Origin of the sequence: Burkholderia sp. LAS2, assembly GCF_018417615.1 — a bacterium.
Lineage (GTDB): Bacteria > Pseudomonadota > Gammaproteobacteria > Burkholderiales > Burkholderiaceae > Burkholderia > Burkholderia sola.
On record NZ_CP071052.1, the window covers coordinates 1,254,284 to 2,162,305 of the forward strand.

A 908,022-nucleotide genomic window follows, 5' to 3' on the forward strand; every position below is an offset into this window, starting at 1 on the left:
TGATCGGTTCGGTGCTCGACAGCGCGATGCGCGCGTTCTGGCCGTCCGAATCCGAAATCTGCAACTGGTAGCGGTTGCCGGTCTTGATCACGTACGACAGGCGCGTGGCGAACACGCCGCGCACGCCGAGCAGCTTCTGGTAGATGTAGTCGGCGATCTTGTGGCCGGCCGTGCGCAGCGTGGTGTCGGTGGCCGTCAGCGACAGGCCGCCGAGGCTTTGCTGCTTCACGGTGTCGTACAGGATGAAGTTGACCTTGTACTGGCCGTTCGCGTCGCGGTTCACGCTGCCGGCGACGAACGCATTCGCGCCCTTGGCCTTCCATGCGCCGAGATCGACCGATGCGGTCTCGGGCACGGGCGTGCTGCCGGCGTCGATGTTGGTGAATTTGCCGCTGCGGGCGAGGTCGGCGCGCACGATCGACGTGACCTGCTGCGGCAGGTTCGCCTCGTTCGTGAAATTCGCGGTGGCAATGGGGAACTGGGTCGACCCGACGCCGGTGATCAGCACGTTGACCTGGGCGTTAGCGGCGCTGCCCGCCGTGATCAGACACGAGGCCACGAGTGCCCTGAAACCTAGCTTTGTCATCAAACTCATGCTTCTTGCTTCCCGTATGGCTTGGATCGCTGCGCAACCGCAGAGACAGTAAAAATACCCGATTCGTTCCCGTCCGACAGCGACGCCCGGAGTGTAAGCGCATTTCGTTTCACTCCGCTGCCTTGAAGGTAATCGTAATGTCGGACGGGGTCCGACCGTTAGAATCGGGCGGCAACGGGACCGATGCGTGGATCGCATTGACCACGGCTTGATCCCACCCCGAATTCCCGCTCGAGCGGGAGACCGATGCGCTCAATACGTCACCGGACGGCGTGCACCGAATCTTGACGACGGTGGTCAGGCCTGCCCGTTCGCCGCCCCAAACGATGTTCGGCTTGACGCGGCGGCGCACCTTGTCGGCATAGCCGGGCGTCGCGGCATTGCCGCCGGAGCCCGTGCCGGTGCCGCTTTTCGCGAGGCCGTCGCCACCGCCTTCGCCGGCGCCCGACAGCCCCTGCATCTGCGCGAGGCGCGCGCTGCGCTCGCGGTCCAGCTTCGCGTTCGCCGCCGCATTGGCCTTCGCGCGCGCCGCGGCTTCGGCCTTCGCCTTGGCCTGGGCTTCCGCCTTGGCCTTCGCGGCTGCGTCGGCTTTCGCCTTCGCCGCCTGCTGCGCTTCGAGCTGCGCCTGCTTTTGCTGCTGGAGTTTCTGCTGTTCGAGCTTCTGCTGCTCGGCGAGCTGCTGTTGCTTGAGCTTGTCGGCCTGCTTCTGTTTGTCGCGTTCCGCGGCTTTCTGGGCGGCGAGCGCGGCGGCCTGTTGCGCGGCGAGCTGCGCGCGCCGGGCTTCCTCTTCCTGCTGGGCCTTCAGTTGCTGCGCGCGGCGCTGCTGCTCGAGCTGCGCCGCGCGCGCGGCCGCTTCCTGCTGACGCTTCTTCTGCTGCAGCGCGATGTCGGCCTGCTCGTCGCGCACCGGCGGAGGGGGCGGAGCGACCTTCGCGGGCGGCGTGGGCGTGACGACGGGCCGCGGCGCGGGGACGTCGGGCACTTCGGTCCACAGCTCGGCCTCGGCGCCGGCCGGCGTACTGTTCTGCCACTGCACGCCGTGATAGAGGAACAGCGCGAGCAGCACGTGCATCAGCGCGGCGAGCGCGAACGCGCGCCACGTCCCGCGCTCCCGGGGAGGCTGGAGCGGGTAGGCGGACCTGCGCGTGGATTGCTGCCGGTTCATTGCGATTTGACGAGGAGGCCGACGCGCTTGACGCCGCGCGCCTTCAGATCGGACATCACGGTCATGACGGCATCGTACTGCACGGTCTTGTCGGCTGCGATCACGACCGGCTGGTCAGGGTGATCGGCCTGCCGGGCCGTGATGAAGCTGTCGAGCTCGGCCTTCGTCATCGTGTCTTCCTGGGTCGCGCCCGAGTCGCCCTTGTACTTGACGCTCATCGTGCGGTCGGCCTTGATGTTGACGACGACGGGCGGCGTCTGCTCCTGCGGCGCGGCATTGCCGACGGTCGGCAGGTTGATGATCGACGGCGCGACGAGCGGTGCGGTGACCATGAAGATCACGAGCAGCACCAGCATCACGTCGATGTACGGCACGACGTTGATGTCGGCCATCGCGCGGCGCGAGCGGCCGCCGCGCATGCTGGATCGAATGGGACTTCCTGCCATGGCGCGCTCCTTACTGGGCCTGACGCTGCAGGATGTTCGAGAACTCTTCGATGAAGGTCTCGAAGCGGATCGCGAGGCGGTCGATGTCGTGCGCGTAGCGGTTGTACGCGACCACCGCCGGAATCGCGGCGAACAGGCCGATCGCGGTGGCGACGAGCGCCTCGGCGATGCCCGGCGCGACATTCGCGAGCGTGGCCTGCTGCACGTTCGCGAGGCCGCGGAACGAATTCATGATCCCCCAGACCGTGCCGAACAGACCGATGTACGGGCTGACCGAGCCGACCGACGCGAGGAACGCGAGATTGGCTTCGAGCACGTCCATTTCACGCTGGAACGACGCGCGCATCGCGCGGCGCGCACCGTCGAGCACGAGGCCCGGATCGCTGAGGCGCTTTTCCTTCGCCTTCAGGAATTCGCGCATCCCGGATTCGAAGATCCGCTCGAGCGCACCGATCGTGTGGCGGTTGTTGGCCGCGCTTTGATACAGCGCCTGCAGGTCGCCGCCCGACCAGAAATCCTTCTCGAAGCGTTCGGTCTGCGCGCGCGCGCGGCGGATCGCGAACCACTTGCGGAAGATGAAGGTCCACGACATCAGCGACAGCAGCAGCAGCAGCCCCATCACGGCCTGGGCCAGCACGCTCGCGTTGAGGACGAGGGAAATGATCGACAGGTCTTGAACAGTATTCATAGAGGTTTGAGTAACGTCCCTTCGGGAGTGCCCGGCAAGGGCGTCCGGTGTGCGTGCGGCGCGGCGCGCCGGCGAGGCCTGACGCCGAACCTTGCTTAGTATCGAATCAGAACGGCAAGTTCATAGGCTGTGTCTAAACGGCGCTCATGCGAGCTTCGTTGACAAACCAGTCTGCCCCGCGTCGATGACGGGCCCGCGTTGCAGCGCGTCGAGCACGGCCGGCGGGATGGCCGCGGGCCGGATGCCGTGACGGTCGACGCAGCCGAGGCGGATCTGCCCGGCCACGAGCAGCGTGTCGCCGCACCAGGCTTCCTGCGTGAATTCCACCGATGCGCGACCGATGCGTCCGGGGCGGCTCGTGATCGTCAGCGTGTCGTCGAGTCGCGCCGGCGCGCGGTAGTCGAGCGACGTGCTGCGCACGATGAAGATCGCATCGGTCTCGTCGGAGAGCCGACGCTGGTCGACGCCGCATGCGCGAAGCCACTCGGTGCGGGCGCGCTCGAAGAACTTCAGGTAGTTGGCATAGAAGACGATGCCGCCTGCATCGGTATCCTCGTAGTACACGCGCACCGGCCAGGTAAAGCCGGACGGCGCTTCCGGGGAGCGGGTAGGCTGAGTCATGGCGCGCATTCTACCGGAAGGCAAAGATGGGATTCGTAACCGATTCGTAACGGAATGTAGTGCGTCGCGGCACACCGCGGGCCGGCCGGAGCCGGGCCCGCGGCTGCGGGCGACGTGTCAGCCGCGATGGACCGTGAGGCCGGCCGGGGCTTGCGCGACCGGCATCATCTCGATCGTATTGATGTTGACGTGCGCGGGGCGCGTGGCGATCCAGTAGATCGTGTCGGCGATGTCTTCGGCCGTGAGCGGCTGGACGTTCTGATAGACGTTCGCCGCTTTTGCATCGTCGCCGCGGAAGCGGACGTTCGAGAATTCCGTGCCGCCGCACAGCCCCGGCTCGATGTCGGTTACGCGCAACGGCGTGCCGATCAGGTCGGTGCGCAGGTTCAGGCTGAATTGTCTGACGAAAGCCTTGGTCGCGCCGTATACATTCCCGCCCGGATACGGATAGGTGCCGGCCACCGAGCCCAGATTGAAGATATGGCCGCGACCGCGCGCGATCATGCCGGGCAGCAACGCGTGCGTGACGGTCACGAGGCCCGAGCAGTTCGTGTCGATCATGGTCTGCCACTCGTCGAGGCTCGCCTTCTGGGCCGGCTCGACGCCGAGCGCGAGGCCGGCGTTGTTGACGAGCACGTCGAGCGCGGCGAATTCGGCGGGGAGGGCGGCCGGCACGGCTTCGACGGCCGCGCGGTCGCGCACGTCGAGCTCGAACGGCAGCAGCGCGTCGCCGAGTTCGGCCGCGAGCGCGTCGAGACGATCCTTGCGGCGTGCGGTGGCGACGACGCGATGGCCGCCCTTGACGAAGGCGCGGGAGATGGCGGCGCCGAAGCCGGCGGACGCCCCTGTGACGAACACGATCATTGCTGCTCCTGGTCGGTAACGGAATAGCGGGTGGAATCCCGCAAGCCTACTGAGAATGCCGCACCGCGGCAAGACGGCGAAGCGTTCCGGCACGGGCGCGTAGAGTCCGGCCCTCATTGTTTGGAGGCCACTGCCGTGCGGTTGCCTATTCATGACGCATCCAATACACTAATGCGCTCATCACCCCTGCGTGACTGGCGATAGAACCCTTCGGGTTCAAGGTGGAGCATCCCACCGTGAAGCGCGGGGCGCCGTTTTTGCCGTTCGCCTGGGCAGCCGTTGTGCGCCGTCGCGTGCATCGCCGGTGGCTGTCCTGCCTCGCGTCATACGGATTCTTCCGCCACGTCGAGCTGGTCTCGCCAGCAGCGCACCGTACTCGGCCGCTCCGGTCAACCTGTACACACTTAACGGAAACCGTATGTTTGACAGAGCCCAAAGCACCATTGCGAACGTCGATCCCGAAATCTTTGCGGCGATCGAGCAGGAAAACCGCCGCCAGGAAGATCACATCGAACTGATCGCGTCGGAAAACTACACGAGCCCGGCCGTGATGGCCGCACAAGGCTCGCAGCTCACGAACAAGTACGCGGAAGGGTATCCGGGCAAGCGCTACTACGGCGGCTGCGAGTACGTCGACGTGGTCGAGCAGCTGGCGATCGACCGTGTGAAGCAACTGTTCGGCGCGGAAGCCGCGAACGTGCAGCCGAACTCGGGTTCGCAGGCGAACCAGGGCGTGTTCTTCGCGATGCTCAAGCCGGGCGACACGATCATGGGCATGAGCCTCGCGCATGGCGGCCACCTGACGCACGGCTCGCCGGTGAACATGTCGGGCAAGTGGTTCAACGTGGTGAGCTACGGCCTGAACGAAAACGAAGACATCGACTACGAAGCGGCCGAGCAACTCGCGCAGGAACACAAGCCGAAGCTGATCGTCGCGGGTGCGTCGGCGTTTGCGCTGAAGATCGACTTCGAGCGTCTGGCGAAGATCGCGAAGTCGGTGGGCGCGTACCTGATGGTCGACATGGCACACTACGCCGGTCTGATCGCGGCGGGCGTGTATCCGAACCCGGTGCCGCACGCGGATTTCGTGACGACGACGACGCACAAGAGCCTGCGCGGCCCGCGCGGCGGCGTGATCCTGATGAAGGCCGAGTACGAGAAGCCGATCAACTCGGCGATCTTCCCGGGGATCCAGGGCGGCCCGCTGATGCACGTGATCGCGGCGAAGGCGGTGGCGTTCAAGGAAGCGCTGTCGCCCGAGTTCAAGGAATATCAGCAGAAGGTCGTCGAGAATGCACGCGTGCTGGCCGAAACGCTGGTCAAGCGCGGGCTGCGGATCGTGTCGGGCCGCACGGAAAGCCACGTGATGCTGGTCGACCTGCGCGCGAAGCACATCACGGGCAAGGCAGCGGAAGCGGCGCTCGGCGCGGCGCACATCACGGTGAACAAGAACGCGATCCCGAACGACCCGGAAAAGCCGTTCGTGACGAGCGGCGTGCGCCTGGGTTCGCCGGCGATGACGACGCGCGGTTTCGGGCCGACGGAAGCCGAGCAGGTGGGTAACCTGATCGCCGACGTGCTCGAGAATCCGGAAGACGCAGCGACGATCGAACGCGTGCGCGCGCAGGTCGCCGAGCTGACCAAGCGTTTCCCGGTCTATCGCTGATCGCCGATGCGCTGCCCGTTCTGCCGGCATGACGACACGCAGGTCGTGGACTCGCGCGTGTCCGAAGATGGCGCCGCGATTCGGCGGCGCCGGCGCTGCTCGGCTTGCGACAAGCGTTTCACGACGTACGAGCGGGTCGAGTTGTCCCTGCCGTTCGTCGTGAAGAAGGACGGCAGCCGCACGGAATTCGACCGTCGCAAGATCGTCGCCAGCATGCAACTCGCGCTGCGCAAGCGACCGGTTGCCGCCGACGCGATCGACGCGGCGGTCGCCCGCATCGAGTATCAACTGCTCGCGACTGGCGAGCGCGAAGTGCGTAGCGAGAAGCTGGGCGAACTCGTGATGAACGAGTTGCGCGGCCTCGATACGATCGCCTATGTGCGCTTCGCATCGGTGTATCGCCAGTTCGAGGACGTTTCCGAATTTGCCGACGTGATCGAAGAGTTCCGTCGCGCCTCTCCCGCCAAGACCCCACGTAAGCGCTGACGCGCTGCGTTCGTTCATCGTCTGCTCCATTGGTTCGATTTGCGCCGATTGTGTCGGTTGCGATCGCATGTCGCCAGTCGGCCGTTCGGCCAATGGCGCACATCCGCACGCGCCGCTACAGTCGTCGCATCACCGTGGCGGAGGACGATTGCGATGGAACCGGGCGCTCAACCCTTTAAGAATGTGGTGCAACGGTCGGGCGGATTCACGCTCGTCGAGCTGATGGTCGCCATGTCGCTGGCAGCGGGGCTCGCGCTCTATGCGGTGCCCACGTTCGACCAGTGGCGCATGCGCGAACGCGTGGATGCCCGTTCGCGCGCGCTGCTCGGTGCGCTGTCGTTTGCGCGTGCCGAGGCAACGCGTCTCGGCGCGCGCGTCACGCTGTGCCGCGCCGGGCGCAACGGCGCCTGTCTGCGTGCCGGTGAGCAATGCGATCCGGCCGAATGGTCGTGCGACTGGATCGTCAGCGGGCAAGTCGACGGGCAGTCGCGTGTGCTGCGACGCTACCCGCGCGATGCCGAAGTGGCCGTCGCGGGCGCCGCGCATGAGCTCGCATTTGCGCCGCCGGTCGGTCAGTCGATCGGCGGCATCCGGCGTTTCGAGGTGCGTCCACGGCGCAGCGTGTCCGGCGCCGACGACGCGCGCGCGTCGCGTTGCGTGCGGATTGCGGCAGGCGGTCGCGCGCGGCTGGTCGCCGGCCGCTGCGACGCGGCGTGATCGCGATGCGCAATGCCATGCGAGGGACGTCGTTGATCGAGGCGACGCTGGCCATCGCGCTGCTCGCCACCGTGATGCTCGCAGTGGCCGGCAGCCAGCTCGCGATGGCGCGTGCGCAGCGCGCGACGATCTGGCGCGAACGCGCGCTGTGGCTGGCCGATGCGCGTATCGAGCGTCTGCATGCTCCCGCGGCGGCCGGCGACGGTCTCGCGGCGCTCGCGGCCGCCTCGTTGCCGGGCGGTGCGATGATGCTCGACGGCGGGCCGGGCGGTGTGCGCTACGCGATTGTCCGCTGGCTGGGCGGCGATGGACGCGCGTCGGCGCGCTGCGATGGCGCGGGAATGTCGACGCGGCCGCCGTCGTGTGTCCGCATTCCATTTCGCGAGCGGGCGGGCGATGAACGCTGATCGCCGTACGCGTGGCCATACGCTGCTCGAAGTGCTGATCGCGATGACCGTCGGGCTCCTCGTGCTCGCGGCGGCCGGTGCGCTGTACCACGCGCAGCGCATTGCGCAGCGGCGCGCGGAAGACGGGTTCAGGATGCGCGACGCGGCAGCGACCGCGCTGATGCTGATCGGTCAGCAGATCCAGATGGCAGGATTCCTGCCGCTCGATGCACAAGCGCCATCGTCGTTGCCGCCGGTGTTCGGGTGTTCGGCGGCGCGCGTGCGGGGTAGCGGCGCACAGGTGCGCTGCGAGCCCGTGCGCCTGTCGTCGGACGCGTTGCTGGTCCGGTATGTCGGCGATGCGGTATCGACGTGGACGACGGTGAACGACCAGACGTCGGATTGCCTCGGGCAGGGTGTCGGCGAGCCGGGCGAAGCTGCGCCGGTGGAGAATCGCTTCGATGCGCATGTCAGCCCGTCGACGGGCGAGCCCGAACTGTATTGCGAAGGAAGCGGCCGTCCGGGCACGCCGCAGCCTGTCGCGGCGGGAATCGATCAGTTGCGCCTGCGCTATTTGCGTCGCGGCGCCACGCAGTTCGTCGACGCCGATGCGATGCGTGCGGACGACTGGCGCGAGGTCGTGGCCGTGCATGTCTGCGTGCGGGCGCGCGGCGAGCCGATGCGCGAACCGACGCCGCATATCGACTGCGACGGCCGCGCCGCCGTTGCATCGGACGGCCGCGCACGTTTGACGGTCGATCGCATCGTCGCGTTGCGGAACGTCGCGCTCGCACCCGACGCTGCGTTACATGATGCAACCCGAGCAAGCGAGGTGGCGCGATGAGCGGCGCAGCACAGTGCGTGCGGGACGACATCTCGCGATGCATCGAGAGAGGCCACGCGCCCGAGCGCACCGTCGCGAGCGGAGGCGACCCGCAGCAGGCCGCATGCGTCGGCGTTCAGGCGATGACCCCGCGCGAGCCCCATATGCGTTTCCGGCCCGCTCGCCGCGCGTGGCGTCGCGATGCAGGCCTTGCATTGCCCGCGGTGATCGCGGTCGGCGCAGCAGTCGCGGCACTGACCGGCACATGGTTCGACGCCGCATTGACGGAGTCGCGCCGCACCCGTGCGTTGTCGGATCGGCTGATCGCATTCCACGCGGCCGATGCCGCGCTGGCCGCGTGCACCGCGCGATTGTTGCGCAGCTCGGCACCGTACGTGAACGAAAGCGACTCGCATGCGGAGCCCGACGCCTGGCGGCGCATGCCGCCGCTGGCGGCTGCCGAAGCGTTCGCGCCTTTCGCCGAATGGCCGATGGCCGCGCAACCGCCGCGATGCCTGATCGAGGCGTGGCGGCGTCCGTCAGCGCAGGCCGGCGACCGCGCTTACCTTGTCACCGCGCGTGGCGTCGGCGCGCACGCGTCGAGCGCCGTGTGGCTGCAACACCAGGTCGCGATACGCGACGGCCACGTCGTCGTGCTGCGCTGGCGTCGTGTCGCGGCGGTGCTTCGATGAACGGCCGCCTGCCGCTGTGCCGAGCGGCCGGCTTCACGCTGATCGAGCTGATGATCGTGCTCGCGATCGTCGCGGTGCTGGCCGGGTGGGGTATCCCGTCGTATCGCGAGCATGTCGTGCGGGTTCACCGCGCGACGGCGGTGTCCGCGCTGTACCGTGCGGCCCAATATCTTGAAACGCTGGACGGCGCGCCGCCCGCGGCGTTGCCGGACGCGCTCGCGCAGGCGCCGCCGGACGGGCATGCCGTGTATCGATTGACGCTCGGGCGGCCGGATGGCGACGACTCGCCGGTGAGCTACGAACTGGCGGCGACGCCGCTCGACACCGGGCCGATGCGCGACGATGCATGCGGCACGTTCACGCTGCGCTCGGACGGGACGAAAGGCAATGCAGGAAGCGAAGGTGTCGACGAACCGGGCGCTGTCTGCTGGGGCCTGCGCTGAGTTCGCCAGGAGGGTGCGCAGCGGCGCATGGCCGCGCGCGGGATGCCGACGGTCAGTCGTCGCGTGGGTCGAGCCCGCGCTCGTCGCGGGACTGCTTCCAGATCCGGTAGACCTCCCATGCGGCGAAGCCGAGCGTGCCCCACTTCAACGCGGGGCCCGTGCTCGCGCGCAGCAGCGAGCGAACGGGTTTCGCCAGCACGAGCGATGCGAGCGAACTCAGCATCGGATACTGGTTGACGAGCTGGCCTAGGCTTGCGTTCAGGTTCTTGGCCGACTGGCCGAACCTGCTGGTCGACAACCCGGGGATGAACACCTTGAGCCAGCTGAAGCGCGTGACGGCGTGGCGCATTTCGGCGGCGGCCTCCGCAAATTCGAGCCGCTCGACTTCGGATCGCAGGATCAGCAATTCCTTGCGGAGCGCGCGGTGCTGCGACGCGCTCCAGTTCGATCGCGACGAATGGGAGCGGGAGGGATTGCCCGTGATGTTCTGGCTCATGGCGCGTCGGCGAAGTAGGTGGAAGGGACGAGCGCGAGGGCGCTCACGGCTTGCCGCGGAACAGGTCGCGGTCTTTCTCGAGCTCGGCGAGCGTCGCCTCGAATACGGTCGGCGCGTCGCGCAGGCCCGAGCGCGCCTTCAGCGCGCATGCGATGCCGCCAATGGCATACAGCGCGGTGATCGCGGCGAGCGCCTGCCAGCGGTAGGTATCCCAGAACGCGATCGCGATCAACACGGTCAGGCTGATGAGCGCCATCGTCGCGAGCATCATCGCGGCGAGGCCGAGGAACAGCACGCCCATCAGGCGCTCCTTCTCCTCGGCAAGCTCGATGCCCACCAGTTCGAGGCGCGTCTGCAGAAGGCCGATCGCGGAGCCGACGAGGCGGCGCAGCGGTCCTTGACCGGACGGCTGCGAGGAGGTGTCTGTCGTCATGGATGAGAGGCTTGCGCGTGCACTAAGCAGCTAGGACCAAGCCGGCCGGCGCAGGCCGGCTGGCTTCGACGCCCGCGGGCCGCGCGCCGCGGCCCGCGGGACGAAACGGCGCAGAGCGCGTTACTTGCGGTTGATCAGCAAGCCGATCAGCACGCCGACGCCGGCGGCCACGCCGATCGACGTCCACGGATGCTCGTGCACGTAGTCGTCGGTCGCGCGCGCGGCCTTCTTGCCTTTCTCGACCACCACGACCTGGACGTCGGCAGCCTTTTCCTTGGCCTGCTTCAGGCGAGACATGGCCTTCTCGCGCAGCTCGGCCGCACGGTCGCCCGTGCTGCTCGCTGCTTGCTTGAGCAGGTCTTCGGCGTCCGAGAGAACGGTTTTGATATCCGACATCAGTTTCTCCTTGTTGATTTCCGACATTGCAACTCCCTTCGTGCTGTCATGCTGCAGGTTCACATCGTAGCGAAACCCCTGCCTGCTGGCGAGCCGGGAAGACACACGGCGGCCGCGCAAGACTGCATGGTAAACGACTTGTAATCATGAACAGAGCGTCAAAGGATTGAAAAGTTTCCCTTGCCGCCCACCGTCCTGCCACGACGCCGGGTAAAAATGACAAAAAAGTATGAATATCAAACGGAATATTCGTTCGCACGACCCATGGCTTCCCGTAAGCTGATGGACTGCCCCGCGCTGTCCGGCGCGCGGTTTCAACCAGCATCGTTCGAGGAGGGAACATCATGAGTCTGCGTCTTGGTGACATCGCACCGGATTTCGAGCAGGAATCGAGCCTGGGCACCATCAAGTTTCACGAGTGGCTCGGCAACAGCTGGGGCGTGCTGTTCTCCCATCCGGCCGACTACACGCCGGTGTGCACGACCGAACTCGGGCTGACCTCGAAGCTGAAGGGCGAATTCGAGAAACGCAACGTGAAGGTGATCGCGCTGTCGGTCGACGGCGTCGAATCGCACAAGGGCTGGATCAACGACATCAACGAAACGCAGTCGACGGTCGTGGGCTTCCCGATCATCGCCGACGCGGACCGCAAGGTGTCGCAGCTGTACGACATGATTCACCCGAACGCGAACGAAACGCTGACGGTGCGTTCGCTGTTCGTGATCGACCCGAACAAGAAGGTGCGGCTCACGATCACCTATCCGGCCAGCACGGGGCGCAACTTCGACGAAGTGCTGCGCGTGATCGATTCGCTGCAACTGACCGACAATTACAAGGTCGCGACGCCCGGCAACTGGAAGGATGGCGATGACGTCGTGATCGTGCCGTCGCTGCAGGATCCTGAAGAGCTGAAGAAACGCTTCCCGAAGGGCTTCAACGCGGTGCGTCCGTATCTGCGCCTGACGCCGCAGCCGAACAAGTAAGCATCGGCGGCCCGGAGCCGCGGCTCCGATGACATAAGGCCCGCCCGGCAGCGATGCCGGGCGGGCCTTTTACCTGGCGGCGCGTGCGCGGCATCGCCGCCGTCCGCGTGATGGCCGGATCGTCAGAAGAATGCCTGGATGCCCGTCTGCGCGCGGCCGAGGATCAGCGCGTGGATATCGTGCGTGCCTTCGTACGTGTTGACCACTTCGAGGTTCACGAGATGGCGGGCGACGCCGAATTCGTCGGAGATGCCGTTGCCGCCGAGCATGTCGCGCGCGAGCCGCGCGATGTCGAGCGCCTTGCCGCATGAATTGCGCTTCATGATCGACGTGATCTCGACGGCCGCCGTGCCTTCGTCCTTCATCCGGCCGAGGCGCAGCACGCCTTGCAGGCCGAGCGTGATTTCGGTCTGCATGTCGGCGAGCTTCTTCTGGATCAACTGGTTCGCGGCGAGCGGCCGGCCGAACTGCTGGCGGTCGAGCACGTACTGGCGCGCGGTGTGCCAGCAGGACTCGGCCGCGCCGAGCGCACCCCATGCGATCCCGTAGCGCGCCGAGTTCAGGCAGGTGAACGGGCCGCGCAGGCCGCTCACGTTCGGCATCAGGTTCTCTTCGGGCACGAACACCTCGTCGAGGACGATCTCGCCGGTGATCGACGCGCGCAGCCCGACCTTGCCGTGGATCGCCGGCGCCGACAGGCCCTTCCAGCCCTTCTCCAGGATGAAGCCGCGGATCGCGTCCTTGCCGTTCTCTTCCAGCTTCGCCCACACGACGAACACGTCGGCGATCGGCGAGTTGGTGATCCACATCTTCGCGCCGGACAGCGAGTAGCCGCCCGGCACCTTCTTCGCGCGCGTGACCATGCTGCCCGGATCGGAGCCATGGTTCGGCTCGGTCAGGCCGAAGCAGCCGATCCATTCGCCGGTCGCGAGCTTCGGCAGGTATTTCTGCTTCTGCGCGTCGGAGCCGAATTCGAAGATCGGCACCATCACGAGCGACGACTGTACCGACATCATCGACCGGTAGCCCGAATCGACGCGCTCGACTTCGCGCGCGATCAGCCCGTAGCTCACGTAGTTGAGGCCGGGGCCGCCGTATTCCTCGGGAATCGTCGGGCCGAGCAGGCCGACCTCGCCCATTTCGCGAAAGATGGCCGCGTCGGTGCGTTCGTGGCGGAACGCTTCGGTGACGCGCGGCGCGAGCTTGTCCTGTGCGTACGCTTGCGCGGCATCGCGGACCATCCGCTCTTCTTCGGTCAGTTGCTGGTCGAGCAGCAGCGGATCGTCCCAATGAAAAGTTGCAGCACTCATCGTCTCATCTCCTGTCGGCCCGAGTTAGCGCTTCAGCGCTTACTCGGGCCCCATGCTTTGCGGTCGGCCCGAGTTGGCGCTTCGGCGCTTGCTCCGGGCTGATACCTGAAGTTCGCTTGACTTGCGTTCCGCTATGCGGAACAATGTTTTGCAAATCGACCTCAGTGTAGCACCGGATGACACTTTCAACCATCGACGACACCCCCATCGACGAGCGCAAGTTCGTCGTCGCGCTCGCGCGCGGGCTCGACCTGCTGCGCGCCTTCCGGCCCGGCGAGACGATGCTGGGCAACCGCGATTTCGCGGAACGCACGGGCCTGCCGAAGGCGACGGTGAACCGGCTCGCCTATACGCTGACCGTGCTCGGCTATCTGCGCTACGACGAGACGCTCGGAAAGTATGCGCTGGACGCCGGCGTGTTGTCGCTCGGCTACGCGCTGCTGTCGGGCTCGGGGACGATCGATCTCGCGCGGCCGCACATGCAGGCGCTCGCGCGCGAAATCGGCGCGGCCGTGTCGCTCGGCTGCCGCGACGGGCTCGACATGATCTATCTGGAGACGATCCGCAGCGAGACCGCGCTGACGCTCGGGCTCGCGCCCGGCTCGCGGCTGTCGATGCTGACGAGCTCGATGGGGCGCGCATACCTGGCCGTGCAGCCGGAGGACGTGCGCCGCGCGCTCTATGCCGAACTGCATCGCGCGGCCGGCGGCGCGGCCGACGCCGATGCACTCGTCGTGGCCGCGCAGCACGCGGTGGCCGAGTTCTCCGAAGGCGGATGCTGCTATTCGTTCCGCGCGTGGCATACGGACGTGAACGCGGCGGCCGTCCCATTTCGCGAGCCGCGCGAGGGGCGCTGGCTGATCCTGAGCTGCAGCGGCCCCGCATCGTCGATGGACGAGGACGTGTTTCGCATGCAGGTCGGGCCGCGACTGAAGGCGCTCGCGCAGCGGCTCGGGCAGACGGTCTGAGCAACCATCGCGCGGGTGTTGCCGTCGCGCGCCAACCGGTTTGTTCGCGGCGAGTGCGGGGAGCGGACGCGTTGCCGTCGCGTATTGCGTGACGGGCGAACCGCGCTCATCATCGTTCGCCTGCTTCCCGACGACGAGGCCTGCCATGGCGCACCCCGAACCGATGGAAGGCGGATGCGCGTGCGGCGCGATCCGCTACCGTATCGCCGACGTTCCGACCGATGCCGGCTTTTGCCACTGCCGGCTCTGCCAGCGCACGACCGGCGCGGCGGTCGTCGCATCGGCATCGGTGCCGATCGACGCATTCGAATACCTGCAGGGCGAACCGGCCGTCTACGCGTCGAGCGCATGGGGCGAGCGGCGCTTCTGCGGCCGTTGCGGCGCGCAGCTCGAATACCGGCGCGCCGACGCGCCGCGGACGGTCGAGATCAATTACGCGACGCTCGACGAGCCGTCGCGGCTGCGTCCGGCGTGGCACGTCTGGTACGGCGACCGTTTCCCGGGCATCGGGATCGACGACGATCTACCGAAGTACGACGACGGTGGTAGAGAATAGGCCGCACATCGGTGTCGAGCGCGCGCACAAGCGCCTTCGACCTTTCTGCGTGAACGAACGAACAAGGAACTGGCCGCCGCGCCACGTTACGTGCTGAAACCCGGTTCCCTGAGCAACACGACACCGGAGTCCGCCATCCGGCGTGCCGCTCCCGGGCGCCTTCCCCGCCGATCCCTCAGACCGTCACGACCTTCGCGAACACCGGCCCCTGCATGAACCGCACGTCGTGCTGGCGCAGCAGCTCGCACTGCGTCTCGTCGATGACGCCGTCGAAGATCAGCGGAATCCGCACGCGCTGCGCATAGGCGACGAGCGCCTTGACCATCCCGTCGCGCAATGCGATTCCCGCATCCATCTTGATGTAGTCGGGGCGCGCCATATCCGATTCGACCGCGAGGATGCGGCCGGGGTCGGGCAGCTTGTCCGCGACCTTGAAACCGTGATGCTGGTAGCTGCGCGTCAGGTAGCCGAGGAACGTCTTGTGGGCGACCGCGACCGCCGGCAGCTCGATCACGATCCGCTCGGTCGGCAGCCCGAAGCGCTGCAGCACCGACGAGAAATGCTTGCCGTGGTCGTACTTCACGCTCTTGAGCAGCCGCTCGTGCACGCGCAGGAACAGCAGCCCGTGGCGCTGCGCGCCGAAGAAATTGATCGCGTGCAGCGCGCGCGACAGGCGGTCGATCGCGACCAGCGTCTGGTCGTCGACGGCCGCGTCGACCGGATCGTGCTGCGCGCCGGTGACGAGCGTGACGGCCTGAAAGCCGAGCTCGTCGCCGTAGCGCTCGATCGCGTCGGCGAACGACGTCGATTGCGGCGAGCCGGGCATCGTCACGTCGTAGATCGGCTCGTACGCGCTGGCGAGCGTGCGCTCGGGCAGGTTCGCGCACGCGGTCCCGCCTTCTGCAAGCGCGAGGTGCTCCCGCAGATACGGCAGTTGCCCGGCACGGGTGACCAGCTCGGGGATGGTAGGCGGAATCATCGGCGTGAAAAGGAAAAATGGCGGCCGAAAGGGCCGCCTCGTTGACTTGATATTAGCAGTGCGCGCCGCGCTCGGCTTGCCGTTTCACTCATATGGTTATCCCGTTCCCGAGCGCGCGATCAGGGTTTACGTTGATTTCACTATTCGTAATTGGTTTTACTATTCGTAAATCCAGGATTTGTCGCCGATCAAGAAACGCGGCAGGCAGGCGCCGAGAAACGGCGCCGTTCAAGAATCAACAGGAGCAAGGAGCGAGACGTGGCGGTTGACAGGACAGGCGGGCGCACGCGCCGGCGGCAGACGGACGGGACGACGGGCGCGGCGGTGCGCGCACGGCGCGGTTGACGCGCGGATGGCGACCATGAGCATCGATTACCAGACGCTGAAATTCGAGTACCGCGCCCGCGTGCACGACGCGGCCGTCCACCCGGTGATCGTCGTCGGCGCGGGCCCGGTGGGCCTCGCGGCCGCGATCGATCTCGCTCAGCACGGCGTGCCGGTCGTGCTGCTCGACGACGACGACACGCTGTCGACCGGCTCGCGCGCGATCTGCTTCGCGAAGCGCACGCTCGAGATCTTCGACCGGCTCGGCTGCGGCGAGCGCTTCGTCGACAAGGGCGTGAGCTGGCACGTCGGCAAGGTGTTCCTGCAGGACGAGCAGCTTTACGCGTTCGACCTGCTGCCCGAGGAAGGGCATGCGCGCCCGGCGTTCATCAACCTGCAGCAGTACTACGTCGAAGGCTATCTGGCCGATCGCGCGTTCGAACTGCCGAACATCGACATCCGCTGGAAGCACAAGGTGACGGGCGTCGACCAGTCGGCCGAACACGCGGTGCTGACGATCGAGACGCCGGACGGCGTCGCGACGCTGCGCGCGCAGTACGTGATCGCGGCCGACGGCTCGCGCAGCCCGATGCGCACGATGATGGGCCTGGAAAGCCGCGGCCGCACGTTCAAGGACCGCTTCCTGATCGCCGACGTGAAGATGAAGGCGGAGTTTCCGACCGAGCGATGGTTCTGGTTCGATCCGCCGTTTCACCGCAACCAGTCGGTGCTGCTGCATCGCCAGCCGGACAACGTGTGGCGCATCGACTTCCAGCTCGGCTGGGATGCCGATCCGGTCGCCGAGAAGCAGCCGGAGCGCGTGATTCCGCGCGTGCGGGCGCTGCTCGGGCCGGATGTCGAGTTCGAGCTCGAGTGGGTGAGCGTCTACACGTTCCGCTGCCAGCGGATGGACACGTTCCGCCACGGCCGCGTGCTGTTCGCGGGCGATTCCGCGCACGGCGTGTCGCCGTTCGGCGCGCGCGGCGCGAACAGCGGCGTGCAGGATGCGGACAACCTCGCGTGGAAGCTGAAGCTGGTGCTCGACGGCCGTGCACACGATCGCCTGCTCGACACCTATGCAAGCGAGCGCGAGTTCGCGGCCGACGAGAACATCCGCAACTCGACGCGCTCGACCGACTTCATCACGCCGAAGAGCACGGTGTCGCGCGTGTTCCGCGATGCGACGCTGAAGCTTGCGCGCGACTGCGAGTTCGCGCGCAAGCTGGTGAACAGCGGGCGCCTGTCGGTGCCGGCCGTGCTGGCCGATTCGCCGCTCAACACGCCGGACCGCAACGGCGACACGTTTGCAGGCGCGATGCGGCCGGGCGCGGCGGCGGCCGATGCGCCGGTGCGCGTGCAGGGTGCGCCGGGCTGGCTGCTGCAGCATCTGTGCGGTGGCTTTACCGGCGTGCTGTTCGGCTTGCCGGGCGACGCGGCCGCGCTCGCGCAGGCCGTCGACGGCCTCGCGCTGCCGGTGCGGCCGGTCCTCGTCGTGCCGGCCGGGCACGCGCAGCCGGTGGCCGGCATCGACGTCGTGGAGGACGTCGACGGCCTCGCCGCGCGGCGCTACGACGCGCAGCCCGGCACGTTCTACCTGCTGCGTCCCGACCAGCACGTGTGCGCACGCACGCGCACGCTCGACCGTCAGGCGATCGCCGACGCACTGGCGCGCGCGACCTGCGCATGCTGAATACGATAAAGACACCGGAGACACCGTCATGCCCCCACTCGACACCCGCCCGCGCCTGGCCGACCCCGACGCGTTCTACGAAGCGCTGATCGACATGCATCGCGACCTGTCGGATGCCGACAGCCAGCTCGTCAACGCGAAGCTGATCCTGCTGCTCGCGAACCAGGTCGGCGACGCCGACGTGCTGCGCGAAGCGATGGCGCTCGCGCGCCAGGGCGTGACGCCGCCCGTGCATCCGGCCGCCGAGGTCGAGCAATGAGCGCGGCGGCCGATACGCGCGTGCTCGAAGTCGAGCGCGTGATCGACGAGACCCATCGCCCGGGCTTTCACGCGATGCTGCTCGCGCTGTGCGGGCTGTGCCTCGTGATCGACGGTTTCGATGCGCAGGCGATGGGCTACGTCGCGCCGAGCGTGATCGCCGAATGGGGCGTGCCGAAGCAGGCGCTCGGCCCCGTGTTCAGCGCGAGCCTGTTCGGGATGCTGCTCGGCGCGCTCGGGCTGTCGGTGCTGGCCGACCGGATCGGGCGGCGCCCGGTGCTGATCGGCTCGACGCTGTTCTTCGCGGTGACGATGCTCGCGACGCCGTTCGCGAGCTCGATCCCCGTGCTGATGGCGCTGCGCTTCGTCACGGGCCTCGGCCTCGGCTGCATCATGCCGAACGCGATGGCGCTGGTCGGCGAGTTCAGCCCCGCCACGCATCGCGTGAAGCGGATGATGATCGTGTCGTGCGGCTTCACGCTCGGCGCGGCGATCGGCGGCTTCATCAGCGCGGCGCTGATTCCGGCGCTCGGCTGGCGTTCGGTGTTTTTCGTCGGCGGCGCGGTGCCGCTCGTGCTGACGATCGCGATGGTCGCGCGGCTGCCCGAATCGCTGCAGTTCCTGGTGCTGAAAGGGCGCGTCGCGCAGGCGCGCGACTGGCTCGCACGGTTCGCGCCGCAAGCCGGCATCGATGCGAATACGCGGCTCGTCGTGCGTGAACGTGCAGCGAGCGGTGCGCCGGTGGCCGAGCTGTTCCGCCATGGCCGCCTGCCGGTCACGCTGCTGCTGTGGTCGATCAGCTTCATGAACCTGATCGACCTGTACTTCCTGTCGAACTGGCTGCCGACCGTGATGCGCGAAGCCGGCTATTCGCCGGGCACGGCGGTGATCGTCGGCACGGTGCTGCAGACGGGCGGCGTGATCGGCACGCTGTCGCTCGGCTGGTTCATCGAACGTTACGGCTTCGTGCGCGTGCTGTTCGCCTGCTTCGCGTGCGCGGCCGTGTCGGTGGGACTGATCGGCTCGGTCGCGCATGCGTTGCCGTGGCTGCTGGTGGTCGTGTTCGCGGGCGGCTTCTGCGTGGTCGGCGGACAGCCGGCCGTGAACGCGCTCGCGGGCCAGTATTACCCGACGTCGCTGCGCTCGACGGGCATCGGCTGGAGCCTCGGCATCGGCCGGATCGGCTCGGTGCTCGGGCCGCTCGTCGGCGGACAACTGATTGCGCTCAACTGGTCCAACGGCGCGCTGTTCCACGCGGCCGCGGTGCCGGTGCTGTGCTCGGCGCTGTTCGTGCTGGGCCTGGCCGGTGTGACGCGGCGCAACGGCGCGCTGGCGCCGAACGCCGCGATGAATTGATGGAGAAAGGAAAACGATGACGCTTGACCTGTCGAAACCGGCGACCGCCGGCTACCTGAGCGGTTTCGCGAACGAATTCGCGACCGAGGCGCTGCCCGGCGCGCTGCCGCACGGCCGCAACTCGCCGCAGCGCGCGCCGTACGGGCTGTACGCGGAGCAACTGTCGGGCACCGCGTTCACCGCGCCGCGCGGCCACAACCGCCGTTCGTGGCTGTACCGGGTCCGTCCGGCCGCCGTGCACCGACCGTTCGAGCCGTACGCGGGCACGCAGCGGCTCGTGTCGGAATTCGGCGATTCGACCGACGTGCCGCCGACGCCGCCAAACCAGCTGCGCTGGGATCCGCTGCCGATGCCGGTCGAGCCGACCGATTTCGTCGATGGCCTCGTGACGATGGCCGGCAACGGGTCGGCCGCGGCGATGAACGGCTGCGCGATCCACCTGTATGCGGCCAACCGGTCGATGCAGGACCGCTTCTTCTACAGCGCGGACGGCGAGCTGCTGATCGTGCCGCAGCAGGGGCGGCTCTTCATCGCGACCGAGTTCGGCCGGCTCGACGTCGAGCCGTTCGAGATCGCGGTGATTCCGCGCGGCGTGCGTTTTGCCGTCGCGCTGCCGGATGGCGACGCGCGCGGCTACATCTGCGAAAACTTCGGCGCGCTGCTGCGCCTCCCGGATCTCGGCCCGATCGGCTCGAACGGGCTCGCGAACCCGCGCGACTTCCTGACGCCGCAGGCCGCGTACGAGGATCGCGAAGGCGCGTTCGAGTTGATCGCGAAGCTGAACGGCCGGTTGTGGCGCGCGGACATCGGCCATTCGCCGCTCGACGTCGTCGCGTGGCACGGCAACTACGCGCCGTATAAATACGACCTGCGCCTGTTCAACACGATCGGCTCGATCAGCTTCGACCATCCCGATCCGTCGATCTTCCTCGTGCTGCAGTCACAGAGCGACACGCCGGGCGTCGACACGATCGATTTCGTGATCTTCCCGCCGCGCTGGCTCGCGGCCGAGGATACGTTCCGCCCGCCCTGGTTCCACCGCAACGTCGCGAGCGAGTTCATGGGGCTCGTGCACGGCGCGTACGACGCGAAGGCCGAGGGCTTCGTGCCGGGCGGCGCGAGCCTGCACAACTGCATGTCGGGCCACGGGCCCGATGCGGACACGTTCGAGAAGGCGTCGGCGAGCGACACGACGAAGCCGCACAAGGTCGACGCGACGATGGCGTTCATGTTCGAAACCCGCACGCTGATCCGGCCGACGCGCTACGCGCTCGACACCGCGCAGCTGCAGGCCGACTACTTCGAATGCTGGCAAGGCATCAAGAAACACTTCAATCCGGAGCAAAAGTGAGCGATACCCAAGACTGGCGCGCGACGCTCGACCCGGCTCGCAAGAGCTGGATCGATACCGCGAACGATCCCGCCTGCGATTTCCCGATCCAGAACCTGCCGTTCGGGATCTTCAGCGATGCGAAGCAGGGCGCGCGCCGTGCGGGCGTCGCGCTCGGCGACCAGATCGTCGATCTCGCGGCGCTCGCGCGTGCGGGCCTCGTGACGCTGCCGGCCGGCGCCGATGTATTTGCCGCGCCGACGCTCAACGCGTTCATCGCGCTCGGCCGCGACGCGTGGCGCAGCGTGCGCGTGCAGCTGTCGGCGCTGTTCTCGCGCGACAACGCGACGCTGCGTGACGATGCGGCGCTGCGCGCGCAGGTGCTCGTCGCGCAGCGCGACGCGGCGCTGCATCTGCCGGTCGACATCCCCGGCTACACCGATTTCTATTCGTCGAAGGAGCATGCGACCAACGTCGGCTCGATGTTCCGCGATCCGAAGAACGCGCTGCTGCCGAACTGGTCGGAGATGCCGATCGGCTACAACGGCCGCGCGTCGTCGGTGGTCGTGAGCGGCACGCCGGTGCGGCGCCCGAACGGGCAACTGAAGCTGCCCGACCAGGAGCGTCCGGTGTTCGGCGCGTGCCGCAAGCTCGACATCGAACTGGAAACGGGCTTCATCGTCGGCAAGAACAACGCGCTCGGCGAGCCGATCGCGTGCGAGGACGCGGAAGCGCATATCTTCGGGATGGTGCTGCTGAACGACTGGAGCGCGCGCGACATTCAGCAGTGGGAATACGTGCCGCTCGGCCCGTTCAACTCGAAGGGGTTCGCGACGACGATCTCGCCGTGGATCGTCACGCTCGACGCGCTCGAACCGTTCCGCGTCGCGCAGCCGGAGCAGTCGCCGCAGCCGCTCGCGTATTTGCGGCATGCGGGCAAGCATGCGTTCGATATCGCGCTGGAAGTGACGCTGCGGGCGGAGGGCGCGGCCGACGCGACGTCGATCTGCCGCACGAACTTCAGGCACATGTACTGGACGATGGCGCAGCAGCTTGCGCATCACACGGTCGCCGGCTGCAACACGCGCGTGGGTGACCTGATGGGTTCGGGCACGATCAGCGGGCCGACCAAGGATTCGTTCGGCAGCCTGCTCGAACTGACGTGGAACGGCAAGGAGCCGGTCGCGCTGAACGGCGGCGGCAGCCGCACGTTCATCGAGGACGGCGATGAGCTTACGCTCGCCGGCTGGTGCCAGGGCGACGGCTATCGCGTCGGCTTCGGCGCGTGTGTAGGCAGGATTTTGCCGGCGCGCGGCGCGTGACGGATCGCAGCGCCGGACGTTACGTGTAGGCTACGCGTCGTCCGGAAGGACAGGGCGGCCCGCGTTGCGCGGGCCGTTTTTCGTTGACCGCGGGACGGGCACGAGCGGGCCGAGGCGTATCGGTGCATGGTGCTGCGCGCCAACGCCAACGCCAATTTGCATCAGACCGCGCGCTGCACCGCTGCGCGTCCCTCCCACAACGCGGCCGCAACGAACGCGGCCACGCACGCGACCAGCACGCCGACCAGCGCGTTGCTGCCCAGTTGCTCCATCAACGCGCCGGCCACCAGCGGGCCGCCGAAGCTCGCGGCGCTCCACGACGCCGACACGAGCGAGCTCGCGGTGACGAGCGCCGCCCCGCGGAAACGCTCGCCGCACGCGACGAGCGACAGCGTGTAGATGCTGCCGGCCGCCGCGCCGAGCACGAACAGCAGCGGCCAGCACAGCCACGGATTCGCGATCACGAACGGCAGTAGCGGCAGGCCGGCCAGCACGATCCAGCCCGCGCCGAGGTGCACGCGTTCGCGGCCGAGCTTGTCCGCGAGCCAGCCAATCGGGAACTGCATCGCGGTATCGCCGAACAGCATGATCGACGCGAGCAGCACGGCGGTCGCGCTCGCGACGCCGTGATCCATCGCATAGAGCGGCAGCAGCGACAGCGCGAGCGTGTCGAACAGCGCGAAGAAGCCGGTGCCGATGATCAGCGCGGGCATGCGCGGCAGCACGTCGAGCCAGCGGCCGTGCGCTTCGTGATGCGCGTCGTCGCCGGCGAGCGGCGCACGGCGGATCGTCGCGAGCGTCGGCAGCGCAAGCAGGAACAGCGCGCCGCACAGCGCGAAGCGGAGGCTCGTCGCGCCGGCGATCTGGCTGACGAGCACGGGGCCGGCCATCTGGAACAGCGTGAAATTGGTCGCGTAGATCGCGACCACGCGGCCGCGCGTCGAATCCTCGGCGAGCTGGTTGACCCACGCTTCGCCGATCGTGAACAGCAGCATCAGCGCGGCGCCGCACAGCACGCGCAGCACGCCCCACAGGATCAGGTTCGACGTGAACTGCATCAGCGCGGTGGCGGCCGCGAGCAGCACGACCGACACGACGATCGCGCGGCGCGCACCGATGTGCCGCGCGAGCGCGGTGACGAACGGGACGACCGCGAGGCCGCCGAGGGCCTGCGCGGCGGTCAGCATGCCGACGACGTGGGTGCCGTGCCCGGCTTCGGTCAGTGCAAGTGCGGTGAGCGGCAGTGTGGCGCCGGTGCCGAGGCCGACGACCGCGACGCTCAGGATCAGCGCGAGGAAATCGCGATTGAGAATGGCTTTCATCGGCCGCGATGCTACACCGCGACCGGTGAAAGGTCCATGAAGGCCGTCAGGTTCGGATGGCGTTGTGTCCGCAACGATCTCAGCAGGGTTGCGTCACACGTATTCGGTCGGCACGACCACCGGCCGGCGTTCGAGCGACGCCGACCACAGCGTGAGCGCGAGCGCCGCGACGGCCATCGCGACGCCGACCCACGGCAGGCTCACGAGCGACACGCCGGAGCCGATCGCCATCCCGCCGAGCCATGCGCCGGTCGCGTTGCCGAGGTTGAACGCGCCCTGGTTCAGCGTCGACGCGAGGTTCGGCGCGTCGCTCGCGCGATCGACGATCATGATCTGCAGCGGCGGCACGATCGCGAACGCGAGGATGCCCCACACGAAAACCGTCGCGAGCGCGGCGAACGGCAGATGCATCGTGCCGGCGAACAGCGCGAGGACGATGCCGATCAGCGCGAGCGTCGCGATCAGCGACGGCATCCGGCGCCAGTCGGCGAGCTTGCCGCCGAGCGTGCCGCCGACCGTCAGGCCGAGTCCGAACAGCAGCAGCACGTAGGTGACCTGATGCGGCGAGAAGCCGGTCACGTCCTCGAGGATCGGCGCGATGTACGTGAACACGCTGAACAGGCTCGCGGACGCGAGCACGCTGATGCCGAGCACCATCAGCACCTGCGGGTGCTTCAGCACGCTGAATTCGCGCGTGATGCTGGTGTCGGGCATCGCGAGGTTTTTCGGCAGGCACACCGCGAGCACGGCGGCCGCGGCGATGCCGATGCCGGTGACGGCCCAGAACGTCGCGCGCCAGCCGAACGCCTGGCCGAGCGCGGTGCCGAGCGGCACGCCGAGCACGTTCGCGAGCGTGAGGCCGGTGAACATCAGCGCGATCGCCTGCGCGCGGCGGTTCGGCGCGACGAGGTTGCTCGCGACCACCGAACCGATGCCGAAGAACGCCCCGTGGCAAAACGCGGTGACGACGCGCGCGGCCATCAGCACCGCGTAGCCGGGCGCGATCGCGCAGAACAGGTTGCCGGCGATGAACAGTCCGATCAGCCCCATCAGCGCACGCTTGCGCGGCATCTTCGCGGTGACGATCGCGAGGATCGGCGCGCCGATCGTCACGCCGAGCGCGTAGCCCGACACGAGCATCCCGGCGGCCGGGATCGACACGCCGAGGTCGCGCGCGACATTGGGCAGCAGCCCCATGATCACGAATTCGGTGGTACCGATTCCAAATGCGGCGACGGCAAGGGCGAAAAGAGGCAGGGGCATCGCGGTAGGCTCGGGAAAGGATGCCGCTCGAGCCGGGCGCGGGATGCGCGGGACGGGCGGTCGATGAGGCGAGAGTCAGCCGCGATTCTACTTCAGTGAAAACCCTGATGCTTGGGGCCAAAATGGGTGTTGCCGGCGTGCGACGGGGCGGCGCGCAGGGTGCTCACAGTGTGGGATCGACGGCGATTCAGCAGCGAGGCGACGGCTGCGGCCGAATGTGGATCAGGCGATGCGTTCGGGCGACCCGTCGGCCATCGCATCCGATGGTTTTTTCTTTTCAGTCTCGACTGGCGCCGCCGCCGATCCGGCCCCGTCGATCGCCGCCGGCTCGTCCCAGCCGTTCTCGAACAGGCATGCTTCGATCGGCATCCGCGCGGCCCAGCGTTCTTCTTCGAGCATCGGCTTCGCGTAGAACGCGTCGACGTGCCCGACGCAGAGCACGGCGATCGGCTTCGCGCCGTCGGGCATCCGCAGCAGCGTGCGCAGCGCATCGACGTCGAACAACGACACCCAGCCCATCCCGAGCCCTTCGGCGCGCGCCGCGAGCCACATGTTCTGGATCGCGCACGCGGCGGAGGCCAGATCCATCTCCGGCAGCGTGCGGCGGCCGAACACGTGGCGTTCGCGGCCGTCGGCGAGCGCGACGACCAGCAACTCGCCGCATTCGCGCACACCTTCGACCTTCAGCCGCATGAATTCGTCCTGGCGCTCGCCGAGTGCGTCGGCGGTCGCGCGGCGCTCGGCGTCGACCAGCGCATGAATGGCGGTGCGCAAGGCGGGATCGGTGATGCGGATGAAGCGCCACGGCTGCATGAAGCCCACGCTCGGCGCGTGGTGCGCCGCACGCAGCAGCCGCGCGAGTACGGCCGGATCGACGGGCGCCGGCGTGAAGTGACGCATGTCGCGCCGTTCGAAGATGGCGCGGTAGACAGCGGCGAGGTCGGAGTCGTCGAAACGCATGAGCGGACAAGGCAGGGAAGGACGTCGGCGCAACGATAGCAGACCGCGCGCTCGAAACGTTACTTCAACCGAAACAATGCGCTGAATTGTTGACGAAGGTGAGTGCGCTTCGCGGCGCGAGGCGTAAGCAAACGATTGCGAATGCGCCGCAAGCCCTCAAATGGGCGGTTTTTCAGCGATTTGCAATTACGACGTTCTGCGGCGTCCGCGCATGCCACGCCTCGATGTTCAGCAGCGTCGTGTGCGCGATCTCGGCCAGCGCCTCGCGCGTGAAGAACGCCTGGTGCGACGTGACGATCACGTTCGGGAACGTCAGCAGGCGCGCGAGCACGTCGTCCTGCAGCGGCAGGTCCGAGTGATCCTCGAAGAACAGCCCGCTTTCCTCCTCGTACACGTCCAGCCCGAGATGGCCGAGCTGGCCGCTCTTGAGCGCGTCGATCAGCGCCTGCGCATCGACGAGGCCGCCGCGCCCCGTGTTGATCAGCATCGCGCCGTGCTTCATCCGCGCGAGCGTGCGTTCGTTGATCAGGTGGTGCGTCGACGGCAGCAGCGGGCAATGCAGGCTGACGATGTCGGCGTGATGCAGCAGCTCGTCGAGTTCGACGTAGCGCGCGCCGAACGCGATCAGCTCGTCGTCGTACGGCGGCACCGAGTGCGCGAGCACGTGCATCCCGAAGCCCATCATGATCTTCGCGAACACGCTGCCGATGATGCCGGTGCCGATCACGCCGACGGTCTTGCCGTGGAGGTCGAAGCCGAGCAGGCCGTTCAGCGAGAAATCGCCTTCGCGCGTGCGCGCGACCGCGCGCGGCAGGCGGCGGTTGAGCGCGAGGATCAGCGCGACCGCGTGCTCGGCCACCGCGTGCGGCGAATACGCGGGCACGCGCACGACCGTGATGCCGAGCCGTTCGGCGGCGGCGAGGTCGACGTGGTTGAAGCCCGCCGAGCGCAGCGCGATCAGCCGCGTGCCGCCGTCGGCGAGCCGTTCGAGCACGGCCGCGTCGACGGTGTCGTTGACGAACGGGCAGACGACGTCATAGCCGTGCGCGAGGATCGCCGTTTCCGCGTCGAGGTGCGACGGCTGGAAGTGCAGCCGATAGCCGAACTGCCGGTTGGCGGCGGTGAACGAATCGTCGTCGTACTGCCGGCTGCTGAACAGGATCACGCGCACGCTGCACCTCCGATGGCTGACGCGCGCAGTTTACTGCAGGCCCGTGACGATGTCGGAGCGTTCGGGGCCGCGCACCGGCCGCAGGAAGTCGTAGTCCGTCTGCCCGCGGGCGGCCGGCGCGCCGAAGTGCTCGAGCGCGTGCTCGACGAAGCTGCGCGTCCGGGCCGGCACGTACTGGCGGTTCGGATAGACGAGCGACAACTGCGCGTCGGGATCGTCGATCCGGTAGCCGGCCATCAGCCGCACGAGCGTGCCGTGGTTGAGCGCGTCGGCCACGCACGGCTCGGGCAGCACCGCGATGCCGGCGCCGGCCACGGCCGCCGCCTGCACGAGCGCGAGCTGATTGACCGTGCAGGCCGGGCGCACCGTGACCGTATGGGCGACGCCGTCGTGACCGACGAGTTGCCACGTCGGCGCGTGCTGGTGCGCCGCGAGCGTGACCCAGTCGTGGCCCGGCAGGTCGTCGGGCACGCGCGGCTCGCCGCGGCGGTCGAGATACGCGGGCGCCGCGCACGCGACGAACGGGTTCGGCGCGAGCGCATGGCCGATCAGCGACGGGTTGCCGTCGAGCCGGGTGCCCGTGACGATGCCGACGTCGTAGCCCGAATCGAGCACGTCGAGCGGCCCTTCGGCGACGGTCAGCTGCACGCGCAGCTCCGGGTAGCGGTGCCGGAAGCTGCTGACGAGCGGCGTCAGCGCGAGCGGCGACAGCAGCCCCGACGCGACGACGCGCAGCGTGCCGGCCGGTTCGCGCACGGCATGCGCGACGGACGATTCGAGGTGGTCGAATTCCTCGAGCAACGCACGGCAACCGTCGAGGTAGCGCACGCCGGCCTCGGTAAGCGACAGGTTGCGCGTGGTGCGATGGATCAGCCGTGTGTTCAGGTGGCCCTCGAGCATCGCGATCGAACGCGTGACGAGCGCATTGGACACGCCGAGATGGTGCGCCGCGCGCCGGAAGCTTTGCTGCTCGGCGACGCAGACGAATACACGCATGGTCTGAATCTGGTTCATGGCTTGCGTATTTCTGGCCCGGTTGATTGATTTTGGTTGTGATTTATCGCCGCGCAACGTCGAAAGCGCATCGCGCGGCCCCAGCTCTCCCTCGTCTCGAAAATAGAATTTTCGATTCCGCAGATGATTGTTCAATAAAGAACAGATATCCGTCAACCTGAGAAAACGGGCGGCTTGCGTAAAATCGAAATCGCGAGTACCCGTTTAACGCTGCAATGCAGCAAGCGCGGGGCGGCAAAACCGGCATGGTATTGGAGTATGCGCGGTTTCTTGAAAAATATCTTTTTTAATCAGTATGTTGGGAGAAATTTTGGCAGCCCGTGGCGCAGCGCTTTCGGCGTCGTTCCCCAATACATGCTGCAATAGTGGATGTTTTTTCCACGTTCGGATTTTGTGTATCGCATTCGTTCCGCGATTTGTATCAGGTGGTCGGTAAATTTCGTTCCATCCGCGAATGAGGCTGAACTGCCGTTTTCGACGAATCATCTCGATATTGGCGGAGAAAATCGTGCGTTCGGAACCCCGAGTGGAACCGTTTCGCGGCCGGCAGGCAATCCCTTTTCAATCCGGCCAGCCATCGCGGGCGCGGTGTGCGGCCGGCTGGCCCGGTCCGGCGACCGGGCCACCGTCGCGCTGTCCGGACGTGCGCGCCTCTTGCGCGAGGCGGCGGAACACGGAATGATCGATGAGTTGGCCGCGCCGTGCTACGGGCGTCCGGGCACTTCCTTTCCTCATCCTTTTCCAGCCATGTCCATCGATTATTCGCCGATTCCCTGTCCCGTCGTCGTGCCGCTCGACGCGATCCTGCCCGAAGAACCGCTGCTGATGATGGGAGCCGGCCCGGTGCCGATCCCGGCCGCGGTGGCCAAGGCGAACACGATCGTGATCAACCACCTCGGCGCGACGATGGCGAAGATCATCGAGCAGGTGAAGGAGATGGCGCGCTACGTGTTCCAGACCCGCACGAAGTGGGTGCTCGGCGTCGCGGGCCCGGGCTCGGCCGCGATGGAAATGGCGATCTCGAACCTCGCCTGGCGCGGCACGCGCGTGCTGTCGATCCGCAACGGCTTCTTCAGCGCGCGGATGGCCGAGATGGCCACGCGCGTCGGCGCCGACGTCGCGACGCTCGAAGTGGCCGACCGCGCGGTCGCGAGCCTCGACGAGATCGCCGACGCGATCGCCCGCGAGCAGCCCGAAATCGTCACGATCGTGCAGGGCGAGACGTCGAACACCGTCTGGAACCGCGACCTGCGCGACATCGCCGCGCTCGCGAAGGCGGCCGGCGCGCTGGTGGTCGTCGACGCGGTGTGCACGCTGTCGACGATGCCGCTCGAGATGGATGCGTGGGGCATCGACGCGGTGATCACCGGCGGCCAGAAGGGGCTGTCGTCGATCCCCGGCGTGTCGCTGATCGCGTTCTCCGATGCCGCGTGGGACCGCATGAAGCATCGCCCCGAGCCGAACGCGCACTGGTGCCTCGACATGGCGCTCGCGGAGAACTTCTGGCACAACGCCGGCTATCACTACACGGCGCCCGTGTCGGGCGTGCTCGCGCTGCACGAGGCGCTGCGGCTCGTCTGCGCGGAGACGCTCGAAAGCCGCTTCGCGCGCCACCTGCGCTGCTCGCTGGCGCTGCAGGCGGGCGTCGAATCGATGGGGCTCAAGCTCTATGCGCCGAAGGACTGCCGGCTCAATTCGGTGGTCGGGATCGAGACGCCCGAGGGGCTCACGCCCGGGATGGTCTGCGGCCATATCTCGAAGCAGTACCAGGTCGAGATCTCCGGCTCGTTCGGCTTGCCGATCGTGCGGATCGGGCAGATGGGCGAGCAGTGCCGCGAACACAACCTGTTCCGCACGCTGCATGCGTTCGGCCGCACGATGGTCGACCTGAAGGTGCCGGTCGACCTGCCGGCCGGCGTCGCGGCGCTCGAACAGGAACTGTCGCGGCGCGGCGCGTAAGCGGGAGCAGCGAGGAAACGAGGAAGCGGGCCGCGCTCAGCGGCCCTGCATCGCGCGCCGGTACGTATTCGGCGTCGTGCCGTGCGCGTCGCGAAAGCGATGGCTGAAGTGGCCGGCGTTCGCGTAGCCGCAGTCGGCCGCGATCTGCGCGAGCGGCAGCGCCGTCGTGCGCAGCAGCTCGCGGGCGCGGGCAAGCCGTTGCTCGGCCACCCATGCGTGCGGCGCGCGGCCGAACGACAGCCGGAACATCCGCGAGAAATGGTATTCGGACAGCGCGGCAACCTCGGCGAGTTCGCCGAGCGTCAGCGGCTGCGTGAGATACGTGTCGATGTAGTCGCGCACGCGGCGGCGCACGGCCGGCGCGAGCCCGCCGCGGAACGACGTGTCGGTGCGCGTCGTGCTCTGCCCGCGCAGCAGCAGGCTCAGCACGTCGTGCGCGGTCTCGTTCACGCGCAGCCGGTCGTCCGCATCGTCCCAGCCGTCGAGCGCGAGCGAGCGCAGCAGCGCCGCGACGCGCGCATCCTCGAAATAGGTGCGATCGGCGAGCTTCAGCTCGCGCGGTTCGCGATCGAGCTCGCGGATCGCGCGCTGCGTGAAGTGCTCGGGCAGGAAATACAGGTGGATGAAATGCATTTCGCCGCGCACCCACCAGCGCGATTCGTGGTCACCCGGCAACGCGCACAGCAGGCTCGGCGCGCCGTAGCGCGGCACGCGCTGGCGCTCGGTCCGGTAGCCGCCGTCGAGGTAGCACGACAGCGTGTGGTGGCCGGGCTGCTCGTAGACCGTCTCGCTTTCGTCGGTGATCCGCGTCCATTCGGCGATCGCGAGGTGGTCGCCGAGCCACGCGAAGCGCTCGAGCGTCGCGTTCGCGTCGGCGAGCGTGCGGCACACCGACTGCAGGCCGAACGGCAGATCGCCGCCAGCCAGGGCGGTGGTGCGGTCGACGGGCGGGGCGCAGAGGGAGAGACTCATGATGGGCCGAGTATAAGCGGGCGCGCGGCGCCGCGTGCGGCGTCCCGAAAAAGACCGCAATTCCGGACAATCGGCGCGCGCGGGGCGACGGCATAGTCGGGATCCCGATTCACCCGATTGTCCGGAACGCCGCCATGAACCTGTCGCTTTATTTCGTCACCGTGCTGATCTGGGGCACCACCTGGATCGCGATCAAGTGGCAGCTCGGCTCGGTGCCGCCGCCCGTGTCGATCGCGTGGCGCTTCTGGCTCGCGGCCGCCGTGCTGTTCGCGCTGCTGCGCGTGATGCGCCGCCCGGTGCGCCCCCCGCGCGAAGCGTGGCGCTTTCTCGTCGCGCAGGGCTTCGCGCTGTTCTGCCTGAATTTCCTGTGTTTCTACTATGCGGAGCAGGTCGTGCCGAGCGGGCTCGTCGCGGTGATCTTCTCGACCGCGCCGCTGCTGAACTCGATCAACGGCCGGCTGTTCATGGGCCGCCCGCTGCGGCCGTCGGCGATCGCGGGCGCGCTGCTCGGCCTGACCGGCATCGCGTGCCTGTTCTGGCAGCAGATGGCCGGCCATCTCGACGACCACGCGACGTGGACGGGGCTCGCGATCGCGTTCGCCGGCACGATGTGCTTCTCGGCGGGCAACCTGCTGTCGAGCCGGATGCAGTCGATGGGGCTGCACCCGCTCGCGACCAACGGCTGGGCGATGCTGATCGGCGCGGCGATCCTGACCGTCGGCGCCGCGGTGGCCGGGATGCCGTTCACGCTCGACACGAGCCCGCGCTATCTCGGCGCGCTCGCGTACCTCGCGGTGCCGGGCTCGGTGATCGGTTTCACCGCGTACCTGACGCTCGTCGGCCGGATCGGGCCGGAGCGCGCCGCGTACTGCACGGTGCTGTTCCCGATCGTCGCGCTGGCCGTGTCGACGGTGTTCGAGGGCTACCGGTGGTCGCCCCTCGCGGTGATCGGGCTGCTGCTCGTGGTGGCCGGCAATCTCGTCGCGTTCGACCTCACGCGGCGGTTGTTTCTGCGGACGGCGTGACGGCGTTCGCGGCTGCGCGAACCCGCGATCGAGGAAACCGGCGAACGGTTGATTTGGTTGACACGGTTGACTTGGTTTCGATTCAAGGCTACGCTCGATCATTCCGGTAGTGACGGGAGGTGATGATGATTGCGCGGGCTCATACGCTGGAAGGAACGGCCGTCGTTCTTGATGTCGAGACGGAGGAAGCGCTGCGCAGCGCCGTCGGCGCGGCGACCATGCTCGGCCCCGATCGCGCGCGGGCGCTGCTCAGCCTGTCCGACGAGCAATTGGGGCACCTGTTCAAGGTCGGCATCGCGCAGGTCATCGATCTGGCCGGCACGATCACGTTCGGCATCGCCGCTGCGGCGACGCGCGACAGGCCGGCCCGCGGGAAGAAGCGGGCGGCGGCAGTCGCCGCCGCCGATCCGGAGCGGCAGGTGCAGGCCGAACGGCGCATGCTGGTCGCCGACGGCAAGCTGCTGCCCGCCGCGCAGACATGGGCCGGCCTCGGCATGACGCGGCAGGCGCTCAGCAAGGCCGTGGCGTCCGGCCGGATCTTCACGGTCGATGTCGGCGCCGCACAGTACTACCCGGCCTTCTACCTGGCGGGAGATATCGATCGGAAGACGTTGGGCCGGGTGACCCAATGTCTGGGCGGTTTGCCGGGATGGAGCAAATGGCAGTTCTTCACGACGCCGAAGGCATCGCTGGGCAACGTCACGCCGCTCGTCGCGCTGTCGCGCGGGAAGGTGGGTGAAGTCGAGCGCGCCGCCACGGCGTTCGCCGAGCGCTAGGCGGCCCGTTTGCTGACGGCGCCAGGAGCACATTTCGCGAGCGCGACACTGGTGACTCGCGAAGTTGCGCCGACGGCGCTGCTGCGCATCTCGCGATTCGCGACGGGCGAGCCGTACTTCGGCAAGTCGGGCGGCAACCGCTTCGACGATCCACGCAAGCGACGGCGGTACGGCACCAGCTATTTCGGCTTCGATCTGCATTGCGCATTCGCCGAGACGGTGCTGCACGACGAAGTCGCCGATCTGGCGCTGGGCGGTTTCCCGCTCGTGACGACCGAACTCGATCGCTACGTCCTTTCGTTTGGCGGCGCGCCGCTGACCGTCGCCGTCCTGCACGGCTTGCCACTGAAGAATCTCGGGGGTGACGGCGCGTTGTCGACCATCGCACCGTACGACGTTCCGCAACAGTGGTCGCTTGCCGTCCACCGGCATCCCCGTCGCGTCGACGGGTTTTTATACATGTCGCGCCATCTCAACACGTCGGAAGCGCTCGTGCTGTTCGATCGTGCCGAACCGAAGCTCTCGCTCGGGCGCGCCGTTCCGTTCAGGCGTCACGCCGACGCGGCCCGCGTATTGCGGGACTTCAACGTGCTGCTGCGTTGACGCGCGTGGCGTGTGCGGCAACGCGCGTCACGCCGCTTACGCCGCCGCGCCGCTCCCCGCCACGCGCGCCTGCCGCTGGTACAGCACCATCGACAGCGCGACGCCCGCGGCCGCGGCCACCGCCGCGAACAGGAACACCTGCGGATAGCCGAACGCACCGGCCACATAGCCGGCGAGCGGGCCGGTGATGCCGAGCGACAGGTCGAGGAACACCGAATACGCGGACAGCGCCGCGCCGCGGCTCGCGGGCGGCACCAGCGCGACGGCCTCGACGCCGAGCGCCGGGAAGATCAGCGCGAAGCCGAAGCCCGTCAGCGCGGCGCCGACGAGCGCGACGTGCGGCACCGGCGCGAGCCACAGCAGCAAAAGGCCCGCGGATTCGAACGCGAACGACACGATCGCGACGCGGAAGCCGCCGTAGGTCTTGATCGTGTTCGCGAACAGCAGGCGCGCGCCGATGAACAGCGTGCCGAACACGGTCAGCGACAGCGCGGCGTTCGGCCAGTGGCGCGCCGCGTAGTACAGCGTGACGAACGTCGCGATCGAGCCGAAGCCGGCCGAACCGAGCGCGAGGCCGAGGCCGTGCGGCAGCACGCGCGTGAACACGCTCGCATACGACATCCGTTCGCCGTGCACGAGCGGCACCGGCGCGATCGGGCGAGCGAGGGTGAAGCCGAGCGCGGCCAGCGCGATCACGATCACGCCGATCAGTGCCGGATTCAGCGTATGCGCGATCGCGACGCCGACCGGCGCGCCGAGCGCGAGCGCGCCGTAGGTCGCGATGCCGTTCCACGAGATCACCTTCGCGTTGTGCGCGACGCCGACCCGGCCGATGCCCCACAGGATCGCGCCGGTGCCGCACAGGCTTTCGCCGACGCCGAGCACGAGCCGGCTCGCGACCAGCAGCACGAGGCTCGCGACCGGCCAGTGCGCGAGCAGCAGCGCGACCAGCAGCAGCACGCCCGACACGCCGCAGCCGACCAGCCCGCGCAGCACCGTCTGCTTCGGCCCGAGCGTATCGGCGAGGCGCCCGGCGAGCGGCCGCGACGCGAGCGTCGCGAAATACTGGACGCTGATCGCCCCGCCCGCGACGATCGCGGAAAAGCCGAGGTCGTCGTGGACGAAGCCCGGCAGCACCGCGAGCGGCAGGCCGATGGTCAGGTAGCAGATGAACGTGAAGCAGACGACGGACACGATTTGCAGCGTGACCGCAAACCCGCTGCGCGGCGGTGTGGCGGAATCGGATGACATGGGGTCGGAACGAATGGCGGAGCCAACGGAAAACGGCGGAAAAGGGAATCGGGATTTTCCCATGGAACCGGTTTTCACGCAGGTACCGCTTAGTTAACTGCGCCCCGTTCGTAGAGAGGACCGCCGGTCACGGGGGCAGGGATGGACGGAGCGCCCCGTCCGGCAAGGGCGTCAGCCGGCCGGGCGCGCATATCGCGGCAGTTATATGAGCCGCATGCGTGATGGGCTATGGGTTGCGGAATTTGACGGTGATAGCGTGCAAACTGTCGGAAAAACGTCGGTCGAGCGCTCCGCGCAGGCCGCCTTGCCCCCCATTTGAAGAAACACCGAGACATGAGTGAGCCGATCCGCTTCTACCATCGTCACGCGATCCGCGAAGTCAGCGGCGCGGACGTGACCCGCACCGTGCTGCAATACCTGCGCGAGGACGCGCATTGCACCGGCACCAAGGAAGGCTGCGCGGAAGGCGACTGCGGCGCGTGCACGGTCGTCGTCGGCGAGCTGACCGACGCCGGCGCGGTCGAGTTCAAGGCCGTCAACGCATGCATCCAGTTCCTGCCGACGCTCGACGGCAAGGCGCTGCTCACGGTCGAGGACCTGCGCCGGCCGGACGGTTCGCTGCACCCGGTGCAGCAGGCGATGGTCGATTGCCACGGGTCGCAGTGCGGCTTCTGCACGCCCGGCTTCGTGATGTCGATGTGGGCGCTGTACGAGAAGCACGGCCACGAAGGCTGCGGCAGCGCGTGCGCGAAGGCGAAGGACGTGCCGACGCGCACCGAGATCGCCGATGCGCTGACGGGCAACCTGTGCCGCTGTACCGGCTATCGCCCGATCGTCGATGCGGCGGTGCGGATGTTCGATGCGAGCGGCGAAGGCGCGACCGGCGAAGCCGCGCCGCAGCCGGCCGCGCCGGTCGACACGGCCGCGCTCGCCCGCACGCTCGCATCGCTCAAGCGCGACGACACGTTCGACTACGCGACGGTCAACGGCGCGCGCTTCGCGGCGCCGCGCACGCTCGACGCGCTGGCCGCGCTGAAGGCCGAGCGTCCCGACGCGCGCATTCTCGCGGGCAGCACCGACATCGGCCTGTGGGTCACCAAGCAGATGCGCCGCCTCGACGACCTGATCTACGTCGGCCAGATCGCCGAACTGCAGCAGGTCGTGCACGGCGACGACTGGATCGGGATCGGCGCGGGCGTGACGGTCGAAAAGGCCTATGCGGCGCTCGCCGGAACCTATCCGGAACTGACCGAGATGTGGAAGCGCTTCGCGTCGCTGCCGATCCGCAACGCGGGCACGCTCGGCGGCAACGTCGCGAACGGCTCGCCGATCGGCGATTCGATGCCGGGCCTGATCGCGCTCGGCGCACGCGTCGTGCTGCGCGGCGGCGACACGGTGCGCGAGCTGCCGCTCGAGGCGCTGTACACCGGTTATCAACAAAAGGACCTGGCGCCGCACGAATTCGTCGTCGGCGTGAAGGTGCCGACCCGCACCGGCGCCCGTGCAAAGCTGCAGTTCCGCACGTACAAGCTGTCGAAGCGGTTCGATTCGGACATCTCGGCCGTGTGCGCGGCGTTCGCGTTCATCGCGGACGGCGACAGGATCCGCGAGCCGCGCATCGCGTTCGGCGGGATGGCCGCGACGCCGAAGCGCGCGGCCCATACGGAAGCCGTGCTCGACGGCGCGCAGTGGCACGAAGCCACCGCGCAGGCCGCGATGCAGGCGCTCGAGCGCGACTACCAGCCGCTGTCCGACATGCGCGCAACCAGCACGTATCGCCTCGATACCGCGAAGAACCTGATGTTCCGATTCTGGCTGGAGACGCGCCCGCACGACCCGCTGCCGCCGCAGGCGCTGAACGTGCGCGAAGTGGCCGCCGAAGCAGGCGCTGAAGTTGCCGACGACGCGGCACGCGTCTGACGACGGAGAACACCGAACATGAACCAGCAAGCAGAACCGTTCCTGAGCACCCTCGACCCGCAGGCCGACGCCGCGCAGGTGCACGTGTCGCGCGCGCACGAATCCGCCCACCTGCACGTGAGCGGCCGCGCGACCTATACCGACGACATCCCGCTCGTCGCCGGCACGCTGCACGCGGCGCTCGGGTTGTCCGCGAAGCCGCACGCGAAGATCGTGTCGATGAACTTCGACGCGGTGCGCGCGACGCCGGGCGTGGTCGCCGTGTTCACGGCCGACGACATCCCGGGCGTCAACGATTGCGGCCCGATCATCCACGACGATCCGGTGCTCGCGAACGGCATCGTGCAGTTCGTCGGCCAGCCGATGTTCATCGTCGTCGCGACGTCGCATGAAACCGCGCGGCTCGCCGCGCGGCGCGCGCAGGTCGACTACGAGGAACTGCCCGCGATCCTGACCGCGCAGGAAGCGCGCAAGGCCGAAACCTACGTGATCCCGCCGCTGAAGCTCGCGCGCGGCGACGCGGCCGCGCGGCTCGCCGCCGCGCCGCACCGCGAGTCGGGCGAGATGCTGCTTGGCGGCCAGGAGCAGTTCTACCTGGAAGGGCAGATCGCGTACGCGGTGCCGAAGGACGACGACGGGATGCACGTGTACTGCTCGACGCAGCACCCGAGCGAGATGCAGCACCTGGTCGCGCACGTGCTCGGCGTCGCGTCGCACAACGTGCTGGTCGAATGTCGCCGGATGGGCGGCGGCTTCGGCGGCAAGGAGTCGCAGTCAGGCCTGTTCGCGTGCTGCGCGGCGCTCGCCGCATGGAAGCTGCTGTGCCCGGTGAAGCTGCGTCCGGACCGCGACGACGACATGATGATCACCGGCAAGCGGCACGACTTCCATTACCGCTTCGACGTCGGCTACGACGACGACGGTCGCATCGACGGCGTCGCGCTCGACATGACGTCGCGCTGCGGCTTCTCGGCCGACCTGTCGGGCCCGGTGATGACGCGCGCGGTGTGCCACTTCGACAACGCGTACTGGCTCGGCGACGTCGACATCGCCGGCTACTGCGGCAAGACCAACACGCAGTCGAACACCGCGTTCCGCGGCTTCGGCGGCCCGCAGGGCGCGTTCGCGATCGAAACCATCCTCGACGACATCGCGCGTTCGCTTGGCCGCGATCCGCTCGACGTCCGCTACGCGAACCTGTACGGCAAGACCGAACGGAACGTGACGCCGTACGGGCAGACCGTCGAGGACAACGTGCTGCACGAATTGCTCGGCGAACTCGAGACGACGAGCGACTATCGCGCGCGGCGCGCGGGCGTGCGCGCCTTCAACGCCCGCAACACGGTGCTGAAGAAAGGCATCGCGCTCACGCCGGTGAAATTCGGCATCGCGTTCAACGTCACGCACTTCAACCAGGCCGGCGCGCTCGTGCACATCTACACCGACGGCTCGGTGCTCGTGAACCACGGCGGCACGGAGATGGGGCAGGGGCTCAACACGAAGGTCGCGCAGGTCGTCGCGCACGAACTCGGCATCCGCTTCGGCCGGATCCGCGTGACCGCGACCGACACGAGCAAGGTCGCGAACACGTCCGCGACCGCCGCGTCGACGGGCTCCGACCTGAACGGCAAGGCCGCGCAGGACGCGGCGCGCCAGTTGCGCGAGCGGCTCGCGGCGTTCGCGGCGAAGCAGTTCGGCGACGGCAACGTCGAGGCGGCCGACGTGAAGTTCGGCAACGACGTCGTGTGGGTCGGCGGCCATGGCGTGCCGTTCGGCGAGGTGGTCGCGAAGGCGTATCTCGCGCGCGTGCAGCTGTGGTCCGACGGGTTTTATGCGACGCCGAAGCTGCACTGGGATCAATCGAAGCTGCAGGGCCGGCCGTTCTACTACTACTCGTACGGCGCGGCCGTGTCGGAAGTCGTGGTCGACACGCTGACGGGCGAGATGCGCACGCTGCGCGTCGATGCGCTGCACGACGTCGGCGCGTCGCTGAACCCGGCGCTCGACATCGGCCAGGTCGAAGGCGCGTTCATCCAGGGGATGGGCTGGTTGACGACCGAGGAGCTGTGGTGGAACGCGGGCGGCAAGCTGATGACGCATGCGCCGTCCACGTACAAGATCCCGACGGTGAACGACACGCCGCCCGAGTTCAACGTGCGGCTGTTCCAGAACCGCAACGTCGAGGACAGCATCCACCGCTCGAAGGCCGTCGGCGAGCCGCCGCTGCTGCTGCCGTTCTCGGTGTTCTTCGCGGTGCGCGATGCGGTGGCCGCGGTCGGCGACTACCAGGTGAATCCGCCGCTCGACGCGCCGGCCACGGGCGAGTCGATCCTGCGCGCGATCGGCGCGGTGCGTGCGGCGAGCGCGAGCCGGGCAGGTTGAGATGAAACGCTCTTTGCGCTTGCTTCGTTCGTTGCTCGCTCACGGCGGCACGACCCGACGGAGGCCGGCATGAACGGCCCCGCTCGTTCGCCGCGTGCCGCGTCGCAGGCGTCCGCCGCCGGATGCGACGGCGCGTGCGGCAGCGCGTCGTCGCAACGACAGCCGTTCGCGCCCGGCTCCGGCCAGCGCAACCGCGTGACCGCAGCACCGCCGCCGATGCACATCGTGCTGTTCGGCGCGGGGCACGTCGGCCACGCGCTCGTCACGCTGCTCGGCGCGCTGCCGTGCGTCGTGCAGTGGGTCGACACGCGCGACGAGCTGTTCCCGGACGAATGTCCGCCGAACGTGCAGCCGGAGCCGACCGACACGCCGGAGGCCGTCGTCGACGCGGCGCCGCCCGGCGCGTACTTCCTCGTGATGACGCACAACCACGCGCTCGACTTCGCGCTCGCCGCGCAGATCATGCGGCGGCGCGACTACGCGTACTTCGGAATGATCGGCTCGCGCACCAAGCGCGTGAAGTTCGAGCGCCGGCTCGCCGCGCGCGGCGTCGATCCGGCGCGGCTCGTCGAGATGGTGTGCCCGATCGGCGTCGCGGGCATCGTCGACAAGGCACCGGGCGCGATCGCGGTGGCCGTCTGCGCGGAGCTGCTGCAGGCCCGCTCGGGCATGCCGGTGGCCAATGCGAAGGCGGCCGCGGCCGGGCGCGCATGCGACGACCTGTCCTGCGCGCGCTAAAACGCGCGGTAAAACGGTCATGCCGCGCGGCTGGCGCACGACCGCGCGTTTTTGCCTACACTGCACGACAACGCGCGGCAGCGGGCCGCGCTTCACGTCACCGTGCACGCCCCATGTCCGATCACTCCGTCTATCTCGACGCGCTCGATGCGAGCCTCGTCGCCATCGAGCGCTGGCTGTCCGGCGTCGATACCGCGCCGGCGGCGCTCGATGCGCTGCTCGCCGCGTTTTCCGTCGACTTCACGATGATCCTGACCGACGGCCGCGTGGTCGACCATGACGGCATGCGCGCGCTGTTCGCGAAGCTGGCCGGCGCGAAGCCGGGGCTGCACATCGCGCTGTCGGAGATCCGCGTGCTCGCGGCCGATGCAGCGCATGCGGTGGTCACCTATCTCGAAACGCAGCATGCGGCAGCGGGCGAACTGCCGGCGCGCCGCGCGACCGCCGTGTTCGCGCGCGACGCGGCGGGCGTCGTGCGCTGGACTCATCTGCAGGAAACCTTCTGCACGGCCTGAGCGGCCGCGCTGCCTGACCACTCCGCGCCGCGCTTTGGCCGCGCGTCAGCGCTTGCGCGTGCGGGCGACCGTCAGTTCGTCGGACACGCTCTGCATCAGCGCGCACAGCCACGCGATGTCGGTCGGCCGGTCGGGTTGCGGGTGCGTGAGCAGGTAGCTCTTGATGCGCGGGAACGGCACGGGCGGCGTGACGACGACGAGCGGCAGCAGTTGCGCATAGTGCGTCGCGAAGCGGCGCGTCGTCGTGAAGATCAGGTCCGACTGCAGCAGCACCTGCGGCACGATCCCGAAATACGGCAGCGTCGTCACGATGCGCCGCGTGAGGCGTGCGCGCGCGAGGCCGATCTCGATCGCGTTGCGCTTGTCGCCGGTGTACGGCGTCGGCGCGACGTGCGCGGCCGACGCATACGCGTCGCGCGTGAGCGGTTCGCGGGCGAGCGGATGCGCGTCGCGCATCAGGCACACGATCGTGTCGGAGAACAGGTCCTGGCGCGCGAACTGCGGGTCGGGCTTCGGCCAGTTGCCGATCACGAGATCGAGCGCACCCGATTGGAGCGCGCCCGCGTGGTCGAGCGCGGGATTCAGCGAATCGATTTCCAGATGCGCATGCGGCGCCGCGTCGCGAAAGCGCTCGATCAGCGTCGGCATGAAGAAATCGTTCAGGTAGTCGGGTGCGGCGACGCGGAATGTGCGCCGCGCGGACGACGGATCGAAGTCGCCGTGCGGCGTCGCGATGAAGTCGACCTCGCGCAGCGCGCGCGACGCGGCTTCGAGCAGCGACGCGCCGTATTCGGTCGGCACCATGCCGGATTTGCCGCGCACGAGGATCGGGTCGTTCAGCGTCTCGCGCAGCTTGCGCAGCGCGGTGCTGATCGCGGGCTGGGTCTGGTTCAGCCGCAGCGCGGCCTGCGTGACGCTGCGCTCGAGCAACAGCGTGCGCAATACGCGCACGAGCCAGATGTCGAGCGAGGCGGTACGGTCGTCGTCGTCCATTGGTGGGGGGTGATTCGGGGGACGCGTAACCTTACCGCAGCCGCGCGTTGCCGTGCGTGATACCGGCCATCACGCACCCCATCACGCGCGGCCCTTCGGCAGCGTGCTGATCCGCTTGACCTCGCGCGATTCGAGCCAGTTCGGCGTGCGCGCGCAGTACAGCACCATCGGCAGCGCGTCCTCGCCCCAGAACAGTTGCTTGTTCATCCAGAAGGTGGGCACGCCGAACACGCCGAGCGCGATCGCATCGGCCGTGTTGCGGGCCAGCTGCGCGGCGGTTTCCTCGAATTCGATCAGCTCGTCGCCGTGGCTCACGCCGACGCGTTCGCACAGCGCCGCGAAGCCGTCCGGCGTCGATGGATCGTTGCCTTCTCGCCAGACGAAGCGGAACATTTCCAGCACCGTCACGATATCGGCGCGCAGCGCGATCGCGAGGCGCAGCACCTTGTCGGAATCGAATGGATGCGCGGGCGGCATCTTGAAGCGGATGCCGAGCTGTTCCGCGCGAAACAGCGCGTGACGGTACGTGAACACGCGCTTGGCCGGCACGTCGGCGCTCGGGCGCTGGCCCCAGTGGCGCTGCAGGTCGGGCAGCGATACGGCGACGGGGTTGAACGGCACGTCCGGCCATTTGTCGTGCTGCTCGAGCAGCAGATACGAGAACGGCGACACGAAGTCGAAGAACCAGGCGGGTTGGGCGGTATCGAGGCCGGTTGTCATGTCGTTCTCCAGAAGGGGGGGCGTGCGGCGCCTGGCGGCGGCCTCCATGTTACGCGGCAGCGCGCGCATGCAGCAATGATCGCGGATCGTTCGCTCACGCGGAACCGGGAGTCGCCCGGGGGCCATCGCCGGCCGGCGGCGGGCCGGTTTCCGCGCGCGCCGGCGAATTGCCGGCGCCGGGCGGGCCCGCCGGCGCATCCTGGTCGTGCGCGGTGAGCCGTTCGCGCACGAAGCCGATGTGCTCGCGCAGCACGTAGAACTGCCCGGCGTACGCGAGCGGCATCTTCATCCGGTTCACGGCTTCCTCGATGTCGTCGAGCTCGTCGAGCAACTGCACGCGCTCCTCGGCCGTATGTTCGCCGAGCGCGCGGCGCTCGAGCGCGATCAGCGCGCCGTACCAGCGGTAGATGCGCGAGCGCACGCGCCAGCCGTACAGCGACGGCACGAGCCGCAGCCCGGGGATCAGCACGACGATCAGCGGCACGACCACGACCAGCAGCCGGTCGACGAGGCTCGCGACCCAGAACGGCAGCCGCCGGTACAGGAAGCTCTTGCCCGACTTGTAGTAGCGGGCGGCGTCGTCGGACAGCGGAAAGCCGCGCGTGACGGACGACGGGAATTCGCCCGCGTGCTGCAGGATCGTCGCGTGGCCGTGCACTTCGCGCGCGGCCTCGATCAGCAGGTCGGACAGCGCCGGGTGCAGCGAGTCGCGCGCGACGAGTTCGATCGTCGGCGCGACCGTGTGGATGTCGGCCGGCGGCAGGTTGCGGCCGAGATCGTAGACGCCCATCGGCAGCGTGATTGCGGTCAGATACGGAAAGCGCCGCGCGTACGCCTCGGCCTGCGTGAACGAATATACGTGCACGCCGGGCGCGCGGAACAGCTTTGCCATCACCGGGATCTGCGTCGAGTCGCCGGACAGGAACGCGGCGTCGATCTTGCCGTCGAGCAGCGCGGTCGCGGCGTCCTCGCCGGCGGTCGGCAGCAACTCGGTCGGGCCGCCCGGCACGATGCCGTTCATCTTCAGCAGCGCGAGGCTCAGTTCGCGCGCGCCGCTGCCTTCGGCGCCGAGCGCGAGCCGCTTGCCCTTGAAATCGGACAGGCGCGCGACGACCGGGCCGCGGTACATGATCGCGAGCGGCACGTAGCCGATGCTGCCGAGCGACACCAGATGCTCGTCGCGCTCCTTCGGGCCGATGCCGCTCTGCACGAAGCCGACGTCGACCGGCGCGTTCGGGTTCGACAGCCGCGCGAGGTTCTGCGCGGAACCTTCGGACGATTGAACGTCGAGCGTGACGCCGTTTTTCGCGAGGATCGTCTTGTATTTCTGCGCGGCGTTCCAGTACGTGCTGCCGGGCGGCCCGGCCGAGATCACGAGCGTGGACGGCGGCGCCGGCTGGATCAGCTTGACCGCGAGCCAGACGGCCGCGCCGGCGAGCAGCACGGTCGGGCCGATCGACAGCGCGAGGTCGCGCCACGACACGGCGACGAAGCGGGCGAGGATGCGGCGCGGCGGGCGGGGACGGGCAGGCTTCATGGGATTGGCGGATGACGCTGGCGTGACGCATCGGTGACGGTCGTCGCGGGACGATGCGGATTCTCGCGGCGATGGTACCCGGTTTCCCTGCGCCTGCGCGAGTCGGGGCGGTATTGCACCGCGGCGCCGCGACGGCGGCGGGCATCCCGGCGTCAAAAGCTTTGCGCTTCGGCGGGCGCTGGATTACATTGTGCGACGCAGCCGCGCCCGATTCGCGCGCGACCCGGCACGTCATGAGGCCGGGCGCGTCCGGCCGGCGGCTGCCCGGCCCGACCGGCCCGCTTTTGCGTGCGCCGGCCGCCGGCCCGTGACGCCTCTCTCGTATCGCCGTGGAAAACACCGGCTGTCCCGCCCGTTCGCGCGCGGGCCGGCTGTTTTTGGGGGTATCCGGCCGTACTGTGCACGGCCGTTCCGGAGTGATAAGGAGATAGCATGAAGTCGATCGTGTTGAGAGCGTTGGGCGTCGCCGCCGTGGCGGCCTGTCTGTCGGGCAGCGTATATGCGCAGTCGAGCGACGCAGCGGCAACGGAAGCGCCGGCGGCCGCGACGAGCGCGCCGAAAGCCGCCGCGAAAACCGCGAAGAAGGCGAACCGCAAGCTCGGCTATGCGGTGCGCAAGGCCATTACGAAGGCAGGCGGCATCGACGTGGCGAACCTCGTCGTGCGCTCGAAGGGCGGCGCGATCACGCTGGAGGGCACGGTGCCCGACCAGGCTCAGATCGACAAGGCGGAAGAGGCGGCGAAGGGCGTGAGCGGTGTGACGTCGGTCACGAACAAGCTGACGGTTCAGCAGCAGTAACGCCGGGCGGCGGCGCGCGAGCGCCGCGCGCGCCCGTTTCAGGCGGGCCCCGGCATGCCGGGGCCCGTTTGCGCTTCAGGGGGCCGACAGCCGCGCGCGGCGCGGCGACGGACCGAGAACGATATCGAGGGGCGGCGATGACGAAGTTCGGGTGGGGCAAGCGGGTGGTGTGGGGGGCGGCGCTGGCCGCAGTCGCGATGCTCGGCGCCTGCAACGGCGACGAGTCGGCCGAGCGCAACCGGTTGCCCGGCTTCGTGTCCGGCAGCGTGCGCACGACGGCCTACGACGGCGCGAGCGACGACCTGCTGACGGCCGGCCTCGGCAAGACGGGCCTCGCGGCGGCGACCGCGCCGGGCTTCGCGAACCCGTCGCGGCCGACGAGCGCCGAATTGCGCCGCCTCGCGATCTGGTCGAACTACCGCGCGCTCGTCGACATGAGCGCGAACGGCGGCTACGGCCGCTTCTGGGGGCCGAACGTCGACCTCGACGGCAACGACACGCTCGGTGAAGGCAAGATCCCCGGCACCGAATATCTCGCGTATGCCGACGACGGCAGCGGCGCCAAGAACGTGACGCTGCTCGTTCAGGTGCCTGCCAGCTTCAATCCCGCGCAGCCCTGCATCGTCACCGCGACGTCGTCCGGCTCGCGCGGCGTGTACGGCGCGATTTCCGCGGCCGGCGAATGGGCGCTCAAGCGCGGCTGCGCGGTCGCCTACAACGACAAGGGCGGCGGCAACGGCGCGCACGAACTCGGTTCCGACGCCGTCACGCTGATCGACGGCACGCTCGCCGACGCGGTGCTGGCCGGCACCGCGAGCCTGTTCACCGCGAACGTGACGAGCGGCGATCTCGCCGCGTTCAACGGCCGCTTCCCGAACCGCTATGCGTTCAAGCACGCGCATTCGCAACAGAATCCGGAACAGGACTGGGGGCGCGTGACGCTGCAGGCGGTCGAATTCGCATACTGGGCGCTCAACGAGCAGTTCGGCCCGCTGATCGACGGCACGCATCACGCCGTGCGCTATCGCGCGGGCGACATCACGACGATCGCCGCGTCGGTCAGCAACGGCGGCGGCGCGTCGCTCGCGGCGGCCGAGCAGGACAGCCGCGGCTGGATTACCGCGGTCGTGGTCGGCGAGCCGCAAATCAACGTGCGGATGGCGCCGAATGCGGTCGTCCGGACGGGCGGCCAGCCGGCGCCGTCGTTCGGCCGGCCGCTGGCCGATTACGCGACGCTCGCGAACCTGCTGGAACCGTGCGCGGCCGCGTCGGCGTCGCTCGCCGGCGCGCCGTACCTGAGCGCGCTGCCGTCCGCGACCACGCAGTCGATCCGCACGCAGCGCTGCGCAACGCTCGCCGCGGCCGGGCTGGTGGCGGGCGCCGACACGCAGAGCCAGGCGGCCGACGCGCTCGCGCAGCTCCATGCGGCCGGCTATCTGGCCGATTCCGACCTGTTGCAGGCGGCGATGTGGGATTCGCAGGCGATTCCCGCGATCGCGGTCACCTATGCGAACGCGTACACGCGCTCGCGCGTCACCGACAACCTGTGCAACTTCAGCTTCGCGACGACGAACGCGGCGACGGGCGCGGTCGCGGCGCCCGCCGCGTCGCCGATGCCGGCCGTGTTCGGCATCGGCAACGGCGTGCCGCCGACGGCCGGCATCAATCTCGTGTTCAACAACGGCGCGGGCGCCGACCACCGGCTCGCGACGCCCGATGCGAGCTTCGCGGGCGCGCTGTGCCTGCGCCAGCTGTGGACGAACGGGATGCTCGGGATGCCCGCGAACGTCGACGCGGTGCGCGTGAACGCGAACCTGCACGGCAAGCCGGCGATCATCGTGCAAGGCCGCAGCGACGCGCTCGTGCCCGTGAACCACGCGTCGCGCGCGTACGTCGCGCAGAACGGCATCAGCGAAGCCGGGCGCAGCCAGTTGGCGTTCTACGAAGTGACGAACGGCCAGCACTTCGACGCGTTCCTGTCGGTGCCGGGCTTCGACACGCGCTTCGTGCCGGTTCACTACTACAACGTGCAGGCGCTGAACCTGATGTGGAAGCGTCTGAAGAGCGGCGCGGCGCTGCCGCCGTCGCAGGTGATCCGCACGGTGCCGCGCGGCGGCACGCCGGGCGCCGCGCCCGCGCTGACGAGCGCGAACCTGCCGCCGATCTCGGCCGCGCCGGGCGCGAACGCGATTTCCGTCGGCGTCGGTACGATCGACGTGCCGCTCTGACGGCGCCCGTCACGCGCCTCCAGCAAGCCGGACAGCCGTCCGGCTTTTTTTATGGGCGTTTCTGGAATCGGTCCCGGACTGCCTTTTATCCGAATGGCGAGCGCTGTAACAAATTCTTACTTTACGGCGATAAATCCGGAACCTATTATGCGCCGGTATTTTCACTTAATTTAATAAATCAGATTACGAAAATATTTCTTTCCATTTAATTAATCGATCCTTTCGATTTTATTCAATCGGCTCGAGTCGCGATTGGTCGCGGTTTCGCGATTAATCGGTATCTCGCCGATGGGGATCGTTTGTCTGGTCGAAGTGAAGACGCTTTGCTGAGCGGGCTTTGCGAGGCGTCATTTTGTCCGTCGCTTTCGTTGTGCGTGCGAATCCGCGGAATGAATCCGTATTGCGGTGAATCATCGAATTATCGTTGCCAATGGAGTTTATGCCATTGTGCGGTTGCAAAAAACAGGTGGGGTAAATCGTGCCGATCGGTATTCGCCGATCCGGTAAAAAACTCGGAGTGCGTCGCATAACGAATGCATTCCCGGTGCGGAGCGCCGGCGCAAATGATCCCTTGCGACCGGCGGTATTTATCGTTCTGTTCGAGAGGCAATAATGACGACACGCAAGTCCTTGAAAGACGGTTTCGCGCTATTCGGAACGACCTTGAGCGTACCGCTCGCCGCCGCGGCGGCCGCGGCGCTGCTCGTCACGGGGTGCGGCGGCGACGATGGGCCGAGCCCGGCTGCGTCGGCCGCCACCGCGGCCGCGACGTCCAGCGGCGGCACGTCGGCCACCACCGACGCAACGGCCGCCACCGCGGCCGACCAGCCGTACGTCGACACCGACGTGTACGGCACCGGGCCGAACGATGCGGTCACGGATTCGACGGAAGGCGCGGCGGTCGTGCACCGCCAGGTCGCGATCGGCGGCAAGACGATCCAGTACACGGCCACCACCGGTCACCTGACGACGATCGATCCGGTCACGTCGGCGCCGAACGCGAAGATGTTCTACGTCGCGTACACGCAGGACAATCCCGACCCGTCGAAGCCGCGCCCGGTCACGTTCTTCTACAACGGCGGCCCGGGCTCGTCGTCGGTCTACCTGCTGCTCGGCTCGTACGGGCCGAAGCGCCTGCAGTCGTCGTTCCCGAACTTCACGCCGCCCGCGCCGTACAAGCTGCTCGACAATCCGGACAGCCTGCTCGACCGCACCGACCTCGTGTTCATCAACCCGGTCGGCACCGGCTACTCGACGGCGATCGCGCCGGCGAAGAACAAGGACTTCTGGGGCACCGACCAGGATGCGCGCTCGATCGACCGCTTCATCCAGCGCTACCTGACCAAGTACTCGCGCTGGAATTCGCCGAAGTTCCTGTACGGCGAGTCGTACGGCACCGCGCGCAGCGCGGTCGTGTCGTGGGTGCTGCACGAGGACGGCATCGATCTGAACGGGATCACGCTGCAGTCGTCGATCCTCGACTATGCGAACGCGCTGTCCGCGCCGGGCACGTTCCCGACGCTCGCGGCCGATGCGTTCTACTGGAAGAAGACGACGCTCAACCCGACGCCGACCGATCTCGACGCGTACATGGTGCAGGCCCGCCACTACGCGGACAACACGCTCGCGCCGCTTGCGCAGAAGCCGAATCCGCAGGACGGCGGCTTCGTGAACGTGCGGCTGAACCTGAAGCTGCAGACCGCTCAGCAGATGGGCGCGTACATCGGCACGGACCCGACGTCGCTGATCCAGACCTTCGGCAACCCGGCCGCGCTCGGCAACGTGCCGTCGTCGGACGACAACCCGCCGTACACGTTCTTCCTGACGCTCGTGCCGGGCACGCAGATCGGCCAGTACGACGGTCGCGCGAACTTCACGGGCAAGGGCATCGCGCCGTACATCCTGCCGAACTCGGGCAGCAACGATCCGTCGATCACGAACGTCGGCGGCGCGTACACGGTGCTGTGGAACAGCTACATCAACACCGATCTCAAGTACACGTCGACGTCGTCGTTCGTGGACCTGAACGACCAGGTCTTCAACAACTGGGACTTCAGCCACACGGACCCGACCGGCGCGAACAAGGGTGGCGGCAACACGCTGTACACGGCCGGCGACCTGGCGTCGACGATGAGCGTGAACCCGGACCTGAAGGTGCTGTCGGCGAACGGCTATTTCGACGCCGTCACGCCGTTCCACCAGACGGAGCTGACGCTCGCGCAGATGCCGCTCGATCCGACGCTCAAGGCGCAGAACCTGACGATCAAGAACTACCCGTCGGGCCACATGATCTATCTGAACGACGCGTCGCGGACCGCGCTGAAGGGTGATCTCGCCAACTTCTACGACGGCATCCTCGCGAACCGTACTGCGCTGCAACGCGTGCTGAAGCTGCAGGCGCGCACGCAGCAGATGAAGCAGCAGAAACTGCAGCAGCAGGGGCAGTAAGTGTTGCGGGCGGCGGGCGCCGCCCGCCGCGGCGGAAAAGTGCACGCGCGCGTGCGTCCCGATGTGGCGGGTCGTGTACGTTGATGGTGTGGCTGTCGTTCCACAAGATGCCCCCGAGAGTCGTGGACTCCGGGGGCATCTTTTTGTGTCGGAGGGGGTATCGCCCCGGAAGTCGAAGGTGATGGCTTCCTTAATCCTCAAAACAGGGATGAAAAGCCCTCTATTGAGGATCGGCATGCGCCGACGGTGGCGTCTGTCACCAGACGCGAGGCCCGCTTACGCCAGCACGAGCCGCACGCCCACCGCCACCAGGGTCGACGCGAGCAGGTTGCGCAGCAGCCGCTCGGGCGCGCGCGCCGACAGCAGGCTGCCGATCACGATGCCGGGCAGCGAACCGAGCAGCAGCGACAGCAGCATCGACCAGTCGACGGAGCCGAGCAGCCAGTGGCCCATGCCCGCGACCAGCGTGAGCGGCACCGCATGCGCGATGTCGGAACCGACGATGCGGGTCGTCGCCAGCAGCGGATACAGCAGCAGGAGCACGGTCACGCCGATCGCGCCGGCGCCGACCGACGTCATCGACACGAGCACGCCCAGCACGGCGCCCGTCAGCACGGTCGACCACAGCGTGCGCGCGGGGCTCGGCGCGAGCGGGTTGCGCGCGGCGAATGCCGTGAGCTGCGGGCGGAAGATCAGCGCGAGCGACGTGAGCAGCAGCGCGACCCCGAGCACGAGCTGGATCATCCGCGCGGTACCCGGCGTGTTCATCCCGTGCGTGTGCAGCCACCACAGCGTGAGCGCCGCGGCCGGTACGCTGCCCACCGCGAGCCGGCCCGTGATGCGCCAGTCGACCGAGCCCTTCAGGCCGTGGACGAGCGTGCCGGTGGCCTTGGTCGCGGCCGCGTACAGCAGGTCCGTGCCCACGGCCGTCGCCGGGTGGACGCCGAACAGCAGCACGAGGATCGGCGTCATCAACGAACCGCCGCCGACGCCCGTCAGGCCGACGAGAATGCCGACGAACAGGCCGGACAGCGAGTACAGCAGATCGATATGGGGAAGCGACATCGGAGGCAGGCGGTTAGGTGGCGTTCGGCGGCGGCGCGCGGCCGCGGCGCTGCGCGCGCGTCAAAGTCCGCCATTGTCGCAAAAGTGGCGCGTCAATGTACGACTGCGTTAAAAATCGGCCGGGAAGGTCTGCACCGCAGGCGGCCGGCGGGACGTAAAACGGGCGTTTGAATGGGGCGCGACCGACGATGACGACCGGTCTGAAAGCGATGACGAACCGGGGCCGGCGCCGTGTATCCGGGCGCGCATAAAAAGGGCGCGACAGTGCGCGCCCCGACTCGATGCCGGTTCCGGGCCGCCCATCGACGGTCAGTGCATCGCGGGCCCGGCACCTTCGACCGCGCGTGGCGGCCGGATGCGCAGCGCGAAACCGGTCAGCGCGGCCACGGCCGCAAACGCCGCGCCGAACGCGAAGGCCGCGTGGTAGCCGCCGTTCAGTGCGTCGAGCGGCGCCGCTTGCGCTGCCGCGAGCGCATCGGTGCGTGCGCCGGCGAGACTCGCGAGGACCGCGAGCCCGAGCGCGCCGCCCATCATGAACGCGGTGTTGACGATCCCCGACGCGAGCCCGGAATCGGCCGGATCGACGTCGTTCATCGCGGCGAGCAGCACCGGATTGAACGCGACGCCTGCACCAATGCCCAGCAGCGTCATGCCGGGCAGCACATGCCACACGAAACCGCCGTCGACCGGCGCGCGCGAGAACAGCGCAAGGCCGCACGCCGCGATCAGCAGGCCGGCGGCGATCGGGCCGCGGATCCCGAAGCGCATCACGATCCGCGCCGACAGCCCGAGCGAGAACGCCGCCATGATCAGGTTCGCCGGCAGGAACGCGAGGCCGACCTGCAGCGGCCCGTAGCCGAGCACGCGCTGCATGTACAGCGCGGACAGGAAGAACCACGCGAACATCGCGGCCGCCCACAGCACGGCGATCGCGTTTGCGAGCGCGACGTTGCGCGCGGCGAACAGCGTAAGCGGCATCAGCGGGTGCGCGGCGCGCGACTCGATCGCGATGAACAGCGCGAGCAGCACGACGGCCGCGCCGATCAACGCGACGGTCTGCGTCGACAGCCAGCCGGCCTCGTTGCCGCCGACGATTCCGTAGACGGCCAGCATCAGCGATGCCGTCACCGTGATCGCGCCCGCCACGTCGAGCCGCGCGGTGCCGGCCGCCGTACGCGTGCGCGGCAGCAGCGCGGCGCACATCGCGTAGACCGCGACGCCGATCGGCAGGTTGACGAGGAAGATCCAGTGCCACGACAGCGAGCTCGTCAGCAGCCCGCCGAGCAGCACGCCGATGCTGCCGCCGCCCGCGCACACGAAGCCGTAGACGCCCATCGCGCGAGCGCGTTCGCCGGGCTCGGTGAACAGGTTCATGATCAGCGACAGCGAGACGGCCGACACGACCGCGCCGCCGAGCCCCTGCACCGCGCGCGCGGCGATCAGCATCGCCTGCGATTGCGCGAGCCCGCAGGCGAGCGACGCGAGCGTGAACACGACGAGGCCCGCGAGAAACATGCGCCGCTGGCCGTACAGGTCGCCGAGCCGGCCGCCGAGCAGCAGGCAGCCGCCGAATGTCAGGAGGTAGGCATTGACGACCCACACGAGGGCCGTTTCGGTGAAGTGGAGATCGGTGCTGATCGACGGCAGCGCAACGTTCACGATCGTGCTGTCGAGCACGATCATCAGCACGCCGAGGCAGAGCACGATCAGCGCGTACCAGCGCTTCTCGCCGTGAATCCCGTGGGTCATGGGCTCGCAGCCTTCTATTCGTTATATGGAAGGATGCATTGTAGATGCCACCGGCGCGGGTTTCCTGTCGGTTTGTGGCAGGAGCGTCGCGTAGCGGCGGGTGTGGCCCGGCGCGCGTGAAGCGGGATGTTGCGTTACGCGCGCGCCGGCAGTTCGCAGCCGTCCGGGCCGCAGGCGGCCGCGTCGTCGCCGTCGAGTTCGACGACGCCGTCGCGCCACGCGTGGTCGAGCGCTTGCGCGAACGCGTCGGCCGGCTGCGCGCCCGATACGGCGTAGCGGCCGCCGAACACGAACAGCGGCACGCCGCGCCCGCCGATCTGCGCGGCGCGCGCGATGTCGGCCTCGACTTCGTCGCGGTACGCGTCGCTGTGCAGCACCGCTTCGACGGCCGAGCGCTCGAGCCCGGCTTCGACCGCGAATTCGGTCAGCGCGGCATGATCGAACAGCGAGCCGTGCTCGCAGAAATACGCGCGATACAGGCGCTCGGTCAGCGCATGCGCGCGGCCCGACGCGTGCGCGAGCTTCACGAGCCGGTGGCCGTCGAGCGTGTCGCCGACGAGCGTGCCGGGCAGGTCGTAGCGCAGCCCGACGCTCGCGGCCGCCTCGGTTACCTGGCGCAGCATCTGGTCGACCTGTGCGGGCGCCATCCGGTATTTGCCTGCGAGCATCGCCTCGACCGGCTCGACGGGGTGGCCCGGCATCAGCCGGTACGCGCGCAGCGCGACGTCGACGCGGTCGGCGTGCGCGAACGCGGCCAGCGCCTCGTCGAAACGGCGCTTGCCGATCCAGCACCATGGGCAGATCAGGTCGGACCAGATTTCGACGGTCAGGGTCGGGCGGGCGGTCGGGGCGGGAGCGGTCGTCATGGCGGTTGGAGCGGTCAAAAATGTAACTGTGACTATATCACTTTATGCTCCCGGGCTCCGTGGTCCGTAGGCCCGTGCGGCATGCAGCCGCGCCCGCGTATCGCGAAGCTTCGACGCGGAAACGGTCGTCCGATGCCGATGGCCGGGTCCGATCGTCATTGCGGCCGCCGCTGCGCGCTCAGGCGTCGCCCGTTTCCTTCAGATGCTTCAGATGCTTGTAGACCGTCGCGCGCCCCATCCCGAGCACGTTCGCGACGTAGTTCGCCGCGCTCTTGCCGCGAAACGCGCCTTCCGCGTACAGCGCCTCGACGAGTTCGCGCCGGTGCTCGCGCGTGAGCCCGTTCAGCCCGACCTGCCGCTCGCGCAGCCAGCCGTGCAGGAACGTATTGATGCGCTCCTGCCAGTCGTCGCGGAACAGCTCGTCGGGCTGCGCGACGACGCCCGCGCCCTTGATGAACAGGTCGAGCGTCGCGCGCACCTCGTCGAACACCGCGATGTTGAAGTTGATGCACATCATCCCGGCCGGGCGGCCTTCGTCGTCGAACAGCACGTTGCTCACGCAGCGCATCCGCCGGCCGTCCCAGTTCAGCTTCTCGTACGGGCCGATCACGCGCTCGCGCGCCGAATGATCGATTTCCTCGAGCGCGGAATCGTCGCCGACCTCGCGCTTCGACAGGTTGTTCGCCAGATACAGCACCGTCTGGTCGTGCAGGTCGTGGATCACGACTTCCGCGTACGGGAAGAACAGCGCGGCGATACCGTCGGCGATCGGCGCATAGCGGGTGAGCAGCAGGTCTTTGACGGGAGATTTCTTCTTGCGCATCGGTATCGCGATCTCGGGTGGGCGGGAGCCGGGCAGCGTGTCGGGCCGGCGGGCCGGCGCACCGTCGGCCGGCATGCCCGTGCGCCCGCGCGCGGCCGCCGCGGCGGTTGCGCCATTGTATCGGCCCCGCGCGCGCGGGGCGCTCATCCGCGCGTCAGATGCGTGTACAGCGCGTGCGCGATCGCGATGTCCTCGAGCCCGAGGCCGATCGAGCGGAAGAATGCGTGACGCGTGCGCGACGGCGCCGCGCAGGTGCCGGCGACGAGCGCGGGCAGGTCGCCGGCGATCCGGCCGGCATCCCAGCCGTGCTCGGCCGCCGCGATCTGCATCTCGCCGGCGCTCGCGGGCGTCGTGTGCCGGTAGTCGCAGTAGACGTCCATGTCCGGCAGCCACGCGGGCGGGATTTCGTGTGCGCGCGCGACGTTCGTGCTGATCGACGTGACGAGCGCGGCGCGCGTGAGCATCCCGTCGCCGAGCACGGGCGTGCCCGACGACGTGCACAGCATCACCACGTCCGCGTCGCGTACGCACGCCTCGACGCTTGCCGCCGCGCGTGCGCGCGGGTCGAGCGCGGCGAGGCTCGCCTGCAGTGCCGTATCGCCGGCCAGCGCGGGCGAGTACACGCGGATCGTGTCCCAGTCGCGCAGCGCCGCCGTGTGCCGCAGGTGCGCGAGGCCGACCGCGCCCGCGCCGACGATCGCCAGATGACGCGCGTTGCGCGGCGCGAGGCAGTCGACCGCGAGCGCCGTCGTGCCGGCCGTGCGTTCGACGGTCAGCAGCCCGGCGTCGCACCACATCAGCGGCTGGCCGGTTTGCATCGACATCAATGCGGTCCATGCGGTGACGATGGGTTTGCCGTCTGTCACGACATACGGCGACAGCTTCGCGCCGAATACCTGCTGGTCGGCGAGCGCGCCGAGATACGTGATGAAGTCGCCGGCCTGGTCGGGAAACGGCGTGAGCGTCTGCGGCGGCTGCACCGCGCGCGCCGCGGCGAGCGACGCGAACATGCGGCGCAGCGTGCCGAGCACGTCGAGCGACGGCAGCGCCGCGCGCACCGCGGCTTCGTCGACGGTCAGCGGCAGGCTGGGGCGGGGTTGCGTCATCGGGACATCTCCGGTGCGGGCTGGACAGAAAGTCTCGAAAGACGGTGTCCGGCGGGGTTCGTTGTGGACTAAAAGTCTAATATAGACAAACGAAATCGGGATAATTTTTCTTTTCGAGACGTCGTGGCGGTGCTGGGATCATGAAAAATTCCACAGAATCAACGATGTTTTGGCTCGGGCGACGAAATTTCGGCGTCGAGCAACACGACGATCTCCTCGTATCCCCTATAGTCTATAGTAGACTTTGAGTCTATATTTCGCATGCAGAGCCCGACACGTCGCCATGCGGCGGCCGCCTGCGCCGAATCCCGACCCGGCGTCCGACCGAGGGCGTCGTGCGACCGATCTTCATCGCCTCACTCCAGAACAGAAGGACCGTCATGAACTGGAAACTTTCCCTCTGCGCCGCTGCGGCGCTCGCGTGCGCGGCCGTCACGGCCCATGCGGAACAGACCACGTTGCGCTTCGGGATCGAAGCCGCCTATCCGCCGTTCGAGAGCAAGACGCCGGCCGGTCAGCTGCAGGGTTTCGACGTCGACGTCGGCAATGCGGTATGCGCGAAGCTGAACATGAAGTGCGTGTGGGTCGAGAACGCGTTCGACGGGCTGATCCCGGCGCTGCAGGCGCGCAAGTTCGACGCGATCAACTCGGCGATGAACATCACCGCGAAGCGCAAGCAAAGCATCGACTTCACGCCGGCGATCTACGTGGTGCCGATCGTGATGGTCGCGAAGCACGGCTCGCCGCTGAAGCCCGACGTCGCGAGCCTGCGCGGCAAGCACGTCGGCGTGCTGCAGGGCTCGTCGCAGGAGGATTTCCTGAAGGCGCACTGGGCCAATGCGGGCGTGGACGTCGTGTCGTACCCGGATCAGGACCAGATCTACGCCGATCTCGTCGCGGGGCGTCTCGACGCGGCCGTGCAGGAAGCGCAGACCGCGCAGGACGGCTTCCTCGACAAGCCGGCCGGCCGCGACTACCGGATCGTCGGCGAGCCGCTGAAGGATCCGGCGACGCTCGGCGAAGGCACCGGCTTCGGGATGCGCAAGAACGACAAGGCGCTGCAGGCGAAGATCGTCGGTGCGCTCGATGCGCTGAAGAAGGACGGCACGCTGAGCGCGCTGTCGCAGAAATACTTCAAGCGCGACATCATCGCGAAGTAAGCGCCGCCGCGTGCCGCCCGCCGGGCCGGCGCACGGCGCATCCCATCTCGACGTAGTGCGGGGGACCATGGATTTCGACGTCATCGTTCTGGGGGCCGGCATCGTCGGCGTGTCGTCGGCGCTGCATCTGCAGGATCGCGGGCTGCGCGTCGCGCTCGTCGACCGGCGCGCGCCCGGCGAGGAAACCAGCCACGGCAATGCGGGGCTGATCGAGCGCTCGTCGGTCGTGCCGTATGCGTTTCCGCGCCGGCTCGGCACGCTGCTGCGCTACGCGCGCAACCGTTCGGTCGATCTCTATTGGGATTACCGCGCGCTACCTGCGTATGCGGGCTGGCTCGCGCGCTTCTGGCGCGAATCGTCGCCGCAGCGGCTCGCGGCCGCCGCGCGCGACCTGCTGCCGCTCGTCGCGGCGAGCGTCGTCGAGCACGATGCGCTGCTCGCACGCACCGACGCGCAGCCGCTCGTGCACGACGGCGGATGGATCGAGGCGTTCCGTTCACCGGGGCTGTTCGACGCGGAAGCGCGCGCGCAGCAGCAGGTCGCCGCCGCGCACGGGTTGCGGATGACCGTGCTCGACGCGCATGCGCTGCGCGCGCGCGAGCCCGGTATCGGCGACGCCTTCTGCGGCGCCTTCCACTGGCAGGATCCGAAGACCGTGTCGAGCCCGGGCGGGCTGACCAAGGCCTATGCGCGGCTGTTCGAGCGCGACGGCGGCACGTTCGTGCACGGCGACGCGACGACGCTCGTGCAGGTCGATGACGGCTGGCAGGTCCGATCCGAACACGGGCCGATCTCGGCGCGCTCGGCCGTGGTCGCGCTCGGGCCGTGGTCCGATCAGGTGTTCGCGCCGCTCGGCTACCGGATTCCGCTGCGCGCGAAGCGCGGCTATCACATGCATTACCGGCCGACGCGCACGCCGCTGAACGTGCCCGTGTGCGATACCGAGGCCGGTTTCGTCGTCGCGCCGATGGAGGGCGGCCGCCTGCGGCTGACGACGGGCGTCGAGATCGCGCCGCGTGGTGCGCCGCCGACCGGCGTGCAACTCGCGCGCGCCGAACCGCTGGCGCGCGACGCGTTCGGCATCGGCGAGCGGCTCGATCCGGAACCGTGGCTCGGGATGCGGCCGTGCACGCCCGACATGCGTCCGGTGATCGGGCCCGCGCCGCGCCATCGCCATTTGTGGTTCGCGTTCGGCCACTGCCATCACGGGCTCACGCTTGGGCCCGCGACCGGCCGCCTGCTCGCCGAAATGATGACGGGCGCGCCGACCTATATCGATCCGCATCCGTATCGGCCCGCACGCTTCAGTTGAACCGGCCGCGCGCAGTTGCGGCGTCGGTCGCCGGCACGCGCCGATGGCAATGCGCGTATTTCACGGTTTTTCGTTCTGCTGCCCGGGTGGTCGAAATCCGCGCCGTCGAAAATGATCTGCCAATCGACAAGAAGGACATTCAGGCTTCCCGCGTGCTTTCGTCGCATGAATGATCGCCACCACTCGTCGCGCCGCCGCATGGAATAACCGGCCGCCGCCGTCCGTTTACATACCGAGTTCCGGCACAGCCGGCCGGCGGGATAATGATCGCGACGCAGCCGATCGTCCCGTTCGGCGGCACCGTGTCGCGACACGACGCCAAGGAGAACGGGAATGAAACGGATGCTCTTCGCTGCCGCGCTGACGGTGGCGATCGTGCGGCCGGCGGCCGCGGAACCGCCCCAGGTCGGCGACGGGAAACTGGTCGACGAAGCGCACATGACGCTGTACGTGTTCGATCGCGATGCGCCGGGCAAGAGCATGTGCGACGGCACATGCGCAGCGAACTGGCCACCCGCGCTCGCCGACGCGTACGACAGGGCGTCGGGTGCGCTGAGCCTCGTCGCCCGCGACGACGGCAAAAAGCAATGGGCATACCGCGGCCGCCCGCTGTATCGCTGGAAGATGGACCGCAAGGCCGGCGACGCGAGCGGCGATGGAATCGGCGGCATGTGGCACGTCGCGCGGCCGTGACCGTGACCGTGACCGTGACCGTGACCGTGACCGTGACCGCGCGGCGACGCGCGAGGCGCCCCGATGAGCTATGAATCGGACCTGCTGGTATGGCTTCCGCATCTCACGCGCTATGCGCGTGCGCTGACGGGCGAGCGCGCATGGGCCGACGATCTCGTGCAGGACACGCTCGAGCGTGCGCTGAACCGGCCGCCGCGCGACGGCGGCAACCTGCGCGCATGGTTACTGACGCTGCTGCGGCACCGCTTCATCGACCAGTTGCGCGCGCGGCACGAGATCGCGGTCGACGACGCGACGGCGCCGTGGCAGACGATGGCCGCGCCGGCCGGCGAGGTCGGCGGGCTGGAGTTGCGCGACGTGCAGCGTGCGCTGTACCGGCTGCCGGTCGAACAGCGCGAGGTGCTGCTGCTGGTCGCGCTGGAGGAGTTGAGCTATCGCGATGCCGCGCAGGTGCTCGGCGTGCCGGTGGGCACGGTGATGTCGCGGCTCGCGCGGGCGCGCGCGCACATGCGCGCGTTGCTGTCGGACGCGCCGTCGACGCACGGCACGGCCACGTTACGGGTGATCGGGAAGCCATGATGGACGATCCGCGCAAGCCTTCGAACGAGCAGGGAGACGATGCGTCGGCGCAACTGCTGTCCGCGCTGCTGGACGGCGAACTGTCCGGGCACGAGCGGCGCGAGGTGCTCGCGCGCCTGCAGGCCGATCCGCAGGAAGCCGAACGATTCGCGCATTACCGCGCGCAGCGCGATGCGCTGAAGGCGCTGTTCCCGTTGCCGGGCGCGGCGCCCGCGTTGTTCGTGCAGCGCCGCGCGCCGCGCTGGCGCGCGGTCGCGCATGCGTTCGCGGGGCTGGCGGCCGGGCTGCTGATCGGTGTCGCGCTGCATGCGGGCTGGGCGGCATTCGGCCGCGAACCGGCGTTCGCCGCGCGCGCCGATGTCGCCTACGCGGTGTACGCGGCCGACCGCGAGCATCCGGTGGAAGTCGGCGCGAACGATCCCGAGCGTCTCGCCGCGTGGTTGTCGGCGCGCGTCGGCCGGCCGGTGCGCGCGCCGTCGCTCGACGAATACGGTTACGCGCTGCTGGGCGGCCGGTTGCTGCCCGGCGACGCGGGGCCGGCCGCGCAGCTCATGTACCAGCGCGCAGACGGTGCGCGCGTGACGCTGTACATGACCGCATACGATGCGCGGCGTCTCGCGCCGCACGCGCTGTCGGCGAACGGCCGCTACACGTATTTCTGGTCGGATCGCGGCATGGGTTATGCGCTGTCCGGCCGTGGCGACGAACGGCGTCTGCGCGAGCTCGCGATCGACGCATGCGGTGCGCTGGGCGGGCCGACCGACGCGTGGAAGGGCTGACGCGCGGCGCCCGCAGGGAGCAGGCGATGAAGATGGCGACGATGAAGGGGCTCGTACTGGCGGTGTTCGCCGCGGGCACGGTGCTTGCGCACGCGGATGCCGACACGCCCCTGCGCGTGCCGATCGACGCGGACGGCGTGCAGCGCGTGACGATCGTCGGCGGCAGCTATTTCTTCCGGCCGAATCACGTGATCGTCCGTGCGCACGCGCCGGTCGAACTGACCGTGTCGGCCGAGCCCGGCGTGGTGCCGCACAGCTTCGAGATCGACGCGCCGCAGGCCGGCATCGCGGTACGCACCGAGCTCGGCACGACGCCGAAGACGTTTCGTTTCACGCCGGTGCAGCCGGGGCGATTCGCCTACTATTGCACGCACCGGCTGCTGTTTTTCAGCAGCCATCGCGAGCGCGGGATGGAAGGCGTGCTCGAAGTCGAGGCGGCGCCGTGATCGCCGCGTTGCTGGCCGCGAGCCTGATAGGAGCGAGCATGACAGCCGATCCCGTGACCGTCGCGCAGGCGCATTTCGACCACGTCCGCTCGTACCGCGCGACGATCCGCTCGTCGGCGCGCGACGGCGAGCGCACCGAAATCCGCTACGCGTACCTGAAACCGGGCTTCGTCCGGATGGATTTCGTGTCGCCGCATCGCGGCGCGGTGCTCGCGTACGATCCCGGCGACGGCAAGGTCAGGCTGCGCCCGTTCGGCACGCATGCGCCGCCCGCGCTGACGCTGTCGCCGTCCAATCCGCTCGTGCGCGACCGCACCGGCCACCGGGTCGACCGCTCGGACGTCGGCGAACTGCTGCGCAACGTACATGCGCTGCAGCAGGGCGGTGCGACGGTGACCGAAGGCAAGGAGGCCGTCGGCGGCCGGACCGCGCAGCGCGTGCTGGTCACGGGCGCACCCGCGCACGCGATCGACGGCGTGCATCGCTACCGGTTGTGGCTCGACGCCGCGGACGGTTTTCCGCTGAAGGTCGTCAGCTATGCGGGCGACGACGACGTGCCGCTCGAAACCGTGACGCTCGACGACGTGGAGATCGACGTCGCGTTTCCCGAGCGTTTCTTCGCGCCCTGACGGCGCGCCGATCTGCGTTCCTGAACGCGCATGCCGGAGGCTGCATGGCGGAGTACCGGTTTTCGACGACCTGGCGGGTGGATGCGCCGCTCGCGGCGGTCTGGGACGCGATCTACCAGGTCGATCGCTGGCCCGACTGGTGGAAGGGCGCCGTGCGCACCGTCGAGCTCGAGCCTGGCGACGCGCGCGGCGTCGGCGCGTTGCACCGGTATACGTGGAAGGGAGCGCTGCCGTACCGGCTGACCTTCGACATGCGCGTGCGGCGCGTCGAGCGGCCGCATGCGCTCGAAGGCCATGCGAGCGGTGCGATCGAGGGCGACGGCTGCTGGTCGTTCGCCGCCGACGGCGCGCGCACCGTCGTGCGCTACGACTGGCACATCCGCACGCGCGGCTGGATGAACTGGCTGGAGCCGCTCGCGCGGCCGCTGTTCCGGTGGAACCACGACGTCGTGATGCGCGAAGGCGCGAAGGGGCTCGCGCGGCGGCTGGGCGCGACCGTCGAGACGGACGGCCGGACCTTCCGGCCGTTGTCCGGCGCGGACTGCGCCGACGCGTGAAATCGGCCCGGCGACGCCGGCGAGCGAGCACGGCGCGGCAGACGAAATCGGCGTCGCGCGGTTTTTTCGATGCGATGTCACCGGTCCCGGGAACTCCGGGCTTACCCGGTGTCCAAACGGGGCTGGATGGGATCAGCGGGCCGCATGGGCCCGCCTGTCGGGTCGGTTGCATTCGATATGGCATTGTTTTAAAAGGGGTTTTTGTTGTTTTCGTGGGTTTTTCCCGCCGCGTCGCCGCCCCGAAAATTCCTCCGGTTTCCCTTCTTGAATTTGTCAAAACCCGTCCATATAATTAGCACTCGCTGCACGAGAGTGCTAACAATTCTCTGCCGGGCGCCACGCCGGGCAGTTTCCCTAAGCGTTCTTCAATCTCAGTCAAGAGAGGAGTGAATATGAACCTTCGTCCTTTGCACGATCGCGTGATCGTCAAGCGCCTGGATCAGGAAACCAAGACCGCCTCGGGCATCGTGATCCCCGACGCCGCTGCTGAAAAGCCGGATCAGGGCGAAGTCCTGGCCATCGGCCCGGGCAAGCGCGACGACAAGGGCGCCCCGATCGCGCTCGACGTGAAGGTCGGCGATCGTGTCCTGTTCGGCAAGTACGCAGGTCAGACCGTGAAGGTCGACGGCCAGGAACTGCTGGTCATGCGCGAAGAAGACATCATGGCCGTGGTCAACGCCAAGTAAGCGTCCTCCGACGGTACATATTCCCAAGAATTCAAGGAGTTAGAAGATGGCAGCTAAAGACGTCGTATTCGGCGATTCCGCCCGTTCGAAGATGGTCGAAGGCGTGAACATTCTCGCCAACGCAGTCAAGGTCACGCTGGGTCCGAAGGGCCGCAACGTCGTGCTCGAGCGCAGCTTCGGCGGCCCGACGGTCACCAAGGACGGTGTGTCGGTCGCGAAGGAAATCGAGCTGAAGGACAAGCTCCAGAACATGGGCGCGCAAATGGTCAAGGAAGTCGCTTCCAAGACCAGCGACAACGCAGGCGACGGCACGACGACGGCAACCGTCCTCGCGCAATCGATCGTTCGCGAAGGCATGAAGTACGTCGCATCGGGCATGAACCCGATGGACCTGAAGCGCGGCATCGACAAGGCAGTCGCAGCGGCTGTCGAAGAGCTGAAGAAGATCAGCAAGCCGTGCACGACCAACAAGGAAATCGCACAGGTCGGCTCGATCTCGGCGAACAGCGACTCGTCGATCGGCGATCGCATCGCTGAAGCGATGGACAAGGTCGGCAAGGAAGGCGTGATCACCGTCGAAGACGGCAAGTCGCTGGCCGACGAGCTCGACGTCGTCGAAGGCATGCAATTCGACCGCGGCTACCTGTCGCCGTACTTCATCAACAACCCGGACAAGCAAGTCGCCGTCCTCGACAACCCGTTCGTGCTGCTGCACGACAAGAAGGTGTCGAACATCCGTGATCTGCTGCCGGTGCTCGAGCAAGTCGCGAAGGCTGGCCGTCCGCTGCTGATCATCGCTGAAGACGTCGAAGGCGAGGCACTGGCCACGCTGGTCGTCAACAACATCCGCGGCATCCTGAAGACCGTTGCGGTCAAGGCGCCGGGCTTCGGCGATCGTCGCAAGGCAATGCTGGAAGACATCGCGATCCTGACCGGCGGTCAAGTCGTCGCGGAAGAAACCGGCCTGACGCTCGAGAAGGCAACGCTGGCAGAACTGGGCCAGGCGAAGCGCATCGAAGTGGGCAAGGAAAACACGACGATCATCGACGGCGCAGGCGAAGCCGTGAACATCGAAGCACGCGTGAAGCAAGTGCGCGCGCAAATCGAAGAAGCGACGTCGGACTACGACCGTGAAAAGCTGCAAGAGCGCGTGGCCAAGCTGGCAGGCGGCGTTGCAGTGATCAAGGTCGGTGCTGCGACCGAAGTCGAAATGAAGGAAAAGAAGGCACGTGTCGAAGACGCACTGCACGCGACGCGCGCAGCTGTGGAAGAAGGCATCGTTGCAGGTGGCGGCGTTGCGCTGATCCGCGCACGCACCGCGATCGCAGGCCTGACCGGCGCGAACGCCGACCAGAACGCCGGCATCAAGATCGTGCTGCGCGCAATGGAAGAGCCGCTGCGCCAGATCGTCACGAACGGCGGCGAAGAAGCCAGCGTCGTCGTGGCGGCGGTTGCTGCAGGCAAGGGCAACTACGGCTACAACGCAGCAACGGGCGAGTACGTCGACATGGTTGAAGCCGGCGTCGTCGACCCGACCAAGGTCACGCGCACCGCACTGCAGAACGCAGCTTCGGTTGCAGGCCTGCTGCTGACGACGGACGCAGCTGTCGCAGAACTGCCGAAGGAAGATGCACCGATGCCGGGCGGCATGCCGGGCGGCATGGGCGGCATGGGCATGGACATGTAATCGACTTCGGTCGACGGTGTCCGGAGCGCGCAGCGATGCGCGTTCCAGCCAAAAGAAAAGACCCGCAGCGATGCGGGTCTTTTTTTATATGTGCGCGTCGGCGCGATTGGAATCAGAAGCCCGGCAGATAGCACGAAGCGTCGTCGTCTTCATCGTGAAGGCCGTAGCTGCATGCGAACGGGTCGTGCCAGCCGTTATGGCGACCGTTGTAGAGATAGACCGTGTTGCCGTTCGATGCCCATGTCAGTGACGCGGTGCCGCTGGAGTAAACACGCCACCTTCCCGAACTGCCGTCCGGGAACGATACGGTGCCGCTCGAATGGCAGGGCGAGTAGTAATCGTGTGCCACGAACCTGCCGTCAATCGGCGCTGCTCTGGAAAAGAAGCGCTTCAGCTGGTCGACGGTCGGTGTGAAGTTTCTGCATGCATCCCTTGTAAGCGGATCGTCCGGGGTCGAAGTCTGGCCGGAGTGCTCGACCGTCACGGCCTTCACCCCTCTGGCCTGACAGACGGTGATCGGGACGCACAACGCAACCGCGGCGACACATCTGGCTAGAACCATCATGTCATTCCCACCGTGCAGTGCTTGCTTCGGTGGCGTTCTTGCGTCCGACTTCCGGGTGCCGATACACCTCTCGCATCTCGACGTTCAGCGTTTCAGACAATTCGCGAACCAGCCATTTGAGCGATGCATTCTGTTCGGTTGTGACGCTTTCATAGATTGGTTCCGCGGTTTTCTCGTCGGGGTAGTACATGCCGACAAGTTCGATTCCTATTGCGTCCGAGTTGGACGGGTAGCGGTCCGGAAATGCCTTCCGGGATTCATGGCGATGGAATGCCGTTGGACCGGCTTGGTACGCGCGCCGTGCCGCTCGGAGGTCTGCGGTCGAGCAGTTTAGTGTGGTGATACAACGTGACTGCAATTTACCGATGTGATTGGTCATCCTGTGCAGGGAGGCGGTCTGATAGATCGTGCCATCTTTGTCGATCAGGAAATGGGCGCCGTTCGGGACGTGCGCGGTATTGCTATAGCTATTGAATGTACTGGAGACGGTGGCGCCCCCGGTTTGATGGACGACGATTCCGTTCACGTGCTCCATCGGCCCTCGTTCGATGGACGAGTATATTTTGACGATCACGCGTTCCGCGTCGACGTGGCCCTGCTTTGAAATGGAAAGCACGACTCCTCCAATTCTCAAGTCGCTTTGCCGGTTTTGACGTCGTATCCTGCCGCGACCGTTCCGCCGCTCCCGCCTTGCGCGTTCTGAACGACATACTCCTGTCGGATATGGGCGAATGAGAGTTGGACTTCCTCCCGGGGCCGCGCCATGTTGAAATTGGCGACTGAATTGATCCGTGTGATGACGACATCATCCAGCGTGATCTTCAGGTACTCGAGTGGCATGCAGCCGGCCTTGCGCGCGACAAGAACGGCGTTCTCGATATGATTCCCTTTTAGGCAATGCAGCATGAGGATCGGTGATGCGCGATCGACATAATGCTCGATGGTCAGATCGTTGGCCGTGCATTTGGCTTCAATGCTGCCGGCCCCTGAGCGTGTGGACGATGGCTGATCGGCGGACCAGTCCCACGCCAATACCTCGATCTCGTCAGGATGCGACGCATCTCGAGATTCGCCTTTGATGCCGGCCAGTTTCAGGAAAATGTCTTGCGCCATCGCATGCTCCTTTGTATCGGTCACATTGAGTGAAATGGACCGTAGCATTGAGCTTGGTGGTCAATCTATTGGACCGGTTCGATTTTCGGCGCAATTGGACGTTGAAAAGTACGACGCCAATTTATCGTTGGTCGAAAGTCGCCAGAGTAGGACGGGCGCGAACGCGGAATCGGCCGCGATGATTGAGCGGCTGCGATTGCGCGGGCCGACGCGCTGGTCGGGAAAACGAAGATTCGGAGGGTGTCGCGCCGAGCCGGCAGCCGATGGCGATGGTTTTGCATGCATCGGCGTCGATTTGCCGATGCGGGAGGTGTGCTGCCGAGACGACGAGAAGGGCGGCCGGCGTTTGATTGCGTGAACCCCGCCGCCCCGGCGACTCAATGCCGATGCGACGTCCTCGGCACCAGGTCGGCCTTGACGGCCGGCGGCGTGTCCGACTCGTCGTTGCTGCGCGCCCAGAAGAACCGGTCGGGCAGGTATGCGCCCATGCCGGGCCGGAACGCGTCGCGCACGGCCTGGTACAGGTATTCCTGCGCTTCGCGCACGGCTTCCGGCGGCTCCTGGCCGTTCGCGAGCAGCGCCGCGATGGCCGCGCCGAGCGTATCGGTGATGCCCATCAGCCGGTGCGGCGAGCGATCCCACATGTCTTCGCGAAGCTGGCCTTCCTCGCCGTACAGCGTATTGACGAGCCGGTGCGAGCCCGTTTCCGACGACAGGATGTATTCGCAGCCCTGCGACAGCAGGTGCGACACGGCCGCGTCGAGATTCGGCGCCTCGGCATCGCCGTCCGGCTGCGCGAGCGCGATCAGTGTCGCGTGATCGGCCACCAATAACGTGGTTTGCGGCGCCAGCAGGTCGGCGATCGACTCGCGCAGGTCGTCCGCGGCGAGCACGTGTTCGTCGTCGAGCGTGAAGTCCGGCGCGAGCACGAGCGGCACGCCGTCGTAGTCGGCGACGACTTCGGCGATCGCGCTGACGACTTCCGCGCGCGTCGCCGCGCCGATCTTGAATGCGGCAACCGGCATGTCTTCGAGCAGCATGCGCGCCTGCGCGGCGACGACGTCGGGGTCGAGGCCGGTCACTTCATCGCAGGCGGCCGAGTCGCGCACGGTATAGCCGGTCAGGACGGACACGCCGTGACAGCCCATGCTCGCCAGGGTCATCAGATCGGCTTGGAGGCCGGAGCCGCCGGTGGGATCGGACAGGCCGAAGGTGAGGACGATCGGAGGGGCGTTGCTGGACATGTAAAAATGGGGCAAGAGAAAAACGGACAAGCGACGGAGATGCGGACGGCGAGGCGAATGGGCTTGTTTGGCCCTGTGTTGCCCGGCAGGCCGCACTTTTCAACCATTATGCGGTGGAATCCGGCCGGTACGACGGATTTTTTAGCGCAGCGCAACGTAGTTGCCGTCCTCCAGCGCGATTGCTAGGCAGTCCGGCCCCGACACGGTACCATCATGGCTCCCGAATTTACCGACTTTTCCCCGACGCGGCTTAAGATGGAATACAAGAGCTGGATGTGCCTGATTTGTGGCTGGATTTACGACGAAGAAGCCGGGCTGCCGGAAGAGGGCATTGCCCCGGGCACGCGCTGGGAAGACGTCCCGATCAACTGGACGTGTCCCGAATGCGGTGCCCGCAAGGAAGACTTCGAGATGGTCCAGATCTGATCGGACCGCTGGCCCACGGACACCCCGCTCAGGCCTCGCACCGGCCCGGCGCTTGCGCGCCGCGGTTCGCGCGAGCGACTTGACGATGACAGGCGCGCGTGTCCATGACGTCCGATCCGGCGAACGTTCCCCACCCTGACGCATTGCCCAACCCGCGCGGCGGGGCCGTACGCGCGGCCGACGCGTGGCTGGCGGCGGCCGCCGACGCATTCGAGCGGCGCGACGCCGCCGCGGCGCCGCTGGCGGCGGCCGCGGCCGTGCTCGCGGAAGCCGGCTGGCTGCCGGCCGCGCGTTTTGCCGGGCAACTGTCGGCCGCCGTGCCGCTCGTCGCCACCGAGCCGACTTCGGCCGGCTGGCGCGCGGCGCTGCACGATTTTCGTGCGGCCGTCGGGCGCCACAACCTGCGCGAGCTCGCGTGCTCGCCGGTTCTCTTCGAGCATTTCCGTGCGTTACGTGCGCAAAGCGCCGCCGACCTGCGCGCGAACACGCCGCTCGATGCGCTCGCGCTGGTCGGCCGGGCGGTGCCGCCTGCCACGCTGCGTGCGCTACCCGACGCCTTCGCGCCCCGGATTCGCGCCCGCTACGAGCAGGCGCTGCTCGACGTGCTGCGTGCCGAGCACGGCGTGCCGGGCGCGGCGCTCGACGAAGTCGACGCGATGCTGGCCGCGCTCACCGACGACGGGCCGTACGATTTCTGGCGGCTCGCGGCCGCGTGCGTGCGCACGCTGCGCGCAAGCGGCGCACCCGAGCTGAAGCGCTTTCTCGCGCGGATCAACCTGCTGCTCGGCGAACACGCGCAGGGCCGGCGCAGCGCGCCGCCCGAGCTGGTGCGCGAGACGGTGGCGCTGCTGTGGCGCGATTTCGCGCTGTTCGGCGCCGCCGCCGAGGACGTCGCGCTCGTCGACGTGCTGCACGACTACGGATTGACGGTCGACTGGCACGTCGCCGGCACGCCCGCCTCCGAAGCGTTGTGGGAGGCCGATGCCGCGCGGGCCGAGCACGATGCGGTCGCCGCCGCGCCCACCCGCGCGCTCGGCGTCGTGACCGTCAACGCGCATGCCTATGAGGATTTCCTGCAGACCGCCGATGCGTCGATGGCCGACCTGGCGGCCAACCCGGCCACCGCCGACGCCGGCGCCGCATGGCACGCGTCCGCCGCCGCCTACCGGGTCGGCACGGCCGCGTGCGCGCTCGGGCTCGGCCACGCGGCGCTGCTGGCCGACACGCTGGGCCTCGCGTGGCGCCGTGCAGCCCACGGCGTGCCGCTCGCCGACGGCGGCCTCGATGCGCACCGCCACGCGTCCGACATGCTGCGTGCGGCGCTCCTGAAGATCGCGGCCGGCGTCGCGCCGCCGGATCTCACGGCGGCGTCCGAAGCGCTCGGCACGGCCCTCGGCCGGACCTGACGAACAAGGGGGCGAACACGCGACGGCGGCCCTTGTCGCACGGGCCTGCAACACGCTGCCGACAGCGCCCGCGCGCGTGTTAGAGTGCCGTGTGATCCGCGTGCGCCGTTGCCAGCGCGGCGCGGCGTTGCTTGTTGATCGCGGCCCGGTCAGGTCGCGGCGTCTTTGCTAAAATTCAAACCATGTCAAAGCCTTCCGATCGCATCAATCTCACCAACCAGTTCCTGATCGCCATGCCGAACATGGCCGATCCGACGTTCTCGGGAACGGTGATCTATCTTTGCGATCACAGCGAGCGCGGTGCGCTCGGCCTCGTCATCAATCGTCCTACCGACATCGACCTCGAATCGCTGTTCAACCGCATCGACCTGAAGCTCGACATCGAGCCGCTGCTGCACATTCCCGTGTACTTCGGCGGCCCCGTCCAGACCGAGCGCGGCTTCGTGCTGCACGAGCCGGTCGAGGGCGCGAGCTACAACTCGTCGATGTCCGTCGACGGCGGGCTCGAGATGACGACGTCGAAGGACGTGCTCGAGGCGGTCGCGACGGGCACCGGCCCGAAACGCTTCCTGCTGACGCTCGGCCATGCAGGCTGGGGCGCCGGCCAGCTCGAGGAAGAAATTTCCCGCAACGGCTGGCTGACGGTCGCCGCCGATCCGCGCATCGTGTTCGACACGCCGGCCGAAGAGCGCTTCGAAGCCGCGCTCGGCCTGCTCGGCGTCAGCTCGTCGATGCTGTCCGGCGAAGCAGGGCACGCATGAGTGGCGCGAGCGCGCGCGATGCGACGCTCCTGGCGTTCGACTACGGCGAGAAACGGATCGGCGTCGCGATCGGCAACGCGCTGACGCGCTCGGCCCGTGCGCTCGTCGTGATCCAGAACCTGAACCGCGAACACCGCTTCAAGGCGGTCGGCGACTTGCTGGCCGAATGGCGGCCGGACGCGCTCGTCGTGGGGCTGCCGATGCATCCGGACGGCACGCCGCACGACATGACGCAGCAGGCGAAGCGTTTCGGCAACCAGCTGAACGGCCGCTTCGGGCTGCCCGTCACGTGGGTCGACGAGCGCTATTCGTCGGTCGAGGCCGAGGCCGGGCTGCGCGAGCGCAACGTGCGCGGCCGCGCCCGCACCGACATGCTCGATGCCGAAGCCGCGCGCGTCATCCTTCAACAGTATCTCGATCAATTGTCCGACCATGAGCACCATTGACGCCGAGGCGCTTTACCGCGTCCTGCTCGACCAGATCCGCGCAGCCTACGGCACGGCGTTCGCCGAACCGGGCGGCCCGCGGCTCGCCGGCATTTACAGCGGCGGCGCGTGGCTCGCCGAGCGCCTCGCGCGCGATCTCGGCGCTCAGGCGTTCGGCGTCGTCAACGTCGCGCTGCACCGCGACGACTACGCGAAGAAGGGGCTGCACAGCCAGGCCAGCCCGACGTCGCTGCCGTTCGAGATCGACGGCGCGCGCATCGTGCTCGTCGACGACGTGCTGTACACCGGGCGCACCGTGCGCGCGGCGCTCAACGAGTTGTTCGACTACGGCCGTCCGGCCGCGGTCGAGCTCGCGGTGCTCGCCGATCGCGGCGGCCGCGAGCTGCCGGTCGCCGCACGCTTCGCGGGCGGCACGCTCGACGTGCCGGCCGACGCGACGCTCGTGCTCGCGCGCGACGATGCGGGCTTCACGCTGCGCGTCGAATCGCACGGCGCCTGAACGACACGCGAACCGTATCCCGGGCCGCCGGTTTGCACCGCGGCCCGTTTGCATAGTTGGAATCACGCACACCATGACCACCGACACCACTGGCCGCACCGGCAATCCCGCGGCGGCCGCGAGCCCCGACCGGTTCCGCTACGGTTTCCTGAAGGGCAACCCGCAGCTCACGAAAAACGGCGAGCTGAAGCACCTGCTGTCGATCGAGGGCCTGCCGCGCTCGATCGTCAATCACATCCTCGATACGGCCGAGCAGTTCGTCAGCGTGACGGACCGTGAAGTGAAGAAGGTGCCGCTGCTGCGCGGCAAGTCCGTGTTCAACCTGTTCTTCGAGAATTCGACGCGCACGCGCACGACCTTCGAGATCGCCGCGACGCGCCTGTCGGCCGACGTGCTGAACCTGAACATCAATGCGTCGTCGACGAGCAAGGGCGAATCGCTGCTCGACACGATCAACAACCTGTCGGCGATGCATGCCGACCTGTTCGTCGTGCGTCACGCATCGAGCGGCGCGCCGTACCTGATCGCCGAGCACTGTGCGCCGCACGTGCACGTGATCAACGCCGGCGACGGCCGCCATGCGCATCCGACGCAGGGCCTGCTCGACATGTACACGATCCGTCACTACAAGCGCGACTTCACGAAGCTGCGCGTGGCGATCGTCGGCGACATCCTGCATTCGCGCGTCGCGCGCTCCGACATCCACGCGCTCACCACGCTTGGCGTGCCGGAAGTGCGCGCGATCGGCCCGCGTACGCTGCTGCCGGGCGGCCTCGAACAGATGGGCGTGAAGGTGTTCCACAACCTCGACGAGGGGCTGAAGGGCGTCGACGTGATCATCATGCTGCGCCTGCAGAACGAACGAATGAGCGGCGCGCTGCTGCCGTCCGCGCAGGAGTACTTCAAGACGTGGGGCCTGACGCCCGAGCGCCTCGCGCTCGCCGCGCCCGACGCGATCGTGATGCACCCGGGCCCGATGAACCGGGGCGTCGAGATCGATTCGCAGGTCGCAGACGGCCCGCAGTCGGTGATCCTCAACCAGGTCACGTTCGGCATCGCCGTGCGGATGGCGGTGATGGGCATCGTCGCCGGCAACAGCGACTGAGCCCGCTTTCGCGCGTCCTCATTCAGGCATTCAACGCAATCAACGTATTCACAGACAGCGCATGAAGATTCATATCCAAGGCGGCACGCTGATCGACCCGGTCGCCGGCACCGAACGGCAGGCCGACGTATTCGTCGCGGACGGCAAGATCGCCGCGCTGGGCAGCGCGCCGGCCGGTTTCAACGCGGACAAGACGATCGACGCATCGGGCCTGATCGTCGCGCCCGGCCTCGTCGACCTGTGCGCGCGGCTGCGCGAGCCCGGCTACGAGCACAAGGCGACGCTCGCGTCCGAGATGGCCGCGGCCGTCGCGGGCGGCGTCACGACCCTCGTGTGCCCGCCGGACACCGATCCCGTGCTCGACGAGCCGGGCCTCGTCGAGATGCTCAAGTTCCGCGCGCGCAACCTGCACCAGGCGAACGTGCATCCGCTCGGCGCGCTGACGGTCGGCCTCAAGGGTGAAGTGATCACCGAGATGGTCGCGCTGACCGAATCCGGCTGCGTCGGCTTCACGCATGCGAACGTGCCGGTGCGCGACACGCAGGTGCTGCTGCGCGCGCTGCAGTACGCAAGCACTTACGGCTACACGACGTGGCTGCGTCCGCTCGACGCGTTCATCGGCCGCGGCGGCGTGGCCGCGAGCGGCGCGCTCGCGTCGCGGCTCGGGCTGTCCGGCGTGCCGATCGCGGCCGAGACGATCGCGCTGCACACGATTTTCGAACTGATGCGCGTGACGGGCGCGCGCGTGCACCTCGCGCGGCTGTCGTCGGCGGCAGGGCTTGCGCTCGTGCGTGAAGCGAAGGCCGAGGGGCTGCCCGTGACCTGCGACGTCGGCGTGAACCACGTCCACCTGATCGACGTCGACATCGGCTACTTCGATTCGCAGTTCCGGCTCGATCCGCCGCTGCGCAGCGAGCGCGACCGCGAAGCGATCCGCGTGGCGCTTGCCGACGGCACGATCGACGCGATCTGCTCCGATCACACGCCGGTCGACGACGACGAGAAGCTGCTGCCGTTCGGCGAAGCGACGCCGGGCGCGACGGGGCTCGAGCTGCTGCTGTCGCTGACGCTGAAGTGGGCGGACGAGACGCGCACGCCGCTCGCGCAGGCGCTGCGCCGCATCACGTCCGCGCCGGCCGACGTGCTGCAACTGCCGGCGGGGCGCCTCGCCGAAGGCGGTGCGGCCGACCTGTGTGTGTTCGATCCGCGCGCGCACTGGCGCGTCGAGCCGCGTGCGCTGAAGAGCCAGGGCCACAACTCGCCGTTCCTCGGCTACGAACTGCCGGCCACGGTGCGCACGACGCTCGTGGCCGGGCAGGTCGCGTTCGAGCGCCACTGAACCACGCCGGATCCTCGCCATGACCGCTCTTCGCAAGCTGCGTCTCGTCTTTCATCTGCTGCGCGGCATGGCGATCGTCGCGCTGCGTTTTTCGCACGTCACGCCCGCGCGCCGCGCGGAGCTGATACGCCGCTGGTCGGTCAAGATGCTGCGCATCTGCGGGATGCGCCTCGTCGTCCACAACGACGGCGCGCGGCTCGACGCGAGCGCGCTCGTCGTGGGCAATCACGTGTCGTGGCTCGACATCTATGCGGTCAACGCGTGGCGGCCGACGCCGTTCGTGTCGAAGGCGGAGGTGCGGCAGTGGCCGGTCGTCGGCTGGCTCGCCGAGAAGCTCGACACCGTATTCCTGCAGCGCGAGAAGCGCACCGAGGCGATGCGGATCATGCACGAGATGGCCGAGCGCCTGCGCACCGGCGGTGTGATGTGCGTGTTTCCGGAAGGGACGACGTCCGACGGCCAGGATCTGCTGCCATTTCATGCGAACCTGTTCCAGGCCGCGGTATCGGCCGGCTGCGCGGTGCAGCCGATCTGCCTGATGTACGAGGACGCGCACGGGCGGCAGTCGGTCGCGCCGGCCTATACGGGCGAGTTGTCGCTCGGCAAGTCGCTCGACATGGTGCTACGCGGCGGGCCGCTCGTCGCGCATCTGTACGTGTGCGAGCCGATCGCGCCGGGCGGCGACCGGCGGGCGACGTCCGCGGCGGCGCGCGACGCGATCGCCGCCGCGCTGGCGACGCTGCAGGAGAAGGTCGGCAAGCCGACGGCCGAGTCGCTCGCCGAGCTGCAGAAGCATGCGTATCCGGCGACTGAACTCGGCGCAGACGCGGCGGGCGATGCTGCAGCCGACGCACCCGTGCCGGGGCGCGAGGGCTGATGCACCGGCGGGCGCGTGAATCAGCCTGCCGTCACTCGCCGCCCGGCGAGCGGCACGCTTCGCACTGCACCTGCGTGACCGTGCGCTGTGCCGGATCGGCCGTCAGCCGTACGGCCGACAACTGGTTTCCCCATACGCATCCCGAATCGAGCGCGACGACGTTGTCGCGCAGCATCAGGCCGAGCGCGGCCCAGTGTCCGAACACGACCGTCACGTCCGCGGTGCGGCGCCCCGGCACGTCGAACCACGGCAGGTAGCCGGGCGGCGCACTGTCGGGGCCGCCGTTCGCCTTGAACTCCATCGCGCCGTCGGGCGTGCAGAAGCGCAGGCGCGTGAACGCGTTGAACGCGACACGCATCCGGTCACGTTTTTTCAGGTTCGGGTTCCATTGATTGGGTTCGTTGCCGTACAGGCCTTGCAGCGTGTCGCGCCAGTCGGGGGCGCGGAGTGCGCGCTGGAGTTCGTCCGCGAGTTCGAGCGCGAGCGTGGCGTCCCATTGCGGTAGCACGCCGGCGTGGACGAGCAGCTTTTCGTCTTCGACATGCACGAACGGGCGGTGGCGGACCCAGTCGAGCAGGGCTTCGGCGTCGGGGGCGTCGAGGATCTCGCCGATCGTGTCGCCGGGGCGTTCGGTGCGCAGGCCAGCGGAAACCGCGAGCAGGTGGAGGTCGTGATTGCCGAGCACGACGGTCGCGCGCGGGCCGAGATCGACGACCGCGCGCAGCGCGGCGAGGGAGCCCGGGCCGCGGTTGACGACGTCGCCGGCGATCCAGAGGGGCGTGTCGGCGGGGGGGGAGAGCTGGTCGAGCAGCGACTGGAAAGCGGAATGACAGCCTTGGATGTCGCCGATGGCGAGGGGGGGATGGGGCATGGGTTCGTGGGTGTTCGGGAGTCGAGCATACGGTAGCAAAAGTTCGTTCCCGGAGGCTACGCGAAAATTTTCATCCGACACTAATAAATTCACCATGCCCGCGCTTTGGCCACCAAGCACGGGTCGGCGTCGCTGTTTCAAGTTGTTAGCAACGTGGCTTTTGCATCCGGCGGCTTCATATAATTTGCCGTTCCCGCGCGAAAATTACCATCAGATGACTCTGGCGGGCATGGCGACCGGGTAAAATGCCGGGCCTGAGGCGGCTCGGATGGTTGTTCCCCCTTGCGATCTGCCGCATGGCAACGTTCGCGGCGTGCTTGTCTTGTACTGCAGGGACGCCAAATGATCCGGATTCGTGGTCATGCCTGCCCCATTTGTAGTGGGCCAGGCATCGACTCGATAACGTGCCAGGGCGCGCTGACATAGTCGACAATTCTGTCTGACGCCCCTATTCCTTCATTTTTGAAAGCTTGCATGCTGACCCTTTCACTTGCGGACCTAAAGAAAAGCATCACGGCGTGGCGGTTGTGGACCTTGCTCGGCTGGCTCGAAATTCGGCAACGCTATGCGCGTTCGCGCCTGGGGCCGTTCTGGCTCACAATCAGTATGGGTGTGATGATTTCGTCGTTAGGTGTCGTTTACGGCACGTTGTTCGGCCAGAAAATCAACGAATACCTGCCGTTTCTTGCTGCCAGCATCGTGCTGTGGGGTTTATTCTCGACGACGATCGTGGAAGGCAGCGTCGCGTACATCAACAGCGCGCCCTATATCCGGCAAATGGCCACGCCGAAACTGATCTATATCCTGCAGGTCGTGTGGCGAAACTTGATCGTCCTTACCCACAACTTCGTGATCGTCATCGCGCTGCTGGCGATCTACGGCGTGAAAAGTTGGGAGACGTTGCCAGTATTCATTCCGGCGCTGCTGGTGTATGTGCTGAACGCCACATGGATCGCGATGGTGGTGGGCCTGCTGTCGGCGCGCTTTCGCGATCTGCCGCAGATCGTGAGCGCATTGCTTCAGGTCGCGTTCTACGTGACGCCGATCATTTTCCGCCCCGATGCGCTTAATCGCTTCTCTTTCATTGTCCAGTGGAATCCGCTTGCGTATCTGATCGACCTCGTGCGTGGCCCGCTTATCGGACAGATGCCCAGTGAATTGACCTGGGCGATCACGGTCGGAATGGCAGCGATTGGATGGCCTGTCGCCCTGTTGATGACCGGACGTTATCTGAAGCGTATTCCGTACTGGGTCTGAGAGAAACGATATGGCGTTTATCGAATTACAGAGCGTAACGCTCGATTTGCCGATCTTCGACGTGCAAGGGCGTTCGCTCAAGAAGCAGGTGCTCAACATGGGGCGCCGCAACAGGATCGCCGAGGGCAACGACGGTGTGATCGTCGTGCGCGCGCTGGACGAAGTGAGTTTCCGTTTCGAGCGTGGCGACCGCGTTGGGCTGATCGGACACAACGGGGCAGGGAAATCGACATTGCTTCGTGCGATGGCGGGCATCTATCCGCCATCGTCTGGCCAGTTGTTGCGTGAAGGAAGCGTGGTGCCGCTCCTCGATATCGGCCTCGGCATGGACGAGAACTCGACCGGCATGCAGAACATTCGGCTCAGAGGGCTGTTGCTCGGCATGTCAGATGCGGAGATTCGGGAGAAGCAGCGCGAAATCGCTGAGTTCTGCGAACTCGGTGATTATCTGGACCTGCCGATTCGTACGTATTCCAGCGGGATGAAGGTGCGGCTCGCGTTTGCAGTGTCCACTGCAGTCGATGCCGAAATCCTGTTGCTCGACGAAGTGATGGGCGTCGGTGATGCGTCGTTCATGCACAAGGCGGAAGCGCGATTGGCCGATCTTCATAGCCGGGCCGAAATCGTCGTGCTGGCGATGCACTCGAACTCCGAAATCCGCAAAGTATGCAACAAGGTGCTTTGGATGGAGCGTGGTCGTGTACGCGCTTTCGGGCCGACGGAAGAAGTCGTGTCGGAGTATGAGGCGACGACAGGCTGAACGCGTCGACCGGCTAGGGGGCTGCATGATTTCGTGCAGGATTTGCAGCACGGCGAAAAGATGTCCGGTGACGAGCCGGCTCTGTGCCGAGTCGATCGGCTGCCTGCGTCTTATCATGTAAGGTTGACCATGCTGTCCGGCGTCTGCGCTTGGAGCAGCGAATTGCCCGATATCTGAGCGATTCACTTCCGGGGTACGCACAAGATCATAGGTTTCGACGGCGCGCCGCCTGCGCAAACCACCCGCGCGGCGGTTCCGGAGCCGTCGCCGACGCGTGATATGCCGAGGGCGACGACGTATTCGTTGCGCGCGCAGCGTGTTTTCAGCGCGTGATCATTGATGGAGTGCGGTGCCAGGTTACCTCGTTCAGCTTTTTCTGCCTCATTTCCCTGCGTTGCTGATAACGACGTCTGCGTCACAGGGCAACCTGATGTCGGCGGCGCACGGCTCGCGTTTCCCGGACAGTTGTCGATCCTGCCGAGAGCATGCGACCGATACGTGCGCAGCCGAATCGCAGAGTGGTGCCGCCATAGTTCGCCCGACGGCATGCGTGGGCCGATTAATGCGGTGCTGTTCATCCATTCGACGTACGTCCTCCGCAATTGTGGCTAAAGCCGCACGTTTGCATCATCTACTCCGACGAAGACCGGATCGACGCGTTTGGTGTTCGTAACGACTGGTATTTCGAATGTGCTTGGGACTCGCATCTCTTCTATTCGGAAAGCATATTTTGCCGTTCGGGCGCGCTTCACAAGAGGCTCGTGGAGAGGGGGCGGATTCCATGTCGGCTTCAAACTCGGCAGGATTGGTGCATTGAGTTGTGATTCATCGAGCAGTTCGGCGCCGCCGGCATCCGTCAATATTCCCCGGCGTACTGTATTGGCGACGCGTGCCGGTCGCGAGTGTTTCGCTAGCCGATGCGAGGCCAGGCGTCAAGGAGGGCGGCGCGTGTTAAGCCGCATTTCGTATGGCGTGGCATCTGGGCGCCGTCGAATAGACGGGGTGAAACTGCCGTGTCCGCTAGCCGAAGCAGCCAGCCCGTGCCACCTCTCATGAGTCAGACCATCCTGACGCGGTTTGCGGCCGACCGGTGCTGGCATCGACAGCGTTGTAGCGAGGACGCATTTCCCCGGCCATGAAATCGTTACCGTCGGTAACGAAGCGGACGATTCGGTCAAGATTGCGCATGTCAAATCGCTCGTGAGCCAGACTCGGATCCGTGTGCCTCGCGACGAGCGACCGTTCAATTGTTCAGCACTGACAATGTGACCGTCGATGGCGGCCGACCTGGGATCCCGCTGCCGCCGCGTTATGGGTACTCCGACTGTATCGCCGCGAATGGGTGCTTTGGAGGGGCGTAACCGCGGTCTTTCGGCAGATCCGGAAAGCGACTGATGAGGGATGTGTGCGGGTTCGGCGATCTGAATCCGACAGCCGCTTTCAACGACATTGAATTGTGCCTTTTCGTGCGCGACAGAGGCTGTTGAAACTTATGGGCGTAATTTATGGAGCTTTATCATTACGCGTCCACGGCAGGCTCGCGAGGACAACCGGGACAAGGCGCGCGCGGCATACCCGAAATTGTCTACATGTACAAGTGCTGAGTCATGCTCGTGGCCGGCGATCCACTCCCGCAGCTTACCTCCGTCTTTGGAGCGTGACGACCTCGTCCTCTTGGTCCAGTCGCCGCGCGCGAGCAGTTGCGTTGAGGACCCCGCGGCCCATCACACTTGCCGTCGCCTCCTTCGTAGGTTCAGGGTAGCAGGTAGGGTAGTGTCTGTATAATTGTTGCGGATTGTGACGTTTGCGACACCGTGTGCTCTTCCAATGTTGAACTCGATTGCGGTCGCGAAGCGTTTGACAGGAAAGCAACTGGTAAAAATTTGGAGAGTTTAGGAATGGCGGAATCTGAAGAGCGGGTCTTGATCACGGGCGCCGGTGGAGTGATCGGTCACGCATTAAAGCAGGAATTGGCGGATTCGGGGTACTCGAACGTCGTCGCAATCACGAGCAGCGACGTTGATCTTAGAGATCAAAACGCGACTGAAGCAATGTTCAATGAATTGCGCCCGACTATAGTTTTCCATATGGCGGCTCGGGTGTACGGCATCATGGGGAATATGTCCAATCGAGGTATCGCGTATCTGGACAACGTTCGGATCAACACCAACGTAGTCGAGGCTGCGCGTCAGACAGGCTGTAAGAAGTTTGTCGCCATGGGCTCGACAGCCATTTACTCTGATCAAGTGCGTCTCCCGATGTCGGAGGAAGAAATCTGGGTTGGGGCGCCGCATCATTCCGAGGCTCCGTACGCACACAGCAAGCGCGGTATGCTTGCGCAACTGGAGGCCTACAAAGATCAATACGGAATGGACTACGCATTTTGCGTATCCACCAATCTCTTTGGTCCGCATGACAAATTCGACGAGAAATTCGGGCATGTCATTCCATCTCTTGTGTCGAAGTTCTATCGTGCGTCTGTTCTAGGGCAGCCCATTTCCGTCTGGGGGTCCGGGAAGGCGGAACGGGACTTTCTCTTCAGTGGCGACGCCGCATACGCGCTTCGCCTTATCGCCGAAAAACACACCGGCGCAATCAATTTGGCGACCGGTCAATCGTATACGATTCGGCATACGGTCGACACGCTTTGCCAGATTTCCGGCTTCAGCGGCAACGTGGAATGGGATGCGACAAAGCCAGATGGCCAAAAGCTGCGAGCATACGATATCTCGCGTCTGACGGCGTTGGGATTCAAGCCACGATTCTCGTTCGACGAAGCGTTGGCGATTACTTACGACTGGTACTGCAAGAACGTTGAGTCAGCCAGAAAGTAATTGGATGGTATTGCCCCTGGTGTGTTTGCGCGTAAAGAGGCGGCACACCATCTCTCTAACGTGTGGTCATTCGAGTTGTTTGATCGATGAAATTTGTATCGTACGCGCAGAACTATGAAGATGTGATGCTCCGGCGCGCGCTCGCTAAAGTCGATCGCGGATTCTACATAGATGTCGGCGCTGCCGAACCGTATGCAGATTCGGTAACGGCAGCATTCTACGAACGTGGCTGGCGTGGCATCAACATCGAGCCAATGCCGGGGCCGTTCGAGAGGCTGGCTCGGGCGCGACCTCAAGACGTCAATCTACAAGTCGCCGTGGAGAACAGGCAGACGGTCGCCCGGTATTTCGCAGTGGATGGCGGTAACGGGATTTCGACGGGTATTCCAAAACTCGCGGAAGAGTATAGGGACGCGAACTGGGACATCAGCCAGGTAACAGTGGCGGTCACGACATTGCGCGATATATGCGAGACATATGTCGGCGAGAAGCCAGTCCATTTTCTCAAAATCGATGTGGAGGGTAACGAAAGAGAGGTGCTGGCGAGTGCCGATTTCAATACCTTTCGTCCCTGGATCATCCTGGTCGAGGCTACGGAGCCGAATTCCCAAATTCCGTCCCATGAAGGTTGGGAAGTTCTTTTGCTGGAAGCGAAATATCATTTCGTTTATTTCGATGGCCTGAATCGCTTCTATGTGTCAGCGGAAAAAATGGACGAATTGAAGCACGCCTTTATGGTTCCGCCAAACTGGTTTGACGGATTTGTTCGGGCATCGGAGTCCGACATGATTCGGCGTGCGACGGATTTGGAGCGGCAACTCGCTGAATTGCAGCGGCAGTTGCAGCAGGCTCATGAGGGATGGCTTTTGGAAAAGGGCGCACGAGAAGAGTTAGAGGTACGGTTGAAGGGCGCATATCACAACATGACTAATCAGGCGCACGGCGAGCAGGCGTCGCAAGTTATTTTGGAAGACGCAAGCCAAGATTGCGTCATGAAGAATCCCGAGATCTCGCACGACGGGATCGATCAACTCAAGGTGCGGCTTGCGGCAAGCGAGGGAGATCTTGAGAACCATCGGATCCAATTGGCCGAGTTGCGCGTCCGATTGACCGAAAATGAAAAGTCCGGACAAGCGCTCAGCGCCGAGCGCGACGCCGCCTACCAGGAACTATTCGAATCATCCAGACATGCTGCGTGGCTGAGCCAGGAAAGAGTGCGCTTGCAGGAAAGGGTCGACGAGTCAGCCAGACATGTTGCGTGGGTGAACCAGGAAAGCGGACGCTTGCAGGGGAAGGTCGACGAGTTTGAGCACATGGTCGGTACGCTCCGCTTGCAAGAGGAGCGCGTGTCGGCCGCACTGCACGCGGTGCTTCAGAGTACATCGTGGAAATTGACCGGTCCGCTGCGATGTATAAAGCGCATGATGCAACGCCGATCCTAGTATTAATGGAGCAAATTTTGGTATCGAATTCGATTTGCATCATTGGTCGCTGTACTTTCGGCACTGGAATTGGCGCTGTGACTTATGCGGCGTGTGAGATGTTGAGCCGATTTTATGATGTTTCCATTTTTCCGACCGAGCCGCATTTCCGTGCAGAGCGCGAAATCGTACTGCCGAATGGGACGGTGATTCCTGTTTGCGCCGATCTTTCGCAGGCGAAGGTTGTCTTCTATGCGGACGTGCTATGGAACGGTGCATATGATTTGAATTACACCCTGGTTCCGCCGGGTGCATTGCGATTTGCTCATATCGCCTACGACTCCGATGAACTACCGTCTCAATGGGTCAAAGTGCTTAACGAGCACTTCGATTTTGCGCTCTTCATGAGCCATCACTTGGAGGGTGTGGCTCGGAGATCGGGCGTCGAGATAGGGGTGGGTACACTGCCGCTCGCCTTGGACATTGAAGGGCTGTTGAGTCGCCCTTATCGAGCATCGTCGAATGGCAAGATCAAATTCTGTTCGATTGCCGCATTTCACGCGCGTAAAGGTGTCGAGGGTCTTGTTGAGGGGTTCATTCGTGCTTTCGGTGATCGACAGGACGTGGAGCTCACGATACATTCGAATCTAGCTATCGGCTCAAGCTTTGAGCGCGTCAAGAATCTGGTCGACTCTAGAAAAGCCACGAATATTGTCATCAGTTGTGCTCCCCTGACTGATCAAGAGAAAAATGCACTGATCGAGGGTTGTGATGTCTTCGTGAATTGCTCTCGCGGTGAAGGATATTCCATTGGGCCGCGAGAAGCTCTGGCATTGGGGAAAGTACTCGCAATAACGGCCGTCGGGGGACATAACGATCTAGTTTCGACGCCTGGCGTCTTTGCTATACCGGCTACTATTGCGATGCCGGCGCGTTATCCGGAAATCGACAACCTTGTCGTCGGTCGGCAATTTGCCGCGGACATCGACGATATCAGCGCGGCGCTCACAGGCGCTTTTGAATACGTTTCGTCTGGCATAAGCGCGACGACGGTACGCGCGCGACGCCAACTCGCTGCCGAGTTCAGTTTTACCAATCTGGAGCTGAATTACGGTGAGTTGATCGATACCAAGCTTCGGTCATTTCGGCCCCGGCAATGCGGTTCACGCTTCGCCCGATTGCCGGCCGAATTGCCAGCGACCGTGGAGCGCCTTCTGGGGCATCGTTCTGCATCACTTCCTGGTGTTGATCGTACCGTTGTGCAGTCTCATGACGGCGGCTTCTTCTCGGTCTTCAATGCATTCATGAGCCATTTGGTGTGGGACCAGCGTGACAAGCGGTGTCATATGGTCTTGCCGGACTGGAACGTGGATCGCATGATCAAGCGCTTGGGTACGGCTCAATTCATGAGCTTTTGCTATGGGCGCCCGAGCGAGGGAAATGTGTGGTCCAAGCTGTTCGAGCCGCTCTACGGCCTCAGCGACGCAGATATGGACGACGAGAGCTTTTTGTACACCAAGGGGCGTCCGCCTGTTGCGGTGTTCAATCACGAACGTGAGCCGCAACTTACCTATGTCCATGCGTATAAATTGTATAAGAGCGGCCAATTTTCTCGTATTCGCTCACAATACAACAAGGCGTTCAAGGATCATGTGCATTTGCGCGCTCCATACCAGCGTGAATTGGACGAATTCCGGGCGAACTTTGCCGGGAAATTTATGATCGCGGCGCACGTCAAGCATCCGAGTCACGTGATCGAGCAGCCGGGCGGAAAAATTGCACACATTCAATCATATATAGATGGGATCAGGCGCCAGATCGATGCTCGCGGATTCGAAGAGGATTCTGCAGACTGGGCGGTATTCCTCGCGACGGATCAGGATCGAGTAATTAATGTCTTCAAGAGAGAATTTGGCGACAAGGTTTTTTGCTATGAGGATGTCCGTCGAACGACCGAGGCTGAAGACGCACGCTACGACCAGTTGGGGGCAGAGGAGCGTCGCGCAGAAGGCTTTCAGGTACAGCACTTGGTCGCTGCAAATCCTGATAACTGGAACATCAGGATGGCTTGGGAGGTCATTCGCGACGCGATGACCATGGCACATTGCAATGTGCTTCTCCACATTGTGAGCAACGTTTCGACAGCAGTGTCGTACATGAATCCGGACATTGAACTCGTTTTTTGTTCCGCTGAAGAGGCAGAGGCCGCACGTCACTGAATGCCTGCTTCACGTTTTGAGCCGCAAGGCCTACGGGGCGTGAAGCGCGCTGGGGCTGACGGAAAACCGTAAGATGTGTCGCCGGTCGGTCGAATCGGTACGGCCTATCGGCGGATTGTCGGATGCTGTCAGGCGTGTGATTCCAGCACGGGCCAGCGATACAAGCGTTGGGATCGGCGCGACGCAATTTTCGGGGCTAGAGCCATGACTTCCGCTGTCATTGCTCCGCCGTGCGGCAGAATGGGTGAGGAAGGGACATCGCCGATTGAGGCGGCTGCGTGAGACCTTTCGTTATCTGGAATGTATATGCGAGTTACAGGAGATAGTTTGTCCACCAACGCTCAGGATTGCCCATCTAGCGAAATTTTGCGTATCGCGGTGGTGAGTTCCCCGCGGAGCGGTAATTCATGGATCAGATCAACGCTCGCAGGCGCACTGTCCATGCAGGAGATCGCAGTTCACAATTATCTCGATGCTCCGGCTGTTTTACCGCCGAGGTGCTTCCTTCAGATCCATTGGTATCGCGAGCCGAACTTTCAAGCTTGGCTTCGCGCGAATCAATTTCGGATATTGACGGTAGCAAGACATCCACTCGACGTTCTTGTATCGGCGCTGCACTACATTCGATACGAACCGGGAACGAGCCGATGGCTTGAGGGGAATGTGAAATTGCCTGCGGAGCTGGCGAGCGCCAGCCCGTCCTCGGCCGAGTTTCTCGAGTACGCTCTCAGCATGGGTGCCGAAGATCTGCTTTCGATCACCTATCAATGGTGGAACGATCCCGATGTGCTTCGTCTTCGATACGAAGATGCCGTTGCGAACCCTGAAGTGGTGCTTGGCAATCAGATCGCTGCATTAGGGGGTAGTGCACAGGACGTCGTTCCCTGGCTGGCGCACCTCAGTCTCGAGAAGATGCGTGCGACGCCGAACCGGCACGGATGGCAGGGAAGCCCAGGGCTCTGGCGACGTTTGATTGTCCCGCAAGATGCCATTCGTATCTACCGAAGGCATCGAAGAGTTTTCGATACCTTGGGCTACGCGATTCGGCCATACTTTCTGACGCGTGCATCGGCCTATCGAAACTGGATGGAGCGACTTTAGCAGGTGACACTTGCCGGACAGTCGTGTTCCATAACGAGAGTGCGATGAGCGCTTGATTGTGATGGTTGCCCTGTTGGATCTGGTGGGCGTGGTCAGCCCGCGAGGCGCCGTCTCGCAATGCCGAGAAGGCGGCTGGGGCGAGGTGCGCTTGAGCACCTTGTTTCCGCGCTCGGAGGATGCTCGCCGCGGCTCGACGGGCCTAAGTGTCGGGCAACGGGGAGCACGGGTCGGCTTAGGTCGATGGGCGGCTGAAGACTTTGTGGGCAACCGAGGTCAGGAGCGTGGCAGCGGTCCTGACGCCGTCCCCCCGCATACTGATCAGGGCCGGCCAAAGACAGTGAGCAAGCAACAGACGTTCGACAGCGACCTGGGCCCATTTCCTACTCACAGCGGCGAGTGCCGCGGCCCATAGTGGGGCGCGACAATGATAGGGGGAGTGCGGGCCGGACACGATCGCGGCTTGTTCGCTCCGTGCCGGAATGCTCTGAGTCGCCAGATTTTCCTGCATCGCAGTTCATTCCGAGTGAGTGGGTAAGAGACACGTTGGTGGCTTGGTAGAACAGACAACGCTCCATCGTGCGCGATCTTGGCGTCGCTTCAGCCGATCGATTTTTTACGATCGTTGTATCAATTTGTTGCAGGCATGAATTTTGCTTGATGCAATTTCCTATCATTGCATTTTCTCGCAAAAATTAGCACTTCGTGACATTGACGCTCATGGTGACCGGTTAAAATCCGGGCCTGACGAGGCTCGGGCGTTGCCACCCGTGATATGTCATGCGACGAGCGCCCCGACCGGGCGTGCCGCACATTTCTAGAGGGAGTCCCATGATTCTGGTGACGGGCGGTGCGGGTTTTATCGGTGCCAACTTCGTTCTCGACTGGCTACACCACCACGACGAACCCGTGCTCAATGTCGACAAGCTGACCTATGCGGGCAATCTGCGCACGCTGCAGTCGCTGATTGATGATCCGAAGCACGTATTTGCGCGTGTCGATATTTGCGATCGCGCCGCGCTCGACGCACTGTTTGCCGAACACAAGCCGCGTGCGGTCGTGCACTTCGCCGCCGAAAGCCACGTTGACCGTTCGATCCATGGCCCCGCCGATTTCGTGCAGACCAATGTCGTCGGCACGTTTACGCTGCTTGACGCGGCGCGCGCGCACTGGAGCGGGCTGCGTGATGTCGACAAGGCCGAATTCCGCTTCCTGCATGTGTCGACCGACGAGGTATTCGGCTCGCTGTCCGCGACCGATCCGCAATTCTCCGAAGCGACACCATATGCGCCGAACAGCCCGTACTCGGCGACAAAGGCCGGCTCCGATCACCTGGTGCGTGCCTATCACCATACGTACGGCCTCCCGACGCTGACGACGAACTGCTCGAACAACTATGGCCCCTATCAGTTCCCCGAGAAGCTGATTCCGCTGATGATTGCGAACGCGCTTGCGGGCAAGCCGCTGCCGATCTACGGCGACGGCCAGAACGTGCGCGACTGGCTGTATGTCGGCGATCATTGCAGTGCCATCCGCGAGATACTTGCGCGCGGCGTCCCGGGCGAGACGTATAACATCGGCGGCTGGAACGAGAAGAAGAATCTCGACGTCGTGCATACGCTGTGCGACCTGCTCGACAGCGCGCGTCCGAAGGGGGCAGGCTCCTATCGTGACCAGATCACCTACGTGACGGATCGTCCGGGCCACGATCGCCGCTATGCGATCGACGCGCACAAGCTCGAACGCGAACTGGGGTGGAAGCCGGTGGAGACGTTCGAGACGGGGCTGGCGAAGACGGTACGCTGGTATCTCGACAATCAGGCTTGGGTTGACGATGTCGTATCGGGCGAATATCGCAAGTGGGTCGAGACGAATTACGCGCAACGCACTTGAGGGCATGGCCGATGGCACGTAAAGGCATCATTCTCGCAGGCGGTTCCGGCACGCGACTGTATCCGATCACGCATGTCGTATCGAAGCAGCTCCTGCCGGTCTACGACAAACCGATGATCTACTATCCGCTGTCCACGCTGATGGTGGCAGGGATCCGCGACGTACTCATCATTTCGACACCGCAGGATACGCCGCGCTTCGAGGCGATGCTCGGCGATGGCAGTCAGTGGGGGATGAATATCCGCTACGCGGTACAGCCGTCACCGGACGGGCTCGCGCAGGCGTTCATCATCGGCAGGGAGTTCATCGGCAACGATCCGTCCGCGCTGATTCTCGGTGACAACATCTTCTACGGGCACGATCTGGCGAAAAAACTGGAGCATGCGGACGCGAAGGAATCGGGCGCGACCGTGTTCGCATATCACGTTCAGGATCCCGAGCGTTATGGCGTCGTGGAATTCGACAAGCAGTTCCACGCGCTGTCGATCGAGGAAAAGCCGGCCAAGCCGCGCTCCAATTATGCGGTGACGGGCCTGTACTTCTACGACAATCAGGTGTGCGACATCGCCGCCGATATCAAGCCGTCCGCGCGTGGCGAACTCGAGATCACCGACGTGAATTCGCGCTATCTCGCCGACGGCAGGCTCGACGTCGAGATCATGGGGCGCGGCTATGCATGGCTCGATACCGGCACGCACGATTCGTTGATCGATGCGGCTACGTTCATTGCGACGTTGCAGAAGCGCCAGGGGCTCGTTGTCGCCTGTCCCGAGGAGATCGCCTATCGCAGGCAGTGGATCGACGCGGATCAGTTGCGCAAGCTTGCCGTCCCGCTCGCGAAGAACGGCTACGGGCGCTATCTCGAACACGTTCTTTTGGATCAGGTCGCATGGCAATTCAAGTAACGGCAACGGCGCTGCCGGAAGTCAAGATCATCGAGCCGAAGGTGTTCGGCGATGCGCGTGGCCATTTCTATGAAAGCTTCAACGCGCGCGACTTCGCGGAACACGTGGCGGCGGGCGTCGAATTCCTTCAGGACAATCATTCACGCTCGACGAAAGGGGTGCTGCGCGGCCTGCACTACCAGATCCGGCACGCGCAGGGAAAGCTTGTGCGCGTCGTGGAAGGCGAGGTATTCGACGTCGCGGTCGACATCCGCAAGCACTCGCCGAATTTCGGCAAGTGGGTCGGCGTCGTGCTGTCGGCCGAGAACCATCGGCAGGTATGGATTCCTCCGGGCTTCGCGCACGGTTTCGTCGTGCGCTCCGACGCTGCGCAGTTCCTGTACAAGACGACCGATTACTGGTATCCCGAGCACGAGCGCTGCATCGTATGGAACGATCCGGAGATCGGGATCGAATGGCCAATCGATGTGGAACCATTGCTGGCGCCCAAGGATGCCGCGGGGGCGCGACTCAGCGAAGCCGAGGTCTACGTTTGAGGCGGGATATGACGCAGCCGACGATTCTCGTGACCGGGGTAAACGGCCAGGTCGGTTTCGAATTGTTGCGATCGCTCCAGGGGCTCGGCCGAGTGGTGCCGTGTGACCGGTCGACGCTCGATCTTACGGATCTTGATCGTGTGCGCGCTTTCGTCAGGGAGCTGAAGCCGACGCTGATCGTGAATCCAGCCGCTTATACGGCGGTGGACAAGGCGGAGACCGAAATCGAGCTCGCGCGACGGCTGAATGTCGACGTGCCGCGCGTCTTTGCCGAGGAGGCGGCGCGTAGCGGCGGCGCGCTGCTTCACTACTCGACCGATTACGTGTTCGACGGTGCGAAAGCCGGCGCGTATGTGGAAACCGACGCGACGAATCCCCTGAATGCATACGGAGCGACGAAGCTCGAGGGTGAACGCGCGATCGCGGCGACCGGATGTGCGCATTTGATCTTGCGAACGAGCTGGGTGTATGGCCGGCGCGGCAGCAACTTCCTGCTCACGATGCTGAGGTTGGGTGCCGAGCGCGCCGAGTTGCGGGTCGTTGCGGATCAGGTCGGCGCGCCGACCTGGGCCAGGACGATCGCCACCGCGACGTCGCACATCGTCGCCCAGGGCGCGGCATCGGTTGACGCCGACTGGTGGGCGCGCCGCTCCGGTATCTACCATTTCACGTCTGCCGGTGCGACCTCCTGGTGCGGCTTTGCCGAAGCGATATTCGCCATCGCGATGGCTTCGCGCGCGCCGAGGGTCGTGCCGATTTCCTCGGATGACTATCCGACGGCCGCAAGGCGGCCGGCCAACTCGCGAATGGCGCAGGGGAAGCTGACGGCCGCATTCGGCTTGCAGATGCCGGATTGGCGCGATGCGTTGCAGCTGTGCTTGAGCGAGTGACGCGTCACGACGCCGCGCGCGCCGAGGTCGACGTGTTGCGGGCGCTGGGGAATGCCCCGGCCTTCCCCGGCGGTTGTCCCGGGCGCCCCGGCCGTTTCCGGGTAAGGTGGTTCGCCGGCTATAATTCCTGTTTCGGCGCGGTCTGATGCGACCGGCCGACACCGATGCCGGCGGTGTATTGATGCACATGGCGAAGGCTCGACCTTGCCAACGGATACTAAATTTCTGGAGTGAATGCGATGTTAATCCCCGTCATCCTGTCCGGTGGTGCTGGCACCCGACTGTGGCCAGTTTCCCGCGAAGGGCATCCCAAACCGTTCATGAAGCTTGCGGATGGTGAGAGCTTGCTCGTGAAAACCTACCGCCGGGCGGCAGCGGCGAGCGGCAATGATGGGGAATCCGAGCGCGGAGAACTGTTGACGGTCACGAACCGCGACTACTACTTCATGAGCAAGGACGAGTTTGGCTATGCCGCGCTCGGCAATCAGCAGTCCGGTGTATTCATGCTCGAGCCGACCGGTCGCAACACTGCGCCCGCCGTGGCGATGGCGGCGCATCACGTGGCGGACAAGTACGGGCGCGACGCGCTGATGTTGGTGCTCGCAGCCGATCATCTGGTGCAGGATCAGCAGGGTTTCTCGGCTGCGGTCGCGAGCGCGATCGAACTCGCGAAGCAGGACAAACTGGTCACGTTCGGCATCGTGCCGACGGGGCCAGACACGGGCTTTGGCTACATCGAGGCGGGGGATCGGGTCGGCGACGGCCGCGTGGCGCTGCGCTTCGTGGAGAAACCCGACGCGGTGAAGGCTGCCGAATATGTCGCAGCCGGCAACTACCTGTGGAACTCGGGCATGTTCTGTTTCAAGGCCGGTGTGATTCTCGACGAGATGGCGCGCCACGCCCCGGACGTTGCGACGGCCGCCGATGAGTGTTGGGCGTCGCTGCAGGCGGACAAGGGGTCGGCGCAGATGCTCGAGATTCCCGCCGAGTCGTTCCAGAAGATGCCCGACATCTCGATCGATTATGCGGTGATGGAGCGTTCGTCGAAGGTTGTAGTCGTCCCGTCCAGTTTCGGCTGGAGCGATATCGGCTCGTGGGGCGCGGTGCGCGACCTGACCGTGCCGGACCAGGACAGCAACCGGGCCGTCGGCGAGGCGATCTTCGTCGATAGCCGGAACACCTATGTGCAGAGCCAGGATCGTGTCGTCGCGGCGGTTGGCGTCGCCGACCTGATGATCATCGATACGCCGGATGCTCTGCTGGTCGCGAACCCCGATCGCGCGCAGGACGTGAAGCAGGTGGTAGCACGCCTGAAGAAGCAGAATCACGATGCATACAAACTGCATCGCACGGTGAGTCGCCCGTGGGGCACGTACACGGTGCTGGAGGAAGGCCCGCGCTTCAAGATCAAGCGCATCGAAGTCAAGCCGGGTGCGAGCCTCAGCTTGCAGATGCATCATCATCGCAGCGAGCACTGGATCGTCGTGTGCGGGATGGCCAAGGTCGTCAATGGCGATCGGGAAATTTTCGTTCGGACCAACGAATCCACCTACATTCCCGCCGGTCACAAGCACCGCCTCGAGAATCCCGGTGTGCTGGACCTCGTGATGATCGAAGTGCAGAGCGGCGAATATCTCGGCGAAGACGACATCGTTCGCTTCGAAGACGTATACGGCCGGGCTTGATGCCCCGGAAATGACGCCAGTCCTTCGGATCTAGCGGGGCTCATGGCGTGAAGCGCCAACTGGGAATTCCATTCCAGGTTCGGAATTCCGGTTTGGCGCGGCTGTGCCGTTCTTGACCAGCGATGGCCTGCTCGCGGCGCAGGCGTGCCGCGGGTCTGATGTCGACATATCGCCTTTGATGCGGGCAAGTTGCCGTGGAGCACATGCGTGAAAGCGCTGGGCTGCGCCCGGAACGCGTTCACCCGTGACGTCAACCTGATCCAGGAGCCGCGCTTCTCGCGGTGCTACTTGCCGGTGGTGGATAATTTCGTCGATGTGGCCTGGCTGCTGGACGATGGTGAGGAGTTTGTCGTAGTGGATAGCTTTTATCGCGCGTTTGAAGATCAGCATCGAGGCCCAAGGGAACTGATCAAGAGTCGGCTGGCGAAATACCGGCCGTTTATTGCGCCCCTTGCGAGGCTCTATCCGGGCGGGAAAGCGTTCGATCTGGGTTGCGGTCGCGGTGAATGGCTGGAGTTGATGGGGGAGTCGGGGTTCGCCGCGATCGGCGTGGACCTCGATGGCGATATGCTGGAAGCATGTCGGGAGCGCGGTCAGTCGGTATTTCAGGGCGATGCCATCGAGTATCTCGCTGCGCTCGACGCCAATAGTCACGCGCTCGTTTCGGCGTTTCACGTTGTCGAGCATGTGTCGTTCGAGCAAGTTCGACGAATCGTCAGCGAAGCGTTGCGCGTACTGAAGCCGGGCGGTCTGTTGATTCTCGAGACGCCGAACCCGGAAAATATCGTCGTCGCGGGCTGCAATTTCTATCTGGATCCGACTCACGTTCGACCGATTCCTTCTGAACTCCTGAGCTTCGTGGGCGAGCATGCCGGATTTGCCAGAGTCAAGCGAATTCGACTGCAGGAGTCCGCTGCGTTGCTGGAAGAGGGTGCGCGAGCCCATCTCATGGATGTGCTCGGCGGTGTAAGTCCGGATTACGCCATTGTTGCCCAAAAATCCTGCGGCGAAGCCGACGCGGCACTTTTCGACGAAGCGTTCGATGCCGATTACGGGCTGTCGCTGGCCGAGCTTGCTGCGCGTTTCGAGGCAGCGGCCGCCGGGGCGCATGAGCATGCCGCTGAACAGATTCAGCAGACCCGGGGCGAAATCGGGCGCTTTCATCAACAGGCCCAGAGCGAAATTGGCCGCCTTCATCGCGAACTGGGCTTGACTCGCGAAGAAGTGGACGGCACCCGCCGTGAGCTGATGCGGGTCCTCGATGAACTCGCGCAGATTCGCAGCGACCTGGGGTGTGTCCGGGGCGACCTGGAGCAAACGACCGGGGAACTCAGGCGGGCCCAGGACAACGCGCAGCACGCCGTCGAGCGATTGCAGGCGGTTTATGGCAGCACGTCCTGGCGTGCTACTGCGCCCATGCGAAGCGCCGTCACGCTCGCTCGTGGAGCGAAAGCGACGTGCAAATCCGGCATGAGGCGTGTGCTGTTCCGAAGCGTCGCGTACGTCAATCGCAACCCTCGTCTGCGACGATTGGCGGTGCGAGCGCTGGGCGTGATGCCGGGTGTGAAGCAGAGGCTCGTTCGGATCATCGTGGGCGCGCCTGCGCAGTCGATGCAGAGAAAGCCGATCGATGATGACGGTTTGACACCCCGCGCGCGCGAAGCGTACATGGCACTCAAGTCAGCGTTCGCGCCGGACCATGGGGATACTGAATAATGCGTATCGTTGTAGACATGCAAGGGGCGCAGAGCCTCAATTCGCGCAACCGCGGCGTGGGCCGCTACACCGAGTCCATCGTCAAGGCGATGATCCGGAATCGCGGCGACCACGAAATCGTACTGGCGCTGAATGGCGCGTTCGACGAGTCTGCAAGGGTCCTGCGCCAGCAGTTCGAGGCATTGCTCCCGGCTGGGAACATTCACGTCTGGTATGCAGCGGCGCCCGTCGCGCATGCGGATAAAGCCAATGGCTGGCGCCGCCACGCGAGCGAATTGACCTATGAAGCCTTTCTGACGAGCCTGAAGCCGGACTTCATTTATATCGCCAGCTACTTCGAAGGCTTCGGCGATGATTCGGTCACCAGCATTCACGCGCTTCAGACGAACGTGCCGGTCGCGGTCACGCTGTACGACCTGATTCCATACATCTATACCAAGCCTTATCTTGAGAATCCTCTTTTCAAGGATTGGTACCTCGAGAAAATCGAACATCTTCGACGCGCAGATCTGTGGTTGGCCATTTCCGAATCGTCTCGCTCGGAAGGGATCGAATATCTCGATCTCTCGCCCGAGTGGTCGGTCAACATGTCCGCCGATGTCGACGCATGGTTCCGTCCCGAGCAGATTGCCGCCGAGCGCGAAGCTGCGCTGCGAAGCAAATACGGGCTGACGAAACCGTTCGTGCTCTATACGGGCGGGATCGATCACCGCAAGAACGTCGAAGGCATGATCCGCGCGTTCGCATTGCTGCCGTCCGAGTTGAGGAAGTCGCACCAGTTGGCGATCGTTTGTTCGATTCAACCGGCTAGCCGTGATGCATTGACGCGCCTGGCCCGGCAAGTCGGCCTGGACGCGGCTGATGTCGTATGCACGGGCTTTGTGCCCGACGAGGATTTGCTGTCGCTCTACAATCTGTGTCGCTTGTTCGTCTTTCCTTCGTGGCATGAAGGTTTCGGTTTGCCGGTGCTGGAGGCGATGCGTTGCGGCGCGCCCGTCATCGGCGCGAATACGTCGAGCGTTCCCGAGGTGATTGGCTGGGAGGAAGCGCTGTTCGATCCCAAATCCGACGACGCGATTGCGCAGCACATGCAGCGTGGCCTGACGGACGAGGGTTATCGTCAGGCACTGATCGAACACGGGACGCGTCAGGCGGGCAAGTTCTCGTGGGACCGCAGCGGGCGGTGCGCGCTCGATGCAATCGAGCGGCGGCGTCGGGCTTGGCTCGCCGAAACGCGCGAGCCGGAAGTCCAGTCGAAACGGCCCAAACTGGCCTACGTGTCGCCGATGCCGCCGGCCCGCACCGGGATCGCCGACTACAGCGCCGAATTGCTGCCGGAACTGGCGCGCTTTTACGATATCGACGTCATCGTCGATGCGCAGGCAGCGCGGGAAATGCGGCTCGACCAGTTCGCGCCCGTCTCGGTCAAAACGCCGGCGTGGCTGCGCAAGCATGCGGCTTCGTACGATCGGGTGCTCTATCATTTCGGCAACTCGTCATTCCACGAGTACATGTTTTCGCTGCTGGAAGCCGTACCGGGAGTCGTTGTTCTGCACGATTTCTTTCTGTCGGGCGTGCTTGCGCACATGGCCATTCACGGGAACCGCTCCGACGCTTGGTCCAAGGCACTGTATGACGCGCACGGGTACGTCGGCCTGCGGGCACGACATCTGAGCGCGGATATTGCGAACGCGGTCTGGGAGTATCCGTGCAGCCTGGGCGTGGTCCAGAAGAGCCTCGGCGTGATCGTCCATTCTCCCAATTCACTGCGGCTGGCTCGTCATTGGTATGGCGGGGACGTAGCTGATTGGACCGTCATTCCTCACATGCGCGATGCGAGTACCGCGTCGGGCGGCGGGGACGCGCGCGACGCGCTGGGGATCGGCAAGGACGACTTCGTGGTGTGCGCGTTCGGCGGCCTCGGGCCGTCCAAGTTGAATCACCGGCTGCTTCATGCGTGGGGCCAGTCAGCCCTCGCGCGCGATCGGGCTTGTCATCTGATATTCGTCGGGGAAAATCAGCCGACCGAGTATGGCGAGAAACTCGCGCGCACCATTCGGCAAATGGGCGGTCGGGTCCGCATCACGGGTTGGGCCGATGCGCAGATGTTCCGCCGGTATCTGGCGGCAGTCGATGTCGGCGTCCAGTTGCGTACGCTGTCTCGCGGCGAGACGTCCGGGACGGTGCTGGACTGCATGAATTACGGCAAGGCGACGATCGTCAATGCCAACGGAAGCATGGCAGACCTGGATCGCGAGGCGGTATGGATGTTGCCGGACGAGTTTTCCGACGAGCAACTGGTCGAGGCGCTGGAAACGCTGCGCTCGGATCCGGCACGCCGGCAACGGATGGGCGCGCGCGCGCGGGACATCATCGTCACTGCCCATGCGCCCGACGTCTGTGCGCAACAGTATCGCGATGCTATCGAGCGGTTCTATCTCCAGGCGAATGCGAATCCCGTCGTATTGTCTCGCGCCATCGCGCTTCGCGCCGGCCAGGCCAGCGACGACCAGTTGCGCACCTGGGCGCTGAGCGCGGCGAGGAGCTTTGTTCCGCGCAACAACAAGCGGCAATTGTTGGTCGACATCTCCGAACTCGTGCAGGTGGATGCCAGAAGCGGGATCCAGCGCGTCGTGCGCAATCTGCTGAAGGAATGGCTGGATTCTCCTCCTGACGGCTTTCGAGTCGAGCCGGTTTATGCCACGACGACGGACTCCTATCGGTATGCACGTCACTTCACCGCGCGGCTGATGGGCTTCGAGGACGGCTGGCTGCAGGACGAGCCGATCGACTATGCGGCAGGAGACGTATTCGTCGGCCTGGATCTGCAACCGCGGGTCGTGCCAGCGCAGCGGGCGTTTTATCAAACCATGCGACTACAGGGTGTGCAGGTCAAGTTTGTCATCTACGATCTGCTTTGCGTGCTGCTCCCGCAGTATTTCGTTCCTGGCGCGGCCGACGGGTTTACGGGGTGGCTCGATGTCGTGGCGGAGAATGACGGCGCGCTGTGCATTTCGCAGGCCGTGGCGGCGGATTTGTCGTCATGGCTGGCAACGCACGCGCCGGATCGCGCACGCGCGTTCGAGATCGACTGGTTCCATCTCGGAGCGGATATCGAAAATTTCGCGACGTCTTCGGAAATCCCGCGAGACGGAAGCAAGGTGCTTCAACACCTGCGTGATGCCCCGACGTTCCTGATGGTGGGGACGCTGGAACCCCGCAAGGGGCATGCTCAGGTACTGGATGCGTTCGAGCAGCTGTGGCGCGACAATCGGAATGTCAATCTGGTCGTCGTGGGGCGACAGGGCTGGATGGTGGAGGAACTGGTCGCCCGCCTGCGGGCACACACGGAGCAGGGGCGCCACCTGTTCTGGCTGGAAAATGCCTCGGACGTCTATTTGGAGAAAATCTATGGGGCGAGCTCGTGTCTGGTTGCGGCGTCCTATGGTGAAGGCTTTGGTTTGCCGCTGATCGAAGCCGCGCAACATGGATTGGCGATCATCGCGCGGGATCTGCCGGTGTTTCGCGAAGTGGCTGGCGAGCATGCATTCTATTTTTCCGCGCAAGACGGGCGCGAACTGGCGACCGAGATCGACGCATGGCTGGAGCTCCGGGCCCGGCAGCAGGAGCCTTCGTCTCGCGGTATGCCGTTCCTGACCTGGGCGCAGAGTGCTCGCCAATTGGCAAAAATTCTCATGCGCGATGAAGCGTATTCTTAAAGTAGGGTCATTATGTCCAAGAAAATTTCCATCATCACCGGCATCACGGGACAAGACGGTGCTTATCTGGCCGAGTTGCTGCTCGACAAGGGCTACACGGTCTACGGCACCTACCGCCGCACCAGCTCGGTGAACTTCTGGCGCATCGAGGAGCTCGGCATTGCCAAGCATCCGAACCTGCATCTGGTCGAATACGACCTGACCGATCTGTCGGCGAGCATTCGTCTGCTTCAGACGACCGGGGCAACGGAGGTGTACAACCTCGCCGCGCAGAGCTTCGTCGGCGTGTCCTTCGACCAGCCGGTCACCACTGCCGAGATCACCGGCATCGGCCCGCTGAACCTGCTCGAGGCGATCCGCATCGTCAATCCGAAGATCCGCTTCTACCAAGCGAGCACGTCCGAGATGTTCGGCAAGGTGCAGGCGATCCCGCAGATCGAATCGACGCCGTTCTATCCGCGCAGCCCGTATGGCGTGGCGAAGCTGTATGCGCACTGGATTACGGTCAACTATCGCGAGAGCTACGACATCTTCGGCTGCAGCGGGATCCTGTTCAATCACGAGTCGCCGCTGCGCGGCCGCGAATTCGTCACGCGCAAGATCACCGACTCCGTCGCGAAGATCAAGCTCGGCCAGCTCGACGTGCTCGAACTGGGCAACATGGATGCAAAGCGCGACTGGGGCTTTGCGAAGGAGTACGTCGAGGGTATGTGGCGCATGCTGCAGGCCGACGAGCCGGATACGTACGTGCTGGCCACGAACCGGACCGAGACCGTGCGTGATTTCGTGAGCATGGCGTTCAAGGCGGCCGGCATCGACCTCGAGTTCAAGGGCAGCGACGAGCAGGAAATCGCCGTCGATGTCGCCACCGGCAAGACGCTGGTTCGCGTGAATCCGAAGTTCCATCGGCCGGCCGAAGTCGATCTGCTGATCGGCAATCCGGAGAAGGCCAAGCAGAAGCTCGGCTGGACACCGGAGACGACGCTGGAGCAGCTGTGCGCGATGATGGTTGAAGCGGATTTGCGCCGAAATGAACGCGGCTTCTCGTTCTGATACCCCGCGCGCCCTGGTGACGGGGCTCGGCGGCTTTACCGGCGACTATCTCGCGAAGTCGTTGCAGGCGGCCGGCTATCGCGTATTCGGCACGACGCACGGCGCCGAGGCGACCGGCGCCGGCATGTACCGGGTCGATCTGTGCGACCGGGCGGCGCTGGCAAAGGTCGTCGCGGACGTGCAGCCGGACGTGGTCGCGCATCTCGCCGCGGTCTCGTTCGTCGCGCACGGTGATGCGGACGCGATCTATCGCACCAATGTGGTCGGTTCGCGGAACCTGCTGGAAGCGCTCGCGAATCTGGCGAACCGTCCGCGGGCGATTCTGCTGGCGAGCAGCGCCAATATCTATGGCAATGCGGCGGTCGAGATCATTGACGAATCGGTCGAGCCGAATCCCGCGAACGATTACGCGGTTAGCAAACTGGCGATGGAGTACTTGGCGCGCCTGTGGCGAGACAAACTGCCGATCGTCGTTGCGCGTCCGTTCAACTACACGGGTGTCGGGCAGTCGCCGCAGTTTCTGCTGCCGAAGATAGTCGGCCATTTCCAGCGCGGCGAGCGTGTGATCGAGCTCGGCAATATCGATGTCGAGCGAGATTTTTCCGACGTGAGGCGCGTGGTGGACGCCTATCGGCGCCTTCTGGAACAGGCACCGGCTGGTGGCGTGTTCAACGTTTGTTCGGGCCGCGCGGTGTCGCTGAAGGCGGTGATCGCGATGATGGAGCAGATCGCCGGCTATACGATCGACGTGCAGGTCAATCCCGCGTTCGTACGTGCGAACGAGGTGCGCCGATTGCAGGGCAATGGTGCGCGATTGCAGGCCGCTATCGGGCCGCTCGACGACATTCCGCTGGAGAGTACGTTGCGCTGGATGTTCGAAGCGGGGCGTGGGTGAGAGTCGGTTTCGGTATGGTCGCGTCGGTTTCGCGTGGTGCGTACGCCGTCTCGGCGGGTTCGCGTCGGCAGTTTGCCGAACGTGCGGGGTGCGACGAGGTATCGGCGTCGTTCTGCCGGATCGTACGATTCTCCGCGTTCAGTGGCCGCGTTCGCGCCGCTTATGAGTCGGCTCGGATGAGGAGCAGCACGTGAAGTTGGGGGTGGATATCACCTGGATGGTGGGCAATTACCGCGGCATGGGGCGATTCGCCCGACAACTGGTGGAACCGGTCAGCTCGTCGGTGCTGGGTCTGGCCCCGAGTGGCGTGAGTGCCGAGGAATGGCCGTTTGTCAGTGACGGACATGGTTTCTTCCCGTGGTGGGAACAGGTCGAGTTGCCGCGCTTGTGCCGCGAGCAAAAGCTCGACTATCTGCTATGCCCGTATAACACGGGGCCGCTGCGGTCCACCGGCAACACGCGGGTGATCGCGGTTGTCCATGACCTGATCTACATGAAGCCGTGGCATGTGCTGCCGCCGGCGCGATCGCTGTATCAGACTGTTGGGCGAGTCTACCGTCGCCAAGTGGTGCCGCGGCTCGTCCGCCGGGCCGACGCCGTGCTCACCATCTCAAGCTTCACGCAGCGAGAGTTGATGGAGCGGTTCGGGTTGCGCGAGGCGGACGTTCCTGTCATTCCGTGCACGATTTCGGACGACTGGTTCGCGCCGCCGGTCAGTCGGTCTGCCCGCCAACCGTATCTGTTCACGGTGGCGGGGGAAGTGCCCAGCAAGAACGTTGACCGTTTGCTGCAGGCTTTCGCGATGGCGAGGCCCGCGCTGGGCGATGATGCACGGCTCAGGATCGCGGGAATCAAATCCGACCATCACGCGCACTTTCTCGGGCGAGCGAATGCGCTCGGGCTGGAGGGCTTCGTCGAACTGCTGGGCTACGTGTCGCGAGAGGATCTGCGGCAACAGTATCGCCACGCCCGCGCATTCATCTTTGCGTCGTTGTTCGAAGGGTTCGGGATTCCATTGCTGGAAGCGATGGCGTCCGGTACGCCCGTCGCATGCAGCAACACGACGTCGATGCCCGAGATCGTCGGCGAGTGCGGCCTGCAGTTCGATCCTTATTCGGTCGAGGAGATGGCCGAGCAGATCCGCAACATATGGAGCGACAGCACGCGATTCGACGTAGCGGTCGGTGCCGGCATGGACCGCGCGCGCACGTTTTCGGCGTCTGCCGTTCGTCCATCGATTCAGGATTTCTGGGCCCGCCTGTCATGAGCCAGAACAAGAAGAAACTGCTGGTTCTGACGCCGCGGTTTCCGTACCCGGTGATCGGCGGCGACAAGCTGCGGATCTACCATCTTTGTCGCGTGCTGTCCCGCCATTACTCGCTGACGCTGCTGAGCATGTGCGAGACCGAGGAAGAAATGCGCGCCGTGTTGCCGGACGACGGCGTGTTCGACCATGTCGAGCGGGTTTTCCTGTCGCGTCGTCGGTCGTACGTCAATACGCTGCTCGCGTTGCCGACGCGCACGCCGTTGCAGGTCGCGTACTACCGGAGCCGCGCGTTTGCGGCGGCGGTGGCGAGATTGCTGTCGTCGCACGATGGCGTATTCGTGCATCTCGTGCGTTGTGCTGAATATGTACGCAAGTCGGACAAGCCGCGCATCCTCGAGATGACCGACGCGATCTCGCTCAACTACAGTCGCGTGAAGCAGTTGAAGAACGTACGAGGGCTGAAGTCGCGCGTGTTCGGTATCGAGGCAAAGCGCCTGCTCGACTACGAGCGCACGATCGTCGACGACTTCGATCTTTCGGTGCTGGTGTCCAGAACCGATCGCGACTACCTGTTTCCCGGCGCGTCGGGCAAGAACGTGATGGTGTGCTCGAACGGCGTCGACCTGTCGGGCCTGCCGTACACGCCGCGCAGCATGGCGAGCCGGATCATGATTTTCATCGGCGACATGCGCACGGTCCAGAACCAGGATATGTGCCACTTTTTCGCCGAGGCCGTGTTGCCGTTGCTGCGCAAGCGTGCCGACTATCGTTTCCGGATCGTGGGGTCGATCGTTCCTGCACTCGCCGAACGTTTTCGTGCATACGACGGCGTCGAAGTGACCGGCCGGGTCGAGTCGGTTGCGCAAGCTGCTTTCGATGGCGCAATCGGCGTATGTCCGATGCGCATCGGCGCGGGCGTGCAGAACAAGATTCTCGAATACATGGCGCTCGGGCTACCCGTCGTTACCACGTCGCTGGGCCATGAGGGCTTGGGCGCGGAAGGGGGGCGGGAACTGTTGATCGCCGATACGCCGGAGGAATTCGTCGAGTGCATCGAACAGCTCGTTGCCGACGAGGCCGCATCGGCAGAGATGGCGGCGCGAGCGCGAACCTTCGTAGAACGTGAGCATGGGTGGGAGCGAATGATCGCGCCGCTCGTCGAAAAGGTGGATGCGTTGCTGGCCTGATCGCTGTCGTGCCGGATTGTCGCGGCCCAGACGCGCCCGGCTCGCTTGCAAGCAGCAGTTCGACTGTCGTCGGCCCGGCCATTCGCGGTGTCCGGCTTGGAGGCCGCGAGCCGGCACGGTTACAATTTGGCACGCCCGATGGACCCCGATGCCGGCCGTGGCCGTCTTCTTTCACGATGTCGTGGCCGGGGAGGGCGATCGCGGTCACATAAGCGATGCAGCATTTATGGTCGAATCAGAGGCCGCGCATCGATTCGTATCGGCCCAGCCACGGCCGGCTCCACGGTGGTGCGAATCGATGACGGCGCCCACGATCGATATTCTTCTCGTTTTCGAGAGTCCAGCCGTGTATTTCTTTGGTCCCCTTCCCATATGCGTGCGCCCACTGGGCACAGGCAGCCCCGCGTGCCATGCAGTCCGGCGCGCCGTCATGCGCGTGCCTGCCGCTCCGATTTCGCGTGTGGTCATCGGCAATGGCATCGCACGGTTATGTAACGATGTCCGTCGGCTGAATCGGAGGCGACCATGACGCATCTCGTCGTTACCGGCGCGAACGGCTTCGTCGGCCGCGCGGTTTGTCGTCGCGCGTTGGCCGCGGGGCACGCCGTCACCGCACTGGTGCGGCGGCCGGGCGGATGCGTCGACGGCGTACGAGAATGGGTGCATGGCGGTGCCGACTTCGATGGCCTCGACGAAGCGTGGCCGGCCGACCTCTGCGCCGATTGCGTGATCCACCTGGCCGCACGCGTGCACGTCATGCGCGATGAGTCGCCCGATCCCGACGCCGCATTCGATGCGACCAACGTTGCGGGCACGCTGCGTCTTGCCGAAGCCGCGCGCAAGCATGGCGTGCGTCGGATCTTGTACGCGAGCAGCATCAAGGCGGTGGGCGAAAGCGACGGCGGCGCGCCGTTGTCCGAAAGCATGCATCCCGACCCACAGGACGCATACGGCCGCTCGAAACTGCGTGCGGAGCAGCAACTCGTGCAGTTCGGTGCATCGGCCGGGCTCGATGTCGTCGTCGTGCGACCGCCGCTCGTCTACGGCCCGTCCGTCCGTGCCAATTTTCTGCGAATGATGGACGCGGTGGCGCGCGGGATTCCGCTGCCGCTCGGTTCTGTCTCCGCGCGCCGCAGTATCGTCTACGTGGACAATCTCGCCGATGCGATGCTGCAATGCGCGACGGACCCGCGCGCGGCCGGCGAATGCTTCCACGTCGCCGACGACGACGCACCGTCGGTCACCGGCCTGTTGCGCTTGGTCGGTGAGGCGCTCGGCAAGCCGGCGCGCCTGATTGCGATTCCCCCCGCCGTGCTGCGCGCGCTCGGTACGCTGACCGGCCGCCGCGCGGCGATCAACCGCCTGACCGGCAGCCTCCAACTGGATACGGGCCGGATTACGCGCGTCCTCGGCTGGCATCCACCTTATACGACAAGACAGGGCCTCGAAGCGACCGCCGCATGGTATCGTTCGCGCGATACACAACAATAGCTGACATGCATTTCCCGATATCCACGTGGCCCGAAGCGGCCGCGGTGGCGCTGGCTGCTGCCATCGCGTCGACGGCCATCCTGCGCATGCTGCTCGCGACCGGCCTTGCGTGGCGCCTTGCCACCGATATTCCGAACGACCGTTCGCTCCACACGCTGCCGACGCCGCGCGTCGGCGGGTGGGGCATCGTACCGGTCTGCGTCGTCGCGCTGCTCGTGCTGGCGCCCCACTTGTGGCTGATCGCCATCGCCGCCGCCGGGCTTGCCGCGATGTCCCAGATCGACGACCGGCGCGGGCTGCCTGCGCGTGTGCGATTCTCGGCACACCTCGCGGCGGTCGTCGCTCTGATCGTCGTGTTTCCGGCCGACGCACCGTGGTGGCTGCTGGTCGGCATCGGCTTCGTGATGGTCTGGCTGACGAACCTGTACAACTTCATGGACGGCGCCGACGGCCTCGCGGGCGGCATGGCGCTGTTCGGCTTCGGCGCGTACGCGGTCGCGGCGCTGACCGCCCCGACACCGTCGCCGGATCTGGCTGTGGCCGGCTCGGCCGTCGCCGGCGCCGCACTCGGCTTCCTGCTGCTGAATTTCCATCCGGCTCGGCTGTTTCTCGGCGATGCCGGTTCGATTCCGGTCGGATTCCTAGCCGGCGCCCTCGGCTACTGGGGCTGGCGCGGCGGTGTGTGGCCGATCTGGTTTCCAGCCCTAGTGTTCGCGCCCTTTATTGCTGACGCATCTGTAACACTTCTGAGACGTCTGTTACGCGGCGAAAAGTTCTGGCAAGCGCACCGGGAGCACTATTATCAAAGGATGGTCCGATCGGGCGTAGGTCACGGTCGGACCGCTCTTTATTGGTACCTCATCATGCTCGCAGGCATAATCGTCGCCGTGTGGGCAAAGGGCCGCCCGGAATGGCAGCAATGGCTGTCGTTCTTCGCGTGGTACGCCGTTCTGGCATGTCTCGGATTGGTGATCGACGTGCGCTGGCGCCGGTTTCAGTCCGCCGCCGAAAATAACTCTTGAGGTTTCCTGCCGATGTTGCGATCCAAAGCATCATGGCTTTCGCTGAGCGCTTTCCTGTTTGACCTGACGGCGGTCACCGCCGCGTGGTTGTTCGCCTATCTCGTCCGATTCAACGGCAGCGTTCCGTCCGATTTCATGGGCGGCGCGCTGATGGCGCTCGTCTGGGTGTTGCCGGTCTACGCGCTGATGTTCCTCGTGTTTGGGCTGTACCGCGGGCTGTGGGTGTTTGCGAGCCTTCCCGATCTGATGCGGATCTCAAAGGCAGTCATCGGCGGCGGCGTGATCGTGATGATCGGCGCCGTGATGTTCCAGCCGCAGCCGATCATTCCACGTTCGGTGCTGCTCGTGTCACCGCTGATGCTGTTCCTTGTAATGGGCGGTGCCCGGGCGCTGTACCGCGCGACGAAGGAGTACTACCTGTACGGCGGGCTCGTCGGCAAGGGCAAGCCGGTGTTGGTGCTTGGCGCCGGCACGGCCGGCGCGAGCCTTGCGCGCGAGTTGTCGCGTTCCGGCGAATGGCGTCTGGTCGGCTTGCTCGACGACGACGTCACGAAGCAGGGCCGCGAAATCTACGGCTACAAGGTACTCGGCTCGTTCAACGACCTGAAGCACTGGACCGACGCGCTGAAGGTTGAATACGCGATCATCGCGATTCCGTCGGCGTCGGTCGAGACACAGCGTCGCGTCGCGACGCTGTGTGTGCGGGCGGGTGTCAAGGCGATGGTGCTGCCGTCGCTGACCGCGCTGATGCCGGGGCAGGGCTTCCTGTCGCAGGTACGGAACATCGATCTCGAGGATCTGCTCGGCCGCGACGCGGTGACGATCGACACACCACACGTCGAGGCGCTGCTGCGCGGCCGCGTCGTGATGGTGACGGGCGCGGGCGGCTCGATCGGCTCCGAACTGTGCCGGCAGATCCTGCGCTTCGCGCCGGCGCAGCTCGTCGCGTTCGACCTGTCCGAATACGCGATGTATCGGCTGACCGAGGAACTGCGCGAGCGCTTCCCCGATCTGCCCGTCCTGCCGATCATCGGCGATGCGAAGGACTCGCTGCTGCTCGACCAGGTGATGTCGCGTCACGCACCGCACATCGTGTTCCACGCGGCTGCGTACAAGCACGTGCCGTTGATGGAAGAGCACAACGCGTGGCAGGCGCTGCGCAACAACGTGCTCGGCACCTATCGCGTGGCCCGCGCGGCGATTCGCCACGACGTGCGTCACTTCGTGCTGATCTCGACCGACAAGGCGGTCAATCCGACCAATGTGATGGGCGCGAGCAAGCGCCTCGCCGAGATGGCGTGCCAGGCGTTGCAGCAGACGAGCGACGGCACACAGTTCGAGACGGTGCGCTTCGGCAATGTGCTCGGCAGTGCCGGCAGCGTGATTCCGAAGTTCCAGCAGCAGATCGCGAAGGGCGGGCCAGTGACGGTCACGCATCCCGAGATCACGCGCTTTTTCATGACGATTCCGGAAGCGTCGCAACTCGTGCTGCAGGCGTCGAGCATGGGGCGCGGCGGAGAGATCTTCATCCTCGACATGGGCGAGCCGGTCAAGATCGTCGATCTCGCGCGTGACCTGATTCGTCTGTACGGTTTGTCTGAAGGGCAGATCCGGATCGAATTCACGGGGCTGCGGCCTGGCGAGAAGCTCTACGAGGAATTGCTCGCGGACGATGAGACGACCACACGCACGCCGCATCCGAAGCTGCGAATCGCGCGTGCGCGGGAAGTGCCGGACCATCTGCTTGATGAGCTATTGCCTTGGCTGATGCAGCACCGCGTGCTCAGCGACGACGAAGTGCGGCGCGATCTGCGGCGCTGGGTACCGGAATATCAGACGACGGCGACTCCGGTGCTTCAGAGCGTGCCGAGACGGGCGATTGCCAGCGAGTGATCGCGCCGTAATAGATCGCGAAATAACAGGCGATCGCGGAATCGATGCCGTTCAGTAGCCAACTGAACGGCATTTTTATTGGTAGGTTCGCCGCAAGCACAGCCGGATTGGCGCGGGACGCGTTGCGGAGGTGATGCTTGCGGTCGTGCAACATCCGAGGCTCGTGCGACGTCTATTGGGGCGTGACCGCAGAGGCAAATTGTGCTGTCCGAACTTCGGGTTCGATACATCGGAGTATTTGACTACCCACCGATTCCTTCCTATGTTTTCCTCAAGGTAGCCGTGCGATTGCCGTAAAGAAAAAAGGCGAGAAGCCAAATACGAGGCTCTACGGTCCATACCAATTCGATGAAAACGGAACAACTTGTCAGGGGAATAGGCGCGGCACTCTTGGTGCTTGCGCTCGCAGGCTGCGGCGGCGACGACGCGGGTCCGACTGCGATTGCCGCGCAGGCGGGCAAACTGTCGGCGCTGCGGGCCACCGGTAACGCGGTTAGCGCCGCGCCTATGAGTGCGACGGCGCCCGTCCATGTTGCGCTGGTGCTCAAGCTCAATGACGAAGCCGGGCTGAACCGCTTCGTGCAGCAAGCGCGGACACCCGGCAGCGCCAACTTCGGGGCCGTGCTGACTTCTGCCCAGATTGCTGCGCGGTACGCACCCACCACGACCCAGGTTGCCACCGTGAAGGCCTACTTGGCAAGTAAAGGCTTCACGAACATCAGCGTCGCCGGCAACAACATGATCGTCGAAGCCGATGCCCCGGCCGGCGTGATATCGGGTGTGTTCCAGACGACGCTCGTACCGGTCACGATGGCGGACGGCACCAGCACGCATATCAACACCGCCCCGGAGACGGTGCCCGATGCGATCGGCGGTGTCGTTCAAGGAGTTCTCGGGCTCGATACCGCGACTCGCCTGCGCCCGAATTTCGTACGCGCGTCCAATGCCGCCGCTGCGCCAACGGCGAACGCATCGCCGACGACTTCCGCCGTCACGGTGGGCCACAATCCGACGGATTTTCCCCGCATCTATTCCGTCGGCAGCGCCCCGACGGCGGCGAACATCACAGTCGCCATCATTGCCGAAGGAGACGTGACGCAGTCCGTCATCGACCTGGCGACGTTCGAAAGCAATAACCATCTGCCCGCCGTACCCGTTTCCGTGATTCATGCCGGACTGTCGAGCGGGGACACGAGCGCAACCATGGAATGGTCGCTCGATAGCCAGACCATCGTCGGGATGTCAGGCGGCCTCAAGCAACTCAATTTCTACGTTGCGCGGTCGTTTGCGTGGAGCGATATGGCGCTTGCAATCAATCGCGCCGTGACCGACAACACCGCCCGGGTCATCAACATGTCGATCGGCGGTTGCGAGAACTGGGCGCCGACGGCGGTCATCGACACGCTGTTCCAGCTCGCCGTCGCGCAGGGGCAGACTTTTTCGGTCAGTTCCGGCGATTCAGGAAGCGTGGCGTACGGCTGCTCTGGCACATCGGTGCAATACCCCGCGACGTCACCGTACGTGGTGGCCGTCGGCGGCACGACGCTCTATACGAACGGGAACGGCAGCTACGCAGGCGAGACGGCCTGGGATTCCAGTGGGGGCGGCATCAGTGGCATCGAGCCGATCCCGTCGTGGCAGTCGAATGTTCCGGCGCTCAAGGGCCGCGCTTTTCGGGGTATGCCGGACATTGCATTCGACGCCGATCCGAACAGCGGCGAAGCAGTCGTCGTGGGCGGACAACTCGTGACCATGGGTGGGACGAGCCTGTCCGCGCCGCTGTTTGCTGCGACCTGGGCCCGCATGCTGTCCGGATCCTGCGCGACGAATCTCGGTTTTGCGGCGCCCACGCTGTACAGCGTCCAGGCCACGACGCCATCAATCCTTCGCGATATCACCTTCGGGTCGAACGGCGCATATAGTGCAGGCTCGGGATGGGATTTCGTGACCGGCTGGGGCACGCCGAACGTCAGCGCGATGTATTCCGCGATATGTGGTTCGACGGCGGCGATTTACGGCGGTGTGATCAACCAAGGTACGACGCTCAGGCCGGGGCAAATCCTGTATTCGGCTTCCCGAAGCCATCAGTTGGCGATGCAGAATGACGGCAACCTCGTGCTTTACAACACCGCCAATGGTGCTGCGGTGTGGAATTCAGGCACTTACGGAAATGCCGGAGCGTATGCCGTCTTCCAGGACGATGGCAACTTCGTGGTGTACGGCGCGAGCGGCAACGCGCTGTGGAACTCGACGACCAGCAGCACGTCCTACAGCCAGTTTCTCGTCGTGCAGGACGACGGCAACCTGGTGATATACCGATCGTTTGTTCCGGTGTTCGACACATCGACCGCTTCCAGCGTATACGCGAACTCCACGACCGGCCCGGCGGTCTGGAAGGGTGGCGTTACCCTCGGCAGTGGCCAGAGTTTTACTTCAGGCAATGGCGTGAACGTGCTGGTCATGCAGGGAGACGGAAATCTCGTGCTGCTTCGCCAAGGCGTTGTGCAATGGAATTCGGGTACTTATAGTCATCCGGGCGCATTCGCGGCGATGCAAACGGATGGCAATCTGGTCGTCTACAGTTCGACGGGGGTCCCGCTCTGGTATTCCGGCACGAGCGGCAATTCAGGCGCGGCGACTTATGTTCAGGACGACGGTAACGTCGTGATCTATGTGCCATTGCCGCGCTGGAGCACGAACACAGCAGGCGCCTAGCCGTTTCACTCGTCGCTTCGCGGCCGAATATCCGTACGGCCCCCGCCACCGGCGGCGGGCCGTGCGAGCCGGGCAACAGGCTGGCCGCCGCCCCTCAATGCCCCCGCTTCTCCTTCCTCACCACCATCCACCGCGGCGCCCTGAACCTGACGATACTGAGATAAAGCCAAACATAAGTCAGCGCAAACACCACAACAAACACGAACAGATGCACGGTATGCCGCCAGAACAACGTCGCCGGAATCACCGCGACGAGGCACAGCAACCACAGATAAGGTGATGTGAGCGAATTCCGCCGCGTCAGATCATGCGCGTGCTTCGTCCCCACGGCCCACCGCATCAGCCGCTTGTACACGAGCATATGCAGATGCACGCCGTCCGGAATCCCCGGCGACATCCCGCGGATGAACTTCTTCCGGTAGATCGAGAAGCAGGTCTCGAAGATCGGATACATGAACAGCAGCACCGGATACCAAGCGGACACCTCGCGGTTGCGCATCACCAGCATGATCGCGAGCTCGGCAAGCATGAACCCGATGAAATACGCGCCGCCGTCGCCGAGAAAGATCAGCCCCGCCGGGAAATTCCACAGGAAGAAGCCGAGCACCGCGCCCATCATGATGATCGACGCCGACATCACGACCGGGTCGTTCACATGGAACGCGACATACGCGAGCGACGCGAACATCATGAAGCTGACCATCGACGCGAGCCCGTTGAACCCGTCGATGATGTTGATCGCGTTCGCGAGCGCCGCGACCGCGAGCACGGTGATGAACGCCGAGATGGCCACGTAGCCGAGCAGGAAATCGAGCGGCGGCACGCTGATGCGCTTGACCGCGATGCCCAGCAGCCAGAACGCCAGCGCGGCCGCGCCCATCGTGCAGAGCAGCCGTGCGCGCGGCGACACGCGCTTGGTCAGGTCTTCGACGAGGCCTGACAGGAACGCCGGCATCCCGCAGGCGACGATCCCGAGAATGCTGCCGGCGATCGTCGGATAGCGCCGCGACACGAGCAGCGCGGCCACGACGACCCCGGCGAGGATCCCGATGCCCCCGACGCGCGGCACGGGCCGCACGTGGAATTTCTGCACGCCGGCCAGGTCGCTGTCGATCGAGAATTTCTCGTGAAGGTGCGCGTAGCGCACGATGAACAGCGTGACGAGCAAGGAAACGATGAAGCCGGACGCGAAGCTGAGCATGGGATCGCTCGAAAAATGGACAGCGGATTATACAAAACCGCGTGGGTTCCCCTCCTGCCATCGCCAGTGGTCGGCACACATTTCCTCGATGCCGAGCGTCGCACGCCAGCCGATGATGTCGGCAGCGGCCTGCGGGTTCGCATAGCACTCGGCGATGTCGCCCGGGCGGCGCGCGACGAGTTCGTACGGCACCGGGCGGCCCGACGCCTTCTCGAACGCGCGCACCACTTCCAGCACGCTGTAGCCTTGCCCGGTGCCGAGGTTCACGACGAAGCTCGCGTCGCGCTTGGCCAGTGCGTCGAGCGCGGCGATGTGCCCCTTCGCGAGATCGACGACGTGGATGTAGTCGCGCACGCCGGTGCCGTCCGGCGTCGGGTAATCCGAACCGAATACACGGAGCTTGTCCAGCTTGCCGACCGCGACCTGCGCGACGTACGGCATCAGGTTGTTCGGGATGCCGGCCGGATCCTCGCCGATCAGCCCGCTCGCGTGCGCGCCGACCGGGTTGAAGTAGCGCAGCGTCGCGATCCGCCACGACGGGTCCGAGACTTCGAGATCGCGCAGGATCTGCTCGGCGATCAGCTTCGACTGGCCGTACGGGTTCGTCGCGGACAGCGGGAACGATTCGTCGATCGGCGAGCGCTCGGGCACGCCGTACACGGTCGCGGACGAGCTGAACACGAACTGCCTGACGTTGCGCTCGCGCATGACCTTGAGCACGGCGAGCAGGCCGCCGATGTTGTTCTGGTAGTACTCGAGCGGCTTCGCGACCGATTCGCCGACGGCCTTGAGCGCCGCGAAGTGAATCGTGCCGGTGATCGGGTGCGCGTCGAATACCTTCGCGAGCGCGGCTTCGTCGCACACGTCGACCTGGTGGAACGCGGGCGTCTTGCCCGTGATCCGCTCGATGCGGCGCACGGATTCGGCCTTGCTGTTCACGAGGTTGTCGACGATCACGACGTCGTAGCCGTTGTCGAGCAGCTCGACGGCCGTGTGCGAGCCGATATAGCCCGCGCCGCCGGTAACGAGGATGGTGCCTTTAGCGGTCATGCTGATGCGCTCCTTCAGAGTGTGAATCCCGTCAACGAATGGATGGTCTCCCGGTAGCGTTCGACGACCTGCTGTTCGTCGAATTCCGCCGCGACCTTGTGCCGGCCGCTTGCGCCCATCGCCGCCCGGCCTTGCGGCCCGAGCGCGATCATGCGATTCATTTGCTCCGCGAGGCTCGCGCTGTCCCGCACGCGACACAGGAAGCCCGTTTCGCCGTCGGCGACGACGTCGCGGCAGCCCGGCACGTCGGTCGCGACGATCGGGCGGCCCATCGCCGATGCTTCCATCAACGTGCGCGGCACGCCCTCTCGGTACGACGGCAGCACGACGCAATCGGCCGCCGCGATGTGCGGGCGCACGTCGTGCGCTTCGCCGAGATACTCGACGATGCCTTCGCCGACCCACGCGTCGACGTCCGCGCGACCGATCGCGCTCGGATTGTCGACGCCGAGCGGCCCGAGCAGCTGGAAGCGCGCGTTCGGAAAGCGCTCGCGCACGAGACGCGCGGCCTCGACGTATTCGCGTACGCCCTTGTCCCACAGCAGCCGGCCGATCAGGATGAAGACGGGCGCGTCGCCGCCCGGCAGCGGCACGGGCGAGAACTGTTCGAGATCGACGCCTTCGCCGTGCAGCAGCCGCGCGCGCTCGGGATGCGCGAGCAAGCGCTCGTCGGTGAAGGTCGCGAGATCGTCGCGATTGAGGAACCACACCTCGCGCGGGAAGCGGAACGCGAACCGGTACAGGCGCTTCGCGACGCTCGCCGCGCGGCTCTTCTGGATGAACACGTAGCCGAGGCCCGTCGTCACCGCGATCGACGGCACGCGCGCGAGCCACGCGGCCACCGAGCCGTAGATGTTCGGCTTGATCGTGTAGTGGAACACGAGATCGGGCCGCAGCGCGCGGTAGTGGCGCGCGAGCGCGGCGAGCGTGCCGAGATCCTCGCGCGGGCTCGTGCCTTTCGACGCGACGGCAAGCGCGACGTAACGGCAGCCCATCTGCTCGAGCAGCGGCACCGTGCGGTCGTGCGGCGCGATCACGACGACCTCGGCGCCGCGCGCGACGAGCGCACGGATCAGCCCGTGGCGATACGTATGGATCGCCCAGGCCGTGTTGCAGACGAGCGCGATGCGCAGCGGGGACGTGGTGGACATGAAAAAAAGAAAAAATAAAGCGTCGTAATTGCCGGACGGGCCGGATGCGCGTCAGGCGGACGGCCGCGCGGCGAACAGCGTCTGCTTGATGCGCTGCAGCGTACGGTACGGCGTCACGAAATGCAGCAGGTTCTTGGCGAGGCCGGCCCAGTCGTACGGGTTCAGCACGTTGAAGTGGCGCAGCAGCAGCGTGAGCGTCGACACCAGCTGGCGCCGGCGTTTGGTCGCACTGATCCCGCCCTCGTTAAGCTCGTAATACAGGCCGAGTTCCGGCAGGTTCGCGCAATCGTAGCGTTGCATTAACCGTAAAAAAAGATCGAGATCCTCGGCCGCGCGGTACTTCGCCCGATAGTTGCCCACTTCGCGCACGGCGTCGATGCGCAACATGACCGACGGATGCACGAGCGGCGAGCGCAGGAAGCGCGTGCGGCGCAACGTGCGCGGGTCGGCGGGCGGCGTCAGCATGAAGCGCGGCTCGCCGGCGCGCGACACGACCTGCGTCCACATGCCGACGCAGGCCACGCGCGGGTGGGCGTCGAGATACGCGCGTTCTTTCGCCAGGCGCTGCGGCGTGGCGAGATCGCCCGCATCGATGCGGGCCGCATAGCGGAAGCCGCGCGCGGCGAGCGCGTCGATGCCGGCCGCCAGCGCGCGTTCGATGCCGCCGTTGCGCGGCATGCGCAGCACGTCGATCGACAGGCCTGGCAGGTCGGGCGCGACGATCGGCGGCGTGCTGCCGTCGTCGACGATCAGCACGTGCACGGGTGCGTCCTCGCGAAACGACGCGAGGGTCCGGGCGACGTCGTCGTGCCCGTTGTAGGCCGGCATCAGCACGGCCACGTCGTCGAGCGGGGGCGGGCAATCAGGGGACGTCATGTTCGCAGCTTGAAACGGATGTAATAAAAGTTGACGGCAGCAGCAGCCAGGTAGCCGGCCGCCAGCCCGACGAGCGCGCCGTACAGGCCGAGCCGCGGGATCGCGAACAGGTTGACGAGCACGGCGATCGCCAGCGCGAGCAGCCATTTCGACAGCAACACGAATTTTGCTTGATATTTGAGAACGATAAGATTGCCTATCGCCTCGATGCCGGCCGGCACGGACAGCCAGACGGCCCAGCGGAAGATGTCGACCGACGCCTCGTAGCCGCGGCCGAACACCTTGCCGACGATCAGCGGGGCGGCCGCGTCGAGCACGAGCGCGCCGGCCGTCATCAGGCCGGCCGTCATCGCGATCAGCCGGACGATGTTGCGGCGCAGCCGCGCGACGTCCTGCACGCGGTACACGAACGCGGGCGCGATGGTCTGCGCGAGCATCAGCGCGAGCGTGATCCAGTTCTCGTTGAGCTGCTGCGCGGCCGAATAGCGGCCGAGATCGGCGAACGACACGTGGCGCTCGAGCATCAGGCGGTCGAGTTTCAGGAACAGGTACATGCAGATGAGGCCGAGCCAGAACACGGTGCCGGCCGTTGCAAAGTGCCGGAACAGCGATGTGTCGAACCTCCAGCCGAGCGCGCCGCCGTTACGATGGCGGTAGTACAGCAGCAGCGCGAGGCCGATCGCGGCGGCTTCCAGCGCCCACAGCCACGCGAAGCGGGCGGGGCCGGCGGCCGCGCGCACCAGCAGCCAGACGAGCAGCGCCTTCGCGAGCGCGGTGACCATGCTGGCGACGAGCTGCGGCTTGCTGTAGGTCATGCTCTGCAGCCACGCGTTGATCACGCCGACGAACGGCTCGCGAAACACCATCGTGACCGCGAGGCCCGCGAGCATCGCGCCGACCAGCGGGTCGAAGGCGCCCGCGGCGATCGCGATCCAGGTCGCGGCGAGCGCGGCGACCGACACGGCGATGCGCAGCACGAACGCGCTGCCGAGCACCGCGCCGAGCTGGGCAGGCGGGCGCTGGACGATGGTCGGGACGAGGATTTCCGCGCCGCACACCCAGGTGAGCGGCGCCAGTACCAGGAGAAGCGTATTCGCGTACTGCCATTTGCCGAACACATCTGGCCCGAAATAACGGGCCAGCAGGCCGCTGATCGCGATCGCGACGCCGATCTGCGTGAGCCGTTCGAGGCCCAGCCAGACGAGGTTCGCGACGGCTTTCGCGACGTCCGGGTTGCCGAAGCGCTTCAGCATGCGCGGCAGCGACGGCGCGCGCGGGGGGCGGCCGAAAGCGGCGGGTGGGCGGCGGCGGGACGGCTAGGCATTAAAATAGGCGGTATGCGCGTCATCAAAACCCGCGATTATAAGTGGGATCGCGACCGCTCCAGCCGTTCCGTTCCTTGTTTTGCGGGGCCGCCTGTATCATGCGCGGCACCGGCGAGAGGCGGCCAGCCAAGCCAGACAATTTTCCATGCACGCAACTGAGAGAGAAGAGAATCGATGATCTCCCAATCCATCTTCAAGGCATATGACATCCGTGGCGTGGTCGGCAAGACACTCGACGTCGACACGGCGCGCGGGATCGGCCGCGCATTCGGCAGCGAAGTGCGTGCGCAGGGCGGCGATGCGGTCGTCGTCGCGCGCGACGGCCGCCTGTCCGGGCCGGAACTCGTCGGCGCGCTGGCCGACGGCCTGCGGGCGGCCGGTGTCGACGTCGTCGACGTCGGCATGGTGCCGACGCCGGTCGGCTATTTCGCGGCGAACGTGCCGCTCGCGCTGAAGGGCGGCGAGCGCCGCGTCGATTCGTGCATCGTCGTCACGGGCAGCCACAACCCGCCCGACTACAACGGCTTCAAGATGGTGCTGCGCGGCGCCGCGATCTACGGCGAGCAGATCCAGGCGCTGTATCGCCGCATCGTCGACGAGCGCTTCGAGACGGGCAGCGGCACCTATGAGGAAATCGACGTCGCCGATCAATACATCGCGCGCATCGTCGGCGACGTGAAGCTCGCGCGGCCGCTGAAGCTCGTGGTCGACGCCGGCAACGGCGTCGCCGGCCCGCTCGCGACGCGCCTGTTCAAGGCGCTCGGCTGCGAGCTCGTCGAGCGCTTCACCGACATCGACGGCACGTTCCCGAACCACCACCCCGATCCCGCCCACCCGGAAAACCTGCAGGACGTGATCCAGGCGCTGAAGGACACCGATGCGGAGCTCGGCTTCGCGTTCGACGGCGACGGCGACCGCCTGGGCGTCGTCACGAAGGACGGCCAGATCATCTACCCGGACCGCCAGCTGATGCTGTTCGCGGAAGAAGTGCTGTCGCGCAACCCGGGCGCCCAGATCATCTACGACGTGAAGTGCACGCGCCACCTCGCGCAGTGGGTGAAGTCGAAGGGCGGCGAGCCGCTGATGTGGAAGACGGGGCACTCGCTCGTGAAGGCGAAGCTGCGCGAGACGGGTGCGCCGCTCGCCGGCGAAATGAGCGGCCACGTGTTCTTCAAGGATCGCTGGTACGGCTTCGACGACGGCCTGTACACCGGCGCGCGCCTGCTCGAGATTCTCGCGAAGACGGCCGATCCGAGCGCGCTGCTCAACAGCCTGCCGGACGCGATGAGCACGCCCGAACTGCAACTCTGGCTCGACGAAGGCGAGAATTTCCGCCTGATCGATCAGTTGCAGAAAGAGGCGAAGTTCGACGGCGCCGACGAAGTCGTGACGATCGACGGCCTGCGCGTCGAGTACCCGGACGGCTTCGGCCTCGCGCGTTCGTCGAACACGACGCCGGTCGTCGTGATGCGCTTCGAAGCCGAGACGCAGGAAGGGCTCAAGCGTATCCAGGACGACTTCCGCCGCGTGCTGACGGCCGCGAAGCCGGACGTGAAGCTGCCGTTCTGAGCGCCGGCGGCTAGCGGGCCGCCCGTACGACGGCCCGTTCAGCGGCCGTGCTGGTCCCGAAAAGCGGCGCGCGCCCCAGGCGCGCGGCCGCTTTTTGTCTGTCCGGCCCTTCGGCCGGGATAAAATCCCCCCTTTATGTCTGTCGCCGGCTGTCAGCCGGCGTTTTTTCAGCGTGCAAAAGATCCTGATCGTGCGCGTGTCGTCGCTGGGCGACGTCGTGCACAACATGCCGGTGATCGCCGATATCCGGCGCCGCCACCCCGATGCGCAGATCGACTGGCTCGTCGAGGAAAGCTTCGTCGACCTCGTGCGGCTCGTCGACGGCGTGCGCAACGTGCTGCCGTTCTCGCTGCGCCGCTGGCGCAAGAAGCCGTTCTCGGGCGCGACGTGGCGCGAGATCCGCGCGTTTCGCCGGCGCCTCGCCGCCGAGCAGTACGACCTCGTGATCGACTGCCAGGGCCTCATCAAGACGGCGTGGGTCGCGAGCTGGGCGCGCGGCCCGCTCGTCGGGCTCGGCAACCGGACCGACGGCGCCGGCTACGAATGGCCGGTGCGCTTCTTCTACCGCAAGCGCGTGCCGATCGCGCCGCGCACGCACGTGGTCGAGCGCTCGCGTCAGCTCGTCGCGGCCGCGCTGGACGACCCGGCGCCGACCCCGGCCGATCCGGTCGAGTTCGGCCTCGACACGCGGGCGGCGGCGCTCGCGGTGGCCGCGCTCGGCCTGAACCTGCCGGTGCCGTACGTCGTGTTCGTCCACGCGACGTCGCGCGCCGACAAGCAGTGGCCGGACGCCGCATGGATCGAGCTCGGCCAGGCGCTCGTGCGGCGCGGCGCGTCGCTCGTGCTGCCGTGGGGCAACGACGCGGAACGCGCGACCAGCGAGCGGCTCGCGAAGGAATTCGGCGCGGCGGCGATCGTGCCGCCGAAGCTGTCGCTGCCGGCCGTGGTCGGGCTGATCGACGGCGCGGCCGCGACGGTCGGGGTTGATACAGGTCTGGTTCACATCGCGGCCGCGCTGAAGCGTCCGACGGTCGAACTGTACAATTTCGCGACGGCCTGGCGGACCGGCGGCTACTGGTCGCCGAACGTCGTCAATCTCGGCACGGCGGGGCAGCCCCCGTCGATCGCGCAGGTGAAGTCGACGCTCGCGGGCTTCGGTCTCCTGTAACGCTGTCCACACGCGAACCGATCATGAGCGAATCCCAGATCATCGAAGTCCCGTCCGCCGACTGGAGCGGACACAACCTGTCGGCGCCGCGCGAGCAGTTGCTCGCCGCGGTCGAGGAAGGCAAGGTGCTGTATTTCCCGCACCTGCGCTTCGCGATCGAAGGCGGCGAGGAAGCGCTGCTCGATCCGGCGCTCGCCGATCCGAAACGCAAGAACATCAGCCTCGCGCCGAACGGCGGCGCGCTCGCCGGCGTGCTCGGCGACAGCGTCACGCAGTCGGCCGTGCGCGCGCTCGTCGCGCGCTTCCAGCAGCAGGCCGGCACGCTCGTCGACGGCCTCTTTCCCGAATATCGCGGCAAGCTGCGCGTCGCGCCGACGAGCCTGCGGCTGATGCAGGTCGAGACGCGCCAGACGTCGTGGCGCAAGGACGACAGCCGCCTGCACGTCGACGCATTCCCGTCGCGGCCGAACTACGGCGAGCGGATCCTGCGCGTGTTCACGAACGTGAACCCGGCCGGCGCGCCGCGCGTGTGGCGCGTCGGCGAGCCGTTCGAGGACGTCGCGAAGCGCTTCCTGCCGAAGATTCGGCCGCAGTTCCCGGGCTCGGCGTGGTTGCTGAACCTGCTGCACGTGACGAAGTCGCCGCGCAGCGCATACGACCATCTGATGCTGAACCTGCACGACGGGATGAAGGCCGACCTCGATTACCAGAAGACGTGTCCACAGCAAACGATGCCGTTTCCGCCGGGCAGCGTGTGGATATGTTTCTCCGATCAGACTTCGCACGCTGTGATGTCCGGCCAGTTCATGCTCGAGCAGACCTTCTTCCTGCCGGTCGATGCGATGGTGCGCCGCGCGTGCGCGCCGCTCGGCATTCTCGAACGCCTGACGGGCAGGGCGCTGGTTTGAGCGTGCACCTGCTTCGACGTCACTCGAGGGCGGCCGCATGCTGAGGGCGATCTATCGCGCGCTGTGGTGGCTCGTCGCGCCGGCCGCCGTGATCCGGCTCTATGTGCGTTCGCGCAAGGAGCGCGGCTATCGCGAGCATATCGGCGAGCGCTTCGGCCACGTCGCGGGCCGTTCGCCGGACGATCGCGCGCCGCTGATCTGGGTGCATGCGGTGTCGGTCGGCGAGACGCGCGCCGCGCAGCCGCTGATCGATGCGCTGATGCACGCGCGCCCCGATGCGCGCATCCTGCTCACGCACATGACGCCGAGCGGCCGGGCGACGGGCGAACAGATCTTCGGCGATCGCGTGCTGCGCTGCTACCTGCCGTACGACATGCCGGGCGCGGTGCGGCGCTTCCTGCGCGCATGGCGGCCGACGCTCGGCCTCGTGATGGAAACCGAGGTGTGGCCGACGCTGATCGACGAGTGCCGCCGCGCGGACGTGCCGCTCGTGCTGACCAATGCGCGGATGTCCGCGCGTTCGTTCCGGCGCGCGGCGAAGTTCGGCATGGCGACGCGCGACGTGTTCGGCGGCTTCTCGCGCGTGCTCGCGCAGAGCCCGGCCGATGCGGAGCGGCTGACGTCGCTCGGCGCCCGCAACGTGACCGTGCTCGGCAACCTGAAATTCGACATGACGACGCCGCCGGAACTCGCGGCGCGCGGCCATGCATGGCGCGACGCGATCGGCGCGCGGCCGGTGTGGGTCGCCGCCAGCACGCGCGAGAATGAAGAAGCGCTGGTGCTGCAGGCGTTCGCGGAAATGCGCACGCCCGGCGCGTTGCTGGTGCTCGTGCCGCGTCATCCGCAGCGTTTCGCCGAAGTCGAGGCGCTCGTCGCGCGCAGCGGGCTCAAGTGCGTGCGGCGCTCCGTCTGGGCGGCCGATGCGGCCGCGCTCGCGGCCGGCCGGCCGGCCGCCGAACCGTTGGCCGGCGACGTGACGGTGCTGCTCGGCGATTCGATGGGCGAGCTCGGCGCGTACTACGCGGCGGCCGACATCGCGTTCATCGGCGGCAGCCTGTTGCCGCTCGGCGGGCAGAACCTGATCGAGGCGTGCGCGGTCGGCGTGCCGGTGCTGATCGGGCCGCACGTGTTCAACTTCACGCAGGCGACCGCGGATGCGGTCGCGGCCGGTGCGGCGATGCAGGTCGCGGATCCGCTCGATCTCGCGCACGTGCTCGACGCGCTGTTCGCCGACAAGGCGCGGCGCATCGCGATGGGCGCGGCCGGCGCGGCGTTCGCGTCGCGTCACCGTGGCGCGACCGCGCGCACGGTCGACGTGCTCGCCGCGTTGCTGCCGGCCGGCGAAGCCGGTGCGCGTGCGCTGCCGGGTGGGCAGGACGCCTCTTCCGAAGACGAATAGACGAAGGGCGGCGCGATGCCGCCCGCACGCATGGCGGCGACGTGAGCCGCCGCCATGCCGCTCACACCGTCAGCAAACCCTTCTTCTCGATGAACGCGATCACGTCCGCGACGCCGTCGAGCGCCTTCAGGTTCGTCATCACGTAAGGCCGTTCGCCGCGCATCTTCTTCGTGTCGGACGCCATCACGTCGAGATTCGCGCCGACCAGCGGCGCGAGGTCGGTCTTGTTGATCACGAGCAGGTCGGACTTCGTGATGCCGGGGCCGCCCTTGCGCGGAATCTTCTCGCCGCCGGCCACGTCGATCACGTAGATCGTCAGGTCCGACAGCTCGGGGCTGAAGGTCGCCGCGAGATTGTCGCCGCCGGACTCGATGAACACGATGTCGGCATCTGGGAAGCGCGACAGCATCCGGTCGACGGCTTCGAGGTTGATCGACGCATCCTCGCGGATCGCCGTGTGCGGGCAGCCGCCCGTCTCGACGCCCATGATGCGTTCCTCGGGCAGCGCGCCCGCGACCGTCAGCAGCCGCTGGTCTTCCTTCGTATAGATGTCGTTCGTGATCGCGACGAGGTCGTACTTGTCGCGCATCGCCTTGCACAGCATTTCGAGCAGCGTGGTCTTGCCGGAGCCGACGGGGCCGCCGATGCCGACGCGCAGCGGCGGCAGTTTCTTCGTGCGGCGGGCGGAGGAGGGAGCAGGTGCGTTCATGGTCGGGCGAAGAGGTTCAGGAGCGGAACAACCGCGAATACTGGGTTTCGTGCCGCGCGGACAGGATGCCGAGCTGCGGCGCGAACGTGTTGACGGCGTCGGGCGGCGTCGCGAGCGCGCGGCGCACGGCGGCGTCGATCGCGCCGCGCAGCGCGACGATGATGCGTTGTCCGGCGAGCTGCCCGAGCGGCACGGCTTTCAGCGCGGCGGACGTCTGGTTCTCGACCCAGCCGAATGCATACGCGGCGAGCGTCGCGTCGGCGCTCGCGTCGTGTGCGGCGGCCGCGTACGCGAACGCGGTCGGCAGCGCGATCGGCGACAGCGACGCGAGCGTCGCGCGGCGTGCGGCGTCGCCCCATTCGAGCGACGCGCACAGTTGCGCGAGCGACCAGCCCGTCTGTTCGGTTTCGCGGCGCAGTTCGGCCGATTCGCGGCTCGCGACGAACCACGCGTTGTCGGCGGCGAGCGCGTGCGTGTCGTGCGCCTGCCAGCGGGCGAGCTGGTGCGCGAGGAACGGCAATTCGCCGTGCGCGAGCACGTCGGTCAGGCCGCTCGCGATCCAGTCGCGCGCGGAATCGGCGTCGCGGATCAGGTTCGCGTCGAGCGCGGCTTCAAGGCCCTGCGAATAGCTGTACGCGCCGATCGGTAGTGCGGGCGACGCGAGGTGCAGCAGCGCGACGAGTTCAGTGGTGGTCATGACCGTGGTGGCCGTGCGTGCAGCCGGGACCATGCTGATGGCCGTGATCGTGATCGTGGTCGTGATCGTGATCGTGATCGTGATCGTGCGAATGCGAATGTCCATGGTGTTCGCCGAACACCTGCTGCGCCAGCGCATAGTCCTCGGCGAACGTCGCGTCGTGCCCGTGCTTGTGGCCGCCGCCGTACGCGCCGGCTTCCGGCTGGAACGGCGCGCGCGCCTCTTCGACCTGCGTGCCGAGTCGGCGCAGCATGTCCGCGAGCACCGGATCGGCTTCGAGCTTCAGGTAGCCGTCGCCGATCTCGACCGGCGTATGGCGGTTGCCGAGATGGTAGGCGGCGCGCATCAGCGTGAGCGGATCGGCGGCGCGCACGAGCAGCACCGTTTCGGATGCCGCGGCGATACGCACGAGCGCGCCGTCGTCGGCGACGAGCACGTCGCCGTCGCGCAGCACGGTGCCGCGCGGCAGCAGGACCGCGACGTCCTCGCCGGTGTCGAGCGTCGCCGCGAGGCGGCTCTTGCAGCGGGCGTCATAGGCGAGCGTGAGCGTCGGCGCGCGCGCGACGAGCGACGCGGCGAGTTTCACGTTCGGGGCAATGCGTTTGTCGAGGGTGCGCATGACACTGAGGATTCCGGATCAGAACAGGAAATAGCGCTGCGCCATCGGCAGCACCGTTGCCGGTTCGCAGGTGAGCAACTGGCCGTCGGCGATCACGTCGTAGGTTTCCGGGTCGACGCTGATCGACGGACGCCATGCGTTGTGGATCATGTCGGCCTTCGTCACGTTGCGGCAGTTGCGCACCGGCACGATCCGCTTCGCGAGGCCGTAGCGCTCCGCGATGCCCGCATCGGCCGCCATCTGCGACACGAAGGTCAGCGACGTGCGCGCGAGCGCGCCGCCGCGCGTCGCGAACATCTCGCGGTAGTGGACCGGCTGCGGCGTCGGGATCGACGCGTTCGGGTCGCCCATCTGCGCGAGCGCGATCATCCCGCCCTTCAGGATCATCGACGGCTTGATCCCGAAGAACGCGGGCTCCCACAGCACGAGGTCGGCCCACTTGCCGGGCTCGATCGAGCCGACTTCATGCGCGATGCCGTGCGTGAGCGCCGGGTTGATCGTGTACTTCGCGACGTAGCGTTTCGCGCGGAAGTTGTCGTTGCGCGCGCCGTCCTCCGGCAGTGCGCCGCGCTGCACCTTCATCTTGTGCGCGGTCTGCCACGTGCGGATGATCACTTCGCCGACGCGGCCCATCGCCTGCGAATCGGACGACAGCATCGACAGCGCGCCGAGATCGTGCAGGATGTCCTCGGCCGCGATCGTCTCGCGGCGAATGCGCGATTCGGCGAACGCGAGATCCTCGGCGATCGACGGATCGAGGTGATGGCACACCATCAGCATGTCGAGATGCTCGTCGAGCGTGTTGATCGTGTACGGGCGCGTCGGATTGGTCGACGACGGCAGCACGTTCATCTCGCCGCACACCTTCAGGATGTCGGGCGCATGGCCGCCGCCCGCGCCTTCGGTGTGGTACGTGTGGATCGTACGGCCCTTGAACGCGGCGACCGTCGATTCGACGAAGCCGGCCTCGTTCAGCGTGTCGGTGTGGATCGCGACCTGCGTGTCGGTGTCGTCGGCCACCGACAGGCAGTTGTCGATCGCGGCGGGCGTCGTGCCCCAGTCCTCGTGCAGCTTCAGGCCGATCGCGCCGGCCGCGATCTGCTCGACGAGCGGCTGCGGCAGGCTCGCATTGCCCTTGCCGAGGAAGCCGAGGTTGATCGGCCAGCCGTCGGCCGCCTGCAGCATCCGCTCCATGTGCCACGGGCCCGGCGTGCAGGTCGTCGCGTTGGTGCCGGTGGCTGGCCCCGTGCCGCCGCCGAGCATCGTCGTGACACCCGAGGCCAGCGCCTCGTCGATCTGCTGCGGGCTGATGAAGTGGATGTGCGTGTCGATGCCGCCCGCCGTCACGATCAGCCCTTCGCCGGCGATCACTTCGGTCGCGGCGCCGATCGCGATCGTCACGCCCGGCTGGATGTCGGGGTTGCCGGCCTTGCCGATCGCGGCGATGCGGCCGTGCTTGATCGCGATGTCGGCCTTCACGATGCCCCAGTGATCGAGGATCACCGCGTTCGTGATGACGGTATCGGGCACGTCGGCGGCCACGCGCTGCGACTGGCCCATCCCGTCGCGGATCACTTTCCCGCCGCCGAATTTCACTTCCTCGCCGTACGTGGTGAAGTCGCGTTCGATCTCGATCAGCAGTTCGGTATCCGCGAGCCGCACGCGGTCGCCCGTCGTCGGCCCGAACATTTCCGCGTACGCGCGGCGGCTCAAGCGTAGTGTCATGTTGCTGTTCCTGAAGAGCGGGGCGGCTTACAGCGGCCCCATCACCTTGCCCTGAAAACCGTAGACGGCGCGATCGCCCGCGAGTGCGACCAGCTCGACGGTGCGCGTCTGGCCCGGCTCGAAGCGCACGGCGGTGCCGGCCGCAATGTTCAGGCGAAAGCCGCGCGCGGCCACGCGATCGAACGACAGCGCGTCGTTGACTTCGAAGAAGTGGTAGTGCGAGCCGACCTGCACCGGGCGATCGCCGGTGTTCGCGACGACGAGCGACAGCGTCGCGCGGCCCGCGTTCAATTCGTGTTCGCCGTCGTCGGTGAGGATTTCGCCGGGGATCATGCGGGGCCTCACGGAATCGGGTGGTGGACGGTCACGAGCTTCGTGCCGTCGGGGAAGGTCGCTTCGACCTGGATGTCGGGAATCATTTCCGGCACGCCGTCCATCACGTCGTCGCGCGTGAGCAGCGTCGTGCCGTAATGCATTACCTCGGCCACGGTCTTGCCGTCGCGCGCGGCTTCCATCAGCGCCGCGGTGATGAAGGCCACCGCCTCCGGATAGTTGAGCTTCAGGCCGCGCGCGCGGCGGCGTTCGGCAAGCAACGCCGCCGTGAAGATCAGCAGCTTGTCCTTTTCGCGGGGAGTCAGTTTCATGAAGGCAGGCGTTCAGGAAAACGTAATTTTTATCGGTGCGCACGCAACCGGGCAGGAGGCGGATCATCGTAGCACCGCGCTGTTTGGCGTGCGTCGTGTATCGCTTATGTAAGCAGCAAGGGCCGTGCCATGTGCATCCGGCGTGCTGTCGTGCGCATTCATGGTGCGCGATGCATGTACAGGGTGCGCGGTGTGGGGTGGCGTTGCGCCGAAACGGTGCGTGGCGCGACCGCGCTCAGGTTTGCCAGAGGCGCAGCGGCCGTGCGTCGACGCCGTGCACGATCGGCCGCAGGTGCAGCCAGCAGTCGGTGAAGTGGCGTTGCAGCGCTTCCATCGACGTCGACAGCGCGCGGACCAGCACGACGCCGGGTGTCACGCAGGTCGCGCCCGCGCGCAGCGTCGCATCGAACGGCATCCGCGCGGCGAGCGATTCGGCGAGCGCGGCGTCGCACGCGGCGCCGGCGGCCCACAGCGTGCCGTATGCGGGAAAGCCGGCAAGACCCTGCAGCGCGCCGCGCAGCGGGTCGTGCGCATCGAGCAGCGCGCGCTCGGTCCACAGCGGCCGGCCGTCGGCATCGACGAGTGCCGAACCCGACGCGATGCGGCCCGCCGACCACGTTTCGCCGGCCGCCTGCCGGCCCAGCTGCGTCGCGTCCCAGCCGATTGCGCTCGCGCCTGCGCCGAGCGTCACCGTGAAGTCGAGTGCGGCGTGCGCCGCGTCGAAGAACAGGTTGTTCTGCGGCAGCCAGTCGAGTTTCGCGTGCGCGCCGACCGCGATGCCGATGCGCTGCGTCGCGTCGAGCCCGTTCGACTTGTACCACTTGGTCGCGCCGGGCGTCGTGAGCACCGCATGCGTGCCGTCGCCGAGCGCGATGTCGATGTCGAGCCGGTCGCCGCCCGCGACGCCGCCCGGTGGGTGCACGATCACCGCGTGGCAGACCGCGTCGCCTTCCGGGTACAGCGGCCGCTGCACGCGCAACGGGCCGTCGTGCAGCCGGTGCGCGAGCGTCGTGCGCGCACCGTGCCGCTCGAAGCCGAGTTCGAGGCGGCCGCACCACGACTTGGCGACGGCGGGGCGGGACAGCGTGGCGTGCGAATCGGGGGCGGACATCGGCGGCGAACGGGAAACGAGGAAGCGGGTGCGAAGAACGTGGATGCTACCGGAACAATAATGCAGATGCCGCGTTCGCAGGAAGTGCCGCGTGCGGGCGTCCCGCGAGTCGGCCGTACGTGTTCCCCGCCGTGCCTACCGCCGTGCCTACCGTCACACCGCGATCAACTCGCGCACGCCGTTCGTCTCCATGTCCCGCGCGTCACCCCCCGCGATGACCTCCCCGCGACTCATCACCCAATATCGATCCGCGATCGATCGCGCGAAATCGTAATACTGTTCGACCAGCAGCACGGTCATCTTCGATTCGTCGACGAGCTGGCGCAGCGTGCGCCCGATGTCCTGGATGATCGACGGCTGGATGCCTTCGGTCGGCTCGTCGAGGATCAGCAGCTGCGGCTCGCTCATCAGCGCGCGGCCGATCGCGAGCTGTTGCTGCTGACCGCCCGACAGGTCGCCGCCGCGCCGCGCACGCATGTCCTTCAGCACCGGGAACAGGTCGTAGATGCGATCGGGCACTTTCGACGGCGCCTTGCGGCTCGCCGCACCCACGAGCAGGTTCTCCTCGACGGTGAGCCGCGGAAAGATGTCGCGGCCCTGCGGCACGTACGCGAGCCCGGCCGCGACGCGCGCATACGGCGGCAGTGCGCCGAGCGCGGTGCCGCGCCACGACACGCTGCCGCTTTTCGCGGCGACGACCCCCATCAGGCAGCGCAGCAGCGTGCTCTTGCCGACGCCGTTGCGGCCGAGCAGCACGGTGAGCTTGCCGTCGTCGGCCGCGAGGTTCACGTTGCGCAGGATATGGCTGCCGCCGTAGTACTGGTTCAGCGCTTCGATTTTCAGCATCGCATCATCGTCCGAGGTAAGACTCGATCACCGCGTCGTCGCGCTTGACCTGGTCGAGCGTGCCGTGCGCGAGCACCGCGCCTTCGGCCATCACCGTCACGCGCCCCGTGTCGCCCGCGAGCGCCGCGACGAACTCCATGTCGTGCTCGACGACCATCATCGAGCAGGTACCGCGCAGCGTGTTCAGCAGCTCGGCGAGTTCCATCGTCTCGTGGTCGGTCATCCCGGCCGCCGGCTCGTCGAGCAGCAGCAGCGCGGGACGCTGCATCAGCAGCATGCCGATTTCGAGCCGCTGCTTCTGCCCGTGCGACAGCTCGCCGGCCGCGCGATACGCTTGGCTTTCGAGGCCGATCAGCGCGAGCGTCTCCTCGATCTTCGCCTGCGCGGTACGGTCGAGCCGCGCGCGCAGCGACGCGAGCCAGCCCTTGTCGGTCTGCATCGCGAGTTCGAGGTTTTCCCACACCGGATGCTGTTCGAACACGGTCGGCTTCTGGAACTTGCGGCCGATGCCCGCCCGCGCGATCTCGGGTTCGTTCATCCGCGCGAGATCGATCGTCTGGCCGAGAAACACCTTGCCCGCATCGGGCCGCGTCTTGCCGGTGATGACGTCCATCATCGTCGTCTTGCCCGCGCCGTTCGGGCCGATCACGCAGCGCAGCTCGCCCACGTCGATCGCGAGCGACAATTTCTTCAGCGCGCGAAAGCCGTCGAAGCTTACTTCGATATCCTCGAGATAGAGGATCGTGCCGTGCGACGTGTCGATGCCGGCCGGCACGACGCGCCCCATCGACGCGCTGCCGCTGACGGCGAGCAGCTCGTCCTCGGGCGGCGGCGTGAACTGATAGAGAGCCGTTCCGTTCATGCGCGTTTCCCCTTCGCGAGCACGGTTTCGACGAGGCCCATGATCCCGCGCGGCAGCAAGAGCGGCACGAGCACGAAGATCAGGCCGAGGAAGAACAGCCAGTATTCGGCGAAGTACGCGGTGAAGAAACTTTTCGCGCCGTTCACCGCGAACGCGCCGACGATCGGCCCGATCAGCGTGCCGCGCCCGCCCACCGCGACCCAGATCGCCATCTCGATCGAGTTGCCGGGCGACATCTCGCCGGGATTGATGATGCCGACCTGCGGCACGTACAGCGCGCCGGCGATGCCGCACAGCACGGCCGACACGGTCCACACGAACAGCTTGTACGCGAGCGGGCTGTAGCCGAGGAACATCAGCCGCGTCTCGCCGTCGCGCACCGCGGTCACCACGCGTCCGAGCTTGCTCGTGACGATCGCGCGCGCGGCGACGAACGCGAGCACGAGCGTCGCGAAGGTCAGCAGCAACAGCACCGTGCGCGTGCCCGGCGACGTGATCGAGAAGCCGGCGATGCGCTTGAAATCGGTGAAGCCGTTGTTGCCGCCGAAGCCCGTCTCGTTGCGATAGAACAGCAGCATCGCGGCGAACGTCATGGCCTGCGTGATGATCGACAGGTACACGCCCTTCACGCGCGAGCGGAACGTGAAGAAGCCGAATACCCACGCGAGCACGGCCGGCACGAGCACGACGAGCGCGAGCGCCCACGCGAGATGCTGCGTGCCGCTCCAGTACCACGGCAACTGGTGCCAGTCGAGGAACACCATGAAGTCGGGCAGGTCGCTGCCGTACTTGCCTTCGCGGCCGATCTCGCGCATCAGGTACATGCCGATCGCATAGCCGCCGAGCGCGAAGAACAAGCCGTGGCCCAGGCTCAGGATCCCGCAGTAGCCCCACACGAGATCGAGCGCGAGCGCGGCGATCGCGTAGCACATCAGCTTGCCGGCGAGCGTCATCGTGTACGCGGACAGATGGAACGCGCTGGCTTCCGGCGCGACGAGCGCGGCGAGCGGCACGCCGACGCCGATCGCCACGCATAGCGCGACGAGCGCGAGCCACGCGCGACGCGAGAGCAGCGCGGGGCGGGGCGGCAGGCCGAGCGCGAAGCCGTCCGCCGCGCGCGCGCCGGCAGCGGGCTTCGACGTGTCGGCGACCGGGTTCGACATCGAATCGGTGTATGAAGTCACGTCAAGCCTCCGCGCTGCGGCCCTTCGGCGCGAACATGCCCTGCGGGCGTTTCTGGATGAACAGCACGATCATCACGAGCACCGCGATCTTCGCGAGCACGGCGCCCCAGAACGGTTCGATCGCCTTGCTCGCGAGGCCAAGCCCGAAACCGCCGAGCACGGTGCCGGCGATCTGCCCGACGCCGCCGAGCACGACGGCCATGAACGAATCGATGATGTAGTTCTGGCCGAGATCGGGGCCCACGTTGCCGATCTGCGACAGCGCGCAGCCGCCGAGGCCCGCGATGCCCGCGCCGAATGCGAACGCATATGCGTCGACGCGGGCGGTCTTCACGCCGACGCACGCGGCCATCCGGCGGTTCTGCGTGACCGCGCGCACGAACAGGCCGAGCCGCGTCTTCGTCAGCACGGCCCACGCGACGAACACCACCGCGAGCGCGAACGCGAGGATCGCGAGCCGGTTGTACGGCAGGATCAGGTTCTGCATCACCGTCACGCCGCCGCTCATCCACGACGGGTTCACGACCTGCACGTTCTGCGCGCCGAACAGCATGCGGGTGGCCTGGATCAGGATCAGGCTCACGCCGAAGGTCGCGAGCAGCGTTTCGAGCGGGCGACCGTACAGGTGCCGCAGCACGAGCCGCTCGAGCACGATGCCGACGAGCGCGGCCACCGCGAACGACACCGGCACGGCGACGAGCGGATACCAGTCGAATGCGCCGGGCGCGTAGCGCTGGATCAGCGTCTGCACGACATAGGTTGCGTACGCACCGATCATCAGGAATTCGCCGTGCGCCATGTTGATCACGCCGATCAGCCCGTACGTGATCGCGAGGCCGAGCGCGGCGAGCAGCAGCACGCTGCCGAGCGACAGGCCGGCGAACACCGTGCCGACGATCTCGCCGCGGCGCTGCAGCGCGTGCAACGTATCGAGCCCTTGTTGCGCGGCGTCGCGCACGCGCGCGTCGGGTTCGGCGAAGCTGCCGTCGGCGTTCTTCGCGACGAGCGGGCGCAGTTGTTCGATCATGTCGAGATCGCTGCGCGCGGCCACCACCTGCGCGGCTTCGAGGCGTTTCGCCGGATCGGCATCGTGCAGCGCGGCGATCGCCCACAGTGCATCGAGACGGCGCTTCAACGCCGGATCGGTTTCCTTTGCGCGCGCGCGATCGATCATCGGCTTGAGCGCCGGGTCGGGCGACTTCAGCAGCGCGTCGATCGCGTCGCGGCGCGTGGCCACGTCGGGCGACGCGAGCGCGAGGCCCGACAGCGCGCCGGCGATCTTCGTGCGCAGCAGGTTGTTCAGCATCACCGGCTGCGCATCGCCGGCCGGCGTCGCGGCCTGCGTGAGCGCGTCGTATGCGGTGTCGCCGGACTGGATCAGCAGGTGGCCGTCGCCGGTCGCGAGCGCATCGCCGCTCGACAGCGCGTTGAGCACCGCAACGGCGCGCGGATCGGTGTCGGCGGCGAGCCGTTCGATCGCGGCCGTCTTCGCGTCGAAGTCGTCGCCGGCGAGCGCGGCGGTGTCGGCCGCCGTCAGCGCGAACGCGGCGTGCGGCAGCAGGCCCGCGAGGGCGGCGCATGCCGCGATCGCGCGGGCGGCTCGGCGAAAGCGTGTAGGCATCGGGAAATCCTGTCGGGCGTGGGGGAGCGGAGCGGTGCGACGCTGCGTCGGCGCGGGCGATTCGTCACGGCAAGCGCGGCCGGCGCATCGGCAGCGGGCGGGCAAGCGTGCGGCACGTCGCACACGAAGCGCGACGCGCCGCACGGCATCACGCCAGCGCCGCGCGCTGCCGGCGCAGGAACGCCGGGATCGAGCTGACGACGTCCGGCTTGCCCTGGTTGCCCGCGATGAACGGGCTCCACGGCTGCGCGCGCACGGCCGTCTTCGTTTTCCACACGACGTTGAACTGTCCGTCGCCGCGGATCTCGCCGATCATCACCGGCTTGTGCAGGTGATGGTTGCCGTCCATCGCGAGCGTGAAGCCCGACGGCGCGGCCACCGTCTGGCCGATCATCGCGACGCGCACCTTGTCGACGTCGGTGCTCTTCGCCTTCTCGACGGCCTGCTTCCACATGTGGATGCCGACGTAGGTCGCTTCCATCGGATCGTTGGTCACGCGCTTCGCGCCGCCCGGCAGGTTGTTCGCCTTCACCCATGCGGCGAACTGGTCCTTGAACTTCGTGTTGGTCGGGTTCTTCACCGACATGAAATAGTTCCACGCGGCGAGGTGGCCGACGAGCGGCTTCGTATCGATCCCGCGCAGCTCTTCCTCGCCGACCGAGAACGCGACGACCGGCACGTCGGTCGCCTTGATGCCCTGGTTGCCGAGTTCCTTGTAGAACGGCACGTTGGAATCGCCGTTGATCGTCGAGATCACGGTCGTCTTGCCGCCCTGCGCGAAGGTCTTGATGTTCGCGACGATGGTCTGGTAATCGCTGTGGCCGAACGGCGTGTAGACCTCCTGAATGTCGGCGTCCTTCACGCCCTTCGATTTCAGGAACGCGCGCAGGATCTTGTTGGTCGTGCGCGGATACACGTAGTCGGTGCCGAGCAGGAAGAAGCGCTTCGCGCCGCCGCCTTCCGCACCCATCAGGTACTCGACGGCCGGAATCGCCTGCTGGTTCGGCGCGGCGCCCGTGTAGAACACGTTGCGCGACATTTCCTCGCCTTCATACTGCACCGGGTAGTAGAGCAGCCCGTTCAGCTCCTCGAACACCGGCAGCACGGACTTGCGCGACACCGACGTCCAGCAGCCGAACACGCAGGCGACCTTGTCCTGCGTGAGCAGCTGGCGCGCCTTCTCGGCGAACAGCGGCCAGTTCGACGCCGGGTCGACCACCACCGGTTCGAGCTTGCGACCCATCACGCCGCCGCTCTTGTTGATGTCGGCGATCGTCATCAGCGCGGTGTCCTTCAGCGACGTCTCCGAGATCGCCATCGTGCCCGACAGCGAATGCAGGATGCCGACCTTGATCGGGCCGGTGCCCGCATCGGCCGCGTGCGCGAACGGGCTCTTGCCCGCCAGCGCGAGCGCGCCGGCCATGGAACCGAACTTCAACAGACTGCGACGTTTCATCGGGATCCCCTTGTCGTGTTGGATGCGCGTGCGCCGTGGCGGCGCCGGCCATCGTGTAACGCAAGGCATGTGCCAGTCGCGCGGATGCACGCCCGGCGTGCCTGCGCGGGGCACGGGCGGGCACCAGCGGGCATCGGCGCGGTGCGGATGACGCGCCGTGCAGCATGCGCGGTCCGTTGCGGTGCAGACGCACGGGCACAAATGGTGCACGACGGTGCGGCGGCGTCGAAACGCAGGGAAACCGGGGGAGGAAAAGAGAAACGGGCGCGCAGTGCGCGCCCGTTCGGCGGATCGGTGCGGCCGGCGGCGGGGTGCCGGGCGGCGCGGCGGCGCATGATGCGCCGCGGGAAGGATCGATCAGTAGCGCGGCACGGACGGATCGACGTCGCGCGACCACGCGTCGATCCCGCCTTGCAGGTTGTACAGCTTCGTGAAGCCGCGCGATTCGAGGAACATCGCGACCTGCGCGCTGCGCATCCCGTGATGGCACACGCAGACGATTTCCGCTTCGTCGTCGAGCTCTTCGCTGCGCGCGGGAATCTGCTGCATCGGAATCGCCACGCTGCCGGCGATCTGCGCGGTCGCGATTTCCCACGGCTCGCGCACGTCGAGCACGACCGGCGCGGGGCGCGCCGTGTCGCCGAGCCATTCCGCGAGCATCGCGGGCGTCAGGATCTGCATGGAGGCTCCGCCGCTCAGAACTTGAAGCGCGACGGCTCGATCGCGTTGACGAGGTGGTCGATGTACGTTTCGAACACGTCGGCGACGCGGTACTGCTTGTCGTCGATGCGCGTGATGATCTGCGCCTTCATCACCGGACGGCCGCCGACGAACGCCGCCAGGCGGCCGCCGACCTTCAGCTGTTCGAGCATGTCCTGCGGCACGACCGGCAGGCCGCCCGCGACGCAGATCACGTCGTACGGCGCCTTGGCCGCCCAGCCGCGCGAGCCGTCGCCGAGCACGACTTCGGCGTTGGTCACGCCGTCGTTGCGCAGGTTGTCTTCCGCGAACTTCGCGATCGCCGGATCGATCTCGACGGCCGTCACGTGCTGCGCGCGATGCGCGAACAGCGCGGCCAGGTAGCCCGAGCCCGCGCCGATCACGAGCACGTTCTCGTGCTTCTTGACCGCCAGCTCCTGCAGCACGCGCGCTTCGACGCGCGGGAACAGCATCTTGCTCGCGCCGCCCGGCAGCGGCAGTTCGAGATCGGCGAACGCGAGATCGCGGTATTGGGCCGGCACGTAGTTTTCACGCTTGACGATCGACAGCAGGCCCAGGACATCCAGATCCAGCACGTCCCACGGACGGATCTGCTGTTCGATCATGTTGAAACGCGCGTTTTCGATATTCATGGTGTGGTCACGCAGCCAGGTCGGCCATCAGCGGGGATAGAGAAACTTCGTGATTGTACCAAACGGCACGGCCGCGAAGCCTTCAGGCGGCCTGCAACAGACCTTTACCCTTTGCTCTTCTTGATCTGCGCCTCGAACGCGAGGTCGAGCTTGCTCGCCTTGCGCGGTTTTTTGGGGCCAAATTCGTCGACGAACTTGACGAATTCGTCGAGCGGCAGCGGCTCGCAGCGCTTCTCGGCAGTGCCGCCCGAGCGGTCGACGAGATAGAACAGACCGCCCGCCATCGCGACGGCCGCGAATTGCGGGTTGCCGGAGCGGGTCTTCAGGCGTTCGACCGCGTGGGTCGCTTTGGTGGTGCGCATCTTGGGGGCTGGCGAAGCGGATGTAAGCCTCACACTGTATCAAACCGGTCGCCCGCGTGCGGCCGGCGCCCGCGTGAACCGCCCTAAACCGTGCGCGAGTAGCGCTGCCGCGACGTCTGGCCGAGGTACGCGTCGAACGCCATCGCGATGTTGCGCACGACCATCCGGCCGGCCGGACGGATCGTCAACCGGTCGTGCGCGATCGTCAGCAGCCCGTCGCGCTCGAACGGGCGCAGCGCGTCGAGCTCGCGCGCGAAATGATCGGCGAAGCGGATGCCGTGCGCGGCCTCGACGTGCGAGAACGGCAGTTCGAGGTTGCACATCAGTTGCGTGATCACGTCGCGGCGCAGCCGGTCGTCCGGCGTGAGGCGGACGCCGCGCGCGATCGGCAGCCGGCCCGCGTCGAGTGCGGCGCCGTACGCGGGCAGGTCCTTCGCGTTCTGCGCGTAGACGTCGCCGACCTTGCCGATCGACGACACGCCGAAGCCGATCAGGTCGGTATCCGCGCGCGTGCTGTAGCCCTGGAAATTGCGCTGCAGCGTGCCGTTGCGCTGCGCGCGCACGAGTTCGTCGGACGGCCGCGCGAAGTGGTCCATCCCGATGTACACGTAGCCGGCCGACGTCAGCATGTCGATCGCGAGGCCGAGCAGCGCGATGCGCGCTTCCGGCGGCGGCAGCGTCGCATCGTCGATCTGCCGCTGCATCTTGAACAGGTGCGGCATGTGCGCGTAACCGAACACCGACAGGCGATCGGGCGCGAGCTCGATGATCGTCTCCAGTGTGCGTGCGAACACGGCGACCGTCTGGTGCGGCAGCCCGTAGATCAGGTCGACGCTCACCGAATGGAAGCCTGTCGCGCGTGCGGCGGCGAGCAGGTCGGCCGTCATCGCGCGCGGCTGGATGCGGTTGATCGCCTGCTGCACGACCGGGTCGAAATCCTGCACGCCGAGGCTCAGCCGATTGAAGCCGATCGTGCGCAGATGGACGAGCGTCGCCGGCGTGACCGTGCGCGGATCGATCTCGATCGAGAACTCGGCGTCGGCGTCCGGCGCGAGCGCGAAATGCTCGCGCGTGGCCGCCATCAGCTCGGCCGTTTCGTCGTCGGACAGGAAGGTCGGCGTGCCGCCGCCCCAGTGCAGTTGCGTGACGGGGCGCGACGGATCGAACAGCGCGGCCTGCAGCGCCATTTCGCGCTTGAGCTGGTCGAGATACGGGCGCGCACGGCGGCGGTTGTTGGTCGCGATCTTGTTGCAGCCGCAGTAGAAGCACGCGGTGTTGCAGAACGGGATGTGGAAGTACAGCGACAGGTCGCTCGACGAGGCGCCGGGGTCGCCGGCCGCGCGGACGTAGTCGGCCGGATCGAAATCCTCGCGGAACTGCAGCGCGGTCGGGTACGACGTATAGCGCGGCCCGTTCACGCCGTATTTCGTGAGCAAATCGGGACGGAACACCGGGTCGGCAGATCCAGAACGCATGGCGGTCTCGCGCTTTTTTAGATGGTTTCGAGTATAGGAACACGCGGTCGGGCTGCATTGTGTAATAACGTCGCAGCCGGCGATGGCACAATGCGGGGTGGGGCTGCCGGACGCCGCGTCCGGTTGCCGCATCGTTTTCGGTTGTTCGTTGTTCGTTATTCGTCGAGAGAGCCGAGTGTCCGTCGAAATGCCTGTCCGCGCGGCGCCCGCCGACGTCCCGCCGCCGCATGCGTGCCGCGAGGGCTGCGGCGCGTGCTGCATCGCGCCGTCGATTTCCAGCCCGATTCCGGGCATGCCCGACGGCAAGCCGGCGGGCGTGCGCTGCGTGCAGCTCGGCGACGACCTGCGCTGCATGATCTTCGGCCGGCCCGAGCGCCCCGCGTGCTGTGCCGGGCTGCAGCCGTCCGCCGACATGTGCGGCGCGTCGCGCGACGACGCGCTCGCGTGGCTCACGCGCCTCGAGGCCGCGACGCGGCCGGCGCATCCAGGAGAGAAATCAGCATGACCGTCCCTCGCGCGCCTGGCCGGCGCCGTTTTCTCGCTGCCGCCATTGGCGCCGTCGGCGTGTGCGTATCGCTTGCCGCGTGCGCGTCGACGTTCCCGTTCATCCCCGATCACTACACGTTCTCGCGCGGCGACGTGCAGAAGGCCGTCGCGCGGAAGTTTCCTTACCAGAAGACGGTCGCCCAGGTCGTCGACGTGTCGCTCGCGAATCCGGCCGTCAACCTGCTGCCGGACCAGAACCGCGTCGCCGTGCAGCTCGACGCGAACTTCGTGAGCCCGTTCCTGCGCGGGCCCGTCAGCGGCAAGTTCACCGTGTCGGGCCAGCTCGCGTACGACGCGCCGAGCCGCTCGGTCGTGCTGAAGGCGCCGGCCGTCGACAGCCTCGCGCTCGACGGCGACGCGCAGATGTACGCGCAGCAGGTGGGCGCGGCCGCCGGCCTGCTCGCGACGCAGCTGCTGACCAACTATCCGATCTACACGTTCAAGCCGGAACAACTGCAATTTGCCGGAGTGAACTACGAACCCGGTACAATTACGATCCTTACAAACGGCATACGCGTGGCGATCGTCGAAAAGTGACGACGGAGCGCGCACGGCCGGGTGGGCCGCGCGCGCAAGAGTGGCCTTTTCTTTCGACCATTTCGGAGTTGGGCCACGGATGGACTGGATCCTGATCTGCAAGGCATTGATCCTCGGCGTCGTCGAGGGGCTGACGGAATTCCTGCCGGTGTCGAGCACCGGTCACCTGATCGTCGCGGGCAGCTTCCTGAATTTCAACGATTCGCACGCGAAGACGTTCGACGTCGTGATCCAGTTCGGCGCGATCCTCGCGGTCTGCTGGGAATACCGGCAGCGGATCGTGTCCGTCGTGTCCGGGCTGCCGAGCCGGCCCGATGCGCAGCGCTTCACGCTGAACGTCGTGATCGCGACGATTCCCGCGATCGCGCTCGGCCTCCTGTTCGAGAAGAAGATCAAGGCCGTGCTGTTCTCGCCGGTGCCCGTCGCGTTCGCGCTCGTCGTGGGCGGCGCGATCATCCTGTGGGCCGAGGCGCGGCAGCGCGAACGCGGCGAGCCGCCGCGCGTGATGTCGGTCGACGCGCTGACGCCGCTCGACGCGCTCAAGGTCGGACTCGCGCAGTGCTTCGCGCTGGTGCCCGGCATGTCGCGCTCGGGCTCGACGATCATCGGCGGGATGCTGTTCGGTCTCGACCGACGCGTGGCCACCGAATTCTCGTTCTTCCTCGCGATTCCGATCATCTTCGGCGCGACGCTCTACGAAACCGTGAAGGACTGGCAGGCGTTTACCGTCGATTCGCTCGGCCTGTTCGCGCTCGGGCTCGTGTCGGCGTTCGTCAGCGCGTTCGTGTGCGTGCGCTGGCTGTTGCGCTACGTCGCGACGCACGATTTCACGGTGTTCGCGTGGTACCGGATCGCGTTCGGACTGTTCGTGTTGCTGGTGGGTTACAGCGGCTGGCTGAACTGGGCGTGAGGCTGGCGAGCGGTCGATGCGCCGCTCGATGAAAAAATCCCGACCGGCGCGAGACGCCGGTCGGGATTTTTTATGCTGCGCAGGGTGGGACGCTCAGCTTGCGCGCTTGCGGAACACCAGGTCCCACACGCCGTGGCCGAGCCGCAGCCCGCGCCGTTCGAACTTCGTCACCGGGCGGTAGTCGGGGCGCGGCGCGTAATCGGCGGCCGTGTTTTCGAGCGTCGGTTCCGCGCCGAGCACTTCCAGCATCTGCTCCGCGTAGTTCTGCCAGTCGGTCGCGCAGTGAATGTACGCACCGGGCTTCAGGCGCGACGCGAGATGCGCGACGAGCGGCGGCTGGATCAGCCGGCGCTTGTGGTGACGCGCCTTGTGCCACGGATCGGGAAAGAAGATGTGGACGCCGTCGAGGCTTTCCGGCGCGATCATGTGCTCGAGCACCTCGACCGCGTCGTGCTGGATGATGCGGATGTTCGATAGATCCTGCTCGCCGATCAGCTTCAGCAGCGCGCCGACGCCCGGCTCGTGCACCTCGACGCCGAGGAAGTCATCGCCCGGGCGGTGCGCGGCGATTTCCGCGGTCGACGCGCCCATCCCGAAACCGATCTCGAGGATGCGCGGTGCACTGCGGCCGAAGATCGCGTTCCAGTCGGGCAGTTCCGGCGCATACGGGACGACGAAGCGCGGGCCGAATTCGTCGAGCGCGCGGCGCTGGCCGGTCGACACGCGGCCGGCGCGCGTCACGAAGCTGCGGATGCGGCGGCGGTGCAGCGGGTTGACTTCGTCGGCGCCTTCCGTGGCTTCGCCGGCTTGGTCGGCTTCGTCGGGAATGGCGTCGTCGTGCGGCGGAAGGCCGGCTTCGTTCGGATCGTCGTGCATCATCGGTACAGAGAAAGGCTCGGTTCGGGCGAGGGCCCGTTGCGCAGCAATGCTGCCGGGCGATTCGGCGCATGGTACAAAAAAGCCGCCTTCGACGAGGCGGCTCATGCGCAGGCTGTCGTGCAGCCGGAAAGTGGAGCGGGCGATGGGAATCGAACCCACGTCATCAGCTTGGGAAGCTGAGGTAATGGCCATTATACGACGCCCGCAGAACGCACGATTGTACAGGGTTTGGCGTGAGGATGGCAAGCGAGGCGTCTTGCCGGCAGCGACTGGCATGGCCACTTGATGGAGTGGTGGCGTCGCTGGCAGCGGTAAGTGCTTCGACTCCCGAAAATTCGCTTTCGCTCGACTCTCGATGTCCGTTACCCGGCTACGACGAGGAGATATCTCCGCCGGAATTCGCGAATGTGGGAACGAATAACGGCGGGCGAGAGCGGACTACCGGATTTAAGGAAACTGCTCTAACAGCTTCGCTTTCAACGCAACGAGAAACTGAGTGCCCTTTGCTGTCTGATCGTTCGCACCCAATTGCCGGTAAATTGACTCTACAATCAAGATGCTGTCGTTCATGATCGCGTCCGTAATGGATTCGGACTTGATAGCTGCCAATTGCTCTGAGCTGGGGGTCGCGACTCCAGCCAGAGCCGCAGAGGCGTGCATCGCCACGTAAAACAACAGATTGTTACGGTCTTTGGGGGCAAGATCTTCGCGCCCCCGAAGGCTCGCCTGTGCGGTTTTCACAATGGTTGCGGCAATCAGATAGATCTGTATTGGTAGCTTTGGGCTGAAAATGCGGTTGTAGTCCTCGTCCTTCTTGATAAGTGATGATGGGCGAGCGCGAGCATCGTCGGGACGTTGAAGAACGATGGACATCATGGCTTGCGCCATGAGGGCAATGCCTATGATTTTGTCAATAGGTCTGCCCAACTGTTTTTGCGAATTTTTTCGGCGATCGTAGTAAATCGCAAACGGAACCAAAAATTCTTGGATATCCCGGTGGATTTTTTCCGTGGCGCGCAAAGACGCGGCGGGAATTGACGTTTGGCTATTCGTTGCCTTGATGATTCGGTCGCGGCTAGCGGGCTCATTCGCTACGATTACTCGCACCATGACACATCTCTCATCGGCATCTGTGTTTGCGCCGTGGAAATAGTTGAAAATTTCTGTCGATGTTTGCTGCCCATTGACGATCTGCGGATCTTCAACCGTCAAAATCTTGCCGCCTTGTACAGCCCGGCTCGCGACCACTGTGACGCCGTTGTTTAACCACCAGAAGTCTTCCGGTCCGCCAGCGAGCAGCGTTTGTTGCATATCCTCATTCACTTGGTTGCTGCCTTGATAGTCCCGAACGTTTGCTTCGAAGAGATTCTTTCTAAGTTGGCCGTTGTCTGCGCGAATGAAGTTTATGAAATCTTTCAGACGAACAAGTGCTATATATCCGTCACGACCTGTCAGGCTTTCAAGAAATTTCAACTCAAAAGAACTTGAAGGTTGTCGACGAGCTAGCCCCAATAAATCACTTGCGCCATAAAAAGAAAATTCATACTTGGCATGAGGAAATAAACCAAGCACGACTTGCCTGAGATCGTCCGTCTTGCGATGAACGTTCGGATGAACACCATTGCTTTCGCCGCGGCTAACATAAAAGTACATGAATCGCAAGGTTGGAAATCGGCCGGCAATCGCGGTGTAGAGCCTCCGAAAATTACCCACCCCTTCCAATACGCCCTCATTGTACACCGACGTGTAATCAGACAATGGATTTGCCAGTGCAAACAAATGCCCGGTTACAGCGATCAGCTTGTTGATGGTGGCCTCATCGAAGCCATTGCTCGTCTTGCTCTGGATGATGACGACATCGATGACGACACTTTTCTTAAAGGTCGTGTGATCAAAGTCTTCTTGAACTAATTCACCATTTGCAAAAGTGTAGATCGCGTCGATCCCGCCGTCGTGACCTCCACCTGTTAAGCCATATTCGACTTCATCGTCCGACAAGTCATAGTCTTTCAGGACCTGCTCTGCCACATATTGTTCAAAAAAATCCGACTTGGTAGCGGTTGGTGCTCGCGATACCCGTTGTTCTTCCAGAATTTGGTCCAACAGGACTTGATCATTGTTTGCCATGTGGCGTGAGCCTCGTTTCTCTAGTTTCTTGTGCTATATCGTCACGATACGAAATTCGCGCACCGTTTTCCGTCAAGCTATGCAATTCTACTTCGGGATGGCGTGGTGTACAGCGCGCAGCCAACCAGCATGTATTTCCCAAAGACGATGGGGCACGATCGTATGGACCGATGCAGTCTTGCCGGCTAGAGCAGATGTCAGGGGATGGTTGCAGCATGGACGACACCAAATACCAAAAACGATTACCCGTTGCTGACCATCGGTCAAGTTCGCGCGTTGATTGCTGACTGCACTCAAACGGGATTCAGGCTGGGATGCCCGCGCAACTTAGCGATCTCCGCGTGGTACCTGAACGATAGGCGGGTGAACAGGTCAGGATCGGCGTGTTCAATAAAAGCTAGGTGTCCTCGCAGTTTTTCGTTCTCTGCAGGCTTCAACCGTCCGGTCGAGAATAGCTTCAGTAGCATCCGAATGTGGTCCCTGTAGTTCGCGTGGATGCCTACGTCCCCGTCATTATTCACGCGCAATCCGGTGATGAGGGTTGTTCCTCCCTTACGGCTCATGAATCGAGTCTTCTCATCGTTGATGGATAGCTTAGGGCTCGGCATTGACGCCAGCAAGCTCCGCATTTCCGATAAAAATTCGTTGCACGCGCCTTTCTTGTCCGTAGAGAACACGAAGTCGTCAGCGTACCGTGTGAGGACCCCTCGACCAAAGCGCACGGAGTCGCGCGATACTGCTGCCACCAGAGCTGTATCCAACTCGAGCATGACGATGTTTGCAATTCTCGGCGACGTCATGTAGCCGACTGGTAGCCTGTCGGCGCGATCGAAGCACGCGTTACGCACCACTGCCTCGAAATCTCCGCCAGATGCCCATTCGGGAAGCAATTCGCGTGACCTTGACAGTGCGAGCAACAGATCGCGAGAGCGAATCGATGGGAAAAAATTCGACAAATCGATTCGAACGGAATAAAGAGATTTGCTGTGGGCTCGCGCGTTCTTGACGATCGAGGTTCCGGGTTCAAACGCGGTAGCAATGGAGCTTACCGGTGCGTTAGATAGAACACGAGAATCAAGCCAACTCAATACAAGCTTAAGTTCGGAAGCGGGCTGAATCATTACTCGTTCGCCGCCAGAGCGTTTTGGGACTTTGATTCTTCTGAATCGAACGTAAGCAAGTCGCAAAGCGCTTTCAAGCAGCGATTGCGGGACCGACAACTCGTTCGCCATGCGTTCCACGATGTTCATCGGCAAATCGCTTTGGGTTTGTTTGGAGGTGGTATCGTCGAAACGTTGCCATCAGCGTGTTTGTATCTGCTGCGTATTGCAGGAATGGCGTAGTTGTCGTTGCTTGGAATACCCATTCGGTGCCGATCTGATTGCTAACAATAAGCCTCGCTTCGCGAAGAATGCCAAGCAGACTTTTCGCCATGTCGAAGCTTTTCTTCCCGAACGTAGTGATGAGGACGTCAATGAGCTCGGCGTGGGTGACAGGACCCACGAACAAAACCAGGTCATGGATGAAATAGAGGCTCAGTTTGCTAGCAGACAGGTCCGCGATGTCCGAGCTTGTGGGCTTTCCGACTGAAACCGGCCTGGCGTCAACCGCTGCTTTGAGCTCGCTAAAGATCGCGCCGATCCCATCGGTTTTCGATAGGCCGTCCGCACCCATCGGATACCAAAGGATCGGCGATTTGCATTCCGTTGCTGCTGCAAGAGGGCCAGTGTCTATGAATGAGCCGTTTCCGCGGAACTGCGAGTCGTTAACTATGATTAATTTTTCTCTCAGCGTTTGGTGGGCAAACGCGCCTAGCTCGCAGAAGGCGCTGGGACTTTCCAGAACGATGAGGATTCGATCTGCGATTGCCGAGATTTCGTGCTCAAGGTCCAACGCGTTCTTACCGTGGCCCACCTTGGCCAACTCATTAAACACGCCCTCGGCGTAGATCACCCGGTAATCAGACGAAATGCTTTCGACGAAGCGTTTAATTGCTTGTCGCCTCGGGGAGGGTACCCCAGGACTGCGGTTCGCTCCGCAGAGAAACAAAAGGCGGTTCGCCCGTGACAGAGATGGATGGCGAACGCCCAACCGTGCGGCGAACTTTGCCAACTGCTTGCTGATCGCACTGTTCTTATGTTTCAAGTCGCGCACGAGCATGCCTACTAGAGCGTCGATGGGAGCCGTTTTGGCCCGCCGTCGACTGACGGCGGGACGGAACGGCTCCCATCGCCAGAGAGGTAAAAAAGCTAGGCGGATTGCAACCCGCAACCCGGTTCAATACATCCGAACAAATGCTAGGCAGGGAAATTATTGCCGAACCACTTTGCGTATGCAAGCAATAAATGCTTCTCCTTGTCGCGCTAACGATGCGCGGACGAGAGCTGGCTATATCGTCAACTTCTTGAGATTGGTGCTCGTGTGAAAACTGGCATCGCGACGAACGTCGCGTCAACAGTAGTTCTTCGTGGAGTTTGGAGAAAACCTAACGTGAGAACGCGTGAATAGCGGTCTTGATTAACGCGCTCGGGCTTGGAAAGCCGAGGTAACAGTCATCATACGGCGCCCGCAGAGTGCGAAGTTCTACACGGTTTGGCGGCGATGTAGCCAGCGTGGCGTTCGGCAAAGGGCTTCGCGTTCTCCGATGGTGTCCCATTTCGATGCACTGGCTACGCGAGCCGGTCGACCGTAACGTGAGGCGCCATGTGGCGCCACGGCCTGACGAAACGCACTGGCGGCACGCTTGCCCGCCGGCCAATGTCGAAAATCGACGAGTCCATGTCGGAAGCGTACAAGCCCGGGTAACGCTTTCGAACTAACGTGACAGGCTTCTCATACGATCGTCAGTCTGGAGCCGACATGTCCGATTTCATCACCGTTCTGCGCAAAACCTGCCCGACGCCTGTTCTCGATGCGACCAAGTGGAAGCGCATCGGCGGCGATCCGCACACCGTGAACCTCAACGCGTACGTCTCGAAGGACGGCAGCAAGATCATGGGCACCTGGATCTGCACGCCCGGCAAGTTCGAGGTGAACTACGAAAAATGGGAGTACTGCCACTTCCTCGACGGCTACTGCATCATCACGCCGGAAGGCGAGGAGCCGGTGCATCTGAAAGCCGGCGACGTGTTCGTGATCGAACCCGGCATGAAAGGGACGTGGGAAGTGGTGGAGACTGTGCGCAAGTACTTCGTCTTCGCCTGAGCGGGCGGTCGATTCTATCCAACCCCTGCATACCGTCATCGCCCCACGTCTTCGCGGTTCACGAAGCCGGGAGGGGCGAGCGAGGATTCCGGTTCAATAAAAGTCGTCCCGGGTTCGGAAACAGCGCGCTGAGGGCAGCCACAGGCTTGGCGCGCTTCGTTATCCAGCCGCAATCCATGACGAATTGAACGCACGGTTGTCCGGCGACGACACGATGACGCTCGCCACCGGTCCTGCACACCGTCACGCAAACCCCTAAGATGCAGCGATCCGCCCACCGCTTCCGCTGCCGCGCATGAACCTTCCGCCTGCGCCGGACGCCCCTCCGGAGCCCCGACCATGCGCATCACCGCGATCCACGAACGCGCGATTCCCGTATCCCGCTATGCCGATCCGGCGATTCCGTCCGGCGGCCTGACGACGAGCGTCGTCGCGGTCGTGACCGACGTCGTGCGCGACGGCCGCCCGGTGACGGGCTACGGCTACGCGTCGATCGGCCGCTTCGCGCAGGGCGGCCTGATCCGCGAACGGTTCGCGCCGCGCCTGCTGGCTGCCGCCGACTCACTCGCCGACGAAGCCGGCACGAACCTCGACCCGTTCCCCGCATGGCGCGCGATGATGGCCGGCGAGAAGCCGGGCGGGCACGGCGAACGCTGCGTCGCGGTCGGCACGCTGGACATGGCGATCTGGGACGCCGCCGCGAAGATCGCAGACCTGCCGCTGCACCGCTTTCTCGCCGACCGCCTCGGACGCACGGCGCCGCCGCGCGTGCGCGTGTACGCAGGCGGCGGCTACCGCTATCCGCATGACGATCTCACGCGCCTGTCGGACGAGATGCGCCGGATCGTCGATCTCGGCTACACGCACGCGAAGATCAAGATCGGCGGCGCGGATTTCGAGCAGGACCGGCGCCGCATCGACGCCGCGGCCGCACAGCTCGCCAGCCCTTCGCATCTCGCAGTCGACGCGATGAACACGTACGACGCGACGACGGCCTACGAGGCGGCGAACATGCTTGCGCCGTTCGATCTCTGGTGGTTCGAGGACATCTGCGATCCGCTCGACCTGCCGCTCCAGGCAGACGTCGCCACGCGATACGCATCGCCGATCGCGGCAGGCGAAGCGCTGTTCTCGCTCGCGGAAGCGAAGCTGCTCGACCGTTACGGCGGCCTGCGTGCCGACCGCGACGTGCTGGTGTTCGATCCCGTGCACAGCTACGGGCTGTCGGGCTATCTGCAGATCGTCGATCACTTCGTGTCGCGCGGCTGGCGGCGCGACGCGTTCTGGCCGCACGCCGGTCATCTGTTCTCGCTGCACGTCGTCGCGGCGCTCGGGCTCGGCGGGGCGGAAGTCAGCCCGTTCGCATTCCATCCGTTCAGCGGACTGGCCGATGGCGAAAACGTTGACGCGGGACACGCACGCGTACCGCAGGCGCCGGGCATCGGATTCGAGCTGCATGCCCACGCGCACGACGCGTTCCGCGCGATATCGGAATCGGTGCCGGTGTTTCGCGGCGTCTAGGCGCTCAGGTAGCGACGCGAAGGCGGTGGCGCCGTGCTACGTCCCCCCGAGCGCACGCAAGCCGACGAGCAGCAGCGCGCCGATCGCGATCAGCAGTAGCGCATGAACGCGCGTGTAGATCACGCACAGTGTCGACGCCACCGCGATCGCGCGGGCGGCCCAGCCGCCGTCGAGCGCCTGCACCAGCACCCACACCGATGCGAGGATCATGCCGGCCGCGACCGGGCGCAGGCCGGCTTCGAGCGCGATCTGCCAGCGCGCGCCCCGGTGCCGTCGCCACAGGTGCGCGACGCCGTAGATCAGGAACGCGGTCGGGCCGAACAGCGCGAGCGTCGCGATCACCGCGCCCCAGAAACCGGCCACCTGCCAGCCGATCAGCGTCGCCAGCAGCGAGCCGGGGCCAGGCGCCATCCGTGCGATCGCGAAGTCGTTCACGAATTGTGTTGCGCTCATCCAGTGATGCACGTCGACGACCTGCCGCTGGATATCCGCGATGACCGCCTGCCCGCCGCCGATCGTCGCAATCGACAGCGGCGCGAACACGCCGAACAGTGCTGCGTAACGTGCGGACGCATTCATCGCGCGTCGCTCCCGACCGGCGCGGCGGCCGCACGACGGTATTCGAGCGCGACGCTCAGCGTGCCGCCGATCAGCACGGTCCACACGAGCGGCCAGTGCAGCACCGCAACCGACACGAAGGTGAGCGTCATGACCGCGAACGGCAGCACGCGGCGCGGCAGCCGGCGCACCGCGGTAATCGCCATCGAGATCGACAGCCCGATCGCCGCGGCCGCCGCACCGGCGAGCGCGACGTGCGTGAGCGGAAAGCGCGCGAGCGTCGAGAACGCGACGCCGAACAGCACGATCAGCACGGCCGGCGGCGCGATGATGCCGATGAAGCCGGCCACCGCGCCGCGCCATCCGGCGAGCCGGTAGCCGATCCAGATCGCGAGGTTCTTCACGTTGACGCCCGGTAACGCCTGCGACAGCGCGAGACCGTTGAGGAACGCCTCTTCGTCGAGCCAGCGTCGCTCGTGGACGAAATCGCGCATCATCCGCCCGCTGAGCCCGCCGCCGAAGCTAGTCAGGCCGATCTGCGCGAACGCGATGAACAGCGCGAGGATGCCCGGCGGCGGTGCGTCGCCGGCGGGCGGTGCCGAGGGCGTCGTGGAGGAGGGCGAGGGCATCGGGCGGTTGGCACGTGGCGATCGGGCGATCGCCCATGTTAGCAAGCGGCGCCTGTCAGCACGCTGACATCGACTCGGGTGCCTGCGCGACGACACTTCGCAACCGAGCCGGCAAGCGCGAATACCAACGCCCCGCGCGCTACGCGCGCACCACCGTCACACCCGCGGCCTCGATCGGCTTCGTCAGCGCGGCGTCGGTTTCCTTTTCGACGACGACCGTCTGCGCCAGCGTGATGTCGCCGATCACGAACTGCGATGCCGCGCGCAATTTCGACTGCGACGCGAGCACGACCGTCTCGGCCGCGCGTTCGGCCAGCGCGCGCTTGATCGCCGCTTCCTCGAAATCGCCGGTGCTCAGGCCGGCGACCGGATGCACGCCCGTGACGCCCATGAAATACAGATCCGCATGAATGCGCGCGATGCCTTCCATCGCCGCCGCACCGACCGCGACGATCGAATGCTTGTAGAGCCGCCCGCCGATCAGGATCACGTCGATCGACGGATGCGCGGCGAGCGCCACCGCGACGCTCGGGCTGTGCGTGACGATCGTCGCGCGCAGGTCGGCCGGCAACTGGCTGACGAGCAGCGCCGAGGTCGTGCCGCCATCGACGATCGCCACCTGCCCGGGCGCGATCATCTGCGCGGCCCGCCGTGCGATGCGCCGCTTCTCCGTGGTTTCGAGCGTCTCGCGCTGCGCGAACGGCGCGACGGCCGGCGACGCCGGCAGCGCGCCGCCATGCACGCGCTGCAACAGCCCCTCGGCCGCGAGTTCCCGCAGGTCGCGGCGCACCGTGTCTTCGGACACGCCGAATTGCACGCTCAGCTCGGCGGCCAGCACCTGGCCGTCGCGCGCGAGCGCGTCGAGGATCGCCTTCTTGCGTTGCGTCGTCAGCATCGTGTTTGCACGAAAATTCTTGAAATTGCACGAATATGCACGTTACCATGGGCGCCGTCCTTTGTCGAACCGGAGGCTGCAATGGCTGCAACGCGGGAGCGGGTGCGCATCGTCGATACGACGGTGCTGTCCGACGACTGGTATGTGCTGCGCAAGGTGACGTTCGATTTCCTGCGCCGCGACGGCACGTGGCAGCGCCTGAGCCGCGAGACCTACGACCGCGGCAACGGCGCGACGATCCTGCTGCGTCATGCCGAAACGGGCGACGTGCTGCTGACGCGCCAGTTCCGGATGCCGGCGTTCGTGAGCGGACACGACGGCATGCTGCTCGAAGCGGCCGCCGGCCTGCTCGACGACGAAACGCCCGAGGCGCGCATCCGCGCAGAGGCCGAGGAGGAGACCGGCTATCGCGTGCGCGGCGTGCGCAAGGTGTTCGAGGCGTTCATGAGCCCGGGTTCCGTGACGGAGAAGCTGCATTTCTTCGTCGGCGAATACGATGCGTCGCTGCGCACCGGCGCGGGCGGCGGCGTCGCGGAAGAGGGCGAGGATCTGGAGGTCGTCGAGATGCCGCTGCGGGCGGCGCTGGACGCGGTCGAGCGCGGCGAGATCGTCGACGCGAAGACGATCATGCTGCTGCAGTACGTCGCGCTGCGGGAAACCGCCGGCGCACGCGCCGCATGACGCCGCGGCTCGTGCTGATCGCCGGCCCGTATCGCAGCGGCACGGACGGCGACCCCGCGCGCATCGCCGCGAACCTGCACCGGCTGGAAGCGGCGGCGCTCGCCGTGTATCGCCGCGGGCACGTGCCGATGATCGGCGAATGGGTGTCGTTGCCGCTCGCGGCCGCGGCCGGGTCGACGCAACTGGGCGGCGCGATCGGCGAAACGTTCCTGTATCCGGCCGCGCACCGGCTGCTGCGACGCTGCGATGCGGTACTGCGCATCGATGGTGCGTCGCGCGGGGCGGATGCGGACGTCGCGCTCGCGCGGCAACTCGGCAAGCCGGTCTATTTCGCGGTCGACGAGATCCCGGTTGCACACGACGAATCGGCTCACTGAGCAAGCATGGGCGCCGCGTCGCGGTATCGCCGGTGCGGCGCTTGCGGACGGCGGGCCATTGCATTGCCGGTCGCCGCACGTGCGCCGCGCTACACAGTTGCGTCGCCGATGCGGCGCGACGCCCGAACCGGCGTATGATCGCCACGCCACTCGCGCAACGTTCGACGCCACCGCTTTCCCATCATGCCGCTTTCCGGTCCCGCAGATCTCGCCGACTCCGCCGCCGCGCCGCTTCCTGCCGAGCTCGTCGCGTCCGCCGTCGCCGCACTCGCGCGTGCCGATGCATTGCTCGTCACGGCCGGCGCGGGCATCGGCGTCGATTCCGGACTGCCCGATTTTCGCGGCACGGACGGTTTCTGGCGCGCGTATCCGGCGCTGCGCCACGAGCGTTTCGAATTCCACGAGATCGCGTCGCCGCACGCGTTTCGTGCGCGTGCGGCGCTCGCGTGGGGCTTCTACGGGCACCGTCTCGCGCTCTACCGCGCGACGGCGCCGCATGCGGGCTTCGCGATCCTGCGCCGCTGGATCGACGCGATGCCGAACGGCGGCTTCGTGCTGACGAGCAACGTCGACGGCCAGTTCCAGAAGGCCGGCTTCGATCCGGCGCGCATCGTCGAGATCCACGGTTCGATTCATGCGATGCAGTGCCTGCGCCCGTGCACGGACGCCACGTGGGACGCGGCGCCGTTCGTGCCGGAGGTCGACGAAGCGGCGTGCCGCCTCGTGGGCGACATGCCGCGCTGCCCGCACTGCGGCGGTCTCGCGCGGCCCAACATCCTGATGTTCGGCGACACCGGCTGGCTCGGTGCGCGCTACGACGCGCAGGAACGCGTGCTCGAAGAGTGGATTGCGCAGGCCGGGCGCGTCGCCGTGGTGGAGATCGGCGCGGGCACCGCGATTCCGACCGTGCGCTTGCTGAGCGAACGGCTCGGCGCCGACGTGATTCGCATCAATGCGCGCGACGCGCATGCGCGCCGGGCGGACGTGATCGGGCTGAAGGGCGGTGCGCTGGCGACGCTGAACGCGCTCGACCGCGCGTGGCGCGGCGGCTGAACCGCGCGCCACGAGGCGACCGACCGGGGCCGCGCGATTACGGCCGCGCGACGAGCGCCTGCACGAGCGCCGGCGCGATCGGCGAACCGAGGCCCGTCACGTAGTCGTAGCCGCCCGCCGCGTTGCAGACGCTGCCGCAATTGCCGTTGGATCCGGTCGTCACGTCGTGGAAGTCGCTGCCGTACGCGGTTTTGCCGACCGCATAGAGCGTGTCGTAGGCGCCGCTCAACGATGCCTTGCCGGCCGCCGTGCGCAGCGAATTCGCGATCGCGACGAGCGCCGCCCATTGCGGCGCGCCCGCGCTCGTGCCGCCGACCTGGAACCAGCCGGCCTGCCCCTGATAGGTGACCGAGTCGTACACCGCGAAACCGCTGGACGGATTCGCGTCGTAACTGACATCCGGCACGCCGCGCTTGCCGGCCACCGGAATCGGCCACGCGGTCTGGCCGGCCGGCTCGGCCTCGACGCTGCTCACACCGCCGCCGCTGCCGCTCCACGCCGTCTCGCCGATGTAATTGCCGGCCGTATCGGACGACAGCGTCGTGCCGCCGACGGACACCACGTAAGGCGACGCGGCCGGGTATTCGGTGCCGGTGCCGCTGTCGCCGGACGACGCGACGAACGTCACGCCCGGTACGTTGAAGTGGCTGTCGAAGCCGGTCTCGCTGCTGAATTCGTTGCCGCCGAAACTCATCGACACGACCGACGCGCCGCGCTTGACCGCGACGTCGACCGCGGCCATCAGGTCGCTGAAGCTGGCCGATGCCGCCTCGACGAGCACGATCTTCGCCTTCGGCGCGATCGCATGCACCCATTCGACGTCGAGCGAGATCTCGAGCGACCAGCCTGCATTGGGCTTGGGCCGCGCACCGTGGGCATACACCTTGGTGAAACAGCCGTTCGACGACGTGCAGGCCGGCAGCGAGAACGCAGTGCTGAACACGCCGAGATCGGCTTCGATCTTCGGGTCGTCGTACGCGTCGACGATCGCGACGACCATCCCGTCGCCCTGGTTCGCGATCGCGTCGAACCCGTAGGCATGCCGCGCGAGCGCCGGCGTGAGGCCGGCGATCGTGGCGGTGCTTGCGCGTGGCTTCGTGTGGAACGGCGGGCGCGCGAATCCTTTCGGTGCGCGGTTGCCTTCGACGTAGGACGGCGGCCCGTTGCCGTCGGCGAGCGCGACGCCCGACGCGAGCAGCGACGCGCACAGCGCCGGGATCAACATGGATGACAGGCGGATATTGTTCATTTTTCGAGTCTCCATGTCGATGGAGTAGGGTGGCGAAACAATTCTACGAAATCGACGACGATAACGACATCGAATATCGACTGGATACGGGAATGTCTGATAAGGGAAAGTACGTGGAACCTCGATGGGACAAGCGTTGTGCAGGGTTAACCTGTGCGCACGATCGAACTGCTTTATCGGTTTTTAAACAGCTGATAAATAATCGGCAAATTAAAAATCGGTTTGTAATGTCGGATGTAATTGTCCGGTAAATATCCACGACGGCGCGCGCAGGGAAATCGTGAAACGCGTCATGCGAACGCGACACGCTCCGCCGTCTGCCTGCACGGCCCGTCGGCATTGCCGGCGCGGCGCGATTCCGCATACAGTTCAGCGTAGCCGCGTGCGCCGCGTGGCGTCGTCCGTGAGAGGTGCCCTTGTTCTATTCGATCGTCGCGATCTTCGTCGGCGCCGGCCTCGGCGCGTTGCTGCGCTGGTTCCTGAGTCTCGCGCTCAACGCGGTCTTTCCCGCGGTGCCGCTCGGCACGCTCGTGTCGAACCTGCTCGGCGGCTACGTGATCGGCATGGCCGCCGTCGTATTCACCGTTCGCGTCGGGTTGCCGCCCGAATGGCGGCTATTCGTGATCACGGGCTTTCTCGGCGGCCTCACGACGTTCTCGACCTATTCGGTCGAAGTGATGACGCACGCGCTCGACGGCGAATTCGGATGGGCGTTGGCGGTGGCTGTCCTACACTTGACTGGATCGTTCGCGCTGACGGCGCTCGGCATGTGGACCGCGCGCGCGTGGCTCGCGGCGGCCTGAGCGGGCCGCCATCGGAGGGAGCGATGGACAGGGTCTTTTTGCGCTTCTACGTGCACGAGCAGCACCGGCTGCACTGGAAGCCGCTGTGGGAATGGCTGCTGGAAGAGGCGAACCGGATGGGCGTCGCGGGCGGTTCCGCGTTTCGCGCGATGGCCGGTTTCGGCCAGCATCGCGTGCTGCACGAGGATCGCTTCTTCGAACTGCAGGGTTCGCTCGCGATCGAGGTCGAATTCGTCGTCACCGAGGACGAAGCGCAGCGGCTGCTCGAGCGGCTGTCGCACGAGAAAGTGCGCGTGTGCTACGCGATGATGCCCGCGCAGTTCGGCGTGATCGACACGCTCGGCGCACCGCCGGCGCAGGGGCCGGCAGCGTAGGTGTCGCGCCGGATCAGATGCCGAACATCGTCAGCGACACGGCGGCGCGCGTGACGATCATCAGCAGCACCTGCACGATCACGAACAGCAGGATCGGCGACAGGTCGATGCCGCCGAGGTTCGGAATCACGCGGCGCAGCGGGTTCAGGAACGGCGCGGTGAGCTGGTAGAGGATCGGCATTGCCGGCGAGCGCGGGTTGAGCCACGACAGCAGCGCCATCAGGATCGTCATCCAGATCACGAGGTTGAGCGCCCACTTCACGACGGTGAGCAGCGCGACCACGACGAGCGTCGCGATCACGGCGGCCGGATCGAAGCCGGCCATCACGACCATCAGCACGACATAGACGAGCGCGGTGAGCAGTGCGGCGACGACGCTGGCCCAGTCGATGCCGCGTACGCCCGCGATCACGCGGCGCAGCGGCAGCACGAGCCAGTTGGTCGCCTGCAGCACGGCTTGCGTGACGGGGTTGTACGGCGGCACGCGGACGGCCTGCATCCAGACGCGCAGAATCAGCGCGGCGCCGAATAGCGTGAAGACGGTATTGAGCAGAAAACGGGCGATCTCGCCGAACATCGTTGGCATCCTTTTTATACAGTCAGTAGCGTGCGGCCGCCAACGCCGGTTGGCGGCGCATCGGCCGACACCTTATCACGCCTCGTCGCGCGACGGGGAGGGGGGCGCGGCGGGGTGGGCGGCCATCCGCGCCAGCGAGGTTTCGACGGCTTCGGCCAGCGCCGGCAGCGACGCCGGGGGCGTCGCACGCTTCGCCGCGAGCGCGACCGCGCGGCGCGTCAGCAGCGCATACAGCGCCGCGTGATCGCCGCCGCGCGCTTCGAGCAGCGCGAGCTGACGCTCGACGATGGCCGTGTCGCCGCGCGATACCGGCCCGGCCAGCGCATTCGCGAGCCCCTTGTCGCGTGCGGTCTCGATCGTGCCGGCGAGCATCGGCAACAGCGCGCGCAGCGCGGCGTCCTCGTCGAAACCGAGGCCGCGCCACAGCTCGACCGCTTCCGACAGCCCACACAGCGCGAAGCTCGCCGCGTAGTGGGCGGCCGCGTGATACAGCATCCGGCCGCCGGCCGGAATCGACAGCGGATGACAGCCGAGTGCGGCGGCAAGTCGCAGCAGCGTCGCGTGCAGCGCACCGTCCGCTTCGATCGTGACCGAGCAGCCGTCGATGCGTGCGAGGTCGGCGTCGGTGCCGCCGAACAGATAGAGCGGATGGAAGCCGCCGGTGGCCGCGCCTTGCTGCTTCGCCGGATCGAGCAGCGCGACCGGCGATGCGCCGCTGCAATGGACGACCGCCTGGCCGGCCGCGCGCGATGCGTCGAAGCGCAGCGCCGCGGCGCTCGACGCGAGATGATCGTCGGGCGTGGTCAGGAAGATCAGCTCGGCGGCGTCGACCACCTGCTGCGGGTTATCGACCGCGCGGCAACCGGCGATGCGCGCGGCGAGGCCGGCGGCCGACGCGGGCGTGCGGCTCGCGATCGCGACGACGGGGAAGCCGGCCTGCGCGAAACGCTGCGCGACACACCGCGCGAGGCGGCCGGCGCCGATGAAGCCGAGGCGGGGTGTGTCGGGAAGCGGCATGGCGGCGGATGTCAGCAAAAACGAAGCAACCGCCAGTATCGCAGGAATGACGGCCATTTCGCGGAAGGCCGGCTGCGGGGCTGCCGCGTGTATGAATTACCGGTAGGCAGTGAGGCCGATGCGCGGCCGGCGTCCGCCACCGCGGCGAATCAGGGGCGCGGAATCCGACCCCTAAACACCGCGCCGCTGCATTCGGCCTGGAATGTCGGCATGTTGTCTCGAATTTGTAATCGTTCATTACGTACGCGTGCCCGCTGCGCCCGCCGGATCCGGTAAGACTGACCGGTCGGCGTGCCGCGACCCGATCCCTCGGACGGAATCGCGCGACCGGCAAGGAACGCGGCCCATGTCGGGCGCCGCGCCGGACGGCCGCTGCGGCCGCGTGCAATTGCAATTTGCAACAAATGGACGATACGCGCGGGGCGGGTTTTCGCTACATTGCTTCCATGCGACGTGCATGCCCGCCGTTGCCGACAGGAGCGCCTAAAATACCGCTCCAGCAGGAGAATCGAAGTGAAAAAGCTCATTCCGTTCATCGCCGCCGCCGCGCTGGGCCTGGGTGCCGCGAGCGCCGCGCAGGCTCACGTGTCGATCGGGGTCGGCATCGGCATCCCGGTCGCACCCGCTTACCCCGTCTACGCACCGCCGCCGCCCGTGTACTACGCGCCGCCGCCTCCGCCCGTGTACTACGCGCCGGCGCCGGCCTACTACGCGCCGCCGCCCGCGGTGGTCGTCGGCGGCTACGGTGGTGGCTACTACGGTCGCCCGTACTGGCGCCATGGTTACGGCGGCTGGGGCCATCATGGCTACTGGCGTCGCTGATTCGTCCCGCGCGGCCTGACCGCGCGCGGCAAAACGGCGCAACGTCCCGCGAGGGGCGCTGCGCCGTTTTTCATTGGGGCTCACATGTGGCGCGGTGGCCGGCGCGGCAGCGCGACCGCGATTACGCCGCGTGTACGATCAGGTCGCGGTAGCCGCCGACGATCACGCTGTACGAGAAGTACGCGAACAGCAGCGCCGATGCGACGTGGCACGCACGCATCAGCCCGGCGCCCGCGCGCTTGCGGCCCTGGCTCGCGAGCGTGCACATGAACAGCGTCCACGCGAGGCCGCCGAGGAAAAAGCCCGACAGGAACACCGACGCGGTGGCCGGCGTGGTCGCACCGGCTTTCGCGATCAGCGCGCCGCCGACCGCCGCGAACCACAGGATCGCGCTGGGCGACGACATCGCGAGCAGCATCCCGCGCAGAAAGCTGCGTCGTGCGCTCGCTCGCGGCGGAGGTGCATCGTCCGCGTCGTCGTCGGCCGACTTCGCGGGCGTCAACGCTTCGCGCGCCATCTTCCACGTGAGGAACAGCAGCACCGCGCCGCCGCCGATCCACACGATCCAGCGCACCGGTTCGAACTGCAGCAGCACGGCCATCCCCGCGAGCGCGAGCGCCGCGTAGACGAGATCGCCGACGCACGACCCGACGCCGAGCCAGAAGCCCGGCCGGAAGCCGTGCGACAGCGTGAGCGACAGCATCGCGACGTTCACGAGGCCGATGTCGAGACACAACGACAGCGACAGAAAGAATCCGTCGGACAGCATGGAGGCGGGCGGAAAGCTCATCTTCTGGGTGCGTGCGGCAAGTGCGATGCGCGGGCCGGCGTGCGCCGGCCGCGTGGCGTCAGAGGCCGATCTCCTGCCATAGCCGGTCGACGCGCGCCTTCACGGCCGCGTCCATCTCGATCGGGCGACCCCATTCGCGGCTCGTTTCGCCCGGCCACTTGTTGGTCGCGTCGAGCCCCATCTTCGAGCCGAGTCCGGCCACCGGCGATGCGAAGTCGAGATAGTCGATCGGCGTGCTGTCGACCATCACCGTGTCGCGCACGGGGTCGACGCGCGTCGTGATCGCCCAGATCACTTCTTTCCAGTCGCGGATGTTCACGTCCTCGTCGACGACCACGATGAACTTCGTATACATGAACTGCCGCAGGAAGCTCCACACGCCGAACATCACGCGCTTCGCATGGCCCGCGTAGCTCTTCTTCATCTGGACGATGGCCATCCGGTAGCTGCAGCCTTCGGGCGGCAGGTAGAAGTCGGTGATTTCCGTGAACTGCTTCTGCAGCAGCGGCACGAACACCTCGTTCAGCGCGACGCCGAGCACCGCGGGCTCGTCGGGCGGCTTGCCCGTGTAGGTCGAATGGTAGATCGCGTCGCGGCGCATCGTGATGCGCTCGACGGTGAACACCGGAAACCACTCCTGCTCGTTGTAATAGCCGGTATGGTCGCCGTACGGCCCTTCGAGCGCGTGCTCGTATGCGGCCGCCGCATGGCCGGCCGGGCGCGGCGGCGCGCCGGCCGGAGCGGGGCCGGGTGCGCCTTCCTGCGGATGAATGAAGCCTTCGAGCACGATCTCCGCGCGCGCGGGCACCTGCAGCGTGTCGACACCGGGCGTCAGGCACTTCGCGAGCTCCGTGCGGCTGCCGCGCAGCAGGCCGGCGAACTGATATTCGGACAGCGAATCGGGCACCGGCGTCACCGCGCCGAGCGTCGTGGCCGGATCGGCGCCGAGTACGACCGCGACCGGATATGGCTTGCCCGGGTTCTGCAGCGCGAATTCGCGGAAGTCGAGCGCGCCGCCGCGATGCGCGAGCCAGCGCATGATCAGCTTGTTGCGGCCGATCAACTGCTGACGGTAGATGCCGAGGTTCTGGCGGGACTTGTTCGGCCCGCGCGTGACCGTCAGGCCCCACGTGACGAGCGGCCCCGCATCGCCGGGCCAGCAGGTCTGGATCGGCAGCTTGTTCAGATCGACGTCGGCGCCTTCCCAGACGATCTCCTGGCACGGCGGCGACGACACCGACTTCGGCGCCATGTCCCACACCGCCTTCGCGAGCGACAGCAGCTTGCCGGCGTCCTTCAGGCTCTTCGGCGGATCGGGTTCCTTCAGCGCGGACAGCAGGCGCCCGAGGTCGCGCAGCGAGCCGAGCGCGGCATCGTCGCCCGCATCGACGCCCATCCCGAGCGCGACGCGGCGCGGCGTGCCGAACAGGTTGCCGAGCACCGGGAACGCATGGCCGGGCGGCGCGTTGAACAGCAGCGCGGGTCCGCCGGCGCGCAGCACGCGGTCGCACAGCTCGGTCATTTCGAGCACGGGCGACACGGGCTGCGTGACGCGCCGCAGCTCGCCGAGCGCCTCGAGGCGCTGAATGAAATCGCGTAAGTCTTTGTATTTCATGAAGAAGGTCCGAGCCACCCGCAGGGACGGGCAGCGATGGGCGGGGCAGCGGCTGGCTACGACCCCGAATCGACCGACGATTTTACCCCGGGCAGCCGCGCGACCGCCCCGGCGAAGAAAAAGTCGACCGCGCGCAAACCCCCTACGGCACGGGGATTGCGTTCTGAAGAGGGGTTTTAAATTACTTTTTGTTATAGATTTGAGTTTTTATAGTGTTGACGATCTATAAAACCCTGCTAGAATCCGCTCACATTGGCTGCAGGGTAAAAGGCTTCGAGCCGCCAATCACCGATCTTTGACGCAGCGCGTCACCGTCCGCCGAATCCTGCACGGCGTCTTCGACGGCTTATGTCGTAGTCCCAGCCAGCGCCACCAGACGCTGGTTTTTTGCGTGGGTGCCACCGCGTATGCCCGCCTCGCCCAGTGTGCGAAGGCGCCGGCCTTCTTACACCGTGGCCTCGAACGGTACTTATACCGTTTCCCCGATGCTTGCGCGTCCCAACCAAGGCGTGCGGCGTCGTGATTCCGCGGCGCGTTTTCTGTCTCGCCATCGAGCTGAGCGAGCCGCACGAGTCATGTTCATGGGAGATGATCTGAATGAACGCTTGGTTATCGTGGCGTCCCACTGAGCAGCATGCGCAAATCGTGCGCAACTTGCTGCGTCGCGGGACGCGTGTCAGTCACCATCTATTCAGCGTTGTCGGCTGTTTCGCTGTCGCGGTTGCGCTTGCACTGTGGCTGCTGCCAACCGTCCGCGGCACGCTCGCCGCGAAGCTGATGCCGGTCGTGTCCGCGGCCGTGCAGGCCGGTCCGGCCCGTCTGCTGTCCGGCCATCCGCTGCCGAACTTCGCGCCCGCTGGCGCGCAGCCGCAGCAGGAAGACACGCCCGAAGCGGATGCGCTTGCGGTCGGCCTCGATGTCGCGCCGGAAACCGCCGCTCAGGGCGCTCAAGGCGCCCAGGGCGATGCGTCCGACCCGGCCCGCAACGGCCCGTCGCCGGTCGCACTGGCCAAGCTGATTCCGATTCAGCGCGTGGCGGCCGATGCCCGCGACGATCGCGCGCTCGCGTCGAACCGCGAACAGGCGCTCGTCGCGACCTATCTGTCGCGCCGTTACCGCGTCGCGCAGGAGCCGCTCGGCCAGCTCGTCAAGGCCGCGTTCCAGACCGGTCGCGACGTCGGCCTCGATCCGCTGCTGCTGCTGTCCGTGATGGCGATCGAATCGGGTTTCAACCCGTACGCCGAGAGCGGCGTCGGCGCGAAGGGGCTGATGCAGGTGATGTCGAAGGTTCACTCCGACAAGTTCGAGTATTTCGGCGGCACCGACACCGCGCTGCAACCGCTCGCGAACCTGCAGGTCGGCGCCCTGGTGCTGAAGGACTGCATCGCCCGCGGCGGCTCGCTCGCGAGCGGCCTGCGCCTGTACAACGGCTCGACGAACCCCGACGACAACGGCTACGGCTCGAAGGTGATGGCCGAACGCGGCCGCCTGCGCGACGTCGCGCGTGGCCGCAGCGTGCCGATCAACGCGCCGCAGGCGCCCGCGCAACCCGCGAAGCCGATCGTCACCGCAGCCGTGACGGCCGCGGCAGGCGGCGCGAAGCGCGTGCATGCGACGCTCGACGGCACGACGTCGGTCAAGGCGGCGCCGAAGGAAGCGGCGTCGCAGGACGATGCGAGCGTCGATACCGCGAAGCAGTCGCACGGCGATCGTTCGGAGCTCGGCGCGTAACGCGTCACGCGCTCCGTGCGGCTCCGGCCGGCAGGACATGAAAAAGGCACCCGATTCGGGTGCCTTTTTCTATTGGGCGGTGCCTGAAGCGGCCGGTGCGCCTGCCGTGGCGTCAGATCAGTGCTGGCCGAACAGCGTCGCGAGCCGGTCGACGGCCTCTTCGAGCCGCGAGTAGGCGGTCGCATAGGACAGGCGGATATAGTCGCGCGGCGCATGGACACCGAAGTCCATGCCCGGCACCAGCACCACGCCCGCGTCGTGCAGCATCGCCTGCGTGAGCGCGGCGCTGTCGCCGGCCGCCGGGTGGGCGACGCCGCCGCAATGCGCATACACGTAGAACGCACCGTCCGGCATCACCGGCACCGTGAAGCCGAGCCGCTCGAGCGCCGGTGCGATGAAATCGCGGCGGCGCTTGAATTCGTGCCGGCGTGTTTCGTAGATGTCGAGCGTCGCGGGTTCGAAACAAGCAAGTGCCGCATGTTGCGCGAGCGCGGACGGGCAGATGAACAGGTTCTGCGACAGCTTCTCGAACGTGCCGACGAGCGCGGGCGGTACGACGAGCCAGCCGAGCCGCCAGCCCGTCATGCTGAAATATTTCGAGAAGCTGTTCACGGTGATCACGTCGTCGCCGAACGACAGCGCCGACACGGGCGCGGCATCGTAGCTGAGCCCCTGGTAGATCTCGTCGACGATCGTGAAGCCGCCACGCGCGCGCACCGCTTCGACAATCCGCTTCAGTTCGTCCGGTTCGAGCGACGTGCCGGTCGGGTTCGACGGCGACGCGAGCAGCACGCCGCGCGTGCGGTCGTTCCAGTGCGTGCGGACGTCGTTTTCGGTGAGCTGGAAGCGCGCGTCCGGGCCGCTCGGCACGAGCACCGGGCGACCTTCGGCCGCCGCGACGAAGTGCCGGTTGCACGGGTACGACGGGTCGGGCATCAGCACTTCGTCGTCGCGGCCGACCAGCGCGAGGCACGCGAGCAGCAGCGCGGCCGATGCGCCGGCCGTGACGACGATCCGCTCGGGGGCGATCGCGAGGCCGTACGCGCGCGCGTAGTGCGCGGCGATCGCCTCGCGCAGCGGCGCGATGCCGAGCGCGCTCGTGTACTGCGTAACGCCACGGCGCAGCGCGGCCGCGGCGGCCTCGACGACGGGCTCCGGCGCGGTGAAATCCGGCTCGCCGATGCCCATGTGGATAACATCGCGCCCCAAGGACTCGAGCCGCTGTGCCTCCTTCATCAGTTCCATCACGTAGAAGGGCTGGATCGCGTCGACGCGTGCGGCGAGCGTGACGAGCGAATCGGCGGTGGTATTCATCGGCGGGCAGGGCGGAGGGGAAAAGAATGAAAAACGGGCGCTTGCGCGCCCGTGGACAAGCAAACGGTATCAGCCGTTGCGACGCGCCTGCGTTTCGGCGGGGCGCAGCTTCGCGGCCAGCTTGTCGAGCACGCCGTTCACGTACTTGTAGCCGTCGGAGCCGCCGAACGTCTTCGCGAGTTCGACGGCTTCGTTGATGATCACGCGGTACGGCGTTTCGACATGGTGCGTGAGTTCGAACGTCGCGATCAGCAGCACCGCGCGTTCGACCGGCGACAGCTGATCGATCGGACGGTCCAGCGACGGCGTCAGCGCTTCGACGAGCGTCGCATGCTCGCGGATCACGCCGTGCAGGATCGCTTCGAGCAGTTCCTTGTCAGCCTTGTCGTAACCGAGCGCGCCGCGCAGTTGCGCGTCGATCTCGCCGGAGGGCGCGTTCGACAGCAGCCACTGATACAGGCCCTGCGTCGCCAGCTCGCGCGATTGTCGGCGGGCGCTCTTCTTCATGCGCGCTCCTCTTCGTCGTCTTCGTCTTCTTCTTCGTCCTCGTCGTCGCCGAGCTGGTCGAGCGCCATCGTCAGGTTCGCCATCTCGACGGCGACGCGCGCGGCGTCACGACCCTTTTCGGTCATGCGCGCGACGGCCTGCTCGTCGTTTTCGGTCGTCAGGACCGCGTTCGCGATCGGCAGGTTGAAGTCGAGGCCGATGCGGGTGATGCCCGCGCCGCTCTCGTTCGACACGAGTTCGAAATGGTAGGTCTCGCCGCGGATCACCGCGCCGAGCGCGATCAGTGCGTCGAACTGGCCGCTTTCGGCGAGCTTCTGCAGCGCGAGCGGGATTTCCAGCGCGCCGGGCACCGACACGAGCAGCACGTCTTCACCGGTGACGCCGAGGCGTTCCAGTTCCTCGACGCACGCGTCGGCGAGGCCGTTGCACACGGGTTCGTTGAAGCGCGATTGCACGATGCCGATACGCAGGCCGTCGCCTTCGAGATTCGGTTGGTATTGTCCGATTTCCATGATCTGGTCCGTGGTGTGGATGAACGGTTATAGGGCGAAAGCGCCGTGGCGGGTTACGCGTGGGACGCCGGGCAGGACGTGGCTTCGCCGCCGGGCATCGGAATGAAGCCCGTGACTTCGAGGCCGTAGCCGGACATGCTGCCCAGCTTGCGCGGATTCGACAGCACCTGCATCTTGCCGACGCCGACATCGCGCAGAATCTGCGCGCCGATGCCGAACGTCTTGAAATCGACCGGCCGGCGCTTGAGCGCAGCGGCCTTTTCTTCCTCGTCGAACGCCTTGAAGACGTCGATCAGGTGTTCCTTCGTATCGCCGCAGTTGAGCAGCACGATCACGCCGAGGTCGCGTGCCGCGATCTCGCGCATCGCCGCGTCGAGCGTCCACGAGTGGGTCGACACGCCCGTCTCGAGCAGGTCGAGCACCGACAGCGGCTCGTGCACGCGCGCCGGCGTATCGACGTCGGGCGACGGCGTGCCGCGCACCAGCGCGATGTGCGGCGAGCCGCTCGGCTGGTCGCGGTACAGCACCGCGCGGAACGTGCCGTGCGCGGTCTGCATCGTGCGCTCGGCGATCCGCTCGATGATCGATTCGGTGCGGCTGCGATACTGGATCAGATCGGCGATCGTGCCGATCTTCAGGTCGTGTTCCTTCGCGAACTCGAGCAGGTCCGGCAGGCGCGCCATCGTGCCGTCGTCCTTGATGACCTCGCAGATGACCGCGGCCGGCGTCAGCCCGGCGAGCGCGGTGAAGTCGCAGCCGGCCTCGGTATGGCCGGCGCGCACGAGCACGCCGCCCGGCTGCGCCATGATCGGGAACACGTGGCCCGGCTGCACGATGTGTTCGGGGCGCACGTCGTGCGCGACCGCCGTGGCGATCGTGTGCGCACGGTCGGCGGCCGAGATGCCGGTCGTCACGCCTTCGGCCGCTTCGATGCTGACCGTGAACGCGGTGCCGTACTGCGTGCCGTTGCGATAGGTCATCAGCGGCAGGTGAAGCTGCTTGCAGCGTTCCTGCGTCAACGTCAGACAAATCAGGCCGCGGCCGTACTTGGCCATGAAGTTGATCGCTTCCGGCGTGACGAATTCGGCGGCGATCACGAGGTCGCCCTCGTTTTCGCGGTCTTCTTCGTCGACCAGGATCACCATCCGGCCGGCTTTCAGCTCGGCGATGATGTCGAGCGTGGAGGCGAGCGTCATAAGGGGGCGAGAAAGAGGAAAGTGCGTATTTTACGCCAGCCGGACGGCGTTTCGGCTGGCGCGGGCCGCGCGGGGCCGGCGAGCACTCCGGAAAGCGCCGCGGACGGCCTGCGCGCGGGTGCGGACGGTTGCGGGCCGGGCATGGCCCGGCCGCACGTCACGCGTGCTCGTTGCGCCCGCCGAGGTAGTCGAGCTTGCCGAGTTCGACGCCGCTGTGGCGCAGGATGTCGTACGCGGTCGTCACGTGGAAGAAGAAATTGGGCAGCACGAAGTTCAGCAAATACGACTGGCCGGTGAACTCGATCGGGCCGACGCGCATCTTCAGCACGATCTGGCGCGCCTCGCTGCCGTCGATCTGCGCGGCGTCGAAGCTCTTCAGGTAGTCGATCGTCTTCTGGATGCGCGCATGCAGTTCGTCGAAGGTCTGCTCGACATCCGGGTAGCTCGGGATCTCGGCGCCGGCGAGCCGCGCGGCGCAGCCCTTGGCCGTGTCGGTCGCGATGTAGACCTGGCGGACGAGCGGGAGCATGTCCGGGTAGAGGCGTGCGCCGATGAATACCGATGGATCGATCTGCTTTTCGGCCGCATGGGCCTGCGCCTTGCCGAGGATGTGCTGCAGGTTGATGAGGCCGCGGATCAGGACGGGCAGCGAAGCCTGGTACATCGAGATGGACATGGGGACGACTCCAATGGGAAGAGTGGCGGCCGCGACGCGGCGCGTCGTACGTGGCGGCATGGAAACCGCTGTCGACGCATCTTAGCGCGGCGGCATGACCCGTGCGCGTCGTTGGCTGTTCGGCCAGGTGTCGGCCGGCCGGACGGGCATCGAGCGAACGCGATCACGATGCTGTCGCTTCGGACCGCCGACGGGGTGGCCCGGCACGAAGCAGGGCGGGAGCAACGCTCGGCGGAGCGACGGGGCTGCGGCGACGCCTAGGCAACGAGGCCGAACCGTCAGCCGTCATTTCATATATGGGACGGCGTTGCCCGATCAGTCCTGATGCACGCCCTGCGACGCCGACAGCATCCGCTCCACATACCGCGCGATCATGTCGACTTCAAGATTGACCTTGTCGCCAACCTTCACGTGACGCAGCGTCGTGACCTCGACCGTATGCGGAATGAGATTGATCGAGAATTCGCACCCGTCCGCGCGGTCGTCGACCGTATTGACGGTCAGGCTCACGCCGTTCATCGTGATCGAGCCCTTGTACGCGAGATAGCGGCCGAGTTCGCGTGGCGCGACGATCCGCAGTTCATGCGACTCGCCGACCGGCGCGAAGCGCGTGACGGTACCGAGGCCGTCCACATGGCCCGACACGATATGCCCGCCGAGGCGATCGTGCGCGCGCAGCGCCTTCTCGAGGTTCACTTCGCCGGGCTGCGCGAGGCCGACCGTCCGGTTCAGGCTTTCGCGCGACACGTCGACGTCGAAGGTGGCGTCGGTCTTTTCGATCACCGTCATGCACGCGCCCTGGATCGCGATGCTGTCGCCGAGCGCGACATCGGCCAGGTCGAGCCCGCCGGCCTGCACGGTCAGGCGCACGCCGGCATCGGCCGACGTGCCGAGCGGGGCGATCGTTTCGATGCGGCCGACGGCCGCGACAATTCCGGTAAACATCGTGACGATTCCGTTCAGTGAGAGGCGTCGGGCGGCGCGAAGCGCGCGAGGATCCGCAGGTCGTCGCCGACCCGCTCGAATCCGTGGAACGACAGCCGCGTACGCGCGTCGAGGTTCGCCGGCGCGGCGAGGTCGAACATGCCGGCCGCATCGGCGCCCAGCAGGCTCGGCGCGAGGTAGACGAGCAATTCGTCGACGCACTGCTCGCGCAGCAGCGAGCCGTTCAGCTTGTGGCCGGCCTCGACGTGCAGCTCGTTGACGCCGCGCGCGCCAAGCGCCGCCAGCATCGCGGGCAGGTCGACCTTGCCTTGCGCATTCGCGATCGGCACGATTTCCGCACCACGCGCCTTCAGCACGTTCGCGCGCACCTCGCCGGCGGCGTCGAGCCGGCCGCAGAAGATCAGCAGCGGCGCGCCTTCGAGCAGCCGCGCGTCGAGCGGCAGGTCGAGGCGGCTGTCCACCAGGATGCGCTGTGGCTGGCGCGGCGTGTCGATGCCGCGCACGGTCAGCAGTGGGTTGTCTTCACGCACGGTGCCGATGCCGGTGAGGATCGCGCAGGCGCGCGCCCGCCATGCATGCCCGTCGAGGCGCGCGGCCTCGCCGGTGATCCACTGGCTTTCGCCGGACGGCAGCGCGGTGCGGCCGTCGAGCGACGCGGCGGTCTTCATCCGCACCCACGGGCGGCCGCGTGTCATCCGCGACACGAAGCCGATGTTCAGTTCGCCGGCTTCGTGCGCGAGCAGCCCGCAGCGCACGTCGATGCCCGCGTCGCGCAGCATGCCGAGGCCGCGCCCCGACACCTGCGGGTTCGGGTCTTCCATCGCGGCGACGACCTTCGCGACACGCGCTTCAATCAGCGCGTTCGCGCACGGCGGCGTGCGGCCAAAGTGGCTGCACGGCTCGAGCGTCACGTAGACGGTCGAACCGGCGACGTCGTAGCCGCGTGCGCGTGCATCTTTCAGCGCCTGCACTTCCGCGTGATCCTGGCCGGCCGGCTGCGTGAAGCCTTCGCCGATCACGTCGCCGTCCTTGACGATCACGCAGCCCACGCGCGGATTCGGCGCGGTCGTGTACATGCCGCGCGCCGCGAGCGCGAGCGCGCGCTGCATGTGGGCGAAATCGGTATCCGAGAACATGCGCGCGGCCCCGGGTCAGGCAGCGAGTGCCGCGAACGCGCGGCGTGCGGCCGCGAGCGTCGCGTCGATCACCGCGTCGTCGTGCGTGCTCGACACGAAGCCGGCTTCGTACGCGGACGGCGCGAAGTACACGCCCTCGTCGAGCATCAGGTGGAAGAAGCGGTTGAAGCGCTCGGTGTCGCTCTTCGTGACTTCCGCGAAGCTGGTCGGCACGCGCTCGGCGAAGTACAGGCCGAACATCGCGCCGATCGAGTCGGCCGCGAACGGCACGCCGGCCGCGCGCGCTTCGGCCGCGAGGCCGTCGGCGAGCCGCTTCGTCTGCGCGGTGAGCGCGTCGTAGAAGCCGGGCGCCTGGATCAGTTGCAGCGTCTTCAGGCCCGCGGCGACCGCGATCGGGTTGCCCGACAGCGTGCCGGCCTGGTAGACGCCGCCGAGCGGCGCGAGGTGGGCCATGATGTCGCGGCGGCCGCCGAACGCGGCAGCCGGCATCCCGCCGCCGATCACCTTGCCGAGGCAGGTGAGGTCGGCCGCGATGCCGTAGTGCGCCTGCGCGCCGCCGAGCGCGACGCGGAACCCGCACATCACCTCGTCGAAGATCAGCACGGCGCCGTGCTTCGTGCACAGCGCGCGCAGCGTGTTCAGGAATTCGGGCGTGCCGCGTACGAGGTTCATGTTGCCGGCGACCGGCTCGACGATCACCGCGGCGATTTCGTCGCCGAACGCGCCGAACGCTTCTTCCAGCGCGGCGACGTTGTTGTATTCGAGGACGGTCGTGTGTTTCGCGATGTCGGCGGGCACGCCGGCCGACGTCGGGTTGCCGAACGTCAGCAGGCCCGAGCCGGCCTTGACCAGCAGGCTGTCCGCGTGGCCGTGGTAGCAGCCCTCGAACTTGACGATGCGGCTGCGGCCCGTGAAGCCGCGCGCGAGACGCAGCGCGCTCATCGTGGCCTCGGTGCCGCTCGACACCATCCGCACCTGCTCGATCGACGGCACGAGCTTGCAGATTTCCTCGGCGATCTCGATCTCGGCTTCGGTCGGCGCGCCGAACGAGAAGCCATCGGCGAGCACGTTTTGCACGGCCGACAGCACTTCGGGATGGACGTGGCCGACGATCATCGGGCCCCACGAGCCGATGTAGTCGATGTACTGCTTGCCGTCGGCATCCCAGAAATACGGGCCTTGCGCGCGCGCGACGAAACGCGGCGTGCCGCCGACCGAACGGAACGCGCGCACCGGCGAGTTGACGCCGCCGGGAATGGTCTTCTGGGCGCGTTCGAAGAGGATCTGATTGTTGGACATGAGCGAAACCTGCGAGAGAAGGGCGCGGGGGCCAGTGCACGGGCCGCGGCGCCTGGGCGGAACGATCGTCTGATTGTACCGGAGACACGCGCGGCAGGCCCGCCGGGCGGTCTGCGGCCTTTCGGCGCGCGAAAGGGACGCCTAAGCGGGAAGGCGGCCCCGATTCGAGCCGGTTTCCGCCTATCGCGGCGGCTTGCGCTTGCCGGTCAGTTCGGCCCAGCGCTTTTCGAGCGGACCTTCGACCATCGGCTTGATCGACGTGCCGGAACTCTGCGCGTCCCACGTCTGTACCGAGTACGGATGCACGCGCAGCGCGTCACGCGGAATCACGACGTCCTGATGCGCGTCGACGAGCCAGTCGTACACGAAGTCGATGCACAGCCGGTAGCCGCGCTTGGTCGACGGATCGGGCACCTCGTACGGCGCGCGCGTCACGTAGCCGGAGCCGAACACACCTTTCGGTTCCTTCGCGACGCGGTGCAGGAACACGCGGTCGCCCGGCAGGATGCCGCGCGCGAAGCCGCAGCCCCACACGTCATGCACGGCCTCGCCGGCCTTCACGCGCGCGGCGACGTCGGGCAGCTCGGGCCATGGCCATTTCTTGGGGCTCCAGATCAGCAGGAAAGCGGTCATCGGTTCGGTCGTATGTCGAATGGGTCAGACAAGAGAGGCAAGCAGCAAGCTTAATCGAATCCACCCGCGTGCTCGTTCGGCGCACGACGAGCGTGGGTGTATCGCCGCCCGCCGCCGCACGTGGCGCGAGGCAGGCAAAAAAGTTGCGCGTACAATCATGGGCCTGAACGCGCCGCTTGCGGCGCGGCCTCCCGTCTTCACCGCCACGCGCGCCCCGATGCGCGCGGGCTCCCATTCCGGATACCCATGTCTCACGTCGTCCGGCGCCGGCCCGATGCCCGGCTGATCCTGTTGCTCGGCGCGCTCGCGGCCTGCGGGCCGATCGCCACCGACATGTACCTGCCGAGCCTGCCGTCGATCGCTGCGGGCTTCTCCGTGAGCCCCGGCGCCGCGCAGCGCACGCTGACGAGCTTCATGGCCGGCTTCTCGATCGGCATGCTGCTGTACGGCCCGCTGTCCGACACGTGGGGCCGCCGCCCCGTGCTGCTCGGCGGGATCGCGCTGTTCACGCTCGCGAGCATCGGCTGCTTCGTGTCGGGCTCGATCGACATGCTGATCGTCGTGCGTTTCCTGCAGGCGCTCGGCGCCGGCGCCGCGTCGGTGCTCGCACGGGCGATCGCGCGCGACGCGCACGAGCCGAGCGACGCGGCGAAGGTGCTGTCGATGGTCGCGATCGTCACCGCGGTCGGGCCGCTGCTCGCGCCGCTGATCGGCGGCCAGATCCTGCGTTTCTCCGGCTGGCGCGGCGTGTTCGTCGTGCTGGCCGTGTTCGGCGCGCTATGCGCGACGACGGCGTACTTGCGCGTGCCTGAAACCTGGCCGAAGGAGCGGCGCAAGAGCGCGGCCGTGCTCGCGTCGTTCGCGTCGTACGGGCGCATCCTGTCCGACCCCGTCGCATGGGGGCACATGCTGTGCGGCGGGATGGCGTTCGCGTCGATGTTCTCGTACATCACCGCGACGCCGTTCGTGTACATCGAGTATTTCCACGTGTCGCCGCAGCACTACGGGCTGCTGTTCGGGCTGAACGTCGTCGGGATCATGATCGGCAACTTCGCGAACACGCGGCTCGTCGGCCGCATCGGCTCGCTGCGCATCATCTCGGCCGCATCGCTCGTGAGCTGCATCGCGTCGCTCGCGGTCGCGTTCGTCGCGCTGACGGGGTTGGGCGGGCTGTGGTCGATCGTCGTGTGCCTGTTCTTCGTCGTCGGCGTGGTCGGGATTTTGTCCGCGAACTGCACGACCGACCTGATGCACCGCTATCCGCACAACGCGGGCGCGTCGGCGGCGGTGTTCGGCGCGATGCAGCTCGCGCTCGGTGCGCTGGCGAGCGTCGCGATCGGCGCACTCGCGGACGGCACGCCGTTCGCGATGGGCGTGACGATCGGCGTCACCGGCGTGCTGTGCTTCGTCGGGCGCTATCTGGTGCTGCGCTGGCATGGACGGCCGGTGAAAGCGGGCGCTTGAGCCACGTGACGGGACAGGCGGGCGAGGGAACCGTGGAGCGTGAACGAGCCTGGGCTGCGATTTGCTTCTGATCACCTCGCGGGCACCCCGTCGCGTCGAACAGCAATTTCGCGGTGTCCGGATGCGCGTGTCGTCAATGCGGCCCATGCATTTGTCTTTTCAAGCCCGCGTCACCTGGAACGGTCAGACGAACGATTGTCGAGTTCGTAGCTGCGCTTTGGGTTGATCACGAACCGCTTGGCTTGGGCGTCGAGTTCCCTGCTGTGGTACAGATCCAGGCATTTCAAAAAATCGAATTTCACGCCTTTGATTTCGGATTCGACGATCGGATTGCGATAGTCGCGTGCAAGAAAACGATTGACCAGCGATTTGCCCGTGTCGGGGTTCCGTTCCAGATCGAAGTCGGTCCAATCCATTAGTGCACTGGCGCTGCTTCCCGCGTCCATCGCAGCGGACGGTTCATTCCGATAAGCGGTCGCGACGCATTCGGCGAGCACCATGTCCTTGTAGTTCTGCGCGTAGGTTCGGGCGCCGGCTTGTGGCGACGACGACGTATCCGTGGCGTGGCTGGGTTGTGCCGCGAACATCAGGGCCCAGAACATCACACACCGGAGCAGTGGATTTTGTCTGATGGCAGACTCCAGAGGTATGCACAGATCCAACACATCGCCTAAAAGATGAACCGGTCTATGTGGCTAGGAGCAATCAGCGCGGTAGGCTTTCCAAGCGCTGATTGCTCCACTCTCCATCCAAAATAGCCTGATAGAGCATGCCTAGAGTCAGTGGTACTTTGTCATATTTTTCTCGGCGTTTTCTGGAGAAAGCCATCCGCGCCACTTCAATCAAGCTAAAGCCCTCTCCTGAGAAGTAGCGATTGAACTCAAAATCTCCAACTTGCACTGGAAATTTATCGAAGAAGCGCTCCATAAACTCGACCGCATCGTCGCCAGTGATATCCAAATCACCCTCGACGGCATGATCTTTTGTGAGAATTTTTTTGGGGCTGACACCGGCCTCCTTTCTCACGAAATCCTCAAACTCGTCCCATGTAAACTGGCTCATCAGAACACCTTGTCCTCAGGCTTAACAAGCGCGTTATAGCGCGACACGGAACGAATGCTGATCATCGTGACATCCTTGGCAGCAATGACCCACCCAACGACAGGAACTGCGCGCCCAACGAAAACCCCAATGTTTCTTACCAGAATGAACTTCAAGCGCTTGACGCTGGCATTGGTCAATGTTGGGAGGATTTTCTTCTTCAAATCGTAGTCCAGATACTTGCGACTCAATATCGACGCAACAGAATTCCCCGGCGTGGTACCAAAGGGCTTTGCTCGTGTTGGCATCCAATTTTGACCGGCCACAATGGCAACCACTGCTGCTACATCGTCAACACCAAGTTCCTTGCATGTCTCATCGATAAAGATAAGGAAAAACAGTTCCATTGGCGTGAGATCTCGATGTGTACCAACGGCATAGGTATTGTTCATTATAGTATTCCTCTCTCAGGCTATCGACGAGGCTGAAACCTCGAAGAGAACGATCCCGTGCCTATTGCCCAGGGTGCTGCCTCCCAGCGAAGGCGGGAATTTGATCACTTCTGCTTTGTCACATCGCTGGATATTGGTGGCCACGTTGCCACCAATCGTCAAGGCAACTTTCTCCGCGGAATTTATCGGCGCGTAAATGCGCATTGCATGCTGCCCATGCGGCTGAAAAACGTGGTCTAGGCATATCCCTCTCCGCAAACTGGATGAACGTGATGCTGTCGAAGCCAATCGGGGTTCTGTGAGAAACGTGTCATTTCTCGCGTCGGACCGGGATGGCTGCATCACGCGGAGTGAAGGAAGTTACCGAGCCTGGGCAACTCCTGACAATTGGACTTGTTCGAAAATAGGAGCGTGTACGAACGTATGACGTCACGCGCAGCCATAGGTAGAAGGCATCGTCGATACCTGCCGAGCCGCTGTTGTTCGCGCCGATGCCGATCATGCAAAAACACCCCGAACGCCGGCTTGAATCCAGCGTTCGGGGTGTCGTGGATCGACGGCGTTTCGTCGAAGCGTCAGTCCCGCGCGACGTCCTTCGCCGCCGGCGATGCGCCGTGGCTCAACCAGTCGAGCACGTCGGCCGTTTCGTCGTCGCTCGCTCGCGCCCGCGCCTGCGCGACGGCCTCCGGCAACTCACCGTTGGTCGACGCGCGACGAATCGCAACGCCGACCGCGAGGATGTCGATCATCAGCAGATGCAGGACCCGCGAGATCATCGACAGCTGCGACTCGCGCATCTCGATGTGGTCGGTCTCGAGCGCGACGGTCGCGCGCTTCGCGAGCGGCGTGTTGCTCGACGTGATCGCGATCACCTTCGCGCCGGCCTGCATCGCGACGTCGAGCACGCGCAGCAGTTCGGGCGCGCGCCCCGACTTCGACACCGCGACGATCACGTCGCCCTTGCCGAGCAGCGCGGCCGACGCGGCCTGCATGTACAGGTCGCCGTACGCGATCGTCGGGATCCCGAAGCGGAAGAACTTGTAGTGCGCGTCCTGCGCGACGATGTTCGAGTTGCCGAGCCCGTAGAACTCGATGCGGCGCGCGCCGTTCAGGATCTCGATCGCGTTCTCGACGTGCTCGAAATTCAGGTGCTCGCGCAGTTGCAGGATCGCGGACACCGTGTTGTCGAGCACCTTCGCGCCGAAGTCGGTGGCCGTATCGCCGAGATGCACCTGGCTGTGGCTCATCGGAATCGTGCCGGTGAGACCGGTCGCGAGCTTCAGCTTGAAATCCGACAGCCCCTGGCAGCCGAGCGAGCGGCAGAAGCGGATCACGGTCGGCTGGCTCACGTCGGCCTTGCGCGCGATGTCGACGATCGGATCGTTGATGATCGAGCGCGGATGGTTCAGCGCGAGATCGGCGACGCGGCGCTCGGCCGGCGTCAGCGCGTCGCGCATCTGGCGGATCCGCTCGAACACGGCCGACGACGCACCGCCCGAACGGTTCGACAACTGTTCCGCGAGGATCGCCGATACGCCGAGGAACGCCGGGTATTCGGCGGTGATCAGGTAGGTCGGGATGTTCTCGAGGTAGTGCGTGAAGCGGCCCTTCGCCTCGAAGCGCGCGCGGAACGACGAGCGCGTGAACAGCTCGCCCAGCTTCAGTGCGACGCCGCCGCCGATGTACACGCCGCCGAGCGCGCCGAGCGTCAGCGCGACGCTGCCCGCGAACGCGCCGAGAATCCCGCAGAAGCATTCGACCGTCTCGAGCGCGAGTGAGTCGCCCGCATGTGCGCGCTCGACGATCTCGACCGTGTCGACGGATGCGGCCACCCGCTTCTTGTCGCGCGCGGCGAGCGCACGATAGATGATCTCCATGCCGGGGCCCGCGCACACGCGCTCGAACGACACGTGCGGAAACTTCTTGCGCGCGTATTGCAGCACGAGATCCTCGCGCTCGTCCTGCGGCGCGAACGAGGCGTGACCGCCTTCGCTGCCGAGCGCGATCCAGCGGTCGTCGGCCGGAATCAGGCCCGACACGCCGAGCCCGGTACCGGGCCCGAGCAGCCCGATCACGCTGTTCTGGCGGCGCGCGCCGCCGCCGACCTGCACGCGCTGCGCATCGGTCAGGCCCGGCAGCGCCATCGCGAGCGCGGTGAAGTCGTTGACGACGAGCAGCGTGTCGAAGCCGAGCGCGCGGCGCGTCGCCTCGATCGAGAAGCTCCAGTCGTGATTGGTCATCGTGACCTGGTCGCCGTCGACCGGGTTCGCGATCGCGATCGCCGCGTGGTTCACGCGGCTGATCTTCACGTCCTTCAGATACTTGCGGATCGCGTCGGTGATCGTCGGATAGTCGGCGCCGGGATAGACGCGAATCTGCGTGATCTCGCCCGGGCCGGTTTCCAGCGCGAAGCGCGCGTTGGTGCCGCCGACGTCCGCGAGCAGGCGCGGGCCGTCGGCATGCTGACCCGCGACGACCGCCTTACTTTGCGCACCAGTAGACATCGAGCTGGGTCCCCTTGTCGTTGGCCAGTTGGGAAATCGCGTTCTTCTGCAGCGACGCGGCCGCGGCGTCGAGCACGTCGCGTTTGCGCTCGCCCGCGATCAGCAGGAACAGCCGGTCGACGCGCTTCAGCGCATCGAGCGAATAGCTCACGCGCGCATGGGGCGCGGCGCCCGGATGCACGGCGACGAACCGCTCGGGCGTCGTGATCGCGTGGTCCCATTCGGGCGCGTCGGCGAAGATCGACGCGGTGTGGCCGTCCTCGCCCATGCCGAGCACGGCGACGGTCGGCACGCGGTAGTCGGCGTTCGCGTTGAGCGCGGCGACGTGCGCATCGAGCGTGGTGCGCGTGTCGACGAGCGGCAGGAAGCGGGCAGGGGCCGCCGCGTGTTGCAGCAGCGTGTCGCGCACGAGTTGCGCGTTGCTGGCCGCGTCGTCGTCCGGCACCCAGCGGTCGTCGACCAGCGTGACGTCGACGCTGGCCCAGTCGAGCGTCGCGTGCGACAGCGTATGCAGGAACGGGCGCGGGCTGGTGCCGCCGGACACCGCGAGCGTCGGGCGCGCGGGGCGGGCGAGCGCCGCGCGCAGCGCTTCGCCGACGGCGCGCGCGAGCGCTTCGCTTTGCGCTTCCTGGGTGTCGAAAGCGTGGATCTCGATCACATCTCCTCCGGACTGCTTTGTCTGTTCAAATCGTACGAATCGTGATGCACGTTGCCGCGTACGGTGGCGTACGCCGCAACGGTTTGGTTCAGTTTTCTTCTTCGAGCCAGCAGGTGTCGTGCTGCGCGAGCATCGCGCTCGACGCGGCCGGCCCCCACGTGCCCGCCGCATACGGCTTCGGCGGCTTCAGCGTGCGCGTCCATTCGTTCAGGATCGGCTCGACCCACTGCCATGCGGCTTCCTGTTCGTCGCGACGCACGAACAGCGCGAGCCGGCCGTTGATCACGTCGAGCAGCAGGCGCTGGTACGCCTCCATCTGCCCTTCCTTGAAGAACTGGTCGAACGCGAGGTCGAGGTGCACGCTCGCGAGGTTCATCCCTTCGCCCGGCTGCTTCGCGAGGCAGTACAGGCGGATCGTCTCGTTCGGCTGCAGCCGGATCACGAGACGATTCGAACCGGGGCGCAGCGCGGTCGGCCCCAGCGCCGAATGCGGTACCGGGCGGAAGTTGACGACGATCTCCGCGACGCGGTCGGCCAGACGCTTGCCGGTGCGCAGGAAGAACGGCACGCCGGCCCAGCGCCAGTTCTCGATCTCGACCTTCAGCGCGACGAAGGTTTCGGTCTGGCTGTCGGGCTTCACGCCCGGCTCGGTCGCATAGGCCGGCACCTGCGCGCCCTTGATCACGCCCGCATGATACTGGCCGCGCACGGCAACCTTGCCGATGTCGCGCGGGTCGACCGGCTTCAGCGCGCGCAGCACGCGCAGCTTTTCGTCGCGCACCGAGTCGGAATCCATCGAGTGCGGCGGCTCCATCGCGACGATCGACAGCAGCTGCAGCAGGTGGTTCTGCACCATGTCGCGCAGCGCGCCCGTATTGTCGTAGAAATCGCCACGCGCCTCGACGCCGAGCTCTTCCGCGATCGTGATCTGGATGCTCTCGACCCATTCGCGGCGCCACAGCGGCTCGAACAGCGCATTGCCGAAGCGCAGCGCGAGCAGGTTCTGTACCGGCTCCTTGCCGAGGTAGTGGTCGATCCGGTAGATCTGGCCTTCCGCGAAGATCTCGCCGACCGCGTCGTTGATCGCGTTCGACGATTTCAGGTCGTAGCCGAGCGGCTTCTCGAGCACGATGCGCGCGCCTTCGTTCAGGCCGACCGCCGCGAGCGCCTTGCAGATCGGCACGAACAGCGACGGGCCCGTCGCGAGATAGAACACGCGGATGCCGGGCAGCGAGGCGACCGCGTCGCGCAGCACGACGTAGTCCTCCGCGCGGCCGAGATCGAGGTTCACGTACTCGATGCGGTCGAGAAACGACTGCCATGCCGCGTCGTCGAATGCTTTGCCGGCCGCTTTCGCCGCATGCGGCTTCACGTGCGTGTCGACCCATTCGAGATAGGCCGCCCGATCCGATTCGTGTCGCGCCACGGCGACGATCCGGCCGCCCGTCGCCAGCATGTTCGCGCGATGCGCTTCGAACAGCGCGGGCAGGATCTTGCGCATCGACAAATCGCCGGTGCCGCCGAAAAGTACGAAGGTAAAGCTGGAATCGGTATGCATGTGTCTCCGCCGTGTTGGGGGTGCCCGGAAGCGATCCGTAGTGCGATAAAAATATTTTTGACACTGAATTGTAGTTTAACTACAATCCGCCGCAAGGGGTAGCACCTGGGTGAAGAAAAAAAGAAGTGCGGTCGATGAACTGCGCGAGCTTCGCCTTCGGGAGCGCCTTGTGCCGAATGTTATCGGACATTGGCGGCGCGCACCGTTGGCGTGCCGTCGGCCCCGGGCTCGCGTCGCATCATCGCGGCGGGCCAGAAACACAAAGAGGAGACACGCCGTTGAATCTCGATTCACGCTTTCTGTAAGAGCCCGGCCGGTCATCGGCCCCGTACGCTGCATGCGTCCCGCGGCTCGATTTCCCCGTCGTTATCAAGAAGCCGGTTCCCGGTCAGGGAACCTCACGAGTTGATTCAGTCTGGAGGAGATAAGTAATGAAAGTTCGCTCGATCATGGGCGCGCTCTGCGCCGCAGGCCTGATGGCTGGCGCCGTGGCGGCGCAGGCAGCCGAGAACGTAACCGTGCTGCACTGGTGGACCTCGGGCGGCGAGTCGAAGGCCGTCGGCGTGCTGAAGGACGACCTGCAGAAGCAGGGCTACGTGTGGAAGGACTTCGCGGTCGCGGGCGGCGCCGGCGCCGCGGCGATGACCGCGCTGAAGACCAAGGTGATCAGCGGCGATTCTCCGTCGGCCGCGCAGATCAAGGGCCCGCTGATCCAGGACTGGGCCGACCAGGGCGTGCTCGTCAACATCGATTCGGCCGCCGGCGACTGGAAACAGAACCTGCCGCCGGAAATCGACAAGATCATCAAGTACAAGGGCCATACCGTCGCCGCGCCGTTCTCGGTGCACCGCGTCAACTGGCTGTACATCAACAAGGCCGCGCTCGACAAGGTCGGCGCGAAGGTGCCGACCACCTGGCCTGAATTCTTCGCGGTGGCCGACAAGCTGAAGGCCGCAGGCATCCAGCCGGTCGCGATGGGCGGCCAGCCGTGGCAGGACCTGACGCTGTGGGAAGACGTCGTGCTGTCGCAGGGCCCGGCGTTCTACAAGAAGGCGCTGGTCGACCTCGACCAGGCGACGCTGACGTCGCCGCAGATGCTGTCGGTGTTCGACACGGTGCGCAAGATCCAGGGCTACTTCGACAACGGCCGTAACGGCCGCGACTGGAACCTGGCGACCGCGATGGTCATCAACGGCAAGGCCGGCATGCAGTTCATGGGCGACTGGGCGAAGGGCGAGTTCGAGAACGCCGGCAAGAAGGCGGGCAAGGACTACGTCTGCGCGCCGGTGCCGGGCACCGCGAATTCGTACACGTTCAACGTCGACTCGTTCGTGTTCTTCCAGCAGAAGGGCGAGAAGAACGCGACGCCGGGCCAGCTCGCGCTCGCGAAGACGATCATGACGCCGGACTTCCAGGAGCAGTTCAGCCTGCTGAAGGGCTCGGTGCCCGTGCGTCTCGGCGTGAAGATGGACAAGTTCGACGATTGCGCGAAGAAGTCGTACGCCGACGAGCAGACCGCGATCAAGTCGGGCGGCTTCGTGCCGTCGCTCGCGCACGGCATGGCGCAAAGCGACGCGACCGCCGGCGCGATCACGGACGTCGTGACGAAGTTCATGAACTCGCAGCAGGATTCGAAGAGCGCGGTCGCCGCGCTCGCGAAGGCCGCGAAGGTCAAGTAACGCGCGCCAGGCGCCCGGCCGGACACGCTTCATCGGCCGGGCGTTTTTGCATGTGCAGCAAACGGGCTCGCCCGCGGGCCCGTGCCGTACCCGGCGCCGGCCCGGCCTGCGTCGCCCTCGTTCCAGGAGTCGAATCAAGTGGCTGCCCCTCTTAGCGGAAACGGATCCGGCGCTGCCGCCGCACGGCGTACGTCGCCGATGTCGGCCTTCGCCGATCGCTGGATCCCGAAGCTCGTGCTCGCGCCGAGCGTCGCGATCGCCGTGGTGTTCATCTACGGCTTCATCCTGATTACCGGCTATCTGTCGCTGACCCGCTCGCGGCTGTTGCCCAACTACGAATTCGACGGCTTCGGCCGTTACACGGATCTGTTCCAGAACGACGTGTGGTGGACCTCCGCCGCGAACCTCGGCTGGTTCGGGATCCCGTTCATCGCGATCTGCGTCGGGCTCGGCCTGTTCCTCGCGATCCTGCTCGACCAGCGGATCCGCAACGAAGGCGCGCTGCGCGCGATCTTCCTGTACCCGATGGCGCTGTCGTTCATCGTGACCGGCACCGCATGGCAGTGGATCCTGAACCCGGGCCTCGGCCTCGAGAAGGTGATGCACGACTGGGGCTGGACCAGCTTCTCGTTCGGCTGGCTCGACGATCCGGACAAGGCGATCTTCTGCGTGGTGTTCGCGGCCGTGTGGCAGTCGACCGGCTTCGTGATGGCGCTGTTCCTCGCGGGGCTGCGCGGCGTCGACGGCGAGATCTTCAAGGCCGCGCAGGTCGACGGCGCGACGCTGCCGACCATCTACCGCAAGATCGTGATCCCGAGCATGCGCCCGGTGTTCTTCTCGGTGCTGCTGATCCTCTGCCACATCACGATCAAGACCTTCGACCTCGTCGTCGCGCTGACGGCGGGCGGCCCGGGCACGTCGTCGTCGCTGCCGGCCATGTTCATGTACACGTTTTCGTTCAACCGCGGCCAGCTCGGGCTCGGCGCGGCGTCCTCGGTGATGATGCTCGCGACCGTCGTCGCGGTGCTGGTGCCGCTGATGTATATGGAATCGAGGAGCACCCGCAATGCAGCCTAAGATGACGATCAGCCGGGCAGTGATCTATGCGGCACTGATCCTGTTCGCGCTGTATTTCCTGTTCCCGATCTACGTGATGCTGTCGACGTCGTTCAAGGATCTCGACCAGTTGCGCACCGGCAACCTGCTGACGCCGCCCACCACGTGGACCGTCGACCCGTGGGTGAAGGCATGGAGCGGCGCCTGTACCGGCGTGCGCTGCGACGGCATGAAGCCGTTCTTCCTGAACTCGCTGCAGATGGTGATTCCGGCCGTGCTGATCTCTTCGCTGATCGGCGCGTTCAACGGCTACGTGCTCACGCACTGGCGCTTTCGCGGCGCCGACGCGCTGTTCACGATGATGCTGGTCGGCTGCTTCATCCCGTTCCAGGTGATCCTGCTGCCGATGGCGCGCCTGCAGGGGATGCTCGGCCTCGCCAACACGATTCCGGGCCTCGTGTTCGTGCACGTCGTGTACGGGATCGCGTTCACGACGATGTTCTTCCGCAACTTCTACGTGAGCGTGCCGGCCGAACTCGTGAAGGCTGCCCGCATCGACGGCGCCGGCTTCTTCACGATCTTCACGAAGATCCTGCTGCCGGTGTCGCTGCCGATCTTCATGGTGTGCCTGATCTGGCAATTCACGCAGATCTGGAACGACTTCCTGTTCGGGATCGTGTTCTCCGGCGTCGATTCGATGCCGATCACGGTCGCGCTGAACAACCTCGTCAACACGTCGACGGGCGTGAAGGAATACAACGTCGACATGGCCGGCGCGATCATCGCCGCGCTGCCGACGCTGCTCGTCTATATCGTCGCCGGCCGCTACTTCGTGCGCGGGCTGACGGCGGGCGCGGTGAAGGGGTAGGCGCGGCGTTATCCGATACGACGAACCGGCCGCGCACCACGCGCGGCGCATCGAAACGAACCCGACGCGGCGCCCGAGTGCGCCGCGCGAGACGAGACAGAGGATTCACAGCATGGCAAGCCTTTCCATCCGTGACGTGTACAAGACCTACCCGAACGGGGTGCCGGTCCTGAAGGGTGTCGACATCGAGATCGAGGACGGACAGTTCCTGATCCTGGTCGGCGGCTCGGGCTGCGGGAAATCGACGCTGCTCAACATGATCGCCGGGCTCGAGACCGTCACGAGCGGCGAGATCTGCATCGACGGCAAGGTCGTCAACGACCTGTCGCCGAAGGATCGCGACATCGCGATGGTGTTCCAGTCGTACGCGCTGTATCCGTCGATGACGGTGCGCGAGAACATCTCGTTCGGCCTGAACATCCGCAAGGTGCCGAAGAACGAGCAGCAGCAGATCGTCGACCGCGTGTCGGCGATGCTGCAGATCCAGCATCTGCTCGACCGCAAGCCGGGCCAACTGTCGGGCGGCCAGCGCCAGCGCGTCGCGATGGGCCGCGCGCTCGCGCGCGATCCGTCGCTGTTCCTGTTCGACGAACCGCTGTCGAACCTCGACGCGAAGCTGCGCATCGAGATGCGCGCGGAAATCAAGCTGCTGCACCAGCGTCTCGGCACGACGATCGTCTACGTGACGCACGACCAGATCGAGGCGATGACGCTCGGCGACCGGATCGCGGTGATGAAGGACGGCGTGGTCCAGCAGTTCGGTGCGCCGCAGGAGATCTACGATTCGCCGTCGAACCTGTTCGTTGCGGGGTTCATCGGCGCGCCGCCGATGAACTTCATCAACGGCAAGCTGGTCGAGCAGGGCAGCGGGATCGCGCTCGAAATCGACACGGGCCTCGCGCGCAGCGCGCTGATCCTGCCGTTCGACGCGGCGAAACTGAAGTCGCACGTCGGCCGCGAGGTGATCCTCGGCCTGCGTCCGGAGCGCATCACCGACGCGCGCAACGCACATCACGGCGAGACGTCGAAGCTGCAGCCGATCGACGTGCGCGTCGACGTGACGGAGCCGACCGGCCCGGACACGCACGTGTTCGCGCAGGTGAACGGCAAGCGGATCGTGAGCCGCGTGCATCCGGCCGCGAACCCGCAGCCGGGGCAGACGCAGTCGCTGCTGTTCGACGTGTCGAAGGCCGTGCTGTTCGATCCGGCGTCGGAAGAGCGGATCGCGTGACGCGACGCTTGCGCTGAACGAAAGACAAAGGGGCCGTTTCGATGAACGGCCCCTTTTTCGTTTCCGCGATGCGGACGATTCGTCCGCGGATGCGTCGGTCAGGTCAATGCGGCAACCGCACGTCGAACTTGAACGTCGCGAGCCGTGCGACGAGGATGAAGCCGGTCGCGAGCAGCACGCTGTACACCGAGTCGAACTGCAGCCACACGAGCAGCAGGTAGAACCAGCAGCCGACGAACGCGCAGGTCGCGTACGGCCGCGAATCGCGCAGGATCAGCGGGATGTCGTTGCACAGCACGTCGCGGACGATCCCGCCGACCACGCCGGTGATCACGCCCATCATCACCGCGATGAAGCGCGGCATCTCGGCGTCGAGCGCGATCGACGTGCCCGAGATGCTGAAGATGCCGAGCCCGATCGCGTCGGCGATCAGCAGCAGCCGTTCGGCCGACAGCCGCGACAGCATGCGCAGCACGAACGGCGCGAACAGCGCGAGCACGAAGATCGCGATCACATAGTCGTCGTGCACGACCCAGTAGAACGGCCGGCGCTCGAGCAGGATGTCGCGCAGCGTGCCGCCGCCGAAGGCGGTCGCGAGCGCGACGACGAACGTGCCGACCGAGTCGAGGCGGTTCTTGCGCGCCTCGATGAACCCCGAAATCGCGAAAGCCAGCGTAGCGATCGCCTCCAGTATCGCGATCGCGAGCGTCAGCCTAGGATGCGGCACGCGGCCCCCGGTCGGCCGGCGCCGCGTGCGGCTGCAGCAGCACCAGCACCGCGCCCGCGCCGCCGTCGTGGCCGCGCGCCTCGCAGAATGCGATCACTTCTTCCTTCTGCACGAGCCACGCGCGCACCTTGCCCTTCAGCACCGGTTCCTTGCCGATCGAGCCGAGCCCCTTGCCGTGGATCACGCGCAGGCAGCGCAGCCCTTTCTTGCCGGCTTCGCGGATGAATTCGGCGAGCGCATCGCGCGCTTCGTCGCGCCGCATCCCGTGCAGATCGATCTGCGCCTGCACGATCCATGCGCCGCTTCTCAGCTTGCGCACGACGTCGCGGCTGATGCCGGGGCGGTGGTAATACAGCGAGTCGTCGCTGTCGAGCAGCGTCTCGGGATCGAATTCGTCGGACAGCGTCGCATTCAGCACGGCTTCCTCGTCGCGCTGCGTCTGTTTCGGCACCGGGTCGGGCGGCATGCGGCCCGACGACGCGCGCGGCGGCGCGTTCAGCGGCCGGATCGTGCCGATTTCGTTGCGGAACAGGTTCGCGTCGGCTTCCGCCTTGCGCTCGGCCTGCACGGTTTCGATGCGCGCGCGCTCGCGCCGATCGGCTTCGCCTTGCAGCGACTTGCGCAATGCGCCGAGGCCCGCGAGGCCCTGGCCGCGCAACGCGGCCGCATCGGGCGCGGGCGGCGGCGCGGCGGGCGCCGCGGGGACGGGGCGGGCAGCGATCTTCCGCTTCGCGGGATCGCTCGGATGGGGCTGGTTCTTCGCCATGATTCGGTAACGGAGCAGGCGCGTTCGGGCGCGCGGGCAGAAAAAAGCCGCTGCGCGGCGGCAGCGGCTTTCCGGTAGAGCCCGCTTCGCGGCAGCGGACGCCATTGTAGCGCCCGCCGCGGCAAGGCTCCCCGCTTACTTCTTGTCGTGCAGGCTTTCGAGGTAGCGCTGCGCGTCGAGCGCGGCCATGCAGCCCGTGCCCGCACTGGTGATCGCCTGGCGGTACACGTTGTCCTGCACGTCGCCCGCGGCGAACACGCCCGGCACGCTCGTCGACGTCGCGTTGCCTTGCAGGCCGCTCTTCGTCAGGATGTAGCCGTCCTTCATCTCCAGCTGGCCCTGGAACAGGTCGGTGTTCGGCTTGTGGCCGATCGCGACGAACACGCCCTGCACGTGCAGGTCTTCCGTCGCGCCGGTCTTCACGTTCTTGATACGCAGGCCCGTGACGCCCGATTCCTCGCCCGTCACTTCGTCGAGCACGTGATCCCACTTGATGTCGACGACGCCTTCCTTTTGCTTCTCCAGCAGGCGGTCGATCAGGATCGGCTCCGCGCGGAACTTGTCGCGGCGGTGGATCACCGTGACCTTCTTCGCGATGCCGGTCAGGTAGAGCGCTTCCTCGACGGCCGTGTTGCCGCCGCCGATCACCGCGACTTCCTGGTTGCGATAGAAGAAGCCGTCGCAGGTCGCGCAGGCCGACACGCCCTTGCCCATGAACGCTTCCTCGGAGGCCAGGCCGAGATACTGCGCGGACGCGCCGGTCGCGATGATCAGCGAATCGCACGTGTATTCGCCCGAGTCGCCGATCAGCCGGATCGGCTTTTCGTGCAGCTTCGCGGTGTGGATGTGGTCGAAGACGATTTCGGTGTTGAAGCGCTCCGCGTGCTCCTGGAAGCGCGCCATCAGTTCCGGGCCTTGCACGCCCTTCGCGTCCGCCGGCCAGTTTTCGACATCGGTCGTGGTCATCAGCTGGCCGCCCTGTGCGATGCCGGTGATCAGCACCGGGGACAGGTTGGCGCGTGCCGCGTAGACGGCAGCCGTGTAGCCGGCGGGGCCGGAACCGAGAATCAGGACTTTGGCGTGTTTGGGCGTGGACATGTGCGAATCCGTAAAAGGCGGCTGCGGCGGGCGGGATAAGGCTCGCCGGACGGTCCGGGTTGACCGGGATGCCGTCATAGATGGGTATCAGACGCGCATTATAAAGGCCCCGTTGCTGCGCTGCCGAACGAGAGTTTCAATCGTGGCGATAGCGTTTCGCGGCGTGCCGTCCGTACCGGGGCAACGGGCCGGGCGGCAGCCTGCCATGCGGCGGCGCGTTGTCGCAAGGGCGGGCATCCGGCCCGGTGGAGGCCGGCCGCGCCGGTTCGGCATGCCGTCCCCGTTATGTAACCGTCATTTACACTTGGCGGCCCAGTGCAGCGTTTACAATAAGCGCGATCGAACGACAGGCGGGCGCACGGCCCGTCCTCTTTATACGGATTCATGGCAAAAGCTCCTTATTCCGCCCAGGCACAGGCGTTGCCGCACCGGATGTCGAAGCTCCTCACGGAGATCCGCTGGATTCTCCAGGTCGCGCTCTGCGCCTTTCTGGTGATGGCCCTGCTGAGCTACAGCCGGCGCGATCCGAGCTGGACGCACGCCGCCCAGGTCGATCACATCTCGAACTGGGCCGGCCGCGTCGGCGCATGGACGGCCGACATCATCCTGCTGCTGTTCGGCCTGTCGGCCTACTGGCTGATCGTGCCGCTCGGGCGGCGCATCGCCGTCAACTACCGCCGCATCACGCGCCACGACGCGATTCCCGACGAACCGGAGCGGCCGATCGGCTGGCTCACCGAGATCTTCGCGTTCGTGCTGGTCGTGCTCGCGTGCGACGGCATCGAGGCGCTGCGCATGTGGTCGCTGAAGGTGCAGTTGCCGCGCGCGCCGGGCGGCGTCGTCGGCGAGGCCGTCGCGGGCGCGATGTCGCATGCGTTCGGCTTCACGGGCGGCACGCTGCTGCTGCTGATCGCGCTCGCGATCGGCCTGTCGCTGTATTTCCGCTTCTCGTGGCTGTCGGTCGCCGAGCGCGTCGGCGGCGCGATCCTGTCCGCCGTCAACGTCGCGAAGCTGCGCCGCGAGGCCGAGCGCGACCGCAAGCTCGGCGAGGCCGCCGCGGTACGCCGCGAAGGCAAGGTCGAGGAAGAGCGCGTGCGTATCGAGGATCACGAGCCGGTGACGATCGTGCCGCCGGTCGTCACGCCGGCGAAGTCCGAGCGCGTCGAGCGCGAGCGCCAGGTGCCGCTCTTTACCGACCTGCCGGGCGATTCGACGCTGCCGCCGGTGTCGCTGCTCGACCCGGCGCCGAAGACGCAGGAAGCGATTTCCGCCGATACGCTCGAATTCACGTCGCGCCTGATCGAGAAGAAGCTCAAGGACTTCGGCGTCGAGGCGAGCGTCGTCGCCGCGTATCCGGGCCCGGTCGTCACGCGCTACGAGATCGAGCCGGCCACCGGCGTGAAGGGCAGCCAGATCGTCAACCTCGCGAAGGATCTCGCGCGTTCGCTGTCGCTCGTGTCGATCCGCGTGGTCGAGACGATTCCCGGCAAGAACTACATGGCGCTCGAGCTGCCGAACCAGCGCCGGCAGACGGTGCACCTGTCCGAGATCATCGGCTCCGAGGTGTATGCGGCCGCGTCGTCGGCGCTGACGCTGAGCCTCGGCAAGGACATCGGCGGCAAGCCGGTGTGCGCGGATCTCGCGAAGATGCCGCACCTGCTGGTGGCCGGTACGACCGGTTCGGGCAAGTCGGTCGGGATCAACGCGATGATCCTGTCGCTGCTGTACAAGGCCACCGCCGACCAGGTGCGCCTGATCCTGATCGATCCGAAGATGCTCGAAATGAGCGTCTACGAAGGCATTCCGCACCTGCTGTGCCCGGTCGTCACCGACATGCGCCAGGCCGGCCATGCGCTGAACTGGACGGTCGCGGAGATGGAGCGCCGCTACAAGCTGATGAGCAAGCTCGGCGTGCGCAACCTCGCCGGCTACAACAACAAGATCGACGAGGCGGCGAAGCGCGAGGAGAAGATCCCGAACCCGTTCAGCCTGACGCCGGAAGATCCCGAGCCGCTCGGCCGCCTGCCGAACATCGTCGTCGTGATCGACGAGCTGGCCGACCTGATGATGGTCGTCGGCAAGAAGGTCGAGGAACTGATCGCGCGGATCGCGCAGAAGGCGCGGGCGGCCGGCATCCACCTGATCCTCGCGACGCAGCGGCCGTCCGTCGACGTGATCACCGGCCTGATCAAGGCGAACGTGCCGACGCGGATCGCGTTCCAGGTCTCGTCGAAGATCGACTCGCGCACGATTCTCGACCAGATGGGCGCCGAATCGCTGCTCGGGATGGGCGACATGCTGTACCTGCCGCCCGGCTCGGGGCTGCCCGTGCGCGTGCACGGCGCGTTCGTTGCCGACGACGAAGTGCACCGCGTCGTCGAGAAGCTCAAGGAGCAGGGCGAGCCGAACTACGTCGAGGGTCTGCTCGAAGGCGGCACCGCCGACGGCGACGAGGGCTCGGCCGGCGCGGGAACCGGCGAAGGCGGCGGCGAGTCTGATCCGCTGTACGACCAGGCGGTCGAGATCGTCATCAAGAACCGCCGCGCGTCGATCTCGCTCGTGCAGCGCCATCTGCGAATCGGCTACAACCGCGCGGCGCGGCTGCTCGAGCAGATGGAGCAGTCGGGGCTCGTGTCGGCGATGTCGTCGAGCGGCAACCGCGAAATTCTTGTGCCGGCGCGCGACGCGGAATGAGTCCGCGGCGCCCGCAGCGCCGGCCACCCACGGAGAAAACCGCAATATGCAGCAACATTCGTTCGCAATGTCCCTTCGTTCGACGCGGCGCTGGCTCGGCGCGGCGCTCGCCGGCGCATCGCTGATGCTCGCGGCGACGCACGCGTTCGCGGGTGGCACCGAGCAACTGAAGGCCTTCGTGTCCCAGGTGCGTTCGGCGAAGGGCGATTTCACGCAGCAGATCGTCAAGGCGCCGGCCAAGGGCGCGAGCGCCGTGCAGGCCGCACCGAAGCCCACCGACAATTCGAGCGGCACGTTCGTGTTCGCGCGGCCGGGCAAGTTCATCTGGACGTACCAGAAGCCGTACCAGCAGGTGCTGCAAGCCGACGGCGACAAGCTCTACGTGTACGACCGCGACCTGAACCAGGTTACCGAGCGCAAGCTGAACGGCGCGCTGGGCGCGAGCCCCGCGGCGATCCTGTTCGGCAGCAACGATCTCGACAAGAACTACACGCTGCGCGATGCCGGCGAGAAGGGCGGCATCGAATGGCTCGAGATGCTGCCGAAGGCGCAGGACACGCAGTTCCAGCGGATCGGCATCGGTTTCCGCAACGGCACGCTTGCTGCGATGGAGCTGCACGACGTGTTCGGCAACGTGACGCTGCTGACCTTCACGAACATCCAGACGAACCCGTCGCTGAAGGGCGATACGTTCAAGTTCGTCGTGCCGAAGGGCGCGGACGTGATCAACGGCTGACCTTCGCTGCGCCGTTTTCCCGACACGGGCCTGCCGGCGACGGCAGGCCCGTGTTGTTTGGGGACGCGTGTAACGGACGCGTGTAACGGACGCGTGTAACGGACGCGTGTAACGGACGCGGGTACCAGGCCCGGCGGCGCGCTCGCGCGGCTGTCATAATGTCAGGTCCGGCGGCCGGTTCGGCCGCGACCGTTTGATGTGGAGCGAGGGTTCATGTCCGACCTGTTTCAAGTCGAGCCGCGCCGCCCGCTCGCCGAGGCGCTGAGGCCGAAGACGCTCGCCGAGGTGATCGGCCAGACGCATTTGCTGGGCGAAGGCAAGCCGCTGCGGCTCGCGTTCGAATCGGGCAAGCCGCATTCGATGATCCTGTGGGGGCCGCCCGGCGTTGGCAAGACGACGCTCGCGCGGCTCACCGCGCTCGCGTTCGACTGCGAGTTCATCGCGCTGTCCGCCGTGCTCGGCGGCGTGAAGGACATCCGCGAGTCGATGGAGCAGGCGAAGGACACGCTGAACCGTACCGGCCGCCACACGATCCTGTTCGTCGACGAGATCCACCGTTTCAACAAGGGGCAGCAGGATGCGCTGCTGCCGTTCGTCGAATCGGGCCTCGTGACCTTCATCGGCGCGACGACCGAAAACCCGAGTTTCGAGGTCAATTCGGCATTGCTGTCGCGGGCGCAGGTGTACGTGCTGAAGTCGCTGAACGATGACGAGATGCGCCAGTTGCTGAAGCGTGCGCAGGAAATCGCGCTCGACGGCCTCGCGTTCGACGACAAGGCGATCGATACGCTGGTCGGCTACGCGGACGGCGACGCGCGCCGCTTCCTGAACCTGCTCGAACAGGCGCAGACGGCGGCGACGTCGGCCGGGGTCGCGACGATCGATGCCGATTTCGTCAGCAACGCGATGACGCTGAACGCGCGGCGCTTCGACAAGGGCGGCGACAATTTCTACGACCAGATTTCGGCGCTGCACAAGTCGGTGCGCGGGTCGAGCCCGGACGGCGCGCTGTACTGGTTCTGCCGGATGATCGACGGCGGCGCGGATCCGAAGTATCTCGCGCGGCGCATCGTGCGGATGGCGTGGGAAGACATCGGCCTGGCCGACCCGCGCGCGTTGCAGGTGGCGAACGACGCGGCCGAAACCTACGAGCGGCTCGGCTCGCCGGAAGGCGAACTCGCGCTCGGGCAGGCGGTGATCTATCTCGCGTGCGCGGCGAAGAGCAACGCCGGCTACAACGCGTTCAACCAGGCGATGGCGTTCGTGAAGCAGGACAAGTCGCGCGAGGTGCCCGTGCACCTGCGCAACGCGCCGACCAGGCTGATGAAGGAGCTCGGCTACGGCCACGCTTATCGTTACGCGCACGACGAGCCGAACGCGTACGCGGCCGGCGAGACGTACCTGCCGGACGGGATGCGCGAGCCGCGCTGGTATCAGCCGGTGCCGCGCGGGCTCGAGTCGAAGATCGCCGAGAAGCTCGCCTGGCTGCGCGAGCTCGATCGCGAGGCCGGCAAGAAGGATTGACGGCGCCGCGCGCGCCGGTTCGATCCGCGCCGCCGCGCAGGCGTCAGCGCTTGCGGGCCGGCTGCTGTTTCTTCCAGTATTCGAACGGCTCTTCGTGGCATTCGATGTCGAGTTCGGCGACCCGCGCATGCAGGCGTTCCTGCGCGTCGGCGATCGCGAGGTTGTAGATCGCCGGCGCGACTTCCTGAATGAAGAAATGCAGCAGCGCGCCGGCCTGGATGTTGCCGATCGGCTCGTCCATGTTTTCTGTGAAATAACGTTGCAGCGACGCGATCGCGCGGTCGCGGACATCCTTGTCGAGTTCGATGGTCATCGGATTCCTTGGGAGCTGTGACGCGGAGCCGGCGCTCCGCCCGATTCGGTTGCCGCCGGCCGGCGCGGGCGTGGTGCGATCCGTCATGGCCACGCGCGCGGCAATTCGCCGGCCGCCGAGGCGGCGGGCCGCGAATGCGATACTGCCATGGCTGCCCATTTGCGGCATTGTCCGTCCGGCCGACGCCGTGGCGGCCGCGCGGTGCGTTAGAATTCCCGTCTTACACAACGATTTTCCAAGTCCTCCCATGCTCGACATCCAGTTGCTGCGCAAAGACCTCGACGGCGTCGCCAAGCGCCTCGCCGATCGCGGCTACACCCTCGACGTCGCCGCGTTCTCCGCACTCGAAGCGGAACGCCGCGCGATCCAGACCCACACCGAAGAGCTCCAGGCGCGCCGCAACAGCCTGTCGAAGCAGATCGGCGCGATGAAGGGCAAGGGCGAGGACACGTCGGCCGTGATGGCCGAGGTCAGCGGGATCGGCGACGACATGAAGGCGTCGGAAGCCAAGCTCGGCGAGATTCAGGCGCGCTTGTCCGACCTGATGCTGGGCATGCCGAACGTCGCGCACGACAGCGTGCCGGTCGGCAAGGACGAAGCCGACAACGTCGAGGCGCGCCGCTGGGGCACGCCGCGGCAGTTCGATTTCGCGGTGAAGGATCACGTCGACGTCGGCACCCCGCTCGGCCTCGATTTCGAGACGGGCGCGAAGCTCGCCGGGGCGCGCTTCACGATGCTGCGCGGCCCGATCGCGCGCCTGCACCGCGCGCTCGCGCAGTTCATGATCGACACGCACACGCAGCAGCACGGCTATACCGAAACGTATACGCCGTACATCGTGAACCCGGAGATTCTGTACGGCACGGGCCAGTTGCCGAAATTCGCGGACGACATGTTCCGCGTCGAGAAGGGCGGTGCGGAAAACACGGTCACGCAATACCTGATCTCCACGTCCGAGATTTCGCTGACGAACACCGTGCGCGAGTCGATCGTCGACGCGTCGGCGCTGCCGATCAAGCTCACCGCGCATTCGCCGTGCTTCCGCTCGGAAGCCGGTTCGTACGGCCGCGACACGCGCGGGATGATCCGTCAGCACCAGTTCGACAAGGTCGAGATGGTGCAGGTCGTCGCGCCGGAAACGTCGTACGCGGCGCTCGACGAGATGGTCGGCCACGCGGAAGCAATCCTGCAGAAGCTCGGCCTGCCGTACCGCGTGATCACGCTGTGCACGGGCGACATGGGCTTCTCGGCCGCGAAGACGTTCGATCTCGAGGTATGGCTGCCCGCACAGAACACCTATCGCGAGATCTCGAGCTGCTCGAACACAGAGGCGTTCCAGGCGCGCCGGATGCAGGCGCGGTTCCGCAACGCGCAGGGCAAGCCGGAGCTCGTGCATACGCTGAACGGTTCGGGCCTGGCGGTCGGCCGCACGCTCGTCGCGGTGCTGGAGAACTACCAGAACGCGGACGGCTCGGTCACGGTGCCGGAAGTGCTGCGTCCGTACATGGGCGGCATGGAGCGGATCGACGCGCCGGTGCAGGCGTCGTAACGCCGGTCTTTCGTGCCCTCGCAAAAAATTTGCAGAAAGGGCTTGTCAGCCGCGAATCGATCGTCTTATAATCTTTTTCTCGCGGAAACGACCAGCCGCGAAATGCAGTAAGGAAGGAGAGGTGGCAGAGTGGTCGAATGTACCTGACTCGAAATCAGGCGTACGGTTTCCCCGTACCGTGGGTTCGAATCCCACCCTCTCCGCCAAAATACGAAGCCCCTTGATCCGAAAGGATCAAGGGGTTTTTCGTTTTGGGTCGTCGGTGCAGTGCGTCGATTGCGGATGCGGTGACGCCAGGCGGCTACGGGCGCATCGCGTCGTGCCGCCTCTTCAATGCGGGCTCGCTGCATGACGAATACGGCCGCCCCGTGCCGCACTGACTGTCGGAAGTCCTGAAGGTTGTGCATGGCCGATTGCCGTCGTCACCGGGCCATGTTCGCGTTGCCGGAAATCGGGTGACGGCGTCGCTGCCGCACCGTGCGCATGCCAAACCGGATGCCGGCGCGCCGACCGTCTCAAGCAGCGCTCGCCGGCTTCTACACAGTGCTGCCGACCCATCAGCCCGCCGCCGGATACTGCGCCAGCACCCTGTCGCGGATCGCCGGCTTGATATTCGATTGCGCCATGTCGCCGCGATAGTGCGCGACGACCCGCGGGTTCATCACGCGATACCAGAGCGGCGGCACGTACGCGAACAGGATCATCGTCGCGTAGCCGGCCGGCAATTGCGGCGCATCGTCGAAGTGGCGCAGCGCCTGGTACGAGCGCGTCGGATTCGCGTGATGGTCGGCGTGCCGCTGCAACTGGTACAGGAACAGATTCGTGACGACGTGATTGCTGTTCCACGAATGCTGCGGCGTGCAGCGTTCGTAGCGCCCGTTCGGCAGCTTGCGTCGGCCGAGCCCGTAGTGCTCGACGTAGTTCACCACTTCGAGCAGCGACGCGCCGTAGACGGCCTGGATCACGAGGAACGGGATCACGACCTTGCCGGCCATCGCGATCGCGATGCCCCACACGACGGCGGTCATCGCCCACGCATGCAGTACTTCGTTGCGCCAGGTCCACGGCGAATGCCCGAGCCGTTCGAGGCGAGCCTGTTCGAGCCGCCACGCCGAGCGGATGCTGCCGGTCACCGTACGCGGCAGGAACGCCCAGAACGACTCGCCGTAGCGCGCGCTCGCCGGATCCTCGGCCGTCGCGACGCGCACATGATGGCCGCGATTGTGCTCGACGTAGAAGTGGCCGTACGCGACCGGCGCGAGCGTGATCTTCGCGAGCCAGCGTTCGAAGCGGTCGGTCTTGTGCCCGAGCTCGTGCGCGGTGTTGATCGAGATGCCCGTTGCGGCGCCGAGCGACAGCGCGAAGCCGACGTAGTCGTACCACGCGAGCGCGTGCGTGCCGACGATCCACACGCACATGAAGAACGCGACGTATTCGACGAACGTCGCGAGATAGACGATGTATCGGTAATAGCGCTCGCGTTCGAGGTGCGGCACGACCGCTTCGGGCGGATTGTCGCGATCGTCGCCGATCAGCGTGTCGAGGATCGGGATCACGCCGAACGCGAACAGCGGGCCGAACCACCAGAACACGTGAAGGCCCGTCGCCAGCGCGAGCTGCGCGGCGAGGATCGGCAGCGTGATCGTCAGCGCGCCGAGCAGCCACAGGTAACGCTTGCCATCCGACCAGCCCGAGGCCGATCCGTCGGTCATTGCCATTGTCTCCCTCCAGTCGGCCGGCCCGCAGGCGACCGCATGCAAGATCGTTCGAATCCTCGTGGTCCGCGACGCGCGCGGCAGCGCCGGATCGTTGCCCGGTTCTGCCTGTTATACGACTGGTGCGCGCACTTGCCAAACCCCCGCGCTAGGCGTGGCGCTCCAAACGACGAGGTGCGCGGGCCGGAGGGCGGGAGGGGCCGCTACGCGCCGATTGAAACGTGCCGACGACGGCGCATCGATCCGCGCGGCGGCGCCTTCGTCAGACGATTGGCTCGGCGTGCGGCGCGCACAGGCCGGTGTGACGGGGCTGCAACGAATGTTGCGTCGCAATAACGAGGCCGCCGAAGCAGGGGCGCCGCGCGCTTTTCTTTGGCTTATATTACGTAGCATTACGACCACGGCGACACGTTCCAACGCAGTGCCAAACCGGTCGGCCGCGCATCGCAAGGAGAACGACACAAAGCGCCGGATCACGCGATCGCGCCCACCGTCCCGTCGTCGCGCGCGTCGATGCCCCGATGCTGCACCTGCACACTGGGCGCCGCGAGTCGTCGCTGATGACATCTGCCGCCTTTCGATCCGCGCTGCCATTTGAAAATTACGATTTGACTCATGCCCCGCTTTCGGTTGAAGCTACTAGCTTGCTGTCCGAAGGGGGCTGTGCCTGCATGAGTTCGACCTTGACCGTTCGTCGTATCGCTGCCGATCAGGGCGGCGTGTATCGCGAACTCCGCGCCGCATCGCTGCGTGAGCCCTATGCGCCCGGCGAAGCGCCGGAGGCCGAATTGCTGACCGTCGAAACGGACGCGGCGTCGGCGATCGCCGCGCAGCGCGCCGTGTCCGACGAGTCGACGACTTTCCTGCTGTACACCGAAGGCCACCCGGCGGGCATGATCGGCGCGTATTTCGACAACACGCCCGATCGGCGCGCGTTCGTCAGCGAACTGTGGGTCGCGCATGCGGTGCGTCATCTGCGCGGCGGCGTGCTGCTGCTGGAGACGGCCACCGCATGGCTCGCCGAGCGCGGCGCCACCGACGTCTACGCGTGGATCGCCGATGCGAACCGCAACGCGATCCGCTTCTACGAGCGTGCCGGTTTCGGCAACACCGGTGAACATGCGCCGATCGCGCGGATGCCCGGCGCGATGAAATCGCTGTTCGTGTCGCAGGTGAAGCACTGACCCGACCTCGAAATAGCCCGCCGCGCGGCGCGACGAAAGCCCGATCGCCCGCTGGCCTGCCCGCCTGCCGATTGCGCGTCCGCCCGGGCCGCCGCAATCCCGAGTCCCAAAAATAATGGCCGCTCGCGTGGACGCCTGTAAAATACGCAAAAAATTTTTGCAGAGTGTCCATGTCGCTTAAAAAATCGCCATTCTTCGAGCTGCGCAGCGGATCGGTCGATACGTTGCTGTTCACCGTGAAGACGACCGATCTCGACGCGTTGCGTACCGAACTGGTCAAGCGCTTCGAAGCGACTCCCGAGTTTTTCGCCGACGATGTCGTCGCGATCGACGTCCGCCGCCTGGCTGACGGCGAGCGCGTCGCGCTCGCGGACATCCGCCAGATGCTGAACGACGTGCGGATGCGTCCGGTGGGCGTCGTCGCACTGGCAACGCAGGGCTGGGCGGGGGAAGCCGGCCTGCCGTTGCTGGAGGCGCGCGATCGCCGCGCGCCGGCCGCGAAACCGGCCGACGAAGCGGAACCGGCGGCCGTGCCAGCCGTCGAGCCCGCCGCCGCTGCGGCAGCCGCAGCGGCGCCCGAACAGCCGTCGGAACCCGCGCCGACACTCGTGCAGGCCGGCGGCCAGACGCTGGTGATCGACCGGCCGTTGCGTTCGGGGCAGCAGATTTACGCGAAAGGAGACCTCGTGGTGCTCGCGCCGGTCAGTCACGGCGCGGAAATCATCGCGGAAGGCAATATCCACATCTACGCGCCGTTGCGCGGCCGCGCGCTCGCGGGCGTGCACGGCAATCACGACGCGCGCATTTTCTGCACGTGTCTCGAACCGGAACTGATTTCGATCGCGGGTATCTATCGAACGACCGAGAACCCGCTGCCCGCCGACGTACTGGGCAAATCGGTACAGATCCGGCTCGAAGAGGAAAAACTGATGATCGAACCGCTGCGCCTGACGTGATTCACGCGGTGCGCTCCGGATCGATCGGCTCTCATTGACGAACACAGGGTATTGGGTAAATGGCAAAAATCATCGTGGTGACCTCGGGCAAGGGCGGCGTGGGCAAGACGACGACGAGCGCGAGCTTCGCGTCGGGTCTCGCGCTGCGCGGCCACAAGACGGCCGTGATCGACTTCGACGTCGGCCTGCGCAACCTCGATCTCATCATGGGCTGCGAGCGTCGCGTCGTATATGACCTCGTGAACGTGATCCAGGGCGAAGCGAACCTGAACCAGGCGCTGATCAAGGACAAGAAGTGCGAGAACCTGTTCATCCTGCCGGCGTCGCAGACGCGCGACAAGGATGCGCTGACGCGCGACGGCGTCGAGAAGGTGCTGAACGACCTCGTCGCGATGGACTTCGAATACATCGTCTGCGATTCGCCGGCCGGTATCGAGGCCGGTGCGCTGCACGCGATGTACTTCGCGGATGAAGCGCTGATCGTCACGAACCCGGAAGTGTCGTCGGTGCGCGACTCGGACCGCATTCTCGGCATCCTGTCGTCGAAGACGAAGCGCGCGACCGAAGGCAAGGAGCCGATCAAGGAACACCTGCTGATCACGCGTTACAGCCCGAAGCGCGTGAGCGAAGGCGAGATGCTGTCGCTCGAGGACATCAGCGAGATCCTGCGCATCAAGCTGATCGGCGTGGTGCCCGAATCGGAAGCCGTGCTGCATGCGTCGAACCAGGGTCTGCCGGCCGTGCATATCGACGGCACCGACGTCGCGGAAGCGTACAAGGACGTCGTCGCCCGCTTTCTCGGCGAGGACAAGCCGCTGCGCTTCACCGATTACCAGAAGCCGGGCCTGCTGCAGCGCCTCTTCGGCAGCAAGTAACGGAGGCCGCCCATGTCCATCCTTTCGTTTCTCCTCGGCGAGAAGAAGAAGTCCGCATCGGTCGCGAAGGAGCGCCTGCAGCTCATCATCGCGCACGAGCGGGTCGGCGGCCGGCCGCCGGCCGATTACCTGCCGGCGCTGCAGAAAGAGCTCGTCGCGGTCATCTCGAAGTACGTCCATATTTCGGACGATGACATCCGCGTGAGCCTCGAGCGCCAGGACGACCTCGAAGTCCTCGAAGTGAAGATCGAGATCCCGCAAGCCTAACGCTCAGCGTGTGTCCTTCCGCACGGCGGCGCCCGCCGCCGTGCGCGTCTTACGCCCTGTTGCACTTTCGGGCACGCCGTAACACGACGCCTGTCGGCCGTCATCGCCCCTCCCGCATTGAACGAATACGCTCACGTGTGTTGTTCAACCAGGAGGTTGTGATGGCTGTCTCTACCGTTTCACGTCGTATCGTTTCGCTCGCGCTGTTCGCCGCGGGCCTGTCAGCCGTCGTCGCACCGTTCGCCGTGCACGCGGACGAGATTCTCGTCGGCACGCCCGTGATCGCGCCGCAGGGGCGCATGGTCATCGCGGAGCCGGTCGCCGTGCGCACTGAGGAAATCGTCGTCGTCGCGCCGAATGCGCCGCCGCCCGTGCGCTACGAGGTCGTACCGGCCACGCGCGTCGGCTACGTGTGGGACCGCGGGCACTGGCACTGGGACCATGGCCGCTACGTGTGGATCGGCGGCCACTGGGAGGCCGAGCGCGTCGGCATGCAGTGGGTGCCCGGGCATTGGGACCAGCGCGGTCCGAACTGGTTCTGGACGCGCGGCCACTGGGCTTGAGGCAGGCGCGATGAAAAGAACCGCAATCGCCATCGCGCTCGTCGCGATCACGCTGGCCGGGTGCATCGTCGTGCCGGCGCGGCCGGTCTACTACCGGCCGGCGCCCGTCGTGATCTACTGAGCGTCGCGCGGGCCGTGCTGTTGCGTCGGGCCGTTTGCATCGGTTGCAGCCGGCCCGGCATCGTGGGGCGCCGCCGTGTCCGCGGCGCTGTCGCCCGGCGCCGCAGCGGCCGGCTCGTCGCCGTCTTCGTCGCGCAGCGTGTCGAGCGGATCGGCGGGGGCCGCGGTTGCATCCCGCGGTTCGGTCACGTCGGTCATGTTGCCTGCCGCGGCCGCAGTGGTTGCCGCGGCCGGCGCGGCGGCCGCGACGGGCGGCGCGAGATAGCGCTGCGCGAGCGTTTCGTACAGCGGCGGCGCAAAAAAGCGCGATACCCGGCTCGATACCAGTGCAGTCGCCATCAGCGAAATCACGAGCGCATGACCGTTGATCATTTCCATCACGATCACGAACGACGTGATCGGCGACTGCGTGACGGCGGCCAGATAGCCGACCATTGCGAGCGCGATCAGCATCGGCAGGCTCATGTTGCTGAACACGGCATGCAGCACGTTGCCGAAGCCGGCGCCGATCGACAGCGACGGCGCGAAGATCCCGCCCGGGATGCCCGGCAGGTACGACGCGACCATCGACACCATCTTCAGGAGCGGATAGAACACCGACAGCTGCTGACTGCCATCGAGCAGGCCGCGCGCCTCCGCATAGCCGCTGCCGAACGTCGTGCCGCCGGACACGAGCCCGACAACGGCGATCGTGAAGCCGCACAGCGCGGCGAACGCGACCGGCCGCTCGCGATACAGGCCCAGCAGTCGCGCGGGCAGCCAGCGCCCCGTGTTCAGCAGCAACCAGCAGAACAGGCCGCCCGCGATGCCCGTCACGATCGCGGTGACCAGCACCGCGACCGCCAGCAGCTTCGGGAAATGGAGCCCGGCGTTGATCGTGCCGAAATACGTGTAGTTGCCGTTCAGTCCGAGCGCGACGACGCCGGCGAGGATGATCGCGGTAATCAGTACGCCGCTGGCGCGCGCGGAGAAGCTGCGGGTCAGTTCCTCGATCGCGAACACGATGCCCGCGAGCGGCGTATTGAATGCGGCCGACAGCCCGGCCGCCGCGCCGGCCAGCACGAGCTGGCGTTCGATCTGCGCGTTCGAGCGCGGGTAGAAGCGCCGCAGGTTGAACATCAGCGCCGCACCGACTTGCACGGTCGGCCCTTCGCGGCCGATCGTGAAGCCGCCGAGGATGCCGAGGAACGAGATCAGCACCTTGCCGAACAGGATGCGCAGCGTCAGCAGCCGGGCGCCGAATGCGCTCGGGCGCGCATGCAGCGTCGCGATCACCTGCGGGATGCCGCTGCCCTCGGCGCCGCGGAAAAAGCGGCGCGTGATCCATGCCGACAACGCGGCGATCGCCGGCGTCAGCAGCAGCGGCAGCCAGACGGCGTGATCGCGCATCGCGCGGAAAGTCTCGTAGCCCCAGTCGATCAATCGGGCATACAGGACGGCCGCGAGGCCGACGACGATCGCGCCGAGCCAGAAAACACCATACTGGCGCCAGATTCGCAGCGAGCGGCGGGTAAGGGCGGGAAACAGCGCGGGAAGGGCGGGGCGCGGCATGGGCTCGGCCGGAGGGCAAAGAGAGGATTATAAAAAGGAACCGATGCCAGCGGGGCCGACGACGCGCCGCGCAGGACGACAAAAATTCACAAAGGAGATGCAATTTGTTGCAAATGTAATGTTCGCGTAATGTCTGGACATAGCAACCGTCGTTAGCATGCCAAGATGGCCAGTCGAGAATTCCCGCAAATCGTGAAACGAATCCTTATCGTGAAAGTGACGTCGCTCGGCGACGTCGTCCAGACGCTGCCTGTCGTCGCCGACCTGCATCGCGCGTTCCCCGGCGTGACGGTCGACTGGGCCGTCGACGAATCGTGCGCGGAGGTCGTACGCTGGCATCCGGGCGTGAGCGCCGTTCTGTGCGCGCCGCTGCGCCGCTTCAAAAAAATGCGCAACGCAGGCGACCTGAAGGCGATCTCGGCATCGATCGGCGCGCTGCGTGCGCACCGCTACGACGCGATCGTCGATCTGCACGGCGTGTACAAGAGCGCGATCATTTCGTCGCTGGCGCGTGGCGCGCGTCGCTTCGGCTACCAGACGCAGGATCTCGGCGAAACGGGCGCGCGCTTCGCGTATTCGCACCGTTTCGGTCCGCGGCCGGACTGCGACGCATGGCACGGGATGCGGGTGAGTGCCGGCGAAGCGCTGGGCTACGTGCCGGAAGGGCCTGCCACGCACGGCATCGTCGCGCCGCAGGATGCGAGCCTGCCCGCCGCCGTGACCGACGGCGGGCCGTTCATGCTGCTGTTCCATGCGACGTCCAATCCCGACAAGAAGTGGCCGCCCGGACACTGGGCCGCCCTTGCGACGCAGATGATGGCGCGCGGCGTGCGCGTGCTGGTGCCGTGGGGATCGGCGGCCGAGCACGACGATGCACGGGATATCGCCGCGCGGGCGCCGGGCGCGATCGTGTTACCGGCGATGACGGTGCGTGAGCTCGGCGCGGCGCTGGGTCGGGCCGCGCTCGTGGTGGGCGTCGATACCGGGTTCGTGCACATGGCGCACGCACTGCAGCGGCCCACCGTGATGATTTTCGTCGCGACGTCGCGCCACCATTGCGGGATCGGCGGCGTGCCGAATGCGCTGTCGATCGGCGAGCCGGGCGCGATGCCGACCGTCGACGAGGCGCTGGAGGCGATCGATACGGTCTGCCCCGCCTACGGCACGGTGCGCGCGCGGCTGTCCGCCTGACGCGGCGCGGCGGCCGCGGTCAGGCGAGCAGCGCTTCGACCGTGACGACGGCGGCGATGGCCGCCAGATTCGCCAGCAGCGCCTCGAACACGAGGCCGCGCCAGGTTTTCGGCCGAAACCGCAGCGCGAGCAGCAGCGCGCCACCGAGCGCGAGCGCAAGGATCAGCACGAGATCGGCATTGGCAAGGCGGATATTCATGGCGGCGGCTCCTGTCGGGGCGGGATCTCCGGGCGCGCAACGACGCGCCCAGGATCGAGTATAGGCAGCGCCCGCCGTCGTACAACCCGGGTCGCCCCGAAGGCTCAGACGAGCGACGCGTCGCGCGTCTCGCGCATCAGCAGCACGCCGATCAGGCTGATCGCCGCCGCCACCGACACATAGCCGCCGACCCACGACAGCCCGCCGCGCGCAACCAGCAGTTGCGCGATATACGGCGCGATCGACGCGCCGAGGATTCCGCCGAGGTTGTACGCGACGCCCGCGCCCGTGTAGCGGACGTTGGTCGGGAACAATTCGGGCAGCAGCGCGCCCATCGGTGCGAACGTCACGCCCATCAGGAACAGCTCGATCGTCAGGAACAGCGCGACGAGCGGCATCGAGCCGCTGCCGAGCAGCGGTTCCATCGCGAACCCCGACAGCAGCGCGGCGATCGCGCCGACGACCAGCACCGGCTTGCGGCCGAAGCGGTCCGACGCCCATGCGGACAGCGGCGTCGCGACGCCCATGAAGACCACCGCGAAACACAGCAGGCCGAGGAAGCTCTGGCGCGGAATATGCAGCGCCGACACGCCGTACGACAGCGAGAACACCGTCGAGATGTAGAACAGCGTGTAGCAGACGACCATCGCGAGCGCGCCGAGCAGCGTCGGCCGCCAGTGCTGCGTGACGAGCGTCGCGACCGGTACGCGCACGCGCTCGTTGCGGTCGAGCGCTGCCTGGAACGCGGGCGTTTCGGTGATCTTGAGCCGCACGTACAGGCCGAGCGCGACGAGCACCGCGCTGACGAGGAACGGGATGCGCCAGCCCCAGCTGCGGAACTGCGCGTCGGACAGCGACAGCGCGAGCGCGAAGAACAGCCCGTTCGACATCAGGAAGCCGACCGACGGCCCCAGTTGCGGGAACATCCCGAACCAGCCGCGCTTGCCTTGCGGCGCGTGCTCGGTCGCGAGCAGCGCAGCGCCGCCCCATTCGCCGCCGAGGCCGATTCCCTGGCCAAAGCGCAGCACGCACAGCAGCACCGGCGCGAGCGCGCCGATCGCGTCGTAGCCGGGCACGAAGCCGATCGCGGTAGTGGACACGCCCATCACGAGCAGCGATGCGACGAGCGTCGACTTGCGGCCGATGCGGTCGCCGAAGTGCCCGAACAGGAACGAGCCGATCGGACGCGCGATGAACGCGATCCCGAACGTGACGAACGCGGACAGCGCTTGCGCCGTCGCGGAGCCGTGCGGGAAGAATACGGGGCCGATGACGAGCGCGGCGGCCGTCGCGTACACGTAGAAATCGTAGAACTCGATCGCGGTGCCGATGAAGCTCGCGAACACGATGCGCCGGTGGCTGACGGCGCCGGCCGAACCGGTTGCGTGTGCAACGGTTGCGGGGGATGCGGACATGGATGTCTCCGTTTTGTCGTTGGGGCAGCCGGCTCGGCGTGCGCTGGGGCAGGCGACTGCCTGCCGGGCGCAGCCGGGCAAATGATTGATGCGGATGACGCGGTGGCGGCGTGGACGCGCGCCGTGGCGCGGACGTCACCCGCCGGTCGACGATGGAGACGGATACGTCGCCGCCGCCCGGTGCCGGCGTGGTCGGCTCGCTTGCCGGGTGGGGCGCGCGAACGCGCGCGCGGCGTGATGGCCGCGCGAGTGCGGAAAATTATAGCCAGCGCTGCCGCCCCCCGGCAATCGGGCCGCGGCGGCGCGTCAGTCGATCGATTGCGCCTGCGCGGACGCGGTGCTTTGCAGCTGGAAGTGGCCGTCGTCGTTGAAGAGCCAGCCTTCCATCAGTTCGAGCCGACCGTTGCCGTCGAGCAGCCGCGACGGCGGCGCCGGCAGCGGCGCCGAGCGGCGCAGCGACGCGAGCGCGAGCGCTTCCGCCTCGCTGTCGCCGTTGCTGCGATAGACGGATGCGTTGATCACGCGGCCGTTGCCATCGACGGTGAAGGCCACGACGACGAGCGAACGCAGCATGGCCTGCGGTGTGCCGTGCAGCATGCCGGACGGATTGCGTTCGGCGACGCGGTGCGCGACCTCGACGCGATACTGGTCGAGATTGCCGCTGCGTATGACCGACGGAATCGTCACGACCGAGCGTAACGACGAAGGCGGCGTGATCGTGCACGCGGCGAGCAGGGCGACGACGGCCAGCGCGGCAACACGCAGCCGGGCGACGCACGGACGGGGAAGGGGGCGCATGACGTGATGGCCGGGAGGGACGATAAAAAAATGATAGGCGTACCGACGCGAGGCGATATGGGGGGAAACGCATAGCGCGCGGGACCGGTCGTTGCGCTCGCAGATGATGCCGGCCGGACGCCGCGTCGAGCCACGCGCGTCGTGCACCGCGATGTGACGCGACATGTGGCGGCGTCCGCAGCGGACGCGTGCTGGAAGGTTGAAAGCCGCGGCACGCTGCAATCGTCCGGCCGCGCGGCGCGGTCAGCCGATGCGGCCACCTCGGCAGCCTTCCGGGGAATCGTCGGCGATGCGTTCCGGCCGCGTCAGAAGCCGTGCGTCACGAGCGACAGGACCGACAGGTCGGGGTGCGTGCCGTCGATGATGCTCTTGCCGATGTGCACGGCTTCGTGGGTCGCCTCGTCGACGCTCGCGAAGCTTTCTTCGCCATCCGCGTGGAACGGCACCGCGTGGCCGGGCAGCGCGGGATTCACGCCCGGATGGCACACGTAGCCGGTGTAGGTATAGCGCGTGTCGCTGCCGGGCGTCGCGGCCGGCACGACATGGATCTCGAAGCCTTCGTAATCGACGTGGTCCGTCGCGGTCGACAGGTCGGTCATGGCGATCTCCGTGTGCCGCGCGCAGGGGTGGCGCGTGCGGCATCGAATACATCGAATACGCGGCGGCGTTCGTGTCGCCGTGTTGAACGAATTCTAGGCGATGACGGGGCGGGCCGGGAGGCGTCAGGCGGTGTGCGGCGGCAGGCGTCCGGGACGCTCGCACCCTGTCGCTTCGACGCGTCGACGATCCGGCGCCGATTCCATCAGCGGGCGACGGAAACGGGGATCATCGTATTTTTCGCATCATTGCTTGCAGCGCGCGTCCTTGCGCTGCACGACGACGATCACCGGATACTTCTGGCCATGATCGAGTTCCACACGCGCGACGACGGTCAGCGTCGCCGGGTCGGAATCGTCGTACACGCTGACCTGTTCGTTGCGCAGGTAGGTCACGCCGGTGCAGTTCGACGTGCGTCCGTCGTCGCCCACCTTGCACTGAAGCTCGTTGTCCTTCAGGTAGTTGTATGGCGACGGGCTCGCGAGATACTCGCTCAGGCCGCGCGGCGAACCGCCGACGCCGGTCACGTACGCGATCGCGCACGACGCCGGTGCGTCGCTGCCGGAGGCGGTGTCGGCCGCCGCATGCGCGCTGACGGCGGCCAGCACGGCGACGAGCGACGAGACGAGGAAGGGCTTCATGACGTGGATTTCCCGTTTCGCGAATCGGAGCGCGGGATTGTAACGGCATCCGGCGCGATGCGTCGGAACGTGCGGGGCGCACGCGTGCGGACAAACAAAAACCCCGTCATTCTGCGAATGGACGGGGTTCGGCGAACTTCCTGGCGGAAGCGGTGAGATTCGAACTCACGGACAGTTTCCCGTCGCTGGTTTTCAAGACCAGTGCCTTAAACCGCTCGGCCACGCTTCCACACGAGGCGGCATTGTAACCGAAATGCCGCCGCGTTCATCCGTTCAGTCGTCGCGCAGGAACAATTCCTGCAGGTCGTTGAGAAAACGCTGGCCGAGCGGCGTCGGCGCGATTTGCGTGAAATCGCGCGTGATCAGCCCACGCCGTTCCGCTTCCTTCAACGCCGGCTCGATCGTGCTCATCGGCAGGCCCGTCCGTTCGACGAAGCTGTGCACGGGAAAGCCCTCGACGAGCCGCAGCGTATTCAGCATGAATTCGAACGGCAGGTCGCGCGCGCCGACTTCACGCTCTTCCTGCACGGCCGTGCCGGCCTTCGCCTGTTCGATGAAGGTTGCCGGATGCTTGTAGCGCGCTTGCCGCAGGACCCGGTTCGGGAACGACAGCTTCGTGTGCGCGCCCGCGCCGATCCCGAGATAGTCGCCGAAGCGCCAGTAGTTCAGGTTGTGCTTGCACTGATGATTCGGCTTCGCGTACGCGGATACTTCGTAGCGCCCGTAGCCGGCGTCGGCCGTGCGCGCGTGGATCCATTCCTGCATGTCGGCCGACGCGTCGTCGTCGGGGACGACCGGCGGAAACTTCGCGAACAGCGTATTCGGCTCGAGCGTCAGGTGATACAGCGACAGGTGCGGCGGCGCGAACGACAGCGCGGTCTCGATGTCGGTGCGGCATTCGTCGAGCGTCTGGTTCGGCAGCGCGAACATCAGGTCGAGGTTGAAGTTGTCGAAGTTCTTCGCGGCGATCTCGACGGCCGCGCGGGCCTGCGCGGTGTCGTGAATCCGGCCGAGCGCCTTCAGGTGCGCTTCGTTGAAGCTCTGGATGCCGACCGACAGGCGGTTCACGCCGCTTGCGCGGAACTGCGCGAACTTCGCGGCTTCGAAGGTCCCCGGGTTCGCCTCGAGCGTGATCTCGGCATCGGCGTCGAGCGGCAGCAGCGCGCGCACGTCGGACAGCATCCGGTCGAGGCCGGCCGCCGACAGCAGGCTCGGCGTGCCGCCGCCGATGAACACGGTATGCACCTGCCGACCCCACACGAGCGGCAGCGCCTGCTCGAGGTCGGCGCGCAACGCGTCGAGATAGTCGGCTTCCGGAAACCGTTCGCCTTTCCATTCATGCGAGTTGAAATCGCAGTACGGGCACTTGCGCACGCACCACGGGAAATGCACGTACAGCGCGAGCGGCGGCAGCGACGTGAGGCGCACCTGGCCGGGCGACGTGAAGGTCGCGACGACGCGCGCACCGGTGTCCGAAGCCTGGCTCATGCTTCCTCCGCGAGCCGCGCGAGCAACGCCTTCAGCGCCAGCGCGCGATGGCTGTGCGTGTTCTTCACTGCAGGCTCGAGTTCGGCGGCCGTCGCGCCGAGCGACGGCAGGTAGAAATACGGGTCGTAGCCGAATCCGTGTTCGCCGCGCGGCGTATCGACGATCTCGCCGGCCCAGCGCCCTTCGGCGAATAGCGGTTCCGGATCGTCCGCATGGCGAACGAGCGCGAGCACGCAGCAGTAGTACGCACGCCGGTCGGCGACGCCGCGCAACTGCTCGACGAGATACCCGTTGTTCGCCGCGTCGCCCTTGTCGCGGCCCGCGCGCTGCGCATAGCGCGCCGAATAGACGCCCGGCGCGCCGCGCAACACGCGCACGCACAGGCCGGAATCGTCGGCGATCGCCGGCAGTCCGGTGAGCCGCGACGCATGGCGCGCCTTGGTCAGCGCGTTCTCGATGAACGTACCGAACGGCTCTTCCGCCTCCGGCACCGCGAGGTCGCCCTGCGGGACGATCTCGATGCCGACCGTCGAGAACAGCGCGGTGAATTCGCGCAGCTTGCCCGCGTTGTTCGACGCGAGAACGATGCGCGACAGCGGCGCGACGGTGCGGTCGTCAGGCATGGCTCGCACCCAGGACCTCTTTCTGCAACCGCACGAGCTCGGCGATCCCGCCCTGCGCGAGGTCGAGCAGCGCGTTCATCTCGGCGCGCGAGAACGGCACGCCTTCGGCCGTGCCCTGGACTTCGACGAAGCCGCCCGCGCCGGTCATCACGACGTTCATGTCGGTGTCGCAGCGCGAATCTTCCGCGTAGTCGAGGTCGAGCACGGGGGCGCCTTCGTACACGCCGACCGAGATCGCGGCGACGTGGTCGGTGATCGGCGAGCGCGTGAGCTTGCCGGCCGCGATCAGCTTCGACACGGCGTCGTGCGCGGCGACGAACGCGCCGGTGATGCTGGCCGTGCGCGTGCCGCCGTCGGCCTGGATCACGTCGCAGTCGATGTGGATCGTGCGCGGGCCGAGCGCCTCGAGATCGAACACCGCGCGCAGCGCGCGGCCGATCAGGCGCTGAATTTCCTGCGTGCGGCCCGTCTGCTTGCCGCGCGCCGCTTCACGGTCGCTGCGCGTGTGGGTCGCGCGCGGCAGCATCCCGTATTCGGCGGTCAGCCAGCCTTGCCCGCGCTCGCGCAGGAACTCGGGCACGCGCTCGGCGACGCTGGCGGTGCACAGCACCTTGGTGTCGCCGAATTCGACCAGCACGGAGCCTTCGGCGTGTTTCGTGTAGTGGCGCGTGAGGGCGACCTTGCGCAGTTCGTCGGCGCGGCGGCCGCTCGGGCGGGAAACGGAAGACGTCATGGGGAAATCGCGGAAGGAGAGGAAACCCCGATTTTAGCGCCGAACGGCGGGCGTCCCCGGCGGGGTGGTCCGCAAAAATGGGATAATGCGCGCTTCCCGCCCCGCGCTTTCCGATGCGCCGGGCGCCTCGATGTATTCCCGCCCGCGAGGGCACCAGACGGCGAGACGAACCATGATCTACAGCATGACGGGCTACGCGAGCGCGACGCGCGAACTCACGACGGCCGCCGGCAACGGCGGCACCAGCGTGTCGGTCGAACTGCGCACCGTGAACTCGCGCTTCCTCGATCTCAATTTCCGGATGCCGGACGACGTGCGCGCGTGCGAACCCGCGCTGCGCGAAATGCTGATGAACAAACTGTCGCGCGGCAAGGTCGACGTGCGCATCAACCTGCAGCGCGGCGAGCAAAGCATCGGCGCGGGCGCGCTGAACCAGTCGGCGCTCGGCCAGCTTGCCGATCTCGAACGCGCGGTGCTCGATTCGTTCCCGGGCGTCGGCCGTCTGCGCGCGGGTGAAATCCTGCGCTGGCCCGGCGTGCTCGCCGAGGCCGGCGTGTCGGCCGACGCGATCCGCGACGCCGTGCTCGCCTGCGGCAAGGAAGCGATCGGCGAGCTCGTCGTCGTGCGTTCGCGCGAAGGCGCGCAACTGGCGACGATGCTGCTGTCGAACGTCACCGAGATGGAGGCGATCGTCGCGCGCATCACGCCGCTCGTACCGGAGCTGATCGCGAAGCACCAGCAGAAGATCGTCGAGCGGCTGCAGGAAGCGCTCGGCCTCGCGGCGCCCGAAGGCGGCTCGACGGTCGTCACGCGCGAGGAAGCCGCGGAGCGCATCCGTCAGGAAGTGACGATGTACGGGATCCGGATCGACATCGCGGAAGAACTGTCGCGGCTCACCGCGCACCTGAACGAAACGCGTCACGTGATCGAGAAGGGCGGCCGCGTCGGCAAGCGTCTCGATTTCATGATGCAGGAACTGAATCGCGAAGCGAACACGCTCGGCTCGAAGGCGGCGGCGAAGGAATTGGCCGACGCGTCGATGGCGCTGAAGCTGCTGATCGAGCAGATGCGCGAGCAAGTGCAAAACCTGGAGTAAAGAGATGAAACGACCCCCACGCTCACTACGTTCGCTTGGGGGGGCGCAGCCCCCCCATCCTTCGAAAGCCGATTCATGCGGATGTGGCCAGGCCCGGCGGAGGCTGTCATGACCGAATCCACCCGCGACGGCCACGCGTCGCATTCGCTGCACGGCGGCGTCTATCCCGGTAACCTGTTCATGGTCGTCGCGCCGTCGGGCGCCGGCAAGTCGACGCTCGTGAATGCGCTGCTGTCGAAGGACAGCGACATCTGCCTGTCGATCTCGTACACGACGCGCAAGCCGCGCCCGGGCGAGCAGGACGGCCAGCACTACCACTTCACGACCGTCGACGATTTCCGCGCGCGTCACGCGGCGCACGAATTTCTCGAGAGCGCGGAAGTGCACGGCAACTACTACGGCACGTCGCGCGTCTGGATCGAAGAGCAGATGAAGAACGGCCACGACGTGCTGCTCGAAATCGACTGGCAGGGTGCGTTGCAGGTGAAGAAGCAGTTCCGCAACGCGGTCGGCATCTTCATCCTGCCGCCGTCGCTCGACGCGCTCGAGGAACGCCTGAAGAAGCGCGGCCAGGACGAGCCGAACGTGATCACGCGACGCCTGCTGGCCGCCGGCAGCGAGATCGCGCACGCGTCGGAAGCGGAATACGTGGTGATCAACGAGAATTTCGAACGCGCGCTCGCGGAACTCGAATGCATCGTCGCGGCGACGCGCCTGCGTTTTGCTTCGCAGTACGCGCGACACGCGGAGCTGTTCATCGAGCTCGGCATCCATCTGCCCCACGCGGAATGACGCGGGGCACGAGGGACATAAGGTAGAATAAGGACTATATTCAGAAGGAATTACCAACATGGCTCGCATTACCGTCGAAGACTGCCTGAAGCAAATCCCGAATCGCTTCGAACTGGCGCTCGCCGCCACCTATCGCGCGCGGCAGCTCGCGCAAGGCCATACGCCGAAGATCGAAAGCCGCGACAAGCCGACCGTCGTCGCGCTGCGCGAAATCGCCGCCGGCCAGGTCGGCGTCGAGATGCTGAAGAAGGTGCCGGTGTAACGCGCATCCGGCCCGTTCCAGCCATGTAGTCCACGCGCGCAACGACTCGACCTGGAGGCGAATATGAGCACCACCCCATCGTCCGCCTCCGCGGATTCGACCACCGAAGCCACGGCCCAGTCGCCTGCGCGCCAGTACATCGACGCGGTCCTCGAACAGTCCTTCCGGCATCTGTTCGGGCCGACCGCCACGCCGGAGCAACCGCGCAAGCACGGCGTCGTTTCGATCGCGAAACTGACGGCCGCGCTTGCCGAGTATCTCGCTCCGGACGAAATCAAAGAGGTCAAGGCGGCGTTCCACTTCAGCGACGAAGCCCACCTCGGTCAATATCGCCAGAGCGGCGAACCCTACATCACCCATCCCGTCGCCGTCGCGGAAATCTGCGCCGGCTGGAAGCTCGACGCACAGGCCGTGATGGCAGCGTTGCTGCACGACGTGATGGAAGACCAGGGCGTGACCAAGAACGAGCTGGCCGAGCGGTTCGGCCCGAAGGTCGCCGAACTGGTCGACGGCCTGTCGAAGCTCGACAAGATGGAATTCCGCAGCCGCGAGGAAGCGCAGGCGGAAAACTTCCGCAAGATGCTGCTCGCGATGGCGCGCGACGTGCGCGTGATTCTCGTCAAGCTCGCCGACCGCCTGCACAACATGCGCACGCTCGGCGCGGTGCCGATGGAAAAGCGCCGCCGCGTCGCGCGCGAAACGCTCGACATCTACGCGCCGATCGCGCACCGGCTCGGGTTGAACAACACGTATCGCGAGCTGCAGGACATGAGCTTCGCGAACTTCAACCCGCATCGCTACGCGACGCTCGAGAAGGCCGTGAAGGCCGCGCGCGGCAACCGCCGCGAAGTGATCAGCAAGATCCTCGAGGCCGCGCAGCGCGCGATGGCCGACGCGAAGATCGACGCCGAGATCACCGGCCGCGAGAAGACCATCTACAGCGTCTACCGCAAGATGCGCGACAAGCAACTGTCGTTCTCGCAGGTGCTCGACGTGTACGGCTTTCGGGTCGTCGTCGACAGCCCGCTCGACTGCTACACGTGCATCGGCGCGCTGCATGCGCTGTACAAGCCCGTACCCGGCAAGTTCAAGGATTACATCGCGATCCCGAAGATCAACGGCTATCAGTCGCTGCACACGACGCTCGTCGGCCCGTTCGGCGCGCCGATCGAGTTCCAGGTACGCACGCGCAAGATGCACGAGATCGCCGAGGCAGGGGTCGCCGCGCACTGGCTGTACAAGAACGGCAGCGCCGATCTCAGCGACGTGCAGAAGCGCGCGCACCAGTGGCTGAAGTCGCTGCTCGACATCCAGAGCGAAGCGGGCGATTCGAGCGAATTCCTCGAGCACGTGAAAATCGACCTGTTCCCGGATGCGGTCTACGTGTTCACGCCGAAGTCGAAGATCATGGCGCTGCCGCGCGGCGCGACGGCGCTCGATTTCGCGTATTCGATCCACAGTGATCTCGGCAACCAGTGCGTGGCCGTGAAGATCAACAACGAGCTGCTGCCGCTGCGCACCGAGCTGAAAAGCGGCGACATCGTCGAGGTGATCACCGCGCCGTATTCGAAACCGAACCCCGCGTGGCTCGGCTTCGTGCGTACCGGCAAGGCGCGCTCGGCGATCCGCCACTACCTGAAGACGATGCGCCTGAACGAATCCGTGCAACTGGGCGAGCGGCTCGTCGACCAGAGCCTGAAGGGCTACGGTCTCGCGCTGGCCGACGTCGAGCCGGAGGTGTGGGAGAAGCTCGTGCAGTGGACGGGCAACAAGAGTCGTCAGGAAATTTTCGCGGATATCGGCCTCGGTCGTCGCGTCGCCGCGGTGATGGCCAAGCGCATCGAAGTGTTGATGAGCGGCCGCGACGCGGACGACGATCTGCCGAAGTCCGAGCGGCATCCCGCGCATCATGCGCCGCCGGTCGTGATTACCGGCACCGAAGGGATGTCCGTGCAGTTGTCAGCATGCTGCCGCCCGATCCCGGGCGATGCGATCATGGGTTACATCGGCATCGGTCTGGGCATGGCGATTCATACGACGGATTGCCGTGTCGCGCAGCGCATCCATCGCCGCGATCCGGGCCGCTGGATCGACGTCGAATGGGCGCCGCAGCCGGGCCGCCTGTTCGATGTCGCGGTGAAGGCGCTCGTGAAGAACACGAAGGGCATCTTCGCGCGCGTCGCGGCGGACATCACGTCGGCCGACGCGAACATCGTTCATATCGCGATGGACGAGGATCTGACGCACGAGTCGACGGTGCTGCGCTTCGTGATCCAGGTCAGCGACCGCGTGCATCTCGCGAACGTGATGCGGCGCGTGAGAACCAATCCGGACGTGATGCGGATCATGCGCGAGCGTTCGACCGACGACGGCGCGCATGCACGCCATGACGGCGGCATGCGTATCGAGCGCGAGCGGCAGGATTACTGACGTTGACGCGCGCGGCGGTGGGCGCGGGCGGATTCGATGATCGACGGACGGCGGCTTATGGCCGCCGTTTTCATTGGGGCTGTCGAAAGCGCGTGCGATGATGCCGGCGCTTTGCCGAGCGTGTGCGGGGTGAGGGTGCGAACGAGGGAGGCGGGCGCAAAAAGAAAAAGGGCTTTCCCGGAGGAAAGCCCTTTTAAGGTGGCGCGGCTGGCAGGATTCGAACCCACGACCCCTTGGTTCGTAGCCAAGTACTCTATCCAACTGAGCTACAGCCGCACGCAAAACGGTACTGCTTCAACTGTCGGAACCTTCTGCGATGGGAAGGCCCCCAAAAAAGTGGCGCGGCTGGCAGGATTCGAACCCACGACCCCTTGGTTCGTAGCCAAGTACTCTATCCAACTGAGCTACAGCCGCACGCAACAACAAACTTCTACTGCTTCGAACTGAAAGGGCCTTCGGTTCGGAAGGCCCTCGAAAAAGTGGCGCGGCTGGCAGGATTCGAACCCACGACCCCTTGGTTCGTAGCCAAGTACTCTATCCAACTGAGCTACAGCCGCACGCAGAAGCGGAAGTATAGCAGAGTCGTATAAAAAGGGAAGCCTTATTCGCGAATTTGGTGCCATGGCCGTGGCCGGCCGCCCATCGTGTACCCTTGAGGGATCAGTCATCCACGTTGAATCTGCATCATGAACAAGGCGTTTGTCAAAGAGTCGGACGGTGACGACGACGATCTCGACCAGGCTCAACCCGCGATTCCGGCGGGCGCGAAGAACTACATCACGCCGGCCGGCCACAAGCGACTGAGGGACGAGTTGCTGAACCTGATCGACGTCGAACGTCCCGAGGTCGTGCGGCTCGTGTCGTGGGCGGCTTCGAACGGCGACCGGTCGGAAAACGGCGACTATATCTACGGCAAGCGGCGGCTTCGCGAGATCGATCGCCGCATCCGCTTCCTGACGAAGCGGCTCGACCTTGCGGAAGTCGTCGACGCGAGCCGGCAGGAGAACGTCGACCAGGTGTTCTTCGGCGCGACGGTCGATTACGAGACGCCGGACGGCGAGGATCACACGGTGACGATCGTCGGGATCGACGAGGTCGATCTGGACCGCGGCTGCGTCAGCTGGATCTCGCCGGTTGCGCGTGCGCTGATCAAGGCGAAGATCGGCGACACCGTCACGCTGATGACGCCGGCCGGCCCGCAGCCGATCGACATACTCGACGTCCGGTATCCGGCGCGGGGCGACGCCTGACTGGCGGCCCGCGCGCCGCGACCAGGAAAAAGCGCCCCGATGGGGCGCTTCGTCTTTCGGCGTATGGCGAACGGGCCGGTCGCTCAGAAGCGGTGACGCAGGCCGGCCGTGACCGCGATCTGCTTGTTGGTCGACGACGCGGCGCCCAAGCCGTTGATGTTGGCGCCGAGGTCCAGTCCGTCGGTGTTGACCTTCTGGAACTCGCCCTGCAGGTACACGTCGGTGCGCTTCGACAGTGCGTAGTCGGCTTGCAGGTTGAACTGGTGCCAGGTTGGCTTGTCGCCGGACAGGCGGCCCTGGGTGTACGTGTAGGAGCCGGCGAACGACAGGGCCGGCGTCAGCGCGTAGCGGCCGTTGACCTCATAGTTGCTGAAGCGCCCGGTATCGCCGAGGCCCGTGATGCCGCCCGCCACGCCCGATTGGCCGGCGCTGATCGCGCGAAGGCCGGTCAGGCGCGTCTGGGTGAACACGAAGCCGACCGTGGCGGGGCCGAACCCGTAATTGAGGCCGGCGCCCCAGGTGCGCTGCACGCGCGACGCGAAGGTCCAGTCGCCGGTGACCGCGCCCGGATCGGACGCGGCCTGCGCGAGCGCGTTCACGTCGCTGTTCAACTGCAAGTAGGCCGCGGCAAGGTTGAAGCCGAGGTAGCTGTACGACACGCCGCCGCTGTACGCGCGGTTGTTCGCGAACGCCGACGAGTTGGAGAACCCGTACAACGCACCGAACTTGAGGCCGCCGTAGTTCGCGCTCTGATACTTGACCGAGTTGTTGATCCGGAACGAGTTGTTGAGGTTGTCGTTGTCGAACGGGTGGGCAAACTGGGTGCCGCCATACTGGGTACCGGTCAGCGACAGCGGCCCGAGATAGTCGACGACGCTGTCGTACTGCCGGCCCAGCGTCAGCGAACCGTAGGTGTTGTGCGCAAGCCCGACGAACGCTTGCCGGCCGAATTCGCGACCGTTCTGCTTCAGCGCGCCGTTGTTGATGCCGAAACCGTTTTCCAGCGTGAAGATGGCTTTCAGGCCGTCGCCGAGATCTTCGGTGCCGCGCAAGCCCCAGCGGCTGCCGTTGATCGAACCGCTCGTTTCCTGCCAGGCGCTGTGGCCGCCCTGATTGTTCGTGTAAGTGATGCCTGCGTCGATCAGGCCGTACAGCGTCACGCTGCTTTGTGCATGGGCGGCGGTAACGAATACACCCGACAACGCGGCGACGATCAGGGTCTTGTTCATGGATCTGTCTCCAAACACGATGATGTCGATCGAACCTGGGGCGGACGGCCGCGCTTTGTTTGATGCTGTCGCCGGCGCCGCAGAACGGCGGTGCGCGTATCAGAAATCCATTTGCAGTGTACGAAGTGTGCGGAGCGAGGGTGGTTCACGCTTTAAGAAACAGTGTGTTTTGAAATCCGCAAAAATCGGGAAAGTCGCGCAACCGATTGCCACGCAAGGGTTCGCTGCGGCGCAGCAAATGGAAATAACGATCAGGACTGCGTAGAGGGCGTTGCGCGTTTGCGACGGACGGTTAGCGGCCGGCGGGAGCGGCTATAGCCCGATTATTGACACATCGGCAATAGAGGTTTGTGTGGAGCATGGATAATGAAAGGTGGTTCTCTCGCTATACTGCGATCTCTGCTTTCCGAAGCAGACTTTTTCGTTGACGGAAAAGATCTCCAAACCTTTGTCGGCGCGACTTCCCAGTCGCGCTTTTTTTTGCCCGGCCGCTCAGCGCGCTACGACGTGTACGAGCGGCGCTTGCGTTGGCGCTTGCCCGCAGGCGCGGCATCCTCTGCTTCGATCGGCGGCGGCGTGTTGGTCCAGTCTTCCATCACGTAGTGACGGGCATCCAGAGGCGATGCGAGCAGGTTCTGCCAGTGATCGCCGTGCCACGTCATATCGAACTCGGTATCGCACGGCGCTTCGCGCGCGGACTCGGCCAGGGCGCGGGACTTGCGACGTACGCGTCCGAGCCGGCTCGCGAAGCGCTTGATTCCGTCCAGCCACATGACCCTCTCCTTCCTTTCAGCGTTGATTCAGGATCGCAACGTCGCCCGATTTCCGCAACCCGAAAAAACCCGAGGATTTTACCGGGTCGATTTGTCCCCGGTAGAAATTTCGCTTCCGGCGATTATTAGCGATCCGATCCCGGTAATGTTGACAGGTTTTTGATGCGAATCAATTAATCATCGGTGACGGTGTACCGATTCCAGTGGTATTAGCGCTTTTCAAGAAAGCAGTGGCTAAAAATTTTCTTGACGCACCCGGATTGTCCAATTTATAAAGTGAGCACTCCGTCCTCGGGCGGCGTGCTGGTGCGGGTGCTGGCGCAATGTTTCGGGATTTCGGGAAACGGCTATAAAAATAGCTTTTTTGATCTTATCGAGTGGGGAAAGAAGACATGGATACCGGTATCGTGAAATGGTTTAACGATGCTAAAGGTTTTGGCTTTATTACGTCGGACAATGGCGGTGAAGATTTGTTTGCGCACTTTTCCGAAATCCGGATGGACGGCTTCAAGACGTTGAAAGAAAACCAGCGTGTTTCGTTCGAGGTCAAAGTCGGACCGAAAGGCAAGCAGGCAGCGAATATCCAGGCGGTCTGACGCGCCACGCATTGCCGATCACGTCCGGCCCCCGCATCGCGGGGGCTTTTTGTTTTCGGGGGGACGGAGCGAGCCGGTCCGGGCTGGCCCGAGTACGCATGCCGGTGCATACTCACGGAAGCATCGTTTCCCTGTCTTTTCATGTCCGATTCCGTTCCGTCCGATCCCGCCAGCGAGCAGCCGCTCGTCTTCGTCGACCTTGAAACCACCGGCGGCTCGTCCGCCGACCACCGCATTACCGAAATCGGCGTGGTCGAAATCGGACCGCTCGGCGTGTCGACGTGGACGAGCCTCGTCAATCCGGGGCAGGCGATTCCGCCGTTCATCCAGCAACTGACGGGCATCTCGGACGCGATGGTGCGCGATGCGCCGACGTTCGCATCGCTCGCGCCGACGCTGTTCGAGCGGCTCGACGGGAAGCTGTTCGTCGCGCACAACGCGAGCTTCGACCGCGGCTTCCTGCGCGCCGAATTCGAGCGCGCCGGCCTGGCGTTCAATCCCGACGTGCTCTGTACGGTGCGGCTGTCGCGCGCGTTGTTTCCGCGCGAATCGCGGCACGGGCTCGATGCGTTGATCGAACGGCATGGGCTCGTTCCGGCCGCGCGTCACCGGGCGCTGGCCGATGCCGACCTGATCTGGCAGTTCTGGCGCCAGTTGCACGACATCGTGCCGCTCGAGCGGCTGCGCGACCAGATCGCGCGCACGACGCGCCACTTCCGTCTGGGCGGCGATCTGACCGAGGCCTGGCTGGATACCGCGCCGGCAGGGTGCGGCGCGTATGCGCTGTTCGGGGAGCGTGACGAAGCGCTGTATGTGGGTCGTAGCGTGCGCGTGCGGCAGCGGCTGCGCGCGCTGCTGACCGGCGAGCGCCGCTCGTCGAAGGAAATGCGGCTCGCGCAGCAGGTGCGGCGCGTCGAATGGCGCGAGACCGGCAACGAGCTGGGGGCGATGTTGGCCGAAGCGCAATGGATCGCCCGGTTGCGCCCGTCGTACAACCGGCGCCCCACGGCCGACGCCGTCCGCGCGGGCAGTGCGCCCTGGCCGTTCGAAGGCGCGGTCGCGTTCGAGGCGGACGGCGAGCGCCGCCTGTTTCATGTGATCGATGGCTGGTGCTATCTCGGTTCGGCGGACTCGCTCGATGCGGCTGCGCGGCTCGTGGCCGACGCGGCGGGCGGCGTGTTCGAACCCTTCACCCATCGCCTGCTGCAGACGCATCTCGCGCGCGGCCTGCAGGTGCTTCCGCTCGCGGCGCTGACCGCCGCGGACTGAGCGGCCGGGCGATCCGTTCCCGCCGCGTCAGCCGATCGCGCTGGCCCCGCCGGCGGAGCAGACATGCGACAGCGCGGTATCGAGTGCCCGCGTCTGCGTGGAATCGTAGCGCGTGAGCGTCTTCCAGTTCGCGATGCTGCGCGCGAGCCGCGCCTGGCAATCGGGCGCGTCGCGCAGCGGGGCGACCTGCGCGAGACCGGCGAGCATTTTCTGCGTCAGCCGATCGAGTGCCGGCCGCGTGCTGGTCGCGAGATCGGGCGGCGTGCCTTCCGGCGGCCGCGTCGCGCGCCAGGTCGCGAACAGTGTGTTCTGCACGTCCTTGCTTGCGGTGATCTGATCCTCGAAGAATGTGCGGGCGAAGGCGGGATCGACGCCGGCCTCGGCCGCGCGCTTTTCGACGGCAGTGAGCAGGGCCGCTTCGCGCGGCTGGTCTTCGATGGCCTTGTGATTCGCCCATTTCCATCGCGCGACCGGTTCGGCGAGCGCGAGGCGCTGCGACGCGAGCGCAACGACGTTGGTGAGGGCGGTGTCGTCGCCGTCTGCGCGGACGGCAGGCGACGCAAGGAGGGCGACGCCGAGCGCGGCGACAGCGACGCTGGCACGAATGGCTTGCTTCATCGGAACGATCGGGAGAGCCGGGCGGGCCGGACGTGGAAAACCAGAAGGATAGACGAAGACAGTCGCGCGGCGTAGCGTCGCGACAGGAGAATCAGCAGGCGAGCTGACCCGGCACCGTCAGGCTGTTGCGGCCCGGGTGCGAAGCGAATTGCGCGCGAAGCGCTAGGATGAACCGCACGATAGCGAGGGTCGACACGTGGCGGTTACAGAACCGAACCGGCGTTCACTTCGGCGAGTACAGCTTGTGCTGCTCGTCGAAGAATGCCCGAACGTGCTCGGGCAATTCGGCGAGGAATTCCACGCCGACGGGTTCCGGATCCGGGCTCATCACTTGCTCGGGCGGTGGCATGCGAGTGGGTCTTTCGTCCATGATCGTTTCTCCAGCAGGTTCAATGATTATCAACCTCGCGCTCGGATTTGTGCCAGCGGCGAATCGTTAGATTTTGTCTCTGTTGTATTAACGGCACATGCGCTCCGGCGCGAAGTGTGATGCCCGCTATCGCGCGCCGCGCGACGGCGACAATCGGGCCGCTTGCTATACTTGCGCGCACTTTTTCCTGGACCGCGATGAGACGAACGACGCGATGGATCGGCCTCGTATGGCTGGCGCTGGTACTGAACGTACTGTCGCCCGTCGTCGGCTACGCGCGTCTTGCGTCGACCGGTTCCGGCGCGCTCACGCTCGAGTTGTGCAGTGCAGCGGGCGCGCGTCGGGTCGTGCTCGCGCAAGCGGGCGACGACCGCGACAGGGCGTCGTTCGACCACGCCGGCGTCCCGCATTGCGTGTACTGTCCCGGCTTCGCCGCGAACGTCGCGCTGGGCACGAGCCTGCCTGCGATGCCGGGCTTCGTGCGCACGTTCGCGTATCGGATGGTCGCCCCGATCGTTCCCGATGTGCCCCGCAAGGGCATCCGTCTTGCGCAGCCGCGCGCCCCGCCTGAAAACGTTCCGGTCTGATTGATGTCCTTCGCGCGCCCCGATGGCGCGTGAGCCGCCTGCGGCCTCGGCCCGCGCGTCGCGCCGTGCGTGCGTGCGCGGCTCGCGCCCCGTACCCGGCGGCGTCCGATCACGTTTTCAGGAAACCACTCATGTCGTCTACCCTTGCCGCGCGGTCGTCGCGCGGCCGGCTCGCGCTCGCCTGCGCGGCCGCTTTCGCATGGCCGGCCGCCCACGCGGCTTCGACCGACGATGCCCGCGCCGACGCGGCCCATGGCGGTGGCATCGATCGTCCCGCCGCCGCCGCCGCGGCGCCGGCGGCCGTCGGTGTCGCTGCAGCGGCCGTGGCGGTCGGCGATACGTTGACCGCCGTCAGCGTGACTGCGCAGCGGCAACCGGTCGACCCGGATACGCCGGCCGTCGTCGCGTCGATCACGCGCGAGCAGATCGATGCGCACACCAACGTCACCACGGAGGACGCGCTGAAGTACGCGCCGAACCTGATGGTCCGCAAGCGCTACATCGGCGACCGCAACAGCGTATTCGCGGGCCGCGACTTCAACGAACTACAGAGCGCGCGCGGGCTCGTCTATGCCGACGGCGTGCTGCTGTCGAACCTGCTCGGGTCGAGTTATGCGTACCCGCCGCGCTGGTCGCTGATTCCGCCCGACGACATCGCGCGCGTCGACGTGCTCTATGGCCCCTTTTCCGCACTGTATCCGGGCAATTCGATCGGCTCGACCGTGCTGCTCACCACGCGGCGCCCCGAACAGCTCGAGGCGTCGCTGTCGACGCAGTTCTTCACGCAGCGCTACCGCGACGGCTACGGGTTCGCGGACAGCTTCGGCGGCAATCACCAGACCGCGCGGATCGCGAACCGCGTCGGCCGGTTCTGGCTCGCGCTGTCGCTCGACCGGCTGGAGAACGACGGCCAGCCGATGCAGTACGCGAGCCCCAATTCGGCCTACAACCCGAAACTGGGCGCCGCCGTTCCCGTGACGGGCGCAGCGACCGACATCGGACCCAACGGCAAGCCGCGGACGATCGTCGGCGCACAGACGATCGAGCGGACCGAGCAGCTCAACGAGACGGTCCGGATCGGCTATGCGTTCACGGATCGTGTCGATGCGACGCTGACGCTCGGGCATTGGGAGAACCATTACCGGCAGCACGGCGAGACCTTCCTGCGCGATGCGACGGGCAATCCGGCGGCCGGCGCTCCGGTCTACGGCGGCAACGTGTCGATCGGCGGCCAGAACATGACGGTCGCGCCGAGCGCATTCGCGCCGCAGCGCGGCGACCAGGAGAACTGGCTGTATGCGCTCGGACTGAACGGCCGGCTCGAATCCGGCTGGCGGCTGTCGGGCGTGGTGTCCGCGTACGACGTGTCGCGCGACGTGCTGCGCGCGGCCTCGACCGTGCAGGGCGGGGCGGGCACGCTGTTCCAGGGCGACGGCACCGGCTGGCGCACGCTCGACCTGAAGGCCGAGGCGCCGGCAGTGAAGGGCCATACGTTCACGTTCGGCTATCACTACGACAACTACTTCCTGCGCAACGTCACGTACAACACGGCCGACTGGCTGGCCGGGCCGACCACTTCGCTCGCGAGCGTCTATCGCGGCGACACGCGCACGCAGGCGCTGTTCGGGCAGGATGCGTGGCGCTTCGCGCCGGGCTGGCTTGCGACGCTCGGGCTGCGCTACGAGCGCTGGGACGCGTACGGCGGCGCGCTCGGCAATGCGAACGGCACGCTCGGCTACGCGGACCGCGGCGCGAATGCGCTGTCGCCGAAAGTCGCGCTGCAGTGGGATGCGACGCAGGTCTGGCGCTTCCGGCTGTCGTTCGCGACCGGCACGCGGTTCCCGACGGTCGGCGAACTGTTCCAGGGCACGATCTCGAACAACGCGATCGTCAACAACAACGCGAACCTGCGCCCGGAAAAGGCGATCGACTGGGACTTCACGGCCGAACGCGACGTGGGCGTCGGTGTCATGCGCGCGAGCGTGTTCCAGAGCGACCTGCGCGATTCGATCTACAGCCAGACGACGGTGTCGGGCGCGACCACCGTCACCAACATCTCGAACGTCGATCGCGTGCGGGTGCGCGGCGTCGAACTGGCGTTCAGCGGCGAAAACGTCGGGCTGCGCGGGCTCAACGTCGACGCGAACGTATCGGCGAGCAACGCGCAGATCCTCGCCGATGCCGCGAATCCGGCCTATGTCGGTTCGCGTTTCCCGCGCATTGCGCGCATGCGCGCGAACCTGCTCGCGTCATATCGCTTCGACGAGCACTGGCTCGCGAGCGTCGGCGTGCGCTACTCGGGCCGCCAGTTCAACACGCTCGACAACAGCGACGTGAATCCGGACGTCTACGGCGGCACGAGTTCGTTCACGGTCGTCGATCTGAAGGCGCGCTACCGCTTCGATCGTCACTGGACCGCGTCGGCCGGCATCGACAACCTGACGGACCGCCGCTATTACGTGTTCCACCCGTATCCGGGGCGTACTTTCTATGGAGAACTGAAATGGTCGCTGTGAAATCGCACGCGGCAGGCTACGCGCGGTGGCTTGCGGCGCCGTCGGCGGCCGGCGGGCACGAGGCGTCCGGCGTGCCGAACGGCACGGGCCGTGCGGATCGGGCGAGATGGAGTGCGTGAAGCGCGCAGTGGATTGCTGACGGCCGACGTGCTCGACGGCGGGTTGCGGCACGCGAAGGGTTGACGGGATCGGCCGCGCGCGGCGAACGAGCCGCGCGCCGGCCCGATGCTAAAACGCGCCCGAAGGCGCGTGGAGAGAAACGTCAGGCCGCGCGTCTGAACAGCCGGATCACGAACAACAGGATCACCGCGCCGATGACCGCGACGATCACCGAGCCGATGAAGCCGCTGCCGATGCTGATGCCGAGCAGCCCGGCAAGCCAGCCGCCGATCACCGCGCCGACGATCCCGACGATGATGTCGACGATCAGCCCGAAGCCGCCGCCCTTCACGAGCAAGCCGGCGAGCCAGCCGGCGATCGCGCCGATGATGAGCCACATAATCAAGCCATGAGTCATGGTGGTCCTCTCCTTGGGTTGAGTCGAAATGACCGGGCACCGGCCGTTGCACGCCGCAAGCTGGTGGGTAGCGACATGCGGCCGTCGCGCCGCCCACGCAATGTAACGCGATAGACGGGTCAGGATCGTTAAGTAATGTTATGCACCCTTAAGCAGATTTTCCAGGGGATTCGTCTGCTCAGCGCATGTTCCGTGCGCGCTGGACGCATGGCGAAATGAGTCTGTAAGGATTGGCTATCGCTGAAGTCGTCCGCCGGGCACGTCATCGCTCAAGCGTTGTCGCTGGCAACGTGGCCTCGGGGCAGGCCGTCTACTGCATCGGCGATCAGGCGTTCAGATGGTCACGGCATCGCGAATCGCGTCGATCGACAGCCGTACGAACCGGCGGGAAGCGCGGCGCATCGCGTCGCTGATGCGGGGCATCGTATGGCACCGATTGGGGTAGCGCGTGACGTATCCGACGTCCACCCTCATTCGGTATCCTGATGGATTGGCTTCGGACGATGCGTGTGGATGGAGCGGGAGATCGAGCGTGGCATCCATGTCGTCGGCGCGCGCGTCGTGCCGGCGGCTGGGCACGTGCCGGTCGGGACGCACGACAAAGGCGGTGCCGTTGCGTGGGCTGTCGAGGTCGGGCAAGTCGGTCGTCGTCGTCATGGCCGCCGCAGGCCGTGCGGCTACGCACGGCAAGGGATGGTCGATACGATCGGCCGGCGGCCGTTGAGTGCGTGGAAATGTCGAGCGGATGTTGCGCAGATAACCGCCGCCGCGATGATTGGCGCCGGACAGCTTGCGCGGGCGATTGCCGAATCCGTACGCGAAGATCGTACACGGCGTGATCGGTCGTGCGCGCCGGCGAACGACTTCAGGATTTCGACGCCGGAAAAGAGAAAAGGTCTGACAAGCGATGCTTGTCAGACCTTTATGTCTTGGTGCCGGAGATAGGAGTCGAACCTACGACCTTCGCATTACGAATGCGCTGCTCTACCAACTGAGCTACACCGGCAGCAGAGAAATGAAATTATATGGTGAAATCCGCGATCTTGGCAATAGGTTTTGCGAAATTTTTTCAGCTTGCTGCGGCTGCTTCGCGAAACCCTCGATCCGGCGGACTTTCCGCTTTCACTTCACCGCGACGCGACCCGTCGGGGCCACATCGCGAAGGCGCGATTGTACTGAGGTCTCGCACCTCCGTCCAGTGCTGCAGTGCAATTATTTTGCTTCGTCGTGATAGCCGGTCACGCGCTCGACTTCGTTCTTCGAACCGAGGAACACGGGCACGCGCTGGTGCAGGCCGGTCGGCTGCACTTCCATGATCCGCTGCGTGCCGGTCGTCGCGGCGCCGCCTGCCTGTTCGACGATGAACGACATCGGGTTCGCTTCGTACATCAGGCGCAGCTTGCCCGGACGATCGGGCGCGCGCTTGTCGGCCGGGTACATGAAGATGCCGCCGCGGTTCAGGATCCGGTGCACGTCGGCGACCATCGACGCGATCCAGCGCATGTTGAAGTTGTCGCCGCGCGGGCCGTCCTTGCCGGCGTTCAGCTCATCGACGTAGCGCTTGACCGGGTCGTACCAGTGGCGTGCGTTCGATGCGTTGATCGCGTATTCGCGCGTGTCGGCCGGGATCTGCATGTTGCTCTGCGTGAGCACCCACGAGCCGACTTCGCGGTCGAGCGTGAAGCAGTTCACGCCGTTGCCGGTCGTCAGCACGAACACCGTCTGCGGGCCGTACACCGCATAGCCGGCCGCGACCTGCTCGGTGCCGGGCTGCAGGAACGATTCCTCGGTCGCCTGCTTGCCGTCCGGGCAGCGCAGCACCGAGAAGATCGTGCCGATCGACACGTTCACGTCGATGTTCGACGAGCCGTCGAGCGGATCGAATACGAGCAGGTATTCGCCGCGCGGGTAGTTCGCCGGGATCGGGAAGAACGTCTCCATTTCTTCCGACGCCATCGCGGCGAGGTTGCCGCCCCATTCGTTCGCGTCGAGCAGGATTTCGTTCGACAGGATGTCGAGCTTCTTCTGCACTTCGCCCTGGACGTTCTCGCTGCCGGCGGTGCCGAGCGCTTCGCCGAGCGCGCCCTTCGACACGTTGTAGCTGATCGCCTTGCACGCGCGAGCGACGACTTCGATCAACAGGCGCAGGTCGGCGGGGAGGTTGTTGGTCTCACGTTGCTGTTCGATCAGGAACTTCGACAGCGTGGTGCGGCGGGCAATGGACATGACAGACTCCGAAAGGCCAAAGAATCCTTGAATGGCCGCAATTTTACCCGTCGCGCCTCCGCTGCCGCCGGCTTTTTTCGTCCGGTTACATGGGCGGGGCGCCGAATCGGCCCGGTATCGGGCGGCGATGACGGGGCGGGGCATGCATCACCGCGGAGACAGGCCGAGCGGTCCGACCCCGTGCGCGCGGTTTCGGCCGCGCGCGTGCAATAAAAAAGCCGGCGCCGCGTGAGGCGGCGCCGGCTCGATCGCGCGGACGCGACGGGACAATCGCGCGACTTACGCGAGCGCCTTCTCGACGATCTCGCGCACGTCGCGCGATTTCGCGCCGGCGGCGACCTGTTCGAGCGCTTCGCGCATCCGGTCGCGCAGCGCCGGCGTGAAGCGGCGCCACAGTTCGAGTGAGCGCGCGAGGCGCGCCGCGACCTGCGGGTTGATCGTGTCGAGCGCGAGCACCTGTTCGGCCCAGAACGCGTAGCCCGAACCGTCTGCCGCGTGGAATTGCGCGGGGTTCGCCGCGCAGAAGCTGAAGATCAGCGAGCGCGCGCGGTTCGGGTTCTTCAGGTTGAACGCGGGGTGCGCGAGCAGCTTGCGCACCTTCGCGAGCGTCGGCTGCGCGGGCGTACCGCGTTGCGCAGCCTGCATCGCGAACCACTTGTCGATCACGAGCGCTTCCTTCTCGAAGCGACGGTAGAAGTCGTCGAGCGCATGCTCGGCCGGCCCGTTCGCGCCTGCGGCGGCCGCGGACAGCAGCGCGCCGAGCGCCGCCGCGCGATCGGTCATGTTGTTCGCCGCGTCGTACTGGGCCGTGGCGATGCGTACGGCATCGGCCGGATCGTCGAGTTCGGCGAGATACGCGAGCGCGAGGTTCTTCAGCGCGCGGCGGCCCGACGCTTCCGGCGTCGGCTCGTAGGCGCCGGGCGTCTGGTGCTGCTCGTACGCGGCGAGCCACTCGGCGCGCAGCGCGGTCGCGAGCTGGCGGCGCACGAACTGGCGCGCGCGATGCACGGCGGCCGGGTCGGCCTCGGCCATCTGATCGGCGAGGTAGGTTTCCGACGGCAGCGTCAGCGCGAGTTCGCGGAACGCCGGCGACAGGCTTTCGTCGGTCAGCACGCGGCGGAACGCGGCGACGAAGTTCTCGCCGAGCGCGAGCGGCGCGTCGGCGGCGGCACGGGCGGCGAGCGTCAGCAGCGCGCGCGTCGCGAGGCGCTGGCCGGCTTCCCAGCGGTTGAACGGATCGCTGTCGTGGGCGAGCAGGAACGCGAGATCGTCGTCGCTGTAGTCGTACTCGACGATCACCGGCGACGAGAAGTTGCGCAGCAGCGACGGCAGCGGCGCTTCCGGCACGTCGACGAACGTGAAGGTCTGCTCGGTGTCGGTGAACTCGAGCACGCGCGTCGTGCCCGATGCGGCGGCTTCGCCGTCCAGACGCAGCGGCAGGTCGCGGCCGTCGCGGCCGATCAGGCCGATCGCGAATGGGATCAGCAGCGGCCCTTGCTGCGTTTCGCGCGCGGCCGGCGACGCGTCGCCGTAGCCTTGCGCGAGGGTGACCGTATAGCGGCGCGCGGCTGCGTCGTACGCGGTGCGCACCGACACGTGCGGCGTACCGGCCTGGCTGTACCAGCGCTCGAACTGCGCGAGGTCGCGCCCGTTAGCGTCGGCCATCGCGTGACGGAAGTCGTCGCAGGTCACCGCGTGGCCGTCGTGGCGCTTGAAGTAGAGATCCATCCCCTTGCGGAAGCCGTCGCGGCCGAACAGCGTCTGGTACATCCGCACGACTTCCGAGCCTTTCTCGTAGACGGTCATCGTGTAGAAGTTGTTGATCTCGACGTAGCTTTCCGGGCGTACCGGGTGCGCCATCGGGCCGGCGTCCTCGGCGAACTGCAACTGGCGCAGCACGCGCACGTCCTCGATGCGCTTGACCGCGCGGGCCGCCGATTCGACGTCGTCGCCTGCGGCCATGTCGGCCGAGAATTCCTGGTCGCGGAATACCGTCAGCCCTTCCTTCAGGCTCAGCTGGAACCAGTCGCGGCAGGTCACGCGGTTGCCGGTCCAGTTGTGGAAGTACTCGTGGCCGACCACCGACTCGATGTTCGCGAAATCGGTGTCGGTCGCGGTCTCGGGGTTCGCCAGCACGTACTTCGTGTTGAAGATGTTGAGTCCCTTGTTCTCCATCGCGCCCATATTGAAGTCGCCGACCGCGACGATCATGAAGCGGTCGAGATCGAGCTCGAGGCCGAAGCGTTTTTCGTCCCAGCGGATCGAATGGATCAGCGAATCCATCGCGTGACGCGTCTTGTCGAGATCGGCCGGTTCGACCCATACCTGCAGCAGCTTTTCCTTGCCGGAGCCGGTCGTGATCGTTTCCTCGATCGCGACGAGCTTGCCCGCGACCAGCGCGAACAGGTAGCTCGGCTTGCGGAACGGGTCTTCCCACTTCGCGAAGTGGCGGCCGTCGGGCAGGTCGCCCGAATCGACGAGGTTGCCGTTCGACAGCAGCACCGGGTACGCGGCCTTGTCGGCGCGCAGCGTGACCGTGTACGACGCCATTACGTCGGGGCGGTCGAGGAAGTAGGTGATGCGGCGAAAGCCCTCGGCCTCGCACTGCGTGAAGAAGTTGCCGCTCGACACGTAGAGGCCCGACAGCGTCGTATTCTGGTCGGGCGCGCACGCGCTTTCGAGCGTCAGCTCGAACGCGTCGGGCACGTTCTCGACCGTCAGGCCGTGTTCGTGCGCGCGCACCGCGCCGTGCGGCGCGCCATCCAGCCGCGCGCCGAGGAAGTCGAGCGCCTCGCCCATCAGCTCCAGGTGCGGGGTGGGCGCGGCATCCGGATTGCGGCGCACGCGCATCGTGTTCCTGACGATCGTGCGGGCCGGCGCGAGATCGAATTCGAGTGCGACGGAGTCGATGAGGAAGGCCGGCGGCGTGTAGTCGGCGCGGCGGATCACGGTGGAGGAGGCGTTGTCGGACATGGTCGTCGAGATCGGGTGGAGTGGGGGACGGGCCCGTCGCGCGGGCCAGGCGAACCGGGCCATTGTACAAAGGCTTGCGGCGGTGTGCCGGGCGAACTTTTTACCGCTTCCGGGAGTCCGCGTATTATCGGCATCCCGTTGTGCTTCGCGCGGTGCGACGAACGGGTGACGGATCGACGAGGATCAACATGAAACGCGAATGGATTTTTCGCGGTGCGGGCTGGGCGGCGGCGCTGTGCGTCGCGCTGCTGACGGGCTGCACCAGCTACGTGACCACCCGGGTCACGGCCTTCTCCGACTGGAGCGGCAGCGACGCGACCCGCACCTATGCGTTCACGCGCACGGACGCGCAGAAGAACAGCATCGAGCAGTCGACCTACGAGCCGATCGTCGCGAACGAGCTGTCCGCGTATGCGTTCCGGCAGGTGCCGCAGTCGCAGGCCCGCTATCTGGTCGGGCTGACCTATTCGGTCGGCAGCGATCTCGTGACGGTGCCACAACCGGTCTACTATGATCCGTGGTTCATGGGGCCGGGGCCGTACTGGCGAGGCGGGCCGTGGAGTCCCTGGGGCCCGTGGGGTCCCTGGGGGCCGATGCCGGCCGGCTATGTCGCGCAGACGTACCAGATGTTCGACTACATGCTCGGCATCCGCATCACCGAGCGCGCGACGGGCAAGGAGGTCTACAACGTGTCCGCGCGCACGACCGGCGACAACGGTACGCTGCTGTACGCGATGCCGTTCCTCGCGCGCAGCGCGCTCGCCGATTTCCCGTTGTCGAACGGGGCGGTCCGCACGGTCCGGCTGCCGGTCGACAAGCGCGGCGGGCCGGCGGCGCCGGCCGCCAACGAGCGCGCGGTGCCGGCGGCGCCCGCGTCGGGCGCTGCCGTCGCGAAGTAACGCGGCATTCCACCCTGGCGCGGCCGCCCGGCCGCGCCGTCAGTTTCCTTTCCGTCAGACTCCGACACCCAGCAGCGCCAGCGCGCCGAGCACGACGAACAGCACGGCCGCGATCCCGTGCACGAGCTTCGTCGGCAGACGGTGTGCGAAGCGGTCGCCGAGCAAGATCGCCGGCACGTTCGCGAGCATCATCCCGAACGTCGTGCCGGCCACGACGCCGATGTAATCCTGGAAGCGGGCGGCCAGCGCGACGGTCGCGATTTGCGTCTTGTCGCCCATCTCCGCGAGGAAGAACGCGACGAGCGTCGTGCCGAACACGCCGAGCCGCGAGCGCGTCGTATTGGCTTCGTTCTCGTCGAGCTTGTCCGGCACGAGAATCCACAGCCCCATCGCGATGAACGAGAACGCGAGCGCCCAGCGCATGATCGACGGCGTGACGAGCACGCCCAGCCATTCGCCGAGCGCGCCGGCAAAACCGTGGTTGACGAGCGTCGCGACGAGCACGCCGAGAATGATCGGCACCGGCTTGCGATAGCGCGCGGCCAGAACGAGGGAAAGCAGTTGGGTCTTGTCGCCGATTTCAGCGAGGGCGACGGCGCCGGTGGAGATCAGGAAGGCTTGAGACACGAATGGGGTTCCACGGGCCGTTGTTGTGCGTGCGAGCGACGATCCACCGCGCGCCGGGCCCTGATGCGGCGCGCAATGAACCATCGGTCTCGCCAGGCCAACGTGGCTGCGTCCGCCATGGCCGAACGGCCAAGTCTGTTGACGGACGCCTCCGTCACGATGCGCGCCGGGAGCGCGGGACATCGAGCGGAGCGGCTACTCCCCAATGAGCGGCGAATTCTAGCACGGTGCATCGCGCGCGGGAAAGCGGCCGGGGCCGCCGTGCGGCGCGCTGGAGCGGCTTCGATGTCCGGCGCATGCGCGACGGCGAAGCTGCCGCGCATGCCGGAACGGGGCCTCGCGGCGCGTTACGCGGCGGCCGGGGGGCGCGCGGCGCCGCGTTGGTGCACGAGTGCGCCGGCCGCATAGGTACGGTACACCGCGCGGTCGTCGCCGAGCAGCGCGAACGCGAACAGCAGTTCCTCGAGCGAATCCGCGCGCTGCGTGCGGCGCGCGAGCAGCGGCGTCGCCCGCGGATCGAGCACGACGAAGTCGGCCTCGGTGCGCGGCTTGAGCGTGCCGACCGTGTCGGCGAGGTCGAGCGCCTGCGCGGCGCCGGCCGTCGCGAGCCAGAACATCCGCGTGGCGGTCAGGTGATGGCCCGACAGCCGCGCGACCTTGTGCGCCTCATTCATCGTCTGCAGCATCGAGAACGACGTGCCGCCGCCGACGTCGGTCGCGAGCGTGACCGGCACGTCGTATTCGCCGGCCTTGTCGAAATCGAACAGCCCGCTGCCGAGGAAGAAGTTCGACGTCGGGCAGTGCGCGACGACGGTGCGCGTCTCGGCCATCCGGCGGCGATCCTCGTCGTCGAGATGAATGCAGTGGCCGTACACCGCGCGCGGCCGCAGCAGCCCGTAGCGGTCGTAGATGTCGAGATAGCTGCGGTGGCCCGGGAACAGCTCCGCCACCCATTTCACCTCGTCGACGTTTTCCGCGACGTGGCTTTGCACGAACACGTCCGGATGGCGGCGCGCGAGTTCGCCGCATGCCTCGAGCTGCGCCTCGGTCGACGTCGGCGCGAAGCGCGGCGTGAGCGCGTACATCTGGCGGCCGTTGCCGTGCCAGCGGCCGATCAGCTCGGCGCTGTCGTCATAGCCCGACTGCGCGGTGTCGCGCAGGAATTCGGGGCAGTTGCGGTCCATCAGCACCTTGCCCGCGATCATCCGCAGGTCGCGCGCGTCGCTCGCCGCGAACAGCGCATCGGCCGATTGCTTGTGCACCGTGCAGTAGACGAGCGCGCTCGTCGTGCCGCACGCGAGCAGTTCGTCGACGAAGAAGTCGGCGACTTCGCGCGCATGCTCGGGGTCGCCGAACTGGCGCTCGGTCGGGAACGTGTACTTGTCCAGCCACGGCAGCAGGCCGGGCGCCGGCGACGCGATCATGTCCGTCTGCGGATAGTGGATGTGCGTGTCGATGAAGCCGGGCACGATCAGCTTGTCGCGCAGATCGTGGACCACTGCATCGCGCGCGAGCGTCGCGGCGAGCGACGCATACGGGCCGGCCGTGACGACCTTGCCGTCGTCGACGATCAGGAGTCCGTCGGTCTCGTAGTTCGCGGCCTGGCTCGATTGCGCGGGGTCGCCGTTGAAGGTCAGCAGTTGGGAACGGAAAGCGGTTTGCGTCATGACGAAGGGTCCTGCATCAAGGTAAGGCGAACAGAAGAAAACGATCGGCGCCGCACGGGGCGGCACGGTGCTTCGCGAGCGGCGGCCGCCCGTGATGTGCGGCACGGCCGCACGCGATGGCGCGGGCGAACGTGGCGGCCGAAGCCGCCCGCGAGTGGTTGCGGGCGCACCTCGCGGCCGTTGCGCGCACATCCGTTACGCCCGCATCCGGTACGACGGCGACCGGCACGGCAAGCCGCGACGGCCGGTGCGGCCGGGCGGCGATGCACCGCGCCGTCGCCCGGCTTGCACGCACGCCACCAGCCCGGCGCAAGGCCGAACAGGGAATCGCGAAGCGGATGCCGTTGCCGTGTTTCATCTGTCTAGCGTGCCTCGATGCGGGCCGTCACGCGGCCTGCCAGTACGCGTCGAGGCGCGCGTACAGTGCGTCGCGCTGCGCCGGTTCGATGAACGACGCCTCGAAGCCGTTGCGGATCACCGCATGGACTTCGGCATCCGTGAGTTGCAGCCCTTCGGCCGTCGCGAAGTAGTTTTCGTTGACGTAGCCGCCGAAATAGGCCGGATCGTCGGAGTTGATCGTCACCGCCACGCCGCGGTCGAGCAGCGCCTTCAGCGTGTGCTTCGCCATGTCGTCGAACACGCACAGCTTCAGGTTCGACAGCGGGCACACGGTGAGCGCCGTGCGCGTTTTCGCGAGCCGCTCGACGAGCGCCGCATCCTCGATGCTGCGCACGCCGTGGTCGATCCGGTCGACCTTCAACACGTCGAGCGCTTCGTAGATGTAGGCGGGCGGGCCTTCCTCGCCCGCGTGCGCGACGAGCTTCAGCCCGAGCGCGCGTGCCTTCTCGAACACCCGGGCGAACTTCGTCGGCGGATGGCCGAGCTCGGACGAATCGAGGCCCACGCCGATCAGCCGATGGCGATAGCGCTCGAACAGCGGCAACGCGGATTCGAACGTCGCGAGCGCGTCCTCTTCGGACAGATGGCGCAGGAAGCACAGGATCAATTTGCTCGACAGCCCGCGGGGCTCGGCATCGGCGAGCGCGCGCTCGATGCCCGCGACGACCGTCTCGATCGGCACGCCGCGCTCGGTGTGCGTCTGCGGGTCGAAGAACAGTTCGGTGTGGACGACGTTGTCGGCGAGCGCGCGCTCGCAGTACGCGGCCGTCATGTCGTAGAAATCCTGCTCGGTGAGCAGCACGCTCGCGCCGGCGTAGTAGATGTCGAGGAACGACTGCAGGTCGGTGAACGCGTACGCGGCGCGCAGCGCGTCGATCGAGTCGTACGCGAGCTTCACGCCGTTGCGCTGCGCGAGCGCGAAAATCAGTTCGGGCTCGAGCGAGCCTTCGATATGAATGTGCAGCTCCGCTTTCGGCGCGCGGGCGATCTTGTTCTTGAATGTCGGGGTCATGGCGTCGTTTTTGGTCGGTCAGTAGGTAGGGGAAGCCTGTGCGGACGCATTCGCCTCGACGGCCTGCAGCAACTGCGCGGCCACCGAGATCGCGATCACTTCGGGCGCCTTGTCGATGATGCCTTCGACGCCGATCGGGCAGCGCATCCGCGCGACCTGGGCCGGGTCGATGCCGATCGCGGCGAGGCGATGATCGAACTGCGTGCGTTTCGTATGCGAGCCGGTCATCCCGAAGTACGCATAGTCGCCGCGTCGCAGGATGCGCTCGGCCAGCACGAAATCGAGTGCGTGGTCATGCGTCATCACGACGAAGTAGGACTGCGGCGGCGCCGCGTCGACCGCGTCCGCCGGGGAAGCGGCCGCGTCGATCGCGAGATTGCCGATGCCGGCGAGCGCGTCGGCCGGCGGGAACGCCGCGTCGGGCCGGTCGATCCAGCGCACGTGGCACGGCAGCGTCGCCAGCACCTTCACGAGCGCGGTGCCGATGTGCCCCGCGCCGAACAGCATGACGGGGAACGCATACGGCGCGATCGTTTCGGTCATCAGCGATACGCCGCCGGTTTCCCACAGCAGGCAGTCGGCGCGCGCGGCTTCCGATTCGGGCTCGCTCAACAGCGGCGCGCCCGGCGAGGGGCCGAATGATACGCTACGCACGGTCGCGGCGCCGGCCGCGACGCGCTTCGCGAGCGACATGATCCAGCCGAGGTCGCCGACGTCGAGCCGCTCGAACGCGAGCACCACGGCGCCGCCGCAGCACTGGCCGAGGCTCGGGCCGAGCGCGAGCCGCTCGAGCCGGCGCGCGTGCGGCACGTGCGCGCCGTCCTTCAGCAGGTGCCGCGCGATCTCGATCGCCTTCCATTCCAGATGACCGCCGCCGATCGTATGGCGGGCCGTGTCGCGCGTGACGAGCATCTTGGTGCCGGCCTCGCGCGGCGCGGAGCCGTCGGTATGCGCGACCGTCACGAGCACGGCCGCTTCGCCGTGCGCGAGCAGTTGCTGCAGATCGCCGAGCCAGGCTTCCATCAGCACGCTCCGTTCGGGACGACGCCGCACGACGCGCGGCGCGCTCTGGCGGGCGCGGCGGCAACGAGGGCGGACAGGAGCGGGGCTGGCCGGCTGCACGGCCGATGCCGTGCGGCGGCCGCGGACCGACGGCGTGCGCGACCGGCGCCGCCGGACGCGCGGACGCCATGAGGGTGACGGATGCGGATGGTTTGCGTTGTCATGATGAATCCAGTCGACATTGCGGATCGGGCGCGCGTTACGCAGGCAGCGGTGAGACCGCCTGGCCTCGCGCACGTAGATCGCCATCCAGCCCCGAAGATAGCACCGCCACGCGGCGGGAACATGGCCGGGCGGTGATCCGGGCTATCAGGCGGCGATCATGTCGATCATAGGCCCGCCGCGCGGAATCGGGGGACCGATGCATGTACATCGGGCCGAAACGCATGTGGGGCGGGGCGGGGGCGCGGCGATCGCGCGACGCGCGCCAGCCCGGAACGCCGGGCGGCGGCGGGATAGGTGTTTATACGCGGCGACCGGGCAAGGCCGGCGCAGGTCGCAGCCGGGTGACGACTCGCCGGCGGCGCGCGGCCCATTCGGTCGGGCCGCGCATGCGATGGGCCGGCACCGCGGCCGGTGGGTCAACCCGCGAGCTTGCGGCGATGGCGCCAGAGGCTCGCGACGACCGCAATCAGGATCGCGGCGAAGCCGATCAGCGCCCAGCCGGGCAGCAGGATGCCCAGGATCGGCGGGTAGACGGTCTCGCACAGCCCGGCGACCTTGAACATGCCAGGGAACCACTGCGCGGGCGGCAGGCTGTCGACGATCGGCTGCAGCGTGTCGAAGCCGCAGCTGAAGCCCGGATTCATCTGGATCGACAGGTGCCGCGCGGCCGTGCCGACACCGCCGGCCGCGGCGATCGCGATCAGCAGTTCGAGCACCCAGACGCCGCGCCAGTTGCGGATCCCGGCAGCCAGGAACGCGAAGATCCCGATCGCGCAGAAGAAGTAGCGCTGGATGATGCACAGCGGGCACGGGTCTTCGTTCTTCACGTACTGCAGGTACAGCGCGCCGGCCAGCAGGGCGATGCACACCCATCCGAGCAGCATCAGCAGGCGGCGTTCGCGGCGGAGGGCAAGCGTGTAGTCGTTCATGTCGGCGGGATTCCTCGTCGGTCGGTCCGGAAAACAATCGCGCGATTTTAGCGCGAATGATCTGGCACGAAACTGACAGCGCGCGTGCGGCAACCTGCCGCACCGCGCGCGGGCCGCCGGCGATCGGCTCGCCATCGGCTTGCGATCGGCCGGCGCGGTCAGCGGATCGTGTTCAGTACGGCCTCGACCGATTGACCGATCGCAAGCAGCGCGTCGTCGCGATGCGGCGCCGCCGCGAGCATCAGGCCGACCGGCGCCGCGTCGCGCGGATGGCACGGCAGCGACAGCCCGCACGCGTCGAGGAAGTTGAACGCGCTCGGGTTGCGCAGGATCAGCGCGTTGGTGCGCGTGAACGCGTCGTCGTCGGTTTCGAGTTCGGCGATGCGCGGCGGCACGACCGGCACCGTCGGCGCGACGAGCGCATCGAAGCGCGACCAGACCGTGTGCGCGGCTTCGTCGAGCATCGCGGCGCGCGCGGCCAGCAGGTCGAGATAGTCGGCCGCGCTCGCGGGTTCGCCCTTCAGGATCCGCGTCAGCACGCGCGGGTCGTACTGGTCGCGATGCTTCGCGAGCAGCGGACGGTGCCACGCGTACGCCTCGATCGGCGAGAAGCCGAAGCGGTTGATCTCCGGCAGCCGGTCGAGCGCGGGGAAGCGCACGTCGGTGACGATCGCTCCGGCCGCTTCGAGATGCTTGAGCGCGGTGTCGAGCGCGGCCGCGACGTCGGCATCGACGCCGTCCGTCACGTAGTTCGTCAGCACGCCGAGCCGCACGCCTTCGAGCGGCCGCGCGGCCGGTACGTGCGGCTCGAGCCCCGCGAGCATCCGGTCGACCAGCGCGCAGCACGCGACCGTCAGGCCGATCGGGCCGAACGAGTCGAGCGTCGTCGACAGCGGCACGCCGCCTTGCGTCGGGATCCGGCTCGCGGTCGGCTTGAAGCCCGTCAGCCCGCATAGTGCGGCCGGAATGCGGATCGAGCCGCCGGTGTCGGTGCCGAGCGCGACGGCGGCCATCCCGTCGGCGACCGACGCGGCCGCCCCCGACGACGAGCCGCCCGAAATCCGCGCATCGCCCGGCACGTCGCGGTGATACGGCGAGCGCGGGTGGCCGAAGTGCGGATTCAGCCCGAGCCCGGAAAACGCGAACTCGCTCATGTTGGTGCGACCGACCAGCACCGCGCCCGCGCGCTTGAGCCGCGCGACGGCGACCGCATCGGTGTGCGCGGCCGGCGCGCCGTCGAGCACCCGCGAACCCGCGCGCGTGACCTGGCCCGCGACGTCGAACAGGTCCTTGACCGACACCGGAATGCCCGCGAGCGGCGACAGCACCGTGCCCGCGGCGCGCAGCCGGTCGTGCGCGTCGGCGGCCGCGCGGGCGTTGTCGGCATCGACTTCGGTGAAGACGACGGCGCCCTGGCCCGACGGTTCGGCGATCCGGTCGAGTGCGGTGTCGACGAGCACGCGGCTCGTGGTCCGGCCGGCGGCGAGGTCGGCGGCGAGCTGGGCGAGCGGGGGGAAGGGCGTGAAAGTGGTCATGGCGGCTCAGGGGCGAAGATGTTGAAGAAGCGTGGAGCGGAACGAATCGATATGGCTTTCGACGGCCGCGCGCGCACCGGCGGCGTCGCGCGCGGACAGCCGGTCGAACAGCGCGCGGTGCTCGTGCTGGACGTCGGCGAGATGGTGCGGTTCGGACAGCGTGACGAACCAGAAGCGCAGCGAGCGCTCGTGCAGCGCGCGCAGGATGTCGGCGAGGACCGCATTGCGCGCGGCTGCGGCGATCGTCTGATGAAACGCGCGGTCGAGCTCCATCATGCCCTCGACGTCGTGCATGTCGACGCAGGCCTGCCCGTCGTCGAGCAGCGTGGCCAGGCGCGCGAGATCGTCGGGGGTCGCATGGCGCGCGGCGAGTTCGGCGCAGTGCGCTTCGTTGACGCGCCGCACGTCGATCACCGCGACGATGTCGTCGAGCGACAGCGGCTGCACCATCAGGCCCTTGCGCGGCATCACGGACAGCAGCCCTTCGAGCACGAGCCGATGCACGGCCTGATGCACCGGCGTGCGGCCGATGCCCGTGCGTGCGACGAGGTCGGCTTCGTTCAGCGCGGCGCCCGGCTTCAGGCGCATCGTGATGATGTCGCGCTGGATCAGCGCGTACGCGCGGTCGGCGAGGCTGGCTGGCGACGCGGCGGCCCGGTCGCGGGTGAGGTCGGTCACGGTACTCATGCCGGTGGCGGCGCGGCGGCCGGGAGGGGCGCGATCATGGCGCGGAGGCTCGGAAAGCGTGGACGATCGCTGGATATTATTGTGATATATCAGTAGTGTCCAGCGCCAGCGAGGCCGGGCAATCGGTGCCGACGCGCGAGCGGCGTCGTTCTGCGGCGTGCGTGGCCGCCGACTTGCAACAATATCGACAGGATGTTGCAGGTTTGCCGCGCGATCGTGCACTGAAGCATAATGAATCCTCGTCTATCCCTACGCGCGAGCGACGCATCAGACTATCGTCATGAGCGAAAACACGCCTTCCCCGGCCGGTCTGCCCGGCACCTCTTCCGCTTCTTCCGATTCCCCCCGTCCCGATCCGGCGAAAACGCCCGATGCGCCGGCCACGCAGGCCGCCGCGGAGCATGTCGCCGATGACGGCGCGTCGCCCGTCACGGCTGCATCCGAACCCGGTGCGCCCGGTGCGGCAGGCGCCGTCGGCGATGGCGCGGCCGCGCCCGCGCCGCTGAAGCCAGGCGCACCGCCGCCCGGATTCGGCGCGCCGCCCGATTTCGACACGCCGCGGCCGCCGCCCGCGAGCGCGCAGAATGCGCCGCCCGCCTATCTGAAGCAGAGCGACACGCCGTGGTCGGTGTTCGGCCGGATCGTCGCGGCGCGTGCGCGGCGGCTGTTCGACCGCGCCGGCCAGCGCATCACGCAGCGCACGCTGCGCATCGGCGTGTCGGCGCGGATCTTCCATCCGGAGCCGGGCGCGAAGGGGCTGCGCGGCAAGACGCTGCAGTATCTCGAGGAATCGATCGCCCACTGGGTGATGTCGCGCGACGTGCTCGTGTTCATGATTCCGACCGTCGGCCATCAAGGCATGATCCATCCGAGCAACATCCGCCTGCGCGATTACGCGAAGCATCTCGACGGCCTGCTGCTGCAAGGCGGCGCCGACGTGTCGCCGCAAACCTATGCGGCGTCGGATGCGCGTCCCGAATGGCCGGGCGATCGCGTGCGCGACATGTACGAGCTCGAACTGCTGCACGAATTCGTCGAGTCCGGCAAACCCGTGCTCGGCGTATGTCGCGGCTGCCAGCTGATCAACGTCGCGTTCGGCGGCTCGCTGTACCAGGACATCGCGACCGACGTGCCGACCGCGCACGCGCACGTGAGCGAGCATTACGACCAGCATCGTCACGCGATCCGCTTTCCCGATTCGTCGACGCTCGCGAGCATGTTCCCGGGGCGCAGCGAAGCGATCGTCAACTCGATTCACCACCAGGCGATCCGCGATCTCGGCCGCGATCTGAACATCGAGGCCGTGTCGGCCGGCGACGGGATCATCGAAGGCATTCGCCATCGCCGTTCGCCGTTCGTCGTCGGCGTGCAGTGGCATCCGGAGTTCCATCGCGCGGGCGGTTCCGAACTGCTCGACTGCACGCCGCTGCTCGACGCGTTTCTGCGCGCGGCGCGCGAAACGCGTCTGTAGCACGCCGTATTTTCCGTGCTGAACGAAGGCCGGCCGCATCCCGATTAATTCGAGATGCGGCCGTTTCGTTTTGCACGATAATCGCGAGTCCCGATTCGTTCGCCGGAGTCTGACGTTGGCTTTCCGAAATTTCTCCCCTGCACGATGCGCAACGTGGATCGTTGCGCTGGCTGCCTGCGCGCAAGCGGGCACGGCCTGGTCTACCGACGCGACCGCACCCGTCGCCGGTACGCGTCCGGCGGTCACGAGCCTGAGCGGCAGCGCGGCGCCGGCGCCGGCGCCGGCGGCGTCGGCCGCGACGGACGCCGCCGTGCAAGGCAACGTCGCCGAGCTGACGCAGATGCTGCACGACGGCCGGATCGTCGAGATGCGCACGACGTACAACGGCAGCTACGGTGCGAGCCTGATGTTCGATCCGCGCGAGATGACGTATTACGTCGCGCTGTTCCAGGACAAGAACCTGTGGCGCGTGATTCGTTCGCAGGAAAAGACGCGCGCGGAGATGGTGTACGCGAATTTCGTCCAGCAGACGGCGCAGCTCGCCGAGATCGAGATCCGCCGGACCGAGCTGCAGGCGCAGAAGGCATTTCTCGAACGCGTGATCGCGCTGCAGGCGAATCGTGCGCAGCAGTTGCAGGCCGATCTGAGCGTCGCGCGCAGCCAGCAGGCCGAAGTCGCGCAGCGGCAGAAATCGGCGCAGGAGCAGGCGCAGGCGCTGCAGGTCGAGAAGCGGGCGGCGCAGTTGCAGTTGCGCGATCTGCAGGAGCAGGTGCGGCAACTCGAGAAGCAGACCGAGACGGGGCTGCCCGTGCACAAGTAACGTGTCGTCGAGCGGACGAAACGAGACGAGCGAAAACCCGGCGAAGCGATCTTCGCCGGGTTTTTTATTGCGCGGGCGTCAATGCGCGAACGCGTCCGGCACGTCGGTCACGCGGCGGTGCGACAGGTGCGACGTCCAGTCGACGCCGGCCGGCGGGTGCGCCGGCCGGGCCGGCTGCGCGGCGCGCAGCGTGTTCGCCATTGCGATCAACGTGGCCGGATCGTCGAACGAGTCGCGTGTATCGCGCGTATCTGCCGTGCGCAGCGGCCGAGCGAGTCGATCGCGTGTGCCGGTGTTGGCCGCGTCGCGCTGGAACGGCGCACGCTGGAGCGGCTGATGTGCGGCGAGCCGCGGCACGACCGGCGTACGGGTCGGGGCGTTTGCCGTGCGCTGGCCGGTTGCCCGACGTGGCGAAGCAGGGGCGGCATGCCGCACGTCGGCCGTCGCTTGCGGGTGAAGCGTTGCGGGTCGAAGCGCGACGCGATGCTTGGCTGGCGGCGATTCGACCGTGTTCGCGACAGGCGTCGCCACCTTGTGCTGCGGCATCGCATGCGTCGACGTATCCGGTTGCGCCGCCGCGATACGTATCGTACCGGTCGATGTCGCGGCGTGATCGGGCGTACTGCCGGCCGCCTGGATCGCGTACGCGGGACCGGAACCCGCGGGCCGGTCGTACGTGCCGATCAGCCAGCCGATGATGCCGAGCGCGCCGATGCTCCAGCAGACGACGTACATCGCGCGCCGGTCGCGAGCGTGGCGCGCGGAATGGCGCAAGCGCCGGCCCGGGACAACTGTCGACGGGACAGGCAGCCCGGCCGAAGCCGGCAGCGACGCCGCCACGGATAGCGGCTGCCATCGGCACTCGCGGTGCGGTCGGTCGACATCGATGCAGGACGTCGTCAGCGTCGCGAGGCAGTTCCTGCCAGGCCCTGCGCCGGGTGCGCCGCGAAATCGCCATTCGCGGCCGAACGGCGGGACGTGGTCGAGCGGGGTGGCGCGAGGGCGGGCGAGCGCGCCTTCGACCGGGACGAGGGGCGATGGGATCATGGCAGGGGCGTCGTGCGACACGGGCATCCGTGCCGGCGCGGCGTGAAAATGTCGTCGCAAATCGTGACATTGTGGTCAGCCGGCGAAGGTCGGTCGATCAGATCGATCTGATTCTTGTGTCCGCTTCGGGGCGACTTGTACGAGGCGGACATCGCGACGTCGGTGACAGGGGCGCTACAAGGCAAATGTCGGGTTGCCGTGGCATGATTCGCGGATCATGCCGGCGGCGCGCCGTTACGCGCCGTGCCGCCGGCGGGCAGCGATGCCCGTGCGCGTCGGCCCGACCCGGCGCGGCGCGCGTCGCCGGATCCATGCGGCGCGGTATTCGCGCCATCCGAGCTGAGCGAGAAACCATGTCCACAGCGTCGCCTGCCATCGCGCAGGAATCGAAAGTCCGCACCGTCTTCCGGGTCGTCAGCGGCAACTTCCTGGAAATGTACGACTTCATGGTCTACGGGTATTACGCGTCGGCCATCGCGAAAACGTACTTTCCGAGCGGCAACGCGTTCGCGTCGCTGATGCTGTCGCTGTCGGTATTCGGCGCGGGCTTCCTGATGCGACCGGTCGGCGCGATCGTGCTCGGCGCGTATATCGACCATCACGGCCGCCGCAAGGGGCTGATCCTGACGCTCGGGCTGATGGCGATCGGCACGCTCGCGGTGGCCGCGATACCGGGCTATGCGACGATCGGCGTGCTCGCGCCGGTGCTCGTGCTGCTCGGCCGGTTGTTGCAGGGCTTCTCGGCGGGCGTCGAACTCGGCGGCGTGTCGGTCTACCTGTCGGAGATCGCGACGAAGGGCCACAAGGGGTTCTATACGTCGTGGCAGTCGGGCAGCCAGCAGGTGGCCGTCGTGTTCGCCGCGTTCGTCGGCGTCGTGCTGAACCGCGCGCTGCCGGTCGAGGAAATGACCGCGTGGGGCTGGCGCATTCCGTTCCTGATCGGCTGCCTGATCGTGCCGTTCCTGTTCCTGATCCGCCGTTCGCTGAAGGAGACCGACGAATTCCTCGCGAAGCGCCACCGCCCGACGATGGGCGAGATCATGCGCTCGATGCTCGACAACTGGGGCGTCGTGGTGGCCGGCATGGGGATGGTGATCATGACGACGGTGTCGTTCTACATGATTACCGCGTACACGCCGACGTTCGGCAAGGAAGTGCTGCATCTGTCGTCGCTCGATGCACTCGTCGTGACCGTCTGCGTCGGGATCTCGAATCTCGTGTGGCTGCCGCTGTCCGGTGCGCTGTCCGACCGTATCGGCCGCCGCCCGGTGCTGATCGCGTTCACCGTGCTGACGCTGCTGTCGGCTTACCCGGCCGTGCGCTGGCTCGTCGGCGATCCGTCGTTCCTGCGGCTGCTCGCGGTCGAGCTGTGGCTGTCGTTCCTGTACGCGTCGTACAACGGGGCGATGGTCGTCGCGCTCACCGAAGTGATGCCGGCCGACGTGCGGACGGCCGGTTTCTCGCTCGCGTACAGCCTGGCCACGACGATCGGCGGCTTCACGCCGGCGATCTCGACGCTGCTGATCCACCAGACCGGCAACAAGGCGGCGCCGGGGCTGTGGCTGAGTGTGGCCGCGATCTGCGGCTTGATCGCGACGCTCGTGCTGTACCGCACGTCCGACGCGCGCAACCAGTACAAGTCGGCCTGACGGCGGCCGGCATAGTGCGCGACGTCGGCCGCGGATCACCTTGAACAAGGGAGCGCAATGCGCTCCCTTGTTCGTTTGCGGTCATGCTTCGCGCAGCATGTCGGCCACCGTGGCCGCCACGTCGGGCCACGCGCCCGGCGCAGGCTGGCGCGCGATGCTGGCGCGCGCATACCACGGGCAGTCGTCGCCGGTGAACCAGCGCCAGTCGGGAGCGAACGGCAGCATGACCCACAGCGGCTTGCCGAGCGCGCCCGCGAGGTGCGCGACCGCCGTGTCGATCGTGACGACGCCGTCGAGGCGCTCGACCAGCGCGGCCGTATCGGCAAAGTCGTTCAGCCGGCCGTCGAGACGATGCACGCGCGGATGCGCATCGACGCGCGCGCGTTCGTCGTCGTCGAGCGCGGGCTGCAGCACGATCCAGTCGATGTCCGGCAGCGCGAGCAGCGGCGCGAGCGCATCGAACGGCATCGAGCGGTTTTCCTGCGCCTGTCGGCGCCCCGACCACGCGAGGCCGAACTTGCGCTTCGACTGCCCGCCGAGCGAGCCGCGAAAGCGCCGCCGGGCGCCGTCGGGTGCATCGAGGTAGCGCGAGCCGACGATGTCTTCCGGCTGAAGCCCGAGCAGGAACGGCAGGCTCATCAGCGTGCAGGCGACGTCCGCGGCCGGCGGCTTCGCGGCGCCTTGCGGGACGAGCGTCACGCGCCAGCGCGCGGCGGCCGGCGTCAGCAGCGCGACGAGTTCCGGCTGGACTTCGAGCACGACGCGCGCGCAGCGTGCGCGCACCTGCGGCACGAAGCGGACGAACTGCAGCGTGTCGCCGAACCCCTGTTCCGCGCGGATCAGCAGCGTGCGCGACGTAATCGGCTCGCCTTGCCAGCGCGGCAGCGCGCCGAGCGGCGTCGCGCCGGGCGTCTCGTGACGCGCTTCGTACGCGGGCAGGCCGCGCGTGAAGTCGCGCAGCGTCAGCAGCGTGACCGCGCGATGCAGCCGCGCGAGCGTGAGATCGGGCGCGACGCGCAGCGCCTGGTCGAATGCGCGCAGCGCCATCTCGTGCGCGCCGAGCGCGTGATGTGCGTTGCCGAGATTCAGCCACGCGAGCCCGAACGACGGATCGAGCCCGACGGCGCGCTCGTAGTAGGGCAGCGCGTCGCGGTGGCGCGCCTGCGCGCAGAGTGCGTTCGCGAGCCCGAACAGCGCGAGCGGAAACGGCGGGTGCAGTGCGAGCGCGGCTTCGAACGCCGCGGCCGCCTCGGCATGCCGGCCGACCGCATCGAACGTGTTGCCGAGATTGAAATGCGCGGCGACGAACCGCGGCTGCGCGGCGATCGCAGCCTGGAAGTGCGCGATCGCATCGTCGGCGCGACCCATCGCGCTCAGCGCCATCGCGAGGTTGTTGTGCGCGCCCGCATGGCCGGGCCGTAGCTCGAGCGCGCGACCGAACGCGGCGAGCGCGTCGTCGTGGCGGCCGAGCGCGTTCAGCGCGTTGCCGAGATTGTTGTGGATCGATGCGTCGTCGGGCGTGAGCCGCAGCGCACGGCCGAACGCGTCGATCGCATCGTCGTGACGCTGCAGCGCCGCATACGCGTTGCCGAGGTTGTAGTGCGCGAGCGGGAATTCGGGCGCGAGCGTCAGCGCGTTGCGGAAGCGGTCGATCGCTTCGTCGAGCCGGCCCAGCGCTTTCAGCGCGTTGCCGAGATTGAGCTGCAGCGCGGCATCGTCCGGACGCAGCGCGACGGCGCGGCCGACGAGGTCGGCTGCCTCGGCATGCTGGCCCTGCTGGTGCCGCAGCACGCCGAACAGGTGCAGCGCGTCGGCGTTGGCAGGGTTGGAGGCGAGTGCGTGGCGATAGCCGTGCTCGGCCTCGGCGAGGCGGCCCGCGCGATGTGCGGCGTACGCCCGGTCGAATGCGGAATCCATGACGCGAAAAGGGGCGGAAAGCGCGTATTTTCCCACACCGCGCGGCGAGGCCGCGCATCGGCCGGTCGGCATATGGCCCCGTCACGCGGAGCGGCGTAGACTGGCAGGGTCGCGTGTCATCGAGGTCTCCATGGCTGACACACTATCCGATATCCCGCCCGTGCTGATCGTCGGCGCGGGGCCGACCGGCCTTGCCGCGGCGATGAGCCTCGCGCGGACTCGCGTGCCGGTGCGCATCATCGATCGTCTCGCCGCACCGGCGCCGTTTTCGCGTGCGATCGGCATCCAGGCGCGCACGCTCGAACTGCTGGAGCAGCATCGCGCGGTCGAACCGTTTCTCGCGCTCGGCCATCGCGCGCATGCGGCCGAGCTGCATGCCGACGGCCGCGTGATCGCGCGACTCGATTTCGATCCGCTGCAAACGCGCTATCCGTATCTGATGTTTCTCGACCAGAGCGTCACCGAGCGGCTGCTCGCCGAGCACCTGGCCGGAATGGGGGTGACCGTCGAACGCGGTACGGCGCTGACCGCGTGCGACACGGGCGCTACGTCGCTCGACGTGACGCTGCGCCGCGCCGACGGCCGCGACGAGTCGTTCGCGCCGTCGTACCTGATCGCCGCCGACGGCGCGCACAGCACGGTCAGGCACCTGCTCGGCCTGGGCTTTACCGGACATGCGTTCGAACAGACTTTCCTGCTGGCCGATTTCGCGGCGATACCCGACTGGTCCGACGAGGAGATCCACCTGTTCACGACGCCCGCGGGCATCGCGGGCCTGTTTCCGATGGGCGGCGGCCGTTACCGGCTCGTCGCGGACCGGCCGCCCGGCAGCGGCGCGTCGCCCGACTCGACGCCGTCGCTCGACGAATGCGACACGATCATCCGCGCGCGCGTCGGCGCATCGATCTCGCCAAGCGATCTCGCGTGGTCGTCGTATTTCCATCTCCACAGCCGGATGGTCGACCGGCTGCGTCACGGCCGCGTGTTTTTCGCGGGCGACGCCGCGCACGTTCACAGCCCGGCCGGCGCGCAGGGCATGAACACCGGCATCCAGGAGGCGTTCAACCTCGGCTGGAAGCTCGCGCGCGTGCTGCGCGCCGGTGCGCCCGAGCGGTTGCTCGACACGTATCACGCGGAGCGCCATCCGATCGAGCGCGACGTGTTGCGGCAGACCGGTTTCGTCACGCAGGTGGTCGAAGCCGAGCGCGGCGCGATGAAGCTGCTGCGCGATCACGTCGTGCCGCTGCTGGCATCGTTCGGGCCGATGCGCGACGCGCTCAGGCGCACGGTCAGCGAGCTCGGCGTGCAGTACCGGAAGAGTCCGCTCACGCTCGAGCGCGTGCTCGACGGCGGTCCGCGCGCGGGCGAGCGCGCACCCGACGCGCTCGTGCACGTGCTCGACGGGCCGCTCGGTCGCGCGCCCGGCACGGCGCGGCTATACGATCTTCACGATCCGGCGAGTTTCACGCTGTTGCTGCTGGAAGAGCCGGCGAATACCGACGCCGGCGAGGTGCCGCCGATCCCGGCCGATGCGCAGGCGCTCGTGCAGGGGCTCGAACGGATCATGCCGGAAGCGGTGCGCGTGTGGCGCGTCGCCGATGCCGAAGGCGACGGCGCCGCGGGGCTCGCGCAGGAATACGGCCGCTCGCGGCCGTCGTTCTATCTGCTGCGGCCGGACGGCTATGTCGCCGCGCGCGGGCGCACGGCGACCGACGCGAACGCGCTGCTGCGCCACTGCGAAAGCTGGTTCGCGGGCATGTCGGTATCCGCGTAGCCGCGCGCTCAGGCGGGCGCCGCGGCAGGGACGAGCGACGCGCGATGCGCGGCGATCGCATCGCGCACGATCGGCGCCGCGCGCTGTCCGGCTTCACTCGACGGATCGTCGAGCGCGGCGAGCAACGCGCGACGCATCCGCGGCTCCCAGAAGCGCCGGATATGCTCGGCGATGCCGGCCAGCGCTTCGTCGCGATCGGGCATCGATTCGAAGAACGCGCCGATCTGGTTGGCCATGTCGATCAGGTGGTCGTGGTCCATGGTTGCCTCACTTGCCCGTCGTCGCGGCGGCCGGCTCGGCGGCGCGGCGCTCGAGCAAATCGAGCTGCTCCGAGTTGAAGCGCGCATACGCTTGTTGCCAGTCGGACGGTTGCGCCACCGGCAGCACCTGCACGGCCGTCACCTTGTATTCCGGGCAGTTCGTCGCCCAGTCGGAGCTGTCCGTCGTGATCACGTTCGCCCCCGATTCGGGGAAGTGGAACGTCGTGTACACGACGCCCGGCTGCATGCGCTCGGACACCAGCGCGCGCAGCACCGTCTGCCCCGCGCGCGATTCGATGCCGACCCAGTCGCCGGTGCGGATCCCGCGGTCCTCCGCGTCGTGCGGATGGATCTCGAGGCGATCCTCTTCGTGCCACCGGACGTTTTCGGTCCGGCGCGTCTGCGCGCCGACGTTGTATTGCGACAGGATGCGGCCCGTCGTCAGGATCAGCGGATAGCGCTGTGTGACCTTCTCCGGCGTCGGAATGAACTTGGTGATCACGAACCGCCCCTTGCCGCGCACGAACGTGTCGATGTGCATGGTCGGCGTGCCTTCCGGCGCGTGTTCGTTGCACGGCCACTGGATGCTGCCGAGCGCGTCGAGCTTCTCGTACGACACGCCCGAGAAGGTCGGCGTGAGCCGCGCGATCTCGTCCATGATTTCCGACGGATGCGTGTAGTGCATGTCGTAGCCGAGCGCCTGCGACAGCAGCAGCGTGACTTCCCAGTCCGCGTAGCCCGCGAGCGGCGGCATCACCTTGCGCACGCGCGAGATCCGGCGCTCCGCGTTCGTGAACGTGCCGTCCTTTTCGAGGAACGTCGAGCCCGGCAGCAGCACGTGCGCGTATTTCGCGGTTTCGTTCAGGAAGATGTCCTGCACGACGATGCATTCCATCGCCGACAGCGCGGCCGCGACGTGCTGCGTGTTCGGGTCCGACTGGACGATGTCCTCGCCCTGGCAGTAAAGCCCCTTGAAGCTGCCGTCGAGTGCCGCGTCGAACATGTTCGGGATGCGCAGCCCCGGCTCCGGCTGCAGCGTGGCCGACCACGCCTGTTCGAACTGCGTGCGCACGACCTCGTCGCTGATGTGCCGGTAGCCGGGCAGTTCGTGCGGGAACGAGCCCATGTCGCACGAACCCTGCACGTTGTTCTGGCCGCGCAGCGGATTGACGCCGACGCCTTCGCGGCCGACGTTGCCGGTCGCCATCGCGAGGTTCGCGATGCCCATCACCGTCGTCGATCCCTGCGCGTGTTCGGTCACGCCCAGGCCGTAATAGATCGCGGCGTTGCCGCCCGTCGCGTACAGGCGTGCGGCCTCGCGCACCAGCTCGGCCGGCACGCCCGTCACGTCCGCGGTCGCCTCGGGCGAATTGTCCGCCTGCGCGACGAAGTCGCGCCATTGCTCGAACGCGCGCGTGTCGCAGCGCTCGGCGACGAAGGCGTCGGCCACCAGCCCTTCGGTGACGATCACGTGCGCCAGTGCGTTGACGATCGCGACGTTGGTGCCGGGGCGCAGCTGCAGATGATGCGTGGCCTTCACGTGCGGGCCGTCGACGACGTCGATGCGGCGCGGGTCGATCACGATCAGCTTCGCGCCTTCGCGCACGCGCCGCTTCAGCCGCGAGCCGAACACCGGATGGCCGTCGGTCGGGTTCGCGCCCATCACGACGATCACGTCGGCCTGGCCGACCGATGCGAACGTCTGCGTGCCGGCCGATTCTCCGAGCGTCGTCTTGAGGCCATAGCCGGTCGGCGAGTGGCACACGCGGGCGCAGGTATCGACGTTGTTGTTGCCGAACGCCGCACGCACGAGCTTCTGCACGAGATAGGTTTCCTCGTTCGTGCAGCGCGACGACGTGATCCCGCCGATCGAATCGCGGCCGTACTTCTGCTGCAGCTTGCGGAATTGCGTCGCCGCGTAGGTGAGGGCTTCGTCCCAGCTCACTTCGCGCCACGGGTCGGTGATCTTCTCGCGGATCATCGGCTTCGTGATGCGGTCCTTGTGCGTCGCATAGCCCCACGCGAAGCGTCCCTTCACGCACGCGTGGCCTTCGTTCGCGAGACCGTTCTTGTGCGGCGTCATGCGCACGACCTGCGTGCCCTTCATCTCGGCCTTGAACGAGCAGCCGACGCCGCAATACGCGCAGGTCGTGACGACCGAGTGCTCGGCCTGCCCGAGCTGCACGACGGATTTTTCCTGCAGCGTGGCCGTCGGGCAGGCGGCGACGCACGCGCCGCACGACACGCATTCCGACGCCATGAACGATTCGCTTTCGCCGGCGGCGACGCGCGATTCGAAGCCGCGCGCGGCGATCGTCAGCGCGAACGTGCCCTGCGTTTCCTCGCACGCGCGTACGCAGCGGTTGCAGACGATGCACTTCGACGGATCGTACGTGAAGTACGGATTCGATTCGTCCTTCGTGTCCTTCAGGTGATTGGCGCCATCGAAGCCGTAGCGCACTTCGCGCAGCCCGACCACGCCGGCCATGTCCTGCAGCTCGCAGTCGCCGTTGGCCGGGCAGGTGAGGCAGTCGAGCGGGTGATCGGAGATGTACAGCTCCATCACGTTGCGGCGCAGGGACTGCAGCCGGTCCGACTGCGTGCGCACCTTCATGCCGGCTTCGGCCGGCGTCGTGCACGACGCCGGATAGCCGCGCCGGCCTTCGATCTCGACGAGGCACAGCCGGCACGAGCCGAACGGCTCGAGCGAATCGGTCGCGCACAGCTTCGGGACGTTGACGCCGGCTTCGATCGCCGCGCGCATCACCGATGTGCCGGCCGGCACCGTGACCGGCTGGCCGTCGATTTCGAGCGTGACGTCGGTATCGGCGTACCGTTGCGGCGTGCCGTAGTCGGTCTCGTCGTGCGGATCGCGTGCGTGCGCCTGGGCGGCGCTCTTGCACGCGCATTGGCCCGAGCCGCAGCCGCCTTGGCGGACGTTGTTCGTGTCGAGGGACATGCAGGGCTCCTTCTGGGTCAGGCCGCAGCCTTGACCGGGCCCGACGCGGCATCCTTGCCGGCAGCGAGCCCGAAATCTTCGGGGAAATGGTCGAGCGCGGACAGCACCGGGTACGGCGTCATGCCGCCCATCGCGCACAGCGAACCGGCGAGCATCGTGTCGCACAGGTCGCGCAACAGCGTGATTTGCCGCTCCGACGTGTCGCCGTCGCGGATCCGCGCGATCGTCTCGACGCCGCGCGTCGAACCGATCCGGCACGGCGTGCACTTGCCGCACGATTCGATCGCGCAGAACTTCATCGCGTATTCGGCCAGCTCGGCGAGATTCGACGTGTCGTCGTGCAGCACGATGCCGCCGTGGCCGACCACCGCGCCGATCGCCGTGTACGCCTCGTAGTCGAGCGGCACGTCCCACTGGTGATCGGGCAGGTAGGTGCCGAGCGGGCCGCCGACCTGCGCGGCGCGGGCCGGCCGGCCGCTGGCCGTGCCGCCGCCGAAGTCGAACAGCAGCTCGCGCAGCGTGACGCCGAACGCGAGCTCGACGAGGCCGCCGTGACGGATGTTGCCCGCCAGCTGGAACGGCAGCGTGCCGCGCGAGCGGCCCATCCCGTAGTCGCGATAGAACGCGGCGCCGCGCGCGAAGATCACGGGCGCCGTCGCGAGCGTGATCACGTTGTTGATCACGGTCGGCTGGCCGAACAGGCCCGCGAGCGCGGGCAGCGGCGGCTTCGCGCGCACGACGCCGCGCTTGCCCTCGAGCGATTCGAGCAGCGCCGTTTCCTCGCCGCACACGTACGAGCCCGCGCCTTTCGCGACGTGCAGCTCGAACGCATGCGCGGAGCCGAGCACATGCTCGCCGAGCCAGCCGGCTTCACGCGCGCGAACGATCGCGGCTTCGAGCGTGGCGATCGCGTGCGGGTATTCGCTGCGCACGTAGATGTAGCCGACCGTCGCGCCGGTGGCGACGCCCGCGATGATCATCCCTTCGATCAGGCAGTACGGATCGCATTCCATCAGCAGGCGGTCGGAGAACGTGCCCGAGTCGCCTTCGTCCGCGTTGCAGACGATGTATTTCTGCGCGGCGCGGGCTTGCCGCACGGTACGCCACTTGATGCCGGCCGGGAACGCCGCGCCGCCGCGGCCGCGCAGCCCCGACTCGATCAGCGTTTCGCATGCGGCGTCGCCGTCGAGCGCCAGTGCGTTCTTCAGGCCGGCGAGGCCTTCGTGTTTCAGGTAGTCGTCGATCGACAGCGGATCGGTCAGGCCGATCCGCGCAAACGTGAGTCGTTGCTGGCGGGCGAGATACGGCAGCGCGTCGACGAGGCCGACACCGCTCGGATGCGCGCCGCCATCGAGCCAGTCGGCGTCGAACAGGGCCGGCACGTCGGCGGCCGACAGGTTCGCATAGCCGACGCGGCCCGCGGCCGTCCCGACCTCGACGAGCGGCTCGAGCCACAGCAGCCCGCGCGAGCCGTTGCGGACCAGTTCGATCGCGACGCCGCGCCGTTCGGCTTCGGCCGCGATCGCGGCGGCGAGCGCGTCGGCGCCGAGCGCCAGCGCGGACGAATCGCGCGGAACATAGATGCGGGTCGTCATGCGGCCTCCGGCGTGTGGGCGACCGCGTCGGCCAGCAGCGCGTCGAACTTCTCCGGCGTGACCTTGGCGTGGAGCACGCCATTGACCGTCATCGACGGCGATTGCGCGCACAGTCCGAGGCAGTAGACCGATTCGAGCGCGACGTCGTCCGGCGTGTGGCCCGCGGCCCCGTCGCCGTGCGCGGCGTCGAACCGGCAGCCCGTGCGGGCTTCCGCGTGGGCGGCGAGCGTTTCGCAGCCCATGCTGCGGCACGCTTCGGCGCGGCACATCTGGATCGTCACGCGCGCGGGCGGCGCGGTGCGGAAATGGTGGTAGTAGGTCAGGACGCCGTGCACTTCCGCGCGCGACAGGTTCAGCGCTTTGGCGAGCGGTGCGACGCAGCCCGAAGGCACGTAGCCCGCGTCGTCCTGGATCGCGTGCAGGATCGCGACGAGCGACCGGCCGGCGCGCGCATGGCGCTCGACGAGCGCGTCGGGCGCAGGGGAATTCGGGGACATCGGTTATGCTCCTCCAAAGTCTCATATGCGCTCGGAATTCATATAGTGCGCAGCGTGACTTCGTTCTGATTGATTTTCACCAACGATAAGCGGAAGATTTCGCGGTCGCAATAGGAAATCGGAGTACATAATTGATTCGGATCGAATGCGACGCGTATCTGACCGTGCGCGACACCGAAGGCCGGTCGGCCAGCCTGTCCGACGTCGCGCCGCTGCTGGAACTCGTGGCCGAGACGGGCAGCATCGCTCAGGCTGCGCAAGCCAAGGGGCTGTCGTACCGGCACGCGTGGGGCATGCTGCGCGCGCTGGAGTTGTGCGTCGGCGGCGCGCTGATCGAGACCGCGCGCGGCAAGGGGTCGACGCTGTCGGCGCTCGGGCAGGCGGTCGTCGATGCGCAGCGCCTCGCGCGCAGCCGCCTCGACGGGAACCTGCGCACGCTGGCGGCCGAGGTGGCCAGCGAACTGAACCGCCGGCTCGCGCAGCGCGACGGGGCCGTGCGCATTCATGCGTCGCACGGGTACGCGGTGGCGACGCTCGTCTCCGCGCTCGTCGATGCGCAGGCGGCCGTCGACATCAAATACCGCGAGAGCGTCGAGGCCGTGCAGGCGCTCGCGCGCGGCGAATGCGACCTCGCCGGCTTCCATTTGCCGCGCGGCGCGTTTCGCGCGCAGTGCGCGCAAATCTACCGGCCGTGGCTCGACGACACGCGCCACGTGCTGATTCACCTGACGCGCCGCCAGCAGGGATTGTTCGTTCCCCGCGGCAACCCGAAGCAGGTCCGTGGGCTCGCGGATCTGGCACGCAACGACATCCGCTTCGTCAATCGGCAGCCGGGATCTGGCACGCGCATGCTGCTCGATCTCGCGTTGCGCGCGATCGGCATCGATCCGGAGCGCATCGACGGCTATGCGTCGGCCGAACTCACGCATTCGGCGATCGCGGCGTTCGTCGCGAGCGGCATGGCCGATCTCGGTTTCGGCGTCGAGCCGGCCGCCCGTCATTTCGGGCTCGACTTCATCCCGGTCGTCGACGAGGACTATTACTTCGCCTGCGAACGCGCGCGGCTCGATGTGCGGCCGCTGGCCGATGTGCTGGCGCTGCTGCGCGACGCACGCTTCGTCGAGCGCGTCGCGCATCTCGACGGCTACGATCCGGCCGCGTGCGGCGCGCTGGAGCACATCGCGACCGGGCTGGCCGGCGGCGACGGCGCGCGCGCGCCGGACGGCAATTCCCGGTAACGCGGCGGCGATCGAATCGCGCTGCAGCAGCGGGGGATTTGCGCTACGCTTGCCGCTCGATCAACGTTCCAACAAGCACGCCGTTCAGGCGTCATCCCGACATGAAATTTTCCGTTCCCCTTGCCGCGGCAGCGTTGACCGCGGGGCTGCTGGTCGTCGCTTCGCCGTTTGCGTTCGCGCAGAATTCCCCGGGTGTGCCCGGCGGCATCCTGAGCGAACAGTTCCGCCTGAACGAACACCCGCAGATGCCGTTCGCGGCGTCGGCGCCGTCGGAGAAATATCAGAGCGGCAAGAAGTCGGCATTGCGCCGCAAGGGTGACCTGGGCGACCCGAACGGCTGCAACCTGAAGTGCCCGATGGATACCCGGTAACGGGCAGGCAGCGTGTCGGCGCCCGAGCGGGGCGCCTCTTCTGCGCCGCAGCGTGATCCACTGACGGACGCTGCGTACGTTCCACCCCGATCTCGCTTGATTCGAGCCCCGCGAAGCCCGTCGCTTCGCGGGGCTCACGCTTTCTGGCGAGCGTTCATGTAATGCGGGATGGACGAAGCGGCCGTTCGCCCGCATGGGCCGCGCCGACAGTGATTAAGGGTTAACCCGTAAATCAGGAAGGATGTCTTCCTCAAACCTGCCTTATTCTTAAGCATCCACCTACATAAACTTCGGTTTGTCGGCGCTGATCAAGGTGTTCACCGCCGAATCAGACAAATCTGGAGGTAGGTCATCATGAAGTCGCTCGTTCAAGCCGTTGTCGTTGCCGCTGCTCTCGTTGCTCCGGTCGTGTCGTTCGCCCAGTCGGGTTCGACGATCACCCGTGCGCAGGTCCGTGCCGAACTGGTTCAACTCCAGCAGGCCGGTTACAACACCGCCCGCGGCGAGGACCCGCATTATCCGGAAGCGATCCAGGCCGCAACGGCGCGTGTCGCGGAGCAGCAGCGCAGTGCGCTCGCACAGGCTCGAGGCGCCGACGCCGGCGGCTACGGTGCGCAGGCGCAGGGCGCATCGGCGTCGGGTTCGCGCGCAATGGGTGTGCGCCCGGCCAGCGCGGAGGAAATGAAGTCGCTGTATCGCGGCAGCTAAGCGGCACCTCGCCCGGTATGGGCGGCGCGGGCCCCGGCGCGGCGATGCGTCGCGCGCTGCCCGAAGCCTGACCACCGGGCCGGCCGCCACCCGGCGCAATCGACGATGGCGCGGGCGCGGGAGAAACATCCGTCACCTCCGGCCGCCGAACACCGGCGGCATTCCGCCCGGCCCGTCCGTGGCTGGGCGCTTTTTCGGAAGGGAAGGGAAGGCGTGGGGCGTGCGCGTTACGCCGGCAACAAAAAACCCCGCAGACTGGCGTCATGCGGGGTTCGTGCGACGAGCGCGGAATTTGGTGGAGGCGGCGGGAATCGAACCCGCGTCCAGAAGCGCTCCACGACTAGTTCTACATGTTTAGTCCAGTCTTTTGATTTAACCGCAGCGACGCGGACGAACACGCTGCACTACGGCGATTCGCTAGATTTTCGACCCTGGCGTCGCGACGCCGACAGGGCTTAACTGACGTAAATGACCTCTGGCGGTATTGCTACCGGTCTTGCGACACTAGCCCGTCAGTGAACTAGGCAGAGGACGGCGGCCCTTAGGCTGCCAGTGCGAACGTATCGTCGTTTGCAGTTACGATTTTCCCATTGATTAACGAGGTGACGGGTCCTCGACATGCCCTAGCCGCTTCACAACCCCTGTCGAAACCAGGTCGCCCCCGCGGATAAGATCGATCATTATAGCCCAACATCGCGCAGCAGGTCCCGCAGTTCCTGCGTCGTATCGACGAGGTGCTGGGCCTGCCAGTCGGCCGGCGCGACGCCGTCGCCGCAATAGCCGTATGCGGCTGCGACGGTGGCCATGCCGGCGGCGCTGCCGGCCTGAATGTCGCGCAGGTCGTCGCCGACGTAGACGATACGCTCGGGCGCGAGCGTCAACTGGTCGGCCGCATGCAGCAGCGGGGCCGGATGCGGTTTCGGATGCGGCGTAGTGTCGCCCCCGACGATGCAGGCGGCGCGCGGCGCGAGGCCGAGCAGCTCGACGAGCGGCGCGGTGAGCCGCATCGCCTTGTTCGTGACGATGCCCCAGCGTACGCCGCGCGCATCGAGTTCGTCGAGCACGTCGCCGATGCCGGGGAACAGCGTCGTATGCACGCAGAGGTCGGCTGCGTAGTTGGCCAGGAACTCGTCGCGCATCGCTTCGTAGCCGGCCGTGTGCGGATCGATGCCGAACGCGCCGCCGAGCAGGCCGCGTGCGCCGGCCGAGGCCAGCGGCCGCAGCACGTCGAGCGACGTTTCGGGCAGGCTGCGCGCGCGCTGCATCTTGTTGACGGCTGCCGCGAGATCGGGCGCCGTGTCGGCGAGCGTGCCGTCCAGATCGAACAGGACCGCATCGCAGTGCAGCAGGCGCGGTTCGTCTGCGATCCGCGCGGTCGAAAGGGGAGTCGTCATGCCGGTCAAAAGGTCATGCGCCGCGTCGGCATGCGACGAGGTAGTTGATGTCGGTGTCGTTCGACAGCGCGAAGCGCTTGCCGATCGGGTGATACGTGATGCCCTTGATCTCGGCGATGTGCAGATCCGTCGCGCGCACGAAGCCGGCCAGTTCCGACGGGCGGATGAAGCGCGCGTAATCGTGCGTGCCCTTCGGCAGCATTTGTGCGATGTATTCCGCGCCGATCACCGCGAACAGGTAGGACTTCAGGTTGCGGTTCAGCGTCGAGAAGAATACCCAGCCGCCCGGCTTCACGAGCGTCGCGCACGCGGCCACGATATCGGCGGGCGACGGCACGTGCTCGAGCATCTCCATGCACGTGACGACGTCGTAGCTGCTCGGTTCGCGCGCGGCGATCGCTTCGGCGGCGATCGCCTCGTAATCGACCGAAATGCCGCTTTCGAGACTGTGCAGATCGGCCACGCCAAGCGCTTCGGTCGACAGGTCGATGCCTTTCACCTGTGCGCCGAGTCCGGCCATCGATTCGGACAGGATGCCGCCGCCGCAGCCGATGTCGAGCACGCGCTTGCCGGCCAGGTGCGCATGCGCGTCGATCCAGCCGAGCCGTACCGGGTTCAGGTCGTGCAGCGGTTTGAATTCGGCATTCGGGTCCCACCACCGATGGGCGAGGTCGCTGAATTTCTGGAGTTCGTGCGGATCGGCGTTGGTCATGTCGGCAAACGGGCTACGAGAGGAGGGCGGTGCGTCGGTGCGTCAGCCCCGAGTATATAAGCGGGCGGACGGCGAGGCCAGCGAGCGCCTGGACGGGCGTCAATGAAAAAGCCCCGCCGGAGCGGGGCTTTGAAGCAGTCGAAAACCGCGGCTTAGTTTGCCGGAACGGTCGTCTTCTGGACTTCTTGCGTACCGACCACTTCGACTTCCACGCGGCGGTCCGGTGCGAGGCAGGCGATGAGTTGCTTGCGGTTCTTCTGGTTGCAGCCGGTCGTAACCGGGTTGCGCTTGCCCTTGCCTTCCGTGTAGATCTTGTTGGCCGGCACACCCTTGCTGACCAGGTACGACTTCACGGCTTGCGCGCGGCGCAGCGACAGACGGTCGTTGTACTTGTCCGAACCGATGCGGTCCGTGTAGCCCGTTGCGACGACCACTTCCGTGTTCATGCCCTGGATCTTCGACGACAGTTCGTCCAGCTTTTGCTTGCCCAGCGGCTTGAGCGTTGCCTTGTCGAAGTCGAACAGTGCGTCAGCTTGATACGTGATCTTCTGGCTCGTGATGGCCGGAGCGACCGGAGCGACCGGCGGCTGCGGTGCCTGGGCGACCAGTGCGCCATCGCACTTCGCGTTGGCGGTGGCCGGCGTCCAGAACGCATCGCGCCAGCAGAGCTCGTTCGTGCCGTTCATCCACACCCATTCGCCCGTGCCGTTTACCCAGTTGTCATTGACGGCTTGACGCGACGCCGGCACCGACTGTGCCGAAGCGGATGCAGCCATAACTGCGGTAGCTGCAATGAACGCGAGCTTTGAAAGTTTATTCATATTTCTCCTCTCGAAATTGAGATTACCGCAGGTTTACTGCGAGCCTGTTGACGGTGACAAGTCATACATTGCTCGAAGTATAACATTGGTGCGGCACAAAAAACGCGGCACCGCTCTGTGTAGACTTCGAGCAGCGTCTAACTTTCAGTGCGTTGGCATTTTGCCATATCGTTCCCTTCCTACGAAAAAAAATCCTCCCCACCCCAAGATCGCTTCAACTTTGTGGTGCATGCGCAACACCCGCCTGCCGTAACTTTTAGAGATTGTCAAGAGCGGGGCGGCGAAATTGCGCGATTGCATGCGGTTGTTTACTCGCGCGCAGGAAACGCGGCGGATGCGATCGCCTGCGACGTCGCGTCGCGTCGCGTACCCGCGTACCCTTTCGTCGGCCCGATTTCGACCGAGGATTTCGGCCGATTCGCCGCGGCCGCGATTTTTGCTGTTTACATATAGTGGGGGAGGCGGATTGGCGGCCGATGGGCGCATGTTAGAATCTCGCGTTGCGTTGCGCATGCAGCGCCCACGCGAAAGGCGTTCGCCGTCTTCGCTCCGAAACGATACGGATACATGGATCAATTCGCCAAAGAGACCCTGCCCACCTCCCTAGAGGAGGAAATGCGCCGTTCGTATCTCGATTACGCGATGAGCGTGATCGTCGGACGTGCCCTCCCGGATGTCCGCGATGGCCTCAAGCCCGTGCACCGGCGCGTGTTGTTCGCGATGCACGAACTGAACAACGACTGGAACCGCGCGTACAAGAAGTCGGCGCGTATCGTCGGTGACGTGATCGGTAAATACCACCCTCACGGCGATACCGCGGTCTACGACACGATCGTGCGGATGGCGCAGGATTTCTCGCTGCGCTACATGCTGATCGACGGGCAGGGCAACTTCGGCTCGATCGACGGCGACAATGCCGCGGCGATGCGTTACACCGAAATTCGCATGGCGAAGATCGGCCACGAGCTGCTCGCCGACATCGACAAGGAAACCGTCGATTTCGAGCCGAACTACGACGGCAACGAAATGCAGCCGTCGGTCCTGCCGTCGCGCATTCCGAACCTGCTGATCAACGGCTCGTCGGGCATCGCGGTCGGCATGGCGACCAACATCCCGCCGCACAACCTGAACGAAGTCGTCGACGCGTGCCAGCACCTGCTCGGCAACCCGGAAGCGACGATCGACGAGCTGATCGAGATCATCCCGGCGCCGGACTTCCCGACGGCCGGCATCATCTACGGCGTCGCCGGCGTGCGCGACGGCTACCGCACCGGGCGCGGGCGCGTCGTGATGCGTGCGGCCACGCACTTCGAGGAGATCGACCGCGGCCAGCGGATGGCGATCATCGTCGACGAGCTGCCGTATCAGGTGAACAAGCGCTCGCTGCTCGAGCGGATCGCCGAGCTCGTCAACGAGAAGAAGCTCGAAGGCATTTCCGACATCCGCGACGAGTCCGACAAGAGCGGCATGCGCGTCGTGATCGAGCTCAAGCGCGGCGAAGTGCCGGAAGTGGTGCTGAACAACCTGTACAAGGCGACGCAGCTGCAGGACACGTTCGGCATGAACATGGTCGCGCTCGTCGATGGCCAGCCGAAGCTGCTGAACCTGAAGGAAATCCTGCAGTGCTTCCTGTCGCACCGACGCGAAGTGCTGACGCGCCGCACGATCTACGAACTGCGCAAGGCTCGCGAACGCGGCCACGTGCTCGAAGGTCTCGCGGTCGCGCTCGCGAACATCGACGAGTTCATCGCGATCATCAAGGCCGCGCCGACGCCGCCGATCGCGAAGCAGGAACTGATGGCGAAGCCGTGGGATTCGTCGCTCGTGCGCGAGATGCTGACGCGCGCCGAGAGCGAGAACGCGGCGGCCGGCGGCCGTTCCGCGTACCGTCCGGAAGGCCTGAACCCGGCGTTCGGGATGCAGACCGACGGGCTGTACCGCCTGTCCGACACGCAGGCGCAGGAAATCCTGCAGATGCGTCTGCAGCGCCTGACCGGCCTCGAGCAGGACAAGATCATCGGCGAGTACCGCGACGTGATGGCGCAGATCGCAGACCTGCTGGACATCCTCGCGCGCCCCGAGCGGATCACGACGATGATCGGCGAGGAACTGACCTCGGTGAAGGCCGAATTCGGCGACGCGCGCCGCTCGAAGATCGAGCTGAACGCGACCGAGCTGAACACCGAGGATCTGATCACGCCGCAGGACATGGTCGTCACGATGTCGCACGCGGGCTACGTGAAGTCGCAGCCGTTGTCCGAGTACCGCGCGCAGAAGCGCGGCGGTCGCGGCAAGCAGGCGACGCAGATGAAGGAAGACGACTGGATCGAGACGCTTTTCATCGCGAACACGCACGACTACATCCTGTGCTTCTCGAACCGCGGCCGCGTGTACTGGGTCAAGGTCTATGAAGTGCCGCAGGGCTCGCGCAATTCGCGCGGCCGTCCGATCGTCAACATGTTCCCGCTGCAGGAAGGCGAGAAGATCAACGTCGTGCTGCCGGTCAAGGAATTCTCGGCCGACAAGTTCATCTTCATGGCGACGTCGCTCGGCACCGTGAAGAAGACGCCGCTCGAAGCGTTCAGCCGCCCGATGAAGAAGGGCATCATCGCAGTCGGCCTCGACGACGGCGACTACCTGATCGGTGCGTCGATCACCGACGGCGCGCACGACGTGATGCTGTTCTCGGACTCCGGCAAGGCCGTGCGTTTCGACGAGAACGACGTGCGTCCAATGGGGCGCGAGGCGCGCGGCGTGCGCGGCATGCAGCTCGAGGACGGGCAGCAGGTCATCGCGATGCTCGTCGCGGGCAGCGAGGAGCAGACCGTGCTCACCGCGACCGAAAACGGCTACGGCAAGCGCACGCCGATCACCGAGTACACGCGCCATGGCCGCGGCACGAAGGGTATGATCGCGATCCAGACGTCCGAGCGCAACGGCAAGGTCGTGGCTGCCACGCTCGTCGACGCCGAGGATCAGATCATGCTGATCACGACGGCCGGCGTGTTGATTCGCACCCGCGTGTCCGAGATTCGCGAGATGGGGCGCGCCACGCAAGGTGTTACACTCATCAGTCTCGATGAGGGTACGAAGCTCTCTGGCCTCCAGCAGATCGCCGAGGCCGAAGAGGGAGAGGGCGAAGCCGACGAGGCGTCGGACGGCGAAGCCTGAAGAACGGATGAGACTCTGGCCGCCGCGGGCGAAAAGCGCCGCGGCCGGCGAGCAACCATTCATATTTCCAAAAGGGAGTGATGATGCAAAAGCAATTCAAGCAACTGGTTCTGCTGGCTGCACTGGTGCCGACTTTCGCGATGGCGCAGGCGCTGTCGAATTCCGCACCGGCTGCTCCGGCGGCAGCTGCGCCGATCGACGCCGACAAGAAGGCAGCGATCAAGGATCTGCTCGACGCGATCGACGCGCCGAAGCTCGTGTCGGCAATCGGCAACAGCGCCGAAATGCAGGCCAAGCAGCTCGTGCCGGCCATCCTGTCGGACGCGCTGTCGGAAAACAAGACGCTGAACGACAAGCAGAAGCAGGCTGCCGTTCCGACGCTGCAGAAGAACGCGGTGCCGAAGCTGGTCGACGGCGCGGGCAAGGTGTTCGGCACGCAACAGTTCCAGAGCGACGCGATGTCGGCTCAGTACGACGCGTACGCGAAGTACTACAGCACGTCGGAGATCAAGGATCTGACGACGTTCTACAAGAGCCCGACGGGCCGCAAGTTCATCCAGGTTCAGGATCAGGTCGGTCGCGACGTGGTCAACGGCCTGATGCAGAAGTACATGCCGCAAGCGATCCAGGCAACGCGTACGCAGGCTGACAAGGAAGTCGCAGCAGTCAAGCCGGGCAAGTAAGCTGTCCGGGCGCGCGCCCCCGGCCGTTCGGCCGGGTTTGGCGGGAGCCTGACGACAGTGCGATAATGGCCGTTTGCGCGCGAGCGCAAGCGGCCATTTCTTTTCTGGCGCGTTTTGCCGGCGACAAGCCGGTCGCGTCCCTCCCGAGGTTTTCACGATGCGCGTCTTTAATTTCTCCGCCGGCCCTGCGGCGATGCCCGAGGAAGTGCTGCGGCAGGCCGCCGACGAAATGCTCGACTGGCACGGCAGCGGCATGAGCGTGATGGAGATGAGCCATCGCGGCAAGGAATTCATGTCGATCCACGAGGCCGCGCTGACCGACCTGCGCGACCTGCTAGGCGTGCCGGCGAGCCACCGGATCCTGTTTCTGCAGGGCGGCGGCATCGCGGAAAACGCGATCGTGCCGATGAACCTGCTGGGCGCGCGCAAGACGGCCGACTTCGTCGTGACGGGTTCGTGGTCGCAGAAATCGTTCGGCGAGGCGAACAAGTTCTGCACGCCGCATCTGGCCGCGAGCGGCAAGACGGAAGACGGCTTCACGCGTGCGCCCGTGCGCGCGGAATGGCAGTTGTCGGACGATCCCGCCTACGTGCATCTGTGCACCAACGAGACGATCGACGGCGTCGAGACGTTCGAGATCCCCGATCTCGGCGACGTGCCGCTGGTCGCGGATGTCTCGTCGCACATCCTGTCGCGTCCGATGGACGTCGCGAAGTACGGCGTGCTGTTTGGCGGCGCGCAGAAGAACATCGGGATGGCCGGCGTGACGGTCGTGATCGTGCGCGAGGATCTGCTCGATCGCGCGCTGTCGATCTGCCCGTCCGCGTTCGAATGGAAGACCATCGCCGCGAACAACTCGCTGTACAACACGCCGCCCACCTACGCGATCTACATCGCGGGCCTCGTGTTCCAGTGGCTGAAGCGGCAGGGCGGCCTCGAAGCGATCGAGGCCCGCAATATCGAAAAATCGAAGCTGCTCTACGACACGATCGACGCGAGCAGCTTCTATCTGAACAAGGTCGAGCCGGCAGCACGTTCGCGGATGAACGTGCCGTTTTTCCTGGCCGACGAAACGCGCAACGAAGACTTCCTTGCCGGCGCAAAGGCGCGCGGGCTGCTGCAGCTGAAGGGCCACAAGTCCGTCGGCGGCATGCGGGCGTCGATCTACAACGCGGTGCCGCTCGAGGGCGTGAAGGCGCTCGTCGAGTACATGAAGGACTTCGAGCAGCGCGGCGCCTGACGGCGGCGCTGCTCAAACAGCACGGCAAAACGCATGGACGACGAACTGAATTCCCGCCTGAAACCGCTGCGCGACCGCATCGACGCGATCGACGCGCAGCTGATCGCGCTCCTGAACCAGCGCGCCGCGGTGGCGCTCGAGGTGGGCGAGGTCAAGAAGCATTTCAACGCGCCGGTGTTCCGGCCCGAGCGCGAGCTGCAGGTGATCGCGCGGCTGCAGGACATGAGCGCCGGGCCGCTCGCGAGCGAGCACATCAGCGCGATCTGGCGCGAGATCATGGCGGCGAGTCGTGCGCTCGAGCAGACGATCCACGTCGCGTTCCTCGGGCCGGTCGGCACGTATAGCGAGCAGGCGATGCTCGAGTATTTCGGCCAGTCGATCGAAGGGCTGCCGTGCCCGTCGATCGACGAGGTGTTCCGCTCGGTCGAGGCCGGTGCGTCCGCGTTCGGCATCGCGCCGGTCGAGAATTCGACCGAAGGCGCGGTATCGCGCACGCTCGACCTGCTGCTGCAGACCCAGCTCGTGATCAGCGGCGAACTCGCGCTGCCGATCCATCACAACCTGCTCACGCAGAGCGGCACGCTCGACGGCGTGACGCGCGTCTGCGCGCATGCGCAGGCGCTCGCGCAATGCCAGCAGTGGCTCGCGGCGAATGCGCCGCAGCTCGAGCGGCAGGCCGTGGCGAGCAACGCGGAGGCCGCGCGCCTCGCGGCGGCCGATCCGACCGTCGCGGCGATTGCCGGCGACCGCGCGGCCGCACACTATGGATTGCAGATCGCGTTCTCGCTGATCCAGGACGATCCGCACAACCGCACGCGCTTCGTGATCGTCGGCAAGCAGCCGGCCGGGCAGAGCGGTCACGACCAGACGTCGCTGATCGTGTCCGTGAAGAACGAGCCGGGCGCCGTGTTCAAGTTGCTCGAGCCGCTCGCACGGCACGGCGTGTCGATGACGCGCTTCGAGTCGCGTCCGGCGCGCGTCGGCACGTGGGAGTACTACTTCTATATCGACATCGAAGGGCACCGTGACGATGCGGCGGTGGCGGCCGCGCTCGCGGAACTCGGCCAGAAGGCCGCGTTCCTGAAGATACTCGGTTCGTATCCGCGCGCACGCTGACGCGCGGCGGCCGTCGCGTGCTTGGCGCAGGCGGGGCGGGCAGGGCAGGCCGGTCCGCTGCCGAAGGCGGGTTCGGGCGGTATCCGGCGCAGGTGGCGCCGGGTGCGGGCCCGTTGCCCGGAATCTGGAATTCCGCGTGCGGGGCGTCGTTTCGCGCGCGTAACTTGGCTCTTGTCGTGTCAGGCTTTGCATTCAACAAACTGGTCATCTTCGGCGTCGGCCTGATCGGCGGATCGCTGGCCCGCGCGCTGCGCGAGCGCGCGCCGGGCGGCGCGGGCGAGATCGTCGGCGTCGGCCGTTCGCGCGCGTCGGTCGAACGTGCGTGCTCGCTCGGCGTGATCGACCGCGCGGCGGCGCTCGACGACGACGCGCAATTGCGCGACGCGCTTGCCGGCGCCGATCTCGTCCTGCTGGCCGCGCCCGTCGCGCAGACGGGCCCGTTGCTCGCGCGCATCGCGCCGTGGCTCGACGGCGCGACGATCGTCACCGATGCCGGCAGCACCAAGTCCGACGTCGTCGCGGCTGCGCGCGACGTACTCGGCGCGCGGATCGCGCAGTTCGTGCCCGGTCATCCGATCGCGGGGCGCGAATCGAGCGGCGTCGAGGCGGCGTTGCCGGACCTCTACGTCGGCCGCAACGTCGTGCTGTGCCCGCTGCCGGAGAACGCGCCCGACGTGGTGGCCCGGATCGACGCGATGTGGCGGGCGACCGGCGCCGACGTGCGCATGATGAGCACCGAGCAGCACGATCGCGTATTCGCGTCGATCAGCCATCTGCCGCACGTGCTGTCGTTCGCGCTCGTCGAGCAGATTCTCGGCGAGGCCGACGCGGAACTGAAATTCTCGTACGCGGCCGGTGGTTTCCGCGATTTCACGCGTATCGCGGCGTCGAACCCGGAAATGTGGCGCGACGTGTGCGTCGCGAACCGCGCGGCGCTGCTCGACGAACTCGACGGCTACACGCGCGTGCTCACGCGGTTGCGTGCGGCGATCGACGCCGGCGACGGCGCGGCGCTCGAAGCCGTATTCACGCGCTCGCGCGCCGCACGCAAGGCATGGCAGGAGCGCGGCGGCGCGCCCGCTGCCGAACCGGTCAAGAAATAACAGGACGATTCCCATGGACTACCTCGATCTCGGCCCGTACTCCAGCGCTTCGGGTACCGTGCGCCTGCCCGGCTCGAAGAGCATTTCGAACCGCGTGCTGCTGCTCGCGGCGCTCGCCGAAGGCGAAACGACGATCACCAACCTGCTCGACTCCGACGACACGCGCGTGATGCTCGACGCACTCGGCAAGCTCGGCGTGAAGCTCGCGCGCGACGGCGACACCTGCGTGGTCACCGGCACGCGCGGCGCGTTCACCGCGAAGACGGCCGACCTGTTCCTCGGCAACGCGGGCACGGCCGTCCGGCCGCTGACCGCCGCGCTCGCGGTAAACGGCGGCGACTATCGCGTGCACGGCGTGCCGCGCATGCACGAACGGCCGATCGGCGATCTCGTCGACGGCTTGCGCCAGATCGGCGCGCAGATCGACTACGAGCTGAACGAAGGCTACCCGCCGCTGCGGATCAAGCCCGCGACGATTGCGGTCGATGCGCCGATTCGCGTGCGCGGCGACGTGTCGAGCCAGTTCCTCACCGCGCTGCTGATGACGCTGCCGCTCGTGAAGACGAAGGACGGCACGACCGTCGTCGAAGTCGACGGCGAACTGATCTCGAAGCCGTACATCGACATCACGATCCGGCTGATGGCGCGCTTCGGCGTGACCGTCGAGCGCGACGGCTGGCAGCGCTTCGTCGTGCCGGCCGGCGTTCGCTACAAGTCGCCGGGACGGATCATGGTCGAGGGCGATGCGTCGTCCGCGTCGTACTTCCTCGCGGCCGGTGCACTGGGCGGCGGCCCGCTGCGGGTCGAGGGCGTGGGGCGCGCGAGCATCCAGGGCGACGTCGGTTTCGCGAACGCGCTGATGCAGATGGGCGCGAACGTGACGATGGGCGACGACTGGATCGACGTGCGCGGCATCGGCCACGATCACGGCAAGCTCGAGCCGATCGACATGGACTTCAACCTGATTCCCGACGCGGCGATGACCATCGCGGTTGCGGCGTTGTTCGCGAGCGGCGCGAGCACGCTGCGCAACATCGCGAGCTGGCGCGTGAAGGAGACGGACCGCATCGCCGCGATGGCGACCGAGCTGCGCAAGGTCGGCGCGATCGTCGAGGAAGGCCCCGACTATCTCGTCGTCACGCCGCCGGAAAAGCTCACGCCGAACGCGGCGATCGATACGTACGACGATCACCGGATGGCGATGTGCTTCTCGCTCGTCAGCCTGGGCGGCGTGCCCGTGCGGATCAACGATCCGAAGTGCGTCGGCAAGACGTTCCCCGACTATTTCGACCGCTTCGCCGCGCTCGCCAAGGCCTGACCCACTGTTCCGATGAAATCGACCCGACCCTTTCACCCGACTCCCGTCATCACGATCGACGGCCCGACCGCTTCCGGCAAGGGCACCGTCGCGGCGCTCGTCGCCGCGCACCTCGGCTTCCACCTGCTCGACAGCGGCGCGCTGTACCGGCTCGCCGCGCTCGCGAGCGTGCGCTACGGGATCGCCGCGGAGGACATCGACGCGCTGGTGAAGCTGATCGACGATCTGCACATCACGTTCCGTGAAGGGTGCGCGCAGCTCGACGGCGTCGACGTGTCGAACGACATTCGTGCCGAAGCGGTCGGCAACCGCGCGTCGGCCATTGCCGTGCACGGCCCCGTGCGCACCGCGCTCGTCGCGCGCCAGCGCGCATTCCGCAAGACACCCGGCCTCGTCGCGGACGGGCGCGACATGGGCACGGTGATCTTCCCGGACGCCGTGCTGAAGGTGTTCCTGACGGCCAGCGCCGAGGCGCGCGCGACCAGACGGCATAAGCAATTGATGCAAAAAGGTTTTTCTGCTAATATAGATGACTTGCTCCGGGATCTTCGTGAACGTGACGCGCGCGACAGCAATCGCGCAGCCGCGCCGCTGAAGCCTGCGGCAGATGCCAAGCTGCTCGATACGTCGGCGCTTTCGGTCGATGAAGCGGTCGATCAGGTGCTGCAGTGGTACCGGGCGCTCGGCCAGCCCGCCTGAGAAGGCGGGCAGCGGTAGGTGCTTCGCGTCGCAAGCGCGGAGCGTGTTTCGAACCCTTAACCCCGTGTGGTCCTCGATCTGGCCCTTTCAGCCTGCCATTCCGGCCGGCGTGGCACAGCGAGCCATGCACAATCAGATTTTTATGTCCGACCTGCAAACCTCCACCCCGAATACCGAATCCTTTGCGGCTCTGTTCGAAGAGTCGCTGACCCGCCAAGACATGCGCGCCGGCGAAGTGATTTCCGCCGAAGTCGTGCGCGTCGACCACAACTTCGTGGTCGTCAATGCAGGCCTGAAGTCCGAGGCTTACATTCCGATCGAGGAATTCCTGAACGATCAGGGCGAGGTTGAGGTGCAGTCGGGCGATTTCGTGTCCGTCGCGATCGACGCACTCGAAAACGGCTACGGCGACACGATCCTGTCGCGCGACAAGGCGAAGCGCCTTGCATCGTGGCTGTCGCTGGAAAAGGCCCTCGACAACAACGAACTCGTCACCGGCACGATCACCGGCAAGGTGAAGGGCGGCATGACCGTGATGGTCAACGGCATCCGCGCGTTCCTGCCGGGTTCGCTGGTCGACACGCGTCCGGTCAAGGACACGACCCCGTACGAAGGCAAGACGCTCGAGTTCCGCGTGATCAAGCTCGATCGCAAGCGTAACAACGTCGTGCTGTCGCGTCGTGCAGTGATCGAAGCAACCCAAGGCGAAGAGCGCGCGAAGCTGCTCGAGACGCTGAAGGAAGGCGCGATCGTCAACGGCGTGGTCAAGAACATCACCGACTACGGCGCATTCGTCGACCTCGGCGGCATCGACGGCCTGCTGCACATCACCGACATCGCATGGCGTCGCGTGCGTCACCCGAGCGAAGTCCTGTCGGTTGGCCAGGAAGTCACCGCGAAGATCCTCAAGTTCGACCAAGAGAAGAACCGCGTCTCGCTGGGCATCAAGCAACTGGGCGACGATCCGTGGGAAGGCATCTCGCGCCGTTACCCGTCGGGCACGCGCCTGTTCGGCAAGGTCACGAACATCACCGACTACGGCGCATTCGTCGAAGTGGAATCGGGCATCGAAGGCCTCGTCCACGTGTCGGAAATGGACTGGACCAACAAGAACGTCGCGCCGTCGAAGGTTGTCCAGCTGGGCGACGAAGTCGAAGTCATGGTCCTCGAGATCGACGAAGACCGTCGTCGTATCAGCCTCGGCATGAAGCAGTGCAAGCCGAATCCGTGGGATGACTTCAGCCGCAACTTCAAGAAGGGCGACAAGATCACGGGCGCAATCAAGTCGATCACCGACTTCGGCGTGTTCATCGGTCTGCCGGGCGGCATCGACGGCCTGGTCCACCTGTCGGACCTGTCGTGGAGCGAAGCCGGCGAAGAAGCCGTTCGCAAGTACAAGAAGGGCGACGAAGTCGAAGCAATCGTGCTCGGTATCGACGTCGAGAAGGAGCGCATTTCGCTCGGCATCAAGCAGCTCGAAGGCGACCCGTTCAGCAACTACGTTGCAATGAACGACAAGGGCTCGATCGTCGACGGCGTCGTGAAGACGGTCGATGCGAAGGGTGCGGTCGTCACGCTGACGGGCGACATCGAAGGCTACCTGCGTGCGTCGGAAATCTCGCAGGATCGCGTCGAAGATGCACGCAACGTGCTGAAGGAAGGCGACAAGGTCAACGCGATGGTGATCAACATCGATCGCAAGTCGCGCGGCATCAACCTGTCGATCAAGGCGAAGGATTCGGCTGAACAACAGGAAGCGATCCGCGGCCTGCAGTCGGACTCCAGCGCTGCTGCGACCGGTACGACCAACCTCGGCGCGCTGCTGAAGGCGAAGCTCGACGGCCAGAACCAGTAAGCCTTACGAGGTCTGCTGAAGTATGACCAAATCCGAGTTGGTCGCGCAGCTGGCATCGCGATTTCCGCAACTTGTCCTCAAGGATGCGGATTTCGCGGTGAAAACGATGCTCGATGCGATGTCCGACGCCCTGGCGAAAGGGCATCGCATTGAAATTCGGGGTTTCGGCAGCTTCGGCCTCAATCGTCGCCCGGCGCGCGTCGGACGCAACCCGAAGTCGGGGGAGAAAGTGCAGGTGCCCGAGAAGTTCGTGCCGCACTTCAAACCTGGCAAGGAATTGCGTGAACGCGTCGACGGCCGCGCCGGTGAACCGCTGAAGGCTGACGATCCGGACGACGAGCGTTGAGCGTCGTTCGGTGAGCCCGGAACCTGTCCGGCGAAGGCTGAAAAGAAAAGCGCCCCTTGTGGGCGCTTTTTTCATTTCCGGCGGCATGTCCGGTAACCGACCCGCAACGCCGCGCACAGGATCTGCGCAGCCGCGGAAACGCTTCCTTTACAATACGGGTCGATTCGGTGCGACGAAGGGGAGTCGCGCGCCGCGGCAAACCTCAACAAAGAGAGGGCTTCATGAAGTTTATCGTCTGGCTGATCCGGGTATTGGTGTTCGTCCTGCTGCTGGTGCTTGCGCTGGCCAATACACAAACCGCGACGCTGAATTTCGTTGCCGGCTATGCATGGCAAGCGCCGCTGATCCTGATCGGCCTGGCATTCTTCGCCGTGGGGCTGCTGGCCGGCCTGCTGTCCGCGCTGCCTTCGATCTTTCGTTTGCGTCTCGAGAACGGGCGTTTGAAGCGCGATCTGCGTGCGGCGCGCGAAACGCCTGCCGTCATCGACCAGCCGCCGATGCCGCCCGTCATTTAACCCCGGACGCCGCGCGATTCCTCGCGCGGTTTTCGTCTCTGCTTCGATATTTCGCATGGATCTGGATTTCTGGTGGTTGCTCGCGATTCCGGTCGCGTTCGCGCTCGGTTGGGCGGCGTCACGCTATGACCTGAAGAATCTCCTGTCGGAGAGCGCCAACCTGCCGCGCTCGTATTTTCGCGGCCTGAATTTTCTGTTGAACGAACAACCCGACAAGGCGATCGATGCGTTCATCGAGGTGGCCAAGCTCGACCCCGAAACGGTCGAGCTGCACTTCGCGCTCGGCAACCTGTTTCGCCGTCGCGGCGAGACCGACCGCGCGATCCGCGTGCACCAGAACCTGCTGAGCCGCACCGACCTGCCGGTCAACGAGCGCGACCACGCGCTGTACGAACTGGGTCAGGATTTTCTGAAGGCCGGCCTGCTGGATCGCGCCGAAGAGGCGTTCCACAAGCTCGCGGACGGCGACTACGCGCTCGGCGCACAGCGGGCGCTGCTGACGATCTACGAGATCGAGAAGGACTGGAACAAGTCGATCGATACGGCGAAACGTATCGAATCGATGAGCGACAAGCCGCTCGGCATCGAAATTGCGCAGTTTCACTGCGAACTCGCGCAGGACGCGCTGCAGCGCAAGCAGGCCGACGTGGCGGCCGAACAGTTGCGCCGTGCGCTGACCGTGAATCCGCAGAACGTCCGTGCGACGATCCTGTCCGGCGACGCGGCGCAAGCGGCGGGCGACCACGCGGCCGCGATCGAGCACTGGAAGCGCGTCGAAGCGCAGAACCCGGCGTATCTGCCGCTCGTCGCCGACAAGCTGATGAAGGCGTACGTCGCGCTCGGCAAGAACGTCGAAGGCGCCGAGCTGCTGATGGGGTACGTCGATCGCTATCCGTCGAACGACCTGCTCGACATCGCCTATCAGCATATCGCCGGGTTGCGCGGCCAGGATGAGGCGCACACGCTCGCGCGCACGCAGATGGAAAAGTCGCCGAACCTGTCGGGGATGCTGCACCTGCTCGATGCGCAGATCGCGGCGGCCGACGAACCGCGTCGTAAGGAACTTGAAATGATGCGTGCGCTGATCAAGCAGCGTACGAAAAATCTGCCGCGGTATACGTGCCAGAATTGCGGTTTCCGGGCACGGCTCTTCTACTGGCAGTGCCCCGGATGCAGCGGCTGGGAAACCTATGCGCCGCGCCGCGTCGAACCCGCGATGCCGGGCTGATCCCGGCACGCGGAGCCAACGCGCTGCGGCCAAGTTAGTCTATTACCGGGAAGTACCGGAACATCTATGAAAATCACCATCATCGGCACCGGCTATGTCGGCCTCGTCACGGGCGCGTGCCTCGCGGAGATCGGTCACGACGTCTTCTGTCTCGACGTCGATCCGCGCAAGATCGACATCCTGAACAACGGCGGGATGCCGATTCACGAACCGGGGCTGCTGGACATCATCGCGCGCAACCGCACGGCGGGGCGCCTGCGCTTCTCGACCGACATCGAGGCGAGCGTCGCGCACGGCGAGATCCAGTTCATCGCGGTCGGCACGCCGCCCGACGAGGACGGCTCGGCCGACCTGCAATACGTGCTCGAGGCCGCGCGCAACATCGGCCGCCACATGACGGGCTTCAAGGTGATCGTCGACAAGTCGACGGTGCCGGTCGGCACCGCGCGGCGCGTGCACGGCGTGGTCGACGAGGCGCTGGCCGCACGCGGGCTCGCGGGCAGCGTCGCGCATCGCTTCTCGGTCGTGTCGAACCCGGAATTCCTGAAGGAAGGCGCCGCGGTCGAGGACTTCATGCGCCCGGACCGGATCATCATCGGCGTCGACGACGACGAAACCGGCACGATCGCACGCGAGAAGATGAAGAAGCTCTACGCGCCGTTCAACCGCAATCACGAGCGCACGATCTACATGGACGTGCGTTCGGCCGAATTCGCGAAGTACGCGGCGAACGCGATGCTCGCGACGCGCATCTCGTTCATGAACGAGATGTCGAATCTCGCCGACAAGGTCGGCGCCGACATCGAGGCCGTGCGCCGCGGGATCGGCTCCGATCCGCGCATCGGCTATCACTTCCTGTACGCCGGCGTCGGCTACGGCGGCTCGTGCTTCCCGAAGGACGTGCAGGCGCTGATCCGCACCGCGGGTGAGAACGGCCAGCCGCTGCGTATCCTGGAGGCCGTCGAGGCCGCCAACCATGCGCAGAAGGACGTGCTGATCGGCAAGATCGAGCAGCGTTTCGGCGCCGACCTGACGGGCCGCGAGTTCGCAGTCTGGGGCCTGGCGTTCAAGCCGAACACCGACGACATGCGTGAGGCGCCAAGCCGCCGCCTGATCGCCGCGCTGCTCGAGCGCGGCGCGACCGTGCGCGCCTACGATCCGGTTGCCGTCGACGAAGCGCGGCGCGTGTTCGCGCTGGATTTCGGCGACGATGCCGACGTGCTGGCGCGATTGCACCTCGTCGACACGCAGGACGCCGCGGTCACGGGCGCGGACGCACTCGTGATCGTGACCGAGTGGAAGGAATTCCGCAGCCCCGATTTCACGCGCCTGAAGGCCGAGCTGAAAGCGCCGGTGATCTTCGATGGGCGCAACCTGTACGAGCCGGATGCGATGGCCGAACTCGGCATCGACTACTACGCGATCGGTCGGCCGTACGTCGATCCCCAGTCGTTTTCCCGTGGCTGAACGTACGATGAATACTCTTCGTGAAGTCGTTCCGGTGCCGCGCGAGCAACTCGCGCGTTCGCGTGTGCTCGTCGTCGGCGACGTGATGCTCGACCGCTACTGGTTCGGCAACGTCGATCGCATTTCGCCTGAAGCGCCGGTGCCGGTCGTGCACGTGCAGCGTCAGGAAGAGCGGCTCGGCGGCGCGGCCAACGTGGCGCGCAATGCGGTGACGCTCGGCGGCCAGGCCGGGCTGCTGTGCGTCGTCGGTTGCGACGAACCCGGCGAGCGGATCGTCGAGCTGCTCGGCAGCAGCGGCGTGACGCCGCATCTCGAGCGCGATCCGGCGTTGCCGACCACGATCAAGCTGCGCGTGCTCGCGCGCCAGCAGCAACTGCTGCGCGTCGACTTCGAGGCGATGCCGACGCACGAGGTGCTGCTCGCGGGGCTCGCGCGCTTCGATGCGCTGCTGCCGCAGCACGACGTCGTGCTGATGTCGGATTACGCGAAAGGCGGCCTCACGCACGTCACGACGATGATCGAGAAGGCGCGTGCGGCCGGCAAGGCGGTGCTGGTCGACCCGAAGGGCGACGACTGGGCACGCTATCGCGGCGCATCGCTGATCACGCCGAATCGCGCGGAACTGCGCGAGGTGGTCGGGCAGTGGAAATCGGAAGACGACCTGCGCGCGCGCGTCGCGACCCTGCGTGCGGAGCTCGGCATCGACGCGCTGCTGCTCACGCGTTCGGAAGAGGGCATGACGCTCTTTTCCGCGGGCGGCGAACTGCATGCGCCGGCGCTCGCACGCGAAGTGTTCGACGTGTCGGGCGCGGGCGACACCGTGATCGCGACGGTCGCGACGATGCTCGGCGCCGGTGTGCCGCTCGTCGATGCTGTGGTGCTCGCGAATCGCGCGGCAGGCATCGTGGTCGGCAAGCTCGGCACGGCCACCGTGGACTACAACGAACTGTTTCACTGAGCGCATTCGGCGGCGCGACGAGCGCGCCGCACGAGTGGCTCGCACTTTTCAGGCAGGACGATCATGACCCTCATCGTCACCGGCGCAGCCGGTTTTATCGGCGCGAACATCGTCAACGCGCTCAACGCGCGCGGCGAGACGCGCATCATCGCGGTCGACAACCTGACGCGCGCGGACAAGTTCCGCAATCTCGTCGACTGCGAGATCGACGACTATCTCGACAAGACCGAATTCGTCGAACGCTTCGCGCGTGGCGATTTCGGCAAGGTACGCGCGGTATTTCATGAAGGCGCCTGTTCGGACACGATGGAAACCGACGGCCGCTACATGATGGACAACAATTTCCGCTACAGCCGCGCGGTGCTCGATACCTGCCTCGCGCAGGGCACGCAGTTCCTGTATGCATCGTCGGCCGCGATCTACGGCGGCTCGACGCGCTTCGTCGAGGCGCGCGACGTCGAGGCGCCGCTGAACGTGTACGGCTATTCGAAGTTCCTGTTCGACCAGGTGATCCGTCGCGTGCTGCCGAGCGCGAAGAGCCAGATCGCGGGCTTCCGCTATTTCAACGTGTACGGCCCGCGCGAGACGCACAAGGGCCGCATGGCGTCGGTCGCGTTCCACAACTTCAACCAGTTCCGCGCGGAAGGCAAGGTGAAGCTGTTCGGCGAGTACAACGGTTATGCGCCGGGCGAGCAGACGCGCGATTTCGTGTCGGTCGAGGACGTGACCAAGGTGAACCTGTTCTTCTTCGATCATCCGGAGAAGTCGGGCATCTTCAACCTCGGCACGGGCCGCGCGCAGCCGTTCAACGATATCGCGTCGACGGTCGTCAATACGCTGCGCGCGCTCGACAACCAGCCGCCGCTGACGCTCGCGCAGCAGGTCGAGCAGGGATTGATCGAATACGTGCCGTTCCCCGATGCGCTGCGCGGCAAGTACCAGTGCTTCACGCAGGCCGACCAGACGAAACTGCGCGCGGCCGGCTACGACGCACCGTTCCTGACCGTGCAGGAAGGCGTCGACCGCTACGTGCGTTGGCTATCCGGCCAGGTTTAAACCGGCGCGTTGCATCGATAGACTGGGTCTCACGGTCGGCAGCCGCCGGCCGTTTTTCTTCGGAGATCCAGCACATGATCAGGAAATGGTTTGCCGCAGCGGTCATGCTCGGCGCAGTGGCGTCGGCGTGGGCGGCCGTCGACGTCAACACCGCGAACGAGGATGCGCTCGTCGGCATCAAGGGCATCGGCCCGGCGCGGGCGAAGGCGATTCTCGACGAGCGCGGTGCACGCGGTCCGTTCAGGAATGCGGACGATCTCGCCGCACGCGTGAAGGGCATGGGCGGGCATACCGTCGAGCGGCTTCAGCAGGAAGGGTTGACGGTCGGTACGGCGGCGGGCGCGGGCACGACGCCGGCGGCCGCGGGCAAGCCGGCGGCAGCGAAGCCCGCCGCCGTGCCGGCCCGCACCGCGCAGAAATAACGGGTCGCGCGTACCCGACACAGGGCTCCTTCAGTCGCCGTCGTTGCGACGGCTTCCCGCGGCATGCCGCGGGTTTTTTGCGTGGGGCCGCGCGCGCGGCGAAACGCGAACCGCGCGGTACGCGTATTCCATCGTCGCAAAGGGGTTGCCGGCGCGCGTGCCGGTGCTGGTTTACAATCGATCGATTGATCGGCCTCGCACTCACGGTATATCCATGGCTTACAAAACTATCGAAGACACGATCGGCAATACGCCGCTCGTGCAACTGGTCCGCCTGCCGGACGACGAGATTCGCGCGCGCAACAACGTGCTGCTCGCGAAGCTCGAGGGCAACAATCCGGCCGGTTCCGTGAAGGATCGCCCGGCGCTGTCGATGATCAGCAAGGCCGAGGCGCGCGGTCGCATCAAGCCGGGCGATACGCTGATCGAGGCGACGAGCGGCAACACGGGCATCGCGCTCGCGATGGCCGCGGCGATCCGCGGCTACAAGATGGTGCTGATCATGCCGGAGGATCTGTCGGTCGAGCGCCGCCAGAGCATGGCGGCCTACGGCGCCGAAATCATCCTGACGCCGGTGAAGGGCGGGATGGAGCTGGCGCGCGACCTCGCGGAGCAGATGCAGCGCGAGGGCAAGGGCGTGATCCTCGACCAGTTCGGCAACCCCGACAATCCCGTCGCGCACTACGAAGGCACGGGGCCGGAGATCTGGCGCGATACCGAAGGGCGCATCACGCACTTCGTGTCCGCGATGGGCACGACGGGCACGATCATGGGCACGTCGCGCTATCTGAAGGAACAGAATCCGGCGATCGAGATCGTCGGTGCGCAGCCGGAAGACGGCTCGCGTATCCCGGGCATCCGCAAGTGGCCGGAAGCGTACATGCCGACCATCTTCGATCGCAGCCGCGTCGATCGCGTCGAGAGCGTGAGTCAGGCTGCGTCGGAAACGATGACGCGCCGGCTGGCGGCGGTCGAGGGCATCTTCGCGGGCATTTCGTCGGGCGGCGCATGCGAAGTCGCGATGCGCATCGCGCGTCAGGTCGAGAACGCGACGATCGTGTTCATCATCTGCGATCGTGGCGACCGCTACCTGTCCACGGGCGTGTTTCCAGCGTGAGCCCGGGCGGCACGCACTGCCGCCACACGCGAAAAAAAACGCCGCATATGCGGCGTTTTTGTTTTGTGCGGGCGTGCTTATTGTGCAGGTGCTTCCGTGTCCGCCGCAGGCAACGGGAGCGCGCCGCTCGCTTGCATCTGCGCTTTCACGGCTTCGCCGAGCTGGTACACGGTGAGTGCGTAGAAGAAACTGCGGTTGTAGCGCGTCAGCACGTAGAAGTTCTTCAGGCCGAGCATGTATTCGGTCGCGCGCCCCGGCGTCGGCAGGTCGACCACGGTCACCGGCGTGCCGGCTTCGGTCGTGATGTTGACCGTCGGCTCGTTCAGCGTCATGCCTGCGCGCAGCAGTTGCGACAGCGCCCAGTGCGGTTCGGGCTGGCCGTCGGCGGCGGCCTGTGCGATGCCCAGGCTGCCCGTATCGGGCGTGATTTGCCAGACCACCGGGCGGTCGGTTTCCCAGCCGTGCTGTTTCAGGTAGTTCGCGACGCTGCCGATCGCATCGACAGGACTGCTGCGCAGATCGACGTGGCCCGTGCCGTCGAAGTCGACTGCATATTCGCGGATGCTGCTCGGCAGGAACTGCGGAATCCCGATCGCGCCGGTGTACGAGCCGAGCACGGTGGTGGGGTCGAGCTGGTTGTCGCGGGTCCAGACCAGGAAGTCTTCGAGGTTCTTGCGGAACGTGGCCTGGCGGCTGTCGCGATTCGGCGTGTCCGGGTAGTCGAACGTCAGTGTGGTCAGCGCGTCGAGCACGCGGAAATTGCCCATGTAGCGGCCATAGATCGTCTCGACGCCGATGATGCCGACGATCACCTCGGGCGGCACGCCGAACTGCTCGGACGCGCGCTGCAGCGTCGCCTGGTTCGCCTTCCAGAACTTCACGCCCGCATTGATGCGGATCGGCTCGATGAAGCGCGAACGATAGACGCGCCAGTTCTTCACCGAAGGCGTCGGTGCGGGCCTCACGAGCTTGACGGCCGTGGCCGAGTAGCTGACGCGCGAGAACAGCGCATGCAGGCTCGCCGAATCGAAGCCGTTGCGGCTCACCATCTCGTCGATGAACGCGTCGACCTTCGCGTTGCTCGCGTAACGCTGCGGAACGATTTCCTCTTCGAACGTCTGGCCTTGCGGCGTCGGCTGCTGTGGCTGGGCCTGGGCGACGAGCGTGCCGGCGGGCTTCGCCGGCTGCGTCTGCGCGACGGCGGGCGCGGTGCCGAGGGCCGCCGCGACGGCAGCGACGACGAGCGGAGCGCGAACACGGAACAGCGCGGAGAGAAGGGCGGCGGGCTTGCTGGAATTCATGTCGAAGCGGGCGGACAGGGCGATTGTGTTCGGCGCAGTATACCCGACGCATCCGGCGCGCCGGGCCGAAGCCGGCCGCCGTTGTGGTAAGTTAGCGGCGAATTCGCGGCAGACGATGGACATCATTGACGGAGACCTGCGACGCACCGCGCGCCGCGGACGACAGCTTATGGCAACCGCTTTCTATACGCACCCCGACTGCATGCTGCACGAGATGGGGGAATGGCATCCGGAATGTCCGGCCCGCCTGTCGGCGATCCAGGATCAACTGATCGCGAGCCGCATCGACGACCTGATCGTGCACGAAACCGCGCCGTTCGCGAGCGAGGTCGCGCTCGGCCGCGTGCATACGCAGGCGCACATCGACTACATCCGCAGCATGACGCCGGTCGACGGTTACGTCGAGATCGATCCCGATACGCTGATGAATCGCGACACGTGGCGCGCGGCACTGCGCGCGGCCGGCGCCGCGGTCGCGGCGACCGATGCGGTGATCGAAGGCCGCTACGCGAATGCGTTCTGCGGCGTCCGGCCGCCCGGTCATCATGCGGAGCCGGCGCGCGCGATGGGCTTCTGCTTCTTCAACAACGTCGCGATCGCCGCGCGGCACGCGCTCGACGTACACGGCATCGAGCGTGTCGCCATCATCGATTTCGACGTGCACCACGGCAACGGCACCGAGGCGGCGTTCGCGAACGACGAGCGCGTGCTGATGTGCAGTTTCTTCCAGCATCCGCTGTATCCGTTCTCGGGCGTCGATCACCAGGCGCCGAACATGGTCAACCTGCCGATGCCCGCACGCAGCAACGGGATGGCGATCCGCGAAGCCGTCGACATGCTGTGGCTGCCGCGCCTCGACGCATTCAAGCCGCAGATGCTGTTCGTGTCGGCCGGGTTCGATGCGCATCGCGAGGACGACATCGGCAATCTCGGTCTCGTCGAGGCCGACTTCGAATGGCTGACCGCGCGGATCGTCGACGTCGCGCGCCGGCATGCGCAGGGCCGTATCGTCAGCTGCCTCGAGGGCGGTTACAACCTGTCCGCGCTCGGCCGCAGCGTCGTCGCGCACCTGCGCGTGCTCGCCGGGATCTGATTCCCGCTCGACCGGCCGGTCAGGGCGCGCTCAGCGCGCCGGCACGCGCGCGTGAATCCACGCGATCAGCGCGTCGATCACGCGGTCGCGTTCGAGATCGTTCATCGTTTCGTGGAAGCCGCCCTCGTACAGCGTCAGCGTACGATCGGGCGAGCCGACGCGTGCGCCGAACGAACGGCTGCCGTCGGGTTCGGTCAGCTTGTCCTCGGTGCCGTGATAGACGAGCACCGGGACGCGCAGCGCGCCGCGGCCGGCTTCGATGCGCGCCATCGCGTCGAGAATCTCCGCGCCGGTGCGGGCGGGCACTGCGCCGTGATGCACGAGCGGATCGGCGCGATTGGCCGCGACGATGGCCGGATCGCGCGACAGCAGGGCCGCGTCGATCCTGATCGCGGGGAAGGTGGGCCACACACGGCTGATGACGCGGCTGACCGCGAGCATCCAGCGCGGCACGTCGCGCCCTGGCGCAAGCGCCGGGCTCGACAGCACGAGGCCCGCCAGCGCGTGGCCGCGGGCGGGTGCGCGTTCGATCGCGTAGAGCGCCGCGACCGCGCCGCCCATGCTGTGCCCCATCAGGAACAGCGGCGCATCGCCGCGCGCGGCTTCGGCGACCAGCGCATCCGCGTCGTTCAGGTAGCCGTCGAAACGGTCGACCCACACGCGCGTGCCGGGCGACTGGCCATGCCCGCGCAGATCGATCGCCAGCACGTCGATGCCCGCTGCGTTCAGCCGGCCGGCGAGCGCGGCATAGCGGCCCGCGTGTTCGGCGAGGCCGTGCACCAGCGCGATCGTCGCGTGCGGCGGCGCGGCGCCGTCGCCGGCCGGCCAGCGGTACGACGCCAGTTCGAGCCCGTCCGCGGTACGCAGGCGGCCCATGCGCGGCGCGGGCGCCGAAGGTACCGACCCGGCGGTGGCGGGCGCGGCGGCCCGCGGGGTGGTGGTGCTCATCGGGCGTGTCTCCTGGTCGTTGGCATGTGCGTTTCGCGATCATAGTCGCGGCCCTCCGGCGCGGGCCCAGCAGCGCCCCTCTAATTTCGTCTGGTTATGAAAAGATCGAAATCGATTATTAAGTGGAATGAGGGGTTTGCGGTAAAATCGCCGGCTATTCCAGATGCATCGGCGGCCGACTGGCGGGCCAACTCGCCGGCCGGCCGCCATTTTGTTTACATGATCGAATTACGCAATCTTTCGCAGCGTTTCCCCGGCCCGGGCGGCTGGGTCGAAGCGTTGCACAACGTCAACCTGACGATCCCGCAAGGCGAGGTGTTCGGCATCATCGGCCGAAGCGGCGCCGGCAAGAGCACGCTCGTGCGCACCATCAACCTGCTGACGCGGCCGACCGAAGGCAATGTCGTCGTCGGCGGGCGCGATCTCACGCTGCTGTCGGCCGGCGCGCTGCGCGAAGCGCGCCGCGAGATCGGCATGATCTTCCAGCACTTCAACCTGCTGTCGTCGCGCACGGTGTTCGACAACGTCGCGCTGCCGCTCGAACTGGCCGGCGCGAGCCGTGCCGACATCGAGGCCGCCGTGCTGCCGCTGCTCGATCTGGTTGGGCTGTCCGCGCAGAAGGATCGCTATCCGGCGCAGATCAGCGGCGGGCAGAAGCAGCGCGTCGGCATCGCCCGCGCGCTGGCGAGCCAGCCGAAGGTGCTGCTGTCGGACGAAGCGACGTCCGCGCTCGACCCCGAAACCACGCGCTCGATCCTCGATCTGCTGAAGCGCATCAACCGCGAGCTCGGCCTGACCATCGTGCTGATCACGCACCAGATGGAAGTGATCAAGCAGGTCTGCGATCGCGTCGCGGTGCTCGATGCGGGTCGCGTGGTCGAGGAAGGCCGCGTGATCGACGTGTTTCTGCAGCCGCACCACGAAGTGACGCGCGCGCTGATCGGCGACGTGATCGCGCAGGAACTGCCGCCCGCGCTGAAGGCGCGCGTGGCCGAGCGGCTGAAGACGGGCCGCGGGCATCTGCTGCGGCTCGCGTTCACGGGCTCGGGGGTCGACCAGCCGATCCTGTCGGAGACGATCCGCCGGTACGAACTCGATTTCAACATCCTGCACGGCCAGATCGACGAGATCCAGGGGCAGGCATTCGGTTCGCTCGCGGTGCTCGCGGGCGGCGAGCCGGGCAAGGTCGGGCAGGCGCTCGCGTTCCTGCGCGAGCAAGGTGTGGTGGTAGAGGAGCTTTCGTATGTTGAGTGAGATGTTCGATATGTTCGTGCAGTCGTTCTGGGAGACGCTGATCATGGTCGGCATCTCCGGGGCGGTCGGCGCGCTCGTCGGCCTGCCGCTCGGCGTGCTGCTCTACCTGACCGACCGCCAGGGCGTGCTGCAGAACCTCGCGGTGAATCGCGTGCTCGGCGGCATCGTGAATGCCGTCCGCTCGACGCCGTTCATCATCCTGCTGGTCGCGGTGATTCCGTTCACGCGGCTCGTCACGGGTTCGTCGATCGGCACGGCCGCGGCGGTCGTGCCGCTGACGCTCGCGTCCGCGCCGTTCATCGCGCGTCTCGTCGAAACGGCGCTGCGCGAAGTCGACCGCGGGCTGATCGAGGCCGCGCAATCGATGGGCGCGACCACGTCGCAGATCGTCTTCAAGGTGCTGCTGCCCGAATCGCTGCCGGGCATCGTCGCGGGCCTGACGATCACGTTCGTGTCGCTGGTCGGCTATTCGGCGATGGCGGGCGCGATCGGCGGCGGCGGGCTCGGCGATCTCGGAATCCGCTACGGTTACCAGCGCTATCTGCCCGAAGTGATGTGGACGGTCGTCGCAATCCTGATCGTGTTCGTGCAGATCGTGCAATCGTTCGGCGACTGGCTGGTGCGCCGGCTCAGCCACAAATAAAACCAAACCGATCCGATAGGGGAGAAACGATGCAACGACGCTTCATGCTCAAGTTCGCGGCGGCGCTGGGCGCGGCCGCACTGTTCGCGGGCGCGCATGCGCAGGCCGAAACCATCAAGGTCGGCGTGACGGGCGGCCCGCACGCGCAGATCATGGAAGTGGTGAAGAAGGTCGCGGCGAAGGACGGCCTGGAGATCCGCATCGTCGAATTCTCCGATTACGTGCAGCCGAACGCCGCGCTCGCGTCGGGCGACCTCGACGCGAACAGCTACCAGCACGATCCGTATCTGCAGGCGCAGGTGAAGGATCGCGGCTACAAGCTGCTCAAGGTCGCGGACACCGTCACGTTCCCGATGGGCATCTATTCGAAGCGCGTGAAGTCGCTGGCCGAACTGAAGCCGGGCGCGCGCGTCGCGGTGCCGAACGATCCGACCAACGGCGGCCGCGCGCTGCTGTTGCTGCAGAAGCAGGGGCTGCTGAAGCTGCGCGCGGATGCGGGGCTGAAGGCGACGCCGCTCGATATCGTCGACAATCCGCGCAAGCTGAAGATCGTCGAACTCGATGCCGCGCAGATTCCGCGTTCGCTCGGCGACGTCGACGTGGCCGCGATCAACACCAACTACGCGATGGAAGCGGGGTTGAAACCGAAACAGGACGCGATCGCGATCGAGGGCCCGAACGGCCCGTACGCGAACATCCTCGCGATCCGCGAGGCGGACCGGAACAAGCCGTGGGTCGCGAAGCTGATCGCCGCGTATCACTCGGCCGACGTGAAGCAGTTCATCGAAGGCAAGTTCGGCGGCGCGGTCATTGCCGCCTGGTAACCGGCAGCGCACGGACGCCCGGCGGGATTAGAGTCGATGATCGAAAACCCGGGCTTTGCGTCCGGGTTTTTTCTCTTTTAAAATAGAACGACCGTTCGCTATCATTGGCGCGTCGCCAAGAAGCGGTATCCTCGACAACCATCATGGTTGGGTCCGCCTGGCCGCGCAGTCATGAGGCCGCGCTATAAAATGGCCTCTGGTCGTATTCGTAACTTTGGAGCGTGTGCATGAAAATCCTGGTGCCAGTGAAAAGAGTGGTCGATTACAACGTGAAGGTCCGCGTGAAGTCGGACAACACGGGAGTCGACATCGCGAACGTGAAGATGTCGATGAACCCGTTCGACGAAATCGCGGTGGAAGAAGCGGTGCGCCTCAAGGAAGCGGGCGTCGCGACCGAAGTGATCGCGGTGTCGGTGGGTGTCACGCAAGCGCAGGAAACGCTGCGCACGGCGCTGGCGATCGGCGCGGATCGCGCGATCCTCGTCGAATCGAACGACAGCGTCGAGCCGCTGGCCGTCGCGAAGATCCTGAAGGCGCTGGTCGACAAGGAGCATCCGCAGCTGGTGATCCTCGGCAAGCAGGCGATCGACGACGATTCGAACCAGACGGGGCAGATGCTGGCCGCGCTGGCAGGTCTGCCGCAAGCGACGTTCGCGTCGAAGGTGACGATCGCCGACGGCAAGGCAACCGTTGCACGTGAAGTCGACGGCGGCGCGGAAACGCTGTCGCTGACGCTGCCGGCGGTGGTCACGACCGACCTGCGCCTGAACGAGCCGCGCTACGTGACGCTGCCGAACATCATGAAGGCGAAGAAGAAGCCGCTGGAAACCGTGAAGCCGGAAGACCTCGGTGTGGACGTCGCGCCGCGTCTGAAGACGCTGAAGGTGGTCGAGCCGCCGAAGCGCGCGGCCGGCGTGAAGGTGCCGGACGTGAAGACGCTGGTCGAGAAGCTGAAGACCGAAGCCAAGGTGCTGTAAGAGGGAGCGCAAAGAAATGACGATTCTGGTGATTGCAGAACACGACAACGCGTCGATCAAGGCCGCGACGCTGAACACGGTGGCGGCGGCGGCCGAAGTTGGCAAATTCGTCGGCGGCGACATCCACGTGCTGGTCGCGGGCCACAACGCGCAAGCGGCGGCCGATGCGGCAGCGAAAATCGCGGGCGTTTCGAAGGTGCTGCTGGCCGACGCGCCGCAACTGGCCGAAGGCCTGGCGGAAAACGTTGAAGCGACCGCGCTGAACATCGCGAAGGACTACTCGCACATCCTCGCGCCGGCGACGGCCTACGGCAAGAACATCGCGCCGCGCATCGCCGCGAAGCTGGACGTCGCACAGATCTCGGACATCACGGCGGTCGATTCGGCCGATACGTTCGAGCGTCCGATCTACGCGGGCAACGCGATCGCGACGGTGCAGTCGAGCGATCCGATCAAGGTGATCACGGTGCGTGCGACGGGTTTCGATCCGGTGGCGGCGGAAGGCGGCAGCGCATCGGTCGACAAGATCGAAGCGGCAGCCGACGCCGGCAAGTCGCAGTTCGTGAGCCGTGAAGTGACGAAGCTGGACCGTCCGGAACTGACGTCGGCGAGCATCATCGTGTCGGGCGGCCGCGGTCTGGGCAGCGGCGAGAACTACACGAAGGTGCTGGAGCCGCTGGCCGACAAGCTGTCCGCAGCGCTCGGCGCATCGCGCGCGGCAGTCGACGCCGGCTACGTGCCGAACGACTACCAGGTCGGCCAGACCGGCAAGATCGTCGCGCCGCAGTTGTACATCGCGGTCGGCATCTCGGGTGCGATCCAGCACCTGGCCGGCATGAAGGATTCGAAGGTGATCGTCGCGATCAACAAGGATCCCGAAGCACCGATCTTCAGCGTGGCCGACTACGGCCTTGTCGGCGATCTGTTCTCGCTCGTGCCGGAGCTCGTGAGCGAGCTCGGCTGACGCGGCGTGACGCTTCAGCGGTAAGCACACAAGAAGAGGGGCGCGACGAGCGCCCCTTTTTTCGTTGTGTGGTCGTTGAATGAGGAGCGGATATCGCTCGTCCGGACGATTCGCGCTCGTACCGTGCCGCGCCGAACATATCGTCGCGCAGGCACGGCGGGTAACGTCGATTCGTTCAACGGACGACGCGTGCATGCGCGCGTCGACTGAAGCGTCGTGCCGAGTGGCCACTCGCAGTCGAGTCGCAGTCGCCAAAACGAGAAAAGCGCCCTCGGGCGCCTTTCTCGTTGATGCAATCGGCCCGCATCGCAGCGGGCCGTTCCGGTTTACGCGTAGGCCGGGCGCGTCTGGCCGGGCACGTCCTTCAGGTAACGATGCACCGACAGGTCGTCGGCCTGGATCGCGGGCATCTTGCCCGAGATCAGGTCCGCGAGCAGTTGGCCCGAGCCGCACGACATCGTCCAGCCGAGCGTGCCGTGGCCGGTGTTCAGGAACAGGTTCGACACCGGCGTGCGGCCGACGATCGGCGTGCCGTCCGGCGTCATCGGGCGCAGGCCCGTCCAGAACGTCGCTTTCGACGTGTCGCCGCCGCCCGGGAACAGGTCGTTCACGCACATCTCCAGCGTTTCGCGGCGCGCCGCGCGCAGCGTCTTGTCGAAGCCGACGATTTCCGCCATGCCGCCGACGCGGATGCGCTGGTCGAAGCGCGTGATCGCGATCTTGTAGGTCTCGTCGAGCACGGTCGACACCGGCGCGGCGGCTTCGTTGACGATCGGCGCGGTGATCGAATAGCCCTTGAGCGGATAGACGGGAATCTTCATCAGGTGGGAGATGAAGCGGGTCGAGTACGAGCCGAGCGCGACGACGTACGCGTCGGCACGCACCGTCTCGCTGCCGCACTGCACGCCGGCGATCTTGCCGCCCGCGATCGCGAGCGCATCGATCGGCGTGTTGTAGCGGAACTTGACGCCGAGCGATTCGGCGAGCGCGGCGAGGCGCGTCGTGAACAGCTGGCAATCGCCGGTTTCGTCGCCCGGCAGGCGCAGGCCGCCCGTCAGCTTGTGCGAGACGGCGGCGAGCGCCGGTTCGGCATGCTTCAGTTCGGCCGGCGACAGCAGTTCGAACGGCACGTTCGCTTCCTGCAGCACGGCGATGTCCTTCGCCGCGCCGTCGAGTTGCTGCTGCGTGCGGAACAGTTGCAGCGTGCCACCCGTGCGGCCTTCGTATTCGATGCCGGTATCGGCGCGCAGCGCCTGCAGGCAGTCGCGGCTGTATTCGGCGAGACGGACCATGCGGCCCTTGTTGACTGCATAGCGCTCGGCCGTGCAGTTGCGCAGCATCTGAACCATCCACTGGAGCTGGAAGCGCGTGCCGTCGAGACGGATCGCGAGCGGCGCATGCTTTTCGAACATCCACTTGACGGCCTTCAGCGGCACGCCGGGCGCGGCCCACGGTGCCGCATAGCCGGGAGAGATCTGGCCTGCGTTCGCGAAGCTCGTCTCCAGCGCCGGGCCGGCTTCCCGGTCGATCACCGTGACTTCATGACCGGCGCGCGCAAGGTAATACGCGCTTGCCACGCCCACTACACCGCTGCCCAGAATGACGACTCGCATAGCTGCTCCAGATGGAAGGAACCAGGTCGAGGCCGGGCGCACCTGCGGCTCCGTGTAACCTCTAGCTGATCTAGTTTTTTGCGCTATGGTATTGTCGAATGTGCAGTTTTTGTTATTGTATTTTTCTGGTTTTCAGCATAAACAAATGAGAACGCAACGTCAGCCCGTACGTACGCTCGACAAGCTCGACCGGCGCATCCTGAAACTGCTCCAGGACGACGGCCGGATGGCGATGAAGGACCTCGCGGAACAGGTCGGACTGACCGTCACGCCGTGCATCGAGCGCGTGCGGCGCATGGAGCGCGACGGCGTGATCACCGGCTATCACGCGCGGGTCGACCCGCATCAGCTGGATGCCGCGCTGCTGGTGTTCGTCGAGATCACGCTCGGCCACAAGGGCGGCAACATGTTCGAGCAGTTCCGCCGGGAAGTGATGAAGATCGACGAGGTGCTCGAATGCCATCTCGTCTCCGGCGATTTCGACTACCTGATCAAGGCGCGGATCGGCGAGATGGCCGACTACCGGAAACTGCTCGGCGACATCCTGCTGCAGTTGCCCGGCGCCGTGCAGTCGAAGAGCTATGTCGTGATGGAGGAAATCAAGGAAACGCTGACGATTGCGGTCGGCGAGTGATGGGCGGCCCGTCGTCGGGCCCTTTATCCCACCCTTGGCATGCTGCGCCCAATACTGTATAAATGTACAGTATTGGGCGCAGGCGAATGGGTGGGCACATGGACGATCTGTCCGACAACGAATTTCCGGTAGCGCCGCCCGTGCCCCGCAAGGGGCGCGGCGCGGTCGACAACCTGCAGGGGCGGTATGAAATCGCGCAGCGCGAAGCGGTGGACGACGGCTGGACGCACGCGTCCGACGATGCCGATTTCCCCGCGCCGCTGCGCACGCAGGTCTTCGAGGAGCGGGCGAAGAGCATCCTGACGCGCAACCAGTCGCCCGATATTCCGTTCAGCGTGTCGCTCAATCCGTATCGCGGCTGCGAGCACGGCTGTATCTATTGCTTCGCGCGGCCGACGCACAGCTACCTCGGGCTGTCGCCGGGGCTCGATTTCGAAAGCCGCATCTACGCGAAGGTCAATGCAGCCGAACTGCTCGAGCGCGAGATTTCGCGCAAGCGCTACGTGCCGGAGCCGATCGCGCTCGGCGTCAACACCGACGCGTACCAGCCGGTCGAGCGCGACCTGCGCATCACGCGCAGCGTGATCCAGGTGATGCACGACCGCGGGCTGCCGTTCGCGGCGATCACGAAGTCGTCGCTGATCGAGCGCGATCTCGACCTGCTCGCGCCGATGGCCGAACGCGGGCAGGTGATGGCGGCGGTCACGATCACGACGCTCGATGCCGAACTGGCGCGCACGCTCGAGCCGCGCGCGGCCACGCCGGCGCGGCGGTTGCGCACGATCCGTGCGCTGCGCGATGCGGGCGTACCGGTCGGCGTGAGCATTGCACCGGTGATTCCGTTCGTGACCGAGCCCGACATGGAGCACGTGCTGGAGGCCTGCGCGGAAGCCGGTGCGACGCATGCGAGCTACATCGTCCTGAGGTTGCCGTGGGAGGTCGCGCCGCTGTTCAAGCAGTGGCTTGCCGCGCATTTTCCCGATCGCGCGGAGCGCGTGATGAATCGCGTGCGCGACATGCGCGGCGGCAAGGATTACGACTCGGATTTCTCGAAACGGATGAAGGGCGAGGGGATCTGGGCCGACCTGCTGCGGCAGCGCTTCCGTCAGGCCGTCAAGCGGCTCGGGTTGAACGAACGCACGAACGGCATCCTCGATCTGTCGCGGTTCCGCGGTGCGCCTGCCGCCGGGGCGCCGGCGCCGCGCGTCGCGGTTCGTGCAGCTGGCGCGAAATCGCGCGACGACATGCAGTTGAACCTGTTCTGACCGGCGAGCAACGCAGTCGCCGGTGGGCCGTATCGACTGTATTGGTCGTGCTTACTGCGAAATCTGCTTGGCCGCTTCAACCTGCGATTCGAAGTACGTCTGGAACGACAGCGCGAGTGCGGTCATCAACAGGAACGCACCGATCAGCAGCGAGAAGATCACGACGAAGATCACGGTCCAGCCCGACTGGCTCTGCTTGCCGGTGTCGGCGTTGAATTGCGCATCCCATTTTTCATCGGGGCGCAGCCCGTAGACGAGTGCGGCGAGGAACGCCGCCAGCAGCGAGATTGCACCGGGCACCGCGAGCCACCAGCCGAGGCCGGCGCTGCGCTGGGTTGCGGCAAGCAGCAGGAAGCCCGGGATGCCGACGATCGTCGCGAGCAGGTGGGCCCAGCCGTATACGTCGCGAAAGCCGTACAGATAGAAGCGATGCGCGCCGATCGACCCGAGCAGGAACGCGAGGGCGGCGGTGAGCGTCTTGGAGCGGAAGCGGCGGGGCGATGCGGTGCTGCTGGACATGGATGGCGGCGTAGTGTCGTTGGCATGGGCGGGGCCGGCAGGCCGGCGCGGGCGCGCGGCCCGGCACGCATTCTACGATGCCCGGTCGGGGCCGGTCACCCCTCGCGTGCGTCAGGGTGCCGCATACGTCACGCGGTAGATCGCGCCCGCGTAATCGTCGCTGACGAGCAGCGAACCGTCCGGCAGCGGCAATACATCGGCCGGGCGTCCCCATGCCGTGCCGTCGGGCCGCAGCCAGCCCGTGACGAACGGCGTTTGACGAGCATGGCTGCCGTCCGCCGAGACGACCACGCGCATCACGCGGTAGCCGACCTTCGTGCGGCGGTTCCACGAGCCGTGTTCGGCAATGAAGACGTTATTGCGATAAGACGCCGGAAACATCGGCCCGGTGTAGAAGCGCATCCCGAGCGCCGCGACGTGCGCACCGAGTTTCAGGACCGGCGGCACATAACGTCGGCACGCGTCGGCGCTGCCGAATTCGGGGTCGGGCGTATCGCCGCCGTGGCAGTATGGAAAACCGAAGTCGAGGCCGGCGCGCGGCGCGCGGTTCAGCTTGTCGTCCGGTACGTCGTCGCCCATCAGGTCGCGCCCGTTGTCGGTGAACCAGAGCTCGCCCGAATCCGGGTGCCATGCAAAGCCGACCGTGTTGCGTATGCCGCGCGCGACCACTTCACGCCCGCTGCCGTCGGCGTTCATCCGCGCGATGATCGCGTAGCGGCTGCGATCGGCGAGGCAGACGTTGCACGGTGCGCCGATCGGCACGTACAGCTTGCCGTCGGGGCCGAACGCGATGAATTTCCAGCCGTGATGGTGATCGGTCGGCAGTGCGTCGGTCACGACGACGGGCGCGGGCGGTTTCGCGAGCCGGTCGTCGATATGATCGACGCGCAGGATGCGCGACACGGCGGATATATAAAGGGCGCCGTCGAGGTAGGCCACCCCGACGGGCATGTCGAGCACGGACGCGATCACGTAGCGTGCGCTGATCCGGCCCTCGTGCATCACCAGTGCGTGGACGCGGCCGTCCCGCGTGCCGACATACAGGATGCCGCGCGGCGACCACGCCATTTCCCGTGCGGCCGGGACGGCGTCGGTCAGCACGTCCACATGGAAGCCGGGCGGCACGACGAGTTCGTTCACAGGCAGCGGCGCGGCAAACGCCGGGGCCGACGCGAGGCAGGCGAGGCCGGCAAGCAGCGCCGCGAACAGGTGCTGCACGCGGCGCATCGGGGCGGCGCGAAGAGGCGGCATGACGGTCGGTAGCATCCTGGACACGACGATTGTATGCCCGGCGGACGGGCCGTCCGCGGATTTTTACGCGTAAGTGTTTGTTGTACCTCTGGTTTCCGGCTATAATCGCGTGTTTCAGTAGTTTCGAACCCGGTTTTCCCGAAGGACATCATATGGTTATCATCCGTCTGGCTCGTGGCGGCTCGAAGAAGCGCCCGTTCTACAACATCGTTGCTACCGATTCGCGCAACCGTCGTGACGGCCGCTTCATCGAACGCGTCGGCTTCTACAACCCGGTCGCCACGAAGGGCGAATCGCTGCGTATCGCTCAGGATCGCCTGACGTACTGGCAAGGCGTTGGCGCGCAACTGTCGCCGACCGTCCAGCGTCTGGTGAAGGAAGCGCAAAAGGCGCAACCGGCTGCCTAATGGCACGGTGTGCCGGTCGTGCCGGCTGTGAGGTGCATTGATGGCGGGTCACGATTCCGGTAATGCAAGGCGCGGGCGTGCGTCATTCGGCGCATTCGTCCGCAAGCCGGTCGAGCGCGACGCGGTCGCGAACGCCGGTCAGGCTGCCGAACCAGGCAGTCCCGACGCGACGCAAGCCTGGCCCGACGATGCCGTCGAGGTCGGGGCGGTGGTCGACGCCTACGGCCTGAAGGGCTGGGTCAAGGTGGCGACGCATGCCGATGCCGGTCGCGGCGGCGACGCGCTGCTCAACGCGCGTCGCTGGTGGCTGGAACGCGGTGCGGAGCGGCTTTCCGTCCGCATCATGCAGTCGAAGACGCACAGCGATACTGTCGTTGCGCAACCCGCGGGCGTCAGCGACCGCGATGCCGCGCTGTTCATGCGCGGCTTTCGCGTGTTCGTGCGCCGGGAAGATTTCCCGGCACTGGCCGCGGACGAATTCTATTGGGTCGACCTGATCGGTCTCGAGGTCGTCAACGAGCAATCGGTGGCGCTCGGGAAGGTGAGCGGGATGATCGACAACGGCGTGCATTCGATCATGCGTGTCGAGTATCCGGCAACCGGTAAAGACGGTCAGCCGACCACCGACGAGCGATTGATTCCGTTCGTCGGCGTCTACGTCAAAACGGTGGATCAGGCGGCGCGTCGCATCGTCGTCGACTGGGAAGCCGATTACTGAAATGAACCAGGTTACCGAGAGCGCGGTGCAGTTCGACGTCGTCACGCTCTTTCCCGAGATGTTCCGTGCACTGACCGACTGGGGAATCACCAGCCGGGCCGTGAAGCAGGGGCGCTTCGGGCTGCGCACCTGGAATCCGCGTGATTTCACGACGGACAACTACCGCACGGTCGACGATCGTCCGTACGGCGGCGGTCCGGGCATGGTGATGCTGGCCAGGCCGCTCGAAGCCGCGATCGACGCCGCGAAAGCGGCGCAGGCGGAGCAGGGCATCGCGAGCACGCGCGTCGTGATGATGTCGCCGCAAGGCGCGCCGCTCACGCACGATCGGGCGGTGCGGATGGCGCAGGAACCCGGCGTCGTCGTGCTGTGCGGTCGCTATGAGGCGATCGACCAGCGCCTGCTCGACCGTTGCGTCGACGAGGAAATCAGCCTCGGCGATTTCGTGCTGTCGGGCGGCGAATTGCCGGCGATGGCGATGATGGATGCGGTCGTGCGGTTGCTGCCCGGCGTGCTGAACGATTCGCTGTCGGCCGTGCAGGACAGCTTCGCGGACGGCCTGCTCGATTGTCCGCACTACACGCGCCCCGAGGAATACGACGGCGTGCGCGTGCCGGACGTGCTGCTCGGCGGACATCATGCCGAGATCGAGAAGTGGCGGCGCCAGGAAGCATTGAGGAATACGTTGCGGAAGCGGCCGGACCTGATCGTCCGGGCGCGCCGCGAGAAGTTGCTGAGCCGGGCCGACGAGGCGTGGCTCGCGAACCTCGCACGCGAAGCGAAGGACGCCTCCTGAGGCGGCTGCGCGAGCGGGAATTGGCGGTGCCGTACATGCGTGTGCGGCGCCTGATGTGAATCCATCCTCTATCGGGGCCAGGCCTGGAAGCAGGCGGGTGTGAACGCCGACACGATGGCATAAGGAGTCAGTAATGAATCTGATCGCAAAACTTGAGCAGGAAGAGATCGAGCGCGCGCTCGCCGGCAAGACCATCCCCGATTTCGCCCCGGGCGACACGGTGATCGTGAACGTGAACGTGGTTGAAGGTAACCGCAAGCGCGTTCAGGCTTACGAAGGCGTCGTGATCGCGATTCGCAATCGTGGTCTGAACTCGAACTTCATCGTCCGCAAGATCTCGTCGGGCGAAGGCGTCGAGCGTACGTTCCAGACGTACTCGCCGCTGCTGGCAAGCATCGTCGTGAAGCGTCGCGGTGATGTGCGTCGTGCGAAGCTGTACTACCTGCGCGAGCGTTCGGGCAAGTCGGCTCGTATCAAGGAAAAGCTGGTGTCGAAGGATCGCGCCGCAGCAGCTTCCCAAGAGTAAGAGCTGTAAGGAAAAAGCACCCAACCGGGTGCTTTTTTCATTCTGGCGCGACAATATGCTCGATACGACACGAACCCGAGAGCCCCATTGAATCGCCGCCCCATCATCGATCCCGAAGTATTGCCGGTCGAAGGCACCGGCGCCGGCCTGCCTGTCATCGATTCCAGGCTAATGACGCCGTCCGGCCTGCGAGAACGCTTCGCGCGCACGCTCGAGTGGAGCGTCGAACCCGGCGAAGCGAGGCTGCAGGAAGGCGTCGATCCGCGTAGCGCGGCCGTCCTCGTGCCGCTCATCGTCCGCGAGTCGGGCCTCACCGTGCTGCTGACGCAACGCGCCGATCACCTGAACGACCACGCCGGACAGATCAGCTTTCCCGGCGGCCGTCGCGAGCCGTTCGACCACGACGCGACCGCCACCGCGTTGCGCGAGGCGAAAGAAGAGATCGGGCTGGCCGCCGAACGCGTCGAGATTCTCGGCGCGCTGCCCGACTACCTGACCGGCACGGGTTTCTGCGTGACGCCGGTCGTCGGCCTCGTGCATCCGCCGTTCACCGTGCAGGCCGACACGTTCGAAGTCGCCGAGATTTTTGAAGTGCCGCTCGCGTTCGTGATGAATCCCGCGAACCATCAGATCCGCGTGTTCCGGTGGGAAGGCGGCGAGCGTCGTTTTTTTGCCATGCCTTACCCGAACGACGAACCGGACGGGCATTACTTCATCTGGGGCGCAACTGCCGCCATGTTTCGCAATCTGTATCGCTTCTTGGCGGCCGGTTAGGCGGGCGCGCCGGCCGGCGCGCGCGAGCGGCTGCCCGGCGACCGCGCCGGCAGCCATGCGCGGCTGACGCTGTGCTATCGTTATGCAAAAAATGACATAACTCCGAAGACGGCGCCACGCATGACTTTCTTTTCGGTTCTCCTCGCTCTCATCATCGAACAGGTCCGCGCGTTGTCGCCGAGCAATCCGGTGTTCGCACTGTTCCAGTTTCATGCGGAAACCGTCGCGCATGGCCTCGACGCCGGCAAGCAGAAGCATGGGCTCCTCGCCTGGCTCGCGGTCGTGCTGCCGTGGGTGCTGATCGTCGCGCTGATCTATTTCCTGCTGTACAAGGTGAGCTTCGTGCTCGCGTTCCTGTGGAACGTCGCCGTCGTGTATTTCACGCTCGGCTTCCGCCAGTTCAGCCACTACTTCACCGATATCCATCTCGCGCTCAACAACGACGACGTGCCGCGTGCGCGCGAAATCCTGCACGAGTGGACGGGCATCGACACGGTCGACATGCCGGTCGGCGAAATCGTCCGCCATACGCTGATCCACGCGGTCGTCGCGTCGCATCGGCACGTGTTCGGCGTGTTCTTCTGGTACGTGCTGCCGATCGGCCCGGCCGGCGCCGTGCTGTACCGGATTTCCGAATACCTCGCGCGCAGCTGGTCGACGCCGGGCGACGACCGCACGGCCGCGTTCTCGACGTTCGCGCAGCGCGCATTCTTCGTGATCGACTGGATTCCGTCGCGCCTGACGGCGCTCGGCTTCGCGATCGTCGGTAACTTCGAGGATGCGATCTATGCGTGGCGCAACCATACGCGCCAGTGGCCCGACCCGAACGACGGCGTATTGCTGGCCGCGGGCAGCGGCGCGCTCGGCGCGCGTCTCGCGGGGCCGCTCGCGGAGCCGTCGAGCCTCGATGCGCTGGCGGTCGGCGACAGCGGTCCGTTGACGGTCGGTGACGATTGCACGCCGCGCACGCTGCAGTCGGCGGTTGGCCTCGTGTGGCGCGCGGTGATCCTGTGGATGATCCTGCTGTTGATGCTGACGCTGGCCGTGTGGGTATCGTGAGTGATGCGCTAGCCCAGCGCTCGCCAAAATGAGAAGGCCGGCTCGATGCCGGCCTTTTCGCTGTGCGTCGGCGCAGTGCGTTCAGTCGTCGAGCGGGTTGCGCACGGCGCCGCATTGCCAGCACGCGGTGAATTGCGCTTCCAGCGCTTCGCCGCACTGCCGGCAGCGCCAGGGTGCCGCGCCGGCCGACGGGCCGTGCGACGCGGCATCGAGGAGCCGACGGGCGAGCGCGTCGTCGCGTTCGTCGTCGAGCCACAGTTCGGGCGTGCACGCATCGGCGGGCAGGCCGCCGAGCGCGCCGGTCGCATAGCAGTTGTGCAGCTCGCAACCGATGCCGGCCACCTGGAGCACGTTGGCCCAATGCTGTGCGGTCGCGAGGTCGGGTGCCTTGAAACGCATCGCGGCTCCTGTCGATGAAGGCCGGCCCGGCTGGCGCCGGCCGGCCGTCGCACACGTCGAGCGGTCAGCGGACGATCTGGCTCGCCTCATGCACGAGCTGCGCGTACAGCGCGTGCCGGGACGGCGCGATGCGGCCGTCGGCGACGGCTTCGAGGATCGCGCAGCCGGGCTCGTGCAGATGATGACAATTATAGAAACGGCAGTCCGCGAGCAGCGGACGGAATTCCGGAAACGCGCGCTCGAGGCGGCCTTCGGTCAGGTGGTAGAGGCCGAATTCCTGGAATCCCGGCGAATCGATCAGCGCACCGCCGCCTTCCAGCGGGTACAGGCGTGTGAACGTGGTCGTGTGACGGCCGCTGTTGAGCGCGGCCGAAATCTCGCGGGTCGCGGCTTCGGCATCGGGCACGAGCAGGTTCACGAGCGTCGACTTGCCCATCCCGGACTGGCCGAGCAGGATCGTCGAATGCCCGGCGAGATGCGGCATCAACTGCGCGCGCGCGTCGTCCGGCGCGCCTTTCACCGACAGCTCGAGCACGTCGTAGCCGAGCGCGCGGTACGGCGCGAGACGCTCGCGCGCCACCGGCAGCGCGGCTTGGACGTCGATCTTGTTCAGCACGACGAGCGGCTTCAGCTCGTTCGCCTCGGCCGCGATCAGCGCGCGGCCGAGCAGATCCTCGCTGAAATAGGGCTCGGTCGCGAGCACGATCAGCAACTGGTCGAGGTTCGCCGCGAACAGCTTCGACTTGAACTGGTCGGAGCGGTACAGCAGGTTGCGCCGTTCGCCGATCTCCACGATCACGCCCTGGTCGGCCGATGCGAGCTCGTACGCGACGCGGTCGCCGACCGCGATGTCGCTCTTCTTGCCGCGTGGGAAGCATTGCAGCATCGGGCCGCCGTCATCGGGCGCGACGATGTAGTGGCGGCCGTGCGCCGCGATCACGCGGCCTTCGGCCCGCTGCGCGCCGGATGCGCGCGGGGCCGGCTGGCGGGAGGTCGGCCGGCTCATGCGTGCTGCAGCAGGCGGTCGATCCGCTGCGACGCGGGCGGATGCGAGTAGTAGAAGGCCGTGTAGACGGGGTCGGGCGTCAGCGTCGACGCGTTGTCCTCATAGAGCTTCACGAGCGCGCTGACGAGATCCTGCGCGTCGGTCTGGCTGGCCGCGAACGCGTCGGCCTCGAATTCGTGCTTGCGCGACGTGAGGCTGCTGAACGGCGTCGCGAAGAACAGGAACACCGGAATCGCGAGGAAGAACAGGATGAGCGCGGCGCCCGCGTTGCTGGTGTCGAGCGACGGCGTGACGCCGAGCCCCGTGTAGAACCACGTGCGTTGCGCGAGCCAGCCGAGCAGCGCGAGCAGCACGAGGCTCAGCACGAACGACACGAGCATCCGCTTCATCACGTGGCGGCGCTTGAAGTGGCCGAGCTCGTGCGCGAGCACGGCTTCGATCTCCTGGCCGGACAGGCGCGCGAGCAGCGTGTCGAAGAACACGATCCGCTTCGATGCGCCGAAGCCCGTGAAGTACGCGTTGCCGTGCGCGGAGCGGCGGCTGCCGTCCATCACGAACAGCCCCTTGGCCGCGAAGCCGCAGCGCTTCATCAGCGACTCGATGCGCGCGCGCAGCGCGTCGTCCTTCAGCGGCTCGAACTTGTTGAACAGCGGCGCGATGAAGGTCGGGTAGATCAGCAGCACGAGCATCTGGAACGCGACCCAGACGACCCAGGTCCACAGCCACCACAGGTTGCCGGCCTGGTTCATCAGCCACAGCACGACGAACAGCAGCGGCAGGCCGAGCACGGCGCCGAGCAACGTGTTTTTCAGCATGTCGGTGAAGAACAGCCGCTTCGTCATCCGGTTGAAGCCGAAGCGCTGCTCGATCCCGAACTGGCGGTAATACTCGAACGGCACGTCGATCACGCCCGTGATCGCGAGCACCGCGGCGACCAGCGCGACCTGTTGCCCGTAGCCGCGGCCGAGCCAGCCGGTCAGCAGCGTGTCGAGCGCGCCGACGCCGCCGAGCAGCGTGAGGCCGACCAGCACGGCCGCGCTGACGACGATCTCGAGCATCGTCAGCCGGGTGCGCTCGACGGTGTAATCGGCCGCGCGCTGGTGGGCGGTCAGCGGGATGGTGGCGCTGAACTGCGCGGGCACGCCGTTGCGGTGCGCGGCGACGAAGCGGATCTGCCGCGACGCGAGCCACAGCTTGGTGACGACCATCGCGAGTACGGCGGTCGCGAACAGCAGGGTGAACGAAAAGGGTGACATCGAAGGCGCCAAAGGGTTCTATGCGAGAATTATATGTTCTTGCGGACCGGCCCCGCTGATGCGATGCCGACCGCCCGGGCGGCGCCGCGTCGGCGCGCCCGGTTCGCTATTTTCCAGGATGAATCATGACCGATACCGCCGCTTCCGCCAGCCAGCCCGCGCTCGTGCGCAACGAGTTGAACCTCGTCTGGCTCGACATGGAGATGACGGGCCTCGACCCGGATAACGACCGCATCATCGAGATCGCGGTCGTCGTGACCAATTCCACGCTCGACGTCGCCGTCGAGGGCCCGGTGTTCGCGATTCACCAGAGCGACGAGACGCTCGCGAAGATGGACGACTGGAACAAGTCGACGCACGGCCGCTCGGGGCTGATCGACCGCGTGCGCGCGTCGACCGTGACCGAGGCGGAAGCCGCCGCGCAACTGCAGGCGTTCCTCGCGCAGTACGTGTCCCCGGGCAAGTCGCCGATGTGCGGCAACTCGATTTGCCAGGACCGCCGCTTCATGGCGCGCTGGATGCCGGAATTCGAGCGGTTCTTCCACTACCGCAACCTCGACGTCAGCACGCTCAAGGAGCTGTGCCGCCGCTGGCAGCCGGCCATCTACAAAGGTTTCCAGAAGCGGGCGATGCACACCGCGCTCGCCGACATCCACGAGTCGATCGACGAGCTGAAGTACTACCGCGAGCATTTCCTGATTCCGGCCGCATCGGCGCCGGCAGGCGATTCCGTGCCGGCCGCCTGAGCGGGCCGGCACACGTGCGGCGCGCGGCAAACGCTCAGCGCCGCGCGCTTTTCGGGCGGAACGCCGCGACCACCGCGGCGTCGGTCTCGATATACGGGCCGCCGATCAGGTCGATGCAGTAGGGCACCGCGGCGAAGATGCCGGGCACGGTCGACTTGCCGTCGGCGTCGCGCAGCCCTTCCAGCGTTTCGCGGATCGACTTCGGCTGGCCGGGCAGGTTGATGATCAGCGCCGCATGGTCGGCCGTTTCGCGGATCACCGCGACCTGCCGCGACAGGATCGCGGTCGGCACGAAATTCAGGCTGATCTGCCGCATCTGTTCGCCGAATCCCGGCATTTCCTTCGTCGCCACGGCCAGCGTGGCTTCCGGCGTCACGTCGCGACGCGCGGGGCCCGTGCCGCCCGTCGTCAGCACGAGGTCGCAGCCGGCGACGTCGACGAGTTCGGTCAGCGTGGCCGAGATCGTCGGCGCGTCGTCCTGGATCAGGCGCGTTTCGGCGCGCCACGGCGAAACCAGCGTGCCGGCGAGCCATTCCTGCAGCGCCGGAATACCCTTGTCTTCGTAGACCCCCGTACTCGCGCGGTCGCTGATCGACACGAGGCCGACCACGAGCTCGTCCGGGTGGTTAGGCTTCGTCGTCATGGTCGTCTCCGGCGTCGTCGGCCGCGTCGTCGTCGCTGTCGGACGCGCCGCCGGCCGCCTTGATCCACTGGAACAGCTCGCGGAAATAGCGCGGCGGCTTGCCTTGCTGCGCTTCCTTGCGTGCGTTGCGGATCAGCGTGCGGCCTTCCTGGATGTCGGCGTCGGGGTGCTGGCGCAGGAATTCGGTCAGCGCGTCGTCGCTCGCGAGCAGCTGCTCGCGCGTGCGCTCGATCCAGTGCAGGCGGGCCGTCGCGGCCTTGTTCACGCCGCGTTGCGCGTCGAGTGCGGTGCGCAGCGCGGCCGTTTCGTCGTCGGTCAGCGAGCGCATCACGCGGCCGACGTACTGGAGCTGGCGGCGCTTGCCTTCGTGATCGGTGATCCGGCGCGCCTCGCGCACGGCGTCCGCGAGACTTTCGGGCATCGGCATGCGCTTCAGTGCGTCTTTCGGCAGGTCGACGAGCGCCTGGCCGAGCACCTGCAACTCGTGCATTTCGCGCTTCAACTGGGATTTGCTGGGGCGATCGTAGCCGTTGTCGTCTTCTTCGGCGACAGGCTCGATCGGCTGGATTCGGGTTTTGCGTGTCATGGGCCGCATTGTATCGCGGTGCGGACACCCCAAGCTTGTCTGTGCGCGGCCCCGGACCTTGCTATGATCGCGGGATACGCAACATTTTGACCATGCGGGCGCCCGCCCGCCACCGGATACCAAGACGATGGCAGCCAATCTCGACGTACAAGCGCGCTATTTCCCGCACACGCAGGACCAGCTCAAGGAAATCGCATCGGACATCCTTCGCCATGCGAAGGCGCTCGGCGCGACCGACGCCGCGACCGAAATCTCCGAGGGCGACGGCCTGTCGGTGTCGGTGCGCCGCGGCGAAGTCGAAACGATCGAGCACAACCGCGACAAGATGGTCGGCGTCACCGTGTTCATCGGCAAGAAGCGCGGCAACGCGAGCACGTCGGACTTCTCGCCGGCCGCGATCAAGGATACCGTCGCCGCAGCCTACAACATCGCGCGCTTTACGGCAGAGGACGAAGCGGCCGGCCTCGCCGAAGCCGAGCTGCTCGAAACCGATCCGCGCGACCTCGATCTGTACCACCCGTGGGCGCTGAGCGCCGACGAGGCCGTCGAGCTCGCCCGCCGCGCGGAAGACGCCGCGTTCGCGGTCAGCCCGCAGATCCGCAATTCGGAAGGGGCGAGCGTGTCGGCGCAGCACTCGCAGTTCGTGCTCGCGACGTCGCGCGGCTTCCTCGCCGGCTATCCATACTCGCGCCACTACATCGCATGCGCGCCGATCGCGGGCAGCGGCCGCCACATGCAGCGCGACGACTGGTATTCGTCGAAGCGCAGCGCGATCGATCTCGCCGCGCCCGAAGCGGTGGGCCGTTACGCGGCCGAACGCGCGCTCGCGCGGATGGGCGCGCGCCGTCTCGACACGCGCAAGGTGCCCGTGCTGTTCGAGGCGCCGCTCGCGGCCGGCCTGCTCGGCGCGTTCGTGCAGGCGGTGAGCGGCGGCGCGCTGTATCGCAAGACGTCGTTCCTCGTCGACAGCCTCGGCAAGCCGGTGTTCGCGCCGCACGTCCAGGTCGTCGAGGATCCGCACGTGCCGCGCGCGATGGGCAGCGCGCCGTTCGACGAGGAAGGCGTGCGCACGCGTGCGCGCAGCGTCGTGAAGGACGGCGTCGTCGAAGGCTATTTCCTGTCGACCTATTCGGCACGCAAGCTCGGCACGCAAACCACCGGCAACGCGGGCGGCTCGCACAACCTCGCGCTGCGCAGCTCGAACACGCAGGCGGGCGACGACTTCGACGCGATGCTGAAGAAGCTCGGCACGGGCCTGCTGCTGACCGAGCTGATGGGGCAGGGCGTGAACTACGTGACGGGCGACTATTCGCGCGGCGCGGCGGGTTTCTGGGTGGAGAACGGCGTGATCCAGTATCCGGTCGAGGAAATCACCGTCGCCAGCACGCTGCAGGAGATGTTCCGCCATATCGTCGCGATCGGGGCGGACTCGATCGTGCGCGGGACGAAGGAAACCGGCTCGGTGCTGATCGAGCAGATGACGATCGCGGGGCAGTAAGCCGCGCGTGGCGCAGGCCGCCAGGAAACGAAAAAGCCCGACCGGCGTATGTGAGCCGGTCGGGCTTTTTTCATCGTGCGGAAGAAGACGTCAGCCGCGCTTGCGCGTGTAGACGACGAACGCATAGCCGAACGTGTTCGGCGCGGCGGCCCGATGCGCGTCGCGCGAGACTTCCTGCCAGTGCGCGGCGTCGGGCGCCGGGAACGACGCGTCGCCGTCGAAATCGGCATCGATCTCGGTGACGATCAGCTTGTCGGCGAGCGTGAGACCTTCCGCGTAGAGTTGCGCGCCGCCGATCAGGAACGCCTCGGGCACGCCGTCGTGCGCGGCGAGCGCCAGTGCATCGGCGAGCGACGTGACCGTGTCGCAGCCTTCGAAACGGCGCGCGGCGTCGCGCGTGACGACGATGTTGCGGCGGCCGGGCAGCGGCCGGCCGATCGATTCGTGGGTCTTGCGGCCCATCACGATCGGCGCGCCCATCGTCGTGCGCTTGAAGAACGCGAGATCCTCGGGAAGTTTCCAGGGCAACTGGTTGTCGCGGCCGATGATGCCGTTGCGGGCGCGCGCGACGATCAGGGTCAACGTCGTCATGAAGGTCGGGGAAGAGGGAAGACGGAATGGGGCCGATTTTACCGGAACGGCGGCGCGTGCCGGATTCCGCCTGCCGGCGCGGGTATCCGCGTTTCTTGCATCGTGCGCCGCGACGCGTGATGCCCCGCGCCGCGGCGGCCGTCCGAATAAAAAGAGTGCCCGCCGGGGGACGGAGCACAAAAACTTTTTGTGCCGCGAGATCGGCGATACCGGCTCTACCCGATGGCATTCCTTCCGACCGGATCGTCGATTCAATACGCAATCCTGATCGATTCGACGCGTCGAATGATCAGGGATGCGTATTGGCTCGCGCGTTGCCTTCCATCGCATGCCGGATATCGCCCGGTTGCGGCGCCGGCAGCGGCAGCGGCAAATGGGGCGGCGGTGGAATCTCGTCCCACAGCGTCACGGAGGCCTGGCGTGCCGGCAGCGGTTGCGGCGCCGACACGGTCACGATGCCGAACGCGTTGTCGTGTTGCCTGCCCGGCGTGTTGTCGGCAAGCAGGATCGCGCGCTGCGGCTGCATGCCTTCGTCCGCGCAGGCCGGTGCAGGCGGGCCGGCGGCCGACAGCACGAGCGTCATCGGCACGAAGGAAAGTAAAAAAAGTTTTCGCATGGCGACTGTCTCCGGTCGTTTCCGTATTCAGCGAAATACATGCCACCGTACCGGGACCGTTGCCGCCATTGCGATTCGTGCCCGAGCATTGCGAATGACGGCCGAAAACGCCTGAAAATGTTTCAGGCCTGAAACGAGGGGGCTCGGGAATATTGCTGATTCAACCGATACGCTCGAAGGATGAAAATCGGCGCGTGTGTTGGTGACGAAGCCCTTTCTGCGCATCCACTATGTGCAGAGGATTGATCTGCATCGACCTCCTGAGCGATTTGGCCGCATCGCCATCGGCGCTGAAACGGGTTTGTCGTATTCAGCGCCTATAACCAAGCTGTCTTGTCAAAAATTATTGGACGCGAGATAAGCGCCATCATGCGAGGCTTTGTCGTTGCCGCGCATCGGCATGGCGAATCGAGCCACCTCTGGCTGACCCGATTCGATCCTTTTGCACACGATCTGACGTGTGCGGCAATCGTTAGACGGTTGATGAACGGGGTGAGGATATGGGAGCCGATCAGCGGCACGTGATCTACTATTCGCGCGAACCGAACGACGCATTGCGCGGCCATTTCGACGAACGCGGCTGGCGCGTCGATCTCGCCGAGACCGTGCGCGACGTACGGCGCGTCGTGCAGCACGGCGTGGCAACCGCCGGCCTGCTCGATTTCTCGCCGGGCTTCAAGCCGTCGGACCTGCGCGAACTCGAAGCCTGCCTGAGCATCCAGCACATCGGCTGGATCGCGGCGACGCGACGCGGCCAGTTGCAGGACGCGACACTGCGGCATCTCATCCGCGACTATTGCTTCGACTACGTGACGATGCCGTACGAAACCGGGCGGATCGTCGAGACCGTCGGCCATGCGCACGGCATGGTCGCATTGACCGATCCCGTTGCGCCGCCCGTCGGCGCCGGGCGCAGCGAAGGCGAGATGGTCGGCACCTGCGATGCGATGCTCGGGCTCTTCAGGACGATTCGCCGGGTCGCGGCGACCGACGCCCCGGTGTTCATCTCCGGCGAATCGGGCACGGGCAAGGAACTGACGGCGGTCGCGATTCACGAGCGTTCGTCGCGCGCGCAGGCGCCGTTCATCGCGATCAATTGCGGCGCGATCCCGTCGACGCTGCTGCAGGCGGAACTGTTCGGCTATGAACGCGGCGCGTTCACCGGCGCGAACCAGCGCAAGATCGGCCGCGTCGAGGCCGCCAACGGCGGCACGCTGTTTCTCGACGAGATCGGCGACCTGCCGCTCGAAAGCCAGGCGAGCCTGCTGCGCTTCCTGCAGGAAGGCAAGATCGAGCGGCTCGGCGCGCACGTGTCGATGCCGGTCGATGTCCGCGTGATCTGCGCGACGCACGTGGACATGGAAACGGCGCTGCGCGAAGGGCGCTTTCGCGAGGACCTGTTTCACCGGCTGTGCGTGCTGAAGATCGAGGAGCCGCCGCTGCGCGCGCGCGGCAAGGACATCGAGGTGCTCGCGCGCCACATGCTCGAGCGCTTCAAGGGCGACGCGCATCGCCGCCTGCGCGGCTTTTCCCCGGACGCGGTCGCGTCGCTGTACGGCTATTCGTGGCCGGGCAACGTGCGCGAGCTGATCAACCGCGTGCGGCGCGCGATCGTGATGTCCGAAGGCCGGATGATCACCGCGGCCGATCTCGAGCTGAACGACTATGCGACGCTCGCGCCGGTGTCGCTGCTGGAGGCGCGCGAGGCGGCCGAACGGCAGGCGATCGAGCAGGCGCTGCTGCGCCATCGCGGCCGTTTTGCCGATGCCGCGCGTGAGCTCGGCGTGTCGCGCGTCACGCTCTACCGGCTGATGTGCGCGCACGGCATGCGCGATCGCGGCGACACGCTGGCAGGGTTTTCGGCGTCGTTGCCGGAGCTTCCGCGCCACGCTTGCTAAAATTGGCGGGTACGGCCGCCCCTCGCGGCCGAAGGAACCCGCATGAAACAGTATCTCGATCTCGTTCGTACCATTCTCGATACCGGCGCCTGGCAGGAGAACCGCACGGGCATCCGCACCATCAGCATGCCGGGCGCGATGCTGCGCTTCGACCTGCAGCAAGGCTTCCCGGCCGTGACGACCAAGAAGCTCGCGTTCAAGTCCGCGATCGGTGAACTGGTCGGGTTCCTGCGCGCGTCGCGCAGCGCGGCCGATTTTCGCGCGCTCGGCTGCAAGGTGTGGGATGCGAACGCGAACGAGAACGCGCAGTGGCTCGCGAACCCGTATCGCCGGGGCGTGGACGATCTCGGCGACGTATACGGCGTGCAATGGCGTGAGTGGCCGGGTTACAAGGTGCTCGACGCGAACGCTGACGCGCAGATCGCCGACGCGACGCGCCGCGGCTTCCGGATCGTCACGCGTTTCGACGAAGACGGCGCGCCGAAGGTGCTGCTGTACAAGGCGATCGACCAGCTGCGCCAGTGCCTGGACACGATCATGGAGAACCCGTCCGATCGTCGCATCCTGTTTCACGCGTGGAATCCGGCCGTGCTCGACCAGATCGCGTTGCCCGCGTGCCATCTGCTGTACCAGTTCCTGCCGAACGCGACGAAGCGCGAGATCTCGCTGTGCCTGTACATCCGCAGCAACGACGTCGGCCTCGGCACGCCGTTCAACCTGACGGAGGGGGCCGCGCTGCTGTCGCTCGTCGGCCGGCTGACGGGCTATACGCCGCGCTGGTTCACGTATTTCATCGGCGACGCGCACATCTACGAGAACCAGCTCGACATGCTGCAGCAGCAGCTCACGCGCGAGCCGTACGAAAGCCCGCGGCTCGAGATTGCCGAGCGCGTGCCCGAGTACGCGAAGACGGGCGTCTATGCGCCCGAATGGCTGGAGCAGGTCGAGCCGTCCGATTTCTCGCTCGTCGGCTACCGGCATCATGAGCCGCTGACCGCGCCGATGGCGGTCTGATCGCGCGGCCGGGGCCGCGCGGCTTCATCGATTCGCACCTGCAAAAAGGCTCGACCGGCTGATACCGGTCGAGCCTTTTTGTTTCATGTTTGCTGCACCTACTGACGATGCCGCTCCTCGTGGCCGCCCTGCGGCGGCGGATTGCCCGGACGCGGCGCCTCGACGTGCGGCGCCGGCTGTGGCCGTGGCTCCATCCGGGGCGCGGGCATCGACGGGCGCGGTTCCATCCGGGGCGCCGGCTGGGGTTGAGGTCGCGGCTCCATGCGCGGCGCCTGCGGCTGCGGGCGCGGCATGTCATGCACGGCGGGCGCCGGCGGGCGGTACTCGTTCACGCGCGGCGGCGCGACTTCGCGATGGGGCGCCGGTTGCGCGAAGTCCTGGCGCGGTTGCGGCGCGGGGGCGGCCCGTTCGGGCTGCGGCTGCGCTTGGCGGGCCGGCGTCGGGAGATCGGGGCGCGGACGCGGTTGCGGAATCTGCGCGACATGGTCCGACTGCGGTTGCGGTTGCGGTTGCTGCTGCGCGCGCGGCGTTTCGTTCCGGCCGCCGGGTTGCACACCCTGCGGTGTCGGCACGCCGTCCGGATGCGGTACCGCCGCGCTGCGCACGGGCGGCAGCGCATTCTGTCCTGCCGCGTGCAGCGCAGTAGGCGGCGCGGCGCGCTGACGCTCCATCGGCGTGTACGGCTGCATCCACGCGGGCGACGACGGTGCGCCGGCTGCACGTGCATTGCCGATGCCCGACGGAGCGTTGTTCGCGCCCGGCGGATGCGGAACGCCGTTGCCGGGCGCGAACGCCTGATGCGGGATCGGGTTGCCGGGCGCCTGCGGCGGGCCGCCATTGGTGAAACGCGGTGCGTTGGGGTTTTCGCCGTTCGGCCGGGCGCCGTTCGGCATGCCCGGCGTCGGTACGCCCGGCCGGCCCGCCTGCTCGGCGGCCGGCTGGCCTTCACGCGGCGCGCGGCCCGGCTGCACGACGGGGCCGTGCGGGTTCACGAGCTGCACGTTGTGCATCGCCCAGGCGCCGCCGCCCGGCTTGCCCGGAACGCGGACCGGACGCGCCGCGTAGTCGGCCGGCACATTCGTCTTCACGACCGGCGCGCCGGCGCCCGGTACGCGCCCGCCTTGCTGCGCGAGGTGGGCGGCGGCCTGGTCGCGATACGCGGGCGGCACGGCAGGATTGCGCGTCGCGACGTACGGGTGTTGCGCGATCGCCGCCGGCGGACGGTAGCTGGCAGTGCGCAGCCCGCCGGTGAAGCTCTGGCGGACCGGCGCGATGCCGGGCGTGCCCGGCGTGACGTGCGCGTTGCGCCATTGCTGCGGATCGACGTGTTGCGAGAAGTGCGCGACCGGCTGGCCGTGCACGAACGCGGCGGCCGGCACGGCCGTGATCGCATGCGGCGCGCGGAAGTTCACGTACGTCTTGTTGATGTTGGTGATATTGGTGATGTTCGTCACGTTCACGGTCTTGTTCACGTTGACGTTGTTCACCACGATGTTGCGGTTGACGCGGTCGTAGTAGTGCGGGCTCCAGCCGCCCCAGCCCGGATGCCACGGTTCGCCCGGACCGAGCGCGAACCACGCGCAGCCGGCCGCGGCAACGCCGCCGACCGTGAGCGCGACGCTCCAGTCGGAACCGCCGCCGCCCCCGCCGCCGACGAACGCGACGAGCGCCGGCGCATAGACGGGCGGCTGGCTGACGACCATTGGCCCCGGCACCCAGGCCCAGCTGTCGTCCAGGTACGCCCAGCGGCCGTAGTGATAGGGCGCGAAGCCCCACGGCGCGTCGTCGACCCAGGTCCAGCCCCACGGCGCCTGCCAGATCCAGTGGCCGTCGTGATACGGCGCCCAGTCGGCCGGCGTGTCGTTCGGCACCCATACCGCGCCGTAATTCGGGGTTTCGCGCCACGTGCCGTTCGCGTCGAGATCCTGGTAGCCGGGCATGTCGCGGGACACGTAGCGGGCCGACACCGAGCGCGCTTCGGCCGCGTCGCGGCTGGCGGCCCACTGGTCGAGCGCGTCGGGGCCCGGTGCGGCCGATTGCTGCGCGACCTGCAGGTCGGTGCCGGTGAATACGACCTGCTGCCCGGGCGACAGCGGATACTGCCCGTTGCTGCCGTAGACGGTCGCGCTGCCGCTGCGCACCGTCACCGTCGTGCTCGCGCCGTTCGGCGCGACATCGACGCGATAGTCGCCGGGGCCCGTGATGCCGAGCGCGAGGTTCGGCGTGTCGATTTCGTACGATCCGCCGGCCGGCAGACCGCGCACGTGCGTCGAGACGGTGCCGAGGCCCACTTTCAACTGCGTCGTCGTGTCGTCGAGGTTCAGCACCGACAGGCTCGTCGATTCGCCGAGCCGCACCGCGGTCGAGCCGATGTGCAGTTCCGAGCGCGCGCCGGCATCGTTCCACAGCTGGTCGCCGGTCGTCAGCGGCCGGTTCACCGCCGCATACGACCAGGTATCGGTGCCGGCCGGTTCGGTCGTCACGGCGCCCGACAGGTAATTGAGCCGCGCGACGCGGCCGGGCGGATCGCCGCCGGGTTGCCGTGCCGCGGCTGCAGCCGGCGGCGCATCGGCAGATTGCGCGAAGGCGGGCGGCAGCGCCGCCAGTGCGGCGAATGCGAGCAGCGTGTAGCGGGCGGTGCGCTTGAGCGCGAACAGGGAGGCCATGGTGAGCGTCATCGTTGTGATCGCGGCGCGTCGATTCGTGCCGTCCCGTTCACGATATCCGCTTGGCCTGTTTCAAGGCACGGTGTTTTGTAAGTCGAATGGCACGCGGTGTAACAAAACCTGTCCATCGCGCGCCGTTGTCGTGCAGCTGCAATGCCGGCGTCAAGCAGACGTAAGCCACGCGTCGAAAACCTGCTGCCCGGGCACCGTGACGCGCAGCACGCGCGGTCGAGCCGCGCGCTCGATCCAGCCGTGTGCGCAGAAGCTGTCGAGCAGCGCCGCGCCGAGCGCGCCGCCGAGATGCGAACGCCGCTCGCTCCAGTCGAGACAGCCGCACGCGAAGCGGCGCCGGCGCGCGCGCTGCTGCGCGACGTCGATGCCCCATTGCGAGAGCGCCTGCGTGCCGCGCTCGGTGGTGTCGATCGCGTCGCCGTTGGCGAATAGCCAGCCGCGCGCGGTGAGGCCGTCGAAGATGCGCACCGCGAGCTCGCCGGCCATGTGGTCGTAGCAGGTGCGTGCATAGCGCAGTTCGGCCGGGACCGTGCGCGACGGCGGCGGAACCGGGCGATGCGGCGCGGCCGCGCGGGCGACGTTCGCCAGCGCTTCGAGCGACGCCGCGATGTCGGCCGACGCAATGCGGTAGTAGCGATGCCGGCCGCGCACGTCGAGGGCCAGCAGCCCGCCCTCGGTCAGGCGCGCGAGGTGCGCGCTGGCCGCGGACGGCGACAGCCCCGCGATCATCGTCAGTTCGCCGGCCGGTCGCGCGCTGCCGTCCATCAGCACCCACAGCATCGCGGCGCGGCCGGGATCGGCGATCAGTGCGCCGATGCGGCTCAGGCCCGGAAAATGGTGGTCGTCTTGATCGGTCATCGTCGTGTCTCGTCGAGCGGGTTGGAGGGCAGTGTAGTCCGCGCGCGCATTCGATGTTTCGTTTCCGGATGAAATGTCGGATACGGCGGTGGCGCGCTGGCGGGGACCGGACCGCGGCCCGTTGCAGGGCACGCGTAGAATGGCCGGACGCGGCGGCAGCGGGCCGCCGCATGTGACGCGATGCAACGATGAAGACGATTTTCTGTGTGTTGGCGGCCGCGCTCGTGTGCGCGGCCTGTGCGTCCGGCGGTGCGGGCGCGACCGGCGAGCGCAGCGGCAGTATCGAGATGTACGGGACGATCGACCAGGGCATCACGGTGCGCCGCTGACCGACGCCGGTCGGCGCGCGAGCCGGCATGGCCGCCGCAGCCCCGCTAGGCGGGGCTTGCCGCGACGCATTGCCGCAGTGCAACGTATAATGGCCCGATTACAGCGCCCCTGCCGCCTGGAGCCACAACAATGCCCCAACCGTCCCCCGTGCCGGCCGCTCTCGACCGCACCGAAACCGTATTCCGCTTCCTTGCCGAGCCTTCGTCCGTGAACTTCGGCGGCAAGGTGCATGGCGGCGCGCTGATGAAATGGATCGACGAGGTCGCGTATGCGTGCGCGGCCGTCTGGTCGAGCCGCTATTGCGTGACGGTCAGCGTCGGCAACATCCGTTTCCAGCGTCCGATCCTGGTCGGCAATCTGGTCGAGCTGAAGGCGCGCGTCGTCGCGACGGGCCGTACCAGCATGCACATTCACGTGTCGGTGCACGCCGGCGATCCGAAGGGCGGCGTGCTGCGCCAGACGACCGATTGCCTCGTCGTGTTCGTCGCGGTCGACGAGAACGGCAACCCGGTGCCGGTGCCGCCGTTCGTGCCCGAAACCGACGAGCAGAAGGTGCTCGCCAAATATGCGGCCGACGTGCGGGCCGCGCTCGACAAGATCGTCGAGATGAAGCCGGAAGAGGTCGCGAAGGGCACCGTCTGAGTGCCGCGGGCGCCGCGCTCGACGCGCCGCGCCCGTCGTCCTGCCGTTACCGCGTCCCGATCATCTGCTCGGGGCGTACCCATGCATCGAATTCCGCCTCGGTCAGGTAGCCGAGCGCGAGCGCGGCCGCCTTCAGCGTCGTGCCTTCCTTGTGCGCCTTCTTCGCGATCTGCGCGGACTTGTCGTAGCCGATGTGCGGATTGAGCGCCGTCACGAGCATCAGCGATTCGTTCAACAACAGGTCGATGCGCGAGCGGTTCGGCTCGATGCCCACCGCGCAGTGATCGTTGAAGCTCTGCGCGCCGTCGGCGAGCAGCCGCACCGACTGCAGCACGTTGTGCGCGATCATCGGCCGAAACACGTTCAGCTCGAAATTGCCGCTCGCGCCGCCGACGTTGACCGCGACGTCGTTGCCGAACACCTGGCAGCACAGCATCGTCACGGCTTCCGACTGCGTCGGGTTCACCTTGCCCGGCATGATCGAGCTGCCCGGCTCGTTTTCCGGGATCGACAGCTCACCGAGCCCGCAGCGCGGCCCGCTCGCGAGCCAGCGCACGTCGTTCGCGATCTTCATCAGGCTCGCCGCGACCGTCTTCAGCGCGCCGTGCGCGAAGACCAGCGCGTCGGCGGCCGCCATCACCTCGAACTTGCTCGGCGCCGTCACGAACGGCAGCTTCGCGAGCCGGCCGATCTCGTCGGCCACGCGCACCGCGAATTCCGGATGCGCATTCAGCCCGGTGCCGACCGCGGTGCCGCCGAGCGCGAGTTCGTACAGGTGCGGCAGTGCCGATTCGACGTGACGGATGCCCTGGTCGAGCTGCGCGACATAGCCGGAGAACTCCTGGCCGAGCGTGAGTGGCGTCGCGTCCTGCAGGTGCGTGCGGCCGATCTTCACGATGTCGGCGAACGCCTTCGACTTCGCGTCGAGCGTCGCGCGCAGCGTGCGCAGCGCCGGCAGCAGGTGGTTGACGATCGCATACGCGGCCGCGATGTGCATCGCGGTCGGGAACACGTCGTTCGACGACTGGCCGCGATTCACGTCGTCGTTCGGATGAACCTTGCGCGCTTCGCCGCGCTCGCCGCCCAGCAGCTCGCTCGCGCGGTTCGCGATCACCTCGTTGAGGTTCATGTTGGTCTGCGTGCCGGAGCCCGTCTGCCACACCGCGAGCGGGAATTCGCGCGGATGCTTGCCGGCGATGATCTCGTCGGCGGCTTCGATGATCGCGTGCGCCTTGTCGTCGGCGAGCACGCCGAGCGACTGGTTGACGGCCGCCGCGGCCCGCTTGACGATCGCGAGCGCGTGGATCAGCTCGGGCGACTGCTTCTCCGTCGAGATCCGGAAATTCTGCAGCGAGCGCTCGGTCTGCGCGCCCCAGAGCCGGTCGGCCGGCACGGCGATCTCGCCGAACGTGTCGCGTTCCATCCGAACTGCTTCATTCATGATGCACTCCTCCTGGAAAGGGGAAAGGCCGCGCGTCGTCGCGCGGCGTCAGGCGTAATCAGACGTATCGTGAGGCAGTCGCGCCGCTGGCGCGGCGTCTCGAGCGGTTCAGCCGACAAGCATAGCGCCGGCCGCGATTTCGCGTCGTGTCGTGCCCACGGCGCGTGACGCGCGCAAACCGGCGCTAGCGCGCCGCCGCGATCAGCGACGCGGTCTTGCGGTGGAAGCGCCATGCCATCAGCACGGCGACGCTCGCGAGGCCCGCCGCGAGCCCCCACCACAGGCCGCGCGCGCCCAGGCCCGCGTGGAAGGCGAACCAGTAGCCGGTCGGGAAGCCGATGCCCCAGTAGCCGAGGGTCGCGGCGAGCATCGGGATGCGCGTGTCCTTCAGGCCGCGCAGCGCACCGGACCCGACGGTCTGCATCCCGTCGACGATCTGGAACACCGCGGCGATGCCGAGCAGCGACGCGGCGAGCGACACCGTGGCCGCGTTGGCCGGGTCGTCGAGGTGCAGGTACAGGCCGACGATCGTATGCGGCGCGACGATCATCACGAGGCCGGACAGCGACATGAAGCCGACGCCGAGCGCGAGCGCGACGAAGCCCGCGTGCCGCGCGGCGACGGGCGAACCCGCGCCGATCCAGTAACCGACGCGCACGTTGGCCGCCTGGCCGATCGCGAGCGGCACCATGAACGACACCGACGCGACGTTCAGCGCGATCTGGTGCGCGGCGAGCGACGTCGCGCCCAGCACGCCGACGGTGAGGCCGGTGGCGAGGAACAGCGTCGATTCGACGCCGTACGTGATCGCGACCGGCCAGCCGATGCCGATCAGTTCGCCCATCACGGGCAGCTTCGGGCGCGCGGCGGTCACGAAATGGCGAAAGCGCTGCCGGCCGTGCAGCAGCCAGATCAGCGCGAGCGCGGTGAGCCAGATCGTGATCGTCGTCGCGACGGCCGAGCCGAGAAAGCCGAGGCGCGGCAGTCCGAATGCGCCGTGGATCAGCCCGTAGTTCAGCACGCCGTTGACGCCGACGCCGCCGATCGATACCCACAACAGCCGCCGCGCGGCACCGATCGCTGGCAGGAACGCGCGCATCAGCCCGACGCCGATCAGGCTGCCGAGCGCCGCGAAGCGCAGGATGCCCGTGTATTCGCCGACGTGATGCGCGAGCAGCGGCGGCTCGTGGAACATCAGCAGGATCGGTTCGGCCAGCGACAGCGCGACGATCGCCGGAATCGCGAGCAGCACGGACAGCGCGAAGCCCGTCCAGTAGATGTGCGGCACGCGATCCTCGGCCTGCGCGCCGCGCGCGTGCGCGACGCTCACGCTGACCGACGACAGCACGCCTTGCAGGATCGTCACGATCACGAAGAAGAAGTTCGCGCCGAGCCCGCCCGCCGCGAGCGAATCGGGGCCGAGCGAGCCGAGCAGCACCGTGTCGGTGACGCTCATCGCCATCTGGGACAGTTGCGCGATCGCGAGCGGTGCGGCGAGGCGCGCGGTATCGGCGGCATGACTGGACAGGGACGGCGGCGCGGCGGCCGTCCGCGTGAGACCGGAATGCGACATGGAATGGGCGCTCGCGCGGATGCGGGCCCGCGCTGTATGTCGTTATTTTGAGAGACGGCTAGCTTACGGCTTTATTCGTACCGTGTCGAACGCGTGCGCCGATGGCCATGTCGCGGGCAGGGGAACGGCCAGGGCCTGCGCAAGCCCGTTATCAGCGTGAACGGGTGCTATGCCTCGCGTACCGCGATGCGCGTGTCGCCGAGCAGTACGACCTGGCCCGCGCGGATTTTGCAGGTCTTGCGCAGCTCGACCGCGCCGTCGACTTTCACCGCGCCGGACGCGACGATCAGCTTCGCGGTGCCGCCGCTGTCCGCGAGGCCGGTGATCTTGAGAAGGTTGTGCAGCTCGACGTATTCGCCGGTCAGCGTGAAATCCAGATTGGGCATGACGAGGAAGGTGCGCGGTGCGCGGGAGGAAACGCTCCGCATCATACGGCACCGCGGGCCGGCACGCGAGCGCGGGCCGCCGCCGCACGTTGTAAAGGACTGTGAGCGATTCGTCAGCAAATGAAACGGTGGGTAACAGTCTGAGAGATTCGCGAACCGGCCGCGTGGGCCGCGGGTCTTCTGTCGTACCTGCTGCGTGTTGCGGCGGGAACGCGACGGTCCGCATCGCTGCGGACCGGGCGCACAACTTCTTGAGGAGAATTGCCATGTCCAAGATTCGTACGATGCTGATCGGTGCCGCGCTGACGGCGTTCGCCACTTCGGCCGCATTCGCCCAGACGGGCACGACGGCGCAAGGCGCGGCGGGTGCCGGCGTACAGACGCAGGCTCCGGCGGCAGGTGTCGGCGCAGGCGTGCAGGGTGGTGCCGGCGCGAACGCGTCGGGCAATGCGACGGGCGGCGCGACCGATGCGGTCGGCGCGGCAGCCGATGGCGCGAAGGATACGACGTCGTCGGCCGTCCATTCGACCAAGAAGCACACGAAGCATGCGGCGAAGTCGGCCAAGAGCCATGCGGGCTCGGCCAAGAAGAAGGCCGACGACGCGACCGAAGGCGGCGCCTCGGTCGGCGCGCAGGGCGGCGCATCGGCCCAGGGCGCCACGCAGTAAGCAGTGTCCGGCGCCGTCGCGACGCGTGTTTTCGGACGGCGCGTCGCGACGGGCGATCGTCCGGCGGCCCGGTTCGCTTTGCGCGAATCGGGCCGTTTTCGTGGGGTAATAAGCGGGACGCGTACTTACGGCCGGCGCTGGCCTTGCCCCTGGCCCTGGGCCGGCCGCACCGCAGCCGGCGTGAATACGCTGCGCAGCCACGCGGCGAGGCGCGCGAAGACGTCGTACGGTTCCTCGACGAAGATCTCCGGCTTCAGCAGCCGCAGGTATTCCATGATCTGCTGCGCTTCCTGCTTCTGGAACGAGCCGTGCGCGAGCCCGAGCCGCAGCAGCCCGCGCAGTTCGCCGAGCTTGTCGCGCGCGGTGCTGCCGACGCTCATCTCGCATGCGAGCTTGGCCTCGTAGATCCGCTGCCGCAGCGATTCCGCGAGCCGCCACGCGGGCGTCTGCATCAGTTCCTCGAGCGTCTGGATGTCCTGCGCCGCCGCCTTGATCTGCGACGCGAGCGGGTCGATCAGCGACGCGTCGCCCTGTGCTTCGGCGACGATCGCCTTCGCCCAGTCGCGGCATGCCTTCGCGAGCTCGTCGGGCGTCCATTCGGAGCGCGACGCGAAGCCGAAGCCGAATTCGCCGGCCTGCCGCATCAGGATCGCGACGACGTCCGGAAATTCCTTGTCGAGCGTGCGCTTGGCCCATGCGTACTGGCCGCCCTGCAGCATCCGCTGCACGGCGTGCTCGGTCAGCGGCACCATGTTGTCGAGCAGCTTGGCGCGCAGGAAATCCTCGAACGACGGCGTCGCGAATTGCGGGTCGAGTTTCAGCGATACGCGCACGAACGCGTCGTAGTCCTTGCGCAGGGACTCGAGCGTGTCGTCCTTGAGGGAAAGGGTGATCTGGCCCATGAATCATCTCGATGACGGCCCGTGCAAGCCGGCGCCGGCGCGGCGCACCGGAGCGGGCGCCGCGTCGACTGACCGATGCGCGCCGGGGCCGGTGGCGGGTCTTCCTCTCCTATATCGGCGGGCCGCGCGGAAACTTGAGCGCGCGCGATGGAGCGTGCGCTCAGGCAGGCGGCCAGTGCGGGATGACGACCCCTTGCCACAGGAAGAACACCGCGAGCCCGGCCGCGATGGTGACGAGCGGCCGGCGGGTCGCGGCCGACACGAGCACGGCCGCGAGCGCGCCGACGAGCTGCGGATTGCGCCACGTCAGCTCGGCCGTGCCGCCGTGCGGCGAGACGGTCATCGGCACGATGATCGCGGTCAGCACGGTGACCGGCACGAAGCCGAGCGCGGTCCGCACGAGCGGCGGGAACGTCAGCCGCTCGCCGAACAGGAACAGCGTCGAGCGGATCGCATACGTGATGACGGCCATCCCGAGGATCAACAGCGCGTAGTTCACGATGCGGCCTCCGGGCGAGAGCGGGCCCGCGTGCGGTCGTGCCGCAGCGTGAGCACGACGCCGATCGCGACGCCGGCGGCGACCGCGCCGAGCAGCCCGAGCTTGTACGGCCAGCCCTGCCAGAAGTACGCGAGCGTGCCGGCCGTCGCGGCCGCCGCGAAGTAGCGCAGCGTGCCGAGCTGCGGGACGACGATCGCGATGAAGGTCGCCGCCATCGCGAAGTCGAGGCCGAGCGACTGCAGGCCCGGGAACGCCGTGCCGAAGCCGATGCCCGCGAGCGTCCAGACCTGCCAGTTCAGGTACATCGCGAGCCCGGAGCCGAAAAAGTAGTGGGGGCCGATCGTGCCGGGCGGGTAGTGCCGGTAGTGCCCGTAGGCGACCGCGAACACTTCGTCGGTCATCAACGCGCCGAGCGTCGCGCGCCAGCGCAGCGGCAGGTGTGCGACATAGGGCGCGAGCGTCGCGCTGTACAGCAGGTGGCGCAGGTTCACGATCAGCGTCGTGGCGAGCACGACGGCGAAGCTCGCGCTGCCGGCGATCAGGCCGAGCGCGATGAACTGCGCGGACCCCGCGAACACGGCGAGCGACATCAGCGCGCCATGCCAGGCGGCAAGCGGGCCGCTGCCGACGAGCGTGCCGAAAATCACGCCGAACGGCGCGGCGCCGATCATCATCGGAATCGTGTCGCGCGCGCCATCGAGCCATTCGTTGAGCGGGCGGCGCGGGGGTGAGGCGGGTGTCTCGTTCAAGTAGCGCTCCTCCATGAGCTGGAGGATAGCGGGCCGGTGGCGGGCCGGCTTGTATGTTCTTGCGCTCGCGGGAGCGGGGTCGGTGCCCGAGTGTCGGCCGGCGCGGCGGGTCGCTGCGCGGTGCGGTCCGACCGACGACGGCGGGAAGCCGTGCGTCAGCTTGCCTGCCAGCGCCCGGGCGGCACGCCGAACATCCGTTTGAAATGCCGCGTGAAGTGGCTCTGGTCGACGAAGCCGCTGGCCGCGGCGACATCGGCGACCGGCACGCCCGCGCGTAACGGTGCCAGCGCGCGCTGCAGCCGCAGCTGGTTGCGCCACGCATGCGGCGGCATGCCGGTCGTACGCGTGAACAGACGCGCGGCGTGGAACGGCGACAGGCCGACCGCCTGCGCGACGTCGTCGAGCGTCACCGCGGACGTCAGATCGGCGGCGAGCCGCTCGCGCATCGCGTCGACGCGCGGTTCGTCGGCCGCGAGCGGCGCCGGTTGCGGCCGCACGTCGGCATGGCGCACGATCAGCGTCGACAGCCCGTCGAGCATCGCGGTTTCGGCGGCGAGCGGATCGTAGACGCGCGGCGCGTCGGTAGCCGGACCGTCGGCCGCATGCGACGACAGCGCGCGCTCGCTGCCGGCTTCCAGCATCCGATGCGCGAGCGTGAGCCGGGCCGCCAGATCGGCGTCGCGGATCACGCCGGGGGCGAACCATGGCGGATCCTGCGGGCGGCCCGCGACTGCACTCGCGAGTTCGCGGATGAATTCCACCGGCATGTAACTGACGCGATAGCACCAGCCCTCGTCGGCGGCACGCGACCCCGTATGCACTTCGCCGGGATTGATCACGGGCACGGTGCCCGTTTCGGCGACATAGCCGTTGCCGCGATAGGTGAAGCGTTCCGCGCCTTCGAGAATCACGGGGATCGTGTACGCATCGTGCCAGTGGGGCGCGAACGCGTGATCGCGATAGGTGGCCGTGAGCAGGTCCGCGTCCGGCACGAGCGGCGTGCGCCAGTAGCGTGCGGAATCGGGAAGGCGGGTGGCGGACATGATCGGGCGCGGGAGCGGTCGAACCGACAGTGTATCGCTCGCGCCCCCGGCGGGTGCGGGCTTACTTGACCGGAATCGTCGTGCCGGCCGGCATCGGCACCGCGGTGACGGCGTTCTTCGGGCTGCCGCTGACGATGCGGTCGCTGTAGGTCAGATAGACGATCGTGTTGCGTTTCTTGTCGACCACGCGCACGACGTGCAGCGTCTTGAAGATGAACGACATGCGTTCGCTGAATACGTCGGCCTGCTGCTTGAGCGGTTCCTTGAAGCTGATCGGGCCGACCTGCCGGCACGCGATCGACGCTTCGCTCGGATCCTCGGCGACGCCGAGCGTGCCCTTGATCCCGCCGGTGCGCGCGCGCGACACGTAGCAGGTCACGCCGTTCACGACCGGATCGTCATAGGCCTCGACGACCACGCGATCGGAACCCGTGACGCGGAAATGGGTGTTGACGCTGCCGACTTCCTCCGCGTGCGCGAGCGGTGCGGCGGCGACGGCGGAGAGCAGGAGGGCGGCGGGGGCGAAACGGAGGAGGCGATGCTTCATCGACGGAACCGGATGCGGATGCGGGACAGAGACTCTAGCATGCGCATGACCGGGTCACGCAACGCAGGAAGGCGGACAAGGGGGCCGGAAAAACAAAAGGCCCGTCGAATGACGGGCCTTTCGCTATTTGGCTCCCCGACCTGGGCTCGAACCAGGGACCTACGGATTAACAGTCCGGCGCTCTACCGACTGAGCTATCGGGGAATAAATCGGTACATCTGCGTGCTATGTTTTCCAACAAAAAACCCGTCCACTTTCAACGGGCTTTTGCGTTTTTGGCTCCCCGACCTGGGCTCGAACCAGGGACCTACGGATTAACAGTCCGGCGCTCTACCGACTGAGCTATCGGGGAACAAACAAGCAACAGCAGAGAAACGAGATTGTATGGAGTGTTCGCTAACCTGTCAACACTTCGAAGCCGCGACGCATGAAATTTTTTGCGGTCGCCGCCGTGCGATCAGCGCTCGAGCAGGTGCAGCTTGTCCTGCACGTCCTTCCATTCGTCCGCGTCGGCCGGCGCCGGCTTGGTCTTCGTGATCGACGGCCAGTTCTTCGCCAGCTCGGCGTTCAGCTCGGTGAACTGCTGCTGGTCGCCCGGAACGTCTTCTTCGGCATAGATCGCATTGGTCGGGCATTCGGCGACGCACACGGCGCAGTCGATGCACTCGTCCGGATCGATGGCGAGAAAGTTGGGACCTTCACGGAAGCAATCCACCGGGCACACATCCACGCAATCCGTGTATTTGCACTTGATGCAGCCTTCGGTCACAACGTGAGTCATTAAAACGCTCCTGCTTGGCGGTATATGGGGTGGCGTTTGCGCCAAAAGCGGCATTGTAACTGAAGCGCCAAACCCGCATGACGAGGTCGGCTATCCGGCTTATATCGTTTCGTGATTAGTTTATGGGGCGCGCGACACGGATACCCGTACGCCAGGCACCGGCACGATACGGCAAGGCGGCGGCCGGTTTCACGATGGTCGGGCCCGCATTCGGGTAACATGGCCGACAGACCGGGCGGCGCGCGGTGCGCCGGTGCCCTGTCACGATATTGGCGCTGCCGTCATCATGATCATCACTTCGCTGCTGGACACGGATCTCTACAAGTTCACGATGATGCAGGTCGTCCTGCATCACTTTCCCGCTGCAAACGTCGAATACCGGTTCCGCTGCCGCACGCCCGGCGTCGATCTCGTGCCGTACATCGACGAGATTCGCGACGAGGTGCGCGGCCTGTGCTCGCTGCGCTTTTCCGACGTCGAACTCGACTACCTGCGGCGGATGCGCTTCATCAAGAGCGACTTCGTCGACTTCCTCGCGTTGTTCCACCTGAACGAGAAGTACATCTCGATCACGCCGTCGCCGAAGGGCAACGGCGAGATCGACGTCGTGATCGAGGGGCCGTGGCTGCACACGATCCTGTTCGAGATCCCGGTGCTCGCGATCGTCAACGAAGTCTATTTCCGCAACACGCAGCGCGAGCCCGACTATCGCGAAGGGCGCGAGCGGCTGCGCGAGAAGATCAAGCTGCTCGGCGCGAAGCCCGAATTCGCCGACTGCAAGATCGCCGACTACGGCACGCGCCGGCGCTTCTCGAAGGTCTGGCACGAGGAAGTCGCGCTCACGCTGCGCGACGGGCTCGGCCCGCAGTTCGCGGGCACGAGCAACGTGCTGTACGCGATGAAGCACGACATCACGCCGCTCGGCACGATGGCGCACGAATACCTGCAGGCGTGCCAGGCGCTCGGCCCGCGACTGCGCGATTCGCAGATCTACGGCTTCGAGATGTGGGCGAAGGAATATCGCGGCGACCTCGGGATCGCGCTGTCGGACGTCTACGGGATGGACGCGTTCCTGAACGACTTCGACATGTATTTCTGCAAGCTGTTCGACGGTGCGCGCCACGATTCGGGCGATCCGTTCGACTGGGGCGAGCGGATGCTGCGCCACTACGAGGCGAACCGCTGCGACCCGCGCACCAAGGTGCTCGTGTTCTCGGACGCGCTCGACATCCCGAAGGTCATGCAGCTGTACGAACGGTTCCGCGGCCGCTGCAAGCTCGCGTTCGGCGTCGGCACCAACCTCACCAACGATCTCGGCTACGTGCCGCTGCAGATCGTGATCAAGATGGTTCGCTGCAACGGCCAGCCGGTCGCGAAGCTGTCGGATTCGCCGGGCAAGAGCATGTGCGACGACAAGGCCTATCTCGCGTACCTGCGCCAGGTGTTCGGCATCGCGCAGCCGGTCGAGGAAGACGCGTCGAAGTAGGCGTTGGCCGTTCGGCCGAAGGTGTGTCGCGGCAGGGGTGGCCGGTATAATCCGACGTATTGCACGCCAACGTCACGAGGACCGTTCATGGACACTTCCGCCGCCCGTCGCCAGATCCTCGCGCGCATTCGCGCGGCGCAGGGGCGCGCGGCCGAACCCGATGCAGCGGAGCGCGACGGCGTCGCCGACTATCTCGCGCGGCATCCGCAGGGCCCGCGCCCGCCGGCGCCGGCCGACCTCGTCGCTGCTTTCGTCGACGAAGCGGGGCGCCTGTCGACCACGGTCGACGAAGTCGCGACGCTGGCCGACGTGCCTGCTGCTGCCGCCCGCTATCTTGCCGCTCAGGGTCTGCCGACGCAGGCCGTCGCATGGCGCACGCTGGCCGATTTCGACTGGGCCGGCGCCGGCCTGTCGGTCGAGTGCCGCAAGCCGCGCGACGGCGATCTCGTCGGCCTGACCGGCTGCTTCTGCGCGACCGCCGAAACGGGGTCGCTGGTGCTGCTGTCCGGTCCCGACACTTACGCATCGGCCGGTCTTTTGCCGGAAACCCACATCGCGATCGTGCCGGCGTCGCGCATCGTCGCCGGTCATGAAGACGCGTTCGCGCTGATTCGCGCGGAGCGCGGCGAGCTGCCGCGCGCGGTCAATTTCGTGTCGGGCCCGTCGCGCACGGGCGACATCGAGCAAACGATCATTCTGGGCGCACACGGCCCGTACCGCGTGCACGCGATCGTCGTACGGGGCGCATGACGCGTCCGCCGCATTCACAGTTACTCGAACAAGGAAGTTCCGCATGAAACGACATGCCGCCTGGGCGGGCATGGCGTCGGGAATCGCGCTTGGCGCCGCTCCCGCGCTCGCATCGGCCGCCACGCTCGACGGTGCCACGCTGTCCGCGCTCTGGGGCATCCCGTTCGCCGGGATCCTGCTGTCCATCGCGCTGTTCCCGCTCGTCGCCCCGGTGTTCTGGCATCACCACTTCGGCAAGATCGCGGCCGGCTGGGCGATCGTGTTTCTCGCGCCGTTCGCGGTCGCGTTCGGCGCGGGCACCGCGTTCGGCACGCTCGTGCATGCGCTGCTCGAGGAATACATTCCGTTCATCGTGCTGCTCACCGCGCTCTATACGGTCGCGGGCGGCATCTGCGTGAACGGCAACCTGCACGGTTCGCCGAAGCTGAATACCGCGATCCTCGCGCTCGGCACGCTGCTCGCGAGCGTGATGGGCACGACGGGCGCCGCGATGCTGCTGATCCGGCCGCTGCTGCGCGCCAACGACAACCGCAAGCATGTCGTGCACGTCGTGATCTTCTTCATCTTCCTCGTCGCGAACGCGGGTGGCTCGCTGTCGCCGCTCGGCGATCCGCCGCTGTTCCTCGGCTTCCTGAACGGCGTGAGCTTCTTCTGGACGACCACCCATCTCGCGCTGCCGATGCTGTTCATCTGCGCGGTGCTGCTCGCGCTGTTCTTCGCGCTCGATACGTACTTCTACCGGAAGGGCGGCGAGGAGCGGCCGGCCGCGCTCGATCCGACGCCCGACGGCGCGGCGCTGTCGATCGACGGCAAGATCAACTTCGTGCTGCTGGCGGCCGTGATCGCGCTCGTGCTGATGAGCGGCGTGTGGAAGCCGGGCATCTCGTTCGACGTTTGGGGCACGCACGTCGCGCTGCAGAATCTCGTGCGCGACGTCGCGCTCGTGGTCGTGACGCTCGCGTCGCTCGCGCTGACGCCGCGTTCCGCGCGCGACGGCAACGCGTTCAACTGGGCGCCGATCGAGGAAGTCGCGAAGCTGTTCGCGGGCATCTTCGTGACGATCGCGCCGGTGATCGTGATCCTGCGCGCGGGTGCGGACGGCGCGTTCGCGCAGATCGTCCATCTCGTCACGGGCCCCGACGGCAAGCCGGTCGACGCAATGTACTTCTGGGCGACCGGCATCCTGTCGTCGTTCCTCGACAACGCGCCGACCTATCTCGTGTTCTTCAACCTCGCGGGCGGCGACGCGCAGACACTGATGACGACCGGCGCGTCGACGCTCGCCGCGATTTCCGCCGGCGCGGTGTTCATGGGCGCAAACAGCTATATCGGCAACGCGCCGAACTTCATGGTGAAGGCGATCGCCGAATCGCGCGGCGTGAAGATGCCGAGCTTCTTCGCGTACCTCGGCTGGGCGCTCGTCGTGCTGATACCGGTATTCCTGCTGACGTCGTGGCTTTTCTTCACGGCGTAAGCTGACGTTTTTCAACCCCGAGCGGGCGGCTCCGGCGGCGCATCGCGCGCCGCGATCCGTCCGCGGTATGCGGAGATGGCGATGCAGAAGATCCTGGTCGCGCGTCCGATCTTTCCGGACGTGATCGAACGGCTCAAGCAGTATTTCGACGTCGACTGGAACGACGGCGATGCGCTCGCGCCCGACGCGCTTGCCGCGCGTCTGGCCGACAAGGACGGCGCGCTGACGGCCGGCGACCCGGTCGGCGCGGCCACGCTCGCGGCGGCGCCGCGCCTGCGGGTGGTGGCGAACATGGCGGTCGGCTACAACAACTTCGACATGGCCGCGTTCAACGCGGCGAACGTGCTCGGCACCAACACGCCCGACGTGCTGAACGAGTCGACCGCCGATTTCGGCTGGGCGCTGATGATGGCCGCCGCACGCCGGATCGCCGAATCCGAACACTGGCTGCGCGCCGGTCACTGGCGGAAGTGGGCGTACGACGGCTTCCTCGGCACCGACATCTACGGTTCGACGCTCGGCGTGATCGGGATGGGCCGTATCGGCCAGGCGCTTGCGCGCCGCGCGCGCGGTTTCGGGATGCAGGTGATCTATCACAACCGGTCGCGCGTCGCGCCCGAGATCGAGGCCGAGCTGGATGCCGAATACGTGTCGAAGGATGCGCTGCTTGCGCGCGCCGATCATGTCGTGCTCGTGCTGCCGTACACGAAGGAGAACCATCACACGATCGGCGCGGCCGAGCTCGCGAAGATGAAACCCACCGCGACGCTGACCAACATCGCGCGCGGCGGGATCGTCGACGACGCGGCGCTGGCCGCCGCGCTGCGCGACGGGACGATCGCCGCGGCCGGCCTCGACGTGTACGAGGGCGAGCCGAGCGTGCATCCGGCGCTGCTCGAGGTGCCGAACGTCGTGCTGACGCCGCATATCGCGAGCGCGACCGAAAAGACTCGCCGCGCGATGGCCAATCTCGCCGCCGACAACCTGATCGCCGCACTGGGCGAAGGGCCGCGTGCGGGGCAGCCGCCGAATCCGATCAACCCTGACGTGATCGGGAAGCCGCGCGCATGACGACGACGTTGTTGCTTGCGGCGGTCGTCGTGCTGGCCGTCGCGCTCGCGGTGGCGATCGTCGCGCTCGTGCGCGGCGGCGGCCGCCACGACGACGCGGCCGTGCTCGGCGACCAGATCGAGGACGCCGCGCATGCGCAGGCGCGCGCGGTCGAGCGGCTCGAACGCGAATTGCGCGGCGAGATCGTCGAGACCGCACGCGGCTCGCGTACCGAGCTGGCCGGCAGCTTCGCCCAGTTGCAGCAGACACTCGCCGCGCAACTGACGAGCGTCGCGACCGTGCAGAACAACCAGATCGAGGGGTTCGCGCAGCAGCTCGGCAAGCTCGTCGCCGGCAACGCGCAGCAGTTCGACGCGATGCGCGAGAGCGTGCAGCGCCAGGCCCAGCAGGCACGCGAGGAGCAAACGGGCGCGCTGCGGCTGTTCGGCGACACGCTGAACCGGCAGCTCACGCAACTGACCGAGGCGAACGACCGCCGGATCGGCGAGGTGCGTGCGACGCTCGAACAGCGGCTGAAGGAAATCGAGACGAACAACGCGGCGAAGCTCGAGGAGATGCGCCGCACCGTCGACGAGAAGCTGCACGCGACGCTCGAGCAGCGGCTCGGCGAATCGTTCAAGCTCGTGTCGGACCGGCTCGAACAAGTGCATCGCGGGCTCGGCGAGATGCAGACGCTCGCGGCCGGCGTCGGCGATCTGAAGAAGGTGCTGACCAACGTGAAGACGCGCGGCACCTGGGGCGAAGTGCAGCTCGAGGCGCTGCTCGAACAGATGCTTACGCCCGACCAGTACGCGAAGAACGTCGTGACGGTGCCGAAGCGTACCGAGCGCGTCGAATTCGCGATCCGGCTGCCGGGGCGGGACGCCGGCACGCGCGACGCGTCGCCGGTGTGGCTGCCAATCGACGCGAAATTCCCGCGCGAAGACTACGAGCGGCTGATCGACGCGCAAGAGCGTGCCGACGCGGTGGCCGTCGAGGAGGCGGCGCGTGCGCTCGAGGCGCGGGTGCGGATGGAAGCGCGCACGATCGCCGAGAAGTACGTCGCGCCGCCGTACACGACCGATTTCGCGCTGCTGTTCCTGCCGACCGAGGGGCTCTATGCGGAGATCCTGCGCCGCCCGGGGCTGACCGACCTGCTGCAGCGCGACTATCGCGTGACGGTCGCGGGGCCGACCACGCTCACCGCGCTGCTCAACAGCCTGCAGATGGGGTTCCGCACGCTCGCGATCGAGCAGCGTTCGAGCGAGGTGTGGCAGGTGCTCGGCGCGGTCAAGACGGAGTTCGGCAAGTTCGGCGACGTGCTCGCGCGCACGAAGGCGCAGCTCGAAACGGTCACGCGCTCGATCGAGTCCGCCGAGCAGCGCACACGTGTGATGAACCGCAAGCTGAAGCAGGTCGAGGCGTTGCCGGGCGATACGGCGGCCGGGTTGCTCGGCGCGGAAGAGGCCGAAGGCGCCGACGCGGACGACGCGTGACGCGCGTTGCTGGCAACTGTCGGACAGAAGAAACGGGCGCCCGTTTCCTTCGCAGCGGTCACCGGCGCAGCCGGCTCGCGTTCAATGCGCGGCGAGCGTGTCCAGCGCGTCGCCCGTCACGCGCACGATGCGCCACTCCGGCAGCACGGTCGCGCCCATCTTCTCGTAGAAGTCGATCGCCGGCTGATTCCAGTCGAGCACCGACCATTCGAAGCGCGCGCAACGGCGCTCGACGGCGAGCGCCGCGAGATGGCGCAGCATCGCGGTGCCCAGGCCCGTGCCGCGCTGCGACGGCTGCACGTACAGATCCTCGAGATAGAGCCCGCGGCGGCCGAGGAACGTCGAATAGTTGTGGAAGAACAGCGCGTACGCGACGATCGTGCCGTCTTGTTCGGCTACGCGTGCCTCGGCGGCAGGATGCTCGCCGAACAGCGCGTCGGCGAGATCGGCTTCGGTCGCGACGAACAGCTCGGTGAGCTTTTCGAACTCGGCCAGCTCGCGCATCAGCGCGAGGATCGCGCCGACGTCGCGCGTGTCGGCCGCGCGGATCAGCGGCGTGCCGCTCACGCTTCTTCCGGCGGATCGGACAGCACGATCTCGATGCCGCCGAAGCGCGATGCGACCCAGTTGTACGCATGGCACGCGATCCACAGCAGCACGAAACCGAGGATCGCGTTCAGCAGCAGTGCGCTCAGGATCGTGCTCAACTCGACCATCCCGTAACGGATATACGCAACGAGAATGCCGAGCAGCACGATCGGCACGCTGAACGTCAGGTAGACGAGGATCAGCGCCTTGGCGGTCTGCCCCGCGGCGATCGACGAGATTTGTTTCTTCATGTGCGGATTGCCCCCGTAGAAATATACCGATTGGAATTCAGATCAGGCCGTCGAGCGGCAGGATGTCGACCGGGGCGCCCGCGTCGACTGCCGCGGAATCGTGGCCCAGGACGATGAAACAGTTGGCGGCCGCGAGACCGCTCAGCGACGCCGAGCTTTGCGATCCGACCGGTACGACGTGCCATTGACCGTCGGCGGCGCGCGTCGCGATGCCGCGCAGGTAGTCGGTGCGGCCGGGGCGTTTCTTCAACGGTTGCGTGCTGAGCGCCGTGTACATGGCCGGCGGCGGCGTGCGCGCGCCGGCCAGCGTCAGCAGCGCGGGGCGCACGATCGCATGGAACGTCACGGCAGACGCGACCGGATTGCCGGGCAAGCCGAAGAACAGCGCGTGACCGGCGTCGTCGGCCGCGCGGGCGAGCGTACCGCACGCGAGCGGGCGGCCCGGTCGCAGCGCGAGGCTCGCGAACGTCACGTCGCCGAGCCGGGCCATCACGTCGCGCGTGAAATCGGCTTCGCCGACCGACACGCCGCCGGACGTGATCACCGCATCGGCCTGCGCGGCGATGGCGTCGCGCAATGCGGCTTCGAGCGCGGCCGGGTCGTCGCGGACGATCCCGAGATCGATCGCGTCCACGTGCAGCCGTTCGAGCATTGCGATCAGCATCCCGCGATTGCTGTCGTACAGCGCGCCGCGGCCGAGTGGTTCGCCGGGCTCGCGCAACTCGTCGCCGGTCGAGAACACGGCGACGCGCACGCGCCGGCGCACCGTGACGTCGACGATGCCGAACGACGCGAGCAGGCCGAGATCGGACGGCCGCAAAATGCGGCCCGCGGCGAGCGCACTGGTGCCGCGCGCGAGATCCTCGCCGGCCTTGCGGCAGTTCGCGCCGCGCGCGACGTCGTGCGCGGCGAAGCGAATCGCGTCGCCGTCGACGCGAACGCGTTCCTGCGGAATCACCGTGTCGCATCCGGCCGGCATCGGCGCGCCCGTCATGATGCGCACGCATGCACCGGCCGCCACGGCGCCGTCGAACGGATGGCCGGCGAACGCGGTGCCGACAACCGTCATCGCGACCTCGCCCTGCGCCGACGCGAGTGCCGCGGCTCCGCCGTCGAACGCATAGCCGTCCATCGCCGAGTTGTCGTACGCGGGAATGTCGAATGGCGCGCTCACGTCGGCCGCGAGCACGCGATCGAGCGCCTCGCGCAGCGCCACCGTATCGCACGCGTCGACGGGCACCGCGAAGCGGCACGCGAGTGCCTGCGCGTCGGCGAGCGACAGCGGGGCATCGGGGTCGGGTGCGGTTCGGGAGGCGGGCGAGGATTGCGTGATCATCAGTCGGACTGCGCCGCAAGGCGTATCGGGTTCGTGGCCGGTGGCGCGAGGAGGGTGCCGGGGCGCGGGTTTCGCGTGCGGCAGACGCCGGGCGGGAACGGCGCGGGGCCGTCAACGGCGGGCCAGCGCGGCCAGTTCCTGCCAGGAATTGGCATTGTAAAACGCACGCTCGTCGCGAAACTCGACTTCGACCGTCGTGTGGCGTGCGTACCACGCACGCATCTTGCGGTCGCCGGCCGCGAGTCGGGCGGCGAGGTCGTCCGCCAGCGACGTGCGCAGCAGCGCGAACGTCGGCTGCGGCGAGCGCATCTGCTGCGCGTCGACGGTGACCGCCATCGCGATATCGGCCTGTTGCGCGTCGAGCGCCGCATGCAGCCGCGCGACGAGGTCGGCGGGCAGATAGGGCGTATCGCACGGCGAGCACGCGACCAGCGGTGCGCGCGCCGCGCGCATGCCGGCAAGCAGGCCCGCGAGCGGCCCGGGGAAGTCGGGTGTTTCGTCGGCGACGATGCGCGCGTCGAACGGCGCACCGAGTTCGGCATAGCGATCGGCATGGCGATTCGCGCTGATCACCGTCTCGTCGACCTGCGGCGACAGCCGGCGCAGTACGTGCAGCGCGAGCGGCGTACCGTCGAGCAGTTGCAGGCCCTTGTCGACGCCGTCCATGCGCGTGGCGCGCCCGCCCGCGAGCAGCAGGCCGGCGATCGACGGGGAGGCGGGAGCGGGCATCGTGCGCGGATGGACAGAGCGGCGTGCGTCAGCCGCCGATATACGACATTTCGACGCGCTTGCCGGCGCCGTCGGGCGCGCCGTCGGCCAATGCGCTGCCGCGCAGTTGCGAATAGCGGTCGGTGCGCGCGTGCCAGATGCGGGCGATCGCGGTCGCGATCTCGGCATCGGTCGCGCCGCCGCGCACGAGCGCACGCAGATCGTGCCCCGTCGACGCGAACAGGCACAGGTACAGCTTGCCTTCGGTCGACAGCCGCGCGCGCGTGCAGTCGCCGCAGAAGGCCTGCGTGACGCTCGAGATCACGCCGATCTCGCCGCTGCCGTCCGCATAGCCCCAGCGCTGCGCGGTCTCGGCCGCCGTGTGCGGCTCGAGCGGCACGAGCGGGAAATGTTCGGCGATGCGCGCGACGACGTCCGCCGACGGCAGCACCTCGGTCATGTTCCAGCCGTTCGACGTGCCGACGTCCATGTATTCGATGAAGCGCAGGATCACGCCGGTGCCGCGAAAACGCTCGGCCATCGGCAGGATCTCGCTGTCGTTGGTGCCGCGCTTCACGACCATGTTGACCTTGACCGGCGCGAGGCCCGCGGCCTGTGCGGCGAAGATGCCGTCGAGCACGTCGGCGCTCGCGAACTCCGCATCGTTCATGCGCTTGAACAGCGTATCGTCGAGCGCATCGAGGCTGACCGTGACGCGCGTGAGCCCGGCGTCCTTCAGCGCGCGCGCCTTGCGCGCGAGCAGCGAGCCGTTGGTCGTCAGCGTCAGGTCGAGCGGGCGGCCTGCGTGCGTCGTCAGGCGCGCGAGCCGCTCGATCAGGAATTCGAGGTTCTTGCGAAGCAGCGGCTCGCCGCCCGTGATGCGGATCTTCTCGACGCCGTGTGCGACGAAGAGCCGCGCGACGCGCTCGATTTCCTCGTGCGTAAGCAGCGCGCTGTGCGGCAGGAACGGATAGTCCTTGTCGAAGACCGCGCGCGGCATGCAGTACACGCAACGGAAGTTGCAGCGATCCGTCACCGAAATGCGCAGGTCGCGCAGCGGCCGGGCGAACGTGTCGGCCAGCGTGCCGTCGGGGGCATGCGCGACGCCGGAGACGTCCGGCATCCCGCTGACGTCGGCGAGGGGAATGATGCGTCGGGACATGTTGGAAGAAGTGCGAACCAGACTGCTATTTTAGCCGCAACCGGCCGGCGGGGCCGGTGGGCGGAAACCCGCAGCGCGGACGTGAAAAAGCCCGCCGGAGGCGGGCTTTTCCTAGGTCGTGCGATGCGCCGTTCAGTGGTGCGTCGTTTCGACCTGCTGCATCGGGGCCGTATCGGCCGGCGGCAGCACCTTGCGTTCGCGCGGCACGCGGGCCGGGCGCGGGAGTCGCGATGCGGCTTCCTGCGCGGCCGCGAACTTGTCGGCGTCCGTGTTCACCCAGACGAGACCGGCCTGCTCCAGCACGACATCCAGGCTCGCCGAAGCGGGCGCGGCTGCCGGTTGTGCGGGAGCCGGCGTCGGTGCCGGTGCGGCGACGGCCTCGACCGGTGCTGCGTCGACAGGCGCTGCTTCGACCGGTGCTGCTTCGACCGGTGCCGGTTCGACTGCCACCGGAGCGGCTTCGATCGCGACGGCCGGTGCGGCTGGCTCGACCGGTGCGGCTTGCGGCGCCTCGACAGCGACCGGCGCGGCTTGCGGCGCCTCGACAGCGACCGGAGCGGCCGCCGGCACTTCGAACGCATCGGTCGGCGATACCGCGACCGGCGCCGGGCCCGCTTCCGCGACCGCCGGTGCGACCGGTGCCGGTTCTGCTGCCTGGACGGCGACGACGGGCTCGACCGGGGCGGCCGGAGCCGCTTCGGCGTGTGCCGGCGCCGGCTGCGCTTCGACAGCGGCTGGTGCGGCATGCTGCTCGGCGACGGCTTCCACGGCGACCGCGCTGGCCGCGGCCGCGACGACTACCGGTGCGGCAGTGTGGGCCGGTTCGGCCGCGACCGGCGTCACGGCTTGCGCCGCGACTTCGCCTTCGGCGCCTTGCTCGGCCTGGTCGACCGAGCCGTCTTCCTCGCGCTCGCGACGACCGCCGCGGCGGCCGCGACGGCGACGGCGGCGTTCTTCGCCGTCACGTGCGCCGGCTTCCGCATCGGCTGCCAGTTCCGCGCCGGGCAGGGCTTCTGCAACAGCCTTGTCGGTTTCCGGTTCCGGATGGTTTTCGCCGCGGGTGACGGTTTCGAGCGTGGCCGCATGCTGGGTCGGCTTGCGGCGTTCGCCGCGCTCGCGACGCTCGCCGCGTTCCTGGCGCTCGCCACGGCCGGCTGCTTCGACGCCTTCCGGCTGTTCGACGCGCTCGCGCGGTTCGCGGTTTTCCCGCGGTTCGCGCGGCTCACGGGCTTCACGCGGCTCGCGACCTTCGCGCGGGCCACGGCCCTCGCGGCCTTCGCGACCCTCACGGTTTTCACGACCTTCGCGGTTTTCGCGACCCTCGCGGCCCTCACGCAGCTCACGACCCTCGCGCGGCTCACGGCCTTCACGCGGTTCGCGCACTTCCTTGCCTTCGCGCTCCTGGCGTTGCGGCTGGCCACGGCCGGCGGCTGCCTGGTCACGGCCGCCTTGCGCCTGCTGGGCGCCGCCGCGACGGTTGCGGTTGCGATCGCCGCCGCGCTGCTCGGTCTTTTCGGTGCGCTCGCGAGCCGGGCGGGCTGCCTGCTCCTTCGCCGGGGCTGGCGCGACCGGTGCGGGCGCCGGTGCCGGCGACACGCCGAACAGGCCCTTCAGCCAGCCGATGAAGCCGCCGCTTGCCGCGGCGCCGGGCGCCGGGGCGGGGGCCGCAACGGGTTCGACCGGACGCTGCGGCGCCGGGCTCGGTGCCGGACGCTCGGGCGTGATGCCCTTGACCGCGGCTTCCTGCTTCGGCTTCACTTCGGCCGCACGCTTGCTGTAGCCGGTTTCCGACTCGAGCTCGCGGGCCGCTTCCTCGGCCATCTTCCAGGATGCGCGCGGATCGTCGAGGCGCGCGTCGTCGTGACGCAGGCGCTCGAGCTTGTAGTGCGGCGTATCGAGGTGCTTGTTCGGGATCAGCACGATGCCGACCTTGAAGCGCGACTCGATCTTGTTGATTTCCTGACGCTTTTCGTTCAGCAGGAAGGCGGTCACCTCGACCGGCACCTGGCAGTGGATCGCCGCGGTGTTTTCCTTCATCGCTTCTTCCTGAATGATCCGCAGGACCTGCAGCGCGGACGATTCGGTATCGCGGATGTGGCCGGTGCCGTTGCAGCGCGGGCACGTCACGTGGCTGCCTTCCGACAGCGCCGGGCGCAGGCGCTGGCGCGACAGCTCCATCAGGCCGAAGCGGGAGATCTTGCCCATCTGCACGCGCGCACGGTCGTGCTTGAGCGCGTCCTTCAGGCGCTGCTCGACTTCACGCTGGCTCTTCGCCGATTCCATGTCGATGAAATCGATCACGATCAGGCCGCCGAGGTCGCGCAGGCGCAGCTGGCGGGCGACTTCGTCGGCCGCTTCGAGGTTCGTGCGGGTGGCCGTTTCCTCGATGTCCGCGCCCTTGGTCGCGCGGGCCGAGTTCACGTCGATCGCGACGAGCGCTTCGGTGTGGTCGATCACGATCGCGCCACCGGACGGCAGCGGCACCGTGCGCGAGTACGCGGTTTCGATCTGGTGCTCGATCTGGAAACGCGAGAACAGCGGCACGTCGTCGTGGTAGCGCTTCACCTTCGCGACGTTGTCCGGCATCACGATGTCCATGAACGCACGGGCCTGATCGTGGATTTCGTTCGTGTCGATCAGGATTTCGCCGATATCGGGCTGGAAATAGTCCCGGATCGCGCGGATCACGAGGCTCGATTCCAGATAGATCAGCATCGGCTGGCCGGCGTTGCCGCTTTGCGACGCCGCTTCGATCGCGCGCCACAGTTGCAGCAGGTAATTCAGGTCCCATTGCAGTTCCTCGGCGCTGCGGCCGATGCCCGCGGTACGGGCGATCATGCTCATGCCGTCCGGAATCTGCAGTTGCGCCATCGTTTCGCGCAGTTCCTGGCGCTCGTCGCCTTCGATCCGGCGCGACACGCCGCCGCCGCGCGGATTGTTCGGCATCAGCACGAGGTAGCGGCCGGCGAGCGAGATGAAGGTGGTGAGGGCGGCGCCCTTGTTGCCACGCTCTTCCTTCTCGACCTGGACGATCAGCTCCTGGCCTTCGCGCAGCGCATCCTGAATGCGCGCGGAGCGCATGTCGATGCCGTCCTTGAAGTACTGGCGGGCGACTTCCTTGAACGGCAGGAAGCCGTGGCGGTCTTCGCCGTAGTTGACGAAGCACGCTTCGAGCGACGGCTCGATACGGGTGATGACACCTTTGTAGATATTGCCTTTGCGCTGTTCGCGCCCGGCGGTTTCGATGTCGATGTCGATGAGCTTTTGCCCATCGACGATGGCGACGCGCAGCTCCTCCTGCTGCGTCGCATTGAACAGCATGCGTTTCATGAACGACTCCAGGCGGCTCCGCTGCCGGCGCCTCGCGGTTGTCAGTGGCGAGGGCGGGAACGACGGCAGGCCGCACCTTGTTGTGTTGTCACGAGCACGCTGGAGCGGGAACGCTGGCGGGGAGAATTGCCTGAAGAGGCGCTTGGGCCCGAAAGACGGGGCCGGCGGCCATAGGGCACCTGCGAATACGGCTTCAAAGCACGGCGTTCACACACCGCACGCTGCAAAAGCGCGCTAAGCCTGTCCGGGCATTGCCACGGGCGCGCGCAATGCGTCGCGCGCGCCGACGGGCGGCAGATGCTGCGGCTTGGGCCGCAGCGGGGAGTATCGAATCCAGCCCGACTTTCCCGCTTGGGGTGTACTTCCCTGGTTTGACGTCGCCAAGCCCCGCACGCTTCGCGGGGCCAAATCGGGCGCAACGCCGTAATTTTCGCAACCGGCAGCCTGCGGACGCACTGCGCGCCGTCGGGCTGCCGATCAAATTCTTTTCAACCAACTTTCCGTTACCGCGGCGCCTTGCCGACCGAATCCGCCTGTGGGCGCGATCCTTGCCGACGGGCGGCGCCGTGCGTGCAACTTGCTGCATCTCTTTGATTAGGGGCGAGCAGCGGACCCCCGGCGCAAGTAAAATAGCGGTTTGCGCTTGCGCCTTGCCCAATTCAGCCGGGGCCGGCCGATCAGGCCACCCACAACGTCAGGCTGGGCAAAATTATATTCAGTATGAATGAGTTAGGCAAAATATCCCAGAATTCGGTCGCAAGCGGCCAGGTATCGATGATCGAGATCGACGAAAACTCGGCCGGTCAGCGTATCGACAATTTCCTGTTGCGCGTCTGTAAAGGCGTGCCGAAAAGCCATATTTACCGGATCCTGCGCAGCGGCGAAGTGCGCGTGAACAAGGGCCGGATCGACGCGCAGTACCGCCTGGAACTGGGCGACCTCGTCCGCGTGCCGCCGGTGCGCGTGGCCGCGGCCGACCTCGCACGCGCCGACACGCCGGTCGTGCCGCCCGCGAATTTCGACGTGCTGTACGAGGACGACGCGATGCTCGTGATCGACAAGCCGGCCGGGGTCGCGGTCCACGGCGGCAGCGGCGTCGCGTTCGGCGTGATCGAGCAGATGCGGCAGGCGCGCCCGCGCGCGAAATTCCTCGAACTGGTGCATCGGCTCGACCGCGAGACGTCCGGCATCCTGATGCTCGCGAAGAAGCGCACGGCGCTCGTCGCCCTGCACGAGCAGATCCGCGAGAACCGGATGGACAAGCGCTACTTCGCGTGCGCGCATGGCGAATGGCAATCCGACTGGGGCCGGCGCCGCGCGGTGAAGGCGCCGCTGTTCAAGTATTCGACCCCGGAAGGGGAGCGCCGCGTGCGCGTGCAGGACGATGGGCTGGCCTCGCATACGGTGTTCAACCTCGTCGACCGCTGGTCCGACTATGTGCTCGTCGAAGCGGAACTCAAAACGGGTCGGACCCATCAGATACGGGTGCACCTCGCGCATCTCGGCTTGCCGATCGCCGGCGACGCGAAGTATGGCGATTTCGCACTGAACAAGGCGCTGGCGCGCGCGAACGCGCAGCCGTCGCTGAAGCGGATGTTCCTGCATGCGCACCGCCTCAAGCTCGCGCATCCGCTGACCGGCGAGGCGCTGCAGTTCGATGCGCCGTTGCCGGCCGAATGCCGGCGCTTCCTCGATCAACTCAGCGCATTGCGCGATACCGCCTGAACCGCATGGCTCGACAGCAATTTGACCTGATCGTCTTCGACTGGGACGGCACGCTGATGGATTCGACTGCGCACATCGCGCACAGCATCCAGGCCGCATGCCGCGATCTCGGTCTGCCCACGCCGTCCGACGAGGCCTCCCGCTACGTGATCGGCCTCGGGCTGCGCGACGCGCTGCAGATCACGGCTCCGACCCTCGATCCGTCCGACTATGCGCGGCTGGCCGAACGCTACCGCTATCACTATCTGCTCGACGACCAGCGCATCCAACTGTTCGCCGGCGTGCGCGAGCTGCTCGCCGAACTGCGCGACACGGGCTACCTGCTCGCCGTCGCAACCGGCAAAGGGCGGGTCGGGCTGAACCGCGTGCTCGACCAGTCGAAACTGACGAGCTGGTTCGATGCGACGCGCTGCGCGGATGAGACGTTCTCGAAACCGCATCCGGCGATGCTGCACGAGTTGTCACGGGAATTGGGGCAGGACCTGTCGCGCACCGTGATGATCGGCGACACCACGCACGACCTGCAGATGGCCGCCAGCGCCGGCGCGGCCGGCGTCGGCGTCGCGTACGGCGCGCACCCGGCCGATGCGCTGGCGGCGCTCACGCCGCGCTTCGTCGCGCCGGACGTCGGCGCGCTGGCCGCCTGGCTGCGGGAGCACGCATGAGCGCGGCGCCGGACGCCGTGCGCGTATGCGCGTCCGACGCGCTGACCGACGGCGGCGTCGGCGTGCGCGTCGACGCGACGCTGCGCGGCGAGCAGGCCGTCGTGTTCTTCGTGCGTTACGACGGCCGCGCGTACGGCTACCTGAACCGCTGCGCGCACGTGCCGATGGAGCTTGACTGGGCCGAAGGGCAGTTCTTCGAGTCGTCGGGCCTCTATCTGATGTGCGCGACGCACGGCGCGATCTACGCGCCGGATACCGGCAAGTGCGTCGGCGGCCCGTGCCGCGGCGGCCGCCTGCGACCGGTCGAGGTCGACGAGCGCGACACGCCCGACGGCCGTGCGGTATTCTGGGTGCCCGATGCGGACCTGCATCCTGCCACTTCCGCCACGACCGATTGACGACACTACTGCATGGCCGACCAACCGAATTCCCCGGATTCCTCCTCCCGTCCCGACAGCCGTGAACCGAGCTGGGAGCGCGCGGCGCTCGAGCGGATCGCGCTCGCGGCCGTCAAGGAGCAGCGCGCGGCACGGCGCTGGAAGATCTTCTTCCGCTTCGCGTTTCTCGGCGTGTTCGTGCTGTTCGCGTTTGCGCTGATCGATTTCTCGAGCGATTCGAAGTTTTCGGCGAGCGGGCGGCATACGGCGCTCGTGACGATCGACGGCGAGATCGCGGCCGGCGTCAACGCGAACGCCGACGACATCAACACGGCGCTCGACGCCGCCTTCGACGACGACGGCACGGTCGGCGTCGTGCTGCGGATCAACAGCCCGGGCGGCAGCCCGGTGCAGGCCGGGATGGTCTACGACGAGATCCGGCGGTTGCGCGGCAAGTATCCGGACAAGCCGCTGTACGTCGTCGTGACCGACATGTGCGCGTCGGGCGGCTATTACATCGCGTCCGCCGCCGACAAGATCTTCGTCGACAAGGCGAGCATCGTCGGGTCGATCGGCGTGCTGATGGACGGGTTCGGCTTCACCGGGCTGATGGGCAAGCTCGGCGTCGAGCGGCGCCTGCACACGTCGGGCGAAAACAAGGGCTTCTACGATCCGTTCTCGCCGGAAACGCCGAAGATGGACGCGCACGCGCAGGCACTGCTCGACCAGGTGCATGCGCAGTTCATCAAGGCGGTGAAGGATGGCCGCGGCAAGCGGCTGCACGAGACGCCCGACATGTTCTCGGGCCTGTTCTGGACCGGCGAAAAGAGCGTCGAACTGGGCCTCGCCGACGGCTACGGCACGACCGACACGGTCGCACGCGACGTGCTGAAGGCGCCGGATCTGGTCGACTACACGGTGAAGGAAAGCCTGACGAATCGCGTCGCGCGCAAGTTCGGCGCGGCCGTCGGCGGCGCCGCGATGAAGGCGCTGACGGCCGGCGGCGCGTCGGTCAGCCTGCGCTGACGGCTGGCGGCAATCGGCGGGCCGCGACGGCCCGCCTTTCATCTGGCTGGCGGATCGCCGTTCGCGGCATCAATTCGCGAGCAGCAGGAAGATCGCGGGGCGCTTGTGCAGATTCGGCGCAGGCGCTTTTTTCCAGTCGGCCACCGTGCGGCTCGCGATCGTTTCGGTCGCGAGGGTCAGGTCGGCCGCGACGCAGATCTGCGTCGACGGCGCGCAGGTCGCGACCAGCGTGTCGAGCATCGCGTGATTCCGGTACGGCGTTTCGATGAAGATCTGCGTCTGGCGCGCCTTGCGCGACAGTTGCTCGAGTTCGCGCAGCCGTTTCGCGCGCGCGGTCGCATCGACCGGCAGATAGCCGTTGAATGCGAAGCTCTGGCCGTTCAGGCCCGACGCCATCAGCGCGAGCAGGATCGAACTCGGCCCGACGAGCGGCACGACCTTCACGCCGCGCTCGTGCGCGCGGCGCACCAGCAGCGCGCCGGGGTCGGCGACGGCCGGGCAGCCGGCTTCCGACACGAGGCCCGCGTCCGCGCCGGCCAGCACGGGCGCGAGCAGCCGGTCGATGGCGCCGGCCGGCGTATTGACGTTCAGCTCGCTGATCTCGATTTCCTGGATCGGCCGCGTCGTGCCGATCTTCTTCAGAAACGCGCGCGTCGTTTTCGCGTTCTCGCCGATGTAATAGCCGAGCGTGCCGGCGCGCGCCTGCACGGCGGCGGGCAGCACGGCGGCGAGCATCGATTCGTCGCCTTCGCCGAGCGTGTTCGGGACCAGATAAAGCGTGCCGGCGGTCATGCGCGGTCTCCTCGGGTGGTGGCAAACAGCGGATAGTCGGCGGCGCGCAGCATCCGCGTGAGGGCGATCAGCGGCAGGCCGACGAGCGCGGTCGGGTCGTCCGAGTCGATCGCGTCGAGCAGCGCGATGCCGAGCCCTTCGGACTTCGCGCTGCCGGCCACGTCGTACGGCGTTTCCGCGCGCAGGTAGGCGTCGAGTTCGGCTTCGGGCAGCGAACGGAAGCGCACGTGCGTGACGATGTCCTCGACCTGCGCGTCGTCGGTGCGGCTGTCGTACAGGCAGAGCGCACTGTGGAATTCGACTTCGCGGCCCTGCATCGACATGAGCTGCGCGAGCGCGCGCTCGTGCGTGCCGGGCTTGCCGATCTGGTGCCCGTCGAAGGTCGCGACCTGGTCCGACCCGATCACGAGCACGCCGTCCGGCGCATCGATCGTCGCGGCCACGGCCCGCGCCTTCGCGCCGGCGAGGCGCAGCGCGGTCGCGGCCGGCGTTTCGCCGGCGAGCGGGGTTTCGTCGAGGTCGGGCGACACGACGTCGAAGGGCACGCCGAGGCGCTCGAGGAGCGCGCGGCGGTAGCGGGAACTGGAGGCAAGAATCAGCCGCGGCGGGCGGCAAACGGTATCCGGCATGGTCGGTTGGATCGGTGAGTCGTCAGGTGTGGCGCGGCGTTGCGCGGACGCAAGCTTAAGTGATTGACCGCAAAAGGTAAAACAGGTATGCTTTCCCGCTTTTCGTCGGCAGGCTTTCGTTGTGGTGGCGCCTGCCGGGTCTTCGGAAGTAAAGTACGTCATCCTTCGATGAGCCGTACGCGAGCGGTGCCAAGCCGGATCCGCAAGTCAGCCTGTAGGCAGGAGCGCACATGAACACTTCTTCTGGCAAACCTGCGGCGGCGCTCGATCCGCACGCGGTCGACCTGTTCGAGTTCGCCCGCAGCGGGCGGCAGGCAGCCGGGGCGGTGCGCCTCTCGCAACTGCCGCGCATGTTAAACGAAGTGCCGACGGACGCGCCAGATCGCGACACGGTCTTCACGTGGCAGGCGGAAGGGTTCACGCAGAAGGAGTTGCAGGACGACGGCGCCGACGGGCAGCAGCCGTATCTGCGCCTCGCGGTGCACGGCCATGCGTGGCTCACGTGCCAGCGCTGCGTGACGCCGTACGATCAGACGTTCGACGTCGACATGACGTACCGGGTCGTCGCGACCGAAGAAGAAGCTGAGGAATTTCCGCTCGACGACGATGAAGCCGATGTGATCGTGGGCTCACGCCAGTTCGATCTCGTCGACTTGATCGAAGAGGAATTGCTGCTTTCGTTGCCGCTCGTGCCCAAGCACGAGGTTTGCCCGGCAGTTCACGAAAGCCTCGTGTCGGGCGCGAGCGGTCCCGCGGAAGCGGCGGACGAGGAGTCCGACGAAGCCGGGGACGAAGGCAAACGGCCGAATCCGTTCGCAGCGCTGCAAGCGTTGAAGAAGGACGGTGACGGCACCAAGAAACACTAAGCAGTTGTGGCGCGGGAAGGCGTAGGGCTTTGGGCCAGGGTAGTTAAGCGCCGGATCGGGCTGTGTTAGAATCCGGAAAATTATTTAGGAGTTAGTCATGGCAGTCCAGCAAAACAAGAAGTCGCCGTCGAAGCGCGGCATGCATCGTTCGCACGATTTCCTGACGGCAGCGCCGCTGGCAGTCGAGCCGAGCACGGGTGAAGTGCATCTGCGTCACCACGTCAGCCCGAACGGCTACTATCGCGGCAAGAAAGTCGTCAAGACGAAGAACGACTAAGCGTCAAGTCACGCGTTGCGCGCTACGCTCGCCGTTCGCGTGACAACTGGTTCGCTTGACACTTTCCTGGCTCAACAAAAAGGCGGCATTCAACTGCCGCTTTTTTGTGCCTGAAATTCGTCGCATTCCATGACCGTAAAGCTCACAATCGATTGCATGGGAGGCGACCACGGCCCGTCCGTGACCGTTCCCGCGGCAGTCAAGTTCGTCCGCGCGCATCCCGATGCGCACCTGATGCTCGTCGGCATCGAAAGCGCGATTCGCGCTCAGCTGAAGAAGCTGAAAGCCCTCGACGATCCCGCATTGACCATCGTGCCCGCCACCGAAGTCGTGGCGATGGACGATCCTGTCGAAGTGGCGCTGCGCAAGAAGAAGGATTCTTCGATGCGCGTCGCGCTCAACCACGTCAAGGAAGGCGCGGCGCAGGCCTGCATCTCGGCCGGCAATACCGGCGCGCTGATGGCCGTTTCCCGTTACGTGCTCAAGACGCTGCCCGGCATCGAGCGGCCCGCGATCGCGTCCGCGCTGCCGAACCCGACCGGCTACACGATGATGCTGGACCTCGGCGCGAACGTCGACTGCGAGCCGCAGCACCTGCTGCAGTTCGCGGAGATGGGGCACGCGCTCGTGGCCGCGCTCGAAGGCAAGGAGCGCCCGACGATCGGCCTGCTGAACATCGGCGAAGAGGTCATCAAGGGCAACGAGACGATCAAGCGCGCAGGCGAGCTGCTGCGCGCCAGCACGCTCAATTTCCGCGGCAACGTGGAAGGCAACGACATCTACAAGGGCACCGTCGACGTGATCGTGTGCGACGGCTTTGTCGGCAACGTCGCGCTGAAGACGTCCGAAGGGCTCGCGCAGATGCTGTCGAACATCATCCGCGAGGAGTTCGGCCGTTCGCTGATGTCGAGGCTGATGGCGTTGCTCGCGCTGCCGGTGCTGATGCGTTTCAAGAAGCGCGTCGACCACCGCCAGTACAACGGCGCGGCGCTGCTGGGGCTGAAGAGCCTCGTGATCAAGAGCCACGGTTCGGCCGACGCGTACGCGTTTGAGTGGGCGATCAAACGCGGGTATGATGCCGTCAAAAACGGGGTGCTGGAGCGCCTCGCGCGCGCGATGGCGGATAATTCAGTGTCGCTCGGCGATGGCGGACACAACGCGGGCGGCGCGGGCCAGGCAAGCCCGGCCGCAGGCCATCACGCCGAACCTTCCGCTGCGCAATCCTCTAAAGCATAAATGGCCCAATCGACTCTCTATTCCCGCGTGCTCGGCACGGGCAGCTACCTGCCGCCCGACCGCGTCACGAACCAGCAGTTGACCGATCGTCTTGCGAAGGAAGGCATCGAGACCAGCGACGAATGGATCGTCGCGCGCACGGGCATCCACGCGCGCCATTTCGCCGCACCCGACGTCACGACGAGCGATCTCGCGCTCGAGGCGTCGCGTCGTGCGATCGAAGCGGCCGGTATCGATCCGCAGTCGATCGACCTGATCATCGTCGCGACTTCGACCCCCGATTTCGTGTTCCCGAGCACCGCGTGCCTGCTGCAGAACAAGCTCGGCATCAAGAACGGCGGTGCGGCATTCGACGTGCAGGCCGTATGCTCGGGTTTCGCGTATGCGATGGCCACGGCCGACAGCTTCATCCGCAGCGGCCAGCACCGCACCGCGCTGATCGTCGGCGCGGAGACGTTCTCGCGCATTCTCGACTTCAAGGACCGCACGACCTGCGTGCTGTTCGGCGACGGCGCGGGCGCGGTGATCCTGTCCGCGTCGGAAGAACCGGGCGTGCTCGGCAGCGCGCTGCACGCGGACGGCAGCTACTCGAACATCCTGTGCACGCCGGGCAACGTCAATCGCGGCGTGATCGACGGCAGCGCATTCCTGCACATGGACGGGCAGGCCGTATTCAAGCTCGCGGTCAACGTGCTCGAAAAGGTCGCGATCGAAGCGCTCGCGAAGGCGAATCTCGCGCCCGAGCAAATCGACTGGCTGATTCCGCACCAGGCCAACATCCGCATCATGACCAGCACCTGCCGCAAGCTCGGCCTGCCGCAGGAGCGCATGGTCGTGACGGTCGACCAGCACGGCAACACGTCGGCGGCGTCGATCCCGCTGGCGCTCGACGCCGCGGTGCGTGACGGCCGCATCCAGCGTGGCCAACACGTGCTGATCGAAGGCGTCGGCGGCGGCTTCACCTGGGGCGCGTCGGTCTTTCGCTTCTGATCCGCGGCGCGCGACAAGCCGCGCGCGGATCCCGTCGGCGCGCCGTTCGTGCGCGCCGTCCGAATCGATTCAATTGGGGACGATATGAAATTTGCATTCGTTTTTCCGGGGCAGGGCTCGCAAGCGATCGGCATGCTCAACGCATTCGCCGATCTGGCCGTCGTGCGCGAGACGCTCCAGGAAGCGTCCGATGCGCTCAATCAGGATCTCGGCAAGCTGATCGCCGAAGGTCCGGCCGAAGAGCTGAACCTGACCACCAACACGCAGCCCGTGATGCTGACCGCCGCATACGCGTGCTACCGCGCGTGGCAGCAGGCAGGCGGCCCGGCGCCGTCGATCGTCGCCGGCCACAGCCTCGGCGAGTACACGGCGCTCGTCGCGGCCGGCGCGCTTGCGTTCAAGGACGCGGTGCCGCTCGTGCGCTTCCGTGCGCAGGCGATGCAGACGGCCGTGCCGGTCGGCCAGGGCGGCATGGCCGCGATCTTGGGCCTCGACGACGACACGGTGCGCGCGGTGTGCGCCGAAGCCGCGGAAGCGGGCGTCGTCGAAGCGGTGAACTTCAATGCGCCCGCGCAGGTCGTGATCGCCGGCAGCAAGGCCGCGGTCGAAAAGGCATGCGAGATCGCGAAGGCGAAGGGCGCGAAGCGCGCGCTGCCGCTGCCGGTGTCGGCGCCGTTCCATTCGTCGCTGCTCAAGCCGGCGTCGGACCAGCTGCGCGACTATCTCGCGAACGTCGACGTGAAGGCGCCGCAGATTCCGGTCGTCAACAACATCGACGTCGCCGTGGTCAGCGATCCGGCCGCGATCAAGGATGCGCTGGTGCGCCAGGCCGCAGGCCCGGTGCGCTGGGTCGAGTGCGTGCGGCACATCGCCGGCACGGGCGTCACGCACGTGATCGAATGCGGTCCGGGCAAGGTGCTGGCCGGCCTGACGAAGCGCATCGACGGCAACCTGACGGGTGCGTCGGTGTTCGATCCGGCTTCGCTCGACGAAGCGCTCAAGCTCGCGACTGCCTGACGCGGCGCCTTTTCCCAAGCAACGGATATTCGATTCATGGACAAGACTCTCGATAAACAGGTTGCGATCGTGACCGGCGCGTCGCGCGGCATCGGCCGTTCGATCGCGCTCGAACTCGCGCGCCTGGGCGCGACGGTGATCGGCACGGCGACGAGCGAATCGGGCGCCGCCGCGATCACCGCGGCGTTCGCGGAAGCGGGCGTCACGGGCCGCGGCGCGGTGCTGAACGTCAACGACGCAGCCGCGGCCGAGGCACTGATCGATGCGACCGTGAAGGAATTCGGCGCGCTGAACGTGCTCGTCAACAACGCGGGCATCACGCAGGACCAGCTCGCGATGCGGATGAAGGACGAGGACTGGGACGCGGTGATCGACACCAACCTGAAGTCGGTGTTCCGCCTGTCGCGTGCGGTGCTGCGCCCGATGATGAAGGCGCGCGGCGGCCGTATCATCAACATCACGTCGGTGGTCGGCTCGGCCGGCAATCCGGGTCAGGTCAACTACGCGGCCGCGAAGGCCGGCGTCGCGGGCATGACGCGGGCGCTCGCGCGCGAGATCGGCAGCCGCGGCATCACCGTGAACTGCGTGGCGCCGGGCTTCATCGACACCGACATGACGAAGACGCTGCCGGAAGAACAGCAGGCCGCGCTCAAGACCCAGATTCCGCTCGGCCGCCTCGGCAGCCCGGAGGACATCGCCCATGCCGTCGCGTTCCTCGCATCGCCGCAGGCCGGTTACATCACCGGTACGACGCTGCACGTGAACGGCGGCATGTACATGTCGTAACGGTTTTCGTTTACCATCGGCGCCGTATCCCGTTTTTCAGGCGGACCGGCGCTTGATCGACCATCAAGCCAACGCGCGTTTTGCCGTCAGCAAACCTGATAAAATGCGCGCACTTGTAAATCTGAACTTTCCCTCGGAGGGGTAATGGACAACATCGAACAACGTGTCAAGAAGATCGTCGCTGAGCAACTGGGCGTCGCGGAAGCCGAGATCAAGAACGAAGCTTCGTTCGTGAACGACCTGGGCGCCGATTCGCTCGACACGGTCGAACTGGTGATGGCTCTGGAAGACGAGTTCGGCATGGAAATCCCGGACGAAGAAGCAGAGAAGATCACGACCGTTCAGCAAGCGATCGACTACGCTCGCGCAAACGTCAAGGCGTAAGCGCCTTTCGCGCTTGTCCGCCACGTCGCCGCGATCATCGCGATTGACGCGCCATCCTGCCGGCTCCGCGCCGGACGGACTAACAGCCACAGGGCTCGCAGGGCTGGTTCCTGTGGCCACTGTGGCTTTTGTTTTTGTCATCCAATAATGGAAAAGAGGTTACCGTGAGCCGCCGTCGTGTTGTCGTTACAGGCCTGGGGCTGATTTCGCCTGTTGGCAATAATGTTGCCGACGGCTGGGCCAATCTCGTCGCCGGCAAGTCCGGTATCGCCACCGTCACGAAGTTCGATGCGTCGAACCTCGCCTGCCATTTCGCGGGCGAAGTGAAGGGTTTCAGCGCCGAGGAGTACATCCCGGCGAAGGAAGCCCGGAACATGGATACGTTCATCCATTACGGCATCGCCGCCGGCGTCCAGGCCATCCGGGACAGCGGGCTGGAAGTGACCGAAGCCAACGCGGAACGCATCGGCGTGCTGGTCGGTTCCGGCATCGGCGGCCTGCCGATGATCGAGGATACGCACCAGACCTACGTCGATCGCGGCGCGCGCCGGATTTCGCCGTTCTTCGTGCCGGGTTCGATCATCAACATGATCTCGGGTCACCTGAGCATCATGTTCGGCCTGAAGGGCCCGAACCTCGCGGCCGTCACGGCCTGCACGACCGGCCTGCACTCCATCGGCCTCGCCGCGCGCCTGATCCAGGCCGGCGACGCCGACGTGATGGTCGCGGGCGGCGCCGAATCGACGGTCTCGCCGCTCGGCATCGGCGGTTTCGCGGCAGCACGCGCGCTGTCGACCCGCAACGACGATCCGGCGACCGCGTCGCGTCCGTGGGACAAGGACCGCGACGGCTTCGTGCTGGGCGAGGGTTCCGGCGTGATGGTGCTCGAAGAGTACGAGGCGGCGAAGGCGCGCGGCGCGAAGATCTATGCGGAAGTCGCAGGCTTCGGCATGACGGGCGACGCGTACCACATGACCGCGCCGAACATGGATGGTCCGCGCCGCTGCATGGTCGCGGCCCTGCGCGACGCCGGCATGAACGCCGACGAGGTCCAGTACCTGAACGCGCATGGCACGTCCACGCCGCTGGGCGACAAGAACGAGTCCGACGCGGTGAAGGCGGCGTTCGGCGAGCACGCGTACAAGCTCGTCGTGAACTCGACGAAGTCGATGACGGGCCACCTGCTGGGTGGCGCGGGCGGCCTCGAATCGGTGTTCACGGTGCTGGCGCTGCACAACAACGTGTCGCCGCCGACCATCAACATCTTCAACCAGGACCCCGAGTGCGATCTCGATTACTGCGCGAACACCGCGCGTGACATGAAGATCGACGTGGCCGTGAAGAACAACTTCGGCTTCGGCGGGACCAACGGCACGCTGGTGTTCAAGCGCGTCTGACGTCGAATCGCTTGACGAGTCCATTCGATGCTCCGGCCGGGCGTCCGCAGCGCTTTGCGTTGCGGGCCTCGGCCGTGTCGTATCTCGTGCTGGCCGCGTTCGTCGCGTCGGCTGCCGCATCGGCGTACCTGTTCTGGGCGCCGCGCGCGGGCGCTGCCGCCGGCGCAGGCGTGGCGGCTGTGACGGCGGCGCTGCTGGCCGTATGCGCGGCGCGGGCTTGCGCCCGCCGGCTGCCGGCCGAGCTGCAAATCGATGCGTTCGGGGAGATTGCGGCGTTTGGCCGCACCGGGCGCTTGCTGGCCCGCGGCCGTGTGACGGGCCATGCGCACTGGAGCAGCCTGCTGCTGGTGCTGTCGGTCGGGCAGGGTGCCCGGCGCGCGCGGCCGCTGCTGATTCCGGCCGACGCGCTCGATGCCGCGTCGTTCAGTGCGCTGTCGGTGCTGGCGAGAACGGCCGGGGCGGCGGCGCGGGCATGACGGCCGCGCGGTTACCGACCGTAACCAGCGGCCGGCGCCGGAACGCTACAATAACGCTCCGCGTTGCATCCCTAGTTAACGGATTTGTCAGGTGAGTGAAAAAGAAATCGATCAGGCTCTGGTCGAGCGCGTACAGAAGGGCGACAAGGCAGCGTTCGAACTCCTGGTCTCCAAATACCACCGCAAGATCATTCGGCTGATCTCGCGCCTCGTGCGGGATCCCGCCGAGGTCGAGGACGTGGCCCAGGACGCGTTCATCAAGGCGTATCGTGCGCTGCCGCAATTCCGCGGCGAATCGGCGTTCTATACGTGGTTGTACCGAATTGCCGTCAACACGGCGAAGAACTACCTTGCGACGCAAGGCCGCCGGGCGCCGACCTCGACCGAGGCCGATGCGGAGGAAGCGGAAACTTTCTCCGACGCAGACCAACTAAGGGATATCAACACGCCTGAGTCGATGTTGATGAGCAAGCAGATTGCCGAGACGGTCAACGCTGCAATGGCTCTGCTGCCCGAAGAACTGCGCCAGGCAATCACGCTGCGCGAGATCGAGGGCCTGAGCTACGAAGAGATCGCGGAAATGATGGGCTGTCCGATCGGGACGGTCCGGTCGCGGATCTTCCGCGCGCGCGAAGCAATCGCTGCCAAATTGCGTCCGCTGCTCGATACGCCCGAAGGCAAGCGCTGGTAAGCGCGACGGGCGGAACGACGCGGGTCGGGGTCTAGTTACGGATAGAGTCGTGAAGTCACGACGGGGTGTGCAAGATGGGGAGCATCATGGGGTCGGTCAATACGCAATCGCAAGCGTGCTCGCGCGGCGAGCGCCTTTCCGCGCTGGTCGACGGCGAAATGTTCGATGGCCCGGATCACGGGCAGTTTCTGGCTGAGCTCGACCGCGCGGATCGCGCCGTGTGGGCCCATTACCATCTGATTGGCGATGCGCTGCGCTCGGACGAGCTCGCGCTGCCGCCCGCGCTGAGCGTCGCGTTCACCGCGCGCATGTCGGCGGCGCTCGAAAGCGAGCCGCACCTGCTGGCGCCGGCGGCTGCACCGGTCGCGCGCAAGCTGCTGTCGCTGCGCCGCCGTGTCGTGCCCGCGTTCGCGGTGGCCGCCGCGGCCGCCACGCTGACGTGGATCGTCGTCCCGCAGATGCAGATGGCCGGTGCGCCGGGCGCCGTTCAGGTCGCGTCGGCAGGCGCGCCGCAGAGCGGCAACCTGCAGCGCGTGACGGTTGCGCAGGCATCGGCCCAGCCGGGCCTGCAGGACGTCAACATCATTCGCGACGCGAGCCTCGACCAATATCTTGAAGCGCACCAGCAATTCGCGCAGCAGCCCGTCGTCACGGGTTCGATGCCGCTGATCCGCGCTGCCGTGACCACCACGCCAGGCCAATAAACCCGATGCGGACATTGCAGTTGAATCACGCCATCTCCGGATGGAAGCGGCTGCCGGCCCTCCTGCTTTGCGCAGCCGCCCTGTTGTCCGTTCAATCCCTTCCCGCCAGCGCCCAGCAACCGGACGATCCCGTCGCGACCCGCAAGGGCGCCGCGGACTGGCTCGACCGCGTCCAGCAGGCCGCGCAGCAGCAGAGCTACGAAGGTACGTTCGTCTACCAGCGCGGCGGATACGTGCAGTCGTCGCGCATCGCGCACGTCTCGTCCCGCGACGGCGAGTTCGAGCGGATCGAAACGCTCGACGGCAAGCCGCGCAAACTGCTGCGGCACAACGACGAGTTGTACACGTTCGTGCCCGAGCGCAAGCTGTGCGTGGTCGAGCGCCGTCAGACGCGTGATTCGTTCCCCGCGCTGCTCGGCGCGAGCGGCGAGCACGTGATGTCCGTCTACGATGCGAAGTCGCTCGGCAAGGACCGCGTGGCCGGGATCGACGCACAAGTCGTCGAGCTCGTGCCGAAGGACGCGTACCGTTTCACGTACAAGCTGTGGGCCGACGCGCGCACCGGGCTACTGCTGCGTTCGCAGACGCTCGACGCGAACGATCGCGTGCTCGAGCAGATCGCGTTCTCGCAAGTGCAGACGGGCGGCGCAAGTGGCGACAAGGCTGCGATCGCAGCGGGCATGCGCAACCTGGGCGGCTGGACGGTCGTGCGTCCGCCGGTCGCGACGGTCGACATGGAAGCGCAGGGCTGGCAGCTCGCGCCGAGCGTCGCCGGCTTCCAGAAGATTCGTGAAGTGCGCCGGCCGATGGCCGCGCGCGATGCGGGCGATCCGCCGATCCCGGTCGACCAGGCCGTCTTCACCGACGGCCTCGCGACGGTCTCGGTCTTCATCGAGCCGGCCGAGAAAAACACGCGCAAGGAAGGCGCGGGCAGCACCGGCGCCACGCACGTTCTCGTGAAGCGCCGCGGCGACTACTGGATCACCGTGCTCGGCGAAGTGCCGCCGGCAACGTTGCAGCAGTTCGCGTCTGCCATAGAATACAAGGCTTCCAAGTAACGCTACGGCTCCCGACATGACGAAACTCACGCTGCGCAAAGTGCTCGCGGCGGCGGCGCTGTGTGCCTGCCTGCCGCTCGTCCCGCAAACCGCTGTCGCTGTCACGCCTCCCGCTGCCAGCCTGCCCGATTTCGCCGACCTCGTCGAAAAGGTGGGCCCCGCGGTCGTGAACATCCGGACCACCGCGAACGTGCCGGTACCCGGCCCGCGCGGCGTGCTCCCGCCCGGCTTCGACAACGGCGACATGTCGGAATTCTTCCGGCGCTTCTTCGGCATTCCGCTGCCGCAGGCGCCCGGCAACGGCGGCGGCAACGGCAGCAACCCGAAGAACGCGCCGGCGCCGGACAATGGGCCCGACACCGAGCAGAACCGCGGCGTCGGCTCGGGCTTCATCGTGTCGGCCGACGGTTACGTGATGACCAATGCGCACGTCGTCGACGATGCGGACACCATCTACGTGACGCTGACCGACAAGCGCGAATTCAAGGCGAAGCTGATCGGCGTCGACGACCGCACGGACGTCGCGGTCGTCAAGATCCAGGCGTCGAACCTGCCGGTCGTCGCGATCGGCGATTCGAACAAGGTGCGCGTCGGCGAGTGGGTCGTCGCGATCGGTTCGCCGTTCGGCCTCGACAACACGGTCACGGCCGGCATCGTCAGCTCGAAGAGCCGCAACACGGGCGACTACCTGCCGTTCATCCAGACCGACGTCGCCGTGAACCCCGGCAACTCGGGCGGGCCGCTGATCAACATGCAGGGCGAGGTGATCGGCATCAACTCGCAGATCTACAGCCGCACTGGCGGCTTCATGGGCATTTCGTTCGCGATTCCGATCGACGAGGCGATGCGCGTGGCCGACCAGCTGAAGGCGACCGGCAAGGTCACGCGCGGCCGGATCGCGGTGGCGATCGGCGAGGTGACGAAGGACGTGGCCGACTCGATCGGGCTGCCGAAGGCCGAAGGCGCGCTCGTCAGCAGCGTCGAGCCGGGCGGCCCGGCCGACAAGGCCGGCATCCAGCCGGGCGACATTATCCTGAAGTTCAACGGTCGTCCGGTCGAGGCGGCGTCGGACCTGCCGCGCATGGTCGGCGACACGAAGCCCGGCACGAAGGCGACGGTCAGCGTGTGGCGCAAGGGTCAGGCACGCGATCTGCCGATCACGATCGCCGAGACGCCGGCCGAGTCGACGGCGAAGGCCGAGCAGCGCAAGAACGCGCCGCAGAAGCCGCGTCAGGCCAATTCGCTCGGCCTGACGGTCAGCGACCTGACGGCGGAGCAACTGAAGACGCTGAAGCTGAAGAACGGCGTGCAGATCGATGGCGTCGACGGCCCGGCCGCCCGTGCGGGCCTGCAGCGCGGCGACATCGTGCTGCGCGTCGGCGACATCGACATCGCGAACGCGAAGCAGTTCGCCGACGTGACCGCGCAGCTCGATCCGCAGAAGGCGGTCGCGGTGCTCGTGCGGCGCGGCGACAACACGCAGTTCGTGCCGGTGCGGCCGCGCGCGACCCAGAAGTAACGCGCCGATGTTCACGCTCTACGGCCGCGGCTGGTGCCACCTGTGCGACGACATGCGCGACGCACTGGCGCCGGTGGCGGCCGAATTCGGCGTCTCGGTCGACTACGTCGACATCGACACCGATGCGGCGCTCGTCGCGCGTTACGACGAGGACGTGCCGGTGCTGCTGCTGGACGGCGCGGAAGTGTGCCGCCACCGGTTCGACGACGCCCGGGTGCGCGGCGCGCTGGCGGCCCGGCGTTGAGCCTGGCTTGCCGCGGGCCCGTGCCGCTTCATACGGGGTTTGATCCGGCGGGCGCGCCGCCGGCTCCCGCGGGGCGGGCGTCCGAAATCCCGCCCGGCGTAAGCCTTTTCGGCTAAAATAAGCCGTTTTTTCACCGACTTACACAAGGCGTGCTCCGCAGTCGTCGAGCGCGCCTTTTTCGCTTGATCGGCACTGAATGGATCATATTCGCAATTTCTCGATCATCGCGCACATCGACCATGGCAAGTCGACACTCGCGGATCGCATCATCCAGGTATGCGGCGGCCTCGCCGACCGTGAAATGGAAGCGCAGGTGCTCGACTCGATGGACATCGAGCGCGAGCGCGGCATCACGATCAAGGCGCAGACGGCCGCGTTGTCCTATCGCGCACGCGACGGCAAGGTCTACAACCTGAACCTGATCGACACGCCGGGGCACGTCGACTTCTCGTACGAGGTCAGCCGTTCGCTGTCCGCGTGCGAAGGCGCGCTGCTGGTGGTCGACGCGAGCCAGGGTGTCGAGGCGCAGACGGTCGCGAACTGCTACACGGCGATCGAGCTCGGCGTCGAGGTCGTGCCGGTGCTGAACAAGATCGACCTGCCGGCCGCGAACCCCGAGAACGCGATCGAGGAGATCGAGGACGTGATCGGCATCGACGCGACCGACGCGACGCGCTGCAGCGCGAAGACGGGCCTCGGCGTCGAAGACGTGCTCGAGTCGCTGATCGCGAAGGTGCCGCCGCCGAAGGGCGATCCGGCCGCGCCGCTGCAGGCGCTGATCATCGATTCGTGGTTCGACAACTACGTCGGCGTCGTGATGCTCGTGCGCATCGTCAACGGCACGCTGCGCCCGAAGGACAAGATCAAGATGATGGCGACCGGCGCGCAGTATCCGGTCGAGCACGTCGGCGTGTTCACGCCGAAGTCGCGCAATCTCGAGTCGCTGTCGGCCGGGCAGGTGGGCTTCATCATCGCCGGCATCAAGGAACTGACGGCCGCGAAGGTCGGTGATACCGTCACGCACGCGACCAAGCCCGCCGCCGAGCCGCTGCCGGGCTTCAAGGAAGTGAAGCCGCAGGTGTTCGCGGGGCTGTATCCGGTCGAGGCGAACCAGTACGACGCGCTGCGCGAATCGCTCGAGAAGCTGAAGCTGAACGACGCCTCGCTGCAGTACGAGCCGGAAGTGTCGCAGGCGCTCGGCTTCGGTTTCCGCTGCGGCTTCCTCGGGCTGCTGCACATGGAAATCGTGCAGGAGCGGCTCGAGCGCGAATTCGACATGGATCTGATCACGACCGCGCCGACGGTCGTCTACGAGGTCGTGCAGAGCGACGGCTCGACGATCATGGTCGAGAACCCGGCGAAGATGCCGGAGCCCGGCCGCATCGGCGAAGTGCGCGAGCCGATCGTCACCGTGAACCTGTACATGCCGCAGGATTACGTCGGCTCGGTGATCACGCTGTGCGAGCAGAAGCGCGGCTCGCAGATCAACATGCAGTATCACGGCCGTCAGGTGCAGCTCACGTACGAGATCCCGATGGCCGAGATCGTGCTCGACTTCTTCGATCGCCTGAAGTCGGTGTCGCGCGGCTACGCGTCGATGGATTACGAGTTCAAGGAATACCGTTCGTCGGACGTCGTGAAGGTCGACATGCTGATCAACGGCGACAAGGTCGACGCGCTGTCGATCATCGTGCACCGGTCGCAGTCGCAATATCGCGGCCGCGAAGTCGCCGCGAAGATGCGCGAGATCATTCCGCGCCAGATGTACGACGTGGCGATCCAGGCCGCGATTGGCGCGCACATCGTTGCGCGCGAGAACATCAAGGCACTGCGCAAGAACGTGCTCGCGAAGTGCTACGGCGGCGACATCACGCGGAAGAAGAAACTGCTCGAGAAGCAGAAAGAAGGTAAGAAACGCATGAAGCAGGTGGGTTCGGTCGAGATCCCGCAGGAGGCGTTCCTCGCGATCTTGCGCGTCGAAGACAAATAACAGGACTGATCCTTTTATGAATTTTGCGCTGATTCTTTTTGTGCTCGTCGTCGTGACGGGCGTAGCGTGGGTGTTGGACAAACTGGTGTTCCTGCCGCGGCGTCGCAAGGCGGCCGACTCGGCGATCGAGGAGTTCGATCGCCAGCAGTCGCGCATCGACAAGCGTTTCGCGGACGAAAACGCGACGCAGACGCGGTCGAAGCTGCGTGACGAAAAGCTGCGCCAGCCGTGGTGGCTCGAGTACACGGCAAGCTTCTTCCCGGTGATCCTGGCCGTGTTCGTCGTGCGTTCGTTCATCGTCGAGCCGTTCAAGATTCCGTCGGGCTCGATGGTGCCGACGTTGCTCGTCGGCGACTTCATCCTCGTCAACAAGTTCGAGTACGGGCTGCGCCTGCCGGTCACCAACACGAAGATCACGCAGGGCAGCCCGCTGTCGCGCGGCGACGTCGTCGTGTTCCGCTATCCGAAGGACGAGTCGGTCGACTACATCAAGCGCGTGATCGGCCTGCCGGGCGACACGGTCGCGTACCAGGACAAGCAGCTGACGATCAACGGCCAGCCGGTGCCGGAAACGCCGCTGCCCGATTTCTTCGACGACGAGCGCCAGAATTACGCGAAGCAGTTCGAGGAAACGATCGGCACCAAGAAGAACGCGATCCTCAACAACCCGGCCGTGCCGCCGTTCGTGATGGGCGCATACGACTATCCGTATCGCGACAACTGCACGTACAACAGCCGCGGCGTGATCTGCAAGGTGCCGCCCGGTCATTACTTCATGATGGGCGACAACCGCGACAACAGCGCGGACAGCCGCTACTGGGGTTTCGTGCCCGACCAGAACATCGTCGGCCGCGCGTTCTTCATCTGGATGAACTTCGGCGACCTGAAGCGCATCGGTTCCTTCAACTGACCGCCTTCGATGTACACGCACGACGCGACGCACGGGCCGCGTCGCGTCGTGCCGAACGACTTTAAGAACCGGCGGTAACACCGCCTCGTCACGCCTTTTCGTGTCCGGCCGTGCCGTTTCGGCCCGACCGGGCGCCCGCGTTATACTCCTGCACATGCCCTCATCCCAGTTGGAAAGCCGGCTGCGCTACGAATTTCGCAATGCGGAATTGTTGCGCCAGGCTTTGACCCATCGCAGTCACAGTGCCACGCACAACGAACGGCTCGAGTTTCTCGGCGATTCCGTTCTGAATTGCGCGGTGGCCGCCCTTTTGTTCCAGCGGTTCGGCAAGCTGGACGAAGGTGACCTGTCGCGCGTACGCGCCAACCTCGTCAAACAGCAGTCGCTGTACGAAATTGCTCAGGCCCTGAATATTTCGGACGGCTTGCGGCTGGGCGAGGGCGAGTTGCGCAGCGGCGGGTTCCGCCGCCCGTCGATCCTCGCGGACGCGTTCGAAGCCATCATCGGGGCCGTATTCCTCGATGGCGGCTTCGAAGCCGCCCAAGGGGTCATCAAGCGCCTCTATATCCCGATTCTCGACCACATCGATCCGCGCACGCTCGGCAAGGACGCGAAGACGCTGCTGCAGGAATACCTGCAGGGGCACAAGATCGCGCTGCCCACCTATACGGTCGTCGCGACGCATGGTGCGGCGCACAATCAGCAGTTCGAGGTCGAGTGCACGGTGCCGAAGCTGGACGTGAAGGTATCGGGTTCCGGCGCGAGCCGGCGCGCGGCCGAGCAGGCCGCCGCGAAGAAGGCACTCGACGAAGTGATGGCGGCCGCGCCGATGCTGGCCGCGAAGCCGAAGCGCTCGAAAAACGCGCGTGGGTCCAAGCATGTCGAACCCGAGATCGTGCCGGGTGTGAAGGGCGTGCAGGAAGCGCTCGACCTGCGCTCGCCCGAGCGGAAGGAACGTGCGGCGGCGCGCGAGGCCCGGGCGGCCGGCGCGGTGCCGGCGGTAACCGTTGCGGCTGCTACTGCGGCTGCGGGCGTCGAGCCGGCCGTCGCGCCGATGGCCGCGATTCGCGCGGCGCATGTCGAGCCGGCAACGGACAAGGGCGAACGGGCGGCGAAGCCGGCGACCGACAAGGTGGCCGACAAACCGGCCGAGCGGGCCGACAAGGCCGCGGAAAAGCCCGCCGAGGCCGCGCCGCGCGCAGCCGACAAACCGGCCGGCCATGCGGCCGATCCGGCATCGTCGTCGGTCGACAAGCCTGCGGCGGGCGCCGACACCGCCGCGCGCGCGCCGGCGCGCGCACGTGATGCCGCGGCGCCCGACGCCGACACGCCGCCCGGCGGCGCGAGCCTGGCTGCCGCGCAGGCGCGCGTGGCCGATGCCGACCACTGAATTGCCCATCGATCGTGCCGCGCGCCGCGCGGCCGTTTCCGAACCTGTCTCCCAAACGATATGAACACTCCCGCTCCTACCGGTTTCCGTTGCGGCATGATCGCGATCGTGGGCCGCCCGAACGTCGGCAAGTCGACGTTGATGAACGCACTCGTCGGCCAGAAGATCAGCATCACGTCGCGCAAGGCGCAGACGACCCGTCACCGCATCACCGGCATCAACACGTTCGACGACGCGCAATTCGTGTTCGTCGACACGCCCGGCTTCCAGACCCGTCACAGCACCGCGCTGAACCGTTCGCTGAACCGCGCGGTCACGTCGACGCTGACGTCGGTCGACGTGATCCTGTTCGTGATCGAGGCCGGCCGCTTCGGGCCCGACGACCAGAAGGTGCTCGACCTGATCCCGCCCGGCATGCCGACGCTGCTGATCGCGAACAAGATCGACCGCGTGAACGACAAGGCGTCGCTGTTCCCGTTCATGCAGAAGGTGAGCGAATTGCGCGAATTCACCGAGCTCGTGCCGCTGTCGGCGCAGAAGCCGGAAGACATCAAGCGCCTGCTGGACACGATCAAGCCGTACCTGCCGGAAGGCGAGCCGATCTACGGCGAGGACGAGCTGACCGACCGCAGCTCGCGCTTTCTCGCGGCCGAAATCCTGCGCGAGAAGGTATTCCGCTGGACCGGCGACGAGCTGCCGTACACGAGCACCGTGCTGATCGACAAGTTCGAGGAGGAGGGCCGCCTGAAGCGCATCTTCGCGACGATCCTCGTCGAGCGCGATTCGCACAAGGCGATGGTGATCGGCAAGAAGGGCGAGAAGCTCAAGCAGATCAGCACCGAGGCGCGGATGGACATGGAGAAGCTGTTCGACGGCCCCGTGTACCTCGAGACCTTCGTGAAGGTGAAGAGCGGCTGGGCCGACAACGAGGCGGGGCTGCGTGCCTATGGGTACGAATGACGCGCTGACGTCGACCGAAGACGCGGTGACGGCCGGCGCGAACGACGCGCCGCTGCCGGCACCGCCCGAACCGCCGCGCAAGGCGCGGCGCGCGACGTCTCGCACGTCCGATTTCCGCGTCGCCGAGCAGCCGGCGTTCGTGCTGCACAGCTATCCGTATCGGGAAACGAGCCTGATCGTCGACGTGCTGACGCGCGACCACGGCCGGCTCGCGCTAGTCGCGAAGGGCGCGAAGCGCCCGCACTCCGCGTTGCGCGGCGTATTGCAGACCTTCCAGCCGCTGCTGCTGTCGTGGTCCGGCAAATCCGAGGTGCGCACGCTGACGGGCGCCGAGTGGGTCGGCGGGATGCTGCCGCTCGGCGGCGACGGGCTGTTGTGCGGTTTCTACGCGAACGAGTTGCTCGTGAAATTCTGCGCGCGCGAGGATCCGCAGCCGCCGCTGTTCAATCATTACGTGCTGACGCTCACGCGTCTCGCGCACGGCGAGCCCGCCGTGCAGGTGCTGCGCTCGTTCGAGCGCGTGCTGCTGCGCGAGACCGGCTATGCGATGGCGCTGAACCGCACGGTCGCGCGTCGCGCGGTCGAACCCGAGCGCCGCTACGTGTTCGATCCGGAGCGCGGCGTGCGCAATGCGGACGACGACGTGCCGTCGCACTGGCCGGTCATCACCGGGCAGACGTTGCTCGACATGGAGCAGGACGATTACCATCGAGCCCAGACGGTCGCGCAGAGCAAGACGCTGATGCGCTTCCTGCTGAACACCTATCTCGGCGGCACGCCGCTTGCCACGCGTCAGATCCTGATCGACCTGCAAAACCTATGAGCTTCTTCCTGACCACGCCCACCGCCATCGACCTCGGCGTGAACATCGACCACGTCGCGACGCTGCGCAATGCGCGCGGCACACGCTATCCCGATCCGATCCGCGCGGCGCTCGCCGCCGAAGAGGCCGGTGCGGATGCGATCACGCTGCATTTGCGCGAGGATCGTCGTCACATCGTCGACGCCGACGTGCGCGAACTGCGCCCGCTGCTGAAGACGCGCATGAATCTCGAATGCGCGGTGACGGCCGAGATGCTCGACATCGCGTGCGAAGTGCGTCCGCACGACGCGTGCCTCGTGCCGGAGAAGCGCGCGGAACTGACGACCGAAGGCGGTCTCGACGTGGCCGGCCACTTCGAGGCCGTGCGCGCGGCGTGCAAGCAGCTCGCCGACGTGGGCGTGCGCGTGTCGCTGTTCATCGACCCGGACGACACGCAGATCCGCGCCGCGCACGAAGCCGGCGCGCCGGTGATCGAGCTGCATACGGGCCGCTACGCCGAAGCGCACGACGAAGCGGAGCAGCAGCGCGAATACGAGCGTATCGTCGCGGGCGTGCAGGCCGGCGCGCGGCTGGGCCTGAAGGTCAATGCGGGCCACGGGTTGCACTACACGAACGTGCAGCAGATCGCCGCGATCGACGGCATCGTCGAACTGAACATCGGCCACGCGATCGTCGCGCACGCGATCTTCGCGGGCTGGGACAACGCGGTGCGCGAGATGAAGGCGATCATGGTCGCCGCACGCGTCGCCGCGCTGCACGGCGGCGCACGGTGACGATGCGAGGCTGCCGCGCCCCGCACGCCGTGTGCGACGCGCCTGACCCGGGCTCGCCGGGCCACTCCGGCGGAGACTGACATGGCGATCTACGGCATCGGTACCGACATCGCGCAGGTGAGCCGCGTCGCGGCCGTGCTCGAACGCACGGGCGGCCGGTTTGCCGAGAAGGTGCTCGGCCCCGACGAACTGCGCGTGTTCCACGCGCGGCGCGCACGCTCCGAGGCGCGCGGCATCGCGTTTCTCGCGACGCGCTTCTCCGCGAAGGAAGCGTTCTCGAAGGCGATCGGGCTCGGCATGCACTGGCCGATGACGTGGCGCGCGCTGCAGACGCTCAACCACCCGAGCGGCGAGCCGTACGTGGTCGCGTCGGGCGAGCTGGCCGACTGGCTGGCCGCGCGCGGCATCACGGCGCGCGTGACGGTCAGCGACGAACGCGACTACGCGGTGTCGTTCGTGGTCGCCGAGACGGACGCTGAAACGGCCGCCGCGCGTGCCCCTGCACCTGTTTCCCGAACCTCCTCCTGACGGAATTCCCGATCTGATGAAAACGACTCCCGGCCCGGTCATGCTCGACGTCGTCGGCACGAGCCTGTCGCGCGACGATGCGCGGCGCCTCGCGCATCCGAATACCGGCGGCGTGATCCTGTTCGCGCGGCACTTCCAGAATCGTGCGCAACTGACCGCGCTGACCGACGCGATCCGCGCGGTGCGCGAAGACATCCTGATCGCCGTCGATCACGAGGGCGGGCGCGTGCAGCGGTTCCGCACCGACGGCTTCACGGTGCTGCCCGCGATGCGCCGCCTCGGCGAACTGTGGGATCGCGACGTGCTGCTCGCGACGAAGGTCGCGACCGCCGTTGGCTACATCCTCGCTGCCGAATTGCGCGCGTGCGGGATCGACATGAGCTTCACGCCCGTGCTCGACCTCGACTACGGGCACTCGAAGGTGATCGGCGATCGTGCGTTCCATCGCGATCCGCGCGTCGTCACGCTGCTCGCGAAGAGCCTGAACCACGGGCTGTCGCTCGCCGGCATGGCGAACTGCGGCAAGCATTTTCCCGGGCACGGTTTCGCGGAGGCCGATTCGCACGTCGCGCTGCCGACCGACGACCGCCCGCTCGATGCGATCATCGAGCAGGACGTCGCGCCGTACGACTGGCTCGGGTTGTCGCTTGCCGCGGTGATTCCGGCGCACGTGATCTACACGCAGGTCGACAAGCGGCCGGCCGGATTCTCGCGCGTGTGGTTGCAGGACATCCTGCGCGGCAAGCTCGGCTTCACGGGCGCGATCTTCAGCGACGACCTGTCGATGGAGGCTGCCCGCGAAGGCGGCACGCTCACGCAGGCGGCCGACGCCGCGCTCGCCGCCGGTTGCGACATGGTGCTCGTGTGTAACCAGCCGGACGCGGCCGAAGTCGTGCTGAACGGATTGAAGGCGCGGGCTTCGGTCGAATCGGTGCGGCGCATCAAGCGGATGCGCGCGCGCGGCAAGGCGCTCAAATGGGACAAGCTGATTGCGCAGCCGGAGTATCTGCGGGCGCAGGCGCTGCTGAAGAGCGCGCTGGCGTAAGCGGACAGGGATGGCGCGCAGCGCCGTTCCGGTCGCCGGAATGAATTTGAACGCAACTAACGGTCAGATCCGACCAGCGCCCGTATTCAGGCGCCCGCCGCTCAGTTCACCTTCATGCGCTGCAACTTGTTGTACAGCGTCTTCGGGCTGATGCCGAGCAGCGTCGCCGCACGGTGGCGCGTCCCGCCGACCGCGTCGAGCGTCGCGCGGATCAGCAGATCCTCGACGTCCGACAGCGGCGTGCCGACCTTGATCTGCACGCTGCTGCCGTTCAGCGCGGCGCCGGCGGAGAAGCTGGCCTCGCCGGCACGCAGCGTCTCGATGAAGTCGCCCGATGCGTCGTACGCGAAACGCACGCGTTCCTGCAGTTCGCGCACGTTGCCCGGCCATTCGTACGACAGACAATCGCGCACGAAGCCTGGCGCCGCGCGCTTGTCGGTCGTGCTGCGGCCGGTCGCGCGCGCTTCGCGGTTCAGTTCGTCGATCTGCGCGTCCGCGATCGCGAGCGCATCGCCGTCGCGCTCGCGCAGCGGCGGCATCGTGATCGACGCCGCGTCGAGACGCAGCCACAGATCCTCGCGCAGCGTGCCGTTCGCCACCGCTTCGCGCGCCGGACGGCGCGTGGCCGCGATCAGCCGGAAATCGCTGGTGATCGAACTCGTGCCGCCGATCCGCATGAAGTTCTGCGAATCGAGCGCGTGCAGCAGCGCTTCCTGGAGCACGAGCGGCAATGCGGTGATTTCGTCGAGGAACAGCGTGCCGCCGCCGGCCTGCTCGAACAGGCCCGATTCGCGGCGTTCGGCGCCGTCGAACGCGCCGCGTTCATGGCCGAACAGCACGCTGTCGAGCGACGCGCCGTGCCGGCCGGCCTGCGCGAGCATCCGGCAGTCGAACGAGACGAACGGCCCCTTGCGGCGCCGGCTCAGTTCGTGCAGCGTGCGCGCGGCCAGCTTCTTGCCGGTGCCGGCTTCGCCCGAGAACAGCACGGCCGTTTCGGTGCGGGCGTTGTGCTCGATCATGTCGTACACGTGCTGCATCGCGTCGCTGCGACCGACGAGCGCACCGAAGCGGCCGAGATGGCGCAGCGACGCACGCAGCGACTGCACTTCGTCGATCAGTTCGTACGGGCGTGGAATCCGCGCGAGCAGGCTGCGCAGACGCGGAATGTTGATCGGCTTGAGCAGGTAGTCCCAGATGCCGTGACGCAGGCCCTCGATGGCGCTCTCGACCGTCGCGTTGCCGGTCAGCACGATCACGGGCAGCGAGCCGTTCGGCTGTTGCTGCGGCAGGTGCTGGAGCAGGTCGAACCCGCTGCCGTCCGGCAGGTTCAGGTCGACGAGCACGACGTCGGGGATCGAGCGGCCGAGCGCCGTGCGCGCTTCGGCGAGCGACGTGGCCGTGTCGACCGAGAAGCCGTCTGCGGCGAGCAGCGCGGTGAGGCCTGACAGGCTGTTGGGATCGTCTTCGACAATCAGGGCGTGTGGCATGGTGGACGCGAGTCGAGTCAAGAGAGGCGGGCTGTCGGCCAGCGGACCGCAGCCGCATGTCGGATTAAAGACTGATTTTATGCCCCACCGAACGCGTCACGCGCATTATTTCTCCGGCGCTATAAAACAGTTACCGATGATACAAATTGAATATCTTTACCGGTGGCTTTTGTGCTGCTTCCGGCGCCGAGTTGTGGCAGCTGTTGACGCCAGACAAACAAAAAGCGCCCCGAAGGGCGCTTTGTTCGATGCGGGTATCGCCGACGATTACGCGCGGCTGCGGTATTCGTTCGTGCGCGTATCGATTTCGATCTTGTCGCCGGTGTTGCAGAACAGCGGCACTTGCAGTTCGAAGCCGGTCGCCAGCTTCGCGTTCTTCAGCACCTTGCCCGACGACGTGTCGCCCTTCACGGCCGGTTCCGTGTAGGTGATTTCGCGAACGAGGATCGTCGGCAGTTCGACCGAGATCGCCTTCTCGTTGTAGAACACGACTTCGCAAGCCATGCCGTCTTCGAGGTAGTTCAGCGCTTCGCCCATCATTTCGGCTTCGACTTCGTACTGGTTGTAGTCGGCGTCCATGAACACGTACATCGGGTCGGCGAAGTACGAGTACGTCACTTCCTTGCGGTCGAGCACGACGACGTCGAACTTGTCGTCAGCCTTGTAGACCGATTCCTGACCTGCGTTCGTCAGCAGGTTCTTCATCTTCATCTTGACGACGGCCGAGTTACGGCCCGACTTGTTGTATTCCGCCTTTGCGATGACCCATGCTTCGCTGCCGATCTGCACGACGTTGCCTACGCGGAGTTCCTGTGCGGTCTTCATAAAAACTGTCCTGATCCAATCAAATAAATAGGTGCCTGAGCGTTGCGCAACGGCTGACGGCGCAAGCGGCGGGGCGTTCCGGGGGGCGCCAAGTGCCCAAACGCGAGCGCTTGCGTGGTCAGCCGTCGGATAACCGCTTATTTTAACTGAGATTTTGCGTATTCCGCCAGCTTTCCCGCGAGATCGCCGACGGCCGAGAGCGCGTCGGCCCAGCGGCGTGCATTGGCGTGCAGCGCGGCGCGATGTTGCCAGAAATCGGCCCAGTCGGGCGTGCCGGCGCCGTTCCATGCATGCCAGAACCGTTCGAGCGCCACGCGCGGCGCATCGGCGAGGCCGGCCGACAGGTGCGCGAGCGCGGCGTCGAGCTTGGGCAGGTGCACGTCGTCGGCCTGCGGGTAGATGTGCCACACGAACGGCTTGCGCGCCCATTGCGCGCGCACGAACGAATCCTCGCCGCGCACGAAATTGAGATCGGCGACCCACAGCAGCGGGTCGTAGTCGGCCTGCGGCACGAACGCGAGGCCATGGGCGGCCAGGTTGCCGCTGTGCACGTGGGCGCCCGCCTCGAACGCTTCGACCCCGAAAAACCGCGCGACGGCGGGCGACAGCCGCCCGACCGGCACGAGCGCGACGACCGGCGACGGACTGTCGCGCCACTGCGCGAGCAGTGCGTCGACGGCCGGGTTCTCGTAGGCGAACAGGCTGACGACCGTCGTGCCGGGCGCCGGCGGCGGGCCGCCGGTCGCGCGCTGCCACCACGCGGCGCGCGCTGACGGATCGGCGTCGAAGGCCGCGCGGCGCGTGTCGAGGTCGCGCTCCTTCGGCACGCCGCCGGTACCGGCCGACAGGCCCGGGAAGAAGAACGTCTTCAGCAGCGGGTAGCGCGGATGCGGCGACGGCCGCAAATGGAAATCGGCGACCCAGTCCTCGGCGCTCAGGTATTCGAGGTTGATCCACACGGGGCGCCGCGCGCGCCGCGCCATCGCCGCGAGATACGGGCCGGGCAGTTCGCACGCGAACGCCTCGATCACGACATCGGCGATGTCCAGCGCGTCGCCGACTTCCGCGTGCCAGTGCTCGATCACGATCGCATCGACCGTTTGCCGCCCCGCGTCGGGATCGACTTCGGGCAGCAGGCGCGCGAACGTGTGCAGGTCGTCGACGAACAGCCGAACCTGCCAGCCGTGCTCGTGCGCGAGCTGGCGCGCGACGCGCCAGCACACGCCGATGTCGCCGAAATTGTCGATCACCGTGCAGAAGAGGTCGCAGGCGATCGGTTCGCCCGGCGCGAGCGGGACGGCGGAGAGGGGGGCAGCGGCGGGGTGTGGCATCGAAGCGGGCGGGTGAATGCTCTAAACTGGCGATTCTAATAGACCCGTTCCGCGTTACAAGGCGCCCGGATCACGCATGACATCCCCAGAAGCCTCCGATACTCCGTTCGAACCGAAGAAGATCCTTGCGCAGTTGCCGCACATGCCGGGCGTCTATCGCTATTACGACACGGCGGGCGCCGTGCTCTACGTCGGCAAGGCGCGCGACCTGAAAAAGCGCGTGTCGAGCTATTTCACGAAGACGCAACTGTCGCCGCGCATCGCGATGATGGTCACGCGCATCGCGCGCATCGAAACGACGGTCACGCGCTCGGAAGCCGAAGCGCTGCTGCTCGAGAACAACCTGATCAAGGCGCTCGCGCCGCGTTACAACATCCTGTTTCGCGACGACAAGTCGTATCCGTACCTGAAGCTCACCGCGCACCGTTTTCCGCGGATGGCGTACTACCGCGGCTCGGTCGACAAGCAGAACCAGTACTTCGGGCCGTTCCCGAGCGCATGGGCCGTGCGCGAGAGCATCCAGATCCTGCAGCGCGTGTTCCAGTTGCGCACCTGCGAGGATTCCGTCTTCAACAACCGCACGCGGCCGTGCCTGCTGCATCAGATCGGGCGTTGCACGGCGCCGTGCGTCGGCGCGATCTCCGGCGAGGATTACGCGGTCGACGTGTCGAACGCCGCGCGGTTCCTGCTCGGCCGGCAGTCCGAAGTGATGAAGGAACTCGAGCAGAAGATGCACGCGTTCGCGGCCGAGCTGAAATTCGAGCAGGCGGCGGCCGTGCGCAATCAGATGAGCTCGCTCGCGACGGTGCTGCACCAGCAGGCGATCGAGGTCGGCAGCGACAGCGACGTCGACATCCTGGCCGTCGTTGCGCTGGGCGGACGCGTGTGCGTGAACCTCGCGATGGTGCGCGGCGGCCGGCACCTCGGCGACAAGGCGTATTTCCCGACGCATGTCGAAAGCGCACTGACGCTCGCCGAGGGCGGTCTCGGCGAAGAGGCCGAACCGGTGGAGGCGGTCGGTGCGACGGTCGGCTCGACGGTCGATGCTGTGCCCGATCAGGCTGCGGAAGAGGCCGGCGGCGCGCGCGGCGCGGCCGCAGCGTCGGTCGAGGCCGAGGTGCTCGATGCGTTCATCGCGCAACACTATCTCGGCAACCGTGTGCCGCCCGTGCTCGTCGTCAGCCATGCGCCGGCGAGCCGCGACCTGCTGGAGCTGCTGTCCGAGCAGGCCGGCTACAAGGTGTCGCTGGTGCGGCAGCCGCAGGGACAGCGGCGCGCGTGGCTGTCGATGGCCGAGCAGAACGCGCGGCTCGCGCTCGCGCGGCTGCTGTCCGAGCAGGGCTCGCAACAGGCGCGCACACGTGCGCTGGCGGACACGCTCAGCTACGACAGCGACGATCTGGCGACGCTGCGGATCGAATGCTTCGACATCAGCCATACGATGGGCGAGGCGACGCAGGCGTCGTGCGTCGTCTATCACCATCACAAGATGCAGTCGAGCGAATACCGCCGCTACAACATCACGGGCATCACGCCGGGCGACGATTACGCGGCGATGCGGCAGGTGCTCACGCGCCGCTACGAGAAGATGGTCGAGCAGGCCGCGCAGGCGGCGGCCGCCGACGAAGCGGCCGGCATCGACGGCGAATCGACGCGCGAGGCCGAAGCGTCGAGCCTGCTGCCGAACATCGTGCTGATCGACGGTGGCAAGGGGCAGGTCGAGATCGCGCGGCAGGTGTTCACCGAGCTCGGCCTCGACACGTCGATGCTGGTCGGCGTCGCGAAAGGCGAGGGGCGCAAGGTCGGCCTCGAGACGCTCGTGTTCGCGGACGGCCGCGCGCCGCTCGAACTCGGCAAGGAGAGCGCCGCGCTGATGCTCGTCGCGCAGATCCGCGACGAGGCGCACCGCTTCGCGATCACCGGCATGCGGGCGAAGCGGGCGAAGGCGCGCCAGACGTCGCGGCTCGAGGAGCTCGAAGGCGTCGGCGCGAAGCGCCGGCAGCGGCTGCTCGCGCGCTTCGGCGGGCTGCGCGGCGTGGTGGCCGCGAGTGTCGAGGAACTGGCGAGCGTCGAAGGCATTTCGCGCGCGCTCGCCGAGCAGATCTACAAGCAGCTTCACTGACGCGGCCGTGCGGCCGGCGGCGTTGCCAGCGTTCTTGTGGCAGGCCGGTCGACACGGCACAATTGCGAATCCTTTACTGTCCCGCATGCCATGCCGTTCAATTTCCCGATTTTCCTGACGTGGGTACGGATCGTGCTGATTCCGCTCGTCGTCGGCGTGTTCTATCTGCCGGACACGGTGATGGGCGGCGCGCACCGCAATCTCGCGGCGGCGGCGATCTTCATCCTCGCCGCGCTGACCGACTGGTTCGACGGCTTCCTCGCGCGCAAGTGGAACCAGACGTCGTCGTTCGGCGCGTTTCTCGACCCGGTGGCGGACAAGCTGATGGTCACGGCCGCGCTGCTGATCCTCGTGCAGATTTCGCGGGTCGACGCGGCGATCGCGCTCGTGATCGTCGGTCGCGAGATCGCGATTTCGGCGCTGCGCGAATGGATGGCGCAGATCGGCGCGTCGAAGAGCGTCGCGGTGAACCAGCTCGGCAAGTTCAAGACCGCGTGCCAGATGGTCGCGATTCCGATGCTGCTGTTCTACGGGCCGCTGCCGCTCGGCATCGTGACGATCGATACGCGCGTGTGGGGCGAGTGGCTGATGTACCTGGCCGCGGTGCTGACCATCTGGTCGATGCTGTACTACATGAAGCTCGCATGGCCGCAGATTCGCGAGCGCGGCGGCGCGTGACCTGCTGCGCCGGTTCGGCAGCGGTTTTTGTAAAAAGGGTTGGAAAAGCCCTTGACACACGAATGTGCCTTCGACATAATCTCGCTTCTCCGCTGCACGACGAATTAAGTGTGTGACGGGGAAGCAGTAGCGCAGCAATACGCGGGAGTAGCTCAGTTGGTAGAGCGCAACCTTGCCAAGGTTGAGGTCGCGAGTTCGAGACTCGTCTCCCGCTCCAGATTTTTTTCTGGCAGCGTGTTGGTTGGCAAAGCGCTGCAGATGCAGGACACATGCGGGAGTAGCTCAGTTGGTAGAGCGCAACCTTGCCAAGGTTGAGGTCGCGAGTTCGAGACTCGTCTCCCGCTCCAGATTTTTCTGGCAGCGTGTTGGTCGGCGAAGCGCTGCAGGTGCAGGACAATGCGGGAGTAGCTCAGTTGGTAGAGCGCAACCTTGCCAAGGTTGAGGTCGCGAGTTCGAGACTCGTCTCCCGCTCCAGTAATGGGGAAGCCACGCTTCCCTTTTTATTTGATGGACTTCCGGTCCTCGAATAAAAATCTGCCGCTTGCCTCACGGCATCCGGACAGTCCGCTTTTGGCGCGATAGCAAAGCGGTTATGCAGCGGCCTGCAAAGCCGTTTAGGCCGGTTCGACTCCGGCTCGCGCCTCCAGGTAGAACGAGATAAAGCCCTGATTCGTCAGGGCTTTTCTTTTTTCTGCGGCGCTTTCATTCTCGTAATAGCGTTGCCTAGAGTGGTAAAAAGTCGCCTGTAACCAACTAAAAACCGAAGCCAACCACCCGTCAATCGGCTAATTGGCAATCGAGGCGAGTTCATCTAGGCATGGCGAACAAACGACTGCGGCCGTCCGGCACGTGGGAATACACGATCAAGCGGGCGAAGCTGCTACCAAAGCCACTTTCCCTGACCTTTGACACCGAGGAAGAAGGCGACGCGTACGTCGCTCGATTGGAGCAGCTGCTGGACGCCGGCATCGTGCCGGACGAAGTGGTCGAGCAGCGTGAAGTGATCGCGACAACAGGGGACGCCATTCGAGCGTACCTGCGCCGCGTATCCGTCCCTGATTCCGACGTCCAGGTGCTTAATGCACTCCTCGGACGAGATGCCATCAAGGCAAAGTCCCTTGCGACACTCGACTACCAGTGGGTCGAGCAGTGGGTGACCGCCATGAAGCGCCATGACCACCTTTCGCCGTCAACGATCAGGCACTACGTCGGTGCGTTGGCTCGCTGCTTCGATTGGGTGGTGAGATCCGGCACGCCGATGTTGGCGACCAATCCCCTCCGTCTCCTTCCGAAGCGATACGCAACCTATACCGAGGAAGACCGGGTGGCGGTCGAGGCGCAGGATGTCGACGCCAAAGAGGACGTACACCGGGATCGACGGCCGAGCGAGGCGGAGCAGGCGGAGATCCGACGTCTGATGGCTGGCGGGAAGCCAAACGGACGCGAGCGTGCGTTCGATCTCCCGTACCGGCCGGCGCTGGTGTTCCTCTTCGAGCTTGGCATCGAGTCCGCCATGCGGATGCGGGAAATGTACACGCTGGAGGTTGACCAGTTTGATATTGGTCGGCGGACGGTGTCCCTTGAGAAGACGAAGAACGGCAGCAAGCGCTCGGTGCCGCTCACGACGATCGCGGTCGCCGCGTACGACAGGTACGTCGCCGCCGTGAATAGCAGCGATCCTGAAATGAACGGTTTCACCTTCGACGCCGGCCGCTTGTTCCCGTGGGTCGACGATATGGAGGCGTCGATGCGTGCCGAGGGCGTGCAGGTGCTGAAGCGCAAGGTGCTTGCGCGCGTCTCCTCTCGGCTATCGGCGCAGTTCGGGAGGATATTGACGCGGCAGGTTGCTCGGATCTCGTGTTCCATGACCTGCGGCATGAGGCGACGTCGAGGCTGTACGAGCGTACAACGTTGAGCGACGTTCAGATCGCGAAGATTACCGGGCATACGAACCCTAAAGTGCTGATGCGCTACGCGAATCTGCGTGGCAGCGACTTGGCATTGCGTCTTTGGTAGAGTGACTTTCGTGCGCGCGATGCAGAGCGATTCGACATCGCGCGATTAAAAAATGACCAACCGGGGATTCGATGACTATCGTTGCACTGTGGTATAGCGACCACTTCAAAGCGTTGTGCTGCGCGGCCGACACTCGGATATCGCGCGGGCCCGGAGCAACGGCGACAGACTACGGGCCAAAGGTTTTTCAGGTACCTGTTACGTTGACGCTCGAGCTGACAGGAGACCGTGGTCACGAGACGGCGAACCGGCAAAGCTTCGGTTTTGCGTTTGCGGGTTCGACGTTGGCGGCGATAAGCACATACTCACTCGCAACAGCTTGTACTCAAAACCTATGCGGGACCCAAGCTTCCCCACTTTCGGTATCGGTCGAGGCAATTGCAGGGCTGTTTAGGGATGTGGCCGCTCACTACATCGTTGACATGGCGTCCCGCCTTGGCATGCGTGATTCACCGCAGCAGTATTTCTTTGATGGACTTGTGTTCGGTTACTGTCCGGTGGCTGCGGAATACAAGGCATTCAAAATTAGTCCCTCGGTGATGGACGGCATGGTGCGAATCGAGGTGACGGAGTTACCGCTTGATATCGGAACCGTCCATGCCATCGGGAGTGGTCGAGAGGAGTTTGGTCGAATTTACGTTGGAGCTGCCAACGCAAGTGGCGTCGCGAACCCGGTCTCTGTCTTGAAGGAGATGCTTCGAAGTCAGACTGTCGAGGATGTGGGAGGACACATCCAGTTTGGGATGGACGATAACAGCGGCTTCCGAATCTTGCCTATCGTTATCGAAGAGGGCGACCCCCGCTTCTGGCCTACAACCTTTCTGGGTTGGGATTCAATGTCCGCATCGCCGATCAATGGCTACACAATTGGATATCGTGCGGTCGGCTTCGGTGGTCGAAGATAATCGGGAGAGAGGCGGCAGGCCTGCTGACTGCAAGCCTGCCAGAGGATGTGTTACATCGATGCAGGCATTTGCGCCACGTCAACCTCCGGTAGACGTGGCCGCGGACGCGCCTTCCGGCCCGGACGTCGTGGGTCGGTATCCGAAAGTTGCTTTCGGATTGCCTTGTCGACGCGTGCGTCGGTTGCCGGCGAGCTGCACCGGATCTGTTCGATCCGCTTCTGCGTTTGCGCCTGCACTTGTTCCCGCAGGTAGGCCACGACATCGTCCTCCAGAAAGACCCATGCTCGGCCGATCTTGGCACCAAGGATGTCGCCGCGATGGACGATGTCGAGCAGCGTCGTGCGGTCGATCTTGAGGAATTCCGCGCACTCGATCAGGTCAAGCGTCCTCACACGTTACCTCCTCGATCTGCAGCGATGCGGTCGCGCCATTGCTCTAGTTGCTCGATGTATTCGGCGTGTGTCGGGTGATCTGCGACGGCAAGCCAGCATTCGTGGCTGCTGAAAGCTCCACCGCTGATCGCATGTGCGCTCAACCGGCCGGCGGTGATGTGGCATACGATCGACGGCATAGATCTCTCTGAACTTTGGCTGGAGCGTCGGCGCTTGTCCGATGCGTTCCTAGATTTCTGGCCGACGAAGCGGGCATCCTCAGATTAATCTGCAGCGCTAACTTATTCGTAAACGTCATCTACGGCCTCTGCTTCGTGCTTGACATAGGACATTCGGGCGCTGATTTCAAAACAGATAGCGGCTGCTCGGCACATTGCGAGGGTTTCACCGGACTTGAATGTCGAGAAGGCCGATGAAAATGCATAGCATTAAGCGGAATCGATGTTGAATTCGCGTGGTAGTTTCTTCATGAAATCGGAAATTTTCTGGAGGCAAGGCTTCTGCGCGTCAGTTAAATTCTTTTGATATTTTGAGTTGAGCGAATGCATGTCTACGATTCTATACGTCCGTTCGAACTGCGGGATTGTGTTCGAATCGATCAATAGCTCTTTTCCTTCCTTCTTAGCATCGACCCGTTGCCTTTCAATCTCATCTTTGGCTCTTTTCTCAAGCCCATCAAGGACAGTTTTTCGTTCAGAATCGTACTGATTTGCGAGCGAGTCGAGGTCCGGTATTGCACAAGTTAGCTGATCTGCGTGTTCATTGATAGCGACGCGAAGGCGTTGGAAATATTCAAAGGGGACGGATTTGTCTTTCGATGCATTGACCCAAGCATCAGAGATGATGCGGAACGGATTCGGCCAAACGTCCTTTGTAGCCTTAATGAACGACGCATCTTCGCCGGCACGGTAAACCGTGCTATAGAATTTATCGACAGCACGGATCTGGGTGAACAGGAGGACTGTCTCGAGGTGCGTAATCGCGAGCTTCAACCGCGCTTTGTCCAACTCGCCATACTGTGTTTTCATCTGCGAGCTGGCCTCCGCCGCTTGGCGAAGGGCACCTTCTTCGCGGATTTTCGCACTGGCTGCATTTTTCGAAGCTAAATAAAGCGCGGTCTTCTGGTCCTCGAGTTCGGCCTGCATCTGCTCGGTCTTCCTCGCGAGTTCATTCTGCCGTTGAAGGAGCGCCTTGTTTCTCTTCTCTGCAGCCTCATTGTCGAGCTGAAGCTTCGCGTTATCCTCTTGAAGTTTTTGGTTCTGAAATACCGGCAGCACAGTATAAAAATAGCCGAATACCGCAAAGGCAAGTGTTCCAACAGTCGCCAACCCAGATGCACGTGTGATCCACGTGTCGATTGTCTTGCTTCGAGGTGGCGCATTCAATGCCGAACCAGTCGGCATCACTGGACTTTGTCCCTGACCCAACTTCGCAGCTACCTGGTGCTTTCTATTTCTTCGAAATGGCTTTGGCATATTATTCAGCGTACGTCTATGCGTCGTGGTGTGAGTTTTGAGCGGGCGTTGGAGTTAGAGCCCTCGTAACTCTACTCGTGAATTGGCACCAACTTCCTAGTCATGCGCTGCACTTTCACATATGGCTCAACATGTTGAAAAGTCAGCTTGACTAGCTCAACGTTCGGGTAGAGCTGATGCAGCAACATCATTACAGGTTCCCACTCGGGGAAATCCGTACGCACGAAGTAGACACGTTTGAGCAGTTGGTTCATGATCGGCAAGGGGCCGGCAAGGGGAGTCACAAACCGGATTTCGTGTTCGTGCGACCAGTCACTGTGCTTAATCGATACTGCGCGACATTTATTCAACATCTGAAGGCGGAATCTGAAAAAATCAGATCGAGTTTCTTCAAGAATTCGGCTCATCGACCATTCAGGATGCAGCGCAGCTTCCTCACGGATCAGAGAGTCAAAGATATCGGCGTGGTTGTGCACGCGCGTCTCGGATGAATAAAGCACACCGACTGGGGCAATCTGGTATCGGCCCAACACGGTGTCAGGCCATTCCAACTCGAAGCAGAAGCCCTTTGAGTTGTCGCAGTAGTAGGCCCACATGGGTTGGTTGTCTGGTCTGCTCGCCGTCGAGTAGATGCCGACTCGCTGAGTCGCTGCCAAGAACTTTACATTGTCGCGCGAGTTCTTTGCTTCAAACGACTCAAGCTCGCCCTCTGGCACCGCGAATCCGCCAGCACAACCACGCTGTTCGGCTACACCTCTGATCGAGCGATCCATGCGCTCAATGTAGTCAGACGCACTTGAGAGATCGAACTTCGCTTCAAGACAGTCATTGAGTTCGGACGGCTTTGCAAAATAGATTGAGCCGTCAGATAGGCAGCGCAGCGCGGCAGGTCCCGAGCGGTATTTGAACCCAATTCTTTTGGGCGATGCGGTTTGCTTATCGTCTTCAGACTGATTCGATTTCACTTCCTTTCCCCTCCTTGTGCGTCGCTCACCGAGCGTAGGTCTTGGCGTAGATTCACGCGTGCTCTCATTCCTGCATTCGCAGTAGAACTTGGATGCACAATGTTCCCGCAACACGCGTTCGCTCGGCTCGCTTCACTAAGTAATAGTCCAAAGCCATCAGCGGCGTGACCTTCTCGCTGCCTCTGGAGATCATTTCGGCGGCTTGGACAACACGCAGCAACTCGGCGAGATCCAGCAGATGGATAAACCCTCCCGTCGCCTCCATGAAGTCAGCAATAAACGCCAGACCGTAGTTCTCTTGATTTTCTATCAAGTCAAACTCAGGAATGAGAACGATGGCGTGTGCCGGCTGTGACCGCTCAACGTCTATAGCGGATCCATCCCGAGTGGTAACCGGTGCGCCATCTTTGAGCCGCCGAATGCTACCGCGCAACTGGCGAACTGCTTTTTCGACGTGCTGCGATACATCCTTTGCTAGCTTCGTTCGATCTGGCAACTTGTCGCGGTTGAAGACAGTGAGAGCTTTCGACTCTATCAACAGTGCACCGCCCTCGTGGCTGAGGAGAATATCGGTGAGTTCGCGTGTTCCGTTTCCCTTTGGGATCTGGGGACTGTGGTGTACCCCACGCGGGTGGAGGCTATCGGTTAACCAGACCGCAAGTTGTTCCTGCTGTCCGCCCTCGTCTCGGCTGAACAAGTCGACCGGGCTGTTACTGCCGTGGCTCGTAATGAAGTGATTGAAAACGGCATGCCACTCGTCGATACGGACAATTTCTGCAGACAGCAACTCGTCGGGGGGCGTAGTGCCGTTGACCGCCCGTTGTAGCAGGTCGCCTGCCTCTTTAGCAATGGCCGTGTAATCTCCTTTCCCCAGTGCCGCGTTGCTGATCCAGCCGTCCACCTCCGAAGGGAAGCTAGCCTTTACGGTGGACCATGCAACATTCAGGGCAAGCTCGTTAAACAGGAATATGGGGGATGGCTCGCCTGATGCCAGCCCCCGCAGCGCCGTGACTTCTGCCTCGTTCTCCACGACTGACCATAGCGTCGCAGGCTTAGATGGATCGTCGTACGCCGTTAATGCATACAGGAGGCGACCGTTTACGCGCGCCAGATGAAGCCGTAGCCGCGCACCCAACACCATGAACTTCAGCAAGAGCGTGCTGCCCTTCACCAGAAGCGTTGGCTCAAAGCCATCCTTTCCCTTGGCGTAGTCTAGTCGTATGAGTTGCGGCGTAGCCAGGAACTCAGATTGATAGTGTGAGGCGAGTAGGTGCATGTGGCCTTCTTCGTGCTGTCATCGCTCCTCAACGCCTTTCCTCCAATGCGCTGCACTGCATGGGATCAGTCCTGCGAGCGCATTCGTTCCGAACACTAACCTTGCACACGGAGTCGGGTCATCCCACGACCCGTACATCATCCGATGACGGCTTTGCGGCTGAAGGATAGCTCAGGGTCGGTAACGGCTTCCCGCTCAAGGAGAGGCGTAGGTCTCAGCGTGGGTTTGTAATCGGTGCCTTGTCAGATAAGGTGCAGGTACTGCTGTATCATCGGGCGCAGCAAGTTGCTTTGCAACACAGTCGCAGCATCGGAGCCCGAAGCCCGAAGCCCGAAGCACAAAGCCCGCTACGAGCGGACTTTTTCGCTGTTACAAAAATGTGCTACTGCGAGGGGCGGAAGCCTGGACAAGCCTCGTGCTTCTCGTTCCGTCCCTGAATTATAGGGTGTACGTTCATCAAGTAAGAAGGCTTATTACCTTTTTGTTGACGATTTGTGCGGCAAGTGCTAGAGTCCCTCGCTATTGATGCCCACCTACCACAGCCGCTGCGCTGGTAGGTTATATTTGCCCCAGGGGGTGCGTTTCCACGCACCCCCTGTATTTTTTTGCGGACGGAATATGCGAATCGCTGTATTCGTGGACTACTGGAATCTGCAACTTACGATCAATGAAAAAGCGTCTAGGGCAGCGCGCGCCGACATGCGTGTGCAGCTCGACTGGCGAGGGTTGGGCCAAGTCTTTGCACAACAAGCCCACGCGCTGCTCGCAGCTCCAGCGGCACTTTCGTACGAAGGTACTTATATTTACACCTCCTACAATCCGAATACGGCAGAGGGTGCGAAGTTTAGAGGGTGGGCCCAGAGTTGGTTGAACCGTCAACCGGGCGTCCACGTTGAGGCGCGCGAACGTAAGCCGAAGGCATTGCAAAATTGTCCGTCCTGCCATCGTCCGATTTCGCACTGCCATCATGACGATTGTGGACAGCCAATAACAGCAACAGTGGAGAAAGGAGTCGATACACTTCTCGTCACCGATCTGATACGGCTTTCGGTGCAGAAGGCTATCGACGCAGCAGTTATCGCCAGCTCAGATGCGGACATGGTTCCGGCAGTGGAGTTTGTCCAGTCTCAGGGGCTTAAGGTCATTCAGGCGGGCTTCCCGCCCTCTGGTTCCGACCTTGCTCAGTCGTGCTGGGGATCGTTCGACGTGATGGCGCACCTGGATAAGATTAAGCGCTAACTTCCTAAAGTGGTCAATGCGGGCGGTCAATTTCTGTAAGTATTTGAAAATAATGAGGATCTGACGGCCTGCAAAGCCGTTTAGGCCGGTTCGACTCCGGCTCGCGCCTCCAGGTAGAACGAGATAAAGCCCTGATTCGTCAGGGCTTTTCTTTTTTCTGCGGCGCTTTCATTCTCGTAAGTAAATCACCCGGAGCAATACAAAGCCGCCTCGAACCACTCAAGAGGCACGCGTAACCACGCCTGCAGGCGAAGCATCGGCTCGGGCATGGTCAGGAACGGGCACCGTGCCTCACCGCATCGGGTTTCAGGGTTGCTGGGCGGACGTAGCGACACTAGTCGTCGCGTTACCCGAGCCGACGTCGGGACGACCAGGATGCGATCAGCGTCGCTCCACACGCGGTTTTCATGCCATCGATGGCGATTTTTCGGCCGTCGAACGTGTGAGGGTAATACCGCCCCGTGGCCGCAGGATCGGAACGAGGGCTTCGTACTGCGGGGAGGAGGGGTACTTGCGGCCGCCGCCGGTAATGGGCTTTTCATCAATGGTGGCGGTCGCGCTGCCCTCCGGCTTCGGGCGTACATGCAGAGTTCCGGCACGAAGGGCTGTTCGAGCGTCATTTCTTGAAGGTGGCTGCGCTCCAGCCGCCGCGCAACTCGTCCCATGCCGAGTGTTGGCGGAACTCGGCCAACCCGTTTGGAAGGTCTTTCTATGGCAGGGCCCGACCGTGCGACCGTAATATCGGAAGACACTAAAAAACCCCTGCCACAACGAGGGAAGTGGCAGGGGGCTGCGAGCGCACCGTTTAGGCACGAGATAAAGATGCGCCACAAATACAAAAGCAGTCGTTGGGATGTTAAATAACTACGCCATTCTTCCTGCTATTGCATCGTCCGGGCAGGCATTGTGATTTTGAGGGACGATTGACCGTCGATCTCGTCGCGATGGATTGCTACGTGTCAATCGACATAGGCGGTATCGACAGAAAATCTCCGAATAACCAGGGCAGTTCACAGGCAAATTCCTTTGCCGACGGGTTCGGTCCGGCAAAAATGTCGGCATCGTCGAAATTCGTGCAATCACGTCTGAAGTCGTCCCTCAATACCAAGGCCCGTCAATCGTTTACGTTCTCACAGCTCTTCGGGCCGTCGCCCCAGCTCTTTCCTCCACCGTTCGTGCACTGGCGCTTGGTATATTGCTCGGGCAATTGACCTTTCGGCAGTTTTCCGTCGGCAGGGCAATTGTGATGGTAATAGCAAAAGGATTTTTCGGCGGCGCCGGCTTCTCCGTTGAACACAAGGCAGGCCATCAAGGTCGGAAAGAGAATCTTGGCAATGGTTCGCATATCAATTGTCCACATCGGAAAATTTTGTGTAACAAGACAGGCGCCGTAACGGCGCCTGTCCCTCGCATGACAAGAGCACGTAGCCGTTTAGTTGCCGTACTCGAGCAAAATCCCTGATCGCGTCGGTTGCGCAGCAATGATTCTGTCCACCACACTATTTTCGACGGCCACTTGCTGGCCATATGTGACGTTGAGCTTGATCGTGTTGCCGTCCATGTATGCATTGACGGTTGCGAGGTTCTGCCCGCTGGGATAAGACAGCTGTAGCGGACCCACGACGACGTTGCTCGAGATCACTTCGCCGAGGACGAGTGAATTGAACAAGCCGACCCAATAAGTCGGTGTCACCTGGAACTGAGCCGATGCGCCGCTGACCACGCCCTTCTTGAACACGGATCCCTGACCGCTCATGCCGATACCAAGGTTCGCGAGATTGGTCGACTTGTTGTTGATCAGGACGGAATCCGGAGGTACGGAACCGGACCCCGGCACCAATTGCTGGACGTTGTCTTTAAAAATGCAGTCCCATGACGTCCCCAATTCCGTCGTCAGCGTCTGACTGGCTTTGTAGACTCCGATGCCGCCAATCTGCTGGTAATTGGCAATGGCGACGTTATAGAAAATATCCCACGTCACACCGCTGGCGCCACTTTGAGGAACGGTCGTTTGCTTCCACGACACGCTTTCCAATCCAATGGAACTCGGCAGGGTCTGATATACAGCCATGGTCCAGGTTTGCTTGGTGTCGTTGTTGAAGTCGACATAATAGGAAGTCATTTTCGGTCTCCACGATGAAAGATGGATTTGGTGTTTCGCCACACTCGGTTCATGGATGGCTTGATTTTTTACATAAACGCCTCCGCAATCTGCGATTGACGATCCGATACTCTTTGGCAGGCAAAATTCACGGCATCTGCGATTCGGGCTGTATATTTTCGGCAATGTTCAGCGTTCGCGCCCAGAAAATGTTTTTTCGTCGGCAATAGGTTTTTCTGCCCTGTCTGCGGCCGCCAGGGGTCCTGGTGAAATTTCCCGATAATTTTAAAAAAATGGTGCCGTAATGATTTTCATGTGGCAAGCAATAATCAGATCTGTAGATCCCCGTCAGATCATATTAGGAAATTTCCTTAAATAAGGTGTGACAAGCTATCTATCGTTTACCCGTAGAAATTGATTTGATGATTTCATATCCAATTAAATTGAATGTTTCTCCATTGGGAATGAAGATTATTTTTGTCAGCACTGGGCGTTGTAGTTTCGGCTTCGAATTCAGGTGCAGATCACGATATCTGCATCAGACGTGCTTGCGTGGACGATCTCTATTGCGCATTTAAAGACGGTTGCCGCAGTAAATGCTAACCGCCGCATCTTGCGTCGATTATATTTCCACGTAAAAGAAGGCGGCATTCAAGGTGAATGCCTGATAAATAAAAATACGGCTGCCGTTGCCGCTCTGCTGAAAATTGCCCGTGCCGCTCGCGCGTCGTTACATAGTGGGTCGAGAGACTGGTCGGAAGAGAGCGTCCGGTGGCAAAACGATGCGGGTAGGGTGGGGTAAGTCTTGGCGTCGATTTATGCGCCGGCCGCAAAGCAATTACCCATCCACCGGCTGCACCGGCGTCTCGAGCTTCAGTTGATAGAACGCCGCATCGAGCCAACGGCCGAATTTGAATCCGGCCTCCGCGATCGTGCCCGCGTGCTCGAACCCCAGTTTCGTATGCAGTGCGATGCTGCCGGCGTTGGCCGCGTCGATGCAGCCGACCAGCACGTGGACCTGCGCTTCGCGCGCACGCCGGACCACTTCGCGCAGCAGCAGTTCGCCGAGCCCGCGACCGCGCTGATCGTTGCGCACGTAGACGCTGTGCTCGACCGTGTACTTGAATGCCGGAAACGCGCGGAACGTACCCCAGCTCGCGAAGCCGAGCAGCGTGCCCGCCGCGTCGACGGCGCCGATGATCGGAAAGCCGCCCGCGCGCTTCGTCGCGAACCACGTGATCATCGCTTCCGGCGGGCGCGGCCGGTAGTCGTACAGCGCGGTCGAGTTCACGATCGCGTCGTTCAGGATCTCGAGAATGGCCGCCGCGTGTTCGGCCTCGCTGCAATCGATCAGGCGCACGTCGTCGCGCTGTGTCGGGGAATTCATACGTTTCCTTCCTGTTTGGCTAAACCGGTTGCACACACGGCGCGCGCATTACGCGCCGCGCATGCCGGCGGCGGATGCATCGCAAATCGCGACGATATAGCGCGCGGCATGCGGCGACGGATTGCTGAAGATCAGCGGCTGGTCGAGCCGCATCGCCAGGCAGTCGCCTTCGCGAAGTTCGTGAAGCGTATCGCCGAACGTGACGTCGACACGGCCGCTGATGATCCACACCTGCTGATGCAGCGCGCTTTCGCGCCCGCCGCTGTCGTACGCGACGCGCGCGCCGGGCGGGAAATCGACCTCGACGAGCTGGATCGGCGACGGCCAGCCGGCCGGCGACAGGTTGCGTCGCACATAGCCGGACGCCGGATCGCGCCATTCGGCCTGCTGCGCGCGCCGTGCGAGCGGCTGGGTGGGCGCGTCGTCCCGCTCGCCGCCGAACAGCCCGGCCAGCGACACGCCGAGGCCGGCCGCGAGCTTGTCGAGCACGACGGCCGTCGGGCTGGCCGCCGCGCGTTCGATGAGCGAGATCATCGAACGGCTGACGCCGGAACGCGCGGCCAGCGCGTCGAGTGTGTAGCCTCGGACGGTGCGCAGGTCGCGCACGCGCCGGGCAATGCGCTCGTTGATGCCGGTATCGTCGGCCGCGGTGATCGCTGATTCTTTCATGATGGATTGATTTTCCAGCAAACTGGAATTTGATGTCAACGGCATTTCCGGCCGCTGGGCGGCGGGAGGCGCGCGCGAACGGCTTGCCCGGTCGTCGTGCACGGCGTAATATACGAAACAGCTACGTTTCGTTTAATTGGGGATATATGGGCATCATCAAGATTTCCGAGCACATGCATGAACGGCTGCGCTCGACGAGCACGGCGCTGAGCCGTTCGATCAATGCACAGGCCGAACACTGGCTGCGCGTCGGGATGCTGGCGGAACTCAATCCGGCGCTCTCCTACGGCGACATCTGCAAGATGTTGATCGAGGCCGAGGCGCGGGGCGGCGACGTGGGGCCGGCCGAGACGGTCGCGCAGAGCATCGAGCAGGTGGCGTAATGGCGAAACGCGAAATTCCGATCCGCGGTGCCGCGGAAATCGCCAAGTCGCGCGAAGCCGCGAAGCTCGCGTCGCAGGTGCTGACGATGATCACCGAGCACGTGAAGCCGGGCGTCACCACCGACGAGCTCGACGCGCGCTGCCGCGAATACATCGTCGACGAACTGGGCGCGATCCCCGCGAACATCGGCTACCACGGCTATCCGAAGACGCTGTGCACGTCGGTCAATCACGTGGTCTGTCACGGCATTCCGACGTCGCGGCCGATGCGTGACGGCGATATCGTGAACCTCGACATCGCGGTGATCAAGGACGGCTGGTTCGGCGATACGAGCCGCATGTATTTCGTCGGCGAACCGAACGAACTCGCGCGGCGGCTCGTCGCGTCGACCTACGAGGCGATGCATGCCGGCATCCGCGCGGTGCGTCCCGGCGCGACGCTCGGCGACGTCGGCTATGCGATCCAGCAGGTCGCCCATCGCGAAGGATTCAGCGTGGTGCGCGAGTATTGCGGACACGGGATCGGCGACGTCTATCACGACGAGCCGCAGGTGCTGCATTACGGTCGCCCGGGCACCGGCCTGCCGCTGCGGCCGGGGATGATTTTCACGATCGAGCCGATGCTGAACGCGGGCAAGCGCGACACGCGCATGCTGGCCGACGGCTGGACCGTCGTCACGGCGGACCATTCGCTGTCCGCGCAGTGGGAGCACATGGTCGTGGTGACGGAAACGGGCTTCGAGGTGTTGACCGAGGACGCGAAGCCGCAGGGGTTCGCCGCGCTTTCGGGCACGCACGCAGCCTGACGCCGGTCGTGCGCCGCAGACGGCGGCGCGGCATTGCAATGAAACGGGCCCCTTCGCGGGGCCCGTGTCGTTCGGCGGCCAGCGCCGCGGCGCCGCGACGCCTAACCGCGCGCCTTCTGCCACGCGTGTTCGACGAACACGCGGCACAGCGCTTCCATCCCTTGGCGGTCTTCGTCGTCGAAGCGCGCGGCGACCGGGCTGTCGACGTCCCATACGCCGATCAGCGTGCCGTCGGCGGCCACCAGCGGCACGACGATTTCCGATTCCGACGCCGCATCGCACGCGATATGGCCCGGGAAGTCGTGCACGTCGCGCACGACCTGCGTCTCGCGCGTTTGCGCGGCCGTGCCGCACACGCCCTTGCCGAGCGCGATCCGCACGCACGCGGGCTTGCCCTGGAACGGCCCGACCACGAGCTCGGTGCCGTCGAAGAAGTAGAAGCCCGCCCAGTTCAGGCGATCGAGCGAGTGATACACGAGCGCGGAGAAATTCGCGGCGTTCGCGGTCAGGTCGCGTTCGGATTCGACGAGCGCGCGTGCCTGCTCGACGAGCGTCGCGTATTGATCGGCCTTGGAGGCGGTAGGGTCGTTGGACAGCGTGAACATGGCGGGAAAGCGATAGGGGTTGTGAAAATGCGCATTGCGCGTACCGCAGTCTACGGCACGCGCGCGCGGTCTGCAGCGCACGGTTGTGCGTGATGCGGCGCGTTCAGTCGGGTTCGAGTTCGGCGAACCGCTCGGCCAGGAAATCGAGCAACGCCCGCACCGCGGGCAGCAGCCCGCGGCGCGACGCGAACACCGCGTGCACGATTTCGCGGCGCGGCGCCCAGTCGGGCAGCACGGTGACCAGTTCACCGCGCGACACCTCGTCGCGCACCATCATCGTCGGCAACTGCACGACGCCGACGCCCGCGGCGGCCGCCGCGCGCAGCGCGAGCATGCCGCCCGTCACGAAGCGCGGCTGGTGATGGATTTCCGCGTGCGCGCCGTCGGGCCCGCGCAGCCGCCACACGTGCGTGGACTGCGGCACGCCGTGATCGAGGCTCGGCAGGCGCGTCAGATCGGCGGGAACGGCCGGCACGCCATGCTCGCGCAGCAGCGCGGGGCTCGCGACGAGGCACTGGCCGCGCTCGGCGAGCACGCGCAGCGCGAGATCGCTGTCCTCGAGCGGCGGCGGCCGCACGCGGATCGCGACGTCGATCCCTTCGCCGACCACGTCGACGCGCCGGTTGGTGGCTTCCAGGTGAATCTCGACGCGCGGGCACGCGGCCATGAACGCGGCGATCATCGTGCCGACCAGCGAATCGAGCAGCACGATCGGGCAACTGACGCGCACGATGCCGCGCGGCTCCTCGTGCAGCAGCGCGATCGCCTCGTCGGCGGCATCGGCTTCGACGAGCATCGCGCGGCAATGCGCGTAATAGGTCTGCCCGACGTCGGTGACCGTGAAGCGGCGCGTCGAACGCTGGATCAGCCGCATCCCGAGCCGCGCCTCGAGCAGCGCGATACGGCGGCTCAGCTTCGATTTCGGCATGTCCAGCGCGCGCCCGGCCGGCGCGAAGCCACCATGTTCGACGACCTGCACGAAGTAGTAGAGATCGTTCAGATCCCGCGCTTTATCGTTCATGAAATGGAACGCTGAGTGCGATTTCGGCAGTCTACCGGATCGATCGTTCCATCTCTATATTGTCGCTCATGGATGCGAAACACGGGTTTCGCCGCAATTCGGAGAAGGCAAATGAAGAAGATCCAGGGTGTGTACAGTGCGCCGCGCGGCCATTGGGTCGGCGACGGTTTCCCGGTGCGTTCGATGTTCAGCTACCAGTCTCACGGCACGCACCTGAGCCCATTCCTGCTGCTCGATTACGCCGGCCCGGCGACGTTCGAACCGGCGAGCGCGCCGCGCGGTGTCGGCCAGCATCCGCACCGCGGGTTCGAAACGGTGACGATCGTCTATGACGGCGAAGTCGCGCACCGCGACTCGACCGGCGCGGGCGGCACGATCGGCCCGGGCGACGTGCAGTGGATGACGGCCGCGAGCGGGATCCTGCACGAGGAATTCCACTCGGAGGCGTTCACGACGCGGGGCGGCCCGCTCGAGATGGTGCAGCTGTGGGTGAACCTGCCCGCCGCGGACAAGATGGGCGCGCCCGGCTACCAGACGCTGCTGAACGCCGATATCCCGGTGGTCGAGCTGCCGGACGGCGCGGGGCGCGCGCGGATCATCGCCGGTGAGTTCGACGGGCGGCGCGGCCCGGCCCGCACGCACACGCCGATCGACGTGTGGGACGTGCGGCTCGTGGCGGGCGGCCATGCGCGGTTCCCGGTCGCCGAAGGGCGCACGCTCGCGGTGGTCGTGCTGAGCGGCACCGTGCTGGTGAACGGCGAGACGGTGGCGCGCGAAGCGCAGTTCGTGCAACTCGGCCGCGACGGCAGCGACGTCGAGATCGAAGCGAACGGCGACGCGAAGCTGCTGATCCTGAGCGGCGAGCCGATCGACGAGCCGGTCGTCGGTTACGGCCCGTTCGTGATGAATTCGCAAGAGGAAATCCGGACCGCGATCGACGATTTCAACAGCGGCCGCTTCGGCCAGATGCCGGCATGACCGCATGACGAGCAGGCCCCGCGCGATGCGGGGCCTTTTTTTCGCGCGCGGGCAGGCGGTCGCGCGCGACGCGTGCTTCGAGGCATAATCGACGGTTGCCGCGCGCCGGCCGGCGCGCCCGAATCAGGACCGCACATGAACGCCTCCGCACCCGCCGCATCCCCGAGCGCCGCCGATCTCGACTGGCGCTGGAAACCCTTCGACGCGCTGACGGCACGCGAAATCTATTCGATCCTCGAAGCGCGCAGCGCCGTATTCGTCGTCGAACAGAACTGCGTGTATCGCGACATCGACGATGCGGACCAGGCCGCGTGGCACCTGGCCGCCTTCGATCCGGCCGGCCGCCTGGCCGGCTATCTGCGCGTGCTGCTGCCGGACGCGCAGCACACCGACGTGCGCATCGGCCGCGTGCTGACGACCGCCGCGTTTCGCGGCGCGGGCCTCGGCAACGGGCTGCTGTCGCGCGCGCTCGAGCATATCCGCGCGCAATGGCCGGATACGCCGGTGAGCCTGCATGCGCAGGCCCACTTGCAGCGTTTCTACGGGGCATTCGGCTTCACGCCGAGTTCGGACGTGCACGACGAGGACGGCATCCCGCACGTGTGGATGAGCAGCGCGCGAGCATGACGCGCGCCGCGGCGGTCAGTGCGCGGTGCGTGCGACCGGCGGCTTGTCCGCGCGCTGCGCGACCCGTTCGCCGATCAGGCGCCCGCGCGCGGACAGCCGCAGCCAGTGCCGCAGTGCGATCAGCGCGCCGATCACGCTCATCATCGAGCCGGGAATCCACAGCAGCAGGCCGCCGATCTGCTGGTCGCGCAGCGGGCTCAGCCACGTGAACGCGCGGCCGCAGATCGAATAGATCGGATACAGCTCGTGCGGCGTGAAGAAGATCAGCGCGCCGAGCGCGATCTGCGGCGGGATTGCCGCGACGACGATCAGGATCCGGCGGCCCGGCGACAGTCGCGCGGGCGGCGCGGGGCGCGGATCGACGACGAGCCACCAGAACAGCAGCCCGTCGATCACCATGCTCCAGTTCATCACGCGATAGAGGCGCCAGTCGAGCATCGCGATGAAGTGGATCGGCGACAGCAGCCAGAAATAGATCAGCCCGACGAACAGCACGACTGCGACGACCGGATGGAACACCACGTCGAGCGTCGCCCGCACCGGCGCCCACGCGAGCGCGGGGCGCACGAAGCGCTGCCGCCAGCGGAACGGAATGCCCGCACGGATCGCCGCGCCCGGATAGGACAGCGCGATGAAGAACGGCCCGAGATGGTGCAGCACGAGGTGCTGCGCGCGGTGCAGGAAGAATTCATGCTCGAAGAAGTAGTCGAGCCGCGTGTGCAGCGCGATGTAGAGCGCGGTCAGCCCGAACCAGAACGAGAACTGCCGCAGCGGCGACACCTTCGCCTTCCTCGCGCCGCGCGCGAACAGCACGGCGGCCGTCAGCACCGCGATGACCACGGTCGGCGACGGTTCCCACGGATCGAGCCAGTACAGGACGTTCATCGCGCGCGCATCACTTCGTCTTGGCCGGCGATTTCACGGCGAACGGCGCATCGACCGTTTCGCCGTCGGAGAATTTCAGGCGCAGGTGCACGGTGTCGCCGGGCTTGATCGCGTGCTTCGGTTCCTCGAGCATGAAGTGATAGCCGCCCGGCGCGATGTCGACCTTGCCGCGCGCGGGGATCGTCAGCTTGTCGACCATTTCCATCTTCTGCGTCGAGCCGTTCGACACCGTCTGGTGCAGCATCGCCATCCCGTAGTCGGGGCTGTCGACGTCGACGAGGTCGATCGGCTTGTCGCCGGTGTTCACGAGCGTCACGTAGCCGCCCGCGGGCAGCTTGTTCGGCAGCCAGCGCACCCACGCGTTCTGCGCGCTGATCGCGCCGGCGGCATACGCGTGCGCGCCGGCGCACAGCGCGGCGACGAGGGCGAACGTCTTGAAGGTCGTTTTCGTGTTCATGGCGGAATTCAGGTCGTGGAGGCAGTGTCGATGATCCGGCGCACATCGGCGGCGATGGCGTCGGGCGAATCGCGATCGGTCGCGAGCAGGCGTGCGCGGCCGGTCGCGTCGAAGACGTAGACGGCCGAGCTGTGCGTCACTTCGTAGCCGCCGGACGGATCGCGTTTTTCCATCTGGTACGCGACGCGATAGCGCTTCGCGAGCGATTCGATCTGGCCGTCGGTGCCGGTCAGGCCGCGCGCATGCGCGGCGTCGAACGCGGCGACGTAGGACTGCATTGCCTGCGGCGTATCGCGCGCGGGGTCGACCGAGACGAACAGGATGCGCACGTTGTCCGCCTGCGGGCCGAGCTTCGCCAGCACTTCCATCAACCGCGCCAGCGTTTCGGGGCAGACGTCGGGGCAGTGCGTGTAGCCGAAGTAGACGAGCGCGACGCGGCCGCGGAACGCGTCGGCGTCGACGGGACGGCCGTCGCCGCCCGTCAGCTCGAACGACAGGTCGGGCAGGTGGCCGGTGACGTTGGTCAGGTTCCAGCGCGGCTCGTCGTGCGTGCACGCGGCGAGCGCCACGGCGGCGGCGAGGGCCGCGGCCGTGCGGATGAGGCGGGAGAGGCGAGACGGCATCCTGGGGCTCGATCGGGCGAAATGGGTGACCGGCCGGCGCGATGCCATGCGTCGCGCGGCAGGCGGTTGCGACTGTAGCGCAATTCGCGCGCCTGCGTCCTTTTGAAACCGGTACGGGGCTGGCGAGCGGGGCAATATGTCGCAGTTGACGCGGCGGGCGGCGCGAGGTCCGCGCTGCCCCGGTTTCGCCCATCTGGGGGCGCAGGCGCGGTAAGATGCGCACAACTCCATTCGCGCAGTGGCGGCCTGCGTTTTGCCGGCCGGCCCTCAGACTATCGAATCGATGCAATCCGTTCCGGCTTCCCTGTCCCTGACCGATACCGCGTTCTTCTTCGACTTCGACGGCACGCTCGTCGAGCTGGCGCCGACCCCCGACAGCATTCACGTTCCGCCGTCGCTGCTGACGCTGCTCGACGAGTTGTCGCGCCGCTCGCACGGCGCGGTCGCGATCGTGTCCGGACGCGGGATCGACAACCTCGACACGTTCCTGAAGATGCCCGGCCTGCCGATCGCCGGCCTGCACGGCGCGGAGCGCCGCGACGCGAACGGCGACACGCAGCGCATCGGCTTCAACGACGAGCGCCTGCTGCGCATCGAGCGCGAGCTCGCAGGCGTGGTCGATCGCCATCCGGGCATGCTGCTCGAAATCAAGGGTGCGGCCGTCGCGCTGCACTTTCGCAATGCGCCCGAGCGCGAGGCGGTGGCGCGCGAAGCGGCCGAGCGCCTCGTCGCCGACTATCCGGATGCGTACGTGCTGCAACCCGGCAAGATGGTGTTCGAGATCAAGCCGAAGGGCGTCGACAAGGGGCGCGCGCTGGCCGCCTTCCTCGACGAGCCGCCGTTTGCGGGCCGCGTGCCGCTGTTCGCGGGCGACGACCTGACCGACGAGAAGGGCTTCGCGGTGGTCAACGCGCGCGGCGGCCTGTCGATCAAGGTCGGCGCGGGCGAGACGTCCGCGCGGATGCGGCTCGATTCGGTCGACGCACTGCATGAGCAGATCGCACGCTGGCTCGGCGCGGGGCAACCGCACGCATGAGCCGGCTCATCATCGTTTCAAACCGCGTCGCACCGATTTCGGAAGGCGAACCGGCGGCGGGCGGCCTCGCGATCGGCGTCTACGACGCGCTGAAGGAAACCGGCGGCATGTGGTTCGGCTGGAGCGGCGAAGTGGTCGCGTCCGGCGCGCCGCAGCCGCAGATCCGCATCGAGGAGCGCGGGCCGGTGACGTTCGCGACCGTCGGGCTGTCGCGCCGCGATTACGACCAGTACTACCGCGGTTTCTCGAACGCGACGCTGTGGCCCGCGTTTCACTACCGCGCGGACCTGATCCAGTACGATCGCCACGAATTCGACGGCTACCGCCGCGTCAACGTGTGGCTCGCGCAGCAGCTCGTGCCGCTGCTGCAGGACGACGACGTGATCTGGGTGCACGACTATCACCTGATTCCGTTCGCGCGCGCGCTGCGCGACGCCGGCGTGAAGAACCGCATCGGCTTCTTCCTGCACATCCCGTTTCCGGCCGCGCAGGTGCTCGTCAACGTGCCGCCGCACCGCGAGCTCGTCGAGTCGCTGTGCGCGTTCGATCTGCTCGGCTTCCAGACCGAGCCCGATCTGCGCGCGTTCTGCGACTACATCGCGTTCGAGGCGGACGGCGAGGTCGAGCACGACGGGCACACGGCGCACGTGCGGGCGTTCGGCCAGACGCTGCGCGCGGCCGCCTATCCGATCGGCGTGTATCCGGACGAGATCGCGTCGCTCGCGCAGGCGGGCGAGCACGGCAAGGCGGTGCGCACGCTCGCGACGTCGCTGCGCGGGCGGCAACTGATCATGAGCGTCGACCGGCTCGATTATTCGAAGGGGCTCGTCGAGCGCTTCCGGGCGTTCGAGAAGCTGCTCGAGCATCAGGCGTCGATTCGCAACCGCGTGTCGTTCCTGCAGATCGCGCCGTCGACGCGCGCGGACCTGCGCGCGTATCAGGACATCCGGCTGCAGCTCGAAGCGGAGTCGGGGCGCATCAACGGGCGCTACGCGGAGCTCGACTGGGCGCCGATCCTCTACATTCACCGCCAGTACGACCGGCAACTGCTGGCCGCGCTGTACCGGCTCGCGCGCGTGGGTTTCGTGACGCCGCTGCGCGACGGGATGAACCTCGTCGCGAAGGAGTACGTGTCCGCGCAGAATCCGGACGATCCGGGCGTGCTGGTGCTGTCGCGCTTCGCGGGCGCCGCGCGCGAGCTCACGGGCGCGCTGATCGTCAATCCGATCGATATCGACGGGATGGCCGATGCGCTGTCGCAGGCGCTGACGATGCCGCTCGCCGAACGGCGCGCACGCTATGCGGACATGATCGCGCAGCTTCGCGAGAACAACGTGTCGGTGTGGCGGGACAATTTTCTGCGCGATCTGCAGCAGGTCTGATCCCGATCCATTGCTGCCGCTGCAATTGAAAAAGCCGCCGTGCGAGCAAGCACGGCGGCTTTTTCGTTGGCCGGATGCCGACGCGCGTCAGGCCACGCGTTCGCCGGTCGGCGTGTTGCCGTCGGTGGCCGCATGATGGCGGCCGTGCTGCTTCGCGAGCAGATCGCGGTACAGGCCGGGGCGGTTGCGCAGCACCTCGGGCGGGCCGTCGTCGATCACCTTGCCGTTGCTCATCACGATGATGCGGTCGAAGTTGCGCAGCGTCGATAGGCGGTGCGCGATCGCGATCACCGTGCGGCCGACCATCAGTCGGTCGAGCGCGCTCTGGATCGCTTCCTCGGATGCGCTGTCGAGCGCCGACGTCGCTTCGTCGAGCAGCAGAATCGGCGCATTCTTCAGGATCGCGCGCGCGATCGCGATGCGCTGGCGCTGGCCGCCCGACAGCTTGACGCCGCGGTCGCCGACGATCGTGTCATAGCCTTCCGGCATCGCCTCGATGAACTCCGCGCAGCGCGCGTCGCGCGCTGCGGCGAGCACTTCGTCGCGGGTCGCGTCAGGGCGGCCGTACGCGATGTTGTCGTAGATGGTCCGGTGCAGCAGCGAGATGTCCTGCGGCACCAGCGCGATCGCGTGGCGCAGGCTGTCCTGCGTGATGGCCTTCACGTCCTGGCCGTCGACCTTCACGACGCCGTCCTGCGTGTCGTAGAAGCGCTGCAGCAGCGCGAGCACGGTCGATTTGCCCGCGCCCGACTTGCCGATCAGGCCGACGCGCTGGCCCGGCTCGATATGCAGGTCGAAGTGGTCGAGGATCGCGCGGCGGTGCGGATACGCGAACGTCACGCGCTCGAAATCGACGCGGCCGCCCGTGGCCGACAGCGGCTGCGCGTCCGAGCGGTCCGGCATCCCGTGCGGCTCGAGCAGCGTCTTCACCGCTTCGGACAGGCGGGCGACGTGCTGCGTGACGTCGACGAGCGCGACCGCGAGGTCGCGCGTGCCGTGCAGGATCGTGAAGCCGAGCGAGCTGACGAGCACGATGTCGCCCGACGTCGCGCGGCCCTGATCCCACAGCCACAGCGCCCAGCCAAGCAGGCCGGCGGACAGCATCGCGGTGATCACCGCGTGCAGGAGCCGCAGCTTTTCGAGATAGAGCAGGCTCTGCTGGCGTGCGTCCATCTCGGCCTTCACCGTCGCGCTGAAGCGCTTCTGTTCGCGCAGCGTCATCCCGAACGCGCGCACAAGGCCCATGTTGCCGATCACGTCGACGAGCTCGCCGTCGACCGCCGCGGCCTTCGCCGCGAACGCGTGATGGCGTGCGGAGCCGCGGCCGGCGAGCTTGAACAGGATGACGGACAGTACGGCCGAACAGCCGAGCAGGCCGGCCGCCATCAGCGGATTGACGACGATGATCATCAGGATCGCGCCCATCACCGCGATGCACGGCGGCAGCACGTTCCACGCCATCGTGTTCTCCGACGTGTAGACCGCGTTCGACGTGGCCGTGATGCGGCTGGCGAGCGTGCCGGGCTGCTTCTCCGAGTAATACGTCGGCGAATGGCCGATCAGGTACTGGAACAGGTCGCGCCGCAGGTCGCCGGTGACCGCGACGAACGTGTGCGCGGCGACCCAGCCGCCGACGCGCCACAGCAGGTTGTCGGCCGCGATCAGCCCGACGAGCAGCGCGAACGCGCTCCACAGCGGGCCCGGGTGATGGCGTCCGGTCGCGAGCACGTCGATCAGGTGCTTGATCGCATATTGCGAGCCGAGCGCGCAGCCGACGGCGGCCAGCACGCTGCAGAGCACGACCAGGTGCGCGACGGGGTGGAGGCGGATGTAGCGGAACAGGAACGCGATCGGCCGATGCGCGTAGCTCGACAGCTTCGCGTTGTGGGCGTTGCGCTGGGCGGGGGTGAGAGATTCCAAAATATGGGTGCGGTGATTCGGTGATTGAGCGGGGCGGCTGGGTCGCAGGCCGGCGTTCGCCCGGACTGAATAATCCGGCATTGTAAACAACGCCGCGCGTCGCGCTGCGCGAATCTTGCCTTGGCCAGGGGCTCGCGCTCGATTTTGAGATAAAATCCGGCATCCCGTCCTGCGTGCCGGAATCACGCTGCCGGCAGCTGCGGGTTAACAAGGATCGCCAAAACGGCCTTCCACTCTAGAACGGACGCCCGAGTCCGCGGGTTGCAAAGTGTTGCGCCTTTGTAACAAAGTAAAGTGTTTGAAATGTCGTGCGCCGTATCGGGAATAACCCTAGATAATCGGCTCCGGGTTCGATTCCAGGTTTTTTTACGAACCCCTGTCAACGGGTCTTCGTTTCAAACGTTCTATGCCTGTCGCGTCGCCGACGCTCCTTGAGCAGCGCGGGTTCGACGCCCCCGGCAGGCTGATTCGTCCGAGGTTCGGACGACATGTTTCCAGCCCGGACCACCGGCAGGTTGCCGACCCATACCTGGTTTTTTGCCGATTTTTTAGGAGTTACGCATGCGAATCGCCCAAATCGCTCCGTTGCATGAAGCGGTGCCCCCGAAACTGTACGGCGGTACCGAGCGAGTGGTGTCCTATCTCACCGAAGCACTCGTCGAGATGGGGCATGACGTCACGCTCTTCGCGAGCGGCGATTCGCAAACCTCCGCGAAGCTCGAAGCGTGCTGGCCGCAGGCGCTGCGCCTCGACCCGACGATCCGCGACGTGATGGCCCCGCACATGCTGCTCCTCGAGCAGGTGCGCCGCCGCGCGGAAGAGTTCGACGTCCTGCACTGCCATATCGACTACTACCCGTTCTCGCTGTTCTCGCGCCAGCCGGTCCCGCATCTGACGACGATGCACGGCCGTCTCGACCTGCCGGAACTGCAGCCGATCTTCAACGCGTTCAGCGACGTGCCGGTCGTGTCGATCTCCGACAACCAGCGCATCCCGCTGCCGCAGGCGAACTGGCTGTCGACCGTCTACCACGGCCTGCCGGAAAACCTGCTGACGCCGATCCCGAACGTGAAGCCGAGCTACCTCGCGTTCCTCGGCCGCATCTCGCCGGAGAAGCGCGTCGACACGGCGATCCGCATCGCCGAGCAGGCCGGCCTGCCGATCAAGATTGCCGCGAAGCTCGACAAGGCCGACCGCGCGTACTACGAAGAGAAGATCAAGCCGCTGTTCGCGCTGCCGCACGTCGAGTACATCGGCGAAATCAGCGAGTCGGAGAAGACCGAATTCCTCGGCAACGCGCATGCGCTGCTGTTCCCGATCGACTGGCCGGAGCCCTTCGGCCTGGTGATGATCGAGGCGATGGCCTGCGGCACGCCGGTGATCGCGTTCAAGCGCGGCTCGGTGCCGGAAGTGATCGACAATGGCGTGTCGGGCTTCGTCGTCGAAGACGAATTGTCGGCCGTCGCCGCGCTCAAGCGTCTCGATACGCTGCCGCGCGAGAAGGTTCGCGCCGCGTTCGAAGCCCGTTTCTCGTCGAAGGTGATGGCGCAGAACTACGTGAAGGGCTACGAGGAACTGCTGCGCCAGAAGCGCCGCACGGTGCTCCGCGAAGTCAACGCAAGCTGATTGCGGGCCGCCGCCGCGCGGCCGCCACGACGCCCCGTCCGGGTTTTCCGGCGGGGCGTTGTCACATCTGCGGCGCGGATCTGTTGTATTCTCGCCGCGCCCGACGCTGCGAACGGCCTCCGAAGCGGCCCGGCACACCATCCTGCCGTCTGTCCAGACGGTAATGTCCCTATAATGGCCGTGCCGTGAAATCCGGCCCGGTACGACTATCCAGAGGAGAGCAGTCTTGGCGAGAACGAAAACCACGCGCGCAGCGCCGGCCCCCGGCGCCGGCGTGATCTTCGCGTTGCGCGCGATCGGTCTCGTGCTGCTCGCGCGCTGGCTGTTCTCGATGTCCCAGATGGGCTATCGCTCGTCGCTGTCGGCGATGGTGTCGTCGCCGTGGGCATTCCTCTACCTCATCCTGATCTTCCTGCTGCTCGCGCTGCCGGGCGCCGCCGCGCGGGCCGAGCGGCCGTTCCATCCGCTGCCGCAGTGGCTGCGCCAGGCGCTGCGCGTGTTCGCGCTGATCGGTTTCCTGTTTGCCGCGTGGTCGATCGGCGCGTTCACGTGGGCGGCCGGCTGGCGCCGCGCGCTGCATGCGGTGACGGCGACCAACGGCTGGCTCGTCGCCGCGCCGGCGCTGTACGCGGCGATCGTCTGGATCTGCCGGCCGCGGCCGCTGTGGCGGACCAACGTGGCCGCGCGCCGCTTCGCGGTCGGCCGGTATGCGATCTCGCTCGACGTGCTGACGCGCACCGCGATCGTCTGGATGGAAAGCCGCAAGGTCGGCCAGTACGACGCGCGCGAACTGTCGGTGCGCTGGCCCGGCCGGGTCGCACCTGCCGCGCCCGCCGCGGGCGAGCAGGGCGCGCAGCAGGCGGTCGTGCCGCCGCGTCGCGGCAGCCTGTTCAATCGGCCGAAGGTGGAACTGCTGTGGGATTCGCCGGCGGCTGTCGGCCACAACCGGCAGGTCGTGATGCGCACGCCGCTCGCGACCGAAGGGGACCGCGTCGCGGTGCTCGCGCTCGACGCGGCGCTCAAGCAAATCGTCTGACAGGCTCGCGCACCGGGCGCGGGCGACAAGGAGGCGCGATGATCGTCCGTTGGTTGCTGGCTGCCATTCACCTGAGTGCGTTCGGCGTCGCGTTTGCCGCGATCGCGGCGCGTAACCGCGCGTTGCGCCGGCTCATCGCATCCGCGCAGGCGGTCGATTTGCCCGGCGTGTTCAAGGCCGATGCGGTCTGGGGCGTGTCGGCGCTCGTGCTGATCGCGACGGGCGTCGCACGCGCGTTCGGCGGTTTCGAGAAAGGCACCGCGTACTACCTGCACGAACCGCTCTTTCACCTGAAGATGACCGCGCTCGTGCTGATCCTGCTGCTCGAGGTCGTGCCGATGCTGGGGCTGATCCGCTGGCGTGTCGCCGCGCGGCGGCAGCAGATGCCCGATATCGGCCGTGCGCGCACCTATGTGCGGGTCGGTCACTGGCAGGCGGTGCTGGTGATCGTCATCGTGTTCGCCGCGTCGGGGATGGCGCGGGGGATTGGCGCAGGCGGCTAGGGACGCCCGGTTAGGGACGCCCGGTTAGGGGGCGGCAGGCCAGGGGATCCATCAGCGGGCGACAGGCTAGCCGCGCGCGCGAATCCCGCTTTTGCTTCGCCGGCCTTTCCCGGCCGGCGATCGCCAATCCACCGGCGAACCGCATCATTCCGTCCGACCGGGCGGACCTGCCGCCCGGTTCGTCGCCCCCTCAACGCACGAGGCACGGGCGCTTGTTGTTGAACGTCCAGCCCGGGATCAGATACTGCATCGCCGCCGCGTCGTCGCGGGCGCCGAGGCCGTGCTGCTTGTACAGCTCGTGCGCGAGCGCGACCGCATCCATGTCGATGTCGATACCGAGCCCCGGCCGCTTCGGCACTTCCACCAGCCCGTTCTCGATCTTCAGCGGCTCGCGCGTCAGCCGTTCGCCGTCCTGCCAGATCCAGTGCGTATCGATCGCGGTGACCTGGCCCGGCGCCGCGGCCGCGACGTGCGTGAACATCGCGAGCGACACGTCGAAGTGGTTGTTCGAATGCGAACCCCACGTGAGGCCCCAGTCGCGGCACATCTGCGCGACCCGCACCGAGCCCTGCATCGTCCAGAAATGCGGATCGGCGAGCGGGATGTCGACGGCGTGCAACTGCACCGCATGGCCCATCTGCCGCCAGTCGGTCGCGATCATGTTGGTGGCCGTCGGCAGCCCCGTCGCGCGGCGGAATTCGGCCATCACCTCGCGGCCCGAGTAACCGTTCTCCGCGCCGCACGGATCTTCCGCATACGCGAGCACGTGATGCTGATCGCGGCACAGTCGCACGGCCTCGTCGAGGGACCATGCGCCGTTCGGATCGAGCGTCACGCGCGCGTCGGGGAAGCGCTCGGCGAGCGCCGTCACGGCTTCGATCTCGCTCGCCCCGTCGAACACGCCACCCTTCAGCTTGAAGTCGTTGAAGCCGTAGCGCGCATGCGCGGCTTCGGCGAGCCGCACGACGGCTTCGGGCGTCAGCGCGGCGTCGTCGCGCACGCGGGTCCAGTCGTCGGTCGCGCCGCGGCCGTCGCGATAGGGGAGCGCCGTCTTCGTGCGATCGCCGACGTAGAACAGGTAGCCGAGCATTTCGACCCGCTCGCGCTGCTGGCCTTCGCCGAGCAGCGCGGCGACCGGCACGCCGAGATGCTGGCCGAGCAGGTCGAGCAGCGCGGCTTCGAGCGCGGTGACCGCGTGGATCGTCGTGCGCAGGTCGAAGGTCTGCAGCCCGCGGCCGCTCGCGTCGCGGTCGGCGAAGGTGCGGCGCACGTCGTTGAGCACCGCGTGATAGTTGCCGACCGGCTGGCCGACGACGAGCGCGCGCGCGTCGTCGAGCGTGCGGCGGATGCTCTCGCCGCCCGGCACTTCGCCGACGCCCGTGCGGCCCGCGCTGTCCTTCAGGATCACGAGGTTGCGGGTGAAGAACGGGCCGTGCGCGCCGCTCAGGTTGAGCAGCATGCTGTCGTGGCCGGCGACCGGAATCGCTTGCAGGTCGACGATGCGCGGCGTGTCGTGGGAAGGCGAGGCAGTGACGGCGTTCATGGGCGGCGATGGCGAAAAAGTAGGCGATGCCGTGCGGCAAAAGCTTTGCCGCGCGCGGCGTGAGGTGCGATCATTCGACAACCGACGTGCGCGGCGCGCAAGCCCCGCATGTCGACGCAACCCGAACACGGGGTGGAAGCGACAACCGGGCCCATGGAGCGCAGCGCGCGAACACGGGTCGATCGATCGTTACGCACGGGACCAGGCGGGACTGAACAGCCGACCTGAGTCGACAGGAGACTGTGCGCCGATCATCAGTCGTCGGATGACTTGTGACGCAGTATAATGAATCATCGGCTTTCGCTCAAACCCCGCGTAAACCCTCGGCTCACATTACGATCATTCAAAAAGGAACCGGCCACATGTCCGTGCCTACGCTTCCCGCAGCGCCGCGCCGTCGCGCACGCAGCCTCGCACAAGATGTCGTCGACGCGCTGACCGCGCAGATCGAAAACGGCACACTGCGTCCCGGCGACAAGCTGCCGACCGAAACCGAAGTCATGGCGGCGCAGGGCGTGAGCCGGACGGTCGTGCGCGAGGCGATCTCGCGGATGCAGGCGAGCGGCCTCGTCGAGACGCGCCACGGCATCGGCAGCTTCGTGCTCGAGCCGTCGCGCCGCCAGACGCTCGGCATCGATCCCGCGACGATCACGACGCTGCGCGACGTGCTCGCGGTGCTGGAGCTGCGCATCAGCCTCGAAAGCGAGTGCGCGAGCCTCGCCGCGCAGCGCGCGAACGATGCCGACCTCGCCGCGCTGCGGCGCGCGCTCGACGCGATCGCGACGGGCGCGGACGGCGGCCGCGACACCGCGCAGCTCGACTTCCAGTTCCACCTGCAGATCGCGCAATCCACCGGCAACCGCTATTTCGTCGACATCATGACGCAGCTCGGCACGTCGATCATCCCGCGCACGCGCGTGAATTCGGCGCGCTTTGCCGGCGACGACCTCGAGCGCTACGTCGGCCGGCTGAATCACGAGCACGAGGACATCTACGAGGCAATCGCGCGCCACGACCCGGAAGCGGCCCGCGCCGCGATGCGCACGCATCTCACGAACAGCCGCGAGCGGCTGCGCCGCGCGCACGAGGCGGCGGAGGCCGAAGCCGGCTGACCGCCGGGTTGCGGAGCCCGCGCGGCTGCGCGCGGGTGAAATCGCTTTAACATCAGTCGTCATATGAGATCGGGGTGATTCCGCCGATCTTCACGGCCGGGCGGCGTGCCCGCCGCCGGCCGCCCGCCTCGCCGATCAGCCTCCCTTCGTCACGATCGTCTTCCACGCGCCGTTCTTCACCTGGTACAGCGTCGACATCCCGCTCTTCAGCGAGCCGTCGTTCGCGAACGAGATGCGGCCGGTCACGCCTTCGAAGTCGACTTTCTTGAGCGCCGGGCGATAGGCCTTCGGGTCGGTCGAACCGGCCGCCTGCATCGCCTTGATCGCCGCCCACGCCGCGTCATAGCCGAACTGCGCGTACGACAGCACGTCGACGCCGAAGCGCTTCTTGAAGCGCGCCTCGAAATCCTTGCCCTGCGGCAGCTCGTCGAGCGGCCGGCCGTATTCCCATGCCATCGCGCCTTCGGCGGCCGGGCCCGCGATCTTGATGAACTCGTTGTCCTTCACGCCGCCGCCGCCGACGAACTGCGCGTTCAGCCCGAGCTGACGCATCTGCTTGATGAAGTTCGCGGCGAGCGAATCGAGGCCGCCGAAGAAGATCAGGTCCGGGTTCTTGCCCTTGAGGCTCGTGATCTGCGCGCGGAAATCGACGGCCTGGTTGTTGGTGAACTCGCGTCCGATGATCGTGCCGCCGGCAGCCTTCACGGCCTTCTCGAATTCGTCGGCCTCGCCCTGGCCGAACGCGGTGCGGTCGTCGATGATCGCGATGCGCTTCGCCTTCGTCACGTCGACCGCGTACTTGCCCGCGTTGCCGGCGTTCTGGCCGTCGGTCGCGATCACCATGAACATGTTCGCGAGCCCGCGCGACGTGAGCGTCGGGTTGGTCGCGGCCGGGTCGATCACCGGAATGCCGGCCTTGTCGTAGACCACCGACGCCGGAATCGTCGTCCCCGAGTTGAAGTGGCCGACCACGACCGACACGTTCTGGTCGACCAGCGCCTGCGCGGCCTGCACGCCGATGCGCGGGTCGGCCTGGTCGTCCTGCACGACGAGATTGAAGCGGGCGGGCTTGCCGGCGATCTGCACCTTCTGCGCGAACGCATCGTCGAGCGCGAGCTGCACGCCGTTCTGCAGATCCTTGCCGTAGCCGGCGTTCACGCCCGTGAGCGGCGCGGCGAAGCCGACCTTCACGTCGGTTGCGTCGGCAGCGTGAGCAGCCTGTTGCGAGAGGAGGGCAAGCGCGGAGGCAATGGACACCGACAGCAGGGAATGACGGAATTTCATGTTGTTCCTCTTGTTCGACACCGGCGAGTGGGTACCGCGCGCGTCCGGGCGGGCCGGGCGCGTGCGACGGGCGGGCGGTTCGACCGCTTCTCGGAATCGGGCGGGGAGGTCGGCAGCGTGATCCTCGGAAACATCTCCCGTCAGGCTCCGTGAAGAGCCCCGATTGCTTCGATATATAGGTCGCCGATATGCGCGGGTCTTGGAAATTTGTCGCGCATTCGATGCGGATTTGCGCATAGCTTCCGCGCGAGCGCGGGCGGCCGGTATCGGGAGTTTCCCGTCGCGAACGGAACGGGCTCAGAGGGGGGGAGTGCTGCGGGGCAAAGACGCGGCGCAGCCCGCCGGGGCCGCGCCGCGCGTGGGTCGACGTCAGTCGGACAGGGCGTCCGATGCGGCTTCGGCGTCGTCGTGCGACGCGGTCGTGCGGATCAGCGGGTCGCTGGTGCTCGGGCGGCCCGTTTCGACGTGGCCCGCGAAGCGGCGCAGGAAGCCGAGCTGGCGGCCGTCGCTGACGGTCAGGTCATACCAGCCGTGGCTGCCGCGCAGGTCCCAGTAATCGTCGACGTGCGCGCCCGGCGCGAGGTCGAACGTGCGCGCGTGACCGTGGCCGTACGCGTTCGTGACCTTCAGCCGCACGGCCTTGTGGCCGCGGTTCATCAGGCGCAGCGTGATGTTGCCGTTCGCGACGTCGTAGCCGTAGATCACTTCGGGGTTCACGCTCGCGCTGCCGACGCCGGTCGCGAACGGGCCGCGGAAATGGCAGTAGAAGCCGTTCGGGCCGTACACGTCGAGGTCGTACAGGCCGAGCGACGCGGCGGCGCTCCACGTATCGGCGATGCGTTTGCCGGCTTCGACCGTGTACGCCCACGGGCCGTCGACGCGGTTGCGCGACTGGACCTGGAACGCGGCGCCTGCGCGGCCCGTGTTCGCGAAGGTCAGCCGGAACTGCCCGTTCGCGGCTTCGACGCGGCCGTGCACGAACAGCTCGTACGGCAGCGCGCGCGCCGGACGCAGCCCGGCTTCCTGTTTCGGCAGCTTCTGCAGCACCGGCGGCACCGGGATGTAGTCGGGATGGCGCACGCGGTCGGGCGGCGCGTAGCCGCTCGTGTCGGGCAGCGTCGGCCACGCGGCGTCCACGGTCGCGAACTCGAACGCCGACGTCAGGTCGCCGCACACCGCGCGGCGCCACGGCGACACGTTGGCGGCCGTGACCGGATACTGCGCGCCGAACCGCGCCTCGATGAATTGCAGCAGCGACGTGTGATCGAAGGTCTGCGAGCAGACCCAGCCGCCCTTGGTCCACGGCGACACGACCAGCATCGGCACGCGCGGCCCGAGCCCGTACGGACCGGCCATGTGCGACGCGTCGCCGGCATAGACCTCGTTGGTCGTCGCGACCGTCGACAACCCGTTGTCGCGCGACTGCGGCGCGAACGGCGGCGGCACGTGATCGAAGAAGCCGTCGTTTTCGTCATACGTGATGAAGAGCGCGGTCTTGCTCCACACGTCCGGATTCGACACGAGCGCCTTCAGCACCTGCTCGATGTACCACGCGCCGTAGTTGGCCGGCCAGTTCGGGTGCTCGGAATATGCTTCCGGCGCGCAGATCCACGATACCTGCGGCAGCGTGCCGTTCTTCACGTCCTGCTGCAGCACGTCGAACAGCGTGCCGCCGGCGCTGATGTTGGTGCCGGTGCGCGCCTTGTCGTACAGCGGCGTGCCCGGCAGCGCGGTGCGGTACTGGTTGAAGTAGAGCAGCGCGTTGTCGCCGTAGTTGCCGATGTACGGGTTGGACGTCCAGCCCCACGAACCCTTCGCGTCGAGCCCCGTGCCGACGTCCTGGTAGATCTTCCACGACACGCCGGCCTGTTCGAGCACTTCCGGATAGGTCGTCCAGCCGTAGCCCTTTTCATCGTTGCCGAGCACCGGGCCGCCGCCCGTGCCGTCGTTGCCGACGTAGCCGGTCCACATGTAATAGCGGTTCGGGTCGGTCGAGCCCGGGAACGCGCAGTGGTACGCGTCGCAGATCGTGAACGCGTCGGCGAGCTGGTAGTGGAACGGGATGTCGTCGCGCTTCAGGTACGCCATCGTCGTCGTGCCCTTGTTCGGCACCCACTGGTCGTAGCGGCCCTTGTTCCAGGCAGCGTGCATGTCCTGCCAGCCGTGCGGCAGGTCCTGCAGGAACTGCAGGCCGAGCTTGTCGGCGCCCGGGTGGAACGGCAGCAGTTCGGCCGGGCCGACCGGCTGGTGAAACACCGGCTTGCCGTTCGCGAGGCGCAGCGGGCGCGGGTCACCGAAGCCGCGGACACCGCGCATCGTGCCGAAGTAATGGTCGAACGAGCGGTTCTCCTGCATCAGGATCACGATGTGTTCGATATCGCGGATCGTGCCGGTACGGCGGTTCGCGGGAATCGCGAGCGCATCGCGGATCACGGGCGGAAACAGGTTCAGCGCGGCGGCGCCGGCTGTGCCGGCGGCGACGCGCAGGAAGTCACGACGGTTCGATCGGGTCATGGTCGTTATCGTGGGGTAAAGAGGGAGCCGATTGGCGGGACCTGCGGAAAGGGCGCACACCGGGTCGCAGGATGCGGCTGCGCCGATGCGTGCCGCCGCGAGCATAGCGAGGAATCGGTGTCATTCATGTGAAGTCCGGAAACGTTTGCACGCGTGGACCGGGTTGCAGCCGGCGGTGCGCCGCCGCACGGACTGCGGGGCAGCGGCAACGGGCGAGGCGGGTGCTGCGCGGCACGCGGACAGCGGGAACAGCGAGGGAGCCGCAGGACGGCCGAGGTGCGGCAGCAGGCAGCCGCGGCGAGCAGGGCGATGCGCACGCGTCAGGCGTCGGTCACCCACGCGCCGAACCATTCGCTCGGCCGTGCGATTTCATCCTGCGCGGCGACGAGCTCGAGCTCGTAGCGGCGTGCGTCGTAGGTGGCCTTCACGACCGCGTGCACGGCCGCGAGCGTGTGTTCGAACGCGGCGCGCACCGAGTCGCCGCGCAGCCGGCACGCGACGAAGATCGCGCTGGTCAGGTCGCCGACACCGACCGGATGGCGCGGAAACGCATACAGCGGCCGCTGGCCGATCCACGCTTCGGTTTCGGTGACGGCGAGCATGTTGAAGCGGTCGGCCGGGCTGTTGCGGTCGTGCAGGTGCTTGACGAGGATGATCTTCGGGCCGCGGCGGATCAGCGCGCGGCACGCGTCGACGGCTTCCGCGACGGTCTCGATGCGTCGCCCGGCGAGCTTCTGCAGTTCGGTATGGTTCGGCGACATGCCGTCCGCGAGCGCGGGCACCTCCTGCACGATGAATTCCTCGACGCCGGGCTCGGGCCGGACGCCGCCCGTCTGGCCCATCGCCGGATCGCAGAAGTACCACGCGTTCGGATTCATCGCCTTCACCGAGCGTACGATCTCGACCGCCGCGCGTGCCTGCGGCGGCGAGCCGAGGAAGCCGGACAGCACCGCGTCGCAACGCTTGAGCGCGCCGATGGCGGCGATGCCGTCGACGAGCTGTTCCATCTTCGCGGCGTCGATCGCGCTGCCGGCCCAGTGGCCGTACTGCATGTGATTCGACAACTGGACGGTGTTGAGCGGCCAGACGTTGACGCCGAGGCGCTGCATCGGGAACACGGCCGCGCTGTTGCCGGCATGGCCGTAGATGACGTGCGACTGAATGCTGAGGACGTTTTTCATGGGAATTCGCCTGCACGCGTTTCAGGGTCACGTCACACGATACCCGAGTTCGTCGTACGCGCGGAAGTCGCGCGGCGTTGGAGTGTTGCGCGCCGTCGTCACGCGACCGCGTAGAATCGCGGGGCGCGAGACAGCTCGAGACAGCCCGAGACAGCCCGAGACAGCCCGCGGCAACCCGGCAGCCCGCGCGCGTCCCCCCATCACCGTGACCGCCATGCTTTCGATTTGCAAGATCCTGTCCGCCGCGCGCGCCGCCGTGCTCGGCGCGAGCGCCGCCGCCGCGTGCGCGATGCCCGTTGCGAGCGTCGCCGCGACGCCCGCCGCCAACGACGGGCCCGCGTACGGCCCGCGTCTGGAAGGGTTCGCGTATCCGGCGCCCGTGCACGAATACGCGTTCGTGTCGCAGCGCGAAACCCTCGAGATGGCGTACCTCGACGTGCAGCCCGCGCATCCGAACGGCCGCACCGTCGTGCTGCTGCACGGCAAGAACTTCTGCGCGGCGACCTGGGAGGACACGATCGGCGTGCTGAGCCGCGCCGGCTATCGCGTGATCGCGCCCGACCAGATCGGCTTCTGCAAGTCGTCGAAGCCCGAGCGCTACCAGTACAGCTTCCAGCAACTCGCGCGCAACACGCACGCGCTGCTCGAATCGGTCGGTGTGAAATCGGCGACGATCATCGGCCACTCGACGGGCGGGATGCTCGCGATCCGCTACGCGCTGATGTATCCGAAGGCGACCGACCAGCTCGTGCTCGTGAACCCGATCGGCCTCGAGGACTGGAAGGCGCTCGGCGTGCCGCCGCTGTCGGTCGACTACTGGTATGCGCGCGAGCTGAAGACCAACGCCGACGGCATCCGCCGCTACGAGCAGGCGACCTACTACGCGGGCAAGTGGGCGCCGTCGTACGAGCGCTGGGTGCAGATGCTCGCCGGCATGTATCGCGGCGCCGGCCGCGACGCGGTCGCGTGGAACTCCGCGCTGATCTACGACATGATCCTCACGCAGCCGGTGGTCTACGAATTCGGCGCGATTCGCGTGCCGACGCTGCTGATGATCGGCGACAAGGACACGACCGCGATCGGCAAGGACGTCGCGCCGCCCGACGTGCACGCGAAGCTCGGCCGCTATCCGGAACTCGCGAAGCGCACGCAGGCCGCGATTCCCGGCGCGCAGCTCGTCGAATTCCCGGCGCTCGGCCACGCGCCGCAGATCCAGGACCCGGACGCGTTCCACAAGGCGCTGCTCGACGGGCTGGACGCCGTGCGCCCGCAGTGACGCGGCGCGGGCGGCCGGCCGCGCGCGGTCGTGCCGTCAGCTTGCCTCGTTCGCGAGTTCGTCGCGGATCTGCGCGGCCAGTTCGAACGAGCGCAGCCGCGCGGCATGATCGTAGATCTGCGCGGTGATGATCAGCTCGTCGGCGCCCGTCTGCGCGATACGGTCGCGCAGCTTGTCGCGCACCGTGTCGCGCGAGCCGACCGCCGCGAACGACAGCGAATGCGCGACGGTCGCGAGTTCGAGTTCGTTCGCCTCGAGCGCGTCGACGGGCGGCGGCAGCTTGCCCGGCGTGCCGCGCCGCAGGTTGATGAACTGCTGTTGCAGCGACGTGAACAGGCGCCGCGCCTCGTCGTCGGTCTCGGCCGCGAACACGTTGACGCCGACCATCGCATGCGGCTTCGGCCACGCGGCCGACGGCCGGTACTGCGCGCGATAGATCTCGAGCGCCCGCATCAGATAGTCGGGCGCGAAGTGCGACGCGAACGCGAACGGCAGCCCGAGCATCGCTGCGAGCTGCGCGCTGAACAGGCTCGAACCGAGCAGCCACACCGGCACGTCGAGCCCCGCGCCAGGCACCGCGCGCACGCGCTGGCCGGGGACCGGCTCCGCGAAGTAGCGCTGCAGTTCGGCGACGTCGTCCGGGAACGAATCCGCGCTACCGATCAGGTCGCGGCGCAGCGCGCGCGACGTGGTCTGGTCGGTGCCGGGCGCGCGGCCGAGGCCGAGGTCGATGCGCCCCGGATACAGCGACGCGAGCGTGCCGAACTGCTCGGCGATCACGAGCGGCGCATGGTTCGGCAGCATGATGCCGCCCGAGCCGACCCGGATCGTCTGCGTGGCGCCCGCGACGTGGCCGATCACGACGGCGGTGGCCGCACTCGCGATCCCCGGCATGTTGTGATGCTCGGCCAGCCAGTAACGCCGGTAGCCCCAGCGCTCCGCGTGCTGCGCGAGATCGACGGTGTTGCGGAACGCCTGCGAGGCGTCGGCGCCGGCCGGAATGGGCGCGAGATCGAGTACGGAAAACGGTGTCATCGGAAGACCTTCGAAACGGGGTGGCGTGGTGATGCGCTGACGCAACAGACGCCAAGGATTTTGCCAAAGGGTTCCGGAACGTGCTGGCGGCGCACGGATACCCATGCGCCTTACAGGGGCGCAGGGTTGCTTGCGACGATCGTTGCGAAAATCAATCTAATCGCTGATTAATTACCAAACTTTACGGCGATTGGAAGTGAAACCGCATCGACATACAAATTTGCACGAAACGTTTGATTTTAAAGACTGCAATACGCCTGCAAAGTGCTTACGCTAATGTGAACGTGGCCGGGCCGATCAGGCTCGTCGACCGCTCAGCTTTGCCGGAATTGCACTAGTCCGTTTCGCGTAGCACCGCGCGCGCGGGGGCGCAGACTGCTAAAATCCGCCGCCTGCCCATCTTGTGCCGATGGAGCCATTCGAGTCTTCCCGCATGCCGTCCGGACGCTGCGCGGGGATACGCCACGCGAAGCCGGGCATGGCCGAACCCGAACAACGGGTCGCGCCTCCCCCTTACAGACGCTGCTGGAACAAGGAGTCGGGTCGTGCCCGCGTTCGTCGTTGTCGGAATACCGCATCACGCTCAATCACGCTCAAGCGTTTGCCATGGCGCCCACGTCGCCGGGAGGCATCGCACATGACGCCCACCGCCACGCTGCTCGACTGGCTCCTGATCGCGTTCACGCTGGCCGCGGCCGGCTATGCGCTCGTCGCGGCCTTCGCGCCGCGGCCGCGCACGCCGCGCACGACGGTGCGCGACGGCTTCGAGCCGGTCAGCGTGCTGAAGCCGCTGTGCGGCGCGGAGCCGCACCTGTATGAAAACCTCGCGACCTTCTGCGCGCAGCGCCATCCTCGCTACGAGGTGCTGTTCGGCGTCGCATCGTCGGCCGATCCGGCCGCGGCCGTCGTCGAGCGGCTGCGCGCCGATCATCCGGATTGCGACATCACGGTCGTGATCGACGCGCGTGTGCACGGCAAGAACCTGAAGGTCAGCAACCTGATCAATCTCGCCGAGCGCGCGAAATACGGCCGCATCGTGATCGCGGACAGCGACATCGCGGTGCAGCCCGACTATCTGGAGCGCGTGACGGCGCCGCTCGCGGACCCGTCGGTCGGGGTCGTCACGTGCCTGTATCATGCGCGCAGCGTCGGCGGCTTCTGGACGCGGATCGGCGCGCAGTTCGTCGACGCGTGGTTCGCGCCGTCGGTGCGGATCACCCACCTCGGCCGCTCGAGCCGCTTCGGCTTCGGCGCGACGCTCGCGCTCACGCGCGACACGCTCGACCGGATCGGCGGTCTCTTCGCGCTGAAGGACGAGCTGGCCGACGATTTCTGGCTGGCCGAGCTGCCGCGCCGCCTCGGGCGGCGCACCGTGCTGTCCGAGGTCGAGGTCGCGACCGACGTGATCGAACCGTCGTTCGGGCCGCTGTGGCACCGCGAGACGCGCTGGCTGCGCACGATTCGTTCGCTGAACCCGGCCGGCTTCGCGTTCCTGTTCATCACGTTTACCGCGCCGTGGCTCGCGATCGGCGCGGTGCTGGCATTGCGCCTCGACGGCACCTTCGCCGGCACGCTGGCGGGCGGGGCGGCCGCGGTCGGCGCATTCGGGCGGCTCGTGCTGCACGCGCGCGGCGAGGACGGCTGGCGCGCGTTCTGGCGCGACCTGCCGCTCGTCGCGGTGCGCGACACGCTGCTCGCGCTCGAGTGGCTCGCGGCCGTGTTCGGCACGCAGGTCGTGTGGCGCGGCGCCAGGATGACGGTCGTCGGCGGCGAACGCGCGACGGCGGCCGTGGAAGCAGTGGACGGCCGCTAGCGCCGTCGATCGAACCCGGCCCGCGGGCCGAGACGCGTCGCACGGCGAAGCCGCGCGGCGCGACATGACAGAGAGGCGGGCGCCGGCAGGGCGGCCCGCGGTTTTTTGACTGAATCGTTGTAACGAAACGAACTATGCAGGCTACCGGAGCATTCATGAAAACGCTGTTCTTGCAGGCCCCTTCGTATGACGGCTTCGACGGCGGAGCCGGTTCGCGCTATCAGGCGAAGCGCGAAATCCGTTCCTTCTGGTATCCGACCTGGCTCGCGCAGCCGGCCGCGCTCGTGCCGGGCAGCCGCGTCGTCGATGCGCCGGCCGACGGGCTGTCGGTCGAGGAAACGTTGAAGATCGCGAACGACTACGACCTCGTGATCATCCACACGAGCACGCCGTCGTTCCCGACCGACGCGATGTTCGCGCAGGACCTGAAGAAGATGAAGCCGTCGATGCGGGTCGGCATGGTCGGCGCGAAGGTGATGGTCGATCCGCACAACTCGCTGACGGCGAGCGACGCGATCGACTTCGTCTGTCGCGAGGAATTCGACTACACCTGCAAGGAAATCGCCGAAGGCAAGCCGTTCCCCGAAATCAAGGGTTTGAGCTGGCGCGCGAAGGACGGCTCGATCGAGCACAACGAAGCGCGTCCGATCCTGGAGAACATGGACGAGCTGCCGTTCGTCGCGCCCGTCTACAAGCGCGACCTGAAGATCGACAACTACTTCATCGGCTACCTGAACTATCCGTACGTGTCGATCTACACGGGCCGCGGCTGCAAGTCGCGCTGCACGTTCTGCCTGTGGCCGCAGACGGTCAGCGGCCATCGCTACCGCACGCGCTCGGTCGAGAACGTGCTCGCGGAAGCGAAGTGGATCCGCGACAACATGCCGGAAGTGAAGGAACTGATGTTCGACGACGACACCTTCACCGACGACCTGCCGCGCGCCGAAGCCATCGCCATCGGCCTGGGCAAGCTCGGCATCACGTGGTCGTGCAACGCGAAGGCCAACGTGCCGTACAAGTCGCTGAAGATCATGAAGGACAACGGCCTGCGCCTGCTGCTGGTCGGCTTCGAATCGGGCGACGACCAGATCCTCGTGAACATCAAGAAGGGCGTGCGCACCGATTTCGCGCGCCGCTTCAGCGCGGACTGCAAGAAGCTCGGCATCAAGATCCACGGCACCTTCATCCTCGGCCTGCCGGGCGAGACGCAGGAGACGATCAGGAAGACGATCGAGTACGCGAAGGAAATCAACCCGCACACGATCCAGGTGTCGCTCGCCGCGCCGTATCCGGGCACGACGTTGTACAAGCAGGCCGTCGAGAACGGCTGGATGGAAGAGAACAAGACCATCAACCTGGTCAGCAAGGAAGGCGTGCAGCTCGCGGCGATCGGCTATCCGCACCTGTCGCGCGACGAGATCTATCACCATCTCGAGCAGTTCTATCGCCAGTTCTACTTCCGCCCGTCGAAGATCTGGGAAATCGTGCGCGAGATGCTGACGAGCTGGGACATGATGAAGCGTCGCCTGCGCGAAGGCGTCGAGTTCTTCCGTTTCCTGCGCGCGCACGAGGCCTGATCCGTGACGACGCAGCGGGCGGCGCGGGCGCTGATCTTTACCGCGGACGACTTCGGGCTGCACCCGCGCGTCAACGCGGCGGTCGAGCGTGCGCATCGCGACGGCGTGCTGAACGCCGCCAGCCTGATGGTCGGTGCGCCTGCGGCGCAGGATGCGATCGAGCGCGCACGGCGGCTGCCGTCGCTCGCGGTCGGCCTGCATCTGGTGCTCGCGGACGGGCCGGCCACGCTGCCCGCGCACGAGATTCCCGCGCTCGTCGGCCTTGACGGGCGCTTCGGCGACGCGATGGCGAAGGACGGCTGTCGCTTCTTCTTCCTGCCGCACGTGCGCGCGCAACTGCGCCGCGAGATCCGTGCGCAGTTCGACGCGTTCGCGGCGAGCGGCCTGCCGCTCGATCACGTGAACGCGCACAAGCATTTCCACCTGCACCCGACCGTGCTGTCGATGATCGTCGAGATCGGCCGCGACTACGGGCTGCGCGCGGTGCGGCTGCCGTACGAAACGAGCGCGCCCGCGCTGCTCAAGCCGTGGATCGCGCTGGTGCGCGCGCGGCTCGACCGGGCCGGGCTCGCGCACAACGACTACGTGGTCGGCATCGAGCATACGGGTGCGATGGACGAGGCCGTGCTGCTCGACGCGCTCGCGAAGCTGCCGCCGGGCGTCGGCGAGATCTACTGCCATCCGGCCGAAGCCGGCGACGGTCCGATCACGCCGACGATGGCCGGCTACCGACCGGTCGACGAACTGGATGCGCTGCTGTCGCCGCGTGTCGCGGCCGCGCTGAAGGCGGCGGGCGTCGCGACCGGCGGCTTTGCCGACGTGTTCGGCGGGCCCGCGGCCCGGCGCGGCGCGCATGCGTCGCGCGCACCGGGAGCGCAGCCGTCATGAGCAAGTGGATCAAGTGGCTCGGCTGGCCGATCGGCATCGGCATCCTGCTCGCGCTGGGGCTGCACGAAGGCGTCGGCGACGTGTCGCAGATGCTCGCGCGCGCCGGTTACGCGCTGCTGTGGCTCGTGCCGTTCCACGCGCTGCCGCTGCTGCTCGATGCATACGCGTGGCACCAGTTGCTCGACCGGCGCGCGTCGCTGGCGTTCCTGTGGTGGATCGCGACCGTGCGCGAGGCCGTGAACCGGCTGCTGCCCGTGGTCGGGATCGGCGGCGAGATCGTCGGCATCCGGCTCGCGCGCTGGCAGGTGCCCGACGCGAGCCGCGTGACCGCGTCGGTGATCGTCGAGGTGCTCGTGACGATCGTCGTCCAGTATGCGTTCGCGGCGCTCGGCCTCGTGCTGCTGCTCGCGACGACCGACAACATGGGCGGCGGCACGATCGGCCTCGCGCTGCTGCTGACGCTGCCGTTGCCGGTGCTCGGCGTCGTGCTGATGCGGCGCGGCGGCATCTTCCATGCGATCGAGCGTTTCGCGGGCCGCCTGCTCGGCGATTCGCACCGGCTGCTGCAGGGCGTCGACGGCCGCCGGCTCGACGCCGACATCGATTCGCTGATGTCGCGCACGGGTCTGTTGTTCAGCGCGTTCTTCTGGCAATTGGCCGGCTACGTGCTCGGCGCGCTCGAGATCTACTGGGCGCTCGCGCTGCTCGGCCATCCGGTGTCGATCGGCGGCGCGATCGCGATCGAGGCGATGACGCAGGCCGTCCGGCATGCGGCGTTCATGGTGCCGGGCGGGCTCGGCGTGCAGGAGGCGACCGTCGTGCTGCTCGCGCAGATGTTCGGCGTCGACCGCGAGACGGCGCTGTCGCTCGCGGTGGTCAAGCGTGGCCGCGAAGTGCTGTTCGGCTGCCTCGCGCTCGGCTCGTGGCAGCTTGCCGAGCTGGTGCGCACGCGCGGCCGTCCGGGCGCGCCGCCGAGTGGGCCGCGCCCGGCGCCGCCGGCGAATCGGGCGTCCGAAGCCCGGACCGAAACCGAAACGACGCATTGAACCTCCGACGGGCCGCGCGGCCCGTCTCGCGCTTTCGGCGCCGCGCGGGTATCCTTGCCGCGTGTTTCTCCACGCGCCATTCTTCCGATGATTTTTCGTTTCCGGCTGCTTTCCGTGACGATGCTGGCCGCCGCGCTGGCGCTGACCGGTTGCGACGACCAAGGCCATCTCGACGTGCAACGTATCAGGGACTTCTTCAACGCGATCAAGCCCGCGCCGCTGCTGCTGAAGGGGCTGAAGGTCGGCGAATCGACCGAGGCCGACGTGCGCGGCACGATGGGCAAACCCGAGACCGAGCGCACGTTCACCGACGGCTCGAAGCGTCTCGAATATCCGCGCGGCCCGATGGGCAACCAGACGTGGTTCGTCGATCTCGACGCGAACGGGCGCTACACGGGCGCGACACAGGTGCTGACCGCCGAGAATTTCGCGAAAGTGCGCCCGGGGATGGACGAGGACGAGGTGCGGCGCCTGCTCGGCAAGCCCGGGGACGTCGCGCAGTATCCGCTGAAGCCCGAGACGGTCTGGAGCTGGCGCTGGCTCGAGGACGGCGTCAACACCGACGCATTCTTCAACGTCCATTTCGGCCCGGACGGGCTCGTCTATACGACATCGCGCTCCGATATCCTGAAAGGGCGGTGACGCTCACCCGCGGCGCTTCTTCAGCCAGCCCGCGCAGCGCGTCGCGGGCATGAGCGAGCAATTGTGTGGCGTCGGTCCGGATCTGCCCATTCGGCCTGACGGCCAAGCCGGCGCTATATCGAAAAAGCGACCGGAAAATTGCAAAAAGCCCGCTTCCCGGCGCGTCATCGGACTGTCAGGAAGCGGGTTTTTTCCTTTTGAAACAGCGGCGTAGGCCGTGCGCAGAAATGATGGGACGAATTGTTGCGACGCAGCAATCGCGCGCACGGTGATTTGAGGCAAATAATTTCGCTTGCGACTATCCGCGTCAGCCCGGCGCGGGACAGGCATACGCGTCGGCATTCATTCAACTCTGGAGACGCGCGTGTTCCTTTACGGCTTTGGTCCCGTCCTCTGGGCCGGCACCGTGCAGACCATCGAGCTGTCGGTGCTGTCGCTCGCCACTGCGGTGGCGCTGGGGCTGATCGGCGCGGTGGCGAAGCTGTCGCACAACCGGGTGCTGCGAGCGATCGCGACCGGTTATACGACGCTGATCCGCTCGGTGCCCGACCTTGTGCTGATGCTGCTGCTGTTCTACAGCATCCAGATCTGGCTGAATCAGTTCACCGACCTCGTCGGCTGGAACCAGATCGACATCGATCCGTTCGTGGCCGGCGTGCTGACGCTCGGCTTCATCTACGGCGCGTACTTCACCGAGACGTTTCGCGGCGCGTTCCTGTCGGTGCCGCGCGGCCAGCTCGAAGCCGGTTCGGCTTACGGGATGAGCGGCGCGCGCGTGTTCGTGCGGATCATGTTTCCGCAGATGATGCGCTTTGCGCTGCCGGGCATCGGCAACAACTGGCAGGTGCTCGTGAAGGCGACCGCGCTGGTGTCGATCATCGGTCTCGCGGACGTCGTGAAGGCCGCGCAGGACGCCGGCAAGAGCACGTTCAACATGTTCTTCTTCATCCTCGTCGCGGCGCTGATCTATCTCGCGATCACGACCGTCTCCAACCTCGTGCTGATCCAGCTCGAGAAGCGTTATTCCATGGGCGTGCGGCACGCAGAACTATGATCGAGATCCTCCAGGAATTCGGCAAGGCGTTCCTTTTCTGGGACGGCCAGCGCCTGTCCGGCCTCGCGGTGACGCTGTGGCTGCTCGTCGCGTCGATTTCGCTCGGCTTCGTGTGCGCGGTGCCGCTCGCGGTCGCGCGCGTGTCGAGGAACAAGTGGGTGTCGATGCCCGTGCGGTTCTACACGTACGTGTTCCGCGGCACGCCGCTCTACGTGCAGCTGCTGCTGATGTACACGGGCATGTACAGCCTCGAGTTCGTGCGCTCGCACTCGCTGCTCGACGCGTTTTTCCGCAGCGGTTTCAACTGCGCGATCCTCGCGTTCGCGCTGAACACCTGCGCGTACACCACCGAGATCTTCGCCGGCGCGATTCGTGCGATCCCGCACGGCGAGGTCGAGGCGGCGCGGGCCTACGGGATGTCGCCGTTCACGATGTACCGCCGCGTGATCCTGCCGTCGGCGCTGCGCCGCGCGCTGCCGCTGTACAGCAACGAGGTGATCCTGATGCTGCACGCGACGACCGTCGCGTTCACCGCGACCGTGCCGGACATCCTGAAGGTCGCGCGCGACGCCAATTCCGCGACCTACATGGCGTTCCAGTCGTTCGGGATCGCCGCGCTGATCTATCTTGCGGTATCGTTCGCACTCGTCGCGGCGTTTCGCCGCGCGGAGCGCCACTGGCTCGCGTATCTCGCGGCCGCCCGTCATTGAATTACTTCGAGGAGAGCCAGTTGGCCGAGATCACTCAAACGAGCGCGTCCGCTTCCGTCAAGCTTGCCGCGGTCGACATCCACAAGCGCTATGGCGACAACGAGGTGCTCAAGGGCGTGTCGCTGAACGCGAAGGCCGGCGACGTCATCAGCATCATCGGCGCGAGCGGCTCGGGCAAGAGCACGTTCCTGCGCTGCATCAATTTTCTCGAGCGGCCGAATGCGGGGCAGATCGTCGTCGACGGCGAGGCCGTGCGCACGAAGACCGACCGCGCCGGCGCGCTCGAAGTCGCCGATCACAAGCAGTTGCAGCGCATCCGCACGAAGCTCGCGATGGTGTTCCAGCACTTCAACCTGTGGGCGCACATGAACGTGCTCGAGAACGTGATGGAAGCGCCCGTGCACGTGCTCGGCATTTCGAAGAAGGAAGCCGAGGAGCGTGCGCGCGAGTACCTGGAGAAGGTCGGTCTGCCGCCGCGCGTCGAGAAGCAGTATCCGTCGCATCTGTCGGGCGGCCAGCAGCAGCGCGTGGCGATCGCGCGGGCGCTGGCGATGCATCCGGACGTGATGCTGTTCGACGAGCCGACCTCCGCGCTCGATCCGGAACTGGTGGGCGAAGTGCTGAAGGTGATGCAGAAGCTGGCCGAGGAAGGCCGCACGATGATCGTCGTCACGCACGAGATGGGTTTCGCGCGCAACGTGTCGAATCATGTGATGTTCCTGCATCAGGGGCGGACCGAGGAAGAGGGCGATCCGAAGGAGGTGCTGGTGCGCCCGCAGAGCGAGCGGCTCAAGCAGTTCCTGTCGGGCAGCCTCAAGTAACGCGACAGGGCAGGTTTTCAACGTGGTACCGGTGTCTCGTCCCGCAGGCGCCACCCGCACGACGCAGGTGGCGATCGTTGCATTGCCGCCCGTGTCGATGTCGGGCGTGGGTCCGATCGTCGATGCGCTGAATCTCGCGAACGAGATCGACGGACGCCTGCTGTATCGCTGGCAGGTGTGTTCGTGGGACGGTCGGCCGGTGCCGCTCGCGGGCGGCGCGCAGTGGCATGCCGATGCGGCGTTCAACGATGCGATCGCGTGCGACTGGGTAATCGTCGTGTCCGAGCGGTTTCAGCAGTTTGCCGATTACCGGTTGTTTCTCGCGAGTCTCGCGCGGGTCGGGCAGCGTACGCCCGTTGTGACCGGCATTCATCACGGCGTGTGGTGGCTGGCGATGGCCGGGCAGCTTTCCGGGTATCGCGTGAGCGTGAACTGGGAGACGTATCAGCAGTTCGCCGAGCAGTTCGAGCGGTCGATCGTCACGCAGCAGATCTTCGAGATCGATCGCGATCGGGCCACCTGTGCCGGTGGGCAGGCGACCGTCGATTTCATGTTGGCCATGATTGGCCGGGAACATGGGGTGGATCTCGCGGAGCGGATTGCTGATGCGCTCGGGGCCGGGACGCTGCGGAGTGGTGAGGAGCGCCAACGGATTCCTTTTGTTACCGCGCCCGGTGAGCGACATCCTCGGTTGAATGATGCTTTGCTTTTGATGGAAGCCAATATCGAGGATCCTTTGACGACCGATGAGATCGCCGGGCTCGTGGGCGTTTCACGGAGGCAGCTCGAGCGGCTCTTTCGTCAGTATCTCGGGGCAATGCCCTCGAAGTATTACCTCAATCTTCGGTTGCTCAAGGCAAGGACGCAGTTGCAGCGGACCAGCAAGTCTGTCGTTCAGGTTTCTCTCGCTTGTGGGTTCTCTTCTGCTGCGCACTTCTCTAACGCTTATCGCGAAAGGTTTGGTGTTACGCCTCGGGAGGATCGAAGAGCGTGGCTCGAGAAGCAGACCGGCGGCGGCAGCGAACCTCGGGGTGGGGCGCTCGTCGAGCGCGGGAAGGATTGAGATCCGGGTTTGACTTGGTTTGGTTGGCGGTCCGCCCGCGGTTGGCGTGAAGCACCTGCGATCGTGTCGGTCTATTAGCGTCGCCCCTCCGCGGGGCAGCGGTCACTTTTCTTTGTCTTGCCAAAGAAAAGTAACCAAAAGAAAGGCGCTCAGATAACGCATGACTTACCGGTGCCATGGCACCCCAAGTGGTCCGCACAAAAGTGTCCGCGCCAGTCAGGAATCCGGAGTGGTTCGAGCAATGGTTCTGACATCTCTCGTTACCCCACGGAGTGGTATACCGTCCGCTAGCTCCATCCTCGCTACGCTCGGCTGGAAGGTACTTCAGGGCGGGAGGGCACTCTTGCTTCCTGCATGAACTGTCGACTGCCAGGCACTTTTTCTGCTCTCCGCATTTGTATGACCGGATCGTTTGACGATCGATGTCTGCGCGAGACGATGTATTTGTGTCCCCCATTTTTTTCACGGGCAGAGCAGCGTATTCCCGTTTATCGAAAGTAGAGCGAGTGCCTTGCAACGGGCGGAAGATGGCGGCATTGGCCGGGATGGACCTATCGGCCGAGCGAAGCGAGGACGGAGCTAGCGGGCGGTATACCGCTCCGTGGGGCAGGCAGTGGTGTCAGAACCATTGCTCGAACCACTCCGGTTTCGTGACTGGCGCGGACACTTTTGTGCGGACCACTTTGTTGGCGATGGCACCGGGAGGTTATGCGATATCTGAGCGCCTTTCTTTTGGTTACTTTTCTTTGGCAAGACAAAGAAAAGTGACCGCTGCCCCGCGGAGGGGCGACGCTAATGGACCGACACGATCACAGGTGCGTCACGACCCGGGAAGCCGACCCCAGACGAGCGGGAAAAAGCCCCAAAATACCGACACGGCGTAGCCGCCCCGGCCAGCCCGAAAGGGCAAAACCAAAACCTTCCGATAGAACCCGTCGCAATTCCGCAAGACGCTTGCGTCACCCTTCCCTAAACTTGATCCTGTTGAACCCTCTTACGAAACCGAAAGGAACGACCATGACGACCTCGACCGTGACCCGCCAGACATTCGACGAAGTGATGGTGCCGGTATTCTCTCCCGCGCCGTTCGTGCCGGACCGTGCAGAGGGCTCCCGCGTGTGGGACACGGCCGGCCGCGAGTACGTGGATTTCGCGTGCGGCATCGCGGTCACGTCGCTGGGCCACGGCCACCCGGAACTGCTGAAGGTGCTGGACGAACAAGGCCGCAAGCTCTGGCACATCGGCAACGGCTACACGAACGAGCCGGTGCTGCGCCTCGCGAAGCGCCTCGAATCGCTGACCTTCGCCGACCGCGCATTCTTCGCGAACTCGGGCGCGGAAGCGAACGAAGCCGCACTGAAGCTCGCGCGCCGCGTCGCGTTCGACCGCCACGGCGCAGACAAATACGAAATCGTGTCGTTCGTGCAGTCGTTCCACGGCCGCACGTTCTTCACGGTCAGCGTCGGCGGCCAGCCGAAGTACTCGGAAGGCTTCGGCCCGGTGCCGGAAGGCATCAAGCACCTGCCGTTCAACGACATCGAAGCCGCGAAGGCCGCAATCGGCCCGAAAACCTGCGCCGTGATCGTCGAGCCGGTGCAAGGCGAAGGCGGCGTGATCCCCGCCGATCCGGCGTTCCTGAAGGCACTGCGCGAAGCGTGCGACGCCAACGGCGCACTGCTGATCTTCGACGAAGTGCAAACGGGCGTGGGCCGCACCGGCCAGTTCTACGCCTACATGGACACGGGCGTCACGCCGGACATCCTGACGACCGCGAAAGCGCTCGGCAACGGCTTCCCGATCGGCGCGATGCTGACGACGAACGAACTGGCCGCGCACTTCAAGGTCGGCGTGCACGGCACGACGTACGGCGGCAACCCGCTCGCATCGGCGATCGCGGACAAGGTCGTCGAACTGATCGGCGACCCGGCGCTGCTCGAAGGCGTGCGCGAACGCAGCGTGCGCCTGAAGGGCGCACTCGAACGCATCAACGCGCGCTTCGGCATCTTCAAGGACATCCGCGGCAAGGGCCTGCTGGTCGGCGCGGAACTCACCGCCGCATTCGACGGTCGCGCGAAGGATTTCGTCACCGCCGCCGCCGAGAACGGCCTGATCATGCTGATCGCCGGCCCGAACGTGCTGCGCTTCGTTCCGTCGCTGGTGATCCCGTTCGACCTGCTCGACGAAGGCGTGAAGCGCTTCGAGAAGGCGGTCGAACAAGTGCTTGCCGCACAGGAAGCCACCGCGCGCTGATCGGCGCCCCCATCGCAGACAGGAACGACGATGCTATTTGTTCGCCCCGGCAAACTCACGGATCTCGATGCGCTCGCGCACATGGCGCGCACCGCGCAGCCGGTCCTGCACTCGCTGCCGCACGACCGCGCGGCGCTCGAAGCGCGCGTGGCGCTCTCCGAGGATTCGTTTCGCGCGGACGTCGACTTCGCCGGCGAGGAGTTCTACCTCTTCGTGCTCGAGGATTCGACAACCGGCAAGCTGCTCGGCACGGCGAGCATCGTGGCCGCGGCCGGCTACTCGGAACCGTTCTACGCGTTCCGCAACGACGCGCTGATCCACGCGTCGCGCGAGCTGCACGTGAACCGCAAGATCCACGCGCTCACGATGTCGCACGAGCTGACCGGCAAGAGCCGGCTCGCGGGCTTCTACGTCGATCCGTCGCTGCGCGGCGACGCGGCCGCGCACCTGATCTCGCGTGCCCGGATGATGTATATCGCCGCGAACCGCCGCCGCTTCACGCCGGAAGTGTTCACGCTGCTGCTCGGCGTGAGCGACGGCAACGGCGCGTCGCCGTTCTGGGAAGCGGTGGGCCGCAAGTTCTTCGGCCGCGACTTCACCGACGTCGACATCGCATCGGGCGGTCGCAGCCGCACGTTCATCGCGGAAGTGATGCCGGCCTATCCGCTGTACGTGCCGCTGTTGCCGGAAGCCGCTCAGCGCGTGCTCGGCGAGCCGAACGAAACGGCACTGCTCGCGTACGACATCCATCTCGAGGAAGGCTTCGAGCCCGACCGCTTCGTCGACATCTTCGACGCGGGCCCGGTGCTGACCGCGCAGGTCGACCGCACCGCGTGCGTGAAGCAGGCGTCGGAGCGCGTCGTGCGCGAGGCCGCGCATCAGCAGGGCGACGTCGCGTACATGGTGTCGACGGGCAGCGGCGAATCGTTCCGCTGCGTGCTGGTCGACTTGCCGGGCGACACGGCCGATGCGCGGAGCACCGAGGCGCCGCTCGCCGGCGACGTGCGCGCGGCGCTCGATGTGAAGGAAGGCGATGTCGTGCGCTGCGTGCCGCTGCATCGCCGCGACGATGAAGATTTGAAGGGAGACGCAGCATGATCGTCGTTCGGGTCGTACAAACGGGCGACGTCGACGCGCTCGTGTCGCTCGCGCAGGAAACCGGGCCGGGCCTGACCACGTTCAAGCCCGACCGCGACGCGCTGGCCGCGCGCATCGAACGCTCGCGCCGCACGCTCGAAGGCCACGCGGCGCCCGGCGAGGCCGGCTACTTCTTCGTGATGGAAGATTCGAAGACGCGCGACATCGCAGGCGTGTGCGGAATCGAGACGCAGGTCGGCCTCGAACAACCGTTCTACAACTATCGCGTGAGCACGGTCGTGCATGCGAGCCAGGAGCTCGGCGTGTGGACGCGGATGTCCGCGCTGAACATCTCGCACGACCTGACGGGCTACGCGGAAGTGTGCTCGCTGTTCCTGAGCCCGCGCTATCGCACGGGCGGCGTCGGCGGCCTGCTGTCGCGCTCGCGCTTCATGTTCATCGCGCAGTTCCGCGACCGCTTTCCGGAACGCATCTGCGCGGAACTGCGCGGCCACTTCGACGAGGACGGCACGTCGCCATTCTGGCGCGCGGTCGGTTCGCACTTCTACCAGATCGATTTCAACGCGGCCGATTACCTGAGCTCGCACGGCCGCAAGTCGTTCCTCGCGGAACTGATGCCGCGCTACCCGGTGTACGTCGACCTGCTGCCGCAGGACGCGCAGGACGCGGTCGGCCTCACGCATCGCGACACGCTGCCGGCCCGCAAGATGCTCGAAGCGGAAGGGCTGCGCTACCAGAATCACGTCGACATCTTCGACGCGGGCCCGGTGCTCGAATGCCATGTGAACGACCTGCGCACGGTGCGCGAGAGCGTCGTCGTGCCGGTTGCGATCGGTGTGCCCGACGCGCGGGACGACGCGCGGGGCGGCCATCCGCCGAAGTCGCTCGTGTCGAACACGTCGCTCGGCGATTTCCGCGTCGGCGTCGCGCCGGGCGTGGTTGAGAACGGCGCGTTCGTGTTGTCGGCCGACGATGCCGCCGCGCTCGACGTGAAGGCCGGCGATCCGGTCCGCGTGCTGCCGCTCAAAGTCAAACAGGGATAAACGAATCATGACGGAACTCTTCATCGACGGCGCCTGGGTCGCAGGCTCGGGCCCCGTCTTCGCGTCGCGCAACCCGGGTACCGATGAAATCGCATGGCAGGGCGGCAGCGCATCGGCGGCGGACGTCGACCGTGCGGTCGCGAGCGCACGCCGCGCATTCGCCGGCTGGTCGGCGCTTGACTTCGAAGCGCGCTGCGAAATCGTCAAGCGCTTTGCCGCGTTGCTCACCGAACGCAAGGAAGCGATCGCGACCGCGATCGGCCGCGAGACCGGCAAGCCGCTGTGGGAAGCGCGCACCGAAGTCGCGGCGATGGCCGCGAAGGTCGGCATCTCGATCCAGGCCTATCAGGAACGCACCGGCGAGAAGCGCCAGGACATGGCCGACGGCGTCGCGGTGCTGCGTCACCGCCCGCACGGCGTCGTCGCGGTGTTCGGCCCGTACAACTTCCCCGGCCACTTGCCGAACGGTCATATCGTGCCGGCGCTGATCGCCGGCAACACCGTGGTGTTCAAGCCGTCGGAGCTTGCCCCGGGCGTCGCGCGCGCGACGGTCGACGTGTGGCGCGAAGCCGGGCTGCCGGCCGGCGTGCTGAATCTCGTGCAGGGCGAGAAGGACACCGGCATCGCGCTCGCGAATCACCGCCAGATCGACGGGCTGTTCTTCACCGGCAGCTCGGATACCGGCACGCTGCTGCACAAGCAGTTCGGCGGCCGTCCGGAAATCGTGCTCGCGCTCGAGATGGGCGGCAACAACCCGCTCGTGATCGGCGAGGTCGAGGACATCGACGCCGCCGTGCATCACACGATCCAGTCGGCGTTCCTGTCGGCCGGCCAGCGCTGCACGTGCGCACGCCGCATCTTCGTGCCGCAGGGCGCGTTCGGCGATCGCTTCCTCGCACGCTTTGCCGACGTCACGTCGAAGATCACGGCCGACGTGTTCGACGCCGATCCGCAGCCGTTCATGGGCGCGGTGATCTCGGCGCGCGCGGCCGCGAAGCTGGTCGATGCGCAGGCGCGCCTGGTCGAGCAGGGCGCGAAGCCGATCATCGCGATGACGCAGCGCGATCCGCGCCTGGGTTTCGTGAACGCGTCGATCATCGACGTGACGGGTGTCGCGAACCTGCCCGACGAAGAACATTTCGGCCCGCTCGCGCAGATCGTCCGCTACGCGACGTTCGACGAAGCGATCGAGCGCGCGAACGACACGGCGTTCGGCCTGTCCGCGGGCTTGCTGGCCGATGACGCCAACGCATGGGATCACTTCCGCCGCACGATCCGCGCCGGGATCGTCAACTGGAACCGCCCGACCAACGGCGCATCGTCGGCCGCGCCGTTCGGTGGCACCGGCCGCTCGGGCAACCATCGGCCGAGCGCGTACTACGCGGCCGACTATTGCGCGTACCCGATGGCGTCGGTGGAAAGCACGCAACTGACTTTGCCCGCGAGCCTGTCGCCGGGCCTGCATTTCTGATCGAGGGAGCGACGATGAACGCACAAGAAGCCAATTTCGACGGGCTCGTCGGCCCGACCCACAACTACGCCGGGCTGTCGTTCGGCAACGTGGCGTCGCTGAACAACGAGAAGTCGGCCGCGAACCCGAAGGCCGCCGCGAAGCAGGGGCTGCGCAAGATGAAGCAGCTCGCGGACCTCGGTTTCGCGCAAGGCGTGCTGCCGCCGCAGGAGCGGCCGTCGCTGCGCCTGTTGCGCGAGCTCGGCTTCTCCGGCAAAGACGCGGACGTGATCGCGAAGGCGGCGAAGCAGGCGCCCGAACTGCTCGCCGCGGCGAGCTCGGCGTCGGCGATGTGGACCGCGAACGCGGCCACCGTCAGCCCGTCGGCCGACACGAGCGACGGCCGCGTGCATTTCACGCCGGCGAACCTGTGCAGCAAGCTGCATCGCGCGATCGAGCACGAAGCGACGCGCCGCACGCTGTCGACGCTGTTCGCGGACCCCACGCACTTCGCGGTGCACGAAGCATTGACGGGCACGCCGGCGCTCGGCGACGAAGGCGCGGCGAACCACACGCGCTTCTGCGCGGAATACGGCAAGCCGGGCGTCGAATTCTTCGTGTACGGCCGCGCCGAATACCGCCGCGGCCCCGAGCCGAAGCGCTTCCCGGCACGGCAGACCTTCGAGGCGAGCCGCGCAGTCGCGCATCGCCACGGGCTCGCCGAGGAAGCGACGGTCTACGCGCAACAGGATCCGGACGTGATCGACGCGGGCGTGTTCCACAACGACGTGATCTCGGTCGGCAACCGCGACACGCTGTTCACGCACGAACGCGCGTTCGTCAACAAGCAGGCGATCTACGACACGCTGACCGCCGCGCTCGACGCACGCGGGGCGCGCCTGAACGTGATCGAGGTGCCCGACGCAGCGGTGAGCGTGAACGATGCGGTCACGTCGTATCTGTTCAACAGCCAGCTGCTGTCGCGCGCGGACGGCTCGCAGGTGCTCGTCGTGCCGCAGGAATGCCGCGAGAACGCGAGGGTCGCCGCCTATCTCGATCAACTGGCTGCCGGCAACGGCCCGATTCACGACGTGCTCGTGTTCGACCTGCGCGAAAGCATGAAGAACGGCGGCGGCCCCGCGTGCCTGCGTCTGCGCGTCGTGCTGACCGAAGCCGAGCGCGCGGCCGTCACGTCGAACGTGTGGATCAACGACACGCTGTTCGCGTCGCTCGACGCGTGGATCGACACGCACTATCGCGATCGCCTCGCCCCGGAAGACCTCGCCGATCCGGCGCTGCTCGACGAATCGCGCACGGCGCTCGATGAGCTCACGCAGATCCTGCGCGTCGGTTCGCTGTATGACTTCCAGCGCTGAGGCACGGATGCCGGCCGCCGCGCTGCTCGACGACTTCCTCGCGTTCACGTTGGCCGGTGGCGCGCCGGCCGAACGGGACGGCGCGTGCGCGGGCGGCGCGGTGCGCTGGCGCTGGCTCGGCGACGGGCTGCTCGCGTTCGAACCGGCAGCCGCCGACACGGCGGCGCGCGCGAGCGTGCTCGTGTCGGCCGGCGTGCACGGCGACGAGACGGCGCCGATCGAGCTGCTGTCGATGCTGGTGCGCGATCTCGCGGCGGGCGCGCTGCCGCTCGCGTGCCGGCTGCTGGTCGTGCTCGGCAACGTGCCGGCGATGCGTGCGGGCGAACGCTATCTCGACGACGACCTGAACCGCCTGTTCAGCGGCCGTCACGCGCAGGTGAGCGCGAGCCGCGAAGCGCCGCGCGCCGCGCAGCTCGAGGCGGCGGCCGCCGCATTCTTCGCGGCCGCGCCGGCAGGCAGCGCGCGCTGGCACATCGACATGCACACGGCGATTCGCGCATCGGTCTTCGAGCAATTCGCGCTGCTGCCGCATACGGGCACGCCGCCGACGCGCGCGATGGTCGAATGGCTCGGCGATGCACGCATCGCGGCCGTGCTGCTGCATACCGCGAAGGGCAACACGTATTCGCATTTCACGGCTGAGCAGTGCGGCGCGCTCGCGTGCACGCTGGAACTCGGCAAGGTGCGGCCGTTCGGCCAGAACGACCTGACGCGCTTCGCGCCGGCCGACCGCGCGGTGCGCAAGCTTGTGTCGGGTGAGCGGCGTGACGTCGACGCCTCATTGCCGCGGGTGTTCACGGTGATCGATCAGATCACCAAGCAGAGCGATGCGCTGGAGCTGTTCGTCGCGGCCGACGTCGCGAACTTCACCGCGTTCGCGCGCGGCACGGTGCTCGCGCAGGACGGCGACTACCGCTATACGGTGAAGCACGACGAGGAACGCATCGTATTTCCGAACCCGACCGTGAAGCCGGGTTTGCGCGCGGGCCTGCTCGTCGTCGATACGACGCGCGACACGCTGGCGGCGCTCGTCTGATCGACGTGCAATCGTGCGGACCGCGCATCGTCCGGCAGTCGATTCATTTTTTGCGATGACGCCCGCCCGCTGCGCGGACGGCGCGCTTGCATATTTGCGACACCGTCTTGCAAGTTCGACGGGTCGCGCGGCGGCCGCCGTGCGCGCAGCGCAGCATCGCGCACCGGCGGCCGCTTTGCCGTATCGGGCCGCGCGGATTGGTACAATCGCGGCCTTGCGGCTGTTGCGCCGCATCACGGCGCCGCGTGGGCATTGTCGGTGGCATTCGACCCTGCAATGATGCATGCGTCCGTCGTTCCGGAACATTCGAGTATCGAGGAGAACACCTGATGAAGTTGGATTGGCGTAAAGTGGCCGCGCACGCGGTGGTAGCGGCATCGGCGGTGGCGGCAGGCAGCGCGTTTGCCGCGGATCTGAAGGAGATCCGGTTCGGCGTCGAGGCCTCGTACGCACCGTTCGAATACAAGACGCCCGACGGCAAGCTGACCGGCTTCGACATCGACATCGGCAACGCGGTGTGCGCGAAGCTGAAGACGAAGTGCGTGTGGGTCGAGAACGACTTCGACGGCCTGATCCCGGCGCTGCAGGCGCGCAAGTTCGACGCGATCAACTCGGACATGACGATCACCGACCAGCGCAAGCATGCGATCGCGTTCACCGATCCGATCTACACGATTCCGAACCAGCTGATCGCGAAGCAGGGCAGCGGCCTGCTGCCGACCCCGCAATCGCTGAAGGGCAAGCGCGTCGGCGTGCTGCAGGGCACGATCCAGGAAGCGTACGCGAAGAAGAAGTGGGCGCCGGCCGGCGTTGATGTCGTGCCGTATCAGACGCAGGATCTGGCGTATGCCGACCTGAAGTCGGGCCGTCTCGACGCGACGTTCCAGGATTCGGAAGCGGGCTCGAAGGGCTTCCTGACGAAGCCGCAAGGCCAGGGCTTCGCGTTCGCGGGCGGTACGGTCAGCGACGCCGAGATCCTCGGCTCGGGCGTCGGCTTCGGCCTGCGCAAGAACGACGCGGCGCTGAAGACCGCGCTCGATCAGGCGCTGAAGGACCTGAAGGCCGACGGCACGATCGACAACCTCGCGAAGAAGTACTTCAGCGTGCCTGTCACGCTCAAGTAAGCGCCTCGCTCGATCGCACGATGGTAAAAAACCGGCTGCTGATGCGGCCGGTTTGCTTTTGGGGAGCGAAAACGACGGGAGGCTGGCCCGCCGTCAGCCGGGCTGCGCGGCGAAGAACCGTCCCAGCTCGCGCGCGAGTTCGTTGAGCACGGCCATCTCCTGCTGCGAGATCTTGCGCGCGGGTTGCGCGCCGGCCCAGTCGCCGTACAGCAGCGCGACGCTCGTCGTGCCGACGCGCACGGGCAGCAGCACGAACGCACGCGCGTCGTCGAACGCGTCGAGATACCACGCGGGCAGGCGCTTCGTCATCTTCGGGTCCTGCGCCTGCTCGATGAAGATGCCGACCGAGTTCGAGATCGCGAGATGAAACACGTCCGGCTCGAAGCGTTCGTCGAAATGCAGCCGGTCGAGCGCCGTATCGACGCCGGGGCCGAAGCCCAGGCGCGCGGCGAAGGTGCCGTCGTCGTGCCGCACGAACATCACGGTGCGCGTGAACGCGAGGCCGGCCAGCAGGCTTTCCGACGCGAGCGCGAGCACCGGCGTCAGCACGTGCTCGGACGGCAGCGCGCGCAAGTCCGCGAGGCCGGCTTCGAGGCAGGCCTCGGGCGCGGCCTGCGCGCGCGCGATCGCATCGGCGTTCGCGCGCAGCTCGACGATCTCGCGCATCATGGTGTCGCTCGCTTCCTCGCGCGCGAGCCGATCGGCGATCTCGACGAGCGCGTCGGCCTCCATGTCGAGCTCGGCGCCGTAGTGCTGCGCGAGCGCCGCGATGCGCGCGTCGCGCTGCGGGTTCGCGGGCATGACGAGCGCGCCGGCGACGTCGGTCGAGCAGCGGCTCACCGCGCGCAGCCAGCGGATGCGATCGGCCGAGCCGTCGTCGGCAGCCGGGCCCGCGTGGCGGGCGTCACCGTCTTCGTTGTCGAACGCGTCGGCGCGGGTGGCGCGATCGTCGTCGGCCATCCCGCCGCAGATCACGTCGGGCAGCCTCCAGCGCGCGGCCGCTTCGACGCCGATCTCGTCGAAGCCGACGCCGAGCACGTCGACGCAGGCGGCCGCTTCGTCGCCGTTCAGCTCGGCCGCGCGGCGGCGGATGCGGTCCCATTCGCTGTCGAGATAGCAGACCACCAGCAGTTTGCCGACCTGGCGCATCAGTGTGCAGACGATGGCTTCCTCGCCGCCGCGCAGTTCGGCGTGCTCGGTGAGCTTGCGCGCGACGCAGCCGGACAGCAGCGCACGGTTCAGCTCAAGCTTCGCGTCGATGCGTCGCGGCGTGCTCTGATGGAAGTGGTCGACGAGCTTCAACCCGACCACGAGATGGCCGACGGCGTCCATGCCGAGCACCATCAGCGCGCGGGTCACGGTGGTGATGTTACCGCCGAACGCCATGTACATCGCGGAGTTCGCGAGCCGCAGCACTTTCTGCGTGAGCGCGAAGTCCGACAGCACGACGCGCACGAGCGCGGTGAAGTCGAGGTCGTCGTTCTTCATCGCGGCCATCGTCGCGCGCAGCGATTCCGACAGCAGCGGGAAATCGCCCCGCTCGTTCATCCGGGCCCACAGCTTGTCGAGCAGCGCGGTGCGGGGCAGGTATTCGGTGGTTGACATACGGATCTTTCGGTTCGCCGCGCGCGTCAGGCGGCGGCGTGCAGGTGCAGCTGCTGCGCCTCGAAGCGCCGCGCGAGCTCCTCGGACGGCAGCGCCTGGCAGACGAGCCAGCCCTGGATGTGATTGCAGCCCATCTCCGTCAGCAGCTCGCGCTGCGCCTCGGTCTCGACGCCTTCGGCGACGAGCTCGAGATCCAGTGTTTGCGCGAGGCCGACCACCGCCGACACGATCGCGCGGTCGTTGCGCGACGTCAGCAGGTTTTCGACGAAACTGCGGTCGATCTTCAGCTTCGCGAGCGGGAAGCGCTGCAGATAGGCCAGGCTCGAATAGCCGGTGCCGAAATCGTCGATCGCGAAGCGGATGCCGAGACCGGTCAGCTCCTCGAGCAGCATTTTCGCGTGCGCGGGATCGTGCATCAGCAGGCTTTCGGTGATTTCGAGCACGATGCGGCGCGGGTCGATGCCGGTCAGCGCGATCGCCTCGCGCACGCTCTGCGTGAAGCGCGGGTCGCGGAACTGCTGCGGCGACACGTTGACCGCCACGTATTGGAGCGCGAGGCCCTGGCCGTCCCACGCGACGAGCTGCATGCACGCGGCCTTGAGCACCCAGTTGCCGAGGTAGTTGATCAGGCCGATCGATTCGGCGAGCGGGATGAAGGTGGCCGGCGGCACGAGGCCATGCACCGGATGGCGCCAGCGGATCAGCGCCTCGACGCCGACCACCGCGCCCGACTGGCTGCGCGTGATCGGCTGGAAATGCAGCGAAAACTCGCCGTTGCGCACGCCGTCGTACAGGTCGGCTTCGAGCTTGAGCCGTTCGGCGTCGGCCGGATCGTCGACGGGCGCATGGAACGCGAGCGCGTTGCCGCCCGATGCCTTCGCCTGGGAGAGCGCGTGGTCGGCGCGGCGCAGCAGCGGGCTGTGATGCTGCGCGCGATGCGGCGCGGCGCGTTCGTCCGGATAGAGCGCGATGCCGATGCTCGCGGACAGGTGCACGGTCTGCCCCTGGAACACGTAGGGCTCGCGCACCGCGGCCTGCAGCCGGCGCGCGAGCGAATCGGCAGCATGGCTCGCCTGCGTGCGGTCCGGTGCGCCCAGCACGACCGCGAACTTGTCGCTCGCGACGCGCGCGAGCTGCTCGTCCGGCGTGACGAGCGCCTTCAGCCGCTGCGCGGTCTCGCGCAGCAGCATGTCGCCCGCGTCGTAGCCGAGCGCGCGGTTGATCCGCTGGTAGTCGTCGAGGTCGAGCAGCAACAGCGCCGCGCAGGTGCCGTCCTCGTCGGCGGTCTGCTGCGCGCGCATCAGCGCCGGCACGAGCGCGGACAGGTTGTCGAGCCCCGTCATCGGGTCGTGGTGCATTTCGTAGGTCAGACGCGCCTCGAGCGCGCGCCACGACGACACGTCGAACGCCGCGATCGCGAAGCCGTCGACGCCGTGGTGGCGGCTCTTGAACGCGCGGACCTCGACGTCCAGCGGGTAGGTGAGCGACTTGACGATGCACATCGTCGCCTTCTCGACCTGGCCCGACCGCGCGGCGCGAGCGAGCAGGCCTTCGAGCGCCGCGGTATCCTGTTCGGCGATCAGGTCGCGCAGCGTCAGCGTATGCAGGTAGTCGCGGTGGTAGCCGATGAAGCGCAGGCTCGCGTCGGACACGTACAGAAAGCGCAACTCGCGGTCGACGTGGGCGAGGAAATCCACCGTGCCGACCGTCTGTTCCAGCCAGTTGCGCACGGAGTCGTCGCGTCGCGGCGCGACCGCGCGCGCGGGCATCAGCGCGCCGCCCGACCGAGCGAAGCGGCGCAGCGTATGCAAGGCGCTGCGCCAGGAGCCCTTGCGTGACGTCTGTTTCCTGTTGGCTTCCATGTTTCTCGCTGACGTGAAGGGCTGGAACCGGTTGTCCGGAAGGAATAACGGCAGACTGTGCGAAATCTTTAACGGACCGGCCCCAGGCGGCGCTGCCGCCGGCCGGATCTTCCACACGGATGTTCGGCAGGCGAACGCCCGCGTGGCCTGTATCGAGGCCGACTTTATAAGAAATGAGGACGCAGATGAAGCGAAAACTGTTGCTGGGCGCCATGGCGGCGCTGGTGGCCGGCCATGCGCTCGTGGCGCAGGCGGAACTGAAGCCGGGCGCGGCCGCGCCTAATTTCACGACGCAGGCGTCGCTGGGCGGCAAGACCTACACGTACGCGCTCGCGGACGCGCTGAAGCAGGGGCCGGTCGTGCTGTATTTCTATCCGGCGGCGTTCACGAAGGGCTGCACGATCGAGGCGCATGCGTTCGCGGACGCGGTCGACCGTTACAAGGCTTACGGCGCGACGGTGATCGGCGTGTCGGCCGACAACATCGACACGCTGACGAAGTTCTCGGTGAGCGAGTGCCGCAGCAAGTTCCCGGTGGCGGCCGACCCGGATGCGAAGATCATCCGCGAGTACGACGCGAAGCTGCCGGCGCTCGACCGGGCGAACCGCGTGTCCTACGTGATTTCGCCGGAAGGGAAGATTCTCTACGAATACACGAGCCTGTCGCCCGACAAGCACGTCGAGAACACGCTCGCCGCCGTGAAGGCGTGGGCCGACGCGCATCCGAAGCAGTAAAACGGCTGGCCCGCGCGTGAAAACGGCCCGTCGTGCGGGCCGCGGGCACGGGAACGCGCCGCCTCCCGGCGGCGCACAGCGGGCCGTTATGCGCGCAGCGCCTGTTCGATCGGCACGCTGCCGCCGACGAAGCCGACGACCTTGCGCGAGATGCCGAGCTTGATCGCCTCGATCGCGGCCCATGCCACATCCTGGCGTGACACGGGCGGCGCGGGCTCGAGCCACGTGTCGGTCAGCGCGATCTTGCCGACGCCCGGATCGTCCGTCAGCGGGCCCGGGCGCAGGATCACGTAGTCGACGCCCGACGCGATCACGCGATCGTCGCCTTCGCGCTTCATCCGTGAATAGTGGTGCAGCGCGTCGGGCCCGTGCTCGGGCCGGTAGGCGGACAGCGAGCTGACCACCACGAGCTTCTGCGCGTTGAACGCGAGCGCGTAGTCGGCCGCGCGGGCGACCGCATCGCGGTCGACCTGCTCCTCTTCGGTCGCGCCGTCCGATTCGGCCGAGCCGGCCGCGTAGATCACGTGCGTGATGCCCTGGAAAGCGTGCGAGAAATCGTTCGTCAGATCGGCCTCGACGACCCGTGCGCCCGCCAGCGCATAGCCGTGCCGGCGCACGAGCGCCGTGACCTCGAACTCCGGCTGCTTGAGCAGCAGATCCGCGCAGGCCTGGCCCGTCCGGCCGGTCGCGCCAATCAGCAGTACCTTCGTCGTCATGAAACCGCTCCTTGCTCGATGCGTCATCCGTGCAGATAGGGACGGACGACCGATAACTCAAGTGTAATGTCGAATCGCCCCGACGGTGCGCACGTAATAAGGGGCGTACCGGCATCGGGCGTACCGGCATCGGGCGTACCGGCATCGGGCGTACCGGCTTCGGGCGTACCGGCTTCGGCGTACCGGTGCCGGGTACCGGCGTTCATTCGTTCACACGGATGCGGGAATGACGCGCCGACCGGCTATCATGTGCGCGATGCATTTTTCGCCGCTACGCGTGCATCACGCGTCGGCCCACCGGTTGGAGTACACATGGCATTACCCCTGGACAACGTCAGCATGGCCGTGTTCTGCGACTTCGAGAACGTCGCGCTCGGCGTGCGCGATGCGAAGTACGAGAAATTCGACATCAAGCCCGTGCTGGAGCGCCTGCTGCTGAAGGGCAGCATCGTCGTGAAGAAGGCCTATTGCGACTGGGATCGCTACAAGGGCTTCAAGGCGTCGATGCACGAAGCGAGCTTCGAGCTGATCGAGATTCCGCACGTGCGCCAGTCGGGCAAGAACTCGGCCGACATCCGGCTCGTCGTGGATGCCCTTGACCTCTGCTACACGAAGTCGCACGTCGATACGTTCGTGATCATCAGCGGCGACTCGGATTTTTCGCCGCTCGTGTCGAAGCTGCGCGAGAACGCGAAGAAGGTGATCGGCGTCGGCGTGAAGAAATCGACGTCGGATCTGCTGGTCGCGAACTGCGACGAATTCATCTTCTACGACGATCTGGTGCGCGAGCAGCAGCGTGCGCTCGCGAAGCGCGAACAGCAGCAGCGCGCGGGCAACGGCGGCGCGAAGCGACCGGACGAGCCGTCGCGCAAGCACGACATGGATGCGCGCAAGGCCGAGGCGATCGCGCTGGCGGTCGAGACGTTCGACGCGCTCGCGTCGGAGCGCGACGACGTCGGCAAGATCTGGGCGTCGGTGCTCAAGAGCGCGATCAAGCGTCGCAAGCCGGACTTCAACGAGTCGTACTACGGGTTCCGCGCGTTCGGCAACCTGCTCGACGAGGCGCAGGCGCGCGGCCTGCTCGAAGTGGGGCGCGACGACAAGTCGGGCGCGTTCGTGTCGCGGGCCCGCCAGTCGGCCGCGGCCGAGCACGTCGCGGCGGGCGGTGACGGTGGCGCGGCGCACCACGGCGCGCATCACGGCGCGCGCGCGGCGGAGCCGGCACCGGCCGGCCGCGACGCGCACCGTCGCGGGCAGCGCGCGGAAGCGGTCGTTCACGAAAGCGTGCAGTTCGACGCGGAAGACGCGGAGTTTGCCGAGGTCGCTGATGCGGCGCCGGCCGATACGGCCGACACGCCCGATGTGACCGACGCGCACGACGACGCGAAGGATGGCCGCAAGCGCGCGCGCAAGAGCGCGGCCAAGAAGACCGCCGCGAAGAAGGGCGCGGCCGCGAAGGGCGCCGGTCGCCACGCGGCCGGCAAGCCGGACGCCGCCGTGCAGGGCGATACGACACACGGTGGCGAAGCGCACGTGCCCGGCCGGCATGCGGACGAACCGCATCGCGACGCGGCGCATGACGAGCGGCACGCGGCGGCGGCGGCCGAACCGGCGGCTCGCGCGTCCGACGCTCGGGACGAGGCCGTGCAACCGTCGCACGACGCGGCACTCCCCGAAGCGGCTGCCGAAGCCCCGGCCGCCGCCAAGCCGAAGAAACCGGCCCGCAAGGCGGCGCCGCGCGCGCGTCGTCCGCGCAAGACGACGGCTGCCGCCGAGTAACGGCAGCGGGCGACAGTCGGACAATCGGCCGGGTCTCGTCCGCAACCGGGCGACACCCGCGCCGCGCATGCCGGGCCGGCGCCCCGCCGGCCTGCCGCGCTACCCGTTCAGCACATACGGCTGCGTCATCACTTCGAGGAAGTGGCCGTCCGGATCGTCGAAGTACACGCCGCGTCCGCCGTTGTGGCGGTAGATGTCGCCGGCTTGCCGCTTCGCCGGATCGGCCCAGTGCGGCAACCCGCGTTCGCGAATGCGCGCGAGCACGCGGTCGAAGCCGGCTTCGTCGATCAGGAACGCGTAATGCTGCGACCGGATTTCCCCCGCCTGTTCGTAAAAATCGAGCGACACGCCGTTGTCGAGCGCGACGACCAGCATTGCGCCGAACGGCGTCGGCGGCGGCAATTCCAGCAGTTCGGTGACGAAGCGGCTCGACGCATGCTTGTCGCGGCACCAGACGATCGTGTGATTGAGCTGGACGTTCATGGCGGGTTCCCGGGAAGGCGCGGCGGTGGACATGGACACACGATAGCCGATCGCGGCCGGCAAACAAGTCCGGCAACCGAGCCCGCCAATCAAGCGCAAAAGACGGCTGCCCGAAGGGCAGCCGCTTTCCGTCACTCGCCGGCGACCGCCGGCCCGCCGGTATTGCCGCGGCGGTTGCGGCGCTTCTCGCCCCATACGCGGAACCGGTCCATGTACAGGTAGACGACGGGCGTCGTATAGAGCGTCAGCACCTGCGACATCACCAGGCCGCCGGCGATCGCGATCCCGAGCGGCGCGCGCAGCTCGGCGCCGTCGCCGCTGCCGAACGCGAGCGGCAGCGCGCCGAGCAGCGCCGCCATCGTCGTCATCATGATCGGGCGGAAGCGCAGCAGGCACGCCTCGTGGATCGCGTCGAACGACGACTTCCCGTTGTTGCGCGTCTGGTCGATCGCGAAGTCGACCATCATGATCGCGTTCTTCTTCACGATGCCGATCAGCAGGATCACGCCGATCAGCGCGATGATGCTGAACTCGGTCTTGAACAGCAGCAGCGCGAGCAGCGCGCCGACGCCGGCCGACGGCAGCGTCGACAGGATCGTGATCGGGTGGATGTAGCTCTCGTACAGGATCCCGAGCACGATGTAGACGGCCAGCAGCGCCGCGAGGATCAGGATCGGTTGATCGTTCATCGACTGCTGGAACGCCTGCGCGGTGCCCTGGAAGCTGCCGACGATCGTCGGCGGGACGCCGATCTGCGCCATCGTCTGATAGATGATCTGCGTCGCCTGCGACAGCGACACGCCCGGCGGCAGGTTGAACGAGATCGTCGTCGCGACGAACAGCCCCTGGTGGTTGACCGACAACGGCGTCGTGCTCGGCCCGAACGTCGCGATCGCCGACAGCGGGATCATCGTCGACTTCGACGTCGACACCGACGCGCCCGACGACGCGCTCGACTTGCCGCTCGCCGCGATCGCGTTGAGCGCCTGGTTGCGCGCGGAGTCGGACGCGATCGCCGCGGCGCTCTGCGCGGCCGTGCCGGCGCTCGACGTGCCGGCCGAGGTCGCGACGAAGGTGCCGGCGGCCGCGTTGGTGGTCTGCGAGCCGTTCGCGCTGCCGCCCGACGTGCTGATCCACACCTGGTTGAGCATCTCCGGGCTCTGCCAGTACTTCGGCGCGACTTCCATCACGACGTGGTACTGGTTCAGCGGGTTGTAGATCGTCGAGACCTGGCGCTGGCCGAACGCGTCGTACAGCGTGTTGTCGATCTGCGCGGGCTTGATGCCGAACCGCGCGGCGGTCGCGCGGTCGATCGTCACCATCGCCTCGAGGCCGCCTTGCTGCTGGTCGGAGTTCACGTCGGTCAGCTCGGGGCGCTTCTGCAGCGCTTCGGTCAGGATCGGCCCCCACTTGTACAGGTCGGCGCTCGAATCGCCTAGCAGCGTGAACTGGTACTGCGCGTTGCTCTGCCGGCCGCCGACGCGGATGTCCTGCGCCGCCTGCAGGAACGTGCGCGCGCCCGCCACGTCCGCCAGCCGCGGGCGCAGCTGCTGGATCACCTGGTCGGCCGACAGCTTGCGCTCGGTGCGGTCCTTCAGCGTGACGAACATGAAGCCCGAGTTGGTCTGCGTGCCGCCGGTGAAGCCTGCGACGCTCTTCACGTTCGGGTTGCCCTGCACGATCCGCATCATCTCGGAGAACTTCAGCTTCATCGCCTGGAACGACGTCGACTGGTCGGCCTGGATGCCGCCGATCATCAGCCCGGTGTCCTGCTGCGGGAAAAAGCCCTTCGGCACGACGACGTACAGGTAGAGGTTCAGCCCGATCGTCGCGAACAGCGTCAGCAGGATCAGCAGCGGCCGGCGCAGCGCCCACGACAGCGAACGCTCGTAGCCGCGCTGCATGCGCGCGAAGCCGCGTTCGAGGAAGCGCCCGAAGCGGCCCTCGCTTTGCGGGTCGTGTTGTTCCGGCAGCAGGCGCGCGCACATCATCGGCGTGAGCGTGAGCGACACCGCGAGCGACACGGCGATCGCGAGCGACAGCGTCAGCGCGAACTCGCGGAACAGGCGCCCGACGATCCCGCCCATCAGCAGGATCGGCAGGAACACCGCGACGAGCGAGATGCTCATCGACAGCACCGTGAAGCCGACTTCGCGGGCGCCGTCGAACGCCGCCTGCATCCGCGGCTTGCCGTTCTCGATGTGCCGCGAGATGTTCTCGAGCACGACGATCGCGTCGTCGACGACGAAGCCGGTCGCGACGATCAGCGCCATCAGCGACAGGTTGTCGATCGAGAAGCCGAGCAGGTACATCGCGCCGAACGTGCCGACGATCGAGATCGGCACCGCGACGCTCGGGATCAGCGTCGCGCGCCAGTTGCGCAGGAACAGGAACACGACCATCACGACGAGGCTGATCGCGATCAGCAGCGTGTGCTCGGTGTCCTTCAGCGACGCGCGGATGGTGGTCGAGCGGTCGAGCACCGGCGTGACCGTGATGTCGGCCGGCAGCGACGCGGTGAGCTGGGGCAGCGCCGCGCGCACGCGGTCGAGCGTCTCGATGATGTTCGCGCCGGGCGACCGGTAGATGATCACGAGCACCGCGCGCTTGCCGTTCGACAAACCGAGGTTGCGCAGGTCCTCGACCGAATCGACGACGTCGGACAGGTCGGACAGCCGCACGGCCGAGCCGTTGCGGTACGCGACGACGAGGTCGCGGTATTGCGACGCCTGGGACGCCTGGTCGTTCGTATAGAGCTGGAAGCGCTGCGGGCCGAACTCGATCGCGCCCTTCGGCGCGTTGGCGTTCGCGGAGGCCAGCGCGGCGCGCACGTCCTCGAGGCCGATCCCGTAGTGGAACAGCGACTGCGGTTCGAGCTCGACGCGCACGGCCGGGTTCGCGGAGCCGCTCACGGTGACCTGGCCGATCCCGTCGATCTGCGACAGCGACTGCTGCAGCACCGTCGATGCGGCGTCGTACACCTTCGCCGGCGACGCCGTTTCCGAGGTCAGCGCGACGACCATGATCGGCGAATCGGCCGGGTTGACCTTGCGGTAGGTCGGGTTGCTCTTCAGCGCGGCGGGCAGATCGGCGCGCGCCGCGTTGATCGCGGCCTGCACGTCGCGCGCGGCGCCGTCGATGTCGCGGTTCAGGCCGAACTGCAGGATGATCCGTGCATTGCCGACCGTGCTCGTCGACGTCATTTCGGAGACGTCCGCGATCGAGCCGAGGTGCCGCTCCAGCGGGCTCGTCACGCTGGTCGCGACCGTTTCCGGGCTCGCGCCCGGCAGCGACGCCTGCACCGAGATCGTCGGGAAATCGACCTGCGGCAGCGGCGACACCGGCAGCTTGATGAACGCGAACAGGCCCGCGAGCGCGACGCCGAGCGCGAGCAGCGTCGTCGCGACGGGGCGGGTGATGAAGGGACGCGACAGGTTCATCGCTTACGCATCCGTGCGCGTGCCGGCTTGCGGGCCGTGGCGTTCGAACCAGCCGCGCACGCGGCGCGCGAGCGAGTCGAAGCCGAGATAGATCACGGGCGTCGTAAACAGCGTCAGCACCTGCGACACGATCAGGCCGCCGGCGATCGCGATCCCGAGCGGCTGGCGCAGCTCGGAGCCCGCGCCGGAGCCGACGATCAGCGGCACCGCGCCGAGCAGCGCGGCGAGCGTCGTCATCAGGATCGGCCGGAAGCGCAGCAGGCACGCCTGGTAGATCGCCTCGCGCGGCGGCTTGCCTTCGACGCGTTCGGCCTCGAGCGCGAAGTCGATCATCATGATCGCGTTCTTCTTCACGATGCCGATCAGCAGCACGATGCCGATGATCCCGATGATGTCGAGGTCGTGCCCGGTGATCATCAGCGCGAGCAGCGCGCCGACGCCGGCCGACGGCAGCGTCGACAGGATCGTGATCGGGTGGATGTAGCTCTCGTACAGCACGCCGAGCACGATGTACATCGTGACGACCGCCGCGAGGATCAGGAACAGCTGGTTCGACAGCGACGCCTGGAACGCGAGCGCCGCGCCCTGGAAGCGCGTCTGGAACGAGCCGGGCAGGCCGATGTCCTTCTCGGCGGCCTCGATCGCCTTGACGGCCTCGCCGAGCGACGCGCCCGGCGCGAGGTTGAACGAGATGGTCGTCGACGGGAACTGCGACAGGTGCGCGACCAGCAGCGGCGACGGCCGCTCGTGGAACGACGCGATCGACGACAGCGGCACCTGGCCGCCGCCGGCCGACGGCAGGTAGATGTCGTTCAGCGATTGCGCGTAGTGCTGCTCCTTCGGCTCCGATTCGAGAATCACGCGGTACTGGTTCGACTGCGTGAAGATCGTCGACACGATGCGCTGGCCGAACGCGTCGTACAGCGCGTTGTCGACGGTCGCCGGCGTGATGCCGAAGCGCGCGGCGCTCGCGCGGTCGATCTCGATGTACACCGACTGGCCGTTGCTCTGCAGGTCGGTCGCGACGTCGGCGAGCGACGGCTCCTGCTGCAGCCGCGCGACGAGCTTCGGCACCCAGGTCGCGAATTCTTCCGAGTTCGGGCTCGTCAGCATGAACTGGTACTGCGTCGGGCTGACCGTCGAATCGATCGTCAGATCCTGCACCGGCTGCATGAACAGCGAAATGCCGGTGACGTTCGCGACGCGCTGCTGCAGGTCGCGGATGATCTGCGCGGCGGTTTCGGTGCGTTCGTCGCGTGCCTTCAGGTTGATCAGCATCCGGCCGCTGTTCAGCGTGATGTTGCTGCCGTCGACGCCGATGAACGACGTTAGGCTGTCGATGTTCGGGTCCTTCAGGATTTCGGCCGCGAGCGCCTGCTGGCGTTCGGCCATCGCGCCGTACGAGATCGACTGCGGCGCCTGCGTGATCGCCTGGATCACGCCGGTGTCCTGCGCGGGGAAGAAGCCCTTCGGCACGAACACATAGAGCAGGGCGGTCAGCCCGAGCGTCAGCAGCGCGACGACGAGCGTCGAGCGCTGGCGGTTCAGCACCCATTCGAGCGCGACCGCGTAGCGCGCGATCACCCAGTCGATCGCGCGGTGCACGCGCGCCTCGAAGCGGTGGCTCTCCGGCGGCGGCGAATGGCGCAGCAGCTTCGCGCACAGCATCGGCACGAGCGTGAGCGACACGATCGCCGAGATCACGATCGTCACCGCGAGCGTGATCGCGAATTCGTGGAAGAGGCGGCCGACCACGTCGCCCATGAACAGCAGCGGGATCAGCACCGCGATCAGCGACACCGTCAGCGAGATGATCGTGAAGCCGATCTGCCGCGAACCCTTCAGCGCGGCCTCGAGCCCCGTCTCGCCTTCCTCGACGTAGCGCGCGATGTTCTCGATCATCACGATCGCGTCGTCGACGACGAAGCCGGTCGCGATCGTGAGCGCCATCAGCGACAGGTTGTTCAGCGAGAAGCCGGCCATGTACATCACCGCGAGCGTGCCGATCAGCGACAGCGGCACCGACAGGCTCGGAATGATCGTCGCGTAGACGTTCGCGAGGAACAGGTACATCACCAGCACGACGAGCGCGACCGCGAGCAGCAGCTCGAACTGCACGTCGCGCACGGCCGCGCGGATCATCGTCGTGCGGTCGGTGACGATCTCGACGTCGAGCGCGGCCGGCAGCGTTTCCTGCAGCTTCGGCAACTGCGCCTTGATCGCGTCGACGGTCGCGATCACGTTCGCGCCCGGCTGGCGCTGCACGTTCAGGATGATCGCCGGGTCCGCATTCACCCATGCGCCGAGCTTGGTGTTCTCCGAGCCGGCGACGACCGTCGCGACGTCGGTCAGCATCACCGGGCGGCCGTTCTTGTACGCGACGACCGCGCTGTTGTACTGGTCGGCGCTCGTCAGCTGGTCGTTCGCGTTGATCGTATACGCGCGCGTCGGGCCGTCGAAGTTGCCCTTCGGCGTGTTGACGTTCAGGTTCGAGATCGTCGTGCGCAGGTCGTCGAGGTTCATCCCGTACTGCGCGAGCGCGGTCGGGTTCGCCTGGATCCGCACGGCCGGCCGGTTGCCGCCCGACAGGCTCACGAGGCCGACGCCGGCGATCTGCGAGATCTTCATCGCGAGGCGCGTGTCCGCGAGGTCCTGCACCTGCGTGAGCGGCAGCGTCTTCGACTTGACGGCGAGCGTCAGGACCGGCGCATCGGCCGGGTTCACCTTCGCGTAGATCGGCGGGGCGGGCAGGTCGGACGGCAGCAGGTTGCCGGCCGCGTTGATCGCGGCCTGCACTTCCTGTTCGGCGATGTCGAGCGGCAGGTCGAGCGAGAACTGCAGCGTGATCACCGACGCGCCGGCCGAGCTTTGCGACGACATCTGGTTCAGCGACGGCATCTGCCCGAACTGGCGTTCGAGCGGCGCGGTGACCGACGACGTCATCACCTCCGGGCTCGCGCCCGGATAGAAGGTCTGGACCTGGATCGTTGGATAGTCGACTTCGGGCAGCGCGGCGAGCGGCAGGAAGCGCAGCGCGACGAGACCGGCCAGCATGATCGCCGCCATCAGGAGAGCGGTGCCGACCGGCCGGAGAATGAAGAGGCGGGATGGATTCATCGAGCGGCCCGCGCGTTACTGGGCCGCGGGGGCCGCGGCCTGCGACGCGCCGTGCTTGTGTCCGCCGCGATGACCGGCCGCGCCCGAGGCCGCCGAGGCGCCCGACGCCGCGCCGGCGCCGTGCGCGCCCGACGCGCCTTTCGGCTTGTCGGCCGGAATCGAGATCTTCGCGCCTTCGCGCAGGCGGTCCGAGCCGTCGGTCACCACGCGCTCGCCGAGCGCGACGCCGCTGACGATGCTCGTGCGTTCGCCGTCGACCGGCCCGATCGTGACCTTGCGCACGGTCACCGTATCGTCGGGTTTGACGACGTAGACGAACTGGCCGATCGAGCCCGTCAGCACGGCGGAGGTCGGCACGATCGTCGCGTTGCGCATCACGTCGACGAGCAGCCGCGTGTTCACGAACTGATTCGGGAACAGCATGCCTGCCTTGTTATCGAAATTCGCGCGCAGCTTGACCGTGCCGGTGCTCGTGTCGATCTGGTTGTCGAGCGTCGCGAGCGCGCCCGTCTCGAGCGGCACCGTGTTGTTGCGGTTGTACGCGGTGACCGACAGCTTCTGGCCCGCGTTCACCTGCTTGAGGATTTGCGGCAGGTTGTCTTCCGACGTCGTGAAGATCACGCTCATCGGCTGCAACTGCGTGATCACGACGATGCCGTTGGTATCGCCCGGCGTCACGTAGTTGCCGGGGTCGACCTGGCGCAGGCCGACGCGGCCCGACACCGGCGCCGTGATGCGCGCATACGTGAGATTGAGTTTCGCGGAATCGATCGCGGCCTGGTCGGTCTTCACCGCGCCTTCGTACTGCTTGACGAGGGACGCCTGCGTATCGACGGTTTGCGACGCGATCGAGTCCTGCGACAGCAGCGTCTGGTAGCGCTTCAGGTCGAGGCGGGCGGTCGCGAGCAGCGCCGCGTCGCGCGCATGCGTGCCTTCGGCGTTCTCGAGCGCGACCTGGTACGGACGCGGGTCGATCTGCGCGAGCACGTCGCCCTTCTTGACGAGCTGGCCTTCCTGGAACGACACCGACTGCAGGTAGCCCGACAGCTGCGTCTTCACCGTCACGTTCGCGAGCGGCGTGACCGTGCCGAGCGCGGACAGCACGATCGGCATCTCGCCCTGCGTCGCGGTCGCGACCTGCACCGGCTGCGGCATGTTCGCCATCGCGGCGGGGCCGCCGCGGCCGCGATGGCTGCCCGCGGCGGCGCTGGCGCCCGCGCCTTTCGCGGTGCTGCCTGCCGCCGGCGTGCGGTTCCACGGGTGCCACCACAACAGGCCGCCGATCACGACGACCGCGGCGGTGCCGATCAGCAGCGTGCGGCGCGGGCGCCGGGCGACGGCGGGCGCGGGGTCTTTCGAAGGGGGCGTGGGCTTTTGTTCGTTATCCATCGTGTTCTGTCAGGAAGACGGCGCGGCGGGCCGGAAATCGGGCTGCTCGGCTGCGCGTGGGCGTGCGGGTGACGGGACGGGGCGGCCCGGCTCGGTCCGGGGCCCCGCCGATCCGCGCGGGAAAAGAGCGGTGCGCACCGCGAATGCGGCGCGACGATGGGCATGATCCTACGTGCCGTCCCCGTTACAGTCCAGCGGTCTATCTTTCAACGGGTTACGGTCGTTACACAACGCGACGGCGCGATGACGAAACGGTTACAGGCCGATGCGCCGGGCCGGCGCGCCGCCGATTTCGCGGGTGATTTTCGCGATGCATTCCTGCAGCGCGGGCACCACGTGCTGCTGCAGCCATTCGGGCGGACACTGGTGCGACGCGCCGCCGCAATTCACCGAATAGCGCTGGCCCGACGGGCCGACGAAACCGGCCGCGACCGCATTCAGGCCTTCGCGCCATTCGCCGATCGCGATCGCGTGGCCGTCGCGCATCGCTTCGTCGAGCGCGGGCGTCAGGCGGGCGGATACGTGCGGCCAGTCGTCGCCGGCCGTGGTGCGCAGCGACTCGAGCAGCTGGCGGCGCTCGTCGTCCTCGAGCGCGGCGAGATACGCGCGGCCCACGGCCGTACGCGCGATGTCCATCCGCGAGCCGATCTCGAGGCGCGTGACGAGCACGGCCGAGCGCGGGCGGATCACGTCGATCGCGACCATGTCGAGCCGGTCGCGCACCGCGAGGTGCACGGACAGCGACGTGCGCTCGGCCAGCTCGATCATGAACGGCCGCGAACGCGCGCGGATGTCGAAGTTGCGCAGGAAACCGTGGCTCAGTTCGAGCACCGACGCGGTCAGCACGAAGCGCTCGCTGTCAGGCAACTGGAACAGGAAGCCGGCGCTGACGAGCGTCGCGGTGATGCGCGAGACGGTCGGCTTCGGGATGCCGGTCAATTCGGTCAGTTCGCGGTTGCTGACGGGCGCGTCGGCAGCCGCGATGCGGCGCAGCACGGCGAGGCCGCGGGCAAGGGCGGTGATCTCGTCGGGCGACGATTCACGGTCCCGCGACGCGGGAGAGGTTACAGGTGTCGACACGAGGGATTCTCTCTAATTCCGAAACTCGATTTCAATTTTGTTGGTATTGTAGGACTATTGTCAAAGGATGCATGTTCCGCGGGCAAACCGGTCATTGGATGAGATTTTACGGGTTCACCCTTGGTTTATTAGGAAAACGCTCAAAGGAGCATTGCCGGAAAGTGCATGAACCGGTGCAAATACCGCTTGACTTGTCGGGCGGAAACGGAAAGAATGTCTCACGTTTTCGAAACATCGTTTCAAGAGTTTAACCGGCAACGATGTTTCGCGCAGTCTCTCAGGTTCTAGCACGGCCCTCGGAATGGCTAGAACTTTTTTAGCGCCACGGTCTCCGTGGCGCTTTTTTTTGCCTGTCTTTCCGACCGTCCGCCCGGACGCGTCAGGCCCGTATTATCCCCCGATCGCCGCAAACGCCCCGTCCTGGCCGGTTTCGCGCCTGCTTGCGCGTGCCGTTTGCGCCGCTTGCACGATTCGCCCACGCAAAAAAAAAGCGCGATGCCCGCAGTGGGCATCGCGCGTGAAACGGCGTGGAGCGCCGACGAATGAACGATGATGAAGAAAGGGGCCCGGTGGGCGTGCCCGGCTGGCGAGCCACGCCCCTCGTGCGTGGCCGGTCAGCCCTTCGCGAGCTTGATGCTGGTCTGCTCGGCCGTCAGGTAGCCGACGCTGGCGCCGAAGCGATCCTTGTAGTTCGCGCGCACGAGCGGGTCGAGCGTCGGCTTGACCTTGTCGTGCAGCGGCGATTCCCAGTCGCCCACGTGCTGGAAGTTGCTCATGATGTACGTCCAGCCGTTGATTTCGTCGACCGCGTGCAGGCCCGTCGATTCGGCGCCGGCCGGGCACGACAGCACGCGCGCGAGCGACTTCGTGTCGACGTTGTAGGCCCACAGGAAGTTGTTCACGTGCATCCCCGAGTCTTCGCCGATGAACAGCGTGCGCAGCTTTTCGGAGAACTTCAGATTGTCCGGATTCGCGATCTTGTCCGGGTTCGCGAGGTTGCCGAGCGCGTCGGCCGCGGCGAGATCCTCGCCGACCAGCGCGGCCGGCGCGCCCATGTCGACCGGCACCCATTCGCTGTCGATCGCGGCGCCCGTCGTGTCGCGCTGGCCGGCCTTCAGGTTCAGCGCGTAGACGGCGCCCGCGGCGATCTTCTTGTCGACCGCGACGTCGCGCGACACCGCGTTGCCCTTGACCATCGACGTCTCGATCCGCGACATCGCCGTGTAGACGATCTTGTCCTTCGCGTTCACGGTCGTGCCTTCGAGCTTCGTGAACGCCATGCTGCCGCCGATGAGCGCCGCGTAGCGGTGCGTCTCGAGGAACGCGGCCGCCTTTTCCATCCCCGGCTTCACGCGCATCCAGTTGAACTTGCCGCCGAAATGGATCTTCGTGTAGCTCGCATCGTTCGGGTCGACGGTCGCGAGGTCCATGATGTCCGACGCCTTCAGCGTGTTCGCGAGCGCTTCGATCTCGCTGCTGGTCGCGTGGCCGATCCTGATCCACGTGAGCGTCGCGGTGCCCGCGCCGGCGGACGACGTCTGCGTCCACTTCGCGACGTACAGCGTGCCGGCCGACAGGTCGGCCGCCTTGTCCGCGACGAACATGAACAGGCCGCCGTTGGTCGCGTCGTCGCCCATCATCACGGTGCGCTGGTCCGGCATCACCTGGATCAGCTCGTGCGAGATGCGGCCGAGGCAGTAGTGCTTCTTCACGGTGCCGGTGCCGTCCGGATTCACGGTGATCTCGGGCAGGTGGCCGTAGTGGTAGGGGTTCGCCTTCGTCTCGTCGCCGAACGTGTTCTTGCTGAATGCCTTGAACTGCGCGTCGGTCGCGGCCTTCGTCGCGTCCGGCTCGTATTCCTCGCTCGACAGGTGCGTGCCCCACGGCGACAGGCTCGCGCCGCAGGTGATCCACAGGCCGTGCGCCTTCGACGTGTCGACGTTGTGGTACTTCACGACCTTCAGCGCGCCGGTGGCCGGGTCCTGGTCGAGCGTGATCACCGCGATCGGCGACGGCAGCTGGCCGTACTGCGATGCGCTCGCCTGGTCGCGCGTCGTGTATTCGAACTGCACGACCGCGAACACCGCGTTGCCCTTCACGCCGGGCACGGTGGCGTTCTTCAGCGTCAGCAGCGAGCTGCCGTCCGGGCAGTCGGAATAGAACTGGCGTTCCTTGCCGGCGACCGAGCGATCGATGATCGGCTGGTTGTTGATGTCGTAGTAGCCGCCCGCGAGCGTCGTGCCGCCGTTGCCGTCCGGCACCATGTCGCCGGTCACGAAGAACGGCTTGTACGCGAGCTTGAAGTTGCGCGACGAGCCGTCCGAGAACGACACCGCCAGCGTCGAGCCAACCGTCGTCGTGGCCATCGCGGCCGCGTTGTCGAGCGTCGGCGCGGCCATCGCCGAGAATGCCGCCGACGTATAGGCGGCGGCGACCGGCGTCGACGCGGGATCGTCGTCGCCGCCGCAACCCGTCAGCAGGGCCGGCAGCGCGAGGCCGGAAAGGGGAAGCATCGGCGCGCCGGCGAGGATCTTCAGGGCCTGACGACGGGAAGCATTGGGCAACGCGGGCATGTGGAGTCCAGTTTCGGTTGTTGGAAGCATGGCCTTCGCGAAGCAGGCGAGCGGCAAGCTTCGTGAAGGCGAATTGAAAACTGGACCGAAGTGTAAGGACGCTAGATGAAAGTTTTTTGAATCGGAAACGTAATGATGCGTCGGGCGTCCGTCCGGTGAGCTGACGGACGCCGGTCGCAAGCGTTTGCGCTCAGTCGCGCTCGGGCGTGGCCGAGATGCGGTGGATCGACAGGTCCGCGCCGTCGAATTCGGCTTCGCGATCGAGACGCAGGCCGACGGTCGCCTTCAGCACGCCGTAGACGAGCGTGCCGCCCGCGGTCGCGATCGCGATGCCGCCAAGCGTGCCGACGAGCTGCGACAGGAACGACACGCCGCCGAGACCGCCGAGCGCCGGCAGCCCGAACACGCCGGCCGCGAGGCCGCCGAGCGCGCCGCACATCCCGTGCAGCGGCCAGACGCCGAGCACGTCGTCGATGCGCCAGCGGTTCTGTACGCAGGTGAACATCGCGACGAACAGCGCCCCGGCCGCGGCGCCGGTGACGAGCGCGCCGATCGGGTGCATCACGTCGGAGCCCGCGCAGACCGCGACGAGGCCCGCGAGCGGCCCGTTGTACGTGAAGCCCGGGTCGTTGCGGCCGGCCATCCATGCCGCGAGCGTGCCGCCGACCATCGCCATCAGCGAGTTCACCGCGACGAGGCCGCTGATCTTGTCGAGCGTCTGCGCGCTCATCACGTTGAAGCCGAACCACCCGACCGCGAGCACCCACGCGCCGAGCGCGAGGAACGGGATGTTCGACGGCGGATGCGCGGCGATCCGGCCGTCCTTCGCATAGCGGCCGTGGCGCGCGCCGAGCAGCAGCACGGCCGGCAGCGCGACCCAGCCGCCGAACGCATGCACGACGACCGAGCCCGCGAAGTCGTGGAACGGCGCGCCGAACGCGTGCGTGAGCCACGCTTGCACGCCGTAGCGCTCGTTCCACGCGACGCCTTCGAAGAACGGATAGATGAAGCCGACGATGATCAGCGTCGCGACGAGCTGCGGATTGAACTTCGCGCGCTCGGCGATGCCGCCGGACACGATCGCCGGGATCGCCGCCGCGAACGTCAGCAGGAAGAAGAACCGCACGAGCGCGTAGCCGTTGTGCTGCGACAGCGTGCCGATGTCGTCGAAGAATTCGACGCCGTACGCGATCGTGTAGCCGATCAGGAAATACGCGAGCGTCGACACCGAGAAGTCGACCAGGATCTTCACGAGCGCGTTGACCTGGTTCTTCTTGCGAACCGTGCCGAGTTCGAGAAATGCGAAGCCCGCGTGCATTGCGAGCACCATGACGGCACCGATCAACAGGAACAGTGTGTCGACGCCGGATTTCAGACCATCCATGCCGTGGCTTCCTTGCGCAAAAAACGGGCGAGGAACGCAAGTATCGAGCCAACGTGGTGAACGGCTGCGTGGAATTGGTGCCGGGAGACCCGCGCGATGCGGCATTCCGGTGAATCGTGCACGGGATCGGGGCGTGACCGCCGCCGGCCGCGCAGCGCGTCGGGTGCACGTGCGTGGTGCGATGCGTGCCGAACTGGTGCGTATGACGAATGAAGCGGTGCGCGCCGGCGCGAGGCGCGCACCGATCTGGCGCGTCAGTGGCGCTCGAACAGCGTGGGCGGCCGGCGCAGCCGCAGCGCGCACGCGGACCAGTAGGCGGCGACGGTCGCCAGCCCGAGCGCGGCGAACGCGAGCGCGGCGAAGCTGGCGAGGGACTGCCCGTCGCCATCGGCGCCGAGGATGCCTTGCGCGACGATCAGCGCGGCCGTCCAGAAGCCGATCACGGCCTGCGCGAGCAGGCGCGCACAGGCGATGCGGCGCGGCCGCCCGGATGCGGCGAGGCGGCGCGCCGACGGCGCGCGCAGACACAGGAACAGGGTGGCCGCGAGCAGCGCGGCCAGGGCGATGAGCCAATCAACGAGGAAAGCCATGACGAGGGAAAGGGGCACGTACGAAGCGGATCGAAGCGTGCCCACTTTAGAGGCGTGGCGCGTGCGATTGAATCAGACGAGTCCGAAATTGAAAGGCATTTTTAATGGTGGGTCGTCATTGGGCCTGTTCCACAGGCGGTATCATCAACCCCGGTCCAACCACGAGGTCGCGCCATGCGCGGCCGGAGATTGCTGATGAACATGAAGACATCGCGGGCGCGTCGCGCGCCCGGGTTCGTGCTGGCGGCCGTGGCCGCCGGTGCGCTGCTGTTGCTCGCGGGCTGCGAGAAGTCCGGCACGCCGGCCGCCCAACCCGATACGGCCGCCAGCGCGGCGGCCGACGCCGCGAACCATGCGGCCAAGGCGCTCGACCAGGTGGCAAGCACCGTCAATCAACAGATCAACGCGGCGAAGGCCGGCCTCGCGTCCGCGGCGTCGGCCGTGCCGCCGTTGTCCGCCAGCGGCCTCGCGTCGGCCGCGCAGGCGCAGATCGACGCGGCGGCGTCCGCGGTCGTCGCGCATGCGGCTTCCGAAGCGGGCGCGAAGATCGCCGAAGCCGGCAAGAAACTCCAGCAGTGGAGCCAGCAGGGCGCCTCGGGGACGAAACCCGCGAGCGGCGAATGACGCGGGCTTGCATGATCCGCGAATTGTAATTATGATGGTTACATATGTCGCCGGTTGCGGGTCGGGCCGGCGTCGCCGAGTGAGTCACGAATGAATACCAGCAGCCGGTTCGCGTTTGCCGTCCACGTGCTCGCCTTGCTGTCGATGCAGGAAGGCGTGCCGTTGTCGTCCGACATCATCGCGGGCAGCGTGAATACGAATCCGGCGCTGATTCGCCGGTTGTTGTCGATGCTGGCGGCCGCAGGGCTGACGACGTCGCAGCTCGGCGCGGGCGGCGGTGCGCTGCTGGCGCGCGAGCCGAGCGAGATCACGCTGCTCGACGTGTATCGCGCGGTCGACGATGCGCAGCTGTTCGCGCTGCACCGCGAGGCGCCGAATCCGGCGTGTCTCGTCGGGCGGCACATCCAGGGCGTGCTGACGGGCTATATCGGCGACGCGCAGCGCGCGATGGAGGCGTCGCTCGCCATACGCACGCTCGTCGACGTGACGGCCGACATGCTGGATCGGGAGCAGCGCACGCAACGGGCGGCGCGCGCCGGCGGGTAATCGATGGCGGGTGCCGACGGCGATTGACCGTCGGCAGGCAGGGCAGGAAGCCGGACGGCGCGTACGCGCGGCGATCGGCGCAACGGGGGCTTCGCCCCGTTTTTTTCGGTCTTATATGTAATTAATTGTGTTACATATTTTCAACTCTGGAGAATCGATATGACGCAACGTTCGTTGAATATCGCGCTGTTCGGCGCCACCGGCATGATCGGCTCGCGCATCGCGGCGGAAGCCGTGCGGCGTGGCCACCGTGTCACGGCGCTGTCGCGCCATCCGGGCGCATCCGGCGACGGCATCACTGCGAAGGCGGCCGACCTGTTCGATGCGGCCAGCATCGCGGCCGCGCTGCCGGGCCATGACGTCGTCGCAAGCGCGTACGGCCCGAAGCAGGACGACGCGGCGAAGGTCGTCGCGGTTGCGAAGGCGCTGGTCGCCGGCACGCGTCAGGCCGGTTTGAAGCGGCTCGTCGTGGTGGGCGGTGCAGGTTCGCTCGAAGTCGCGCCGGGCAAGCAGCTCGTCGACACCGAAGGTTTCCCCGAAGCGTACAAGGCGGTCGCGCTCGCGCACCGCGACGCGCTCGACTTCCTGAAGACGGTCGCCGATCTCGACTGGACCTTCTTCGCGCCGGCCGCGCTGATCGCGCCGGGCGAGCGCACGGGCACGTTCCGCACGGGCGTCGGCAAGCTGATCGTGGACGCGCAAGGCAACAGCAAGATCTCGGCGGAAGACTACGCGGTCGCGTTCGTCGACGCGCTCGAGCAGGACGGCTTCGTGCGCGAGATCGCGACGGTCGCGTATTGAGCAGTATTTGAGCGGCATGACGGCCGGCCGCGTGTGAGCGCCGGCCGGGGCGCGCGCGACGCGCAAGCCGCGACGCGCCGGCAAATTCAGGCGATTCCGCCCTGTCGGGTGGCGTCGCCTGTTTCTTCTGGCGCGGCGACTGCGTGACGGATCGGTATTTACACCGGTCGACGCGCCAAGACAGTTTCCATATTGTTCCCCGTCGGGCAGGATGAATAGAATAAATTTCTATCGACGAGGGAATGGAGAAATGGACGCCATCGATCGCAAGCTGCTGGAGCTGCTGCAGGCGGATGCCACGCTGCCGATCGCGGAGCTGGCACAGCGCGTGAACCTGTCGCAGACGCCGTGCTGGAAGCGCGTGCAGCGTCTGAAGGAAACCGGCGCGATTCGCGCGCAGGTTGCGCTGTGCGATCCGCGCAAGCTCGGGGTCGGCACGACCGTGTTCGTCGCGATCCGCACGAACCAGCATACCGAGGAGTGGGCGCAGCGCTTCACGCAGGCGGTGCGCGACATGCCGGAAGTAGTCGAGGTCTACCGGATGAGCGGCGAGACCGATTACCTGCTGCGCGTCGTCGTGGCCGGCATCGACGACTACGACCGCGTGTACAAGCAACTGATTCGCACGGTGCCGCTGTTCGACGTCAGTTCGTCGTTCGCGATGGAGCAGATCAAGTATTCGACCGCGCTGCCCGTGCGCGATCTGGCCGAGCCGGCCTGACGGGCACGCCGCCGCGCCATCGCGTCGGCGGCGCGGCTTCAGCGGCCGCGCGCCAGCGCGCGTGCGCGTTCGTCGGCCAGCGCGTCGCGGCGCACGAAATCCGCGACGAACGGGCTGGCCGGATGATGATGCAGCGCGTACGGCGTATCCCATTGCGCGAGTTGGCCGTCCTTCATCACGCCGATCCGGTCGGCGATCGCGAACGCTTCCGCCTGGTTGTGCGTGACGAGGATCGCGGTGTGGCCCGTACGCTTCAGGATGTCGCGCAGCTCGAACGCGAGCCGCTCGCGCGTATCGACGTCGAGGTTCGAGAACGGCTCGTCGAGCAGCAGCAATTCCGGCGACGGCGCGAGTGCGCGCGCGAGCGCGACGCGCTGCTGCTGGCCGCCCGACAGTTCGTGCGGATAGGCGTCGCCGGCATCGGCGAGGCCGACGAGGTCGAGCAACTCCGCGACGCGCAGGCGCCGTTCGGCCTTCGGCATGCGCCGCAGTCCGAACGCGACGTTGTCGGCCGCGCTCAGGTGCGGGAACAGCGCGTAATCCTGGAACATCAGGCCGATCCGCCGTCGCTCGGGCGGCACGTCGAGCGACGGCGCCGCGACCGGCGTGCCGTCCAGCACGATACGCCCCATGCGCACGGGCTCGAAGCCGGCGATCGCGCGCAGCACGGTGGTCTTGCCACAGCCGGACGCGCCGAGCAGGCAGCCGATCTCGCCGCGCGGCAGCGCGAGGCTCAGGCCGTCGACCACGGTGCGGCGGCCGTGCGGCGTGTCGTAGGCGATGCAGAGGTCGTCGAGTTCGAGCAGGTTCACGGTGTCAGGCTCCGATCTTGTGGCGGGTGCGGGCGAGCAGGATCACGGGCACGAGCCCGGCCACCACGATCGCGAGCGCGGCGACCGCGCCTTCTTCATAGGTGCCGCGCGCGGCTTCCGCATACAGCCAGGTCGCGAGCGTGTCGAAGTTCAGCGGGCGCAGCAGCAGCGTGGCCGGCAATTCCTTCATCGCGTCGACGAACACCAGCAGCGCGCTCGTCGTGAGCGCGGGCCGCAACAGCGGCAGGTGGACGCGGCGCAGCGTGCCGCCGGCCGTCTCGCCGAGCGAGCGCGCGGCCTGTTCGAGCGACGGCGGAATGCGCGCGAGGCCGGCCTCGATGCCGCCGGCCGGGATCGCGAGAAAGCGCACCGTATAGGCGATCGCGAGCGCGGTGGCCGAGCCCATCAGCAGCAGCCCGTCGCGGCCGAGCGCCGCGCCGAACAGCCGGTCGGCCGCCGCGAACGGCATCAGCAGGCCGATCGCGAGCACGGTGCCCGGCACCGCGTAGCCGAGGCTCGCGATCCGCGCGCACAGGCGGGCAGGGCCCGCGCGGGCGCTGTCGCGTTGCGTGCGCGCGGCCCACGCGACGACGAGCCCGCACGCGAGCGTCGCGGCGGTAGCGGCGGTCGCGATCGTCAGCGTGTTCGCGAGCCCCGTCATCAGTTGCGCGGACACGCCGCCGACGACGTGCAGCCGCTTGGCCGTTTCGACCGCGAGGTATGCGGCCGGCGCGCCGAAACCGAGCAGGACGGGCAGCCAGCCGAGCACCGCGGCGCCCAGCGCGGCCGGGCCGGTCAGGCGGCGCGGCGCGATCGGACGCATGCGCCGGCCGTGCGCGTAGCGCTGGCGGCGGCGCCCGTAACGTTCGAGCGCGATCATGCCGACGACGATCGCGAGCATCGCGAGTGCGATCTGCGCGGCGCCGGCGAGATCGGAGCGCGTGATCCACGTCGTATAGACGGACACGGTCAGCGTCTGCACGCCGAGGAACTCCGACGCGCCGATATCGTTCAGCGTTTCGAGCAGCGCGAGGCTCACGCCGACCGCGATTGCCGGCCGGGCGAGCGGCACGACGACGCGCCAGAACGTCGCGACGCGGCCGGCGCCGAGCGTGCGCGCGGCTTCGAGCAGGCTTGCGGATTGGGTGACGAACATCGCGCGCGTGCTCAGATAGACGTACGGATACAGTACGAAGCCGAGCACGAAGATCGCGCCGGGCAGCGAGCGCAGGTCGGGCAGGCGGAACTGGCGCGGGCTGTCGAAGCCGAGCAGCCAGCGGATCGCGCCTTGCACCGGGCCGATCGGATGCAGCAGGTCGAGATACGCGAACGCGACGATGTAGGTGGGGACCGCGAGCGGCAGCAGCAGCGCCCAGGTCAGGATCCGGCGGCCGGGAAAATCGTACGCGGTGACGAGCCATGCGCAGCCGGTGCCGACGATCGACACGATGGTGCCGACCCCGGCGAGCAGCAGCAGCGTATTGACGAGCGCCTGCGGCAGCACGAATTCGGCGAGATGCCGCCAGTGCGCGAGATCGGCGTCGAACGCGGCGGCCACGAGCACCGCGAGCGGCGCCGCGACCGCCGCGGCGATCGTCAGCGCCGCGAGCAGCCACAGGCTGCCCGCGCGCGGTCGCACGCGCGGTCGCGGACCGCGCGGCTCGCGACAGGCGCGGGCAGCAGGCGATGCGTCAGTTGTCAAAGCCGACCTTGTCGACGAGCTGGCTCGCCTGCTTGCGATGCTTCGCGATATCCGCGAGCGGCAGCGGGTCGACCTTCAGCGTACCGAAGCTCGCGATCACCGGGTCGAGCTTCACGTTCGCGCGCACCGGATATTCGTAGTTCGCCTGCGCATACAGCGCCTGCGCCTCCGGCGACACCAGGTATTCGAGCAGCTTCACCGCATTGGCCTTGTGCGGCGCGTGCTTCGCCACCGTCGCGCCGCTGATGTTCACGTGCGTGCCGCCGCTTTTCGCGTTCGCGAACGTCGGGCGCACGACCTTGATCGCGTCGCCCCATTTGCGCGCATCGCTGCCGGCTTCCGCATTCTTCATATGGCCGACGTAGTAAGCGTTCGCGAGGCCGACGTCGCAGATGCCGCCGAGGATGTCGCGCGCGACGTCGCGGTCGCCGCCGGTCGCCTTGCGCGCGAGGTTGGCCTTCACGCCGCGCAGCCATGTCTCGGTCGCGGCCTCGCCGTCGTGCGCGATCATCGCCGCGACGAGCGCGGTGTTGTACGGATGCTGGCCCGAGCGGATGCAGACCTTGCCCTTCCATTTCGGATCGGCGAGATCCTCGTAGCGGAACGCATCGACCTTCAGGTCCTTTTCGACGTACAGCACGCGGTCGCGCAGCGACAGCGCGTACCAGTCGCCGTTCGCGCCGCGCAGGTTCGCGGGAATCGCGTCGTCGAGCGCCTTCGAGCGCACCGGTTGCGTGACGCCGCCGTCGACGAGGTCGAGCAGGTTGCCGACGTCGACCGTCATCAGCACGTCGGCCGGCGACTGCGCGCCTTCCGCCTTCACGCGCTCGAGCAGGCCGTCCTTCACGAACACCGTGTTGACCTTGACGCCGCTCTGCTTCGTGAACGCGTCGATGAGCGGCTGGATCAGCTTCGGCTCGCGGGTGGTGTACAGGCTCACTTCCTCGGCCGCGTGGGCAAGCGGCGCGAAGGCGGCCGCGGTCAGGGCGAGGGCGCCGGCGAGCGGCAGCAGGCGGGTGCGCGGATTCGACATGGAGACTCCGGTGCGGCAGGTGGACGAGGGAGCGTTCCGCGGCGCGCCTGCCGCCCGCGCGACCCGAAACATTACAAAATGAAAGACGCTGGATTCTAAATCGAAATGGGAATGATTAACAAACGAAAGCTTGCGGAAAGCCGGAGAGCGGCCGGCGGCGGGGACCGGCGAACGGGGCGGCGCAGCGCGGCGCCAGCGCGTAGAATGCCCGCTTCGACGAATTTGACGGAGCGGCACCGACCATGAACGATCAGCGCAAGAAGAACCCTGTCCGCAACGTGAGCATCCTGATCGTCGTGGCCGTGCTGCTCGTGATCGGGACGATCCTGTACAACGCGATTTCGCAGAAGCACGCGTACGACGAGGCCCATCCGGCCGAGGCCGCGAGCGCGGCGTCGCACTGACGCGCCGGTGCGCGGCCCGGCGGGTCGCGTGCGGGGCATGTGAACGGAGTCGATCCGCGGTTGCCGGCGCGACGGGCGCCGCGCGGAACCGGGACGGCAGAAGACGCGCCGGAACCGGCGCGCCGCATCGGCAGCTCAGCCGTGCGTCAACGTGACGCAGCGGCGAATTTCGGGCGGATCCGTGCGTAGAACACGGCCGCGAGCAGCGCGAGCCACGCCGCGCCCACGTAGAGCGCGACGCGCGTATCGTCGAACCAGCCGAGCATCACGATCACGAAGCCCATGAAGGCGATCGTCAGCGCCGGCGCGACGGGCCACAGCGGCACCTTGAACTTCAGCGCGGCGACTTCGGCGTTCGACAGCCGGCGACGCATCGCCACCTGCGACAGCAGGATCATCAGCCAGACCCACACGGTCGCGAACGTCGCGATCGCGGCGACCACCAGGAAGACGTCCTTCGGCATCAGGTAGTTGAGCAGCACGCCGACCAGCAGCGCGCCGGCCATCACGAGCACCGTGACCCACGGCACGCCGTGGCGCGACGTCGTCGTCAGCACGCGCGGCGCCTGGCCTTGCCGCGCCATCCCGAACATCATCCGGCCCGCGCCGAAGATGTCGCTGTTGATCGCCGAGATCGCCGCGCTGATCACGACGAGATTCAGGATCGTCGCGGCCGACTTCACGCCGAGCGCCGAGAAGATCTGCACGAACGGGCTGCCGTCGCTGCCGACGCCGGTCCACGGGCTGATCGACATCAGCACGACCATCGTCAGTACGTAGAACAGCAGGATCCGCGCGGGCACCGCGTTGATCGCGCGCGGAATCACGCGTTCCGGGTCCTTCGCCTCGCCGGCGCTCATCCCGATCACCTCGATCCCGCCGTACGCGAAGATCACGACCGACAGCGACGCGATCAGCCCGCCGACGCCGTTCGGGAAGAAGCCGCCACGGTTCCACAGGTTGGCAAAGGTCGGCACGTCGGCCGAATGGCCGAAGTGCATGCCGGTCAGCAGGATCGCGACGCCGCCGCCGATCATCGCGACGATCGCGCCGACCTTGATGATCGACAGCCAGAATTCGAGCTCGCCGAACACCTTCACGTGGCACAGGTTCAGCCCGCAGATGACCGCGACGACGCCGAGCACCCAGATCCATTGCGGCACGTCCGGAAACCAGAAACCCATGTAGATGCCGAATGCGGTGATGTCGGCGATCGCGACGATCACCATTTCGAGCGTGTAGGTCCAGCCGGTGACAAAGCCCGCGAACGGGCCGAGGTTCTCGGTCGCGTAGTGGCCGAACGAGCCGGCGACGGGTTCGCGCACGGCCATCTCGCCGAGCGCGCGCATCACCATGTAGACGGCCGCGCCGCCCAGGATGTACGCGAGGATCACGGCCGGGCCCGCGAGCTGGATCGCGGACGCCGAACCGTAGAACAGGCCCGTGCCGATCGCCGAGCCCAGCGCGAGAAAGCGGATGTGCCGCGCGCTCAGGTGGCGCTGCAGGTTTTTCATCAGAATTTGCTCCGCGAAACTCCGCCATTGATGGCGGGAAGGAAAGGGGTGCTGTTGACAGGTAGCTTCTTCCACGGGTTAGGATCACCGGCATGATCCTTGTCTACCGCTACCGGGTGAAATCGCTCAACGGACTGCTTAACAAGCAGAGCCGCGCGGTGAACTACGTCTGGAACTTCTGCAACGACACGCAGAAGCACGCGCTCAAGTGGAGCAAGAAGTGGCCGACGGGATTCGACTTGAACGTGCTGACGACGGGGAGCAGCAAGGAATTCGGTATTCATTCCGGTACGGTCAACGCGACGTGCGAGCAATACGCGAAGTCGCGCAGCCAGCGCCGTCGGCCCTACCTGCGCTATCGCGGCAGGAAATCGCTGGGCTGGGTGCCGCTGAAGGGGCGTGACCTGAAGCGCGAGGGCGGCGCGTTTCGCTTTGCCGGAAATACTTTTCGGGTGTTCAACAGTCGACCGCTTCCCGAAGGCAAGATTAAGGATGGAACCAACTTTGCGCAGGATGCGCGCGGCAATTGGTTTCTCAACATCGTGATCGAGATGCCGGATGTTCAGGCTCGCCCGGTCCGTTCCGGTGTGGGCATCGATCTCGGCCTGAAAGACTTCGCCGCACTTTCGACCGGCGAGAAGCTGCCCAATGACCCGTTCGGTCGACGAGCGGCGGAAAAGCTGGCGAAAGCGCAACGAGCGCGAAAGCACAAACGGCATATCGCGAAGCTGCACGCGAAGGTGGCGAATGTCCGCGCCGACTTCCAGCACAAGCTCGCGCTCGATCTGGTGCGGCGCTTCGATTACATCGCGGTCGGCAACGTGTCGGCCGCAAAACTCGCCAGAACCAGAATGGCGAAAAGCGTCTACGACGCATCCTGGTCGTCCTTCCGAAACAAGCTTCGTTACAAAGCGATCGCGCACGGGGCCACGCTCGAGGAAGTCGACGAAAGCGGTTCTACCCAGTCCTGTTCGTCGTGCGGGTCGAAAGACAGCACGACGCGGCCGAAAGGTATCGCGGGACTGCGAATAAGAGAGTGGGCCTGTAGTGACTGTGGTGTCGAACATGATCGAGATACCAACGCTGCGTTGAACATTCTCCGATGCGGACGTGCATCGCCAGGTGTGGGAATCTTCCGCCTTTAGGCGGGAGAGGGCGTCAAGGAGTCTCCGATATCGTTATGCGACGAACCTGGCGAGCGGGGCCGGTTCGAATGCGTCAAGTTGTCTATACAACTTGAATGTGAACGAATGATAACAAGCCGGAGCCGGTGACCGGAAGCGGGTATTCCCTGACTGGCGCGGCGAGCAGAACGGGGCGTGGGGCGGTCGCGCGCTGAATGCGCGGTGGAGCATGCTTCGGGAGAGGGTTGAATCGAAGCGCGCCGGTGGCCGAGCCGCGGCGTGCGCGGGCCGGCCTGCCGGCGTGGACATACGGAGGTCAGGCAGGCAGGCGGATCACGCTCGCATCCTTGCGGATCAGCAGCGACGACGCGAGCATCTGCTTGCACTGGTGCGCGAGCACCTTCAGGTCGTGCGTGAGCTCGGCGCCGACCGCATCGGATTTTTCCGCGGACACGACCATCGCATCGAGATCGCGCGTGATCTGCTTCGACGCTTCGAGCTGGTCGGCGGGCGGCGGCTCGCCGGCCTCGGCCTTCTCGAGATTGTCGAGCACGGCGGCGAGGCCGCGCTGCAGCGCGTCGTCGTGAACGAGGCCGCCATCGGCCGCGCATGCGCTGCGGATCAGCGGCGCGGCGGCCGTGATCTGCGCGCCGAGCACGTGCGTCTGCACGAGCAGGTCGTTCAGTTCGGGCACGAAGCGCTGGTGCGCCTTCGGCTCGATCATCATCCGCTGGAACGCCTGCCCGAGGTTCGCGAACGCGATGTGCACGTCCTTGCGGGCGAGGCGGTAGCGGTAGTCGTCCTCGAGGCTGGCCGTCGGCGACTCGATCGCGGCCGCGACGCCCGCGACGACGGCAGCGCCGTCGGCGGTCGGCACCGGCGGCGGCGACATGCCGCGCCCGGCGCGCCATACGGCCTCGAAATACTTGCGGGTGGACGTCAGCATGTCGGTGACGAGCTTGCCCATCAACCGGTATTCCCAGTACGGGAACAGCCGGCTCGCCGCGATCGCGATCATGCAGCCGACCACCGTGTCGATCGCGCGCTCGCCGATGATCCGCATGCTGCCCGGCGCGAGCAGGTGGAACATCAGCAGCACGTATGACGACGTGAACACGACGCTCGCCGCATAGTTGAACAGCAGCAGGCTGTAGCTCATCACCATCGACCCGAACATGATCGCGATCAGCAGGTGCGTATCCTTGACCGTGTAGATCAGCGCGACGCTCGCCGCGCAGCCGATCAGCGTGCCGACGATACGCGCCGCGTTGCGCTGCTTGGTCAGCGAGTAGCCGGGCTTCAGGATGATGATGGTGGTCATCACGATCCAGTACGCGTTCGTGAGCGGCAGCAGCCGGCCGATCCAGAAGCCGACCGCGACGGCGATCGTCACGCGCAGCGCATGGCGAAAGCTCGGCGAGCGCATGTTCAGGTTCGAGAAGATCAGCAGCGGCGACATGCGGCGGCGCTGCAGGAAGCGCGTGAGCGCCTTGTCGATCTTCAGTTCGGTTTGCTGCGGATCGGCACGGCCCGACAGGTTGCGGCGCATCCGGTCGATCAGGCGCGTCGCGCTCCAGATGCGCCGGAACGTCGCGAGCACGGCCGCATACGCTTCCGGGTTGGTGGCCGCGAAGTTCTTCTTGCGCATCAGCTCGATCTCGTACTCGATCGCGCGCAGCTCGGCCTTCACGCTGATGTGCGAATGCGGCGCGCGGTTTTCGAGCACCGCGAGGCCGACCTCCTCGAGATCGGCGGCGGCCTTGCGGATCAGGTCGCGATAGAAAATGATCAGGTCCGTTCCGCCGAACGTGTTGCGCACGAGCGGATAATCGGTGTGCGCGCCGACGAACAGCTCGTGCAGGTCGACGCTGTTGATGAACAGGTTGTACATCGTCGTGCGGCCGGGATCGAGCTTGCCGCGCCGCAGTTTCGGCAGGTTGCGCAGCACGATGTCGCGCGCGGTTTCCTGCGTTTCGACCGCGGTGATCTGCTTCGCGACGAGATTGCGGTAGCACTCGTCGAGATCGGCGTCGAGATCGTAGAACTGCGCGCGCGCGAGCAGGTAGTCGGCACAGGCGAACAGGCTTTCGGCCAGCGCCTGCTGCTCGATCCGACGCGCCTGCCATTGCGACACGAGCGTGGCCCAGTACGTGTACCAGAGGCCGCCCGCGAGAATCCAGCCGGCGTTGACGAACGCCTGCAGCGGCGTGAATTTCTCCTCGAGCGTCATCACCATCATGAACAGCGTCGCGAAGCTGATCTGCGGCCAGCGGTTGCCGTAGACGACGATCAGCGACAGCACGAACGTGAGCGGCACGATCGTGAGCCACAGCGCGAAGATGTTCGGGGTCGCGAGGCCGGTGGCGAGCGCGGCGAGGAAGCCGATCACGCTGCACGCGAGCATTTCGTTGTGCTTGTACTTGAGCGGGCCCGGCATGTCGACGACGCACGCGCCGAGCGCGCCCGTCGAGATCGTGAAGCCGAGCTCCCGGTTGTGAAACACGATCAGGCACAACACGGCCGGCAGCGACACGCCGACCGCGATCCGCAGGCCGCCGAAAAAGTACTGGCTGTAGAAAAACTTTCTGATTTCGACCGAATAGCGCATCGATGAGCTGAATGACAGACGAAGACGCCCGGGGCGGCGTATTGACTGGCGACGAGTCTATCGTATTTCGCGTCTCGTAAAAGCTGGCTTTCCGGCCGAGGTTCGCGGCGGCGGCCCATTTGCTATCCTTGGTGATCCTGTTCGCCCGGCCCCGCCGGTGCGAGGTTCCGACGCCCGCTTCATGCTCCATCTTTTCTATTCGAACCGTCACGAAACGCTGGCCGACGCGCTGCTCGAGGATCTGGCCGCGTTCCCGGCCCGCAACGGCCCGTGGGCGCCGCAACAGGTCATCGTGCCGAGCGCGGCGCTGCGCCGCCGCCTCGAGCTCGACATCGCCGCGCGCAATGGCGTGTGCGCGAACGTCGAGTTCACCTATCTCGCGCAATGGCTGTGGGCGCAGATCGGCCGCGTGCTGACGGTGCCCGCGCGTTCGCCGTTCGCGCCCGACCGGCTCGTGTGGCGCTGCTACCGGCTGTTCGCGGAGCCGGCAGGCGACGCGCCGTGGCTCGCGTCGCCGCGGCTGGCCGCGTATCTGTCGGCCTCCGACGACGCGATGCGCTACGAACTGGCCCATCGCGTCGCGGCCGTGCTCGATCACTACCTGACCTATCGCCCCGAATGGCTGGCCGCGTGGCAGGCCGGCGAATCGGTGCTCGCGGGCGACGGCGCGCCGCGCGGGATCAGCGACGCCGCGCGCGACGACGAACGCTGGCAGGCCGCGCTGTGGCGTGCGCTGCTGGCCGAGCTGAGCGACAGCGGCACGCCGCCGGCGCACCGTTTCCTCGTCGAGGCGCGCCATCTCGATGCCGAGGCGGTCGCACGCGCCGACTGGCCCGAATCGGTCAGCGTGTTCGCGCTGCCGACGATGCCGCCGCTGCACGTCGCGCTGCTGCGCGAACTGTCGCGCTGGATCGACGTGCGTGTCTACGCGCTGAACCCGTGCCGCGAATTCTGGTTCGACATCGTGACCGCCGCGCACGCCGAGGCGCTCGATGCGGCCGGGCGGCGCGACTACCAGGAAGTCGGCCATCCGCTGCTCGCCGAATGGGGCAGGCAGACGCAGGCGCAATTGCACATGCTGCATGAGCTGACCGAAAGCGCCGCGTCGGGCGATGCGTCGCGTTTCGTCGAAAATCCCGCATCCACCTGGCTCGCGCGCGTGCAGAACGCGATCCTCGAGCTGCAGCCGGAAGCCGAAATCGGCGACACGCCGGTCGAGCGCGGAATCGAGGTGCACGTGTGCCACAGCCTCGCGCGCCAGCTCGAGGTGCTGCACGACCGGCTGCTCGCGTGGTTCGACGCCGATGCGAGCCTGCAGCCGTCCGACGTGCTCGTCGCGGTGGCCGATCTCGCCGCGGCCGGGCCGCTGATCGACGCGGTGTTCGGCACGGCCGGCGCCGGCGGCGCGCGGGTGCCTTACCGGATCACCGGCCTGCCGCCGTCGCAGGCGAACCCGGTCGCGCGCGTGCTGCTCGACTGGCTCGCGTTGCCGGAGCGGCAGGTCGGCGCGCCGGAGTTGGTCGAATGGCTGCGCGTGGATGCGGTGGCCGCGCGCTACGACATCGACGCGGCCGCGCTCGAAACGGTGCAGACCTGGCTCGCGGCCGCCGGCGCGCGGCGCGGGCTGTCGCCGCTCGCGAGCGACGACGCGGCCGTGCCCGCGCCGCGCCATACGTTCTCCGATGCGCTCGCGCGGCTCTTTCTCGGCTATGCGATGCCCGAAGGCGCGGCGCCGATCGGTGCATGGCTGCCGATCGAGGCGGCCACCGGCAGCGAGGCCGAACTGCTCGGCCGGCTCGCGCGCTTCACCGACGATCTCGACGGCTTCGCGCGGCGGCTCGCGGAATCGCACACGCCGCGCGGCTGGAGCGAACTGTTTGGCGACACGCTCGCGCGCTTCTTCGATTCGGGCGCCGCGTATGCCGACGCGCTGGCCGGTGTGCGCGACGCGCTCGACGCGATGCTGGCCGCGATGACGGAGGGCGCGCCCGACGAGGCGTTGCCGGCGGCCGTCGTCCGCGCGGGGCTCGCGGCGGCGCTCGACGATCCGGCCCGCGGCGGCGTGCCGTGGGGCGGCGTCACGTTCTCGTCGCTGACGAGCCTGCGCGGGCTGCCGTATCGCGTCGTCTGCCTGCTCGGGATGGACGACGGCGTGCTGCCGAGCCTCGCGCGCGCGGACGAATTCGACCTGATGGCCGTGCTGCCGAAGCTGGGCGACCGGCAGCGCCGCGACGACGAGCGCAATCTGTTTCTCGATTTGCTGCTGGCCGCACGCGACCGGTTGCTGATCGCCTATACGGGCCGCAGCATTCGCGACAACGCGCCGTTGCCGCCCGCGGCGCTCGTCGACGAACTGCTCGATCATCTGGCGGACGTCACGGCCGGGCCCGGCGCCGCACCGGACGCGGTCGACGCCGCGCGCCGCGCGTTCATCGTCGAGCATCCGCTGCAGCCGTTCGCGGCCGCGTATTTCCAGCCGGGCAGCGACCTCGTGTCGTACGACGCCGAGCGGGCGACGCTCGCGTCGCTGCTGGCTGCCGAAGCGTCGCGCGACGGGCCGCGCGAGCAAGCTTTCTTCGCGCAGCCGCTGCCGGCCGAGCCGGTCGAGCCCGTCGCGTTCGGCGAATTCGAACGTTTCTGGCGGCATCCGGCGCGTGCGTTGCTGCGCGGCCGGCTCGGCATCGTGCTGGCCGACGCGCAGGCCGAACTGCTCGATACCGAGCCGTTCGCGCTCGACTTTGCCGGCAGCGACGCGCTGGCCGAGCGCGTGCTGCCGCTGCTGATCGAAGCAGGCGACGGCGGCGTGCACGATCACGCGCTGCGCATTGCGGACGCGAGCCCCGAACTGCCGGGCGGCGCGACGGGCGCCGTGTGGCGCGACCAGGCGCTCGGTTCGATGACGCAGCTTGCGTCGAACGTGCGCCGTGCGCTGGCCGACGGCATCGAGCGACGGCCGTTCTCGCTCATCGTCGTGCCGAAGTGGCCCGACACCGAGCAGGCGCTGTTCGGCGCCGACGACGCGATGCTGGCGGCCGATGCGGTGCGCGCGCCATTCGAATTGCACGGCACGCTGAACCGGCTGACACCGGCCGGGCAGGTCATCTATCGCTATGCGCGGCCGAGCGCGCGCGACTACCTGTCCGCGTGGCTCGCACATCTCGTCTACTGCGCGATCGAGCCCGGCGGCCCGCGCCGCACGCTGTGGTTCGGCAGCGGCGGCGCGTTCGAGCTGACGCCGGTGGCGGCGCCGCTCGACCGGCTCGCGCCGCTGGCCGCGCTGTTTCGCGCGGGTCGACGCATGCCGCTGCGGTTTTTCCCGCGCAGTGCGTGGGCGAGGGTGTCCGACGGCGAGGCGAAGGCCGCGAGCGTGTGGATCAACGAACGCGTCGTGAGCGAAGCCGACGATCCGGCCATCGCGATCGCGTGGCGCGGTGCGCATCCGTCGCTCGACGAGCCGTTCGGCACGCTCGCGCGGCTCGTGTTCGAACCGCTCGTCGAGCATCTGAAGGAGGTCGCATGAGTGCCGTGTCGCAGCAGCCGGCGCTCGAACTCGACGTGTTCGCGTGTCCGCTCGACGGCGTCAACCAGATCGAGGCGTCGGCCGGCACCGGCAAGACCTGGAACATCTGCGCGCTGTACGTGCGCCTGCTGCTCGAAAAGGATCTCGGCGCGGACGAAATCCTCGTCGTGACCTTCACGAAAGCGGCGACGGCCGAGCTGCACGAGCGGATTCGCAGCCGGCTCGCACAGCTTGCGCATGCGCTCGACACGGGCGACGACGGCGGCGATCCGTTCATCGCGCGCCTGCTGGAGACCACGCTCGGCGAAGGCGGCGCGCTCGACGCCGAGACGGCCGTGAAGCGGATCCGCCGCGCGCTGCGCGCGTTCGACCAGGCCGCGATCCATACGATCCACGCGTTTTGCCAGCGCGCGCTGCAGGAAGCGCCGTTCGCGGCGGCGATGCCGTTCGCGTTCGACATGGAGGCCGACGATGCGTCGCTGCGCTTCGAACTCGCGGCGGATTTCTGGCGCACGCGCGTCGAACCGGCGGCCGCGCGCTGGCCGGGCTTCGCGACCTGGCTCGTCGAATCGGGCGCCGGCCCGGCCGCGCTCGATGCGCAGCTCGCACGCCGGCTGAAGAAGCCGCTCGCCGCGCTGCGCTGGGACGGCGTGACCGAGCCGGACGAATCGGCGGAAGCGGCGGCGGCCGAATGCTTCGCCGAGGCGGCGCGGATGTGGGCGGCGGAGCGCGACGCGATCGATGCGTTGCTGCATGCCGCGCAGCCGGCGCTCAATCAGCGCTCGCACAAGCCCGATGCGGTCGCCGATGCGCTCGCCGCGTGGGCCGTGCATTTCGAGCAGGGCGACGCGACGGCCGCGCTGCCGAAAGCCGCGTTGAAGCTCACGCAAACCGCGCTGACCAAGGCGACGAAAAAAGGCGGCGCGACACCCGCCCACGCGTTCTTCGACGTGGCCGACGCGCTCGAAGCGGCGGTGGCCGCCGCCGAGGCCGCGCAGCGCGCGCGCTGGCTCGCGCTGATCGCCGAATGGCTCGACATGGCGCCGGGCGCGCTGGCCGAGCGCAAGCGCACGCGGCGCGTCGTGTCGTTCGACGATCTGCTCGCGAACCTGTATCACGCGCTGCACGCGCATCCGTGGCTCGCCGAGACGCTGCGCGCACGCTATCCGGCCGCGTTGATCGACGAGTTTCAGGATACCGATCCGTTGCAGTTCGCGATCTTCGACCGGATCTTCGCGCCGGGTGGCCCGCTGTTCCTCGTCGGCGATCCGAAACAGGCGATCTACAGTTTCCGCGCGGCCGACCTGCATACCTATCTCGCCGCGCGCGCGCGGGCGAGCGCGTGCTACACGCTCGCGGTGAACCAGCGCTCGACGCCCGCGATCGTCGACGCATGCAACCGTTTCTTCATGTCGAATCCGCGCGCGTTCGTGCTCGACGGGCTCGACTATTACGCGGTGCGCGCCGGCACGCGCGTGCGTGCGCCGTTCGTCGACGAAACCGATCCGGGTCCGGCCGGCGATTTCCGCGTATGGGCGCTGCCGGGCGGCGAGGGCACGCTGCTCAAGCGCGATGCGCAAGCGCAGGCTGCCCAGGCTTGCGCGGCCGAGATCGCGCGGCTGATGCGCGGCGCGCGGGACGGGCGCGTGCGGCTGGGCGACACGCCATTGTCGCCGGGCGACATCGCGGTGCTCGTGCAGACGCACCGGCAGGGCAGCCTCGTGAAGCGCGTGCTCGCGACGTGGGGCATCGGGAGCGTCGAGCTGGCGCAGGCGTCGGTGTTCTCGACCGGCGACGCCGAGCAGCTCGAACGCGTGCTGGCGGCGATCGATGCACCGGGCGACCTGCGGCGCCTGCGCGCGGCGCTCGCGTCCGACTGGTTCGGGCTCGATGCCGGTGCGCTGTGGCGCATGGAGCAAGGCGACGGCGATGCGCCACCCGGTGCATCGGCGGCCGACGGCGCCGACGCGATGAGCTGGGTCGAACGCTTCTCGCGGTATCGGCTGCTGTGGCGCGAACGCGGCTTCGCGGTGATGTGGCGCACGTTCACGCGCGAGCTGCGGATCGCCGAGCGGCTGATGGCCGGTGCGGACGGCGAGCGCCGCGTGACCGACATCAACCATCTGGCCGAGTTGACGCAGGCGCGTGCGTCCGCGCAGCCGGGCATCGCGCCGACGCTGCGCTGGCTCGCCGCGCAACGGCTCGACGGCGGCGGCGAGGAAGCGCAACTGCGGCTCGAATCCGATCGCAACCTCGTGCAGATCGTCACGGTGCACAAGTCGAAGGGGCTCGAATACGCGGTCGTGTTCTGTCCGTTCCTGAACGACGGCGGCCTGCGCGAGCCCCCGTCGTCCGCGCTGCCCGATGCGCGCGAGTATCACGACGACGCGGGCGATGCGGTGCTGCATTACGGATGCGACGACGAAGCGGCCGCGCACGCGGCGCGGCAGGCGTTGCGCGAGCAGGCCGCGGAGCGCGCGCGGCTCGTCTACGTGGCGCTCACGCGTGCGGTGTATCGCTGCTATGTCGTGGCCGGGCCCTACCTGTCGTCGCGCTCGACGCGCGAAGCGCGGCGTAGCGTGCTCAACTGGCTCGTCGCGGGCGCCGGCCTTGCGTTCGATGCGTGGCTCGACGAGCCGCCCGACGAAGCCGCGCTCGATGCGGCGTGGCGCGCGCTTGCGGGCGGCCCCGTGAGCGTCGCGCCGTTGCCCGTGCCTGCGCGCCGCGAGCGTCTCGCGGCCGGGCACGACGCGTCGCAGACGCTCGCGGCGCGTCATGCGACGCGCGTGCTGCGCGATGCGTGGCGAATGGCGAGCTTCAGCTCGCTGACCGCGTCGATGGCGCGCGAGGAGGCGGGCGTCGCGGCCGTGCCCGACGACGAACTGCGGCCCGATCACGATGCGCTGGCCGCGGTGACGCCGGACGGCGAACCGATGCTGGCCGATATGGTCGCGGCCGACCCGCCGGACGACGACATCCTCGCGTTCCCGCGCGGCGCGGCGGCCGGCGAATGCCTGCACCGCCTGTTCGAGCTCAGCCGGTTCACGGCGCCCGAAACGTGGCACAAGGCCGCGCTCGGCGCGCTGCATGACCGGCCGGTGGAGGCCGGGCCGGCGCTTGCGACGCGCCTGCCGGCGATGATGGTGCAGTTGGTCGACGACGTCGTGCACACCGAGCTCGTGCCGGGCATGCGGCTCGTCGATCTCGATCCGGCGAAGCGGCTCGACGAAATGGGCTTCCTGTTTCCGGCGCCGTCGCTCGACCTGCTGGCGCTGCGCCGGCTGCTGGTCGCGCACGGCTATCCGGACGTTGCACTGGAGGCGGGTACGCTCGCCGGTTTCATCAAGGGTTTCATCGACATGATCGTCGAACACGACGGCCGTTTCTGGATCGTCGACTGGAAGTCGAACCACCTCGGCACGACGCCGGATGCCTATGGCCCGCGCGCGCTCGACGTCGCGATGGCCGATCACGCGTATCACCTTCAGGCGCTGCTCTATACGGTCGCGCTGCATCGTTACCTGCGCGGCCGGCTGCCCGATTACGACTACGACACGCACATCGCGGGCTACCTGTACCTGTTCGTGCGCGGCGTGCGGCCCGGCTGGCGCAGCGGCGGCGAGCCGGCCGGCGTGCATGCGCGGCGGCCCGCCCGCGCGCTCGTCGACGCACTCGACCGGATGATGGAAGGGGGCCGCGCATGACCGCGTCCGACGACATGCTCGAATTCACCGGCGGCCTCGTCGCGCGGCTGCCCGAGCCGGCCGATTTCGGCATCGCGCTCGCGGAGGGCTTTGCGCGCCGCATCGGCGACCTCGCGCGGCGAGCCGGTGCGCCGTCCGCGTCGGCGCGCTGGGCGGCGCGCGCCGCGTTCGCGACGAGCCGCGCGACCGCCGGCGGCCACGTGTGCGTCGCGCTTGGCGCGCTCGCGCAGCGCTACGAAGCACCGCTCGACGAAGTGCGCGCCGCGCTCGCCGCGAGCGGCGTGGTCGCGTTCGGCACGCTCGCGCGCGGCGACGAGCGGCCGCTGATCGTCGATCGGCTCGATCACCTGTACCTGTCGCGCTATTTCGATTACGAACGGCGGCTCGCCGATGCGCTCGTCGCGCAGGCCGGTGTCGCCGCGCCGGACGAAGGCCTGTCGCCCGACCGCTTGCGCGACAGTCTCGCCCGTTACTTCGGGCCGGCTACGGGCGAAGTCGACTGGCAGCGCGTGGCGGCGATCGTCGCGCTGACGGGCCGCGTGACGATCGTCAGCGGCGGGCCGGGCACGGGCAAGACGACGACCGTCGTCGGCGTGCTGGCCTGTCTGCTCGACGCGCACCCGGGGCTGCGCATCGCGCTGGCCGCACCGACCGGCAAGGCCGCGCAGCGGATGCAGGAGGCGCTGCACGCGCGCGCCGGCGATCTGCCGCCCGAGCTCGCGGCGCGCCTGCCCGACACGTCGTACACGCTGCATCGGCTGCTGGGCGGCGGCGGGGCGGCCGGTTTCCGGCATCATCGCGACAATCCTCTGCCGTACGATCTGATCGTCGTCGACGAAGCGTCGATGATCGACGTCGCGCTCGCCGCGCATCTGCTCGACGCGCTCGCGCCGGGCGCGCGGCTCGTGTTGCTGGGCGACAAGGATCAACTGGCCGCGGTCGAGGCCGGCGCCGTGTTCGCGGAGCTGAGCGCGCGGCCGGCGTTCACCGCCGCGGCGCGCACGCGCATCGCGCAGGCGCTGGGTATCGACGAGGCGGCGTTCGTCGCGGCGTTGCCGATGCCGGACGAAGCTGCGCCGGCGGCGGCGATTTCGGCCGCGCATCCGGTTCCTGCTTCCGCACGTGCTCCGGCGTCGCCATCGGCGTCTGCTTCCGTTTCACGCAGATCGGCGCCTCGGTCGTCGAAAGTCGATGCGCGACAGGCGTCGCTCTTCGACGACGAACCGCAGGATGACGAAGTGTCGTCGACGGCCGACATCGCGCCGCCACAGCCCACCGAGTCGGCACCGGCCGATGCCGGCGCACCAGACGGCAATGCGCCGGCCTGGATCGAGGCCGACGACCTCGCATGGCTCGACGCCGTCGAGCTACCGCCGTTCGACGCAGACGACGCGGCACTTGCATCGGCAGTGGCGATGGCGGCTGCATCGCCATTGACCGGCGAAGCCGCTGCCGCGTCCGCCGGCACGCCCGCACCGGCGTCGGCGCCGCTCGCGGACTGCGTCGTGTGGCTCGAACGCAATTACCGCTTCGGGCTCGATTCGCCGATCGGGCGGCTGTCGCTCGCGATCCGCCGCGGCGACGTGCAGGCGGCGCTCGATGCGCTGCCCGCCGACGACTCGGCAGCCGCATCGTTTCACGACGATGCGGGCGACACGCTGGCGTCATCGACGGTCGAGCGGCTCGCACGGCGCTTCGGCGCCTACCTCGACGCGTTGCGCGACGCGCTGGCCGCGCCGGCGCCCGATCCGCTGCCGCTGTTCGACGCGCTCAACCGGTTCCGGATCCTGTGCGCGACCCGCAGCGGTTCGCGCGGCGCGGAACACGTCAATGCGCTGGTGGCCGCGCACGTGCGGCATGCGGCGCGCGTGCCGCTCGCGGTCGGCGCGCACTGGTTCACCGGGCGGCCGATCATGGTCACGCGCAACGACTATGCGCTGGGGCTGTTCAACGGCGACATCGGCATTGCGCTGCCCGACGCGCACGGCGTGCTGCGCGTGTGGTTCCGGCGCGCGGACGGCTTCGCGCGCGCGGTGTCGCCGGCTGCGCTGCCGCCGCACGAAACGGCGTTCGCGCTGACGGTGCACAAGTCGCAGGGCTCGGAATTCGACGAAGCGGCGCTCGTGCTGCCCGCGTCGTTCGGCCGGGTGCTGACGCGCGAGCTCGTTTATACGGCCGTCACGCGCGCGCGCACGCGCGTGCAGGTGATCGGGCCGCGGCGCGTGCTGGCGCAGGCGGTCGCGACGCGCACGCAGCGCGATTCGGGGCTCGCTGCCCGCGTCGACGAGGCGCTCGCGCGGCGCCGCATGGAGGCTTCGCGATGATGATCCGTTACACGCTCGATCCGGCCGACGTCGAATGGACGGCCGTGCGCGCGCAGGGCGCGGGCGGGCAGAACGTCAACAAGGTGTCGAGCGCGATTCATCTGCGCTTCGACATCCGCGCGTCGTCGCTGCCGCCGGTCCTCAAGGAGCGGCTGCTCGCGCTGTCCGACCAGCGCATCACGCGCGACGGCATCGTCGTGATCAAGTCGCAGGAATATCGGACGCAGGAGAAGAATCGCGAGGCCGCGCTCGCTCGTCTCGATGCGCTGATCGGCAGCGTCGCGTACACGCCGCGCGCCCGGGTCGCGACGCGGCCGACGCGCGCGTCGAAGGAGCGGCGGCTCGAGCACAAGTCGCGCCGCAGCGTGGTGAAGTCGGGGCGCGGGAAGGTGGTCGACTGACGAACGAAGGGGCGGTGCTTGTCGCAGGCGAGCGAACGTCCGCCGTGCGCGACGGCTACCGCATCACGGTTCCGGCGCTGTCGAGCACGAAGTCGACGCAGAACACGACGAGCCGGCTCTGCGCGCGGATCGCGACGGCGGCCGTATAGCAGTCGCGGCCTTCCGTCAGCGAGAAGTGCGGGCCCATCAGCGCGACGCGGCCGGGGGCGGCGATCGCGCGCTGGAAATAGGGGCGGCGCGACCAGTTGCTGTGGGTCTCCGGGAATAGCGGGGCGAGACGGGTGACGCTTGCCTGGCTGTCGTCGGGCGGTGCGCCGATCGACGGCAGGAACTGTTCGCCGGTCTCGTCCGTCACGAACACGCGACGCGCGGCCGGCACCGCGAACACGCGTTGCGCGGCGTCCTGCAGGTTGCCGCTCGCCGAAAACGCGGCCGCGCCACTGAGCACGAGCCGTTCGATCGCGTCGAAGCCCGGCTGCTCGGCGGCCACCGGCGTGTGCCGGCGGGCGATGAAGCGCCGCCATGCGGCGTCGAGCATCGCGGGCGCCGCCGCGCTCGCGTGCGCGATCGATGCGTCGGGCTGGCCGAACTGGAAACCCTGCACGAAATCGATGTCGGCTTCCATCAGCGCCTGCAGCGCGTCGTCGCTTTCGACGCCTTCGGCCAGCACCATCGCACCGGCCTGGTGCAGCATCGACACGAGGTGATGCATGATGCGGCGATCGTCGGCCGAGCCGGTCGAACGCTCGACGAGCGAGCGGTCGAGCTTCACGATGTCGGGCCGCGCCCGCCACACGCGGTCGAAGTTCGAGAAGCCGGTGCCGAAATCGTCGATCGCGATCAGGAAATCGCGATGCTGGATCATGTCGATCGTGCGGGCGAGCGCGGCTTCGTCGCGCGCCGGCTGTTCGATCACTTCCAGCACGATGCGGTTCGGCGGCAGTGCGAAATGCCGGCACAGCGCCTCGACGAACTCGCGCTGCACGAGGCCCGTGTCGAGCACGCGCGGCGTCACGTTCAGGAACAGCCAGCCGTCGCCGATGCCTTGCGTGACGAAGTTGGCAGTGTGCAGGCAGCGCGCGAGCCGGTCGAGCAGCAGCGCGTCGGCGTCGCCGCGCGTCTTGTCGAACAGGGCGGTGGGCGACACCAGCGCACCGTTCGCGTCGACGACGCGCAGCAGCGCCTCGTAGCCGACGACGCGCTTGTGCGTGATCGACAGCACGGGCTGGAACACGCTGCGCAGTGTCGTGGTGCGATAGGTGGCGAGCCAGCCGTGGGGTGTCGGCGTGAGGCGTTCGAGCAGGGCGTCGAGCGACAGGTCGCGAGCGGGCTTCATGTCAACGGTGCCCGGAAGCGGGCGGCGGGGCGCCGACGCCCCGCCACGCCGATGCAGCCGCATGCGCAGGCGGACGCGAAAGAACGTGGGGCATCGAAACGCCTTCTGCGGATAAGTTTTCCGAGTGTAACGGGATTGCCGCGGCGCGCGTATCAGGGTAACTCCAGACGCAAACGGTACACCGCGATTCCGCCCGTGCGCAGCGGTGCGTCGACTGGCGCCGCGTGCATGCGTCCGGTGCATGACCGTCGCGAAACGAAGCGTGTGACGGCGGAGATGACAATCCCGGCAGCGCGGCGGCATGACCGTGCGTCGATGCCGCCCGATGCGCAGGCGGGTACGGGAAATTCCGGCGGCCAACCGCCGCCGTCAGACGAATGAAACGAATGCCCGCGCACTGCGGTGCGATCGGTGGCGCATCGGCCAACCCGCGTCGCGTCGCCACCGGCAGCGCCGCGCGACCGGCGGCGGTCCGTGCGCGCCCCGCGCGCCGATCGTCAGGTCGCCTCGCCGCCGCGCGGTCGGACGCCCGGAATCCGCTTGATCACGCCGGTGGCGAGCGCGGTGCCGACGAGCACGATCACGCAGCCTTCGATCATTACGGCCGACACGTGTTCGCCGAGGAACAGCGCGCCCCACAGCAGCCCGAACACGGGAATCACGAACGTGACGGTAATCGCGCGGGCGGGCCCCACATGCGCGATCAGGTAGAAGAAGATGAAATACGCGATGCCGGTGCACGCGACGCCGAGCGCGAGCACCGCGCCCCATGCGTGCACGCCGACCGGCGCGGCCGGCCACGTCGCGATCGCGAACGGCAGCAGCAGCACGGTCGAGCCGATCATGCTGCCGGCTGCGTTGACGAGCGGATCGACGCCGCTGAGCTTGCGTTTCGTATAGTTGGCCGCGATGCCGTACAGCAGCGTCGCGCCGAGTGCGGCCGCCGCGGCGAGCGCGGTCGCGCTGGCGCCCGTGTCGCCATGCGCGTTCGCGACCTGGTTCCACACGAGCGTGAGCACGCCGGCAAACCCGATCACGAGGCCGAGCGCGCGTGGCAGCGACAGCTTGTCTTTCAGCCACAGGTAAGCGACGAGCGCGCCCCACAGCGGCGTCGTCGCGTTGATCACCGACGTCAACCCGGCCGACAGCGTCAGTTCGGCGAACGCGAACAGGCAGAACGGGATGCCCGAATTCAGTGCGCCGACGACGAACAGCGGCCACGCATGACGGCGCAGCCGGGCGCCGAGATCGGCGGGTTTGAAGCGCGTCAGCGCGAAGCCTGCGAGAAACAGCGCGCCGATGCCCACACGCAGCGCCATCAGCGGCGCGACGCCGAAATCGACGACGCCGACCCGGATGAACAGGAAGGATGCGCCCCACAGGGCGGCGAGCACGGTCAGCAGGAAAGCGTTCTTGGGCGACATCGATCGGCGAGGGCGGGGACGGGATGCGAGGAATCTTACACCGCGCGACCGCACCGTCGTTTCATGATCGGATGAAACGACAAGAAACGGGAATTTCGCCGGTTTGCCGCCGGGCGGCGGCCGGCCGACCGCGTGCGGCGCGGCCGGTCGGATCAGTGATGATGCCGGCCGCCGCGTCCGCCGAAGCCGAAATTGAGCGACAGCGCCGGGCCCCAATAACCGCCCCATGCAGGCGCATACGCAGGCGCCGGATAGTAGTAGGCGGGGGCCGGATCGACATACACGGGCGCGGGCTGTACCGGCACCGGCGCCGCCGTGTAATAGCCGCCCGGATAATAGCCGCCCGGATAATAGCCGTACGGGTAATAGCAGCCGGCAAGCGTCGTGCAGGCAAGCGCCGCGGCGACGAAGGTCCTGTTCATGATGTGTCTCCGGCGGAGCCGGCTATCGGCAGATGCTTGTAGCTTAGGCCGAGTACCGATGACACGGCATGAAAAACGGTAACCGATCATTTCCGGGCGCAGCGGCCGCGCCGGTTCCGGCAGGACATACGAAAACGGCGCTTCCGCACCGCGGAAACGCCGTTGGACCGGCCGGCCTGCGGCTGGGCGACGACGCCCAACCGGCCGATGTCGCACTCCTTACTTGCCGACCTGGTTACCGATGATGCCGCCGGCCGCCGCGCCGCCCAGCGTCGACAGCGCGTTGCCGCCGATCGCCGCGCCGGCGACGCCGCCGACACCCGCACCGATTGCCGTATCACGCTGGCGTCGCGACATCGAATCGCAGGCCGACAGGCTGGCCACCGTCGCGACGAGGAGCGCGCATACCCCAAAACGCCGAATCGAGTTCATGATCGTTGTCCTTGTGGTAGTGAACGGAAGGCGCACGACCGGCTGGCGGCCGCGCATGTCCCCAATCTACGCGCCGCCCCGCGCTGCTGCTGTAAGGACTTGTTAAGGCTCCCGCGGTTTCGTAATCAATTGTTTCGGGTCCGCCGGCAGGCACACGGCATGCGCAAAAAAGCCCGCTCGAAAGCGGGCTTCAGGCATCGCCAGAGGGGCCGGTGCGGCCCGCTGCGCGCGCTTACTGACGGTGATAGATCTCGGCGCCCGTCTTCACGAACTCGACCGCCTTGACCTCCATCCCTTTCTTCAGCGCCTCGGTTTCCGACACGCCCTGCTGCGCCGCGAATTCGCGCACGTCCTGCGTGATCTTCATCGAGCAGAAATGCGGGCCGCACATCGAGCAGAAGTGTGCGACCTTCGCCGAATCCTTCGGCAGCGTTTCGTCGTGGAATTCGCGCGCCTTGTCCGGATCGAGACCGATGTTGAACTGGTCTTCCCAGCGGAACTCGAAGCGCGCCTTCGACAGCGCGTTGTCGCGCACCTGCGCGCCCGGGTGACCCTTGGCGAGGTCGGCGGCGTGCGCGGCGAGCTTGTACGTGATGATCCCTTCCTTCACGTCGTCCTTGTTCGGCAGCCCGAGGTGTTCCTTCGGCGTCACGTAGCACAGCATCGCGGTGCCGAACCAGCCGATCATCGCGGCGCCGATGCCCGACGTGATGTGGTCGTAACCCGGCGCGATGTCGGTGGTCAGCGGCCCGAGCGTGTAGAACGGCGCTTCCTTGCACCAGTCGAGCTGGAGATCCATGTTCTCCTTGATCAACTGCATCGGCACGTGGCCGGGGCCTTCGATCATCACCTGCACGTCGTGCTTCCACGCGATCTGCGTGAGCTCGCCGAGCGTCTTCAGTTCGCCGAGCTGCGCTTCGTCGTTCGCGTCGTAGATCGAGCCGGGACGCAGGCCGTCGCCGAGCGAGAAGCTCACGTCGTACGCCTTCATGATCTCGCAGATCTCTTCGAAGTGTTCGTACAGGAAACTTTCCTTGTGATGCGCGAGGCACCACTTCGCCATGATCGAGCCGCCGCGCGACACGATGCCCGTCATCCGGTTCGCGGTGAGCGGCACGTACTGCAGGCGCACGCCCGCGTGGATCGTGAAGTAGTCGACGCCTTGTTCGGCCTGTTCGATCAGCGTGTCGCGGAAGATTTCCCAGGTCAGGTCCTCGGCCTTGCCGTTGACCTTTTCGAGCGCCTGGTAGATCGGCACCGTGCCGATCGGCACCGGGCTGTTGCGGATGATCCACTCGCGCGTTTCATGGATGTGCTTGCCGGTCGACAGGTCCATCACCGTGTCGCCGCCCCAGCGGATCGCCCACGTCATCTTGTCGACTTCCTCGCCGATCGACGACGTGACGGCCGAGTTGCCGATATTCGCGTTGATCTTCACGAGGAAGTTGCGGCCGATGATCATCGGCTCGGATTCCGGGTGGTTGATGTTGGCGGGGATGATCGCGCGGCCGCGTGCGATTTCGTCGCGCACGAATTCCGGCGTGATCTCGGCCAGCGCGTTCGCGCCGAAGGCCGCGGCGCCGAACGCCTGGCCCGGGTGCTGGCGGCCCATCATCGCGGCGAGCTTCGCGCCGTTCGGGCCGCTCGACTTCAGGCTCTCGATGTATTCGGCGCGGCGCTGGTTCTCGCGGATCGCGATGTATTCCATTTCCGGCGTGATGATGCCCTGGCGCGCGTAGTGCATTTGCGTGACGTTCTTGCCGGGCTGCGCGCGGCGCGGGTTGCGGTGCAGGCCCGGGAAACGCAGGTCCGCCGTGGCCGGATCGGCCGCGCGCTCGAGGCCGTACTGGCTCGACAGGCCGGGGAGCACCTCGGTGTCGCCGCGTGCTTCGATCCAGCGCTGGCGCAGTGCGGGCAGGCCCGCGCGGATGTCGATCTTCGCGTCCGGATCGGTGTACGGGCCCGACGTGTCGTACACGTAGATCGGCGGATTCTTCTCGCCGCCGAAGCCGGTCGGCGTGTCGGCCTGCGTGATCTCGCGCATCGGCACGCGGATATCGGGCTGCGAGCCGGTGACATAAACCTTTCGCGAATTGGGCAGCGGCGCGACGGCAGCGGCGTCGACGTGCGCGTCGGCAGACAGAAACTTCGGATTGGCGTTCATGCAATCTCCTGTGCGGGCGCCGGGCAGGCGCGTCGGCGCTTGCCCGGAGCCCTTGACGAATGTGGGGCTCGAGCTAAGCAGGAGACGAGGCTTGGTGAGGCGGCGGATTTCGTCAGAAGGATGGCGGCGAAATCCGTACGCTTCCCTGCGCTGGCATTATCCAGATCAGGTTCAAAGGGTATTTCTCACCCGCAATGCCGGTTGTTTGACCGAACGCATTGCAGGACCCCCGCGTTAGCAAGGGCACACGATACACCGGCTTGGCGGCGGTTTCAACCGGGTCCGAAGCCGATGTCGGCGGGCAGCGGGCGGGGCGCGGACGCCGACGCCGACGCCGACGCGGTGCGCCGCAGCAGGCGCGGCCGTCTATCCGCCGTGGCGCCCGGAACAGAAGGAGCGGGCAGTGCAGCATTTCCGTCCGTTGTTTCCCGTTTCGAAAAAATTTTCGACATCGCTGTCATTTCCGGCGGCGTCCTCCGTCTATTCGGCTCCCAAACCCATGTATCGGAGAGATGTCATGAAAAACGTATTCCTTGCCGCCTGCGTCGCCGCACTTGCCACGATCGCAACGGGCGCCCATGCGCAGAACGATGCGATGTCGAAGGACGGCATGTCGATGTCGAAGGACGCGATGGGCCACGACGCGATGGCGAAGGACGGCATGAAGAAGGACGGCATGAAGAAGCATGCGATGAAGAAGGATGCGATGGGCCACGACGCGATGAAGAAGGGCGACGCGATGAAGAAGGACGCCATGAGCCCGTCGAACTGACGAATGCGTGCGGGGCGCGGGCGGCCGGTCATCGGCGCGCATCGCGTCCCGTCGCCTCATTCCGGGAGTCATCATCATGCAAACGGTTCCTGTCACCGATCGTGCGAGCGTGCCGCCGCCCGCGCCGACGACGATCCATCCGCGGTGGGTGCGCGCGAGCCACTGGCTCAACGCGCTCGCGGCGATCCTGATGGCGCTGTCCGGCTGGCGCATCTACGACGCGTCGCCGATCTATCCGTCGTTCACGTTCGCGCACGGCATCACGCTCGGCGGCTGGCTCGGCGGCGCGCTGCAATGGCATTTCGCGGCGATGTGGCTGCTGGTCGGCAACGGGCTGTTCTACCTCGCGATGTCGATCGCGACGGGGCGCTTCGCACGCAAGCTGCTGCCCGTGACGCCCGCGTCGGTGTGGCGCGACGTGCGCGCCGCGCTCGGCGGGCGGCTGTCGCACGACGACCTGAGCGTCTACAACGCGGTGCAGCGTGCCGCGTACCTGACCGCGATCGTCGATCTCGTCTTGTTGGTGCTGTCCGGGCTCACGATCTGGAAATCGGTGCAATTCCCGTTGCTGCGCGAGCTGTTCGGCGGCTACGACAACGCGCGTATCGTGCACTTCTGGGCGATGGCGCTGCTCGTCGCATTCGTCGTCGTTCACGTCGCGATGGCGTTGCTGGTGCCGCGCTCGCTGCTCGCGATGCTGCGCGGCCGCTGACCCGCTTCGCGGGCGAAGGAAATCATCATGTCGGAATCCGAAAAATCCCGCGGCGAGCCGCGCTGGACGCTCGACCGGAAGTCGCTCGAGCTTGACGTGCGCCGCGAACTCGAGATGCCGTCGCGACGGCTCTTCAACCGGCGCGTGCTGACGCTCGGCGGCCTTGCGATGCTGACCGGCTGCACGCTGCAGGATGATGCATCGGTCAACACGTTTCTCGAAAAAGTGTCGCGCATGAACGATCGCGTGCAGGCGTGGCTGTTCAACCCGAACCAGCTCGCGCCGACCTACACCGAAGCCGACATCACGCGGCCGTTTCCGTTCAACGCGTACTACGGGATCGACGAAGTGCGGCACGTCGACGCGTCGACGTACCGGCTGGTGCTGTCGGGCCGCGTGACCGGCAAGCGCGTGTGGACGCTCGACGAGTTGTATGCGCTGCCGCACGCGGAACAGATCACGCGGCACATCTGCGTGGAAGGGTGGAGTGCGATCGGCCGCTGGGGCGGCACGCCGTTCGGCGCGTTTCTGGCGCGCGCCGGTGCCGATACGCACGCGAAATACGTCGGCTTCAAATGTGCGGACGACTACTACGAGAGCATCGACATGCCGACCGCGCTGCATCCGCAGACGTTGCTCGCATTCGAGTACGACGGCCATCGTCTGCCGCCGGAATACGGTTTCCCGATGAAGCTGCGGATGCCGACCAAGCTCGGCTACAAGAACCCGAAGCACATCATGGAAATCTTCGTGACCGACACGTTCCCGGGCGGCTACTGGGTCGATCAGGGCTACAACTGGTTCGGCGGATCGTGAGCTGTGCGCGGGGCGTGCGCATGCGTCACGCGGATTCGCGCACCTGCAGATCGACGTGCAGGCCGACGGCCGCGGCCATGTTCACGAGCGCGTCGAGCCCGAACAGGTTGATCTTGCCGCGCATCAGGTCGGACACGCGCGGCTGCGTGACGCCCAGCTGCTTCGCGGCTTCGGCCTGACTCAGTTCGAGCCGCGCGATGCGCTGCTTGAGCGCGATCATCAGTTCGGAGCGCAGCTTCATGTTCGCGGCCTCCGCTGGCTCGCTTTCGATTGCGTCCCAGACGTTCGCGTAACGTTCATTGGTCATTGTTTCAACTCCATCATCAACGACCGGTACCGGCGGGCGGCGAGGTCGATATCGGTCTTGTTCGTGCGCGACGATTGCTTGCGGAAGCAGTGCGGCGCGTAGACGGCTTCGGCGAACGTCGCGACGTAGACGATCCGGAAGGCGCCGCTCGCATCGCGCAGGCGAATTTCCCGCACGCCGATGCCGATGGTGCGCATCGGTTTCCAGTCGTCGGGCGCGAGGCCACGCTGCACCTGGTCGATCTGGTGGCCGGCTTCGCGCCGCGCGGGCAGCGGAAAGTCGCGGAGATCGGCCAGCGCGGTGCCGACGAAAACGACCGGCTTCGGCGGAAGGATATCTGAATTATACAAAATCTTGTATGGCGGTGTGAGTATCGGAAAGAGGCTGCTCACGGCAATGCGCGAGCATGCCGTCCGTCACGATAGACGCGCCGCGAAGCGCCGGCGCACTTGACTGGTCGTCCGGCCGATGCTGGATCAACGGCTGCGAATGGCGACGAGGCGGGTCGCCCACGCGCCGGTTATCCGCCCCCGCGTATCCGGCCCCGCATTTCACCCGTCCTTCGCGCGAAAAATGTCGCGCCGAAACATCAGTCGATATCTTTCAGACAGGTCTGACGATGCTTTCGAATCCTTGATGCCATAATGCCGAGCGTGTGCAGCCGCGCGGTTGCGCACGTTTTTTTTGCCCCGTTTTTGCCCTTTTGCCGCCGCTTGCCGGTTCTCTTTCGTCGCCGTTCGCACTGCCATGTCGTCCCGCACGTTCGCTCTGCCTTCCCGGTCCCGCATGGACCGTTTGCCGGCATCGCCGGCGCCTTTCAGCGGAGCACGCGGCGTGACGTGCGAGCGGGTGACTCGATGACGCCGCTCGACCGCCTCCTCGATTTCCTCGCCCGTTTTTCGTTCCGGATCCGCCTGCCGCAAAGCCGCGGCGGCCGCGTGGCGCTCGCGCTCGTCTTCATCTATTTCGTCTGGGGTTCGACCTACAGCGGGCTGCATTTCGCGCTGCAGTCGTTCCCGCCGCTGCTGCTGTCGGGGTTGCGCAACCTGCTCGGCGGGATCGGCCTGTTCATCTTCGCGCTGCGGCGCAAGCCCGAGTGGCCGACGCTCGTGGAAATCCGCAACTCGGCGATCGTCGGCACGATGCTCGTCGCGCTGTCGTCCGGCACGATCGCGCTCGGCATGCGCACGGTCAGCAGCGGGTCGGCCGCGGTGATGGTCGCCACTGTGCCGCTGTTCGCGACCGTGATCGCGGCGGTGGCCGGGCGGCCGGTGACGAAGGGCGAATGGGCGGCCGTCGCGCTCGGGATGGTCGGCATCGTCGTGCTGAATTCGGGCGGTTCGGCCGCCTCGAACTCGGCGCTCGGCACGATCTGCGTGCTGGCCGGCGCGCTGTTCTGGGCGGGCGGCGCGCATCTCGCGACGCGGCTCAAGCTGCCGTCGGACCTGTTCCTGTCGACGTCGCTGCAGATCGGCCTCGGCGGCCTGATGTCGACGATCGTCGCGTGGCTGCTCGGCGAACGCGTCGAACAACTGGCCGTCGGGCCGGTGTTCGCGTTCGTGTACCTGATGGTGTTCTGCACGATGGCCGCGTACGTTGCGTACGGCTACCTGATCCGCCACACGAGCCCGATCATCGCGAGCAGCTGCATGTACGTGAACCCGATCGTCGCGGTCGCGCTCGGTGCGCTGCTGCTGGGCGAACCGGTGACGATGGCGACCGTCGTCGCGACCGTCGCGATCCTCGGCAGCGTCGGATTGTCGTTCGTGTTCGACCCGGCGCGCCGGCCCGCGGCGGCCGCTGCTGCCGGTTCGCCGGCCATGGCGGCCGAGCAGGCGGTGACGGCGGACGGTTCGCCTGTCGCCGAGCCGGTCGCCACGCAGGAGGCGGCGCCGATCCTCGCGCCTTCCGCCGTCCCGCTCGCGGTGCCAACGCCCGCGGCAGTGATGGATCCCGCCGCGGTGATCGACCCGGCCCCGGCGTTCGCGCCGCCGCCCGTCGCCGCGGAGCCGGCCGCGTCGCGCACCGACGCGTGACGCCGCGGTGGCCGGTCGTGCTCAGCCGCGCCTGCCGCCGCGATGGTGGGACCAGCCGGCGAGCGCGGCAAACAGCAGGCCCGCTGCGCACATGCCGGTCCAGCCGAACGCGCGCCATGCGGCGACGCCGGCCGACGAGCCGAGCGCGCCGCCGATGAAATAGCACACCATGTACACCGTGTTCACGCGGCTGCGCGCGTCGGGCTTCAGCGCATAGATGCGCGACTGGTTCGAGATCTGCGCGGCCTGTACGCCCACGTCGAGCACGATCACGCCGATCACCAGCCCGACGAGGCTCGAACCCGACAGCGCGAAGATCACGAACGACAGCGCGAGCAGCGCGATCGCGAGCGAGATGATCGCGCGCGGGCCGCGGGTGTCCGCAAAGCGGCCTGCATACGGCGCGGCGAGCGCGCCCGCGGCCCCGACGATCCCGAACAGGCCGGCGGCCTGCGGGCCGAGATGGAACGGCGCGCCGGCGAGCAGCAGCGTGAGCACCGGCCAGAACGCGCTGAACGCCGCGAACAGCGCGGCGCCCGTCAGCGATGCCTCGCGCAGCCCGCGCAACTCGACGGCCAGATGCCACATCGAGCCGAGCAGCTTGCCGTATGACAGCGTCGACGTCGGCGAGCTGCGCGGCAGCCGCAGCACGATCACGATAGCGAGCGCGACGAGCGCCGCGACCGACGCGGCGAACACCGCGCGCCAGCCGAAATACTCGGCGACGAAGCCGGCGGCGGTACGCGCGAGCAGGATGCCGAGCAGCAGGCCGCTCATCACGGTGCCGACCGCGTGGCCGCGTTCGGCCGGCGGCGCGATTTCGGCGGCGAACGGCACGGCCTGCTGCGCGATGGTCGCGAGGATGCCGATCGCGAGGCTCGCGAGTGCGAGTACGACGAGCGACGGCGCGGCGGCCGCCGCGATCAGCGCGATCGACAGCGCGGCGATCTGCAGCAGGATCAGCCCGCGGCGATCGAAGCGATCGCCGAGCGGCGCGAGCAGGAACATGCCGGCCGCATAGCCGAGCTGCGTCGCGGTCGGCACCACGCCGATCCATGACGCGCTGTCGGGGAAGGACGAGCGGAAGCTGTCGAGCAGCGGCTGGTTGTAGTAGATGTTCGCGACCGATACGCCCGCGATCGTCGCAAGCAGCAACAGCAGGCCGCGCGAGTAGTGGGGCGAGGGGGTGTCGGTCGGACGGTCGGTCGAGGCAGTGGACATGGCGGCGGCGACGGAGTGGGGCGGCGCGGCAGCGGCGCACGCGTCGGGTGCGCAGTCAGGCCGGGCGCCGGTCGAGGCTGCCGATCATACCGGAGCGACGCGAATCCTGCCGGCCGCATAACCGGTATAACGGGCACAACCGGCCGGCCGCCCCCCGTCACGGCACGCGCTTCACGTCGTCAGTCGACCAGCTCGCCCGTCGGCTCGTAGAACGGATACGGTCCGGCGCCTTCGTCCACATAGACGTGATGCGACGTCATCCCCGTATCGGGCGCATGACGATGGACCGCGAACGCCGGCGGTTCGAGCCGGAATGCGGACGGCCCATCAACCCGCAAGTCGAAGGCGACCTGATGCGCGGGCGACGGCACCGCGCACGCGAGCGTGCCGCCGAAGCGCGTGAACATCGTGCGGTGCACGTGACCGCACAGCACGCGCTCGACGTTCGGATGGCCGCGCAGCAGCGCATCGAGTTTCGCGGCGGCGGCGGGCGCGAGACGCAGCTTGTCCATGTGCCCGATGCCGGACACAAACGGCGGGTGATGCAGCGCGACGATCACCGGCCGGTCGCGCGCGCCGTCGAGCTGCGCGGCGAGCCACGCGAGCCGGGCGTCGCACAGGTCGCCGTGGCTCGCGCCCGGCACCTGCGAATCGAGCGCGAGCACGCGCACCGCCCCGACGTCGAGCGCGTACTGCACGAATTCGCCGTCCTGCAACTCGGCGCGATCGGCGAATGCGCGGCGCAAACCGGCGCGGTCGTCGTGATTGCCGATCATCAGGTAATACGGAATCTCGAGCGCGTCGAGCAGCCCGCGCAGGTTGCCGTACTCTTCGTCGTGGCCGAAGTCGGTCAGGTCGCCGGTGACGAGCACGGCGTCGGGGCGCGGCACGAGGGCGTTCAGTTTCTCGACGCAGCGGGCGAGCGCGGCCGCCGTGTCGACGCGCCGGTACGCGAGCTGGCCCGGCCGCTTGATGTGGAGATCGCTGATTTGAGCAAGCAGCATCATCGTTCCTCGGAATCGTCTGGTTGTTGTCGCGGCGGCGGGCGCCGCGTGGGGTGCTGCCTGGATGATGCCCGATCGACGGCTTACGCGCCGAGCGCGATCAAGCCTTCCGGCGCGATCGTGAGGCCGACCGCCGTGCCGCGCGCAAGCGCGACGCGGCCCGGCACGTCGATCACGAGCGCGTCGGGCGCCGCATGCTCGATCGTGAGCCGCGTGCGTTCGCCGAGGAACGCGCACGCACCGACCGCACCGCGCAGCGATGCATGCGCAGGATCGGCGAGCTGCGCATCCTCGGGGCGGAAGAACCATTCGTCGGCCGCATGCGGCGTGGCGATCGCGCCGCCCGTCGTTTCGAGCGCGCCGTTGCGCCACTGGCCCGCGAGCCGGTTCAGCGTGCCGATGAACTGCGCGACCGTGCGGTTCGCGGGCTGGTAGTAAATCTCGCGCGGCGTGCCGATCTGCTCGATGCGGCCCGCGCCCATCACGACGATCCGGTCGCCGAGCTCCATCGCTTCGGCCTGGTCGTGCGTCACGTAGACGGTCGTCACGCCGAGCTCGCGCAGCAGCGCGTTCATGTCGCGACGCAGCACGTCGCGCAGCTTCGCGTCGAGCGCGGTCAGCGGTTCGTCGAGCAGCAGCACGCGCGGGCGCACCGCGAGCGCACGCGCCAGCGCGACGCGCTGCCGCTGGCCGCCCGACAGTTGATCGACCGGCTTGTCCGCATGCGCATCGAGCCGCATCATCGCGAGCAGTTCGTCGACGCGCTCGCGCAGCGTACGCGGCTCGGTCTTGCGGATCTTCAGCCCGTAGCCGACGTTGCCGCGCACCGTCAGGTTCGGAAACAGCGCGTAGTTCTGGAACACCATGCCGACTTGCCGGCGTTCGATCGGCAGTGCGGTGACGTCGTCGTCGCCGAACGCGATCGTGCCGCCGGCGTCCGGCGTGTCGAGTCCCGCGATCAGGCGCAGCGTGGTCGTCTTGCCGCAGCCCGACGGCCCGAGCAGCACGAGCGTTTCGCCGGCGCCGATCGACAGGTCGAGCGGTTCAAGCACGCGTGTGCCGCGGAACGTCTTCGCGCAGCCGGTCAGGGTGATGGGAGTGGAATCGAGTTTCATCAGAATTTGCTCCGAGAAACCCCGCCATTGATGGCGGGAAGGAAAGGCGTGCTGTTGACAGGCAGCTTCTTCCACGGGTTAGGATCACCGGCATGATCCTTGTCTACCGCTACCGGGTGAAGTCGCTCAACGGACTGCTCAACAAGCAGAGCCGCGCGGTGAACTACGTCTGGAACTTCTGCAACGACACGCAGAAGCACGCGCTCAAGTGGAACAAGAAGTGGCCGACCGGTTTCGACTTGAATGTGCTCACCACTGGTAGCAGTAAGGAACTTGGCATCCACTCCGGCACGATCAACGCGACGTGCGAGCAATACGTGAAGTCTCGCAGTCAGCGCCGTCGGCCCTACCTGCGCTATCGCGGCAGGAAATCGCTCGGCTGGGTGCCGCTGAAGGGCCGCGACCTGAAGCGCGAGGGTGACGCGTTCCGTTTCGCCGGCAACACGTTTCGCGTGTTCAACAGCCGAGCGCTTCCCGAAGGCAAGATCAAGGACGGGACCAACTTTGCGCAAGATGCACGCGGCAACTGGTTTCTGAATATCGTGATCGAGATGCCGGATGTTCAGGCTCGTCCGATCCGTTCCGGTGTTGGCATCGATCTCGGCCTGAAAGACTTCGCCACACTTTCGACCGGCGAAAAACTGCCGAATGACCGGTTCGGCCGACGCGCGGCGGAAAAGCTCGCGAAAGCGCAACGGGCGCGAAAGCACAAGCGGCATATCGCGAAGCTGCATGCCAAGGTCGCGAATGCCCGTGCCGATTTCCAGCATAAGCTCGCGCTCGATCTGGTGCGGCGGTTCGATTACATCGTGGTCGGCAACGTGTCGGCCGCGAAGCTCGCCAGAACCAGGATGGCGAAGAGCGTCTACGACGCATCCTGGTCGTCCTTCCGGAACAAGCTCCGCTACAAAGCGATCGCGCACGGAGCCACGTTCGAGGAAGTCGACGAAAGCGGTTCTACCCAGTCCTGTTCGTCGTGTGGGTCGAAAGACAGCACGACGCGGCCGAAAGGTATCGCGGGACTGCGAATAAGAGAGTGGGCCTGCAGTGGATGTGGTGTCGTGCATGATCGTGATATCAACGCTGCGCTGAACATTTTCCGATGCGGACGTGCATCGCCAGGTGTGGGAATCCTCCGCCTTTAGGCGGACGAGGACGTCAAGTCTGCGAAAATTTCAGCGCGGGCGCTTCTTCAGCGCGCGCGTACCGGACGGATCGACGCCGAGCCACTGCATCGCGACGAGCAGCGGCAGCGTCATCAGCAGGAACAGGATCGTGTACGCGCTGCCGACTTCGAGGCGCAGCGATGCATAGGTATCGGCGAGCCCGACCGGCAGCGTCTTGGTGTCGGGCGTATGCAGCATCCACGTGAGGTTGAACTCGCCGATCGACAGCGTGAGCACCGCGAGCGCACCGGCGACGATGCCCGGCCGCAGGTTCGGCAGCACGATCGTGACGAAGCGCGTGACGAACGATGCGCCGAGGCTCGCCGCGCCTTCCTCGAGCGTGCGCAGGTCGGCGCCGGCCGCGACGGCCGCGACCGCGCGCACCATGAACGGCAGCGTGAACACGACGTGGCCGACGACGATGAACCACAGGCTCATCCGGAACGCGGTGAAGCCGCCGTACACGACCAGCAGCGCGAGCGCCGAAGCCAGCCCCGGCAGCGCGACCGGCAGCACGAGCGCTTCCTCGATCGCCCGAGCGATGCGACTCTTGCTGCGCGCGAGCGCATAGCCGGCCGGCACGCCGACCGCGAGCACGATCGCGAGCGTCGCGAACGCGACGTAGAGCGACAGCGCGACCGAGCCGTGATACTGCTGCCACACCTGCTCAAGCCAGCGCAGCGTGAGGCCGCTCGACAGGCCGCGGAAATAGTTGACGGTCAGCCCCGCGAGCACCGACATCACGACGGGCACGATCAGGAACGCGCACAGCAGCAGCGTGACGCCCCATTGCAGCGCGGCGATCGCGCGCGCGCCGGCGACCCGCGGCGCATGCCGGGCGGCGCGTGTCGCGTGCAGCGGCGCTGGAGCGGGTGCCGGCGACGGCGTGGAAGAGCCGGAAAGCGATTGCATGCGTAAATCCTCAGGCCGCGGCGGCGGCGGTGTGACCGGTGAAGCGACGCGCGAGCGCGAGCACGGCCCAGGTGACGATGCCGAGCACGATCGACAGGCCGGCCGCCGTCGCGATGTTCGCGTTCAGCGTGAACTCGGTATAGATCGTCATCGGCAGCACGTTCAGGTCGGTGGCGAGCGTGAACGCGGTGCCGAACGCGCCCATCGCGGTCGCGAAGCAGATCGCGCCGGCCGCGACCAGGCCCGGCGCGAGCGCGGGCAGCACGATGTCGACGAAGATGCGCCATGGCGACGCGCCGAGCGAACGCGCGGCTTCCTCGAGCGACGCGTCGAGCTTCGACGCGGCCGCGATCACGGTGACGATCACGCGCGGAATCGAGAAATACAGGTAGCCGATGAACAGGCCGGCCACCGAATACGCGAACACGAACTTGTCGCCGGTGAGTTTCGCCGACAGCATGCCGATCAGCCCCTGGCGCCCGGCGAGCATGATCACCATGAAGCCGACCACGACACCCGGGAACGCGAGCGGAAACGTGAGCAGCGCGAGCAGCACGCGCTTGCCGGCGAATTCGCGGCGCGCGAGCAGCAGGCCGGAGATCGTCGACAGCGCGAGCGTCGCGAGCGTGACGCCCGCGGACAGCGCCACCGTCTCGCCGAGGCTCTTCATGTAGCGCGCATTGCCGAGCAGTGCCGCGTAGTGCGAGAAGAAGGCGCCGTCGGCGGACACCTGCACGAGCGACGCCATCGGCAGCAGCCAGAACGCGGCGAATACCGCCAGCGCCGGCGCGACGAGCGCAATGCGCCAGCGCAGCGGAAAAGTCAGGTCGAGCATCGGTTGCGTCCCGCGGCTTACTGCATGATCTGCAGGTACTGCTGGCCGAACGCCTGCTGGCCGGCCGCCATCTTGCCGAAATCGACCGGTTTCGCCCGCGCGTATTCGCTCGCCGGCAGGAACTTCGCGGCGATGTCGGCGCCGAGCGTCTGCGCACGCACCGGGCGCAGGTAGGCATTGGCCCACAGCTTCTGGCCTTCGTCCGACAGCACGAAGTCGAGCACCTTCTTGCCGTTCGCGTCGTGCGGCGCGCCCTTCACGAGGCTCATCACGTACGGCACCGCGATCGTGCCTTCCTTCGGAATCACGAACTCGACGTTCGCGTTGTCCTTGTATTTCGCGCGATACGCGTCGAAGTCGTAGTCGAGCAGGATCGGAATCTCGCCGGACAGCACGCGTGCATAGGCCGTTTGCTTCGGCACGATCGGCGCGTTGGCCTTGAGCTTGCGGAACCAGTCGAGGCCCGGCTTGAAGTTGTCGAGGCTGCCGCCGAGCGCCTGGTTGACGGCGACCGCGCCCGCATAGCCGACGAACGCGCTCGACGGATCGAGATAGCCGACCATGCCCTTGTATTCGGGCTTCAGCAGGTCGGCCCACGAACGCGGCACCGGCTTGCCGTCGAGCGCGTCCTTGTTCACGAAGAAGCCGAGCGTGCCCGAGTGGATCGCGAACCAGTAGCCTTGCGGGTCCTTCAGGTTCGCGGGGATGTCGTTCCAGTGCGCGGGTTTGTACGGCGCGATCACGCCCTTGTCCTTCGCCTGGAATGCCGACGACACGCCGAGGTAGACGACGTCGGCCACCGGGCTCTTCTGCTCGGCGATCAACTGCGCGATCGCCTGGCCCGAGTTCTTGTTGTCGGACGGCACGCGGATGCCGGTCTTCTGCTTGATCGCGGCGATCTGCGCGGCCCAGTCGGCCCATTCGGGCGGGCAGTTGTAGCAGATCGCCGTTTCGTCGGCATGGGCGGCGGGAGCGCCGGCGACGAGCGCGGCGAAGGCGAGCGGCGCGGCAAGCGCGCGCAGCAGCGAGGTCAGGCGAAAGGACACGGTGAATCTCCGGGCGAGTGGTGTGGTACGGGGTGATCGGTTGCGTCGCGCGTGCGTGTTGCGATCAGGCGTTGCGCAGTTGCAGGTCGGTGGCGGGCGGAGCAATCGTCGCGCCGTCGCGCACCGCATGCGGCAGGATCATCGGCGTGCGGTCGATCGGCGCGCCGCCGATGCATTCGACGAGACGCTGCCACGCGTGGCGGCCGATGTCGCGGTTCGGCGTCGCGACGCTCGCGAGCGGCGGCGCAAGCAGCTCGCCGATCGCGATCCCGTCGAAGCCGAGCACCGACAGGTCGTCGGGAATCGAGAAACCCGCGCGGCGCAGGCCGCGCATCACGACCATCGCGAGCAGGTCGTTGCTGCAGAAGAGCGCGGTCGGGCGCGTGGCGTGCGCGGTGAGATGCGCGAGCACCGCATCGGGCAGCTCGGGCGCGTTGAAGTCGACTTCGACGGGCGGCAGCGGCGCCACGCCGACTTCCTCGAGCGCCTGCGCATAACCGAGATGACGCTGGCGCGCGCGATCCGACGCGGCGAGCGAACCGGCCAGCATCAGCACGCGGCGATGGCCGTGCGCGGTCAGCCGTTGCACGCCGTCATACGCGGCGCGGCGGTTGTCGACCGACACCGATGGACGGCGCTGCGTGTCGTTGTGCATCAGCACGTAATGCGGGCCGTCGCGGTCGAGCATGTCGAGCAGCGGGTGCGTGTCCGCATCGGCGACGGTGAGGATCAGCCCTTCGACGCGCTGCTCGCGCAGCGTCTCGATCGCATGACGCTCGCGCGCCGCGTCGTATTCGGTCGTCATCAGGATCAGCTTGAAACCGGCCGCGGTCGCGAGTTCGTCGATGCCTTGCAGGCAGTCGGCGAACACCGGGTTCGACAGCGTCGGCACGACGACGCCGACGAGCCGCGTGCGCTCGCCGCGCAATTGCCGGCCGAGCGGGCTCGGGCGGAACTGCAGCGTGTCGATGGCGGTGCGGATCGTCTGCAGCGTGGCGGGGCTGACGGTATGCGGCGCGTTGATCGCACGCGAAACGGTGGCGATCGAGAAGCCCGCGAGGGCGGCGACGTCCTTGATGGTCGAGGTCATGAAGTCATGCGATGTAAACGTTTTCGGCCGGGGAATTATCGAAAACGTTTGTGACTTCGCGATGACGCACGCGACGCTTGTTTCGCGAGAAGCACGATACAAACGTCAGACCGTTGGGGCCGTGGGACGACGCGCGGTCGATTGTATCGGGGCAGGTCGCGGGGCGGGACGAAATCGGTGGCTTCGTTGCATCGGCGTCGCGTGTTCGCGTCGAGCATGGTGGAGGACTCGGCGCCGCGGAATAAGGGAACGCATGCGCCAAGCAATGGTAGAATCGCGTCCGCCCTCTTGCCGGGGTGATGAAATTGGTAAACATAGCGGACTTAAACGATTGAGTGCCCGGCCGGAAACGGTCGGTGCAGAACCCTTCAAATTCGGCGAAACCCCTGATGTGCGCATCGAGGCAACGCCGAGCCAAGCCTCGCGGCATCCGCGAGGAAGGTGTAGAGACTAGACGGGGGGCGCCTAAGGCGCACGGGCAGCGGTCACGCCCGCGCGCGACGGTGAAGGCATAGTCCAGCGCACGAACGGCTCGCGTACGCGCCGCCGGCTTTGAAAGAAGCAGTGTGACGAAAATCCGCCGCCTTAACTGGCTTGCCGGTTCGAGTCCGGTCCCCGGCACCATCGATTGCGTCGACGCGATTCGATTCAACGAAGGCGTAAAAAACCCGTGAGAAACGCAGCGCTCGCGGGTTTTTTATTTGGCGCACGCACATGCAGCGGCGCGTCCGCGCCGCCCACGATGCGCTTCACTGCGCCGAAAACCGCGCCATGTGATACTGGTACGCACGTCGCACCGGACGCCTGCGTCGCCACCGGCCAACGCGTCCCGCCGACAGCCTTCCTCTCGTTTACCTCTCGCAAGACCATCCGTCATGACCGAATCGACCCATCACTATTACGAGCCGTCGCAAGGCCACGGCCTGCCGCACGACCCGTTGAACGCGATCATCGGCCCACGCCCGATCGGCTGGATTTCATCCCGCGGCAGCGACGGCACGCTGAACCTCGCGCCGTACAGCTTCTTCAACGCGTTCAACTATCGGCCGCCGATCATCGGCTTTTCGAGCACCGCCGCGAAGGACAGCGTGCGCAACGTGCAGGAGACCGGCGAGTTCGTGTGGAACCTCGCGACGCGCGATCTGGCCGAGCGGATGAACCAGACCTGCGCCGCCGTGCCGTACGACGTGAACGAGTTCGAACTCGGCGGCTTGACCGCGGTGCCGTCGCGCCTCGTCGACGTGCCGCGCGTCGCGGAAAGCGGCGTGAACTTCGAATGCAAGGTGACCGACGTGATCCGGCTGCGCGATCACCACGGCGTCGAGACGCCGGCCACGCTGGTGCTGGGTGAGGTCGTCGCGGTCCATATCCGCCATGACCTGCTGAAGGACGGCATCTTCGACACGTTCGGCGCGGGCATCATTCTTCGTGCGGGCGGCCCGTCGGCCTATGTACACGTGACGCCCGACAGTCGCTTCGATCTGTTCCGTCCCGACGCGTGATCGATCGCACGCCGCAGTAAGCCGGCAACCGGGCGCACGAGCGCCCGCATCCGACGAAAGACCTCGCGACGATCCAGGATTTCGCGGGGTCTTTTGCTTCGTACCCTCACATGATCGGGACGACACCGATCCGTCCGTCCCTCGATGCCCGCTCGTCGTCGCCGCCAGCCCAGCGACGATGCGCTGCAGCAAACACGTCCTTCGCCGATCGCCACCATGGCAAATCTGCTCACGACGAACGAGCGGCTTGGGCATCGACGCCCGTCGCGGCAAGGCATAGATTTCCAAGGTTGACGTGCTTATCCGCGCGTCAGCTCGCGCGCAGGCCGGCAACCGGCCCGCGCGTTCCCAAACAGCGTGAGACACAATCGAGCGTGGAGACGACACGATGAGCCTGTCAGAGCCATTGCGTCTGCATGTGCCGGAGCCCACCGGGCGCCCGGGCTGCAAGACGGACTTTTCCTACCTGCATCTATCGCCGGCCGGCGCCGTCCGCCGCCCGCCGATCGACGTTGCCGCGGCAGACACCGCCAATCTCGCCCGCAGCCTCGTGCGCGTGCTCGACGACAGCGGCAAGGCCGTCGGCCCGTGGGCCCCCGATCTCGACGATGCACGGCTGATCGCCGGGCTGCGCGCGATGCTCAAGACCCGCATTTTCGACGCGCGCATGATGATCGCGCAGCGTCAGAAGAAAATCTCCTTTTACATGTTGAGTCTCGGCGAAGAGGCGATCGGCACCGCGCACGCGATGGCGCTGCGCGACGGCGACATGTGCTTTCCGACCTACCGGCAGCAAAGCATCCTGATCGCGCGCGACGTGCCGCTCGAGCGGATGATCTGCCAGCTGATGTCGAACGAAGGCGATCCGCTGAAGGGGCGCCAGCTTCCGGTGATGTACTCGGACCGCGAAGCCGGCTTCTTCTCCATTTCCGGCAACCTCGCGACGCAGTTCATCCAGGCGGTTGGCTGGGCGATGGCGTCGGCGATCAAGGGCGACACGAAGATCGCGTCCGCGTGGATCGGCGACGGCGCGACGGCCGAAGCCGATTTCCACACCGCGCTCACGTTCGCGCACGTGTACCGCGCGCCGGTCGTGCTGAACGTGGTCAACAACCAGTGGGCGATCTCGACGTTCCAGGCGATCGCGGGCGGCGAGGGCACGACGTTCGCCGGGCGCGGCGTCGGCTGCGGGATCGCGTCGCTGCGCGTCGACGGCAACGACTTCCTCGCGATCTACGCGGCCTCCAGCTGGGCCGCCGAACGCGCGCGTCGCAACCTCGGCCCGACGCTGATCGAGTGGGTGACCTACCGTGCGGGCGCACATTCGACGTCGGACGATCCGACCAAGTACCGGCCGAGCGACGACTGGTCCCATTTCCCGCTCGGCGATCCGATCGAGCGCTTCAAGCGTCACCTGATCGTGAAGGGCATCTGGTCGGACGGCGCGCACGACGCGTTGACGGCCGAGCTCGAGGCCGAGGTGATCGCCGCGCAGAAGGAAGCGGAGAAATACGGGACGCTGGCCGACGACCGGATTCCGTCGCCGGCCTCGATGTTCGACGACGTCTACAAGGAGCTGCCCGCGCACCTGCGCCGTCAGCGCCAGGAACTGGGAGCGTGATCATGGCGCAACACGAGACAGGGACGGCCACGCAGCCGATGACGATGATCCAGGCGCTGCGCTCCGCGATGGACGTGATGCTCGGGCGCGACAGCGATGTGGTCGTGTTCGGGCAGGACGTCGGCTATTTCGGCGGCGTGTTCCGCTGTACCGAAGGACTGCAGAACAAATACGGGAAATCGCGCGTGTTCGATGCGCCGATCTCCGAAGGCGGGATCGTCGGCGCGGCGGTCGGGATGGGCGCGTACGGATTGCGGCCCGTCTGCGAGATCCAGTTCGCCGACTATTTCTACCCGGCATCCGACCAGATCGTGTCGGAAGGCGCGCGGCTGCGCTATCGCTCGGCCGGCCAGTTCACCGCGCCGATGACGATCCGGATGCCGTGCGGCGGCGGCATCTACGGCGGGCAGACGCACAGCCAGAGCCCGGAAGCGATGTTTACGCAGGTGTGCGGGCTGCGCACGGTGATGCCGTCGAATCCGTACGACGCGAAAGGGCTGCTGATCGCGTCGATCGAGAACGACGATCCGGTGATCTTCCTCGAACCGAAACGGCTGTACAACGGGCCGTTCGACGGCCATCACGAACGGCCCGTCACGTCGTGGCTCAAGCATCCGGCGAGCGCGGTGCCGGAAGGCTACTACACGGTGCCGCTCGATACGGCCGCCGTCGTGCGGCCCGGCAACGACGTGACGGTGCTGACGTACGGCACGACGGTGCACGTGTCGCTCGCCGCGGCCGAGGAGACGGGCATCGACGCGGAAGTGATCGATCTGCGCACGCTGTGGCCGCTCGATCTCGACACGGTCGTCGCGTCGGTGCGCAAGACCGGGCGTTGCGTCGTGGTGCACGAGGCGACGCGTACCTGCGGCTATGGCGCGGAGCTCGTGTCGCTGGTCCAGGAACACTGCTTCTACCACCTCGAAGCGCCGGTCGAGCGCACGACGGGCTGGGACACCCCGTATCCGCATGCGCAGGAATGGGCGTACTTTCCGGGGCCCACCCGGGTCGGTGAAGCGTTGCGACGCGTGATGGAGGCGTGAGATGGGGATTCATGTCATCAAGATGCCGGATATCGGCGAAGGGATCGCCGAGGTCGAGCTGGTGGCCTGGCATGTGGAAGTCGGGCAGACGATCAAGGAAGACCAGCCGCTCGCCGACGTGATGACCGACAAGGCGGCGGTCGAGATTCCGTCGCCGGTGACGGGCAAGGTGATCGAACTGGGCGGCCGGATCGGCGAGATGATGGCGGTCGGCAGCGAGCTGATTCGGCTGGAAGTCGAAGGCGACGGCAACCTGAAGGCCGCGGCACCGGTGCGGGAAACAAAGGTAGCAACCGCACCGGTCGCGGCGGCGGCGCCGGCGAAGCCGGTGGCGGACGTGCCGGCCGAGCCGCCGGTGCAGCCCGCCGCGCATCGCGCACCGGCGAAACCGCGCCGCGACGAACCGGCCGCGCAGCCGCGCGCGGCGCTTGCGCCGGGCGAACGGCCGCTCGCGTCGCCGGCCGTGCGCCAGCGTGCATGGGACATGGGCATCGAGCTGCGCTACGTGCGCGGCACCGGCGAAGCCGGGCGGATCCTGCATGAGGATCTCGATGCGTATGCGCGCACCGGCGGCGGTTCGGCGCGAGGGGCGCAACCGCGCGGTTACAACGAACGCCACGACGAAACCGACGTGCCGGTGATCGGCTTGCGGCGCGCGATCGCGCGCAAGATGCAGGAAGCGAAGCGCCGCATTCCGCACTTCAGCTACGTCGAGGAAATCGACGTGACCGAACTCGAATCGTTGCGCACGGAACTGAACCGCCGCCACGGCGACACGCGCGGCAAGCTCACGCCGTTGCCGCTGCTGATCCGCGCGATGGTGATCGCGCTGCGCGACTTCCCGCAGATCAACGCGCGCTTCGACGACGAAGCGGGCGTCGTCACGCGCTACGGCGCGGTGCACATGGGTGTCGCGACGCAGACGGACGGCGGCCTCACGGTGCCCGTGCTGCGTCATGCGGAAGCGCGCGACGTGTGGTCGATCTCCGCCGAAATCGCGCGGCTCGCCGACGCCGGTGCGCGCGAACCGCGCGCACCGCGACGAGCTGAGCGGGTCGACGATCACGATCTCGAGCCTCGGCGCGCTCGGCGGCATCGTGTCGACGCCGGTGATCAATCATCCGGAAGTGGGCATCGTCGGCGTGAACCGGATCGTCGAGCGGCCGATGATCCGCGACGGCGCGATCGTCGCGCGCAAGATGATGAACCTGTCGTCGTCGTTCGATCATCGCGTCGTCGACGGCGCGGACGCGGCCGAATTCATCCAGGCCGTGCGCGCGGTGCTCGAACGCCCGGCGCTGCTGTTCGTGGAGTGAGCCGATGAAGAACGAACACACCACACTGCTCGTCATCGGCGGCGGCCCGGGCGGCTACGTCGCCGCGATCCGCGCGGGCCAGCTCGGCATTCCGACCGTGCTCGTCGAACGCGACCGGCTCGGCGGCACCTGCCTGAACATCGGCTGCATTCCGTCGAAGGCGCTGATCCACGTGGCCGACGCGTTCGAACAGGCGTGCGGTCATGCCGGCGAAGGCGCGCTCGGCATCCGCGTGCGCACGCCCGAGATCGACATCGCGAGAAGCGTCGCATGGAAGGATGGCATCGTCGATCGTCTGACGCGCGGCGTCGGCACGCTGCTCAAGAAGAACGGCGTGCGCGTGCTGCACGGCGAAGCGCGCGTGATCGACGGCAAGACCGTCGAAGTCGTCGGCGGCGGCCATACGGTGCGGATCGGTTGCGAACACCTGTTGCTCGCGACCGGTTCCGAACCGGTCGAGCTGCCGTCGATGCCGTTCGGCGGGCACGTCGTGTCGTCCACCGAAGCGCTGTCGCCCGCGACGCTGCCGAAGCGGCTGGTCGTCGTCGGGGCCGGCTATATCGGGCTCGAACTCGGGACCGTCTATCGGAAGCTCGGCGTCGACGTCAGCGTCGTCGAAGCGGCCGAGCGCGTGCTGCCTGCGTACGATGCCGAACTCGTGCGGCCGGTGGCCGATTCGCTCGCGCGGCTCGGCGTGCGGCTGTGGCTCGGCCACAAGGTGCTCGGGCTGGACGCGCACGGCGCGGTGCGCGTGCAGGCAGCCGATGGCGCCGAGCAGACGTTGCCGGCCGACCGCGTGCTGGTCGCCGTGGGCCGTCGGCCGCGCGTCGACGGGTTCGGGCTCGAGACGCTGATGCTCGATCGCAACGGCCGCGCGCTGCGGATCGATGACGAATGCCGCACGTCGATGCGCAATGTCTGGGCGATCGGCGACGTCGCGGGCGAGCCGATGCTCGCGCATCGCGCGATGGCGCAAGGCGAGATGGTGGCCGAGCTGATCGCGGGCCGGCGTCGCGAATTCACGCCCGCGTCGATCCCGGCCGTGTGCTTCACCGATCCCGAGATCGTGACGGCCGGCTGGTCGCCGGACGATGCACACACGGCTGGCGTCGATTGCCTGAGCGCGTCGTTCCCGTTCGCCGCGAACGGGCGGGCGATGACGTTGCAGGCGACCGACGGATTCGTGCGCGTCGTCGCGCGGCGCGACAATCACCTGATCGTCGGCTGGCAGGCGGTCGGGCGCGGGGTGTCGGAGCTGGCCGCGGCGTTCTCGCAGTCGCTGGAGATGGGCGCGCGGCTGGAGGACATCGGCGACACGATTCACGCGCATCCGACGCTCGGCGAGGCGCTGCAGGAAGCGGCGTTGCGCGCGCTCGGACATGCGCTGCATGTCTGACGTAATTGCCTGACGGGGCGCCGCCGGTACGTCACGCACGTATCGGCGGCGCTTGCGGCGTCTGATGAACGTCATGTTGTTTCAGTCGACATTCGGTCGCGCGGGACCGCACCCGACAGCGCCGTAATTTTTCGAGACGAGCGGAGGGTTGTCGACGCCACGTCAGCCGACGATCATGTCGATAGCCGGAAACCGGGCCGCTTCGGGTCCGCCAACGCAGGCTCCACACGGAAGCACGAGACATGAAACTGCTGCTCGTCGGCGCGACCGGACTCGTCGGGCGCCACGTTCTCGACGTCGCGCTGGCCGATGCGCGGGTCGACCAGGTGATCGTCCTCGCGCGCCGGCCGTTGACGCCGCATCCGAAGATGCGCGCACTGGAGGTCGATTTCGACCATCTGCCCGACACGGGCGACTGGTGGCACGCGGATGCCGTGATCTGCACGCTCGGCACCACGATGCGGGCCGCCGGCTCGCAGGCGGCCTTCCGGCGCGTCGATCACGACTATCCGCTCGCGGTCGCGCGGCTCGCGCACCGGCACGGCACGTCGACCTACGTGCTGAATTCCGCACTCGGCGCCGATGCTGCGTCGCGCATCTTCTACAACCGCGTGAAGGGCGAGGTCGAGCAGGCGCTCGCCGGCGTCGGGTTCGATTCGCTCACTTACGTGCGGCCGGGCCTGATCGGCGGCAGCCGCGACGAATTCCGGCTCGGCGAGCGGCTGTTCGCGTTCGCGCTGAGCGCCGCCGCGCCGGTGCTGCCGGCGAAGTGGCGCGTGAATCCCGCGTCGCGGATTGCGCGCGCGTTGCTCGACGCGGCGATCGATGCACGGCCGGGCGTGCAGGTCGTCGCATCCGACCAACTGGTCTGATACGGCGCGGACGGGTGCGCCCGTCCGGCCATTCGTCTGCGTTTCCGTCGAGCGTGCCGAACTGCTCGGCGAGCGCGGCGTGCACGATGTCCATCCCGGCAGTCATTTCATCCAGCGCCTGACCTTTCATTTTTCCAACGCCAGACTTGCGGCGAAATCGCCCGGACGTGCACGGATCTCTCGGACGATTTCGAAAATCGATTGATTCCGGGTAATCACCGATATCTCGCAAGTTGTATATACAAGATCATCCGCTGGCAATGTCGGCACACGTCGTGCCGCTTGCGCGCCAGCGTGCAGACCGTGCGTGCGTGGCGCATGCCGGCGATCCACGGCGCCCCGCATCCGTCGAGCCGAAAGGGCGGCTCGCAGCTTCCTGTCCTGTTCAAACCCTGTGTGGTCCTGAGTATTTTGGAGATTGACCCGTGTCAACGAATTCCAGTGGAAAAGCCGGCGGACTGATCGAGGTACGCTCGATCGACTTCATTCCCGACGCCGAGCGCCACGGCGGCCTGCTGAGCCAGTTCACGCTGTGGCTGTCGGCGAACATGCAGATCACGGCTATCGTCACGGGCGCGCTCGCGGTCGTGCTCGGCGGCGACGTGTTCTGGTCGCTGGTCGCGCTGCTGCTCGGCCAGCTCGTCGGCGGCGCGGTGATGGCGCTGCACGGCGCGCAGGGGCCGCAGCTCGGGCTGCCGCAGATGATCTCGAGCCGCGTGCAGTTCGGCGTGTATGGCGCGATGATCCCGATCGTGCTCGTGTGCCTGATGTACATCGGCTTTTCCGCGAGCGGCTCGGTGCTGGCCGGGCAGGCCGTCGCGCAACTGCTGCACGTCGACGACGCGGCCGGCATCCTGCTGTTCGCGGCCGTGATCGTCGTGCTGACCGTGTTCGGCTATCGCGCGATCCACTTCGTCGGCCGGATCGCGAGCGTGGTCGGCATCGTCGCGTTCGTCTACATGTTCGCGCAGCTGTTCGCGAACCACGACGTCGGCGCGCTGCTCGCGAACAAGCATTTCTCGCTCGCGAGCTTCCTGCTCGCGATGTCGCTGTCCGCGTCGTGGCAGATCGCGTTCGGCCCGTACGTGGCCGACTATTCGCGCTACCTGCCGCGTTCGACGTCGTCGGTGGCGACGTTTCTCGCGGTCGGCCTCGGTTCGGTAATTGGCGCGCAGGCGGCGATGGTGTTCGGCGTGTTCGCGGCCGCGCTGGCCGGCAGCCAGTTCGCGCACCATGAGGTGTCGTACATCGTCGGCCTCGGCTCGACGGGCGCCGTGGCCGCGCTGCTGTACTTCAGCATCGCGTTCGGCAAGGTCACGGTGACTGCGCTCAACGCGTACGGCAGCTTCATGTCGATGGCGACGATCGTCAGCGGCTTTCGCGGCAAGGGCGCGGTATCGTCGAAGAGCCGCCTCGTGTACATCTTCGGGATGATCTGCGTATCGACGCTGATCGCGCTCGCGGGCCGTCATTCGTTCCTGAAGGAATTCACCGCGTTCATCCTGTTCCTGCTCGCGTTCTTCACGCCGTGGAGCGCGATCAACCTGGTCGATTACTACTGCTTCACGCGTTCGCGCTACGACGTGCCGGCGCTGTCCGATCCCGACGGCCGCTACGGTCGCTGGAACGTGATGGCGATCACGATCTACGTGGTCGGCATCCTGGTGCAATTGCCGTTCATGTCGACGCACATCTACACGGGGCCGCTCGTCGATGCGCTCGGCGGCACCGACATCTCGTGGATCCTCGGCCTCGTCGTGCCGGCCGTGCTGTATTACGTCGGCGCCCGCGCGTCGCGACGCAGCATTCCCGAACGCCTGATCCTGCCGCTCGAACGCGGCGAGGTCTGACACCGACGTATCACGTCGTTCGTCGGGCCGGTCTGCCGCCGGCCTGAGCGGCCCGACGCGCCGAACCGGCGCGACCGGCAACCGCACCGCACATCCTCTTCGTTATCCGCGATGCCGGCATGGTGGACCATCGTGCCCGGCGTCGTTCCATTCTCCTTTCATTGAATAGCAGGACTAATAAAATGAACGCACGAGAACATCGTTCCTGGGCGCGACCGGTGCATGCCGGTCTTCGGATGGCCGTCGCGGCCGCTTGCGTCGCCGGTTCGGACGCCGCGCTCGCGCAGGACGGCGTCACGCTGTACGGCGTGATCGACGAATTCGCGCAATACGTGAACACGGGCAACGGCTATACGGCCGCGATCAACTCGGGCGGCCAGTGGGGCAGCCGGTTCGGGCTGAAGGGCGGCGAAGAGATCGGCGGCGGCCAGAAGATCGAGTTCGCGCTGGAAAACGGCTTCAACCCGAACGACGGCTCGCTCGCGAGCGCCGGCACGATGTTCAACCGGCAGGCGTGGGTCGGCATCGCGGGGCAGTGGGGCAAGGTGCGCGCGGGCCGGCAGAATTCGCCGCTGTTCAACGACCAGGGCGGGCAGGATGCGTTCGGCGGCGTCACGCAGGCGTCCGGCATGGACAACCTGACCGTGTTCGCATTCCGCACGAGCAATACGCTGTCGTACCAGAGCCCGGAGATGGCCGGTTTCCAGGGCGGGCTGTACTTCGGGTTCGGCGACGCGGGCGGCGTGCGCTCGGCCGGCTCCAGCCGGCAGTTCGACCTGACCTACGAACACGGCCCGTTCGGCGCATTCGTCGCGGGCCAGTGGTTGAAGAACGCCGCGGCGACCACGACGGATCGCACGATCATGGCCGGCGCATCGTACGCAATCGGCAAGGCCACCGTTTACGGCGGGTTCTCCGCGGTGAAGTGGGCCGACCTCGGAATCGATTCGCGCGTGTACGGGCTGTCGGTCAAATATCAGATCAACCCGGCGAACGCTATCGCGCTCGGCTACGCGTACCTGCACGACCAGCCGTCGCAACGCAATAACGCGGACCAGCTCGGACTGATGTACGAGTACGACCTGTCGAAGCGCACGAGCTTCTACGGCGCGCTGTCGTACCTGCGCAACCGCAACCAGGCCGACTACACGCTTGCCGGCGCGGCAAACCCCGGCCTGCCGCTCGCGTACCCGGGCGCGAATGCGCGCGGCGTGCAACTCGGCATCGTGCATCGCTTCTGACGCACGCAATGCGCCGGGCCGCGTGCGCCCGGCGCGTGCATCGGGCGCACCCGCGTCATCATTTCCCCAGCCGCTCCGCGAGCGAGTAGCGCTGCATGCAGCGCTCCATCGCGTCGAGAAACGCATGCTCCGCCGCATTCATCTTGCGGTCGCGATGCCACAGCAGGAACACGTCGACATCGACGAGCCCGTCGTCGGGCGGCAACCGCCACAGCCGTTGCTGCGCGATGTCGTCACGTACGATGTGCTCGGGCAGGCAGCCGATGCCATAGCCCGCGAAGATCAGCCGCCGCACTTCGTCGAGGCTCGGCGACGACGCGACGATGCGCCCCGTGAAGCCCTTCTGGTCGCGAAACACGGTGAGCGGCGACAGGCTGTCGCCGATCTGGTCGCTCGTGAACGACACGAAATTCTCCGCGAGCAGATCGTCCATCCGCAATTGCGTCTGCCCGAACAGCCGGTGATGGCGGCCGCAGTAGATCGCATAGCGCTGGCGCAGGAAGCAGCGCATCTCCAGCTTGTCGTGCGGCGTGCGGCACAGGCCGAGCCCGGCCGTGGCCGTCTTCTGCAGCAGCGACGACAGGATGTCCGACGAACGCATCACTTCGATCTGCAGATCGATACGCGGATACGCGCGATGGAAATCCGCGAGGAATTCGTCGTAGACGGGCGATTCGATGCGGCTCACCGTCAGCAGCCGGATCGAGCCGGTCAGGTCGGCGGTGCTGTCGTCGATTTCGGTTTCGAGGCGCGAGATGCCGCCGTAGATGTCGCTCGCGATCCGGTACACGGCTTCGCCGGCCGGCGTCGGCGCGAAGTGCGCGCCGCGCCGCTCGATCAGCCGGCGCTCGAGCGTCTCCTCGAGCCGCCGCAGCGCCTGGCTCACGGCCGGCTGCGTGACGTGCAGGCGCGCGGCCGCGCGGCTCACGCTGCGCTCCTGCATGATCACCAGATAGGTGCGCAGCAGGTTCCAGTCGAGGCGATCGTTGAGGAACGGGGCGAGGTCGGGGCGCATCGGGTCTCCGGGCGGGCGGCGGGCAGGCATTAGTTGAATTTATATAGAGAATAATAACTTGAAATTTGACTAATGATTTGCGGCCACCGATAAAGGGGGGCGCCGCAGCGTGCGGCGCGAGGCCGCGACAGACGGCCGTCCTCACGATAGTGCGTGCCGCTCCGCCGCGGCGCGCGTCAGGAGCCCGCATGACTCAGTCCCTTCCTTCCGCCCGCCAGCCGGCACGCGCCGCGACGGCCGCGTTCATCGGCACGATGATCGAGTGGTACGACTTCTACATCTACGCGACCGCGGCCGCGCTCGTGTTCGGCGAACTCTATTTCCCGTCGCACGACCCGTTCGTCAGCACGATGGCGTCGTTCGCGACGTTCGCGGTCGGCTTCTTCGCGCGTCCGCTCGGCGGCGTGATCTTCGGCCATCTCGGCGACCGCATCGGCCGAAAGAAGGCGCTGATGACGACGTTGATGATGATGGGCGTCGCGACCGTCTGCGTCGGGCTGCTGCCCGCCTATTCGAAGGTCGGCGTCCTCGCGCCGGTGCTGCTCGTCGCGCTGCGGGTCGTGCAGGGGATCGCGGTCGGCGGCGAATGGGGTGGCGCGGTGCTGATGGCGGGCGAGCATGCGCCGCAGGGGCGCCGCACGTTTTTCGCATCGTTCGCGCAGCTCGGCAGCCCGGCCGGGCTGATCCTGTCGCTGATCGCATTCCGCGCGGTCACGTCGATGGACAAGGCCGACTTCCTCGCGTGGGGCTGGCGCCTGCCGTTTCTCGCGAGTTCGGTGCTGCTCGTGGTCGGCATCCTGATCCGGCTCGGCGTGAACGAGTCGCCGGAGTTCGCGCGGGTCAAGGAAGCGAACCGCACGGTGAAGCTGCCGGTCGCGGAAGTGTTCCGTTCCGCGTCGGGGCTCGTGCTGCTCTGCATCGGCGCGAACACGATCGGCATCGCGGGCGTCTATTTCACGAACACGTTCATGATTGCGTACACGACGCAGTACGTCGGCGTGTCGCGCTCGCTGATCCTCGACAGCCTGTTCGCGGTCGCGATCATCCAGTTCTTCGCGCAGCCGCTCGCCGCGTGGATCGCCGAGCGCATCGGCGGCGCACGCTTCCTGAAGCTCGCGGCGCTGCTCGCGATGCTGTCGCCGTATCCGATGTTCATGCTCGTGCAGGGTGGCACGTCGGCGTCGCTGATCGCCGGCATCGCGCTCGCCGTCGTCTGCATGGCCGGCTTCTATTCGGTGATCGCGGGCTTCGTCAGCGACGTGTTTCCCGCCCACGTGCGCTATTCGGCGATCTCGCTCGCTTACCAGATTTGCGGCGCGATCGCGGGCGGCCTGACGCCGCTCGTCGGCACGTGGCTCGCGCATCGCTTCACGGGCCAGTGGTGGCCGCTCGCGGTGTTCTACACGTGTCTCGCCGGCATCTCGCTGCTCTGCATCGTCGCGCTCGACGCGCGCCGCGCCGCGCAGCCGGCCGCCGCCGAAGCGCTCGGCTCGCATTGAACCTCAACGAACGAATCGATCCGGAATCCCAATGAACGACCTGCTGGAAATCGACGGCGCCCGCCTGTGGCAGAGCCTGGCCGACATGGCGCGCGTCGGCGCGACGCCGCGCGGCGGCGTGCGGCGTGTCGCGCTCACCGATGACGACCGGCGCGGGCGCGACCTGTTCGCGCAATGGTGCCGCGACGCGGGGCTGACGGTGAGCGTCGATGCGGTCGGCAACCTGTTCGCGCGTCGCGACGGCGCCGATGCGCAGGCGGCTCCCGTGCTGATCGGCAGCCATCTCGACACGCAGCCCGAAGGCGGCCGCTTCGACGGCGTCTACGGCGTGCTCGCCGCGCTCGAACTCGTGCGCACGCTGAACGACGCGGGCATCGCGACCGACAAGCCGCTCGAGATCGTGTCGTGGACCAACGAGGAAGGCGCGCGCTTCGCGCCGGCGATGCTCGGGTCGGCCGTGTTCACCGGCGCGCTGCCGCTCGACGACGCGCTCGCGAAGCGGGACGCCGACGGCGTCACGCTCGGTGCGGCGCTCGACGCATGCGGCTATCGCGGCACGCGCGCAACGGGCGGTGCGGTCGACGCGTATTTCGAGGCGCATATCGAACAAGGGCCCGTGCTCGAGGCGAACGGCACGACGATCGGCATCGTCACGGGCGGGCAGGCGATCCGCTGGCTCGACGTGACGGTGACGGGCGTGGCTGCGCACGCCGGCACGACGCCGATGCCGTATCGCAAGGACGCGTATTTCGCGAGTGCGCAGATCGCGCTCGAACTCGAACGGATCGTCGCCGCTTATGCACCGCGCGGGCTCGCGACGATCGGGCAGGTCGGCATCCGCCACGCATCGCGCAACACGATTGCCGGCGAGCTGACGTTCACGGTCGACCTGCGTCATCACGACGATGCCGAAGTCGATGCGATGGAGCGCGACCTGCGCGAGGCGTGCGCCCGCATCGCCGCCGCGCGCGGCGTGCAAGTGGCGATCGACACCTGCTGGCGCAGCCCGGCGACGCCGTTCGATCGCGATTGCGTGGGGCTGGTGGCGCAGGCCGCGGCTGCGTTCGGCTACACGCACGAGCGGATCGTGAGCGGCGCCGGCCACGATGCGATCCTGCTCGCGCGTCGTTTCCCGACCGCGATGGTGTTCATTCCGTGCGTCGACGGCCTGTCGCACAACGAAGCCGAGGATGCGTTGCCCGACGACGTGACGCGCGGCGCGAACGTGCTGCTCCATGCGGTGCTCGCGCGCGCGGGCATCGCGGCGCGCATCGACGCGGCTGCCGCCGCGCACGGCGCCTGATCCGGCTAATCGACGAGGACGACGATGAAAACCTATTTCCATCCCGAACAACTGCTGCACCATCCGCGCAGCTACCTGTCGCGCGGCCAGATGCGCGAACCGCAGGAAGTGCCCGAGCGCGCGGCGCGGCTCGTCGCGGCCGTCCGGTCGCTCGACTTCGACGTGCGCGAGCCGACCGACCGCGGCACCGCGCCGATCGCGGCCGTGCACGACATGAACTACCTGCGCTTTCTCGAGGATGCGCACCGCGACTGGAAGCAGATGCCCGACGACTGGGGCGACGAAGTGATGTCGAACGTGTTCGTGCGCGATCCGAACCCGTTGCGCGGCGTGCTCGCGAAAGCCGCGCGCTATCTCGCCGACGGCAGTTGCCCGGTCGGCGCGAACACGTGGCGCGCGGCGTACTGGTCCGCGCAGGGCGCGCTGGCCGCGGCGGCCGACGTCAACGACGGCGCACGCGAAGCCTACGCGCTGTGCCGGCCGCCCGGCCATCATGCGCGCCGCGACGCGGCGGGCGGCTTCTGCTACCTGAACAACGCGGCGATCGCCGCGCAGGCGCTGCTCGGCCGCCATCGCCGCGTCGCGATCCTCGATACCGACATGCATCACGGGCAGGGCGTGCAGGAGATTTTCTACGGCCGCGACGATGTGCTGTACGTATCGATTCACGGCGACCCGACCAACTTCTACCCGGTCGTCGCGGGCTACGAGGAAGAGACGGGCGCGGGCGCCGGCGACGGCTTCAACCTCAACCTGCCGATGCCGCACGGCGCGCCGGAGTCGACGTTCTTCGCGCGGCTCGACGACGCGCTGCGCGCGCTCGCGCGGTTCCAGCCCGATGCGCTCGTGCTCGCGCTCGGCTTCGACATCTACAAGGACGATCCGCAATCGCAGGTCGCGGTCACGACCGACGGGTTCGGCCGGCTCGGCCGCGCGATCGGCGCGCTCGGGTTGCCGACGGTGATCGTGCAGGAAGGCGGCTATCACCTCGAGAGTCTCGAGGCGAACGCGCGCGCGTTCTTCGGCAGGTTCGCCGCGGGACGCTGATCGGGCCGTCGGAACCGGACCGCGCGCCGGAAACGACAACGGCCGCATGGCGCGGCCGTAAAAATGCGTGCGGACGGTTCCCGGTAGTCCGGGCTTCCCCGCGCTTACGAATTCGCGGTGGCCGGCGAGCGGCGGCGCTGCGTGACCTGCAGCATGACGAGGGCGAGCCCGGCGGCGGCGATCAGCGCGCCGACGAGCGGCACCGCCGCGTAGCCGAACCCGGCCGAGATCGCCGCACCGCCGGCGGCGGCGCCGAACGCGTTGCCGAGGTTGAACGCGCCGATGTTGACGGCCGACGCGAGGCCCGGCGCTTCATGGGCCGCGCGCATCACGCGCATCTGCAGCGGCGGCACGACCGCGAACGTCGCGATCCCCCAGACCAGCAGCGTGACGGCGGCGCCCGCGTGGGTCGCGGCGAGCAGCGGGAACGCGGCCATCGTCGCGATCAGCAGCAACAGGAAGCCGATCAGCGTGCCGTCGAGCGAGCGGTCGGCGAGGCGCCCGCCCGCGATGTTGCCGATCGAGAAGCCGACGCCGATCAGCACGAGCATCGCGGTCACGAAGCCGGGCGTGGCGCCCGTCAGGTGGGCGAGCGTTGGCGCGACGTACGTATAGAGCGTGAACATCGCGCCGGCGCCGAGCACCGTCGTCGCGAGCGCGCCGAGCACGACCGGGCGCGTGAGCACGGAGAGTTCGGCGCGCAGGTCCGGCATCTTGCCGGCTTCGCCCTTCGGCAGCGCGGCGAACAGGCCGGCGATCGCGACCAGGCCGAGGCCCGCGGTCGCCGCGAACGACATGCGCCAGCCGATCATCTGGCCGAGCCAGGTCGCGGCCGGCACGCCGCCGACGTTCGCGATCGTCAGCCCCATGAACATCGTCGCGACCGCGCTGGCCTGCTTGTCGCGCGGCACGAGGCTCGCCGCGACCACCGAGCCGAGCCCGAAGAACGCGCCGTGGTTGAGGCTCGTCACGAGGCGGGCGAGCAGCAGCGTCGTGTAGTCCGGTGCGGCGGCCGACAGCAGGTTGCCGATCGTGAAGATCGACATCAGCGCGATCAGCGCGGAGCGGCGCGACCAGCGCGCGAGCAGCAGCGTCATCAGCGGCGCGCCGACCATCACGCCGATCGCATACGCGCTGATCAGCATGCCGGCTTGCGGAATCGACACGTGCACGCCGTCGGCGATCACGGGCAGCAGGCCCATCGGCGAGAACTCGGTGGTGCCGATGCCGAACGCGCCGGCGGCGAGCGCCAGCAGCGGCAGCGCGGCGCTGCCGCCCGGACGGGACGGAGAGGAAGTCGTGGGGTTCACGCGGCGGGCTCCTGTAAGCGGGGGACAACGGCACGAAGCCATTGAGGACAGCCCGAAGTGTGCCTGCATTACTTTTGCGGAAAAAGCCGCATCCGGACGAAATTATCTTGATTTCATGTCAATAATGCGGCGTGTGTGGGGCGTGACTCGACGCGCAACAGGAAAAAAGCCCCGACCACAGGGGGTCCGTGGCCGGGGCGGAAACGCATCCTCTCTTTGGCACGAGGAATTGGATGCGCGGGCAGTATATTTCGGGCCAGGACGATTCGAATCGGCGTTAAACGGCCGTTTTGGGTGTCAATTTGAAAATAGCGGCGTCGTGACGCCGTCCGTCGGCGTTCTGAAAGATTTTTCGGTGGCACGGCGGCGTCGTTCAGTGCTCAAAAACAGCGAAAACGGCGAAAACGGCGAGATCGCGGAGGGCGATTCCGTCCAGCGGCCGGCGCTGCAAGTTGCATCGCCCGATCGCGCGGCGAGGCATCCGGCGTACGTTCAGCCCGGTTCGCCGGCCGCGTCGCGGACCGCCGCGAGAAACCGCGCGACGACGGGCGACGGGGCCGCCGCCGCACCGTCGAACACGAACTCGATGTCGAAGCGGCTCGCGAGCGCGTCGAGCGCGACGAGCCGGACCGTGCGCGGGCAGGTCGGCGACGCGCTTTCCGGCACGAACGCGCAGCCCATGCCGGCCGCGACGAGGCCGATCAGCGTCGGGATGTCGCTGCCGACCTGCGCGATGCGCGGCGTGAAGCCGGCCTGCTCGCACTGCGTCATCAGGAACCGGTGGTGCGCGGCGGAGCGCTGCGCATCGAACCAGACGAACGGCTCGTTCGCGACGTCGGCCAGCGTGCGCGGCGCGACGAAGCGGCCGCCCGGCGGCGCGGGCATCGCGAGCACGAAGCGGTCGCTCAGCAGCCGCACGCCCGTCAGGTGCGGCGCTTCCTCGCGACGCCACGCCATGATCCCGGCGTCGAGCTGGCCGCGCATCAGCGCGCTCGCCTGTTCGGCCGACAGCATCGGCGCGATCGACAGTTTCACGTCCGGGCACGCATCGCGAAACGCCTTGAGGACGTTCGCGACCACCGGCAGCGGCAGGCAGTTCGGCAGCGCGCCGAGCCGCAGTTCGCCGAGCTGGCCGGCCGCGCTGCGCAGCGCGCGCTCGCGGCTGTCCTGCAGCATCGCGAGCAGGCCGGTCGCATCGTGCAGGAAGCTCGTGCCGGCCGCCGTGAGCGTGACGCCCGTCGCGCGACGACTCAGCAGCGGCGTGCCGATCGCGTCCTCGAGTTCGCGGATCTGTCGCGACAGCGCGGGTTGGACGATGCCGGCCGCACGGGCGCCGGCCATCACGCTGCCGGCCTGGGCGACGGCGACGAAGTAGCGCAGGTGACGCAGTTCGATCTGGCGCATGCGGTGTGGGGTCTGATGTGTGGATATGCCTGTGAAGCATAGCAAACGCCATTCGATGGTATTGGAAAGCATGGCAGGCCTGCCGTACGATGACCGTCATTGCCGAATGCGCGTCGTTGCGCGTCGTGTGCGTTTCCTCCGTCCTCATTGCGTTCCGTCCCATGCCGCTTCATATCCCGACTCCTTATATCCGCTCGCCGATCGCATCCCGCCGGCTCGGCACGACCATCCGGCTGAAGCTCGAGGCGCTGCAGCCGTCGGGTTCGTTCAAGCTGCGCGGCATCGGCGCCGTCTGCGAGGCGCGGCACGCCGCCGGCGCACGGCGATTCGTGTCGTCGTCGGGCGGCAACGCGGGCATCGCGGTCGCGTACTGCGGCCGCGAGCTCGGCGTGCCAGTGCGCGTCGTCGTGCCGGAAAGCACGTCGGTGCGGGCGCGCGAGTTGATCCGCGTCGAAGGCGCGGAACTCGTCGTGCACGGCGCGAGCTGGGCCGAGGCGAACGCGTTCGCGCAGTCGGCGCTCGACGCACACGACGCGTTCGTGCATCCGTTCGACGATCGCGTGCTGTGGCAGGGCCACGCGACGATGATCGACGAGATGGCGGCGGCCGGCCCGAAGCCCGACGCGGTTGTGCTTGCTGTGGGCGGCGGCGGTCTGCTGTGCGGCGTGCTGGAAGGGCTGGCGCGCAACGGCTGGCACGACGTGCCGGTCGTCGCGGCCGAGACGGAAGGCGCCGACTGCTATGCGCGCTCGATCGCGCAGGGGCGTCCGGTCGAACTGGCGGCCATCTCGAGCATCGCGACGACGCTCGGCGCGAAGCGGCCGTGCGACGCGGCGGTCGAATGGGCGACACGCCACGCGATCCATCCGGTCGTCGTGTCCGACGCCGACGCGGTGGCGGCGTCGCTGCGGTTTCTCGACGAACACAGGATCGTCGTCGAGCCCGCGTGCGGCGCGGCGCTGGCCGCGCTGGAGCGGCCGGTGCCGGTGCTCGCGTCGGCCGCGGACATCGCCGTGATCGTCTGCGGCGGGGTGGCCACGACCGCCGAGGATCTGCAGACGCTGCGCGCGACGTTGCGGTAGGCGAGTGCGCGGGTGAGCAGCGCACTCGCGAGACGGCGGATTGCTTGCGATTGTCGCGCGCGGTGACGGCGGGTCTGGCGCGTGCATGGCGAACCGCCACGCGTCGACGTTGCCTTACCGTCAATCCCGCGCGACCATGCGCGGTCGGCGCACGGCCGGATGGGCGGAAACGACTTCAGGAACGTTGCGGAAGGGGGGCGAGTCGTCGCGCCGCGCCGCATGCGGCCGGGCGCGACGATACGGGAGCGCGATCAATTCGCGATGGGTGCGCTCGCGCCGGACGGCGTGGACGATGCGACGGGGTTGGCGGTAGCCGGCGCAGGCGATGCGCTTGACGGCGCCGATGCCGATGCGGGCGTGGATGCCGCTGACGAAGGCGCGGCCGAGGACGACGACGGCGTAGCGGTGGCCGCGGCTGTTGCCGGCTCCGACAGAGCCAGGGGCGGGGAAACCGGCGCGGCCGTCGAACCGGAGGTCGACGAAGGTGCCGGCGCGGTTGCCGGACCGGAAACCGGCTTAGGCGCCGAAGCTGGCGCAGCAGACGAAGCGGGAGCGGGAGCCGGGGTCGATGCAGGCGCCGGGCCGGCAGCCGAAGCCGGCGCAGGCGCAGGCGCAGAAGCGGCCGCGGGTGCCGCCCCCGAGGCCGGCACCGGCCCGGACGCCGCCGTCGGCGCCGCGGCGCGCATCGCAGCCGGCGCCGCGATGGCCGATGCCGCGGCCGGCACGGCATTCGCGCCCGACCCCGGCGCGACACCCGTCGCCGACAGCGGCACCGGCGCCGCGGGCGGCGTCGGCACGACCGGCGTCGTCATCTTCATCGGTTCGCCCTGCGGCGTCGGCGCGGGCTCGGGCAGCGGCGCGACGGGCTCCTTCTCCGCGGCCTTCACGGTCGCGCGGTCGCGGCGCGCCGGGTCGATCTTCAGGAAATGGTCGACGAGCGTGAAGAAGCGTTCATAGAACACGCCGGCGGGAATCGTCTCGCTCGCGGTCTTGACGAGCGCGTCGTCGCTCGACCCGATCGGCAGCGACAGCGAGCCGAACACGCTCAAGCCCACGCTGGCCGACGTATTCGATTTCTTCAGCGTATAGCGGTCCTGCACCGCGTTCACGTACGCGATGCTCGACGCGCCGTCCGCCGTCGCGTCCGCGCACACGACGTGAAACTCGATCACGACGTGCATGTCGTTGCTCGGCTGGAAATTCTTGCTGCCGTCGACCGCGTCGTTGCGCGACGACGACACCACGTAGCCCTGGCTCAGCAGCGCGCGCCGGGCGGCCTCGCAGGCCGCGTCGGATTTCGAGTGGAACGTATGCGCATACGGGCTGCTGGTCGCGTCGAACTGTTCCTGCTGGTAGATCGGCTTGGGCGGCGACGAGCATGCCGCCAGCACGGCCGCGGCCGCGAGCGCGCACGAAACGGAAAACAGGCGAAATCGGTTGTGCATGGCGTCTTTCAGAAGGCTCGGCGAGAGGCGGCGCAAGGGGAGTGCCCGGATTGATGCGGCGCACATCTCGTATGGCCGGGGCGACATTATAGTTTCGTTTGGTGTCGCGCTCGCTTCAGTCGGCCGGCGCGCCGCGCGCCGCGGCCAGCAATTGCGCCGTCAGCGGATGATGTTCGCCGCGCCGGGAGCGGATCGCGTGGATCTCCTCGGTCACGTCGCCCGCGCGCCCGAGCCGCCTGAGCCCGCGCAGCAGCGACGCATCGTTCGCGCCGAGTTCGCTCAGCGGAAACACGCCGAGGCCGCGCGCCGCGAACACGGCCATCAGCGCGCTGTCCTCGAACTCGCCGGCCACGCGCGGCACGATCCGCGCGCTTTCCAGCCACAGGCCGAGACGCGCGCGCAATGCCGAATGCGCAGTCGGCAGCAGCACCGGCAGCTCGGCCAGGCAGTGCGGAAAGCGCTGCCGCGCGGCCGGCGTGACGAGCGCCGCGGGCCCGTACCAGTCGACCGGCGACGCGACGAGCCGCTCGCTCGTCACGCGCAGGTTCGACCCGGACGGCGCACCCTGGCCGGCCAGCACGAGATCCAGCTGATGCAGCGCGAGTTCCGCGAGCAGCGCGTCGTGCTCGCCTTCGTGGCACAGCAGCCGCAGCGTGGGCGTGTCGAGCACCGGGGCCAGGATTGCGTGCGCGGCGAGCTTGGAGATGCCGTCCGCGAGGCCGACCGCGAGCCGCACGGTCGGCTGGCTGGCCGCCGCGCGCACGTCGTCGGGGATCAGCCGGCCCATCTCGAAGATGATTTCCGCGCGCGCAAAGGCGGCCTGCCCGGCGTCGGTCATCGCGACGCCGCGCCCGGCCGGGCGCAGCAACTGGTGGCCGAGCGCTTTCTCCAGCTCGCGCACCTGCGCGCTGATCGTCTGCACGGCCATGTCCAGCCGGCCGGCCGCGCGCGCGAAGCCGCCTTCCTTCACGACGACCCAGAAATAGTACAGATGGCGAAAATTCAGCATCGGTGCGCGATATATCGAAAAAACCGAACTCAAAGTCAGATTCTCTCTGATTTTTCCGAAGTACGGGGCGGCATATCATCGGGCTTTCCACTTTCGTATCGGCCCATCCCATGGAATACCTGCTGACGCTTGCCACCGACCCCGCCGTCTGGGCCGCGCTCCTGACGCTCGTCGTGATGGAAGTCGTGCTCGGCATCGACAACCTGATCTTCATCTCCATCCTCAGCAACAAGCTGCCCGAAGCGCAGCGCGCCCGCACGCAGCGCCTCGGCATCGCGCTCGCGCTGGTGATGCGCCTCGCGCTGCTCGGTAGCGTCGCGTGGATCGCGAGCCTGACCGAACCCGTGTTCACGCTGTTCGATCATGCGTTTTCGTGGCGCGACATGATCCTGCTGTCGGGCGGCCTGTTCCTCGTGTGGAAGGCGACCACCGAGATCCATCACCACGTGTCGCACGACGGTGACGGCGCGGGCGGCGCCGCCGGCGCGGCCGGCCTGACGATGTGGGCCGCGATCGGCCAGATCGTGATGCTCGACATCGTGTTCTCGATCGACAGCATCGTGACCGCGATCGGCATGACCGAGCACGTTCCGATCATGTTCGTCGCCGTGATCGTCGCCGTGAGCGTGATGCTGTTCGCCGCGCAGCCGCTCGCGCGTTTCATCGACCGCAACCCGACGATCGTGATGCTCGCGCTGTCGTTCCTGGTCGTGATCGGCATGACGCTGATCGCCGAAGGGTTCGGTTCGCACGTGCCGAAGGGGTACATCTATGCGGCGATGGCGTTCTCGGCGTTCGTCGAGGGCATGAACATGCTGGCGCGGCGCGCGAAGGCGAAGCGTGCGGCGCACGTGGCGCGCGACTGAGCCGGCGCGCGGGATGCCGGCCGCCGCGGCGGCCGGTTCGCGCGCCTCGTACGGAATCCGGATGAAATTCGCACGGAAAGGAGAAACGCGATGAAATGTCCTGTCTGCAAGACGCCCGACCTGCTGATGGCCGAGCGCCAGTCGATCGAGATCGACTACTGTCCGACCTGCCGCGGCGTGTGGCTCGATCGCGGCGAGCTCGACAAGCTGATCGCACGCGAGACCGGCGACGCGCCGGCCCGCCGCGACGCCGCGCCGGCGCAGCACGACGCGCACGCGCCGCGCGAGCGCGACGACGGTTGGGGCCGCGACGGCCGCTCGCACGACGATCGATACCGGCACGACGGCCGGCGCCGCAAGAAGTCGGTGTTCGACCTGTTCGATTTCGATTGAATCTGAAGTCCGTGCGTTTGAGCGCGCACGGCCCGATGCAAAAAAGCCCCGCCCGGCATCACGCCGAAGCGGGGCATTTTCATGCGTGTCGCGTCAGCACACGCGTCGACCCTTACGCATTGCCGGCCGTCACGTCGATGCGGCGCGGGCGCGTTTCCTCGCGGCGCGGGATCGTCAGCGTCAGCACGCCGTCGCGCAGGTTCGCGTCGATCCGCGACGTGTCGAGATCGGCGCTCAGCACGAACGACCGTGCATAGCGCGTCGCGCGCACTTCCGCGTGTCGCACGCGCAGATCGGCCGGCGTGTCGAGTTGCGTCGCGGCTTCGATCGTCAGCGTCGTGTCGTGCACCTTCACGTCGAGGTTCTCGCGCGGCACGCCGGGCAGGTCGGCCCGCAGCGTGACGCCGCGCGCGTCCTCGACGATGTCGACGGACGGGGTGATCGCGGGCCGGCGCGCGGCTTCGGCGGCGGCAGCGTGAACGGTGCTCGGGTGGCGTTCGGCCAGGGTCGGGTTCGTGTTCATGTCGGTATCCTGAAGATTACTGAATGGTGATCGCACGCGGCTTCGATGCTTCGCGCCGACCGACGCGAATCAGCAGGCAGCCGTTCTCGTAGCGGGCGCTGACCTGCTCGGGGGCCGCGTCGCGCGGCAGTTCGACCACGCGGCGGAACGCGCCGTGAAAGCGCTCCTGCGCATACGTGCGCACGTCGTCGCCTTCGGTGCGCGGCGCCGGTTTGCGCTCGCCGCTGATCGTCAGCAGGTCCTTGTCGATCGACACGTCGAAGTCGGCCGCGGCCATGCCGGGTGCGAACGCGACGATCTCGATCGCATCGTCGGTGGCGCCGACGTTGAGCGCGGGAAACGCGCCGGCGCGCCCCGCACGGATGCCGGACGGCCGTTCGCCGAGCAGGCTCGCCATCTGCCGCTGCACGCGGGCGAATTCGTCGAACAAGTCGTAGCCGTGATGGATACCGCTCATGTTGGTCCTCCTGAACAGGGAACGCGGGAGACGTGACGGCGCGACGCCTGCGGCGGGCGCGACGGGTGGCTCCACGGGGTCGATAACGGGGGCGGTGCGTTGCATGCGGCACTGCCCGACGACGCTTAATTAGTGGCCGCCGCCGCGCATTTCAAGAGGGAATTTGCAATCGGCGTCGACGCGTGCGCAGGGGATTCGATGCGACAATCGCCGCGACATATCCGCAGACCAACCACACGGGACAACCATGGACATTCGACGTATCGCGATCGTCGGCGCCGGCGTGATCGGCGCGAGCTGGGCCGCTTTCTACCTGACGCAAGGCTTCGACGTCGTCGCGACCGACCCGGCGCCGCAAGCCGACGCGCGGCTGCGCGACGCGCTCGCCGCCTTCCTCGGCGAGCGGGCCGCCGAACTTTCCGCGCGGCTGTCGTTCGACGCCGATCTCGTGCGCGCGCTGGACGGCGTCGACTTCGTGCAGGAGAACGGCCCCGAGCGGCTCGACCTGAAGCGCGCGCTTTACCGCCAGATGGACGACGTGCTGCCCGCGCACGTGCCGATCGCGTCGAGCTCGTCGGGCCTGAAGATGTCCGAGATCCAGACCGCGTGCGCGAAGCATCCGGAGCGCTGCCTGATCGCGCATCCGTTCAATCCGCCGCACCTGATTCCGCTCGTCGAGCTGGTCGGCGGCGACGCGACCGGCCAGGACGTGATCGCGCGCGTGAAGCAGTTCTACGATGCGCTCGGCAAGCAGACGATCGTGCTGAACAAGGAGATGACCGGCCACGTCGCCAACCGGCTCGCGGCCGCGCTGTTCCGCGAGGTGTATCACCTCGTCGGCGAAGGCGTCGTGAGCGTCGCCGATGCGGACAAGGCCGTCGCGTGGGGCCCCGGCCTGCGCTGGGGACTAATGGGGCAGTGTCTGACCTATCACCTTGGCGGCGGCGCGGGCGGGATCGCGCATTTCCTCGAACACCTGTCGGGGCCGATCACGAGCTGGTGGGACGACCTCGGCACGCCGTCGTTCGATCCGGAAGTCGATCGCAAGCTGACCGACGAGCTGCGCACGATCCAGGGCGAGCGCTCGATGCAGGAACTGGCGGCGGAGCGCGACCGGTTGCTCGTCGAGCTGATCGACGCGCGGCGCCGCAGCTTCCTGCCCTGATCCTCATCCGGTCGCGCCAGCGCAGTGGCGGCGCCGGTCATTGCTGCGACATCGCCTGGCTGGCGGGCGGCGTGTGAGCCAGCCACGTGGGGCTCACGGCCTGCACGAGTTCGCGGTTGCGCGCACGGGTCGCGGCGTTCGGCGGGTAGTTGCCGTCGTTGGTCGGCAGTTCGCCGTCGAGATAGGCCTGCTTGAGCTGGTCGATGACTTCCGCGCGTGTCAGGCCTTGTTGTGCGGGGGCCGACGCGTCGGTCTGGGCAAAGGCGGGGGACAGCAAGGCGGCTGCAGTGGTCGCGACGGCGAATCGCAGGACGTTCTTCATGGCGGGCTCCGATCAAGGGGACGGGGTGCCGGACGCGCGCGGCGATGCGCGGTGCGTTCGGATGGGGCCCATTGTCGCGAGCGGGTGCTGCGCGGACGATGACGCGTTCCGGGCAAAGCTGTCAGGTGCCGCTGGATGCGACCGCGCCCGCGTGCGGTGCCCGCCGTGCCGTTACAACTCGGCCGCCGCCGTGATCAGCGTGGCTTCGAGCGCGAGCGTCGAGCGCGACGCGGCCGCCGGGCGATCGATCACGTATTCGAGTTCGCCGAGTTCCGGCAGCCCCGCATCGAGCCGCGCGAGCCCGGCCGGGATCACGTAGCCGGCGAACGCGCTGACGCCGAGCCCCGCGCTCGCGGCCGCCCGCAGCACCGCGATGCTGCTGCTCACGACGGCGATCCGGTACGGCCGCCCGACGGCCTCGAGCGATTCGAGCACGCGGCGGCGCGACACGCTCGGCTCCGGATGCATCGCGAGCGGCAGCACGGCCTCGTGGCCGGTGATCCGCGAATCGGGGCCGGTGCACCAGTACAGCGGTTCGCTGCGGATCACGCGGCCGCGCCGGCTGCCGGCGATGCGCTTCGCGAACACGAGATCGTGCCGGCCCTCGTCGAGCGCGTCGAACAGGTCGCCCGACAGCCCGGTCGAGATCGCGAGCTCGACGTCCGGGTTGCGCTGCACGAAGCTCGCGAGCGCGGCCGTCAGGTGCGCCGACGCGAAATCCTCCGACATTGCGAGCCGCACCTTGCCCGACAGCGGCGGCCCGCAGACCGACGTGACGGCCTCGTCCATCAGTTCGAGGATGCGCACCGCGTAGCGGAACAGCGCGTCGCCGTGCTGCGACAGGTGCACGTTGCGCGTGTCGCGCTCGAACAGCGGCCGGTCGAGCAGCTCCTCGAGCCGGCGGATATGCTGGCTGACAGTCGACTGCGACAGGTTCACGCGCTCGGACGCGGCGGTGAAGCTGCCGGACTGGGCGACGGCGACGAAGCTGCGCAGCAATTCGGGCGGTAACGGACGCATTGCTAAATCCACTGAATCGGTTTCGACAACTTCATAAATGGCCGGATTTTGCGGCGCTAGTATCGGATCACGCGCCAGTGCGGCCTCCGCAAACGAGGGGCATCGGACGCGTAGCCCGTGTCGCGCCGCCGGCTGCACCAATCAGTCTAAGCCATCCGGCGTCCGGCCCGAACCCGCATCATCCCATCGACCCCCGAGAACGCGCTCGCACGACGAGCCGCCGGGCCGCGGCGCCCCGCCGCAGGAGACAGACAGTCCGCCCGGGATCGGCGTGCGGGCCTGGCTCCCGCACGCGTCAGGCGCCCGTCACGAAGAGACTGGAGACGACTCATGATCATCTACGGAACCGCGCTGCTGGCGTTCTGCCACCTGGCCGGACTGTTCCTCGGCGACCTGCTCGGCAGCGCGATCGGCGTGAAAACCAACGTCGGCGGCGTCGGCATCGCGATGCTGCTGCTGATCTGCCTGCGCCTGTGGCTGCACCGGCGAGGCTGGCTGCCGAAGGAGACCGAGGCGGGCGTCGGTTTCTGGGGCGCGATGTACATCCCGGTCGTCGTCGCGATGGCCGCGAACCAGAACGTCGTCGCCGCGCTGAAGGGCGGGCCGGTCGCGCTGCTGGCCGCGGTCGGCGCGGTCGCGATCTGCGCATGCTGCATCGCGGTACTCGCGCGCACGGGCCGCGACGACACGGCCTTCGCGGGCGTGCCGCAATTCGAAGAACAATAACGGAGGCCGCCATGCTGCAGATGCTCGAAAAAACCGTCGCCCACAACGGGCTCGTCGCGTCGTTCGCGCTGGTCGGCCTGATCATGTGGCTGTCTTCGATCGCGTCGCGCAAGCTCACGTTCGGCCGCGTGCACGGCTCGGCGATCGCGATCGTGATCGGCCTCGTGCTCGCCTACGTCGGCGGCGCGTTCACCGGTGGCGAGAAGGGGCTGGCCGACGTCAAGCTGTTCGCCGGCATCGGCCTGATGGGCGGCGCGATGCTGCGCGATTTCGCGATCGTCGCGACCGCGTTCGAAGTGCAGCCGACCGAGGCGCGCAAGGCCGGGCTCGTCGGCGTCGTGTCGCTGCTGCTCGGCACCGTGCTGCCGTTCATCGTCGGCGCGTGCGTCGCGCGCGCGTTCGGCTATACCGATGCGGTCAGCATGACGACGATCGGGGCGGGCGCCGTCACCTACATCGTCGGGCCCGTCACGGGCGCGGCGATCGGTGCGAGCTCCGACGTGATCGCGCTCAGCATCGCGACGGGGCTCGTGAAGGCGATCATCGTGATGGTCGGCACGCCGGTCGCGGCCAACTTCATGGGACTGAAGACGCCGCGCTCGGCGATGATCTTCGGCGGGCTCGCGGGCACCGTCAGCGGCGTGAGCGCGGGCCTTGCCGCGACCGACCGCCGGCTCGTGCCGTACGGCGCGCTGGTCGCGACGTTCCATACCGGCGTCGGCTGCCTGCTCGGGCCGTCGCTGCTGTTCTTCACGACGCGCGCGCTGGTCGGCGCGTAGGGCGATGCGACGCGGCCCGCGCGCGGGCCGCATCCATCGCGGCGTCCTCTGAGTCGCATTCTGCAACATCATCAATCGGCAGCGGCGCCAGGCTTAGAATGCCGCTGAACCCTCGAAGCGGAGAACTGTTCATGACCGGATGGAATCACGCGCGGCAGGCGCGCGATGCACGCGTCGCGGCCGGCGCGGCGTACGCGCAGGGCAAGCGGGTCGACGCGCGCGACACCGTCGCGTTGCTCGAAGCGGTGCTGCGGCCCGGCGACCGCGTGTGCCTCGAAGGCGACAACCAGAAGCAGGCCGATCTGCTCGCCACCGCGCTCGCCGACGTCGACAGCGCGAAGCTCCACGACCTGCACATGGTGCAGTCGGGCGTCGTGCTGCCCGAGCACCTCGACGTGTTCGAGCGCGGCATCGCGACGCGTCTCGACTTCGCGTATTCGGGCCCGCAGTCGCAGCGCATCGCGAAGCTGCTGTTCGGCGGCAAGATCGCGCTCGGCGCGGTGCATACCTATCTCGAACTGTTCGCCCGCTACTTCATCGACCTCACGCCGCAGGTCGCGCTGATCGCGGCCGTGAGCGCCGACGCCGACGGCAACCTGTACACGGGCCCGAACACCGAGGACACGCCGACCGTCGTCGAAGCCACCGCGTTCAAGGACGGCATCGTGATCGCGCAGGTCGACCGCATCGTCGACAAGGTGCCGCGCGTCGACATCCCGGGCGATCGCGTGCATTTCGTCGTCGAGGCCGGCCGGCCGTTCTACGTCGAGCCGCTGTTCACGCGCGATCCGGCCGCGATCACCGAGACGCAGATCCTGACCGCGATGCTCGCGATCAAGGGCATCTACGAGCCGTATGGGATCAAGCGCCTGAACCACGGGATCGGCTTCAACACGGCCGCGATCGAGCTCCTGCTACCCACCTACGGCGCGAAGCTCGGGCTGAAGGGCAAGGTCTGCACGCACTGGGCGCTCAATCCGCATCCGACGCTGATTCCCGCGATCGAATCGGGCTGGGTCGAGCAGATCCACTGCTTCGGCTCCGAAGTCGGGATGGACGACTACATCCGCGCGCGCTCCGACGTATGGTTCACGGGCCCCGACGGGTCGCTGCGCTCGAACCGCGCGTTCTGCCAGACGGCCGGGCTCTATGCGTGCGACATGTTCATCGGCTCGACGCTGCAGATCGACCTGTCCGGCCATTCGTCGACGGTGACCGCCGAGCGGATCGCCGGTTTCGGCGGCGCGCCGAACATGGGCAGCGACGCGCGCGGCCGGCGCCATCCGAGCGAACCGTGGTTGAAGGCGGGCGCGGAGGCCGATCCCGATACGCCGGCGGCGCTGCGGCGCGGGCGCAAGCTGGTCGTGCAGATCGGCGAGACGTTCGGCGACAAGAACGTGCCGATGTTCGTCGAGAAGCTCGATGCGCTGAAGCTCGCGGACAAGCTGCAGCTCGACCTCGCGCCGATCATGGTCTACGGCGACGACGTCACGCACATCGTCACCGAGGAGGGCATCGCGAACCTGCTGATGTGCCGCGACAAGGACGAACGCGAGCACGCGATCCGCGGCGTGGCCGGCTATACGGACGTCGGCCGCGGCCGCGACCGGAAGATGGTGGAGCGGCTGCGCGAGCGCGGCGTGATCCGCCGCCCGGAGGATCTCGGCATCGATCCGCTCGACGCCGACCGCCGCTGGCTCGCCGCGCGGTCGATCAAGGATCTCGTGCACTGGTCGGGCGGGCTTTATGCGCCGCCGGCCCGGTTCCGCAACTGGTGAGGAAGAGGGCATGGAACAGTTGAACTATCGCTTCACCGCGCGCGAACGCGCGAAGGGCGAGCAGGCCGCGGCGCTCGTCGGCGTGGTCGCGTCCGGCAATCTCGAGGTGCTCGTCGAGCGCGTGCTGCCGGGCAACGAATGCGAGATCGACATCCGCACCGCGGCCGTCGGGTTCGGCGCGGTGTGGCAGGCGGTCGTGTCGGATTTCGTCGAACGGCGCACGCCGGGCGGCCTGAAGCTGTCGATCAACGACGGCGGCGCGCGACCCGACATGGTGTCGCTGCGGCTCGCGCAGGCCGTGCGCGCGATCGAGGGAGATGCATGATGAGCGACGTGATCCACGACGCACCGGCGTTCGTCGCGAATGCGGCGAGCTGGTACGAAGCATCGGCGCGGCAGCGCATCGACGGGCTGCTCGACGCGGGCAGTTTCAGCGAATTCCTCGGGCCGGCCGAGCGCATGACGAGCCCGCACTTGCCGCTGTTCGGCCTGCCGCAGCAGTTCGACGACGGGATGGTGGTCGGCCACGGCCGGCTCGACGGCCGGCCGGTGTTCGTCGCCGCTCAGGAAGGCCGCTTCATGGGCGGCGCGTTCGGCGAAGTGCACGGCGCGAAGCTCACCGGGCTGCTGCGCGCCGCGCGCGAAGTCGGCAAGCCGGTGCTGATCCTGTTCGATACGGGCGGCGTGCGGCTGCAGGAAGCGAACGCGGGCGAGCTCGCGATCGCCGAGATCATGCGTGCGCTCGTCGAAGCGCGTGCGGCCGGCGTGCCGGTGATCGGGCTGATCGGCGGCCGCGCGGGCTGCTATGGCGGCGGCGGGTTGCTCGCCGCGTGCTGTTCGGCGCTCGCGGTGTCGGAGCAGGGGCGCATCAGCGTGTCGGGCCCCGAAGTGATCGAGACCAATCGCGGCGTCGAGGAATTCGACTCGAAGGATCGCGCGCTGATCTGGCGCACGATGGGCGGCAAGCACCGGCGGCTGATCGGCGGCGCCGATCGGTACGTGGTCGATACGCCGGACGCGTTTCGCACGGCGGCGCTCGAGCTGATCGGTCGCGCGCCGACGTTCGATGCGGCGATGCTGCACGCGGAACAGGCGCGTCTCGAAGCGCGGGTCGAACGGTTCGGCGGCTGCAACGATGCGCTCGACGTGTGGCGCGCGCTCGGGGCCACCGAGCCGGAAGCGATCCCCGGCATGCCCGACGAAGCATTCGCGAAGCTCGCCGACCAGTTACAGGAGCCGCAGCATGACGCTCGATGAAGTACTGACCTCGCTGTTCCCCAACGGCCATTCGATCGCGCGCAATGGCGGCCTGCTGACGGGCCACGCGGAACTGGCCGGCACGCGCGTCGACGTGATCGGCGTTGCTGACCGCTTGCCGTTCGGCATCGACGAGGCGCTGACGCTCGCGTCGCGCGTGCTCGACGCGGTCGCGCGCGGCGGCGACACGCCGATCGTCGTGCTGGTCGACAGCGACAGCCAGCGGATGAGCAAGCGCGACGAACTGCTCGGCCTGAACGAAGGACTGTCGCATCTCGCGAAGTGCCTGATGCACGCGGATCTCGCCGGACACCGGACGATCGGCGTGCTGTACGGCCACACGGCCGCGGGCGCGTTCATCGCGACCGCGCTCGCGACCCGCACGCTGCTCGCGGTGCCGGGTGCCGAGCCGGAGGTGATGGACCTGCCGTCGATGTCGCGCGTGACCAAGCTGCCGATCGACGTGCTGAAGGAGATGGCGCGTTCGACCCCGGTGTTCGCGCCGGGGCTCGACAACCTCGTGAAGATGGGCGCCGTCGACGCCGTGCTCGATCCGTCCCGCGCGCTCGACGCGCAGGTCGGCGAATGGCTCGGCAAGCCGGCCGAGCGCGTCGACCGGCGCGCGGCGCGCGGCCGGCCGGTCGCGACCGACGTCGCCGCCCGCGTCGAGGCCCTTGCGCGTGCCGCACGCTGAGCTGCCGCTGCGCCGCCACACGCTCGTCACGCTGACGGCGGGCGGGTGGGGCGCGGCCTTTGCCCACGACCCCGCGCTCGCGGGCGATCCGCTCGTGCGCGCATGGGCCGAACGCGGCTGGCCGCTGATCGTGCGTCGCGCGTCGCCGGATGAAGCCGATGCCGGCCGCGTGCCGCTCGGCCTGCCGCTGCCGCCGCCGGCGGGCAAGCGGCGCATCGCGCTGAACGTGGCCGCCCACGCGCTCGCGACGGTCGGCCCGCTGCCGGCGTTGGCGGACGTACGCTCCGGAGCGCCCGCCGCGTGGCATGCGCCGCTGCGCGAGCTCGATGCGCTCGGCGCGCGCTGCGGCGTGCAGGGCCGCGTGTTCGGCAGCCTCGCCTGGCAGGCGCTGACCGGCGAGCCGTACCTGAGCGCATCGTCCGATCTCGACATCGTGTTCCCGCTGCCGGACGCCGCGTCGCTCGCGCCGTTGCTCGACGGTCTCGCGACGATCGATGCGCGCGCGCCAATGCGCATCGACGGCGAACTGCTGCGCGACGACGGCGCGGGCGCCAACTGGCGCGAACTGCACGCGCGGTTGCCCGAAGTCGCGGTGAAGACCGCGACTACCGTCGAATTGATGCGCGCCGATGCGTTCATCGGGGGCACGCAATGAACGCCGCGGCTGCCTGCCGCGTCGCGGCGCCGTCCGAGGCCGAGCGCATCGCCGCGCTGGCCGAGCGCAGCCTCGTGCTCGAGATCGACACCTACCCGAAGCCGGGCCTCGTCAGTCACGTCGACACCGGCAGTCACGCGGACATGGATGCCGCGACGTTCACGCGCAGCGCCGTCGTGCTGCGGCCGTACTTCGCGGAACTCGCCGACGCGGGCGCCCGCGACGCCGACATGGCCGTGCTGCGCAAGATCGGCCTGCGTGCCGAGCACGCGATGCTCGCCGCGACCGGCGGCGTCAATACGCATCGTGGTGCGATCTTCGGGCTCGGGCTGCTGTGCGCGGCCGCCGGCCGGCGCACGATACCGGGCGCGCTGCCGGCCGGGACGACGCTCGGTGCGTTCGTGTCGTGCCGCTGGGGCGTCGAGATCCTCGGCGGTCCACGTGTGCCGGACAGTCACGGCGAGCGCGCGAGCCGCCGCTACGGTGTCGGCGGCGCACGTCGCGAGGCGGCCGACGGCTTCCCGACCGTGTATGCGATCGGATTGCCCGCGCTGCGCCGCGCGCGGCGCGACCTGCCGGGCGACCCGGAAGCCGCGCGCGTCGCCGCGTGCTTCGCGCTGATCGCCGCGCTCGACGACACGAATCTGCTGCACCGGGGCGGGCAGGACGGCCTCGATTTCGCCCGCGCGACCGCCCGTGCGTTCGTCGCGCGCGGCGGCGTGCGGGCGCGCGACTGGCGGCTGCGCGCGGCGGCCGCGCATCGTGCGTTCGTCGCGCGCCGGCTGAGTCCGGGCGGCGCGGCCGACCTGCTCGCGATGAGCGTCTTCGTCGATGCGCTCGAAGCCGAAGGGCACGCGCGATGACGCTGGCCATCCTGTGTTCGGGGCAAGGCGCGCAGCGCGCCGACATGTTCGATCTGATCGGATCGGCGCCGCAGGCCGACGCACTGTTCGCGCATGCGGGCCGGCTGCTCGGCGACGATCCGCGCACGTGGGTCCGACAGGCCGGCCCCGACGCGCTGCAGGAAAACCGGGCCGCGCAGATCCTCTGCACGGTCCAGGCGCTCGCGGCCGCCGCGCTGCTCGACGCTGTGTGGCCACGCCGGCGCTGCGTCGCGGGCTACAGCGTCGGCGAGGTCGGCTCGTGGAGCGTCGCGGGAAGGATCGACCCGCACGATGCGCTCGACCTGGCCGATGCGCGTGCACGCGAGATGGATGCCGCGAGCGGCGGCGACGAGCGGATGGTGTTCGTGCGCGGCCTGACACGCGCGCAACTGGCGCAGTTCTGCGACGGTCGCGACGCGGCTATCGCGATCGCGAACCCCGGCGATGCGTTCGTGGTTGCGGGACGGCACGCCGACGTCGATGCCGTGGCCGACGACGCGGCGCGCGCCGGCGCGCTGCGTGTCGCGCCCGTCTGCGTGCGGATCGCGTCGCATACGCGTCGGCTGGCGGCGGCCGTGCCGGCCTTCCGCGCGACGCTGGCCGCGACGCGCGTGCGCCGGCCGTTGCCCGGCACCCGGCTGTTCTCGGGGATCGATGGCGCGTCCGTGCTCGATGTCGACACGGGCCTCGACAAGCTCGCGCGGCAGATCGCGGAGCCGGTCGAATGGGCGGCCTGTCTCGCCGCGTGCGTGGAGGCCGGCGCGACCGCGTTTCTCGAACTCGGCCCCGGGCGCGCGCTGGCCGAGATGGCCGGTGGCGCGTATCCCGCGTTGCCCGCGCGCAGCCTCGCGGATTTCCGTTCCGTCGACGGCGTGACGCGTTGGCTCGCGCGCGTCGCGGCCGGCTGATCGGCGGGGCGAAACCCGGCCCGAAACACAGCGGCCGGGCACCCGTTCCGCACTGTGTGTTGCGTCGGCGCAGCAGCGTCGCAGCCGCCTCTTGTCACGCGAATTGGCGTCGCTACAATGGCGCCCGCCATGAGACCAGCCGCCTTCCTCCTCGCCGCGTTCTGCTGCGCGACGAGCGTCCACGCCAGCCAGATTCCGTCCGACGCCGCATCGGTCGGCACGTACTTTTCGTATGACAACGCGGCGGCCGACGCGACCGTCGATCTGATCGAACAGGCGCAGCGCCGCGTGCTGCTGGCCGGCTATACGCAGGTGCCGCCGACGGTCGCGAGCGCGCTGCGGGCGGCGCGCGCGCGCGGGATCGAGGTGCGCGTCGTGCTCGTGCGTTCGCCGCGCGCGGGCAAGACCAGCGGCGCCGGCTATCTGAAGTCCGCAGGCATCGACGTCGCGATCGATTCGCGCCACGGCGGCCCCGCGTCGCGCTTCGCGATCGTCGACGACAGCGTCGCGCTGACGACGCTGTCCGACGGCGCGGCCGAGCACGCCGACACGGTGAACGTGTTCCGGCGCGCGCCCGAACTCGCGCAGTCCTACGCGCAGTCGTTCTGGCGGCTGTACCGGCAGGCCGCCGGCCTCTGACCCTTTCCCGCGGCGCGTCGCGCACCGGTATGACCCTGCTTGCATCGGCGCGACCGATGAACCATGCTCGTTGACAGGCGTCGGCGCGGGTTGCGCGCGCCCGGCGCAACGGCAGGGAGCCGATCGTGACCGAAAGCAGTTTTGCCGATCGCGCCGATGCCGGCCGCCAGCTGGCCGACGCGTTGCGCGAATACGCAGGGCGAACCGACGTCGTCGTGCTCGCGCTGCCGCGCGGCGGCGTGCCCGTCGCGTATCCGGTCGCGTGCGCACTGCGCGCGCCGCTCGACGTGCTGGTCGTGCGCAAGCTCGGCGTGCCGTTCGACCCCGAGCTCGCGATGGGCGCGATCGCGACGGGCGGCGCGACCCATCTGCAGCGTTCGGTGATCCGCGCGATGGACGTATCGGATGCGCAACTCGCCGACGTGATCGCGCGCGAGACGACCGAACTGCAACGCCGCGAGGCGCTGTATCGCGGCGCGGCGCCGCCGCTGGCGGTGGATGGACGCATCGCGATCGTCATCGACGACGGTGTCGCGACCGGCGCATCGATGCGCGTCGCGCTGCAGGCGCTGCGCGAGCGCCGTCCGGCGCGCATCGTCGCGGCGGTGCCGGTCGCGCCGGCGGGCGCGGCGCATGCGTTCGACGGCCTGGCCGACGTATTCGTCGCGGTGTCGCAGCCGGCGCGGCTTTTCGGGATCAGCCAGTTCTACGCGCGCTTCGAGCAGACGAGCGACGACGAGGTGCGCGCGCTGCTCGACGCGGCGCGCCCCTGACGCGTCGTCACGTCCGACGGTTCCGGCGCGGGCGCGGTCGGCCGGCTTCCGCCAGCGCGAACACGCGTTGCATCGCCGGATGGACGTTGCCGTGCCAGCGTGGCCCCGTAAACAGTCCGTAGTGATCGCAATCGTCGACGTCGACGCGATGGCGCGCGTCGGCCGAGAGGCCGCTGCACAGGCCGAGCGCCGCATGCGTCTGGCCGGCGCCCGTGACTGTGTCGCGGGCGCCTTCGACGGTCAGCAGCGCGACGTCGCGCAACGCGGCCGGTTCGACGCGCCGGCCACGCACGCGCCACGCGCCGGTCGCGAGCAGCATGCGCTGGAACACGACGTCGACCGTATCGAGAAAATAATCGGCCGGCATGTCGAGTAGCGCCGTGTATTCGCGCAGCGCTCGCCGTGCATCGGCGAGCCCGGCCATGTCGAAGCGGGAGGCGGCCAGCGCGTAGGTCTCGATCAGCGCCAGGAAGCGTTGCGGATACATCAGCGCGATCTCGCCCTGTTGCAGATAGGTCGGGAACACGCGGCGGCCATGCCCCGCGAAGCCGGGCGGCACGATATCGATCAGGTGGCGCCGGCACCAGTCGAGCGAATGGGCGGCCGCCGCGGCGCCGAGCGCGCTCGGGTTCAGCCGCGCATCGAGCGGGCCGCCGATCAGCGTGATGCTCGCGGGCGGAGCGAGGCCGCGCGCGGCCCGCAGCGCGAGTGCGCCGAGCGCGGGCACGGTCGCCTGGCACACGGCGACGACGTGCAGCGGCCGATCGTCGTGCTGGAGCGCGTCGACGAAGCCGTCGAGCATCGCGACGTATTCGTCGAGCCCGAAACGGCCTGCCGCGAGCGGCACGTCGCGCGCATTGCGCCAGTCGGTCACGCAAACGTCGCCATCGGCGAGCAGCGTTTCGGCGGTTTCCCGCATCATCACGGCCGCGTGCCCGACGAGCGGCGCGCACAGCAGCACGGTGCGGCGCGCGTCGGCGTGCGCGAAGCGCCGCAAGTCGCAAAACGGCGTGTGCGCGACCACCTGCTCGCCGACGTCGGGCCACGCGAGATCGAAGCCCGGCGGCGCGGCCTGCGGCCCGAGCAGCGGTTCGAACAGGTCGTCGTAGCACGACGACGCGGCATGCGGCAGCGACGCCGCGGGCCAGGCATCGAACGCGTACCGCGTCGCCGCGCGCCATGCGCGCATCCATTCCCGCTGCTGCTCGACGACGGCGTACCACATGGCGGACCCTGGGGCGGAAGGAGCGTGAATATTCATTATGGTCACTGTGGCCGCGCAGCGGGAGGCGGATGTGCGGGCGGCTGATCTGCATCACGCGCACGCTAGGCGCTGCCGCGCGACGCTGCTACAGTCGTCGGTCCCATTCCCTCGAAACGGAGCGTTTGCGATGAAACTGATCGGTATGCTGGATTCGCCGTTCGTGCGCCGGGTCGCCATTTCGGCGAAGCTGCTCGACCTGCCGTTCGAACACGAGTCGATCTCGGTATTCCGTCATGTCGAGCGGTTCAGGGCGCTCAACCCGGTCGTCAAGGCGCCGACGCTCGTGACCGACGGCGGCGCGACGCTGATCGATTCGTCGCTGATCGTCGACTATCTCGATCATCTCGCCGCGCCGGAGCGGCGCCTGCTGCCCGACGCCGTCGATGCCCGATTGCGCGCGCTGGTGCCGATCGGGTTCGCGCTGGCCGCCGCCGAGAAAACCGTGCAGTTCGTCTACGAGCAGGCACTGCGGCCGTCGGACAAGCAGCACGAACCGTGGATCGAACGCGTGCTGAGCCAGCTCGAAGGCGCATACGGCGCACTGGAGCCGCTGGTCGCGGCCACGAACGGCTGGTTCGGCGGCGCGCGGCTGCTGCAGTCGGACGTGACGGTCGCGGTGGCGTGGCGCTTCACGCAGTTCATGGCGGCCGACTACCCGGCGCTGGCGCGGATCGATCCGGCCCGTTATCCGGCGCTCGCCGCCCATTCCGCGCGGGCGGAAGCGCTGCCGGCCTTCGTCGATACGCCGCTCGCGTAGCTTTTGAAGCGGTTCGCCGGGCTGCCGCACGCCGCTGCCAGGCGCCGCTCGCCGTTGTCCGGCAAGCCGCTGCCGATTGTTCTCGGCCGCTGACAAGTGACTTCGCATTCGCGCTGTTTATCCGGACGCGACCGATCCCTAGAATCCACTCCATCAAATCACGCATTGCCAGATGGAGCCGATGATGAAAGCCCTGATTGAATCGAGCCTGTACCACCCGTCCGTCGTGTTGGCGCTTGCCGGGCTCACGCAGCTGATGGTCGAGCGCGATTTCAATCTCGGCCAGGTCGGGATGATCGTCGCGGCGCGCGGTGCGCAGGCAGCCGTGTCACGGTCGCGCGCGCTGATCTTCTGCCGTCACTGCGAAGCGCACGCATGAACGCGCACGCCGACTGAATGAAAAAAGCCCGGCCGGCGCAAGCCGGTCGGGCGGATCGGGTTCGATCGGGCCCCGGCTTCGGCCGGGGCTTTTTCATTGGGCGACGCTCACGCGCGGGCGGGCGTCGCGACGCCGTAGATGTCCGATTCGTCGTCGTCCTCGCGCAACTGGCGCGCGAGCTGGTGCGCTTCGCGGCGCGTCGCGACGGCCGGCGGCGAGCCCTTCAGCGGCTGGCGCGCGGTTTCGGCGAGCGCGACGACCGACACGATGCCGATCAGCGCGGCGCCCATCATGTAGTACGCGGGCATCATCAGGTTGTGCGTCACGTCGACGAGCCATGCGGTCACCAGCGGCGTCGTGCCGCCGAACAGCGACACCGACACGTTGAAGCCGATCGCGAGCGCGCCGTAACGGATCTCGGTCGGGAACAGCGCGGGCAGCGCCGACGGCATCACGCCGGTGAAGCACGACAGCAGCACGCCGAGGATCAGCAGGCCGCCGAACACCGATGCCGTGGTGCCCGTGTGGATCAGCATCAGCGACGGGATCGACAGCACCAGCAGGCCCACGCAGCCGGCGAGCATCACCGGCTTGCGGCCGACCTTGTCGGACAGGCGGCCGGCGTACAGCGTCATCGGCATCATCAGCACCATCACGAGCAGCACCAGCACGAGGCTGTGCGATTCGTCGAAGTGCAGCGTCGACGACATGAAGCTCGGCAGGTACGACAGCACCATGTAGTCGGTCACGTTGAAGATCAGCACGAGGCCGACGCACAGCAGCAGTGCACGCCAGTTGCGCAGCAGCGTCTCGCGGAAGCGCGTCTTCGGCACGGCCTTGTCCTGCGCTTCGCGCGCTTCGGCCTGGCGCTTGAACGCGGGCGTTTCCTCGAGCTTCATCCGGATGTACAGTCCGATCAGGCCGAGCGGCCCGGCGATCAGGAACGGCACGCGCCAGCCCCACGACAGCAGCGCGTCCTGCGACAGCGACGCGGTGAGCAGCGCGACGACGCCCGCGCCCAGCACATAGCCGATCAGCGTGCCGAACTCGAGGAAGCTGCCCATGAAGCCGCGACGCTTGTCGGTCGAGAATTCGGCGATGAAGGTCGCCGCGCCGCCGTATTCGCCGCCGGTCGAGAACCCTTGCACGAGGCGGGCGACGAGCAGCAGGATCGGCGCCATGATGCCGATCGACGCATAGCTCGGGATCAGGCCGATCGCGAAGGTGCCGACGGCCATCATGATCATCGTCGCGGCGAGCACGCGCTGGCGGCCGATGCGGTCGCCGAGCGGCCCGAACACCATGCCGCCGAGCGGACGCACGAGAAACGCGGCCGCGAACGTGCCGAAGGTCGCGAGCAACTGCGCGGACGGGCTGCTGGACGGGAAGAACACCTTGCCGAGCGTGACGGCGATATAGCTGTAGACGCCGAAATCGAACCATTCCATCGCATTGCCGATGGCCATCGCGCTGACGGCGCGCTTGAGCAGGCTCTGGTCGACGACGGTGATGTCGTCCGCGGCGAGCGGGGCTTCGCCGGACGGCGAAGCGGTGGAAGAGACAGCGGTCGGGCTGACGTGTGTTGCGGTCAAGGTCATGCACTCCTTTGACAGCGCCGGAACGGGCAGGGCCGTCCGACACGGTTTGCCGGCGAGCGCGGTGTCGTGTGCTGCGCGTCGGGGCAGACCTTTAAGCGCTTACTGCGCAGGGGGCAGCAAAGGGCCAAGGGGTTGCTTCGACGCGGGCCCGATGGGCCGTCGCGACAGTGCGCTCATGAAGAATGGGCCGCGTGATGCGAGCGGCAGATGCCGGTGCGGACGAGATGTCCGGTGTTCCGGCAACGCCCCGGAGGGGCAACGAAACGAGAAAAGCGGGCCTGTCGGGCGGGCTTTCCTGTGGATGCAATTTCGATCGAGGCACCGGCCCGCAGCGTGCGGACGGACTTCTCTCAAAATCGAAAAGACAGAGATTGAATGTTGAAACAGGCGACATGATAGCACGATGACGGACGATCGTGCAAATTGCGCGGAATCGCCCGCCTGGCGGGGCATTCGGCGCGGCCCGCTCGGGTATGATCGGCGGCGCGCGGCGCGGCCGATCGTCCGCCGCGACGGGGCTGAATTCGTGAGGAACCGGATGACCGAACTGATCAGGATCGCGGCGCTGTTCGCCGCTACCGCGCTGGCCGAAATCGTCGGCTGCTATCTGCCGTGGCTCGTGCTGAAGGCCGGGCGCCCGGCCTGGCTGCTGGTGCCGGCCGCGCTGTCGCTCGCGCTGTTCGCGTGGCTGCTGACGTTGCACCCGAGCGCGGCGGGGCGCACGTATGCCGCGTACGGCGGTGTGTACATCGCGGTGGCGCTGATCTGGCTGCGGGTGATCGACGGCGTCGCGCTGACCCGCTGGGACGTGGCCGGCGCGGTGCTCGCGCTCGGCGGGATGGCCGTCATCGCGCTGCAGCCGCGCGCATGAGCGCGGCCGCGACGCGGGCCGCGGGTATTACGCTGCTTCGGCGGTATCTGTCTCGGCGGACTGGCGCCACACGCAGGTGCCCTTGACCGACTTGTCGAGCTCGTCGAGCTGAGCCTGGTGCGCGGCCAGCTCGTCGTCGCTCGCGACCACCACGGCGAGGTCGAGTGCGGCGAGCGACACGCGCTGGCCGTTCGCCGCGCCGCCGCCGACGCCCGCGTCGTCGAGCATGTCGATCACGAGGCTGTCCTGGCCGCGCGTCATCGCGAGATACACCTCGGCGAGCAGCTCCGAGTCGAGCAGCGCGCCGTGCAGCGTGCGGTGCGCGTTGCTGATGCCGAAACGGTCGCACAGCGCGTCGAGCGAGTTGCGCTTGCCGGGGAACATCTGCTTGGCCTGCACCAGCGTGTCGATCACGCCGCCGCAATGCTCGGTGAACGGCGGCAGGCCGAGCCGTGCGAATTCGGCGTCGAGAAAGCCGAGGTCGAACGGCGCGTTGTGGATGATCAGCTCGGCGTCCTTCACGAAGTCGAGGATCTGATGGGCGACTTCCGCGAATTTCGGCTTGTCGCTCAAGAATTCGGTCGTGAGGCCGTGCACCGCCAGTGCGCCCGGATCGCTGTCGCGTTCGGGGTTCACGTAGAAGTGCAGGTTGTTGCCGGTGAGCCGCCGGTTCAGCAGCTCGACGCAGCCGATTTCGATGAGACGGTCGCCCGTGCGGGCGTTCAGGCCGGTGGTTTCGGTATCGAGAATGATCTGGCGCATGTCGGGAAAAGCAGGAAAAACGGGAGAGGGCGGCCGGTGTTCAGGCGGCCAGCGATTCGACGCCGCGGTTCGCGAGCGCGTCCGCGCGCTCGTTTTCGGGATGACCTGCATGGCCCTTGACCCAGCGCCATTCGATCTCGTGCTGCACGACGAGCGCGTCGAGCCGCTTCCACAGGTCGGCATTCTTCACCGGCGTCTTCGCCGCGGTGACCCAGCCTTTCTTCTTCCACCCGTGGATCCACTCGCTGATGCCCTTCTGCACGTATTGCGAGTCGGTATGCACGATCACCCGGCACGGCCGCTTCAGCGCTTCGAGCGCGGCGATCACGCCCATCAGCTCCATGCGGTTGTTGGTCGTGTTCGGCTCGCCGCCGAACAGTTCCTTTTCCTTGTCGCCGTAGCGCAGCAGCGCGCCCCAGCCGCCGGGGCCGGGGTTGCCCTTGCAGGCGCCGTCGGTATAGATGTCGATGGTGTCGATTGTCATGAACGTTCTTGGTGAGTGGTCGGGGAGGCCGCCGGCGTCAGGCCCGGTGCGAGCACGGGCTTCTTCATCTTGATCGGGCCGACGAGGCGCATGCCGCGCACGCGCTTGACGGCCGTCACCATGTAGACGGCGCCGAAGATCGGCCACCAGCGGTCGCCGGCGGCCTCCATGAAGCCGTAGCGGGCCAGCCACTGGTCGGTGGCGAGCGGCGGCCGGTAGCAGCCGAAGCGGCCGCGTTCGAGGTCGAAACCGAGCAGCTTGATCCAGTCCTTCAGCCGGATGAACGCGATCTGGTCGCGCGTGGCCGGCACGAACGGGCGGTTCGCCATGCGCCCGAACGACTGCCGCATGCCCCACAGGCTCAGCGAATTGAAGCCGGTGATCACGAGCTGGCCTTCCGGCATCAGCACGCGCTCGGCCTCGCGCAGCAGGCGGTGCGGGTCGGACGTGAATTCGAGCGTGTGCGGCATCACGATCAGGTCGACGCTCTGCGACTCGAACGGCAGGTCGAGCAGGTCGCACCAGGTCGTGCTGCGATCGGCGGGCGCATGGCCCGCCGTGTGCGCTTCGCGCGCCCACGGATACTGATACGGCGCGCTCGCGCCGCTCGCCGGGTCGAGCACGAGGCCGCGATACGGCATGCGGTTCTCCCGCAGCGCGTCGAGCTGCGGCAGGCCGAGCTGCAGCGCGTGGAAGCCGAAGACGTCGGACACGATCCGGTCGAGCTGCGCCTGTTCCCAGCCCAGCACGTAGCGGCCGGGCGGCGAGTCGGTCCAGGCGGGCCAGTCTATAATTTGTGGATCGGACATAACGATGATTGCGCGCCCATGAACGAGCTGGAATACGTGCCGGTTCCGGCATTCGAAGACAACTATATCTGGCTCGTCTCGGACGGCCGCGATGCGATCGCCGTCGATCCGGGTGAAGCCGCGCCCGTACGCCGGGTTCTTGCCGAACGCGGATGGCGGTTGACCGCTATTTTACTCACGCACCACCACGCCGACCACGTCGGCGGTGTCGACGCGCTGCGTAATAGCCAACCGGACGATGCTCCCCTCCCCGTTTACGGTCCCGCCGCCGAAGCGATCGGCGTGGTCACGCGGCCGCTGGCGGGCGGCGATCGCGTGACGCTCGACGCGCCGGCCGTCGCGTTCGACGTGCTCGACGTGCCGGGGCATACGCGCGGCCACATTGCGTATTTTCAGACGGCCGGTCAAGGCGCGGCCGGGCAGGGCAACGCGGAGCCGCACGTGTTCTGCGGCGACACGCTGTTCTCGTGCGGCTGCGGCCGCCTGTTCGAAGGCACGCCCGCGCAGATGCTCGCGTCGCTCGACGCGCTCGCGGCGCTGCCGGGCGACACGCGCGTGCATTGCGCACACGAATACACGCTGTCGAACATCCGCTTCGCGCTCGCGTGCGAGCCCGGCAATGCGGCGCTCGCCGCGTGGCGCGACGACGCGCAGGCGCTGCGTGCGCGCGGTGTGCCGACGCTGCCCACGACGATCGCGCACGAGCGCGCGGTCAACCCGTTCATGCGGGCCGACAGCGCGGCGATCCACGCGACGCTCGAGGCCGAGCTGCACGAAACGGTGACGGATCGTCTGGCCGCGTTCACGCTGATGCGCGAATGGAAAAACCGGTTCCGGTAACGTTTTTCGGAGGACTCCAAAGCTCAAGCGGTGTCTGTAAAAATTGCTCCAAATGTAGGATTTCGCTGAGTTTTCGGTGTTTTTATTGACGTGAAGCACGCACTTCCGTAGTATCGCCTGCAATTTCCAGCCGTCGGAAGCAGAGATTTTCATGCGACTTATATTGAGTGCGATGGTGGTGCTGCTACTCGCCGCTTGTGCGAGCCAGCCCCCTGTCGCCAACACCGCCGCCGATCCGCAGGCGACGTCCAACTACCTCCGTAAATCAGCCACCGCCAAAGAAACTGTCGACGTCGACAAGCAATCCGTCGGCGACCTGACCACGGCAGACTCCGATCTTTGGGCGCGCATCCGCCGCGGCTTCCAGATGCCCGACCTGCAGAGCGATCTGGTCGACATGCAGACGACCTGGTATACGCAGCGTCCCGATTACGTGCAGCGCATGACCGAGCGCTCGCAGAAGTACCTGTACCACATCGTCGAGGAACTCGAGGCGCGTCACATGCCGACCGAGCTCGCGCTGCTGCCGTTCATCGAGTCCGCGTACAACCCGCAGGCGCTGTCGGTCGCGAAGGCGGCCGGCATGTGGCAGTTCATGCCCGGCACCGGCCGCACGTACAACCTGAAGCGCAACATGTGGCAGGACGAGCGCCGCGACGTGCTCGCGTCGACGAGCGCCGCGCTCGACTACCTGTCCCGCCTGCACGACATGTTCGGCGACTGGTATCTGGCGCTGGCCGCGTACAACTGGGGCGAAGGCAACGTGCAGCGCGCGATCGCGCGCAATCAGGCGGCCGGCCTGCCGACCGACTACCAGAGCCTGCGGATGCCGAACGAGACGCGCAACTACGTGCCGAAGCTGCAGGCGGTGAAGAACATCATCGCGAGCCCGCAGCAGTACGGCCTCGCGCTGCCCGATATCCCGAACCATCCGTATTTCGTGACGGTCACGACGTCGCGCGACATCGACGTGGCGGTGGCCGCGAAGCTCGCGAACCTGCCGCTCGACGAATTCCGCTCGCTGAACCCGTCGTTCTCGAAGCCCGTGATCCTCGGCGCGACCGAGCCGCAGATCCTGCTGCCGTTCGACAACGCGTCCGCGTTCGAGAAGAGCCTGAAAGCCTACAACGGCCAGCTGTCGTCGTGGACCACCTACACGGTCAGCGAGCGTGCACGCCCGGCCGCGATCGCCGAGAAGATCGGCGTCGACGCCGATACGCTGATGTCGGTCAACAAGATTCCGGCCGGCATGCGCCTGAAGCCGGGCTCGACGATCGTCGTGCCGCGCGGCGATGACGACGACGAGGACATCAGCGCCGACGTCGCCGAAAACGGCGCGCTCGCGATGGAGCCGGACGTTCCCGATACGCGCAAGATGCTGATCCGCGTGCGTCGCAAGCAGTCGATGGCGGCGCTCGCCGGCCGCTACGGCGTGTCGGTCGGCCAGTTGAAGGCGTGGAACCGTACGCACCGCGATCTCGTGATGCCGGGCCAGGCGCTCGTGCTGCACGTGCCGGTCGGCCGTTCGGTGCCGGCGGAACCCGGTCCGGAGCGGATCGCGACCTCAGCCGCCGGTGCGCACATCGAGCGCGCGAGCCTGGCGGTGGGCGGCAAGTCGCATGGTGGCAAGCGCAGCGTCGCCAAGTCGTCGGCGAAGTCGGCGAAGGCTGCCGCTCCTGTGAAAGCCGCGCCGGCCAAGACCGCCGCGCACAAGGGCAAGAAGAAGTAAGCGCGGCCGTCGCGCGCGGCGCAGCGGCCGGTGAGGCCCGGACGATTGCGCTATCATCCGACGAATTCGACGAAACGCCGTCACCGAGGTGACGGCGTTTTCGTTTGTGCGCGGCGCGTCGGCGCTGCGTCGCGCGTCTTCATCCAACAAGGAGAAGCGATGTCGTCGGTGCAGGTGAGGGTGCTCGCGCTGTTTTCGGTCGGGTATTTCGTGTCGTACGTGTTTCGCGGCGTCAATCTGGGCTTCGCGCCGTTCGTCACGCACGAGCTCGGGCTGTCGGCCGCCGATCTCGGCCTGCTCACCAGCCTGTATTTCCTCGGCTTCGCGGGCGCGCAGATTCCGGCCGGCGTGATGCTCGACCACTTCGGCCCGCGCCGCGTGACGGCCGGCATGCTGCTGTTCGCGGCGGCCGGCGCGGCCGTGTTCGGCGCGGCGCACGGCATCGGCATGATGATGGTCGGCCGGCTGCTGATTGGTGTCGGCGTGTCGGTGTGTCTCGGCGCGGCGTTCAAGGCGCTCGCGCAGCATTTCCCGGTCGGCCGGCTGCCGCTCGTCAATGGCCTCGTGATGGCCGTGGGCGGCCTCGGCGGCGTGATGGTCGGCTCGCCGCTGACCTGGCTGCTCGGCTGGGCGAGCTGGCGCGCGATCTGTTTCGGCCTCGCGGTGCTGACGGTGATCGTCGCGGCGTCGATCGGCTTCGGCGCGCCCGACGCGCAGCAGGCGCGCCACCAGGGCGGGCTCGTCAGCCAGTTCAAGGGCACGTGGCACATCCTGACGAGCCGCGCGTTCTGGAAGATTGCGTCGTTCTCCGTCGTCACACAGGGCGTGTTCTACGCGATGCAATCGTTGTGGGTCGGGCCGTATCTGCGCGATGTCGGCGGGTTCGACGCGCCGCATGCCGCACGCCTCGTGTCGGTGCTCGGCTTCGCGATGATGGCCGGCTGCGTTGGCTTTGGCGCGGCGGCGCGCGTGCTCGAGCGGCGCGGCGTGTCGGTTTACGCCACCTGCGGCATCGGCATGGCGCTGTTCGTCGCGACGCAGCTCGCGATCGTCGCGCGCGTGCCGTTGTCGCCCGCGATGCTGTGGGCCGCGTACGGAATGTTTGGCGGCGTGGGCATCCTGACCTACGCGGTGATGGCCGGACATTTTCCCGCCCATCTGATCGGCCGCGCGAACACCACGCTCACGCTCGTGATCTTCCTGCTGATCTTTGCGTTCCAGATCGGCGTTGGCGCGGTGCTATCGCACTGGCCGGCGGTCGACGGCCGTTATCCGGCGGCCGCCCACTTCACCGCGTGGGGCGTGCTGCTCGCGCTGCAGCTCGCGAGCGCGGTGTGGTACGTGTGGCCCGCGCGCGGGACTGGTCAAGCGCACTGATCCGGCGGTACGCTGGCGGGTAGGGCGGCCGCGGAAACGGGGCCGTAGCACGGTGCGCTGCGCCGCCGGACGCGGCGCACACACGATCGGATGGCCATATCCATTGAAGATAGGCCCATTTTCAGGCTATAATTTGAAAGTTTGTGCTGATCAACCTCGCACCCTAGCGCCTACCTCATTCATCCCGTTCATCCGCCGCACGCCGCCTGCCGGGCGATGCCGCGAAGCCTCGTGCGCCACGCGCCGGGTTCGCGTCTCGACAACGCAGGCCGCGTCCAGCTAGCGACCGCGCGCGCCCACGCAGCGCGGCGCTTGCGCGGCAGGGTAAACAGGTCGGCAGCAGGGTGTTCCCCAAGGAGCCTCCCGTGTTGCCGTCTTTTTCTCCCGCCTTGCTTGCACTCGCCGACGGCACGGTCTTTCGTGGTTATTCGATCGGGGCCGAAGGCCATACGATCGGCGAAGTCGTGTTCAATACCGCGATCACCGGCTATCAGGAAATCCTGACTGATCCGAGCTACTCGCGCCAGATCGTCACGCTCACCTATCCGCATATCGGCAACGTCGGCGTCAACGCCGAAGACGTCGAAGCCACGAAAGTCCATGCCGCCGGCCTGATCATCCGCGATCTGCCGACGCTCGCATCGAACTTCCGCATGGACCGCACGCTCGGCGATTACCTGCGCGACGAAGGCGTCGTCGCGATCGCCGGCATCGACACCCGCAAGCTGACCCGCATCCTGCGCGACAAGGGCGCGCAGAGCGGCTGCATCCTGACGGGCTCCGACGACGAAGCGAAGGCGATCGAGCTCGCGCGCTCGTTCGAGGGCCTTGCCGGCATGGATCTCGCGAAGGTCGTGTCGACCACCAAGCCGTTCGAGTGGAAGCAGACGGAATGGCGTCTCGAAGGCGGCTACGGCATGCAGGAGTCGCCGAAGTACCGCGTCGTCGCGTACGACTTCGGCGTCAAGTACAACATCCTGCGCATGCTCGCGGAGCGCGGCTGCCACGTGACGGTGCTGCCGGCTCAAGCCAGTGCGGAAGATGCGCTCGCGCTGAATCCGGACGGCGTCTTTCTGTCGAACGGCCCCGGCGATCCGGAGCCGTGCGATTACGCGATCGCGGCCACCAAGGCATTCATCGAGCGCGGCGTGCCGACCTTCGGCATCTGCCTCGGCCACCAGATCATGGGCCTCGCGGTCGGCGCGAAGACGCTGAAGATGAAGACGGGCCACCACGGCGCGAACCATCCGGTGAAGGATCTCGGCGACGGCCGTGTCGTGATCACGTCGCAGAACCACGGCTTCGCGGTCGATGCCGATTCGCTGCCGGCCAACGCGCGCGTGACGCACGTGTCGCTGTTCGACGGCACGCTGCAGGGCTTCGAGCTGACCGACAAGCCGGCATTCTGCTTCCAGGGCCACCCGGAAGCGTCGCCCGGCCCGCACGACATCGGCTACCTGTTCGACCGTTTCACCGCGCTGATGGACGCGGCGAAGCAGCGCACCGCTTAACGTCATCGACGCAACCGAAGAACCGGAGATTCGCATCATGTTCGGCCACGCACTCGGCATCACGGATATCTGGACCTACGTGTTCGGCGTGATCTTCATCATCCTGCTGCCGGGGCCGAACTCGATGTACGTGCTGTCGCTCGCCGCGCAGCGCGGCGTGAAGGCCGGCTATCGCGCGGCCTGCGGCGTGTTCGTCGGCGATACCGTGCTGATGATACTGTCGGCCGCGGGCGTCGCGTCACTGCTGAAGGCGAACCCGCTGCTGTTCTCCGTCGTCAAGTACGGCGGCGCCGCGTACCTGCTGTACATCGGCACCGGGATGCTGCGCAGCGCGTGGAGCAAGCTGCGCGCGCGCGGCGATGCGCCGGTCGAGGCGCCGCAGGCGGTCGACGGCGAACGTCCGTTCCGCAAGGCGTTGATCGTGAGCCTGCTGAATCCGAAGGCCATCCTGTTCTTCATCTCGTTCTTCATCCAGTTCGTCGACCCGGCATTCCCGCATCCCGCGCTGTCGTTCGTCGTGCTCGGGGCGATCGCGCAATGCGCGAGCTTCCTGTACCTGAGCACGCTGATCTTCGCGGGCGCGCGGCTCGCCGAGCACTTCCGCCGCCGCCGCAAGCTCGCGGCAGGCGCGGCGAGCAGCGTGGGCGGCCTGTTCATCGGTTTCTCGGTGAAGCTGGCGCTTGCGACCCTGAGCTGAGCGCCGCCGGCCGACCCACGACAACGATTACTTATTGAATTCACAAGCCATGCCAAAACGCACAGACATCAAGAGCATCCTCATCATCGGCGCCGGCCCGATCATCATCGGCCAGGCGTGCGAGTTCGACTATTCGGGCGCGCAGGCTTGCAAGGCGTTGCGTGAGGAGGGCTACAAGGTCGTTCTCGTCAACAGCAACCCGGCGACGATCATGACCGACCCGAACACGGCCGACGTGACCTACATCGAGCCGATCACGTGGGAAGTCGTCGCACGCATCATCGAGAAGGAGCGCCCGGACGCGATCCTGCCGACGATGGGCGGCCAGACCGCGCTGAACTGCGCGCTCGACCTGCACCACCACGGCGTGCTCGAGAAGTTCGGCGTCGAGCTGATCGGCGCGTCGCCGGAAGCGATCGACAAGGCCGAAGACCGCCAGAAGTTCAAGGATGCGATGACCAAGATCGGTCTCGGCTCCGCGAAGTCGGGCGTCGCGCATTCGATGGAAGAGGCGACCCAGGTGCACGCCGAGATCATGGCGCTCACCGGCGGCAGCGGCTACCCGGTCGTGATCCGTCCGTCGTTCACGCTCGGCGGCTCGGGCGGCGGCATCGCGTACAACCGCGAAGAGTTCGAGGAGATCTGCAAGCGCGGTCTCGACCTGTCGCCCACGCGCGAGCTGCTGATCGAAGAGTCGCTGCTCGGCTGGAAGGAATACGAGATGGAAGTCGTGCGCGACCGCGCCGACAACTGCATCATCGTGTGCTCGATCGAAAACCTCGACCCGATGGGCGTGCACACCGGCGACTCGATCACGGTCGCGCCGGCGCAGACGCTCACCGACAAGGAATACCAGATCCTGCGTAACGCGTCGCTCGCGGTGCTGCGCGAGATCGGCGTCGACACGGGCGGCTCGAACGTGCAGTTCTCGATCAACCCGAAGGACGGCCGCATGGTCGTCATCGAGATGAACCCGCGCGTGTCGCGTTCGTCGGCGCTCGCGTCGAAGGCCACCGGCTTCCCGATCGCGAAGGTCGCCGCGAAGCTGGCGGTCGGCTACACGCTCGACGAGCTGAAGAACGAAATCACCGGCGGCCAGACGCCGGCGTCGTTCGAGCCGACGATCGACTACGTCGTCACGAAGATCCCGCGATTCGCGTTCGAGAAGTTCCGCGAAGCCGATTCGCGCCTGACCACGCAGATGAAGTCGGTCGGTGAAGTGATGGCGATCGGCCGCACGTTCCAGGAATCGTTCCAGAAGGCGCTGCGCGGCCTCGAAGTCGGTGTCGACGGCCTCGACGAGAAGTCGACCAACCGCGACGAGATCGCGATCGAGATCCACGAGCCGGGCCCGGACCGCATCTGGTACGTCGGCGATGCGTTCCGCATCGGCATGACGGCCGAGGAAATCTTCGCGGAAACCGCGATCGACCCGTGGTTCCTCGAGCAGATCGAGCAGATCATCCTGAAAGAGAAGGCGCTGTCGGGCCGCACGCTCGCGTCGCTCACGTTCGACGAGCTGCGCTACCTGAAGCAGAGCGGCTTCTCCGACCGCCGCCTCGCGAAACTGCTCGGCGCGACGCCGGAAGACGTGCGCCGCCGCCGCGTGGAACTGAACGTGCGCCCGGTCTACAAGCGCGTCGACACGTGCGCGGCCGAATTCGCGACGAAAACCGCCTACATGTACTCGACCTACGAGGATGAGTGCGAGGCGCAGCCGACCACGAACAAGAAGATCATGGTGCTGGGCGGCGGCCCGAACCGGATCGGCCAGGGTATCGAATTCGACTACTGCTGCGTGCACGCGGCGCTCGCGATGCGCGAGGACGGCTATGAAACGATCATGGTCAACTGCAACCCGGAAACGGTGTCGACCGACTACGACACGTCCGATCGCCTGTACTTCGAGCCGCTGACGCTCGAAGACGTCCTCGAGATCGTCGACAAGGAAAAGCCGGTCGGCGTGATCGTCCAGTACGGCGGCCAGACGCCGCTGAAGCTCGCGCTCGACCTCGAGGCGCACGGCGTGCCGATCGTCGGCACGTCGCCGGACATGATCGACGCGGCCGAAGACCGCGAACGGTTCCAGAAGCTGCTGCAGGACCTCGGCCTGCGCCAGCCGCCGAACCGCACCGCCCGCGCCGAAGACGAAGCGCTCGCGCTGGCCGACGAAATCGGCTACCCGCTGGTCGTGCGCCCGTCGTACGTGCTCGGCGGTCGCGCGATGGAAATCGTCCACGAGCCGCGCGACCTCGAGCGCTACATGCGCGAGGCCGTGAAGGTGTCGAACGATTCGCCGGTGCTGCTCGACCGCTTCCTGAACGACGCGATCGAGTGCGACGTCGACTGCATCTGCGACGGCGAAGCGGTGTTCATCGGCGGCGTGATGGAGCACATCGAACAGGCGGGCGTCCACTCGGGCGACTCGGCATGCTCGCTGCCGCCGTACTCGCTGTCGAAGGAAACCGTGGCCGAGCTGAAGCGCCAGACGGGCGCGATGGCGAAGGCGCTGAACGTGGTCGGCCTGATGAACGTGCAGTTCGCGATCCAGCAGGTGCCGCAGGCCGACGGTTCGAAGCAGGACATCATCTACGTGCTCGAAGTGAACCCGCGCGCATCGCGCACGGTGCCGTACGTGTCGAAGGCGACCAGCCTGCCGCTCGCGAAGATCGCGGCGCGCGCGATGGTCGGCCAGAAGCTCGCGCAGCAGGGCGTGACGAAGGAAGTCGAGCCGCCGTACTTCAGCGTGAAGGAAGCGGTGTTCCCGTTCGTCAAGTTCCCGACCGTCGATCCGGTCCTCGGGCCTGAAATGCGTTCGACCGGCGAAGTGATGGGCGTCGGCCAGACGTTCGGCGAAGCGCTGTTCAAGTCGCAGCTCGCGGCCGGTTCGCGCCTGCCGGAGTCGGGCACGGTGCTCTTGACCGTGATGGACGCCGACAAGCCGAAGGCCGTCGAAGTCGCGCGCATGCTGCACGACCTCGGCTACCCGATCGTCGCGACCAAGGGCACGGCTGCCGCGATCGAAGCGGCCGGCGTGCCGGTGAAGGTCGTGAACAAGGTGAAGGACGGCCGTCCGCACATCGTCGACATGATCAAGAACGGCGAGATCGCGCTCGTGTTCACGACGGTCGACGAGACGCGCCAGGCGATCGCCGATTCGCGTTCGATCCGCATGAGCGCGCAGGCGCACAAGGTCACGTACTACACGACGATGTCGGGCGCGCGCGCGGCCGTCGAAGGCTTGCGCTACCTGAAGGATCTGGAAGTCTATGATTTACAAGGTCTTCACGCTCGCCTAAACTAAGCAGTCAGTTACCTGTCGAAGCAACACGTGCCGCGATTAGGCGGTGTTTCCAGTGCATCGGAAGCGCGCTTAATCGCGGTGATTTTTTTTATAGCCGTTTTTAGCGATTGAGCCGTTTATGAGCACCATTCCGTTGACAAAGCGTGGCGCAGAGCAACTGCGCGATGAATTGCAGCGCCTCAAGTCCGTCGAGCGGCCGGCCGTGATCAACGCGATCGCGGAGGCCCGCGCACAGGGCGATCTGTCCGAAAACGCCGAATACGACGCCGCGAAGGAAAAGCAGGGCTTTATCGAGGGCCGCATCGCGGAACTCGAATCCAAGCTGTCCGCCGCGCAAATCATCGATCCCACGGTGCTCGACGCCGATGGCCGCGTGGTGTTCGCCGCGACGGTCGAACTCGAGGATCTCGAATCGGGCGACACCGTCAAGTATCAGATCGTCGGCGACGACGAAGCCGATATCGATCACGGCCTGATCTCGGTCAGCTCGCCGATCGCGCGCGCGCTGATCGGCAAGTCCGAAGGCGACGTCGCGGCCGTGCAGGCGCCGAGCGGCGTGCGCGAGTACGAGATCATCTCGGTCAGCTACATCTGAAGCGGGGCGACGTGATGCCGCATCGCGTGTTCCGTCTGCTGTCGGCCGTGTGGGTCGGCAGCCTGCTGACGATCGGGTATGCGGTCGCGCCTGTCCTGTTCAAGACGCTGGAGCGGATGACGGCCGGTTCGGTCGCCGCCCAGCTGTTCCGCATCGAGGCGATCCTCGGCGTCGTGTGCGGCGTGCTGCTGCTCGCATTGTCGAATCAGCAGGTGCGGCGCGGCAGCACCGAATATCGCCGCGTCCGCTGGATCGTCGCCGCGATGGTCGTGTGCGTGCTGGTCGGGTATTTTGCGCTGCAGCCGTTCATGAACGCGCTGCGGGTGGCCGCGATGGATGCGGGCACCGATATCGCGAATTCGCCGTATGCGAGCCGCTTCGGGATGCTGCACGGCGTGTCGAGCGTGTTCTATCTCGTCGAAAGCGTGCTGGGGCTGATGCTGGTCTGGCGTCTGCCGGCGCGCGACGCCTGAGCGCCGCGCCGCCGCGCGTTGCGCGACGACGGGCAGGGCGGCACGGGAATCCGTGCCGCACGGGCGTCTTACTTGTCCTGGAACGGCCGCTTCGTGCTGGCCTGGCGCTTTTTCGCGCGCTTCACGGTGCCGCCTGCCGTCACGCGTTCGTTGCCGCGCACCGTGACCTTGACCGGCCTCGGGCGGCGCACGGGGCTCGCGTTCGGCGACACCTTGACGACCTTGACGGTGCGCGGTGCACGGCCTTTCTTGTCGTCGACGGCTTCGGCCGCGCTCGGCAGCGCGCCGGCACGCCGGCCGCGGGACGGGGCCGCCACCGCGGCCTCGGGCTTCCAGATCACCAGCAGCTTGCCGATGTGCTGGATCGGCGCCGCGTTCAGGCGGTTGCAGATCTCGTCGTAGATCGCGATGCGTTCGTCGCGTTCGTCGCCGAACACGCGGATCTTGATCAGCTGGTGCGCGTCGAGGTGCACCTTGATTTCCTTCAGCACGGCGTCGGTCAGCCCTTCGGCGCCGATCAGCACGACGGGCTTGAGCGCATGGGCCTGGGAGCGCAGCGCGGAGCGCTCGGCGGGAGAAAGCGAAAGGGCGGGCATGGAAATGTCGAAATCTAAATAAGGGCGCGCTGACTGAAAAGCGATCGCGGGACGTTACCGCGTCAGCCGTGCGCCGAAACCACGTAAAATCGCGGCTTGGGCCTGAAAAGGGGCCGCAGCCGCGCGAAGAAGACGCGTATTATCCGCTAAAAGCGCGGCTTCACGAAGCAATGGGCAGCAATCTCTCTCTCGAATGGCAAAAAACCGCTTCAACCAGCACTGGCTGCACGACCACATCAACGACCCGTACGTCAAAATGGCGCAGCGGGAGGGCTATCGCGCGCGCGCCGCGTACAAGCTGAAGGAAATCGACGAGCAGGACAAGCTGATCCGTCCGGGCCAGGTGATCGTCGATCTCGGCGCCACGCCGGGCAGCTGGAGCCAGTATGCCCGCAACAAGCTCGCGCAGGGCAGGAAGCGCGATGCGGAGCGCGAAGGCGGCATCGACGGCACGATCGTTGCGCTCGACATCCTGCCGATGGAGCCGATCGCCGACGTCCACTTCCTGCAGGGCGACTTCCGCGAGGACGACGTCCTCCACCAGCTCGAGGAAGTGCTCGAAGGCCGCGCGGTGGACCTTGTTATTTCGGACATGGCCCCCAACCTCTCCGGCGTGGCCTCGGCGGACGCGGCGCGCATCGAGCATCTCTGCGATCTGGCGCTCGAATTCGCGCAGAACCATCTGAAGCCGGACGGTGCGCTGCTCGTGAAGTGCTTTCACGGCAGCGGCTACAGCCAGATCGTCGAGAAGTTCAAACAGCAGTTTAAGGTTGTCGCGCCGCGCAAGCCCAAGGCATCCCGCGACAAATCGTCCGAAACGTTCATTTTGGGTCGGCAGCTGAAGCATCCGCGCTGATGCGGAACGCGATGCCGCAAACGGGCTCCGGCCCTTGCCGGACAAGCGAAGCGCTATCGCGGCGGTTGTCAATGCTTATGGCAGGGGTGGTCGGACTGGATTAGAATGACCGAGGGGCGCCGCAAGGAAAATGTAGGCGCTCGTCTACGAGTGAAGGAGTGGTGCTTTGAACAACAATATGTTTTCGAAGGCAGCGGTGTGGCTGGTGATCGCACTGGTGCTGTTTACGGTGTTCAAGCAGTTCGACAAGCCCCGCGTCCAGGAAGGCGTGTCCTATTCGCAGTTCATGGACGACGCCAAGAATGGCAAGGTCAAGAACGTCATCGTTCAGGGGCGCAACCTCACCGTCACTCCGGCTGATGGCCAGAAATACCAGATCGTGTCGCCCGGCGACATCTGGATGGTCGGCGATCTGATGAAGTACGGCGTGCAGGTCAGCGGCAAGGCCGACGACGAGCCGAACGCGCTGATGTCCGCGCTGTACTACCTCGGGCCGACGATCCTGATCATCGTGTTCTGGTTCTACATGATGAGGCAGATGCAGGGAGGCGGCAAAGGCGGCGCATTCTCGTTCGGGAAATCGCGTGCGCGGCTGATCGACGAGAACAACAACGCGGTGAACTTCTCCGACGTCGCGGGCTGCGACGAAGCGAAGGAAGAAGTGTCCGAGCTCGTCGACTTCCTGCGCGATCCGCAGAAATTCCAGAAACTGGGCGGCCGCATTCCGCGCGGCGTGCTGCTGGTCGGCCCGCCGGGTACCGGCAAGACGCTGCTGGCCCGCGCGATCGCGGGTGAAGCGAAGGTGCCGTTCTTCAGCATCTCGGGTTCGGACTTCGTCGAAATGTTCGTCGGCGTCGGCGCGGCCCGTGTGCGCGACATGTTCGAGCAGGCGAAGAAGCATGCGCCGTGCATCGTGTTCATCGACGAAATCGACGCGGTCGGCCGTCATCGCGGCGCCGGCATGGGCGGCGGCAACGACGAGCGCGAACAGACGCTGAACCAGATGCTGGTCGAGATGGACGGCTTCGAGGCGAACTCGGGCGTGATCGTGATCGCCGCCACCAACCGTTCCGACGTGCTCGACAAGGCGCTGCTGCGTCCGGGCCGTTTCGACCGCCAGGTCTATGTCGGCCTGCCGGACATCCGCGGCCGCGAGCAGATCATGCGCGTGCACCTGCGCAAGGTGCCGATCGCGAACGACGTCGACGCGGCGGTCATCGCACGCGGCACGCCGGGCTTCTCGGGCGCCGATCTCGCGAACCTCGTGAACGAAGCTGCGCTGTTCGCCGCCCGTCGCGGCAAGCGCATCGTCGAGATGCAGGATTTCGAGGACGCGAAGGACAAGATCTTCATGGGTCCGGAGCGCAAGTCGGCCGTGATCCGCGAGGAAGCGAAGCGTGCAACCGCATACCACGAGTCGGGTCACGCGGTGATCGCGAAGCTGCTGCCGAAGGCCGACCCGGTGCACAAGGTCACGATCATCCCGCGCGGTCGCGCACTGGGCGTCACGTGGCAGCTGCCGGAGCATGACAACGAGACGTATTCGAAGGATTACCTGCTCGACCGCCTCGCGATCCTGTTCGGTGGCCGGGTGGCCGAAGAGTTGTTCATGAACCTGGTCAGCACCGGCGCATCGGACGACTTCAACAAGGCCACGCAGACCGCGCGTGCGATGGTTGCGCGGTTCGGCATGACCGACGCGCTCGGGCCGATGGTTTACGTCGACGACGAGAACGATGCGTCGCCGTTCGGCCGCGGCTTCACGCGCACGATCTCGGAAGCGACGCAGCAGAAGGTTGACTCGGAAATCCGCCGCGTGCTGGACGATCAGTACAACCTCGCGCGTCGCCTGCTCGAGGAGAACCGCGACAAGGTCGAGGCGATGACGGCCGCGCTGATGGAGTGGGAGACGATCGACGCCGATCAGATCAACGACATCATGGAAGGCCGTCCGCCGCGCTCACCGAAGAGCTCGCCGGCTGTCGGCGGCGATTCGTCGGGCGGCGGCAGTGCCGAGGTCAAGCCCGGCAGCGCGCCGGCGCCGGCGACGCCGGCGGCATAATCTCCGCTTTAGCACCGTTCACGGGCTGGTGTGGCTTCACACCGGCCCGTTTTGCATTCATCCACGCCCGTTGCTCGTGTCCGATTCCGCAGTGTCCCCGTTCATTCCCGCGCCGCTCCAGTGCGGCCGCTTCGAACTGACGTTCGAACGTCCGCTCGTGATGGGCATCCTCAACGCCACGCCCGATTCGTTCTCCGACGGCGGCCGCTTCCTCGCGCGCGACGATGCGTTGCGCCAGGCCGAGCGGATGATCGCCGACGGTGTGGACCTCATCGACATCGGCGGCGAATCGACGCGCCCCGGCGCGCCGCCGGTGCCGCTCGACGAGGAGCTCGCGCGCGTGATTCCGCTCGTCGAGGCGCTGCGGCCGTTGAACGTGCCGCTGTCGATCGATACGTACAAGCCGGCCGTGATGCGCGCGGCGCTGGCCGCCGGCGCGGACCTGATCAACGATATCTGGGGGTTCCGCCAGCCGGGCGCGATCGACGCGGTGCGCGACGGCAACAGCGGTCTGTGCGCGATGCACATGCTCGGCGAGCCGCAGACGATGCAGGTCGGCGAGCCCGACTACGGCGACGTCGTGACCGACGTGCGCGATTTCCTCGCCGCGCGCGCGCAGGCGTTGCGCGACGCGGGGGTGGCGGCGGAGCGGATCTGCGTCGATCCCGGTTTCGGGTTCGGCAAGGCGGTCGTCGACGACAACTATGCGCTGCTGGCCGCGTTGCCGGACACGGCGCCCGCGCGGCCCGACGGGCGCGCTTATCCGATTCTCGCGGGCATGTCGCGCAAGTCGATGCTCGGCGCGGTGATCGGAGGCAAGCCGCCGATGGAGCGCGTCGCGGCGAGCGTGGCGGCCGCGTTGTGCGCGGTCGAGCGGGGCGCCGCGATCGTGCGCGTGCACGACGTCGCGGCGACGGTCGATGCGCTGAAAGTATGGAATGCCGTGCGCGCAGCCGCGCGGCAACGATAAGCAAGTCAGAAAGACGAAAGACGAAGGAGGAAGGACCCCATGGGACGTCGATATTTCGGCACGGACGGCATTCGCGGCACGGTGGGCGAAGCGCCCATCACGCCGGACTTCGTGTTGCGCCTCGGCTATGCGGCCGGCAAGGTACTGGCCGGCTCGGCCGACGTCGCGGCGGGCTCGCGTCCGACCGTGTTGATCGGCAAGGACACGCGCGTATCGGGCTACATGCTCGAAGCCGCGCTCGAGGCCGGATTCTCGGCGGCCGGCGTCGACGTGATGCTGGCCGGCCCGATGCCGACGCCCGGCGTCGCGTATCTGACGCGGGCGCTGCGTCTGTCGGCCGGTGTCGTGATCAGCGCGTCGCACAACCCGTATCACGACAACGGGATCAAGTTTTTCTCGGCTGACGGCAACAAGCTGCCCGACGACACCGAAGCCGCGATCGAAGCATGGCTCGACAAGCCGCTCGAATGCGCGGCGTCCGACGGGCTCGGCAAGGCGCGCCGCCTCGACGACGCCGCGGGCCGCTACATCGAATTCTGCAAGAGCACGTTCCCGGCTGCGTTCAACTTGCGCGGGCTGAAGCTCGTGATCGATTGTGCGCACGGCGCCGCGTACCAGATCGCGCCGCACGTGTTCCACGAGCTCGGCGCTGACGTGATTCCGATCGGCGTCGCGCCGAACGGCTTCAACATCAACGACGGCGTCGGCGCGACCGCGCCCGACGCGCTGGTGCGCGCGGTGCGGGCGAACCATGCCGATCTCGGCATCGCGCTCGACGGCGACGCCGATCGTCTGCAGGTCGTGGACGCGACCGGTCGCCTGTACAACGGCGACGAGCTGCTCTACGTGCTCGTGAAGGACCGGATCGCGACCGACGGCAAGGTCGAAGGCGCGGTCGGCACGCTGATGACGAACCTTGCCGTCGAAGTCGCGCTGCAGCGCGAGGGCGTGAAGTTCGTCCGTGCGGCGGTCGGCGACCGCTACGTGCTCGAGCAGTTGCGCGAGCACGGCTGGCAGCTCGGCGCGGAAGGGTCGGGCCACATCCTGTCGCTCGACCGGCACTCGACCGGCGACGGCATCGTGTCGGCGCTGCTCGTGCTGGCCGCGCTCAAGCGCAGCGGCCGCACCCTTGCGCAGGTGCTCGACGGCGTCACGCTGTTCCCGCAGAAGCTGATCAACGTGCGGATGAAACCCGGCGCCGACTGGAAGGGCAGCGCGTCGATTCGTGCGGCGATCGATGCCGCCGAAGCCGCGCTCGCCGGCAGCGGCCGCGTGCTGATCCGCGCATCGGGCACGGAGCCCGTGCTGCGCGTGATGGTCGAAGCACGGCAGGCGGCCGATGCGGTGCGCCATGCGGAGACGATCGCCGACGCGGTGCGCGCGGCGACGGCCTGACGGGGGCGCGGGCGGGGGGGGGGGGGGGGGGGGGGGCCCCCCCCCCCGCGCCCTGGCTCCCGACGAATGTGTGTGCGGCGCCCTCGGGCGCCGTCGTTTTTGTCAGACGCAAAGGTTTGCGTTACCTAATAGAAGCAGGCTTCGGTAAACGCATCCCTTCCATCGAATCCGGCATCAGACCCCGAATCAGACTTCCGGCCGAACCGGGCTTCCCGTCCGTCCGACGCCGCGCTACGATGCGCTCGCACGCCGTTGAAACGGCGTTCATCCCCTCCCTTCGAGCCAGGCAATTCTTGCCGCCAGCGCCGCTCCCGCACCCCGACGCGCGCCCCGATATTCCCTTTCAACCAGTCATGTTACTGTCACGCCAGTTTCATCGATTGTCACATTACCGTCATGAGCAGCCCCTAACCTTCGCGGTGCCGTAGTCATCCGCTCACACACTGGAGGTCTCATGAAATTGATGCAAACCGCGATTGCCGGCCTGGCTGGCGCGCTTTTCGCCGTCGCCGCTCAAGCTGCCGACATCACGGGCGCAGGCAGCACGTTCGCGATGCCGATCTATACGAAATGGGCTGCCGACTACCAGCAGTCCGGCGGCGCGAAGGTCAACTACCAAGGCATCGGCTCGTCGGGCGGCCTGAAGCAGATCAACGCGAAGACGGTCGATTTTGCCGGTTCGGACGCGCCGCTGAAGGACGAAGATCTCGCGAAGGAAGGCCTGTTCCAGTTCCCGACGGTGGTCGGCGGTGTGGTGCCGGTCGTCAACGTGCCGGGCGTGAAGGCCGGCGAACTGACGCTGTCGGGCCCGGTGCTCGGCGACATCTACCTCGGCAAGATCAAGAAGTGGAACGACCCGGCGATCGCCGCGCTGAACCCGAAGGTCAAGCTGCCGGATACGGACATCGCCGTGGTCCGCCGCGCCGACGGCTCGGGCACGAGCTTCATCTGGACGAACTACCTGTCGAAGGTCAACGACGAGTGGAAGTCGAAGATCGGCGAAGGCACGACGGTCAACTGGCCGACGGGCACGGGCGGCAAGGGCAACGACGGCGTCGCGGCCTTCGTGCAGCGTCTGCCGGGCGCGATCGGCTACGTCGAGTGGGCGTACGCGAAGAAGAACAACATGACCTACACTGCGCTGAAGAATTCGACGGGCACGGTGGTCGAGCCGAAGACGGAAACGTTCAAGGCCGCAGCAGCCGGCGCGAACTGGTCGAAGTCGTTCTACCAGATCCTGACGAACCAGCCGGGCAAGGACGCGTGGCCGGTCGTCGGCGCGACGTTCGTGCTGCTGCACGCGAAGCAGGACAAGCCGGAGCAGGGCGCGGAAACGCTGAAGTTCTTCAGCTGGGCGTTCAAGAACGGCGAGAAGGCTGCCGACAGCCTCGACTACATCTCGCTGCCGGCGACGGTCGAGACGGAAATCCGCAAGCAGTGGAAGACGAAGGTGACGGACGCTTCGGGCAAGCCGGTCGCCGCCGAGTAAGCCATCCAGCGGTTCGCTGCCCGGCCGTGCCGGTCGGGCAGTGTGTGCGGTAAAGCCGGGCGTTACGGCGCCCGGCGATCAAAAGCAGGCACCCATGTCTGATATTTCATACCCGTCCTCCCGATCGCCCGACCGTGCGCAGCAGCGCGCGCCGAGCCGTCTCGGGGATGTCCTGTTCGGCGGCCTTGCGCGGCTCGCCGCGATCGTGACCCTGCTGCTGCTCGGCGGGATCATCATTTCCCTGATCATTGCGTCGCTGCCGACCATCCAGAAGTTCGGCCTCGGCTTCCTGTGGCAATCCGAGTGGGATCCCAACTCGGACATCTACGGCGCACTCGTGCCGATCTACGGCACGATCGCGACGTCGATCATTGCACTCGTCATCGCGGTGCCGGTCAGTTTCGGCATCGCGCTGTTCCTCACCGAGCTCGCGCCCGTGTGGCTGCGCCGTCCGCTCGGCATCGCGATCGAGCTGCTCGCCGCGATTCCGTCGATCGTGTACGGCATGTGGGGGCTGCTCGTGTTCGCGCCGATCTTCGCCGAATACTTCCAGAAGCCCATCGGCCGGCTGCTCAAGGACGTGTGGGTGCTCGGCCCGCTGACGTCCGGCGCGCCGATCGGCATCGGCATCCTCGCGGCCGGCGTGATTCTCGCGATCATGATCATCCCGTACATCGCGTCGGTGATGCGCGACGTGTTCGAGGTCACGCCGGTGCTGCTGAAGGAATCGGCATACGGGATCGGCTGCACGACCTGGGAAGTGATGTGGAAGGTCGTGCTGCCCTATACGAAGACCGGCGTGATCGGCGGCGTGATGCTCGGCCTCGGCCGCGCGCTCGGCGAAACGATGGCCGTGACCTTCGTGATCGGCAACACGAACCTGCTCGACAGCGTGTCGCTGTTCGCGCCGGGCAACAGCATCACGTCGGCGCTCGCGAACGAATTCGCGGAAGCGCAGCCGGGCCTGCACACGTCCGCGCTGATGGAGCTCGGCCTGATCCTGTTCGTGATCACGTTCATCGTGCTGTCCATCTCCAAACTGCTGCTGCTTCGTCTCGAGAAGGGAGAGGGCAAGAAATGAGCGAGCCCATCATGAATTTCCCGGGGCCGAGCGGCGCCGCGCTCGACGCGATGCGCAACCGCCTGCAGCGCAAGCGCAAGGTCGTCAACGCGATCGCGCTCACCGCGTCGCTCGGCGCGATGGCCTTCGGCCTGCTGTGGCTCGTGTGGATTCTCTACACGACGGTGCACCTCGGCGTCGGCGGCCTGTCGCTGCAACTGTTCACCGAATCGACGCCGGCGCCGAACACGGAAGGCGGCGGTCTCGCGAACGCGATCGTCGGCAGCCTGCTGCTGTGCGGCTTCGGCACGCTGGTCGGCACGCCGATCGGCATCCTCGCGGGCGTCTATCTCGCCGAATACGGGCAGAAGAACCTGCTGGCGAGCACGATCCGCTTCATCAACGACATCCTGCTGTCCGCGCCGTCGATCGTGATCGGCCTGTTCGTGTACGCGATCGTCGTCGCGAAGTCGGGGCGCTTCTCCGGTTGGGCCGGCGTGATCGCGCTGGCGCTGCTGCAGATCCCGATCGTGATCCGCACGACCGAGAACATGCTGAAGCTCGTGCCGAACGCGCTGCGCGAAGCGGCCGTCGCGCTCGGCACGCCGAAGTGGCGCATGGTGCTGAAGATCACGCTGCGCGCGTCGGTCGGCGGGATCGTGACGGGCGTGCTGCTCGCGGTCGCGCGGATCGCCGGCGAAACGGCGCCGCTGCTGTTTACCGCGCTGTCGAACCAGTTCTTCTCGGTCGACATGAGCCAGCCGATGGCGAACCTGCCGGTCACGATCTACAAGTTCGCGATGAGCCCGTTCGCGGAATGGCAGTCGCTCGCATGGGCGGGCGTGTTCCTGATTACGCTCGGGGTGCTCGGACTGAACGTCCTGGCGCGCTCGATCTTCTCGAAAAAGTAACGGCGGAGCAATCCGATGAATATGGCAGAAAGCCACCTGAATCCCGTCGAGCGCACCGCTGCGCCCGCCGGCACGCAAGACGCGGCGCACGGCCGTCCGCTCGCGCCGCTGAACGCGAAGATCGAGGTCAACAACCTCAATTTCTTCTACAACAAGTTCCACGCGCTGAAGAACATCAACCTGCGCATTCCCGAAGGGAAGGTGACGGCGTTCATCGGCCCGTCGGGCTGCGGCAAGTCGACGCTGCTGCGCACGTTCAACAAGATGTTCGCGCTCTATCCGGAGCAGCGCGCCGAAGGCGAAATCCTGATGGACGGCGAGAACCTGCTGACGACGAAGCGCGACATCTCGCTGCTGCGCGCGCGGATCGGCATGGTGTTCCAGAAGCCGACCCCGTTCCCGATGTCGATCTACGACAACATCGCGTTCGGCGTGAAGATGTTCGAAAAGCTCACGCGCTCGGAAATGGACGACCGTGTCGAGTGGGCGCTCACGAAGGCCGCGCTGTGGAACGAAGTGAAGGACAAGCTGGGCCAGAGCGGCTACGGGCTGTCGGGCGGCCAGCAGCAGCGTCTGTGCATCGCGCGCGGCATCGCGATCCGTCCGGAAGTGCTGCTGCTCGACGAACCGTGCTCGGCGCTCGACCCGATCTCGACGGGCCGCATCGAAGAGCTGATCGCGGAGCTGAAGAGCGACTACACGGTCGTGATCGTCACGCACAACATGCAGCAGGCCGCACGCTGCTCGGATTACACGGCCTACATGTACCTGGGCGAGCTGATCGAGTTCGGCGACACCGAAAAGATCTTCATCAAGCCGGTGCGCAAGGAAACGGAAGACTACATCACCGGCCGCTTCGGCTGATGACGGAGAACAACAACCATGTCGGATAAACATCTGTCGAGCCAGTTCGACGCGGACCTGAATGCCGTGTCGTCGAAAGTGCTGGAAATGGGCGGACTCGTCGAATCGCAGATCGTCGGCGCGATGCGCGCGCTGAACGAGTTCGATCGCGATACGGCCGAGAAGGTGATCGCGGCCGAGGAAACGCTGAACGCGATGGAAGTGGACATCGACCAGGAATGCGGCAACATCATCGCGCGGAGGCAGCCTGCCGCGCGCGACCTGCGTCTTTTGATGTCGATTTCGAAAACGATTACGAACCTCGAGCGCGCCGGCGACGAAGCCGAGAAGATCGCCAAGCGTGTGCGCCGCCTGGTCGACGAGCCGGCCGCACGCGCGGTCAACATCGCCGAGATCAAGGTGTCGGGCGAGATGGCCGTGACGATCCTGCGCCGCGCGCTCGACGCGTTCGCGCGCCTCGACACGGTGGCTGCCGCGCAGATCGTCAAGGACGACAAGGAAATCGACATGGAATTCCGCGCGTTCGTGCGCAAGCTCGTGTCGTACATGCAGGAAGATCCGCGCACGATCTCGGTGGGCCTCGATTATCTCTTCATCGCGAAGGCGATCGAACGGATCGGCGACCACGCGAAGAACATCGCCGAATTCATCATCTACATCGTGAAGGGCACCGACGTGCGGCACCAGCCGCGCGACACGCTCGATCGCGAAGCCAACAGTTAATCGACTCCATAGGAAGAACAGAGGTGCCGATGCCCAGCAACATTCTCGTCGTTGAAGATGAGCCCGCGATTTCCGAACTGATCTCGGTGAATCTCCAGCACGCCGGTCACTGCCCGATCCGCGCGTACAACGCCGAACAGGCGCAGAACCTGATCAGCGACGTGCTGCCCGATCTCGTGCTGCTCGACTGGATGCTGCCGGGCAAGTCCGGCATCGCGTTCGCGCGCGACCTGCGCAACAACGAACGGACCAAGCACATCCCGATCATCATGCTCACCGCGCGCGGCGACGAGCAGGACAAGGTGCTCGGCCTCGAAATCGGCGCGGACGACTACGTGACGAAGCCGTTCTCGCCGAAGGAACTGATGGCGCGCATCAAGGCGGTGCTGCGCCGCCGCGCGCCGCAGCTGACCGAGGACGTCGTGTCGATCAACGGGCTGCGCCTCGACCCGGCCACGCATCGCGTCGCCGCACACGGGGACGGCAGCGAGATCAAGCTCGATCTCGGCCCGACCGAGTTTCGCCTGCTGCATTTCTTCATGACGCATCCGGAGCGCGTGCACAGCCGCACGCAACTGCTCGACCAGGTGTGGGGCGACCACGTGTTCGTCGAGGAGCGCACCGTCGACGTGCACATCAAACGATTGCGCGCGGCCTTGAAACCGGCCGGCTGCGATGCGATGATCGAAACCGTGCGCGGCAGCGGCTACCGCCTCGCCAAGCACGCGTAACGTATTCGGGCATGCCGCGTGCCGCGGCTGCCGCTCCTTCTTTCGGACGCTGAATCATGAACATCATCTGGGCGCGCTTCCTGGTGTCGCTCGTGCTGCTCGTGCTGATCGGCGTGCTGGTCGGCGTGTTCGCCGGCCCGACCGCGGGCCTTGTGTTCGTGGTCGTGATGCTGGTCGCGCAGGGCTTTTTCAGCACCTTCCATACGCAGCGTCTGTGGCGCCTGCTCGATGCGCCCGTCTACGGCGAAGTGCCGAGCGCGCCGGGCATCTGGGGCGAGATCTACTATCGGCTGCACAAGCTCGCGAAGCAGTGGCATGCGCAGGTGCGACAGGTCGAGCAGCAGCATTCGCGTTTCATCCAGGCGATCCAGGCCTCGCCGAACGGCGTCGCGATGCTCGACGACCACGACCAGATCGAGTGGTGCAACGCGATCGCCGAAGTCCATTTCGGCCTCGATGCGAAGCGCGACCTGCGCCAGCACATCACGAACCTGGTGCGTCATCCCGATTTCGTCCGCTACCTCAATGCGCAGCATTACGAGGACACGCTGCTGATGCGCGGCATGGGCGACTCGCGGCAGAACGTGCTGGCCGTGCAGGTGTTTCCGTACGGCGAGAACCGCAAGCTGCTGCTCACGCAGGACATCACCGAGCTCGAGCGCACCGACGCGATGCGGCGCGACTTCGTCGCGAACGTGTCGCACGAGCTGAAGACGCCGCTCACCGTGCTGTCGGGCTTCCTCGAGACGATGCGCGAGCTGCCGCTGAACGAGGAGGACCGCGCGCGCTATCTCGACATGATGGAGCAGCAGGCGTCGCGGATGCGGCACATCGTGACCGACCTGCTGGTGCTCGCGAAGCTGGAAGGCGAGAGCAAGCCGCCGGTCGATCACGCGATCGACATGCGTGCGGTGTTCGACCATCTGAAGGAAGATGCGCACACGCTGTCGAACGGGCATCACGACATCGCGTTCTCGATCGACGAGACGCTCGGCGTCACCGGTGCGCAGACGGAGTTGTTCAGCGCGTTCGCGAATCTCGTCACGAACGCGATCCGCTATACGCCGGACGGCGGCAAGATCGTCGTGTCGTGGCGGCGCGAGGGCGCACAGGGCGTGTTTTCCGTCACGGACAGCGGCTTCGGGATTCCGGCCGCCGATCTGCCACGGCTCACCGAGCGCTTCTACCGTGTCGATCGCAGCCGGTCGCGCGACACCGGCGGCACGGGCCTCGGGCTCGCGATCGTCAAGCACGTGCTGCAGCGGCACGATGCGCATCTGTACGTGCAGAGCGAGGAAGGGCGCGGCAGTACGTTCACCGCGCGGTTCCCGGGCTCGCGCATCATCGCGATCCGGCCGGCCGCTTACGAAGCATGATCGCGTAGCGGTTCGGTGTTCGAAAAAAAGCAGCCCGAGGGCTGCTTTTTTCATGGCGAAGCGGCGGCGCGACTCGTATCGCACCGACGGCTCACGAACAGAACTTCGCGAGCAGCCCGAGTTGCGCGTTGCGGATCGTCTTGCCGGTGCGGCGCCGGCGATAGTGACCGTCGCTGTGCATCTGCCATGCCGACTGGTTGTCGCCGAGGCACACCGACAGCCCTTCGGCGATCACGCGCCGCTTGAGCTTGCGCTCGCGGATCGGGAACGCGACTTCGACCCGGCGGAACAGGTTGCGGTCCATCCAGTCGGCGCTCGACAGATAGACGTCCTCGGCGCCGCCCGCATGGAAATAGTAGATGCGGTGGTGTTCGAGGAAGCGGCCGACGATCGAGCGCACCGTGATGTTTTCCGATAGTCCCGGCACGCCGGGCTTCAGCGCGCAGACGCCGCGCACGATCAGGTCGACCTTGACGCCGGCCTGCGACGCTTCGTACAGCGCGGCGATCACCGACGGCTCCAGTAGCGCGTTCATTTTCGCGACGATGCGCGCGCGCTTGCCGGCCTGCGCATTGTCGATCTCCGCGCGGATCGAATCGATGATGCGCGGATGCAGCGTGAACGGCGACTGCCATAGCTCGTGCAGCGTCAGTTCGCCGCCGATCCCGGTCAGTTGCTGGAATACGTGATGCACGTCCTCGCAGATCTTCTGGTCGGCCGTCATCAGCCCGAAGTCGGTGTAGAGGCGTGCGGTGCGCGGATGGTAGTTGCCGGTGCCGAGGTGCACGTAGCGGCGCAGCGACGCCTTGCCGGCCTGCACGACGCGCCGCACGATCAGCATCATCTTCGCGTGGCACTTGTGGCCGACCACGCCGTACACGACATGCGCGCCGACGGCTTCGAGCTGCGACGCCCAGTTGATGTTGGTTTCCTCGTCGAAGCGCGCGAGCAGCTCGACGACGACGGTCACTTCCTTGCCGTTGCGCGCGGCTTCCATCAGCGCGTCCATCAGCGGCGAGTCGGTGCCGGTGCGGTAGATCGTCTGTTTGATCGCGACGACGCTGGGGTCCTTCGCGGCCTGCTGCAGCAGTTCGAGCACGGGCTGGAAGCTCTCGTACGGGTGGTGCAGCAGGAGGTCGCCGGCGTCGATCGCGTCGAACATCGTCGGCGCGTTGGCGATTGCCGACGGCGTCGACGCGGTGAACGGCGCGAACTTCAGGTCGGGGCGATCGACGAGATCGGGAATCTGCATCAGCCGCACGAGGTTCACGGAGCCGGCCACGCGATAGCAGTCCTTGTCGCCGAGTTCGCTTTCCTCGAGCAGGCGCCGCACGATGTGCAGCGGCGTGTCGGCCGACACTTCGAGGCGTACCGCGTTGCCGAGGTGGCGCGCGGGCAACTCGCCCTGCAGCGCGACACGCAGGTTGGTGATTTCGTCTTCGTCGACGAACAGCTCGCTGTTGCGCGTGATGCGGAACTGGTTGCAGCTCTTCACGACGAGTTGCGGGAAGAGTTCGCCGACGAAGCGCTGCATGAACGAGCTCAACAGCACGAAGCCGTGCTCGAAACCCGACAGCGCATGCGGCATGCGCACCACGCGCGGCAGTGCACGCGGCGCCTGCACGATCCCCATCACGGCCTGGCGGCCGAATGCGTCGCGGCCTTCGAGCTCGACGACGAAGTTCAGGCTCTTGTTCAGCACGCGCGGGAATGGGTGGGCCGGATCGAGGCCGATCGGCGTCAGTACGGGCAGCAGTTCGTCGAGGAAGTAGCGTCGCGCCCATTCGAGCTGCTCGTCGTTCCACGTGTCGCTCGCATGGAAGTAGATGCCTTCCTGTTCGAGCGCCGGCAGCACGGTTTCGTGCAGCATCGTGTACTGTCGATGCACGAGCCGCTGCGCGCGTTCGACGACGAGATCGTACGCGTGCTGCAACGACATGCCGTCGGGCGTCAGCGCGCCGGGGTTGTCGCGGATCTGCTCCTGCAGGCCGGCCATCCGGACTTCGAAGAATTCGTCGAGGTTGCTGCTGGTGATGCAGATGAAGCGCAGGCGCTCGAGCAACGGGACTTGCGGGTCGGCCGCCTGGGCCAGCACGCGCTCGTTGAAACCGAGGATGCCGAGTTCACGATTGAGAAGCGGGTAACGGACGGACATCGGCAGAGTAGGGGATGATTCAGGCGATGATTCGAAAGGACGCTCGGAAACTCTCACGGTACGATGACGTGCTGATGACAATCATGGTTTTATATCGGGAAATTCTACGCCCGAACCCTTTCGTCGCATAAATGTTTCGGCTATATGGAATGAAGCAGTGTGCATGCCCGTGAAGCGTGGCAACGGCAAGCGTTCCACGCTTAAAATGTCGCCTTTGATTGATCGCCCGCGGTTGCCGGCACGGCTGCCGCGAAAGAACGCGCACGGAGCCCCCTTCTGATGGTTACAACTCCCCACTTGCTGGCTGCCGTGGATCTCGGCTCGAACAGCTTCCGGCTGATCGTCGGGCGCGTCGAGGAAACGCCGGCGGGCAGCCAGATCTATCCCGTCGACGCGCTGCGCGAGCCGGTTCGGCTGGCGGCGGGGCTGTCGAGCGACAAGATGCTCGATCGCGCGTCGCAGGAGCGTGGCTGGGAGGCGCTCAAGCGGTTCGGCGAGCGCCTGCGCGACTTCCATCCCGATCATGTGCGCGCGGTGGCGACCAACACGCTGCGCGTCGCGAAGAACGCCCCCGAATTCCTCGGCGAGGCCGAGGCGGCGCTCGGGTTCCCGATCGAAGTAATCGCGGGCCGCGAAGAGGCGCGCCTCATCTATGCGGGCGCCGCGCACTCGGTGCCGGCGAGCGCCGGCAAGCGGCTCGTCGTCGACATCGGCGGCGGCTCGACCGAATTCATCATCGGCTCGCACTACACGCCGATCGTGATGGAGAGCCTCTATATCGGCTGCGTGAGCCATAGTCGCACCTTCTTCCCGGCCGGCAACGTCGACGAATACACGATGCGGCAGGCCGAGCTCGCGGCCAAGCGCGAGATCCAGATCATTTCGAGCGAATACAAGAAGGCCGGCTGGGACCAGGCGATCGGTTCGTCCGGCACCGCGCGCGCGCTCGCGGAGCTCGTCGAGGCGAACGGCTTCAACGATCCGGGCATCACGCACGGCATTTCGCGCGGCGGCCTCGAGCGGTTGAAGCGTGCGCTGATCAAGTCGGAGAACGTCAACCGGCTGAAGCTGATCGCGCTGAAGCCCGACCGCGTGCCGGTGCTCGCGGGCGGCCTCGCGATCATGCTGGCGGTGTTCGAGGAGCTGGGCGTCGACTACGTCGATACGACCGACGGCGCGCTGCGCCTCGGCGTGCTGTACGACTTGCTCGGCCGGACGCAGCACGAGGACATGCGCGCGGTGACCGTCGAGGGGTTCACGCGCCGCTACGGCGTCGATCGTGCGCAGGCCGGGCGGATCGGCGCGCTCGCGGTGCGTTTCTACGACGAGCTCGAGGAAGACGACGAGGAAGCGCGCGAGGAAGGGCGGATGTTCCTCGGCTGGGCGGCCGCGTTGCACGAAATCGGCCTGTCGATCTCGCACAGCGCGTATCACAAGCATTCGGCCTATATCGCGAGCAACGCGGACATGCCGGGTTTCTCGCGCACCGACCAGGCGCGGCTCGCCGCGCTCGTGCTCGGCCATGCGGGCAAGCTCGGCAAGCTGTCGCAGGCGCGCGAGGTGGAGTGGCCGCTGCTGTTCTGCCTGCGGCTCGCGGCGCTGCTGTGCCGGCGCCGGACCGATGCGGGGCTGCCCGACATTTCCGTTTCGCAGATGAAGAAGGGCGGGTACGAGGTGCGTCTGCCGAGCGCCTGGGTCGAGCAGAACCCGCTGACCGACTACAGCCTCAGTCAGGAGGCGGCGGAGTGGGAGAAGGTCGGTATCCCGTATCGCGTGGTTTATACCGGCGCGTGACAGGGCGATGGCGGGGCCGGGAGGGGGTTCCGGGCTGCGGGGGATGCGCCGCGCTGGCGGCACCCGTCGGACGCCGCGCCCTACGATCGTTACGGGTCGCGCAGCGCGGGTGCTGACGGTCCGCTCAATCCGACGAGCAGACAATCGCGGTCAGGAACGGGAACGCCTGTTTGACGGTTGCGTCGCTGCCGGCCTTGCGCACGGCTTCCTCGACCGCGCTCTTCGTGCCGCGCACGACGACACCGTACGCCCAGTCGCCGATCGGCTTGCCGTCGCCCGGACGGAAGATCGGGTCGCTCGCCTGGTAGCCGAGCACGACGTAGACGCCGAAGCCGTACGCCGTCAGCGCGCGGTTCGTGCGGAACGCATTGACCGAATTCGATTCGACGTGCATCGGCTCCGACTGGATGTCGCCGGCCGCGAGCAGCGGCGCGACGAACTTGTGGCCGGTCGAATGGCAATCGAGCGCGTCGTCGAGCGCTTTCGCCGACGCGGTGCCGGCGGTGGCGAGCATGAGCAGCGACGCGCAGAGGGCTGGCTTGAGAATGTTGTTTTTCATGCGCGGTTGCAGGTTGTTCACACGTATTATCGCGTGTTCCAGCAAGTTCCGTGCGCGAGGCGGGAGATGCGCAGGCGTGGCGGGTGGTTCGTGGTTGGCTGCATTGCAGCTAGCCGTGAAAACGAGTGGGCGATTCAAGGGCTCGTAAAAATCACCCGTAAACGGAAAAGGGGTTACACGCTTTTGGCATGTAACCCCTTGATTCCTTTGGTCGGAGCGATAGGATTCGAACCTACGACCCTCTGATCCCAAATCAGATGCGCTACCAGGCTGCGCTACGCTCCGACGAGCCAAAGATAATAACGTCGAATGGCCGATCCGGTCAATCACGATATGCGGGTAAATGTCGCGACCGCGAACCGCCCGCGATTTGCGACAATTCCCATGATGATCGGCCGGCCCGAGCGCATGCGCGCGCGGCCGCTCGCCGAAGCAAGGAGAACATCATGATGAATCTGATCCTGTGGCGCCACGCCGAAGCCGAAGACTACGCGGCGAGCGATCTCGCGCGCCAGCTGACCGTGCGCGGCCGCAAGGACGCGCAGGCAATGGCCAAATGGCTGCGCGGCCGGCTGGAGACGAATACCGTGATCCTCGCGAGCCCGGCGGCGCGCACCGTGCAGACCGTCGAGGCGCTGACCGACCAGTACCGGACCGTCGACGCACTCGCGCCGGGCGGCAGCGTCGACGATGTGCTCGCGGCGGCCGGCTGGCCGGAAGGCATCGCGCCGACGGTCGTGATCGTCGGCCACCAGCCGACGCTCGGCAGCGTCGCCGCGCAATTGATCGTCGGCGGCGACGACAGCTGGAGCGTCAAGAAGGGCGGAATCGTGTGGCTCGCGAGCCGCACGCGCGACGCCAGCCGGCAGGCCGTGCTGCGCGCGGTGCTGACGCCCGAACTGGTGTGAAGCCCGCCTGAATGGGTTTGAAGGGATTGATCGTACGGTTTCGCAAGCTTTCTGCTAAAGTCAATTCGGCGACACGTCATTGAAAAGACACGGTCGTGCCACATAACGGTCACGGCCGGTTACTACATTGGCGGGCATGTCGTCCTATTCCTTACGATCAGGAAAGCCTAATGCGAGAACTGCCGACGCCTACGCTCCCTTTTGCCTCGCTGCCCCTCGACATGTCGCGGCGCCACCTGCCGCGCGCCAGTGAAACCGTCACATCGGAGTATCGCCTGCGCGCCGCATGGGCGCGTACGGAAGACGAATTGCGCGAAGCCCAGCGCCTGCGCTACAGCGTGTTCGCCGAAGAGATGGGCGCGCAGGTCAGCGGCCCGTCCGGTCTCGATGTCGATCCGTTCGACGCGTATTGCGACCACCTGCTGGTCCGCGATCTCGACACGCTGAAAGTCGTCGGCACGTACCGCGTGCTGCCGCCGCACCAGGCGGCACGTGTCGGCCGCCTCTACGCCGAAGGCGAATTCGACCTGTCGCGCCTCACGCATCTGCGCGGCAAGATGGTCGAGGTCGGCCGCTCGTGCGTGCACAGCGACTACCGCAGCGGCGCCGTCATCATGGCGCTGTGGGGCGGCCTGGGCGCGTACATGATGCAGAACGGCTACGAAACGATGCTGGGCTGCGCGAGCGTGTCGATGGCCGACGGCGGCCACTACGCGGCCAACCTGTACCAGTCGCTGTCGGCCGGCTCGCTGACGGCGCCCGAGTATCGCGCGTTCCCGCACACGGCCCTGCCGGTCGACGAACTGCAGACGGGCACCGCCGTCGCGCCGCCGCCGCTGATCAAGGGTTACCTGCGTCTCGGTGCGAAGATTTGCGGCGCACCGGCCTGGGATCCCGACTTCAACTGCGCGGATTTCCTGACGCTGTTCCGCCTGTCGGACATCAACGCGCGCTACGCACGCCACTTCCTGGGCTGAGCGGTCTGAACCGTATCGCGCCCCTGAGGCGCGGCGCACGCAAGCGAACGCCGTCGCGTGGCAAGTGCTGCGCGACGGCGTTCGTGTATCTGGCGCATGTATATGTATCGGCCCTGATAATTTCAGCGATACGCGACGCTCATCGTGCCGCGGTGCGGCACGTTCGCGACGGCCCGGGGAGGGCCGAGCAGCAGCGACGCGCTCAGTGCTTGCGCCGCCAGTCGAGCAGATGGTGTTCCGCCATCCAGTGGTGGATCATCCCTTCGCCTTCGTGGCTGCGCTTGTATTCGCGCGACTCGAAGTACGACAGCGCGACGAGTACCATCAGACCGATGAACAGGCCGATCAGGCCCGCAATTTCTTCAGACGACATGGCAGCCTCCTTTCAACGGCACAGCGCCATGCGTACATAGTAGGACATGTGCGGCGCAACCCCGAAACCGGATTTCCGCTAGACTCGGCGCGGTCCCGGCGTGCGATGGGCGCGCCGTTTTCCGGAGCTCTACCTGATGACCCGTTTCATGCTGGCCGTGCTGGCCGCATCCCTCCTTGCCGCCTGCAGCAGCGATCCTCGCCAGGCGCGCCGCGGCCACCCACCGGAAGATCCTGCCGACTATCACGGCGTGCCGACCGACATGACGCCGCCGTCGATGCTCGACGCGCCGTCGCCGAAGCCGGTGCAGTAACGCTCGGCCGCGCTCGCCGTCACGCGCGGGTCGCGGACGCGGCCTGCGGGTCCGCACCAATGCGCCGCAACAGCGCCGGCAGGTAGCGCGCGAGCGTCGCGCCGCGCGCGGCCATGAACAGGAGCAGCGCAAACCAGAGGCCGTGATTGCCGAATGTGCCGACGGCGGCGAGCGTGGCCGCGATGAAGATCGACAACGACACGACCATCGCGCGCATCAGCGATTGCGTCTGCGTCGCGCCGATGAACACGCCGTCGAGCAGGAAACCCCAGACCGACACGATCGGCGAGATCGCGGCCCACGGCAGGTAGCGCAGCGCGACGGCGCGGATCTCGACCTGATCGGTCAGGCGCGCGACGATCCAGCCGCCCGCCGCCCAGTAAACGAGCGCGAACAGCAGCGCGCCAAGTGCCGACCAGAACAGCGTGACGCGCACGGCTTGCCGGAATGCGCGGCGATCGCGCGCGCCGGCCGCCGCGCCGACGAGCGCCTCGGCCGCATGCGCGAAGCCGTCGAGGCCGTACGCCATGAAGGTCTGGAAATTCAGCAGCAGTGCATTCGCTGCGAGCGTCGCGTCGCCCTGTTTCGCGCCGAGATGCGCGAACCAGCCGAACGCGCCGAGCAGGCACAGCGTGCGCAGGAAGATGTCGCGATTGAGCGCGATCAGCCGCTTGAGCGCGACGCGGTCGGCAAGCGCACGTGCCGCGAGCGGGGCCAAGCCGCGCGGCCGCAGCCGCCACAGCATCCACGCGCCGAGCGCGAAGCCGCATGCGTCCGCGGTGGCGGTCGCCGCGCCGATACCCGCGATGCCCCAGCCGAAGCCGTACACGTAGAGCAGCACGGCGGCGATGTTCACCGCGTTGATGAACACCTGCGCGACGAGCGCGAGCCGGACGCGCTGCATGCCGAGCAGGTAGCCGAGCACCACGTAGTTCGCGAGCGCGAACGGTGCGCTCCAGATCCGTGCGTGGCTGTATGCGAGCGCCGTCGCGCGGACCGCATCGCTGCCGCCGAGCGCGGACAGCGCGAACGACAGCAGCGGCACCTGCAGCGCCAGCACCGCGGCGCCGAGCGCGAACGCGACGATCAGCGCGCGCAGCAGGTTCAGGCGGATCCCGGCGGCGTCGCCGGCACCATGCGCCTGCGCGACGAGCCCGGTCGTCCCCATCCGCAGGAAGCCGAAGCCCCAGAACACGAAATTGAAGAACAGCCCGCCGAGCGCGACGCCGCCGAGATATTGCGCGCCGTCGAGGTGGCCGGCGACGGCCGTGTCGACGGCGCCGAGGATCGGTTGGGTCAGGTTCGCGACGACGATCGGAAACGCGAGCGCGAGGACGCGCCGATGCGTGACGGCGGCCGCGGCGCCGCCGTCCCCGTGCGGTAACGCGGAGTCGGACATGGCGGACGCGTCAGGCGCGTTCCTGCACGCAGACCCACGGCGAGACGACGACCGCCCACAGCTCCGGATTGCGCGCCGCGTAGTCGGCGGCGGTCTCGGCCGGCATGCGCGCGACGAGGCCGGACGACAGCCAGCGCGTGACCTGTTCGGCGTCGTCGCTGGCGACGGCTTCCGCGACGCTGACGAGATCGAGGTCGCGTGAGATCGACAGCAGCTTGCCCTGCGCGAAGAAGCGCTCGAGATCGCACCAGTCGATCTTGGCGGTCTCGCCGAGGAGTTTGGCGTAGAGCGGGCTGTGCGACGCGCCCGCGGCGGCGTGTTGATCAGAGGACATCGGTTTCTTGGAAAGACTGCGTGGCGCCACTATAAACCATCCGGCCGGGCGGGCCGCTCACGCGTCGCGCAGCGCGCTCCATGCCCAGTCGGCGGGCGTCGCGCGCGAAAGGTACCGATCCGGTCGCCGCGCCGCAGGCCGGCACGCGCAAAGCTGTTCGCGAGCCGGTTAGAGGCATTCCTCAGGTCGTCGAGCGTGACGCGGAAAACGCCGCCTTGCGTCGTTTCGTGGATCAGCGCGAGGCGCGCGTTGCCGTCTGCCCATTTGTCGCACACGTCCACGCCGATGTTGTAGCGCGCCGGAATGCCCCACTGGAAGCGGGAGAGGCGCGCGTCGTAGCAGTCGGCGGCGGGCAGCATCGGGCGGTCTCCTGGTGTCGAGCGTGGCGTCGGGTGAACGGCTTACATCAGGAATTCACGCAGACGAATCCACAATGGTGTTTCCTGATAGGGAATGTTCGGACTCGTCCAATAGGCGAGGCTCAGTGCACGATTCCACAATGACGCATAAGATCAAGACAAAACAGTGGTGTGACCATGGATTTGCTTCTGATAGCTGCGGGGTTCAGCCTGATTGGAATCGGGGTGCTGGTGGTGTTTGCTCGTCACGTCGATCCGTTGTCCGGCCGTTTCACCGGACGTCTGCGCAAGCGCTGACTCGATTTTTTCCGTTTTCGACGCGACGGCACGCGATGCGCGCCGGCGTCGCGTGTCGTCTGTCGTGCGCTCAGCGCGCCGGCAGGTAGCGTGACGGATCGATCGAGCGGCCGCCATAGCGCAGCTCGAAATGCAGCGCGACGCGATCGCTGTCGCTGTTGCCCATCTCCGCGATCGATTGCCCTTGCGTGACCGACTGGCCTTCCTTCACCAGCAGCGCGCGGTTGTGCGCGTAGGCCGTCAGGTAATCGGCGTTGTGCTTCAGGATGATCAGGTTGCCGTAGCCGCGCAGCCCGTTACCGGCGTAGACCACGACACCCGGCGCGGCCGCGACCACCGGCGTGCCCGGCGAATTCGCGATGTCGATGCCCTTCGATTTCGAGCCGTCGAACGTGCGCACCACGTTGCCGGCCGCCGGCCAGATCAGCGCGATGCTCGTGGCCGGCTTCACGGCCGATTCGACCGGCGCGGAAGGGGCCGGCCGCGCGCGGCCCGCGCTGCCGGTGCCGGTGGTCGACGGCGTCGACGCGGTGGTCGTGCCGGGCGGCGGTGCGACGCGCAGCACCTGGCCGACTTCGATCGCGTCGGGGTTCGTCATCTGGTTCCAGCGCACGATGCTCTGTACCGACGTGCGGTTGTCGCGCGCGATCTTGTACAGCGTGTCGCCACGCTCGACGCGATAGAACCCGGGGCCGACGGGCGCGGAGCCGCACGCGACGAGCAGGGCGGCGCAGGCGGCTGCGAAGAGTCGCTTCGTTGTTGTTCCGAACATTGAACCTCGCAAAACCCCGCCGCGCATGACGCGGCAGGCAACACAAAACGTCAGATTTTAACGGGTTCGACCCGCGCACTGCAGTTTCGGTCGCGGGTGCGGCTGCCGCGCCCGGTTCGGTGCGTGTCGAATCAGCCGGCGAGCGGCGCGACGCGGATCCGCAGCGTGGCCGTTTCGGTCGCGCCCGGCCCGAGCATGCGCAGCCCGCGGCCGTTGTGGATCGCATCGGGCAGGCCGAGCCACGGTTCGACGCAATAGAAATCCGAATCCGGCTTTTCGGTCCACGTCGTGACCGCGTACCACGGGATCGAGCCCGGCACGTCCAGCGCGATCTCGATCGTGCGGCGGCGGCCCGGCATCACGATGCGCACCGGCGCCAACGGCTGGCCGTCGAGGCAGTGAAACCGATCGAGGATATCCGGATCGTCGAGGCGATAACGGGCCTGGCCCGGTTCGGGCTGGCTGATCGAGCCGTCCGCGCGCTGTTGGCAACGGTGCGTCGGCGGCAGCTCGAGGACGGTGTCGGCCCGCTCGCCGTGCGGCAGCGCGAAATAGAAATGGTGGCCGGCGTAATAGGGCAGCGGCGTGTCGCCGCGATTGGTCGTCGTCAGCGCGACGTCCAGCGTATGCGCGTCGGCTAGCCGGTAGGTCGTTTCGAAGCGGAAATCGAACGGGTAGCTCGCGCGTAGCGTATCGTTCGCGTCGAGCGTCATCGACAGCGCGGCGCCGTCGGCCGACGGGTGCGCGTCGAACGGCAGATCGCGCGCGAAACCGTGCATCGGCAGGTCGCGGACGACGCCGGCTGCGTCGCGCCAGCGGCCGATCTCGCCGTCGACGCGGTGGCGGCCGAGGAACGGGAACAGCAGCGGATTGCCGCCGCGCACGCGTGCGAGGTTGCTCCAGTCGGCGGTTTCCGGCCAGAAGATCACCGGTTCGCCATCGACGTGCCAGGACAGCAGGCGGCCGCCGAATTGCGGGGCGACCCGGACGAGCGACGGGCCGGCGTGAAGTTCGTGAATGTCGTGTTGCTGGAAGATCGGCATGGCGAATCGGGTTGGGCGGGGTGACGGGAGCAACGGGCGTTCCATTATCGGGCCGCGGCCGGTCGGGGAAAACCCTTCTCGGGAAATTGCGAGTTTTTAACACGGTCGACCGTCGGGATAATGCCTCTAAACCGGTGATGTTGCCGGGTCATGACACTTCGTGGAGGGGGCCATGGATCTGGCAATGGCAATGGGAATCGCACTGTTCGGCATGTTTACCGGCAGCACGGTATTATTTTTCTATCAGCTCGGCCGCTGACGGCAATTCCTGCCGAAGTCGACAGGCCCGCCATGCAAATGGCGGGCTTTTTGCTTTCTGCGCGCTTACAAATTGCAAGTGTTTGTGTGCAGCGCCGCAATATCCTGCCAAATGCCTTGGCGCAGTAATCCTGGCTCGGCATAATCGGGGCGCGTTTTTCAGGACGCGCATCGCGTCGTCCGCCTTCCTTCCCGCTTAATCTTCACTAAAAGGACCGACGCGTGAGCCTCTGGTTTCTGGTATTCCTGAGCGTCCTGCAGGGCGTTACCGAACTCTTCCCCGTCAGCAGCCTTGGCCATACGCTGCTCGTGCCGGCGCTGTTCGGCATGCACATCGACAAGCACGCGCCGCAACTGCTGCCATTCCTCGTCGCGCTCCATCTCGGCACCGCGCTGGCGCTGCTGTGGTACTTCCGCGCGCGCTGGATCGCGCTGATCGGCGGCTTCTTCGCGCAGCTCGGCGGCCGCAAGAACGACGACGGGCACCTGATGTGGGCGCTGATCATCGGCACGATCCCGACCGGCATCGTCGGGCTGCTGCTCGAGAAGCGAATCGAGCGCGTGTTTCACGATCTGCGGATCGTCGCGATCGCGTTGATCGTCAACGGCGTGTTGCTGTGGGTCGGCGATCGCATCCAGCGCAGCCGCGCGCATCAGCCGCCCGAGAAGATGACGTTCAAGCAGGCGTTCTTCGTGGGCCTCGCGCAGATCGGCGCGTTGATTCCGGGCTTCTCGCGCAGCGGGCTGACGATGATTGCCGGCAACGTGGCCGGGCTGACGGCGGAAAAGGCCGCGGAATTCTCGTTCCTGCTCGGCACGCCGATCATCTTTGCCGCTGGCGTGCTCGAATTGCCGAAGCTGTTCCATGCGCGCGACCAGCTCGCCGATGCGCTGCTCGGCGGCGTGCTGACGGCGATCGCCGCGTACCTGAGCGTGCGGTTCCTGATGCGCTATTTCGAAGGGCGCGGCCGGCTCGCGTCATTCGGCGTGTATTGCGTGATCGCCGGCGTGTTCTGCCTCGGCTGGTTCATGCTGCATCCGCAGCCGGTTTGATGCCGCGGGGGGCCGGTCTCGCGTGATCTGGTGCGATGATCGGGTATAATTTCGGGCTCGGCTTCGTGTCGGGCCCGTTTTGTTTCGGGGGTTTGAGTTTGGCGGTGCGGTCGCTGCCGTGCGTTACTCGAAAGCCCGATGCCGAATACGGTCCGCGAAAGGCCGTGTCTTTTCTCCCCGACCGCCCTTAGCTCAGTTGGATAGAGCAACGGCCTTCTAAGCCGTAGGTCACACGTTCGAATCGTGTAGGGCGGGCCAGTGAAATCAGTATGTTAGCTGATATTTTCACATTCCCCGTCCACTGCCGGCATGCTTATGTAGGCGGCATGTAGGGTTTTGTCGTCAATCAGGATTGCCGCCAATCCATGTGGCTCGGCTATCCTCACTGACAAACGCTCACTTTAATGGTGTCTTACGCTGCAATGCCGAACCGCTCGCACTACAAGATCGAGGCGCGGATGGGCGCAGCTGATCACTAATACCTAAACGATGACGCGGCGGCCTTGGTCGGCGCCGGATCGGGCTCGCCTCTCAACGATTCGATCGCGTCGTGCAGGCCATGGCGAGCATCAATCGCAGGGGATGCGAGGGCGGCCTCTTCGCGCTGGCCGAACGGCGGATAGCTATCGACCGAGTCGGCGCCGGCTTCATGTGCGGCGTGGACAACGTGATCGGGGTACGGCGCGAACGCCTCCCATTCATCGAATTCATCGAATTCATCGAATTCATCGACGTCGGCGGAACGCGGGTCGGCTGCGCTGGGATTCGGCGGGGGAGCGACGGGGGCGTGCCGACGTGTCGGTCGGTCCTTGGTGGCGAGCCAATAGAAACCCACCGCGAACAGGGCGACGAGCGCGATGCCCAGCCCCATCAGCACAAAGGTAGGGGGATCAGAGATCACGGAATCTCCTGAGCGAAGTGCGCCGACGCGGAAATGCATCGACGGAGCGGCCATAGCTGGCCGTGCTCAGGAAGGTGATATGTGGTTGAAAGAAATTGGAATCCAGCACAAGTGCGGGATGCTCGCCGATCGTTAAAAAATTGGTTGATGTGCCAATTGGCAGTGGTGTATGCGAATTGATCGATCGGATCTGCGGTATCGTACACAGGCAACGAGTGGATGCTGATATTTTGTCGTGGGTGTCGCGACATCTGCGCGAAGTAGATCAATTACGCGGAGTAGGGGCATTGTCAGTTGATCAATTGAAACGAATACGCGAGGCGCTTTCGCCGTACGGATTGAAGCTGCTGAAATCTGATTGGCGGGGATGGAATGCTCAATATCGCTTCCGTTGCAGCAACGGCCATGAGGTCAGCCGATCCGGTTCGCATCTGTACTACAACCTCATCGCATGTCCTACCTGCCGTGATGAGGAGTCACTGCGACAGCTTGATCAACTTGCGCGACAGGCCGGTGGGCGTTGTTTGTCCGCCAAATATGCCGGTCGTATGGCGCGCTACCAGTTCGTTTGCCGTGAAGGACACACGTTCGAGAAGACGGCTAGCAACTTGCAGAAGGGATCGTGGTGCGTGTTATGTGCGCGTGCGGAGCATTCAAAGCGGATGTCCGATCCGGACGGGATGAAGCGCTTGCGTGCGGTCGCGCGGAATCGCGGCGGGAAGTGCTTGTCTACGACCTACACTAAGCTTTCAGATCGTTACCGCTTTCGGTGTGCGGAAGGCCACGAGTGGGAGACGGTCGGTTATGAGGTGACGAGGGGTGCGTGGTGCCGAGAATGTGCCAATGCACGGAAGTCGGTAGCGTATCGTCGTGCTGACGGCCTCCAGGCGATGCAGGCCCATGCGTTGAAAGGCGGCGGCATTTGTCTTGCGACCGAGTACATCGGAAACGATGCCTATTACCGGTTTCATTGCGGGCATGGTCACGAATGGGATGCGCAGGGAGCGAAGATCTTTCGAGGATCGTGGTGCCCGAAATGCCAGAACCAGGGCAACGTATATGACATCTCCGATATGCGCCGCTTAGCGAAGGAGCATGGCGGCCGGTGCCTGTCTCGTACCTACAAGAACGCCGCGACGAAACTTGAATGGGCATGCGCACATGGCCATCGCTGGTCGGCAGTGCCGGGGGCAATCGTTGCGGGGAGGTGGTGCCGTGTGTGTGCGTACGACGGCCGGAAGCTAGGGTTGAAGCTGATGCGAACAATCGCAAGGGAGCGCGGCGGTCGATGCGTCTCGAGGGAGTATGTGAACTCCAGCACGAGGCTTGAGTGGGAATGCCATATCGGGCATCGTTGGTTCGCGACGCCGAATACGATCAGAAACGGGCACTGGTGTCGACTGTGCGCCTATCTAGAGATGACGACAAATCCGAAGACCATTCGCAAGCGCCGCCACTTGCCGACCAAGGTCTGATAGCGCACCAGGCGGATAGTCTGGCGTCCAGGTGAGGATGTTTTAGAATTTGGCAGGCTGATACGATCAGCATGGAGCACCCGAATAATTGTAAGGAATGTAAACGAGGGCATCATGTTTAAGGGCATCAGTGCCATTGTGATTGGGGTGGGCCTTCTTGTCGCTGCTGCAATCAGCGCACAGTCGACTAGAGAGTTTCTTCGAACGTCGATTGTGGTACCGGGCCTCGTCGTTAAGCTCAATGCCGGCGGATACCATCCCGAGATTCAATTCACCACCAAGACAGGACAGCAGATTTCGTATCCGCAAGGCGGGATTGTCACGAAAGTGAAGCTCGGTCAGCGGGTGGAGGTGCGCTACCAGGCCGACGATCCTGATGGCAGCGCAACGATGAATGTTTTCGCCGCGATCTGGGATTCAACGATTGTTTTTGCCTTCATGGGTGTGGTTGCGATCGTGTGCGGGGTTATGAATCTGCCGTCACGGACATAACGAGAAGCAGAAGAGAGAGGGCGTATGTCGTATCTTCGGAAGAGCAAGTGGAAATATGACACTGGCGCGGGCGGTGGGGTGAGCGTTGACATCGTGGTCGCGACCGGTGGGAATATCATTCTCACCGATCCCCAGGCGCATTCGCAGAGCTTTTACTATGGCGGTGTGGGTATTGGCTACGGTTGGGGCGCGAAGATTCCGAAAATCAAGTTGCCGAGATTCACAATTCCCGAGTTGAAATTGCCAAGCTTCGGTAGCCACGACGCAAGTGCGGCTGGTTCGACGTATGATTTCCCGAGTCATGGAACCGTTTACATGACAAGTGCATTTAAGGGCAGCGAGCTTACGCGATCGGATTTGCAAGGCGGAACCGTCTATCTTGATGGCTACGGCGGGGCAGTTGTCGCGCAGGGCGGGACCGTCATGCTGTTGGGCATCAATCCAGCATTGCTTGCGTTGGGCCTGACGAGCCCAGCCATGTCGATGATTCTGGCAGAGGCCATTGCGGATGCTCCGGCGCTGCTCTTCATGCATGGTCTAACGGCTGGCTTTCAGGCCGGTTTTGGTGGTGGTATTCTGGCAGGCTATCTCCACTGACCTATACCAGCGGTTGTGTCCCAGGGCGTGGAGCGCACCGCAAAAGCTCCTTGCCGCTCTCGGCCGATAACACGACGAGTTGAACGTAGCTGTTTGACTGAGCGTACGGGCCGAAGAATCGGTCCATGACAGCCGAGAACCGATGCAGGCTGACATCTCGTGCCGCAGCCTCGGAGAACGAAAGCAGGATCTCGACACCGCGAACAAATGACGGGAAGTGATTGTCGAGAGACATCCACCTGATCGCCGGTTTGTAGTCGAGGGATGCGATCGCGTCGATGCAACGTTGGGCAACTACGCTGGAACGCGGAGCATGGAAACGGAGAAACTCCTTCAGCGCGGGTAGTCCGGTCCGCGTCAGGTCGAGCGGATGCGGCGCCAGTGCCGACAGGACGCGCCAAAGTGCACCGCCACGCGGCAAGGCAGCCGGCAAGGTGGGGCGGGAGAGCAGCATGATCGGGCACGCCAATGCCGAACCCTCGTACAGAAGATCGCTATCCGGGGCACCGATTGGCAGCCGGGACGGCATTGCTCCGTTGGTTGCCAGGACATCGACATCGACCTGAGGGTGTCGCGGATGAGCGGTTTGACCCTTTAAGTCGACCAACGCCAGTTGCGATTCCGCCAGCGCGCCGTCCGGCATGGCTTCCGGATCTCGGTAGGCCAGCCAATAGATGGTGGACGAATCCATGGGCCGCGCGTGACTGAATGCACGATACGGCCACACCTGCGTGCGCGGTGCCGCGTGTGAAGCGATGGCGGCCTTGTCTTCACCCGACTTCGTACGCTCGCCCAGATACACGGCTTCAACCGAGTAGACGCTCAGCGGAATGCCGGTTGCCAACGGGGTCGGCGTGATCGGATAGGTGGCATCGTGACTAGTGAGCTGGATAGGCGTTGCCGCGCGTTCGAACAGGTTGACGACCGGTGTGCAAAACAATCGGAACGTGCTGATGTTCAGCGTTGCCAGGATCTGAGCGGCGCCGGAATCATGGGCGGTGCCTTGCACGGCGATGTGAAGCGTCAGTCGTCGAGCTGCTTCGGCGCGCGCGGCGCGACGCATTCGACCCAGGTCGATGTCGACGAAATCAAACTTCTCAGGGAAGGCAAAATACTCGATCAGATGCCGGAACGATTGTGCGCTTGTATCGTCTTCGTTCGGCAACAATCGCTCGCCATCGGCAAATCCGGCCGGCTCAATGGGGACTTTCGACAAGCGGGTCCAGCGTCCGCTTTCGTCCACCTCCACGTAGGCGGCCGATGCACGAAGCAACAGCGTATCGGAAAGCGCGGTGACGAGCGGCCGCTCTCCGGACAGATGTACCCGCACTGGCGCGGACGGAATAGCGTCATCGAATGCTTGCGACGCGGATTCACTTGTAAAGGTAATCGAAATGATCCCCGTCACTCCTGCCGGGATGCGCGCCGCTGCTGGCGCAAGCGTCGCTGGTGAATAGCGTGCCGAGTGAATACGCAATGGCGACAACGTGACGTCGTAGACTGTACGGAAGCGGCACGGTGCAGCATTGGCGTCCAGCATCGTGCCGCGCGCTATCGTCAGCGGTTCGGTAAGCTGACCGAACAGAACCGATGGGTCGAACGAGGCAACCGCGCATGACGGGACCGTGCGCAGATACTGCGGATAGGTAATTTCGAGAAGTGCCTCGGTGAATTGCGGGTAATCATCATCAAGCTTCGCATCGACACGAGCGGCTAGCAGCGCGAACGTCTGTACCATTCGCTCGACGTGCAGGTCTTCGACGTGGCCGCCAGTTATGCCGAGGCGTGCTGCAATCTTCGGAAAGCGGCGAGCAAAGTCCGCCAGACTACGTGCAAGCAGTCCGACTTCACGTTCGTAATGTGACAGCAGGTGGTCCATTCGCTGCAAATATTCAATAACCCGCGATAATCAGTCCCCGTTTTCCGGGGCCGACATCTAGTCCCAATGGCGCGCAGACATATTAGAATGGCCGCGCCGACAAAAAACTGCCCCTCTGCTGAGAGATTCCGAGGCTACATATGCAAATGTCCGAAATTGCGAGCTTCTTCCAGCTCCAGAGCAATCGCCTGTTTACGATTGAAACGCCATTGAAAGGTCGATCGGATCTCGTGCTCGTCGATTTCCATTGTACCGAGGGGTTATCTCAGAATTTCGAAATGCATGTCCGGCTCGCGTCGCAGGACAAGAATATCGAGCTGAAGAAGTTGATCGGCCAACCTGTGACAATCACGTTGCAGTTGACCGACGCGCTCGCCAGCTCGGAAGAGCGTTACTTCCACGGATACGTCGCAGCGTTTTCGCATCTCGATACCGATGGTGGTTTTGCGATGTACAGCGCAACGATCCTGCCGTGGCTCTGGATGCTCTCTCGCCGGCAGGACATTCGGATCTTTCAGGAAGAGAACACAGAGGCGATTCTCTCGCGCGTGTTTCGAGAGTACGGCAAGCTCGCGTCGTTTGAGTTCCGGCTCTCGAAAGGAACGCAGAATCGCAGCTATTGCACGCAGTACCGTGAGACGGATCTTGCTTTCGTCGAACGGTTGATGCGAGAGGATGGCTTGTTCTATTACTTCGAGCATGCGAAGGATGGGCACAAGCTGATCATTGCCGATAACTCGGTGACCGCGAAGCCGATCGACGGGCGCAGTCCATCGCTGCAATACAACCAGGGCGAGGCGATGGACAATCTCGCCGTCATCACGTCATTTCAAGCACAGCGTCAGCTTGCACCGGACACGGTCGGACTGAAAACTTTCGACTACAAGATTCCTCATGCCCGGCGATTCGTGTCGGGTGGAACGGAGGTCAATCAAGGCGACGTACCGTCCTACGAGATCTACGACTACCTCGGCGAGCATGGCTTCGCTGACAGCGATCGGGGTGAAGAACTCACGCGCTTCCGGACGGAAGCGCTGGCCGCACACAGCAAGACGTTCGTCGGGGTGACGACGGGTCGGCGGATGATGCCGTGCCGATACTTCGAGCTGGACGACCACTACGATCACGCCAGCACCAAACAGGAAGACCGGCAATTCCTGTTGCTGACCGTGTCACACACCGGCACGAACAACTATGAGCCCGGTGAGGGGAGTTCGGCGTATTCGTGCAGCTTCACCTGCATTCGCAAGAAAATTCCGTACCGTCCGGCATTCGAAGGGGAGCGTCCGACGATCGTCGGGCCGCAGACGGCGATCGTCGTAGGTCCGAAAGGCGAGGAGATTTACACGGATAGTCTCGGCCGGGTGAAGGTGCAGTTCCACTGGGATCGTCTCGGCAAACGCGACCAAGGGAGTTCCTGCTGGGTGCGCGTGAGCCAGCCGTGGGCGGGTAGCGGTTTCGGGATGATTCAGATCCCGCGAATCGGGGATGAGGTTGTCGTGAGCTTCCTGGACGGAAATCCGGACCGTCCCCTCGTGACGTCGCGCGTTTACAACTCGCAGAACATGCCGCCGTGGGCATTGCCAGCCAACGCGACACAGAGCGGGATTCTGACGCGTTCGACCAAGACCGGTAACGTCAACACGGCCAATGCGATTCGCTTCGAAGACAAGAAGGGTGAGGAAGAGGTCTGGCTACACGCCGAGAAGGACCAGCGCATCGAGGTCGAGCACAATGAATCGCATTGGGTTGGCAACGATCGCACCAAAAACATCGATCACGATGAGACGGTACACGTCGGCCACGATCGCACGGAAACCGTCGACAACAACGAGACGATTCACATTGGGGTGGATCGCACCGAGACCGTTGGCAACAACGAGACGCTGACGGTCGGCGGCAACCGGAACGAGACGATCGAGGGGATGGAGAATCTCCTGATTGCACTGACGTCGACGGAGACGGTGGGGCTGGCGAAAGCCCTGACCATTGGCGGCGCGTATACGGTGACGGTAGCGGGCGCGATCAACACGGCGGCCGGGCTTGCCAGCGCCGAGGAAGTGGGGCTGTCGAAAACCACGATGGTGGGCAAGACCTATACGGTTACTGCGGGCGATCGTATTGAGTTGCGAACCGGTAAAGCGTCGATCGTTCTCGAAAGCAGCGGACACATCACGATTAGCGGGACGAGCATCGACATTCTCGGTTCCGACGCGGTGAAGGTCGACGGCAAGACCGTCGATCTGAACTAAGTGCTACGACGATGGAGTTCCGTAACCTCACGCCCTTGCATGCGATGGCGTTCAATGCCGTCGACGTGCCGGGCAACGAAATCCACGTGGTGGCGCTCAAGGCGGCGTATCGGCTTGAGCCGGCGCAATCGTTCGACCCCGATGGCGATACACATCGTTGCGTGTTGCTGAGCGGTGACAACGCCGTCCCGTTGGCGATGGCAGACGAATATGAAGGCGAAACGGGTAAGAGCAGCGTGAAATGGGAAAGCGATCTCGCGCCGTTCAAACCGAAGTGTGATGTCCTGGTTCGAGCGACAGCACACGCCCCGCATGGCACGCCTGCGGCATCGTGGCCCGCTCGCGTACGCGTATTCGACGCCGGGACGATGGTCATCGAAAAAGGACTGCGCGTCACGGGACCGCGCTCATTTACGAAGGGCTGGCGCGGGTGGAAGCTCGGTGAACCTGAACCGACACGAGCTGTTCCGGTGCGCTGGGAGCAGGCATACGGCGGCACGAGCCGCGTCGCCCTTGCGCAGAGCGCAACGGGGGCGAGCGCGGATCTTGAATTGAACGAAGTCTGCTTCACCAACCCGCTGGGCCGTGGTTGGGTCGAGAAGCGCTTCCTCGATCGGGCGCCCCATAAGTCGGTCGTCGCTTCGTTGTGTGCATCATCGATTCCAGGACCGTTGCCGAAGATTGCCGAAATTCTGGCGCCGCAGATAGAAGCATGGGACATTCCGATAACCAGTCTCGACGTTGCCGAGCACTCCGCTTCGGGGCTGGATGCCAAGCAGATGAAAGAGGTCGTAGCCCGCTACGCGACGACGCCTGTCGGATTGGGTGTTGTCGGTCGCGCCTGGACACCCCGTTTGCAGTTTGCCGGGACTTACGACGAGACCTGGCATAAGACAAGATGGCCGTACCATCCGGTGGATCATGACTTCCACTATTGGAATGGTGCGCCGGCAGATCAACAGATCGAATGGCCTGCGCCGGGACTCGCCTTCGAGCTTGCCAATCTCGCGCTGCCAGAGCACACGCATGCAGGCTTTTTGCGTGCGAGGCTTCCGGGGCATCGCGCCCTTGTGGCGCTTCGCTTCAAGAGCGGGGAAATCGTGCCACTCGAGATGAAGCTCGACACACTTTTGATCGATACCGAAGAAATGCGCGTATCGGCTACATGGCGGGCGGTTTTTCCGTTGCAGCCGGCGGTGCGCGTGTGCGAGGCGCGTTTCGAACTGGATCGGCATGCGCTTCTGCTGCGAATGGCTGTCCCGAAAACAACCAGCGAACCGGAGGACGCGTGGCAGACAACGTAATGGCTCGCAAAGATGGGCAGTGGACCATCGTGTCGATGATGCCGGACGTATGCAAAACCCCCATGGGGAGTAGCACGCCGCCCGTACCTTATCCTGTCACGGCGAGCCTTGGCGACAGTCAGATGACGTCGAAGACGGTCTTTGCGAACGGGAATCCGATCGTGCGGTTCGATTCGAGTTTCGCGCCGGATACGATCGGCGATCAGGCCGGTGTGGCACATGGAGTCGAAAGCGGAACCGTTGGCGCCAAGTGCTGGCCTATCGACCATAGCAAGACCGTCCGGGTCGAGAGCAAGATGGTCGTGCGTCACAGCGATCAGTTCTGGATGAACGGCAATTACGTCGGGAAGGAAGCAAAGGCTGCCCGTTGGCGTGGTCGGAAGGCCCAGATTGCCGAGGCACGGGAGAAAGCTGCTTCGATGCCGCCGGGACCGGAGCGGAGCAAACTCGAAGCGGCGGCAAATCGCTTCGAGCAAAACAATACAGCCGTCGAAAAGGCGCGTTTGGCTGAGAACGTTTACCACCCGGGGCAGGCGGCGCCAGAGGGATGGACGAACGTCAGCGGCGACCCTGCGAAATTGGCTCAGTTCAAGTTGAAGCCCAACGATTTTTCGATACCGGGGACAAATTTTCGTGCGCAGGTCTACGAGCCCGATCCTGCAGTTTTCGGAAACGATTTCAAGACGCAGGTGGTTTTTCAGGGGACAGACAAGTACAAATGGTCCGACTGGGCCAATAACATCGCTCAAGGAGCCAATAAGAACTCGGCCTATTACGATCGTGCAGTCAAGATCGGGCGAGCGCTTGAGAAGAGTGGAACCGATGTGGACATTGTGGGGCATTCGCTCGGTGGCGGCATGGGTTCGGCCGCATCGCGCGCAAGTGGCTTGGCTGCGACCACGTTCAACGCAGCTGGCCTCAATCCGGCGACGGTAGCGCGCTATGGCGGGACGCCGGTGGCATCCGATATTCAGGCGTACCGCGTGGAAGGCGAGATCCTGACGAAGGTTCAGGAAGGCAGTCACGGCATGATGCCTACAGCTGTAGGCACGCCGCACATCCTTCCGGGAACGGGTGGTGCGGTCGCACGCCATGGCATGAACCAGGTCATCGATGGCATCGAAGCACAAAAAACAGCCGATCAGGCGACGATCGTTCAGGAGACTCGTCCTTGAGGACCAATACGACAACTTCGCCGGCCCGAAGTGTGAGGTACACGGCGCGGTGGAGGTGGATGGCTCTAGCCGCTGTCTCTGCACTAACAATCATCGTAAGTGGATGCAATATGAGCGCGAACTCACCCAGCAAGTATTTTGACGGCAGCTATCTGTCTGCTGCCAAGGCGATCAGCGATGGCGACGTTGCTCAACTGAAATCGGCGTTGTCCGGGATCGACGTGAACAAGCCCGGGCGACAAGAGATGACGTTGCTTTGGTTTGCCATCTCGACCAAGAATTTCCCCGCGATCAGCGAACTGATCGCGCATGGCTCAAAGCCGGACGCTCAAATTGTGGAGGGGCTGGGCAGCGCGATGTACTTCGCGATCACCAATGAAGACACTCGCTACCTGAAGGCCATGCTCGATGGGGGCTTGTCGCCGGATACGGTCGATAGCGATGGCACGGGTCTGTTGCAGCGGGCGATGGAAGGCAACGGCGCGATGGAGCGAGTCAAGCTGCTCGTCGAACATCACGCAAACATCAATCATCGCGACAGCATTGGCGGGACCGCACTGGATTCCGCGCTCGACGTCGCCAAACCGGACATTGCGATTTTTCTCGTTGAGCATGGTGCCGATGTCAACGCCCATACGACGAACGGCGTGAGCGTGGCCTACTCCGTGCAGAAAGACATCGACGCACTGCAACCGGAGGCCAAGCAGGCCACGGTCACCGACATCTCGTTGGATAAGGATGGGCAACCGGTCAGAACGGCACAGACGCCTCCCGCACCAGGGTTGTCGCCCGAGGGCAAGGAGCGCTTGGAAAAATTCGAGCGTCTGCGCGCGCTGATGATTGCGAAGGGGGCGAAGTTTCCGCCCGACCCGCCGGCGAAGGTTCGAGAACAGATGAGCAAAAAATAAGTCGGGGAGCGTACTGTGGGTGACAAGGGCAATACTGTCGGCAGATTGTACGGTCAGGCGTCGATGTCGAGCGCCCCTGCGTCTTCAGCCAATCCGCCGGTGAAAGCGGAAACACCAGAAGAGGAGGGTTGGTTCTCTAAACGGTGGCATGAGGTAAGTGAGGCTGCACACCATCCCTGGGAGGCTACTAAAGGTGTGGTCAAAGGGGTCGCCAATATACCGTCAGATATTGGCGAGTTGCTGATCAAAGGTAGTACGCTCCAGACCGCAGGGCAAATGGAACAGGCCGCTGCAATGCAAAGCGTGTTTGGGCAGACGCAATCTGCTGAAGCGCTAACGCAAGCTGCCCAGGAAGTTAAGGCTAGCGCTGGCTCTATCGAGTTGCCGAAATTCAAGATGAGCAACCCAGCCCAAGCCGGCGGTGACCTGATTGCGACGGTGGCATCACTTGCCGCTGGCGGAGCTGGCCTAGCCAAGGGCGGTATTAGAGGTATGGCGGCCCTCGGTAAGGTTGGTGCTGCTGAAGGAGCTGAACTGACTAAGACCGCTTCGGCCGCTGGGAAGGTGCTTAAGACTGAAGGCGCTGTTGCTGAAGGCGCAAAGGCTGCCGACGCGCCCACGGCGGTCGGCAAGGCGACTGGTGCAACTGAAGGTGCCGGTGCTGGAGGCGTGTCGGGTGATGGTGCTAAAGTGCTCAAGCCTGTCAAGGAGAAGCTAAAGCCCGGCACGCCCGAACATAAGGCATCAAGGTGGGAAAGATATAAAGCACGAGGTGGGAAGAAAGACTACGAGGCATGGAGCAAGCAATATGACACGAATATGCGCAACTACGAATTTGGTGCTGCGCGTGAATCTGCATATCGTGATGCCATGAATGCCTCTGAAGGCACACTTAAGACGCCTCTTACCAATCGTCAGATTGATATTCTGAAGGCAGATGAAATGTATGCCGGGCAACTCAAAACAGGACCGGTAAGCTTGACGAAGGAAAACATCTTGGCAATTCAGAAGGATGGGGAGCTGGTCAAGCAAGGCTGGCAGGTCGAGCACATTCTTGAGCAAGGTGCGTCAAAGCCATATCTCGATGCTTTAGGTAAGGCGGGTGTAGATGCGCATATTGGTCCTAAAATTCCTTAAGGGAAGTATGAAATGGCTTTCGATAGAAAATCGGCTGAAGAAGAGTTTGATAATTTCCTGATGAACATGGATGACCAGTTAGATTGGTTGTCTGGGAAGGCGGAGGAGCATGGTATTGAATTGGATCTTGGGCTGGACGACTTGTCGAAGTTGGAGAAGTTATTTGATCTCCTGTCTGATGGGAAGGACAAGGATTATGTGTCGAGGCTTGTTGTTACTTTCGCTCGATTTCTTGGTGAAGTTGTTAGGGAAAACTACGGTGGGAAATGGACTCTGTCCCTTGATGATGAGAAGAATATAAATTTCAATACTCCTGTCATAGTCGGGCATGTGCCAATAGATGGGCTCGAATTTGCACCGCTATCGGTGATGCGAGCGTACGCGCTTCGTAGAAAGCCGGGAACCTTGCACCGGGCCGTGGATGCGCAGGTAAATCCTAAGCCAGTGGATTTGAGTGGCTTAGAGGAGGAGTGAGTGGGACATCTCGGCACTCCACCAGCATAGGTCGCGGTGGTATATTGGGCTCTGTGGCTTATCAATTGAGACGCAAAAGCCTAACATGGAACTCTCGGAAAACTTGATCAAAGACATATACGCTTACGGCGCCGCTGGTCGGGAGGCATGGAAGAAGGGTGAAATTGCTGACGCTGAGGTAAGTTTCATAAAAGCGTGGGGGATTTTGCCCGAGCCTAGAGAGCAATACGACCTCGCGCAGTCGATGGCACGCGGATTCGTCGTTTTTTATCGCGACACTAAGCAGTTTGATAAGGCTGTTCACTGGTTGGCGGAAGTGAGGAGGGCGTACGGTTCCGGAACCGGCCCAGATCTGATAATCGGATTTCTCAGCGGAACGGTGTATTTCGAAGCCGGTGATCTAGATAAATCTGCGGAGTTCTTTGTGCCGCTTTATGAGCAATTTGGAAGTAGACCATTTTCCGGTGAGGATAAGAAGTATCTTGAATTCACGAAGCGTGCATCGACAGGAAGAGAATAAAGATGGTCAGACTTCCCAAGAAAATCTAAGATGAGTTAGATGCTCTCTCGGAGCAGGGCAATGTCTTGTGTGATGCGTCGAAGTTCGATGAAACAATTCAGCGATGGAGTGCAGCTCTGGAGTTGCTTCCCTGACCTCGGCTTGATTGCGAGGCATATGAGATCAGGAGAGAACGGTTCCGGCTCGACGAGCTCGGGTGAGGAGAAATCAGGCCGCCACCTTGGCAAGTATTGATGCCCGTAGAGAGCCGGGCTCGGTCTCGTCACGGCTTTGCGACATACCGCGCTTGCGCGTCAGTTTCGCATAGCGTGCCGCCGTCATGCGCGAGCCGTTTGCTTCCCCCCAATTTTCTCGACCGCGAACTTCTCCTGCTCTGTTGATTTCCACAACGGGCGCGGCCAAGTTGCCGATCGACAAGATCGGCAACGCGCGGCCTGGCTACGCGACGCGTCGGCGTATCGCCGCATCGGCGCCGCCGCAAGTCCGCGCGCTGCGCATTCCCTCTTCCGAACGCCGGAATCGGCCGCGCGACATCGCACGGGCGTCCGGTTCTTGCGCACCCATTCCCGCAACAAACCGACGCACTGACGACCGTATCGAAATGCCGCACACGCGATCCCACACAGTCGCGCCCTCCCGCATTCGATCGCCGCAGCGCAACAATCCGCCACAACCCGCGACAACGGCGTGGCCCCGCGCCCCCGCCTTGCAGTCCCAACGGATGCCACCTATATATATGACTAATCGACTCGTACCACGGTAGCGGTGCGGCACGCGGCGGGGCGCATCGTCAGATCAGAACAACCGGGTGCCGAACGGGAGCCCTACATGGACGAGAGTGTGTCAGTCGCACCAATGTGTTCCCGCACCTGGTCTTCGAACCTACTGCGCGCACTCGCGCGTCCCGGCGGCAGGCAGGCGCTGGCGCTGATCGCATGCTGCGCCGCACTGAGCGGCCAGGGCGCCGGATTCGCGGCGGAGCCCGGCGTGACCGGCGACACGATCCGCCTGGGCATGGTCAACGCGCAATCGGGCAATTCCGCAGGCCTCGGACATGGGCTGCTGATCGGCGCGCAAGCCGTATTCGACGACGCGAACGCTCGCGGCGGCGTGCACGGGCGAAAAATCGACCTCGTCGTCGCCGACGATCGCTACGAACCCGACCGGACGGTGGACAACACGCTGGACATGATCGAGCGGGGCAACGTGCTGGCGCTGTTCGGCTACGTCGGCACGCCGACGACCACCGCGGTGCTGCCGATGATCCGGGACGCCGGCATTCCGCTCGTCGGTACGTTCAGCGGCGCGATGGCGCTGCGCAAGCCGGTCACGCCGGAGGTCTTCAACATCCGGGCGAGCTATGACGACGAAACGCGCGCGCTGGTCGATCATTTGATCGCGCACGACCACGCGACGCGTTTCGCGGTGTTCTACCAGGACGACGGCTTCGGGCTCGCGGTGCTGGCGGGCACGCGGCTCGCGCTGCGCCGCCATGGCCTCGACGTCGTCGCCACCGGCACGTTCCGCCGCGGCACGACGGCGGTCGACACGGGTCTGGCGGCCGTACTCGAAGGGCGGCCCGACGTCGTCATCATGGTCGGCCCGTATACGCCGGTCGCCGCATTCGTTCGCGCCGCGCACCGCGAAGGCCTCACGGCCCATCTCGCGGCGGTGTCGTTCGTCGGCACCGACGACCTGTTGCGCCTCATCGGCGACGAAGGGAATGGCGTGCTGATTTCGCAGGTCGTGCCGCTGCCGCAGAGCGATCGCCCGGTGATCCGGGACTGCGCGCGGCTCATCGCCCGGCGCTTTCCGGACGAGCACATCGGCGTGGTGCACATCGAGGGCTGCCTCGACGCGAAGGTCGCGCTGATCGGGCTGGAGCGCGCGGGGCCATCGCCCACGCGGGCAACGCTGAAGCAGGCGCTCGAATCGATCCGCCATCTCGACCTCGGCGGCCTGGTGGTCAACCTGAGCAGCGACGATCATCAGGCGCTGAACGACGTGTTCCTCACCGAAATCGCGCACGGGCACGTCACGCCGCTGGTCGTCCCGGCGCAATGAGCGGCGGATGGCCGTCAGGCCATTCCGATCCTGGAGGGCTGCATGGACATCAAGGCGAAGCTCGTCACCAGTACCAGCCTGATGCTGCTGGGCGCGGTGGCGATTTCGGCGACCAGCCTGATCGCGGTGCACGGCATTGCGTCCGGCGTGCGCACGCTGACGACGGAATCGCTGCCGCTGCAGGTGCGCAGCAACGAACTCCAGCGCGCGTATGCGGAACTCGCGGTGGAGTTCGGCCGGCTCGAGCACGCACAGGACGCATCGGAGCGGCAGCAGTCGTCGTCGCAGATCGAAACGCAATTGCAGCGGATCGCCGGCATCACGGCCGCCGTGCGCGCGATCGACCGGCACGGTATCGACGAACCGTCCACCGATCTGCGGACGATGCTCCGGTCGATGAACGAAGGCGTCGACAAGCGCCTGCGCGGCGAGGCGCAACTCGTCGCCGAGCGCCGGCTGATCGAACGCGTGCAGGCGCGGGGCGCCGCGCTGCTGACCGAGATCGGCAAGGAAACCGAGCGGCTGGACAACGACGCCGATGCGGCGGTGAGCGGCGCGCTCGCGGCCAACACCGCATACAACCGGACGATTCATGCGCTCGACCAGGTTCGCACCAACGTCAAGGACATCATCACCGTCGCCGGCCGCGTCGACGTCGCGCCGAACCGATACCGGCTCGCGCCGCTGCGCGAGCGCATGCAGGCGTCGATCGACGGCGCGCGCAATGCGCTCGCGCTCGCGGTGCCGAACCTCGATGCCGCCACCGCGCAGGGCGTGACGACCGCACTCGGGCGCGTGGCGGCCGACATCCTCGACGGCCACGAGGGCCTCGTCGCGCTGCGCGGCGCCATGTTCGCCGAGCCATCCGTCGCGGCCCGCTACCGCGCGAAAGAGGACAGTGTGCTGCAGTCGCTCGAGGCGCTGGACGCGAAGCTCGCGGAGATCGCGGATCCGTTCGCATTGCAGATCGTCAAGGCGCGACAGCGTCTCGACGAGGCGATCGAATTCCGGCGGCGAGCCGCGCGCGTCGCGTCGCTGTCGGCGATCGTGAACGGCGGCATCAGCGCTTTGGCGTTCGACCTGCGGATGATCGCGCAAAGCGACGGCAACGACCGTCTGGCGCGCGGCGACGACGAGCTGCACAAGAACATCGGTGCGCTCGCCGCATCCGCCGGCGCACTGCGCGATGCGCTCGCCGCGGACGGCCCGGGCAACGTGAAGCGCGCCCAGGAGGTCGTCGGACTGACCACGGAGCTGTCCGGATCCGCGCGCCGCATCCTCGCGGTGAAGTCCGACATGCTGGCCAACGACGTGGCCATGCAGGGCATCGTCGCGGACGTCGATACGACGGCCAATCGCCTCGCGGCCTACACGGAGCAGGAGGCCGTGCGCGTCGACCTTCAGCAGCGCGGCATCGTATCGGACGTCTACCGGGCCGTGGCGACCGCGATCCTGATGATCGTGGGCGTATCGTTCCTGCTCGCGATCGGCGGGCTGCTGATCAGTCATCGGCTCGGCGCGTCGATCTCCGGGCCGCTGTCGCGCCTGACGCGCACGATGGCGCGCATTCGCAGCGGCAGCGACCTGTCGTTGCGCATGACGCACAAAGGCCGCGACGAAGTCGCGGCGCTGGTCGCCGGCTTCAACATGATGCTCGACGAAATCGAACGCCGCGACGTCGATTTGCAGGCGGCGATCGCCACGGCCGAAGCCGCGAATTCGGCGAAATCGGAGTTTCTCGCGCGGATGAGCCATGAGATCCGCACGCCGATGAACGGCGTGCTCGGCATGACCGAGCTGCTGCAGCGCACGCGGCTGACGTCGAAGCAGCGCAAGTTCGTCGACACCGTGTATCGATCCGGGCAGACGCTGCTCGTGCTGATCGACGACATTCTGGATTTCTCGAAGATCGAGGCGGGCAAGCTGACGCTGGAGCGCATCGATTTCAATCTGCATCAATTGCTTGACGATGTCGTCGCGCTGCTGGAGCCGAACGCGCAACGCAAGGCGCTTGCGCTCGTGTACCGGCGCGGCGACACCGTTGCCGAATGGATGCGCGGCGACCCGGTGCGGTTGCGCCAGGTGCTCACGAACCTGCTGGGCAATGCGATCAAGTTCACCGAGCACGGGCACGTCGCGCTCAGCGTGTCGTATGCGGACGACGGCCGCATCGTGTTCACGATCGCCGACACCGGCATCGGCATCGCGCCCGAGGTGGCCGCGCAGTTGTTCCGGCCGTTCCAGCAGGCCGACAACTCGACCGCGCGCAAATACGGCGGAACCGGGCTCGGCCTCGTGATTTCCCGGCAACTGGCCGAGATGATGGGCGGCGCGCTCACGCTCGAATCGACGCCCGGCCAGGGCTCGGTGTTCACCGTGACGACCCCGTTCGAGCCGGCGTCCGGGGAGGTCGGCGTCGCATCGGAGGCACGGCCGTCGCTCGCCGGCCTGAAGGTGCTGATCGTGGACGACAGCGAAACCGATCGCAGCGTGCTGCTCGAACATGCGATCGAATGGCAGCTGTGCGTCGCCACGGCGATCGGCGGCGACGACGCGCTGGCGCAGTTGCGCGCGGCGGTCGCCGACGGCGCGCCGTTCGATCTCGCGATCGTCGACGTGCGGATGCCGGGCATGGACGGCATCTCGCTCGTGCAGTACATCCGCCGCGATCCGTCGCTGCGTGCGCTCAGGATCATCACGCTGACCGCGTTCGAGATGATGGACAGCGTGCTGGTCGCGCACGAACTCGACATCGCCGCCCGGCTGACGAAGCCGCTCCATGGCGCCGATCTCCATGCGGCCATCGCCTCGGCGATGCACGTGATGCCGCCGCGGCTGACGTCTGCTGAGCCGGTGTCCGACGACGCCGCCGCGGGTCCGCGCCGGCCGCTCGACGAGATCGCGGCGCGCGTGCTGCTGGTGGAGGACAACGTCGTGAATCAGCAGATCGCGCTCGCGATGCTGGAGGACACCGCCTATCAGGTCGACGTGGCCGACGACGGCGAGCAGGCGCTGCAGCGGCTGGCGGACGACGGTTTCGACGTCGTCCTGATGGACTGCCAGATGCCGAAGCTCGACGGCTTCGAGGCGACGCGGCAACTGCGCCGTCGCGAAGCCGAAGCCGGCGCGCCGCGCATGCCGGTGATCGCACTGACGGCCAATGCGCTCAGCGGCGACCGCGAGCGCTGCCTGGCCGCCGGGATGGACGACTATCTCGGCAAGCCGTTTCGCCGCGATGCGCTGCTGCAGATGCTCGCGCGTCATGTCGGCGGCGCGGCGTGCGCGCCGGTAACCGGAAGCGATGCGGCGACGACGGGCGCCGACATCGATACGCGTCCGGAAGCGGGCGGTGGCGCGGCCCCCGATCCGGACGACGACGCCAGCGTGATCGACCAGAAGGCGCTCGATGCATTGCGCGCGCTTCAGCGGCCGGGCCGCCCGGATGTCCTGACGCGGATCATCGATCAATTCGCGGCGGACGCGCCGCGGCTGATCCGCGACATGCATGCGGCGGTCGAAGCGGGCGACGCCGATGGGCTGAAGCTGGCCGCCCATACGCTGAAATCGAGCAGCGCGAACGTCGGCGCGCACCTGCTGTCGGCGCGTTGTCGCGCGATCGAGCAGCTGGCGCGCGCAGCCGACGTCGGCGCGGCGGTGGAGCTGGTCGCCGGCACGGACGCGGAATTCGGGCACGCGCACGCGGCGCTGATCGCGGAGCGCGTCGAAGGTTGAACGGACGCCGGGCCGGCCGATCGCCATGGCGATTGCGCGGCGGCAAAACAGGAGGATGCTCGTGAACCAGGAACATGCCGATGTGCCGGCGATTCTGATCATCGACGACGACGCCATGACGCGCCTGCTGGTCGTGGAGACGCTCGAACCGGAAGGCTTTCGCGTCGAGGAAGCGACGGGGCCGCAGGAAGGCATCGACGCGTTCCTGCGTCATCGTCCGGTCGTCGTCCTGCTCGACGTCGAAATGCCCGGTGGCGACGGATTCGACTGTTGCCGCGCATTGCGCGCGTTGCCCGAGGGCCGCCGCGTGCCGATCGTCATGCTCACGGGCAACGACGACGACGCATCGATCGCCAGCGCGTTCGACGCCGGCGCGACCGACTTCGTGTCCAAGCCGATGCGGTGGAAACTGCTCGGGTATCGGGTCCGCTATCTGTTGCGCGCGGCCGCGGCGGTCGAAAAGCTGGCGACGACCGAGGTCAGCCTCACGCATGCGCAGGCGCTCGCGCACCTCGGCAACTGGGAATACCAGGCCGGGCGGACGGACGGCTACTGGTCGCCGGAGCTGTACCGGATTCTCGGGCTCGACGCCGCCCACACGCCGCCGACGTTCGAGCGCCTCGTGCAGGCCGTGCCGCCAGACGAGCAGCCGCTCCTTGTGCAGTCCTACACGAGCCTGCGCACCGAAGGCGTCGCGTTCTCGATCGAGCATCGGCTGATCCATGCGGACGGCACCGAGCGCTGCGTGCTGCACCAGGCGGAGTCCGGCCGCGATCCGAACCACGCGATCATCCTGCGCGGCATCGTGCAGGACATCACCGAACGCAAGATGCAGCAGGGGCGTATCGAATACCTCGCCAATCACGACGCGCTGACAGGCCTGCCGAACCGCAACCTGCTCGGCGACCGGATGGAGCAGGCGATGTCGCAGGCGCGGCGCACCGGGCAGCTGATCGCGGTGATGGTGCTCGACCTGGACCGTTTCAAGCACATCAACGACAGCTTCGGTCACTCGGCCGGCGACGGGCTGCTGCGGGTCGTCGCCGCGCGCCTGAAGAGTTCGGTGCGCGACGGCGACACGGTCGCGCGGCTCGGCGGAGACGAGTTCGTCGTGATGTTGGTCAATCTCGCGACGGCGTCGGACGCGGACACGATCGCCCGCAAGATCCTGGACACCTTCATTGCGCCGTTCGTGCTCGACGGCCACGACCTGCACGTGACGACCAGCGTCGGCGTCAGCCTTTACCCGACCGACGGGACCGACGCGGAGACGCTGCTGAAGACGGCCGATGCCGCGCTGTATTGCGCGAAGGAACACGGGCGCAATTGCTACAGCTTCTATACGCGTGAACTGGGCGCGCGCGTCGAAGAGCAGACCATCCTCGAAAACGCGCTGCATCAGGCCGTCGCGAACGGTGAACTCGAGCTGTACTACCAGCCGAAGGTCGATCTCAAGACCGGCCAGATCAGCGGCGTCGAGGCGCTGATCCGCTGGCGGCGTCCGGGCATCGGCGTGATTCCGCCCGACCGCTTCATCCCGATCGCCGAAGAAACCGGGTTGATTCTGCCGATCGGAGAGTGGGTGTTGCGCACCGCGTGCGCACAGGCCGTCGCGTGGCGCCGGGAAGGGCATCCGCCGATCCGGATTGCCGTCAACCTGTCCGCGCGCCAGTTCCGGCAGCAGGACGTGGCCCACCTGGTGCGCACGGCGCTCGCGGAAACCGGTCTCGAGCCGGACTCGCTCGAACTCGAGCTGACCGAAAGCGTGCTGATGGAGGACTCCAATGCGATCGCGCATACGCTGCGCGAACTGAAGGCGCTCGGCGTCGTGCTGTCGCTGGACGATTTCGGCACCGGCTATTCGAGCTTGTCGTACCTGAAGGACTTGCCGATCGACGTCGTCAAGATCGATCGTTCGTTCCTCAGCGACGTCACCACCAGCGCGGAAGGTGCGTCGTTGACGCGCTCGATCATCGCGATGGCCGAGTCGCTGCACATGGAGACGGTGGCCGAAGGCGTGGAGACGGAGGCCCAGCTGTCGTTCCTGAACCGGCATCGCTGCCATGCGATGCAGGGCTACTACTTCAGCCATCCGGTCACCGGTGACGAGATCGCCGACATGTTGTCCGCCGGCTCGGAGTTGCCCGAGCACTGCCGGCAGCGCGAACTGCTGCACCGTACGCTGCTGCTGGTGGACGACGACCGCGCGGTCCTGCAGATGCTCAGGCAGGCGCTCGGCCGCGACGGCTACGAGATCCTCGCCACCACCGATCCCGACGAGGCGCTCGACCTGCTCGCGCAGCATCGCGTCGGCGTGATCGTGTCGGACTTCCGGATGCCGAGCGTGTCCGGGCTCGACCTGCTGCAGCGTGTCAAGGCGCTGTACCCGGACATCGTGCGCATCCTGCTGTCCAGCTACGGCGACGGCGCGTCGATCGCGGACGCGTCCGGCAACGGGTCCGTTCAGAAGGTGCTGATCAAGCCATGGGACGTCGCGCTGCTGCGCAAGCACATCACCGAGTCGTTCCAGCGGTTCGAGCACACGTCGATGAGCGGGGCCGATCTCGGCGTGGCCCGCCTCGGCATCCGCCCGTCTCCGCTGCGCTCGCTCGGCGGGGCGGAGCCGCGCGATCGCCGTTGACCGGAAGCCGCCGACGCGCTCGAAGCATGGACGGTGCGGAGGCGCGCATGGCGTCGACCGGCACGCTCGCGGAACGCGTTTCGCGCGACGCCGGGCGGCTGTCGGAATTCGATACCCGGGCAATAAAGAGGACTGCCCGGCAATCGAAAATCGAACAAATGCGCAAATTGTGCGCGATTCGGAAAATCATTCCGCCCGACGCCGTAAGACTATTAAAGTGGATAGCGACCACATAATGCGGAGGCACGATAATGCGCCGACTGCCGGGATCTCGATTCACTTGTGAACGGGCTTTTCCATAAATACATTTCGACGCTAAATTATTTGAAAACGCCAAAAAAATTGTCTATACCCTAGACGAACCGGCTTGATCCGTATCGTGTCGATGCGGTCAGGCAACAAGCGAGCGCGGGTAATGGCGGATTCCATTGCCGCCGAACTCGCGTTGCAGCGATCGAAGGGATTCCGGGGGATGCGAACGGCCCGTTGCCGGGCCTGCCGCATGAGTCATGAATGGGCGAAACGCAGTGAACGCCACCGAAGCAACGCCGCGTCTTTACATTCAACGGTCGATCAACGACCCCGTCACACGGAGGTTGTCATGCTGCACTACGTCAAATCCCTGCTGCGCGATGAACGCGGCGTCAGCTCGCTCGAATACGCGGTCCTCGCCGGCATCGTCGTCGTCGCGCTGGCTGCGGTCGGGGTGATCCTGAGCAGCAACACCGGCGGCCTGCCGGCCGTGTTCACGTCGCTGATCAACAAGGTCACGGCGCTGATCTGATCCCCCTGAACCCGCGCGCCGCCGACGAATACACGGATCCGCAGCGGTACGACGTATCCAGCCGGGGCGCGCCGACGGACGGCTCTCCGATGCTCTATCTCGTACAGTCGGCGGCGACGCTCGTGCTGATGTCGCTCGTGCTGCAGGACGTGCGCACGCGGCGCCTGTCGAACCGCCCGGTACTCGCGTTCGCGATGCTGTATTTCGTCGCGGCCGCGCTCGCACGCGAAGGGCTCGCGCAGCTCGCCGCTCACGTCGCGACCGCCGCGGCGATGCTGCTGCTGTTCGCCGGACTGCGTCACGCCGGCTGGATCGGCGGCGGCGACGTGAAGCTGGCGGCGGCCGTCTTCCTGTGGGCCGGCCCGGCGCTCGCGTTCCCGGTGTTGACGATCGTCGGGGCGAGCGGCGTCGCATGCGGCCTCGCGATGCTCGCGGCCGTTGCGTGGCGGCGTCGCCGCATCGCGCCGGCGCGCGCGATCGACACGCGTGGCGTGCCGTACGGCATCGCGCTCTCGCTCGGCGGCGCACTGGCCGTCTGGGCGCCGTTTCCTCACGCGGTTTCGCTCACCTAGCGGGGACGCACGCCGCCATGCCCAAACCCCTGAGAATGGCCGTGCTGATCATCGCTGCCGCCATCGGTGCGTTCCTCTTGCGCCAGCTCTATGTCGCCGCGTCGACGCCGTCGGCGCCCGGCGCGGCGAGCGACGTCGACGTGCGCGTCGCGGCGGCCGACCTGCCCGAAGGGCTGCTGCTGCGCGACAACGATCTCGCGTGGAAGCGCATGCCGCGCGCGCAGGTGCCGGCCGGCGCATTCGTCGAGTCGCAGCCGGGCGCGGACCTCAAGGGCGCGCTGCTGCGCAACCGCGTGGACGCCGGTGCGCCGATTCGCGCGGACAACGTGATCCCGGCCGGCGCGCCGGATTTTCTCGCGGCCGCGCTGCAACCCGGCATGCGCGCGATCTCGGTGCCGGTCGACGACGTGTCGGGCAACGCGGGGTTGATCCAGCCGGGCGACTTCGTCGACGTCGTGCTCACGCAGCAGATCGGCGGTTCCGCGACGACGCCCGGCACGTTCGAAGCCGAGACGGTCGTGCGCCGCGCGCGCGTGCTCGCGGTCGGCTCGGAATTCCAGCGTGCGAAGACGGCCGCGAGTGCGCCCGACGCGCCGGTGCGCGCGCGCACGGTCACGCTCGAGGTCGCGCCGCGCACCGCGCAGGTCGTGCTGGTCGCGACGCGCCTCGGTTCGCTGTCGCTCGCGCTGCGCAGCTTCGCGACGAGCGATCGCCGCCAGGCCGCGGGCGGCGACGAACAGGAGCCCGATACGCCGCCGGTGTGGGCCGGCGACGTATCGCGCGCGTTCCGGGACGCGACGCGTTCGTCGTCCGCGAAGCCCGACACGGGCATGCGGGCGGCACCGCAGGGCAACACGGTCGTGATCTATCGCGGCTCGTCGGTGGACGACGGCTCGCGTGGCACCGGCGGCGGTGGCGTCGGTGGCGTCGGCATGCCGGGCATCCCGCCGCTGCCGTCCGGCTGGCCGGGCACGCCGGTTGCGCCGGCGGCGCCCGCGATGGGCAATGCGGCCGCCGACACGACGGCGCAAGTGCCGCGGGCGGCGGTCGCGCAGTGACGCGAGGACGAGGTGTCGAGGTGTCGATTCGGAACCGGCCGCCCGGCGGCCGGCATTTGACGGGAACACGCATGGTGCGCATGGTTCGTTGGATCGCTTTCTGGTGCCTGGCCGCGCTCGTCGCGCCGGACGTCGCGTTCGCGCAGCGCGCGCACGCGGCGGACGCCGGCGCGGCGTTGTCGATCGCGACCGGCAAGGGCGAGATGCTGTCGCTGCCGGAACCGGCGACCGCGATGTTCGTCGCGGACCCGGGCATCGCCGACATCCAGGTGCCGTCGCCGCGCACCGTGTTCGTGTTCGGCAAGAAGGCCGGCACGACCACGCTGATCGCGCTCGGCGCGAATCATCGGCCGATCCTGCGCCGGACCGTGATCGTGCAGGTCGACACCGCGTCGCTGCAGACGGTGCTCGACGGCCGCTTTCCGCAATTGAAGCTGGCGGTGTCCGGCGCGCCGGGCTCGCTGATGGTGTCGGGCAAGGTGCCGAGCGCGGCCGACGCGGACGCCGTGATGCAGTCGCTCGCGCCGTATGTGAACGACAAGGAAAAGATCGTCAACCGGCTCACGCTGTCGCGCCCGATCCAGGTGAACCTGCGCGTGCGCGTGACGGAAGTGAGCCGCAACATCACGCAGCAGCTCGGCATCAACTGGAGTTCGCTCGGCGCGGCCGGCAACTTCATCGGCGGGCTGTTCAACGGGCGCACGTTGTTCGATTCGACGAACCGGTTGTTCAACCTGTCGCCGACGGGCGCGTATTCGGTGGTGGGCGGCTTCCATACGGGGCGCTGGTCGATCGACGTCGTGCTCGACGCGCTCGATCAGGAAGGGCTGATCACGATGCTCGCGGAGCCGAACCTCACCGCGATGTCCGGCCAGACCGCGAGCTTCCTCGCGGGCGGCGAGATCCCGATTCCGGTCGCGCAGGCCGGCAACACGACCGGCGCGATCACGGTCGAATTCAAGCCGTTCGGCGTATCGCTCGACTTCACGCCGACCGTGCTCGCCGACAACCGGATCAGCCTGAAGGTGCGCCCGGAGGTGAGCGAGGTCGATCCGAACAACAGCGTGACGACCGGCGGCGTCACGGTGCCGGGGCTCTCCGTGCGGCGCGTGGAGACGACGGTCGAGCTGTCGAGCGGGCAGAGCTTCGCGATCGGCGGGCTGCTGCAGAGCCAGACGGCCAATACCGTGTCGCAGATCCCGGGGCTCGGCCGGCTGCCGATCATCGGCCGGCTGTTTTCGTCGAAGAACTTCCAGGACAACAAGACCGAGGTCGTCGTGATCGTGACGCCGTACATCGTGCAGCCGACCGGGCCCGGCCAGCTCGAGCAGGCGCTCGACACCGTCGCGCGGCCGAGCAGCGACCTCGAGTTCGCGATCCAGCGCAACCTCGGGCTCGACCTGCTGACCGGCGACACGCCGCGTCTCGTCGGCGCCGCGGGCTTCGTGTACTGACCGGAGGAGCACGCATGCGACTTCGAACCCTGTTCACCGCGCCGTTGCCGTTGGCGCTCGCGGCCTGCCTGTCGACGCCGCCGCCGATCAACCTGCCCGATGCGCGCGCGATCGGCTTCGACGGCGTCCGTGCGGTGCCGCCCGACTGCGCGAAGCTGATGCAGCCGTCGCAGCTCGTCGACGCCGGCTTCGGGCGGCCCGGCGTGCCGTTCGGCTGCGCGACCTACACGAATCTCGCGACGATGCTCGCGCGGCCGGAAGACCTCGTCGCGCCCGTGCCGTACGGCGGCGCCGATGCGCAGGTCGCGGCCGACGCGGTGCGCCGCTACGTCGAGGATCGCGTGAAGCAGCCCGCGCCGGGCAAGACGCTGACGACGACCGGCTCGCCCGGCCATTGACCCCCTTCCGATGCGATCGCGATGCCGCCCATGAACGTCCTCGACCGCCAGAACGCCAAGCACGCCGCCGCAGCCGGTGCGGCGGACCTCATCGCGGTCGTGTCCGACGCCGGCAGCGAGGATGTGATCCGCCGCGTCGCGCAGGACCTGTCGATCACGCGTGCCCACGTGCAGCCGGGCAACTGCGACGACGCGATCCGGCTGCTGCAGCAGCACGAGCGCTCGCCGCGCCAGCTGATCGTCGACGTGTCGGATTCGGTGCTGCCGGTGTCGGACCTGATGCGGCTCGCGGACGTGTGCGATCCGTCGGTGCGGGTCGTCGCGATCGGTACGCAGAACGACGTCGGGCTGTTCCGCAACCTGCTCGGCATCGGCGTGCAGGACTACATCGTGAAGCCGCTGACCGTCGAGCTGATGCGGCGCGCGCTGACGACGACCGAGGCGGTCGTGCAGGTGCGCACCGGCAAGATCGTCAGCTTCGTCGGCGCGCGCGGCGGCGTCGGCACGACGACGATCGCGGTCAGCCTCGCGCGCTGCCTGGCGGGCGAGAAGCGGCGGCGCGTCGCCTACGTCGACCTGAACCTGCACGGCGGCGGCGCGAACTCGATGCTCGGGCTGTCGAGCAACAACGGGCTGATCGAATTGCTGAACATGGAACTGCGCCCCGACGACGCGCTGTTCGACCGCATGTTCGTCACGAAGGGCGACCGCCTGCACGTGTTGTCCGCCGAACTCGCCTATGGCGAGGACGCGTTGCTGCGCGACGATGCGATCGCGCAGCTCGTCGACATGCTGAAGGACCGCTTCCATTACGTGCTGTTCGACGTGGGCGTGCGTGCCGGCAAGTTGTTCGAGGATGCGCTGACGGCGTCCGATCTCGTCTATATCGTCGCCGATCGGTCGGTGCACGCCGCGTACGAAGCCGCGCGGCTGGCGCGCTTCGTGAAGGAAATGCCGGGCGAGCGGATGCTGTCGATGGTGCTGAACAATCCGCTCGAGCCGGTCAAGGGGCGCGTCGCGCAGTCCGATTTCGAGGACGCGTTCGGCGGTGTGCGGCTGCGCGAGCTGCCGCACGACGCGCAGTCGCTCGCGATCGCCGAGAACCTCGGCGAGCCGATCGAAGGCACGAAACGGAGCGGCTTCCTCGACGAGATCCGGCTGCTCGCGAACGGCATCACCGGCGAATCGATGGCCGTCGCCGAGCCGTGGTATGCGCGCTTCGTCAAATGGAGGAAGGGATCGTGACGTTCGGTACCCGCAAGCGGCGGACGCCGGACCCCGCGCCGGCGGGCTCCCGTACCGCGCCGCGCGACGACGCGCCCGCGCCGGCCGCGAGCCCGGTGCCGGCGTCGCTGTCCACGTCCGCATCCGCCGCATCCGCGGCAGCGCGCGCGGCGGCGACGGCCGATACGCAGGAGGCCCTCATCCGTTCCGGCAAGTTCGATGCGATCCGCACCGCGGTGTTCGCGTCGATGAACATGTCGGCCGCATTGATGAAGACGCGCGACGAAGTGCGCGCGGGCATCGAGCAGGTGGCCGCGCACACGGTCGAGCGCGAGCGCCTGAAGATCACCGCGGGCGAGCAGGTGCTGATCGTCGACGCGATCCTGAACGACATGTTCGGCGTCGGGCCGATCGAGCCGCTGCTCGCCGACGACACCGTGTCCGACATTCTCGTCAACGGTCCCGATCAGGTGTACGTCGAGCGCGCGGGCCGGCTCGAGCTCACGTCGCTGAAGTTTCGCGACAACGCGCACGTGACGAGCGTCGCGCAGCGGATCGCGGCGGCGGTCGGACGCCGCGTCGACGAGAGCAGCCCGATGGTCGATGCGCGCCTTGCCGACGGCAGCCGCGTGAACGTGGTGCTGCCGCCGATCGCGATGCGCGGCGCGTCGATCTCGATCCGCAAGTTCGCGAAGCGCGACATCACGCTCGCGCGGATGGCGCATCAGGGCAACATCTCGCACGGGATGCTGCAGGTGCTGAAGATCGCGTGCGCATGCCGGCTGAACATCGTGATCTCGGGCGGCACCGGGTCGGGCAAGACGACGCTGCTCAACGCGCTGTCGCAGCACATCGAGGAGCACGAACGAATCGTGACGATCGAGGACGCGGCCGAACTGCAACTGTTGCAGCCGCACGTGGTGAGCCTCGAAACCCGCCCGGAGAATACGGAAGGGCTCGGCGGCATCTCGCAGCGCGATCTCGTGCGCAACGCGCTGCGGATGCGGCCGGATCGCATCATCCTCGGCGAAATCCGCGGCGCGGAGGCGTTCGACGTGCTGCAGGCGATGAACACGGGCCACGACGGCTCGATGACGACGATCCACGCGAACTCGCCGCGCGACGCGATCAGCCGGCTCGAAAGCATGGTCATGATGGCGAACGCGAACCTGCAGCTGCTGTCGATCCGGCGTCAGATCGCGAGCGCCGTGCACCTGTTCGTGCAGGTCGAGCGGATGCGCGACGGCGTGCGCCGCGTGACGCGGATCACCGAGATCGTCGGGATGGAAGGCGAGGTGGTGATCACGCAGGACCTGTTCGCGTTCCGCCAGGAAGGCGACACGACGCGCGACGCGGTGAAGGGCGTGTTCGAGGCGTCGTCGCTGCGGCCCGCGTTCGCGCCGCGCGCCGCGTACTACGGCGTCGAGGATGTGCTCTCCGAGGTATTCAGGCAATGAGGGCTGCCGATCTCTTCACGCTCGGCGCGTTCGTCGCGATCCTCGCGGCGGGCCTCGGGCTGTCCGCGTTGCTCGAGCGTGCGCGCCATACGCCGGAGCAGCGCATTCGCGCGCGGCTGCAGCGCCTTGCACCGTCGCTCGCGGGTCGGGACGCCGGCGAGGCCGCCGGGTCTGGTGTCGCGCTGTTCAACCTACCGCGCCGGCAAACCCGCGTACGTGCGTGGATGCAGCGCTACGTGACGCGCGTGCGCGCGGTCGGCGGCGAGCGCGGGCTGCGGATCGTCGTCGCGAGCACGATCGCCGGCGCGATCGCCGGGATCGTCGCGGTGAAGCTCGTCGCGCTGCCGAGCGTCGTGCATCCGGCGATTTACGTCGGACTGCCGCTGATCGCGATGCGCGCGAGCTACCGCATGCTGGTCGAGCGTTTCCGGCTGCGCTTTCTGGAGGCGTTCCCCGACGCGATCGACCTGATCGTGCGGGCGGTGCGCGCGGGCATTCCGGTCACGCAGGCGATCAGCACGGTCGGCGACAGCGCGGCCGAGCCGGTGCGCTCGACCTTCCGCACGATGGGCGACAGCCTGCGCGTCGGCGCGGATCTGAAGGACGTGCTGACGCACGCGGCGGACCGGCTGATGATCGCGGACTTCTCGTTCTTCACCGTCTACCTGCTGCTGCAGCGCGAGACCGGCGGTAGCCTCGGCGAGACGCTCGACGAGCTGTCGAGCATCATCCGCACGCGTCGCGACATCCGCCTGAAGACACGCGCGCTGACGGCCGAAGGGCGGATCACGACGAAGATCATCTCGGCGGTGCCGTTCGTGATGATCGGCGCGCTGTTCCTCGTGAACCGCGCGTACGTGATGCTGTTGTTCGACACGCATGCCGGCCGCGTGATGCTGACGATCGCGGCGGGGCTGCTGACGATCGGCCTGCTGGCGATTCACAAGATTTCGAAACTGGATACCGCGCGATGACGATGTCGATGCTGGCCGCCCGCGGCCTCGAACTGTTGCTGCTGATCGCGTGCGTCGCGGCGGCGCTCGCGACGCCGGGCGGCGGCACGCGCAAGCGGATCGCCGAGCGCGTGCAGCAGGCCGCCGGGCAGCGGCCGCCGTCGCTGGGAGGCGGGCGTCTGCAGCCGGGCGACGTGCGTCAGGATCTGACGCGACGGCTCGCGCAGCTCGGCGAGCGGCTGCCCGTGCTCGATCCGATGCAGCGCGTGAAGCTCGGGCTGCAACTGACGCGCGCGGGCTTTCGCGAACGGCGCGCGGTGTCGTCGATGATCGGCATCAAGCTCAGCTGCGGCGTGCTGTTCGCCGGCGTCGCGATCGTGTTCAGCCCGTATATTCCGCGCTTCGGCGAATACTTCGTGATCCGGGCGGTCGCGATGGTCGCCGCGTTCGTGATCGGCGTGATCGTGCCGGAATACGTGCTCGGCGCGATGATCCGGCGGCGCCGGCGCATCATCGCCGCATGCTTTCCGGATGCGCTCGACCTGCTCGTGATCTGCACGATGGCCGGCAACAGCCTCGTGTCGGGCGTGCGGCGCGTCGCACGCGAACTCGAGCGCATCTGCCCGCCGCTCGCCGACGAGCTGACGGTCTGCGCGGACGAGCTGACGCTGAGCGGCAACGTGTCCGAAGCGCTCGCGCATTTCGCGCTCCGCGTCGATTTCCCGTCGGCGCGCTCGCTCGCCACGACGCTCACGCAATCGCAGCGGTTCGGCACGCCGATCACGCAGGCGCTGCGAACGCTGTCGCGCAGCGAGCGCACCGAGCAGATCGTCGCGCTCGAGGAACAGGCCGCGAAGCTCGCGCCGAAGATCACGCTGCCGATGATGCTGTTCATCCTGCCGACGGTCGGGCTGATCGCGGCAGGCCCGGCGGCCATTCGTCTGCTCGAGGTGTTCAAATGAAAGGCTCCGCGCGACGCGCGTTCGCATTCGCGGCCGTGCTGCCGCTGCTGGCCGGCGGCTGCGCGCCGGGCATCCAGACGCGGCCGGCGCTGTCGCACAAGAGCGACGACCCGCAGGCCGAATTGCGCATTGCCGACAGCGCGCTGGTCGGCGGCAACGTCGATCTCGCGTCGACGCTGTACGGCAAGGTGCTCGCCCGGCATCCCGACTCGCTCGCGGCGCAACTGGGGCTTGCTGACGTCAACTACCGCGCCGGCGATCTGGAGCGCGCACGCGTGCTCTACGAGCAGGCGCGGCAGCAGGCGCCCGCGGAACTCGGGCCGCAGGTCGGGCTCGCGCGCGTCGCGTTGCGGCAGCGGCGGCTCGACGAGGCCGCCAGCCGCTATCGCGACTTGCTCGCCGCCCAGCCGAACCTTCCGCTTGCGGCGGAAGGGCTCGGCACGGTGCTCGACCTGCAGGGCCGCCACGAGGACGCGCAGGCCGTGTACCGGGACGCGCTCCGCGCCCATCCCGACGCGCAGGGGCTGCGCGTCGACCTCGGGCTGTCGCTCGTGCTGAGCAATCGTCCGCGCGAGGGCGTGAACGTGCTGCTCGACGTGGCCGGGCTGCCCGATGCGCCGTGGCAGGCGCGCCAGAATCTCGCGTTCGCGTATGGCGTGCTCGGCAACACCGATTCGGCGAAGAAGCTGCTGTCCGCGGATCTGCCGGCGTCGGCGGTGGCCGACAATCTGCGCGTGTACCAGGCGGTGCGTGCGCAGCTCGCGGCGCGCCCGGTCGCCGATGCGGCGCGGCCGTTGAAGGGCGCCGCGCTCGAGCCGCGTACGGTGCCACCCGCCGCGGGGGCCGCAAAATGACACGCGCGGCGATGCGCGGCCGCCACGCGCGCGGCGTCGTATCCCTCGAGTTCGTCTTGATGCTGCCGTTCCTGCTGATGGTGCTGATCGGCATCATCGACGTGAGCCTGCTGCTGTGCGACAAGGCCGTGATCACGAACGCGAGCCGCGAAGCCGCGCGCGCCGGTGTCGTGCTGCGCGTGCCGATGCTGACCCCGACGCAGATCGCCAACGTCGCGCTCAGCTATACGCAGAACAGCCTGATCACCGGCGGCACGCCGACGACGCCGACCGTGACCGTGACGCAGGCGAATGGCACGACGGCGGGCACCGCGTTGACGGTCACGGTGACCTACACGTATTCCGGGATGGTGCTCGGTTCGGCATTCAGCGCGCTGACCGGCCCGGTGACGCTCACGGCCAGCTCGGTGATGCTCTATGAATGACGCGGCCGGCAAGCCATCCGGCGGCACGGCGCGCGAACGCGGCTCCGTCGCGCTGTTCTTCCTGATGTTCCTGATTCCGCTGCTGTCGTTCGGCGCGCTGGCGATCGACATCGCATGGATCGCCACGGTGCGCAACCAGCTGCAGAATGCCGCGGATGCAGCCGCGCTCGCGGCGGCCGATGCGATGATGTCGCCGACCGGCGGGCCGCTGAACTGGTCGCAGGCCGCGCCGGCGGCGAACGGCGTGATCGCGCTGAACTCGGCGGCGGGCGCACCGCTGGCGACCGGCACGGTGACGACCGGCTACTGGAACGTGACGCGCACGCCGGCGTCGATGCAGCCGACCACGATCACGCCGGGCCCCTACGACGTGCCGGCCGTGCAGGTGACCGTGTCGCGCGCGCCGGGCATCAATGGCGGATCGATCCCGCTGCTGCTCGGCGGGCTGCTGGGCATCCCCGGCGCATCCGGCCGCGCGACCGCGATCGCGGTGCTCGCCGCGCCGGGTGGCGTCGCGGCGGGCGGGCTCTTTCCGATCGCGATCGACCAGTGCGTGTACAACCAGTATTGGAACGCGCAGACCAACCAGCCGCTGATCAATCCGCTGACGGGCTTGCCGTACGAGTTTTCGATCACGAACGGCCAGACGTATGGCGCGCTGTGCATGGGCGGCCAGTGGACGTCGTTCCAGTCGACCGCGACCGACACGACGACGATGGGCGGCCTGATGGTGACCGGCAACCCGACCACGCTCAATATCGGCGACAGCATCAATCTCGCGACCGGCGTGAAAGCGACGCTCTACACGTCGGTGCCGGTCGGCACGACGGTCGTGCTGCCGGTCGTCACGCAGACGTCGAGCAGCACCTCCGTGCCGATCGTCGCGTTCGCCGCGTTCCGCATCGACGTGTCGCTGGGCGGCACCTACAAGTACATCCAGGGGCACTTCGTCGCCGGCGTCAAGATGACCGGCGTCGCGACCGGCGTCGGGCCGTATTACGGCGTGTACGTGCCGCCGCGGCTTGCGCTGTGAGTGTTGCGCGCGTCGTGCCGCGCGCGGCGCAGCAGCATCAATAGCGCGAAGAGCGTCACGGCCGGGCCGATCTGCGGCAGCTGCAGCCACGGGTTCAGGTATTCGGCGATCGGCAGTGCCCACATCAGCGCGATCGCCGCCTGTTCGCCGCGCAGCCAGCCGTCGCGCCAGCCGATCGACAGCATGCAGGCGATCGCGATCGCGAGCCACGAGAGCTCGTAGTGCCACACGTACGGGTTCGCCACGAGCGTCGCGATCGCCAGTACGGCCGCGCGCACGCGGGTGTCGCGCGATTGCGTCCAGACGACGCAGGCCGCGGCGATCGCGATCGCCGCGATGCCGGCATGGGCGACATACGCGGCGCCGAGCGGCACGCCCGCGAGGCGGAGCGCCGCGAACGGCGTCGGCGACGCGAGCCAGAACCCGACGCCATGCTCGAGGATGATCGAGCGGACGAGGCCGGCGCTCGCGACGAACAGGCGCAGCGACGCGACGCCGCAGACGAGCACGCTCGATGCGACGAATGCGCCGGTCGCGAGCGCGGCCCACATGATCGTGCGCCATGCGCGCACGGCGACCAGCACGAACGGGAACAGCAGCGCCATCTGCGGCTTGACCGACAGCAGCGCGATGCAGAGGCCGGCCCACAGCGGTCGCCGGTCGGCCCAATGAACGGCGAGCGCCGCACACGATGCGGTCAGGCACGCGTTCTGCCCGAGCGTCGCGGTGACGAACACGCACGGCGCGGCGATCAGCGCGAAGGCGCCGGCGCGCGATGCGCCGGGAATCGCGCGGAGGCCGGATACGCGCCACGCGGCGAGGCCGAGCATCGACACGCCGAACGCGACGAACAGCGGATACCCGAGCGCGAACGGCAGCAGCGCCAGCGGCGTCACGAGCAGCAGATAGGTGGGCGGGTACAGCCACGGCGCGAAGACGTCGCGCGGAAGGTGCGGGAACAGCGCGGCCGTCAGCCGCGAGAAGGCGGAAAAATCGTACGCGTGCGACGGCGCGCCGTGCAGCATGACGTACGACGCGGACCAGAACACCGAGAAGTCGGCGCCGGGCCGCGGCATCACGCCGCCGGTGACGGACGCGTGACGCGCGACCGCCGTCCAGATCGCCATGAACACCGCGTACGACACCAGCATCAGCGCGCTGTACAGGACGACGCGTCGCGACGTGAGCCATGCGACGACCGGCCGCTCGGCCGGGCGGGTCGATTGCCGGAGGATGTCCAATTGACGCGGCCCGGTGCTACTTGAACGACGTCTTGCGGGCGGTGATGCTCGCGGCGGCCGGCGTCGCGGCCCGGCGGCGCGCCGAGTGCGCACGCTTGAGCGGAAACTGCAGCAGCTTCGATGCCGGTCGCGCGGCCGCATCGCGCTCGGCACGGTAGTGCCGCCTCACGAGATAGACGGGGCGTTGCTTCGATTCGTGATAGATCCGGCCGAGGTATTCGCCGATCACGCCGATGCCGATCAACTGGATGCCGCCGACGAACAGCACGACGGAAATCAGCGACGGGTAGCCGTGCACCGGATTGCCGTACAGCAGCGTGCGCGCGACGATGAACGCGCCATACGCGAGCGACAGCATCGCGAACGTGAGGCCGACATAGGTCCACACGCGCAGCGGCACCGTGCTGAAGCTCGTGATGCCCTCGAGCGCGAAATTCCAGCGCCGCCATCCGGAGAATTTCGAGCGGCCGCCGCTACGCGCCGCACGCGTGTATTCGACGATCTCGGTCCGGTAGCCGACCCACGCGAACAGCCCTTTCATGAAGCGCCGCCGTTCCGGCAACGCACGCAGCGCGTCGACGACCTCGCGGTCCATCAGCCGGAAATCGCCGACGTTCTCCGGCATCTCGACTTCGGAGAGCCGGTTGTGCACGCGGTAGTAGAGCGCGGCGGCCACCCGCTGCATCAGCGGGTCGCACCGGCGGTCGGTGCGCTTCGCGGCGACGACCTCGGCGCCCGCGCGCCAGCGTTCGAGCATCGCGGGAATCAGCGCGGGCGGGTCCTGCAGGTCGGCGTCGATCAGGATCACGGCCGCGCCGGCCGCTTCGTCGAGGCCCGCGGTGAGCGCCGCTTCCTTGCCGAAGCGGCGTGTGAGGTCCAGGACGTGCACGCGCGGGTCGCCGGCGGCGACCGAGCGCAGCCGGTCCAGCGTGCGATCGCGGCTGCCGTCGTTGACGCAGACGATCTCGAAGCGTACCGACGCGACCGACTCGAGAACGGGCAGCGTTTCGGCAAAGAACGCGTCGATCGTTTCTTCTTCGTCGTGAAACGGCACGACGAGCGATATCAACGGCTTCCTGGCTTGCGTGGACATCCTGCGGTCTCCCGAGAGATCTGGCCTGCGCTGCACCGTATGGTTCCCGTTGTCGTTTGCCGCACGGGTCGGGCCTGGGTCGGCGCGAATTCGGTTCCGGGCTGCTCGTTTGCCCACGAGCACGCCGTGCGGTTCAAATATCGTACGAAGAACTCGAAGATTCAAGCACGATTTTTGACGGTGCATGCGACATCGTGCTTTTGCGATCAACCTGGTATCGAATTTCTTCAGAATGACCCATGACGCTCAGCGCGGAAGAAGGTCCGCGACCGCTCGCGAAGTCGCCGCGGCGACAGAGGCGAGACTTCGCGCCGTGCGCGATGTTACGGCGAATAAAGTAGGGAACAAGAGTGTACGAGCTGCCCGGATCGCGACATGCAGCCCTTCATATCGTCTGACGACCATCTATACTTTCCGTGGTCATGCCGGATCGCGGGCGCCAGCAATTTTTTGCTATTGCTCGATTCGTATCAGGCTTCACTCGTCACAACGACGCTCGCCGATGCACGGCGCTGGCTCGAGCGCCCATTTTGCCGCCGGAAGAAGAACGACAAGCACGCGCGGCCGCCTGGCAGGCGATCAAGTGTCCGGGGCTCAGGAGGTGCGTGATGAACTGGATTGGCACGTGGCGTAATCAATATGGTTCTACACTGACCATCGCGGATGACAAGAATGGCGTCATCCGTGGCGTATTCAGCACGGCGTTGCGGGACAGCGCGTTCTTTGGTCATGATCTGCCCGTCTCCGGCGTCGGGTATGGCGATTGCATCAACTTCGCTTTCGGCATGTCGAACGACCTGGTGTCGGCGATCTGTTCTTTCACCGGCATGCTGCGTGACGGCAAGCTGCAGACCGTATGGCATGTCGTGACCAGCAAGGCGCCACGGCAAGGCTCACGATCATCGGCGTTCGGCTGGGCACATGCCGTTCAGACCAATGCGGATACATTCGACAGAGTCGCCGATTAACGTACCCGGAAGCGGATGGTTCGGGGCAGAAGGGCGGGCCGGTCAGCGGGATGTCCGGGCAACCGAGGGCCGTTCCCGTTGAAAGCGTCAATCGTCCCTGCTCGAATCGTGTACGGCGGGCCCGTTTGATCGCCAGGCGACCTCCGCGGGCCAGCCCCTCGTCACGCAAACCCCTCACTCGACCGTCACCGATTTCGCCAGGTTCCTCGGCTTGTCGATATCCGCACCCCGCAAGCACGCCGCGTGATACGCGAGCAACTGCAACGGCACGACGTGCAGGATCGGCGACAACAACCCGTAGTAATCCGGCATGCGCAGCACCGACACGCCTTCGCCGTTGTCGATCCGCGTATCGGCGTCCGCGAAAACGTAAAGCTGGCCGCCGCGCGCGCGCACTTCCTGCATGTTCGACTTGAGCTTTTCGAGCAGCGCATCGTTCGGCGCGATCGTCGCGACGGGCATCGTGTGCGTGACGAGCGCCAGCGGCCCGTGTTTCAGCTCGCCGGCCGGATACGCTTCCGCGTGGATATACGAAATCTCCTTCAGCTTCAACGCGCCCTCGAGCGCGATCGGGTAGTGCAGCCCGCGCCCGAGAAACAGCGCGTTTTCATGCTGCGAGAATTCCGCCGCCCAGCGCTCGATCTGCGGCTCCAGCCCCAGCACGTCTTCGAGCGCGCCAGGCAGCCGCCGCAACTGTGTCGTATAGCGCGCGAGTTGCGCATCGTCGACGTAGCCGCGCAGCCGCCCGAGCGTGACGGCGAGAATGAACAGCGCGGCGAGCTGCGTCGTGAACGCCTTGGTCGACGCGACGCCGATTTCCGGGCCGGCCCGCGTCAGGAAGCGCAGGCCGGTCTGGCGCATCATCGCGCTGGTCGGCACGTTGCAGATCGCCAGCGTGTCGATGTGGCCGAGCGCCTGCGCGTACTTGAGCGCGGCGAGCGTGTCGGCGGTCTCGCCGGATTGCGACACGCTGACCACCAGCGTATTCGGCATCGCGAGCGCGTCGCTGTAGCGGTATTCGCTCGCGATCTCGACCTGCGCGGGGAGGCGCGCGATCGTCTCGAGCCAGCGGCGGGCAGTCAGGCCCGCGTAGTGGCTCGTGCCGCATGCGAGGATCAGCACGTTGTCGATCTGCTCGAACGCGCGCGGGGCGTCGGGGCCGAATACGGCCGGATCGAACAGTCCGGCATCGGGGATCGTCGCGGCCACGGCCTGCGGTTGCTCGAAAATTTCCTTCTGCATGAAATGCCGGTACGGCCCGAGCTCGACCACGCCCTGCACGGACGGAATGGTTTGTATCGCGCGTTCGATCGGCGTGCCGGTGCGATCGAGCACCCGCACGCCGCCCGGCGTCAGTTCGACGATGTCGCCTTCCTCGAGAAAGATGAAGCGGTCGGTGATGCCGGCGAGCGCGAGCGCGTCGGACGCGAGAAAGCATTCGCCGTCCTTCACGCCGACGACGAGCGGCGAGCCGGCCCGCGCGCCGATCAGCCGCTGCGGCTCGCGCTTGCTGAACACCGCGATCGCATAGGCGCCGTGCAACTGCGAGGTCGCGTCGCGGACGGCGGCGAGCAGGTCTCCGCGATACTTGCTGTGGATCAGGTGCGCGACCACCTCGGTGTCGGTCTGGCCGTCGAACTCGTAGTGTTCGTCGGATAGTTGCTTGCGCAACGTTTCGTGGTTCTCGATGATGCCGTTGTGCACGAGCGCGATTTCGTCGCGCGAGAAGATCGGATGCGCGTTGCAGGTCGCCGGCGCGCCGTGGGTAGCCCAGCGCGTGTGCGCGATGCCGGTGCTGCCGGCCAGGCCGGCGCTGCGCACGTGGGCGTCGAGATCGGCGACGCGCGACACGCTGCGCTCGCGGCGTGCCTGGCCGTTGACGACCGTCGCCACGCCGCATGAATCGTAGCCGCGATATTCAAGGCGGCGCAAACCTTCGATCAGAACCGGGACGATGTCCCGTTGCGCGACCGCGCCGACGATGCCACACATGACACGTCTCCTTCCCTGTAGATTCCCCCGGACCGTGCGCACGCGTGGATCAGCGTGACGCGGTCTCCGTTGTCGCCGCCGTCGTGAAGCCGCATTGCGCGGGCGCGACCGGGTCGGCCATCCGGCTTTCGAATGCCAGGTAAAGCGCTTCCTCCAGGACGTTCCAGTGTGCGCCGTGCCGGTACGGGCCCGATAGCGCATGCCAGCACGCGACCGTGTTCCGGTCGTTCATCTTGAATGCGACCAGTGCGATCAAGCCCCACGGATAATCGGAGCTGGCCAGTTGCAGCCAGGTCTTGCCGTACTTCTGCATCCACTGCGCGTAGAACACATCGTTCGATTGCTGCGGAACCTGAATGCCCGACAGGAGCGGAAAGATCTGCGCCACTTTCGCCGGATAGAAGGTCGTGTCGCTGATGCGCTGCGTGCTTGGGCGAAAGCCCGACTGCGTGCCGCGCCAGAACACCTTCAGGATCGCGGACGCGAGCCGGTCGGCGCGCTGGCTCCACGGGCCGGCGCGCGTGGCGTCGCCACGCCGCACGTAATACGCGGCGAGCGCCTGGAACGCGCTGTGTACCTCGACGTTGTCCATCAGCAGCGCGACGTGCAGCGTCGACGAGATCTGATAGACGCCCGTGGGCTTGCTGATCAGCGTATCCAGATGCGCACCGGCGCGATTCAGGCTGAGTTCCCATGCGGCGGGCATGCCGTCGGGCGGCGCGAAGCGGGCGAGCAGTTCGATCCAGGTCGCCATCATCGCGTCGTCGGCGTCGGCTTCGGCGCATGAACTGTACTGGCCGCTCTTCACGCAATAGCGATCGAAGCCGCCGTCCGGACGCTGGCGCGGCAACAGCCACGCGATCCAGGCGAGCGCGGCCTGATGGGCGTCGAGCCCCGCATCGGTGGCGCCGAGCAGGGCTTTCGCGGCGAAATACGGATCGATGCCGGCGCCGTTCAGACGCACGGTGATCGCGCCGTCGGGGCGTTGGTAGAGCCCATTGAGCTGGAGTTCGGCGGCGCCCGCATGCGGTGCGACGCCGCATGCGGCGATACAGCAGGCGACGCACCACAGGCGGCATAGCCGGGCGGTGGCCGCCACGCGTGCGCGTGCGGCCGGGAAAAGCGCGGGCCGGTTCATGATGGGGGGCTCCTGCGCGGTGGTCCTGCGCAAATTCCGCCGGGCGCGGCGTTGGCCGCGTCGCGCGCCGGCGGGTGGGTCGAGGTCGCGGCTCAGTGCACCTTGGCGCTGGTGAACTTGAGACTGGTCCCGCTGTTCGCGGTCACGAGCCAGTACGTCGAGTCGGTGATGACGACGCTACCGAGGCCTTGCGTGATCAACGGCAGCGCGAAGGCCTTCTTCGGCAGCAGCCACGTCATGTTCGCGAGGCTGGTCGGGTGGCTGGCGGCGAACGCCCAGCCGCTGCCCGTATCGGTGGCCGACCATGTGACGTTCAGGCGTGCGCGGTCGAACACCGTGATGTCGGTCATCGTGTACCACTTGAACTGACCGAGCAGCTTCAGCGTGTTGGCTTGATTGAAGATCGCGGACAGCGTCGACGTGTAGGACGACGCGCCGAGCGGGTGCGCGTAGATCAGCCGGCTCGTGCGGTTCGCGACGACGAAGTTCATCAGGGATGCGTACCAGTTGTTCACGTCGGCCGTCGGCACCGCGTATTGCTGGAACTCCTCGAACGTCGCGTACTTGCCGAACGGCATCACGGGGTACGCCCACAGGCCGGGGTTCAGCAACGCGCCGTTGCGGTAGGCGCGGGTCGGTGCCGAGCCGGTGTGGCCGGTGAAGTAGTAGCCGTTGAAGCCGTTGCTTTCGAGCCAGTTGACCGACCACGTCGGCGTGTTGCCTTCCGGCGCCGCGTACTCGACGTCGGGCAAGGCCGTCGTCGCCTGGACGGCCTGATGGTTCATCACCAGGTACTGCGTAAACGTGCTCGCGTTGGTTTCGCTCGCATTCGCCCCCCAGTAGTCGTGGATCCAGCCGCCGTGGCTGCCGACGCGATGGCCCTTGCTCACGAAATACTTGAGGAGATTCTGCGCGGACGGGTTGTTGGCGAGATTGATGCCGCCACCGTCGCCGAACGCCGCTTCATCGGGGCCGGCCGTGACCACGAGCGAGAACGGCCCGTTGTTCCACACGCCGAGGCTCTTCAGGTAGAGCGCCGGCTGGATCTGGTCGCCCGCGCAGAAGTGCCAGTTGAACACGAGCCCGGCCATCGCCTTCGGCAGCGGCGACAGCGACGGCAGGTTAAGCATCTGCGTGCCGAAATAATGCAGGTAGCCGTGAATCAGCATGCCGTCGGTCTGGCCGTCGAGGTAGGCGAGCGGCAGGTTGACGAACAGCACGCCGCCGTTGCCGTACGTGTTGTAGCCGGACACCAGCCCGAAGGTCGGCGAGGTCAGGATCGTCGTGCCGGTGTACGTCCCCTGCGTGACGAAGCTCGGATAGGTGAGGAAGCCGTACACGTAGCCGGAGATGCCTTCGAGCGTGTCGGTGGTGGTGGCCAGCGTCGACGCGAGCGCGGTGGCCGTCTTGCCGGTCGACGTGCTCAGCAGCGAATTGGCGGTATACGTCGTGGTTTTCTTCAGCTTGCCGGTCACGGTGCCGGTCAGCTTCGGGGCCGTCTGGTTCAGCACGCCGCTGCCGGTGGACGGCGTCGTGTACTGAAACCATGCGCCGTGGTTGTAGTTGGCGAGGCCGCCGGGGTTCGACGGGCTGGCGGCGAGAAACTGTGCGCTGCCCGACGTCGAATTGGTCGACGTGCCCGAGGTGCCCGACGTGCTCGTCGAGGCGAGGGCGCTGGCGGTCGTGGTGGTCGACGAAGTCGTGGTCCATGCCATCGACTTGCCGGGGGGCACCTGGAGCGTGCGCAGCCAGCTGCTCATGCCGGTTACATTGCCGAGACCGATCATGTTGCCGCCGTATTGGTCATACAGCACATAGTCCACACCGGCCATGCTGCTGAAGCGCGATTTCGGGCTGACGTAGAAGCCGGCCGAATTCAGTACGCCGAAATCGTAGACGAGCATCACTTTGCCGCCGTTCAGCGCGTAGTTCTGGATCGCGGTCACGAGCGCGTCGGCGGCCGTCGTATGCACCTGATCGGGCAGGATCAGGCCCGGATACTGCGACAGCGTCGCGCCGGCCGCCATGAACTGGCTGTCGGTCATCACCTTGATCTGCAGCCCTTCTTCCTGGGCACTGTCGAGCCATGCGGATACGCGCGAATCGGGCAGCGTCAGCGTATCGGGCACCAACAGCAGAAGCTGGTTGGTGGCCGCCTGAACGCCGCCCGGACTGAATGCGAACGCGAGCGCGAACAGCGCGAACAGGATCCGCAAGAACTTGCCTGACTTTGCCAACATGGTGTGCTCCTCGCTCAAGGAATGGGGGCGTGCGGCAGCCGGGATACGCGTGCCGCCAGGTCGAGCATTCCAGCCCCGTAGGTGTGTTGCGGCTGTCCGGTTCGTCGGGTATCGAGCGGTGCGTGTCACGGTGGTCCGACCGCGCCAATGCGCCGGTGCGCCGCGCTGCCTTCGCCGGTGAGAGGACTCGATGCGACGCATGGAAAGAAGCGAACAACGTGCCATTGGCGCAGGAGGCCCGGTCCTGCTGGCTTCCTGCACTGCCGGTCGCGCGGCACGGTCGCAAACCCGACGGATTCGTTTCATCGCTGATACGGCGCGTTGGGACGCGCTATCAGCAGACGGAATCGCGATCGCGCGTCAGCGCGCCGGGCCAGCTCGCGCAGTAGGTATAGAGCGTGACCAGCAGGGCGATCAGCAGCGGCCCGCCGAGCAGGAAATAGCAGAACGGCAAAAACAGCAGCGAGCCGTGATGGACGATCGTCGCGTGCAGCAGCATCACGAACGGCAGCGCGAACACGAAGTAGCCCAGCACCAGCAGCGACGCGAACGCTTTTTGCAGCAGCGAGAAATCGAGCGGGTAGTACAGCGCGGCCATGACCAGCGGAATCAGCGCGATCGCCGCGCCGTGCAGCACGAACATGTCGCGCAGATGCAGTTGCGGGACGTACGGGAACGTGCCGGGCGCGAGCCAGAAGTACGCGCAAATCAGCAGCTGGGTGAAGCTCGCGATACGTAACAGATATGCAACGGGCAGCCAGCGCGCGCGCCGGATGAACGATGCGGCGAAGCCGATCATGCAGAGCGCGGCGGTGGCGACCAGCAGCGTGCCGCCCGGCATGCGGGCCGCGACGTCGATCGACAACAGCGGCACGCGCGGTGCGTCGGGCGGATAGCCGATCACGATCACGTGAAGCGCCGGATCGATCTGGCGCGCGCCCCACGCCATGACCGCGCGCCAGTAGCGCCACGCCATCGGCAATCCGAACCACAGCGACGCGTACAGCGCGGGCGTCAGCAGCGCGATCGACGACAGCCAGCGCTGCGGGTGCGCGTGGGTGCGCAGCGAACGGTCGACGGGAGGACGGACGGGATGCGTCTGCATGGCGCCCGCCCGCTTACCAGCGATAGAAGACGCTGAGCTCGCCGCCGATTCGTGAGTAATACGGGTTGTGGTAGTACGCGAATTCGAGTTGCGTCCCCCACTTGCGCGTGACCCAGTAGCGCCATTTCGCGGTGATCTCGTGGCTGCGGAAATCCGCGATCTGCGAGCCCGAGCCGGTGACCTGATACGCCTCGCGGCCGACGCCGCCGCGCAGCACGATCACGCTCTTGCCGACTTCGCCGTAGGTGACGGCGCCGTAGTAGGCGGGCGCCTTCACCGATCCGGGCGAATCGACGGTATAGTTCGCGCCCGCCTCGAAAATCCACTTCGGCAATGCGTACCAGATCACGCCGGCGTGATAGAGCTGGTCGCGGTGGCCGCTGCGGTTCCACGCGTAGCCGGCGCCGAGCGACACGACCAGCGAACGATCGGACAACAGCTTGCGGTTGATCGATACGTCGACGCGCGCACTCGGCAGGATCGTGCCTGACGTGGTGCCGGAAAAGCCGATCCCGCCGAACCAGTCGGGGCCGAGGTTCTGCACGTAGGTCAGCGCGCCGAGCTGCGTGTTCTCGCCGAAGCGGTGCAGTTGCGCCAGTTCGCCGAGCACGGTGCGACTGCCGTCCTGATAGACGCCGCGCAGGTGCACGCCGTACCAGTCGCCGTAGCCGTGCGTCAGATGTGCGCTCGAATAGCCGAGCGACAGCTCGGTGTGCGATTCCTGCGGCGCCTGCACATGGGTGACGACTGCATCGGGCAGCGGCGGCCGGTTCGTATCCTCGGGCGTGAACTCGGCGAGCGGCACGCCGTCCGGCAGGCCTTCGGCGTCGACGCGCACGAACATCGATTCGTCGCGCATCCGTGGCGTGATGACGGTCGTGGGCGGCGGCTGCACGGCGGGCGCGGCGGCGGCATCGTCCGGCTGCTCCGCCAGCGCCGCGGGCGCGCCGAAGGCGACGCCGCACAGCATCGCGAGGGTGGCAACCGGCACGCGCGGGCCGCGATGGCTGGGGCGATCGGACATGAGGCGCTCCTTAACGGGATGTGTGGAACCAGCCGCTGCGCCACGCGACGAGATCGCCATGCACGCAGGCATGATTGACGATCGATACGTCGCGCGCACACGCGCTGACCGGATGACCGGCGACGCCGATGCGCGCACCCGTCAGTCGCAACAGGCCGCCGGCCGACACGACGCCGTCGATGCAGCTCGCGTGGGCGAGCAACACGTCGTCGCGCGCGAATACCGCGCCGTGCAGCAACGCGTGACGTTCGAGTTCGACGCGATGCGCCTTGACGCTGCCGCGCAGCACGCAGCCTTCGCCGAGGACGAGCGTTCCTTCGACGATCAGGTTGCCTTGCACGACCGTGTGCGCGGGCAGGCGAACGTCGCACGGCAGCAGGTAACGACCGTGCAGGAAGCGATGCGGCAGCGACGCGAAGTGGCGGGTGAGCGTGATCGCGCGGCGCGGCGCGGCCGGTATGTCCGCGGGCCGCGGGCCGGGCGCCGCGCCGAAGACGAGCGGCTCGCCATACAGGCACGCGAAGCCGCCGGCGCCGCGCAGGCGCACCGTGTCGCCGACCACGACGCCGCGCAGCACCGCATCGTCGACGTCGATCAGCGGCGCATGCGCGAGCGTGCCGATCGTCGCGCCGGCACGGATGTCGATGCGCTGGCCGGCGAACGCGTACGCGGCCCGCGCGCCGTCGTCGAGCGTGATCGAACGGTCGGCGTAGAGCACGTCGTCGCGATGCGCGTCGCGTGCGACATGGATCGTGTCCGCATGCTCGACGGCCAGTCCGAGCGTCTGCCACGGCGGCGCGCCGGATGCATCCGGCGGCGGCGTGCCGGCCACGTGCGCGCGCAGCGCGTCGTGCCAGCGCGCGGCGAGCAGCGCCTGGTCGACGAACGGCCCGTCGCCGATCGGCAGCGCCGCGACGTCGCTGCGCCGGATCAGTTCATGCAGCATCGGCAGGAACGGCAGCGTGAGCACGCCGGCCACCGGCACCATCACGTTGAAGGTCGTCATCGCTCATCGCTCCGGTTTCAACTGCCGGCGAAAACGCTCGGTCTTGTCCCACTTCAGTTCGCGGCGGAACGCCGCGTCGAGCGCGAGTCCCCACAGCGCGGAGACGACCGCCGCGATCGTCACGCAAAAGCCGACGACGTTGACCGGCACGAGCCGCAGCCGCGTCGCGCGGCCGTCGAGCCGCGCGGCGACGACGATCTCGAAGAACACGCCGAAGTTGCCGAAGGTGCTGAACGAGAACAGCGCGAACAGCGACAGCAGCAGGCCGAGCGCGGTCGAGTTGACGCCGTTGAACAGGTAGAGCGCGAGCGCGGCGCTCCACGCGATCGCGAGCAGCGCGGGCATCGTGAATACGCCGAGCAGCAGCGCGCCGTCGAGCCGGCAGCGGCGCGAGATCAGCGGGTTGCGCAGCACCGGAACCAGATAGCGCAGCATGGTCTGGTTGTGGCCCTTCGCCCAGCGCGTCAGTTGCCGCGCGCGGACGGCCCAACGCTCCGGTACTTCCTCGTAACATTCGGCGTGGTTCAGATAGACCGTGCGCCAGTCGCTCAGCAGCAGGCGGTAGGTCATGTCGGTATCTTCGGCGAGCGTGTCGTCGCACCAGCCGCCCACGGCGTCGAGCGCGCCCTTGCGGATGCCGCCGACCGTGCCGCCGTACTGCGGCACCAGGTTCAGATTGTTGCGGGCTTGCTGGTTGACCTGATAGCCGCCCGCGCGCTCGAGATCGAGTAGCCGTGCGAGCAGGTTGCTGTCGGCGTTCTGCGGCACGACACGGCCCATCACCGCGCCGACTTCCGGGTCGAAGAACGGCGCGACCAGTTCCTTCAGCAGCCCCGGGCGCGGCAGGTAGTCGGCATCGAATACGACCATGATGTCGCCGCGGATGAAGCGCAGCGCATCCTTCAGCGCGGCTGCCTTGCCCGGCTTGCCGGTCTCGCGGTGAAACGGCTGAATCAGCTCGGGCGCGAGTGCGCGGACTTCGTCGATCAATGCGCGCGTGTTGTCGGTCGAGCGGTCGTTGACCGGAATGATCGTCAGCCGGTCGCGCGGGTAGGTCGTCGCCAGCAGCGCCATCAGGCAATCGACGATGACGGTTTCCTCGTTGTGGGCGGCGACGAAGACGGTGAGCCGCGGCCAGTCGCCGTGGGTCATCGTCCGGTAGGGCGCGTGTTGCGACTTGAACAGGCGGTCGAGGCTGAATACGTAATGCCGGGCGGCATACGCGCACGTCAATAGCGTGAACAGCCACAGGTACGCGACGCACGGTATCAGCAGCAGCTCGGGATCGAATGCGACGCCCGGCGTGGCGGCGGGCGGCGGCTCGAGCGACGCGTCCGGATCGGGCGAGGCCGGCGCGACGAGCGCGATGCGCTCCATCGCGATCCCGGTGGTTGCGGCCGTTGCGGCGGTTGCGGCGGGCACGCCGAACCGGGCCGGTTCGGCGATCGCCTGCGAGGCGGTGTCGTGCACGATCAGCGAGCACGCAAGCACGATCAGCAGCAGGATGCCTTGCTCGCAGAATGACGCCGCCCGCGTTTTCTTCATGTCCCCATCCCCGTGTCCGCAACGACGACCGATGAGAGCTGAAGGCGCTCCGTGGATCGCGCGGACGTCAATGGGAAACGATGGCGCGTTCGTCGCGGGGCGGTTGTCGGCTGCCCCGGACGGATGCGTCGCATCGTCTCCCGGCTTCGTTGCTTTGGCGCCCCCATCTGTCTGCTGCGATGCGCGTGCTTCGGGACGCACTGTCCGACATCAAGCAAGGGGTGAGCCATCTGCCGCGATGCCCCGCGCAGCAAGGAGGCCCGCGCGGGAAGCGGATGCGGCATGCGTGCAGCCGGCGTGTTTTGATTCACTGACGAATCAGCGTGCGCGCGCCGCATCCGACCCCGCACGGTCGGCCGCGCGGCTCGAGCGCGTCGCGCGGTGCCCGGACCGTCCCAGCTGCCGATGCCGCGTGGCCGGGTGCGGCTTGGCATGGCTGGCCGTCGCGTGTCGTTCGGCATGCACGCGTCAGCCCGCGATCGCTACGCGCGCTGCTTTCACATGAGACGAATGGACCGGACTCCGATGTATTCGCCGGTTTCGAATCCGCGTTACACATTCGCAACATTTCCCGCGCCCCGATTCGTGTGATGCAACGCGGCGTCGGATGTGGGCGAAATCCTGCGCGCGCCACGGCGGTCGGCGCTCGCGTGCGCGCCGCGCACTGCACAGACGAAAGGGGCGAATCGAGGCGACGCAACGCGCGTCGAAAGGTCCGTGCGATTCGCTTCGTCACGAGGGCTCGACATGCATGCGCGATTCGTCGGACGACGTCGTCAGACGGATCGCGCGAGCGTCCGGCTGTTTATCGTTGCCGCGTCGATCCGGCGATGCGGGTGTCCGTAGCAGTTGTGAAACATTCCATGACGCACCGTTCGCGGGCAATGGCCGCGGAGCGAAGCGGGCCGCGACGCGAGCCGGCTGGTTTGAATATTGCTGGTGTGGGAGGACGCGACGCTCGACACAGCGAGGAACGACTCATGACGTGATTGATCCAGTGCAACGGGACGCCGGTAGTACGACGATTCGCGCGGCCTGGACCGCGCGGACGCGGCAGCGCGCTCGCCCCGCCACACCGCCGCAGCTCGATCGCGTGCGCGTACGGGATGCGCCGCCCGAATACATGCTTCGCGCCGCGTGCAGGATCGCCGGGCGCGAAGCGGCTAAACGAGGATAACGATGAAGAAGATCTTGCTTGTGTTCGGGACTCGGCCGGAGGCCATCAAGATGGCGCCGCTGGTGCGTGCGCTGAAGGCGCAGACGGATGTCGACGCCCGCGTGTGCGTGACCGCGCAGCATCGGCAAATGCTCGATCAGGTGCTGACGCTGTTCGACATCAAGCCCGACTACGATCTCAACCTGATGCGGCAAGGCCAGACGCTGACCGACGTGACGACCGGCATTCTTCATGCGATCGGCGTCGTCTTCGACGATTTTCGGCCGGACGTCGTGCTGGTCCACGGCGATACGACGACCACGCTCGCGGTGAGCCTGGCGGCGTTCTATCGCTATCTGCCGGTCGGTCACGTGGAGGCCGGCCTGCGCAGCGGCGACATCTGGTCGCCGTGGCCGGAGGAGCTGAATCGCCGCGTGACCGATGCGGTGTCGTCATGGCATTTCGCGCCGACCGGGCAGGCCCGCGACAACCTGCTGAGCGAGGGCGTGCCGGGCGGGGGCGTCTCGCTGACCGGCAATACCGTGATCGATGCGTTGCACGAGGTCAAGCGCATGCTGGATCGCACCGCCGCGCTGTCGGACAAGATCGCCGCGTACTTCCCGTTTCTCGAACCGTCGCGGCGCGTCGTGCTGATCACCGGCCATCGCCGCGAAAGTTTCGGGGAACCGTTCCGGCATTTCTGCGACGCGCTGTGCACGCTGGCGAACCGCTATCGCGATGCGCAGTTCGTCTATCCGCTGCACCTGAACCCGAACGTGCAGGAGCCGGCGCGCGCGCGGCTCGGCGGCGTGCCCAACATCTACCTGATCGAGCCGCAGGAATACCTGTCGTTCGTATTCCTGATGTCGCGCGCGCATTTCATCATCACGGATTCGGGCGGCATTCAGGAAGAAGGGCCGGCGCTCGGCAAGCCGGTGCTCGTCACGCGCGAGACGACCGAGCGGCCCGAGGCGATTCAGGCCGGCACCGCGCGGCTCGTCGGCACCGATCAGGACCGGATCGTGTGGGAAGCGTCGCGGCTGTTCGACAGCGAGAGCGCGTACGAGGAAATGTCGCGCGCGAGCAATCCATACGGCGACGGCCATGCGAGCGAGCGGATCGTCCACGCGCTGATGCGTACGCCCGGCGTGCCCACGAAGACGACCAGTTTCTCGATGGGCGCCGCGGAGATGCCGTTCAACGCGCTCACGCTCGGGTTGCAGGCGTTGCGCTCGCCGTGAGGAAGACCGTGCGGTAGTGCGTTGCGTCGCGTTCGGCGCAACCATCAAGCATCCGGTCCGGCCGTGAGGTCGGCCGGATGTTTGCCTATGTGCGACCCGGAACGCGCGCTCGCGATGCACGCTAAAGCCCCGTCGATGACACGCGCCATCTCCGGCCGTGCGTTCTCCCCGCTTGCCTGAAACGCCCGAATCGCCGCGACCCGACGTCAAATCCGAAATGGTTCGATAATGCGGGCGGCGATCCATGCGGACGAGCGCCGGCCGGGCAAAGGCGAAAGGTTGCGCAGGCAACCGGCCGACGGCATCGTTCGCAGCATCCGCCCGACCGTGCGTGCACGCGACACGGTCGACGAAACGGCGCCACGCCTGCCTGATCGTTCGGAATGTGCGCCGCGCCGTTCGAATCCCCACTCGATGCCTGCCCGGCGGGCATCGCAACCAGGAGGTGAACGATGATCACGCTGACCGTCAACGGTAGCGAGCAGCACTTCGACGGCAATCCCGACATGCCGTTGCTCTGGTATCTGCGCGATGTGCTCGGCCACACCGGCACCAAGTTCGGCTGCGGGATGGCGCTGTGCGGTGCGTGCACCGTGCATCTCGACGGCGTCGCGATCCGCGCGTGCATCACGCCGGTCGCGGCGGCGGCGTCCAGGCGCGTGACGACGATCGAGGGGCTGTCGACGGATCTCACGCACCCGCTGCAGCAGGCGTGGCAGGAACTGAACGTCGCGCAATGCGGCTACTGCCAGTCCGGGCAGATCATGCAGGCCGCGTCGCTGCTGAAGACGAATCCCCATCCGACCGATGCCGACATCGACGATGCGATGTCCGGCAACATCTGCCGCTGCGGCACCTATACGCGCATTCGCGCGGCCATCCGGCTGGCCGTGCGCCGCGGAGGTGACGCATGAGGGCGCCCGAACTCTCCGTCGACAACGAAAGCCGTCGCGCGCTGCTGCTCGGCTTCGCATCGGGCGGGCTGCTGCTCGCGTTCGGCGTGCCGTCGCTCGCGCAGGCGGCCACGCCGGCGCAGCCGCCCGTCAGCGCGAATCCGCAGTATGGCGGCGCGGGGATGCCGCATGGCTTGCGCGACGATCCGAACCTGTTCGTTGCGATCGCACCGGACGGCACCGTCACGGTGACCTGCATCCGCTCCGAGATGGGCCAGGGCGTACGCACGAGCGTCGCGCTCGTGGTCGCCGACGAACTGGGCGCGGACTGGGCGCGCGTGAAGGTCGCGCAAGCGGTCGGCGACGAGCCGCGCTACGGCAACCAGAACACCGACGGTTCGCGCAGCCTGCGCCAGAGCTTCGCCGCGCTGCGCCGCGCGGGGGCGGCCGCCCGCACGATGCTCGCGCAGGCGGCCGCTGCCGTGTGGGGCGTCGACGTGCGCCAGGTGAAGGTGACGGTGCACGAGGTCGTCGACACGAAAACCGGACGCAAGCTCGGCTTCGGCGAACTGGCCGGGAAGGCGGCCGCGCTGCCGGTGCCCGATACGAAAAGCGTGGCGTTGAAGGCACCGGCCGAATTCCGCTATATCGGCAAGGGCAAGACGGCGCTGATCGACGGACGCGACATCGTCGGCGGCCGCGCGCGGTACGGGATCGATACGCGCCTCGACGGCATGCTGTATGCGGTCGTTGCGCGGCCGCCGGCCTACGGCGACACGGTCGCGTCGTTCGATGCGTCGGCCGCCGAGAAGCTGCCGGGTGTCGTCAAGGTCGTACAACTGGCGTCGACGCCGCTGCCATCCGGCTTCCAGCCGCTCGGCGGCGTGGCCGTCATTGCGCGCGATACGTGGACGGCGATCCAGGCACGCGCGCAGTTGAAGATCGACTGGAAGCGCGGGCCGCATGCGGGCTACGACTCGGCCGCGTATCGCGAGACGCTCGAAGCGGCCGCCGCGCAGCCGGGCGACGTGATCCGCAACGACGGCGATGCGGCGGCCGCACTCGCCGGCGCCGCGAAACGCGTGCGCGCGACGTACTACGTTCCGCATCTCGCGCACGCGACGATGGAGCCGCCCGCGGCCGTCGCGCGGGTGGCCGACGGCCGCTGCGAAGTGTGGACCTGCACGCAGGCGCCGCAGACCACGCGCGACGAGATCGCGAAGGCGCTCGGCGTGCCGGCCGAGCGTGTGACGGTCAACGTGACGTTGCTCGGCGGCGGCTTCGGCCGCAAGTCGAAGCCCGATTACGTGGTGGAAGCCGCGCTGCTGTCGAAGGCGGTCGGCGCGCCCGTGAAGCTGACGTTCACGCGCGAGGACGACATCGCGCACGACTACTTCCACGCGGTGTCGCTCGAAGCGTTCGACGGCGGGATCGATGCGGCGGGGAAGGTGGTCGCGTGGCAGCATCGCACGGTCGCGCCGTCGATCCAGTCGACGTTCCGCGCCGGCGTCGTGCACGAGCAGCCGGGCGAGCTCGCGCAAGGCATCGCGGATCTGCCGTTCGCGATCCCGAACGTGCGGATCGAGAATCCGGCCGCGCAAGCGCATACGCGGATCGGCTGGTTTCGCTCGGTGTACAACATTCCGCATGCGTTCGGCATCCAGAGTTTCGTGTCGGAACTCGCGCATGCGGCCGGCCGCGATCCGAAGGATTTCCTGCTCGACCTGATCGGGCCCGCGCGGCGTTTCGAGCCGCACATCACGGTGAAAAACGTGAACTACGGCGAGGATCCCGCGCTGTATCCGGTCGATACGGGGCGGCTGCGACGCGTGGTCGAGACGGTCGCGCGCGAGGCCGGCTGGGGGCGCAAGCTGCCGAAGGGGCACGGGCTCGGGATCGCCGCGCATCGCAGCTTCGTGTCGTACACGGCGGTGGTGTGCGAGGTGCAGGTCGACGCGGACGGCAGGATCTCGGTGCCGCGCGTCGACATCGCGATCGACTGCGGGCCGCAGATCAATCCGGAACGGGTGCGCTCGCAACTGGAGGGCGCGGTGGTGATGGGGCTCGGCATCGCGCTGCACGGCGAGATCACGTTCAAGGACGGCCACCCCGAGCAGAGCAACTTCAACGGCTTCCAGGTGCTGCGGATGAACGAGGCGCCGCGCGACATCCGCGTGCATCTCGTCGCGCCGGACGACTACGCGACGCCGCTCGGCGGCGTCGGCGAACCGGGCCTGCCGCCCGTCGCGCCGGCGCTGACCAACGCGATCTTCGCGGCGACCGGCACGCGCATTCGCAGCCTGCCGATTGCGGATCAGCTTTCGAAGCCGCAGGCGGGTTGACGCGATAGCTGTCCCGCGCCGGGCCGCCTCGTGCGGCCCGGCCCACTTCCCGGATACGCATACTGGCTGGCGTGTGTATCGTTGTCGTTTGTGAACGACCGTGCTAAATTCCTGCCAGCACTTGGCGCCACCCAACCCTTCATTCGGCTGACACGGCCGGCACCCCGGGAGGCAGCACGATCAGCCTGTTGATGTCGCGACGCGATCTCGCGTTCTGACGATGTTGCCGATGCCGTAGGGCATCGCATATGCGTCGTGAACCGGCCACGGGGAGATGTCCCGCACACCGTACCGATGCCCGGCCACGCCGCGCAAGGAGACAGAAGCGCATGAAAGCCCTGTTGTGTACCGCATTCGGCCCGATCGACCGCTTGCGCATCGAGGACGTCGCGATTCCAGAACCGGCTGCCGGGCAAGTCCGGATCCAGGTGAAGGCGGCGTCGCTCAACTTCCCCGACGCGCTGATCGTCCAGGGGCTGTATCAGGTGAAACCGGCGCTGCCGTTTTCGCCGGGCGCCGAGTTTGCCGGCGTGATCGACGCGGTCGGCGACGGCGTCACCGCGTGGCGGCCCGGCGATTCGGTGATGGCGTTTACCGGCCACGGCGGGTTCGCGCAGCAGTGCGTGGCCGACGCGCACCAACTCGCCGCGCTGCCGCCGGGCATGACGTTCGAGCAGGGCGCCGCGCTCGTGCTTGCGTACGGTACGTCGCTGCATGCGTTGCAGCAGCGGGCGCGCCTGCAGGCGGGCGAGACGCTGCTCGTGCTCGGGGCGGCCGGCGGCGTCGGCATCGCCGCGATCGAGATCGCGAAAGCGCTCGGTGCGCGCGTGATCGCGGCGGCGTCGAGCGCGGACAAGCTCGCGCTGTGCCGCGAAGCGGGCGCCGACGAGACGATCGACTATGCGACCGAAGACCTGCGCCGCCGCGTCGACGAACTGACCGGCGGGCGCGGCGCCGACGTCGTCTACGATCCGGTGGGCGGCGCATACAGCGAGGCGGCGTTGCGTGCGACCGCATGGCGCGGCCGGTTCCTCGTGGTCGGCTTCGCGGCCGGCGAGATCCCGAAGCTCGCGCTGAACCTCGCGCTGCTGAAGGAGCGCGACATTCTCGGCGTGTTCTGGGGCGATGCGGTGCGTCGCGATCCGGCGCAGCATGCGGCGAACATGCGGCTGCTCGCCGAATGGTTCGCGGCCGGCAAGGTGCGGCCCACGATCACCGAACGCGTGTCGCTGGACGGCGCGGCCGATGCGATCGCGCGGATGGCGAACCGGCAGGTGAAGGGCAAGGTGGTGATTTTGCCGGATGCGTGATCCGGGTTCGCCGCGCGGCGATTCAACGCAGGCTGCGCGGCCTGTGCTTCACGAAAGCGGGCGCGGTGCGACCTGCTGTAAAGGCGTCGCGATTACGTAGTCGGGCGCACGAGGCCGAGCGGCGGTGAAACGACCGCCGGCCGGCCTTCGCCAGCGGCTTCAATCCTTCGGCAAACGCAGCGTGTCGAGCGCGTGCTGCGAAAACTCGACCCAGAACCGTTCGTTTGCGATCCCGGCCTGCAGCACCAGATGCTGCAGGCGCTTCGTGCGTGAATCGCCGTCCGCCGAATCGCCGTCCGCCAAAAAATCACGCGCCTCGATCTGCAAATACAAGTCCAGCTTTTCCTGATGCAGCGCGATGCGCCGCCGGATCTCGTGCTCGAGGCCGGCCGGCCCGAGCACGGCTTCCGCGCGCAGGCGCACCATCAACGCCTCGCGCAGCGGCGTCGGATCTTCCGGTTCGGCGATCCAGCGGCGCAATTCCTTCTTGCCGGCCGGCAGGATCCGGTACGCGCGCTTGCGGCCGCGGCCGGACTCGGCGGGCAGCGATTCGACCCAACCCATTTCCTCGAGACGCCCGAGTTCGCGATAGATCTGCTGATGCGTCGCCTGCCAGAAATAGCCGATCGAGCGATCGAAACGGTCGGCGAGCTCGGACCCCGAACCAGGGCGTTCGGCGAGGGCGGTGAGAAGCGCGTGAGGCAGGGACATGTCGGATCGAGGAAGGCTGCGCAATGAACCGAATCTTGCCATATCGGGGCCGCAGCACAAACGGCGCAGGTATGTTTGTGCAACATGTTGCACAAACGAAGTCGACGCGCTACCATCCGTGCAACTTGTTGCATAAAAGATGGAGACGCCCCGATGACCTCCCGTTATCCGCATTTGACGACCCCGCTCGAACTCGGCTTCACGTCGCTCAGGAACCGCGTGTTGATGGGCTCGATGCACGTCGGCCTCGAGGAAGCGCCGAACGGCTTCGAGCGGATGGCCGCGTTCTATGCGGAGCGCGCACGGGGCGAGGCCGGCCTGATCGTCACGGGCGGATTCGCGCCGAACGAGCGCGGCCGTCCGGCGCCGGGCGGCGCGATGCTGACGACCGAAGCGGAAGCCGAACGTCACCGCGTCGTGACGCGTGCGGTGCACGCGGAAGGCGGCAGGATCGCGTTGCAGATCCTGCATTTCGGGCGCTACGCGTATCACCCGGCGCTCGCGGCGCCCAGCGCGCTGCAGGCGCCGATCAACCGGTTCACGCCGCATGCGTTGACGAGCGACGAGGTCGACGAGACGATCGCCGATTTCGTGCGATGCGCGGCGCTCGCGCAGCATGCGGGCTACGACGGCGTCGAGATCATGGGGTCCGAGGGCTACCTGATCAACGAATTCATCGCCGCGCGCACGAACCATCGCGACGATGCGTGGGGCGGCGCGTACGAGAACCGCATCCGCTTCGCGGTCGAGATCGTGCGGCGCGTGCGCGAGCGTGTCGGCGCGAACTTCATCGTCGTCTACCGGCTGTCGATGCTCGATCTCGTCGAAGGCGGCTCGACGCTCGACGAGGTGATCCGGCTCGCGCAGGCGATCGAGGCGGCTGGCGCGACGATCCTCAATACCGGCATCGGCTGGCACGAGGCGCGCATTCCGACCATCGCGACCAAGGTGCCGCGCGCAGCATACGCGTGGGTGACGCGGGAACTGATGGGCAAGGTCGGCATCCCGCTCGTCGCGACCAACCGGATCAATACGCCGGAAGTCGCCGAGCAACTGCTCGCCGACGGCTATTGCGACATGGTGTCGATGGCGCGGCCGTTCCTCGCCGATGCCGAGTTCGTCCGCAAGGCGCGGGAAGGGCGCGCGGACGAAATCAACACGTGCATCGGCTGCAACCAGGCATGCCTCGACCATACGTTCGGCGGCCGGATCACGTCGTGCCTCGTGAATCCGCGTGCGTGTCATGAAACCGAGCTCGTGATCCAGCCGGCGCCGCGCCGCAAGCGGATCGCGGTGGTCGGCGCCGGGCCCGCGGGCCTCGGCTTCGCGGTCACGGCGGCCGAGCGCGGTCATGCGGTCACGCTATACGAAGCCGGCGCCGAGATCGGCGGCCAGTTCAATATCGCGAAGAAGGTGCCCGGCAAGGAAGAGTTCAACGAGACGCTGCGCTATTTCCGCCGGCAGATCGAATTGCGCGGCATCGCGCTGCACGTCAATACGCGTGCGACCGCCGAGATGCTGTTGCAGGAAGCATTCGATGAAGTGGTGATCGCGACGGGCGTCGTGCCGCGCACGCCGCCGATCGACGGCATCGGGCATCCGAAGGCGCTCGGCTATCTCGACGTGCTGCGCGACGACAAGGCGGTCGGTCGCAACGTCGCGATCGTCGGCGCGGGCGGCATCGGCTTCGACGTCGCCGAGTATCTCGTTCATCGCGACGGCGCCGAGCGTGTCGATGCGGACCGGTTCTTCAGCGAATGGGGCGTCGACCGGTCGTATGCGAATGCCGGCGGCCTGGGCCAAGCGCGGCCCGAACCGGCGGCGCGGCACGTGCATCTGCTGCAGCGCAAGGCCTCGAAGGTGGGCGACGGGCTCGGCAAGACCACCGGATGGATACACCGTACCGCGCTGAAGGCGCGCGGCGTCGGGATGTCGTCGTCGGTCACGTACCGGCGCATCGACGACGACGGCTTCCACGTGACGATCGACGGCGTCGACTGGACGTTGCCGGTGGACAACGTGGTGATCTGCGCGGGGCAGGAGCCGTCGCGCGAGCTGGCGGAACAACTGCAGGCCGCCGGATGCCGCGTGCACCTGATCGGCGGCGCGGACGAGGCCGCCGAACTCGATGCGAAGCGCGCGATTCACCAGGGCACGACGCTGGCCGCGACCCTTTGATACCGATTCGTTTCTGTTCCGTCCCACCACGATGCTGGAGACTTCGATGACACATTCCCCGCTGCATCTTCATCCCGCCGTCGCGAAATCGCTCGACGCATGGCATGCGATGGTCGAACGCAAGGATTTCGGCGCGCTGGAATCGATCGTCCATCCGGACGCCGTGTTCCGCTCGCCGATGGCGTTCAAGTCGTACGGGCCGGCGCCCGCGCTGCTGATGGCGCTGCGCACGGTGATCACGATCCTCGAGAATTTCACGTATCACCGCCAGTTCGCGGCCGACGACGGCAAGAGCGTCGTGCTGGAATTCGGCGCGACCATCGGCGACAAGGCGCTGAAGGGGATCGACATGATCCGCTTCGACGACGACGGGCGAATCGTCGAGTTCGAGGTGATGATCCGGCCGTTCAATGCGCTGCAGGCGCTCGGCGCGGAAATGGGCGCGCGGCTCGGGCAGCAGTTGCCGGCGTTCAAGACCGGCGGTTGAGCGCGGTGGCGGCTAGCATGCAACCGGCTTGCGGCCGCGTTGCGGGGCCCCGCGCGCGAGGGGGTGCGCAGCGTTGACGAGGCGCGCGGCAACGCAAGCTGTCAAAATCCTGACGGACCAAGTTGATATATTGTATCATCTGACGTTTTCGTCGCCGGTCGGCCGGCTGCCCGGGCCGCTCGCGTGCGACGACATTCAACGAAGATCGATACGACGTGACGAGAATCGGACCCACCCCGGCGCGCGGGGAGCGGCGCCATGCCGCGCCGCGCCGGCACGCGAGCGCCTGGCGCACGCGCGCGGCACGCAGTTGCACGACCCTGGTCGGCTGCGCGATCGCGACCACCGGCGCGCTGGCCGCCGAAGCCGTTGCATCGTCACCGGACGACCGGCACGCGCTGCCGGCGATCAACGTCACGGCTTCGTCCGCACCGACCGACCCGCTGACGCAACCGCTCGAAACCGGCTCGCGGCTCGGGCTCGCGAGCCTCGACACGCCCGCGAGCGTCGAAGCCGTCACGGCCGATACGATAGACGCACGCGGCGATCGCACGGTGCTCGATGCGGTCACGCGCACCGCCGGCTTCGCGAGCGCGATCGCGCCGGGCACCGGCGGCACCGCGTTGAGCGTGCGCGGCTTCAGCGGGCAGGAATCGGTGATGACGCTGCTCGACGGCGTGCGGCTGATGCCGGCGGCCGGCACGAGCACGTTTCCGTTCGACACGTGGTCGGTCGAGCGCATCGAGGTGTTGCGCGGCCCGGCATCGGTGTTGTACGGCGAAGGGGCGATCGGCGGGGTCGTGAACGTGGTGCCGAAGCGGCCGCAGCGCACGCGCGAGACGACGCTGCAGGCCGGCATCGGCCCCGACGGCGCGAAGCGCTTCGCGTTCGATACGACGGGCGCGCTCGGCCCGCGGCTGTCGTACCGTTTTTATGCGAGCGATGCGCGCGCGAACGGTCTCGCCGAGCGGGCCGATACGCATACGACGGCCATCGGCGGCGCGCTGACATTCGACGTGAGCCCACGACTCACGCTGACGCTCGACTACGACTACGGGCGCCAGATGCCCGCGACGTACTATGGCGTGCCCGCGCCGAACGGCGTGCTCGATTCGTCGCTGCGCAAGCTGAACTACACGGTCGGCGACGCGACGATTTCGTACTACGACCAGTGGACGCGCCTGTCGGCGCGCTACCGGCCCGCGTCCGGCGTGACGATCGACAATCAGCTCTACTACCTGACGTCGAACCGCCACTGGCGCAACGCGGAATCGTATGCGCTCGACGCGGCGACGGGGCGTGTCACGCGCGGCGACTATCTCGACATCGGCCACCATCAGCGGCAGATCGGCGATCGACTGAGCGCGCGCATCGACGGGATGCTGTTCGGTCGCGCGAACCGTTTCGTCGTCGGCACGGAATTCAGCCGGATCACGTTCAGCGGCATCAACAATTCGCCGTACGGCGGCGAAACGACGGTACCGGCGCACGGCTTCGATCCCGGCGTCTTCATGAGCCGCGACCCGACCGTGCCGCAGTTCAGCACGCGCGCGCGGCAGGTGGCGGTATTCGCGGAGAACCGGCTCGACGTGCTGCCGCGGCTCGCGTGGGTGAGCGGTCTGCGCTACGACCACATCGCGTTCAGCCGCGAGCAGGCGGCGACCGGCGCGGGTTTCGACAAGCGGTTCGCGAACGTCGGCTGGCGCACCGGTTTCGTGTTCGACATCGCGCCGACGTTCAGCGCGTATGCGCAGTACACGACGGGCGCGGAGGGCGTCGGCTCGCTCGTGACGCTGTCCGCGTCGCAGGCGGCCTACCGGCTCGCGACCGGCGAACAGTGGGAAGCCGGGCTCAAGCAGACGCTGCTCGACGGTCGCGCGTACTGGACGTTCGCGGTGTACGACATCACGAAGCGCAACCTGCTCAGCACCGACCCGTTCAATCCGGCGCTGCGCAAGCAGGTCGGCCGGCAGTCGTCGCGCGGCGTCGAGCTGACCGGCGGCGCGCGGCTGCCGCACGGCTGGACGATCGATGCGAACGTCGCGCTGCTGCGCGCACGCTACGACGCCTTCAACCAGACGGTTGGCGGCGCGACGGTGTCGCGGGCCGGCAACGTGCCGTCCGGCGTGCCGCAACAGACGGCAAACCTGTGGCTCGGCTGGGCGTTCGCCGAGCGCTGGCACGCGAATGCGGGCGTGCGCTACGTCGGCGCGACGTACGGCGACGACGCGAATCGCGTGCAGGTGCCGTCGTACACGGTGTTCGATGCGTCGCTGCGCTGGCAGCCGACGTCGCGCACCGAGCTCGCGCTGTATCTGCGCAATCTCGCGAACCGCACGTACGCGGTGACGACGTCGAACGGCGGCGAACAATGGCTGCTCGGCCCGTCGCGCTCGGCGGAGCTCGTCGCGACGATGCGCTTCTAGGGCGAGACGAAGTGCGCTCCATCACCCACATGCTCGACATCGAACGCGTGAGCTGGTCTCCCGGCGGCGCGGTGGACGTGCTCGATTCGGTGACGCTGACGGTGGCCGAAGGCGAATTCGTCGGGCTGGTCGGCCCGAACGGCAGCGGCAAGACGAGCCTGCTGCGCTGCGTGTTCCGCTACGCGCGGCCCGACGCCGGCCGCGTCGCGCTCGATGCGCAGGACGTGTGGCGGATGCGGCCGCGCGCGGTCGCGCAGCGCATCGCGGTGCTGCAGCAGGAAACGCCTGACGATTTCGGGTTGACCGTCGACGAACTGGTCGGCATGGGCCGCACGCCGCACAAGCGGCCGTTCGATGCGGAGTCGGCCGACGATCGCCGGATCGTCGAAGCCGCACTGCACGATGTCGGCCTCGTCGAGCGTCGCGCCCAGCGCTTCGCATCGCTGTCGGGCGGCGAGAAACAGCGTGCGTTGCTGGCGCGTGCGCTCGCGCAACAGCCCGAACTGTTGCTGCTCGACGAACCGACCAACTATCTCGACCTGCGTCACCAGCTCGAACTGCTCGCGCGCGTGCGCCGCCTCGGCATCGCGACGCTCGCGACGATTCACGATCTCAATCTCGCGGCCGCATATTGCGACCGGCTTCATGTGCTCGCGCACGGCCGCGTCGTCGCGTCCGGCGCGCCGGACGACGTGCTGACCGAAGCGCTGCTGCGCGACGTGTTCGGCGTCGCCGCGCTCGTCGATCGCCATCCCGTCACGGGCCGCCCGCGCATCACGCCGCTTCATCCGGAATGACCGCCATGCCATTTGCTGATCTGTCCTCCGTCGTCCGCCGCCTGGTCGCCGCCGCCGTGCTCGGCGGCGCGGCCGTTCACGCGCTCGCCTATCCCGTCACCGTGCGCAGTTGCGATCGCGACGTGACGTTCGAACGCGCGCCGACGCGCGCGGTCAGCAACGACGTGAACCTCACCGAGATGATGCTCGCGCTCGGCCTGAAAGACCGGCTCGTCGGCTATACGGGCATCGGCGGCTGGAAGACGGGCACCGCGCGCGTGCGCGACGCATTGCGCGGCGTGCCCGAACTGGCGAGCCAGTATCCGTCGCTGGAAGTGCTGGCCGCCGCGCGCGCCGACTTCTATCTCGCGGGCTGGAACTACGGGATGCACGTCGGCGGGCCGGTGACGCCGGCGACGCTCGCGCCGTTCGGCATCCGCACGTACGAACTGACCGAATCGTGTTCGCACGTGATGAAGCAGTCGGCCGCGTCGTTCGACGACGTGTTCCGCGACCTGACCAATCTCGGCCGGATCTTCGGCGTCGATGCGCGCGCCGCGCAGGTCGTCGCCGGGATGCGCGCGCGGCTGGCGGCGGTGTCGCGCGCGATCGGGCGCCCGGCGCCGCTGCGCGTGTTCGTGTACGACAGCGGCACCGACAAGCCGATGACGGCGGGCGGCCTCGCGATGCCGACCGCGCTGCTCGCGGCGGCGGGCGCGCGCAACGTGATGGACGACCTGCCGCGCAGCTGGACGCAGGTGAGCTGGGAAAGCGTGGTCGCGCGCGATCCGCAGGTGATCGTGATCGTCGACTATTCGGCGGTCACGGCCGCGCAGAAGCAGCAGTTCCTGTCGAGCCAGCCGGCGCTCGCGCGCGTGGCCGCGATCCGCGACCGGCGCTTCGTCGTGATTCCGTACGATGCGGCGACGCCGGGCCCCGAGAACGTCGCGGCCGTCGAGACACTCGCCCGCGCGCTGTATCCGGCCGCATTCGCGGCAGCGGCACGATGAGCGTGCGCGGGCAGGCGGCGCGGCCCGGTATGCGCGTGGTGCTGCCGGGACTGGCCGTGCTGCTGATCGTGTCGATCGTCGCATCGGCCGCGTTCGGCCCCGCGCCGATCGCGATGCCGGCCGCGGTGCGGATCGTCGCCGCGCACGTCGCGTCGGCGGTCGGCGGCGGCGATGCGTTCGCGGCGGCCGCGGGCGACGACAGCATCGTGTGGCTGATCCGGATGCCGCGTGCGCTGCTGGCCGCGATCGTCGGCGCGACGCTGGCGGCGGTCGGCGTCGCGTTGCAGGCGGCGACCGCGAACCGCCTGGCCGATCCGCACCTGCTCGGCGTGAGCGCGGGCGCGATGCTCGGCGCGATCGCGGTCACGGTGGTGGCCGGCGCCGCGTTCGGCCCGTTCACGCTGTCGGCCGCCGCGTTCGCGGGCGCGCTTGCGGCGACCGCATGCGTGGTCGCGCTCGCTTACCGGAGCGGCCGGCTCGAATCGGACCGGCTGCTGCTCGCGGGCGTGTCGGTGTCGTTCATGATGGCCGCGTTCGGCAACCTGCTGCTGTATCTCGGCGATCAGCGCGCCGCGTCGTCGGTGCTGTTCTGGATGCTCGGCGGCGTCGGGCTCGCGCGCTGGGATCTGCTGCCGGTGCCGGCCGTGTGCGCGGTGCTTGCCGGCTGCGCGCTCCATGCGCGCCGGCGCGAACTGAATGCGCTGATGTCGGGCGACGTCGCCGCCGCGTCGCTCGGCGTGCCGAGCGCGCGGATGCGACGCGAGGTGTTCGTCGTCGCGTCGTTCGCGACGGGCGGGATGGTCGCGGTCAGCGGCGCGATCGGGTTCGTCGGGCTCGTGACGCCGCATCTGTGCCGTCGCGTGGTCGGCGCCGAGCACGGCCGGCTGCTGCCGGTCGCCGCGCTGACGGGCGCGATCCTGCTCGTGTGGGCCGATGTCGCCGCGCGCACGCTCGCGGCGCCGGAGGATCTGCCGATCGGCATCGTGACCGCGCTGTTCGGCAGCCTGTTCTTCGTCGCGCTGCTGCGCCGGCGCTGACGACGCGCGGCCGGCGACGGCGGGCGGGGCCCGCCGCCCGTTTCATCAAAGCGGGACGACGCTAGTCATGCCGCCGCGGCGGCGCGTATCGGCGTGCCGGTTCGCGACGTGCTGCGCGACGTCGAAGAGGCTGTCCGGCAGCGCGCGCACGGGCAGCGTGATCACGAAGCGCGCGCCGCCGAGCGGCGAATCCTCGAGCCGCACGTCGCCGCCGTGCACCTGCGCGACGCGCCGCACGATCGCGAGCCCGAGCCCGAAGCCGCCGGTCTGCCGGTCGCGGCTCGAGTCGAGTCGCTGGAACGGCTCGAACACGCGGGCGCGCTCGGCGGGCGGAATGCCGGGGCCATCGTCGTCGACGCTCAGCACGAGCGCGCCGGAGCGGTCGCGGGCGGCGGCCAGCACGACCTTGCGCGACGCATAGCGCGCGCCGTTGCGGATCAGGTTCAGCAGCGCGCGGGCGACGAGCTTCGGATCGCAGACGTGGGCCGCGGGCGCGTCGAGCGTCGACACGTCGAGCGCGATGCCGCGATCGGCGATGTCGTCCGCGACGTTGCCGGCGACGCTGTCGATCAGCGCGTCGACGACGACCTCCATCGGCGCGAGCTCGCTTGCCCCCTGTTCGAGCCGGCCGATCGTCAGCAGCTCGGTGACGAGCTCGTCAAGTTCGCGCACGTCGCGCCGCAGCGCGTCGCGGCGCTCGCGCATCCGGCCCGTTTCGTCCGCGTCGGCGAGCAGCGCGAGCCCGAACTCCAGCCGGGCGAGCGGCGTTTTCAGTTCATGCGAGATGCCGTGCATCATTTCGCGCTGCTGCTTGATCGACGCCTCGATGCGCGCGGCCATGTCGTTGAACTGCTGCGACAGCTCGTAGATGTTCGACTTGCCCGACACCTTCACGCGTGTCGACAGCATCCCGGCGCCGAACGCGCGCGCGGCGTCCTGCAGCCGGCGAATGTCGCGCCAGTGATAGTGAATCCACAGCACCACCGCGAACAGCGTCGCGAGCGCGAGCAGCATGTACGCATAGATGCGGATGTCGAGATCCGGCGCTTCGATCGGGCGCGCATGCAGCACCGAACCGTCCGCGAGCGGCATGTAGTAATCCTTGCCGTTGTAGCTGATCGCGATCCGGCCGGCATCGAGATCGCGCAGCGGCGCGCCGCTCAGTTGCGCGCGTGCGTCGGCCATCGACATGAAGCCGAACCCTTCGCGGCCATGCAGCGCGAGTTCGCGCAGTGCGAGCTCGCGCTGCGCGCCAGGATGGCGTTCGAGGTAGTCGTTCAGCACGAACGAATAGGTCGTCAGCGAGTCGCGTTGCGCCTGCGCGCCGCGCTCGTAGAAGATCCGGTCGAACGACAGCTGGATGAACATGATCGACGCGCCGACGAACAGGATCACGACGAGGTACAACCGAAGCAACGGGCGCAGCATTTATTCGTCCCACGCAGAAGGGCTGAAGAGGTAGCCGCGACCCCAGATCGTCTTGATCTTGTGCGGCTCCGATGACGCATCCTCGAAGCGGCGGCGCAGCTTCGAGATGCCTGAATCGACCGAGCGGTCGAGTCCGTCGAATTCGATCCCGCGCAACTGCTTCAGGATGTCGTCGCGGCTCAGCACGGTGCCGGCCGCGCGCGCGAGGATCAGCAGCAGATTGAATTCGGCGGTTTTCAGTTCGACCGGCTCGCCGCGCCACGTGACGGTGCGGTTCGGCGGCGAAATGGCGAGCTCGCCGAATACGAGCGCGTCGGGCGCGGCCGCGGGCGCTTCCGCCGCGGCCGGCTGCGCGCGGCGCAACAGCGCGCGGGCGCGCGCGACGAGCACGCGCGGCTCGATCGGCTTGGTGACGTAATCGTCGGCGCCCGTCTCGAGCCCGGCGACCTGGTCGTACACGTCCGCCCGCGCGGTCAGGATCAGCACGGGGACGTTGGTGAACGCGCGGATGCGCCGGCAAACCTCCATGCCGTCGAGATTCGGCAGCATCAGATCGAGTATCACGAGGGCCGGCTGGTGCTCGCGCACTGCCGCGACGGCAAGGTCGCCGCGCCGCACGACCGTCACCGCGAATTCATAGCCGTCGAGGTATTCGCGCACGAGCTGCGCGAGGCGGTCGTCGTCCTCGATCAGCAGCACGCGGTATTTGAGTGGAACTTCGTTCATGGTTTCCTCGGACGCACGCGCCATCTCGCACCCGGCAGACCGATGCGCGGCGCGGCACGCGAATTCTATCCGGCGGATCGACCGCCGGGGCAGCGGGGCGACAATCGCGAACAATCGAACACAATTGGGCACACATTTGCCCCACATTCAGGACAGTCTCGGTGCGGGGCGGCACCTAGACTGCGGGCTTCGTCACTCATATCTCAATATTGTGCGCCCATCCCTTCGCCGCTACCGCTATTGCATGCCGCTCGCCGGCCTGACCCTCGCCGCCGCCGCCCACGCGGAAAACCAGTATTCGTTGTCGCTCGGCGGCGGCGTCGCACCGCGCTACCCGGGCAGCAAACAGTATCGCGGCGTCGTTGCGCCGTCGTTTTCCGCCACGTTCGGCAATGGCTTCTTCGTCGACAGCACGCAGGGCGCGGGCTACCGGCTGGACCTGCCGCACGGGGCGTTCGTGTCGGCGGCGGTGAACTACGACGCGGGCCGCGCGGACGAGAACCGCTTCGACCTGCCGGGCTCCGACTACCTGAAAGGCATGGGCCGGATTCCGGGCTCGGTGCTCGTCGGCGTGCGCGCCGGCGTGACGCTCTTCGACACGGCGGAGCTGAGCGTCACGATCGATACGCCGGTGACGCATACGTCGCGCGGCGTGTCGGGGCACGTGGATCTCGCGGTGCCGGTGCTCAAGACGTCGCAGCACGAGATCATCGTGACGGGCACCGTGCACGCGGGTTCGGGCCGCTACATGCAGACTTTCTACGGCGTGACCGATGCACAGTCGATGACCAGCCGGTTCCGGCCGTATTCGGCGAGCGGCGGGATCGACAGCGCGTCGATGGCGGTTGCATGGAACTGGACGCTGTCGCGGCATTGGTCGGTGCTCGCGACCGGTGGCGTGACGCGGCTGCTCGGCCGCGCGGGCGACAGCCCGATCGTGCAGTCGCGCAGCAACTACTACGGCATCGCGGGCGTGACGTACAAGTTCTGAGCGGATTGCCGACGCGGGCCGGCGCGCGCGGCGCGCCCACGATGCGTCGGCGTCGCGCCGTCGCCGCGAACCGCGTGCGGTAACATGCGGGCGGGTTCGGCGTCAGGCCGACCTCCGACGCGGCGGCGCCGACGCGGCGCGGCCGGGTCGCAAAAGGCCGCCATGCGCGGGCCGGCTCCGGCAGGAAACGGCCGGCAGCGTGCGGAACCGATCACGCATGCGATGCCCGGTCGTGCACGAATGCCGCACATCGACCGCCGGGCCACGACACGGAGAAACCGATGAAGAACACGATCGCGATGCTCGTTGCACTCGTTGCGGGCGCAACCTTTACAGGATGTGCGGACATGGACACGAAGCACCGCAACGCCACCGCCGGTGGCGCGGCCAGGGCCCCGTTGCAGCCGGGCGCCGCGCAGGCATGCAAGGCGGACGCCGCGCCGGACGAAGCGCTGGTCGGCAAGAACGAGGCCGATGCGAGCGCGCTGCTCGACGGCTGCCTGTGGCGCGTGCTCGAGCGCGACGGCAAGTCGTTGCCGGGCACGATGGATTACCGGGAGGAGCGCCGCAATCTCGGCATTCGCGACGGGAAAGTGATCTGGGTGCGGCGCGGGTGACGGCGGTGTGACGATTCCGCCACCGGCGTCGTCGACGTCGCGCTATCTGCGCGCGTATTTCACGAAGCGCGGCACGGCCGCGCGCGAACTGCCCACGACCGCACGGAAATAATCGCCGCGATGCGCATGCGTTCGGACGTGCGTCACTTCGAGATGTACCACAGCGCGTCCGCGCTGGCGCGCGACGGCTGAGCGGCCGGTGCCTGAGCCGGCGCGGGCGGCGGCGTGTTCGACGTGATGGCCGTCGGCAGCGTGGCGGGAATATTCGCGGTCGACGGCGAGGCCGTCGCCGTGCCCGACGTCGATGGCGTATTCACGTACCACAACGCATCGGCCGACGCGGTGCGTTTCGCTGGCGTATTGGCCGCCGTGTTCGTCGCCGCGTTCATTGCGGTTCCGGCCGACTTCTTCGATGCCGAGGCCGATGCCCCGGCCGTCGCCGTCCCCGCCTGCGCGGTCATGCCCGCGGCCGCCGCACTGCGCTGCGCCCGCGCTTCGAACGGTCCGAGCTGGAAGATCAACGTTTGCGCGGGACGCGTCACGACGGCATACGGAAACTGCAGCTCCCACGACATCAGCACGCGCCCGGCCGACGTCTCGGTGAAGATCGCCGGCACGTGCTTCATGTCGCTGAACTGCACGTAGACCCGCGCGCCGTCGTCGAACACCTGGGTCGGCTTGGCCTGGTCGGCGCCGGTGACCGTCCAGCCGAAGTTGTACGTGCCGGCCGGGCCGGCGGGGCCGCCCTGCGGCGCCGCAGGCGGCGAGCCAGGCGAGATCGTGCGGGCGCGCGCGACGGGCGGCGCCGACACGCTCAGGCTCGAGAACGGGTTGTACGTCTGTGCCTGTTGCGGCGGCGTAAAGGACGGTGGAAGGATGGGCATGGGAGTATCCGGCGAATCCGGCATGGTCCGGATTGCATCATAGACCTTGCGCGCATACGCGAGGCGCTTGTCGGGCGATGCGGAGTTGTACGCGCCGATCGCGTTCCAGTTGGGGCCGAGTTGGCGGATGTTCTGCGACAGAATCCACGCGCCGACATACGCGTTCGTGCAGGCATCGAACAGGCTTTCCCGCGTGATCCCTTCGCGCGCGAGCGTCGGCAGCCACGTGCTGTTGATCTGCATCAGCCCGATGTCGACCGTGCCGTTGGTATTCGTGTTCACCGCGTTCGGATTCATCCCCGACTCGACCTGCGCGATGCCGCGCATCAGCGCGACGCTCACGTGCTGGAACGCGGCCGCGTCGTCCAGGCAATCGGCCCGTGCGACGCCGGAGAGCGCGCACGAGAGCGCGATCGTCGAGGCGAGGGTCAGCGTGTGGCGGCTGAGCGGGCGAGTGGTATGACGCGACATGGCAGGATGGGGCGGAATCCGACCGCCCGGTGCAAGGAAATTACGCAGACGCGAAGTGTGCCATAGCAGGCGGGCAAATGGCTCGCGTCAAACTTTCCTTTGCATTTGCCCGTGCGTGCGCCGCGCACTTTTATTGCGCCGGATCACGGCCCCACGTGCTGCGGGATCGGTAAAAATGGCCGAGATTGGTGCGAATGCAGGTGCAATGGCGATGACCCGAAAGCTGACGTATTACGTCACTCGAGCGGCGAAGCTGGCGATAAGCGGAGCGAAAGGGAAAATTCCCCGGCAGCGATTGGCGGGGCGAAAGAAAACGATAAAAAATCGGTGGCGAAGCCGCCGTCTGCGCAATGCGAATTCGGCCTGCCGCGCGGCGCGCGGCAAGCCATCCGCCGGTATCGCCGTCAGAAACGGTGGCGCAGCCCGAGGTTGACCATCGTCTGCGAACTCGTGCCCGCGTAACCGTACGAACCGATCGACGCCTGCGCGGCCATCGAGCCGCCGTTGCCGTCGCCGGTCTGGCCGCTCGCGTGCTGGTACGCGGCGGTCAGGTAGACGTCGGTGCGCTTGGACAGGTTGTAGTCGGCGCCGGCCGATACCTGGTGATAGGTCGCAGACGTGTCGCCGCCCGAGCGCGTGTAGCTGTAGCCGACGCCGACGAGCAGCGCGTTCGTCGCCTGGTAGTTCACGAAGCCTTGCCCCGTGTTGTAGTGCTCGTTCGAACCGAACACGGAGCTTGCGTCGCGGCGGTACTGCGCGTTGCTGTAGCCGACGCCGAACGTGAACGGGCCGGCGACGTACTGGCCCGCGATGCGTGCGATGCCGAACGCGTGCGCGCTCGCATAGCCGCTGTTGATCGGGCCGTCGAACGTGCCGTCCGACGAGCTGGTCCAGCCGTTGCGCACGCCGTTCGACGCGGGGCTGTTGGTCGCGTGGAAGTAGCCGCCCGCGACGCTGAACGGCCCGTTGTTGTACGACACGGCGGCCGAGTAAGACTGCGCGGCGCCGGTGCTGCCGGCGATGCCGCCGAACGAATACATCGCGGCGAACTGCAGGCCCGCATAGACGGCCGACGTGTACTTGACCGCGTTGTCGACGCGGAAGCTGTTGTCGTAGTTGTCGACGTCGCCCGGCGTCGCGAACGCGCTGCCCAGATAGTTGTCGGCGGTGATGCCCTGCACGAGGTCGACGAGCGGGTCGTACTGGCGGCCGAACGTGAGCGTGCCGTAGCGGTCGCTCGTCAGGCCGACGAAGGCCTGACGGCCGAACAGGCGGCCGCCCTGGCCTTGCCGGCCGTTGCTCGGGTCGAAGCCGTTCTCCAACTGGAACAGCGCCTTGAGCCCGCCGCCGAGATCCTCGGTGCCTTTCACGCCCCAGCGGCTGCCGGCGAGATTGCCCGCGCTGCTGTTGCCGAGCATCCACGCGTTGTCCTTGCCTTGGGCGTGGTTCACATAGGTGATCGACGTGTCGATCACGCCATACAGCGTGACGCTCGACTGCGCATGCGCGACGGACGTCGCCGCGAACGACGCGAGGGCAATCATCGAGAGGGCCGTGCGTTTCATTTTATCTCCTGTGCGCATGGGTGGGTTCGTGATCCGGAATGGCAGGAGACTACAGAGCCGCACTGAAACGGCAAAAATGGAATGCTTCGTTGTGGCCTGATGTAGACAGGGATGTTTCTCGGAATTCACCGTTGAGGGATCAGGATTATTGATAAGCGCGTATCAATGGGCTGCCATTCCACCGGTTTTTCAGTGGGCTTTGCGCGTGTCGTGATAATTCGGCGTGATTTGCGGGTGAACTACCGCGATCTCGATATTGTTTTCGATCCGTCAAATCGTTATTTAACGAATTGAATCGGCTGCGCTGAAATGAATGTGATAAATGTGCGTCGCGCGTGAGCGGTGACGGCCTGTCGGTGCGTCGTAGCCGCCGCACGTTGAAACTCGGGCCGCGAACTCGCCTTGGCTCGTCAACGCGCCGCATCCGATCGCGGCCGGGCTGCCGGCCGGCACGACGAACGCGTACGGCAAGCAGGCGCCGATGAGCCGTGGCAAGCCGGGGCTCGGCGCGATCACGATCGCGACCGTGTACGGTCAACCCGACAACGCCGCGATCTTCGCGTACGAGAAAGGCGTGACGATGGACTACGAAACGCTCGCGCCCGCGCGCCGCCGCGACGCCGCCTCGATCAGTTGCGCCAGCGCTTGCGCGGGCTCCGACATCGTGCGCCGCGCACGATGCACGAGCCCGATGTCGCGATGAAACGTGTGATGCCCGAGGTCGATCGCGCGCACGCCGGCCGGCCAGCGGCGATACACGGCGGTCTGCGGCACGATCGCGACGCCGACGCCGTTCTCGACCAGCTTGACGATCGCGTCGAGCTCGTCGAGTTCACAGGTGTCGCGCACCGCGATGTGCATCTTGCGCAGAAAGCGGTCGACCTGGCGGCCGCCGAACGACGCGCGGTCGTAGCGCACGAACGGTTCGTTCGCGAGCAGCGCGGCCCAGTCCTTGCCCTTCACGCCGCGCGGCACGATCAGCCGGAACGGTTCCTGTGCGAGCGTGGTCCAGTGCAGGTCGCTCTGCAGCGCAAAAGGCGGCCGGATGATCGCGGCCATGTCGATTTCGCCCGCGTCGACGCGGTTGACCAGCTCGATCGACAGCCCGGGTATCACGCGCGTGCGGCACCCGGGATGGCGGCGATGGAAATCGGCCAGCGCAGCCGGCAGCAGCGCGCTCTGCACCGATGCGATCGCGCCGATCGTCACGCGCACGGCGGCGGGCGAGCCGGGCGCGGCCGAGCTCAGGTTCTCGTACAGGCCGATCAGCGCCTGCGCCTGGTCGAGCACGTGATGGCCCCGCTCGTTGAGCCGCGCCGATCGCCCTTGCCGGTCGAACAGCGCGAAGCCGAGCTCGGCTTCGAGGCGCTGCATCTGTGCGCTGACGGCCGCCTGCGTGAGCCCGATACGGTTGCCGGCCGCGGCAAAGGTGCCTTCGCGGGCGACGGCGACGAGGGTTTTCAGTTCGCGGATCATTCATCAATTCTGTTTGTGAATCAGCCAATTTTATATTGATTTAATTTTTGCTCGGCGTTGTCTACCATGGTGCCGTCCTCGCGCCACGCGAGCGTTTCTTCACGAGGCCATCATCCATCATGAGTCTTTCCCCGTTTCACCTGGCGATTCCCGTCTACGACCTGCCGGCCGCGCGCGATTTCTACGGCCGCGTGTTCGGGCTGGAAGAGGGGCGTTCGAGTGCGCAGTGGGTCGACTTCAACTTTTACGGGCATCAGCTCGTGATCCACGAGCATCCGAAAACCGCGTCGCAGGAAGGCGCGCATACGAATGCGGTCGACGGTCACGACGTACCGGTGCCGCATTTCGGGATCGTGCTCGACTGGGCGAGCTGGGAAGCGCTGGCCGAGCGGCTGCGCGGGTTCGGCGTGACTTTCGTGATCGAGCCGTACGTGCGGTTCCAGGGGCAGGTCGGCGAACAGGCGACGATGTTCCTGTTCGATCCGTGCGGCAATGCGCTCGAATTCAAGGCGTTCCGCGACATCGGCCAGCTGTTCGCGAAGTGACCGGCCGGGGCGCCAGCGCCGATTGACGTTGGGTGCGAGAATGCGGCCTTCAGCCCGGCCGCGCGCAGGTGCGACGGCCGGCGCCGCGCCGCACGGCATCCGTCCGTGCGCGCCGTTCTCCAAGGAACCCGTATGGACAGTCACATCGCGCCGGTGGCGCTGAACAAGGCCTACCGTCTGCTCAATCACGGCCCGACCGTGCTCGTGTCGGCCCGCCACGACGGCGTCGACAACGTGATGGCCGCCGCGTGGGCGTGCGCGCTCGATTTCCTGCCGCCGAAGCTGACGGTCGTGCTCGACAAATCCGCGAAGACGCGCGAGCTCGTCGAGCGCAGCGGCACGTTCGTGATCCAGGTGCCGACGGCCGCGCAATTGCAGCTCACGCATGCGGTCGGCAGCCACAGCCTCGCGCAGCGGCCCGACAAGCTGCGCGAAGCGGGCGTCACGCTGTTCGACGTCGACGGTCACGACTTGCCGTTCGTCGCCGGCTGCTCGGGCTGGCTCGCGTGCCGGCTGATTCCGGAACCGCACAACCAGCAGACCTACGACCTGTTCATCGGCGAGGTGATCGGCGCATGGTCGGACACGCGCGTGTTTCGCGACGGCCACTGGTATTTCGAATCGGCCGATCCCGCGTTGCGCAGCCTGCACTACATCGCGGGCGGCAATTTCTACGCGATCGGCGAATCGCTGCACGTCGATCCGGACGCGCAGTAAGCGCCGCACGCCCTTTCCCGAATCGGGCGCGCTTCATGCGCGCTTTTTCAATTCCGCCAGCATGAGGTCGACGAACGCCTGCGCGACGCGCGGCAGCGTGCGCCCGCGCTTCGCGACGAGCGCGATCGGCCGCACGAACGCGGGATCGTCGATCGGCTTCGCGACCAGTTCGGGCTCGGCGCGCACCTCGCGGGCGGTCGCGGGCAGGATCGTCACGCCGAGGCCGCCGCGCACCATCGCGACGGCCGTCATCATGTAGGTCGGCTCGCACGCGATGTCGGGCGTGCAGCCGGCCGCGTCCAGCGCGGCATCGACGACGCTGCGCACGCTCGTGCCCTGCGCGGTGAGCACGAGCGGCACGCCGGCGACGTCGGCGGTGGTGACGCGGCGCTTGCGCGCGAGCGGATGATCCTGCGGGCACACGGCGACGAGCCGGTCGGCGCCCGCATACAGCACCTCCAGCGACGCATCGAACGTATCGCCGCCGGTCAGCCCGAGATCGGCATCCTCGTTGCGCACCAGCGCGGTGACGAGGCTCGCGACGCCGTCGCGGATCTCGAAGCCCGCGCGCGGCACGTCGCGCCGGAACGACTGGATCAGCTCCGGCAGCACACTCGACGCGAAGGTCGGCAGGCACGCGAGCCGCACCGTGCCGCTCGCGCCTTCGCCGAGCGCACGCGCATCGCGCAGCACGCGCTCCATGTCGTCGAGCGAGCGCTGCAACAGCGGCAGCAGTTCGCGCCCGGTCTGCGTGAGCGCGACGCTGCGGCTGTTGCGGTCGAACAGGCGCGCGCCGACGATGTCCTCGAGCCGGCGGATCTGCACGGTCAGCGCCGGCTGCGACAGGTGCAGCCGTGCGGCCGCGCGCGTGAAGTTGCCGGCGTGCGCGACGGTGACGAACGCGCGAATGTCGCGAAGATTCAGATCCATAACGGTTCGTGATTGCTGCGATCAAATCATTTCAATTGTGCTATCGCTGCGCCGACCTTACGCTCGTCTCCAACAAAAGACAAGGTAGGAGACACGGATGCTGCCGTTACTCGGGCTGGGCACGATCGTCGTGCTGCTGGCCGCCATTCTGTCGAAGCGGATGTCGCCGCTCGTCGCGCTGATCATCGTGCCGATCGCCGCGTCGCTGATCGGCGGCTTCGGGCTGCACACCAGCAAGTTCGTCATCGACGGGCTGAAGGGGCTCGCGCCCGTCGTCGGGATGTTCGTGTTCGCGATCCTCTATTTCGGGACGATCACCGACGCCGGCACGCTCGACCCGATCATCGACCGGATCCTGCGCGCGGTCGGCACGCGGCCGACACGCATCGTGATGGGTACGACGCTGCTCGCGCTGCTGATCCACCTCGACGGCTCGGGCGCCGTCTGCTTCCTCGTGACGATTCCGGCCGTGCTGCCGCTGTACGACCGGCTGAAGATGGACCGGCGCGTGCTGGCCGCCGCGGTGTCGATGGCCGCGGGCATCAACTTCCTGCCGTGGACGGGGCCGATGATCCGCGCGTCGGCGTCGCTGCACCTGCCGGTGTCGGCGCTGTTCAATCCGCTGATTCCGGTGCAGGCGATCGGGCTCGTGTTCGTGTTCGGCGTCGCGTACTGGCTCGGGCGGCGCGAGGAGAAGCGGCTCGGCCTGTCGCGCGACGATGCGTCGATCCCGCTGCCCCGGCGCGAACTGACGCCCGACGAGCAGGCGCTGCGCCGGCCGCACCTGTTCTGGTTCAACCTCGTGCTGACGCTCGTCGTGCTCGGCACGATGGTCGTGATGGGCGAGAAGATCCCGCCCGCGATCATGTTCATGGTCGGGCTGTGTATCGCGCTGATGGTGAACTACCCGGACGTCGACATGCAACGCAAGCGCATCGACGCGCATGCGCGCGCCGCGCTGATGATGGCCGGCATCCTGCTCGCGGCCGGCGTGTTCACGGGGATCATGCAGGGCAGCGGGATGCTGAAGGCGATGGCGCAGGCGGCGGTCGGCTTCGTGCCGCCGTCGATGGCAGGCCATATCCCGGTCGCGCTCGGCCTCGCGTCGATGCCGCTCAGCATGCTGTTCGATCCCGATTCGTTCTACTTCGGCGTGCTGCCCGTGATCGCGGAAGTGGCCGGCCAGCTCGGCGTGCCGGCCGTGCAGGTCGGACAGGCGGCGCTGCTCGGCCAGATGACGACGGGCTTTCCGGTCAGCCCGCTCACGCCAGCGACGTTTCTCGTCGTCGGGCTGTGCGGAATCGAGCTGGCCGAGCATCAGAAATTCACGTTTCCGCTGCTGTTCGGCGCGTCGATCGTGATGACGATCGCGTGCGTCGTGCTCGGCGTTTTTTGATATTTGCCGGCGATGCGCTCGCCGGACGACGGTACGGACATGACAGCAAAGCCATCACACGAACGGCGCGTGCGCATCGGCGCGGGCGCCGGCTACTCGGGCGACCGGATCGAGCCCGCGGTCGAGCTGGCCGAACACGGGCAGCTCGACTATCTGGTCTTCGAATGCCTGGCCGAGCGCACGATCGCGATCGCGCAGCAGGCGCGCCGCAAGGATCCGGCGCTCGGCTACGATCCGCTGCTCGACGCGCGGATGCACGCGGTGCTGCCGATTGCGGCGGCGAAGCGCGTGCGCATCGTGTCGAACATGGGCGCGGCGAACCCGCGCGCGGCCGCGCGGCGTACCGCGCAGATCGCGCAGTCGCTCGGCATCGCGGGGCTGAAAGTCGCGGCGGTCGAAGGCGACGACGTGCTCGACGTCGTGCTGCGCGGCGCGTTCCGCTTCGAGGAATCGGGCGACGACGTCGCCGCGTATCGCGACCGCATCGTGTCCGCGAACGCGTATCTCGGCGCCGCGCCGATCGTCGACGCGCTCGCGGCCGGCGCGGACGTCGTGATGACCGGGCGCGTCGCCGATCCGTCGCTGTTCGCCGCGCCGCTGATCCATGCGTTCGGCTGGCGGATGGACGACTGGGACGCGCTGGGGGCGGCGACCGTCGTCGGCCATCTGCTCGAATGCGCGGGGCAGGTGACGGGCGGCTATTTCGCCGATCCCGGCTACAAGGACGTGCCGAATCTGGCGCGGCTCGGCTTCCCGATCGGCGAGGTCGCGGCCGACGGCACGGTCGTGATCACGAAGGTGCCGCACGCGGGCGGCCGCGTGAGCGCGGCGAGCTGCAAGGAACAGCTGCTCTACGAGATTCACGACCCGGCGCGGTATCTGCAGCCGGACGTCGTGGCGGATTTCACGCGCGTGGCGGTCGCCGAGGAAGCGGCCGATCGCGTGCGCGTGACGGGCGGGCGCGGCACCGCGCGGCCCGATACGCTGAAGGCATCGGTCGCGTATGTCGACGGCTGGATCGGCGAAGGCCAGATCTCGTACGGCGGACCGGGCGCGCTCGCGCGTGCGCGTCTCGCGCTCGACATCGTGCGCGAGCGGCTCGCGCTGACCGGCATCGCGGCGAGCGAGCTGCGCTTCGACCTGATCGGCGTCGACGCGCTGTATGGCGACGCGACACCGGCCGTGCGCGGCGAGCCGGCCGAGGTGCGCGTGCGGGTGGCCGGCCGCGCGGCGAACGCCGCCGAAGCCGCGCGGATCGGCAACGAAGTCGAGACGCTCTATACGAACGGGCCGGCCGGCGGCGGCGGCGCGTTCAAGTCGACGCGCGAGGTGATCGCGGTGCAGTCGGTGCTGCTGCCGCGCGCGGCCGTGACGCCGTCGTTTTCATTCGTGGAGGCCTGATGCAACTGCGTGAACTCGCGCATGCGCGCACCGGTGACAAGGGCAATACGCTGAACGTGTCGGTCATCTGCCGCGATCCGCGTCATTACGACCATCTGCGCACGCATCTGGATGCGCAAGCGGTGAAGAGATGGCTCGCGGGCATCGTGCACGGCGACGTCGTGCGCTACGAGTTGCCGGCGCTCGGCGCGTTCAACTTCGTGCTGCGCGATGCGCTCGGCGGCGGGGTGACGCGCTCGCTCGCGCTCGACGCGCACGGCAAGTCGGTCAGTTCGGCGCTGCTGGCGATCGAGGTGCCCGAGCCGGCGTGACGCAGGCGTCGCGGCCGGCGAGCTGGACGATGTCGAGCTTCAGTTTCATGGGCGGTGTCGGTGGATGAGGTCCGTCGCGCATGCGTGTACGCTACGGCCTCGCGGGTCGATTCCCGCGCGTACCGAACGGAGCCTGAAGTGAACAACAAGATCGTAACGCCGACCGGCGTGAATGGCGAGACCGGGTGGCGCAGCCGGCGCGCGGCCCTCGCCGTGCGCGTCGCGCTCGCGTGTGTGGGTGCGCTGGTCGTGCAGGCCACCGCCGCCGCCGCGCCGACGGCGTCGTGCAACGAACGACTGACGGCACTGATCGTACCTGCGCTGCAGCAGACCGCGTTCGCCCGGCGCGACATCCATGCCGCGGTGGACGAGCGCAACGGCGACGTCTACCGGATCCGCCTGTTCACGACGCCCGACCATCCGGGCACGCCGAATCGCGAAGCGACGGTCGGCTGGGTGATGCTCGATACGCGGACGATGCAGGTGCTCGACGTCACACGCGATCCCGACCGGCCGGACGTGCTGAAGATCGACCGGGGCGCGCTGTCGCGTTTCGTGTCGACGTGCGCGGTATCGGTCGCGCCGGTACACAGTGCCGTCGATTGCGATGCGCTGAACCGCCGTGCTCAGACGCAAGGAGATTACGTGATGGGCAGCGATGCAGGGCGCGTCGTCATCGGCAACGGGCGGCTGCCGTTCTTTTCCGCACCGGACGATGCATGCAGGATCGACGGGCTGTTCATCGTCGAGCACGACCACGTCGATGCGCGGACCGAGTACGGCCGCTTCACGTCGGTCGTCTACCTGAATCCGCGTACACGCGGCATCGCCGAAGGGTGGGTGCGCACCGCGCGGCTGAAGCCGGACGGCACCGGCATCGCGCCGCGGCAACCTTGATCCGTCGAGTCTGCAACAATCCGCCACACACAAATCCGAACCGATTTCGTCATGACCATTCAGAACCGGAACCGACGTCTGAAGCCGCTCGTCACCCTTGGCACGTTCACGGCACTCACGGCGCTCGCCGCGCTGTCGCCCGTTCATGCCGCCGAGCCGGCCCAACCCGACCGTCAACTGAAAACCTTCATCCACGACACGTACGGCGACTGGCGTGCGGACCGCAAGGGCTGGCAGGCGGAAGAGGGCGATTTCATCCATTCGCCGTGCGGCGTGCTGCGCGTGGCGACCGCGGACGGCCCGCGCATGCTGCTCGCGATGTGCGGCGAGACCGACGCGGCGGTGCAGAACGGGATGCCGGGCATGGATTCGGATGCGACGCCGGGCGCGATCGACCTGTACGTGCTGAAGCCTTCGCCGGACGGCAGGACGCTCGAGCCGGTCGCGAAGAAAACGGAGATCGCATCGGGCGAGCGCGGCGAACCGGGCACGGTGCGCATCGAGCGGCTCGGGCCGCACCTGTTCGGGTTCGTGATCGGCGAAAGCGATACGCGGCAGGGCTACACGCAACGCTTTCGTTCGATCTGGCTGCCGTACGGCAACGCGCTGGTGCATGCGGCGGCGCGCATCGACGAGGCGCTCGACAATGCCGAGTCGACGGAATGCGCGCATGCTCGCGCGCGTTGCGAGGAACGCCGCTTCGAGATCGCGCCGGACACGACCGGCTCGGGCGACGTCTACCCGCTGACGGTCACGGAAACGGGCACGCGCGGCGACAAGGCGATCCACGCACGCTACACGGTGAAGTTCGACGCCGCGCGCGGCCGCTACGTCGTGCCGAAGGCGCTGCGCGACGGATACTGATCCGCCGCGCGGGAACGGGCGGCATGGCGCCGCCCGCGCATCACACGTACAGGTAGCGCACCAGGTGGAAGAACACCGGCGCGGCGAAGCAGATCGAATCGACGCGATCGAGCATCCCGCCGTGGCCGGCGATCATCGAGCCCCAGTCCTTCGTGCCGAGCGAGCGCTTGACGGCCGACAGCACGAGCCCGCCGACGAAGCCCGCGATCACGATCGCGAGCGAGATCCCGAACGCCGCGCCGAAGCTGAACGGCGTCACGCGATACAGCGACGCGCCGCACAGCGTGGCGAGCAGGCCGCCGCCGATGAACCCCTCGATCGTCTTCGACGGCGACAGCTGCGGCGCGATCTTGCGGCGTCCGAACAGCTTGCCGACCACGTACTGCAGCACGTCGCTGATCTGCACGACGAACAGGAAGAAGAACAGCAGCAGCGCGTTCTGCCCGGCGTAGCGCGGGATGTCGAGGATCAGCACGGCCGGCGCATGGCTCAGCCCGTACACGCACACCATCAGCGCCCAGTTGATCTTCGCGTTGCGGCTCAGGAATTCGCGCGTGTCCTGCGTGAGCGCCGACACGAGCGACATCGCGAAGAACAGGTGCACGGGCACGAAGATCGAGTACATCCCGTACCAGTTGATGCCGAGCAGCAGGTACTGCACGGGGATCGCGACGAAGAACGCGATGAAGAGCGTCGTATGGTCGCTCGCGGTGGTCGGGGTGAGCGTGATGAACTCGCGCAGCGTCAGGTACGACAGCAGCGCGAATACCAGGTACGTGACGTTGTTGCCGAGGCCGATCGCGACGGCCATGATCGCGATCATCGCCCACCATGCGCGGATGCGCTGGTTCAGGTTGACGATGGTCGCGCTCGTGCCGCCGCTGCGCGCGCCGAGGATCGCGCCGATCACGGTCGCGACGACGAGCACGCCCGTGACGCCCGCGACCAGTTCCCAGAAGAGGGTTCGCATGGTTGGTATCCGGAAAAGGGGGAAGGGGCGCGCCGCGTTCAGCCGGCCGGCCGCTGCGGCGGCGCGAGCGCGATGACCGCGTCGCGCATGCGGGCGAGGAATGTCGGCTTGTCTTCCTGGGCGCCGAGCGCTTCGTTCGCGCCGAAATGCACCTTGCAGATCAGCGGCACGGGCCAGATCGCGCCCTTCGGCATGATGCGCTGCAGGTTCTCGAGATAGACGGGCGCGAGCGCGACGTCCGGGAACTCGGTCGCGAGATGGAACAGCCCGCTCTTGAACGGCTGCGGCAGCACGTCGGCGCCGCGCGTGCCTTCCGGGAAGATGATGATCGAATGACCCTGCCGCAGCGCATCGCGCACCGGGTCGAGCGGATCGCCGCCCGATTCGCGATGACGGTCGATCAGCACGACGTTCAGCAGCTTCTGCGCGATGTGGCGCTTCAGGTCGCTGCTGTCCCAGTAGTCGCGCGCGGCGACCGGCCGCACGACCGCGCGCACGTCGCGCGGCAGCGCGGCGAGGATCGCGAGCGTGTCGATGTGGCTCGTGTGGTTCGAGAAATAGATCTTCTGCGTCGGGGACGGCGGCGCCTGATGCCAGACCGGATACGCGCCGGCGACGAGCCGCACGATGGACAGCAGGAAGTCGCGCTGCCAGACGTTAAGGATGTTCATCGGCGCGCGGCCTCCTGCGTGCATGCCCGGCCCGCCGCGCCCGCGCGGCGGACGGAACCCCGGAATGCCGGCGCGGCAGGATGCGCGCCGAACGGCTCTTGTTTAAATTTTTTCAAAGTTCGTGGCTGCCTGTCGCAGGTCCGCGATAATCGGACGATTCGCCGTCGCACGCGGTCGCGTCGCGGCGAATGCGCCGGTCGGCGGCGTGATAATCGGCTGTTGCACGAGTGCCCGTCTGCAGTTCGAATGGATCTCGCGGCGATCGGGCCAGCGGATTATCGCGAGTTTCGCCGAAAAACGCCAGATTGGCGCCACGCGGGCCGGCCGGGCCGCCTGCTTGACGCATCGGGGCGGCTCGGCGACGATGGGGGCCGTTCAATCCAGGCCGACGACGGCCGTTTCGCCGCCCGGGGCATGGCGGCGGGAAACGCATCCAACCGTGCCGCGCGAATAATACGAATACGAAACGATGAGCCTCTACGCACTCAAACCCAAATTCCAGAACCGTCTGCGCCCGTTCGCGAATTCGCTGGCCGAACGCGGCGTCACGGCCAACCAGGTCACGCTGTTCGCGGCCGGCGGCTCGATCGTCGTCGGCGCGCTCGCCGGGCTCGGCGTATTCGCCCGCGCGCTGTTCCTGCTGATTCCGCTGTGGCTGTTCGCGCGGATGGCGCTCAACGCGATCGACGGGATGCTCGCGCGCGAGCACGGGCAGAAGAGCACGCTCGGCGCGTACCTGAACGAGCTGGGCGACATCGTGTCCGACGTCGCGCTCGTGCTGCCGTTCCTCGCGATTCCCGCGTTCGCGCCGGCGGACGTCTGGCTGTTCGCGCTGACGGCGGTGATCGTCGAATGCGCGGGGCTGATCGGCCCGCTCGTCGGCGCGACGCGCCGCTACGACGGCCCGTTCGGCAAGAGCGACCGGGCGCTGGCCCTCGGCGCGTTCGCGCTGTGGATCGGCCTCGGCTTCCCGGTCGGCGGTGTCGCCGCGTGGCTGTGGCGGCTGTTGATCGTGCTGTCGATCGTGACGGCGGTGCGGCGCGTGCAGGCCGGCGTCGCCGAAGCGGGCCGCTGACGGGCCGCGCCGGAGGGCGGCGCCACATGATTCGAATAACGAAACGAGAGAGATCGCATGAACGCACGCACGGCCCGTGAGGCCGACTTCATCACGCACGACGGCGCAACGCTGTTCTATCGCCACTGGCCCGCGACGGGCCCGCGCTGCCGCGGCGCGATCGTGCTGCTGCATCGCGGCCACGAACACTCGGCGCGCGTCGCGCACCTCGTCGACGAGCTCGACCTGCCGGATTTCGCGTTTTTTGCGTGGGACGCACGCGGCCACGGCCGCTCGCCGGGCGCGCGCGGCTACAGCCCGAGCGCGGCCGCGTCGGTGCGCGACCTGCAGACCTTCGTCGAGCATATCCGCGACACGCACGGCATCGCGATCGAGGATGTCGCGGTGATTGGCCAGAGCGTCGGCGCGGTGCTCGCGGCGACCTGGGCGCACGATTACGCGCCGCCGATCCGCGCGCTCGTCGTCGCGTCGCCGGCCTTCCACATCAAGCTCTACGTACCGTTCGCGCGGCCAGGGCTGAGGCTGATGCACAAGCTGCGCGGGCTGTTCTACGTGAACAGCTACGTGAAGCCGACATTCCTCACGCACGACCCCGAGCGGATCGCGAGCTACGCGTCCGATCCGCTGATCACGCGGCCGATCGCGGTCAACATGCTGCTCGACCTGCACGATACCGCGCAGCGGATCGTCGCCGACGCGGCCGCGATCACCGTGCCGACCCAGTTGCTGATCTCGGGCGCCGACTGGGTCGTGCATCGCGGCCCGCAGGACCGTTTCTTCGAGCGGCTCGGCTCGGCGCGCAAGGAGCGCATCGTGCTGCCGGGCTTCTACCACGACACGCTCGGCGAGCGCGACCGCGCGCAGGCGCTCGCGCCGCTGCGTGCGTTCGTGCTGCGCGAGTTCGATGCGCCGAGCCCGCGCGTGTCGCTCGCCGATGCCGACCGCCGCGGCGCGTTCCACGACGAATACGCGGCGCTCGGCCGGCCGCCGGCCAACGTGTTCGCGCGGGCGTACTGGGCGCTCACGCGCGCCGGCCTGAAAGCCGGCGGCGCGCTGTCCGACGGCATCGCGCTCGGGTTGCGGCTCGGCTTCGATTCGGGCTCGACGCTCGACTACGTGTACCGCAATCGCGCGCAGGGGCGGTTCGGCATCGGCGCGCTGATCGACCGCACGTATCTCGATTCGCCGGGCTGGGTCGGCATCCGCCAGCGCAAGGTGCATCTGCAGGAACTGATCGGCACGGCGATCGGCCGCCTGCGCGGGAACGGCACGCCGGTGCGGATCGTCGACATCGCGGCCGGCCACGGGCGCTACGTGCTCGACGCGATCGCGATGGCCGCCGAGCGCGACGGCGCGGCGCCCGACGACATCACGCTGCGCGACTACAGCCCGCCGAACGTCGAGGCCGGCCGCGTGCTGATCGCGCAGCGCGGCCTCGAGCCGATCGCGCGCTTCGAGCGCGGCGATGCGTTCGACGAGGTGTCGCTCGCGACGCTCGAGCCGCGGCCGACGCTGGCGATCGTGTCGGGCCTGTACGAGCTGTTCGGCGAGAACGCGCTGATCGAGCGCTCGCTGCGCGGGCTCGCGCAGGCCGTGCCGCCGGGCGGCTATCTCGTCTATACGGGGCAGCCGTGGCATCCGCAGCTCGAATTCATCGCGCGCGCGCTGAACAATCACCGCGGCGAGTCGACCTGGGTGATGCGCCGTCGTTCGCAAGCCGAAATGGACGAGCTCGTTGCGCGGGCGGGTTTCCGCAAGCTCGACCAGCGCATCGACGAGATGGGCATCTTCACGGTCAGCCTTGCGCAGCGGGTCGACGCGTCATGAGCGCGCTCGGCGGCGGCGCGGGTGTGGATGCGGACGCGAGCGGCGGTCTGGCCGAGCCGGCAGCCGGCGCGCGCGACGCGTCGTTCGCGCTGCGCTTGTGCTGGCTCGCGGCGATGGGCGCCGTGTTCTTCTCGACGTACGGCTTCGCGAACTGGCTCGCCGCGCGCCGCGCCGCGGTGCCGACGTTCGCGTTCGGCTGGGAGCATGCGATCCCGTTCGTGCCGTGGACGATCGTGCCGTACTGGTCGATCGACCTGCTGTATGCGCTGTCGTTCTTCTTCTGGACGCGCCGCGACGATCTGCTCGATCACGTGAAGCGGCTGCTGACCGTGCAACTGGTGTCGGTCGCGTGCTTCGTCGCGTGGCCGCTGCGCTTCGGCTTCGAGCGGCCCGACGCGGGCGGCGTGGCCGGCGCGCTGTTCACGCTGCTGATGGGCTTCGACAAGCCGTTCAACCAGGCGCCGTCGCTGCATATCGGGTTGCTCGTCGTGCTGTGGGCCGTCTATGCGAAGCACCTGCGTGGCACGTTCGCGCGCGTCGTGCTGCATCTGTGGTTCGCGGCGATCGGCGTGTCGGTGCTGACGACTTATCAGCATCATGCGATCGACGTGCCGACCGGGGCGGCCGTCGGCTGTCTCGCGCTGTTCCTGTTTCCGCTGCGCGATGCCGCAGGCCGCTTGCCGGGCGCCGATGCGTCGCCGTCCGCCGCCGGTCGCGCGCTCGCGCGCCGCTATGCGTTAGGCGCCGCGCTGGTCGCGCTCGCGGCGCTGGCGTGCGTGGCGCGCGCGCCGGGCTGGGCGCTGGCGGCAGGGTGGGTCGCGCTGGCGCTCGCCTGCGTCGCATGGGCGTACCGGCGCGGCGCGCCCGGCGCGTTCCAGAAGGATGCGGACGGGCGGTTTCCGGTCTTCATGGGCTGGCTGCTCGCGCCGACGATCGCCGGCGCGTTCGTCAATTCGCGGCTGTGGACGTTCCGGCAGCCGGCGCCGGTGCGGATCGACGAGCGCGTGTCGATCGGCCGGACGCCGACGACGCGCGAGATCCGGCGCCACGGCTTCACCGCGCTGGTCGACCTGACCGCCGAGATGCCGCGCTGGGCGGCGGCCGATGCGTCGCTCGCGTATGCGTGCGTGCCTCAGCTCGACCTCGTCGCGCCGACGGCGGCGCAGCTCGCGCAGGCCGTCGCGGCGCTCGATCGGCTGCACGGCGACGGGCGCGACGTGCTGGTCTGCTGCGCGCTCGGCTACGGACGCAGCGTGCTGTGCGCGGCCGCGTGGCTCGCGGCGCGGCGCGGGCTGACGGATGCGCGCGACGCGCTGGCCTCGGTGCGCGCGGTCCGGCCGCGCGCGGTGTGGTCGGATGACGGCGTGGCCGTGCTGCAGCAGTGGATCGATCGCCGTCGCGATGCGGGGCGCGTGTGATGCGCGATCCGTCCGGCCCGTTCAGGATCGCCGCCGCGCGCGGCGCGCTCGATGCGGGTGCGTGGGCGATTGCGGTCGCGCTGGCCGCGGCCGGCGCGGGCGGATGGCTCGCGGCGGGCTGGCCGCCGGCGACGCTTGCCCGCGTGCTGCTGGCCGTCGTCAGCACCGGATCGGGGATTGCGGCGCTGTGGTACGCGGTGCGCGTCGAGATCGATCGGCGGCTGTTTGCCGCGCTGGCGCGGGCGGTGGACGGCGACGGGTCGGTCGATGCCGGGCTGGCGGCGCTCGACCGCGCGCTCGCCGATCTGGGCTGGATCGATACGACGAAGGCCGGGCGCACGCTCGACGCGCGCGTGCGCGGCGCGGTCGGGCTGTGCCGGGCCGCCGTGCTCGTCGCGGTCGTGCAGTGGCTCGTCGTCGGTATCGCGATCGCGGTGTCGCCGATCGGCTAGCGATGCATGCGATGCGTCATGCGCGGGCCGTCCGTTGCGTCCGCGTGCGCTTGGCCTCGTACATCGCCTGGTCCGCATGCTCGATCAGCGCATTCATGTCGGTACCGTCGTCCGGCAGCATCGCGATGCCGACGCTGACGCCGAGCCGCAGCGGATGCCTGTCGAATTCGAACGGCTCGCCGACCTGCCGCGAGAGCCGCATGCTCTGCGTATGGGCATCGTCGCGGGTGCCGAGGTTCGGCAGGATCACCGCGAATTCGTCGCCGCCGACGCGCGCGACCGTATCCGAGCGACGCACCGCGGCCTGCATCCGCATGGCGACCTCGCGCAGCGCGGCGTCGCCCGCGCGGTGGCCGAATTCGTCGTTGATCGGTTTCAGTCCGTCCATGTCGATGTTGAGAATGCCGAGCCGGCCGCTCGCGCGCAGCGTCGTGTGCATCGACTGGCGCAGGCGGTCGTAGAACAGCGCGCGGTTCGGCAAGCCCGTCAGCGCGTCGTGCGTCGCGCGCAGATAGAGTTCGTTCGCTTCGTTGCGGGCCGCGTGGAACATCGCGGCGGCGATCAGGTCGGCCATCAGCCGCAGCGTGGCCGCGTCGGCCGGCGAAAAGCCGTCGACGTCCGGCGACATCACCTTCAGCACGCCGACCGTCGTGTCGGCGTGCGTGAGCGGCATCACGAGCATCGAGCGCAGGCCGACCCGGCGGCACGCATCGCGATCGACGCGCGGGTCGGCTTCCGAATCGACGCAGTGCAGCAGCTTGCCCTGCTGCACGCACAGGCCCGACAGGCTGCCCGAGCGCCGCAACCGTAGCCCGAGCATCCCGGCGGCCGTGCCCGACGCGGCGCGGTACACCATGTCGTCGCCTTCGGCGAATTCGACCGCGGCGGCGCTCGCGCCGGTGAGCTGCGGCACCTGCTCGGCCACGTAGGCCATCACGCTGCCGAGGTCGAGGCCGAGTTTCGCGATTTCGGCTTGAGCGGCGATGATGCGCAGCAGCGTCCCGGCGGACGGGGTGGTGGCGTCGGCGATTTGATCCAAGTCAGTTTTCCGTGAAGAAAGTACGTCGTGCGGCGCGTACTTGCGGTAGCATACGCGCCGCTTGCGGCAGCGCATTCCGGGCGGTCCGCACGGAATGCAGGCGATGCCCGGCCAGCCGTATCGCGCCGGCAGTATGCCGTTTCAGCCGTCCGGCTGGCAACGGCGCAACTCTTGCCATTCACTCTTCCTGCTCGGCATTTCCGACCGAATTGAGATTTTTTCGCCTCTCAGTCGCGAATCACGGTAAGTTTTGTTCTATTTTTGAGATAGTGTGACGAATGATGGGCGCCGGTGCCAGGCGTCCCTCAGCGCGACGAACCGGTCATTGAAGCATCCGCCGCGTCGTCCCGATAAATGCAATCAAGCCAGATATGAGGGGAAGCAGAGGGGATGTGCACTCACGGGCATAGCTGCTTTGCGCGCGTCGGTTGCGACGCGCAGGATGATCGGACGATCGTGACGACGCGGGGCCGCGCATGAAGCCGGCCGTGTCGCTGTTCGTCCTGGCGGCCGCGATGACCGGCGCTTTCCATACGGCCGCGCTGTCAGCCGCGCCGCTGCCGGCGGTGCCGGCCGCTGCGTCGACGGCCGCGGCCGCTCACGCGGCGGCGCCCGATGCGGCGCCAATCGCGGTGCCCGCGGCCGCGCCGGCGGCGGCCAGCGTCCCGGCCGCCGGCCTGCCGGCGACGACCGTGCGTGTGCCGTTCGCGTCGCTCGGCGCGTTCGATCCGCTGCGCCTGCGCGGCGCCGACGACGCCCGCACGATCAACGCCGGCGTGCGGCTCGACCGCGTGATCACCGGCGCACGCCTGCGCCTGACCTACGCGTATTCGCCGTCGCTGGTCTTTGCGCTGTCGCACCTGAAGGTGTCGGTGAACGGCGAGGTGGTTGCGACCGTCCCGTTCGACGCCGCGCGCGCGGGCCGCACGGTCACGCAAGAGATCCCGATCGATCCGCGCTACTTTTCCGATTTCAACCAGATCGGCCTGCGCCTGATCGCGCATTACACGCTCGACCATTGCGAGGATCCGACGAACTCGGCGCTGTGGGCCGACGTGAGCCCGACGAGCGAGCTGATCCTCGACGAATCGCCGGTGCGCCTGCCGAACGATCTCGCGCTGCTGCCCGCGCCGTTCTTCGACCGGCGCGACAACGGCCGCGTGCGGCTGCCGTTCGTGCTGCCGGCCACGCCCGATTCGGCGACGCTGCGCAGCGCGGGCGTGCTCGCGTCGTGGTTCGGCGCGCTGGCCGACTACCGGCATGCGCGCTTCCCGGTGTCGACCGCGCTGCCGGCCGACGATCAGGCCGTCGTGGTCGGCACGGTCGCGACGCTGCCGGCCGGTCTCGCGCTGCCGCCCGTGAACGGCCCGCTGCTCGCGGTCGCCGACAACCCGGCCGCGCCGGGCCGCAAGCTGCTGGTCGTCACGGGCCGCACGGCGGCCGAGGTCGACGACGCGGTCGCGACGCTCGTGCTCGGCCGCGCGGCGCTGTCGGGGCCGGCGGCGACGGTCGCGCACGTCGATCTCGGCGCGCCGCGCAAGCCGTACGACGCGCCGCGCTGGCTGCCGGTGAACCGGCCGATCGCGTTCCGCGAACTCGTGAACGACCCGCGCCAGCTGGAAGTGCGCGGCACGACGCCCGACGCGATCCGGCTGAACCTGCGCGTGCCGGCCGATCTGCATTCGTGGAACGGCGCGGGCGTGCCGATCACGCTGCGCTACCGCTACACGGCGCCGACCGTGCAGGACAATTCGACGCTTGCGGTCGAGATCAACGATCAGCTCGTGAAGTCGTACCGGCTCGGGCCGGCCCAGGCGGAGGACGCGCACGGCCGCATGCAGCTGCCGTTGCTGTCGGTGCCGGAAGGGCGCGTGACGAGCGACGTCGACATTCCCGCGTTCCGCGTCGGAAGCGGCAACCAGCTGCAGTTCCGCTTCACGCTCGATTCGCAGAAGACGGGCCTGTGTTCGAGCACGGCCACCGAGCCGCAGCGCGCGGCGATCGATCCCGATTCGACGATCGACTTCTCGCACTTCGTCCATTACGCGCAATTGCCGAACCTCGCGTTCTTCGCGAACAGCGGCTTCCCGTTCACCCGCTTCGCCGACCTGTCGCAGACGGCCGTCGTGATGCCCGACCGGCCGTCGCCGCAGGAGCTCGAGGCCTATCTGACGATGCTCGGCCACATGGGCGAATGGACCGGCTTCCCGGCGCTGCGCGTGCAGGTCGCGCGGCCCGGCGACGTCGCCGCGCTGTCCGGGCACAAGGACCTGCTCGTGATCGACGGCTCGCCCGCGTCGCCGCTGCTCGCGCAGTGGCGCACGGCGCTGCCGCTCGCGATCGGCGAGCAGGGCGCGGCCGGCGGCGCGGGCACGACGCGCGTCGCGTTCACGGTGAAGGAGCGCTGGCGCAACGGCGTGGGCGTCGCCGACGGCGGTGCGCACATCGAACAGGCGGGTCCGCTCGCGGCGCTCGCCGGTTTCGAGCTGCCGGGCAGCCGCGGTCGCAGCGTCGTCGCGCTGACCGCGACCGGCCAGCCGCGTCTCGGCGATCTGCTCGACGTGTTCGAGAACGCCGGGCTCGTGTCGCAACTGCAGGGCGACCTCGCGCTGGTGCGGCCGGGGCAGGTCGACAGCCTGCGGGTCGGCGAGCCTTACGTGGTCGGCTTCGTGCCGTGGTATGCGCGCGTATGGACGGAGGCGGCGCGGCATCCGGTCGTGCTCGGCGCGGTCGGCGTCGTCGCGGGGCTCTTGCTCGCGCTCGGCGTGTTCAGCGTGCTGCAACGAATCGCCGCGCGTCGACGGGGGATGTAACGGATGGCGCGGGCAATGACGAAGCGACGGGCAACGCAGCCGGCGCGGCGTGTCGGCGCGATGCTCGCGCTGGCGGTTGCGGTGACGTGCGCGGCGGCCGGCATGGCTACGCGCGCGCACGCCGCGCCGGCCGGTGCGGCCGATGCGGCGGGCGCGGGATGCGGCGCGGCGTGGCCGCGCTGGGACGCGTTCAAGCGCGATTTCATCTCGGCCGACGGCCGCGTGATCGACGTCGGCTCGGCCGATTCGCGCACGGTATCGGAGGGGCAGGCGTATGGACTGTTCTTCGCGCTGGTCGCGAACGACCGGCGCATGTTCGACACGATCCTCGCATGGACCGAGAACAACCTCGCGCAGGGCGACCTGAGCGCGCACCTGCCCGCGTGGCTGTGGGGCCGTGCGCCCGACGGTGCGTGGCGCGTGCTCGACGCGAACGCGGCGTCGGACGCCGACCTGTGGATCGCGTATGCGCTCGTCGAGGCCGGGCGGCTGTGGCGCGAGCGCAGCTATACGGCGCGCGGTGCGCTGCTCGCGAAGCGCGTGCTCGACGACGAGACGGCGACCGTGCCGGGCCTCGGCCTCACGCTGCTGCCGGGGCCGACCGGGTTCAAGCTCGCGAACGGCCAATGGCGCGTGAATCCGAGCTATTCGCCGCCGCAGGTGATTCGCGCGCTCGGCGCGCGGCTGCCCGACGACCGGCGCTGGGCCGCGCTCGCCTCCAGCACCGCTCGCGTGCTGCTCGACACCGCGCCGAAGGGCTTCTCGCCCGACTGGGCGTTGTATCGCGCGGGCAAGGGCTTCGGGCCCGATCCCGACACGCACGCGGAGAGTGCGTACAACGCGATCCGCGTGTACCTGTGGGCCGGCACGCTCGACCGCGCCGATCCGCTTGCCGCGCCGCTGCTCGCGAAGTTCGCGCCGTTCGCCGACCATATCGCCGCGCATGGCGCGCCGCCGGAGAAGGTCGATACGACGACGGGCGTCGCGGGGCCGAACGACGGCAACGGCGGTTTCTCCGCGGCGGCCGTGCCGTTTCTCGACGCGCGCGGCCAGCATGCGCTCGCGGAGGCACAGGCGGCCCGCGTCGATACGCTCGCGCGCCAGTCGGCGCCCGGCTATTACACGAGCGTGCTGACGCTGTTCGGCCTCGGCTGGCGCGACGGCCGTTACCGGTTCGGGGCGGACGGCACGCTCGACACCCGCTGGGGAGGCCGTTCGTGCGCCGCCCGCTGAAGCGCGCCGCGCCGCACGTCGCGGGATTCGCGTGGCTCGCGTCGTCGGTGTGCGCGGCGGCGCCGGGCGCTGCGACGGGCACGGCGATCGCGAACCCCGCGACACCGGCGACCTCGGCCGCCGCCGATGCGCGGCGCGAGCTCGACACCGCGCGAATGTGGGGCACCAAGCATCGCGACGATCTCGCCAGCGATGCGTTGCGCAAGGGCCTGCTGATCGCGCCGGGCGACCCCGAACTGCTGGCCGAACAGGTGCGCGTGCTGCTGCGGCTCGGCGACGCGAAAGGCGCGCAGGCGTCGCTCGCGCGGCTGCAGGCGCAATCGCCGAATGCGCCTGCCACGCGGCGGGTGGCCGACGAATACCGCGTCGCGACGAGCGGGCGCGGCGAGATGGCGCAGATTCGACTGCTCGCGCGCAGCGGCCGCGCCGACGAGGCGGCCCGGCGCATCGTCGCGCTGTTTCCGAACGGCGCGCCGTCGGGCGCGCTCGGCGCCGAGTATTACCAGATCGTGTCGAACGCGCCGGGCGGGCGGGAGCCGGCGATCGCCGCGCTGCGCCGCGCGATCGCCGCCGATCCGCGGGACACGAGCGCGTCGGTCGCGCTCGCGCGGCTGTTGAACCAGCGCGACGACACGCGCGCGGAAGCGAACCGGATCGCGTCGTCGCTCGCGAAGCGCGCCGACGCGGACCATACGGAAGCGATGGCGCTGTGGCGGCGCGTGCTGCAGTCGGCCGGCAGCGATCCCGCGTATCTCGATGCGCTGCATGCGTATCTCGCGCTCGCGCCGGACGACACCGAATTCCGCGATCGTGCGGCCGGCCTCGACCGGCAGCGCGACGCGCAGCGCCGGCTCGAACGCGATCCCGACTACATCGCGCAGCAGCGCGGGCTGCAGGCGCTCGCGCGCGGCGACCTGGCCGCCGCCGATCCGCTGCTCGCGCGCGCCGCGAGGGCGCGCTCGGACGACGCCGATGCACTGGGCGGGCTCGGCCTGCTGCGTCTGCGCGAAGGGCGGCACGACGAAGCGCGCGCGCTGTTCGCGCGGGCCGCGGCGCGTGCGACCGACCAGCGCGGCAAATGGCAGGGCCTCGCGCGGACCGCGCAGTTCTGGGGCTGCTCGCGCAAGGCCGCGAAGCGGCCAGCGCCGGGCGAGCGCAGGATGCCGAGCGCGCCGCGCGTGCGGCGCTCGCGATGCAGCCGGACAACCCCGACGCGAAGCTGCAGCTCGCCGATGCGCTGCTCGCGCAGCGCGACTGGGCGCAGGCGGAGCCGTTGCTGCGCGGCTTGCTGGCCGCGCGTTCGCCGAGCGTGTCGGCCGTGCGCGACACGGCCACGCTGTATGAAAACACCGGCCGCGCGGACCGAATCGGCCCGCTGCTCGACGCGCTGCAAGGGCGCGTGACGGGCGCCGACGATCGCCGTACGCTCGACGGCCTGCGCGGCGACGTGCTCGCGAACGAAGCGCGTGCGCTGGCCGACAAGGGCGCGCGCGGGCCGGCCGCGCAACGCTACGAGGCGGCCGTGCGCGCGGCGCCCGACGCGCCGTGGACGCGCTTCGCGCTCGCGCGCCTCTATCGCGACATGGGGCTGCCGCAGCTCGGCCGCACGGTGATGGACGACGGGCTCGCGCGCAGCGACACGCCCGAGATGCGCTACGCGAGCGCGCTGTACCGCAACTCGATCGACGATGTCGCGGGCGCGCAGGCCGCGCTGGCGCCGGTCGACGATGCGCACCGGTCGGACGGGATGCGGGCGCTGGCGCGCAAGCTCGATGCGCAAAGCGCGCTGGCCGACGCACGAAGCGCGCATGCACGCGGCGACCGCGCGGCCTTTGCCGCCACGCTCGCGCACGCGCAGGCGAGCGCGCCGGACGATCCCGACATGCTCGCGGCGATCGGCGCCCAGTGGATCGACGCGGGCGAACCGGAGCGCGGCCTCGCGCCGCTGCGCGACTGGATCGCCGCGCATCCGCGCGAAGCCGACGCGGACGTGCGCTTGCGCTACGGCGACCTGCTCGGCAGCGCGGGGCGCGACGAGGCGCTCGCCGCATGGCTCGACATGCTGCGTCGCGACCCGTCGCTGACGCCCGCGCAGACGGCGCGACTGGAGGACCAGTCGCTGCGGCTCGTGCTGCGGCAGACCGACGACGCGATCGCACGACAGGACTATGCACGGGCGCGCACGCTGCTCGATCGCGCGAGCCCGGCCGGCCGCGCGGACAAGCGTTACGCGCTCGAACGCGCCGATCTCGAACGCGCGCAGGGCCATTACGACGCGGCGCGCGACGCGCTCGCGCCGGTCGTCGCGCGTACGCCGGACGATGCCGATACGCAGCTCGCGCTCGCCCGGATCGACGAGGACAGCGGCAACCGAGCCGCCGCACGCGAGCGCGTGCAGGCCGTGCTGGCGCGCACGCCGGACGACGATGTCGACACGCAATTGTCGGCGGTGCGCCGCCTGAACGCGCTGCGCCGCCCGGACGAAGCCGCGCAGGTGACCGACCGGCTGCAGGCCGCGTATCCGGCGCGCGCCGACGTGACGGTTGCGGCCGGGCGCGTGGCCGAGGCGCAAGGCCGCTACGACGATGCGGCGTCGCTGTACCGGCTGTCGCAGTCGCAGGAACGCGCGACGGGCGTGAGCCCGGGCCGCGACGGGCTCACGCCCGCACAGGCCGCGTTCGCGGACCTCGCACAGCGACGCAATCCCGAGATCGAGACCGGCTGGATACCCGCGTACAAGTCGGGCGATGAAGGCATTTCGTCGTATCGCGCGCAGCAGGTGCCGATCTACATGCAGATGCCGATCCGCTACGACGGGCACGTGTTCGCGCAGATCGACACCGTGCATCTCGATCCGGGCACGCTCGATACGAGCGACCCGAACGCGTATTCGCTGAAGACGTTCGGCACGTATGCGGGGCTCAGGGCGCCGAACGGGCTGCCGCCGCCGTTCCAGCCGAATCCGCAGGCCGCCGCGCTGCTCGCGAATCCGTCGGGCTCGCTGCACCAGTCGACCACGGGCGTCGCGCTCGGCGCCGGTTACCTGTCCGATGCATGGCGCTTCGATCTCGGCACGTCGCCGCTCGGCTTCCCGGTGCATTACCTGGTCGGCGGCATGCGCTACCGCTTCGACGCGGGCCCCGCGAGCTTCTCGGTGAACGCGTCGCGGCGGCCGGAAACGAGCAGCGTGCTGTCGTACGCGGGGATGCGCGACCCATGGACCGGCGCGGTGTGGGGCGGCGTGCGCCGCGACGGCGTGAACCTGCGCGCGTCGGTCGACGTCGGCCGCACGAACCTGTTCGCGGAACTCGGCGCGGGCGTGCTGTCGGGCCGCAACGTCGAACGCAATGCGGAAGTCACGCTGCGCACCGGCTTCACGGTGCCCGTCTACGAGCGCGCGACGATGAAGGTCAGCACCGGGCTCGTCGGCAATGCGTGGCACTACGCGCAGAACCTGCGCTACTACACGTACGGGCAGGGCGGTTACTACAGCCCGCAGCGCTATCTGTCGCTCGGCGTGCCGATCGAATGGGCCGGGCGGCACGATGCGCTGTCGTGGGACCTGACCGTCACCGGCGGGATCTCCAACAGCTACGAGAAGGATTCGCTGTATTACCCGACGCTCTCCGGCCAGCGCGCCGCGCAGGTCGCGGCCGGGTTCGTGTACGCGGGCAGTTCGACGCGCGGCGTGTCGTTCTCGTACGGCGTGAACGGCATCGTCGAGTATCGCGTGAACCCGCACCTGAGCGTCGGCGCGCAGTTGCAGATCGACCGGTCGCACGACTATGCGCCGAGCTCGGCGCTCGTGTACCTGCGCTATGCGTTCGATGCGCGCGCGCCGCGCAACTGGCTCGTGACGCCGACGCCGGTGCGGCTTTATTCGGATTACTAGGGGACTGCCGTGAATACGGAATTCGATGCCACCCGCTCCGCGTCCGGCGCTGTCAGCCTGGTCGATCGCCTGCGCGCGCTGCTGCGTGTGGGGTCGGCGCGCGGCCGCGCCGGCGCATTGAGCCGGCTCGCGATCGACGGCCTGCCCGATACCTGGACGCAACTGGAGGCCGGCGGTCTTTACGCGATCTACGCGGCCGGCGGCACGCCGGGATGCGACGCGCTGGTGTGGGAAAGCGCGCGCCAGGCGCGCACGCGCGACGTCACGATCGTGCTCGCGCGCGATCCGGCGCGCGTCGCCGCGCAAATGGCATCGCTCGGCTTCGCGGGCGGCGCGCAGCCGGCCGGCTGGCCGCGCAACCTGAACGTGCTGGCGATGCCGCCGGCGGCCGAGCCGGCCGACGCCGGTGTGATCGCCGCTGCGCCGCGCGGCGTGGCGCCGGGCCCGTTCGCGCGGCTGACCGGCGGCTTGCGCGCGATGAAGCGCTACGGGCTGCATGCCCGTTCGCTGTATTTCGTCGAAGGTGCGCAGCGCTGGTTCAGTTGGGACGATCCGGTTGCGCTCGCGGATGAAGCGCACGCGCTGGCCGACTGGTGCCGCACGCGCCGGATCGCGCTCGTGCTGCTGCTCGATCCCGAAGCGACCCGGGCGGGCGACGACGCGCGCGCCGACGATGCGCCGCTCGTGCGCGACGCGGATCGTACGCCGCGCAGCGGCTTCCACGGGATCTGCTCGGGCGTCGCGCAGTTGCAGCGCACGCACGGCGAGCTGCTGTGGGTCGTCGATTTCTGGCGCGCGGGCGACACGCTCGCGGCCGGCGAGGTGCGCCCGCTGCGCTTTGCGCCGGGCGGCCGGCTGTCGGCGAGCGTCGATGGCGGCGCGACCGAACCGGCGCGCCGGATGAAGCTCGCGAGCGACGAGGATCGCGTGGTGGTCAGCCGCGCGGTGCTCGACGGCGCGAGCCGCGTGCCGGACGGCTGGGAGATCGTCGACGACAACGCGGCCGTCGTCGCCGCGTGCGCGGACGCGCAGGCCGCGACCGCGGTGCTCGTGTTCCGCTCGCATGCGCAGCTCGAAGCGCTGTGCGCGGACGTGCACGCGCTGCGCCGGCAGTGCGGCGGCGCGCTGAAGATCGCGGTCGTCGAGCGTGGCGAGGTGCTGCGCCACCAGTTCGAGGTGCTCGTGCTGAGCGTCGGCGCGAACCGCGTCGTCGCGCGCGACTTGCCCGTCTCGCGGATGCAGGCCGCCGTGCATGCGCTGCGCGGCCAGCTCTACGCGCGGCCCGTCGCGGCCGACTATCGCGCGGCGCTCGCGGCCGCGCTCGGCGATTCGGTGCTCGGCTATCTGCCGGTCGGCACGTTCTGCCAGCGGATTCGCGCGGTGCTCGACCGCGGCGCGGTGCTCGCGCTGCCGCACACGCTCGCGAAGCTCACGCTGCTGCCGGGCGTGTCGCACGTCGACGCGCTGCGGCACTGCCGGCCGCGCCGCGCGGGCGACGTCGTGACGGCCGATGCAGGGCATCTGTTCGTGTTCCTGTTCGCTTGCGAGCCAGTGGACGCCGACGATGCGCTCGCGCGGATCTTCGACGTGCCGGTCGATACGCTGTCCGATCGCGTCGTGTGCCTCGGCCAGGGCAGCATCGACACCGAGCTCGACGCGCTGAAGGCCGAGAACCGGCGCGCGCCGATCGCCGACTACAGCGACCTGTTCGCGGCGCCGCAACCGGCCGCCGCCGCGCGCGCGGCGCCTGCGCCGGCTGGTCCCGGCACGGCGTTGCCCGACGCGAGCGAGGTGAGCGACGCGATCGAGGCGATCGATACCGTCATCGCGCTCGACGCGATCGGCGTGCCGCAGGCATCCGCGTCCGGCGCCATCGACGCCGTCGACGCGTCGCCGCCGCAACCCGTCATTCCCGCCGCGCGTGCGCGCGGCGCCGTCCGCAGCGCGATGCCGCTGCGCAAGCAGGAGGACGCATGATCGCCGAACTCGTCATCGGCTTCATCGTCGGTGTCGCGATCGCGGTGCCGGTGTGGATCGTCGCGCAGCACCTGGGCATCGGCCGCGGCTTCCACGCGCCGCGCGGCATCGACCGGCGCGACGCGGTGCCGTGCGAACTCGTGCCGGTCGCGCTGCGCGGCCGCCTGCTGCCGGATGTCGGCGGCGAAGAAGCCGACGAACGCCACGAACGCCACGAACGCCACGAACGCCACGAACGCGACAGCAAGGCGGCACGATGAAGACGATCGCCCTCACGTCGACGACGGGCGGCGCGGGCCGCACGACGCTGGCCGCCGCGCTCGCGGTGCTGCTCGCGCGCCGCGGCCGGCCGGTCGTCGCCGTCGAATTCGATGCACAGAACCTGATGGGCGCGACGCTCGGCCTCGATACGCTGGCCGAACACGGTCTCGCGCACGGCCTGCTCGGCGGCGCCGAACCGTGGCACGCGCACACGTGGCGCAACGCCGACGGCGTGCTGTTCGTGCCGTACGGGCAGGTCGATGCGGCCGGCGCCGCCGCGTGCGATGCGCGGCTCGCTGCCGATCCGGCCTGGCTGTCGCGCGCGCTCGACGAGATCGCGCTGCCGGCCGACGGCGTCGTGCTGGTCGACACCGCGCGCTATCCGTCGCCGCAGGCCGAGCAGGCGATTCGCCGCGCGGACCTGACGCTCGTCGTCGTGCCGCCGGAGCCGGTCGCGTGCGCGACGACGGCCGCGCGGCTCGGCGCGCTGCGGGCCGGCCGCGGCGAACTGCAGATCGTCGTGAACCGGCTGAACCCGGCGCGCGACATGCAGCGCGACGCGCTGGCGATGCTGCGCGCGGTCGCGGGGCCGGCGTCGATGCTCGAGCAGCGCATCCACGTCGACGCGGCGGTGCCCGAAGCGCTCGCGCGCGGCAGCTGGATCTTCGACGATGCGCCGTATTCGCAGGCGTCGCACGACCTGAACGGCGTCGCGAACTGGGTCGACACGTGGCTGACGGCGGCCGTCGCCGGCCGCGCGGGAGGCGTGCGATGAAGGCCGCGCTCGCGTCGCGACTGCGCGCGTTCGGCCGTCGCGCGGCCGACTGGTGCGCGCGCGGCATCGGGCTGCCGGCGGAACGCACGCGGGTGGACTGGTTCGTGCGGCTGTTCTTCCACGCACCGCCGCCCGGCCGCCCCGATCATGTGCGCCGCTGGGTGCGCGTCGCGTTCCTGCGGCTCGCGTACGACTGGGGCGTGCTGCAGCCGCTCAGCGTGCGCGAATGGCTGTGGCGCGCGATCGTGCGCGCGCCGCGCGCGGCCGACGGCCGGCCCGCGCGCGATCCGCTCGCGTGGTTCGATACGTTCGTCGTGCCCGTCTATGTGGCCGGCCGTGCGGTCGGCCGACGCCTCAATGCGCTGCTCGAGCGCCTGCCGTGGGGGCGCTGGGGCGGCTGGCTCGATGCGCGCGCGAACGGCGTCGGCCGGCGCCCGTGGCTCGCGCCGCTGCTGCTCGTCGCCGGCGCGGTGCTGTGGGCCGCGGCCGGGATGTCGCCGCTGATGCCCGGCGCGCAGTTCGCGTTCTTCGCGATCGTCGCGGTGCTCGCGCTCGCGCTGCGCCGCCTGCCGGGCCATCTGCCGACCCTCGCGCTCGCGTCGCTCGCGCTGCTGGCCACGCTGCGCTACGTGTGGTGGCGCACGACGCAGACGCTCGACTTCCGCAGCCCGGTCGAGGCCGTCGCCGGCTACCTGCTGTACGGCGCCGAAGCCTATACGTGGATGATCCTGCTGCTCGGCTTCGTGCAGACCGCGTGGCCGCTCGACCGGCCGATCGTGCCGCTGCCCGACGATCCGGACACCTGGCCGACCGTCGACGTCTATATCCCGACCTACAACGAGCCGCTGTCGGTCGTGAAGCCGACCGTGTTCGCCGCGCAGAGCATCGACTGGCCGAGCGCGAAGCTGCGCGTGTACCTGCTCGACGACGGCCGGCGCCCCGAGTTCGCGGCATTCGCGGCCGAGGCCGGCATCGACTACCTGACGCGCGACGACAACCTGCACGCGAAGGCCGGCAACATCAACCGCGCGCTGCCGAAGACGCATGGCGACTACATCGCGATCTTCGACTGCGATCACGTGCCGACGCGCTCGTTCCTGCAGACGACGATGGGCGTGTTCCTGCGCGACCCGAAATGCGCGCTCGTGCAGACGCCGCACCATTTCTTCTCGCCCGATCCGTTCGAGCGCAATCTCGGCACGTTCCGCGAGGTCCCGAACGAGGGCAACCTGTTCTACGGTCTCGTGCAGTCGGGCAACGACCTGTGGAACGCGACGTTCTTCTGCGGATCGTGCGCGGTGCTCAAGCGCAGCGCGCTGGAGGAGGTGGGCGGCGTCGCGGTCGAGACCGTGACCGAGGACGCGCACACCGCGCTCAAGCTGCATCGGCGCGGCTATACGTCGGCGTACCTGCCGACCGTGCAGGCGGCCGGCCTCGCGACCGAAAGCCTCGCCGGCCACGTGAAGCAGCGCACGCGCTGGGCGCGCGGGATGGCGCAGATCTTCCGGATCGACAACCCGTTCCTCGGGCGCGGGCTCGGCTTCATCCAGCGGATCTGCTACGGCAACGCGATGCTGCATTTCTTCTACGGGATTCCGCGGCTGGTATTCCTGACGATCCCGCTCGCGTACCTGTTCTTCCACCTGTACTTCATCAACGCGTCGTCGTTCGCGCTCGCGAGCTACGTGATCCCGTATCTCGTGCTCGCGAACGTCGCGAACTCGCGGATGCAGGGGCGCTACCGTCATTCGTTCTGGGCCGAGGTCTACGAATCGGTGCTCGCGTGGTACATCGCGCTGCCGACCACCGTCGCGTTCTTCAGCCCGAAGCACGGCAAGTTCAACGTGACCGACAAGGGCGGCAAGATCGACGAAGGCTACGTCGACTGGTCGACGTCGAAACCGTATCTCGTGCTGTTCGCGCTGAACGTGCTCGCGATCGTCGCCGGCCTGTGGCGGCTCGTGGCCGACCAGGGCGACGAGGCGTCGACGATCCTGATCACGCTCGGCTGGACCGTCTACAACCTCGCGATGCTCGGCGCGGCGCTGGCCGTCGCGCGCGAGACCAGGCAGGTGCGCGTCACGCATCGGATCGCGATGCGCGTGCCGGCGATGCTGCTGCTCGCCGACGGCTCGACCGCCGCGTGCTTCACGAGCGACTACTCGACCGGCGGCCTCGGGCTCGAAGCGGTGCCGGGGCTGCCGCTCGCCGTCGGCGACACGCTGACGGTGTGCGTGACGCGGGGCGACCGCGCGTTTCCGTTCCCGGTGCGCGTGACCCGTGCGACGCCGACCCATGTCGGCGTGAGCTTCGAGGAACTGACGCTCGAGCAGGAGCGCCAGCTCGTGCAATGCACGTTCGGCCGCGCGGATGCGTGGCTCGACTGGCACGAAAGCGCGCGGCCCGACACGCCGCTCGGCGGGCTCAAGGAAGTGCTGCGGATCGGGCTGGACGGTTATGTACGAATGTGGAAGGGTGCGGCGCGCGGCGTGCAGGCCATGCTCGCGCCGAAACTCGATCGCGCGCGCGACTGACGCGGCGCGCATCATGGAGTGGGTTAGATGACGTTCTGGAATCTGTATTTCATCCTGAAGTTCGCGCTGTTCGCGACCGGGCGCCTGCAGCCGTTCTGGCTCGCGAACCTCGCGTTCGCGGTGGCGCTCGTGGCGAGCGCGCCGATCCGGTCGCGCGCGTGGCGCATCGTCCGGCAGGTCGTGGCGATCGCGATCGCGGTGCCGCTGCTCGCGCGCGAGCTGCATGCGCCGCCGCTCGCCCGTCTCGCGGAGGCCGCGCGCGAGGTCAGCACGTTCCGTCTCGACTACTGGATGGAGCTGTTGCCGCGGCTGCTGCCGCCCGTGCTGGCGCTGACGATCGTCGGCGTGCTGATCGTCTATTTCATCGTCAATCGCTGGCTGCGCGTCGCGACGTTCGTGGTGGCCGTGCTGATCGTGATGCCGCTGTGGCAGGCCGGCAGCGGGCTGATGGCGCGCGTCGCCGCGCCGGCGCAGCCGCAGGCGAACGCGGCGGGCGCCACGCGCGTCGACCAGCCTGAGGATCACAACGCGGCGCTCGCGACGTTCCGCGCGCAGGAGTCGCAGCGGCAGGTCGCGTTCGGCCATCTCGGCAGCGATCCGGCCGCGCAGTTCGACGTGATCGTGCTGCACATCTGCTCGCTATCGTGGGACGACCTCGATGCGGCGAAGGTGCGCAACCATCCGATGCTGAGCCACTTCGACTACCTGTTCACGAACTTCAGCACGGCCGCGAGCTACAGCGGCCCGGCGGCGATCCGCGTGCTGCGCGCGAGCTGCGGGCAGGAAGCGCATGCGGACCTGTACAAGAGCGCGCCGCAGCAGTGCCATCTGTTCTCGCAACTGGCGGGCGCCGGCTACACGGTGCAGTCGCTGCTGAACCACGACGGCCATTTCGACAATTTCCTGCAGGTGATCCACGACAACATCGGCGTGGCCGATGCGCCGATGATCTCGAACGCGGCCGCGCCGGTCGCGATGCATGCGTTCGACGGGTCGGCGATCAAGGACGACTACTCGACGCTCGCGAACTGGTACGCGCAGCGCGCGGCGGTGCCGGGGCCGGTCGCGCTGTACTACAACACGATCAGCCTGCACGACGGCAACCGTGTCGTCGGCAGCGCGCTGACGAGCATCGACTCGTACCCGCAGCGCGCGACGAATATGATGACCGACTTCGACCGTCTCGCCGACCTGATCGCGCAATCGGGCCGCCGTGCGGTGATCGTGTTCGTGCCCGAGCACGGCGCCGCGTTGCGCGGCGACAAGAACCAGGTCGCGGGGCTGCGCGAGATTCCGACGCCGCGCATCGTGCACGGGCCGGTCGGCGTGCGGCTCGTCGGCTTCACGGGCAACCACGGCGCGACGACCGTGATCGACCAGCCGACCAGTTTCCTCGCGCTCGCGCAGTTGCTGTCGAATCTCGTGTCGAACAGCCCGTTCAAGCCGGGCGCGACGCTCGCGCAATACGCGGCCGATTTGCCGCGCACGCGGATGATCGGCGAGAACGAGGGCACGGTGACGATGCAGACGGCCGCGGGTTACGCGGTGAAAACTCCGGACGGCGTATGGATCGACGAACAGTGACGATTTCCGGCGAAGGCGACGACGATCGCCTGTCGCAACCGAACGACGTGATCGGCCTCGCGCGGCATCTGCCCGCGCTCGATCCCGAGCGCTACGTCGACGAACAGGCGCGTCGCGCGTTCGACGCGTCGCTCGATCGCTGGCCGACGCTCGCGAAGCTGATGGGATTGAAGGCCTGAAGGAACAGCGGCCCGGCGGGAGATCCCCGATTTTAATCAGGCGTGGTTGACACGAAACTAGACCGGTCTATATCATTTGGTGAAGTCCATCGGGCATACGTTCCAGGCTGTTTCGGCTATTCCATCGAATAGCCGCGCGAGCAGCGCGTATGTTTATTCGATAAATGGACGATAAAAGTCAAATAATGGAGGGTTTATGCGTTCGGCAAGCGCTATTCTCGTCGGGCTGACGGTATTGCTGGTGTCCGGCTGCGCGGGTATCGCCGGCAGCACCAACATGCTGACCGACGACAAGATCAAGTCCAGTACGGCCGGCACGCTGGGGTACTCGCCCGATGAACTCGTCATCGTCAATCGCCGCACCGAAGGGACGAATACCTACGTCAACCTGAAAGCCAGGGACGGCAAGGAGTTCGCGTGCACGATCAACGGCGGCAATCTGCTGTCTTTCGGCATGACGAACCCGCCGGTTTGCAATCGCAAGGGGCAGCCGCGTCAGGGCGGCCCGTTCTCTTGAACGTAAAGGTCGTACGGTCGGGCTCTGACCGGCGCCGTCGCCAGGGCGGTCCGGCGATCCGCGTCGCAGCTGCCGGTGCCGGTCACCGCAGATTCATTGGGTGTTTGTCTCGTATCGGTTGGGGGCTGCCATGTCGTATCACATTCGGATCGCGTTTCGAACGGCAGGGCTGTGCGCGGCCATGGTCGCCGCGCTGTCGGGGTGCGCAGGGATGTTGAACGCATCGTCCGGCCCGCAGCCGGAACGCGTGGCGGCGCAGAAGGAAGACGGCGCACGCTATACCCAGACGCTGACGTCGTTCATCGCGCTGGTGTCGAGCGCCCAGGCCTCCACGCCCGACAGTCGCGCCAGAATACTCGACGCTTACCAGCGCGTCCTGTATCAATACTCGGTGGCCGCCGTGAGCTGGGTGCGGCTCGTCCATCCGTCGCTGCAGCCGCTGCCGCCGTCGCTGCAGCCGCTTCCCGCGCCGACGGGCACGCCCACGACGGCCGAGGTCGATCGCGGCTATGAACACGCGCTCGAGATGCGGGTGGCGATGTGGGATATCGGCGAGGCGGCGATCTGGGGGAAGACCTCGAAGATGTCGATCCCCCGCTACCGAGGCACCGCGCCTGCCGTGCCGGTGCCGCCGCCGCTGCCGCCATTCCAGGACGCGCGCGATCCCCGGTATGCGAGGCTGGTTGCGCTGACGAAGCAGGCGGACGACGCGCAGCGCGCGTCGATCGAGCAACAGCGGCAGGTAGAGTCCAAAGCGTTGGCCAACGCGCTTGCCATGGCGAGGGCCGTGCCGTACTCGCCGCCGCAAGCGCAGGCGCAGCCTCGGCAGGAACAGCGCTGGTGTACGCAGTCGGGTGGCGGGGTCGTGGGCCTCGTGCCATGCTGAGCGCGCATCGCCGGGCGGCCGTGGCCGCCCGTTGCGCGTGGCGTCATGCCTTGCGTTCCGGCTGCCGCGTCCATTCGTTTTCTTCGCCCGGCACCTTGCCGAACGTCTGATCGGCCCACGCGGCACGCGCCGCATCGATCTTCGCGCGTTCGCTCGACACGAAATTCCATTCGATGAAACGCTCGCCCGGCAGGTGCGCGCCGCCGAGCAGCATCACGCGTGCGCCGTTCGTGCTGGCCAGCGCGACGGTCGCGCCCGGTTCGAGCACGGCCATCGTCGCGGGGGCGAGCGGCGTGCCGTCGATGCCGAGGTCGCCGTCGACGAGATATACGCCGCGTTCGTCGTGCTCCGCATCGAGCGCGAGCTGCCCGCCCGGTGCGAATTCCGCATACGCATAGAGCGTCGGCGAGAACACGGCGACCGGCGACGCGTGCCCGAACGCGGTGCCCGCGATCACGCGCACGGTCACGCCGTCGCGCGTGAACGACGGCAGCGTGTCGGCCGCATGGTGAACGAACGCGGGCGTGGTGTCTTCGTGCTCGACCGGCAGCGCGACCCAGGTCTGGATCCCGTGCACCGGCTGCTCGCGCGGCCGATCCTCGTCGGGCGAGCGCTCCGAATGCACGATGCCGCGGCCGGCCGTCATCCAGTTCACGTCGCCCGGCACGATCTTCTGCCGGAAGCCGAGGCTGTCGTGATGCATCAGCGAGCCGTCGAACAGGTAGGTGACGGTCGCGAGCCCGATGTGCGGATGCGGCAGCACGTCGATGCCGCGGCCGGCCGGCAGCATGGCCGGGCCCATCTCGTCGAAGAAGATGAACGGGCCGACGAGGCGCGCGGCGCGCGCGGGCAGCACGCGGCGCACGACGAGGTTGCCGATGTCGCTTTCGCGCGGCGTGAGCAGGGTCTTGATCGAGGCGGACATGACGGGAATCTCGTGACGGGGGCGGTGGCGGTGACGGGAGGTACTCAGGCGATCGCCGTGTCGATCGCGATCGGGTGCGTGAGGATCTTGTGCACCGGGCACGCGTTCGCGATCTGCAGCAGGCGTTCACGCTGCTCGTCGGTCAGGTTGCCGTCGAGCGTGATGCGGCGCACGATCGTGCTGCCCGCGCTGCCCGATTCGTGCGCGAGCTTCACGTGGACTTCGTCGAGCGGCCAGCCTTTTCGTTGCGCAACCATCTTCAGCGTGATCGCGGTGCACGCGCCGAGGCTCGACAGCAGCAGCGCGACGGGCGTCGGCGCCGTATCGCCGCCGCCGAGCGACGCGGGTTCGTCGGCGCGCCACTGGTGGACGCCGTCGGTGAAGTGGACGAGGTAATCGACCGGGCCGATGCTCGCTTCGACGGTGAGTTCGCTCATTGAAATTCCAGGTGGGGAAAGGGGGCGGGCCTGCCGGCAGGCCGGACGTCAGGGTTCGAGCAGGCGCTGCAGCCGCAGCTCCTCGAAATCCAGTTCGGATTCTATGCGGTGCAGCACCGCGTCGTCGACCCGGCCGTCGCGATGCAGGCCGAGCAGCGCGTCGCGCGACACGCCGACGAGTTCGAGCTCGACGCGCAGCATCCGCGCGCGCACGTCCGCGGGCTCCGCGCCGTCGCGGTGCGCGCGTTCGTTGAACGCGACGCGGCTGCGGTATTCGGTCAGCAGCCGGTCGAGCGATGCGCGTTCGAGGCCGGCGCCGCGCTGCTCGCGCGCGTCGAGCTCGGCAAGCGCCGCGCCGAACGTGTGCGCGCGCACCGCGTGTTCGGACATCGTGCGGCGCGCGGCCGGGCGCAGTTTCAGCACGCGGATCAGCGGCGCGAGCGTGCCGCCCTGCACGACGAGCGTCGCGATGATCAGCAGGAACGTGCTGAACAGGATCAGGTCGCGGCCCGGGAAATTGGCCGGCAGCGCGATCGCGGCCGCGAGGCTCACGACGCCGCGCATGCCCGACCAGCCGAGCACGACGGCTTCGCGCCACGACCACGCCGCGCGGCCGCGCGCCGCGCGCGCAGGCGGCCCGGCAGCCACATCGCGACGAACCCACACGATGCGCGCGCCGATCGCGGCGGCCGTCGCCGGCAGCGCGACCCGCAGGCCGGCCATCAGCACCGCGCCTTCGTGGTTCACGCCCGCGAGGATCGCGTGCAGCGCGAGGCCGATCAGGATGAACACGAGCGCGTCGAGCACGAACACGATCGCCTCCCACGTCGCCTTCGCCTTGATCCGCATGTCGGCGCCGAACACGCGATGCTGGCGCACGCCGAGCACGAGGCCGCAGGTGACGACCGACAGCACGCCGGAGCCGTGGACGGCTTCCGCGATCCCGTAGCTGCCCCATGCCATCGCGAACGTCACGACGATGCCGAGCATCGGCTCGCGCAGGCGTTGCAGCACCCAGCACATCGCATGGCCGCACGCGAGGCCGACCGCGATGCCGATCAGCGTGAGCGAGAAGAACAGGCCGGTCGCGCTCGCCGCCGTGATCGATACGGCGAGCGCGGCCGACACGGCCATCTGGTACAGCAGCAGGCCCGATGCGTCGTTGACGAGGCTTTCGCCTTCCAGCACCGCGACGAGCCGCGCGGGCAGCGGGTGGCGCTGCAGGATCGCCTTCGCGGCGACCGCGTCGGGCGGCGACACGATCGCGCCGAGCGTGAAGCACGCGGCCCACGGCAGCGCGGGATTCGCCGCATGCACGGCGAGCGCGACCGCGACGGTCGTGAACGCCACGGCCCCGAGCGCGAGCGACGCGATCGAGGCGAGCTCCTGCCGGAATTCCTTCCAGGCGGTATAGAACCCGCTCGACATCAGCAGCGGCGGCAGCACGGCCGCGAGCAGCAGCGCCGGGTCCATGTCGGGCACGCGCTTGCCGGCGACGGCGACCACGCAGCCGCCGAGCAGCAGCACGACGGCCGGCGGAATCGAGATTCGCTCGGCGAGCCAGGTGAGGGCGCCCGCGCCGCAGATCAACAGCAACAGGTAATGGAACAGCTCGACGTTGGTCATGCGTGGCCGGCGGCGATGGGGTGGATCAAGAAGGCTTGCGGTCGTTCGCGGCGCCGCCCGGCAGCGCGCCGAACATGTGCTGGCTGCACTTCGCATCGCGCCATGCGGTGTTCAGACGATGGCCGGACAGCATGCGCCGCGCGACGGGCAGGATCTGTTCGCCGGCCAGCATGCCGAGCAGGCCGACGAGCGCGATGACCGGCGGCGCGGGCGAGTTCACGCCGATCGCGCCGTAGATGACGCCGGCGAGGATGCCGGCGAGCAGCGACAGGACATACGGTTTCATGGTGGTGCGCCTCGTGATGGCCGAGCGGCACCGGAACGGCGCCGTCAGAGTCTTGAAAGCGTATCGGGTTTGCGTGAAGAAAAAAAGGGCGGGCGGCCCCGAACGGACATCCATTCGGGAATCGGATCGATTCCATTCCTTGGGTGTTCGCGCCGCGCGTTTGCGGCTTAAATGTGTCGGCCCGGATGATGACGATCCGGCGCCGACGCATTCCGGGCGCCTCCCGTTTTCACGGTCGAGGCGGGCCCCTTTTTCCGTTCACAGGACCCATCCGCCATGAGCAACCCGAAACTTGAGGTACTGACGCCGCAGAACAGCCAGCTGATCTTCATCGATCAGCAGCCACAGATGGCGTTCGGCGTGCAGTCGATCGATCGCCAGACGCTGAAGAACAACGTCGTCGGGCTCGCGAAGGCCGCGAAGGTCTTCGACATCCCGACCACGATCACGACGGTCGAAAGCGAGAGCTTCTCGGGCCCCACCTATCCCGAACTGCTCGACGTGTTCCCGAACCAGAAGACGCTCGAACGCACGTCGATGAACTCGTGGGACGACCAGAAGGTGCGCGACGCGCTCGCCGCGAACGGCCGCAAGAAGGTCGTCGTGTCGGGCCTGTGGACCGAAGTCTGCAACACGACGTTCGCGTTGTGCGCGATGCTCGAAGGCGACTACGAGATCTACATGGTCGCCGACGCATCGGGCGGCACGTCGCAGGCCGCGCACGACTTCGCGATGCAGCGCATGGTGCAGGCCGGCGTCGTGCCGGTCACATGGCAGCAGGTTCTGCTCGAATGGCAGCGCGACTGGGCGCGCCGTGACACCTACGATGCCGTGGTTGCGATCGCCAAGGAGCATTCCGGCGCATACGGGATGGGCATCGACTACGCGTACACGATGGTCCACAAGGCGCAGCAGCGTACCGCGACGCCGCACGAGTCGATTCCGGCCGTGCCGGCGAAGTAACGGGCCGCCGGCCGCGATCGCCGCGATCGCCGCGACGGTTACTGCGGCGATCGCGTGCCGTCGGCCGTCACGCGTTCAGGCGGCGGGCAGCGCCCACGGCGCGCGCGAGAAATGTTCGGCGAGGAAATCGAGCAGCACCGTCACGCGCGCGGCGCGCAGCATGCCGGGCGGCGTGACGAGGTTCACGTTGATGTCGGCGATCTTCCAGTCGCTCATCACTTCCTCGAGCGCGCCGCGCTGCAGTTCGTCCCACACCAGGAACTCGGGCTGCAGCGCGAGGCCGTGACCGCCGACGAGCGCGGGGAGGATCACGTCCGCATTGTTCGTGCGAATGCGACCATGCACGTTCACCCCGACATCCTCGCCGGATGCCGAATGGCGGAAGCGCCAGTGCTCGGGCGTCGGCAGGTTCGTATACGTGAGGCACACGTGCTGTTCGATGTCGCGCGGATGCGTGGGGCGGCCGCGCCGGTCGAGATACGCGGGCGACGCGACGAGCGGCCGGCGCACCGCGCAGAGGCGACGCGAGCGCAGCGTCGAATCGCTCAACTCGGCGATGCGGATCGCGACGTCGAAGCCGCCCGATACGATGTCGACGATGTGATCGGTGAGCACGAGATCGATGTCGACGCGCGGATAGCGCTCGAGAAACGCGGGCAGCACCGGCGACAGATGGTGCAGCCCGAACGACATCGGCGCGTTCACGCGCACGAGGCCGTGCGGTTCGAGCGCTTGCGCGGTGGCCTCGTTCTCGATCAGTTCCGCGTCGGCGAGCAGGCGGATCGCGCGGTCGCGCAGCAGTTCGCCGGTCGGCGTGAGCGACAGCTTGCGCGACGTGCGGTACAGCAGCATCGCGCCGAGGCGCTTTTCGAGGCGCGCGATCGCTTTCGACACGGTCGGTTGCGAGACGCCGAGCAGCTCGGCGGCTTTCGCGAACGAACCGGTCTCCGCGACGCGCGCGAAGATGGCCCAGGCCTCGAGATCAGGAAGGTGTTGCATGGTCGGAACGGATGGCAGGGAAGCGAAACGGATGCGAGGGGAGCGTAGCATGCGGCCGATGCGATGCGGATCATTCTAATCCGGCCGGGAGAAATCGTTATGGAATCTTATCTAGTTTCATTGGGCGCCGGCGTGCTGATCGGCGTCGTGTACAGCGTGATCAAGGTACGCTCGCCTGCGCCGCCGCTGATCGCGTTGGTGGGCCTCGCCGGCATGCTGGTCGGCGTGCAGGCCATCGCGCCGGTTCGTCACTGGCTCGGCTTCTGACCGCATCGAGGAGATGTCAATGAGCGCAACCGATACTCGACCCGATCTGATCCTGCACAACGGGCACATCACGACGCTCGACCGCGCGAACCCGGTCGCGACCGCCGTCGCGATCAAGGACGGCCGCTTCGTCGCCGTCGGCAGCGAAGCGGACGTGATGCCGCTCGCGGGCCGCGCGACGAAGGTGGTCGATCTCGGCGGCCGCGGCGTGCTGCCGGGTCTGATCGACAACCACTGCCACGTGATTCGTGGCGGACTGAACTACAACATGGAACTGCGTTGGGACGGCGTGCCGTCGCTTGCGCTCGCGATGGAGATGCTCAAGCAGCAGGTCGCGATCACGCCCGCGCCGCAGTGGGTGCGCGTGGTCGGCGGCTTCACAGAACATCAGTTCGTGGAGAAGCGACTGCCGACGATCGACGAACTCAATGCGGTCGCGCCGGACACGCCGGTGTTCATCCTGCACCTGTACGATCGCGCGTTGCTGAACGCGGCCGCGCTGCGTGTCGTCGGCTACACGAAGGACACGCCGGAGCCGCCGGGCGGCACGATCCTGCGCGATGCCGCCGGCAACCCGACCGGCCTGCTGCTCGCGAACCCGAACGCGACGATCCTCTACGCGACGCTCGCGAAGGGGCCGAAGCTGCCGTTCGAGTATCAATACAACTCGACGCGCCATTTCATGCGAGAGCTGAACCGGCTCGGCGTGACGGGCGTGATCGACGCGGGCGGCGGTTCGCAGAATTACCCCGACGATTACGAAGTGATCCGCAAGCTGCACGACGCGGGCGAGATGACGATCCGGATCGCGTACAACCTGTTCACGCAGAAGCCGAACGCGGAGAAGGAAGACTTCGTGAACTGGACGAAGAGCGTCAAGTATCACGACGGCACCGACTACTTCCGCAACAACGGCGCCGGCGAGATGCTGGCGTTTTCCGCGGCCGACTTCGAAGACTTCCGCGTCGCGCGTCCGGACCTGCCCGCGCAGATGGAGGACGATCTCGAAGGCGTCGTGCGCGTGCTCGCGGAAAACCGCTGGCCGTGGCGCATGCACGCGACCTATGACGAAACGATCAGCCGCGCGCTCGACGTGTTCGAGAAGGTCAACGAGGACATTCCGCTCGAAGGGCTGAACTGGTTCTTCGATCACGCGGAAACGATCACCGAGCAATCGATGGACCGGATCGCCGCGCTCGGCGGCGGGATCGCGGTGCAGCACCGGATGGCGTACCAGGGCGAATACTTCGTCGAGCGCTACGGCGCGCAAGCCGCGGAGGCGACGCCGCCGGTCGCGAAGATGCTCGCGAAGGGGCTCAAGGTGTCGGCCGGCACGGACGCGACGCGCGTCGCGTCGTACAACCCGTGGGTATCGCTTTCGTGGCTCGTGACGGGCAAGACGGTCGGCGGCATGCGCATGTATCCGCAGCGCAACCTGCTCGATCGCGAAACCGCGCTGCGGATGTGGACCGAGTATGTGACGTGGTTCTCGAACGAGGAAGGCAAGAAAGGCCGGATCGCGGTGGGTCAGCTTGCCGACCTGGTGGTCCCCGATCGCGATTTCTTCGGGTGCGCGGAAGACGATATCGCCGCCACGACCGCGTTGCTGACGGTGGTCGACGGGAAGATCGTGTGGGGCGCGGGGCCGTTCGCATCGCACGACGCGCCGATTCCGCCGGCGATGCCGGACTGGTCGCCGGTGCGCGAGTTCGGCGGCTATGGCGGCTGGGGCGCGACGCAACGCAACGGCGCGCCGCTGCAACGCGCGGCAGCGGCCGCCGCGATGTGCGGCTGCGCGAACGAATGCAACCTTCACCAGCATGCGCACGCGAGCGCATGGGCGAGCACGTTACCGACGTCGGATGCGAAGGGCTTCTGGGGCGCGTTCGGGTGTTCGTGCTGGGCGATCTGACATGACGACGCGCACCGTCTACCGCACCCCCGCGTGGATCCGCGCGCTGCTCGCGCAACCATGGGTCCTGCCGCTCGCGCGCGTCGCGCTGGTGTCCGCCTATCTGCTCGGCGGCGTCGCGAAGGCGCTCGACTTCCCCGCCGCGGTCGCGGAGCAGGCGCATTTCGGCCTGCAGCCGGCCGCACTGTGGGCGGCGCTCGCGATCGCGGTCGAGATCGCGGGCTCGCTGTGCGTGGTGTTTCGCCGTTTCACGTGGCTGGGCGCCGGCAGCCTCGGCATGCTGACGCTCGTCGCGATGGTCGTGGCGAACGATTTCTGGAACCGTTCGGGTGCCGAACACTTCATGGCGCTCAACAGCTTTTTCGAGCATCTCGGGCTGATCGCGGCACTCGTGCTCGCGACCGTGCTCGACGATGCGCGGCAATCGGCCGATGATGGCCGTTCCATTCGATGACGATGCAACAACCAGGAAACCCTGTGATGAAATCCGTTCGTTCCGTGCTGCTCGCCGCGACGCTCGCGGGCGGCCTGGCCGTCGCCCCCGTGACGTTCGCGAAACCGCCGGCGCCGCCCGCGGTCGTGCCGACGGTGGCGGTCGGTCCGCAGTACGACACGACGCACGTGTGCGTCGCACCCGAAGACTTCGATCGCTTCACCGACAGCTTCGTCGCGACGTTCGGCGGCAAGAAGTCGAAGCAGGGCGTGTTCCAGGTCACGCCGACGCCGAGCCAGACGATGTCGCAACTCGTGCTGACGCCGGTCGGCACGATTTCGGTGTTCGGCTTCAAGACGCCGATCCCGTATCCGTTCTGCGCGGAGCGTACCGGCTATCTCGTGACCGACATGGACGTCGCCGTGAAGTCCGCACGCGAGCACGGCGCCGACGTGATCGTCGACACGTTCCCCGATCCGATCGGTCGCGACACGATCGTCACGTGGGCGGGCGGCGTGAACATGCAGCTGTACTGGCACACGCAGGCGCCGAATTACGACGCGCTGCAGACCGTCCCCGAAAATCGCGTGTACGTGTCGCCGCAAAGCGTCCGCAAATTCGTGCACGACTTCGTCAAGTTCTCGAAAGGCAAGGTGGTGTCCGACAACCTGAAGGCGCCGGGCATCGAGATCGGCCGGCCGGACGATACGTACCGCCGGATTCGCATCGAATCGGGCTTCGGCAAGATGACCGTGCTGGTGACCGACGGCCATCTGCCTTACCCGTTCGGGCGCGAAATGACCGGCTACGAAGTCGCCGATCTCGCGGCGACGCTGAAGCAGGCCGAAGGCGCGGGCGTGACGGTGCTGGTGCCGCCGTTCAAGTCGGACGGCCGCGACGCGGCGCTCGTGCAGTTCCCGGGCGGCTACGTCGCCGAAATCCACGCGAGCGTAGCGCGATGAAGCACGAGGACACGATTCTCGCCGCGGTGGCCGGCTTCGTCGACACGCTGAGCTTCGTCGCGCTGTTCGGGCTGTTCACCGCGCACGTGACCGGCAACTTCGTGCTGATCGGCGCGGGCCTCGCGGGCTTCGGGCAGGGCGTCATACTCAAGCTCAGCGTGTTTCCGGCGTTCGTATGCGGCGTGATCGCGAGCAGCCTGATCGCGCGGTCGATGGCCGCGCGGCCCGCGTGGCAGGGCACGCGCGTGCTGCACACGGTGCAGGCCGTGCTGCTGTTCGGCTTCTGCGCGGCCGGCGTGTGGGCGACGCCCGTCACGCAGCCCGACAGCGTGGCGGCGCTCGTGGCCGGCATCGTCGGCACGTTCGCGATGGGCGTGCAGAACGCGCATCCGCGCGTGATCGCGCGCACGGGCGGCGTGCCGAACACGGTGATGACCGGCAACGTCACGCAGGCGATTCTCGATGCCGTCGACATGCTGTCGCCCGGCACGGCGGACAGCGTGCGCGCCACCGCTCGCGCACGCTTCGCGAAGATGCTGCCGGCGATCGTCGCGTTCGCGCTCGGCGCGGCGGGCGGTGCGCTCGGGTTCCGCTACGTCGGGTTCCTGGCGCTGCTGGTGCCCGTCGGCGCGCTCGCGACGCTTGCGCTGTGCGCCGCGCAAGCGGCCGGTACCCCGACGCAGGAGCGTGCATGAACGAGCGGCGCAGGCGACGCCACGGCCGCCGCTTCGAGCGGGCCGCGCGCGCGTCGATCGTCGCGGGCCTGCTGTGCGCGGGCGCCAACGCGGCGTTCGCGGAAACGGCGGCTGCGTCGACCTCGACTTCGACGCAAGAACCGGCGCCGGCCTCGACGTCCGCGGCGACCACCGCATCGACGTGCACCGCCAAACGCCCGACCGTCCTGTTCAATCGTTGGCAGGAAGACTGGTCGGTGCTCGCGAGTCCCTGCGTGCCGCAGGAGCCGCTCGACGGGCTCAAATACATCCCGCTCGGCCACGATCCGCAGTCCTATCTGTCGCTCGGCGTGAACCTGCGCGAGCGGCTCGAGACCAACGACGCGCCGCTGTTCGGCATCGGCGCCGCGCAATCGGATACGTACGTGATCCAGCGCGTCGAAGTGCACGCCGATGCGCATCTCGGCCCGCATTGGCAGTTCTTCGCGCAATTGCAGGACGCACGCGCGTTCGGCAAGAACACGGTGTCGCCGGTCGACAAGAACCCGCTCGATCTCGAACAGGCGTTCGCGACCTACACGGGCGCGCTCGGCGGTGGCACGGTCAAGTTCCGCGTCGGTCGGCAGGAGATGGCGTTCGATTTGCAGCGCTTCATCGCCGCGCGCGACGGCCCGAACGTGCGGCTGGCGTTCGATGCGGTGTGGGCCGATTACGAATACGGCAAGTGGCGCTTCATCGGCTATGCGACGCAGCCGGTGCAGAACCGCGACGCGTCCGATTTCGACGACGTGTCGAATCGCGACCTCACGTTCAGCGGCGTGCGCTTCGAGCGACAGTCGGTCGGGCCGGGCGACCTGTCCGGCTACTGGTCGCGCTACAACCGCAGCAGCGCACGTTTCCTCGATGCGAGCGGCCCCGAGCATCGCGACGTATGGGACGTCCGCTACACGGGCACGCATGGGCGCTTCGACTGGGATCTCGAGACGATGCTTCAGACCGGCACGGTCGGCAACGCCACGATCGGCGCGTGGGCCGTCGGTTCGATCGCCGGCTACAGGCTCGACGCGCCGTGGTCGCCACGCATCGCGCTGCAGGTCGACGCGGCGTCGGGCGACCGGCATCCGCACGACGGCCGCGTCGGCACCTTCAATCCGCTGTTTCCGAACGGCTATTACTTCACGCTGGCCGGCTATACGAGCTACGCGAACCTGATTCACGTGAAGCCGTCCGTGACGCTGAAACCGTCGGCGAACCTGTCGCTGCTCGGCGCGCTGGGCTTCCAGTGGCGCGAGACGACCGGCGACGCCGTCTATCAGCAGCCGAACATCCCGGTGCCGGGCACGGCGGGCAAGGGCGGGTTGTGGACGGGGATGTACGTGCAGTTGCGCGCGGACTGGACGATCGCCGCGAACCTGATCGGCGCGGTGGAGGCCGTGCACTTCCAGGTCGGCGATGCGATCCGGCAGGCGGGCGGGCACAACGCCGATTACGTCGGCGTCGAGCTGAAGTACGGCTGGTGACGGCGGCGCGCGGCCACCCGCACGCGGCATGAAAAAGGGCAGCCCCGTGAACTGCGGGGCTGCCCTTCGTTCGTCCGGGCCGGTAGCATGGGCCGGCCCGTTCGCGGTGACGGCGATGCCGTTACAGGTTCGGCGACAGCGCGAGCGCGTTCGTCAGGTCGCCCATCGGCTGCGCGCCGTTCGCCTTCAGCGCGTCGTCGCGCTGCTGCAGGCCCGCGAGGCGCGGCAGCGAGAAGCGGCGCGTGATGAAGCGCAGGATCGAGCCCGTGTCGTACTGCGTGTGGTCGACGAAGCCCTTCTTCGCATACGGCGACACGATCAGCGCCGGAATGCGCGTGCCCGGGCCCCAGCGATCGGCATTCGGCGGCGTCGCATGATCCCAGAAGCCGCCGTTTTCGTCGTACGTGACGACCACGACCATGTTCTTCCATTGAGGGCTGGCCTGCAGGTGCGCGATCACGTCGGCGATGTGCTGATCGCCGGACGTGACGTCCGTGTAGCCCGGGTGCTCGTTCAGGTTGCCTTGCGGCTTGTAGAACGTGACCTGCGGCAACGCGCCCGCATCGATCGCCTTGATGAACTCGGCGCCGTTCGCGCCGCCGTCGAGCAGGTGCTGCGCACGGCTCGCGGTGCCCGGCGCCTGGTTCGCGAAGTAATTGAACGGCTGGTGGTGCGGCTGGAAGTTCGGCGTCGACAGGTCGGCGCCGTAGATCACGTTCGACGTGCCGTTCTGGCTCGCCTGCAGCGCCTGGCCCCATGCGCCGGAATACCACGCCCACGACACGCCCGCGTTGGTCATCAGGTCGCCGATGTTGGTCGCCGTCTGCGGCGGCATCGTCGACGGATTGGCCGGGTCTGCGAGCAGCGGGTCGCCGCCCGCGGCCGCCTTGTTGCCGCTCGGCTGATACGCCGGCTGCATCGTGTTGATGCCGTAGAAGTCGGGCGTCAGCGCGCCGTCGTTGACGAACTTCGGCGGGCCGCTCAGCGCGGAAGCCGGCGAGTTCGTCGCGACCTTCAGCGACTTGCCGTCGGCGTTCAGGACTGCGATCTTGCCGGCCGCCGGGCTCTTGTCGGCGTTCGGGTAGTACGGCGCGCATGCGCAGACCAGGTACTGGTGGTTCAGGAACGAACCGCCGAACGCGCCCATGAAGAAGTTGTCGGCGAGCACGTACTGCTGCGCGATCTTCCACAGCGGCAGCTTCGACGGATCGGCCGTGTAATGGCCCATCGTCAGGCCGCCCGCGTCGGTCCATGCGGCGTACATGTCGTTCTTGCCGCCGTTGATCTGCATCTGGTCCTGGTAGAAGCGGTGCACGATGTCGCGCGTTGCGATGCTCATCGACTGGTTGAAGCCGTTCGGATCGTCGATCGCGAACGGCGCGTTCGGCAGGTTCGCCGTCATCGCCTCGGTCACCGCCGGCGTGATGCCGGTCGCGGTCAGGCCGCCCCAGATCTTCGGCAGCGTCGCCATCGTCGAGCCGTCGCGGTCCTTCTGCACCGAGTTCGCGGCCGTCGCGTTCTGCAGACCGTTCGCGCCCGGGAAGTTGCCGTACAGGTTGTCGAAGCTGCGGTTTTCCGCGTAGATCACGACGACGTTCTTGACGGCCGACAGGCCCTGTTGCGTAACGTCGTCGCCGCCGCAGGCGGTCAGGCTGAGCGCGGCCGCGAGGGCGATCGGCGTGTAGCGAATCCAGGCGTGCTTCTTCATGCGATGTTCTCTCTCATTCGTCGTTGGTCGCGTGTGGGAACCGGGTGGCGGAAGGGCCGGCGCACGAACCTCGCGGTACCGCCCGGCTGCGCGCATTATCTGGAACCGATTTGACAGCCGGGTGTAGGGGCGCTTTCAATTGACTGTCGGTGGAACGTCATTGAACGGTCACGGAACTGACATAAGCTCCGGCCGATTGCCCACCGCTACCCGCACAACGAATGCACACCCTGTTGAAATCCTTCGCGTTCGCGCGATCGCTGATCCCTGCCGCGGCGACGCTCGCGGTGGCCGGCGCGCTCGCGGCGCTCGCCGGTTGCGATGCGCAGCCCGGCACGACTGCATCGGCCGCGTCCGTCGTACCGGCGGCCCAGGCCGCGCCGGCCAGCCCGGCGGTCGCGCCGGCCGGCCAGCCGCAGACGCGCGCGCAGGTGTTCGAGGGCGTGAAGCAGATGACGGCGCTCGGCAAGCAGCTGTTCTTCGATCCGTCGCTGTCCGGGTCCGGCAAGCTCGCTTGCGCGTCGTGCCACAGCGCCGAGCATGCGTTCGGGCCGCCGAACGCGCTGTCGGTGCAGCTCGGCGGCGACGACATGCACCGTACCGGCTTTCGCGCGGTGCCGTCGCTGAAGTACCTGCGCGGCATCCCGCCGTTCAGCGAGCACTTCCACGATTCGCCGGACGAAGGGGACGAAAGCATCGACGCGGGTCCGACCGGCGGATTGACCTGGGACGGTCGCGTCGATACGCGCGATGCGCAGGCGCGCATTCCGCTCACGTCGCCGTTCGAGATGAGCAGTTCGCCCGCACGGGTCGCGAAGGCGGTTCGCGCCGCGCCGTATGCCGATGCATTCCGCAAGGCGTTCGGCGAAACGGTGCTCGGCGACGACCAGGCGACGTTCGGTGCGGTGCTCCGCGCGCTCGACGCATTCCAGCAGCAGCCGGCGCTGTTCGATCCGTACACGAGCAAATACGACGCGTATCTGGCCGGCCACGCACAGCTCACGCCCGCGGAGCTGCACGGGCTGCAGCTGTTCAACGACGAGAAGAAGGGCAACTGCGCGAGCTGTCACATCAGCCAACGCACGCTCGAAGGCGGCCCGCCGCAGTTCAGCGATTTCGGGCTGATCGCGATCGCGGTGCCGCGCAACCGCGCGCTGCCCGTCAATCGCGACCCGCGCTTCCACGATCTCGGCGCCTGCGGCCCCGAACGCACCGACCTGAAGGGGCGCGACGAATTCTGCGGGCTGTTCCGCACGCCGTCGCTGCGCAACGTCGCGCTGCGCAAGACGTTCTTCCACAACGGCGTCTATCACTCGCTCGAGGACGTGATGCGCTTCTACGTCGAGCGCGACATCCATCCGGAGAAGTTCTACCCGGTCGTGCACGGCAAGGTGCAGATCTACGACGATTTGCCGAAGCGCTACTGGCCGAACATCAACCGCGAGCCGCCGTTCGACCGCAAGCGCGGCGACCCGCCGGCGCTGAACGCGGCCGAGATCAAGGATGTGATCGCGTTCCTCGGCACGCTGACTGACGGATATCAGCAAACGGCCGCGTCAGCCAAGCCGTAGAAGGCGTTCACTGCAGCACGCATGCTATGCTCGCTCGCTGACGGTCGTGGCGCGCGCCGGAGGGCCGGCCCCCGGTTCGCCGGCATGCGCCACGCCGTTCGATCGAACATCCAAGGAGAAAAAACATGTCGATGCGTGCATCCCTTTCCGTCGTCACGCGCGTGCTGGCCGGCGCCGCATGCGCAGCCGCGATGCTGCCCGCCCATGCACAGAACAACCTGAACTTCCTGAACGACACGCCGATCAGCTATTTCAGCAAGACCGATCGCGCGTCGCTGTCCAAGGCGGTCGTGCAGGCGCGCGACGAAGGCAAGGACGGCGAAACCACGACATGGCAGAGCAGCGGCCGCGGCACGCAGATCGACGCGAAGCTCACGCCGAGCACGACCGAGACGGACGGCAAGACCTGCCGCGAAATCGCGACCGAAATCACCGCGAAGGGCCAGACGATGACGCTCAAGCCCGTCTACTGCAAGACGGCCGCGGGCAAGTGGCAGCTGCAGAAGCGCTGAGCACGCACGTGACGAAGCGGGGCGGCGCGCCGCGCACGGTGTCGTGCGGCGTCGTGATCCTCGATGCGGATGGCCGCGTGTTCCTCGCGCACGCGACGGACACCACGCACTGGGACATCCCGAAGGGGCAGGGCGAGCAGGGCGAGACGCCGGCCGACGCCGCGCTGCGCGAACTGCTCGAGGAAACCGGCATCGAGTTCGCGCCGGCGCGCTTGCTCGATCTGGGCCGCTTCGCGTACCGGCACGACAAGGATCTGCACCTGTTCGCGGTGCAGGTGGCCGACGGCGAGATCGATCCCGCGCAGTGCACGTGTACGTCGCTGTTTCCGAGCCGTCGCGACGGCTCGATGATTCCCGAGATGGACGCGTACCGCTGGACCGTGCCGGGCGACGTCGACACCTATGCGAGCCGCAGTCTCGCGCGGCTGTTTCGTACGAAGCTGTCGCTGGTGGAGTTGCATCGGCGATTGTCGGGTGCGTGAACGGGCGCCGCGGCTTCCACGCCTGCCGTCCTTCGGCGCACGCCCATGAAAAAACCGGCCCTCGAGCCGGTTTTTTTCATGGGCAGGCAGCGGGGCGACTTGCGAAGCCGCCCGCCGCCGTGCGGAGCAGGCCGTCAGGCCGGCTTGCCCCAGCTGTCGCGCAGCCCGACGATCCGGTTGAACACCGGCTTGCCCGGCTTCGAATCGACACGGTCTGCAACAAAGTAGCCGTGGCGCTCGAACTGCAGGCGCGTTTCCGGCGCGACATCGCCGTTGCCCGGCTCGACGTACGCCTGCACGATCTTCTTCGAATCGGGGTTCAGCGCCTCGAGGAAGTTCGCGCCGCCCGCGTCCGGGTGCGGCTCCTTGAACAGGCGGTCGTAGATCCGCACTTCGGCCGGCTGCGCGTGCTTCGCGCTGACCCAGTGGATGTTGCCCTTGACCTTGTACGTGTTCGCGCCTTCGGTGCCCGACTTGCTGTCCGGGAAGTAGTTGCAGTGCACGGCCGTCACGTTGCCGTCGGCGTCCTTGTCGAAGCCCGTGCATTCGATCACGTAGCCGTAGCGCAGGCGCACCTTGTTGCCCGGGAACAGCCGGAAATAGCCCTTCGGCGGATTCTCGACGAAATCCTCGCGCTCGATCCACAGCTCGCGCGAGATCGGGAACGTGCGCACGCCGCGGTCCGGATGGTGCGGATGCACGGGCGCCGTGCACGCTTCCTCGAGGTCTTCCGGATAGTTGTCGATCACGAGCTTCAGCGGATCGAGCACCGCGACCGTGCGCGCGGCCTTGTCGTCGAGGTCGTCGCGCAGCGCGCCTTCGAAGACGCTCATGTCGATCCACGAATCGATCTTCGTCACGCCGATCCGCTCGCAGAACAGGTGGATGCTCTCCGGCGTGAAGCCGCGGCGGCGCACGCCGACGATCGTCGGCATCCGCGGGTCGTCCCAGCCGTCGACGTGGCCTTCGGTGACGAGCTGCAGCAGCTTGCGCTTGCTGGTGATCGCGTACGTGAGATTCAGCCGCGAGAATTCGATCTGTTGCGGCAGCGGACGCGCGAACACGCCGGCTTCCGCGAGTTCGTTCAGCACCCAGTCGTACAGCGGGCGGTGATCCTCGAATTCGAGCGTGCACAGCGAGTGCGTGATGCCTTCGAGCGCATCCGAGATGCAGTGCGTGTAGTCGTACATCGGATACACGCACCAGGCGTCGCCGGTGCGGTAGTGGTGCGCGTAGCGGATCCGGTAGATCACCGGGTCGCGCATGTTCATGTTCGGCGACGCCATGTCGATCTTCGCGCGCAGCACGTGCTCGCCTTCCTTGAACTCGCCGGCCTTCATGCGGCGGAACAGGTCGAGGTTTTCCTCGGGCGAGCGGTCGCGGAACGGCGACGGCTTGCCGCCTTCGGTCAGCGAGCCGCGATTCGCGCGCATTTCGTCGGCGCTCTGGCTGTCGACGTACGCCTTGCCGCGCTGGATCAGCAGCTCGGCGAACTCGTACAGCTTGTCGTAGTAGTCGCTCGCGAAATACTGGTGATCGACCGCGTCCTTGCGCCAGTCGAAACCGAGCCAGCGCACCGCGTCGACGATCGAGTCGACGTATTCGACGCTTTCCTTTTCCGGGTTCGTGTCGTCGAAGCGCAGGTGGCACACGCCGCCGTAGTCGCGCGCGACGCTGAAGTTCAGGCAGATGCTCTTCGCGTGGCCGATGTGCAGATAGCCGTTCGGCTCTGGCGGGAAGCGCGTCTCGACGCGGCCGCCCCATTTGCCGGTGCGGTTGTCGTCGTCGATGATGTTGCGGATGAAATTGGAAGCCGCGGGGGCGTCGTTGCGTTCGGTGCTCATGCGGTTGGCGTCAGGGTTGTGTCGGCGCGTCGCGCCGGATTAATCCTGTAATTCTACCTGACCGGGGTCCGTCCCGCGCGGGCTGCCGGTCGGGCGCCGTCGGTTCGCGATGCGTATCGCAATATATCGAGTGTGTGTCGGCTGTAACACGACGTAAATCGGATTGCGGGCGTCGTTCGGCTTTTCCTATGATGGCTTCACCGATTCAATGCCGCCAATCGCGATTTTTGCGAAGCGGGAGGAAGCCAACAATCATGATGAAGAAGACCACTTTTTTCGTTCGTACCGCGGTGATCGTCGCAGCCCTGTCGCAACTCGGCGCCTGCGCGATGACGCATACGCAGCGTAACGCCGGTATCGGCGCGGCCGCGGGTGGCGCGCTCGGCTACCTGATCACCGGCGGCCCGGTCGGCACGGTCGCCGGCGCGGCGGCAGGCGGCCTGGTCGGCGCCGGCGTACGCTGATTCACGCCGGCGGGCGTACCCGACCGCCGGCCCCTGGTCGTGACGCCTGGCTGAGTGCGTCACGACCGCTTGAAGGTCACGCACATCCCCCGGATTTTGACAGGCACCATCAGGGAGAGGCGGGTGTGCGACACTGCGTCGACGCTACAACACGATTCCATTCGTCGACGAATCCTTCCATGACCGACCCCGTCGTTTTCGTCTTGCCGGGCTACGCCAATTCGGGCCCGCTTCACTGGCAGAGCCGCTGGGAGCGCGCCGATCCGCGTTTCGTGCGGATTGCGATGCCGGACTGGAACCACGCGTTTCGCAACGGCTGGTGTCGCGCGCTCGACCGGGCGGTCGAAGCCGCGCGCGGGCCCGTGCTGATCGCCGGCCACAGCCTCGGTACGCTGACCACCGCATGGTGGGCGACCCGCTACGCGCGGCCGGCCGCGCTCGCGAAAGTGCGCGGCGCGCTGCTCGTCGCATTGCCCGATCCGGCCGGGCCCGTGTTTCCGGCTGACGCGCACGGCTTCGGCCCGGTGCCGCACGAGCGGTTGCCGTTTCCGACCTGCGTGGTTGCGAGCAGCGACGATCCGTACGGTTCGCTCGCGTTCGCACGCGGCTGCGCGAACGCGTGGGGCAGCACGTTCCATAACCTCGGCCCGCGCGGCCACATCAACGCCGACAGCGGGCTCGGCGACTGGCCGCAAGCGCGCGGCTGGCTCGATGCGCTGGCGGTCGCGGGTTGACCGTATCGCGCAGGGCGGATCGCAGGACCTTCAGATCGTCGGCTTCGCCTTTAACGCCGCGATCCGTTCGTCGTCGCCGAGCAGCGGCGTAGCCGTGCGCGTCGGCAGTCCCCGAAGCACGTCGCGCCATCCGGGCTCATCGCTTGGTGGGCGTGCGCGGCAGCAGGCTCACCTGCTATCGGACAGCGCGCCGAATTTCTGACGTGTCCAATATCGCTTGAAGCCGGTAATGGGTAGTCTGGCGGGCCATTCGACCAGACGGAAGGCCTCCATGCCAGTCCAGCCCGCACGATCGGACCGCACCAAAGAAAACAACGGAGCCGCGACGAAACGGATTCAGGTTGATCGGTCACGGCAATGCGTGGAAGCATGCGAGGGTCGCGTTTGCGTGTTCCGCTTCGACTGCGTGACAGGCGATGCGCGTGCCGCGCTCGCACTGCTCGCTGGCGGGTGCGATACGCTTGCGCGGCGCTGACCCCCGATATACCTGGCCGACACTGCTGGCGTGGGCGGCCGGGCCGGGTGTCACACGCGCTCAGATCGCCTGCTTCGCCTTCAACGCGGCAATCCGCTCGTCGTCGTAGCCGAGCATGTCGCGCAACACGTCTTCCGTCTGCGCGCCGAGCAGCGGCGGGGCCGTGCGCGCGTCGGGCGGCGTCGCGCTCATCCGGATCGGGTTGCGCACGAGCTTCACGTCCGCGCCGCACGGATGCGGCAGCGAGACCTGCATCCCGCGCGCGACCACCTGCTCGTTGTCGAATACCTCGTCGAGATCGTTGATCGGCCCGCACGGCACGCCGGCCGCTTCGAGCGCGCCGATCCAGTCGGCCTTGTCGCGCGCCTTCACCATCTCCGCGAGGATCGGCACCAGCGTATCGCGGTGACGCACGCGCGACGGGTTCGTCGCGAAGCGCTCGTCGTCGGCCAGCTCGGGTTGGCCGCCGGCCTCGACGAACTTGCGGAACTGCCCGTCGTTGCCGACCGCCACGATGATCCAGCCGTCGCGCGTCTGGAACGTCTGGTACGGCACGATGTTCGGGTGCGCGTTGCCCCAGCGCACCGGCGGCTTGCCGCTCGCGAGGAAGTTGGTGTTCATGTTCGCGAGCAGCGCGACCTGCACGTCGAGCAGCGCCATGTCGATGTACTGGCCTTCGCCCGTGCGGTCGCGGTGCGCGAGCGCGGCGAGCACGGCGATCGTCGAATAGAGGCCGGTCGCGAGATCGGCGATCGCGACGCCGGCCTTCTGCGGGCCGCCGCCCGGCTCGCCGTCGCGTTCGCCGGTGATGCTCATGAAGCCGCCGATCCCCTGCACGATGAAGTCGTAGCCCGCGCGATGCGCGTACGGCCCGGTCTGGCCGAAGCCGGTGACCGAGCAGTAGACGAGATCGGGCTTCACCGCCCGCAGCGAGTCGTAATCGAGCCCGTACTTCTTCAATTGCCCGACCTTGTAGTTCTCGAGCACGACGTCGCTTTGCGCGGCAAGCTCGCGCACGATCTGCTGGCCTTCCGGCGTCGCGATGTCGACCGTCACCGAGCGTTTGTTGCGGTTCGCCGCGAGGTAGTACGCGGCCTCGGCGGTATCCGCGCCGTCCGCGTCCTTCAGGTACGGCGGCCCCCAGTGGCGCGTGTCGTCGCCGGCGCCCGGGCGCTCGACCTTGATCACGTCCGCGCCGAAATCGGCGAGGGTCTGCGCGCACCACGGGCCCGCGAGCACGCGGGTCAGGTCCAGCACGCGGATATGGCTCAGGGCACCCATCGTCGAATCGTCTCCTTTCATGGCGGGCCTGCGTTGTCGGCAAGGCCGATTGGCATGTCGAGCATCTTAAGGCGAATCGGCCGCGCGGGTGGCCCAGGCCGGTCGCCCACGCCGGTCGCCCGTCGCAGCGGGCCGCTGCCGCTTGGGCGGGCGGTCTGTATCGTATAATCGATCGTTTCCGAATCCATGCCGCCGCGCGCCCCGCCTGGGGCGCCGGCGTTTGAAGCCGTCTTTGCCAGACTGTCCCCGCACGCCATGAAAGCTGCCGAAATCCGCGAGAAATTCCTCAAATTCTTCGAATCGAAGGGCCACACGATCGTCCGCTCGTCGAGCCTCGTGCCCGGTAACGACCCCACGCTGATGTTCACGAACTCGGGCATGGTCCAGTTCAAGGACGTCTTCCTCGGCACGGACCCGCGCCCGTACTCGCGCGCCACGACGGCGCAGCGCAGCGTGCGCGCGGGCGGCAAGCACAACGACCTCGAGAACGTCGGCTACACGGCGCGCCACCACACGTTCTTCGAGATGCTCGGCAACTTCTCGTTCGGCGACTACTTCAAGCACGACGCGATCAAGTTCGCGTGGGAGCTGCTGACCACGGTCTACCAGCTGCCGAAGGACAAGCTGTGGGTCACCGTCTACCAGGAAGACGACGAGGCGTACGACATCTGGGCGAAGGAAGTCGGCGTGCCGACCGAGCGGATCATCCGGATCGGCGACAACAAGGGCGCGCGCTACGCGTCGGACAACTTCTGGACGATGGGCGACACCGGCCCGTGCGGCCCGTGCACCGAAATCTTCTACGACCACGGCCCGGACGTGTGGGGCGGCCCGCCGGGGTCGCCTGAAGAAGACGGCGACCGCTACATCGAGATCTGGAACCTCGTGTTCATGCAGTTCAACCGCGACGCGCAGGGCAACATGACGCGCCTGCCGAAGCAGTCGGTCGACACCGGCATGGGCCTCGAGCGTCTCGCCGCGGTGCTGCAGCACGTGCACAGCAACTACGAGATCGACCTGTTCCAGAACCTGATCAAGGCCGCCGCGCGCGTGACCGAGATCAGCGACCTCACGAACAACTCGCTGAAGGTGATCGCCGATCACATCCGCGCGTGCTCGTTCCTGATCGTCGACGGCGTGATCCCCGGCAACGAAGGCCGCGGCTACGTGCTGCGCCGGATCGTGCGCCGCGCGATCCGCCACGGCTACAAGCTCGGCCGCAAGGGCGCGTTCTTCCACAAGCTGGTGGCCGACCTCGTCGCCGAGATGGGCACCGCCTATCCGGAGCTGAAGGAAGCCGAGCAGCGCGTGACCGACGTGCTGCGCCAGGAAGAGGAGCGCTTCTTCGAGACGATCGAGCACGGGATGTCGATCCTCGAAGCCGCGCTGGCGGATGTCGAAGCGAAGGGCGGCAAGGTGCTCGACGGCGAGCTCGCGTTCAAGCTGCACGATACCTACGGCTTCCCGCTGGACCTGACGGCCGACGTGTGCCGCGAGCGCGGGATGACGGTCGACGAGCCGGCCTTCGACGACGCGATGGCGCGCCAGCGCGAGCAGGCGCGTGCGGCCGGCAAGTTCAAGGCCACGCAGGGCCTCGAATACTCGGGCGCGAAGACCACCTTCCACGGTTACGAGGAAATCGCGTTCGACGACGCGAAGGTCGTCGCGCTGTACGTCGACGGCTCGGCCGTCAACGAAGTGAAGGCTGGCCAGGATGCGGTCGTCGTGCTCGACCACACGCCGTTCTACGCGGAATCGGGCGGCCAGGTCGGCGACCAGGGCGTGCTCGCGAACGCCGCGACGCGCTTCGCGGTGGCCGACACGCTGAAGGTGCAGGCCGACGTGATCGGCCATCACGGCACGCTGGAGCAGGGCCTGCTTAAGGTGGGCGACGTGCTGCGCGCGGAAATCGACGCGCATCGCCGCGCACGCACGCAGCGCAACCACTCGGCCACCCACCTGATGCACAAGGCGCTGCGCGAGGTGCTCGGCGCGCACGTGCAGCAGAAGGGTTCGCTCGTCGACGCGGAAAAGACCCGTTTCGACTTCGCGCACAACGCACCGATGACCGACGACGAAATCCGTCGCGTCGAGCAGATCGTCAACAACGAAATCCTCGCGAACGCGCCGGGCATCGTGCGCGTGATGCCGTACGACGAAGCGGTGAAGGGCGGCGCGATGGCGCTGTTCGGCGAGAAGTACGGCGATGAAGTGCGCGTGCTCGATCTCGGCTTCTCGCGCGAACTGTGTGGCGGCACGCACGTGCACCGCACCGGCGACATCGGCCTGTTCAAGATCGTCGTCGAAGGCGGCGTCGCGGCCGGCATCCGCCGCGTCGAAGCGATCACCGGCGACAACGCGGTGCGCTACGTGCAGGAGCTCGACGCACGCGTGAACGAAGCCGCGGCCGCGCTGAAGGCGCAGCCGTCGGAACTCACGCAGCGGATCGCGCAGGTGCAGGAGCAGGTGAAATCGCTCGAGAAGGAGCTGGGCGCGCTGAAGTCGAAGCTCGCGTCGAGCCAGGGCGACGAGCTCGCGCAGCAGGCCGTCGAAGTCGGCGGCGTGTACGTGCTGGCCGCGACGCTCGACGGCGCCGACGCGAAGACGCTGCGCGAAACGGTCGACAAGCTGAAGGACAAGCTGAAGCGCGCGGCGATCGTGCTGGCGGCCGTCGAAGGCGGCAAGGTCAGCCTGATCGCGGGCGTCACGCCGGACGCGAGCAAGAAGGTCAAGGCCGGCGAGCTCGTGAACTTCGTCGCGCAGCAGGTCGGCGGCAAGGGCGGCGGTCGTCCGGACATGGCGCAGGCGGGCGGCACCGAGCCGGCGAACCTGCCGGGCGCGCTGGCCGGCGTGAAGGGCTGGGTCGAAGAACGGCTCTGATCGTTGCACGACCGATGCGATGCCGTCGCACTGACAGCATCGCGTGAATCGAAAAACGACCCGATCGGCAGATGCCGGTCGGGTCGTTTTGTTTGTGCGGGCCGTGCAGGCTGTGCGCGTCGATCGCCACGGCGGCGCGCGAATCCAGGTCAGGCCGGCACGGTCGCGGCCGGCTTCGCCGCGTCGTCAGGCTGAGGCGTGGCTTCGGTGAGCGCATCGCGCAATGCTGCGAGCGCCGCCGACGCATAACCGCGCCGCCACCCGAGCAGCGTGTCGATGCCCGCGAGTTCGGGAATCGTGTGCGCGGCGACGTTGCCGGTTTCAGGCTGCAGATCGAGCACCGAGCGCGGCGCGACCGCGACGCCCGCGCCGGCCGCGACGCACGCGACGATCGCGTGATACGAGCCGAGTTCGAGCACGCGCGCGGGCTTCACGCCGTGCGCCGCATACCACTGCTCGACGTATTTGCGATAGGCGCAGCCACGCTCGAACGCGATCAGCGTCGGCAGGATCACGTCGCGCGGCGTGCGTACCGGCGGATGGCCGCGCGGCGTGAGCAGCACGAGATCCTCGCGAAAGATCGGCACCGTCTCGAACGTGTCGGGCAGCGCGTCCGGCTCGGGCGGGCGCGCGAACAGCGCGGCGTCGATCTCGAAGTCGCGTACGCGGTCGATCAGGCAGCCCGTCGTGCCCGTCAGCAGTTCGAGCGACACGTCCGGCCACGCATGGTGGTAGCGCGCGAGGAGGGCCGGCAGGCGGCTCGCGGCCGTGCTTTCCATCGTGCCGAGCCGCAGCCGGCCGCGCGGCGTGTCCTCGCGCACCGCGTCGCGCGCCTCGTCGGCGAGCGCGAGCAGGCGCTCCGCATACGGCAGCAGCGTATGCCCGGCCGGCGTCAGCACGAGCCGGCGGCCGTCGCGCACGAACAGCGCCGCGCCGAGTTCTTCCTCGAGCTGCTTGATGCGCGTCGTGACGTTCGACTGCACGCGATTGAGCTTGGCCGCCGCGCGCGTCACGCCGTTCTCGCGCACGACCGCCCGGAAGATCGCCAGCGCCGCCAGGTCCATGATTCTCTCCGAAGGATGGGTTGATTCTTAATTATTCATTTTTTGAGAACGGTCGGTCAAGCTAGGATGAACCCATTCCGATTTCCGATCCGACCGGCGTGCGCGAAGCGCCGGCCTTTGCCGCCATGTCCCGCTTCGATGCCCTGACCGCCGCCGCCCGCGTCCTTTCGTCCGACCAGGCCGACCGCCGTGCCCGCGCGGCCGCGCTCGCCTGCATGGTCGGCCTGGCCGTCGTGCTCGGCGTCGGCCGTTTCGCGTTCACGCCGCTGTTGCCGCTGATGCTCGCGGACGGCTCGATCGGTCTGAAAGCCGGCAGCTGGCTCGCATCGGCGAACTATGCGGGGTACTTCGCCGGCGCGGTCAGTTGCGCGGCGCTGCGCGTCGCGCCGGCGCGGATGGTGCGCTTCGGGCTCGCGGCGACCGTGCTGCTGACCGCCGCGATGGGCGTCGGTCACGCGCTGCCGGTGTGGCTCGTCGTGCGTTTCGTCGCGGGCGTCGTCAGCGCATGGACGTTCGTGTTCGTGTCGCAATGGGGGCTGCGGCGGCTGGCCGAGCTGCATGCGCCCGAATGGAGCGGGGTGATCTATGCGGGGCCGGGCGTCGGCATCGTGGTGACGGGGCTGATCGGCAGCGCGCTGGCCGGCCGACACGCGGCGGTGGGCTGGCTCGGTTTCGCGGCGTTGTCGGCCGTGCTGTCAGTCGCGATCTGGCGCACGTTCGGTGCGGCGCCGGCTCCGACACCGGCGCACACGCAGGCGACGCCACCGGCCGCCGCGCCGCATACGGTCACGAGCGCGTCGGCGTCCCCGGCAGCACGGGCCGGCACGCGAAGCCGCCGCGCGGACGCCGCGTGGCTCGTCGCGCTGTACGGCGCACCGGGCTTCGGCTACATCATCACCGCGACGTTCCTGCCGGTGATCGCGCGCGCCGCGCTGCCGGCCGGCTCGCCGTGGCCCGACTTGTTCTGGCCGATGTTCGGTGCGGCGCTGATCGTCGGCGCGATCACCGCCGCGCGGCTGCCCGGGCACTGGGACAACCGGCTGCTGCTGGCGGCCGGCTGCGCGACGCAGGCGCTCGGTATCGCGGCCGGAATCGTGTGGCCGAACGCGGCCGGCTTCTCGATCGGCAGCGCGCTGCTCGGGTTGCCGTTTACCGCGATCACGCTGTTCGCGATGCGCGAGGCGCGGCGCCTGCACGGCGAGCGTGCGGCCGGACTGATGGGCTATGCGACCGCATCGTACGGCGTCGGGCAGATCCTCGGGCCGCTCGTCGCGGCGCCGCTGGCCGCGCGCTTCGGGTCGTTTACGCCGGCGCTGTGGGTCGCGGCGGCGGCGCTGCTGATCGGCGCCGCCGGCTTCGCGGCGACCGCCGCATGCGGGCGCAGGTCGCCCTGATGCCGGTGGGGCCGGATCGTCTCGGGCGCGGGCAAACTCGCTAGAATGAAGCCTTTTCCGCGCCGAGCGGACGCGCGACGCGGCCTTCAGGCCGAGGCCGGGCGCTCGCCAGATCCCCATCGATGACCACCGCCGACTACCGCTTTTGCCCGCGCTGCGCGAACCCGCTGACCGAGCGTGCCGATCCCGACCATGAGGGCGGCCGCATCCGCCAGGCCTGTCCCGACGACACCTGCGGCTACGTGCACTGGAACAACCCGCTGCCGGTCGTCGCCGCGATCGTCGAACTCGACGGCAAGATCCTGCTCGCGCGCAACGCCGCGTGGCCCGAAGGGATGTTCGCGCTGATCACCGGCTTCCTCGAAAACGGCGAGACGCCCGAGGACGGCATCGCGCGCGAGGTGTTCGAGGAAACCGCGCTGAAGGCCGAGCAGGTATCGCTCGTCGGCGTGTACGAATTCATCCGCAAGAACGAGCTGATCATCGCGTACCACGTGCGGGCGTCGGGCACGGTGTCGCTGTCGCCGGAACTGCTCGAATACAAGCTCGTCGATCCGCCGCTGCTGCGCCCGTGGCGCGCCGGCACGGGCATCGCGCTCGCCGACTGGATGCGCGCGCGCGGCCTCGATTTCGAATTCGTCGACCGGCCGGGGCAGTGACGGGCCTGCCTGCCCGCAGGGTGTCGTCCGCCGTGCCGCGCGCGATCGCGGCGCGGTGCTTCGCTGCTGGCCGGCGCGTCGCTTCATGCGGCCGCCGCGCCTCGTCCCGATCGTCTCTTTCGTTCCCTTCGCCTCCCTCGTCCTGAGCGCCATCGCCATGTCCGACAAGCCGCAGCCGCGTCCGCGCGACGCCTATCGCCACTTTCTGCCGATCACGACCCGCTGGATGGACAACGACGTCTACGGACACGTGAACAACGTCGTCTACTACAGCTACTTCGATACCGTGGTGAACGAGTACCTGATCCGCGCGGGCGTGCTCGACGTCGAGCACGGGCAGACGATCGGGCTCGTCGTCGAGACGCAGTGCAACTACTTCGCGCCGCTCGTGTTTCCGCAATCGGTCGACGCGGGGCTGCGCGTCGTGAAGCTCGGCACGTCGAGCGTGCGCTACGAAGTCGGGCTGTTCGCGCAAGGCGACGCGTCGCCCGCCGCGCAGGGGCATTTCGTGCACGTGTACGTCGATCGCGGCACGCGCCGCCCGGTGCCGCTGCCCGACGCGCTGCGCGCCGCGCTCGAACCGCTCGCCGCCTGACGCGACGCGGTGCACGCGTTCGCGCTCCAGGCCTTCAACGGCCTCAGCTATGGCTTGCTGCTGTTCATGCTGTCGGCCGGCCTCACGCTGATCTTCAGCGTGCAGGGCGTGCTCAACTTCGCGCATGCGAGCTTCTACATGCTCGGGGCTTATGTCGGCTACAGCATCGCGGCTCATGCGGGCTTCTGGCCCGCGCTCGTGCTCGCGCCGCTCGCGGTCGGGCTGCTCGGCGCCGGCTGCGAACGTGTGCTGCTGCGCCGCGTGCAGGCACGCGGCCATACGAGCGAACTGCTGCTGACCTTCGGGCTCGCGTACCTGATCGGCGAGGGCGCGAAACTCGTGTGGGGTCTCGCGCCGCTGCCGGCGCCCGTGCCGCCGCTGTTCGACGGCGCGCCCGCGACCGTGTTCGGTCTTGCGTTGCCGCGTTACCGGCTGTTCATGATGGCGATGTCCGCGACGATGCTGGTCGCGCTCGGCGTGCTGCTGCGTGCGTCGCGCATCGGGCTCGTCGTGCGCGCGGCGCTCACGCATCGTGCGGCGGTCGAGGCGCTCGGCTACGACGTGCCGCGCGTGATGACGGCGCTGTTCGGTGCGGGCACCGCGCTCGCGGCGCTGGCCGGCGTGATCGGCGCGCCGCTTGCGGTGATCGAGCCCGCGCTGGCCGAGACCGTCGGGTCGGTCGTGTTCGCGGTCGTCGTGATCGGTGGCCTGGGTTCGCTCGGCGGCGCATTCGTCGCGTCGCTCGCGGTCGGCTTCGCGCAGACCTTCGCGGCCGCGAGCGACACGTCGCTGCGCGATCTCGCGCAATGGACGGGTATCGCGCTGCCCGACAGCGTGGCCGCGGTGTCGATCGCGCAACTGGCGCCGCTGGTGCCGTACCTGCTGCTCGTCGCGGTGCTGTTCGCGCGGCCGCGCGGGTTGTTCGGCGAGCGTGTCGATGCGTAGCCGCGCACTCGCCGGATGCGTGCGCTGGGCGCTGTTCGCCGCCTGCTTCGCGCTGCCCGCGTGGCTGTGGCCGCACGGCGCGGTGCTCGGCTATCTGGCGCAGACGGCCGCGCTCGTCGTGCTCGCGCTGTCGTACAACCTGCAGCTCGGCACGACCGGGCTGCTGTCGTTCGGGCATGCGGCGTTCGCGGGCTTCGGCGCGTTCGCGGCCGCGCACTGGTTCAATCACGTCGGCGGCCCGCTGCCGCTGTTGCCGCTCGTCGGCGGCGTGGCCGGCGCGGGCTTCGGGTGCGTCGCCGGGCTGCTGGCGACGCGCCGTTCCGGTACCGCGTTCGCGATGATCACGCTCGGGCTCGGCGAATGCGTCGCGGCGGCTGCGTGGAGCGTGCCCGCGTGGTTCGGCGGGATCGGCGGCGTGCCGATCGACCGCGCGAGCGGCGCGCCGTGGGGCAACGCGCATTTCGGCGCGCCGGCGCACGCGTATGCGCTGATCGCCGCGTGGTGCGTCGTGTCGGCATGGGCGATGCATGCGCTGAGCCGCACGCCGCTCGCGCGGCTCGCGAACGCGGTGCGCGACAACCCGGCGCGCGTCGCGGCGCTCGGCACCGATCCGCGCCGCGTGCGGCTCGCGATGGTCGCCTGCGCATCGTTTTTCGCCGGCGTCGCCGGCACGCTGACGCTGATCGACGTCGAGATCGCGACGCCCGACAGCGTATCGATGGCGCGCTCGGCGACCGTGCTGATCGCCGCGGTGATCGGCGGCACCGGCGCATTCTTCGGGCCGGCGGCCGGCGCGGCCGTGCTGACCGCGCTGAGCATCGTCGTCGCGGGCGTGTCGCGCGCGTGGGCGCTGTATCTCGGCGTGCTGTTCGTCGCGATCGTCGTCGCCGCGCCGGGCGGGATCGCGGGCATCGCGCAGGCATTCGCGCATGCGCTGCGGCGCGAGGCCCCGGCGACCGAGCGGTGGCGGCTGCTGTGCGCCATCGGCGCGTGTGCGTTCTGGGGCGTCGCGATCGTCTGCGCGGCCGAGCTCGGCTATGCGTGGCGCTTCGCGCAGGACGACGGCACGGGCGTCGCGTTCGGCGCATGGGGCATCGACGCCGATACGCCGATCGGCTGGGCCGTCGCGGGTTCGGCGGCCGGCATCGGCATCCTGCTGTGGGGCTGGCGCGCGCGGCTCGGGCACGGCGCGGCGGCCGCCACGCGGGAGGACGCGCGATGAACGGCAACGCGATCGCGCTGCACGGCATCGTGCAGCGCTTCGGTGCGCAGACCGTGCTCGACGGTGTCGATCTGCGCATCGCAGCCGGCGAGCGCCACGCGCTGATCGGGCCGAACGGCGCGGGCAAGTCGACGCTGTTCGGCGTGATCGCCGGGGCGACGCGGCCGACGCGCGGGCGCGTCATGCTGCACGGCGTCGCGCTGCGCGGGCGCGGGCCGGTCGTCGCGAGCCGCCTCGGCATCGGCCGCAGTTTCCAGCAGACGAGCGCGTTCGCGCGCCTGAGCGTATTCGACAACCTGCGCTGCGCGGCGCTGCATGCGCCGGCCGAACGGCGGCGCTGGTGGAACCGGCTGCGCGACTCCGCGTCGGTCGATCTCGCGGCCGCGCGCGTGCTGCACGACATCGGCCTCGACGCGCGGCGCGACACGCCGGCCGGCGAACTCGGCTATGCGGAGCAGCGCGCGCTCGATCTCGGCATTGCGCTCGCGAGCGGCGCGCGGACGCTGCTGCTCGACGAGCCGACGGCCGGCATGAGCCGCGCGCAGGCCGCGCGGATGATCGCGTTGATCCGCGCGACGACGCAGGGCCGCACGGTCCTGATGATCGAGCACGACATGGACGCGGTGTTCGGTTTCGCCGAACGCATCACGGTGCTCGTGCGCGGCACGGTGGTCGCGACCGGCGCGCCCGACGCGATCCGCGCCGATCCGCGCGTGCGTGCCGCGTATCTGGGCGAGGGTGCGGCATGAGCGTGGTGCTCGACATTCGCGGGCTGCGCGCGTGGTACGGGATGCAGCCCGTACTCGATGGCGTCGATCTCGCGCTCGCGCCGGGCGAGACGCTCGCGCTGCTCGGCCGCAACGGCTCCGGGCGCTCGACGCTCGCGAAGGCCGTGATGGGGCTCGTGCGCACGGCCGGCTCGGTGCGCATCGCCGGCGCCGAATGCGCAGGGGCGCGCACGTTCGAGATCGCGCGGCGCGGCGTCGCTTACGTGGCCGAAAGCCGCGACGTGTTCCCGCTGCTGACCGTGCGCGACAACCTGCGACTCGGTTTGCGCGGCGTGAGCGGCGCAGCCGAACGGGCGGCGCTCGACCGCCTGTTCGACCGTTTTCCGCTGCTGGCCGCGCGCGCGGACGTGAAAGCCGGGCGGCTGTCGGGCGGGGAGCAGCAGGTGCTCGCGCTGGTGCGCGCACTCGCCGGCGGCCCGCGCGTGCTGATCGTCGACGAACCGGCCGAGGGGCTCGCGCCGCTCGCGGTCGACGAAGTCGGCGCGTGTCTCGCCGCGCTGCAGGCCGACGGCGTCGCGATCGCGCTGATCGAGCAGCGGCTGCAGCTCGCACCGCGGCTCGCGCGACGCGTCGCGGTGATGGGGCGGGGAAGGATCGTCTACGACGGCGGGCTCGACGGGCTGCACGGCGAGGTGGCCGACGCGTGGCTGAGCGCCGGCTGACCACGCCCGGTCGATTGTTCGGCAAACTCCGCCAGTCAATTCGCGTCGAGCCGCTTTATCGCTGCGGTGCCGCAACGTAAATTTCCAGTCAGGCCGATTGCCGCGGCAACATCGTCGCGGCAACCGGCGCCATCCATCGAAGGTCTTCTGACTGAGGAATGAAATCATGAGCAAGCTGGCAGGCAAGGTAGCGGTCGTCACGGGCGCCTCGAAGGGCATCGGCGCGGCGATCGCGAAGGCACTGGCCGACGAGGGCGCAGCGGTCGTCGTCAACTACGCGAGCAGCAAGGCGGGCGCGGATGCGGTCGTGAGCGCGATCACCGAAGCGGGCGGCCGCGCGGTCGCGGTCGGCGGCGACGTGTCGAAGGCCGCCGACGCGCAGCGCATCATCGATACCGCGGTCGACACGTACGGCCGTCTCGACGTGCTCGTCAACAACTCCGGCGTGTACGAATTCGCGCCGATCGAAGCGATCACCGAAGAACACTACCGCCGGCAGTTCGACACGAACGTGTTTGGCGTGCTGCTGACCACGCAGGCGGCCGCCAAGCATCTCGGCGAAGGCGCGAGCATCATCAACATCAGCTCGGTCGTGACCAGCATCACGCCGCCGGCCAGCGCCGTGTACAGCGGCACGAAGGGCGCGGTCGACGCGATCACCGGCGTGCTCGCGCTCGAGCTCGCTCCGCGCAAGATCCGCGTGAACGCGATCAACCCGGGGATGGTCGTGACCGAAGGCACGCACAGCGCGGGCATCATCGGCTCCGATCTCGAAGCGCAAGTGCTCGGCCAGACGCCGCTCGGCCGCCTCGGCGAGCCGAACGACATCGCGTCGGTCGCCGTGTTCCTCGCATCGGACGATGCACGCTGGCTGACCGGCGAGCGCCTCGTCGCGAGCGGCGGGCTGCGCTGAGTCGGCATGAGTGGGGCCTGCGCGAGGCAACGTGCCCCGCGATCACCGCGTCGCAGGCCCCGCCGTCGTGGCATCCCCGCAGCGCAGCTCGGTCGGGTTTGCGAAAACGCGAATTTCGATATTTAATTCCTCTGAAGTGATCCGGCAGGTTTGAACGGTTTGCGGCCGGATGCAAACGGCGCACGTCGCTGGCCGGTCGAGCGAACATCGGCGGTGCGGCGCTCGACATGCGGCCGACGCCGGCATGGTTCGTTTTCGGGGAAGCGGGACATGAGACGTGCGGTCATCACGGGGATCGGCATTGCGTCCAGCATCGGCAGCGATGTCCCGACCGTGCGCGACGCGCTGCGCGCGGGCCGCAGCGCCATCGTGTTTTCCGAATCATTCAGGGACGCGGGACTGCGCAGCCACGTCTGGGCGCCCGTCGAGGCGCCCGCGCCGGATCGCGTCGATCGCCGGCATCTCCGATGGATGACCCCTGCCGCGCTGCAAGCATTCGCATGCATGCAACAAGCGATCGACGACGCGCGGCTGCCCTCGCGCCTCGTGTCGAACGAGCGCGCCGGCGTGATCGTCGGCAACGCGTGCGGGGTGTCGCTCGGTTACGTCCATGCGGTCGATGCGATGCGCACGCGTGGGTTGCGCGGCGTCGGCGCGTACGACATCGTGCATTCGATGCCGTCCGTCCATGCCGCGTGCCTTGCCGTCGCGTTCGGCGTGCGCGGCGTGAGCTACGCAATCTGCGGTGCGTGCGCCGCATCGGCACAGTGCATCGGCCATGCCGTCGAATTGATCAGGGCCGGCACGCAGGACATCGTGTTCGCCGGCGGCGCCGAAGAACTGGGGTGGGAAGTCGCGTGCCAGTACGATGCAATCGGCGCGCTGTCGACCCGCTTCAACGATACACCGGTGCGCGCGTCGCGCCCCTACGATGCGGACCGCGACGGCTTCGTGATTTCAGGCGGCGCAGGGATCGTCGTGGTCGAGGAAATGAATCATGCAATCGAGCGCGGCGCACCCGTCTATGCGGAAGTGATCGGCTACGGCACGACGACCGACGGTATCGACATGGTCGTGCCGTCCGGCGAAGGCGCCGAGCGCAGCATGAGGCTCGCATTGCGCGGTATCGATTTGCCGATCGACTATCTGAACACGCACGGCACGTCCACGCCCGTCGGCGATATCCGCGAATTACGCGCGATCCGGAACGTGTTCGGCGAGGCCGCGCCGCCGGTGTCGTCGACCAAGTCGACGACCGGCCACGCGCAGGGTGCGGCCGGTGTGCACGAATTCATCTATGCGGTGCTGATGATGAACGACGGATTCATTGCGCCGAGCATGAACATCGGGCAGCTCGACGACGGCGCGTGCGGCTTCGACATCGTCACGGCGACCACGCAGCGGAAACTGACGACCGTGATGACGAACAGTTTCGGTTTCGGCGGGGTCAATGCGACGCTCGTCATGACGAACGCCTATCGCGCGCAGATGCAATAGCGCGCCGCCGCATGCGTTTCCCTGAACTGCCGATTTCTCCCGGAGGTGTCGACATGCAGGTTGCTCCCAGCCATCGCAGCCATCATTTTTCGTTGCGCGTGCCGTTCGTCGATGTCGATCTCGGCGGCGTCGTCTATCACGCGAACTACCTGCGCTGGTTCGATCAGGCCAGGATGGAATGGTATCGCGCCAACGGTATCGATCTCGCGCACATGATGGCCGAACTGCGAACCGGACTCATCGTCTGCCGCATCGAGACGGCGTTCCTGTCGCCGGCGCGTCACGACGAACCGCTGACGATCCGCACGACGCTGACCGAGCTCACGCGTGTGCGTATCGCGTTCCAGCAGGAGGTCTATCGCGACGATACGCTGCTGGCAAAAGGGCGAACGGGGCTCGCCGGCGTGAATCTCGACACGCTGCGGCCGGTTCGGATTCCGTTTGCGTTTCGCGTCGAATGAAAGACGCATGCCGTGGCGCTGCGCGACCCGTCGACCGCCGGCCGCGAGCGGCCGCTACGCGCTCATCGCCAGCGCATTCGCGCCGACGTGCCACCGCAGGCATTCGACGACGAGCGCGTGATTGGCTTCGGAGCCGAGCCCCGCGATCGTCATCGCGCCGACGATGCCGGCGCCGGCAATCCGCAGCGGCACGCCGCCGCCGTCGAGCGCGTAGTCGTCGTCCGACAGGCCGTGCGAGCGCAGCGACCAGCCGGCACGCCGAAAGCATGCGCCGACCGCGAGCGAACTCTGGCCGAAACGCAGCACCGTGTTCTGTCGGCGGCGGATCGCCTCGCTGTCGTGCGCGTCGCTGCCGTCGAGCGCGCAGTAGAACAGCGGCGCCTGCCCGCCGACGATGCCGACCGCGATCGGCAGCCCGCGGCGCGACGCGAGGTTGACCGCGATTTCTCCGATGCGGCGTGCGACGGCTGCATTGAAGTGCGGCAGCGCCGGGTTCGACGCATCGTCGTTGAAGGCGTGGGGTTCGAGGCGAAAGGGGGGCGTCACCATGGCGGCTCCGTCGCGTTGCCGGCACTGTACGCGCGTGCCGGGCGTCGCATCGTCACGGGCCGCGCGCGGGCCCGTCTTTCGTTCAGTGCTTCGGCGTTTCGGCACGTCGACGTTTCAGCGTTTCAGCGTTTCAGCGCTTCAACGTTTCGGCGCCGCGTCGAGCATCCACTCGTGCGCGGGATCGTTCCTGAACGCCCACGCGCGGCTCGGGCCCGCCATCACGTTCAGGTAGTACAGGTTGTAGCCGTGCGGTGCGACGACCGGGTGATAGCCGCGCGGCACCATCACGACGTCGTGGTTCTCGACCGCGCACGCCTCGTCGAGGCTGCGGTCGTCGGTGTATACGCGCTGGAACGCGAAGCCCTGCGGCGGATCGATCCGGTGGTAATAGGTTTCCTCGAGCGACGTCTCGTCGGGCGCCGCATCGCGGTCGTGCTTGTGCGGCGGATAGCTGCTCGAATGGCTGGCCGGCGTGACGACTTCGACGACGAGCAGCCGGTCGGCGGCCGGGTTGTCGCCCATCAGGATGTCGCATACGTAGCGCGTGTTGGTGCCTTGCCCGCGCACCGAGCGGCGCATCCGTTCGCCGTCGAGGCGCTGAACCCGCTTGTCGCCGCTCGCGTACGGCGCGGTGCACAGCGCGACTTCCGCATCGCGCGTCGCGACCAGCGTGACGGTCTTGCCGCCCGGCACGTACAGCGCGTCCGGCGACACGTCCTCGAACACGCTGTCGCGCTTGCCGAGCGCGTCGTACGTCTCGCCGTCGACTTCGGCGCGCACCGTGCCCGTCAGCACGACCACACACAATTCGCGCGTGCCGGTGTCGAGCGTTTCGGTGTCGCCGGCCTTCAGGCGCAGCGCGCGAAAGCCGACGTGCTTCCAGCCGGCCGATTCGGGCGTCACGTTGCAGATCTCGCGGTCGGCGGATGCCTTGACCAGCAGGGGAGAAATCGTCATGAAATAAGTCTCCGCAATAGGGTAGGGCGCGAACGCTCAGGCGCTTGCGCGCGAACTCACGCGCTCAACCGGTCGACGATCGCGCGCAGCGATTCGTAGCCCTTCTTCGCATACGCATAGCTCGGCGCGACGGCCGGGTCCTGCTCGGCCTCGACGACGAGCCAGCCTTCGTAGCCGGCGTCCTTCAGCGTGCGCAGCGTCGCGTCGTAGTCGAGCGCGCCGTCGCCCGGCACCGTGAAGGTGCCGTTGATCACGCCGTTCAAAAAGCTCCAGCCGTCGTTGCGTGCCTTGCTGACGACCTGCGGCCGCACGTCCTTGCAATGCACGTGCGCGACGCGCGACACGTGCTTCCGCAGCAGCGCCACCGGGTCGGCCGCGCCGCCGAAATACGCGTGGCCGGTGTCGAACAGCAGGAACACCTTCGCGGGATCGGTCAGCGCCATCAGCCGGTCGACGTCGTCCGGCGACTCGACGTACGCGCCCATGTGGTGATGGTACGCAAGCTTGATGCCGTACGTGTCGAGCAGGTGCGCGCCGAACGCGTCGAGACGCGCCGCATAGCGCCGCCACGCTGCATCGTCGACGAAACGCGGCCGCTTCGCGACCGGCGTGTCGATGTTGCCCTGGATCGTGCCCGCGCATTCGCCGTACACGACGACCTTCACGTCGTTGTACTGCAGCTTCGTCATATGCGCGCGGCAGCGCTCGATTTCCGCCGCGATCGCATCGGCATCGGTCATGCCCGGCGCGACTTCCGCGAGGAAGCCCGAATACCAGCCCGACACGCACACGAGCCCGAATTCGGCGAGCTTCGCCTTCAGTTCGGGGCCCGTCTTCGGAAACTTGTTGCCGAGCTCGAAGCCCGCATAGCCGATTTCGGCGCCTTCCTTCAGCGCCGTCTCGAGCGGCGTCTCGCCGCCGAGCGACGGCAGGTCGTCGTTCATCCACGACAGGGGATTGATACCGATGCGGACGTTCCAGCTCATGACGGGTTTCCTGGGTTCGAATGTTGTTGTGTCGGCGCGGCCGATGGAAAGGGGCGCGGATCAGCGCCGCTGGCGGGTCTTCGCGTCGAGATACGCGCGGTGCGCCGCTTCGACGCCGGCGCGTTCGGACACCTGCGGCACCGCGACTTCCCACCACGCGCCGCCGTCGTCGGTCGTGCGCTGGTGCGTGGTGTCGATCACGAGCACCTGGCTCGTCGTCGCCGCCCGCGCGCGCTTCATTTCGTGGCGCAGCTCGCCGATGTCGCGCACGTGCACGGCTTCGGCGCCCATCGCGCGCGCATGCATCGCGAAGTCGATCGTCGAGCGTTCGCCGCCTTCGGGCACGCAGTCGTCGAGCATGTTGTTGAAGCTCGCGCCGCCGCAATTGAGTTGCAGCCGCTCGATGCAGCCGTAGCCGCGGTTGTCGAGGATCACGACGATGAGCTTGCGGCCGAGCATCACGGACGTCGCGAGTTCCGCGTTGAGCATCATGTACGAGCCGTCGCCGACGATCACGATCACTTCGCGCTCGGGCCGCGCGAGCTTCGCGCCGAGGCCGCCCGCGACCTCGTAGCCCATGCACGAATACGCATAATCCATGTGATAGTTGCCCGGCACGCCGCTGCGCCACAGCTTGTGCAACTCGGCCGGCAGCGTGCCGGCCGCGCAGACGACGAGATCGTCGCGCGCGCTGTCGCGTCCCGCGTCGGCCGCGGAGTCGCGCACCGCGCCGATCACTTCCGCGTCGTACGGCAGCGTGTCCTTCGGAATCCGTGTGGTCAGGTCCGTCACGCGCGCGTTCCATGCGGCGGCCTGGTCGCGGTTCGCGGCGGTCCACGCCGGGTCGGCGCGCCAGCCGGCCAGCGCGGCCGACAGCTGGCCGAGGCCCGTGCGCGCATCGGCCACCAGTTGCCGGCCGCGTTTCTTGCCCGCGTCGAACGGCTGCACGTTCAGGCTCAGCAGCGTCGCGTCGCCGTAGAGCGCGTGCGAACCGGTCGTGAAATCCTGCAGCCGCGTGCCGACCGCGAACACGACGTCGGCCTGCGCGGCCGCGCGGTTCGCGGCGGGCGAGCCCGTCACGCCGATCGAGCCGAGGTTCAGCGGGTGGTCCCACGCAAGGCTGCCCTTGCCGGCCTGCGATTCGGCGACCGGCACGCCGTGCGTGTCGGCGAACGTGCGCAGCGCATCCCACGCCTGGCTGTACAGCACGCCGCCGCCCGCGACGATCAACGGCTTCTTCGCGGCCTTCAGCACGTCGAGCGCATCGGCGAGCTCGAGTGCGTCGGCCGGCGGCCGGCGCATCCGGATCACCGGCGGCGCGAAGAAATCCTCGGGCCAGTCGTACGCGAAGGTCTGCACGTCCTGCGGCAGCGCGAGGCACACGGGCCCGCACTGCGCGGGATCGGTCATCACCTGGATCGCGCGCGGCAGCGCGACGAGCAATTGCTCGGGCGACGTGATGCGGTCGAAGTAGCGCGTGACGGGCCGGAAGCAGTCGTTCGCGCTGACGTCGCCCTGTTCGAAATCCTCGACCTGCTGCAGCACCGGGTCGGGTAGCCGCGACACGAACACGTCGCCGGGCAGCAACAGCAGCGGCAAGCGGCCGACGTGCGCGAGCGCGGCCGAGGTCAGCATGTTGGTCGCGCCGGGGCCGATGCTCGACGTCGCGGCCATCATCCGCTGGCGGAAATGCGCTTTCGCGAACGCGACGGCCGCGTTGGCCATCCCTTGCTCGTTGTGCGCGCGAAACGTCGGCAGCCGGTCCTTCTCCGCATGCAGCGCCTCGCCGAGCCCGGCCACGTTGCCGTGGCCGAAGATCGCGAACACGCCGCCGCAGTACGGCAGGATCTCGGTCCGGCCGTCGGGCTGGACGACTTCGGCGCGCAGGGCGGCCAGGTAGCGCACGAGCGCCTGGCTGACGGTCAGTCTTACGGTGGTGGTCATCGTCGGTCGATAGAGAGAGGTCGGGTGGTCGTCACGAACACGGGCATCAGGCCGCGGCGGCGCGCGCGGCGGCCCGGCGCCCCAGCCACGCGTCGACCAGTTGCGCGAAGTTGCCGGCCACTTCGTCGATCAGCGCCTGGTCGTCGATCCGGCCCGCGAACCAGTTCAGCGACGCATCGGCCCACAGCGTGCGCCCGACCATGAAGCCCTTGACGATCGGGTTGGTCGCCGAGCGGAAGCTGTCGACGAGGTATTGCAGCGGCTGGTTCAGCCCGAGGATCACCGCGCCGCGGCAGTACGGGTCGCGCTCGGCGATCAGCGCGGCGAGCCGCGCCCAGCCGTCGGCGGTGAGCGGCGTGAGCTTCCACCATTCGGGTTTCACGCCGAGGTTGTAGAAGCGCGCGACCGTGCGCAGCACCGCGTCGTCCTCGGTGCCGGCCGGCGTGACCGCGCGCGGCGGAATCATTTCCAGCAGCAGCTCGTTGCCGCTCGCGCGCGTGGCTTCCCACAGTTCCAGCACGCGCTGCTCCTGTTCGACGCGCAGGTCGACGTGGTCGTCGGGGTGATAGTGGACGAGGCACTTCACGACCTGTTCGGTCGGCCAGTGCGTGAGCGACGAGCCGACCGAACGCGTGTCGTCGAACCGCAGCGGCCGCGAGCCCGGCAGTTCGACCGGACGGCCGACCCACCAGCCGCGCCCGGTGGCCGACGCGAGCGCGTCGCTGCCGTACGCACCGCCGTCGATCAGCACGCCGACGTGGCCGGCGATCCCGCGATCGCGCTCGACCTGTTCGACCGCGCGCACGAGCAGGCGCTTCAGCGTCTTGATCCGCGCTTCGTCGGCGCCGGCCTGCACCGCGAGCTCGTAGAACTGGCTGCGATGGTCGAACGCCATCACGCACAGGTCGTCCCATGCGCGGCGCGGCACCGTCACGCGATGCAGGTGCGCGAGCGTGCGGTCGGCGTCGACCTGCGGATTGCGGCTGCCGTCGAACCAGTGCGCGAGTTCGGCCGGCGTCGGCATCGCGGCCGAGCACGCGTGGCGCGACACGACGATCGCGCCGCACGCGTTCGCGATGCGCGTCGATTCGGCCCAGTCGCGCCCGCGCAGCAGCCCGGACAGCAGCCCCGACAGGAACGCGTCGCCCGCGCCGAGTACATTGAGCACTTCGACGCGCTCGCCGAGAAAGGTCGGCGCATCGTCGATGCGCGCGGGAACATCGCCTTCGATCACGCAGCAGCCGAGCGCGCCGCGCTTGACGACCAGCGTCGCGTTCGTGATCGCGCGCACCGCCTGCAACGACGCGATCAAATCATCCGGCACACCGCCCGCGATCAGGAATTCCTCCTCGGTGCCGACCAGCAGGTCGAATTCGCCGAGCACCTGCTGCAGCTGCCGTGTCACCTGCGCGTCGGGCACGTAGCGGTTTTCGCCGGCGCCGCGCGCGGTCAGCCCCCACAGCACCGGCCGGTAGTCGATGTCGAGGATCCGCACGGCGCCGTGGCGGCGCGCATACGTCAACGCGGTCAGCGACGCCTCGCGCGTGCCCGGCGTCGACAGATGCGTGCCGGTGATCGCCAGCGCGCGGCAACCGGCGATGAAGTCCTCGCTGATCTCGTCGGCGCGCACGGCCATGTCCGCGCAGTTCTCGCGCACGAACAGCAGCGGGAACGTATCGCGATCCTTCAGCCCGAGCAGCACCAGCGCGGTGAGGCGCTCGCGGTCGGTCTGCAACTGGCTCGTGTCGCAGCCTTCGCGCTCGAGCGTCTCGCGCAGGAAGCGGCCCATCTGCTCGTCGCCGACGCGCGAAATCATCGCGGTCTTCAGCCCGAGCCGCGCGACGCCGAACGCGACGTTGCCGGACGAGCCGCCGAGATACATCTGGAAGCTGCGCGCGTCCTCGAGGCGGCTGCCGTACTGCTGCGCATAGAGATCCACGGCCACGCGGCCGAGGCAGGCGAGATCGATGGGGCGGTCACTCGGAAAGTTCAGCAGGCTCATATCACGTGTCACGCTCGCGGCCGGCGTTCGGCGCTGCCGGCGGATTAGGGGACCGAACCGGCGGCGGCTGTCGCGGCAGGTGCTGCACGACGCGAGGCGGCCTGTCGCCGGGATTCGGGCTACGGAACGGAGTCTAGACTTTTTGGAAATCCAGTTCCCTAGGTGAAATCACGTAGAAATAAATTTCCAAATTGTCGAGGAAGTGATCTACAGTTTCATCCGGATGCTTCAGTCCCGATCGGACCCGATCGGACTCGGCCCGGCGGCGCGCAACGCGCCGTCTTCCGCCCCCCGGAGATGAGGAGACAGATTGATCATGAAGACCAAGCTGATGGCCGTCGCGGCCGCTGCGATCCTGGCTGCGCCGCTCGCGCATGCCGAGAAGATCGGCGTGACGATGGCATCGTTCGACGACACATTCCTGACCATCCTGCGCAACAGCATCGCCGATTCGGCGAAGAAGGACGGCGCGACGGTGCAGATCGAGGACGGCGGCAACGACGTCGGCAAGCAGTTGAGCCAGGTCCAGAACATGATCGCGCAGAAGGTCGACGCGATCATCGTGAACGCGGTCGATACCGACGCGACGCCGAAGATCACGAAGATGGTGACCGCCGCGAAGATCCCGCTCGTCTACGTGAACCGCAAGCCGGTCGATTTCGACAAGCTGCCGGCCGGCGTCGCGGTCGTCGCGTCCGACGAAAAGCAGTCGGGCACGCTGCAGGCGCGCCAGGTGTGCAAGCTGCTCGGCGGCAAGGGCGACCTGCTGGTGCTGATGGGCGAGCTGTCCAACGAATCGGCGCGCGCCCGCACCAAGGACATCGAGGACGTGATCGCGACGAAGGATTGCGCGGGCATGAAGATCGTCGACAAGCGCGAAGGCAAGTGGAGCCGCACGCAGGGCCAGGACATCACGATGAACTGGCTGAGCTCCGGCACCAAGTTCGACGCGATCATCTCGAACAACGACGAAATGGCGATCGGCGCGATCAACGCGCTGAAGGCCGCACGCAAGCTGACGCCGAAGACGGTCGTCGCCGGCATCGACGCGACGCCGGACGGGCTCGCGGCGATGAAGGCCGGCGAGCTGAAGGTGTCGGTCTACCAGAACGCGACCGGGCAGGGCGCGCAGGCGGTAGCCGCGGCGCTCAAGCTCGCGAAGAAGCAGCCGGTCGATCGCTACGTGAACGTGCCGTTCGAACTCGTGACGCCGGAGAACATGAACCAGTACGCGAAGCACTGACCGGTTTTTCCGCTGAACTGCGCGGGCCCGGCGCGGCCGGGTTCGCGCGCGATTTTCGAGGTACGTCCATGTTTACAGCCAGGATCGCGCGCTCGACGGCCAGCGAAAGCGCACCGGCCGCTTCGTCCGCCGCGCCCGGTGCGCCCACGGCCGACTGCGTGCTCGAGGTGCGCGGCGTCGGCAAGTCCTTTCCCGGCGTCGTCGCGCTCGACGGCGTGCAGTTCCGCGTGCGCCGCGGCACCGTGCATGCGCTGATGGGCGAGAACGGCGCCGGCAAGTCCACGCTGATGAAGATCATCGCGGGCGTCTACACGCCCGACCAGGGCGAAATCCTGATCAACGGCGAACCGGTCGTGCTGAACGGCCCGCTCGATGCGCTCGATCGCGGGATCGCGATGATCCATCAGGAACTCAACCTGATGCCGTACATGACGGTCGCGGAGAACATCTGGATTCGCCGCGAACCGAAGAACCGCTTCGGCCTGATCGATCACGCGGCGCTGCGCCGCCGCACGGCCGCGCTGTTCGAGCGGCTGTCGATCGACATCGATCCGGAGACCGACGTGCGCACGCTGACGGTCGCGAGCCGGCAGATGGTCGAGATCGCGAAGGCCGTGTCGTTCGACTCGGACGTGCTGATCATGGACGAGCCGACCTCCGCGCTGACCGACAAGGAAGTCACGCACCTGTTCCGGATCATTCGCCAGCTCCGCGAGCAGGGCAAGGGCATCGTCTACATCACGCACAAGATGAACGAGCTGTTCGAGATCGCCGACGAGTTCTCGGTGTTCCGCGACGGCAAGTACATCGGCACGCATGCGTCGACCGACGTCACGCGCGACGACATCATCCGCATGATGGTCGGGCGCGAGATCACGCAGATGTTCCCGAAGGAAGAGGTGCCGATCGGCGACGTCGTGCTGTCGGTGAAGGATCTCTGCGTCGACGGCGTGTTCCGCGACGTGAGCTTCGAGCTGCGCGCGGGCGAGATTCTCGGCGTCGCGGGCCTCGTCGGCTCGGGGCGCTCGAACGTCGCGGAGGCGCTGTTCGGCGTCGTGCCGGCCACGTCGGGCGAGATCCGCATCGACGGCAAGCCGGTGCGGATCGCGACGCCCGCGCAGGCGATGAAGCACGGGATGGCGTTCCTCACCGAGGACCGCAAGGATTCCGGCTGCTTCCTGAATCTCGACCTGCTCGCGAACATGGAAGCGGCGGTGCTCAGCCGTCGCTACGTGAAGTTCAACTTCGTGCAGCACGCGCAACTGAAGCGCGACTGCGAGGAAATGAGCCGGATGCTGCGCGTGAAGTCGCCCGGGCTGCACGAGGAAATCCAGAACCTGTCGGGCGGCAACCAGCAGAAGGTGCTGATCGGTCGATGGTTGCTCACGCAACCGCGCATCCTGATCCTCGACGAACCGACGCGCGGCATCGACGTCGGCGCGAAGGCCGAGATCCACCGGCTCGTCAGCGCGCTCGCCGGCAAGGGCGTCGCGGTGCTGATGATCTCGTCGGAAATGCCGGAAGTGCTGGGGATGAGCGATCGCGTGATGGTGATGCACGAAGGGCGCATGACCGGCATCGTCGATCGCAAGGACGCCGACCAGGTCCGCATCATGGATCTCGCGTCGCGCTGAGCCGAAACAAGATTGGAGACACTGAAATGGGCAACCTGAACCCGGTCGCGGATGCGCAGACCATGACCCTCAAGTCGCGGCATGCGAAGTGGCCGCCCGAACTGAGCATCTTCCTCGTGCTGGTCGGCATCAGCCTGTTCTTCGAGATCGTCGGCTGGGTCGTCGTCGGCCAGAGCTTCCTGTTCAATGCCGAGCGGCTCGAGATCATCGTGCTGCAGATGGCCGTGATCGGCATCATCGCGGTCGGCGTGAACCTCGTGATCATCACCAGCGGGATCGACCTGTCGTCGGGGTCGGTCGTCGCGGCGGCCGCCGTCGTATCGGCGAGCCTCGCGCAGGTGTCCGACTTCCCGCGCGCGGTGTTTCCGCACCTCACCGACCTGCCGATCATCTGGCCGGTGCTGGCCGGCGTGTGCGTCGGGCTGCTGGTCGGCCTGCTGAACGGCACGCTGATCGCGATGACGGGCATCCCGCCGTTCATCGCGACGCTCGGCACGATGGTCGCCGCGCGCGGCTTCGCGAAGTGGTTCACCAACGGGATGCCGGTGTCGATGCTGACCGACCCGTTCGCGGCGATCGGCGCGGGCGCCAACCCGGTGATCATCTTCGTCGTGATCGCCGCGATCTTCCACGTCGTGCTGCGCTACACGCGCTTCGGCAAGTACACCTATGCGATCGGCGCGAACCGCCATGCGGCCGTCGTGTCGGGCATCAACGTCACGCGGCACCTGATCTTCGTCTATGCGATCGCGGGCCTGTTGAGCGGCATCGCGGGGACCGTGACCGCCGCGCGTGCGATCTCCGGCCAGTCGGGCATGGGCGTGATGTACGAGCTCGATGCGATCGCGGCCGTCGTGATCGGCGGCACGTCGCTGTCGGGCGGCCTCGGCCGCGTGACGGGCACCGTGATCGGCGTGTTGATCCTCGGCGTGATGACGTCGGGCTTCACGTTCATTCGCATCGACGCGTATTACCAGGAGATGGTGAAGGGCGCGATCATCGTCGCGGCCGTGATCGCCGACCAGTACCGCAACAAGAAGTCGCGCCGCTGATCGATTCCACCGCTGCCGAAATCACGAAACTGCCCGGGAAGACGATGAAGATCGCGCTGGACCCCTACATGATTCGCCACCTGCCGCTCGACCGGCTGCCGCACGCGGTGGCCGAGCTCGGCTACGACCAGATCGAGCTGTCGCCGCGCGGCGACTTTCTCGACTGGTGGGTGATGCCGCGCGCGACCCGTGAGCGGATGGCCGCGTTCCGCCACGCGATGCGCGCGAGCGGCGTCGGTCTCGCGTCGCTGCAACCGATGTACCGCTGGGCGAGCCCGTTCGACGACGAGCGGCAATGGGCCGTGCGCTGCTGGAAGAAGGCGATCGAGGTGGCGGTCGAGATGGAGTGTCCGCTGATGGTGTCCGAGTTCGGGCGCGTCGCCGGAGCGCTCGGTCGGCGAGCGGCCGGGCGCGAACCCTCAGGCGCTGTGCGAGGCCGCGTGGTTTCGGTCGATGGACGTGCTGCTGCCGATCCTCGAGCGCGAGCGCATCGTGCTGTCGGTCGAGCCGCATCCGGAGGACTGGATCGAGCAGTTGCAGCCTGCGATCGACATCGTCACGAACCTCGGTTCGCCGTCGCTGAAGCTGTCGTATATCGCGCCGCATACGTTCTACTACGGCGACGACATGGCCGCGATGATCGCGGCCGCCGCGCCGATCCTCGCGCACGTGCGCGTGGCCGATACCTTCGACCACCGCAAGAGCAGCCAGCTGCGCTACATCGTGAACCCGCCCGGCTCGAACCAGATCCGCGTGCACCAGCATCTCGACATCGGGCAGGGCGAGATCGACTGGGACGTGTTTTTCCGCGCACTCGGCGCCGCCGGCTTCGACGGCGTGCTGTCGTCGTGCGTGTTCGCGTGGGAAGACCGCGCGGAAGCGTCGTCGCGCTATATGCGCGACGCGATCCAGCGCTACGTCGATCGCCATTTCGATCGCGCGGCGCGTTGACCGATGACCGATTGTTGACCGGCGCGGCATGGGCCGCGCCGCTGATGAACGAACGACTGGAGAGAACTGCATGACCTTGCAAATCGGCGTGATCGGCTGCGGCGCGATCGGCCAGGACCACATCCGCAGACTGACCCGCACGCTGTCCGGTGCGCGCGTCGTGGCCGTCAACGACATCGATCCGCAGCAGGCGCGCGACGCGGTGACGAAGTATGGGCTCGACGCCGAGATCTACGGCGACGGCCACGAAGTGGTCGCGGCCGCCGACGTGCAGGCCGTGCTCGTCACGTCGTGGGGGCCGACCCACGAAGCGTTCGTGCTCGACGCGATCGCGCACGGCAAGCCGGTGTTCTGCGAGAAGCCGCTGGCCGTCACGGCCGACGGCTGCATGCGGATCGTCGAAGCCGAAGTCGCGCACGGCAAGCGGCTCGTGCAGGTCGGCTTCATGCGCCCGTACGACGAAGGCTATCGCGCGCTCAAGCGCGTGATCGACAGCGGCCAGATCGGCGCGCCGCTGATGCTGCATTGCGCGCACCGCAACCAGTCGGTCGGCGAGCGCTACACGACCGACATGGCGATCACCGACACGCTGATCCACGAACTCGACGTGCTGCGCTGGCTGCTCGGCGAGGATTACACGAGCGCGCAGGTCGTCTATCCGAAGAAGACGCGCCATGCGGGCGCGCATCTCGCCGATCCGCAGATCGTGCTGCTCGAAACCGCGAGCGGCGTGCGCATCGACGTCGAGATCTTCGTGAACTGCCAGTACGGCTACGACATCCAGTGCGAGGTGGTCGGCGAGCAGGGCATCGCGAAGCTGCCCGATCCGCCGGCCGTCGGGCTCAAGCATGCGGCGCGGCAGTCGGTCGAGATCATGACCGACTGGAAGGAGCGCTTCATCGCGTCGTACGACGTCGAGCTGCAGGCATTCATCGACGGCGTGCGGCAGGGCGCGCTCACTGGCCCGTCCGCATGGGACGGCTACGCGGCGGCGGTCGGGGCCGACGCGTGCGTGCGGGCGCAGCAGAGCGGCGCGGTCGAGCCGATCGCGATGGCCGACCGTCCCGCGTTCTATCGCGGCTGACCCGCGGCCGTTCGCCGCCTGCTTGCCGGACCGACCGACATGACGATGAAGATTGGCTGCGCGCCGTGCTGCTGGGGCGTCGACGACGTGAAGAACCCGCATCTGCCGCCATGGCGGCACGTGCTGGCCGAGGCCGCGCAGGCCGGCTACTCGGGCATCGAGCTCGGGCCGTACGGCTACATCCCGCTCGACCTCGACGTGGTGAGCGCCGAACTTGAGCGACAGCGCCTGAGCATCACGGCCGGCACGATCTTCGACGATCTCGTGTCGCCGGAGAAACTGCCGAACCTGCTGCGCCAGACCCGCGACATCTGCGCGCTGATTACGCGGCTGCCGAAGCTGCCGACGCAGGACGGCCAGCGCTACGCGGCGCCGTACCTGGTCGTGATGGACTGGGGCCACGAGGAGCGCGATTACGCGGCCGGCCACGGCGATCGCGCGCCGCGGCTGTCCGACGCGCGCTGGGCGCGGATGGTCGGCCATATCCGGCAGATCGCGACGATCGCGCGCGACGAGTTCGGCGTGCGCGCGGTGATCCATCCGCATGCGGGCGGGTACATCGAGTTCGCGGACGAGATCGACCGGATCGTCGCCGATATTCCGGCCGACACGGCGGGCCTGTGCCTCGACACCGGCCACCTGCATTACTCGGGCATGGACCCCGAAACGTGGTTGCGCCGCCACGCAGCGCGGCTCGACTACGTGCATTTCAAGGATATCGACGCGGCCGTGTACGACGCGGTGATGGGCGAGCACATCGCGTTTTTCGCGGCTTGCGCGCGCGGCGTGATGTGCCCGATCGGCACCGGCGTGCTCGACTACCCGGCGATCCGCCACGCGCTCGCCGACATCGGCTACGCCGGCACCATCACGATCGAACAGGAACGCGACCCGCGCAACGCCGGCACGAGCCTGCGCGACGTCGCCGCGAGCCGCGCGTTTCTCGCGTCGGCCGGTTTTGCATGACCCTCTGAACCCGCACCAGGAACACCATCATGATTGACGGACAGATTCTGCTTGGACATTCGATTCGCTGGGGCATGGTCGGCGGCGGGCTCGGCAGCCAGATCGGCTACAGCCACCGGTCGGCCGCGCTGCGCGACGGCAGCTTCCAGCTGGTTGCGGGCGCATTCGATATCGATCCCGAACGCGGCCGGCAGTTCGGCGTGAAGCTCGGCGTCGCGGCCGAGCGCTGCTATCCCGACTACGCGACGATGTTCGACGCGGAGGCGCGGCGGCCGGACGGCATCCGCGCGGTATCGATCGCGACGCCGAACAACACGCACTTCGAGATCTGCCGCGCCGCGCTGAACGCGGGGCTGCACGTGGTCTGCGAGAAGCCGCTGTGCTTCACGACCGAGGAAGCCGAGGCGCTGCAGCGGCTGTCGGTCGAGAAGAACCGGATCGTCGGCGTCGCGTACGGTTATTCCGGACACCAGATGATCGAGCAGGCGCGCGAGATGATCGCGCGCGGCGACCTCGGCGAGATCCGCATCGTGCAGATGCAGTTCGCGCACGGCTTTCACAGCGAGGGCGTCGAGGCCGCGAGCGCGGCCGCGCGCTGGCGCGTCGATCCGAAGTTCGCGGGCCCGAGCTACGTGCTCGGCGACATCGGCACGCATCCGCTGTATATCTCCGAGGTGATGGCGCCGGAACTGAAGATCAAGCGGCTGATGTGTTCGCGGCAGAGTTTCGTGAAGAGCCGCGCGCCGCTCGAGGACAACGCGTTCACGATCATGGAATACGACACCGGCGCGATCGGCTACGTGTGGTCGAGCGCGGTGAACGCCGGCTCGATGCACGGGCAGAAGGTGCGCGTGATCGGTTCGAAGGCGAGCATCGAATGGTGGGATGAACACCCGAACCAGTTGCGCTACGAAGTCCAGGGGCAGCCCGCACAGGTGCTCGATCGCGGAATGCCGTACCTGCATCCGCACGCATTGCGCGAAGACCGCATCGGCGCCGGGCATCCGGAAGGGCTGTTCGACGCATGGTCGAATCTCTACGCGCGCTTCGCGCTCGCGATGGACGCGGCCGATCGCGGCGACGCCGCGGCGGTGAAGGCGATCCGTATTCCGGACGTGCACGCGGGCGTCGAAGGCGTGCGCTGGGTCGAGAACTGCGTGCGTTCGGCCGACGCGGGCGGCGTGTGGGTCGACTATCGCTGAACGGAGGCGGGCCGGCTGCGCCGCGCTTCGTCGCGACGGCCGGCCTCGGTACACACCCTGATCTTTACGCCGCCGCGAACGCGTTGGACAATCGCTCCCAGTCTTGCCGTGGAGCGTATGCAAGCGATGATCGAGCGCGTGGGAGCGAGCAGGCGGCGCGGGCCGTGCCGCAAACGTGATTAAATTCGCCCTTCATGCATGTATCCAGTCGAGCCCCGGGCCGCGCCGGCCAGCCACGCGCGCGCACCGGGGCCGTCAACTTCGCGCTATCCGATGAGTTCATCCGAGAAACCTCCCGCCACCGTCGAGGCGTTCCTGCAGCACCTGACGCAGGAGTACGACGGCCTCAGCAATCGCCTGAAGGTGATCGCGCGCCACGTGGAAACGCATCGGGACCAGCTTGGGCTGGAGGGCATCCAGTCGCTCGCGGAAGCCTGCGGCGTCCAGCCGTCGGCCGTCGTGCGCTTCGCGAAGCACTTCGGCTTCTCCGGGTTCTCCGAGATGCAGCGGCTGTTCCGTGAAGGGCTCGCGCAGCAGATCGCGCCGGGCCGTGCGTACAACCTGCGCGTGCGCGACGTGATCGAATCGGGTTCGTCGAGCCTGCAACCCGAACAGATCGCCGACGAATTCATCAAGGGCAGCATTGCCGGGATGCAGCAGTTGCGGCAGACGCTCGACTCGCAGGCGCTCGCGCAGGCGGTCGACCTGCTCGCCGATACGCAGGCGATCTGGATCGCCGGGTCGCGGCGCGCGTTTCCGATCGCCGTGTATCTGGACTATGCGCTGCAGCACACCGACAAGCGCATCGGGCTGTTCAGCGCGCTCGGCAGCATGCATCTCGGGCAGATCCGATCGGTGCGCGAAGGCGACGTGATGATCGTGATCTCGTTCATGCCGTACGCGGACGAGACGGTACAGGTCGCGCAGCAGGCCGCGCAGCGCGGTGCGCGGCTGATCGCGATCACCGACAGCCGGATGAGCCCGCTCGCGCGGGAGGCGGAAGTGACGCTGATGGTGCAGGACAGCGCGACGTTCGGCTTTCGCGCGCTGACGGCGACGATGGGCCTTGCGCAGAGCCTGTTCGTCGCGCTCGCGTACCGGCTCGAGCTGTCGTACCTGCCGACCGCCGACGGCGCGCACGGCACGAAGGCCGGTTGATCTCGGCTACCGGCGCGCCGCCCGCCGAACGGATCGACGGGCGGCGCACCGGCCGGCTTACTTCGCGGTCGGCATCGCGAATTCGGCGCCCTTGCCGATGCTCGACGACCAGCGCTGCATCACAGACTTCTGGCGCGTGTAGAAGCGCACGCCTTCCTCGCCGTACGCGTGCATGTCGCCGAACAGGCTCTTCTTCCAGCCGCCGAAGCCGTGCCATGCCATCGGTACCGGGATCGGCACGTTGATGCCGACCATCCCGACCTGGATGCGCCGCGCGAATTCGCGCGCGATCCCGCCGTCGCTCGTGAAGCACGACACGCCGTTGCCGAACTCGTGCGCATTGATCAGGTCGACCGCTTCGCCGAAATCCTTCACGCGCACGCAGCCGAGCACCGGCCCGAAGATTTCTTCCTTGTAGATCCGCATGTCGGGCGTGACGTGATCGAACAGCGTGCCGCCGGTGAAGAAGCCGGCCTCGCGGCCCGGCACGCGCAGCCCGCGGCCGTCGACCACCAGTTGCGCGCCTTCGTTCACGCCTTGCTCGATATAGCCTTCGATGCGCTTGAGCGCTTCGCCGGTGACGATCGGGCCCATCTCGACTTCCGGCGACATCCCGTCGCCGATCACCAGCTTGCGCGCGCGCTCGGCGACCGCCGGCACGATCCTGTCGGCCACGTCGCCGACCAGTACCGCGATGCTGATCGCCATGCAGCGCTCGCCGGCCGAGCCGTACGCGGCGCCAATCAGCGCATCGACCGCCTGCTCGATGTTCGCGTCGGGCATCACGACGAGATGGTTCTTCGCGCCGCCCAGCGCTTGCACGCGCTTGCCCGACTGCACCGCGCGCTGCTGCACGTAGGCCGCGATCGGCGTCGAGCCGACGAAGCTGACGGCCTGCACGTCCGGGTGGTCGAGCAGCGCATCGACCGCGCCCTTGTCGCCCTGCACGACGTTGAACACGCCGGCCGGGAGGCCGGCCTGCGTGAGCAGGTCGGCGATGAACAGCGCGGCCGACGGGTCGCGCTCGCTCGGCTTCAGCACGAACGTGTTGCCCGTCGCGATCGCGACCGGGAACATCCAGCACGGCACCATGCACGGGAAGTTGAACGGCGTGATGCCCGCGACGACGCCGAGCGGCTGGCGCATCGTCCAGTTGTCGATGCCGGTGCTGACCTGGTCGGTGAAGTCGCCCTTCAGCAGTTGCGGCACGCCGCACGCGAATTCGACGATGTCGATGCCGCGCGCGACTTCGCCCTGCGCGTCGGAGAACACCTTGCCGTGCTCGGCCGTGATGATCGCAGCCAGCGTGTCGCGGTGCTCGTTCATCAGTTGCAGGAAGCGGTGCAGCACGCGCGCGCGGCGGATCGGCGGCGTCGCGGCCCAGTCCGGGAACGCGGCGTGGGCGGACGCGACGGCCCGCTCGACTTCGTCGTTGCCGGCGAGCGCGACGCGGCGCACCGCGCGGCCGAGCGACGGGTTGAGCACGTCCTGGAAGCGGCCGCTGCGGCCGGCGACGGGCGCGCCGTCGATGTAGTGGCCGACGTCGGCGTCGGACGTGTAGGCGGGAACCGTGGTCATGCGCGTCTCCTGGGAGTAGGGGGTGAACGGAACCAAGTCTAGGCAAAGCGGCGGGGCGGGAGAAGACCGCGCAGCTTGATTCACTGTTCAGAATTCTGAATAATCACTGGATGAATCAGCAAAATGTCCAGGCGCTCTGGCCGCATATCCATTCGCTGACGGTGCTGGCCGCGGCCGGCAGTTTCACGGCCGCCGCGCAGCGGCTCGGCATCAGCAAGGCCGCGATGAGCCAGCGCATCGCCGATCTCGAAAAGGCGGCCGGCGTGCCGCTCGTGCGCCGCACCACGCGCAGCGTGCGGCTCACCGATGCGGGCCAGACGCTCGTCGACAGCACGCGCGATGCGTTCGAGTCGATCGGCCAGCATTTCGCGCGCGTGAAGGATCTCGCCGGCGAGCCGCGCGGGCTGCTGCGCCTGACGGTGCCGGTCGCGCTCGGGCGCCAGCAGGTCGTGCCGCACCTGCCCGATTTCCTGCGCCAGCATCCGGGCGTGCAGATCGAGCTCGACCTGTCGGACCGCCTGCATTCGCTGACGCAGGAGGGCTTCGATCTCGCGATCCGCCATACGACCACCGCGCCGCAGACCCACGTCGCGTGGAAGCTGTGCGACACGCGTTCGCTGCTGGTCGCGAGCCGCGACTATCTCGACGCGCGCGGCGCGCCGCGCCACCCGAGCGAGCTCGTCGATCACAGCTGCCTGTGCTATCTGCGCGAGCACGAGCCGGCCGCGTGGAGCTTCGAGCCGGACGGCCGCCGCCGCGAGCGCGTGAGCGTGCCGGTGCGCGGCAGTTTCGCGGCGAACAACAGCGAGGCGATGCGCGAGGCCGCGCTCGGCGGGCTCGGCATCGCGCTGCTGCCCGATTTCAGCGCGCGGCGCGATCTCGACGCCGGCCGGCTCGTCGCGCTGCTCGACGGCTGGCGGCCGTCGGGCGCGTTCGGCGACCACATTTTCGCGATCCGCCCGTACAGCCCGGTCGTCCCGAGTGCGGTGCGCGCGCTCGTGCGGCACCTGCGCGAACGGCTCGCGGGCGGCTTCTCCGGCGCGTGAGTCGGGTGCCGGCGGGCGCCTGGCCGTGGGCGGCCCGGGCAAGCGCGGCGGCGCTGCGGTAAAATCGCCGCTTCCTCCCGCGCCACGTATGGCGCGTCATTCGAAGGTCGACAGCCGATGCAGATTCACAAGGAAGTGGACGCGCGCGGGCTCAATTGCCCGTTGCCGATCCTGCGTGCCAAGAAAGCGCTTGCCGATATGGAAAGCGGGCAGATCCTCAAGGTGCTCGCGACCGATCCGGGCTCGCAGCGCGATTTCGCCGCGTTCGCGAAGCAGACGGGCAACGAGATCGTCGAATCGACGACCCAGGACAAGACCTTCGTATTCCTGATGCGCCGCCGCTGAAGGCGCGCATCACGTGTCCCGCCGCGCCGGGCGCCTCGCCGGCTGTCCCTGGCCCGGTGCCCTTGCCCAGGCGCCTGTTCCATTGGAAAGCGCTGGCCACACTTCTCTGACAATTCTTAAACCTCGTTGCGCGACCGGCTGCGTATACTGACCCGGCCGGTCGTCCGCTCCCAGCGGAGGCGCCGGCCACGGTACGTCGCACGGCGGGCTCGGGGGCCATGCCTGACGCTACCGTCGTACAACGGGGAGAGGACATGTCCTTCAGACCAGGGACCCTTCGAAGTCCGTCCGGAGCGGAAAGCATCGCGCCCGTGCGCACCTCGGAATTGAGCCGGATCGAGCTCGATCCGCAACAGGACCGCCACGCGCGTGCCGCGCTGGAGGCCTATGCGGATTCGGCCGCGGCCGAGATGCCGTGGCTGGCCGAATGGCTGGACGAACGGCTGCGCGACGCCGCGCGGGACGACGGCGCGGGCCCGACCTACTGCGGTGCGACGATCGAACGCGTGTTCGATCTGGCGCAGGCATGGGCGGCGGGCCAGCCCGACTACGCGGCTGGCGCGTGGGAGCGCGTGCGCGACCAGTTGCAGCGGATGCTGGGGCAGCCCGTGCTGGGGCAGCCCGTGTTGGCGCAACCGCCGTCGCCGCAGCGGCCGTCGCCGCGCATGCCGACGGATGATTTCGCCGAGCCGGTGGCCGGCATCGCGGGCGCCGAATAGGCGTCCGGTTGCGCAAGAGAAAGGATTATTCGAAGAAAGGGCGATAGTCCGCGCAATTTCTTGGCGAATTTCATACTACTATGATGAAATCGCCGGTTCGTCCGTGCCCCGTTTTTGAGATATTTAGCCGGGGTCGCCGGCTTGCGCAGGAGGCGCGAGCGGCGAACGACGGCTCGCCGGCCGGTATCCGGACGCCGCGCACAGGTGGCGCGGCCGGGGCAGGCGCGGGAGCCGAGTGGACGAGTCGACTTCGATTTGCGGGGTGCTATGAGAATTGCTGTACTGGATGACGATCCGGCCCAGACGGATTTCGTCAGTCAAACGCTGACGGCCGTCGGCCATACGTGCTATGCGTTCAAGGAAGGCAAGGCCCTGAAGAAGCGCCTGCAGCGCGAGACGTTCGACCTGCTGGTGCTCGACTGGAACGTGCCCGACATGTCCGGCGAGGAAGTGCTCAAGTGGGTGCGGGCGAACCAGACCGAGCACAGCCTGCCGATCATCTTCATGACGAGCCGCGACGACGAGGCGGGAATCACGCAGATCCTCAACGCCGGCGCCGACGATTATGTGGTCAAGCCCGTGTCGGGCCCGATCCTGCGCGCACGTATCGGTTCGCTGCTGCGCCGCGCGTATCCGGTCAATGCCGAGGCCACCGTCCGCGAGTTCGACCAGTTCCGTTTCGACGTGAACCTGAAGCAGGCGTACGTCGGCGACAAGGCTGTGAGTCTCACGCAAAAGGAATTCGAGCTCGCGCTGCTGCTGTTCCAGCATCTCGACCGGCCGCTGTCGCGCGCGCACATTCTCGACCTCGTATGGAAGCAGGCGACCGACATTCCGTCGCGCACGATGGATACGCACATTTCGATGCTGCGCACCAAGCTCGGCCTGCGGCCCGAAAACGGCTACCGTCTCGCGCCGATCTACGGATACGGCTACCGGCTCGAACGGGTCGGCCAGGGGGAACCGGAGTGACCGCGCGCATCACGCGGCGCACGGCGGGCCTGTGCACGGCGGCGCTGCGCGCGGCCTGCGCGGTCGCATTCGCGTTCGCCGCGCAGCAGGCCGCGGCGCAGCCGCCCGCCGCCGCGGGCAAGACGGTCGTCTATCGCACGCAGGCGGGCGACACGCTGTACGACGTCGCCGCGCGCTACCTGCAGGGCGTGGACGACTGGCAACTGCTCCAGCAGATCAACGGCGTGCCGGCGCCGAAGCGCCTGCAGCCCGGCATCGCGCTGAAGCTGCCGGTCGCGCGCCTGCGCAAGGAAAAGCTCACCGCACGCGTGATCGCGGTGCAGGGCACGGCCGAGCGCGCGTCCGGCGCCGCCTTCGCGCCGCTCGCGAACGATGCGACGCTCGCCGAAGGCGACCGCGTGCGTACCGGTCCGAACGGCTTCGTGACGATCGAACTGACCGACGGCACGCACATGAGCCTGCCGCCCGACAGCCAGCTCGACCTGAAGTCGCTGCGCCGCACGGTGCTGACCGGCACGCTCGATCGCGAGTTCGAACTCACGCGCGGCTCGGTCGACAGCGAAGTCACCCACCTGAAGAAACGCGACGACCGCTTCCAGATCCGCTCGCCGTCGGTCGTCGCCGGCGTGCGCGGCACGCGCTTTCGCGTGAACTACGACGCGGCCGGCACGGCGTCGACGCGCGTCGAAGTGCTCGACGGCACCGTCGGCGTCGCGGGCGGCCGCAAGCCGGCCGGCGCGACGCTCGTGCATGCGAACTTCGGCAGCGTCGCGACGTCGTCGGGTGCGGTCGGCGCGCCGATCGCGCTGCTGGGCGCACCCGCGCTCGAGCATCCCGACAAGGTGCAGGACGAGCCCGGCGTCGCGTTCGACATCGCGCCGCTCGAGCAAGCGCATGCGTACCGCGTGCAGCTCGCGCACGATGCGGGGCTGATGGACCTGTTCCGCGAGACACGCACCGATTCGCCGCGCGCGGTGTTCCGCGACGTGCCGAACGGCAACTACTTCGTGCGGATCGCCGCGATCGATGCGAACGGCCTCGAGGGGCTGCCGCGCACCTATGCGTTCGAACGCCGCGTGATGGGGCTCGACGCGAGCGCGTCGCCGGGCGCCGGCGGTTACGAGTTCCGCTGGTCGCCGAACGGGGCGGGCAAGAACGCGCGTTACCGGTTCGTGCTGTCGCGCTCGAAGGACCTGAGCGCGCCGGTCGTCGATCAGGTCGGCCTGCACGCGCGCCAGATCACCGTCGCGCACCTGCCGCCGGGCGACTATTTCTGGGCGGTGACCGTCGAGGAATTCGAAGGCGGCAAGTTCTACGAGAAGACCAGTCCGGTCAGCGCGTTCACGTTGTCGCGCTGACCCGCGGCGCATGAAACCCGATTCCGTTTCCACACGGCGGCACCTCGGCCGCCGCTTCCTGATCGAATGGATCGCGATCGGCTGCCTCGGGGTCGCGGTGATCCTCGCGTGCGCGCTCGGCCGCCTGTCGTCGAGCGTCGACGGGCTGATCTACGACCGGCTGCTGATGCTGCGCAGCCTGCCGCTGTCGCCCGACGTGGTGGTCGTCGACATCGACAACCAGAGCGTGTCCGCGCTCGGCCGCTGGCCGTGGCCGCGCGACGTGCATGCGCGGCTGCTCGACACGCTCGCGCGCGCGCAGCCGGCCGCCGTCGTCTACGACGTGCTGTTTACCGAACCGTCGCCCGAGGATCGCGCGTTCGCGGACGCGATGAGCCGCGTGCCGACCTTCCTGCCGGTGCTGCTGAGCCCCGAGCAGGCGGACGGCACGCGTTCCGTCGATCCGCCGGTCGCCGCGCTCGCGGCGCGCGCGACGGGGCTCGGCCATATCAATCTCGAAGTCGATCGCGACGGCATCGTGCGCAGCGTCGCGCTGTTCGAAAGCGACGGCCGCGTGCGCTGGCCGCAATTGATGGTGCCCGTCTATCGTGCGATCCAGGCCGGCCGGCTGCATCCGGTCGGCGGCGTGCCCGGCGCGAACGCGCACGACCTGTCGCGCGATGCGGCGGGCGACGGCCGCTACCTGATTCCGTTCAGCCGCAACACGCCCGCGTATCCGACGCTGTCGTTCGACGACGTGCTCGAAGGGCGCGTGAAGCCCGACGCGCTGCGCGGCAAGATCGTCGTCGTCGGCGTGACGGCGTCCGGGCTGTACGATCGCTTCGCGACGCCGGTGTCCGGCGAATTCGGCCCGCTCGCCGGCGTGTACATCCATGCGAACGTGCTCGACATGCTGGCGACCGGCAGTGCGATCTCGCCCGCGTCGCCCCTGGGGCTGTTCGTCGCGTCGCTGCTGCCGCTCGCCGTGTTGCTGGGCGGCTTCCTGATGCTGTCGCCGTGGCGTGCGCTGCTGCTGACGCTGAGCCTCGCCGCGCTCGCCGTCGTCGCGAGCCTGGCGCTGCTGTTTGAGGCGCGCATCTGGCTGACGCCGGCGCCCGCGATCTTCGGGCTGATCGCCGTCTACCCGATCTGGAACTGGCGGCGGCTGGAAATGACGATGTCGTACCTGCGCCGCGAGCTGCAGAAGCTCGCCGACGAGCCGCACCTGCTGCCCGAGGCGCCGCGTACGCGCAGCGTCGGCGGCGACGTGCTGGAGCGGCAGATGGCGCTGATGGCGCAGGCCGCGCAGCGCGTGCAGGATATGAAACGCTTCGTGTGGGACAGCCTCGACAGTATGCCCGAGCCGATCTTCGTGACCGATCTCGCCGGCACCGTGCTGATCGCGAACCACGCGGCGAAACGCTACGGGTCGCGGCTCGCGCTGCCGCTGCCGGAAGGGCGGCCGCTGCGCACGGCGCTCGGCGAGCTGACGTTCATGAAGACCGTCGACGGCAACGCCGAGCACGACGCGGCGATCCGCGAGCGCTGGCCGGCCGCGCTCGACCCGACGCTCGAGGCCGAGCACGACGCGATGGCGCGCGGTATCGAGGTGCGCGATCGCGACGGGCTCGACCATCTGCTACGCTACGCGGCGTGTACGAACGCGCAAGGGCGCGTGACGGGCTGGATCGCCGGCCTCGTCGACGTGACCGAGCTGCACGCGGCCGAACGGCATCGCGAGGAAGCGCTGCACCTGCTGTCGCACGACATGCGCTCGCCGCAGTCGTCGATTCTCGCGCTGGTCGAGATCGAGCGCGACCGCGTCGACAGCGACGCGATGCGTGGGTTGCTCGCGCGGATCGAGCGCTATGCGCACCGCGCGCTGTCGCTCGCCGACGAGTTCGTGCAACTGGCGCGCGCGGAGTCGCAGGCGTACCAGCTCGAGGTGACGAGCCTCGTCGACGTGCTGATCGACGCGAGCGACGAGGTGTGGCCGCAGGCGCAGGCGAAGCACATCCGCGTCGAGACCGACGTGGGCGCCGACATGTGCTGGGTGCGCGCGGACCGCTCGCTGATCACGCGCGCATTCGTGAACCTGCTGAACAACGCGGTCAAATACAGTCCGTCCGACACGGTGATCACGTGTACGCTGACGGTCGAGCACGCATCGAAGCGGATGTTCTGTACGATTCGCGATCAGGGATACGGCATTGCGCCGGAAGATCAGCGGCATCTGTTCGAGCGTTTCAAGCGATTCCATGCCGGCGAGCGGCCCGAAATCTCGGGCTCCGGGCTCGGCATGGCATTCGTGAAGACGGTCGTCACGCGCCATGGGGGCAGCGTGTCGGTCGACAGCGAAGTGGGTGTCGGCACCGCGGTGACGGTGTCGCTGCCCGCGATCGACGAGCCGTCCGCCTGACAGGGCCGGGCGCGACGGCAGGTATTTGGGGAAAGCCATGAGAAAGCAATGGGCGGCGACCGTGCTGGCGGCGTCGCTGTTGACGGGTTGCGCGGGCGTGACGAGCGGCGTGAGTGCGCTCGGGCAGCCGAATGCATTTGCATCGGGGGCGCACGGCTACGATTTCGTGCGGACGGCTGCGCAGGCGGGCGACGCCGAGTATCGGCAGATCGAGACGCTCGTGCGCGACGAACTCGCGCGCCGCGGCTTCGATGCGCAGCCGCTCAAGGACGCGCGCTACCGGTTGTCGATCGCGTATGCGACGCAGCCGGCGGCGGTCGCGGCGAGCGCCGCCGGCTGCGGCGCGGCGAGCAGCGCATGCGTGACGGTCGACGGGCCCGCGCCGTTCGCGCTGCCGTTCATGGGCCGCGTGTACCGTCACGTGCTGACGCTGCGCTTCGTCGATGCGAAATCGGGCGCCGACGTCTATCGCGTGTCGGCGTCGCTGCGCGACCGCGATCCGGGCACGCAGCAGGCCGCGCCGGCGCTCGTGAAGAGCGCGCTGGCGAAGGTGCCGTTCGGCGACGGCAGCGGCTGGCTCGTCAAGACGAAAAAAGACGACGCGGGCGGCATGCCGGGCGTCGTCTCGGTGAAGCCGGCCGACGCGCACTGACAGCGCTGGCCGCGAGGTGAGGGCGGGCCCGCCGGGCGGGCCCTTGCCGCGTTCAGACGGTCGGTTGTCCGCCGTCGCGCGTGCGCAGGTACGTTTCGAACTCCGCACCGACTTCCGGGTGGCGCAGCGCGAATTCGACCGTCGCCTTCAGGTAGCCGAGCTTGCTGCCGCAGTCGTAGCGCGTGCCCTGATACTTGTAGGCCAGCACCTGTTCGTCGGCGAGCAGCGCCTGGATCGCGTCGGTGAGCTGCAGTTCGCCGCCCGCGCCCGGCTTCAGCGCACGCAGATGCTCGAAGATCCGCGGCTTCAGGATGTAGCGGCCGACCACGCCGAGGTTCGACGGCGCGACTTCCGGCGCCGGCTTCTCGACGATCGCCGACATCTTGACGATCGACTCTTCCCATTCCTTGCCGTCGACGATCCCGTACGACTTCGTCTCCGACGGCGGGATCTCTTCGACGCCGATCACCGAGCTGTGATAGTGGTCGAACACGTCGACCATCTGCTTCATCACCGGCGGGTTGCCGTCGAGCAGGTCGTCCGCGAGGATCACCGCGAACGGGTTGTCGGCGACCAGCTTTTCCGCACACAGCACCGCGTGGCCGAGGCCGAGCGCTTCCGGCTGGCGCACGTAGAAGCAGTCGACATGGCTCGGCTTGATGCTGCGCACGAGTTCGAGCAGCTTTTCCTTGCCGCGCGCCTCGAGCTCGGCCTCGACTTCGTACGACTTGTCGAAGTGGTCCTCGATCGCGCGCTTGCTGCGCCCGGTCACGAAGATCATCTCGGTGATGCCCGCCGCGATCGCTTCCTCGACCGCGTACTGGATCAGCGGCTTGTCGACGACGGGCAGCATTTCCTTCGGGCTCGCCTTCGTTGCCGGCAGGAACCGCGTGCCGAGGCCGGCCACGGGGAATACCGCCTTGGTGACTTTCAACATGATCGAACCTTTATTCCTGTAATCGACTTGTCAGACGGTCTATGTTCACGTTCGCATTATATTGAACGCAAATGACCTTACCGTTTGTTACGCAGGCAACCGATCGAGCTGCGCACGCAGTTTGTCGAGCGTGCTCTGGAATTCCGCGACGCGTTTCTGCTCCTGTTCGACCACGGCCGGCGGCGCTTTCGCGACGAACGCCTCGTTGCCGAGCTTCGCGTTGCATTTGGCGATCTCGCCCGTCAGGCGCGTGATTTCCTTCGACAGGCGCTCGCGTTCGGCCGCGACGTCGATCTCCACCTTCAGCACCAGCTTGTTCGGGCCGACGATCGCGATCGGCGCGCCGTGCGCTTGCCGGTCGAGCGCCGCTTCGTCCGCGAGGATCTGCACGTCCGACAGGCGCGCGAGCGCCTGCACGTACGGCGCGAACGAGCGCAGGCGCTCGGCGTCGCCGGCGGCCAGCAGCGGCACCTTGGTGGCCGGCGACAGGTTCATCTCGCCGCGCAGGTTGCGGCACGCGTCGACGATCGCCTTCAGGTCGGCCGCCCACTGTTCGGACGCCTCGTCGAGCTTCTGCAGGTTCGCGACCGGATACGCCTGCGTCATCAGCGACGCTTCGCCCTCGGCCTTGCCTTGCGGATAGCGGCCGGCGAGCGGCGCGACCTTTTGCCAGAGCGCCTCGGTGATGAACGGGATGACCGGGTGTGCGAGGCGCAGCACCGTTTCGAGCACGCGCAGCAGCGTGCGGCGCGTCGCGCGCTGTTGTTCCGGCGTGCCGTTCTGGATCTGCACCTTCGCGAGCTCCAGATACCAGTCGCAGTACTCGTCCCACACGAACTTGTAGATGCTGCTCGCGATGTTGTCGAAGCGGTAATCGGCGAAACCCTTTGCGATGTCGGCTTCGGTGCGCTGCAAGAGCGACACGATCCAGCGATCGGCCGCCGAGAAGTCGAGGTAGCCGCCGGGGCCGCAGTCGCCCGCGCCGCACACTTCCGGCTTGTCGGCGCCGCAGTCGTGGCCTTCGCAGTTCATCAGCACGAAGCGCGTCGCGTTCCACAGCTTGTTGCAGAAGTTGCGATAACCTTCGCAGCGCGCGAGGTCGAAGTTCACGTTGCGGCCGAGCGTTGCCATCGACGCCATCGTGAAGCGCAGCGCGTCGGTGCCGAACGCGGGGATGCCGTCCGGGAATTCCTTGCGCGTCTTCTTCTCGATCGTCGCGGCCTGCTTCGGGTTCATCAGGCCCGTCGTGCGCTTCGCGACCAGCGCCTCGAGGTCGATGCCGTCGACGATGTCGATCGGGTCGAGCGTGTTGCCCTTGCTCTTCGACATCTTCTGGCCTTCCGCGTCGCGCACGAGGCCGTGCATGTAGACGGTATGGAACGGCACCTTGCCGGTGAAGTGCGTGGTCATCATCACCATCCGGGCGACCCAGAAGAAGATGATGTCGAAGCCGGTGACCAGCACCGACGACGGCAGGAAGTGCTTCAGTTCGGGCGTTTCGTTCGGCCAGCCGAGCGACGAGAACGGCACGAGCGCCGACGAGAACCACGTGTCGAGCACGTCTTCGTCGCGCTTGAGCGCCCCCGTGTAGCCCTTTGCCGCGGCCTGCGCGCGTGCGTCTTCCTCGTTGCGGGCGACGAACACCTCGCCGTTCTCGCCGTACCACGCGGGGATTTGGTGGCCCCACCACAGCTGGCGCGAGATGCACCAGTCCTGGATGTTCTCGAGCCACTGGTAGTAGGTGGTCGTCCAGTTTTCCGGGACGAACTTGATCTGGCCGTCGCGCACGACGTCGAGCGATACCTCGGTGATCGACTTGCCAGGATGGAACGTGCCTTCCGGCGCCGGCTTCGTCATCGCGACGAACCACTGGTCGGTCAGCAGCGGCTCGATCACGACGCCCGTGCGGTCGCCGCGCGGCACCATCAGCTTGTGCGGCTTCACGGAGTCGAGGAAGCCTTGCGCGTCGAGGTCGGCGACGATCGCCTTGCGCGCGTCGAAGCGGTCAAGGCCGCGATACTGTTCGGGGCCGTTGTCGTTGATCTTCGCGTCGAGCGTCAGGATCTCGATCGGCGCGAGCTTGTGGCGCAGGCCGACCTGGTAGTCGTTGAAGTCGTGCGCGGGCGTGACCTTCACGACGCCGGTGCCGAATTCGCGGTCGACGTAGTCGTCGGCGATCACCGGAATCTCGCGGCCCGTCAGCGGCAGCGTGACGAGCTTGCCGATCAGGTGCGCGTAGCGTTCGTCTTCCGGATGGACCATCAGCGCGACGTCGCCGAGCATCGTCTCGGGACGCGTGGTGGCGACCGTCAGCGAGCCCGAGCCGTCGACGAGCGGGTAGCGGATGTGCCACAGGTGGCCGTTTTCTTCCTCGCTGACGACTTCGAGATCCGACACGGCGGTGAGCAGCACCGGATCCCAGTTGACGAGGCGCTTGCCGCGGTAGATCAGCCCTTGTTCATACAGCGTGACGAACACGTCGCGCACGGCGGCCGACATCTTGTCGTCCATCGTGAAGTATTCGCGCGACCAGTCGGTCGACGCGCCGAGGCGGCGCACCTGGTCCGTGATCGTCGAACCGGATTTCTGCTTCCATTCCCACACGCGCTCGACGAACTTCTCGCGGCCGAGGTCGTGGCGCGACACGCCCTGCGCGTCGAGCTGGCGCTCGACGACGATCTGCGTGGCGATCCCCGCGTGGTCGGTGCCGGGCACCCACAGCGTGTTCTCGCCGAGCATCCGGTGATAGCGGGCGAGGCCGTCCATGATCGTCTGGTTGAACGCGTGGCCCATGTGTAGCGTGCCCGTCACGTTCGGCGGCGGCAACTGGATCGCGAAATCGGGGCGGGACGGATCGAATGCCGGGGCGGCGTAGCCGCGTTTTTCCCACTCCGGCCCCCATTGGGACTCGATGGTGTGGGGTTCGAAGCTCTTCGCCAGCGTGTTGTCGCTCATGGTTGGAAATTTGCCGAAAAATGCTTGTTGGAGACTTGAACCGCACATTATAAGTCGCCGGGCGTCGAGCGGAGCCGTTCGCGGCTTACAGTCAGGTTCGCACGTGTCCAATTGCTGACGCGTGTTGGGACGGTTAACTTGCGGGTCAGGCTGCGGGTTTGAGTCGGCGAGGGCTTGCTGCCGCACCGGTCCGCCGTCGCCACCCAGGAGCAGCGTCGCTGCGCATATCCGGGATAAAAAGAACCCTCGGCGGATGCCGGAGGCGAACTATCGCACTAGCCGTGCTTATTTCCGGTCGCTCATATGAATATTTTTCGGGTGGTCTGCGCCGTCGCGCTATGTTCGGCACTGTCTGCCGAAGCAGCCGGTTCCGTCATGGCCGTGCGGCGCACCAATGCGGAGAATTACAAGGACAGGGTGTTGGCGGCGTGCCTGTCGCTCGCTTACTGGGGATCGCCGGCAGGCAAGGATGCCGACGTCACCAAGAGTGCGTTCCTGGAATGGACTCGTTACGATGAGAAAAAAGGCGATCGGGCGGTCGAGCGGCTTGCAGAACACTATTTTTGCGCCGCGATTACGGCAATCCCGTGGAAGGTTACGCCGGGGCAAAATTTGCTCTGCTGAGATGCCTGGACCTGTCTCACGGCCCCGAACTCGCCGAACAAGTTCGCCGGTATGTCCCTCATCCCGACTGGATCGGCGACCAACCTGCTGCCCCGCGCAGGAAATAACGCTGGTCACGCGTGCCGAAGCCGTCGCCGGCGGGGAAGGCGGCCTGTTGGGCCGCGATGCCACATCGGTCGGTCACGGTATCGCGCACGACGGACTTATAATGTCGGGTCCGCATTTTTCTCGCCCGTTAGCCGCCGCTCCATGCCCGATCTGCTCGCCAATCTGAACCCCGAACAACTCGCCGCCGTCACGTTGCCGAACGAACCGGCGCTGATCCTCGCAGGGGCGGGCAGCGGCAAGACCCGCGTGCTGATCACGCGCATCGCGTGGCTGATCCAGCAGGGCTATGCATCGCCGCCCACCGTGCTCGCCGTCACCTTCACGAACAAGGCCGCGCGCGAGATGATGGCGCGCCTGTCGGCGATGATGCCGATCGACACGCGCGGGATGTGGATCGGCACGTTCCACGGCCTGTGCAACCGGATGCTGCGCACGCACTGGCGCGACGCGGGCCTGCCGCAGACTTTCCAGATCCTCGATACGGCCGACCAGCTGTCCGCGATCAAGCGACTGATGAAAGCGGCGAACGTCGACGACGAAAAGTACCCGCCGAAGAACGTCCAGTACTTCATCAACAACGCGAAGGAGCAGGGGCTGCGCCCGGACAAGGTCGACGCGACCGACAACTTCAACCGCAAGTTCGTCGAGCTGTACCAGGCGTACGACCAGCAGTGCCAGCGCGAAGGCGTCGTCGATTTCCCCGAGCTGCTGCTGCGCTGCTACGAATTGCTCGCGTACAACGCGCCGCTGCGCGCGCACTACCAGGCGCGCTTCCGGCACATCCTCGTCGACGAGTTCCAGGACACCAACAAGCTGCAGTACGCGTGGCTCAAGATGCTCGCGGGCGGCGAGAACGCGATCTTCGCGGTTGGCGACGACGACCAGTCGATCTACGCGTTCCGCGGCGCGAACGTCGGCAACATGCGCGACTTCGAGGACGAATTCCGCGTGCGCAACCTGATCAAGCTCGAGCAGAACTACCGGTCGCACGGCAACATCCTCGACGCGGCGAACCAGCTGATCTCGAACAACGCGCACCGCCTCGGCAAGAACCTGCGCACCGACGCCGGCCACGGCGAGCCCGTGCGCGTGTACGAAGCCAGCACCGATTCGCAGGAAGCCGGCTGGATCGTCGAGGAAATCCGCTCGCTGATCAATACCGGGATGGCGCGCAGCGAAGTGGCCGTCCTGTACCGCAGCAACGCGCAGTCGCGCTCGATCGAGCACACGCTGATGTCGTCGGGCATTCCGTACCGCGTGTACGGCGGCCTGCGCTTTTTCGAGCGGCAGGAAGTGAAGCATGCGCTCGCGTACCTGCGCCTGATCGACAACCCGAACGACGACACGGCATTCGCGCGCGTCGTGAACTTCCCGACTCGCGGGATCGGCGCGCGCTCGGTCGAGCAACTGGCCGACGCCGCACGGCTGTACGGCTGCTCGATGGCCGCCGCGATTCCGTACGTGACCGGCAAGGCCGGCACGAGCCTCGGCGGGTTCGCGAACCTGATCGCGAAGATGCGCGCCGACACGCAGCACATGAACCTGCCCGACACCGTCGAGCACATCGTGCGCGCGAGCGGCCTCGCCGATTTCTACCAGGGCGAACGCGAAGGCCAGGATCGCCTCGAGAACTTGCAGGAACTCGTGAACGCGGCCACCGCGTTCATCGCCGAGGAAGGCTACGGGCTCGACACGCCGGCCCGCTCGATTCCGCTGCGCGCGGGCGCGATCGCGGCGCCCGAACTCGGTACCGCGACCGACGATCCGGCAGTCGACGTGCTCGATCCGGCATCGCCCGCCGACCCGGCCCAGAACCCCGACACGATGACGCCGCTCGCCGGCTTTCTGTCGCACGCGTCGCTGGAAGCAGGCGACAACCAGGCGCAGGCCGGGCAGGACGCCGTGCAGCTGATGACCGTGCACGCGGCGAAGGGGCTCGAGTTCTCGGCCGTGTTCATCACCGGGCTCGAGGAGGGGCTGTTCCCGCACGAAAACAGCGTGCTCGAATCGGATGGCCTGGAGGAGGAGCGCCGGCTGATGTACGTCGCGATCACGCGCGCGAAGGAGCGGCTCTACCTGTCGTTCGCGCAAAGCCGGATGCTGCACGGCCAGACCCGCTACAACGTACGCTCGCGCTTCTTCGACGAACTGCCGGAGCACGTGCTGAAGTGGCTCACGCCGAAGGTCGAGGCCGGGTCGCGCTGGGGCGGGCGCTCCGACAACGCCGGCTACGGGCGCGACTGGTTCGCGCGGCCGGGCGGCGGCAGCCGAGAGCAGATCGTCGATGCGGCCGTGTCCGCGCCGCTGCCCGCGTTCGCGGACAAGCAGCGCGCGGCCGACACCGGCTTCCGGGTCGGCCAGCAGGTGTTCCATACCAAGTTCGGCGAAGGCACGGTCACCGCGCTCGAAGGCAACGGCACCGATGCGAAGGCGCAGGTGAAGTTCAAGCGCCACGGCGAGAAATGGCTCGCGCTCGCGGTCGCGAAACTGCAGGCGGTGGAATGATGGACGTCGACCTCGTCGTGGCGCCTGCCGCGCGTCGGCTCGGCATTCTGGCCGCGCTGCCCGAGGAACTCGGCGACCTGATCGCCGCGATGCGCGCCGACGGCGCGATGAAGACGGTCACGCTCGGCCGCCGTGATTATCACGTCGGCACCGTGCACGGCGCGGCCTGCGTCGTCACGCTCGCGCGGGTCGGCAAGGTCGCGGCCGCCGCGACGGTCAGCGCGCTGATCCACGTGTTCGGCGTGTCGGGCGTGGTGTTTACCGGTGTCGCGGGCGGCGTGTCGCGCACGGTGCGGGTCGGTGACGTCGTCGTGGCCGATACGCTGCTGCAGCACGATCTCGACGCATCGCCGCTCTTTCCGCGCTACGAGGTGCCGCTGCTCGGCATCACGCGTTTCGCGACCGACGCGGCGCTGACGGCCCGCTTGCGGGCTGCATGCGCGCTGTTCGTCGAGGAAGAGGCCGCGCGGTTCACCGAGCGCTTCGGGCTTGCCGGCGCGGCGCTGCACGCGGGGCTCGTCATCAGCGGCGACCGCTTCGTGTCGAGCGAGCGCGAAGTCGTCGCGCTGCGCGACGCGCTGCCGGACGCGCTCGCGGTCGAGATGGAAGGCGCCGCGATCGCCCAGGTATGTGCCGAACACGACGTGCCGTTCGCGCTCGTGCGCACGATCTCCGATACGGCCGACGATCACGCGACGCAGTCGTTCTCGCACTTCCTGTCGGCGATTGCGAGCAGCTATTCGTCGGGCATCCTCAAGCGTTTCCTGACGCTGCATGCGACGACGGCGGCCTGAAGCCGCCGTCTCGTCTTTTCCGTTCAAACCGCTCGACCGGCCACGGTGCGCACGCCGCGGCCGGTCGTTCGTCACGCCTTTTTGCGCCCGCTGCCTTCGAGGTTCGGCAGGAACACCGTCAGCACGCCGATCAGCGGCAGGAACGAGCACACCTTGTAGACGAACGGGATGCTCGTCGCGTCCGCGAGCTGGCCGAGCACGGCCGCGCCGACGCCGCCCAGCCCGAACGCGAAGCCGAAGAACAGGCCCGCGACCATCCCGACCTTGCCGGGCATCAGCTCCGTCGCATAGACGAGGATCGCGGCGAACGCCGACGCCAGCACGACGCCGATGATCACGGTCAGCACGCTCGTCCAGAACAGGTTCGCGTACGGCAGCAGCATCGTGAATGGCGCGACGCCGAGGATCGACACCCAGATCACGTACTTGCGGCCGATCCGGTCGCCGACGGGCCCGCCGATCAGCGTGCCGGCCGCCACCGCCGCGAGGAACACGAACAGGTGGATCTGCGCGGCCTGTACCGACAGGTGGAATTTGTCGATCAAATAGAACGTGAAATAGCTGTTGATGCTCGCGAGGTAGAAGTACTTCGAGAACACGAGCAGCACCAGCACGCCGATCGCGCCCATCACGCGGCCGCGCGACAGCGTCGGGTGGCCGGCCGCCACGGCCTTCTTCTTCATCGACGGATGCTTCTTGTACCAGTGGCCGATCTGCGTGAGCACGATCATCGCGACGAGCGCGGCCGCCGAGAACCACGCGATGCTGTGCTGGCCGTGCGGAATGATCACGAGCGCGGCGAGCAGCGGCCCGAGCGCGGAGCCGGCATTGCCGCCCACCTGGAACACCGACTGCGCGAGCCCGTGCTGGCCGCCCGACGCCATCCGCGCGACCCGCGACGATTCGGGATGGAACACCGACGAGCCGCAGCCGACGAGCGCCGCGGCCACCAGCAGCATCGGGAAACTCGACGCCGCCGACATCAGCAGCAGCCCCGCGAGCGTGAAGCCCATGCCGACCGGCAGCGAATACGGCTTCGGACGCTTGTCGGTATAGAGGCCGATGAGTGGCTGCAGCAGCGACGCGGTGATCTGGTAAGTGAGCGTGATCAGGCCGATCTGCGCGAACGACAGCGCGAACTGGCTCTTGAGCATCGGGTAGATCGCGAGGATCAGCGACTGGATCATGTCGTTGAGCATGTGCGAGAAGCTGATCGCGCCGAGCACCGGGTAGACGGTGCGGGCGACGGGCGGTGCGGACGGCTGAGCGACGGCTGGGCCGGCGCCGGAGTCGAGGCTGGTTTCCATGTGAGCTGAACGAGTTGAGGTGGCTGGCGCGCTCTGTTGGGGATCGGCGCGTGGTTGATTCGTTGATGCGTCAAAGAAGTGTAATGTGGCGTGTCACGAATGTCCTGCCAAGTTTTATCGCGAATCGGACATTCGTCGGACGGATCGGCCGATGCATGTTTTTTTGGACGGGTATAACGCTGGCGGCGCGGTCGCCGCTTCAGCGGGGCCGCGCCGGGGCCCGGTGCGTGTTTTTCCGGACTCAAGAAACGGCGGTGGCGGCCGTAGAACGACCCAATGACAACACGCGCGCCGCGCCTGGCCCCGGCTACCCGCCGGGCGGGCGCCGGACGCGCGGCATGGCCTGCCATCGCGGGACCGCCGGACCGACCTTTCCGGCAGCGTGATCCATACGGGGATAGTTCGATGAAAGCAGCATCTTTGCATCCACAGCCCGGTGCGGCGGCCGCCGCATCCGGTGTTGCCGCCGGTCGTGTCGCACGGCGTGCGCGCGCGGCGCGTCGCGAGCGTCGGCCGTGGACCGTCAAGGCGACGTTGCGCGCCGCATTCGCGATCCTGCTGGCGGGCACGCTCGCGATCGGCATGTTTTCGCTGTGGCAGATCAGCCGGCTGAACGCGTCGATCGCGTCGGTCTACGAACAGGGTCACGTCGCGAGCCGGGCGGCGGCTGAAGTCCGCGCCGAGGTGCTGCGCGCGAGCCGCGCGCAGAAGATGCTGCTGACCGCGACGACCGCGAAGGAGCGCGACGAACTCGGCGCCGAGGTGAGCGCGGGGCTCGCGTCGATCAGCCAGGCGCTCGGCACGCTGCAGCGCTATGCGGATCCGGCCGATACCGGCGATTCGGCGCGGCTGCACGCGTTCTCGACGGCGGTCGGCACGTGGAGCACGCATCTGCGCGATTTCGTCACGCTGGTGCGCGCGCAGCCGCTCGACCTGTCGCAGATGAACTGGCAGGTCGGCACGCAGGACGTGTCGCTGCTGGTCGAAACCGGCAAGCTCGAAAAACTCGTCGCCGAACTCGTGAAGACGCGCGGCGAGAAGTCGAAGGCGACGCTCGATGCGTCCGCCACCATTTTTTCGTCGTCGTTCGCGATGATCGCCGCGATGACGGCCGCATTGATCGTGCTGGCCGTCGTGATCGCCGAGCGCGTCGTGCGGCGTCTCGCGTCGCAGCTCGGCGGCGAGCCCGCGCTCGCGAAGGAGATCGCCGCGGACATCGCGCGCGGCGACCTGACGCGGCCGATCGCGCTCGGCCGGCACGATCGCGGCAGCATGGTGCGCGCGCTGGCCGAGATGCAGACGGGGCTCGCGGCCACCGTCGGCGAGATCGCGGTGAGCGCCGAGGCCATCGCGGCCGCGTCCGGCGAAATCTCGACCGGCAACCTCGACCTGTCGCGCCGCACCGAACAGCAGGCCGTCGCGCTCGAGCGCACCGCGGCCAGCATGGAGCAGCTCACGTCGACCGTGCGGCAGAACGCCGAGAATGCGCGTCAGGCGAGCTCGCTCGCGGCCAATGCGTCGGCGGTGGCGGAGACGGGCGGGGAGGTCGTCGGGCGCGTGGTCGCGACGATGAGCGAGATCGACGACAGCGCGAAGAACATCCGCGACATCATCGGCACGATCGAAGGGATCGCCTTCCAGACCAACATTCTCGCGTTGAACGCGGCGGTCGAGGCCGCGCGCGCCGGCGAGCAGGGGCGCGGTTTTTCGGTGGTCGCCGGCGAGGTGCGGCTGCTCGCGCAGCGCTCGGCGACCGCGGCCAAGGAGATCCGGGAGCTGATCGGCGCGTCGGTCGAGCGCGTGGCCAACGGCGCGGCGCTCGCGCACGACGCGGGCCGCACGATGGGCGACGTGGTGCGCGCGGTCAAGCGCGTGACCGACATCATCGGCGAGATTTCGGCGGCGTCGGACGAGCAGAGCGCGGGGATCGACGAAATCGGCCGCGCGGTCACGCAGATGGATGCCGGCACCCAGCAGAACGCGGCGCTCGTCGAACAGGCGGCGGCTGCCGCGAACGCGCTCGACGAGCAGGCTCAGGCGCTGAAGGCGCTGGTCGGGCGTTTCCGCATCGCACACTGAGCGTGCGGCGCGCTCCGGCGCTTACGACTTCTTCTGCTTGTCCGGATCGATGATGACCGTGCAGGTCGTGCCCGCCGACAGCACCACGTCGGCCGGCACTTCGTCGATCCGGATGCGCACCGGCACGCGCTGCGCGAGGCGCACCCAGTTGAAGGTCGGGTTCACGTCCGCGACGAGGTCGCGGCTTTGCGGGTTGTCGCGATCGTAGATGCCGCGCGAGATGCTTTCCACATGGCCCTTCATCACGCCGCCGCTCATCAGCCGCATTTCGGCCGGCGCGCCGATCTTCACGCGCGGCAGCTTGGTTTCCTCGAAGTAGCCGTAGACCCAGAACGAATGGCTGTCGACGATCGCGAGCTTCGCCTGGCCGGCCACCGCATAGTTGCCCTTGAACGTCTGAAGGTTCGTGATGTAGCCGTCGACCGGCGCGACGAGGCGCGTGCGTTCGAGGTTGAGCTTCGCGGCGTCGAGCGCGGCGATCGCCTGCTGGTACTGCGCATCGGCGCTCGACGCGCTGTGCGCCGCGTTCTCGCGGTTTTCCTTCGACACGACGAGCGCATCGAGGTCCGCGCGGCGGGCCGCGTCGTCGCGGCGCATCTGCAGTTCCGCGCGACGGGCAGCGACCGCCGCCTGCGCCTGCTCGACCGCGATCCGGTAGTGCGACGGGTCGATCTGCATGATCAGGTCGCCTTTCTTCACGAGCTGGTTGTCATGCACGGGCAGCTCGACGATCGCGCCCGACACGTCCGGCGCGACGTTGACGATTTCGGCGCGCACGCGCCCGTCGCGCGTCCACGGATCGTCCATGTAGTGCACCCACAGCGAGCGCCCGATCAGGATCGCGACGAGAAGGATGACGGCGGTCGCGACGAAGCCGAAGAGTTTTCTGAGCATCATGATGGTTCGGAATCAACGGTAAACGGCAAGACTCAGTCCGCCGCAAATGCAGACGAGAAGGCAGGCCCGGAACAGCGACGGGTGCCAGACAAGGCGATAGAGGCCCGTATAGGCGAGCAGGCGGTCGACGGCCCAGGTCGCGATCGCGCCGAGGACGAACATCAGCACCACCGTCGGCATGTAGGCATCGAGAATGGCGATTTCACGCGGCATCATGACGAGGCTCCTGGTTGGGGACGCACGGGGCGGTTGCGGTTGAGCGGCTCGAGCGGCGATTCCGGGTCGAGCAGCGCGGTCCGCACGAAATGCAGATGGCTCAGGATGCGCTGCAGCCGGTGGCGTTCTTCGCGCGACGGCTCGACCGCATCGAGCGTCTGCCGGGTCGCGTCGATCGCCGCATTGGTCGCGGCGAGCGTCGCGTCGAAACGTGCTGCGCTCGGCTTCGAGAACAGCGCCGACAGCGCCGTGCGCATCGTCTCGATCGCGCGCCGCCACGGCATCGCGCTCGCATAGCGCGGGTCGGACGGCAGCGTTGCGAGCTCCTGGCGCAGGTCGATCGTCGCGTTGCCGGCTTCGAGCACCGCGAACATCCAGCGCAGCGCGTCGCGCTGCACGTCCGGCTGGTCGGCCGACAGCGTGTGCGCCTGGTACATCAGGTCGCGCGCGCCGCTTTCGAAGCGCGTGCGCAGGCCCACGAGCCGCGCGTGACCGGCCGCGACGGCCTGGTGGCGCAGGTCCGCGAAGAGGCGCTTCTTGAGCCACGGCGCGGTCGGCGGGAACAGCACCGCGAACGCGATCGCCGACGCCAGCATCGCCAGCACCAGCGCGAGCGAGTCGTTCATGAAGCTGGTCGGATCGTAGTGCGTGATGTTGTCCGGGCCGGCGAGGAAGCTGAAGAAGATCAGGTAGCCCATCCCGTAGCCGGCGAGCTTCGGCTTCAGCGTCATGAAGATGCCGATCGCGAGCAGCGGCGCAAGCGCGACGCACAACAGCGGAAAACCGTCGATGTGCGGATAGATGCCGAACGTCAGCAGGAAGCCCGTGCAGATCGCGAGTGCGGTACCCATGCCCATCTGCGCGGACATCGCTGTCGGGCGCGGCGTCGACGACGCGAGCGCGCAGGTGGCCGCCGCCGTCAGCGTCATCGTCACGCCGCTCGGCCACGCGGTCTCGATCCAGAACCAGCCGAGCACGAGGATCACGGTCGCGGTGCGGATCGCCGCGATCACCATCGCCGTCGCATTGGTGCGCGGCTCGTAGCGCTCGATCCAGCGTTCGCGCTCGTGCGTCGCGCTCGACAGCGACGCGTAGGTGGCCGCGTATTCGTGCAGGTCGGTGATGAAGCGGTACAGCAGTTCGGCGGCCGTATCGAAGTCGAGCAGCGGAAAGTCCGGCTGCGTTTCGAGCGCGGCGCGCGTCGCGCGGATGCGGCGCGGCAGCGCGTCGCGCCACGCGAGCAGTTGCGCGGCCGCGTGGCCGGCATCGGCCGACGTGCGCACCGGTTCGCCGGCGGGCGTCAGCAGCAGCGGCGCGATCTCGCGAAAGTACGGCTCGATCGCGTCGATCGCGGCCTGCGCGCCGGCCGCATGCAGCCGGTTCATCAACTGGTGCAGCGCATGGAAGCGGCTCGACGCGCTCATGAACTCGCTGTTCAGCCGCGCGAGGCGGCCGCTGCGCATCCGCGTGTCCGGATCCTCGAACACGGCCATGCTGCGCGCGGCCTCGAACCCGACCACGTCGGCGACGAAGCGCGTATGGATGGTTTCGATATGCGCGCGGTCGAGCTTGCCCGACAGCGCCGCCGCGACGTAGTCGACGAAACTGCCGAAGCGCTTGCGCACCGTCGTGCGCATCTGCTCGCCGGTGGTCCGCGGAAACACGAGCGCGCTGACCACGCCGGCCGACACGATCCCGACCATGATTTCGGCCACGCGCGTCATCGCGCTCATGAATGCGCCGTCCGGGTGCTGCGACGCGGGCAGCCCGATCAGCGCGGTCGTGTAGCCGGCCAGCAGGAAGCCGTAGCTGCGGAAGTTGCGGTTGCGCGCGGCGCCGGCCGTGCACAGCGCGACCCACAGCGCGACCGCCAGCAGGAACAGTTGCGGCTGCTGCGGGAACAGCCCGACGAAGGTGAGCGTCGCGATCAGCCCGAAGATCGTGCCGGCGACCCGGTAGAAGCTTTTCGCGAGCACCGCGCCGCTTTGCGGCTGCATCACGATGAACACGGTCGTCATCGCCGTTTTCGGCGCGGGCAGGTCGAGCCGCATCGACACGCCGGTCGCGATGAACGCGGCGAGCAGCGCCTTGAACAGGTAGAGCCACGCGGCGCCGTCGGTGCGGGCCCAGTCGCCGAACGCGTCGGTCCAGGCCGCGAACGGGCCGTCGACGCGCGGGGAAGCGGGGGAGGAAGCTGACATGGCGGCGCTCCGCGTTACCGTGCGGCCGGCGCGGCGCCGCCGGCGGTTGCGACCTGCGCGGGCCGGGCGGCGGCTGCCGCGGGCTTCGCGGCCGATGCGGCGGCTGGCGCGGCTACACCGACGGTGGCCTCATCCTTCGGCGGTTGGCCGCCCCGGACATCCGTCCCCGTCTCGACCCCGCCGCCGAGCGCGGCCATCAGCTGCGCGTGTGCGGCGAGGCGTTCCGCGTCGATGCGGGCGGCCGTCTCCTGCGCACGCAGCAGTTGCTGTTGCGCGACCAGCACGTTCACGTAATCGGTCAGCCCGCGGCGGAAGCCTTCGCGGGACAGTTGATAGCTGCGATTGTTGGCCGCCACCGACCGCGCGGCGTCCTTCTTCTGCGTATCGAGCGAGCGGATCCGCACGACCTGGTCGGCGATGTCCTTGAGCGCGCCGACGATCGTCTGGTTGTAGCGCTCGACCGCCTGGTCGTAGCCGGCATTCGCGGCGCCGAGCTGTGCACGCAGCCGGCCGCCTTCGAAGATCGGCAGCGACAGCGCGGGACCGGCCGTCCAGCCGCCGTTCATCGCGCGCAGGAAGTCGGTGAACGGCGCGGTCACGCCGAAGCCGCCGACCGTCGCGAGCAGGTCGATGTTCGGGTAGAACGACGCCTTCGCGACGTCGATGCCGCGCGCCTGCGCGTCGACCGTCCAGCGCGCCGCGACGACGTCCGGGCGGCGGCCGAGCAGGTCGGCCGGCATGGCCGACGGCAGGCCGGCCGGCGCCTCGAGCGCCAGCTGCGGCCGCTTGATCGCGTCGCCGGCGCCGGGACCCTTGCCGGCCAGTGCGGCGAGCTGGTGGCGCGCGAGCTGGATCGCTTCCTCATAGCTGTCGATCTGGCGCTCGTAGTCGGGCAGCGTCGATTCCGCCTGGCTTACGTCGAGCTGCGTGCCGAGGCCGGCCTGCAGCCGCTTGCGCGCGAGATCGGCGAGCGAGCGCTGGCGTTCGTACGTTTCGTGCGCGAGGTCGAGCAGCGCGTAATTCATCGACATGCCGACATACGCGCGCACGACGTTGACTTCGAGTTCGAGCTTTGCCGCCCGCGCGTCGGCGGCGGTCGCATGCGCGGTGTCGAGCGCACGCTCGGTTGCGTTCTTGTCCTTGCCCCACAGATCGAGGTGATACGACAGGCCGAGCGTGCCGGTGTTGTTCCAGGTGTCGGTATCGGCGAGCGGCCCCGGGCCGTAGTACACGTTGTCCGGCCAGTGCTGACGCATCAGCGACAGGTTGCCGTTGATCTGCGGCAGCTCGGCCGAACGGGCGACGCGCGCCATCGCCTGCGCTTCCCGCACGCGGGCCTCGGCCGCCGCGAGGGTCGGGTTGCCGGCCTGGGCGGCGGCGATCCACGCATCGAGCTGCGGATCGCGGTACGCGCGCCACCAGTCGGCGGCGGGCCAGCCCGCGTCTCGGTCGGCCGCGCGGATGGCCGCGCCGGCGTCGAGCGCGTTCGCTTCGATGCGAGTGGACTGGGTTTTGTTGTCGCCCATGCTCGCGCAACCGGCCATTATTAATGAGACTGCAAGAACCGCCAGTGCGAGCGTCCCTTTTGTCGCCGGAGACTGCACGATTTTCTCCCTTTCGGATATAGATGAGTCGGAGGCGATTATATTTTTCAGCGATTCCTGAATAAACGGACAACGGTGCAAGTCATTTTTACGAATCCTGAGATAATATTTGTTGGACCCTGTGCAACAATCCTTGCGGATTCACACGGGTAATCGGATGGATACGTTACAAAACATGCGGGTATTCGTCCGCGTGGTGGACGCGGGAAGCTTTACCGCCGCCGCCCAGCAGATGAATTCGACCACCGCCTACGCATCGCGCGCGGTCTCGGATCTCGAGGCCCACCTGCGCACGCGCCTCCTGAACCGCACGACGCGCCGGATCGCGCTGACCGAAGCCGGCGAGCGCTATCTGCAACGCTGCGAACAGATCCTCGCTTACGTCGACCAGGCCGAAGCCGAGGCCGGCGATGCGCATGCGCGTCCGTCCGGCAAGCTGAAAGTCCATTGCTTCACGAGCCTCGGTCAGCACTATCTGGTGCCGGCCATCGCGCGCTACCGCGAGCGCTATCCGGACGTGCACGTCGAGCTGACGCTTGCGCAGCGGATGCCGGACCTGCTCGACGAGGGCTACGACGTCGCGATCGTCGTCGGCCGCGATCTGCCGGATTCGGGGCTCGTGTCGCAACGGCTCGGCGAGAGCTACAGCGTCGTGTGCGCGTCGCCCGGCTATATCGAGTCGCACGGCTTGCCGCAGCGGCCGGCCGATCTCGCGCAGCACGTGTGCCTCGGGATGGTCGCGCCGGGCTTTCACTTCGACGAATGGGCGCTGGCGGGGCCGAACGGCGACGAAGTCGTGCCGATCACGGCGCCGCCGTTCCGCGTGAACGTCGCCGAGGCGCTCGCGGTGGCCGTGCGGGAGGGGATGGGCATCGGCGGCCTGCCGCTCTATTCGGCGATCGGCTGGCTGCGCGGCGGGCACATCGTGCGCGTGATGCCCGAGTACCGCTCGCACGTGATGAACATCTACGCGCTGTATCCGTCGCGTCAGTACCTCGACGCGAAAATCCGGACCTGGGTCGATTTCCTGCGCGAAGAGGTGCCGCTCACGCTCCAAGCCGACGAAGCCGCGCTCGAACAGTTCACGCGTGCGACATGATCGCGCGGTCGACCGCGATCTGACGAGATTTGTCCTTCACGCAACATTTTTTTACGAACGTGTGTCAGACAGTTTGATACTGTTGGAATTAACGAGATACACCACACCGGAGTAGCGATGGATACGCACCTGATGATCGGCCTTGGCGTCCTGCTGGGCGCGGCTGCCGCCGCGGCGGCGACCCGCGACCTGCTGCGTGCGATGAAGGCGAAGGCGCAGCTCAAGCCCGTGCCGGTCCGCGTGCGCGAGCCGCGCCGCCCCGGCCGCTGATCCCGCGGGCGTCACGCTTCAGGTCGGGAAGGCCGTGCGACGCGGCCGCCCGGGCCGGCGCTCAGCCGAGCTCGACGACCTTGTCCCACGCGAACGCGGGGTTTTCCCATTCGCCGGTGCGCCGGTGAAAGTAGCCGCGCGGATTGCACACCACGCGCGTGCCGCCGTCCGCAACGTAGTCGAATGACGTATGCGTGTGACCGTGCAGCCACAGATCCACCGGCGGCCGCACCAGTTCCGCCATGTCCGTGACGAACCCCGCGGAAGCCAGATCTTTCGCATAGCGTTCCGCCAGCGAGCGCCGGTGCGGCGCATGATGGGTGACGACGATCGTCCTGCCCGCGAACGGCGCGGCCAGCTGCGCTTCCAGCCATGCGCGGCCTCGCCGGTGCAGCGCGATCGCGTCGGCCGGCGCGAAATCCCGTTCCGGCGCCGCGGCTGTCGGATGCACCGCCGCGTCGTGCGGCCAGGTCACCTGGATCAATCCCTTGAAATCGAGCATCACGCGCAGCCCGGCGTCGGTCGCGCGCGCGACGCTGGCTTCGTCCCGGCCGAACAGCGAAAAATCGGCCCACAGCGTCGTGCCCAGCACGCGGAAGCGTTGCGCGGGATCGACGTAGACGCCGTTGTTCAGGTAATGCACGTTGTCGAGCGCATGCGCCGCGTCGCGCATTGACGATTCCAGCGCGCCGAATTCCCCGTCGTAATACTCGTGGTTGCCGGGCACGTAGATCACCGGCACCGCCGGGTCGAACGTCTCGGCGGCCCAGCGCAGACCTTCCGCGTGATTGTGGATGTCGCCGGCCAGCACGACGAGATCCGCGTCGGCATGCGGGATCGCGTCGGGCAGGTTGTTTTCGAGATGCAGGTCGGACAGGACGCGGACTTTCACGGGCGTGGCTCCTGAGTGGGCGGCTTCAGCGCAGGACCTTGCCGGGATTCATCAGGCCGCGCGGGTCGAGCGCGGTCTTCAGCGTGCGCATCAGCGTCGTTTCGACCGGCGACTTGTAGCGCTGCGCGTCGTCGATCTTCAACTGGCCGATGCCGTGCTCCGCGCTGATGGTGCCGTGGTGACGGTGCACGTTGTCGTAGACGATCCGGTTGATCGGCGCCTGGAACGCTGCGAGGAACGCCTTCGGATCGCCGCCTTCGGGCATCTGCACGTTGTAGTGCAGGTTGCCGTCGCCGAGGTGGCCGAACGTGACCATGCGCGCGCCCGGCGCGGCCTGCTGGATCGCCGCGTCGGTCTCGTCGATGAAACGGGCGATCGACGAGATCGGCACCGCGATGTCGTGCTTGATGTTGAGCCCTTCGTCCGCCTGCGCGAGCGGGATGTGCTCGCGCAAGTCCCAGAACGCACGCGACTGCGCGAGGTTCTCCGCGACCACCGCGTCGACCACGAGCCCGGCCTCGAACGCTTCTTCCATCAGCTTTTCGAACAGCGCGCGCGCATGCGCTTCGCTTTCGTTGTCGGACAGCTCCAGCAGCACCGTTTGCGCATGCGTCTGCGCGAACGGGTAGCGCAGTTGCGGATAGTGCTTGCCGACCAGCTGCATGCAGAAATCCGACATCAGCTCGAAGCCGGTCAACAGCGGCCCGGCCGCGCGCTGCGCGAGTGCGAGGAAATCGAGCGCCGCGTGCGGCGATTCGAGCGCGGCCAGCGCGGTGACCTGCGCGGCCGGCAGCGGATGCAGCTTCATCACGGCCGCGGTGATGATCCCGAGCGTGCCTTCGGCGCCGATGAACAGGTCGCGCAGGTCGTAGCCGGTGTTGTCCTTGCGCAGGCCGCGCAGCCCGTCCCAGATCTCGCCCTGCGGCGTCACGACCTCGAGCCCAAGGCACAGCTCGCGCGCGTTGCCGTAGCGCAGCACTGCGGTGCCGCCCGCATTGGTCGACAGGTTGCCGCCGATCGTGCAGCTGCCTTCCGCCGCGAGGCTCAGCGCGAACAGCCGGCCGCCTTCGCGGGCGCGCGCCTGCACGTCGGCGAGGATCACGCCGGCTTCGACGGTAATCGTATTGTTGTGCGGATCGAGCGCGCGCACGCGGTTCAGGCGCGCGACGCTCAGCACGGCCTGGCTGCCGCTCGCGTCGGGCGTCGCGCCGCCGGCGAGCCCCGTGTTGCCGCCCTGCGGCACGAGCGCGACGCCGTGCGCGTTGGCGAGCTTCACGAGCGCGGCGACTTCGGCCGTGTTCGCGGGCCTCAGCACCGCGCACGCGGCGCCCTTGTAGCGGCGGCGCCAGTCGGTCAGGAACGGTTCGGTATCGTGCGGATCGGTCAGCACGTGGTCGGCGCCGATCGCGTCGCGGCACGCGGAAACGAAAGCTTCGGAGGACATCATCACCTTGTCGCGTAAGGGTCAGGACGCGGCGCGCGGTTTTTTCGCCGCGCGCTTGAACGGCGCGACGTAGGCCAGCGCCGCCACGAAGAAGCCGACGGCAAGCAGGGTCTCGCACCAGCCGAGCGTCGCGGACAGCCCGCGATCGGACATGCCGCGCACGATGCCTTCGGCCAGATAGACGAGGATCAGCATGCTCGCCCACTGCATCGTATAGATGTTACGCCGCCAGACGCCGGGCAGCGCGAGCGCGAGCGGCACGGCCTTGAGCATCAGCGCGGAGCCGCCGGGGCGCAGCGGCGCGAGCCACAGCTCCCATGCGAGCGACAGCGCGATCAGCGCGACGAGACACGCGGCGGCGGCCAGCGCGTAGCGCGGCCGGGCCGCGACGGCGGGGCGGGCGGGGGCGGTCATGCGGCTTCGGCGGCCTGCGCGGCGGAAAGGGCCGCGGCGGCGCGCGCGAGCCGTACGCCGAGCGCGGCGGCAAGCGCCTTCTCGTCCGCCGACAGCCCCCCGGGCGCCGCGCGGTCGTGCTGCGCGACGTGCGACGCGCCGTACGGCGTGCCGCCGGTACGTGTCGTGCTGAGGGCGGATTCGGTGTACGGGATCCCGACGATCATCATCCCGTGATGCAGCAGCGGCAGCATCATCGACAGCAGCGTCGACTCCTGGCCGCCGTGCAGGCTGCCCGTCGACGTGAACACGCTCGCGGGCTTGCCGGTCAGTGCGCCCGATAGCCATTGCGGCGTCGTGCCGTCGAGGAAATACTTGAGCGACGCGGCCATGTTGCCGAAGCGGGTGGGTGAGCCGAGCGCGAGGCCCGCGCATTCCTCGAGGTCGCGCAGCTCCGCGTACGGCGGGCCGTCGGCCGGGATGTCGGGGGCGGTGGCTTCGCAGACGGCCGACACGGGCGGCACGGAGCGGATGCGGGCCTGCATGCCCGGCACGCTGTCGATGCCGTTCGCGATCGCGAGCGCGAGATCGCGCGTGGCGCCGTGACGGCTGTAATAGAGGACGAGAATGTCTTTCATGGGCGACGGAGCCGCGTGCGGCCGCGCGCGTGCCCGGTGCAGTCGGCCCCTGCTGGGATCGAGCGGCTATTATAGGGGCTGAAGCCGTCGCGCAGCGCGGCGGCGGCGCGCCGTGACGCGCGCAGTTTCGAGAAGGAGAAGCCGTTTGCCGAAGTTGAGCGTCGATCTCGACACCATCAAGCGCCTCGCGCAGTTCGCGGCCCGGCGCAGCGCCGAGGATCGCATCCCGCAGGTGGCGGGGAGCCTGACCTTCACGACGATGCTGGCGCTCGTGCCGCTGCTGACGGTCGCGTTCGCGCTGTTCACAGCGTTCCCGATGTTCGCGTCGTTCCAGATCTCGCTGCAGGGGTTCCTCGCGGATCACCTGATGCCCGCGCAGTTCAACATCCAGATCTTCAAGTACCTGAACCAGTTCGCGTCGAAGGCCAAGGGGCTGACGACGGCCGGGCTGATCGTGCTCGTCGTCACGTCGGTGATGACCATGATGACGATCGAATCGGCGTTCAACCTGATCTGGCGCGTGCGCAAGCCGCGGCCGTTCGCGCAGCGCGTGCTCGCGTACTGGGCGCTGATCACGCTCGGGCCGTTGCTGTTCGGCGTGAGCCTGTCGATTTCGTCGTACCTGTTCACGCAATCGCTCGCGTTCACCGGCGCGGGGGCGTCGACGTCGATCGTCGAGTGGCTGCTTGCACTTGCGTCGCTGCCGTTGACGGTGCTCGCGTTCACGCTGCTGTACGTGTACCTGCCGAACTGCGCGGTCGCCTGGCGCGACGCGGTGATTGGCGGGCTGTTTGCGGCCATCGCGTTCGAACTCGCGAAGCGCGGCTTCGGCTACTACGTCCGGCGCATTCCGACCTATACGGCCGTCTATGGCGCGTTCGCGGCGCTGCCGGTGTTCCTGCTGTGGGTGTATCTGAGCTGGTTCATCGCGCTGCTCGGCGCGATGGTCGCGTCGGCGCTGCCGGCGATTCGCGTCGGCCAGTTTCACCGGATCCACTATCCGGGCAGCGACCTGCTCGACGCGCTCGAACTGCTCGCGCGGCTGGCCGAAGCGCGCGCGGCCGGCAAGCGCGGCTACACGGCGCTGCGGCTCGCGACGATGCTGCGCTGCGACATGGAAACCGCGCAGCGGCTGCTGACGACGATGGAGGAGCGGGAATGGGTCGCGCGGCTCGACGGCGGCGAAGAGGCCACGCCGCGCTATATCCTGCTCGCGAACCCGGAGCAGCTGACGCTCGCCCAACTGTTCGACGTGCTGGTGATCGATCGTACCGAGTTGACGTACCAGCTCGAGCGGCGCCGCAGCCACGTCGAAGGCGCGGCGCTGCTCGAGGTGCTGTCGAGCGACCGGTTCGACGTGACGCTCGCGTCGTTGATCGCCGCGCACCGGCTCGCGGGCGGGCAGCCGGCCGCGAGCGCCGGGCCGGCGCCGGGCGCGGCCGACCCGCACGCGCGGCCGCCGCGGCCGGCCTGAAGGCGGGCCGGCGGCTACAGCGGGATCTTGCCGGTACAGATATCCTTGAACATCACCCAGTCGCCCATCAGGCTGTAGATCGGGTGCCGGAACGTCGCCGGACGGTTCTTCTCGAAGAAGAAGTGGCCGACCCACGCGAACCCATAGCCGCAGACGATCGCCGCCGGCAGCCACAGCCAGTGGCCGGTCGCGACCGCCATCGCGACGCAGCCGATCACGCCGAGCGAGCCGATGAAGTGCAGCCGCCGCGACGTCAGGTTCTGGTGCTCGTTCAGGTAATACGGGTAGAAATCAGCGAAGCGGGCGAATTGCTCCGTATGCGTATGCGCCATGGCCGTCTCCTCGGGCCGCTGTTCATGAGGTCATTGTGCGGCCGGCGGGCCGCGGCCGCAAGCGGCGGCGGCCCGCCGCGCCGGCCCGTGCTTTCCTTTTGACAGGCTTTCCGATAGGATCGAAAGAGATTTTGCATTCAAGCATGAGGGGACTACGATGCGCGTCAGCGATATTCTGAAAGTGAAGGGCAACACGCTGTTTACGGTGACGCCCGATAAGCCGCTGCGCGAAGCGGTCGATACGATGGCCGAGCACGACATCGGTTCGCTCGTCGTGATGGAGTACGGCGATCTCGTCGGGATGCTGACGTTTCGCGAGATCATCCTGCGCCTGCACGTGAACGGCGGCGCGATCGGCGACGTGCAGGTGCGCAAGGTGATGGACGAGCCGCTCACGTGCACGCCGGAAACGGACGTCAACGAAGTGCGCCGGATGATGCTCGAGCGTCACGCACGCTACATGCCCGTGCTCGACAAGAAGGTGCTGATGGGCGTCATTTCGTTCTACGACGTCGCGAAGACGGTCGTCGAGGCGCAGAGCTTCGAGAACCGGATGCTGAAGGCGTACATTCGCGACTGGCCGGAATCGGAAGCCGAAGCGCACAAGCCGTGAATCGCGCCGCGCCCGGCACGTCGATGCATGGGCGCCGCCATCCGGCACGCGGCGGCGCAGGCATGTCCTGCGCCGCCGTTTTTTCAACGACAACACGAGGCCCGCGCAGCATCGCCCAGACGATGCGCGCGTATTCCGCATGAGCGATCACACGCAAGCCACATCGGGGCGGCGCGACGAACGTCGCGCCCACGCATCGCAGTTCGACCTGCTGCGCGAGCGCCGCTTCGCGCCGTTTTTCACGACCCAGTTCCTCGGCGCGCTGAACGACAACGTCTTCAAGATCGGCTTCACGTCGCTCGTCACGTATCACACCGCGCGGTTCTCCGGCGTCGATGCGAAAACGGCCGCGTTCCTGATTTCCGCGATCTTCATCTTGCCGTTCGTGCTGTTCTCGGCCACCTCGGGCCAGATCGCCGACAAATACGACAAGGCGACCCTCACGCGCTTCGTGAAATCGTTCGAGATCGTGCTGATGCTGGTCGGCGCGGCCGGCTTCGTCACGCACAGCGCGACGCTGCTGTATCTGTGCACGTTCATGATGGGGATGCATTCGACGCTGTTCGGGCCCGTCAAGTATTCGTACCTGCCGCAGCATCTCGGCGAACATGAACTGGTCGGCGGCAACGGGCTCGTCGAGATGGGTACGTTCATCGCGATCCTGATCGGCACGATCATCGGCGGCGCGGCGGCCGGCATCGAAGGCAGCGGCGAGCGCGTGCTCGCGGTGAGCGTCGTCGTCATCGCGCTGGCCGGGCGGCTCGTCGCGCAGCGCGTGCCGTCGACGCCTGCGCCGCAGCCCGATCTCGTGATCAACTGGAACCCGGTCAGCGAGACCTGGCGCAACCTCAAGCTCGCGCGGCAGAACCGCACGGTGTTCCTGAGCCTGCTCGGCATCTCGTGGCTGTGGTTCGTCGGCGCGACGTTCCTCACGTCGTTCTTCAATTTCGCGAAGGACGTGCTGTCCGCGAGCCCCGACGTCGTCACGGTCCTGCTCGCGACGTTCTCGGTCGGCATCGGCCTCGGTTCGCTGCTGTGCGAGCGGCTGTCGCAGCGGCGCGTCGAGATCGGCCTCGTGCCGCTGGGCTCGATCGGCATCAGCGTGTTTGCGATCGAGCTGTATTTCGCAAGCCACGCGCTGCCGTCGCCCGGCCATCTGCTGTCGGTCGGCGAATTCCTTGGCGGCGCGCGCCACTGGCGCATCCTGGCCGACCTGTTCCTGCTCGCGATGTTCGGCGGCTTCTACAGCGTGCCGCTGTATGCGCTGATCCAGAGCCGCAGCGCGCCGACGCACCGCGCGCGGATCATCGCCGCGAACAACATCCTGAACGCGCTGTTCATGATCCTGTCGGCCGTGATGGCGATGGGATTGACCAAGGCCGGCGTCGACATCCCGGGGCTGTTCCTCGTCACCGCGCTGCTGAACGTGGTCGTCGCGACGTATATCTACCTGCTGGTGCCCGAGTTCCTGCTGCGCTTCGTCGCGTGGGTGCTCGTGCATACGTTCTACCGGATCCGCCTCGTGCACGCGGAGCGAATCCCGGCGGAAGGGGCGGCGGTGCTCGTGTGCAACCACGTCAGCTACGTCGATGCGCTCGTGCTGGCCGCCGCGAGCCCGCGTCCGATCCGTTTCGTGATGGATCACCGGATCTTCAAGACGCGTTTCGCGAGCTGGGTATTCCGGCATGCGAAGGCGATTCCGATCGCGCCGCGCCACGAGGATCCCGCGATGCTCGCGCGGGCGTACGACCTGTGCGAGGCCGCGCTGAAGGACGGCGAACTCGTGTGCATCTTCCCCGAGGGCAAGCTGACGAAGACCGGCGACATCAACCCGTTCCATCACGGCATCACCGAGATCCTGAACCGCACGCCGGCGCCGGTGATCCCGATGGCGCTGCGCGGGCTGTGGGGCAGCTATTTTTCGCGGCATACCGATGCGCGGATGCCGCGCCCCATCAAGCGCGGCGTGATGAGCCGGCTGACGCTGGCGGTCGGCGAGCCGATTCCGGCGTCGGTGGCGACGCCCGAGGCGCTGCAGGTCGCGGTGACCGAGCTGCGCGGCGCGCGGAAGTAGGCGGGCGGGCGTCGGGTCCGGCGCGGGACGATCGATCCGCGCACCGGGCCGGGATGGCGGCCCGGTTCGGCGGGTCCCGAGCGCAACGCCGAGGGCCTGCGATCGCCACACCTGCCTCGCATCCGCCCTTATCCGCGGCCGGCCCGTGTGGTCTGAACGGTTCACCCGGCCCGCGGGCCCGGGACGGCTGGCATAATAGCGGTTTACCTCTTTCTCGACCGGCAAACGATCGACCTGCCTGCGGCGCCGGCAGCGCATCGGTTTGACCATTTCTCTTTGGGCGGTTCCATCATGTCCGGCAATACCCTCGGCACGCTTTTCACTGTCACGACCTTCGGCGAATCGCACGGTCCCGCGATCGGCTGCGTGATCGACGGCTGCCCGCCGGGGATGGGGCTGACCGAAGCCGACATCCAGGTCGAGCTCGATCGCCGCAAGCCCGGCACGTCGCGGCACGTGACGCAACGACAGGAGGCCGACGAGGTCGAGATCCTGTCGGGCGTGTTCGAAGGCGTGACGACCGGCACGCCGATCGCGCTGCTGATCCGCAATACCGACCAGCGCAGCAAGGACTACGGCAACATCGTCGAGACGTTCCGTCCCGGTCACGCCGACTACACCTATTGGCAGAAATACGGCATCCGCGACTACCGCGGCGGCGGCCGCTCGTCCGCACGCCTGACCGCGCCGATCGTCGGCGCGGGCGCGGTCGCGAAGAAGTGGCTGCGCGAGCGCTTCGGGGTCGAGGTGCGCGGCTACATGAGCGGCCTCGGCGACATCGACGTGCCGTTCGTCGACTGGTCGTACGTGCACGAGAACCCGTTCTTCTCGCCGAACGCGGCGGTCGTGCCGGAGCTCGAGGCGTACATGGATGCGTTGCGCAAGGACGGCGATTCGATCGGCGCGCGCATCGACGTCGTCGCGTCCGGCGTGCCGGTCGGCTGGGGCGAGCCGGTATTCGACCGTCTCGATGCCGATATCGCGAAGGCGATGATGAGCATCAACGCGGTGAAGGGCGTCGAGATCGGCGCGGGCTTCGACAGCGTCGCGCAGCGCGGCTCGGTGCACGGCGACGAACTGACGCCGGCCGGCTTCGTCGGCAACCACGCGGGCGGCGTGCTCGGCGGGATTTCGACGGGGCAGGACATCACCGTGTCGATCGCGATCAAGCCGACGTCGAGCATCCGCACGCCGCGCCGCTCGATCACGAAGTCCGGCGAAGAGGCGACGGTGGAAACCTTCGGTCGCCACGATCCGTGCGTCGGCATTCGCGCGACGCCGATCGCCGAATCGATGCTCGCGCTGGTGCTGATCGACCATGCGCTGCGCCACCGCGCACAGTGCGGCGACGTCGAGACGGCCACGCCGAAGATCGCGGGCAGCGCGACCTGATAGAAGCGGGCGCGTCGCGTCGGCCGTCGAACGATGAATGCAAGCGGGGCGCTGCGTGATGCAGCGCCCCGTTTCGTTTGCGGCGGTGGTGTGCCGTGACCAAAAAACGCGCCGCTCGCGGCGGCGCGTTCCGGCAGCTTACATGTTCGGGTAGTTCGGCCCGCCGCCGCCTTCGGGCGTGACCCACACGATGTTCTGCGTCGGGTCCTTGATGTCGCAGGTCTTGCAGTGCACGCAGTTCTGCGCGTTGATCACGAGGCGCTCGCCGCCGTCGTCGTTCTTCACGAACTCGTACACGGCCGCCGGGCAGAAGCGCGCCTCCGGCCCCGCGTACGTGCGCAGGTTCACGTTCACCGGCACGCTCGCATCTTTCAGCGTCAGGTGCGCCGGCTGGTTCTCCTCGTGGTTCGTGTTCGAGATGAACACCGACGACAGCCGGTCGAACGTCAGCTTGCCGTCCGGCTTCGGATACGCGATCGGCTCGCACTGCGACGCCGGCTTCAGCATCTCGTGGTCCGCATGCTGGTGATGCAGCGTCCACGGCACGTTGCCGCCCATCACCTTCTGCTCGAGCCCGACCATCAGCGTGCCCAGGTACAGGCCCTTCGCCATCCACTGCTTGAAGTTGCGCGCGCGGTACAGCTCCGTGTACAGCCACGATTGCTTGAACGCATCGGGGTACGCGTTCAGCTCGTCCGACTGACGGCCGGCCTGCACCGCGTCGAACGCGGCGTCGGCCGCCAGCATGCCAGTCTTGATCGCCGCGTGGCTGCCCTTGATCCGCGATGCGTTCAGGAAGCCCGCGTCGTCGCCGATCAGCGCGCCGCCCGGGAACACCGTCTTCGGCAGCGACAGCAGGCCGCCGGCCGTGATCGCCCGCGCGCCGTACGACACGCGCTTGCCACCTTCGAGGAACGCGCGGATCGACGGGTGCGTCTTGTAGCGCTGGAATTCCTCGAACGGCGACAGGTACGGGTTCGTGTAGCCCAGGCCCACCACGAAGCCGACCACGACCTGGTTGTTGTCCATGTGATACAGGAACGAGCCGCCGTACGTATCGGACTTCAGCGGCCAGCCGGCCGTGTGGATCACGAGGCCCGGCTTGTGCTTGGCCGGATCGATTTCCCACAGTTCCTTGATGCCGATCCCGTACGCCTGCGGATCGGCGTTCGCGTCGAGCTTGAACGTCGAGATCAGCTGGCGGCCGAGGTGGCCGCGGCAGCCTTCGGCGAACAGCGTGTACTTCGCGTGCAGCTCCATGCCGAGCTGGAAGTTCTCGGTCGGCTCGCCGTCCTTGCCCACGCCCATGTTGCCGGTGGCGACGCCCTTCACCGAGCCGTCGTCGTTATAGAGGATCTCCGCAGCCGGGAAGCCGGGGAAGATCTCGACGCCCAGCGCCTCGGCCTGCTGGCCGAGCCAGCGCGTCACGTTGCCCAGCGAAATCACGTAGTTGCCGTGATTCTTGAAGTTGTCCGGCAGCGCCCAGTTCGGCGTCGTGACGGCGCTCTTCTCGGACAGGAACAGGAAGCGGTCTTCGCTCACCTCGACGTCGAGTGGCGCACCGCGTTCCTTCCAGTCGGGAAACAGCTCGGTGATCGCGCGCGGGTCCATCACCGCGCCCGACAGGATGTGCGCGCCGATCTCGGAACCCTTCTCGAGCACGCACACGCCGATCTCGGTGCCTTTCTCGGCGGCCAGCTGCTTGAGCCGGATCGCGGCAGACAGCCCGGCGGGGCCGCCGCCGACGATCACGACGTCGTATTCCATCGATTCGCGCGGGCCGTATTGCTCGATGAGGCTTGCGGGGGTCATTGGCGTTCCTCTAACCGTTAGAATGCTTTTATTCGGGAGCGTATTGTCTGCGAAACGAAACGCTTGCCGCAACAGCATGCGGGTAGATTAGCACGATCGTTCTATTTTTTGTGCTAGGGTAATGCCGCCCGGGCTGTGCCGTCCGGGCTGGCGCAACGATATCGAAAGGGGATGTGCAAATGGGTCGATCGATCAATCTGGAGGGCAAGGTTGCGCTGGTCACGGGCGCGTCGAGCGGCCTCGGGCAGCGTTTTGCGCAGGTGCTGTCGCAGGCCGGCGCGAAGGTCGTGCTCGCGAGCCGCCGCGTCGAGCGCCTGAAGGAGCTGCGCGCGGAGATCGAGGCGGCGGGCGGCGCCGCGCATGTCGTGTCGCTCGACGTGACTGACGTCCAGAGCATCAAGGCGGCCGTCGCGCATGCGGAGACGGAAGCCGGCACGATCGACATCCTCGTGAACAATTCGGGCGTGTCGACGATGCAGAAGCTCGTCGACGTGACGCCGGCGGATTTCGAGTTCGTGTTCGATACGAACACGCGCGGCGCATTTTTCGTCGCGCAGGAAGTCGCGAAGCGGATGATCATGCGCGCGAACGGCGGCGGCAATGGCAAGCCGCCGTGCCGGATCATCAACATCGCGTCGGTGGCCGGGCTGCGCGTGTTCCCGCAGATCGGGCTGTACGCGATGAGCAAGGCCGCGGTCGTGCAGATGACGCGTGCGATGGCACTGGAGTGGGGCCGCCACGGGATCAACGTGAATGCGATCTGCCCCGGCTATATCGATACCGAAATCAATCATTACCTGTGGGAAACCGAGCAGGGCCAGAAGCTGCAGTCGATACTGCCGCGCCGGCGCGTCGGCAAGCCGCAGGATCTCGACGGGCTGTTGTTGCTGCTCGCGGCCGACGAGTCGCAGTTCATCAATGGCTCGATCATCTCCGCGGACGACGGCTTCGGCCTTGCGTGAGCGGATGACATTTCGCAACAAAGAAGACAGCAATGAGCGCAACAAGCGATTACTCCCCCGTTTTTGAGATGTCGATGCCGATCCGTTGGGGCGACATGGACGCGTTCGGCCATGTGAACAACACGGTCTATTTCCGCTACATGGAGCAGGCGCGGATCTCGTGGTTCGAGCAGCTCGGCATTGCGGGCGGCAACGGCGAGGGGCAGGGGCCCGTCATCGTCACCGCGTCGATGGAGTTCCTCAAGCAGCTGCACTATCCGGGCGACGTGATCGCGAGGATGTCGGCCGCGAAGCCCGGCCGAAGCAGCTTCGACACCGGCTTCGAGCTCACGCGCGCGGACGATCCGCAGCATGTCTATGCACGCGGCAACGCGCGCTGCGTGTGGGTCGATTACGCGCTCGGCAAGTCGGTGCCGCTGCCGCCGCTGCTGCGCGACACGATCGAGCACGCGCTCGCGACGAAAATCGGCTGAGCGCGCATATCGGCAGGCCGTGCGCACCGGGTCGCCGGCGGCGCGCCGTGCCCGTCGTTTCCGTCAATCGGCCGCCATGTGCGGCCGATCGTCATTCGCGCGCCGCGATGCAATGCGCGTTCACTGCCCGAGCAGGCGCTGCAGCAGCTCCGGCGTATTGTTCGTCCCGTATTTGCGCATCAGTCGCGCGCGGTAGATATCGACCGTGCGGGAGCTGATGTCGAGCACGCGCCCGATCTGCTTGCTGGTCTTGCCGGTCGCGAGCTGCGCGGCGATCTCGCGTTCGCGCGGGGTCAGCTCGACCGCGACGCGGCGCGTCGCGCTCAGATCCTCGAAGGTCCAGATGCCGGCCGCGAGCGGCGCGGTGCGGTCGAGCGCGCGGCCGGTCACGTGGCACCAGAACAGTTCGCCGTCCGCGCGCTTCATGATTCTGTCGTCCGAGTAGACGCCGTTCGCGACCATCACGCGTGCGATGCGCTCGCCGATTCGCTGGAATTCGTCCGTGGACGGGTAGAGCACCGCATACGATTTTCCGGTCAGGTCGGCCCGCGCGCAGCGGAAGATCGACGCGAGCGCGTCGTTGCAGTCCTCGATCACGCGGTCGCGCGACAGCACGAGGCCGAGCGGCGCGAGGTGGAAGGCGGTCTGGTAATCGAGATCGGGCATGGCGCGGGGGGCGGAGGGAAATGCTTATGTATTTTTGCGTATTGTGCCGCATCCGCGCCGCATCGTACCCTTTCAGGCATCTCGCGGCGTTCGTCGCGACATAAAAAGCGTGCCTCGACGCAGGCATCGCCGCGCATGCATAGAATGGTGCGGCGGGCTTGCGCCACGTGGCGCGTGAACCGGTTTTGCTGGTTTCCATAGAGGAAGGGACAACTGATGAACAAAGTCTATCCAAGCGCGGCTGCCGCGCTGGAGGGGATCGTCCGTGACGGACAGACCTTCGCGGTGGGCGGCTTCGGCCTGTGCGGTATTCCCGAGGCGCTGATCGCGGCGTTGCGCGATTCGGCCGTCAAGGGCATCACCTGCATCAGCAACAACGCGGGCGTCGACGGTTTCGGCCTCGGCCTGCTGCTGGAAACGCGCCAGATCAAGAAGATGATCTCGTCGTACGTCGGCGAGAACAAGGAGTTCGAGCGCCAGTACCTGGCCGGCGAACTCGAGCTCGAATTCACGCCGCAGGGTACGCTCGCCGAGAAGCTGCGCGCGGGCGGTGCGGGCATCCCCGCGTTCTTCACGAATACCGGCTACGGCACCGTGATCGCGGAAGGCAAGGAAACGCGCCAGTTCGGCGATCGCCACTACGTGCTCGAGCAGTCGCTGACGGCCGACGTCGCGCTCGTCAAGGCGTGGAAGGCCGACAAGTCCGGCAACCTGATCTATCGCCGCACCGCGCGCAACTTCAACCCGATGTGCGCGATGGCCGGCAAGATCACCGTGGTCGAGGTCGAGGAGATCGTCGAGAACGGCACGCTCGATCCGGATCAGGTTCATACGCCGGGAATCTTCGTGCAGCGCATCGTGCTGAACGCGACGCCGGAAAAACGCATCGAACAACGCGTCGTACGCGCGAAAGGAGACTGACATGGCCTGGAATCGTGACCAGATGGCTGCGCGTGCGGCGAAGGAACTGCAGGACGGCTTCTACGTGAACCTCGGCATCGGCCTGCCGACGCTCGTCGCGAACCACGTGCCGGAAGGCGTCGAGGTGTGGCTGCAGTCGGAGAACGGCCTGCTCGGCATCGGCCCGTCGCCGACCGAAGACGAAGTCGACGCCGATCTGATCAACGCCGGCAAGCAGACCGTCACGACGCTGCCCGGTTCGTCGATCTTCTCGTCGGCCGATTCGTTCGCGATGATTCGCGGCGGCCACATCAACCTCGCGATCCTCGGCGCGATGCAGGTCAGCAAGCAGGGCGACCTCGCGAACTGGATGATCCCCGGCAAGATGATCAAGGGGATGGGCGGCGCGATGGACCTCGTCGCGGGGGTGGGGCGTGTCGTCGTGCTGATGGAGCATGTCGCGAAGGGCGATCAGCACAAGATCCTCGACGAATGCAACTTGCCGCTCACGGGTGTCGGCGTGGTCGACCTGATCATCACCGATCTCGGCGTGATCGAAGTGACGCCGTCCGGGTTGAAGGTGCTCGAACTCGCCGACGGCGTGAGCGTCGACGAGATCCAGACGAAGACGGGCGCACCGCTCGACGTCAGCGCCGTGGCCTGAGCACGACCCTGGTGCGTGATCCTCGACGCCCCGCGTTCCCGACGGAGCGCGGGGCGTTTTGTCACGAACGCACGTACGCGTCACGCAATCGCGCCGCCGCCGTCGATCAGTACCGTCGAACCGGTTGCATAAGGCGTGGCCGCCAGATACAGGATCGCATTCGCGACATCCTCCGGCTGGCCGACCCTGCGTGCCGGAAGCCGTTGGGCGGCGCCCGCGTACATCGCGTCGCGTGCGTCGGGCGCGAGCTTATCCCACAGCGGCGTCGCGATCAGGCCCGGCGACACGGTGTTCACGCGAACCGGCGCCAGTTCGAGCGCCAGCCCTCGGGCGAGCGCCTCGAGCGCCGCGTTGATCGCGCCTTGCAGGACCGACGACGCGCTCGGCCGCACGCTGAGGAACCCCGACACGAACGTCAGCGAGCCGCCTGGCGCGATATCGATCGCGCGGGCGATGCGGTAGGCGCCCCAGAACTTGCTGTCCATCGCTGCCTGCGCGTCGGCGAGCGGCAGCGCACGGAGCGGGCCCGTGGCCGTCTTCGCGGCTGAAATCACGACGTGGTCGAACCGGCCGACGCGCGCGCAGAACGCATCGACGTCCGCCGTATCGGTGATGTCGAGCGCTTCGGTCCGCACCTGCGCGCCCGGTATGGCATCGATGCCGAACCTGGCCGGATCGCGCGACGCGATCGTCAGATGCGCACCGCGCCGCGCGAATGCCGTCGCGGTGGCGGCGCCGATGCCGGAGCTTCCGCCGACGACGAGTACGTTCTTTCCGTGGAGCGGATCGTTCATGAAAGTCTTTCCTGGGTAGTGAATTGAGCAGAGTTGAGCGGAATCCGGTCAGATCGTTTCGGCCTCGCGCAGCGTCGACGGGCTGTGCAGCGCGAAGCGCGCGATGTCGTCCTTGCGCATGAAAACGACCCCCGGGTGTGATCGAGCGTAGTGCAGGAAGGTGTCCCACGCGCGGACCATCTGCGGCGTGCCGCTGATCCGGTCGTGCGCGCTGATCGACATCAGTCTGCGCCGCTGTCCGGCTTCCGCGTACAGCTGGTCGAAATCCAGCTTGATCTGCTCGACGAACATCGTCGGCGAGTAGTTGCGACCTTCGATCAGCAGGATGTCGTTGTTGCGCAGCGTGTACGGGACCACCGCGAAATCGCGGCCGCCGACGGTCTCGATGAACGGTTCGTCGCGGCTGACGTCGTCGATGTGATACACGTAGCCGAGTTCCTGCAGCAGCGATAGCGTATGCGGGCCGCGCCGCAGCCAGTTGCAGTTGTAGCCGGTGGGGCGCTGGCCGGTCACCGCCTCGACCATGTCACGCGCGTCGGTCAGGAAGCGGCGCTCGTCGTCGCGGCTCATCGCGAATTGCGCGCGCCACGTCGGGCCGTGCGCGGCGGCTTCGTGGCCGCGCGATACGATTTCGCGCGCCAGTTCGGGGTGCCGGCGCGCGGCTTCCCCGATCATGTGCGACGTCACTTTCACGCCGTGCCGGTCCCACAGATCGAGCAGGCGCGGAATGCCTTCCCGGTAGCCATACGCAAACCAGGTGGCCGACGCGAGATCGACCGGCACCGACGGCGGGAACGCGACGGCCGGAAACGGGCTGTCCGCGCCCGTGGGCGGTTGGCCGCCCGCCTCGAACTGCATCGAGATCGAGATCACGAGCCGCGCGCCGTCCGGCCAGAACGGCGTGGTGCCCGGTGCGGCAGGCATCGGCGTCGGCGCGGCGGTGGCGGGCACGGACGTGCCTGCGGCCAGCGCGACGCCGGCCGCGAGCCCGGCGCCGGCCTGGGCCAGGAATGTGCGGCGCGGCAGCGGCGTCGCGGAAGTGTCGTTACCGTGAGTCATCGTCCCCTCCGTCAACCGACGAGCCCAAGCTGACGCATCAGCGTCAGGTTGTCTTCGATGTGCCAGTTTTCCGCGATCCGGCCGTGGTCGATCCGATAGATATCGGTCGCGATGAAGTCGATCGCCTGTCCGCGCCCGGCCGTTCCGTTGAACGCCCCGGTGAAATGCCCGCGGAAATGCAGGTGCACGACGACCCGGTCGCCGGCGACGATCATCTGTTCGATGTCGCAGCGCAGGTCCGGGATCGCGCCGCGCATCGTGCTGGACGCCGCGAGCGGCCCCGGTAGGCCCTGTTCGCGGCCGGGCGGCAGCGTTCGGTCGGTGAAGTCGTCGGCGAGCGCCGCGCGGGCGAGCGCGGGGTCGCCGGTATTCCAGAAGCTGCCGTAGCGGCGCGCGGCCAGCACTTGCGCGCGGGCCTGCGCGGCCGGCAAGCCCGCCGCGACGGTCAGCGTGTGCGGCTCGACGAGATCGGCGGCATGGGCCGCGGCGGGCCAGAGCGCCACGACGCAAGCAGCTGCCGCGAATGCGTGCGCGACGGGGCGGGTGGCCGAACGAAGGCGGATCGACATGGTTTCGAGGGTCCTGTGAAAGCGTCAGGCGACGACGCGGAACAGGTATGGTAGGTTTCCGTTCTGCATGCAAATACGGGCAAAAGGCGAATGGATTATTCGAAAAAAGGAAAGGTTTGGGTGAGGCGGGCGCCATGACGCTGATCGACGATTTCCCGGCGCTCGATACCTTCGCGCGGATCGTGTCGGCCGGCAGCCTGTCGGCGGCGGCGCGCGAGCTCGACCTGTCGTTGTCCGTCGTCAGCAAGCGACTCGCGCATCTCGAGTCGCGGCTCGGCGTGCGCCTGCTGCACCGGACGACGCGGCAGCAAACGCTCACCGACGACGGCGCGCAGTTTCACGCGCAGGTGCTACGCATCCTCGCGGAGGTCGAGCAGGCGGAAACGCTGATGCGCGATCGCCGCGGCACGGTCAGCGGCGTGCTGCGCGTGACGGCGCCCGGCGAGCTCGGCCGCCTGCGAATCGCGCCGCTCGTGGCGGCCTTTCAGCAGCGACATCCGCAATTGACCGTGCAGCTGATGCTGACCGATACGGTCGTCGATCTGCTCGCGTCCGACATTGACGTCGCCGTGCGGATCGGCAATCTTGCCGATTCGACGATGATCGCGCGCGAGCTGGCGCCGAATCATCGCGTGCTGTGCGCGTCGCCGGGTTATCTCGCGGCGCACGGGTCGCCGGCCCATCCGGTCGAGCTTCGTGCGCATCGATGCATCGTGATGGGCGACCAGCCGCGTGCCGAATGGCGGTTCGACGGCGCGCAAGGCGGCGTGGCGGTCGAGGTGACGGCCGCGCTGCTGACCAACGACGGCGGCGCGGCGCGCACGCTGGCGCTCGAGGGCGCGGGCATTGCGCTGAAGTCGATCTGGGACGTCGGCGCCGATCTCGACGCCGGCCGGCTCGTACGCGTGCTGCCGGCCTTCGCGGCGTCCGCCGCGCCGCTGCATGCCGTCTATCCCGGCGGCCGTCACGTGCCGCTGCGCGTGCGGACATTCGTCGATTTCCTGCGCGAGCAGTTGCGTCGTGCGTGGCGCCGCCACGACTGAACCCACCCCGGGTGGCGGGCCGGGCGCGTGGCGACCCGTCATTCCGAAGCGGTTTACAATCGTTTGCATCGGGCGTCGCAAGCGTTGCCCCGCGCGTCGCCCCCCGTTCGACAGGATGCCAACGATGCCAACGACCTCAGCGAATCCCCCGGTTCCCCGCCAGCGGCGCGTGCAGTGTGCGAGCACGGCCGGCCTTCACCACGTCGCCTATACCGAGTGGGGCGACCCCGCGAATTCGCGCGTGCTCGTCTGCGTGCACGGCCTGACCCGCTCCGGCCGCGATTTCGACCGGCTGGCCGCCGCGCTGTCCGATACGTATCGCGTCGTCTGCCCCGATGTCGCCGGGCGTGGCCGCTCGGACCGGCTGGCCGATCCGCGGCTCTATGCGATTCCGCAATACGTGGCCGACATGGTGACGCTGATTGCCCGGCTCGACGTCGAATCGGTCGACTGGTTCGGCACGTCGATGGGCGGCCTGATCGGCATGGCGCTTGCCGGGCTGCCCGGTTCGCCGCTGCGCCGGATGATCGTCAACGATGTCGGTCCGCGCATCGAGCCCGATTCGCTGACGCGTATCGGCGAGTACCTCGGCGTGCAGCCGCGCTTTGCGACCGAGCAGGAGGGAGTCGATTATCTGACGTCGCTGTCGCTGCCGTTCGGTGCGCTGAGCGCCGACGAGTGGCGCGAGATCAACGGGCCGCTGCTGCACGAACTGCCCGAAGGCGGCTGGACGATGCGCTACGATCCGCGCATCGCCGAGCCGTTCAAGGCGACGACGCCCGAACTGGCCGCGCTCGGCGAGGCCGCGCTGTGGCGCGCGATCGAGACGACGGACGCGACGCTGCTCGTCGTGCGCGGCGAGACGTCCGACCTGCTGTCGCGCGAGACGGCGGCCGAAATGGTCCGTCGCGGCCGGCATGTGACGCAGGTCGAGATTCCGGGGGCAGGGCACGCGCCGGCGTTCGTCAGCGCGGACCAGATTGCGCTCGCGCGGCGGTTTTTCGTCGAAGGCGACGCATAAACGCGTCATAATATGCGGTTCGGCGGCACGCGGGCCGTGCCGCCGCCCGAATCCCTACCCATCACGACCGGAACATTTCATGGCAGTCATTCGTCACCACGTCGGGGCCCGTCTCTCCGAAACCGCGATCCACAACGGTACCGTGTATCTGGCCGGCCAGATCGCCGAAGACACCACGCAGGACATCCGCGGCCAGACGCGCGAAGTGCTCGGCCACATCGACCGCCTGCTCGCCGAAGCGAACAGCGACAAGGCCCATCTGCTGTCGGTGCAGATCTACATCTCGGATCTCGTGAACTTCGAAGGCATGAATGCCGAGTGGGACGCATGGGTTGCGGAAGGCAACGCGCCGCCGCGCGCGACCGTCGAGGCGAAGCTCGCGGATCCGGCGCTGCTCGTCGAGATCGTGGTCGTCGCCGCGCAGCGGAGCTGAGCGTCAGCCAAAGATGACCGTATTCCGGCAGGCCGTGCAATGACCGAATCCGTTTCCGCTTCTCCCGTCGCGGCGCCGTCGTTCGACGACGTGCTCGCGTTCGTGCGCGAGCGGGCCGGCGACGCGCGCCTGTCGTCCGGCGAGCTGCTCGCCGATCACTCGGCCGGCACGGCGTCGATCATGCGCACGCTGAACGTCGATCCGCACGCGATGCAGGCCGCCGCGCTGTTCGTGCTGACGCCGCATCTGAGCGACCCCGAACGCGAGCTGACCGAGCGTTTCGGCGACGAAGTCGCGCGGCTCGTGGCCGACGTGCGCAAGCTGTTGCGGCTCGGCACCGTCAGCCTGCGCGCCGCGCAGAACGCGAAGCCCGACTCCGGGCGCGACGCGGCGGAAGAGCGGCGCACGCAGATCGAGGCGCTGCGCAAGATGCTGCTCGCGTTCGCGCAGGACATCCGCGTGGTGCTGATCCGCCTTGCTTCGCGCTTGCAGTCGCTGCGCTACTACGCGGCCGCGAAGCTCGATCCGCCGCCCGACGTCGCGCGCGAGACGCTCGAGATCTATGCGCCGCTCGCGAACCGTCTCGGTATCTGGCAACTGAAGTGGGAACTCGAGGATCTCGCGTTCCGCTTCGAGGATCCCGTCACCTACAAGCGGATCGCGAAGCTGCTCGACGAGAAGCGCATCGAGCGCGAGGCGTACGTCACGCAGGCGATCGCGCGGCTGCAGCACGAGCTCGCGCAAGCGCACATCCAGGCCGACGTCAGCGGCCGGCCGAAGCATATCTACAGCATCTGGCGCAAGATGCGCGGCAAGGAGCTCGATTTCTCCGAGCTGTACGACGTGCGCGCGTTTCGCGTGATCGTGCCCGACATCAAGGATTGCTACGCGGTGCTCGGCATCGTGCATCACCTGTGGCAGCCGGTGCCGAAGGAGTTCGACGACTACATCTCGCGGCCGAAGCCGAACGGCTACAAGTCGCTGCATACGGTCGTGATCGGCGACGACGGCCGTGCGTTCGAAGTGCAGATCCGCACGCAGGAGATGCATCGCTTCGCCGAGTACGGCGTCGCCGCGCACTGGCGCTACAAGGAGGCCGGCGCACGCGGCTATGGCGGACAGTTCTCGGCGAGCGACAAGTACGACGAGAAGATCGCGTGGCTGCGTCAGTTGCTCGCGTGGAAGGACGACGTCGAGGACGGCACCGAGGTGTCGGGCGATCAGGCGTGGGCGCAACTGCGCGAGACGTCGCTCGACGACGACCACATCTACGTGCTGACGCCGCAGGCGCGCGTGATCGCGCTGCCGCAGGGCGCGACGCCGGTCGATTTCGCGTACCACCTGCACAGCGAGCTCGGCCATCGCTGCCGCGGCGCGCGCGTCGACGGCGTGATGGTGCCGCTGAACACGCCGCTTTCGAACGGCCAGACGGTCGAGATCGTCGCGGTGAAGGAAGGCGGGCCGTCGCGCGACTGGCTGAACCTGCAGCTCGGTTACCTGAAGAGCCCGCGTGCGCGGCAGAAGGTGCGTGCGTGGTTCAACTCGATCGAGCAGGAAGAAAACATCGCGCACGGCCGCGCGCTCGTCGAAAAGACGCTGCAGCGCGAGGGCAAGACGTCGGTCAGCCTGGACAACCTCGCCGCGAAGCTCGGCTTCAAGTCGCCCGAGGAGCTGTTCTCGGTCGTCGGCAAGGAAGAATTCAGCCTGCGCAACGTCGAGCACGCGCTGTCCGACGCGCCGCCGCCGGAACCGGCGCCCGAGGCGCCGGCCGATTTCGAGAAGCGCAGCAGCGGCGCGAGCGTCGCGCACGGTGCATCGACCGGCGTGCTGGTGGTGGGCGTCGACGCGCTGCTGACGCAGCTGGCGCGCTGCTGCCGTCCGGCGCCGCCCGATCCGATCAGCGGTTTCGTCACGCGCGGCAAGGGGATGTCGATCCACCGCACCGACTGCCCGACGTTTCGCCGGATGGTCGAGCGCGCGCCGGAACGCGTGCTGCAGACGACCTGGTCGGCCGACGTGCTGGGCGGGCGCGGCGCGTCCGTCTATCCGGTCGACCTGATGATCGAGGCGAGCGATCGGCAAGGGCTGCTGCGCGATATCTCCGAAGTGTTCGCGCGCGAAAAGATCAACGTCGTGGGCGTGAAGACGCAAAGCCGCCGCAATGCGGCCTTCATGCAGTTCACGGTCGAGGTCTCGAATTCGGCGCAGGTGCAGCGCGCGTGCACGCTGCTCGGCGAGGTGCAGGGCGTCGTGCGGGCAGGGCGGAAATCCTGATGGGGTTGGATCGGCGTTATTTTGCTGCGACCGCATAAAACACTTGCCAAGCCTGCAGCCACTCCATATAATCTTAGCTTCTCTAGGCTCGTAGCTCAGTTGGTTAGAGCACCACCTTGACATGGTGGGGGTCGTTGGTTCGAATCCAATCGAGCCTACCAACGAATTGAGAATGCCCGGCCTCCGGGTGTTCGAAGCAGTACACAACTCAACGCGAACAAGGCGAATACGGTTATGACACCGCGAACGTTGACCGAAACCACTTCGGAGCGACGCTAGTCGAGGAACGTTTTCGCCCTTTCAGTTTGAGTGAAGTATCGAATGCGGCCCCTCGAAAGCGGGGCCGCATTTTTTTGTCGCGAATTTTCACGCGCGAGTTGATCTCGCGTACCTGGTCTGCCGCCCACTGTCGGCATCACGGAGAATGCTATGGTTTCGATACGCTTGCCTGACGGCTCAGTTCGACAATACGAGCATCCGGTGACAGTTGCCGAGGTTGCGGCCTCGATCGGTCCCGGCCTCGCCAAGGCTGCGCTGGGTGGCAAGCTCGATGGCGAGCTCGTGGATACGTCGACGCTGATCGACCGCGACGCGTCGCTCGCGATCGTCACGGACAAGGATGCCGACGGCCTCGACATCATCCGCCACTCGACCGCCCACTTGCTCGCGTATGCGGTGAAGGAGCTGTATCCGGACGCGCAGGTGACGATCGGCCCGGTGATCGACAACGGTTTCTATTACGACTTCTCGTACAACCGCCCGTTTACGCCGGAAGATCTGGAAAAGATCGAAAAGCGCATGCAGGAACTCGCGAAGAAGGACGAGCCGGTCACGCGCCGTGTCGTGTCGCGCGACGAGGCGGCCGGTTACTTCCGCAGCATCGGCGAGAAGTACAAGGCCGAGATCATCGAATCGATTCCGCAAAGCGACGAAATCAAGCTGTATTCGCACGGCGGCTTCACCGATCTGTGCCGCGGCCCGCACGTGCCGTCCACCGGCAAGCTGAAGATCTTCAAGCTGATGAAGGTCGCGGGCGCGTACTGGCGCGGCGATTCGAAGAACGAGCAGCTGCAGCGCATCTACGGCACGGCCTGGACGAAGAAGGAAGACCAGGACCAGTACCTGCACATGCTCGAGGAAGCGGAAAAGCGCGACCACCGCAAGCTCGGCAAGCAGCTCGACCTGTTCCACATGCAGGAAGAGTCGCCGGGGATGGTGTTCTGGCATCCGAAGGGCTGGGCGCTGTGGCAGCAGGTCGAGCAGTACATGCGCCGCCGCGTGAACGACGCCGGCTATCTCGAGATCAAGACGCCGATGATCATGGACCGCTCGCTGTGGGAAGCGTCGGGCCACTGGCAGAACTATCGCGAGAACATGTTCACGACGGAGTCGGAGAAGCGCGACTACGCGATCAAGCCGATGAACTGCCCGGGCCACGTCCAGGTGTTCAAGCACGGCCTGCGCTCGTACCGCGACCTGCCGCTGCGTTACGCGGAATTCGGCTCGTGCCACCGCAACGAGGCGTCGGGCGCGCTGCACGGCCTGATGCGCGTGCGCGGCTTCGTGCAGGACGACGCGCACATCTTCTGTACGGAAGATCAGTTCATCTCGGAATCGATCGCGTTCAACACGCTCGCGATGAGCGTGTACAAGGACTTCGGTTTCGATCACATCGACATCAAGCTGTCGCTGCGCCCCGACCAGCGTGCGGGGACGGACGAAACGTGGGATCGCGCCGAGCAGGGTTTGCGCGACGCGCTGACCGCCTGCGGCCTCACGTGGGAAGAGTTGCCGGGCGAGGGTGCGTTCTACGGCCCGAAGATCGAGTACCACATCAAGGACGCCCTCGGCCGCTCGTGGCAGTGCGGCACGCTGCAGCTCGACATGGTGCTGCCGGAGCGCCTGGGCGCCGAGTACGTCGCCGAGGACAACAGCCGTCGCCGGCCGGTGATGCTGCACCGCGCGATCGTCGGTTCGATGGAGCGTTTCCTCGGCATCTTGATCGAGCACCATGCTGGTGCAATGCCGGTCTGGCTCGCGCCGTACCAGGCAATTGTGCTCAATATCGCCGAAAGTCAGGCCGAATATGCGCACGCTCTGACCCAAACGTTGCAAAAACAAGGGGTTAGAGTGGCGGCCGATTTGCGCAACGAGAAGATTAGCTATAAAATACGCGAGCACACGCTGGAAAAGGTGCCTTATCTCCTCGTCGTGGGCGATAAGGAGCGTGATGCGCAAACGGTAGCCGTGCGTGCCCGTGGCGGCGTCGATCTTGGCGTTATGCCGGTCGAAGCCTTCGTTGAGCGTCTGCAGGAAGACCTGCGCTCGTTCAAGTAACCGCCCTGGCAGCGCGGCTCATTTTTTTAATTTTTAGAGGAAACGTAACATCGCTACTGATAAGTCGTCGCACCGCATCAACGGTGAAATCACTGCGCCGGAAGTGCGCCTGGTCGGGATCGAGAACGAACCGCTCGGTATCGTAAAACTCGCTGACGCTTTCCGTAAATCGGAAGAACTGGATGTTGACCTGGTGGAGATCGCGCCGCAAGCGGTGCCGCCGGTTTGCCGTCTGATGGATTACGGCAAGTTCAAGTACCAGGAATCGAAGAAGCAGCACGAAGCGAAGCTGAAGCAGAAGGTCATCCAGGTCAAGGAAGTCAAGTTCCGCCCGGGTACCGATGACGGGGATTACAACGTCAAGCTCCGCAATCTCGTGCGCTTCCTCGAAGAGGGCGACAAGACGAAGATCACGTTGCGTTTCCGCGGCCGCGAAATGGCTCACCAGGAAATCGGTATGCGGATGCTGGAGCGTCTGCGCACGGATCTCGAGGAAGTCGGCCAGGTCGAGCAGATGCCGAAGATGGAAGGGCGCCAGATGATCATGGTGCTCTCGCCGAAGAAAAAGAAGTAACGAGCCCGCGCGCATCGCGCGCAGGTTCGACAGTGGTTCGGCGCGTAGCCCGGTCAGGGCGGCGCGCCAACGATGACGGCGGCTGCGCAAGCGGTGCGCCGTACACAAGTGGACTGGGTTTCGAAGGGCGGGTCAAGGGCGCAAGCCAACCGCACACCCATCGCCATCTAATAAACTGGAGTTGTTCGTCATGCCTAAGATGAAGACCAAGAAGAGCGCTGCAAAGCGCTTCGTGGTGCGTCCGGGCGGTACCGTCAAGCGCGGTCAAGCCTTCAAGCGTCACATCCTGACCAAGAAAACCACGAAGAACAAGCGCCATCTGCGCGGCGCAACGGCAGTTCATGATTCCGATCTGAACTCCGTCCGCGCGATGCTCCCGTTCGCGTAACCCCTCAACTGATACTCCAAGGAGAGAAACATGCCTCGAGTCAAACGTGGGGTAACCGCACGGGCCCGCCACAAGAAGATCATCAACCTGGCCAAGGGTTATCGCGGCCGCCGCAATAACGTCTACCGCATCGCCAAGCAGGCGGTGATGCGCGCTGGTCAGTATGCGTATCGCGATCGCCGCAACAAGAAGCGTGTGTTCCGCGCACTGTGGATCACGCGTATCAACGCGGCAGTTCGCCAGCACGACATGACCTACAGCGTGTTCATCAACGGCCTGAAGAAGGCGTCGATCGAACTCGACCGTAAGGTGCTGGCCGACATGGCGGTGTTCGACAAGGCTGCTTTTGCTGCGATCGTCAAGCAGGTGAAAGCCGCCGTTGCAGCCTAATTGCGAAATTAGCACTGCGTGGTTAGTTGCAGCGAGGTTCCGGTAGTCTCGGCCGCTGCAGCGAAAACGGGGCTCTTCCGAGCCCCTTTTTTGTTTGGCGAGGCCATTTCGCTCGCCAAGACCGAATGACGTTGGAAATGATGGGATCTATGGATCTGGACCAGATTGTCGCCGACGCGCAGCAGTCCTTCGAACAGGCTGCCGACATCACCACGCTCGAAAACGAGAAAGCCCGATTTCTCGGCAAATCGGGTGCGCTGACCGAGTTGCTCAAGGGCCTCGGCAAGCTCGATCCCGAAGCACGCAAGACCGAAGGCGCACGCATCAACGTCGCGAAGCAGCAGGTCGAAGCCGCGCTCACCGCCCGTCGCCAGGCCCTGGCCGACGCGCTGCTGAATCAGCGCCTCACCGCCGAAGCGATCGACGTGACGTTGCCGGGCCGTGGCGCCGGTGCAGGCAGCCTGCACCCGGTGATGCGCACGTGGGAGCGTGTCGAACAGATTTTCGGCTCGATCGGTTTCGACGTGGCCGACGGCCCCGAAATCGAGACCGACTGGTACAACTTCACGTCGCTGAACAGCCCGGAGAACCATCCGGCGCGTTCGATGCAGGACACCTTCTACGTCGAAGGCAAGGATGCCGACGGCCGCCAGCTGCTGCTGCGCACGCACACGAGCCCGATGCAGGTGCGTTATGCGCGCATGAACCGTCCTCCGATCAAGGTGATCGCGCCGGGCCGCACGTATCGCGTCGACAGCGATGCGACCCACTCGCCGATGTTCAATCAGGTCGAGGGGCTGTGGATCGACGAAAACATCAGCTTCGCCGACCTCAAGGGCGTCTATACCGACTTCCTGAAAAAATTCTTCGAGCGCGACGACATCCTCGTGCGCTTCCGTCCGTCGTATTTCCCGTTCACGGAACCGTCGGCCGAGATCGACATGATGTTCGAGCACGGCAAGAACGCCGGCAAGTGGCTCGAAATTTCCGGCTCGGGGCAGGTGCATCCGACCGTGATCCGCAACATGGGCCTCGACCCCGAGCGCTACATCGGTTTCGCGTTCGGCAGCGGCCTCGAGCGCCTGACGATGCTGCGCTACGGCGTCCAGGATCTGCGGCTGTTCTTCGAGAACGACCTGCGTTTCCTGCGCCAGTTCGCATAACGCCGCTCGCCGCGCCGACCTGTGCCCGCGCATGCCCCGACGGACGTTTCTGACGGAGCCCGGGCGTCGATCTAACCTGTTTCGAACGTAGACATCCATGCAATTCCCTGAATCCTGGTTGAGAACCTTTGTCGACCCGCAGCTGACGACCGACGCCCTGTCGCACGCGCTGACGATGGCGGGGCTCGAAGTCGAATCGCTGAGCAAGGCTGCGCCGCCGACGTCGAAGATCGTCGTCGGCCGCGTGCTCGAAGTCGTCAAGCATCCGGATGCGGACAAGCTCAATGTCTGCCAGGTCGACGCCGGCACCGGCGCGACGCTGAACATCGTGTGCGGCGCCCCGAACGTGGCGCCCGGCATCAAGGTGCCGGTCGCGCTGGTCGGCGCGGAACTGCCGCCGGCGGAAGAGGGCGGCAAGCCGTTCGCGATCAAGCTGTCGAAGCTGCGCGGCGTGGAGAGCCAGGGGATGCTGTGCTCGGCGCGTGAGCTGAAATTGTCCGAGGATCACAGCGGGCTGCTGATCCTGCCGGAAGATACGCCGATCGGCCAGGACATCCGCGAGACGCTCAATCTCGACGACACGATCTTCGAAATCAAGCTGACGCCGAACAAGGCCGACTGCCTGTCAGTGTTCGGTATCGCGCGCGAGACGGCCGCGATCACCGGCGCACCGCTGACGCCGGTCGACATCCGCCCGGTGAACGTCGAGCTCGACGAGACGCTGCCGGTGCGCATCGCCGCGCCCGATCTGTGCGGCCGCTTCTCGGGTCGCGTGATCCGCGGCGTGAATGCGCACGCGAAGACGCCGCAGTGGATGGTCGAGCGCCTCGAGCGTTCGGGCCAGCGCAGCGTGTCCGCGCTCGTCGACATCTCGAACTACGTGATGTTCGAGCTCGGCCGCCCGTCGCACGTGTTCGATCTCGACAAGATCCACGGCGGCATCGAAGTGCGCTGGGGCAAGCGCGGCGAATCGCTGAAGCTGCTCAACGGCAACACGGTCGAACTCGACGAAACGGTCGGCGTGATCGCGGACGATCGTCAGGTCGAAAGCCTGGCCGGCATCATGGGCGGCGACAGCACGGCCGTCACGCTCGATACGACCAACATCTACCTCGAAGCCGCGTTCTGGTGGCCGGACAGCATCCGCGGCCGCGCGCGCAAGTACAACTTTTCGACCGATGCGGCCCATCGCTTCGAGCGCGGCGTCGATTACGCGACGACCGTCGAGCACGTCGAGCGCATCACGCAACTGATCCTCGAAATCTGCGGCGGCAAGGCCGGCCCGGTCGACGATCAGGCGGTGAACCTGCCGCAGCGCGTGCCGGTGAAGATGCGTGTGTCGCGCGCGAACCGCATCATCGGCGTGAAGATCGACGCCGACGAGATCGCGAACATCTTCACGCGCCTCGGCCTGCCGTTCGAGCGTGAAGACGACGCGTTCCTCGTCACGCCGCCGTCGCACCGCTTCGACATCGAGATCGAGGAAGACCTGATCGAGGAAGTGGCGCGCATCTACGGCTTCGAGAAGATTCCGGCGCGGCCGCCGGTCGCGACGAGCGAAATGCGTGCGACCCACGAGACGCGGCGTTCGATCCACGACATCCGTCACGCGCTCGCCGCGCGCGACTACGCGGAAACCGTCAACTTCAGCTTCGTCGATGCGGAGTGGGAGCAGGATTTCGCGGGCAACGACAACCCGATCCGTCTGCTGAACCCGATCGCCAGCCAGCTTTCGGTCATGCGCACGACGCTGTTCGGCAGCCTGATCTCGGTGCTGCGCCACAACCTGAACCGCCGCGCCGATCGCGTGCGCGTGTTCGAATCGGGGCGCGTATTCATTGCCGATCCGTCGGTGAAGGCCGGCGAATTGGCGGTCGAAGGTCATGCGCAGCCGAAGCGCGTCGGCGCGCTGGCGTACGGTCCGGCATTCGACGAGCAGTGGGGCGTCGCGACCCGCGCGGTCGATTTCTTCGACGTGAAGGGCGATCTCGAGGCGCTGCTCGCGCCGGCGGTCGCGCGCTTCGTGAAGGCCGAGCATCCGGCCCTTCATCCGGGCCGCAGCGCGCGCATCGAAGTCGATGGCCGTGCGGTCGGCTGGATCGGCGAGCTGCATCCGCGCCTGATGCAGAAGTACGAGCTGCCGCACGCGCCGGTGATGTTTGAAATCGACGCGGATGCGCTGACTGCACGTGCGCTGCCCGCGCCGACCGACGTGTCGAAATTCCCGCCGGTCCGTCGCGATATCGCCGTTGTCGTCGATCAGGCGGTCGAGGTTCAGGCACTTTTCGACGAAATGAAGAAGGCGCTTGCCGAAGACGCCTGCCGATTCGTTCAGAAGGTTGTACTCTTTGACGAATTTCGTGCAAAATCAAATACTTCCGGTGGTCTTGCCGCGAACGAGAAGAGCCTTGCCTTCCGCGTGACGCTGCAGGACGCGGCTGGCACGCTGCAGGACGAGGTCGTCGATCAGGCGATCCAGACGCTGGTCGAGCGAATGGCTCGTGCCGGTGCGCGCCTGCGCGGCTAAGGAGAGGGCCCGCCCGTTCGCGGGCGGCTTTTTCCATCGTAAGTTTTGATTCAACGCGCTGTATGGCAGATATGAACGACATGACCTCGAGTGAATTCGAAGCCCTCCTGACGGCGCAACGCAGCGCCATGAACCGCGACGCTTCGGCGCCGGCGTCCACGGAGACGCCGACGCTGACGAAGGCGGAACTGGCGGAGCTGCTGTTCGATAGCGTCGGGCTGAACAAGCGTGAAGCGAAGGACATGGTCGAGGCGTTTTTCGAAGTGATCCGCGATGCGCTCGAAAACGGCGAAAGCGTCAAGCTGTCGGGGTTCGGCAATTTCCAGTTGCGCGACAAGCCGCAGCGCCCGGGCCGCAACCCGAAGACGGGCGAGGCGATTCCGATCGCGGCCCGCCGGGTGGTAACTTTCCACGCGAGCCAGAAGCTGAAGGCGCTGGTCGAAAACGGCGCGGAGTAATACGCGCCCACGCCCCGCGCGGCCGCCGCGCACCCTTACCGACGGTTAACCGATGACCACCACGGTTGAGAAAGTCGTCTTGCCTCCGATTCCCGCGAAGCGCTACTTCACGATCGGCGAAGTCAGCGAACTGTGCGGGGTCAAACCACACGTGCTGCGTTACTGGGAACAGGAGTTCACTCAGCTGCGGCCGGTGAAGCGGCGTGGCAACCGGCGGTATTACCAGCATCACGAAGTGCTGCTGATCCGGCGGATTCGCGAGTTGCTGTACGAGCAGGGCTTCACGATCAACGGCGCGCGCAACCGGCTCGATTCGCCGGGCAGCGATCGGGCCGCGGCGGAGCCGGTCGAATCCGATGTGCAGGCCGCCGATGCGCGCGGGGCGGCCAACGCGGGCGCAAACGTCGATGTGACCGCGTTGCGGCAGGCGTTGCTGGACGTGATCGACGGACTGAAACACGACTGAGCGCACGGTGCGCAGGATGTATGGGAAAGCCCGGTTGGCGACCGCCACCGGGCTTTTTTCATGCGGGTCGCGCCTGCGGATCAGCGCGACGCGAGCGGATTCTTCCGGCCCATGTCGACGACCAGCGTGCCGTCCGGCAGCATCCGCACCGAGCCCTGCGCGACCTGGTTGCGGTACCCGTACAGGTCGAACCGCATCGGGCCGGCCTCGGCCGAATTCCGGATCAGCGCGCGCACGTTCAGTTCGAGCACGTTGAACATCTTCATGTCGCCGCCTTCCATCCACATGTAGCTCGGCGCATCGATCTGCGGCCGCTTCGGCGCGGGCGCGCCCGGTGCGCGCCGGAACGTCAGACGCAAGCCGTCGCGCTCGACCGTCGCCTGGCCGAGCTTGCCGTTCAGCACGGGCGGCGGGAACACGGTGTACTGGTCGAGCACGAGCGTGTCGCCGCGCAGTTCCGCGCCGCGCCGCTGCAGCGGCGTCAGCGACGACAGCTCGATGCCGAGCGAGCGCAGTAGCGTCGCCTGCGGGATGCCGAGCACCGACACCTGCGACGGCTTGAATGCGAGGTGGCGGTCGTCGAGCACCGTCAGCGAGCCCTTCATGTCGGTCGGCAGCCAGACGCCCGGCACGTGATTCCACAGCTTGATGCCGCCCTGGACGCGCAGGTTCTGCCCGTCCGCGCTCAGTTGCAGGCCGTTCAGCGAACGCGGCGAATAGTCGAGCAGGTAGTCGTTGAACAGCGCCGACATCGCCTTCCACGACTCGACGACCGTGCCGCCGAGAATGCGGATGTCGTACTGGTTCGGGTCGTCGAGATCGACGGGTTCGCCGGCGCGCTTCGACACGAGTTCCACGTCGAGATCTTCGACATGAAAACCGATATCGCCGGACAGGTTGAAGTCGACGTTGCGCAGATGGATCGTCGGGTTGCGGTTCGACACGTGCCGCTCGTTGAACGGCGTCGTCGACGTGCGCCGCATCGCGACCTTCTGCATGCCGGGCCGCGCGGCGTCCGCCGCGAGCGCGTACGCTTCCCAATGCTGGCGCACGTCGCGCAGCGCATTCTGCTGCGCGGCGAGGAAGCTGTCGTTCAGGCGCGCGGCCGCGTTGCCGAGCAGCGCGCCGCTGGCCGGGCCCGCATATGTAGGCATCCGGATCGCCATCGCGCCGCTTTCGTCGAAGTTGAAATAGCCGGCCGATACCTGGTCGCGATAGTGGTACAGGTCGAACACGAACGTCTGGTCGCGCTTCGACGCGTCGAGCGGAGCGATCAGGATGTCCGCGTTCATCGGCATCGAGCGCATGAATTTCACGTCGCCGCCGCGAATGTACATCGCTTGCTGCGGCGCGTTCGCGGGCATCGCGAAGCCCGCATGCGTGCCGTCGTCGAGCTTCAGGTCGAGGCCCGCCGGCGTCACGCGCAGCGCGGTGATCGTCAGCTTCAGGCGCGGCGGCGGCATCAGCTTGTCGACCGCCATCACGAGATCGTCGCCGGCGAGTTGCGCGATCGGCGTCTCCACCTTCAGCAGGTCGGCCATTTTCACGTTGGCCGCGCGCATCACCGGCTGCGCGTCGAGGCCCGACACGCGTACGCCGGTCGGGTGGAACACGAGCTGGCTGCCGTCGCGGATCGCGAGCGTGCCGGTCAGCGAGAACGGTACCCAGCCGTCGCGCTGCATCTCGCCTTGCAGATGGATCACGCCGTCGCCGGCCGATACCGCGAGCTTGCGCAGCGGCGCGTTGCGATAGCCGAAGATGTAGGTGTTGAAGAGGGCGGTCAGCTTCGCGTTGTCGAGCGTGACCGTGCCTTCGTGCACGTCGATCTCGAAGCTCGTCGGATCGTCGAATACGATCGGCGCGCCGGCCTGCGTGGGCACGAGCGTGGCCGACAGCTGATGAATGAAGAAGCCGAGATTGTTGACGACGCGGAAATCGACGTCGCGCAGGAACGTCATCGCGCCGTTCTGGCCCGAGTCGCGCAGCGTGAACGGGCGCGGTTGCGTGAGGCTGATCGACGCGAGCGACGGCACGGTGCGCGCGATTTGCTGCTCGCGCGCGAGGCGCTCCGCCTTCGTGCGTTCTATCTTCGTCGATGCGATCGACGTGTTGCTGTCGCGCTGCGCGGCCGATTCCGCGCAGCCGGCGCAGAGCAGCGTGAGCGCCAGCGCGCCGCAGCCGAACACGCGGGATGTCGTGTGTGATCGCGGGGCGGCCGTGCGTCGCAGGCCGGCAACCCGGTCGAAAATTGCCAAAGGCGAGCGATGGCCGCGCCGGACCGCATTCCGCATCGTCTGTCTCCATGTCTTGTCTTGATCGACGGGGGGGCGCGCGCCACTGCACGGCGCGAGCGTCGATGCCGTGCAGTGTGTCATAGCGCGCTAGAGCGGCGTTACCAAACAACGGCCGCCCGGTTACGGCGCGCTGGCGGGCTGCCGGACAATGGTTTCGCGGTGGATGGACGGGCGGATCAAACGGTCGTTTGGTTTGTCCGGACCGTCGGCCGGCGTCTTTCGACGCGCCCCTGAAAACCCGCGGTCGACCATGGCCGGCGCGGGTTTCACCGGATGCCGAAGTGGCGCGGCCCCGGGCATCGACGGATACGATCGGCGAGGGCGGCGAGGTAAGATCGGCTCAGTGGCGAATTCGACATCACAACACGGCAGCCATCACGGGGAAGCGCCATGGACCTGAAGGAAGTCGACGTACTGGGTGCGGGAGTGGGCGATCACTGGTACTACGCGTCGAAGGCGAGCGCCATTCGCCGGTTCCTGGGCGCGTCGGGCGTGAACCGGATACTCGACGTCGGTGCGGGCTCCGGCTTTTTCTCGAAGCATCTGCTCGAGCGCACGCCGGCGACGGAAGCATGGTGTGTCGACACGAGCTACGCCGACGACAGCGATGGCGAAGAGGCCGGCAAGCCCATCCACTTTCGGCGCTCCGTCGATCGATTCGATGCCGATCTCGTGTTGCTGATGGACGTGCTCGAGCATGTCGACGACGACGTCGGGCTGCTGACGCAGTATGTGAAGGGCGCGCCTGCGGGCAGCCGGTTCCTGATCACGGTTCCCGCGTTCCAGTTTCTTTGGAGCGGCCACGACGATTTTCTCGAGCACAAGCGCAGGTATACGCTCGGCGGCCTCGAGGACGTGGTCCGGCGCGCGGGGCTCGACGTCGAGCACGGCGCCTACTATTTCGGCCTGACGTTTCCGCTCGCGGCCGCACTGCGGCTGGGCGAGCGGGCGCGTTCGCATCCGCGCGAGCCTGCGTCGCAATTGCGCCGTCATCATCCGTTCGTCAACGGTTTGCTCAAGACGATCTGCCGCATCGAGTTGCCGATGTTCCGCTTCAACCGCATCGCCGGCCTGACGGTCATCTGTATCGCGCGCAAGCGGTGACGGTGAAGGCGATGCGGGTTCGATGCCGCGGATTGCTTGCATCGGCACGATCGCGCCAAAAAATTTCACGAGGGCAGGCACAAAATGCATGCGACCCGTTCTAAATCGGGGAACTGTCTGTTATAATTTTTTTCTTTCGGGGCGTAGCGCAGCCTGGTAGCGTACCTGCATGGGGTGCAGGTGGTCGGAGGTTCAAATCCTCTCGCCCCGACCAGACAAGAACCCGCGTCAGTTCAAGCTGACGCGGGTTTTTTCTTGGCCGTCGCTTTTTTGCACATCGCGGCGCGGCCCCGGTAAAATGCACGGTTGATCCACGGAAAGCGCCGTGATTTAGCGGAAGAGGATTCCCCGAACATGACTGATCTTCGTCTTACCATGCGGTTCGCTGCAGTGCTCGCCACCGGCGCGCTCGTCGCCGGTTGCGGTACGTCGTCGCCCACGAAAGTGGACTACAAGAGCGATTCGAAATCGAAGGAAGCGTCGCTCGCAGTGCCGCCCAACATGCTCGACGAGACGGCCGATCAGCGTTCGCTGCCGCCCCAGGGCGGCGCGACTTCCCTGTCCGCGCTCAAGCAGGTCCAGCAAGCCGCGCCCGCGCTGGACACCGTCGCGCCGGCCGTGGCCGGCATGCATATCCAGCGCGACGGCACCGAAAGCTGGCTTGTGATCGACGGCAAGCAACCGGCCGCGATCTGGCCGCAGGTTCGCCGTTTCTGGCAGGAGCAGGGCTTCCTGCTCGTCGTCGACCAGCGCGACAAGGGCGTGATGGAAACCGATTGGAACGAAACCCATCCGCAGATCAACGACGGCCTGATCCGCAGCGTGATCTCGAAGGCGATGGGCAATTCGTACGTGACGGCCGAGCGCAACAAGTACCGTACGCGTCTCGATTCGGCGCCGAACGGCGGCACCTACGTGTTCATCAGCCAGAAGGGGATGCGCGAGGCGATCACCGGCGCGAACAACGATTCGAGCAAGTGGGAGCCGAAGCCGAACGATCCGGCGCTCGAGACGGAATACCTGAAGCGGCTGATGGCCGTGCTCGCGCAGAACGAGCAGCGCGCGAAGAACGGCGAACCGCCGATCGCGAACATCAAGGACGACGCAGTACCGAAAGACAAGAAGGCCGATGCCGACGCGTCGTCGAAGGCCGCTGCGGCAATCGCCGCGCAGAACGTGTCGCGCACGTCGGCGCAAGGCAGCGACGCGGCTGATGCGGCCGTGCCGTCCGAAGTCACGCTCGGCGAGCCGTACGACCGGTCGTGGCTGCACGTCGGTCTCGCGCTCGATCGCGCGAACTTCACGGTCGACGATCGCGATCGCTCGAAGGGGCTGTATTTCGTGCGCTATGTCGATCCGAAGGATCTGAGCTCGGCCGAGCAGGGCTTCTGGAGCCAGCTGTTCCACGGCAAGAAGGAAAAGCAGGCGAAGCAGTATCGCGTCAACGTGAAGGCGCTCACTGCCGATCAGACGCGTGTCGCGGTCGTCGACGATGCGGGCGCGATCGACACGTCGTCGCCGGCTCGGCAAATCATGGGATTGCTCGTGAATCAGCTCCGCTGATCCCGGCGTTTCCCGCACTCCTGAAAAGCCCGCCATCCGGCGGGCTTTTTTCATGGCTGCTCGCTGGCGCGTGCGATTGTTCTAGTGGTTCGGCCCGCCTCGTGACGTTACGTAACATTCGGGCGTTACGACGACAGAACACGTGTCACATTGTCGCCGATCCAAAAAATTGTCCTTACAAATCAAAGGAGTGTCGTGCATGTCGAGCTTGGCACGTAACCTGCTTTATAGGTTGGAATCGTTAGAACGGGGAGGCTGGCGTCAGCGTCCGGAGCGTGCGCCGCGTGCGCCGAACAACGGTCTCGATGCCTTCACATGCCGACGCGACAAGCGTCCGCACAACAGATGATGATCCGCACCCGCGTGCGGATCTCGATGGCCCCGTCGCCTATCCTCGTAGGGCGACGGTTTCGCCCGCGCTTCTCTGAAGCGCGGGCTATTTTTTTTGTGCCATCGTCATGCCGTATCGGCGTAGCCGATGCGCGCTGCGGGATTCGCGTATTCTCGGACTTTTTCGGACGAAGGAGGCGGGAATGGCGGAAATTGCAGTCGTGGCGCTGATCGTGGCGAAGCCGGGCGCGGAGGAAAAACTGCGCACCGTGCTCGAGGGTATCGTCGAGCCGACCCGCAACGAAGCCGGCGCATTGCAGTACGACTTGCACCGGGATCTGAAGGAGCCCGCGCGGTTCGTATTCGTCGAGCGTTGGGAGAGCGAGGAGGCGTTGGCTGCTCATGCGCGTTCCGCGCATATTCTCGCTTATCGCGAGGCGGCCGCGGACTGGATCGAGCGTTCCGAAATCCGCGTGCTGTCGAAGCTCCTCTGAACGCGAGCAGGCCAGGGCGACCGGACGTGTCCGGTCGCGGGCGGCGCGTCAGTGCGACGTGCCGGGTACGTCCAGGATCAGGATGATCGTCCAGTCGGCGTCGCCGTCATGGTGATACTGGCGCTCGGCAACGATGAACGGTTGCTGCTTGCCTTGCGGGCCGAGGAACAGCACGTCGCCTTCCATCGGCAGGCACTCGATCGGCGGTAGCGCGAGGAACGCGTCGGCCGAGCCGCGGGGCATCAGTTGCTTGATCTGGCGAGTGGCGGCTTCGGTCCACTCGATGTCGAGTTGAATGTTGCTCATGCTGTCCTCCGCACCGGGGTGCGCACGGGTGGAAAATTTCGGTGCGCGACTTTAGCACAGCGCGCAGGCGCCGCAACCAAAAAAGCCGAACCCGGCTGCCCGGATTCGGCTTTTCGCTGAAGCGGTGCCGCCGAACTTACTGGCTGGCAGCGTCTGCAGCCTTCGCCTTCTTGGCGGCCTTCTTGTGATGCGCAGCCTTCTTGCCGTGGTGATGCTCTTCCTGCGCCGCCGGCTGAGCCGCTTCGGCCGCTTGTTGCTGTTGCAGCGCTTGTGCACGCTGCTCGATCTCGGCGATCTTGGCCGGATCGGTGATGGTTTGAATCTGCGTGCTCTCTTGCGCGTACGCTGCGCCAGTCAGCGCCGACATCGCTACCAGGATAGCCAGGGACGTCTTCTTCATTGCTTTACCTCCGCTAAGTGGTGATGAACCCGAGTGTTGCCGTTTTGTCTGGCGACTGCCGTCGAGTGCGTGTCGAGTGTAACAAAAGTGACGGATCAATGTGCACCGGATCGTCGCACGACGCAAGACCTCGTTGAAGTCGCGCAACACTTCGCGCACTTCGTCACGCGTCTGCCATCCGGGTGGCACCGCGATTTTCGCGCCGGGTTTCCCGGTGTCGTCAAAACCAGCCGAGCCAGCGATACACGTGGAATTGCGCGATTCCCACCAGCTCGTGCAGCGCCTGCGCGGCGTTGGCCACATTGCGCCAGCGCGGCAGCCAGCCAGTCTGCGCGCGGCGGAGATTCGCATAAACGGGCTGCGGATCGATGCCGAAACGGCGGAAATCGAGCAGGGCGCGGCGCATCTGATACGACGACGTGACGAGAATGCGCGCGTCGTCATACTGTGAGCGTAGTATAGACGCAGTGAATTTCGCGTTTTCGTAGGTCGTGCGGCTGTTCGGTTCGAGCACGAGGTCGGCGGGCGCCACGCCCTGCGCGACGAGCTGGCGTCCGTAGACGGCCGCCTCCGTGTCGCCGTGATGTTGCGGGTCGCCGCCCGACATCACGACGGTGCAGCGCTGGGCCTGCTGCCGGCACGTGCGATAGAGCGCCGCCACCTTGCGGATGCGCGCGACGCCGTCCGGCGGCGGCTGCAATCCGGTGTCGGTGCGGTGCGTGCCGGCGCCGATGAGGATCAGCGTGGTGCGCCCATGCATGTCGGGGCGCTCGACCGGCGTGACGCCGGCCTCGGTCCACGCGATCAGCGGCGCTGCGAGCCAGCCCGTCGCGAGCAGCCAGAACAGCGCGGCGGCGGCGATCGAAATGGTTCGACGCTGCTTGCGGCAGAGCATGAAACCGATGAAGAGAAGTACAAATGAATCGAACAGAATCAATTTGATTGGGGTATGGTGTCTTTTTATGGACGGCTGACGATACGGCCCTGACGCGACGCCGAACAACGTTGGCCTCCAGAATCGGTGGCGGTTTCGGCGGGCGGAGACCCCGCCCGGTGCGCCGCTTCGCATTGTCGCTGCACTTTAAGAAAGAATCGAGATGGCCACGTATTCCAACGAAGCGGTGCTCGACGCATTGAGACGAGTGCAGTACCGCCAGGTACCGTGGGCACGCCGCCCGGGCGTGTTCGAGTATCTCCGTTCGCTCGGGCTGATGGACACGGTCAGGCAGAAGACCGTTGCCCCCGCACCGGGCTTTCATGCACCGGTCGACATTGCCGTACTGACCGACAGCGGTCGAGCCGAATTCTCGCGCCTCGAGCGCGCCGAGAAATTACTTTCCTGGACTGATCGCCGCATGGACGACTACGCATTGAGCGAAGCGGGCGCCGTGGCGATTCTCGAAAGCCGCCTGTAGCGGGCTTCATCCCGGCCCGTGCGTCGCCGCGCAGGCCGGCGATGCAAAAAAAAGCCCGTATCGCGAGGATACGGGCGTACCGGATACTTTTGCTGCTGCCACGCTGTGCTCATGGCAACGATGTGACTCGCCGCATGCGGCGCAGTTCCCGGATCCGGGCATTTTCTTTGGCGAAATCTCGAAATCGACAGGACTACGGATGACGCGACATGCCGGGCGGCTGTGAGCCGATCCGCGCCCGAGCGTTGCTGGCGATATCGCCGCGCAAGTCGCCGCGCGGCACGGTTTGCCGGCTCGACGAGTTGGCGGCCGGCGGCTGGCGGAGGCTGTTGCGGTGGTCCTGCTGGCGATGGGGCGGCTTCGCGCGATCGTCGGCATGGGCCGGAGCGGCCAGCGCCACGGAAACGACAATGCCGCATGCAACGAGCAGTGACATTGTTTTCATGGCGGGGCTCCCTCTCAAGCCGTCCGTGCGGCCTGTTGATATGACGCTAAGGTAAGCGTGGGAGTGCAGGCTTGCTGTAAATATTGGTAAATAGATGTTTCGCGGCACGACAACGGTAATCGACGGCAAAGCGTGCGACGCAACGAAGTCGCGTCGCAGAAAGACACCGGGCGGCCGCAGCCGCCCGATCGAGCATTCGTTACGCCATCTTGACGGGGGCGCGCCAGGATTCCGGATTGGTCCAGAAGGCGCCGCGCAGCCGGTCGCGGCTCGGCGGGGCGGGCGGCTTCGCCGCGCTTGCGCCGATGCGTCCGCGCAGCGAGATTTGCCGGCCGCTCGTGCCGAGTCGTTTCACGATTTCGGCGAGCGTACCGTCCGCCTGCCATTCGTCGAAGCGGCGGCGGCAGGTCGGCGGGGACGGGTAGCGGCCCGGCAGTTTCGACCAGCCTTCACCCGTCGACAGCACCCACAGCACGGCGTTGACCACCGACCGGGCTTCCACGCGGGGACGGCCGCGCCGCTCGCTCCGCGCGGGCTCCGAGCAAAACAGACCCTCGACCAGCGCCCACTCGTTATCTCTCAAATCGTCGAACAGCATCATGTCCTCACCTCAGCGAAGCTAACTCCGGTGCGCTGCCCTGCGCCGCGCACTCTTCAAGCACTCGAGCGTCGAGTGCCGGGTGGGGGCGTCCGGTTGGCCGGCAGCGGCGTTTCTGCTCTTCCGTCCGACGAACCTGCACCCTGTGCGCAAGGTAATGCACGAAGCGTGCCATGTCGGAGGTGAATCCCTCGAGAGCCGCTTGGCAGCGAGCTAACGGCTAAGTCAGCTAGGGGCGTATAAGACGCCAAAATAACCCGTCAGCAAATCGGGACAATCACCAATCTTGTGCAATTCGCCCATGTCACGTGCGTTTGCGAATCTATTGCACCGCAGCGAAACATGGACGGCGGGGGCCAGATTCGCTCACCGCGGACGGCTTCGCACATTAGAATCACGCATCGATATCGGCGATTGATGAGGTCGGGACATGAACGTTACGCTGCGCCAGCTTCGCGTGTTCATCGAGGTCGCGCGGCTCAAGAGCTTCAGTCGGGCGGGTGACGAGATCGGGCTCACGCAGTCCGCGGTCAGCCGTTGCGTGCGTGAGCTCGAGGCCGAACTCGGGTTGAAGCTGATCGACCGGACGACGCGCGACGTGCAGCTGACCGACGTCGGCGGAAACCTGATCGCGAGCGTGTCGCGCCTGCTCGACGATCTCGACGACACGCTGCGCGAGATTCGCGAGATCGGCGAGCAGCGTCGCGGGCGCGTGATCGTCGCGGCAAGCCCGACGATCGCCTGCAGGCTGATGCCGCGCGTGGTGGCGTCGTGCGAGCGCCAGTTCCCGTTCGTGACGCTCGGCCTGCGCGACGACGTGCAGAGCGACGTGCTGCGCAAGGTGAAGTCGAGCGAAGTCGACTTCGGCGTCGTGATCGGGCCGCTGACGGTCGCCGATATCGTCTGCGAGCCGCTGATGACCGATTCGTTCTGCCTCGTCGCGCGCGCCGACCATCCGCTTGCGGCGCGGGCCGAGGTGCCGTGGACGGCGCTCGACGGCGAGCGCCTCGTGCTGCTCGATCATGCGTCGGGCAGCCGGCCGCTGATCGACGCGGCGCTGGCCACGCATCGCGTCAACGCGACGGTCATGCAGGAGCTCGGGCATTCGGCGACCGTGTTCGGGCTGGTCGAGGCCGGTGTCGGCGTGAGCGTGCAGCCGTGGCTGTCGTTGCCGCTGCCTGCCGGCTCGACGCTGGTCGCGCGGCCGCTCACGCCGCGCACCGAACGCACCGTCGAGCTGGTGCGCCGCCGCGACCGGTCGTTGTCGCCCGCCGCGCAGGCGATCTGGGAGCTCGTGCGGCAGATGCCGGCAAGGGCCGAGGATCTCGACTGACGTGCGCCGCCGTGCGCCGGTCCGGCTTGCCGGCCGGTACACTACGCGGATCGTGTTCCTCCGCGGTGTTCTCGATGACGCATTCCGCAGGTTTTTTCCCGCCGCACGATGAGCCGGCGGCGCGCACCGCGGTGCATGCGCTGCGGCCGTCGCTGATCCGCGAGGTCGCGAACGCCGGTTTCGGCGTGCCGGACATGCTGCCGTTCTGGTTCGGCGAATCCGATCGCGTGACGCCGGACTTCATCCGCGACGCCGCGGCGGCGGCGCTGCGCGACGGCGCGACCTTCTACACGCACAATCTCGGCACGGCGCCGCTGCGCGACGCGATCGCGGCCTACGTCAGCGCGCGTCACGGTGCGACGGCGGCCGACACGGTCGCCGTGACGAGTTCGGGCGTGAGTGCGCTGATGCTGGCCGTCCAGATGCTGGTCGGGCCGGGCGAGCGTGTCGTCGCCGTCACGCCGCTGTGGCCGAATCTCGTCGAGATTCCGAAGATTCTGGGAGCGCAGGTCGATTGCGTGCCGCTCGGCTACGGCGACGCGGGCTGGCAGCTCGACGTCGGCCGGCTGCTCGCGGCGCTGACGCCCGATACGCGGATGCTGCTGATCAACTCGCCGAACAACCCGACCGGCTGGACGATGTCGCGCGACGATCAGCTGGCCGTGCTCGCCCATTGTCGTCGTCACGGCATCTGGCTGGTCGCCGACGAGGTGTACGAGCGGCTTGCCTTCGACGAGGGCGGCGCGCCGTCGTTTCTCGACATCGCGTCTCGCGACGAGCGCGTCGTGGTCGTGAATTCGTTCTCGAAGGCATGGGCGATGACGGGCTGGCGGCTCGGATGGCTGATTGCGCCGGCCTCGGTGATGGGCGACCTGTCGAAGCTCGTCGAATACAACACGTCGTGCGCGCCGGGCTTCGTGCAGGCCGCGGCCGAGGTCGCGTTGCGCGACGGCGAGCCGTTCGTGCGGTCGTTCGTCACGGCGCTGCGCGACGCGCGCGATCACCTGGTCGCCGCGCTGCGGACGCTGCCGGGCGTCGAGGTGCCGCCTCCGCCGGGCGCGATGTACCTGTTCCTGCGGCTGCCGGGGGCGGCCGACAGCCTGGCGTTCTGCAAGACGCTGGTGCGCGACGCGGGGCTCGGCCTGGCGCCCGGGCGTGCGTTCGGCCCGGAGGGGGAGGGGTTCGTGCGCTGGTGTTATGCGTGCGATCCGGCGCGGCTCGACGCGGGCGTCGAGCGGCTGCGCCGGTTCCTTGCGCATGGCGCGGGCGCCCGCTGAAGCGGGGACGGAGCGGGTGCGCCGCCCGGGCGGCGGCCTGTTCCACTCATCTTTACGCACCGGGCAATTTTGCGTAATATGGCGCTCAGTCACGCGGTTCCGTCGTTGAGCCGTGCTGTTCCGTCCGGTTTGGGCCTGGCCTGAAGTTGGTTCGCCGCCCCCGGTTCGTGCTCCCATCAATATGACCGATCAGAATCGGGCGAGCGCGTCTTCCGTTCCTTTCGTCTGTTTGTTGATCCGGTTCGTTTGACCACAGGGTCTGGCCTAGCTGCATGAATACCCAAGAGGCGAAGATCGTCCTCGAGACTGCTTTGATCTGTGCGCAGGAACCGCTGAAGCTTGGCGATTTGCGCAAGCTCTTTGCCGACGGCGTGTCGGCTGACACGGTCCGCACGTTGCTCGAAGACCTGAAACAGGATTGGTCCGGTCGCGGTGTCGAACTGGTGGCGCTGGCGACCGGGTGGCGCTTTCAGAGCAAGCCGGCGATGCGTCATTATCTGGATCGCCTGCATCCCGAGAAGCCGCCGAAATATTCGCGCGCGGTGCTCGAAACGCTCGCGATCATCGCGTACCGGCAGCCCGTCACGCGCGGCGACATTGAAGAGATTCGCGGCGTCACGGTCAATACGCAGGTGGTCAAGCAACTCGAGGACCGCGGCTGGATCGAGGTGATCGGTCATCGCGACGTGCCGGGGCGTCCGGCGCTGTATGCGACGACCAAGCAGTTCCTCGACGATCTCGGCCTGAAGGCGCTCGACGACCTGCCCGCGCTCGAAGAGCCGGCCGCGAACATCGAGGCCGCGCTGCTCGCGCAGCAGGCGATGGATTTCGACGGTGACATGCCGGCGGCCGACGCGCCGCAGGCGCTGGCGGATGAAGCAGTCGCCGGCGAGTCGACCGACGGGGCCGGCGATGCCGCGGCCGACGTCGCGTCGACGCAGGAAATTCCGGGTCGCGATACGCTCGATGCTGATCGCGGGCAAACGGAACAGATTGAACAGACGGAACAGGTTGGCGCCGAAGCAGTGCCGACCGATGTGCAGCCCGAGCCGCAGCGTGCGGATTGGAGCGAGGAAGATCGCAAGCCGGCCGCCGAAGCGGCTGCCGGAGACGGAGCGGAAGCGGCCGGCGGCATGCCCGGCGAGGCCGATCAGGCCGACGCATCCCGCCCCCGTCCTGCGGACGACGAGACGCTGGACGACACGTCCGACAGTCTCGCGGATGCCGTGCGAAGCGCCAGTGCGCCCATCGGCGCCGACGCGCTGCCGGACGACGAAGCAGAACCCGAACAGCGTCGCGCCTGATCGCGGCCAACTTCTTGCCGCGCCCGCGCCGGGCGCGAGACCTGACATTTTGAGGTTGTTTTGACAGATATCCACGATATTGAATCGTCCGCGCCTGCCGTGCAGGCAGCGCGTGCCGACGATGCGCCGGAGCAGGATGCTTCGGCCGCGGGTGGCGACGAGCGTCCCCGCCGCGGTCTGCGGCGCGGCCCGCGCAGCCTGATCGCGCGGCGTCGCGCGGCGGCCAAGTCGAAGGGCGCCGAAGGCGAGCAGCCGGGTGCCGAGGGCGCGGATGCGCAGCCGGCCGACGCTGTCGACGCGCAGCCGGCGCGTGCGCCGCGCAAGGAAGGCGCGGCCAAGGGCGGTCGCAAGCCGGCCGCCAAGCGCGAAGGCGCACCGAAGGGTGGCCAGGGCGGCCAGGGCCGTCGCGGTGCGGCGAAGGCTGAAGGCGGCCCGGCGAAGGCGGCGGAAGGCGATGCGTCCCAGGACGAGCTGTTCGCATACGTGACGTCGCCCGCCTTCGACGCGGACAACTCCGCGGGCGGCAGCGGCGTGCGTGCGCCGATGCTGCGCCGCGGCCGCAGCCAGCCGGCGAACAAGCGCGTGCTGTCGCCGGACGACGACGCGCCGAAGCTCCACAAGGTGCTGGCGGAAGCAGGCATGGGTTCGCGCCGCGAAATGGAAGAGCTGATCGTCGCCGGCCGCGTGTCGGTGAACGGCGAGCCCGCGCACATCGGCCAGCGGATCATGCCGACCGACCAGGTGCGGATCAACGGCAAGCCGGTCAAGCGCAAGCTGCCGAACAAGCCGCCGCGCGTTCTGCTGTATCACAAGCCGACCGGCGAGATCGTCAGCCACGCGGATCCTGAAGGCCGTCCGTCGGTGTTCGACCGTCTGCCGCCGATGAAGACGGCGAAATGGCTCGCGGTGGGCCGCCTCGACTTCAATACCGAAGGTCTGCTGATGCTGACGACCTCCGGTGATCTCGCGAACCGCTTCATGCATCCGCGTTACAGCGTCGAGCGCGAGTACGCGGTACGCGTCGTCGGCGAGCTGGCCGAAGGGATGCGGCAGAAGCTGCTGCACGGCGTCGAGCTCGACGACGGTCCGGCGAATTTCCTGCGCATCCGCGATGGCGGCGGTGAAGGCACGAACCACTGGTATCACGTCGCGCTGGCCGAAGGCCGCAACCGCGAAGTGCGCCGGATGTTCGAGGCGGTCGGCCTGATGGTGAGTCGGTTGATCCGGACGCGTCACGGCCCGATTCCGCTGCCGCGCGGCCTGAAGCGCGGTCGTTGGGAAGAGCTCGACGACGCGCAGGTGCGCAAGCTGATGGCGACCGTCGGCCTGAAGGCGCCGGCCGAGGAGAAGGGCAAGCGCGGCAGTGCCGGTCCGGCCGAGCGTCGCCAGCCCGACCCGATGGAGACGTCGATGGGCTTCATCAGTCGCGAGCCGGTGCTGACGACGCACGGGCAACTCGACCAGCCGCGTCGCGGCGGTGGCCGACGCGGCGGCCCGGGTCTGCCGGGCCTGAGCGGCTACGGCAGCCTGCCGGTTGCGCCGTCGGGTTATGGCAACCGCGCGGGCGGCGGCCGTGATGGCAACCGCGCAGGCGGCGGCCGCGACGGCAATCGCACCGGCGGTGGTCGCGATGTCGACGGCAATCGCGCGTCGTATGGCGCGGGCCCGAAGCGCGGCGGCAGCAAGGGTGGCGGCAATCGCAATCCGAACGGCAATCGTGCGGACGGCGCCGGCAACGGCGGCGGCGCGCGCGGTGGCCAGCGTCCGCAGCGCAGCCGCACGCGCGGCCGCTAAGCGTCTATTGGCGCACGGCGGCGTAGAGCCGCCGGCGTGCCGGCTCGATCGGCGTCCGGCCGATTTTTCCGGCACGACGCATCGCGTCGATGATCTTCGGCTGTATCCATGCCGCGTGCCGCGGCAATGCCGATCATCGGCGCGGCGGGATGCGCCGGTCGACCGGACAAGCCCGATTTCGCATTTTCGGTCCGTAAAGGCGGCCGACGCGCTGCTTTTACCGGCTGGCTTGGCGTTTGCGCCAAAAATCGCTATAATCGCGGAGTCGCTGGGCGTACGGATTCAATGTGCGGCTCAGGTGCGACCACCAGTAAGAAGATGGGCGTTCCGCCCATTTTTTTTTGCTGAAACGGTTAGGCATCTCGGGTAGCGCTTCCTGCGCCGGCTAAGGCGCGCGCCCGCGGGTGAATCGCGAGCGGCGGGCGCGAACACCTGAGAGGACACTGTGCAACTGACGGAACTGATAGAAACCACGGTCACCGGGCTCGGCTACGAGCTGGTGGAACTCGAGCGCACCGGGCGCGGCATGCTTTGCATCTATATCGATCAGCCTGCCGGCATCTCGCTCGAAGATTGCGAAAAGGTTACGCGTCAGCTCCAGCACGTCTTGACGGTCGAAAATATCGATTACGAACGGCTCGAAGTCTCGTCCCCGGGGCTCGACCGCCCGTTGAAGAAGCTGGCCGACTTCGAGCGCTTCGCCGGCAGCGAAGTTTCCGTGACCTTGAAAAAGCCGCTGGACGGGCGCAAGACGTACCGGGGCATTCTGCACGCGCCGAATGGCGAAACGATCGGTTTGGAATTTGAGGGGAAGAAGGGCGAGGCAGCCATGCTGGATTTCACGCTGGCCGATATCGATAAAGCCCGCCTGATTCCGCAAGTTGACTTTAGGAGCCGCAAATAATGAGTCGCGAAGTGTTGATGCTGGTGGATGCGCTGGCGCGCGAGAAAAACGTCGACAAGGATGTGGTGCTGGGCGCCCTCGAGGCTGCGCTCGCGTCCGCTTCCAAGAAGCTGTTCGACGAAGGCGCCGAAATCCGCGTCCATATCGATCGCGAAAGCGGCGAGCACGAAACCTTCCGTCGCTGGCTCGTCGTGCCCGACGAGGCAGGCTTGCAGGAGCCGGATCGCGAGATCCTGCTGTTCGAAGCACGTGAGCAGAAGCCCGACGTCGAAGTCGGCGAGTATGTCGAGGAACCCGTTCCGTCGATCGAATTCGGTCGGATCGGCGCGCAGGCCGCGAAGCAGGTGATCCTGCAGAAGGTGCGCGACGCGGAGCGCGAGCAGATCCTGAACGACTACCTCGAGCGTGGCGAAAAGATCATGACGGGTACGGTGAAGCGGCTCGACAAGGGCAACTTCATCGTCGAATCGGGCCGTGTCGAGGCGCTGCTGCGCCGCGATCAGCTGATCCCGAAGGAAAACCTGCGCGTGGGCGACCGCGTGCGGGCATACATCGCGAAGGTCGACCGCACCGCGCGCGGCCCGCAGATCGAGCTGTCGCGCACGGCGCCCGAATTCCTGATGAAGCTGTTCGAGATGGAAGTGCCGGAAATCGAGCAGGGCCTGCTCGAGATCAAGGCGGCCGCCCGCGATCCGGGCGTGCGCGCGAAGATCGGCGTGATCGCGTACGACAAGCGGATCGATCCGATCGGCACCTGCGTCGGCATCCGCGGTTCGCGCGTGCAGGCCGTGCGCAACGAGCTCGGTGGCGAAAACATCGACATCGTGCTATGGTCGGAAGATCCCGCCCAGTTCGTTATCGGCGCGCTCGCGCCGGCAGCCGTCCAGTCGATCGTCGTCGATGAAGAAAAGCATTCGATGGACGTCGTCGTCGACGAGAACGAACTGGCTGTCGCGATCGGCCGCAGCGGTCAGAACGTGCGCCTTGCCGGCGAACTGACCGGCTGGCAGATCAACATCATGACGCCGGACGAATCCGCGCTGAAGCAGGGCGAAGAGCGCGACCGGCTGCGTGCGCTGTTCATGGCGCGTCTCGACGTCGACGAAGAAGTTGCCGACATCCTGATCGACGAAGGCTTCACGAGCCTCGAGGAAATCGCGTACGTGCCGCTCAACGAAATGCTCGAAATCGAGGCGTTCGACGAGGACACCGTGCACGAACTGCGCAACCGCGCACGCGACGCGCTGTTGACGATGGCCATCGCGAACGAAGAAAAGGTCGAGAACGCAGCGCTGGATCTCAAGAGCCTCGACGGCATCACGCCGGAGCTGCTCGCGAAGCTGGCCGAACACGGCGTGCAGACGCGCGACGATCTCGCCGAACTGGCTGTAGATGAACTGGTCGACATGACCGGAATGGAAGAGGATGCCGCTAAGGCGTTGATCATGAAAGCACGTGAACATTGGTTCCAGTGAGAAATGACCATGGCGCACTGATTTGATGGCGGCCGTATGGCCTGACCCGATGCTAACCGCAAGGAATCGGTCCTTGCACTAAGAGGAATGAATGGCGAGTAACAACGTAGCCCAATTTGCCGCGGAACTGAAAATGCCTGCTGGTGTGCTGCTCGAACAGCTGCAGGCAGCGGGCGTCCAGAAAGCGAGTGAAGACGATGCGCTGTCCGAAGCGGACAAGGCGCGTCTGCTCGATCATTTGCGCAAGTCGCACGGCGCAACCGACGGCGACAAGCGCAAGATCACGCTGACCCGCAAGCATACGTCGGAGATCAAGCAATCTGACGCGACGGGCAAGGCTCGCACCATTCAGGTCGAGGTCCGCAAGAAGCGTACGTTCGTCAAGCGCGACGACGTGGCCGACGGCGCGGAACAGGGTCAGGCGCAGGTCGCCGAAGCGGACGACGATGCAGAACTGAAGCGTCGCGAGGAAGAGGCGCGCCGCGAGGCCGAGCTGCTCGAGAAGCAGGCGCAGGAGTTGCGCGAGCGTCAGGAGCGCCTCGAGCGCGAGGAAGCCGAACGTCGCGCCCGCGAGGAAGCGGCCGAGGCCGAGCGCCGTCGCGCCGAGGAAGAAGCGGCGACGAAGCGTGCCGCGGCGGAAGCCGCCGCAGCCCAGCAGCAGGCGGCAGCGCAGCAGGCTGCTGCTGCCGAGCAGGAAGCGACGCCGACGCAGTCCGCGCAGGACGAAGCACGCGCAGCCGCCGAACGCGCGGCGCAGCGCGAAGCGGCGAAGAAGGCCGAGGACGCTGCCCGCGAGGCAGCCGACAAGGCGCGCGCCGAGCAGGAAGAGATCAGCAAGCGTCGCGCGGCGGCAGAAGCCGAAGCACGCGCGATCCGCGAAATGATGAACACGCCGCGCAAGGCCGTGATCAAGGCAGTCGAGCCGCCGAAGCCGGTCGAGCCGCCGAAGCCGGCTGAAGCGAAGGGCACGCTGCACAAGCCGGCGAAGCCGGAAGGCGCACAGGCGCGTCCGGCCGTGAAGAAGCCGGCGGGTGCGGCGGCTCCGGCCACCACGCAGGCGCCGGCAGGCGCGGGCGACCGCAACAAGAAGCCGGGCGCAGGCAAGGGCGGCTGGCAGGACGACGCATCGAAGCGTCGCGGCATCAAGACGCGCGGCGACTCGAGCGGCGGCGTCGACCGCGGCTGGCGCGGCGGCCCGAAGGGTCGCGGCCGTCACCAGGACAGTTCGACGTTCCAGGCGCCGACCGAACCGATCGTTCGCGAAGTGCATGTGCCGGAAACCGTGTCGGTTGCCGATCTCGCGCACAAGATGTCGATCAAGGCCTCCGAAGTCATCAAGGTGATGATGAAGATGGGCCAGATGGTCACGATCAACCAGGTGCTGGACCAGGAAACGGCGATGATCATCGTCGAGGAACTGGGCCACCGCGCGGTTGCCGCGAAGCTGGACGATCCGGAAGCGCTGCTCGTCGAAGGCGAAACCGGTACCGATGCGGAGCAACTGCCGCGTCCGCCGGTCGTCACGGTGATGGGTCACGTCGACCACGGCAAGACGTCGCTGCTCGACCACATCCGCCGCGCGAAGGTTGCAGCGGGCGAAGCGGGCGGCATTACGCAGCACATCGGCGCTTACCACGTCGAAACGCCGCGTGGCGTCATCACGTTCCTCGATACGCCGGGTCACGAAGCGTTCACGGCAATGCGTGCACGCGGCGCGAAGGCGACCGACATCGTGGTGCTGGTGGTGGCGGCCGACGACGGCGTGATGCCGCAGACGAAGGAAGCCATCGCCCACGCGAAGGCGGGCGGCGTGCCGATCGTCGTCGCGATCAACAAGATCGACAAGCCGGATGCGAACCCCGATCGCGTCAAGCAGGAGCTGGTCGCGGAAGGCGTCGTGCCGGAAGAATACGGTGGCGATTCGCCGTTCGTGCCGGTGTCGGCGAAGACGGGCGCGGGTATCGACGATCTGCTCGAGAACGTGCTGCTGCAGGCCGAAGTGCTGGAACTGAAGGCACCGGTCGAAGCGCCGGCCAAGGGCATCGTGATCGAAGCGAAGCTCGACAAGGGTAAAGGCCCGGTCGCGACGATCCTCGTGCAGTCCGGTACGCTGAACCGCGGCGACATCGTGCTGGCGGGTACGGCCTACGGCCGCGTCCGTGCGATGCTCGACGAGAACGGCAAGCCGACGAAGGAAGCCGGCCCGTCGATCCCGGTCGAAATCCAGGGTCTGTCGGAAGTGCCGGGTGCGGGCGAGGAAGTGATCGTGCTGCCGGACGAGCGCAAGGCACGTGAAATCGCGCTGTTCCGTCAGGGCAAGTTCCGCGACGTGAAGCTCGCGAAGCAGCAGGCCGCGAAGCTGGAAAGCATGCTCGAGCAGATGGGCGAGGGCGAAGTGCAGAACCTGCCGCTCATCATCAAGGCCGACGTGCAGGGTTCGCAGGAAGCGCTCGTGCAGTCGCTGCTCAAGCTGTCGACCGACGAAGTGCGCGTGCAGATCGTGCACAGCGCGGTGGGCGGCATCAGCGAAAACGACGTCAACCTCGCGACGGCATCGAAGGCGGTCATCATCGGCTTCAACACGCGTGCGGATGCTCAGGCACGCAAGCTGGCCGAGGCGAACGGCATCGATATCCGCTACTACAACATCATCTACGACGCAGTGGATGAGGTGAAGGCGGCGATGTCGGGCATGCTGGCGCCGGAGAAGCGCGAAGTCATCACCGGCATGGTCGAGGTGCGCCAGGTCTTCAAGGTACCGAAGATCGGCACGGTCGCCGGTTGTATGGTCACGGACGGTATCGTCAAGCGCTCGTCGTCGGTGCGCGTGCTGCGCAACAACGTCGTGATCTTCACGGGCGAACTCGAATCGCTGAAGCGCTTCAAGGACGACGTGAAGGAAGTGAAGCAAGGCTTCGAGTGCGGTATGTCGGTGAAGAACTTCAACGATATCGTCGAAGGCGACCAGTTCGAAGTCTTCGAAGTGACCGAAGTCGCGCGTACGCTGTAATCGTCGCGCATCGGCTCATGGGCGGGGCAGGCTTGGGCCTGTCCCGCCCATTTTCATGGTGGCGTGCCGAAAACGGCCGCCGCTTCATCCTGATAAACGGATCACGGATCGATCATGTCCAGGAAACGTACTTCCCCCAATCGCAACGTTCAGATCGCCGACCAGATTCAGCGCGATCTGTCCGAACTCATCATGCGCGAGGTCAAGGATCCGCGCGTCGGCATCGTGACCATCCAGAGCGTGGAACTCACGCCGGACTATGCGCACGCGAAGGTCTATTTCACGGCGCTCACCGGCGATCCGGACAAGACGCAGGAGGCGCTGAACCATGCGTCGGGTCACCTGCACAACCTGCTGTTCAAGCGCCTGCACATTCATACGGTGCCGACGCTGCATTTCCATTACGACCAGACGATCGAGAAGGCCGTCGAAATGTCGCGCCTGATCAAGGAAGCGAACTCGACCCGCGCGAAGGACGACGACGAGGCCGACGCGCCTGCCAAGGACGACTGAGCTCGACGGGCCTATGACGAATGCAGCACCCCAACGTCCGCGCGTGCCCCGGCGCGTGCTGGACGGCGTTCTCCTGCTGGACAAGCCGGTCGGCCTGTCCAGCAACGATGCGCTGATTCGCGCGAAGCGCCTGCTTCTCGCGAAGAAGGCCGGTCACACCGGCACGCTCGATCCGCTGGCTTCGGGCCTGCTGCCGTTGTGTTTCGGCGAAGCGACCAAGTTTTCGCAGGATTTGCTCGACGCCGACAAGACCTATGAAGCGACGATGCGTCTCGGCCAGCGCACGGCCACCGGCGACGCGGAAGGCGACGTGATCGACACGCGGCCGGTCGAATGCGATCGAGCGGCGGTGGAAGCCGCGCTCGTGCGCTTCACCGGCGACATCGTGCAGGTGCCGCCGATGTATTCGGCGCTCAAGCGCGACGGCAAGCCGCTGTATGAATATGCGCGCGCCGGTCAGACCGTCGAGCGGAAAGGCCGCAACGTGACGATCCACTTGCTCGAACTACTCGCGTGCGAGCTGCCCGACGTGACGTTTCGCGTGACCTGCAGCAAGGGCACGTATGTGCGCACGCTGGCGGAGGATATCGGCGAAGCGCTGGGTTGCGGCGCGCATTTGACGATGCTGCGTCGCACGGGCGTCGGTGCGCTGACGCTCGAGCATGCGGTGACGCTCGACGCGCTGTCGGACGCGGCCGAATCGGCGCGCGATGCATGGCTGCAGCCGGTTGATGCGCTGCTGTCGACGTTTCCGCTGGTGCGTCTCGACGAAGCCAGCGCGAAGCGGTTTCTGCACGGGCAGCGGCTACCGCTGTCGGCGCTCGAACCGATCGACGCGGGCGAGGGCGAGCGCGTGCGCGTGTACGACGCAACGCGGTTGCTCGGCGTGGCGCGCAAGGCGAATGGCGTGCTCGCGCCGGAGCGGCTGGTCGTGACGGCTGAGTGATGCGAGGCGCGCAAGCGCCATCGCCGGCACAAAAAACCCGGTCGAAATCGACCGGGTTTTTTGTTGGGTGCATTGCGTTGAACGTGGTGCTCAGTGCGCGGCCGACGCCGCCGCACCCGCATCGCCGCCGCCCGCGCGTTCGGGCTTCGTGATCCAGATCAGTCCGATCAGCAGCACGAAGATCGCCGCCGAAATGTAGAACAGATCGTTCACGCCCAGCTGCGCAGCCTGCTGCGTGGCCATGTTGTTTATCAGGCCGTGTGCCTGCTGCTGCGTAAGCCCGAGATTGCCCATCTGAGTGACGGCCTGATTGAACGTCGGGTTGTACGGATTCGTCTGCTCGACCAGCTGCGCGTGGTGGAAGTTGTTGCGGTGGTCCCACGCGGTCTGGAAGATCGACGTGCCGATGCCGCCGCACATGATCCGCACGAAGTTCGACAGGCCGGACGCCGCCGGAATGCGGTGGCCGGGCAGACCCGACAGCGTGATCGACACCAGCGGGATGAAGAAGCCCGCCATCGCGATGCCCTGCACGAGCGTCGGCAGCGTCAGCGACCATTCGTCGACGCCGGTCGTGTAGCGCGAACGCATCCAGAAGCACAGCGCGAACGTGAGGAACGCAGCGGTCGCGATGTAGCGCGGATCGGTGCGCGGCAGGAACTTGCCGGTCAGCGGCGACAGCAGGATCGCGAACAACCCCACGGGCGCCATCACGAGCCCCGCATCGGTGGCCGTATAGCCGATCTGGGTCTGCAGCCACAGCGGCAGCAGCACGAGATTGCCGAAGTAGAGCCCGTAGCCGACCGCAAGCGCGATCGTGCCGCCCGTGAAGTTGCGCATGCGGAACAGCGACAGGTCGACGACCGGATGTTCCGCGGTCAGCTCCCAGATCACGAAGAACGCGAACGAGATGACCGCGATCAACGCGAGCGCGACGATCGTGGTCGACGCGAACCAGTCGAGATCCTTGCCCTTGTCGAGCATGATCTGCAGCGAGCCGACCCACAGCACGAGCAGCGCGAGGCCGACGCCGTCGATCGGCGCGCGGCGCACCGTCGATTCGCGCGTACGGTAGATCGACCACGTGGCAAGCGCGGCGGCGATGCCGACGGGGATGTTCACGTAGAAGATCCAGGGCCACGAATAATTGTCCGAGATCCAGCCGCCGAGGATCGGCCCCGCGACCGGCGCGATCAGCGTCGTCATCGACCACAGGGCGAGCGCCATCGGCGCCTTCGCGCGTGGATAGCTCGACAGCAGCAGCGATTGCGACAGCGGAATCATCGGGCCCGCGACGGCACCCTGGAGCACGCGTGACGCGAGCAGGAATGGCAGGCTCGGCGCCAGCCCGCACATCCACGACGAGATGACGAACAGGATGATCGACGCGAGGAACAGGCGAACTTGCCCGAAACGGTCGGTCAGCCAGCCGGTCAGCGGCACCGAGATTGCGTTGGCGACCGCGAACGACGTGATGACCCACGTGCCCTGGTCGGACGACACGCCGAGGTCGCCCGAGATGGTCGGGATCGCGACGTTCGCGATGGACGTGTCGAGCACGTTCATGAACACCGCGAGCGACACCGCGATCGTGCCGAGCACGAGTTGCCCGCCCTGCAGGGGCGGGTAGGAGACAGGAGCCTGTGCCATGTCGGTTGTCTTTCCGGAGTCGGAACGGTTACATCATTTTCGCGGCGGCGTTCTGCTTCGCCGCGACCGGCGCCGACGCGTTGCCGCCTGCGTTCTCGGCGATGATGCGCGCGATTTCGGCGTCGGCTTCGTCGCCGTATTTCGCGAACACGTTGGTCTCGTAGACGGTGTTCGGCGCGTTGACGAGCTGGTCGCCGCGTTCGTCCTTGATGTCCACGTCGACCTGCATCGACAGGCCGATGCGCAGCGGATGCTTGTCGAGATCCTTCGGGTCGAGCTCGATACGCACCGGCAGGCGCTGCACGACCTTGATCCAGTTGCCGGTCGCGTTCTGCGCCGGCAGCAGCGAGAACGCCGAGCCCGTGCCGGCCGAGAAGCCGACGACCTTGCCGTGGTACGTGACCGACGAACCGTAGATGTCGGCCGTCATCTCGACCGGCTGGCCGATGCGCATGTGCTTCAACTGGACTTCCTTGAAGTTCGCGTCGACCCACACGGCATTGAGCGGCACCACCGACATCAGCGGGTTGCCGGGCGATACGCGCTGGCCGACCTGCACCGAGCGCTTTGCGACGTAGCCGGTGACCGGCGCCGGCAGCACGTTACGCGCGTTCGCGAGGTATGCGTCGCGCACCTTCGCGGCGGCGGCCATCACGTTCGGGTGCGATGCGATCGTCGTGTTCGCGGTCAATGCGCGATTCGATGCGAGCTGCTGCTGGGCGGCGTCGACCGATGCCTGCGCGGCCTTCACCGCGTCGCGGGCGTGCGAGATTTCTTCCTGCGACACGGCGCCCGTCTGCGCGACGGCGAGGCGGCGACGCAGGTCGTCCTGTGCCTTCGACAGGTCGGACTGGCGCAGCGCGACTTGTGCGCGGTACTGGTCGTCGTTGACGAACAGGCCGCGCACCTGGCGCACCGTCTGCGCGAGGTTGGCTTCCGCCTGCTGCAGTGCGACCTGCGAATCGGCCGGGTCGAGCACGACGAGCGGGTCGCCGGCCTTGACCGTTTGCGTGTCGTCCGCCTTCACGGCGATCACGGTGCCGGTGACCTGCGGCGTGATCTGCACGACGTTGCCGTTCACGTACGCATCGTCGGTGTCTTCATGGAAGCGGGCGACGAGGAAGTAGTACAGGCCGTATGCGATGGCCGCGATCACGATGACCGCGACGAGCAGCGTCATCATTCGTTTGCGCTTGCCGTTGTTCTGCGGCTGCGCGCTGGCGGCGTTTTGTTGGTCGCTCATGGCGATTTTCTCCGTCCGTTATTTCGAGTGTCTGCGTAGTGGTGGCGCCGGCTCAGTTGGCGGCTTGTTTGGTCGGCGTGGCCGCATCGGGCGCGGCGAGCGGCGTGCCCGTCGCGTCGAACCCGCCGCCGAGCGCCTTGATCAGCGCGAGCTGCATGTCGCGGCGACGCATCTTCAGGTTGGTCACCGTCTGCTCCGATGCGAGGCGGTTGCTGTCCGCCGTCAGCACTTGCAGTTGCGGCGACAGGCCGGCCTTGTAGCGGATGACCGCGAGATCGTACGCGCGCGTCGATGCGTCGAGCGCACGTTGGGCGTCGCCCATCTGGCGATCGACCGCGCGGATCGACGCGACCTGCGTCGCGACGTCGTTCAGCGCGCTGATCAGCGTCTGGTTGTAGTTCGCGACCGACAGGTCGAAATCGGCGTAGCGGCCCTTGAGCTGGGCGCGCAGCGCGCCGGCATCGAAGATCGGCAGGTGGATCGCCGGGCCGAACTGCGCCTGGCGGCTCGCGAAATTCAGGAATTTGCCCCAGCCGAATGCATCGAAGCCGAAGCCGGCCGCGAGGTTCACGTCGGGGTAGAACTCGGCCTTCGCTTCCTTCACGTCGTGCATCGCGGCTTCGACCTGCCAGCGCGCGGCGACGATGTCGGGGCGGCGCGACACGAGATCGGCCGGCAGGTTGCCGGGCAGCGTGACGTCGCCGCTCGGGTTCATCACGGGCGCCGCGATCTGCAGCCCGCGATCCGGGCCCTTGCCGAGCAGCGCGGCGAGCTGGTAGCGCACCGTCGTGATCTGGCCGTCGAGGTCCGACAGCGAAGCCTGCGTCGTCGCGATGTTGCCGCGGGCCGTCTGGCGTTCGACGTTGGTGTCGAGGCCGGCCGATACGCGGCCGTCGGTGATCTTGCCGACCGTCTCGCGGTTGCTGATCTCGCGCTGCGCGATGTCGCGCAGCGCATAGAGCTGCGCGAGCGAGTTGTAGGTGCGCGCGACCGACGACGCGAGCGTGATGCGCGCCTGCTGCATGTCGGCTTCGGCGGCCTTTTCCTGCGACACGGCCGTGTGCAGGCGTTCGCGGTTCTTGCCCCACAGGTCGAGTTCCCACGACGCGCTCGCGAGCGCGTTGTTCTCGCTGTACCACTGGCCGCCGTACGGAGGCGGGAACAGTGCGTTCGACGAATACAGCTCGCGCGTCCACGAATAGCTGGCTTCGGCCTTCGGCATCAGGTTCGAGCGGGACGATTCGATGTACGACGACGCCTTCGCGATGCGTGCCTGCGCCTGCGCGATCGACGGGTTGCCCTGCAGCGCTTCGTCGATCAGCTTCGGCAGTTGCGGATCGCCGAACTGGCTCGCCCAGTCGAGCGCCGGCCACTGGCCGCCCTGGGCCGGCAGGCTCTGGGCGGATTCGAATTGCGACGCGGGGGCGATCTGCTTGTCGCTCTTGATGCCGATGTAATTCGCGCAGCCCGCCAGCGCCAGCGCGGCGACCGCGGCGGCGACGGCGACGGCGGCGCGGCACGACCCGGCGCGCACGGACAACGGGGAGGTTTTCATCGCGCTAACCCCTGACTCGGAATGAATGATGGACACTGCAAGGATTTCCTTACATTAATCTGTCAAAAGTAATTGTTATGGCAACTATTACGTGACGCTGCCGCCGGCCGTCTCGCAATAGTTGCTGAGAATGCGGCGCAGCATGCTCTTCAGGAACCCGACTTCTTCCGGCGTAAACCCGTCCAGCACCTGGTCGAGCACGCTGCGAAAAATGGGCGGCAGCCGTTCGGCTAGCGCACGGCCTTCGTCGGTGAGTTCGAGGCGCACGACGCGCCGGTCCTCGATGCTGCGCACGCGCGACAGCAGGCCGCGTTTCTCGACCCGGTCGAGCAGGCGCGTGACCGCGCTCGCGTCGATCCCGTATTCGCGCGCCAGTTCGGCGGCCGTCGAACACTTGCCGACCGCGATCATGAACAGCATGCTCGCCTGCGTGCCGGTGATGCCGAGCTCTTCCTGCGTGCGCTGCGTGACGAGGTTGGTCATCACGGACTTCACGCGCGACATCAGATAGCCGACGCTGTCGTTCATCTGATACGTGGACAACGGCGAAACGGGCGGTGGGGTAGGAGAATCCGACATAAAACCCTGAAGCTGCAATAGTTGACTAGGCAGCAGTATAGGCACAATTGCTTGCCGCGGCAAATGTTAATCGAACGGCTAAGCGCCTGCTCGGCACGGCGAGAATCCCTTGTCTCGATAAGGTTTTTCGTCCGGGCGCGGTGGGGCGAAGCGGATTGGCGCAGCCTGTTTTGCTGCGTTGCAACGCGCGGGACAGCTGTCGACACGCACACGTGCTATAATTTGAGGCTCTCCAAGCTGCAACGCGCGCGCCCCGTGGAAAACGAGCGCGCGCGTTTGCGCGTTCAAACGATTTCCAGGTTTCTATGACCCGCGCCCTTCGCAATATCGCCATCATCGCCCACGTCGACCACGGCAAGACCACGCTCGTCGACCAGCTGCTCCGCCAGTCCGGCACCTTCCGCGACAACCAGCAGATTGCGGAGCGGGTGATGGACTCGAACGACATCGAAAAAGAGCGCGGGATCACGATTCTCGCGAAGAACTGCGCGGTCGAATACGAAGGCACGCACGTCAACATCGTCGACACCCCGGGGCACGCGGACTTCGGCGGCGAAGTCGAGCGCGTGCTGTCGATGGTCGACTCGGTGCTGCTGCTCGTCGACGCGGTCGAGGGCCCGATGCCGCAGACGCGCTTCGTCACGAAGAAGGCGCTCGCGCTCGGCCTGAAGCCGATCGTCGTCGTCAACAAGATCGACCGTCCGGGCGCGCGGATCGACTGGGTGATCAACCAGACCTTCGACCTGTTCGACAAGCTCGGCGCGACCGAAGAGCAGCTCGATTTCCCGATCGTCTACGCGTCGGGCCTGAACGGCTATGCGTCGCTCGACCCGGCCGCGCGCGAAGGCGACATGCGCCCGCTGTTCGAGGCGATCCTCGAGCACGTGCCGGTTCGCCCGGCCGATCCGGAAGCGCCGCTGCAGCTCCAGATCACGTCGCTCGACTATTCGACGTACGTCGGCCGGATCGGCGTCGGCCGCATCACGCGCGGCCGGATCAAGCCGGGCCAGCCGGTCGTGATGCGCTTCGGCCCGGAAGGCGACGTGCTGAACCGCAAGATCAATCAGGTGCTGTCGTTCAAGGGCCTGGAGCGCGTGCAGGTCGAATCGGCCGAAGCGGGCGACATCGTGCTGATCAACGGGATCGAAGACGTCGGCATCGGCGCGACGATCTGCGCGGTCGACACGCCGGAAGCGCTGCCGATGATCACCGTCGACGAACCGACGCTGACGATGAACTTCCTCGTCAACTCGTCGCCGCTCGCCGGCCGCGAAGGCAAGTTCGTGACGAGCCGCCAGATCCGCGACCGTCTGATGAAGGAACTGAACCACAACGTCGCGCTGCGCGTGAAGGATACCGGCGACGAAACGGTGTTCGAAGTGTCGGGCCGCGGCGAGCTGCACCTGACGATTCTCGTCGAGAACATGCGCCGCGAAGGCTACGAGCTGGCCGTGTCGCGTCCGCGCGTCGTGATGCAGGAAATCGACGGCGTGCGTCACGAGCCGTACGAGCTGCTGACGGTCGACGTCGAGGACGAGCACCAGGGCGGCGTGATGGAAGAGCTCGGCCGCCGCAAGGGCGAAATGCTCGACATGGCGTCGGACGGCCGCGGCCGTACGCGCCTGGAATACAAGATCTCGGCACGCGGCCTGATCGGCTTCCAGAGCGAATTCCTGACGCTCACGCGCGGCACGGGCCTGATGAGCCACATCTTCGACTCGTACGCACCGGTCAAGGACGGCTCGGTGTTCGAGCGCCGCAACGGCGTGCTGATCTCGCAGGACGACGGCGCGGCCGTGGCCTACGCACTGTGGAAGCTGCAGGATCGCGGCCGCATGTTCGTGAAGCCGGGCGACGCGCTGTATGAGGGCATGATCATCGGCATCCACAGCCGCGACAACGACCTCGTCGTGAACCCGATCAAGGGCAAGCAGCTGACCAACGTGCGCGCGTCGGGTACCGACGAAGCCGTGCGTCTGGTACCGCCGGTCCAGATGTCGCTGGAATACGCGGTCGAATTCATCGACGACGACGAGCTCGTCGAAGTGACGCCGCAGTCGATCCGCCTGCGCAAGCGCTTCCTGAAGGAGCACGAGCGTCGCCGCGCGAGCCGCGAAGGCGCGGTCGACTAAGCATCGACTGTTCCCGCGCACGACGAAAGAGGCTGCCTTCGGGCAGCCTTTTTTGCATTCGCGCATCGCGCAACCGGAGTGCCTGCAAAACACTGTTCCGGCGGGTCGCGGCAATCCGGCAAAACCCCGCCACGCGGTGCTTTCGGGCACATTTCACCGTGAACTCCGGTATCGGTTCTGTGATATGCTGCGCGCACGCAAGTTTTAGGTCCTTCCAAGCAAGACTTGATTCGCAATCCGCTAAACGGTCAGGCCGTGTCGCGGAAGGTTGAGTAACCCGCTATTTCTCGAGAAGCTCGAAGAAAGGTGAGCGTAAAATGTCAGATGTAATGAAGCAGTTTCAGCTGAACTCCTATCTGTTCGGCGGCAATGCTTCGTACGTTGAAGAACTGTACGATGCATACCTCAACAATCCGGCGTCGGTGCCGGAGAACTGGCGAGAGTATTTCGACGCGCTGCAGAACGTGCCCGCGACGGACGGCTCCAACGCCAATGACGTCGCTCACTTCCCGATCGTCGAATCGTTCGCCGAGCGCGCGAAGGCCAATGCCTTCATCCCGCGCGAAAGCACCAGCAATCTGGCAACCGCGCGCAAGCAGGTGCACGTCCAGTCGCTGATCAGCGCCTACCGCTTCCTTGGCTCGCAATGGGCCAACCTCGATCCGCTGAAGCGTCGCGAACGTCCGGCCATTCCGGAACTCGAACCCGCGTTCTACGACTTCTCCGAAGGCGACCTCGACCAGACGTACAGCGCAAGCAACCTGTACTTCGGTTTCGACCAGGCTTCGCTGCGCGACATCGTCAAGGGCCTGCGCGACACGTACTGCGGCACGATCGGCGCCGAGTACATGTACATCAGCGACCCGGAACAGAAGCGCTGGTGGCAGGAGCGCCTGGAATCGACCCGCGCGACGCCGGCTTTCTCGGTCGACAAGAAGAAGCACATCCTGAATCGCCTGACGGCCGCCGAAGGCCTCGAGCGCTACCTGCACACCAAGTACGTCGGCCAGAAGCGCTTCTCGCTCGAAGGCGGCGAAAGCTTCATCGCGGCGATGGACGAAGTCGTCCAGCACGCGGGCAAGAGCGGCGTGCAGGAAATCATCATCGGCATGGCTCACCGCGGCCGTCTGAACGTGCTGGTCAACACGCTGGGCAAGATGCCGGCCGACCTGTTCGCCGAATTCGAAGGCAAGCACGTCGACGACCTGCCGGCCGGTGACGTGAAATACCACAAGGGCTTCTCGTCGGACGTGTCGACGGAAGGCGGCCCGGTCCACCTGTCGCTCGCGTTCAACCCGTCGCACCTCGAAATCGTGAACCCGGTGGTCGAAGGTTCCGCGAAGGCGCGGATGGACCGTCGCGGCGACGAAGACGGCCTGCAGGTGCTGCCGGTGCAGATCCACGGCGACGCGGCCTTCGCCGGCCAGGGCGTCGTGATGGAAACGCTGAACCTCGCGCAGACGCGCGGTTACGGCACGCACGGCACGCTGCACATCGTCATCAACAACCAGATCGGCTTCACGACGTCCGACCCGCGCGACGCGCGCTCGACGCTGTACTGTACCGACGTCGTCAAGATGATCGAAGCGCCGGTGCTGCACGTGAACGGCGACGATCCGGAAGCCGTCGTGCTCGCGATCCAGATCGCGATCGACTACCGGATGCAGTTCCACAAGGATGTCGTGATCGACATCGTCTGCTTCCGCAAGCTGGGTCACAACGAGCAGGACACGCCGGCGGTCACGCAGCCGCTGATGTACAAGAAGATCGCGCAGCACCCGGGCACCCGTGCGCTGTACGCCGAGAAGCTCGTGCAGCAGGGCGTGATCACCGCGGAAGACGCCGACAACTACGTGAAGGCGTACCGCAAGGCGATGGACGACGGTCACCACACCGTCGATCCGGTCCTGTCGAACTACAAGAGCAAGTACGCGGTCGACTGGGTTCCGTTCCTGAACCGCAAATGGACGGATGCAGCCGACACGGCCGTGCCGCTCGCCGAACTGAAGCGCCTGGGCGAACGCATCACCACGGTCCCGGAAAACTTCAAGGTTCACCCGCTCGTCGAGCGCGTGATCAACGACCGCCGCAACATGGCGCGCGGCGACCAGCCGCTCGACTGGGGCATGGGCGAACACCTCGCGTTCGCGTCGCTCGTCGCATCGGGCTACTCGGTGCGCCTGACGGGCCAGGACTCGGGCCGCGGCACGTTCACGCACCGTCACGCGGTGCTGCACGACCAGAACCGCGAGCGCTGGAACGACGGCACGTACGTGCCGCTGCAGAACATCGCCGACGGTCAGGCGAAGTTCACGGTGATCGACTCGGTGCTGTCGGAAGAAGCGGTGCTGGGCTTCGAATACGGTTACTCGACCGCCGAGCCGAACACGCTCGTGCTGTGGGAAGCGCAGTTCGGCGACTTCGTCAACGGCGCGCAGGTCGTGATCGACCAGTTCATCTCGTCGGGCGAAGTGAAGTGGGGCCGCGTGTCCGGTCTCACGATGCTGCTGCCGCACGGCTACGAAGGCCAGGGTCCGGAACACTCGTCCACGCGTATCGAGCGTTTCCTGCAACTGTGTGCCGACCACAACATGCAGGTCGTCCAGCCGACGACGCCGGCGCAGATCTTCCACCTGCTGCGTCGCCAGATGATCCGTCTGTTCCGCAAGCCGCTGATCGTCGCCACGCCGAAGTCGCTGCTGCGCCACAAGGAAGCGGTGTCGGATCTGTCGGAACTGGCGAAGGGTTCGTTCCAGCCGGTGCTGGGCGAAACCGATGGTGGCATCGACGCGAAGAAGGTCAAGCGCGTGCTGGCATGCTCGGGCCGCGTGTATTACGACCTCGTCGCGCATCGCCGTGAAGCGAAGGCGAACGACGTCGCGATCATCCGTATCGAGCAGCTGTATCCGTTCGCGCACAAGCAGTTCGAAGCCGAAATGAAGAAGTACGAGAACGCGACTGAAGTGGTCTGGGTGCAGGACGAGCCGCAGAACCAGGGCCCCTGGTTCTACGTCGAGCACCACCTGAAGGAAGGCATGAAGGAAGGGCAGAAGCTGGCATACAGCGGCCGTCCGGCTTCGGCCTCGCCGGCGGTTGGCTACTACGCGAAGCACTACGAGCAGCAGAAGGCCCTGATCGAAGGGGCATTCGGCCGCCTGAAGAGCGCATCGATCGCGAAATAACCGACGTCAAGCGACACGGGAAGGCGCGCGGCGCTTTCCCGTCCCTTTTGGCCCCCGCGCGCGTCGCGCGCCGCACCGGCCGAAGGAATCGCACGAACCTCGTCACACCCCAGATTAAGCATCCAGGAAAATCACATGGCTATCGTAGAAGTCAAAGTCCCCCAGCTGTCGGAGTCGGTGTCGGAAGCCACCATGCTGCAGTGGAAGAAGAAGCCGGGCGAAGCAGTCGCGCAGGACGAAATCCTGATCGAACTCGAGACCGACAAGGTCGTCCTCGAAGTGCCGGCGCCGGCAGCGGGCGTGCTCGCGCAAGTGCTGCAGAACGACGGTGACACGGTGGTCGCCGACCAGATCATCGCGACGATCGACACCGAAGCGAAGGCAGGTGCTGCCGAAGCAGCGGCAGGCGCCGCCGAAGTCAAGCCGGCCGCCGCGCCTGCAGCAGCCGCGCCGGCCGCCCAGCCGGCTGCCGCGACCGCATCGAGCTCGGCCGCCGCATCGCCGGCCGCCGCGAAGCTGCTGGCCGAGAAGGGCCTGTCGACGGGCGACGTCGCAGGGTCGGGCCGCGACGGCCGCGTCACGAAGGGCGACGCGCTGGCAGCAGGCAGCGCACCGAAGGCGGCTCCGGCCGCCGCACCGGCGAAGACCGCCGCCGCGAAGCCGGCACTGCCGGAAGTGAAGGTGCCGGCGTCGGCAGCGACCTGGCTGAACGACCGTCCGGAACAGCGCGTGCCGATGTCGCGCCTGCGTGCGCGTATCGCCGAGCGTCTGCTCGAATCGCAGCAGACCAACGCGATCCTGACGACGTTCAACGAAGTGAACATGGCGCCGGTCATGGAGCTGCGTAACAAGTACAAGGACAAGTTCGAGAAGGAACACGGCGTGAAGCTCGGCTTCATGTCGTTCTTCGTGAAGGCGGCCGTGCATGCGCTGAAGAAGTTCCCGCTCGTGAACGCGTCGATCGACGGTAACGACATCGTCTATCACGGCTACTTCGACATCGGTATCGCGGTCGGTTCGCCGCGCGGCCTGGTCGTGCCGATCCTGCGCAACGCGGATCAGCTGAGCCTCGCCGAGATCGAGAAGAAGATCGCCGAATTCGGCCAGAAGGCGAAGGACGGCAAGCTGTCGATCGAGGAAATGACGGGCGGTACGTTCTCGATCTCGAACGGCGGCGTGTTCGGCTCGATGCTGTCGACCCCGATCATCAACCCGCCGCAGTCGGCCATCCTCGGCGTGCACGCGACGAAGGAGCGTCCGGTCGTCGAAAACGGCCAGATCGTGATCCGCCCGATCAACTACCTCGCGCTGTCGTACGACCACCGCATCATCGACGGCCGCGAAGCCGTGCTGTCGCTCGTCGCGATGAAGGATGCGCTGGAAGATCCGGCACGCCTGCTGCTCGACCTGTAAGCCGAGTCTCACCGCATCGATCCGTTCCGTGGGTTCGCGCCCAAGCGCGAACCCACGGGCGTACAAGTAGAAAGGATTGTCATGTCCAAGGAATTTGACGTCGTCGTGATCGGCGCCGGCCCCGGCGGCTACATCGCCGCGATTCGCGCCGCGCAGCTCGGCAAGACCGTTGCCTGTATCGAGAAGTGGAAGAACCCGGCCGGCGCGCTGAAGCTCGGCGGCACTTGCCTGAACGTCGGCTGCATCCCGTCGAAGGCGCTGCTCGCGTCGTCGGAAGAGTTCGAGAACACGTCGCATCACCTGGCCGACCACGGCATCACGGTCGACGGCGTGAAGATCGACGTCGCGAAGATGCTCGGCCGCAAGGACGCGATCGTCGAGAAGATGACGAGCGGGATCGAGTTCCTGTTCAAGAAGAACAAGATCACCTGGCTGAAGGGCCATGGCAAGTTCACCGGCAAGACCGACGCCGGCGTGCAGATCGAAGTGAGCGGCGAGGGTGAAACCGAAGTCGTCACCGCGAAGAACGTGATCATCGCGACGGGCTCGAAGGCGCGTCACCTGCCGAACATCCCGGTCGACAACAAGATCGTGTCGGACAACGAAGGTGCGCTGACGTTCGACGCGGTGCCGAAGAAGCTCGCCGTGATCGGCGCGGGCGTGATCGGCCTCGAGCTCGGCTCGGTATGGCGTCGCCTGGGTGCCGAAGTGACGGTGCTCGAAGCGCTGCCGGCGTTCCTCGGCGCAGCCGACGAAGCGCTCGCGAAGGAAGCGGCGAAGCTGTTCAAGAAGCAGGGCCTCGACATCCATCTCGGCGTGAAGATCGGCGACGTGAAGACGAGCGCCGACGGCGTGTCGATCGCGTACACGGACAAGGACGGTAACGCGCAGACGCTCGACGCCGACCGCCTGATCGTGTCGGTCGGCCGCGTGCCGAACACCGACAACCTCGGCCTCGAGGCCATCGGCCTGAAGGCCAACGAGCGCGGCTTCATCGACGTGGACGACCACTGCCGCACGGCGGTGCCGAACGTGTACGCGATCGGTGACGTGGTGCGCGGCCCGATGCTCGCGCACAAGGCGGAAGACGAAGGCGTGCTGGTCGCGGAAGTGATCGACGGCCAGAAGCCGCACATCGACTACAACTGCATTCCTTGGGTGATCTACACGTACCCGGAAATCGCATGGGTCGGCAAGACGGAGCAGCAGCTCAAGGCCGAAGGCCGCGAGATCAAGTCGGGCAAGTTCCCGTTCTCGATCAACGGCCGCGCGCTCGGCATGAACGCGCCGGACGGTTTCGTGAAGATGATCGCGGACGCGAAGACCGACGAACTGCTCGGCGTGCATGTGATCGCGGCGAACGCGTCGGACCTGATCGCGGAAGCCGTGGTGGCGATGGAGTTCAAGGCGGCGTCGGAAGACATCGCCCGCATCTGCCATCCGCACCCGTCGATGTCGGAAGTGATGCGCGAAGCGGCGCTCGCGGTCGACAAGCGCTCGCTGAACAGCTGAGCGCGGTATAGCGCCGGCCGGCCACCGGCTGGCGCAACCGTCTCATGACGAGGGCGGGCGGGTTTTTCCCGCTCGCCTTTGTTTTTTCCGGTTTGCCCTGATGAACGTCACCGAATACTACACGCGCGAACTGACCACGCGCGGCTATCAGTCCGATCCCGCTCAGCGCGCGGCCGTCGATCGCCTGCAGCGCTGTTTCGACGAATGGGTCGACTACAAGGCGCGCCGCTCGAACGCGTTCAAGAAGCTCATCAATCACCCGGATCTCCCGCGCGGCGTCTACATGTGGGGCGGTGTCGGCCGTGGCAAGAGCTTCCTGATGGACAGCTTCTACGCGGTGGTGCCCGTGCAGCGCAAGACGCGCCTGCATTTCCACGAATTCATGCGCGAAGTGCACCGCGAGCTCGAGGAGCTGAAAGGGCAGGCCGATCCGCTCGACGAACTCGCACGACGCATCGCGAAGCGTTACCGGCTGATCTGCTTCGACGAGTTCCACGTGTCGGACATCGCCGACGCGATGATCCTGTACCGCCTGCTCGACCGCCTGTTCAACAACGGCGTGCAGTTCGTGATGACGTCCAATTACGATCCCGACGACCTGTATCCGGATGGCCTGCATCGCGACCGCATGCTGCCGGCGATCGCGCTGATCAAGGAAAAGCTCGACGTGCTCAACGTCGACGCGGGGGTCGACTATCGCCAGCGCACGCTCGCGCAGGTGAAGATGTATCACACGCCGCTCGGCGCGGAGGCCGATCGCGAACTACGCCATGCATTCGGCAAGCTCGCGGCCGTGCCCGACGAGAGTCCGATCCTGCATATCGAGAAGCGCGAGCTGAAGGCGCTGCGCAAGGCGGACGGCGTCGTGTGGTTCGATTTCGCGACGCTGTGCGGTGGCCCGCGTTCGCAGAACGATTACCTCGAGCTGGCGAGCCGCTTCCATGCGATCGTGCTGTCCGAGGTGCCGCAGATGTCGCCGCGGATGGCGTCCGAAGCGCGCCGCTTCACGTGGCTCATCGACGTGCTGTACGACCACAAGGTCAAGCTGCTGATGTCCGCGGCGGTGCCGGCCGAGGCGTTGTACGTCGAAGGGCCGATGGCCAACGAATTCGCGCGTACGGTCTCGCGCATCGTCGAGATGCAGTCGAAGGAATATATCGAGACGCCGCGCCGCATCGTCGATACGTCGTTGACCTGAGCCGATTGCCGGCTCGGGTAATTGGCGACATTTAAACGTCAATTTCGGTTAAATTCAGCGAATCTCAGGGTATTTTCGGATTTGTCTTATATTCATCGTTGAGGTGAGCCGATATTGTGGTGTCATGGTTATTAAGGCTGGAGATGTCCATGACCCCGTATCGCGATTTGACCGACCACCAATGGCGCTGCGTCGCGCCGCTTCTGCCCGAAATGCAGCCGCGCACCGAATTGCGCGGCCGGCCGTTAGCCAATACGCGCGCCGTGCTGAACGGCGTGCTCTGGGTGATCTACAGTGGCGCGACATGGTCGGCCATGCCGCGCCGTTACCCGTCGTATCAAACATGCCATCGACGCTTCAAGGCGTGGCACGAAACGGGCACGCTGATGAACGTGATGCGTGAGCTCTATGGCGACGTCGGCATGAATCTCTGCAATGAGCTGTCCGCGCGGATGCGCAAGCACACGCAATCGAAGGCGGCGGAGGCGCGTAGCCACGCGGCACCCGCATATCGTGCGCCGGGCAGCTATCCATCGGATGCGATGAAGCACGCGGCGTGAAGCCCATCGGTTTTTCGTTGTGCGTGCACCAAAAGAAATCGGCCTGGCGACGTCGTCGCAGGCCGATTTTTCATTGAGCCGCGCGTACTCGCGCGTACGGCGTTATTGCTGGCGCACCCAGGTCTGCGACCGGCCCAGCAGCGACACGCCGATGTAGCCGCGCACCACGAGCTTCTGGCCGCCGTCTTCAAGCGTCATCTTGCACTTGTAGACCTTGCCGTTCTCCGGGTCGAGAATGTTGCCGCTGTCCCAGTGGTCGCCGTCCTTCTTCATCGCCTTGATGATCGTCATGCCCTTGATGAGCTGATCCTTGCGCTCGTCCGTGCATGCGGTGCAGCGGCGATCGGGCGTATCATTCGCGCCGAGGCCCTTGACGACCTTGCCCGTCAGCGCTCCGTCGCCGTCCTCGGCGATCTGCACGAGCGCCTTCGGTTGATGGGTGTTGTCGTCGATCGTTTGCCACATGCCGATGGGGCTGTCGGCTTGTGCAAACGTGGGGGCTGCGCACGCGAGCAGGGCGCCGGCGATGGCGAGTGCACGCAACGGGCGAGTCAGTTGAATCATTGTCATCCTCCTTGTTTTGCATGTCTGTTCGATTCGCTCGCACGACCGTCTGCATGGGGCGGGCATGTTGCGAGCTTCGCCAGAATACGTGAAACCGCACGCCGCGTTTGATAGAGGGGACTCTAATCGAAACGGCCAGCATGACGCTCGCCGTTCGTGACTTTGGTGACCGATCAGTTGAGCTGATAAGAGAACGCCGCGTTGATGCGCGGGCTGCGTGACGCGCTTTCGACCGGCGCATCGCCGACCGGTTTGGCGACGTTCAGGTCGAGGCTGTAGTAGCGGCTGTCCGTGAGTCGCACGCCGATGCCGACCGACGACATGCGATTCGGCGATGGCGTGCCCGCGTGCAGATACACGCGCGCCATGTCGTATGCGATGTACGGCGTGATCGATTTCAGATACGTCCAGCCCGGCGTGAAGCCGCGGTTGACTTCGAGCGACATCCCCCAGCCCGAGTCGCCCGACGTTTCACCCGGCTGATAGCCGAGCGCATAGCGGGTCGAGCCGAACGAGATCTGCTCGGACGTCGGCAGCGAATCGGGACTGTATTGCCCGGTCAGCGACACCGACGTGCCGATGCGGAACGGCCATTCGTTCGTCTGCGTGAAGGTCGCGCCGGTTCGAACGAAGGTCAGCGAGATCGGGCTGTCCGCCGAGATCGTCGTCGTACCGATAGTCGTGTCCTGCGCTTTCGACGCGCCGAGGATGTTGAAGCCCTTCGCGACGTTGACGCTCAGCTTCTGCACCTGTTTCGGCTGGACGCTCGTGTAGTCGAGCTGCATCTGCAGCACGCGGACTTGCGAGCGCGTATCGATGCTGTTGCCGTTGATTTTGCTCTGGTAACGGTCTTCGTTGTGCGACGCATAGCCAGACACGGTACCGAGCAGGCTACGCTGATTGTTCAGCAAGATCGGATAGGAGGCCGAAAGACCGAGCTTCTCGTTCTTGACCGTGCGCTCGACCGACGACGGCAGGCCGGGGTTGTCGGTCGGCTTGCCGCGATACGTGCTGGCATCGAGGCGCGTGATGAGGCCGTTGCTGCCGATCGGCACCGCGCCGCTGAACGCGAAGTAGGTCTGCTTGTCGCGTCCCGGCGGCGCGAGCGCCGAGATGCTCAACTGCTCGCCGAACCGCGTGAGGCCGTTTTCGGTCGCGGTGATGAGGCCCTGGACGCCCGGGTGGTTGAAGTCGATCCCCGTGCTGACGTTGAACGGCTTGCGATCGACCGCGAGTTCGAGCGTCGTCGCGCCGTCGGTGGTTTGCGGCGGCGGCACGTTCGCCTTCACCGTGAGGCCCGGCAACAGCCCGAACGTGTTCACGTAACGCTCGAACGTCGCGCGGCGCAGCGGGCGATCGTCCGTGATGTGGGCAGCAATCGCGCGAATCTTGGGTTCCATCGCGCCGGGTTTGCCGGTGACCTTGACGTCCGACACATAGCCTTCCACCACCGTGATGCGCACGACGCCGTTCTCGAACGTCTGCGCGGGAACGAACGCGAACGACAGCGCGTAGCCGCGTTCCTGATACAGCTTCGTCACGCCGTTGGCGGTTTCGATCAGCTCGCCGATCGTGATGTCCTTGCCGACGAGCGGTGTGAAGCGGCGCGTGATTTCCTCGAACGGTATCGACTTCACGCCTTCGACCTGGAACGTCTTCGGCGTCAGGTGCCGCGACAGCAGCTCCTGCAATTGCGGCGCCTGCGGCGCGACCTGAACGGTGACGTTCGGGCCCGTCTTCGGTGCGTTGATCTGGGGAAGGGAGTCGAGCGGGTTGCCGCCGACGCGCGTTTGCGCCTGTGCCGTGCCTGCTGCCGCGATGGCGAGCAGCATCATCCATCTGTCGAGTCTGGATTTCATTGTTCTTCCTCGTAGGCCTTGCTTTTCGTCTTCTTTGTAATGCCGGCGCGCGACACCCAGGTGTCGCGCGCCGCGTGCCGCCATGCCGGTTGTGTTCGTACGGCCGCGTCATTCGCTCCGGCTGCGATGACGCGACCGTCCTCCTTACTTGCCGACGCTACCCAGCGTACCCAGCAACCCCGTGACCGGTGCCAGCAGGCCCGTCGAACCGCTGCCCGACGATGCCGTACCCGACACGCTGCCGACCAGCGACGTGACCGGCGCGAGCGGGCTCGAGCCCCCGGACCCTGCTGCACCGCCCACTGCTCCGGTGACAGTATTCAGCAAACCGGTGACGGGCGCGAGAGGGTTTGCACTGCCTGCGCCGCCCGTCGCGCCGCCGAGCGCGCCGGTGACCGTCGAGACGAGGCCCGTGACCGGTGCGAGCGGGCCGCTGCCCGAGCCGCCCGTTGCGCCGGTGAGCGAGCCGAGCGGTGTCGAACCGAGACCCGACAGCAGGCCGCCGAGCGGATTCGTCGAAGCGGAACCCGACGACGAGCCGTTCTGGACGGTTGCCGTCGAGCCGCCGACGAGGCTTGTGATCAGGCCGGGGATCGGTGCTGCGCCGTTCGGGCCGTTCGGATTGACGAGGCCGCCCGCGTTGGTCACGGTATTGCCGACCGCGGTCACGAGCTGACCGACGTCGCCGACGAGCGGCTGGCTCGACGTCCCGCCGACCTGCTTGCCGGCCGAGCTGATCGCGCCGCCGATCTGGCCGAGCAGGCCCGACACGGGTTGGCCGAGACCGGTCGTCGTGCCGACCTGCTGCGTGACCTGGCCGGCCGTGATCACGAGCGGCGTGATCGCCGAGCTGATCGGTTGCGTGACCTGCTGCACGGCGCCCGACGACAGCGTCGAGCCGATCGTCGTGCCGGCGGCCGTCAGGCCGTTGGCGACCGTGTCGAGCACGGTGCCGACCGGCGTCGTGACCGGTGCGAGCGGCGCCAGCGGGCCCGCGCCCAGCGCCTTGACCGTCGAGCTCAGGCCGGACACCGTGTTGCTCGTCGCGCCGACGACGTTGCCGAGACCGGCGACCGTCGTGCCGACCGGATCTTTGATCGAGCCGGTCTGGCCGAGCCCGTTGCTCAACGCATCGGCGGCCGCGTCGATGATCGTGCCGGTGCTCGACACGGTGCTGCCGACGCCCTTCGTCACGCCGTCGCCGAGGCCCGGCAGGCTGACGTTCCCGATGGTGCTGCCAAGGTCGGTGGCGGTTTGGCCGAGCGTGCTGACGGCGCCCTTGGTACCGGTCGTCGTGCCGCTGGTGCCGCTCGTCCCGCTGGTACCGCTCGTGCCACTGGTGCCGCTCGTCCCGCTGGTGCTGCCGCTCGGCGGCGCGCTGACGCTGTTGCCGCCGCACGCGGCGAGCAGGCAGGCCGTCGCGAAAACGGTAAGGGGTACGCGCCATTGGCGCAGGGTGGTCGTCGTGTTGGAACGCTGGGACATGATGGACTCCTCGCTGTCTTGTCGATGAATGGATGTCGGATTACTTGTGCGTGCCGCCGAGCAAGCCGCCGATCAGCGACGTGACGGGTGCGAGCAGGTTCGTGCCGGAGCCGGAGCTCGTGACGGCACCCGTGCCGCCGCTCAGCGCCGGCGCGCCGACGGTGCTGGTGGCTGCGGGGACCGGCGCTGCAATCGGATTGCCGCCGCCCGTTACGCCGCCGAGTGCGCCGGTGACCGCGGAGACGAGGCCCGTCACCGGGGCGAGCGGGCTGCCGCTGCCGCCTGCCGCACCGCCGAGCGCGCCCGTCACGGTGGAGACCAAGCCGGTGACGGGTGCGAGCGGGCTGCCGCCCGCGCCGCCCGCCACACCGCCGAGCGCGCCGGTGACAGTGGAGACCAGGCCGGTGACCGGAGCCAGCGGGCCGCCGCCTGCGCCGCCTGCGGCGCCGCCGAGCGCGCCGGTGACGGTGGAGACGAGGCCGGTAACCGGAGCCAGCGGGCCGCCGCTCGTGCCGCCTGCTGCACCGCCCAGACCGCCGACGGTGCCGAGGAGGCCGGCGAGCGGCGCGAGCGGATTCGTCACGCCGCCCGTGCCACCTGTGAGCAGGCCGCCGACGGCCTTCACGGTGTTGCCCGTCGACGAGACGGTGCCGCCGAGGCCCGTGGTGACCGGGTTGCCGCCCGTCGATGCGATCAGCGCGCCGGCCTGGCTCAGCCCGTTGCCGATCGTGCCGAGCAGCGTGTTGACCGGTGCGCCGAGGCCGGTTGCCGCGCCGATCGTCTGCGTCGTCTGGCCGACCATCGTCGTGATCGGCGTGATGGCCGAGCTGACCGTTTGCGTGACTTGCTGGATCGGGCCGGTCGACAGCGCGTTGGTGAGCGTGGTGCCGCCGTTCGACACGGCGCCGCCGAGCGTCGATACGAGGCCGCCGACGGCGCCCGTGACCGGCGCGAGCGGCGACAGCGGGCCGCTGCCGAGGCTCGTGACCAGATTGCCGGTTTGCGTGACTGCGCCGCCGAGCTGATTGACCACGCCGCCGGTGCTGGCGACCGTGGTGCCGACCGGATCCTTCGTCGCGCCGAGCTGGCCGAGGCCGCTGCCGAGGCCATTGCCCAGCGCGGTGACCGCGCCGCCTACGCTTTGCACGATGCCGCCCGCGGCTTGCGTGGTGCCCGGATTGACGCCCGGCAGCGACTGGCCGGCGATGACGGTGCCGAGACCCGAGACGGCGCCGCCGAGCCCCGTGGGGATCGTGCTGGCTTGTGCGAGGACAGTTCCCACGGCGTTCGACGAGACACCCGAGGTGCCGGACGTACCGCTCGTACCCGAAGTTCCGCTGGTGCCGGACGTGCCGCTCGTACCCGAAGTTCCGCTGGTGCCGGAGGTACCGCTCGTGCCGCTCGTACCCGAGGTCCCGCTGGTGCCGGAGGTGCCGCTCGTACCCGAGGTGCCGCTCGTGCCGTTGCCGCCCGACGTGGAGATCGTATCGCCGCCGCCCGAGCTGGAACCGCCGCCGAGGCCCTGGCTGATGGAGCCGGAGCCGCCGCACGCGGAGAGGGAGAGCATGGCTGCAACGGTGGCCGCGATCAGAGTCGTCCGGAACACGCCATGAGGGATAACCTTAATGTCCATTTCTTCCTCGCATTAAAAATGTGTTGTGAACTGCGTTGTGTTGAGTGGTGCGAGGACTACTCTGCAACTGTCGTGCCATTTCGAGGCCCGACGGTTCGACAACCGGTTTTAAACGAGGCAATTCCTTGTCGGAAAAGGAAGTCGCGGGAATTGAAAGATTGTTGAATCTGTTTAAAAGCAGATGAATGAGAACGGTTTCGGCCGTTTCGTAACGTAACGTCACAACATTGGCGTTACGCGTGCGGCGTAACGTGGGCCCCGCGCAGGCTTGGTGGACACGGCAATGGTTTTACTGATGGATTAGGTGTGCACATCTAACCTATCGTAAATCCTATGTGTAAGTCGTACCGAAACGCCGTACAAATACGTCGTGCTCCTGGTCTTTTTTTCCGTCAGAGCGGTTAAAAGAGGTTGGAATTTAAATAGGAACGGATATAGAATCGGGAGCAGATGTAAGGAAATGTACGGTTCGGTACACTACGTTCGAGGAGGAGCGCTATCGCGAATGTTAACTTGCATCAAATCGTGAGCAATGCCCTTCGGGGCGACCTATAAAGAAAGCGCACCCGGTTGACGTTACAGCAGATGTGACGAACGGTTGGGGCAAACGGCCAGAATGCGGGGATGTATACGTATAAAGGCCAGAAAACGTAAATACAGGCACGAGGAATAAAATGAAAGCAATCATCAAGCGTTTCCTTAAGGAAGAAGACGGGGTTACCGCAGTCGAGTATGGCCTCATCGCAGGGCTGATCGCCGTTGCTCTCGTCACTGCCGTTGGCACGTTGACGGGCGGCATTTCCGGGGCGTTCAGCTACATCGCGAACCAGCTACCGAAGGCATAACGAACGAGCTTTTGCTCATTTCCCTGTTGTCAGGGGCGCGGATTGCTTCGCAAACCCGCGCGGTAAGTTTTGCCGTTCGGGGCGCAAATGATCCTGCTAACTGGCGTCGGGGTTTTCCTCGCGTGGGCGACGCTCGTCGCGCTTGAGGACATCCGGCATAGGCGCATACCGAATTCACTGGTGATCGGTGGGTTCGTATCCGCATTTGTGCTCGCCGGACATAATCCATTAGGCATATCCGTGAATCAGGCGCTCATTGGCGTACTGGTCGGCTTTCTCGGTCTTTTCCCGTTTTTCGTGCTGCGCGTCATGGGCGCAGCAGACGTCAAGGTATTCGCGGTGCTGGGCGCGTGGTGCGGCCCGCAAGCATTGCTGTGGCTCTGGATCGTCGCAAGCCTGCTGGCATTCGCGCATGCGGGCATGCTGGTCTTCTCCACCCGTACGCCGGTGTCGGCCCTGTGGCAGCGGCGTTCCCCGACGATGCAGATCGCCGGTTTCCGGGCCTCGCCGTATGCCGCGTTTCTCGTGATCCCCGCGGCCCTGTGGTGCCTGTACCGGATCGCGACCGGGGGAGTGCAATGACGGCGGTTCGTCCGGCATCCGGGACGCGGCGGCGCGAGCGTGGCGCGACGGCGATCGAATTTGCGCTGATGCTCCCGGTGTTTTTCCTGATCCTGTACGCGATCATCACGTACGGGATGATCTTCGCGGCCCAGCAAAATCTGACGCTTGCCGCAACGGAAGGCGCGCGCGCCGCGTTGAACTATCAGCAGGTCGGTGCGGCCGCATCGGTGCAGGCAGCGCAGCAAGCCGCGCTGGCGGCGCGGGCCCAGGCCGCATGCACGGCCGCGACGAACCTGACCACCTGGCTGAAAGGGTCGACATGCTCGCCCACGCAGCAAGGTAACTGTTCGTACGACGCGACGATGCTGTGCGTCCAGATCACGTTGACCTACCCGTACGCGCAGAGCCCGCTGATTCCGTCGTTCCCGCTGCTCGGTTCGCTGTTGCCGGTGCCGTCGACACTCACCGGAACCGCGATGGTGCAGATCAGCCCGGTCAACATCATATAGACGGCGGCGACGGCGCCGTGCCGGTCGAGGGCGCCCGGTCGGCGACGTCGCGCGGAGAATTCAATCGTGAGTAGCGGGGAAGCATAACAACACCATGGCCAACAACCTGACGAAGATCATCGCGGGCTTGCTGATCGCGATCGCGATCCTGCTCGGCATCTATGCGTGGATGCTCGGTCGCAAGCCGGCCGACGTCGCGCCGGTTGCGTCGACGGTCGCGACGCAGAGCGTGCCGGTCGTCGTGACGACGCGGCAACTGCAAGCCGGCCAGCCGATTCCGGCCGATGCGCTGAAGGTCCAGCAGTCGAGCGCCGCTCCGCAGGGGGCGTTCGCCGATCCGCTGCAACTGGTCGGCCGCATTCCGGCAGCGGACATTCCCGCGCAGGCGGCCGTCGTCGGGAGCGCATTGTCGTCCGGCCTCGCCGAGCAGATTGCACCGGGAGAGCGCGCCGTGGCGATCAAGGTCGACGAGACCAACGCGGTTGGCAACCGCGTGCGGCCGGGCAACTATGTCGACGTGTTCGTGAATCTGAAGCGCGACGGGACCGGCGTGGCGATCGGCGGGACGTCGACGGCCGAGATCGTGAATACTCAGGCGCGGCTGCTGATGTCGAAGGTCCGCGTGCTGTCGTTCGGCGATGCGACGACCGAGCGGGACAGCTCGAACGGCTCGGTGATCGGCACGCGGACCGCGGTGCTGGCCGTGCCCACGGCGCAGGTCGACGCGCTGACGCTCGCCGAGCAGAGCGGCCGGCTCGTGCTCGCGCTGCGTAGTCCGCGCGACGACGACGTCGCGGCGCAAACCGTCGCCGTTCGCGTCGGCGACGACAAGAGTCCGTCGGCGCTTGCCGCGGCCGGCATGGTGCTGGGCGAGTTGTCGAAGAGCGCGACGACGGCGCCGGCCCCGCGTGCGGCGCCACGGGTGGTCGCGCGGCATCCGAGCGGCGGCAGCATCGAAGTCATTCGGGGTGGGCGGACCGAAACGGTCGCTTATTGAGCGGGACGAAGACGGCAAAACAATGAAAAAGAAACTGGTTGGTTTGGCGATTGCATTGAGCGCACTGGCGATGCCGCCGCTGTCGGACGCGGCCGACACGAGTGGCACGATCAGCCTTGCGGTCGGCGCGCAGCGGCAGCTTGCGACGGGGCGCGCACTGCAGCGGGTCGCGGTCGGCGATCCGTCGGTGGCCGACGTGCTCGTCGTGAAGGGCGGGCGCGGCGGCGTGCTGCTGGTGGCGAAGAATGCCGGTGCGACGAACGTGATGATCTGGGAGCGCGGCCGCGACGAGCCGACCGTCTATAACGTGAACGTTACGAGCGGTGCGGCGCGGGCGCTGCTGGACGGCGCGTCGCCGAGCGTGAACACGTACGGCGGCGCGACGGTGATGGGCGGTGCGGCCGCAACGCTCGACGGACATCAGCGGGCAGTCCACGCAGCGAAGACGGTCGGCGGCAAGGACGGAACGACGCTCGATGCGTCGACGATCTCCGGCAAGAATGTCGTGCAGGTCGACGTACGTGTCGTCGAATTCAGCCGTTCGGTGCTGAAGCAGGCGGGCCTGAACTTCTTCAAGCAGAGCAACGGCTTTGCGTTCGGCGCCTTCGCGCCGACGGGGCTCACATCGATTACCGGTACGCCGGGCGGTTCGCTCACCTACAACACGAACGTGCCGATTTCGTCGGCGTTCAACCTCGTCGTCAATTCGGTGACGCACGGGTTGTTCGCCGACCTGTCGATTCTCGAGGCGAACAACCTGGCCCGCGTGCTCGCGCAGCCGACGCTCGTCGCGTTGTCCGGCCAGAGCGCGAACTTCCTCGCGGGCGGCGAGATTCCGGTGCCGGTGCCGCAATCGCTCGGCACGATTTCGATCGAATGGAAACCCTATGGCGTCGGGCTCACGGTCACGCCGACCGTGCTGAACCCGCGGCGGATCGCGCTGAAGGTCGCGCCCGAGTCGAGCCAGCTCGACTTCGTGCATTCGATCACGATCAACGGCGTGCAGGTACCCGCGCTGACGACGCGGCGCGCGGACACGACGGTCGAGCTCGGCGACGGCGAGAGCTTCGTGATCGGCGGCCTGATCGACCGCGAGACCACGTCCAACGTCAACAAGGTGCCGTTCCTGGGCGATCTGCCCATCATCGGTGCGTTTTTCAAGAATTTGAGCTACCAGCAGAACGACAAGGAACTCGTGATCATCGTGACGCCGCATCTCGTTGCCCCGATCGCGCAGGGTGCACCGCTGCCGGCGACGCCGGGCGAGCTGTCCGAGCAGCGCGACGGTCCGGTGTGGCGTTCGTATCTGGGCGGCATGGCATCGCCGGACGCGGGGCCGGGGTTCTCGAAATGAGCGCGCCGAATCGTTACCGGACCGCGCAGGCCGTCGCGTACGACGCGATGCCTTGCTTCATTGGGAGTATCCAAGATGAATGCGAGAACCTACTCTTTGGCTGAGCCCGCCGTCACCGACTACTTCGTCTGTGCATCCGCGCTCGCGGAGCATGTGCACTGGCTGTCGCAATCGCTCGTGTCCGCCGGCGCGGTCGAAGGGGTGCCGCTCGACGGCGCCGCGCTGTCGCAGCGTATCGGCGTGCTGAATCCGGCACTGGTGTTCATCGATTTTTCCGGTGACTGCGCGGCGGCAAGCACGGTGGTCGCCGCGGTACGCGCGGCGCATCCGGGCGTGCCGGTCGTCGCACTGGGCTCGCTCGCGCAACCGGAAGGGGCACTCGCCGCGCTGCGCGCGGGCGTGCGCGATTTCGTCGATTTTTCCGCGCCGGCCGATGAGGCGCTGCGGATCACGCGCGTATTGCTCGACAACGTCAGCGAGCCGGCCAACCGTCACGGGAAGGTCACCGCGTTGCTCGGCGCACGCGCCGGGATGGGCGTGAGCACGCTCGCCGCGAACCTGTCGGTGCTGATGCAGCGGCGGCCGGCCGACCCTGCGCGCACGGCGGCGCTGCTCGATCTCGGGCTGCCGGCCGGCGACGGCGCGTTGTTCCTGAACACGCGGTGCGAATTCCATTTCGTCGAGGCCGTGCGCAACCTGCGCCGGATCGACCGCACGTTCGTCACGACCGCGCTCGCACGTCATTCGAGCGGCGTCGCGTTGACGACGCTGCCACCGAATCTCGCGGAGTTGCGCGACGTGGCGACGGCGTCGTGCGCGGCGTTGCTGAACCGGCTGCGCGCGTTCTTCGATCACCAGATCGTCGATCTCGGCGGCTTCCCGAATCGCGAATTCATCGCGCAGGTCGTGAACCTGGCGGACGAAGCATGGCTGGTCTGCGACCAGGGCGTGGCATCGGTCGTGTCGGCGGTCGAGATGCTGGACGGGTTGCGCGAGGCAGGCGCGGCGACCGACCGGATCCGGCTCGTCGTCAACCAGTTCGACGCCGAGCTTGGGCTGATGCCCGCGCAGATCGCCGAACGGCTCGACCTGTCGCTGGTCGCGACGCTGCCGTCGCGGCGCGTGTCGATCGGGCATGCGGCGAACCAGGGCAAGCTGATCGCCGAGGTCGCGGAACGCGATCCGTACGTCCGCGCGCTCGGGCCGCTGGTCGAGCGCCTCGCGGGCGCGCCGGCGCCCGGAGCGACACAGCGTGCGGCCGGCGGCCTCTCGGCGCTCAGGCGAATCATTCAATCCTCAACGAAGCGGTCGTAAGCGATGGCACACGACATTCAATTTGCCGACGGCGCAGCGCCGTTCTCGCAAACGCAACAGTTTCACGACATCAAGAATGCCGCACACGAGCATCTGCTCACGCGGATCGAGGAACTGGGTGCCGAATTCGGCCGTTGGTCGCGACAGGCGATCAACCAGTTCGTCGATCTCGAAATCGACAGCTTCGTGCGGCTGCGGCGCATCCCGCTCAACGAGAGCGAGGTGCGCGCGGTGGCCGAGGCGCTGACGAAGGAGCTCGCCGGCTTCGGGCCTATCGAAGACCTGTTGGCGGACCCGCATGTCGAGGACATCCTGATCAACGGCTACAACGACATCTACGTGTCGCGCCACGGGATCCTGTCGAAGCTGCCGATCCGCTTCACCGACAACGCGCATCTGCTGCGGATCGTGCGGCGGATTCTCGCGCCGGTCGGCCGGCGGCTCGACGAATCGAACCCGATGGTCGATGCGCGGCTGCCCGACGGCGGGCGGGTCAACGTCGTGATCGAACCGCTGTCGATCGACGGCCCGGTCGTGTCGATCCGGAAGTTCCGCAAGGATCCGCTGAAGCCCGAGGACCTGCTGGGCAACGGCACCTACAACGAGGAAATCGGCCGGCTGCTCGAGGCTGCGGTCGATGCGCGCTGCAACGTCCTCGTGTCGGGCGGCACCAGCTCGGGCAAGACGTCGCTGCTGAACGCGCTGGCGTTCCACATCCCGATGGCGGAACGCGTCGTGACGATCGAGGATACGGCCGAACTGTCGTTGAATCACCCGCACGTCGTGCGGCTCGAGAGCCGTCCCGGCGGGTTCGACGGCAGCGGCATCGTGACGATTCGCGACCTGCTGCGGAACACGCTGCGGATGCGGCCGGACCGGATCATCGTCGGCGAAGTGCGCGGCGGCGAAGTGCTCGAAATGCTGCAGGCGATGAATACCGGCCACGACGGATCGATGGGCACCGTGCACGCCAGCTCGCCGCGCGAATGCCTGTACCGGCTCGAGATGCTGGCCGGTTTCGCCGGTTTTCAGGGCACCGAAGCAAGCCTGCGGCGGCAGATCGCCAACGCGATCGACTTCATCGTGCAGATCGGGCGGCTGTCCAACGGTCGCCGCCGCATCCTGTCGATCACCGAAGTCACCGGCATGTCGGACAACATCGTGTCGACGCAGGAGCTGTATCGTTACGAGGCGCGCGTCACCCCGGAGGGCGAAGAGATCGATCATTGGGAGTCGCTCGGCATTCATCCGCATTCGCCGAAGCTGGCACGTTTCCGCAGCACGCTGGTGTCGTCCGGCGGCGGCGGGTTCGGTGGCCACTTCGGGCGAGGCGGAGGCTTCAATGTCTAGCGCCACCTTGCTCGCGCTGATGTTCGCGCTGATCTGCGCGGCGGCCGGGTTGCTGCTGTGGCGTGCAAGCCAGGTGCGGGAAGGGCGTGCGCATGCGCAGCGGTTCTTCGACAGCCGGGTGGGACAGGGCGCGCGCGCCGCGGCCCCGGCCGGCGAGACGCGCACCGCACGCGCCCCGGCGGCCGGTACGGCCAACGCGCAGGAGCCCGAACAGGGGTTCGCGCGATGGCGCGCGTCGGCGTTCGGTGCATGGGCCGTGCTGTCCGACCGTGTGGGCCTCGACGAAGTGCGCACCGGCCTCGTGCTGGCGCTCGGGGTCCTTGTGATGCTCGCGCTGTGGGCCGGCATGGCTGGCGGCGTGCTCGCCGCGGCAGCGGCGGTCGTTGCCGGCAGTGTGCTCGTCGTGCTGTGGATCACGTCGCGCATCAGCCGGCGCCGCCTGAAGATCGTCCGTCAGTTGCCGTCGTTTCTCGACGGGATCGTGCGGCTCGTGACGCTCGGGAACAGCGTGCCGGCGGCGTTCCAGTCGGCGCTTCAGACGACCGAAATGCCGCTGCGCCGCTGCCTCGACGACGTGTCGCGGATGCTGCGCTCCGGTGTCGAGATCGATCGCGCGATGCTGCACATCGCGCACACCTATCGTATCCGCGAATTCGAACTGGTCGGTGCGGTGCTGCGTCTGTCGGTCCGCTACGGCGGGCGGGCGGACGTGATGCTCGACCGGATGTCGACGTTCATGCGCGATCTCGAGCAGGCGGAGCGCGAACTGTCCGCGATGTCGGCCGAAACGCGGCTGTCCGCATGGGTGCTGGCGCTGTTGCCGATCGCGGTCGGCAGCTTCGTCATCGCCACGAGCCCGCGCTATTTCACGACGATGTGGAGCGACGATAGCGGGCGTCAGATGATTTATCTGGCGTTCGTGCTGCAGGCGGTCGGCGGTTTCTGGCTGTACCGGCTCGCGCGGCTGAGGTGAATCGATGGATGCAAACCGTTTAGGCGCCCTTGCGCTGGTGCTCGGATCGGTCGGCGTGCTGCTGCTCGCCGCGCTCGCGATCGTTCGCATCGTGCTCGTGCAGCGTGCCGAGCGCGCGCTGGTGGATGCGCTCGATCGCCGGACAGCGGCGATCGAAGCGGCCGCCGCGCGCGCCGGTGCCACCGAGCCCGCGCGCGACGCGGCGGCGCCTGCCGCGCCGCGCGTCCGTTTCGCGGGGCTGCGCGAACGCTTCGAAGACGTCGGGATGCGGTGGCTCGAGACCGGCTTCAGCCGGTATCTGATCGCCGACGAAGACCGCCAGTTGCTCGAGCAGTGCGGTTTCGTCGACGTGCGCGCCAGAGCGCTGTTCGTCGGCGCGCGCATCGTCTGCGCGATCCTGCTGCCTGCGCTCGCCGTGCTGGTCCTGATCGGCCGCGGGCAGCAGACGCGCTGGCCGTTGTGGATCTCCGTCGCGCTCGTGACCGGCTACATGCTGCCGAAAATCTACGTGCGCCGGCGCGCGACCGCGCGCCGGCAGAGCATCGGGGCCGAACTGCCGCTGCTCGTCGACATGTTGCGGCTGCTGCAGGGCGTCGGCCTGTCGCTCGACCAGAGCATCCAGGTCGTCACGCACGATTTTCAGACGATGCTGCCGGTGCTGTCGTGGGAGCTCGGCGTCGCGCAGCGGCAGTTCGCGGCCGGGCGCACGCGCGAGCAATCGCTGCAACGCCTGACGAACAGTTTCGACAACGAGGATCTGCGCGCGATCGTGCGTTTGCTGATTCAGGTCGACAAGCATGGCGGCGCGGTGCAAGAGCCGCTGAAGCAATTCGGCGATCGTCTGCGCGAAGGGCGTCGCGCGACGCTGCGCGAGCAGATCGGCCGCCTGACGGTGAAGATGACCGGCGTGATGATCGTCACGCTGTTGCCGGCACTGCTGATCGTGACCGCGGGGCCCGGGATCATGACCGTGCTGTCCGCGCTCGCTGCGTTTCAGCGCTGATGCGGCATGAGGGGAAGGAGCGACACAAGATGAATCGATTGGGGTGGGTTCGCACGATTGCAGGCGCGACGGCGTGCGCGTTGCTGGCCAGCGGGTGCGCGATGTTCAAGGAGTCCGGATACGGAATCGGTGCGCAGGCCGAACGTGGCGCGCTGATGCAGGCCGCCGCCGACAAGAATGCGACGCCCGATACGCCGGGCATGTATCTGGGCCTGATCGAGCGGATGCAGGCGCAGGGGCTGTATTTTGCGTCGCTCGCGCACATCGATCAGTACGAGAAGCAATATGGCGCATCGCCGGATACGATCCTGCTGCGCGCCGACGCATTGCGCGCGACCGGCCAATACGACGCCGGCGTGGCCGCCTATACCCAATTGCTGACGACGCCGCTCGCCGCGCGCGGCTATCGCGGGCTGGGCCTGACCGCCGGCGCCCGCGGCGATTTCGCGCTGGCCGCGCAGCGGCTCGAACAGGCGACGACGCTTGCGCCGACCGATGCGGCGACGTTGTCCGACCTCGCCTATTCGAAGATGCGCGAAGGCGATCTGGCGGGCGCGCGCGTGCCGCTGCTGAAGGCGGCCGAACTCGAGCAGAAGAACCCGAAGATTCTCAGCAACTTCGTGCTTTACCTGTTCGCGACCGGTCATGCGAAGGACGCGCGGCGGCTGATGGATCAGCAGAAGCTGTCGCCCGCGGTGCGCGGCCAGATTCGAGACGACGAGACGAAGGTCGCGGCCGCGATGCGCGCGAAGCAACGCGCCACCGCCTATGCGCCGGCCAATGTGTCCGTGCCGTCGGTGGCGAGCAGCGACAATCTGGATCTTGCCGTGCCGCTGCTGCAGCGTTTCGCGCGATAACGACGATATTCACGGAGGCCATCATGCTTCACCTTTCCTCAATCCGCGTGTGGGCCGTGGGCATCGCGTTCGCCTGCTCGCTGGGGGCGGGCGTCGCGCATGCGCAAGGCGACACGCCGGCGGCCGAAATCGGTCATGCGACGAGTGCGCTGCTCGACCTGCAGCGCTCGAACCGCGCGGCCGCCACGCCGCAACCGATCGATGGCGCCGCCGGTACGTTTGCCTATCAGCGCTATATCGACTCGTTCAAGACGCCGATTCCGCAGTGGTTCGGCACGATGTCGGCGTCGGGCGGCGGTAGCGGCGGCGGCAGCGGCGGACTGTCCGGTGGCGATCTCGCGCGCTGACGGAGCACCACGGTGACTATCCGGCACAGTGGCGGCACGATCCGTCGCGCGTCACGACAGCGCGGCGCGTTCTCGGTGATGGCGATCATCGCGACGCTGATCGCCATTACGACGCTTGGCGCCATTGGCGTCGGTAATCTCTTTTACCAGCGTCGGGACGTGCAGCGGATTGCCGACATGGCCGCGCTCGCGGCCGTGCAGAGGATGGACGACGCCTGTTCGCAGCCGACTGCCACCGCGACCAGCAACGCGCAGTCGAACGGGCTCAACGCGTCGAACGGCGACACGATCAACATCGAGTGCGGCCGTTGGGATACGTCGGTCAACCCGTCACCGAGCTACTACGCTGCCGCGACATCCGGGGCCACGCAGTTGAACGCGGCCAAGGTGATCGTCAGGCGTCAGGTGCCGTTCTTCTTCGTCGGACCCCCGCAGACGATATCCGCGGTATCGACCGCGCGTTCGACGAACATCGATACATTCTCGGTTGGTGCAACCTTGGCCGCGCTCGGCGGGGTCGGTTGCGCGGGCGGATCCGCGCCGGCGTCCGGCAATCCGGGGCTCGTCAACGGGCTGATCGGCGCGCTGCTGGGCGCCAACCTGAACCTGAACATCGCATCGTATCAAGCGCTGGCGTGCACGAACGTGACGGTCGGCGATCTCGTTGTGGCGGCGGGCGTCGGCACGGTCGATCAACTGCTCGCGCTGAAGCTCACGTTGCCGCAACTGATCCAGTTGATGGTGAACGCGGCCACGAAGACGGCCGTCGCGAACGCAAGCCTGCAGGCGAGCATTGCGACGCTGCAAGCGATTCTGAACGCGAACGTTCCGGGCACGTCGATCGGTCTCGGCGGCGCGGGCGGGTTGCTGAACGTCGCGCTCGCGGATACGCAGGCGGCGCTCAACGCGCAGGTGGATCTGCTTGATCTGCTGATGGTCGGTGCGGAGATCGCGGCAACGGGCAAGCCGGCGGTCGCGGTCAACGTGCCGTCGGTGAATCTCGGCGGGCTGACGGGGACGCAGTTGCAGGTGCAGATCATCAGCCCGCCGTCGATCGGTGTTGGCGAGGGTGGGAAGGATCCGGCGACGGGAACGTGGCGGACGAAGGCGTCGACGGCGGCGGTGGGTGTGTATCTGAATGTCTATCTTGGGACGGCGCAGTTGCCGCTGCTGGGCGCTTTGCTGGCGTTGCTGAACGTGAAGGTCGATGTCAATTTGCCGATTTATCTTCAGGCCGGTACCGGCACCGCCACATTGAACTCGACGCAATGCGCTTCCACGCAGGCGGCAAGCACGGCCGTCATTACCGCCCAACCGGGTGTGGCCAATCTGTGCATCGGCAAGCCGCCGCTCGATTCATCCGGCAAGATCAGCCTGTCGTCGAATTACAGCTGTACGTCGCCTGCACAGATCATCAACTCCAATGTTCTCGGGCTGGCCCAGTTGACAGTTTCCATGTCCAACATATCGGTTCAGGTCCAAGGCGCGTCCCAACCGCATACGTTCAGTGGCGTACCGGGGATCGATGCGAATTACTGGACGGTGAACTCGAATGCGCTCGGTTCGGCGCTTAGCTCGGCTTTGACGCAACTCGCGGCTGCGAATATCACCGTCAACCTCGGCCTGTTCGGCGCCAACGTCCTGACGGTCCCGGGGAACTTCGTCTCCACATTGCTCACGTTTTTGACCGGCCTGCTCGGCCCGCTCCTGTCGAGTCTCGACGCAGTCCTCGTTCCGCTGCTGAATCTCCTCGGCGTCCAGGTCGGTGCGGCGACGGTCCATCAGATCTCGCTCAATTGCGGGGTCGCCCAAACGGTTTACTGAAGAAGCAGATCAGATGAGAAATACGCCCGCAATCGAAGAGCTCGACCTGTACGTCTGGGAAGGCAAGGCGGACATCGTCGACCGCGTCGCCCGGTGCATGGCGAGCTTCGACGTCGAAGTGATCCGCGCCGACAACGCGACGGTCTCGCCCGAGCGCGCCGCGATGCGGCGGTCGCTCGCGATCATCAGCGTGACGATGATCGAAGGCGGCGCGGCATTCCTGCGCGACTGGCAGGCCAATATCGGCATGCCGGTCGTCTGGGTCGGCGCGGCGCGCGACCACGACGCGTCGCAGTATCCGCCCGAGTACTCGCACATCCTGCCGCTCGACTTCACGTGCGCGGAACTGCGCGGCATGATCGGCAAGCTCGTCACGCAACTGCGCGCGCACGCCGCCGAAACGTTGCAGCCGTCGGAACTCGTCGCGCACTCCGAATCGATGCAGGCGCTGCTGCACGAAGTCGATACGTTCGCCGACTGCGACACCAACGTGCTGCTGCACGGCGAAACCGGCGTCGGCAAGGAGCGCATCGCGCAACTGCTGCACGAAAAGCATTCCCGCTATCGGCACGGCGAGTTCGTGCCGGTGAACTGCGGCGCCATTCCGGATGGCCTGTTCGAATCGCTGTTCTTCGGCCATGCGAAAGGGTCGTTCACGGGCGCGGTTGTTGCGCATAAAGGCTATTTCGAGCAGGCGGCCGGCGGCACGCTGTTCCTCGACGAAGTCGGCGATCTGCCGCTGTACCAGCAGGTCAAGCTGCTGCGCGTGCTCGAGGATGGCGCGGTGCTGCGCGTCGGCGCGACGGCGCCGGTCAAGGTCGATTTCCGTCTGGTCGCGGCGAGCAACAAGAAGCTGCCGCAGCTCGTGAAGGAAGGGCTGTTCCGCGCGGACCTCTATTACCGGCTCGCGGTGATCGAGCTGAGCATTCCGTCGTTGGAAGAGCGCGGTGCGGTGGACAAGATCGCGCTGTTCAAGTCGTTCGTCGCGCAGGTGGTCGGCGAGGAGCGGCTCGCCGAGTTGTCGGACCTGCCGTACTGGCTCACGGATTCGGTGGCGGACAGCTATTTCCCCGGCAACGTGCGCGAACTGCGCAACCTCGCCGAGCGCGTCGGCGTGACGGTGCGGCAGACGGGCGGCTGGGATGCCGCGCGGCTGCAGCGGCTGATCGCGCACGCACGCAGCTCGGCCCAGCCGGTGCCGGCGGAGAGTGCGGCCGAGGTGTTCGTCGATCGCAGCAAGTGGGACATGAACGAGCGTAACCGTGTGATCGCGGCGCTCGACGCCAACGGTTGGCGGCGTCAGGACACGGCCCAGCAGCTCGGCATCAGCCGCAAGGTGTTGTGGGAAAAAATGCGCAAGTACCAGATCTTCGACGAAGAGCCCGAGACCCGCGAAAGCGAGTAATTAATGAGATAAAATCGCGTGGAATGACAACGATCCGCGCGGGAATAAAACTTCATGAGCCATATGACGGGGTTGGGGCGGGTGAGCGTATTGCTCGCCCTGGTAGGAGGCATGCAAGGCGCGTTCGCGCAGGGGCTGGCAGGCAGCGATCCGTCGGCGGTGCAGCCGGCGTCGGCGCCGGTGGCCGCGATTCCGGTGATCGATTCGCAGGCACCGACGTCGGTGCAGCCGCAGGCCGGCGAGTCGACGGGGCCGAGCACGGTAGACGATTTGCAGCGCCAGATCCAGGCGCATTCGCTGACGGAAATGCGCACGAGCTACAACGGCAGCTACGGCGCGAGCCTGCTGTTCAACGTCAAGGACGGTGCGTATTTCGTCGCGCTGTTTCAGCAAAAGGCGTTCTGGCGCGTGATCAAGACTTACAACGAAGCGCGAGCGGAAGCGATCTATCGCGATTTCTCGCACCAGGCCGAGCGGCTGGCCGTCGACGAACTGCGCGCGGCGAAGCTGGAATCGCAGAAGGCGCAGATGGACAAGCAGATCGAAGTCGTGCAGGACCGCGCGCGGCGTCTGCAGGCGGACATCTCGATCGCCCGCCAGCAGCAGGCGGCGGTGGCGGATCGCCAGAAGAGCGTGCGGAGCGAAACGGCGACGCTGCAGGCGCAACAGGCTCAACTTCAGTCGCAACTGCGGGCGTTGCAGCAGCAGGTGCGTTCGTTGCAGCGCGAGGCCAACGCGGGCCTGCCGACGACGGCACGCTGAACCCGGTCGCGGCGGCGGTGCGGCGACGTGCCGCGCCGGCCGTACCAGTGAAAAGGGCAAGCCGGTTGGCTTGCCCTTTTGTTTTACTGGCCGTCCGGCACGATTCGCCGGCGCCGCGTCACGATGACCGGCCCGTTGCCGCCGCGGGAATCCGACGGCGCGGCGTTGCCGGATGCGTCGCCGGTGTCGCGCGGCGCGCCGTAGCTTTCGCGGGGTTCACGCGGAGCGCCGTAGCCTTCGCGCGGCTCACGCGAGCCGTAACCCTCACGCGGTTCGCGCGAACCGTAGCCTTCACGCGGCGCGCGAGAGCCGTAGCCGCCGTCGCCGCGCGATTCGCGCGGGCCGCCGTGCGAGCCGTACGGGCTGTGACCGCCGCCTTCACGGCCGCCGGGGCGACCGCCGGTGCGCGGGCCGCGGGGGCCGCCGCCGCCAGGGCGCGAGCCGCCCGTATCGAGCTGGATCGTGGAAATCGCGCGCTTGTAGATGCCTTGCAGACCCACGGGGGTGCGCAGCATCACCAGATACTGGTCGAACGACTCGATACATCCCGTCAGACGAATGCCGTTGACGAGATAGATTTCAACACGCTTACGTTCCTTGCGCGCCGAATTGATGAAGTCGTTTTGCGGATGGGATTCTGCGGGATTGGCCATTGAGGTGCGGCAGGAGCCTGCGTCAGAGAATATGTTGTGCGTGTGTGTGGCGTGTTCGTCCACAAGGCGTTTGGCGGAATTCTACCCTGTTCGATAGGGGAGCGCGCAGTCGCGATTGTGTCGAACCGTAACCCACTATAGACGTTCCGGCGCATTTTCGCGATTAGGCCGAACGGCCGAAGCCGTTTCGTTACGCTGCGTTACGACTCTCGCAGCCCCGTATCACCTCGGTGCGCGCGCTGCGCTTACATTGGTCGCGCGAGCCGGGCGGGCCGGCTTATCAGGGATGCGGAGCATGAACAAGAGGCAAGTCGCAGTGGTGATCGGGAGCATGGCGTTGCTCGTTTCCGGCAGTGCAATGGCGGGGCGTGTGGATCTGTCGGTCGGCATCGGCGTACCGGTCGCGCCGGTAGCACCGGTCTATGTCGAGCCGGCGCCGGTCTATGTAGCGCCGCAGCACGCCGTCGTCGCCTATCCGGGCTACGGGTATGGCTATTACGGCGATGACGACGACGACCGCTACCGCAAGTGGCGCAAGCACTATTACAAGCACTGGCATCGTCACCACGACGACGATGACGATTGAACCCGCGGTGAGCCGCGCCGACGCGCGTCAGAACGCGTAATCCGGGTTTTTCGGGTCGAATGCGGTGTCGTCGAGGGGCGTCGGCGCGATTTTCTCGATGACGATCCGCTCGAAGATCCTGCCGTCGTTGTCATAGGATTCGACGGTTCGGAAATAGGGGGCGTGCAGGTCGAGCCCCAGCACTTCCTTTTTCGCATAGAACTGCGGCCGGCCGGTCGGCGTTTCGTAGGTGAGTGCGACGACGCGCACGCCGTCGATCGTCCGGGCCTCCACGTCGGTCGGCCGCTGCACGCCGGCTTCCACGTATTTCTTCCCTTCGGTCAGGTACAGGTTCGCGATGAACTCGGTGCCGAGATCCTTCACCTGATGATTCGACTGGGCGCGCGCGAGCGCGCCGTCGATCGCCGTCCACAGCGGAATCTTGCCGAGCAGGCCGCCGAGGTGGCCGTACATCTCGTCCTTGCGCTGCGTCGTGTCGTAGATCGTCTCCTGTCCGGCATGCGCGCCGCCCGGCAGCCATTTCGCATACAGGCGCAGCGGCTCGCGGGTCGTCTTCACGAGCATGCGATCGGGCGTGTCGGGCCATTTTCCGCTGATGCGCTCCTGGCGCACCATCGTGAACTGGTAGGACGGATAGCCGTTCGGGCCGTGACGGATATAGAGCGGCACGGCGAGCGGATCGAGCGCCTTGAAGAGCGCGGTGAGCGTCGTGTCGTCGAGCTGAGCGAGCGTGCCGCGCTGGGCCGCCGTGCGCAGCCAGCGCGCCTGTTGCGCAACCGGCTCGTGCGTGACCTTCGCGAGCTCCGCCGGCAGCGCGGCCGCCTGCGCCGCGCTCTCGGCGCCGGCCGTTTCCTGCGCATGCAGCGCGGCTTGCGCGAGCGCCAGCGCGCACGCGACGGTCGCCACGGCGGCATGCCGCGCGCGGCGTTTCATTCGTTCGTTCATCGACGGCGTCTCCCGGAGCGATGGATCGTTCAGCCTTGCTTCGCGGCCTTGAGTTTGGCGAGTTCCTCGTCGCGCAGCGCGCGGCGCAGGATCTTGCCGACATTCGTCTGCGGCAGCGCGTCGCGGAACTCGACGAATTTCGGCATCTTGTAGCCGGTCAGGTTCTTGCGGCAGTGCGCGAGCACGTCCTCGGCCGTCAGCGACGGGTCGCGCCGCACGACGAACACCTTGATCCGTTCGCCCTGGACCTCGTCGGGAATGCCGATCGCCGCGGCTTCGCTGATGCCGGGATGCATCACGAGCACTTCCTCGATCTCGTTCGGATACACGTTGAAGCCCGACACGAGGATCATGTCCTTCTTGCGGTCGATCAGGCGGATGAAGCCGCGCTCGTCCATCACGCCGATGTCGCCGGTGGCGAGCCAGCCGTCGGCGTCGATCACCTTCGCCGTCTCGTCGGGGCGCTGCCAGTAGCCGCGCATCACCTGCGGGCCGTGCACGCACAGCTCGCCCGGCTCGCCGATCGCGGCCCAGGTGCCGTCCTCGCGGCGAAAGCGCACGACGGTCGACGGCGCGGGCAGCCCGATCGAACCGCTGAACGCGGCCATGTCGTTCAGGTCCACGGGATTCATCGTGACGATCGGCGAGCACTCGGTGAGGCCGTAGCCTTCGACCACCGGCCGGCCCGTCACCTGCTGGAAGCGCTCGGCGACCGCGCGCTGCATCGCCATCCCGCCCGCCATCGCGAGCTTGAGCTTCGAGAAGTCGCGCTTGCGGAATTCCTCGTTGTCGAGGAACGCGTTGTACAGCGTGTTGATGCCGGTGATGCCCGTGAACGTCTCGTGGCGGATGATCTTCATCACCATCTTCATGTCGCGCGGGTTCGCGATCAGGATGTTGCGCCCGCCGAGCCCCATGAAGATGAACGCGTTCACCGTCAGCGAATAGATGTGATAGAGCGGCAGCGGCGTGAGCACGGTCTCGACGTCGCCCGACACCTGGTCGGCGATCCAGGCCTTCGCCTGCAGCAGGTTCGCGATCAGGTTGCCGTGCGTGAGCATCGCGCCTTTCGCGACGCCGGTCGTGCCGCCCGTGTACTGCAGGAACGCGAGATCGTCGCGCGTGATCTGCACCGGTTGCGGCTTGCCGCGCGCGCCGAGCGCGAGCGCGGAACGCAGCCGGATCGCCTGCGGCAGGTGGTAGTCCGGCACGAGCTTCTTCACGTGCTTCAGCACGAAATTGATCAGGCGGCCTTTCGCGTTGAGGCCGTCGGCGAGCAGGTCGCCGAGCGCGGTGACGACGATGTGCTTCACCTGCGTTTCCGGCAGCGCGTCCTGCAGCGTGCGCGCGAAGTTCTCGAACACGACGATCGTCTGCGCGCCGCTGTCCTTCAACTGATGCGCGAGTTCGCGCGCGGTGTAGAGCGGGTTCACGTTGACGACGATCGCGCCGGCCTTCAGCGTGCCGAACAGCGCGACCGGATACTGGAACGTGTTCGGCAGCATGATCGCGACACGGTCGCCGGGCTTCACGCCGACGCTTTGCAGATACGACGCGAATGCGTCGACCTTCTGCGCGAGCGTGCGGTAGGTCATCGACGCGCCGGCGCTCACGTAGGCGACGCGCTCGGCGAAGCGGGTCGTGCATTCGTCGAAGAACTGCACGAGCGACGCGTATTGCGTGACGTCGATCTCGTGCGGAACGCCGGGCGGGTACGACGCGTACCAGACGGCGTCGGTGTTCGGCGGAAGTTGGGCCGAGGTGGGTGCTGCGGAAGATGACATGACGTGTCTCCGGTCTTGGCTCTCGGCGAGGGCCCGCGCGTCAGCGCCTGCCCATGCCCCGTGCTTCGCGGCCGGCCGACGCGGGCGTCTCGACGCCGTGCCCGACCGCGCGTATCAATCAAATCGTGAACAGGAAGCCGCGCGTGGCCTCGCGCGCTCAGTTCGTGGAATGCAGTGTCGCAGCCTCGGCGGTCGTCGTCGGGCACGACTGCGGCAGCCCGAACGCTTCGCTTGCGCCCGCGTCGTCGAGTACGGCCGCGAAGATCGACAGTTGAGCACTGTCGGGCATCGGCGCCTTCAGCGCGGCGACGATCAGCGACGACAGCCGCGCGATCATCTGCACGTCGTTCATCGTGCGGCCTTGCGAGAATTCGTCGATCAGGCTTTCCGTTTCGGCGCCCGCGAGCGCGCCGGACAGCGCGCCGATCGCGAAGTGCAGCCGCCAGCCGAGCTCGGTGCGCGGCAGGTGCGGCAGCGCGCGCTGGAACGCGTCGAAGAAGCGGCCCGCGACGCTCGCGTAATGCGCGGTCAGGAAGTTGCGCACGAACGGCGAAGGATCGGTGTACGCGCGGCCGATCAGCCGCAGGAACCCGGGCCCGCCGCGTTCGGGGTTGCGCGATGCCTTCAGCGCCGGAATGAACATCGCGCCGAGCACGTGCTCGCAGGTGATGTGCGTGCCGAGCTGCGCATCGAAGCGGTCGAGGATGCCGAGGCGTTCCTGGTTCAGCTGGTCGAGCCGGCGCGACAGCATCGCGTGGATCAGCGCTTCCTTGCTGCCGAAGTGGTAGTTGACCGCGGCGAGATTGACCGTCGCGCGCGACGTGATCTGCCGCATCGACATCGCTTCGAAGCCATGTTCGATGAACAGGTCCTCGGCCGCATCGAGAATGCGCGCCTTCGTCCCGCCGGTCTGCCGCGTGCCGGATGACCGTGCCCCCGACGGCCGTCCCGCGGATGGCCGCCCCTCCTGACTTACTGCCATGTTCCGCCTCCCATGCCGGTTTCCCGGCCGCGAACTGGTGATTTGATTATCTGATTCAAACAGTCGTTTTTATTAAGATAAAAAATCGCGGGCGGACCGGGCAAGCGCGGAATCTGGATCAATTCCTCTAGTTCGATGTGCGGGTGCGGAAAGCACGGCGCCCGCGCCCGGCGGGGCGCGGCGCGCGCGATGACGCGGTGCCGCAACGTGCGGGGTCACCCGGTAGTGGTACGCGTATTGACCGATTGCGTCATGTCGATGCCGCGCCGCTCGCGGCTGAACAGGATCAGCACGGCGATCGCGACGGCGACGATGCCGGCCACGAGCGCGAGCGCGAAGCCGTAATTGTCGTGGTTCGACACGGCGAGCGACGCCTGCATCGTCGCGTTGCCCGACGCGAGCAGGTTGCCGAGCTGGTAGACGACGCCGGGGAAGGTCGCGCGGATCTCGTCGGGCGAGATCTCGTTCAGGTGAACCGGTATCACGCCCCATGCGCCCTGTACCGAGATCTGCATCAGGAACGCGCCGGCGGCGAGCGCGATCGCGCCGCTGGAGAACGCCCACAGCGGCAGCACGGGCAGCGCGATCAGCGCGGCGATGAAGATCGCGCGGCGCCGGCCGATCCGCTCCGAGATCGCGCCGAACGACAGCCCGCCGACGATCGCGCCGATGTTCAGCACGATCGTGATCCACGACACGGTATGGGGATCGAAGTGATGCTGTTCGCGCAGGAAGGTCGGATAGAGATCCTGCGTGCCGTGCGAGAAGAAGTTGAACGCGGTCATCAGCACGATCGCGTAGATCGTGAGCTTCCAGTTCTGTTTCAGCGTGGCGCCGAGGCTCGGGCGCGCGCGCTTCTCCATCTGTTTCCAGGCCGGCGATTCGGGCACGTGTGCGCGGACGTACAGCACGAGCAGCGCGGGCAGCACGCCGACCATGAACATCCCGCGCCAGCCGATGTATTGGTAGAACAGGCCGAACACGACCGACGCGAGCAGATAGCCGCTCGGGTAGCCGGCCTGCAGCAGCCCGGACACGAGGCCGCGCGCGTGGGTCGGCACGGTTTCCATCGTCAGCGCGGAGCCGACGCCCCATTCACCGCCCATCGCGATGCCGAACAGCGCGCGCAGCACGAGCAGCGCGGTCAGGCTCGGCGCGAAACCCGACGTGAGTTCGAGTAGCGAATAGCATGCGATGTTGACCATCAGCGTCGGGCGGCGACCGAAGCGGTCGGCGAGCCGGCCGAAGATCAGCGCGCCGAGCGGGCGCATCGCGAGCGTCAGCGTGAGCGCGAACGCGACGGCGGGGATCGTCGACGCGAATTCCGCGGCGATGTCCTTCAGCACGAAAACCATCAGGAAAAAGTCGAACGCATCGAGCGTCCAGCCCAGATAGGCGGCGATCGTGACGTTGCGTTGCTCGCGGGTCCAGCTCATGTGCGGGTCTCCTCGTTGGCTTGCGCGCTCGCGATTCTGCATGCGGATGCCGGCCCGGCTCGCGCGCGGCGCGGGGCACTGATCGAGTGTAGGCTTGCGCGCCGCGCGAGGTGGCGCGCGATAGCCGCGAATCGGGAATAATCCCTACGAAATGCACTGTTTCGGAAATGGAAACGGAGCCGCGCGAGGCGCGCGACCGGACTCTGTATCATTCCGGAAGGCTTTTTGTATCAGTTCTGTAATGCGCGCGCTGCGCATCGCCACCGAATCAGGAGTCCCGATGAACGACCGTTCCGCCACTGCATTGCCCGTGCTCGAAACCGCGCGGCTGTGGCTGCGTCCGCGCGTGCTGGCCGATCTCGATGCGTGCATCGAGATGGATCGCGATCCCGAGGTCACTCGCCACATCGCGGGCCCGTGGCACGACCCCGTCGAGCATCGCCGCTTCGTCACGCACCGGATCACGCGCGACTATCCGCCCGGTCTCGGCTACTGGTCGATCTTCGAGAAGGCCGCGCCCGAGGTGTTCATCGGCTGGATCCTGCTGATCCCCGACTACAAGGACGGGTCGCGCGACGTCGAGATCGGCTGGCGGCTCGTGCGTGCGACGTGGGGGCGCGGCATCGCGAGCGAAGCCGCGGCGGCCGTCGTGCGGCACGCGTTCGACACCGTGCGCCTGCCGCGCGTGATCGCCGATATCGCGGAGGCCAACAGCGGCTCGCTGAACGTGGCGCGCAAGCTCGGAATGCGGCGCGTGAGCATCGTGCACGACGGCATTCCCTACATCCGGCATCGTCTCGAACGCAACGATTTGCGCGCGTAGCGCGGCGTCGTGCAGGCAGCGGGCGTCGCGGATCGTCGACCGAACGCGGATCAAGACGATGACGGATTAACGGCGCGCGCGATCCGGAGTATCGTTGCCGGAATTTCGCTACATGGGGTACGACCATGGCACTCGGCAACGACGTTCATCTCATTCCCGTCAGGCTCGACGCGCTGCGTCCGACCCAGATGACGGTCGGCTATCGCGAAGTGAAGGCGAAGCGCAAGCACTGGAAGGCGCTGAACCGGCGCGCCCGCAAGGCCGCGATCGAATCGCACTGGTTCCCGGCCGTGCTCGGCCCGGGCGGGCTGCACTACATCACCGATCATCATCATCTCGGCCTCGCGCTGATCGAGGAGGGCGAGGCACGCGTGAACGCGATGCTGCTGAAGGATCTGTCGTGGCTCGACGACACGATCTTCTGGCGGATGATGGAACACAACCAGTGGGTGCATCCGTTCGGCCCGGACGGCTCGCGGCGCGACTATGCGCATTTGCCGAAGGCGCTGACGGGCCTCGAGGACGATCCGTACCGCAGCCTCGCCGGCGAGCTGCGCACGGCGGGCGGCTATGCGAAGGACGCGACGCCGTTCAGCGAATTCCTGTGGGCCGACTATCTGCGCCAGCACGTGACGCTCGACCAGATCCGCAAGAACTTCGCGAAGGCGCTCGACGTCGCGCTGCATCGCGCGCACGAGCAGGATGCGCGCTATCTGCCCGGCTGGTCGGGCGTGATTGCCGTCAAACCCTGACCGGCGCACGGCGCGCACCGCCTCATGACGATCGCCCCGATCCGCCCCGACGCCGGCCCGCAACATCCGGACCATTTCGCGACGCTCGACGCGCCGCCCGCGCCGCGCACGCGGCGCGTCGGCCTCGATGCGCTCGCCGGCCTGTCGATTGCCGGCCTGCTGATTCCCGAGGCGGTCGCGTATGCGGGGCTCGCCAACCTGCCGCCGCAGGCCGGCCTGATCGCGCTGCTGTCGGGGCTCGTCGTCTATGCGCTGACGGGCAGCAGCCGCTTCGCGATCGTGTCGTCGACGTCGTCGTCGGCCGCGGTGCTCGCCGCGACCGTGCTCGCCGAATCGGGGATGGCGCTGGCCGCGCAGCTCGCGCTGGCGGCGGCGCTCGTCGCGATGACGGGCGTGCTGTTCATCCTGGCCGGCGTCGCGCGGCTCGGCGGCATGTCGGATTTCGTCGCGCGGCCTGTGCTGCGCGGCTTCACGTTCGGTCTCGCGCTGACGATCGTCATCAAGCAGCTGCCGAAGATTCTCGCGATTGCCGTGCAGCACAGCGACGCGCCGCACGTCGCGCTCGACCTGCTCGCCGGCGCGCCGCACGCGAATCTCGCGAGCGTCGTGCTCGGTGCGACGGCACTCGCGCTACTGTTCGTGCTCGGGCGCCGCTCGCGCGTGCCCGCGACGCTCGTCGTGATCGTGCTGTCGATCGCGGCGAGTTATGCGGTCGACTGGCAGCGGTATGGCATCGCGATCGTCGGCCATATCGACTTCCGGCACCTCGAATTCGGCTTGCCGCATCTCGATCGCAATGCGTGGATGCAGACGGTCGAGCTCGCATTCGCGCTGATGCTGATCCTGTACGCGGAATCGTACGGATCGATCCGCAATTTCGCGCTGAAGCACGGCGATACCGTATCGCCGAACCGCGACCTCGTCGCGCTCGGCTGCGCGAACCTCGTGTCGGGCCTGCTGCACGGGATGCCGGTCGGCGCCGGCTATTCGGCGACGTCGGCGAACGAGGCGGCCGGTGCGCAGTCGCGCGTGGCCGGCCTGTGGGCAGCCGGCGTGGTCGCGCTGATCGTCTGGCTGCTGCTGCCGCAGCTCGCGCGCACGCCCGAGCCGGTGCTCGCGGCGATCGTGATCTTCGCCGTCAGCCATTCGCTGCATCCGTCCGTGTTCCGGCCGTACTGGGCCTGGCATCGCGACCGGCTCGTCGTGATCGCGGCGCTGCTCGCGGTGCTCGTGCTCGGCGTGCTGCACGGGTTGCTCGCGGCCATCGGCGTGAGCCTGCTGCTGACGCTGCGCAAGCTGTCCGAGCCGAACGTCAGCGTGCTCGGCCGGCTGCGCGACAGCCACGATTTCGTCGACGTCGCGAGCCATGCCGAGGCGAAATCGGTGCCGGGCGTGCTGATCGTGCGCCCCGAGGCGCAGCTGTTCTTCGCGAACGCGGACCGAATGCTCAATCGCGTGCGGGCGCTGATGAAGACCGCGCCGGACACGCATACCGTGATGGTGAGTCTCGAGGAAACGCCGGATGTCGACGGCACGACGATCGAATCGTTGCGCACGTTCGCGGCCGAATGCGCGGCGCGCGGGCTGCGGCTCGCGCTCGTGCGACTCAAGGTGCACGCACTGCATGCGCTGCGCCGCGCGGCGGACGGTACGCTGCACGCCGACGTGATGTCGGAGCTGAGCGTCGACGAGAGCCTGCAACTGTTGCAGGCGGGCAGGCCGCCGAACGGCAGCGGCGGCCGCGAAGGCACGAGCGCCGCGTGACGGCGCGGCGCGTCGGCGCCGTCTATGGCGAAAGCGCGGCGCCGGCGGCGGTGCGCTCGATCATGTCGGCCACTTCCGCGGCCGTCGGCGCATAGGCGCCCGCATGTTCACACGCCACGGCCGCGCACGCGGCCGCGTGGCGCAGATGCTCGGCGGCCGACGCATCGGGCCGCGCAAGCTGGCTCGCGAGCCAGCCGCCGATGCTCGCATCGCCGCAGCCGACCGTATCGGCGACTTCAGTCGGGAACGCAGGCTGGAACAGCACGGTATCGCGATGCAGCAGTTGCATGCCGGCCGCGCCGCGCGTGACGAGCATCGTCGCGTCGGGCGCCCACGTGCGCAGTTGCGCGAGCGCGGCTGCTTCGTCGAGTTCCGGAAACAGCCCGCGCAAATCCTCGTCGGATACCTTGATCCAGTCGGCGAGCGCGGTCAACCGGCGCAGCGTGTCGCGATACGACGGTGCGGCCATCGGCGCGCGGAAGTTCGGATCGAACGAGATGCGCTTGCCGGCCGCACGCGCGGCCTGCGCGAGCGCGATCAGGCGCGACGCGAGCGGTTCGCGCACGACGCCGAGCGAGCCGACGTGCACGATGTCGGCCGCGTCGAACGCGCCGGCCGGCAAGTCGGCCGGATCGAACGCGAGATCGGCGCTGTTTTCGCCGATGAAGAAATAGTCGGGCGGCTGCTTCGATACGACCATCGCGAGCAGCGGCGCGCGGTCGACCTGCCGGATGAAGCGCATGTCGAGCCCCGCGTCGGCGCTCTTGCGCATCAGCTCGTCGCCGAAGGTGTCGCGGCTGACCGTGCCGGCGAAGGCCGTCGGCACGCCGAGTCGCGCGCCGACGCGCGCGACGTTCCAGCACGAGCCGCCGGCGATGCTGTGCCAGTGGTTTGCGTCGTCGCGGATGAAATCGGTCAGCGCTTCGCCGAACACGATCAGGCGGGGAAACGTCGTCGTCATGTTGAAACCTTGTGCCGCGGCGTCGCGCGCGGCCGTACGGCGGTTGATCTGAATCTGAACGGTCGGGCAGTACGGGCCGTCGCGCGCGGCGACGCGGCCCGCCACCGCCCGGCGTCGCGGGCGGGCGGCGCGCTCGCCGCGATCAGCGTGGGGCGCTCCAGCCCTTGTAGGTCTTCACGTTGTCGCGCGTGACGAGCGTCGGCTCGATCAGGATCATCGGGTTGGCCGGCTTCTGGCCGTTCATGATCCCGTAGCCGACATTGACGGCCTGCTGCGCCATCGCCCACGGATCCTGGCTCGACGACGCCTGCACGAGCGTATTCGACTTGAGTGCGACCTCGATGTCGGGCGCGCCGTCGACCGACGTGATCACGATGTTCGGACGGTTCAGCTGTTTCGCCGCGAGATCGGTGCCGATCGCCTGCGGGTCGTTGATCGCGAACACGCCGTCGAGCTTCGGAAAGCGCGTCAGGTAGCCCTGCATCGCATTCATCCCGCCTTCGCGCGAGCCCTTGCCGTCCTGGTCGCTCGACAGCAGCTTGATGCCGGCGTTTTTCGCGAGCACGGCCTTGCAGCCGTTCACGCGATCGATCACGGCCGACACCTGCGGGCCGTTCTCGATGATCACGTTGCCCTTGCCGTTCAGCTTCTTCGCGAGGTAGTCGCACGCGAGTTCGCCGGCCTTCACGTTGTTGGTCTGCACGGTCGCATTCGCGCCGGCCGCCGCGACGTCCACCGCGACGACCGTGATGCCGGCTGCCTGCGCCTTCTTCACCGCCGGCTCGATCGCCTTCGGATCGGTCGCGTTGAGCAGGATCATGTCGACGTGCGCGGAGATGAAGTTGTCGATCTGCGTGAACTGCTTGTTCAGGTCGTAGTCGGCCGAGACGGCCGTGACCTTCGCATTCGGGTTGAGCTGCTTCGCGCGCGCTTCGGCGCCTTTCACGATCGTGACGAAGTACGGGTTGCCGAGCGAGCCGACCGTGACGCCGATCGATTTCAGCGGCTTGTCGGCTGCATGGGCGGCGGCGCTGAAGGCAAGTGCGCAGGCGACGGCGGTCAGGGCGGCGGTGTGCTTGAACATGTCGTTGTGTCTCCGAGAGGTCTGTTGGCGAACGGGCGCAGGAGGACCTGCCTGCGCCGCGATGGTGGAACGATGGGGAAGAAGTATCAGGTACGGGCCGAGTCGCGCTGGCGATAGCGGTCGAGCGCGACCGCGCCGATGATCACGAGCCCCTTGATGATGTACTGCCAGATGTCGGACACGCCGAGCAGCACGAGGCCGTTGGTCAGCACCGCGATGATCAGCGCGCCGATCAGCGTGCCGACGATCGAGCCGACGCCGCCGACGAAGCTCGTGCCGCCGAGGATCACCGCGGCGATCGCGTCGAGCTCGTACGACTGGCCGAGCTGCAGGCCGTTGGCCGCATACAGGCGCGCGGCCGACATCACCGCGCCGAGGCCGGCGAGCAGGCCCGACGCCGCATACACGAACAGCTGGATCGCCCGCACGTTGATGCCGGACAGGCGTGCGGCTTCCGGGTTGCCGCCGACCGAGTAGATCCGCATCCCGAGCACCGTGCGGCGCAGGATGAACCACGAGATCGCGATCACCGCGCAGGCGATCACGACGAGCCACGGCACACCGAGGATCGAGCCGTTGCCGATGAATGCGAACGGCAGTTGCGGGTTGAACACGGTCGTGTCGTTGCCGATCAGCCGCGCGACGCCGCGCACGGCCGTCATCGCGCCGAGCGTGACGATGAACGGCGGCAGGCGCAGGAACGAGATCAGTCCGCCGTTGATCGCGCCGAACACGAGGCCGACGACGAGCGCGAACGGCACGCCGAGCCAGCCCCAGCCGGGAATGGTCGACGCGATCAGCGCCGCGACGGCCGCGGCGGCGAGCACCGAGCCGACCGACAGGTCGATGCCGCCCGTCAGGATCACGAAGGTCATGCCGGCGGCGAGCACGATGTTGATCGACGCCTGCTGCGTGACGATCGACAGGTTCTGCAGCGTGAAGAAACCGTCGGTCAGGAAGCCGAAGCCGACGCACAGGACCAGCAGCACCGGCAGCATGCCGGCCGTACGGATCAGCGATTGCATGCGGGCGCGATGATCGGCGCCGCGCATCAGGGGCGTGCGGTTGGTGACCGGATGGGCGGTCGCGGAAGCGAGGTTCCGCTGCTTGGTCGGGTTGATCATTTCGGTACCTTGAATGAAGAGGGAAATGAAGGGGCCGTGTCAGTGCGCGTCGGCCAGTTCGGCCTGCGAGCCGGTGGCGAGCGCGATGATCGCTTCCTGCGTGATCGGCGTATGCGTGTGTCCGCCGAGTTCGCCTGCGATCTCGCCTTCGCGCATCACGAGCACGCGGTCGGCGACGCCGATGATTTCCGGCAGTTCGCTCGAGATCACGATCACGCCCACGCCGGCACGGGCCAGTTCGTTGATGATCCGGTAGATCTCGGATTTCGCGCCGATGTCGACGCCGCGCGTCGGTTCGTCGAGGATCAGCACGCGCGGCTTCGTCTCGAGCAGGCGCGACAGCAGCACTTTCTGCTGGTTGCCGCCCGACAGCGCGCCGACGTTGACGTTCGCGTGCGGGACGCGGATCGACAGCGATGCAATCGCGTCGCGGGCGCGTTCGGCGCCGCGGGCGAGGTCGAGCGCGCCGAGCCGCGCATCGCGGTTGCATACCGAGATGTTGATGTTGTCGCGCACGCTCATGTCGAGGAACAGGCCCTGGCGCTTGCGGTCTTCCGTCAGGTAGACGAGGCCCGCGTCGATCGCGTCGCGCGGCGAGTGCGCGCCGAACGTGCGCTCGCCCAGCTTCACGTCGCCGCGCACGCGCGGCTCGGCCCCGAAGATCAGCCGCGCGAGCTCGGTGCGGCCCGCGCCGACGAGGCCCGCGATGCCGAGCACTTCGCCCGCGTGCAGGTCGAGGCTGCAGCCGCGCACGCGCGCGCCGTCGGCGATGTCGCGGACCGACAGCAGCAGGTGGCCGGGGTCGTACGGCGCGTGTTCCTTCTTGTAGAAACCGGAGATGTCGCGGCCGACCATCATCGCGACGAGCCGCTCGGCCGACAGCGCCTCGCGTTCGAGCGTGCCGACGTACGTGCCGTCGCGCAGCACCGACACGCGATCGGACAGCTCGTAGATCTCCGCCATCCGGTGGCTGATGTAGATGATCGCGAGGCCTTCCTCGCGCAACTGGCGGATCAGGCGGAACAGGTGTTCGGTTTCGCGCGACGACAGCGGCGTGGTCGGCTCGTCCATCACGAGGATGCGGGCGCGGGTGTGCACGGCGCGCGCGATTTCGACGAGCTGCTGTTCGGCGATCGACAGCGTGTCGACGAGCGTGTCGGGCCCGAACGGGGCGCCCAGGCGCGCGAGCACGTCCTGGCAGCCGCGCGCCATCGCGGCGCGGTCGATCGTGCCCCAGCGCCGGTTGCCGCGGCGCAGTTCGCGGCCGACGTAGATGTTTTCCGCGACGGTCAGGTTCGGCGACAGGCACAGCTCCTGGTAGATCACCGCGACGCCGGCATCGCGCGCGGCGAGCGGGCCGTCGATGTCGACGCGTTGGCCGTCGATCAGGATCTCGCCGCCGGCGTCGGCGCGATAGGCGCCCGACAGGATCTTCATCAGCGTCGATTTGCCCGCGCCGTTCTCGCCCATCAGCGAATGGATCTCGCCCGGATAGACGGTGAGGCTGACGTTGTCGAGCGCGCGCACGGCCGGGAACGTCTTGCTGATTCCGCGCATCTCGAGCAGCGGGCGGGGCGACTCAGAACGCGACATGGTGGACCTCCTGCGAATCGGTGCGGGCGCCCTTGAGGATGCCGGCCCGCGGGGAGAAGTTGAAAAACATAGGCAGCGTGGCGGCGCCGATCGCGCCGGCATCGGCGCCGAACGTGCCGCGCACGAGGACCGGCGTGCCGCGCGCCTCGGGCGCGGTGGCCACGAGCGCCGCGCGCAGGCGGGTCGTGAGCGCGTCGAGCAGGCCCGCGTCGGTGTCGGCGTCGATCACGACCACCGGCGCGTCGATCACGCACAGCACCGCGCGCAACGCCGGTGCAAGCGCGTCGACGCAGTCGTCGATCCATTCGTCGACGGCCGGCAGGCCGCGGGCGATGCAGGCTTCGAGATCGGCGCGGTTCTCGACCGTCTCGCCGTGATGGCGCAGGTGGCGCACGAGCGCATGCAGCGAGGCGCGTGCGAGCAGGATGTCCCACGGGCCGCGCGGCGGCGGCGCGGAGGCCAGCCGGCTCGGCGGCACCGGAATCACCGCGATGTCGCCGGCATTGCCGGTCACGCCGCGCAGGCAGTCGCCGTCGATCGCGATGCCGCCGCCGATCGCCGGCCCGATGAACAGGTAGACGAAGTCGTCGCACTGCCGGCCGTACCCGTAGAACAGTTCGGCGATCGCGGCCGCGTTGCCGTCGTTTTCGCCGAATACGGGCAGCGACAGCGTGCGGCCGAGGTCGGCCGCGAAGTCGACGTCTTCCCACGCGCGGAACGTGTCGGGCGCGAGGCCGAGCTCGCGCATCCACGCGCCGAGGTTGTACGGCTGCGCGACGCCGACGCCGGTCAGGCGCGCGCGTTCATGGTCGGGGAGCAGGGCCTGCATCGCGTCGATGTCGTGACGCACGATCTCGAGCACGTCGGCGGGCGGCGGAAGCAGCGTGTCGTGCGAGCGGCGGCCGAGCACGTCGCCCGCGAAATTGACGAGCGCCGTCTCGATGCGCATCCGGTCGAGATGGACGCCGATGCCGAACGCGCCGCGCGGATCGAGGCGGATCAGCGACGCCGGCTGGCCGCGCTGGCCTTCGGTGCGGCCCGCGAATTCGATCAGCTTCGCGTCGGCGAGCGACGCGATGATGCTGCCGACCGCCGTCCCCGTCATGCTCGCGAGACGGGCGAGGTCGGCCTTCGATGCGCTGCCCGCACGGCGCAGCGTCTTCAGCAGCAGGCGCTCGTTGTAACGGCGCACGTTGGCCGAATTGCTTCCCTGGCCGAAGTGCGGGCTTCTCATGGCGTCTCCTTCCATGTCGCACCGCTCGGCGGCGCATTAAATAAATCACGTTGATTTATTTAACCGCGCGAACGGCGGTCTGTCAGCCTAGGGAAATCCCGGTCGTATCCGGGAACGGCAGCGTGGCTCGGCCGCCCGCGGCTCGTTTCGGGGCCGGGAATTTCGAATTCGTCTGATGGATTTGCTGCCGGCCGCGCGTCACGATTGCCGGCTCGGCTGCATGCGAAAGCACAGCCGGAAGAGGGCGATGTCTGCGGGCGCCGCGTGATGCGGGGCCGGCAGCGTCGGTCGTTCATCGTTTACTGGACGCAGGGCGGCGGGAGCCGTCCGGCGTCTGCACTCGGGAGAAACGCCATGCATCGTACGACGCGGCCTTCGGTATCGCTGCTCGATCCTTATACCGGCAGCGAACCGCTGCCGCTTTACACGACGACGGTGACGGTCACCGGCGGCGAAGCGGCCCACGGACGTTCGTCCGGCCACGCGCGTTCGACAACCGGCGAACTCGATGTGTCGTTGCGCCTGCCGGTCGAATTGGGCGGAGTGGGTGGCGGTACGAATCCGGAGCAGTTGTTCGCGGCCGGCTTCGCGGCGTGCTTTCACGGCGCGTTGACGCTGGTGGCGATGCGGCGCCGGGTGCGCTTGCCGCCCGATCTCGCGATCACGGCCAGCGCAACGTTTCAGCGCGATCCGGTGGATGGCCTGTTTGCGATCGCGCTCGATCTCGAGGTCGGCATGCCGGGCGTCGGCGCAACTGCCGCGCGCGAGCTGGTCGCGGAGACGGAGGCGATTTGTCCGTACGCGAAGATGGCGAGGGACGGGATTCAGCATGTCGTGCGCGTCACCGGGACGGTGTAATCACGACGCCAGCCGGCTGCGCTTGCAAGCGCAGCCTTTCGAGCCCTCGCGCAAGGCGCACAGGCGCTTTGTTTCCTGGGCTTGAAATGAAAAAAGGCCGGCTAGAAGCCGACCTTTTTAGAAAACAGATGGTGCCCAGGAGAGGACTCGAACCTCCACGATGTTGCCACCGCTAGGACCTGAACCTAGTGCGTCTACCAATTCCGCCACCTGGGCACGTTTCGCTTGCTGCGATGCGAAGACCGCTATTTTAGCGTGCTGACGGAGTCTGTCAACACAATTTCATCCGGAGCGATAAAAATAATGCGCGCGTGGCGTGGCGCGATCGTCACGCGCCGATCGGTTCCGCGCGCTTCGCGGTGAAATTCCAGCGCTCCGCCTGGCTGGTATCGACGCGGGCGGGCAGCAGTCCGGCCGCCAGGAACGTATCGGCGATCTTCTGTTGTTCGCCGAAGTTTTGCGCGGCCACCGCGCGGACGAGGTAGCTGCGTCGCGCATTCGCCCGCGCGATCGTCGCAGCATCGAGCCCCCAGATCGGCGCGAGCGTGTTCGCGGCGTCCTGCGGATGGTCGCGCAGCCACGCGCCGGCCTGGGACAATTGGTCGAACAGAATCTGGACGACGTCGGGGCGCGCGGCGGCAAAGCTGCTCGATGCGAGGTAGTAGCGCTGGTACGACGCGAGTCCGCTGCCGTCGGCCAGGATCCGCACGTCGGGATTCCGGTCGACCGACGCGACATAGGGGTCCCACGTGATCCATGCGTCCACGCTGCCGCGCTCGAATGCGGCGCGGCCGTCCGCGGGCGTCAGGTAATGGATCGCCACATCGGCGGGCGCGAGCTTCGCGCGGGCGAGCGCGGCGAGCAGCAGGTAGTGGCTGCCGGCTGCCTTCGTGACCGCGATACGCCGGCCCTTGAGATCGGCGAGCGTGCGCAGCGCGCTGTCCTGCTTGACGACGATCGCCTGCGCCTTCGGCGAAGGCGCCTCCTGCGCGACATACACGAAACGCGCATGCGCGGCCTGCGCGAAGACCGGGACCGTATCGGCCACATCGGCGCTGAAGTCGACGGCGCCGACGTTGAGCGCTTCGGTCAGCGGCAATCCGCTCGCGAATTCATGCCATGACACGGTCAGGCCGAGCGGCGTCAGCGCCTGCTCGAGCGTGCCGCGCGTCTTGAGCAGCGTGATCAGCGTCGACGACTTCTGGTAACCGATGCGCAGTGCGGCCGGCGCGTTCTCGGCGTGCGCGCGGACACCGGCGGCCGTGAGGCCCGCGGCCAGCATCGCGCGTGCGAATGTGCGGCGGTTCATCGACGTCATGAAGGGGACTCCTCGTTGGATGCGTTGAAAGCGAGGCGGCTAACGTAACAACGGGGAGGGGGATTGATAACCGATAAATTCTGCTATCGATCGGAGCGGCCGACATAAGGGGCGAAGACGGGCAGTCGCGATGGAAGTGCCGAAATGAAAAAGGCCGGCTGAAAGCCGACCTTTTTAAATACAGATGGTGCCCAGGAGAGGACTCGAACCTCCACGATGTTGCCACCGCTAGGACCTGAACCTAGTGCGTCTACCAATTCCGCCACCTGGGCACGTTTCGCTTGCTGCGATGCGAAAGACCGAAATTATAGCGGGTCCGAAGTGGCTGTCAACACAATTCCACTGGAACCCACCAAAAATATTCGTTCGCGCTCGATAGCCGCCGGCACCTCGACGGATCGGACCGCGCCGTTGCACGACGAAACTGCGGCGCGATGGCCCTGTATCGACGCGAACCGGCCCGCGACCCGTCGTCCCGTTGCGCAGACAACGGCGGAGCGTTGCCGTCCGTCCTCGTCGTGGGCAGCACGCTTGATTTCGAGGGATAAGACAAGTACTAAAGTGCGGATAAATCCTATGGGACAAGAGATAATTGAATCTGGAACTTGAAAAAAATCAAAGCGATTCGAGCAACATGTCGGTCTGGTAACCGGCAGCCGAATGCGGCGCGGTTGTGTGTTGAGGAACCCGAGCCCGCCTGCGCGGTAGTCGCGCGGCGGGATCGCCAGTGCGACGAAGAATGCGGACGATCCGCCGCAAGACAATTCAGGAAATGCGCACCATCGAACTCGGGCAAATAAAACAATAACGCGGAATGCCATCCCATGCCTGACTGGCTCAATCGAGTCTGGAGAATCGCGACGTCCGTGCGGCCCGCCGTCTGGCCGCTGTCGGCCGGCGTTGCATTGCTGGCGGTGCTCAGCTGTACGCCGGCGGCCGAGACCTTGCTGTCTCCGCTCGACCGTCTGTACTGGAATCTGGTCACGACCGGCGTCGATTACGGCGCGCGCGACGATGTCGTCGTCATCTCGATCGACAAGAAGACGGTCGCCGAACTGGGGGGCGATGCAAGTTATACGCGAGCCGCCTATGCGCAAGTGCTCGATCGTCTGGGCGGCGCATCGAGCGTCGTGCTCGACATGACGATGTTCGGCCCGGCGCGCGGCGACGACGCGCTCGTGGCTGCGCTGGCCCGGCACGGGCGCGTCGTGCTGCCCGCCCACGTGTCGCCGGAGGGCACGCGCGCCGACACCGTGCTGCTGCCCGCGCCGCGGTTGCGCGGCGCGGCGGCGGCCGTCGGCCAGCGCAGCGTCGTGCTCGGCAGCGACCATCTGGTGCAGGGCATCGTGCCGTACGTCCGGGCCGGCGATTCGGACCGCGAACTGTCGCATGTCGCGCTGGAGGCGATTCGTGTCGCGGGGAGGTCGCTGCCGGCCGGCGACGTGCGCCTTCACGTGCAGGATCACGTGTCCAGGATGGGCCATGTCGAAGCGAGCTCGCTCGCGTTGCTCCTGCCGGCGCGCTTCGATCTCGACCGCTATTCGTACGTCGATGTGCTGAAGGGGCGGATCCCCGAGTCGGCGTGGCGCGGCCGCATCGTCTTCGTCGGCGACGCGATGTCCGATCTCTCCGGCGTCTACGACCTGTCGACGTCGGCGGGCGGACGGCTGCGTCGCGTCGAGGTGGATGCGCTGGTGACGCAGGCGCTGGTCGACGGCCAGATCCTGTGGCGCGAGCCGATCGCGATCCAGATCGCCGTCAGCATCGCGGTCGCGACGGGGATGCTGCTGATCTGCCTGCTGGTGCCGGGCTGGCGCATGTATGCATTCGCGATCGGGTGGCTGGCCGCGTTCGTCGCCGCCGAAATGCTGCTGCTCGTACATGGGTCGTACTGGACGCCGATCGGACCGTTGCTTGCCGTGTGCGTATTGATTTTCGCGATATGCGGCTGGCGGCGCGCCGGCAGCCTGCGGGCGTTCCTGCTGAGCGAATACGGGATGCTGCGCGGGCTGGCCGGCCAGCACGCGTTCGTCGGCTTGCCGCCCGCGGCCGGCGCGGACAGCGGGCTGCCGACGACGGATGAAGTCGACCTCGCGATGCAGCGCATTCGCGAATGGCGGACGGCGTATGTCGACATGATCGAGACGCTGCCGTATCCGATCTTCGTCGAACAGCGTGGCGAGATGCTGATGTGCAACGCACGCGGCCGCGCGATGCTGGCGGCGCTCGACGCCGACGGCGACGCGGCGGTACGGCGCGTGCTGTCGATCGTGCGCGACGAAGTGCTGACCGCGAAGGCGAGCGGCAAGATCCATTCGGCCGAGCTGGCGCTGAACGGGCGCACGCAGATGGTGATGGTGACGCCGTTCGGCGATGGCGAACGGCACAGTTCGACCGCGAGCATGATCTGCCTCGTCGATATCCACAACATCAAGGCCGCGGTCGAAAGCGACCGGCGGACGCTGCGGCACATGGCGCACGATCTGCGCAACCCGCTGTCGACGGTGCTCTCGCTGCTCGAGGAGCGCAACCAGGCCGATGGCGCGAGCGACGAGGGTTTCCTGGCCGACCTGCACAAGCTCGTCGACTACAGCCTGCGCGTCGCCCAGGATTTCACGCAGTTGTCGCGCGCCGAGCACCTTGACACGCATGCCTACGTGCCGATGTCGGCGAGCGACCTCGCGACGGAAGCGGTCGATCATGTCTGGCACAGCGCGAACGGGAAGCGCATCCGCGTCGAGGGCCCGCATTACGAGGGTGACGACGCGTTCGTCCTCGGCAATCGCGACATGCTGCTGCGCGCGTTGACCAATCTGCTCGACAACGCGATCAAGTACTCGGCCGAGGACACGGTGGTCGACGTGTGGATCGATGCCGACGACCGGCAGGTTTCGGTCGCGGTGCAGGACCAGGGGATCGGCATTCCGGCCGACGCGATGCCGCGGCTGTTCGAACCGTTCTTTCAGGTCGACGGCATGTATCGCGACGCAAGTGGCGGTGTCGGCCTCGGGCTGCCGTTCGTGAAGGCAGTGATCGAGCGCCACGGGGGATCGGTCGAGGTGACGTCGGCGCCGGGGCAGGGCAGCCGCTTTACCGTACGCTTGCCGAGAACCGCAGCGCAAATGCTCGAAGACGCGTAACCGCCGGGTACCGGAACGGCAGCGCGGGCGTGCGCTTTGCCGAAGCCGGGCGAGGATTGAAACCCGATCGATGAAAGGCCGGATCCCGTGCCGCGCGGGTCCGGCCTTTTTGCGTTTCGGCGGGGCATTCGTCACGACGACGAATACCGAGGCCCGGACAGCGTGTCGAATGACGTCACGTGTGCCCGGCTCGGGCGGAAGGAAGCGTGAAAGGGTTGCGTGCGTCTTGCTGTCGTACCGCCTACCGCTTACCGCACGACGGCGAGGCCGCGAATGCCGCCAGGCGATGACGATCCGGCGGCCCGGCCCTGTCGGCCATCGCGCGCACCATCCGGCGCGTTTGCAGGCTGATCCTGCGGCGTACGGATGCACGCGCGGCGGCACGGCAAGCGCCGGAAGCCGACACGGGAGACCGACGCCTGAAACGGCCGCGCATCGCCCGGTCCCGAAACGAAAACGCCCCCGCACGAGGCGGGGGCGATTCAGGCATTTGCCGTTGTGCGTCGTTGGACGCGGGTTTCACATCGGCCGGGGCGCCGCGATGGCGCGGCCGGCCGGACCTGGCACGTCGTCGGTCTTACTCCTTGTGTTCCTCCCACGCCTGGTCCCATGCGGTGCCCTTGCCCGGCTCGTAAGCCCAGGCCGCCATCGAGCACCAGTTGGTGTACGGGAACGGCTTGCAGCGGTACAGCTTGCCGTTGTTGGAGACGACGTCGCCGGCGTTGTACTTCGTCCCTTCCTTGTACTGCGGGTGGTCGCCGCCGCCTTCGCCGCCGCCGTTGCCGCCGCCTTCGCCGCCGCCGTTGCCGCCGCCTTCGCCGCCACCGTTGCCGCCGTCACCATGGAGCGTCCACGCGTCGTTCCACGCGAAGCCCTTGCCCGGTTCGTATGCCGCCGGCGCGCCGGAGCACCAGCCGCTGTACGGGAACGGCTTGCACTGGTACAGCTTGCCGAGGTTCGACACGATGTCGCCAGCGTTGTATTGCGTACCGGCCTTGTATGCCGGGTACTCGCCGCCGCCATTGCCGCCGCCTTCGCCACCGCCGTTACCGCCACCCGCATCCTTCGCCTTCACGAGGACCGTATGTTTGGCGCTGCTCGACAGCTTGCCGTCGCTGACGGTGACCGAGAACGTGAACGACTGGTCCTTCGCGAGTTCGGGCGCGGAGAAGTTCAACGTCGCGCCGCTCGGCGTTGCGTTGATGCCGGTCGGGACGTTCCACTTGAAGCTCAGCTTGTCGCCGTCCGGGTCGGTCGACTTCGCGGCCGACAGCGTCACGGCCTGGCCGGCTTCAGCCGTTGCCGGGCCGCCGAGGTGCGCGACCGGCGGACGGTTCTCGGCGGGCGGCGGCTCGACCGTCGCGTCCGCCTGCGCGGTCACGACCACCTGCGCCGTATCCTTCAGCCCGGCCGGATCGGTGACCGTCACGCGGAACGTGTACTTCGTGTCCTGTTTGACCGACGGCACGTCGACGCTCGCGGTCGCGCTCGTCGCATTGACGAGCTTCAGCGGATCGCCGCCGACCTGTTCCCACTTGAAGCTCAGCTTGTCGCCGTCGGGGTCGCGCGACTTCGACGCATCGAGCGTCACCGTCTGCGGCCCGGTCACCGTCATGTCGGCGCCTGCGTTCGCGACCGGCGGATGGTTTTCGGCACCGCCGCCGCCTTCGTCGCCGTGGCCGAGGCCCTTGTGCATCGCGTTCAGGATGTCGCCGTTGTCCGCGTCGATTTCCCACGAGAACAGGCCGCCCAACTGATGCGCACGCACGTAGTCGCCCTTGGCGAGGACCGAACGCTCGTCGTCGAACGTGAGGAGTTCGCCGGTGCTCTTGTTGAACACGTACGGCGCTTCGGCCGTCTGGTCGTAGTGGTATTCGTAGCCGTTGATGCCGGCGTTGTTCGGCCCGATCATCTCCGCCTTGAGCTTCTTGTAGTCGAGGATGCCCGGCTCCCACTGGCCCTTGTGCGGGCCCGTCGCCGTGCCGGTGAACGGATTGCCGTCGGCATAGCCGTGCACGCCGTTCCAGCCGCGCGCATACGCCGCCGCGCCGACCACGAGCTTTTTCGGATCGACGCCCTGCGCGAGCAGCGCCTTGATCGAGTTGTGCGTCGTGTACGCGGTGTCGGGCTTCCAGTCCGGTGCGTACAGCGCGGTTTGATGGCCCAGCTCCGTCAGACTGAACGCACCGTAGAAGTCGTACGTCATGTCGAAGATGTAGTCCATGTACTTCGTGGCTTCCTTGTAGTTCACCACGTCGATCTTGTCCTTGCCCGCGCCGATCGCCGACGTCAGCTCGTAGGTCTTGCCGGTTTCCTGCGACAGCTTGTCGAGCATCTGCCGCAGTTCCTTCATCAGCGTCACATACAGCGGGCCGTCCTTCACCGGATCGCCGAGCGACGGATTCACGCCCTTGCCGCCGGGGAATTCCCAGTCGATGTCGACGCCGTCGAAGAACTTCCACGTGCGCAGCAGTTGTTCGGTCGAATCGACGAACACCTTGCGCTTCGCCGGATCGTGCATCTGGAAGAACGGGTCGGATAGCGTCCAGCCGCCGATCGACGGCAGGATCTTCAGGTTCGGGTTGCGCTTCTTCGCGGCCATCATCTGGCCGAGCACGCCCTTGAGCTTCGAATTCGCGGTCTGGCCCGGCAGCGCCTTGGCCATTTCGCCGTACGTGTCGTGGATCGCGACGCTGTAGTCGGGCAGGCCCTTGCAGCTTTGCATCAGCGTGTTGAACGAGCCCGGCAGGTCCTTCGCGAGCGACGCGTTCACGTCCGCGCCGCCGCAGATCGGGATGAAGCCGTACAGCATGTGCGTGAGGTTCTCGACCGGCACGTTGTCGACGTTGAACTTGCGATCGTAGATCGACCAGGTCGCGAAGTAGGTGCCGACCACCGAGCCGGACGTGTTCGCATACGGCTTGTGGGTCTTGCTCGCGTTGTTCGGCAGGTCGTCCGCCAGTTCGGGAATCGTGTCGAACACGACCACGTCGAGCGGCGCGCTGTCGGTCGAGGCGCCGTTGGCGTCGATCACGCGAACCTGCATCTTCTTTACGCCGGGCGTCTTCACGTTCGCGACGACCTGGCCGCTTTGCGTGCCGCCGGGCGTCATCCGGACCTCGGACGCCGGATCGACGACACCGTTGACCACCGCGACCGCCTTCACCGCGGTGCCGTTGCTCCAGATGTCGAACGGTAGCGGCACGTCGACCTTCTTGTTCAGCTTGACGATGTCCTTGTACGGCGCGACGCCGGCCTTCTGCATGTCGATCTCGACGAAGCCGTGCGGCTGCGACGTGATTTCGTACTGCTTCAGGCTGGGCTTGCCGGGCGCGGCCAGCGCGGCGTTCGCGAAGCTCAGCGCGCTGGCCGCGGCGAGCGCGGCATAGGCAACGTGCGCACGACGCAGGGAGCGGCGGCGGATCACGATGTCGGGAGTGCGTTTATGCGATTTCAATTTGATAACCATCCATCCGGGTGTTGAAAGAAAGTGCGGGAAAGCGAGCACATTCTTTTTCGAGGGCGGCATGGCGGCAACGATTCTCAACGCAATCTAAAAGCGGGCGGGCTGGGGGCGACGATTCTTTGAGAGATCGTTCAGGAAGGTACGCCGAAGCGCGGCGCCTGACGATACTGCACCCAGCGTTTCGTCAGCAGGACATACGTCACGCACATTCCGGCGGATCGTTCGCGATTCGCTTAACGAGGCAACTCCATTCAACGCTCAACCCAACGGAATCAGATGAGAACCCGATCAGCCAAAAAGACCCTCTTTACCCTGTCGCCGCTCGTAGCCTGCGCGTCGATGTTCTTCGCGCAAGCCGCGTTTGCCCACGGCTACCTGTCGGAGCCGCCGTCGCGCGGCCTGCTGTGCAGTTCGAAGGCGGGCAAGGTCGAAAACTTCAACTGCGGTTCGGTCACCTACGAACCGCAAAGCATCGAAGGCAAGCAGGGTTTCCCGGCAGCCGGCGCGCCGGACGGCGAGATCGCGAGCGGCGGCGTGACGCAGTTCAGCGAGCTCAACGAGCAGTCGGTCGATCGCTGGAAGATCACCGACATCAAGCCGGGCGCGCAGAAGTTCAAGTGGACGTTCACCGCGCCGCACGTGACGAAGGAATTCAAGTACTACCTGACGAAGCAGGGCTGGAATCCGAACGCGAAGCTCACGCGCGAGCAGTTCGACCTGACGCCGTTCTGCACGATCGACGGCGGGATGAAAAAAGCCGACGAGATCGGCCCGCACGGCTGCACGATCCCGTCGGACAAGAAGGGCCATCACGTGATGCTGACGACGTGGCACGTCGGCGATACGGCCGGCATGTTCTATAACGTGGCCGACCTGAACATCACCGACGCCGGCGGCCCGACCGATCCGGGCAAGCCGAACTGGTCGAACGTCGGCAGCATCGCGCCGACGATGGACCTGAAGACTGGCGACAAGGTCACGAACCGCGTGTTCAAGTCGGGCGGCGAAGTGCCGTCGATGAAGACCACGGTGACGATCGGCTCCGCGCAGCAGGGCGAACGCAACATGTGGCCGATGCTGCTCGCGAAGGAAATCAACCGCACGCAGGCGGCGAACCTGATCGCCGGCGTCGAGCGCGACGGCCGCATCGAGCCCGCGCTTGGCAAGAACGACGTGTTCTCGAAGAGCACCAGCGGCATCGTGCGCACCGAGACGACGATCGATCACCAGCCGGAAGGCGGCCTCGACGAAGGCTTCAGCATTTCGAACAACGGCGAGTTCAAGATCCAGAACGGCAAGGCGACCGCGAAGTTCTTCCTGAAGTTCAATCACACCAAGGACACGAACGTCACGGTGAAGGTCTACGACGCGGCGAACTCGCTGGTCGGCTCGAAGTCGTCGACGATGCGCATGCAGGGCGACGTGAACGTCGATATCGCGAACGCGAAGGCGGGCGACCACACGGCCGTGGCGACGTCGCAGATCGAGGGCGGCACGCTGAAGCAGGAAACCACCACGTTCAAGCTGACCGGCGAATCGGGCGGCGAAGGCGCTCAGTGCCAGGCTGCCTGGAAGCAGGGGACGGCCTACACGGGCGGTGCGAAGGTGCAGCACAACGGCCGCACGTACGAGGCGCGCTGGTGGACCCAGAACGAGGTCCCGGGCGATCCGGCATCGACGGGCGCCGACCATACCGGCAAGGTGTGGAAGGACCTGGGCGCCTGCAGCAAGTAACGACCTGACAAGGAGATGACGTGAGCCGCGCGCAGCCATGCGCGCGGCTTTTTTGCTGACGCGCGGTCGCGAGTCGGCCGATTCAAAACCGTTTTTGATATTTCGTTGATGAAGGTGGTGACGCTTCCCTTCCCCCGGGAAAATGACCTCATCGATCGGCGCTTTCCTTCAATCGAACCACCTCTCCGAAAGCGCCTCACTCACCTGCCGTCTGCAACACGACGGCCCCCGGCCGCGACGCCGTGCCGGGATCTCTACAGAGGGCAAACGACGTGAAACAGAACTACCGGAAATGGGCAACGCGCCGCGGCCAGCAGGGCTTTACGCTGCTGGAGCTGCTGGTCGTGCTGCTGATCATCGCGCTGCTGGCCGGCTATGTCGGTCCGAAGCTGTTCTCGCAGGTCGACAAGGCCAAGGTCAAGTCGACCGAAGCGCAGATGAAGACGCTGGGCGACGCGGTCACGCAATTCCGGCTCGACACGGGCCGCTATCCGACGGCCGACGAAGGGCTCGACTCGCTGGTCGCGCAGCCGCAAGGCAGCGACGGCTGGAACGGTCCGTACCTCGCGAAGGCGGTGCCGAAGGACGGCTGGGGCCGCGCCTACCAATGGAACGTGCCGGGCCGCGAAGGCGAGGCGGAGATCGTGTCGCTCGGACGGGACGGTCGTGTCGGCGGGAGTGGTCTCGATGCGGACCTCGTCTATGACATGTAAGGGTCCGCGCCGCTGGATCGCGGGGGTGGCGCTGTTCGCCGCCTGCGCGTCCGGCGCCGCGGCCAAGGATTGCTGGACCCGGGCGGGCGATCGTCACGGCATCGATCCGTTGCTGCTGGTCGCGATCGCGAAAGTGGAATCCGCGTTGAACCCGCGCGCGATGAACTGGAACCGGAACGGCACCTACGACATCGGGCTGATGCAGATCAACAGTTCGCATTTGCCGCGTCTCGTCAAGGTCGGCGTGACGCACAAGCGATTGATCGACGAGCCGTGCACGTCGATCGACACCGGCGCGTCGATTCTCGCCGGATTCATCGACCGGCACGGCTACACGTGGAACGCAGTCGGCGCGTACAACGCCGGGTCGTCGACGAAACGGGAGCCCGCGCGCAAGGCTTATGCGACCAAGGTCTGGCGCGTGTACCACGCGCTGACGAGCGATCGCGACTCGAGCCTCGCGCTGCTCGACGATTGGCGGAGGTAGCGATGGACGCGTTTCGGGTACGCGTGCTTGCCGCCGGCAAGGTCACGCAGCAGGCGGTCGAAGCGGCAAGCGAGACGGACGTGCGGGCGCGCTTCGCGGCGCAGGGCGCGGTCGTGCTCGAGGTGCGGCGCGATGCCCGTTTCGGGCGTCGTAGACGGGCGCCGAAGTTCGCGCTCGCGCTGTTCCTGCAGGAATTGTCGACGCTGCTCGACGCGGGCCTCGTGCTGATCGAGGCGCTCGAGGCGCTGCGCGACAAGGCGGATTCGGGCCGGGATGCGAAGCACGTGATCGACCGGATCCTGGCGGTGATGGTCGAGGGGCAGCCGTTGTCGAAGGCGCTCGCGCAGCAGCCCGCCATTTTTCCGCCGCTGCTCGTCGCGACGATCGAATCGTCGGAGGGCAGCGGTCAGTTGCCGCTCGTCCTCAAGCGCTATCAGCAATACGAAGTGCGAATCGAACAGGTTCGCAAGCGCGTGATCGGCGCGCTGATCTATCCGGCGGTCGTGATCGGCGTGGGCATCGCGATCCTGCTGTTCATGGCGTTCTTCGTGATCCCGCGTTTCGCGGTGGTGTTCGAATCGCTCGCCACATTGCCTGCGACGGCCCGCGCGATGCTCTGGTGGGCGAACCTGCTGCGCGAGAACGGGATGGCGGTCGGGCTCGCGGTCGCTGCGTCGTTCGTCGGCGCGGCGCTGGCGCTCCGCTCGGCCGCGTTCAAGCGTGCGGTGCAGCGCCTGATGTGGCGCGCGCCGAAAGTGCGCGACATCTGCGCGCTGTTCGCGCTCACGCGGTTCTACCGGACCGTCGGCCTGCTGATCGCGGGCGGCACGCCGGCGATCGTGGCGCTGGAGCTGTCCGGCAAGGTGTTGCCCGAGCACTTTCGCGCGCGGCTCGCCGTCGCGCTGACCGAGATGCGCGCAGGGCGGCCGGTCGCGGCCGTGCTCGCCGCGCATGGATTGACGACGTCGGTCGCCGAGCGGCTGTTGCGCGTGGGCGAACAGAGCGGCGACCTCGGCGGGATGTGCGAGCACATCGCGCAGTTTCACGACGGCGCGCTCGACCGCGCGATCGAGATGCTCAGCAAGGTGTTCGAACCGGTCCTGATGCTCGCGGTGGGCGCAACGGTCGGCGCGGTGGTCCTGCTGCTCTACATGCCGATCTTCGAATTGGCCGGCAGCGTCGGATAGCCCGGGCGCCAACGCGTTCGCGATTCCACTGTCCAACTGGAGAAAATTCAATGAAAACGGAACACATCGTTCAACGCTGGCAGTCGGAATCCGACGCATCGGGCGTCGATTTCGCGCAGTACGTCGGCGGGTTGCTGGCCGCCGATGCGGCGCTGCTCGCGCAGGCGGCCGCCTGCCTCGGCATCGGCGCGGTCGACGCGGATGCGCTGCGCGCGGCGCGCACGCGCTTCGACCTGCTGCCGCTGCACGACGCGCTGACCTGGCGCGTGCTGCCGGTCGAACTCGACGGCGCGCCGTGCGTGGTCGTCGCCGATCCGTTCGCCCGCCACGTGCGCGACGAACTGCTTGCGCGCTTCGGCACGCGGCCGATCGAACTGGCGATGAGCGCGCCGGGCGAGGTCGAGCGGCTGCTCGGCGACATCGAGTCGAGCGAGCGGCTGATGGATGACGTGACGATCGATACGCAGGGCGATTCGCTCGCGCAGGCGATCGAGTCGATCTCGCTCGCGAGCATCGCGAAGGACGAAAGCCCGATCATCCGGCTCGTCAACACGACGCTCTACGACGCGCTGCAGAGCCGCGCCAGCGACATTCATCTCGAAGCGGTGCCGGACGGCCTGTCGATCCGCTACCGGATCGACGGCGTGCTGCAGTCGATCCGCCATATTCCGGGGCTCGAGGCGGCCGCGCAGACGCTGTCGCGTCTCAAGGTGCTCGCCGCGCTCGACATCGCGGAGAAGCGCGTGCCGCAGGACGGCCGCTTCAAGGTCGTGATGCAGGGCCGCGAAATCGATTTCCGCGTGTCGATCATTCCCGGCACCCATGGCGAAAACGCGGTGATGCGCGTGCTCGACAAGTCGCAGCGCGGCGACAGCGTGAGCCTCGACGTGCTCGGCTTCGATGCGCCGACGGCGCGGCGCGTGCGCGCGCTCGCGCATCGTCCGTACGGGCTGATGCTCGTGACGGGGCCGACCGGCAGCGGCAAGTCGACGACGCTGTACGCGGTGCTGTCGGAGGTCAACACCGGCGACGACAAGATCATCACGATCGAGGACCCGGTCGAATACGAACTGCAGGGCGTGCTGCAGATTCCGGTCAACGAGCGCAAGGGGCTCACGTTCGCGCGCGGCCTGCGCTCGATCCTGCGTCACGATCCGGACACGGTCATGGTCGGCGAGATCCGCGACGAGGAGACCGCGTCGATCGCCGTGCAATCCGCGCTGACCGGCCACCGCGTGCTGTCGACCGTGCATGCGAACGACGGGTTCAGCGTGATCGACCGGTTCATCTACATGGGCGTGGAGCCGTCGACGTTTCTCGAGGCGCTGAACGGCGTCGTGTCGCAGCGCCTGGTACGCCGGATCTGCGCGAACTGCGGCGACGCCGCGCACGGCGCCGACCTGCGCGACGCGCCGCTCGACGAGCTGAAGCGCGTGGTCGCGCCCGGCGCGGGCTGCGAGACGTGCCGCGGCACCGGCTATCACGGCCGGATCGGGCTCGCGGAAGTGCTGACGCTCGACGCCGCGATGAAGGTCGCGTTGCTCGAACGCTCGATCGAGAAGCGGACGCGCGCGCTTGCGGACAACGCCGACTACCAGTCGATGCGCGACGCGGGGCTGGCGGCGATTCGCGCGAGGCTCACGACGTTCCAGGAGGTGCAGCGTGCGATCGCCGTGGAATAACGCCGTCGCGGTGCTCGACGCCGACACGCTGCGCGTGTGGACGAGCGACGGCTGGCGCGTGCGTCGCGCCGGCCCGCCGCAGATCGTCGTCGCGCACGACGGACTGCCGGCCGACGCGCTGGCGCGGGTGCTGGGCGACCTGCCGAAGCAGCGCCTGCCGATGTGCAACCGCCTGCGGATCGTCGTCGGCCATCCGTGGACGCATGGCGTCGTGCTGCCGTGGCAGGACGGGCTGGTGTCGGACGCCGCCTGGGACGGCTATGCGCGCGCGCTGTTCGCCGCCCGCGCGCAGCGCGGTGCGCTGCGCATCCGTATCGAAGCCGCGCGGCACGGCCGCGCACGTCTGGCGGTGGCGGCCTGCGACACGTTGCTCGCGTCGCTCGCGACCGTGAGCCGCGCCACCGGCTGGCGGCTCGTCAGCGTGCGCGATGCGCTGTCGGCGTCGCTCACGCTGCATGCGGGCCGCCTGAGCGCGGAAGACTGCCGCTACGCACTATTGCAGCCGCGCGTCGTCACCTGCGTGTTTCGTCGCGCTGGCGAGTGGGCCGACGTGGTCACGCTGCCGCGTGCGGGCGGCCGGCGGCTCGACGACTGGTTCGCCGCCGCCGCGCTGATGGCCGGGCAGCCGCTGGCCGGCGCGGCGTTCGCGAGTGCGCTCGACGGCGCGCCGCCGGCCGCGGACGACGTCACGCTGCTCGACGACGGGTGGGGCGACGTACCCGTGTGCGCATCCGGAGAACCGGCATGACGCGCGTCGACGAACTGGATTTCGCGGCGCCTCGCACGCGCGTCACGCCGTGGGCGGCCGTCGCGCTGTGCTGCGCGTTGCTCACCGGTGCATTCGCCGCGAGCGAGTGGTCGCGCGTCGACCAGTTGCGCGACGACGTCGACCGCCTCGAAAGCCGTATCGACCAGCGCAAGCGCGCGATCGCGCGCGAGCAGCGCCGGCAGAAGAGCATGACGCCGGAGCAGCGCCGCATCGAGCGCGTGCTCGCCGAGCAGAAGACGAGCGCCGCGGGCTCCGGGCTGTCGGTGGTCGACTGGATCGAGCACGCATGGACGCCGCAAATCGCGCTGAAGTCGCTGACGGTCGACAAGGCCGGCCGCGAGGCGCGCATCGAAGGCGGCGCGGCGGAGTTGTCGCACATCTACATCTTCGTCGATCGTCTGAACGACCGTCACCCGGACCGCAAGATCGGCCTGCTGCAGCACCGCACGAAAGCGGAGGACGGCAAGAACATCTTTCACTTCAGCCTGAGCATCGAACACCCATGACGAACCTGAAAGCAATCGACACGACGGCGCTTGCCGCGCGGCTGCGCTGGGGCGCCTATGCGGCGACCGCCAAGCTCGGCGTGCCGGGGCTGCTCGCGGGCGGACTGGTCGTCGCGCTGATCGGCGCTCACGCGCTGCACCTGCAGCCGGACGACGAGCGGCTCGAGGCCGAGCGTTCGGCGCGCGTGGCGGAGCTGGCCGCGCTGCCGAAGCCGGGCAAGCAGGCCGGCGCCGGCGGCATGACGCTGCAGCAGGTGCAGCAACTGCGCAGCAGCGAGCAGGCGTACTCGATTTTCCAGATCCTGTCGCAGCGCGGCATGGATCGCAAGCACGCGACGTATCGCCGCGAAGTCGAGATGAAGGGCAAGCTGCGCCGGCTCACGATCAGCATCGCGCTGAGCGGCAGCTATGTCGGGCTGCGCGAAGCGATGCGCGAGATCGCGGACCAGCCGATGGTGCGCATCGAGGGCGTGTCGATCGAGCGCGACCGGATCGACAGCGCCACCGTCACCGCCGACCTGCGGGTCAGCCTGCTGGGGCCCGATACATGATGCGCACCGTCCTGATCCCGCTGGCGCTCGCAGTCGCCACCGCTTGCCTCTCCGGCGGCAGCGCCGCGCACGAGAGCGGCAGCCCGGCGCCGATCGTCGACGTCTTCCCGGCGCAGAGCTGGGCGTCGCTCGGCGCGGAGCCGGCGCGCGACGACCCGCCGCCGGTCGCGGCGCCCGAACCCGCACCCGAACCGGAACCGCCGTCGCTCGACACGCCGATCGACGCGCCGCCGGCCGCCGCCGTCCCGTTCGAGATCGCCGGGGAGTGGCGCGAGAGCGGCCAGCGCATCGTCGTGCTGGAAGGCATCGGCAAGACGTTCCTGCTGTGCGGATCGCGCTGCGACGTGCGCGACGCGGTACGGCCGGGCGACGAGATCGCCGAAGGCTACCGGCTGAAGAAACTGGGCGAACAGGGCACGGTGATCGTGACCCGCGGCAGTGCCGATGTCGAGTTGTCGCTGCCCGTCCCGATCCAATGAACCCCGAATCCAACCTCTGCCGAACACCATCATGAAACGTAAAGTCAGTCTGTTGCTCCTGATTTCGGCGCTTGCGCTGACAGGATGCGCAAGTACCCCGTTCAATCCCGCGCCCGATGCCGCCGCGACGCCCGCCGAACGACTCGGCACGCTGCAGCAACAGCAGGCCGCCGCGCCCGACGACATCGCCGTCGCGACCGCCGTCGAATTCAGCCGGCAAGCGTATGTGCGCGCGGAACTGAAGGAAGCCGACCGCCAAGTCGCGCAGGGCAACCATGCGGCCGCGATCGATCACCTGGAGAACGTGCTGGGCGAAGATCCGGGCAACCTGAAAGCCGCCCAGACGATCGAGCAGGTCAAGCGCCGCCAGCAAATGGCGGTCGACCTCGCGCGCGCGCAGCGCATCGGCGGCGAGAAACCGCAGGAGGCGCTCGAGATCGCGCGGCGCATCCTCGCCGAGCAACCGAACCACGCGGGCGCCAAACGCCTGCGCGACACGATGCTGCGCCAGTCGCAGGCCAGCCGCGCGGTGCGCCCGCAACTGTCCGACGCGCTGCGCAAGCCGGTGTCGCTCAATTTCAAGCAGCAGCCGCTGGCCAACATCTTCGACGTGATTTCGCGCGTGTCCGGCGTGAATTTCGTGTTCGACCGCGACGTGGACACCAGTCAGGCCGCGACGCTGCTCGCGGAGCGCACGACCGCCGAAGACGCGATCAACCTGCTGCTGCGTACCAACCAGCTCGAGAAGAAGGTGCTCGACAAGCACACGCTGCTCGTCTACCCGTCGCAGCCTGAGAAGGCCCGCAATTACACGGAGTTCGCGATTCGCACGTTCTTCCTGTCGCATGCGGACGCCAAATCGGTGATGGCCGCGCTGCGCCAGATGGTCAAGCCGAAGGACGTGTACGTGGACGAGCGGGTGAACGCGGTCGTCATGCGCGACACGCCGGAGACGATCCAGGTCGCGGAGCGCGTGGTGATGGGGCTCGACATCCCGCAATCGGAAGTGACGCTCGACGTGCAGGTGCTCGAGGTGAACATGAACGACAGCCTCGATCTCGGCGTCCAGTATCCGGGCAAGATCCAGTTCAACGCGCTCGGCGGCGTGGAAGGCGGTGCGCTGACGCTCGGCGACCTGCTGCGGCTGAATCGCGACCGCGTCGGCGTGTCGAGCGAATCGGGCGGCCTCGCGCTCGCGATCGATCTGCTGCAGAAGCAGGGCAAGACGAAGACGCTCGCCAATCCGAAGATCCGCGTGCGCAACATGGAGAAGGCGAACATCAAGATCGGCGAACGCGTGCCGATCGTCACGACCACCAACGCGAACGGCGTCGTGACCGAATCGGTCAGCTACCAGGACGTGGGCCTGATGCTCAAGGTCGAACCGCGCATCAGCCTGAACGAGGAGGTGAGCGTCAAGGTGAACATGGAGGTCAGCAGCATCCTGTCGAAGGAAACCACGAAGACCGGCCTGGTCGCGTATTCGCTCGGCACGCGCAACGCCGAGACGCTGATGACCGCGAAGAACGGCGAAACGCAGATCCTCGCGGGCCTCGTCAAGCGCAACGAAAGCGACAGCATCGCCGGGCTGCCGGGCGTATCGGGCCTGCCCGTGCTCGGCCGGCTGTTCGGCTCGAACGGCCGCAGCAACGAGCGCTCGGAGATCGTGCTGCTGATCACGCCGCATATCGAGCGCAATCTCGACCTGCCGATGTCGGCGGTGACGACCTTCCTGTCGGGCACCGAGTCGCGCGTGACCACCGAAGCGCTGACGCTCGAGTCCGCGCAGGCCGTGCCGGCGCGCCTGCCGTCGCCGAACGGCCCGGATCTGGACGCGCCGATCGAGCCGTCGCCGCCCGCGGGCAACCGTGCAGCCGCGGAGCGCGACACCGCCGACTCGGCAGAGTCGGCCGGCGCGCAACCGCAGGCGCCCGCGGAGGCCCGGCAGGACGACGCGACGAGCCCTGCAGTCGAGTCCGGCGTGCGCGGCGTGGGAATGATGCGTACGCGTGCCGCGGCCGGGCAGCAGCCGGTTGCCGCCGTCAAGGTGGCCGCGCTCGCCCCGGCCGGCACGGCGGCGAACCGTCGGGCGGTAGCGCCGCGAGAGGATGCGCCGCACGCGGCCGCCACGCCGGCGAAGCCTGCCGGCCTGCGCGCGGAAATCGCGATGGCGCGAATCGAGCTGGATCGCGCGAGCGACATCGACGGGGCGTCGCAGCGCGCGCGACCGGCCGCGCTCGAGCATGCCGGCGCACCGGCGCCGGACGCGCAGGCGAGCGCCGCCGCTGCGCCTGCGCGCGGCGAGCACCGGGTCGCTACCGCGGTGCGCTCGCTGATCGCCACGCTGCAGGCGTTCGTCGATCGCTTCGTGGGCGGGCCCGAACCGGCCGCGCCGCTGTACGCCGACGCGCCGATGCTGCTGTCCCGCACGCGGGGCTTCGCATGAGCGTCCGTCGACGTGCCCGTGCGCGCGGCTTTACGCTGATCGAGCTGATGGTGGCGATGTCGCTGCTGGCGTTGCTCGCGACCGTCGCGCTGCCGTTGACGGATCTGGTCAAGCGGCGCGCGGACGAGGCCGAGCTGCGCCGTACGCTGGTCGTGATCCGCTCGGCACTCGATGCATACAAGGAGGCGGCGAGCGACGGGCGGATCGAGCGCAGCGTCGACGCGAGCGGCTACCCGGCCGACCTGCGCGTGCTCGTCGACGGCGTCGTCGACAAGAAGTCGACGGACGGTGCGCGACTGTATTTCCTGCGCAAGATTCCCGCCGATCCGATGTGCGAATGCGACGGCAAGGCGCCCGAAGACACGTGGGAAACGCGCAGCTACGCGAGCGATCCCGATTCGTTTTCTTCCGGTGAGGACGTGTTCGACATCCGCTCGACCAACCGCAAGGAGGGCCTCAATGGCGTCCCGTACAACCAGTGGTAGTCGTGTGCGCCGCGCCGCCGGCTTTACGCTGATCGAGTTGCTCGTCGTGATGGCGATCATCGCGGCGCTCACCGCGTTCGTCGCGCCCGGCTACCTGAAGCAGAGCGACCGCGCGAAGGAAACGGTGCTGCGTCACAACCTGAACACGCTGCGCCAGTCGATCGACGACTATCGGGCGGATCACAGCCGCGATCCCGCCACGCTCGATGCGCTGGTCGAGCAGCGCTACCTGCGCGAGCTGCCGCTCGATCCGGTCACCGGCAAGCGCGGCTCGTGGCGGCCGCAGGCCGGCGAGACGGGTGGCATCGCGGACGTGAAGAGCGGGGCGAAAGGGCGTGCGCTCGACGGGAGCGACTATGCGACGTGGTGATCGGCGATGCGGCTTGCGCAGACAGCGCGGCATCGCGTATCTCGGCGTGCTGATGCTGGTCGCGGCGCTCGGGCTCGGCATGACGCAGGCGGCGCGGATCTGGACGACGGTGCAGCAGCGCGACCGCGAGGCGCAGCTCCTGTTCGTCGGCGACCAGTTTCGCGCGGCGATCGCAAGCTACTACAATGCGGCGGGAGGCGGCCGCTATCCGGCGTCGCTCGACGCGCTGCTCGAGGATCGTCGCGGGCTGCCGACGGTGCGTCACCTGCGGCGCCTGTACGCCGATCCGCTGACCGGGTCGACGCAGTGGGGGCTCGTGAAGGCGCCGGACGGCGGCATCATGGGCGTGTTCAGCGAGGCGCCCGGGCAACCGCTGAAGCGCCAGGGTTTCCCGGCGCGATACGACGCGTTCGGCGACAGCGGCGCGTACAGCGAATGGACTTTTGTTTATCTGCCGCCCGCTCCGGTCGACGCTGCGGCGAACGGGCCGGGAGACGGGGCGGCATACTGAGATCAGGACGAACATGATTGTCGCAATACTTGAAGACATCGTGACCCAGGCAGGCGTCGTGGCCGGCTGGCTCAACAAGGCCGGCTACGACACGGAGGTGCGGCACGACGGCGACGGCTTCATCGAACTGGTGCGCACCCAGCGCGTCGACGTGCTGCTGCTCGACTGGGACGTGCCGGGCAAGTCGGGGATCGAGGTGATGCGCTGGGCGCGCGAATCGTTCGCCGACGCGCTGCCGATCATCATGATGACGCAGCACGACGGCGAGAACGACATCGTGTTCGGTCTGAACAGCGGCGCCGACGATTACCTGATCAAGCCGCTGCGCGAGCGCGAGCTGGTTGCACGCGTGAACGCGCAGGCGCGCAAGTACTATCCCGAGACGCAGCGGGCGAAGGTCGTCGAGGTCGGCAAGTTCGCGCTCGACGTGAGCGCGCACGCCGCGACCGTGGACGGTGCGCCGGTCGAACTGTCTCTGCGCGAGTTCGAGGTCGCGCTGATGCTGTTCGAGAGCGTCGGGCGGATCGTGTCGAAGGACATGATGATCAAGCGCATCTGGGGCGTGGTCGACCGGAAGTACGACGCGACGCTTGCCACCTACGTGAGCAAGCTGCGCTCGAGTCTCGGGCTGCGCGCAAAAAATGGCCTCGTGATCACGACGGTCTACAACTACGGATACCGGCTCGAGCGGGCCTGAGCATCCGGCCGGATAGCGGCCGCTTCGTCTCCCGATCCGGCGACGCGGGGTGGCGCACCGCCTCGGCTCGCTGGCCTTCCGCCGCCGTTCGGCATTGCAACGATGCACGTCGCGACGCTGTCGTGATGCGCGGCGGCGCGCTTCGCGATCCATTCATCCACCTGTTCTTTCTCTGTCATTTTCCACCGGTTCGAACGGCACGTTCGGTCACGCCGGTGCGAGATCGCGCTCGCGCTCGGCGCGCGTGCGGCGCCTGTCGGGCGATCGTTGAGGATCTCTTCACATTTGTTGGGTGGCGGCGACCGGGCCGGAATAATGCCTGTGAACTCGACGGGTTCACGGTTCCGCTGTCCGGGACCGGCAGTGAAGCTCCTTACTTTTCCCCAAGACATTCGATGAAACAGTTCCAGAAACCTTTCGTGCTGCTCGCCCTGATGGCGGCATTCGGTTCGACGTCCGCGTTCGCGGCCGACGGCACGGTGAACTTCCACGGCAAGATCGTCGCGACGACCTGCAAGATCGACAACAGCAATATTCAGGTGCCGCTCGGCGCAATCGGTATCGACCAGCTCGCCGAAGCGGGCCGGGAAAGCCGTCGCGTGCCGTTCCAGATCGCGCTGAGCGAGTGCAATGAGCAGTTGAGCGGCGTGCGTGCGCAGTTCGAAGGGCTGTCGCACGGCGAAGATGCGACGCTGCTCGCGGTCGGCACCGGCAGCAAGGACGACGCGAAAGGCGTCGGTATCCAGTTGATGCACGAAGACGGCAAGCAGATCGGCATCAATACGGAATCCGACACACTCCAGTTGACGCCGGGCAGCAACGTGCTGAACTTCGCCGCGAACTACGTTTCGACGTCGGACCAGACCGAGGCGGGCGAGGCGAACGGTACGGCGTCGTTCACGCTGAACTACCGTTGAGCCGAGGGGGCCAGCCGATGACGCATCGCTTCGTACCCCGCGTGCTTGCCTGCATGCTCGGGCTGTGCATGACTCACGGCGCGCTCGCGGGCATCGTGGTGGGCGCGACCCGCGTGATCCTGCAGGAAGACCGGCGCGAGGCCGTCGTGCCCGTGAAGAACACGGACGGCCAGCCGTATGTCGTGCAGGCGTGGATCGACGGCGGGCCCGCGCAGGCCGGCGCGAAAGCGCCGTTCTTCGTTACGCCGCCGCTGTCGCGGCTCGATCCCGGCAAGGAAAACCTGCTGCGCGTGATGCGCGTCAAGCACGCACTGCCGGCCGATCGCGAGTCGATGCTGTGGCTGAACGTGAAGGAAATACCGGTCGCGGCGAAGCAGGAGAACGTGTTGCAGATCGCGATCCAGACGCGGCTCAAGGCGTTCTACCGCCCGCAGGGCCTGACCGGCTCGGCGGCCGATGCACCGGCGGCGCTGACCTGGCGCATCGTGCCGTCGCGCGACGGCGCGATGCTGGCGGTGTTCAATCCGACGCCTTATCACGTCACGTTCGCGAAGATCGACGTCGATGCGGGGGCGACCGAGGATGTCGATCTCGAGACGGCGCCGCCGTTGCAGGCGACGACCTACCCGCTGCGCAACCTCCGTGCGCTGCCGGCGCAGCCGGTCGCGCTGCGGTTCAGCACGATCAACGACTACGGCGCCGTGACGCCGACCGTCACGGTGACGGTGCCGGCCGACGCCACCTGATGCGACGCGGTCGCGCAGCCGCGGCCGACGGGCGCTTCACGATCCGCTTTTACGACCTTTTCATCCTTCAGACCTCACGCGGCGCGCGTTCATCCGGCGCGCGCCGCGCCTTTCGTTCATGACACGACGCCTTCACCTGCTGCGCCGATGCGTGCTCGCGCTCGCCTCGACCCTCGCGATCGGATTGCCGATCGCGGGCGGCGGGTCCGCGCACGCGCAGACGGCATTCAATCCCGCGTTCCTCGCGTTCGGCAACACGCAGGCGGACGTGGACCTCGACGCGTTCGCCGAGGCGAACGTGCTGCTGCCCGGCATCCATCCGGTCGAGGTGGCGGTGAATGGCGAATCGTACGGCCTGAACGACATCCGCTTCGAGCGCGGCGCCCCCGACGAATCGGTACGGCCGTGCCTGAGCGCCGCGCAACTCGATGCGTTCGGCGTGAATCTCGCGGCGTTTCCGCGACTCGCGGATGCACAGGACAATGCGTCCGCTTGCATGAACCTGCGCGACGCGATGCCGGACGCGACCGTCACGGTAGACCCGGATCGCCAGGCGCTGTCGCTGACGGTCCCGCAGGCGAAGATGAAGCGGGTCCCGCGCGGCTCGGTCGATCCGTCGCGCTGGGACAACGGCATCGATGCGATGCGCATCGACTACCGTGTCAACGCCGCGCAGCGGCGCTACGGCGACCTGCCGTCGGGCCACGCGACGGAAGCCTACGGCAGCGTGCGCGCGGGCCTGAACCTCGGCGCGTGGCGCCTGCGCGGCAGCGCGATGGCGAACCGCAACGCGTCCGGTTTGCAGACGCAGTTCTCGAACGCCTATCTCGAACGCGACATCCCCGCGTGGCGCAGCCGCGTGACGCTCGGCGACAGCTTCACGTCCGGCAGCGTGTTCGACAGCGTGGCCTTCCAGGGCGTGCAGCTCGCGTCCGACGACACCATGCAGCCGGACAGCCAGCGCGGCTACGCGCCCGTCGTGCGCGGCATCGCGCAAAGCCACGCGAAGGTCGAGATCCGTCAGAACGGCTATCTGATCTACAACAGCTACGTACCGCCCGGCCCGTTCGAGATCGACGATCTGTATGCGGTCGCGTCGAACGCGGATCTCGAGGTGACGATCATCGAGGCCGACGGGCAGGCGCGCAGCTTCATTCAGTCGTCGGCGAGTATTCCGACCCTGCTGCGCCAGAACGCGTGGTCGTATCGCGCGGCCGCGGGCCGCCTGCGCGCCGATTCCGGCCGGCCGCAGTGGTTCGCGTCGGCGAGCGCCGCCTATGGCTTGCCGGGCGAGACGACGATCTACGGCGGCGCGACCTTCGCGAGCGGCTATGCGGCGCTGGCGGCCGGGGTCGCGCGCAACATGGCGCGCCTGGGCGCGGTGTCGGTCGACGTCACGCATGCGCGCCACCGGAACCACGCGGGGCAGGCGGGGGCCGGCAGCGCCGCGCGCCTGATGTTCGCGAAGGCGTTCGCGGCCACCGGCACCGAGCTGCGCGCCGCGCACCATCATTATTCAGACGGCTATCGCAGCCTGTCCGACGTCGCGGTGCGCTATGCGGCGTCGGTCGACCGGTGGGCGTATCGCGCCGGCAAGCGCAGCCGCAGCGAGCTGAGCGTGTCGCAGAACCTCGGACGCGCGGGCTCGCTGTACGTCAACGCGAGCCGGCGCACGTACCGCGACGGCGCGGGGGAAGACCGGCTGGTGCAGCTCGGCTATTCGGGTAGCGTATCGCGCGTGTCGTACAACGTGAGCGTCAGCCACGAGTCGCGCGCCCGCGGCGCGAGCAGCCGGCAGGTGTCGCTGAACCTGTCGCTTCCGATCGGCGGCGGGCGCACGGCGGCGCCTCGCGCGTACGGCAGCGCGACGCTGATCGCCGGCACTGCCGGCACGGAGCAGCGCGCGGGCGTGTTCGGCACGCTGCTCGCCGACGATAGCCTCAGCTATGGCGTCGACGCCGATCGATCGGCGAACGGCCTCGGCGGCGCCCTGAACCTGAACTATCGGGCGACGGCCGGCCAGTTCTCGGCCACCCACAACCAGGCGCGCGGCGGCTCGCAGACATCGGTCAGTGCCGCGGGCGGCGTGCTCGTGCACGGCGGCGGCGTGACGTTGTCGCAGCCGCTCGGCGAAACCGTCGCGCTCGTGCGCAGCGAGCGCGCGGCCGGCGTCGGCGTGGTGGCGCATGCCGGCGTGCGTACCGACCGCGCGGGTTATGCGGTCGTGCCGCATGTCACGCCGTACCGGCAGAACCGCATCGCATTGCGGACCGCGGAGCTCGATCGCCGGCTCGAGATCCGCAACGCGATCGTGCACGTCGTGCCGACGCGCGGGGCGGTCGTGCTGGCGCCGTTCGAGGTCGAGGCCGGGCGCCTGATGCTCGATCTGGTCGACGACGCGGGCAAGCCGGTGCCGTTCGGCGCGGCCGTGCTGACGGCGAACGGCAAGGCGGTCGGCATGGTCGGCCCGAACGGTCAGGGCTTCGTCACGGGGATCGACCGCGCCGGCGACCTGCTCGTGCGCTGGGGCATGCGTGCGGACGAACGCTGCGCGCTGTCGTACGACATCGGCGAATCGACCGCGCATCGCAATTTTCCCGAACTCGCGGCCGTCTGCTCGCGCGCGCATCCGGCGCTGCGGGCCGACGCCGCGTCAACCTCGTCATCCCGATCATGAAACCCTCGACTTTCCGATTTGCCGCGCGTCTGCGCCGCTGGGCGGCACTCGTCGCGCTGACGCTCGGTACGGCGCCCGCGTTCGCCACGTGCCTGAGCGCGCCCGAAGACTTCAATCCGCTCGAGTTCGGCCCGATCGCGGCCGACAGTGTCGACGCCGGCGGCATCGTCGCGTCGGCGCGTTTCACGCTGACCGTCACCTGCTCGCGCAACGGCCAGAACGTGCCCGAGCCACGCACGTTGCGGTATGCGAGCGAGTTCGGTCCGCTGCCGGGCATGAACCTCTGGGCGAGCAACCTGCCCGGGCTCGCGCTTCGCGTGGCGCGAGATGGCGAGGATCTCGGCGGCCAGACCGACGGGTTGCTCGGCGTGCATCCGGGCGATGGCACGGCGCGCGAGTACGTGATCGACGTGGAACTCGTCAAGACCGGGCCGGTGACGCCCGGCTTCCTGCAGGGGCAGGTGCTGAGCGTCGATGCATCGGCCGCGATTGGCGACCCCGACCACAACGTGGTGCACAAGCACATCACGAGCAGCTATGTGCGCGGTGTCGCCTGCACGGTCAATACCGATTCCAAGCATCTTGTCGTGCCGCTCGGCGCGGTGCCCGCGAACGCTTTCGATGGTCCGGGCTCGACCCGTGCGTCGCGGGAATTCGCGATCAACCTGACCTGCAGCCCGTATGGAGAAGCGCGGCCGACGCCGCTGTCGATCCAGTTGCTCGGCGAGACGGTGCCGGGCACGGCGGACGTGCTGAAGCTGCATGGCGACGCTGCCGCGCAAGGGGTGGGGATCCGCGTGCTGAAGGACGAAGCGCCGGTGGCGTTGAATGCGTGGCACAGCCTCGGCGATGCGACCGTCGGCGCGACCACGTTGCCGTTCACCGCGCAGTACTACCAGTACGGCGAGCGCGTGACGGCGGGTTCGGGCGACGGCGTGATGACATTCCTGATCGAGATGCGTTGACGCCGGCCGGCCACGCGGCGCTCGTCCGCGCGCCGGCCAGCGCCGGACCGGGCGTTTTGAAATCTTTGAGGATGCTTATCCATACCGGAATCGACGTCGATAATTTCATCCACTGTTCCAACACAACACTGCAATGGCAATCGATAAAGGATGAATCATGCATACGGTTTCTCAGACCAGTTTTCGGCAAGCGTCTTCGGATGACGGCCGCTACGATCGCTTTTCCCGCGCACTGCACTGGATCTTCGCGGTCGTGATCCTGTACACGATGGTGGCCGGATTCTCGCTGCACTTCATTACCCAGCCGGACGTCTGGCGTTTCGTGTCGACGCTCAACATGTCGCTCGCGAGCAGCCTGATCGTGCTGTTTCCGCTGCGCTACGTGTGGTCGTTCTTCCGTCGGACGCCGCCCGACATCGCGTCGATTCCTTCGAAGCAGCGGTCGATCGCGCATCTGGTGCACTCGCTGATTTACGCGCTCGTCGCGTTCGTGCTGTTCAGCGGCTTCGTGATGGTGCCGGACGGCTACTGGCTGTTCTGGGCGGTTTACGTGAATACGCCGTTCAGCGCGGGGCCGGTTACCGAGCACTGGTTCGTCCTGCACAAGATCGGCTGCTATCTGCTGGCATTGCTGGTGGTCGCGCACGCGGGCGCCGCGCTCAAGCACCATTTCGTGTCGAAGAACGGCGTGCTGAAGCGCATGCTTTGACGAGGCCGCCGCAGTGAGTCGATGAAAGGGAAGGCGGGCGCGCAGGCGCTTTACTTCCTGGGCCGAAAATGAAAAAAGGCCGGCTAGAAGCCGACCTTTTTAAATACAGATGGTGCCCAGGAGAGGACTCGAACCTCCACGATGTTGCCACCGCTAGGACCTGAACCTAGTGCGTCTACCAATTCCGCCACCTGGGCACGTTTTGCAGTAGCTGCTTGCTGCAAAGAAGCGAAATTATAGCGCCCCAATTATTCCTGTCAACACTTTTTTGCGATGCATCGCAAACCGGCCGTCGCCGCGCGCGCCGGCGGCATTCCCGTCTTTTGGCGACACGGGCGGGTGATAGAATGACCCGCCGCCGTCAATATAGAACTGTCAGACGGACACCTCTATGTTGATGCCGTGCACCATCAGTCAACGCAACGAGAACAATCATCGACAAACCCTTGAGCAAATATCCGTACCCCATTCCGAGCCGTGAAGAGATTCTCGGCGTGCTGCGTACGAGCGACGCGCCGCTGGCCGCCAACGACATCGCCGAAGCCCTGTCGATCAAGCGTCAGGAGCGCGAGGGGTTCTTCCGGCGTGTCGCCGCGATGGAGCGCGACGGCCAGATCCGCCTCGACAAGCGCGGCCACTACCAGTTGACCCATCCGTCGAATTTCGTCGCAGGGCGCGTGCAAGGGCATCGCGACGGCTACGGGTTCGTGATCCGCGACGACGGCCAGGACGACCTGTTCTTGCCGAACGGCGAAATGCAGAAGGTGATGCACAACGACCGCGTGCTCGCGCGGATCGTCGGCTACGATCGCCGCGGCCGGCCGGAAGGGCATGTCGTCGAAGTCACCGAGCGCGCGAACAAGCGTGTGATCGGCCGCCTGCTGAACGAGAACGGCGCGCTGATCGTCGCGCCGGAAGACAAGCGCATCGGCCACGACATCCTGATCACGCAGAACGTGAAGAAGGCGAAGGTCGGGCAGGTCGTCGTCGTCGAGCTGACCGATTTCCCGAGCCGTCATTCGCAGCCGCTCGGCCGTGTCGTCGAAGTGCTCGGCGACATCGACGATCCGGGCATGGAAATCGAAATCGCGGTGCGCAAGTACGGCGTGCCGCACGAATTCAGCCAGCCGGCGCTCGACGAAGCCGCCGCGCTGCCCGACAAGGTGCGCCCCGCCGACCTGCGTTTCCGCGTCGACCTGCGCGACGTGCCGCTCGTGACGATCGACGGCGAGGACGCCCGCGACTTCGACGATGCCGTCTACTGCGAGCCGGTCAAGGTCGGCCGCGGCGACGGCTACCGGCTGATCGTCGCGATCGCCGATGTGTCGCACTACGTGCAACCGGGTAGCGGGCTCGACGCCGACGCGCTCGAGCGCAGCACGTCGGTCTACTTCCCGCGCCGCGTGATCCCGATGCTGCCGGAGAAGCTGTCGAACGGCCTCTGTTCGCTGAATCCGCAGGTTGATCGCTGCGTGCTCGCGTGCGACATGGTGATCACCGGGCGCGGCGAGATCAAGGCATACCAGTTCTATCCGGCCGTGATCCATTCGGCGGCGCGCCTCACGTACACGGAAGTCGCGGCCGTGCTGTCGAACACGAAGGGGCCGGAGGCCGCGCGCCGCGCCGACCTGCTGCCGCACCTGCAGGATCTGTACGGCGTCTACAAGTCGCTGTTCGCCGCCCGTCAAAAGCGCGGCGCGATCGACTTCGACACGACCGAGACCTACATCGTCTGCAATTCGCAGGGCAAGATCGAGCAGATCGTGCCGCGCCAGCGCAACGACGCGCACAAGCTGATCGAGGAATGCATGCTGGCCGCGAACGTCTGCGCGGCCGATTTCCTGAAGCGCAACAAGCATCCGGGCCTGTACCGCGTGCACGCGGGGCCGACGCCGGAGAAGCTCGAGAACCTGCGCGCGTTCCTGCGCGGCATGGGCCTCTCGCTCGGCGGCGGCGACAAGCCGCATGCGAGCGACTACGCGGCGCTGATGGCGCAGATCCGCGACCGGCCGGACGCGCAGATGCTGCAGCCGATGCTGCTGCGCTCGATGCAGCAGGCGGTCTACAGCCCCGACAACATCGGTCACTTCGGTCTCGCATACGAGGCGTACGCGCACTTCACGAGCCCGATCCGCCGCTATCCGGACCTGCTCACGCACCGCGCGATCTACGCGATCCTGTCGGGCAAGAAGTACGCGCCGAAGGCGCCGGAAGGCTTCGAGCTGAATACCGCGTTGTCGCCGCGCGCCCGCGCGATGCAGCAGGCCGACGACGAAGCGCGCGGCCGTTCGCGCTCGAACACGGCGATCTGGGAAGAGCTTGGCCTGCACTGCTCGGCGAACGAGCGCCGTGCGGACGAAGCGTCGCGCGACGTCGAGGCGTGGCTCAAGTGCTACTTCATGCGCGACAAGCTCGGCGAGGAGTACGGCGGGATGGTGAACGGCGTGACGTCGTTCGGCATCTTCGTGCAGCTCGACACGCTGTTCATCGAAGGGCTCGTGCACGTGACGGAGCTCGGCTCGGACTACTTCCAGTACGACGAGATCAAGAACGAGCTGCGCGGCGAACGCACGGGCATCCGCTATCGCCTGTCGGATCGCGTGCGCGTGCAGGTGAGCCGCGTCGATCTCGATGCGCGCAAGATCGATTTCCGCCTCGTGCGCGATACGCCGGTGAAGGCGCCGCGTCCGTCGCCCGCGCCGGCTGCCGGCGTCGATCGCAACGGCGGCGGCCCGCGCGTGCGCTGCCGCCGGTCGACGAAGCCGCGCCGCGTCGCAAGCCGGCCGCGAGCGCGCCGAGCGTCGCGGTGAAGGAAGCGCGCGCCGCGCGTGGCGCCGCGAAGAAGAAGGGCGGCGGCGGTGGCGGCGGCGCACCCGCGAAGCCGACCGCGAAGAAGGCCCGCGCCCGCAAGAAGTATTGAGCGTTCGGGGCGGCGTACGCGCACGCCCCGCAGTATCGAGAGACGCCGCGTCACCGGTCATCGGCCGGCCACGCGGCGCTTTCCTTTTCCATGGATCGCGGCCGCGCACGTCGCACGGCCGCACGTTTGATCGAAGGTTGTTCCAGTCATGTCACGTCTGAAGGTTCTTTACGGTTTTCATGCGGTGACCGCACGTTTGCGGCACGATGCATCGACGGTGGCGGAGGTGCTGTACGACCAGACGCGCCGCGACCGCCGCATGCAGGACTTCCTGCACACCGCGAAGGAAGCGGGCGTGCGGCTGATCGCGGCCGACGAAACGCGCCTGTGGGGCCTCGCGCATACGGAGCGCCACCAGGGCGTCGTCGCGCGCGTCGAGGACATGCCGCTCGCGCAGAACCTGTCCGAGCTGCTCGACGGCATCAACGGGCCCGCGCTGCTGCTCGTGCTCGACGGCGTCACCGATCCGCACAACCTCGGCGCATGCCTGCGGGTCGCCGATTCGGCCGGCGCGCACGCGGTGATCGCGCCGCGCGACCGGGCGGTCGGCCTGAACGCGACCGCGGCCAAGGTGGCGAGCGGCGCGGCCGATACGGTGCCGTACATCACGGTGACGAACCTCGCCCGCGCGCTGCGCGAGCTGAAGGAGGCCGGCGTGTGGATTATCGGCACGTCGGACGAGGCGTCGGCGACGCTCTACGACACGAAGCTCGACGGCCCCGTCGCGCTCGTGATGGGCGCGGAAGGCGAAGGCATGCGCCGGCTCACGCGCGATACCTGCGACGAAGTGATGAGCATCCCGATGGCCGGCAGCGTCGAAAGCCTGAACGTGTCGGTCGCCAGCGGCGTGTGCCTGTACGAAGCCGTGCGCCAGCGGCGCGTGAAGGGCTGAGCCCGGGGCTGCCCCGTCCCGCGCGCGATGCGCGGGCGTCGAATGACCCGAACGACGCGCGTCGCGATGCAACGCGGCACGCGGCTCTGCGGAACCCGCGACCGATGACCCTGTTTCGTGTTGGCGTCTCCTGCGCCGTGCTCGGCCTGCTGGCGGCCTGCACGTCGCCGTCGCTCGTCGAACGCGACGCCTACTACGCCGACACGAGCCTGCACGCGCGCGGCGCCGATTCGCGGATCCGCTTTCTCGTGATGCATTACACCGAAAGCGACGAGACGAAATCGCTGCGCACGCTGACCGGCGAGTCGGTCAGCGTGCATTACGTCATCCCGCCGCAGCCGCGCACCGAGCGCGGGATGCCCGTCGTCTACCAGCTCGTTCCGGAAGCGCGGCGCGCGTGGCACGCGGGCGTCAGCGAGTGGCAGCGCACGACCGAGCTGAACGCGGTGTCGATCGGCATCGAGAACGTGAACCGCGGCCCGCTCGACGCGCAGCAGCGTACCTGGCAGCCGTATCCGCCCGAGCAGGTCGACGCGCTGATCCGTCTGTCGAAGGACATCGTCGCGCGCTACGGGATTGCGCCGACGCGCGTGGTCGGGCACAGCGACATCGCGCCGCAACGCAAGATCGATCCCGGCCCGCTGTTCCCGTGGCATGCGCTCGCGCAAGCCGGCGTCGGCGCATGGCCGGACGACGCGACCGTCGCCGCGCGGCTCGGCGGCCGCGACCCGCACGCGCCGGTCGACGTGCGCGACCTGCAGTTCAAGCTCGCGCGCTACGGCTACGACGTGCCGACCGACGGCGTGCTCGACACGCGCACGCAACGCGTGATCGCGGCGTTCCAGATGCATTTCCGGCCATCCGATTACGCGGGCAATCCGGACGCGGAAAGCGACGCGATCGCGCAGGCGCTGCTCGACAAGTACTTCCCCGGCACGCAAGCGTCGGCCCCCGCACCGGCGGCCGACACGCGGTGACTACGCGGCGTATCGCACGCCGAAAAACGCGGGGGCGTCCGCCGACTCCGGTAAACTGGCAGTTTTCCGCAATCCCGCAGCATTACCACGCCATGACTCAAGACGAACTCAAACGCCTCGTCGGCCAGGCCGCCGCCGATTACGTGATCCAGAACGTGCCGGAAGGCGCCGTGATCGGTGTCGGCACCGGCTCGACCGCCAACTGCTTCATCGACGCGCTCGCCGCCGTCAAATCGCGCTATCGCGGCGCCGTGTCGAGCTCGGTCGCCACGACCGAACGCCTGAAATCGCATGGCATCAAGGTGTTCGACCTGAACGAGATCGAGTCGCTTCAGGTGTACGTCGACGGCGCCGACGAAATCGACGCAGGCGGCGCGATGATCAAGGGCGGCGGCGGCGCGCTGACGCGCGAGAAGATCGTCGCGTCGGTGGCCGACACGTTCGTCTGCATCGCCGACGCCAGCAAGCGCGTGCCGGTGCTCGGCGCGTTCCCGCTGCCGATCGAGGTCGTGCCGATGGCGCGCACCGCGATCGGCCGGCGCGTGACCGCGCTCGGCGGCGTGCCCGTGCTGCGCGTGACGAAGGACGGCGCGCCCTACATCACCGATAACGGTAATGAGATCATCGACGTGAAGGGCCTGCAGATCGCCGATCCGCGCGGTTTCGAAGCGCAGCTGAACGCATGGCCGGGCGTCGTGACGGTTGGCCTGTTCGCCGAACGCGGCGCGAATCTGTGCTTGCTCAGCACGGAAAACGGCGTCGAAACGATCGTTTATCCGGCCGGCTGAAACTGAATGAGAAGCAGTCCGTAACGGTGCGGTATCGGCCGTCATGGATTGGATGGTTAAATCTTGTGGAAACCGGGGTCCGGCAGGCGCGGCGCGCTTCCCGGGCCTTTTTTTTAGCCGTATAAATCACCTCGTTCAAAAGAGGGATAACCCTGTCAGGTGTTTACCAGATAGCGAAATATCGTCGAACTCATCAACTTATAGATCATAAGAACAGAGTAGTAACCAGGGCCGGCGGAACTGCGGAGCAGGTGTTCGCAAATCGACGCACGGGGAGGTGTCATGGAGCAGGGCAAAGACCGGTCACTGGTCGCCAAAGTGATGGATGGGCTTGTCGCGGGTATCGTCGAGGACAAGTACGGCGGCATCTTGCCGCCGCAGGACGTGCTGTCGAAAGAGTTCGATGTGAGCCGCACGGTCATGCGGGAAGCGTTGTCGATGTTGCTTGCGCGCGACATGCTCGACGTGCGTCCGAAAGTCGGGACGCGCGTGCGGCCGATGCGCGACTGGCGGATGATCGACGAGGACGTTGTGAGCTGGCGCTTTCGGGCAAAACCCGATCCGCAGTTCATGCGCGACGTCATCGAATTCCGGATGCTGATCGAGCCACGTGCGACCGCGCAGGCGGCGGTGCGTGCGACGGCGGCCGACATCGCGGGCATTCGCGAAGCGTTCGATGCGTTCAAGGTGCTGCAGCCGGGCGACCCCGGCTACGACACGGCGGACGAGCTGCTGCATACGCGGATCGTCCAGGCGAGCGGCAACCAGTTCTTCCAGCAGATGGCGGCGATCGTGCGCGGAGCAGTGCGTCTCGTGAATCCGCGCGTCGTGCAGAAGGAGGGCGCGCACGACACCGCGGTGAAGGCACATGCGCGCGTCGTCGATGCGATCGAGCGGCGCGACCCGCGCGAAGCCGAAGCGGCGTCGCTCGCGCTGATCGATTTCAGCGCGGACGAGATTTCGCGCGATTTCTCGGTCGACGTGCCGGTGCGCGCCTGACGCGGCGCGTGTCGCTCATCCTCGTGCCGCCGGGCCGTTTATCATGACGGCCGGCCGGCAGCGTGCCGGCCACCGTCATACGACCGACACGGAAGATCAGGATGAACGACAACGACCATCGCCCGGTGCGCTTCGGCATCGTCGGTGCAGGCAGCATTGCGCGCCGCTTCGCGCAAAGCCTCGCACACGTGCCGGGCGCCACGCTCACCGGCGTCTGGGCCCGCCGCGCCGACGCGGCTGCGGCCTTCTGCGGGGCATACGGCGGCACGCCTGCCGCGCGCCTCGACGCGCTCCTCGCGAGCGACGAAATCGACGCGGTCTACATCGCGACGCTCCATGACAGTCACGCGCAGTACACGCTGGCCGCGCTGGCTGCCGGCAAGGCCGTGCTGTGCGAGAAACCCGCGGCGCTGAACGCCGCGCAACTCGACACGGTGCTGGACGCGGCGCGCGATGCCGGGCGGCTCTTCATGGAGGCGATGAAGCCCCCATTCTTCCCGCTGTATCGTCAACTGCGTGCGCACCTGCGTGACGATCCGATCGGCGAGATCCGGCTCGTGCGGGCGGGCTGCGCATCGTCGTCGGTGCCGGACGACCATTCCGTCTATCGGCTCGATCGCGCAGGCGGCGCGTTGCTCGACATCGGCATCTACGAGGCGTTTCTCGCTGTCGACTGGCTCGGCGCGGCGCGCGACGTACAGACGCTCGGCCGCGTCGGTGCGACCGGTGTCGACCTGTTCGCGAGCCTGAACAGCGTGCATGCGAACGGCGGGATCGCGCAGCTCTTTTGCGGGCTCGACGTGATGGGGCGCGGCGACGCGCTGATCGCCGCGGCCGGCGGCCACGTGACGATTCACGAGAAGTGGTGGAACCCCGAGCGTGCGACGATCCGCTATGCGGACGGGCGCACCGTCGAACTCGACGCACCGGCCGCGGGCGGCGGGCTGAACTACGAAACCGCGCATTTCTGCGACCTGCTGCGCGCGGGCGAGACCGAAAGCCCGATCATGACGCACGACCATTCGCGGCAGATGATTGCGATGACCGATGCGGCGCGCGCCGTGCTCGGCGTGCGCTATTCGGGCGAATAGGCGGAATGGACGAAACAGGCGGAAAGGAGGGCGCCGGGCCCGCGAGCGCGGCCCGGCGTAACTGCGCGGCTCAGTGCCGCGACGGCAGCGACAGGCGCTTTTCGTACCAGCGCTGCACCCATTCGAGAATCTGGCACAGGATCCAGTACACGGCCGCGGCGGCGAGATAGAGCGGCAGCGGCTGATAGGTCGCCGCGATCACTTCCTGCGCGCTGCGCAGCAGTTCGGTCACGGTGATCACCGACACGAGCGACGTGTCCTTGATCAGGCTGATCAGGCTGTTCGACAGGCTCGGCACCGCGATGCGCAGCGCCTGCGGGCCGATCACGTAGCGCAGCGTCTGGCCCCACGACAGCCCGAGGCTGTATGCGGCGAGCCATTGGCCGCGCGCGATCCCGTTGATCGCGCCGCGCATGCTTTCCGACATGTAGGCCGCGACGTTCGCGGACAGTGCGATCACGCCGGCCGGCGTCGGGTCGAGCGAGATGCCGAGGCTCGGCAGCCCGTAATAGATCACGAAGATCTGCACGAGCAGCGGCGTGCCGCGCATCAGGCTCACGTACGCGCGCGCCAGCCACGCGAGCGCGTTGACCCAGATGCGCTCGAAGCCGTCGAGCGCTTCGCTTTGCCGGATGCCCATCATCGCGAGCACGACGGCGCCAAGCAGGCCGAACACCATCGACAGCACGGCGAACTTGACGGTCAGTACGGCACCCTGGGCGAGCACCGGCAGCGATTGGACGAGCAGGGACGTTGTCGACATGGAATACGAAGCGAATGCGTGCGCGAAAGCGCAATCATAAACCGGACCGATAAAACAAAGGGCGGCATCGTTGCGGATGCCGCCCTTTCCGGCCCGCCGTCAGGCGGGAAATGCAGGCGTGCTTACTTGATCGGTTTCGTCACGTCGATGCCGAACCACTTGTCGGAGATCTTCGTGAACGTGCCGTCGGCCTCGAGCTGCGTCATCGCGTCGTCGATCGCCTTCTGGAACTTCGGGTTGCCCTTCTTGAACGGGATACCCGACGGGTTCGCCGAACCGACGTTCGCGCCCGGGCGCAGCGGCAACTGCGAGTTCTTCGTCAGGTACGCGAGCATCAGGCGGTCGTTGAGCGCCGCGTCGAGGCGGCCGGCCGCGAGATCGCGCAGGTACTCGGGCGCGCCCGGGTACGTCTTCACGTCGATGCCGGGCACCGATTTCGCCATGTCCATGTAGTTGGTGCCGAGCGCGACGCCGAGCTTCTTGCCCTTCAGGTCTTCCAGCGACTTGAACTCGCGCGTGTCGTCCTTGCGCTGGATCAGCTGCGCGGACGAGAACGTGTACGCAGGCGAGAAGTCGAGCGTTTCCTTGCGCTTGTCGGTGATGCCGACCTGGTTGGCGATCACGTCGAACTTGCCCGCCTGCAGGCCCGCGATGATGCCGCTCCATTCGGTCGTCACGAACTCGGCCTTCACGCCGAGCTTCGCGGCGACGGCCTTCGCGATGTCGACGTCGAAGCCGACGAGTTCGCCTTGCGGGTTCTTCGAGTTGAACGGCGGGAACGTGCCTTCGAGGCCGACGCGCAGCGTGCCGCGCTGCTTGACCTGGTCGAGGAGGTCGGCCGCGTGGGCGGTTGCCGCAGCGAACGACGTGCCGATCACGCCGGCAACCAGCAGCTTCTTCAACAGCGAAAATTTCATCGTGTGTGTCCTTGCCCTGTCCGGGTCAATGATTCTGATCGTGAAGCGATGATAGCAAAAATGCTATCGATATCTAAATAAAGTTTGTTTATGGCTATATTACGCGGTGCGTTCGCGGGCGATCGCCTTCACGCATTCGGACACGAGCGCCGGGCCGCGATAGATGAAGCCGGTATAGAGCTGGACGAGCGCCGCGCCGGCCGCGAGCTTCGCACGGGCATCCTCGCCCGAGAAAATGCCGCCGACGCCAATGATCGGCACGTCGTTGCCGACTTCGGCGTGCAGCTTGCGGATCACCTCGTTCGACGCGTCGAACACCGGGCGGCCCGACAGGCCGCCGGCTTCGTCCGCGTGCGGCAGGCCCTGGACGGCCGCGCGCGACAGCGTCGTATTGGTGGCGATCACCGCTTCGATCTTGTGGCGCAGCAGCGTGTCGCCGATTTCCTTGACCTGCTCGTCGTCGAGATCGGGCGCGATCTTCAGCGCGAGCGGCACGAGCTTGCCGTGCAGGTCGGCGAGGCGCTGCTGCTTGTCCTTCAGCGCGGCGAGCAGCGCGTCGAGCTCGCCCGCGCCCTGCAATTGGCGCAGGTTCTTCGTGTTCGGCGACGAGATGTTGATCGTCACGTAGCTCGCGAACGGGTACACGCGCTCGAGGCAGTACAGGTAATCCTCGGCCGCGCGTTCGATCGGCGTGTCGGCGTTCTTGCCGATGTTCAGGCCGAGGATGCCGCGATAGCGGGCGGCCTGCACGTTCTTCACGAACTGGTCGACGCCGTGGTTGTTGAAGCCCATTCGGTTGATCAGCGCTTCGGCCTGCGGCAGCCGGAACATCCGCGGGCGCGGGTTGCCGGGCTGCGGGCGCGGCGTGACCGTGCCGACCTCGATGAAGCCGAAGCCGAGCGCCGCGAGGCCGTCGATGGCCGCGCCGTCCTTGTCGAGGCCGGCCGCGAGGCCGACCGGGTTGCGGAACGTGAGCCCCATCACGGTGCGCGGCGCGTCGGGCACGCGGGCCGACAGCGCGCAGGCGAGGCCCGTGCGTCCGGCCGCGCCGAGCGCGCGCAGCGTAAGGTGGTGAGCGTCTTCCGCATCCATTTTGAACAGGGATGCGCGGGCCAGCGGGTAGAGGGAACTGAACACGGGAATGGGGCGGACGGCCGAAATGAATGACAACCCGCTATTTTACCGGGAGTTGCGCGGCACGGGCGTGCTTCGCTTCGTAGCCGCCGCGACGCGTGTCAGCCCGAGCCGGAATGTCCGCCCGGCAACGGCGCGCGCGCCAGCGCCGCGTCGACGGGCGGCAGGTCGATCCGTTCCGGATCGAGCGTCTTCCAGCGGCCGTCGATCAGCCCTTCGAGCGGATGGAAGTTCGCCTTGTAGGCCATCTTCGGGCTCTCGCGGATCCAGTAGCCGAGGTACACGTAGGGCAGCCCGAGGCTCTTCGCCTGCTCGATCTGCCACAGGATGTTGTAGGTGCCGTAGCTCGTGTGCCGGTCGTCGGGCTCGAAGAACGTATAGACCGACGACAGCCCGTCGCCGAGGATGTCGATCATGCTGACCATCCGCAGCTTGCCGGGTTCGCCGCCCGGTGCGTCGAGGTCGCGGAATTCGACGAGGCGCGAGTTGATCCGGCTTTGCAGCAGGAACTGTTCGTACTGGTCGCGACTGTCGCGATCCATGCCGCCGCCCGCGTGGCGCGCGGACTGGTAGCGCATGTAGAGCGCGTAGTGCTCTTCGTCGTAGTGCAGCGGCGACACCGTCGCGACCAGCGTGCGGTGCCGCTTCCACATCCTGCGCTGCGTGCGCGTCGGCGCGAACTCGCCGACCGGCACGCGTACCGGCACGCATGCGCGGCAGCCGTCGCAGTACGGACGGTACGTGAAGACGCCCGAGCGGCGGAAGCCGGCCTTCACGAGTTCGGTGTAGATGTCGGAATTGATCAGGTGGCTCGGCGTCGCGACTTGCGAGCGTGCGATGCGGCCGTCCAGATAGCTGCACGGATAGGGCGCCGTTGCATAGAATTGCAACGCCGAAAGCGGTGAAAGCGGCAGCTCAGTCGGGTGAGTCATGGGCAGCTCTCGATGCAGGGAAGGAGTGCCGCGCTAGCGCTCGCTCCCGGTGGGCGCCGCCGTTTCGGCGGGGCTCGTCAGCGCGGCGAGCACGCGCTTGTCGAACTGCCACGGAATCGGCGGTTCGGCTGCCGCGCGGCGCACGTGAGCGACAAAGGCCTGGCGTGCGATCTCGCGGCCGCCGAGCGACGCTAGATGCGACGTATTCTGCTGGCAGTCTATCATTTCCAACCCCTGCTCGCGAAGGTGCGCGACGAGCGCGGCCAGCGCGATTTTCGATGCATCGGTCACGTCCGCATACATCGACTCGCCGAAAAACATCCGGCCGAACGACACGCCATAGAGGCCGCCGACGCGGCGCCCGTCGTGCCACGTTTCGATGCTGTGCGCGTTGCCGGAGCGGTAGAGCGACGTATAGGCGTCGATGATCTCGGCGGTGATCCAGGTGCCGCGCTGCCCGCGGCGCGGCGCCTGCGCGCACGCGCGCATCACGCCGGGAAAGTCGTGATCGACGCGCACTTCCCATTCCGGCGTGCGCAGCACGCGCTTCAGCGTCTTGCGCAGCGACGGCGACACCTTGAATTCGGCCGGCACCAGGATCATGCGAGGGTCGGGGCTCCACCACAGCACCGGCTGGCCGTCCGAGTACCACGGGAAGATGCCGCGCCGGTACGCGTCGATGAGGCGCGACGGCAGCAGGTCGGCGCTCGCGGCGAGCAGCCCGGGCGCGCCGGTCGCGGGGCCGAGCGCGCGTTCGATGGACGGAAACGGATCGTCCGGGCCGAGCCAGGGAACCATGGGTGGGGGCTCAGCCGTTGCGCAGCGAGCGGAAGATATCGCCGGTGTGCACGCCGTAGTCGCCGGCTGCGCGATCGGCGAAGAAGAAGCGCAGCGTCTGGCTGACGGTCGGGAACGCGATCTCGTCCCACGGAATGTCGGCTTCGTCGAACAGTTTCACTTCGAGGCTTTCCTCGCCGGCTTCGAAACCCGGATCGGTGAGCCGCGCGAGGTAGAACAGGTGGACTTGATGCACGTGCGGCACGTTGAGCAGCGTGAACAGGTTCTGCACCTCGACGCGCGCGCCGGCTTCCTCGAGCGTTTCGCGCGCGGCGGCTTCCGCGGTCGTCTCGCCCATTTCCATGAAACCCGCCGGCAGCGTCCAGAATCCGTAGCGCGGTTCGATCGCACGGCGGCACAGCAGGATCTGGTCGCCCCAGACCGGCACCGTGCCGACGACGTTGCGCGGATTCTGATAGTGGATCGTGCCGCAGTGATCGCAGACGAAGCGTTCACGGTTGTCGCCAGGCGGAATGCGCGCGAGGACTTCGTGACCGCAGACGGAGCAGAATTTCATGTCGAGTGGAAGGGACGAGGTGATGCGAGTGTATCACCGGCCCGCGGCATTCTTGAACGCCTGCGCATGCGGCGGCGTGTCGGGCGAAACGGCGCGCGCGTGCGCGAAGAGGGCGCGGCGTCCGGACGCGCGAAAACAAAAAGCCCGGCGCGAGGCCGGGCTTTTTGCGACATTCTGGACGGTTGGTTGCGGGGGTAGGATTTGAACCTACGACCTTCGGGTTATGAGCCCGACGAGCTGCCAGACTGCTCCACCCCGCGTCCGTCGAAGAAATGAATTATATGGGCTAACCCAGATGCGTGCAAGTGTTTTCTGACAACCGCATGGCAGGCGCTGGTGGGGCCGGTACGCGGTGGCACGTGCGCTAGAATCGAGCGGTTTGTGTCGCCATCCCGGCAGCGGCGCTGCGCGATCGCATCGGCGCCGCTGCAATTCTCATTACTGCATCGACGGATACATGGATATCGCTCACGATCTGCAATCGATCGGCGCGCAGGAACAGGCGCTCGTGTTTCCCCATTTCGACCCGGCCCGCGCGTGGGCGCTCGGCAACCGGATGCACGCGCTCGCGACGTCGCGCGGCCATGCGATCGCGATCGACATCGTCACGTTCGGCCAGCCGCTGTTCTACGCGGCGCTCGCCGGCGCGACGCCGGACAACGCCGACTGGGTGCGCCGCAAGCGCAACGTCGTCGCGCATTTTCGCCGCAGTTCGTACGCGATCGGCCTGCGCATGCAGCAGGCCGGCGCGACGCTCGCGGACAAGCACGGGTTGCCGGTCGCCGACTATGCGTCGCACGGCGGTTCGTTTCCGCTGACCGTCGCCGGCGCCGGCGTGATCGGCTCGATCACCGCGTCCGGGCTGCCGCAGCGCGCGGACCACGAGTTCGTCGTCGAGGCGCTGTGTGCGGAACTCGGTCACGACTACGCGGTACTGGCCCTCGCAAGGAGCTGAGCCATGCAACTGCCCGGTTACGCATGGCTCGCGATCGCGATCGTCGCGGAAGTGATCGGCACGTCCGCGCTGCGCGCGGCGGACGGCTTCACGCGCCTCTGGCCGTCGGTGCTCGTCGTCGCCGGTTACGGCGTCGCGTTCTACTGCCTGTCGCTCACGTTGCGCACGATGCCCGTCGGCATCATCTATGCCGTCTGGTCGGGCGCCGGCATCGTGCTGATCACGCTCGTCGCGATGCTGCTCTATCGCCAGGTGCCGGACGTGCCGGCGGTGATCGGTCTCGGGCTGATCATCGCGGGCGTCGTGGTGCTGAACCTGTTCTCGAAGATGCAGGCGCACTGAGCGTGCGACTGCCGTTTGCCGGATGACCGTCATGACCGATTCCACTCCCGCCGCCGTTTCCGCCGAATCCGCCCAGCCTGACGTGCGCGCGTACGTCGCGAACCGCATCGGCTTTCTCGAACTGAACCGGCCGAAGGCGCTGAATGCGCTGTCGGTCGGCATGATCCGGCTGATGCAGCAGGCGCTCGACGCGTGGCGCGACGATCCCGACGTCGTCGCGGTCGTCGTGCACAGCCCGCATCCGCGCGCATTCTGCGCGGGCGGCGACGTGCGCTTCTTCCACGACGCGTGGCGGCGCGGCGACCGCGATGCGGTCGACACGTTCTTCATCGACGAATACACGCTGAACCATGCGATCTTCACGTATCCGAAGCCGTACATCGCGCTGATGCACGGCGTCGTGATGGGCGGCGGCATGGGGATATCGCAGGCGGCGCGGCATACGGGCGGCCTGCGCGTCGTGACCGACTCGACGAAGATGGCGATGCCCGAAACGCGCATCGGCCTGTTCCCGGACGTCGGGATGAGCTGGTTTCTCGCGCGCACGCCCGGCGCGATCGGCCGCTATCTCGCGGTGACCGGCGCGACGCTCGACGCGGCCGGTGCGCTGTACGCGCAACTCGCCGACGTCTATCTGCCCGACGCCGCGCTGCCGGCGCTGCTCGACACGCTGCGTACCGCGCGCATCGACAGCGGCGCGCAGGCCGTCGCATGCGTGAAACATGCGGCAGCCGCGCACAAGGTCGTGCCGACGCCCGACACGTCGGCGCTCGCCGATGCGCGTGCCGGGATCGACCGGCATTTCGCGCAGCCGGACATCAACGCGATCCTCGCGTCGCTCGACGCCGAGCAGGATTGCGCGGCGGTCGACGGCTGGGTCGAGAAGGCGACCCACGCGACGCGCGAGCAGTTGTCGCCGCTGTCGATGGCCGTGTCGCTCGAAGTCGTCGAACGCGCGCGCGGCGCGACGATGGCCGATTGCCTGCGGCGCGATCTCGATCTCACGCGCTCGACCTTCGCGCGCGGCGACGTGATCGAAGGCGTGCGCGCGCTGATCGTCGACAAGGATCACCAGCCCGTGTGGCGTTTCAAGTCGGCTGCCGACGTCCGGCGCGCCGACGTGCTCGCGATGTTCGACAGCCCGTGGGCGCCCGACGCGCATCCGCTGCGCGAGCTGAAGGACTGACGTCGATCAGGCTGACCCGCGCGAGCCGATCGACGCGCGACACGGAAACGAAAAGGCCGCGCGCACGATGCACGCGGCCTTTTTCATGGAAGTCGGCCGGGCCTGAAGGGCGCGTCGCCCGCGCCGCGGCGTTATTCGTCGCCCGCGTCGTCCGACATGAACGCGCGCATGAACACGAGCGCGCCGAAACCCCACACCGCATTGGCCGCGAAGCCGGCCGCGAGCACGGGCATCATGTTGCCCGACGGCCAGATGCCGCGCAGCGGATCGATCGCGAACACGCGAGCCGCCGTCAGCACGATGCCGCCGAACACGAGTGCGCCGATCCACGATGCTTCGCGTTCCGGCGACACGCGCAACAACCACGCCATCGGAATCGCGCAGCACGCGCTGATCAGCGCATTCGCGACAAATTCAGGAATGCCGAGCGGCGCGAACGGTTGTGTCGAGAAGCCGGTTGCGGCGATCAGGTCGGCCGTGTGAAGGAGGGCCAGCGTGGCCTCGCGGAAGAACAGTGCGGCCAGGAAGCCGGACAGGAAGGGCAGGATGACTTTCTGCATCGATGAGTGCACCGCAGGCGCGCACGGCCGGGGCCGGGCGCGCGGAGTTATTCGGATAGGTGCGCCATTATAGGGCCCGGCCGCGGCGATATTCGCTCCAGCGTCGTGCTAATCACGAAAGCGGAAAACCTAAGCTCAAAAAAATCGTTCCAAAGCCCTGTACCGGTCCCTAGACTGATTTCCCAGAAACAGCCGTGCAATCGCGTCCTCGTCCGCGGCACGGCCTGACCGGCGAGCCATCCCGATTCGAATGCACACCATGCATGCGTCGCTCATCCGCGACGCGAGCAGGGCGATGTCTTTTTCAAATTTCGGCAGTGACAGTCAAGCAGGAGCAGCAGATGAATGTGTTCTGGTTTATCCCCACGCATGGCGACAGCCGCTATCTCGGCACGGCCGAAGGCGCGCGAGCCGCGGACTACGATTACTTCAAGCAGGTCGCCGTGGCGGCCGACACGCTCGGCTACGACGGCGTGCTGCTGCCGACCGGCCGTTCCTGCGAGGATGCGTGGGTCGTCGCGTCGAGCCTGATTCCGGCGACGCAGCGCCTGAAGTTCCTGGTCGCCGTGCGTCCCGGCATCGCTTCGCCGGGGCTGGCCGCGCGGATGGCCGCGACGTTCGACCGCCTGTCGGGCGGCCGCCTGCTGATCAACGTCGTCACGGGCGGCGATGCGGCCGAGCTCGAAGGCGACGGCCTGTTCGCCGATCACGACACGCGCTACGAGATCACCGACGATTTCCTGAACATCTGGCGCGGGCTGCTGACCGCGTCGCACGACAACGGCGGATTCGACTACATCGGCAAGCACCTGCAGTCGAAAGGCGGCAAGGCGCTTTATCCGCCGGTGCAGCATCCGCATCCGCCGCTGTGGTTCGGCGGCTCGTCGCCGGCCGCTCACGCGATTGCCGCCGATCACATCGATACCTACCTGACCTGGGGCGAGCCGCCCGAGGCCGTCGCGAAGAAGATCGCCGACATCCGCGCCCGTGCCGACGCGCGCGGCCGCAAGATCAAGTTCGGCATCCGCCTGCACGTGATCGTGCGCGAGACCGAGGACGAAGCATGGCGCGACGCCGAGCGGCTGATCAGCCGGCTCGACGACGACACGATCGCGCGGGCGCAGAAGGCGTTCGCGAACATGGATTCGGAAGGCCAGCGCCGGATGGCCGCGCTGCACGGCGGCAAGCGCGGCGGCCGCGAGGCGCTCGAGGTCTATCCGAACCTGTGGGCCGGCGTGGGGCTGGTGCGCGGCGGCGCCGGCACGGCGCTCGTCGGCAATCCCGAGCAGGTCGCCGAACGCATGCGCGAATACGCGGATCTCGGTATCGAGACGTTCATCCTGTCCGGCTATCCGCACCTCGAGGAGTCGTATCGGTTCGCGGAACTCGTGTTCCCGCTGATCAAGGGCCAGGGTGTCGAGAAGGCGGCCGGTCCGTTGTCGGGGCCGTTCGGCGAGATCGTCGGCAACAACTATCTGCCGAAGACGAGCCAGAGCTGAGCGACGGAGGCTTGCGATGACAACGAAAACGTCGAAGACGGGCGTCGCCGTGGCCGCCCGCGCATGGCGCGGCGTCGCGCCGTGGCTCGTGCCGCTCGCGTTGCTGGTGGTGTGGGAAGTCGGTGCGCGCACCGGCTGGCTGTCGACCCGCGTGCTGCCCGAGCCGGTGGCGGTCGTGCGCGCGGCCTGGTCGCTCGTGACGTCGGGCGAAATGTGGGCGAACGTGAAAGTGAGCACGTGGCGCGCGCTGTTCGGCTTCGCGATCGGCGGCGGCGTCGGCCTCGCGCTGGGGCTTGCGACCGGGCTGTCGAAGGCCGCCGAGGTCGCGCTCGACTCGACGATCCAGATGATCCGCAACATCCCGGCGCTCGCGATGATTCCGCTCGTGATCCTGTGGTTCGGCATCGACGAGAAGGCGAAGCTGTTCCTCGTCGCGCTCGGCGTGTTCTTCCCCGTCTACATCAATACGTATCACGGGATCCGCTCGGTCGACGCGAACCTGATCGAGATGGCGAAGAGTTACGGCGTGCGCGGCTTCGCGCTGTACCGCGACGTGATCCTGCCGGGCGCGCTGCCGTCGATTCTCGTCGGCGTGCGTTTCGCGCTCGGGCTGATGTGGGTGATGCTGATCGTCGCGGAAACGATCTCCGCGCAGTCGGGCATCGGCTACATGACGATGAACGCGCGGGAATTCCTGCAAACCGACGTGGTGGTGGTCGGCATCCTGCTGTACGCGGTGCTCGGCAAGCTGGCCGATGTGCTGGCGAAATGGATCGAGCGCGTGACGCTGCGCTGGCACCCCGCCTATCAATCAGGAGCAAAGGCATGAATGCGACGACTTCGGCGGCCGCCTACGGCCCGCTCGCCGGCGCAGACCTCGAGGCCGAGCTGGCGCAGGCCCGCGTCGCGGACGGCGATGCGCGCGATGCGGCCATCCTCGAACGTGACGGCGGCGCATCGGTCGTGCCGCTCGCGCGGCGGCGCGCGGGCGGTCCGGCATCCGACGACGCGGTCACGCTGTCGGGCGTCAGCAAACGCTTCGGCGCCCGCACGGTGCTCGACAACGTCGAGCTGAACATCGCGCGCGGCAGCTTCGTCGCGATCGTCGGCCGCAGCGGCTGCGGGAAATCGACGCTGCTGCGTCTCGTCGCGGGACTCGAGCAGCCGAGCAGCGGCGCGCTCGTGACGCACGGCGACGGCGGCGGCGCGCTCGATACGCGGATCATGTACCAGGACGCGCGCCTGCTGCCGTGGAAGACCGTGCTGCAGAACGTGATGCTGGGCCTCGGCCGCGGCGCGCGCGACCGGGCCCGCGCGGTGCTCGACGAAGTCGGGCTGCTGGAACGCGCGAACGACTGGCCCGCGCAACTGTCGGGCGGGCAGCGGCAGCGCGTCGCACTGGCCCGTGCGCTCGTGCACCGGCCGCAACTGCTGCTGCTCGACGAGCCGCTCGGCGCACTCGATGCGCTGACCCGCATCGAAATGCACGCGCTGATCGAGCGCCTGTGGCGCGAACATCGATTCACCGCGCTGCTCGTCACGCACGACGTGCAGGAAGCCGTCGCGCTCGGCGACCGCATCCTGCTGATCGAGCAGGGGCGGGTGGCGCTCGACCAGCCGGTGCCGCTCGACCGGCCGCGTGCCCGCGCGTCGGCGGCCTTCGCGGCACTCGAGGATCGCGTGCTGAAACGCGTGCTCGCCGGCGGCCCCGGCGCGGTCGATCAAGACACGCAGCATGAAGCAGACAAGGTTCGACCGGTCGGGCAGATCCGCTGGGCCGTTTAATGCCGGGCGGCTCCGGCCGCCCGTTCTGAGACTTTTTCTTCGGAGCGATCATCCCGATGAGCATCACCGCAATCAACGTACGTAACCAGTTCAAGGGCAAGGTCAAGGAGATCATTCGCGGGTCCGTGGTCTCCGAAGTCGACGTCGAGACGCCGTTCGGCATCGTCACGTCGGTGATCACCACCCGTTCGGTGGACGAACTCGAACTGAAGGTCGGCGCCGCATCGCATTCGTGGAGCGCGTTTGCCTCGGTATTCGACTGCCGGACGAAGTGCTAGGATGGAACGACACCGATGCCGGAGGCGAACGCATGACCCCCATCCTTTCCCCCGAAGCCATCGAGGCGCTGAAATGGATCGACCAGTTCGGCGACAGCCGGCCGGTTCCCGCCGCGTTCAATGACGTTATCTACGCATTGCTGAACGACGGGCTGATCTATCAGGCGACGGCCGACCGGGTCGACCTGACGGCCGATGGCCGGTCATTTTTGTCAGACGAATACGATTGAGCGCGCGATGGAACCGAGAGGCAGCGACCTCGGCGATTTCAGCGAGCCGTACCGCGGCTTCGAGATCGAGGTGAAGACCGAGCAGGTCTGGGACGGTGAGCATGCGCATTACCGCGTGCTGCGAGGAGATACCGTGCGGATCGACTGGCGGCTGGTCAAGGTCGACGGGATGCTGCTAACCGAGCGGCACGTGATCGAGCGCGTGTTCGACGAGGCGCGCCGGGCGGTCGATGCGGAGCTGGGCGACCGGTAGCGCGCGTGTCGGGCGGGCATGGCCGGGATTGCGGTAAAATACCCGGTTGTTTCCGCGCCGCCTGGCCTGTACCCGAATTCCATGTCCGTTTCGTCCTCGCTTCCTCCCCGCCGTGTATCGGTCGCGCCAATGCTCGACTGGACCGACCGCCATTGCCGGTCGTTCCACCGCACGCTGACGCGCAATACGTGGCTGTATACGGAGATGATCACGACGGGCGCGCTGCTGTTCGGCGATGCCCAGCGGCATCTTGCGTTCACGCCGAGCGAATCGCCGGTCGCGCTGCAACTCGGCGGCAGCGAGCGGGACGACCTCGCGCGCGCGGCGAAGCTCGGCGAGCAGTGGGGCTACGACGAAATCAACTTGAATTGCGGTTGCCCATCCGAGCGCGTGCAACGCGGCGCGTTCGGTGCATGCCTGATGAACGAGCCGCAGCTCGTCGCCGACTGCGTGAAGGCGATGCGCGATGCGGTGTCGGTGCCGGTCACGGTCAAGCACCGGATCGGCGTCGATGCGGTCGAGGACTACGCGTTCGTGCGCGACTTCGTCGGCACGGTGGCCGAGGCCGGTTGCGAAACGTTCGTCGTGCATGCCCGCAACGCGATCCTGAAGGGGCTGTCGCCGAAGGAGAATCGCGAGATCCCGCCGCTCAAGTACGACTATGCGTATCGGTTGAAGCGCGATTTTCCGTCGCTGGAGATCGTGATCAATGGTGGCATCACGACGCTCGATGAAGTCGCGCAGCATCTGGAGCATGTCGACGGCGTGATGCTCGGCCGCGAGGCGTATCACAACCCGTACGTGCTGGCGGAGGTCGATGCGCGCTTCTATGGATCGAGCGCGGCGGTGCCGACGCGCGAAGCGGCCGAAGCGCAACTGATCGCGTATTGCGCGGCCGAGCTGAAGCGCGGCACCTACCTCGGCGCGATCGTGCGGCACGCACTGGGGCTGTATCGCGGCATGCCGGGCGCGCGTGGCTGGCGTCGCGTGCTGTCCGACAACAAGAAGCTCGCACGCGGCGATCTGGCCGTGTTCGACGAGGCACGCGCGCATCTGAACGAAGCCGAAGAATTTTTTGAAAAAAAGGCTTTGCAAGATTCAAAAGTGTTCGTATAATCTTGTTCTTCGCTGCTGAAACAAAACAGCGAAACGAAGCAAGCAGTATCAGTGGTGGCTGTAGCTCAGTTGGTAGAGTCCAGGATTGTGATTCCTGTCGTCGTGGGTTCGAGTCCCATCAGCCACCCCAACAAATTCAAGCAAAAAGCCCGGTTCGTTGAGCCGGGCTTTTTGCTTTCTGGCGTTCGGACACAGCTAATGCGTGTCTTGGTCTCGGCTTCTTTAACGAAGTGGCATTCCCGTATTCAGCGAATCAACCACGGCGCCATTTCGGCCTCGTGCGCGTCAAAAGGGCGGTTGCATAAATCGACTCGCCCCGGCGATATGACTTCGCTACCGAATATGAGACCTCGAATGAGACGACGCGGGCAGGTATCGAAATCGGGCGCGCGATCGTTCGTGGTATCGACGGATGGCCGCTTGTCCCGCATCGCCGATGTGGATGACGGAGATGGCGACGAGGCCCCCGGGCCTGCTTCGTAGCGCGTTTCCTTGTCGTTGCGCTGACAACGTTCGTACCCATGCTCGCGCCGTTTCCTTTTCCGCCTAAGGTTCCCGCGCGCCGTGCCGTTATCTTCTCTGGACAGCCCTCGTGCCTCGAATGCTGATCCGTTTTCTTGCCTGCTCGCGCTAAACGCGAGCAGGCTTTTTTCGTTTACGGCCGCTCGTAACCGGCTGATTGGCGGAATCGAACAAGGGCTTGGCGCAAACCGACAAAGCGCAACAGTCTTACATGCGTGTAATGTAGGACCTTCCTCGTGCCCTCATGCTTTGCAGGGCCGTTCGATCCCGACGACCGGAGAAGGTGTCGGGATTTTTTTTGGGCGCTCGCCGACGATCGCCGACAAGCCCTGCGAAATGCATCCCGCAAAGCGCGGTATATTTTGCGACGACACAGGCCGATCAAGAGAACCTACACGAGGAGTGGCTATCGATGCCGGACACCCGGGTCACACTGCGCGCCGCGACGCGGCCCGACGCGAGCCACATTGCTCGCCTGCACACGCTGAGCTGGCAAACCGCCTATAGCCACATCCTTCCGGCCAGCTATCTGTCCGATGAGGTGCCGACGGAGCATGCGATCCGGTGGCGCAACTATTTCGATCGCAACGAGAGTGAGTGGGGTCTCGTGCTGATCGCCGAGTCGAACGGCGAGCCCGTCGGCTTCGTCAGCGCCGAGCGCCCCGTCGATCCGGCGCTGGGTGTGCTGCTCGACTGCCTGCACGTTCATCCTTCGCATCACGGCGGCGGCACGGGCAAGCGCATGATCGAAGCCGTTCGCGCATGGGCTCGCTCGATCGGCGTGGACAAGGTCCATCTGCAGGTACTCGAGGGCAACGTGCGTGCGATCGGGTTCTACGAACACAACGGCTGGCAATTGGCCGGTGTCGAAACGTGTCGCATCGGCCAGACGCAAGTCACCGACCGGATTTACGCAATCCACGCTTGAACGCCGGCCGGCATCGATGCGAGCGGCGGCAAGCGAGTGCAATTGCGCCTGGCTGCTAGGGAAGCGCCGGGTGAAAGCCGAACGGACTTTGCCCTCACTCGCCGCAATACCGCACAAGCAAATCGGCTTCGGTCTCATGAATTTCGACGGGCAAGATCGTCGCGCCGGCATGGGCGAGATAGCGCGCGCGATGCTGGCCGTTACGGAACGATGCGACGCCGATTTTCGACAGGCCGGGAATGCCGAGCAACGTTCGCGTTCTCGTCTCGCGAAACGTGATGAACGGCATGTCCGGAATCCGGTCCTGGCCCGGATCGAGGAATTCGCGAATGCCCGCGGCTTTTCCAGGGGCCCAGTACTGGACCGACGGCAACACATAGTCGGTGGTGTCTCGGTCGGCGCAGGCGAGCAGTTTCCTCAGGTCGATCGTCACGACCCGATGGCGAGAGTCGTCGGACGAGAATACCCGCTTGAGGTGCGTGTAGGCATAGGGAACGTGCCCGGGAAGCTGGACGATCCAGACATCTACGCCGCTTTGTCGTGCGTGAGCGAGCGTCATTATTTCCTCTGGTAGCGCAAGCGGTCTTTGTGATCCGAGTTTAGCAGCGCGGACGGCTGCGCAGCAGGTCGAGACCAAAAATAGGAAAACAGAGCGACTTGCGGCTCAATCTGCAAAAGGAATGGGGGCGGCCATCCGTTGACGGCCCATATCGACGGGCCGCAACAATATTGCGATACGGCCAGCGAGAATGAAGCGCTGCGCGAAATTCACGCAAGATTCATACTGTGTGGCGAAGCACGCGTCACGCACCGGGCATCACGAAAACTGAGAGGGCACATTGAACGGAGAGGCCAAGTCGTCGAAACTCGAGATCGACCATCTCGATTACCGCTTCACGGCAACGCTCGAAATCACGGAGTCCGGCCGTACCGCCGTTGTCGACAGGCAACTCGAGTCCGAGGTACGCAGCAAGACGCTCGGGTGGATCGTGTTCGATCGTTTTCTCGAGCGGAACGATTTCGCCGATGAGGCGGACGCGCGCGCCAATATCGTCGACTGGCTGGCGCGGCTGGCCGATCCGAGGCCCGTTGCCTCGGCCGAGATTGCGAAGGCGCGCGCGGTGGCAACCGGCGTGGTGGCGGCAGATCTGTCGACAGCCGAAATCGTCGGCGGCGCCGCTATTGAAATCGCCGGCAATCTCGACTGGATCGATAGGATGGTCGACTGGTTTTCCAGTGGTGCGTTGTAGCGACGAACGCGTGTTTTCGTGACGTAGATCATTGCGCGCAAGAAATTCCGCACATAAAAATGAGATGGAAATCGCATTGCGCAAAAAAAATAGAATAATCCTGCTTTGACAATATCCGCGACTTACCGGAAACTGCCGCGGGTCTGAAAACGAGATTTGAATTAAAAAGAAATAAAAGGCTGGAATGAAAAACCGAACGCGGTCGGCCGGTTCCTCGCGCTTGAATCACGATGGTATTCGCCGGCACGCGCGCATGCCGGTTGCCGTCGCGTTGTCACTAAAGGGTGAGTTGCCGCACAGACCGTCGCGCAGCCCGCGATCACAATTTGACCGGTTGACCGTTCTTCCCCGGCCCGGTCAACCGTTTCCCCGCTCGCTCGTGCAGGAGCGGGGGCTTTTTGCCCCCCGACGCCGGAAGATTGCGTCGGCGGAATCGGACAGGCGTTCGGCGGGCTGCGCGACGGCACACGTTCGCCCCCCGACATCCGTTCGCCCGATCCGGACGAATTGCTTTCCTCGTGCCTGAGCGAACCCTCAGGCCCATCGCCGGTCTTTGCCGGCGATGCCTTGTCCCGGCGGCGCGTCACAGCGCTGCCGGGATGTTTTTTGCGTCACGTCACATCGCGCGTCACGGGCATCGCGCTCCGCTCAGCCCGCCTGTTCGACGCTGGTTTCCCATCCGTCATAGTTCCCGCCGAGCGCGCGCACCTCGCGATTGAGCGCGACCGTGTGGCGCGTGATGTCGGCGAGCGCCATCGTGCCTTCGTGCGAAAACCGCACCGCCGACTTGCCGTCCTCGGTCGGCGCGACCGATTCGACCGGATAGCCTTTCGCTTCGGCCCAGTCCGCGAACTGGTGCGCGTCGCTCGGGTCGGGGAAGTACGCCCAGTGCATCACGCGCCGGCTCACGTCCGGCGCGTCGCCTTGCTGCCGCAGCGCATCCAGCGTGCGCATGTCGCGCATGATCTGCCAGTCGTCGTCGGTCGGGTAGAGCGTCTGCCAGTATGTCGTCTTGTCCGGGTCGTCCTGATGGGCATACTGAAGCGCATAGGTCGTCTGGTCGGCCAGCGAGTCGACGATCTCCGCGGCCGCCTCTTCGTCGAACGGCACGTAGAAAAGAAAATCCCGGTTGCCGTCGACGGTGATGCGGCCGACCTGCACGCCGCCTTTCGCGACGATCGCGGCGTCGAGCAGATCCTCGATCTTCGCGAGATCGGCGAATTCGTCGCCGGTCGGCAGACCTTCGGGCGACGGATGTGCAAAGGGGACGCGCACGCTGAGCAGCGACGTGCGCGGATCGCCTTCGGCGATTTCCGCAAAGCCGTGATTGAAGCTGATGAAAGCCTGATGGTCGCCCATTCTGGCAGGGAAGGTTCCCCAGGCGTCGCTCATGTGTTTCTCCCGTACACGATTGTCTGTTGACGGTTGCAAAGCGTCCCAATGTATCATCGAAAATCGCGTTGGCCGGAGCCGCGCACCCGATCGCGGGCCGTGTGCGCCGCGCCCGCGGGATCCGGGCTGTTCGCAGCGCGCCGCATGCATGTGGCCGGCCGCAAAAATTCAAGGGAGATGCCGATGTCGACGTTCGCGGTGAATGGTGTCCGAATCGATCCGCTCAGCGCGCGCGTGACGCACGTGCGCTGGGCGGCCGTGAACCCGGCCGATCGCTCGTGGGCGGCGACGCCCCGCGAGGCCCCGGTGGCGGACGTGGCGCGCGCGCTTGCGTCCGGTAACGATGTCCGCGCGATCTTCTCGGCCTCGGACACCACCGCAATCGGGCCCAGGCTGAAACGCGTGCTGTATCGCGATGCGTCGGAAGGCATCGAGCTCGACATCGATGCAACGAGCGAGTCGCGCACGTTGCGCGATCTGCCGCAGATCTGACCGCGAGCCGTTTCCCCAACCGAATCGCGCGAACGCGCCCACGACCATGTCCAGATTCGCCATTTTTCCGCTGGCATTCGCGCTTTGTCTGGCGCTTGCCGCCTGCCAGACCGCGTCCGGGCCGACGCCCGTGCACCCGTCGCCCGAAACCGCGTCGACGACCGTTCCCGCATCGTCGCCGCCGGCCGCGCCGATTCGCGGCATCGGCGTCGCGCCTCGTCTGGCCGGGCAGAGTCACGCGGCCGTCGGTCAATGCACGACCAACGGTACCGTCAACGTATGCAATTGACCGGCGTCGGCGCGATGGCGCGTGATGCGTGCAAACGGAATCGGAATCCCGACATGTCGCCTGCGTCGATGGACGGGCGGCCGTCGACACGAGCCGGCGAGCAATGAACGACGAACGCGAAACGACGGATTCCGGCTGGCACGTCGATCCCGTTGCGGGAACGGTCACCGGCGCGTTGCCGGTGACGCTCGCGGTCGACAGCCGAAGCCTGAAAAGCAGGGCGGTCGTGTGTGCGGGGCTGGGCGCGGCGAGCCTGTGCGGTTACGTGGCCGCCCCGACGCTCTGGCCGCTAGCGGCGCTGGCCGCGTTGCTGGGGCTCGCCAGTGCCGCGTTGTTCGTCTCGTCGCGGCGCAAGCTGGCGCTGCAGGTCGACGAGACGGGCTTCCGGCTGATCGGTTCCGCCCGCGAAAAACCCGTCACGCCGTGGCGGGACGTCGCTGAATTCCGGATCGTCAGCGTCGCCGGTAATCGTTACATCGGCTACCAGTTCTCCGTACATTCTTCCCGTACGAAGGTGCCGGGCGGCGTGATGCTGCCGATTGCCCGGTTTGCCGATCTTCCGCTCGACGCGGTGGCCGCGTTGCTGGAGGCTTGCCGCCGGCAGTTCGGCTTGCCGGACCAACCGGCCGACCGAACGGGCCGGTAACGCCCGATGCGGCTTCCTGCGCGCCCCCGTCACTCGAGCAAACAGAAAAATCCCGGGCGCCGTGTCGATTTCCGCGGGAGTCGTCCGTCGTAGCATCGGAGGCGTGCGCATCGCGCGTCCGTCCCGATTTTCGATACGACAACCGACTGAAGGAGCGACACCATGGCCACATCCGTCAAGCCGATCCCGGAAGGGATGCGCACGCTGACCCCGCACCTGATTTGTGCGGGCGCTACCGCCGCCATCGACTTCTACAAGCGCGCGTTCAATGCGACCGAACAGTTTCGCCTCGCGATGCCCGACGGCCGGCTCGCGCATGCGTGCCTGGCGATTGGCGATTCGACGCTGATGCTGGTCGATGAAATGCCCGAACACGGCGCGCTGGGGCCGAAGGCGCTGAAAGGCACGCCCGTCTGCCTGCATCTGTACGTGCCGGACACCGATGCGGCGATCGAGAGGGCGGTCGCGGCCGGTGCGACGGTCACGATTCCGGCGGCCGACATGTTCTGGGGCGATCGTTACGGGCAGGTCGAGGATCCGTTCGGGCATCGCTGGTCGCTGGCGACGCATCAGCGCGATCTGACGCCCGAGCAGATCGCGGACGCCATGGCCAGCGCGCCGCCCTGCGGCAGTTGAATCGACACCGTCGCACGAGCGCGGCGACGGCGGCGACGGGCAGCGCGGCGGCTTGATCGCGCCGCGCCGGCCTGGCTCGTCGGCGGTCATGCGCGGGCCGTCCGGCCGCGCTGCTTGTGTTAGTCCATCCGCCGATCGGCCGAGCCAAGCAGGTCGGCGACGGTGCGATGGCGGGCGGGATCATAGGCAACGTGTCCGACCGGGCCGCCACGTCGGCCGGTTTCGGTGCGATTTGCGTGAGTCTTGTCTCGTGTCCCGACTGTCAGGTCGGTCATGGTTCGTCGAACAGTATTGCGCACGGTTCGATGCATCGCCACGCTGCAACTCCCGCCGCGGCGGCGATCGGGTTCGCGAGTGTCGATGAAGATGCGGCGAGAAGCGAGGGGCATCGGCCCGCGTTCCGTCCCGATGCGGAATCGGACCCGCGATGCCTCAAGGGCGCGCGTCGCCCTGCCGTAAACACGACGAGTCCAATCGTTCATCTCATCTCATCCGATCGCACCATGGTTCGAATTCTGTACGCGGGCTATCTCGCGTTTGCGCTGTATCTCCTTTACCCGCTGGTTCAGAACACGCTGATGTTCAGCACCGCGTGCGTGCGCAGCGTGCTGCCGATGGGCGACCACGGGCTGTCGGCGAATTCGGCCAGCGGCGCGGACGGGCACGCGAGCCGTTGTGTCGCGAGCGCGCCTGCGCGCGTCGCGACCGGGCGGGCGCCGGAAATCCATTGAACGCGGCGCGTCGCGCGTGAAGGGCGCTTCGCGACGCCGCGTGCTGGCCATTCGGCCGAATTGAACATCGCGCCATGCTCGCCGATCATCTGCAACGCGGCGGCGGAAATGCGAGGGGCGAGCGCCACGAGAAAGCGTGTGTCGGCGTCAGTAGCTGGAGCGATACGGCGTGCCCTGGTCGAAGCGGCTTTGCCAGTGCGTGAGGTAGCGTGACGCGAGTTGCGGGTTGTTCCAGACCACGACGACGTTCTCGGAATTGCGGCTGGCCGCCGACGCACTGTAGTTGAACGAACCCGTTTCGACGTGCTCGGCGTCGATCACGAGGTACTTGTCGTGATGGATCGCATAGGCATCGATCGTGCGCGTCGGGATGCCGGCGTTGACGAGCAGGTTCAATGCCTGCTTGCTGCTCTTCGCGCGATTGCCCTTGTCGTCGACGACCACCGCGACGTTGACGCCGCGGCGCTTGGCGGCAAGCAGCGCGCGCGCGACGGGCGGCGACGTGAACGAGTACGCGGCGACCCGGATCGAGCTGCGCGCCGCCCCAATCGCTTTCAGCACGAGCGCCTCGGCGCCGCCGTCGGGCGAGAATGCCGATTCGACGACCTGGGTCGCGGGGGCTTCGTGAGTGGGGGCCGGCAGCCATCGCGACACGAGGTCGATCGCTTGCTGGAGCAGCGATTCGCTTTGCGTCTTGCCGAAGGCGGCGAAGGGTGTGGCGAGCAGGGAAGCGGCGAGACAGGCGGCGGCGAGGCGATTGCGCGACAACATCTTGGACAGCGAATAATTTCGAGACAGCGGGCCGTGAGTGTAACGCACGCATGCCGGCCCGGTCACGCGCGGATGCGAAACGAGGGCGTGCGCAGTGATCGGCAGGGGTGGACAGGGTGACGCAAAGTTGCGTTATGCAGCCGGTGCGGGCGAGCGGGCGATCAACGCACAGCGATAGTGCCGGCGATGGCAGGCGATTGCGTTTGCCGTTGCGGCGCACCGGCGTGCGAACGATGCGTGCGCCGGCGGGCGGACTGCGACTCGATGCGGCCTGTGGCCCAAGCGTATGTCTAGCAGGCGCGTCGGAACGACATCCGTGCGCGACGTATCGTCAATCCGTGGATGCGGACGCCTCGGTCCCGTCGGACGCGATCCATCCGGGCCCCGGCTCGGGCTTCACGTCGCGTGCGTCGAGCGGTTCGCCGCAAGCCGAGCATACGGTGACCGCGTGCATCAGTTGCCCGCAGGCCCGGTGGCGTAATTGCACCGGCGGCCCCTGGCCGTCGTCCTTCCAGCGATCGCCCCACGCCATCAGCGCGAGCAGGGCCGGGTAGAGGTCGAGGCCCTTTTCCGTCAGCCGGTATTCGAAGCGCGGCGGGCGTTCCTGATACGCGCGCTTGACGAGCACGCCTTCGTCGACGAGCCGCGCGAGCCGTTCGGCCAGCACGTGGCGCGTCAGGCCAAGCTGGGCCTGGAACGCGTCGAAGCGGCGGCAGCCGAGGAATGCGTTGCGCAGGATCAGCATGGTCCAGCGGTCGCCGAGCACGGCGAGCGTGCGCGCGACCGAACAGTTCAGCGTGCCGATGTCATCCCATTTCATTGTCGAGTCTCGTGCCCGTTGCGGCAGTCTTGCGGCGGTTCAGCGAAATAGCGGGTTCGATTATAGAACCCGCCTTCGGTCGCAACGGGCGCAGCCGCGTTGACAACGGCCCGCCTCGTTGACAATAATGAGTTCCAATTTAGAACTTACTCGCGCGGCGACGCGCTTTCAACCCGGAGACAACCCGATGAACCCGCTTTCCCTGTCTGGCCTCGATCTGCTGCGTGCCGCCGCGTCCGGAGACGCGCCCCTTGCGTCGATTTCCGAGACGATTCCGATGCGCCCGCTCGACGTCGAGCTCGGTTATGTGAAGTTTTCGGCGCGGGCGGACGGCCGGCACCTGAACCCGCTGGGCGGCGTGCACGGCGGGTTCGCCGCGACGGTGCTCGATTCGGTCACCGGGTGCGCGGTACATTCGATGCTCGACGCGGGCGTCGGTTACGGCACCGTCGATCTGCACGTGAAGATGCTGCGGCCCGTGCCGCGCGACGTCGACCTGATCGCGGAAGGACGCGTGATTCACCTGTCGCGTTCGCTGGGCGTCGCGGAGGGCACGCTGAAGACGCCGGACGACAAGATCGTCGCGCATGCGTCGGCGACCTGCTTCATCCAGCGACCGCAGTGACGGAGCGCGGCCGCATCCGGGCGGGCGCGTGAACGCGCGGGGCAGCGCTGGAGGCCGCCTGTAAGCGTGCGCCGCGCCTGCCTGAAGCAGTTGCGTCAATGTGATAGCTTTCCTGCTTTCCACCGACGCGACAGGAACAGCATGGAATACCGCACACTCGGCGATTCGGGTCTCGAGGTCAGCCTGATCGGTCTCGGCACGATGACGTGGGGCGAGCAGAATTCGGAGCGCGACGCGCACGAGCAGATCGACTACGCGCTCGGGCAGGGCGTGACGCTGATCGACGCCGCGGAGATGTATCCGGTGCCGCCGAAGCCCGACACGCAGGGCCGCACCGAGCAATACATCGGCACCTGGATCGCGCAGCATCGCGCGCAGCGCGACCGTATCGTGCTCGCGACGAAGATCGCGGGGCCGGCGCGGCAGCCGCACAATCCGCGCCATATTCGCGGCGAGGGCAACCAGTTCGACCGCAAGAACCTGACCGAAGCGCTCGACGGCAGCCTCAAGCGCCTGCAGACCGACTATGTCGATCTCTACCAGTTGCACTGGCCCGATCGCAGCACGACCACGTTTGGCCGGCCCGCGTATCCGTGGGTCGACGACACATACACGGTGCCGATCGAGGAAACGCTCGGCGTGCTCGCGGAATTCGTGAAGGCCGGCAAGGTGCGCGCGATCGGCGTGTCGAACGAAACGCCGTGGGGTGTCGCGCAGTTCCTGCGCGCGGCCGAAAAGCTCGGGCTGCCGCGCATCGCGAGCATCCAGAATCCGTACAGCCTGCTGAACCGCACGTTCGAGAACGGGCTGTCGGAATTCACGCATCGCGACGGCGTCGGCCTGCTCGCGTATTCGCCGCTTGCGTTCGGCTGGCTGTCCGGCAAGTACGAGAACGGCGCGCGTCCGGCCGGTGCGCGCATCACGCTGTTCGAGCGTTTCCAGCGCTACAGCAAGCCGCAGGCCGTCGAGGCGACGTCGCGTTACGTCGCGCTCGCGCGGCGTCACGGGCTGTCGCCCGCGCAACTGGCGCTCGCGTTCGTCAACAGCCGCCCGTTCGTGCGCAGCAACCTGGTCGGCGCGACGTCGCTCGAGCAGTTGAAGGAGAACATCGGCAGCGTCGACGTGACGCTGTCCGACGAGATCCTCGCCGAGATCGACGCATTGCACGAACGGCAGCCGAACCCGGCGCCGTAAACGGCACGCGGCCCGCGCGGCAGCGATGCCGCGACGGGCCGAGTCGGGCGGTTGCGGCGGCGCCGCGCCGCGCCGTCGTTTCTCGCGTCAGCGCATCTTCAGCCGCGTGCGCGCGACGAACAACGCGGCGAGGCTCAGCAGCGCGCATCCCATCAGATAGAGCGCCGGCGACAGTCGGTTGCCGGTCGTGCTGATCAGCCAGGTGATGACGAACGGCGCGAAGCCGCCGAACAGCGTGACGCCGGTGTTGTAGCTGACCGCGAGCCCGGTGGCGCGTGTTTGCGACGGGAACAGTTCGGCCATCAGCGCCGGCAGCGCGCCGCAGTACATCGCCTTCAGCGCGCCGATCCAGATCAGTGCGGCGAGCATCGTCGCGAACGACGCGTGGCGCGTGAGCCACGCGAACGTCGGCCACACGGTCAGCAGCATCAGCACGGCCGCGACCGCCATCATGCGGATCCGCCCGGTGCGGTCGGACAGATGGCCGACGACCGGCGTGACGAGCGTCAGCACGAAACCGGTCGCGAGCGTCGCCGCGAAGCCCGTCGATGCCGGCAGCCCGAGCTGCTTGATCGCGTAGGTCGGCATGTACAGGATCATGTAGTTGACCGCGGTCGAGATCACGAGCGCGCCGATCGACAGCAGCAGCCGCACCTTCTGGTCAGCGAACAGCTCGCGAACCGGCGCCTCGGAGCGCGCCTGCGTCTTGAACTCGACGCCTTCGTCGACGTAGCGGCGGATATACAGCCCGACCGGGCCGATCGCGAGCCCGAACAGGAACGGCACGCGCCAGCCCCAGCTTTCGAGTTGCGCGGAAGTCAGCGTGGCCGTCAGCAGCGCGCCGAAGCCCGACGCGAGCAACGTCGCGAGGCCCTGGCTCGCGAACTGCCAGCTCGACATGAAACCGCGCCGCTGCGGCGCGTGTTCGACGAGAAATGCGGTCGAACTCGCGAATTCGCCGCCCGCGGAAAAGCCCTGCATCAGCCGCGACAGCATGATCCCGAGCGGCGCGAGCATGCCGATCGATGCGTAGGTCGGCATCAGCGCGATCAGCAGCGTGCCGGCCATCATCATCGCGATCGACAATAGCAGCGACGCCTTGCGGCCCGCGCGGTCGGCATACGCGCCGAGCACGAAGCCGCCGATCGGCCGGATCAGGTAGGACAGCCCGAACGTGCCGAGCGTCAGCATCAGCGACGTCGCTTCGCTCGTGGCGGGGAAGAACAGCTTGGCGATCGTCACCGCGAAGAAGCCGTAGACGATCAGGTCGAACCATTCGAGCGCGTTGCCGATCGACGCGGCGAAGATGATGCGCCGGATTTTCGCGGCGCTCGGGCGCGCGGCGTCCTGCGCGGTGAGGGTGGTCGTATTCATCGTGTGTGCAGATCCCGTGAAAGGGGCGAAGCGCGTTACAGGGCGGCGCCGGCCGCGGCGGATGCCGCGCGGCGAACGGGCGGCGCGTCGTCGCCGAGATCCCAGAAGAGGCCGGCCATCATCTGCAGCCCCTCGCTGACGACGCTCGCGAGCAGATGCTCGTCGGGCGCGTGCTGCGAGCACGCCGGGTACGAGTGCGGCACCCACAGCGTCGGCAGCCCGAGCGTGTCGGCAAACACCTCGTTCGGCAGCGTGCCGCCGAGATTCGGCAGGATCGCGGGCTTCTTGCCGGTGGTGCGCGCGAGCGACGCGACGGCCCAGCGCACCCACGGATCGTCCGGCGGCACGCGCGTCGCCGGTGCGCCGCGCTCGACGTCGATCTCGATGTCGGCGAAGCCGTGCGCATCGAGGTGCGCGCGCAGGTGCGCATGCAGTGCTTCCCAGTCGGTGCCGACGACGAAGCGCAACTGGCAGTGCGCATACGCGGCGGGCGGGATCGCGTTGACGGGGTGCTCCGGATTGCCGGCCTTGAACGCGAGGATCTCGAACGTGTTCCAGCCGAATACGCGTTCGGCCGCGGACAGGCCGGGCTCGCCCCAGTCGGCGTCGAGCGCCGGGTCGCCGGGGCCGCCGCCGACGGAAAGATCGGCGAGCGCGTCACGCACCGCGGCCGGGATCGGCGGCGGGCGCAGCCCCGCGACGCGAATCGCGCCGCGCGCGTCGACGAGGCTCGCGAGCGCATGCGCGAGCACGATCGCCGGATTGCGCAGCAGTCCGCCCCAGTTGCCGGAATGATGCGCACCGTCGCGGGCGCGCAGGCTCAGCTTGAAGTTGACCGCGCCGCGCGAGCCGAGGAAGACCGTCGGGCGCGCGGCGGCGATGCGTGGGCCGTCCGACGCGATCAGCACGTCGGCCGCCAGCGCGTCGCGCTCCTGGCGGCACAGCGCGTCGAGCCCCGGCGACCCGGTTTCCTCGCCCATTTCGATCAGCAGCTTCGCGTTGAAGCCGAGCCGGCCGCCGCGCGCATCGAGCACGCTCGCCAGCGCGGCGAGGTTGATCGTGTGCTGGCCCTTGTTGTCGGCGCTGCCGCGGCCATACCAGCGATCGCCGTCGGCCGTCAGCGTCCACGGCGACAGCGGCGCGCGCCACTGCGCGTCGTAGCCGCGCACGACGTCGCCGTGGCCGTAGATCAGCACGGTCGGCAGCGCGTCGTCTTCGTGGCGCGACGCGAGCAGGAACGGGCCGCCGCCGTCGACCGGGTTGTCGACGATCCGCGACGTGAAACCGAGGCGGGCGGCCTCGGGCGCGATCTCGTCGGTCAGATAGGCGCGCAGCGCGGCGCCGCTGCCGCATTCCTGGCTTTCGGTGCGCAGGCCGACGCGGCGGCTCAGGGTCGTGAAGAACGCGCCGGATTCGAACTGGTTCAGCGCATGCTGGATGGCGGCGGTACGGCTCAAATCGTGTCTCCTCGGTCGGGTTCGCCGTGCGCGGGCCGCGCAGGCAACGTGAAGTGCGATCGATTCTAGAAAGCCGCTTTTTTTGTCACAATGATCGAATTTCGAACATTTCTTTGCCGAAAAGGCAAAGCAGCGCGGCCGGATGCGGCGCGGAGACAGAACGATGGCGGCTTTCCTGCATGGCCTGGGGTTGCGGTATTTCGTCGAGGTGGCGCGTACCGGCTCGATCAGCGACGCGTCCGCGCGGCTGCACGTGGCCGTGTCGGCGATCAGCCGCCAGATCGCGAAGCTGGAGAGCGAGCTCGGCGCGCCGCTGTTCGAGCGGCGGCCGCGCGGGATGGCGTTGTCGGAGGCGGGGGAGCGGTTGCTGGCGTTCGCGCAGCGCAGCCTGCTGGAGGCCGAGCACGTGATGAAGGACATCGGCGGGCTCGACGCGCTGCACGGCAGCCTGCTGAAGATCGCGTGCTCGGAAGGGTTCGCGATCGATTTCCTGCCCGGCGTGCTCGCGAGCTTCAAGGCGCGCCACCCGGGCGTCGATTTCACCGTATGGGTCGTATCGCCGGCGGACGCGACCCGGCGCGTGCGCGACGGCGATGCGGACATCGCATTGACGTTCAGCCTCGCGCCGGAGAAAGGCGTGCGCGTCGACCACACCGAGCGCGCGCCGGTCTTTGCGCTGGTCCGGCACGATCACCCGCTCGCGGCGCGCGATGCGGTGTCGCTTGCCGATGTCGCGCGGCACGCGCACGTGCTGCCCGAGGCCGGCACGACGGTGCGCCAGTTGATCGACATCGCGTGCGCGCTCGACGGGCTGCTGCTCGAGCCCGAACTGACCAGTAACAACACAGCGGCGATGTACGGCTACGCGCGCCGCACGGGTGCGGTGATGTTCACGGGGCTGTTGTCGGTGCGCGATCGCGCCGATGCGGACGGCTTCGTCGTCGTGCCGGTGACGAACCCGCAACTGCGCGAACGCAGCATCCAGGTGCAGACGATGGCCGGGCGCGATCTGCCCGCGTCGGTGCGCGCGTTCCGCGACCATCTGATCGACGCGATGCAGGCCGCGTCGTCGTCGCCGACTGCCGCACGAGGCCCGGGACGCCGGCCCGTGAGATAATCGTCAATCCGCCTTCCGTGCCCATGCGGCTCCCCGAGCCGCATCGCCCCTGTTCGACGCCAAATTGAAGAACCTGATTGTCACCCTCGATCGCGCCGGCGAGTTCGACGAGATCATCGACGTGCGCACGCCGCTCGAGTTCGCCGAGGACCATATCCCCGGCGCGCTGAACGCGCCCGTGCTCAGCAACGAAGAGCGCGTGCTCGTCGGCACGATGTACCGGCAGGTGTCGCCGTACGAGGCGACGCGCGTCGGCGCGGCGATCGTCGCGCGCAACATCGCACGCCATCTCGACACGACGTTCGCCGACCGGCCGCGCAACTGGCGACCGCTGATCTACTGCTGGCGCGGCGGCAAGCGTTCGGGCTCGATGACGACCTGGTTCAACCTGATCGGCTGGAAGGCGCGCCAGCTCGACGGCGGCTACAAGGCATACCGCCGGTCGGTGTGCGCGACGCTCGACTCGCTGCCGACGCGCTTTCGCTACATCGCGCTCGTCGGCCATACGGGCTGCGGCAAGACACGCCTGCTGAACGCGCTGCGCGACGTGGGCGCGCAGACGCTCGATCTCGAAGCACTCGCGTGCCATCGCGGCTCCCTGCTCGGCGCGCTGCCGGGCAAGCCGCAGCCCACGCAAAAGGGGTTCGATTCCGGGCTCGTCGAGACGCTCGGGCGTTTCAACTCCCAATGGCCAGTATTCGTCGAGTCGGAAAGCCGCAGGATCGGGCTCGTGCAGTTGCCGATCGCGCTGATCGAAGCGTTTCACGCGGGGCCGTGGGTGCAGGTCGAAGCGGCGCACGACGAGCGGATCGCGTTCCTGCTCGACGATTACGCGCACCTGTTCGACGAACCGGACGCATTCAAGGCGCAGCTTCATCGGCTGATCGGCCTGCACAGCCGCGAAGAGGTGATGCGCTGGAAGGCGCTGATCGATGCCGGCGCGCGGGCCGATCTGTTCACCGAACTGATCGACAGACATTACGATCCCGCCTACGCACGCACGTATCGCGCGACATACGACAAGCCGAACCGCGCGCTGACGTTCACGTTCCGGCCCAACGCGGACGACGTACGCGCTCAGGCGCGCACGCTGCTGGCCGAACTCGCGCAGGCCGGATTGCCCGCATCGGCCGCGCTTGCCGGCGGCACGACATCCGAAACCGACCAAAACCAATCGACGATCACCACACGATGACGACCACACGCACCCAACCGAACCCGGCCCTCGGCTGGATGACCTTCCTGCTGATCGCGGTCGCGGGACTGTTCTACGTAAAATGGTTCCCGTACTACAACAAGGCGTTCGTTGCCGCCGAGCACCATTCGATCGGCCAGTCGATCCTGATGGGCACGTCGGCGGCCGCACCCGAGCCGTCGCTGAAGGCGGCGCTCGACTACGCATGGGCATACGGCAAGGCGATCTGGCAGGCGATGGTGCTCGGCCTGCTGCTCGGCTCGGCCGTGCAGGCGCTGCTGCCCGCGCATTGGGTGGCGCGCGTGCTCGGCCGCACGGGCTTCGGCAGCGTCGCCGCGGGCGGGCTGCTGTCGCTGCCCGGGATGATGTGCACGTGCTGCGCGGCGCCGGTCGTCGCCGGCCTGCGTGCGCGCCATGCATCGCCGGGCGGCGCGGTCGCGTTCTGGCTCGGCAATACGGTGCTGAATCCGGCCGCGCTGGTGTTCATGGGCTTCGTGCTCGGCTGGCACTGGAGCGCGCTGCGCCTCGTGCTGGGCATCGCGATGGTGTTCGGGATCGGCTATCTGCTGAACCGCATCGCGCGCCCCGAAGACCGCAGCATCGACGATGCGCAGCTCGCCGCGCTGGCGGCCGAACAGGCCGCTGCCGGCAATCCGTTCGTCCGCTGGATGAAACTGCTCGCGCGCATGGCCGTGCGGCTCGTGCCCGAATACATCGTGCTCGTGCTGCTGCTCGGCGCCGCGCGCGCGTGGCTGTTTCCGCACATCGGCCCGGACATCGGCAATCATCTCGGCTGGATCGTCGCGTTCGCGTTCGCGGGCATGCTGTTCGTGATCCCGACGGCCGGCGAGGTGCCGATCATCCAGGCGATGCTGTCGCTCGGCATGGGCGTCGGTCCGGCCGCCGCGCTGCTGATGACGCTGCCGCCGATCAGCGTGCCGTCGCTCGCGATGCTCGCGCGTTCGTTCAAGCCCTACATGCTGGCGATCGTCGCGACGCTCGTCGTCGTATTCGGGATCGTGAGCGGCTTGCTCGCGATCGCGTTCGGGTTCTGACAACGCGGGCGACACGCCGGCCCGGCGCACGCGTCGCATTCGTATTCATCCGGCGCCGCCGCTTCACGCGTGCGGCGCCCTTTACAAGAAGCAAACAGGAAAACGCATGACCCAACCGAAGATCCATCCTCGACTCGAAAAGGCGCTGACGCGCGGCGATCTCGCGATCCGCCAGGCCAATTCCGCGCGGGCGACTGCCGTGCTGAACGCGCTCGGCACGATGATCATCGAGGCATCCGCAACGATCGGCGTCGAGGCCAGCATCGACATTCCGCAAGGCGATCGCATCTACGATCCGGTCAACGGCCTGTGGCCGCAGAAGATGCTGGTGTCGTTCGACGGCCCGGTGAACGAAGCCGACAAGGAAGAACTGCGCACGGTCTATCTGGTGGCCGACGATCCGGGCACGCAGTTCCGCGTCGAATGGCATCGCGCGGACGGCAAGCTCGGCCGCCAGGAAGGCGGCCCGCTCGCGACCGTCGCGTTCCTGACCGACGTCGAAATTCCGTGGAGCGACGATGACGAGTAACGTCGTCGCATGAAGCCGGTGCCCGGCGCCTGGTGCCCGACGCGCCGGCCGTCAGCGCATCATCCGCCGCCGGAACAGCCACGCGGACAGCAGGAACCCGCCGACCGCGTAGCCGGCGAGCACCACGACGTGCAACGCGATGTCGGTCGCCGGCCGACCGAGCATCGCAGGCCGGATCAGCTCGACCGCATTCGCGAGCGGCAGCGCCTGCGCCGCGTGCCGCGCGAGCGGCGGCAACTGCGTGATCGGGAAGAACACGCCCGACAGCAGCAGCATCGGCGTCAGCACGAGCGTCTGGTAGAACATGAAGAAATCGTAGGATGGCGCGAGCGCCGTGACGATCATCGCGAGGCTGGCGAACGCGAGGCCGGCCAGCGCGATCACGGGCAGCACCGCGAGCATCGACGGAAACGCCGCGTAGCCGAGCACGCCCGCGACGAGCATGATCGCGCTCCCCGACAGCATCGCCTTGCTGGCCGCCCAGACGATCTCGCCGAGCACGATGTCGCCGAGCGCGAGCGGCGTATGCATGATCGCTTCCCACGTGCGCTGCACGTGCATCCGCGAGAAACCCGAATACATCGATTCGAAGCTCGCGGACATCATCACGCTCGAGCCGACCGTGCCGGCCGCGAGGAACGCGATATACGACACGCCGTCGACATGGCCGAGCATCAGGCCGAGCCCGAAACCCAGCCCGAACAGATAGATCATCGGATCGGCGAGATTGCCGAACATCGACGCGAGCGCGAGCTTGCGCCACACGAGATAGTTGCGCCGCCAGACGGCGACCCAGTTGCTTGCGTTCGCCGGCATCGCGATCGCGAAGCGCGACGCGCGCGGCGGGGCCGATGGCGTGGTGGCGGAATAGTTGCGGACGTCCATGGTCGATCAGTCCTGCATCTCGCGGCCCGTGAGCCGCAGGAACACATCCTCCAGATTGGCCGGGCGATGCAGATAGCGCAACCCCGGGCGGCCCGTGAGTCGTGCGCTGACCGGTTCGGGGTCGGTTACATAGCAGAACAGCGTCTCGCCGCTGATCTCGGTGTGCTTCGCGAATGCCGACAACTCGTCGCGCAGCGCGACCGGATCCGGCCCGTAGATCTCGATCACGTCGCAGCCGATCTCCGATTCGATCAGTGCATGCGGCGCACCTTCGGCGATCTTGCGGCCTTCCTCGATCACGCACAGCCGATCGCACAGGCGCTCGGCTTCTTCCATGAAATGCGTGGTGATCAGGATCGTCTTGCCGCGCGCGAGCAGCGAGCGCAGCCGCTCCCACATCAGGTGGCGCGCCTGCGGATCGAGGCCCGTCGTCGGCTCGTCGAGCACCAGCACGTCGGGATCGTTGACGAGCGCGCGGGCGAGCGTGAGGCGGCGCTTCATGCCGCCCGACAGTTCGCCGACTTTTGCATCGGCCTTGTTTTCCAGCTTCGCGAATTCGAGCAGCGGCGGCACGAGCGCGCGTGCGGCCTGCGCGGACATCCCGAAATAGCGGCTGAACACGAGCAGGTTTTCTCGGACCGTGAAGTCGGGGTCGAGGTTGTCGAACTGCGGGACGACGCCGACTCGCCGGCGTGCATGTCGTGCGCGTGATGGAACCGGTTCGCCGCACAGCGCGATCGTGCCTGCGTCGGGATGCGCGAGGCCGAGCAGCATCTTCAGCGTCGTGGTCTTGCCGGCGCCATTCGGCCCGAGCAGACCATAGCATTCGCCGGCCTTCACGTTGAAGGACAGGCCATTGACGACGAGCTTGTCGCCATAGCGCTTTTCGACGTTGCGGAAATCGATTGGTGCGACGGACATGGGCGTGTTGTCGTTGTAAGCGGGTGCGTTCCGCTGCCCGGCCCGCGGCCCGTGTGCGAACGGATCGCGCGAAGGCGTGTCACATGGGCATGGCCGAAGCATACGACGCCGGCGCGAGCTGGCCCGCCGGACGTGGAACGGGGCCATTCTAGTGCATCGCTGCATCGCTTGAGGGCATGCGCGCACGGTGCGAGGCAAGCACGCACCGATCGTGCACTGCATCATCGCGCACGCGCCGAGCGGGGCGAATCAGCGTTTTCCATCCCTTGCGTCCTGAATTGCGGCGCACCATGATGAATGCGTAGGCTCGTTGTCGCGATAGGGAGGCTTCATGGCTAGCTACAACAAGATTTTGCTGTGTTACGACGGCACGCTCGAAGGGCGCAAGGCGCTGCGTTACGGCGCCAATCTCGCAATGGACCTGAAGGCCGAAACGCACTTGCTGTCGGTCGTGGACATGCGTTCGAGCATCGCGCAAAGCGCGGGTTTGCTGACCGACGTCGCATGCGGCCGCTTCGAGGAAACCGCGCGCGAAATCCTGCAGGAAGGCGTGAACTGGCTGCGCGAGCGCGGCGTCCAGGCCGAAGGCCATTTCGCATTCGGTTATCCGATCGACGAAATCGCGAATCTCGCGTCGGAGCTGAAGGTCGACCTCGTCGTCGTCGGCCACCGGTGCCGCAGCGGATTGTCGAGATGGTGGATGGGGTCGGGCAATACGCAACTGCTCGATCGCGTGAACTGCAGCATTCTGGTCGCGTGCTCGTCGGCGGAAGAGCAGAAGGCCGAAATCGCGCGCGAACGTGAAGCGGCCACGGCGAGCAGCCAATGACCTAAAGGCTGGATGACCCTGACAGCCCGACCGGCGATGCGGGCCGGTCAGGCGTCGTGCTGCATTGGCAGCGCGCGCACCGAGCGCGGCCTGTTATGCGTGCAGGTCGATTCCGGACAATTTCCACGAGAACAGCCCGAAGCGGTGGAAGATCGCCGCATAGCGCGTGCCGTCAGCGCTGCGCTGATATGTGACGACGAATTCATCGATATTCCGGTAGCCCGCGCTGGTTTGCTGCTGGCGCGGCGCTTGCGTTGCTTCGCTCGGGCTGGCAGGTGCGGCGGGCGCAGGTGCCGGCGACGATGCGGCCGAAGCGGCCGCGTTGCCGCCCGGTACCGCAGCACTTGCCGGCGCCGGATTGACGGGCGGTGCGGCAGGCGGGTTGCCGGACGCATTGCCTGCTGGCGGCTGATTCGACCACTCGGGCGGGCGCTCGCCGGGATTGCCGCGCGGCGGTAATCCGCTCATCAACGCGGCGACGCCTTCCGGGGTCGCGTACGCATCGACCAGCGGGCCGATCAGCGCCGACCCGATCAGCGCGCCAATCACCGCTAACGGATTGTTCTTCTTCACGGCGTCGATCCGGCGCATCAACTCTTCCGTGACCTGCTGCTTCAGGCTGATGCGCAGCGACGGAAAATCGACATACTCGCTGATCGCCTGCGCATCGCGCGCATCGATCGCCGATTTCAGGCGACCGAGCGCGACATACGGTGACGCGTACGCATAGCCGAGCGCCGCAATGAGGGCGACGACCAGCGCGACGATCAGCAGCGGCTTGGTTCGCCAAGTGCGGCGCGACGATTCAGTCACGTTGCCTCCGGTGCGGGAAGGTTCCGCAATCAGAGACCGCCCGGCGTGGCCGATCGTTCCTCCGCGATGCAGCGATCGATCATCCGGCACACGGCATCGATCGTGCCCACCATGATCAGACGCGAGCGGCCGTGATAGACGCGCACCGGCGCGCGGCGCGCGGGTTCCGCATGATTCAGACCGGCGTTCAGCGACACCCGCGCGAACGCGGGGAGCGCCGACGGCAGCAGGGACGCCTGCCGTTCGACTGCGATTTCTTCTTGCACAGGCGCCGCCGCGGACAGCGGTGCGCAGGGCGTGCGGCCGCGCAGATGACGCAGGCGACCGAATTGACGGAAAGGCAGCAGGCGGGAAAGGCGTTCCATGATGTTCTCCTAGCGAGACGGAATGTCAGAGTTCGCCCGAGCGGATCAGCCCGACGGCGATGCCTTCCAGCGCGAAATCCGCGCTGCCGGCCTTGACGAAGATGTTTTCGTAATCCGGGTTCTCCGCGATCAGTTCGAGGCCGCCGGGCCGGCGCATCAGGCGCTTGACCGTGACGTCGTCGCCCAGACGCGCGACGATGATCTGGCCGTCCTTCGCTTCCGTGCGCTTCTGCACGGCGAGGAGGTCGCCGTCGAGAATGCCGGCGTCGCGCATCGACAGGCCGCGCACCTTCAGCAGATAGTCGGGCTTGCTGGTGAACAGCGCGGGATCGCACGCGTAGTGCTGCGAGATGTGCTCCTGCGCGAGGATCGGGCTACCGGCCGCGACGCGGCCGACGAGCGGCAGCGACAGTTGCATCAGGCCGGCGTGCGGCAGCGTGAACTGATGCGGGGCGTCGTCGAGGCCGAGCAGCCGGATGCCGCGCGACGCGCCGGCCGCCAGCTCGATCACGCCCTTGCGCGCCAGCGCGCGCAGGTGCTCCTCGGCGGCATTCGGCGAGCTGAAGCCCAGCTCGGCCGCGATCTCGGCACGGGTGGGCGGGAATCCGGAGCGCTCGATCGCGCGACGGATCAAGTCGAACACTTGCTGCTGACGGGCGGTGAGTTTGGTCATGGCTGAACTGTATGGATAGACAGTGAGCTGTATTTTTATACAGTACTTGGGGAATTTCAAGTGTTACTTGAGGTTCGACGCGATCGCGCCGGTTCCGGCGTGATTTCGCGACGTCCTGACGCCGGTTTGTCCGCCGCAACCGTCCATCCCGTCTGCGTTAGCACTTTTGAGTATTAAAAAATAAGGAACGATTATTTTTAATCATGTAACCCGTTCGATAGACTGGCCCGACATCGCAATACCGACAACACTGGAGAACCAAGGATGGCGAAGCGCAATACGGGGCTGGTGGGCGGAGTGGGTCGCCTGATCGCAACACTCGCGCTGGGCGCGGCGGCGGCGCTGGGCGTCGCGACGCATGCGCAGGCCGATACGACCTTCCTGAACGTGTCGTACGACCCGACGCGCGAGCTGTATCAGGATTTCAACCAGGCGTTCGGCAAGGAGTGGAAGGCGAAGACGGGCGAAACGGTCAACTTCAAGCAGTCGCACGGCGGTTCGGGCGCGCAGGCGCGCTCGGTGCTCGACGGGCTGCAGGCCGACGTCGTCACGCTGGCGCTCGCGTACGACATCGACGCGCTCGCGAACAAGGGGCTGGTGAACAAGGATTGGCAGAAGCGCCTGCCCGACAACGCGTCGCCGTACACGTCGACGATCGTGTTCCTCGTGCGCAAGGGCAATCCGAAGGGGATCAAGGACTGGGACGACCTGACCAAGCCGGGCATCTCGATCGTCACGCCGAACCCGAAGACCTCGGGCGGCGCGCGCTGGAACTACCTGGCCGCATGGGCGTACGCCCAGCACAAGCCGGGCGGCAACGAGCAGACCGCGAAGGAATTCGTCTCGAAGCTCTACAAGAACGCAGGCGTGCTCGATTCGGGCGCGCGGGGCGCGACGACGAGCTTCGTGCAGCGCGGGATCGGCGACGTGCTGATCGCATGGGAAAACGAGGCATTCCTGTCGGTCAAGGAATTCGGCACCGACAAGTTCGAGATCGTCGTGCCGTCGGTGAGCATCCTGGCCGAGCCGCCCGTCGCGGTGGTCGACAAGGTGGTCGACAAGAAGGGCACGCGCAAGCTGGCCGAGGCATACCTGAATTTTCTGTACAGCCCGCAAGGCCAGGAAATCGCGGCGCGCAACTACTACCGGCCGCGTTCGAAGAACGTACCGGCGGAGCTGACCAAGCAGTTCCCGAAGCTGAAGCTGTACACGGTCGACGACACGTTCGGCGGCTGGACCAATGCGCAGAAGACGCATTTCGCGGACGGCGGCGTGTTCGATTCGATCTACAAGCCGCAGTAACGCACGCAGTCACACCATAACGACAAGCGGCGCGCCACGACAGCGCGCCGCGTCCCCGACGGCTCGCCGGCGCGATTCACTGCGCCGGCGTTTGCGTCGGACCCGTGAGCAGCATCGACCCAGCAAGAGCATCCGATGACGACGTACACCTTTCGCAAGCCGAGCGCGCTGCCCGGTTTCGGCGTGACACTCGGCATCACGGTGGCCTATTTGAGCCTCGTGGTGCTGATTCCGCTCGCCGCCACGTTCCTGAAGACCGCGACGCTGTCGTGGGACCAGTTCGTCACCGCCGTCACGTCGCCGCGCGTGCTCGCGTCGTACCGGCTGACGTTCTCGGCCGCGCTCGGCGGCGCGCTGATCAACGCCGTGTTCGGCTTCCTCGTCGCATGGGTGCTGGTGCGCTACACGTTCCCGTTCAAGCGCCTCGTCGACGCGGTCGTCGACCTGCCGTTCGCGCTGCCGACGTCGGTGGCCGGCATCTCGCTCGCGGCCGTCTACGCGACCAACGGCTGGGTCGGCCAGTATCTGGCGCCGCTCGGCATCAAGATCGCGTTCACGCCGGCCGGCGTGCTGGTCGCGCTGACCTTCATCGGGCTGCCGTTCGTCGTGCGCACCGTGCAGCCGGTGCTCGAGGATTTCGAGCGCGAGCAGGAAGAAGCCGCCGCGTGCCTCGGCGCGTCGCGCTGGCTGACGTTCCGCCGCGTCGTGCTGCCGGCCGTGCTGCCGGCGCTGCTCACCGGTTTCGCGCTGTCGTTCGCGCGCGCGCTCGGCGAATACGGGTCGGTGATCTTCATCGCCGGCAACGTGCCGATGAAATCCGAGATCACGTCGCTGCTGATCATCACGAAGCTCGAGCAGTACGACTACGCGGGCGCGACCGCGCTGGCGGTCGTGATGCTGGTCGTGTCGTTCCTGATGCTGCTGCTGATCAACACGCTGCAGTGGTATCTGCAGCGTCGTACGAGCAAGGGGGCGAGCGGCCCGGCGCCCGCCACCGTCACCGCTGCTGCTGCCGCCGCAGGAGGCCAGCAATGAGCCAGGAGGCCACCGTCGTGCTGAAAACCCCGTCGCCGGCCGCGCGTGCCGCGAAGCGGCTCGACCCGGTCAGCGAGTCGCGCGTCGTGCGCTGGCTGCTCACCGGCATCGCGCTGGCGTTCCTCGCGTTCTTCCTCGTCGTGCCGCTCGCCGCGGTGTTCGTCGAGGCGTTGCGCAAGGGCGTCGGCTTCTATCTCGAATCGCTCGCCGATTCCGATGCGTGGTCGGCGATCAAGCTGACGCTGACCGTCGCCGTGATCGCGGTGCCGCTGAACCTCGTGTTCGGCGTGTGCGCATCGTGGGCGATCGCGAAATTCGAATTCCGCGGCAAGGCGCTGCTGACGACGCTGATCGACCTGCCGTTCTCGGTGTCGCCGGTGATCTCGGGCCTCGTGTACGTGCTGCTGTTCGGCGCGCAGGGCTGGTTCGGGCCGTGGCTGCAGGATCACGACGTGCAGATCATCTTCGCGGTGCCGGGCATCGTGCTCGCGACGATCTTCGTCACGTTCCCGTTCGTCGCGCGCGAGCTGATTCCGCTGATGCAGGCGCAAGGCACCGACGAGGAAGAAGCCGCGCGCGTGCTCGGCGCGTCGGGCTGGCAGATCTTCCGGCGCGTGACGCTGCCGAACGTGAGGTGGGGCCTGCTGTACGGCGTGATCCTGTGCAATGCGCGCGCGATGGGCGAGTTCGGCGCGGTGTCGGTCGTGTCCGGCCACATTCGCGGCGTGACCGACACGATGCCGCTGCACGTAGAGATCCTGTACAACGAATACAACTTCGCGGCGGCGTTCGCGGTGGCGTCGGTGCTGGCGCTGCTCGCGCTCGTCACGCTCGCGCTGAAGCTGATCGCCGAGCGTCATCTTGCGGCCGAACTGGCCGACGCGCACGACGCCGTTCCCGCACATGCCGGCCCCGTCGGCGCCGTTTCGTCGAAATCGTAAAGAGGCAACCAGAATGGGTATCACCGTCCGTAACCTTCAGAAGCGCTTCGGCGATTTCACGGCGCTCGACAACGTCTCGCTCGACTTCCCGCCCGGCGAACTGGTCGCGCTGCTCGGGCCGTCCGGCTGCGGCAAGACCACGCTGCTGCGCGTGATCGCGGGCCTCGAGCACGCGGACGCCGGCCAGGTCGTGCTGCAGGGGCTCGACGTCGCGTCGGTCGGCGCGCGCGAGCGGCAGGTCGGCTTCGTGTTCCAGCATTACGCGCTATTCCGCCACATGACGGTGTTCGAGAACGTCGCGTTCGGGCTGCGCGTGAAGCCGCGCCGCGAGCGGCCGTCCGAAGCCGCGATTCGCGAGAAGGTGCACGAGCTGCTCAAGCTCGTGCAGCTCGACTGGCTCGCGCAGCGCTATCCGTCCGAGCTGTCGGGCGGCCAGCGTCAGCGCATCGCGCTCGCCCGCGCGCTCGCGGTCGAGCCGAAGGTGCTGCTGCTCGACGAACCGTTCGGCGCGCTCGACGCGAAGGTCCGCAAGGAGCTGCGCGGCTGGCTGCGTCGCCTGCACGACGACCTGCACATTTCGACGATCTTCGTCACGCACGACCAGGAAGAGGCGCTCGAAGTGGCCGATCGCATCGTCGTACTCAATCGCGGCCACGTCGAGCAGGTCGGCAGCCCGCAGGACGTCTACGACCATCCGCAAAGCGCGTTCGTGTACGAGTTTCTCGGCGCGGCGAACCGGCTGCCGGGCACGGTGGCCGGGCGCGGCTTCGTCGCCGAGGGCGCGGCGGCGCCGATCGAGGTCGACGCCGATTTCGCGGGCCCCGCGAACGCGTACGTGCGGCCGCACGATCTGCAGCTGTGGCCGGCGGGCGAAGGGCACAGCGACGGCATCGCGGTGGACGTGCGGCGCGTGATTCCGCTCGGCGGTTCGGTGCGCGTGGAGCTCGAGGCGCGCGCGGGCGGCGCGCTCGAGGCGGAACTCGACCGCGACGCATGGCGCGCGCTTTCGCTGCAGGTCGGCGACGGCGCGACCGCCGTGCCGCGCGCCGTGCGGGTATTTCCCGCGCGTTGACGAGACAACGCAGGGCAGAGGGCGGGATTCGCGCCGATTCGACAATCAAACAACGACAGCCTAAGAGGCATACCCATGAATTTTCAGCAATTGCGGTTCGTGCGCGAAGCGGTGCGCCAGAACATGAACCTGACGGAAGTCGCGAACGTGCTGTACACGTCGCAGTCGGGCGTGTCGAAACAGATCAAGGATCTGGAAGATGAGCTGGGCGTCGACATCTTCATTCGGCGCGGCAAGCGGCTGACGGGGCTCACGGAGCCCGGCAAGGCGGTGCACCAGCTGATCGAGCGGATGCTGCTCGACGCCGAGAACCTGCGCCGCGTCGCACGCCAGTTCGCCGATCAGGACAGCGGCCACCTCGTCGTCGCGACGACGCACACGCAGGCGCGCTACGCGCTGCCGAAGGTGATCCGGCAGTTCACCGAGGTGTTCCCGAAGGTGCATCTCGCGCTGCGTCAGGGCAGCCCGCAGCAGATCGCGCAGATGATCCTGAACGGCGAGGCCGATCTCGGTATCTCGACCGAGGCGCTCGATCGCTATCCGGACATCGTCACGTTCCCGTGCTATTCGTGGCACCACACGGTCGTCGTGCCGAAGGGCCACCCGCTCGTCGGTCGCGAGAACCTGACGCTCGAGGAAATCGCCGAATACCCGATCATCACGTACGACCAGGACTTCACGGGCCGCTCGCACATCGACCAGGCGTTCACGCAGGCGGGCGCGGTGCCCGACGTCGTGCTGACCGCGATCGACGCGGACGTGATCAAGACCTACGTCGAGCTCGGGATGGGGATCGGCGTGGTCGCGGCGATGGCCTACGACCCGCAGCGCGACACGGGGCTCGTCGCGCTCGACACGCAGCACCTGTTCGAGGCGAGCACGACGCGGGTCGGGCTGCGCAAGGGCGCATTCCTGCGTGCGTATGCGTACCGGCTGATCGAAATGTTCGCGCCGCACCTGAACGAAGCGGAAATCGCGGGGCTGTTGCGCGAAGCCGTTTGATTCGCGCGTGTCGCGCGCTGTCCGGGCGGATCCCGCGGACGGCGCGCGACACGCATGACGCGCACCTTGCCGTACGCCGCACCGGGCGGCGGCGGGGGGATGGCCGCCGTCACGCTTCAAGCATCGGCCGACGCTGCCGGTCCGGTCCGGTGCGTCGCGTCAGCCGACGATCGACCTGCGTTCCCGTGCGGACAGAAAAACAAGAACAACCGGCAACGCAGAACCTGCATGCACCGCGCTTCGGCGAACCGCCGCCGGCATCGCGAGTGTCGTATTTGCGCGTCGCGAAGCGCGCTCGCGCGCTCCGAATAAACCCTTAAATATTGATTAGACAGGTTGCGCGCCGAAGCGAATCGGTACAGCATAGCCTTCACTCCGCCGGCGTCCCGCCGGCGGTGGCGCGTCAACGCCAGCACGCGCCAGGCAGTCGGCCGTCTGCCTCGCTTCCATTCCGTGGTACCGACAGCAGCATCGATGGCCATTGCCCGGGTAGTGTGGCGCAAACGTTTGCTCACATTAAAACAACAACCGAACAACAATCGGCCTTCGGGCCAGTCGCCAGGAGATGTGTATGAATGTCCGCTTTCGCCGTCGCTTCCTGACCGCCGCGCTCGCCGCCGTCGCGGTGGCCGCTGCCCCGGCTGTCCACGCGCAGTCCGCGGCCAAGCCGAAGGTCGCGCTCGTGATGAAGTCGCTCGCCAACGAGTTCTTCCTGACCATGGAAACGGGCGCGAAGGAATACCAGAAGCACAACGCGAACCAGTTCGACCTGATCACCAACGGCATCAAGGACGAGACCGACACCGCGAACCAGATCCGCATCGTCGAGCAGATGATCGTGTCGAAGGTCGACGCGATCGTGCTCGCGCCGGCCGATTCGAAGGCGCTCGTGCCGGTCGTGAAGAAGGCCGTCGACGCCGGCATCGTCGTCGTGAACATCGACAACCGGCTCGATCCCGACGTGCTGAAGTCGAAGAACCTGAACGTGCCGTTCGTCGGCCCGGACAACCGCAAGGGCGCGCGCAAGATCGGCGACTACCTTGCGAAGCGGCTGAAGGCGGGCGACCAGGTCGGCATCGTCGAAGGCGTGTCGACGACGACCAACGCGCAGCAGCGCACGGCCGGCTTCCAGGACGCGATGAAGGCGGGCGGGATGAAGGTCGTGTCGGTGCAGTCGGGTGAATGGGAGATCGACAAGGGCAATGCGGTGGCCGCCGCGATGCTCAACGAATACCCGAACCTGAAGGCGCTGCTGTGCGGCAACGACAACATGGCGATCGGCGCCGTGTCGGCCGTGCGCGCGGCCGGCAAGCAGGGCAAGGTGCTCGTGGTCGGCTACGACAACATCAACGCGATCAAGCCGATGCTGAAGGACGGCCGCGTGCTCGCGACCGCCGACCAGTATGCGGCGAAGCAGGCCGTGTTCGGCATCGACACGGCGCTCAAGGCGATCGCCGAGCATCGCAAGCAGGCCGACCTGTCCGGCGTGGTCGAGACGCCGGTGGATCTCGTGACGAAGTAACGCCGCACCGGTCCGGCCGCCGCGCTCAAGAATCCGGCGCGGCGGCCGTTATCCGGTGTGAGCGCGATCACGGCCACTGCATGCACTTGTGAGCGTCATACCCGCGCGCCCCGTGCGCGCGGCCGCAACCAGGATCGCGATGGAACCGACCTTCCAACCCTCCCGTTCAGCCCACCCCGTGCTGTCCGTCTCCGGCATCGGCAAGACCTATGCCGAACCCGTGCTCGCCGACGTCACGCTGACGCTCGACGCGGGCCAGGCGCTCGCGCTGACCGGCGAGAACGGCGCCGGCAAGAGCACGCTGTCGAAAATCATCGGCGGGCTCGTCGACCCGACCACCGGCACGATGCAGCTCGGCGGCGAGGCCTATGCGCCGGCGAGCCGCACGCAGGCCGAGGCGCTCGGCGTGCGCATGGTGATGCAGGAGCTGAACCTGCTGCCGACGCTGAGCGTCGCCGAAAACCTGTTCCTGAACCGCCTGCCGCGGCGCTTCGGCATCATCGATCGCGCGCGGCTGCGCGACGACGCGCGCGCGGCGATGGCGCAGGTCGGGCTCGACGCGGTCGACCCCGATACGCCGGTCGGCGCGCTCGGTATCGGCCATCAGCAGATGGTCGAGATCGCGCGCAACCTGATCGGCGACTGCCGCGTGCTGATTCTCGACGAACCGACCGCGATGCTGACCGCGCGCGAAGTCGAGCTGCTGTTCGAGCAGATCGACCGGCTGAAGGCGCGCGGCGTCGCGATCGTCTACATCTCGCACCGGCTCGAAGAGCTCGCGCGCGTCGCCGAGCGCGTCGCGGTGCTGCGCGACGGCCGGCTCGTGCATGCGGGCGACATGGCGGCGACGACGTCCGACGGGCTCGTCACGCTGATGGTCGGGCGCGAGGTCGGCGAACACATCGATCTCGGCGAGCGCCGCTTCGGCGCGCCGCGGCTCGCCGTATCGGGCCTCACGCGCGGGACGGCGGTGCGCGACGTGTCGCTCGAGGTGCGCGCGGGCGAGATCTTCGGCATCTCGGGGCTGATCGGCGCGGGACGCACCGAGCTGCTGCGGCTGATCTACGGCGCCGATACGCCGGATGCCGGGACGATCGCCGTCGGTCAGCCGTTGAAGCCGGCGCGGATCGCGTCGCCCGTCGATGCGGTGAAGCTCGGTATCGCGCTGATCACCGAGGATCGCAAGGGCGAAGGGCTGCTGCTGTCGCAGTCGATCACCGCGAACGTGTCGCTCGGCCAGCTCGACCGGCTCGCGCGCGGCGGCATCGTCGATTCGGCCCGCGAAACGGCGCTCGCCGAGCAGCAGATCGATGCGCTGCGGATCCGTACGCACGGCGCGGCGCAGCCGGTCGGCGAGCTGTCGGGCGGCAACCAGCAGAAGGTCGTGATCGGCCGCTGGCTCGCGCGCGACATGGGCGTGCTGCTGTTCGACGAGCCGACCCGCGGGATCGACGTCGGCGCCAAATTCGAGATCTACACTTTGATGGGCGCGCTCGCGCGCGAAGGCCGCGCGCTGGTGGTCGTATCGAGCGACCTGCGCGAGCTGATGCTGATCTGCGACCGGATCGGCGTGATGTCGGCCGGGCGCATGACCGCCGTGTTCGAGCGCGGCAACTGGACCCAGGACGCGCTGCTGGCCGCGGCGTTCGCCGGCTTCGGCCGCGAGACGCCGGCGGCCGCCATGCAGCATCCGGACCCGGAGCACGCGCGCGGCGCCGCTCCGGGCACTTCGACGACAGGACGACAGCAATGACCCAGCCTCCCGTATCCCCGACCGACGCAGGCGCGCAGCAGGACGTGACGGGCCGCCGCGCGCGCACGCTGTCCGGCACGCGGCTCGGCCTGTCGAACTATCTCGGGCTCGCCGGCGCGCTGGCCGCGATGATCGCGCTGTTCTCGGTGCTGAGCTCGCATTTCCTGACCTACGACACGTTCAGCACGATCGCGAACCAGATTCCCGATCTCGTCGTGATGTCGGTCGGGATGACCTTCGTGCTGATCATTGCCGGGATCGACCTGTCGGTCGGCTCGGTGCTCGCGCTCGCCGCGTCGATGGTCAGCGTCGCCGCGCTGAAATGGCAGTGGGGGCCGCTGCCGGCCGCGTTGATCGGGATCGCGGTCGCGACCGCCACGGGCGCGCTGACGGGCGCGGTCACGGTCGGCTGGCGGATCCCGTCGTTCATCGTGTCGCTCGGCGTGCTGGAGGCCGCGCGCGGCCTCGCGTACCAGCTGACGAATTCGCGCACCGCGTATATCGGCGACGCGTTCGACTTCCTGTCGAACCCGATCGCGCTGGGCATCTCGCCGGCGTTCCTGATCGCGGTCGCGGTGATGATCGCGGCCCAGTTCGTGCTGACGCGCACGGTGTTCGGACGCTATCTGGTGGGCATCGGCACGAACGAGGAAGCGGTGCGACTTGCAGGGGTTAACCCGCGGCCGTATAAAATCCTCGTATTCGCACTGATGGGCGCGCTCGCGGGGCTCGCGTCGCTGTTCCAGATTTCGCGGCTCGAGGCGGCCGATCCGAACGCGGGCGCGGGCCTCGAACTGCAGGTCATCGCCGCCGTCGTGATCGGCGGCACGAGCCTGATGGGCGGGCGCGGCTCGGTGATCAGCACGTTCTTCGGCGTGTTGATCATCTCCGTGCTGGCCGCGGGGCTCGCGCAGATCGGTGCGAACGAGCCGACGAAACGGATCATCACGGGTGCGGTGATCGTGGTGGCGGTCGTGCTCGATACGTATCGCAGCCGGCGTACGCGCGTGCGGTAAAAAGACAGACAGAACAGACCAGAGAGAAACGGGAAATGGCGACGATCAAGGATGTGGCGGCCATGGCGGGCGTGTCGTTTACGACCGTCTCGCACGTGGTGAACAATTCGCGGCCGGTGTCCGCCGACGTGCGTGCGAAGGTCGAGGGCGCGATCCGCGAGCTGAATTACGTGCCATCGGCCGTGGCGCGCTCGCTGAAGGCGCGGGCGACGGCGACCATCGGCCTCGTCGTGCCGAACAGCACGAATCCGTACTTCGCCGAGCTGGCGCGCGGCATCGAGGATCAGTGCGCGGCCAACGGCTATTGCGTGTTCTTCTGCAATTCGGACGACGATCCCGTGAAGCAGCGCAACTACCTGCGCGTGCTGCAGGAAAAGCGCATCGATGGGCTGATCGTCGCGTCGGCCGGCGAGGACGCGGTGCTCGCGCAGACGCTCGCGGATATCCATGCGCCGCTCGTCGTCGTCGACCGCAACATCGAGGGGCTCGCGGCCGATCTCGTGCAGATCGACCACGAGCGCGGCGCATACCTGGCGACGCGCCACCTGCTCGAACTCGGACACGCGAAGATCGGCTGCATCACCGGGCCGACCGACACCGCGGTCAGCGCGATGCGCGTACACGGCTTCATCCGCGCGATGGCCGAGCGCGGCGTCGACATCGTGCCGGGCGCGATCGCCGAAAGCGATTTCTCATGCCTCGGCGGCTATCACGCGGCGTCGCGGTTGTTCGAATCGGTACGGCCGAGCGCGATCTTCGCGGGCAACGACCTGATGGGGGTCGGCGCGCTGCGCGCGGCGGCCGAGCGCGGGCTGCGCGTGCCCGACGACTGTTCGATCATCGGCTTCGACGACATCGAATTTTCCCGCTACACGTATCCGGCGCTGTCGACGGTCGGCCAGTCGGTGCGCGCGCTCGGCGAAATGGCCGCGCAGACGTTGATCGAACGGATCGGCGGCGGCTCGACCGCCGTGCCGAGCCGCCGCCGTGTCGTGTCGCCGCGCCTCGTGCTGCGCGAATCGACGGCCGTCTATCGCGAGCCGGCCGCGCCGGGTGCGCGCGCATGACGGCGAGCGCAACGGGCGCCGGCCGCGTGACGGTGGTCGGCAGCCTCAACATGGATCTCGTCGTGCGCGCGCCGCGGCTGCCGCTGCCGGGCGAAACGCTCGCCGGGCACGCGTTCGCGCAGGCGGCGGGCGGCAAGGGCGGCAACCAGGCCGTCGCCGCCGCCCGGCTCGGCGCGCAGGTCGCGATGATCGGCTGCGTCGGCGCGGATGCGCACGGCGCGGCACTGCGCGCGGGCCTCGAGGCCGAGGGAATCGACTGCACGGGGCTCGCGACGAGCGCGTCGGCGTCGACCGGCGTCGCGCTGATCGTCGTCGACGATGCGAGCCAGAACGCGATCGTGATCGTCGCGGGCGGCAACGGCGAGGTCACGACCGACACGATCGCACGGCACGAGGCCGCGCTGGCGACGGCCGACGTGCTGATCTGCCAGCTCGAGACGCCGCCGGACGCGGTGTTCGCGGCGCTGTCGGCCGGACGCCGGCTCGGCCGCACGGTGGTGCTCAATCCGGCCCCGGCCGTCGCGCCGCTGCCGGACGGCTGGCTGCAGCTCGTCGATTACCTGATCCCGAACGAGGTCGAGGCGGCCGCGCTGACCGGGCTGCCGGTGCGCGACCCGGCCGACGCCGAAGCCGCCGCGCGGGCGCTCCAGGCCGGCGGCGCGCGCAACGTGCTGATCACCCTCGGCGCGCGCGGCGTGCTCGCGCTGACGGCCGACGGCGCCGCGCGGCACTATCCGGCGCCGGTCGTGCAGGCCATCGACACGACGGCGGCCGGCGACACCTTCATCGGCGGCTTCTCCGCACGGCTCGCGGCCGGCGCGGACGTCGATACCGCCATTCGCTTCGCGCAACGCGCGGCGGCGCTGTCGGTAACGCGCGCGGGCGCCCAGCCCTCGATCCCGACGCGGGCCGAACTGGCCGACTAGGGCCGATTCTCCAGTCTCGCGTTTTCGGTTCCCCACGCGCCCGGTCCGTCGCACGAGACGGCCGGGTGCGCTGCATTGGCGCGCCGACGCGCGTTCGCCCCGTTTTCGCTCCGACCCGAATTGCGTCGATTATTCAGTCTTATTCAATAAACAGACGAATAATGCGAAATAAACACGGCAAAACCATCAAGTTATGCGCCGCGCGGTCGTAAATGCACCGAGTGAAGCAATGCTTCGAGCCAACGGGCCGGGCCCGTTCATGACGACGCAACACAGGGTGGATGATGGTGTTCAGGAAGCTGACGATTCGTGCGCGCATCGGTTTGACGATGGCGTTTCTGGCGGTACTGCTGGCTGTCACCGGCGTGCTCGGTCTGCACGGGATGACGCGTTCGAACGAGTCGACGCGCGAGATTTACACGAACCAGATGCCGAGCGCGGTCGACGTCGCGGTCTCGGAAATGTTCGCCGCACGCGAGCGCCTCGCACTCGACCGTGCGGCGCTGCTGGCCGGCACGCCGGACTCGGCGGCGGCCATCGAGCGCAGCCGCGCGATGCGCACGCAGTCGGACGCGTGGTGGCAGAAATACCTTGCGCTGCCGCGCGACGCCGACGAGGACCGGCTCGCACAGGACGTCGCCGCCCGGCGCAAGGTGCTGCAGGCCAGTTGCGACGCGTTCGCGAGTGCGGTCGCGGCCGGCGATCATGACCGGATCGGCGACGGCGCGAAGCAGCTTCAGGCGCGCTATACCGAGCTGGCCGCGGCCGGCGAAGCGCTGCGCAACTTCCAGTTCACCAATGCGCAGGCGCACTTCGATCAGGCGGAATCGGTGTTCGAGACGATGCGCGTGCTGTCGATCGTCGTGCTGTTGGCCGGCATCGGCGCCGCGGTGCTGTCGTGGCTGACGCTGAGCCGCGCGATCGGCCGCCCGATCGCCGACGCGCTGTCGCATTTCGACGCGATCGCCG

The 908,022-nt window shown here is 67.1% G+C and carries 828 protein-coding genes, 23 tRNA genes, 1 other RNA gene, 8 pseudogenes and 3 riboswitches (2 of these 863 only partly in view); of the genes and pseudogenes, 522 read left to right on the forward strand and 338 right to left on the reverse strand.

What is annotated here, in order from left to right:
* The 6 genes from tolB to JYG37_RS05850 form a co-directional block, all read right to left on the reverse strand.
* Positions 1-595 carry the start of a Tol-Pal system beta propeller repeat protein TolB gene (tolB, locus tag JYG37_RS05825; RefSeq protein WP_050011744.1) on the reverse strand. 701 nt of this gene lie to the left of the window's left edge, so 595 of the gene's 1,296 nt are visible here — the first part of the coding sequence; it begins with the start codon at positions 593-595; its stop codon lies off the left edge, out of view.
* 109 nt (positions 596-704) lie between these two features.
* Entirely contained in the window at positions 705-1,760 is a 1,056-nt protein-coding gene (gene tolA / locus JYG37_RS05830) for a cell envelope integrity protein TolA (protein WP_050011743.1), read from the reverse strand.
* Positions 1,757-2,206, reverse strand: a complete 450-nt coding sequence (gene tolR, locus JYG37_RS05835) for a protein TolR (RefSeq protein ID WP_050011742.1) — start codon at positions 2,204-2,206, stop codon at positions 1,757-1,759. The genes tolA and tolR overlap by 4 nt, the downstream gene beginning before the upstream one ends.
* A 10-nt stretch (positions 2,207-2,216) precedes the next feature.
* Positions 2,217-2,894 (reverse strand): protein TolQ, encoded by a 678-nt coding sequence (gene tolQ / locus JYG37_RS05840; protein ID WP_006476795.1) that lies wholly within the window; start codon positions 2,892-2,894, stop codon positions 2,217-2,219.
* A 144-nt stretch (positions 2,895-3,038) separates the two neighbouring features.
* Positions 3,039-3,524: a tol-pal system-associated acyl-CoA thioesterase gene (gene ybgC / locus JYG37_RS05845; RefSeq protein WP_050011741.1), complete on the reverse strand. Its 486-nt coding sequence runs from the start codon at positions 3,522-3,524 to the stop codon at positions 3,039-3,041.
* 108 nt (positions 3,525-3,632) lie between these two features.
* Positions 3,633-4,379, reverse strand: a complete 747-nt coding sequence (locus JYG37_RS05850; RefSeq protein ID WP_050011740.1) for an SDR family NAD(P)-dependent oxidoreductase — start codon at positions 4,377-4,379, stop codon at positions 3,633-3,635.
* Between the two features lie 180 nt (positions 4,380-4,559).
* Positions 4,560-4,660: riboswitch (ZMP/ZTP riboswitch) on the forward strand.
* Positions 4,661-4,797: 137 nt separating this feature from the next.
* Between JYG37_RS05850 and glyA the strand changes: the two genes are divergently transcribed.
* The 7 genes from glyA to JYG37_RS05885 all read left to right on the forward strand — a co-directional run bounded on the left by glyA (position 4,798) and on the right by JYG37_RS05885 (position 9,592).
* A complete protein-coding gene (gene glyA, locus JYG37_RS05855; RefSeq protein WP_213345932.1) occupies positions 4,798-6,045 on the forward strand; it encodes a serine hydroxymethyltransferase in 1,248 nt (415 codons plus the stop codon).
* Positions 6,046-6,051: 6 nt separating this feature from the next.
* Positions 6,052-6,531: a transcriptional regulator NrdR gene (nrdR, locus tag JYG37_RS05860; RefSeq protein WP_050011738.1), complete on the forward strand. Its 480-nt coding sequence runs from the start codon at positions 6,052-6,054 to the stop codon at positions 6,529-6,531.
* A 153-nt stretch (positions 6,532-6,684) separates the two neighbouring features.
* Positions 6,685-7,248, forward strand: coding sequence for a GspH/FimT family pseudopilin (locus JYG37_RS05865; RefSeq protein WP_050011737.1), 564 nt, complete (start codon positions 6,685-6,687; stop codon positions 7,246-7,248).
* 17 nt (positions 7,249-7,265) lie between these two features.
* On the forward strand, positions 7,266-7,655 hold the full coding sequence (locus JYG37_RS05870) for a type IV pilus modification PilV family protein (protein ID WP_249746027.1): 390 nt from the start codon (positions 7,266-7,268) through the stop codon (positions 7,653-7,655).
* A complete protein-coding gene (locus tag JYG37_RS05875) occupies positions 7,645-8,478 on the forward strand; it encodes a type IV pilus assembly protein (protein ID WP_050011735.1) in 834 nt (277 codons plus the stop codon). The genes JYG37_RS05870 and JYG37_RS05875 overlap by 11 nt, the downstream gene beginning before the upstream one ends.
* A gap of 206 nt (positions 8,479-8,684) precedes the next feature.
* Positions 8,685-9,149 (forward strand): pilus assembly protein, encoded by a 465-nt coding sequence (locus JYG37_RS05880; protein ID WP_089488624.1) that lies wholly within the window; start codon positions 8,685-8,687, stop codon positions 9,147-9,149.
* Positions 9,146-9,592 carry a type IV pilin protein gene (locus tag JYG37_RS05885; RefSeq protein ID WP_089488190.1) on the forward strand — a complete coding sequence of 149 codons (447 nt, stop codon included), beginning with the start codon at positions 9,146-9,148 and terminating at the stop codon, positions 9,590-9,592. The genes JYG37_RS05880 and JYG37_RS05885 overlap by 4 nt, the downstream gene beginning before the upstream one ends.
* A 52-nt stretch (positions 9,593-9,644) precedes the next feature.
* Here JYG37_RS05885 and JYG37_RS05890 read toward each other — a convergent pair whose 3' ends face one another.
* The 3 genes from JYG37_RS05890 to JYG37_RS05900 form a co-directional block, all read right to left on the reverse strand.
* Positions 9,645-10,088, reverse strand: a complete 444-nt coding sequence (locus JYG37_RS05890) for a DUF3318 domain-containing protein (protein ID WP_050011733.1) — start codon at positions 10,086-10,088, stop codon at positions 9,645-9,647.
* 43 nt (positions 10,089-10,131) lie between these two features.
* Positions 10,132-10,521 carry a phage holin family protein gene (locus JYG37_RS05895; RefSeq protein WP_050011732.1) on the reverse strand — a complete coding sequence of 130 codons (390 nt, stop codon included), beginning with the start codon at positions 10,519-10,521 and terminating at the stop codon, positions 10,132-10,134.
* Between the two features lie 120 nt (positions 10,522-10,641).
* Positions 10,642-10,944 carry an ElaB/YgaM/YqjD family protein gene (locus tag JYG37_RS05900; RefSeq protein ID WP_006494044.1) on the reverse strand — a complete coding sequence of 101 codons (303 nt, stop codon included), beginning with the start codon at positions 10,942-10,944 and terminating at the stop codon, positions 10,642-10,644.
* 317 nt (positions 10,945-11,261) lie between these two features.
* On the opposite strand from JYG37_RS05900, the gene JYG37_RS05905 reads away from it, so the two are divergent.
* On the forward strand, positions 11,262-11,900 hold the full coding sequence (locus JYG37_RS05905; protein ID WP_006476788.1) for a peroxiredoxin: 639 nt from the start codon (positions 11,262-11,264) through the stop codon (positions 11,898-11,900).
* 122 nt (positions 11,901-12,022) lie between these two features.
* On the opposite strand, the gene JYG37_RS05910 is transcribed toward JYG37_RS05905, so the two are convergent.
* On the reverse strand, positions 12,023-13,210 hold the full coding sequence (locus tag JYG37_RS05910) for an acyl-CoA dehydrogenase (protein ID WP_050011731.1): 1,188 nt from the start codon (positions 13,208-13,210) through the stop codon (positions 12,023-12,025).
* A gap of 176 nt (positions 13,211-13,386) precedes the next feature.
* Between JYG37_RS05910 and JYG37_RS05915 the strand changes: the two genes are divergently transcribed.
* Together JYG37_RS05915 and JYG37_RS05920 are read left to right on the forward strand one after the other, a co-directional pair.
* Positions 13,387-14,178, forward strand: a complete 792-nt coding sequence (locus JYG37_RS05915; protein ID WP_050011730.1) for an IclR family transcriptional regulator — start codon at positions 13,387-13,389, stop codon at positions 14,176-14,178.
* A 145-nt stretch (positions 14,179-14,323) separates the two neighbouring features.
* Positions 14,324-14,734 (forward strand): GFA family protein, encoded by a 411-nt coding sequence (locus JYG37_RS05920; protein ID WP_050011729.1) that lies wholly within the window; start codon positions 14,324-14,326, stop codon positions 14,732-14,734.
* Between the two features lie 175 nt (positions 14,735-14,909).
* Here the strand turns inward: JYG37_RS05920 and JYG37_RS05925 are convergent, their stop codons facing one another.
* Positions 14,910-15,713 (reverse strand): EAL domain-containing protein, encoded by an 804-nt coding sequence (locus JYG37_RS05925; RefSeq protein WP_050011728.1) that lies wholly within the window; start codon positions 15,711-15,713, stop codon positions 14,910-14,912.
* Between the two features lie 352 nt (positions 15,714-16,065).
* Here JYG37_RS05925 and JYG37_RS05930 point away from each other — a divergent pair, with 352 nt between their 5' ends.
* Genes JYG37_RS05930 through fahA form a run of 5 tightly spaced genes read left to right on the forward strand, consistent with a single transcriptional unit; the run spans position 16,066 to position 21,993 of the window.
* Positions 16,066-17,727: an FAD-dependent oxidoreductase gene (locus JYG37_RS05930; protein WP_050011727.1), complete on the forward strand. Its 1,662-nt coding sequence runs from the start codon at positions 16,066-16,068 to the stop codon at positions 17,725-17,727.
* Between the two features lie 28 nt (positions 17,728-17,755).
* On the forward strand, positions 17,756-17,986 hold the full coding sequence (locus tag JYG37_RS05935) for a DUF2783 domain-containing protein (RefSeq protein ID WP_050011726.1): 231 nt from the start codon (positions 17,756-17,758) through the stop codon (positions 17,984-17,986).
* Entirely contained in the window at positions 17,983-19,341 is a 1,359-nt protein-coding gene (locus JYG37_RS05940) for an MFS transporter (protein WP_050011725.1), read from the forward strand. The genes JYG37_RS05935 and JYG37_RS05940 overlap by 4 nt, the downstream gene beginning before the upstream one ends.
* Before the next feature lie 16 nt (positions 19,342-19,357).
* Positions 19,358-20,692 carry a homogentisate 1,2-dioxygenase gene (gene hmgA / locus JYG37_RS05945; RefSeq protein WP_050011724.1) on the forward strand — a complete coding sequence of 445 codons (1,335 nt, stop codon included), beginning with the start codon at positions 19,358-19,360 and terminating at the stop codon, positions 20,690-20,692.
* Positions 20,689-21,993 carry a fumarylacetoacetase gene (gene fahA / locus JYG37_RS05950; RefSeq protein WP_089488194.1) on the forward strand — a complete coding sequence of 435 codons (1,305 nt, stop codon included), beginning with the start codon at positions 20,689-20,691 and terminating at the stop codon, positions 21,991-21,993. Before hmgA ends, fahA begins: the two co-directional genes overlap by 4 nt.
* A gap of 161 nt (positions 21,994-22,154) precedes the next feature.
* Here fahA and JYG37_RS05955 read toward each other — a convergent pair whose 3' ends face one another.
* The 5 genes from JYG37_RS05955 to JYG37_RS05975 form a co-directional block, all read right to left on the reverse strand.
* The gene (locus JYG37_RS05955; protein WP_050011722.1) at positions 22,155-23,315 is read right to left on the reverse strand and encodes an MFS transporter; all 1,161 of its coding nucleotides are present in this window, start codon (positions 23,313-23,315) and stop codon (positions 22,155-22,157) included.
* Between the two features lie 93 nt (positions 23,316-23,408).
* Positions 23,409-24,578 (reverse strand): MFS transporter, encoded by a 1,170-nt coding sequence (locus JYG37_RS05960; RefSeq protein ID WP_050011721.1) that lies wholly within the window; start codon positions 24,576-24,578, stop codon positions 23,409-23,411.
* A 222-nt stretch (positions 24,579-24,800) separates the two neighbouring features.
* On the reverse strand, positions 24,801-25,538 hold the full coding sequence (bluB, locus tag JYG37_RS05965; RefSeq protein ID WP_124555684.1) for a 5,6-dimethylbenzimidazole synthase: 738 nt from the start codon (positions 25,536-25,538) through the stop codon (positions 24,801-24,803).
* A gap of 172 nt (positions 25,539-25,710) precedes the next feature.
* Complete coding sequence (locus JYG37_RS05970; RefSeq protein ID WP_050011719.1) at positions 25,711-26,709, reverse strand: 2-hydroxyacid dehydrogenase; 999 nt, start codon at positions 26,707-26,709, stop codon at positions 25,711-25,713.
* Positions 26,710-26,739: 30 nt separating this feature from the next.
* Positions 26,740-27,723, reverse strand: coding sequence for a LysR family transcriptional regulator (locus JYG37_RS05975; protein ID WP_050011718.1), 984 nt, complete (start codon positions 27,721-27,723; stop codon positions 26,740-26,742).
* Positions 27,724-28,470: 747 nt separating this feature from the next.
* On the opposite strand from JYG37_RS05975, the gene JYG37_RS05980 reads away from it, so the two are divergent.
* The gene (locus JYG37_RS05980) at positions 28,471-29,682 is read left to right on the forward strand and encodes a pyridoxal-phosphate-dependent aminotransferase family protein (protein ID WP_050011717.1); all 1,212 of its coding nucleotides are present in this window, start codon (positions 28,471-28,473) and stop codon (positions 29,680-29,682) included.
* A 36-nt stretch (positions 29,683-29,718) separates the two neighbouring features.
* Here JYG37_RS05980 and JYG37_RS05985 read toward each other — a convergent pair whose 3' ends face one another.
* Entirely contained in the window at positions 29,719-30,654 is a 936-nt protein-coding gene (locus JYG37_RS05985) for a helix-turn-helix domain-containing protein (protein WP_050011716.1), read from the reverse strand.
* Between the two features lie 134 nt (positions 30,655-30,788).
* Between JYG37_RS05985 and JYG37_RS05990 the strand changes: the two genes are divergently transcribed.
* The 3 genes from JYG37_RS05990 (at position 30,789) to JYG37_RS06000 (ending at position 33,058) form a co-directional block, all read left to right on the forward strand.
* Positions 30,789-31,679, forward strand: a complete 891-nt coding sequence (locus JYG37_RS05990) for a DMT family transporter (RefSeq protein ID WP_213345933.1) — start codon at positions 30,789-30,791, stop codon at positions 31,677-31,679.
* Positions 31,680-31,801: 122 nt separating this feature from the next.
* Positions 31,802-32,455 carry a hypothetical protein gene (locus JYG37_RS05995; RefSeq protein ID WP_235356148.1) on the forward strand — a complete coding sequence of 218 codons (654 nt, stop codon included), beginning with the start codon at positions 31,802-31,804 and terminating at the stop codon, positions 32,453-32,455.
* A 51-nt stretch (positions 32,456-32,506) separates the two neighbouring features.
* Positions 32,507-33,058, forward strand: coding sequence for an RES family NAD+ phosphorylase (locus JYG37_RS06000; RefSeq protein ID WP_235356139.1), 552 nt, complete (start codon positions 32,507-32,509; stop codon positions 33,056-33,058).
* A 36-nt stretch (positions 33,059-33,094) separates the two neighbouring features.
* Here JYG37_RS06000 and JYG37_RS06005 read toward each other — a convergent pair whose 3' ends face one another.
* Complete coding sequence (locus tag JYG37_RS06005; protein ID WP_050011713.1) at positions 33,095-34,309, reverse strand: MFS transporter; 1,215 nt, start codon at positions 34,307-34,309, stop codon at positions 33,095-33,097.
* Between the two features lie 333 nt (positions 34,310-34,642).
* Here JYG37_RS06005 and xdhA point away from each other — a divergent pair, with 333 nt between their 5' ends.
* The 4 genes from xdhA (at position 34,643) to JYG37_RS06025 (ending at position 39,864) form a co-directional block, all read left to right on the forward strand.
* Positions 34,643-36,229, forward strand: a complete 1,587-nt coding sequence (gene xdhA / locus JYG37_RS06010) for a xanthine dehydrogenase small subunit (RefSeq protein ID WP_176015553.1) — start codon at positions 34,643-34,645, stop codon at positions 36,227-36,229.
* 18 nt (positions 36,230-36,247) lie between these two features.
* Positions 36,248-38,611 (forward strand): xanthine dehydrogenase molybdopterin binding subunit, encoded by a 2,364-nt coding sequence (gene xdhB / locus JYG37_RS06015; protein WP_050011711.1) that lies wholly within the window; start codon positions 36,248-36,250, stop codon positions 38,609-38,611.
* Positions 38,612-38,680: 69 nt separating this feature from the next.
* Positions 38,681-39,349, forward strand: coding sequence for a xanthine dehydrogenase accessory protein XdhC (xdhC, locus tag JYG37_RS06020; RefSeq protein ID WP_050011710.1), 669 nt, complete (start codon positions 38,681-38,683; stop codon positions 39,347-39,349).
* A 113-nt stretch (positions 39,350-39,462) separates the two neighbouring features.
* Positions 39,463-39,864 carry a nuclear transport factor 2 family protein gene (locus JYG37_RS06025; protein WP_050011709.1) on the forward strand — a complete coding sequence of 134 codons (402 nt, stop codon included), beginning with the start codon at positions 39,463-39,465 and terminating at the stop codon, positions 39,862-39,864.
* A gap of 45 nt (positions 39,865-39,909) precedes the next feature.
* Here the strand turns inward: JYG37_RS06025 and JYG37_RS06030 are convergent, their stop codons facing one another.
* The 3 genes from JYG37_RS06030 to JYG37_RS06040 all read right to left on the reverse strand — a co-directional run bounded on the left by JYG37_RS06030 (position 39,910) and on the right by JYG37_RS06040 (position 43,114).
* The gene (locus tag JYG37_RS06030; RefSeq protein WP_050011708.1) at positions 39,910-40,857 is read right to left on the reverse strand and encodes a LysR family transcriptional regulator; all 948 of its coding nucleotides are present in this window, start codon (positions 40,855-40,857) and stop codon (positions 39,910-39,912) included.
* An 81-nt stretch (positions 40,858-40,938) separates the two neighbouring features.
* Complete coding sequence (locus tag JYG37_RS06035; RefSeq protein WP_050011707.1) at positions 40,939-41,577, reverse strand: 2-hydroxychromene-2-carboxylate isomerase; 639 nt, start codon at positions 41,575-41,577, stop codon at positions 40,939-40,941.
* Positions 41,578-41,671: 94 nt separating this feature from the next.
* The gene (locus JYG37_RS06040; RefSeq protein WP_124555691.1) at positions 41,672-43,114 is read right to left on the reverse strand and encodes a TAXI family TRAP transporter solute-binding subunit; all 1,443 of its coding nucleotides are present in this window, start codon (positions 43,112-43,114) and stop codon (positions 41,672-41,674) included.
* A 432-nt stretch (positions 43,115-43,546) separates the two neighbouring features.
* Between JYG37_RS06040 and JYG37_RS06045 the strand changes: the two genes are divergently transcribed.
* The 3 genes from JYG37_RS06045 to JYG37_RS06055 all read left to right on the forward strand — a co-directional run bounded on the left by JYG37_RS06045 (position 43,547) and on the right by JYG37_RS06055 (position 48,588).
* On the forward strand, positions 43,547-43,912 hold the full coding sequence (locus JYG37_RS06045) for a BON domain-containing protein (protein ID WP_050011705.1): 366 nt from the start codon (positions 43,547-43,549) through the stop codon (positions 43,910-43,912).
* A gap of 137 nt (positions 43,913-44,049) precedes the next feature.
* On the forward strand, positions 44,050-46,140 hold the full coding sequence (locus tag JYG37_RS06050) for a D-(-)-3-hydroxybutyrate oligomer hydrolase (protein WP_213345934.1): 2,091 nt from the start codon (positions 44,050-44,052) through the stop codon (positions 46,138-46,140).
* Between the two features lie 612 nt (positions 46,141-46,752).
* Positions 46,753-48,588, forward strand: coding sequence for a S10 family peptidase (locus JYG37_RS06055; RefSeq protein WP_050011703.1), 1,836 nt, complete (start codon positions 46,753-46,755; stop codon positions 48,586-48,588).
* 276 nt (positions 48,589-48,864) lie between these two features.
* Here JYG37_RS06055 and JYG37_RS06060 read toward each other — a convergent pair whose 3' ends face one another.
* The 5 genes from JYG37_RS06060 to JYG37_RS06080 form a co-directional block, all read right to left on the reverse strand.
* A complete protein-coding gene (locus tag JYG37_RS06060) occupies positions 48,865-49,653 on the reverse strand; it encodes a sulfite exporter TauE/SafE family protein (protein WP_050011702.1) in 789 nt (262 codons plus the stop codon).
* 309 nt (positions 49,654-49,962) lie between these two features.
* Positions 49,963-51,402, reverse strand: coding sequence for a DHA2 family efflux MFS transporter permease subunit (locus JYG37_RS06065; RefSeq protein WP_089488200.1), 1,440 nt, complete (start codon positions 51,400-51,402; stop codon positions 49,963-49,965).
* Positions 51,403-51,536: 134 nt separating this feature from the next.
* A complete protein-coding gene (locus JYG37_RS06070) occupies positions 51,537-52,268 on the reverse strand; it encodes a DsbA family oxidoreductase (RefSeq protein ID WP_050011700.1) in 732 nt (243 codons plus the stop codon).
* A gap of 178 nt (positions 52,269-52,446) precedes the next feature.
* Positions 52,447-53,238, reverse strand: a complete 792-nt coding sequence (locus JYG37_RS06075; protein WP_124630619.1) for a helix-turn-helix transcriptional regulator — start codon at positions 53,236-53,238, stop codon at positions 52,447-52,449.
* Positions 53,235-54,197 carry an ornithine cyclodeaminase family protein gene (locus JYG37_RS06080; protein WP_050011698.1) on the reverse strand — a complete coding sequence of 321 codons (963 nt, stop codon included), beginning with the start codon at positions 54,195-54,197 and terminating at the stop codon, positions 53,235-53,237. Before JYG37_RS06080 ends, JYG37_RS06075 begins: the two co-directional genes overlap by 4 nt.
* Before the next feature lie 380 nt (positions 54,198-54,577).
* Between JYG37_RS06080 and JYG37_RS06085 the strand changes: the two genes are divergently transcribed.
* From JYG37_RS06085 to groL, 10 genes are all read left to right on the forward strand, one after another.
* Positions 54,578-55,357, forward strand: coding sequence for an ABC transporter substrate-binding protein (locus JYG37_RS06085; RefSeq protein WP_050011697.1), 780 nt, complete (start codon positions 54,578-54,580; stop codon positions 55,355-55,357).
* A gap of 67 nt (positions 55,358-55,424) precedes the next feature.
* Positions 55,425-56,669 carry an NAD(P)/FAD-dependent oxidoreductase gene (locus tag JYG37_RS06090; protein WP_124654050.1) on the forward strand — a complete coding sequence of 415 codons (1,245 nt, stop codon included), beginning with the start codon at positions 55,425-55,427 and terminating at the stop codon, positions 56,667-56,669.
* A gap of 333 nt (positions 56,670-57,002) precedes the next feature.
* Positions 57,003-57,362: a COG4315 family predicted lipoprotein gene (locus JYG37_RS06095; RefSeq protein ID WP_050011695.1), complete on the forward strand. Its 360-nt coding sequence runs from the start codon at positions 57,003-57,005 to the stop codon at positions 57,360-57,362.
* Between the two features lie 63 nt (positions 57,363-57,425).
* On the forward strand, positions 57,426-57,941 hold the full coding sequence (locus JYG37_RS06100; RefSeq protein ID WP_124638624.1) for a sigma-70 family RNA polymerase sigma factor: 516 nt from the start codon (positions 57,426-57,428) through the stop codon (positions 57,939-57,941).
* Positions 57,938-58,720 (forward strand): anti-sigma factor family protein, encoded by a 783-nt coding sequence (locus JYG37_RS06105; protein ID WP_124555700.1) that lies wholly within the window; start codon positions 57,938-57,940, stop codon positions 58,718-58,720. The genes JYG37_RS06100 and JYG37_RS06105 overlap by 4 nt, the downstream gene beginning before the upstream one ends.
* Positions 58,721-58,746: 26 nt before the next feature.
* Positions 58,747-59,166, forward strand: a complete 420-nt coding sequence (locus JYG37_RS06110) for a cupredoxin domain-containing protein (protein ID WP_050011694.1) — start codon at positions 58,747-58,749, stop codon at positions 59,164-59,166.
* Complete coding sequence (locus JYG37_RS06115) at positions 59,163-59,795, forward strand: LolA family protein (RefSeq protein WP_050011693.1); 633 nt, start codon at positions 59,163-59,165, stop codon at positions 59,793-59,795. The genes JYG37_RS06110 and JYG37_RS06115 overlap by 4 nt, the downstream gene beginning before the upstream one ends.
* A gap of 44 nt (positions 59,796-59,839) precedes the next feature.
* Positions 59,840-60,352, forward strand: a complete 513-nt coding sequence (locus JYG37_RS06120) for an SRPBCC family protein (RefSeq protein WP_050011692.1) — start codon at positions 59,840-59,842, stop codon at positions 60,350-60,352.
* 392 nt (positions 60,353-60,744) lie between these two features.
* The gene (groES, locus tag JYG37_RS06125) at positions 60,745-61,038 is read left to right on the forward strand and encodes a co-chaperone GroES (RefSeq protein ID WP_004186661.1); all 294 of its coding nucleotides are present in this window, start codon (positions 60,745-60,747) and stop codon (positions 61,036-61,038) included.
* 46 nt (positions 61,039-61,084) lie between these two features.
* Positions 61,085-62,725, forward strand: a complete 1,641-nt coding sequence (gene groL, locus JYG37_RS06130) for a chaperonin GroEL (RefSeq protein ID WP_006476740.1) — start codon at positions 61,085-61,087, stop codon at positions 62,723-62,725.
* Between the two features lie 112 nt (positions 62,726-62,837).
* Here the strand turns inward: groL and JYG37_RS06135 are convergent, their stop codons facing one another.
* From JYG37_RS06135 to JYG37_RS06145, 3 genes are read right to left on the reverse strand one after another with little or no spacing between them, the layout of a single operon-like run.
* Entirely contained in the window at positions 62,838-63,290 is a 453-nt protein-coding gene (locus tag JYG37_RS06135; RefSeq protein WP_213345935.1) for a hypothetical protein, read from the reverse strand.
* Between the two features lies 1 nt (position 63,291).
* Entirely contained in the window at positions 63,292-63,906 is a 615-nt protein-coding gene (locus JYG37_RS06140; protein ID WP_213345936.1) for a peptidoglycan recognition protein family protein, read from the reverse strand.
* 14 nt (positions 63,907-63,920) lie between these two features.
* Complete coding sequence (locus JYG37_RS06145) at positions 63,921-64,403, reverse strand: Hcp family type VI secretion system effector (RefSeq protein ID WP_204383686.1); 483 nt, start codon at positions 64,401-64,403, stop codon at positions 63,921-63,923.
* A gap of 34 nt (positions 64,404-64,437) precedes the next feature.
* Between JYG37_RS06145 and JYG37_RS06150 the strand changes: the two genes are divergently transcribed.
* Positions 64,438-64,761, forward strand: a complete 324-nt coding sequence (locus tag JYG37_RS06150; RefSeq protein WP_213345937.1) for a hypothetical protein — start codon at positions 64,438-64,440, stop codon at positions 64,759-64,761.
* 19 nt (positions 64,762-64,780) lie between these two features.
* Here the strand turns inward: JYG37_RS06150 and JYG37_RS06155 are convergent, their stop codons facing one another.
* On the reverse strand, positions 64,781-65,647 hold the full coding sequence (locus tag JYG37_RS06155) for a hydroxymethylpyrimidine/phosphomethylpyrimidine kinase (protein ID WP_050011689.1): 867 nt from the start codon (positions 65,645-65,647) through the stop codon (positions 64,781-64,783).
* 255 nt (positions 65,648-65,902) lie between these two features.
* Here JYG37_RS06155 and JYG37_RS06160 point away from each other — a divergent pair, with 255 nt between their 5' ends.
* From JYG37_RS06160 to JYG37_RS06195, 8 genes are all read left to right on the forward strand, one after another.
* On the forward strand, positions 65,903-66,073 hold the full coding sequence (locus tag JYG37_RS06160; RefSeq protein WP_004186709.1) for a rubredoxin: 171 nt from the start codon (positions 65,903-65,905) through the stop codon (positions 66,071-66,073).
* 104 nt (positions 66,074-66,177) lie between these two features.
* A complete protein-coding gene (locus JYG37_RS06165; protein WP_124630625.1) occupies positions 66,178-67,479 on the forward strand; it encodes a hypothetical protein in 1,302 nt (433 codons plus the stop codon).
* Positions 67,480-67,661: 182 nt separating this feature from the next.
* A complete protein-coding gene (locus JYG37_RS06170) occupies positions 67,662-68,240 on the forward strand; it encodes a YqgE/AlgH family protein (RefSeq protein WP_034206570.1) in 579 nt (192 codons plus the stop codon).
* Positions 68,237-68,686, forward strand: coding sequence for a Holliday junction resolvase RuvX (gene ruvX, locus JYG37_RS06175; RefSeq protein ID WP_006476737.1), 450 nt, complete (start codon positions 68,237-68,239; stop codon positions 68,684-68,686). The genes JYG37_RS06170 and ruvX overlap by 4 nt, the downstream gene beginning before the upstream one ends.
* On the forward strand, positions 68,673-69,185 hold the full coding sequence (pyrR, locus tag JYG37_RS06180; RefSeq protein WP_050011687.1) for a bifunctional pyr operon transcriptional regulator/uracil phosphoribosyltransferase PyrR: 513 nt from the start codon (positions 68,673-68,675) through the stop codon (positions 69,183-69,185). The genes ruvX and pyrR overlap by 14 nt, the downstream gene beginning before the upstream one ends.
* A 73-nt stretch (positions 69,186-69,258) precedes the next feature.
* Positions 69,259-70,290, forward strand: coding sequence for an aspartate carbamoyltransferase catalytic subunit (locus tag JYG37_RS06185; protein ID WP_006476735.1), 1,032 nt, complete (start codon positions 69,259-69,261; stop codon positions 70,288-70,290).
* Positions 70,291-70,351: 61 nt separating this feature from the next.
* Positions 70,352-71,629 (forward strand): dihydroorotase, encoded by a 1,278-nt coding sequence (locus tag JYG37_RS06190; RefSeq protein ID WP_213345938.1) that lies wholly within the window; start codon positions 70,352-70,354, stop codon positions 71,627-71,629.
* Between the two features lie 19 nt (positions 71,630-71,648).
* Entirely contained in the window at positions 71,649-72,506 is an 858-nt protein-coding gene (locus tag JYG37_RS06195) for a lysophospholipid acyltransferase family protein (RefSeq protein ID WP_050011685.1), read from the forward strand.
* Between the two features lie 31 nt (positions 72,507-72,537).
* Here the strand turns inward: JYG37_RS06195 and JYG37_RS06200 are convergent, their stop codons facing one another.
* Positions 72,538-73,377: a symmetrical bis(5'-nucleosyl)-tetraphosphatase gene (locus JYG37_RS06200; protein ID WP_213345939.1), complete on the reverse strand. Its 840-nt coding sequence runs from the start codon at positions 73,375-73,377 to the stop codon at positions 72,538-72,540.
* 474 nt (positions 73,378-73,851) lie between these two features.
* Here JYG37_RS06200 and JYG37_RS06205 point away from each other — a divergent pair, with 474 nt between their 5' ends.
* From JYG37_RS06205 to JYG37_RS06305, 21 genes are all read left to right on the forward strand, one after another.
* Positions 73,852-74,634 (forward strand): ABC transporter permease, encoded by a 783-nt coding sequence (locus JYG37_RS06205; protein ID WP_124630628.1) that lies wholly within the window; start codon positions 73,852-73,854, stop codon positions 74,632-74,634.
* 10 nt (positions 74,635-74,644) lie between these two features.
* On the forward strand, positions 74,645-75,394 hold the full coding sequence (locus JYG37_RS06210; RefSeq protein ID WP_059574205.1) for an ABC transporter ATP-binding protein: 750 nt from the start codon (positions 74,645-74,647) through the stop codon (positions 75,392-75,394).
* Positions 75,395-77,292: 1,898 nt separating this feature from the next.
* Positions 77,293-78,228, forward strand: coding sequence for a GDP-L-fucose synthase family protein (locus JYG37_RS06215; protein WP_059574204.1), 936 nt, complete (start codon positions 77,293-77,295; stop codon positions 78,226-78,228).
* An 86-nt stretch (positions 78,229-78,314) separates the two neighbouring features.
* Positions 78,315-79,670 carry an FkbM family methyltransferase gene (locus JYG37_RS06220; protein WP_124630629.1) on the forward strand — a complete coding sequence of 452 codons (1,356 nt, stop codon included), beginning with the start codon at positions 78,315-78,317 and terminating at the stop codon, positions 79,668-79,670.
* Entirely contained in the window at positions 79,613-81,868 is a 2,256-nt protein-coding gene (locus tag JYG37_RS06225) for a glycosyltransferase (protein ID WP_249746028.1), read from the forward strand. The genes JYG37_RS06220 and JYG37_RS06225 overlap by 58 nt, the downstream gene beginning before the upstream one ends.
* Positions 81,869-82,195: 327 nt before the next feature.
* The gene (locus JYG37_RS06230) at positions 82,196-82,969 is read left to right on the forward strand and encodes a sulfotransferase domain-containing protein (protein WP_185723024.1); all 774 of its coding nucleotides are present in this window, start codon (positions 82,196-82,198) and stop codon (positions 82,967-82,969) included.
* A gap of 828 nt (positions 82,970-83,797) precedes the next feature.
* Positions 83,798-84,859, forward strand: coding sequence for a dTDP-glucose 4,6-dehydratase (rfbB, locus tag JYG37_RS06235; protein WP_213346084.1), 1,062 nt, complete (start codon positions 83,798-83,800; stop codon positions 84,857-84,859).
* 11 nt (positions 84,860-84,870) lie between these two features.
* The gene (rfbA, locus tag JYG37_RS06240) at positions 84,871-85,764 is read left to right on the forward strand and encodes a glucose-1-phosphate thymidylyltransferase RfbA (protein ID WP_124630631.1); all 894 of its coding nucleotides are present in this window, start codon (positions 84,871-84,873) and stop codon (positions 85,762-85,764) included.
* The gene (rfbC, locus tag JYG37_RS06245) at positions 85,749-86,300 is read left to right on the forward strand and encodes a dTDP-4-dehydrorhamnose 3,5-epimerase (RefSeq protein WP_124556115.1); all 552 of its coding nucleotides are present in this window, start codon (positions 85,749-85,751) and stop codon (positions 86,298-86,300) included. The genes rfbA and rfbC overlap by 16 nt, the downstream gene beginning before the upstream one ends.
* Positions 86,301-86,308: 8 nt before the next feature.
* On the forward strand, positions 86,309-87,190 hold the full coding sequence (gene rfbD, locus JYG37_RS06250) for a dTDP-4-dehydrorhamnose reductase (protein ID WP_124630632.1): 882 nt from the start codon (positions 86,309-86,311) through the stop codon (positions 87,188-87,190).
* Between the two features lie 239 nt (positions 87,191-87,429).
* The gene (locus JYG37_RS06255; protein ID WP_124556113.1) at positions 87,430-88,875 is read left to right on the forward strand and encodes a mannose-1-phosphate guanylyltransferase/mannose-6-phosphate isomerase; all 1,446 of its coding nucleotides are present in this window, start codon (positions 87,430-87,432) and stop codon (positions 88,873-88,875) included.
* 207 nt (positions 88,876-89,082) lie between these two features.
* A complete protein-coding gene (locus tag JYG37_RS06260; RefSeq protein ID WP_249746029.1) occupies positions 89,083-90,591 on the forward strand; it encodes a methyltransferase domain-containing protein in 1,509 nt (502 codons plus the stop codon).
* Positions 90,591-94,310: a glycosyltransferase gene (locus tag JYG37_RS06265; RefSeq protein ID WP_213345940.1), complete on the forward strand. Its 3,720-nt coding sequence runs from the start codon at positions 90,591-90,593 to the stop codon at positions 94,308-94,310. Before JYG37_RS06260 ends, JYG37_RS06265 begins: the two co-directional genes overlap by 1 nt.
* Before the next feature lie 12 nt (positions 94,311-94,322).
* Complete coding sequence (gmd, locus tag JYG37_RS06270; protein WP_124556111.1) at positions 94,323-95,363, forward strand: GDP-mannose 4,6-dehydratase; 1,041 nt, start codon at positions 94,323-94,325, stop codon at positions 95,361-95,363.
* Complete coding sequence (locus JYG37_RS06275; protein ID WP_124630634.1) at positions 95,341-96,258, forward strand: NAD-dependent epimerase/dehydratase family protein; 918 nt, start codon at positions 95,341-95,343, stop codon at positions 96,256-96,258. Before gmd ends, JYG37_RS06275 begins: the two co-directional genes overlap by 23 nt.
* Positions 96,259-96,460: 202 nt before the next feature.
* A complete protein-coding gene (locus JYG37_RS06280; protein ID WP_249746030.1) occupies positions 96,461-97,525 on the forward strand; it encodes a glycosyltransferase family 4 protein in 1,065 nt (354 codons plus the stop codon).
* Positions 97,522-98,712, forward strand: coding sequence for a glycosyltransferase (locus JYG37_RS06285; protein ID WP_124556108.1), 1,191 nt, complete (start codon positions 97,522-97,524; stop codon positions 98,710-98,712). The genes JYG37_RS06280 and JYG37_RS06285 overlap by 4 nt, the downstream gene beginning before the upstream one ends.
* A 525-nt stretch (positions 98,713-99,237) precedes the next feature.
* The gene (locus tag JYG37_RS06290) at positions 99,238-100,203 is read left to right on the forward strand and encodes a UDP-glucose 4-epimerase family protein (RefSeq protein WP_213345941.1); all 966 of its coding nucleotides are present in this window, start codon (positions 99,238-99,240) and stop codon (positions 100,201-100,203) included.
* Positions 100,204-100,208: 5 nt separating this feature from the next.
* Positions 100,209-101,225 (forward strand): MraY family glycosyltransferase, encoded by a 1,017-nt coding sequence (locus JYG37_RS06295; protein WP_249746031.1) that lies wholly within the window; start codon positions 100,209-100,211, stop codon positions 101,223-101,225.
* Between the two features lie 12 nt (positions 101,226-101,237).
* Positions 101,238-103,118, forward strand: a complete 1,881-nt coding sequence (locus JYG37_RS06300) for a polysaccharide biosynthesis protein (RefSeq protein ID WP_213345943.1) — start codon at positions 101,238-101,240, stop codon at positions 103,116-103,118.
* A gap of 348 nt (positions 103,119-103,466) precedes the next feature.
* The gene (locus JYG37_RS06305) at positions 103,467-105,833 is read left to right on the forward strand and encodes a protease pro-enzyme activation domain-containing protein (protein WP_213345944.1); all 2,367 of its coding nucleotides are present in this window, start codon (positions 103,467-103,469) and stop codon (positions 105,831-105,833) included.
* Positions 105,834-105,927: 94 nt separating this feature from the next.
* On the opposite strand, the gene JYG37_RS06310 is transcribed toward JYG37_RS06305, so the two are convergent.
* From JYG37_RS06310 to JYG37_RS06330, 5 genes are read right to left on the reverse strand one after another with little or no spacing between them, the layout of a single operon-like run.
* Positions 105,928-107,034 (reverse strand): MraY family glycosyltransferase, encoded by a 1,107-nt coding sequence (locus JYG37_RS06310; protein WP_050011658.1) that lies wholly within the window; start codon positions 107,032-107,034, stop codon positions 105,928-105,930.
* 27 nt (positions 107,035-107,061) lie between these two features.
* A complete protein-coding gene (gene galE, locus JYG37_RS06315) occupies positions 107,062-108,084 on the reverse strand; it encodes a UDP-glucose 4-epimerase GalE (RefSeq protein ID WP_124638647.1) in 1,023 nt (340 codons plus the stop codon).
* A gap of 14 nt (positions 108,085-108,098) precedes the next feature.
* The gene (locus JYG37_RS06320; RefSeq protein WP_124680150.1) at positions 108,099-109,235 is read right to left on the reverse strand and encodes a glycosyltransferase family 4 protein; all 1,137 of its coding nucleotides are present in this window, start codon (positions 109,233-109,235) and stop codon (positions 108,099-108,101) included.
* 51 nt (positions 109,236-109,286) lie between these two features.
* The gene (locus tag JYG37_RS06325) at positions 109,287-110,111 is read right to left on the reverse strand and encodes a glycosyltransferase (protein WP_089488215.1); all 825 of its coding nucleotides are present in this window, start codon (positions 110,109-110,111) and stop codon (positions 109,287-109,289) included.
* A complete protein-coding gene (locus tag JYG37_RS06330; protein ID WP_124630642.1) occupies positions 110,108-111,364 on the reverse strand; it encodes a lipopolysaccharide biosynthesis protein in 1,257 nt (418 codons plus the stop codon). Before JYG37_RS06330 ends, JYG37_RS06325 begins: the two co-directional genes overlap by 4 nt.
* A gap of 246 nt (positions 111,365-111,610) precedes the next feature.
* Here JYG37_RS06330 and JYG37_RS06335 point away from each other — a divergent pair, with 246 nt between their 5' ends.
* From JYG37_RS06335 to waaA, 4 genes are all read left to right on the forward strand, one after another.
* Positions 111,611-113,005 (forward strand): phosphomannomutase/phosphoglucomutase, encoded by a 1,395-nt coding sequence (locus JYG37_RS06335; protein WP_124556100.1) that lies wholly within the window; start codon positions 111,611-111,613, stop codon positions 113,003-113,005.
* Between the two features lie 172 nt (positions 113,006-113,177).
* The gene (gene waaC, locus JYG37_RS06340; RefSeq protein WP_050011652.1) at positions 113,178-114,173 is read left to right on the forward strand and encodes a lipopolysaccharide heptosyltransferase I; all 996 of its coding nucleotides are present in this window, start codon (positions 113,178-113,180) and stop codon (positions 114,171-114,173) included.
* Positions 114,174-114,196: 23 nt separating this feature from the next.
* Positions 114,197-115,081, forward strand: coding sequence for a Kdo hydroxylase KdoO (gene kdoO, locus JYG37_RS06345; protein ID WP_213345945.1), 885 nt, complete (start codon positions 114,197-114,199; stop codon positions 115,079-115,081).
* A 37-nt stretch (positions 115,082-115,118) separates the two neighbouring features.
* Positions 115,119-116,480 carry a lipid IV(A) 3-deoxy-D-manno-octulosonic acid transferase gene (gene waaA, locus JYG37_RS06350; protein WP_213345946.1) on the forward strand — a complete coding sequence of 454 codons (1,362 nt, stop codon included), beginning with the start codon at positions 115,119-115,121 and terminating at the stop codon, positions 116,478-116,480.
* Positions 116,481-116,541: 61 nt separating this feature from the next.
* On the opposite strand, the gene ureG is transcribed toward waaA, so the two are convergent.
* From ureG to hemN, 16 genes are all read right to left on the reverse strand, one after another.
* Entirely contained in the window at positions 116,542-117,189 is a 648-nt protein-coding gene (gene ureG, locus JYG37_RS06355; RefSeq protein WP_072436159.1) for an urease accessory protein UreG, read from the reverse strand.
* 16 nt (positions 117,190-117,205) lie between these two features.
* Positions 117,206-117,886 (reverse strand): urease accessory protein UreF, encoded by a 681-nt coding sequence (locus JYG37_RS06360; RefSeq protein WP_213346086.1) that lies wholly within the window; start codon positions 117,884-117,886, stop codon positions 117,206-117,208.
* Positions 117,873-118,505 carry an urease accessory protein UreE gene (ureE, locus tag JYG37_RS06365; protein ID WP_124630646.1) on the reverse strand — a complete coding sequence of 211 codons (633 nt, stop codon included), beginning with the start codon at positions 118,503-118,505 and terminating at the stop codon, positions 117,873-117,875. Before ureE ends, JYG37_RS06360 begins: the two co-directional genes overlap by 14 nt.
* An 18-nt stretch (positions 118,506-118,523) precedes the next feature.
* Positions 118,524-120,230 (reverse strand): urease subunit alpha, encoded by a 1,707-nt coding sequence (ureC, locus tag JYG37_RS06370; RefSeq protein WP_050011647.1) that lies wholly within the window; start codon positions 120,228-120,230, stop codon positions 118,524-118,526.
* A 27-nt stretch (positions 120,231-120,257) separates the two neighbouring features.
* Positions 120,258-120,563 carry an urease subunit beta gene (locus JYG37_RS06375; RefSeq protein ID WP_050011646.1) on the reverse strand — a complete coding sequence of 102 codons (306 nt, stop codon included), beginning with the start codon at positions 120,561-120,563 and terminating at the stop codon, positions 120,258-120,260.
* Between the two features lie 8 nt (positions 120,564-120,571).
* Positions 120,572-120,874 (reverse strand): urease subunit gamma, encoded by a 303-nt coding sequence (ureA, locus tag JYG37_RS06380; RefSeq protein ID WP_006406310.1) that lies wholly within the window; start codon positions 120,872-120,874, stop codon positions 120,572-120,574.
* 235 nt (positions 120,875-121,109) lie between these two features.
* Positions 121,110-121,985, reverse strand: coding sequence for an urease accessory protein UreD (locus tag JYG37_RS06385; protein WP_124630647.1), 876 nt, complete (start codon positions 121,983-121,985; stop codon positions 121,110-121,112).
* Between the two features lie 153 nt (positions 121,986-122,138).
* Positions 122,139-122,831, reverse strand: coding sequence for an urea ABC transporter ATP-binding subunit UrtE (gene urtE / locus JYG37_RS06390; RefSeq protein ID WP_050011644.1), 693 nt, complete (start codon positions 122,829-122,831; stop codon positions 122,139-122,141).
* Between the two features lie 4 nt (positions 122,832-122,835).
* Entirely contained in the window at positions 122,836-123,693 is an 858-nt protein-coding gene (gene urtD / locus JYG37_RS06395; protein ID WP_089488221.1) for an urea ABC transporter ATP-binding protein UrtD, read from the reverse strand.
* Complete coding sequence (gene urtC / locus JYG37_RS06400; RefSeq protein WP_089488222.1) at positions 123,690-124,877, reverse strand: urea ABC transporter permease subunit UrtC; 1,188 nt, start codon at positions 124,875-124,877, stop codon at positions 123,690-123,692. The genes urtD and urtC overlap by 4 nt, the downstream gene beginning before the upstream one ends.
* Position 124,878: 1 nt before the next feature.
* Positions 124,879-126,498, reverse strand: coding sequence for an urea ABC transporter permease subunit UrtB (gene urtB / locus JYG37_RS06405; protein WP_050011641.1), 1,620 nt, complete (start codon positions 126,496-126,498; stop codon positions 124,879-124,881).
* 148 nt (positions 126,499-126,646) lie between these two features.
* Positions 126,647-127,954 (reverse strand): urea ABC transporter substrate-binding protein, encoded by a 1,308-nt coding sequence (gene urtA, locus JYG37_RS06410; RefSeq protein ID WP_050011640.1) that lies wholly within the window; start codon positions 127,952-127,954, stop codon positions 126,647-126,649.
* Between the two features lie 357 nt (positions 127,955-128,311).
* Complete coding sequence (locus JYG37_RS06415) at positions 128,312-128,635, reverse strand: rhodanese-like domain-containing protein (protein ID WP_006476692.1); 324 nt, start codon at positions 128,633-128,635, stop codon at positions 128,312-128,314.
* Between the two features lie 14 nt (positions 128,636-128,649).
* Positions 128,650-129,306, reverse strand: coding sequence for a protein-L-isoaspartate O-methyltransferase family protein (locus tag JYG37_RS06420; protein WP_050011639.1), 657 nt, complete (start codon positions 129,304-129,306; stop codon positions 128,650-128,652).
* Between the two features lie 104 nt (positions 129,307-129,410).
* Positions 129,411-129,668, reverse strand: coding sequence for a hypothetical protein (locus JYG37_RS06425; protein ID WP_006488573.1), 258 nt, complete (start codon positions 129,666-129,668; stop codon positions 129,411-129,413).
* A gap of 83 nt (positions 129,669-129,751) precedes the next feature.
* Positions 129,752-131,143: an oxygen-independent coproporphyrinogen III oxidase gene (hemN, locus tag JYG37_RS06430; protein WP_213345947.1), complete on the reverse strand. Its 1,392-nt coding sequence runs from the start codon at positions 131,141-131,143 to the stop codon at positions 129,752-129,754.
* Positions 131,144-131,330: 187 nt separating this feature from the next.
* On the opposite strand from hemN, the gene JYG37_RS06435 reads away from it, so the two are divergent.
* The 3 genes from JYG37_RS06435 (at position 131,331) to JYG37_RS06445 (ending at position 133,136) form a co-directional block, all read left to right on the forward strand.
* The gene (locus JYG37_RS06435) at positions 131,331-131,648 is read left to right on the forward strand and encodes a YkgJ family cysteine cluster protein (protein ID WP_050011805.1); all 318 of its coding nucleotides are present in this window, start codon (positions 131,331-131,333) and stop codon (positions 131,646-131,648) included.
* Positions 131,645-132,226, forward strand: coding sequence for a DUF1439 domain-containing protein (locus tag JYG37_RS06440; RefSeq protein WP_089488226.1), 582 nt, complete (start codon positions 131,645-131,647; stop codon positions 132,224-132,226). Before JYG37_RS06435 ends, JYG37_RS06440 begins: the two co-directional genes overlap by 4 nt.
* Before the next feature lie 79 nt (positions 132,227-132,305).
* Positions 132,306-133,136 carry an undecaprenyl-diphosphate phosphatase gene (locus JYG37_RS06445; RefSeq protein WP_050011636.1) on the forward strand — a complete coding sequence of 277 codons (831 nt, stop codon included), beginning with the start codon at positions 132,306-132,308 and terminating at the stop codon, positions 133,134-133,136.
* Positions 133,137-133,229: 93 nt separating this feature from the next.
* Here JYG37_RS06445 and trmB read toward each other — a convergent pair whose 3' ends face one another.
* From trmB to JYG37_RS06470, 5 genes are all read right to left on the reverse strand, one after another.
* Positions 133,230-134,015: a tRNA (guanosine(46)-N7)-methyltransferase TrmB gene (gene trmB / locus JYG37_RS06450; protein ID WP_050011635.1), complete on the reverse strand. Its 786-nt coding sequence runs from the start codon at positions 134,013-134,015 to the stop codon at positions 133,230-133,232.
* 131 nt (positions 134,016-134,146) lie between these two features.
* Positions 134,147-134,221, reverse strand: a tRNA-Gly gene (locus JYG37_RS06455).
* Between the two features lie 241 nt (positions 134,222-134,462).
* Positions 134,463-136,142, reverse strand: a complete 1,680-nt coding sequence (locus JYG37_RS06460; protein ID WP_213345948.1) for an AIPR family protein — start codon at positions 136,140-136,142, stop codon at positions 134,463-134,465.
* Between the two features lie 293 nt (positions 136,143-136,435).
* Positions 136,436-137,392, reverse strand: coding sequence for a retron St85 family RNA-directed DNA polymerase (locus JYG37_RS06465; protein WP_213345949.1), 957 nt, complete (start codon positions 137,390-137,392; stop codon positions 136,436-136,438).
* Complete coding sequence (locus tag JYG37_RS06470; protein ID WP_213345950.1) at positions 137,337-138,287, reverse strand: retron St85 family effector protein; 951 nt, start codon at positions 138,285-138,287, stop codon at positions 137,337-137,339. The genes JYG37_RS06465 and JYG37_RS06470 overlap by 56 nt, the downstream gene beginning before the upstream one ends.
* Positions 138,288-139,001: 714 nt before the next feature.
* Here JYG37_RS06470 and JYG37_RS06475 point away from each other — a divergent pair.
* The gene (locus JYG37_RS06475) at positions 139,002-139,346 is read left to right on the forward strand and encodes a cupin domain-containing protein (protein ID WP_027783759.1); all 345 of its coding nucleotides are present in this window, start codon (positions 139,002-139,004) and stop codon (positions 139,344-139,346) included.
* A 339-nt stretch (positions 139,347-139,685) separates the two neighbouring features.
* Positions 139,686-140,867 (forward strand): enolase C-terminal domain-like protein, encoded by a 1,182-nt coding sequence (locus JYG37_RS06480; RefSeq protein WP_050011631.1) that lies wholly within the window; start codon positions 139,686-139,688, stop codon positions 140,865-140,867.
* Between the two features lie 36 nt (positions 140,868-140,903).
* Here JYG37_RS06480 and JYG37_RS06485 read toward each other — a convergent pair whose 3' ends face one another.
* The 3 genes from JYG37_RS06485 to JYG37_RS06495 all read right to left on the reverse strand — a co-directional run bounded on the left by JYG37_RS06485 (position 140,904) and on the right by JYG37_RS06495 (position 142,949).
* Positions 140,904-141,446 (reverse strand): chromate transporter, encoded by a 543-nt coding sequence (locus tag JYG37_RS06485; RefSeq protein WP_050011630.1) that lies wholly within the window; start codon positions 141,444-141,446, stop codon positions 140,904-140,906.
* Positions 141,443-142,054, reverse strand: coding sequence for a chromate transporter (locus tag JYG37_RS06490; protein ID WP_124629854.1), 612 nt, complete (start codon positions 142,052-142,054; stop codon positions 141,443-141,445). Before JYG37_RS06490 ends, JYG37_RS06485 begins: the two co-directional genes overlap by 4 nt.
* A 139-nt stretch (positions 142,055-142,193) precedes the next feature.
* On the reverse strand, positions 142,194-142,949 hold the full coding sequence (locus tag JYG37_RS06495) for a DeoR/GlpR family DNA-binding transcription regulator (RefSeq protein WP_124637780.1): 756 nt from the start codon (positions 142,947-142,949) through the stop codon (positions 142,194-142,196).
* Between the two features lie 81 nt (positions 142,950-143,030).
* Here JYG37_RS06495 and JYG37_RS06500 point away from each other — a divergent pair, with 81 nt between their 5' ends.
* From JYG37_RS06500 to JYG37_RS06510, 3 genes are all read left to right on the forward strand, one after another.
* Positions 143,031-143,630 (forward strand): NUDIX domain-containing protein, encoded by a 600-nt coding sequence (locus JYG37_RS06500; RefSeq protein ID WP_089488230.1) that lies wholly within the window; start codon positions 143,031-143,033, stop codon positions 143,628-143,630.
* On the forward strand, positions 143,627-144,007 hold the full coding sequence (locus JYG37_RS06505) for a DUF4406 domain-containing protein (RefSeq protein ID WP_124637781.1): 381 nt from the start codon (positions 143,627-143,629) through the stop codon (positions 144,005-144,007). Before JYG37_RS06500 ends, JYG37_RS06505 begins: the two co-directional genes overlap by 4 nt.
* A 183-nt stretch (positions 144,008-144,190) precedes the next feature.
* Complete coding sequence (locus JYG37_RS06510; RefSeq protein WP_213345951.1) at positions 144,191-145,060, forward strand: SIR2 family NAD-dependent protein deacylase; 870 nt, start codon at positions 144,191-144,193, stop codon at positions 145,058-145,060.
* Positions 145,061-145,097: 37 nt separating this feature from the next.
* On the opposite strand, the gene JYG37_RS06515 is transcribed toward JYG37_RS06510, so the two are convergent.
* Positions 145,098-146,309 (reverse strand): S53 family peptidase, encoded by a 1,212-nt coding sequence (locus tag JYG37_RS06515; protein WP_213345952.1) that lies wholly within the window; start codon positions 146,307-146,309, stop codon positions 145,098-145,100.
* A 416-nt stretch (positions 146,310-146,725) separates the two neighbouring features.
* Here JYG37_RS06515 and crcB point away from each other — a divergent pair, with 416 nt between their 5' ends.
* Together crcB and JYG37_RS06525 are read left to right on the forward strand one after the other, a co-directional pair.
* A complete protein-coding gene (gene crcB, locus JYG37_RS06520) occupies positions 146,726-147,112 on the forward strand; it encodes a fluoride efflux transporter CrcB (RefSeq protein ID WP_050011623.1) in 387 nt (128 codons plus the stop codon).
* A 23-nt stretch (positions 147,113-147,135) separates the two neighbouring features.
* The gene (locus JYG37_RS06525) at positions 147,136-147,486 is read left to right on the forward strand and encodes a DUF190 domain-containing protein (RefSeq protein ID WP_050011622.1); all 351 of its coding nucleotides are present in this window, start codon (positions 147,136-147,138) and stop codon (positions 147,484-147,486) included.
* A 13-nt stretch (positions 147,487-147,499) separates the two neighbouring features.
* Here JYG37_RS06525 and JYG37_RS06530 read toward each other — a convergent pair whose 3' ends face one another.
* Positions 147,500-148,063, reverse strand: coding sequence for a YggT family protein (locus JYG37_RS06530; RefSeq protein WP_006488584.1), 564 nt, complete (start codon positions 148,061-148,063; stop codon positions 147,500-147,502).
* Between the two features lie 75 nt (positions 148,064-148,138).
* Positions 148,139-149,080 (reverse strand): Rossmann-like and DUF2520 domain-containing protein, encoded by a 942-nt coding sequence (locus JYG37_RS06535; RefSeq protein ID WP_213345953.1) that lies wholly within the window; start codon positions 149,078-149,080, stop codon positions 148,139-148,141.
* 513 nt (positions 149,081-149,593) lie between these two features.
* Between JYG37_RS06535 and JYG37_RS06540 the strand changes: the two genes are divergently transcribed.
* Positions 149,594-149,902 carry a hypothetical protein gene (locus JYG37_RS06540; protein WP_050011620.1) on the forward strand — a complete coding sequence of 103 codons (309 nt, stop codon included), beginning with the start codon at positions 149,594-149,596 and terminating at the stop codon, positions 149,900-149,902.
* A gap of 121 nt (positions 149,903-150,023) precedes the next feature.
* On the opposite strand, the gene JYG37_RS06545 is transcribed toward JYG37_RS06540, so the two are convergent.
* Positions 150,024-150,692, reverse strand: a complete 669-nt coding sequence (locus tag JYG37_RS06545; RefSeq protein ID WP_050011619.1) for a LysE family translocator — start codon at positions 150,690-150,692, stop codon at positions 150,024-150,026.
* A gap of 58 nt (positions 150,693-150,750) precedes the next feature.
* Positions 150,751-152,307: a UbiD family decarboxylase gene (locus JYG37_RS06550; RefSeq protein ID WP_050011618.1), complete on the reverse strand. Its 1,557-nt coding sequence runs from the start codon at positions 152,305-152,307 to the stop codon at positions 150,751-150,753.
* A 597-nt stretch (positions 152,308-152,904) separates the two neighbouring features.
* Here JYG37_RS06550 and JYG37_RS06555 point away from each other — a divergent pair.
* Complete coding sequence (locus JYG37_RS06555; RefSeq protein ID WP_050011617.1) at positions 152,905-154,038, forward strand: transglycosylase SLT domain-containing protein; 1,134 nt, start codon at positions 152,905-152,907, stop codon at positions 154,036-154,038.
* 117 nt (positions 154,039-154,155) lie between these two features.
* Here the strand turns inward: JYG37_RS06555 and JYG37_RS06560 are convergent, their stop codons facing one another.
* From JYG37_RS06560 to JYG37_RS06600, 9 genes are all read right to left on the reverse strand, one after another.
* The gene (locus JYG37_RS06560; RefSeq protein ID WP_050011616.1) at positions 154,156-155,352 is read right to left on the reverse strand and encodes a pyridoxal phosphate-dependent aminotransferase; all 1,197 of its coding nucleotides are present in this window, start codon (positions 155,350-155,352) and stop codon (positions 154,156-154,158) included.
* A 69-nt stretch (positions 155,353-155,421) separates the two neighbouring features.
* On the reverse strand, positions 155,422-155,859 hold the full coding sequence (gene nusB / locus JYG37_RS06565; protein WP_050011615.1) for a transcription antitermination factor NusB: 438 nt from the start codon (positions 155,857-155,859) through the stop codon (positions 155,422-155,424).
* Positions 155,856-156,371: a 6,7-dimethyl-8-ribityllumazine synthase gene (ribH, locus tag JYG37_RS06570; protein ID WP_006476661.1), complete on the reverse strand. Its 516-nt coding sequence runs from the start codon at positions 156,369-156,371 to the stop codon at positions 155,856-155,858. Before ribH ends, nusB begins: the two co-directional genes overlap by 4 nt.
* 53 nt (positions 156,372-156,424) lie before the next feature.
* Positions 156,425-157,567: a bifunctional 3,4-dihydroxy-2-butanone-4-phosphate synthase/GTP cyclohydrolase II gene (ribBA, locus tag JYG37_RS06575; protein WP_050011614.1), complete on the reverse strand. Its 1,143-nt coding sequence runs from the start codon at positions 157,565-157,567 to the stop codon at positions 156,425-156,427.
* A gap of 157 nt (positions 157,568-157,724) precedes the next feature.
* Positions 157,725-158,243, reverse strand: a complete 519-nt coding sequence (locus JYG37_RS06580) for a DUF1993 domain-containing protein (protein ID WP_124629859.1) — start codon at positions 158,241-158,243, stop codon at positions 157,725-157,727.
* A gap of 315 nt (positions 158,244-158,558) precedes the next feature.
* Positions 158,559-159,188, reverse strand: a complete 630-nt coding sequence (locus JYG37_RS06585) for a riboflavin synthase (RefSeq protein ID WP_213345954.1) — start codon at positions 159,186-159,188, stop codon at positions 158,559-158,561.
* Between the two features lie 14 nt (positions 159,189-159,202).
* Complete coding sequence (gene ribD / locus JYG37_RS06590) at positions 159,203-160,324, reverse strand: bifunctional diaminohydroxyphosphoribosylaminopyrimidine deaminase/5-amino-6-(5-phosphoribosylamino)uracil reductase RibD (RefSeq protein ID WP_213345955.1); 1,122 nt, start codon at positions 160,322-160,324, stop codon at positions 159,203-159,205.
* Positions 160,325-160,339: 15 nt separating this feature from the next.
* Positions 160,340-161,623, reverse strand: a complete 1,284-nt coding sequence (gene hemL / locus JYG37_RS06595; RefSeq protein WP_050011610.1) for a glutamate-1-semialdehyde 2,1-aminomutase — start codon at positions 161,621-161,623, stop codon at positions 160,340-160,342.
* Between the two features lie 180 nt (positions 161,624-161,803).
* A complete protein-coding gene (locus JYG37_RS06600) occupies positions 161,804-162,256 on the reverse strand; it encodes a hypothetical protein (protein ID WP_012328082.1) in 453 nt (150 codons plus the stop codon).
* A gap of 246 nt (positions 162,257-162,502) precedes the next feature.
* Between JYG37_RS06600 and JYG37_RS06605 the strand changes: the two genes are divergently transcribed.
* Positions 162,503-163,720, forward strand: coding sequence for a Bcr/CflA family multidrug efflux MFS transporter (locus JYG37_RS06605; protein ID WP_213345956.1), 1,218 nt, complete (start codon positions 162,503-162,505; stop codon positions 163,718-163,720).
* A gap of 170 nt (positions 163,721-163,890) precedes the next feature.
* On the opposite strand, the gene JYG37_RS06610 is transcribed toward JYG37_RS06605, so the two are convergent.
* The 6 genes from JYG37_RS06610 to zwf all read right to left on the reverse strand — a co-directional run bounded on the left by JYG37_RS06610 (position 163,891) and on the right by zwf (position 169,933).
* Complete coding sequence (locus tag JYG37_RS06610; RefSeq protein WP_213345957.1) at positions 163,891-164,322, reverse strand: type VI secretion system amidase immunity protein Tai4; 432 nt, start codon at positions 164,320-164,322, stop codon at positions 163,891-163,893.
* Positions 164,323-164,425: 103 nt separating this feature from the next.
* Positions 164,426-164,782 (reverse strand): DUF1493 family protein, encoded by a 357-nt coding sequence (locus JYG37_RS06615; RefSeq protein WP_124556067.1) that lies wholly within the window; start codon positions 164,780-164,782, stop codon positions 164,426-164,428.
* Positions 164,782-165,213 carry an STM2901 family protein gene (locus JYG37_RS06620; RefSeq protein ID WP_213345958.1) on the reverse strand — a complete coding sequence of 144 codons (432 nt, stop codon included), beginning with the start codon at positions 165,211-165,213 and terminating at the stop codon, positions 164,782-164,784. Before JYG37_RS06620 ends, JYG37_RS06615 begins: the two co-directional genes overlap by 1 nt.
* 575 nt (positions 165,214-165,788) lie before the next feature.
* Entirely contained in the window at positions 165,789-167,717 is a 1,929-nt protein-coding gene (locus tag JYG37_RS06625) for a bifunctional transcriptional regulator/glucokinase (RefSeq protein ID WP_124637787.1), read from the reverse strand.
* A complete protein-coding gene (pgl, locus tag JYG37_RS06630; RefSeq protein WP_050011604.1) occupies positions 167,695-168,375 on the reverse strand; it encodes a 6-phosphogluconolactonase in 681 nt (226 codons plus the stop codon). Before pgl ends, JYG37_RS06625 begins: the two co-directional genes overlap by 23 nt.
* Before the next feature lie 88 nt (positions 168,376-168,463).
* Positions 168,464-169,933, reverse strand: a complete 1,470-nt coding sequence (zwf, locus tag JYG37_RS06635) for a glucose-6-phosphate dehydrogenase (RefSeq protein WP_124556065.1) — start codon at positions 169,931-169,933, stop codon at positions 168,464-168,466.
* A gap of 431 nt (positions 169,934-170,364) precedes the next feature.
* Here zwf and JYG37_RS06640 point away from each other — a divergent pair, with 431 nt between their 5' ends.
* The 4 genes from JYG37_RS06640 to JYG37_RS06655 all read left to right on the forward strand — a co-directional run bounded on the left by JYG37_RS06640 (position 170,365) and on the right by JYG37_RS06655 (position 174,767).
* On the forward strand, positions 170,365-171,612 hold the full coding sequence (locus tag JYG37_RS06640; RefSeq protein ID WP_124629861.1) for an ABC transporter substrate-binding protein: 1,248 nt from the start codon (positions 170,365-170,367) through the stop codon (positions 171,610-171,612).
* Between the two features lie 138 nt (positions 171,613-171,750).
* Complete coding sequence (locus JYG37_RS06645; RefSeq protein WP_213345959.1) at positions 171,751-172,689, forward strand: carbohydrate ABC transporter permease; 939 nt, start codon at positions 171,751-171,753, stop codon at positions 172,687-172,689.
* Positions 172,679-173,536, forward strand: a complete 858-nt coding sequence (locus tag JYG37_RS06650) for a carbohydrate ABC transporter permease (protein ID WP_011544828.1) — start codon at positions 172,679-172,681, stop codon at positions 173,534-173,536. Before JYG37_RS06645 ends, JYG37_RS06650 begins: the two co-directional genes overlap by 11 nt.
* 112 nt (positions 173,537-173,648) lie before the next feature.
* Complete coding sequence (locus JYG37_RS06655) at positions 173,649-174,767, forward strand: ABC transporter ATP-binding protein (protein WP_050011602.1); 1,119 nt, start codon at positions 173,649-173,651, stop codon at positions 174,765-174,767.
* 103 nt (positions 174,768-174,870) lie between these two features.
* Here the strand turns inward: JYG37_RS06655 and JYG37_RS06660 are convergent, their stop codons facing one another.
* From JYG37_RS06660 to trxB, 3 genes are all read right to left on the reverse strand, one after another.
* Positions 174,871-175,494: a trimeric intracellular cation channel family protein gene (locus JYG37_RS06660; protein WP_011544829.1), complete on the reverse strand. Its 624-nt coding sequence runs from the start codon at positions 175,492-175,494 to the stop codon at positions 174,871-174,873.
* Positions 175,481-176,260, reverse strand: a complete 780-nt coding sequence (locus tag JYG37_RS06665; protein ID WP_213345960.1) for a Smr/MutS family protein — start codon at positions 176,258-176,260, stop codon at positions 175,481-175,483. Before JYG37_RS06665 ends, JYG37_RS06660 begins: the two co-directional genes overlap by 14 nt.
* 135 nt (positions 176,261-176,395) lie before the next feature.
* A complete protein-coding gene (gene trxB / locus JYG37_RS06670) occupies positions 176,396-177,358 on the reverse strand; it encodes a thioredoxin-disulfide reductase (RefSeq protein ID WP_050011600.1) in 963 nt (320 codons plus the stop codon).
* Positions 177,359-177,742: 384 nt separating this feature from the next.
* Between trxB and JYG37_RS06675 the strand changes: the two genes are divergently transcribed.
* From JYG37_RS06675 to JYG37_RS06685, 3 genes are all read left to right on the forward strand, one after another.
* On the forward strand, positions 177,743-180,052 hold the full coding sequence (locus JYG37_RS06675) for a DNA translocase FtsK (protein WP_050011599.1): 2,310 nt from the start codon (positions 177,743-177,745) through the stop codon (positions 180,050-180,052).
* A 46-nt stretch (positions 180,053-180,098) separates the two neighbouring features.
* Positions 180,099-180,788, forward strand: a complete 690-nt coding sequence (lolA, locus tag JYG37_RS06680) for an outer membrane lipoprotein chaperone LolA (protein ID WP_050011598.1) — start codon at positions 180,099-180,101, stop codon at positions 180,786-180,788.
* Between the two features lie 213 nt (positions 180,789-181,001).
* Positions 181,002-182,312 (forward strand): replication-associated recombination protein A, encoded by a 1,311-nt coding sequence (locus JYG37_RS06685; protein WP_011544833.1) that lies wholly within the window; start codon positions 181,002-181,004, stop codon positions 182,310-182,312.
* A 43-nt stretch (positions 182,313-182,355) separates the two neighbouring features.
* Here JYG37_RS06685 and JYG37_RS06690 read toward each other — a convergent pair whose 3' ends face one another.
* Positions 182,356-182,625 (reverse strand): DUF2164 domain-containing protein, encoded by a 270-nt coding sequence (locus tag JYG37_RS06690; protein ID WP_050011597.1) that lies wholly within the window; start codon positions 182,623-182,625, stop codon positions 182,356-182,358.
* Positions 182,626-182,872: 247 nt separating this feature from the next.
* On the opposite strand from JYG37_RS06690, the gene serS reads away from it, so the two are divergent.
* Both serS and JYG37_RS06700 read left to right on the forward strand, forming a co-directional pair.
* Positions 182,873-184,174 (forward strand): serine--tRNA ligase, encoded by a 1,302-nt coding sequence (gene serS, locus JYG37_RS06695; protein ID WP_050011596.1) that lies wholly within the window; start codon positions 182,873-182,875, stop codon positions 184,172-184,174.
* A 115-nt stretch (positions 184,175-184,289) separates the two neighbouring features.
* Positions 184,290-184,380 (forward strand) — tRNA-Ser (locus JYG37_RS06700).
* A 351-nt stretch (positions 184,381-184,731) separates the two neighbouring features.
* Here the strand turns inward: JYG37_RS06700 and JYG37_RS06705 are convergent.
* Positions 184,732-185,892, reverse strand: a complete 1,161-nt coding sequence (locus tag JYG37_RS06705; protein ID WP_124637791.1) for an alkane 1-monooxygenase — start codon at positions 185,890-185,892, stop codon at positions 184,732-184,734.
* A 557-nt stretch (positions 185,893-186,449) separates the two neighbouring features.
* On the opposite strand from JYG37_RS06705, the gene JYG37_RS06710 reads away from it, so the two are divergent.
* From JYG37_RS06710 to JYG37_RS06730, 5 genes are all read left to right on the forward strand, one after another.
* On the forward strand, positions 186,450-187,073 hold the full coding sequence (locus JYG37_RS06710; RefSeq protein WP_244140649.1) for a GNAT family N-acetyltransferase: 624 nt from the start codon (positions 186,450-186,452) through the stop codon (positions 187,071-187,073).
* Positions 187,074-187,243: 170 nt separating this feature from the next.
* Positions 187,244-188,029 (forward strand): septum site-determining protein MinC, encoded by a 786-nt coding sequence (gene minC, locus JYG37_RS06715; RefSeq protein ID WP_046545139.1) that lies wholly within the window; start codon positions 187,244-187,246, stop codon positions 188,027-188,029.
* 59 nt (positions 188,030-188,088) lie between these two features.
* Positions 188,089-188,904, forward strand: coding sequence for a septum site-determining protein MinD (minD, locus tag JYG37_RS06720; protein WP_006476635.1), 816 nt, complete (start codon positions 188,089-188,091; stop codon positions 188,902-188,904).
* Between the two features lie 12 nt (positions 188,905-188,916).
* On the forward strand, positions 188,917-189,171 hold the full coding sequence (gene minE / locus JYG37_RS06725; protein ID WP_006476634.1) for a cell division topological specificity factor MinE: 255 nt from the start codon (positions 188,917-188,919) through the stop codon (positions 189,169-189,171).
* A 161-nt stretch (positions 189,172-189,332) separates the two neighbouring features.
* Entirely contained in the window at positions 189,333-189,734 is a 402-nt protein-coding gene (locus tag JYG37_RS06730) for a YXWGXW repeat-containing protein (RefSeq protein ID WP_124556061.1), read from the forward strand.
* 114 nt (positions 189,735-189,848) lie between these two features.
* Here the strand turns inward: JYG37_RS06730 and JYG37_RS06735 are convergent, their stop codons facing one another.
* Complete coding sequence (locus JYG37_RS06735) at positions 189,849-191,405, reverse strand: chloride channel protein (protein ID WP_213345961.1); 1,557 nt, start codon at positions 191,403-191,405, stop codon at positions 189,849-189,851.
* A gap of 192 nt (positions 191,406-191,597) precedes the next feature.
* Here JYG37_RS06735 and waaC (JYG37_RS06740) point away from each other — a divergent pair, with 192 nt between their 5' ends.
* On the forward strand, positions 191,598-192,596 hold the full coding sequence (gene waaC, locus JYG37_RS06740) for a lipopolysaccharide heptosyltransferase I (protein ID WP_213345962.1): 999 nt from the start codon (positions 191,598-191,600) through the stop codon (positions 192,594-192,596).
* Positions 192,597-192,615: 19 nt separating this feature from the next.
* Here the strand turns inward: waaC (JYG37_RS06740) and JYG37_RS06745 are convergent, their stop codons facing one another.
* The 9 genes from JYG37_RS06745 to rph form a co-directional block, all read right to left on the reverse strand.
* A complete protein-coding gene (locus JYG37_RS06745) occupies positions 192,616-192,795 on the reverse strand; it encodes a hypothetical protein (RefSeq protein WP_006486620.1) in 180 nt (59 codons plus the stop codon).
* Positions 192,796-192,899: 104 nt separating this feature from the next.
* Positions 192,900-194,210, reverse strand: a complete 1,311-nt coding sequence (locus tag JYG37_RS06750) for an MFS transporter (RefSeq protein WP_124637793.1) — start codon at positions 194,208-194,210, stop codon at positions 192,900-192,902.
* Positions 194,211-194,516: 306 nt separating this feature from the next.
* Positions 194,517-195,008, reverse strand: a complete 492-nt coding sequence (locus JYG37_RS06755; RefSeq protein WP_050011589.1) for an energy transducer TonB family protein — start codon at positions 195,006-195,008, stop codon at positions 194,517-194,519.
* A gap of 305 nt (positions 195,009-195,313) precedes the next feature.
* Positions 195,314-195,607, reverse strand: coding sequence for a hypothetical protein (locus JYG37_RS06760; protein WP_213345963.1), 294 nt, complete (start codon positions 195,605-195,607; stop codon positions 195,314-195,316).
* 243 nt (positions 195,608-195,850) lie between these two features.
* Positions 195,851-196,246: a hypothetical protein gene (locus JYG37_RS06765; protein ID WP_213345964.1), complete on the reverse strand. Its 396-nt coding sequence runs from the start codon at positions 196,244-196,246 to the stop codon at positions 195,851-195,853.
* Between the two features lie 141 nt (positions 196,247-196,387).
* Positions 196,388-196,475, reverse strand: a tRNA-Ser gene (locus JYG37_RS06770).
* A gap of 44 nt (positions 196,476-196,519) precedes the next feature.
* Complete coding sequence (gene hemW, locus JYG37_RS06775) at positions 196,520-197,734, reverse strand: radical SAM family heme chaperone HemW (protein WP_050011586.1); 1,215 nt, start codon at positions 197,732-197,734, stop codon at positions 196,520-196,522.
* Positions 197,731-198,357, reverse strand: a complete 627-nt coding sequence (gene rdgB / locus JYG37_RS06780; RefSeq protein ID WP_050011585.1) for an RdgB/HAM1 family non-canonical purine NTP pyrophosphatase — start codon at positions 198,355-198,357, stop codon at positions 197,731-197,733. Before rdgB ends, hemW begins: the two co-directional genes overlap by 4 nt.
* A complete protein-coding gene (gene rph, locus JYG37_RS06785; protein ID WP_050011584.1) occupies positions 198,350-199,090 on the reverse strand; it encodes a ribonuclease PH in 741 nt (246 codons plus the stop codon). Before rph ends, rdgB begins: the two co-directional genes overlap by 8 nt.
* A gap of 172 nt (positions 199,091-199,262) precedes the next feature.
* Here rph and JYG37_RS06790 point away from each other — a divergent pair, with 172 nt between their 5' ends.
* The 4 genes from JYG37_RS06790 to JYG37_RS06805 all read left to right on the forward strand — a co-directional run bounded on the left by JYG37_RS06790 (position 199,263) and on the right by JYG37_RS06805 (position 203,670).
* On the forward strand, positions 199,263-200,186 hold the full coding sequence (locus JYG37_RS06790) for a YicC/YloC family endoribonuclease (RefSeq protein WP_050011583.1): 924 nt from the start codon (positions 199,263-199,265) through the stop codon (positions 200,184-200,186).
* 108 nt (positions 200,187-200,294) lie between these two features.
* Complete coding sequence (gene gmk, locus JYG37_RS06795) at positions 200,295-200,978, forward strand: guanylate kinase (protein WP_050011582.1); 684 nt, start codon at positions 200,295-200,297, stop codon at positions 200,976-200,978.
* A 58-nt stretch (positions 200,979-201,036) separates the two neighbouring features.
* A complete protein-coding gene (gene rpoZ, locus JYG37_RS06800) occupies positions 201,037-201,240 on the forward strand; it encodes a DNA-directed RNA polymerase subunit omega (RefSeq protein ID WP_006025620.1) in 204 nt (67 codons plus the stop codon).
* Positions 201,241-201,303: 63 nt separating this feature from the next.
* Positions 201,304-203,670, forward strand: coding sequence for a RelA/SpoT family protein (locus JYG37_RS06805; RefSeq protein ID WP_006476619.1), 2,367 nt, complete (start codon positions 201,304-201,306; stop codon positions 203,668-203,670).
* 199 nt (positions 203,671-203,869) lie between these two features.
* On the opposite strand, the gene JYG37_RS06810 is transcribed toward JYG37_RS06805, so the two are convergent.
* The 3 genes from JYG37_RS06810 to JYG37_RS06820 all read right to left on the reverse strand — a co-directional run bounded on the left by JYG37_RS06810 (position 203,870) and on the right by JYG37_RS06820 (position 204,227).
* Positions 203,870-203,946 (reverse strand) — tRNA-Arg (locus tag JYG37_RS06810).
* A 61-nt stretch (positions 203,947-204,007) separates the two neighbouring features.
* Positions 204,008-204,084 (reverse strand) — tRNA-Arg (locus JYG37_RS06815).
* 66 nt (positions 204,085-204,150) lie between these two features.
* A tRNA-Arg gene (locus JYG37_RS06820) sits at positions 204,151-204,227 on the reverse strand.
* A 129-nt stretch (positions 204,228-204,356) separates the two neighbouring features.
* On the opposite strand from JYG37_RS06820, the gene greB reads away from it, so the two are divergent.
* Positions 204,357-204,920, forward strand: a complete 564-nt coding sequence (gene greB, locus JYG37_RS06825) for a transcription elongation factor GreB (protein WP_006476618.1) — start codon at positions 204,357-204,359, stop codon at positions 204,918-204,920.
* Positions 204,921-205,003: 83 nt separating this feature from the next.
* On the opposite strand, the gene JYG37_RS06830 is transcribed toward greB, so the two are convergent.
* Positions 205,004-206,149, reverse strand: a complete 1,146-nt coding sequence (locus tag JYG37_RS06830; protein ID WP_050011580.1) for a porin — start codon at positions 206,147-206,149, stop codon at positions 205,004-205,006.
* A gap of 500 nt (positions 206,150-206,649) precedes the next feature.
* Positions 206,650-206,922 (reverse strand): hypothetical protein, encoded by a 273-nt coding sequence (locus JYG37_RS06835; protein ID WP_050011579.1) that lies wholly within the window; start codon positions 206,920-206,922, stop codon positions 206,650-206,652.
* On the opposite strand from JYG37_RS06835, the gene JYG37_RS06840 reads away from it, so the two are divergent.
* The 3 genes from JYG37_RS06840 (at position 206,921) to JYG37_RS06850 (ending at position 208,787) form a co-directional block, all read left to right on the forward strand.
* Positions 206,921-207,085: a hypothetical protein gene (locus JYG37_RS06840; RefSeq protein ID WP_185723154.1), complete on the forward strand. Its 165-nt coding sequence runs from the start codon at positions 206,921-206,923 to the stop codon at positions 207,083-207,085. The genes JYG37_RS06835 and JYG37_RS06840 overlap by 2 nt on opposite strands.
* Before the next feature lie 229 nt (positions 207,086-207,314).
* Complete coding sequence (locus JYG37_RS06845) at positions 207,315-207,518, forward strand: cold-shock protein (protein ID WP_027783827.1); 204 nt, start codon at positions 207,315-207,317, stop codon at positions 207,516-207,518.
* Between the two features lie 141 nt (positions 207,519-207,659).
* Complete coding sequence (locus JYG37_RS06850) at positions 207,660-208,787, forward strand: exonuclease domain-containing protein (protein ID WP_213345965.1); 1,128 nt, start codon at positions 207,660-207,662, stop codon at positions 208,785-208,787.
* A 27-nt stretch (positions 208,788-208,814) separates the two neighbouring features.
* Here JYG37_RS06850 and JYG37_RS06855 read toward each other — a convergent pair whose 3' ends face one another.
* Positions 208,815-209,405, reverse strand: a complete 591-nt coding sequence (locus JYG37_RS06855; RefSeq protein WP_213345966.1) for a chorismate mutase — start codon at positions 209,403-209,405, stop codon at positions 208,815-208,817.
* A 223-nt stretch (positions 209,406-209,628) separates the two neighbouring features.
* On the reverse strand, positions 209,629-209,733 hold the full coding sequence (locus tag JYG37_RS06860; RefSeq protein WP_162484450.1) for a chorismate mutase: 105 nt from the start codon (positions 209,731-209,733) through the stop codon (positions 209,629-209,631).
* Positions 209,734-209,972: 239 nt separating this feature from the next.
* On the opposite strand from JYG37_RS06860, the gene JYG37_RS06865 reads away from it, so the two are divergent.
* From JYG37_RS06865 to JYG37_RS34750, 3 genes and pseudogenes are all read left to right on the forward strand, one after another.
* Positions 209,973-210,362: a DUF2946 domain-containing protein gene (locus tag JYG37_RS06865; protein WP_213345967.1), complete on the forward strand. Its 390-nt coding sequence runs from the start codon at positions 209,973-209,975 to the stop codon at positions 210,360-210,362.
* 131 nt (positions 210,363-210,493) lie between these two features.
* On the forward strand, positions 210,494-212,878 hold the full coding sequence (locus tag JYG37_RS06870; RefSeq protein WP_213345968.1) for a TonB-dependent receptor: 2,385 nt from the start codon (positions 210,494-210,496) through the stop codon (positions 212,876-212,878).
* A gap of 84 nt (positions 212,879-212,962) precedes the next feature.
* A pseudogene (locus tag JYG37_RS34750) lies at positions 212,963-213,061 on the forward strand (TlpA family protein disulfide reductase); the annotation flags it as partial.
* A gap of 79 nt (positions 213,062-213,140) precedes the next feature.
* Here the strand turns inward: JYG37_RS34750 and JYG37_RS06875 are convergent.
* The 5 genes from JYG37_RS06875 to pepN all read right to left on the reverse strand — a co-directional run bounded on the left by JYG37_RS06875 (position 213,141) and on the right by pepN (position 218,594).
* Positions 213,141-213,395, reverse strand: a complete 255-nt coding sequence (locus JYG37_RS06875) for a GlsB/YeaQ/YmgE family stress response membrane protein (protein WP_006476609.1) — start codon at positions 213,393-213,395, stop codon at positions 213,141-213,143.
* A 333-nt stretch (positions 213,396-213,728) separates the two neighbouring features.
* On the reverse strand, positions 213,729-214,052 hold the full coding sequence (locus tag JYG37_RS06880; RefSeq protein WP_176016842.1) for a hypothetical protein: 324 nt from the start codon (positions 214,050-214,052) through the stop codon (positions 213,729-213,731).
* A 273-nt stretch (positions 214,053-214,325) separates the two neighbouring features.
* Positions 214,326-214,401 (reverse strand) — tRNA-Thr (locus JYG37_RS06885).
* A gap of 206 nt (positions 214,402-214,607) precedes the next feature.
* Complete coding sequence (locus JYG37_RS06890; RefSeq protein ID WP_213345969.1) at positions 214,608-215,621, reverse strand: class 1 fructose-bisphosphatase; 1,014 nt, start codon at positions 215,619-215,621, stop codon at positions 214,608-214,610.
* Between the two features lie 279 nt (positions 215,622-215,900).
* Positions 215,901-218,594 carry an aminopeptidase N gene (gene pepN, locus JYG37_RS06895; RefSeq protein WP_213345970.1) on the reverse strand — a complete coding sequence of 898 codons (2,694 nt, stop codon included), beginning with the start codon at positions 218,592-218,594 and terminating at the stop codon, positions 215,901-215,903.
* 188 nt (positions 218,595-218,782) lie between these two features.
* Here pepN and JYG37_RS06900 point away from each other — a divergent pair, with 188 nt between their 5' ends.
* The gene (locus JYG37_RS06900; RefSeq protein WP_089488250.1) at positions 218,783-219,493 is read left to right on the forward strand and encodes a DUF4136 domain-containing protein; all 711 of its coding nucleotides are present in this window, start codon (positions 218,783-218,785) and stop codon (positions 219,491-219,493) included.
* 54 nt (positions 219,494-219,547) lie between these two features.
* On the opposite strand, the gene JYG37_RS06905 is transcribed toward JYG37_RS06900, so the two are convergent.
* The 8 genes from JYG37_RS06905 to JYG37_RS06940 form a co-directional block, all read right to left on the reverse strand.
* Positions 219,548-220,120, reverse strand: a complete 573-nt coding sequence (locus tag JYG37_RS06905; RefSeq protein ID WP_089488251.1) for a TMEM165/GDT1 family protein — start codon at positions 220,118-220,120, stop codon at positions 219,548-219,550.
* A 94-nt stretch (positions 220,121-220,214) separates the two neighbouring features.
* Positions 220,215-220,336: riboswitch (yybP-ykoY riboswitch) on the reverse strand.
* Positions 220,337-220,467: 131 nt separating this feature from the next.
* Entirely contained in the window at positions 220,468-221,787 is a 1,320-nt protein-coding gene (guaD, locus tag JYG37_RS06910; protein ID WP_050011569.1) for a guanine deaminase, read from the reverse strand.
* A gap of 16 nt (positions 221,788-221,803) precedes the next feature.
* Complete coding sequence (locus JYG37_RS06915) at positions 221,804-222,145, reverse strand: hypothetical protein (RefSeq protein WP_239468930.1); 342 nt, start codon at positions 222,143-222,145, stop codon at positions 221,804-221,806.
* Between the two features lie 27 nt (positions 222,146-222,172).
* Positions 222,173-223,198, reverse strand: a complete 1,026-nt coding sequence (locus JYG37_RS06920) for an adenosine deaminase (RefSeq protein ID WP_089488252.1) — start codon at positions 223,196-223,198, stop codon at positions 222,173-222,175.
* A gap of 18 nt (positions 223,199-223,216) precedes the next feature.
* On the reverse strand, positions 223,217-224,221 hold the full coding sequence (xdhC, locus tag JYG37_RS06925) for a xanthine dehydrogenase accessory protein XdhC (protein WP_050011566.1): 1,005 nt from the start codon (positions 224,219-224,221) through the stop codon (positions 223,217-223,219).
* A 620-nt stretch (positions 224,222-224,841) separates the two neighbouring features.
* Positions 224,842-225,354 (reverse strand): disulfide bond formation protein B, encoded by a 513-nt coding sequence (locus JYG37_RS06930; RefSeq protein ID WP_050011565.1) that lies wholly within the window; start codon positions 225,352-225,354, stop codon positions 224,842-224,844.
* A 158-nt stretch (positions 225,355-225,512) separates the two neighbouring features.
* Positions 225,513-226,889 carry an amidase gene (locus JYG37_RS06935; RefSeq protein ID WP_213345971.1) on the reverse strand — a complete coding sequence of 459 codons (1,377 nt, stop codon included), beginning with the start codon at positions 226,887-226,889 and terminating at the stop codon, positions 225,513-225,515.
* A 6-nt stretch (positions 226,890-226,895) separates the two neighbouring features.
* Positions 226,896-227,576 (reverse strand): GntR family transcriptional regulator, encoded by a 681-nt coding sequence (locus tag JYG37_RS06940; RefSeq protein ID WP_050011563.1) that lies wholly within the window; start codon positions 227,574-227,576, stop codon positions 226,896-226,898.
* Positions 227,577-227,856: 280 nt separating this feature from the next.
* Between JYG37_RS06940 and JYG37_RS06945 the strand changes: the two genes are divergently transcribed.
* Entirely contained in the window at positions 227,857-229,047 is a 1,191-nt protein-coding gene (locus JYG37_RS06945) for a gamma-glutamyl-gamma-aminobutyrate hydrolase family protein (RefSeq protein ID WP_050011561.1), read from the forward strand.
* A gap of 115 nt (positions 229,048-229,162) precedes the next feature.
* Positions 229,163-229,867 (forward strand): DUF2968 domain-containing protein, encoded by a 705-nt coding sequence (locus tag JYG37_RS06950; RefSeq protein ID WP_050011560.1) that lies wholly within the window; start codon positions 229,163-229,165, stop codon positions 229,865-229,867.
* Positions 229,868-229,945: 78 nt separating this feature from the next.
* Here the strand turns inward: JYG37_RS06950 and JYG37_RS06955 are convergent, their stop codons facing one another.
* A complete protein-coding gene (locus tag JYG37_RS06955) occupies positions 229,946-230,914 on the reverse strand; it encodes a hypothetical protein (protein ID WP_050011559.1) in 969 nt (322 codons plus the stop codon).
* Between the two features lie 353 nt (positions 230,915-231,267).
* Here JYG37_RS06955 and JYG37_RS06960 point away from each other — a divergent pair, with 353 nt between their 5' ends.
* Positions 231,268-232,563, forward strand: coding sequence for an MFS transporter (locus JYG37_RS06960; protein ID WP_050011558.1), 1,296 nt, complete (start codon positions 231,268-231,270; stop codon positions 232,561-232,563).
* 81 nt (positions 232,564-232,644) lie between these two features.
* Here JYG37_RS06960 and JYG37_RS06965 read toward each other — a convergent pair whose 3' ends face one another.
* Positions 232,645-234,480: a tetratricopeptide repeat protein gene (locus tag JYG37_RS06965; RefSeq protein ID WP_414590542.1), complete on the reverse strand. Its 1,836-nt coding sequence runs from the start codon at positions 234,478-234,480 to the stop codon at positions 232,645-232,647.
* Positions 234,481-234,610: 130 nt separating this feature from the next.
* On the opposite strand from JYG37_RS06965, the gene JYG37_RS06970 reads away from it, so the two are divergent.
* On the forward strand, positions 234,611-236,254 hold the full coding sequence (locus JYG37_RS06970) for an FAD-dependent monooxygenase (protein WP_213345972.1): 1,644 nt from the start codon (positions 234,611-234,613) through the stop codon (positions 236,252-236,254).
* Positions 236,255-236,262: 8 nt separating this feature from the next.
* Here the strand turns inward: JYG37_RS06970 and JYG37_RS06975 are convergent, their stop codons facing one another.
* The 4 genes from JYG37_RS06975 to JYG37_RS06990 are packed head-to-tail and all read right to left on the reverse strand — an operon-like array spanning position 236,263 to position 241,565.
* The gene (locus tag JYG37_RS06975; protein ID WP_050011555.1) at positions 236,263-236,514 is read right to left on the reverse strand and encodes a formate dehydrogenase subunit delta; all 252 of its coding nucleotides are present in this window, start codon (positions 236,512-236,514) and stop codon (positions 236,263-236,265) included.
* Between the two features lie 7 nt (positions 236,515-236,521).
* The gene (gene fdhF / locus JYG37_RS06980; protein ID WP_050011554.1) at positions 236,522-239,473 is read right to left on the reverse strand and encodes a formate dehydrogenase subunit alpha; all 2,952 of its coding nucleotides are present in this window, start codon (positions 239,471-239,473) and stop codon (positions 236,522-236,524) included.
* 17 nt (positions 239,474-239,490) lie between these two features.
* Positions 239,491-241,068, reverse strand: coding sequence for a formate dehydrogenase beta subunit (locus JYG37_RS06985; RefSeq protein WP_124595023.1), 1,578 nt, complete (start codon positions 241,066-241,068; stop codon positions 239,491-239,493).
* On the reverse strand, positions 241,065-241,565 hold the full coding sequence (locus tag JYG37_RS06990; protein WP_089488256.1) for an NAD(P)H-dependent oxidoreductase subunit E: 501 nt from the start codon (positions 241,563-241,565) through the stop codon (positions 241,065-241,067). The genes JYG37_RS06985 and JYG37_RS06990 overlap by 4 nt, the downstream gene beginning before the upstream one ends.
* A 131-nt stretch (positions 241,566-241,696) precedes the next feature.
* Between JYG37_RS06990 and JYG37_RS06995 the strand changes: the two genes are divergently transcribed.
* From JYG37_RS06995 to JYG37_RS07005, 3 genes are all read left to right on the forward strand, one after another.
* Positions 241,697-242,803 carry a substrate-binding domain-containing protein gene (locus tag JYG37_RS06995; RefSeq protein WP_124556039.1) on the forward strand — a complete coding sequence of 369 codons (1,107 nt, stop codon included), beginning with the start codon at positions 241,697-241,699 and terminating at the stop codon, positions 242,801-242,803.
* Between the two features lie 101 nt (positions 242,804-242,904).
* Positions 242,905-243,174, forward strand: a complete 270-nt coding sequence (locus JYG37_RS07000; RefSeq protein ID WP_050011550.1) for a hypothetical protein — start codon at positions 242,905-242,907, stop codon at positions 243,172-243,174.
* 354 nt (positions 243,175-243,528) lie between these two features.
* Positions 243,529-243,882, forward strand: coding sequence for a DUF4148 domain-containing protein (locus JYG37_RS07005; RefSeq protein WP_050011549.1), 354 nt, complete (start codon positions 243,529-243,531; stop codon positions 243,880-243,882).
* 293 nt (positions 243,883-244,175) lie between these two features.
* Here JYG37_RS07005 and ssrA read toward each other — a convergent pair.
* From ssrA to ompA, 4 genes are all read right to left on the reverse strand, one after another.
* Positions 244,176-244,545, reverse strand: a transfer-messenger RNA (tmRNA) gene (gene ssrA / locus JYG37_RS07010).
* Between the two features lie 17 nt (positions 244,546-244,562).
* On the reverse strand, positions 244,563-245,276 hold the full coding sequence (gene gph, locus JYG37_RS07015; protein ID WP_050011548.1) for a phosphoglycolate phosphatase: 714 nt from the start codon (positions 245,274-245,276) through the stop codon (positions 244,563-244,565).
* A gap of 13 nt (positions 245,277-245,289) precedes the next feature.
* Entirely contained in the window at positions 245,290-245,988 is a 699-nt protein-coding gene (gene ubiG, locus JYG37_RS07020) for a bifunctional 2-polyprenyl-6-hydroxyphenol methylase/3-demethylubiquinol 3-O-methyltransferase UbiG (protein ID WP_050011547.1), read from the reverse strand.
* A gap of 152 nt (positions 245,989-246,140) precedes the next feature.
* Positions 246,141-246,809 carry an outer membrane protein OmpA gene (gene ompA / locus JYG37_RS07025; RefSeq protein WP_050011546.1) on the reverse strand — a complete coding sequence of 223 codons (669 nt, stop codon included), beginning with the start codon at positions 246,807-246,809 and terminating at the stop codon, positions 246,141-246,143.
* A gap of 567 nt (positions 246,810-247,376) precedes the next feature.
* Here ompA and gyrA point away from each other — a divergent pair.
* From gyrA to cysM, 16 genes are all read left to right on the forward strand, one after another.
* Entirely contained in the window at positions 247,377-249,980 is a 2,604-nt protein-coding gene (gyrA, locus tag JYG37_RS07030) for a DNA gyrase subunit A (RefSeq protein ID WP_050011545.1), read from the forward strand.
* 83 nt (positions 249,981-250,063) lie between these two features.
* Positions 250,064-250,663, forward strand: a complete 600-nt coding sequence (locus JYG37_RS07035) for a DUF2059 domain-containing protein (protein ID WP_006486966.1) — start codon at positions 250,064-250,066, stop codon at positions 250,661-250,663.
* 157 nt (positions 250,664-250,820) lie between these two features.
* A complete protein-coding gene (gene serC / locus JYG37_RS07040; RefSeq protein ID WP_050011544.1) occupies positions 250,821-251,903 on the forward strand; it encodes a 3-phosphoserine/phosphohydroxythreonine transaminase in 1,083 nt (360 codons plus the stop codon).
* A 33-nt stretch (positions 251,904-251,936) separates the two neighbouring features.
* Positions 251,937-253,019, forward strand: coding sequence for a prephenate dehydratase (gene pheA / locus JYG37_RS07045; protein ID WP_050011543.1), 1,083 nt, complete (start codon positions 251,937-251,939; stop codon positions 253,017-253,019).
* Positions 253,020-253,195: 176 nt separating this feature from the next.
* A complete protein-coding gene (locus JYG37_RS07050) occupies positions 253,196-254,122 on the forward strand; it encodes a prephenate dehydrogenase (RefSeq protein WP_204383722.1) in 927 nt (308 codons plus the stop codon).
* Positions 254,123-254,135: 13 nt separating this feature from the next.
* Positions 254,136-255,440 (forward strand): 3-phosphoshikimate 1-carboxyvinyltransferase, encoded by a 1,305-nt coding sequence (aroA, locus tag JYG37_RS07055; RefSeq protein ID WP_204383724.1) that lies wholly within the window; start codon positions 254,136-254,138, stop codon positions 255,438-255,440.
* 12 nt (positions 255,441-255,452) lie between these two features.
* Positions 255,453-256,139 (forward strand): (d)CMP kinase, encoded by a 687-nt coding sequence (gene cmk, locus JYG37_RS07060; protein WP_006476573.1) that lies wholly within the window; start codon positions 255,453-255,455, stop codon positions 256,137-256,139.
* 142 nt (positions 256,140-256,281) lie between these two features.
* Positions 256,282-257,994: a 30S ribosomal protein S1 gene (gene rpsA, locus JYG37_RS07065; protein ID WP_011544885.1), complete on the forward strand. Its 1,713-nt coding sequence runs from the start codon at positions 256,282-256,284 to the stop codon at positions 257,992-257,994.
* A 22-nt stretch (positions 257,995-258,016) separates the two neighbouring features.
* Positions 258,017-258,340, forward strand: coding sequence for an integration host factor subunit beta (locus JYG37_RS07070; protein ID WP_006486894.1), 324 nt, complete (start codon positions 258,017-258,019; stop codon positions 258,338-258,340).
* Positions 258,341-258,561: 221 nt separating this feature from the next.
* Positions 258,562-258,855, forward strand: a complete 294-nt coding sequence (locus JYG37_RS07075) for a lipopolysaccharide assembly protein LapA domain-containing protein (RefSeq protein ID WP_012328123.1) — start codon at positions 258,562-258,564, stop codon at positions 258,853-258,855.
* A gap of 55 nt (positions 258,856-258,910) precedes the next feature.
* Positions 258,911-260,083 carry a lipopolysaccharide assembly protein LapB gene (gene lapB, locus JYG37_RS07080; protein ID WP_050011540.1) on the forward strand — a complete coding sequence of 391 codons (1,173 nt, stop codon included), beginning with the start codon at positions 258,911-258,913 and terminating at the stop codon, positions 260,081-260,083.
* Positions 260,084-260,149: 66 nt separating this feature from the next.
* Positions 260,150-261,550: a UDP-glucose dehydrogenase family protein gene (locus JYG37_RS07085; RefSeq protein WP_050011539.1), complete on the forward strand. Its 1,401-nt coding sequence runs from the start codon at positions 260,150-260,152 to the stop codon at positions 261,548-261,550.
* Between the two features lie 7 nt (positions 261,551-261,557).
* Positions 261,558-262,508, forward strand: a complete 951-nt coding sequence (gene rfaE1, locus JYG37_RS07090; protein ID WP_080334140.1) for a D-glycero-beta-D-manno-heptose-7-phosphate kinase — start codon at positions 261,558-261,560, stop codon at positions 262,506-262,508.
* A gap of 63 nt (positions 262,509-262,571) precedes the next feature.
* Complete coding sequence (rfaD, locus tag JYG37_RS07095) at positions 262,572-263,564, forward strand: ADP-glyceromanno-heptose 6-epimerase (RefSeq protein ID WP_050011537.1); 993 nt, start codon at positions 262,572-262,574, stop codon at positions 263,562-263,564.
* Between the two features lie 74 nt (positions 263,565-263,638).
* Positions 263,639-263,986, forward strand: coding sequence for a ComEA family DNA-binding protein (locus JYG37_RS07100; protein WP_050011536.1), 348 nt, complete (start codon positions 263,639-263,641; stop codon positions 263,984-263,986).
* Between the two features lie 214 nt (positions 263,987-264,200).
* Complete coding sequence (gene cysM, locus JYG37_RS07105; protein WP_050011535.1) at positions 264,201-265,103, forward strand: cysteine synthase CysM; 903 nt, start codon at positions 264,201-264,203, stop codon at positions 265,101-265,103.
* Between the two features lie 77 nt (positions 265,104-265,180).
* Here the strand turns inward: cysM and mltB are convergent, their stop codons facing one another.
* Positions 265,181-266,530: a lytic murein transglycosylase B gene (mltB, locus tag JYG37_RS07110; RefSeq protein ID WP_080334139.1), complete on the reverse strand. Its 1,350-nt coding sequence runs from the start codon at positions 266,528-266,530 to the stop codon at positions 265,181-265,183.
* Between the two features lie 43 nt (positions 266,531-266,573).
* Between mltB and JYG37_RS07115 the strand changes: the two genes are divergently transcribed.
* Positions 266,574-267,497: a histone deacetylase family protein gene (locus JYG37_RS07115; RefSeq protein ID WP_050011533.1), complete on the forward strand. Its 924-nt coding sequence runs from the start codon at positions 266,574-266,576 to the stop codon at positions 267,495-267,497.
* A 30-nt stretch (positions 267,498-267,527) separates the two neighbouring features.
* Here JYG37_RS07115 and JYG37_RS07120 read toward each other — a convergent pair whose 3' ends face one another.
* The gene (locus JYG37_RS07120) at positions 267,528-268,445 is read right to left on the reverse strand and encodes an alpha/beta hydrolase (RefSeq protein ID WP_089488259.1); all 918 of its coding nucleotides are present in this window, start codon (positions 268,443-268,445) and stop codon (positions 267,528-267,530) included.
* Positions 268,446-268,664: 219 nt separating this feature from the next.
* Here JYG37_RS07120 and JYG37_RS07125 point away from each other — a divergent pair, with 219 nt between their 5' ends.
* The 5 genes from JYG37_RS07125 to JYG37_RS07145 all read left to right on the forward strand — a co-directional run bounded on the left by JYG37_RS07125 (position 268,665) and on the right by JYG37_RS07145 (position 273,107).
* Positions 268,665-269,699 (forward strand): methionine ABC transporter ATP-binding protein, encoded by a 1,035-nt coding sequence (locus JYG37_RS07125; protein WP_050011531.1) that lies wholly within the window; start codon positions 268,665-268,667, stop codon positions 269,697-269,699.
* Complete coding sequence (locus JYG37_RS07130) at positions 269,689-270,342, forward strand: methionine ABC transporter permease (RefSeq protein ID WP_006476559.1); 654 nt, start codon at positions 269,689-269,691, stop codon at positions 270,340-270,342. Before JYG37_RS07125 ends, JYG37_RS07130 begins: the two co-directional genes overlap by 11 nt.
* Before the next feature lie 29 nt (positions 270,343-270,371).
* Complete coding sequence (locus JYG37_RS07135) at positions 270,372-271,166, forward strand: MetQ/NlpA family ABC transporter substrate-binding protein (protein WP_213345973.1); 795 nt, start codon at positions 270,372-270,374, stop codon at positions 271,164-271,166.
* A 227-nt stretch (positions 271,167-271,393) separates the two neighbouring features.
* Complete coding sequence (locus tag JYG37_RS07140) at positions 271,394-272,143, forward strand: electron transfer flavoprotein subunit beta/FixA family protein (RefSeq protein ID WP_213345974.1); 750 nt, start codon at positions 271,394-271,396, stop codon at positions 272,141-272,143.
* Between the two features lie 16 nt (positions 272,144-272,159).
* Complete coding sequence (locus JYG37_RS07145) at positions 272,160-273,107, forward strand: electron transfer flavoprotein subunit alpha/FixB family protein (protein WP_050011528.1); 948 nt, start codon at positions 272,160-272,162, stop codon at positions 273,105-273,107.
* A gap of 326 nt (positions 273,108-273,433) precedes the next feature.
* Here JYG37_RS07145 and JYG37_RS07150 read toward each other — a convergent pair whose 3' ends face one another.
* The gene (locus JYG37_RS07150; RefSeq protein ID WP_050011527.1) at positions 273,434-274,720 is read right to left on the reverse strand and encodes a D-amino acid dehydrogenase; all 1,287 of its coding nucleotides are present in this window, start codon (positions 274,718-274,720) and stop codon (positions 273,434-273,436) included.
* A 145-nt stretch (positions 274,721-274,865) separates the two neighbouring features.
* On the opposite strand from JYG37_RS07150, the gene JYG37_RS07155 reads away from it, so the two are divergent.
* The gene (locus tag JYG37_RS07155) at positions 274,866-275,354 is read left to right on the forward strand and encodes an Lrp/AsnC ligand binding domain-containing protein (RefSeq protein ID WP_050011526.1); all 489 of its coding nucleotides are present in this window, start codon (positions 274,866-274,868) and stop codon (positions 275,352-275,354) included.
* Between the two features lie 86 nt (positions 275,355-275,440).
* Complete coding sequence (locus tag JYG37_RS07160) at positions 275,441-276,619, forward strand: PA0069 family radical SAM protein (RefSeq protein ID WP_213345975.1); 1,179 nt, start codon at positions 275,441-275,443, stop codon at positions 276,617-276,619.
* A gap of 51 nt (positions 276,620-276,670) precedes the next feature.
* Here the strand turns inward: JYG37_RS07160 and JYG37_RS07165 are convergent, their stop codons facing one another.
* Positions 276,671-277,138 (reverse strand): NINE protein, encoded by a 468-nt coding sequence (locus JYG37_RS07165; protein WP_050011523.1) that lies wholly within the window; start codon positions 277,136-277,138, stop codon positions 276,671-276,673.
* A 111-nt stretch (positions 277,139-277,249) separates the two neighbouring features.
* Entirely contained in the window at positions 277,250-278,389 is a 1,140-nt protein-coding gene (locus JYG37_RS07170) for a PQQ-dependent sugar dehydrogenase (protein ID WP_089488262.1), read from the reverse strand.
* Positions 278,390-278,541: 152 nt separating this feature from the next.
* Between JYG37_RS07170 and rpsP the strand changes: the two genes are divergently transcribed.
* The 6 genes from rpsP (at position 278,542) to JYG37_RS07200 (ending at position 282,669) form a co-directional block, all read left to right on the forward strand.
* Entirely contained in the window at positions 278,542-278,796 is a 255-nt protein-coding gene (gene rpsP, locus JYG37_RS07175; protein ID WP_006476550.1) for a 30S ribosomal protein S16, read from the forward strand.
* A 40-nt stretch (positions 278,797-278,836) separates the two neighbouring features.
* Complete coding sequence (gene rimM / locus JYG37_RS07180; RefSeq protein ID WP_050011517.1) at positions 278,837-279,514, forward strand: ribosome maturation factor RimM; 678 nt, start codon at positions 278,837-278,839, stop codon at positions 279,512-279,514.
* A gap of 1 nt (position 279,515) precedes the next feature.
* Complete coding sequence (trmD, locus tag JYG37_RS07185; protein WP_006476548.1) at positions 279,516-280,310, forward strand: tRNA (guanosine(37)-N1)-methyltransferase TrmD; 795 nt, start codon at positions 279,516-279,518, stop codon at positions 280,308-280,310.
* Positions 280,311-280,443: 133 nt separating this feature from the next.
* On the forward strand, positions 280,444-280,836 hold the full coding sequence (gene rplS / locus JYG37_RS07190) for a 50S ribosomal protein L19 (protein WP_006486838.1): 393 nt from the start codon (positions 280,444-280,446) through the stop codon (positions 280,834-280,836).
* Between the two features lie 87 nt (positions 280,837-280,923).
* A complete protein-coding gene (locus JYG37_RS07195) occupies positions 280,924-281,610 on the forward strand; it encodes a CoA pyrophosphatase (protein ID WP_089488263.1) in 687 nt (228 codons plus the stop codon).
* 120 nt (positions 281,611-281,730) lie between these two features.
* Positions 281,731-282,669 carry a CobD/CbiB family protein gene (locus JYG37_RS07200; RefSeq protein ID WP_050011514.1) on the forward strand — a complete coding sequence of 313 codons (939 nt, stop codon included), beginning with the start codon at positions 281,731-281,733 and terminating at the stop codon, positions 282,667-282,669.
* 81 nt (positions 282,670-282,750) lie between these two features.
* Here the strand turns inward: JYG37_RS07200 and JYG37_RS07205 are convergent, their stop codons facing one another.
* The 3 genes from JYG37_RS07205 to JYG37_RS07215 all read right to left on the reverse strand — a co-directional run bounded on the left by JYG37_RS07205 (position 282,751) and on the right by JYG37_RS07215 (position 285,330).
* Entirely contained in the window at positions 282,751-283,068 is a 318-nt protein-coding gene (locus tag JYG37_RS07205; RefSeq protein ID WP_050011512.1) for a putative signal transducing protein, read from the reverse strand.
* Positions 283,069-283,132: 64 nt separating this feature from the next.
* Positions 283,133-284,074, reverse strand: coding sequence for a ribosome small subunit-dependent GTPase A (gene rsgA, locus JYG37_RS07210; RefSeq protein WP_050011511.1), 942 nt, complete (start codon positions 284,072-284,074; stop codon positions 283,133-283,135).
* Positions 284,071-285,330: a M48 family metallopeptidase gene (locus JYG37_RS07215; protein ID WP_124637832.1), complete on the reverse strand. Its 1,260-nt coding sequence runs from the start codon at positions 285,328-285,330 to the stop codon at positions 284,071-284,073. The genes rsgA and JYG37_RS07215 overlap by 4 nt, the downstream gene beginning before the upstream one ends.
* Positions 285,331-285,455: 125 nt before the next feature.
* On the opposite strand from JYG37_RS07215, the gene orn reads away from it, so the two are divergent.
* Positions 285,456-286,076, forward strand: a complete 621-nt coding sequence (gene orn, locus JYG37_RS07220; RefSeq protein ID WP_050011510.1) for an oligoribonuclease — start codon at positions 285,456-285,458, stop codon at positions 286,074-286,076.
* Positions 286,077-286,110: 34 nt separating this feature from the next.
* Here orn and mog read toward each other — a convergent pair whose 3' ends face one another.
* Positions 286,111-286,719: a molybdopterin adenylyltransferase gene (gene mog / locus JYG37_RS07225; RefSeq protein WP_080334138.1), complete on the reverse strand. Its 609-nt coding sequence runs from the start codon at positions 286,717-286,719 to the stop codon at positions 286,111-286,113.
* Positions 286,703-287,305 (reverse strand): ribosome biogenesis factor YjgA, encoded by a 603-nt coding sequence (gene yjgA / locus JYG37_RS07230; RefSeq protein WP_275564760.1) that lies wholly within the window; start codon positions 287,303-287,305, stop codon positions 286,703-286,705. The genes mog and yjgA overlap by 17 nt, the downstream gene beginning before the upstream one ends.
* Before the next feature lie 127 nt (positions 287,306-287,432).
* Between yjgA and pmbA the strand changes: the two genes are divergently transcribed.
* On the forward strand, positions 287,433-288,803 hold the full coding sequence (gene pmbA, locus JYG37_RS07235; protein ID WP_048984630.1) for a metalloprotease PmbA: 1,371 nt from the start codon (positions 287,433-287,435) through the stop codon (positions 288,801-288,803).
* A gap of 90 nt (positions 288,804-288,893) precedes the next feature.
* On the opposite strand, the gene JYG37_RS07240 is transcribed toward pmbA, so the two are convergent.
* Together JYG37_RS07240 and JYG37_RS07245 are read right to left on the reverse strand one after the other, a co-directional pair.
* The gene (locus JYG37_RS07240) at positions 288,894-289,394 is read right to left on the reverse strand and encodes a dihydrofolate reductase (protein ID WP_050011507.1); all 501 of its coding nucleotides are present in this window, start codon (positions 289,392-289,394) and stop codon (positions 288,894-288,896) included.
* 289 nt (positions 289,395-289,683) lie between these two features.
* Positions 289,684-290,010 carry a hypothetical protein gene (locus JYG37_RS07245; RefSeq protein ID WP_050011506.1) on the reverse strand — a complete coding sequence of 109 codons (327 nt, stop codon included), beginning with the start codon at positions 290,008-290,010 and terminating at the stop codon, positions 289,684-289,686.
* Positions 290,011-290,510: 500 nt separating this feature from the next.
* On the opposite strand from JYG37_RS07245, the gene JYG37_RS07250 reads away from it, so the two are divergent.
* Both JYG37_RS07250 and JYG37_RS07255 read left to right on the forward strand, forming a co-directional pair.
* The gene (locus JYG37_RS07250) at positions 290,511-291,908 is read left to right on the forward strand and encodes a sigma-54 dependent transcriptional regulator (RefSeq protein WP_050011505.1); all 1,398 of its coding nucleotides are present in this window, start codon (positions 290,511-290,513) and stop codon (positions 291,906-291,908) included.
* Between the two features lie 42 nt (positions 291,909-291,950).
* Positions 291,951-292,922, forward strand: coding sequence for a thymidylate synthase (locus JYG37_RS07255; protein ID WP_050011504.1), 972 nt, complete (start codon positions 291,951-291,953; stop codon positions 292,920-292,922).
* 98 nt (positions 292,923-293,020) lie between these two features.
* Here JYG37_RS07255 and JYG37_RS07260 read toward each other — a convergent pair whose 3' ends face one another.
* Positions 293,021-295,600, reverse strand: coding sequence for a DUF6600 domain-containing protein (locus tag JYG37_RS07260; RefSeq protein ID WP_249746032.1), 2,580 nt, complete (start codon positions 295,598-295,600; stop codon positions 293,021-293,023).
* A gap of 150 nt (positions 295,601-295,750) precedes the next feature.
* Positions 295,751-296,458, reverse strand: a complete 708-nt coding sequence (locus JYG37_RS07265) for an ArsR/SmtB family transcription factor (protein ID WP_050011501.1) — start codon at positions 296,456-296,458, stop codon at positions 295,751-295,753.
* A 188-nt stretch (positions 296,459-296,646) separates the two neighbouring features.
* On the opposite strand from JYG37_RS07265, the gene JYG37_RS07270 reads away from it, so the two are divergent.
* Positions 296,647-296,787, forward strand: a complete 141-nt coding sequence (locus JYG37_RS07270; RefSeq protein ID WP_162838111.1) for a hypothetical protein — start codon at positions 296,647-296,649, stop codon at positions 296,785-296,787.
* A gap of 130 nt (positions 296,788-296,917) precedes the next feature.
* Positions 296,918-297,430, forward strand: coding sequence for an acyl-CoA thioesterase (locus JYG37_RS07275; protein ID WP_027811985.1), 513 nt, complete (start codon positions 296,918-296,920; stop codon positions 297,428-297,430).
* Between the two features lie 46 nt (positions 297,431-297,476).
* Here JYG37_RS07275 and fumC read toward each other — a convergent pair whose 3' ends face one another.
* The 3 genes from fumC to JYG37_RS07290 form a co-directional block, all read right to left on the reverse strand.
* Positions 297,477-298,871, reverse strand: a complete 1,395-nt coding sequence (fumC, locus tag JYG37_RS07280) for a class II fumarate hydratase (RefSeq protein WP_011544913.1) — start codon at positions 298,869-298,871, stop codon at positions 297,477-297,479.
* A gap of 184 nt (positions 298,872-299,055) precedes the next feature.
* Positions 299,056-300,444 (reverse strand): multidrug efflux MATE transporter NorM, encoded by a 1,389-nt coding sequence (gene norM / locus JYG37_RS07285; RefSeq protein WP_124557539.1) that lies wholly within the window; start codon positions 300,442-300,444, stop codon positions 299,056-299,058.
* Between the two features lie 167 nt (positions 300,445-300,611).
* Positions 300,612-300,830 (reverse strand): RNA-binding S4 domain-containing protein, encoded by a 219-nt coding sequence (locus tag JYG37_RS07290; protein WP_006486208.1) that lies wholly within the window; start codon positions 300,828-300,830, stop codon positions 300,612-300,614.
* 266 nt (positions 300,831-301,096) lie between these two features.
* Between JYG37_RS07290 and JYG37_RS07295 the strand changes: the two genes are divergently transcribed.
* Complete coding sequence (locus JYG37_RS07295; RefSeq protein WP_050011498.1) at positions 301,097-301,498, forward strand: hypothetical protein; 402 nt, start codon at positions 301,097-301,099, stop codon at positions 301,496-301,498.
* Between the two features lie 125 nt (positions 301,499-301,623).
* On the opposite strand, the gene JYG37_RS07300 is transcribed toward JYG37_RS07295, so the two are convergent.
* The 8 genes from JYG37_RS07300 to fdxA all read right to left on the reverse strand — a co-directional run bounded on the left by JYG37_RS07300 (position 301,624) and on the right by fdxA (position 306,019).
* On the reverse strand, positions 301,624-302,400 hold the full coding sequence (locus JYG37_RS07300; RefSeq protein ID WP_050011497.1) for a DUF4088 family protein: 777 nt from the start codon (positions 302,398-302,400) through the stop codon (positions 301,624-301,626).
* Between the two features lie 160 nt (positions 302,401-302,560).
* A complete protein-coding gene (locus JYG37_RS07305; protein WP_050011496.1) occupies positions 302,561-302,899 on the reverse strand; it encodes an AzlD domain-containing protein in 339 nt (112 codons plus the stop codon).
* Positions 302,896-303,663, reverse strand: coding sequence for an AzlC family ABC transporter permease (locus JYG37_RS07310; RefSeq protein WP_050011495.1), 768 nt, complete (start codon positions 303,661-303,663; stop codon positions 302,896-302,898). Before JYG37_RS07310 ends, JYG37_RS07305 begins: the two co-directional genes overlap by 4 nt.
* Positions 303,664-303,803: 140 nt before the next feature.
* On the reverse strand, positions 303,804-304,691 hold the full coding sequence (locus JYG37_RS07315; protein WP_050011494.1) for an AraC family transcriptional regulator: 888 nt from the start codon (positions 304,689-304,691) through the stop codon (positions 303,804-303,806).
* Positions 304,692-304,752: 61 nt separating this feature from the next.
* A complete protein-coding gene (locus tag JYG37_RS07320) occupies positions 304,753-305,238 on the reverse strand; it encodes a CreA family protein (protein ID WP_050011493.1) in 486 nt (161 codons plus the stop codon).
* A gap of 128 nt (positions 305,239-305,366) precedes the next feature.
* Positions 305,367-305,442 (reverse strand) — tRNA-Asn (locus tag JYG37_RS07325).
* Positions 305,443-305,514: 72 nt separating this feature from the next.
* Positions 305,515-305,590: transfer RNA gene (locus JYG37_RS07330), tRNA-Asn, on the reverse strand.
* A 105-nt stretch (positions 305,591-305,695) separates the two neighbouring features.
* On the reverse strand, positions 305,696-306,019 hold the full coding sequence (gene fdxA, locus JYG37_RS07335) for a ferredoxin FdxA (protein WP_011544919.1): 324 nt from the start codon (positions 306,017-306,019) through the stop codon (positions 305,696-305,698).
* Positions 306,020-306,305: 286 nt separating this feature from the next.
* On the opposite strand from fdxA, the gene pncB reads away from it, so the two are divergent.
* From pncB to JYG37_RS07360, 5 genes are all read left to right on the forward strand, one after another.
* Positions 306,306-307,505, forward strand: coding sequence for a nicotinate phosphoribosyltransferase (gene pncB / locus JYG37_RS07340; RefSeq protein ID WP_050011492.1), 1,200 nt, complete (start codon positions 306,306-306,308; stop codon positions 307,503-307,505).
* Between the two features lie 87 nt (positions 307,506-307,592).
* Complete coding sequence (locus JYG37_RS07345) at positions 307,593-308,255, forward strand: LutC/YkgG family protein (RefSeq protein WP_050011491.1); 663 nt, start codon at positions 307,593-307,595, stop codon at positions 308,253-308,255.
* A 43-nt stretch (positions 308,256-308,298) separates the two neighbouring features.
* The gene (locus JYG37_RS07350; RefSeq protein WP_213345976.1) at positions 308,299-309,729 is read left to right on the forward strand and encodes a sodium:proton antiporter; all 1,431 of its coding nucleotides are present in this window, start codon (positions 308,299-308,301) and stop codon (positions 309,727-309,729) included.
* A gap of 81 nt (positions 309,730-309,810) precedes the next feature.
* Entirely contained in the window at positions 309,811-310,800 is a 990-nt protein-coding gene (locus JYG37_RS07355) for a 2-hydroxyacid dehydrogenase (RefSeq protein ID WP_050011803.1), read from the forward strand.
* Positions 310,797-312,275 carry a DNA recombination protein RmuC gene (locus JYG37_RS07360; RefSeq protein WP_050011489.1) on the forward strand — a complete coding sequence of 493 codons (1,479 nt, stop codon included), beginning with the start codon at positions 310,797-310,799 and terminating at the stop codon, positions 312,273-312,275. Before JYG37_RS07355 ends, JYG37_RS07360 begins: the two co-directional genes overlap by 4 nt.
* Before the next feature lie 81 nt (positions 312,276-312,356).
* Here the strand turns inward: JYG37_RS07360 and JYG37_RS07365 are convergent, their stop codons facing one another.
* The 6 genes from JYG37_RS07365 to JYG37_RS07390 all read right to left on the reverse strand — a co-directional run bounded on the left by JYG37_RS07365 (position 312,357) and on the right by JYG37_RS07390 (position 319,650).
* A complete protein-coding gene (locus JYG37_RS07365; protein WP_089488268.1) occupies positions 312,357-312,842 on the reverse strand; it encodes a GNAT family N-acetyltransferase in 486 nt (161 codons plus the stop codon).
* Entirely contained in the window at positions 312,839-313,114 is a 276-nt protein-coding gene (locus JYG37_RS07370) for a hypothetical protein (RefSeq protein ID WP_006476519.1), read from the reverse strand. The genes JYG37_RS07365 and JYG37_RS07370 overlap by 4 nt, the downstream gene beginning before the upstream one ends.
* 37 nt (positions 313,115-313,151) lie before the next feature.
* Positions 313,152-314,450, reverse strand: a complete 1,299-nt coding sequence (moeA, locus tag JYG37_RS07375) for a molybdopterin molybdotransferase MoeA (protein ID WP_050011487.1) — start codon at positions 314,448-314,450, stop codon at positions 313,152-313,154.
* A gap of 111 nt (positions 314,451-314,561) precedes the next feature.
* Positions 314,562-315,179, reverse strand: a complete 618-nt coding sequence (gene mobA / locus JYG37_RS07380) for a molybdenum cofactor guanylyltransferase MobA (protein ID WP_050011486.1) — start codon at positions 315,177-315,179, stop codon at positions 314,562-314,564.
* 28 nt (positions 315,180-315,207) lie between these two features.
* The gene (gene moaA, locus JYG37_RS07385; RefSeq protein WP_213345977.1) at positions 315,208-316,320 is read right to left on the reverse strand and encodes a GTP 3',8-cyclase MoaA; all 1,113 of its coding nucleotides are present in this window, start codon (positions 316,318-316,320) and stop codon (positions 315,208-315,210) included.
* Between the two features lie 132 nt (positions 316,321-316,452).
* Positions 316,453-319,650 carry an Rne/Rng family ribonuclease gene (locus JYG37_RS07390; protein WP_213345978.1) on the reverse strand — a complete coding sequence of 1,066 codons (3,198 nt, stop codon included), beginning with the start codon at positions 319,648-319,650 and terminating at the stop codon, positions 316,453-316,455.
* Between the two features lie 720 nt (positions 319,651-320,370).
* Here JYG37_RS07390 and JYG37_RS07395 point away from each other — a divergent pair.
* The 4 genes from JYG37_RS07395 to JYG37_RS07410 are packed head-to-tail and all read left to right on the forward strand — an operon-like array spanning position 320,371 to position 323,443.
* A complete protein-coding gene (locus JYG37_RS07395) occupies positions 320,371-321,375 on the forward strand; it encodes an RluA family pseudouridine synthase (RefSeq protein WP_050011483.1) in 1,005 nt (334 codons plus the stop codon).
* Positions 321,376-321,380: 5 nt separating this feature from the next.
* Positions 321,381-322,040, forward strand: coding sequence for an HAD-IA family hydrolase (locus tag JYG37_RS07400; protein WP_050011482.1), 660 nt, complete (start codon positions 321,381-321,383; stop codon positions 322,038-322,040).
* Positions 322,037-322,438, forward strand: coding sequence for a Rieske (2Fe-2S) protein (locus JYG37_RS07405; protein WP_050011481.1), 402 nt, complete (start codon positions 322,037-322,039; stop codon positions 322,436-322,438). Before JYG37_RS07400 ends, JYG37_RS07405 begins: the two co-directional genes overlap by 4 nt.
* Positions 322,439-322,450: 12 nt before the next feature.
* Positions 322,451-323,443: a S49 family peptidase gene (locus tag JYG37_RS07410; protein WP_050011480.1), complete on the forward strand. Its 993-nt coding sequence runs from the start codon at positions 322,451-322,453 to the stop codon at positions 323,441-323,443.
* Between the two features lie 69 nt (positions 323,444-323,512).
* Here JYG37_RS07410 and JYG37_RS07415 read toward each other — a convergent pair whose 3' ends face one another.
* Both JYG37_RS07415 and JYG37_RS07420 read right to left on the reverse strand, forming a co-directional pair.
* Entirely contained in the window at positions 323,513-324,235 is a 723-nt protein-coding gene (locus JYG37_RS07415) for an SAM-dependent methyltransferase (RefSeq protein ID WP_209939418.1), read from the reverse strand.
* A complete protein-coding gene (locus JYG37_RS07420; RefSeq protein ID WP_089464634.1) occupies positions 324,232-324,864 on the reverse strand; it encodes a Maf-like protein in 633 nt (210 codons plus the stop codon). Before JYG37_RS07420 ends, JYG37_RS07415 begins: the two co-directional genes overlap by 4 nt.
* Positions 324,865-325,094: 230 nt before the next feature.
* On the opposite strand from JYG37_RS07420, the gene JYG37_RS07425 reads away from it, so the two are divergent.
* From JYG37_RS07425 to nagZ, 22 genes are all read left to right on the forward strand, one after another.
* Positions 325,095-325,730, forward strand: a complete 636-nt coding sequence (locus tag JYG37_RS07425) for a DUF177 domain-containing protein (protein ID WP_050011478.1) — start codon at positions 325,095-325,097, stop codon at positions 325,728-325,730.
* Between the two features lie 97 nt (positions 325,731-325,827).
* Positions 325,828-326,007 (forward strand): 50S ribosomal protein L32, encoded by a 180-nt coding sequence (rpmF, locus tag JYG37_RS07430; protein ID WP_006051932.1) that lies wholly within the window; start codon positions 325,828-325,830, stop codon positions 326,005-326,007.
* A gap of 129 nt (positions 326,008-326,136) precedes the next feature.
* A complete protein-coding gene (gene plsX / locus JYG37_RS07435) occupies positions 326,137-327,243 on the forward strand; it encodes a phosphate acyltransferase PlsX (protein ID WP_050011476.1) in 1,107 nt (368 codons plus the stop codon).
* Positions 327,244-328,233: a beta-ketoacyl-ACP synthase III gene (locus JYG37_RS07440; RefSeq protein ID WP_050011475.1), complete on the forward strand. Its 990-nt coding sequence runs from the start codon at positions 327,244-327,246 to the stop codon at positions 328,231-328,233.
* A gap of 84 nt (positions 328,234-328,317) precedes the next feature.
* A complete protein-coding gene (gene fabD / locus JYG37_RS07445; protein ID WP_012492432.1) occupies positions 328,318-329,250 on the forward strand; it encodes an ACP S-malonyltransferase in 933 nt (310 codons plus the stop codon).
* A 36-nt stretch (positions 329,251-329,286) separates the two neighbouring features.
* On the forward strand, positions 329,287-330,036 hold the full coding sequence (gene fabG, locus JYG37_RS07450) for a 3-oxoacyl-ACP reductase FabG (protein WP_006476504.1): 750 nt from the start codon (positions 329,287-329,289) through the stop codon (positions 330,034-330,036).
* A 144-nt stretch (positions 330,037-330,180) separates the two neighbouring features.
* Positions 330,181-330,420, forward strand: coding sequence for an acyl carrier protein (acpP, locus tag JYG37_RS07455; RefSeq protein ID WP_004197638.1), 240 nt, complete (start codon positions 330,181-330,183; stop codon positions 330,418-330,420).
* A gap of 164 nt (positions 330,421-330,584) precedes the next feature.
* Positions 330,585-331,817, forward strand: coding sequence for a beta-ketoacyl-ACP synthase II (fabF, locus tag JYG37_RS07460; protein WP_050011474.1), 1,233 nt, complete (start codon positions 330,585-330,587; stop codon positions 331,815-331,817).
* Positions 331,818-331,828: 11 nt separating this feature from the next.
* Complete coding sequence (locus JYG37_RS07465) at positions 331,829-332,293, forward strand: hypothetical protein (protein WP_050011473.1); 465 nt, start codon at positions 331,829-331,831, stop codon at positions 332,291-332,293.
* Between the two features lie 91 nt (positions 332,294-332,384).
* A complete protein-coding gene (gene rpoE / locus JYG37_RS07470) occupies positions 332,385-332,984 on the forward strand; it encodes an RNA polymerase sigma factor RpoE (RefSeq protein ID WP_006490873.1) in 600 nt (199 codons plus the stop codon).
* 86 nt (positions 332,985-333,070) lie between these two features.
* On the forward strand, positions 333,071-333,688 hold the full coding sequence (locus tag JYG37_RS07475) for a sigma-E factor negative regulatory protein (protein ID WP_213345979.1): 618 nt from the start codon (positions 333,071-333,073) through the stop codon (positions 333,686-333,688).
* Positions 333,689-333,693: 5 nt separating this feature from the next.
* The gene (locus tag JYG37_RS07480) at positions 333,694-334,746 is read left to right on the forward strand and encodes a MucB/RseB C-terminal domain-containing protein (RefSeq protein WP_050011471.1); all 1,053 of its coding nucleotides are present in this window, start codon (positions 333,694-333,696) and stop codon (positions 334,744-334,746) included.
* A 16-nt stretch (positions 334,747-334,762) separates the two neighbouring features.
* Positions 334,763-336,265 carry a DegQ family serine endoprotease gene (locus tag JYG37_RS07485; RefSeq protein ID WP_050011470.1) on the forward strand — a complete coding sequence of 501 codons (1,503 nt, stop codon included), beginning with the start codon at positions 334,763-334,765 and terminating at the stop codon, positions 336,263-336,265.
* 7 nt (positions 336,266-336,272) lie between these two features.
* Positions 336,273-336,509 (forward strand): glutaredoxin family protein, encoded by a 237-nt coding sequence (locus tag JYG37_RS07490; RefSeq protein WP_050011469.1) that lies wholly within the window; start codon positions 336,273-336,275, stop codon positions 336,507-336,509.
* A 196-nt stretch (positions 336,510-336,705) separates the two neighbouring features.
* The gene (gene lepA, locus JYG37_RS07495) at positions 336,706-338,499 is read left to right on the forward strand and encodes a translation elongation factor 4 (protein ID WP_089488272.1); all 1,794 of its coding nucleotides are present in this window, start codon (positions 336,706-336,708) and stop codon (positions 338,497-338,499) included.
* Positions 338,500-338,515: 16 nt separating this feature from the next.
* Positions 338,516-339,409 (forward strand): signal peptidase I, encoded by an 894-nt coding sequence (lepB, locus tag JYG37_RS07500; RefSeq protein WP_050011465.1) that lies wholly within the window; start codon positions 338,516-338,518, stop codon positions 339,407-339,409.
* A gap of 154 nt (positions 339,410-339,563) precedes the next feature.
* The gene (rnc, locus tag JYG37_RS07505) at positions 339,564-340,799 is read left to right on the forward strand and encodes a ribonuclease III (protein ID WP_213346088.1); all 1,236 of its coding nucleotides are present in this window, start codon (positions 339,564-339,566) and stop codon (positions 340,797-340,799) included.
* A 60-nt stretch (positions 340,800-340,859) separates the two neighbouring features.
* Positions 340,860-341,759 (forward strand): GTPase Era, encoded by a 900-nt coding sequence (era, locus tag JYG37_RS07510; RefSeq protein WP_006485602.1) that lies wholly within the window; start codon positions 340,860-340,862, stop codon positions 341,757-341,759.
* Positions 341,746-342,582, forward strand: a complete 837-nt coding sequence (gene recO / locus JYG37_RS07515) for a DNA repair protein RecO (protein WP_006476492.1) — start codon at positions 341,746-341,748, stop codon at positions 342,580-342,582. Before era ends, recO begins: the two co-directional genes overlap by 14 nt.
* The gene (pdxJ, locus tag JYG37_RS07520; protein ID WP_050011462.1) at positions 342,579-343,355 is read left to right on the forward strand and encodes a pyridoxine 5'-phosphate synthase; all 777 of its coding nucleotides are present in this window, start codon (positions 342,579-342,581) and stop codon (positions 343,353-343,355) included. The genes recO and pdxJ overlap by 4 nt, the downstream gene beginning before the upstream one ends.
* 81 nt (positions 343,356-343,436) lie before the next feature.
* Positions 343,437-343,883, forward strand: a complete 447-nt coding sequence (gene acpS / locus JYG37_RS07525) for a holo-ACP synthase (RefSeq protein ID WP_124556917.1) — start codon at positions 343,437-343,439, stop codon at positions 343,881-343,883.
* A gap of 16 nt (positions 343,884-343,899) precedes the next feature.
* Positions 343,900-344,928: a beta-N-acetylhexosaminidase gene (nagZ, locus tag JYG37_RS07530; protein ID WP_213345980.1), complete on the forward strand. Its 1,029-nt coding sequence runs from the start codon at positions 343,900-343,902 to the stop codon at positions 344,926-344,928.
* Between the two features lie 101 nt (positions 344,929-345,029).
* Here nagZ and JYG37_RS07535 read toward each other — a convergent pair whose 3' ends face one another.
* The 3 genes from JYG37_RS07535 to earP form a co-directional block, all read right to left on the reverse strand.
* On the reverse strand, positions 345,030-346,415 hold the full coding sequence (locus JYG37_RS07535) for a sigma-54-dependent transcriptional regulator (RefSeq protein ID WP_050011458.1): 1,386 nt from the start codon (positions 346,413-346,415) through the stop codon (positions 345,030-345,032).
* 267 nt (positions 346,416-346,682) lie between these two features.
* On the reverse strand, positions 346,683-347,240 hold the full coding sequence (gene efp / locus JYG37_RS07540; protein ID WP_044844759.1) for an elongation factor P: 558 nt from the start codon (positions 347,238-347,240) through the stop codon (positions 346,683-346,685).
* Positions 347,241-347,377: 137 nt separating this feature from the next.
* The gene (earP, locus tag JYG37_RS07545; protein WP_124637847.1) at positions 347,378-348,571 is read right to left on the reverse strand and encodes an elongation factor P maturation arginine rhamnosyltransferase EarP; all 1,194 of its coding nucleotides are present in this window, start codon (positions 348,569-348,571) and stop codon (positions 347,378-347,380) included.
* 76 nt (positions 348,572-348,647) lie between these two features.
* Between earP and uvrC the strand changes: the two genes are divergently transcribed.
* The 9 genes from uvrC to JYG37_RS07585 all read left to right on the forward strand — a co-directional run bounded on the left by uvrC (position 348,648) and on the right by JYG37_RS07585 (position 354,292).
* Positions 348,648-350,693, forward strand: coding sequence for an excinuclease ABC subunit UvrC (gene uvrC / locus JYG37_RS07550; protein ID WP_050011454.1), 2,046 nt, complete (start codon positions 348,648-348,650; stop codon positions 350,691-350,693).
* Positions 350,694-350,783: 90 nt separating this feature from the next.
* Positions 350,784-351,371, forward strand: coding sequence for a CDP-diacylglycerol--glycerol-3-phosphate 3-phosphatidyltransferase (gene pgsA / locus JYG37_RS07555; RefSeq protein WP_006482193.1), 588 nt, complete (start codon positions 350,784-350,786; stop codon positions 351,369-351,371).
* 141 nt (positions 351,372-351,512) lie between these two features.
* A tRNA-Gly gene (locus JYG37_RS07560) sits at positions 351,513-351,588 on the forward strand.
* A 54-nt stretch (positions 351,589-351,642) separates the two neighbouring features.
* Positions 351,643-351,718: transfer RNA gene (locus JYG37_RS07565), tRNA-Gly, on the forward strand.
* A gap of 51 nt (positions 351,719-351,769) precedes the next feature.
* Positions 351,770-351,845: transfer RNA gene (locus JYG37_RS07570), tRNA-Gly, on the forward strand.
* A 98-nt stretch (positions 351,846-351,943) separates the two neighbouring features.
* Positions 351,944-352,017 (forward strand) — tRNA-Cys (locus JYG37_RS07575).
* Positions 352,018-352,188: 171 nt separating this feature from the next.
* Positions 352,189-353,286: a tyrosine-type recombinase/integrase gene (locus JYG37_RS07580; protein ID WP_249746033.1), complete on the forward strand. Its 1,098-nt coding sequence runs from the start codon at positions 352,189-352,191 to the stop codon at positions 353,284-353,286.
* Entirely contained in the window at positions 353,229-353,387 is a 159-nt protein-coding gene (locus JYG37_RS35050; protein WP_349631908.1) for a site-specific integrase, read from the forward strand. The genes JYG37_RS07580 and JYG37_RS35050 overlap by 58 nt, the downstream gene beginning before the upstream one ends.
* Before the next feature lie 71 nt (positions 353,388-353,458).
* Complete coding sequence (locus JYG37_RS07585; RefSeq protein WP_213345981.1) at positions 353,459-354,292, forward strand: hypothetical protein; 834 nt, start codon at positions 353,459-353,461, stop codon at positions 354,290-354,292.
* A gap of 50 nt (positions 354,293-354,342) precedes the next feature.
* Here JYG37_RS07585 and JYG37_RS07590 read toward each other — a convergent pair whose 3' ends face one another.
* The 5 genes from JYG37_RS07590 to JYG37_RS07610 form a co-directional block, all read right to left on the reverse strand.
* Positions 354,343-354,684 (reverse strand): helix-turn-helix domain-containing protein, encoded by a 342-nt coding sequence (locus JYG37_RS07590; RefSeq protein WP_213345982.1) that lies wholly within the window; start codon positions 354,682-354,684, stop codon positions 354,343-354,345.
* Positions 354,681-354,863 carry a hypothetical protein gene (locus JYG37_RS07595; RefSeq protein ID WP_213345983.1) on the reverse strand — a complete coding sequence of 61 codons (183 nt, stop codon included), beginning with the start codon at positions 354,861-354,863 and terminating at the stop codon, positions 354,681-354,683. Before JYG37_RS07595 ends, JYG37_RS07590 begins: the two co-directional genes overlap by 4 nt.
* 249 nt (positions 354,864-355,112) lie before the next feature.
* Entirely contained in the window at positions 355,113-356,087 is a 975-nt protein-coding gene (locus JYG37_RS07600; RefSeq protein ID WP_175661052.1) for a hypothetical protein, read from the reverse strand.
* Positions 356,088-356,230: 143 nt separating this feature from the next.
* Positions 356,231-357,124, reverse strand: a complete 894-nt coding sequence (locus JYG37_RS07605; RefSeq protein WP_213345984.1) for a DUF2971 domain-containing protein — start codon at positions 357,122-357,124, stop codon at positions 356,231-356,233.
* 64 nt (positions 357,125-357,188) lie between these two features.
* Positions 357,189-358,400, reverse strand: coding sequence for a hypothetical protein (locus tag JYG37_RS07610; RefSeq protein WP_213345985.1), 1,212 nt, complete (start codon positions 358,398-358,400; stop codon positions 357,189-357,191).
* Positions 358,401-359,018: 618 nt separating this feature from the next.
* On the opposite strand from JYG37_RS07610, the gene JYG37_RS07615 reads away from it, so the two are divergent.
* Together JYG37_RS07615 and JYG37_RS07620 are read left to right on the forward strand one after the other, a co-directional pair.
* Positions 359,019-359,639, forward strand: a complete 621-nt coding sequence (locus JYG37_RS07615) for an NYN domain-containing protein (protein WP_213345986.1) — start codon at positions 359,019-359,021, stop codon at positions 359,637-359,639.
* Positions 359,604-359,751: transfer RNA gene (locus tag JYG37_RS07620), tRNA-Ser, on the forward strand. The genes JYG37_RS07615 and JYG37_RS07620 overlap by 36 nt, the downstream gene beginning before the upstream one ends.
* 1,002 nt (positions 359,752-360,753) lie before the next feature.
* Here the strand turns inward: JYG37_RS07620 and JYG37_RS07625 are convergent.
* Both JYG37_RS07625 and JYG37_RS07630 read right to left on the reverse strand, forming a co-directional pair.
* Positions 360,754-360,984 carry a hypothetical protein gene (locus JYG37_RS07625; protein ID WP_080334137.1) on the reverse strand — a complete coding sequence of 77 codons (231 nt, stop codon included), beginning with the start codon at positions 360,982-360,984 and terminating at the stop codon, positions 360,754-360,756.
* Positions 360,985-361,071: 87 nt separating this feature from the next.
* Positions 361,072-361,761 carry a RhiA family protein gene (locus JYG37_RS07630; protein WP_050011453.1) on the reverse strand — a complete coding sequence of 230 codons (690 nt, stop codon included), beginning with the start codon at positions 361,759-361,761 and terminating at the stop codon, positions 361,072-361,074.
* 496 nt (positions 361,762-362,257) lie between these two features.
* Here JYG37_RS07630 and JYG37_RS07635 point away from each other — a divergent pair, with 496 nt between their 5' ends.
* A complete protein-coding gene (locus tag JYG37_RS07635; RefSeq protein WP_124556921.1) occupies positions 362,258-362,542 on the forward strand; it encodes a hypothetical protein in 285 nt (94 codons plus the stop codon).
* Positions 362,543-362,578: 36 nt separating this feature from the next.
* Here JYG37_RS07635 and JYG37_RS07640 read toward each other — a convergent pair whose 3' ends face one another.
* Both JYG37_RS07640 and JYG37_RS07645 read right to left on the reverse strand, forming a co-directional pair.
* On the reverse strand, positions 362,579-363,127 hold the full coding sequence (locus JYG37_RS07640) for a GNAT family N-acetyltransferase (RefSeq protein WP_050011451.1): 549 nt from the start codon (positions 363,125-363,127) through the stop codon (positions 362,579-362,581).
* Positions 363,128-363,175: 48 nt separating this feature from the next.
* Positions 363,176-363,796, reverse strand: coding sequence for a helix-turn-helix domain-containing protein (locus JYG37_RS07645; RefSeq protein WP_213345987.1), 621 nt, complete (start codon positions 363,794-363,796; stop codon positions 363,176-363,178).
* Between the two features lie 146 nt (positions 363,797-363,942).
* Here JYG37_RS07645 and JYG37_RS07650 point away from each other — a divergent pair, with 146 nt between their 5' ends.
* Together JYG37_RS07650 and map are read left to right on the forward strand one after the other, a co-directional pair.
* Positions 363,943-364,179 (forward strand): ParD-like family protein, encoded by a 237-nt coding sequence (locus JYG37_RS07650; RefSeq protein WP_050011449.1) that lies wholly within the window; start codon positions 363,943-363,945, stop codon positions 364,177-364,179.
* Positions 364,179-364,985, forward strand: coding sequence for a type I methionyl aminopeptidase (gene map, locus JYG37_RS07655; protein WP_089488275.1), 807 nt, complete (start codon positions 364,179-364,181; stop codon positions 364,983-364,985). The genes JYG37_RS07650 and map overlap by 1 nt, the downstream gene beginning before the upstream one ends.
* Positions 364,986-365,086: 101 nt before the next feature.
* On the opposite strand, the gene msrC is transcribed toward map, so the two are convergent.
* Entirely contained in the window at positions 365,087-365,590 is a 504-nt protein-coding gene (gene msrC / locus JYG37_RS07660) for a free L-methionine (R)-S-oxide reductase MsrC (RefSeq protein ID WP_089488276.1), read from the reverse strand.
* A gap of 103 nt (positions 365,591-365,693) precedes the next feature.
* Positions 365,694-366,611 carry a LysR family transcriptional regulator gene (locus JYG37_RS07665; protein WP_050011446.1) on the reverse strand — a complete coding sequence of 306 codons (918 nt, stop codon included), beginning with the start codon at positions 366,609-366,611 and terminating at the stop codon, positions 365,694-365,696.
* Positions 366,612-366,722: 111 nt separating this feature from the next.
* Between JYG37_RS07665 and JYG37_RS07670 the strand changes: the two genes are divergently transcribed.
* Both JYG37_RS07670 and JYG37_RS07675 read left to right on the forward strand, forming a co-directional pair.
* Entirely contained in the window at positions 366,723-367,589 is an 867-nt protein-coding gene (locus JYG37_RS07670) for a pirin family protein (protein WP_050011444.1), read from the forward strand.
* Positions 367,590-367,724: 135 nt separating this feature from the next.
* The gene (locus JYG37_RS07675) at positions 367,725-368,216 is read left to right on the forward strand and encodes a GNAT family N-acetyltransferase (protein ID WP_089488277.1); all 492 of its coding nucleotides are present in this window, start codon (positions 367,725-367,727) and stop codon (positions 368,214-368,216) included.
* A gap of 15 nt (positions 368,217-368,231) precedes the next feature.
* Here the strand turns inward: JYG37_RS07675 and JYG37_RS07680 are convergent, their stop codons facing one another.
* The 3 genes from JYG37_RS07680 to JYG37_RS07690 are packed head-to-tail and all read right to left on the reverse strand — an operon-like array spanning position 368,232 to position 370,229.
* The gene (locus tag JYG37_RS07680) at positions 368,232-369,101 is read right to left on the reverse strand and encodes a cytochrome c oxidase assembly protein (RefSeq protein WP_050011442.1); all 870 of its coding nucleotides are present in this window, start codon (positions 369,099-369,101) and stop codon (positions 368,232-368,234) included.
* Between the two features lie 10 nt (positions 369,102-369,111).
* Positions 369,112-369,558: a copper chaperone PCu(A)C gene (locus JYG37_RS07685; protein WP_050011440.1), complete on the reverse strand. Its 447-nt coding sequence runs from the start codon at positions 369,556-369,558 to the stop codon at positions 369,112-369,114.
* An 8-nt stretch (positions 369,559-369,566) separates the two neighbouring features.
* Positions 369,567-370,229, reverse strand: a complete 663-nt coding sequence (locus JYG37_RS07690) for an SCO family protein (RefSeq protein ID WP_425542604.1) — start codon at positions 370,227-370,229, stop codon at positions 369,567-369,569.
* Positions 370,230-370,464: 235 nt separating this feature from the next.
* Here JYG37_RS07690 and otsB point away from each other — a divergent pair, with 235 nt between their 5' ends.
* On the forward strand, positions 370,465-371,217 hold the full coding sequence (gene otsB / locus JYG37_RS07695; protein ID WP_050011438.1) for a trehalose-phosphatase: 753 nt from the start codon (positions 370,465-370,467) through the stop codon (positions 371,215-371,217).
* Positions 371,214-372,599, forward strand: coding sequence for an alpha,alpha-trehalose-phosphate synthase (UDP-forming) (otsA, locus tag JYG37_RS07700; RefSeq protein WP_204383729.1), 1,386 nt, complete (start codon positions 371,214-371,216; stop codon positions 372,597-372,599). Before otsB ends, otsA begins: the two co-directional genes overlap by 4 nt.
* 87 nt (positions 372,600-372,686) lie before the next feature.
* Here otsA and JYG37_RS07705 read toward each other — a convergent pair whose 3' ends face one another.
* Complete coding sequence (locus JYG37_RS07705; RefSeq protein ID WP_050011436.1) at positions 372,687-374,519, reverse strand: ABC transporter ATP-binding protein; 1,833 nt, start codon at positions 374,517-374,519, stop codon at positions 372,687-372,689.
* A gap of 561 nt (positions 374,520-375,080) precedes the next feature.
* On the opposite strand from JYG37_RS07705, the gene JYG37_RS07710 reads away from it, so the two are divergent.
* From JYG37_RS07710 to JYG37_RS07720, 3 genes are all read left to right on the forward strand, one after another.
* Positions 375,081-376,145, forward strand: a complete 1,065-nt coding sequence (locus JYG37_RS07710) for a glycosyltransferase family 4 protein (RefSeq protein WP_006476459.1) — start codon at positions 375,081-375,083, stop codon at positions 376,143-376,145.
* Positions 376,146-376,371: 226 nt separating this feature from the next.
* Positions 376,372-377,181: a hypothetical protein gene (locus JYG37_RS07715; RefSeq protein WP_089488280.1), complete on the forward strand. Its 810-nt coding sequence runs from the start codon at positions 376,372-376,374 to the stop codon at positions 377,179-377,181.
* Positions 377,182-377,219: 38 nt separating this feature from the next.
* Positions 377,220-377,684, forward strand: coding sequence for a DUF2214 family protein (locus JYG37_RS07720; RefSeq protein ID WP_050011432.1), 465 nt, complete (start codon positions 377,220-377,222; stop codon positions 377,682-377,684).
* A gap of 190 nt (positions 377,685-377,874) precedes the next feature.
* Here the strand turns inward: JYG37_RS07720 and gudD are convergent, their stop codons facing one another.
* Entirely contained in the window at positions 377,875-379,227 is a 1,353-nt protein-coding gene (gene gudD, locus JYG37_RS07725; protein ID WP_050011431.1) for a glucarate dehydratase, read from the reverse strand.
* Between the two features lie 362 nt (positions 379,228-379,589).
* On the opposite strand from gudD, the gene JYG37_RS07730 reads away from it, so the two are divergent.
* Positions 379,590-380,339, forward strand: coding sequence for a FadR/GntR family transcriptional regulator (locus JYG37_RS07730; protein ID WP_213345988.1), 750 nt, complete (start codon positions 379,590-379,592; stop codon positions 380,337-380,339).
* Between the two features lie 135 nt (positions 380,340-380,474).
* Here the strand turns inward: JYG37_RS07730 and JYG37_RS07735 are convergent, their stop codons facing one another.
* The 3 genes from JYG37_RS07735 to pdxY all read right to left on the reverse strand — a co-directional run bounded on the left by JYG37_RS07735 (position 380,475) and on the right by pdxY (position 385,318).
* Complete coding sequence (locus JYG37_RS07735; RefSeq protein WP_050011430.1) at positions 380,475-381,623, reverse strand: branched-chain amino acid ABC transporter substrate-binding protein; 1,149 nt, start codon at positions 381,621-381,623, stop codon at positions 380,475-380,477.
* A 369-nt stretch (positions 381,624-381,992) separates the two neighbouring features.
* The gene (locus JYG37_RS07740; RefSeq protein ID WP_213345989.1) at positions 381,993-384,137 is read right to left on the reverse strand and encodes a phosphocholine-specific phospholipase C; all 2,145 of its coding nucleotides are present in this window, start codon (positions 384,135-384,137) and stop codon (positions 381,993-381,995) included.
* Positions 384,138-384,457: 320 nt separating this feature from the next.
* Positions 384,458-385,318 carry a pyridoxal kinase PdxY gene (pdxY, locus tag JYG37_RS07745; protein WP_050011428.1) on the reverse strand — a complete coding sequence of 287 codons (861 nt, stop codon included), beginning with the start codon at positions 385,316-385,318 and terminating at the stop codon, positions 384,458-384,460.
* A 214-nt stretch (positions 385,319-385,532) separates the two neighbouring features.
* Between pdxY and JYG37_RS07750 the strand changes: the two genes are divergently transcribed.
* Entirely contained in the window at positions 385,533-386,594 is a 1,062-nt protein-coding gene (locus JYG37_RS07750) for an alpha/beta fold hydrolase (protein WP_050011427.1), read from the forward strand.
* 36 nt (positions 386,595-386,630) lie between these two features.
* Here JYG37_RS07750 and JYG37_RS07755 read toward each other — a convergent pair whose 3' ends face one another.
* A complete protein-coding gene (locus JYG37_RS07755) occupies positions 386,631-387,629 on the reverse strand; it encodes an LLM class flavin-dependent oxidoreductase (RefSeq protein WP_050011426.1) in 999 nt (332 codons plus the stop codon).
* Between the two features lie 637 nt (positions 387,630-388,266).
* Here JYG37_RS07755 and hpnI point away from each other — a divergent pair.
* The 16 genes from hpnI to JYG37_RS07835 all read left to right on the forward strand — a co-directional run bounded on the left by hpnI (position 388,267) and on the right by JYG37_RS07835 (position 406,620).
* A complete protein-coding gene (hpnI, locus tag JYG37_RS07760; protein ID WP_050011425.1) occupies positions 388,267-389,442 on the forward strand; it encodes a bacteriohopanetetrol glucosamine biosynthesis glycosyltransferase HpnI in 1,176 nt (391 codons plus the stop codon).
* 155 nt (positions 389,443-389,597) lie between these two features.
* On the forward strand, positions 389,598-391,019 hold the full coding sequence (gene hpnJ / locus JYG37_RS07765; protein ID WP_050011424.1) for a hopanoid biosynthesis associated radical SAM protein HpnJ: 1,422 nt from the start codon (positions 389,598-389,600) through the stop codon (positions 391,017-391,019).
* Between the two features lie 3 nt (positions 391,020-391,022).
* A complete protein-coding gene (gene hpnK, locus JYG37_RS07770) occupies positions 391,023-391,907 on the forward strand; it encodes a hopanoid biosynthesis-associated protein HpnK (RefSeq protein WP_050011423.1) in 885 nt (294 codons plus the stop codon).
* Entirely contained in the window at positions 391,904-392,953 is a 1,050-nt protein-coding gene (locus JYG37_RS07775; RefSeq protein ID WP_124556939.1) for a lysylphosphatidylglycerol synthase domain-containing protein, read from the forward strand. The genes hpnK and JYG37_RS07775 overlap by 4 nt, the downstream gene beginning before the upstream one ends.
* 87 nt (positions 392,954-393,040) lie before the next feature.
* Positions 393,041-393,595, forward strand: a complete 555-nt coding sequence (locus tag JYG37_RS07780; RefSeq protein ID WP_050011421.1) for a hypothetical protein — start codon at positions 393,041-393,043, stop codon at positions 393,593-393,595.
* A gap of 364 nt (positions 393,596-393,959) precedes the next feature.
* Positions 393,960-394,649: an ABC transporter permease gene (locus JYG37_RS07785; protein WP_011544981.1), complete on the forward strand. Its 690-nt coding sequence runs from the start codon at positions 393,960-393,962 to the stop codon at positions 394,647-394,649.
* On the forward strand, positions 394,646-395,359 hold the full coding sequence (locus JYG37_RS07790; RefSeq protein ID WP_006476443.1) for an ABC transporter permease: 714 nt from the start codon (positions 394,646-394,648) through the stop codon (positions 395,357-395,359). The genes JYG37_RS07785 and JYG37_RS07790 overlap by 4 nt, the downstream gene beginning before the upstream one ends.
* A gap of 20 nt (positions 395,360-395,379) precedes the next feature.
* Complete coding sequence (locus JYG37_RS07795; RefSeq protein WP_006488736.1) at positions 395,380-396,180, forward strand: ABC transporter ATP-binding protein; 801 nt, start codon at positions 395,380-395,382, stop codon at positions 396,178-396,180.
* A 22-nt stretch (positions 396,181-396,202) separates the two neighbouring features.
* Positions 396,203-397,243, forward strand: coding sequence for a GlxA family transcriptional regulator (locus JYG37_RS07800; protein ID WP_089488286.1), 1,041 nt, complete (start codon positions 396,203-396,205; stop codon positions 397,241-397,243).
* A 1,017-nt stretch (positions 397,244-398,260) separates the two neighbouring features.
* Positions 398,261-399,493: an aspartate aminotransferase family protein gene (locus JYG37_RS07805; protein ID WP_050011418.1), complete on the forward strand. Its 1,233-nt coding sequence runs from the start codon at positions 398,261-398,263 to the stop codon at positions 399,491-399,493.
* 30 nt (positions 399,494-399,523) lie between these two features.
* A complete protein-coding gene (gene aruF / locus JYG37_RS07810; RefSeq protein ID WP_050011417.1) occupies positions 399,524-400,591 on the forward strand; it encodes an arginine/ornithine succinyltransferase subunit alpha in 1,068 nt (355 codons plus the stop codon).
* Positions 400,588-401,634: an arginine N-succinyltransferase gene (gene astA, locus JYG37_RS07815; RefSeq protein ID WP_089488287.1), complete on the forward strand. Its 1,047-nt coding sequence runs from the start codon at positions 400,588-400,590 to the stop codon at positions 401,632-401,634. Before aruF ends, astA begins: the two co-directional genes overlap by 4 nt.
* 7 nt (positions 401,635-401,641) lie before the next feature.
* Entirely contained in the window at positions 401,642-403,105 is a 1,464-nt protein-coding gene (astD, locus tag JYG37_RS07820) for a succinylglutamate-semialdehyde dehydrogenase (RefSeq protein ID WP_050011415.1), read from the forward strand.
* Positions 403,106-403,119: 14 nt separating this feature from the next.
* Positions 403,120-404,460, forward strand: coding sequence for an N-succinylarginine dihydrolase (gene astB, locus JYG37_RS07825; RefSeq protein WP_050011414.1), 1,341 nt, complete (start codon positions 403,120-403,122; stop codon positions 404,458-404,460).
* Positions 404,461-404,467: 7 nt separating this feature from the next.
* Positions 404,468-405,496, forward strand: a complete 1,029-nt coding sequence (gene astE, locus JYG37_RS07830; RefSeq protein WP_185731843.1) for a succinylglutamate desuccinylase — start codon at positions 404,468-404,470, stop codon at positions 405,494-405,496.
* A gap of 329 nt (positions 405,497-405,825) precedes the next feature.
* Positions 405,826-406,620 (forward strand): ABC transporter substrate-binding protein, encoded by a 795-nt coding sequence (locus JYG37_RS07835; protein ID WP_050011412.1) that lies wholly within the window; start codon positions 405,826-405,828, stop codon positions 406,618-406,620.
* A 93-nt stretch (positions 406,621-406,713) separates the two neighbouring features.
* On the opposite strand, the gene JYG37_RS07840 is transcribed toward JYG37_RS07835, so the two are convergent.
* Complete coding sequence (locus JYG37_RS07840; RefSeq protein ID WP_213345990.1) at positions 406,714-408,225, reverse strand: HDOD domain-containing protein; 1,512 nt, start codon at positions 408,223-408,225, stop codon at positions 406,714-406,716.
* A gap of 26 nt (positions 408,226-408,251) precedes the next feature.
* Positions 408,252-409,994, reverse strand: coding sequence for a cyclic di-GMP phosphodiesterase CdpA (cdpA, locus tag JYG37_RS07845; RefSeq protein WP_200891613.1), 1,743 nt, complete (start codon positions 409,992-409,994; stop codon positions 408,252-408,254).
* Positions 409,995-410,272: 278 nt separating this feature from the next.
* Here cdpA and JYG37_RS07850 point away from each other — a divergent pair, with 278 nt between their 5' ends.
* Positions 410,273-410,821 carry a peroxiredoxin gene (locus tag JYG37_RS07850; protein ID WP_050011409.1) on the forward strand — a complete coding sequence of 183 codons (549 nt, stop codon included), beginning with the start codon at positions 410,273-410,275 and terminating at the stop codon, positions 410,819-410,821.
* Between the two features lie 86 nt (positions 410,822-410,907).
* On the opposite strand, the gene JYG37_RS07855 is transcribed toward JYG37_RS07850, so the two are convergent.
* Entirely contained in the window at positions 410,908-411,537 is a 630-nt protein-coding gene (locus JYG37_RS07855; protein ID WP_124556947.1) for an SDR family oxidoreductase, read from the reverse strand.
* A 312-nt stretch (positions 411,538-411,849) separates the two neighbouring features.
* Between JYG37_RS07855 and JYG37_RS07860 the strand changes: the two genes are divergently transcribed.
* Positions 411,850-413,316: an NYN domain-containing protein gene (locus JYG37_RS07860; protein WP_213345991.1), complete on the forward strand. Its 1,467-nt coding sequence runs from the start codon at positions 411,850-411,852 to the stop codon at positions 413,314-413,316.
* A gap of 99 nt (positions 413,317-413,415) precedes the next feature.
* Here JYG37_RS07860 and JYG37_RS07865 read toward each other — a convergent pair whose 3' ends face one another.
* The 8 genes from JYG37_RS07865 to JYG37_RS07900 form a co-directional block, all read right to left on the reverse strand.
* The gene (locus JYG37_RS07865; protein WP_050011373.1) at positions 413,416-413,799 is read right to left on the reverse strand and encodes a VOC family protein; all 384 of its coding nucleotides are present in this window, start codon (positions 413,797-413,799) and stop codon (positions 413,416-413,418) included.
* A 131-nt stretch (positions 413,800-413,930) separates the two neighbouring features.
* The gene (locus JYG37_RS07870) at positions 413,931-417,239 is read right to left on the reverse strand and encodes an efflux RND transporter permease subunit (RefSeq protein WP_213345992.1); all 3,309 of its coding nucleotides are present in this window, start codon (positions 417,237-417,239) and stop codon (positions 413,931-413,933) included.
* 3 nt (positions 417,240-417,242) lie between these two features.
* Positions 417,243-420,356: an MdtB/MuxB family multidrug efflux RND transporter permease subunit gene (locus JYG37_RS07875; RefSeq protein ID WP_204383741.1), complete on the reverse strand. Its 3,114-nt coding sequence runs from the start codon at positions 420,354-420,356 to the stop codon at positions 417,243-417,245.
* A gap of 15 nt (positions 420,357-420,371) precedes the next feature.
* Positions 420,372-421,745 (reverse strand): MdtA/MuxA family multidrug efflux RND transporter periplasmic adaptor subunit, encoded by a 1,374-nt coding sequence (locus JYG37_RS07880; RefSeq protein WP_050011370.1) that lies wholly within the window; start codon positions 421,743-421,745, stop codon positions 420,372-420,374.
* A 255-nt stretch (positions 421,746-422,000) separates the two neighbouring features.
* Entirely contained in the window at positions 422,001-422,825 is an 825-nt protein-coding gene (locus tag JYG37_RS07885; protein ID WP_050011369.1) for an IclR family transcriptional regulator, read from the reverse strand.
* 614 nt (positions 422,826-423,439) lie between these two features.
* The gene (locus JYG37_RS07890) at positions 423,440-425,398 is read right to left on the reverse strand and encodes a PhoX family protein (protein ID WP_050011368.1); all 1,959 of its coding nucleotides are present in this window, start codon (positions 425,396-425,398) and stop codon (positions 423,440-423,442) included.
* Between the two features lie 190 nt (positions 425,399-425,588).
* The gene (locus JYG37_RS07895) at positions 425,589-426,782 is read right to left on the reverse strand and encodes an ammonium transporter (protein WP_050011367.1); all 1,194 of its coding nucleotides are present in this window, start codon (positions 426,780-426,782) and stop codon (positions 425,589-425,591) included.
* Positions 426,783-427,036: 254 nt separating this feature from the next.
* Complete coding sequence (locus JYG37_RS07900) at positions 427,037-427,372, reverse strand: hypothetical protein (RefSeq protein WP_050011366.1); 336 nt, start codon at positions 427,370-427,372, stop codon at positions 427,037-427,039.
* A gap of 195 nt (positions 427,373-427,567) precedes the next feature.
* On the opposite strand from JYG37_RS07900, the gene JYG37_RS07905 reads away from it, so the two are divergent.
* The 4 genes from JYG37_RS07905 to JYG37_RS07920 all read left to right on the forward strand — a co-directional run bounded on the left by JYG37_RS07905 (position 427,568) and on the right by JYG37_RS07920 (position 430,064).
* Positions 427,568-427,996 carry a BCAL1086 family glycoprotein gene (locus JYG37_RS07905; RefSeq protein ID WP_050011365.1) on the forward strand — a complete coding sequence of 143 codons (429 nt, stop codon included), beginning with the start codon at positions 427,568-427,570 and terminating at the stop codon, positions 427,994-427,996.
* Between the two features lie 90 nt (positions 427,997-428,086).
* Entirely contained in the window at positions 428,087-428,542 is a 456-nt protein-coding gene (locus tag JYG37_RS07910; protein WP_204383743.1) for an Rrf2 family transcriptional regulator, read from the forward strand.
* 159 nt (positions 428,543-428,701) lie between these two features.
* Positions 428,702-429,343 (forward strand): NAD(P)-dependent oxidoreductase, encoded by a 642-nt coding sequence (locus JYG37_RS07915; protein WP_050011363.1) that lies wholly within the window; start codon positions 428,702-428,704, stop codon positions 429,341-429,343.
* 250 nt (positions 429,344-429,593) lie between these two features.
* Complete coding sequence (locus JYG37_RS07920; RefSeq protein ID WP_006484401.1) at positions 429,594-430,064, forward strand: Lrp/AsnC family transcriptional regulator; 471 nt, start codon at positions 429,594-429,596, stop codon at positions 430,062-430,064.
* Positions 430,065-430,102: 38 nt separating this feature from the next.
* Here JYG37_RS07920 and JYG37_RS07925 read toward each other — a convergent pair whose 3' ends face one another.
* From JYG37_RS07925 to JYG37_RS07935, 3 genes are read right to left on the reverse strand one after another with little or no spacing between them, the layout of a single operon-like run.
* On the reverse strand, positions 430,103-430,876 hold the full coding sequence (locus JYG37_RS07925) for an ABC transporter ATP-binding protein (protein ID WP_124640392.1): 774 nt from the start codon (positions 430,874-430,876) through the stop codon (positions 430,103-430,105).
* 4 nt (positions 430,877-430,880) lie between these two features.
* A complete protein-coding gene (locus tag JYG37_RS07930) occupies positions 430,881-432,578 on the reverse strand; it encodes an ABC transporter permease (protein ID WP_089488293.1) in 1,698 nt (565 codons plus the stop codon).
* Complete coding sequence (locus tag JYG37_RS07935; protein ID WP_050011360.1) at positions 432,568-433,611, reverse strand: Fe(3+) ABC transporter substrate-binding protein; 1,044 nt, start codon at positions 433,609-433,611, stop codon at positions 432,568-432,570. Before JYG37_RS07935 ends, JYG37_RS07930 begins: the two co-directional genes overlap by 11 nt.
* Positions 433,612-433,853: 242 nt before the next feature.
* Here JYG37_RS07935 and JYG37_RS07940 point away from each other — a divergent pair, with 242 nt between their 5' ends.
* Positions 433,854-434,015 (forward strand): hypothetical protein, encoded by a 162-nt coding sequence (locus JYG37_RS07940; protein ID WP_006476417.1) that lies wholly within the window; start codon positions 433,854-433,856, stop codon positions 434,013-434,015.
* Positions 434,016-434,161: 146 nt separating this feature from the next.
* On the opposite strand, the gene JYG37_RS07945 is transcribed toward JYG37_RS07940, so the two are convergent.
* Entirely contained in the window at positions 434,162-435,529 is a 1,368-nt protein-coding gene (locus JYG37_RS07945) for an amino acid permease (RefSeq protein ID WP_050011359.1), read from the reverse strand.
* Positions 435,530-435,621: 92 nt separating this feature from the next.
* Here JYG37_RS07945 and JYG37_RS07950 point away from each other — a divergent pair, with 92 nt between their 5' ends.
* Positions 435,622-436,674 carry an RNA-guided endonuclease InsQ/TnpB family protein gene (locus JYG37_RS07950; RefSeq protein ID WP_213345993.1) on the forward strand — a complete coding sequence of 351 codons (1,053 nt, stop codon included), beginning with the start codon at positions 435,622-435,624 and terminating at the stop codon, positions 436,672-436,674.
* 295 nt (positions 436,675-436,969) lie between these two features.
* Here the strand turns inward: JYG37_RS07950 and JYG37_RS07955 are convergent, their stop codons facing one another.
* On the reverse strand, positions 436,970-439,261 hold the full coding sequence (locus JYG37_RS07955; RefSeq protein ID WP_050015094.1) for an FUSC family protein: 2,292 nt from the start codon (positions 439,259-439,261) through the stop codon (positions 436,970-436,972).
* A 181-nt stretch (positions 439,262-439,442) separates the two neighbouring features.
* On the opposite strand from JYG37_RS07955, the gene recC reads away from it, so the two are divergent.
* The 4 genes from recC to arfB are packed head-to-tail and all read left to right on the forward strand — an operon-like array spanning position 439,443 to position 449,210.
* Complete coding sequence (gene recC, locus JYG37_RS07960) at positions 439,443-442,781, forward strand: exodeoxyribonuclease V subunit gamma (protein WP_213345994.1); 3,339 nt, start codon at positions 439,443-439,445, stop codon at positions 442,779-442,781.
* Positions 442,778-446,485 (forward strand): exodeoxyribonuclease V subunit beta, encoded by a 3,708-nt coding sequence (recB, locus tag JYG37_RS07965; protein WP_213345995.1) that lies wholly within the window; start codon positions 442,778-442,780, stop codon positions 446,483-446,485. The genes recC and recB overlap by 4 nt, the downstream gene beginning before the upstream one ends.
* A complete protein-coding gene (locus JYG37_RS07970) occupies positions 446,482-448,809 on the forward strand; it encodes an AAA family ATPase (protein ID WP_213345996.1) in 2,328 nt (775 codons plus the stop codon). The genes recB and JYG37_RS07970 overlap by 4 nt, the downstream gene beginning before the upstream one ends.
* Positions 448,806-449,210 (forward strand): alternative ribosome rescue aminoacyl-tRNA hydrolase ArfB, encoded by a 405-nt coding sequence (gene arfB, locus JYG37_RS07975; protein ID WP_050015102.1) that lies wholly within the window; start codon positions 448,806-448,808, stop codon positions 449,208-449,210. The genes JYG37_RS07970 and arfB overlap by 4 nt, the downstream gene beginning before the upstream one ends.
* Positions 449,211-449,265: 55 nt before the next feature.
* On the opposite strand, the gene JYG37_RS07980 is transcribed toward arfB, so the two are convergent.
* The 5 genes from JYG37_RS07980 to thiC form a co-directional block, all read right to left on the reverse strand.
* A complete protein-coding gene (locus JYG37_RS07980) occupies positions 449,266-450,546 on the reverse strand; it encodes a sensor domain-containing phosphodiesterase (RefSeq protein WP_050015104.1) in 1,281 nt (426 codons plus the stop codon).
* Positions 450,547-451,043: 497 nt separating this feature from the next.
* A complete protein-coding gene (locus tag JYG37_RS07985; RefSeq protein ID WP_089488300.1) occupies positions 451,044-451,970 on the reverse strand; it encodes a DMT family transporter in 927 nt (308 codons plus the stop codon).
* 152 nt (positions 451,971-452,122) lie between these two features.
* Positions 452,123-452,392, reverse strand: coding sequence for a hypothetical protein (locus JYG37_RS07990; protein ID WP_213345997.1), 270 nt, complete (start codon positions 452,390-452,392; stop codon positions 452,123-452,125).
* A gap of 219 nt (positions 452,393-452,611) precedes the next feature.
* A complete protein-coding gene (locus JYG37_RS07995) occupies positions 452,612-452,824 on the reverse strand; it encodes a YMGG-like glycine zipper-containing protein (RefSeq protein WP_011545020.1) in 213 nt (70 codons plus the stop codon).
* A 232-nt stretch (positions 452,825-453,056) separates the two neighbouring features.
* On the reverse strand, positions 453,057-454,988 hold the full coding sequence (gene thiC, locus JYG37_RS08000) for a phosphomethylpyrimidine synthase ThiC (RefSeq protein ID WP_050015108.1): 1,932 nt from the start codon (positions 454,986-454,988) through the stop codon (positions 453,057-453,059).
* A gap of 124 nt (positions 454,989-455,112) precedes the next feature.
* A riboswitch (TPP riboswitch) is annotated at positions 455,113-455,229 on the reverse strand.
* 276 nt (positions 455,230-455,505) lie between these two features.
* On the opposite strand from thiC, the gene JYG37_RS08005 reads away from it, so the two are divergent.
* The 3 genes from JYG37_RS08005 (at position 455,506) to JYG37_RS08015 (ending at position 457,288) form a co-directional block, all read left to right on the forward strand.
* Positions 455,506-455,760, forward strand: a complete 255-nt coding sequence (locus tag JYG37_RS08005; protein ID WP_050015110.1) for a pentapeptide MXKDX repeat protein — start codon at positions 455,506-455,508, stop codon at positions 455,758-455,760.
* Between the two features lie 76 nt (positions 455,761-455,836).
* Complete coding sequence (locus tag JYG37_RS08010; RefSeq protein ID WP_089488301.1) at positions 455,837-456,472, forward strand: cytochrome b/b6 domain-containing protein; 636 nt, start codon at positions 455,837-455,839, stop codon at positions 456,470-456,472.
* Positions 456,473-456,499: 27 nt separating this feature from the next.
* A complete protein-coding gene (locus JYG37_RS08015) occupies positions 456,500-457,288 on the forward strand; it encodes a molybdopterin-dependent oxidoreductase (RefSeq protein WP_124629981.1) in 789 nt (262 codons plus the stop codon).
* 25 nt (positions 457,289-457,313) lie between these two features.
* Here the strand turns inward: JYG37_RS08015 and JYG37_RS08020 are convergent, their stop codons facing one another.
* The 3 genes from JYG37_RS08020 to JYG37_RS08030 form a co-directional block, all read right to left on the reverse strand.
* Complete coding sequence (locus tag JYG37_RS08020) at positions 457,314-457,595, reverse strand: helix-turn-helix domain-containing protein (RefSeq protein WP_124639066.1); 282 nt, start codon at positions 457,593-457,595, stop codon at positions 457,314-457,316.
* A complete protein-coding gene (locus tag JYG37_RS08025; RefSeq protein WP_124557237.1) occupies positions 457,592-457,945 on the reverse strand; it encodes a type II toxin-antitoxin system RelE/ParE family toxin in 354 nt (117 codons plus the stop codon). Before JYG37_RS08025 ends, JYG37_RS08020 begins: the two co-directional genes overlap by 4 nt.
* Before the next feature lie 201 nt (positions 457,946-458,146).
* Positions 458,147-458,344: a hypothetical protein gene (locus tag JYG37_RS08030; RefSeq protein WP_176016593.1), complete on the reverse strand. Its 198-nt coding sequence runs from the start codon at positions 458,342-458,344 to the stop codon at positions 458,147-458,149.
* Positions 458,345-458,452: 108 nt separating this feature from the next.
* Here JYG37_RS08030 and JYG37_RS08035 point away from each other — a divergent pair, with 108 nt between their 5' ends.
* The gene (locus JYG37_RS08035) at positions 458,453-459,631 is read left to right on the forward strand and encodes an EamA family transporter (protein ID WP_124595338.1); all 1,179 of its coding nucleotides are present in this window, start codon (positions 458,453-458,455) and stop codon (positions 459,629-459,631) included.
* Positions 459,632-459,652: 21 nt separating this feature from the next.
* On the opposite strand, the gene JYG37_RS08040 is transcribed toward JYG37_RS08035, so the two are convergent.
* The 3 genes from JYG37_RS08040 to JYG37_RS08050 form a co-directional block, all read right to left on the reverse strand.
* The gene (locus JYG37_RS08040) at positions 459,653-460,852 is read right to left on the reverse strand and encodes an MFS transporter (RefSeq protein ID WP_124629983.1); all 1,200 of its coding nucleotides are present in this window, start codon (positions 460,850-460,852) and stop codon (positions 459,653-459,655) included.
* Between the two features lie 179 nt (positions 460,853-461,031).
* Positions 461,032-461,856 (reverse strand): phosphodiesterase, encoded by an 825-nt coding sequence (locus JYG37_RS08045; protein WP_050015236.1) that lies wholly within the window; start codon positions 461,854-461,856, stop codon positions 461,032-461,034.
* An 83-nt stretch (positions 461,857-461,939) separates the two neighbouring features.
* Positions 461,940-462,971: an ABC transporter ATP-binding protein gene (locus JYG37_RS08050; protein WP_050015123.1), complete on the reverse strand. Its 1,032-nt coding sequence runs from the start codon at positions 462,969-462,971 to the stop codon at positions 461,940-461,942.
* A 92-nt stretch (positions 462,972-463,063) separates the two neighbouring features.
* On the opposite strand from JYG37_RS08050, the gene JYG37_RS08055 reads away from it, so the two are divergent.
* Positions 463,064-464,116 carry an RNA-guided endonuclease InsQ/TnpB family protein gene (locus tag JYG37_RS08055; RefSeq protein ID WP_050015125.1) on the forward strand — a complete coding sequence of 351 codons (1,053 nt, stop codon included), beginning with the start codon at positions 463,064-463,066 and terminating at the stop codon, positions 464,114-464,116.
* A 30-nt stretch (positions 464,117-464,146) separates the two neighbouring features.
* On the opposite strand, the gene JYG37_RS08060 is transcribed toward JYG37_RS08055, so the two are convergent.
* The 4 genes from JYG37_RS08060 to JYG37_RS08075 form a co-directional block, all read right to left on the reverse strand.
* Entirely contained in the window at positions 464,147-465,049 is a 903-nt protein-coding gene (locus JYG37_RS08060; protein ID WP_213345998.1) for an ABC transporter permease, read from the reverse strand.
* A gap of 10 nt (positions 465,050-465,059) precedes the next feature.
* Complete coding sequence (locus JYG37_RS08065; RefSeq protein WP_050015128.1) at positions 465,060-465,884, reverse strand: ABC transporter permease; 825 nt, start codon at positions 465,882-465,884, stop codon at positions 465,060-465,062.
* A gap of 17 nt (positions 465,885-465,901) precedes the next feature.
* Positions 465,902-466,930, reverse strand: coding sequence for an ABC transporter substrate-binding protein (locus JYG37_RS08070; RefSeq protein WP_069617064.1), 1,029 nt, complete (start codon positions 466,928-466,930; stop codon positions 465,902-465,904).
* 64 nt (positions 466,931-466,994) lie between these two features.
* A complete protein-coding gene (locus JYG37_RS08075) occupies positions 466,995-468,020 on the reverse strand; it encodes a LacI family DNA-binding transcriptional regulator (protein WP_176016614.1) in 1,026 nt (341 codons plus the stop codon).
* Positions 468,021-468,895: 875 nt separating this feature from the next.
* Between JYG37_RS08075 and JYG37_RS08080 the strand changes: the two genes are divergently transcribed.
* The 8 genes and pseudogenes from JYG37_RS08080 to JYG37_RS08115 all read left to right on the forward strand — a co-directional run bounded on the left by JYG37_RS08080 (position 468,896) and on the right by JYG37_RS08115 (position 478,861).
* The gene (locus JYG37_RS08080; protein ID WP_050015133.1) at positions 468,896-469,522 is read left to right on the forward strand and encodes a flavin reductase family protein; all 627 of its coding nucleotides are present in this window, start codon (positions 468,896-468,898) and stop codon (positions 469,520-469,522) included.
* A gap of 388 nt (positions 469,523-469,910) precedes the next feature.
* Positions 469,911-471,143: a 3-methyl-2-oxobutanoate dehydrogenase (2-methylpropanoyl-transferring) subunit alpha gene (locus tag JYG37_RS08085; RefSeq protein WP_050015135.1), complete on the forward strand. Its 1,233-nt coding sequence runs from the start codon at positions 469,911-469,913 to the stop codon at positions 471,141-471,143.
* Between the two features lie 2 nt (positions 471,144-471,145).
* Positions 471,146-472,186 (forward strand): alpha-ketoacid dehydrogenase subunit beta, encoded by a 1,041-nt coding sequence (locus tag JYG37_RS08090; protein ID WP_050015137.1) that lies wholly within the window; start codon positions 471,146-471,148, stop codon positions 472,184-472,186.
* 1 nt (position 472,187) lies between these two features.
* Positions 472,188-473,502 (forward strand): annotated as a pseudogene (locus tag JYG37_RS08095) (dihydrolipoamide acetyltransferase family protein).
* Positions 473,503-473,506: 4 nt separating this feature from the next.
* Complete coding sequence (gene lpdA, locus JYG37_RS08100; RefSeq protein WP_176016661.1) at positions 473,507-474,898, forward strand: dihydrolipoyl dehydrogenase; 1,392 nt, start codon at positions 473,507-473,509, stop codon at positions 474,896-474,898.
* Between the two features lie 242 nt (positions 474,899-475,140).
* Positions 475,141-475,770, forward strand: coding sequence for an NAD-dependent epimerase/dehydratase family protein (locus JYG37_RS08105; RefSeq protein ID WP_213345999.1), 630 nt, complete (start codon positions 475,141-475,143; stop codon positions 475,768-475,770).
* 425 nt (positions 475,771-476,195) lie between these two features.
* Positions 476,196-477,620 (forward strand): purine-cytosine permease family protein, encoded by a 1,425-nt coding sequence (locus tag JYG37_RS08110; RefSeq protein WP_050015144.1) that lies wholly within the window; start codon positions 476,196-476,198, stop codon positions 477,618-477,620.
* Positions 477,621-477,802: 182 nt separating this feature from the next.
* Complete coding sequence (locus JYG37_RS08115) at positions 477,803-478,861, forward strand: porin (protein ID WP_213346000.1); 1,059 nt, start codon at positions 477,803-477,805, stop codon at positions 478,859-478,861.
* A 58-nt stretch (positions 478,862-478,919) separates the two neighbouring features.
* On the opposite strand, the gene JYG37_RS08120 is transcribed toward JYG37_RS08115, so the two are convergent.
* On the reverse strand, positions 478,920-479,876 hold the full coding sequence (locus JYG37_RS08120; protein WP_050015147.1) for a LysR family transcriptional regulator: 957 nt from the start codon (positions 479,874-479,876) through the stop codon (positions 478,920-478,922).
* A 188-nt stretch (positions 479,877-480,064) separates the two neighbouring features.
* Between JYG37_RS08120 and JYG37_RS08125 the strand changes: the two genes are divergently transcribed.
* From JYG37_RS08125 to JYG37_RS08135, 3 genes are read left to right on the forward strand one after another with little or no spacing between them, the layout of a single operon-like run.
* Complete coding sequence (locus JYG37_RS08125; RefSeq protein ID WP_050015149.1) at positions 480,065-481,375, forward strand: MFS transporter; 1,311 nt, start codon at positions 480,065-480,067, stop codon at positions 481,373-481,375.
* Between the two features lie 31 nt (positions 481,376-481,406).
* Positions 481,407-482,678: a Zn-dependent hydrolase gene (locus JYG37_RS08130; RefSeq protein ID WP_050015150.1), complete on the forward strand. Its 1,272-nt coding sequence runs from the start codon at positions 481,407-481,409 to the stop codon at positions 482,676-482,678.
* A gap of 24 nt (positions 482,679-482,702) precedes the next feature.
* Positions 482,703-483,725 carry a histone deacetylase family protein gene (locus JYG37_RS08135; RefSeq protein WP_050015152.1) on the forward strand — a complete coding sequence of 341 codons (1,023 nt, stop codon included), beginning with the start codon at positions 482,703-482,705 and terminating at the stop codon, positions 483,723-483,725.
* Between the two features lie 104 nt (positions 483,726-483,829).
* Here the strand turns inward: JYG37_RS08135 and JYG37_RS08140 are convergent, their stop codons facing one another.
* Both JYG37_RS08140 and JYG37_RS08145 read right to left on the reverse strand, forming a co-directional pair.
* The gene (locus JYG37_RS08140; protein WP_089488309.1) at positions 483,830-485,035 is read right to left on the reverse strand and encodes an MFS transporter; all 1,206 of its coding nucleotides are present in this window, start codon (positions 485,033-485,035) and stop codon (positions 483,830-483,832) included.
* A gap of 492 nt (positions 485,036-485,527) precedes the next feature.
* Positions 485,528-486,439 carry a LysR family transcriptional regulator gene (locus JYG37_RS08145; protein WP_213346001.1) on the reverse strand — a complete coding sequence of 304 codons (912 nt, stop codon included), beginning with the start codon at positions 486,437-486,439 and terminating at the stop codon, positions 485,528-485,530.
* Positions 486,440-486,600: 161 nt separating this feature from the next.
* Between JYG37_RS08145 and JYG37_RS08150 the strand changes: the two genes are divergently transcribed.
* Positions 486,601-487,521 carry a pyridoxal-phosphate dependent enzyme gene (locus tag JYG37_RS08150; RefSeq protein ID WP_213346002.1) on the forward strand — a complete coding sequence of 307 codons (921 nt, stop codon included), beginning with the start codon at positions 486,601-486,603 and terminating at the stop codon, positions 487,519-487,521.
* Positions 487,522-487,772: 251 nt separating this feature from the next.
* Here the strand turns inward: JYG37_RS08150 and JYG37_RS08155 are convergent, their stop codons facing one another.
* Both JYG37_RS08155 and JYG37_RS08160 read right to left on the reverse strand, forming a co-directional pair.
* Complete coding sequence (locus tag JYG37_RS08155; protein ID WP_089488629.1) at positions 487,773-488,966, reverse strand: DUF2242 domain-containing protein; 1,194 nt, start codon at positions 488,964-488,966, stop codon at positions 487,773-487,775.
* 115 nt (positions 488,967-489,081) lie between these two features.
* Positions 489,082-489,975, reverse strand: a complete 894-nt coding sequence (locus JYG37_RS08160) for a LysR family transcriptional regulator (protein WP_213346003.1) — start codon at positions 489,973-489,975, stop codon at positions 489,082-489,084.
* 110 nt (positions 489,976-490,085) lie between these two features.
* On the opposite strand from JYG37_RS08160, the gene JYG37_RS08165 reads away from it, so the two are divergent.
* Positions 490,086-490,841: a TerC family protein gene (locus tag JYG37_RS08165; RefSeq protein ID WP_213346004.1), complete on the forward strand. Its 756-nt coding sequence runs from the start codon at positions 490,086-490,088 to the stop codon at positions 490,839-490,841.
* A 90-nt stretch (positions 490,842-490,931) separates the two neighbouring features.
* The gene (locus JYG37_RS08170; RefSeq protein ID WP_124557382.1) at positions 490,932-491,234 is read left to right on the forward strand and encodes a TFIIB-type zinc ribbon-containing protein; all 303 of its coding nucleotides are present in this window, start codon (positions 490,932-490,934) and stop codon (positions 491,232-491,234) included.
* Positions 491,235-491,346: 112 nt separating this feature from the next.
* Here the strand turns inward: JYG37_RS08170 and JYG37_RS08175 are convergent, their stop codons facing one another.
* Together JYG37_RS08175 and JYG37_RS08180 are read right to left on the reverse strand one after the other, a co-directional pair.
* On the reverse strand, positions 491,347-491,757 hold the full coding sequence (locus JYG37_RS08175; protein ID WP_089488313.1) for an Hsp20/alpha crystallin family protein: 411 nt from the start codon (positions 491,755-491,757) through the stop codon (positions 491,347-491,349).
* 16 nt (positions 491,758-491,773) lie between these two features.
* On the reverse strand, positions 491,774-492,214 hold the full coding sequence (locus JYG37_RS08180) for an Hsp20/alpha crystallin family protein (protein ID WP_050015166.1): 441 nt from the start codon (positions 492,212-492,214) through the stop codon (positions 491,774-491,776).
* Between the two features lie 247 nt (positions 492,215-492,461).
* Between JYG37_RS08180 and JYG37_RS08185 the strand changes: the two genes are divergently transcribed.
* Positions 492,462-493,379, forward strand: a complete 918-nt coding sequence (locus tag JYG37_RS08185; protein ID WP_124629997.1) for a 3-hydroxyacyl-CoA dehydrogenase NAD-binding domain-containing protein — start codon at positions 492,462-492,464, stop codon at positions 493,377-493,379.
* 37 nt (positions 493,380-493,416) lie between these two features.
* On the opposite strand, the gene JYG37_RS08190 is transcribed toward JYG37_RS08185, so the two are convergent.
* Together JYG37_RS08190 and JYG37_RS08195 are read right to left on the reverse strand one after the other, a co-directional pair.
* Positions 493,417-493,701, reverse strand: a complete 285-nt coding sequence (locus JYG37_RS08190; RefSeq protein ID WP_050015169.1) for a DUF4148 domain-containing protein — start codon at positions 493,699-493,701, stop codon at positions 493,417-493,419.
* Positions 493,702-493,872: 171 nt separating this feature from the next.
* Positions 493,873-494,721, reverse strand: coding sequence for a LysR substrate-binding domain-containing protein (locus tag JYG37_RS08195; protein ID WP_012328224.1), 849 nt, complete (start codon positions 494,719-494,721; stop codon positions 493,873-493,875).
* 330 nt (positions 494,722-495,051) lie between these two features.
* Here JYG37_RS08195 and madL point away from each other — a divergent pair, with 330 nt between their 5' ends.
* From madL to JYG37_RS08250, 11 genes are all read left to right on the forward strand, one after another.
* On the forward strand, positions 495,052-495,447 hold the full coding sequence (gene madL, locus JYG37_RS08200; protein WP_006485307.1) for a malonate transporter subunit MadL: 396 nt from the start codon (positions 495,052-495,054) through the stop codon (positions 495,445-495,447).
* An 11-nt stretch (positions 495,448-495,458) separates the two neighbouring features.
* Positions 495,459-496,226: a malonate transporter subunit MadM gene (gene madM / locus JYG37_RS08205; protein ID WP_027808885.1), complete on the forward strand. Its 768-nt coding sequence runs from the start codon at positions 495,459-495,461 to the stop codon at positions 496,224-496,226.
* Positions 496,227-496,357: 131 nt separating this feature from the next.
* Positions 496,358-498,004, forward strand: coding sequence for a malonate decarboxylase subunit alpha (mdcA, locus tag JYG37_RS08210; RefSeq protein WP_050015171.1), 1,647 nt, complete (start codon positions 496,358-496,360; stop codon positions 498,002-498,004).
* Positions 498,005-498,014: 10 nt separating this feature from the next.
* Positions 498,015-498,329, forward strand: coding sequence for a malonate decarboxylase acyl carrier protein (gene mdcC, locus JYG37_RS08215; RefSeq protein WP_006485317.1), 315 nt, complete (start codon positions 498,015-498,017; stop codon positions 498,327-498,329).
* Positions 498,326-499,261 (forward strand): biotin-independent malonate decarboxylase subunit beta, encoded by a 936-nt coding sequence (locus tag JYG37_RS08220; RefSeq protein WP_213346005.1) that lies wholly within the window; start codon positions 498,326-498,328, stop codon positions 499,259-499,261. Before mdcC ends, JYG37_RS08220 begins: the two co-directional genes overlap by 4 nt.
* A complete protein-coding gene (mdcE, locus tag JYG37_RS08225) occupies positions 499,248-499,955 on the forward strand; it encodes a biotin-independent malonate decarboxylase subunit gamma (protein ID WP_213346006.1) in 708 nt (235 codons plus the stop codon). Before JYG37_RS08220 ends, mdcE begins: the two co-directional genes overlap by 14 nt.
* A complete protein-coding gene (mdcG, locus tag JYG37_RS08230) occupies positions 499,942-500,610 on the forward strand; it encodes a malonate decarboxylase holo-[acyl-carrier-protein] synthase (protein WP_050015240.1) in 669 nt (222 codons plus the stop codon). The genes mdcE and mdcG overlap by 14 nt, the downstream gene beginning before the upstream one ends.
* Positions 500,607-501,473 (forward strand): triphosphoribosyl-dephospho-CoA synthase MdcB, encoded by an 867-nt coding sequence (gene mdcB, locus JYG37_RS08235; protein WP_176016668.1) that lies wholly within the window; start codon positions 500,607-500,609, stop codon positions 501,471-501,473. Before mdcG ends, mdcB begins: the two co-directional genes overlap by 4 nt.
* Complete coding sequence (locus JYG37_RS08240) at positions 501,470-502,402, forward strand: acyltransferase domain-containing protein (RefSeq protein WP_124639050.1); 933 nt, start codon at positions 501,470-501,472, stop codon at positions 502,400-502,402. Before mdcB ends, JYG37_RS08240 begins: the two co-directional genes overlap by 4 nt.
* A 117-nt stretch (positions 502,403-502,519) precedes the next feature.
* Positions 502,520-503,041 (forward strand): phospholipase D-like domain-containing protein, encoded by a 522-nt coding sequence (locus JYG37_RS08245; protein ID WP_050015179.1) that lies wholly within the window; start codon positions 502,520-502,522, stop codon positions 503,039-503,041.
* Between the two features lie 125 nt (positions 503,042-503,166).
* The gene (locus JYG37_RS08250; RefSeq protein ID WP_213346007.1) at positions 503,167-503,814 is read left to right on the forward strand and encodes a phosphoribosyltransferase; all 648 of its coding nucleotides are present in this window, start codon (positions 503,167-503,169) and stop codon (positions 503,812-503,814) included.
* A gap of 7 nt (positions 503,815-503,821) precedes the next feature.
* Here JYG37_RS08250 and JYG37_RS08255 read toward each other — a convergent pair whose 3' ends face one another.
* Positions 503,822-505,039, reverse strand: a complete 1,218-nt coding sequence (locus JYG37_RS08255; protein ID WP_050015183.1) for a polyhydroxyalkanoate depolymerase — start codon at positions 505,037-505,039, stop codon at positions 503,822-503,824.
* A gap of 166 nt (positions 505,040-505,205) precedes the next feature.
* Here JYG37_RS08255 and JYG37_RS08260 point away from each other — a divergent pair, with 166 nt between their 5' ends.
* Both JYG37_RS08260 and JYG37_RS08265 read left to right on the forward strand, forming a co-directional pair.
* Positions 505,206-505,835, forward strand: coding sequence for a glutathione S-transferase family protein (locus JYG37_RS08260; protein WP_213346008.1), 630 nt, complete (start codon positions 505,206-505,208; stop codon positions 505,833-505,835).
* A gap of 181 nt (positions 505,836-506,016) precedes the next feature.
* Entirely contained in the window at positions 506,017-506,214 is a 198-nt protein-coding gene (locus JYG37_RS08265; RefSeq protein WP_050015242.1) for a hypothetical protein, read from the forward strand.
* Positions 506,215-506,321: 107 nt separating this feature from the next.
* On the opposite strand, the gene proP is transcribed toward JYG37_RS08265, so the two are convergent.
* Positions 506,322-507,812, reverse strand: a complete 1,491-nt coding sequence (proP, locus tag JYG37_RS08270) for a glycine betaine/L-proline transporter ProP (RefSeq protein ID WP_050015187.1) — start codon at positions 507,810-507,812, stop codon at positions 506,322-506,324.
* A gap of 538 nt (positions 507,813-508,350) precedes the next feature.
* Between proP and JYG37_RS08275 the strand changes: the two genes are divergently transcribed.
* Positions 508,351-508,683: a YnfA family protein gene (locus JYG37_RS08275; protein WP_050015244.1), complete on the forward strand. Its 333-nt coding sequence runs from the start codon at positions 508,351-508,353 to the stop codon at positions 508,681-508,683.
* A gap of 27 nt (positions 508,684-508,710) precedes the next feature.
* Here the strand turns inward: JYG37_RS08275 and dnaQ are convergent, their stop codons facing one another.
* From dnaQ to JYG37_RS08290, 3 genes are read right to left on the reverse strand one after another with little or no spacing between them, the layout of a single operon-like run.
* Positions 508,711-509,445, reverse strand: a complete 735-nt coding sequence (gene dnaQ / locus JYG37_RS08280) for a DNA polymerase III subunit epsilon (RefSeq protein WP_050015188.1) — start codon at positions 509,443-509,445, stop codon at positions 508,711-508,713.
* A 40-nt stretch (positions 509,446-509,485) separates the two neighbouring features.
* A complete protein-coding gene (gene rnhA / locus JYG37_RS08285) occupies positions 509,486-509,929 on the reverse strand; it encodes a ribonuclease HI (protein ID WP_050015189.1) in 444 nt (147 codons plus the stop codon).
* Positions 509,926-510,738 (reverse strand): class I SAM-dependent methyltransferase, encoded by an 813-nt coding sequence (locus tag JYG37_RS08290; RefSeq protein WP_050015191.1) that lies wholly within the window; start codon positions 510,736-510,738, stop codon positions 509,926-509,928. The genes rnhA and JYG37_RS08290 overlap by 4 nt, the downstream gene beginning before the upstream one ends.
* An 18-nt stretch (positions 510,739-510,756) precedes the next feature.
* On the opposite strand from JYG37_RS08290, the gene gloB reads away from it, so the two are divergent.
* The 8 genes from gloB to JYG37_RS08330 all read left to right on the forward strand — a co-directional run bounded on the left by gloB (position 510,757) and on the right by JYG37_RS08330 (position 521,264).
* A complete protein-coding gene (gene gloB, locus JYG37_RS08295) occupies positions 510,757-511,578 on the forward strand; it encodes a hydroxyacylglutathione hydrolase (RefSeq protein ID WP_124557394.1) in 822 nt (273 codons plus the stop codon).
* 151 nt (positions 511,579-511,729) lie between these two features.
* Positions 511,730-513,307: a transglycosylase SLT domain-containing protein gene (locus tag JYG37_RS08300; RefSeq protein WP_050015195.1), complete on the forward strand. Its 1,578-nt coding sequence runs from the start codon at positions 511,730-511,732 to the stop codon at positions 513,305-513,307.
* A 159-nt stretch (positions 513,308-513,466) separates the two neighbouring features.
* Positions 513,467-514,684, forward strand: a complete 1,218-nt coding sequence (locus JYG37_RS08305) for an MFS transporter (protein WP_080334309.1) — start codon at positions 513,467-513,469, stop codon at positions 514,682-514,684.
* 365 nt (positions 514,685-515,049) lie between these two features.
* On the forward strand, positions 515,050-516,195 hold the full coding sequence (carA, locus tag JYG37_RS08310) for a glutamine-hydrolyzing carbamoyl-phosphate synthase small subunit (protein WP_050015197.1): 1,146 nt from the start codon (positions 515,050-515,052) through the stop codon (positions 516,193-516,195).
* 37 nt (positions 516,196-516,232) lie between these two features.
* Entirely contained in the window at positions 516,233-516,892 is a 660-nt protein-coding gene (leuE, locus tag JYG37_RS08315; protein ID WP_176016675.1) for a leucine efflux protein LeuE, read from the forward strand.
* Positions 516,893-516,941: 49 nt separating this feature from the next.
* The gene (gene carB, locus JYG37_RS08320; RefSeq protein ID WP_050015201.1) at positions 516,942-520,196 is read left to right on the forward strand and encodes a carbamoyl-phosphate synthase large subunit; all 3,255 of its coding nucleotides are present in this window, start codon (positions 516,942-516,944) and stop codon (positions 520,194-520,196) included.
* A 118-nt stretch (positions 520,197-520,314) separates the two neighbouring features.
* Positions 520,315-520,791 (forward strand): transcription elongation factor GreA, encoded by a 477-nt coding sequence (gene greA, locus JYG37_RS08325; RefSeq protein WP_006476345.1) that lies wholly within the window; start codon positions 520,315-520,317, stop codon positions 520,789-520,791.
* A gap of 14 nt (positions 520,792-520,805) precedes the next feature.
* Complete coding sequence (locus JYG37_RS08330; protein WP_050015203.1) at positions 520,806-521,264, forward strand: DUF4149 domain-containing protein; 459 nt, start codon at positions 520,806-520,808, stop codon at positions 521,262-521,264.
* A gap of 68 nt (positions 521,265-521,332) precedes the next feature.
* Here the strand turns inward: JYG37_RS08330 and JYG37_RS08335 are convergent, their stop codons facing one another.
* The gene (locus JYG37_RS08335) at positions 521,333-521,860 is read right to left on the reverse strand and encodes a YhbY family RNA-binding protein (RefSeq protein WP_213346009.1); all 528 of its coding nucleotides are present in this window, start codon (positions 521,858-521,860) and stop codon (positions 521,333-521,335) included.
* Positions 521,861-522,053: 193 nt separating this feature from the next.
* Between JYG37_RS08335 and JYG37_RS08340 the strand changes: the two genes are divergently transcribed.
* The 11 genes from JYG37_RS08340 to phoR all read left to right on the forward strand — a co-directional run bounded on the left by JYG37_RS08340 (position 522,054) and on the right by phoR (position 534,297).
* Entirely contained in the window at positions 522,054-522,716 is a 663-nt protein-coding gene (locus JYG37_RS08340; RefSeq protein WP_050015207.1) for an RlmE family RNA methyltransferase, read from the forward strand.
* Between the two features lie 166 nt (positions 522,717-522,882).
* On the forward strand, positions 522,883-524,778 hold the full coding sequence (ftsH, locus tag JYG37_RS08345; RefSeq protein WP_050015209.1) for an ATP-dependent zinc metalloprotease FtsH: 1,896 nt from the start codon (positions 522,883-522,885) through the stop codon (positions 524,776-524,778).
* 76 nt (positions 524,779-524,854) lie between these two features.
* Positions 524,855-525,748: a dihydropteroate synthase gene (gene folP, locus JYG37_RS08350; RefSeq protein ID WP_143328868.1), complete on the forward strand. Its 894-nt coding sequence runs from the start codon at positions 524,855-524,857 to the stop codon at positions 525,746-525,748.
* Between the two features lie 39 nt (positions 525,749-525,787).
* Positions 525,788-527,143: a phosphoglucosamine mutase gene (gene glmM, locus JYG37_RS08355; protein WP_050015213.1), complete on the forward strand. Its 1,356-nt coding sequence runs from the start codon at positions 525,788-525,790 to the stop codon at positions 527,141-527,143.
* Positions 527,144-527,597: 454 nt separating this feature from the next.
* The gene (gene pstS / locus JYG37_RS08360) at positions 527,598-528,632 is read left to right on the forward strand and encodes a phosphate ABC transporter substrate-binding protein PstS (protein ID WP_050015215.1); all 1,035 of its coding nucleotides are present in this window, start codon (positions 527,598-527,600) and stop codon (positions 528,630-528,632) included.
* Positions 528,633-528,726: 94 nt separating this feature from the next.
* A complete protein-coding gene (pstC, locus tag JYG37_RS08365; RefSeq protein ID WP_213346010.1) occupies positions 528,727-529,713 on the forward strand; it encodes a phosphate ABC transporter permease PstC in 987 nt (328 codons plus the stop codon).
* Positions 529,710-530,603, forward strand: a complete 894-nt coding sequence (gene pstA / locus JYG37_RS08370) for a phosphate ABC transporter permease PstA (RefSeq protein WP_050015219.1) — start codon at positions 529,710-529,712, stop codon at positions 530,601-530,603. Before pstC ends, pstA begins: the two co-directional genes overlap by 4 nt.
* 15 nt (positions 530,604-530,618) lie before the next feature.
* Positions 530,619-531,467 carry a phosphate ABC transporter ATP-binding protein PstB gene (gene pstB / locus JYG37_RS08375; protein ID WP_050015221.1) on the forward strand — a complete coding sequence of 283 codons (849 nt, stop codon included), beginning with the start codon at positions 530,619-530,621 and terminating at the stop codon, positions 531,465-531,467.
* An 18-nt stretch (positions 531,468-531,485) separates the two neighbouring features.
* The gene (gene phoU / locus JYG37_RS08380) at positions 531,486-532,190 is read left to right on the forward strand and encodes a phosphate signaling complex protein PhoU (protein WP_006476334.1); all 705 of its coding nucleotides are present in this window, start codon (positions 531,486-531,488) and stop codon (positions 532,188-532,190) included.
* 29 nt (positions 532,191-532,219) lie between these two features.
* Positions 532,220-532,921 (forward strand): phosphate regulon transcriptional regulator PhoB, encoded by a 702-nt coding sequence (gene phoB, locus JYG37_RS08385; protein WP_006750313.1) that lies wholly within the window; start codon positions 532,220-532,222, stop codon positions 532,919-532,921.
* Positions 532,922-532,977: 56 nt separating this feature from the next.
* Positions 532,978-534,297 (forward strand): phosphate regulon sensor histidine kinase PhoR, encoded by a 1,320-nt coding sequence (gene phoR / locus JYG37_RS08390; RefSeq protein ID WP_124557400.1) that lies wholly within the window; start codon positions 532,978-532,980, stop codon positions 534,295-534,297.
* Positions 534,298-534,388: 91 nt separating this feature from the next.
* Here the strand turns inward: phoR and ppk1 are convergent, their stop codons facing one another.
* Positions 534,389-536,452 (reverse strand): polyphosphate kinase 1, encoded by a 2,064-nt coding sequence (ppk1, locus tag JYG37_RS08395; RefSeq protein ID WP_124654790.1) that lies wholly within the window; start codon positions 536,450-536,452, stop codon positions 534,389-534,391.
* A 279-nt stretch (positions 536,453-536,731) separates the two neighbouring features.
* On the opposite strand from ppk1, the gene ppx reads away from it, so the two are divergent.
* Positions 536,732-538,246, forward strand: coding sequence for an exopolyphosphatase (gene ppx, locus JYG37_RS08400; RefSeq protein ID WP_050015227.1), 1,515 nt, complete (start codon positions 536,732-536,734; stop codon positions 538,244-538,246).
* Positions 538,247-538,370: 124 nt separating this feature from the next.
* Here the strand turns inward: ppx and JYG37_RS08405 are convergent, their stop codons facing one another.
* Both JYG37_RS08405 and JYG37_RS08410 read right to left on the reverse strand, forming a co-directional pair.
* Positions 538,371-538,805, reverse strand: a complete 435-nt coding sequence (locus JYG37_RS08405) for a hypothetical protein (RefSeq protein ID WP_124594928.1) — start codon at positions 538,803-538,805, stop codon at positions 538,371-538,373.
* A gap of 208 nt (positions 538,806-539,013) precedes the next feature.
* Positions 539,014-539,090 (reverse strand) — tRNA-Pro (locus tag JYG37_RS08410).
* Between the two features lie 161 nt (positions 539,091-539,251).
* Between JYG37_RS08410 and sixA the strand changes: the two genes are divergently transcribed.
* Complete coding sequence (gene sixA / locus JYG37_RS08415) at positions 539,252-539,713, forward strand: phosphohistidine phosphatase SixA (RefSeq protein ID WP_185625079.1); 462 nt, start codon at positions 539,252-539,254, stop codon at positions 539,711-539,713.
* Between the two features lie 170 nt (positions 539,714-539,883).
* Positions 539,884-540,690, forward strand: coding sequence for a GNAT family N-acetyltransferase (locus tag JYG37_RS08425; protein WP_050013659.1), 807 nt, complete (start codon positions 539,884-539,886; stop codon positions 540,688-540,690).
* Between the two features lie 202 nt (positions 540,691-540,892).
* Here JYG37_RS08425 and JYG37_RS08430 read toward each other — a convergent pair whose 3' ends face one another.
* A complete protein-coding gene (locus tag JYG37_RS08430; protein WP_006476323.1) occupies positions 540,893-541,063 on the reverse strand; it encodes a hypothetical protein in 171 nt (56 codons plus the stop codon).
* A gap of 136 nt (positions 541,064-541,199) precedes the next feature.
* Here JYG37_RS08430 and JYG37_RS08435 point away from each other — a divergent pair, with 136 nt between their 5' ends.
* Positions 541,200-541,376 carry a hypothetical protein gene (locus JYG37_RS08435; RefSeq protein ID WP_089467143.1) on the forward strand — a complete coding sequence of 59 codons (177 nt, stop codon included), beginning with the start codon at positions 541,200-541,202 and terminating at the stop codon, positions 541,374-541,376.
* Positions 541,377-541,395: 19 nt separating this feature from the next.
* On the opposite strand, the gene JYG37_RS08440 is transcribed toward JYG37_RS08435, so the two are convergent.
* The 5 genes and pseudogenes from JYG37_RS08440 to JYG37_RS08460 all read right to left on the reverse strand — a co-directional run bounded on the left by JYG37_RS08440 (position 541,396) and on the right by JYG37_RS08460 (position 545,580).
* Complete coding sequence (locus tag JYG37_RS08440) at positions 541,396-542,775, reverse strand: MATE family efflux transporter (RefSeq protein ID WP_124640438.1); 1,380 nt, start codon at positions 542,773-542,775, stop codon at positions 541,396-541,398.
* Positions 542,776-542,785: 10 nt separating this feature from the next.
* Positions 542,786-543,109: a DUF2288 domain-containing protein gene (locus JYG37_RS08445; RefSeq protein ID WP_124630008.1), complete on the reverse strand. Its 324-nt coding sequence runs from the start codon at positions 543,107-543,109 to the stop codon at positions 542,786-542,788.
* 86 nt (positions 543,110-543,195) lie between these two features.
* Positions 543,196-543,468, reverse strand: a pseudogene (locus tag JYG37_RS08450) (AMP-dependent synthetase); the annotation flags it as partial.
* 367 nt (positions 543,469-543,835) lie between these two features.
* Complete coding sequence (locus JYG37_RS08455) at positions 543,836-544,537, reverse strand: peptidoglycan DD-metalloendopeptidase family protein (RefSeq protein ID WP_006476318.1); 702 nt, start codon at positions 544,535-544,537, stop codon at positions 543,836-543,838.
* Between the two features lie 131 nt (positions 544,538-544,668).
* The gene (locus JYG37_RS08460; protein WP_124630009.1) at positions 544,669-545,580 is read right to left on the reverse strand and encodes an aldose epimerase family protein; all 912 of its coding nucleotides are present in this window, start codon (positions 545,578-545,580) and stop codon (positions 544,669-544,671) included.
* A gap of 480 nt (positions 545,581-546,060) precedes the next feature.
* Between JYG37_RS08460 and JYG37_RS08465 the strand changes: the two genes are divergently transcribed.
* The gene (locus JYG37_RS08465) at positions 546,061-546,891 is read left to right on the forward strand and encodes an undecaprenyl-diphosphate phosphatase (protein WP_050013665.1); all 831 of its coding nucleotides are present in this window, start codon (positions 546,061-546,063) and stop codon (positions 546,889-546,891) included.
* A 181-nt stretch (positions 546,892-547,072) separates the two neighbouring features.
* Positions 547,073-547,149 (forward strand) — tRNA-Arg (locus JYG37_RS08470).
* Positions 547,150-547,366: 217 nt separating this feature from the next.
* On the opposite strand, the gene JYG37_RS08475 is transcribed toward JYG37_RS08470, so the two are convergent.
* Positions 547,367-547,792: a hypothetical protein gene (locus JYG37_RS08475; protein ID WP_213346011.1), complete on the reverse strand. Its 426-nt coding sequence runs from the start codon at positions 547,790-547,792 to the stop codon at positions 547,367-547,369.
* A 95-nt stretch (positions 547,793-547,887) separates the two neighbouring features.
* Here JYG37_RS08475 and JYG37_RS08480 point away from each other — a divergent pair, with 95 nt between their 5' ends.
* The 3 genes from JYG37_RS08480 to JYG37_RS08490 all read left to right on the forward strand — a co-directional run bounded on the left by JYG37_RS08480 (position 547,888) and on the right by JYG37_RS08490 (position 550,356).
* Positions 547,888-549,267, forward strand: a complete 1,380-nt coding sequence (locus tag JYG37_RS08480) for a hypothetical protein (RefSeq protein ID WP_249746034.1) — start codon at positions 547,888-547,890, stop codon at positions 549,265-549,267.
* 114 nt (positions 549,268-549,381) lie between these two features.
* Positions 549,382-549,759 carry a DUF3592 domain-containing protein gene (locus tag JYG37_RS08485; RefSeq protein WP_213346012.1) on the forward strand — a complete coding sequence of 126 codons (378 nt, stop codon included), beginning with the start codon at positions 549,382-549,384 and terminating at the stop codon, positions 549,757-549,759.
* 24 nt (positions 549,760-549,783) lie between these two features.
* Positions 549,784-550,356: a hypothetical protein gene (locus tag JYG37_RS08490; protein ID WP_200525140.1), complete on the forward strand. Its 573-nt coding sequence runs from the start codon at positions 549,784-549,786 to the stop codon at positions 550,354-550,356.
* 1 nt (position 550,357) lies between these two features.
* Here the strand turns inward: JYG37_RS08490 and tssF are convergent, their stop codons facing one another.
* The gene (gene tssF / locus JYG37_RS08495) at positions 550,358-552,235 is read right to left on the reverse strand and encodes a type VI secretion system baseplate subunit TssF (RefSeq protein ID WP_213346013.1); all 1,878 of its coding nucleotides are present in this window, start codon (positions 552,233-552,235) and stop codon (positions 550,358-550,360) included.
* Positions 552,236-552,375: 140 nt separating this feature from the next.
* On the opposite strand from tssF, the gene JYG37_RS08500 reads away from it, so the two are divergent.
* The 22 genes from JYG37_RS08500 (at position 552,376) to JYG37_RS08605 (ending at position 579,616) form a co-directional block, all read left to right on the forward strand.
* Positions 552,376-554,487, forward strand: coding sequence for a type VI secretion system Vgr family protein (locus tag JYG37_RS08500; RefSeq protein ID WP_213346014.1), 2,112 nt, complete (start codon positions 552,376-552,378; stop codon positions 554,485-554,487).
* An 11-nt stretch (positions 554,488-554,498) separates the two neighbouring features.
* Positions 554,499-555,791 carry a DUF2169 family type VI secretion system accessory protein gene (locus JYG37_RS08505; RefSeq protein ID WP_213346015.1) on the forward strand — a complete coding sequence of 431 codons (1,293 nt, stop codon included), beginning with the start codon at positions 554,499-554,501 and terminating at the stop codon, positions 555,789-555,791.
* Entirely contained in the window at positions 555,776-556,966 is a 1,191-nt protein-coding gene (locus JYG37_RS08510) for a Tle-like phospholipase domain-containing protein (RefSeq protein WP_085509601.1), read from the forward strand. The genes JYG37_RS08505 and JYG37_RS08510 overlap by 16 nt, the downstream gene beginning before the upstream one ends.
* Before the next feature lie 110 nt (positions 556,967-557,076).
* Positions 557,077-557,874: an ankyrin repeat domain-containing protein gene (locus JYG37_RS08515; protein WP_213346016.1), complete on the forward strand. Its 798-nt coding sequence runs from the start codon at positions 557,077-557,079 to the stop codon at positions 557,872-557,874.
* A 63-nt stretch (positions 557,875-557,937) separates the two neighbouring features.
* Positions 557,938-559,011: a hypothetical protein gene (locus JYG37_RS08520; RefSeq protein ID WP_213346017.1), complete on the forward strand. Its 1,074-nt coding sequence runs from the start codon at positions 557,938-557,940 to the stop codon at positions 559,009-559,011.
* Positions 559,012-559,023: 12 nt separating this feature from the next.
* Positions 559,024-559,485: a hypothetical protein gene (locus JYG37_RS08525; protein WP_213346018.1), complete on the forward strand. Its 462-nt coding sequence runs from the start codon at positions 559,024-559,026 to the stop codon at positions 559,483-559,485.
* 85 nt (positions 559,486-559,570) lie between these two features.
* A complete protein-coding gene (locus tag JYG37_RS08530) occupies positions 559,571-560,005 on the forward strand; it encodes a hypothetical protein (protein WP_249746035.1) in 435 nt (144 codons plus the stop codon).
* 987 nt (positions 560,006-560,992) lie between these two features.
* Positions 560,993-562,069, forward strand: coding sequence for an ABC transporter substrate-binding protein (locus JYG37_RS08535; protein WP_249746036.1), 1,077 nt, complete (start codon positions 560,993-560,995; stop codon positions 562,067-562,069).
* Positions 562,070-562,111: 42 nt separating this feature from the next.
* The gene (locus tag JYG37_RS08540) at positions 562,112-565,801 is read left to right on the forward strand and encodes a response regulator (RefSeq protein WP_213346020.1); all 3,690 of its coding nucleotides are present in this window, start codon (positions 562,112-562,114) and stop codon (positions 565,799-565,801) included.
* Between the two features lie 55 nt (positions 565,802-565,856).
* Entirely contained in the window at positions 565,857-568,442 is a 2,586-nt protein-coding gene (locus tag JYG37_RS08545) for an EAL domain-containing protein (protein ID WP_502775360.1), read from the forward strand.
* 601 nt (positions 568,443-569,043) lie between these two features.
* Positions 569,044-569,226, forward strand: a complete 183-nt coding sequence (locus JYG37_RS08550) for a Flp family type IVb pilin (protein WP_050013708.1) — start codon at positions 569,044-569,046, stop codon at positions 569,224-569,226.
* 89 nt (positions 569,227-569,315) lie between these two features.
* Positions 569,316-569,798 carry an A24 family peptidase gene (locus tag JYG37_RS08555; protein WP_050013709.1) on the forward strand — a complete coding sequence of 161 codons (483 nt, stop codon included), beginning with the start codon at positions 569,316-569,318 and terminating at the stop codon, positions 569,796-569,798.
* Between the two features lie 17 nt (positions 569,799-569,815).
* Positions 569,816-570,856 carry a Flp pilus assembly protein CpaB gene (cpaB, locus tag JYG37_RS08560; RefSeq protein ID WP_124630014.1) on the forward strand — a complete coding sequence of 347 codons (1,041 nt, stop codon included), beginning with the start codon at positions 569,816-569,818 and terminating at the stop codon, positions 570,854-570,856.
* Positions 570,857-570,927: 71 nt separating this feature from the next.
* Positions 570,928-572,310, forward strand: coding sequence for a type II and III secretion system protein family protein (locus JYG37_RS08565; protein WP_050013711.1), 1,383 nt, complete (start codon positions 570,928-570,930; stop codon positions 572,308-572,310).
* Between the two features lie 14 nt (positions 572,311-572,324).
* Entirely contained in the window at positions 572,325-572,708 is a 384-nt protein-coding gene (locus JYG37_RS08570) for a CpaD family pilus assembly lipoprotein (protein WP_050013712.1), read from the forward strand.
* Positions 572,709-572,729: 21 nt separating this feature from the next.
* Positions 572,730-573,953, forward strand: coding sequence for a CpaE/TadZ family protein (locus JYG37_RS08575; protein ID WP_213346021.1), 1,224 nt, complete (start codon positions 572,730-572,732; stop codon positions 573,951-573,953).
* Positions 573,950-575,389 carry a TadA family conjugal transfer-associated ATPase gene (locus tag JYG37_RS08580; protein WP_050013786.1) on the forward strand — a complete coding sequence of 480 codons (1,440 nt, stop codon included), beginning with the start codon at positions 573,950-573,952 and terminating at the stop codon, positions 575,387-575,389. Before JYG37_RS08575 ends, JYG37_RS08580 begins: the two co-directional genes overlap by 4 nt.
* The gene (locus JYG37_RS08585) at positions 575,386-576,363 is read left to right on the forward strand and encodes a type II secretion system F family protein (RefSeq protein WP_050013714.1); all 978 of its coding nucleotides are present in this window, start codon (positions 575,386-575,388) and stop codon (positions 576,361-576,363) included. The genes JYG37_RS08580 and JYG37_RS08585 overlap by 4 nt, the downstream gene beginning before the upstream one ends.
* Complete coding sequence (locus tag JYG37_RS08590) at positions 576,360-577,304, forward strand: type II secretion system F family protein (RefSeq protein ID WP_213346022.1); 945 nt, start codon at positions 576,360-576,362, stop codon at positions 577,302-577,304. Before JYG37_RS08585 ends, JYG37_RS08590 begins: the two co-directional genes overlap by 4 nt.
* Positions 577,301-578,158: a tetratricopeptide repeat protein gene (locus JYG37_RS08595; protein WP_124654213.1), complete on the forward strand. Its 858-nt coding sequence runs from the start codon at positions 577,301-577,303 to the stop codon at positions 578,156-578,158. The genes JYG37_RS08590 and JYG37_RS08595 overlap by 4 nt, the downstream gene beginning before the upstream one ends.
* Complete coding sequence (locus tag JYG37_RS08600; RefSeq protein WP_050013717.1) at positions 578,155-578,583, forward strand: TadE/TadG family type IV pilus assembly protein; 429 nt, start codon at positions 578,155-578,157, stop codon at positions 578,581-578,583. The genes JYG37_RS08595 and JYG37_RS08600 overlap by 4 nt, the downstream gene beginning before the upstream one ends.
* Positions 578,576-579,616 carry a TadG family pilus assembly protein gene (locus JYG37_RS08605; RefSeq protein WP_050013718.1) on the forward strand — a complete coding sequence of 347 codons (1,041 nt, stop codon included), beginning with the start codon at positions 578,576-578,578 and terminating at the stop codon, positions 579,614-579,616. The genes JYG37_RS08600 and JYG37_RS08605 overlap by 8 nt, the downstream gene beginning before the upstream one ends.
* Here the strand turns inward: JYG37_RS08605 and JYG37_RS08610 are convergent.
* Both JYG37_RS08610 and JYG37_RS08615 read right to left on the reverse strand, forming a co-directional pair.
* Positions 579,580-580,857 carry a glycosyltransferase family 87 protein gene (locus JYG37_RS08610; RefSeq protein ID WP_502775364.1) on the reverse strand — a complete coding sequence of 426 codons (1,278 nt, stop codon included), beginning with the start codon at positions 580,855-580,857 and terminating at the stop codon, positions 579,580-579,582. The two genes, JYG37_RS08605 and JYG37_RS08610, sit on opposite strands and share 37 nt — an antisense overlap.
* A 16-nt stretch (positions 580,858-580,873) precedes the next feature.
* Positions 580,874-581,950, reverse strand: coding sequence for a glycosyltransferase family 2 protein (locus JYG37_RS08615; RefSeq protein ID WP_050013720.1), 1,077 nt, complete (start codon positions 581,948-581,950; stop codon positions 580,874-580,876).
* 608 nt (positions 581,951-582,558) lie between these two features.
* Here JYG37_RS08615 and JYG37_RS08620 point away from each other — a divergent pair.
* Positions 582,559-582,918, forward strand: coding sequence for an avidin/streptavidin family protein (locus JYG37_RS08620; RefSeq protein WP_089488326.1), 360 nt, complete (start codon positions 582,559-582,561; stop codon positions 582,916-582,918).
* Between the two features lie 174 nt (positions 582,919-583,092).
* Here the strand turns inward: JYG37_RS08620 and glmS are convergent, their stop codons facing one another.
* The 7 genes from glmS to JYG37_RS08655 all read right to left on the reverse strand — a co-directional run bounded on the left by glmS (position 583,093) and on the right by JYG37_RS08655 (position 592,968).
* On the reverse strand, positions 583,093-584,910 hold the full coding sequence (gene glmS, locus JYG37_RS08625) for a glutamine--fructose-6-phosphate transaminase (isomerizing) (protein WP_050013722.1): 1,818 nt from the start codon (positions 584,908-584,910) through the stop codon (positions 583,093-583,095).
* A 49-nt stretch (positions 584,911-584,959) separates the two neighbouring features.
* Positions 584,960-586,048, reverse strand: coding sequence for a prenyltransferase/squalene oxidase repeat-containing protein (locus JYG37_RS08630; RefSeq protein ID WP_213346023.1), 1,089 nt, complete (start codon positions 586,046-586,048; stop codon positions 584,960-584,962).
* Between the two features lie 92 nt (positions 586,049-586,140).
* A complete protein-coding gene (locus tag JYG37_RS08635; RefSeq protein WP_050013724.1) occupies positions 586,141-588,288 on the reverse strand; it encodes a polysaccharide deacetylase family protein in 2,148 nt (715 codons plus the stop codon).
* 334 nt (positions 588,289-588,622) lie between these two features.
* On the reverse strand, positions 588,623-589,393 hold the full coding sequence (locus JYG37_RS08640) for a hypothetical protein (RefSeq protein ID WP_089488329.1): 771 nt from the start codon (positions 589,391-589,393) through the stop codon (positions 588,623-588,625).
* Between the two features lie 13 nt (positions 589,394-589,406).
* Positions 589,407-590,417, reverse strand: a complete 1,011-nt coding sequence (locus JYG37_RS08645; RefSeq protein WP_050013726.1) for a YaiO family outer membrane beta-barrel protein — start codon at positions 590,415-590,417, stop codon at positions 589,407-589,409.
* Between the two features lie 10 nt (positions 590,418-590,427).
* The gene (locus JYG37_RS08650) at positions 590,428-591,423 is read right to left on the reverse strand and encodes a bactofilin family protein (RefSeq protein WP_124556680.1); all 996 of its coding nucleotides are present in this window, start codon (positions 591,421-591,423) and stop codon (positions 590,428-590,430) included.
* Between the two features lie 3 nt (positions 591,424-591,426).
* Positions 591,427-592,968, reverse strand: coding sequence for a glycosyltransferase family 2 protein (locus tag JYG37_RS08655; RefSeq protein WP_124639258.1), 1,542 nt, complete (start codon positions 592,966-592,968; stop codon positions 591,427-591,429).
* Positions 592,969-594,147: 1,179 nt separating this feature from the next.
* Between JYG37_RS08655 and wecB the strand changes: the two genes are divergently transcribed.
* The 4 genes from wecB to JYG37_RS08675 all read left to right on the forward strand — a co-directional run bounded on the left by wecB (position 594,148) and on the right by JYG37_RS08675 (position 599,910).
* The gene (wecB, locus tag JYG37_RS08660) at positions 594,148-595,365 is read left to right on the forward strand and encodes a non-hydrolyzing UDP-N-acetylglucosamine 2-epimerase (protein WP_050013729.1); all 1,218 of its coding nucleotides are present in this window, start codon (positions 594,148-594,150) and stop codon (positions 595,363-595,365) included.
* A 452-nt stretch (positions 595,366-595,817) separates the two neighbouring features.
* Entirely contained in the window at positions 595,818-596,279 is a 462-nt protein-coding gene (locus JYG37_RS08665) for a (2Fe-2S)-binding protein (protein WP_050013730.1), read from the forward strand.
* Entirely contained in the window at positions 596,276-598,600 is a 2,325-nt protein-coding gene (locus JYG37_RS08670) for a xanthine dehydrogenase family protein molybdopterin-binding subunit (RefSeq protein ID WP_213346024.1), read from the forward strand. Before JYG37_RS08665 ends, JYG37_RS08670 begins: the two co-directional genes overlap by 4 nt.
* 329 nt (positions 598,601-598,929) lie before the next feature.
* Positions 598,930-599,910 (forward strand): NADPH:quinone oxidoreductase family protein, encoded by a 981-nt coding sequence (locus JYG37_RS08675; RefSeq protein ID WP_050013732.1) that lies wholly within the window; start codon positions 598,930-598,932, stop codon positions 599,908-599,910.
* A gap of 159 nt (positions 599,911-600,069) precedes the next feature.
* On the opposite strand, the gene JYG37_RS08680 is transcribed toward JYG37_RS08675, so the two are convergent.
* Positions 600,070-600,621: a PadR family transcriptional regulator gene (locus tag JYG37_RS08680; protein ID WP_179233129.1), complete on the reverse strand. Its 552-nt coding sequence runs from the start codon at positions 600,619-600,621 to the stop codon at positions 600,070-600,072.
* Between the two features lie 153 nt (positions 600,622-600,774).
* On the opposite strand from JYG37_RS08680, the gene JYG37_RS08685 reads away from it, so the two are divergent.
* The 6 genes from JYG37_RS08685 (at position 600,775) to JYG37_RS08710 (ending at position 608,535) form a co-directional block, all read left to right on the forward strand.
* Entirely contained in the window at positions 600,775-602,799 is a 2,025-nt protein-coding gene (locus JYG37_RS08685; RefSeq protein WP_050013734.1) for an NADPH-dependent 2,4-dienoyl-CoA reductase, read from the forward strand.
* A gap of 46 nt (positions 602,800-602,845) precedes the next feature.
* On the forward strand, positions 602,846-603,286 hold the full coding sequence (locus tag JYG37_RS08690; RefSeq protein ID WP_050013735.1) for a nuclear transport factor 2 family protein: 441 nt from the start codon (positions 602,846-602,848) through the stop codon (positions 603,284-603,286).
* A 215-nt stretch (positions 603,287-603,501) separates the two neighbouring features.
* A complete protein-coding gene (locus JYG37_RS08695; protein ID WP_502775370.1) occupies positions 603,502-605,712 on the forward strand; it encodes a TonB-dependent receptor in 2,211 nt (736 codons plus the stop codon).
* A gap of 20 nt (positions 605,713-605,732) precedes the next feature.
* A complete protein-coding gene (locus tag JYG37_RS08700) occupies positions 605,733-606,509 on the forward strand; it encodes an ABC transporter ATP-binding protein (protein ID WP_179233137.1) in 777 nt (258 codons plus the stop codon).
* Positions 606,506-607,498 carry an ABC transporter substrate-binding protein gene (locus tag JYG37_RS08705; RefSeq protein WP_050013736.1) on the forward strand — a complete coding sequence of 331 codons (993 nt, stop codon included), beginning with the start codon at positions 606,506-606,508 and terminating at the stop codon, positions 607,496-607,498. The genes JYG37_RS08700 and JYG37_RS08705 overlap by 4 nt, the downstream gene beginning before the upstream one ends.
* A complete protein-coding gene (locus JYG37_RS08710; protein WP_050013737.1) occupies positions 607,495-608,535 on the forward strand; it encodes a FecCD family ABC transporter permease in 1,041 nt (346 codons plus the stop codon). The genes JYG37_RS08705 and JYG37_RS08710 overlap by 4 nt, the downstream gene beginning before the upstream one ends.
* 45 nt (positions 608,536-608,580) lie before the next feature.
* On the opposite strand, the gene JYG37_RS08715 is transcribed toward JYG37_RS08710, so the two are convergent.
* Positions 608,581-609,963: an ATP-binding protein gene (locus tag JYG37_RS08715; protein ID WP_050013738.1), complete on the reverse strand. Its 1,383-nt coding sequence runs from the start codon at positions 609,961-609,963 to the stop codon at positions 608,581-608,583.
* Positions 609,964-610,689: a response regulator gene (locus JYG37_RS08720; protein WP_089488636.1), complete on the reverse strand. Its 726-nt coding sequence runs from the start codon at positions 610,687-610,689 to the stop codon at positions 609,964-609,966. It lies immediately after the preceding gene.
* Between the two features lie 244 nt (positions 610,690-610,933).
* On the opposite strand from JYG37_RS08720, the gene JYG37_RS08725 reads away from it, so the two are divergent.
* Positions 610,934-611,680 carry a MipA/OmpV family protein gene (locus JYG37_RS08725; RefSeq protein ID WP_050013740.1) on the forward strand — a complete coding sequence of 249 codons (747 nt, stop codon included), beginning with the start codon at positions 610,934-610,936 and terminating at the stop codon, positions 611,678-611,680.
* Positions 611,681-611,961: 281 nt separating this feature from the next.
* Positions 611,962-612,297 carry a hypothetical protein gene (locus JYG37_RS08730; protein ID WP_050013741.1) on the forward strand — a complete coding sequence of 112 codons (336 nt, stop codon included), beginning with the start codon at positions 611,962-611,964 and terminating at the stop codon, positions 612,295-612,297.
* A 143-nt stretch (positions 612,298-612,440) separates the two neighbouring features.
* On the opposite strand, the gene JYG37_RS08735 is transcribed toward JYG37_RS08730, so the two are convergent.
* Both JYG37_RS08735 and JYG37_RS08740 read right to left on the reverse strand, forming a co-directional pair.
* Entirely contained in the window at positions 612,441-613,652 is a 1,212-nt protein-coding gene (locus JYG37_RS08735; protein ID WP_213346025.1) for a lytic transglycosylase domain-containing protein, read from the reverse strand.
* 404 nt (positions 613,653-614,056) lie between these two features.
* Positions 614,057-615,217 (reverse strand): porin, encoded by a 1,161-nt coding sequence (locus tag JYG37_RS08740; RefSeq protein WP_176016777.1) that lies wholly within the window; start codon positions 615,215-615,217, stop codon positions 614,057-614,059.
* A 400-nt stretch (positions 615,218-615,617) separates the two neighbouring features.
* On the opposite strand from JYG37_RS08740, the pseudogene JYG37_RS34755 reads away from it, so the two are divergent.
* Positions 615,618-615,830 (forward strand): annotated as a pseudogene (locus JYG37_RS34755) (hypothetical protein); the annotation flags it as partial.
* Here JYG37_RS34755 and JYG37_RS08745 read toward each other — a convergent pair.
* On the reverse strand, positions 615,803-616,693 hold the full coding sequence (locus tag JYG37_RS08745; RefSeq protein WP_050018260.1) for a LysR family transcriptional regulator: 891 nt from the start codon (positions 616,691-616,693) through the stop codon (positions 615,803-615,805). The pseudogene JYG37_RS34755 and the gene JYG37_RS08745 sit on opposite strands and share 28 nt — an antisense overlap.
* Before the next feature lie 119 nt (positions 616,694-616,812).
* On the opposite strand from JYG37_RS08745, the gene JYG37_RS08750 reads away from it, so the two are divergent.
* Together JYG37_RS08750 and JYG37_RS08755 are read left to right on the forward strand one after the other, a co-directional pair.
* Positions 616,813-617,238: a VOC family protein gene (locus tag JYG37_RS08750; RefSeq protein WP_006481570.1), complete on the forward strand. Its 426-nt coding sequence runs from the start codon at positions 616,813-616,815 to the stop codon at positions 617,236-617,238.
* 132 nt (positions 617,239-617,370) lie between these two features.
* The gene (locus JYG37_RS08755; protein WP_050018259.1) at positions 617,371-617,955 is read left to right on the forward strand and encodes a flavin reductase family protein; all 585 of its coding nucleotides are present in this window, start codon (positions 617,371-617,373) and stop codon (positions 617,953-617,955) included.
* Positions 617,956-617,988: 33 nt separating this feature from the next.
* Here JYG37_RS08755 and JYG37_RS08760 read toward each other — a convergent pair whose 3' ends face one another.
* Positions 617,989-618,885 carry a LysR family transcriptional regulator gene (locus tag JYG37_RS08760; RefSeq protein ID WP_050018258.1) on the reverse strand — a complete coding sequence of 299 codons (897 nt, stop codon included), beginning with the start codon at positions 618,883-618,885 and terminating at the stop codon, positions 617,989-617,991.
* 97 nt (positions 618,886-618,982) lie between these two features.
* Between JYG37_RS08760 and JYG37_RS08765 the strand changes: the two genes are divergently transcribed.
* The 5 genes from JYG37_RS08765 to JYG37_RS08785 all read left to right on the forward strand — a co-directional run bounded on the left by JYG37_RS08765 (position 618,983) and on the right by JYG37_RS08785 (position 623,754).
* Positions 618,983-620,281, forward strand: a complete 1,299-nt coding sequence (locus JYG37_RS08765; protein WP_089488337.1) for a CitMHS family transporter — start codon at positions 618,983-618,985, stop codon at positions 620,279-620,281.
* Between the two features lie 39 nt (positions 620,282-620,320).
* Positions 620,321-621,682: an acyclic terpene utilization AtuA family protein gene (locus JYG37_RS08770; RefSeq protein WP_124631968.1), complete on the forward strand. Its 1,362-nt coding sequence runs from the start codon at positions 620,321-620,323 to the stop codon at positions 621,680-621,682.
* A complete protein-coding gene (locus tag JYG37_RS08775; protein WP_050018256.1) occupies positions 621,682-621,993 on the forward strand; it encodes an AtuA-related protein in 312 nt (103 codons plus the stop codon). Before JYG37_RS08770 ends, JYG37_RS08775 begins: the two co-directional genes overlap by 1 nt.
* Before the next feature lie 138 nt (positions 621,994-622,131).
* Positions 622,132-622,890, forward strand: coding sequence for a hypothetical protein (locus JYG37_RS08780; protein ID WP_244138035.1), 759 nt, complete (start codon positions 622,132-622,134; stop codon positions 622,888-622,890).
* Between the two features lie 51 nt (positions 622,891-622,941).
* Positions 622,942-623,754, forward strand: a complete 813-nt coding sequence (locus tag JYG37_RS08785) for a topoisomerase IV (protein WP_124631967.1) — start codon at positions 622,942-622,944, stop codon at positions 623,752-623,754.
* Positions 623,755-623,794: 40 nt separating this feature from the next.
* Here the strand turns inward: JYG37_RS08785 and JYG37_RS08790 are convergent, their stop codons facing one another.
* The 3 genes from JYG37_RS08790 to JYG37_RS34760 form a co-directional block, all read right to left on the reverse strand.
* The gene (locus JYG37_RS08790; RefSeq protein WP_050018036.1) at positions 623,795-624,724 is read right to left on the reverse strand and encodes a phosphatidate cytidylyltransferase; all 930 of its coding nucleotides are present in this window, start codon (positions 624,722-624,724) and stop codon (positions 623,795-623,797) included.
* A 38-nt stretch (positions 624,725-624,762) separates the two neighbouring features.
* Positions 624,763-625,395, reverse strand: a complete 633-nt coding sequence (locus JYG37_RS08795; protein ID WP_006481857.1) for a lysophospholipid acyltransferase family protein — start codon at positions 625,393-625,395, stop codon at positions 624,763-624,765.
* Positions 625,396-625,507: 112 nt separating this feature from the next.
* Positions 625,508-625,741: a hypothetical protein gene (locus JYG37_RS34760; RefSeq protein ID WP_235356322.1), complete on the reverse strand. Its 234-nt coding sequence runs from the start codon at positions 625,739-625,741 to the stop codon at positions 625,508-625,510.
* 123 nt (positions 625,742-625,864) lie between these two features.
* On the opposite strand from JYG37_RS34760, the gene JYG37_RS08805 reads away from it, so the two are divergent.
* The 4 genes from JYG37_RS08805 to JYG37_RS08820 are packed head-to-tail and all read left to right on the forward strand — an operon-like array spanning position 625,865 to position 630,167.
* Positions 625,865-626,470, forward strand: coding sequence for a CDP-alcohol phosphatidyltransferase family protein (locus JYG37_RS08805; RefSeq protein ID WP_050018037.1), 606 nt, complete (start codon positions 625,865-625,867; stop codon positions 626,468-626,470).
* Between the two features lie 57 nt (positions 626,471-626,527).
* A complete protein-coding gene (locus JYG37_RS08810; protein WP_213346026.1) occupies positions 626,528-628,297 on the forward strand; it encodes a bifunctional alpha/beta hydrolase/class I SAM-dependent methyltransferase in 1,770 nt (589 codons plus the stop codon).
* Positions 628,294-629,715, forward strand: a complete 1,422-nt coding sequence (locus tag JYG37_RS08815; RefSeq protein WP_124631964.1) for a phosphatase PAP2/dual specificity phosphatase family protein — start codon at positions 628,294-628,296, stop codon at positions 629,713-629,715. The genes JYG37_RS08810 and JYG37_RS08815 overlap by 4 nt, the downstream gene beginning before the upstream one ends.
* Positions 629,715-630,167 (forward strand): hypothetical protein, encoded by a 453-nt coding sequence (locus JYG37_RS08820; RefSeq protein ID WP_124631963.1) that lies wholly within the window; start codon positions 629,715-629,717, stop codon positions 630,165-630,167. The genes JYG37_RS08815 and JYG37_RS08820 overlap by 1 nt, the downstream gene beginning before the upstream one ends.
* A 16-nt stretch (positions 630,168-630,183) precedes the next feature.
* Here JYG37_RS08820 and JYG37_RS08825 read toward each other — a convergent pair whose 3' ends face one another.
* Entirely contained in the window at positions 630,184-631,206 is a 1,023-nt protein-coding gene (locus JYG37_RS08825) for a sensor domain-containing diguanylate cyclase (protein ID WP_124631962.1), read from the reverse strand.
* Between the two features lie 476 nt (positions 631,207-631,682).
* Here JYG37_RS08825 and bcsB point away from each other — a divergent pair, with 476 nt between their 5' ends.
* From bcsB to JYG37_RS08880, 11 genes and pseudogenes are all read left to right on the forward strand, one after another.
* Complete coding sequence (gene bcsB / locus JYG37_RS08830) at positions 631,683-634,019, forward strand: cellulose biosynthesis cyclic di-GMP-binding regulatory protein BcsB (protein ID WP_176016773.1); 2,337 nt, start codon at positions 631,683-631,685, stop codon at positions 634,017-634,019.
* Between the two features lie 3 nt (positions 634,020-634,022).
* The gene (gene bcsZ, locus JYG37_RS08835) at positions 634,023-635,252 is read left to right on the forward strand and encodes a cellulose synthase complex periplasmic endoglucanase BcsZ (protein WP_050018043.1); all 1,230 of its coding nucleotides are present in this window, start codon (positions 634,023-634,025) and stop codon (positions 635,250-635,252) included.
* Positions 635,237-639,144, forward strand: a pseudogene (locus JYG37_RS08840) (cellulose synthase subunit BcsC-related outer membrane protein). Before bcsZ ends, JYG37_RS08840 begins: the two are co-directional and overlap by 16 nt.
* 9 nt (positions 639,145-639,153) lie before the next feature.
* On the forward strand, positions 639,154-641,121 hold the full coding sequence (gene bcsE / locus JYG37_RS08845) for a cellulose biosynthesis protein BcsE (RefSeq protein ID WP_050018045.1): 1,968 nt from the start codon (positions 639,154-639,156) through the stop codon (positions 641,119-641,121).
* Positions 641,118-641,381, forward strand: coding sequence for a hypothetical protein (locus JYG37_RS08850; RefSeq protein WP_249746037.1), 264 nt, complete (start codon positions 641,118-641,120; stop codon positions 641,379-641,381). Before bcsE ends, JYG37_RS08850 begins: the two co-directional genes overlap by 4 nt.
* Positions 641,378-642,157 (forward strand): cellulose biosynthesis protein BcsQ, encoded by a 780-nt coding sequence (bcsQ, locus tag JYG37_RS08855; protein WP_089488345.1) that lies wholly within the window; start codon positions 641,378-641,380, stop codon positions 642,155-642,157. Before JYG37_RS08850 ends, bcsQ begins: the two co-directional genes overlap by 4 nt.
* On the forward strand, positions 642,154-644,691 hold the full coding sequence (bcsA, locus tag JYG37_RS08860) for a UDP-forming cellulose synthase catalytic subunit (RefSeq protein ID WP_050018048.1): 2,538 nt from the start codon (positions 642,154-642,156) through the stop codon (positions 644,689-644,691). The genes bcsQ and bcsA overlap by 4 nt, the downstream gene beginning before the upstream one ends.
* A 27-nt stretch (positions 644,692-644,718) precedes the next feature.
* On the forward strand, positions 644,719-646,275 hold the full coding sequence (gene bcsG, locus JYG37_RS08865) for a cellulose biosynthesis protein BcsG (protein ID WP_213346027.1): 1,557 nt from the start codon (positions 644,719-644,721) through the stop codon (positions 646,273-646,275).
* Positions 646,257-646,454, forward strand: a complete 198-nt coding sequence (locus JYG37_RS08870; RefSeq protein ID WP_050018050.1) for a hypothetical protein — start codon at positions 646,257-646,259, stop codon at positions 646,452-646,454. Before bcsG ends, JYG37_RS08870 begins: the two co-directional genes overlap by 19 nt.
* A gap of 196 nt (positions 646,455-646,650) precedes the next feature.
* Positions 646,651-646,971, forward strand: a complete 321-nt coding sequence (locus JYG37_RS08875) for a hypothetical protein (protein WP_050018051.1) — start codon at positions 646,651-646,653, stop codon at positions 646,969-646,971.
* Positions 646,972-647,182: 211 nt separating this feature from the next.
* Positions 647,183-647,857: a hypothetical protein gene (locus tag JYG37_RS08880; protein WP_235356323.1), complete on the forward strand. Its 675-nt coding sequence runs from the start codon at positions 647,183-647,185 to the stop codon at positions 647,855-647,857.
* A gap of 43 nt (positions 647,858-647,900) precedes the next feature.
* Here JYG37_RS08880 and JYG37_RS08885 read toward each other — a convergent pair whose 3' ends face one another.
* From JYG37_RS08885 to JYG37_RS08900, 4 genes are read right to left on the reverse strand one after another with little or no spacing between them, the layout of a single operon-like run.
* Entirely contained in the window at positions 647,901-648,782 is an 882-nt protein-coding gene (locus JYG37_RS08885; RefSeq protein ID WP_124631955.1) for a pirin family protein, read from the reverse strand.
* 44 nt (positions 648,783-648,826) lie between these two features.
* A complete protein-coding gene (locus JYG37_RS08890) occupies positions 648,827-649,219 on the reverse strand; it encodes an OsmC family protein (protein WP_124595145.1) in 393 nt (130 codons plus the stop codon).
* A 48-nt stretch (positions 649,220-649,267) separates the two neighbouring features.
* Positions 649,268-650,845 (reverse strand): cation:proton antiporter, encoded by a 1,578-nt coding sequence (locus JYG37_RS08895; RefSeq protein ID WP_213346028.1) that lies wholly within the window; start codon positions 650,843-650,845, stop codon positions 649,268-649,270.
* Between the two features lie 25 nt (positions 650,846-650,870).
* Positions 650,871-651,131: a XapX domain-containing protein gene (locus JYG37_RS08900; protein WP_050018056.1), complete on the reverse strand. Its 261-nt coding sequence runs from the start codon at positions 651,129-651,131 to the stop codon at positions 650,871-650,873.
* A gap of 276 nt (positions 651,132-651,407) precedes the next feature.
* Between JYG37_RS08900 and JYG37_RS08905 the strand changes: the two genes are divergently transcribed.
* On the forward strand, positions 651,408-652,094 hold the full coding sequence (locus tag JYG37_RS08905) for a hydrolase (RefSeq protein ID WP_089488348.1): 687 nt from the start codon (positions 651,408-651,410) through the stop codon (positions 652,092-652,094).
* A 75-nt stretch (positions 652,095-652,169) separates the two neighbouring features.
* Here the strand turns inward: JYG37_RS08905 and JYG37_RS08910 are convergent, their stop codons facing one another.
* Complete coding sequence (locus JYG37_RS08910) at positions 652,170-653,093, reverse strand: LysR family transcriptional regulator (protein ID WP_050018058.1); 924 nt, start codon at positions 653,091-653,093, stop codon at positions 652,170-652,172.
* 99 nt (positions 653,094-653,192) lie between these two features.
* Between JYG37_RS08910 and JYG37_RS08915 the strand changes: the two genes are divergently transcribed.
* The 6 genes from JYG37_RS08915 to JYG37_RS08940 are packed head-to-tail and all read left to right on the forward strand — an operon-like array spanning position 653,193 to position 658,861.
* Positions 653,193-653,360 carry a DUF1427 family protein gene (locus JYG37_RS08915; protein ID WP_050018059.1) on the forward strand — a complete coding sequence of 56 codons (168 nt, stop codon included), beginning with the start codon at positions 653,193-653,195 and terminating at the stop codon, positions 653,358-653,360.
* A 19-nt stretch (positions 653,361-653,379) separates the two neighbouring features.
* Positions 653,380-655,272 (forward strand): amidohydrolase, encoded by a 1,893-nt coding sequence (locus JYG37_RS08920; RefSeq protein WP_213346029.1) that lies wholly within the window; start codon positions 653,380-653,382, stop codon positions 655,270-655,272.
* A 1-nt stretch (position 655,273) separates the two neighbouring features.
* On the forward strand, positions 655,274-655,726 hold the full coding sequence (locus JYG37_RS08925) for a DoxX family protein (protein ID WP_124631695.1): 453 nt from the start codon (positions 655,274-655,276) through the stop codon (positions 655,724-655,726).
* Positions 655,727-655,752: 26 nt separating this feature from the next.
* Complete coding sequence (locus JYG37_RS08930; RefSeq protein ID WP_213346030.1) at positions 655,753-656,667, forward strand: glyoxalase; 915 nt, start codon at positions 655,753-655,755, stop codon at positions 656,665-656,667.
* On the forward strand, positions 656,664-657,362 hold the full coding sequence (locus JYG37_RS08935) for a YoaK family protein (protein ID WP_213346031.1): 699 nt from the start codon (positions 656,664-656,666) through the stop codon (positions 657,360-657,362). Before JYG37_RS08930 ends, JYG37_RS08935 begins: the two co-directional genes overlap by 4 nt.
* Complete coding sequence (locus JYG37_RS08940; protein WP_213346032.1) at positions 657,359-658,861, forward strand: alginate export family protein; 1,503 nt, start codon at positions 657,359-657,361, stop codon at positions 658,859-658,861. Before JYG37_RS08935 ends, JYG37_RS08940 begins: the two co-directional genes overlap by 4 nt.
* A gap of 121 nt (positions 658,862-658,982) precedes the next feature.
* Here the strand turns inward: JYG37_RS08940 and JYG37_RS08945 are convergent, their stop codons facing one another.
* Positions 658,983-660,569, reverse strand: a complete 1,587-nt coding sequence (locus tag JYG37_RS08945; RefSeq protein WP_124557739.1) for an acid phosphatase — start codon at positions 660,567-660,569, stop codon at positions 658,983-658,985.
* Positions 660,570-660,790: 221 nt separating this feature from the next.
* On the opposite strand from JYG37_RS08945, the gene JYG37_RS08950 reads away from it, so the two are divergent.
* The 3 genes from JYG37_RS08950 to JYG37_RS08960 all read left to right on the forward strand — a co-directional run bounded on the left by JYG37_RS08950 (position 660,791) and on the right by JYG37_RS08960 (position 663,134).
* Positions 660,791-662,140: a cytochrome-c peroxidase gene (locus JYG37_RS08950; protein WP_124631698.1), complete on the forward strand. Its 1,350-nt coding sequence runs from the start codon at positions 660,791-660,793 to the stop codon at positions 662,138-662,140.
* Positions 662,141-662,265: 125 nt separating this feature from the next.
* Positions 662,266-662,652 (forward strand): hypothetical protein, encoded by a 387-nt coding sequence (locus tag JYG37_RS08955; protein ID WP_069621291.1) that lies wholly within the window; start codon positions 662,266-662,268, stop codon positions 662,650-662,652.
* A gap of 8 nt (positions 662,653-662,660) precedes the next feature.
* Positions 662,661-663,134, forward strand: a complete 474-nt coding sequence (locus JYG37_RS08960; protein ID WP_050017608.1) for an NUDIX hydrolase — start codon at positions 662,661-662,663, stop codon at positions 663,132-663,134.
* A gap of 134 nt (positions 663,135-663,268) precedes the next feature.
* Here JYG37_RS08960 and JYG37_RS08965 read toward each other — a convergent pair whose 3' ends face one another.
* The gene (locus JYG37_RS08965) at positions 663,269-664,978 is read right to left on the reverse strand and encodes a glutamine--tRNA ligase/YqeY domain fusion protein (protein ID WP_213346033.1); all 1,710 of its coding nucleotides are present in this window, start codon (positions 664,976-664,978) and stop codon (positions 663,269-663,271) included.
* A 254-nt stretch (positions 664,979-665,232) separates the two neighbouring features.
* Between JYG37_RS08965 and JYG37_RS08970 the strand changes: the two genes are divergently transcribed.
* Both JYG37_RS08970 and JYG37_RS08975 read left to right on the forward strand, forming a co-directional pair.
* Positions 665,233-665,442 (forward strand): YMGG-like glycine zipper-containing protein, encoded by a 210-nt coding sequence (locus JYG37_RS08970; protein ID WP_213346034.1) that lies wholly within the window; start codon positions 665,233-665,235, stop codon positions 665,440-665,442.
* A 179-nt stretch (positions 665,443-665,621) separates the two neighbouring features.
* Positions 665,622-666,176 (forward strand): RBBP9/YdeN family alpha/beta hydrolase, encoded by a 555-nt coding sequence (locus JYG37_RS08975; protein WP_213346035.1) that lies wholly within the window; start codon positions 665,622-665,624, stop codon positions 666,174-666,176.
* A 535-nt stretch (positions 666,177-666,711) separates the two neighbouring features.
* Here JYG37_RS08975 and JYG37_RS08980 read toward each other — a convergent pair.
* Positions 666,712-667,932 carry a CaiB/BaiF CoA transferase family protein gene (locus JYG37_RS08980; protein WP_050017604.1) on the reverse strand — a complete coding sequence of 407 codons (1,221 nt, stop codon included), beginning with the start codon at positions 667,930-667,932 and terminating at the stop codon, positions 666,712-666,714.
* A gap of 255 nt (positions 667,933-668,187) precedes the next feature.
* Here JYG37_RS08980 and alaS point away from each other — a divergent pair, with 255 nt between their 5' ends.
* The gene (gene alaS, locus JYG37_RS08985) at positions 668,188-670,812 is read left to right on the forward strand and encodes an alanine--tRNA ligase (RefSeq protein WP_050017602.1); all 2,625 of its coding nucleotides are present in this window, start codon (positions 668,188-668,190) and stop codon (positions 670,810-670,812) included.
* A gap of 149 nt (positions 670,813-670,961) precedes the next feature.
* Here the strand turns inward: alaS and JYG37_RS08990 are convergent, their stop codons facing one another.
* Positions 670,962-671,876, reverse strand: coding sequence for a LysR family transcriptional regulator (locus JYG37_RS08990; RefSeq protein ID WP_124595255.1), 915 nt, complete (start codon positions 671,874-671,876; stop codon positions 670,962-670,964).
* A 125-nt stretch (positions 671,877-672,001) separates the two neighbouring features.
* On the opposite strand from JYG37_RS08990, the gene JYG37_RS08995 reads away from it, so the two are divergent.
* The 10 genes from JYG37_RS08995 (at position 672,002) to JYG37_RS09040 (ending at position 681,012) form a co-directional block, all read left to right on the forward strand.
* A complete protein-coding gene (locus JYG37_RS08995) occupies positions 672,002-673,270 on the forward strand; it encodes a YbfB/YjiJ family MFS transporter (RefSeq protein WP_124631700.1) in 1,269 nt (422 codons plus the stop codon).
* A 122-nt stretch (positions 673,271-673,392) separates the two neighbouring features.
* Entirely contained in the window at positions 673,393-673,929 is a 537-nt protein-coding gene (locus tag JYG37_RS09000; RefSeq protein ID WP_124595257.1) for an NUDIX domain-containing protein, read from the forward strand.
* 157 nt (positions 673,930-674,086) lie between these two features.
* Positions 674,087-674,524 carry an acyl-CoA thioesterase gene (locus JYG37_RS09005; protein WP_027787751.1) on the forward strand — a complete coding sequence of 146 codons (438 nt, stop codon included), beginning with the start codon at positions 674,087-674,089 and terminating at the stop codon, positions 674,522-674,524.
* A gap of 9 nt (positions 674,525-674,533) precedes the next feature.
* Positions 674,534-675,469, forward strand: coding sequence for a branched-chain amino acid ABC transporter permease (locus tag JYG37_RS09010; protein ID WP_124631701.1), 936 nt, complete (start codon positions 674,534-674,536; stop codon positions 675,467-675,469).
* A complete protein-coding gene (locus tag JYG37_RS09015) occupies positions 675,462-676,691 on the forward strand; it encodes a branched-chain amino acid ABC transporter permease (protein WP_089488360.1) in 1,230 nt (409 codons plus the stop codon). Before JYG37_RS09010 ends, JYG37_RS09015 begins: the two co-directional genes overlap by 8 nt.
* Positions 676,688-677,440: an ABC transporter ATP-binding protein gene (locus JYG37_RS09020; RefSeq protein ID WP_050017593.1), complete on the forward strand. Its 753-nt coding sequence runs from the start codon at positions 676,688-676,690 to the stop codon at positions 677,438-677,440. Before JYG37_RS09015 ends, JYG37_RS09020 begins: the two co-directional genes overlap by 4 nt.
* A complete protein-coding gene (locus JYG37_RS09025) occupies positions 677,437-678,141 on the forward strand; it encodes an ABC transporter ATP-binding protein (RefSeq protein ID WP_050017592.1) in 705 nt (234 codons plus the stop codon). Before JYG37_RS09020 ends, JYG37_RS09025 begins: the two co-directional genes overlap by 4 nt.
* A gap of 166 nt (positions 678,142-678,307) precedes the next feature.
* Positions 678,308-679,054: a glucose 1-dehydrogenase gene (locus JYG37_RS09030; protein ID WP_050017591.1), complete on the forward strand. Its 747-nt coding sequence runs from the start codon at positions 678,308-678,310 to the stop codon at positions 679,052-679,054.
* Between the two features lie 270 nt (positions 679,055-679,324).
* The gene (locus JYG37_RS09035) at positions 679,325-680,551 is read left to right on the forward strand and encodes a beta-ketoacyl synthase N-terminal-like domain-containing protein (RefSeq protein WP_089488362.1); all 1,227 of its coding nucleotides are present in this window, start codon (positions 679,325-679,327) and stop codon (positions 680,549-680,551) included.
* Positions 680,552-680,604: 53 nt separating this feature from the next.
* Entirely contained in the window at positions 680,605-681,012 is a 408-nt protein-coding gene (locus JYG37_RS09040) for a YbgC/FadM family acyl-CoA thioesterase (protein WP_050017589.1), read from the forward strand.
* Positions 681,013-681,066: 54 nt separating this feature from the next.
* Here the strand turns inward: JYG37_RS09040 and JYG37_RS09045 are convergent, their stop codons facing one another.
* From JYG37_RS09045 to JYG37_RS09065, 5 genes are all read right to left on the reverse strand, one after another.
* Positions 681,067-681,561: a heme-degrading domain-containing protein gene (locus JYG37_RS09045; RefSeq protein ID WP_204383808.1), complete on the reverse strand. Its 495-nt coding sequence runs from the start codon at positions 681,559-681,561 to the stop codon at positions 681,067-681,069.
* Between the two features lie 138 nt (positions 681,562-681,699).
* A complete protein-coding gene (iolB, locus tag JYG37_RS09050) occupies positions 681,700-682,518 on the reverse strand; it encodes a 5-deoxy-glucuronate isomerase (RefSeq protein ID WP_213346036.1) in 819 nt (272 codons plus the stop codon).
* Positions 682,519-682,574: 56 nt separating this feature from the next.
* A complete protein-coding gene (gene iolE / locus JYG37_RS09055) occupies positions 682,575-683,504 on the reverse strand; it encodes a myo-inosose-2 dehydratase (RefSeq protein ID WP_124557281.1) in 930 nt (309 codons plus the stop codon).
* 60 nt (positions 683,505-683,564) lie between these two features.
* Positions 683,565-685,448, reverse strand: coding sequence for a 3D-(3,5/4)-trihydroxycyclohexane-1,2-dione acylhydrolase (decyclizing) (gene iolD / locus JYG37_RS09060; protein WP_050017584.1), 1,884 nt, complete (start codon positions 685,446-685,448; stop codon positions 683,565-683,567).
* 46 nt (positions 685,449-685,494) lie between these two features.
* Positions 685,495-687,450: a bifunctional 5-dehydro-2-deoxygluconokinase/5-dehydro-2-deoxyphosphogluconate aldolase gene (locus JYG37_RS09065; RefSeq protein ID WP_089488366.1), complete on the reverse strand. Its 1,956-nt coding sequence runs from the start codon at positions 687,448-687,450 to the stop codon at positions 685,495-685,497.
* Between the two features lie 316 nt (positions 687,451-687,766).
* Here JYG37_RS09065 and JYG37_RS09070 point away from each other — a divergent pair, with 316 nt between their 5' ends.
* The 8 genes and pseudogenes from JYG37_RS09070 to JYG37_RS09105 all read left to right on the forward strand — a co-directional run bounded on the left by JYG37_RS09070 (position 687,767) and on the right by JYG37_RS09105 (position 696,740).
* Positions 687,767-688,693, forward strand: coding sequence for a sugar ABC transporter substrate-binding protein (locus tag JYG37_RS09070; RefSeq protein WP_050017638.1), 927 nt, complete (start codon positions 687,767-687,769; stop codon positions 688,691-688,693).
* 68 nt (positions 688,694-688,761) lie between these two features.
* On the forward strand, positions 688,762-690,327 hold the full coding sequence (locus JYG37_RS09075) for a sugar ABC transporter ATP-binding protein (protein ID WP_124631707.1): 1,566 nt from the start codon (positions 688,762-688,764) through the stop codon (positions 690,325-690,327).
* A 26-nt stretch (positions 690,328-690,353) separates the two neighbouring features.
* Positions 690,354-691,379, forward strand: a complete 1,026-nt coding sequence (locus JYG37_RS09080; protein ID WP_050017580.1) for an ABC transporter permease — start codon at positions 690,354-690,356, stop codon at positions 691,377-691,379.
* Positions 691,380-691,423: 44 nt separating this feature from the next.
* Positions 691,424-692,330, forward strand: a pseudogene (locus tag JYG37_RS09085) (sugar phosphate isomerase/epimerase family protein).
* Between the two features lie 70 nt (positions 692,331-692,400).
* Positions 692,401-693,414 carry a bifunctional inositol 2-dehydrogenase/D-chiro-inositol 1-dehydrogenase gene (gene iolG / locus JYG37_RS09090; protein WP_124631708.1) on the forward strand — a complete coding sequence of 338 codons (1,014 nt, stop codon included), beginning with the start codon at positions 692,401-692,403 and terminating at the stop codon, positions 693,412-693,414.
* A 39-nt stretch (positions 693,415-693,453) separates the two neighbouring features.
* Complete coding sequence (locus JYG37_RS09095) at positions 693,454-694,380, forward strand: TIM barrel protein (protein WP_124631709.1); 927 nt, start codon at positions 693,454-693,456, stop codon at positions 694,378-694,380.
* Positions 694,381-694,409: 29 nt separating this feature from the next.
* Positions 694,410-695,582, forward strand: a complete 1,173-nt coding sequence (locus JYG37_RS09100) for a Gfo/Idh/MocA family protein (RefSeq protein WP_213346037.1) — start codon at positions 694,410-694,412, stop codon at positions 695,580-695,582.
* 273 nt (positions 695,583-695,855) lie between these two features.
* A complete protein-coding gene (locus JYG37_RS09105) occupies positions 695,856-696,740 on the forward strand; it encodes a MurR/RpiR family transcriptional regulator (RefSeq protein WP_050017572.1) in 885 nt (294 codons plus the stop codon).
* A gap of 57 nt (positions 696,741-696,797) precedes the next feature.
* Here the strand turns inward: JYG37_RS09105 and JYG37_RS09110 are convergent, their stop codons facing one another.
* Complete coding sequence (locus tag JYG37_RS09110; protein WP_050017570.1) at positions 696,798-698,318, reverse strand: CoA-acylating methylmalonate-semialdehyde dehydrogenase; 1,521 nt, start codon at positions 698,316-698,318, stop codon at positions 696,798-696,800.
* 110 nt (positions 698,319-698,428) lie between these two features.
* On the opposite strand from JYG37_RS09110, the gene JYG37_RS09115 reads away from it, so the two are divergent.
* The 7 genes from JYG37_RS09115 to JYG37_RS09145 all read left to right on the forward strand — a co-directional run bounded on the left by JYG37_RS09115 (position 698,429) and on the right by JYG37_RS09145 (position 705,808).
* Positions 698,429-699,364: a LysR family transcriptional regulator gene (locus JYG37_RS09115; protein ID WP_050017569.1), complete on the forward strand. Its 936-nt coding sequence runs from the start codon at positions 698,429-698,431 to the stop codon at positions 699,362-699,364.
* Between the two features lie 117 nt (positions 699,365-699,481).
* Complete coding sequence (locus tag JYG37_RS09120) at positions 699,482-699,709, forward strand: sulfurtransferase TusA family protein (RefSeq protein WP_006402122.1); 228 nt, start codon at positions 699,482-699,484, stop codon at positions 699,707-699,709.
* A 254-nt stretch (positions 699,710-699,963) separates the two neighbouring features.
* Positions 699,964-700,428, forward strand: a complete 465-nt coding sequence (locus JYG37_RS09125; protein ID WP_089488370.1) for a peptidase — start codon at positions 699,964-699,966, stop codon at positions 700,426-700,428.
* A gap of 267 nt (positions 700,429-700,695) precedes the next feature.
* A complete protein-coding gene (locus JYG37_RS09130) occupies positions 700,696-701,400 on the forward strand; it encodes a response regulator transcription factor (protein WP_006490421.1) in 705 nt (234 codons plus the stop codon).
* On the forward strand, positions 701,397-702,758 hold the full coding sequence (locus tag JYG37_RS09135) for a FecR family protein (RefSeq protein WP_050017565.1): 1,362 nt from the start codon (positions 701,397-701,399) through the stop codon (positions 702,756-702,758). The genes JYG37_RS09130 and JYG37_RS09135 overlap by 4 nt, the downstream gene beginning before the upstream one ends.
* Positions 702,759-702,768: 10 nt before the next feature.
* Positions 702,769-705,156: a CHASE2 domain-containing protein gene (locus JYG37_RS09140; RefSeq protein ID WP_050017564.1), complete on the forward strand. Its 2,388-nt coding sequence runs from the start codon at positions 702,769-702,771 to the stop codon at positions 705,154-705,156.
* Between the two features lie 37 nt (positions 705,157-705,193).
* Complete coding sequence (locus JYG37_RS09145) at positions 705,194-705,808, forward strand: DUF4136 domain-containing protein (RefSeq protein ID WP_050017562.1); 615 nt, start codon at positions 705,194-705,196, stop codon at positions 705,806-705,808.
* Positions 705,809-705,860: 52 nt separating this feature from the next.
* Here the strand turns inward: JYG37_RS09145 and galU are convergent, their stop codons facing one another.
* Both galU and JYG37_RS09155 read right to left on the reverse strand, forming a co-directional pair.
* Positions 705,861-706,745: a UTP--glucose-1-phosphate uridylyltransferase GalU gene (gene galU / locus JYG37_RS09150; RefSeq protein ID WP_050017561.1), complete on the reverse strand. Its 885-nt coding sequence runs from the start codon at positions 706,743-706,745 to the stop codon at positions 705,861-705,863.
* Between the two features lie 87 nt (positions 706,746-706,832).
* On the reverse strand, positions 706,833-709,700 hold the full coding sequence (locus JYG37_RS09155; RefSeq protein WP_050017560.1) for a valine--tRNA ligase: 2,868 nt from the start codon (positions 709,698-709,700) through the stop codon (positions 706,833-706,835).
* Positions 709,701-710,003: 303 nt separating this feature from the next.
* Between JYG37_RS09155 and JYG37_RS09160 the strand changes: the two genes are divergently transcribed.
* The 3 genes from JYG37_RS09160 (at position 710,004) to JYG37_RS09170 (ending at position 713,731) form a co-directional block, all read left to right on the forward strand.
* Positions 710,004-710,324, forward strand: a complete 321-nt coding sequence (locus JYG37_RS09160; protein WP_244138071.1) for a T6SS amidase immunity protein Tai4 family protein — start codon at positions 710,004-710,006, stop codon at positions 710,322-710,324.
* 249 nt (positions 710,325-710,573) lie between these two features.
* Positions 710,574-712,937: a UvrD-helicase domain-containing protein gene (locus tag JYG37_RS09165; protein ID WP_050017558.1), complete on the forward strand. Its 2,364-nt coding sequence runs from the start codon at positions 710,574-710,576 to the stop codon at positions 712,935-712,937.
* Positions 712,937-713,731, forward strand: a complete 795-nt coding sequence (locus JYG37_RS09170; protein WP_502775461.1) for a 5'-methylthioadenosine/adenosylhomocysteine nucleosidase — start codon at positions 712,937-712,939, stop codon at positions 713,729-713,731. The genes JYG37_RS09165 and JYG37_RS09170 overlap by 1 nt, the downstream gene beginning before the upstream one ends.
* A gap of 71 nt (positions 713,732-713,802) precedes the next feature.
* Here the strand turns inward: JYG37_RS09170 and JYG37_RS09175 are convergent, their stop codons facing one another.
* Positions 713,803-715,038, reverse strand: coding sequence for an MFS transporter (locus tag JYG37_RS09175; protein ID WP_089488372.1), 1,236 nt, complete (start codon positions 715,036-715,038; stop codon positions 713,803-713,805).
* A 405-nt stretch (positions 715,039-715,443) separates the two neighbouring features.
* On the opposite strand from JYG37_RS09175, the gene JYG37_RS09180 reads away from it, so the two are divergent.
* Positions 715,444-717,117 (forward strand): methyl-accepting chemotaxis protein, encoded by a 1,674-nt coding sequence (locus tag JYG37_RS09180; RefSeq protein ID WP_089488373.1) that lies wholly within the window; start codon positions 715,444-715,446, stop codon positions 717,115-717,117.
* A gap of 21 nt (positions 717,118-717,138) precedes the next feature.
* Here JYG37_RS09180 and JYG37_RS09185 read toward each other — a convergent pair whose 3' ends face one another.
* The 4 genes from JYG37_RS09185 to JYG37_RS09200 are packed head-to-tail and all read right to left on the reverse strand — an operon-like array spanning position 717,139 to position 722,035.
* A complete protein-coding gene (locus JYG37_RS09185) occupies positions 717,139-718,014 on the reverse strand; it encodes an efflux RND transporter periplasmic adaptor subunit (RefSeq protein ID WP_213346038.1) in 876 nt (291 codons plus the stop codon).
* Positions 718,015-718,026: 12 nt separating this feature from the next.
* On the reverse strand, positions 718,027-718,230 hold the full coding sequence (locus JYG37_RS09190; protein WP_006476212.1) for a DUF1656 domain-containing protein: 204 nt from the start codon (positions 718,228-718,230) through the stop codon (positions 718,027-718,029).
* Positions 718,227-720,431, reverse strand: a complete 2,205-nt coding sequence (locus tag JYG37_RS09195; RefSeq protein WP_213346039.1) for an FUSC family protein — start codon at positions 720,429-720,431, stop codon at positions 718,227-718,229. Before JYG37_RS09195 ends, JYG37_RS09190 begins: the two co-directional genes overlap by 4 nt.
* 14 nt (positions 720,432-720,445) lie before the next feature.
* A complete protein-coding gene (locus JYG37_RS09200; protein ID WP_080334427.1) occupies positions 720,446-722,035 on the reverse strand; it encodes an efflux transporter outer membrane subunit in 1,590 nt (529 codons plus the stop codon).
* 157 nt (positions 722,036-722,192) lie between these two features.
* On the opposite strand from JYG37_RS09200, the gene JYG37_RS09205 reads away from it, so the two are divergent.
* Together JYG37_RS09205 and JYG37_RS09210 are read left to right on the forward strand one after the other, a co-directional pair.
* Complete coding sequence (locus JYG37_RS09205; protein WP_050018176.1) at positions 722,193-723,134, forward strand: LysR family transcriptional regulator; 942 nt, start codon at positions 722,193-722,195, stop codon at positions 723,132-723,134.
* 117 nt (positions 723,135-723,251) lie between these two features.
* The gene (locus JYG37_RS09210) at positions 723,252-723,404 is read left to right on the forward strand and encodes a hypothetical protein (RefSeq protein ID WP_162838134.1); all 153 of its coding nucleotides are present in this window, start codon (positions 723,252-723,254) and stop codon (positions 723,402-723,404) included.
* A 61-nt stretch (positions 723,405-723,465) separates the two neighbouring features.
* Here JYG37_RS09210 and JYG37_RS09215 read toward each other — a convergent pair whose 3' ends face one another.
* Genes JYG37_RS09215 through wrbA form a run of 4 tightly spaced genes read right to left on the reverse strand, consistent with a single transcriptional unit; the run spans position 723,466 to position 726,771 of the window.
* On the reverse strand, positions 723,466-724,296 hold the full coding sequence (locus tag JYG37_RS09215) for a metallophosphoesterase (protein WP_213346040.1): 831 nt from the start codon (positions 724,294-724,296) through the stop codon (positions 723,466-723,468).
* 25 nt (positions 724,297-724,321) lie between these two features.
* Positions 724,322-725,743: an FAD-binding oxidoreductase gene (locus tag JYG37_RS09220; protein ID WP_050018174.1), complete on the reverse strand. Its 1,422-nt coding sequence runs from the start codon at positions 725,741-725,743 to the stop codon at positions 724,322-724,324.
* Between the two features lie 18 nt (positions 725,744-725,761).
* A complete protein-coding gene (locus JYG37_RS09225; RefSeq protein WP_050018173.1) occupies positions 725,762-726,154 on the reverse strand; it encodes a DUF2069 domain-containing protein in 393 nt (130 codons plus the stop codon).
* Complete coding sequence (wrbA, locus tag JYG37_RS09230; protein WP_213346041.1) at positions 726,151-726,771, reverse strand: NAD(P)H:quinone oxidoreductase; 621 nt, start codon at positions 726,769-726,771, stop codon at positions 726,151-726,153. The genes JYG37_RS09225 and wrbA overlap by 4 nt, the downstream gene beginning before the upstream one ends.
* A 145-nt stretch (positions 726,772-726,916) precedes the next feature.
* Here wrbA and JYG37_RS09235 point away from each other — a divergent pair, with 145 nt between their 5' ends.
* Positions 726,917-728,245, forward strand: a complete 1,329-nt coding sequence (locus JYG37_RS09235; RefSeq protein WP_089488378.1) for a YihY family inner membrane protein — start codon at positions 726,917-726,919, stop codon at positions 728,243-728,245.
* 14 nt (positions 728,246-728,259) lie between these two features.
* Here JYG37_RS09235 and JYG37_RS09240 read toward each other — a convergent pair whose 3' ends face one another.
* On the reverse strand, positions 728,260-728,577 hold the full coding sequence (locus tag JYG37_RS09240) for an Mpo1-like protein (RefSeq protein ID WP_050018170.1): 318 nt from the start codon (positions 728,575-728,577) through the stop codon (positions 728,260-728,262).
* A 157-nt stretch (positions 728,578-728,734) separates the two neighbouring features.
* On the opposite strand from JYG37_RS09240, the gene JYG37_RS09245 reads away from it, so the two are divergent.
* The 3 genes from JYG37_RS09245 (at position 728,735) to aroC (ending at position 732,656) form a co-directional block, all read left to right on the forward strand.
* Positions 728,735-729,190 carry a CBS domain-containing protein gene (locus tag JYG37_RS09245; RefSeq protein WP_006488504.1) on the forward strand — a complete coding sequence of 152 codons (456 nt, stop codon included), beginning with the start codon at positions 728,735-728,737 and terminating at the stop codon, positions 729,188-729,190.
* 139 nt (positions 729,191-729,329) lie between these two features.
* Entirely contained in the window at positions 729,330-731,264 is a 1,935-nt protein-coding gene (locus JYG37_RS09250) for an MFS transporter (RefSeq protein WP_124557257.1), read from the forward strand.
* A gap of 291 nt (positions 731,265-731,555) precedes the next feature.
* Positions 731,556-732,656 (forward strand): chorismate synthase, encoded by a 1,101-nt coding sequence (aroC, locus tag JYG37_RS09255; protein WP_050018168.1) that lies wholly within the window; start codon positions 731,556-731,558, stop codon positions 732,654-732,656.
* Between the two features lie 138 nt (positions 732,657-732,794).
* Here aroC and JYG37_RS09260 read toward each other — a convergent pair whose 3' ends face one another.
* On the reverse strand, positions 732,795-734,468 hold the full coding sequence (locus JYG37_RS09260; protein ID WP_176015712.1) for an electron transfer flavoprotein-ubiquinone oxidoreductase: 1,674 nt from the start codon (positions 734,466-734,468) through the stop codon (positions 732,795-732,797).
* Positions 734,469-734,647: 179 nt separating this feature from the next.
* On the opposite strand from JYG37_RS09260, the gene JYG37_RS09265 reads away from it, so the two are divergent.
* Together JYG37_RS09265 and JYG37_RS09270 are read left to right on the forward strand one after the other, a co-directional pair.
* Positions 734,648-735,430 (forward strand): SDR family oxidoreductase, encoded by a 783-nt coding sequence (locus JYG37_RS09265; protein WP_050012456.1) that lies wholly within the window; start codon positions 734,648-734,650, stop codon positions 735,428-735,430.
* A 32-nt stretch (positions 735,431-735,462) separates the two neighbouring features.
* A complete protein-coding gene (locus JYG37_RS09270; RefSeq protein ID WP_050012457.1) occupies positions 735,463-735,903 on the forward strand; it encodes an acyl-CoA thioesterase in 441 nt (146 codons plus the stop codon).
* A 120-nt stretch (positions 735,904-736,023) separates the two neighbouring features.
* On the opposite strand, the gene JYG37_RS09275 is transcribed toward JYG37_RS09270, so the two are convergent.
* Complete coding sequence (locus JYG37_RS09275) at positions 736,024-736,569, reverse strand: LuxR C-terminal-related transcriptional regulator (RefSeq protein WP_050012458.1); 546 nt, start codon at positions 736,567-736,569, stop codon at positions 736,024-736,026.
* Between the two features lie 216 nt (positions 736,570-736,785).
* Between JYG37_RS09275 and JYG37_RS09280 the strand changes: the two genes are divergently transcribed.
* Together JYG37_RS09280 and JYG37_RS09285 are read left to right on the forward strand one after the other, a co-directional pair.
* Complete coding sequence (locus JYG37_RS09280; RefSeq protein ID WP_050012459.1) at positions 736,786-737,490, forward strand: CoA transferase subunit A; 705 nt, start codon at positions 736,786-736,788, stop codon at positions 737,488-737,490.
* 1 nt (position 737,491) lies between these two features.
* Positions 737,492-738,133: a CoA transferase subunit B gene (locus JYG37_RS09285; RefSeq protein ID WP_050012460.1), complete on the forward strand. Its 642-nt coding sequence runs from the start codon at positions 737,492-737,494 to the stop codon at positions 738,131-738,133.
* Positions 738,134-738,213: 80 nt separating this feature from the next.
* Here the strand turns inward: JYG37_RS09285 and JYG37_RS09290 are convergent, their stop codons facing one another.
* The 3 genes from JYG37_RS09290 to JYG37_RS09300 are packed head-to-tail and all read right to left on the reverse strand — an operon-like array spanning position 738,214 to position 740,555.
* A complete protein-coding gene (locus JYG37_RS09290) occupies positions 738,214-738,927 on the reverse strand; it encodes an SDR family oxidoreductase (protein ID WP_050012461.1) in 714 nt (237 codons plus the stop codon).
* 48 nt (positions 738,928-738,975) lie between these two features.
* Positions 738,976-739,986 (reverse strand): polysaccharide deacetylase family protein, encoded by a 1,011-nt coding sequence (locus JYG37_RS09295; RefSeq protein WP_050012462.1) that lies wholly within the window; start codon positions 739,984-739,986, stop codon positions 738,976-738,978.
* Positions 739,987-739,997: 11 nt separating this feature from the next.
* Positions 739,998-740,555, reverse strand: a complete 558-nt coding sequence (locus JYG37_RS09300; RefSeq protein WP_050012463.1) for an ester cyclase — start codon at positions 740,553-740,555, stop codon at positions 739,998-740,000.
* Between the two features lie 134 nt (positions 740,556-740,689).
* Between JYG37_RS09300 and JYG37_RS09305 the strand changes: the two genes are divergently transcribed.
* From JYG37_RS09305 to JYG37_RS09365, 13 genes are all read left to right on the forward strand, one after another.
* Complete coding sequence (locus JYG37_RS09305) at positions 740,690-741,598, forward strand: LysR family transcriptional regulator (protein WP_124630436.1); 909 nt, start codon at positions 740,690-740,692, stop codon at positions 741,596-741,598.
* A gap of 124 nt (positions 741,599-741,722) precedes the next feature.
* Positions 741,723-742,619 (forward strand): alpha/beta fold hydrolase, encoded by an 897-nt coding sequence (locus JYG37_RS09310; protein WP_089488380.1) that lies wholly within the window; start codon positions 741,723-741,725, stop codon positions 742,617-742,619.
* A gap of 79 nt (positions 742,620-742,698) precedes the next feature.
* Positions 742,699-743,052 carry a RidA family protein gene (locus tag JYG37_RS09315; protein ID WP_124630435.1) on the forward strand — a complete coding sequence of 118 codons (354 nt, stop codon included), beginning with the start codon at positions 742,699-742,701 and terminating at the stop codon, positions 743,050-743,052.
* 39 nt (positions 743,053-743,091) lie between these two features.
* Entirely contained in the window at positions 743,092-745,326 is a 2,235-nt protein-coding gene (locus tag JYG37_RS09320) for a RelA/SpoT family protein (RefSeq protein WP_089488381.1), read from the forward strand.
* A gap of 84 nt (positions 745,327-745,410) precedes the next feature.
* Positions 745,411-745,487, forward strand: a tRNA-Val gene (locus JYG37_RS09325).
* Positions 745,488-745,755: 268 nt separating this feature from the next.
* A complete protein-coding gene (thrS, locus tag JYG37_RS09330; RefSeq protein WP_089488382.1) occupies positions 745,756-747,663 on the forward strand; it encodes a threonine--tRNA ligase in 1,908 nt (635 codons plus the stop codon).
* 49 nt (positions 747,664-747,712) lie between these two features.
* On the forward strand, positions 747,713-748,237 hold the full coding sequence (gene infC, locus JYG37_RS09335) for a translation initiation factor IF-3 (protein WP_071734130.1): 525 nt from the start codon (positions 747,713-747,715) through the stop codon (positions 748,235-748,237).
* Positions 748,238-748,427: 190 nt separating this feature from the next.
* On the forward strand, positions 748,428-748,625 hold the full coding sequence (gene rpmI, locus JYG37_RS09340) for a 50S ribosomal protein L35 (RefSeq protein ID WP_004191477.1): 198 nt from the start codon (positions 748,428-748,430) through the stop codon (positions 748,623-748,625).
* A gap of 30 nt (positions 748,626-748,655) precedes the next feature.
* Positions 748,656-749,015, forward strand: coding sequence for a 50S ribosomal protein L20 (rplT, locus tag JYG37_RS09345; RefSeq protein WP_004192938.1), 360 nt, complete (start codon positions 748,656-748,658; stop codon positions 749,013-749,015).
* A 149-nt stretch (positions 749,016-749,164) separates the two neighbouring features.
* A complete protein-coding gene (gene pheS / locus JYG37_RS09350; protein WP_050012469.1) occupies positions 749,165-750,178 on the forward strand; it encodes a phenylalanine--tRNA ligase subunit alpha in 1,014 nt (337 codons plus the stop codon).
* A 97-nt stretch (positions 750,179-750,275) separates the two neighbouring features.
* Positions 750,276-752,705, forward strand: coding sequence for a phenylalanine--tRNA ligase subunit beta (gene pheT / locus JYG37_RS09355; RefSeq protein ID WP_050012470.1), 2,430 nt, complete (start codon positions 750,276-750,278; stop codon positions 752,703-752,705).
* Positions 752,706-752,776: 71 nt separating this feature from the next.
* Positions 752,777-753,163: an integration host factor subunit alpha gene (locus tag JYG37_RS09360; RefSeq protein ID WP_006486093.1), complete on the forward strand. Its 387-nt coding sequence runs from the start codon at positions 752,777-752,779 to the stop codon at positions 753,161-753,163.
* Positions 753,164-753,215: 52 nt separating this feature from the next.
* Positions 753,216-753,629: a MerR family transcriptional regulator gene (locus JYG37_RS09365; RefSeq protein ID WP_050012471.1), complete on the forward strand. Its 414-nt coding sequence runs from the start codon at positions 753,216-753,218 to the stop codon at positions 753,627-753,629.
* An 80-nt stretch (positions 753,630-753,709) separates the two neighbouring features.
* Here JYG37_RS09365 and JYG37_RS09370 read toward each other — a convergent pair whose 3' ends face one another.
* Positions 753,710-755,920, reverse strand: coding sequence for a hypothetical protein (locus JYG37_RS09370; protein ID WP_050012472.1), 2,211 nt, complete (start codon positions 755,918-755,920; stop codon positions 753,710-753,712).
* 393 nt (positions 755,921-756,313) lie between these two features.
* Between JYG37_RS09370 and JYG37_RS09375 the strand changes: the two genes are divergently transcribed.
* The 4 genes from JYG37_RS09375 to JYG37_RS09390 all read left to right on the forward strand — a co-directional run bounded on the left by JYG37_RS09375 (position 756,314) and on the right by JYG37_RS09390 (position 759,414).
* Positions 756,314-757,027: a class I SAM-dependent methyltransferase gene (locus tag JYG37_RS09375; protein ID WP_050012473.1), complete on the forward strand. Its 714-nt coding sequence runs from the start codon at positions 756,314-756,316 to the stop codon at positions 757,025-757,027.
* A 137-nt stretch (positions 757,028-757,164) separates the two neighbouring features.
* Positions 757,165-757,241 (forward strand) — tRNA-Pro (locus tag JYG37_RS09380).
* A 140-nt stretch (positions 757,242-757,381) separates the two neighbouring features.
* Positions 757,382-758,590, forward strand: a complete 1,209-nt coding sequence (gene bamC / locus JYG37_RS09385; RefSeq protein WP_050012474.1) for an NlpB/DapX family lipoprotein — start codon at positions 757,382-757,384, stop codon at positions 758,588-758,590.
* 533 nt (positions 758,591-759,123) lie between these two features.
* Positions 759,124-759,414, forward strand: a complete 291-nt coding sequence (locus tag JYG37_RS09390) for a putative quinol monooxygenase (RefSeq protein ID WP_050012475.1) — start codon at positions 759,124-759,126, stop codon at positions 759,412-759,414.
* Between the two features lie 48 nt (positions 759,415-759,462).
* On the opposite strand, the gene JYG37_RS09395 is transcribed toward JYG37_RS09390, so the two are convergent.
* The 3 genes from JYG37_RS09395 to JYG37_RS09405 all read right to left on the reverse strand — a co-directional run bounded on the left by JYG37_RS09395 (position 759,463) and on the right by JYG37_RS09405 (position 761,057).
* Positions 759,463-759,720, reverse strand: a complete 258-nt coding sequence (locus JYG37_RS09395) for a hypothetical protein (RefSeq protein ID WP_034184019.1) — start codon at positions 759,718-759,720, stop codon at positions 759,463-759,465.
* A gap of 136 nt (positions 759,721-759,856) precedes the next feature.
* Positions 759,857-760,120 (reverse strand): hypothetical protein, encoded by a 264-nt coding sequence (locus tag JYG37_RS09400; RefSeq protein WP_050012476.1) that lies wholly within the window; start codon positions 760,118-760,120, stop codon positions 759,857-759,859.
* A gap of 220 nt (positions 760,121-760,340) precedes the next feature.
* On the reverse strand, positions 760,341-761,057 hold the full coding sequence (locus JYG37_RS09405) for a YdcF family protein (protein WP_050012477.1): 717 nt from the start codon (positions 761,055-761,057) through the stop codon (positions 760,341-760,343).
* A 160-nt stretch (positions 761,058-761,217) separates the two neighbouring features.
* Here JYG37_RS09405 and JYG37_RS09410 point away from each other — a divergent pair, with 160 nt between their 5' ends.
* Complete coding sequence (locus JYG37_RS09410; protein WP_050012478.1) at positions 761,218-761,535, forward strand: hypothetical protein; 318 nt, start codon at positions 761,218-761,220, stop codon at positions 761,533-761,535.
* A 193-nt stretch (positions 761,536-761,728) separates the two neighbouring features.
* Here JYG37_RS09410 and JYG37_RS09415 read toward each other — a convergent pair whose 3' ends face one another.
* Both JYG37_RS09415 and JYG37_RS09420 read right to left on the reverse strand, forming a co-directional pair.
* Positions 761,729-761,980 carry a hypothetical protein gene (locus JYG37_RS09415; protein ID WP_050012479.1) on the reverse strand — a complete coding sequence of 84 codons (252 nt, stop codon included), beginning with the start codon at positions 761,978-761,980 and terminating at the stop codon, positions 761,729-761,731.
* 202 nt (positions 761,981-762,182) lie between these two features.
* Positions 762,183-762,578, reverse strand: a pseudogene (locus JYG37_RS09420) (transposase); the annotation flags it as partial.
* A gap of 430 nt (positions 762,579-763,008) precedes the next feature.
* Between JYG37_RS09420 and JYG37_RS09425 the strand changes: the two are divergent.
* From JYG37_RS09425 to truB, 9 genes are all read left to right on the forward strand, one after another.
* Positions 763,009-763,911 carry a LysR family transcriptional regulator gene (locus tag JYG37_RS09425; RefSeq protein WP_089488385.1) on the forward strand — a complete coding sequence of 301 codons (903 nt, stop codon included), beginning with the start codon at positions 763,009-763,011 and terminating at the stop codon, positions 763,909-763,911.
* Between the two features lie 74 nt (positions 763,912-763,985).
* On the forward strand, positions 763,986-765,188 hold the full coding sequence (locus tag JYG37_RS09430) for a pyridoxal phosphate-dependent aminotransferase (RefSeq protein ID WP_204383814.1): 1,203 nt from the start codon (positions 763,986-763,988) through the stop codon (positions 765,186-765,188).
* A 272-nt stretch (positions 765,189-765,460) separates the two neighbouring features.
* Positions 765,461-766,492 (forward strand): SMC-Scp complex subunit ScpB, encoded by a 1,032-nt coding sequence (gene scpB / locus JYG37_RS09435; protein ID WP_124556360.1) that lies wholly within the window; start codon positions 765,461-765,463, stop codon positions 766,490-766,492.
* Between the two features lie 60 nt (positions 766,493-766,552).
* The gene (rluB, locus tag JYG37_RS09440) at positions 766,553-768,286 is read left to right on the forward strand and encodes a 23S rRNA pseudouridine(2605) synthase RluB (RefSeq protein ID WP_124630433.1); all 1,734 of its coding nucleotides are present in this window, start codon (positions 766,553-766,555) and stop codon (positions 768,284-768,286) included.
* Between the two features lie 445 nt (positions 768,287-768,731).
* The gene (rimP, locus tag JYG37_RS09445) at positions 768,732-769,190 is read left to right on the forward strand and encodes a ribosome maturation factor RimP (RefSeq protein ID WP_006476167.1); all 459 of its coding nucleotides are present in this window, start codon (positions 768,732-768,734) and stop codon (positions 769,188-769,190) included.
* Entirely contained in the window at positions 769,190-770,665 is a 1,476-nt protein-coding gene (gene nusA, locus JYG37_RS09450) for a transcription termination factor NusA (RefSeq protein WP_006476166.1), read from the forward strand. Before rimP ends, nusA begins: the two co-directional genes overlap by 1 nt.
* 91 nt (positions 770,666-770,756) lie before the next feature.
* Positions 770,757-773,675 carry a translation initiation factor IF-2 gene (infB, locus tag JYG37_RS09455; RefSeq protein WP_213346042.1) on the forward strand — a complete coding sequence of 973 codons (2,919 nt, stop codon included), beginning with the start codon at positions 770,757-770,759 and terminating at the stop codon, positions 773,673-773,675.
* A 114-nt stretch (positions 773,676-773,789) separates the two neighbouring features.
* Positions 773,790-774,188 carry a 30S ribosome-binding factor RbfA gene (gene rbfA, locus JYG37_RS09460; RefSeq protein ID WP_050012484.1) on the forward strand — a complete coding sequence of 133 codons (399 nt, stop codon included), beginning with the start codon at positions 773,790-773,792 and terminating at the stop codon, positions 774,186-774,188.
* Positions 774,189-774,201: 13 nt separating this feature from the next.
* Positions 774,202-775,134, forward strand: a complete 933-nt coding sequence (gene truB, locus JYG37_RS09465) for a tRNA pseudouridine(55) synthase TruB (protein WP_050012485.1) — start codon at positions 774,202-774,204, stop codon at positions 775,132-775,134.
* 90 nt (positions 775,135-775,224) lie between these two features.
* Here truB and JYG37_RS09470 read toward each other — a convergent pair whose 3' ends face one another.
* The 4 genes from JYG37_RS09470 to JYG37_RS09485 all read right to left on the reverse strand — a co-directional run bounded on the left by JYG37_RS09470 (position 775,225) and on the right by JYG37_RS09485 (position 780,161).
* Positions 775,225-776,784: a DHA2 family efflux MFS transporter permease subunit gene (locus JYG37_RS09470; protein WP_050012486.1), complete on the reverse strand. Its 1,560-nt coding sequence runs from the start codon at positions 776,782-776,784 to the stop codon at positions 775,225-775,227.
* Positions 776,785-776,812: 28 nt separating this feature from the next.
* Complete coding sequence (locus JYG37_RS09475) at positions 776,813-778,027, reverse strand: HlyD family secretion protein (RefSeq protein ID WP_050012487.1); 1,215 nt, start codon at positions 778,025-778,027, stop codon at positions 776,813-776,815.
* A 52-nt stretch (positions 778,028-778,079) separates the two neighbouring features.
* Entirely contained in the window at positions 778,080-779,582 is a 1,503-nt protein-coding gene (locus JYG37_RS09480; RefSeq protein ID WP_213346043.1) for an efflux transporter outer membrane subunit, read from the reverse strand.
* Between the two features lie 87 nt (positions 779,583-779,669).
* On the reverse strand, positions 779,670-780,161 hold the full coding sequence (locus tag JYG37_RS09485; RefSeq protein WP_050012489.1) for a MarR family winged helix-turn-helix transcriptional regulator: 492 nt from the start codon (positions 780,159-780,161) through the stop codon (positions 779,670-779,672).
* Between the two features lie 305 nt (positions 780,162-780,466).
* Between JYG37_RS09485 and typA the strand changes: the two genes are divergently transcribed.
* The 6 genes from typA (at position 780,467) to JYG37_RS09515 (ending at position 790,158) form a co-directional block, all read left to right on the forward strand.
* Positions 780,467-782,293 carry a translational GTPase TypA gene (gene typA, locus JYG37_RS09490; protein WP_006476159.1) on the forward strand — a complete coding sequence of 609 codons (1,827 nt, stop codon included), beginning with the start codon at positions 780,467-780,469 and terminating at the stop codon, positions 782,291-782,293.
* A 317-nt stretch (positions 782,294-782,610) separates the two neighbouring features.
* A complete protein-coding gene (locus tag JYG37_RS09495) occupies positions 782,611-785,475 on the forward strand; it encodes a 2-oxoglutarate dehydrogenase E1 component (protein WP_050012490.1) in 2,865 nt (954 codons plus the stop codon).
* 135 nt (positions 785,476-785,610) lie between these two features.
* A complete protein-coding gene (odhB, locus tag JYG37_RS09500; RefSeq protein ID WP_050012491.1) occupies positions 785,611-786,888 on the forward strand; it encodes a 2-oxoglutarate dehydrogenase complex dihydrolipoyllysine-residue succinyltransferase in 1,278 nt (425 codons plus the stop codon).
* An 81-nt stretch (positions 786,889-786,969) separates the two neighbouring features.
* Positions 786,970-788,400 (forward strand): dihydrolipoyl dehydrogenase, encoded by a 1,431-nt coding sequence (lpdA, locus tag JYG37_RS09505; RefSeq protein ID WP_050012492.1) that lies wholly within the window; start codon positions 786,970-786,972, stop codon positions 788,398-788,400.
* Between the two features lie 100 nt (positions 788,401-788,500).
* A complete protein-coding gene (gene zapE, locus JYG37_RS09510; RefSeq protein WP_027811308.1) occupies positions 788,501-789,598 on the forward strand; it encodes a cell division protein ZapE in 1,098 nt (365 codons plus the stop codon).
* Between the two features lie 119 nt (positions 789,599-789,717).
* On the forward strand, positions 789,718-790,158 hold the full coding sequence (locus JYG37_RS09515) for a transposase (RefSeq protein WP_124556363.1): 441 nt from the start codon (positions 789,718-789,720) through the stop codon (positions 790,156-790,158).
* Between the two features lie 102 nt (positions 790,159-790,260).
* On the opposite strand, the gene JYG37_RS09520 is transcribed toward JYG37_RS09515, so the two are convergent.
* The 4 genes from JYG37_RS09520 to JYG37_RS09535 form a co-directional block, all read right to left on the reverse strand.
* The gene (locus tag JYG37_RS09520) at positions 790,261-790,722 is read right to left on the reverse strand and encodes a DUF2147 domain-containing protein (RefSeq protein WP_213346044.1); all 462 of its coding nucleotides are present in this window, start codon (positions 790,720-790,722) and stop codon (positions 790,261-790,263) included.
* Positions 790,723-790,895: 173 nt separating this feature from the next.
* Entirely contained in the window at positions 790,896-792,581 is a 1,686-nt protein-coding gene (locus tag JYG37_RS09525; protein WP_050012495.1) for a ShlB/FhaC/HecB family hemolysin secretion/activation protein, read from the reverse strand.
* 144 nt (positions 792,582-792,725) lie between these two features.
* Positions 792,726-794,069, reverse strand: a complete 1,344-nt coding sequence (locus tag JYG37_RS09530) for a collagen-like triple helix repeat-containing protein (RefSeq protein WP_124556364.1) — start codon at positions 794,067-794,069, stop codon at positions 792,726-792,728.
* Between the two features lie 37 nt (positions 794,070-794,106).
* Positions 794,107-795,699 (reverse strand): collagen-like triple helix repeat-containing protein, encoded by a 1,593-nt coding sequence (locus JYG37_RS09535; RefSeq protein WP_213346045.1) that lies wholly within the window; start codon positions 795,697-795,699, stop codon positions 794,107-794,109.
* Positions 795,700-796,373: 674 nt separating this feature from the next.
* On the opposite strand from JYG37_RS09535, the gene JYG37_RS09540 reads away from it, so the two are divergent.
* The 14 genes from JYG37_RS09540 (at position 796,374) to JYG37_RS09605 (ending at position 809,803) form a co-directional block, all read left to right on the forward strand.
* On the forward strand, positions 796,374-796,544 hold the full coding sequence (locus JYG37_RS09540; RefSeq protein ID WP_050012498.1) for a Flp family type IVb pilin: 171 nt from the start codon (positions 796,374-796,376) through the stop codon (positions 796,542-796,544).
* A gap of 87 nt (positions 796,545-796,631) precedes the next feature.
* Positions 796,632-797,126 carry an A24 family peptidase gene (locus JYG37_RS09545; protein WP_050012684.1) on the forward strand — a complete coding sequence of 165 codons (495 nt, stop codon included), beginning with the start codon at positions 796,632-796,634 and terminating at the stop codon, positions 797,124-797,126.
* On the forward strand, positions 797,123-797,617 hold the full coding sequence (locus JYG37_RS09550) for a TadE/TadG family type IV pilus assembly protein (RefSeq protein ID WP_050012499.1): 495 nt from the start codon (positions 797,123-797,125) through the stop codon (positions 797,615-797,617). Before JYG37_RS09545 ends, JYG37_RS09550 begins: the two co-directional genes overlap by 4 nt.
* 94 nt (positions 797,618-797,711) lie before the next feature.
* Positions 797,712-798,614, forward strand: coding sequence for a Flp pilus assembly protein CpaB (cpaB, locus tag JYG37_RS09555; protein ID WP_089488390.1), 903 nt, complete (start codon positions 797,712-797,714; stop codon positions 798,612-798,614).
* 22 nt (positions 798,615-798,636) lie between these two features.
* Positions 798,637-799,968 carry a type II and III secretion system protein family protein gene (locus JYG37_RS09560; RefSeq protein WP_213346046.1) on the forward strand — a complete coding sequence of 444 codons (1,332 nt, stop codon included), beginning with the start codon at positions 798,637-798,639 and terminating at the stop codon, positions 799,966-799,968.
* Positions 799,969-800,043: 75 nt separating this feature from the next.
* Positions 800,044-801,282, forward strand: coding sequence for a fimbrial protein (locus tag JYG37_RS09565; RefSeq protein WP_050012502.1), 1,239 nt, complete (start codon positions 800,044-800,046; stop codon positions 801,280-801,282).
* Between the two features lie 3 nt (positions 801,283-801,285).
* The gene (locus JYG37_RS09570; protein WP_050012503.1) at positions 801,286-802,632 is read left to right on the forward strand and encodes a TadA family conjugal transfer-associated ATPase; all 1,347 of its coding nucleotides are present in this window, start codon (positions 801,286-801,288) and stop codon (positions 802,630-802,632) included.
* Positions 802,625-803,605: a type II secretion system F family protein gene (locus tag JYG37_RS09575; RefSeq protein WP_050012504.1), complete on the forward strand. Its 981-nt coding sequence runs from the start codon at positions 802,625-802,627 to the stop codon at positions 803,603-803,605. Before JYG37_RS09570 ends, JYG37_RS09575 begins: the two co-directional genes overlap by 8 nt.
* 4 nt (positions 803,606-803,609) lie before the next feature.
* Positions 803,610-804,608: a type II secretion system F family protein gene (locus JYG37_RS09580; RefSeq protein ID WP_050012505.1), complete on the forward strand. Its 999-nt coding sequence runs from the start codon at positions 803,610-803,612 to the stop codon at positions 804,606-804,608.
* 29 nt (positions 804,609-804,637) lie between these two features.
* Positions 804,638-805,465, forward strand: a complete 828-nt coding sequence (locus tag JYG37_RS09585; RefSeq protein WP_050012506.1) for a tetratricopeptide repeat protein — start codon at positions 804,638-804,640, stop codon at positions 805,463-805,465.
* A gap of 23 nt (positions 805,466-805,488) precedes the next feature.
* Complete coding sequence (locus JYG37_RS09590) at positions 805,489-805,812, forward strand: DUF3613 domain-containing protein (protein ID WP_213346047.1); 324 nt, start codon at positions 805,489-805,491, stop codon at positions 805,810-805,812.
* 12 nt (positions 805,813-805,824) lie between these two features.
* Positions 805,825-807,636 (forward strand): TadG family pilus assembly protein, encoded by a 1,812-nt coding sequence (locus JYG37_RS09595; protein ID WP_213346048.1) that lies wholly within the window; start codon positions 805,825-805,827, stop codon positions 807,634-807,636.
* Positions 807,637-807,649: 13 nt separating this feature from the next.
* Positions 807,650-809,041, forward strand: coding sequence for a sigma 54-interacting transcriptional regulator (locus tag JYG37_RS09600; RefSeq protein WP_050012509.1), 1,392 nt, complete (start codon positions 807,650-807,652; stop codon positions 809,039-809,041).
* Positions 809,042-809,095: 54 nt separating this feature from the next.
* Positions 809,096-809,803: a DUF2968 domain-containing protein gene (locus JYG37_RS09605; RefSeq protein WP_050012510.1), complete on the forward strand. Its 708-nt coding sequence runs from the start codon at positions 809,096-809,098 to the stop codon at positions 809,801-809,803.
* Between the two features lie 83 nt (positions 809,804-809,886).
* Here the strand turns inward: JYG37_RS09605 and hfq are convergent, their stop codons facing one another.
* A complete protein-coding gene (gene hfq / locus JYG37_RS09610; RefSeq protein ID WP_213346093.1) occupies positions 809,887-810,456 on the reverse strand; it encodes an RNA chaperone Hfq in 570 nt (189 codons plus the stop codon).
* A gap of 295 nt (positions 810,457-810,751) precedes the next feature.
* Between hfq and JYG37_RS09615 the strand changes: the two genes are divergently transcribed.
* Complete coding sequence (locus JYG37_RS09615; protein WP_050012511.1) at positions 810,752-811,042, forward strand: hypothetical protein; 291 nt, start codon at positions 810,752-810,754, stop codon at positions 811,040-811,042.
* A 27-nt stretch (positions 811,043-811,069) separates the two neighbouring features.
* Here the strand turns inward: JYG37_RS09615 and JYG37_RS09620 are convergent, their stop codons facing one another.
* The 4 genes from JYG37_RS09620 to JYG37_RS09635 all read right to left on the reverse strand — a co-directional run bounded on the left by JYG37_RS09620 (position 811,070) and on the right by JYG37_RS09635 (position 816,189).
* Positions 811,070-811,987 carry a DUF1571 domain-containing protein gene (locus tag JYG37_RS09620; RefSeq protein ID WP_050012512.1) on the reverse strand — a complete coding sequence of 306 codons (918 nt, stop codon included), beginning with the start codon at positions 811,985-811,987 and terminating at the stop codon, positions 811,070-811,072.
* A 29-nt stretch (positions 811,988-812,016) separates the two neighbouring features.
* Positions 812,017-813,771: an AMP-binding protein gene (locus tag JYG37_RS09625; RefSeq protein WP_050012513.1), complete on the reverse strand. Its 1,755-nt coding sequence runs from the start codon at positions 813,769-813,771 to the stop codon at positions 812,017-812,019.
* Positions 813,772-813,928: 157 nt separating this feature from the next.
* The gene (locus JYG37_RS09630) at positions 813,929-814,753 is read right to left on the reverse strand and encodes a TetR/AcrR family transcriptional regulator (protein ID WP_124556379.1); all 825 of its coding nucleotides are present in this window, start codon (positions 814,751-814,753) and stop codon (positions 813,929-813,931) included.
* A gap of 215 nt (positions 814,754-814,968) precedes the next feature.
* Complete coding sequence (locus tag JYG37_RS09635; protein WP_213346049.1) at positions 814,969-816,189, reverse strand: MFS transporter; 1,221 nt, start codon at positions 816,187-816,189, stop codon at positions 814,969-814,971.
* Between the two features lie 280 nt (positions 816,190-816,469).
* Between JYG37_RS09635 and JYG37_RS09640 the strand changes: the two genes are divergently transcribed.
* The 3 genes from JYG37_RS09640 to JYG37_RS09650 all read left to right on the forward strand — a co-directional run bounded on the left by JYG37_RS09640 (position 816,470) and on the right by JYG37_RS09650 (position 819,528).
* Positions 816,470-817,012, forward strand: coding sequence for a GNAT family N-acetyltransferase (locus JYG37_RS09640; protein ID WP_050012685.1), 543 nt, complete (start codon positions 816,470-816,472; stop codon positions 817,010-817,012).
* 125 nt (positions 817,013-817,137) lie between these two features.
* Positions 817,138-817,764 carry a ParB-like protein gene (locus JYG37_RS09645; protein WP_050012516.1) on the forward strand — a complete coding sequence of 209 codons (627 nt, stop codon included), beginning with the start codon at positions 817,138-817,140 and terminating at the stop codon, positions 817,762-817,764.
* Positions 817,765-817,788: 24 nt separating this feature from the next.
* Positions 817,789-819,528 (forward strand): SulP family inorganic anion transporter, encoded by a 1,740-nt coding sequence (locus JYG37_RS09650; RefSeq protein ID WP_213346050.1) that lies wholly within the window; start codon positions 817,789-817,791, stop codon positions 819,526-819,528.
* Between the two features lie 22 nt (positions 819,529-819,550).
* Here the strand turns inward: JYG37_RS09650 and JYG37_RS09655 are convergent, their stop codons facing one another.
* From JYG37_RS09655 to JYG37_RS09675, 5 genes are all read right to left on the reverse strand, one after another.
* Positions 819,551-820,489 (reverse strand): carbohydrate kinase family protein, encoded by a 939-nt coding sequence (locus JYG37_RS09655; protein ID WP_050012686.1) that lies wholly within the window; start codon positions 820,487-820,489, stop codon positions 819,551-819,553.
* A 142-nt stretch (positions 820,490-820,631) separates the two neighbouring features.
* Positions 820,632-821,573 carry an ABC transporter substrate-binding protein gene (locus JYG37_RS09660; RefSeq protein ID WP_050012518.1) on the reverse strand — a complete coding sequence of 314 codons (942 nt, stop codon included), beginning with the start codon at positions 821,571-821,573 and terminating at the stop codon, positions 820,632-820,634.
* Positions 821,574-821,659: 86 nt separating this feature from the next.
* Positions 821,660-822,697, reverse strand: a complete 1,038-nt coding sequence (locus JYG37_RS09665) for an ABC transporter permease subunit (protein WP_050012519.1) — start codon at positions 822,695-822,697, stop codon at positions 821,660-821,662.
* A gap of 39 nt (positions 822,698-822,736) precedes the next feature.
* A complete protein-coding gene (locus JYG37_RS09670; RefSeq protein WP_124593161.1) occupies positions 822,737-824,290 on the reverse strand; it encodes a sugar ABC transporter ATP-binding protein in 1,554 nt (517 codons plus the stop codon).
* A complete protein-coding gene (locus JYG37_RS09675) occupies positions 824,277-825,524 on the reverse strand; it encodes an ROK family protein (protein WP_050012521.1) in 1,248 nt (415 codons plus the stop codon). The genes JYG37_RS09670 and JYG37_RS09675 overlap by 14 nt, the downstream gene beginning before the upstream one ends.
* 354 nt (positions 825,525-825,878) lie before the next feature.
* On the opposite strand from JYG37_RS09675, the gene JYG37_RS09680 reads away from it, so the two are divergent.
* A complete protein-coding gene (locus JYG37_RS09680; RefSeq protein WP_050012522.1) occupies positions 825,879-826,382 on the forward strand; it encodes an Ohr family peroxiredoxin in 504 nt (167 codons plus the stop codon).
* Between the two features lie 129 nt (positions 826,383-826,511).
* Here the strand turns inward: JYG37_RS09680 and JYG37_RS09685 are convergent.
* The 3 genes from JYG37_RS09685 to JYG37_RS09695 form a co-directional block, all read right to left on the reverse strand.
* Positions 826,512-826,598 (reverse strand) — tRNA-Leu (locus JYG37_RS09685).
* A 112-nt stretch (positions 826,599-826,710) separates the two neighbouring features.
* A complete protein-coding gene (locus tag JYG37_RS09690; protein ID WP_050012523.1) occupies positions 826,711-827,700 on the reverse strand; it encodes an aliphatic sulfonate ABC transporter substrate-binding protein in 990 nt (329 codons plus the stop codon).
* A gap of 185 nt (positions 827,701-827,885) precedes the next feature.
* Positions 827,886-827,972 (reverse strand) — tRNA-Leu (locus tag JYG37_RS09695).
* Positions 827,973-828,524: 552 nt separating this feature from the next.
* Between JYG37_RS09695 and JYG37_RS09700 the strand changes: the two genes are divergently transcribed.
* A complete protein-coding gene (locus JYG37_RS09700) occupies positions 828,525-830,840 on the forward strand; it encodes an ATP-binding protein (RefSeq protein ID WP_124630426.1) in 2,316 nt (771 codons plus the stop codon).
* Between the two features lie 577 nt (positions 830,841-831,417).
* On the opposite strand, the gene JYG37_RS09705 is transcribed toward JYG37_RS09700, so the two are convergent.
* A complete protein-coding gene (locus JYG37_RS09705) occupies positions 831,418-834,297 on the reverse strand; it encodes a glycosyl hydrolase family 18 protein (RefSeq protein ID WP_249746038.1) in 2,880 nt (959 codons plus the stop codon).
* 285 nt (positions 834,298-834,582) lie between these two features.
* On the opposite strand from JYG37_RS09705, the gene gbpA reads away from it, so the two are divergent.
* From gbpA to JYG37_RS09800, 19 genes are all read left to right on the forward strand, one after another.
* A complete protein-coding gene (gene gbpA / locus JYG37_RS09710; protein ID WP_050012526.1) occupies positions 834,583-836,040 on the forward strand; it encodes an N-acetylglucosamine-binding protein GbpA in 1,458 nt (485 codons plus the stop codon).
* Positions 836,041-836,312: 272 nt separating this feature from the next.
* Positions 836,313-836,753 carry a type II secretion system major pseudopilin GspG gene (gene gspG / locus JYG37_RS09715; RefSeq protein WP_050012527.1) on the forward strand — a complete coding sequence of 147 codons (441 nt, stop codon included), beginning with the start codon at positions 836,313-836,315 and terminating at the stop codon, positions 836,751-836,753.
* A complete protein-coding gene (locus tag JYG37_RS09720; protein WP_050012687.1) occupies positions 836,728-837,240 on the forward strand; it encodes a lytic transglycosylase domain-containing protein in 513 nt (170 codons plus the stop codon). The genes gspG and JYG37_RS09720 overlap by 26 nt, the downstream gene beginning before the upstream one ends.
* A gap of 2 nt (positions 837,241-837,242) precedes the next feature.
* Positions 837,243-838,427 carry a type II secretion system F family protein gene (locus tag JYG37_RS09725; RefSeq protein ID WP_050012528.1) on the forward strand — a complete coding sequence of 395 codons (1,185 nt, stop codon included), beginning with the start codon at positions 837,243-837,245 and terminating at the stop codon, positions 838,425-838,427.
* 50 nt (positions 838,428-838,477) lie between these two features.
* Positions 838,478-840,109, forward strand: a complete 1,632-nt coding sequence (locus JYG37_RS09730) for a GspE/PulE family protein (protein ID WP_050012529.1) — start codon at positions 838,478-838,480, stop codon at positions 840,107-840,109.
* Complete coding sequence (locus tag JYG37_RS09735) at positions 840,090-840,857, forward strand: hypothetical protein (protein ID WP_235356171.1); 768 nt, start codon at positions 840,090-840,092, stop codon at positions 840,855-840,857. The genes JYG37_RS09730 and JYG37_RS09735 overlap by 20 nt, the downstream gene beginning before the upstream one ends.
* A complete protein-coding gene (locus JYG37_RS09740; protein WP_213346052.1) occupies positions 840,854-841,384 on the forward strand; it encodes a hypothetical protein in 531 nt (176 codons plus the stop codon). The genes JYG37_RS09735 and JYG37_RS09740 overlap by 4 nt, the downstream gene beginning before the upstream one ends.
* Positions 841,381-841,935 carry a hypothetical protein gene (locus tag JYG37_RS09745; protein ID WP_050012531.1) on the forward strand — a complete coding sequence of 185 codons (555 nt, stop codon included), beginning with the start codon at positions 841,381-841,383 and terminating at the stop codon, positions 841,933-841,935. Before JYG37_RS09740 ends, JYG37_RS09745 begins: the two co-directional genes overlap by 4 nt.
* Positions 841,932-842,414 (forward strand): hypothetical protein, encoded by a 483-nt coding sequence (locus tag JYG37_RS09750; RefSeq protein ID WP_050012532.1) that lies wholly within the window; start codon positions 841,932-841,934, stop codon positions 842,412-842,414. The genes JYG37_RS09745 and JYG37_RS09750 overlap by 4 nt, the downstream gene beginning before the upstream one ends.
* A gap of 31 nt (positions 842,415-842,445) precedes the next feature.
* Entirely contained in the window at positions 842,446-844,860 is a 2,415-nt protein-coding gene (locus JYG37_RS09755) for a secretin GspD/PilQ domain-containing protein (RefSeq protein WP_213346053.1), read from the forward strand.
* Positions 844,857-845,345: a type II secretion system protein gene (locus JYG37_RS09760; protein ID WP_089488401.1), complete on the forward strand. Its 489-nt coding sequence runs from the start codon at positions 844,857-844,859 to the stop codon at positions 845,343-845,345. The genes JYG37_RS09755 and JYG37_RS09760 overlap by 4 nt, the downstream gene beginning before the upstream one ends.
* Positions 845,320-845,715, forward strand: a complete 396-nt coding sequence (locus tag JYG37_RS09765) for a type II secretion system protein (protein WP_213346054.1) — start codon at positions 845,320-845,322, stop codon at positions 845,713-845,715. The genes JYG37_RS09760 and JYG37_RS09765 overlap by 26 nt, the downstream gene beginning before the upstream one ends.
* A gap of 13 nt (positions 845,716-845,728) precedes the next feature.
* Positions 845,729-846,226 carry a type II secretion system protein gene (locus JYG37_RS09770; RefSeq protein WP_235356172.1) on the forward strand — a complete coding sequence of 166 codons (498 nt, stop codon included), beginning with the start codon at positions 845,729-845,731 and terminating at the stop codon, positions 846,224-846,226.
* A gap of 13 nt (positions 846,227-846,239) precedes the next feature.
* Complete coding sequence (locus JYG37_RS09775; RefSeq protein WP_050012537.1) at positions 846,240-846,923, forward strand: response regulator transcription factor; 684 nt, start codon at positions 846,240-846,242, stop codon at positions 846,921-846,923.
* Positions 846,924-847,318: 395 nt separating this feature from the next.
* Entirely contained in the window at positions 847,319-847,840 is a 522-nt protein-coding gene (locus JYG37_RS09780; RefSeq protein WP_050012538.1) for a fimbrial protein, read from the forward strand.
* Positions 847,841-847,857: 17 nt separating this feature from the next.
* Positions 847,858-848,586, forward strand: coding sequence for a fimbrial biogenesis chaperone (locus JYG37_RS09785; RefSeq protein ID WP_050012539.1), 729 nt, complete (start codon positions 847,858-847,860; stop codon positions 848,584-848,586).
* 118 nt (positions 848,587-848,704) lie between these two features.
* Positions 848,705-851,263: a fimbria/pilus outer membrane usher protein gene (locus JYG37_RS09790; RefSeq protein WP_060733861.1), complete on the forward strand. Its 2,559-nt coding sequence runs from the start codon at positions 848,705-848,707 to the stop codon at positions 851,261-851,263.
* Positions 851,260-852,228, forward strand: coding sequence for a fimbrial protein (locus tag JYG37_RS09795; protein ID WP_124630421.1), 969 nt, complete (start codon positions 851,260-851,262; stop codon positions 852,226-852,228). Before JYG37_RS09790 ends, JYG37_RS09795 begins: the two co-directional genes overlap by 4 nt.
* Positions 852,229-852,385: 157 nt before the next feature.
* Positions 852,386-852,937: a cytochrome b gene (locus tag JYG37_RS09800; protein ID WP_050012542.1), complete on the forward strand. Its 552-nt coding sequence runs from the start codon at positions 852,386-852,388 to the stop codon at positions 852,935-852,937.
* Between the two features lie 110 nt (positions 852,938-853,047).
* On the opposite strand, the gene JYG37_RS09805 is transcribed toward JYG37_RS09800, so the two are convergent.
* Positions 853,048-853,134, reverse strand: a tRNA-Leu gene (locus tag JYG37_RS09805).
* A 249-nt stretch (positions 853,135-853,383) separates the two neighbouring features.
* Between JYG37_RS09805 and rnr the strand changes: the two are divergent.
* The 6 genes and pseudogenes from rnr (at position 853,384) to JYG37_RS09835 (ending at position 860,604) form a co-directional block, all read left to right on the forward strand.
* Positions 853,384-855,857 (forward strand): annotated as a pseudogene (gene rnr / locus JYG37_RS09810) (ribonuclease R).
* A 148-nt stretch (positions 855,858-856,005) separates the two neighbouring features.
* A complete protein-coding gene (gene rlmB / locus JYG37_RS09815) occupies positions 856,006-856,749 on the forward strand; it encodes a 23S rRNA (guanosine(2251)-2'-O)-methyltransferase RlmB (RefSeq protein ID WP_050012544.1) in 744 nt (247 codons plus the stop codon).
* Between the two features lie 104 nt (positions 856,750-856,853).
* Positions 856,854-857,726 (forward strand): N-acetylmuramoyl-L-alanine amidase, encoded by an 873-nt coding sequence (locus JYG37_RS09820; RefSeq protein WP_089488403.1) that lies wholly within the window; start codon positions 856,854-856,856, stop codon positions 857,724-857,726.
* A gap of 92 nt (positions 857,727-857,818) precedes the next feature.
* Positions 857,819-858,514 carry a ribose-5-phosphate isomerase RpiA gene (rpiA, locus tag JYG37_RS09825; protein WP_213346055.1) on the forward strand — a complete coding sequence of 232 codons (696 nt, stop codon included), beginning with the start codon at positions 857,819-857,821 and terminating at the stop codon, positions 858,512-858,514.
* Positions 858,515-858,796: 282 nt separating this feature from the next.
* Positions 858,797-859,513 carry a FadR/GntR family transcriptional regulator gene (locus tag JYG37_RS09830; RefSeq protein ID WP_060260460.1) on the forward strand — a complete coding sequence of 239 codons (717 nt, stop codon included), beginning with the start codon at positions 858,797-858,799 and terminating at the stop codon, positions 859,511-859,513.
* Positions 859,514-859,614: 101 nt separating this feature from the next.
* The gene (locus JYG37_RS09835) at positions 859,615-860,604 is read left to right on the forward strand and encodes a Gfo/Idh/MocA family protein (protein ID WP_213346056.1); all 990 of its coding nucleotides are present in this window, start codon (positions 859,615-859,617) and stop codon (positions 860,602-860,604) included.
* A 70-nt stretch (positions 860,605-860,674) separates the two neighbouring features.
* Here the strand turns inward: JYG37_RS09835 and JYG37_RS09840 are convergent, their stop codons facing one another.
* The 7 genes from JYG37_RS09840 to JYG37_RS09870 form a co-directional block, all read right to left on the reverse strand.
* Positions 860,675-861,367: an amino acid ABC transporter permease gene (locus JYG37_RS09840; RefSeq protein ID WP_006484207.1), complete on the reverse strand. Its 693-nt coding sequence runs from the start codon at positions 861,365-861,367 to the stop codon at positions 860,675-860,677.
* Between the two features lie 122 nt (positions 861,368-861,489).
* Positions 861,490-862,284, reverse strand: a complete 795-nt coding sequence (locus tag JYG37_RS09845; RefSeq protein ID WP_050012549.1) for a cystine ABC transporter substrate-binding protein — start codon at positions 862,282-862,284, stop codon at positions 861,490-861,492.
* Positions 862,285-862,383: 99 nt separating this feature from the next.
* Positions 862,384-863,421 carry a quinone-dependent dihydroorotate dehydrogenase gene (locus JYG37_RS09850; protein ID WP_012492588.1) on the reverse strand — a complete coding sequence of 346 codons (1,038 nt, stop codon included), beginning with the start codon at positions 863,419-863,421 and terminating at the stop codon, positions 862,384-862,386.
* A 98-nt stretch (positions 863,422-863,519) separates the two neighbouring features.
* Positions 863,520-864,350, reverse strand: coding sequence for an arginyltransferase (locus JYG37_RS09855; protein WP_050012550.1), 831 nt, complete (start codon positions 864,348-864,350; stop codon positions 863,520-863,522).
* Positions 864,351-864,383: 33 nt separating this feature from the next.
* Positions 864,384-865,148, reverse strand: a complete 765-nt coding sequence (gene aat / locus JYG37_RS09860) for a leucyl/phenylalanyl-tRNA--protein transferase (RefSeq protein WP_050012551.1) — start codon at positions 865,146-865,148, stop codon at positions 864,384-864,386.
* Between the two features lie 10 nt (positions 865,149-865,158).
* The gene (locus JYG37_RS09865; protein ID WP_006476111.1) at positions 865,159-865,704 is read right to left on the reverse strand and encodes an NUDIX hydrolase; all 546 of its coding nucleotides are present in this window, start codon (positions 865,702-865,704) and stop codon (positions 865,159-865,161) included.
* A gap of 183 nt (positions 865,705-865,887) precedes the next feature.
* Positions 865,888-865,964: transfer RNA gene (locus JYG37_RS09870), tRNA-Met, on the reverse strand.
* A 197-nt stretch (positions 865,965-866,161) separates the two neighbouring features.
* Here JYG37_RS09870 and JYG37_RS09875 point away from each other — a divergent pair.
* From JYG37_RS09875 to JYG37_RS09885, 3 genes are read left to right on the forward strand one after another with little or no spacing between them, the layout of a single operon-like run.
* On the forward strand, positions 866,162-866,659 hold the full coding sequence (locus tag JYG37_RS09875; RefSeq protein ID WP_050012552.1) for a heme-degrading domain-containing protein: 498 nt from the start codon (positions 866,162-866,164) through the stop codon (positions 866,657-866,659).
* A gap of 9 nt (positions 866,660-866,668) precedes the next feature.
* Positions 866,669-867,001, forward strand: a complete 333-nt coding sequence (locus JYG37_RS09880; RefSeq protein WP_371090929.1) for a DMT family transporter — start codon at positions 866,669-866,671, stop codon at positions 866,999-867,001.
* A 31-nt stretch (positions 867,002-867,032) separates the two neighbouring features.
* Positions 867,033-868,187, forward strand: a complete 1,155-nt coding sequence (locus JYG37_RS09885; protein ID WP_050012689.1) for an enoyl-CoA hydratase/isomerase family protein — start codon at positions 867,033-867,035, stop codon at positions 868,185-868,187.
* Positions 868,188-868,318: 131 nt separating this feature from the next.
* Here JYG37_RS09885 and JYG37_RS09890 read toward each other — a convergent pair whose 3' ends face one another.
* Positions 868,319-868,747, reverse strand: a complete 429-nt coding sequence (locus JYG37_RS09890; RefSeq protein WP_006484223.1) for a hypothetical protein — start codon at positions 868,745-868,747, stop codon at positions 868,319-868,321.
* Positions 868,748-869,088: 341 nt separating this feature from the next.
* Between JYG37_RS09890 and ssuD the strand changes: the two genes are divergently transcribed.
* The 9 genes from ssuD (at position 869,089) to JYG37_RS09935 (ending at position 875,358) form a co-directional block, all read left to right on the forward strand.
* On the forward strand, positions 869,089-870,246 hold the full coding sequence (ssuD, locus tag JYG37_RS09895; protein ID WP_050012553.1) for an FMNH2-dependent alkanesulfonate monooxygenase: 1,158 nt from the start codon (positions 869,089-869,091) through the stop codon (positions 870,244-870,246).
* A 16-nt stretch (positions 870,247-870,262) separates the two neighbouring features.
* Positions 870,263-871,075, forward strand: coding sequence for an aliphatic sulfonate ABC transporter permease SsuC (gene ssuC / locus JYG37_RS09900; protein ID WP_050012554.1), 813 nt, complete (start codon positions 870,263-870,265; stop codon positions 871,073-871,075).
* Positions 871,072-872,031, forward strand: coding sequence for an ATP-binding cassette domain-containing protein (locus tag JYG37_RS09905; protein WP_050012555.1), 960 nt, complete (start codon positions 871,072-871,074; stop codon positions 872,029-872,031). Before ssuC ends, JYG37_RS09905 begins: the two co-directional genes overlap by 4 nt.
* Before the next feature lie 56 nt (positions 872,032-872,087).
* Entirely contained in the window at positions 872,088-872,309 is a 222-nt protein-coding gene (locus JYG37_RS09910; RefSeq protein WP_213346057.1) for a TOBE domain-containing protein, read from the forward strand.
* Positions 872,310-872,341: 32 nt separating this feature from the next.
* Positions 872,342-872,539, forward strand: a complete 198-nt coding sequence (locus tag JYG37_RS09915; protein WP_050012556.1) for a hypothetical protein — start codon at positions 872,342-872,344, stop codon at positions 872,537-872,539.
* Between the two features lie 7 nt (positions 872,540-872,546).
* Positions 872,547-872,792: a hypothetical protein gene (locus JYG37_RS09920; protein ID WP_050012557.1), complete on the forward strand. Its 246-nt coding sequence runs from the start codon at positions 872,547-872,549 to the stop codon at positions 872,790-872,792.
* A gap of 129 nt (positions 872,793-872,921) precedes the next feature.
* On the forward strand, positions 872,922-873,908 hold the full coding sequence (gene dusA / locus JYG37_RS09925) for a tRNA dihydrouridine(20/20a) synthase DusA (RefSeq protein WP_239468935.1): 987 nt from the start codon (positions 872,922-872,924) through the stop codon (positions 873,906-873,908).
* A gap of 54 nt (positions 873,909-873,962) precedes the next feature.
* Positions 873,963-874,038: transfer RNA gene (locus JYG37_RS09930), tRNA-His, on the forward strand.
* An 804-nt stretch (positions 874,039-874,842) separates the two neighbouring features.
* Positions 874,843-875,358, forward strand: coding sequence for a GNAT family N-acetyltransferase (locus JYG37_RS09935; protein WP_124556419.1), 516 nt, complete (start codon positions 874,843-874,845; stop codon positions 875,356-875,358).
* A gap of 94 nt (positions 875,359-875,452) precedes the next feature.
* Here the strand turns inward: JYG37_RS09935 and JYG37_RS09940 are convergent, their stop codons facing one another.
* Positions 875,453-875,917 carry a plasmid fertility inhibition factor family protein gene (locus JYG37_RS09940; RefSeq protein ID WP_213346058.1) on the reverse strand — a complete coding sequence of 155 codons (465 nt, stop codon included), beginning with the start codon at positions 875,915-875,917 and terminating at the stop codon, positions 875,453-875,455.
* A 280-nt stretch (positions 875,918-876,197) separates the two neighbouring features.
* Here JYG37_RS09940 and JYG37_RS09945 point away from each other — a divergent pair, with 280 nt between their 5' ends.
* The gene (locus tag JYG37_RS09945; RefSeq protein WP_124593154.1) at positions 876,198-876,608 is read left to right on the forward strand and encodes a hypothetical protein; all 411 of its coding nucleotides are present in this window, start codon (positions 876,198-876,200) and stop codon (positions 876,606-876,608) included.
* A gap of 648 nt (positions 876,609-877,256) precedes the next feature.
* On the opposite strand, the gene JYG37_RS09950 is transcribed toward JYG37_RS09945, so the two are convergent.
* Positions 877,257-878,000, reverse strand: a complete 744-nt coding sequence (locus JYG37_RS09950; protein ID WP_124556397.1) for a DUF695 domain-containing protein — start codon at positions 877,998-878,000, stop codon at positions 877,257-877,259.
* A gap of 183 nt (positions 878,001-878,183) precedes the next feature.
* Here JYG37_RS09950 and JYG37_RS09955 point away from each other — a divergent pair, with 183 nt between their 5' ends.
* The 5 genes from JYG37_RS09955 (at position 878,184) to JYG37_RS09975 (ending at position 880,794) form a co-directional block, all read left to right on the forward strand.
* Positions 878,184-878,492 (forward strand): hypothetical protein, encoded by a 309-nt coding sequence (locus JYG37_RS09955; protein WP_011545327.1) that lies wholly within the window; start codon positions 878,184-878,186, stop codon positions 878,490-878,492.
* Between the two features lie 46 nt (positions 878,493-878,538).
* Positions 878,539-878,781 (forward strand): hypothetical protein, encoded by a 243-nt coding sequence (locus JYG37_RS09960; protein WP_124556399.1) that lies wholly within the window; start codon positions 878,539-878,541, stop codon positions 878,779-878,781.
* Positions 878,782-878,884: 103 nt separating this feature from the next.
* Positions 878,885-879,427, forward strand: a complete 543-nt coding sequence (locus tag JYG37_RS09965) for an aspartyl-tRNA synthetase (protein ID WP_213346059.1) — start codon at positions 878,885-878,887, stop codon at positions 879,425-879,427.
* Between the two features lie 162 nt (positions 879,428-879,589).
* Entirely contained in the window at positions 879,590-880,063 is a 474-nt protein-coding gene (locus JYG37_RS09970; RefSeq protein ID WP_089488409.1) for a VOC family protein, read from the forward strand.
* A 503-nt stretch (positions 880,064-880,566) separates the two neighbouring features.
* On the forward strand, positions 880,567-880,794 hold the full coding sequence (locus JYG37_RS09975; RefSeq protein ID WP_080334187.1) for a hypothetical protein: 228 nt from the start codon (positions 880,567-880,569) through the stop codon (positions 880,792-880,794).
* A 147-nt stretch (positions 880,795-880,941) separates the two neighbouring features.
* Here the strand turns inward: JYG37_RS09975 and JYG37_RS09980 are convergent, their stop codons facing one another.
* Together JYG37_RS09980 and JYG37_RS09985 are read right to left on the reverse strand one after the other, a co-directional pair.
* A complete protein-coding gene (locus tag JYG37_RS09980) occupies positions 880,942-881,565 on the reverse strand; it encodes a phospholipase D family nuclease (protein WP_027784365.1) in 624 nt (207 codons plus the stop codon).
* A gap of 331 nt (positions 881,566-881,896) precedes the next feature.
* Positions 881,897-882,385, reverse strand: a complete 489-nt coding sequence (locus tag JYG37_RS09985; RefSeq protein WP_124680755.1) for a winged helix-turn-helix transcriptional regulator — start codon at positions 882,383-882,385, stop codon at positions 881,897-881,899.
* 187 nt (positions 882,386-882,572) lie between these two features.
* Between JYG37_RS09985 and JYG37_RS09990 the strand changes: the two genes are divergently transcribed.
* Entirely contained in the window at positions 882,573-883,010 is a 438-nt protein-coding gene (locus JYG37_RS09990) for a PaaI family thioesterase (RefSeq protein WP_050012568.1), read from the forward strand.
* Between the two features lie 141 nt (positions 883,011-883,151).
* Positions 883,152-884,204 carry an NADP(H)-dependent aldo-keto reductase gene (locus tag JYG37_RS09995; RefSeq protein WP_213346060.1) on the forward strand — a complete coding sequence of 351 codons (1,053 nt, stop codon included), beginning with the start codon at positions 883,152-883,154 and terminating at the stop codon, positions 884,202-884,204.
* A gap of 87 nt (positions 884,205-884,291) precedes the next feature.
* Here JYG37_RS09995 and JYG37_RS10000 read toward each other — a convergent pair whose 3' ends face one another.
* Both JYG37_RS10000 and JYG37_RS10005 read right to left on the reverse strand, forming a co-directional pair.
* A complete protein-coding gene (locus JYG37_RS10000; protein ID WP_124630405.1) occupies positions 884,292-885,578 on the reverse strand; it encodes an MFS transporter in 1,287 nt (428 codons plus the stop codon).
* Positions 885,579-885,613: 35 nt separating this feature from the next.
* Entirely contained in the window at positions 885,614-887,035 is a 1,422-nt protein-coding gene (locus tag JYG37_RS10005) for a M20 family metallopeptidase (protein ID WP_124630404.1), read from the reverse strand.
* A gap of 163 nt (positions 887,036-887,198) precedes the next feature.
* On the opposite strand from JYG37_RS10005, the gene JYG37_RS10010 reads away from it, so the two are divergent.
* From JYG37_RS10010 to JYG37_RS10025, 4 genes are all read left to right on the forward strand, one after another.
* Positions 887,199-888,152 carry a LysR substrate-binding domain-containing protein gene (locus JYG37_RS10010; RefSeq protein WP_050012572.1) on the forward strand — a complete coding sequence of 318 codons (954 nt, stop codon included), beginning with the start codon at positions 887,199-887,201 and terminating at the stop codon, positions 888,150-888,152.
* Between the two features lie 64 nt (positions 888,153-888,216).
* On the forward strand, positions 888,217-889,347 hold the full coding sequence (gene mnmH / locus JYG37_RS10015; protein ID WP_213346061.1) for a tRNA 2-selenouridine(34) synthase MnmH: 1,131 nt from the start codon (positions 888,217-888,219) through the stop codon (positions 889,345-889,347).
* Positions 889,344-890,402 (forward strand): permease, encoded by a 1,059-nt coding sequence (locus JYG37_RS10020; RefSeq protein WP_124630402.1) that lies wholly within the window; start codon positions 889,344-889,346, stop codon positions 890,400-890,402. The genes mnmH and JYG37_RS10020 overlap by 4 nt, the downstream gene beginning before the upstream one ends.
* A 106-nt stretch (positions 890,403-890,508) precedes the next feature.
* The gene (locus tag JYG37_RS10025; protein ID WP_050012574.1) at positions 890,509-890,931 is read left to right on the forward strand and encodes a hypothetical protein; all 423 of its coding nucleotides are present in this window, start codon (positions 890,509-890,511) and stop codon (positions 890,929-890,931) included.
* A 51-nt stretch (positions 890,932-890,982) separates the two neighbouring features.
* On the opposite strand, the gene JYG37_RS10030 is transcribed toward JYG37_RS10025, so the two are convergent.
* Positions 890,983-891,816 carry an ABC transporter permease gene (locus JYG37_RS10030; protein WP_050012575.1) on the reverse strand — a complete coding sequence of 278 codons (834 nt, stop codon included), beginning with the start codon at positions 891,814-891,816 and terminating at the stop codon, positions 890,983-890,985.
* 6 nt (positions 891,817-891,822) lie between these two features.
* Positions 891,823-892,737, reverse strand: coding sequence for a nodulation factor ABC transporter ATP-binding protein NodI (gene nodI, locus JYG37_RS10035; RefSeq protein ID WP_050012576.1), 915 nt, complete (start codon positions 892,735-892,737; stop codon positions 891,823-891,825).
* A 331-nt stretch (positions 892,738-893,068) separates the two neighbouring features.
* Here nodI and JYG37_RS10040 point away from each other — a divergent pair, with 331 nt between their 5' ends.
* A complete protein-coding gene (locus JYG37_RS10040) occupies positions 893,069-893,566 on the forward strand; it encodes a universal stress protein (RefSeq protein WP_089467374.1) in 498 nt (165 codons plus the stop codon).
* Positions 893,567-893,659: 93 nt separating this feature from the next.
* On the opposite strand, the gene JYG37_RS10045 is transcribed toward JYG37_RS10040, so the two are convergent.
* Genes JYG37_RS10045 through lexA form a run of 3 tightly spaced genes read right to left on the reverse strand, consistent with a single transcriptional unit; the run spans position 893,660 to position 895,417 of the window.
* Positions 893,660-894,379, reverse strand: coding sequence for a DUF2939 domain-containing protein (locus JYG37_RS10045; protein WP_124556410.1), 720 nt, complete (start codon positions 894,377-894,379; stop codon positions 893,660-893,662).
* 29 nt (positions 894,380-894,408) lie between these two features.
* Positions 894,409-894,744, reverse strand: coding sequence for a hypothetical protein (locus tag JYG37_RS10050; protein WP_069621440.1), 336 nt, complete (start codon positions 894,742-894,744; stop codon positions 894,409-894,411).
* Between the two features lie 25 nt (positions 894,745-894,769).
* Complete coding sequence (lexA, locus tag JYG37_RS10055; protein ID WP_050012580.1) at positions 894,770-895,417, reverse strand: transcriptional repressor LexA; 648 nt, start codon at positions 895,415-895,417, stop codon at positions 894,770-894,772.
* Positions 895,418-895,681: 264 nt separating this feature from the next.
* Between lexA and JYG37_RS10060 the strand changes: the two genes are divergently transcribed.
* From JYG37_RS10060 to JYG37_RS10110, 11 genes are all read left to right on the forward strand, one after another.
* Positions 895,682-896,719, forward strand: coding sequence for a sulfate ABC transporter substrate-binding protein (locus JYG37_RS10060; RefSeq protein ID WP_050012581.1), 1,038 nt, complete (start codon positions 895,682-895,684; stop codon positions 896,717-896,719).
* Positions 896,720-896,854: 135 nt separating this feature from the next.
* Positions 896,855-897,754 carry a sulfate ABC transporter permease subunit CysT gene (cysT, locus tag JYG37_RS10065; protein ID WP_050012582.1) on the forward strand — a complete coding sequence of 300 codons (900 nt, stop codon included), beginning with the start codon at positions 896,855-896,857 and terminating at the stop codon, positions 897,752-897,754.
* Positions 897,751-898,695, forward strand: coding sequence for a sulfate ABC transporter permease subunit CysW (gene cysW / locus JYG37_RS10070; protein WP_050012583.1), 945 nt, complete (start codon positions 897,751-897,753; stop codon positions 898,693-898,695). Before cysT ends, cysW begins: the two co-directional genes overlap by 4 nt.
* Positions 898,696-898,708: 13 nt before the next feature.
* A complete protein-coding gene (locus JYG37_RS10075) occupies positions 898,709-899,767 on the forward strand; it encodes a sulfate/molybdate ABC transporter ATP-binding protein (RefSeq protein ID WP_213346062.1) in 1,059 nt (352 codons plus the stop codon).
* A 75-nt stretch (positions 899,768-899,842) separates the two neighbouring features.
* Positions 899,843-900,769: a CysB family HTH-type transcriptional regulator gene (locus JYG37_RS10080; protein ID WP_034186954.1), complete on the forward strand. Its 927-nt coding sequence runs from the start codon at positions 899,843-899,845 to the stop codon at positions 900,767-900,769.
* 571 nt (positions 900,770-901,340) lie between these two features.
* Positions 901,341-902,291 (forward strand): sugar ABC transporter substrate-binding protein, encoded by a 951-nt coding sequence (locus JYG37_RS10085; RefSeq protein WP_050012585.1) that lies wholly within the window; start codon positions 901,341-901,343, stop codon positions 902,289-902,291.
* 139 nt (positions 902,292-902,430) lie between these two features.
* Complete coding sequence (locus JYG37_RS10090; protein ID WP_089488415.1) at positions 902,431-904,044, forward strand: sugar ABC transporter ATP-binding protein; 1,614 nt, start codon at positions 902,431-902,433, stop codon at positions 904,042-904,044.
* Positions 904,041-905,060: an ABC transporter permease gene (locus tag JYG37_RS10095; protein ID WP_006476069.1), complete on the forward strand. Its 1,020-nt coding sequence runs from the start codon at positions 904,041-904,043 to the stop codon at positions 905,058-905,060. The genes JYG37_RS10090 and JYG37_RS10095 overlap by 4 nt, the downstream gene beginning before the upstream one ends.
* 35 nt (positions 905,061-905,095) lie before the next feature.
* Positions 905,096-906,127, forward strand: coding sequence for a LacI family DNA-binding transcriptional regulator (locus JYG37_RS10100; RefSeq protein WP_050012587.1), 1,032 nt, complete (start codon positions 905,096-905,098; stop codon positions 906,125-906,127).
* Complete coding sequence (rbsK, locus tag JYG37_RS10105; protein WP_213346063.1) at positions 906,124-907,053, forward strand: ribokinase; 930 nt, start codon at positions 906,124-906,126, stop codon at positions 907,051-907,053. Before JYG37_RS10100 ends, rbsK begins: the two co-directional genes overlap by 4 nt.
* Before the next feature lie 284 nt (positions 907,054-907,337).
* Positions 907,338-908,022 carry the start of a methyl-accepting chemotaxis protein gene (locus JYG37_RS10110; protein WP_213346094.1) on the forward strand. It continues 1,094 nt past the right edge of the window, so only the first 685 of its 1,779 coding nucleotides appear in the window; its start codon is at positions 907,338-907,340; the stop codon falls past the right edge of the window.

What these genes read in the sequence shown, in the direction of transcription:
- tolA (WP_050011743.1), bottom strand. Translation starts at nt 1,760, where the DNA reads ATGAACCGGCAGCAATCCACGCGCAGGTCCGCCTACCCGCTCCAGCCT.
- tolR (WP_050011742.1), bottom strand. Translation starts at nt 2,206, where the DNA reads ATGGCAGGAAGTCCCATTCGATCCAGCATGCGCGGCGGCCGCTCGCGC.
- tolQ (WP_006476795.1), bottom strand. Translation starts at nt 2,894, where the DNA reads ATGAATACTGTTCAAGACCTGTCGATCATTTCCCTCGTCCTCAACGCG.
- ybgC (WP_050011741.1), bottom strand. Translation starts at nt 3,524, where the DNA reads ATGCGCGCCATGACTCAGCCTACCCGCTCCCCGGAAGCGCCGTCCGGC.
- JYG37_RS05850 (WP_050011740.1), bottom strand. Translation starts at nt 4,379, where the DNA reads ATGATCGTGTTCGTCACAGGGGCGTCCGCCGGCTTCGGCGCCGCCATC.
- glyA (WP_213345932.1), top strand. Translation starts at nt 4,798, where the DNA reads ATGTTTGACAGAGCCCAAAGCACCATTGCGAACGTCGATCCCGAAATC.
- nrdR (WP_050011738.1), top strand. Translation starts at nt 6,052, where the DNA reads ATGCGCTGCCCGTTCTGCCGGCATGACGACACGCAGGTCGTGGACTCG.
- JYG37_RS05865 (WP_050011737.1), top strand. Translation starts at nt 6,685, where the DNA reads ATGGAACCGGGCGCTCAACCCTTTAAGAATGTGGTGCAACGGTCGGGC.
- JYG37_RS05870 (WP_249746027.1), top strand. Translation starts at nt 7,266, where the DNA reads ATGCGAGGGACGTCGTTGATCGAGGCGACGCTGGCCATCGCGCTGCTC.
- JYG37_RS05875 (WP_050011735.1), top strand. Translation starts at nt 7,645, where the DNA reads ATGAACGCTGATCGCCGTACGCGTGGCCATACGCTGCTCGAAGTGCTG.
- JYG37_RS05885 (WP_089488190.1), top strand. Translation starts at nt 9,146, where the DNA reads ATGAACGGCCGCCTGCCGCTGTGCCGAGCGGCCGGCTTCACGCTGATC.
- JYG37_RS05890 (WP_050011733.1), bottom strand. Translation starts at nt 10,088, where the DNA reads ATGAGCCAGAACATCACGGGCAATCCCTCCCGCTCCCATTCGTCGCGA.
- JYG37_RS05895 (WP_050011732.1), bottom strand. Translation starts at nt 10,521, where the DNA reads ATGACGACAGACACCTCCTCGCAGCCGTCCGGTCAAGGACCGCTGCGC.
- JYG37_RS05900 (WP_006494044.1), bottom strand. Translation starts at nt 10,944, where the DNA reads ATGTCGGAAATCAACAAGGAGAAACTGATGTCGGATATCAAAACCGTT.
- JYG37_RS05905 (WP_006476788.1), top strand. Translation starts at nt 11,262, where the DNA reads ATGAGTCTGCGTCTTGGTGACATCGCACCGGATTTCGAGCAGGAATCG.
- JYG37_RS05910 (WP_050011731.1), bottom strand. Translation starts at nt 13,210, where the DNA reads ATGAGTGCTGCAACTTTTCATTGGGACGATCCGCTGCTGCTCGACCAG.
- JYG37_RS05915 (WP_050011730.1), top strand. Translation starts at nt 13,387, where the DNA reads ATGACACTTTCAACCATCGACGACACCCCCATCGACGAGCGCAAGTTC.
- JYG37_RS05920 (WP_050011729.1), top strand. Translation starts at nt 14,324, where the DNA reads ATGGCGCACCCCGAACCGATGGAAGGCGGATGCGCGTGCGGCGCGATC.
- JYG37_RS05925 (WP_050011728.1), bottom strand. Translation starts at nt 15,713, where the DNA reads ATGATTCCGCCTACCATCCCCGAGCTGGTCACCCGTGCCGGGCAACTG.
- JYG37_RS05930 (WP_050011727.1), top strand. Translation starts at nt 16,066, where the DNA reads ATGGCGACCATGAGCATCGATTACCAGACGCTGAAATTCGAGTACCGC.
- JYG37_RS05935 (WP_050011726.1), top strand. Translation starts at nt 17,756, where the DNA reads ATGCCCCCACTCGACACCCGCCCGCGCCTGGCCGACCCCGACGCGTTC.
- JYG37_RS05940 (WP_050011725.1), top strand. Translation starts at nt 17,983, where the DNA reads ATGAGCGCGGCGGCCGATACGCGCGTGCTCGAAGTCGAGCGCGTGATC.
- hmgA (WP_050011724.1), top strand. Translation starts at nt 19,358, where the DNA reads ATGACGCTTGACCTGTCGAAACCGGCGACCGCCGGCTACCTGAGCGGT.
- JYG37_RS05955 (WP_050011722.1), bottom strand. Translation starts at nt 23,315, where the DNA reads ATGAAAGCCATTCTCAATCGCGATTTCCTCGCGCTGATCCTGAGCGTC.
- JYG37_RS05960 (WP_050011721.1), bottom strand. Translation starts at nt 24,578, where the DNA reads ATGCCCCTGCCTCTTTTCGCCCTTGCCGTCGCCGCATTTGGAATCGGT.
- bluB (WP_124555684.1), bottom strand. Translation starts at nt 25,538, where the DNA reads ATGCGTTTCGACGACTCCGACCTCGCCGCTGTCTACCGCGCCATCTTC.
- JYG37_RS05975 (WP_050011718.1), bottom strand. Translation starts at nt 27,723, where the DNA reads ATGAACCAGATTCAGACCATGCGTGTATTCGTCTGCGTCGCCGAGCAG.
- JYG37_RS05980 (WP_050011717.1), top strand. Translation starts at nt 28,471, where the DNA reads ATGTCCATCGATTATTCGCCGATTCCCTGTCCCGTCGTCGTGCCGCTC.
- JYG37_RS05985 (WP_050011716.1), bottom strand. Translation starts at nt 30,654, where the DNA reads ATGAGTCTCTCCCTCTGCGCCCCGCCCGTCGACCGCACCACCGCCCTG.
- JYG37_RS05990 (WP_213345933.1), top strand. Translation starts at nt 30,789, where the DNA reads ATGAACCTGTCGCTTTATTTCGTCACCGTGCTGATCTGGGGCACCACC.
- JYG37_RS05995 (WP_235356148.1), top strand. Translation starts at nt 31,802, where the DNA reads ATGATGATTGCGCGGGCTCATACGCTGGAAGGAACGGCCGTCGTTCTT.
- JYG37_RS06005 (WP_050011713.1), bottom strand. Translation starts at nt 34,309, where the DNA reads ATGTCATCCGATTCCGCCACACCGCCGCGCAGCGGGTTTGCGGTCACG.
- xdhA (WP_176015553.1), top strand. Translation starts at nt 34,643, where the DNA reads ATGAGTGAGCCGATCCGCTTCTACCATCGTCACGCGATCCGCGAAGTC.
- xdhB (WP_050011711.1), top strand. Translation starts at nt 36,248, where the DNA reads ATGAACCAGCAAGCAGAACCGTTCCTGAGCACCCTCGACCCGCAGGCC.
- xdhC (WP_050011710.1), top strand. Translation starts at nt 38,681, where the DNA reads ATGAACGGCCCCGCTCGTTCGCCGCGTGCCGCGTCGCAGGCGTCCGCC.
- JYG37_RS06025 (WP_050011709.1), top strand. Translation starts at nt 39,463, where the DNA reads ATGTCCGATCACTCCGTCTATCTCGACGCGCTCGATGCGAGCCTCGTC.
- JYG37_RS06030 (WP_050011708.1), bottom strand. Translation starts at nt 40,857, where the DNA reads ATGGACGACGACGACCGTACCGCCTCGCTCGACATCTGGCTCGTGCGC.
- JYG37_RS06035 (WP_050011707.1), bottom strand. Translation starts at nt 41,577, where the DNA reads ATGACAACCGGCCTCGATACCGCCCAACCCGCCTGGTTCTTCGACTTC.
- JYG37_RS06040 (WP_124555691.1), bottom strand. Translation starts at nt 43,114, where the DNA reads ATGAAGCCTGCCCGTCCCCGCCCGCCGCGCCGCATCCTCGCCCGCTTC.
- JYG37_RS06045 (WP_050011705.1), top strand. Translation starts at nt 43,547, where the DNA reads ATGAAGTCGATCGTGTTGAGAGCGTTGGGCGTCGCCGCCGTGGCGGCC.
- JYG37_RS06050 (WP_213345934.1), top strand. Translation starts at nt 44,050, where the DNA reads ATGACGAAGTTCGGGTGGGGCAAGCGGGTGGTGTGGGGGGCGGCGCTG.
- JYG37_RS06055 (WP_050011703.1), top strand. Translation starts at nt 46,753, where the DNA reads ATGACGACACGCAAGTCCTTGAAAGACGGTTTCGCGCTATTCGGAACG.
- JYG37_RS06060 (WP_050011702.1), bottom strand. Translation starts at nt 49,653, where the DNA reads ATGTCGCTTCCCCATATCGATCTGCTGTACTCGCTGTCCGGCCTGTTC.
- JYG37_RS06065 (WP_089488200.1), bottom strand. Translation starts at nt 51,402, where the DNA reads ATGACCCACGGGATTCACGGCGAGAAGCGCTGGTACGCGCTGATCGTG.
- JYG37_RS06070 (WP_050011700.1), bottom strand. Translation starts at nt 52,268, where the DNA reads ATGACGACCGCTCCCGCCCCGACCGCCCGCCCGACCCTGACCGTCGAA.
- JYG37_RS06075 (WP_124630619.1), bottom strand. Translation starts at nt 53,238, where the DNA reads ATGAGCGCCCCGCGCGCGCGGGGCCGATACAATGGCGCAACCGCCGCG.
- JYG37_RS06080 (WP_050011698.1), bottom strand. Translation starts at nt 54,197, where the DNA reads ATGACGCAACCCCGCCCCAGCCTGCCGCTGACCGTCGACGAAGCCGCG.
- JYG37_RS06085 (WP_050011697.1), top strand. Translation starts at nt 54,578, where the DNA reads ATGAACTGGAAACTTTCCCTCTGCGCCGCTGCGGCGCTCGCGTGCGCG.
- JYG37_RS06090 (WP_124654050.1), top strand. Translation starts at nt 55,425, where the DNA reads ATGGATTTCGACGTCATCGTTCTGGGGGCCGGCATCGTCGGCGTGTCG.
- JYG37_RS06095 (WP_050011695.1), top strand. Translation starts at nt 57,003, where the DNA reads ATGAAACGGATGCTCTTCGCTGCCGCGCTGACGGTGGCGATCGTGCGG.
- JYG37_RS06100 (WP_124638624.1), top strand. Translation starts at nt 57,426, where the DNA reads ATGAGCTATGAATCGGACCTGCTGGTATGGCTTCCGCATCTCACGCGC.
- JYG37_RS06105 (WP_124555700.1), top strand. Translation starts at nt 57,938, where the DNA reads ATGATGGACGATCCGCGCAAGCCTTCGAACGAGCAGGGAGACGATGCG.
- JYG37_RS06110 (WP_050011694.1), top strand. Translation starts at nt 58,747, where the DNA reads ATGAAGATGGCGACGATGAAGGGGCTCGTACTGGCGGTGTTCGCCGCG.
- JYG37_RS06120 (WP_050011692.1), top strand. Translation starts at nt 59,840, where the DNA reads ATGGCGGAGTACCGGTTTTCGACGACCTGGCGGGTGGATGCGCCGCTC.
- groES (WP_004186661.1), top strand. Translation starts at nt 60,745, where the DNA reads ATGAACCTTCGTCCTTTGCACGATCGCGTGATCGTCAAGCGCCTGGAT.
- groL (WP_006476740.1), top strand. Translation starts at nt 61,085, where the DNA reads ATGGCAGCTAAAGACGTCGTATTCGGCGATTCCGCCCGTTCGAAGATG.
- JYG37_RS06135 (WP_213345935.1), bottom strand. Translation starts at nt 63,290, where the DNA reads ATGATGGTTCTAGCCAGATGTGTCGCCGCGGTTGCGTTGTGCGTCCCG.
- JYG37_RS06145 (WP_204383686.1), bottom strand. Translation starts at nt 64,403, where the DNA reads ATGGCGCAAGACATTTTCCTGAAACTGGCCGGCATCAAAGGCGAATCT.
- JYG37_RS06150 (WP_213345937.1), top strand. Translation starts at nt 64,438, where the DNA reads ATGGACCGTAGCATTGAGCTTGGTGGTCAATCTATTGGACCGGTTCGA.
- JYG37_RS06155 (WP_050011689.1), bottom strand. Translation starts at nt 65,647, where the DNA reads ATGTCCAGCAACGCCCCTCCGATCGTCCTCACCTTCGGCCTGTCCGAT.
- JYG37_RS06160 (WP_004186709.1), top strand. Translation starts at nt 65,903, where the DNA reads ATGGAATACAAGAGCTGGATGTGCCTGATTTGTGGCTGGATTTACGAC.
- JYG37_RS06165 (WP_124630625.1), top strand. Translation starts at nt 66,178, where the DNA reads ATGACGTCCGATCCGGCGAACGTTCCCCACCCTGACGCATTGCCCAAC.
- JYG37_RS06170 (WP_034206570.1), top strand. Translation starts at nt 67,662, where the DNA reads ATGTCAAAGCCTTCCGATCGCATCAATCTCACCAACCAGTTCCTGATC.
- ruvX (WP_006476737.1), top strand. Translation starts at nt 68,237, where the DNA reads ATGAGTGGCGCGAGCGCGCGCGATGCGACGCTCCTGGCGTTCGACTAC.
- pyrR (WP_050011687.1), top strand. Translation starts at nt 68,673, where the DNA reads ATGAGCACCATTGACGCCGAGGCGCTTTACCGCGTCCTGCTCGACCAG.
- JYG37_RS06185 (WP_006476735.1), top strand. Translation starts at nt 69,259, where the DNA reads ATGACCACCGACACCACTGGCCGCACCGGCAATCCCGCGGCGGCCGCG.
- JYG37_RS06190 (WP_213345938.1), top strand. Translation starts at nt 70,352, where the DNA reads ATGAAGATTCATATCCAAGGCGGCACGCTGATCGACCCGGTCGCCGGC.
- JYG37_RS06195 (WP_050011685.1), top strand. Translation starts at nt 71,649, where the DNA reads ATGACCGCTCTTCGCAAGCTGCGTCTCGTCTTTCATCTGCTGCGCGGC.
- JYG37_RS06200 (WP_213345939.1), bottom strand. Translation starts at nt 73,377, where the DNA reads ATGCCCCATCCCCCCCTCGCCATCGGCGACATCCAAGGCTGTCATTCC.
- JYG37_RS06205 (WP_124630628.1), top strand. Translation starts at nt 73,852, where the DNA reads ATGCTGACCCTTTCACTTGCGGACCTAAAGAAAAGCATCACGGCGTGG.
- JYG37_RS06210 (WP_059574205.1), top strand. Translation starts at nt 74,645, where the DNA reads ATGGCGTTTATCGAATTACAGAGCGTAACGCTCGATTTGCCGATCTTC.
- JYG37_RS06215 (WP_059574204.1), top strand. Translation starts at nt 77,293, where the DNA reads ATGGCGGAATCTGAAGAGCGGGTCTTGATCACGGGCGCCGGTGGAGTG.
- JYG37_RS06220 (WP_124630629.1), top strand. Translation starts at nt 78,315, where the DNA reads ATGAAATTTGTATCGTACGCGCAGAACTATGAAGATGTGATGCTCCGG.
- rfbB (WP_213346084.1), top strand. Translation starts at nt 83,798, where the DNA reads ATGATTCTGGTGACGGGCGGTGCGGGTTTTATCGGTGCCAACTTCGTT.
- rfbA (WP_124630631.1), top strand. Translation starts at nt 84,871, where the DNA reads ATGGCACGTAAAGGCATCATTCTCGCAGGCGGTTCCGGCACGCGACTG.
- rfbC (WP_124556115.1), top strand. Translation starts at nt 85,749, where the DNA reads ATGGCAATTCAAGTAACGGCAACGGCGCTGCCGGAAGTCAAGATCATC.
- rfbD (WP_124630632.1), top strand. Translation starts at nt 86,309, where the DNA reads ATGACGCAGCCGACGATTCTCGTGACCGGGGTAAACGGCCAGGTCGGT.
- JYG37_RS06255 (WP_124556113.1), top strand. Translation starts at nt 87,430, where the DNA reads ATGTTAATCCCCGTCATCCTGTCCGGTGGTGCTGGCACCCGACTGTGG.
- JYG37_RS06265 (WP_213345940.1), top strand. Translation starts at nt 90,591, where the DNA reads ATGCGTATCGTTGTAGACATGCAAGGGGCGCAGAGCCTCAATTCGCGC.
- gmd (WP_124556111.1), top strand. Translation starts at nt 94,323, where the DNA reads ATGTCCAAGAAAATTTCCATCATCACCGGCATCACGGGACAAGACGGT.
- JYG37_RS06275 (WP_124630634.1), top strand. Translation starts at nt 95,341, where the DNA reads ATGAACGCGGCTTCTCGTTCTGATACCCCGCGCGCCCTGGTGACGGGG.
- JYG37_RS06285 (WP_124556108.1), top strand. Translation starts at nt 97,522, where the DNA reads ATGAGCCAGAACAAGAAGAAACTGCTGGTTCTGACGCCGCGGTTTCCG.
- JYG37_RS06290 (WP_213345941.1), top strand. Translation starts at nt 99,238, where the DNA reads ATGACGCATCTCGTCGTTACCGGCGCGAACGGCTTCGTCGGCCGCGCG.
- JYG37_RS06295 (WP_249746031.1), top strand. Translation starts at nt 100,209, where the DNA reads ATGCATTTCCCGATATCCACGTGGCCCGAAGCGGCCGCGGTGGCGCTG.
- JYG37_RS06300 (WP_213345943.1), top strand. Translation starts at nt 101,238, where the DNA reads ATGTTGCGATCCAAAGCATCATGGCTTTCGCTGAGCGCTTTCCTGTTT.
- JYG37_RS06305 (WP_213345944.1), top strand. Translation starts at nt 103,467, where the DNA reads ATGAAAACGGAACAACTTGTCAGGGGAATAGGCGCGGCACTCTTGGTG.
- JYG37_RS06310 (WP_050011658.1), bottom strand. Translation starts at nt 107,034, where the DNA reads ATGCTCAGCTTCGCGTCCGGCTTCATCGTTTCCTTGCTCGTCACGCTG.
- galE (WP_124638647.1), bottom strand. Translation starts at nt 108,084, where the DNA reads ATGACCGCTAAAGGCACCATCCTCGTTACCGGCGGCGCGGGCTATATC.
- JYG37_RS06320 (WP_124680150.1), bottom strand. Translation starts at nt 109,235, where the DNA reads ATGTCCACCACGTCCCCGCTGCGCATCGCGCTCGTCTGCAACACGGCC.
- JYG37_RS06325 (WP_089488215.1), bottom strand. Translation starts at nt 110,111, where the DNA reads ATGACGTCCCCTGATTGCCCGCCCCCGCTCGACGACGTGGCCGTGCTG.
- JYG37_RS06330 (WP_124630642.1), bottom strand. Translation starts at nt 111,364, where the DNA reads ATGCTGAAGCGCTTCGGCAACCCGGACGTCGCGAAAGCCGTCGCGAAC.
- JYG37_RS06335 (WP_124556100.1), top strand. Translation starts at nt 111,611, where the DNA reads ATGATCTCCCAATCCATCTTCAAGGCATATGACATCCGTGGCGTGGTC.
- kdoO (WP_213345945.1), top strand. Translation starts at nt 114,197, where the DNA reads ATGAGCGAATCCCAGATCATCGAAGTCCCGTCCGCCGACTGGAGCGGA.
- waaA (WP_213345946.1), top strand. Translation starts at nt 115,119, where the DNA reads ATGCTGAGGGCGATCTATCGCGCGCTGTGGTGGCTCGTCGCGCCGGCC.
- ureG (WP_072436159.1), bottom strand. Translation starts at nt 117,189, where the DNA reads ATGAACGCACCTGCTCCCTCCTCCGCCCGCCGCACGAAGAAACTGCCG.
- JYG37_RS06360 (WP_213346086.1), bottom strand. Translation starts at nt 117,886, where the DNA reads ATGACCACCACTGAACTCGTCGCGCTGCTGCACCTCGCGTCGCCCGCA.
- ureE (WP_124630646.1), bottom strand. Translation starts at nt 118,505, where the DNA reads ATGCGCACCCTCGACAAACGCATTGCCCCGAACGTGAAACTCGCCGCG.
- ureC (WP_050011647.1), bottom strand. Translation starts at nt 120,230, where the DNA reads ATGACACTACGCTTGAGCCGCCGCGCGTACGCGGAAATGTTCGGGCCG.
- JYG37_RS06375 (WP_050011646.1), bottom strand. Translation starts at nt 120,563, where the DNA reads ATGATCCCCGGCGAAATCCTCACCGACGACGGCGAACACGAATTGAAC.
- ureA (WP_006406310.1), bottom strand. Translation starts at nt 120,874, where the DNA reads ATGAAACTGACTCCCCGCGAAAAGGACAAGCTGCTGATCTTCACGGCG.
- JYG37_RS06385 (WP_124630647.1), bottom strand. Translation starts at nt 121,985, where the DNA reads ATGTCCGCCCCCGATTCGCACGCCACGCTGTCCCGCCCCGCCGTCGCC.
- urtE (WP_050011644.1), bottom strand. Translation starts at nt 122,831, where the DNA reads ATGCTGAAAATCGAAGCGCTGAACCAGTACTACGGCGGCAGCCATATC.
- urtD (WP_089488221.1), bottom strand. Translation starts at nt 123,693, where the DNA reads ATGAACGGAACGGCTCTCTATCAGTTCACGCCGCCGCCCGAGGACGAG.
- urtB (WP_050011641.1), bottom strand. Translation starts at nt 126,498, where the DNA reads ATGCCTACACGCTTTCGCCGAGCCGCCCGCGCGATCGCGGCATGCGCC.
- urtA (WP_050011640.1), bottom strand. Translation starts at nt 127,954, where the DNA reads ATGAAACGTCGCAGTCTGTTGAAGTTCGGTTCCATGGCCGGCGCGCTC.
- JYG37_RS06415 (WP_006476692.1), bottom strand. Translation starts at nt 128,635, where the DNA reads ATGCAGATCCTGACGCCCGCGATGCTCGCGGAATGGCTCGGCGACACG.
- JYG37_RS06420 (WP_050011639.1), bottom strand. Translation starts at nt 129,306, where the DNA reads ATGAATATCGAAAACGCGCGTTTCAACATGATCGAACAGCAGATCCGT.
- JYG37_RS06425 (WP_006488573.1), bottom strand. Translation starts at nt 129,668, where the DNA reads ATGCGCACCACCAAAGCGACCCACGCGGTCGAACGCCTGAAGACCCGC.
- hemN (WP_213345947.1), bottom strand. Translation starts at nt 131,143, where the DNA reads ATGCGTTCTGGATCTGCCGACCCGGTGTTCCGTCCCGATTTGCTCACG.
- JYG37_RS06435 (WP_050011805.1), top strand. Translation starts at nt 131,331, where the DNA reads ATGCCTGTCCGCGCGGCGCCCGCCGACGTCCCGCCGCCGCATGCGTGC.
- JYG37_RS06440 (WP_089488226.1), top strand. Translation starts at nt 131,645, where the DNA reads ATGACCGTCCCTCGCGCGCCTGGCCGGCGCCGTTTTCTCGCTGCCGCC.
- JYG37_RS06445 (WP_050011636.1), top strand. Translation starts at nt 132,306, where the DNA reads ATGGACTGGATCCTGATCTGCAAGGCATTGATCCTCGGCGTCGTCGAG.
- trmB (WP_050011635.1), bottom strand. Translation starts at nt 134,015, where the DNA reads ATGATGCACGACGATCCGAACGAAGCCGGCCTTCCGCCGCACGACGAC.
- JYG37_RS06460 (WP_213345948.1), bottom strand. Translation starts at nt 136,142, where the DNA reads ATGGCAAACAATGATCAAGTCCTGTTGGACCAAATTCTGGAAGAACAA.
- JYG37_RS06465 (WP_213345949.1), bottom strand. Translation starts at nt 137,392, where the DNA reads ATGAACATCGTGGAACGCATGGCGAACGAGTTGTCGGTCCCGCAATCG.
- JYG37_RS06475 (WP_027783759.1), top strand. Translation starts at nt 139,002, where the DNA reads ATGTCCGATTTCATCACCGTTCTGCGCAAAACCTGCCCGACGCCTGTT.
- JYG37_RS06480 (WP_050011631.1), top strand. Translation starts at nt 139,686, where the DNA reads ATGCGCATCACCGCGATCCACGAACGCGCGATTCCCGTATCCCGCTAT.
- JYG37_RS06485 (WP_050011630.1), bottom strand. Translation starts at nt 141,446, where the DNA reads ATGAATGCGTCCGCACGTTACGCAGCACTGTTCGGCGTGTTCGCGCCG.
- JYG37_RS06490 (WP_124629854.1), bottom strand. Translation starts at nt 142,054, where the DNA reads ATGCCCTCGCCCTCCTCCACGACGCCCTCGGCACCGCCCGCCGGCGAC.
- JYG37_RS06495 (WP_124637780.1), bottom strand. Translation starts at nt 142,949, where the DNA reads ATGCTGACGACGCAACGCAAGAAGGCGATCCTCGACGCGCTCGCGCGC.
- JYG37_RS06500 (WP_089488230.1), top strand. Translation starts at nt 143,031, where the DNA reads ATGGCTGCAACGCGGGAGCGGGTGCGCATCGTCGATACGACGGTGCTG.
- JYG37_RS06505 (WP_124637781.1), top strand. Translation starts at nt 143,627, where the DNA reads ATGACGCCGCGGCTCGTGCTGATCGCCGGCCCGTATCGCAGCGGCACG.
- JYG37_RS06510 (WP_213345951.1), top strand. Translation starts at nt 144,191, where the DNA reads ATGCCGCTTTCCGGTCCCGCAGATCTCGCCGACTCCGCCGCCGCGCCG.
- JYG37_RS06515 (WP_213345952.1), bottom strand. Translation starts at nt 146,309, where the DNA reads ATGAACAATATCCGCCTGTCATCCATGTTGATCCCGGCGCTGTGCGCG.
- JYG37_RS06525 (WP_050011622.1), top strand. Translation starts at nt 147,136, where the DNA reads ATGGACAGGGTCTTTTTGCGCTTCTACGTGCACGAGCAGCACCGGCTG.
- JYG37_RS06530 (WP_006488584.1), bottom strand. Translation starts at nt 148,063, where the DNA reads ATGTTCGGCGAGATCGCCCGTTTTCTGCTCAATACCGTCTTCACGCTA.
- JYG37_RS06535 (WP_213345953.1), bottom strand. Translation starts at nt 149,080, where the DNA reads ATGCCGCTTCCCGACACACCCCGCCTCGGCTTCATCGGCGCCGGCCGC.
- JYG37_RS06545 (WP_050011619.1), bottom strand. Translation starts at nt 150,692, where the DNA reads ATGAGCTTTCCGCCCGCCTCCATGCTGTCCGACGGATTCTTTCTGTCG.
- JYG37_RS06550 (WP_050011618.1), bottom strand. Translation starts at nt 152,307, where the DNA reads ATGAAATACAAAGACTTACGCGATTTCATTCAGCGCCTCGAGGCGCTC.
- JYG37_RS06555 (WP_050011617.1), top strand. Translation starts at nt 152,905, where the DNA reads ATGAACGCTTGGTTATCGTGGCGTCCCACTGAGCAGCATGCGCAAATC.
- JYG37_RS06560 (WP_050011616.1), bottom strand. Translation starts at nt 155,352, where the DNA reads ATGAATACCACCGCCGATTCGCTCGTCACGCTCGCCGCACGCGTCGAC.
- nusB (WP_050011615.1), bottom strand. Translation starts at nt 155,859, where the DNA reads ATGAAGAAGAGCGCCCGCCGACAATCGCGCGAGCTGGCGACGCAGGGC.
- ribH (WP_006476661.1), bottom strand. Translation starts at nt 156,371, where the DNA reads ATGGAAATCGGACAATACCAACCGAATCTCGAAGGCGACGGCCTGCGT.
- ribBA (WP_050011614.1), bottom strand. Translation starts at nt 157,567, where the DNA reads ATGACGCTCGCCTCCACGCTCGACATCATCGCCGAGCTGAAAGCCGGC.
- JYG37_RS06580 (WP_124629859.1), bottom strand. Translation starts at nt 158,243, where the DNA reads ATGTCCATCTCGATGTACCAGGCTTCGCTGCCCGTCCTGATCCGCGGC.
- JYG37_RS06585 (WP_213345954.1), bottom strand. Translation starts at nt 159,188, where the DNA reads ATGTTTACCGGAATTGTCGCGGCCGTCGGCCGCATCGAAACGATCGCC.
- ribD (WP_213345955.1), bottom strand. Translation starts at nt 160,324, where the DNA reads ATGTTCTCGGATACCGATTTCGCCCACATGCAGCGCGCGCTCGCGCTC.
- hemL (WP_050011610.1), bottom strand. Translation starts at nt 161,623, where the DNA reads ATGTCCAACAATCAGATCCTCTTCGAACGCGCCCAGAAGACCATTCCC.
- JYG37_RS06600 (WP_012328082.1), bottom strand. Translation starts at nt 162,256, where the DNA reads ATGACCGCTTTCCTGCTGATCTGGAGCCCCAAGAAATGGCCATGGCCC.
- JYG37_RS06605 (WP_213345956.1), top strand. Translation starts at nt 162,503, where the DNA reads ATGTCTCACGTCGTCCGGCGCCGGCCCGATGCCCGGCTGATCCTGTTG.
- JYG37_RS06610 (WP_213345957.1), bottom strand. Translation starts at nt 164,322, where the DNA reads ATGTTCTGGGCCCTGATGTTCGCGGCACAACCCAGCCACGCCACGGAT.
- JYG37_RS06615 (WP_124556067.1), bottom strand. Translation starts at nt 164,782, where the DNA reads ATGAGCCAGTTTACATGGGACGAGTTTGAGGATTTCGTGAGAAAGGAG.
- JYG37_RS06620 (WP_213345958.1), bottom strand. Translation starts at nt 165,213, where the DNA reads ATGAACAATACCTATGCCGTTGGTACACATCGAGATCTCACGCCAATG.
- JYG37_RS06625 (WP_124637787.1), bottom strand. Translation starts at nt 167,717, where the DNA reads ATGTCTACTGGTGCGCAAAGTAAGGCGGTCGTCGCGGGTCAGCATGCC.
- zwf (WP_124556065.1), bottom strand. Translation starts at nt 169,933, where the DNA reads ATGCATACCGATTCCAGCTTTACCTTCGTACTTTTCGGCGGCACCGGC.
- JYG37_RS06640 (WP_124629861.1), top strand. Translation starts at nt 170,365, where the DNA reads ATGAAAGTTCGCTCGATCATGGGCGCGCTCTGCGCCGCAGGCCTGATG.
- JYG37_RS06650 (WP_011544828.1), top strand. Translation starts at nt 172,679, where the DNA reads ATGCAGCCTAAGATGACGATCAGCCGGGCAGTGATCTATGCGGCACTG.
- JYG37_RS06655 (WP_050011602.1), top strand. Translation starts at nt 173,649, where the DNA reads ATGGCAAGCCTTTCCATCCGTGACGTGTACAAGACCTACCCGAACGGG.
- JYG37_RS06665 (WP_213345960.1), bottom strand. Translation starts at nt 176,260, where the DNA reads ATGGCGAAGAACCAGCCCCATCCGAGCGATCCCGCGAAGCGGAAGATC.
- trxB (WP_050011600.1), bottom strand. Translation starts at nt 177,358, where the DNA reads ATGTCCACGCCCAAACACGCCAAAGTCCTGATTCTCGGTTCCGGCCCC.
- JYG37_RS06675 (WP_050011599.1), top strand. Translation starts at nt 177,743, where the DNA reads ATGGCAAAAGCTCCTTATTCCGCCCAGGCACAGGCGTTGCCGCACCGG.
- lolA (WP_050011598.1), top strand. Translation starts at nt 180,099, where the DNA reads ATGCAGCAACATTCGTTCGCAATGTCCCTTCGTTCGACGCGGCGCTGG.
- JYG37_RS06685 (WP_011544833.1), top strand. Translation starts at nt 181,002, where the DNA reads ATGTCCGACCTGTTTCAAGTCGAGCCGCGCCGCCCGCTCGCCGAGGCG.
- JYG37_RS06690 (WP_050011597.1), bottom strand. Translation starts at nt 182,625, where the DNA reads ATGACCATCGAACTCGACAAGGATGTCCGCGACCGCGCGATCGCGTCG.
- serS (WP_050011596.1), top strand. Translation starts at nt 182,873, where the DNA reads ATGCTCGACATCCAGTTGCTGCGCAAAGACCTCGACGGCGTCGCCAAG.
- JYG37_RS06705 (WP_124637791.1), bottom strand. Translation starts at nt 185,892, where the DNA reads ATGGCAATGACCGACGGATCGGCCTCGGGCTGGTCGGATGGCAAGCGT.
- JYG37_RS06710 (WP_244140649.1), top strand. Translation starts at nt 186,450, where the DNA reads ATGACATCTGCCGCCTTTCGATCCGCGCTGCCATTTGAAAATTACGAT.
- minC (WP_046545139.1), top strand. Translation starts at nt 187,244, where the DNA reads ATGTCGCTTAAAAAATCGCCATTCTTCGAGCTGCGCAGCGGATCGGTC.
- minD (WP_006476635.1), top strand. Translation starts at nt 188,089, where the DNA reads ATGGCAAAAATCATCGTGGTGACCTCGGGCAAGGGCGGCGTGGGCAAG.
- minE (WP_006476634.1), top strand. Translation starts at nt 188,917, where the DNA reads ATGTCCATCCTTTCGTTTCTCCTCGGCGAGAAGAAGAAGTCCGCATCG.
- JYG37_RS06730 (WP_124556061.1), top strand. Translation starts at nt 189,333, where the DNA reads ATGGCTGTCTCTACCGTTTCACGTCGTATCGTTTCGCTCGCGCTGTTC.
- JYG37_RS06735 (WP_213345961.1), bottom strand. Translation starts at nt 191,405, where the DNA reads ATGCCGCGCCCCGCCCTTCCCGCGCTGTTTCCCGCCCTTACCCGCCGC.
- JYG37_RS06745 (WP_006486620.1), bottom strand. Translation starts at nt 192,795, where the DNA reads ATGAATATCCGCCTTGCCAATGCCGATCTCGTGCTGATCCTTGCGCTC.
- JYG37_RS06750 (WP_124637793.1), bottom strand. Translation starts at nt 194,210, where the DNA reads ATGTCCGCATCCCCCGCAACCGTTGCACACGCAACCGGTTCGGCCGGC.
- JYG37_RS06755 (WP_050011589.1), bottom strand. Translation starts at nt 195,008, where the DNA reads ATGCGCCCCCTTCCCCGTCCGTGCGTCGCCCGGCTGCGTGTTGCCGCG.
- JYG37_RS06760 (WP_213345963.1), bottom strand. Translation starts at nt 195,607, where the DNA reads ATGACCGACCTGTCGACCGCGACGGACCACGTCGATTACGAAGGCTTC.
- JYG37_RS06765 (WP_213345964.1), bottom strand. Translation starts at nt 196,246, where the DNA reads ATGAAGCCCTTCCTCGTCTCGTCGCTCGTCGCCGTGCTGGCCGCCGTC.
- hemW (WP_050011586.1), bottom strand. Translation starts at nt 197,734, where the DNA reads ATGAGCCAGGCTTCGGACACCGGTGCGCGCGTCGTCGCGACCTTCACG.
- rdgB (WP_050011585.1), bottom strand. Translation starts at nt 198,357, where the DNA reads ATGCCTGACGACCGCACCGTCGCGCCGCTGTCGCGCATCGTTCTCGCG.
- rph (WP_050011584.1), bottom strand. Translation starts at nt 199,090, where the DNA reads ATGACGTCTTCCGTTTCCCGCCCGAGCGGCCGCCGCGCCGACGAACTG.
- JYG37_RS06790 (WP_050011583.1), top strand. Translation starts at nt 199,263, where the DNA reads ATGATCTACAGCATGACGGGCTACGCGAGCGCGACGCGCGAACTCACG.
- gmk (WP_050011582.1), top strand. Translation starts at nt 200,295, where the DNA reads ATGACCGAATCCACCCGCGACGGCCACGCGTCGCATTCGCTGCACGGC.
- rpoZ (WP_006025620.1), top strand. Translation starts at nt 201,037, where the DNA reads ATGGCTCGCATTACCGTCGAAGACTGCCTGAAGCAAATCCCGAATCGC.
- JYG37_RS06805 (WP_006476619.1), top strand. Translation starts at nt 201,304, where the DNA reads ATGAGCACCACCCCATCGTCCGCCTCCGCGGATTCGACCACCGAAGCC.
- greB (WP_006476618.1), top strand. Translation starts at nt 204,357, where the DNA reads ATGAACAAGGCGTTTGTCAAAGAGTCGGACGGTGACGACGACGATCTC.
- JYG37_RS06830 (WP_050011580.1), bottom strand. Translation starts at nt 206,149, where the DNA reads ATGAACAAGACCCTGATCGTCGCCGCGTTGTCGGGTGTATTCGTTACC.
- JYG37_RS06840 (WP_185723154.1), top strand. Translation starts at nt 206,921, where the DNA reads ATGACCCTCTCCTTCCTTTCAGCGTTGATTCAGGATCGCAACGTCGCC.
- JYG37_RS06835 (WP_050011579.1), bottom strand. Translation starts at nt 206,922, where the DNA reads ATGTGGCTGGACGGAATCAAGCGCTTCGCGAGCCGGCTCGGACGCGTA.
- JYG37_RS06845 (WP_027783827.1), top strand. Translation starts at nt 207,315, where the DNA reads ATGGATACCGGTATCGTGAAATGGTTTAACGATGCTAAAGGTTTTGGC.
- JYG37_RS06850 (WP_213345965.1), top strand. Translation starts at nt 207,660, where the DNA reads ATGTCCGATTCCGTTCCGTCCGATCCCGCCAGCGAGCAGCCGCTCGTC.
- JYG37_RS06855 (WP_213345966.1), bottom strand. Translation starts at nt 209,405, where the DNA reads ATGAAGCAAGCCATTCGTGCCAGCGTCGCTGTCGCCGCGCTCGGCGTC.
- JYG37_RS06860 (WP_162484450.1), bottom strand. Translation starts at nt 209,733, where the DNA reads ATGAGCCCGGATCCGGAACCCGTCGGCGTGGAATTCCTCGCCGAATTG.
- JYG37_RS06865 (WP_213345967.1), top strand. Translation starts at nt 209,973, where the DNA reads ATGAGACGAACGACGCGATGGATCGGCCTCGTATGGCTGGCGCTGGTA.
- JYG37_RS06870 (WP_213345968.1), top strand. Translation starts at nt 210,494, where the DNA reads ATGTCGTCTACCCTTGCCGCGCGGTCGTCGCGCGGCCGGCTCGCGCTC.
- JYG37_RS06875 (WP_006476609.1), bottom strand. Translation starts at nt 213,395, where the DNA reads ATGACTCATGGCTTGATTATGTGGCTCATCATCGGCGCGATCGCCGGC.
- JYG37_RS06880 (WP_176016842.1), bottom strand. Translation starts at nt 214,052, where the DNA reads ATGACGACGACGACCGACTTGCCCGACCTCGACAGCCCACGCAACGGC.
- JYG37_RS06890 (WP_213345969.1), bottom strand. Translation starts at nt 215,621, where the DNA reads ATGTCCATTGCCCGCCGCACCACGCTGTCGAAGTTCCTGATCGAACAG.
- pepN (WP_213345970.1), bottom strand. Translation starts at nt 218,594, where the DNA reads ATGTCCGACAACGCCTCCTCCACCGTGATCCGCCGCGCCGACTACACG.
- JYG37_RS06900 (WP_089488250.1), top strand. Translation starts at nt 218,783, where the DNA reads ATGAAACGCGAATGGATTTTTCGCGGTGCGGGCTGGGCGGCGGCGCTG.
- guaD (WP_050011569.1), bottom strand. Translation starts at nt 221,787, where the DNA reads ATGACGCAAACCGCTTTCCGTTCCCAACTGCTGACCTTCAACGGCGAC.
- JYG37_RS06915 (WP_239468930.1), bottom strand. Translation starts at nt 222,145, where the DNA reads ATGAAACACGGCAACGGCATCCGCTTCGCGATTCCCTGTTCGGCCTTG.
- JYG37_RS06920 (WP_089488252.1), bottom strand. Translation starts at nt 223,198, where the DNA reads ATGACCCCGACATTCAAGAACAAGATCGCCCGCGCGCCGAAAGCGGAG.
- xdhC (WP_050011566.1), bottom strand. Translation starts at nt 224,221, where the DNA reads ATGGAAGCCTGGCTCGGCGATCTGCAGCAACTGCTCGCGCACGGCGAA.
- JYG37_RS06930 (WP_050011565.1), bottom strand. Translation starts at nt 225,354, where the DNA reads ATGAACGACTACACGCTTGCCCTCCGCCGCGAACGCCGCCTGCTGATG.
- JYG37_RS06935 (WP_213345971.1), bottom strand. Translation starts at nt 226,889, where the DNA reads ATGACCACTTTCACGCCCTTCCCCCCGCTCGCCCAGCTCGCCGCCGAC.
- JYG37_RS06940 (WP_050011563.1), bottom strand. Translation starts at nt 227,576, where the DNA reads ATGAGTACCGTGACCGACCTCACCCGCGACCGGGCCGCCGCGTCGCCA.
- JYG37_RS06945 (WP_050011561.1), top strand. Translation starts at nt 227,857, where the DNA reads ATGAGCGAAAACACGCCTTCCCCGGCCGGTCTGCCCGGCACCTCTTCC.
- JYG37_RS06955 (WP_050011559.1), bottom strand. Translation starts at nt 230,914, where the DNA reads ATGATCCCATCGCCCCTCGTCCCGGTCGAAGGCGCGCTCGCCCGCCCT.
- JYG37_RS06960 (WP_050011558.1), top strand. Translation starts at nt 231,268, where the DNA reads ATGTCCACAGCGTCGCCTGCCATCGCGCAGGAATCGAAAGTCCGCACC.
- JYG37_RS06965 (WP_414590542.1), bottom strand. Translation starts at nt 234,480, where the DNA reads ATGGATTCCGCATTCGACCGGGCGTACGCCGCACATCGCGCGGGCCGC.
- JYG37_RS06970 (WP_213345972.1), top strand. Translation starts at nt 234,611, where the DNA reads ATGGCTGACACACTATCCGATATCCCGCCCGTGCTGATCGTCGGCGCG.
- JYG37_RS06975 (WP_050011555.1), bottom strand. Translation starts at nt 236,514, where the DNA reads ATGGACCACGACCACCTGATCGACATGGCCAACCAGATCGGCGCGTTC.
- fdhF (WP_050011554.1), bottom strand. Translation starts at nt 239,473, where the DNA reads ATGTCCCTCGACACGAACAACGTCCGCCAAGGCGGCTGCGGCTCGGGC.
- JYG37_RS06985 (WP_124595023.1), bottom strand. Translation starts at nt 241,068, where the DNA reads ATGACGACCCGCATCTATGTTCCGCGCGATTCGTCCGCGCTGGCGCTC.
- JYG37_RS06990 (WP_089488256.1), bottom strand. Translation starts at nt 241,565, where the DNA reads ATGTCCCCGAATTCCCCTGCGCCCGACGCGCTCGTCGAGCGCCATGCG.
- JYG37_RS07000 (WP_050011550.1), top strand. Translation starts at nt 242,905, where the DNA reads ATGAAATTTTCCGTTCCCCTTGCCGCGGCAGCGTTGACCGCGGGGCTG.
- JYG37_RS07005 (WP_050011549.1), top strand. Translation starts at nt 243,529, where the DNA reads ATGAAGTCGCTCGTTCAAGCCGTTGTCGTTGCCGCTGCTCTCGTTGCT.
- gph (WP_050011548.1), bottom strand. Translation starts at nt 245,276, where the DNA reads ATGACGACTCCCCTTTCGACCGCGCGGATCGCAGACGAACCGCGCCTG.
- ubiG (WP_050011547.1), bottom strand. Translation starts at nt 245,988, where the DNA reads ATGACCAACGCCGATCCGCACGAACTCCAGAAATTCAGCGACCTCGCC.
- ompA (WP_050011546.1), bottom strand. Translation starts at nt 246,809, where the DNA reads ATGAATAAACTTTCAAAGCTCGCGTTCATTGCAGCTACCGCAGTTATG.
- gyrA (WP_050011545.1), top strand. Translation starts at nt 247,377, where the DNA reads ATGGATCAATTCGCCAAAGAGACCCTGCCCACCTCCCTAGAGGAGGAA.
- JYG37_RS07035 (WP_006486966.1), top strand. Translation starts at nt 250,064, where the DNA reads ATGCAAAAGCAATTCAAGCAACTGGTTCTGCTGGCTGCACTGGTGCCG.
- serC (WP_050011544.1), top strand. Translation starts at nt 250,821, where the DNA reads ATGCGCGTCTTTAATTTCTCCGCCGGCCCTGCGGCGATGCCCGAGGAA.
- pheA (WP_050011543.1), top strand. Translation starts at nt 251,937, where the DNA reads ATGGACGACGAACTGAATTCCCGCCTGAAACCGCTGCGCGACCGCATC.
- aroA (WP_204383724.1), top strand. Translation starts at nt 254,136, where the DNA reads ATGGACTACCTCGATCTCGGCCCGTACTCCAGCGCTTCGGGTACCGTG.
- cmk (WP_006476573.1), top strand. Translation starts at nt 255,453, where the DNA reads ATGAAATCGACCCGACCCTTTCACCCGACTCCCGTCATCACGATCGAC.
- rpsA (WP_011544885.1), top strand. Translation starts at nt 256,282, where the DNA reads ATGTCCGACCTGCAAACCTCCACCCCGAATACCGAATCCTTTGCGGCT.
- JYG37_RS07070 (WP_006486894.1), top strand. Translation starts at nt 258,017, where the DNA reads ATGACCAAATCCGAGTTGGTCGCGCAGCTGGCATCGCGATTTCCGCAA.
- JYG37_RS07075 (WP_012328123.1), top strand. Translation starts at nt 258,562, where the DNA reads ATGAAGTTTATCGTCTGGCTGATCCGGGTATTGGTGTTCGTCCTGCTG.
- lapB (WP_050011540.1), top strand. Translation starts at nt 258,911, where the DNA reads ATGGATCTGGATTTCTGGTGGTTGCTCGCGATTCCGGTCGCGTTCGCG.
- JYG37_RS07085 (WP_050011539.1), top strand. Translation starts at nt 260,150, where the DNA reads ATGAAAATCACCATCATCGGCACCGGCTATGTCGGCCTCGTCACGGGC.
- rfaE1 (WP_080334140.1), top strand. Translation starts at nt 261,558, where the DNA reads ATGAATACTCTTCGTGAAGTCGTTCCGGTGCCGCGCGAGCAACTCGCG.
- rfaD (WP_050011537.1), top strand. Translation starts at nt 262,572, where the DNA reads ATGACCCTCATCGTCACCGGCGCAGCCGGTTTTATCGGCGCGAACATC.
- JYG37_RS07100 (WP_050011536.1), top strand. Translation starts at nt 263,639, where the DNA reads ATGATCAGGAAATGGTTTGCCGCAGCGGTCATGCTCGGCGCAGTGGCG.
- cysM (WP_050011535.1), top strand. Translation starts at nt 264,201, where the DNA reads ATGGCTTACAAAACTATCGAAGACACGATCGGCAATACGCCGCTCGTG.
- mltB (WP_080334139.1), bottom strand. Translation starts at nt 266,530, where the DNA reads ATGATGTCCATCGTCTGCCGCGAATTCGCCGCTAACTTACCACAACGG.
- JYG37_RS07115 (WP_050011533.1), top strand. Translation starts at nt 266,574, where the DNA reads ATGGCAACCGCTTTCTATACGCACCCCGACTGCATGCTGCACGAGATG.
- JYG37_RS07120 (WP_089488259.1), bottom strand. Translation starts at nt 268,445, where the DNA reads ATGAGCACCACCACCCCGCGGGCCGCCGCGCCCGCCACCGCCGGGTCG.
- JYG37_RS07125 (WP_050011531.1), top strand. Translation starts at nt 268,665, where the DNA reads ATGATCGAATTACGCAATCTTTCGCAGCGTTTCCCCGGCCCGGGCGGC.
- JYG37_RS07130 (WP_006476559.1), top strand. Translation starts at nt 269,689, where the DNA reads ATGTTGAGTGAGATGTTCGATATGTTCGTGCAGTCGTTCTGGGAGACG.
- JYG37_RS07135 (WP_213345973.1), top strand. Translation starts at nt 270,372, where the DNA reads ATGCAACGACGCTTCATGCTCAAGTTCGCGGCGGCGCTGGGCGCGGCC.
- JYG37_RS07140 (WP_213345974.1), top strand. Translation starts at nt 271,394, where the DNA reads ATGAAAATCCTGGTGCCAGTGAAAAGAGTGGTCGATTACAACGTGAAG.
- JYG37_RS07145 (WP_050011528.1), top strand. Translation starts at nt 272,160, where the DNA reads ATGACGATTCTGGTGATTGCAGAACACGACAACGCGTCGATCAAGGCC.
- JYG37_RS07150 (WP_050011527.1), bottom strand. Translation starts at nt 274,720, where the DNA reads ATGCGAGTCGTCATTCTGGGCAGCGGTGTAGTGGGCGTGGCAAGCGCG.
- JYG37_RS07155 (WP_050011526.1), top strand. Translation starts at nt 274,866, where the DNA reads ATGAGAACGCAACGTCAGCCCGTACGTACGCTCGACAAGCTCGACCGG.
- JYG37_RS07160 (WP_213345975.1), top strand. Translation starts at nt 275,441, where the DNA reads ATGGGTGGGCACATGGACGATCTGTCCGACAACGAATTTCCGGTAGCG.
- JYG37_RS07165 (WP_050011523.1), bottom strand. Translation starts at nt 277,138, where the DNA reads ATGTCCAGCAGCACCGCATCGCCCCGCCGCTTCCGCTCCAAGACGCTC.
- JYG37_RS07170 (WP_089488262.1), bottom strand. Translation starts at nt 278,389, where the DNA reads ATGCCGCCTCTTCGCGCCGCCCCGATGCGCCGCGTGCAGCACCTGTTC.
- rpsP (WP_006476550.1), top strand. Translation starts at nt 278,542, where the DNA reads ATGGTTATCATCCGTCTGGCTCGTGGCGGCTCGAAGAAGCGCCCGTTC.
- rimM (WP_050011517.1), top strand. Translation starts at nt 278,837, where the DNA reads ATGGCGGGTCACGATTCCGGTAATGCAAGGCGCGGGCGTGCGTCATTC.
- trmD (WP_006476548.1), top strand. Translation starts at nt 279,516, where the DNA reads ATGAACCAGGTTACCGAGAGCGCGGTGCAGTTCGACGTCGTCACGCTC.
- rplS (WP_006486838.1), top strand. Translation starts at nt 280,444, where the DNA reads ATGAATCTGATCGCAAAACTTGAGCAGGAAGAGATCGAGCGCGCGCTC.
- JYG37_RS07200 (WP_050011514.1), top strand. Translation starts at nt 281,731, where the DNA reads ATGACTTTCTTTTCGGTTCTCCTCGCTCTCATCATCGAACAGGTCCGC.
- JYG37_RS07205 (WP_050011512.1), bottom strand. Translation starts at nt 283,068, where the DNA reads ATGCGTTTCAAGGCACCCGACCTCGCGACCGCACAGCATTGGGCCAAC.
- rsgA (WP_050011511.1), bottom strand. Translation starts at nt 284,074, where the DNA reads ATGAGCCGGCCGACCTCCCGCCAGCCGGCCCCGCGCGCATCCGGCGCG.
- JYG37_RS07215 (WP_124637832.1), bottom strand. Translation starts at nt 285,330, where the DNA reads ATGTCACCCTTTTCGTTCACCCTGCTGTTCGCGACCGCCGTACTCGCG.
- orn (WP_050011510.1), top strand. Translation starts at nt 285,456, where the DNA reads ATGACCGATACCGCCGCTTCCGCCAGCCAGCCCGCGCTCGTGCGCAAC.
- mog (WP_080334138.1), bottom strand. Translation starts at nt 286,719, where the DNA reads ATGACGACGAAGCCTAACCACCCGGACGAGCTCGTGGTCGGCCTCGTG.
- yjgA (WP_275564760.1), bottom strand. Translation starts at nt 287,305, where the DNA reads ATGACACGCAAAACCCGAATCCAGCCGATCGAGCCTGTCGCCGAAGAA.
- pmbA (WP_048984630.1), top strand. Translation starts at nt 287,433, where the DNA reads ATGGCAGCCAATCTCGACGTACAAGCGCGCTATTTCCCGCACACGCAG.
- JYG37_RS07240 (WP_050011507.1), bottom strand. Translation starts at nt 289,394, where the DNA reads ATGACGACGTTGACCCTGATCGTCGCGCGCGCCCGCAACGGCATCATC.
- JYG37_RS07245 (WP_050011506.1), bottom strand. Translation starts at nt 290,010, where the DNA reads ATGCGAAAACTTTTTTTACTTTCCTTCGTGCCGATGACGCTCGTGCTG.
- JYG37_RS07250 (WP_050011505.1), top strand. Translation starts at nt 290,511, where the DNA reads ATGGGAGCCGATCAGCGGCACGTGATCTACTATTCGCGCGAACCGAAC.
- JYG37_RS07255 (WP_050011504.1), top strand. Translation starts at nt 291,951, where the DNA reads ATGAAACAGTATCTCGATCTCGTTCGTACCATTCTCGATACCGGCGCC.
- JYG37_RS07260 (WP_249746032.1), bottom strand. Translation starts at nt 295,600, where the DNA reads ATGACGCTCACCATGGCCTCCCTGTTCGCGCTCAAGCGCACCGCCCGC.
- JYG37_RS07265 (WP_050011501.1), bottom strand. Translation starts at nt 296,458, where the DNA reads ATGACCGATCAAGACGACCACCATTTTCCGGGCCTGAGCCGCATCGGC.
- JYG37_RS07270 (WP_162838111.1), top strand. Translation starts at nt 296,647, where the DNA reads ATGAAGACGATTTTCTGTGTGTTGGCGGCCGCGCTCGTGTGCGCGGCC.
- JYG37_RS07275 (WP_027811985.1), top strand. Translation starts at nt 296,918, where the DNA reads ATGCCCCAACCGTCCCCCGTGCCGGCCGCTCTCGACCGCACCGAAACC.
- fumC (WP_011544913.1), bottom strand. Translation starts at nt 298,871, where the DNA reads ATGAATGAAGCAGTTCGGATGGAACGCGACACGTTCGGCGAGATCGCC.
- norM (WP_124557539.1), bottom strand. Translation starts at nt 300,444, where the DNA reads ATGTCGCATTCCGGTCTCACGCGGACGGCCGCCGCGCCGCCGTCCCTG.
- JYG37_RS07290 (WP_006486208.1), bottom strand. Translation starts at nt 300,830, where the DNA reads ATGCCCAATCTGGATTTCACGCTGACCGGCGAATACGTCGAGCTGCAC.
- JYG37_RS07295 (WP_050011498.1), top strand. Translation starts at nt 301,097, where the DNA reads ATGTCCAAGATTCGTACGATGCTGATCGGTGCCGCGCTGACGGCGTTC.
- JYG37_RS07300 (WP_050011497.1), bottom strand. Translation starts at nt 302,400, where the DNA reads ATGGGCCAGATCACCCTTTCCCTCAAGGACGACACGCTCGAGTCCCTG.
- JYG37_RS07310 (WP_050011495.1), bottom strand. Translation starts at nt 303,663, where the DNA reads ATGGAGGAGCGCTACTTGAACGAGACACCCGCCTCACCCCCGCGCCGC.
- JYG37_RS07315 (WP_050011494.1), bottom strand. Translation starts at nt 304,691, where the DNA reads ATGTCCGCCACCCGCCTTCCCGATTCCGCACGCTACTGGCGCACGCCG.
- JYG37_RS07320 (WP_050011493.1), bottom strand. Translation starts at nt 305,238, where the DNA reads ATGAAGCATCGCCTCCTCCGTTTCGCCCCCGCCGCCCTCCTGCTCTCC.
- fdxA (WP_011544919.1), bottom strand. Translation starts at nt 306,019, where the DNA reads ATGACTCACGTTGTGACCGAAGGCTGCATCAAGTGCAAATACACGGAT.
- pncB (WP_050011492.1), top strand. Translation starts at nt 306,306, where the DNA reads ATGATCATCACTTCGCTGCTGGACACGGATCTCTACAAGTTCACGATG.
- JYG37_RS07345 (WP_050011491.1), top strand. Translation starts at nt 307,593, where the DNA reads ATGGACACTTCCGCCGCCCGTCGCCAGATCCTCGCGCGCATTCGCGCG.
- JYG37_RS07350 (WP_213345976.1), top strand. Translation starts at nt 308,299, where the DNA reads ATGAAACGACATGCCGCCTGGGCGGGCATGGCGTCGGGAATCGCGCTT.
- JYG37_RS07355 (WP_050011803.1), top strand. Translation starts at nt 309,811, where the DNA reads ATGCAGAAGATCCTGGTCGCGCGTCCGATCTTTCCGGACGTGATCGAA.
- JYG37_RS07360 (WP_050011489.1), top strand. Translation starts at nt 310,797, where the DNA reads ATGACGACGACGTTGTTGCTTGCGGCGGTCGTCGTGCTGGCCGTCGCG.
- JYG37_RS07370 (WP_006476519.1), bottom strand. Translation starts at nt 313,114, where the DNA reads ATGAAGAAACAAATCTCGTCGATCGCCGCGGGGCAGACCGCCAAGGCG.
- moeA (WP_050011487.1), bottom strand. Translation starts at nt 314,450, where the DNA reads ATGATCACGCAATCCTCGCCCGCCTCCCGAACCGCACCCGACCCCGAT.
- mobA (WP_050011486.1), bottom strand. Translation starts at nt 315,179, where the DNA reads ATGCCCGCTCCCGCCTCCCCGTCGATCGCCGGCCTGCTGCTCGCGGGC.
- moaA (WP_213345977.1), bottom strand. Translation starts at nt 316,320, where the DNA reads ATGTCCCGACGCATCATTCCCCTCGCCGACGTCAGCGGGATGCCGGAC.
- JYG37_RS07390 (WP_213345978.1), bottom strand. Translation starts at nt 319,650, where the DNA reads ATGAAACGCATGCTGTTCAATGCGACGCAGCAGGAGGAGCTGCGCGTC.
- JYG37_RS07395 (WP_050011483.1), top strand. Translation starts at nt 320,371, where the DNA reads ATGAATGAGTTAGGCAAAATATCCCAGAATTCGGTCGCAAGCGGCCAG.
- JYG37_RS07400 (WP_050011482.1), top strand. Translation starts at nt 321,381, where the DNA reads ATGGCTCGACAGCAATTTGACCTGATCGTCTTCGACTGGGACGGCACG.
- JYG37_RS07405 (WP_050011481.1), top strand. Translation starts at nt 322,037, where the DNA reads ATGAGCGCGGCGCCGGACGCCGTGCGCGTATGCGCGTCCGACGCGCTG.
- JYG37_RS07410 (WP_050011480.1), top strand. Translation starts at nt 322,451, where the DNA reads ATGGCCGACCAACCGAATTCCCCGGATTCCTCCTCCCGTCCCGACAGC.
- JYG37_RS07415 (WP_209939418.1), bottom strand. Translation starts at nt 324,235, where the DNA reads ATGACCGCCGGCACGCTTTATCTGGTCCCGAACACGCTCGGCGAAGGC.
- JYG37_RS07420 (WP_089464634.1), bottom strand. Translation starts at nt 324,864, where the DNA reads ATGCCGGATACCGTTTGCCGCCCGCCGCGGCTGATTCTTGCCTCCAGT.
- JYG37_RS07425 (WP_050011478.1), top strand. Translation starts at nt 325,095, where the DNA reads ATGAACACTTCTTCTGGCAAACCTGCGGCGGCGCTCGATCCGCACGCG.
- rpmF (WP_006051932.1), top strand. Translation starts at nt 325,828, where the DNA reads ATGGCAGTCCAGCAAAACAAGAAGTCGCCGTCGAAGCGCGGCATGCAT.
- plsX (WP_050011476.1), top strand. Translation starts at nt 326,137, where the DNA reads ATGACCGTAAAGCTCACAATCGATTGCATGGGAGGCGACCACGGCCCG.
- JYG37_RS07440 (WP_050011475.1), top strand. Translation starts at nt 327,244, where the DNA reads ATGGCCCAATCGACTCTCTATTCCCGCGTGCTCGGCACGGGCAGCTAC.
- fabD (WP_012492432.1), top strand. Translation starts at nt 328,318, where the DNA reads ATGAAATTTGCATTCGTTTTTCCGGGGCAGGGCTCGCAAGCGATCGGC.
- fabG (WP_006476504.1), top strand. Translation starts at nt 329,287, where the DNA reads ATGGACAAGACTCTCGATAAACAGGTTGCGATCGTGACCGGCGCGTCG.
- acpP (WP_004197638.1), top strand. Translation starts at nt 330,181, where the DNA reads ATGGACAACATCGAACAACGTGTCAAGAAGATCGTCGCTGAGCAACTG.
- JYG37_RS07475 (WP_213345979.1), top strand. Translation starts at nt 333,071, where the DNA reads ATGGGGTCGGTCAATACGCAATCGCAAGCGTGCTCGCGCGGCGAGCGC.
- JYG37_RS07480 (WP_050011471.1), top strand. Translation starts at nt 333,694, where the DNA reads ATGCGGACATTGCAGTTGAATCACGCCATCTCCGGATGGAAGCGGCTG.
- JYG37_RS07485 (WP_050011470.1), top strand. Translation starts at nt 334,763, where the DNA reads ATGACGAAACTCACGCTGCGCAAAGTGCTCGCGGCGGCGGCGCTGTGT.
- JYG37_RS07490 (WP_050011469.1), top strand. Translation starts at nt 336,273, where the DNA reads ATGTTCACGCTCTACGGCCGCGGCTGGTGCCACCTGTGCGACGACATG.
- lepA (WP_089488272.1), top strand. Translation starts at nt 336,706, where the DNA reads ATGGATCATATTCGCAATTTCTCGATCATCGCGCACATCGACCATGGC.
- lepB (WP_050011465.1), top strand. Translation starts at nt 338,516, where the DNA reads ATGAATTTTGCGCTGATTCTTTTTGTGCTCGTCGTCGTGACGGGCGTA.
- rnc (WP_213346088.1), top strand. Translation starts at nt 339,564, where the DNA reads ATGCCCTCATCCCAGTTGGAAAGCCGGCTGCGCTACGAATTTCGCAAT.
- era (WP_006485602.1), top strand. Translation starts at nt 340,860, where the DNA reads ATGAACACTCCCGCTCCTACCGGTTTCCGTTGCGGCATGATCGCGATC.
- recO (WP_006476492.1), top strand. Translation starts at nt 341,746, where the DNA reads ATGGGTACGAATGACGCGCTGACGTCGACCGAAGACGCGGTGACGGCC.
- pdxJ (WP_050011462.1), top strand. Translation starts at nt 342,579, where the DNA reads ATGAGCTTCTTCCTGACCACGCCCACCGCCATCGACCTCGGCGTGAAC.
- acpS (WP_124556917.1), top strand. Translation starts at nt 343,437, where the DNA reads ATGGCGATCTACGGCATCGGTACCGACATCGCGCAGGTGAGCCGCGTC.
- nagZ (WP_213345980.1), top strand. Translation starts at nt 343,900, where the DNA reads ATGAAAACGACTCCCGGCCCGGTCATGCTCGACGTCGTCGGCACGAGC.
- JYG37_RS07535 (WP_050011458.1), bottom strand. Translation starts at nt 346,415, where the DNA reads ATGCCACACGCCCTGATTGTCGAAGACGATCCCAACAGCCTGTCAGGC.
- efp (WP_044844759.1), bottom strand. Translation starts at nt 347,240, where the DNA reads ATGAAGACCGCACAGGAACTCCGCGTAGGCAACGTCGTGCAGATCGGC.
- earP (WP_124637847.1), bottom strand. Translation starts at nt 348,571, where the DNA reads ATGCCACACCCCGCCGCTGCCCCCCTCTCCGCCGTCCCGCTCGCGCCG.
- uvrC (WP_050011454.1), top strand. Translation starts at nt 348,648, where the DNA reads ATGACATCCCCAGAAGCCTCCGATACTCCGTTCGAACCGAAGAAGATC.
- pgsA (WP_006482193.1), top strand. Translation starts at nt 350,784, where the DNA reads ATGCCGTTCAATTTCCCGATTTTCCTGACGTGGGTACGGATCGTGCTG.
- JYG37_RS07580 (WP_249746033.1), top strand. Translation starts at nt 352,189, where the DNA reads ATGGCGAACAAACGACTGCGGCCGTCCGGCACGTGGGAATACACGATC.
- JYG37_RS07585 (WP_213345981.1), top strand. Translation starts at nt 353,459, where the DNA reads ATGACTATCGTTGCACTGTGGTATAGCGACCACTTCAAAGCGTTGTGC.
- JYG37_RS07595 (WP_213345983.1), bottom strand. Translation starts at nt 354,863, where the DNA reads ATGCCGTCGATCGTATGCCACATCACCGCCGGCCGGTTGAGCGCACAT.
- JYG37_RS07600 (WP_175661052.1), bottom strand. Translation starts at nt 356,087, where the DNA reads ATGCCGACTGGTTCGGCATTGAATGCGCCACCTCGAAGCAAGACAATC.
- JYG37_RS07610 (WP_213345985.1), bottom strand. Translation starts at nt 358,400, where the DNA reads ATGCACCTACTCGCCTCACACTATCAATCTGAGTTCCTGGCTACGCCG.
- JYG37_RS07615 (WP_213345986.1), top strand. Translation starts at nt 359,019, where the DNA reads ATGCGAATCGCTGTATTCGTGGACTACTGGAATCTGCAACTTACGATC.
- JYG37_RS07625 (WP_080334137.1), bottom strand. Translation starts at nt 360,984, where the DNA reads ATGCGAACCATTGCCAAGATTCTCTTTCCGACCTTGATGGCCTGCCTT.
- JYG37_RS07630 (WP_050011453.1), bottom strand. Translation starts at nt 361,761, where the DNA reads ATGACTTCCTATTATGTCGACTTCAACAACGACACCAAGCAAACCTGG.
- JYG37_RS07640 (WP_050011451.1), bottom strand. Translation starts at nt 363,127, where the DNA reads ATGAATTCCCCGACACAGCGCGACGACGTGCGCCTGATCGATTGCAGC.
- JYG37_RS07645 (WP_213345987.1), bottom strand. Translation starts at nt 363,796, where the DNA reads ATGAAAGAATCAGCGATCACCGCGGCCGACGATACCGGCATCAACGAG.
- JYG37_RS07650 (WP_050011449.1), top strand. Translation starts at nt 363,943, where the DNA reads ATGGGCATCATCAAGATTTCCGAGCACATGCATGAACGGCTGCGCTCG.
- map (WP_089488275.1), top strand. Translation starts at nt 364,179, where the DNA reads ATGGCGAAACGCGAAATTCCGATCCGCGGTGCCGCGGAAATCGCCAAG.
- msrC (WP_089488276.1), bottom strand. Translation starts at nt 365,590, where the DNA reads ATGTTCACGCTGTCCAACGACCCTACCGCCTCCAAGGCCGATCAATAC.
- JYG37_RS07665 (WP_050011446.1), bottom strand. Translation starts at nt 366,611, where the DNA reads ATGAACGATAAAGCGCGGGATCTGAACGATCTCTACTACTTCGTGCAG.
- JYG37_RS07670 (WP_050011444.1), top strand. Translation starts at nt 366,723, where the DNA reads ATGAAGAAGATCCAGGGTGTGTACAGTGCGCCGCGCGGCCATTGGGTC.
- JYG37_RS07675 (WP_089488277.1), top strand. Translation starts at nt 367,725, where the DNA reads ATGAACGCCTCCGCACCCGCCGCATCCCCGAGCGCCGCCGATCTCGAC.
- JYG37_RS07680 (WP_050011442.1), bottom strand. Translation starts at nt 369,101, where the DNA reads ATGAACGTCCTGTACTGGCTCGATCCGTGGGAACCGTCGCCGACCGTG.
- JYG37_RS07685 (WP_050011440.1), bottom strand. Translation starts at nt 369,558, where the DNA reads ATGAACACGAAAACGACCTTCAAGACGTTCGCCCTCGTCGCCGCGCTG.
- JYG37_RS07690 (WP_425542604.1), bottom strand. Translation starts at nt 370,229, where the DNA reads ATGGCATCGCGCCGGCCGGTCACCCATTTCGCCCGATCGAGCCCCAGG.
- otsB (WP_050011438.1), top strand. Translation starts at nt 370,465, where the DNA reads ATGCAATCCGTTCCGGCTTCCCTGTCCCTGACCGATACCGCGTTCTTC.
- otsA (WP_204383729.1), top strand. Translation starts at nt 371,214, where the DNA reads ATGAGCCGGCTCATCATCGTTTCAAACCGCGTCGCACCGATTTCGGAA.
- JYG37_RS07710 (WP_006476459.1), top strand. Translation starts at nt 375,081, where the DNA reads ATGCGAATCGCCCAAATCGCTCCGTTGCATGAAGCGGTGCCCCCGAAA.
- JYG37_RS07720 (WP_050011432.1), top strand. Translation starts at nt 377,220, where the DNA reads ATGATCGTCCGTTGGTTGCTGGCTGCCATTCACCTGAGTGCGTTCGGC.
- gudD (WP_050011431.1), bottom strand. Translation starts at nt 379,227, where the DNA reads ATGAACGCCGTCACTGCCTCGCCTTCCCACGACACGCCGCGCATCGTC.
- JYG37_RS07730 (WP_213345988.1), top strand. Translation starts at nt 379,590, where the DNA reads ATGTCCGTGCCTACGCTTCCCGCAGCGCCGCGCCGTCGCGCACGCAGC.
- JYG37_RS07735 (WP_050011430.1), bottom strand. Translation starts at nt 381,623, where the DNA reads ATGAAATTCCGTCATTCCCTGCTGTCGGTGTCCATTGCCTCCGCGCTT.
- JYG37_RS07740 (WP_213345989.1), bottom strand. Translation starts at nt 384,137, where the DNA reads ATGACCCGATCGAACCGTCGTGACTTCCTGCGCGTCGCCGCCGGCACA.
- pdxY (WP_050011428.1), bottom strand. Translation starts at nt 385,318, where the DNA reads ATGAAAAACGTCCTCAGCATTCAGTCGCACGTCATCTACGGCCATGCC.
- JYG37_RS07750 (WP_050011427.1), top strand. Translation starts at nt 385,533, where the DNA reads ATGCTTTCGATTTGCAAGATCCTGTCCGCCGCGCGCGCCGCCGTGCTC.
- JYG37_RS07755 (WP_050011426.1), bottom strand. Translation starts at nt 387,629, where the DNA reads ATGACACCGTTTTCCGTACTCGATCTCGCGCCCATTCCGGCCGGCGCC.
- hpnI (WP_050011425.1), top strand. Translation starts at nt 388,267, where the DNA reads ATGACGCCCACCGCCACGCTGCTCGACTGGCTCCTGATCGCGTTCACG.
- hpnJ (WP_050011424.1), top strand. Translation starts at nt 389,598, where the DNA reads ATGAAAACGCTGTTCTTGCAGGCCCCTTCGTATGACGGCTTCGACGGC.
- JYG37_RS07775 (WP_124556939.1), top strand. Translation starts at nt 391,904, where the DNA reads ATGAGCAAGTGGATCAAGTGGCTCGGCTGGCCGATCGGCATCGGCATC.
- JYG37_RS07780 (WP_050011421.1), top strand. Translation starts at nt 393,041, where the DNA reads ATGATTTTTCGTTTCCGGCTGCTTTCCGTGACGATGCTGGCCGCCGCG.
- JYG37_RS07790 (WP_006476443.1), top strand. Translation starts at nt 394,646, where the DNA reads ATGATCGAGATCCTCCAGGAATTCGGCAAGGCGTTCCTTTTCTGGGAC.
- JYG37_RS07805 (WP_050011418.1), top strand. Translation starts at nt 398,261, where the DNA reads ATGACGACCTCGACCGTGACCCGCCAGACATTCGACGAAGTGATGGTG.
- aruF (WP_050011417.1), top strand. Translation starts at nt 399,524, where the DNA reads ATGCTATTTGTTCGCCCCGGCAAACTCACGGATCTCGATGCGCTCGCG.
- astA (WP_089488287.1), top strand. Translation starts at nt 400,588, where the DNA reads ATGATCGTCGTTCGGGTCGTACAAACGGGCGACGTCGACGCGCTCGTG.
- astD (WP_050011415.1), top strand. Translation starts at nt 401,642, where the DNA reads ATGACGGAACTCTTCATCGACGGCGCCTGGGTCGCAGGCTCGGGCCCC.
- astB (WP_050011414.1), top strand. Translation starts at nt 403,120, where the DNA reads ATGAACGCACAAGAAGCCAATTTCGACGGGCTCGTCGGCCCGACCCAC.
- astE (WP_185731843.1), top strand. Translation starts at nt 404,468, where the DNA reads ATGCCGGCCGCCGCGCTGCTCGACGACTTCCTCGCGTTCACGTTGGCC.
- JYG37_RS07835 (WP_050011412.1), top strand. Translation starts at nt 405,826, where the DNA reads ATGAAGTTGGATTGGCGTAAAGTGGCCGCGCACGCGGTGGTAGCGGCA.
- JYG37_RS07840 (WP_213345990.1), bottom strand. Translation starts at nt 408,225, where the DNA reads ATGTCAACCACCGAATACCTGCCCCGCACCGCGCTGCTCGACAAGCTG.
- cdpA (WP_200891613.1), bottom strand. Translation starts at nt 409,994, where the DNA reads ATGCCCGCGCGCGCGGTCGCGCCGCGACGCGACGACTCCGTGCGCAAC.
- JYG37_RS07850 (WP_050011409.1), top strand. Translation starts at nt 410,273, where the DNA reads ATGAAGCGAAAACTGTTGCTGGGCGCCATGGCGGCGCTGGTGGCCGGC.
- JYG37_RS07855 (WP_124556947.1), bottom strand. Translation starts at nt 411,537, where the DNA reads ATGACGACGAAGGTACTGCTGATTGGCGCGACCGGCCGGACGGGCCAG.
- JYG37_RS07860 (WP_213345991.1), top strand. Translation starts at nt 411,850, where the DNA reads ATGGCATTACCCCTGGACAACGTCAGCATGGCCGTGTTCTGCGACTTC.
- JYG37_RS07865 (WP_050011373.1), bottom strand. Translation starts at nt 413,799, where the DNA reads ATGAACGTCCAGCTCAATCACACGATCGTCTGGTGCCGCGACAAGCAT.
- JYG37_RS07870 (WP_213345992.1), bottom strand. Translation starts at nt 417,239, where the DNA reads ATGAACCTGTCGCGTCCCTTCATCACCCGCCCCGTCGCGACGACGCTG.
- JYG37_RS07875 (WP_204383741.1), bottom strand. Translation starts at nt 420,356, where the DNA reads ATGAATCCATCCCGCCTCTTCATTCTCCGGCCGGTCGGCACCGCTCTC.
- JYG37_RS07880 (WP_050011370.1), bottom strand. Translation starts at nt 421,745, where the DNA reads ATGGATAACGAACAAAAGCCCACGCCCCCTTCGAAAGACCCCGCGCCC.
- JYG37_RS07890 (WP_050011368.1), bottom strand. Translation starts at nt 425,398, where the DNA reads ATGCCCGCGTTGCCCAATGCTTCCCGTCGTCAGGCCCTGAAGATCCTC.
- JYG37_RS07895 (WP_050011367.1), bottom strand. Translation starts at nt 426,782, where the DNA reads ATGGATGGTCTGAAATCCGGCGTCGACACACTGTTCCTGTTGATCGGT.
- JYG37_RS07900 (WP_050011366.1), bottom strand. Translation starts at nt 427,372, where the DNA reads ATGGCTTTCCTCGTTGATTGGCTCATCGCCCTGGCCGCGCTGCTCGCG.
- JYG37_RS07905 (WP_050011365.1), top strand. Translation starts at nt 427,568, where the DNA reads ATGAACATGAAGACATCGCGGGCGCGTCGCGCGCCCGGGTTCGTGCTG.
- JYG37_RS07910 (WP_204383743.1), top strand. Translation starts at nt 428,087, where the DNA reads ATGAATACCAGCAGCCGGTTCGCGTTTGCCGTCCACGTGCTCGCCTTG.
- JYG37_RS07915 (WP_050011363.1), top strand. Translation starts at nt 428,702, where the DNA reads ATGACGCAACGTTCGTTGAATATCGCGCTGTTCGGCGCCACCGGCATG.
- JYG37_RS07920 (WP_006484401.1), top strand. Translation starts at nt 429,594, where the DNA reads ATGGACGCCATCGATCGCAAGCTGCTGGAGCTGCTGCAGGCGGATGCC.
- JYG37_RS07935 (WP_050011360.1), bottom strand. Translation starts at nt 433,611, where the DNA reads ATGTCGAATCCGCGCACCCGCCTGCTGCCGCTCGCCGGCGCCCTCGCC.
- JYG37_RS07940 (WP_006476417.1), top strand. Translation starts at nt 433,854, where the DNA reads ATGAACGATCAGCGCAAGAAGAACCCTGTCCGCAACGTGAGCATCCTG.
- JYG37_RS07945 (WP_050011359.1), bottom strand. Translation starts at nt 435,529, where the DNA reads ATGAAAAACCTGCAGCGCCACCTGAGCGCGCGGCACATCCGCTTTCTC.
- JYG37_RS07950 (WP_213345993.1), top strand. Translation starts at nt 435,622, where the DNA reads ATGATCCTTGTCTACCGCTACCGGGTGAAATCGCTCAACGGACTGCTT.
- JYG37_RS07955 (WP_050015094.1), bottom strand. Translation starts at nt 439,261, where the DNA reads ATGCGCTATTCGGTCGAAATCAGAAAGTTTTTCTACAGCCAGTACTTT.
- recC (WP_213345994.1), top strand. Translation starts at nt 439,443, where the DNA reads ATGCTCCATCTTTTCTATTCGAACCGTCACGAAACGCTGGCCGACGCG.
- recB (WP_213345995.1), top strand. Translation starts at nt 442,778, where the DNA reads ATGAGTGCCGTGTCGCAGCAGCCGGCGCTCGAACTCGACGTGTTCGCG.
- JYG37_RS07970 (WP_213345996.1), top strand. Translation starts at nt 446,482, where the DNA reads ATGACCGCGTCCGACGACATGCTCGAATTCACCGGCGGCCTCGTCGCG.
- arfB (WP_050015102.1), top strand. Translation starts at nt 448,806, where the DNA reads ATGATGATCCGTTACACGCTCGATCCGGCCGACGTCGAATGGACGGCC.
- JYG37_RS07980 (WP_050015104.1), bottom strand. Translation starts at nt 450,546, where the DNA reads ATGAAGCCCGCTCGCGACCTGTCGCTCGACGCCCTGCTCGAACGCCTC.
- JYG37_RS07985 (WP_089488300.1), bottom strand. Translation starts at nt 451,970, where the DNA reads ATGTCGCCCAAGAACGCTTTCCTGCTGACCGTGCTCGCCGCCCTGTGG.
- JYG37_RS07990 (WP_213345997.1), bottom strand. Translation starts at nt 452,392, where the DNA reads ATGAACAGGACCTTCGTCGCCGCGGCGCTTGCCTGCACGACGCTTGCC.
- JYG37_RS07995 (WP_011545020.1), bottom strand. Translation starts at nt 452,824, where the DNA reads ATGAACTCGATTCGGCGTTTTGGGGTATGCGCGCTCCTCGTCGCGACG.
- thiC (WP_050015108.1), bottom strand. Translation starts at nt 454,988, where the DNA reads ATGAACGCCAATCCGAAGTTTCTGTCTGCCGACGCGCACGTCGACGCC.
- JYG37_RS08005 (WP_050015110.1), top strand. Translation starts at nt 455,506, where the DNA reads ATGAAAAACGTATTCCTTGCCGCCTGCGTCGCCGCACTTGCCACGATC.
- JYG37_RS08010 (WP_089488301.1), top strand. Translation starts at nt 455,837, where the DNA reads ATGCAAACGGTTCCTGTCACCGATCGTGCGAGCGTGCCGCCGCCCGCG.
- JYG37_RS08015 (WP_124629981.1), top strand. Translation starts at nt 456,500, where the DNA reads ATGTCGGAATCCGAAAAATCCCGCGGCGAGCCGCGCTGGACGCTCGAC.
- JYG37_RS08020 (WP_124639066.1), bottom strand. Translation starts at nt 457,595, where the DNA reads ATGACCAATGAACGTTACGCGAACGTCTGGGACGCAATCGAAAGCGAG.
- JYG37_RS08030 (WP_176016593.1), bottom strand. Translation starts at nt 458,344, where the DNA reads ATGGCAGTGCGAACGGCGACGAAAGAGAACCGGCAAGCGGCGGCAAAA.
- JYG37_RS08035 (WP_124595338.1), top strand. Translation starts at nt 458,453, where the DNA reads ATGACGCCGCTCGACCGCCTCCTCGATTTCCTCGCCCGTTTTTCGTTC.
- JYG37_RS08040 (WP_124629983.1), bottom strand. Translation starts at nt 460,852, where the DNA reads ATGTCCACTGCCTCGACCGACCGTCCGACCGACACCCCCTCGCCCCAC.
- JYG37_RS08045 (WP_050015236.1), bottom strand. Translation starts at nt 461,856, where the DNA reads ATGCTGCTTGCTCAAATCAGCGATCTCCACATCAAGCGGCCGGGCCAG.
- JYG37_RS08050 (WP_050015123.1), bottom strand. Translation starts at nt 462,971, where the DNA reads ATGAAACTCGATTCCACTCCCATCACCCTGACCGGCTGCGCGAAGACG.
- JYG37_RS08055 (WP_050015125.1), top strand. Translation starts at nt 463,064, where the DNA reads ATGATCCTTGTCTACCGCTACCGGGTGAAGTCGCTCAACGGACTGCTC.
- JYG37_RS08060 (WP_213345998.1), bottom strand. Translation starts at nt 465,049, where the DNA reads ATGCAATCGCTTTCCGGCTCTTCCACGCCGTCGCCGGCACCCGCTCCA.
- JYG37_RS08065 (WP_050015128.1), bottom strand. Translation starts at nt 465,884, where the DNA reads ATGCTCGACCTGACTTTTCCGCTGCGCTGGCGCATTGCGCTCGTCGCG.
- JYG37_RS08075 (WP_176016614.1), bottom strand. Translation starts at nt 468,020, where the DNA reads ATGACCTCGACCATCAAGGACGTCGCCGCCCTCGCGGGCTTCTCGATC.
- JYG37_RS08080 (WP_050015133.1), top strand. Translation starts at nt 468,896, where the DNA reads ATGACCGAATCGACCCATCACTATTACGAGCCGTCGCAAGGCCACGGC.
- JYG37_RS08085 (WP_050015135.1), top strand. Translation starts at nt 469,911, where the DNA reads ATGAGCCTGTCAGAGCCATTGCGTCTGCATGTGCCGGAGCCCACCGGG.
- JYG37_RS08090 (WP_050015137.1), top strand. Translation starts at nt 471,146, where the DNA reads ATGGCGCAACACGAGACAGGGACGGCCACGCAGCCGATGACGATGATC.
- lpdA (WP_176016661.1), top strand. Translation starts at nt 473,507, where the DNA reads ATGAAGAACGAACACACCACACTGCTCGTCATCGGCGGCGGCCCGGGC.
- JYG37_RS08105 (WP_213345999.1), top strand. Translation starts at nt 475,141, where the DNA reads ATGAAACTGCTGCTCGTCGGCGCGACCGGACTCGTCGGGCGCCACGTT.
- JYG37_RS08115 (WP_213346000.1), top strand. Translation starts at nt 477,803, where the DNA reads ATGAACGCACGAGAACATCGTTCCTGGGCGCGACCGGTGCATGCCGGT.
- JYG37_RS08120 (WP_050015147.1), bottom strand. Translation starts at nt 479,876, where the DNA reads ATGCGCCCCGACCTCGCCCCGTTCCTCAACGATCGCCTCGACTGGAAC.
- JYG37_RS08125 (WP_050015149.1), top strand. Translation starts at nt 480,065, where the DNA reads ATGACTCAGTCCCTTCCTTCCGCCCGCCAGCCGGCACGCGCCGCGACG.
- JYG37_RS08130 (WP_050015150.1), top strand. Translation starts at nt 481,407, where the DNA reads ATGAACGACCTGCTGGAAATCGACGGCGCCCGCCTGTGGCAGAGCCTG.
- JYG37_RS08135 (WP_050015152.1), top strand. Translation starts at nt 482,703, where the DNA reads ATGAAAACCTATTTCCATCCCGAACAACTGCTGCACCATCCGCGCAGC.
- JYG37_RS08145 (WP_213346001.1), bottom strand. Translation starts at nt 486,439, where the DNA reads ATGCGCCAGATCGAACTGCGTCACCTGCGCTACTTCGTCGCCGTCGCC.
- JYG37_RS08150 (WP_213346002.1), top strand. Translation starts at nt 486,601, where the DNA reads ATGCCGCTTCATATCCCGACTCCTTATATCCGCTCGCCGATCGCATCC.
- JYG37_RS08155 (WP_089488629.1), bottom strand. Translation starts at nt 488,966, where the DNA reads ATGCACAACCGATTTCGCCTGTTTTCCGTTTCGTGCGCGCTCGCGGCC.
- JYG37_RS08160 (WP_213346003.1), bottom strand. Translation starts at nt 489,975, where the DNA reads ATGCTGAATTTTCGCCATCTGTACTATTTCTGGGTCGTCGTGAAGGAA.
- JYG37_RS08165 (WP_213346004.1), top strand. Translation starts at nt 490,086, where the DNA reads ATGGAATACCTGCTGACGCTTGCCACCGACCCCGCCGTCTGGGCCGCG.
- JYG37_RS08170 (WP_124557382.1), top strand. Translation starts at nt 490,932, where the DNA reads ATGAAATGTCCTGTCTGCAAGACGCCCGACCTGCTGATGGCCGAGCGC.
- JYG37_RS08175 (WP_089488313.1), bottom strand. Translation starts at nt 491,757, where the DNA reads ATGAACACGAACCCGACCCTGGCCGAACGCCACCCGAGCACCGTTCAC.
- JYG37_RS08180 (WP_050015166.1), bottom strand. Translation starts at nt 492,214, where the DNA reads ATGAGCGGTATCCATCACGGCTACGACTTGTTCGACGAATTCGCCCGC.
- JYG37_RS08185 (WP_124629997.1), top strand. Translation starts at nt 492,462, where the DNA reads ATGGACATTCGACGTATCGCGATCGTCGGCGCCGGCGTGATCGGCGCG.
- JYG37_RS08190 (WP_050015169.1), bottom strand. Translation starts at nt 493,701, where the DNA reads ATGAAGAACGTCCTGCGATTCGCCGTCGCGACCACTGCAGCCGCCTTG.
- JYG37_RS08195 (WP_012328224.1), bottom strand. Translation starts at nt 494,721, where the DNA reads ATGCGTCCGTTACCGCCCGAATTGCTGCGCAGCTTCGTCGCCGTCGCC.
- madL (WP_006485307.1), top strand. Translation starts at nt 495,052, where the DNA reads ATGATCATCTACGGAACCGCGCTGCTGGCGTTCTGCCACCTGGCCGGA.
- madM (WP_027808885.1), top strand. Translation starts at nt 495,459, where the DNA reads ATGCTGCAGATGCTCGAAAAAACCGTCGCCCACAACGGGCTCGTCGCG.
- mdcA (WP_050015171.1), top strand. Translation starts at nt 496,358, where the DNA reads ATGACCGGATGGAATCACGCGCGGCAGGCGCGCGATGCACGCGTCGCG.
- mdcC (WP_006485317.1), top strand. Translation starts at nt 498,015, where the DNA reads ATGGAACAGTTGAACTATCGCTTCACCGCGCGCGAACGCGCGAAGGGC.
- JYG37_RS08220 (WP_213346005.1), top strand. Translation starts at nt 498,326, where the DNA reads ATGATGAGCGACGTGATCCACGACGCACCGGCGTTCGTCGCGAATGCG.
- mdcE (WP_213346006.1), top strand. Translation starts at nt 499,248, where the DNA reads ATGACGCTCGATGAAGTACTGACCTCGCTGTTCCCCAACGGCCATTCG.
- mdcB (WP_176016668.1), top strand. Translation starts at nt 500,607, where the DNA reads ATGAACGCCGCGGCTGCCTGCCGCGTCGCGGCGCCGTCCGAGGCCGAG.
- JYG37_RS08240 (WP_124639050.1), top strand. Translation starts at nt 501,470, where the DNA reads ATGACGCTGGCCATCCTGTGTTCGGGGCAAGGCGCGCAGCGCGCCGAC.
- JYG37_RS08245 (WP_050015179.1), top strand. Translation starts at nt 502,520, where the DNA reads ATGGCGCCCGCCATGAGACCAGCCGCCTTCCTCCTCGCCGCGTTCTGC.
- JYG37_RS08255 (WP_050015183.1), bottom strand. Translation starts at nt 505,039, where the DNA reads ATGTGGTACGCCGTCGTCGAGCAGCAGCGGGAATGGATGCGCGCATGG.
- JYG37_RS08260 (WP_213346008.1), top strand. Translation starts at nt 505,206, where the DNA reads ATGAAACTGATCGGTATGCTGGATTCGCCGTTCGTGCGCCGGGTCGCC.
- JYG37_RS08265 (WP_050015242.1), top strand. Translation starts at nt 506,017, where the DNA reads ATGATGAAAGCCCTGATTGAATCGAGCCTGTACCACCCGTCCGTCGTG.
- proP (WP_050015187.1), bottom strand. Translation starts at nt 507,812, where the DNA reads ATGACCTTGACCGCAACACACGTCAGCCCGACCGCTGTCTCTTCCACC.
- JYG37_RS08275 (WP_050015244.1), top strand. Translation starts at nt 508,351, where the DNA reads ATGACCGAACTGATCAGGATCGCGGCGCTGTTCGCCGCTACCGCGCTG.
- dnaQ (WP_050015188.1), bottom strand. Translation starts at nt 509,445, where the DNA reads ATGCGCCAGATCATTCTCGATACCGAAACCACCGGCCTGAACGCCCGC.
- rnhA (WP_050015189.1), bottom strand. Translation starts at nt 509,929, where the DNA reads ATGACAATCGACACCATCGACATCTATACCGACGGCGCCTGCAAGGGC.
- JYG37_RS08290 (WP_050015191.1), bottom strand. Translation starts at nt 510,738, where the DNA reads ATGTCCGATCCACAAATTATAGACTGGCCCGCCTGGACCGACTCGCCG.
- gloB (WP_124557394.1), top strand. Translation starts at nt 510,757, where the DNA reads ATGAACGAGCTGGAATACGTGCCGGTTCCGGCATTCGAAGACAACTAT.
- JYG37_RS08300 (WP_050015195.1), top strand. Translation starts at nt 511,730, where the DNA reads ATGCGACTTATATTGAGTGCGATGGTGGTGCTGCTACTCGCCGCTTGT.
- JYG37_RS08305 (WP_080334309.1), top strand. Translation starts at nt 513,467, where the DNA reads ATGTCGTCGGTGCAGGTGAGGGTGCTCGCGCTGTTTTCGGTCGGGTAT.
- leuE (WP_176016675.1), top strand. Translation starts at nt 516,233, where the DNA reads ATGTTCGGCCACGCACTCGGCATCACGGATATCTGGACCTACGTGTTC.
- carB (WP_050015201.1), top strand. Translation starts at nt 516,942, where the DNA reads ATGCCAAAACGCACAGACATCAAGAGCATCCTCATCATCGGCGCCGGC.
- greA (WP_006476345.1), top strand. Translation starts at nt 520,315, where the DNA reads ATGAGCACCATTCCGTTGACAAAGCGTGGCGCAGAGCAACTGCGCGAT.
- JYG37_RS08330 (WP_050015203.1), top strand. Translation starts at nt 520,806, where the DNA reads ATGCCGCATCGCGTGTTCCGTCTGCTGTCGGCCGTGTGGGTCGGCAGC.
- JYG37_RS08335 (WP_213346009.1), bottom strand. Translation starts at nt 521,860, where the DNA reads ATGCCCGCCCTTTCGCTTTCTCCCGCCGAGCGCTCCGCGCTGCGCTCC.
- JYG37_RS08340 (WP_050015207.1), top strand. Translation starts at nt 522,054, where the DNA reads ATGGCAAAAAACCGCTTCAACCAGCACTGGCTGCACGACCACATCAAC.
- glmM (WP_050015213.1), top strand. Translation starts at nt 525,788, where the DNA reads ATGGGACGTCGATATTTCGGCACGGACGGCATTCGCGGCACGGTGGGC.
- pstS (WP_050015215.1), top strand. Translation starts at nt 527,598, where the DNA reads ATGAAATTGATGCAAACCGCGATTGCCGGCCTGGCTGGCGCGCTTTTC.
- pstC (WP_213346010.1), top strand. Translation starts at nt 528,727, where the DNA reads ATGTCTGATATTTCATACCCGTCCTCCCGATCGCCCGACCGTGCGCAG.
- pstA (WP_050015219.1), top strand. Translation starts at nt 529,710, where the DNA reads ATGAGCGAGCCCATCATGAATTTCCCGGGGCCGAGCGGCGCCGCGCTC.
- pstB (WP_050015221.1), top strand. Translation starts at nt 530,619, where the DNA reads ATGAATATGGCAGAAAGCCACCTGAATCCCGTCGAGCGCACCGCTGCG.
- phoU (WP_006476334.1), top strand. Translation starts at nt 531,486, where the DNA reads ATGTCGGATAAACATCTGTCGAGCCAGTTCGACGCGGACCTGAATGCC.
- phoB (WP_006750313.1), top strand. Translation starts at nt 532,220, where the DNA reads ATGCCCAGCAACATTCTCGTCGTTGAAGATGAGCCCGCGATTTCCGAA.
- phoR (WP_124557400.1), top strand. Translation starts at nt 532,978, where the DNA reads ATGAACATCATCTGGGCGCGCTTCCTGGTGTCGCTCGTGCTGCTCGTG.
- ppk1 (WP_124654790.1), bottom strand. Translation starts at nt 536,452, where the DNA reads ATGTCCGTCCGTTACCCGCTTCTCAATCGTGAACTCGGCATCCTCGGT.
- ppx (WP_050015227.1), top strand. Translation starts at nt 536,732, where the DNA reads ATGGTTACAACTCCCCACTTGCTGGCTGCCGTGGATCTCGGCTCGAAC.
- JYG37_RS08405 (WP_124594928.1), bottom strand. Translation starts at nt 538,805, where the DNA reads ATGAAAAACAACATTCTCAAGCCAGCCCTCTGCGCGTCGCTGCTCATG.
- sixA (WP_185625079.1), top strand. Translation starts at nt 539,252, where the DNA reads ATGATGAATCTGATCCTGTGGCGCCACGCCGAAGCCGAAGACTACGCG.
- JYG37_RS08425 (WP_050013659.1), top strand. Translation starts at nt 539,884, where the DNA reads ATGCGAGAACTGCCGACGCCTACGCTCCCTTTTGCCTCGCTGCCCCTC.
- JYG37_RS08430 (WP_006476323.1), bottom strand. Translation starts at nt 541,063, where the DNA reads ATGTCGTCTGAAGAAATTGCGGGCCTGATCGGCCTGTTCATCGGTCTG.
- JYG37_RS08435 (WP_089467143.1), top strand. Translation starts at nt 541,200, where the DNA reads ATGACCCGTTTCATGCTGGCCGTGCTGGCCGCATCCCTCCTTGCCGCC.
- JYG37_RS08440 (WP_124640438.1), bottom strand. Translation starts at nt 542,775, where the DNA reads ATGTCCGACTCCGCGTTACCGCACGGGGACGGCGGCGCCGCGGCCGCC.
- JYG37_RS08445 (WP_124630008.1), bottom strand. Translation starts at nt 543,109, where the DNA reads ATGTCCTCTGATCAACACGCCGCCGCGGGCGCGTCGCACAGCCCGCTC.
- JYG37_RS08455 (WP_006476318.1), bottom strand. Translation starts at nt 544,537, where the DNA reads ATGTTCGGAACAACAACGAAGCGACTCTTCGCAGCCGCCTGCGCCGCC.
- JYG37_RS08460 (WP_124630009.1), bottom strand. Translation starts at nt 545,580, where the DNA reads ATGCCGATCTTCCAGCAACACGACATTCACGAACTTCACGCCGGCCCG.
- JYG37_RS08485 (WP_213346012.1), top strand. Translation starts at nt 549,382, where the DNA reads ATGTTTAAGGGCATCAGTGCCATTGTGATTGGGGTGGGCCTTCTTGTC.
- JYG37_RS08490 (WP_200525140.1), top strand. Translation starts at nt 549,784, where the DNA reads ATGTCGTATCTTCGGAAGAGCAAGTGGAAATATGACACTGGCGCGGGC.
- tssF (WP_213346013.1), bottom strand. Translation starts at nt 552,235, where the DNA reads ATGGACCACCTGCTGTCACATTACGAACGTGAAGTCGGACTGCTTGCA.
- JYG37_RS08500 (WP_213346014.1), top strand. Translation starts at nt 552,376, where the DNA reads ATGCAAATGTCCGAAATTGCGAGCTTCTTCCAGCTCCAGAGCAATCGC.
- JYG37_RS08505 (WP_213346015.1), top strand. Translation starts at nt 554,499, where the DNA reads ATGGAGTTCCGTAACCTCACGCCCTTGCATGCGATGGCGTTCAATGCC.
- JYG37_RS08515 (WP_213346016.1), top strand. Translation starts at nt 557,077, where the DNA reads ATGAGCGCGAACTCACCCAGCAAGTATTTTGACGGCAGCTATCTGTCT.
- JYG37_RS08520 (WP_213346017.1), top strand. Translation starts at nt 557,938, where the DNA reads ATGTCGAGCGCCCCTGCGTCTTCAGCCAATCCGCCGGTGAAAGCGGAA.
- JYG37_RS08525 (WP_213346018.1), top strand. Translation starts at nt 559,024, where the DNA reads ATGGCTTTCGATAGAAAATCGGCTGAAGAAGAGTTTGATAATTTCCTG.
- JYG37_RS08530 (WP_249746035.1), top strand. Translation starts at nt 559,571, where the DNA reads ATGGAACTCTCGGAAAACTTGATCAAAGACATATACGCTTACGGCGCC.
- JYG37_RS08540 (WP_213346020.1), top strand. Translation starts at nt 562,112, where the DNA reads ATGGACATCAAGGCGAAGCTCGTCACCAGTACCAGCCTGATGCTGCTG.
- JYG37_RS08545 (WP_502775360.1), top strand. Translation starts at nt 565,857, where the DNA reads ATGCTCGTGAACCAGGAACATGCCGATGTGCCGGCGATTCTGATCATC.
- JYG37_RS08550 (WP_050013708.1), top strand. Translation starts at nt 569,044, where the DNA reads ATGCTGCACTACGTCAAATCCCTGCTGCGCGATGAACGCGGCGTCAGC.
- JYG37_RS08555 (WP_050013709.1), top strand. Translation starts at nt 569,316, where the DNA reads ATGCTCTATCTCGTACAGTCGGCGGCGACGCTCGTGCTGATGTCGCTC.
- cpaB (WP_124630014.1), top strand. Translation starts at nt 569,816, where the DNA reads ATGCCCAAACCCCTGAGAATGGCCGTGCTGATCATCGCTGCCGCCATC.
- JYG37_RS08565 (WP_050013711.1), top strand. Translation starts at nt 570,928, where the DNA reads ATGGTGCGCATGGTTCGTTGGATCGCTTTCTGGTGCCTGGCCGCGCTC.
- JYG37_RS08570 (WP_050013712.1), top strand. Translation starts at nt 572,325, where the DNA reads ATGCGACTTCGAACCCTGTTCACCGCGCCGTTGCCGTTGGCGCTCGCG.
- JYG37_RS08575 (WP_213346021.1), top strand. Translation starts at nt 572,730, where the DNA reads ATGCCGCCCATGAACGTCCTCGACCGCCAGAACGCCAAGCACGCCGCC.
- JYG37_RS08585 (WP_050013714.1), top strand. Translation starts at nt 575,386, where the DNA reads ATGAGGGCTGCCGATCTCTTCACGCTCGGCGCGTTCGTCGCGATCCTC.
- JYG37_RS08590 (WP_213346022.1), top strand. Translation starts at nt 576,360, where the DNA reads ATGACGATGTCGATGCTGGCCGCCCGCGGCCTCGAACTGTTGCTGCTG.
- JYG37_RS08595 (WP_124654213.1), top strand. Translation starts at nt 577,301, where the DNA reads ATGAAAGGCTCCGCGCGACGCGCGTTCGCATTCGCGGCCGTGCTGCCG.
- JYG37_RS08600 (WP_050013717.1), top strand. Translation starts at nt 578,155, where the DNA reads ATGACACGCGCGGCGATGCGCGGCCGCCACGCGCGCGGCGTCGTATCC.
- JYG37_RS08605 (WP_050013718.1), top strand. Translation starts at nt 578,576, where the DNA reads ATGAATGACGCGGCCGGCAAGCCATCCGGCGGCACGGCGCGCGAACGC.
- JYG37_RS08615 (WP_050013720.1), bottom strand. Translation starts at nt 581,950, where the DNA reads ATGTCCACGCAAGCCAGGAAGCCGTTGATATCGCTCGTCGTGCCGTTT.
- JYG37_RS08620 (WP_089488326.1), top strand. Translation starts at nt 582,559, where the DNA reads ATGAACTGGATTGGCACGTGGCGTAATCAATATGGTTCTACACTGACC.
- glmS (WP_050013722.1), bottom strand. Translation starts at nt 584,910, where the DNA reads ATGTGTGGCATCGTCGGCGCGGTCGCGCAACGGGACATCGTCCCGGTT.
- JYG37_RS08630 (WP_213346023.1), bottom strand. Translation starts at nt 586,048, where the DNA reads ATGAACCGGCCCGCGCTTTTCCCGGCCGCACGCGCACGCGTGGCGGCC.
- JYG37_RS08635 (WP_050013724.1), bottom strand. Translation starts at nt 588,288, where the DNA reads ATGTTGGCAAAGTCAGGCAAGTTCTTGCGGATCCTGTTCGCGCTGTTC.
- JYG37_RS08640 (WP_089488329.1), bottom strand. Translation starts at nt 589,393, where the DNA reads ATGCAGACGCATCCCGTCCGTCCTCCCGTCGACCGTTCGCTGCGCACC.
- JYG37_RS08645 (WP_050013726.1), bottom strand. Translation starts at nt 590,417, where the DNA reads ATGTCCGATCGCCCCAGCCATCGCGGCCCGCGCGTGCCGGTTGCCACC.
- JYG37_RS08650 (WP_124556680.1), bottom strand. Translation starts at nt 591,423, where the DNA reads ATGACGACCTTCAACGTGATGGTGCCGGTGGCCGGCGTGCTCACGCTG.
- JYG37_RS08655 (WP_124639258.1), bottom strand. Translation starts at nt 592,968, where the DNA reads ATGAAGAAAACGCGGGCGGCGTCATTCTGCGAGCAAGGCATCCTGCTG.
- wecB (WP_050013729.1), top strand. Translation starts at nt 594,148, where the DNA reads ATGAAGAAGATCTTGCTTGTGTTCGGGACTCGGCCGGAGGCCATCAAG.
- JYG37_RS08665 (WP_050013730.1), top strand. Translation starts at nt 595,818, where the DNA reads ATGATCACGCTGACCGTCAACGGTAGCGAGCAGCACTTCGACGGCAAT.
- JYG37_RS08670 (WP_213346024.1), top strand. Translation starts at nt 596,276, where the DNA reads ATGAGGGCGCCCGAACTCTCCGTCGACAACGAAAGCCGTCGCGCGCTG.
- JYG37_RS08675 (WP_050013732.1), top strand. Translation starts at nt 598,930, where the DNA reads ATGAAAGCCCTGTTGTGTACCGCATTCGGCCCGATCGACCGCTTGCGC.
- JYG37_RS08680 (WP_179233129.1), bottom strand. Translation starts at nt 600,621, where the DNA reads ATGTCCCTGCCTCACGCGCTTCTCACCGCCCTCGCCGAACGCCCTGGT.
- JYG37_RS08685 (WP_050013734.1), top strand. Translation starts at nt 600,775, where the DNA reads ATGACCTCCCGTTATCCGCATTTGACGACCCCGCTCGAACTCGGCTTC.
- JYG37_RS08690 (WP_050013735.1), top strand. Translation starts at nt 602,846, where the DNA reads ATGACACATTCCCCGCTGCATCTTCATCCCGCCGTCGCGAAATCGCTC.
- JYG37_RS08705 (WP_050013736.1), top strand. Translation starts at nt 606,506, where the DNA reads ATGACCGCCATGCCATTTGCTGATCTGTCCTCCGTCGTCCGCCGCCTG.
- JYG37_RS08710 (WP_050013737.1), top strand. Translation starts at nt 607,495, where the DNA reads ATGAGCGTGCGCGGGCAGGCGGCGCGGCCCGGTATGCGCGTGGTGCTG.
- JYG37_RS08715 (WP_050013738.1), bottom strand. Translation starts at nt 609,963, where the DNA reads ATGCTGCGCCCGTTGCTTCGGTTGTACCTCGTCGTGATCCTGTTCGTC.
- JYG37_RS08720 (WP_089488636.1), bottom strand. Translation starts at nt 610,689, where the DNA reads ATGAACGAAGTTCCACTCAAATACCGCGTGCTGCTGATCGAGGACGAC.
- JYG37_RS08725 (WP_050013740.1), top strand. Translation starts at nt 610,934, where the DNA reads ATGCCGCTCGCCGGCCTGACCCTCGCCGCCGCCGCCCACGCGGAAAAC.
- JYG37_RS08730 (WP_050013741.1), top strand. Translation starts at nt 611,962, where the DNA reads ATGAAGAACACGATCGCGATGCTCGTTGCACTCGTTGCGGGCGCAACC.
- JYG37_RS08735 (WP_213346025.1), bottom strand. Translation starts at nt 613,652, where the DNA reads ATGTCGCGTCATACCACTCGCCCGCTCAGCCGCCACACGCTGACCCTC.
- JYG37_RS08740 (WP_176016777.1), bottom strand. Translation starts at nt 615,217, where the DNA reads ATGAAACGCACGGCCCTCTCGATGATTGCCCTCGCGTCGTTCGCGGCG.
- JYG37_RS08745 (WP_050018260.1), bottom strand. Translation starts at nt 616,693, where the DNA reads ATGATCCGCGAACTGAAAACCCTCGTCGCCGTCGCCCGCGAAGGCACC.
- JYG37_RS08750 (WP_006481570.1), top strand. Translation starts at nt 616,813, where the DNA reads ATGAGTCTTTCCCCGTTTCACCTGGCGATTCCCGTCTACGACCTGCCG.
- JYG37_RS08755 (WP_050018259.1), top strand. Translation starts at nt 617,371, where the DNA reads ATGGACAGTCACATCGCGCCGGTGGCGCTGAACAAGGCCTACCGTCTG.
- JYG37_RS08760 (WP_050018258.1), bottom strand. Translation starts at nt 618,885, where the DNA reads ATGGATCTGAATCTTCGCGACATTCGCGCGTTCGTCACCGTCGCGCAC.
- JYG37_RS08765 (WP_089488337.1), top strand. Translation starts at nt 618,983, where the DNA reads ATGCTGCCGTTACTCGGGCTGGGCACGATCGTCGTGCTGCTGGCCGCC.
- JYG37_RS08770 (WP_124631968.1), top strand. Translation starts at nt 620,321, where the DNA reads ATGACAGCAAAGCCATCACACGAACGGCGCGTGCGCATCGGCGCGGGC.
- JYG37_RS08775 (WP_050018256.1), top strand. Translation starts at nt 621,682, where the DNA reads ATGCAACTGCGTGAACTCGCGCATGCGCGCACCGGTGACAAGGGCAAT.
- JYG37_RS08785 (WP_124631967.1), top strand. Translation starts at nt 622,942, where the DNA reads ATGACCATTCAGAACCGGAACCGACGTCTGAAGCCGCTCGTCACCCTT.
- JYG37_RS08790 (WP_050018036.1), bottom strand. Translation starts at nt 624,724, where the DNA reads ATGCGAACCCTCTTCTGGGAACTGGTCGCGGGCGTCACGGGCGTGCTC.
- JYG37_RS08795 (WP_006481857.1), bottom strand. Translation starts at nt 625,395, where the DNA reads ATGAACATCCTTAACGTCTGGCAGCGCGACTTCCTGCTGTCCATCGTG.
- JYG37_RS34760 (WP_235356322.1), bottom strand. Translation starts at nt 625,741, where the DNA reads ATGCGTCAAGCAGGCGGCCCGGCCGGCCCGCGTGGCGCCAATCTGGCG.
- JYG37_RS08805 (WP_050018037.1), top strand. Translation starts at nt 625,865, where the DNA reads ATGAGCCTCTACGCACTCAAACCCAAATTCCAGAACCGTCTGCGCCCG.
- JYG37_RS08810 (WP_213346026.1), top strand. Translation starts at nt 626,528, where the DNA reads ATGAACGCACGCACGGCCCGTGAGGCCGACTTCATCACGCACGACGGC.
- JYG37_RS08815 (WP_124631964.1), top strand. Translation starts at nt 628,294, where the DNA reads ATGAGCGCGCTCGGCGGCGGCGCGGGTGTGGATGCGGACGCGAGCGGC.
- JYG37_RS08820 (WP_124631963.1), top strand. Translation starts at nt 629,715, where the DNA reads ATGCGCGATCCGTCCGGCCCGTTCAGGATCGCCGCCGCGCGCGGCGCG.
- bcsB (WP_176016773.1), top strand. Translation starts at nt 631,683, where the DNA reads ATGAAGCCGGCCGTGTCGCTGTTCGTCCTGGCGGCCGCGATGACCGGC.
- bcsZ (WP_050018043.1), top strand. Translation starts at nt 634,023, where the DNA reads ATGGCGCGGGCAATGACGAAGCGACGGGCAACGCAGCCGGCGCGGCGT.
- JYG37_RS08850 (WP_249746037.1), top strand. Translation starts at nt 641,118, where the DNA reads ATGATCGCCGAACTCGTCATCGGCTTCATCGTCGGTGTCGCGATCGCG.
- bcsQ (WP_089488345.1), top strand. Translation starts at nt 641,378, where the DNA reads ATGAAGACGATCGCCCTCACGTCGACGACGGGCGGCGCGGGCCGCACG.
- bcsA (WP_050018048.1), top strand. Translation starts at nt 642,154, where the DNA reads ATGAAGGCCGCGCTCGCGTCGCGACTGCGCGCGTTCGGCCGTCGCGCG.
- bcsG (WP_213346027.1), top strand. Translation starts at nt 644,719, where the DNA reads ATGACGTTCTGGAATCTGTATTTCATCCTGAAGTTCGCGCTGTTCGCG.
- JYG37_RS08870 (WP_050018050.1), top strand. Translation starts at nt 646,257, where the DNA reads ATGGATCGACGAACAGTGACGATTTCCGGCGAAGGCGACGACGATCGC.
- JYG37_RS08875 (WP_050018051.1), top strand. Translation starts at nt 646,651, where the DNA reads ATGCGTTCGGCAAGCGCTATTCTCGTCGGGCTGACGGTATTGCTGGTG.
- JYG37_RS08880 (WP_235356323.1), top strand. Translation starts at nt 647,183, where the DNA reads ATGTTGAACGCATCGTCCGGCCCGCAGCCGGAACGCGTGGCGGCGCAG.
- JYG37_RS08885 (WP_124631955.1), bottom strand. Translation starts at nt 648,782, where the DNA reads ATGTCCGCCTCGATCAAGACCCTGCTCACGCCGCGCGAAAGCGACATC.
- JYG37_RS08890 (WP_124595145.1), bottom strand. Translation starts at nt 649,219, where the DNA reads ATGAGCGAACTCACCGTCGAAGCGAGCATCGGCCCGGTCGATTACCTC.
- JYG37_RS08895 (WP_213346028.1), bottom strand. Translation starts at nt 650,845, where the DNA reads ATGACCAACGTCGAGCTGTTCCATTACCTGTTGCTGTTGATCTGCGGC.
- JYG37_RS08900 (WP_050018056.1), bottom strand. Translation starts at nt 651,131, where the DNA reads ATGAAACCGTATGTCCTGTCGCTGCTCGCCGGCATCCTCGCCGGCGTC.
- JYG37_RS08905 (WP_089488348.1), top strand. Translation starts at nt 651,408, where the DNA reads ATGAGCAACCCGAAACTTGAGGTACTGACGCCGCAGAACAGCCAGCTG.
- JYG37_RS08910 (WP_050018058.1), bottom strand. Translation starts at nt 653,093, where the DNA reads ATGCAACACCTTCCTGATCTCGAGGCCTGGGCCATCTTCGCGCGCGTC.
- JYG37_RS08915 (WP_050018059.1), top strand. Translation starts at nt 653,193, where the DNA reads ATGGAATCTTATCTAGTTTCATTGGGCGCCGGCGTGCTGATCGGCGTC.
- JYG37_RS08920 (WP_213346029.1), top strand. Translation starts at nt 653,380, where the DNA reads ATGAGCGCAACCGATACTCGACCCGATCTGATCCTGCACAACGGGCAC.
- JYG37_RS08925 (WP_124631695.1), top strand. Translation starts at nt 655,274, where the DNA reads ATGACGACGCGCACCGTCTACCGCACCCCCGCGTGGATCCGCGCGCTG.
- JYG37_RS08930 (WP_213346030.1), top strand. Translation starts at nt 655,753, where the DNA reads ATGAAATCCGTTCGTTCCGTGCTGCTCGCCGCGACGCTCGCGGGCGGC.
- JYG37_RS08935 (WP_213346031.1), top strand. Translation starts at nt 656,664, where the DNA reads ATGAAGCACGAGGACACGATTCTCGCCGCGGTGGCCGGCTTCGTCGAC.
- JYG37_RS08940 (WP_213346032.1), top strand. Translation starts at nt 657,359, where the DNA reads ATGAACGAGCGGCGCAGGCGACGCCACGGCCGCCGCTTCGAGCGGGCC.
- JYG37_RS08945 (WP_124557739.1), bottom strand. Translation starts at nt 660,569, where the DNA reads ATGAAGAAGCACGCCTGGATTCGCTACACGCCGATCGCCCTCGCGGCC.
- JYG37_RS08950 (WP_124631698.1), top strand. Translation starts at nt 660,791, where the DNA reads ATGCACACCCTGTTGAAATCCTTCGCGTTCGCGCGATCGCTGATCCCT.
- JYG37_RS08955 (WP_069621291.1), top strand. Translation starts at nt 662,266, where the DNA reads ATGTCGATGCGTGCATCCCTTTCCGTCGTCACGCGCGTGCTGGCCGGC.
- JYG37_RS08965 (WP_213346033.1), bottom strand. Translation starts at nt 664,978, where the DNA reads ATGAGCACCGAACGCAACGACGCCCCCGCGGCTTCCAATTTCATCCGC.
- JYG37_RS08970 (WP_213346034.1), top strand. Translation starts at nt 665,233, where the DNA reads ATGATGAAGAAGACCACTTTTTTCGTTCGTACCGCGGTGATCGTCGCA.
- JYG37_RS08975 (WP_213346035.1), top strand. Translation starts at nt 665,622, where the DNA reads ATGACCGACCCCGTCGTTTTCGTCTTGCCGGGCTACGCCAATTCGGGC.
- JYG37_RS08980 (WP_050017604.1), bottom strand. Translation starts at nt 667,932, where the DNA reads ATGGGTGCCCTGAGCCATATCCGCGTGCTGGACCTGACCCGCGTGCTC.
- alaS (WP_050017602.1), top strand. Translation starts at nt 668,188, where the DNA reads ATGAAAGCTGCCGAAATCCGCGAGAAATTCCTCAAATTCTTCGAATCG.
- JYG37_RS08990 (WP_124595255.1), bottom strand. Translation starts at nt 671,876, where the DNA reads ATGGACCTGGCGGCGCTGGCGATCTTCCGGGCGGTCGTGCGCGAGAAC.
- JYG37_RS08995 (WP_124631700.1), top strand. Translation starts at nt 672,002, where the DNA reads ATGTCCCGCTTCGATGCCCTGACCGCCGCCGCCCGCGTCCTTTCGTCC.
- JYG37_RS09000 (WP_124595257.1), top strand. Translation starts at nt 673,393, where the DNA reads ATGACCACCGCCGACTACCGCTTTTGCCCGCGCTGCGCGAACCCGCTG.
- JYG37_RS09005 (WP_027787751.1), top strand. Translation starts at nt 674,087, where the DNA reads ATGTCCGACAAGCCGCAGCCGCGTCCGCGCGACGCCTATCGCCACTTT.
- JYG37_RS09015 (WP_089488360.1), top strand. Translation starts at nt 675,462, where the DNA reads ATGCGTAGCCGCGCACTCGCCGGATGCGTGCGCTGGGCGCTGTTCGCC.
- JYG37_RS09020 (WP_050017593.1), top strand. Translation starts at nt 676,688, where the DNA reads ATGAACGGCAACGCGATCGCGCTGCACGGCATCGTGCAGCGCTTCGGT.
- JYG37_RS09025 (WP_050017592.1), top strand. Translation starts at nt 677,437, where the DNA reads ATGAGCGTGGTGCTCGACATTCGCGGGCTGCGCGCGTGGTACGGGATG.
- JYG37_RS09030 (WP_050017591.1), top strand. Translation starts at nt 678,308, where the DNA reads ATGAGCAAGCTGGCAGGCAAGGTAGCGGTCGTCACGGGCGCCTCGAAG.
- JYG37_RS09035 (WP_089488362.1), top strand. Translation starts at nt 679,325, where the DNA reads ATGAGACGTGCGGTCATCACGGGGATCGGCATTGCGTCCAGCATCGGC.
- JYG37_RS09040 (WP_050017589.1), top strand. Translation starts at nt 680,605, where the DNA reads ATGCAGGTTGCTCCCAGCCATCGCAGCCATCATTTTTCGTTGCGCGTG.
- JYG37_RS09045 (WP_204383808.1), bottom strand. Translation starts at nt 681,561, where the DNA reads ATGGTGACGCCCCCCTTTCGCCTCGAACCCCACGCCTTCAACGACGAT.
- iolB (WP_213346036.1), bottom strand. Translation starts at nt 682,518, where the DNA reads ATGACGATTTCTCCCCTGCTGGTCAAGGCATCCGCCGACCGCGAGATC.
- iolE (WP_124557281.1), bottom strand. Translation starts at nt 683,504, where the DNA reads ATGAGCTGGAACGTCCGCATCGGTATCAATCCCCTGTCGTGGATGAAC.
- iolD (WP_050017584.1), bottom strand. Translation starts at nt 685,448, where the DNA reads ATGACCACCACCGTAAGACTGACCGTCAGCCAGGCGCTCGTGCGCTAC.
- JYG37_RS09065 (WP_089488366.1), bottom strand. Translation starts at nt 687,450, where the DNA reads ATGAGCCTGCTGAACTTTCCGAGTGACCGCCCCATCGATCTCGCCTGC.
- JYG37_RS09070 (WP_050017638.1), top strand. Translation starts at nt 687,767, where the DNA reads ATGAAGACCAAGCTGATGGCCGTCGCGGCCGCTGCGATCCTGGCTGCG.
- JYG37_RS09075 (WP_124631707.1), top strand. Translation starts at nt 688,762, where the DNA reads ATGTTTACAGCCAGGATCGCGCGCTCGACGGCCAGCGAAAGCGCACCG.
- JYG37_RS09080 (WP_050017580.1), top strand. Translation starts at nt 690,354, where the DNA reads ATGGGCAACCTGAACCCGGTCGCGGATGCGCAGACCATGACCCTCAAG.
- iolG (WP_124631708.1), top strand. Translation starts at nt 692,401, where the DNA reads ATGACCTTGCAAATCGGCGTGATCGGCTGCGGCGCGATCGGCCAGGAC.
- JYG37_RS09095 (WP_124631709.1), top strand. Translation starts at nt 693,454, where the DNA reads ATGACGATGAAGATTGGCTGCGCGCCGTGCTGCTGGGGCGTCGACGAC.
- JYG37_RS09100 (WP_213346037.1), top strand. Translation starts at nt 694,410, where the DNA reads ATGATTGACGGACAGATTCTGCTTGGACATTCGATTCGCTGGGGCATG.
- JYG37_RS09105 (WP_050017572.1), top strand. Translation starts at nt 695,856, where the DNA reads ATGAGTTCATCCGAGAAACCTCCCGCCACCGTCGAGGCGTTCCTGCAG.
- JYG37_RS09110 (WP_050017570.1), bottom strand. Translation starts at nt 698,318, where the DNA reads ATGACCACGGTTCCCGCCTACACGTCCGACGCCGACGTCGGCCACTAC.
- JYG37_RS09115 (WP_050017569.1), top strand. Translation starts at nt 698,429, where the DNA reads ATGAATCAGCAAAATGTCCAGGCGCTCTGGCCGCATATCCATTCGCTG.
- JYG37_RS09120 (WP_006402122.1), top strand. Translation starts at nt 699,482, where the DNA reads ATGCAGATTCACAAGGAAGTGGACGCGCGCGGGCTCAATTGCCCGTTG.
- JYG37_RS09125 (WP_089488370.1), top strand. Translation starts at nt 699,964, where the DNA reads ATGTCCTTCAGACCAGGGACCCTTCGAAGTCCGTCCGGAGCGGAAAGC.
- JYG37_RS09130 (WP_006490421.1), top strand. Translation starts at nt 700,696, where the DNA reads ATGAGAATTGCTGTACTGGATGACGATCCGGCCCAGACGGATTTCGTC.
- JYG37_RS09140 (WP_050017564.1), top strand. Translation starts at nt 702,769, where the DNA reads ATGAAACCCGATTCCGTTTCCACACGGCGGCACCTCGGCCGCCGCTTC.
- JYG37_RS09145 (WP_050017562.1), top strand. Translation starts at nt 705,194, where the DNA reads ATGAGAAAGCAATGGGCGGCGACCGTGCTGGCGGCGTCGCTGTTGACG.
- galU (WP_050017561.1), bottom strand. Translation starts at nt 706,745, where the DNA reads ATGTTGAAAGTCACCAAGGCGGTATTCCCCGTGGCCGGCCTCGGCACG.
- JYG37_RS09155 (WP_050017560.1), bottom strand. Translation starts at nt 709,700, where the DNA reads ATGAGCGACAACACGCTGGCGAAGAGCTTCGAACCCCACACCATCGAG.
- JYG37_RS09160 (WP_244138071.1), top strand. Translation starts at nt 710,004, where the DNA reads ATGAATATTTTTCGGGTGGTCTGCGCCGTCGCGCTATGTTCGGCACTG.
- JYG37_RS09165 (WP_050017558.1), top strand. Translation starts at nt 710,574, where the DNA reads ATGCCCGATCTGCTCGCCAATCTGAACCCCGAACAACTCGCCGCCGTC.
- JYG37_RS09170 (WP_502775461.1), top strand. Translation starts at nt 712,937, where the DNA reads ATGGACGTCGACCTCGTCGTGGCGCCTGCCGCGCGTCGGCTCGGCATT.
- JYG37_RS09175 (WP_089488372.1), bottom strand. Translation starts at nt 715,038, where the DNA reads ATGGAAACCAGCCTCGACTCCGGCGCCGGCCCAGCCGTCGCTCAGCCG.
- JYG37_RS09180 (WP_089488373.1), top strand. Translation starts at nt 715,444, where the DNA reads ATGAAAGCAGCATCTTTGCATCCACAGCCCGGTGCGGCGGCCGCCGCA.
- JYG37_RS09185 (WP_213346038.1), bottom strand. Translation starts at nt 718,014, where the DNA reads ATGATGCTCAGAAAACTCTTCGGCTTCGTCGCGACCGCCGTCATCCTT.
- JYG37_RS09190 (WP_006476212.1), bottom strand. Translation starts at nt 718,230, where the DNA reads ATGATGCCGCGTGAAATCGCCATTCTCGATGCCTACATGCCGACGGTG.
- JYG37_RS09195 (WP_213346039.1), bottom strand. Translation starts at nt 720,431, where the DNA reads ATGTCAGCTTCCTCCCCCGCTTCCCCGCGCGTCGACGGCCCGTTCGCG.
- JYG37_RS09205 (WP_050018176.1), top strand. Translation starts at nt 722,193, where the DNA reads ATGGATACGTTACAAAACATGCGGGTATTCGTCCGCGTGGTGGACGCG.
- JYG37_RS09210 (WP_162838134.1), top strand. Translation starts at nt 723,252, where the DNA reads ATGGATACGCACCTGATGATCGGCCTTGGCGTCCTGCTGGGCGCGGCT.
- JYG37_RS09220 (WP_050018174.1), bottom strand. Translation starts at nt 725,743, where the DNA reads ATGATGTCCTCCGAAGCTTTCGTTTCCGCGTGCCGCGACGCGATCGGC.
- JYG37_RS09225 (WP_050018173.1), bottom strand. Translation starts at nt 726,154, where the DNA reads ATGACCGCCCCCGCCCGCCCCGCCGTCGCGGCCCGGCCGCGCTACGCG.
- wrbA (WP_213346041.1), bottom strand. Translation starts at nt 726,771, where the DNA reads ATGAAAGACATTCTCGTCCTCTATTACAGCCGTCACGGCGCCACGCGC.
- JYG37_RS09240 (WP_050018170.1), bottom strand. Translation starts at nt 728,577, where the DNA reads ATGGCGCATACGCATACGGAGCAATTCGCCCGCTTCGCTGATTTCTAC.
- JYG37_RS09245 (WP_006488504.1), top strand. Translation starts at nt 728,735, where the DNA reads ATGCGCGTCAGCGATATTCTGAAAGTGAAGGGCAACACGCTGTTTACG.
- JYG37_RS09250 (WP_124557257.1), top strand. Translation starts at nt 729,330, where the DNA reads ATGAGCGATCACACGCAAGCCACATCGGGGCGGCGCGACGAACGTCGC.
- aroC (WP_050018168.1), top strand. Translation starts at nt 731,556, where the DNA reads ATGTCCGGCAATACCCTCGGCACGCTTTTCACTGTCACGACCTTCGGC.
- JYG37_RS09260 (WP_176015712.1), bottom strand. Translation starts at nt 734,468, where the DNA reads ATGACCCCCGCAAGCCTCATCGAGCAATACGGCCCGCGCGAATCGATG.
- JYG37_RS09265 (WP_050012456.1), top strand. Translation starts at nt 734,648, where the DNA reads ATGGGTCGATCGATCAATCTGGAGGGCAAGGTTGCGCTGGTCACGGGC.
- JYG37_RS09270 (WP_050012457.1), top strand. Translation starts at nt 735,463, where the DNA reads ATGAGCGCAACAAGCGATTACTCCCCCGTTTTTGAGATGTCGATGCCG.
- JYG37_RS09275 (WP_050012458.1), bottom strand. Translation starts at nt 736,569, where the DNA reads ATGCCCGATCTCGATTACCAGACCGCCTTCCACCTCGCGCCGCTCGGC.
- JYG37_RS09280 (WP_050012459.1), top strand. Translation starts at nt 736,786, where the DNA reads ATGAACAAAGTCTATCCAAGCGCGGCTGCCGCGCTGGAGGGGATCGTC.
- JYG37_RS09285 (WP_050012460.1), top strand. Translation starts at nt 737,492, where the DNA reads ATGGCCTGGAATCGTGACCAGATGGCTGCGCGTGCGGCGAAGGAACTG.
- JYG37_RS09290 (WP_050012461.1), bottom strand. Translation starts at nt 738,927, where the DNA reads ATGAACGATCCGCTCCACGGAAAGAACGTACTCGTCGTCGGCGGAAGC.
- JYG37_RS09295 (WP_050012462.1), bottom strand. Translation starts at nt 739,986, where the DNA reads ATGACTCACGGTAACGACACTTCCGCGACGCCGCTGCCGCGCCGCACA.
- JYG37_RS09300 (WP_050012463.1), bottom strand. Translation starts at nt 740,555, where the DNA reads ATGTCGATCCGCCTTCGTTCGGCCACCCGCCCCGTCGCGCACGCATTC.
- JYG37_RS09305 (WP_124630436.1), top strand. Translation starts at nt 740,690, where the DNA reads ATGACGCTGATCGACGATTTCCCGGCGCTCGATACCTTCGCGCGGATC.
- JYG37_RS09310 (WP_089488380.1), top strand. Translation starts at nt 741,723, where the DNA reads ATGCCAACGACCTCAGCGAATCCCCCGGTTCCCCGCCAGCGGCGCGTG.
- JYG37_RS09315 (WP_124630435.1), top strand. Translation starts at nt 742,699, where the DNA reads ATGGCAGTCATTCGTCACCACGTCGGGGCCCGTCTCTCCGAAACCGCG.
- JYG37_RS09320 (WP_089488381.1), top strand. Translation starts at nt 743,092, where the DNA reads ATGACCGAATCCGTTTCCGCTTCTCCCGTCGCGGCGCCGTCGTTCGAC.
- thrS (WP_089488382.1), top strand. Translation starts at nt 745,756, where the DNA reads ATGGTTTCGATACGCTTGCCTGACGGCTCAGTTCGACAATACGAGCAT.
- rpmI (WP_004191477.1), top strand. Translation starts at nt 748,428, where the DNA reads ATGCCTAAGATGAAGACCAAGAAGAGCGCTGCAAAGCGCTTCGTGGTG.
- rplT (WP_004192938.1), top strand. Translation starts at nt 748,656, where the DNA reads ATGCCTCGAGTCAAACGTGGGGTAACCGCACGGGCCCGCCACAAGAAG.
- pheS (WP_050012469.1), top strand. Translation starts at nt 749,165, where the DNA reads ATGGATCTGGACCAGATTGTCGCCGACGCGCAGCAGTCCTTCGAACAG.
- pheT (WP_050012470.1), top strand. Translation starts at nt 750,276, where the DNA reads ATGCAATTCCCTGAATCCTGGTTGAGAACCTTTGTCGACCCGCAGCTG.
- JYG37_RS09360 (WP_006486093.1), top strand. Translation starts at nt 752,777, where the DNA reads ATGAACGACATGACCTCGAGTGAATTCGAAGCCCTCCTGACGGCGCAA.
- JYG37_RS09365 (WP_050012471.1), top strand. Translation starts at nt 753,216, where the DNA reads ATGACCACCACGGTTGAGAAAGTCGTCTTGCCTCCGATTCCCGCGAAG.
- JYG37_RS09370 (WP_050012472.1), bottom strand. Translation starts at nt 755,920, where the DNA reads ATGCGGAATGCGGTCCGGCGCGGCCATCGCTCGCCTTTGGCAATTTTC.
- JYG37_RS09375 (WP_050012473.1), top strand. Translation starts at nt 756,314, where the DNA reads ATGGACCTGAAGGAAGTCGACGTACTGGGTGCGGGAGTGGGCGATCAC.
- bamC (WP_050012474.1), top strand. Translation starts at nt 757,382, where the DNA reads ATGACTGATCTTCGTCTTACCATGCGGTTCGCTGCAGTGCTCGCCACC.
- JYG37_RS09390 (WP_050012475.1), top strand. Translation starts at nt 759,124, where the DNA reads ATGGCGGAAATTGCAGTCGTGGCGCTGATCGTGGCGAAGCCGGGCGCG.
- JYG37_RS09395 (WP_034184019.1), bottom strand. Translation starts at nt 759,720, where the DNA reads ATGAGCAACATTCAACTCGACATCGAGTGGACCGAAGCCGCCACTCGC.
- JYG37_RS09400 (WP_050012476.1), bottom strand. Translation starts at nt 760,120, where the DNA reads ATGAAGAAGACGTCCCTGGCTATCCTGGTAGCGATGTCGGCGCTGACT.
- JYG37_RS09410 (WP_050012478.1), top strand. Translation starts at nt 761,218, where the DNA reads ATGGCCACGTATTCCAACGAAGCGGTGCTCGACGCATTGAGACGAGTG.
- JYG37_RS09415 (WP_050012479.1), bottom strand. Translation starts at nt 761,980, where the DNA reads ATGAAAACAATGTCACTGCTCGTTGCATGCGGCATTGTCGTTTCCGTG.
- JYG37_RS09425 (WP_089488385.1), top strand. Translation starts at nt 763,009, where the DNA reads ATGAACGTTACGCTGCGCCAGCTTCGCGTGTTCATCGAGGTCGCGCGG.
- JYG37_RS09430 (WP_204383814.1), top strand. Translation starts at nt 763,986, where the DNA reads ATGACGCATTCCGCAGGTTTTTTCCCGCCGCACGATGAGCCGGCGGCG.
- scpB (WP_124556360.1), top strand. Translation starts at nt 765,461, where the DNA reads ATGAATACCCAAGAGGCGAAGATCGTCCTCGAGACTGCTTTGATCTGT.
- nusA (WP_006476166.1), top strand. Translation starts at nt 769,190, where the DNA reads ATGAGTCGCGAAGTGTTGATGCTGGTGGATGCGCTGGCGCGCGAGAAA.
- infB (WP_213346042.1), top strand. Translation starts at nt 770,757, where the DNA reads ATGGCGAGTAACAACGTAGCCCAATTTGCCGCGGAACTGAAAATGCCT.
- rbfA (WP_050012484.1), top strand. Translation starts at nt 773,790, where the DNA reads ATGTCCAGGAAACGTACTTCCCCCAATCGCAACGTTCAGATCGCCGAC.
- truB (WP_050012485.1), top strand. Translation starts at nt 774,202, where the DNA reads ATGACGAATGCAGCACCCCAACGTCCGCGCGTGCCCCGGCGCGTGCTG.
- JYG37_RS09470 (WP_050012486.1), bottom strand. Translation starts at nt 776,784, where the DNA reads ATGGCACAGGCTCCTGTCTCCTACCCGCCCCTGCAGGGCGGGCAACTC.
- JYG37_RS09475 (WP_050012487.1), bottom strand. Translation starts at nt 778,027, where the DNA reads ATGAGCGACCAACAAAACGCCGCCAGCGCGCAGCCGCAGAACAACGGC.
- JYG37_RS09480 (WP_213346043.1), bottom strand. Translation starts at nt 779,582, where the DNA reads ATGAAAACCTCCCCGTTGTCCGTGCGCGCCGGGTCGTGCCGCGCCGCC.
- JYG37_RS09485 (WP_050012489.1), bottom strand. Translation starts at nt 780,161, where the DNA reads ATGTCGGATTCTCCTACCCCACCGCCCGTTTCGCCGTTGTCCACGTAT.
- typA (WP_006476159.1), top strand. Translation starts at nt 780,467, where the DNA reads ATGACCCGCGCCCTTCGCAATATCGCCATCATCGCCCACGTCGACCAC.
- JYG37_RS09495 (WP_050012490.1), top strand. Translation starts at nt 782,611, where the DNA reads ATGTCAGATGTAATGAAGCAGTTTCAGCTGAACTCCTATCTGTTCGGC.
- odhB (WP_050012491.1), top strand. Translation starts at nt 785,611, where the DNA reads ATGGCTATCGTAGAAGTCAAAGTCCCCCAGCTGTCGGAGTCGGTGTCG.
- lpdA (WP_050012492.1), top strand. Translation starts at nt 786,970, where the DNA reads ATGTCCAAGGAATTTGACGTCGTCGTGATCGGCGCCGGCCCCGGCGGC.
- zapE (WP_027811308.1), top strand. Translation starts at nt 788,501, where the DNA reads ATGAACGTCACCGAATACTACACGCGCGAACTGACCACGCGCGGCTAT.
- JYG37_RS09520 (WP_213346044.1), bottom strand. Translation starts at nt 790,722, where the DNA reads ATGATTCAACTGACTCGCCCGTTGCGTGCACTCGCCATCGCCGGCGCC.
- JYG37_RS09525 (WP_050012495.1), bottom strand. Translation starts at nt 792,581, where the DNA reads ATGAAATCCAGACTCGACAGATGGATGATGCTGCTCGCCATCGCGGCA.
- JYG37_RS09535 (WP_213346045.1), bottom strand. Translation starts at nt 795,699, where the DNA reads ATGGACATTAAGGTTATCCCTCATGGCGTGTTCCGGACGACTCTGATC.
- JYG37_RS09540 (WP_050012498.1), top strand. Translation starts at nt 796,374, where the DNA reads ATGAAAGCAATCATCAAGCGTTTCCTTAAGGAAGAAGACGGGGTTACC.
- JYG37_RS09545 (WP_050012684.1), top strand. Translation starts at nt 796,632, where the DNA reads ATGATCCTGCTAACTGGCGTCGGGGTTTTCCTCGCGTGGGCGACGCTC.
- JYG37_RS09550 (WP_050012499.1), top strand. Translation starts at nt 797,123, where the DNA reads ATGACGGCGGTTCGTCCGGCATCCGGGACGCGGCGGCGCGAGCGTGGC.
- cpaB (WP_089488390.1), top strand. Translation starts at nt 797,712, where the DNA reads ATGGCCAACAACCTGACGAAGATCATCGCGGGCTTGCTGATCGCGATC.
- JYG37_RS09560 (WP_213346046.1), top strand. Translation starts at nt 798,637, where the DNA reads ATGAAAAAGAAACTGGTTGGTTTGGCGATTGCATTGAGCGCACTGGCG.
- JYG37_RS09565 (WP_050012502.1), top strand. Translation starts at nt 800,044, where the DNA reads ATGAATGCGAGAACCTACTCTTTGGCTGAGCCCGCCGTCACCGACTAC.
- JYG37_RS09570 (WP_050012503.1), top strand. Translation starts at nt 801,286, where the DNA reads ATGGCACACGACATTCAATTTGCCGACGGCGCAGCGCCGTTCTCGCAA.
- JYG37_RS09575 (WP_050012504.1), top strand. Translation starts at nt 802,625, where the DNA reads ATGTCTAGCGCCACCTTGCTCGCGCTGATGTTCGCGCTGATCTGCGCG.
- JYG37_RS09580 (WP_050012505.1), top strand. Translation starts at nt 803,610, where the DNA reads ATGGATGCAAACCGTTTAGGCGCCCTTGCGCTGGTGCTCGGATCGGTC.
- JYG37_RS09585 (WP_050012506.1), top strand. Translation starts at nt 804,638, where the DNA reads ATGAATCGATTGGGGTGGGTTCGCACGATTGCAGGCGCGACGGCGTGC.
- JYG37_RS09590 (WP_213346047.1), top strand. Translation starts at nt 805,489, where the DNA reads ATGCTTCACCTTTCCTCAATCCGCGTGTGGGCCGTGGGCATCGCGTTC.
- JYG37_RS09600 (WP_050012509.1), top strand. Translation starts at nt 807,650, where the DNA reads ATGAGAAATACGCCCGCAATCGAAGAGCTCGACCTGTACGTCTGGGAA.
- JYG37_RS09605 (WP_050012510.1), top strand. Translation starts at nt 809,096, where the DNA reads ATGAGCCATATGACGGGGTTGGGGCGGGTGAGCGTATTGCTCGCCCTG.
- hfq (WP_213346093.1), bottom strand. Translation starts at nt 810,456, where the DNA reads ATGGCCAATCCCGCAGAATCCCATCCGCAAAACGACTTCATCAATTCG.
- JYG37_RS09615 (WP_050012511.1), top strand. Translation starts at nt 810,752, where the DNA reads ATGAACAAGAGGCAAGTCGCAGTGGTGATCGGGAGCATGGCGTTGCTC.
- JYG37_RS09620 (WP_050012512.1), bottom strand. Translation starts at nt 811,987, where the DNA reads ATGAACGAACGAATGAAACGCCGCGCGCGGCATGCCGCCGTGGCGACC.
- JYG37_RS09625 (WP_050012513.1), bottom strand. Translation starts at nt 813,771, where the DNA reads ATGTCATCTTCCGCAGCACCCACCTCGGCCCAACTTCCGCCGAACACC.
- JYG37_RS09630 (WP_124556379.1), bottom strand. Translation starts at nt 814,753, where the DNA reads ATGGCAGTAAGTCAGGAGGGGCGGCCATCCGCGGGACGGCCGTCGGGG.
- JYG37_RS09635 (WP_213346049.1), bottom strand. Translation starts at nt 816,189, where the DNA reads ATGAGCTGGACCCGCGAGCAACGCAACGTCACGATCGCCGCCTATCTG.
- JYG37_RS09640 (WP_050012685.1), top strand. Translation starts at nt 816,470, where the DNA reads ATGAACGACCGTTCCGCCACTGCATTGCCCGTGCTCGAAACCGCGCGG.
- JYG37_RS09645 (WP_050012516.1), top strand. Translation starts at nt 817,138, where the DNA reads ATGGCACTCGGCAACGACGTTCATCTCATTCCCGTCAGGCTCGACGCG.
- JYG37_RS09650 (WP_213346050.1), top strand. Translation starts at nt 817,789, where the DNA reads ATGACGATCGCCCCGATCCGCCCCGACGCCGGCCCGCAACATCCGGAC.
- JYG37_RS09655 (WP_050012686.1), bottom strand. Translation starts at nt 820,489, where the DNA reads ATGACGACGACGTTTCCCCGCCTGATCGTGTTCGGCGAAGCGCTGACC.
- JYG37_RS09660 (WP_050012518.1), bottom strand. Translation starts at nt 821,573, where the DNA reads ATGTTCAAGCACACCGCCGCCCTGACCGCCGTCGCCTGCGCACTTGCC.
- JYG37_RS09665 (WP_050012519.1), bottom strand. Translation starts at nt 822,697, where the DNA reads ATGATCAACCCGACCAAGCAGCGGAACCTCGCTTCCGCGACCGCCCAT.
- JYG37_RS09670 (WP_124593161.1), bottom strand. Translation starts at nt 824,290, where the DNA reads ATGTCGCGTTCTGAGTCGCCCCGCCCGCTGCTCGAGATGCGCGGAATC.
- JYG37_RS09675 (WP_050012521.1), bottom strand. Translation starts at nt 825,524, where the DNA reads ATGAGAAGCCCGCACTTCGGCCAGGGAAGCAATTCGGCCAACGTGCGC.
- JYG37_RS09680 (WP_050012522.1), top strand. Translation starts at nt 825,879, where the DNA reads ATGCATCGTACGACGCGGCCTTCGGTATCGCTGCTCGATCCTTATACC.
- JYG37_RS09690 (WP_050012523.1), bottom strand. Translation starts at nt 827,700, where the DNA reads ATGACGTCGATGAACCGCCGCACATTCGCACGCGCGATGCTGGCCGCG.
- JYG37_RS09700 (WP_124630426.1), top strand. Translation starts at nt 828,525, where the DNA reads ATGCCTGACTGGCTCAATCGAGTCTGGAGAATCGCGACGTCCGTGCGG.
- gbpA (WP_050012526.1), top strand. Translation starts at nt 834,583, where the DNA reads ATGAGAACCCGATCAGCCAAAAAGACCCTCTTTACCCTGTCGCCGCTC.
- JYG37_RS09720 (WP_050012687.1), top strand. Translation starts at nt 836,728, where the DNA reads ATGCGGACCTCGTCTATGACATGTAAGGGTCCGCGCCGCTGGATCGCG.
- JYG37_RS09725 (WP_050012528.1), top strand. Translation starts at nt 837,243, where the DNA reads ATGGACGCGTTTCGGGTACGCGTGCTTGCCGCCGGCAAGGTCACGCAG.
- JYG37_RS09730 (WP_050012529.1), top strand. Translation starts at nt 838,478, where the DNA reads ATGAAAACGGAACACATCGTTCAACGCTGGCAGTCGGAATCCGACGCA.
- JYG37_RS09740 (WP_213346052.1), top strand. Translation starts at nt 840,854, where the DNA reads ATGACGCGCGTCGACGAACTGGATTTCGCGGCGCCTCGCACGCGCGTC.
- JYG37_RS09745 (WP_050012531.1), top strand. Translation starts at nt 841,381, where the DNA reads ATGACGAACCTGAAAGCAATCGACACGACGGCGCTTGCCGCGCGGCTG.
- JYG37_RS09750 (WP_050012532.1), top strand. Translation starts at nt 841,932, where the DNA reads ATGATGCGCACCGTCCTGATCCCGCTGGCGCTCGCAGTCGCCACCGCT.
- JYG37_RS09755 (WP_213346053.1), top strand. Translation starts at nt 842,446, where the DNA reads ATGAAACGTAAAGTCAGTCTGTTGCTCCTGATTTCGGCGCTTGCGCTG.
- JYG37_RS09760 (WP_089488401.1), top strand. Translation starts at nt 844,857, where the DNA reads ATGAGCGTCCGTCGACGTGCCCGTGCGCGCGGCTTTACGCTGATCGAG.
- JYG37_RS09765 (WP_213346054.1), top strand. Translation starts at nt 845,320, where the DNA reads ATGGCGTCCCGTACAACCAGTGGTAGTCGTGTGCGCCGCGCCGCCGGC.
- JYG37_RS09775 (WP_050012537.1), top strand. Translation starts at nt 846,240, where the DNA reads ATGATTGTCGCAATACTTGAAGACATCGTGACCCAGGCAGGCGTCGTG.
- JYG37_RS09780 (WP_050012538.1), top strand. Translation starts at nt 847,319, where the DNA reads ATGAAACAGTTCCAGAAACCTTTCGTGCTGCTCGCCCTGATGGCGGCA.
- JYG37_RS09785 (WP_050012539.1), top strand. Translation starts at nt 847,858, where the DNA reads ATGACGCATCGCTTCGTACCCCGCGTGCTTGCCTGCATGCTCGGGCTG.
- JYG37_RS09790 (WP_060733861.1), top strand. Translation starts at nt 848,705, where the DNA reads ATGACACGACGCCTTCACCTGCTGCGCCGATGCGTGCTCGCGCTCGCC.
- JYG37_RS09795 (WP_124630421.1), top strand. Translation starts at nt 851,260, where the DNA reads ATGAAACCCTCGACTTTCCGATTTGCCGCGCGTCTGCGCCGCTGGGCG.
- JYG37_RS09800 (WP_050012542.1), top strand. Translation starts at nt 852,386, where the DNA reads ATGCATACGGTTTCTCAGACCAGTTTTCGGCAAGCGTCTTCGGATGAC.
- rlmB (WP_050012544.1), top strand. Translation starts at nt 856,006, where the DNA reads ATGTCACGTCTGAAGGTTCTTTACGGTTTTCATGCGGTGACCGCACGT.
- JYG37_RS09820 (WP_089488403.1), top strand. Translation starts at nt 856,854, where the DNA reads ATGACCCTGTTTCGTGTTGGCGTCTCCTGCGCCGTGCTCGGCCTGCTG.
- rpiA (WP_213346055.1), top strand. Translation starts at nt 857,819, where the DNA reads ATGACTCAAGACGAACTCAAACGCCTCGTCGGCCAGGCCGCCGCCGAT.
- JYG37_RS09830 (WP_060260460.1), top strand. Translation starts at nt 858,797, where the DNA reads ATGGAGCAGGGCAAAGACCGGTCACTGGTCGCCAAAGTGATGGATGGG.
- JYG37_RS09835 (WP_213346056.1), top strand. Translation starts at nt 859,615, where the DNA reads ATGAACGACAACGACCATCGCCCGGTGCGCTTCGGCATCGTCGGTGCA.
- JYG37_RS09840 (WP_006484207.1), bottom strand. Translation starts at nt 861,367, where the DNA reads ATGTCGACAACGTCCCTGCTCGTCCAATCGCTGCCGGTGCTCGCCCAG.
- JYG37_RS09845 (WP_050012549.1), bottom strand. Translation starts at nt 862,284, where the DNA reads ATGAAATTTTCGCTGTTGAAGAAGCTGCTGGTTGCCGGCGTGATCGGC.
- JYG37_RS09855 (WP_050012550.1), bottom strand. Translation starts at nt 864,350, where the DNA reads ATGACTCACCCGACTGAGCTGCCGCTTTCACCGCTTTCGGCGTTGCAA.
- aat (WP_050012551.1), bottom strand. Translation starts at nt 865,148, where the DNA reads ATGGTTCCCTGGCTCGGCCCGGACGATCCGTTTCCGTCCATCGAACGC.
- JYG37_RS09865 (WP_006476111.1), bottom strand. Translation starts at nt 865,704, where the DNA reads ATGAAATTCTGCTCCGTCTGCGGTCACGAAGTCCTCGCGCGCATTCCG.
- JYG37_RS09875 (WP_050012552.1), top strand. Translation starts at nt 866,162, where the DNA reads ATGGATATCGCTCACGATCTGCAATCGATCGGCGCGCAGGAACAGGCG.
- JYG37_RS09885 (WP_050012689.1), top strand. Translation starts at nt 867,033, where the DNA reads ATGACCGATTCCACTCCCGCCGCCGTTTCCGCCGAATCCGCCCAGCCT.
- JYG37_RS09890 (WP_006484223.1), bottom strand. Translation starts at nt 868,747, where the DNA reads ATGCAGAAAGTCATCCTGCCCTTCCTGTCCGGCTTCCTGGCCGCACTG.
- ssuD (WP_050012553.1), top strand. Translation starts at nt 869,089, where the DNA reads ATGAATGTGTTCTGGTTTATCCCCACGCATGGCGACAGCCGCTATCTC.
- ssuC (WP_050012554.1), top strand. Translation starts at nt 870,263, where the DNA reads ATGACAACGAAAACGTCGAAGACGGGCGTCGCCGTGGCCGCCCGCGCA.
- JYG37_RS09905 (WP_050012555.1), top strand. Translation starts at nt 871,072, where the DNA reads ATGAATGCGACGACTTCGGCGGCCGCCTACGGCCCGCTCGCCGGCGCA.
- JYG37_RS09910 (WP_213346057.1), top strand. Translation starts at nt 872,088, where the DNA reads ATGAGCATCACCGCAATCAACGTACGTAACCAGTTCAAGGGCAAGGTC.
- JYG37_RS09915 (WP_050012556.1), top strand. Translation starts at nt 872,342, where the DNA reads ATGACCCCCATCCTTTCCCCCGAAGCCATCGAGGCGCTGAAATGGATC.
- JYG37_RS09920 (WP_050012557.1), top strand. Translation starts at nt 872,547, where the DNA reads ATGGAACCGAGAGGCAGCGACCTCGGCGATTTCAGCGAGCCGTACCGC.
- dusA (WP_239468935.1), top strand. Translation starts at nt 872,922, where the DNA reads ATGCTCGACTGGACCGACCGCCATTGCCGGTCGTTCCACCGCACGCTG.
- JYG37_RS09935 (WP_124556419.1), top strand. Translation starts at nt 874,843, where the DNA reads ATGCCGGACACCCGGGTCACACTGCGCGCCGCGACGCGGCCCGACGCG.
- JYG37_RS09940 (WP_213346058.1), bottom strand. Translation starts at nt 875,917, where the DNA reads ATGACGCTCGCTCACGCACGACAAAGCGGCGTAGATGTCTGGATCGTC.
- JYG37_RS09950 (WP_124556397.1), bottom strand. Translation starts at nt 878,000, where the DNA reads ATGAGCGACGCCTGGGGAACCTTCCCTGCCAGAATGGGCGACCATCAG.
- JYG37_RS09955 (WP_011545327.1), top strand. Translation starts at nt 878,184, where the DNA reads ATGTCGACGTTCGCGGTGAATGGTGTCCGAATCGATCCGCTCAGCGCG.
- JYG37_RS09960 (WP_124556399.1), top strand. Translation starts at nt 878,539, where the DNA reads ATGTCCAGATTCGCCATTTTTCCGCTGGCATTCGCGCTTTGTCTGGCG.
- JYG37_RS09965 (WP_213346059.1), top strand. Translation starts at nt 878,885, where the DNA reads ATGAACGACGAACGCGAAACGACGGATTCCGGCTGGCACGTCGATCCC.
- JYG37_RS09970 (WP_089488409.1), top strand. Translation starts at nt 879,590, where the DNA reads ATGGCCACATCCGTCAAGCCGATCCCGGAAGGGATGCGCACGCTGACC.
- JYG37_RS09975 (WP_080334187.1), top strand. Translation starts at nt 880,567, where the DNA reads ATGGTTCGAATTCTGTACGCGGGCTATCTCGCGTTTGCGCTGTATCTC.
- JYG37_RS09980 (WP_027784365.1), bottom strand. Translation starts at nt 881,565, where the DNA reads ATGTTGTCGCGCAATCGCCTCGCCGCCGCCTGTCTCGCCGCTTCCCTG.
- JYG37_RS09985 (WP_124680755.1), bottom strand. Translation starts at nt 882,385, where the DNA reads ATGAAATGGGATGACATCGGCACGCTGAACTGTTCGGTCGCGCGCACG.
- JYG37_RS09990 (WP_050012568.1), top strand. Translation starts at nt 882,573, where the DNA reads ATGAACCCGCTTTCCCTGTCTGGCCTCGATCTGCTGCGTGCCGCCGCG.
- JYG37_RS09995 (WP_213346060.1), top strand. Translation starts at nt 883,152, where the DNA reads ATGGAATACCGCACACTCGGCGATTCGGGTCTCGAGGTCAGCCTGATC.
- JYG37_RS10000 (WP_124630405.1), bottom strand. Translation starts at nt 885,578, where the DNA reads ATGAATACGACCACCCTCACCGCGCAGGACGCCGCGCGCCCGAGCGCC.
- JYG37_RS10010 (WP_050012572.1), top strand. Translation starts at nt 887,199, where the DNA reads ATGGCGGCTTTCCTGCATGGCCTGGGGTTGCGGTATTTCGTCGAGGTG.
- JYG37_RS10020 (WP_124630402.1), top strand. Translation starts at nt 889,344, where the DNA reads ATGACGACCACACGCACCCAACCGAACCCGGCCCTCGGCTGGATGACC.
- JYG37_RS10025 (WP_050012574.1), top strand. Translation starts at nt 890,509, where the DNA reads ATGACCCAACCGAAGATCCATCCTCGACTCGAAAAGGCGCTGACGCGC.
- JYG37_RS10030 (WP_050012575.1), bottom strand. Translation starts at nt 891,816, where the DNA reads ATGGACGTCCGCAACTATTCCGCCACCACGCCATCGGCCCCGCCGCGC.
- nodI (WP_050012576.1), bottom strand. Translation starts at nt 892,737, where the DNA reads ATGTCCGTCGCACCAATCGATTTCCGCAACGTCGAAAAGCGCTATGGC.
- JYG37_RS10040 (WP_089467374.1), top strand. Translation starts at nt 893,069, where the DNA reads ATGGCTAGCTACAACAAGATTTTGCTGTGTTACGACGGCACGCTCGAA.
- JYG37_RS10050 (WP_069621440.1), bottom strand. Translation starts at nt 894,744, where the DNA reads ATGGAACGCCTTTCCCGCCTGCTGCCTTTCCGTCAATTCGGTCGCCTG.
- lexA (WP_050012580.1), bottom strand. Translation starts at nt 895,417, where the DNA reads ATGACCAAACTCACCGCCCGTCAGCAGCAAGTGTTCGACTTGATCCGT.
- JYG37_RS10060 (WP_050012581.1), top strand. Translation starts at nt 895,682, where the DNA reads ATGGCGAAGCGCAATACGGGGCTGGTGGGCGGAGTGGGTCGCCTGATC.
- cysT (WP_050012582.1), top strand. Translation starts at nt 896,855, where the DNA reads ATGACGACGTACACCTTTCGCAAGCCGAGCGCGCTGCCCGGTTTCGGC.
- cysW (WP_050012583.1), top strand. Translation starts at nt 897,751, where the DNA reads ATGAGCCAGGAGGCCACCGTCGTGCTGAAAACCCCGTCGCCGGCCGCG.
- JYG37_RS10075 (WP_213346062.1), top strand. Translation starts at nt 898,709, where the DNA reads ATGGGTATCACCGTCCGTAACCTTCAGAAGCGCTTCGGCGATTTCACG.
- JYG37_RS10080 (WP_034186954.1), top strand. Translation starts at nt 899,843, where the DNA reads ATGAATTTTCAGCAATTGCGGTTCGTGCGCGAAGCGGTGCGCCAGAAC.
- JYG37_RS10085 (WP_050012585.1), top strand. Translation starts at nt 901,341, where the DNA reads ATGAATGTCCGCTTTCGCCGTCGCTTCCTGACCGCCGCGCTCGCCGCC.
- JYG37_RS10090 (WP_089488415.1), top strand. Translation starts at nt 902,431, where the DNA reads ATGGAACCGACCTTCCAACCCTCCCGTTCAGCCCACCCCGTGCTGTCC.
- JYG37_RS10095 (WP_006476069.1), top strand. Translation starts at nt 904,041, where the DNA reads ATGACCCAGCCTCCCGTATCCCCGACCGACGCAGGCGCGCAGCAGGAC.
- JYG37_RS10100 (WP_050012587.1), top strand. Translation starts at nt 905,096, where the DNA reads ATGGCGACGATCAAGGATGTGGCGGCCATGGCGGGCGTGTCGTTTACG.
- rbsK (WP_213346063.1), top strand. Translation starts at nt 906,124, where the DNA reads ATGACGGCGAGCGCAACGGGCGCCGGCCGCGTGACGGTGGTCGGCAGC.